This window comes from Kribbella speibonae (genome assembly GCF_004331375.1).
In the GTDB taxonomy this organism is placed as follows: domain Bacteria; phylum Actinomycetota; class Actinomycetes; order Propionibacteriales; family Kribbellaceae; genus Kribbella; species Kribbella sindirgiensis.
The window spans coordinates 785799-1688908 of the sequence record NZ_SJKC01000001.1 but is presented as its reverse complement, the minus strand read 5'-3'; the positions used below and the strand labels follow the sequence as shown (position 1 = coordinate 1688908).

Here is a 903110-nt window from a genome sequence, read left to right as displayed (position 1 = left end):
GAACAAACTCAGGTTTCCGAATCGCCGCCGCGGGTTTCGCGTGTGTAACCACGCATTACCGGTCGAACTTGCGCACCTCGGTCTCGGCGGGGGTGATCGGCCGGCCGTCGGCGGCGTGGATCTCCAGCGGGCGCAGGGGTTTGCCGTCGCGGCGATCGAGCAGTTCGGAATGCGGCTCGCGGGGCTCGAAGGCGAAGGCCTCGCCCCATTGGCGCAGCGCGACGATCACCGGGAACAGCGCCTCGCCCTTCGCGGTCAGGACATAGTCGGCGTCGGTGTGCTCGAGGATGCCCTTGTCGATCAACCCCCGGAGCCGCGCGCTGAGGATGTTCTTCGCGACGCCCAGGCTGCGCTGGAAGTCGCCGAACCGGCGGCTGCCGTCGAACGCGTCCCGCACGATCAGCAATGACCACCAGTCACCGACCACGTCCACCGACCGCGCCACCGGGCAGCTCTCACCGTCGAACCTGGTCCGCTTGACCATCCCGCACCTCCTGGTTGCAACATGCTACCAACTCTTCATACGGTAGCAACATGCAACCAAACCTCCACCAACGGATCGCCCTCGCGATCGCGGCCGGTGTCGCGGTCTCGACCGTCTACGCCGCGCAGCCGCTGCTCGTGACCATCGGCGCCGACCTCGGGGTCGGGCCGAGCACGGTCGGCGTCTTCGTGACCGTCACGCAGCTCGGCTACGCGCTCGGGCTGTTCTTCCTCGTCCCGCTGGGCGATCTCGTCGACCGTCGCCGGCTGATCCAGACCCAGTTCGCGCTGCTGGCGCTGGCGCTGCTCGTCACCGGTGTCGCGCAGAACGCCACGATGCTGCTCGCCGGCCTGGCCGCGGTCGGCGCGCTCGCCGTGGTCACCCAGTCCCTGGTCGCGTACGGCGCCGCACTGAGCGATCCCGCCCATCGCGGGCGCACCGTCGGCACCATCACGAGCGGGATCGTCATCGGCATCCTGCTGGCACGGACCACCTCGGGCATCCTCACCGACCTCCTCGGCTGGCGGGCCGTTTACCTGATCGCCTGCGCCGTTTGCCTGACAATCTCCACGCTCTTCACCCGGTCGGCCCGGCAACCCGGCGTCGGCCTGACGTACGGCGCGCTACTGCGGTCCACCGTCGACCTCTGGCGGGAACCTCCGTTCCGCGAAAGCGCCGTACGAGCCTTCTTCGTCTTCGCGTCGTTCAGCACGCTGTGGACCTCGATCGCTCTGCCGCTCACCGAACGCGGCCTGTCGCACACCGAGATCGGCGCCTTCGGTCTCATCGGTGCCGCCGGCGCACTCGCCGCCGGACCGGCCGGGCGGCTGGCCGATCGCGGCCACGGGCAGCTCGTCACCATCGCCGGTTCGGTGCTGTTGGCAACGAGTTGGCCGGCCACGGCGCAGTCCCTGGTAGGGCTGGCGATCGGGGCGGTGCTGCTCGATCTCGCCGTACAAGCGATTCACGTCACCAACCAGAGCCGGATCTACCGCCCGGACGCGGGCAGCCGGTTGATCGGGGGCTACATGGTGTTCTACTCGCTGGGCAGCGGGGTGGGCGCGATCGCGTCCACCGCGCTGTACGAGCGCGCCGGCTGGACCGCGGTCTGCTGGCTTGGCGCGTTCTTCGCGGGCGGGAGTCTGGTCAGTTCAGTTCGAGGAGTTCGACGGACTTCTCGCGCATCTCGACCTTGCGGATCTTGCCGGTGACGGTCATCGGGAAGTCGTCGACGAGCAGGACGTACTTCGGGATCTTGAAGTGCGCCAACCGCCCGGTGGCGAACTCGCGAACGGCGGCCGCGTCGAGCGGGTCGGCGCCGGGCTTGAGCTTGATCCAGGCGCAGAGTTCCTCGCCGTACTTCTCGTCGGGGACGCCGATCACCTGGACGTCGGCGATCGACGGGTGCGTGTAGAGGAACTCCTCGATCTCCCGCGGGTACACGTTCTCGCCGCCGCGGATGACCATGTCCTTGATCCGGCCGACGATGTTCACGTACCCGTCCGCGCGCATCGTCGCGAGGTCGCCGGTGTGCATCCAGCGCGCCGCGTCGATCGCCTCCGCGGTCTTCTCCGGCTCGTCCCAGTACCCGAGCATCACGGAGTACCCGCGCGTGCACAGCTCGCCGGGTTCACCCCGCTCGACGACCAGCCCGGTCGCGGGATCGACGAGCTTCACCTCGACGTGCGGCATCACCCGCCCGACGGTCGACGTACGGCGGTCCAGGTCGTCGTCGCGCCGCGTCTGCGTGGACACCGGCGACGTCTCGGTCATGCCGTAGCAGATCGCGACCTCGGCCATGTGCATGTCGGCGACGCAGCGCTTCATCACCTCGATCGGGCACGGCGATCCGGCCATCACCCCGGTCCGCAGACTCGTCAGGTCGTAGTCCGCGAAGTCCGGTAGCCCGAGTTCGGCGATGAACATCGTCGGTACGCCGTACAACCCGGTGCACCGTTCGTCCTGCACGGCTCGCAGCGTCGCGGCCGGGTCGAACGCCGGCCCCGGGATCACCATGCACGCGCCGTGCGTGGTGCAGCCGAGATTGCCCATCACCATGCCGAAGCAGTGGTAGAACGGCACCGGGATACACAGCCGGTCGTCGGCGGTGAACGCGATCGTCTCAGTGACGAAGAAGCCGTTGTTCAGGATGTTGTGGTGGCTGAGGGTCGCGCCCTTCGGGAATCCCGTCGTACCGCTGGTGTACTGGATGTTGATCGGGTCGTCGAAGGACAGCTCGCGCTCGCGGGCATGCAGCGCGTCGAGCGGGATCCGCTGGGCGTCGTCGCGGAGGGCGTCCCAGTCGCCGGTGCCGAGGTAGACGGTCTCCTCGAGGGCGGGACAGCTGGGTTTTACCTCGTCGACCATCGCGCGGTAGTTGCTGGTCTTGAACTCGGTCGCGGAGACGAGCAGCCGGACGCCGGACTGGTTCAGCGCGTACGACAGTTCGTGGGTGCGGTACGCCGGGTTGATGTTCACCAGGATCGCGCCCATCAGCGCGGTGGCGTACTGCGTGATCGTCCATTCGGCCTGGTTCGGCGCCCAGACGCCGACCCGATCGCCCTTCGCGATCCCGCGGGCCATCAGGCCGCGCGCGACCAGTTCGACCTCGGCGCCGAACTCGTCGTACGTCCAGCGCCTTCCGGTCTGGACCTCCACGAGGGCTTCCCGATCGCCGTACGTGCCGATCGTGCGTCTCAGGTTCGCGCCGATCGTCTCGCCCAGCAACGGAACCTCGGACACCCCGGACGCGTACGACGGCAGGCTCATGGTTGCCATGTTCACGCCGCCCAGATGCCTCTGCAAGTGCACGCGCGGCAGGAAACAGGGGGTGGACGGCAAGCAATGTCCTTACCAACTCTCTGTCACTTTCGGTCGCGGAGCGTGGTTGGACCGTTACATTGGCGGAGAGAGGTGTGAGGCGATGGGCCGATCGATGGAAGGTCACGCCCGCAGCGACCGACCGCCGGGGCGTACGGCCGAGGCGGCGCAACGTACCGCTGCGGTGCAGGAACGCGTCCAGGCTCTGAACGGCATCCTGGCCGACGCGTTGGCTGTCGATGTCCACGGCACCGATCTGCAGAGCCTGAAACGGGCGCCGCGACGGGCGCCGCCGACCGTGTCGCCGGCCGATCTCGAGGCGCATCCTGGACCCGTCTGGGATGCGTTCGTGCCCCACCCGCCGTTTCGCTGGTGGGGTGCCGAGCGGCGGTTCGCGCGTCGACTCGCCGACGCGGAGGACCGGTTCGCGGAGGCGATCGAACGGCACCGGGCTTTTGAGGAGAACCGCCGAGAGCGGGTGGCACGCGCTCTGCGGGAGCAGGTCGAGCACCAGCGCCGGCTCGACGAGGCGACCGCGGAACAGCACGCACGCGTCGACGCTTACGAGCACGCGGTGGAGAACCACGACCGAGCAGCCGTGACGCGGTACTTCACCAAGGCGCTGGACCGGGTACCCGAGCCACTGGACTTTCCACGCCGGCGCAGGGTCGGGTACGTCCCGGAGTCGACACTGCTCGCGGTGGAGTGGGATCTCCCCGACGTCAGCGTCGTACCGGCTGAGGCGTCGTACCGCTACGACCGCTCGCTGGATGCAGTGCTGGCCGTTCCGCGAGACCAGGTGGAGCTGCGACGGCTCTATCAACAGCTGGTGGCGCAGCTGGCGTTGCGGGCGCTGCACCTGGTCTTCGGGAGCGACAGGTACGGCGTGGTCGAGACGGTCGTGTTCAACGGGGTGGTCGAGTCGGTTGACCTCACTACAGGGCAGACCGTGCGGCCGTGCCTCATCACGTTGCGGGCGACACGGGAGCAGTACCAGGCGCTGGTGCTGGACCAGCTCGACCCTGTGGCCTGTGTACGGCACTACTTCGCTGCGGAGGTGTCACGGCACCCGGAGGAGCTGCAGCCGGTGGAGCCGGTGCTGGAGTTCGACCTGACCGATCCGCGCACCGTCGAAGCGGTGGACGTCATCAGCGAGATCGACGCCCGCCCCAACCTGCTTGAGCTCAGCCCCGAGTCCTTCGAGCACCTGGTCCACAACCTGCTCACGCGGATGGGCCTGGAGACGAGACTCTTCCGCCGCGGCACCGACGGCGGGATCGACTGCGTGGCCTACGACCCCCGCCCGATCACCGGCGGCAAGTTCGTCGTCCAGGCGAAGCTCTGGACCCGCACCGTCCCACCGTCCGCCGTCCGCGACCTCTTCGGCACCGTCCTCGACGCCGGCGCCACCAAAGGCATCCTCATCACCACCTCCGGCTTCGGCCCCACCAGCTACCAGTTCGCCAACGGCAAACCCCTCCAATTAATCGACGGCACCGCCCTCCTGTCCCTCTGCCACCACCACAACATCCCTGCCCGAATCATCCCCCGCGCCAGCTAACCATGTTCTTCATAATGGACATATGTCCGATATAGTGGACATGGAGGTGGGGTACGGATGCATTTCCCCGAACCGATGTCGAGCGTTGTTCCCGGCCTGCACGGCCGCGTTCTCGCGGTACTCGTACGAGCCGGCCAACCGCTCACCGGGCGTGCGGTTGCCGGACTGTTGCCGACGCCCGCCAGCCCGAGTGGGGTTCACAGGGTTCTCGACGACCTGGTGCGCAACGGTGTGGTGATCGCCACGCCTGCGGGTCGGGCACGGTTGTACACGCTCAACCGGGAGCATGTGGCGTATCAGGCGATCGAGCAGCTCGCGCGACTCCGCGACCTGCTCATCGAGCGCATCAAGGCAGAGGCTGAGTCGTGGGAGATTCCGGCGAACGCGGTGTGGCTCTTCGGATCAACGGCCCGCGGACAAGGCGACGCCGACAGCGATCTCGACCTGTTGGTCGTCCGGCCGGACGACGTCGACGACGGGGACCCTCGTTGGCTCGATCAGCTCGACACGCTGTCCGCGCACGCAAGTCTGTGGTCCGGCAACGCGTGCGAAGTCGTCGAGTACAGCGCCCAGGAGGTGCGCGATCTCGTGAGGCACGGTGAGCGGCTGGTCACCGAACTCCGACTGGACGCCGTTCCCATCGCGGGCAGTTCACCGCGGCAAACCCTCAACCGGAAGGCGGGCTGATGGCCGCACTCGACGAAGCCCGAGCGCACCTGGCGAAGGCCCGCGAGTTCCTCGAAGCCGCAGAGTTGACGAACGATCTTTCGCTCTTCAACGCAGCAGCTTCGAATGCGGTCACCTCAGGCATCAACTCGAAGGACGCGATTTGCCTTGCAACGATCGGTCAGACCCGCAAGTCCGACAATCATGTCGAGGCAGTCGCGGAGTTGAGAGGCGCCGGTGCGCCGGGCCGGGACAGCAGCGCCACACTGTCCCGGCTCCTTCGGCTCAAGTCGAAGTCGCAGTACCAAGCGGCCCCAGTGTCGGCAGCGGATGCGTCCAAGAGCATCGACTGGGCCACTCGGTTGCTGGCAACCGCCGAAAGTGTCACGCCTAGTTGAGTGGCGTTTCGTAGATTTGGAGTTCGGTGCCGCCGGGGTTTTCGCCGTCGTCGGGGGCTGTGTAGAGGCGGAGTTTGGTGGGGGTGGTTTCCAGGGCTACTGGGTTGCGGGTGGCGTTGTGGTTGGTGGTGGGGGAGAAGTAGGGGAAGGGGATCTCGTGGAGGATGCGGTTGGTGCGGAGGTCCAGGAGGGCTAGGCCGCCCAGGTCGTACGACGTGTTGTTGGGGCCGGGCAGTGTGGTGACTCCGCCGCACAGTTGCTTGCCGCGGGCGGCGTAGTCGCAGTCCTGGTAGTCGAGGATCTGGGACTCGTTGGCGACCTTCTCCAGCTGCTTGCCCGTCGGGGTCCAGTCGTAGAGCGTGCGGGAGCCCCAGCTCACCCCGTGGACCTGGCCAGTCGTCCGGTCGCGTACTACTCCCCCGACGTGGTCCTTCACCCGGAAACGCTCAGTGACCCGGTAGGTCTTCGGGTCGACCGTGTAGACGATCGCCCGCGAGTTCGGCCGGTACTCCGCGGTCGGTACCCACAGGTCCTTCCCGTCGAAGTCCAGGCCGCCCGGGTGGTACGCCGTACCCTCACCGAGCCGGATGTCCTTCTTCAGGTTCCCCTGCCGGTCCAGCACGAACAGGTGCCCGATGCCCTTCCCAGGGGTCCGGTCGTACCCGTCCACCGGCACCGGGTACTTCACCGGCGCCTCCAACACCTCAACACTGCTCAGAAAGATCTGGTCCCCGACGATCGCGAATCCCTGCGGGTGGTACGTCGGGAACTTCAACGGCACCCGCTGCGCCAGCGTCCACGCCGTACTGCGGCTGGTGGCCTGGAACGCACGCGTGACGTCAGAGTCCCGGCCGGTGGCCTGGGCGGTGGTCAGGCCGGTGAACAACACACCGGCCAGGGCGGCAACAGTCAGCAGTCGTCTGCGCATTGACGGTCTCCTCAGCTCGAAAGTCGATGCTGCAGTGTGAGATGCCCAGATGACTTGCAGGTGATGCCAAACTGGCCGTTATGGACACAGGGGTGAGTGTTGTCGGGTCAGGACAGGTCAGTGGTACGCCGGACATCCTGCGCGTCACGTTCGGCGTCGAACAGGTCGCACCGGATGTCGCGGCCGCTGTGGCGACGGTCGGCGAGCGCACGGACGCGGTGATCGCGGCGCTGCGGGCACAGGGGGTCCAGGAGTCGCAGCTGGGCACCAGCTCGGTGAACGTGTTCCAGGAGTACCGGGAGCCCGGCACGGACCCGGCGTACCGGGCGTCGCACACGGTCCTGGTGGAGACGAAGGACCTGACCGGTTTCGGCGCGCTGCTGAACGCGGCCGTGGATGCTGTCGGCAACAGTCTCGCGCTGCACGGGCTGCAGTTCGACATCGAGGACAAGACCGACCTGCTGATCCAGGCGCGAGAGCTGGCGTTCCAGCAGGCCAAGACGAAGGCCGCGCACCTGGCCGGCCTGGCCGGCTTCTCACTCGGCTCGGTGACCGCGATCTCCGAGAACAACGCCCACACGCCGCTCGGCGGCCCGGAGATCCGGATGTCCGCGTCCAAGGCGTACGACTCGGCCATCAACATCGTCCCCGACGAGCAGAACGTCGTCGTCTCGCTCCAGGTGCACTTCGCCTGGGCGTAACGCGCGTCTCAAATCGAGCACAGGGGTTGCGTTGTCGGCGGCGTCGTACAGACTGCTCTCATGTACGCACCGGCTCCGCTACGGCGGCAACTGAGTCGATCCGGGCTGTTACTGCTCGGACCGGCGTTCGTCGCTGCTGTCGCGTACGTCGACCCGGGCAACTTCGCCACCAACATCGCCGCCGGTGCGACGTACGGCTATCTGCTGTGCTGGGTGGTCGTCGGCGCCAACCTGATGGCCGTCCTGGTGCAGTATCTGGCGGCCAAGGCCAGCATTGCGACCGGACGAACCCTGCCGCAGCTGTGCCGTGACCACTTCCGCCGGTCCACCTCGACCGGGCTGTGGGCGCAGGCCGAGGTGGTCGCGATCGCGACCGACCTGGCCGAGGTCGTCGGCGGCGCGATCGCGCTGAACCTGCTGTTCGGGATCCCGCTGCTGCTCGGCGGCGTGATCACCGGCATCGTCTCGTTCGCGCTGCTCATCTATCAGTCGAAGCGCGGCCAGCGGCCGTTCGAGGCCGCGATCATCGGCCTGCTCGCGGTCGTACTGGTCGGCTTCGTGGTGTCGACGATCAAGTCGGAACCGTCCGCGAGCGGTGTGGTCGGCGGACTGGTGCCGCGGCTGGACGGTACCGACTCACTCGTTCTCGCGGCCGGAATGCTCGGCGCGACCGTCATGCCGCACGCGATCTGGCTGCACGGCGCACTGGTCACCGACCGGCACTGGAAGACCATCCGCTCCGACAGCGGCAAGTCCCGCGTACTGCGCGCCACCCGCGTCGACGTGGCGGTGGCGATGGCGTTGGCCGGAGCGGTCAACCTGGCCATGGTCGTGCTGGCCGCGGCTGCTCTCAAGGGCACCGGCGCCGACTCCCTCGACGCGGCCCACGTCGCGATCGGCGACCGGCTCGGCCAGCTACCGGCACTACTGTTCGCGCTCGCGCTGCTGGCCAGCGGTTTCGCCTCCTCCTCGGTCGGGACGTACGCCGGTTCGGTCATCCTGGACGGCTTCTGGAAACGTCACGTCGCGCTCCCGGTCCGGCGCCTGATCACGCTGATCCCCGCGCTGCTGATCCTTGCGATCGGCATCGACCCGAGCCGCGCACTGGTGGTGTCGCAGGTCGTGCTCAGCTTCGGCATCCCGTGCGCGCTGTGGCCGTTGGTGAGATTGACCGCTTCTCGGCGCGTCATGGGTGACCTGGTCAACCGGAAGGCGACTACTCTCGCGGCATGCCTGGTAGCCACCGCCGTCACGGCCCTCAACGTCGTACTGATCGTGCTGACCGTTCGGGGATGACGTGACGCGGGTGTTCGCCGTGAGCGACGTCCACGGCCACCTGGAGAAACTGACTGCCGCACTGCACGCCGCCGGCCTCACCGATGCCGACGGCAACTGGGCCGGTGACGAGGACACCCGCCTGTGGTTCCTGGGCGACTTCTTCGACCGCGGCCCGGACGGGATCGGCGTCCTGCGGTACGTCCGCGGCCTGATCGGCCAGGCGCCCGACGGTGCGATCCGGATGCTGCTAGGCAACCACGAGATCCTGGCGCTCGGGATGTACAAGTTCGGCGACACGTTCGTCCCGCACGACGGCATCACACTGCGCAGCTTCGAGCGTTCCTGGGCCCTGAACGGCGGTCAGGACCGCGACCAGGAGCTGCTCACCGACGACGACGTGGCGTGGCTGCTCGACCAGCCGCTGCTCGCCCTGGACTCCGACCAGCTGCTGATGCACTCCGACACCGCCGAGTACGTCGAGTGGGGCGACACGATCGACCAGATCAACGCCGCGGCCGGAGCCGAGCTGCACTCCGACGACATCGAGGTGTGGTGGGAGATCTGGCGCCGGACGACGTCGCGGTACGCGTTCCGCGGCCCGAGCGGCCCGGAAGTGGCCCGGATCCTGCTCCAGCACCTCGGCGGCCGCCGGATCGTGCACGGCCACAGCATCGTCGCCGATCAGCTCGGCATCGACCCGGAGTTCCTGACCGGCCCGCATCTGTACGCCGAAGGTCTTGCCCTGGGCATCGACGGCGGCGCCTTCGACGGCGGGCCGTGCCTGGTGGTCGAGCTCACCGCTGAGTGACTCGACCACCGTTCGCAGCCGGTGGGCCTACTTGTCAGCGGTGAGGGTGCCGCCGACGGACCAGCTGTCCGGTGGGGTCTCCTGGATCCAGACCTGGACGCTCTCGGCCGGGACGCCGAGGCTGTCGACGAACGCGTCGGTGACCTTCTGGACCAGGTCGCGCTTGAGTTCCGGAGTCCGCGGGCCTTGCAGGACGGTGACGATGGGCATCGGATTTCCTTTCGTTGTGGGGTTCTGAGCCCATTCCAGTCCTCCCGGCCGCCGGGAACGAGCGGCAGTTCCGATGTCCTCCCATCACTCGAACTGATCGGACGCCTTCCGGCACGCCTCGAGCAGTACGGCGAGATCGCCGCCGACCGTCGTACCGGCCGGAACCACGAGGCTCGTGGTCAAGGCGAGCCGCGGCTCCGGTCGCCGGAACACGACCCGTCCTTCGCGGAGCAGGCGCGCGTGTGACTCGTAGATGACCGTCCAGCTCGGGCTGCCGGCGCCGATCGCGGCGTGCGTGTCCTGCAGGCTGCTGGAGCGCGGGCCGAGCACCGGCTCGAAACCCGCGGCCGCGCAGGCCGACAGCACCAGGTCGACCAGCGGCGGGTTCGTACGGCGTTCGGTGATCCGGAGCGGCAGCTCGCGGAGGTCCTTCAGCGGGATCTCGTGGTCCGGGGCGGCTGATCTGGGAAGAGCGATCAGGAGTGCGTCGTCCCAGACCGGGACGAACTCCAGGCCGGCTGCCTCGTCGAGTCCGCGGACGAAGGCTGCGTCCAGTTGGCCACTGCGGACGCGGTCGAGGCGAGCACGGGTCGAGGTGCTGATCAGCTCGACGTGGAGCCCTCCGGCGGAGAGCTCGGCGACAACGGTCTCGAGCCGTTCGCCCAGTCCGGTGCTGGTTCCCAGGCGGAGGCTTCGCGCGGGGTTGCCGGTGGCCGCAGTACGAGCTGCTTCGACTGAGGCGAGTACGGCACGGGCGGCGGGCAGGAACCGTTGTCCCGCCTCGGTGAGGCGGATGGCGCGGGCCGAGCGGTCGAAGAGCAGGACGTCCAGCTCGCGTTCCAGACGGGCGATCTGCTGGCTCACACCCGGCTGGCCGATACCGAGCTGCTCGGCGGCGCGGCCGAAGTTGAGTACCTCGGCGACGGTGACGAAGTACTGGATCTGCCGTAACTCCATCTGATGATCATCGCGGATCCGGGAATGGGGCGAGCGCGGGCCGGGTTGTCAGCGGTTATGGCGGAGAAGACTGTGAAGATTCCCGGACCGGACCACCCGATCACCGTGGAGAAGAACCCGGACCGTGTGGTCGTGAAGGTCGGCGACCAGGTCATCGCGGACACCCGGGACGCGCTGTCCCTGCAGGAGGCGAGCTACCCCGCGGTGCAGTACATCCCGCGGGGCGACGTCGACCTCACGCTGCTCGAGCGCACCGAGCACCAGACCTACTGCCCGTACAAGGGCGACGCGTCGTACTACTCGATCCTCCCGGACCTGGAGAACGCGGTCTGGACGTACGAGCAGCCGTACAACGCGGTCGCCGACATCCGCGACCACCTCGCGTTCTACCCCGACAAGGTGTCGATCGAGATCATCCCCTAGGGCGTGTCTGATGGTTCCGCGCAGTAGGCGGGGAACCATCAGACACGCCCTATCACCGGAGCGAGCAGCTCCGGCGGTACGACGTGACTCTGGTCGGGTAGCTCCGTGAGGGTCGCGTGCGGGAGGATCGCGACGATGCGGTGCGCGGCGTCGAGCATGAACGGCGCGGTCGCGGTCCCGGCGATCACGAGAGTCGGCGGCGTGATCGCCCGGAGCGTTTCGACCGGGGTGGTGCCTTCGTGGCCCATGACGGCGAAGTCGTAGGCGAGCGTCGGCGCCAGCTCGGCCACGCCCGGGGCGGCGGCCACCTGCAGTGCTTCGGGTTTGGGCATGCCGGTCATCAGCAGGAACAGCTCGACCGCTTCCCGGTTCTGGCCGTCCCGGATGAGTTCGAGCACCTGCTCACCGTCGTCCGAAGGGTCCACGTCGTCGGGTCCGTACGGCGGCTCGTGCAGCACGACCTTGGTGAACGGCAGCCGGCTCGCTGCGATCGCCGCCAGTCCCGCACCGGACGAGTGGCCGTAGAGGGCCGCCGTACCGCCGACAGCTGTCAGTAGCGCGGCGATGTCGTCCACCTCGCGCTGGACGTCGTACGGCGTGCTGTCACCGGAGTCACCGCGGCCGCGGCGGTCGTACGTCACGACGTCGAAGTGGTTCGCCAGCTCGTCGGCCAGCGGCCGGAGCGCGTGCCGATCGCACAGTGCTCCCCCGACCAGGATCAGTGGGTGCCCACTGCCCAGGCGGTCGTAGGCGATCGTCGTACCGTCCGCGGACGTCACTTTCTCCATCTGCTGCTCCTCCGTCGTCGTTGCTGACGTGGGGACGTCGGAGCCGCTTCGGCCGCTTCGACATATGTGGTGGCGCGTGGGCTATCTGGGTGGTTCACTGCTTCGCGATGATCACCAGAGTTGATGACTACCTCCACAGGGTCCCGTTGTCCGGTTCGGTCGCCGAACAGGTCGGGCCGTTCACCTTGTTCCGCAGTACGACGGTTTGGCCGTACTACGCGCGCCCGGTGCCCGGCGCCGAGGTGAAGATCGAGCCGGCCGACGTTGAACTGGTGCGCGCCCGGTGTGCCGAGCTGGGGCTCCCACTGAGCTTCGAGTGGGTCGTGGAGACCTGTCCCTCGTTGGGCGACGCTGCGGCCGCAGCCGGCCTGACTGTGGTCGAGCACCCGTTGCTGGTGCTGGAGCGGGCTGACTTCCGCCCTGCCGTGGCCGATGCTCGCTGCGAGATCCTCTCCGCTGACGAGGAGGTGGTCCGGCAGGCCCGTGCGGTTGCCGGACTCGCCTTCAGTGAGCCGGGCACGGGCGTCGGCAAGGCCGGAGCGACCGAGAGGGATTCCGCGGCCGCCGAGATGTCGACCGACATGGTTCTGGCACTGCAGAGCAGGGCTCTCCGAGGTGTGTCGGTAACGGCCGGTGCGTTCACCGACGAAGGCATGGTGGCCAGCGGTACTCACCAGCCGGTCGACTCGACCACGGAGATCGTCGGCGTCGGCACACTGCCTTCCATGCGTCGCCGCGGCCTTGCTGCCGCAGTGACCTCGGCTTTGGTCGAGCACGCGCTGGACAACGGTGTGGACCTGGTGCTGCTGTCCGCCGAGTCAGACGCGGTAGCAGCGGTTTACGAGCGCGTCGGCTTCCACCGGATCGGACACGCCGGAGCAGCTGAGTGACCGGGAGCCCTAGTACCCGGCTGGTCGTACTGCGCGGGAACTCGGGCTCCGGCAAGTCGACCACCGCCCGGACGCTGCGCGAACGCCTCGGCCGCGGTACGGCGTGGGTCGAGCAGGACCACCTCCGCAGGATCCTGCTCCGCGAGCGCGACGTCCCGGGCGGCGTCAACATCGGACTGATCGACCTGAACGTCCGCTACGCGCTCGACCACGGGTACGACGTGATCCTCGAGGGGATCCTGGACGCCGGCCGGTACGGCGACATGCTGCGACAGCTCACGTCCGACCACCGCGGGACGACCCTGCACTACTACTTCGAGATCCCGTTCGCAGAGACCGTCGTACGGCACGGGACCCGGGACAACCGGCGTGAGTTCGGCCCGGACGTGATGCAGGACTGGTACCGGGAGCACGACGTACTCGACGGGATCGAGCAGACCGTGATCGGCCCGGGCAGCGCGCTGGACGAGACCGTCGCGAAGATCCTGACCGACCTTGAGGCGGATCCCGTACCGTAGTAGGGATGAGCACGACCGAGCCGATCCGCCCCCGTACCCTCGCTGAGGCGTTGCGGGGCTGGGGCGACGCCGCGCTCGGTGAGCTGCTGCGGCGACGACCTGACCTGGCGCAGCCGATTCCTGCGGACACTGGGCAGCTGGCTGCGCGGGTCACCAGCAACGCGTCGGCCGCGCGCGCGATCAACCGGTTGGACGAGTTCGGTGTGGACCTGCTGGAGTCGCTGTCCGCGCTGCCGGAGCCGGTGGATCTGGAGTCGTTGGCGCAGGGCGTGGACCAGCCGGAGGAGGTGGTCCGGCCGCGGGTGGCCGAGCTGCTGGACCTCGCTCTGGTCTGGGGTACCGAGGACGACCTGCGGCCGATCCGCGCGGTGCACGAACTGCTCGGCCCGACGCCTGCCGGGCTCGGTCCGAGTACGACGCGGCACTTCGGCGATCTGGACCAACTGATCGACGACGCCGGCCCGGACGCGCGCGCCGTACTCGACAAGCTCACCTGGGGTCCGCCGACCGGCTCGGTGGAGAAGGCCGACCGACCCGTGACGATCGCGTCGGCGCGGACGCCGGTGGAGCGGCTGCTGGCGCGCGGCCTCGTCGTACCCAGGGACGCGAATACGGTCGTGCTGCCGCGGCAGATCGGTCTGCACTTGCGGGGCGGGCGGGTGCTGGCGTCGACGCGTCCAGTACCTCCGCCGCTGGCCGGTAAGAAGGTGTCGGCCGCTATAGCTGACCGAGCTGCGGCTGGCGCTGCTCTCGACCTGGTACGGCTGGTTGACCGAGCTCTGGAGCAGCTGGGGACCGAGCCGCCGCCCGTACTGCGCACTGGTGGCGTCGGCGTCCGTGAGGTGCGCAGCCTGGCCGGGAAGATCGGTGCGGAAGAGCAGACCGCTGCTGCGGTGCTGGAGATGGCTTACGCAGCTGGGCTCGTTGCCCCGGTGGAGGTCGGGACCACTGAGCTGTGGCTGCCGACCAGTGCATACGACGACTGGCTGGAGCTGGACCTGGCGCATCGGTGGGCTCAGCTCGTCATGGCGTGGTTCTCCGGCCTCAGAGCGATCGGACTGATCGGGCGGCGCGACAGCACCGGCAGTACTGCGGCTGCACGAGAGCGGCTGATCAACGCGTTGGCACCGGACCTGGAGCGGTTGCTGGCGCCGGAGATCCGGGTGCTGGCGTTGCAGGCCCTGGCCGAGGCTGGAGCGGGTACTGCGCCGGCTCCGGAGACCGTGGTGATGTGGGTGGCTTGGCATCGTCCACGGCGCGGTGGGCAGTTCCGGGACGACCTGGTCGAGTGGAGCGTGTCAGAGGCCGCACTACTCGGGCTGACTGGTTTGGGCGCGTTGGCGGCACATGCCAAGCCGTTGCTGGGACCTGAGCCAACTGCTGACGAGCTGGCCGAGGCGATCAGTCCGTTGATGCCAGAGCCGGTGTCTGAGGTGCTGCTGCAGGCTGACCTCACTGCGGTGGCTCCTGGGCCCTTGGTGCGGACCGTGCAGGATGAGCTGTCGGCAATGGCGGACGTCGAGTCGGACGGTGGCGCCGGCGTCTACCGGTTCAGTGAGAGCTCCGTCCGGCGTGCGTTCGACCTCGGGCGGACCGCGGAGCAGTTGCACGCGTGGTTGGCGGAGCATTCACGGACACCGGTGCCCCAGCCGTTGGCGTACCTGATCGACGACGTTGCCCGACGGCACGGCGTACTGCGGCTGGGAACCGCGTCGACGTACCTGCGGTGTGATGATGAGAACGTGCTGACCCAGCTGCTCAACTCGAACCTGCCTGGCGTGCGGTTCCGTCGACTGGCGCCGACCGTGGTGGTGTCGCCGTCACCACCGGACATGGTGCTCAGCCGCTTGCGGGACGCCGGGCTGGCGCCGCTGGCGGAGACGTTCGACGGTGCGCTGCATGTGACCGGTACGCCGCGGCGGGGCGAGGCGCCGCGTCGACGGACCAGCCGGGACTTCAACGAGAGCGCGTTCGACCTGACCGACGACCAGGTGAAAGCGGTCATCGAGAAGGTCCGCGCCGGCGACCGGATCGCCGCCGAACGCCCCGGCGACGACGGCCTGATCGAACCCGCCGCCCCCGCGGAAACCATCGCCGTCCTCACCAACGCCGCCGAGGCCCACACCCGCACCTGGATCGCCTACGTCGACCACAACGGCCACTCCTCCGAACGCGTCGTAGAACCCGTCCGGGTCGCCGACGGCTGGCTGACGGCGTACGACGACACCACCGAAACCCCCCGCACCTACGCCCTCCACCGAATCTCCACCGCCCGGCCGGTCGAATGAGGGACGACGACGATCGGGCATTCTGGGCAATGTTCCGCTGGTCCCCGAACGGCGGCTACATGCCCTTGATCGTCCGCGCCTGGATCTGGCCGCGACCGCGGCAGGCGTGGTACCAGTTCCGCCTCCGGTGGGGCGGTCGGCTGGCACCCGCGAAAGACCTGAACCTGATGCTGGACGCCGGCGGCTGGCGGACCTTCATGGTTGCGATCTGGTTGATCTCCTCCGCGAAGCGCGCGGACCTCCGTCCGCGGATCGAAAGAGACATGCTTGCCGGCCGGCCCTGCGGCTACGGCTGGACCTACAGCTTCTGCACGCCGCTGGCCTGTCTGGGCACCGAGGCCGACGCCCTGATCCTCGCCGCCTACCTCGACCACGCCCTCACGTTGCCCGTCGAGCCGGAGGGCTACAAGACCCAGCGTCAGGGCGAGGCGCTGGCCACTCTCCTGTACCTCGACGAGCAGCTGGGAACCACTCACGCCCAGCGCTTCCTGGGTGAAGACGGTCCGTGGGAGCGCTGGCCGGGTTCTGCCGACGACGACCTGTCAGCCGGTGTGGACCAGATCCGCACCGAAGTCATCTTCGCCGCCGGGGGCAACCCGGGTACGCGCAAGCGGCTGAAGCAGGAGCACCGCCAACTGCAGGAGGAGCACCGGGCCGCCAAGTCCAAGCCCGTTTGAGGGACGAGGCACAATGGAGGGTCGGGGCGAAGATAGGAGTTGCGGGTGTCGGACGGTCCTTTGATCGTGCAGTCGGACAAGACCTTGTTGCTGGAGACGGCGCATGCGGACGCTGGTGAGTGCCGGAAGGCCATTGCGCCGTTCGCCGAGTTGGAGCGGGCGCCGGAGCATGTGCACACGTACCGGCTCACACCGCTGGGCCTGTGGAACGCTCGGGCCGCGGGACATGACGCCGAGCAAGTGATCGACGTACTGCTCCGCTACAGCCGGTACCCGGTCCCCCACTCGTTGCTGGTCGACATCGCGGAGACGCTGGACCGGTACGGGCGACTGCGGCTGGAGAAGCACCCGCAGCACGGTCTGGTGCTGGTGACGACCGACCGGCCGGTGCTGGAAGAGGTACTGCGCAGCAACAAGGTGAAGCCCATGCTGGGCGCCCGGCTCGACGACGACACCGTCCTGGTGCACCCGTCGGAGCGCGGTCACCTCAAGCAGACCCTGCTGAAGCTCGGCTGGCCGGCCGAGGACCTGGCCGGGTACGTGGACGGCGAGGCACACCAGATCGACCTGGTGACGGACGGCTGGGAGCTGCGCCCGTACCAGGAGCAGGCGACCGACTCGTTCTGGCACGGCGGCTCCGGTGTCGTCGTACTCCCCTGTGGCGCCGGCAAGACGATCGTCGGCGCGGCCGCGATGGCGCAGGCATCCGCGACCACGCTGATCCTCGTCACCAACACCGTGTCCGCGCGGCAGTGGAAGGACGAGCTGCTCAAGCGCACCAGCCTCACCGAGGAGGAGATCGGCGAGTACTCCGGTGCGCGCAAGGAGATCCGGCCGGTGACGATCGCGACGTACCAGGTGATGACGACGCGCCGGAAGGGCGTCTACACACACCTGGAGCTGTTCGACGCGCGCGACTGGGGCCTGATCGTGTACGACGAGGTGCACCTGCTGCCCGCTCCGATCTTTCGGATGACCGCCGACCTGCAGACCCGTCGCCGGCTCGGACTGACCGCGACGCTGGTCCGCGAGGACGGCCGCGAGGGCGACGTGTTCTCGCTGATCGGTCCCAAGCGGTACGACGCACCGTGGAAGGACATCGAGTCGCAGGGCTGGATCGCGCCGGCGGACTGCATCGAGGTCCGCGTGGATCTCGAGCAGACCGAGCGGTTCGTGTACGCGACCGCCGAGCCCGAGGACCGCTACCGCCTGGCCGCCTCCACACCGGCGAAGTCGAAGCTGGTCCGGCGGATCGCCGAGCACCACGCCGACGAGCCGCTGCTCGTCATCGGCCAGTACATCGACCAGCTGGACGAGCTGGGCGAACGCCTGGAATGCCCGGTGATCAAGGGCGAAACGACCGTGAAAGAACGGCAGCGGCTGTTCCAGGCCTTCCGCACCGGTGAGATCAAGCGGCTGGTGGTCTCCAAGGTCGCCAACTTCTCCATCGACCTCCCCGAGGCGTCGGTCGCGATCCAGGTCTCCGGCACCTTCGGCTCCCGCCAGGAGGAAGCCCAGCGCCTGGGCCGGGTCCTCCGCCCCAAAGGCGACGGCCGCACCGCCCGCTTCTACTCCATAGTCGCGAGAGACACCATAGACGCCGAATTCGCCGCCCACCGCCAACGCTTCCTAGCCGAACAGGGCTACGCCTACACCATCGTCGACGCCGAAAACCTCTTCGCCTGATCGGCAGCTCGACAGGAGGTGTCAGCTCGGTGGGCAGATCGCCACGCTCACCCGACCGAGCATTCCACCGCAGTGGACGTATACGTACTGTCGAGCTGCCGGACATTCACGCGCCGAGCCGCTGAGCCAGGGCCGCGCGGACGGTGGCGACAACCCAGGCCGGGTCGCCGATGATCTGCTCGTAGGTGAACCGGAGCACCAGCCAGCCGGCCGTGTTCAGCTCGTCGTACCGGTAGCAGTCGGCCGCGAAATCCCGTCGCGAACCGTGGAACTCGAAGCCCTCAGCCTCCAGCGCCAATCTGGCAACGCGATGACCAAGATCTACCCGGGCATGGAACCCGTCGTGCGAGACCAGAACCTGCGGCTCGAAGCCGTCGACGCCCGCATCGATCAGGAGCGCTCGGAGCATCGACTCCAGGAAACTCCCGGCGAACGGAGTTGCCGCGGCGGCGACCTGACGAGCATTCGGGCAGCCGGCACCCCGCATCGCAGACACCTCGGCAAGCAACTCCTCCGGATGCAGATGCCGGGTGGCGAGGGCAGCGTCGGCGACAGCAAGCGCCTCGGCGAACGGCAACAGGCGGCAACAGTCGACGACGGTCCGGGGCAGCGAAGTGATTCGCTTCTGGCGCTCGGACGAACTGACATCGGCCCAATGCAGCACAGCAGGTGGACCCGGTCGCGGACGGCGATGCGGCGGCAAGATCAGGTGGGGTTTCTCCGGTGTCACCAGCAGAGGAAGGCCGGATGCAGCCGCCGCGCTTGTGTGCGAGAGGACGCCGTCATAGGCGAGTGCAGCGACCATCTCGGCCGGGAGGCCTGGGAGCGCGTAGATCCCCAACGCGATCCGCTGGATATCGCCGCGCGAGACAGCCTTCGCGACAGCGTGCCGTGTGACCAGGACGGCCAACTCGGAGGCTGTGGCCCAACCACCCCGGCGCGCCAGTATCCGATCGACAGATTCCATCCCGGGATGGTGCCTGAACTTGCCCGTCCGATGCTTTTGTTCATCCACAGGCGGCAGCTCGACAGGAGGTGTCGCTCCACAGCACGCCCCCTGCACGCTCAGCTGCCCAGCCACCGGCCTGCAGTGGACGTATACGTACTGTCGAGCTGCCGGGCTATTCGCCGAGGCGGGTGTGGATGCCGTTGAAGTGGGACTTCATGGAGTGGGCGTAGGTGTCTGGGTTGGCGGTTTGGAGGGCGTTCAGGAGGTCTCGGTGCCAGGTGGCGGCGTCGGTGGGGGTGTAGCGGGCGCCGGGGAGGCGGGCGTCTACCTGGGCGAAGGTTCGCCAGAAGACTGACAGGAGGTCGATGACGAGGGCGTTGCCCAGGGGTTCGTAGAGGGCTTGGTGGAAGGCCCAGTCCTCGTCGGGGAAGTAGTTGCCTTCGGCGGCCTTCGCTTCCATGCGTTCGACGATGGGTTCCAGGGCGTCGTAGCCGTGCTCCTTGAAGTGGGCGACCACGTCGTCGGCCAGGCCGACCTCGATGGCCTGGCGGACCTCCAGGACGTTCTGGACGTCGCGGAGGTCGCCGGCCATCGACTGGGACATGCGGAACGCGAGCCCGTCCTCCAGGGACTGCAGTGAAACCTCGCCGACGTACGTGCCGTACCCGTGCCGGATCTCGATGATGCCGACCGCCTGCAGCGCCTTCATCGCCTCGCGCAGCGGGTGCCGGCCGACACCGAGCTGCGCCATCAGGTCCTGCTCGTTCGGCAGCGGGTCACCCGCCTTCAGACCGCGTTCCAGGATGTACGACTTCATCGCGTCCCGGATAAAAGACTGATTCCCTGCCGCACCACGTGCCCGGCTGAGCCCACCCGTTGTCACTGCCGGCCTCCCTTTGACTCGGATCGCTCAGTGTAATCCGGCGCGATCCAGGAGCGGTCGGATCGCGGCGATCTCCGTGTCGTTCAACGGGATCGAGGGGTACGCCGTGACCGGGCAGTCGATCACGCCCAACAGGTAGAGGCCCGCCTTGAAGGCGCCCAGTGCGGCCGAGCTCGCCCCCATCCGGGACCGGTCCGCCACGTTGATGATGTCGAAGAGCCGGAACAACCGGTCCTGCTCGTCCCGCGCCGCCGCCGCGTCACCGCCGGCCGCGGCCTTGAACAGCCGCGCGTACCCGGCCGGGTCCACGTTCCCCAGACCAGGGACGACGCCGTCGACGCCGAACGCCAGCGCGGAGTCGACGGTCACCTCGGACCCGGTCATGATCGCGAAGTCCTTCAGGCCCTTCTCGCGACGGGACAGCACCAGCTCCCGCAGCGACGTCTCCTGGCCGGACGAGTCCTTGACCCCAGCAATCACGCCCTGTTCGCCCAGGGATGTCATAAGAGAAGCGGGGAGTTTGGTGCCCGCTCGGGGTGGAATGTCGTAGGCGTAGAGCGGGGTGTCAGCAGCCAGCTCTGAAAGCCGTACGAAGTGGCGCTCGATCTCGGCGGGGTGGGTGGCGGCGTAGAACGGCGCAGTGGCGACCAGACCGTCCACACCGGCCTTCAACGCGGCAGAAACATGCGCAGCGACCCGATTGGTCGACGTGTCGATGACACCGGCGAGCACCGGCACCTGTCCGGCCACCTCCGCGACGGTCGTCTCCAGCACGACCTGTCGCTGTTCGTCGGTCAGGAACGTGCCCTCGCCGGAGGTGCCGAGCACGAACACCCCGTTCACACCCCCGGACAGCTGGTGCTGGACGAGCCGGGCCAGCGATGCGGTGTCGACGTCGTACGTCGGGGTGAGCGGGGTGACGAGCGGCGGTACGACGCCGGTCAACTGGGCGGTCAAAACGTCTCCAACCTTTAGAGGGCGAATGTGGTGAAGCGCAAGGTCGCGAACGAGGAGGTCTCACCGGCCTCGTAGAAGATGCCGACGGAGCCGTCGGCGAGCAGCACCAGATCGGAGTACCCGGCCATGCCCTCGTGCACGACCAGGGCCGGCTCCCACGACACGCCAGAGTCCGCGGACACGAAGACGGTGAGCTCCCGGCGGGACGTGGGGTTCACGGGTGTGGACAGCAGCAACCGCCCGTCGGGCAGGCACAGCACGCTGCCCTGGATACCGGGTGCGGTGATCTCAGGAATCCCGGCGTACGGCGCATCGAGGGTCTGACCGCCGTCGGACGACCAGGCGTGGACGCGGGCCGGGCCGGTGCCCTGGTGGTTGCGGGCGTTGAAGTACAGCCGGCCGTCCGGCAGTTCGGCGACGGCGGTCTCGTTCGCGTTGATCTCCGCGCCGTCGTTGCTGTCCACGAAACCGATCGACCAGGAGACGCCGCCGTCGTCGCTGTAGATGCAGTGCCCGCCGTTCAGCCGCACCAAATCCTCGACAGCAGAGGACGGCACAAAGGAATGATTGGCCGGTACGACGAGCCGCCCGGAGCGCAGCGTGATGCCGTGGCACGGGCCCGTCGCGTACCAGCCCCAATCGCCCCGCTTCACCTCCGCCGTGATCTCACGAGCCGGGCTCCAGGTCGCGCCGTCGTCGGCGGACCGCTGCACGAACACCCGCCGCCCGTCGACGGGATCGGTGCCCCGGGCAAGCGACATCTCGACCGCGTCGGCGCCGTTCTGCACCGTCACCAGAACGATGTCCCCCGATATTGGGTCGACCAACGGAACCGGGTTTCCACAGGTCTTGCCCGGCGCCGCCGACACCACCTGCAACGGCAGCCACGAGAGCCCGCCGTCGAGCGAACGTCGCAGTACGACCTCGATCTCGCCCGCGTCGCCGGCCCCGTGCAGCCGGCCCTCGCAGAACGCGAGCACCAGCGCGCCGCGAGCGAGCACGGACGGGATGCGGAAGGTGTGGTACCCGCTGCCCGCCGGATCGAAGACTGGCACCGAAAGTGCGCCGACTCTTGAAGACATAGGACGTACTATGTCATGGTGTGGCCCTCCGATGGAAGTGAGGCCTCATGCCGGTCAGCAGAAGAACATTCCTCGGCGGTGGTCTGGCCGCCGCCGCTGTCGCGGTCACGGGTACGCCGCTGCTGGCGGGGTGCGCGTCCGACAAGAAGAACACCGCCGTGGCGAACGCGGCCGTCAAGCTGCCGACGTACACGAAGTACGGCGAGATCACGCCGGACCTGCCCGGGACCGACGTTGTGCTGGACGGCTTCCTGAAGTACCCGGCGAACCCGGTGAAGGCGATTGCCGAGGCTCCTGGTGACGGCAAGCCGATCACGTTCATGACGAACATCCCGGGCGCCATCCCGCCCGCCGTGGACAAGAACCAGTTCTGGCAGCAGCTCAACCAGCGGCTCGGCTCCGAACTGCAGATCAGCATGGCGTCGAACGACGAGTACAAGGACAAGTTCGCGACCCGGATCGCGGGCGGTGACCTGCCGGACATCCTGAACATCCCGCCGGACACGCCGCAGATCCCGGGCCTGGTGAAGTCCAAGTGCATGGACCTGACCGAGCACCTGTCCGGTGACGCGATCAGCAAGTACCCGTTCCTGGCGAACATCCCGACCGAGTTCTGGAAGGGCTGCGTCTTCAACGGCGCCATCTACGGCGTCCCGGTGCCGCGCGGCATGTCCCGGACGTCGGGCGTGCTGTACCGCGAGGACCTGCTCGCCGCCAAGGGCATCAAGGACCCGGCGCCGAAGACCTTCCAGGAGTTCTTCGACCTGGCCAAGGAGATGACGGCGGCCAAGGAGAACAAGTGGGCCTGGACCCGGGTGCCGCTGTCGACGATCCGGATGATGCTGGGAATGCCGAACGTCTGGAAGCAGGACGGCGGCAAGTTCACCTCGATGTACGAGCACGAGGCGCAGGAGCAGGCCCTCGAGGCGGGCCGCAAGATGGTCGCCGCCGGCGTGGTGAACCCGGACGCCTTCAACGACAAGGCCAGCGCCCGCAAGCAGTGGTTCAACGGCGGCAGCGCCGCGTTCGACTACGACAGTTTCGTGGCCTGGAACCAGTACTACAACGACAACACCGCGGGCGATGCGTTCGCCGTGAACATGCTCGACGTACCGGGTTTCGACAGCGGTGAGGGCACGCCCTGGATGGGCGGGGCGCTGAACAACGTGACGGCGTTCAGCAAGAGCAGCACGCACTCCGCCGAGACGTTGCTGAAGATCGCGAACTGGATGGCGGCGCCGTTCGGCACCGAGGAGTACCTGTTCCGCAAGTACGGCGTCGCGGGCCGGCACTACACGTTGAAGGGGACCGACCCGGTGCCGACCAAGGTGGGCACCGTGGAGACCGGGATCGGCCTGCAGTACATCAGCGATTCGACGCTGGCGCTGTACTGGGCCGGCAAGCCGGACGTGCCGACGAAGCAGCACGCGATCCAGGAGAAGTTCGCGAAGCGGCTGGTGTACGACGCGTCGTACGGCCTGTACTCCGACACCGGGTCGAAGAAGTGGGCTCAGCTGGTCAAGACGATGAACGACCTGGAGAGCCAGATCGTGCAGGGCAAGAAGCCGGTCTCGGACTGGAAGGCTGGCGTGGAGTCCTGGAAGGCCGCGGGCGGCGACAAGATCCGCACCGAGCTCGAGCAGGCGCACGCCGACACGGCAGGGAAGTAATGCTGCAACGAAACAAGACGCGCCCGCAGCAGCAGCTGAGCCTCGGCCGGCGGCTGCTGCGGGACCGCGTGCTGCTGCTGTTCGCGCTGCCCGGGATCGCGCTGATCATCGCGTTCCACTACGTACCGCTGCTGGGCAACGTGATCGCGTTCAAGGACTACCAGCCGTTCCTCGGGATCAGCGCGAGCGACTGGTCGGGCTGGGAGAACTTCAGTGTGATCTTCAACGGCGACCCGGCGTTCCTGCGGGCGTTGAAGAACACTCTGATCCTCACGAGCCTGCAGTCGATCTTCGTGTTCCCGGCGCCGATCCTGCTCGCGCTGCTGCTGAACTCGCTGTTCTCGGAGCGGATCAAGCGGATCGCGCAGAGCATCCTGTACCTGCCGCACTTCATGTCGTGGGTGATCGTGGTCGCGCTGTTCCAGCAGATGCTCGGCGGCAGCGGTCTGCTGAACAACTACTTGCGGTCGCACGACCTGTCGACGATCGACATCATCGGGAACTCCGAACTGTTCCACGTGCTGCTGACGTCGCAGATCATCTGGAAGGACACCGGCTGGGCGACCATCCTGTTCCTGGCGGCGCTGTCCCAGATCGACTCGCAGCTGTACGAGGCAGCGAGTGTGGACGGTGCGAGCCGGATGAAGCAGCTGTGGCACGTCACACTGCCCGGTCTGCGCGGGATCATCATCCTGCTGTTCATCCTGCGGCTCGGCGACTCGCTGACCGTCGGGTTCGAGCAGATCATCCTTCAGCAGCAGGCGGTCGGCCGGGACGTCAGCGAAGTACTGGACACGTACGTCTACAACAACGGCGTACTCGGTGGCGCCTGGGGTGTCGCGGCGGCGGTCGGCCTGGTGAAGGGCATCGTCGGCGTGATCCTCGTGCTGACGGCGAACAAGGTGGCACACATCTTCGGCGAGCAAGGGGTGTACCAGCGATGAGTACGAAGATCGTCCAGGGCGTGCCGATGCCCGGCTGGCCGATGCGGATCTTCAAGGGACTGGTGCTGCTGGTCTTCTGCGCGGTCGTGATCGTCCCGTTCGTCGGCGTGATCTCGACCAGCGTGGCGCCGAACAAGCAGATCAACGAGTCCGGCGGGCTGGTGCTGCTGCCGAAGTCGATCAGCTTCGCGGCGTACGAGTCGTTGTTCGCGGGCGGCGTTGTGACGCGGGCCTTGTTCGTCAGCATCTTCGTGACGATCGTCGGCACGCTGCTCAGCCTGACCGTGTCGTGCCTGCTGGCCTACGCGCTGTCCCGGCCGAGTTTCGTCGCCGGGCGGCCGATCCTGCTGGTCGTGCTGTTCAGCATGCTGTTCTCCCCCGGCATCATCCCGCTGTACCTGACGGTCAAGGGCGCCGGGCTGCTGGACAGTGTCTGGGCGCTGATCGTGCCGACGATGATCAGCGCGTTCAATGTCGTCGTACTGCGGGCGTTCTTCATGAACCTGCCCAACGAGCTCACGGAGAGCGCGCGCATCGACGGCGCGGGTGAGTTGAAGACGTTCACCAACATCGTGCTGCCGTTGTCGAAGGCTGTGCTGTCGGTGATCGGCCTGTTCTACGCGGTGGCGTACTGGAACGCGTTCTTCTCCGCGCTGCTGTACCTGAACGACTCGAAGCTCTGGCCGTTGCAGCTGGTACTGCGGACGTACGTCATCAACGACACCCAGCTCGGGAGCGCGGAGCTCGGCACCGAATTGCTGCCGCCGCAGGCATCGATCCAGATGGCGATCCTGGTGGTCTCGATCGTGCCGATCCTGATCATCTACCCGTTCCTGCAGCGGCATTTCGCGAAGGGTGTGCTCACCGGCGCCGTGAAGGGCTGATCCGGGGTTGCCCAGGGCAACTTCAGGGTCGCGCCTGGGCAAACCCTGTGGGTTCGGCGAGTACCGTCGAACGGTATGGGGATAGCGGCTGCGGAACGGGTGGGGGAAGGCCGGGCACAGGTCTTCTGGAGGGTGGTTCGGGAAGCGATCCTGCTGGCGACGCTGTTCCTCGTCTACAGCGCCGGCCGTCAGATCGCGGCGAGACACACCGGTTCGGCGTTCGACCACGCACACGAGGTGCTGTCGCTGCAGAACTGGCTGCACCTGCCGAACGAGGCAGCGGTCCAGCACTGGGCCCTGCAGTTCCCGCACCTGATCAAGGGCGCCAACCTGTACTACGCCAGCGTGCACGCTCCGCTGACGGCCGCCGTACTGCTCTGGCTGAGCATCTGGCGGCCGAAGGCGTACTCACATGTCCGGTGGACGATGGTGTCGCTCACCGGACTGGCGCTGATCGGCCACATCGCGTTCCCGCTGGCACCGCCGCGGATGATGCCGGGCTTCGTCGACACCGGCCTGCTCTTTGGCCAGTCCGTGTACGGCCCCGACCACACCGGCGGCGCGGTGAACCAGTTCGCCGCGATGCCGAGCCTGCACGTCGGGTGGGCGGCCCTGATCGCGCTGTCGATGATCCTGATCACCCGGTCGCGCTGGCGGTGGCTGTGGCTGCTGCACCCGATCATCACGTTCGGCGTCGTCGTGGTGACCGCCAATCACTACTGGCTGGACGGCATCGTCGCTCTGGTCCTGCTGGCCGTCAGCCTGCCTCTGCTGCTCCGGCCCGGTCTGCACGCCGACAGGCCACGGACCCGTAATTCAGTACCACCGCGCAGAGTGCTCAAGTAACGTGGCTGGGCTCCCCCCACTGCTCGCCGGAGGTTTCAGCATGCCCTCAGATACGTCCGACACTCTCCAGGCCGAGAAGGACTACCTGAAGACCTCCCGGGCGGCGCTGGCGCTGATGCGGGAGAAGACCGGCGCGCTGGAGATCCACAGCGCGGACCGGGTCAACCAGGAGTACCTGCAGGCCGCCATCTTCCGGCGGATGAAGGAGCTGGAGGACGACCCGGACGTACCGCTGTTCTTCGGGCGGCTGGACTACCTCGAGCCGACCGACGAGACGTTCCACATCGGCCGCCGGCATGTGAACGACGCGCTGGGCGAGCCGCTGGTGGTGGACTGGCGGGCGGACATCTCGGTGCCGTTCTACCGTGCCAGCAAGACCGAGCCGATGGGTGTCGGGGTCCGTCGGCGGTTCGGCTTCACGCACGGCGAGATGACCGCGTTCGAGGACGAGGACCTGACCGCGAGCGGCCAGGACGAGCAGCACAGCGACATCCTGGACGCGGAGATCGAGCGCCCCCGTTCCGGCCCGATGCGCGACATCGTGGCCACCATCCAGCCGGAGCAGGACGTGATCGTCCGGGCCGGCGTCGACGACACCATTTGCGTACAGGGCGCGCCTGGTACCGGAAAGACCGCGGTCGGGCTGCACAGGGCGGCGTACCTGCTCTATGCGTACCGGGACCAGCTCAGCCGGGCCGGTGTGCTCGTCGTAGGTCCGAACGCGAGCTTCCTGCGGTACATCGGGGACGTCCTGCCCGCACTGGGCGAGATCGAGGCGAAGCAGACCACCGTCGAGGAGCTGGTCGCCCGCGTGAAGGTGGCCGGTCCGGGTCCGGCGCCGGTCGACGTACTCAAGGGCGACGCCCGGATGGCCGACGTACTGCACCGGGCCGTCTGGTCGCACGTCAAGCTGCCGGAAGAGTCGCTCGTCGTACCCCGCGGAGCGCATCGCTGGCGAGTCGCGGCGTACCAGGCCGAGGAGCTCGTCACCGAGCTGCGCAGCCGTGGCATCCGGTACGGCGCCGGCCGCGCGATGCTGCCGCAGCGCCTGGCCCACGCCGTACTGCTGCGCATGGAGGCGGCCGGTGACTCCCCCGACGACCGTGTGCAGGACTCGGTCGCACGCAGCCGCCCGGTGAAGCAGTACGCCGACGCGCTCTGGCCGGCTGTGGACCCGGCGAAGCTGCTGTTCCGCCTCTTCACCGACCCGGAGCTTCTCGCGGAGTACGCGGACGGCATCCTCACCGCGGAGGAGCAGGCTCTGCTGCTCTGGGAGAAGGTGCCGCGGTCACCCGGTGCGGCGAAGTGGTCCGTTGCCGACGCCACTCTGATCGACGAGATCGCCGACCTGGTCGACCGTACGCCGTCACTCGGCCACGTGGTGCTGGACGAGGCGCAGGATCTCTCCGCGATGCAGCTGCGTGCGGTCGGCCGACGGTGCTCGACCGGCTCGATGACTGTGCTCGGCGACATCGCGCAGGGCACGACACCGTGGGCCACACCGTCGTGGGACGAGGCCCTGAAGCACCTGGGCAAGACGAGCGCCCACACCGAGGAGCTGACCGCCGGCTTCCGCGTCCCCGGTCAGGTGATCGAGTACGCCGCCCGCCTGCTTCCGACGATCGCACCGCATCTCAAGCCGCCGACAGCGGTACGACGAGCGCGCGGTGAGCTGACCATCACTCGCGTACCGGACAGCTTGGCTGCTGCGGTGGCAGCGGTCCATGAGGTGTCGGAACGCCTCGGCTCGATCGGCCTGATCGTCCCGGACGCACTGGTCCCCGCAACCCGAAAAGCCTTGCAGGGCATCGCTTTCTCGGTCCTGGGCGACGAAGACGACGTGGACGCGCACCTGGACGTCGTACCGGCGTCGCTCGCCAAAGGTCTCGAGTTCGACCACGTGGTGCTGGTAGAGCCGGCCGGCATCGTCTCCGGTGAAGCCGATGAGCGGACCGGGCTCCGTCGCCTCTACGTCTGTCTGACTCGTGCCGTCACCTCACTGGTTGTTCTGCACAGTGAGGACCTGCCTGAGGTCCTAGAAGCCTCGTGACCCGCCGGACCGGCGTGACGAGCGCCGGGACGACCCGCCACCGCTGGAGCGCGTCCGCGACGACCAACTCGAACGCCGCGAACTGCCGCTGTACCAGCTGCTCCCACCGTCGTCGTCCGAGCCGCTGCTCGACGCGGCGGCCCAGTCACCGACAGAGCTGCCGACGTTCGACCTGAACCGGCCGAAGCGCGCACCTGGTCGACGGGACCGCCAACGCGACCGCATCTCCTCGCCACGACGGCGGAAGTCGGAGTCCGGGAACCACCACACGCGGCCGTCGCCCTGCGACCAGTACCCGTCGACGTACGCCGCGAGGTCCTCCGCGTGCTCCCAGTACGGTCGCTCGATCTGCCAGCCCTTCACCATCCGGATCTGGGGCTGCTCGCCGGCCTCGTCACGCTGCTTGCAGGCCGCGCAGACGTCCACGTTGCGCGCAGTGCCCTCCTCGGGCTTCCACTGCACCTCGGCGACGCTCGGACCGTGCCGCGGGTCGAAGAAACAGGGTGCCGTGGGTTCGGGGATCGGCTCGCCCGCACGCACCGCGTCCAGGCAGCGGAGACCGTAGCGGGCCGAACCGAGCAGTGTCGTCACTGCCTCGATGTCCTTGTCGCCCTTGGCCTGATCGAGCCGGTGCCGTGCCTTCTCGACGGTGTCGAGGACGTCCTTGGACAGCTTCGACTGCTGCGGGTCGGACACCGTCGGCAGCGCGGAGACCTGCTGGGAGAGCGCGATGATCTCCTCGTTGAGCAGCGGCTGCGCGACCTTCAGGTGGGCCTTCTCGTCCTGCCGCCGCGCGCGCCGGGCACCCAGCCCGGTCACGGTGACCCAGAGCCCGATGATCCCGGCCACGCCACCGGCGTACGGCGCGGCGTCGACGTAGAACGGCTTGTTCACGACCTGGGCGCGCTGGATGAACCGCTCGAGCATCGTCTCGTAGTTCGGCGCACAGCAGTCGACCGCCTGGTCCACCGCGTCGCCGACGAAGTACGTCGGCCCGTGGTCGGCCCGCTGGACCGCGTGCAGCCCGCGGCCGTTGGACGACGACGAGGCGTCGACCAGTACGGCGTACACGCCCTCGACGCCGACGCGGTCGTACAGCTGGTCCGCGATCTCCTCGCCTTCCCAGGCGGGCTGCGAGTAGTACCTGCTCTCGGACTTGCTGATCTTCTCCACCGGGATCACCGCGATCCGGATCGGGGCGCCGGCGCTCTTCGCGGCCGCGTCGAGCTGAGCGGTCTCGCTGGGGCTGAGCTCCTTCACGTCCGGATCGACCCAGACACCGGCGTCGCCGAGGTGACCGGCCACGGTGTTCATGTACGCATCAGGGTCGCCGGCCGCGTGCGCCAGTGGCGCGGGCAGGACCCACAGTGTGACGACGGCGAGCGCGCCGAGCAGACGTTTCATCGTGCTCCTCCCGAGAGCCGCTCACGGCAGGCGTTGCAGACCGGGACCTCCCGGGGCCGCCCGCCAGGTGGCGTGTACATCCAGTCCGTCACGGAGATGCCGTGGCCGGGGTCGAAGAAGCAGGTGGCACGTCTCGGCGGCGCGGTCGTACCAGCGACGAGCGCCTGCGCACAGGCCAGCCGCCAGCGCCCGTACTCGACCGTGGACCGCACTGCGCGCAGCTTGTCGTCGTCGGGTGCCCCGTCGACCACGCGCCCGGCGTCGGCGTACGCATCCATCGCCGCCTGCACATCCGCTGCCGTGTCCATGCCGTCCAGACGCACGTCCGCGGCATCCAGTTCCTCGCCGAACCGCGTGACGTCCTCCCGCGCGGCGGCCCGCCGTTCGTCCAGCGTGTCCACTTCGTCGGGCAGGACCTCGTACGACGGACGGTAGAGCGCGGGGCCTTCGTCCTTGCGCGACCGTCTCCTCCACAGGAGCAGACCGGCCGCTAGAACCACCACCACGACGATCAGCAACGGCCACAGCCACCCGGGTGCGCCCTTGGATGCCTTGGGTACGTCGAGTTGGTCCAGCACCCCGTTGAGCATGCCGACCGGGTCGGAGCGGCTGTGCTTGTCCAGTTCGCTCGTCAGGATGTCCGCGATCGGGGCGTCGACCCCGACCGCGCTCCCCCAGGCGATTGCCCCGCCGAACACGACGAGGTAGATGCCGTCAGCCTTCTGCCGGTCCACCACCTGGTCGACGTACGTGTGGGCCGCTGTGCTCTTGTCGCCGGGGCCTAACGCCGTGGCGGGCACGACCGCGATGCGAATCGCCGGGTCGTGCCCGCTCACTCGTTCAGCCAGTGCGGCCGCGTCCTTGTCCGGTACCAGGGACCGCTGCGTCGGGTCGACGTACACGGGTGACGTCTTCCACCCGTCGACCACCGCGGCGGGGTCGTTGGACCCCGTCAGGGTGGTGGCGAGGAACAGCACACCGGCGAGCAGACGCATGGGCAGAAGACTGCCCTACTACGGGTCCTCCTCAGTCAGCGGTTGCCGTGACGTAGATGTCCTCGTCCCGCTCCAGCTCCTCCACCCGCTGCAGGGAGGGGTCTCGCCAGAGCAAGTAGACGAGGCCCAGTACGACCAGCGAGAGCGCAGAGGCCAGCACGGGGAGGTAGCCGACGCCAAGCGTCTGGATGACCAGTCCGCCGACCACCGCGGACAGTCCGGCACCCAGGTAGATCGCGGACGCGTTGAGCGAGATGAGCAGTCCACCACCGAGCTCCAGCAGCAGGTTCTGGATCGGTGGGTTGAAGGCCCAGGTCAACATGCCCCACACCACCAGAGCGGCTCCGGCGCCGACCTCGGTCGTCAGCGTCAGGTCGAGCGTGGCGAGGACGGCGGTGATGCCGGCCATCAGGACGACCAGGGTGCGGAGGCTGCCGAAGCGGTCCGTGATCCGGCCGCCGAGGAAGTTGCCGATGACCGCGCCCACGCCGTACAGGAGCAGGAGCAGTCCGGTGACGCTGCCGGTCAGGCCGGCGGTGTGCTTGAGCAGCGGGACGATGTAGATGTACACGCTGAAGGCGGCGAGGACGGCCAGGACAGTCATCGCCAGGATGATCTGCACGCGCCGGTCGGCCACACCGGCGAAGCGCTCGCGCAGGCTGACCACAGGAGGTGCGTCGACCTTCGGCAGCGCAGCGCGCTCGACAATGGCGACCAGTACGGCGACAGCGGTGATGAGAGCGAATACGCCCTTGTAGCCGAGTGTCGGGCCCAGCAGGGTGCCTGCGGGTACGCCGAGCACCAGGGCGAACGTGAGGCCACCGAACACGATGGCCACTGCTCTACCGCGTTCCTCAGGTGGCATCAGACTGGTGGCGAACAGTGTGGCGGCCGGTGTGTAGACGGCGGCGCCGAACGCGGCCACGACCCGGCCGACGATCAGGATCGGGTAGTTGACGGCCAGCGCGGCGATCAGGTTGCCGAGCGCGGCCAGCACCAGTGCGGCGATCAGGAGGGTACGGCGCTCCCAGCGGCCGGTCAGCGTGGACAGGATCGGCGCACCGATCGCGTACGACAGCGAGAACGCGGTGGCCAGTTGGCCGGCAGCGGTCAGCGAGACGTGCAGCTCGGAGCTGACGTCGGGCAGTACACCGGACACGACGTACGCGCTGGTGCCGACCGCGAACGCACCGGCGCCGAGCAGGTAGATCCGTGCGGACATCGAGGGCCCTTCGAAGACGTGGGTTCCAGTAGTTCGATCATCATCGTACTACGATCATCGTCGAACTTCGATAGGCGTCGTACTATGGACTCATGGCCACCAAAGTCCTCCCGCAGCCGGAGCGGGACGAGATCCGCGTCGAGGCGGTTCTCCAGGCGCTGGGCGAGCCGGTCCGGCTGACCATCGTCCGCGCGCTCGCCGACAACCCGGCCGGCGTCTGCTGCGGCGAGATCGAGCTGCCGGTGACGGCGTCCACGCGCGCCCACCACCTCAAGACCCTGCGCGAGGCGGGCGTCCTGTCCACGCACACCGACGGCACCCGCCGGATCAGCATCCTGCGCCGCGAAGACCTCGAGGCCCTCTACCCGGGCCTGCTCACGGGCATTCTGTCGGCGAAGCAGTAACCAACCGCAAGGTTGCGGTGGGTGGTTGTAGAAGTGCGGCTGGCAGACTGAAGCGGTGGAGCTCCGGGCGCGGTGGGACGACCTGGTGCCCGGGTCTGCCTCGCTCGCGGACGAGCTGGTCGCGCGGTACGTCGACCGCACCCGGCGCGCGTACCGCGACCACTACCTCGGCGTCGTCCTGACCGCGCTGGACTCGTTGATCCAGCTCTCCACGGACCCGACCAGCGTCCGGCTCGCCGCGTGGTTCCACCGCGCCGTCCACGAGCCCGGCGGCACCCCGTCCGAGGACGCCGAGGCCTCGGCCCAGCTCGCCGAGCGCCTCCTCCCGCAGTACGGCGTACCGCCGATCCGCATCGCCGAGGTCGCCCGGCTGATCCGTCTGACCGCCGACCTGGCGATGCCGCCACCGGACGCCTACGCCCCACCCCGCCGCGACGCGAACGGCGACGTACTGCTGGACGCCGTCAACGCCATCCTCGCCTCCGACCCCAGCCGGTACGTCGTCCACACGGCCGAGGTACGACGCGACGCCGGCGAGCGCAAGGTCGCGCTCGAGAGCCGGTACGACGAAGTCCGCGAACTGCTCGACGGACACCTGTACCGCACGCAACTGGCGCGGCAACGCCTCAGCCCGGTCGCCCGCGTCAACCTGGAGGCAGAGCTCGCTGGACTGGACAGTGAACTCCCAGCCCCATGGCGCGGGTGGCAACAAGCCGCGCTGACTGCCACGGCGACCTTCACCGCCATCGCGGCCGCGGTAGTCGCGATCGCCGCATCCGGTGCGTCCTGGCAGACCCCAGCAGCACAGGACGAGGCCGGCTGGCCGACAGTCGCGCTGGCTGTCCTCTCCTTCTTCAGCGCACCGGTCCTCTTCCGGTGCGCCCGTAGCGCCAGCCAGCGCGCCCGCCTGATCGCTGGCGCCGTACTGGCGATTGCTGTGACCGGACTGCTCATCGCCTGGGCCCAAGCGCCGAGGACGAACGTAGCTGTCGGCGTGGGCCTCCGCGTCCCGTTGCTGATCTCCGCACTGGTCCTGCTGCTCGTTGCCGGCGCAGCTGGCCTCGTAGCCTCACTCCTCCGCACGCGGACAGCCCGCTACCTCCCTGCACGCAACGTCGGTCAGCAACTCGCCTGGGTCGTCGTACCGGGAGCAGTCGCCCTCATCCTGCTGCTGATCGTCCAGCCGCTGTCTCGCAGCTACGTGCTTAGCTCCAACGAGCGCGTCGAGGGCACACCACGGGACGCCGGCAAGGCCAGCCCGTCGGTCCTCAACGGCACCGTCGCGTGGGTGAGCGATTCCGTCGCGGGCACTGGTGCCGAAGAAGCGATCGGCACCAGGTACGGCGTCGCGGTCCCTCGCCCGAGCGGTGTGGTCGAAATGCTCGACGCGGCCACCGGTGCGCTGCGCTGGCGCTACAGCCGCTCCGACTCCGACGAGAAGCCCGTGATCGCGGCCACCGGCAACGGCGACTACGTGCTGGCGCAGTTCGCCGACGTCGGGTACCTGTTGCTCGACGCGAACACGGGCCGCCGTAAGGCCGCATGGCCCGGTCGTACGCGTGACCGTTTCATCCTGCAGACCCAGCCTCTCCTGACCGGCGAGCGCTCCGGCAAGCTGCACGGTGTCGATCCGGACGGTCACGAGCGCTGGACGTACGACTCAGGCGACTGCACCGAGCTAGGCGCCATCGCGACCGCCGAGACCGTGCTCACCTTCGCCAGCCACACCTGCGACGACCGTCCGGACGAGATGACCGCACTGGACGTCCAGACGGGCAAGAAGCTCTGGACCAGGACCTCGGCGGACACCTACCGCCGCCCGGTCGTCGTGGCCGGTCTGGTCGTCGTGGCCGAGCCCGGCGGCGACGGCGACGTACCTGCCGCGCTGACCGCGATCGAGCCGCGCACCGGCGACATCCGCTGGCGCTGGGACGTGCCGAAGGCCTGGGCCTGCCGCACGCTGCTGAACGCGGCCGGGAAGTACCTGATCATCGTGGACTGCCCTGGGCCGAGCACCCAGGAGAACCGGCGGACCGTCGTCACCGCGGTCGACGCGAACACCGGCCTGACCGCCTGGCAGACGCTGGCGCCGGTGAGCCCCCGGACCAAGGTCACCGTGACCGCCGACGGCCGGGTCGTCTCGCTGGGTCGCGGCGCCGGAGGCTGCGTCGCGAACGTGATCAGCCGCGCCGGATTCCGGCAGGTGAAGCTCCCCACCGGCATCTCCTGCAGCCGCGATCCGCGCGCCGTCGGCAACCTGGTCCTGACCTCCGGCCCGAACACGGTCATCGCCCTGCGCTAGTGACTCCGCGTAGCCGACGTCTACCCAAGGCCCTCCCGTCCACGCCGGAGTGTGACGTAGGCCGCAATTCCACGGCTGCAATTCGTTGCGGAGCGCCCCTGTCGGAGCGGTCAGGTGACGAGCCGATATCGCTTTGGCCACGGACCGATCCGGGAACCCCGGATCGGTCGGCCGAGGATCCCTACCGGTGCCAAACTCCTTAGCCATGGACCTGCGCGACCAGTGGAATCGCCTGCTGCCGCACGCGCAGCCGTTGGGCGACGACCTGCTGGCTCGTTACGCAGAGCAACATCGCCACTATCACGATCAGCAGCACCTGACCGAGGTCCTGCAGACCATCGACGAACTGGCCGAGTACGCCGACGACGCGGACACGGTACGGCTCGCGGCCTGGTTCCACGACGCGATCTACGATCCGCAGGCCGACCCCGGCGAGAACGAGGAGGTCTCGGCCCAGCTGGCCGAGCTCGAGCTGGCGGCGTACGGCGTCGAGGCCGAGCGGGTCGAGGAGATCGGCCGTCTGGTCCGGCTGACCGCGAAGCACGACTGCGCGGCGGACGACCGCAACGGTGCGGTGCTCTGCGACGCCGACCTGCGGATCCTGAGCCTGCCGGCCGAGCGGTACGACGAGTACGCCGCCGGTATCCGGCAGGAGTACGCGCACGTCCCCGACCGGGATTTCGCCCGCGGCCGGATGTCGTTCCTGCAGAGCCTGAGCGAGACGCGGTTGTACGCGACCCCCCGCGGCCACGAGGAGTGGGAGCGACCGGCCAGGGAGAGCCTGACCCGGGAGGTCGGGTCGCTGGGCCCTAAGGCGGCCCGGCCGATCGGCGGGCTGGTCCCGGTCATCTACTTCGGCGCTGCTCTCGGTGCTGTCGTGGCCTGCTCGGTCCTGCTGGGCCGCGGTCTCGGAGCAGCCGCCAAATGGCCGGCCGAGCCGTCCGACATCGGCGGCTTCCCGGTTTGGGCACCGATCGCCGGTACCGCTGCGGCTGCCGCACTGGCCTGTGCGTGGTTCCGGCGAACCCAGCAGCGTCTCGTGACCGTCCCGGCGATTGTCTTCGCCGCGGTCGGCCTCATCGCGATCGGCGTGTGCTGGTGGCGCTGGCCGGTCGCCCAGCCCGGCGCGGCCATGTCAGAGCGCTGGCCGTACCTGCTGCTCGCTTCTGTGGCACTGGTCCTGGCTGGTGCGTTGCTGGCGCTGGCCCGACGGCTGCGGCTCGCACCGCCGTACGCACAGGCTCCTCCACGCTGGCTCGGCGTAGGCGCGACGGCTGTGTGTGGGGCATTGCTCGCGTGGATCGTGGTGTCGGCTGGTGAGCCTTTCGTACAGGCCCGGCTGGAGACCGCCAACACGGTCAGCACAACCACCACCGCCCAGCCGACCCAACTGCCGGTCCAGCTCGACGGAACGCTGGCCTGGAGCCGTGAGGTGCCGGCAACCGGCGCCATCACCGGTACGGCCGGTGGAGTCGCGGAACTGCGGTCGGACGGTGTGGTCATGTCCGACGCGGCCACGGGGCAGATCCGGTGGCGCTACGCCCGGGCCGACGTACAGGACGCCGCCAGCAGTGGCGCCAAGGGCCTGGTGGTGTCCACGGACGGGCGAACGATCGTCGCGCACCTCCCCCGCTCCGAGTACCGCGCACCCGCGGGCATCAAGCTGCCGACGTACGCCGTACTCAACGCGGTGAGCGGAGAGGTGCTGACCGAGGTCGACACCGACGGGACCGCCCTGGCCGTCGACTCGAACCAGCTGCTCGTGGCTGAAGGCAAGTACGTCGTCGCGCACGGCGTGAGCAGCCCAACCCACTGGCGCGCGCAGGTGCGCTGCACCGTGACCCAGGGCGCGCTGGTAGGCGACCAGGCTGTCGTCGTGGACGCCTGTGCGGGCAACGGCGCTGTCGTACGCGGTCTGGACATCAAGACCGGCGCCCAGCGGTGGGAGGTCGACCTGGGTACGCGGATCGACCTGAGCGCGGAGCTGGACCCGTCGACGTGGGTCGGCGAGCTGGTCGCCGTACCGGACACCCGTGAGGTCTCCGGGCTGATCTGGACGGCTGCCGCGGGCGGCACGCTCTACCAGTGGTCCGTGGACATCGGCGAAGGCCACGTGATGTGGACAACCCCCGTGCCGGGCACGCCACGACCCCGGCTCGGCTCCTCATCCTGCGACGCACAGCTGGCCGCCACGCACGCGTCGCTGGTCCTGATCACCTGCCGAACCGGCAACGACCCCGGACAGCCTCAGACGTACGACGTGTCCTCGTCGAACCCTGCTGACGGGACACCGCAGTGGCATCACCTGCTGCAGGTGCCGCCGCGACTGCAGCAACCGGAGTACCCGCGGAACGGCTTCGGGCTGCTGCCGGACGGACGTGTGGTCACACTGATGCCGCAGCCGAACGGCAGCTGCTCCCCCGTGATGATCGGCACCACCGGTGTCCAGCCGCGCCCGATCCTGCCCAGCCCGAACACGCAGTCGGTCGCTAAGTCCGAGGAAGTCACCTGCAACAAGCCGGCCGTCACCGTGGCCGCCGCCCGCCCGATCTTCTCCGACGGCACCCGGTTGTTCGCACTCAACTAGGGAATTGGTTTGCCGCGGATGGTGTTGACACCTACCGTGATCCGCATGTTCCGCGTGGTTTTCGAGTTCGACCTGTCAGGCACCTGCCTGACGGGCGCTCCCACGTGGGCACTGTCAGTCGATTCAGCCACTCGAAGCTGACCCTCCTCCAGCACAGCAGGACCCGCGGAGGAGGGTGGCTCGAAACCGGCCCCCTCCACGCGGTGACAGCGCTGTGAGGGCTTGCCGGAGGGTCCTGGCTCACACCGAACCTTCTGACAGACAAAGGATTTTCTGATGGCCAAGAGCCAGTTCGTGCGGACCAAGCCGCACCTCAACATCGGGACGATGGGTCACGTCGACCACGGCAAGACGACGCTGACCGCCGCGATCACCAAGGTGCTCGCGGAGCGCGACCCGAGCGTGAACCGCTTCGTCGCCTTCGACGGTATCGACCGTGCCCCGGAGGAGATGCAGCGCGGGATCACGATCAACATCTCGCACGTCGAGTACGAGACCGCGACCCGGCACTACGCGCACGTGGACATGCCCGGGCACGCCGACTACGTGAAGAACATGATCACCGGCGCCGCCCAGGTGGACGCCGCGATCCTGGTCGTGTCCGCACAGGACGGCGCCATGCCGCAGACGCGGGAGCACGTGCTGCTCGCGCGCCGGGTAGGCGTGCCGTACCTGGTGGTCGCGCTGAACAAGGCGGACACCGTCGACGACCCGGAGCTGCTCGACCTGGTCGAGCTGGAGGTCCGTGAGCTCCTCACGGAGTACGGCTTCCCCGGCGACGACGTACCGGTCGTTCGCGTGTCCGGGCTGAAGGCGCTGGAAGGCGACCCGAAGTGGACCGCCGCGATCGGCGAGCTGCTGGACGCGGTCGACAACTACGTGCCGGTCCCGGACCGTGAGCTGGGCGAGCCGTTCCTGATGCCGATCGAGAACGTGCTCACCATCAGCGGCCGCGGAACTGTGGTCACCGGCGCGGTCGAGCGCGGTTCGCTGAAGCTCGGCGACGCGGTCGAGGTCGTAGGTCTCGGCCCGACGGTCACCAGCACGGCGATCGGGATGGAGACGTTCGGCAAGTCGCTGGAGTCCGCGGACGCGGGCGACAACGCGGCGGTGCTGCTGCGTGGCGTGAAGCGCGACGAGGTCCGTCGCGGCCAGGTGGTGGCGTTGCCGGGCAGTGTGCGGCCGCACCGGAAGTTCCGGGCGAACCTGCACGCGCTGTCCACGGCCGAGGGCGGCCGGCACACGCCGTTCGCCGCGGACTACCGGCCGCAGTTCTACTTCCGGACCACGGACGTGTCCGGCGGGATCGACCTGGGTGAGATCGCCCTGGTGATGCCCGGCGACACGATCGAGCTCGGAGTGGAGCTGGAGAAGCCGATCGCGATGGACGTCGGCCTCGGCTTCGCGGTCCGCGAAGGCGGCCACACCGTCGCCGCCGGCACAGTGACCGAACTGCTCGACTAGTAAGGAACGGCCCTCAGCCTGCTGAGGGCCGTTTCCTGTGTCTGAGCCCCGCGGCGATCAGCCGCTCCACCAGTTCGCGGCTGGTGACCGGTACGGCGCCGGCGGCGATCAGGTCGTCGTAGCGGTCGCTCGGTACGTCGTAGTGGTCGCGGTCGAAGCCGCGGGCCGGAATGCCCGCTGCCTTCGCGAAGGCGTGCAGCTCCTCGTAGGACTCGTCGCTGACCAGGTGCGACCAGACACGGTTCCAGGCCGGCCAGGCGGGCGGATCGATCAGGATCATTCGCGGGCGTCCTGGGCGTCGAGCAGGTTGCGCCAGGAGCGGACGAACCGCGAGTTCACGTACGCCTTCGTCCACGAGCCGTCCTGGCGGACCGACGTACCGACGTGGAAACGCCGTACGCCGCTCTGGTACAGCCACGGCACGTGTTCGGGTTGCAGACCGCCCCCTGCCATCATCACGCCGGCGACCGCCGGGTCCTCCTTGGCGAGCTTGCACAGGTCGTCCAGACCGTGGCTGACCCCGATGGACGAGCCGGCCGTCAGTACGCAGTCCAGACCGGGCAGGGTGCGCAGGGCACGCCAGGCCGGTTGCTGGTCGAGTACGGCGTCGATCGCGCGGTGGAACGTCCACGGTGTACCCGCGAACGTGCTGACCAGCGCGGACACCGACTCGACGTCCACCTGGTTGTCCGGGGTCAGGAACCCGAGCACGAAGCCGTCCGCCCCCGCGGACAGGAACGACTGTGCCATCGCGGTCAGCCGGTTCAGGTCGGCGCCGGTCGCGGTGAACGAGTTCTCCAGGCGCAGCATCACCCGCAACGGCAGGTCGGTGACCCGCCGGATCGCGCTGACGGTCGACACCGACGGGCACAACCCGTCCGCCTCCATCGAGGCGCACAGCTCCAGCCGGTCCGCCCCGCCCTCCTGTGCCGCCTCCGCGTCCGCCGGGTGCAGCGCGATGATCTCCAGCAACGAACCCATGCGCGCCATCATCTCCCATATTGCGGTTGCACTCCCGCAGCGTCTTCTGTATCGTTTTTCTAGAACGATTTAGAAGAACGATACAGATGAGGTGATCGAGATGCCGGGCGTGACACTCAAGACCGTGGCGAAGGCCGTGGGCGTGTCGCCGTCGACCGTCTCGAACGCCTACAACAAGCCCGATCAGCTCTCCACCGCACTGCGCGAGCGGATCCTGGCCACCGCCCAGGAGCTCGGGTACGCCGGACCGGACGCCTCCGCGCGCGCCCTGCGCAGCGGGAAGGCCGGCGCGGTCGGGGTGCTCTTCACGGACAAACTGGCCTACGCCTTCTCGGACCCGTACGCGGTCGGCTTCCTGGCCGGCCTCGCGGAGGTCGCCGAGGAGTTCGCGACCAGCCTGCTGCTGATGCCGCTCAGTTCCACGGACATCGCCGGCGGCAGCAACGCCGTCCAGCAGGCCGCGATCGACGCGGCGGCGATCTTCTGCGTGCCGGGCGGCCATCCGGCGCTCGAGATCCTCGCCAACCGCGGGATCCCCGCGGTGTCGACCGATCGGGGCGATCACCCGGACCTGTCCTGGGTGGCGATCGACGAGGTCGAGGCGGCCGCGCAGCTGGGCGAGCACCTGGCCCGGCTCGGTCACCGCGAGGTCGTCGTACTGGTCGACAACGCACAGGCAGCCGGCGGGCGGCCGGTGGAGCTGACGCTCGACGAGGTCGGGTACACCGACTGCGAGCTGCGGATCCAGGGCCTGCAGAAGGCGATGCCGGACGCCCGGCTGCGGATCGTCTCCGGCGGGCACAACGCGTTCGCGTCCGGACTGAAGGGCGCCGAGTTCGTCCTCGACTCGCAGGACCGGCCGACGGCGATCGTCGGACTGAGCGACGTCCAGGCGCTCGGCGCATTGGAGGCGATGAAGGTCCGGGGGCTGACCCCCGGTCGCGATCTGACGCTGGCCGGCTTCGACGACATTCCTGCCGCACTGACGGCCGGGCTGACGACGGTCCGGCAGCCGATCAAGGACAAAGGACGTGCGGTCGGCCGCATCCTGCTCGACCCGGCCACGACCGAACGCCAGCTACTGATGCCGACGCAGCTGATCGTCCGCTCGAGCAGCGGACCGGCGCCGAAGCACTGACAACTCCACACAACCTCCCTGGAACCACCCGGTTCCCGGGCCGATCAATCACGCTCTCAGGAGGGAGCAGAATCATGATGCACTTCATTGCCGGCAACACCGCCGTCGAGAACGCCAGCGCCCTCGCTCAGTCGGCGCTCCCGAACGCTCCCCAGCAGCCGTACGACGAGCCCGCCCCGCGCCGTACGTTCGCAGTCCGCGCGCGCTTGAGCGCCGTACTGCGCACCGCCGCCGAACGCGAACTCCGCCTCGCCAACCGCATCGACCCCACCTGCACCGTCAACTGACCCACTTTGAGCCCCCGCCAACCAAATCCGCGACGGAAATCTGGTTGGTGGGGGCCCAAAGAGCTCGCGGCGTGGATTTGTCGGACGCGTCTGGCACTCTGAAGGGCGATGGATGAGCCAGGGGTGTTGTTGAGCGCGCGGGCGATGGTGTTGCACGACCTCGCCGCGCGGGGCTTCGACGACGCGGTGATGGTGTCCTTGCTGGAGGACGCCGTCGCCGGTCGTCAGTGGTGGCTGGACCAGTGGCCGGACGGCGCCGAACACATCGCCGGCCTGGTCGCGCAGGACGTGCAGGACCGCCTGGTCGACTCCGGGGTCCGCTGGCCGCGCTGCACTGCCTGCGACGACCTGCACGACCACGAGCTCCGCATCGAGCCGGAGCTCGGCCCCGACCCGCAGTGGGTCTGCGAACGCGCCGGCATCTCCGTCGCACCCCTGGGGCACCTCACCTGACCCCTCCGGGTAATACCTGATTGCTCTACATGTAGCCAGACTACTATTGTCTGTCTACATGAAGGTCCTCAACGTGCTCCGGCTGACGGCCGGGGTCCATGCGCTGGCGATCTGCCTGCAGCCGGTGGCCGCCGGGGTCTATCTCGACGGCTCCCCCGGCGGCGTGCGGATGCACGAACCGATCGGGCTGGCCCTGGCCTTCCTCGGACTCGCCCAGTTGCTGCTGGCAACGATCTGGTGGCGGACCGGCGGCCGCTGGACGGCGCCCGCGGCGAGTCTGCTGATCCTCGCGGGTGAGGTCGTGCAGATCGCCATGGGGTACAGCCGCCAGTTGGCGATCCACGTCCCGCTGGGCATCGCGCTCGTCACCGCCACCGTCGTCTTCGCGTTCTGGGTCAACAAGCGACAGGTGGTCGCCGCATGATCACCCTCGAGCCGCAGCCGGCGGCCAAGGTACGTCGGCCGCGCGTCAGCCTGCACGTCCTGCGGATCACGCTGGTTCTGCACGCCGCGTTCGTGATCGCACAGCCGATCGCGGCGGGCTACTTCCTGTCCGGCAACGTCGACGCGATGACCAACGTGCACAGCACCGTCGGCGGCACCATCTGGATGATCGCGCTCCTCCAGACCGTCGCGGCCGCCTGCTACACCCTCGTCGGTCGCGGACGGATCTGGCCGGCGCTGGTCTCCCCGATCCTCGTCGTCGCCGAGTTCGTCCAGCTCACCTTCGGTTACCTGCAGAACTTCGCCGTACACGTCCCGCTCGGGACCGCGATCGTCGGCACCGTCTGCTGGATGACGGTCTGGTCGTTCCGCCGCACCGCACGCCTGAACCGCCGGGAGGCGAAATAATGAAGCTGTCCCGCCGCGGGTTCCTGGCCGCCGGCGCCGTTGCGACCGTGGCCGGTTGTGGCGCAGAGGCCAAGCCCGCACAGGCCGGAGAACTCCTGCGCAGCAAGGCGAAACTGCCCACACCTTTCCAGGTGCCGCTGCCGATACCACCGGTCAAGAAGCCGACCCGCTCCGATGCGAAGGCCGACTACTACCAGGTCGTCCAGCGCAAGGCGAGCCTGGAGATCCTCCCCGGCCTCAAGACGGAGGTCATGGGGTACGACGGCCTGCTCCCCGGCCCCACGTTCGACGTACGCAGCGGACGCACCACTGTGGTCGAGCAGGTGAACGAGCTCGACGTGTCGACCGTGGTCCACCTGCACGGAGGCCACACGCCCAGCCCGAGTGACGGCTGGCCGCTCGACCTCATCATGCCCGCGAACGGACAACACGCCGGCCACCACATGTCCGGCGGCGACATGACCATGGGCAAGCGCACGTACACGTACCCGAACACGCAGCGTGCCGCGACCCTCTGGTACCACGATCACACCATGGACTACACCGCACCACAGGTGTATCGCGGACTGTTCGGCCTGCACATCATCCGGGACGAGGAGGAGGAGAACCTCCCGCTACCGAAGGGCGATCGGGAGATCCCGCTCGTGATCGCGGACCGTGCGTTCGACGCGGACGGGTCGTTCCTGTACCCCGCCGCGAAGGACGGTCCCGGTGTCGAATCGGCGTACATGGAAGGTGTCGTCGCCGACGTGACGCTGGTGAACGGCGCACCGTGGCCGGTGCACGAGGTGGACGCGGTCCGGTACCGCTTCCGCATTCTCAACGCCAGCAACGCCCGTCGGTACGAGCTCGCGTTCGACAAGGGTCCGGCGACCTTCGTGCAGATCGGCAGTGACGGCGGACTCCTCGACCAGCCGGTCGAGCACAAGACGCTGGTGATCGCGCCGGCCGAGCGGTTCGACGTGGTCGTGGACTTCTCGCAGTACCAGCCCGGCGACGAGGTCACGGTCGTCAACAAGCTCGACAAGAACGCCGGCGTACTGCGCTTCAAGATCGCCCGCAAGGCCGCCGACGACACGAGCATCCCGGCGACGCTCTCGTCGTACGCCGTGACTCCAAGGCCGAGCGGTGTCGTACGGCGGGAATGGCGGTTCCGGCGCGGTGACGCCGGAGGCCACCGGGGCTGGACGATCAACGGGAAGGCATTCGATCCCGCGGTGATGCAGGCGCAGGTGAAGCTGGATCAGTACGAGGTCTGGTCGTTCGTCACCGACGTACACCACCCGGTGCACGTCCACCTCGCGCCGTTCCAGGTCCTGACCCGGGGCGGGAGCAGCAAGCTGTCGGCGTACGACCACGGCTGGAAGGACACCGTCGACATCCGCCCCGCCGAGGTGGTCGAGGTCTTGGTCAAGTTCACCGCCCACAAGGGCAAGTACCTGATCCACTGCCACAACCTCGAACACGAGGACATGGCGATGATGGCGGCCTTCGAGACGATCTAGGTACGGCGGAGGAGCCGCACCGCGAGTGCCGCCAGCCACACCCAGCCGATCGTCACGGCGAGACGCTGGAACAGACCACCGACCTCGACGAGACCGGCCGTCTGGTTGAAGCCCGCGCTGGCGAGGACGAAGCACGTCAGGAATACCGTTGCGCTAGCCAACGAATACCAGAACCAGGTACGGCCGCCGCGGGACAGGACTACTTGCACCGCGGCGATGCAGACGAAGGCAGGTAGCGAGAAGCCGTCGTGGAGGGCGCCCAAGGTGGTGTAGTCCACGGTCGGCGACGTACCGATGGGGAAGCCGCTCACCGGGTCGGTCCGGAACAGGCCGGCGCCGATCAACCCGACACCCCAGACGGCGATCAGTACGGCGCCCGCGCGGAACCCGGATCGCCAGACGCCGGCCGCGAACGCGACTGTCAGTGCTCCGACGACGAGGAAGTTGACGACCTGCACCCACCCGCCCGGTCCGAGCGCCAGTGAGCTGACCGGGTGGCGAAGTGCGTTGTACCCGGAGCCCTTGAAGACGCCCTCCAGCAGGAAGACGACCACGAAGAGCGGACCGACAACGAGTCCGCACTTGAGTAGTGTCCGATGGGCGGCCATCAGCGGGTGCCGGCGGCCAGGGCCTCGGCGGCTTTGGTGCGCAGGGCTGCGCGATCCACTCCGGCGGCCTGGAGAGTGCGGGCCACTCGGCCGCGGTCGGTGTCGAGCAGGCCGACCAGGATGCGCATCGGGCCGAAGCGGCCGCCACCGAGCTTCGGCGGGGCGTCCAACGCACGGCGGAGCATGAGCTTGGTCGACTCGCCGATCTGTGGATCGCGGGCCCGGTCCGGCGTTGCCTCGGGCAACAGTCCCATCCGGACGGCGATCCCGGCCACGGCCAAACTCTGTTCCCATTCACGGTTCAGCGCGGTCCGGATCGCGCTCTCGGTCAGCCCGGCGTCGGCCAGCAGCCGCGCGGCGGCCGAGTCCTCGAGCGCGGCGACGGCGAGCAGCACGTGCTCGGCCTCGACCGTCCGGGAGCCGTCCCGGCGAGCTTCGGCGCGCGCCGCGCGTACCAGGATCGCGCGCACGTCCTTGTGGTCCGGCATCAGCGCCTCCTCAGGGCAACTCCGGCGGCGACCAGCCGCCGGGCGTGTTTCTTGTGCACGGCCTGCCGAGTGACCCCCAGCACTTCGGCGACCTCGGACCAACTCCAGCCGGCCCGCATCGCCCGCTCCACCTGGCTGTCCTCCAGCCGGTCGGCCAGCCGGCGCAGCGCCACCACCGCGGCCAGCCCGGCCGCGGGGTCCTCGGGATCCACCAACTCGGTCATCTAAGCAACTTAGGTTGACAACCTCGTCGTGTCAACCCAAGTTGCTAAAACCGACGGGTTGACGACCTGGGTTGCTCCTGCCTATATTCAACACATCGGTTGATCAAGGGAATGGTTGATAAAGATGATGGTTGACGATGGTCAGCTCGACCGGTCGTTCGCGGCACTGGCCGACCCGGTCCGGCGAGCGATGATCGCGCGGCTGTCCCGCGGCCCGGCCACCGTGAACGAGCTGGCCGACCCGTTCCCGATCACCAAGCAGGCGGTGTCGCGGCACATCCAGGTGCTCGAGGCCGCCGGGCTGATCACCAGGACCCGGGACGGCCAGCGCCGCCCCTGCCACCTGGTGCCGGCCGCCCTCGAAGCCCTCACGAGCTGGATCGACGAGTACCGGCTCGAAACCGAACGCCGCTTCCGCCGGATGGAAGCACTACTGAAGGAGCAAGGATCATGAGCGGCACCACCATCAACACGCCCGCAGGCACCCCGTTCGTCGAGGTGACGCGGGAGTTCGCCGCCTCGCCGGCGCAGCTGTTCCGGGTCATGTCCGACCGCGACCTGGTGGCCGAGTGGCTCGGCCCGCGCGAACTCGACGCGACCATCGAGGAGTACGACGTACGCACCGGCGGCAAGTACCGGTACGTGCACCGCGACGACTCCGGTGAGTACGCGTTCCGCGGCGTCTTCCACACCGTCGAGCAGGACCGGCTGATCATCCAGACCTTCGAGTGGGAAGGCGCGCCGGGCGAGGTCTGCATCGAGAAGATGACACTCGAGCCGACCGAGAAGGGCGTCCGGCTGCACCAGCAGTCGGTGTTCCCGTCCGTCGAGGCCCGCGACCAGTCGATCGAGTACGGCATGGAGAGCGGCATCAACGACTCGATGGACCGCCTGGCCGAGCTGCTCGCCAAGGAGAGCTGATCATGAGCCAGGTCGTCGTCGACATCTCGGTGTCGCTGGACGGCTACGTCACCGGGCCCAACGCCGGGATCGGCAACGGGCTCGGTGACGGCGGCGACCCCATCCACGACTGGGTGTTCCACGGCACCTACGCGGACCGCGCCGTCCTCGACGCCGCGTTCGCATCGAGCGGCGCGGTCGTCCAGGGCCGGAACCTCTTCGACGTGATCGACGCCCCGGACGGGTGGAGCGACGAAATGGGGTACGGCGCGAAGCCGACCGGTGAGGTCAACCCGCCCGTCTTCGTCGTCACCCACACACCGCCCGCCAAGACTCGCCTGGGCGACCGGTTCCGCTTCGTCGGCAGCCCGGCCGAGGCGATCACCCAGGCCGCAGAAGTTGCCGGCAGCAAGGATGTCTACGTGATGGGCGGTGGACAGATCTGCCAGGCGGTGCTCGGCGAAGGACTGGCCGACGTACTGCGGTTGCACGTAGCTCCCGTCGTACTCGGAGGCGGGACCCGGCTGTTCCCCGCCGAGGCCGCGCCGGGGTACGCACTCGAACTGATCGACGCCGTGTCGACTCCCGCGGCGCAGCATCTGACCTACAAGGTGGTGAAGTAGTCATGGGCAACGTCATCGCAACTGCCGTCGTGTCACTGGACGGTTTCGTGGCCGACACCGAGGACGGCGTCGGGCCGCTGTTCGACTGGTACAACAACGGTCCGGTCGAGATCTACGGGACCGACCCGGGCCGGCCGTTCCACGTCAGCGCGGCGAGCGCGGAGTACATCGGCTCCACCTGGCCGAACGTGCGGTCGTGCATCATCGGCCGGCGGCTGTTCGACATCACCAACGGGTGGAACGGCGTCCCCGCGGTCGGCGAGCACGTCTTCGTCGTCACCCACGAACCGCCGACCGACTGGCCCTTCCCCGACGCCCCGTTCACCTTCGTCAACGGCATCGAGCAAGCGGTCGCCCAGGCCAAGGAGTACGCGGGCGACGCCGACGTCAGCATCACCGGCGGCAACCTCACCGGCCAAGCACTCGCCGCCGGCCTGGTCGACGAGATCGCCTACAACCTGGCCCCGGCCCTCCTCGGCGCCGGCCGCCGCTTCTTCGGCGACTACGTGGGTCCCGAACTCCTCCTCGACAACCCCCGCGTAGTAGAAGGCGACCGCGTCACCCACCTGCACTACCGCGTCAGCAAAGGGTGATCCGCGATCACGGTCCGGGAGCCCGGGGCGATCTCGGTGAAGCCGGCGTCCTGGACCACCGGGAGGTTGCTGGTGAGGAGCGTCTGCCAGTGCGCGGGAGTGGCCGTACGGACTGCGAGCGCGAAGTCCGTCTGCTGCCACTCCTTCCGCGCTTGCTCCGACAGCTCCCACCACGCGAGCTGGGCCGCGTGGCCGCACTGGGCCATCGCCTTGCCGCTGGACATCTCGAGGGTGGGGTTGAGCCAGAGGACCGGTACGCCGGGTTCGAGGGGCGGGAGGTCCGCGGTGTCCTCGAAGTCGGTGCCGGAGACCTGGAGCTTGAACAGGTCAGGCGGTACGTCGTCCACGCCCGTCGGCGGAAACACCCGCACCTCAGCTCCGGTTCCGTGGACTGTGATGCCTGGCAGCGCCTCGGCGCGGCGCCATTCGATGCCGCGGGCTCGCTTGGTGATCTTGCGGATGTGGTTGTCCTGCCACGCAGCCATCGCCTCGGCCCACTCCCCCTCGCCGTACGACCGCTCGTCGGCCAGGATCGCGAGCACCGCCCGCGCCGCGGTCTCCAACGCGTCCGTCTGACTCGGCCGCGCGTTCTTCTCGACCCGGATCACCAGCGTCAACACCTGTTCCACGCCGCGAGTCTGCCACGTCGACTCCGTACGGCAGGTTGTAGCGTGAGGGCATGCAGCAGTACCTGGATCTGTTGAGGCACGTGCTGGACAACGGGACCGAGAAGGGGGACCGGACCGGGACGGGCACGCTGAGCGTGTTCGGGTACCAGTCGCGGTACGACCTCACCCAGGGCTTCCCCGCGGTGACGACGAAGAAGCTGCATCTGCGGTCGGTGATCGGGGAGCTGATCTGGTTCCTCAGCGGCTCGACGAACGTCAAGTGGCTGCACGAGAACAACATCTCGATCTGGGACGAGTGGGCCGACGCCGACGGTGAGCTCGGTCCGGTGTACGGGTACCAGTGGCGGTCCTGGCCGACGCCCGACGGGCGGCACGTGGACCAGATCGCCAACCTGATCGCGTCGATCAAGAACAACCCGGACTCCCGCCGGCACATCGTGAACGCGTGGAACGTGGCCGACGTCGACGACATGGCGTTGCCGCCGTGTCACACCATGTTCCAGTTCTACGTCGCGGACGGCCGGCTGTCCTGCCAGCTGTACCAGCGGTCGGCCGACATCTTCCTGGGCGTGCCGTTCAACATCGCGTCGTACGCGCTGCTCACCCACATGGTCGCGCAGCAGACCGGGCTCGAGGTCGGTGACTTCGTGCACACGCTCGGCGACGCGCACCTGTACCTGAACCACCTGGACCAGGCCCGTCTGCAGCTGACCCGCGAGCCGCGTCCGCTGCCGACGCTCAACCTGACCAAGCGCGACTCGATCGACGGCTACGAGATCGCCGACGTCGAGCTGGTCGGCTACGACCCGCACCCGGGTATCAAGGCGCCCATCGCCGTATGACCGTCATCCTGATCGCCGCGGTCGGACGGAACGGTGTGATCGGGCGGGACAACGACCTGCCCTGGCGGATCCGCGAGGACCTGCAACGGTTCAAGCAGCTCACCCTCGGCCACACCCTCGTGATGGGCCGCAAGACGTACGACTCGATCGGCCGACCGCTCCCGGGACGCCGTACCGTCGTCGTCACCCGGCAACCCGACTGGTCCGCGGACGGCGTCGACGTCACGCACTCCCTCGAAGAGGCCTTGAAGTACGACGGCACGCTGTACGTCGCCGGCGGCGGCGAGATCTACCGCCAGGCCCTCCCGTACGCCGACACCCTCGAACTCACCGAGGTCGACCAGTCCCCCGACGGCGACGTCACCTTCCCGGCCCTCGACCCAGCGACCTGGACCGAGACCGCCCGCGACCCTCACGACGGCTTCGCTTTCGTTAGCTATCGCCGCAGCTAACAACGAGTAGGCAACGGGGTCACCAGGAAGACCTGGAACCGCGTAGATTGTGTGCGCGTCACGGAGGTATCCAGGGGCACCTCTCGGAGGGGAACACGATGACTGAAGCCGACAACACCGCTGCTCAGGCCGCTGCCGCGGCGCCGTTGCAGCCGCCGACGGCCACGGCACCGGGACTGATACTGACCGCGCCGGCACCGTCACAGCCGGTGGCGGAGACCGCTGCGCCGAGTATGGCGCCGGCGGTCGACCCGGCCGCGCTGCCGGGCCTGGACACCAAGGTGGACACCTTCCTGACCGCGCTGATGGCGGCCGAGCCGCGCTCGCCGGAGTTCGCGTCGAAGGCCAGTGACGTGCGGAGCATGGGCGACCTCGACATCCGCGCCGCGGCCGAGAGCTCGAACCGGCTGCTCCAGTCGCCGGTGCGCGCGCTCCAGGAAGGCGGCCTGTCGGAGGGCTCGACCGTCGGCAAGACGCTGCTCGAGCTGCGCCGTACGGTCGAGGACCTGGACCCGAAGGAAGCCACCGGGGTGAAGAAACTCCTCGGGATGATCCCGTTCGGGGACAAGCTCGAGGACTACTTCCGCAAGTACCAGACCGCCCAGAGCCACCTCGAGGGCATCCTGCACAGCCTGCGCAACGGCCAGGACGAGCTCGGCAAGGACAACGCCGCGCTGAACCTGGAGAAGCAACAACTCTGGGACGCGATGACGCGACTGAACCAGTATGTGTACGTCGCCGAGCGCCTCGACGCGCGGCTGTCCGCGGCGATCGCGGAGCTGGACGTGACGAACCCGGAGAAGGCGAAGGCGTTCCGCGAGGACGTGCTGTTCTACGTCCGGCAGAAGCACCAGGACCTTCTCACCCAGCTGGCCGTGTCGATCCAGAACTACCTGGCCATCGACATCGTGATCAAGAACAACATCGAGCTGATCAAGGGCGTCGACCGCGCGTCCACGACCACGGTGTCGGCGCTGCGGACGGCGGTCATCGTCGCGCAGGCGCTCGGCAACCAGAAGCTCGTCCTGGACCAGATCACCGCGCTGAACACCACCACCAGCGGCATGATCGAGCGCACCTCGCAGATGCTCAAGGACAACTCGGTGGCGATCCAGCAGCAGGCCGCGTCCGCGACGATCGGGCTGCCGCAGCTGCAGGCCGCGTTCGCGAACATCTACGCGACCATGGACGCGATCGACACGTTCAAGGGCGAGGCGCTGGACAACATGGCCGCCACGATCGGCACGCTGGAGAACGAGGTGACCAAGTCCCGCTCGTACCTGGACCGGGTCGCGAACCAGAACCAGCAGGTCGTCCACGGCAGCCTCGACCTCAACCTCGGTCGCTGAACCGCAGGGAACCACGAAAGGCTAGGGGACGGCTTTGGCGCTAGGTGACTTCTTCGCGCGGCTGACCGGTCGCAAGGAGGAGCCCGAGCCTGCCCCGGTCCCCAGGCCGCCGACGACCGACGACCTGCTGGCGGCGCTGGTTCGCGTCGAGCAGCTGGTCGCCGGCGGCGCCGTACCGGCCGTCGTCGCGTCGCGGGTCGCCCGGGTGGTCCGCGTCGTCCGGGAGACCATCCCGCGGCTCGGGAACCTGGGCGGCAGCCTGCAGGCGTACTCCGTGATGGCGACGGCGACCGACTACCTGCCGGAGGCGATCGGCGGGTACCTGCGGCTGCCGCGGCAGTGGGCCGACACGCGCCCGGTGGACCGCGGCAAGACGTCGCTGATGATCCTGATCGATCAGTTGGACCTCTTGGCCGCGACGATGGACAAAGTCTTCGACGCGGTGAACCGCGCCGACGCGGCGGCGCTGATCGCCCACGGCAGGTTCCTGCAGGAGAAGTTCGGCACCGGCTCCACCGGCGGAGGCTTGGCCCTCGGCCCGACCGAGTCGACCCCGCCGCCCGACCTGGGACCGGCGGGACCACTGGCACCACCACCTGGACGAGGAGGGTCATGAGCGGCGCGGGGGGCAAGTCTCTGCAGCAGGCGTTGTCCGAGCTGCTCGTGGTCGCCGGCCGCGCGGGTGTCGCGGACGACCGAGCCCGGTCGGAGGCGCTCGCCCTGGCGGCCGCACTGGCCGAATCGGCACCCGGAGCACCCGCCGACTGGGGCAAGGCGTTCGAGGGCGCGACGACGCAGGACTTCTTCGACGCCGCGGTCCGTGGCCGTCGCTGGCGGGGCGCGCCGACGGCTGTCCTCACCGAGCTGATCGCGAACGGTTCCGCGGAGAAGGCGGCGTACGCCGAGGCGCTCGCGGAGGTCGCGTCCGCGGCCTGCACGCTGGGCGAACCCACCATGCGGGTAGTAGGCAACGCGTCGGTGGCAGCCGCCGCCCAGCTCCAAGCTGCTGGTGCCCGTCCGCTCCAGGTTGCGTCAACCCCGCAGCAGAAGGCGCAGGAAGCACCACAAGAAGAAGCAGCAGCAGTAGAGGAAGAGCCTGCGAAGACGGTTGAGGAGCTGCTGGCCGAGCTGGATGAGCTGACCGGGCTGGCTCGGGTCAAGCGGGAGGTGCACCGGCAGGTCGCCGTACTGCGGGTCGAGAAGCTGCGGACCGAGGCAGGTCTGAAGAGTCCGACGATCACGCGGCACCTGGTGTTCGTGGGGAATCCGGGCACCGGGAAGACGACCGTCGCGCGGCTGGTGAGCGGTATCTACAAGGCGCTCGGCCTGCTGTCGAAGGGACAGCTGGTCGAGGTCGACCGCTCCGAGCTCGTCGCCGGCTACCTCGGGCAGACCGCGACGAAGACCGCTGAGGTCGTCGCGTCCGCGGCGGGCGGCGTGCTGTTCATCGACGAGGCGTACAGCCTGACCGCGGGCGACCTGGGCGCCGACCAGTACGGGCGGGAAGCCGTCGACACGCTGGTCAAGGAGATGGAGGACCGGCGCGACGACCTGGTCGTGATCGTCGCCGGGTACCCCGAGCCGATGGAAGTGTTCATCGCCGCGAACCCCGGGCTGGCCAGCCGCTTCCGGACCACGATCGAGTTCGAGAACTACAGCGACGACGAACTCACCGACATTCTCACCGGGCTCGCCGAGGCCGCGGACTACGAGCTGGTCCCGGAGGCGGTGGACAAGTTCCACGAGGTGCTCGCGGCGACCGCGCGGGACAGCTCGTTCGGCAACGGCCGGTTCGCGCGCAACGTGCTGGAGGCCGCGATCGGCCGGCACGCGTGGCGGCTCCGCGACGTACCGGCACCCACGACGGACCAACTGCGTCAGATCCTCGCCGAAGATCTGACCGAAGCACCCGTTGCGTCCGAAGAACCGAGGTCTCCAGCCCACGTTTCTTCGGACGTAAGCGAGCAGGCTGAGCAGATCGAGCGAGGAGAAGAGGCGTGACCCAGACGCAGAGTGCGCCGCCCGCGACCGTGCCGGCGGCCCCGCCGCCGGGCGCGACGCAGCCGGCGCCGAACGCCAGGACCGCCAACCCACGCGGCGCTGTCGCGCAGTGGTTCGAAGGTACGCCGGGCCGGATGCGCGCGTTCCTGATCCTGGCCGCGGCGATGAGCGTGGTGTTCGGCCTCGCCGCCGCGCAGGGCTTCAGCCAGTCCGAAGGCGCCCTCGACCGCGCCCAGGCGAACACCGCGCAACTGGTCCGCATCCAGGCGATCCACACCAACCTGGTGAGCGCGAACGCCGATGCCACCAACGCGTTCCTGGTCGGCGGTCTCGAACCGCCCGACCAGCGTGCGCACTTCGTCAACTCGCTGGCCGCGGCCGCCGGGCTGATCGCCGAGGCCGCGACCGCGCAGCCCGCGGACCGCGACGTGCTCGGCGCGCTGAACAAGACGCTGATCACGTACGGCGGACTCATCGAGCAGGCCCGCGCCAACAACCGCCAGGGCCTCCCGATCGGTTCGCAGTACCTGAAGGACGCGAACTCGGTACTGCAGGACGACTCGCTGCCGCTGGTGAAAGCACTGGTCGAGGCGAACGAGAAGCGCGTCGACACCGAGTTCGACGGAATCAGCAAAGGCACCATCTGGGTCCTCGTCGGCGGCCTGCTGAGCCTGGTGATCTTCGCGATCACGCTCCGCTGGCTGGCCCGCCGTACGCACCGCTACCTCAACGTCCCGATCGCCGCCGGCGCCGCCATTGTCCTGCTGACCACCGTCATCGGCGGGGTCGCACTCGCCGGCGCGTCGAGCTCCGCGAAGGACACCCGCAGTGCCGAGTACGACCGCACCCTGGCGCTGTCCCGGGCCCGGATCGCGGCGTACGACGCACGCTCGAACGAGAGCCTGACCTTGATCGCGCGGGGCTCCGGCGACGCGTTCGACAAGGCGTACACGGCGGCGGCCGCCCAGGTGGACGAGCAGCTGGGCAAGGTCGGCGGCAGCGGCGGCAACCTGCAGCAGCTGTGGACCGCCTACAAGGCCGTGCACACCAAGGTGCGGACGGCCGACGGCACGGAGGGCAACTGGGACGGCGCCGTCGCGATGGCCGTCGGCAAGAACACGGCCGACAACTCGGTCGCGACGTTCAAGGCCTTCGACTCCTCGTCCAACCAGCAGCTGACGCGGACGAGTACCGCCGTGCAGAGCGAACTGAAGGATGCGCGCGACGGCCTCCCGCCGATCGGCTGGCTCGGCGTACCGATCGGCATCCTGGCCGCGCTCCTGGTCGCCTGGGGCATGTCGCAGCGACTGGAGGAGTACCGATGAAGAAACTGATCCCACTAGCCGCCGCCACCGCCCTCCTCCTCACCGCCTGCGGCAACGGCAACTACACCGCCACCCAGATCCCGGCGAAGCCTTCGCCCTCGGTCGCCCCCGCGGCCACGCCGGCGCAGGAGAACTGCAAGGGCATCGATGCACTCGCGTCGTTCAAGCCGGACGGCCCGTTGCCGGATCCGACCGGGCCGATGCCGGCCGGCACCTGGATGGAGACCATCAAGAAGCGCGGCCGGCTGATCGCCGGTGTGTCTGCGGACAGCTACAACCTCGGCTACCGGGACCCGATCACCGGTCAGATCCAGGGTTTCGACATCGACATGATCTACGCGGTCGCGGACGCGATCTTCGGCAAACCCGCGACCGGCCAGCCGCACAAGGTCGAGCTGCGGGTCATCTCCAGCCCGGCCCGGATCCCCTCCCTGCGCGACACCAAGAACCCGGTCGACATCGTCGCCCGGAACATGACCATCAACTGTGCGCGCTGGGAGCAGATCGCGTTCTCGGCCGAGTACTACCGCTCCGGCCAGAAGACGCTGGTGCAGCTCGACTCGAAGGCCGAGACCGCCGACGACCTGTCCGACCAGACGATCTGCGCTCCGGCCGGGTCGACCAGCCTGGACAACCTGAAGAAGCGGAATCCGAAGATCAAGCCGATCACGGCCGACACCGACACCGGATGCCTGGTGCTGTTCCAGCAGGGCAAGGCGCAGGGGATCAGCGGTGACGACACGGTGCTCGCCGGCGACGTCGCACAGGACCCGTATGCCAAGGTGCTCAAGGAGCGGTTCAGCGAAGAGCCGTACGGTCTGGGCATCTCACTGCTGCACCCGGAGTTCGTGAAGTTCGTGAACGGTGTGCTCGAGCAGATCAAGGTCAACGGCTACTGGAAGGCGTCGTACGACAGATGGTTGGAGCCGGCCCTCGGTAAGGCGCCGGTGCCGCCCACACCCTTGTACGGCCGACCGATTCCGCCGCAATGACCGTTCGTACGCCGATTGTTTCGGCTCCTGCGCCGCCGGGGCGGATGGGGAGCAGCGTTCCTGCTACGGAGCTGCTCTCTTATCTTGGTGCGCTTGGGGAGTGGCGGGATCGGCGGAAGGCGGAGCTGGACGAGCTGGATCAGGCTGCCTTGCATTCGCCCGACGGGGACGCGCTGAGTGCCGACATTGTGCTCAGCATGACGGTCTGGAAGGCGGTCTCGGACCGGTACGAGTTGATCCTGGTCACCTGGGACTCGGGCCGGGTCGGGCAGCAGGAGACCGAGCGGATCTCCACGCTGATCTGGGGCGGCCTGGACGCCGGCGGCGCGGGCGGTTCGCTGGCCGTTTCGTTGCCTGAGGCCTGCAAGTTGTCGGACGCGCTGGCGTCCAGCCTGCGCGCGAAGCTCGCGCTCCAGCCCGGTGACGCCGATCTCGCAGCCCGGCTGCGGCAGCTGAGGGCTCAGGTGGAGCGGATCAGCGACCTGGTCAAGCAGGAGCCGGCGAACGTCCGCAACGACGCGCTCGCCAAGCACCACGACCTCGATCGCCGGCTCGTCGACCTGACCGACCGCAACAAGCGCGGCGCCGACATCGGCGGCCTGATCGGCCCGCTCGACCAGGATGCCGCGAAGGTCGAACGGGATCTGATCGTCGGTGCCGCCACCCGCAAGGAGCGCGCCGCCGACGTCGCCCGGGCCCGCACAGTACGCAGCGAGCTGGAAGCACAAGGCACGGCTGTGCGCGCGTTGGCGGACAAGGCGGTCGCCACGGTCAGTCCGGCGCCGCGCCTCGCCGTACCGGATGTGACCGCGCTCGGGGCGGTGCCGAACACCCCGGCCGAGCTGGCGAAGTACCTGACCCGGCTGGACGCCGTACGGCGGGCGCTCGGTCAGGCGCAGGCGGCGTACGGGGCTGCCCTGCAACGACGTGACGAGCTGGCCCAACTGCTGGACGCCTATCTGGTGAAGGCGGCAAGTGTTGCCCCGGGCAACGAAGATCTCGCCGAGCTGTACCGGCGCGGCCGAGCGGTGATCGAGACCGAGCCGGTGGAACTGGCTCGCCTCGGCGCACTGGTAGCGGCCTACCAGGCCTACCTGGAAGGGACGAAATGACGACCAACACCGCCTGCACCCAGCCGGGCTGTACCGGCTCCATCGTGGACGGGTACTGCGACGTCTGCGGCTCCCCCGCCGCGCCGAGCGCCCAACCGTCGACCGCAGCCCCGGCCACTGGGAAGTGCACGCAGCCGGGGTGCACCGGGACGTACGTCGACGGGTACTGCGACGTGTGCGGCTCGCCCGCCCCGGACGGCGGCATGGCGGCCGACCCGGACCCGATCAGTACGGTGTCGACCGTCTCCCGCGCCTCCAACCGGCTGGCCTCGACGCCACTCGGCTCGGCGCGGGCGCAACAGGCCGGCTCGAAGCTGACCCGCAAGCTCGGTACGTCGTCCACCCGGCTGCGCGGCGCGCGGCTCGGCGCCGGGCTGACCCATGTGCCGACGATCCCGGCGATCGATGCGAGCAAGGCGATCCTGGCCAACCCGATGGTCCCGGAGGACCGCCGGAACTGTCCGAGCTGCGGCCACGCGGTCGGGCGCTCCCGCAACGGTCAGCCGGGCCGGACCGAGGGGTTCTGCCCGAACTGCCGCAACCGGTTCTCGTTCTCGCCGAAGCTGCACGACGGCGACCTGGTCGGCGGGCAGTACCTGGTCCGCGGCTGCCTGGCGCACGGCGGTTTCGGCTGGATCTACCTGGCCCAGGACCAGAACGTGTCCAACCGCTGGGTGGTCCTGAAGGGCCTGCTGAACTCCGAGGACCCGGACGCGGTCGCGGCCGCGATCGCCGAGCAGCAGTTCCTGGCCCGGGTCGAGCACCCGCTGATCGTCGAGATCTACAACTTCGTCACCCACGACGGCGCCGGCTACATCGTCATGGAGTACGTCGGCGGCACCTCGCTGAAGACCCTGCTCAAACAGCGGATGGCCGCCAACAACGGCCAGTACGACGCACTGCCGATCGACCAGGCGATCGCGTACCTGCTGGAGATCCTGCCGGCGTTCTCGTACCTGCACGATCTCGGCCTGGTGTACTGCGACTTCAAGCCGGACAACATCATCCAGGTCGGTGACGCGGTCAAGCTGATCGACCTCGGCGGTGTCCGGCGGATCGACGACCTGGACTCGGCGATCTACGGCACGGTCGGCTTCCAGGCACCCGAGGTGGCCGAGGTCGGCCCGTCGATCGCCTCCGACATCTACACGCTCGGCCGGACGCTGTGCGTGCTGGCGATGGAGTTCCGCGGCTACCAGAGCCGGTACGTCGACGCGCTGCCGCCGGTCGCCGACGTACCGCTCTTCCAGAAGTACGACTCGGTGTATCGCCTGCTGGCCAAGGCCTGCGCGAAGGACCCCGCGGACCGGTTCCAGTCCGCGGACGAGTTCCGCGTGCAGCTGCTCGGCGTACTGCGGGAGGTCGTGGCTGACAAGCAGGGCGTGAAGGCGGCCCAGCACTCGGCGTCGTCGCTCCTGTTCGGTACGCCGGGCGACAGGTCCGCCGGTCTGGGCGAGGCGGCCCTGCCGTGGCAGCAGCTGCCGTCGCTGGCGCCGGACGACAGCGACAAGATGGCCGGCTGGCTCAAGACGGTCAGTGTGCCGGACCCGGCCGAGCGTCTGGACCTGCTGGTCAACGCGCCGGAGCAGTCGCCGCAGACGCTTCTCGAGGTCGCTGAGGCTGCTCTCGAGGTCGGACCGGAGCGCTACGACATGGTCGACACCGCTGTCGCTGACCTGCTCAACGCGGACCCGTGGGAGTGGCGAGCGGTCTGGATGGCCGGACTGGTCGCCCTGGCGCGTGGCGACTCCAAGGCAGCCCAGTCCGCGTTCAACGCGGTCTACGGCCAGGTGCCGGGTGAGCTGGCGCCCAAGCTCGCGCTGGCGATCTCCTGCGAGCACAGCGGCGAGTTCGACGTTGCCGAGGGCCTCTACCTCACCTGCGCGCGCACCGACGCCAACTACATCGCCCCGTCGGCGTTCGGCCTGACCAACATCAGGACCTCGCGCAACGACCTGGACGGCGCGCTCAACGCACTCGAACTCGTACCGCCGACCAGCGGCGCGTACGTACGGGCTCGTCGCCAGCGAGCCGGTGTGCTGGCAGGATCGGGGCGTGGCCTTCCCGCGCTCGCCCAGGCGATGGACAGCATCGCGACGCTGACCATCGACCCGGTCGACCGGGCCAACCTGGCCGCGAACGTGTTCCGGACCGCGCTCGCCGAGGTCCAGCAGTCCGGTCCGCAGGAAGCTCTGCGGATCGACGGACGGGCAGCCACCGAGACCTCCCTGCGGGACGGGCTCGAGGCCACCTACCGGCTGCTGGCCGACCAGGCGCAGACCCGGCCGGAACGGATCGCCCTGGTCGACCAGGCCAACGAGGTTCGAGGATGGACGTTGCGATGACGAGTACGACCGACACGGTCTGCCCCAGCTGCGGCGGGGCGGTGTCCCAAGCGGACCTGTTCTGCGAGGCCTGCGGCGCCGAGCTGAAGCCGGGGACCGCCCCGACCTCACCGGCCCTGGACACCGACACCGAGCCGACCGTGGAGATCGGCGCGGTGCCCGGGCCGGAGGCTGCAGCCGCTGCCGGCCCGTGCAGGTCGTGCGGTGGCACCGTCGGCGCGGACGGGTACTGCGAGACCTGCGGCACCAAGGCGGCCAAGCCGCGTGACCACTTCGAGGAGCAGCCCGCTCCGTGGGTGGCCGGGGTGTGCGACCGCGGCATCCGGCACAGCCGGAACGAGGACGCGATGGCCATCGCCGCGGACGCCGAGCCAGGCAGCCGGGCGCTGCTGGTGGTGTGCGACGGCGTCAGCTCGTCACTCGACTCCGACGTCGCCTCGCTGGCGGCCGCCCGGGCGGCGCGTGAGGTGCTCGAGGCCGGTCGCGCGCAGGGCCTCGGCACCGACTCGTCACGGGCGAGCGCGACCGCGGCCCGGCTCAAGGCGGCGGCCGACGCGGCGAGTGACGCCGTACTCGACAACACCAGTCCGGACAGCCCGAACCCGGCGTCCTGCACGTTCGTCGCGGCCGTCCTGGAGGACGGGCTGCTGGTCGCGGGCAGTGTCGGCGACAGCCGTGCGTACTGGTTCCCGGACGCAGGCGAGCCGGTCGCACTGACCGTCGACGACTCGTGGGCCGCCGAGCTGATCGCCACCGGGGTCACGCGCGAGGAGGCCGAGTCCGGACCGCACGCACACGCGATCACCCGTTGGCTGGGCAAGGACGCGCCGGACCACACGCCCCGGACCACGACGCAGCAGGTGAGCGGTCCGGGCTGGCTGCTGGTCTGCTCGGACGGCCTCTGGAACTACTGCTCCGAGGCGGCACCGCTGGCCGACCTCGTACGTCAGACAGCTGCGGACAAGGGCGGCGAACCGCTGGCCACCGCGTCCGCCCTGGTTGACTGGGCCAACGCCCAGGGCGGTCAGGACAACATCACCGTCGCGCTCGCACGCATTTAAGGGAGAGGGACCCGAGATGGCCGACTTCACCGCCTCCGTTTACCAGAACGAGTTCCTGCCGGACGGCGGGACCGACGTGCACGCCATCGTCACGGTGAACTGCACCGGCGCCGGCGCCGCAGGGCAGTCCGGCAGCGGCGACGCGGGCGAGATCATCATCGTCGACACGTCCGGCTCGATGGGTCGCGACGGTGTCCAGGCGGCGGCGTACGCCGCGCAGACCGCGCTCGACCAGATCCTCGACGGTGTCTGGTTCGCGGTGATCTCCGGCAACGACCGCGCGCAGCTGGCGTTCCCGCCGTCCGCGGAGCCGGTGATGGTCAAGATGGACCCGTACACCCGGCAGGCCGCCAAGGACGCCGTGTCGCGGTTCTACGCCGACGGCGGGACCGCGATGGGCACCTGGCTGCGGCTCGCTTCCCGGGTGTTCGCCACCGTGCCGTCGCTGACCCAGAAGCACGCGCTTCTGCTGACCGACGGCGAGAACCAGCACGAGACTCCCGAGGTGCTGACCCAGACGATCCAGGCGGTCACCGGCCAGTTCCAGTGCGATGCCCGTGGCGTCGGCGTGGCCTGGCAGGTCGACGAGGTACGGCGGATCGCGCAGGCGCTGCTCGGCACTGTCGACATCATCCCGGCACCGAACCAGCTGGCCGAGGAGTTCGCGAAGATCATCCAGAACGCGATGAGCCGTGGTGTCGCGCAGGCCGATCTGCGCGTCTGGGCACCGCAGGGCGCCGAGGTGCTGTTCGTCCGGCAGGTCGCACCGACGGTCGAGGACCTGACGTCGCGGCGTACGGCGATCAACCCGTTGACGGGGTCGTACCCGACCGGCTCCTGGGGCGACGAGTCCCGCGACTACCACGTGGCGATCCGGCTGGCCGCGAAGGCGGTCGGGCAGGAGCAGCTCGCCGCTCGCGTGCAGCTGGTGCTGGGCAACGACACCGTCGCGCAGGGCCTGGTGAAGGCGCTGTGGTCCGCGGACGAGGCGCTCACCACCCGGATCAGCCCGGAGGTCGCGCACTACACCGGGCAGACCGAGCTGGCGCAGGCGATTCAGGACGGTCTGGCCGCGAAGGCGGTCGGCGACACGGCGACCGCGACCACGAAGCTCGGTCGCGCGGTGCAACTCGCTGCGCAGACCGGCAACGAAGAGGCGACCACGCGGCTGCGGAAGGTTGTCGAGATCGACGACCAGGATACGGGTACGGTGCGGCTGAAGCGGACGGTCGAGAAAGCCGACGAGATGGCGCTCGACACGGCCTCCACCAAGACCACCCGGGTGCGGAAATGACCGTGAACTGTCCCAGCGGACACCCCTCCACCTCCACCGACTACTGCGACGTCTGCGGGCTCCCAATCCCCGCAGACGCCGGCGCAGCGGCTCCCGCAGCCAACACCCCCGCGGGCAGCACTCCCGCGGCCAACGCTCCGGCGGGTCCTGGGGCAGGTGCCGGCTCCTCCGCGGTCACCTCAGACCCGGCGGCGCCCGCTGCCCCGTCGGTGCAAACGTGCCCAAACTGCTCTGAGCCTGCCGCCCCCGACGCGCTGTTCTGCGAAAGCTGCGGCTACGACTTCACCACCGGCACCATGCCACGCCCGGCCTCGTCACTCGACCTGTCGTCCGGTCCGGTTCCCGCGACGCCACCGCCGACCCCGTCGGCACCAGCCGCGCTGGCCGAGTGGGTCGTCGAGCGCTGGGTCGACCCGGACTGGTACGCCGTACAGCAGAGCGACGACCCGTGTCCGTCACCGGGACTGCCCACCGTGATCCCGCTGACCGAGAAGAGCCTGCTGATCGGCCGGCCGTCCCGTAGCCGCGGGATCTCGCCGGAGATCGACTGCGGCGACGACACTGGCGTGAGCCGCCGCCAGGCCCAGCTGACCACCGACGGCCAGCGCTGGTGGGTGGAGGACCTGCAGTCCTCCAACGGCACGTACGTCGCCTCTGCCGCCGGACCGCTCCCGGAGACCCCGATCATCCCGGGCCAGCGCCAGGAGCTGAACCCGGACGACCGTGTGTACGTCGGCGCCTGGACCCGCCTCGTGGTCCGCAAGGCGACCCCGGAAGAGCAGGCCGGACAGGCCTAGTTCACGTCGTCGCGCCGGGCTGGGTCTGTTGGGTCCAGCCCGGTAGCGGGTTGAAGCACAGCCACTCGATCACGGCCGAACCGATCACGATCGGGAGCGCCCACGCCCACCACTGGTGCGGCAGGGAGACGACGGCGATCGCGGTCCACAGTGCGATCCAGCCGCCGCCGTACCCGCGCAGCACGCCGCGGTACCAGAGCCCGCCGGGAGCCTCGGCGGCGCGCTGGCCGACGTACACGAACAGGTACGACGCGATCGTGATCGGCCAGAAGTACCAGAGCCGGTCCCAGTCGTAGGGGACCATCACCAGCGCGGTCAGGCAGACCAGCGCGATCGCCCAGTGGTAGACCTCGCCGGCCCAGTTCAGCCCGCGGCGGCGCAGCGTGAGCACGATCGCCAACGGGCCGAACACGACCGCGAAGACACCGGCCAGGACATGCAAGATCAGGGCGATGTCACGCATCGCCCCGCTCCCCCAGAACTCTCTGACATGTCAGGGAGCATAGGGATTCGGGGCGTGCGCGTCTCTACCTCACGGCTCAGTTCTCCGGGAAGGCCAGCACGCGGCGGACCGCGAACTTCCGGTACCCCTGACGCTCGAAACTCTTCGCCATCGGGACGTTGCCGAAGTCGGTGTCGGCCCGGATCTGCTCGGCGCCGGTCTCCGCCAACTGGTGCGTGAGGTCGGCCAGCAGGTCGTTGATCAGCCCTTTGCCGCGGTGCTCGGGGACGACGCCGAGGTACCCGACAACCGGCCCGCCCGCGTTCGCCGACGGCACGTGGAACCCGATCAGCTCACCATCACCGTCGTACGCGAGCCGCCACCAGTCCCGGTCACCCGGCATCGACTTGTACATCGCCACCTCTTCACGGGCCGCCTCCTCGGCGCCCAGGCGCGCGATCTCCCGCGCGGTGGCGGCGTCCAGGCTGCCCTCGCTGACCCGACGGAACACGTCGACGAACGCCTCGTCGTCGGCCGGCTCGAACTTCAGCCGCGTGGGCCGCTCCGGCAGCCCGTACTCAGGCTTCCATTCGTAGCGCAGCCGATCGGTGATCCCGGTCAGCCCGACCGCCGCGGCCGCCTCACTCCGCACCTGCAGCGCGGTGACGACCTCGGCATCGTCCTGCCAGTCGCTGTCCAGGAAGAAGTGGTACTCCGGCGGCTCGGCATCAGCCGGCCGGGACGCGACGGCGTACTTCAGCAGCTCGGTCCACACCGGGACCGGATCACCGTCGCCGGCGTAGTACAGGCCGTCGATGCTGTACGGGTGGGTCTCGCCCGGAGCGCCCCACCAGATCACCAGGGCCTGGATCGCACCGTCCTCCTCGACGACCCAGTTCCAGGCGTGCTTGTAGTAGCCGGCGGCAACGTACTCGCGGTACCGCTCGAGAGTCACGGTGTTGACGGACTTCTGCTCGATCAGAGCGAACATGGTGTCGAGGTCGGCCTCGACGGTGTTGCGGATGGTCACAGATCCTCCAGCAGGAGGCGCGCTGCTCCGCTCAGTGCGAGCTGTGCGAGCGGATCGGGCGCGCCGGGAAACAAGTCAGTGTGTTCATCGGTCGCTCCTTCCGCTCCGGGATCTCTCTCGCCGCGCCAGAGCCTAGGTGTCCGAGGGGTCATAGTCCACCTGTTATTCACAGCTGGGATGTACCGGGGTCGTTCCGGGCGGGAAGCCTCCGGGCATGAGAACCCTCATCGCCGCCGCGACCCTCGCTGTCACCACAGCCCTGGGCCCCACGGCCTACGCCGCCCCAACCCCTTCTCACACCTCGTCGTACGTCACCGCGATCGACACCTGCGCGCTCAGTTCGTTGCCTCCGGAGGCCTCGGACACCCTCGACCTGATCCACTCCGGCGGGCCGTTCCCGTACGACCAGGACGGCACCGTCTTCTCGAACCGGGAGGGCATCCTCCCGGACGAGTCCAGCGGGTACTACCACGAGTACACCGTGATCACGCCCGGCTCCCCCGACCGCGGCGCCCGCCGGCTGGTCGGCGGCGGCGCGATGACCACACCCGCACACGTCTACTACACCAGCGACCACTACAGCTCCTTCTGCGAGGTCGACGAAGAACGCTGAGCTGGCTGCGAGTAATGTCGTCGGCACGTTGAGTGATCAGGAGGATCTTCTGCGATGCCGACTCTGCGTCCTACCGTTGCCGGTCTGCTGCTGACCGCAGCACTGCTCGTCTTCGGCCGGCCCGAACCCGGGCTGGCCGAAGCGACCGGCGACCCGTTGAAGCTCACCACCGGGTTCTACGTCGACCCGGCCTCACCCGCGGCTGCCTACGTACGGCGGCATCCGGAGGACACCGAGCTCGCGTCGAAGATCGCCGCGCAGGCGTCGGCGCGGTGGGTCGGCGCGTGGAGCGGGGACGTGCAGGCGGGCGTGACGGCGTACACGACGGCGGCCGACAAGGCGGGCAAGCTGCCGGTGCTGGTGACGGACAACCTCCCGGGCCGGCAGTGCGGGATCGGCGGCGGGGCCGCGTCGGGCGCGGCGTACCGGACGTGGATCGCGGCGGTGTCGGCCGGGATCGGGACACGGCCCGCGGTGGTGGTGCTCGAGCCGGACGCGCTGGCGCGGCTGGACTGCTACCCGACATCGGAGTGGGACGCGCGGATCGCGCTACTGAAGTACGCCGTGGGGGTGCTGGCGGTGAAGAACCCGAATACGTGGACGTACCTCGACGCCGGGAACGTGACGTCGGGTGACGCGAAGGAGATGGCGCGGCGGCTGCGGCTCGCGGATGTCGGCAAGGTCCGCGGGTTCGCGCTGAACACCGCGAACTACTTCACCACCGAGCAGTCCGTCACCCGCGGCACCGAGATCCTGCAGGCCCTCGGCGGCGGCACCCACTACGTCATCGACACCAGCCGCAACGGCAACGGCTCCGACGGCAGCTCCTGCAACCCACCCGCCCGCAAACTCGGCACACCCCCGGCCCGGACCGCGGCCCCGGTAGACCTGCACCTCTGGCTCCGCACCCCCGGCGAATCCGACGGCCCCTGCGGCCTCACCCCAGACCTCCCCACGCGCACGTTCTCCCCCGTACTGGCCCACCACCTGATCACCGGCAGCTGACCCCCACAACACAAAAGGTCCCGGGCGTTCGCCCGGGACCTTCTGCTGTGTGCTGTTGGACTACTTCTGGATCAGAAGTCCATGCCGCCCATGTCGGGCGCGCCGCCCGGAGCGGCTGCTGCCTTCTCCGGCTTGTCGGCGATGACGGCCTCGGTGGTGAGGAACAGGGCCGCGATGGACGCCGCGTTCTGCAGCGCCGAGCGCGTCACCTTGGCCGGGTCGATGATGCCCTTGGCGATCAGGTCGACGTACTCACCGGTCGCGGCGTTCAGACCGTGACCCGGCTCGAGGTTGCGGACCTTCTCCACCACGACGCCGCCCTCGAGGCCGGCGTTCACGGCGATCTGCTTCAGCGGGGCCTCGACGGCCGAGCGCACGATCTGCGCACCGGTCGCCTCGTCACCCTCGAGCTCCAGCTTCTCGAAGGCCGCGACGGACGCCTGCAGCAGCGCGACCCCACCACCGGCGACGATGCCCTCCTCGACGGCCGCCTTCGCGTTGCGAACGGCGTCCTCGATGCGGTGCTTGCGCTCCTTCAGCTCGACCTCGGTGGCCGCGCCGACCTTGATGACCGCAACGCCGCCGGCCAGCTTGGCCAGCCGCTCCTGCAGCTTCTCGCGGTCGTAGTCGGAGTCCGACTTCTCGATCTCGGCGCGGATCTGGTTCACCCGGCCGGTGATCTGGTCGGCGTCGCCCGAGCCCTCGACGATGGTCGTCTCGTCCTTGGTGACGACGATCTTGCGGGCCTGGCCGAGCAGCTCGAGGTCGACGGTGTCGAGCTTGAGGCCGACCTCCTCGGAGATCACCTCGCCGCCGGTGAGGACGGCGATGTCGACCAGCATGGCCTTGCGGCGGTCACCGAAGCCCGGCGCCTTGACGGCGACGGCCTTGAAGGTGCCCTTGATCTTGTTCACGACCAGGGTGGCCAGGGCCTCGCCCTCGACGTCCTCGGCGATGATGGCCAGCGGCTTGCCGGTCTGCATGACCTTCTCCAGCACCGGGACCAGGTCCTTGATGCTGCCGATCTTGCTGTTCACGACCAGGATGTACGGGTCGTCGAGGACGGCCTCCATCCGGTCCGTGTCGGTCACGAAGTACGGCGAGATGTAGCCCTTGTCGAAGCGCATACCCTCGGTGAGCTCGAGCTCGAGGCCGAAGGTGTTGCTCTCCTCGACGGTGATGACACCTTCCTTGCCGACCTTGTCCATCGCCTCGGCGATGATCGAGCCGACCTGGGTGTCCGCGGCCGAGATGGACGCGGTCGCCGCGATCTGCTCGCGGGTCTCGACCGGCTTGGCCAGCGCCAGCAGCTGCTCGCTGACGGCCTCGGTCGCCTTCTCGATGCCCTTCTTCAGGCCCATCGGGTTGGCGCCGGCGGCGACGTTGCGCAGCCCCTCGCGGACGAGGGCCTGGGCCAGCACGGTGGCGGTGGTCGTACCGTCACCCGCGACGTCGTCGGTCTTCTTGGCAACTTCCTTGACGAGCTCGGCCCCGATCTTCTCGTACGGGTCCTCGAGCTCGATCTCCTTGGCGATGGAGACGCCGTCGTTGGTGATCGTGGGTGCGCCCCACTTCTTCTCCAGCACGACGTTGCGGCCCTTCGGGCCGAGCGTCACCTTGACGGCGTCGGCGAGGGTGTTCATTCCCCGCTCGAGGCCGCGGCGCGCCTCTTCATCGAAAGCAATCAGCTTGGGCATTCTCCGCGAGTCCTCCCGCGTCGAGTCTTTGTGGTCCAGCCGGCCCGATGCCCGCGACGGACGGCACCGGCCCGCGACGCTCATGTCCCGCCGCGCTCCAGCACCTCATCGAAGCCGTCTTCTTGCACACTCCACCGGACACGAGCGCTTATCACTCTCACCCATGGAGTGCTAACCAAGTATTAGCACTCGACCCAAACGAGTGCAAGCCAGCCCCCGCTACGGTGGGCCCCATGGTGAACGTACGCCCGGCCGGCCCGGACGCCTGGCCCGACGTCCAGGCGGTGATGGGCGAGCGCGGCGACCCCTCCCGCTGCTTCTGCCAGTACTTCCGCCTCCGCGGCAAGGCGTGGTCCGCCAGCAGCCCGGAGAACAACCGTGCGGGCCTGAGGAGCCAGGTCTGTGACGGCGAGCAGGCACCGGGCGTTCTCGCGTACGACGGGAGCGCACCGGTCGGGTGGTGCGCCGCCGGACCGCGTACGACGTACCCGCGGGTCGAGGCCTCGCCCAACTGGCGCACGGACCACCCGGACGCCTGGGTGATCACCTGCTTCGTCGTACCGGTCGGGCACCGGCGGCAGGGCATCGCCGGGGAGTTGGTGCACGGGGCTCTCGAGCTGGCACGCTCGTACGGCGCCGGCACCGTCGAGGCCTGCGCCGTCGACACCGCTGTGGCGGGTCGCATCCCGTCCGCCGACCTGTATCGCGGCCCGCTGTCCGTCTACCTGGACGCAGGCTTCACCGAAGTCAGCCGCACCAGCCCGCAGTGGGTCCTGGTCCGCGCTACCCCACGTCCAGCTGGGCGATCAGGTACTTCGGGGCGGTGAGGCGCCAGGCTTCGGTGACCAGTTCGGTGAGCTCGTCCTCGTCCGCCTGCTCCACCTGGATCAGGATCCAGGCGAAGCGGCCGCCCTCCCAGGACGGCGTGTAGACCTCCGGGTTCTCCGCGACGAGGGCCTCCTGCTCCTCGCGGAGCGCCTTGAGGTGCAGGCGGGTCTGGTCCTCGGACAGGTACGCGAAGCTCTTGTTGCGGACCTTGAAGACCGGCTGTCCCGCCCACCCCTCCTGCTCCTCGGCGCCCGGCAGCGCCGCCATCACCTTCACCACCGCCTGGACATCCATATCGAGGAGGCTAGGCGTGCCCACCGACAGTTTCACTTGACCACAGTCACCGTCACCGTCGTCCCAAGGCCCAGCATCATCCCGGGAGCAGGCGAGACGCCGAGGACCTGACCAGGGCGGTAATTGGGGTTCTTCGTGTACCGGAACGTCGCCTTCAGCCCGAGGTCCTTCAGCACACCGGCGTACTCCGTCCCCGTGAGTATCTGCGGAAACGACTGGTAGCTCGGTACGCCGGCCAGGTCCGGCGTGACCACGACCTGGGACAGCAGCCGGTCGACCTCGGCAGCGCTTGTGGAGGACTCCGCCCGGAACCAGAAGTCGTGGAAACGCACCTCACCCGTGCAGATCCGGACCTTGTTGCTCCCGGTGCTGCAGGTCGTCTGCCGGCGCACCGCCGGCACCCCGCCGATCACGATGTTCTCGTCGGTCCACAGCTTCGGCTCAGGCCCGCCGCGGCCCAGCTTCACGCTCTCGACGCCGACCGGGCGATACATCATGCAGTACTGCCCTGCGCTCGGGTCGTCGATGAGGACCGTGTCCACCATTGGCGTGCCACAGCGGCTCTTGTTGGTGGGCCAGTCCACAGGAACAGCGATGGCTGCATGGTCGAGGCCGACCAGGCGGGTTGCAGGTGCGATCGGTGTTGGGGTCGGGGTCGGTGACGTCACGGGGGCGGTCTGGTCGTGTGAGGTCAGCAGGGTGGTCCCAGCGATCACCGCCGCGACAGCTACTACGGCAGTGGCTGTGAGTCCCGCCGCACGGCGGCGGCGTCGGCGGGTCGCTCCGGCGTGGAGAGCGTCCAGCGGGGGCGGTCCTACGGGGGTCTGGTCGGCGGTGCGTGCCAGGAGGTCTGTCAGGTCGGTCATCGGGGTTCTCGCAGTTCTGCCAGGTGTGGGTCCTGCGCCAGGGCCTTCACCGCTCGGGACAGTCGGCTCTTGACGGTGCCGGCGGCGACGCCCAGTACGGACGCCATCTGCTGCTCGCTCAGGTGCGCGTAGTACCGCAGTACGACGGCTGTGCGCTGGTCGCCCGGCAGGCGGTCGAGTGCGCGCATCACGGCGTCCGTGTCGTCGACACCTGCCGTCTGGTCGGCGCCCGGGGACTCCGGGAGGGACGCGGACGGTAACTCGCCGTGCCAGCGACGTCTGCGGGAGGAGCGGAAACAGTTGACCAGTACGCGGTGCACGTACGCGTCACGGTCCTCCGCGACCCGTACCCGGTTCCACTTGACCAGGCAGCGCTCCAACGCGGACTGGACGAGGTCCTCAGCCTCGGACGGCGTACAGCCGAGCAGAACCGCAGACCGCACCAGCGTCGGCCAGCGTGCGGTGACGTACTCAGTGAACTCGTCCATACCCCTCCTCACCCGTACAGACAGGGTGACGGGTACCAGAGGTTCCGCCTATTTGATGACCGTCAGCGTGACCGTTTCGCCCGGGTTCAGCAGCGTGCCTGGACGCGGAGAGACGCTGACCACGCGGCCCGGCTTGTACACAGTCGACGTCCTGGTGCGGAACTCCGCTCTCAGCCCCAGCTCCTGCACCAGCTTCGCGTACGACGTACCGTCCTGGCTCTCGTCCAACGACCACGAGCTCGGTACGCCGACGCGGTCCGGCAGGATCTCGATTCGGGAGAGGATCCGATCCACCTGGTCGGCGCTCGTGGACGATGAGGCGCGGAACCAGACGTTCAACGACGGGAAGCCCACTGCGCCCCAGCACACGTCGTCACTCGCACAGCTCGTCGTACGGCGCTCCGCCTGCACTCCGTTCACTGTGAACGTCTCGTCCACCCGGAAGCCGCTCGGCGGGGCGGTGACGAGCTCCACGCTGTCAACGTCCGGCGGGCGCGGCAGGTCGCAGTACGACGCCGCGGACGGGTCGTCGATCAGGACGGTGTCCCGGCGCGGCGTACCGCATCGGCTGGCGTTCGTGCCCCAGGCCTTCGGCACTGTGATCGCCGCATGCCCGTAGCCGACCATCCGCACCGCCTCCGGCTCCGGGGGCGGCTCTGGGGTCGTGATCAGGGTCCCCGAGCCGCTGGAGCTCAGCAGGTTGGTGACACCGATGACGGCCACCACGGTGGTCGCTGCGGCGACAGACGCCAGCACGCCGCGGCCACGGCCACGGGTGGTACCGGTGCGCGGGGGCTCCACCCCTTAAGTCTCTGTGCTGGCGGAGCGTCTTGTCACGAAAGTCGTCAGGGGTGGATCAGGGGTCGGTCGGTACCGATCCGGATGTGGCGCAGGGGCCGGAAACGGGAGAGTAGAGCCATGACGAACTCCAACGCACCGTTCCAGAACCTGTCCGGCAAGGTCCTCCGCCGGTCCGCGAACCAGAAGATGCTGTCCGGCGTTTCCGGCGGTATCGCCGAGTACCTGAACGTCGACGTGACCCTGGTCCGCCTCGGCTGGGTCGGCCTCACCCTGATCACCGGCGGCGCCGCGATGATCGGCTACGCGGTCGCCTGGATCGTGATCCCCGAGTCCGACGGCAAGGCGGTCTGGCAGAACGTGCAGCAGTCGGTCAACCAGAACCAGAACCAGGACACGACCGAACAGGACATCGCCTCCCGCCTCTACGACGACACCAACAACAAGCCCCCGGCGGCGTGAGCACGACTGCGCCCACAGGAGGCGCAGAGCCCCAGGCGGGGTGACGGGTACTCGCCACCCCGCCGCCGCACTGCCACACTGCCGTGGTGCAGCGCACTGACGAGATCTCCAACTGCCCCAAGTGCGGGCACCAGATCAGGGTTGACCGGCGCTACGTCACCTGGTGTGACAGATGCGATTGGAACGTCGACCCGACCCCCAACGAGGACCGGACACCACCCTGGCGGCTTCGGCTCGAGCAGCGGCTCGCCGAAGCGCTCTACCGTGAGCTGGAGACCGGGCACGTCCACCGCCCCGGCTGGGACGCCGCCAGGATCAGTGCGCACGTCCTGTCCGCTCTGATCCTCCTGCTACCGCTGCTGGCCCTCTTGGTCGGCATCGCCTTGCTTGTCTTCTACCGGCCGCTCTGGCTCAGCGCATTGCTCGCACTGGTCGCCTTCGCGGTGGTGTTCCTGCTACGTCCACGCGCCGCGCATCCGCCGGAGGACGTGCACCCGGTGCCACGCGACCAGGCCCCCACCCTGTACGCCGTGCTCGACGAACTCGCCGACACCATCGGCACCCGGAGAGTGGCAGCCGTCGTCGTCAACACAGACGCGAACCTCTGGTACCAGCAGGCCGGCTGGCGCTTCCGCCCGGTCGTCTGCATCGGGCTACCACTCTGGGCAGGCCTGCGGCCACAGGAGCGGATCGCCATCCTGGCGCACGAGCTCGGCCACGGCCGGCACGGCGACGCCAGGAGTAACTGGCTGGTCAACGCTGCCTGGTCCGTTCTGGATGAGCTGAACGCCACGTTCAGCGAGCAGTACGGCGACCGGGTCCGGCGAGAACTCGGGTACGACGACCCCACCGGTGCCACGATGGTCAGCCGGATGCTCAACGCCACCATCGGCACTCTGGTGCGCGGGGTCGCCTGGCTGCTCGAGCGGCTCCAACTACGCGGCGACCAGCGAGCGGAGTACCTCGCGGATCGTCAGGCGGGCGAGATCGCGGGTTCCGAGGCGACCGCCCAGGCGCTCGAACGGCTGGGTTTGGCCGACGCGTCGTACCGTGCCATGGAGCGCGCCCTTCGCTTCCCGACCGAGATCGACCCGCTGGAGGCGGTCCGGCGAGAGGTGAGCGAGGTCCCGGCCCGGGAGATTGAGCGCCAGCTACGGGTCAGCCGCCTCCGGGAGGCCCGTACCGACGCGACGCATCCCCCGACGTACCTCCGCACGAAGCTGATCCGCACCCGCCCCGCCACCACGGCTCGTCTGGTTCTGGGGATCGACCGCAGCCGCGTCATCGACCAAGAGCTCCAGCCGGCGGCCGCTAAGGCACTGGCCGAGCTACGCGCCTCCCTCTAGACGTTCAGGGCGGGTTTGCGGAGTGCGGCGACTGCCTGGTCGGGGTGGTCGGTGAAGATGGCTTGGAGGCCCAGGGTGGCGAAGCGGGTCAGTTCGGTGGGGAAGTCGGTGGCGGTCGGGAGGAAGCGGCGTTCGGCGCGGAAGGTCCAGACCTGGACGGCCAGGCCGGCGCGGTGGGCGTGGTCGACCAGGCGGGTGGGTTCGCCGAGGCAACCGTCCGAGGTGCGCGGCAGGACCAGGTCCTTGGCCGGCGCCAGCACCTGCGCGTACGTCGCGATCTCCCGGAGACCACGTGGCTCGATCAGCTCGGCGTACGTGCGTCCGTCACCGGTGCGCAGGAAATCGTTCGGTGCGCTCTCGGAGTCGATCAGCTGCACCAGCGGGACCCGTGTCATCACCGACAGCCTTCGCAGGCTCGTCGGCTCGAACGACTGGATCATGATCTCGTCCGGACGCAGCCCAAGCGCCAGGATCCGCTCGGTGAGCAGCTCCTCGAGCGGCAGGCCGAGCCGCCGGAAGTACGTCGGGTGCTTGATCTCCGGCAGCACCCCGATCGGCCGTCCCAGCCGCACCGACTCCCGGCGCGCCAGCGCGACCACCTCGTCGAAGGTGGGGATCTCCTCCAGTCCGTCGTACGCCGTGTTGTTCGCCCGGAGCGCGGGCATCCGCTCCCGGGCCCGCAGCGTCCGGAGTTCCGCGTACGTGAAGTCCTCGACGAACCAGCCGGTGACCGCGGTCCCGTCGACGATCTTGGTGATCTTCCGGTCCGCGAACACCGGGTGCTCCGCGACGTCCGTCGTACCGGAGATCTCGTTCTCGTGCCGGCAGACCAGGACGCCGTCAAGGGTGGCGACCAGGTCGGGTTCCAGATAGTCGGCGCCCTGCAGCGCCGCCAGCCGGTAGGCCGCCGGCGTGTGTTCCGGGCGGTAGCCACTCGCTCCCCGATGCGCGATCACCAACATGGATCCAGGACAGGGGCCGGACATGACCCGGTGGGAACCCGTTGCCCAACGCAAGGTGAAGGTCTACCGACCGTCACCGTCACCGCGTGTGCTTGGCCCCTGGCAGCAGATTGGCGGCCAATAGATACTGTGCGACGCAGTACGTCGCTATCACCAGGTAGTCGCGTGCCGCGAAGTCATGTCCGGCCAAACCGGCGCCGATGAGCCCGTCCGAGATCAGGAACAGCGCACCGCCCAGTCCGGCCTGCCAGCCGTTCCACCCGCTGGTGACAGCCGTCGCGGTGACCAGCAGCGAGTACACCGCCACCGGGATCCGGCTGTCCCCCAGACCGGGCCACAGCAGGACCAGTGCGCTGGCCCAGACCACGCCGTACGCCGCCAGGACGACCAGCGACCGTCGACGCGCTCGGCGTGCGAACAGCACCACGTAGCAGACATGTGCCACGCCGAACGCCAGCATGCCCGGCAGCAGCTGGTCGACCTGCAGCAGGAAGTCACCGGCGAGTGAGGCGCCCAGTGCGACCAGCAACGTGACAGGGCCGCCGTTCAGCCGCGCCCAGACGGCCAGCGTCGGCATCAGCAGCACCTTGGTGATCGCCTGGGACCAGGTCTCGCCGATCCCGATCGTGACCAGATGCGCCACCGTGAGCACGCCGTACGCGAGCAGCCGGCCCCGTCCCCTCGTCATGCCCTAGATGGTGCCGGTCGGAGGGTCCACAGGTGCGAGTAATTCGCATGCGGCTGTCGGAGGCGGCACCTAGCCTGAGAAGGCTATGAGACAACTGCCGCTCGCCGATCCCGGCGTCCCGAATCATCGCTCGCCGGCCCGCTACCTGTGGTGGGTCGCGGGCGGTCAAGCACGCACGCTCGCGGGCGGGATGGCGTTCGGCATCCTGTGGATGGCGGCGCAGGCGTTCATCCCGGCGATCCTCGGGCGGGCGATCGACGAGGGCATCGCGGCGCGCGACGGCGAGCGGCTGCTGCACTGGACGGCGCTGCTGTTCGCGGTCGGCGTGGTGCAGGCGACGGCGGGCATCATGCGGCACCGGTTCGCGGTCACCAACTGGCTGACCGCGGCGTACCGGACGGTCCAGGTGGTCACCCGGAAGTCGGCCGACCTCGGGGCCACCCTGCCCAAGCAGCTGGCCACCGGCGAGGTGGTCAGCATCGGTGCGGGCGACCTGTCCTACATCGGGAACCTGATGGAGATCTCGGCCCGGTTCGCGGGCGCGATCGTCGCGTTCGTGGTGGTCGCGTCGATCCTGCTGTCGTCCTCGACCGTGCTCGGTCTGGTGGTGCTGATCGGCGTACCGATCATGCTGTTCTGCCTCGGTCCGATGCTGCGGCCGCTGCACAAACGGCAGTCCGCGCAGCGCGAGGCGGTCGGCGAGCTGAACTCGCTGGGCTCGGACATCGTGGCCGGCCTGCGGGTGCTGCGCGGGATCGGTGGCGAGGAGTCGTTCTCCCGGCGCTACCGGAGCGAGTCACAGCAGGTGCGGAAGGCCGGCGTACGGGTGGCCGGCATCCAGTCGGTGCTGGACGCGGCGCAGGTGCTGCTGCCTGGCGTCTTCGTCGTACTGGTGGTCGGTCTGGGTGCGCACTTCGCTCTGCGCGGTGACCTCAGTGCCGGCTCGCTGGTCGCGTTCTACGGGTATGCGACGTTCCTGGTGCTGCCCCTGCGCACGGCGACCGAGTTCGCGAACCAGCTGATGCGCGGACTGGTCGCGGCGGGCCGGGTCATCCGGGTGCTGAAGCTGGAGACCGAGATCACCGACCCGGAGACACCGGTGCGGCTGCCGGACCACGGCGACCTGGTCGATCCGGTCTCGGGCGTCCGCGCCCGCGACGGACTGCTCACCGCGGTCGTCTCAGCGGAGCCGGACACCTACGACAAGCTCGCAGACCGCCTAGGTCGGTACGACGAGGCCAGCGAGGTCAGGTACGGCGGTGTGACGCTGGCCAGCGCCACACGGGCAGACGTTCGCGAGCGGATCCTGGTGAGCGACACAGGCTCCCAGCTGTTCACCGGTGTGCTGCGCACGGAGCTGGACCCAGCAGGTCGCTGTACGGACGACGAGCTGATGGCAGCGCTACGTACGGCGTCTGCGGACGACGTACTCGTCGCGCTGCCGGACGGGCTCGACTCCGAGGTGGAGGAGAAGGGCCGCTCGTTCTCGGGTGGACAGCGTCAGCGGCTGGTCCTCGTCCGCGCCTTGCTCGCCGACCCGTCGGTGCTGGTCCTGGTCGAGCCGACCTCGGCCGTGGACGCGCACACCGAGGCGCGGATCGCGGACCGGCTGCGCGACCACCGGTCCGGCCGCAGCACCGTCGTACTGACCGCGAGCCCGCTGCTGCTGGACCGCGTCGACGAGGTGATCTTCGTCGCCGCCGGCCGAGTCATTGCCACCGGCAAGCACCGCGAGCTGCTCGAGAGCACCCCGCTGTACCGCAGGACCGTGACCCGCCAGACCGAAGAAGAGGAGGCCCTCCGATGAGGCAGATCCTGCCCGTGGCCGGGCCGACCGAGATCCGGCGGCACGCGCGACGGCTGGCCCGGCGGCACCCGCGCGCGCTGTTGATCGCGCTCGGGCTGCACGCGCTGGCGGCAGTCAGCGGGCTCGCGGCGCCGCGGCTGATCGGCGACCTGGTCGAGGACGTGCAGCACGGCACGACCGCCGCCAAGGTCAACGTGGTGATCATCGTGATCGCCGGCTTCATCGTCGCGCAGTCGCTGCTGACCCGTTGGGCGCGGTACCGGTCGTTCGCGCTCGGCGAGCAGGTGCTGGCCGAGCTGCGTGAGGAGTTCGTCGACAACGCGCTCGCCCTCCCGATCGGCACGGTCGAGCGGGCCGGTACCGGTGACCTGCTGTCGCGGACGTCGCGCGACGTCGACACGCTGTCCCGGACGGTGCGGTTCGCCGTACCGGAGACGATCATCGCGTTCGTGACCGTGATCTTCACCGTGGTCGCGACGGCGCTGGTGGGGGTTTGGGTTTTGGTGCCGCTGGCCGCGATGGTCCCGCTGCTGTGGCTCAGCACGAAGTGGTACCTGCGGCGCGCGAAGGACGGGTACCTGCGCGAGAACGCGGCGTACGCGCAGATGACCAGCTCGCTCGCGGAGACGGTCGAAGGCGCGCGGACGGTCGAGGCCCTGCGGCGGTACGACGATCGCGTGCGGCGCGGTGATGCCGACATCCGCGGGAGCTATCTGGCTGAGCGGTACACACTGTTCCTACGGACCGTGTACTTCCCGGCCGCTGAGCTCGGGTACCTCGTGCCGGTCGTCGGCACGCTGCTGTTCGGCGGCTGGATGCACCTCAACGGGCACGCCTCGCTCGGTGCCGTGACGGCCGCCGTGCTGTACGTGAACCAGCTGATCGACCCGGTTGACCGGTTGCTGTCCTGGCTGGACGAGCTCCAGTCCGGCGGCGCCGCGTTCGCGCGCCTGCTCGGTATCAGCGACGTACCGGACGACCGGACGCCGTCAGGGCGGGAGCCTTCCGGTGAGCTCGTCGAGGCCCGTGACGTGCGGTTCTCGTACGTCGAGGGTCGCGACGTACTGCACGGCGTCGACCTGACGATCCAGCCGGGCGAGCGGATCGCGATGGTCGGGCCGTCCGGTGCGGGCAAGTCGACGCTGGGGCGGTTGGTCGCGGGTATCCACCCGCCGCGGACCGGTTCGGTGACGGTCGGCGGTGTGGGCATGACGGAGCTGCCGCTGGACGAGCTGCGCAAGCAGGTTGCTCTGGTCACGCAGGAGCACCACGTCTTCGTCGGAACGCTGCGGGACAACCTCTCGATGGCACGTCCTTCCGCAACGGATGCGGAACTGCTCGACGCACTCGGTGCAGTGGACGCGCGCGAGTGGGCCGTGGCGCTACCGGACGGGCTCGACACTCGGGTCGGGTCCGGACAGCTTGCGTTGACGCCGGCCCAGGCCCAGCAACTGGCGCTGGCGCGGCTGGTGCTGGCCGACCCACACACGCTGGTCCTCGACGAGGCGACCTCGCTGATCGACCCGCGGGCCGCGCGGCACATGGAGCGCTCACTGGCCGCCGTACTGGAAGGCCGAACAGTCATAGCCATCGCCCACCGCCTCTACACCGCCCATGACGCCGACCGAGTAGCAGTAGTAGAAGACGGCCGCATCACAGAGCTAGGCAGCCACGACGACCTGGTAACCCGCCAAGGCTCCTACGCCGCCCTCTGGAACTCCTGGCACGGCTAACCCCGCAAGGTCACCTCTGACCTTGCGGGGGTCCGCCCCTTCTAGCGTTTGCGCAGTAGCAGGACTGCCGAATCGACATGCGGCGGTGGGGTGAAAGCCTTGCGGGGAAGGCGAAGGCCGATGGACGGGTCGTAGTGGCGGAACCATCGATTGGCCCCGGGCGCGTCACCGCGAACCCACCGATTCGCCACCTGCCGCTGCAGCACCAGATCCGCCGACACCAGGCGTGAACCCGGCGACAGCAAACGCTTCAGCAACAGAGTGGAGATGTTGTACGGCGGACTGGACACCACCCGGAACGGCCGCGACGGCAGTCGCAGATCACCGGCATCGGCGCGGACGACCGTCACCGGCGCGTCCGCGAACCGCCGGCGCAACCGATCGGCACGACCTGGATGGAGTTCGACGGCGACCACCCGGGCGCCGGCCCGGACCAGCGGCGCGGTCAGCGCGCCGAGTCCGGCCCCGACGTCGAGGACGAGCTCGCCGGGCGCGATCCCGGCCGCGTCCACAACCCGTTGGGCCCAACGGCTATCGAGCGGATGCCATCCCCAGGCACCCCTCGCCTGCCCGGAGGCGGGCACGACGGACCATCACGAAGTACGTAATCATGCGCCGACCCTAAACCGCCGCGACACCTTGACTCAAAGCATTTTCGGCGTCGCACCCAGTGCCGTCACGGTCTCCGTCGTACGGCGCTGCGCCAGCTCGAGGCGACTCCGCCGGGCTGTGTCTTTCGCGAGCTCCCTGCGAACATCCAGGACTCGTACCGGCAGGTCGTCGGTCATCAGCAGCGGCGCGTACTCGGCCGCGGTCGTCCAGCGATCGCCGGTGCGGGTGAACGTGAAGCGGGCCAGCAGGCCTTCGGCCTTGGTGCTGTTCGGTTCGCGATGCGCGGCGACCAGGTTGCCGAGCCCGTACGCGACCCATTTGCCGCCGATCTCCTGCATCGGCTGCACGACGTGCGCATGGTGACCGATCACCAGATCGATGTTGCTGTCGGCAAGCAGTTGCGGACCGATCTCTCGCTGCTGGTCGTTGAGCTTGTTCGAGTACTCCGTACCCCAGTGGCAGCTGACCAGCACCAGCTCGGCGCCGCGGTCGCGGGCCTCCTGGGCCTTCAGCTTGATCGTCTTCGCGCTGATCGTGCCGGCCCGCCAGGTCTCGCCGTTCGGGTACGGCAGCCCGTTGAAACCGAACGTGTAACTGAGTGACGCGACCTTCACTCCGCCGACATCGACGATCGTGATCTGCTCGGCCTCGGACCGAGAGCGCGCCGTACCGGCGTGCTTCAGCCCGGCCCTGTCCAGCGTGTCGAGCGTCCGGTCGACGCCGGCCGCGCCGCCGTCGAAGCTGTGGTTGCTCGCGGTCGTGCAGAGGTCGTAGCCGGTCTGCATGAGCGCGGTGGCGATCTGCGGCGGGCCCTGGAAGAGCGGGTAGCCGTGGTACGGCCCGCCCGCACGTGCCAGTGGTGTCTCCAGGTGCGCGATCGCGAGATCCGCCTTCTGGACAAGGGGTTTCACACTGCTCATCAGCGGCGCGAAGTCCCAGTGACCGTTGTCGCCGTCACGTTTCGCGGTGGTCCACAGGCGTTCGTGAAGCAGTACGTCGCCGGTCGCGACGACCGTGATCTTGTCAGCCTGCTTGCTCTGCGTCGGTTTCGCCGTCGGCGCCGGGCTGCCACCTGTCGTGTTCGCGAACGTGTCGGCCAGGCATCCGCTGGTCGCCACCGCCGCGGCTCCGGCGAGCACTCCCCCGAGCACCGCGCGTCGTCGTACCGCCATTCCGTCCCCCAAACCCTCGTTGCCGTTGAAGACGCCGCGCAGGACCGGTTAGTTGGGGGTGTGGTAGAAGTGCCGGTATAACTATCCCGGAGGAATCATGGTCGAGTTGAAGACGCCGACGCAGATCGAGCAGATGCGCGCGGCCGGGCGGGTCGTCGGCACCGCGCTCGCGACGGTGAAGAAGGAAGCCGCGGTCGGCGTCTCCTTGCGCGAACTCGACGAGGTGGCCCGCGACGTACTGCGTTCCGCCGGCGCGGTGTCGTTGTTCGACGGATACCAGCCCGGGTTCGCGACGTCGCCGTTCAGCGGCGTGATCTGTACGTCGGTGAACGACGCCGTACTGCACGGTCTGCCGTCCGACCTGCGGCTCGCCGACGGCGACCTGCTCAACGTGGACTGCGGCGCCTCGATCGACGGGTGGTGCGCGGACTCGGCGATCAGTTTCTGCATCGGTACGCCGCGGACCGAGGACCTGGAACTGATCGCGACGACCGAGGAGGCGCTCGCCGCCGGGATCGCCGCCGCCGTCGAGGGCAACCGGATCGGCGACATCGGCGCCGCCATCGGAGCGGTCGGGGACCGGGCCGGCGTCGGCACCAACCTGGACTTCGGCGGCCACGGCGTCGGCCGCCGCATGCACGAGGAGCCCCACATCCCCAACGGCGGCCGCCCCGGCCGCGGCCTCAGACTCCGCGCCGGCCACGTCGTCGCGATCGAGCCCTGGTTCTGGTCCGGCCCCGGCTCCACCTACAGCATCGACGAAGACGGCTGGACCCTCCGCTCCGCCGACCGAACCCGAGGCGCCCACGCCGAACACACCGTAGCCATAACCCCCGAAGGCCCCCAGATCCTCACCCTCCCTTAAAACAAAGGTTCCTGGGACGGGGCGGAGTGGTGCATGCCGGTGATGGGGGCCGCGCGGTGGGTGGAGGGGCGGGCGAAGCCGTGTTTGGTCAGGAGGGGGCGGAGTTTTTGGTCGAAGGACTTTCGGTAGCTGGGGGATGCGTTGGAGCCGTGGGCATACAGGGACGTGTAGCGGCTGACCAGGTTGGGGTGGTCGTGGGCCAGCCATTGCATGAACCACTCCTTGACGCCGGGGCGTAGGTGGAGGAGGAGCGGGGTGACGCCGGTGGCGCCGGCTGCGGACAGGTCGCTCATCAACTGGTCCAGCTGATCCGTCGAGTCGGTCAACCAAGGGAGGACCGGGGCGACCATGACGCCACACGGAAGTCCCGCCTCGCGGATTGCGCGGATGAGCTCCAGGCGGCCGCGGACGGACGGGACGCCCGGCTCCAGACGGCGGCGGAGGTCTTCATCACCCAGGGCGAGGGAGAGTCCGATGCTTACGGAAACCTCGGCCGAGGCCGCTGACAGCAACCCCAGGTCCCGGCGGAGCAGGGTGCCTTTGGTGAGGATGGACAGCGGCGTGCCGGACCCCGCGAGCGCCTCGATGATGCCGGGCATCAACCGATAGCGCCCCTCAGCACGCTGATACGGGTCTGTATTGGTGCCCAGAGCAACTTGTTCGCGGCGCCACGACGGGCGGGCGACTTCGCGGCGCAGTACGTCGGCCACGTTCGTCTTCACGACGATCTGCTGGTCGAAGTCGCGCCCGGCGTCGAGTTCGAGGTACTGGTGGGTGGGCCGCGCGAAGCAGTACCGGCACGCATGCGAACACCCGCGGTACGGATTGACGGTCCAGTTGAACGGCAACGCCGTACCGGGCACCGAGTTCAGCGCCGACCGCGCCAGCACCTCATGGAACGTGATCCCCTGGAACTCCGGTGTCGTCACCGACCGGACCAGCCCCGCGATCGACCCAAGCCCCGGCAACGTCCCCGGAGCCTCGGCATCAACCCGCTGGCCGGCCCACCTCATGCCTCACAGTCGAACACATGTTCCCATGAACGTCAAACGGCTGCACGGGCAGCCTCCTCGACGCGGGCGCGGTACGCCGCCCACCACTCCGCATTCTGTTCGGGGAGGTTCGAGTTGGTCGGGGTCATGCCGGCGGCGCCGTCCAGTTGTTCGCGGAGGATGTCGGCGTGGCCGGCGTGGCGGTTGGTTTCGGCGAGGACGTGGACGAGGATGCCGTGCAGCGTCACCGACGACTTGCGCCACCACGGCACCACGCCCGGCGCGTCCAGGTCGAGCGCCTCGATCGTCGCGTCAGCGTGCGCACACGCCCGCTGATACCGGTCGACGATCGACGCGCGCGTCTCGTCCGCGGTCGCCCACATCTCGACGTTCGGTTCGGCGTCGTCGTCCCACCACGGCAACTCCTCGGCGAACGGCCGGTCGAAGGTCTTCCCGAAGTACCAGGCCTCGACGATCGACAGATGCTTGACCAGGCCGAGGAGGTTGGTCCCGCTGGGCGTCAGCGGCCGGCGGACGTCGTACTCGCCGAGCCCATCCAGCTTCCAGACCATCGCCTCGCGGGCCTTACGGAGGTAGTCGTGCAAGGTTTCTTTCACAAAGAAAGATCATGCCTCAGCTGAAGACCGCCGCGTTGGCCCGCGCCCATTCGCGGTACGTCGTCCCCGGCCGGCCGGTGAGGTCGAACACCGCCGGCTCCGGCTTCATCGGGTACTCGGCCATCATCCGGAACCCGTCGAGCAGCCACTGCGCCGTCTCGCGCCCGATCACCGGCGCGAGCCCGTCGACGTACTCGTCCGGGGTCAGCTCCTCGAACCGCACCTCCCGCCCGATCGCCTCCGAGATGTACGCGACCTGCTCCGGCGGCGTGAGCCCCTCCGGTCCGCTCATCGTGATCTTCCGCCCGCCGTACTCCTCGGACAGCAGCACCACCCGCGCCACCGCCGCGATGTCCGCGAGGTCGATCGGCGTCTGCACCGCGCCGGCGTACGGCGCCCGCACCACCCCGTCGGCCTTGATCGACGGCGCCCAGTCGAGCGTGTTGTTCATGAACTGCCCCGGCCGCAGGAACGTCCAGTCGAAGCCGCCCGCCTCGATCGCCCGCTCGATCCGGTAGTAGTGCCACGTCGACGGATCCCCTTGCGCCTCGTAGTCCGCGGGCTCCCCTGACAGTACGACGACCCGCCGCACGCCGGCGTCCCGCGCACAGCGGACGAAGTCGTCGACGTACGCCGGAAGCGGCGCGAGGTACACCGTGTCGACACCGGCGAGCGCCGCGGGCAGCGTCTCCGGCTTGCCGAGGTACCCGCGCGCGACCTCCACACCCTCCGGCAGGGCCGCCCGCGCCGGCTTGTTGGTCAGCGCGCGCACCGGGGCGCCCGCCGCCACCAACTCGTCGACCAGGAGCCGCCCCACACTCGCCGTCGCGCCCGTCACCAGGATCGTCATCCGAAATCCCCTCTCGATCAGAATTCTCGTAGGGTATACGAGAATTCGAGGAAGCGCCTATCGTTGGCCCGTGAGCGAGCGGCGGAGTGGTGAGGGGCAGCCGGACAAGACGCTGGCGTTGCTGTGGCGCAACCACAGCAACTCCACGGCTGACGAGTCCGTCGACCGGAAGCGCGGCGCGGGCCGGCGGCCGTCGCTGAACGTGGACGACGTCGTCCAGGCAGGCATCCAGCTCGCCGACGACCAGGGCCTGGCGGCGGCGTCGATGGGCGGGCTCGCGAAGGAGCTCGGCGTCGGCACGATGACGCTCTATACATACGTGCCGTCGAAGGACGAACTGCTCGATCTGATGGTCGACCAGGTGCTCGGCGAGCGCGAGCTCCCCGGCCCCGGTGAGTCGCGGCCCGAGGACTGGCGAGAGCAGGTGGAGCTCTACTCGCGGCAAACCCGTGCGATGTTCCAGCGGCACCTGTGGTTGTCACAGGTCTCGACGATCCGCCCGCCGGTAGGTCCGGGCATGCTGGCGGGTCGCGAGTACCTCCTGTCCGCGCTGCTGGGGCTCGGGCTCGGAGCGCTCGAGACCAACACCGCTGCGCTCGCGATCACGACGTACGTCGACTCCGCCGCGAGCCTCGAGGCGGAGAGCCAACTGGTCGAGCGCGCGACCGGCCAGAGCAACGACGCCTGGTGGTACGAGCGGAACGACCTCTGGGAGACGTACTTCGACGTCGACCGGCATCCTGCGATGACCACGATCTGGCACGCGGACGGCTACCAGTCGAGCACCCGGGAAGCCGCCGCCGACTCCTACCGCTACGGCCTCGACCGTCTCCTCGACGGCATCGAGAACACCGCCCTATAGATCGAGCGAGATCCAGGCCGGATCGTGATCGGTCCCGTCCCGTGCGAGCTTCCGCCGCCGGCCGATGAACGCCTGCCGGAGCCGGGGCGCGAGGGCCGGCGACAACCAGATCTGGTCGATCAGGTCGAATGTCCGCGGTTGCTTCGACTCCTTGAACGTCGACGTCCACGCCGGACTGGCCGGCAGATCGACCGTCGTCTGCACGGCCCCGATCTCGGTCGGCGCCGTGAGCGCGTTGACGAGACCGGCCTGCGCGTACGCGACCAGCGCGGACGAGTCCGGGGTGTCGTTCATGTCGCCGCAGAGCAGGTACCGCTGGCGGCTACTCATCCGCGAACCCATGATGCGCACGATCGTCTCGGCCTGCTGGGTCCGCAACAGCTGCGCAGCCGCAGCGGCCGCTAGCGGGTCCGCAACGGTGAAGTCGACGAACTTCGACTTCAGGTGCGTGCCGAAGACGGTCAGCAGTCTCCGGCCGCGCGCGTCCAGGATCTCCGCCTCCACCAGGTCCCGGGAGAAGATCGGCCGGTCCGGTACGTCGGGATGGAACGTCCGCTGATAGCTCGTCACCCCGCCGATCGGGCGCCGGGACAGCACCCCGATGTCGATGAACCGCGCCGAGTCGTTGCCGTCGATGACCATCACATGCTCGTAGGAGCCGTTCAGGTGCTCGCGGTTGAACTCCCGCAGTACGTCGACGTTCTCGATCTCCTGGACGATCCAGACGTCGACGTCCGCGGCGAGCAACCGCTCGGCGACCCGGGTGGTGTCCTCGGGCTTCTTCGCGGTGAGCAGCTTTCCGTGCCCGTCGAGCTGCAACCGCCGACGGTGCTCGTTGTCGAACTCGTACGTCGCCGGCACCGAACTGCTGCCACTCGCGAGGGCCTCGAGCGCCCCCGTGAAGTTCCAGCGGTCGAACAGGTTGTTGAGATTGAACGTCCCCACCGTGAGTTCCATGTCCCTACCTCCCCTTACCGAGAAGGTACGCCGGCTACTACTCGCGGTCACGAACTCGAAGCGAACAGTTCCTGACGGTCAGCTACGGGCGCCGGAGAGAACGTCGGCGCCGATCGGGTTGAGCATGTGCCGGACCGAGCTGCCGATGCGGTGGGTGGTGACCAGGCCGGTGTTGTGCAGGATCCGGGCGTGTTCGCTGGCCGACGCCAGTGAGATCCCGGCCCGGGCCGCCAGTTCGCTCGTCGAGCACGCACCGCTCGAGATGCTCTTCAGCACCCGCGCCCTGGTCTTCCCGAGCAGGTCGGCCACGGCGCGATCGCGGTCCGCGTGCCGTACGACGGCCTCGGGCCGGCCGGCGGGCCGGACCGGGTACACCAGCACCGGTGGCAGCGCGGGATCGAGCAGCATCATCGGGTACTTCCAGCAGAAGAACGAGGGCACCAACCGGAGCCCGCGGCCGTTCAGGTGCAGATCGCGGTCGATGTGCGGCAGGTCGACCGACAGCACCGGCGCCTCCCACCGCAGCGCCGGGTGCAACTGCGGGATCAGCGACTCGAATCCGTCGTTGGCGACGGTGTCGTTGTGTTTGGCAACGGTCGTCTCGACGGCCGGTGTGATCATCGGCATCTGCGGCGCGATCTTGGTCCGGTGGAACGAACGCAGCCCGTGCACCAGCCGGGTCATCACGCCGTTCTCGCCGGCAGCGAGCCGCCGGGTCCAGGCCGGCAGCCGGACGCTGTCCGACAGCCTGCCCAGCTCGGATCTCAGCTGGCCGGGTGGTGTGGCGGCGACCGCCGCCAGCCCAGCCTCCAGCCCTTGACCCGCGGCGAGCGGTGTCAGGAAATCCGGTGAGTACCCCACCGGCGGCGCCAGCGCGAGCAGTTCCTGCTCCGGCTCGCTCAGCCGGGCCCTCGCCCGTTCCCGCCAGGTGCCGAACGTCTCCGGCTCGTCATCGGTCTGCAGGACGTGGAGACCCAGCAGGACCTCCCACAACGGATCGGGCTCCTGCGCGATCGTCGTCCTGGCCAGATCCGCACACTCGAAATGGACGCGGAACACCACGGTCTCCTCCCCCGAGGAAAGTCACCCGCCGTGGTCAACGGGCAACATGATGACCGTAACAGCTCCAGGGGTCACCCACCGTGACGTACTACTCCCACTCGATGGTGCCCGGGGGCTTGCTGGTGACGTCGACGGTGACGCGGTTGATCTCGTCGACCTCGTTGGTGATCCGGGTCGAGATGCGTTCGATCACGTCGTACGGCAGGCGGGCCCAGTCGGCGGTCATCGCGTCCTCGCTGGTCACGGGGCGCAGTACGACGGGGTGGCCGTACGTCCGGCCGTCGCCCTGGACGCCGACGGACCGGACGTCGGCCAGCAGGACCACCGGGAACTGCCAGATGTCGCGGTCGAGACCGGCCGCGGTGAGCTCGGTGCGGGCGATCAGGTCCGCGGCGCGCAGGATGTCCAGCCGCTCGCGGGTGACCTCGCCGATGATCCGGATGCTCAGGCCGGGGCCCGGGAACGGGTGCCGGTAGACCATCGTCTCCGGCAGGCCGAGCGCCAGGCCGAGCTCGCGGACCTCGTCCTTGAACAGCGTCCGCAGCGGCTCGATCAGGCTGAACTGCAGGTCGTCGGGCAGCCCGCCGACGTTGTGGTGCGACTTGATGTTCGCGGCGCCGGCACCGCCGCCGGACTCGACCACGTCCGGGTAGAGCGTGCCCTGGACCAGGAACTCGATGTGCCGCTCGGCGTCCACCTTGCGGGCGGTCGCCTCGAAGGTCCGGATGAACTCGCGGCCGACGATCTTGCGCTTCTGCTCCGGGTCGGTCACGCCGGCCAGCGCGGTCAGGAACTGCTCCTCGGCGTCGATCGCCTCGAGCCGGATCCCGATCGCGGCGACGAAGTCCTTCTCGATCTGCTCCGACTCACCGGCGCGCTGCAGGCCGTGGTCGACGTACACGCAGGTCAGCTGGTCGCCGATCGCCTTGTGCACCAGGGCCGCCGCGACCGCGGAGTCGACACCGCCGGACAGCGCGCACAGCACCTGCTTGTCGCCGACCTGCTCGCGGATCAGCGCGACCTGCTCCTCGACGACGTTGCTCGTCGTCCAGTCGCCCTTGCAGCCGGCGATCTCGTACAGGAAGTGCTCCAGCACCGCCTGCCCGGCCTGCGAGTGCAGGACCTCCGGGTGCCACTGCACACCGGCCAGCCGCCGGTCCAGGTTCTCGAACGCGGCCACCGGCGCGCCCTCGGACGCCGCGAGTACGGCGAACCCGGCGGGCGGCGCGTGCACCGCGTCACCGTGCGACATCCACACGTTCAGGTCCTCGGGGACGTCGGCCAGCAACGTCCCGGGCTCGCTCACCGTGACCGGTGTACGGCCGAACTCGCGCAGTCCGGTACGCCGGACCTCGCCGCCGAGCGTCTGCGCCATCGCCTGGAAGCCGTAGCAGATCCCGAACGCCGGAACGCCGGCCTCGAACAGCCCGGAGTCCACCCGCGGCGCGCCCTCGGCGTACACCGACTGCGGCCCGCCGGACAGGATGATCGCCTTCGGCCCCTTCGCCAGCATCTCCTCGACCGGCATCGAGTGCGGCACGATCTCGGAGTACACCTTCGCCTCACGCACCCGACGCGCGATCAACTGCGCATACTGCGCCCCGAAATCAACAACCAGAACCAACTCATGCTCAGCCACCACCAAAGCCTATCGGTGCAGGTCAGCAGGGCTGTAATCCGCCACCGGCAACCGCTCGTTGGTGATCTCGAGCCAAGGAAACCGCCGCCGCATCGCAGCCTCATGCCGCGCCGCACCAGCCTGGTCGCCGATGTAGTCAGAAATCGGATACACCCCGAACCACAACCGCACCCGGCAACGAGTCGATGAACTCACAACACCGGACGCTAGCGGCGCCAGTTGTCCGTGGTGTTACCGAGAGTTACAACCTGAAGACGCCCCGCAGACCCAGAAGTCACCACCAAATGCGCCGGGGCGCGGAAGGAGAGCAGGTCGATCATCGGCGGCTCCTCTACCAACCGCACTCCGGTCAACAGGTTGCTGGTGCACTCCAGCGCGACGCGTGTCTCCAGGCGGGCGAGGCCGGCGCCGAGGCAGCGGTGGATTCCTAGGCCGAAGGCTAGGTCGGCGGGGCCGCCGTGGCCGGTGAGGCCGAGCAGGACAGGGGTGCCGGCGGGTAGGTCCGTGGTACCGAGCGTTGTTCGGTGGGCGGTGACTCGGCGCCAGGTGGGCACCGACGATGCCTCCTGGAGAACCTGTTCCACCGTTGTACCGGGATCGTCGAGATAACGCTGGAAGGCGGTGGAGATGAGTTGGGTGGTGGTCTCCTGGCCGGCGATCAGGAGGAAGTAGCCGACGGCGCAGACCTCTTCGTCAGTGAGGCCGAGGCCGACGAGCACTCCGAACAGGTCGTCGCCCGGTGCCTTGCGGGCGGCCGTCGTACGGGCGCGCAGCCACGCGTAGAACTCGGCCGCGCTGTGCGCGAGCTCCAGCTGCCGGTCCTCGTCTGGCCAACCCCAGAAGAGTTCCAGCGAGTCCAGGCTCCAGGCCTTCAGCGCAGGTACGTCGACGTTCGTCAGACCGAGCAGGTGCAGTACGACGAGGGCCGGCGGCTCCGCGGCGATCGCCTGGACCAGGTCGACCTCGTGACCGTCGGCAAGGGCTTTCGAGGCAGCCGTGACGCGTGAGGCGTTGAGCTCCCGGGTCAGCGGTTCGACGGCGGCGACGCGGGCGGGGCTGAAGAAGCGGGCGACGGCGGCGCGGATCGGGCGGTGCGACTCCCCCGCGTTGTTCGCCAGCGTCGGCGGCAGCGCGAACCCGACCCCGGACAGGACCCGGAGCGCCTTCACGGACAGCGGCGTGTGCGCGAGTACGGCGTTGTCCGGCCGGAACGTCTGCGGGTCGAGCAGCACCTCCCGCGCCAACACCGGGTCGTCCACAACCCAGTACCCGAGTTGGTCGTCGTACCGCGCAGGGCACCCGGTCACTCGAACCATCCCGCCACGGCCGCGGTGAACTCCTCCCGGCTCCACGTTCCGGCCCCGGCGGGGATCCGGCCGATCACTGGGACCCCGGTCGTCGCCGGCAGGTCCTCCAGGTTGCACTCCTCGGCGAGATCCGGCTGCTCCGGCAACGAGCCGATGACCAGGCCGTCGATCGGCAGGCCCCGGGACCGCAACGCCTCGATGGTCAACCCGGCATGGTTGAGCGTCCCCAAACCGGCCCTCGCCACGACCACGAACCCGAACGGCGACGTCAGGTGCCCGGCCAGGTCGGCGAGGTTGTTGCCGTCAGCATCCAACCCGACGAGGAGGCCGCCCGCGCCCTCCACCAGCACCGTGTCGTTCGTCCGGGCCAGCTCGTCGATCGCCCTCGCGTGCGCGACCACCGGAGGCAACCTGACGCCCTCTCGCCGGGCCGCGGTCGTCGGCGCCAGCGGATCACGCAGCCGGACGCCCTCGTGCAACTTGGTCAGTCCGCTCAGCCGGTGCACGTCGTCCAGGTCCCCCGGATCGTCCGGTCCGACCCCGGTCTGCGCGGGCTTGACGACGGCCACCGAACCGGTCGCCCGGACCGCGAGGGCTGCGGTCGTGACGGTCTTCCCGACGCCGGTGTCGGTCCCGGTGACGATGACGATCATGAAACCGCCCCGATCGCGTCGACGATGACGCCACACGCGTGATCGAGATCCGCGGCCGACAACCCGGCGTGCGCGGTCAGCCGCAGCCGGGAGATGCCGTCGGGGACGGACGGCGGCCGGAAACTTCCCACCCGTACGCCGTTCCGCAGACACAGCTCGGCCGCGCGAACGGTCTCCCGCGGACCAGGCATCGGCACCGAGACGACCGGCCCGGACGCCGGCGGCACCTCGCAGGCCGCCGCCAACCGGGCTGTCGCCGCGTGGATCGCGGCGGGACGGTCGGACTCCGCCTGGAGGACCTGGAGGGCGGCGAGGGCAGCGGCGCAGGCCGCCGGGTTGAGACCCGTGTCGTAGATGAAGGGGCGGGAACGATTGATCAGATGGTCGCGCAGCACCGACGGTCCGAGGACGACGCCGCCCTGGGAGGCCATGGCTTTGGACAGTGTCATGGTCACGATGACGTGGTCGAGGCCCGCGAGACCCGACGCGTGGACCGAGCCGTGCCCACCGCCGGTAACCCCCAGCCCGTGCGCCTCGTCGACCAGCAGTACGGCGTTGTGCGCGGCGGCGACCGCGGCCAGCTCGAGCAGCGGCGCCTCGTCGCTCAGCACGCTGAATACCGACTCGGTCATCACCACCGCGTGCGGTTCGTTGCGCTCGGCAAGCACCTTCTCGACGGCGTCCACGTCGTTGTGCGGGACGACCTCGACCCGGGACCGCGCCAGGCGGCAGGCGTCCACCAGCGAGGCGTGCACGTGTTCGTCGGAGACCAGCAACGTTCCCGGTCCGCCGAGCGCGGTGACGACACCGAGGTTGGCGAGGTACCCGGACGAGAACGCGAGCGCGGACGCCTGCCCGGCGTACGCCGCCAGCGCGGATTCGAGCTCCTCGTGAAGTTTCGTCGTACCGGTGACGAGGCGGGACGCGGTCGAGCCGGTGCCCCAGGTCCGTACGGCGTCAGCGGCCGCCGTCACCACGCGCGGATCACGGGCGAGACCGAGGTAGTCGTTGCCCGCGAGGTCGATGAGGTCACCGTCCGCGGCGCGCGCGTTCAGCCGCCGGGTCAGGCCCCGCGCCTCCAGCGCGGCCGCCTTGGGGGCGAGCCAGTCCTCCAGCATCAGCCGGCCTCCTCGACCGCGCCGGTGATCGCGGTGCCGATGGCGGCGATGTCCTCGTCGGTGCAGACGTACGGCGGCATCGTGTAGACGAGATCGCGGAACGGCCGCACCCAGACTCCACGGCGCAACGCGGCTTCGGTCAGCCGGGGCAGATCCACCGGCCCGCCGAGCTGTACGACGCCGACTGCGCCGAGCACCCGTACGTCTTTCACGCCCGGCAACTCCCGCGCCGGAGCAAGCCCCGACGAGAGCCCCGCAGAGATCGCGGCCACCCGAGAAGCCCAGTCCTGGGACAACAGCAGGTCGATCGAGGCGAGGGCGACACTGCACGCGAGGGGGTTCGCCATGAAGGTAGGACCGTGCATCAACGCACCGCCCGGCCCGTTCGAGACCGTGTGCGCGACGTCCGTCGTACACAACATCGCCGCCAGCGTCAGATACCCACCGGTCAGCGCCTTGCCGACGCACAGGATGTCGGGGTCGACGCCCGCGTGCTCGGACGCGAACAGCGTGCCGGTACGGCCGAAGCCGGTGGCGATCTCGTCGAAGATCAGCAGGAAACCGTGCCGGTCGGCGAGCTCGCGGAGAACGCGCAGGCAGGCGGGGCTGTACGGGTACATGCCGCCCGCGCCCTGCAGGACCGGTTCGACGATGATGCCCGCGATCTCACCCGCGTGCCGCTCGGCCAATGCCGCCAACTCGTCGGCCCAGGACTGCAGCTCCGGGTCGTCGGCCGGCCTGTCGAAACCCGCCGGCGGTTGCGGGCCGAACACCTGCTCCTTGAGCGCGCCGGTGAACAGCGAATGCATCCCGTTGACCGGGTCGCACACGCTCATCGGCGCGAACGTGTCGCCGTGGTACCCGCCGCGGACGGTCAGCATCCGCGTCCGCCCATGGTTGCCGCGCGCAACCTGGTACTGCAGCGCGAGCTTGATCGCCACCTCGACCGAGACCGACCCCGAGTCGCAGAAGAACACGTGCCGCAGCGGATCCGGCGTGATCTCCACGAGCCGCTCGCCCAGCCGGACCGCCGGTTCGTGGGTCAGCCCACCGAACATCACGTGACTGAACTCGTCCACCTGACGCTTCAGCGCGGCGTCCAGCACCGGATTCCGGTAGCCGTGGATCATGCACCACCAGGACGCCATCGCGTCGATCGCCTCGACCGTCCCGCCCGCACCGTCGTCCAGCCGCAGCCGTACGCCGTCCGCACCCCGAACCAGCCGCACCGGCGAAGGGTCGGTCAGCGACGAGTACGGATGCCAGAGCAACTCCGCGTCCTGCTGTATCCACTCACTAACCGACTGTGACACCGCGCTCCTCCATCCTGAGGATTCACCACGGTAATCCGTCCGCCCCGCATCCCGGCCCGCAGGTGGCCACGATGTGATCAGCGCCTCAGGCCGTGCCGGCCTTGGCGATATGCAACGTGACCGCGATCGGATCGAGCCGCGGCTTCGCGAGGGCCATCAAGATCCGCTCGCCCTCGACCGACTCGTCCCGGATCCATTGCACCGGTGCCGCGAGACCGATCCGGCCGACTTCCGAGACGGTCTCGAGGAAGTTGCGTGACTCCACCAGGGTCCACGGACGGTCGCGCTCGTAGCCGATCGCCTCCGCGGTACGGGCGGGTTGTTGCCACTGGCCACCGACCCGCTGGTTGCCGTAGAGCAGTTGCCCGTCGGGACGCAGTACGGCGACCCGGTCGGCCCACTCGCCCTCGTCGACCAGCTCGGCGGCCCGCAGCACCCCCGCATAGCCGGCGTCGTGCACACTCGGCGGGGCGTTCCGGCCGAACCCGTACGCCTCCAGCGCCCGCATGTGCCGCTCGAGTACGCCGAAGCGGCTGAGGATCTCGGCCACCGCGAGGATCGCGACCTCGACCTGGAATCCGGCCGCCTTGAAGCGCCGCGCCGAGTCCGCGAACGCGTCCGGGTCGAGGAACTCGGTCTCGACGATCGCGTCGTACCGCTGCTCGATCACGTAGGTCTCGGCCATCGCGAACCAGCGCCGGCCGTCGGCCTCGATGTTCTCAGCCGGCGTCGGCGGTACGTCGGCGATCGGCTCGTAGAAGCCGGGGTGATAAGCCTCGTAGGCGAACGGGCTCAGAACGACCGGACGGCCGCGCCGGCGTAGGAGCGCGGCCAGCAGCGCGGTGATCGTGGCCTTGCCGTCGCCCGCCTGACCACCGACGAACACCAGGACAGGTTGCTCCTGCCCGGTTCCGTCGAGCTGGTCGGGCACGATCAGGTCGCGAAAGATCCGCGCACTCTCGGCCTCACTCAGCAGTCCCCGGTCAGCCCCTGCCGACTCGCTCCCCCACAGTTCCGTCACGGCCGTCCCAGCGTCTCGCCATCGTCTGCGTCGTCGTCCGCGACGTCGTCATCCTCGCCGTCGGACGCCTCGTCCTCTTCGTCTTCATTCTCATCGTCGTCGTCTTCGTCGTCGATGATGAGGAGGTCGTCGGCTTCCTTGCGGATCCGCTTGATCGCGCGGACGTCGAGCGGCGTGAGTTCCCGCCCGCGCGCCGCCCAGGCCTCCTGCTCGGCCCGCCAGCCCGCGATCGCGGCGGCATCGGGCTCGGCCGCGGATTGCTCGGTCCCGATCAGGTGGGCGTAGAAGCCGATCGCCTGCCGGACGCCCTCCTGCGCGATCTCGAACGCCATCGCCTGCGGGGCCGACCAGGTCGCCGGACCGATGCCAGACAACACGTTGACGGCGGCGACGTTAACCACGGCAAAACGATAGCCGACGCGTCAGGTCAACGCCCACCGGGAGCATCCCTGAACGAACGCGAGGTGAACCCCAGGCGTGGTTAGCCTTCCACTGCTTCGAACCACTGGGGAACCGGCCGACGTCGATCAACGTCTGCTGGAGGACAAGACCGATCACAGCCGCGTCGTGCGGCTCTAGTCGCAAGGAGCATCAGGTGCCGTTCAGCAAGGACTCGAAGAGCCAGAAGCCCAAGGACGAGCCGAAGAAGAGCACGAAGGCATCGCCGTCCAAGGACCTGCCGATCCTGACACCGGCTCGCAAGCCCAGGGGCCAGGGCCAGGGCCGCGGCTGACCTGCCGCCTTTGAACCCGCAGGGAACCAGCCTGCGGGTTCGGAACGTCTGCTGCACACACGACCGATCATGCGCCGCGTCCGCGGCTTCGACAGGAGGAACCGGATATGCCGTTCAGCAAAAAGGGCAAGCCGCAGGAGCACACCAACAACCAGAGCCCGAGCAACACGCCCAGGCACGAGCGGGGCGCGTCCCGGAAGCAGGCCGACCAGAACCGGTCCACAAACCCGAACACTCGTCGCGGGCGCGACAACGCTGCCGCGAAGAAGAACGAGGGCAAGGGCAAAGGTAAGGGCAAGGGCTGAGCTGAGGGGCTGTTCGCGGGACCTCGCGGCCGGGGCAACCATCGATCGGTTGACCCCGGCCCTTCCATGTTCAGCCTCGGCGCGGCCCGCGCCGGCCCGGGCGTTGCGAGTTCGAACGCTGCGGGCCGGCCTTCCGCTTTGGGTTCTGCGTGTTCTTCGCGGCCGGCCGGGCCGGAGTGGGCGGTCCGGCCTCTAGGGCCTTCTTTACAGCGTTGAACGCGTCGTTGGCGTTGCGGGCCGGGCGGACGCCGGTGAGTTTGGGGATTGCCGCGCGCTGGCGGCGGGTGTGCGTCTGGATGCGGTCGACGACGCGGGTGCGGACCTCGTCGAGGTCGGCGCCGGTCAGGTTCTCCACGGGCTTGCCGCGGTCCAGGGCGACGTCGAACCATTCGGTGTAGCCGTGCGTGTGGACGACCTGGTTCGGGGACTTCTGTCCGAGGCGCCGGTACTGCGCGAGCACGTCGTACCGCTCGTCGAGACCGAGGACCTCGTCGCGGAGCCCGAGCTCGACCTGCCGGTCGTACGTCGCGGCGACCCGCTGGTCGATGTCGGCGGCGGGGCGGTCGACGGACAACACGACCTGCCGGGTGGCCGGCGCGACGGACCGCTCCGGATCGTTGCCCATGGCCCGTGCCAGCGCGTTCACGATCGCGTCGTAGTTGTTCTCGTGGATCGTCCCGGCGGCCTTCGGGTCGAGCCGGGTGAGTACGGCGTACGCGTCCTCGGCCATGCTGCGCGGGAAGTCGCGGCGGATCGCGTTCCGCGCCTCGGCGATCGCGTCGACCTCCCAGCCCTCGAGCAGCGAGCGGACATAGACACTTGTGCCGCCGACGATCACCGGGACGCCACCGGCCGCCCAACTCGCTTCCATCTCCCGGCGAGCTTCAGCGACGAACGTCTCCAGCTCGAGCTTCCGCACCGGCTCGGCGACGTCGATCATCGTGTGCGGGATGCCCCGCATCTCCTCGAGCGTGGTCTTGCTGGTGCCGATGTCCATGTACCGGTACACCTGCCGCGAGTCCGCCGAGACGACCATCGGCGCCAACCCGAGCTCGTCCCGGATCCGCAGACAAAGATCGACCGACACCGCGGTCTTACCCGCCGACGTCGGCCCATACAGAGCGACCAGGAGCCGGGGAAGGGAGTCAGCCATACCTCAAACCCTAGCCGGACCCGGCACGCCAGCGATCCCTGAACGGCTACTTCCAGACGCCGTTCTGGTTCACTTCCCGCCCGGCCTTTCTGGTGCGCCCCGAGAAGTCGCCGATCACCTGGCCCCGGGTGTCGCGGACCTTTCCGTCGTCGCCGAGTCGGCCGGCATCCGCCTCCTGCGCACCCTTTCTCGCCTGGCGGCGACCCCGCGTGGTGCCGCCGCTCTGCGTTACCTCGCGGCGTTGCTCCTTCTTGGTCGGCTTCTTCTGGCCGAAGACACCCATCGCGCTCACGTCCTCCCGCGTCGATTGATGAAACACAGACGACGGTAGAGCGGCGCGGGGGCAGACAGCCGTTCGAATCAGTGTTCGGTGAGGATGCCGTGCACCGAGCAACGGGCCGACCAGCCCATCGGGTGGACCTGGACGATCATTCGGCGGCGGCACTCCGCGCAGTACCGCGGGGGCTCCAGCGCCAGCGCCTGCGCGCAGGACTCGTGGTTTCCGTCGGTCAGGTCCCGCCCGCATCTGCCGCAGTACGTCATAGCGTCTTCTGGAGTTCCTTGACCGGCATTTTCAGTTCGGCGAGCAGGTCGAGGTCGGCGGTCGCGGGGCGGCCGAGGGTGGTCAGGTAGTTGCCGACGATGACCGCGTTGATCCCGCCGAGCAGGCCCTCGCGGGTGCCCAGGTCGCCGAGGGTCAGTTCGCGGCCGCCGGCGTACCGCAGGACCGTCCGCGGCATCGCGAGACGGAACGCGGCGATGGTGCGCAGCGCGTCCTTGCCGTCCATGATCTCCAGGTCGCCGAACGGCGTACCGGGACGCGGGTTGAGGAAGTTCAGCGGGACCTCGTGCGGGTCGAGCTCGGCCAGCTGGGCGGCGAGCTCGGCGCGCTGCTCGAGCGACTCACCCATCCCGACCAGGCCGCCGCAGCACAGCTCCATGCCGGACTCTTTCACCATCAGGCAGGTGTCCCAGCGCTCCTCGAACGAGTGCGTGGTGACGACGTCGCCGAAGTACGAGCGGGCGGACTCGAGGTTGTGGTTGTAGCGGTGCACGCCCCACGACTTCAGCTCGTCGACCTGGTCCTGCGTCAGCATGCCGAGCGAGCACGCGATGTTGATGTCGACCTCGGCGTTGATCGCGTCGATGCCGGCCTTCACCTGGCTCATCAGCCGCGGGTCGGGCCCGCGGACCGCGGCGACGATGCAGAACTCGGTGGCGCCGGTCTTCGCGGTCTCCTTGGCGGCCTCGACGAGTTCGGGGATGTTCAGCCAGACCGCGCGCACCGGCGAGGTGAACTGTCCGGACTGGGAGCAGAAGTGGCAGTCCTCGGGGCAGCCGCCGGTCTTCAGCGAGATGATCCCCTCGACCTCGACCTCCTCGCCGCACCACTTCACCCGGACGTCGTGGGCGAGCGCGAGGAGTTCCGGCAGCCGGTCGTCGGGCACGGTCAGAACCTCGACCAACTGCTCCTGGCTCAACCCGGTGCCCTGCTCCAGCACCTGCGCACGTGCCACATCCAGGATGTCGCTCATCATTCTCCTGCCTCATCTCAACCGGTCGGCCTCACAGTAGGTCAGGTCGGTACGGCGGGGCTGCGGCGGGCGTCACGTGGAACAGATCGAGCCGTTGTGACTCACCGCCACTCTCCGCACTCCCCGGGAAAAGATTTCTGGATTTTCTCCGGAACCTCGTAACCCCCCGTAGACGGGCTCGTTGATGTGTACGAAGGCGGTTACCGCAAGGAAGACCGCCACCTGATTACCAAGAGCTACAAAGGCCGATCATTACGATCAGCACGCAGAGTGGTCACAAGGCCCGAAGCCCCTGGAAATCGGATGTAAGGTAGTAACCAAGAGCTCGGGTCGCCAGCCATGGTTGGTGACCCGATCCCAAAGCGCCGGGCGCCTCACCCCGGCTTGAGTGGGTCCCTCGGGAAACGATTTGGGCGGAAACGTTCCCGAGGGACCTGCTCCCTTTTCCGGACCTTTTAGCAAAAGCCTCAGCAACTTACTGCTGAGGCTTTTTCATTTGCCCAATTTCTCGCCGTTCTGTTACGAATCCGTCACAGCCTGCTTCGGGATGATCGGCAGCCGCAGGGCACCGGGCGCGTCCGTCGGGACGACCGGATGCTCGGGCTTCACCGGCTGGATCCGCTGGTACGCCGTACCGATCGCCGGACGCGGGTCGTCCGCACCCTTGTTCGGCCAGAACGAGAGCGCCCGCTCGGCCTGCGCCGTGATCGTCAAGGACGGGTTGACGCCGAGGTTCGCCGAGATGGTCGAGCCGTCGACGATGTGCAGACCGTCGTACCCGTAGACGCGGTGGTACGGATCCACCACGCCGGTCTCCGCACTGGAGCCGATCGCGCAACCGCCGATGAAGTGCGCGGTCATCGGCACGTTGAACGGCTCGCCGATCGTGCCGCCCGGCGTACCGTTCATCAGCTTCGCCATCCGCCGGACCACCTGGTTCGCGACCGGGATCCAGGACGGGTTCGGGGCGCCGTGGCCCTGTTTCGACGTGAGCTTCCACCGGCCCAGCCGGTCGCGCTTGCCGTACGTCGTGATCGAGTTGTCCGCGGTCTGCATCACCAGTGCGATCACGGTCCGCTCGGACCAGTGCTTCAGGTCGTACAACTTGCGGATGTTCTTCCGCTGGACGCCGAGTTCGCGCAGCCAGGTCCGCCAGCGCGGCTTGTCCCCGTCGCCGTCGGTCAGCACGGTCTGCAGCAGCGACATCGCGTTGCTGCCCTTCCCGTACCGCACCGGCTCGATGTGCGTGATGTCGTCGGGGTGGAACGACGACGTGATCGCCACCCCGCGCGTGTAGTCGACGTCGGCGTCGCGGGAGATGGCGCCGAGCAGCGACTCCGAGTTCGTCCGGGTCAGCACGCCGAGCCGGTCCGACAGCCGCGGCAGCTTGCCCTCGTCGCGCAGCCGGTGCAGGAGCTTCGCCGTCCCGAGCGCCGACGCGGCGAAGATCACCTGTCCCGCGGTGAAGCGCCGGGTCACCTTGCGATGCGACGTACGGCAGGTGTCGATCGCGTACCCGCCGCCTGTCTCTTCAGGGAGCGGCTCGACGGACGTCACGGTGGTCATCGAGTAGACCTCGGCGCCGGCGTTCTCGGCCAGGTACAGGTAGTTCTTCGTCAGCGTGTTCTTCGCGTTGTGCCGGCAGCCCGTCATGCACTCGCCGCAGTCGATACAGCCGGTACGGCGGGGGCCCGCGCCGCCGAAGTACGGGTCGTCGACCTCGACGCCCGGCTCCCCGAAGAAGACACCGACCGGTGTCGGGTGGAACGTCTCCCCGACGCCCATGTCCTCGGCGACCTGCTTCATCACCTTGTCGGCCGGCGTGAACCCCGGGTACGTCGTGACGCCGAGCATCCGCTTCGCCTGGTCGTAGTACGGCGCCAGCTCGGACTGCCAGTCGGTGATGTGCGCCCACTGGCGGTCGGTGTAGAACGCGGGCAGCGGTTCGTACAGCGTGTTCGCGTAGACCAGGCTGCCGCCGCCGACCCCGGCGCCGGACAGGATGATCACGTCGCGCAGCGCGCTGATCCGCTGGATGCCGTACCACCCGAGCTTCGGCGCGAACAGGAACCGCTTCTTGTCCCACGAGTTCTTCGCGAACCCCGCGTCGTCGAACCGCGCCCCGGCCTCCAGGACCCCGACCCGGTAGCCCTTCTCGGTCAGCCGCAGCGCGCTGACAGACCCACCGAAGCCCGACCCGATGATCACGACGTCGTAGTCGAACGTCATGGACGGCCGATCTTCTTCAGGATCCGTAGCGCGCCGGTCATCAGCTCCGCGAACTTCTCGTCGGACAGTCCGTGCGAGGCGGCGATCGGGATCAGCCGCTGAGTGGCGATCGCCTGCGGTTCGACGTACCGGCGGATGCCCTCGACACCCTGCCGCCGGCCGAGACCGGACGACCGCATCCCGCCCATCGGCGTGTCGATCGACCCGAACGTCGCGCCGTACCCCTCGTTGACGTTGACCGTTCCGGCCATCAACTGAGCGGCGACCGCGCGACCGCGGCGGCCGTCGCGGGTCCAGACGCTCGCGTTCAGGCCGTACTCGCCCTCGTTCGCGCGCTGGATCGCCTCGGCCTCGTCGGAGAACCGGTAGATCGAGACGACCGGGCCGAACGTCTCGTTGTCGAAGCACTCCATCGCCGGAGTGACACCGGAGAGCACGGTCGGCTCGTAGAACAGCGGACCGATGTCGGGTCGCGGCTTCCCACCCGCCAGTACGGTCGCACCTTGCGCGCGGGCGTCCTCGACGTGCCGGGTCACCGTCTCCAGCTGCGCCTTCGAGATCAGCGAGCCCATGTCGACGTCCCAGCCGGTGCCGGCGCTCAGGCGAAGCTTCTTGACCCGGTCGACGAACGCCGTGACGAACGCGTCGTACACCTGATCGGCGACGTACAGCCGCTCCATCGAGACGCACAGCTGGCCGGCGTTCGCGAAACACGCCCGGATGGCGCCCTCGGCGGCTCGGTTGATGTCGGCGTCCCGCAGTACCAGCATCGGGTTCTTGCCGCCGAGCTCCAGGCTGCAGCCGATCAACCGCTCACCGGCCTGCTTGGCCACCAGCCGGCCGGTCTTGGTCGAGCCGGTGAAGCAGATGTAGTCAGCGTTCTGGATCAGCGCGCCGCCGACCGTCGGGCCGTCGCCGTTCACCGCGAGCCAGGCCTCCCGCGGCAGGCCGGCCTCGTACAGCAGCTCGATGCCGCGGAGCGCGGTCAGCGGGGTCTGGCTGTCAGGTTTGTGGACGACGGTGTTGCCGGCCAGGATCGCGGGCAGGCCGTCGGAGATCGCCATCGTCAGCGGATAGTTCCACGGCGAGATGATGCCGACGACGCCCTTCGGGACGAACCGGGTCTCGGCGCGCGTGAGCACCGGGAAGATCCCGAGCTTGCGCTGCGGCTCGAGCAGCTCGAACGCCTTGCGGCCGTAGTACCGCGCCGTCAGCGCGACGTGCGCGAGCTCCTCGAACGCCTGCTTCCGGGCCTTGCCGGACTCGCGGATGATCAGGTCGACCAGCTCGTGGCGGTGATCGAGGACGAGATCGTGGTACCGCAGCAGGATCGCCGCGCGCTCCGCGAGCGGCACCCGCCGCCAGGTCTGCTGGGTCCGCCGCGCGGCCCGCACCGCCGCCGTGACGTCGTCCTCGCTCGACACCGGGAGGTCCGCGATCGGCTGGCCGGTGGCCGGCGCGTACGACGTACGGGTGCCGGCCGTGGCGCGCAGCAACCCCGACAACCGGCGGATGACCGACTGATCTGTCGCGTACGACGCAGTCGGGTCGAGCTCCGGATCCGCGGGAATCGACGTCTGCTCACTCATATCCAAAGGCTACCTGCCGGTAATAGCGGCTGTCAGTATCAGAGAATGGTTAAGCTGAGCGGCTGAAGCCTGCGAAGGGGTGGACTGTACAGATGGTGGACAGCGGGGGGCTCTGGACGCCTCCTGAGGACGAGCTCGGTGAGGCGCTGCAGACAGCCCAGGTGCTGATCGAGGAGGGCCGGGCCGACGAGGCGGGGCCGTACCAGCAGCGGGTCATCGAGCTGGCCAGGGAGCGGGCCGAAGGGCACCCGAATCACTACGAGGCCAAGCATCTGATGGCCGCGACCCAGTACGAGCTGGCCGGATCGCTGAACGCGTCCGGGCGGCACGAGGAGGCACTCGCCGCACTGCACGAGGCGCAACTCGGGTACACCGAGCTCCAGGACGCCGGCGTACTCGACGCCACCTGCTTCCTGGCCGACGTCCGCGCCCGGCGCGCGATGACCCAGGCGCACCGCGGTCACGGCGCCACCGCCGTACTGGAGATGGACGGCGCGGTGATCGCGTACGGGCAGCTCGTCGGCGGCGAGGACGGGCTCAAGCACCAGCCGGACTTCGCGCGGGTGCTCGCGATGAATGCGCTGATCCTGCGACGGTACGGCGATCCCGCGCTGGCGGTCGCGTCCGCGGACGCGGCGACCCAGCTGTTCCTGCAGCTCGCGGACCAGATCAACGAGAGCCCGCAGTCGCTCTCGTACGCCCGCTACCTGTGTACGGCGACCGCGGTGTCGGCGGATGTCCACGCGGCCGAGGGGCGGCTGGATCTCGCGCTGGAGGCGGACGAGATCGGGCTGACCACGGCCGACACGCTCGCCGACTCGGACTCGGCGACCGATATGCGCACGCTGGTCGCCGCCCTGGTCCGCAAGGGCAAGCACCTCGGCATCGTCGGCCGCCTGGAGGGCGAGGCCTGCCTGCGAACGGCGTACGACACCGACGCCGAGACGGCCGCCCGCGTGGTCGAGGAACTGGACCGCGGGTTGCCGCTGACGCTCGTGGCGGCGCTGGAGAACGCGGAGATCAAGCTCGGGCCGTTCGAGCAGTACCACCGGCTGGTCGCGCTGAGCGAGCCCGCGCCCGGGATGACACTGGCGACCGTGTCGGGCCGGACGGACCCTGAGTCCGCGGCGCAACGTGCGACCGAGCTGGCAGAACTGGTGAAGCCGCTGCTGTCGCAGGACGGCAACGCAGCGCTGACGCTGGGGCTGGAGGCGCACTACCTGTTCGCGATCTCGTCCGAGCGGGAGTCGCACCGGATGCGGTTCCAGACGGCGACGTACGTGCCGATCTGGGCGCAGCTGCTGCTCGACATCTCCGAGGCGTACTTCCAGGCCGGGCGGACCGACATCGCGCTCGACCTCGGCGGCTGGTGCGCGGAGGTGGCGACCGCGCTGATCCCGTACGCCGACGACAACGAGCTGATGAAGGAGCTGGCCGGAGCCTGCTACCGGCACCACGGCAACCTCCTGGCCGCCACCGGCGACCTGACCGCGTCCTATCACGCCCACGAGGCCGCCGAGCAACTCCAGCTCGGCCGTTGACGGCTGGTAAGAGGGCGTCTGCTTGACGCGCCTCCCTCTCGGACGGACGCTGGCGCTGAGAGGGGGAGGCTCATGGACGTTGTGGACATGCACAATCGCACGGTCGCGAACTTCGCGGACCTGGTCTCGGAGGTGCCGCCCGATCGGTGGTCGGCGCCGACGCCGTGCTCGGACTGGGACGTCCGGGCGCTGGTCAACCATGTGGTCGGCGAGGAGCGCTGGACCGTGCCGCTGATGGCGGGCAAGACGATCGCCGAGGTCGGCGACAGCCTCGACGGCGACCTGCTCGAGGACGATCCCGTCGCCGCGGCGTCGTACGCGGCCCGCGAGGCGGAGGTCGCGGCGACCTGGACGATCGACAAGGTGCATCTGTCGTACGGCGACGAGGATCCGCACGAGTACCTGCGGCAACTCGCCGCGGACCACCTGATCCACGGGTGGGACCTGGCCGTCGCGATCGACGTACCGCCGCGGATGGACCGCGACCTGGTGGCCGAGGTCGCGGACTGGTTCGCGAAACGCGAGGAGCTGTATCGCTCGGCCGGGATGGTCGGCGATCACCTCGACGGTTTCACCGAGCCCACCGAGGCCCTGCTCGCCGCCTTCGGCCGCGATCCTGGGTGGAGGTCTCCCTAGTCCTGCAGGTCGGCGCGGAGGGCGCCGACGAACAGGCCGGCTTCCGTCTCGGTCATGCCGGTCTCGGACACCACCAGGGCGGTCGCCTGGTGGAGTTCGCCCGCGGCCTTCAGGGCGCGGGTGCGCTCGGCCAGGTTGGTGCCCGGGCGCCGGACCAGCGGCGTACCGGTCGTCGGCGGCACGTACCGCCCGAGGCGGATGTCGTCGACCAGCTCCTTCGACTGCTTGAGGTCGAGGCCGGTGCGGTCGCGGATCAGCTTGACCGCGTGCACCGCCTTCTTGGTGGTGATCAGGAACCGCACCTGATCGACGTCGTCCGGGGACAGCTGGCCTCGCGCCGCGGCGAGGGCAACATTGTCCGTGTCCTGGCTGCTCCGACGGCTGAACAATCCCATGCGGCAATCCTTCCAGAAACCGTCAAGGAGCGAGGAGTCGAGGCAAGTCTTCCGTCAGCCTTCAAGGGTGTGCAGGAGATGCGGCCACACCAGCCGCCCGAGTGCCCGGTCGCCTTCGTCCGAGCCACCGCGAGCCATCACCTGACCGCCCGACTTCGGCTGCTCACCGGGAAACACCGGTCGGTGCCCGGCCGGCGTCGAGATCAGCACCTCGGTCCGCTCCGGCCGCACCGCCGCGATCCTCCTGGCGAACTCGGCCGACGGCCACACCCGGTCGTCCTCGCCGGCCGCGAGCAACAGGTCGCCGGCGAACCGCTCGACCGGTATCCGTGCGGCCTCGGCCCGATCGGCGGCCTTGATCAGGCTCTGCCGATACAGGCCGACGTAGCTCGGCGGGTCGTCGGCGGGCTGCCAGTCGAGGTCGAAGGGCACGAACGGCAACGCCTCGCCGCGCCAGGTCCACGCCGGGGACTGGCGGCCGTCCGCGATCCAGGCCCACATGTACGCCGTGGGCGAGAGTCCGACCACCGCGTCCACGCGATCGTCGTACGCACCGAGCAGCAGCGCGGCCTCGGCACCGCGGGACACGCCGACCACGGCCACCCGGTCGTTGCGCTCCGCGAGCTCGGCCACCGGGAACGACTCGAGCGGGATCTCACTGATCGTCTCGTCGAACCAGCGTGGCGCGAGGACGTCGTACCCCTCGGCCTCGAGCAGCCGGGCCCGCTCGAGGTCCGGCGTACCACTCGAACCGTGCAGGAGCAGGACCCCGGTGCTCAACCGACGACGACCTCGACCCGCTGGAACTCCTTGACTTCCGTGTAGCCGGTGGTGGCCATCGCGCGCTTGAGAGCGCCGACGAGGTTCATCGTGCCGTCCGGGACCCAGGACGGGCCGAACAGGATCTGCTCCATCGTGCCGGTGACACCGACCTCGACCCGCTCGCCGCGGGGCAGGTCCTGGTGCCAGGCCTCGGCTCCCCAGTGGTACCCGCCGCCCGGGGCGTCGCTCGCGCGGGCCAGCGGCGAACCGACCATCACCGCGTCCGCACCGCAGGCGATCGCCTTCGCCACGTCACCGGACCGCCCGACCGAGCCGTCCGCGATGACGTGCACGTACCGGCCGCCGGACTCGTCCATGTAGTCCCGCCGCGCCGCCGCCACATCGGCCACCGCACTGGCCATCGGCACCGCGACCCCGAGCACCTTCCGCGTGGTGTGCGCCGCGCCGCCGCCGAAGCCGACGAGGACGCCGGCCGCGCCGGTCCGCATCAGGTGCAACGCCGCCTGGTGCGTCGCGCAACCGCCGACGATCACCGGTACGTCGAGGTCGTAGATGAACTGCTTGAGGTTCAGCGGCTCCGCCTGCCCCGACACGTGCTCGGCGGACACCGTCGTACCGCGGATGACGAACAGGTCGACGCCCGCGTCCACGACATGCTTCGCGAACTGCTTGGTGCGCTGCGGCGACAGCGCGCCGGCTACCGTCACACCGGAGTCGCGGATCTCCTGCACCCGCTGGGAGATCAGCTCAGGCTTGATCGGCGCCGCGTAGATCTCCTGCAGCCGGTGCGTGGCCTGCTGCGTCTCCAGGCTGGTGATCTCCTCGAGCAGGCTGGTCGGGTCCTCGTACCGCGTCCAGAGACCTTCGAGATTCAGGACGCCCAGACCGCCGGCCTTGCCGATCGCGATCGCGGTGGCCGGCGACATCACCGAGTCCATCGGCGCGGCCAGGATCGGCAGCTCGAACCGGTACGCGTCGATCTGCCAGGCGACCGAGACCTCCTCGGGGTCCCGCGTCCGCCGCGACGGCACGATCGCGATGTCGTCGAACGCGTACGCCTGCCGCCCACGCTTCGCGCGGCCGATCTCGATCTCGGTCATCTGGTGTCCTTACAGGTAGCAGGCGGGTCAGCGGCCCGAGTAGTTCGGGGCTTCGACCGTCATCTGGATGTCGTGCGGGTGGGACTCCTGCAGGCCGGCCGAGGTGATCCGGACGAAGCGGCCCTTCTCCTGCAGCTCCGGCACGGTCCGGGCGCCCGTGTACCACATCGACTGCCGCAGGCCGCCGATCAGCTGGTGCGCGACGGCCGACAGCGGGCCCCGGTACGGCACCTGACCCTCGACGCCCTCGGCGATCAGCTTCTCGTCGGAGCCGCCGTCGTGCTGGAAGTAGCGGTCCTTGGAGTACGACTTGCGCAGCCCGCCGGACTGCATCGCACCGAGCGAACCCATCCCGCGGTACGCCTTGAACTGCTTGCCGTTGATGAACACCAGGTCGCCCGGCGACTCCTCGCACCCGGCGAGCAGCGAGCCCAGCATGACCGTGTCCGCACCCGCGACCAGCGCCTTCGCGATATCGCCCGAGTACTGCAGGCCGCCGTCGCCGATCACCGGGACACCGGCCGGCTTGCACGCCAGCGACGCCTCGTAGATCGCGGTCACCTGCGGCACGCCGACACCGGACACCACTCGCGTCGTACAGATCGAACCGGGGCCGACGCCGACCTTCACGCCGTCCGCACCCGCCTCGACCAGCGCCTGCGCGCCCGCGCGGGTGCCGACGTTGCCGCCGACGACGTCGACGCCGCGGGTGGCCGGGTCGGCCTTGAGCTTGCGGATGATCTCGATCTGGGCCCGGGAGTGACCGTGCGCGGTGTCCACCACGAGCACGTCGACACCGGCCTCGACCAGCGTCATGGCCCGCTTGTAGGCCTCGCCGAAGAAGCCGATCGCCGCGCCGACCATCAACCGGCCGGAGCCGTCCTTGGTGGACAGTGGGAACTTGTCGCGCTTGACGAAGTCCTTCAGCGTGATCAGGCCGGTGAGCTTGCCGGCGTCGTCGACCAGCGGCAGCTTCTCCACCTTGTGCTTGCTGAGCAGCGCCATCGCGTCGTCGGCGGCGATACCCTGCCGGCCGGTGATCAGCGGCTGCTTGGTCATCACCTCGCGGACCGGCCGGGACAGGTCGGTCTCGAAGCGCATGTCGCGGTTGGTGACGATGCCGACCAGGACACCCGCGTCGTCCACCACCGGGACGCCGGAGATCCGGTACTGCGCGCAGAGCGCGTCGGCCTCGCCGATGGAGGCGTCCGGCCCGATGGTGATCGGCTGCGCGATCATGCCGGACTCGGAGCGCTTGACCAGGTCGACCTGCTGGGCCTGGTCCTCGAGCGAGAGGTTGCGGTGCAGGACGCCGAGACCGCCCTGGCGGGCCATCGCGATCGCCATCCGGGCCTCGGTGACGGTGTCCATCGCGCTGGACACCAGCGGGATGTTCACCTCGACGTTGCGGCTCAGCCGGGACCGGGTGACGGCCTCGGACGGGATGACGTCGGACTCGTTCGGCTGCAGCAGTACGTCGTCGAAGGTGAGGCCGAGGACGGCGAACTTGTCGGGAACTCCAGCTGGGGTGATGTCCATGGGGAAAACGAGCACCTTTTGTACGGCGACAACGGAACCCCATCCTATCCGCGCCGCCCGCAGGCCCCGAATCCGCCGTCCACTGGCCCCTGCACCGGCCACCGCACAGGCAACCGCCCGCCGCGGTTGCGCGGCGGGCGGTCGGTGATCGGCCGGTTACCTGATCGGCTTGTTCACGACGTCCAGGATCTGCAGCAGGCTGGCGTCGGTGGTGGAACCGTACGTCCGGGCGATGGCGGCGTGCTTGCCCTCGGGGTAGGCGCCGCTGGAGTGCTTGCCCTTCGGGTAGGTCTTGCGAACCGAGCCCGTGCTGACGTTGCCGCCCGCGTGCTTCCCGGTGGACTTGGCCGCTGCCTTCTTCGGCGTCGCCTTCTTGGCCGTCGCCTTGCTGGTCGTGATCGACTTCGCCGTCGCGTCGGGTACACCGAAGAAACGCTCGGCGGTCTGGTTCGTGACCGGGTCACCGCTCGGCGTCGGCAGCACCGGCGAGACGATCGACTCGACCGCGTCCACCAGTTCCTTGACCTGGTCCGGAACCTGGGTGACCTCGCTGCTCGGCGTGTCACCGTCATCGCTCGAATCCGAGCCGGACGTGTCCGAGCCACCTGTACCGCCGGTGTCACCGCCCGGCGTCGTGGTGCTGTCCGAGCCCGAGGTGTCCCCGTCGCTCGACTGCCCCTCGCCGGATCCCGCGCTCGGCGTCGACGTCGGCGTGGCCGTCGGCTCCCCGGTCGACGTGTTGTTGTCGCCGGTGCTGTCGTCCGTCCCGTTGTCGACGGTCGGCGGCGTCGTGGTGTCCGTCGGCGTCGGAGTCGGCGTGTCGGTCGGCTGGTCCGTCGGGGTCGACGGCGGGGTGTCCGGAGGCGTGTCCGGCGGCACTTCCGTCGTCGTGGTGTCGGTCGGCTCGGACGTCTTGGGATCAGCCGGCTTCGTCGTCGTGGTGTCGGTCGGCTCCGCCGTCACCTCGGTCGTCGTCGGCTTGACCGGATCCACTGTCTTCTGCTTGTCGGTCGGCAGCGGGTAGCCCCACTCGCGGGCCGCCACCGGCTTGTCGCCCGGCGGCACGACCACTTCCGGCGTTCCCTTGATCTCCTGCGCCTGCGGGTCGTCGCCGGCCGAGCCGTCCTTGCCGTTCTCGGCGGCGCGCTGGGCCTTGGCCTTCTCCTTGAAGTCCTTGCCGACCTTGACGATCGTGCTGCGGTCCACGATCGGCAGACCGTCGAGCTCTTCCTTCGGGAAGCTGGTCTGCGGGCGGACCGCGTCGACCATCTTCTCGATGACCTTCTCGTACGGCGACAACGGGTCACCGGTGACCGCCGCGGCCACACCGGACACCGACAGCGCGGCCACCGCGGCGACACCGAACGCCAGACCGCGGGTCGCCACCTTGCGGGCGAACGGGTCGGTGATCGGGTTCAGCGCGGCGCATCGCGCCAGGAAGCTCTCCGGATCGTCGATGGTTTCCACCGGGAGCTCGTCCTCGACCTCCACGGCCAGCCGTAGATCGGCCAGCAGCGCGACGGCCGGGTCGTGCTCGCCCGCCGTACGGGCGGACTCCCCACCGGCAGCGAGCAGATCGAGTAGCGCGTCATCGGCCTCGATCGCGTCCAGGTCGAAACGGTCAGCCATGATGCCCCTCCCCCACTCGTCCTCGTTCCAGCTGTGCTTCATGCCCCACAAACCCCCTGAGCGTGTTCAACGCCCGATGCTGTGCGACCCTCACCGCCCCCGGTGTCATCCCCAGTGCCCGGCCGGTCTCCTCGGCTGACAACCCCGCAACGACGCGAAGGCGCAGGATCTCCCGCAGTTTCTCCGGCAACTTGTCCAGCAGGCCCATGATGTGCTGGACCTCGGACTGCCGAACCGCGCGCTCCTCCGGCGTCGGTGACTCGTCCGCGCCGTCCGGCAGGTCCGGCGTCGAGACGTCGGCGACCGCGAACGCACGCTGGGCATCGGCGACCTTGCGGGCCGCGATGCCGTAGACGAAAGCCTCGAAAGGCCTCCCCTCGTCACGGTACCGGCTCAGCGCGCCGAACACCGCGACACAAACTTCCTGTGCGACGTCGTCGACCATGTCGGCGCCGCCGGGATAGGTCCACAAACGGGACCGTACGTAACGATGCGCGACTGCGCGCACCCTGGTGAGCAGGTCATTGAGAGCTGTGCGGTCCCCGTCGCCGGCCAGCGCGGCAAGATCCCTGAGCTCGACCCGGTCGTGGGTGTCAGGTACTCGGACCTCTGTCACCCCTCGCCCCCTCGTGTTCGGACCGGTCAGCCTGAAAGATGGTACGGCGCTCAACTCTCGTTGCCTAGTGGCAGTTCGTGGTCAAGCGCATGTTTTCATCACGATCTGTCACTACCGGCGAGTTCGGTCCCCGGCGCCACGAACCGGATCAGCTCAGAAGCGTGCTCACCGCCCCAATCAATCGCCGTACGCCGGACCTCACGCCACCCCGCCCGCCGGTACAGATGTACCGCGGCCCCGCGGTTGTCGACCACCTCGAGTGCAAGCTCCCGCCCGAGGCCCGCGGCCGTCGTCACACAGTGCTCCAGCAACCGCCGCCCGATCCCCTGCCCCATCGCCTCCGGATCCACGAACAACCGCTCCACCTCGGCGCCGTCCCCCACCCCCGTCAACACCACATGCCCCACAACCCGCCCCCCACTCACCGCAACCCAGCACCCCAGCCGATCCTCCGGCGTCAACCAGCCCCGAGGATCAGCCGGCCAGTTGATCGGATACCCCGCCCGCTCATGCACAGCCCGCAACAACTCCACACAAACACCCAGATCCCCCTCACCCCGCACCCGAATCAACACCCACCCATCCCACCAGCCCCCGCCCAACCCCCAGCCCCCACCCCTCCGACCACCGGCCCCGCCGCTCGCGACAGCCGGCGAGGTTGGGGAGGCTTTCCTACCCGATCCGGGAAGCAAACCTCCCCAACCCCGAGGCGGAGTCGCGGCCCAAGGCCCGCGGTCTGCGGTCTGCGGTCTGCGGTCGCGGTCTGCGGTCTGCGACTCAGCTGCCACCAGTGCATCTCCCTGGGGTCGCCCCGCCCCCGTCCGCATTTGCCTGGTCCACCCACCAATTCGGGGGTTCCACACCCACGTCCACGGTGCAGAACCCCTCATTTGCCTGGCACACCAGCCAAATCCGCGGGTCAGCCAGGCAAATGAGGTGGGCCGACGGAGCCGCGGTGAGCGGGGCGTGCGGACGGGGTGCGGGCATGCGGTGAGCGCGCGGTGCGCGGGCGCGCGGTGAGTGGGCGCGCGGTGGGCGCGCGGTGAGTGTGCGCGCGGTGAGCGCGCGGTGAGTGTGCGCGCGGTGGGCACGCGGTGGGCCGGCGGGCGGGGCAGGTGGGTTGTTCTTGGGGAAACGCAGCACCGCCCGGCAGTTGGGCTGCCGGGCGGTGCTGGTGTGCTGTGCTGTCGTGCTGGTGGTGCTGAGGGTCAGTGGCCGTGGCCGTGGCCGTGGCCGGCTGCGGCGGGCTCTTCTTCCTCGGGCTTGTCGACCACCAGGGTTTCGGTGGTCAGCAGCAGTGCGGCGATCGAGCCGGCGTTGGCGAGCGCGGACCGGGTCACCTTGACCGGGTCCAGGACGCCCTGCGCCAGCAGGTCGCCGTACTCACCGGTGGCGGCGTTGAAGCCGCTGCCGGACTCGAGTTCGGCAACCTTCGAGGTCACGACGTAGCCCTCGTAGCCGCCGTTCTCGGCGATCCAGCGCAGCGGCTCGACGACCGCCTTGCGGACGATCCGAACGCCGGTGGCCTCGTCGCCGTCGAGCTCGAGGTCCTTGTCCAGCACGGTGGACGCGTGCACGAGAGCGGAACCGCCACCCGCGACGATGCCCTCCTCGATCGCGGCCCGGGTCGCGGACACCGCGTCCTCGATCCGGTGCTTCTTCTCCTTGAGCTCGACCTCGGTGGCCGCGCCGACCTTGATGACGCAGACGCCGCCGGCCAGCTTGGCCAGCCGCTCCTGCAGCTTCTCGCGGTCCCAGTCGGAGTCGGTGCGCTCGATCTCGGACTTGATCTGGCTGACCCGGCCCTCGATGTCCTCGCCCTTGCCGGAACCCTCGACAACGGTCGTGTTGTCCTTCGAGACCACGATCCGGCGCGCCGAACCGAGCACCTCGAGGCCGACCTGGTCGAGCTTCAGCCCGACCTCGGGGGCGACGACCTGCGCGCCGGTGAGCGCGGCCAGGTCCTCCAGCATCGCCTTGCGGCGGTCACCGAAGCCCGGCGCCTTGACGGCGACGGAGGTGAAGTTGCCGCGGATCTTGTTCACCACGAGGGTGGACAGCGCCTCGGCCTCGACGTCCTCGGCGATGATCAGCAGCGTCTTGCCGGACTGCACGACCTTCTCCAGCAGCGGCAGCAGGTCCGCGATCGCGGAGATCTTGCCCTGGTGGATCAGGATGTACGGGTCCTCCAGCACCGCTTCGCCGGCCTCGGCGTCGGTGATGAAGTACGGCGAGATGTAGCCCTTGTCGAACTGCATACCCTCGGTGAACTCGAGCTCGGTCCCGAAGGTGTTCGACTCCTCGACGGTGATCACACCGTCCTTGCCGACCTTGTCGAACGCGTCCGCGATCAGGCCGCCGATCTCGGCGTCCCGGGCGGAGATGGTCGCGACGTGGGCCATGTCGCCCTTGTCGTCGACCGGCCGCGCGGTCTCGACCAGCTTGGCCGACACGGCCTCGACGGCCGCCTCGATACCGCGCTTGAGGCCCATCGGGTTGGCGCCGGCGGCGACCGCCCGGAGGCCCTCGTGCACCAGTGCCTGCGCCAGCACCGTCGCGGTGGTGGTGCCGTCACCGGCGATGTCGTTGGTCTTGGTGGCGACCTCCTTGGTGAGCTGCGCACCAAGGTTCTCGAACGGGTCGTCCAGCTCGACCTCACGGGCGACGGTCACACCGTCGTTGGTGATGGTCGGGGCGCCCCACTTCTTGTCCAGGACGACGTAGCGGCCCTTCGGGCCCAGCGTCACCTTCACCGTGTTCGCGAGCTTGTCGACGCCACGCTCCAGCGCGCGCCGCGCGTTCTCGTCGAACTCGAGGATCTTCGGCATGAAGAAAACCAGTCCTTTTCCGTATGTCTCGTTGCAGGGAACGACCAACCCGCTGTCCCGGACCCACTCCGCCCCGGCGCCAGAGGCTCCGGGGCGGTGTCAGTCAGGAACAGCGGGCGTTCGTCACTTGCTGACGACTGCGAGGATGTCGCGGGCGCCCAGGATCAGGTAGTCCTGACCGTCGTACTTGACCTCGGTGCCGCCGTACTTGGAGTAGATGACCTTGTCGCCGACGGCGACGTCCAGCGGGACGCGGTTGCCGTTGTCGTCGATCCGGCCCGGGCCGACGGCGAGGATCTCGCCCTCCTGCGGCTTCTCCTTGGCGGTGTCCGGGATCACCAGGCCGGACTTCGTGGTCTGCTCGGCTTCGAGCGGCGCGACGAGGACGCGGTCCTCGAGCGGCTTGATCGTGACCGACACTTGCTGACCTCCACGGTCGAATTCGCTTGTCTGTGACATGTGGTCGCGCTCCCCTGCCGTCGCGGGGGTCAGAGGCCGGACCGCTGGCACCCTCGTGTCGAGAGTGCCAACACCGAATCTAGGCCGCGATTAGCACTCGGTCAACTCGAGTGCCAAAGGATTCTCAGCGTGAGACGTAGTTCCGGTGACGACTCCGGTACAGAATGTGGTTATGAGGCTTCCCAAGCTTCCCAAGCTGTCCGGCCGGACCGTCGCGCTGCTGGCCGCCGTCGGCGCGGTCGCGGTCGGAGCCGTCGCCGCCAACGCGTCGAAGAACCCGTCGCCGCCGGTAGCAACGCCGGTGTCCAAGGCGCCGGTGGCCGACGTGTCGGCCGACCAGCCGGTCTCCCACGAGGCCACGGCCGCGGAGCTGAAGGCAGCAGCCGCGCTGCCGCAGTGCAGGTCCGCCCGCCTCGTTCCGGTCAACCGCAGCTGGGGCATCCCGATGCCGTCGATCCTGGGCAGCACGAGCACCACCTGCAACCTGATGTACGGCGACGACCCGTACCGCGGCTCCAGCCGGACAGGTGATCCGGAGACCGCGATCCAGGTCCTCCAGCGCAACCTGAACTTCTGCTACGGCACCAAGCTCGCCGTCGACGGCATCTACGGCAACAACACCCGCGCGGTCGTCAAGACCGTCCAGCGCAAGCACCACCTGGTCGTGGACGGCATCTACGGCCCGAAGACGCGCTCCGCGATGAACTGGCGGCTGTACTCGATGGCAACCCGCAGCTGGAGCAGGAGCTGTTCGAGTCCCCTCTAAGGTTGCGGGGTGAGTGTCACCGCGCTGCTCGACGGACCGGGCGCTGAGGTACTGGCAGCCGCCTGCGCCGAGTACCGCCCCGGCAAAGAGCTCCAGCTGGTTGAGAAGCTCAGACGCCGGTACGACGCAACGCTTGTGACGATCGCGGTGACCCAGGCCGCGCTGCGGCACCGTGCCATCGCCAAGTTCGGTCCGGACGCCGAACGCATGTACTTCACCCCAGACGGCCTGGAGCAAGCCACCCGCACCACAGTGAGCACCCACCGCGCCGCACGTGTCGCAGCGACTCAGATCGACACTGTGGTCGACCTAGGCTGCGGTATCGGTGGCGACCTCATCACGATGGCCCGTGCGGGTCTGCGAGTCACCGGCGTCGAGCGGGACCCCGAGACCGCAGCGGTCGCTCGTACGAACCTCGCCGCGTTCGAGCTTCCGGGCGAGGTTCTGGTCGGCGACGCGGAGGCTACGGACGTCACGCCGTACGACATGGTGTTCGCCGACCCAGCGCGCCGGGCGGACGGGCGGCGCGTGTTCGACCACAACGCCTACTCACCGCCGTGGTCGTTCGTGACCGGGCTGCTGGAGCGGACCGCCTGTGTGAAGGTCGCGCCGGGCATCCCGCACGACGCGATCCCCGAAGGTGTGGAAGCGGAGTGGATCAGTGACTCCGGTGAGGTCAAGGAGGCCGCGCTCTGGTCCGGTGCGCTGTACGGCGGTACGCCGCGACGGGCCACGCTGCTGCCTGGTGGCGCGAGCGTTGCCGACGCACCTGAGGCGGACAGCGGTCCGGTCGGCAAGTACATCTACGAACCCGACGGAGCGGTCGTCCGGGCCGGTCTGGTCACCGCGGTCGCCGCAGCGGTCGACGGCTGGCTGCTGGATCCCCGCATCGCCTACGTCACAGCGTCGACGTACGTCCCGACAGCGCTGGCGTCGGCGTACGAAGTGCTGGAAGAGCTGCCCTACAAGGAGAAAGCGTTGCGCTCCTGGGTTCGCACCGGGGGCATCGGGACGCTGGAGATCAAGAAGCGCGGCGTCGATCTCGACCCGGCCCAGTTGCGCAAGAAGCTCGCACCGAAGGGCTCGACGTCGGCGACCCTGATCGTCACGCGCATCGGCCGCGACGCCGTCGCCTACTCGTGCCGCCGGGTGACCGGTGTGGCCGACCACCGATAAAATGCCAGACTATGCCCGTTGGCCGCCGACCTCTCCGCTCGAAGCTCTATCCGTCCGCCGGCGCTCATCACTGGGCATCAGGCGGCACCAGCTCGATCCAGACCCATGAAGAAGGACATCTGGTGTACGCCGCTCGCGGCGTCCTGGCTGTGCAAACCGATCGGGGTACGTCGATCGTGCCCGCCAACCGCATCGCCTGGACGCCGGCCGGGTTCACCCACCAGCATCGCGCGCACGGCGAGACCGACATGCGGATCGTGTTCCTGCCCGCAGAACTGGCCGAACGCGTCCCGGACCGCCCGGCCGTGTTCCTGGCCTCCGGTCTCGCCCGCGAGGTCATCCTCGCCCTGACGAGCCGCGAACTCGAGCCCGCCGCGCGTGCCCGTCTCCAGCACGTCCTCGTCGACGAGCTCCACGAAGCCGCAGAGCAGCCACTGCAACTACCGGAACCGCACGACGACCGCCTGCGCAGCATCGCGCAACGACTCCGCGAGAACCCCGCGGACAACACGCCACTCCCCGAACTGGGGCGCCAGGCCGGAGCAGGCGCCCGCACGTTGAGCCGCCTGATCCGCACCGAGCTCGGCATGACGTACTACGAATGGCGCACGCAGCTCCGGATCTATCACGCCCTCGTCCTGCTCGCGGACGGCCACGACACCACGTACGTCGCTCACGCCTGCGGGTGGGCGAACCCGAGCGGTTTCATCGCAGCGTTCGCCGCCGTCGTCGGCACCACCCCGGGCCGCCATCGCGCGGAACAAGCCGGACTTGCGCTCGACGGACATTCGAACATATGATCGATCTCGCGAGCGGGTCTTCGGGTGACAAGCCGGTGGACGAGGTGCTGCGTCTGCTGCCGCGACTCCCCGGAGGCCCGCCACTAAGTCACTCTGCCCGGAAGCGTTCCTTCACGGGCATCCGAAGCCGCGCCGTCACGATATCTCCAACCGCCGACACCACCTGACCGCGCACCGCCTGGTCACGCACCGCCTGATCGCGCACCGCCGGCCAGTGCTCGTCGCCGCCGCCAGCAGGCTTCCCTTGGACGAACTCGGTCACCAGCCGGTCCCAGTCCTTCGCCCGCCGGAGCATCGCATGCCCTTCCCCGGCGAGGGAGTACGTCGTGACCTCCACCCCGGCCGCCCGCAGCCGCTGCGCGTACGCCGCCGTACCCGCCGGAGAGGTGATCGTGTCGTCGATCCCGTGCACGAACGTGACGGGCGGGCGCAGCATGACGAGCGGCTCGTCCCGCGGCAGCCACGGCGCCAGCCCGAGCACACCCGCCACCCGCGGATGGTCGCCGGCGGCAACCACCGCACGCCCACCCATCGAGTGCCCGATCAGCAACACCCGCGAGATCACCGGCGGCAGTTCGTCCAGAACGGTCCGCAGATCGGCAGCCGCGTCGCCGTCGTCGTTCCAGCCCCGGAAGCGATACCGGAGAAACCCGATCGCGACGTGCGGCGCGACCGACCGCGCGGCCCGCGCGAACGGCCACATTCGAAGCAGCGCAGGGCGCCACAGGTGCGGGTCGGCGTGCGAGCGTTCCTCGCCGCCGTGAGCGAGCAGCACCAGCTCACGAGCGCCCGCCGGGTGCCGGACGAGGTCGACACCCGGGCGTCTCACGACTGCGCGTACAACTCGGCGGCGTCCTTGCGGATCGCCATCATCCGTCCAGGCGGCGTTTCGCTGAAACCGTACGAGCGGTAGAGCTCGTGCGCGTCGGCGGTCGCCAGCAGGACCTGCCGCAGGCCCTTCAGCTCCGGATGCTCGAGCAAGGTCGACACGACGAACCGCCCGAGGCCGTGCCCACGGTGCGATTCCAGCACGAACACGTCGGCCAGCCAGGCGAACGTGGCCCGGTCCGTCACCATCCGCGCGTACGCGACCATCGCCCCGTCGGCGTCGTACACCCCGAGGTTCAGCGAGCCGACCACCGCGCGCTCCACGACCTCGCGCGGGATCCCTTCGGCCCAGTACGACGTACTCAGGAAGCCTTGCACCACGCCGACGTCGATCCGCTCGGCGGAGTCGTCGGCCTCGAAACCGTCCGGCCCGGTCCACTTCATGCGTTGAGTACCTCCGTGACGGGCATCGACGAGTCAGCAGGGAGATCGAGCGGTGACGGCGCCTTGCCGGAGCGGACCAGCTCCGAGCCGAGCGCGGCGACCATCGCGCCGTTGTCGGTGCACAGACCGGGCCGCGGCACCCGTACGGCGATACCGGCCGCGGCCGCACGCTCCTCGGCCATCACCCGCAGCCTCGAGTTCGCCGCGACGCCGCCGCCGATCAGCAGGTGCTCGAACCCGCGGTCCTTGCACGCGTCGATCGCCTTGCGGGTCAGGACGTCGCAGACCGCTTCCTGGAACGCCGCCGCGACATGGTTCACCGGCACGTCCTCACCATCCCGGCGACGAGCCTCGACCCAGCGCGCGACCGCGGTCTTCAAACCGGAGAACGAGAAGTCGAACCGGTGCCGCTCGAGGTCCCGCTGCGAGGTCAGCCCGCGCGGGAACGTCACGTACATCCGGTCGCCGCCGTCACGCGCCGCCTTGTCGATCCACGGACCGCCCGGGAACGGCAGCCCGAGCACCCGCGCCACCTTGTCGAACGCCTCACCGGCCGCGTCGTCGATGGTGCTGCCCATCGGTACGACGCCGTCGGTGATGTCCTCGACCGCGAGGAGCGACGAGTGTCCGCCGGACACCAGCATCGCGACGCAGCCCTTCGGCAGATCGCCGTGCTCCAAGGTGTCCACCGCGACGTGCGCCGCCAGGTGGTTGACGCCGTAGATCGGCTTGTCCAGCGACAACGCCAGGCCCTTCGCCGCGGCGACGCCGACGAGCAGCGCTCCGGCCAGGCCGGGCCCACTGGTCACCGCGACCGCGTCGACATCGGTCGGCTTGATACCGGCCGTCTCGCAGGCCCGCCGGATCGTCGGCACCATCGCCTCGAGGTGCGCACGACTGGCCACCTCGGGGACGACCCCGCCGAACCGGGCGTGCTCCTCGACACTGGACGCGATCGCGTCGGCGAGCAACGTCTGCCCGCGCACGATCCCGACCCCGGTCTCGTCACACGACGTCTCGATCCCCAGGATCAGGGGCTCACTCATCGTTCCTCCACCGCATGATCACCGCGTCCTCGCTGCCACCGTAGTACCCACGCCGCCGGCTGATCTGTTCGAACCCGAACCCGGCGTACAACCCGATCGCCGGCTCGTTGCCTGCAGCAACCTCAAGCAGAACCGTTCGTCCTGCACAACGGTCCAGGACCGTCACCATCAGCTGCCCGCCGATCCCGGTACGCCGCTCGGCCGGCGTCACCGCGACCCGCAGCACCTCGACCACGTCCTCCACCACCGGCGGCACCAGCAGTACGACGTACCCGACGAGAGCGCCCTCGTCCGCGACCAGGACGACGCGGTCCTCGGTCAGCCGGTCGAACTCGTCCGCCCAGGCGCCCGCGCTCCAGGCCTCCGGCCCGAAGCACACCTCGTCCAGCGCGACCAGTTCCGGGAGGTCTTCCGGACGTGCCGCCCTGATGGCAGGTCTCACAGCACGCTCTTCGGCCCGCTGGACATCGTGACGTCCGGCCGGCGCAGGTACAGCGGATCCGGCGCGACGACCTCGAGCGTCCGTGTCGCGACCCCCGTGGCCAGCACCTCGGCCGACGGGTACTCCACGACATCGTCTGCGACAACGTTCAACGCTTCGGCGTACAGCACCGCGCCGCGGCCGATCACGGGCAGACCGGACAGCACGTGGGCGACCTCGGCCGGCTTGTCGACCGCGGGTCCCTCGAGCCGCCGACGGCTGCCGTCCGCGGCCGAGCCGTCGTACAGCGCCCAGTAGATCTCCTTGCGCCGCGCGTCCGTCGCGACCGCGACGGGCAACGTCAACGTCGACTGCCGCGCGAGGACGTCGAGGCTGCAGACGCCGGAGACCTTGATCCCCAGCACCTCGCCCATCGTCCGGGCCGTCACGAGCCCGACCCGCAGCCCGGTGAACGGACCTGGGCCGACGCCGACCGCGATCCCGGTCAGGTCGCGAGGAGTGACTCCCGCCGTTTCCAGCGCCGCCGCGATGGCCGGAGCGAGGAGTTCGCCGTGGCGCAACGCGTCAACGGTCGTCGACGAGGCGACGATCTCGCCGGCCGGCGTGGCCAGAGCGACGGTGACGGCGGCACTCGAGGTGTCGAAGGCAAGCAACATGTCAGTCAGTGTCCCGTCGGCGATGATGGTTGCACGATAGCGGTGTCCAGGTGCGTGCATCGCAAGGCGGACGAGCGCCCTCGATGCGGGGTTCATCGTGGGTGCTCGTCCAACGCAGCGAGGTGCGTGCCTGGGCGCCGCTAGCGTGTGAGCAGCATCGTCGACGGGACACTATCTCTCCAGTACGGACACCTGTACGCCGGACGCGGCCCACCGCGGGCCCACCGGAGTGATGCGCAGTGACCGCGTCTCGTCGGTGTCGTCGTCGCCACGGGTGACCACGATGTCCAGCCGATCGGGCGCGAGCGCCTCGGCCAGTCCATGACCCCACTCGACCACCGTGACCGCGTCCTCCAGGCTCGCGTCCAGGTCGAGATCGTCCAGCTCCGCGAACCCACCGATCCGGTACGCGTCGACATGTACCAACGCGGGACCGTCGGCCAGCGACGGATGCACGCGCGAGATCACGAACGTCGGCGACGTGATCGCTCCACGCACCTTCAGCCCGACGCCGAGTCCTTGCGTGAACGTCGTCTTGCCGGCGCCCAGATCACCTGACAGCACGAGTACGTCGCCCGCGCGCAGCTGACCGGCCAGCTCCTCGCCGATCGCCTGCATCTCGTCGGCGGTCGGAACGGTCAACTCGACCGGCATCGCCTTGGCAAAGGTCAGGTTCTGCGCCTGCTGGTCGACCACGGAGTACCCACGCCGCCGCCAGAACTCCACGGTGTCCGGCAGTTCGACCCGCGCGATCAGGTTCACCCGGCCGAGCCCCCGGCGTACGGCGACTTCCTCCGCGCAACCGACCATCGCCGAGGCGACGCCGCGCGCCTGGTACCGCGGGTCGACCGAGACCCGGCGGAGGTTCAGGACGTCACCGACCTGCTCGAACAGCACCGCCCCGAGCGGAACGCCGTCGCTCAGCACCAGCAGCCCGCCGTGCTCGGCGATCGCCGCGGCCACCGTGGTCGCGTTCTCGGACAACGCCGTCGACGGCGGGTCGAGGACCCGGCGCGCGGAGAAGGCGTGGTGGATCACATTCACGATGTCGTCGACGTGGTCCTGGGTGGCGTCGACGACGTGCAGATCTGTCATCAGGTGGGTCCTAGGGATTGTTCGGCTCGCTCGATCATCCCAAGGAGGGCCGCGGTGAATTCACGGTGGTGCTCGATCAGGCCCAGGTGACCGCAGTTCTGCACCTCGACCAGCTCGGCGCCGGGGACCCGCCGGACGATCTCCTCGGCGTGCGCGAACGGCGTCAGGTGGTCCTTGTCGCCACCGATCACGACGCACTCCACCTTCTGCAACGGCTCCAGGGCGTCGTACTTGTCGTGCAGCGCGAAGATCGGGTAGAACTCCGCGATCACCTCGATCGGCGTCGCCGCGATCATCTCGTTGACGAACTCGGTGAACGCCGGCGGCACCTCGGAACCGAACGAGTACTTCCGGGTCAGCAGGTAGCTGATGTCGGTCCCGGCCTTCCGGCTGCGCTCCACCACGTCCGGGATCCGGGCCAGCGCGGCGACCGTCGGCGTAGCCAGCGCTCGCGCGAGCATGCCGACCTTGCCCGGGAACACGATCGGCACCTGGTCCAGCCCGCCGGCGCTGGTCGAGCACAGGCCGACGCCGATCACCCGGTCGCCGAACAGCTCGGGATGCTGCTCGGCGAGCGCCATGATCGTCATCCCGCCCATCGAGTGACCGATCAGGATCACCGGTCCGGTCGGCGCGAACCGCTCCATGATCCCGTACAGGTCCTTGCCGAGCTGGTCGATGCTGACGTTCGCCCTCGGGGACCGCCCGGAGCGGCCGTGCGAGCGCTGGTCGTAGAACACCATCGTCCCGATGCCGGCCAGGTCGCGGCGCTCGAAGTGCCAGGCGTCCATGTTCAGGCCGTACCCGTGCGCGAAGATCACGGTCAGATCCTCGGGCGGTAACGGCAGCTTGCTGCGCACATTCTTTCCCCGCCCCGCCGCCCCGGTCAGGCCGAGCCTGCGTTTCGGCGGCGGAGCCGGTCGCCGCGAACGCTTCAGCTCGTCCACCTCGACGTACAGCTCGACGCCGTCGTCGGCGGTGAAGATGTACGGCGTCCCGCGCTGGGACCCGAACGGCTCGGCCTCCAGCTGTTTGCGTTGCCCGGAGCGCCGGCCGATCACCTGGCGCTCGACCGCGACACCGGCCGCGGCTCCCGCGGCCAGCACTCCGACCGCGGCCCCGATCAGACCAGCAGTCCGTCCTGCTTTGGACATGCCGATCTACCTTTCGCTGTCGACGTACCTGCGCGGAATCCTTGCGCCCAGGCGGGTGACGATCTCGTAGTTGATGGTGCCGGCGGCGTCGGCCCAGTCGTCCGCGGTCGGCTCACCCGACGTCCCCGGGCCGAACAGCACGACCTCGTCGCCCGCCGCAGCGTCGTCGTCGCCGAGGTCCACCACGCACTGGTCCATGCAGATCCGGCCGACGATCGCCCGCCGTACGCCGTACGCCTGGACCGGGCCGCCGTTCGAGGCGTGCCGCGGCAGACCGTCGCCGTACCCGAGCGGGATCAGGCCGAGTGTCGACGGCCGCGGCGCGGTCCAGGTCAGCCCGTACGAGACGCCCGCACCGGCCGGCACCCGCTTCACCATCGCCAGCCGCGCCTTCAGCGTCATCGCCGGCCGCAACCCCAGCTCGGCCGACGGCAGCGCATGCCCGAACGGCGACAGCCCGTACGTCGCGACGCCCGGGCGGACCAGGTCGAAATGGGTCTCCGGCAGCGCCAGCGTGGCGCCGGAGTTCGCGAGGTGCTTGAACTCGGCGTCGATCCCGAACGACTCGGCGACCTCGACCGCTTCGGTGAAGGTCGCCAGCTGGGACTCGTTCACCGGGCTCTTCGGCTCGTCCGAGGAGGCGAGATGCGACCAGATGCCCTTGATCTCGATCTGTCCGGTCGCCTGCGCACGGACGGCGGCGCGGATCAACGCCGGCCACTCCTCCGGTACGGCGCCGCCGCGGGACATGCCGGTGTCGATCTTGAGGTGCACCCGCGCCGGGCGGTCCTGCACCCCGGCGACGAGCTCGTCGATCTCCCAGGGCGCGCCCGCGGACAGGTCGATCCCGGCCTCGATCGCGTCGGCCAGCGGCTCGCCGGGAGTCGTCAGCCAGCAGAAGATCGGTCCGGTGTCACCGGCAGCCCGCAGCGCGAGCGCCTCCTCGAGCACCGCGGCGCCGATCCAGTCCGCACCGGCCTCACGGGCCGCGCGGGCGACCGGCACCATCCCGTGCCCGTACCCATCGGCCTTGACCACAGCCATCAGCTGCGCACCCTCAGCGCGGGCACGCAACGTCGTCACGTTGTGACGGATCGCAGCCAGATCGACCACGGCCTCAGCACGGACCGGACGTGACTCGGGAGTAGACATGGTCAGTCCAGTGTCTCAGGTGGCGTCGATCAGGTCGGCGAGGGCGCTCATGTTGTGGAAAACCGTGTCCGCATCGGAAAGTTTCGCGGCGTCGGTCATGCCGGCGTACCCGAAGACCTTCATCCCGGCGGCGATTGCGGCGGCGACACCGAGCGGGCTGTCCTCGATCACCAGGCAGTCGACCGGTTTCACGCCCATCGACGCGGCGGCGTGCAGGAAGAGGTCCGGGGCGGGTTTGCCGTGCGCGACGTCCTCGGCGCTGAAGATCCGGCCCTCGAACCGGTGCAGGAAGCCGACCGCGGTCAACGCCGTACGGATCCTGCGATGGGTGCCCGAGGAAGCCAGACAGTAGGTGACGCCGCGCGCCTCCAGGTGGTCGAGGACAGCCTCAACGCCCTCGATCGCCTGGAGGTGGGCGAAACCGTCGAACAGCCGCTGGTGGTACCGGTCCTCGAGATCCGCCGGCAGCGGCCGCCCGAGCCGGGCCTCGGCCTGCTGCCGCATCGAGGCCATCGACCCGCCCATGAAGTCCCGTACCGCCTCCTCGAACGTGTACGGCAACCCCGCCTCGGTGAGCAGCTCGGCCAGAATCGTGTTGGCCAGCCGCTCGGAGTCCACCAGCACACCGTCGTTGTCGAAGATCACGAGTTCGCTCACGCCGAGAACCCTAAGCGGCCACCGCATCGGGTGCGGTGGCCGCCAGGGTTCGCGAGAGCGAGGGGGTCAGTTCTCCTGGATGGAGAAGTCGGTGAAGTTGAAGCGTTGCTTGGTGTTGCCGGTGGAAACCACCTCGACACCGAAGTCGACCTGCCACGTCGTCGCCTTCGGCGCCCAGCCGCGGGTGATCATGTCGTTGAAGAAGCTGGCCAGCGGCATCGTCCCGGACTTCTGCGTCACCTGTGACACGTACGCCGTGTAGCCGCTCTCGTGCCAGACGTCGTACGTGAAGCCGCCGAACGTGACGGTGCCGACCTTGCGCCCGGCAGGCACCTGACCCTTGTTGTCGGTCCAGATCATCAGCTCGTTGTTCAGATCGTCACCGATCCAGGCGTCGAACGCGACGTTGTAGATACAGGCCGGACAGTTGGCGGGTGTGCTCGCCGCGAACTTGGCCGACTGGATCTTCGACAGCGCCACGTCGTTGTAGTCCTTGTGCACGTTCGGGTACGCCTGAACGCCCTTGTCACCCGGCAGCGGCTGGGTCACGTCGACGTACCAGTTGTTGTAGTTGCAGGCGCTGAGCGTGTACGTGCCGTTCTCGTTGTTCCACATGTTGTTGTGCACGTAGTACGCACCGAACGTGCGGCCGTCGCCCTGGTTGTTCGTCGAGGTGGTGACGAACGAGGGGTTGGTGCAGGTCTGACTCGGGCTGCCGGTCGACGTCGGCGTCGTCGTCGGTGGTGTCGTGGTCGTCGGTGGTGTGGTCGACGTCGGCGGCTTGGTCGGAGTCGTGGTCGAGGTTTGCGTCGGTGTCGGCGTCGGCGTGCTGGACGTCGGCGGCTTCGTCGGAGTCGTGGTGGTGGTCGGAGTCGGCGTCGTGGGCTGTGCCGGAGCCGCCGTGAAGTCGTAGTGCACCGTGTAGGTCAGCTTGGTCCCGGCGCGGTACCGGTCACCGTCGTACCGGAGCGCCCGCAGCCGGTAGCTGGTGTCCGTCGTACGGCGTGGGTCGATCGACACCATCGCGGGACCGGACGCGGTCGCGGTGATCGCAACCGGCTTCTGACCGAACCCGTGCAGGACCGTGCATCCCGAGGACGCGTCCAGGACACACGTCTCGACTCGTCCGACGCTGGGCAGGGCTGTCACCGTGCTGTCCGCGGCGTTCGCGGTCGCGACCGGCGAGTCCTTGCCCGCGTGCACGACAATTGGTGCCGCGACCAGCGCGCCGACGGCCAGTACGGCCGCGGGGACGAGGATGCGGCTCCGGAGAGATCGAGTGGGGGGCATGTGAAAAACATTCCTGTCTTTGGCTGACAGGCCGTCCGGTGTTGCCCCAGTGCTACCGGATGACCAACTGGTTGGTTGGGTCCCCAGAGAATTGCTCTCGCGTACGCGGCCTTGACGTTATCGAACCGTGATCAAGAGGTGTCAACCCCGGGTCCTGAATTAACGAAGCCTTCACGTGCAACGCGGACTCCCCCGTCAGCGTCCTCAGAGTGTGAACAAGTGTGTGAACAAACGAATGATCGCACTCGCCGCGACGGTTCTGCTAGCTCTCACCGCGTGCGGCAACGAGTCCGTGACCCGGTCCGGCCCCGAGGCGTCGCTGACCGGGCGAACGTTCCTGTCCACCGAGGTCACCGAGAACGGGAAGCCTCGACCGCCCGCGAAGAGCCAGGTCCGGCTTGAGTTCACCACCAACGGCCGGATGTCCTGGAACGCCGGCTGCAACACGTCGGAGACAACGGTGTCCACCTCTGACGGACGGCTGAGCCTCGGCAAGGAGATCACGTCGACGGCGATGGGGTGTATGGGCGATCGGCAGGAGCAGGACACCTGGATCGCCAAGGTCCTCTCGGCGAAGCCGGTCTGGAAGCTGGACGGCGACAAGCTCGTCCTCACCACCGAGAGCACGACGATCTCGCTGCTCGACAAGGAGAGCGCGGAGCCGGATCTCGCCCTCGACGGCACGAAGTGGCAGCTGACAACGGTCGTCACCGGCCAGGCCGCGTCGCACCAGGCAGGTTTCGAGAAGGTCTGGATGACACTGAACGGCGAACGTGTCACCGGGTCGACCGGCTGCAACTCGTTCCAGGGCACGGTCGCGCGCGACACCGGCAAGCTCACCTTCGGCGAACTGGCCACTACCCGCCGGGCTTGTGCCGGCGACGCCGCGACGGTGGAATCCGTTCTCTTGAAGGGCTTGAAGGGCGAGTTGACCTACACGATCGACGGCTCGACGCTGCAGCTGCGCTCCGCTGACGGCGGACTGGACTTCAGCGTGCCACGCTGAGGTCGAACGCCTGCACCTCGTTCTTGGTTGTCTCGTAGGAGATGAGCAGGTGACCGCGGTCCTTCAGCTGCTGTCGTTGGGCCGCGGTCAACGGGATCGTCCAGTGCTGCACGCCACGGGTGACCTCCTGCGTGGCCTGCTTCACCAGGTGACCGCTCATGTTCGGTGACCATGGCGGCGTCGCGCCGTCGGTGATCGCGCAGGGCGTGAACCCGTAGTCCGGCGGCGGGTCGGTCGTGCACGACGTTGTCCACACCGGGATCGCCGCCACTTGCCCACTCGTCAGGAACGCCCGGGCAGTACCGGATCCCTTCGACGAGGTGAGGAGATCGACTCCGGTCGGACCCACCCGGCTGGAGAGGACCTTGAAGTCGTCGGTCGGCACCCGGCCGGAGATCGGTACGCCGTTGCGCGCGGACTGGGCAATCGTTTGCGGCGACAGGGCTCCGTTGAGGTTCGGGTTCGAGACGTTGGGCGGCGTCGGGGTCGTCGGGCGATCCGCGGGCGGGGTGTACCCGGGGAGCGTGGCGAGCCCCCAGCGGTACGGGTCCGACTGCACCGATCCGAGCGCCGACCACCCGAGCCGCGTACTCATATCGATATGCCGCAACGTCGTCGTACCAGGTGCTGACGTGTCGTCGTTGTCGTACGGCGTGATGTTGAGGCCCAGACGGTTGGGGTCGACGGCCGCGGGGAGGTCGGCGAGCGGGATCTTCACCTCGAGGTCGTAGCCGCCGCCGGCGTACGCGTGCGGGACCGTGGTCTCGTTGCTGCCGACCCACTGCGCCGTCGACGCGACCTGTACGCCGGGCGCGTTGCCGGTGTCGAGGGCGCCGCTGGAATAGCCCTGGTGGTTGTCCGCGTCGCGTTCCCAGCACGGGCCGCCGCTCTGGGTGAACGGGAAGATGCCGAGCTTGAACGTGTTCGCGGTGTCCTTCAGGTCCTGGGACGCGGTGCCGCGCGGGTCGAGCAGGATCTCGACCGAGTCAGCCTGCCAGTGACCGACACATTCCTCGGGCGTCACGGCGTACGACTGGTAGTCGTCGCGGACGTGGATGAAGAAGTACAGCGCGTCGTCGGACCAGCTGACCTTGGCCGTATTCCCTTCCCCTGTTGACGAAACGCCGCAGTCGTCGACACCGGTGCAGGTGCTCGCACCCTGCCAGATCCGGCCGAGGTCGAGCGTCGGGCCCGGGTACTCACCCGGGTCGGCCTTGCCGTCGACGACCGGCGCCTGCGTTGTCTGCGGGATGGTGGAGGTCGGGACGAGGGTGAGGGTGAGGGTTTCGCTTCCGGTCGCGGTCCGGATGGGAATGCTGACGTTCTGCTGGGCGGGCAGCGTGGTGTCGGTGTTGGTCAGCTTGAACGTGACAGTGGCGTCCGCGCCGGGTGCGAGGTCGTACGGCTTCGCGTTGGCGTCGACGGTGAAGTTCGGCGGGAGGTCGAGCGACACCGCGCCGGTCTGCTGCTTGGCGGACCAGTTGTGGACGACGACCGGTACGTCGATGGTCCGGCCGATCCCCATCGACTGGATCGCCTGCGAGCGGCCGAGGCGGTTCGCCTGCGGTGCGGTGTTCTGCAGCCATTCGTCGTACTCCTTCCAGTTCCCCCAGCGCTGGAAGCGTCCTTCGGCCGCGGAAACGATCCGTACAACGTTTTCCGTGTAGCCGGTCTTCGCGTGCTCGGTCGTGTAGAGCGCGGAAACCTTCGCGTTCTGGTCGACGGTCGCGGTGGCGGCCGGGGTGACGGTGAAGGTGACGTCGGCGCTCGATCCCTTGCGGACCGGTTTCGGGCCGTCGGTCGACCAGCCCGCCGGTACCGTCAGCGCGACGTTGCCCTTGGCAAGCTTTCCGCGGAGGTGCACGGTGGCCTGGAAGGGTTCACCGGCGACGTTGTAGAACCTGTCGAAGGTCAGGTACTCGAGCGTTCCGAGCGGCAGACCGCCCGGGTCGGGTTTGGTCGCGCCGAACAGGATCGCGTCGTCGCGGCCCGCTGCCGCGTTGCTGTTCGGCTGGAACGGTACGAACGACTCGGTCATACCGAACCGCGGACAGGCCGGAACCGACGTGCCCTTGTACATCACGCGACTCTGGGTCGGGTACGCCGCGCGTCCCTCGTCAGCGACCTGCTGCCAGATCTTCGGCGTACCCGCGGTCTGCCCCTGCGTGTTACCGGCCGGCCAGAGGTACGGCGAGTTGTACCCGGTCCACACGCCCGCGACGGTGTCGAGGCCGGTGGGTGTGAATCCGGTGGTGCAGTTCGCCGAGGTCGTCGTACCGCCGGTGCCTGCGGTGGCTCCGCCGGAGAAGACCTTCTTCACCTGCCAGGTGCTGAGGGCGTGCGGGCCCTTGAGTTGCTCCGGGAACATGTTCGGATCCGCGGCCGCGAGTACACCTTCCCAGATCAGCCGTCCGGCCTGCTGGTGGTTTCCGTGGCCGGCCGCGAGCGTCGGGGTGAAGCCGATGTAGACCTCCGGCTGCGTCTCGCGGATCACCCGCGTGACCCTCCGGAGCGTTTCCTGCTCGTCCCAGAAGTACTGCGTCAGCGGTGCGCTCTGGTTGTAGAAGAAGTCGATCCGGTCGAGGTTGAAGATGTCGACCGTTCCGGAGCGGTAGTGCGCGACCCGGTCCTCGTTCTCGCGCCGCAGCCCGAGCTCCGGCCCGAGTTCGGGACCGGTCGCGTTGCCGCCGCCCTCACCCCGGGTCACCATGATCACGCCGCACTTCACGCCGTACTGCTGATGCCAGACCCCACACGGCCCGATGATGCTGGTGTCGTCGTCCGGATGGGCCCACTCGCCCATCACGTCGACCTTCGTCTGCCGATCAGCCACATACGGCTGGACCGTCTGCTGAGGTGTGGCCACGGCCGGCACCGGCAGCACGACGAGCAGGACAAGAACCACGAACCCGGCGAATCGCTTCACGTTCACACTCCCATGGCGGCGGAGGCAACGCTCCAGTCCTACGTCCGCCCCCACGACCCGCGCAACCGCTTACCGCGCGTCCTGGTCGGTTCAGTTCAGGAGGCGGCGGGTGGCTTCGGGGAGGGCTTGGGCGACGGTGATGGCGGTGGTGGGGCCGCCGGCGGAGGCGAGGTTGGCTGCGGCGGCGTGGAGGTACGCGCCGGCGCTCGCCGCGTCGAGGGGTGTCAGGCCGCCGGCGAGGAGGGCGCCGCAGAGGCCGGCGAGGACGTCGCCGGCGCCCGCCGTCGCCAGCCAGGGCGTGGCGTTCGTGTTGATCCGAACCTCACAGTCCGGGCTCGCGATCACGGTCGTAGCGCCTTTGAGCAGGACCGTCACGTCGAAGGTCTCGGCCGCGAGCCGCGCGTACTTCAGCCGTTCGGCCTCAACGGTCGCGCGATCGACGCCGAGCAGACGCGAGAGCTCGCCGGCATGCGGGGTGATCAGTACGTCGACGTGGTCGCCGGAGTCGTCGAGCGCCTTCAGACCGTCCGCGTCGAGGACAACGGGTTCCTCGGCGTCGAGCAGGTCGCGGATCCGCGGGATGTCGAGCTCGTCGCCGAGTCCGGAGCCGATCGTCCACGCCTGCACCTGGCCGTCGCCGACGACTTCCGGGTGAGCCTCGCGGACGGCGCTCGCCACCGCGTCCGGGCCGACGTACCGGACCATGCCGACGGGTCCCGCGAGGGCGCCGGCGGTGGCGATCACCGCTGCACCTGGGTACTGGGTGGAGCCGACCATCAGGCCGAGTACGCCGCGCGAGTACTTGTCGGACTCGCCGTGCGGGACGGGATAGAGCGCTCTGATGTCCGCGGCTTGAAGCGCCTGCGCTTCCGCGGGTGGGAGGTCGAGTCCGATGTCGACGAGGTGGACCGGGCCGCAGGCGGTGGCGGCGGGGTCGACGAAGTGGCAGATCTTGTGGGTGCCGAACGTGACGGTGAGCGCGGCGTTCACATGCGGCTCGGGCGTCGCGCCGGTGTCCACGTCGACACCGGACGGCGTATCAACAGCCACGATCGGTACGCCGTACCGCTCGGCAACCTGCACCGCCGCAAGCGCGTCAGGCCGAAGCCCCGGCCGCCCACCGATCCCGACAATCCCGTCCACCACGACGTCGGCGATCGGGATGTCGTCGGTCGACCCGAAGCGTCCGCCCGCGACCTTCAACGCTTCGAGCCCGCCTGCGTGCGCCTTGTCCGACAGCAGCACTGCGGTGACCTGAGCGCCGCGCCGCGCCAGGTTCGCGCCGGCGTACAGGGCGTCGCCGCCGTTGTCGCCGGAGCCGATCAGGAGGACGACGCGAGCGCCGTACGTACCGCCGAGGAAGTTGCTGATGGCAACCGCCAGTCCGGTCGCCGCCCGCTGCATGAGCGTGCCCTCGGGCAGCTTCGCCATCAGCTCGGCCTCGGCCGCCCGGACCTGCTCGACGGTGTGCGCGTGCCGCATGCTCAGCCCTCCAGGACGACCACGGCGGAGGCGATCCCGGCGTCGTGGCTCAACGACAGATGCAGGCTCTGGACGCCGAGTTTCGCCGCCTGCGCCGCGACCGTGCCGGTGATCTCCAGCCACGGCCGCCCGGTCTCGTCGGTCTGCACCTCGGCGTCGTGCCAGTGCATTCCCGCGGGCGCCCCGAGCGCCTTCGCCAACGCCTCCTTGGCCGCGAACCGTGCCGCCAGCGAGGCCGGCGGCTTCACCGCCTCCACGGCCGTGAACACCCGATCCCGCAACCCCGGCGTACGTTCCAGCGTCCGCATGAACCGATCCACGTCGACCACATCGATACCCACGCCGACGATCATGCAGCCACCCTAGCGGGGCGCCGTGGACTGGCGGATTCGCAGGTCGACCGCTAGGTCGAGCCGGAGGGCGGTGGGGGTGCGGCCCCGGGAGAGGTCGAGTACGACGCGGGTCGCCAGCTCGGCCATCTGGTGCAGGGGCTGGTGCACTGTGGTGAGCGTCGGCGTCACCCATTGCGCGACGGGGAGATCGTCGTACCCGACCACCGACAGGTCCCGCGGCACCTCGAGCCCGAGTTCACGGGCGGCCTGATAGACGCCCAGCGCCTGCATGTCGCTCCCGGCGAAGATCGCGGTGGGCCGGTCGGCGGCGCGGAGCAGCACGAGCGCCTCACGATGGGCGCCGGCGACCTCGAAATCGGCCCACCGGATCAGGTCCGGATCGACGTCGGCGCCGGTCGAGCGCAGCGCATCGGTGTACCCGTCGACGCGTTGCCGCGAGCACAGCGTCTCGATCGGACCGCCGATCATCCCGATCCGGGTGTGACCGAGCGTCCGCAGGTGGGTCGTCGCCAGCCGGCCGCCGTTCCAGTTGGCGGAGCCGATCGACGGTACGTCGTCCCCCACGTCGCCGACCGGATCGACGACCACGAACGGGATCCGCCGCGCCTCCAGCTGCGCGCGCTGGTCGGCGTCCAGGTCCGAGAACACCATGATCACGCCGAGCGGCCGCCGGTTCAGCACCGACTCGATCCACTCCTGCCGCGGCCGGAGCGCGCCGCCGCACTCGGACAGCACCAGCTCGACGCCCTCGGCCCGGACGACCTCCTCGACGCCGCGGATCAGCTCCATCGCCCACTCGCCGCCGAGCTGGTTGAACACCAGGTCGATCATCGGCCCGGCCGCCGTACTCGAGCTCCGCCGCCGGTAGCCGTGCTCCTGGATCAGGCTCTCGATCCGCGCCCGGGTGGCCGCCGCCACGTCCGCGCGCCCGTTCAGCACCTTGGAGACGGTCGGCACCGACACCCCGGCCTGCTCCGCAATTTTCGCAATGGTCGGCCGCTCGGCCACGACGCCTCCCGATCCGAAACTTTCGAACCAGATTACATATGGATCGTGCGGCCGTGGGTGTCCGGTACGCCGGAGAGTCGGTAGAAGGACGTGTTGACCTGGTCGCGCCATTCGCGGGCGTTCGACAGCTGGGTCTCGAAGCGGGTGGTGATGTTCTCGCGGATGGCCGGCTCGAAGCGCTCGGCGATCACCTGCCAGCGGGCGACCATCGCCTCGACCTCGGCGTACCCCTGGAAGTGCGTGTCATAGATGTGTTGCAGCACAGTGCTCCCGCTCTGCAGCACGTGGTCGTAGGGCACGTGGTGGAAGAACAGCAGCAGCTCGTCGGGGCAGGTGTACACGTCCTCGTACAGACTCGCGAGCGGTTCCGGGTACTGCCCGGTGAATCCCGAGCCCGTCTTTACGGTCCTGTCCACGCCTACGCCGTACCGATCCGCGAAGTGGTACGTCCCGGCGCCCGAGAACTCGTACCCGTTCACACTCGGCCCGTAATGCGTCCCCGGCGTGACCATGAACCCGACGCCGAGGGGTGCGGTGTACCGCTCGTACGTCTGCCACGAACCGGACAGGATGGTCACCAGCTCGCCCCGGGTCCGGTCGTCCATCGCGAACGTCGCGGCCGCCCACTCGTGCAGCAGGCTGACCGGATCCGCGGCCGGGTCCCATGCCAGCCGACCGAACGCGTAGAGGTTGCTCTGCGCAAGCTTGTGCCCGGTCCAGTTCGCGTCGTCACCGACGTTGGACACGGCAACGATCGCACCGATGCGGTCGGCAACGGTCACGCCGCCGCCACCGGTCGTGTCGAACTGCAGGATCTCCCGCCACCAGGGCCCCAGGTAGCAGAGGTCCTGCTGCTGGCCGGAGTACTCCTGCGTGACCTGCAACTCGACACCGAAAACGGTTTCCTGGAATTCCCCGAGCAGTGGCGAGACCGGCTCCCGGACCTGGAAGTCCAGCGGTCCGTGTTTGACCTGCAAGACAACGTTTTCCTCGAACCGCCCGTCCAGCGGGATGAACGCGTCGTACGCCGCCCGCGCCCGATCCGCCCGCCGGTCCCGCCAGTCCTGCTCGAGTTCCGCGCCGGAACATCGCCAGAAAACCGTTCCGCCGTACGGCGCCACCGCCCGCGCCAGCAGGTTCGCGCCCTCGGGGTCCCGCGCGGACCGCACCACGAGCCCGCCGAGATCCGGTACGACGTCGTACACCCGGGCGATCGTGGCGGCCCACCAGCGCGCGACCCGCTCGTCGCGGGGGTCGTCGATGAAGTCGACCGCGAGACTGACGGCGATCCCGTACTCGCGGAAAACGCCGGCCAACCGCGCCACATCGGGCAGTTCGGCGGTGGCGAGTGCGACGGCGTTGATCCCGATCGACGCCAGCAACCGCGCGTACGCCCGGACCCGGCTGAGGTCGGGCACCACCGCGCCGTCGCGGAAAAACAGCGATTCGCCCGAGTATCCGCGCCGTACCGCACCGGACAACTCGTCCCAGTGGTCCAGCATCCGGATCGGTACGGCGGGCTGCTCGACGACGGTGAAGTCGCCGCTCATCCACTCGAAGTACCGCAGCACGTAGAAGTACCCGTACAGCAACCCGTGCCCGCCCTCGGCCGCGACGACCAGATCGTTGCCCCGTCGCACCACCACGAACCCCTCGACGCCCAGCCCGTGCTCGGGTACGGCGGCCTCGACCTCCTGCCACAGAGCGGTCTCACGGACCCGGGTCAGCGTGCAGACGGCGATCTGGACATCGGTGCGGAAACGGCGCGTCTGCCGGATTTCCGCGCGGATCGTCTGCGCGAGCACCCCGGACGCGTGCACCGTCACCTCGGGCAAGCGCTGCGTTCCCAACCAGGCGGAGTCGGTCATCGAGAGTCGATGCTTACACACCAGACGGTCACGACGGCGTGACCGAAAGTTTCGAGACCGTACCGTAGCTGAGACACTCTGGGGACACTCTGAGACCAAGGCCACGCTGTCCCGATGTGGGTGCATCCGGCGCCGATGGGAAGAATGGGCCACATGCTGCAGCCGTCGCGGGAGGTGACTCCCTACACCGAGCTCGACCGGGCCACCTGGGCGCAACTGGCCGAGACGACCGTCTCCCCGCTGACGGCGGACGAGGTCGAGCGGTTGCGCGGTCTCGGGGACGAGATCGACATGGACGAGGTCCGCGAGGTTTACCTGCCGCTGTCGCGGATCCTCTCGCTCTACGTCCGGCACGCCCGCGCGCTGCACGCCGACACCGAGAGTTTCCTCGGCAAGCCGGCCGAGACCCGGACCCCGTTCGTGATCGGGATCGGCGGATCGGTTGCCGTCGGCAAATCGACGACCGCGCGACTGCTGCGCGAACTGCTGGCCCGCTGGCCCGAGCACCCGCGGGTCGCGCTCGTCACCACCGACGGGTTCCTCTGGCCGAACGCCGAACTCGAGCGCCGCAACCTGATGCAGCGCAAGGGCTTCCCGGAGTCGTACGACCGCAAGGCTCTGCTGCGGTTCGTGGTCGAGGTGAAGTCCGGGATCGACACGGTCGAGGCGCCGGTCTACTCGCACCTGCACTACGACCGCATGGAGGGCGTACGAACGACGGTCGAGCAGCCCGACATCCTGCTGCTCGAGGGCCTGAACGTCCTGCAGCCCGCACCCCGGCACGCGGACGGCAAGAGCGGCCTCGCAGTCAGCGACTTCTTCGACTTCTCGGTGTACGTCGACGCGGCCGCCGACGACGTCCGCTCCTGGTACGTGGCCCGCTTCCTCAAACTCTGGGAAACAGCCTTCCGCAACCCCGAGTCGTACTTCGTCCGGTACGGCGAACTGAGCCGCGAGGAAGCGATCAAGAAGGCCGAGTCGCTCTGGGACGGCATCAACGGCCCGAACCTGCGCGAGAACATCCTCCCCACCCGCTCCCGCGCCACCCTCGTCCTCCGCAAGGGCGCCGACCACGCCGTCCGCTGGGTCAGGCTACGGAAGCTCTGACCGCAGGTACGACGGCGAGCGCGACGACCGCGGCGGTCAGCGCGAACGCCACCGGGTAGCCGGTGCCGCCGACGATCGCACCGAAGGCCAGTGCGCCGAGTCCCCAACCGCCGTCGTACGCAAGGTTCCAGAGCGCACTGACCTGCCCGAACCGCGACCGGTCGACGCGGTTGTACATCAGCGCCAGCGTGAGGTTCTGCGCCGCACCGAAGCCCGCCCCGAAACACACGGAACCGATCAGGATCGCGACCGCACTCGGCAGGAAGATGAGCGACCCGGCACCAACAGCCGCGAGCGCGAGCGCCGGCGCGAGCAGCTTCGCAGGCCCCACACGATCGGCGTACCGCCCGGCCAGCCACCGCGCCGCCGGAGCCGCAATCGCCTGCACCAGAAGGGCTGTCGCGACGATCGCCTGCCTGTCCCCCGCAACCGCCAGCGGCAGAAACGTCACGCTGATCCCAGCCGCCACCGTCACCGCAGCGAACACCAGCGTCGGCATCAACAACCCACTCCGCCGTACGCCGCCCAACACCTTCACATGCTGCTCTTCCACCGCAATCCGCGCCGGCAACCCAACCAACATGACCAACCCGGCGAGCGAAGCAACAGCCGCCAGCACGAACAGCGCACCGAACCCGATCACGTCGATCAGGTAAACCCCCAACGGCAGCCCAATCACCGCAGGCACCCCAACCGCCACGCCGTACACCCCCAGCGCCTCACCCCGCCGCGCCGCCGGCGTCAACTCAGCCACCAACGCAACCGCCCCCACCACCAGAATCGCCAGCCCCGCCCCCCGCACGATGCACACGCCGAGCACCACCGGCAACGAAGCCGAAGCCAACAACACCAACGAAGGCGCCCCCAACAACACAAGCCCAACCCCGAGCACCACCTGGTACCCCCACCGCACCAACATCCGCGGCACCACCAACTCAACCCCCACCGCCGCAAACATCATCGCCGCAGTAGAAAGCCCCGCCCCCACACCCCCCGCCCCATGAGCCGCCAAGTACAACGGCACCACCGAAGTCAACAAGTACATGCTCAACCCCGACCCAAACACCACCACCAACAACCGCACAAACCGCCCACCCAACAGCGGGACACTGACAACGGGAACCTCGCACGCGGTAGCCATACCAAGAACGTAGATCGATACCGGTACGCCCTACAGATCCAGTTCGCCACCCCCAGAGAGGACCAGTTGCCACATCACTTTGTCGACAATCCAAACGCACGCGGAGCACGGGTTACCGTCTCCGGGTGGGAGGTTCCGTGCAGGTTCGGGTGGCGCCTGCCGGGCGTGAGCCCAGGTCGGAAGCCCACAGCCTTTTACTTGAGCTCGCGGGTGGCTTCGTCGGCCGGCCGTCGCTGAGCCACGACGAACATGGTCGACCGCAGGTCGATGGGGTGGCGGTCAGCATCTCCTACAGCCGGCGCCGGATCGCCGTTGCCGCGTCGTACGACGGGCCGGTCGGCGTCGACCTCGAGGAGCGGGAGCCGCGGGACTTCTGGGGGTTGGCTGAGCGGTGGTTCGGGGCGGGGGAATTGGAGTGGATGGCGGGGGAGGTGGATCAACTGGGGGCCTTTCTGCGGCTGTGGACGGCCAAGGAAGCGGTGGGTAAGGCGCTGGGGATTGGGTTGCGGGGGGCGGGGCTTCGGCGGGTGGTGCCGGTAGGGGGTGGGGTGGTGGAGTCCGCGCCTGGGCTCCAGGTGACGTATGTGGCGTGTGCGGGGGCTGTGCTCGCGGTGGCGGCGCCGGTTGGCGTCGGGGTGTCACCGACTCTTGACCCGGCGTGTGTGCGTGGGTAACTTTCGCGTCGCGGGGGAGTATCTGTAATTCAATTACTTTGGCGTTCGCCCCTGCCCGCCTGGACTGAGTTGGTGACACCGATGGAACTGACCCGACGCCAGACCCTCGGACTCGCGGCGGCTACCGTCGCCGGGTCGACGGTCGCCGCCACCACGACCGCAAGTGCGCACACCGATCGCTGGGTTCGCGACACGCTGCGCCGGATGACGCTGGAGCAGAAGGTCGGCCAGCTGTTCGTCTTGTATGCGTACGGCCCGGCGGCCGACACCGCCGACGCCCGCAACACCAGCCTGTACGGCGTGGCGACGCCGGCCGAGGTGGTGGCCAAGTTCAACCTCGGCGGCGTCATCTACTTCACGTGGACCGACTCGACGAAGGACCCGCAGCAGATCGCCGGCCTGTCGAACGGCCTGCAAAAGGCATCGCTGACGAACACCGGCATCCCGCTGCAGATCAGCACCGACCAGGAGTACGGCTCGGTGGTCCGGGTCGGACCGCCCGCGACCCAGTTCCCCGGTGGTATGGCGCTCGGCGCGACCCGCTCGGCGAACTTCGCGCGCGCGGCGGGCGCGATCGCCGGTCGCGAACTGAAGGCACTCGGCATCACCACCGACTTCGCGCCGGACGCCGACGTCAACGTGAACCCGCTGAACCCGGTGATCGGCGTCCGCTCGGCGTCCTCCGACCCGGCGCTCGCCGCGGAGATCGTCGCCGCGCAGGTCAAGGGCTACCAGCGCGACGGCCGGATCGTGTCGACCGCGAAGCACTTCCCGGGCCACGGCGACACCGAGACCGACAGCCACGTCGGGATCCCGGAGATCCACCACACCCGCGAGGAGTGGACCGAGATCGATCTGCCGCCGTTCCAGGCCGCGATCCGGGCCGGCATCAAGTCGATCATGACCGCGCACATCGTCGTGAAGTCCCTCGACCCGTCCGGCGACCCGGCGACGTTGAGCCGGCCGATCCTGACCGGGATCCTGCGGGAGCAGTTGCGGTTCGACGGCGTGGTGATCACCGACTCGCTGGGGATGAAGGGCGTCCGGGACAAGTACGGCGACGCGGAGATCCCGCTCCGGGCGATCGAGGCGGGTGTCGACCAGCTGCTGATGCCGGTCGATCCGGGACTCGCGTACAACTCGGTCCTCGACGCCGTCCGGAGCGGTCGCATCTCGGAGGCCCGCATCGACGAGAGCGTCACGCGCATCCTCGCGCTCAAGCACGAGGGCGGACTCGTCGACCGCCCGTACGTCGACCTGTCGCGCATCGCCAAGGTCGTGGGTACGCCGGCCAACTACGCCGAGGCCCAGCGCATCGCGGACCGCAGTACGACGCTCCTGCGCAACGACGCCGACCTACTCCCGCTCTCCCCCGCGCCGCGCAAGATCGTCGTCACCGGGTACAGCCCCACCAACCTGGCGACCGCCCTGCAGAAGCGCGGCGCGACGACCACCGTGAAGGACACCGGCAGTACGCCGACCGACGCGAAGATCGCCGACGCCCTGGCGGCCTCGGCCGCCGCGGACCTGACCATCGTGCTGACCAACAAGGCCTGGGACACCGAGGTCACCGACAAACTGGCCAAGCAGCAGAAGCTCGTCAACGGCCTGCTTGCGTCCGGCCGCCCGGTGATCGTCGTCCCGGTCCGCGACCCGTACGACGTCGCGTACTTCGACGCCCCGGCGACCACGCTGGTCACGTACGGAAGCACCGTGGTGTCGATGGAAGCACTCGCCAAGGTGCTGTACGGCGAGATCGCGCCGACGGGCAAGCTGCCGGTGGAGATCCCCGCGAAGCCGGACCCGAACAGCCCGGACCCGGCGCCGGTCCTGCACCCGTTCGGCCACGGGCTCTCGTTCGATCCGCGGGCGACCCGGCTGACCGTTGCCTCGTACAACATTCATGCCGGGGCCGGCGAGGACAACGTTTTCGACCTCGACCGGACCGCGCGGGCGATCAAGGCCCTGGACGCGGACATCGTCGGATTGCAGGAAGTCGACGTGCACTGGGGCGACCGCAGCCAGTGGCTGGACACGATCGCGGAACTGGCCGGAAAGCTCGGAATGTACCCGGCGTTCGCGCCGATCTACGACCTCGACCCGCCGGCCGCCGGTCAGCCGCGGCGTCAGTACGGTGTGGGCGTGCTGTCCCGCTTCCCGTTGGTGCGGACGCAGAACCACCCGATCACGCGGCTGTCGACGCAGGACCCGAACCCGGCACCCGCTCCGGCGCCGGGGTTCCTCGAGGTAGAGGTCGATGTCCGCGGGCGGCGGGTGCACGTCTACTCCACCCATCTGGACTACCGCGGCGATCCGACCGTACGGACGATGCAGGTCGCCGACACCATGAAGATCCTCGCCCAGGACCGGCGGCAGGATCTGCAGATCCTGGTCGGTGACTTCAACGCCGAGGCCGGCGCGCCGGAGCTCGCCGGGCTCTGGACGCGGCTGACAGACTCGTGGCCGGCGGCCGCGGAAAACGTTGGCGGGCCGAACACCTACCCGGCGGTCGCCGCGAGCAAGCGGATCGACTTCGTCACAGTCGGCAGGGGCCTGACCGTGCGACGCGCCGAAGTACCCGCCGAGGTCCCGGTCGCCGAGGCCGCCAGTGACCACCGTCCGATGATCGCCGACCTCTCGTTCCGTTCCTGAGGAGACCTCATGAAGCGACGCAGTTTGCTCGCCGGCGCCGGTGCAGTCGCCGCCGCCCCGCTCATCGACGCACCCGCCGCGCAGGCCGTGTCCAGCCGCAAGGTGATGACCGGCGCCGAGGTGCTCGCGAAGGACGGCTGGCGCGCGCTGTCCGGCCAGAAGGTCGGCGTGATCAGCAACCCGACCGGGATCCTTCCCGACTTCACCCACGTCGTGGACACCATGCACGCGTCCGGCAAGGTGAACATCGTCGCGGTGTTCGGTCCAGAACACGGTTTCCGCGGCAGCGCGCAGGCCGGCGGTTCGGAGGGCGACCACGTCGATCCGCGGACCGGGATCATGGTGTACGACGCGTACGGCGCGAACGCGGACAAGCTGGTGAAGCTCTACACCCAGTCCGGCGTGGAAACCGTGGTCTTCGACATCCAGGACGTCGGCGCCCGGTTCTACACCTACATCTGGACGATGTTCGAGGCGATGCTCGCCGCGGTCCGGACCGGCGCGCGGTTCGTCGTACTGGACCGCCCGAACCCGGTCGGCGGGTACGCCCGCGGACCGATGCTGAAACCCGGCTACACCTCAGGCGTGGGAAAGAAGGAGATCATCCAGCAGCACGGGATGACCGTCGGCGAGCTGGCCCGGATGTTCAACGCCGAGTACCTGCCGCTGGAGCCGAACGGCGGCCGGCTCAAGGAACTCGAGGTCATCGAGGCGAAGAACTGGAAGCGCGACCAGCTGTACGACGACACCGGTCTCACCTGGGTGATGCCGAGCCCGAACATGCCCACCCCGGACACCGCGCTGCTGTACCCGGGCCTGTGCCTGTTCGAGGCGACCAACATGTCCGAAGGCCGCGGTACGACGCGACCGTTCGAGCTGATCGGCGCGCCGTACGTCGACTACAAGTGGGCGCAGGCCCTGCAGACCAAGAACATTCCGGGCGTCGCGTTCCGCGAGGCGTACTTCACGCCGACGATCAGCAAGAACGCGAACGTGCTGTGCGGCGGAGTCCAGGTGCAGATCACCGATCCGCACCGGGTCGAGGCGATCACCGCGGCGACGCACATGATCGTCGAGGCCCGTAAGCTCTACCCCGAGTTCACCTGGCGGGCGGAGACCCCACCCGGCCGGTGGATCGACCTGCTCACCGGGTCCGATCGGTTCCGGACCATGCTTTTGGCGGATGCGACCGCCGAGCAGATCGTGGCAGCCTGGAAGCCCGAGACGGAGGCCTGGACGGCCCGGCGGGCGAAGTACCTTCTCTACAAGGGAGCACACCGGTGAAACGGTGGGCTGCGGTCACGACGATTTCTGCGGTGATACTCACGATGGCTTCCCCTGCTGTTGCTGGCAGCAACAACTCTGGCCGGTTCGACCGGCCGTACGACGGCTACGCGCCGAAGACCACGCTGCTGCGCGACGCGACCCCGGCGAAGGCCGGCCTGGACCCCGCGCCGATCGACGCCGCGCTGGCCCAGGTCGCCGCCTGGACCCAGCCGAGCGGTACGACGAAACCGTTGTACGCCGGCGCCGTCACGCTGCTCGGCCACGACGGCAAGATCGTCACCCGGACGGCCACCGGCCTGGCGCTGAAGTACGCCGACGGGCAGGGCACCGAGCTGCCGCCGGACCAGCAGATTCCGATGCGCACCGACACGATCTTCGACATGGCCTCGGTGTCCAAGCTGTTCACGTCGATCGTCGTGCTGCAGCTGGTCGAGAAGGGCAAGGTCGACCTGGACGCGCCGATCGCGACCTACATCCCGGAGTTCGCGGAAAACGGCAAGGAAACCGTCACGGTCCGGCAAGCACTCACGCACACGAGTGGATTTCCGTCCTGGCTCCCGCTGTGGAGCGCCCAGCCGGACCCGGCCTCCCGGCTGCACATGGCGCTGACGGCGAAGCTCATCAACCCGCCGGGAAGCACCTATCTCTACAGCGATCTGAACCTGATCGCGCTCGGTGAGCTCGCCCATCGGGTGACCGGGAAAACGCTGGACAAACTGGTCGCCGATGGGATCACGAAACCGCTGCAGATGCGCGACACCGGCTACAACCCGGACCCGAAGAAGAAGCAGCGGATCGCCGCCACGGAGTACCAGGCCTCGCCGCCGCGCGGCATGGTCTGGGGCGAGGTGCACGACGAGAACGCCTGGTCCCTCGGCGGTGTCGCCGGCCACGCGGGCGTCTTCAGCACGGCCGACGACATGGCCGTGCTCGCGCAGACGTTCCTGAACGGCGGGAGCTACCGCGGCGCCCGGATCCTCAAGGAATCCTCGGTGACCGCGATGATCACGAACTTCAACCAGGGCTTCCCCGGCAACGACCACGGCCTCGGCTTCGAGCTGAACCAGCGCTGGTACATGGGCGGCCTGTCCGGACCGCGCACGGCCGGCCACACCGGCTACACCGGGACGTCGCTCGTGATCGACTTCGACTCCCGCTCGTTCGCGATCCTGCTCAGCAACCGCGTGCACCCGAGCCGCAACTGGGGCAGCAACAACCCGGCCCGCCGCGCGGTCGCCCAGGGCCTCGCGCTCGCCCTCGGCGTCGGCCCACGGCACGGGAAGGACGCCTGGTTCTCCGGTACGACGGACAACGCGACCAGCACGCTCGACGCGAAGGTCGCCGTACCGGCCGGGGGCGCGAAGCTCGCGTTCGACCTGTTCGTCGACACGGAAGTCTCCGATCTGCTGTATCTCGAGACCTCCGCGGACGGAACGACCTGGACGAAGGTTCCGTTCTCGGTGCGCGACCGGGGTTCCGTGATCGACACCGACGGCTCGATCAGCGGTTCCGGCGACCGGCACTGGCACCAGGTGACCGCAGAGCTGGGCAGCGGCGAGCAGACCGTTCGGTGGCGCTACACGTCCGACCCGCTGTACCAGGGCCGCGGCGTGTACGTCGACGGTGTGAAGATCACGAGCGAGGCTGGTCTTCTTCTCGACGGTGAACGAACGCCTGAATCATTTACCGCAACAGGTTGGAGACTTTCGCGTCGGTGACCCCATCTCGTGGTTCGTCGCCGTACCGTGCTGTTATGAATTCGACAACCTCTCCAGAACCCACGGGGCCGCTGCTGGTCCGGGTCCGCGCGGTGATGCCCGCGCTGGCGCCGGCCGAGCAGCGGGTGGCGAACGCGGTCCTCGCGGATCCGGGCGGAGTGGCGGCGATGACGATCTCCGAACTGGCCGAGGTGGCGTCCACCTCGGAGACCACGGTCATCCGGTTCTGCAAGCAGATCGGCGTCCCCGGCTATCCGCAGCTCCGTCTGCAACTGGCGGCCCAGTCGGCGCAGGAGAGTATCCGGCCGGAGGTCGGCGGGGACATCGAGCCGGGCGACTCATTGGCCGACGTGGTCAGCAAGGTCGCGTTCGCCGACGAGCGGGCGGTCCGCGAGACCGCGCAGCAGGTCGACGTGGACACCCTGGCAAAGGTCGTCGACGCGGTGGTGAACGCTCCCCGGGTCGACCTCTACGGTTTCGCCGCGAGCGCGTTCGTGGCCCTCGACCTGCAGCAGAAGCTGCACCGGATCCGCCGGGTCGCGTTCGCCTGGTCGGACGTGCACATCGCGCTGACGAGTGCCGCACTGCTCGGCGAGGGCGATGTCGCGATCGGCATCTCGCACACCGGCACCACGGTCGAGGTCGTCGAGGCGCTCGAAGAGGCGGCCAAGCACGGCGCCACCACGGTCGCGGTGACGAACTTCCCGCGCTCCCCGCTGGCCCGGACCGCGGACTTGGTCCTCACCACGGCCGCGCGCGAGACGACGTACCGCTCGGGTGCGATGGCCAGCCGGATCGCGCAGCTGACCGTGATCGACTGCCTGTTCATCGGGGTCGCGCAGCAGGTGCTGCCGGACGCGCGGAAAGCGCTGGAGGAAACCGCCTCGGCGGTCCGCGGGCACCGGCTGAAGGGGTCGGAGTAGCAGCCTGTCAAGATTCAACGGAATTGAAAATCCTTCAGTAGAAAACTAACATCGATCCCGTGACCTCACCGACCGAGCAGCGCAACCCGAGGACGCTGGCCATCGATGCGGTGGGCACGTCCGAAATCCTCCAACTGCTGAACAACGAGGACGCCCTGGTCGCCGGGGCGGTCAGCGCGGTGATCCCGGAGCTGACCAAGGCTGTGGACGCTGCCGTCGAGGCGGTCCGTGGCGGCGGCCGGGTGCACTACTTCGGCGCCGGTACGTCGGGACGCCTCGCGACCCTGGACGCCGCCGAACTCCTCCCCACGTTCCACGTCCCGGACGGACTGGTGGTCGCCCATCATGCCGGCGGCACCGAGGCGCTGCTCCGCGCGGTCGAGAACGTCGAGGACTCCGAGGAAGGCGGCGCCCGGGACGCGGCCGCCGTCACCGGTCAGGACCTCGTCGTCGGCCTCGCTGCTTCCGGGAGCACGCCGTACGTCGCCGGCGCCCTGAAGGCCGCCCGCGCGGCCGGGGCGACCACCGTGCTGGTCACGTCCAACCCGGACGCCCCGCTGGCGCCGCTGGCCGATGTCGTGGTCGCCGCGGACACCGGCCCCGAGGTGATCGCCGGCTCGACGCGGCTGAAGGCCGGCACTGCGCAGAAGATGATCCTGAACGCGTTCTCGACGACGCTGATGATCAAGCTCGGCCGCACCTGGTCCAACCTGATGGTCGACCTGGTCGCCACCAACAAGAAGCTCCGCGGCCGGATGCTCCGCATCCTCGCCGAGGCCACCGGCGCCGAAGAGGCCGCCTGCGAGGCCGCTCTGGCCGAGGCCGACGGCGAGCTCAAGCCCGCCCTCGTCCACCTCCTGACCGGTACGCCGATCCCGGCCGCCCGCGCCGCCCTCGAAGCCGCGCACGGCCGCGTAGCGACCGCCCTCGCCGAACTAGGCTGACCGCTCCACCGGCGGCCGCAGGACCAGCGTCACCACGATCAGCGCCATGAAGAGCGCCGTCAGGGCGAACGGCACCGGGATCAGCGGATCCAGCAGCACGAGGACCGCGCCCACGGGTACGACGAGGTTGACCACGCGGTCGGCGTTGTCGCGCAGGGCGATCCACCAGATGCCGAGGACGAAGATCGCGATCGGGATCGTCACCGTGTAGGACGCCGCGAGCTCACTCAGCTCGGTGTGGTGGGTGATGCTGTCGATCTCCACCTCGATCCCGGCCGAGAACGCGCCGGCCGCGGCGAACACGAAGTAGTGCACGTACCCGTAGCGGATCGAGCGGGCGAACGACGAGATCGCAGTGTGGTGCGGCGGCCAGAAGTAGATCCACCAGAGCGCGGCGGTGACCACCAGCGTGAGCACCGAGAGCGCGATCAGCTTGCCGAGGTCCTCGTGTTCGTGGACGGCCTCGAAGATCGCGTTCGCCGACGCGAGCAGGCTCTCGCCGAGCAGGATCAGCGTGAACAGGCCGTACCGCTCGGTGATGTGGTGCGGGTGCCAAGGCGTCGTCCAGCGCCGCTCCGCCACCACCGGTACAGCCAGCTCGGCGAGCACGAACACGAACCAGGCGACGACCACCAGCTTCTCGGGCATCACCAGCGTGGTCAGCCACAAGACCTGCACGATCGCGATCCCGCCGGCGTACCGCAGGGTCGCTCGCCGGCTCTCTCCGGCGGCGTGGGACGCCCGCAGCCATTGGGCGATCATCGCGACCCGCATCACGACGTACCCGAACACGACGACGGTGAAGTCGCGGTCGGCGTAGACCGACTCGATCCCGGCGGCGAGCACCAGGACGCCGCTCATCTGCACGATCGTGAGCACCCGGTACAGCCAGTCGTCGGTCGCGAAGGACGTGGCGAACCAGGTGAAGTTCATCCACGCCCACCAGATCGCGAAGAACACCATCCCGTAGGACATCAGGCCCTCGGCGATGTGCTTCTCGGACAGCGCGTGATGCAGCTGCGCCGCGGCGACACTCACCGCGACCACGAACACCAGATCGAAGAACAACTCCAGCGACGACGCGGTCCGGCCGGGCTCGTGCGGATCCCGCGGCCGCATCGGAACCAGCCGGGACCGCGTCGTTGATGGCGTCATGGCGCACAGATTAGACGGAGATGTCCACCGAAGGACGCAGACGTGCGGCCGCAGCGAGGGCTTCGTGGGCCGGGTTGGCCAGGAAGCCCTTGATCAGGGTCTGGTCGGCGGGGTGGGTGAGGTGCGGGAGGGCGATCTGTTCGTACGCCGCCTGGAAGCGCGGGCCCCAGCGGCGGGTGCCGAGGCGGGCGGTGCGGGAGCAGTTGTCGACCATGTAGGCGACGTCGCGGGCGTGCATGTACGGGAGCAGCGAGTCGACGGCCTCGATGATCGACTCGTTGACGATCTCGGACCACGCGTGCCCGCGGGCCGCGAACTCGTCGACCTGCGCCGTCATCGTCGCCACGAACAGCCCCGCGGTCAGTGGATCGATGGCAGCCGGCGAAGTATCGCGGCGGGCGTGGACAGCGGCGCTGTGCGACCACATCGGGCTGCCGCCGATCTCGGTCATCGGACTGGTGGCGAGCCGGCGTTCGGCCAGGATCACGCTGCGCAGTTCGGTGCCGTCGGCAACCTCGTCGTACACCTCGGCGACCAGGTCACGCGCCGGGCCGTACGCCGCGGAGTACGCCCGGTCGAAGAGGTCCTCGTCCCCGCTCGCCGCCCGCACCGCCGCGAGACCGTCGTTCGAGATGGTTCGCGCGATCGGCCCGGTGATCGTCTCGGTGGACCGCTCGTACGCCGTCACCGGGTCCGCACCCTCGATCCGGAAATGCCGGTACAGCGCCTCCACCAGACCGTGCACCGCGCCGAGCAGGATCGCCCGTTCGCCGGCGATGTCGGACAGGTACTCGGACCGCAACGTGGTCGCGAACGTGTACGGCGACCCGAGCCCGATCGACCACGCGAGCGCCCGATCCCACGCGTGCCCGTCCGGATCCGCGTGCACGGCGATACTCGCGTTGATCCCGGCCCCGTTGACGGTCGCGCCCTGCTGGTACAGCCGCCGTACCGAGTCCCCCATGCCCTTCGGGCACACCGCGATCACCGGATGCCCGGCGGGGAAGGCGCTGCCGATCGAGGTCAGGTGGCCCAGCAGGAAACCGTGGGACAGACCAATGGTCGCGCCGGGCTTCAGGACCGCGAAGATCTCCTCGTGCTGCGCGGCCAAGGCCGCGTCCGCGATCAGCAGGATCACCAGGTCCGCGCCCGCGGCGACCTCGAGCCAGTCCCCCAGCGTCCCGTCGTCCTCGCTGAACCCGTGCGCACGGGCGTCCTCGACGGATCGGGACCCCGGACGCAACCCCACCGACACGGTGATCCCGGTGCCGTCGAGCGAGTCGCGCAGGTTCAACGCCTGCGCCCGCCCCTGCGGGCCCCAACCCAGTACGCCGATCCGCTTCACACCGTGCAACGCCGCGGGCAGCAGACCGAACAGGTCCCGCCCGCCGCGCACGATGTCCTCGGACCCGCCCGGAACATCCATCCGCTCAACCCGAAACACCGAACTCTTCATGCCTCAAGTCAACGGGCGGCACGGTCATTGCAGCAAGCGCAATGTCCGCACCGCCCCGTTGCAGGAACTGAAAGATCAGGCTTCCAGGCCGACGGCTTTCAGAGGGTTGGGCCAGGCCTTGAGGGCGGCTTGGAGGGCCGGGTCCTGGGTGGTGGCCAGCGCTTCGGTGTAGGCGTCGGTGATGACGTCGGCGATCCGGACGGGAGCACCGGTGTCGGCGGATCGTACGGCGGCCTCGACCATCGCGAGGCTGACGACGTTGGAGTGGACCTCGGACTGCGGCGTCGCCGACGTACGGACCGCGTCGACGAACTCGACCAGCGAACCGGCGATCTCCTCCGGCTCGTCGGCCATCACCGCGGGGAGTGCCTCACCGGAGGCCAACGCGGCGACCGGGGCGTTGTCGCCGTCCCATGTCGCCGTACCGCCCGAAGTGCTCGCCCGCCAGCGGCCGTTCCACGACGTCTCGAGACCCGGCGCGCACCAGCTCCCGGTGAAGGTGAAGCGGCTGCCGTCGGCGTACGTGAAGATCGCGGACGCGGCCGCGTTGCCGTCGAACCAGCTCCAGGGCGGGTTGTACGAGTCGCAGTACACCGACACCGGCTCCGAGCCGAGCAGCTTGCGGGACAGGTCGAACTGGTGGATCGCCATGTCGACCAGCAGCGGCTCGGCCATCCGCTCCCGGAACCCGCTGAAGTGCGGGGCCTTGTAGAACTCGCACGACAGCGTCCCGATCGGGCCGAGCTCGGCAAGCTGACGCTGGAAGGCGTTCACCGCACGGAAGTAGCGGCGCGACTGCGAGACCATCAGCAGCTTCCCGCTGACCTCCGAAGCCGCCACCATCTGCAGGCACTCGCGGACCGTCTCGGCCAACGGTTTCTCGCACAACACCGGGACGCCGCTCAGCAACGCTTCCACGCTGACTTTCGGATGCGCCACCGGCACAGTCACGTCGATCACTGCGTCGAACTCGGCAGCAAGTTCCCCGATCGAGGCCGCCACGGGCAGGTCGGTGTAGCCGTGTTCGTCGGCCGCAGTCCGGGCGGTGTCCAGGTCGAGGTCGACCAGGCCCACCAGTTGGACCTCGGGGTTGGCCGCGATGGTGCGCAGCCAGGCGCGCCCCATCCCGCCGGCGCCGACCTGCAGCAGGCGCAAGGGTTCAGGCATCGGCAGGCTCCTCGATGGGTCCGGTGTACCCATGTCCGTTGAAGAAGTCGCCGGTCTCGTAGCGCAGCAGCGTCGGCACCGCGCGCTCGGGCCGGTCGGAACGGGCCCAGGCGACGCCGTTCGCGATCACCTTACGCACGTCCTTGTGGTGATAGACCGGGTAGTCCTGGTCGCCCGGCGAGAAGTAGAAGATCTTCCCGTGCCCGCGGCGGAACGTGCAGCCCGAGCGGAACACCTCGCCGCCCGAGAACGACGACACGAACACCAGTTCGTCCGGGACCGGGATGTCGAAGTACTCGCCGTACATCTCCTGCTGCTCGATCACGATCGGGTGCGGGACGCCCTGCGCGATCGGGTGCGTCGGCGCGACCGTCCAGACCAGTTCGCGGTCCCGTTCGCTACGCCAGCGCAGGGTGCAGGTCGTGCCCATCAGCTTGCCGAAGATCTTCGACCAGTGACCGGAGTGCAGCACGACCAGGCCCATCCCGGCCAGCACGTGCTGGTACACGCGGTCGACGACCTTGTCCTCGACCTCACCGTGCGCGGCGTGGCCCCACCAGACCAGCACGTCGGTGTCCGCCAGCACCTCCTCGGTCAGGCCGTGCTCGGGCTCGTCGAGGGTGGTCGTGGTGACCGTCGCCTCGAGGTTCTCGCGGATCCCGGCGGCGATGGTCTCGTGCATGCCGTCGGGATAGATCTCCCGGACATGCGGTTCCACCTGCTCGTGCCGGTTCTCGCCCCAGACGAGTACGTTCATTGTTCTTGTCCTTAAGGGTTATTTGACGGCTCCGCCGATGGCACCGGCGGCGATGTACTTCTGTGCGGCGATCAGCAGCACGATGGCCGGGACAGCCGAGAGGACCGCGGTGGCCATCACCGCGTTCCAGTTCTGCACCTGCGTGCCGAGGTACTGGTAGATCCCCAGCGTCACCGGCCGGACGCCGCCCTTCGTGGTCAGCGTCAGTGCGAACAGGAAATCGCTCCAGGAAAACAGGAAACTGAACAGTCCGGCGGTGATCAGCGAGTTCTTGCTGATCGGCAGCACGATCGCGACGAACGCCCGGAACAGCCCGGCGCCGTCCACCCGCGCCGCCTCCACCAGCGACGGCGGCAGCGAGAGCATGAACGACCGCAGGATCAGGATCGCGAACGGGATCCCGCTGCTGCAGTTGGCGACGATCAGCCCCGGGATCGAGTTCAGCAGCCCGATCCGCTCGTACGCCGTGTAGAGCGCGTTCGCGATCACGATCCCCGGAATCATCTGCGAGATCAGGATCGCCAGCAGCCCGACCGACACCCAGCGGGACCGGAACTGCGACAACGCGTACGCGCACGGGGTCGCGATCGCCAGGCTCAGCACCACCGTCCCGGCCGCGATGATCATGCTCGTGACCAGGTTTCCGCCCTGCTCGTCGAGCGCGCGCTTGTAACCGGAAAACGTCGGATGCAACGGCAGGAAACCCGCCGTCAGGGTGTTTCCGGACGGCTGCAGCGAGGCGTTCAGCATCCAGTAGACGGGGAACAGCATCACGCACAGGATCAGCACGCCGATCACGGTGTACGCCGTACGTCGCAGCATGCCCTGCCCCCTACTCGTCGACGGCACGGCGGGTGCCGCGCAGGTAGAAGATCGCGAACACGAACGAGATCGCGATCAGGATGTTGGACAGCGCCGCGCCCTGGCCGAACCGGAAGTCGACGAAGGACTTCTCGTACGACTGGGTCGCCAGCGTCTGGGTGGCATTGGCCGGTCCGCCGCCGGTGAGACCGAGGATGATGTCCAGGACCTTGATCGTGTAGACGACGCCGAGCATCAGCAGCACGCTCGCGACCGCTCGCAGGTTCGGCCAGGTGATGTACCAGAACGCTCGCCACCCGGTCGCGCCGTCCAGTTGGCCGGCCTCGTAGAGCTCGTCGGGGATCTCCGCGAGACCGGAGTACAGCAGGGTCACGTTGAACGGGATGCCGATCCAGATGTTCACGCCGATCACCGCGATCAGCGCGACCGACGGCGAGTTCAGCCACGGCACCGGATCACCGATCAGGTGCAGCTTCAGCAGCGTGCGGTTCAGGATGCCGCTGTCCTGCTCGAGGATCGACCGCCAGGTCGCACTCGACACGATCAACGGCAGCAACCACGGCAGCAGGAGCAGCGAACGCAACAGGCCGCTGAGCGGAAAACGGTTTCGGAAAAACAGTGCGAGCCCGAGTCCGATCGCGAACTGGAAGGCGATCGACCCGACCGTGAACAGCGCGGTGTTCAGCATCGCGTCCGAGAACAGCTTGTCGGTCACGACAGTGCTGTAGTTCTTCAGCCCGACCCACGGCGCGGCCCCGGTGAAGAACGTCTTCAGCCCGTAGTCCTGCAGGCTCATCAGCAGGTTCTTCACCACCGGGTAGCCGAACAGGGCCACCATCGCCACCACGGCCGGCAGCACGAACAGCACCTTGGTGAGGGACTCGCCGCGGTGGTGCCGGCCGCGAACCTTCTCGCGGCCGGCCACCGTCGTCCGTGTGAGCGTCACCATCCGTCAGCCGCCGGAGGCCTGCTTGAAGGCGTCCTGGGCAGAGGCCTTACCGGTCAGCGCCAGCTGGATCGCCTGGTAGATCACCTTCGCGGCGTCCGGCCACTTGTCACCGAGCTTGCCGGTCCGGGCGCGGGCCGTCTTCACCTGCTCGGCGAACGCCTTCATCGACGGCACCTCCTTGGCGTACTGATCGAGCAGCGCGGTCTTGGTCGGAAGGGTGAACCGGGCCTTCGCCCAGGCCAGCTCGTTCTCGTCCGAGTTCAGGCACTTCACGAAGTCCGCGGCCTTCTGCTGCTTGGCCTGGTCCTTGTTCAGCGGAACCGTCCAGGCCTCACCGCCGAGCGGCGCGACCGGCGTCTGGTCCGGCTTGTTCAGCGGGAACGTGACCACGTCCCACTTGACGTTCGGGGTCTTCTCCAGCGCCGGGATCTGCCACGGGCCGTTCACCATCATCGCGGCCTTGCCGGCCGCGAACTGGTCCTTCGCGTCGCCCTGCGTCCAGTTGATGACGCTCTTCGACGCCGACCCCGACTTCACCAGATCCACCCACAACTGCAGGGCTTCCGCCACCTGCGGGCTGGTCAGATCGGTCTCGTCACCGCCGTTGGTCCACATCGCCGGCAGGAACTGCCAGGAGCCTTCGTACGTCGCGTTGGCGTTGAACGCGATCCCGTACCGGCCGGGCTTGGTGAGCTTCTTGGCCGTGGCCTTCAGCTCCTCCCAGGTCTTCGGCGGCTGCACGCCGGCCTCGGCCAGCATGTCCTTGTTGTAGAACAGCGCGATCGTGTTCGTCACCGGCGCGAGTCCGTAGAGCTTGCCCTCGTACGACGTCGCGTCGACCATGCCCTGGATGACTCCGTCGGCGTTCAGCCCCATGTCGTTCAGGGGCGCCAGCGCACCGGTCGCGGCGATCTGCTGTACGTCGGGGTTGTCGAGCATCAGCACGTCGGGCAGCGTCTTCGACGAGGCCTGCTGAAGCACCTTCTGGATCAAGGTGTCACCAGGCACCGTCTCCCGCTGGATCGTGATGCCGAGCTGCGTCGCACAGGAGTCAAGTCCCTTTTGCACCAGGGATTTGTCCGGGTCGTTGTTGTAGTAGTCCAGGATCGTGAGGCTCTTGACGCTGTCGCCGGACGTGGACGACTGGTCGCCGCCGTTGTCACCGCAGGCGCCCAGCAGGAGCGACACCGTCGTCGCACCCGCCAGCGCGGCGGCGATCCGCTTGCTGATCATGACATCGGACTCCTTCTAAGCGTTTAACCGAGGAACGTGGGGACTGCCGAGAAGCTTGTGGATTGTGCGGTAAACCGCTTAACTGAGGCGTTGAAGGACTATGTTCCGTACGTCACACCGCTGTCAAGAGTTCAGAGGGGGTCGATCGATGGTCACGATGAAAGACGTCGCTCAGCGGGCCGGGGTCTCGATCGCGACCGTCTCGTTCCTGCTGAACGACACCAAGCCGGTGACCGCGGCGACCCGGGCGCGGATCGAGCAGGCGATGCTCGACCTCGGCTACCGGCGCAACATGGTCGCCCGCGCGCTGGCCAGCCGGCGGACCCACATCGTCGCCATGGCGTACCCGGCGCTCGAGCACCGGTTCGGGATGTCGACGTCGGAGTTCTTCACCAGCGCGGCCGAGGCGGCGCGCAATCAGGACTACCACCTGGTGCTGTGGCCGGTCGGCAACGACGGCGTCGAGCTCCGCGAGCTGCTGGGACAGGGCCTCGTGGACGGCGTCGTCCTGATGGAAGTACAGCTGGACGACCCGCGGGTCGACGTACTGCGGCAGTCCGGTACGCCGTTCGCGCTGATCGGGCGTACGACGGAACTCGACGGGTTGTCGCACGTGGACATCGACTTCGACACCACGGTCGAGGACGCGGTCCGGCACCTGTCCGAGCACGGTCATCGCGAGCTGGCGTTGATCTCGGGTGACCTGACCGACCCCCGCTTCCACGCGTACGGTCCGTGGGTCCGCACCGAGGAGGCGTACCGCCGGGTCGCGGCGTCGTACGACCTCCCGATCAGGATCATCCCCTGCTCGGACACCACGCAGGCGGGTAAGGACGCGGCCGCTCGGGTGCTGAGCGAATACCCCGAGACCACAGCGATCCTGGTCCTCAACGAGTACGCCGCTTTGGGGGTCGTGTCCGGTCTCAAACACACCGGTCACGACATCCCCGGCGACATCTCCGTCCTGTCCTTGCTGATGGTTCCCGAGACCGCGGCGATGGCGGATCCCGAGCTCACCATGATGCGTACCCCCGGCCCGGAGCTTGGTCAGCTGGGCACGCAGGCTCTCCTGCGCCAGCTCGAAGGCGACGAGCCGCTCCCACCGCAGCTGGTGCCGGCCAAGCTCTACCCCGGAGCTACGGTCGCAGGTCCCAGAGGGCCGCGATCAAAGGCCGGTGCAGGTCGGCGCGGCGCGCGCAAAGCCCGATCGTGAGCGGTTCCAGGTCGGCCGGCAATTCGACGAGCTGATCGCGAACCGCGGACGACTCGAGCACGAGCCGCGGTACGACGCCGGTCCCGCACCCCAACGCCACCAGGGCAAGCAGCGCCTCGTGCCCATCCGGCTCCCCCGCAATCACAGGCTTCACGCCAGTCCTCCGAAACCACCGAAACGCGGCCTCCCGAACAAGCCCCCGAGCCGGCACAACAAACGGCCCATCGGCCGGGCTCTCGTGGGCTTTCACCAGGACTAGGTCGGTGACCGCGACGGGTCGGCTCACCAAGGTTTGCGGGAGGCGCTTGGGGATGCCCGCGACCGCGGCGTCCACCTCACCTTCATCCAGGCGAGCCAGAGCGGCGGCCGCGTCGCCGGTGCGGATGCCGAGGCGGATCTGCGGATGCGCAGCCCGCAACGGCGCGAGCAACTCAGGCAGCAACGTCTGGCAAGCCGTAACGGTCGCGAAGATCCGCACCTCACCACTCAACCCAGCAGGCTCACCAGACCCGGCCTGATAGTCCGCCCACAGCCCCAGCGCCTTCTCGGCGTACACCGAGAACCGCCGCCCCTCCGCCGTCAGCACCACACCCCGCGGCCCCCGATCAAGCAGCTGCGCGCCCACCCGCGTCTCCAACCGCTGAATCGTCCGAGTCAACGTGGCCGCACTGACATGACACTCCAGACTGGTGCGCCCGTAGTTGAGCGTCCGCGCCAAATGCAGAAACAACTCCAACTCACGGTGTTCCACGGGACCTCAGAAGAGAACAGATACGCAATGGACAGGAAGTGACAAAGAAGAGAGAAAAGAAAGGAAAGAAGAGATAGAGAGGTTTGGGTGGCTGGCTGGCTTCAGCACTTAGGTGTCAGGAGTCTGCGTGGGCGCCCCCTCAGCCACCCGCACCCGATCATGGCACAGAGCATGGAAGCAGAGGCGTGCGTGGAGGCAGGGCTCGGCTCGCACACCTCTGCGTTCGGGGGTTACTCGTCGTCGAGCCACTCGGTACGGCCGGCGTCACGGTGGTATCCGTCGTGATAGCCGAGGACGCAGGCGGCTCCGGTATCCGGGTTCTCGCCGTCACATGGCTCGGTCAGCGACGGCCGCAGGCTCGGCCACGCGCTACGAGAGGCGCTTGGTGCAGATATCTGATCTGGTGACTCATTTTGACTCACGGATTCGAGGATGATCGGAACGTTGTCGCTTGTCAAGCCAGAAGCCCTTGCATGGTACGGATCCCGACACCCACACGATCCTCGATTGACCTGTGCCGCCACATGTGCCACCGTTGTTCCTGCTGACTCATTTCGAATAGAAGGAGGCGAGATGCGACTCACTCACAGTGCTGGTTCTTGTGACAACGGCCCGTGTCCCAACGTGTTCGACACCGATGACGGCACGCTGGTGGCGGTGCAGGGCGCGCAGTTGGTTGATGCCGACGCATTGGCGCAGTTGAGCCAGATGCCGGCGCACGAGACGGTCGTCCTGGTGCCGCGAGAGCTCCTGCTGGAGTACGCCAAGAAGGTGGCAGACGGAGCCGCGGTGTGAACTTCGAGGAGTTCGACGCTCACTTCGACCGATTCACAGCAGACGTCTTCCGTCTGGAGAATCTTCAGAGCTACGCAGTCTCCGAAGAAGACGCACGACTCAAAGCCTTCCGCAACGGCACGGCGAGGCCGGAACGGTCGGTGCGTACGGAGCCTTGGCTGGCTCGGATCGCCGTCACCACCGTCGCGGGCAAGAGCTGGGAGCGAGTCCATGTCATCGATCACCCATTGACCGAATACCTTCGGTACGAGCTCGTCGGGTACGTCGAATCGCAGGCGGCCGGAGAGCGCATCCTGATCACGGACCGGGCAGCCGACGGGTCGCTGACCAGACTCGGCGAGGACTTCTGGTTGTTCGACGCCGACTCTCCGGACGCGTACGCCGTACTGATGCACTACGACGAGGCCGGACATTTCGTAGGCTTCGACCACACGACAGAGCCCGCCGTACTGGAACGCTGCCGTAAAGAGCGCGACCTCGTTCTCCGGCATGCGGTGGACCTCAACACCTACCTGGCTGAGCAGAAAGCAGATCTGTAGCTGCGTGCGTACTCCGGATCAAACTCCACGAACTCCGCGACAACACATCGGCGCGGAGCTCAGACGCCTGCGAACGTTGGCCGGCGTCAGCGGACGTCAACTGGCCCAACAGACCGGCCTGAGCCAGTCCAGGGTCAGCCGGATCGAGCGCGGTGACGCACTCGCATCAATCCCTGAGCTGACTCGATGGTTGGAGCAGTCCGGTGCGACTGACCGCCTGGAGCAGTTGATCTCAGCTACCGAGGCGGCACTGAATCAGACCGACGCATGGCACGAGTTCGCGCAGGACGTCAGCTTTGCGGAGATGCAGGAGCAGGTTCAGCGCCGGGAGGCGACCGCCCGGACCCAGCGCTCGTTCCTGCCGACGCTGGTTCCCGGTCTCCTCCAGACTGCGGAGTATGCGCGGCTCGTGTTCATCGCGTCGGACCTGAGCGGCGAGCAGGATTACGCGGCCGCAGTCCAGCGCCGCCTCGATCGCCAGCAACTCTTGTACGACCAGGCGCACACCTTCGAATTCATCCTCACTGAAGCGGCCCTCCGCTGGCGGCCTGGATCACGAGAGGTGCTGATCTCTCAGCTGGATCGCATTGCGAGTGTTGCCACGCTGAGCAACGTGACCATCGGCGTCATTCCGTTGGATGCCGAGTCCCGCGCAATCGCCTGGCACGGTTTTACTCTCAACGAGGACGTGGACGATGGCGAGCCGTTCGTTCAGGTCGAGACGATGCACGCGTACCTGACGGTCGCGCGACCCAAGGACGTGGAGCTGTACCGGCGGCAGTACGACGTACTGCGTGAGTCGGCCGCCACCGGACAGGCCTGTTCGGACTTCCTGAGTGAGCTCCGAGCCGAGTTCCTGGCCGGTTGATCAGGAATCCTCTCTGGTCTCGTACTTTCGGCCATCCGAAATGGTCTGCGGATGGGTGTGCCAGCCAACCGGGCTCCCGAAGACTGGGGAACATGAGACGTACAGCCTTGACCTTGACCGTTGCTGTTGCCTCGCTGGCCACCGCCCTGCTCCCGGGAGTCTCGCAGGTAGGCGCCGCAGCGTCGCAACCATCAGGCGGCATCGACTGGGGCAAGTGCCCGGCGGACATCTCCCCGTTCCCGATTCCGGCAGGCATGCAGTGCGGCACGTTGAAGGTCCCGCTGGACTACAGCAAACCTGAGGGCCGGACCATCGACATCGCTGTCTCGCGGCTGGCAAGCAAGAAGCCGGAGTCACGGCGCGGGGTCCTGCTGACGAACCCCGGCGGTCCGAGCGCCGGTCAGGGCTACCCGGCCTTTCTCGTCACGGCCGGTCTACCGCAGAGCGTCCTGGACAACTACGACGTGATCGGGTTCGATCCACGCGGTATCGGCAAGAGCACGCCGGTCACGTGCAACCTCACTTCGTCGCAGCAGTCGACCGGCAACATTCCGCCGTACGCACGGAACTCCGCTGACGTGGCCAAGCGGGCCGTCGAGATGAAGAAGGTCGCCGGACAGTGCGCGGCCTCGGAGACCTCCTGGATGCTGCCGCACGTCAGCACCGCCAACACGGCCCGCGACATGGACCGGATCCGTTCCGCGCTGGGCGAGTCGAAGATCTCGTACGCCGGTGCCTCCTGGGGCACGTACCTCGGCGCGGTGTACACCACGCTGTTCCCGCAGCGCAGCGACCGGATCGTGCTCGACAGCAATCTGGGACCGGGCGGCTGGGACTACCCGAGCGAGCGGCTGTGGTCGCGTGGCGTCGAGGACCGGTTCCCGGACTTCGCGAAGTTCGCCGCCGCCAACCACCGCGAGTACGGGCTGGGCCGGACGCCGGCGCAGGTGACCGCGAAGTTCCACGAGCTGGCCGCGCGCCTGGACAAGTCGCCGGTCCCAACGCCCGACGGGCCCTTCGACGCGGTGACGTTCCGCCTGCTCAACTTCGGCCTGCTCTACGGTTCAGCGCAGATGCCGATGCTGGCCGGCATCTGGAAGGCCCTGGACGCGGGCCAGGCGCCGCCGCCACTGCCGGGAGGCGGTTCGGCGGAGGACCCGGAGAAGTTGATCTCCGGTCGCTACGCCATGATCTGCAACGACTCGCGCTGGCCGACCTCGGTCCAGACCTACCAGCGCAACGTCGCCGCCGACCGAATCCGGTATCCGCTGTTCGGAGCGGCCGGGGCCAACATCCAGCCTTGCGCGTTCTGGCCGGAGCCGACCGAGCCGCCGGTCCGCATCACCGACCGGGGACCGTCGAACGTGCTGCTGGTGCAGAACCTGCGCGACCCGGCCACACCGCTGGCCGGCGCCGTGAAGATGCTGGGGGCCCTGGGCAACCGTGCCACGATGGTAACGGCCGACCAGGGCGGCCACGGCGTCTACCCGGCGGGCCGGAACCAGTGCGCGAAGTACGCGGTCACGACGTTCCTGACCACGGGCGAACGCCCGGAGCGCAGCTACCACTGCCCGGCCGAAGCAGAGCCTCGCTGACCTGGAGATGACAGAAAGGACGACGACTCGGTGATTCTGACCACCAACAGACTGGTGCGCCGCGGCCTGTTCGTCACCGAGGTCCTCGTCCTGGTCGGCCTGAACGCCGAGCACGTCGTACGACGTCTCGTCCTGGACGGATCGCCGCCGGCGGGCGAAGTCCTGTACTCCTGCGCGGGTGTGGCGATCGGCGCGCTCGCGCTGCTCCGGCGCCGCCTGCCCGGCCGGCTCGCACAGCTCGCGACGGCCGCGATCGTACTGTCCCTGCTGTGCAGCCTCACCGGTTTCCTCACGAAGCCGGGCGGGATGCTCGCCGGTGACTCGGAGACACTCGCCCTGATTCTGCTGGTCGGCGCGAGCTGCCACCAACTGAGGCCGCGGACAGCCGGTGCGATCGCGGTGTTCGGCGGGCTGGCCGCCGTCCTCGCACCCGTGCTGCGGTACGGCGGAGACTCGGTCAGTCTCACCGTCGCGGTCTTCTGGGCCTTGTTGTGGGGCAGCGGTGTCGCGGTCGGTCTGATCCTGCGCGATGGCGAAGCCCGCCGTGAGGCCGCGCAACTGGCCGCCCGGAACCGGGAACGGATCGCTCTGGCCCAAGAGCTGCACGACCTGGTGGCGCACCACATCACGGGGGTTGTGGTGCGCACGCAGGCGGCGCAGGTGGTACTCGCGGACGGCACGGAGCGGGAGTTGCTCCAAGAGATCGAGCGGGCCGGAGCCGATGCCCTCGGCGCCGTACGACGGCTGGTGATGGTGCTGCGCAGTCCGGAGCAGCAACTGCCGCTCGCCGCCGGGAATCTGGTGGAGACCATCGAGGCCACCGTCGACGGCGACGAGGCCGTCACCTTGCGGTTGGCGCCCCAGCTCGCGGACGTCGAGGTGGCTCCCGAGACGGTGTCGACGGTGCACCGCGTCCTGCTCGAATCCTTGACCAACGTACGCAAGCACGCGCCGGACGCGCGCCAGATCACGGTCACGGTGGAGCCGTCCGCCGAGACCGGCCCGCGGTACCTGCGGGTCGAGGTGCGCAACGACGGGACTCGGCAGGGTCGAAGCCGCCACCGCAACGCGGACGGCTATGGACTGATCGGAATGGGTGAGCGGATCGACGCGCTGGACGGAAGGCTGACCGTCGGGGAGCACGGCGAGCACGAATGGCGGGTCCTGGCTGAGCTGCCCCTCCCCGGTGGCATAGGACCGGAAGGGAGAACAACACCATGACGGTGCGAGTCCTGCTCGCCGACGACCAGGCCATGGTCCGTACGGGATTCCGGCTGATCCTCGAACGGGAGCCTGATATCGAGGTCGCCGGAGAGGCCGCGGACGGGAGGCGCGCGGTGGAGCTGGCCCGGGAGCTGCGTCCTGACGTCACGCTGATGGACATTCGGATGCCGCTGATGGACGGCCTGGCCGCGACCCGGCTGCTGGCCGGTCCCGAGGTCGCCGACCCGCTGCGGGTGCTCGTCGTGACGACGTTCGACCTCGACGAACTCGTTCACGAGGCACTCCGCTCGGGCGCCCGTGGATTCCTGCTCAAGGACGCCGGGCCGAGACTGCTGGTGGAGGCGGTGCATGCCGCGGCCAACGGCGATGCGCTCGTGTCGCCGTCGATCACTACTCGGCTGCTGGCCCATTTCAGCACCGCCGGCGGCCGTCCGCGCCGCCCCGAACCTGCTTTGACCGACCGTGAACTGGCCGCCGTCAAGGCCGTCGCCCGGGGCCGCACCAACGCCGAGATCAGCGCGGAGCTGACGATCTCGCTGTCGACCGTCAAGTCGCATCTGGCCGCGGTTCAGCGCAAGATCGCCGCCCGCAACCGGACCGAGATCGCTGTGTGGGCGTGGGAATCCGGCCTCATGTCCCCGGTTCCGCGGTCGACCGGTCGAGGCGGATCGTAGGCTTCGGCACCTGGTACGTCGTGACGTCGCCGCCGTGCATGACGGCGAGGATCGCTTCGCCGACGATCGCGCCGAGACCGTGGACGTCGACCGTCACGACACTCAACGGCGGATGCGCCAACCGGGCGACCGCCGTGTCGTCCCACGCGATCACGGACAACTGCTCGGGGATGCGAACGCCCAGGTCCTTGGCCGCCGCGAGACCGCCGATCGCCATCAGGTCGTTGTCGTACACCACGGCCGTCGGGACCTGGCTGCCGGTCAGCAGCTGCCGGGTCGCCTCCCGGCCCGCGTCCTCGGAGTAGTCGCCTTCGATGACCCGGCCCTGCACGTCCCGCTCGGCGCACGTCTCCATGAACGCGTCGTCGCGGGCCTGGCAGTGCAGCATGTCCCGCGGCCCGCTGACCCGCGCGATGTCGCGATGCCCGAGATCCGCGAGCGCGCGAACAGCCGCCCGGGCACCCTCGGCGTTGTCGACGAGCACGTTGGTGATCGGCACCTGCAGCTCCGGCCCGCCGAGCAGGACCGCCGGCACCCCCAGCCGCTCGAGCTCGGCGAGCCGCGCGTCCTGCGCCCGGAGGTCGACCATCACGATGCCGTCGACGTGGTCGTTGGCCACCCAGCGCTGCCAGATCGCGATCTCGTCGGCGATATCGGCCGCGAACTCGATCAGCAGACTCACCCGCCGCCCGACGAAGACCTCCTCGATCCCCTGCACGACGTCGGCCATGAACGGCTCCATCCCGAGCAACCGCCCGGGACGCGCCAGCACCAGCCCGGCGATCCGCTCCCGCGTCACGTCCTGCATAGACTCCCCTCCAAGGCCACCGAAGCCACTATATTCACAGACCTAACAAACTCAGCAGAGAGCGGATGTCCCGATGCAGCAGGTCAGCGACGCGTCGCGATCTCCGGGTTACGACCCGGCACCGACGAACAGTCGTGCCCTCATTGTGGACAGCATCCGCTCCGCGGGCACGGTCAGCCGGGTGGAACTCACCCAGATCACCGGCCTCACCGCCCCTTCGGTCACCACGCTGGTCCGGCGGCTGATCGACGACGGCCTGGTCGACGAGGCCGGTCGCGGCTCGTCCACCGGTGGCAAGCCTCGCACGATGCTGCGGATCAGGGCGGCAGCGCGGTACGTCGTCGGCGTCCATCTGAGCGCCGACAGCCTGACGTACGTGCTGGTCGACTACGCCGGCGCCGTCGTGGCCCGCTGGCGGCGCGCCGGGCCGGGTGACGACAGCGATCCGGAGCAGGTCGTGGAGCGGATCGCGGCCGAGACCACCGAGCTGATCGAGCGTTCGGGGATCGATGCGTCGCTCGTCCTCGGGCTCGGCTTCGTGTGTCCCGGGCCGCTGATCCGCAACCGCGGCGTGACGTCCGCGCCGCCGTCGATGACGCGCTGGGTCGGGTTCCCGATCCATCGCCGGCTGGAGGAACGGCTCGGCCTGCCCGCTTTGCTGGAGAACGACGCGACCGCGGCCGCCGCGGGCACCCGGCTCACCACCAGCCACGACGTCTCGGTGATGGCCGCGCTGTTCATGAGCGAGGGCATCGGATCCGGCCTGCGGCTGAACGGCAACGTCTACCAGGGCGCGCACGGCAACGCCGGCGAGGTCGGGCACATCTGCGTCCAGATCGGCGGGCCGCAGTGCTGGTGCGGGAGCACCGGCTGCCTGGAGGCGATCGCCGGTCCCGCCACGGTCGTCGCGAAGGCCCGCGCGGCGGGGCTCGACCTCGGATCGCCACGCCGTACCGGGGTCGCGGCGTTCGCCGCCATCGCCCGGCTGGCACTGACCGGCGACTCCCGGGCCGAGGCGATCCTGCGGGACTCCGCGGCCTGGCTCGCGCTCGGCGCGCAGACGATCACCAACATGTACGACGTCCAGCTGCTGGTGCTGACCGGGCCGGCGTTCGCCGTCGCCGGGACGATCTACCTGCCGGTCATCCAGGAGCGGATCCTGAGCTCGTCGTTCGGGCGCGCCGTGAACACCGAAGTTGTGCTCGACGAGCGCGGTCACGACGCCGCCGCGATCGGCGCGGCCCTGATGATGCTCCGCTCCGAGCGCGCGATCTCCGCCTGATTTGGGACCCTTCGCAGTCGAACCGTTACTGGGCTGGCTCTTGCGCCTTGTTTATTAGGCGAACTAAGTTACGGCCAGCTTCCCTGGCGGCTGCCGGGTGACGCGCTTCGAGGACCGCGTTCGCGCCGGTCGTGCCGAGAGGATCCAATCGATGCCCCAGAACCCGATGAACCGACCGCGGGCGCGGCGCCTGGTGGGCGCCGTCGCCGCCGCGACCGCCACCGCACTCCTGCTCGCCGCCTGCGAGGGCGCCGCGGCCGGCAACCAGCCCGCCGCCAAGGACGCCTCGATCACCGTCGCGGCCGTTGACATCACCACCGAGAACTTCAACCCGTTCAGCAGCACCGCGCTGCAACCGACGCTGGGCGTCATCTACGAGCCGCTGTACTGGTACAACTTCGCGAAGCAGTCCGACCCGACGCCGGTCCTCGCCTCGGGCTTCTCGTGGAACGCCGCCGGGACCGAGCTCACCATCAAGACCCGGCACGACGTGAAGTGGAACGACGGCCAGCCGTTCACCGCGAAGGATGTCGCTTTCACGTTCAACCTGGTCGCGAAGACGCCCGCGCTGAACCCGTCCGGCCTCGCCGCGACCGCGAAGGCCACGTCCGACGACACCGCCGTACTGACCTTCAAGTCGAAGTCCTTCATGCAGGAGCCGGCCGTGCTCGCCAACCAGGCGATCGTGCCCGAGCACATCTGGAAGGACATCAAGGACCCGACGACTGACCTCAACAAGAATCCGGTCGGCACCGGGCCGTTCAAGGTGAAGTCGTACACGCCGCAGAGCTTCGTGCTGACGAAGAACGACCAGTACTGGGAGGCGGGCAAGCCCACCATCAAGGAGGTGCGCTACCTGCCGGTGACGTCCGCCGACGCCGCCAGCGCCGCCCTGGTCGCGGGCAAGGTCGACTGGGCCAGCGCCTACCTGCCCGGGATCGACAACATCATGAAGTCCGGGAAGAACCTGACCTACGTGAACACCCCGGTGATGACGACCGTCGTCGTAACCTGCTCCAACGCCGCCCTCGGGTGCGCCGGACCGCAGACCGACCCGGCCGTCCGCAAGGCGATCTACCTCGCGATGAACCGCGAGCAGCTCGCGAAGCTGGCCGGCGGCGGTGTCGCGGGCGTCGGCTCGCCGACGATGCTGCTCCCGGGCCGCGACGACAACTGGATCGCGGACGCCGGTACGGCGAAACTCCCGCAGAGCGCGAATGCGGACGAAGCGGGCAAGCTCCTCGACGCGGCCGGGTGGACGAAGGGCAGTGACGGCGTACGGGCGAAGGACGGCAAGCGGCTGTCGCTGACCGTCCAGACCGTCACCGGGTGGAGCGACTACATCCTGATCAACGACACGCTCAAGCAGCAGCTGGCCGCGGTCGGCATCGAGCTCAAGCCCAGCCAGGTGTCCTGGAACGAGTGGAACGCCGCCCAGACCAACGGCAAGTTCCAGCTGTCGCTCGACTCCGTCGGCCTCGGCGCGTCCACGAACCCTTACTTCACCTACGACAGCAAGCTCGCCACGACGAACACCGCACCGGTCGGCAAGTCCGCGTCGGCCGGTAACCAGTCCCGGTTCTCGAACCCGGCCGTCGACGCCGCGCTCAAGACGGCCGCCGGTACCACGGACCAGGCCGCCCAGAAGGCGGAGTACGCGAAGATCCAGTCGATCATCGCCGACCAGCTGCCCTACATCCCGGTCTACGTGAACTCGATGCTCACCGAGTTCAACACCTCGCGTGCGACAGGCTGGCCGACCAAGGACAACCTGTATGTCCTGCCCGCCGCCTGGAAGGCCTGGGACGCCGGCATCGTCCTCAAGACGATCAAGCCCGCCAGCTGAGCGCGGCCGGCTGTGCGCTACCTGCTGCGGAAACTCGCCTTCTACGTGGTCGCCCTCTGGGCGGCCCTGACGCTGAACTTCCTGGTTCCCCGGCTGATGCCGGGGAACCCGGTCGACCTGATGCTGTCCAAGCTCGCGACCAAGGGACCGGTCACGCCGACCACCCGGACCGCGATCGAGGCACTGCTCGGCACGGACACGCACTCGTCGCTGTGGAGCCAGTACTGGACCTACCTGCACCACCTGGTCACCGGCGACCTCGGTACGTCGATCGCGTACTTCCCGGCGCCGGTGTCCCAGGTCATCGGCCAGACCCTGCCCTGGACCGTCGGCCTGATCGGTCTCGCGACCGTGATCTCGTTCGCGATCGGGATCCTGCTGGGACGCGCCGCCGGCTGGCGGCGCGGTTCCTGGGTCGACAACCTGATCCCGGTCACCACGATGCTGCAGTCGGTGCCGTACTTCTGGCTCGCGCTGCTGCTGCTCTTCCTGCTCGGCAGCACCTGGCCGGTCTTCCCGCTCAGCGGCGGGTACGACGTGTACTCCGTGACGCCGGGCTGGAGCCTCCCGTTCGCGCAGTCCGTGCTGTACCACGGAGCCCTGCCGGCGTTGACGATCGTGATCTCGTCGGTCGGCGGCTGGATGCTCGGGATGCGCAACATGATGGTCTCGACGATGTCCGAGGACTTCGTCGTGACCGCCGAGGCGAAGGGCCTGACGCCGCGCCGGATCCGGTCCCGCTACGTGGCCCGGAACGCGGTCCTGCCGTCCATCTCCGGGTTCGCGATCTCGCTCGGTTTCGTGGTCGCCGGCTCGATCGTCACCGAGGCGGTGTTCTCCTACCCGGGGATCGGGTCGGCACTGCTGCTTGCTGTCGGCAACAACGACTACGCGCTGATGCAGGGCGTCTTCCTGATCATCACGCTCGCGGTCCTCGGCGCGAACCTGCTCGTCGACCTCCTGTACGGCGTCATCGACCCCCGCACCCGTGCGCGGTCCTGAGGAAGGGCTCTATGGCTATCACCACTGAAGGGGCCGCCGCCGTGCAGGAATCGGCGCCGGTCCGCCGCCGGTCCTTGCCGCCGATGACCGTCAAGCTCGCCGTCGGGCTGGGCATCGCCGGCCTGATCATCCTGTTCGGCGTACTCGGTCCGCTGCTCGTCGGCAACCCGTCGACGGTCCGCGACATCGGCCTGACCGGACCGGGGAACGGATTCCTGCTCGGCACCACGCAGAGCGGTCAGGACGTGTTCGCCCAGCTCGCGTACGCGACCCGCGGTTCGCTGATCATCGGCGTCGTGGTCGGCGCGATCACGTTGCTGCTGTCGTCGTTCTTCGGCATCGTCGGCGCGTTCGTCGGCGGCTGGACCGACGAGGCGTTCTCGCTGTTCACCAACATCATGCTGGTGATTCCCGGTCTGCCGCTGGTGATCGTGATCTCCAGCTACGTGCCGAACAAGTCGATCTGGCTGGTGGCCGCGGTCCTCGCGATCACCAGCTGGGCCGGGTCCGCGCGCGTCCTGCGGGGCTTCACGCTCAGCGTGCGCAGCCGCGACTACGTACTCGCGGCCCGGATCGGCGGCGAGAAACGCTGGCGGATCCTGCTCGTCGAGATCCTGCCGAACCTGATCCCGCTGCTCGCGTCGCAGGTGGTGTTCGCGGTGATCTTCGCGATCCTCGGCGAGGCCGGCCTGTCGTTCCTCGGGCTCGGCGCGTCCGGCTCGTTCACCTGGGGCACGATGCTGTTCTACGCCCAGAACGGGCTCGCGCTCCGGCTCGGCGCCTGGTGGTGGTTCGCGCCGCCGGGCCTCGCGATCGCGCTGTTCGGCGCGGCGCTGTCCCTGATCAACTTCTCGATCGACGAGATCATCAACCCGAAGCTGCGCTCGCAGACGCGCGCCGAACGCAACAAGTGGAGCGTGAAGTCATGAGCGTGCTCAGCATCGAGAACCTCAGCATCGACTATCGCGCCGAGACGACCGTCCACGCCGTACGCGAGGTCTCTCTCACCCTGGAACGCGGTGAGATCCTCGGCCTTGCGGGTGAGAGCGGCTGCGGGAAGTCGACGCTGGCGTACGCGATCACCCGTCTGCTCAAACCGCCGGCGGCGATCACCGGCGGACGCGTCGTGTTCTCGTCCCGCGAGGGGTACGACATCGACCTGTCCTCGCTGGCCGGCGACGATCTGCGGGCGTTCCGCTGGGACAAGATCGCGATGGTCTTCCAAGGCGCGATGAATTCGCTCAATCCGGTACTTCGGATCTCCGAGCAGCTCGAAGACGTGTTCATCACGCATCGGCCCGAGCTGAGCAAGGCGGACCGCCGGGCCCGCTGCGCCGACCTGCTCGAACGGGTCGGCGTCGACCGGGACCGGCTCCGCGCCTACCCGCACGAACTGTCCGGCGGCATGCGGCAGCGCGTGATGATCGCGATGGCGCTGGCCCTCGAGCCGCAGGTGCTGATCATGGACGAGCCGACCACCGCGCTCGACGTGGTCGTGCAGCGGGAGATCCTCCGGGAGATCACCCGGCTCCGGTCGGAGCTGGGGTTCGCGGTCGTCTTCATCACCCACGACCTGCCGCTGCTGCTCGAGATCAGCGACCGGATCGCGGTGATGCGGGCCGGGCTGATCGTCGAACTCGACGACGCGCTGACGCTCTACACGAAGCCCAAACACCCGTACACGAAGCGATTGCTGTCGTCCTTCCCCAGCCTGACCGGTGAGCGCGGCGGCTTCGTCCGGACCGGCGAGATCGCCCTCGAAGAGACCGATCAGACGGTGGAGGCCTGATGAGCGTCCTGGAGATGCGCGATGTGGTTAAGGAGTACCGGCTGCGCAACGGTCTGCGGACCACGCGGCTGCGCGCCGTCGACAAGGTGAGCTTCGAACTGACACCGGGCCGGACGATCGCGCTGGTCGGCCAGTCCGGTTCGGGCAAGTCGACGATCGCCAAGTTGCTGATGCAGCTCGAACGGCCGACGTCCGGAGCGATCCTCGTCGACGGCGAGCCGATGCAGTACCACGGTGCGCGCGCGGCGGCGTACCGGAAGGCTGTGCAGATGGTGTTCCAGGACCCGTTCGCGTCGCTCAACCCGTACCACACGATCAGCCATCACCTGGAGCGTCCGGTGAGGCTCCACCACCCGGACTTCACCCGTTCACAGGTTGATGAGCGGGTACTGGAACTGCTCCGCCGCGTCCGCCTCGACGAGGACTTCGTCCACCGCAAACCGCACGAGCTCTCCGGCGGCCAGCGCCAACGTGTCGCCATCGCCCGCGCCCTCGCGCCCGAGCCGGCGATCCTGGTCGCGGACGAACCGGTCTCGATGCTCGACGTCTCGATCCGCCTGGGCGTCCTCAACCTCCTCGCCACCCTCCAGCGCGAGGAGAACCTGGGCGTCCTCTACATCACCCACGACCTCGCCACCGCCCGCCACTTCAGCGACGAAATCATGGTGCTGTACCACGGCCAGGTCGTCGAACAAGGCCCCGCCGACGACGTGATCCTGAACCCCCAACACGAATACACCCAGCTCCTCGCCGAAGCCGCCCCCGCCCCAGAACGCCGCCTGACCGAACTGCGCCCCTGACACTTTGTGCACCGGATCCGTACGCGAGCGGCGCTACGGTACGGATCCGGTGCACAAAGTGGAGCGTCAGAGCTTGAGGGCGGCGGCGACCACGTCCGCGAGGGCGTGGGCGATCTCGTCGGCCGTGTCCGAGGACTCGGCTTCGACCATGACCCGGACCAACGGCTCGGTGCCGGAGGGGCGGAGCAGGACCCGGCCGGAGTCACCCAGACGCGTGGTGGCCTCGGTGACCGCGGACTGCACCGCGGGGTCGGTGCCCGCGCGGGACTTGTCGACGTTCTTCACGTTGACCAGGACCTGCGGGAGGCGGGTCATCGCACCGGCCAGATCGGCCAGGCTCTTCCCCGTCTGGGCGACCCGGGAGAGCAGCATGACCGCGGTCAGCGTGCCGTCGCCGGTGGTCGCGTGATCGGACAGGATCACGTGCCCGGACTGTTCACCGCCGAGCTTGTGGCCGCCGGCCTTCATCGCCTCGAGCACGTACCGGTCGCCGACCTTGGTCTGCTCGACCGCGATCCGCTCCCGGACCATCGCCTGCACGAAGCCCAGGTTGCTCATCACGGTCGCGACCACGGTGTCGTTCGACAACCGGCCGCTGTCCCGCATCGCCAGCGCCAGGATCGCGAGGATCTGGTCGCCGTCGACGAGCTCGCCGTTCGCGTCCACCGCCAGGCAGCGGTCCGCGTCGCCGTCGAGCGCGATGCCGACATCGGCGCGGTGCCCGACGACCTCACGCTGCAGACCCTCGATATGCGTGGATCCGCAGTTCAGGTTGATGTTCAGCCCGTCCGGGGCGGCGGCGACCGTGATCACCTCGGCGCCGAGCCGGCGCAGTGCCTCCGGCGCGGTCTGCGAGGCGGCGCCGTTCGCGCAGTCGATCACGACCTTGAGACCGTCGAACCGGTTCGGCGCCGAGCGGACCAGGTGCGAGACATACGTCTCGAACCCCTGCCCGTCGTCGGTCACCCGGCCGACGGACGCGCCGGTCGGGCGCTGCCACTCCTCGTTCATCCGGGCCTCGATGGCGTCCTCGATGACGTCGTCGAGCTTGATCCCGCCGCGGGCCAGGAACTTGATGCCGTTGTCCGGCATCGGGTTGTGGCTCGCGGACAGCATCACGCCGAGATCGGCGCCGGTCGAACCGGTCAGATGCGCCACGGCCGGAGTCGGCAGTACGCCGAGCCGGACCACGTCGACGCCGGCGCTGGCCAGACCGGCCACCACGGCGGCTTCCAGGAACTCACCACTGGCACGCGGATCCCGGCCCACAACGGCGCGCGGCCGGTGCCCTTCGAAGGCACCGGCCTCGCCGAGTACGTGAGCTGCCGCGACCGAAAGGTCGAGCGCCAGCTCCGCGGTCAGGTCCACGTTCGCCAGGCCACGGACTCCGTCCGTGCCGAACAAACGCCCCATCAGGTGATCAGCGCTTGCTGTACTGAGGCGCCTTACGGGCCTTCTTGAGACCGGCCTTCTTGCGCTCCTTGATCCGCGCGTCGCGGCTGAGCAGACCGGCCGACTTCAGGCCCTTGCGGTTGGCCTCACGGTCGGCGTCGTTCAGGCAGCGGGCCACGCCGAGCTGCAGCGCACCGGCCTGGCCGGTGATTCCGCCGCCGTTGATCCGGGCGATCACGTCGTACGAGCCCTCGAGGCCCGCGACGACGAACGGCTCGTTCACGTGCTGCTGGTGGACCTTGTTCGGGAAGTAGACGTCGAGGTCCTTCCCGTTGATCTTCCACTTGCCGGTGCCCGGGACGATCCGCACGCGAGCGACGGCCTCCTTGCGACGGCCGGTGGCGCCGGCCGGGTTGATGACCGCGACCCGACCCGTCTCGGCGCGCTGCTCCGGAGCCGGGTTCGTCTCGGAGGTGTAGGCGACCGGGCCCTCGGTGTCGATGGGGACCTCGGTGTCGAACTCTTCGGTCTCGGTGGTGATGTCGCTCACGCTGTGAATCCTCGTTTACCTGGTTCGTCGATCGCTTACTGGGCGATCTGGGTGATCTCGAACGGCTTCGGCTGCTGCGCCGTGTGCGGGTGCTCCGGACCGGCGTAGACCTTCAGCTTGGTCAGCAGCTTCCGGCTCAGGCGGTTCTTCGGGAGCATGCCCCAGACGGCCTTCTCGACGGCCTTGCGCGGGTCCTTGTCGAGGATCTCGCCGATCGGCGTCGCCGTCAGACCACCCGGGTGACCCGAGTGACGGTACGCCAGCTTGTCGGTCCGCTTGGTGCCGGACAGGGCCACCTTGGAAGCGTTGACGACAACGACGAAGTCGCCGCCGTCCACGTGCGGAGCGAACGTCGGCTTGTGCTTGCCGCGCAGCAGGGTGGCGATCTGGACGGCGAGCCGACCGAGCGTGACGTCGGTGGCGTCGATCACGTGCCACTCACGAGTGACGTCAGCAGGCTTCGGGCTGTACGTGCGCACGGTCGTTGACCTTCGTTTCTCAGAGATTGAACAAACTGGACGTCGGCGAGCGGTCAGCCGACAGGACAGTGTCTGTACCGGACCTGGAACGCACAACAGCAGCCCAGAATACCGGCGTGGCCACGTTCGGGTCAAAGCGAGCCCACACGCCGAGGGGACCCCGGCTTGGAAGCAGCTGAGGACCGCACTAGTTTAGCGGTGAAGATTGCAGTCCGAATCGCGTCCCGCCGGCTGATCTACCCTCATTCATCCAGGCGATGACGCCAGCTTCCGAAGAGGGCATCGTGACCGAACAGTCGCTCACCGTCCGGGACAACCGGACCGGCAAGGACTTCGACCTTGCCATCACCGATGGCACCATCCGTGCCGCAGACCTCAAGCAGATCAGCGCATCCGACGGCGACGGTGGCCTGGCCACCTACGACCCCGGCTTCGTCAACACCGCGTCCTGCCGCTCCTCCGTCACCTTCATCGACGGCGACAAGGGCATCCTGGAGTACCGCGGGTACCCGATCGAGCAACTCGCCGAGCAGTCGAACTACCTCGAGGTGGCCTACCTGCTGGTCAACGGCAAGCTGCCGAACAAGGCGGAGTACGAGGCCTGGGCGCACGACGTGACGTATCACACGTTCGTGCACGAGAACCTGAAGACCTTCATGCAGGGCTTCCGGTACGACGCGCACCCGATGGGCATGCTGCTGGCCTCGGTCGGCGCGCTGTCCACGTTCTACCCCGAGTCGCGCAACATCTTCGACGAGGAGTCCCGGGCGCTGCAGATCCGGCGGCTGATCGCGAAGATGCCGACGCTCGGCGCGTTCGCGTTCCGGCACGCCCAGGGCAAGCCGTACGTCTACCCGGACAACGAGCTCAGCTACACGGCGAACTTCCTGTCGATGCTGTTCAAGATGAGCGAGCCGAAGTACGCCGCCGACGACCGCCTGGTGCGGGCGCTGGAGATCCTGTTCATCCTGCACGCCGACCACGAGCAGAACGCCTCCACGAACGCGGTCCGCGCGATCGGCTCGACCCAGGTCGACCCGTACACCGCGGTGGCCGGCGGGATCGGCGCGCTCTACGGCCCGCTGCACGGCGGCGCCAACGAGGCAGTGCTGAAGATGCTCCGCCGGATCGGCTCGATCGACAACGTGCCGTCGTTCATCGAGGGCGTGAAGAACGGCGAAGAGCGGCTGATGGGCTTCGGCCACCGGGTCTACAAGAACTACGACCCGCGGGCCAAGATCATCAAGAAGGCCGCCGACGACGTCTTCGAGGTCACCGGCATCAACCCGCTGCTGAAGATCGCCGTCGAACTGGAGAAGATCGCGCTGGAGGACGAGTACTTCGTCTCCCGCAAGCTCTACCCGAACGTCGACTTCTACTCCGGCCTGATCTACGAGGCGCTGCAGTTCCCGCCGGACATGTTCACCGTGCTGTTCGCGATCCCCCGCACCTCCGGCTGGCTGGCCCAGTGGCTGGAGATGCTCGGCGACGGCGACCAGAAGATCGCCCGCCCGAAACAGATCTACACCGGCGCCCGAGGCGTCCAGTACGTCCCGATGGGCGACCGCTGACCCATCAGCAACACCTCACAGCCGCCGCGCACCGGACCCCGGTTCGCGGCGGCTGTTCCTTGTCCCGCGGTTTCTGTCCGTGGGCGCTGTTAGCTTCGGTGGATGGGGTTGCTGGCGGGGAAGGTCGCGCTCGTTACTGGGGCGAGTCGTGGGGTGGGGAAAGGGATTGCTCTCGGGCTCGGTGAGCAGGGGGCGACTGTGTACGTCACGGGGCGGACCGAGACCGGCGGGGCGGCTCCGACGCCGTTGCCCGGGACGGTGCAGGTGACGGCTGATGAGATCACCGCGATCGGTGGGACCGGGGTCGCGATCGGGTGCGATCACCGTGATGACGAGCAGACCAGGCAGGCCGTCCAGCGAGTGCTGGCCGACGCCGGGCGTCTCGACGTACTGGTGAACAACGTGTGGGGCGGCTACGAGTACTTCTGGGACGGTACGCCGTTCTGGGAGGAGGCCGGCTTCTGGACACAGCCGCTCGAGCGCTGGGACTCGGCGTTCCAAGCCGGCGTACGGGCGCATTACGTGACGACCGTGGCGGCCGCCAGGGCGATGGTCGCCGCGGGGGCGGGCCTGATCGTCACCGTGTCCTCGGAAGGCGCCGAGAAGACCGACACCGGCGTCGCGTACGGCGCTGCGAAGGCGGCGACCGACCACATGATCGCCTGCATGGCCCACGAACTCCGCGACCACGGCGTGACCGCTGTCTCGCTCTACCCCGGCCTGGTCCGCACCGAGTCGGTCCTGCGCGCCGCGGAGTTCATCGACCTCACGGACTCCGAGTCCCCGCTGTTCGTCGGCCGGGCGGTCGCGGCGCTCGCCGTGGACCCGGACGTCGCCCGCCACACCGGCAAGGTGGTGCGCACTTCGGCCCTGGCCCAGGAGTACGGCTTCACCGACCCACACCCACGCTGACCGCCGGCTACTGGCCGGACAGCTTGGCGACGGCCGGTGCGAGGGTTTCGGCGAAGTCGGCGCCGATGACGATGTACGAGAAGCCGATCTCTTCGCGCCGGCGCTGGATTTCCTCGGCGGCCGCTCCAGGGTCGCTCGGGAGGATGACGAGCGAGTCGGCCGCGCGGAGCGCCGCGGTGTCGAGGTCGGGCGGCGCCATGAACGGAGCGACACGGTCACCGACGGCGGCCACGTGCTGGGCGAGTTCGAGGTCGCGGCGGCCGGCGAAGTCGCGGACCCGCTGCGTGGTTTCGGCGCGATCGTCGTCCGCGGGGAGTACGAACGTGACCGCGTCAGCGACCTCGAGCGCCAACTCCTGCGACTTCGGTCCGCTCACCGCCATCACCACCGGCGTATGCAGCTCGGGGCCGTCGAATTCACGGAGGGCGGTGACGGTCTCGCGCATCCGGGAGCGACGCTCGGCCAGGGAGACGGCAGGCAGCCCCAGTTCGACCTCGATGCCAGGCCGGCCGGCGCCGATACCCATCTCGAAGCGACCTTCGGTGAGGACCGAGAGCGAGTGAGCTTCCCACGCCGTGCTCATGGGTTCGCGCAGCGCGGCGGCATAGACCCACGAGCCGACCCGCAGATCCGCGATCGCAGCCGCGGTAGCCAGCGTGGGGGCGAGCGTTGGCTGCCAGGTAGGCACATCAGGCATCAGCAACGTCGAGTACCCGAGGTCAGCAATCCGCCGTACCCGATCCCGCCACGCCGACAGGTCATCACCGACGGGAGCAACAACCCCGAAGCGAAACGGTCTGGTCACACGCCCGGCCTGCTCGGTCATCGCAGTTCTCCTTGAATCTGAGGCTTCGTCCGATCCCTTTGCCCTATCCACGAAGCCCCCACCAAGAATCCGACAACCCCACCCAAGAAACCTCCAGCCGCGGTTGGTTAATGTCTAGCAAATTAACCAATTATGGGGTGTTGACCGGGCGTGGGACCAGGTTAATGCTTTCACCATGAGTAGGGAAGGGCGTACGACGCTGCGGGACGTGGCTGAGGCTGCGGGGGTTTCCGTGGCGACGTGTTCGTACGTGCTGAGTGGGCGGGCGGACCGGACGACCCCGCTGCCGGAGCCGACGCGGAAGCGGGTGGAGGAGGCCGCGCGGCGACTCGGCTACAAGGGGAACACCGCCGCTCGGAGTCTGCGGCGGCAGCGGTCGGAGTTGATCGCGATCGTTTACGCGCCACCCGTCGGACCGTGGCTGGATCACCTGACCGCGCAGTCCGAGGACATCGCCGCCGCCCACGGCTACTCGGTCATCGGAGTCCCGGTACGACGCCTCGACCGGGCCGCTCAGTCGCTGCGAGTCATCACCCGCGGTCACGTCGACGGCGCGATCTTCGTCGGCGGTCTGAGTGACGAGCTCGACCTCACCGCGGCCCGCCGGTCCACCCGCGCCCTGATGGCCTTCAGCGACACCCTCGAACTCCCGGGTGTCGACGTCGTCCGGAACAACGCCCGTACGGCGCTAGCGGAGGCCACCGCCTACCTGATCGACGCCGGCCGCAGACGGATCGCGTTCCTCTCCCACACTGGCGCCCAGGAGGACCGCTACCTGGGGTACGTCGACGCGCTTCGGCAGGCGGGCCGCGAGGTCGACCCGGGCCTCGTGCGGATCGGCGCCGCCGCCCGCGAGGACGCCGTACGGGTGGTCCGCGAACTGCTCGACACCCCGAACCCTCCGGACGCGATCGTTTCGGAGTCCGACCGCGGTGGGTTCGCGGCGTTGCAGGCCGCCGTCGACCGGGGCGTCAAGGTGCCGGACGACCTGGCCGTGATCGGTACCGGCAACACCCGGGAGGCGTCGTACTCCCAGCCGCCGCTGACCAGCGTCGGCATGCATCAACTCGACTTCACCGAGATGGTCGAGGCGCTGTTCGCGCGGATCGACGATCCCGCGCTGCCGGCCCGGGAGCTGTCCATGCCCTGGGTGCTGAACCACCGCGCGTCCGCGTAGCTCGCCCCCTGTCCACGCGGTACCTGCTATTCGAAAGGTTTTGTCATGCCCTCGTACAACCGCCGCTCGTTCCTCCGGCTCGGCCTCGGCGTCACCGTGCTCGGCGCGGTCGGGGCGGGCTGTGCACCGGCCAAGCCCGCCTCGAAGAAGGAGGACAGCCGGACGTTCACGATCTACTGGAACGCCGGTCACGGGTACCAGGCGTACAAGCAGGTGATCGACCAGTTCGGCAAGGACCACGATCTGCAGGTGAACTGGCAGAAGTTCCAGTGGCCGGACCTGACCACGAAACTGACCGCGGACTTCCGTTCCGGAAACGTTCCGGACCTGGTCGAAGAAGTTTCCGCCGGCACCGGAACGCAGTACGGACTGGCCGGCAACGTGCTGGCTCTGGACGAGTTCGCGGCGGCGGACAAGGAATTCGGTTTTCCGGGTGATTTCCTGGACCAGGCGGTCGTGGCCCGCCAGTACGAGGGCAAGACCTACTCGATCCCCCTGCACCTGACGGCCAACGGTCTGCTGTTCTACAACAAGCAGCTGCTGTCGGCGGCGGGTTTCGACCAGCCGCCGTCGACCTGGGACGAGTTCCTCGAGGTGGCGAAGGCGACCACCAAGGACAAGGTGTCCGGCTGCGCGCTGAACTCGGACCCGAGCTACGCGGCGCCGTACTACAACCAGCAGAAGGTCGACTTCAGCGACGCGGGCGCCAAGCAGTTCATGATGCCCGCCGACGGCGCGCTCAAGACCCTGCAGTGGATGCAGGACCTGATCTACACCCACAAGGTCTCCCCCGCTCCGGTCGCGACGACCGACTACTCCGGCCCGCAGAAACTGTTTTCCGCCAAGCGCGCCGCGATGTTCGTCTCCGGGCCGTGGGACATCGGCCCGATCCGGCAGGGCAGTCCGGACATCGAGCTCGGTCTCGCCGTACCGCTGACCGGCACCGTGCAGTCCGCCGCGATGGCCGGTTCAGGACTGATGATTCCGGCGAAGGCCAAGGACCCGAAGTTGTCCTGGGAGCTGATCACCAAGCTCGCCGCCGTGAAGACCGAACTCGCGGCGACCAAGGAAGCCGGTATGTCGATGCCGCGCAAGAGCTGGGCCGCCGACCCCGCGGTCGCCGCGGACCCGAACCTCGCGACGATCGCCAAGGCCCTCGCCGTGGTGGCGAAACAAGATGTAGCGCTTTCCGCGAGCGGCAAGGCGGCGCAGGTCAACGAGCTGTGGAAGAAGGCCTACCAGCAGATGATCATCCAGCACGCGCCGGTCGGGCCCGCGCTGGACGACTTCCGCAAGCAGGCCGGGGCGGCGCTGTGATCCGTCGCCGGCAGGCGCTGACCGCCTGGCTGTTCCTCACCCCGGCAGTCCTGTTCTTCGTCCTGCTGTTCTTTCTCCCGATCGGCAACCAGCTGATGACAGGCCTGTACGACGCCGACGGCGTCTTCGCGGGCCTGAGCAACTTCAGCCGGGCCTTCCGCGACCCGGAGGTCCTGCACTCGTTCCTGATCACGCTCGCCTACGCAGCCGGCACGCTGGTCGTCGGTACGGCGGTGGGCCTCGGGCTGGCCGTCATCCTCAACCAGTCGCTGCGCGGCCGCACGCTGTTCCGCTCGGTGCTGCTGATCCCGTACCTGACGTCGGTGTCGATCATCGGCCTGCTCTGGCGGAACATCCTGGACCCGCAGGTCGGCATCCTCAACCGGCTGCTCGAGGCGGTCGGCCTGCCCGGGCAGACCTGGCTCAGCACGCATCCGCTGGCGACGATCGTCGGGATCACTGTCTGGTCCGGCGCCGGCTACACGATGGTGCTGTTCCTCGCCGGGCTGCAAGGCATCCCGGGCCTGTACTACGAGGCCGCGCGGATCGACGGCGCCGGGCCATGGCGGCGGTTCTTCGCGATCACGCTGCCGTTGCTCGCCCCGACCACGGTCTTCGTCTCGATCATCGGGCTGATCGGCACGCTGCAGCAGTTCGCGCTGCCGTACATCGTCACCGGCGGCGGCCCCGGCAACGCGACCTCGCTGTACGCGCACCGGCTGTTCATCGTCGCGTTCAACGACAACGACTTCGGGTACGCGTCGGCGCTGTCGCTGCTGTTGCTGATCGTCGTCCTGATTCTGTCCCTGGTGCAGCTGCGGATCGGAGACCGGGCCGATGCGTGAACGACTGTTCCCCGGTGACCGCGTCGCGGCGTACGTCGTCCTCGTCGTCCTCGGCCTGGTCACGGTACTCCCGCTGCTGTACATGATCGTGCTGGCGCTGCAGAGCGACAGCGAGGTGCAGTCGGGCGACCCGGTGCTCTGGCCGGATCACCTGCAGTGGCAGAACTTCAGCCGCTTGTTCGAGGCGGCGCCGTTCGGGCGGTTCTTCGTCAACAGCTTCGTGATGGCCGGCGCGATCACCGTCTCGCACCTGATCTTCGACCCGCTGGTCGGGTACGTGTTCGCCAAGCTGGACTTCCCCGGGAAGCGGATCGCGTTCGTCGCGGTGCTGTCGACGCTGATGGTGCCGTTCTTCGTCCGGATGCTGCCGATCTACTCGATCTTCGCGAGCCTGGGCTGGATCGACAGCTACCAGGGCCTGATCGTGCCGTTCCTGATGGATGCCTATGGCATCTTCCTGATGCGGCAGTTCATCCGGCCGCTGCCGGACGAGCTGATCGAGGCGGCCCGGGTGGACGGCGCCGGCGAGTTCCGGATCTACCTGCGGGTGATCCTGCCGCAGTGCAAGCCGGCACTGGCGGTGCTCGGCCTGTTCACGTTCGTCTTCCAGTGGAACGAGTTCCTCTGGCCGCTGATCGCCACCAGCCGCACCGAGATGCGCACGCTGCCGATCGGTCTGACCCTGTTCAACCAGGAGTACTTCACGCAGTGGAACCTGACGGCGGCCGGCGCGCTGATCCTGTTCGTGCCGACCGCGATCTTCTTCGTGATCACCCAGAGGTTCCTGGTGGCAGGCATCGCCCTCTCCGGACTGAAATGAGACCTCCCTCGATGCGCCCCAATGTGATCGTCTTCTTCACCGACCAGCAGCGCTGGGACACCGTCGGCGCGGCCGGATGCCCGCTCGGACTGACCCCGAACCTCGATCTGATGGCCCGCCGCGGGACCTTCTTCGAGACCGCCTGCACCACCAACCCGGTCTGCGCGCCGGCGCGGGCGGCAATGCAAACCGGAATGTTTCCGACCAACACCGGCGTTTTCCGGAACAACGTTCCGCTGCCGACCGACGCGCCCACGCTGGGCCGGCTGTTCGGTGCCGCGGGCTACCGGACCGGCTACATCGGCAAGTGGCACCTGGGCACGCAGGACCCGGTGCCGGCCGAGGAGCAGGCCGGGTACGAGGACTGGCTGGCCTCCAATCTGCTCGAGTTCACCTCCGACGCCTACCGGACGGTGGTGTCCGACGGAAACGGGGAACCCGTTTTCCTGCCCGGCTACCGCCCGGACGCGCTGACCGACGCCGCCATCCGTTACGTCACTCGTGCGTCGGCCGACGACCGGCCGTTCATGCTCTTTCTCTCGCTGATCGAGCCACACCACCAGAACGAGCACGACGACTACCCGGCGCCAGAGGTCTACCGGAACACCTACACCGGTGCGTGGCTGCCACCGGACCTCGCAACACTGCCCGGTACGGCGCACCAGCACGCGGCGGGGTACTACGGCCAGATCAAGCGCGTAGACGAGTGCCTCGGCCGGTTGCGGGACGCTCTGGTGAGCCTCGACCTCACCGACGACACGCTCCTGCTCTACACGTCCGACCACGGCTCACACTTCAAGACGCGGAACAGCGAGTACAAGCGCTCACCGCACGACGGCTCCGTCCGTGTGCCCCTGGTGGTTGAAGGGCCCGGGTACCGCGGCGGCTCGCGGGTCAACACGCCGGTCAGTACCGTCGACGTCGTACCGACTCTGCTGGAGGCGGCCGGGATCGAACTGCCCGACCACCTGGACGGTGTGCCGCTGCGGGAGTCCCGTCGCGACGCGGTGCTGATCCAGGTCAGCGAGTCGGAGGTCGGCCGTGCACTGCGGACCAGTCGCTGGAAGTACTACGTGCACGCGCCGGACGCCGGCGACGTACCAGCGGCCGCGACCTACGCCGAGCGGGCGTTGTACGACCTCGACGCCGATCCGTACGAGCTCGACAACCTGATCGACAGCGTCAACCACCAGGAGGTCGCGGCAGAACTCCGCGCGCGGCTGATCGACGAGATCGCCGCGATCGAAGGACAGGCCGTGACGGTGACGCCGTACCCCGCGCCGAGGGACCGCCAGCGTTTTCCGGAAACCACTGTCCGCCGTCTGAAACTGGACGGCCGTCGGCTGGAGTGACGTACTCCCCCAGGCCTCAGGGTCTCCCTGAGTCGTACGGCGGTCGGCGTAGCGCAAGTGCCGCCGGCCGCCCGACGCGGCAGGCGGGTGGTTTTCGCGAACCTGTTCAGGACATCGATTCTGAACAGGGAGACCACCATGAACACCGTGATCCACAAGGGAAATCGAGCCGCCGAGTGGCTCGGGCAGCGGAGCGTCGACATCCTGCGAGTCAGCCTTGGGCTGATCTTCCTGGTGTTCGGCGTACTGAAGTTCTTCCCCGGGGCCAGCCCGGCGGAGGCGCTGGTGATGCGCACCATCGACACACTGACGTTCGGCATCGTCCACGGGCGGTCCGCAGTACTACTGACCGCGGTGATGGAGTGCTTCATCGGGCTCACGCTGGTCTCCGGCCGGCTGCTGCGGACCGGGCTGCTGGTGCTCGGCTTCTCGCTGGTCGGGATCATGTCGCCGCTGGTCCTGTTCTTCGGCGACCTGTTCCCGGGCACCCCGACGCTGGAGGCGCAGTACGTCCTGAAGGACGTCGTACTCGCAGCGGCCGGCCTCGTCGTCGCAGCAAAAGCTCTCAGCGTGATGCCGCTCCGAATTGGAGACGGCCCCGGGCGGGCTTGATGCCTCGGTCCGGGGCCGTCCGGCGCCTCTGCCGACTACGACGCGGCCGGGGCGCCTGCCGGTTCCTTCAGGTGGGCGACGAGTTCGTCCACCTGGCCGCGGGCGCGGATCATCGACAGGTGGTCGATGTAGTCCCGGGACTCCACGATCAGCCCGTCGCGCACCCGCAGGACGAAGATCGCCGGCACCCGGAACGGCTCACCGGTCGCCAGAATCGTTCCGGCGTACTCGAACTCGGCCACGATCACCTCGGGGTCGGCGGTCTGGTGCACGCGGAGGTTGTCCGGCTGGAAGCGCACCACCTCGGTGACCCGCGGGCCGACGCCGCCGAAGTGCTCGCGGAGCGCGTCCCGGCTGAGCAGGGGGTGGTCGCCGTACGGGTTCATCGGGTGCCGGACGTCGGTCTGCTCGGCGTACAGCTCCGGCAGAACGGCGAAGTCGCGGTCGGCGACACCGTGCACGAGCTTCAGGAAGACCTCTTCAGGAGTCATCGGATTCCTCACGGGTATAAACGGAGTGACGACTTCGAATATATGGAGTCTCGACTTCGTTTACAACCTCGGCGGCGTTCGCGGCGTCTTCTAGGCTGAGGTGCGACGGAGGGGAGCTGGGGTGCGAGCAGACGCACGGGACAATCGGGCCAGGATCATGACGGCCGCGGACGACGTCTTCGGGCGGTCGCCGGGGGCGTCGACCGACGATGTGGCGAGGCTGGCCGGGGTCGGGATCGCGACCGTGTTCCGGCACTTCGCGACCAAGACCGAACTACTCGAGGCGGTCCTGACGCTGCGCCTGGAGCGGATCCGCGACCGGGCCCTCGAGCTGGCCGCGAGCGACGACCCTGGTACGGCGTTCTTCGAGTTCTTCACGCAGGTCGTGTCCGAGTCCGCGTCGAAGCTCGCGATCGCCGAAGCGCTGACCGCGGCGGGGGCGGCGGCCGGCGAGGAGGCCCGAGAGGCCGGTCGCGGGATGCGGGAGGCCTTCAGCGGACTGCTGACCGCGGCTCAGAAGGCCGGTGCGGTCCGGGACGACGCGGAGATGCCGGAGGTCTACGCGCTGCTGATCGGCGCGTCCCGCGGCGCGACCGCGGCCAAGCTCGACCCGGAGACGCGCGACCGGATGCTCGCCCTGATCTACGACGGCCTGAAGCCTCGCCGGTGAAGCGTGTTCTCAAGATCGTCGTTGCCCTGCTGCTGCTCCTGATCGTGCCGCTCGGCGCCTACGCGATCTCGTTACGCGTGCAGTACGCCGGTGACCCGACGGCCCGGACCCGCGACCAGGACGCGCTCTGGCTCGGTCACGCGTGGGTCGACGGCCGGAAGACCGCCGCCGACGTGACCGCCCTGGCGCAACGTCTGCAGGGCACCGGCATCCGCGACCTCTACGTGCATACCGGTCCGCTGGAACACGACGGTTCGTTGCCGTTGGCAAAGGTCTCGCCGAAGGCGCGCTGGTTCGTCGACGCGATGCGTACCGCGGCTCCCGCCGTCCGCGTGCAGGCCTGGCTCGGTGACGTCGTCCAGCCGGGCAAGGACCCCGGGATGAACCTCGACGATTCTGCGGTACGCCGGCGCGTCGTCGAGTCGGCGTCCGCCGTTCTGCAGCAGGGGTTTCAGGGCATCCACTACGACTTCGAGCCGGTACGGTCCGGGTCGAAGGGCTACCTGGCCGTGCTCGATGAAACCCGGGCGCTCGGTACGACGTTGTCGGTCGCGGCGGCGCAGATCGACCCGCTCTGGTACCTGCACGTGATTCCGATCGACAAGTGGTGGTCACAGGACTACTTCCGCCAGGTCGCGGAACGGGTCAACCAGGTCGCCGTCATGTCCTACGACACCGCACAGCCGTTGGAGTCCCTGTACGGCGGGTACGTCGCCAAGCAGACCAAGCTGGCGCTGGAGGTCACCCCACCAGGTACGGACCTCCTCATGGGGCTCCCGGCGTACTGGGAGAACAACCCGTCCCACTGGGGCAACGCGGAGACGGTCAGCGCGGCAGTCCGCGGCGCACGCCTCGGTCTTGGCGACTCACCTCGCCAGAACTTCGGCCTGGCCTTGTACGTCGACTTCGCGGCCACCGACGAGCACTGGGCGGCGTACCGCGACGGCTGGTGTGTGGCGCCCTAGAACGGGTTCCAGCGGGTCAGAGCGAGGATGAGGACGCAGACGGCCACATAGACGGCGTTGATCAGCAGCACCGGTGACGGTCGGCGGACAGCGGGCTGCTCTGGCAGACCGGTGCGCGAACGCAGCCGGAGTGTCTCGAAGACAGCAGCGACGCCGGCCAGCTCCTTCTCCGCGATGCCGCCGACAACGTGCCAGTCGTCACCTGCCGCCAGGCTGAGCCCTTCGTCCTCGACCTCGACCGACTCCACGGCCCGCCACGGCACGCGCTGCTCGAACCAGCCAGTGCGAATCGTCAGCTCGGTCGCGGTCGCAGTCACCCGGTAGAGCGCACGTGAACCGAGTGAGTGCACCAGCTGCGCGCCGACGAAGGTCCCCACGACGGCGCCGTACCACTCACCCCAGCTCGCGAGTGTCCCGACTGCGACGGGCGCAACAACCAGTACGGCGACAAGCGCCGGCAGGCTCCACCACGACCGGGTCTGCAGCGGCACCTCCCACGGCAACATCGGGACGTCCCGCGCCGCCTCGACCGACGGACGCTGAGGTGTGTGCTCATCCGGCTCGAAGTCCGCCGGCAGCCCCTCGTACTTCTCGGTGCGCCACGGCACCCGACGCGGCGCCCGGAACGGGCTGACCGGGCGGAGCGCCTGGCCACCGAGCAGAATGGTCGGCCAGCTGCCCTCAGCCAGATCGCCTACCAGCAGGGCGTCGCCGCGGTACCGCTTGAGCGTTTCCGTCCACTCCTGCTTGAGCCTGGCGGGTGCAGCGTCCTCGTCCTCGTCGAGCGCGCTGAAGGCGTCCAGCAACCGCAGGTCGCTCTCGTCGTCGTCCAGCTCGGCGTCGAGGAAGCCCAGCAGGACACCGTCCTCCGTCGACCGGACCGCGAACGCAGAGGACGCGTCCGGCGCGATCCAGACAGGTACGCCCTGTCCGCGCCAGGACTCACGTGGGCGGGCTCTACGGAGCTGAACGTCGCGGAGCACGAACAGGAGAGCCAGGACCCACGCTCCCCCGGCCACCGTGTACCACCAGGTGTAGTCAGCGAGCTCTGCACGGAGCCGGAGCCAGTCCGGGTCCGCAGGGTCGACGAGGACCGGGACCTGTGCACCGGTGTCGTAGTCGTCCACCACGGTCACGGTGTGGCTGCGGCCGTCGGGCAGCTGCAGTACAAGGTCCCCGTCGTCGTTCGTACCCTTCACGACAGCGGTCTGCTCGACAGCACGTTGTACATGCGTTTCCTCGCGCTGGTCCTGCCAGTGCATCAGACCGAGCGCCGCAGCACCCACGAGCACCAGCCCGCCCGCCACGAGGAGTCGGCTGGTCACACCGACCGGTGCGGCCGCCGGCACCTGCACCTGCTGTCGCGGCATCCCCGCCACCAGGGACCGTTGCCTGCGGCGGCTCGTGAAGACCCAGATCAGCAGTACGGCACACAGGACGCCGTACACGGTCCAGGCGATCCGCGCCGAGGCGACGTCGTCGTACCGGAGGTCGAGGATCATGAACAGCACGCCGGCGGCCGCGGCGGCGATCGGCCGCCACCACAGCAGCGCGAGCGACGCGAAGCAGGCGATCATCGCCAGTGAGAACGTCCGGTCCGGACCGCAGATCGTCGGGTCCTCGATCGAGCAGCTGCTGGTGTCACCAACGACCGACGCCACAATCGCCCCGAGCCAGACCACCGGCAGAAGCCAGCGATAGATCCAGCTCGGGACAACAGCAGCGGCCCAGCGGCCGGCCAGATCGCCTGTCATCGCAGTCCCCCCTCCACGGTGTGGGAGAACTCTAAGGTCAGCGGGTCCTTTGTACGCGACCTTCGTCCCAGACCGGCTCGTCGGGTTCGTAGACCGAGCCGTCGGCGCCGAAGACCAGGTAGCGGTCGAAGCCGCGGGCGAACCAGCGGTCGTGGGTCACCGCGAGCACTGTGCCGTCGAACGAGTCGAGGCCCTCTTCCAGTGCCTCGGCCGACTCGACGTCCAGGTTGTCGGTGGGCTCGTCGAGGAGCAGCAGCGTCGCACCGGACAGCTCCAGCAGGAGGATCTGGAAACGGGCCTGCTGGCCTCCGGACAGGCTGTCGAAGGTCTGCTCGGCCGCGTGCGCCAGCTCGTACCGGTCGAGCTTCCGCGACGCCAGCTCGCGCCCCATGCCGTCCCGGTGGTCGTCACCGCGGTGCAAGATCTCCAGCAACGTCCGACCGACCAGTTCTGGGTGCTCGTGGGTCTGCGCGAACCAGCCGGGCCGTACCCGCGCACCGAGCTTGGCGTTGCCGGTGTGCGCCACGGACGGGATCTGTACGTCGCCGACGGGCTCGTGCTCCACATCGGGGTCCGAACCACCGTTGGCGAGCAGCCGCAGGAAGTGCGACTTCCCGGACCCGTTGGAGCCCAGCACGGCGACGCGTTCGCCGTACCAGACCTCGAGGTCGAACGGCTTCATCAGCCCCGTCAGCTCGAGTGCGGTGCACACCACGGCCCGCTTGCCTGTGCGGCCACCGGTCAGACGCATGCTGACCTTCTGCTCGCGTGGCAGGGCCTGCGGCGGACCAGCTTCCTCGAACTTGCGCAGCCGCGTCTGCGACGCCCGGTAGCGCGACGCCATGTCGGAGTTGTACGCCGCCTTCTGCTTGTACATGAGCATCTGTGCGCGCAGCTTGGCGTGCTCCTCGTCCCAGCGCTTGCGCAGCTCCTCGAAACGCTCGAACCGGTGCCGCCGGGCCTCGTGGTACGTCGCGAACCCGCCGCCGTGCGTCCACGCGGTGTTACCCGCCGCACCGAGCTCTACGGTGACGATGCGGGTAGCGGTGTTGGCCAGCAGCTCCCGGTCGTGGCTGATGTACAGCACAGTCTTGTCGGAGGTACGCAGCTGCTCCTCGAGCCACCGCTTGCCTGGTACGTCGAGGTAGTTGTCAGGCTCGTCCAGCATCAGGACCTCGTCCGGGCCGCGGAGCAGCGCCTCCAGCACCAGACGCTTCTGCTCACCGCCGGACAGCGTCTTCACCTCACGCCAGCGACAGCGGTCGAACGGTACGCCGAGTGCGGCCGTCGTACAGACGTCCCAGAGGACCTCCGCGTCGTACCCACCGACTTCACCCCAGTCGGCCACGGCCTGGGCGTACCGGAGCTGGGTCTTCTCGTCGTCCGCGTCCATCATCTTCTGCTCGGCCTTGTCCAGCTTGGCCGCGGCCTGCTGGATCGCCTCCGGCGCCACACCGAGCAGCAGGTCCCGCACCGTCGACGAGTCGCGCACCGAGCCGACGAACTGCCGCATCACGCCCAGCCCACCGGACCGGGAGATGCTGCCGCTGTGCGGCTTCAGGTCGCCCGAGATGATCCTGGTGAGAGTGGTCTTGCCCGAACCGTTCGCCCCGACCAGCGCGACCTTCGCACCGTCCCCGACGCGGAACGTGACGTCGTCCAGCAACACCCGCCCGTCCGGCAGCTCGAACCCCACACCGCCAACATCCACGTGACCCATCCCCCCAGTCTGACGGCCACCGCAACCCACACGCGAACAGTTATCGTGTGCCGGTGCCGCACCACCTGAGGGGACGCGAGATCCCGCCCACGACCCGTGAGTACCAATGGGTCGCGAGCATCGTCGAGGCAGTCGAGCGGCGCACCGGCCGGCCGTCGTCGTGGAACCGGCGGCTCTACGAGGAGCTGACCGGCACCGGAGGCACGGCGCAGATCGACGGACCCATGACGATCAACAGGCAACTCGTCCTCGAACCCGTCATGCGTGCGTACGACGCGACCGGAGCACTGGGCCTCGAAGACACCGGCGGAGCCCGGATCGCGGTGATGCTGGTGGTCCACGAGACCGACCACCACCAGCACGAGGTCGGCGAGGAGGACGCGCCGGACGCGGTCCGCTTCGACTCGATGGAGGCCGAGGTCGTGACCGAGGGGCTCGCGGACAGCAACCGGGACCGGATCGTCGACCAGATCATCACGGACATCGCCATGGACAAGGCGATCCCGCGGATCCACGACGTACAGGCCGTCATGCCGTACGCCGGGTACCAGGCGGGCGTCGAAGGGGTGCTGAACGGCCTGCACACGATCAGCGGACGGTCGCGCGCGGAGGTACACGCGGCTGTCGACGGGACGCCGTTCGTGCAGCGTTACAACGCCATGGCCGACGTGGTCATCGACTCGCGGCTGGCGAACCTGATGCCGCCGGAGCACCGGTCCCAGATCAGGCTCCGGCTGAGTCAGCCGCTGCGCGCCGAACTCGGGTCGCTCGGGAACTACAGCGCGGAGAACGAACCTCCGGTCGAGCTCGCCGCACGCGGCCGGGAGACCGCAGCCAGGGCGGTCCAGCAGCTGGAACGTGAGCTGGGCGCGATCGAACAGCACTACCGGCAGTACGGCGAACACCCGCCGCGGATGCCGATGTCGTCGCAGGAGCGGGCGCAGGTGCAGCGGATCGAGACGTACTACGGCCGGCCTTCCATCGACCTGGAGACCAGCCACCTGCGGCAGTTCCTGGACACCGGCGCGCAGGCGGGCCTGGCGGGAGGCGGTGCGGCAGCCGGCGCGGGCGCCGCGGCAGGAGGCGGAGCCGCAGCGTCGGCAGCGGCCGCCGCGGCACCGGCCGATTTCGCCGCCTGGCGGACGGCCACGCCGCGATCCACCGACGGACAGGCTCGGTAGTCGACCCTTTGGAAGGGAATGATCGGCCGGGATGGACGCCTATCGGGAAGTACAGCGGCTGTATGCCGAAGCCATGATGTCGACTGCCTCCGGGCAAGAGCTGGCCGCCGAGCTCGGGCAGACGATCGAGCGGATCGGTGACCTCCTGCCACAAGCGGCTCCGGACGAGCGCAGCTCCGTACTGCTGATGAACAGCTCGCTCGCGGAACGGCTCGCCGCGCTGCCGAAGGAGAGCCGATGAACGAGGTCCTCGAGCGCGGTCCGGAGATCCCTGCCGGCACCTGGGAGCACGACTGGGTCTCGTCGGTCGTCGCGAAGGCCGAGGAGTTCTCCGGCCAGCCGTCCCGCTGGAACGGGAAGCTGTACGAGCAGGACGGACCGATCGCAGGCCGCTGTCTCCCCGACGGCAGCATGACGATCAGCCGGGAGCACGTCCTCGACGCGGCCCGCCCCGCCTACACCCCAGGTCATGTGCTCACCGCGGACGAGCGGACCGCGGCCGCCGGCGCGACCAGGATGGCGGTGTTCCAGGCACGGCACTCGATGTCCGAGGTCGGGGACGACAGCGTGCCCGGCGCGACACCGATCGAATCGCTCGAGGACATCGCCCTCGAGAACGCACGGTGCGACCGGTTCAGCAGGACGTACGGCGACCGGATCGCTGAGAGTATGACCGAGCAGTCGCTGTCCGTGGGCGCTCACGGTCCGGCGTTCCCGGCGTACTCGGCGGCCACGGATCACCTGCAGTACACGCTGGGCGGCGCGACCGGGCTGGGCCACAACCAGCTCGGCGACCTCATCGACAAGACCCCGCGCACGCAGCGGTTGAACGCGATCGCCGACCGCGCACTCGACCATCAGGTGGGTGACCTGATTCCCGAGTCGCATCGCGCCCAGCTGCGCGAGGACCTGACCGGGCCGCTCCGCCGCGGTCTCGGCGGCCTCACGATGACGGAGCTGAGCGAGCTGACTCACCCCGGGTCGAAGCACAAATGGGGCTGGGACTCGGCTGAGTGGACCGAGGTGGAGTTCACCACCAACCTCGGCGACATCAAGGAGCACTACGAGTCCTGGAACGCGGAGCACCCGGGCGAAGAGCCGCCGGAACTGCCGGACTCGGTGCGCGAGAGGTTCGTCGACCGCGAGGAGGAGATCCAGCAGATCTGGGCCAGTAAGGGCTGGCCGGCGCAGCAGCCGGTAGCGGGGCGCGAGCAGGCGTACTACGAGCGGCTGCCCGATTACGGGCCTCTGACTGACCGCGATCGGGAGATCGCCAAGCTGCAGCAGTTCCTGTGGTCGCACACGGCACCGAGCCAGCGCACCGACTCGGCAGTAGACACCAGTGGACGCCCCGACAACGTCCGGCAGATCGGCTCGGCGCGTAAGCCCGATCGCGGGATCGAGTGAGCTACCAGTCCTTGAGGGCGCTCAGGTAGGTACCGCCGGACGGGCGGACCGAGCCCGTCATGAACAGCTTCAGCGGCGCGGAGTACAGCCCGTACGTGTGGCTGCCGGTGAAGAAGCCCGCCGACGTACAGCCGTCATACACGACCCAGATCTCCTTGGTGCCGGCTGCGGTGTCGAAGCGGAGTGCGATCGCCTCTGACGGCTTGGCGACCTGCGGAGCGCACTTGAACACCGGCAGGTCCGGGTTCCGCTCCGGGAGCACCTTGATCGCGTTGACCACCTGCTGCGCGACGGCAGCGCCGAACTCCTCCTGTCCGAGCAGACCGCCGGCACCCGTGCTGTAACGGCACGCGCGCAGACCGGTCACCGGTGTGTTCAGGTCGAGTCCTGTCCCGGCCGGTACGTCGTTCGGCGCCGCAGCCTGCTGGATCGGATGAGGGACCGGGCAGCCTGCCTTCTCGGCGTTCGTCGCGACGCCGTGTGAGGACCGCGGCTCAGGCGCGACCTCCTTGCCCGCGCCAGCGGAGTTGCTGTCGCTGGTGGCTACCGGTGACTCACCGCCCAGCAAGCCCCACACGCCACCGACCGCCGCAACCACCAGGACTGCACCTGCAGCCATCGACAACGCCTGCCGACGACGGCGAACCCGTCGGCGGGCCTCACTGGCCAGGCCGGACGTCTGCATCCCCTGGGCGCCCGCGTGGTCCTGGAACGCAGAGGTGAACTTGGGGCCGAGCTCCTGCTCTGGGTCGTGCTGCTCAGGCATCCTCGGCTCCTTCCGTGCTCAGTGTGGTCTTCAACGCAGCCAGTGCGCGGTGTACGTGCGACCGCGCCGTCGCCTCCGCGCAGTGCAGCAGCTGGGCGATCTCGGCGTACGACAGCTCCTCGTAGAACCGCAGTACGACGGCAGCTCGCTGCTTGTCCGGGAGCGTCGCGCACAGGTCCCAGATGGCATCCGCCTCCGCGCGGGCCGCCGTACCGTCCGAGACGGCGCGCGCCGTGCGCACCGGGTCGTCGACCGGCGCCTCCCGCCGGCGGAACCGCCGCCACCAGGAGATGTGTGCGTTCACCACCATCCGCTTCACGTACGCCTCGGGGTCGTCGGCCCGACTCACCCGGCCCCAGCGCGCGCAGGCTGTCGTCAGAGCGTCCTGTACGGCGTCCTCGGCCAGGTTCGCGTCGCCGGTCAGGACATACGCGAACCGCAGCAGGGCATCCGCCTTCTCGGTGACCCACACCTCGAAGTCGAGCGGCCCGGTCCGAACCTCAGCTGCCGCCAAGACTGCCTCCATACCCCTCAGGACGCCGATGGACCGCGGTCCGTTGCAGTACGGCACCGTCCGCCCGAGGTCACCGAGCCAACCGACCGTTGTCTCCGCCACCACGCTCGTCCCGAGCCGCACCCTCTCCCCGCTGCGGCCGCTGGTGCGCGTCGGCCTCAGGCACAGAGATACCAGACGCAGGGCTCTGTTCAGCCTGCAACCGCACCGCAAACCGCTCCCAGTCATGCTCAGCCCCCCGCCCCTGCTCCTCCCACGACTGAGCCACAAACTGCTGATGCGGCGCATCCCGCGGCACCGGAGGCACCTGCTGCTGCGGCTCAGGCGGTTGCTGGTGCTGAGGCTGCTGCCAGCCCGGGGCCGATTGGGGCACAGGCTGGGGTTGCTGCCAGGGCTGGGGTGGCTCCTGTTGTGGTGGGGGTGGTTGCTGGGTGCTGGCCGCGGGTGGGCCGGCCTGGATTCCGGCTGCCCAGCGCGGGTCGGCCGGGGTCTGGTGGGGTTGTTGTTGCTGGTTGGTTTGGGCTTGGGCTCTTAGGGCTGTGAGGCGTTGGTGTTCGGCTAGTTTGGGCGCGGCTGTCTGGTGGAGTTTGGCCAGGAGGCGGTGGCCCTCGCGGGTTGCCATCAGGGGCATCGCCTTGAAGTGGTCCTTGAGCGGGCGCCTCGCCAGCGCGGCGAGCTTGTTGTAGCCGCGGACGAAATGGTTGACCTCGCGGTCGGTCCACGGGCGGTTGCGTTCGGTCTCGATGGCCCAGCGGGTCGAGCCGATCTGGTGCCGCCAGGCGCCGTTCTTCCGCTCGTTCGTGAACACCGGCTCGGCCTCACCCCGCCGGTACACATGAACGCCGTCAGCCACCCCCTGCGCCTCGATCGCATCCGCGGTGTCCAGCATCTGCTGGTACAGCTGATCGTGCTGCTCCGCAGAAATCCACCGCCCGTACCCGACCTCCTGCCGACTGTCGTTGAACCGCTCCATGATCCCGAGCTGGCTCTGCGACTCGTGCACGGCCGCGATCGCGACCTCGACCCGGTACCCCTGCTCCTGGAACGACCGCATCATCTCGAGGTCGCCGATCGGGTACGGCACGACGACGTCCATCCGCCGCGCCTTCACGTCGTGGAACGCCCACCCGCGCCACTGAGCCGCGTCGTCGGCATGCCCAACGGTCGCGTTGTAGTCGTCGTCGAGCGCCGCACCCGCGTAGTCGGGGTGCTTCTCCAGCAACTCGTCGTGATCGAGGACGTACGCCTTCTTCATGCCGAGGCGGTCCATCGCCGCCGCCTGCATGGTCGTCTTGCCCGCGCCGGGCTGTCCGAGGATGAACAGCACGGTGGGCTGCCGCCACGGCGGGCGCCCGCGGCCGTGCTTGACGATGCCGGGCTGGATCCGCCGGCGGTAGAAGTCGGCCAGCTTCTCCTTCGGCAGCTGGCTCATTGCCGGCCGGCGCGGACCCTGGCGAGCAGTTCGGGGAACTCCGCGTTGATCCGCGCGATCTCGGCCCCGTCGTCGGGAGACAGCCCGCGCCGCAGCTCCTCGTACCCGGCCGACACGTCCGCCAGCCGATCGGCCTCAGCATGGTCACCGGCGTCGTCCGCGGCGCCGATCCGGGCGCTGTACGCCGCGATCACCGCGCCGATGCGATTACGCGCGGACTCGAAAGCACGCTCCTCGTCGAACGACCAGCGCGGATTCGGCTCGCTGCTCCCCGTTTCCGTCATCCAGGTAACGATATCCCGGATATGGATGCCGGAGGCAAATTAATCCCGGCGCGCTCGCAGTACCCGGAAACCCTTGGCGCTCCCGGTCCGTTCGCACGGATACCCCTGCTCGGTCATCCACCGCTGCAACGAGTCACCGCCCAGGTTCTTTCCGACAACGAACCGTGCGGTCCCACCCGGTGCAAGGCGTCCAAGCCAGCGCAGCAACATTTTGTGGAGTTCGGGTTTGCCGATGTGGATCGCGGGGTTCGACCAGATCTCGTCGAACCGCACGTCCTCGGGTACGTCGTCCGGCAGCACCGCCCGTACGCGGTCCGAGACCCCCGCGGCCTTGGCGTTTTCCACCGTCAGCTCGAGCGCGCGGTTGTTCACGTCGACCGCCCACACCGTCGCCTCCGGCACCTCTGTCGCCAGCGCGCATGCGATCGGCCCGTAGCCGGTCCCGAGGTCGAGGAACGTCCCCGCGGCGCTCGGCGGTTCCACCGAGCGCAGGAGAACCGACGTACCGATGTCCAGCCGGTCTCGGGAGAACACCCCGGTAGCCGTCGTGAACACGTACGACCGTCCCCAGATCTGGGCTTCGACGGTACGTCGTACGTCCGCCGACTGCGGCTCCGCCGAAAAGAAGTGGTCACCCACGCTGATGTACCTCTCCTCGCACCTGTCGGGCCTGCAACGCCCGCGCGGCCAGCTCGCCGTCCGCGGGGTAGCGCACCTCTTCCAGTGTCAGCCCGTGTGCCGGCAGAACGGACACAGCCGGGTCCCGCACCTTCCCAGCCAGTACGGCGGCCGGCCACTCGACGTCCCGACGCCCGTCACCCACAGGGATCATCGAACCGACCAGTGCTCGCACCATCGAGTGACAGAAGGCATCTGCGATCACAGTGCCCTCCAGCTGCCCCACGCCGGTCCGCCGCCACGAGAACTCCAGTAGGGCCCGCACCGTGCTGGCGCCTTCCCGCTTCTTGCAGAACGCCGCGAAGTCGTGCTCTCCGAGCAGACCGGTCGCGGCAGCGTTCATACGATCCACATCCATCGGGCGCCCCACCCGGAGCACCTGTCCCCGGGTGAGCGGGTCCCAGCCGGCCGGGTCGTCGCACAGCCGGTACACATACCGGCGGGCCAGGGCGGAGAACCGGGCGTCAAAGCCCTCAGGAGCCGCCGTAACGGCCGTGACAGCTACATCCGCGGGCAGGACGCCGTTTAGCCCCCTCAAGAGCCTCAGCGGGTCCACAGCGCCTTCGACATCGACGTGGGTGACCTGTCCCCGAGCATGAACACCCGTGTCGGTCCGGCCGGCACAGGTCACGATCACCGGCTCCGGCAGCCGCAGTACGACACGAACCGCCTCTTCGAGCTCCCCCTGCACGGTACGGAGACCCTCCTGACGGGCCCACCCGTGAAAGGCCGCTCCGTCGTACCGAAGATCAATCCGCCAACGCACACGGCAATCTAACGCAACAGCGCCCCCCCACCGTGCGGTGAGGGGGCGCTGAAGGAGTGCTTACTTGTCGTCGTCCGACTCGCCGGCCTTGGCGAAACCGGCCGCCTCGGCGTCTTCCGCGGTCTTGAACCAGACCTCGGCGACGGTCTGGTCGTACCACGGCGACTCGGTCGTGTGGTACTTCATCGAGTTCTCGTTGCCCTTGACGGTGAAGCCCTCGGGCGCGGAGCCGTCCTCGAGCGGGGCCGCGGACTTGTCGAACTTACCGGCCACGACGTCCTGAACCGGCGCGTCCTCGACCTTGTCCTCGACCTTGGTCTCGGCCGCGGCAGCCTTCTTCGCCGGCGCCTTCTTGGCGGTCTTCTTCGCCTTCGGCGAGTCCGACAGCGCCTCGACCAGCTCGATCTTCACCATCGGGGCGTTGTCGCCCTTGCGCGGGCCGAGCTTGGTGATCCGGGTGTAGCCACCCGGACGGTCGGCGTACCGCTCGCCGATCTCGGTGAAGAGCACGTGCACGACGCTCTTGTCCTTGATCCGCTTCATCACCTGGCGGCGCGAGTTGAGGTCACCACGCTTCGCCTTGGTGATCATCTGCTCCGCCAGCGGCTGCAGGCGCTTGGCCTTGGCCGCGGTGGTGGTGATGGCGCCGTGCTCGAACAGCGACGTCGCGAGGTTGCTGAGGATCAGCTTCTCGTGCGCCGGGCTGCCGCCCAGCCGGGCACCCTTGGTGGGGGTAGGCATCTCATTACTCCAGGAATCTCAGGCCCGGGGGGCCTCATGAAGAGGCCCCGACGGGCCTTCGGTCAGCTCAGTACTGCTCGGTCTCGGCGAAGCTCTCGTCCTCGTCGTCCGCCTCGTTGCCGTAGGCACCGGACGCGGCGCGCAGGTCGAACCCGGGCGGGGAGTCCTTCAGCGACAGGCCCATCTCGGCCAGCTTCAGCTTGACCTCGTCGATCGACTTGGAGCCGAAGTTCCGGATGTCCAGCAGGTCCTGCTCGCTGCGCGAGATCAGCTCACCCACGGTGTGGATGCCCTCGCGCTTCAGGCAGTTGTACGACCGGACGGTCAGCTGCAGGTCCTCGACCGGCAGCGCCAGGTCGGCGGCCATCTGCTCGTCGACCGGCGACGGGCCGATGTCGATGCCCTCGGCCTCGACGTTCAGCTCGCGAGCCAGACCGAACAGCTCGACCAGGGTCTTACCGGCCGACGCGACGGCGTCGCGGGGCAGCATCGACGGCTTGGTCTCGACGTCGACCACGAGCCGGTCGAAGTCGGTGCGCTGCTCGACGCGGGTCGCCTCGACCTTGTAGGTGACCTTGAGGACCGGCGAGTAGATCGAGTCGACCGGCATCCGGCCGATCTCGGCGTCGGCGGACTTGTTCTGTACGGCGGACACGTAGCCGCGGCCCCGCTCGACGACCAGCTCCATCTCGAGCCGGCCCTTCTCGTTCAGGGTGGCGATCTTCAGGTCCGGGTTGTGCACCTCGACACCGGCCGGAGGCGCGATGTCGGCGGCGGTGACGTCACCGGGGCCCTGCTTGCGCAGGTACATGGTGACCGGCTCGTCGTGCTCGGAGGAGACGACCAGCTCCTTCAGGTTCAGGATCAGCTGGGTCGCGTCTTCCTTGACACCGGCAACGGTCGAGAACTCGTGCAGGACACCGTCGATCTTGATGCTGGTGACGGCCGCCCCCGGGATGGAGGACAGCAGGGTCCGGCGGATCGAGTTCCCGAGGGTGTAACCGAAGCCCGGCTCCAGCGGCTCGATCACGAACCGCGAGCGGTACTCGTCGACGACCTCTTCGGTCAGGGTGGGGCGCTGTGCGATCAGCACTTCTGTCTTCTTTCTGTTCCGCGACGACCACTATTTGAGGTCGCGAAGGAAGAACGCACCGATCCGGCCGGCGGCCCGCAGGCCGCCGGCCGGAACCGGGTCAGTTCTTCGAGTAGAGCTCGACGATCAGGTGCTCGGCGACCTGGGTGTCGATCTGCTGCCGGGTCGGCAGCTGGTGGACGAGGATCCGCAGACGCTCCGGCATCACCTCGAGCCACGCCGGGACCACACGCTCGGCGTGCGTCTCCCGGGCGATGATGAACGGCGTCGTCTCGACCGACTTCGCCTTGACATCGATGATGTCGTGGGCGGAGACGCGGTACGACGGGATGTTCACCTTGACGCCGTTCACGGTGAAGTGACCGTGCACGACGAGCTGGCGGGCCTGGCGGCGGGTACGGGCGAGACCGGAGCGGTACACCACGTTGTCCAGCCGGGACTCCAGGATCTGCAGCAGGTTGTCACCGGTCTTGCCGGAGCGCCGCGAGGCCTCCTCGTAGTACCGGCGGAACTGCTTCTCGAGGACGCCGTACGAGTAACGCGCCTTCTGCTTCTCGCGCAGCTGGAGCAGGTACTCGCTCTCCTTCGGGCGGCCGCGGCCGTGCATACCCGGCGGGTACGGACGACGCTCGAACGCCTTGTCGCCACCGACGAGGTCGACCCCGAGACGGCGCGACTTCTTGGTCATAGGTCCGGTGTAACGGGCCATGGTTCGCTACCTTCCTCTCTCTGGGGTCAGACCCGGCGCCGCTTCGGCGGGCGGCATCCGTTGTGGGCGACTGGGGTGACGTCCTGGATGGTGCCGACCTCGAGGCCGACCGCACCCAGTGAACGGATCGCGGTCTCACGGCCGGAGCCGGGACCCTTGACGAACACGTCGATCTTGCGCATGCCGTGCTCCATCGCCCGGCGCCCGGCGGCCTCGGCGGCCATCTGCGCGGCGAACGGGGTCGACTTGCGCGAACCCTTGAAGCCGACGGTGCCCGCGGAAGCCCACGAGATGACCGCGCCGGTCGGGTCGGTGATCGTCACGATCGTGTTGTTGAACGTGCTCTTGATGTGCGCGTGGCCGGCGGCCACGTTCTTCTTCTCCTTGCGGCGCACCTTCTTCGCGCCGGCCGCGGTGCGGCTCTTGGGAGGCATAGGTCAGTTGCTCCTGGGGTCGACGGTCATCCGGGTCACTTCTTCTTCTTGCCGGCGATCGCCTTACGACGACCCTTACGGCTGCGGGCGTTGGTGCGGGTGCGCTGACCGCGCACCGGCAGTCCGCTGCGGTGCCGGCGACCCTGGTACGACCCGATCTCGATCTTGCGGCGGATGTCCGCGGTCACCTCGCGACGGAGGTCACCTTCGATCTTGTAGTTGCCTTCGATCCAGTCCCGGAGCTTGACCAGCTCTTCGTCGCCCAGCTCGTGGACGCGCTTGTCCGGGGAGACCCCGGTGTTCTTCAGCGTTTCCAGGGCCCGAGTACGGCCCACACCGAAGATGTAGGTCAGAGCGACCTCGATGCGCTTGTCGCGCGGCAGGTCGACTCCTACGAGGCGTGCCATGTGGCGGTGTTCCTTTCGTCAGCAGAGGTGTGGTGGCGCGCTGCGTCCTTGCCCGCCTCGGTGATTCGTTGTGCTTCACCGGCAAGGCCCCGGCCTCTGTTCCGGGGGCAACGTCCGGGACGGATCCCGGACGAGCATGCGCGCTGTGGTGCGAAAGTGCCGTGTTCCTGCGTGAAGGCTTTGTCAGCCCTGCCGCTGCTTGTGCCGCGGGTTCTCGCAGATCACCATGACCCGGCCGTGACGGCGGATCACCTTGCACTTGTCGCAGATCTTCTTGACGCTCGGATTGACCTTCATCGAGCTACTTTCTTCGACAGGTGTTGGTGGGTCTTACTTGTACCGATAGACGATCCGACCCCGGGTGAGGTCGTACGGCGACAGCTCCACGACGACCCGGTCCTCGGGGAGGATCCGGATGTAGTGCTGCCTCATCTTGCCGCTGATGTGCGCGAGCACCTTGTGCCCGTTGGACAGCTCAACACGGAACATCGCGTTCGGCAGGGCCTCGACGATGGTGCCCTCGAGTTCGATGACTCCCTCTTTTTTGGGCATGTCCTCGCACTTCTGTAGACGTGACTGGCTATGGCTGCAAACAGCCAAGGAAAGAGTCTACGCCACACACCCAGGCGAAACCCAATCGAGACCCGGTCAGCGCCCGCGCGAGGCCTCGAGCTCGGTCAGATGATCCGATCCCCAGGTGTCCAAGGGTATCAGCGCTTCGTTGAGTGACCGTCCGAGTTCGGTGAGTGAGTACTCCACCTTCGGCGGCACCTGGTGGAACACCTCCCGGTGCACGATGTCCCGCGACTCCAGCTCCCGCAGTTGCTGGATCAGCATCTTCTCGGTGACCCCGGAGATCTCCCGCCGCAACTCCCCGAACCGCATCGGCCCGTGGTGCAACGCCCACAGGATCCGCGGCTTCCACTTCCCGCCGATCACGTCGGCGGCGGCGTCCAGGCCACAGGTGTAGGCGCGCATACTTACCTTTCCGTCAGTACCTGACTATTTAGTGGGTACTTGTCCATTCTAAAGCGCCGACCGCAGGGTTGACGGCATGAAGACACCTGTCACCGTCCTGGGGCTCGGGGCGATGGGGACCGCTCTCGCCCGCGCCTACCTGGCCGCCGGCCATCCGACCACCGTCTGGAACCGCACACCCGGCCGCTCCCCAGAACTCGAGACCGAACGCGCCGCCACCGCGGCCGAGGCGATCGCTGCCAGTCCGCTCGTCATCGTCTGCCTGCTCGTCGACGACACCGTCCGCAGCACACTGGACGGAATCGACCTGAGCGGCAAGACAGTCGTCAACCTCACCAACAGCACCCCCGACCAGGCCCGCGCGACCGCGGAACGAGTTACGGCCGCGGGAGCGCAGTACGTCGACGGCGGGATCATGGCAGTGCCCGCGATGATCGGCGGACCCGCGGCGTTCATCTTCTACAGCGGCGTACCGGAAGCGTTCGAGAAGCACCGCGCGGACCTGTCGGTGCTCGCACGTCCGGAGTACGTCGGCGCCGACCCGGGACTCGCCGCGCTCTACGACATCGCCCTGCTCAGCGGGATGTACGGAATGTTCGGCGGCGCGCAGCACGCGCTCGCGCTGATCGACAGCACGGGCGGGCCGACAGAGCCGTTCACGAACCAGTTCCTGGTGCCGTGGTTGACCGCTATGCTCACCAGCCTCCCCCGCATCGCCAGCGATCTCGACAACGGTCCTGCCGGCACGGCCGGTTCGAATCTCGCGATGCAGGCAGCTGCTTACGACAACCTGGTCAGCACAGCAGCAGCTCAAGGCGTCGATCCGCTGCTGCTGACTCCGATGGGCGAGTTGCTCAACCGGGCCGTCACGGCAGGCCACGGTGACGAGGACCTGGCGGCGCTCGTGAGGCTGCTCAGGACTGAGTAGCCGCCCACTGCTCACCCGCACGCCAGACCTGCTCGGGCATCAGGTCGAGCAGGTCGCAGGCCGCATCCAACTGGGCGAGGGCGGTGGTCGTGTCGCGGTACGCCGGAAGAATCGCGACGAATCTCCTGCCCTCACAGCTGAAACCGAACGCCGGTACGTCGGCCAGCGCCTCGACCGCCCGCGGATGCAGGACCGCCATCGCGTGGTCCTCGCGCCCGTTGAACAAGCCGTACCGCGCCGGCAATCCGTCGATCTGCAACGGCAGCGGCAGGTAGCCGGCCGCCGCGACCGGCGCCAACGCGGTCGGCAGCACCTGCAACGGCGGTAGGGGCCGCTCCACGTGCAGATCAAGGAAGTCGAAGCCGAGTTCACGGCGCCGGACCTTGTGCCGGAACCGTCCGGTCCAGAACTCCCGGCCGCGATGCCGCCCGGACGTCACGTCGACGACCTCGGCCTTCGGGTCCACGTCGAACGGTGGGAACGGCCAACGATCCAGCAGGTCCGTCCCGGATGCGCTGATCCGCCAGCCGAGCTGCCCGGCGGCCTCGGCCCAGGCCCGGCGCCGCCGGCTGTCACGGACCCGCAGCAGCACCGTGAACCCGATCAGTACCAGGAACCAGGCCAGCACCATCCAGCCCACCCAGCGCGGTTCCAGCAGCAGCCCGGCTATCACCAGCGGTACGGCGACGGCGAACCAGATCACGTAGACGATCGCGGCCCCTTGGTGCAGCTGCCAGGCCAAGTCGGACCGCAACCGCGGTCCGGTGACGCGGTGGCTGACCGGGGCCGCCGTCAACGGCGTCTGCCCAGGCCGCCGAGGGCGATGATCGCCCACGGGATCAGCAGCCAGACCGGCCAGAAGTGCGGCCAGTGCCCGCCGTTGCCGAGACCGATCACGAACCAGATCACCACGTTGATCATCACGACGCCGGTGAAGCCGCCGATCGCTCCGCCGCGGCCGTGCGGGTGGTTGTCCTTCTTGCGCTCCGGGAAGTTCCCCGGCTCGGGCGCCGGCTTGCTGTCCTGCACCGCCTTGGGCGTCTCGTACGTCCGGACCGCCGGCAGGTCCCGCACCAGCGGCTCGAGCTCGCCGTACGTCTGCACGGTGTAGAGCTGGTCGAGCCGGGACGAGAACTCGGGCTGGTCCAGCCGCCCGTCCGCGAACGCGTCCCGCAACCGCCCGGCGATCTTGTCCCGGTCGGCTTCGGTGAAACGCTGGTGCGGCTGGTACTGAGGCATGTCACAAGTGTGCCTCAGCCCCGGTCCCCTCCGCGTCCCCCAACGGGTGGACCCACAGGGTCCGTCAGTCGGCCAGGGCGCCGAACTTGACGCCGAGGTCGGCGAGGTGGGATTCGCCGCCGTCGAGGGCGGTCAGGACCCACGGGCCGGCCGGGGTCAGCGTGAAGGTGTGCTCGGTGTGGGCGGCGTACCGGCCGTCGTCGGTGACGACCGTCCAGTCGTCCTCGAGCGTGTGGTTGTCCTGCTTGCCGAGCGTGAGCATCGGCTCGACGGCCAGCGCCATCCCCTCGACCAGCTTCGGGCCGCGGCCCGGGCGGCCGAAGTTCGGTACGTTCGGCGGCTGGTGCATCGCCGAACCGATCCCGTGCCCGACAAAGTCCTCGACGATCCCGTACGACGAGTTCGCGCGGACATGCGCCTCGACCGCGGCCGAGATGTCCGACAGCCGCCCGCCGAGCCGCGCCGCGGCGAACCCGTGCCACATCGACTCCGCGCAGATCCGGGCGAGGTCCAGCAGCTCCGCGTCCACCTCGCCGACCGGCACGGTGATCGCGGCGTCGCCGTGCCACCCGTCCACGATCGCACCGCAGTCGATCGAGATCAGGTCGCCGTCGGCCAGCACCCGGTCACCGGGGATGCCGTGCACGATCTCGTCGTTCACCGACGCGCAGATCGAACCGGTGAACCCGTGGTACCCCTTGAACGACGGCGTCGCGCCGGAGGACCGGATGTTGTCCTCCGCGATCGCGTCCAGCTCGCCGGTGGTGATTCCGGCCCGGACCGCACCGCGGAGCAGCTCCAGCGTCCGGCCGACCACCAGGCCGGCCTTCCGCATGGACAGGATCTGCTCGCGGGTCTTGATCTCGATACCGCGGTCCCTGAACATCACGTCCGGCCTACTCCGTGACGGTCTTCAGCGCGACGAGGACGCGCTCACTGACCTCTTCGATCTCGCCGACGCCGTCGACCTCGACCAGCAGACCGCGCTCGGCGTACACCTGCAGCAGCGGCTTGGTCTCGGCCGTGTAGACGTCCTGCCGGTGCCGGACGACCTCTTCGGAGTCGTCCGTCCGGCCCTCGATGTGGGCCCGCTTCGTCATCCGCTCGACGAGTACCTCGATATCGGCGACCAGCGCGACCACGGCGTCCAGCTTGTGACCGTGGTCGGCCAGGATCTCGTCCAGCGTGCCCACCTGGGCCAGCGTCCGCGGGTACCCGTCGAGCAGGAAGCCCTCGCCCGCGTCGGCCTCCGACAGCCGGTCGCGCACCATCGAGTTCGTGACCTCGTCCGGCACGTAGTCGCCGGCGTCCATGTACCGCTTGGCCTCGATGCCCAGCGGCGTCTCGTCCTTCACGTTCGCACGGAAGATGTCGCCGGTGGACACGGCCGGGATCTTCAGGCGTTCCGCAAGCACCTTTGCCTGCGTGCCCTTGCCCGCCCCGGGCGGACCCATCAGCAACATTCTCATCAGCGCAGGAACCCTTCGTAGTTTCGCTGCTGCAGCTGACTCTCGATCTGCTTCACCGTGTCGAGTCCGACGCCGACCATGATCAGGATCGACGTACCGCCGAACGGGAAGTTCTGGCTCGCGTTCAGCAGGACGAGAGCGACCAGCGGGATCATCGAGATCACCGCGAGATAGATCGCGCCGGGCAGCGTGATGCGGTCCAACACGTACTTCAGGTATTCCTCGGTCGGCCGGCCCGCCCGGATCCCCGGGATGAAGCCGCCGTACTTCTTCATGTTGTCGGCGACCTCCTTCGGGTTGAAGGTGATCGAGACGTAGAAGTACGTGAAGAAGATGATCAGAGCGACGTACGTCGCCATGTAGATCGGGTGGTCGCCCTTGACCAAGTTGCCCTGAATCCAGTTGGACCAGCCCTTGCCCTGCTGGAACTGACTGATCAGAACGGGGAGATACAGCAGGCTGGAGGCGAAGATGACCGGGATGACGCCGGCCTGGTTGACCTTCAGCGGAATGTACGTCGAGGTGCCGCCGAACATCTTCCGTCCGACCATGCGCTTGGCGTACTGCACCGGGATCCGGCGCTGGGCCTGCTCGATGAAGATGACCGCGGCCATGATGACCAGACCGATCGCGATCACCACGACGAAGGTGGTGATGCCCTTCTGCTTGCGGATGCTCCACAGCTGGGTCGGGAAGGTGGCGACGATCTGGGTGAAGATCAGGATCGACATACCGTTACCGACACCACGGTCGGTGATCAGCTCGCCGAGCCACATGATCACGCCGGTACCGGCGGTCATGGTCAGCACCATCACCGTGATGGTGAACCAGTCGTCCTTGTACAGCAGCGGCTCGCTGCAGCCCTGGAAGAGCCGTCCCGGCGTCCGCGCCAGCGCGACGAACGCGGTGGACTGCAGGATCGCCAGACCGACGGTCAGGAACCGGGTGTACTGCGTGATCTTCCCCTGGCCCGCCTGGCCTTCCTTCTTCAGCGACTCCAGCCGCGGGATCACCACGGTGAGCAGCTGCAGAATGATGCTGGCGGTGATGTACGGCATGATGCCGAGCGCGAAGATCGCGAGCTGCAGCAGTGCGCCGCCGGAGAACAGGTTGATCAAGTTGTACAGGTTGGCGTTCTGGCCGCCCTGCGAGATCTTGATACACGTGTGCAGCGACTGGACGTTCACACCGGGAGCCGGAACGACGGAGCCGATCCGGAAGATCACGACGATGAAGAGCACGAACAAGATCTTCCGGCGCAGGTCCGGAGTCTTGAACGCGTTGGCAAAGGCGCCTAACACCCTGTCCTCCCACAAGTTTCCCTTGCCGCGGGCACGGCAGGGGCCTAGCTAAGCCGCTGGGCAAGAGACGAGCCAGGGCCCGTCCGACCGGCGCAGGATATCAAGCACCGGGCGTTACGAGCCCTGGACCTCGTGTCACACCTCGGACGTGGTCCCCCCAGCCGCCTGGATCTTGTCCGTGGCGGACTTGGAGAACTTGTTGGCCGAGACCTGCAGTGCCACGGTCAGTTCGCCGTCACCCAGTACCTTGACCGGCTGACCGCTACGGACCGCGCCCTTGGCCACCAGGTCGGCAATGCCGACCTCGCCACCTTCGGGGAACAGTTGTCCGAGCTTGTCCAGGTTAACGACCTGGAACTCCACTCGGTTCCTGCTCTTGAAGCCCTTCAGCTTCGGGAGCCGCATGTGCAGCGGCATCTGGCCACCCTCGAACCACTCGGGGATGTTGTTACGCGCCTTGCTGCCCTTGGTACCGCGGCCGGCGGTCTTGCCCTTGCTGCCCTCACCACGACCCACGCGGGTCTTGGCGGTCTTGGCACCGGGCGCCGGACGCAGGTGATGAACCTTGAGCGCCATGTCAGTCGACCTCCTCGACGGTGATGAGGTGGCGAACCGCACGCACCATGCCGCGAACCTCGGGCTTGTCCTCGTGGACGGCGCTGTCGCCGATCCGCTTGACGCCCAGGGTGCGCAGCGTGTCGCGCTGGTTCTGCTTGCCACCGATACCCGAACGGATCTGGGTCACCTTCAAGCGTGCCATCAGGAAGCCGCCTCCGCCCGCGCCTTCAGCAGGGCCGCCGGGGCGACGTCCTCGACCGGCAGGCCACGGCGCGCGGCCACGGCTTCCGGGGTCTCCAGGCTGCGCAACGCCTCAACGGTGGCGTGCACCACGTTGATGGAGTTGGACGAACCCAGCGACTTGCTGAGGATGTCGTGGATCCCCGCGCACTCCAGTACGGCGCGCGCCGAGCCACCCGCGATCACACCGGTACCAGGAGCGGCCGGGCGCAGCAGCACCACGCCGGCGGCCTTCTCGCCCTGGACCGGGTGCGGAATGGTGCCCTGGATCCTCGGCACCTTGAAGAATGCCTTCTTGGCCTCCTCGACACCCTTGGCGATCGCCGCGGGCACCTCCTTGGCCTTGCCGTAACCCACACCGACGGTGCCTTCGCCGTCGCCGACGACCACGAGGGCGGTGAAGCTGAAGCGACGACCACCCTTCACGACCTTGGCGACACGGTTGATGGCTACCACGCGCTCGATGTAGGCGGTCTTGTCCGCCTGCTGACCGCGACCACCGTCGCGGCCACGGCGCTCACCACCGGCGCCGCCTCCGCGACGCTGCTGGCCTCCGCTCATTTCGAACTACCTTCTTCCCTTGTCGCCATCAGAAGCCGAGCCCGCCCTCGCGGGCGGCGTCGGCCAGGGCCGCGATGCGGCCGTGGTACTTGTTCCCGGCCCGGTCGAAGACGACCGAGTCGATGCCGGCGGCCTTGGCCCGGTCGGCGATCAGGCCGCCGACGGTCTTGGCCTTGTCGGTCTTGTTCGCCTCCGCGCCCCGCAGGTCGGCCTCCATGGTGGAAGCCGAGACCAGCGTCTTGCCGGCGACGTCGTCGATGACCTGCGCGAACAGGTGCTTCGAGGACTTCGAGACCACCAGGCGCGGCCGCTCGGCCGTGCCGTTGATCTTCTTCCGGACCCGGATCTGCCGACGCAGCCGGGAAGCCGTCTTCTTGGCGGAGTGCTTGTGCGGACGCAGTCCGATCGCCATGGTTACTTACCAGCCTTTCCGACCTTGCGGCGCACCTGCTCGCCCGCGTACCGCACACCCTTGCCCTTGTACGGCTCGGGCTTGCGCAGCTTGCGGATGTTGGCGGCGACCTCACCGACGGACTGCTTGTCGATGCCGATGACCGAGAAGCGGGTCGGCGCCTCCACGTTGAAGGTGATGCCCTCCGGGGCGTCCACCGTGATCGTGTGGCTGTACCCGAGCGAGAACTCCAGCTGGGTCGGTCCCTTGGACAGGACGCGGTACCCGACGCCGACGATCTCGAGCTTCTTCTCGTAGCCGTCCGTCACGCCGGTCACCAGGTTGGCGATCAGGGTGCGGGACAGGCCGTGCAGTTCCTTGCTCTTGCGCTGGTCGTCCGGGCGGGTCACGGCGATCGCGCCGTCCTCGTCCCGGTTGACCACGATGGGCTCAGCGACGACGTGCGACAGCTGACCCTTGGGACCCTTCACAGTGACCGTCTGGCCGTCGATCGTGACGTCGACGCCGGACGGGACCGTGACCGGGAGCTTACCGATGCGAGACATTGCAGTGGTCCTCCTTCCGGTTCTTCGTCACCAGACGTAGGCGAGGACTTCCCCGCCAACGCCCTTGTTCTTGGCCTGACGGTCGGTCAGCAGACCCTGGGACGTCGAGATGATCGCGACGCCCAGGCCACCGAGGACCTTGGGCAGGCTGGTCGACTTCGCGTAGACCCGCAGGCCCGGCTTGCTGATCCGGCGGACGCCCGCGATGGAGCGCTCCCGGCTGGGGCCGAACTTGAGGTCGACGATCAGGGTCTTGCCGACGGTGCCCTCCTTGGGCTCCTCCACCTTGTAGGAGGAGATGTAGCCCTCCTGCTGGAGGATGTCGGCGATGCCCTGCTTGATCTTGCTGTACGGCATCGAGGTCGACTCGTGGTACGCCTGGTTGGCGTTGCGCAGACGCGTCAGCATGTCTGCGATCGGGTCGGTCATCGTCATGGCCTGGGGCCTCTTTCCCGCCGTGGTTTCGCCGTCCGGCGACCTACGGTGACTAGATGGTGGTGAATGGGGAGAAGTTCGGGGGTGGAGACGGTCACCAGCTGGACTTGGTCACGCCGGGCAGCTCGCCCCGGTGCGCCATCTCCCGCAGGCAGATCCGGCACAGGCCGAACTTGCGGAAGACCGCCTTCGGCCGGCCGCAGCGCTGGCAGCGCGTGTAGCCACGCACCGCGAACTTCGGCTTCCGGGCCTGCTTGACCTTGAGTGCTGTCTTCGCCACGTCAGTTCTCCTTGAACGGGAAGCCGAGCGCCCGCAGCAGGGCCCGACCCTCGTCGTCGTTCTTCGCGGTGGTCACCACGGTGATGTCCATGCCCCGGACCCGGTCGATCCGGTCCTGGTTGATCTCGTGGAACATCACCTGCTCGGTCAGACCGAAGGTGTAGTTCCCGGTGCCGTCGAACTGCTTCGGGGACAGGCCGCGGAAGTCGCGGATCCGGGGCAGCGCGAGCGCCAGCAGCCGGTCCAGGAACTCCCACATCCGGTCGCCGCGCAGCGTCACGTGGGCGCCGATCGGCATCCCCTCACGCAGCTTGAACTGCGCGATCGACTTGCGGGCCTTGGTGACCTGCGCCTTCTGGCCGGTGATCGCGGCCAGGTCCTTCACGGCGCCCTCGATCAGCTTCGAGTCGCGAGCCGCCTCGCCGACGCCCATGTTCACCACGATCTTGGTGAGCCCGGGCACCTGCATGACGTTCTCGAACTTGAACTGCTCGTGCAGCTGGCCGACGATCTCCTCGCGGTACTTCGTCTTCAGCCGCGGCTGGACCTTGGTCTCCGAAACTGCGGTGCTCATCAGATCTCCTCGCCGGTCCGCCGAGCGATCCGGACGCTCCGGTAACCGGTGTACGTCGAACCGTCGGGACGGCGCTTCTGGACCTCGACGCGGTTGTAGCCGACGCGCGTGGTCACCTTCTCCTTCTTGCCGTCCTTCTCGACCTCGACGAGAAGCGCCACGTTCGAGACGTGGATCGGGGCTTCCTGGGTGACGATGCCACCGGTGGTGCCGCCGCGCTGGGCCTGCTGCACCTTGGTGTGCTTCTTCACCCGGTTGACGCCCTCGACGATGACCTTCTCGTCGTTCGGGAAGACCTGGATGATCTTGCCCTCAAGGCCCTTCGAACGACCCGAGATCACGCGGACCTGGTCGCCCTTCTTCACGTTCAGCTTCTTCTGCTGGGCCATCTCAGAGCACCTCCGGCGCGAGCGAGATGATCTTCATGAAGCGCTTCTCCCGCAGCTCCCGGCCGACCGGCCCGAAGATACGGGTGCCGCGCGGCTCGCCGTCGGCCTTCAGGATCACCGCGGCGTTCTCGTCGAAGCGGATGTAGGAGCCGTCCGGACGCCGGCGCTCCTTCACGGTACGCACGACGACCGCCTTGACGACGTCACCCTTCTTCACACCACCGCCGGGGATCGCGTCCTTGACGGTGGCGACGATCGTGTCACCGACACCGGCGTAGCGCCGACCGGAGCCACCGAGAACGCGGATGCAAAGGATCTCCTTCGCGCCCGTGTTGTCGGCGACCTTCAGTCGCGACTCCTGCTGGATCATCTGTTGATCTCCTGGTTGTCTCGCTGGTTCTCACTCACGTGAGCCTTGCGGAACGAATAATTTCGAATGGTTGCCGATCGCATGACCGAAACGGCTACTTGGCCTTCTCGAGGATCTCGACGACGCGCCAGCGCTTGGTCGCCGACAGCGGCCGGGTCTCCATCAGGAGGACGCGGTCGCCGATCCCGGCGGCGTTCTGCTCGTCGTGCGCCTTGAGCTTGCTGGTGTGCCGGATGACCTTGCCGTACAGCTTGTGCTTGACCCGGTCCTCGACCTCAACCACGACGGTCTTGTCCATCTTGTCGCTCAGCACCAGGCCCTCGCGGGTCTTCCGGCGGCCTCGCGCCTCGGTGGTCGTGCTCACGGTCTCGTCCTTCGTGTTCTCGGTCATGCGTTGGCCTTCTCACTGTCGTCCGCAGCTTCGTCGGCCTCTGCCTCGGCTACCGGGGCGTCGACCTCCTCGGTGATCCCGAGCGCACGCTCGGACAGCACCGTGTAGATGCGGGCGATGTCCTTGCGGACGGCGCGCAGCCGGCCGTGGGACTCCAGCTGGCCCGTGGCAGCCTGGAACCGGAGGTTGAACAGCTCCTCCTTGGCTTCACCGAGCTTCGTCAGCAACTCGTCCCGGCCCAGGTTCCGCAGCTCGGCGGCGGTCAGGGTAGCCATCAGTTCTCACCTGCCTCTCGGGTGATGAAGCGGCACTTCATCGGCAACTTGTGGATCGCGCGGCGCATCGCCTCGCGAGCGATGTCCTCCGGCACACCGGAGAGCTCGAACATCACGCGACCGGCCTTCACGTTCGCGATCCACCATTCCGGCGAACCCTTACCGGAACCCATCCGGGTCTCGGCCGGCTTCTTGGTCAGCGGGCGGTCCGGGTAGATGTTGATCCACACCTTGCCGCCACGCTTGATGTGCCGGGTCATCGCGATACGCGCGGCCTCGATCTGCCGGTTGGTGACGTAGTGGCTCTCCAGCGCCTGGATGCCGAAGTCACCGAACGCCAGCGTCGTACCGCCCTTGGCCGCGCCGGAGCGCGTCGGGTGGTGCTGCTTGCGGTGCTTGACCTTGCGGGGGATGAGCATTGTTCAGCTCTCCGTTCCGGTCGTCTCGGCAGCCTTCTCGGCCGGCGCGGACGCCTCGGCGGCCGGGGCCGCGTTGTTGTTGCGCGCGTCGTCACGCCGGTCGCCACCGCGACCGCCACGGTCACCACCGCGACCGCCACGGTCGCCGCCGCGTCCGCCACGGTCACCGCGGTCGCCACCGTCGCGACGGGCCGGACGACCACGCTGCTGGGTGGCGGCGCGGGCAGCGGCCTGCGCCTCGCGCTCGGCGCGAGTGCCGGCGACGTCGCCCTTGTAGATCCAGACCTTCACGCCGATCCGGCCGAAGGTCGTCCGGGCCTCGTAGAAGCCGTAGTCGATGTCGGCCCGCAGCGTGTGCAGCGGGACGCGGCCCTCGCGGTAGAACTCCGACCGCGACATTTCCGCGCCACCGAGCCGGCCGGAGCACTGGATCCGGATGCCCAGGGCGCCGCCACGCATGGTGGTCTGCATCGCCTTGCGCATCGCGCGGCGGAACGCCACGCGGCCGGACAGCTGCTCGGCCACGCCCTGCGCGACCAGCTGGGCGTCGACCTCGGAGTTCTTCACCTCGAGGATGTTCAGCTGCACCTGCTTGCCGGTGAGCTCCTCGAGCGAACCGCGGATGCGGTCCGCCTCGGCGCCACGGCGGCCGATCACGATGCCCGGACGGGCGGTGTGGATGTCGACCCGGACCCGGTCACGGGTGCGCTCGATCTCCACGCGGGAGATGCCGGCGCGCTCCATGCCCTTGCTCAGCAGACGACGGATCTTGACGTCCTCGCCCACGTAGTCCTTGTACAGCTTGTCGGCGTACCAACGGCTCTTGTGGTCGGTGCTGATGCCGAGACGGAACCCGTGCGGGTTTACCTTCTGTCCCACGTCAGGACTCCTTCTTCTCAGCGGTGGCCTTCTTGGCGGTCGCCTTCTTCGCGGTCGCCTTCTTGGCCGGCTTCTCGGCGGCCTCGGCCGGCTTGTCGGCGGCCTTCTTGGCCGTCTTCTTCGCCGGTGCCTTCTTCGCCGTGTCGGCGGTGTCCGCGGACTTCTTCGCGGCTGCCTTCTTGACCGGGGCCTTCTCGACCGGCTCGGCCTCGACGACGCGCGGCGCGACGACCACGGTGATGTGGCTCGTGCGCTTGTCGATCCGGGTGGCCCGGCCCTGTGCCCGCGGGCGGTGACGCTTCAGCGTCGGGCCCTCGTCCACGTAGGCCTTCGCCACGACCAGGTCGGCGCGGTTCAGGTGTTCGGTGCCCTCGGCGTTCGCCGCGGCGCTGTCGACGACCTTGTACACGGTCGCGGCAGCGGCCTGCGGGGCGAACTTCAGAGTGGCGAGTGCGTCGTCGACGCCCAGACCGCGCACCAGATCGACCACGCGGCGCGCCTTCATCGGCGTCACGCGGACGAAGCGCGCGACCGCGAAGGCCCCGGGCTGCTCGCCCAGCAGGCTCTCGCGACGGGCGCTGATCGCCCTACGCTCTTGAACGCTCATGATGTTCGAATCTCTCCGTAGATTGCTTTCGCTTCGTCACTGAACCCGTGCGGGATCAGCGACGCCGTGACTTCCGGTCGTCCTTCTCGTGACCCTTGAACGTCCGGGTCGGGGCGAACTCGCCGAGCTTGTGCCCGACCATCGAGTCCGTCACGAACACCGGCACGTGCTTGCGGCCGTCGTGCACCGCAATCGTGTGGCCGATCATGTCCGGCACGATCATCGATCGCCGGGACCAGGTCTTGATGACGTTCTTGGTGCCCTTCTCGTTCTGCACCTCCACCTTCTTGGCCAGGTGGTGGTCGACGAACGGGCCCTTCTTGAGGCTGCGTGGCATGTGGCCGGCTCCCTATCAGCGCTTCTTGCCGGCCTTGCGGCGCCGGACGATCATTCGGTCGCTTTCCTTGCGGGTGCGGGTCCGGCCTTCCGGCTGGCCCCACGGGGACACCGGGTGGCGACCACCCGAGGTCTTACCCTCACCACCACCGTGCGGGTGGTCGACCGGGTTCATCGCGACACCGCGGACGGTCGGGCGCTTGCCCTTCCAGCGCATCCGGCCCGCCTTGCCCCAGTTGATGTTCGACTGCTCGCCGTTGCCGACCTCACCGAGGGTGGCGCGGCAGCGCACGTCGACCATCCGGACCTCGCCGGACGGCATCCGCAGGGTGGCCATCCGGCCTTCCTTCGCGACCAGCTGAATGCTGGCGCCGGCCGAGCGGCCCATCTTGGCGCCGCCGCCCGGGCGCAGCTCGACGGCGTGCACCGTGGAGCCGACCGGGATGTTGCGCAGCGGCAGGTTGTTGCCGATCTTGATGTCCGCGGCCGGGCCGTTCTCGACGACCGTGCCCTGCTTCAGGTTGGACGGGGCGAGGATGTAGCGCTTCTCGCCGTCCACGTAGTGCAGCAGCGCGATCCGCGCGGTCCGGTTCGGGTCGTACTCGATGTGCGCGACCTTGGCCGGCACGCCGTCCTTGTCGTACCGCTTGAAGTCGATCAGCCGGTACGCCCGCTTGTGACCGCCACCGTGGTGCCGGGTGGTGATCTTGCCGGAGTTGTTCCGGCCGCCCTTCTTGGGCAGCGGACGCAGCAGCGACTTCTCGGGGGTCGAACGGGTGAGCTCGACGAAGTCGGCCACGCTCGAGCCACGGCGGCCCGGCGTCGTCGGCTTGTACTTGCGGATTCCCATTACGACTGGCCTCCGAAGATATCGATGCGGTCGTCGCCCTTGAGGGTCACGATCGCCCGCTTGGTGTCCGGGCGCTTGCCGAAACCGGACCGGGTCCGGCGGCGCTTGCCCTTGCGGTTCAGGGTGTTGACGTCGCTGACCTTGACCTTGAACACCTTCTCGACCGCGAGCTTGATCTCGGTCTTGTTGGCGTCCGGCGCGACCTCGAACGTGTACTTCTGCTCGTCCAGCAGGCCGTAGCTCTTCTCGCTCACGACCGGCCGGAGCAGCACGTCACGGGGGTCCTTGTTGACTCCGTGGCTCATGCCTCTACCTCCTCGGCCTCAGTCGACGTGGCGACGGCCTTGACGGACTTGCCCTTGGGCGCGCCGGCGACGAACGAGTCGAGGGCGCTCTTGGTGAACACCACCGCGTCGCTGCACAGCACGTCGTACGCGTTCAGCTGGTCGGCCGCGATCAGGTGCACGTGCTGCACGTTGCGCAGGCTCAGCCAGGTGAGCTCGTCGGCGCGGTCGACGACGACCAGCGCCTTACCCGGCTCGGTGACCTCGCCGAGGACCTTCAGCGCCGACTTGGTGGAGGGCTTGTCGCCGTCCACGAAGCTCTCGACGACGAACACGCGGCCGTCACGGGCCCGGTCCGACAGCGAGCCGCGGAGCGCGGCGGCGATCATCTTCTTCGGGGTCCGCTGGCTGTAGTCGCGCGGCACCGGGCCGTGGACGACGCCACCGCCGGTGAACTGCGGCGCACGGGTCGAACCCTGGCGGGCGCGACCGGTGCCCTTCTGGCGGTACGGCTTGGCGCCACCGCCGGACACCTCGCCCCGGGTCTTCGCCTTGTGCGTACCCTGGCGGGCCGCGGCCAGCTGGGCCACCACGACCTGGTGGATCAGCGGCACGTTGACCTGGACGTCGAACAGCTCGGCCGGAAGCTCGGCGGAACCCTTCTTGCTGACCTTGTCGCCCTTCACGACGACGACGTCGACGGTGCTCACTTGCCAGCTCCCTTCGCGGCGTTGCGGATCAGCACGAGGCCGCCCTTGGGGCCGGGGACGGCGCCCTTGATCAGGATCAGGCCGCGCTCGGCGTCGATCGCGTGCACCGACACGTTCTGCGTGGTGACCTGCTCGGCGCCCATCCGGCCCGCCATCCGCAGGCCCTTGAAGACCCGGCCCGGGGTGGCGCAGCCGCCGATGGAACCCGGCGAGCGGTGCTTCTTGTGCACACCGTGGGTGGCGCGCAGACCGTGGAAGCCGTGCCGCTTCATGACACCGGCGAAACCCTTGCCCTTGCTGGTGGCGGAGACGTCGACGAGCTCACCGGCGGCGAAGGCCTCGGCCTTGATCTCCTGGCCCAGGGTGTACTCACTGGCGTCGGCGGTGCGCAGCTCCAGCAGGTGGCGCCGCGGCGTCACGCCGGCCTTCTCGAAGTGCCCCCGCATGGGCTTGGTCACCTTGCGCGGGTCGATGTCGCCGAAGGCGATCTGGACACCGTCGTACCCGTGGCTGGCCGAGGTGCGAACCTCGGTCACGACGCACGGGCCGGCCTGGACCACGGTCACGGGGACGACGCGGTTGTTCTCGTCCCAGGTCTGGGTCATGCCGAGCTTGGTGCCCAGCAGACCGCGCGTGTTCTTTAGCTTGCTCATTGGCTGTTCGCGTCCCTCAGAGCTTGATCTCGATGTCGACGCCGGCCGGCAGGTCGAGACGCATCAGCGAGTCGACGGTCTTCGGCGTGGGGTCGATGATGTCGATGAGCCGCTTGTGGGTGCGCATCTCGAAGTGCTCGCGGCTGTCCTTGTACTTGTGCGGCGAGCGGATGACGCAGAACACGTTCTTTTCCGTCGGCAACGGCACCGGGCCAGCAACCTTCGCACCAGTACGCGTCACCGTGTCGACAATCTTGCGTGCCGAGCTGTCGATGACCTCGTGGTCGTAGGCCTTCAGCCGGATGCGGATCTTCTGTCCCGCCATCGCTTCGCTTCGTCCTTCTCTATCGTCTTCGCCTTCGTTGCTCCGACCCCCGCGGTCGGGTGTGTCGCGCACGCGGAACGCACGTGACCCACCGCTTCGTCGACCTGGATTGGAGATCGGGGCCCGGTCTCGGACCGGAACCTCGGCAAGGTCTCCGGTCCAGCGCACCAGCCAGATCAAGAAGATCTGGGGCGCACCCCGGCGGCCTCGCCTGAGCAACCTGAATATTGTGCCAGAGATCGGCGCCGGAACGCCAATCGGGTGGCTTCACGCCTGATCCGGTACCACCTGAGCGCCGGATCAGGCGCAAAGCAGAGGTCCGCGAGGGCTCAGTGGTGCAGCCCTCGCGGACCTCGTGAGATCACTTGATGATCTTGGTGACCCGGCCGGCGCCGACGGTGCGGCCACCTTCACGGATCGCGAACTTCAGACCGTCCTCCATGGCGATCGGCTGGATCAGCTCGACCGACATGTCGGTGTTGTCGCCCGGCATGACCATCTCGGTGCCCTCGGGCAGCGTGACGACACCGGTGACATCGGTGGTGCGGAAGTAGAACTGCGGGCGGTAGTTCTGGAAGAACGGCGTGTGACGGCCGCCCTCCTCCTTGGAAAGGATGTAGACCGACGCCTCGAAGTTCGTGTGCGGGGTCGTGGTGCCCGGCTTGATGACGACCATGCCGCGCTCGACGTCCTCGCGCTTGGTGCCACGAAGCAGCAGACCGACGTTCTCACCGGCCTGGCCCTCGTCGAGCAGCTTGCGGAACATCTCGATACCGGTGACCGTGGTGGTCTGCTTCTCCGGACGGATACCGACGATGTCGACGGTCTCGTTGACCTTGATGACACCGCGCTCGATCCGGCCGGTGATGACCGTACCGCGACCCGTGATGGTGAAGACGTCCTCCACCGGCATCAGGAACGGCTTGTCGATCTCGCGCTCCGGCTGCGGGATGTACTCGTCGACCGCGTTCATCAGCTCGAGGATCGACTCGCCCCACTTGGCGTCGCCCTGCAGCGCCGGGTGAGCGGCGACGCGGACGATCGGCGCGTTGTCGCCGTCGAACTCCTGCTCCGAGAGCAGCTCGCGGACCTCGAGCTCGACGAGCTCCAGGATCTCCTCGTCGTCGACCATGTCGCACTTGTTCAGGGCGACGACCATCGCCGGCACGCCGACCTGACGGGCGAGCAGCACGTGCTCACGCGTCTGCGGCATCGGGCCGTCGGTGGCGGCGACGACCAGGATCGCGCCGTCCATCTGAGCCGCACCGGTGATCATGTTCTTGATGTAGTCCGCGTGACCCGGGCAGTCGACGTGGGCGTAGTGCCGGGCCTCGGTCTGGTACTCGACGTGCGCGATCGAGATGGTGATACCGCGCTGACGCTCTTCCGGCGCCTTGTCGATCTGATCGAAGGCCGATGCCTCGTTGAGCGTCGGGTACTTGTCGTGCAGCACCTTGGTGATCGCCGCGGTAAGAGTGGTCTTACCGTGGTCGATGTGACCGATGGTGCCGATGTTGACGTGCGGCTTAGTCCGCTCGAACTTCGCCTTCGCCACTGGGGCCCTCCTAGATAAATTGACTACGCCGTACGCCGACGCGCTTGGGGTGTGGTGGTCAGGAGCGAGAGACTACTCGCCCCGGGCCTTCTTGATGATCTCTTCCGCCACGTTCTTCGGAACCTCGGCGTAGGAATCGAACTGCATCGAGTAGGACGCGCGGCCCTGGGTCTTCGACCGCAGGTCACCGACATACCCGAACATCTCCGACAGCGGCACCAGGGCCTTGACGACCCGGCTGCCACCAGGACCTTCGTCCATCGACTGGATCTGGCCACGGCGGGAGTTGAGGTCGCCGATCACTTCACCCATGTAGTCCTCGGGCGTGGTGACCTCGACCGCGAACATCGGCTCCAGGATGACCGGGTTCGCCCGGCGGGCGGCATCCTTGAAGGCCATCGAACCGGCGATCTTGAAGGCGAGCTCGGACGAGTCGACATCGTGGTAGGCGCCGTCGGTCAGCGTGACCTTGACGTCCACCATCGGGTAGCCGGCCAGTACGCCGAACTCCATCGCCTCCTGGGCGCCCTCGTCCACCGACGGGATGTACTCCCGGGGGATCCGGCCACCGGTGACGGAGTTGACGAACTCGTAGCCGCCTTCGCCGCCGGCCTCGACCGAGGTCGGCTCGATGTTGATGATCACGCGCGCGAACTGACCCGAACCACCGGTCTGCTTCTTGTGCGTGTAGTCGACCTTCTCGACCTTCTTCTTGATGGTCTCGCGGTAGGCGACCTGCGGCTTGCCGACGTTGGCCTCGACGCGGAACTCGCGCTTCATCCGGTCGACCAGCACCTCGAGGTGCAGCTCGCCCATTCCGGCGATGATCGTCTGGCCGGTGTCCTCGTCGGTCCGGACCTGGAAGGTCGGGTCCTCCTCGGCGAGCCGCTGGATCGCGACGCCCAGCTTCTCCTGGTCGGCCTTCGACTTGGGCTCGATGGCGACCGAGATGACCGGGGCCGGGAACTGCATGGACTCCAGCACGACCGGCTTGGCCGGGTCGCTCAGGGTCTCACCGGTCGTGGTGTCCTTGAGGCCCATCACGGCGACGATGTGGCCGGCGCCGATCGACGCGATCTCCTCACGCTTGTTCGCGTGCATCCGGTAGATCTTGCCGATCCGCTCCTTGCGGCCCTTCGTCGGGTTCAGCACCTGGGTGCCGGTCTCGAGCTTGCCCGAGTACACCCGGATGAAGGTCAGCTTGCCCAGGTGCGGGTCGGCCGCGATCTTGAACGCCAGCGCCGAGAACGGCTCGCTGTCGTCCGGCTTGCGCAGCACGACCTGCTCGGAGTCCTTGACGTCGTGGCCCTCGATGGCCGGGACGTCGATCGGGCTCGGCAGGTAGGCGTTGATCGCGTCCAGCAGCGGCTGGACACCCTTGTTCTTGAACGCCGTACCGGTCAGCACCGGGGTCAGCTTGCTCGCGATGGTCGCGCGCCGGATCGCGGCGACGAGCTGCTCCTGGGTGGGCTCGTCGCCCTCCAGGTACATCTCCATGATCTCGTCGTCGGCCTCGGCCAGCGTCTCGATCAGCTTGTCGCGCCACTCGGCGGCGATCTCGGTGTGCGTGGCCGGGATCTCCTCGACGGTGTAGTCCTCACCCATCGTGGTCTCGCCGCGCCAGGTCAGCGCGCGCATCCCGATCAGGTCGACGACGCCGATGAAGTCGGCCTCGGACCCGATCGGCAGCTGCAGCACCAGCGGCACCGCGGCCAGCCGGTCGACGATCATGTCGACACAGCGCATGAACTCCGCGCCGGTCCGGTCCAGCTTGTTCACGAAGCAGATGCGGGGTACGCCGTACCGGTCCGCCTGACGCCACACGGTCTCGGACTGCGGCTCGACGCCGGCGACACCGTCGAACACCGCGACGGCTCCGTCGAGGACGCGCAGCGAGCGCTCCACCTCGACGGTGAAGTCCACGTGGCCCGGGGTGTCGATGATGTTGATGGTGTGGTCTTTCCAGGTGCAGGTCGTCGCGGCGGACGTGATCGTGATGCCGCGCTCCTGCTCCTGCTCCATCCAGTCCATCGTGGCGGCGCCGTCGTGGACCTCACCGATCTTGTAAGTGATACCGGTGTAGAAGAGGATCCGCTCGGTCGTCGTCGTCTTGCCGGCGTCGATGTGGGCCATGATCCCGATGTTGCGGACCTTGGCCAGGTCGGTGGTGATTTGTACGGCCACCTCGGTGGTCTACCTCTCGATTCTGTACTGCGTCAAAGGGGTGAGTGCTGGAGTCCGGATCGGACTCCGGTTCACCAGCGGTAGTGGGCGAAAGCCTTGTTGGCTTCGGCCATCTTGTGCGTGTCCTCGCGGCGCTTCACCGACGCACCGAGACCGTTGGACGCGTCCAGGATCTCGTTCATCAGGCGCTCGGACATGGTCTTCTCGCGACGGGCCCGCGAGTACGTCGTCAGCCAGCGCAGCGCCAGCGTGGTGGACCGGCCGGGCTTGACCTCGATCGGCACCTGGTAGGTGGCTCCACCGACCCGACGGCTCTTGACCTCGATGCTCGGCTTCACGTTGTCCAGCGCACGCTTCAGCGTGATCACCGGGTCGGTGCCGGTCTTGGTGCGGGTGCCCTCGAGCGCGCTGTAGACGATGCTCTGCGCGATCTGCTTCTTGCCGTCGACCAGGATCTTGGAGATCAACTGGGTGACGAGCGGCGAACTGTAGACCGGGTCGATGATGACCGGGCGCTTCGGGGCCGGGCCCTTGCGCGGCATTAGCTCTTCTCCTTCTTCGCGCCGTAGAGGCTGCGAGCCTGCTTCCGGTTCTTCACACCCTGGGTGTCGAGCGAACCGCGGATGATCTTGTACCGGACACCCGGGAGGTCCTTCACCCGGCCGCCACGCACGAGCACGATCGAGTGCTCCTGCAGGTTGTGGCCGACGCCGGGAATGTAGGCGGTGACCTCGATACCGCTGGTCAGGCGGACACGCGCAACCTTGCGAAGCGCGGAGTTCGGCTTCTTCGGCGTGGTCGTGTAGACGCGCGTGCACACACCACGACGCTGAGGGGAACCCTTCAGGGCGGGCGTCTTGTTCTTGGACACCTTGTCCTGGCGGCCCTTGCGGACCAGCTGGTTAATGGTGGGCACCGCGTGGGTCTCTTTCTGTCGTCCGGCTGGGTTTGTAGCTTTTACCTGACCCCCGCGGTCGGGTGTGTCGCGTGCGCACGAGCAGACCGAAGCCGTAATCTTCCAGACTGTCGGCAGGAGTCCCGTGCCACGCGGCCCGACCCGTTGGACGAGGGGCACGCATGACGGCCCAGGAAAGACCCCGGGCACGATCGTTAAGACTAGCGGGTGCCTCAAGTGCGGTCAAAATGACTGATCGACCACGGTTGAGAGCCTTCCGCCCTTCTAGTGTACAAGGCTTACGGAGTAGCCCTCCCGGCCAGGAAATCACTGGCCACGACGGCGTCTCTCCCGACCGTCAGCACGGCCGGCGGCAAGCGCTTCCAGAGGCACCGGACGAGCTCGGCCGAGGTGGCGGACAGCACCGCCTCACCCGTCGCCTTGCCACGGCCGATCCCCTTGTGGCACAGGGGTTAGCGTCCATTCGTCGCCGGTGTCAGCCGCCCGTACGCCGACCTGCCGACTGACCGCGGGCGCGAACCCGCGGGCGATCATCCGCGGCCGGAACACCTCGAACATCTCGTCCACGCCGTCGGCCGCGATCACCGCCGACGGGACCGCCGGACCGGGATCGACCTGCGCACCCGCCGCCAGGCCGGCCTGCGCGAGGTCCACCAGGTGGATGACCGTCTCATGCAGAGGCCGACGCGACCAGAACCCCGCGCGCTGTTCCGTTGGGGCGAAATTCCAGCATTTCTCGTCCGAGGGCGGCCGCGAAGCTCGCGGCCGCCCGCTCGAACTCGGACAGGTGATCGATCGGGTCAGGAACGGAACTCGACGTCGGTGATCAGGCCGTCGACGACCCGGTAGAGCGCGAGTTGCGGGGTTTCGCCGTCGTCGTACGTGATGACGTGCTCGACCACCCACTCCCCCAGCATCAGCCGCTGGACGACCTCGGTCTTGCAGCGGCCGGCGGCGAAGCGCGGGCGGTAGAACTCGCGCAGGAACCGGCGGCCCTTGAGCTCGGTGCCGTCCGCGAGCAGGATCCGGGCAGTCGGCGAGTACATGGCCAGGAAGGCCTCGAGATCGTGGGCGTCGTACGCCGCGTGCTCCCGGCCGATCACCCGCGCGGCCGGTGTGTCGGCGGTGACCGCGGCGACCGTCGCCGCTCCCAGGCCCGCCAGCGGCGGCTGAGGCGCGGCGGGGACCACGGGTGCGGGAGTGACCGGTGCGGGGGTGACAGGCGGCTGAGTGGCGGGTTCAGCCGGTGCCGGGGCTTCTTGCACCGCTACGGCCGCTTTGGGCGCGGACGTCGTACGGCGGGTCGTGGTGGTCTTCTTGGTGGCCGGGGGTGGGACGAGGAGCTTGCCGTCGGTGCCAGGCTCTTCGCCGAGGTGGGCGATCGCCCAGTCGAGAGCCTTGGTCACGGCGGCGCGTGATTCTTCGGTGTGGTCGAGCATGTCGAACCCGTGGTGCCCTTTCGGTACGTCGATGATGTCCAGCGCGGCGCCACCCGCGGAGACGAACTCCGCTACCGGACCGGCGAGCTCCTCACGCTCGAGTCCGACTCTTGTCAGCAGCACCGGCAGGTCCTTGTGTTTGCCGATCACTTCGGCGGCGGTGACCAAATCGTCGACACCGGGCGGGGTGGCGAGCAGGGGGTACGTCAGGGCGACGAAGCGCAGCCAGTCGGGGCGGCTGTCCAGCCACTCACCGGCGAGCAGGCCCGCGCCCGAGAAGAACCACAGGCCGACCCGATCGGGATCGACACGTGGATCGGAACGCAGTACGCCGACCGCAGCCTCCACCTCGTCCGCGGCCGTGACCAGTCGGTCGAGGCCGTGAATCAGGCTGTGGTCGACCACCGCCGAGACCAGGCCACGCCTGGCCGCAGCGGTTGCATAACCCTTGTAGACCGGCCAGTCCCGAGGCATCACCTCGAGGCCGGCAGGCCCAGGTCCCCCGTGCACGAAGAGAATTGCGCCGCCTCGGGCGGTACCGGGCGGGCGGTACAGGTCGATCTCCCCCAGGCGATCGACGCGTACGTCAGAACCTTCCAGAACCCCCAAGACGAAAGGCCGCAGGTAGGCCGGCAGATCCGTCATGCACCAATCTTGGCGCATCACGGGCACCTTTACAGCCGCCACCCCGAGTGTCTTTTCCGGCACCCGCCGTGTGAGCGCGTAAAAGCACCGAGGGCGGCACCTCCCAGCCGGGAAGTGCCGCCCTCTTCAGGCGTTGACAGCGCTCAGTTCTGGTACGAACCGAGGTCGAAGTCGTCGAGCGGGACCGACTGACCGCTGGACGGGCCGAAGTCGTAGTCGTACGACTCGTAGCCGACCATCGAGTACATCGCGGCCTTCGCCTCCTCGGTGGGCTCCACCCGGATGTTGCGGTAACGGTCCATGCCGGTACCCGCCGGGATCAGCTTTCCGATGATGACGTTCTCCTTCAGACCGACCAGCGAGTCGGACTTGCCGTGGATCGCGGCCTCGGTGAGGACGCGGGTCGTCTCCTGGAAGGAGGCGGCCGACAGCCACGACTCGGTCGCCAGCGAGGCCTTGGTGATCCCCATCAGCACCGGACGGCCCGAGGCCGGCGTACCGCCCTCGGCCACGACGCGACGGTTCTCCGCCTCGAACATGATCCGGTCCGCCAGCTCGCCCGGCAGCAGGTTCGCCTCGCCGGACTCGATCACCGTGACCCGGCGCAGCATCTGCCGGACGATGATCTCGATGTGCTTGTCGTGGATGGCCACACCCTGCGACCGGTACACCTCCTGGACCTCGTCCACCAGGTGCTCCTGCGCCTTGCGGACACCCAGGATCCGCAGAACCTCCTGCGGGTCCGGCGTACCCTGCGTCAGCTGCTGACCGACCTCGACGTGCTGACCGTCCTCGATCAGCAGGCGGCCACGCTTCGACACCGGGTAGGCGACCTCCTCGGAACCGTCGTCCGGGGTGAGCACCAGCTTCCGGGTCTTGTCGGTGTCCTCGATCGCGATCCGGCCCGCGGCCTCCGAGATCGGCGCCTTGCCCTTGGGCTGACGCGCCTCGAACAGCTCGACAACACGCGGCAGACCGTGGGTGATGTCATCACCCGCGACACCACCGGTGTGGAAGGTCCGCATCGTCAGCTGCGTACCGGGCTCACCGATGGACTGGGCCGCGATGATGCCGACCGCCTCGCCGATGTCGACCGGCTTGCCGGTCGCCAGCGAACGGCCGTAGCACTTGGCGCAGGTACCGGTCTTGGCGTCACAGGTGAGCACCGACCGGACCTTGACCTCCTCGATCCCGGCCTCGACCAGCTTCGCGATCGACACGTCGCCCAGGTCGGCGCCGCCGGCGAGCACGACGTTGCCGTCGGCGTCCAGGGCGTCGGTGGCCAGGGTCCGCGCGTACGCGCTGGTCTCCACGTTCTCGGCGTGCACGACCTTGCCGGACGGGTCCTTCTCGCCGATCTGCTTCGGCAGGCCCCGCTCGGTGCCGCAGTCCTCCTCGCGGATGATGACGTCCTGCGACACGTCCACCAGACGACGGGTCAGGTACCCCGAGTCGGCGGTCCGCAGCGCGGTGTCGGCCAGACCCTTCCGCGCGCCGTGGGTGGCGATGAAGTACTCGACCACCGACAGGCCCTCACGGAAGTTGGACTTGATCGGCCGGGCGATGATCTCGCCCTTCGGGTTGGCCACCAGGCCACGCATACCGGAGATCTGCCGGATCTGCATCATGTTGCCTCGGGCTCCCGAGTGCACCATCATCCAGATCGGGTTGTCCTTGGCGAAGTTCTCCTCCATCGCCTTACCGACCTCCGCGTTGGCGCCGGTCCAGATCTCGATCAGCTCCTGACGCCGCTCGGACGAGGTGATCAGACCCCGCTCGAACTGCTTCTGGACCTTCTCGGCCTGGGACTCGTACCGCGCCATGATCTCCGGCTTGGACGGCGGCGTGCTGAAGTCGTCGATCGACACCGTCACACCGGACCGCGTGGACCAGTAGTAACCGAGGTCCTTCAGCGCGTCCAGCGCGTGCGCCACCTCGACCTTGGTGTACCGCTCGGCCAGGTCGTTGACGATCCCGCCGAGCTGCTTCTTGCCCACCTCGGTGTCGACGAACGGGTAGTCCGCCGGCAGCGCCTCGTTGAACAGCGCCCGGCCCAGCGTGGTCTCGAGCGCGAACCCGCCGTCGGCCAGCGCCACCGCGTTCTCCGGTGCGGCCGAACCGCTGAGCCGGATGGTGATCTTGGCCTGCAGCGACAGCTCGTTGCGGTCGAAGGCCATCATCGCCTCGGCCACCGAGCTGAACGCCCGGCCCTCGCCCAGCGCGCCTTCCTTCAGCATGGTCAGGAAGTAGATGCCGATGATCATGTCCTGGGTCGGCATGGTGACGGGACGACCGTCGGCCGGCTTCAGGATGTTGTTCGTCGACAGCATCAGGATCCGGGCCTCGGCCTGCGCCTCGGCCGACAGCGGCAGGTGCACCGCCATCTGGTCACCGTCGAAGTCCGCGTTGAACGCGGAGCAGACGAGCGGGTGGATCTGGATCGCCTTGCCCTCGATCAGCTGCGGCTCGAACGCCTGGATACCCAGCCGGTGCAGGGTTGGCGCGCGGTTCAGCAGCACCGGGTGCTCGGTGATGACCTCTTCCAGCACGTCCCAGACCTGGGCGCGCTGACGCTCGACCATCCGCTTGGCGGACTTGATGTTCTGCGCGTGGTTGAGGTCGACCAGCCGCTTCATCACGAACGGCTTGAACAGCTCCAGCGCCATCGCCTTCGGCAGACCGCACTGGTGCAGCTTCAGCTGCGGGCCGACCACGATGACCGAACGGCCGGAGTAGTCGACGCGCTTGCCGAGCAGGTTCTGACGGAAACGGCCCTGCTTGCCCTTGAGCATGTCGGACAGCGACTTCAGCGGCCGGTTGCCCGGACCGGTGACCGGACGACCGCGGCGGCCGTTGTCGAACAGCGCGTCGACGGCCTCCTGCAGCATCCGCTTCTCGTTGTTGACGATGATCTCCGGCGCGCCCAGGTCGAGCAGTCGCTTGAGCCGGTTGTTCCGGTTGATCACCCGGCGGTACAGGTCGTTCAGGTCGGAGGTGGCGAATCGGCCACCGTCGAGCTGGACCATCGGCCGCAGGTCCGGCGGGATCACCGGGACGCAGTCGAGCACCATGCCCATCGGGCTGTTGTTGGTCGCCAGGAACGCGGTGACGACCTTGAGCCGCTTCAGGGCGCGGGTCTTGCGCTGGCCCTTACCGGTCTTGATCGTCTCGCGCAGGTTGTCCGCCTCGGCCTTCAGGTCGAAGGTCTCCAGCCGGCGCTGGATCGCGGCGGCACCCATGGCGCCCTCGAAGTACTTGCCGAACCGCTCCTTCATGGCGCGGTAGAGGATCTCGTCGCCCTCGAGGTCCTGGACCTTCAGGTTCTTGAACCGGGTCCAGACCTCGTCGAGGCGGTCGATCTCGCGCTGCGAGCGGTCGCGCAGCTGCTTGACCTCCCGCTCGGCGCCTTCCTTGACCTTGCGGCGTACGTCGGCCTTGGCGCCCTCGGCCTCGAGCTGCGCCAGGTCCTCCTCGAGCTTCTTCATCCGCTGCTCGATGTCGTTGTCACGACGGTTCTCGAGCTGCTTGCGCTCCACGTCCACGCGACCCTCGAGCGAGGACAGGTCGCGGTGCCGCGACTCCTCGTCGACGTCGGTGATCATGTACGCCGCGAAGTAGATGACCTTCTCCAGGTCCTTCGGGGCGAGGTCGAGCAGGTAGCCGAGCCGCGACGGGACACCCTTGAAGTACCAGATGTGGGTGACCGGCGCGGCCAGCTCGATGTGGCCCATCCGCTCGCGGCGCACCTTGGAGCGGGTGACCTCGACGCCACACCGCTCGCAGATGATGCCCTTGAAGCGAACGCGCTTGTACTTACCGCAGTAGCACTCCCAGTCCCGGGTGGGACCGAAGATCTTCTCGCAGAACAGACCGTCACGCTCCGGCTTGAGCGTCCGGTAGTTGATCGTCTCGGGCTTCTTGACCTCGCCGTGCGACCACTGGCGGATCTCATCCGCGGTCGCCAGGCCGATCCGAAGCTCGTCGAAGAAGTTCACGTCGAGCACGATGTGTTATCTCCCGTTGCTAAATGTTGGTCTGAGTGAGTTGTGTGTTGATCTCAAGCGGCAACCCGCTCAGACCTCCTCGACGCTGTTCGGCTCCCGCCGGGACAGGTCGATGCCCAGTTCCTCCGCCGCCCGGAAGACGTCCTCCTCGCTGTCGCGCATCTCGACCCGGCTTCCGTCGGACGAGAGCACCTCGACATTGAGGCAGAGGGACTGCATTTCCTTGACCAGAACCTTGAAGGACTCCGGGATACCCGGCTCCGGAATGTTCTCGCCCTTGACGATCGCCTCGTACACCTTGACCCGCCCGACGACATCGTCGGACTTGATGGTCAGCAGTTCCTGCAGCGCGAAGGCGGCGCCGTAGGCCTCCAGGGCCCACACCTCCATCTCGCCGAACCGCTGGCCGCCGAACTGGGCCTTACCGCCCAGCGGCTGCTGCGTGATCATCGAGTACGGACCGGTCGAACGGGCGTGGATCTTGTCGTCGACCAGGTGGTGCAGCTTCAGCATGTACATGTAGCCGACGCCGATCGGGTCCGGGAACGGCTCACCCGAACGACCGTCGAACAGCTTCGCCTTGCCCTGCCCGTTGACCATCCGGACGCCGTCGCGGTTCGGCAGCGTCGAGGACAGCAGGCCGGTGACCTCTTCCTCCGTGGCGCCGTCGAACACCGGGGTGGCGACGTTCGTCATCGGCTCGGCCGCACCGGCGCCGATCTTGATCAGCCGCTGCGCCCACTCCTCCTCGTTCTCAGGGTCGACCTCCCAGCCGCGGGAAGCGATCCAGCCGAGGTGGGTCTCCAGCACCTGGCCGACGTTCATCCGGCCGGGCACGCCCAGCGGGTTGAGGATCACGTCGACGTGGGTGCCGTCCTCGAGGAACGGCATGTCCTCGACCGGCAGGATCTTCGAGATGACGCCCTTGTTGCCGTGCCGGCCGGCCAGCTTGTCGCCGACCGAGATCTTCCGCTTCTGGGCGACGTACACCCGGACCAGCTGGTTGACACCCGGCGGCAGCTCGTCGCCGTTGTCCCGGTCGAAGACGCGGACGCCGATGACGGTGCCCTCCTCGCCGTGCGGGACCTTCAGCGACGTGTCGCGGACCTCGCGCGCCTTCTCACCGAAGATCGCGCGCAGCAGCCGCTCCTCCGGGGTCAGCTCGGTCTCGCCCTTCGGGGTGACCTTGCCGACCAGGATGTCACCGGTGGTGACCTCGGCGCCGATCCGGATGATGCCGCGCTCGTCCAGGTCGGACAGCATCTCGTCGGAGACGTTCGGGATGTCCCGGGTGATCTCCTCCGGGCCCAGCTTGGTGTCGCGGGCGTCGACCTCGTGCTCCTCGATGTGGATCGAGGTCAGCAGGTCCTGCTGCACGACGCGCTGGCTGAGGATGATCGCGTCCTCGTAGTTGTAGCCCTCCCACGTCATGAACGCGACCAGCATGTTGCGGCCGAGGGCCATCTCGCCCTCGTCGGTGCACGGACCGTCGGCCAGCGGCGTCCCGACCTCGACCCGCGCGCCGGCGTCGACCAGCGGGCGCTGGTTGATGCAGGTGCCCTGGTTCGAGCGGCGGAACTTCGCCATCCGGTAGGTCTGGTACGTGCCGTCGTCGGCGGCGATCTCGATCAGGTCGGCCGAGACCTCCTTGACCACACCCGCCTTGTCGGACACGACCACGTCGCCGGCGTCGACCGCACCGCGGAACTCCATGCCGGTACCGACCAGCGGGGCGTCCGAGGTGATCAGCGGCACCGCCTGGCGCTGCATGTTCGAACCCATCAGCGCGCGGTTGGCGTCGTCGTGCTCGAGGAACGGGATCAGCGCGGTCGCGACCGACACCATCTGGCGCGGCGAGACGTCCATGTAGTCGACGTCGTCGACCGGAACCAGCTCGACCTCACCGTGGCGGCGACGGACCAGCACGCGCTCCTCGGCGAACCGGTTCTCGTCGTTCAGCGCGGCGTTGGCCTGCGCGATGACGAACCGGTCCTCCTCGTCCGCGGTCAGGTAGTCGACCTGGTCGGTGACCTGGCCCTCGACGACCTTGCGGTACGGCGTCTCGACGAAGCCGAACGCGTTCACCCGGCCGTACGACGCGAGCGAGCCGATCAGACCGATGTTCGGGCCTTCCGGCGTCTCGATCGGGCACATCCGGCCGTAGTGCGACGGGTGCACGTCACGGACCTCGAAGCCGGCCCGCTCACGGCTCAGACCACCCGGGCCGAGCGCGTTCAGCCGGCGCTTGTGGGTCAGGCCCGCGACCGGGTTGGTCTGGTCCATGAACTGCGACAGCTGGGAGGTGCCGAAGAACTCCTTCAGCGCCGCCACCACCGGACGGATGTTGATCAGGGTCTGCGGCGTGATCGCCTCGACGTCCTGGGTCGTCATCCGCTCGCGGACCACCCGCTCCATCCGGGCCAGGCCGGTGCGGAGCTGGTTCTGGATCAGCTCGCCGACCGTGCGCAGACGACGGTTGCCGAAGTGGTCGATGTCGTCTTCCTCGACCACGATCTCGCCGGTCGGGGCGGGCAGCTCGGTCTTGCCTTCGTGCAGCGCGACCAGGTACTTGATCGTGGCGACGATGTCGTCGACGGTCAGCACCGCCATGTCGTGCGCCTCGTCACGGCCGAGCTTCTTGTTGATCTTGTAGCGACCGACCTTGGCCAGGTCGTAGCGCTTGCCGTTGAAGTAGTAGTTCTCCAGCAGCGCCTGCGCGGCCTCGCGGGTCGGCGGCTCACCCGGACGCAGCTTGCGGTAGATGTCGAGCAGCGCGTCGTCCTGGCCGGACGTGTGGTCCTTCTCCAGGGTCAGGCGGATCGACTCGTAGTCCCCGAACTCCTCGAGGATCTGCGCGTCGGTCCAGCCGAGCGCCTTCAGCAGCACGGTGACGTTCTGCTTGCGCTTGCGGTCGAGGCGGACGCCGACCATGTCCCGCTTGTCCACCTCGAACTCCAGCCACGCGCCGCGCGACGGGATGATCTTGGCGGTGAAGATGTCCTTGTCGGACGTCTTGTCCGGCGTGCGCTCGAAGTACACACCGGGCGAACGGACGAGCTGCGACACGACGACGCGCTCGGTGCCGTTGATCACGAAGGTGCCCTTGCGCGTCATCAGCGGGAAGTCACCCATGAAGACGGTCTGGCTCTTGATCTCGCCGGTCTCGTTGTTCATGAACTCGGCGGTGACGAACAGCGGAGCGGAGTACGTGACGTCCCGCTCCTTGCACTCGTCCACCGTGTTCTTCGGCGGCTCGAAGCGGTGGTCGCGGAACGACAGCGACATGGTGCCGCTGAAGTCCTCGATCGGGGAGATCTCCTCGAAGATCTCTTCCAGGCCGCTGGGGCCGGACAGGTCCGACCGCCCCTCGGCCTCGGCGGCGGCCACCCGGGCCTGCCACGTTTCGTTACCGACCAGCCAGTCGAAACTGTCCACCTGCAGCGCAAGCAGATCCGGAACCTGGAGAGGCTCGGAGATCTTTGCGAAGGAGATGCGGCGGGGGCCGGTGACGTTGGAAATGCTGTCGGACTGGGGGTTGCGCGAGGCGACCAAGGGGCGTCCTTCCACGGGCTCGCAAAATCACATCGGTGCTGGGAGCGCACGCCAAGCCGCCCCAGTCAAGTTGGGAACTCGAGCGAGGGCGAGAGAAAGGCAGCGCAAAGCAATAGGCTACATGATCCAGGCAAGCCTGTCCAATGGGGTCCAATAGTCTGCCTCGGACCACCCTCTCCGTCAAGGACCGACCCGGAGTCTCCAGCGGGCAGATCACCCACGAGACACCCGGCGCCCCAAAGGTCGCGGAGTTAGGAAAAGATTACAGTCCGGCGATCTCCTGGACCAGCCATCGGTCGCCGTTTCGGACCATCGTGAACCGGGTCCGGTTCAGGTCCACCCGGGGACTACCCTTCGTGATCGTGCTGGTGGTCGTCTGGTTGACGAAGATGATCAGCGTGACCCGGTCGGCGTCGCCGTCGCGGACCCCGACCTCGCGGACGTCGGCCTTCACCGTGGCCTTGGTCTTGGTGGCCAGCTCGCCGGCCACCTTCGCGGTCTCGTCGAACTTCGCGGCGAAGTCCGGAGTCATCGTCGCCCGCGCAGCGGCGAAGCTTTTGTCCAGGTCACGGTAGTCATAGCTGAGCGCCGTCTCGGCCGCCTTCCGGCCCGCCGCGGCTGCCTGGTTGCGGGCGTCCTCGGCCTGCTTCCCGTGCCAGGCCTTGATGCCGAGCACCGCTGCGACGGTCAGGGTGAGGATCACGACGATGCCGAGCGCGGCCGTCAGCGCCGTCCCGAGACCGCGTTTCTGCTCACTCTCCGTAGAGATTTCGGGAGCAAGTGACTCCTCGGTAACGGGCTCCGAAACCTCTTCTGTGGTCGGGGTCACATCCCGCGGACGGGGCTCCTCGACCTCTTCTACGACGTCCGGGGTGGGCTCGGCCGGGGTCAGGGCGGCAGGCTGGTCCGGTTTCGCGGTGCGGCGCTGGCCGGCGATACGGGGGCGGTTGCGGGGCGTCGGCATCAGCCCACCACCTGGAGGTCGGCGGTCAGCCAGCGGTCCTTCTCGCGGACCACGTCCAGCTTGATCCGGTACCGGCGCTGGACGCCCTCGGCCGAGGCCGTGTTCGTCACCACCGCGTTCACGATCACCAGCACCTGCGCGGAGTCCTTGTCGTTGGAGACCACAGCAGCCTCCTTGACGTCGCCCTTGGAGGTCGCCTTGTTCGTCACCACGTCGGTCTTCACCGCGTCGATCCCCTGCTGGAACTCCTGTTTGAACTGCCCGGTGGAGTCGTCGATGACCCGCTTCGAGTCCGCGTCCCAGGTCTGGTAGTCGTACGTCGTGAAGTCCAGCGCCAACTGCCGCGCCGCCTTCATCGCGCCGTCACGCTGCGAGTCGTCGGCCCGCTGCTTGCTCAGGGCGACCACCGACAGCGTGAGGCCGGCGAGCGCCACGATCAGCAGCACGCTGAGTGCCCAGGCCAGCACGAGCCGGCCGTTCCGTGCGATCACTGGCCGGTCACCGGTCCAAGGATGAGTGCCTTCCAGGAATCGCTGCCGAGCAGGTCCTGCTGTCCGCCGGTGGAGCCCAACGTCATCCCGGGCATCCCATCGGCTCCGCCCGCGGCGCCGGTCACCGGGTCGTACCCGAGGCCGTAGCCGGACCGGTTCAGGTCCTCCCGCGACGACGGCGACGGCTTGTTCTGCGAGCCGCGGACGTTGATCCCGCTCGACGGTTTCGCCGTACACCCGGCCTTCGTGTTCGCCGGGGTGTCCTTCACGTCCTGCGGGACCCGCTTGTCCGTGCCGCCGTACCCGGGCCGGCAGGCCGGCGGCTGGAGCCCGACGACCAGCCCGAAGTGCGCGTCGTAATGCCCCGTCCCCGGGTCCTTGGCCGGTACGACGTACCCGCCCATCGACACCGCCGGGTACACCACGAACAGCTGCTCGACGGCGTCCAGCCGGACCGCGGTCAGTTCGCTCACTGTCAGCAGGTTACCGAGCAGCACCGCGACCGACGCGCTGTTGTCCTGGATCAGGCCGGTGATCTGGGTGGACGCGAGCGAGCCCTGGTCGATCACCTTGCGCAGGTTGGCGTCCGAGCTGACCAGGGTGTCGGACAGCAGCGCCAGGTTCTTCGCCCAGGTCTTGATCGCGTCGCCGCTGGCCACCTGGGTGGCGAGCACGGTGTCGCCGTCGTTGATCAGCTTGATGGTCTGCAGCACGTTCGCGTCCGCGTCGTCGATCAGCTTGCCGGAGCTGTCGATGATCTTCTGCAGGTCGGTGCCCTTGCCCTTCAGCGCCGCCCCGAGCTCGCGGACGGTGGTCCGCAGGCTCTCCTTGTCGACCGAGTTCACCAGCTGGTCCAGGTTCAGCAGCAGCTCGGTGGTGTCGATCGGGATCGCGGTGTCCTTGCGGTCGATTGTCGAGTTGTCCTGCAGGTACGGCGCCCCGTCGCGGCGCGGCTGCAGGTCGACGTACTGCTCGCCGATCGCGGACCGGTTCGCGACCACCGCGAGCAGGTCGTTCGGGATCTTCACCTTCTTGTCGATGTCGAGGTTCACCTGGACACCGTCGGAGAGCAGCTTGAGCTCGCCGACCCGGCCGACCGGCTGGCCGCGGTACGTCACCTCGGCGCCGCTGAAGATGCCGCCGGACTCGGAGAAGCTGGCGCTCACCGTGTAGTCGTCGTCGACGATCAGCTTGTCGATCTGGGCGTACCGCGCGCCGACGAAGGCGACGCCGACGACGGTGATCAGCAGGAACACCATCAGCTGGATCCGGACCGCTTTCGTGATCATCCGACCACCCCTGGCATCAGCGCCTTGGCCAGGTCGGGATCGAACCCGGCCCGGTTCAGCGTCGGCGAGCAGACCGGCAGCCCGAGCACCGTGATGCACGTCGTCGTGGTCCCGGTCGGCACCGGCAGCGACGGCAGCACGCTGCCGGGAGCAGCGCTGGTGGGCAGGTGCACCGGCAGGCTGATCCGGTTGGTCGGGATCGCGGTCGGCCCGACCGTCGGCAACTTGATTCCGAGCAGCGTGTCGAGTGCCTTCTTGGTGTTCACGTCCAGCGTGATCCCGAGGTTGGTGTAGTCACCCTTCGCGGCCTTGGCGGCGTTGTCGGGGAACGGATAGGTGAACAGCAGCTCCAGCGACTTCGGCAGGTTCTCCCCCGCCTCGGCGAGCTTGGTCAGGATCGGGTACAGCGACTTCAGGTTGGCGACCAGGTCCTTCTGCGCCGACGTGATCACCCGGGTCGCGGTGTTGCCCAGCGTGGCCAGCGCCTGCAGCGTCTTGACCAGCGCGGCGCGCTGCTTGTCCAGGGTCGCGATCGACGTCGGCAGCGAGTCGATCGCGGTCGCCAGCGTCGCCTTCTGCGCGTTCAGCTTCTTCGCGAGCGCGTCCACCGACTTGATCGCCGTGACGATCCGGTCCTTGTTCTGGTCCAGGGTGCCGACGAACGTGTTCAGCTGGGTCAGCACGCTGCGGATGGCCGGCTCGTTGCCGGTCAGCGCCTTGTTCAGCTCCTGCGTGATGATCTGCAGCTGGGCCACCCCGCCGCCGTTCAGCAGCAGCGAGAGCGCGGACAGGACTTCCTCGACCTCGACGTTGCTGGTGGTCCGGGACAGCGGGATCACCTCGCCGTTGTCGAGCTTGCCGCGCGGCTTCTCGGTCCCGGTCGGGCTCGCCAGCGACACGAACTTCTCGCCCAGCAGACTGGTCTGGCGGATCGTGGCGTGCTCGTTGTCCGGCAGTTCGAGGCTCTTCGGAAGCTTGATCCGCACCTTGGCGACGTAGCCGTCCAGCCACACCTTCTCAACCGTGCCGACGGTGACGTCGTCGACCTTCACCGACGACTTCGGCACCAGGTCCAGGACGTCCGCGAACTCGACGGTGACCGTGTACGACGGCCCCTTGATCTTCGCGCCACCCGGCAACGGCAGCGAGTACACGGAGAAGTCACAGCCGCTCAGCAGCATCGCGAGGGCAGCCACCCCGGCGACAATCGACGTACGGCGTCTCATCGGACCAGCCCTCCGAGCGTCGGGTCGACGGGGTCCGGGCTGTTCAGCGGGGCCTTCGGTGCCGGCGCCCACGGCGTACCGGCCGGACCGCCGCTGACCGGCGCGGTGCCGGTCAGCTGCTCGATCAGCGGCAGCTTGGCGAGGGCGTCCAGGACCGGCTTCAGCGTGGAGCACGTCGACATCGGCTGGTTCGCCTGCAGCAGCAGCGAGCAGACGAAGGTCGCCGGGTCGTCGAGCTGGCCCGGGTTGATCCGCTGGTCCAGCGTGCCGAACTGCGGGTTGTAGATCCGGGCCAGGTTGCCGAGGCCGAGCGGCGCGGTGTCGAGCACCTCGGCCAGCGCGGCCTTCTCGTTCACCAGGATCTGCGACAGCTTGGTGGCGCCGGTGACCGTGTTCTTCACCAGCGTCCGGTTCTCCTTCACGAACGTCGCGACCTCACCGAGCGCGGTGGCGAGCAGCGACAGCGACGTACCCAGGTCCTTGCGCTCACCGGCCAGCGTGGTCGAGACCGCGGCGAAGTTCGTGTTGAACTGCCGGACCAGCTGGTCGTTCGCGGCGAGCGCGGACACGAACGTCTGCAACTGCCGGATCGTGTTGAACAGCGCCGACGAATTGCCCGACAGCGTGCTGGTCAGCTTCGAGACGTCGGTGATGGTCTGGTTCAGCTTCGCGCCCTGGCCGTTCAGGTTCTTCGCCGAGACGTCGAGCAGCCGGGCCAGGGCGCCCTGGTCGTTCGCGCCCTTCGGCCCGAGCGCCACCGACAGGTCGTTGAGGCTCTGGTAGATCTGGTCGAGCTCCAGCGGTACGGCGGTCCGGTCGAGCGGGATCTGCGCACCGTCGGCCATCACGGCGCCCTTGGAGTACGCCGGGGTGAGCTGCACGTACCGGTCCGCGACGATCGACGGCGACGCGATCACCGCCTTCGCGGTGGCCGGCACCTTGTGCTTGGCCTCCCACCAGAACTTCACCCGGACACTGCGGCCGGCCGGCGTGACGCTCTCCACCTCGCCGACCTTGATGCCGAGGATCCGGACATCCGATCCCGGGTACACCGAGACCGCGCGCGGGAAGTACGCCGTCGCCGTCACCCGCTCGGGCTTCGGCCACAGCGTCACGACGCTGACCGCGAGGATCACCACGACGACCCCGACCGCGATCAGCCGGGACAAGGCGTTGACCTTCATCAGCCGCCACCTCCCAGGATCGCCGGCAGGCCGGGGATCGGGACCTTCGGCAACGGGATCTCCGGGACCGGCGCCAGGTTCTGCAGGTAGGTGTCGAACCACGGCCCGGTGCCGAGCGTGTTCGTGAAGACCCGGACGAACGGCGCCAGACCCTTGATACTCGCGTCCAGGGAGTTCTGGTTCTGCAGCAGGACAGCGAGCACCGCGTTCACCTTCTGCAGCGTCGGCCCGAGATCCTTGCGGTTCTCCCGGACCAGCGCGGTGATCTGCGCGGACAGCTTCTGCGTCGACACCAGCAGTTGGTGGATCAGCGCCCGCCGGGCCTGCACGGCCTGGAAGACCTTGTTGCCGTCCTTCATCAGCTTGATCAGCTGCTGGTTGCGGTCGGCAAGCACCTTGGTGACCACGTTCGAGTGCTGCAGCAGCAGCTTGAGCTGCTGGTCGCGGGCGGCCACGTTCCGGGACAGCCGGGACAGGCCGGTCAGTGAGGCCTGCACCTCTTCGGGCGTGTTCTTGAACGTCGCCGACAACGTGTCCAGGGCCTTCGCCAGCTGAGCGGTGTTGATCCGCTCGGTGGTGTTGGCCAGATCGGTGAACGCGTCAACCACGTCGTACGCCGAGATCGTCCGCGCCAGCGGGATCTCGGAGCCCGGCTTGAGCTCGCCGGCACCGGCCGGGTTGAGCTTCAGGTACTTCTGGCCGAGCAAGGTCTTGATCTTCATCTCGGCGCCGGTCTCGTCGCCGAGCTTCACGCCCTTGTCGACCACGAAGTCGACCCGGACGTGGGTGCCCTCGAGCTCGACCGTGCGCACCTTGCCGACGCGGACGCCGGCCACCCGGATCTCGTCGTTCGGCTTCAGGCCGCCGGCCTCGGAGAACTGCGCGGAGTACTTCGTCCCGCCGCCGATCAGCGGCAGGTCCTGCGCCTTGAACGCGGCCAGCATGATCAGCCCGATCACCGTCAGGCCGATCACGCCGATGGTGACCTGGTTCTGCTCCCGGAACGGCTTCACTTCTTGCACCTCGCCGAGTTGAGGTCGTAGGCGACCGGGATGCGGGTCCCGGTGGGCAGCGTGACGTTGCCGTCGAAGTTGCACAGGTAGAAGTTGAACCAGGAGCCGTACGACGCGGTCCGGGTCATCGTGTTCAGCTTCTCCGGCATGAACTGCAGGGTCTTCACCCAGATCGCCTGGGTGTCGTCGAGCGTGGTCGCGACCGCGCGGAGCTTGTCCAGGTCGGCCTTGATCGGCACCCGGGTCTGCTGCAGCAGGCCGGCGGTCTTGGTGTTCAGCGAGTTGATCGACGTCAGCGAGCCGAGGATCGGGGTGATGTCCTGGCTCAGGCCGGTGATGAACTGCTGCAGGTTGACCAGCAGCTGGGAGAAGTTCGCCTGCCGCTGGGACACGATCTGCAGCGTCGAGGTCAGGTTCGTGATCAGGTCGCCGATCACCTGGTCGGCGTCGGCCAGCGTGGTGGTCAGCGACGCGGTCTTGGCCAGCAGCGACTCGATCGTGCCGCCCTCGCCCTGCAGCACCTTGATCACCTCGAACGCGAACTGGTTCACGTCCGCGGGGGTGAGCGCGGTGAACAGCGGCTTGAAGCCGTTGAACAGCACCGAGAGGTCGAGCGCCGGCGTCGTCCGTTCCTTCGGGATGACGCCGTTCTTCTTCAGCCGGTCACCGCCGCCGAGGCCGTCGGTGAGCGCGACGTACCGGTTGCCGACCAGGTTGCGGTAGCGCAGCGTCGCGTGCGTCGAGGTGTCGATGACCTGGTCGGAGTCGACGCTGAACGTCACCATCGCCAGCGTGTTCTGGTACAGGGCGATCTTGTCGACCTGCCCGACCTTCACGCCGGCGATCCGGACGTCGTCACCCTGGTTCAGCCCGACCGCGTCGGTGAAGACCGCGCGGTACTTCGTGGTCGGGTTGAAGCTGATGTTCCCGATCGTCACCGCCAGCAGCGCGGTCGCGACGGTCGTGATCACCACGAAGATCCCGAGCCGGACGGTGTCGAACGTGGTCTTCCGGTCGAAGAAACTCATTTGAGATTTACCTGCCCTCCGCGGAGGAGGGGCCCGACCATCAGGGTGGTCAGATCGGGTACGTCGTTCGCGGCGACGCCCATCTCGGGGCCGACGACCGAGTCGATCACCTTCTGCTCGGCCGGCGATCCGACGCCCTGGGTGTCCATCGCGAAGCCGGGCATCGCGCGGTTCAGCTTCAGGTCGAGCGGGAAGCGCTGGTTCTTGTTGTGGTCGCCGATCACGCCGTCCTCACCGGTGATGTACGGCGCCGGGTTCTCCTGGGTGTACGGACCCGGCTTCGAGCCTGGGTGGCTGTAGTTCTTGCCGACACAGGTCGGCCCGCGGTGGTCCTTGTACACCGGCAGTTCGTTCGGCTCGTACGGCGTCGGCTGGTTGGTGATCAGCTCGAGGTTGATGTTCAGCCGGCCGTCGCGGAACGTGTCGTTCAGGATCGGGGTGGTGTCGGTCATCACCTGGAGGAAGCACGGCACCTCGGGCGAGTACCGCTCCAGCAGGTCGAGGACGGGACGGGTGACCTGGCCGAGCCGGATCACCCGGTCCTCGTTGGCCTTCAGGAACGTGTCCCCGGTCGTGGACAGGTTCTGCACGTCGACGAAGAACTGCTGCAGCTGCTTCTGCTTCTCGACGATCGTGTTGCCGGTGGTCGTCAGGTTCCGCAGCGCGCGGACCAGGTCCGGCGTCGCGTCGCCGTAGATGTCCGAGACCGTGGTCAGCTTGGCGAGCGCGTCCATCAGCTTCGGGATGTGCGGGTTCAGCTTCTTCAGGTACCCGTCGAGCTGGGTGAGGGTGCCGGCGATCTCGGCGCCGCGGCCCTCGAGCGCGGTCGCGAGCGTGTTCAGCGTGGCGTTCAGGTCCGCCGGGTCGACGGCCTGGAGCAGCGGCAGCGCGTCGTTCAGCACCTTCTCGATCTCGATGCCGACCGCGGTCTTGTCCCGGCTGATCACGTCACCGGCCTTGATGTGCGCGCCCTCCGGACCGCTCGGCGGCACCAGTGCGACGTACTTCTCGCCGAACAGCGTCTTCGGCAGGATCCGGGCGCTGACCGCGGCGGAGATCTCGTTCACCTGCTCCGGCTTGAGCGCCAGGTCGACGGTCGCCTCGTCGCCGTCCGTGGACACCCCGCGGACCTCGCCGACGATGATGCCGCGCAGCTTCACGTCCGCGTGCTCGTTGAGCTGCAGGCCGATGTGGCTGGTCTTGAGCTCGACGTTCACGGTGTCGGTGAAGACCTTGGCGTAGAACGCGTACGTCAGCCAGAGCAGGAACACCAGCACGCCGATGAACGCGACGCCCAGCACCTTGTGCGAGATCAGTTTGGTCACGTCAACCCGCCAGCCTGACGGTGGTCGTCGTACCCCAGATCGCCATCGACAGCAGCAGGTCGACGACGTTGATCACGACGATCGACGTCCGTACGGCGCGACCGACGGCGACGCCCACACCGGCCGGGCCGCCACTCGCGTGGTAGCCGTGGTAGCAGTGCACGAGGATCACCAGGACCGAGAACACCAGCACCTTGCCGAACGACCAGAGCACGTCTCCGGGTGGCAGGAACAGGTGGAAGTAATGGTCGTACGTGCCCGTACTCTGCCCGTAGAACGTGGTGACGGTGAGTCTGGTCGCGAAGTACGACGAGAGCAGGCCGACGACGTACAGCGGGATCACCGCGATCAGGCCGGCGATGATCCGGGTGGTGACCAGGAACGGCAGCGACGGGATCGCCATCACCTCGAGGGCGTCGATCTCCTCGCTGATCCGCATCGCGCCGAGCTGCGCGGTGAAACCGCAGCCGACAGTCGCGGCGAGTGCGATCCCGGCGATCAGCGGGCCGATCTCGCGGGTGTTGATGTACGCCGACACGAAGCCGGCGAACGCCGACGTACCGATCTGGTTCAGCGCCGAGTAGCCCTGCAGGCCGACCTCGGTGCCGGTGAAGAACGCGAGGAACGTGATCACGCCGACGGTGCCGCCGATGACCGCGAGCGCACCGCTGCCGAGCGTGACCTCGGCGAGCAGGCGGAGGATCTCCTTGCGGTACCGGGTGACGGACTTGCCGGACCAGGCGAGCGCCTTGATGTAGAAGGCGAGCTGCTCACCGAGGTGGTCGAGCGAGTTGAGCGGCTTCTTGACCAGCACGTCCACGAGGGCCGACACGTCAGGCCCCCTTCGGCGGGACGAGCTGGAAGTAGATCGCGGTCATCGAGAAGTTCGCGACGAACAGCAGCATGAACGTGATGACGACCGACTGGTTCACCGCGTCACCGACGCCCTTCGGACCGCCGCCCGCGTTCACACCCTTGTACGACGCAACGATCGCGGCGATCGCCCCGAAGACGAGCGCCTTCGCCTGTCCCTGCCAGAGGTCGGGCAGGTGTGCGAGCGCAGTGAAGCTCGCGATGTAGCTGCCGGGTGTACCGTCCTGGAGGACGACGTTGAAGACGTACCCGCCCATCACGCCGACCACGCTGACGAACCCGTTCAGGAAGAACGCGACCAGCATCGTCGCCAGCACACGCGGTACGACGAGGCGCTGGATCGGGTCGATCCCGAGCACCATCATCGCGTCCAGCTCCTCGCGGATCTTCCGCGAGCCGAGGTCCGCGCAGATCGCCGAGCCGCCGGCGCCCGCGATCAGCAGCGCGGTCGCGATCGGCGAGGCCTCTCGTACGACGGCCAGCACCGCGGCGGACCCGGTGAACGCCTGCGCGCCGAACTGCTTGATCAGGCCGCCGACCTGCAGCGCGATCACCGCGCCGAACGGGATCGCGACCAGCGCGGTCGGGATGATCGTCACGCTCGCGACGAACCAGGCCTGCTGGAGGAACTCCTTGACCTGGAACGGCCGGCGGAACATGGCCCGGCCGGTGTCGAGAGCGAAGGCGAACAGCGAACCTGCCTGCTTCAGCGGGGCGGTGGCGGAAACGGTCACCTGGCGCCCACCACGTTGGTTTCGAACGAACCCGGCGGTGGGGTGACGCCGTTCTCGCGGCACCAGGCGCCGGGCTCCCGCTGCGTCGGCCGGAGCATCCCGCTGCTCGGCAGCTGCTGGATCGGGATCGGCGGCAGCGGCGGCAGTTCCTGGCCGGCCTCGGCGGCCAGCTCGTCGGCGTCCTTCTCCTCGGACATGCCGATCGGGCCGACCATCTGCGCGTTCAGGAACTGGCGGACCACCGGCTCCTCGCTGGACAGCAGCATCTCCCGCGGCCCGAACATGGCCAGGTGCCGGTGGTAGAGCATGCCGATGTTGTCCGGCACGGTGCGCGCGGTGTTCACGTCGTGGGTGACGATCAGGAACGTCGGGCTGAACGCCTCGTTCAGGTCGATCATCACCTGGTTCAGGAACGACGTACGGACCGGGTCGAGGCCGGAGTCGGGCTCGTCGACGAGCAGGATCTGCGGGTCCAGCACCAGCGCGCGGGCCAGACCGGCGCGCTTGCGCATCCCGCCGGAGATCTCGCCGGGCAGCTTCTTCTCCGCACCCACCAGGCCGACCATCTCCATCTTCTCCATCACGATGGAGCGGATGTCGGACTCGGACTTCTTGGTGTGCTCGCGGAGCGGGAACGCGACGTTGTCGTACAGGTTCATCGAGCCGAACATCGCGCCGTCCTGGAACAGCACGCCGAACAACCGGCGTACGTCGTAGAGCTCGCGCTCGCTGCAGGTGGCGATGTCGGTGCCCTCGATGTACACGTGGCCCTTGTCGGGCTTGAGCAGACCGATCAGCGTCTTCAGGAACACGGACTTACCGGTACCGGACGGGCCGAGCATCACGCAGATCTCACCGGCGGGCAGCGTCAGTGAGACGTCGCCCCAGATCAGCTGGCTGCCGAAGGACTTGGTGAGACCTTCGACGCGGACTTCGACGCCCACCGGTCCTCCTCACGGGAATGTCTGCTGCTGCCCAACGACAGGGCAGTGGCCTAGGTTACGCACGAGTACGGTTTTGCGTAACCCCTGGAAGTCAAGCGGTTGCGATACTAACCATCACGTAATAGCAGAAGGGCGGCCCCCAAGCGGGGACCGCCCTTCTCTACACATTCGTTACGGTCCTTGACGGAACGTAACTGAGGTCACTTCAGGGTGACGGTGGCGCCGGCGCCCTCGAGGGCCTCCTTGGCCTTCTCCGCGGCAGCCTTGTCGACCTTCTCCAGGATGGCCTTCGGAGCCGACTCGACGAGGTCCTTGGCCTCCTTCAGGCCGAGGCTCGTGAGACCGCGCACCTCCTTGATGACCTGGATCTTCTTGTCGCCGGCCGACTCGAGGACGACGTCGAACTCGTCCTGCTCCGCGGCCTCTTCGGCGGCAGCCGGGGCGCCCGGGGCACCCGCAGCGGCAACGGCGACCGGGGCGGCGGCGGTGACGCCGAACTCCTCCTCGAACGCCTTAACGAACTCCGACAGCTCCAGCAGGGTCAGTTCCTTGAACTGGCCGAGGAGCTCTTCGGTGCTGAGCTTCGCCATGGTGGCGGTCCTTCCTAACAATGGTGCTTGGTGATCACTGATGGGGTGTTGCGGTGAGATGCCTCAGCTGTCCGCTGCGGCAGTCTCCTCGGCGCTCGCCTCGGCAGGTGCCTCGACCGTGTCCTGGACGGTGTCCTGAACGTCGGCTGCCGGAGCAGCCTCGGCCGGCAACTTCTCCTGCAGCGCCGCGAACAGGCGCGCGGCCTGCGACAGCGGAGCAGCGAACAGCGACACCGCTTGCTGCGGGGCCGCCTTCATCGCACCTGCGAGCTTCGCGAGGAGGACCTCACGCGACTCCAGGTCAGCGAGCTTGCTGATCTCGTCAGAGCTGAGCGGCTTGCCGTCGAGCACGCCGCCCTTGATGACGAGAAGGGGATTCGCCTTGGCGAAGTCACGCAGGCCCTTGGCCGCAACCACCGCATCGCCCTTGATGAAGGCGATGGCCGACGGACCCTCGAGCAGCGAGTCGAACGACTCGACACCCGCGTCCTTGGCCGCGATCTTGGTCAGCGTGTTCTTCACCACGGCGTAGTTCACGTCGTCACCGAGCGAAACTCGAAGCTGCTTGAGCTGCGCAACGGTGAGACCGCGGTACTCGGTCAGCACGGCGCCGTTGGAGCTACGGAACTCGTCCGTCAGCTCCGCGACAGCGGCTGCCTTGTCCGGCCTCGCCATGGGGGTCTCCTTCTTTCGGCTTCCATGCCTCGGACCCCTGACAATGAAAAACGCCCCTGCGCAGGCGCAAGGGGCGTGAACATACTGCTGTCACTCTCCAAGTCACCTGCGCGGGCCGCCCACCTGAGTGGGACTTTCAGCTACCTAGGGCAGCAACCAGCGGTCTTCGGCAAGGTCCAGAGTAATCGCTGAAGTCACTCGGACAAAATCGGTTGTGGGTGCGGGGGGATCCAGCGGTGCATCGCGGTGGCTGCGGCCCAGCCCGTCCCCGCCATGATCACGATCGCCGGCCCGAGCCCCAGCAGCGCAGTCGCACCCGCGAGCAACAGCGGTCCCGCACCGTTCCCAGTATCCGCGAACAACCTGAACGCCCCAAGGAACTGAGCCCGTCCGACCGGCGGTGAGGCGTCCGCACCGAGCGTCATGATCACCCCGGCACCCAGCCCGTTCCCGATCCCCATCAGCAGCGCGACCGCGGTCAGCGTGGCCGTGGTGTGCGTCAGCGGGAGCAGCAGATGCGCCAGCCCCAGCACGATCATCGACGGTACGGCGACCCACTTGCGACCGAGCCGGTCCATCACCGAACCCGCCGGATAGAACAGCAACATGTCCACCGCACCGGACAGTCCGAAGATGATGCTGGTCGTCTGCGGATCCAGCCCGATGTGCAGCGCCCACAGCGGGATCACCACCTGCCGCGAGGCCCGCACGGCCCCGACGAGCAACGCTCCGACACCGAGAGTCCGCAGTACCGGGAAGTGGTCGCGGATGACGCCCCAGGTCGACTGTGCCGCGATCGGTCCTCTCCCGCGGCGGTTGGCGACGTCCGGCAGGCTGACCAGGACCGCGCACGCGAGTACGGCGGCCACCAGGTGCACCCAGTACGCGCCGTCGGTCCCGAGGAACTTCATCGCGCCCGCACCGAGGAACGGACCGATGAACGAGCCGATGCGCTGTACGCCGCCCAGCGTGGACAGCGCCCGGGCCCGTAGCTCGATCGGCACGGCCTCACTCAGGTAGGCCTGTCGCGCGAGGCCCCAGACCGCACCGGCCAGTCCGGTGCAGCCGATGGCAATCGCCAGGCCCCAAACAGTCGGAACCACCAGACAGGCTGCCAGTGCGAGTGCGACGAGGACGGTGGCGGCCAGCATCGCACTGCGCTCGCCGATGCGGTTCGTGAGTGCGCCGGCTGGGATGTCGCCGATCACCTGGCCCAGTCCGGCGGCACCGACGACCAGACCGGCCACGGCAACCGAGGCACCCAAGTGAGTGGCGGACAGGGCTACTACGGGCGCAATCGCGCCTTGCCCGATCCCGTAGAGCAATGCGGGCAGATAGACAGCTGGTGCGATCTTCCAGAGACTCCGCATCACCGGCCGCCGGCCAGCGCCGTACTGCGGTCCCGGGCGACCGGGGTGGCCCCCAGCAACTCCGACACCGACCAGGCACCTTCGGCGACCCTCATCCCGAACTCCTCCATCCGCTCGACCGGCATCCGCATCTCGGGGCCGGAGACACTCAGACAGCCGGCGACGTCACCGGAGTAGCCGAACACCGGCGCCGCGACGCTGCAGATCCCCGGCGTCCGCTCGGTCCGCGACATCGCGTACCCGCGCCGGCGGATCGCCGCGAACTGCTCCGCGAGCACCTCCGGGTCCGTGATGGTTGCCGGCTGCACCTGTTCGAGCGGGCCCTTCAGGACCTCTTGCTGCCGCTCGAACGGCAGGAACGCCAGCAACGCCTTCCCCGGCGCACCGAGTGGCAGCGCGACCGGCAGGCCGAACTCCGTGTAGGTACGCCGCAACTGGTGATGGCTCTCGACCTGGTCGAGGACGACGCGCTGCCCCGACGGGAGCAACTCGTGCACGGCCGCGGTCTCCCCTGTGTCATCGCGGAGTGCACGCAGCACCGGCAGGGCAGCGTCGCGCAGGCCGGCCGGGATCCCGCCGCTGTGCGCCAGTTGTACGACCAGCGGACCGATCGCGTAGCGCTTGTGGGCGGTCTGCCGAACCAGCCCGTTCTCCTGCATGGCCAGCAGCAGCCGGTGCACGGTGCTCGTGGACAGCCCGGTCGCCCGCGCCAGATCACTGATCCCGAGATCGGGCGTCCGTGCATCGAAGCACCGAAGAATCGCCACAGCCCGATCAATCGACTGCACCGAACCCCGCGCTTCCTGCATGGTGAAACCATATCCCGCAATACGGGAAACCTGTCGAGGTAGTGTCCAGCCGGTGAGCATCACCGCCGCCTGGAGCCGGCTCGACGCCTGGCTCGCCCAGCACGCTCCGGCGACGTACGCCGTCCTCGCACCGCCCGCCACCGACGCGGACCTGCGGATCGACCTCGAACTTCCACCCGAGTTGACCGAGTCACTGCGCTGCCACAACGGCGTGACGGCCTGGGCGAACCTCCTGCCGGAGGCGTTGCCGTCGAGCGCCGCCCAGATCGCCGAGAACTGGCAACTGCGAATGGACCTCGCCGCGGACGTCGACGGATTCGCGGTGCATCCGCCGGAACCGGAGCCCTACTGGCACCCGGCGTGGATCCCGTGGGCCGACGGTGACGGCGATCTTCAGGTCATCGACCTGCGCCCCGGCCCGACGCACGGACGACTGGGTATGGCCGCTCACGACGGGACCGGTGACTTCACGGCCAGCTGGCCGGACCTCACGTCGTACCTCTCAGAGGTGGTGCACTCCCTGCACCACGGCACCGGCGTCAACGGCTGGTACCCGTACCTCACCACCCACCAGGAGCTCTGGTGGGACCGTGGGCCGGACCAGCAGACCGTCAACGACGAGCCGCTGGTCCGGGTGCCGCGGGACTAGCTCAGGACTGCCAACGCGTCGATCTCGACCAGCATGTCCGGCAGCGGCAGGCCGGTGAAGACGGTGGTCCGCGACGGCAGGACGCCGCTCGGCGTCCGCGTCGACACGAACTCGGCGTACGCCTCGTTCATCGCGGCGAAGTCCTCGCGCTGGGTGAGGTAGACGCGCAGCATCACCACGTCGTCGATACTCGCGCCGCCGGCCTTCAGGATCGCCTCGATGTTCTGCAGCACCCTGGTGGTCTGGCCCTTCACGTCACCGGTGAACACGAAGTCGCCGCTGGCCGGGTCGACCGAGCCCTGGCCGGACACCTGGAGGATGTTGCCCTTGCGGACGCCCTGCGAGAACACCGGCATCGGCGGCGGCGCGTCGGTGGTGGAGACTGCGCTCTTGTCGGACATGAGACCTCTCATCAGTTGTAGTCGGCACTGATTGCTTCTGCGGTGGCGAGCAGGTCTGGCAGTAGCTCGAGCACCTGGTCATAGTTCAGCAGTACGTCGGGCACGGACAACGACACGGCCCCGACAACGCGCCCGGTGCTGTCACTCAGCGGCGCACCGATGCAGTTGATGAACGACTCGTGCTCTGCCTTGTCCTGCGCCCAGCCACGCTCTCTGGTCACCTGCAGCTCGTCCCGCAACCGGTCCGCGTCGGTGATGGTGTTCGGCGTGTACGCCTTGTAGTCCAGGGTCTGGAGGACCGCCTCCTGCTGCCGTTTGGGCTGTGCGGCCAGCAGGACCTTTCCGACCGCGGTGCAGTGCAGAGCCGCCGGTACGCCGACCTGCGAGTACATGCGCACCGAGCGCACGCTGTCGAGCTTGTCGACGTAGATGACCTCGCCGTTCTCCCAGGCGGCCAGGTGAACCGTCTGGCCGGTCTTCTGGTTCAGCTCCCGCAGATGCGGCGCGGCAACCTGCCGTACGACGTGTTGCTCGCGCGCGACATCCGCGAGCGCGAACAGCTGCGAGCCCAGGCGGTACCGGTGCTGCGCGTCCCGCCGTACGAACCGCTCTGCCTCCATGGTGCGCAGCAGACGGAGCACTGTCGTCTTGTGCACGCCCAGCTCGGTCGCGAGCTGGTCCAGCGACCGCTCCCCCTCGCCGAGGCTCTTGAGGATCTGCAGTGCTCTGCCGAGGCTCTGACTCATACCTTGGTCGCCGCCCACTCCTCGTCGGTGGCGTTGAGCAGCCGCTCCCGCTCAGCCGCGGCCGGCGGTGGCGCGTGGTCCTCCGGCGCAGTGAGCACCGCCGCGGCGTTCAGATGCCCCAGGCGCAGCCGTTGCACCATCGGCAACCCCTGCAACGTCGCTGCCAGAAACCCGGCCGCAAACGCGTCCCCGGCGCCCACCGTCTCTACAACCTCTACGGACAGCGCGGGGACTGCAGTGCGACCGCCTGGCTCCAGCACGATCGCCTGGTGCGCGTCATCCTTCACAACCAGGACAGGCGTTCCCAGACGCTCGTACAGCTCGTCCGGATCGCCTGTGCCTGCAAAGACCTCTGCCTCGTCCGCACCGATCAGCACAATGTCTGCTGCCTTGAGCAACCGCCACAACGGCGCAGGGTCCCGGTCCCTCCACAGCGCCGGCCGCCAGTTCAGGTCCACGCTGAGCAGGAACTCCCGCGGCTCGGTCGCCAGCCGCTCCAGCATGTCCGCACTGGTCGTCGAGATCGCCGCAGTGATTCCTGTGGTGTGCACGAGCTTGGCTTGCATCAGCCGGTCTCTCACTTGCTGTCGATCCAGGAACTCTGGCGACATCGCAGCAGCCGCGGAGCCGGTCCGGTAGTAGTGCATCCGGGAGCGCCCGTCCGCGGACTCCTTCACGTAGAGCGCCGTCGGCCTCGTCTGGTCCAGCTCCACGCCCCCGACCTCGACACCCCGCGCCCGCAGATCCCGCAGTACATGCCGACCGAAACCGTCGTCGCCGAGCCGCGAGATCCAGCCGGTCGGTACGCCGAGGGCCGCCAGCCCACCGGCCACATTGCACTCCGCCCCACCGACCGACCGCCGGAACGTCTCCACGTCTTCGAGCGGTCCCGGTCCGCCCGCCAGCATGATCATCGCCTCACCCAGACAGATCGCGGCCGTCTCAGAGAGCGGTTCGGGCATCGGCACTCCTTGGCGGCGGGGTGATGGGATGGGGGTGCGTTGACGCGACTTCGGGCGCGATGCTACAACCGACGAGTCAGAATGCGCAATGAGCGTTGCGTATTTTGCAATCCCAACCCAGGGGGTCAGATGCCTGCTTACGATGCCGACGCCGTCGCCGCTCTCGCCGATCAGCAGGTGAGCTGGCAGGACAAGGCCCTGCCGCCCGCCTTCTGGGGCCGCACCGTCGCGGAGGTGCTGGCCGGCAAGCCTCGGCTCTCGCAGCTCCCCACTCCGCTGATGACGCTGTCGGCCCCCGGCCTGCGACACAACGTCGACACCCTCGCCACCTGGTGCACCCGGCACGGCGTGGAGCTCGCGCCGCACGGCAAGACCACGATGGCGCCCGCGCTCTGGGCGATGCAGCTGGACGCCGGCGCCTGGGCGATCACGCTCGCCAACGGGTTCCAGCTCGGTGTGGCCCGCGCGTACGGCGTACAACGTGTGCTGATCGCCAACGCGGTGATCTCGCCCCTGCAGCTGCGCTGGATCGCGGACGAGCTTGCGAACGACCCGTCGTTCGCGGTGCTGGTGTGGGCCGACTCGATCCGCACCGTCGAGCAGATGGAAGCGGCCCGATCGGCGTACGTCGGCGCGGACGCGCGACCGCTCGACGTGCTGGTCGAGGTCGGCGGCATCGGCGGCCGGACCGGCGCCCGTGACCTCGAGACCGCACTGGCGGTCGGCGACGCGATCGCCGCCGCGTCGACGCTGCGCCTGGCCGGCGTGGCCGGGTACGAGGGCGCGATCGGGCACGGTGTCGACGAGGCCAACCTCGAGGAGGTTCGCGCGTACCTGCGGGAGCTGGCGACCGTTCACCACCGGCTGCGGCCGAAGTACGACGCCGACGTCGTGCCGGTGGTGAGTGCGGGCGGGAGCCAGTACTTCGAGCAGGTCGCGAAGGTGCTCGCCTCGGAAGCGGGCGAAGGCGCCCGGGTGGTCCTGCGTTCCGGCGCGTACATCGCCCACGACGACGGGCTCTACCGCCGGGTGTCGCCGCTGGGCGAGCACCCGCGGACGGACGGCGAGCAGCTCGTGCCCGCGATGCACGGCTGGATGCGGATCACGTCGCAGCCCGAACCGGGTCTGGCGATCTTCGACGGCGGGCGCCGCGACTTCCCGTTCGACCAGGACTATCCCGAGCCGCAGCTGATCCGGCCGCGGTCGGAGGGCTCGCCGATCCTGCCGGCCACCGGGATGAAGGTGACGAACCTCAACGACCAGCACGGCTACCTGCAGTTCGGCGACGACCAGGACGTGGTGATCGGCGACGAGCTGCGCGTCGGCCTGTCACATCCCTGCACGGCCTTCGACAAGTGGGGCCTGATCCCGGTCGTCGACGACCCGGACGCCGCGGATCCCGTGATCGTCGACCTGGTCCGGACGTTCTTCTGACATGAGCGATCTTCTGATCACGGGGGGGCTGGTCGTCGACGGCTCGGGCGCGCCCGGGTACCGCGCCGACGTGGCGGTTGACGCCGGGCGGATCGTGGCTATCGGCAACGATCTGCCGGCGGCGCACCGGACGATCGAGGCGGACGGGCTGGTGCTGTCGCCCGGGTTCATCGACATGCACTCGCACTCGGATCTGCAGATCCTGGTCAACCCCGACCACACCGCCAAGGTCAGCCAGGGCGTGACGCTCGAGGTCCTCGGTCAAGACGGCCTGTCCTTCGCGCCGATCGACGACCCGACGCGAGCCGTCGTACGCCGCCAGATCGCCGGCTGGAACGGGGAGCCGGACGACTTCGACTTCTCCTGGTCGACGGTCGCCGGGTACCTCGACCGCCTCGACCAGGGGATCGCCTGCAACGCGGCCTACCTGGTCCCGCAGGGCACGTTGCGCCTGATGGTCGTTGGCACCTCCAACCGTCCGGCGACCGTCGACGAGCTCGCGCGGATGAAGCAGCTGCTCGCGGACGGGCTGCGCGACGGTGCGGTCGGGATGAGCAGCGGGCTCACGTACACGCCCGGCATGTTCGCCGGCACCGACGAGCTGGTCGAGCTGTGCGAGGTCGTCGCGGCGTACGGCGGGTACTACGCCCCGCATCAGCGCTCGTACGGCAAGGGCGCTCTCGAGGCGTACGCCGAGATGGTCGACGTCGCACGCCGCGCCGGGTGCGCGCTGCACCTGACCCACGCGGTGATGAACTTCGCCCCGAACGCGGGCCGGGGCCCCGAGCTGGTCGAGATGATCGACAAGGCACTGGCGTCCGGCGTGGACGTCACGACCGACACCTATCCGTATCTCCCCGGGGCCACCACCCTGGCGGCGATCCTGCCGAGCTGGACGGCCGAGGGCGGACCGGATGCGCAACTGGCCCGGCTCCGCGACCCGGCCGCGCGGGAGCGGATCACCTACGAGCTGGAGCAGGTCGGATCGGACGGCTGCCACGGCTGCGTGGTGGAGTGGGACACGATCGAGATCGGCGGTGTGCGCAATCAAGCGCTTTCGGAAACGGTCGGAAACACGGTCGGTGCGCTTTCCGAACGTTCCGGAAAGCCGGCCGCGGACGTTTTCTTCGAGATCCTGCTGGCCGACGATCTCGCCACCTCGATCCTGCAGCACGTCGGCCACGAGGAGAACGTGCGCGCGATCATGCAGCACCCGTCGCACACCGGCGGATCGGACGGGATCCTGGTCGGCGGGAAGCCGCACCCGCGCTCCTGGGGCACGTTCCCGCGGTACCTCGCCCGGTACGTCCGCGAGCTCGGTGTACTAGACCTCGCCGACTGCATCCACCACCTGACCGGCCGTCCCGCCCGTCGCCTCCAGCTTCCGGATCGCGGGCTGGTCCGCGAGGGGTACGCCGCCGATCTGGTCCTTTTCGACCCCGCGACGGTCCAGGACACCGCCACGTTCCCCGACCCCCGCCGGCAAGCGGCAGGCATCCCGTACGTCTTCGTCAACGGCACCCCTGTCATCGACGACTCCCACCGAACGACCGCCCGCCCCGGCCGCTCGATCCGCCGTACCTCAGCTGAGAGGAATTAGTTGTGAACACCCTGGAGCTGCTCCGCGCCGACCGGGTTCTGACCGTTGTGCGCGCCCCGGAGATCTCGGACGCCCGCGACCTGTGCGCCGCGTTGGTTGCCGGTGGCATCCACGTCGTCGAACTCACCTACACGACCCCGGACCTCCCGCGACACCTGGAGCGCGCCGCCTCCACCGCTGCCGAGACCGGCGCGGTCGTCGGCGCGGGCACCGTCCAGACCGGCGACCAGGCCACGCAGGCGATCAACGCCGGCGCCCAGTTCCTCGTCACCCCCGGGCAGGGGCCTGAGGCCGCGGCGATCGCCGAAGCCGCGCGGACCGCCGGCGTTCCCGTCGTCCTCGGCGCCTTCACGCCGTCCGAGGTGATGACCGCGCTCGCTCTCGGCTCGGCCGCGGTGAAGATCTTCCCCGCCCACCAGCTGGGCCCGAAGTACTTCAAGGACCTCAACGGCCCGTTCCCCGGCGTACCGCTGATCCCGTCCGGCGGCGTCAACGCCACGAACGCCTCCGATTTCCTGGCCGCCGGTGCCCTCGCCGTCAGCGCCGGAACGGACGTCGTCTCCCCCGCCGATGTGGCCGCCGCCAGCTGGGAAGCGATCACCGCGAAGGCCAAGACCTTCTGCGCCGCTATTGCACAGTGATGCTGCCGTAGCTGGTGCGCAGGTAGAGGCGGTTCGAGGAACTGGGGTCGTTCGGTACGTCGACCTCGGTGGACCCTTGGGCCGCGAGCGCATCGATCGCGTACGTCGCCGTCCCTGGAACCTGCACTGTGAGCGAGCCGTTGCTCGCCGTGGCGTTGACCTGTTCCGGCGCGCTGTCGAACAGCAGGTCGACCGAGCCGTGCATCGCGTCCACCGAGACCCGTGGGCTCCGCAGCCGGGTCAGGGTGATCGACGCGTCGTTGGCTTCCACGGTCAGCGGCGACGCGACGCCGGTCGCGGACATCGACGTACCGTCGGCCTTCGCGTGGACGGCGGCCGTACTCGGCACCTCCACCGTCAGCTCCACGTCGCAGTGCACATCGGGACAGGTGGTCTCCACGTCCAGCACCCCACCGGTCGTCGACACCTTGACGGCCGGCTGCGCGACGGCGTACGTCCCGTCGACCGTCACATGCACCTGTCCGTCGGCGCTCGCCAGCAGTTGCATCGCCACCCCCGACACCACCTTGACGCCTTGCGGGCCGGGCGTGAACGAGGCCGAGTAGTCGTACGGCAGCTTCCCGCGAATCAACGACACGGTCACCGCCGCGGCGGTCATCACGAACACCAGCACCGGTATCAGTCCGATGAGCAGCATCCTGCGCTGCGCGGTCGTCATCACGTGTCCAGGTACTTGAGTACGGCCAGCACCCGGCGGTGCTCGCCGTCGGTCGGCGACAACCGGAGCTTCAGGAAGATGTTGCTGATGTGCTTCTCCACGGCGCCTTCGCCGACGACGAGCGCCTGGGCGATCCCGGCGTTCGACCGACCCTCCGCCATCGCCCGGAGAACGTCCTGTTCCCGCGGACTCAGCACCGCGAGCGGATCCACCTTCCGCGATCGCACCAGCAGCTGCGAGATCACCTCCGGATCCAGCGCCGCACCACCGCCCGCTACCCGGCGCAGCCCGTCGATGAACTGGTCGACATCCGCCACGCGATCCTTGAGCAGGTACCCGACACCGCCCGGGTTCCCACCGATCAGTTCACTGGCGTAGCGCTCCTCGACGTACTGCGACAACACCAGGACGCCGACCTCGGCGTACTGCTCGCGAATCACCAACGCCGCCCGCAGACCCTCGTCGGTGAACGTCGGCGGCATCCGTACGTCGACCACGCACACGTCGGGCCGATGCGCCTCGACCGCCTTCAGCAGCGCATCGCCGTCGCCGACGGCCGCGACCACGGCACAGTCCTGCTCCTCCAGCAGCCGCACGATGCCCTCACGCAACAGCACCGAGTCCTCGGCGATCACCACCCGCATCCGCTCAGTCTCCTCACCCACAGGGCACCTCCGCGGTCAGCGTGGTCCCGCCACCCGGTGGACTGTCCACCGTGAGCCATCCGTCGACGCCGGCCACCCGATCGCTCAGTCCGCGCAACCCGGTGCCCTTGGACGGATCGGCGCCACCCTTTCCGTCGTCCCGGACCTCGATCCGCAGCACATCACCGACCCGCGTCACCGAAACCTCCACGTGCGCCGCCTCAGCATGTTTGCCCACGTTGGCCAGCGCCTCCGTCACCACGAAGTACGCGATCGACTCGATCGTCAGCGACGGCCGGGGATAGATGCCGATCCGCAGGCGCATCGGCACCGGTGATCGGACCGCGATCGCCGACAGAGCCGCGTCCAGACCACGATCGGACAGCACCGGCGGATGCAGTCCTCTGACCAGATCGCGAATCTCGGCGATCGCCTGCATCGCCTCCGAATGCGCCTCCTCGATCAACCTGCGCACCGCGGGCTCCTTGTCCCCGAGCCGGTTCTTCGCCCGGCCGAGTGTCATCGCCAGCGAAACGAGCCGCTGCTGGGCGCCGTCGTGCAGGTCGCGCTCCATCCGCCGCCGCTCGGCCTCGACGGAGTCGACCACCTGCTGCCGGCTCGTCACCAGCTGCGTGACGCGCTCCGCCAGGGCACCGCTCTCGGACCGGCCGAGCAACCTCCGCGCGAGCTCCGCGTCCAGGGCCGACGCCAGTCGGATCAGCCAGGGCGACACCACGAGCAGGAACACGGCCGCAACGATCGCCACCATCACCGCGAGTTTGGGCGAGTCGATCACGAACGGCCCGAGCTGGGCCTGCGAGGCCGCGAACCGGTCGTAGTACAGCGGCAACGCCATCAGCACCGGCGGCACCGACCACGCGGCCGCGATCAGCACCAGCCAAACGATTGCCAGCGGCAACAGCAAGACGTAGTACAGGAACTGCTGCCACATCCCCCGGTCGGTCACCGCGAGCCGCGCGTCGGCGACCCGTGATCCGGCCGGCGGCGGTGGGATCAACGGCGGGACGACCTGCCCGCGGGTGATCTTCGCCCGCGCTCGCTCCCACCCGGCCACCAGGTACACGAACCGGTTCGCGCCGACGCTCAGCGGAATCCCGACGTACCCGAGCGGCCACGCCAGCACGGCGACAAGGACCGTGGCCAGCACCAGCAGGCCGGAGGTGAGCACCACCACCGCGTCGCCCAGGATGTGGATGGTTGCCAACCACAAGTACGGCGAGCGCCAGAGCCCCCACGGCGTCCGGGGAACCGGATTCGCCGCAACCGTCATCCGGACCACCTCCCCGTGTCAGCGCCTGCTTGCCGTCACAACTTACGTCGTCCGCGCCGGCGGGCGGCATGAGGACAGCCCACGGGCTCGACCGGGGGTTATCCCCACCCCCGTTCGTGGGCTGGCCGGACTGTGCCGGACGGCCGTCGCCGGAATCCTCGAAGGTATGACGACGACAGCGATCACCAACGACCTGAGCGTGGACGGGAGACTCGGCGACGCGATCGACGACCGGGTGGCCGACGCGCTCGACGACTACATCGCCGAGGGCCGGCTGGACGGCAGGATCCGGGCCCGGCGCTCCCCCGGAGGTCTCGCCGCGCTGGTCGCCGCCGGGGTCGCGGCGGTACTGCTTCCTTGGTGCCTGATCCTCGCGGCCACGCTGCCGAGCACCTACCAGGCGGGCCACTGGAAGCTCACCTGGATCGGCCTCGACTGCGGCACCGCGATCGCCGCCGGACTCACGGCGTACCTGCTGCACACACGCAACAGGTACGCCGCTCTGACCGCGATGGCCGCCGGGACGCTGCTGATGGCCGACGCCTGGTTCGACGTGAGTACGGCGGCGGCCGGGTTCGACCGCACGCTCTCGCTGACCGAGGCGCTCGTCCTGGAGCTGCCGCTGGCCTTGTGCGCCTTCGTGGTCGCGGCCCGCGAGCTCAGACGATGAGCTCCAGCACCGGGCCTTCGTGCAGGGCGCGGTAGACCTTGTCCCGCAGGACGTTGGCCTCGGCATCGGTGAGCGTGCGATCCACCGGGCGAAGGACCAGCCTGACCAGGAGGTTTCGTTGGCCGGGAGTCATCTGCAGGCGCTCACGGGCGGACGCCGGCAAGTCGTCGTACGACGTTTCGCCCAGCACCTCCAGTGACTCCGCGGCATCGGCGTCCGGGCCGAGCGCGGCGCGCACCTTGTCGCCCAGTACCTCCGCCGACACGTCCGCCGACGCGTTGACGACGACGGACAGGTCGCGACGTACCGGCGGCATCGACGAGACCGCCTTGTACGGCGCGAGATCCAGCATCTGACCCGCCACCCGCGGATCCGTCGAGCGGAGCAGGCGGATGTCCCGGATCCCCTTGCGGAGCATGAGCAGCCGGTCCAGGCCAGGGCCCATCGCGAGACCGGTCCAGCCGTCGTCGAGGCCCGCCATCCGCAGCACGTGCGGCGCGGCGACCCCGCATTCACCGATCTCGATCCACTGGTCGTCCAGCAGGACATCGATCTGCCGGCCGTGGATCGTGTACGGGTGCACGGCCGACACGGTCCGATAGGTCTGACCGGGCAGGACGGTGTCGACCAGACGGGCGATCATGTCCTCCAGTTCCGGTTCGCCCAGCGTCACGGTGCGGCTGACCCGCCACAGGTCGAGCTGATGCGGCGTACCCGTGTGCTGCCAGTCGACCGAGTCCCGGCGGTAACAGATACCGGCACAGATCATCAGCACATCGGACGACTCCGACCCGGCGAGCGCACGGAGCGCGGGCGGAATCATCGCCGACGTGTGGCTTCGCAACACCTCGGTCTCGGACACGTAGCGCGTGTAGCGGGCCTCCCGGGTCACCGCGCCGGCGGCGTACCCGAGGTTGTCGTAGTTGTCGGCCATCGGGACGACGGGATGGTCGCGACGGGTCCAGATCTCGGTGTACGGCCAGGCGGCACCGAGCGCCCTACGGATCGAGTCGACGACGAGCTGGACAGCGTGCGGGCCCTGGGCCGGGTCGGTGAGGTCGCGCAGCGCGAGGGCAGAGTGCAGTTCTTCAACAGTGAGGACAGACATGAGTTTCTCTCCAGGATGACGGTCTCGACGGGGGTCCACCCCGGTCGGCCGCGGTCACCTCAGGAGAGAGCGCAGCAGCAGCTCACCCCGTCGGCACCGTCGTGCCGGCCGGGGCGCAGAAATCGCTGCCCGTGCTGCGTCATGCCGTCCACTGTACCGTCCGCCCACCACTGTCCGCCGCGATATTCGGTCCACCGCGGAACCACTGGGTGCGACGATGGGCCGCATGCGATGGATCGACACCCTGGAAGGCGCGGCCGCCGGCAAGCTGCCGGAGGCCGTGCACCGCTACTTCCGGCAGGGCTCGGCCGGCGGGGTCAGCGTCGGCGAGGCGACCTCCGCCTGGTCGGCGTACCGGTTCCGTCCGCACGTGCTGAACGACGTGTCCGCCGTCGACCTGAGTACGACGGTACTCGGCACACCCGTCGACGCACCGATCCTGGTCGCACCGTCGACGATGCAGCGGTTGGCCGACCCGGACGGCGAGCTCGCGATGGCGCGCGGCGTCGGCGCGGCGAAGTCTGTGCTCGGCGTCTCCAGTAACGCCGGTACGCCGTTCGCCGAGCTCGGGGCGACCGGGGTTCCGTGGTGGCTGCAGATCTACGTCGTACGGAACCGGGACATCACCGTCCGGATGCTCGACGCCGCCGTCGAGGCCGGGGCGCGGGCGGTCGTGCTCACCGTGGACACCCCGGTGGTCGGCCGGAAGGAAGACGAGGGCGAGACCGTCTGGGACGTGGCGCAACCGGGACAGTTCCTGGCCAACCTGCCCGACGGCGACTGGAGCGACGACGACCTCGCGAAGGCCGACGACCTGAACCCCGACGTGATCGGCTGGCTCGCGGAACGCACCGGCCTTCCGGTGGTGGTGAAGGGCGTCCTGCGCGGCGACGACGCCAAACGCTGCGCGGACGCGGGCGCCGCCGGCATCATCGTCTCGAACCACGGCGGCCGTCAGCTCGACGGCTCGATCCCCACGGCCCAGGCGCTGCCCGAGGTCGCCGAAGCCGTCGCCGGCAGCAACCTCGAGGTGTACGTCGACGGCGGCATCCGCCGCGGTGAGCACGTCCTCGCCGCGCTGGCCCTCGGCACCCGCGCGGTCTTCGTCGGCCGTCCCGCCCTGTGGTCGCTGACCGTCGGCTCGTCCGAAGGCGTCACCCGCCTCCTCACCGACCTCGCCGAGGAACTCGACCACACCCTCCGGCTGGTCGGCGCCGCCACACCCTCGTCGCTCACGCCGGACCTCGTCACTTCGACGGGAGCGAGATGAGCTTGCGCATTGTTGGGCTGAACGCGTTCCTGCCGGGGTTCCGGCTCGTCCACGAGTTCGCCCAACGGAACGGCCACGAACTGGTCCTGGTCGCGACCCTGCCGGACACCAGCAGGTACGGCGCCTCCGACCCGATGGTCGCAGGTCTGCCGGACACTCTGAACGTGCTGATCACCCGCAAGCTCCGGACCGTGGCTGCGCCGATGATCGCCGCGCTCCGGCCGGACGTGATCATCTCGGCCGCGTTCCCGCGCCTGATCCCGGCCGAGATCCTCGAAATCCCGGCGTACGGCGCGATCAACTGCCACCCGTCGCCGCTACCGGCCGGGCGCGGGCCGACGCCGCAGCGGCTGATCTACGAAGGTGACGAGCGGGTCGGAGCGACCGTGCACCGGACCGCGGCGGAGTTCGACACCGGCGCGATCCTCGCCCAGCGGATCGCTCCACTGCCCGACGACCTGAACGGCTCCGGCCTCATGCAGTCCTGGCGAACGCTGCTCAGTGAATGCCTGGACGAGGCCGTACCCAAGCTTGTCGCCGGCGATCCCGGTGAACCGCAGGACCCGGCGAACGCCTCCGACGCACCGTTCTTCACCGACGACGAACGGCTCCTCGACCTCGCCGAGCCGTCCCGGGTGATCCGCCGCAAGGCCGCCGCCCTCAACGTCACCGCACCCACCGCCCAGCTCGAACTGGACGGCACCACCCACGTCATCACCCGGACCGACCCGACCACCACCCACAGCACCGCGCCTCCAGGCACCGTCCTGGAGAAACACGCCAACGGCTGGACCATCCAAACCGCAGACCAGCCGCTCCGCCTCACCTACGGCTGACAAGCAGAAAGCCCCCGGGAGATCCCGGAGGCTTTCTGGTGACTGCGGTGAGGCTCAGGCCTCGGCCGGCTCCTCGGTGAGGTTGCGGCTCAGGTTGGGGTCAACCTGGACGCCCGGCCCCATCGTGGTCGAGAAGACCGTCTTCTTGATGTAGCGGCCCTTCGAGCTGGCCGGCTTCAGCCGGAGGATCTCCTCGAGCGCGGCGCTGTAGTTCTCCACCAGCTGGGTCTCGTCGAACGAGGCCTTGCCGATGATGAAGTGCAGGTTCGCGTGCCGGTCGACCCGGAACTCGATCTTGCCGCCCTTGATGTCGTTCACGGCCTTGACCACATCCGGGGTGACCGTGCCGGTCTTCGGGTTCGGCATCAGACCACGCGGGCCGAGCACCCGGCCGAGGCGGCCGACCTTGCCCATCAGGTCAGGGGTGGCGACCACGGCGTCGAAGTCCAGCCAGCCGTCGGTGACCTTCTTGATCAGGTCGTCGTCGCCCACGAAGTCGGCGCCGGCGGCCTTCGCGGCCTCGGCCTTCTCACCGGTGGCGAAGACGAGGACCCGTGCCGTCTTGCCGGTACCGTGCGGAAGGTTGACGGTGCCACGCACCATCTGGTCGGCCTTACGAGGGTCGACCCCGAGACGCATCGCGACGTCCACGGTGGAGTTGAACTTCTTGCTGCCGGCCGCTTCCTTGGCGAGCTTGATCGCCTCGAGCGGCGTGTACAGGTGATCGAAGTCGATCTTCTCTGCGGCGGCGCGGTAAGCCTTGCTGCGCTGTGCCATGACTGGTTCCTCTCTGGGGTGTGGTCTCCGGGCGGCGCTTCGCCCTGCCACTACTACGTGTGAAGTGGTACTGATCAGCCGTCGACGGTGACGCCCATGGAGCGCGCCGTACCCTCGATGATCTTCATCGCCGCGTCGATGTCACGGGCGTTCAGATCCGGCATCTTGGTGGTGGCGATCTCGCGGACCTGGTCCTTGGTGATCTTGCCGACCTTTTCCTTGTGCGGGACCGGCGAGCCCTTCTGCAGACCGGCGGCCTTCTTGATCATCTCCGGCGCCGGCGGCGTCTTGGTGATGAAGGTGAAGGAACGGTCCTCGTAGATGGTGATCTCGACCGGCACCACGTTGCCACGCATGGATTCCGTCTGGGCGTTGTACGCCTTGCAGAACTCCATGATGTTGACGCCGTGCGGGCCGAGCGCGGTACCGACCGGCGGGGCCGGCGTCGCGGCACCGGCCTGGAGCTGCACCTTGACCAGGGCAGCGATCTTCTTCTTGGGAGGCATTCTGTCGGGTCCTTAGACTTTCTGGATCTGGTTGAAGCTGAGTTCCACCGGGGTCTCCCGGCCGAAGATCTCCACCAGGGCCTTGATCCGCTGGGCCTCGGCATTGATCTCCGTGACTGTGGCGTGCAGGGTCGCGAACGGCCCGTCGACCACCATGACCGAGTCTCCGACACCGAAGTCGGCGACCTCGACCTTCTTCTTCGCCGCGGTCTTGGCGGGTGCGGCGCCGGCTTCGGCGGCCGCCGCCTCGGCTGCCGCCACGACAGCCGGAGCGAGCATCTTCTCGACCTCTTCGAGGCTGAGCGGGACCGGCTTCTGGCTGTTCCCGACGAAACCGGTCACCGACGGCGTGTGCCGCACGGTCGACCAGGACTCGTCGGTCAGGTCCATCCGGACCAGCACGTAACCGGGGAGCACGGTGCGCTTCACCATCCGGCGCTGACCGTTCTTGATCTCGGCGACCTCTTCGGTCGGCACGATGATCTCGAAGATGTAGTCCTCCATGTTCAGGGAGTTGATCCGGTTCTCCAGGTTGCCCTTGACCCGGTTCTCCATCCCTGAGTACGTGTGCACCACGTACCAGTCGCCGATCTGCGACCGCAGCCGGCTGCGGAGCTCCTCGAGCGGGTCGCCCGGCTCTTCGGGCTCCGCCTCCTCGGCCTCCGCGTCGGCGTCCGTCGCGGCGGCGGCCGCGGCCAGCGCGTCCACGTCGGCGTCGTCGTCGGTCTCGTCGTCATCGGACTCGTCGCCGCTGGAGAAGACCACCTCGTCGGCCGCGGCGGGCGCCTCGGCGGTGGTCAGCGGAGCCGTCTCGGCGGTCTCCTCGGCCAGCTCCTCGGCGGCGTCCTCGACGTCGTCCTCGGTCACGACCTCGGCGGCCTCGGACTCGTCGGCCGCCGGGACGACCACGACCGGCTCGTCGTCGGACGTGTCGGCGTCCGCGCGTGGCGTCTCCGCCTCGTCGTCCGCGGAGTACTCGTCGTCGTCCGCCTCGTCCTCGTCGTCACCGGCGGCGTCGTCGTCGTCGAGACCCGCGAACGGGTCGTCGTCATCGTCGTCGTCGCCGGCGAACAGGTCGTCATCGTCGGTGGCGTTCTCGTCGAAGTCGAGATCGAGGTCGGCGTCGGATACGTCGAACTCGTCCTCGTGGTCGAGGACCTCGTCGTCGCGCTCGGACACGTCGTACTCCGTCATCTGTGGATCGGGGTCTTGTTCTGCTTCGGGTCGGGTCAGGAACCCGGGACCTACGGTCGGATCGTGGTGGGCGGCCTCAGCCGAAGATCTTGAACATCGCCCAGCCGAAGGCGAGGTCGAGGACCGAGACGATCGCGATGACGAACACCACGAAGGTCAGGACGACCACGAAGTAGGTGGAGAGCTGCTTGCGGGTCGGCCAGACGACCTTGCGGAGCTCGGCGACCACCTGGCGGTAGAAACGCAGCAGGCCCCTGCCCTGCTTGCCTTCCGCAGGCTTGCCGGCGCCGGACGGTGCCGGGGTGCGCGTCTCCGTCACGACCTACCTCTTTCGCTAGCGGCGGCCTGACCGGCCCTGCGCCGGTCAGGATTTGCAGGGCACGAGGGACTTGAACCCCCAACCTTCGGTTTTGGAGACCGATGCTCTGCCAGTTGAGCTAGTGCCCTCTGCAATCCATCCGGACGCCGCGTCGGACCTGATCTCGGGCATGCCGGATCAGGGCCACCAACGCCCGGACCTAGAGAAGTGTACGGGGTCGGAGCCACCTGGTCGAACTCAGCCTCGACCTGGTCCTTTCCCGTCCAGCCCCTCATCGGGCGCCGCACCGCGGTCAGAACCATACAGCCTCCAGTTGGTCCCAACGGACAGTGCCCCCGGCGCGTTCCCCGACCAGCCCGTGAAACCCGCGAGCACCGCCGTACGGCGTGGTGCCAGGATGGGCCGCATGGGTTCCAGGATCTCGGCGCGGATCGGCGCCATCAGCGAATCGGCGACGCTGGCGGTCGACGCCAAGGCGAAGGCGCTCAAGGCGGCCGGGCGGCCGGTGATCGGGTTCGGCGCGGGTGAGCCGGACTTCCCGACGCCGGACTACATCGTCGAGGCGGCGGTCGCGGCCGCACGGGACCCGAAGAACCACCGGTACAGCCCCGCGGGCGGCCTGCCGGAGCTGAAGCAGGCGATCGCGGACAAGACCAAGCGCGACTCGGGCTACGAGATCGAGGCCTCCCAGGTCCTGGTCACGAACGGCGGCAAGCACGCGGTCTACAACGCGTTCGCGACGCTGCTCGACCCGGGCGACGAGGTGCTGCTCCCGGCGCCGTACTGGACGACGTACCCGGAGACGATCCGGCTGGCCGGCGGCGTACCGGTCGAGGTGTTCGCCGACGAGTCGCAGAACTACTCCGTCACCGTCGAGCAGCTCGAGGCGGCCCGGACCCCGAAGACGAAGGCCCTGCTGTTCTGCTCACCGTCGAACCCGACCGGCGCGGTCGACAGCCCCGAGACGATCGCGGCGATCGGCCGCTGGGCACTCGAGCACGACCTGTGGGTGATCACGGACGAGATCTACGAGCACCTGACGTACGGCGACGTGCGGGCGACGTCGATCCCGGTCGCCGTACCGGAGCTGGCCGACAAGACCGTCGTACTGAACGGGGTCGCCAAGACGTACGCGATGACCGGCTGGCGGGTCGGCTGGATGATCGGCCCGAAGGACGTCATCAAGGCCGCGACGAACCTGCAGTCGCACCAGACCTCGAACGTCTGCAACATCGCCCAGCGGGCCGCGCTGGCCGCGGTGTCCGGCGACCTGAGCGCGGTCGACGAGATGAAGGTCGCGTTCGACCGGCGGCGGCGGACCATGGTCCGGATGCTCAACGAGATCCCCGGTGTCGAGTGCCCGGAGCCGACCGGCGCGTTCTACGCGTACCCGTCGGTCAAGGGGGTGTTCGGCCGGGAGATCAACGGACGGACGCCGACCACGTCGGCCGAGCTGGCCGATCTGATCCTCGACGAGGTCGAGGTGGCGGTCGTGCCGGGTGAGGCGTTCGGCGCCCCCGGGTACCTGCGGCTCTCGTACGCGCTCGGCGACGACGACCTGGCCGAGGGGCTCGGCCGGATCGCGAAGTTGCTGAGCTGATTTCGCGGGGCGGGTAGGGGATCGGTAACCTTCGGTAATGACGCAGCGGGATCTGCGGGTGCTGCCGAAAACACACCTGCATCTGCACTTCTCCGGGTCGATGCGGCACCTGACGCTGGTCGAACTGGCGGACAAACACGGCGTACGGCTGCCGGACGCGCTGCGCACCGATTGGCCGCCGGAACTGTCGGCGGCGGACGAGCGCGGCTGGTTCCGGTTCCAGCGGCTGTACGACATCGCGCGCTCGGTGCTGCGGACCGAGGACGACGTACGCCGTCTGGTCCGGGAGGCGGCCGAGGACGACCGGGCGGACGGCTCGCGCTGGCTGGAGATCCAGGTCGACCCGTCCGGGTACGCGAACCGCTTCCACGGGATCACCGAGTTCACCGACCTGGTGCTGGACGCCGCCCGCGACGCGTCGGCGTCCACGGGGATCGCCGTGCAGGTCATCATCGCCGCCAACCGCACGCGGCATCCGCTCGACGCCCGCACGCTGGCACGGCTGGCATCGCAGTACGTCGGACGTGGCGTGGTCGGGTTCGGCCTGTCGAACGACGAGCGGCGCGGTACGACGTCCGAGTTCGAACCGGCCTTCCGGATCGCCCGTCACGCCGGGCTGCTCGCCGCACCGCACGGCGGCGAGCTGTGCGGCCCGGCGACCGTGCGGACCTGCCTGGACGAGCTCGGCGCGGGCCGCATCGGCCACGGCGTCCGTTCCGTCGAGGACCCCGACCTCCTGAAGCGCGTAGTCGACGCGCAGATCGCGTTGGAGGTCTGCCCCGCGTCCAACGTCTCGCTCGGCGTCTATCGCCGCCCCGAGGACGTCCCCCTCCGCAAACTCTACGAAGCCGGCGCCCGCATCGCCCTCGGTGCCGACGACCCCCTCCTCTTCGGCTCCCGCCTGGCCGAACAGTACGAAACCGCCCGCACCGTCCACGGCTTCACCGACTCCGAGCTGGCCGACCTGGCCCGCAGCTCCGTCCTAGCCTCCACCGCCCCACCCGAAACCCAAAAAACCCTCCTCACCGAAATAGACGAATGGCTAGGCACCCCCGCCACGGTCCCGGTCTGACCTACCTCGCCCGTCACGGCCAAACCGAATGGAACGTCGCAGGCCGCCGTCAGGGTCGCCTCGACTCACCGCTCACCCCACTCGGCCTCGAACAGGCCCGCCAGAACGCTCGCCTGTTGCTCGACGAGGGCATTGACGCGATCTTCGCCAGTCCGCTCGGCCGGGCCCATCGAACGGCTTCGCTCATCGCGTCGGAGCTCGGGCTGAGCGTCCAGGTCGTCGAGGACCTCGCCGAGATCGACCACGGGCTGTGGTCGGGGCTCGGGTCGGCCGAGATCGATGCGCGGTGGCCGGGGCAGCGAGATGTGCGGGAGCGGACGAAGTACACCTTTCGGTTTCCGGAGGGTGAGAGCTACGCGGACGGTGAGGTACGGGCTGGGCGCGTGCTGGCGGAGATCGAACGGAGCGGCGTACGGCGGCCGTTGCTGGTGTCGCACGAGATGATCGGGCGGATGCTTCTGCGGCAGCTCGGGGTGCCCGAAGCGCTCGCCACCCGGCAGCCCTCGGACCTGGTCTACCGCGTGCGTGCGGGTGGAGTGGTCGAGGGGTTGTCGAGTTCTGGATAAGTGCTGGTTGCGTTCCGGTTCAGGTCATTGTTCGGGGGGCGGTGCGGGCCTAACTTTGCGTGCATGACGCCGACGAAGATCCTGCTGCCAGAGGACGAGCTGCCGACCCGTTGGTACAACGTGCTGCACGACCTGCCGACGCCCCCGCCGCCGGTGCTGCATCCGGGGACAGGGCAACCGATCGGGCCGGACGATCTCACGCCGCTGTTCCCGATGGACCTGATCCTGCAGGAGGTCTCACAGGAGCAGTACGTCGACATTCCGGGTGAGGTGCTCGACGTCTACCGGCTGTGGCGGCCCAGCCCGTTGTATCGCGCGCACCGGCTGGAGAAGGCGCTCGATACACCGGCCCGGATCTACTACAAGTACGAAGGCGTCTCGCCGGCCGGATCGCACAAGCCGAACACCGCGGTCCCGCAGGCGTTCTACAACGCGAAGTCCGGCGTCCGGAAGCTCACCACCGAGACCGGCGCCGGCCAGTGGGGTACGGCGCTCGCGTTCGCCTGCGCGCAGTTCGGACTGGAGTGCGAGGTCTGGCAGGTGCGGGCGTCCTACGACCAGAAGCCGTACCGGCGGGCGATGATGCAGGTGTTCGGGGCGACCGTGCACCCGAGCCCGTCCGACCTGACCGAGGCCGGGCGGAAGATCCTCGCAGGTGACCCGGACTCCACCGGTTCACTTGGGATCGCGATCAGCGAGGCGGTCGAGGCCGCGGTGCAGGATCCCGAGGTGCACTACGCGCTCGGGTCGGTGCTCAACCACGTGCTGCTGCACCAGACCGTCATCGGCGAGGAAGCGCTGATGCAGCTCGCGATGGTCGGCGAGACACCCGACCTGATCGTCGGCTGCACCGGCGGCGGGTCGAACTTCGGCGGCCTGGCGTTCCCGTTCCTGCGGGAGAAGTGGGCCGGCCGGATGTCCCCGGTCGTGCGGGCGGTCGAGCCGGCCGCGTGCCCGTCGCTCACCCAGGGCACCTACGCGTACGACTTCGGCGACACCATCGGGATGACGCCGTTGATGAAGATGCACACCCTCGGCCACGACTTCATCCCCGACCCGATCCACGCCGGCGGCCTGCGGTACCACGGGATGAGCCCGCTGATCAGCCACCTCTACGAGACCGGCGAGATCGAGGCCGTCGCCAAACCGCAGTCCGAGTGCTTCGCCGCCGGAGTCCAGTTCGCCCGGACCGAAGGCATCGTTCCGGCGCCCGAGCCCACCCACGCGCTGGCGGCCGCTGTCGAGGAAGCCCAACGCTGCAAGGAGTCCGGCGAGGAGAAGGTCATCCTCACCGCCCTCTGCGGTCACGGCCACCTCGACCTCGCCGCGTACGACGCGTACCTGTCCAACGCCATCACCGACCGCACCTGGGAGGACGCCGAGATCCAGTCGGCGGTAGCCGAGGCCCTCACCCACCTACCCGCGATCAGCTGACAACTCAGCGCCCACCGCGCTTCCACCACGGCTTGGGCCGCTTCGCCACCGCGGTGAGCCAGTCCTCCGGGATGGCCCAACCGCGGGAGGTCAGCGCGTCGAAGTACTGCACCTTCAGGCTGTCCGGCAGCCAGTACGTCGCCTTGCGGCCGCCGGACGCCTCGAAGTACGTCGTCCGTTGGCGACGGCTCCACACCGTCGCCTGACTCGAGCTGTAGGCGAGCCGGACGAAGTCCCAGCGCGCCTGCTCGTCGTCCATGTCGAAGGGACGCTCGACCACGCGTCCCTTCGCCTGCGGCTCCTGCTCGATCTCGTCGATCAGCTTCTGCACAACGGCCCGTTCGTCGGTGAGCTCCGCCGGCAGCCGCAGTCCCACCGGATCCAGCACCACCACACCCAACCGCGGCCGCGCCACCTCCAGGAACACCTCGAGCAGCGCGAACCCTTCCTCGACCCGCCCGAACCGCTCCAGTTCGGCGTGCAACGTCGTCACGGCTTCCTCGGGCATCCCACAACTTTATAGAGCGCAACCAGTGAGGGGCTGCCCCTATCTGCCCCGGGATGCCCCGCCGCCCTCACGCTCAGCAACCGCCAACGCGCGCCGAAATCACCGCCGACGCGTCGGCATCCGCGATCCGCGGCGGCCGAGAAGGCCTTTTTCCACAGGGATTCGGGGCATCTCGGGGCAGTGTGGGGCAGATCGTCCACAAGGCCCGATTTCGCCGTCGCAGAGGGTGTTCAGCGCCTTACAGTTACCGCCATGTCAGGGCCGAACGAGTTTCTCCGCGAGGCGCGGGAACGCACCCCATCACGGCGCGCGCCGGGCGAGCACATGTCCCGGAGCGAGCTGGCCGACACCATCTGCGCGTGGCTCTGGGACACCACCGAGATCAAGTACGAGCTGGACGGCCACTACATCGCCAAGCTGGAACGCGGCGCGGTCCGCTGGCCCGGCGCGGCGTACCGCTCCGGGCTGCGCCACGTGCTCGGCGTTGCCTCCGACAACGACCTCGGTTTCTTCCCGCCCGCCGGCCTCGCCCTGACCGAGCCGGAGCTGACGCCGCCGGCGTCGATGGCCGGCCACGACGACGATCTGGTGACCGCGGGCGACGAGTCCATCGGGCTGCTGTCGTTCGCCGAGGAGTCGAACGTCGGCGAGCTCACCGTCGAACAGTTGCACGCCGACATCGAGCGGATCGCGCAGTCGTACCTGCGGACGCCGATCCGGCCGTTGTTCGCGAAGAGCCGCGCGATCCGCGACCGCGCCTTCGGACTGCTGGCCGGCAACCAGTCACCGCGGCAGTCCCGGGACCTGTACGGCGCCGCCGGCTGGGCGATCACGCTGCTGGCCTGGATGTCGGTCGACCTCGGCCGGCCGGACATCGCCGAGGGCCACACCCGGACGGCGTGGGCCTGCGCCGAGGCCGCGGATCACGACGTACTGCGGGGCTGGATCCGCGCCACCCAGCACACCGCCGCGTTCTGGCAGGAGGACTTCGCCCGCGCGGCGGCGTACGCCGAGGACGGCCTGCGGTACAACGCCGGCACGGCACGGCTCTTCCTCGCCAGCGCGGCCTCGGTCGACCTCGCCCGGGCCGGGCGCACGGACCGGGCCCGTGACCTCCTCGATGTCGCCCGAACCCTCGCCGTGCGCCCGGCCGACTCCGAACCAGGCGGCGTCCTGCTCTGTACGCCGGAACGCGCCGAAGGACTGTGGGCGGACACGCACCTGGCGTTCGGCGACGCCCAACGGACCGCGGATCACGCCGACCACAGCATCGCCCTGTTCGAGGCCGTCCCGTACGCGCTCCGGAACGCCGGTTCCGAGCGGATGGCCCGGCTGCAGCAGGCGAAGGCCCGGCTGCTCCTCGGACACCTCGACGGCGCGATCGAGGCGGTCGACCCGGTGCTGGAGCTCCCGCCGGAGTACCGCGTTCGCCCGTTGATCCAGCGCCTCGCGGAGGTCGCCGCCCTGACGTCGCCGTACGCGCGCAGCCCGAAAGGCCGGATGCTGCGGGACCGGATCGCGGAGTTCACCCAGCAACCCGGGCTACCGGCCCGCCTGACCACCCCGGACCGACGACGCGTGATCGAGGAGCACACATGATCAGGGAAGTCCGCGATCACTGGTACTGGCGCCCGAACTGGCGACCCGGGCGGTCGTTCTACACGTGGCACGTCACCTTCGCGAACGATCCCGTGCTGACCGACATGCACGCGGCGTACGGGCGGCTGGTCGGTTCACTGCCCGGGATCACGCCGGTGCCGGTCCAATGGCTGCACCTCACGCTGCAGGGCATCGGGTTCGCCGACAAGGTCCCGCAGTCGGACCTCGATCCGATCATCGACGCGGCGCAACGCCGGCTCGAGTACTTCCGTCCGTTCGAGATCAAACTCGGCCCCGCGGTCGTCGACGTCGAGAGCCTGCAACTCCCGGTCTCCCCCGTCGACCGCCTGCGCCGCCTGCGCGCACAGCTCCGCGCCGCGATCACCGACGTCTGGGGCAGCGACTCCGTGCCCGCACTCCCAGAGCTCGACCCGCACATCTCCCTCGGCTACTGGAACCAGCCCGCCCCCGCCGACCCCCTCCGCCAACGCGTCAACGCCCTCCCCGGCGGCACAGCCCGAACCGAACTGACCCAAGTCACCCTCATCAACCTGACCCGAGACAACAACCACTACGAGTGGACCACCTACGCAAACCTCCGCCTCGGAGTACGCCGATGAACGCATCCCTCTCCTCCGACGTGGCGGCACCGATCATTCGTGCCCTCCTCGACTTCCGCACCCTGTGGACAACCCACGATCTCGTGACGACCAGCGGGGTCACGGCGCCGTCCGTCCGCCGGGTGATCGGCCAGCTGGAGCGCGAGGATCTTGTGGAGCGCAAGGCTCCCGGCGTCTTCGCAGTACCAAGCTGGCTGGCGCTCCTCCATCGCTGGAACCAGGACTTCGCCTTCAGCCGCAACCCCTGGTTGTCGTACTGGCGAAGCAAGCACGATCTCCAGACACTCCTCGACCGCATACCGGGTACGTCGGTCCGCCACGCGGTGAGCGGCACAGCGGCCGCCCAGCGTTGGGCTCCTGACACCCCGGCCGGCCCCACCGTGATCTACACGCCGGATGCTCGATCCGCTGCCGCGTTGTGGGAGCTGGTGCCGTCGAGGAGCAAGACGATCGTCCTGGCCCAGCCGCCGACCGAGCTGCCGTACACCCGCACACGAAAGCTGGAATCCGGCCTCCGCCTGGCTGCACCGACCCAGGTGCTGTCCGACCTGCTGACCGGCGCAGCCAAGTCCCCCACAGCCGCCGAGCCCCTGACGCAGTGGATGCTGCAGCACGAGCTTGAGTGGCGTTACTGAGGTGGCGAGTAGGCGCGGATGGAGACCACGTGGGCGCGTTGGGCGCCGTTGGTTTGGCGGGTGGTGAGGCGGAGCTGGGTGGCTTGGGTCGCGGTGTGCAGGTGATGGTGTTGGGTGCGGTGGTGGTTGTCCGTGACCGCGGCGACCAGCTGCCACGGGCCGTCGCCGTCCCGGACCTCCAGGTCATAGGCAGCGAGCAGCGTCGGAAGGGTCTCGAACGGGGTCCGATGGTGATGCAGGTTGATCAGGTCCTCTTGGACATCGGCATCCAGGACGACGACGATCTCGGAGAGTTCGACCGGCTCGGGCCAGGTGAGTTCGAGCCAAGGCTCGGAGTCCCACGCAAGATCTTCGGACGACCACAGGTTCGGGCCGCCGTACGGCCGGGAGTAGCCACCGATCACCTTGTCCGGTGCGTACGCCGCGGTCTCACCAAGACGGATGCACAGACCGCCGCGAGGCAGGATGTGCTTCCAAGCGCGGAACTGCTCCGTCCACTGCTCGTCGGCCGCCGGGTCGCGATGAGCAAAGTGAACTGTCCCCGGAAGCCTCGTCGCAGCAGTATGCACGGAGACGTCCGGCGTGCTGCGCAGTACGACGAACGCGTTGGACGGAGCCGCCGGACGCCAGGCCAACGGGACCTGGATCCAGCGCTTCTCCCCAGCCGGTAGGTCGACGGTGCAGGAGTCGACGAGCTTGGCCGGGAGGTAGTTCTGCGCCTTCACCGGGTCGTGCAGCTCGACGGTCAAGGAGCCGCCGGCCGAGTCGACGAGTAGCTCGAACCCGTCGAGCGCAGGGTCGACCGGGATGACCATGCCGAGGTCGGTGGTCAGCGGCAGCGTTCCGGACGAGACCTCGAGCGCGGGCCGAGTCAGAGTGGAGGACGCGGTGACGGTCGCGGCCAAGGCAACGTTTTCCGGATCGTCGTCGACGACCCCGAGAACCGACGCGTCGGCGCGGGTCAGCGTATGCTTCAGCAGGCCGAACCGGTCGTGCGCCAGCTCGCGTGGCGTCAACCCGTTGCGCAGGGCAACAGCCGCGCCGACGCCGGCCGCTTCACCGAGCAGCGCACAGGTCGCCATCACCCGCGTGGTCCCGAACGCGACATGGCTCGCGCTGATGTTCCGCCCGGCCATCCACAGATTCCGGACGTTCCGTGAGTACAAGGAACGCAGCGGAATGTGGTAGTTCCCGTCCGGATGCCAGTGCTTCGATCCGCGCTCGGCCGCGTACACGCCGCCGGGCGGGTGCAGGTCGATCGACCAGCCGCCGAAGGCCACCCGGTCGTCGAAGTCGGTCTGCCCGAGCACGTCGTGCTGGGTGAGCACATGGTCGCCGAGGAAACGCCGGTACTCACGTTTTCCGGGGACCGACCCGATCCACTCCAGGGTCAGGTTGTCCGCGTCGAACCGCCCGGAGTTCTTGATGTGGTCCCAGATCCCGTACACGACGGCCTGCAGCTCGTCGCGGATCGCCTCGTTGTCGTCGACGACGTCCAGCTCACCGCCCCACTCGATCCACCAGAACGCGCAGCCGTTCAGATCCGTCCGGATCACCCGGCGTTCCGGAATCGCGGTTTCCGTGACGTCCCGGGCGAACGACGGCGGCACGAACCGGACCGGTTCCCCGGCGTCCTTGCTGTAGAAGAGGATCGTGCTGCCGAGCGTGTTCGAGTCCGGTACGTCGGGCGCCCACGACTCGTCGTACTGCGAACGCGGCTCCCGGCCGGTGCGGAACTCCGCGCCGGAAAGCATTCCGACCAGCCCGTCTCCCGAGCAGTCCACGAACACCGGGCTGACGAACCGGATCTCCTTCTCGGACCCCATCTGCCACCCGGTCACCGACCGGATCTCGCCGTCCGCGGCCTCGACGGAGCGGACGTCGGTGTTCAGGTACAGCGTGATCCGCGGCTCGGCGCGGACCGCCTCCAGCAGCACGAGATCCCAGTAGTACGGGTTTCCGAGCGGATTCCGGAACTGGTTCTCGACGAACAGCTCACCCATGATGCCGGTCTCGCGGGCGAAGCTCTGGACGCCGTGCGCGGTCGCGCCGCACACCCACACCCGCACCTCACTGGACGAGTTGCCGCCGAGCACCGGCCGGTTCTGCACCAGCGCCACGGTGCTCCCCTGCCGCGCGGCTCCGATCGCCGCGCAGATCCCGGCGAGCCCGCCGCCGACGATGGTCAGATCGGACTGGACCTCGAGCTGTTGCATGCACTGACCTCTCTAGGTATCTGGCTGTACGACGGGCTGCCCGGGCCCGTTCGGATGATGTGCGGTCAGGTGGTCGGGCACCCGCTGTGCGACCAGGACGAACAACAGGCCGGCCGTCAGTACGTCGCTCGCGCGGCCGGCGAAGAACTCGGTCCAGTTCGCGCCGTTCGGCGTACCGGTGTCGAGGGTGACGTCCGCGATCCGGCCGATCGGCGCGTCCGGCATCCCGGTGATCGCGACGGTGAGCGCGCCCTCCTCGCGGGCGCGCCGGAGGAAGTCGAGGGTGGTCGGATCGGTGCCGGACCGCGTGACGGTCAGCGCCACATCGCCTTCGCCGAGCAGGCCGGCGCCGATCTGCGACGACTGCGGACCGTCGAAGAATCCCACTGGGATCCCGATCCGCAGCAGCCGGATGTACAGCTCGCGGGCCGGGATCGCGTCGCCCCACTCGCCGTAGATATGAGTACGCCCGGCGCCGGCGATCGCGTCCGCGACCCGGGTGGCCGCGGTCAGATCGATCGCGGCCAACGCGTTCCGCAACGCGTTCGCCTGCGTCGACGCGAGCACGTTCAGCACCTGCTCCGGCGGGTCCGCCGGCCCGATCGCCATACCGATGTCGCTCGCCCAGCCCGCTTCCAGACCGCGGCCGACCTCCATCGCCAGCGCGGCCCGCAGCGCGGGATACCCGGCGTACCCGAGGTGGGTCGACAGCCGGGTGACCGTCGCGGCCGAGGTCTGCGCGGCCTCGGCCAGCTTGGTGATCGAACCGCGCGCGACCTCGTCCGGGTTCGCCAGGACGTGTTCGGCGACCCGCTGCATCGCGCCGTTCAGCTCGGGCAGGGCCCGCTTGACCTGCTGCAACGGACTCGGACTGCCGGCTCGTTCCATCGAGGAATCCATTCCGTGATCATCACGTATAGACGAACTGCGCACTCGCGACCCCGTCGGCGGCACTCACCACCCGCACCCAGTGCGCACTGAACCCGGGCGGGAAAACGTGTGACCGAACCTGCCCCGGCTCGACCGTCAACGTCTCCACCGCGCCGAACCGGCCGTGCCCGTGGAAGTCGATCTCGACCGTGATCGGCAGCGGGACGTCGGAGAAGTTCTCCAGGTGCAGGCACTTTCCGTCGAAGCCCGTCATCAGGTACGGATCGGACGGAACGCCGGCGGAAACCGTTGTCTCCCACCACGGCCCGCCCCATCCGGCCGGCTTCCCGAAGCTCCATAGGTCGTCGGTCTTCCCGAACCACAACCCGGACTGCGGCTCGGCCGTCGTCGGATTGAGCCCGTGACTCGGCGAAGCGTTGTCCGCGCCGGCCACGAGCATCCCGCGCCACGAGCAGAAGTCGCCCAGCACCCACAGATGCGTCGAGATCGGGCGGACGCCCCAGATCCGGCCGCCGTACGCCCACGGCGACAGCTCGTAGAACAGTCCGTGGTGGTCCAGCAGCAGCCGCTCGTGCTCGACCTCACGGATCCGCGGCCACTCGGTCTGCCACTTGTGGTCGAAACAGTGCGACGCCTTCGGCAGCCGGTACCGCGTCCATTGCTGGTCGGCCTCGGTGAACACCTCGAGGATCGCCGACGCCCGGTCCCAGCCGGTCGCGAAGATCGTCCCGCCGAACTCGTGCCGTCCGCCGATCGCGGTGAACGGATCGTCCCGCAGGATCTTCCACTCCTGGCCGTCGTACTCCGCAAGTCGTCCGCGCGACCGCTCACCGGCCCATTCCGGCTCGGAATACTCGTTGGAACACACCACCAGCCGGCCGAACGAGGTGTAGCAGTCCTTGTAGTGGACCTTCATCTCGCCGTCGGTCCCGAGCTCGTCGTTGAGATCGAAGAGCTGCGTGCACTCGTACGTCGTGACGTCGAGCTCGAACAGCTCGCCCTCCATCGCGAGCACGTAGACGTGCGTGTCCGGTTTCGTCAGGTGCCGCGCCGTACCGCACACCCGGAGCGGCTGCAGCTCCGGGACCGTCACGATCTTGTGGTCCGCGGAAATCACGTGCGGCCCGAGGACCAGCTTCGAGGTCGGAAAATGCACGAAACGGTTGGTGTACGTTCCGTCCACGCCGAGAGTTTCCGGAACGATTTCCATCGACAGGTCGGCGTCGACCCGGCGCAGGCTGACCCCCGCACCGGACGGGGCCTTGTGGGAGTTGTAGTTCTGGACGTAGAGCTTCCCGTTCCACGGCATCAGCGAACCGATACCGAGCTCGCTGCGCGGCGGACCGAAGTCGCCGATCTGCGCGAGATGCGGAAAAACCCCTGAAACGTTCTGCATCATTTGATCCCTGTATGAGTCATGGCGGCGATGAAGCGGCGTTGCAGGACGACGAACACGATCAGCACCGGCACGATCGAGATCACCGAGGCGGCCATCGTCAGGCCGGGCGCGATCTGGCCCTGTTCGTCGACGAAGTTGGTCAGGCTGAGCGGCAGCGTGTACCGGTCCGGGTTGCTGATCAGCACCAGCGGCGTCTCGTAGTCGTTCCAGGACCAGACGAACGCGAGGATGCCGAGCGCGCTCATCACCGGCGTTGCCAACGGCAAGTAGATCCGGGTGAACACGCGCCACTCGTTCGCGCCGTCCATCCGGGCCGCCTCGGCGAACTCGGACGGCTGGCTGACGAAGAACTGGCGCATCAGGAAAGTGCCGAGCACGGTGAACATTCCGGGCAGGATCAGTGCCCAGAGCGTGTCGTACAGCCCGAGTTTCTGGAAGTAGATGAACCGCGGAACGAGCAGCAGCTGGGCCGGAATGATGGCCGTCGCCAGGTACAGCAGGAACAACTTGTCCCGGCCCTTGAACGACATCCGGGCGAAGGCGTAGCCGGCCATCGTCGCGGTGATCAGCTCCCCCGCGACCCGCAGCAGCGCGACGAACACCGAGCGGCCGAACGCCGGCAACACCGAGGTCGCCCCGCTCAGGACCGTACTGAAGTTGTCCCACTGGAACGGGTCCGGGATCCACTGCATCGGGATCTTGTAGGCGTCCACGTCCGCCTTCAGCGCGGTCGAGATCATCCATGCGAACGGCGCCAGGAAAGCGATGGCGAGGATCCACAGCGGAACGCCCCAGATCCATTTGCTGTATTTACTGGTCATTGAGAGCCCTCCCGCGCTGCGCCCGCCAGGTGACGAGGGTCAGGACCAGTACGCCGACGAAGGTCACCAGGCCGATCGCCGACGCGTAGCCGAACCGGTAGAACTGGAAGCCGGTCTGGTACATGTAGTACGAGATCGTGGTGGTCGCGTCCCCCGGACCGCCCGCGGTGATCAGCGCGATCAGGCCGAAGCCCTGCGACGCGCCGATGATCAGGGTGACCAGCAGGAAGATCGTTGTCGGCAGCAACGACGGCCAGGTGATCACGCGGAATTTCGACCACGCGGACGCACCGTCGATATCGGCCGCCTCGTACAGCTGTCGTGGCGCGTCCTGCAGCGCGGACAGGTAGATCAGCGAGCAGTACCCGACACCTCCCCACACCGCCATCACGATCAGCGCCGGCAGCGCCCAGTGCGAGGAGGCGAACCATCCCGGCTGGATCCCGAACGCGTCCAGCACCTGGTTCACCAGGCCGGCCTTCGGATTCATCAGCATCAGCCAGGTCATGCCGATCGCGACCACGTTGACGATGTACGGCAGGAAGAAGATCGCCCGCAGGACGGCGCGGCCCGGGAGCGGGCGGTTGAGCGCGATCCCGAGGGCGAGTCCGAGGACGACGGTGAGCGGGACCGACACGACGACGTACACCAAGGTCAGGCCGATCGCGTGCCAGAACCCGGGGTCGCGGGCGATCGCGACGAAGTTGTCGATGCCGTTGAAGGTGATGCCGCCGAGGCCGGACACCAGGTTCCAGTCCGTGAAGGCGAGCACCACCACGCTGATCAGCGGGATCAATGTGAACGCGAGTACGCCGAGCAGGTTCGGGGCGATGAACAGGAATCCGATCCAGCCGGACGGGCGGATCCCGGAACCCTGCTCGGTGCGGGCCTTGGTACCGGCCGCGACGACCGTGGCGGTGGCCATCAGGGCCTCCTCTCGTTACGGGCGATCGCGGCGTCGGCGAGCCGCCGTACCTCACGGATCGCGACCCCCGGGTCCTTCTCGCCGAGCCAGCACAGGTCGCGCTGCTGCTTCACCGCCAGGGAAATCTCCGGAAATCCGGTCAGCCGGGTGTCGGTGGCGAGCTTCGGATCGGCCGCCAGCACGACGCGCCGGAACGAGTCGAGATCGAAGTACTTTTCCGGCTCTTTTCCGAGCATTCCGGAAACGATCTGCTCGTCGGTGACGTTGCCGAGTGCCGGCATCTTGCCGCCCTTGAGCATCGGAGTCGCCCCCTCGGTCAGCCAGAACTTCACGAACGCCCAGGCCGCCTCGAACTTCGGCGACTTCGGGTTGACCATGATGAAGTTGCTGAACGAGCCGCCGTTCCAGTTCTGGCCGTCGACGGTCGGCGACGGCGCGAACGCGACCTTGAAGTCGTGCGGGTACTTCTTCGCGTCGTACAGGTAGCGCAGGTTGAACGGCGCGGTCGACCAGAGGTGGAACTCCTCGCCGAGGAACGAGTTCTGCTGGTACGCGTCCAGGTGCCGGGACAGCACCTCGGTCCACGGGAACGCCGTACCCTCGGCGATCATCTCGCGGCCGATGCGGAAACCCTGCTCGAAATGCGGATCGCCGAAGTTCGACCGGTTTCCGTCGTACCAGTAGTTCGGTCCGAGGGCGATCCGGGCGATGTCGGGCAGCGTGTACGTGCCGACGGTCTTGTCGGTCGTGAGCTTGCGAGCCGTCGCGCGGAACTCGTCGATCGTCCACGCCTGCGGGAGTTCGACGCCGGCCTGCTGCCGGAGTTTCTCGTTGAACAGCACGAAGAACGGCTCCCGCGCGGTGGCGAGCGCCTTCACCTTGCCGTTGTCGATGTACGACCGCGGCTGCTCGGTGTCGAGGAACACCTGCAGGTCCGGGTCGGCCTTGACCCGATCGGTCAGGTCTGCCGCCAGGCCGGACCCGGCCCGCAAGGCCATCGCGCCCTGCGAGTACGTGAAGTACACGTCGATGTCGACGCCGCCCTGGAGGGCGGTGTCGAGCTTGAGGTTGCCGCGGTCGTCGTTCACGAACCGCGTGTAGTTCACCTTGTACTGCGGAAACTTCGCCTGGAACGCCTTCACCACATCAGCCGGCCCGGACGCCGCCGGCACCCCACCCCACACCTGCAGAGCCCCAGACCGCCCACTGTCACCACCGGAACACCCCGGCACCACAGCAGCAGCCAACCCTGCCCCCACCCCGGCCAACACCTCCCGCCGAGAAAACCCTTTACGCCTCACACTCCACCTCCCACCAGATTGCGCAAAAGATTAGCAATCCAAGCCCCCTGTGCTCACCCCTTACGCAAATCTTTTTCAGCCGCCGCTAACGACAGGAGGTAGCACCTCCCGCCAGCCACTCGCGTCTGATCACCCGCGTACCTCAGACGGATCGACAGGCCTACCTCCTGTCGTTAACGCGCCGTGAGCGCGCTGCGAACGGTCTCAATCACCCAGGCCGGATCCCCGATCACCTGCTGATAGGTGAACCGCAGCACCAACCAACCGGCAGCGACCAGGTCGTCGTACCGTCGGCAATCCGCAGCGAACGCGCCCGGCGAGCCGTGGAACTCGTATCCCTCGGCCTCCAGCGCGATCCGCGCCCGCCGATGCCCGAGATCGACGCGAACCCGGATACCGCCGGCGTACACGACGACTTGCGGCTCGAACTCGTCGATCCCGGCGTCGATCAACAGACTCCGCAACATCGACTCCAGAAAGCTCTCCGACCGCGTGACGGCCGCCGCGGCGACCCGAACCGCATTCGGCCGGCCCGGTCCGCGCATCGCCTCGGCAGCCGCTTCCAGCTCGTCCTTCGCCAGCCTGCCGGTGCCCAACGCCGCGTCTGCCACCGCGAGCGCCTCGCCGAACGGTAGGAGCCGCGAGCAATCGAGGACTGTTCGCAGCAGGCCGGTCAGCCGAGCATCACGCTCCGCCGACGAGACCGCCGCCCAGTGCAGCTCAGCTGGGCGGCCCGGGCGCGGCCTGCGGTTCGCGGGAACAGTGACATGGGGCTTCTCCGGCCGTACGAGCAGCGGCAGCCCCCAGGCCGTTGCGGCGCTGCTGTACGAAACGACGCCGTCGTAGGCGACCGCAGCAAGTCGGTCCGGTCCGAGACTCGGCAGGCCGTAGACACCACGCGCGAGCCGCTCGATCTCGCCCCGCTGCACCGCCGCCTTCAAGACCCCGGCCGAGACCAACCCAGCCAGCTGCGCGGCTGTCGCACAGCCACCTAGCCGGGCCAGGATCTCGGCGGCAACGGTCACCCAGCGATACTGCGGGATTCGCCGCGACCGCGCCGGAAGTTGTCCACAGGCCCGCTAACGACAGGATGTAGTAGCCCCCGTGTAGGCCCGGCACGCTCAGCCGGCCGATCAGGAACGGCTCAGCGGGCAGTACTTCCTGTTCTTACAGGGTGCAGTTCACCAGGACGGGTTCGTTGATGAGGGTGATGTTGAAGGATTGCTGGACCTGGGTGCGGACGTGGGTGGCCAGGGTGAGGAGTTCCTTGGCGGTGGCTTGGCCTCGGTTGGTGAGGGCCAGGGTGTGTTTGGTGGAGACGGCGGCGTTGCCGATGGTGAAGCCCTTGGAGACGCCGGCGTGTTCGATGAGCCAGGCGGCGCTGGTTTTGACGCGGCCGTCGGGCTGCGGCCACTGGGGCGCGCCGGCGGGGACCTCGGGGGGGGTGTCGAGGAGGGGGTTCGTGAAGAAGGAGCCCGCGCTCCAGGTGTCGTGGTCGGCGGGGTCCAGCACCATGCCCTTGCCGCGGCGCAGGCCGAGGACGGCTTCGCGGACCTCGGTCATCGGCGCGCGCGATCCCGGCTCGACGTCGAGTACCCGGGCAAGTTCGGCGTACCCGACCGGCGCGGACAGATCACCCAAGGTCAGCTGGAAGGCGACCTCGAGTACGACGTACCGCGACGGGTCGGCCTTGAAACGCGAATTGCGGTAGCTGAACCCGCAGTCGGCCGCGAAGATCGTCTCCACCTTGCCGGCGACCCGGTCCCAGACCCGGACGGACGCGACCGTCTCCGCGACCTCGTGACCGTACGCCCCGACGTTCTGCACCGGTGTCGACCCGGCGAGCCCGGGGATGCCGGACATCGACTCGAGCCCGCTCCACTCCTCCGCGATCGCGCGCTGGACGACGCCGTCCCAGTCCTCCCCGGCGGCGATGTGCACCATCGCCCCGGCGCAGGCGGACGCGTCGACGCGGATCCCGGATGTCGCGACCTTCACCACGGTCCCGCGGAAACCGTCGTCCCCGATCACCACATTGCTGCCGCCCGACAGGAGCAGCACCGGTTCCCCGGCCGCGTCGGCGTCCCGGACCGCCGTGATCAGGTCGTCCTCGGTACCGACCTCGACGAACTTGTCGGCCGTACCACCGATCCGCAGCGTGGTGTAGTCAGCCAGCGACACGTGCGTACTCACCGGACCCGCACGACCGCCCTGGCCCGGCCGAGCACCTTCTCCTCGCCGGCAACCGCGGTGATGTCGATCTCGGCGAGGCCGTCCGCCACCTTGTCGACCTTCGCGGAAAACGTCACATTCGCGCCCTTGTCGTCATCCGGTACGACGACCGGCTTGGTGAACCGTACGCCGTACTCGACCAGGTCGGCCGGATCGTCGAGCCAGTCCGTGACGACGCGCACCGCAGACGCCATCGTGAGCATCCCGTGCGCGATCACACCCGGGAGGCCGAGCGCCGCCGCCATCCGGTCGTTCCAGTGGATCGGGTTGAAGTCCCCGCTGGCCCCGGCGTACCGGACCAGGTCCTCGCGCCGCAGCGTGACGGTCAGCGGCGGAAGCTCAGTACCAACCTCGATCATGCGTCCGCCCGGTTGTGCGAGAGGGTCGACGTCGCCGTGGCGATCGGTTCGCCGTCGACGGTGGTCAGGGTGGTCTCGTACATGATCACCTCGACGGGACCGGCCTTGCGCACGGTGGTGATGGTGGCGGTCGCGGAGATCGTGTCACCGGCCTTGATCGGACGCGTGTAGCTGAACTTCTGCGCGCCGTGCACGATCCGGTCCAGCCGCAGGCCGAGTTCCTCGTCGTTCAGCAGCTCCTCGAGCGCGCGGCTGCCGACCATGAACGCGAACGTCGGCGGCGCGATCGCGTCATCGCCCCGGTACGCCGGGTTACGGTCGCCGATCGCGTCGGCGAACTCCCGGATCTTCTCCCGGCCGACCTGGTAGGACTCGGCGGCCGCGTAACTCCGGCCGACCATCGTGGCGTCGATCGTCATATCCGCTAACCCTACTGGCAGACTGCCAGAGCGTGCCTGGCAGTCCCACGCCGTAGCGAGCAGGTGCTCGGCGGACAGTAGGCGTGGGGCTGCCAGGTACGCTCTTCCCCGGGTTTCCGCCGCCCATGATTCCGACGGAGAAGGTGGAACGTGACGGCAGTGGCCGCGCTGGCGAAGTACGCGCCTCGGTACCGGCTGGAGATCGGCGAGCCGGAGGGCTCCGAGTGGCTGCGGGTGGACCGGATCCTGGAGCCCGGCAGCCCTGAGCTCACCGAACTGCTGAAGCGCGACGACGAGGCCAGTTGTCACCGTACGGCGCATGCGAACGCGCTCAGCATGATGTCGTTCTACGCCGGCCGCGCGCCCGCGACGGCGCTCCTGCTGTGGGCGCTGGAGGGCCGCGTCCTCGACATCCGCCCGGAGAACCTGTGGGTCCGGCCGCACGACGGCCACGGAATCGCGGCGGTCGCGGTCCGTTCCGCGGATTTCCTGCCCGGTGGGCTGAAAACGCTGTACGACGTCGTACTGCGGAAACACCTGCTGCCACTTTCCGAGGAACTGCACCGGCGGACGCGAGCGGGGCTACGGCAGGTGTACGGCGGTGTCGCGGCCGGCGTCGCGATGGGATTCTGCGCCGCGACGCGCGAGGACGTCACGGTGGAGCCGGCGTACCTGCTCGAGCGCTGGCGGACCTTCGTCGCAAAGGCGCCGGGCGGCCTCGCGCGGCTCGGCGAGGTGGAAGTGGCGGGCGGGAAGCTCGTCTACCTGCGGAACACGTGCTGTCTGTATTACACGAGCGACGTCGGCAACGGGACGCTCTGCGGCTCCTGCTGCCTCACTCCCCGTGACGAGCGTCTCACGGCGTACGAGGGCGGCCGCCCGATTCTGACCGTGTGAGGGAACAAGCAAAGGGCCGCTTCGGGAGTCCGAAGCGGCCCTTGCGAAAGAGCTGAGGTCAGCGGGTCTCGCGGTGGTCCGTGTGGTCGTTGCACCGGTGGCAGTACTTCTTCAGCTCAAGACGATCCGGGTCGTTGCGCCGGTTCTTCTTGGTGATGTAGTTCCGCTCCTTGCACACCGTGCACGCCAGCGTGATCTTCGGGCGAATGTCGGTCGACTTGGCCACTGCTACCTCTTCGGGTCATGAGTACGCAACTTGGGTGATCGCACTCTCGAAATACTGAGTCGGTAGCGGGGGCGGGAGTCGAACCCGCGACACCACGATTATGAGCCGTGTGCTCTAACCACCTGAGCTACCCCGCCGGGTGAGTTGGGCTCCCACCCGGAGGTGGGATGCCGTTCTCAGAGCCCCTTTACGGAATCGAACCGTAGACCTTCTCCTTACCATGGAGACGCTCTGCCGACTGAGCTAAAGGGGCGGGCCGAGGAGAGAGATTACACGGTCCGCCGCCCCGATGTGAAATCGAGCCGGCCACACCTTGCAGGCCCCTCAGTCCGTCCCGGAAAGCATACCGGTTCCGCGGAGTGCTCCTGACCAATTTTCAGTCCAGTACGGCGTCGTCCTCGGCGAAGTCGGCCGAGGCGTCCGTCGGCGGATGCGCGAGGTGCCACTGCACGGCGGCACGCAGCGTCTCCGCCGGATCCACCGGAGCCCACCCGAGCACCGTGCGCGCCTTCCACTGGTCCATCAGCAGGTGCTGGTCGATCGCCCCGGTGAGCGACAGATCCGACGGCAGCAGGTCGTCCCGCACCCGCACCAGTTCCGTGTCCTCGGCGCCCGCCGCCGCCAGGATCTGTTCGGCGAACAGCCGGTACGGCGCGGTCGACGGCTCCACCACGTTGAAGGCACCGGGGTGGTCGCCACCCAGCGCCAAGGACACTGCGGCTGCGACGTCGCCGACGTACACGCGACTGAAGAGGAACTGCCCGGAACCGACCGGGATCCGCCGCCGCCCCGCCCGGACCCGCCGCAGGACGAACTCGAAGCGCCGCTGATAGTCGTGCTCGCCGTACACCGCCCCGAGGCGAAGCACGGTCGCGCCGGCCGGGAGGTACCGCTCCTCCATCTCCAGGTTCTCGTACTCCGGTCCGTCGACGAACCGACGCTCGCGCAGCGGCGACTCCTCGGTCAGCGGCAGCGCGTCCGTCGTACGGTCCGAGTGCAGGCCGTCGTACGCGCGGTAGACGTCGCCGCTGGAAATGGCGACGAGCTTCACGGACGGCCCGACCGCGCCGAGGGCCGCGTCGGCGGCCGCCGCGTTCATCCCCGAGATGTCGACGAGCGCCTCGGGATCGAACGGCTTCAGCGCGGCGGCCAACGCCGTCCCGTCGTGGCGGTCGACGTGCGCGTGCTCGACCGGCACCAAATCATCCGGCACCAGATCGTCCGGCTCGTGGTCGCCGCGGTGCACCACCAGCGGCGTATGCCCTTCCCGCACCAGCCGCTCGACGACGGCCCGGCCGATGAACCTAGTTCCACCCAAGATCGCGATCCGCATGGACACAGTCCTACCCGTCCTGGTAGCCAGGGCCCAGATTCGTCTGCGGCGAGCAGACATCAGATGTCGAGAACCCTCGAACGGCTTCGTCCTACTGACAGAACCTACGAGAGGAGCACAGATGTCCGAGACAGCTATGCCGCCGGTGGTGCCGGCCGAGGAGTGGGCTGCGGCTCGCGCCGAACTGCTGGTCGCCGAGAAGGAGGCCACGCGGACCCTGGACCGGATCGCGGCCCAGCGGCGACGGCTGCCGATGGTGCGGTTCGGCGAGTACACGTTCGCGGCGGCGGACGGGCCGGTCACGCTGCTGGAGTTGTTCGGTGAGCACCGCCAACTCGCGCTGTACCAGTTCATGGACGCCGGCCCGGACGCGTTCTGCCCCGGCTGCACCGGCTTCACCAAGAACGTCGTCAACCTCACGGGCCTGGCGGGCAACGACGTGGCCTGGGCGACCGTTTCCGACATGCCGATCGAGCAGATGGCCGGGTACTGGAAGCAGATGGGCTGGGAGCACATCCCGTTCGCGTCCTCGGCGGGTACGACGTTTTCCGCCGACTGCGGCGTCGGCGGCGGCTTCCTGCTGAGCATGTTCCTGCGCGACGGCGACAACGTTTTCCGCACCTACACGACAGGCCAGCGCGGCGTCGACCGCCTGCTGTTCAGCACCAACGTCTCCGACCTCGCCGCGTACGGCCGCCAACAGGACTGGGAGGACTCCCCAGCCGGCTGGCCACAGACACCGACGTACGGCTAGAAGTGCCCTAGGTCCAGACGCGGCTCGGGTACGACGAACGCAGTACCGGCATGACCTCTGTGACGAAAGTCTCAACGGACTCCCGGTTGTCCTCCTCCGGGAGTCCCGCGACCTCGAGCGAGATCCCGGAAAGCTCGTGCCCGAACGCTTCCTGGTACCGGCCGAACTTGTCGATCACCTGCTCCGGCGACCCGACCAGCACCGATCCGCCGTCGAGGAACTCCTCCAGCGTGTGGAACGGCAACTGGTTGTGCCGGGCGCCGGGTGAGTCCATGAACGCGTCGAAGATCGGCCGGTAGCCCTCGACCGCTTCCTGCGACGTTTTCTTCAAATACAGCCCGTTGAACCCGGCGCCCACGACGGCGGCCGCCGGGTCCCGCCCGTACGCCTCCCAACGCTCCCGGTAGTGCCGGATCAGCCCGGCGTACTTCTCCAGCGGATGGAACCCGTTCGCCGAGAACAGAGGGTCACCCCAGCGCGCCGCGAGCTCGGTGGACTCCGTCGACGACGCCGATCCGTGCCACAGCGGGATGCCTTCCGGCCGGTACGGCCGCGGCTGCGTGGTCGCGTCCGTCAGCGCCGGACGGTACTGCCCCGACCAGGAAACTCCCGTTTCCCGCAGCAGCCGCCGGAGCAACTCGTACTTCTCCCGGTTCCGGTCCCACTGTCCGTCCAGCTCATACCCGAACAGCGCGTTCTGGTCCGGGTCGTTGCCCTTCCCGATGATGATGTCGAGCCGTCCGCCCGACAGCTGGTCGAGCGTCGCGTAGTCCTCCGCCACCCGCACCGGGTCCAGCAGCGATAGCACCGTCACCGTGGTCAGGAGCCGGATCCGCGATGTCACCGCCGCGATGTAGGACAGTACGACCGGCGGCGACGACGAGATGAACCGTTGCGCGTGCCGCTCCCCCACGCCGTACGCGTCGAAGCCCAGCTCCTCCGCCCACTGCGCCTGCTGGGCGACGCGCCGGAATCGCTCGGACGGCGTCAGCTGCACGCCGCTGATCGGGTCCGGCGAGTTGTCGATCAGCGTGTACGTACAGAACTTCATCGTGGCTTCTTCTCGCCCGCGGTCACCGGCAGGCCGAGGCGGTTGCCGGGTACGGGTGCCGGGCAGGTCCCGTACGCCGTGAACGCGAACGGGAGGTTGATGGTCCGGTTGAAGTCGATCCGCACCGACCCGTCCCGCTCCACCGGCCCGGTCGTCACCGTCCGCCAGGGCGCCGTCTCCTCACCGTTCGTCTGGTCGTGGAACGAGAGGGTGAGCCGGCTGTCACCCGCAGCAGTCGCAACCAACTCGTAGGCCGCACCGCCCAGCGCCACGTGCACGGTCCCGACCGCGGTGATGTGCTGACGCAGGTCGTCGCGCGCCGTCGACACCTCCACCCGCTGCGCCTTCGGATACGGGCTGAAGTACCCGGTCACCGTCCAGGCGTCGTCGATCGGGTACGTCGGTACGCCCCTGAAACCCTTCCGCGTCGCGGCGCCCGGGTCCCGTTGCCGGACGGCGTACCGGCCGCCGCGGAGAACGAGTTCCGCCAACCGGTTTCCGTGCAGCAGCCAGCTGAGTGAGCCGGCTTCCGGAACGCTCGCGGAAACCGTTCCGTGGACGGGTTCTCCGCCCGCCGTCAGTTCGCCGGACGCCGTGACGTGGGCTCGGCCGTCCGCCCACCACTGTCCGGCCAGACCCTCGATCGCGCTGGGCGTGGCCGACAGCCAGTCGAAAGCGACGATGGACAGCCAGCCGTAGTCGGTGTCCAGGTCGCGCTCGCGCGCCGCGTGCCAGGTCTGCCAGTCCTGCTCCAAGTCGGAAACGACCGTCATGACGCTTTCCTTTGTTCGCGGTGGGCGACCTCGGACCGGACCAGCGGGATCACGTACCGGCCGAAGTCGATCGCGTCGTCGTAGATGTCGTAGCCGCGGGCGGAGAAGATCCGGATCCCGAGGTCGTAGTAGTCGAGCAGCGCGGTGGCCACGGTTTCCGGCGTTCCGACCAGTGCCGTGGAGTTTCCGCCGCCACCGGTCAGCCCGGTCGGCGCCGTCCAGAGCGCGCGATCGTGGCGCTCACCGGCTGCGACCGCCTTCAGCAACCGCTGCGATCCGGCGTTTTCCGGGGTCTTCGACCGCAGCCGGGCGCTCGCCGGAACACCCCCGGCCTGCACGTCCTTGATCCGGCCGAGAATGCGTTCCGCCTTCTCCCAGGCGAGTTCCTCGGTCGGCGCCAGGATCGGCCGGAACGCGATCTGGATCGTCGGCCGGTCGGTCCGCCCCGCCCGCGCCGCCGCGGCGTCGATGGTCGCCAGCTGTTCCCGGGTCCCGGCCAGCGGCTCACCCCAGAGCGCGAAGATGTCCGCCTCGGCCGCCCCGACCGCGTACGCCGCCGTGGACGAGCCGCCGAACGAGATCCGCGGCCGCGGCTGCTGGACCGGCTTGATGTCGGCGAGGAACTGCTCGAACCGATAGTGCTTTCCGTCGAAGTCGAACCGGGTGTCCGAGGTCCACGCCTGCTTGAGGATCTGGATGAACTCGGCCGTCCGCCCGTACCGGTCGTCCTTCGCCAGGAAGTCGCCCTCGGCGGCCTGATCAGCGGTCGAGCCGCCGGTGATGACGTGCACCTCGAACCTGCCGCCGCTGAGGTGATCCAGGGTCGCAAACGTTTTCGCGGTCAGCGTCGGATACGCGACGTTCGGCCGGTGGGCGACGACCAGGTTGATTCGCTCGGTGCGGCCGGCGACGTACGCCGCGACCTGAGCCGGGTCAGGGGAACCCGAGTGGTAGGCGAACAGGATGCGGTCCCATCCGTTGTCCTCGTGGGCGCGCGCGAGTTTGCTGGTGTACTCCAGGTCCAGCGGACCGCCGGATCGCGGCGTCACCTCGCTGGCCGGATTGGTCCCGGCGATGCCGAGGAACTCAACTGGCATGGCGTTCTTCCTTCCGTACGGTGGGTGCGAGCAGCTTGAGCAGGTCACGGGCGACGGCGTCGTTCTGCCGGAAGCCGGGACCGTTGAAATGCGGGCGGGAGAAACCCGACGAGCCGGCCGATCCGGAAACGGACGACCCGAGCAGAAACAGCGTTTCCTGCGTGGACCCGTCCGCGCGGATCGCGCGACACCGTGAGTCCGCCTTGAGCTGACCGCCGCCGAGACTGGTTCCGTCGGCCGCGAACAGTTCATCCGCCGCCAGCCCACCCGAGTCCAGCAGGCCGCGCAGCAACGGGTCGGCGGCCGCGAGTACGTCGGGACGCGGCAACCGGGCCTCGACGAAAGCCCGTGCCCGGATCTCACCCGGGACGGCCGGGCTCGTGGCGACGAACTGATCGTTGTCGATGGCAACGCCAAGTTCCGGTCCGGCGAACCGGACGATGCCGGCCCGGTGCAGCGCGAGCAGTTCCTCCAGCCGCCGCGGCGGCGGCCCGCTCGCCACGAACGAGAAGAAACCGTGCCACTCGTTCTCCACCCGCCGCACCCGGTCCTCGTCCGACAGCTGGCCGTCGGTGATCGCCCGCGACAGCACGCTGTAGATGCTGAGCAACGCGTTGAAGACGGCCAGATCCGCCGAGTACGCCGGATCCGCGCGCCGCAGCAGATCGTTCTCGACCAGCTCGGTGAGAAACCGCTCGAACCCTTCCCGATCCTCGAACAACCGACCGGCCAACGGCCGATCCACCTCGCCCCGGACAAACCGGTCCTCCGGATCGGGAACACCCGCGGCAACCACGGCACCAAAGGCGGTGGAGCTCGCAGCCCGGGACGGGGACGGCGACCAGCGGTCGAGTGCTTCGGCGAAGTCGCCCCACGACCCTCGGGTGCGTTCGGGATGGGCAGCGAAGAGCTGCCGGTAGTGGGCGTAGGCCAGTTCCTTCTCGATCAGCGGTGCGACATCACGATCGAAGTCGAGCAGGCCCTCGCCCAACGCTTCCGTCGTCAGGTAGCGCGTCGGCACCGGCTTCGTTCCCGGGACGGTGTAACCGAGCTTCGAGTGGTACGGCACGCCGCGGCGCGAACCGACGTACAGGATCGGCTCGTCGCCGGAGGGGTGATAGCTGAGCAGCCCCTCGCACTCGTCGTACCAGCCGCCGCGGCCCTCGGTGAGCAGGACCATCAGGTCGACGAACGCCTGCCCGAATCCCCGGACGATCACCGGCGCCTGCGGCCACAACCCGTCCAGGTCGACGTCGGCGGTGTACCCCGGCGGGACGTAGGTCAGCCCGGCGTCCGCGGCCTGCGCCGCCCACGCCGATTCCGATGCCGTGGGCAACCGATCCAGGTAGCCGAGGGCGAGCACCACCGCGTCGGCCGCGATCTCCCGTCCGGACGCGAGGATCACCCGCTGGTCCGCAGTGAGCTCGACGGCTCGCTCCGGATGGGTGACGACGGTCGCGGGGAGATCGCGGACGACGCGCTCCCACACCCACGCCAGGTACTCCGCCTGCACCAGGCGCGGTGGGAAGTCCAGCGGGCCGGGAGGTTCGAGCCCGGCCTTCTCGAGGATCACCGCGCCCTCGCCTGCGACCCAGGTGGCGAGGTCCGGCCCCGGCACGATCGGCCCGTCGCACTCGACCGACTCGTCGGTGAAGATCGTGACGTCGGACGTCATCGAGTTCATCCACAGCAGCCGCGACTGCTCGCGCCGCCAGATCCGTCCGCCGCCGGCCGGAAACGGATCCACCACGTGGATCTCGACCCGGCGGCCGCCGAGCAACTCGCCCGCGCTGGCCGCGAACCGTTCCAGCAACCCGGCGGTCCGCGGCCCGCCACCGACGAACACCACCGTCGCAGCCGGTTCCTTCCACGTGTGCAGCGAGGCCACCGTCATCGTTCCAGCCCCAGGTGGTCGCGGAGCGTGGAGCCGCCGTACTCGGAACGGAAAACGCCGTACTCGCGGAGCAGCGGGACCACCCGGTCGACGAAGTCGTCGAGGCCGGACGGGGTGAGATGCGGAACGAGGACGAAACCGTCGGCAGCGTTTTCCTGGACGTGCCGGTTGACGGCCTCCGCGACCGTGGTGGGCGAGCCGACGAAGGTCTGCCGGTTCTGCTGGTTGATGACGGTCTGCCGCAGCGACCAGCCGTGTGCCTGCGCCTGTGCCCGCCACTCGGAAACGATCGGAAACGGATCGTTGTACCCGACCCGCCCCTGGGTCACCGACGATCCGACGACCGGGTCCTCGGCCGGCAGCGGACCGTCCGGGTCGTACGCCGAGAGGTCGCGTCCCCAGAGCAGCTCGGCCAGCACCAGCGCGGTCGGGCCGGACACCTGCTGTTCCCGGATGTACGCCGCTTTCTCGATCGCGTCGGCGTCCGTGTCCGCGACAACGACAGTCACCGCAGGCATGATCTTCAGCGACTCGTCGGCCCGCCCGTACTTCGCCAGCCGGGCCTTGACGTCCTTGTAGAAGGTCTGCCCGGCCCCGAACGTCCCGTGCCGGCTGAAGATCACGTCCGCGCTCGACGCCGCGAACTCGCGTCCCTCGTCGCTGTCACCGGCCTGGATGATCACCGGCCGGCCCTGCGGCGACGGCGGCAGGCCGAACCGCCCGCGGACCGTGAAGTGCGGGCCGTCGTCCGCGAAGGCCCCAGCGCCTTCGCGGGCGAACGCGCCCGCCGCCTGGTCGAGGACGAGTTCGTCACCGCTCCAGGAGTCCCAGAGTTTCCGCACGATCCGGAGCGATTCCTGCGCCCGCACGTACCGGTCGCCCTTGTCGAGGTACCCGCCGCGGCGGAAGTTCTCGCCGGTGAACGCGTCCCAGGACGTCACGACATTCCAGGCCGCGCGTCCGCGGGAGACGTGGTCGAGGGTCGCGAGCCGTTTCGCCAGTTCGTACGGCTCGTTGAAGGTCGAGTTGACGGTCGCGGCCAGGCCGAGGTGCGTCGTGACCGCGGCCAGTGCGCTGAGCACGGTGAGCGACTCGGGCCGGCCGACCACGTCGAGGTCGTGGATCCTGCCCTTCACCTCGCGCAGCCGCAGTCCTTCGGCCAGGAAGAAGAAGTCGAACGTTCCGCGTTCCGCCGTTTCCGCCAGTTGCCGGAACGATCCGAAATCGATCTGCGACCCGGCGGCGGGATCCGACCAGACGGTCGTGTTGTTGACCCCCGGAAAGTGCGCGGCCAGGTGGATCTGTTTGGTCATCGCGTACTCCTCGCGTACCTGTTCACGGGCCGCCGCAAACCGAGCCGTCCGCGCAAACTCCCGCCCCGCTCCCCGGACCCGGCCAGGCCGCGTTCCCGCAGTACGGGAAGCAACTGCTCCGCGATCACCGGCACGTCGAGCTCGAGCGACGCCGGCCGAAGCTGTACGCCGTCAACGCCCGCCTCGACCCACCGCTCGATCGATTCCAGGAGCCGCCCGACGCCGTCGGCATGTGGCCGCACCTCGACGGAAACGAGAACGATCGGACCGCGCGGGTCCCGATCCGGGGTCAGCCCCACACTCCGGCTGCCGTCGCCCGCCGCCAGCGTCACGCTCCGGCGATCCGCCGCAGACTCCGAACCGGAGCGCAGCGCCCGTACCTGCGCGGAAAGCTCGCCGGAATCCGGCAGAAACACCAGTTCCGCGTCTGCGGCTGCCTCCAGCGCCTCCGGCCCGCTGACCCTGATCGCCGTGATCGGATGCCCCTGCGGCGGCCGCGGAACGATCGACGGGCCTTTGACACTGAACGTCGGCGACGCGAAGTCGACGTAGTGCAGCTTCTCCCGGTCGACGAACCGCCCGGTCGCGGCGTCGCGGATGATCGCGTCGTCCTCCCACGAGTCCCACAGGCGACGGCCGGCGTCGACGACGTACCGCGCCTCGCGCCAGGTCTCGGCGGCCGGCGCCGGCTCCCGCCGCCCGATCACCGCAGCGGCTTCGGCCGACGTCGAGACGTCCGCGATCCATCCGGCCCGGCCTCCCGAGATGTGGTCGAGCGTCGCGACCGACGCCTGTACGTGGAACGGCTCCGTGTGCGTAACGGTGATCGTCGGCAGCAACCCGATCCGCTGCGTCACCGGCGCGACCCGTGCCGCCAGCCCGAGCGCATCCAGCCGGACGCTCACCCGGCCGGGTACGTCGGCCGGCGCCTCGAGCGCATCCGCGAACGTCACGAGATCGACGCCCGCAGCCTCTGCCCGCTGCGCCGCACGGACCGCGAGCTCACCGGTCAGAATCGCCCGCGGATCGACCTCCGGACCGCGCCACGCCCCCGGATCGCCACCCGCTCCGTCGATCTCGATCGCCGTGACGAACCGGCTCATGACGCCACCTTCAACGCCACCGAGAGGTCCTTGCTGAACGGCAACGGGCCGACCGACTCGGGATCGGCCTCGGTGTCGAACTGCGGCTCGAACCCGACCGACAGGTACAACCCCGCTGCCTCCGGTTGCCGCGGACCGGTCGTCAGATACAACCGCCGGTACCCGAGATCGAGCGCTGCCGCCTCCAACTCGGCGAGCACGCGACGCCCCAGCCCTTGCCGGCGATGCAGATGCGACGTCCACATCCGCTTCACCTCGGCGGTCTCGTCGTCGTACCGACGGATCGCGCCGCCGGCAACCGTCTGGCCGCCGTACCGCAGCAGTACGAACACACCGCCGCGCTCGACGTGGAAGTCCGACGGCGGTACCTCGGTCAGCTGGGTGTTCTCGTTCGTCCGTCCGTACCGCGTGCTGTACTCGACGACCAGGTCCGCCAGCAACGGCGCCGCCTCGGGATCCTCCGGCCGCGCCCGGATCGCCTCCACCGCGGCGAGCTGCACCGGCGTGCTCTCCACCGGCTGCTCGCCCTCGACGGTCGCGAGAAACGCCTCCGTCACCTGGTACAACGGGACCGACGCGACCGGATCGAGCAGCAGCCCGCCGCCGTCGTACAGCTGGACGTGCGAGGACAGGACGAACCATCCCTGCCCGATCGCGCCGGCGCCGAGGCTGGTAAGCACCGGCCGGAGCGCGTAGTCGATCACCAGCACATGCGCGGGCGTGCCACCCGTTGCCAGCGGCAACACGGTCTTGCCCTTCAACGCGTACTGCGGCAGCAGATCCAGGAACACCTTCAGCAAACCGGAGTACGCCGCTTTGTAGACCGGGGTCGTGACCACGACCGCGTCGGCCGCCTCCAGCAGCGCGGCCGCCGCGGAAATCGCTGGATCGTCGGCCTGACCGCGCAGCAACGGCTCGGCCGGAAGGTCGCGGAGGACGATCGGCGTGACGGTGTGGCCGTGGCTGATCAGGCGCTTGGTGACGTAGTCGAGCACCGCGTCGGTCCGCGACGGAACCGACGGGCTGCTGGAGATCGTTGCAATGGTCGCCATCGAGTTCTCCTATTTCTTCGGCAGACCGGGCGGGTTGATCAAGGACTTCGGGACGGCCTCGGCCTGCAGGCCCCACTTGGCGAGCACCTTCGCGTAGCTGCCGTCGGCGATCGCCGCGTTCAGCGCGTCCGCGAGCGGCTTGACCAGGCCGTTGTCCTTCTTCGTCGTGATCCCGACCAGGCCCTGCACCGGATAGCTGGACGAGACGGTGCCGACGATCTCGGTTTTGTGCTGAGTCGCGACGTGGTACGACGCGGTGGGATTCGGGCCGAGGTACAGGTCGATCCGGCCGGACTGCAGCGCGAGGTAGGTGTCCGCGGCCTGCTGGTAGTACTTGAGGTTCGCGGGTTTCCGCCCGGCCGCGACGTTCTGCTTGTTCCAGTCGACCAAGATCGCTTCCTGCAGCGTTCCGGAACCGACAGCCACGTTCTTTCCGGAAAGGTCCGCCGGCCCGGTGATCTTCAGCCCCGACCCCAGCTTGGCCTCGAACGCGTGCAGCCCGAGCCGGTACGTCGCGAAGTCGTACTTCTCCTTGCGCAGCTCGGAAACCCCGATGTTCGAGATTCCGACCTGGTATTTCCCGGAGTCCAGCCCGAGGAACAGGTTCTCCCAGCTCGTCGTGTCAATCTCGGCCTGCAGTCCGAGCACGCTCGCGACCAGGTAGGCGACGTCGATCTCGACCCCGATCGGCGTCTTGTTGTCGTCCGCCGTGAACCCGAGCGGCGGCAGACCGCCGCCGGCCGAACCGTTCCCGATCACCAGCTTTCCGGACTCCCGCACCGCGGCCGGCAACTCGGCCGCGATGCTGTCCACCTTCGCCGAGGTGATGTGCTTCTGGCCCGCCGAAGTGTCGAACGAAACCACGGAGGGGTCACTGCTCTCGGCGGGCTGCGTCTGCGGATCGGCACAAGCGGCCGCCGCGAGCAGAACCACTCCGAGCACCGCAATCCAACGTTTTCTCATCAGTCGTCCTCAGCTCGTCAGGGGAAGGCCGGGCGGATTGATCTCGGACTTGCCGACCGCCTCGGTCGACACGTTCCAGCGCTCCAGGACCTTCGCGTAGCTGCCGTCCGCGATGACGCCGTCGATCGCTGCCTGGTAGGCCTGCACCAGGCCGCTGTCCTTCTTCGTGGTGGCCGCGATCAGGCCCTGCAGCGTCGGCCCGGCACCGGAGAACTTGCCGATCGCCTCGGTCTCGCCGGAGGTCTTCACGTGATAGGCGATCGACGGGTTCGGCCCGAAGTACCCGTCGATCCGGCCGGAACTGAGGGCCAGATATGTGTCGGTGTTCTTCTGGAAGTACCTGATCGTTGCCGCTGGCAACCCAGCCTTGACGTTGGCCTCGTTCCAGTCGACCAGGATCTTCTCCTGGTTCGTCCCCGATCCGACCGCAATCGTTTTCCCCGCGATGTCCCGGGCGCCGGTGACGCGCCAGGTCCCGCCCTTCTTCGCCTCGAACGCGATGTCGTCCTTCCGGTACGTCGCGAAGTCGTACTTCTGCTTGCGCTTCTCCGTCACGGTGATGTTCGAGAAGCCCACGTCGTACTTGGCCGAGTCGAGGCCGACGAACAGGTTCTCCCAGCTCGTCACCTGGATCTCGGGTTTCAGCCCGAGTGCCTCCGCGACCAGGTACGCGATGTCGACCTCGAGCCCGATCGGGGTCTTGTTGTCGTCGGCGTAGAAACCGAGCGGCACGCTGCCGGAGCCGAACCCGGCGCCGACGATCAGCGTGCCGCGGTCGCGGACCTTGGCCGGCAGCAACGCGGCAGCTGCGTCGTTGCGCGCGGTGGTGACCCGGTTCTGCTCGGCGGAGGTATTGACTCCGGTGTCCGAGGCGGCGGTGGCATCAGCACCGCAACCAGCCAGGGTGAGCAGCGCAAGGGAGAGGACAAGAAGTCGTTTCATCACAGCACCTTCGAGATGAACGCACGGGTGCGCTCGTGGACGGGGTTGTCGAGCACTTCGCGCGGTGGACCGGACTCGACGATCCGTCCGCCGTCGATGAACACGACCGTGTCGGCGATCTCCCGGGCGAAGCCGATCTCGTGGGTGACGACGACCATCGTGGAGCCTTCGCGGGCGAGCTCCTTGATCACGTCGAGGACCTCGCCGACGAGCTCCGGGTCCAGCGCGCTGGTCGGCTCGTCGAACAGCAGCACCTTCGGCCTCAGTGCCAGCGCGCGAGCGATCGCGACCCGTTGCTGCTGACCACCGGACAGCTGCCGCGGATAGGCGTCGGCCTTCTCACCGACGCCGACCCGCTCCAGCAGCTCCCGCGCGAACGGCTCGACCTCACTGCGCTTGCGGCGCTGCGCCGACACCGGCGCCTCGACGATGTTCTGCAACGCGGTCAGATGCCCGAACAGGTTGAAGTTCTGGAACACGAACCCGACCTGCGACCGCTGCCGCAGGATGTCGCGCTCGCGTAGCTCGTGCAGCTTGTCGCCGCGGCGCTTGTACCCGATCAGCTCGCCGTCGATCCGGATCAGCCCGCGATCCACCTTCTCCAGATGGTTGATCGACCGCAGTAGCGTCGACTTCCCCGATCCTGACGGGCCGAGGATCACGGTGACCGCGCCGGCCTCGACCTCGAGGTCGATCCCCTTCAGTACTCCGAGATCGCCGAAGCTCTTGTGCACACCCCTGACGTCGATCATCGCGTCGTACCTCGCGCGAAGCGGCGTTCCACGTAGTACTGCACGATCGACAGCAGCGTGGTCAGGACGATGTACCAGACCGTGGCGACCATCAGCAGCGGGACGACGCGGCTGTTCCGGCCGTAGATCACCTGCACCTGGTAGAAGAGCTCCGGGATCGCCATCACCGAGACGATCGAGGTGCCCTTGAACAGGCTGATCACCTCGTTGGCGCCGTTCGGCAGGATCGAGCGCATCGCCTGCGGCAGCACGATCCGGAAGAACTGCCGGTGTTTCGGAATGCCCAGCGCGGCCGCGGCCTCGGTCTGGCCCGCGTCGACGGAAATGATTCCACCGCGGATGATTTCCGCGGCGTACGCCGCCTGATGCAGCGCCAGCCCCAGGACCGCGGCGCCGAGCGGACCGAACAGGTTGTTCGTACTGAAGTGCACGAACTCCGGGCCGAACGGGATGCCGAGGCTGAGCTCCTGGTAGAGGTACGCGATGTTGAACCAGAACAGCAGCTGCACGATCAACGGGATCGAGCGGAACGCCCAGATGTAGCCCCAGGCAACTACCTGCAGGAACGGGCTGCCGGACAACCGCATCGAGGCGAGGACGGCGCCGAGCACGAACCCGAGCACTGTGCCGTACACGGTCAGCTGCACGGTCACCCAGAGCGCCGAGAAGACGGTCCGGGTGGCGAAGAACTGGAAGAACGTCGGCCAGTCCCAGCCCGGGTTCGTGGCCAGTCCGTGGACGAACATCGCGAGCAGGACGAGAACGACCCCGACGCCGACCCAGCGCCACGGGTGCCGCCGGGCGACGACGGTCAGATCGGCTTCGAGCGGTACGACGGTCGCCGGCGGTCCGGTGGTACCGGACGCGGACGTGACTGATGTGGTGGACACGGTGACACTCCCTGGCGGTGGGCAGGCTTCGCGGGCCCTGCGACGGCGGAGGGCAGCAGCGGGTAGCAGGCGTCCGGAAACGGACGCCCTCAACAGGACGTGAGAAGGCTCAGGTCAGCGCAGACAGAGGGCGCTGGAGACCCGGAGGAGATCGATGTGGAGGCGGTAGTACGGCGGCTTGCGCGTCATTCCCGTCCCCTCTCGTCGGTCGTGTCATTTCAGTATGGGACGCGGCTGAAAGATTAGTAAGTCGGTCGACAAAGCTCTCATTATATGGACGCCTTATACCGGCCCGAAGGGCCTGCTCGGCGCCAATCGGCAGGTGATCCGCGTCACGGTCGGGGCGACTTTCTTGCCCAGGTGGTTCACGCCTGAGCATGCACCGGACGACAGGACGCCCTCACCGAGCGTGTTCGATTTCGTTCATCCTTTCGCAATCCGTGTTTGAGGCGTCCGTGACCTTCTCGTTATGGTCATGGAGCTGCCGTTCCCCCTCAACGGCGGTTTCCCCTCCCCTGGAAGGCTTCTCGTGCCCACTCACCAAGACGCGCCGGAAACAGATCGGCAGGCGTCCAGCCGCCCGGCTGCTCCGCGCCGGGTGGCAAAGCACCGCTCCTCCCGCCGCAACGCGAACCGCCGTACCCAGCTGATCGGTCTGACCGCCGCATTGGCTGCCGCTGCCGGGACCACGACCGTCGGACTCAGCTCGTCCGCGACCGGTCCGGCCAACGCATCCGGGAGCACCGGCCTGAACCCCTCACAGGCCGACGCTCTGACCGCCGCCCGGATCGACCGGCGCGACCTCGGGTCCCGGGACGCGTCCCGGATCGACCTGTCGCTCGCCGCGACCCGCAAGGCAGCGGCCGAGACCGCCGCGAAGCAGCGGGCCGCGCGCCTGGCCGCGAACGCGACGCTGACGCAGCGCCGGTCGCTCGCGCTGGCCGCGGCGAAGGCAGCTGCCGCCAAGAAGGCCGCGGCGAACGCCAAGGCCCTCGCCGCCGCGAAGAAGGAAGCCCTCGCGAAGGCCGCGGCGCTCAAGGCAGCCGCAGCGCCGAAGATCGTGCTGCCGACGACCGGCTACCACCTGACCGCCCGCTTCAACCAGGCCGGCGGCCGCTGGGCGCACAACCACACCGGTCTCGACTTCGCGGCCCCGATGGGTACGCCGGTCCGCTCGGTGATGGCCGGTGAGGTCATCCAGGCCGACTTCGAAGGCGCCTACGGCCGCCAGGTGAAGGTGCGGCACGCCGACGGCACCGTCACGTCGTACAGCCACATGTCCGAGTTCGACGTCTCCGTCGGCGACTCGGTCGAGGCCGGCACGATGGTCGGCCGCATCGGCATGACCGGCAACACCACCGGCCCCCACGTCCACTTCGAGGTCCTCCCCGACGGCGGCTCCCCCATCGACCCCGAACCCTGGCTCCGCAAACACGGCCTCAACCCGTAAATCCGCTAGCGTTCCCCCACACACTTCCAAGAGGGGGAACTCTTGAAGCTCCACAAGTTCATGCCGGCCGTCGCTCTTCTGGCGGCCGGCCTGACCGTCGCCCCGCCCGCCCATGCGGTCCCGGAGCAAACGACGACTGTCTGCAATCTCGTAGTCCCGGCACGCATCAGCGTCAACGGGGAGTACTACGGCGAGTGGGCGCGCCTCGGCAGCGGCTGTCCCGCCAGCGTCTACACAGCAGTGTGGAAGAGCTCGCCCGCCGCCACCCCGAACGCCCAGGGCAGGCTCGAGTTCACCAAGGGCAGTCGCATGGTCCAGTTCGGCTTCTTCGGCTCGAATCCGCCCCTCGGGACGATCACGTGGAGCCCGGCCGGCGGCGCGACCAACATCAACGGCGTCAAGGTCGCCGATCTCGGCACGGCGTACAGCGTGTCCCGCTGCGCATCGGTGGCCGCACTCAGCGGCGGGCGGAAGGGCAGCCGTACTGCGCTGCTCACCACGGTCTCGTACTGGCGGCCTGCCAGCAATCGCTACGTGCGTTGGGCCAACAAGCAGGTGCTGATCCAGTACCAGGACATCGGTACGTCGACGTGGAAAGGGCTCGCGTACGTCACCACGAGCAGTGTGGGACAGGTGACGTACAACTACTACCCGAACCGGACCCGCCGGTACCGCGTGTACGTGCCGGGGACGAGCAGCATCTGGAACATCTTCTCGCCCGTCATCAGCCGTTAGAGCATCTTTGCCATGTCGAGGGCGGCTATGTAGTCGCCCTCGATGAGGAATTCGTTGGGGTGGGTGCCTTCGACTACGTAGCCGTGGCGTTCGTAGAGGCGGCGGGCGGGGGCGTTGGTGCTGTGGACGTGCAGGCTGATCTTGCGGGCGCCGCGGAGGCGGCCTTCGGTGGTTGCGGCGTCGAGGAGTGCGGAGGCGACGCCCAGGCGCCGGGCTTCGTGGGCGACCGCGAGGCCGTTGATCGTCAGTACGCCCGCGCCCTCGGGGAACGGGTACTTGTCCTGCAGCCGCAGGTAACCGACCACCGCGCCCTCGTGTTCCGCCACGAGATGGGCCTCCGGCCCGCTGCGGCTGAAGAACGTGTCCTGCAAGGTTTCCTGGTACGACGGGAATCCCGACGACGCGTCCCACGCGCTCCGCTCGATCGCGAGCAGCGCCTGGTCGTCTTCCTCGACGGCACGCCGTACCGTCACCTGCTGGTCGCCTGAACGGCGGTTGTCACTCACCGCACCATCCTCGCCCGCGGTACGGGCCAACTGTCTGCGGGGTCAGGTTCCGGCGCCGGTATCGAAAACATATCGGAAATCGCAGACGCTGCCGCAACATCGCCTTGGATGAACTGTCGGCATGCTGACTCGTCACCTGAGGCGCGATCGCCGGACCGCCGTACCCGGCCGGCTGGCGATCGTTGCCGCCGTCATCAGTCTCGCGCTGACCTCGTGTACAGCGGTTTCCGCGCAGGACTCGTCATCCTCGGGCACCGGATCCGAGACATCGGGCTCGACCAAAGGCTCGACCAAGGGCTCGTCCAAGGGCGGGCCTCCCGGCGCGTCGGACGGCGTACTGCCGGACCACACCTCGGCGTACAACACCAGCCTGCCCGGGGTCACGAAGCTCGATCCCGCCCTCCGCGAGGCCGTCCAGAAGGCCGAGACCGCGATGAAGGAGGACGGCATCAGGATGCAGGTCACGACGGGCTGGCGCAGCAAGAAGTACCAGGAAGAGCTGATGGAGAAGGCGATCCGCAAGTACGGCAGCAAGAAGAAGGCCAAGGAGTACGTCGCCGACCCGGACGAATCGCACCACGTCACGGGCCACGCCGTCGACATCGGCCCCACCGACGCCGACTACTGGCTGATCCGCCACGGCAACCGCTACGGCCTCTGCCAAACCCTCTCCAACGAGATCTGGCACTTCGAACTCGTCACGACCCCGGGCGGAACCTGCCCACCCATGACCGACCCGAAGGGCTAGCGCGGCTCTTCGGGGGGATCGGGGAGCTTCGCGAGCGGGCGCTGGGACCAGGCGACGTCGTGCCAGGCGTCGAGTTTCCAGCCGATGTTCCGGTAGGTGCCGATCGGGTCGAAGCCGAGGGATTTGTGCAGAGCTTCGCTGGCGGGGTTCGGAAGCGTGACGCCCGCGATCGCGGTGCGGTAGCCGCGCTCGGACAGGCGGTCGAACAGGGCGTTGTAGAGCGTTCGGCCGGCGCCGGTGCGGTGGTGGCTGGGGGCAACGTAGACGCTGACCTCGCAGGACCAGCGGTACGCCGGGCGCGGCTTCATCGGGCCGCCGTACGCGTACCCGACGACCTGACCGTCGTCCTCGAGAACCAGCCAGGCATGGGTGGACTGCGATTTCGCGATCCGCTCGGCCATCTCGTCGACCGTCGGCGGATCGAGCTCGAACGTGATCGACGTACCGGTGACGTAGGGCGCGTAGATCGCCGCGCAGGCCGCGGCGTCGGCGGCCGCAGCGTCTCTGACCTGAACCATGACACGATAGTAGCCACAACTGCCGCTATAGTGGCAAGCGTGATAGATGATCTGTCTCGATCCCTGGCCGCGACGGTGCAGCAGGCGCGAGTCGCACAGGACCTGTCGGTGAACGCGCTCGCCGAGCGGTCGGGCGTCTCGCGCGCGATGATCGGGAAGATCGAGCGGGGCGAGGCGCAGCCCACCGCCGTACTGCTCGGGAAGCTGTCCGGTGCGCTCGGTATGACGTTGTCCGAGTTGGTCGCTCGCGCGGAGAACACGGGCGAGCTGCTCCGTCGAGCGGGCGACCAGCCGGTCTGGACCGACCCGGTCACCGGGTACCGCCGGCGCGCGGTGTCCCCGGTGACCGATGGGCCGTTGGAGTTGGTGGAGGTGGACCTGCCTCCGGGAGCGTCGGTCTCGTACCCGGCCGACGCCTACATCTTCAAGTACCAGCAGCTGTGGATCCTCGACGGGCAGCTGCGTTTTCACGAGGGGTCGCAGGTACACGAGCTGCACGCCGGCGACTGCCTGCAACTCGGCCCGCCCCTGCCGACGACGTTCCACAACCCGGGTACGTCGGTGTGCCGCTACCTCGTCGCACTGGTCAAGGGGCGTGGCTGAAACCACTGCGCGACGGCGTCACGCAGCGCTTCGCGTTCCGCGGGCCCGTCCTGATCGGCGGCCCAGGCGACGTAGCCGTCCGGCCTGATCAGCAAGGCGATCGGAGCCTCGCCCCGGCCGGTGACCACCTCGACGGGCTCCGACACGAGGCCGGTGAACGCGGCGTCGGGAGTGAGGTCGACGAGGAGCGGGCGAGCGGACCGCATCAGCTCGGCCAACCGCACCGAGCCGACCGTCAGATCGGGCGCCCAGCGGCCCACCAGGGGATGCGAACCCTCGGCGTACCTGATGTCCGCGCCGGAAATCAGTTCCGCAACTCGCAGAACGTTCCGCGGATCGGTCAGAAATTCTCCGAACAGTTTCCGCAACGCCGTCACGTCGTCGCCCGGCGCGATCAACGCGGACTGTGCCTGGGTGTGCATCACGACCCGCTCCCCCACCGGCCGGCGCTCGGACTCGTACGTGTCGAGCAGTCCCGGCGGCGCCCAGCCCTGTACCTCGGCCGCCAGTTTCCACCCGAGGTTGACCGCGTCCTGCAGTCCGAGGTTCAGCCCCGGCCCGCCGATTGCCGAGTGCACATGCGCGGCGTCGCCGACCAGCAACACCCGTCCGGAACGGAAACTCGACGCCAGCCGGCTGTTCCCACCGACCACCCGCCGGAGATGCCGCACACCGTCACCTGTTGGCTCGACCAACGGCAGATGCACGCCGAGCACCCGGTCGGCGCTCTCCTGCAACTCCTGGAAGGTCACCTCGCCGTCCGGCGGCGTGTCCCACTCTCCCGTGCTGATCGCCGGCAGCCGATCCGGAAACGGCGCCCAGACGAACAGTCCACGTTCCGTCCGCTGATGCAGGAACGGTGGCACGACGCCGTACCCGGGGATCTTCAGCAGCCCGTCCTCGATGTACTCGGGTGGCACCGCGGCGCTGCCGGTCCGGGACACCATCGAGTCGTTGGTGACGCCGGGAAAGTCGATTCCGGCCAGTTTCCGCGTCGTACTGTGTCCGCCGTCGGCGCCGACCAGATAGCCGGCCCGCAACTGGTACGTACCGTCCGGCCCGGACAGCGACACCGTGACGCCGTCCGCGTCCTGTGTGAACGCGGTCAGCTCGTGACCGCGTCGGATCTCGACGCCGAGCTCCAGCGCCCGTTCCTGCAGCACCTCCTCGATACGCACCTGCGGAACCTGCAGCAGATAGACCGGGTTCTCCTCGAGTACGTCGAGCGGCAACGGCATCGCACCGAACACGAATCCAGGAGCGGGCCGCGGCGGACCCGGCGTACCGCTCAGGCGCTCGTACAGTCCGCGCCGGTCGAGCATCCTGACGACCTGGCCGACCAGTCCGTTGGCGCGCGGAACGGTGCTGCGTTCCGGGAGTTTCTCCAGCACGATCGGCCGGACCCCGGCCAACCGGAGTTCACTGGCGAGCATCAGGCCGTTCGGTCCGGCCCCGGCGATGACAACTTCTGCGTCCATGACGTCCTCCACTTGGGCATGACTGACCGCCCCGGCAACTCACCGGGGTCAGTTGGTTCGATGGGTTATTCGGGGACGGGCAGGCCGGCTTCGACCTGGTCGAGTGCTGACGACAGCAGGTCGGCGATCGAGCGCGGCGGATCGGCTCGCAGCCACTCCGCGGTCACGACCGCGCGGGTCGCGCCGATCACCTCGGCGACCAGCCGCGGATACATCCCCGAGGTCCCGGTCCGGTCGGCGACCGCGGCCGCCAGTTCCTCGCCGACGCGGGCGTAGGCGCGCGCGACCGCCCCCTGCAGCGCCGGCTCACTCATCATCAGCCGGATGCCGGTGAGCCACTGCTCGTCCGGCGGCCGCCGCCCGCCGTGGCCTTCCTCGCCGAGCGCGAAATGCTTCTCGATCGCCGCCCGGATCGCGACCCACAACGGCTCGTCGGCGGGCCGTGCCCGGAGCTCCTCGGCGATCTTGAGACTGCGGTCCACCTCGCGCGCGGCGATCGCGTCGGCCTTGCTGTCGAAGTAGTTGCGGAACGTCCGCAGCGAGACGCCGGCCTCGTCGGCGATGTCCTCGATCCGCACGTTGCCGTACCCGCGCTCGACGGCGAGCCGGACCGCCGCCCAGCTCAACGCGATCCGCGTCTCCTGCTTCTTCCGCTCCCGCAACCCGTCGGCCATGTCTCGACCGTAACAGAAGTTGCCTAAAGAGCAAAGATGCCTTTTAGGCAAATTTCTCTGACGTGCTGAGCCGGCGCGCGGACCGTGGTTGGGTAACCCCATGACGGTGTCCCCGCTGGTCTGGGTGCTGACGGTGCTGGCGATCGTCGGCCTGTTGCTGTTCGACTACTTCTTCCATGTGCGATCGGCGCACGTCCCGACCCTGCGCGAGGCCGCGGTCTGGTCCGCCCTGTACGTCGGGATGGCGGTGCTGTTCGGCGTCGGAACGCTCATCTTCGGCGGCGCCGACATGGGCTCGGAGTACTTCGCCGGGTACATCACGGAGAAGGCGCTGTCGGTCGACAACCTGTTCGTGTTCCTGATCATCATGACCGGTTTCCGGGTGCCCCGGGAGAACCAGCAGAAGGTCCTGCTGGTCGGCATCGTGGTCAGCCTGATCGCCCGGGCCGGGTTCATCTTCCTCGGCTCGGCGTTGCTGAACACGTTTTCCTGGGTGTTCTACCTGTTCGGGATCGCGCTCCTGCTGACCGCGGGAAACATGCTCAAACCGGAGACCGAGGAATCACACCAGGCGCAGAACCTCGTGGTCCGGCTGAGCCGCCGGCTGTTCCGGACCTCGGAGGAGTACGACGCGGACCGGCTGACGACGGTCGTCGACGGAAAACGGATGCTCACCCCGATGGTGCTGGTGATGGTCGCGATCGGCGCCACCGACCTGATGTTCGCGCTCGACTCGATCCCGGCGATCTTCGGCCTGACCCAGAACGTGTACGTCGTGTTCACCGCGACCGCGTTCAGCCTGCTCGGTCTGCGGCAACTGTTCTTCCTGCTCGACGGGCTCCTGGACCGCCTGATCTACCTGTCCTTCGGGCTCGCCGCGATCCTCGCGTTCATCGGCGCCAAGCTGATCCTGCACGCGCTGCACGAGAACAACCTGCCGTTCGTGAACGGCGGCGACCACGTCGAGGTCGCGGAGATCAGCACCGGTCTGTCGCTGGTCGTGATCCTGGCCGTGCTGCTGATCACGATCTTCGCGTCCCTGTTCAGCACCCGCGGGCGGACGCAGACCGCGATGGCCCACATCCGCCGGGACGCGACGGCGTACCTCGATCCGGAGTACACCGACGACCCGGCGGAGCGGGAGCGGGTGTTCCAGCGGTTGCTGCGGGCTCGCGACCACATCACCGGCCTCGGCCCGAAGGCCAAGCAGCAGGTGCTGAACGAGGAGGACCTGATGGCGCTGTGTCGCGAGGTCGGCGAGGCGCACGCCGTCGCCCACGCCGACCACGAGATCCGCCCCAGCCTCTGACGACGACCTAGCCTTTGACGGCCCCGGATGCGAGACCGCTGACGTAGAACCGCTGCAGCCCGACGTACAGCACGACGCACGGGATCATCGCGATCACCGATCCCGCGACCAGCGAGCCGAAGTTGATCTCGCCGTACGCGCCGGCCTGGACGTTCACGAGTGCGACCGGCAGCGTGTAGAGCTCGTCCTTGGTCAGGAAGGTGAGCGCGCCGAGGAACTCCGTCCAGGCCGCCAGGAACGCGTAGAGCGCGACGGTCGCGGCGCCCGGGGTGATCAGCGGACGCAGGACGGAACCGAGCATCCGGAACGTTCCGCATCCGTCGACATGCGCCGAGTCCTCCAGCTCCACCGGCACCGAGGCGAACGAGTTCCGCATCACGAAGACCCCGAACGGCAGGTTGACCGTGGTGTAGAACAGCACCAGCCCGAGCAGGCTGTCCGTCAGCCGGAGAACGTTCATCTCCAGGTACAGCGGCGTCAGGATCGCCTGGAACGGAATCATCATCGACACCACCACGAGCGCGAACAGCACCGGCCCGCTACGGAACCGGAACCGCGCGAACCCGTACCCGGCGAAGGTGGCGAGCAACGCCGTCAGGACGGCCGTGCTGATCGCGACGATCAGGCTGTTCCCGACCGCCCGGACCAGGTTTCCGGGTCCCTCGATCAACGTCCGGAAGTTGTCCCAGGTGAGGTCGAAGAACGTTTTCCCGTCCGGCGCCGCGACGATCACGTCGTTCGGCTGCACCGACCGGAAGAGGGCCCACAGCAACGGTACGGCGAAGACCAGGAACGCACCGCCACCGCCGATCACGTAAAACGTGTTCTTGAGTCGCATGGTCAGTCCTTCTCCCGGAGCAGGCGGAACTGGGCCGCGGTGACGAGGCCGACCACGATCACCAGCACGATCGAGAGCGCGGTCGCGGCGCCGAGCTGCAGCTGGACGAAGGCCCGGTTGTAGATGTACTGGACCACCGTCGTGGTGTCGGTTCCCGGACCGCCGCGGGTGAGGATGTAGAACTGCGAGAACGCGAGCAGCGAGCCGATCACCGAGATGATCACCGCCATCGCAATCGTCCGCCGCAGGATCGGGATGGTGATCTCCCACTCCTGTTTCCACCAGCCCGCGCCGTCCAGCTCGGCCGACTCGTAGTACTCCCGCGGGATCGCCTGCATACCGGCCATCAGCAGCATCATCGTCAATCCGCTGACGGCCCAGATCACCAGCACGCAGATCAGTCCGGTGGCGAGCGGCCCGTCCACCAGCCAGGCCGTCGTACCGTCGGTGATGCCGAGCTTGCGGAGCACGATGTTGATCACGCCGCTCTCCGGCTGCGCCTCCAGGACGGTGACGAAGCTGAGCGTGGACAATCCGACGACGAACGGCAGGAAGAAGACCGTTCGCAGCACGGTGGAGCCGCGGCGTTTCCGGCGGACCAGGACCGCGAGCGCGTAGCCGAGCACCAGGATCGGCCCGGTCACGATGACCGTGTAGAGCAGCGTGTAGAGGACGGACTTGGCGAACGCGGCGTCGGACACGATCGCGGTGTAGTTCTTCAGCCCGCTGAACTTCACAGTGCCGATCAACGGCCAGTTGGTCAGCGAGATCACCAGTGCGAACGCCAACGGCACGAGCACGAAGACGCCGACGAACAGTACGGCGGGACTCACCAGCAGCAGCCCTGTTCGTCCAGGGTGGGTCAACGAACGCGGCGTACTCATGCCTGCCCCTGACGGAGAATGCGGTCGTAGTTCTGTTGGGCTTCCTTCATGGCGGCCTCCAGCTCGCCGTCGAACACGGCGCGGCGGAACATCTGCAGCCACGGCCCGTCCGGCTGGTTGTAGAGGAGGTTGTAGGAAAGCGTTGTCGGCGCGTATCCCTCCTGGATGCGCTCCAGCGGCAGCGTCGCCAACGGGTACTTCTTCGCGAACTCGGCGGTCCGCGCGTCCGACCGCACCGGCGTGTACCCGCCGCCCGGCAGATCGATCTGTTGCGGCAGGTCCAGCGCGAACCGCACGAACTCCCACGCCCCCGATGCATTGCGAGCGCCGCGTGGGATGCACATGTTGTCGCCGCCGTCGAAGAACGCCGCACCGCCGTCCGGCCCGGACAGCAGCCGGGGCGTCACCTTCTGGTGGAACGCCTCGTCGGACGCGGACACAACCACGCTGTAGTTGGACGGGAAGATGCCGATCTTGCCGGCCCGGAAATCGCTCCCCCAGCGGGACGCGTCGTCGGAGAAGTTCGCCCTCGGCACCAGCCCGTCAACCCAGAGCTGCCGGTGCAGCTCGAGCATCTGCCGGACGACGTCGTTCCCTGTGATGTGCCCGGACTGGCTGCCGACCGGTCCTTGGATCAGATCGGTGTCCGCGGCCCACACCATCGGCTGCACGACGAAGCCGAGCGCTCCCGGGCTGTTCGCCGGGAAACTCCACCCGTAGATGTCGTCGCCGTGTTTCCGGAATTTCCGGGCCGCATCGAGCAGGTTTCCGAACGACTTCACCGCCTCGTCCGGATCGACGTCGGCGCGGTCGCACAGCTCGGTGTTGAACCAGAACATCGAGTTGTCCGCGAGGTACGGAACGCCGTACACCCGCTCGTCCTTGGTCGCCAGCCGGAGATGGCCGGGGCTGAGCTTGTCCCGGAAGTCCAGGGCGGCGAGCGGTTCGGTCAGGTCGGTGAACGCGTCGCGATAGATGAACAGCATCGAGTTGATGTCGTCGATGTCGACCAGGTCGGGCACCGTCCGGCCGCGGATCGCGGTCGCCAGCTTGGTCACGTACTGGGCGTCCAGGACCGGTGTCAGCTCGACGGTGAGCCGGTTCTGGGACGCGTTGAACTTCTTCACCAGGTCGGTCAGACCGGTCTGCGTCGCCGCCCGGCACCACACCTGCACGGTGCCGGTGGCGTCCTGCCCGAAACCCGTCGCCTGGACGTCGGGTTCGGGCAGGACCGAGCTACAGCCCGGGAACAGACCGGCCGTGGTCGCCGCGGCGCCTAGGCCGAGGAGCTTCCGCCGGGTGAGCATCGTCAGGCCCTGGGCAGCCAGACGCGCATGGCACCGATCTCCCGGTTCGCCCACGCGTAGTACGGGATCGCCACCACCTCGACCGCATCACCGGTCGAGTCCTCCACGCCGGGCTCGAACGACCAGCCGGCGCGATGCCCCGTACCGACCCGTCCCTGGGCCTTCAGCACGGTCACTCCGGCCAGGAGATCGGTGCTCTCGGCGACAGGCGGCTCGGGTACCAGATGCAGGTCGTCGACGTTCGCCTCGTTGTCCACCTGCTCGACGGCGTACACCAGCGGTCCTCGCTCGAGCGCGACACAGCTGCGAACCGCGTCGATCCGAGGATCTGCCCCGACGACCCGCGACCGCAGTGGCAGCTGCAGGTCGATGTCAGCCGCCTCGACCCGCACGTAGGTGCCGGGCTCGGCCGGTTCGCCGTTCACGGTGGCACCTTCCGCCCACGCGGGGATGCGCAGCTCGACCGCCACCGGCGTCGCGCTGGTGATGCGGACCGCACCGTCCCAGGGGTAGTTCGTGTCGACGGCCAGCTCGACGTCGCCGGACTTGATCACGCCGGCCGCGTACTGGTGGATCTGGACGGCGTCGTCGGTGGTCGTCGCGAGGTAGCTGTCGAGGCTCGACAGTGTGCGCATGATGTTCGGCGGACAGCACGCGCAGTCGAACCAGCCGCGCCGACCGTGCGCCGGGCTCCGGCCGGTGTCCGGGTACGCCGCCCCGCGCAACTGCAGCGGGTTGACGTAGAAGTACTCGGACCCCGCCAGCGATACGCCGGCAAGGAAACCGTTGTACAGCATCCGCTCGATCGCGTCGCCGTACGTCGCCTCACCGGTCGCGAGCAGCATCCGCCAGGCCCATTGGATTCCGCCGATCGCTGCGCAGGTTTCCGCGTACGCACGGTCCGGCGGCAGCTCGTACTCGTCGCCGAACGCCTCGCCCTCCCAGCGCGCCCCCAGCCCGCCGGTGACGTACGTCTTCGTGGACCACATGTGGTCGAACTGCCGCTTCAGCGAATCCAGCAGCTCGGAATCGCCGGTCTCCAACGCGACATCGGCCGCACCGGCGGCGAGATAGACCGCGCGGACCGAGTGCCCCTCGACCGTGGTTGCCTCGCGGACCGGGACCCGGTCGGAGAAGTACGCCGGCGAGTGCCCGTGCCGCTCGATGATCCCGTGCCCGCGGGCCTCCACGAACCATTTCGCCAGATCCAGGTACGCCGTCGTACCGGTTTCTCGATAAAGCTCGACGAGGGCCATCTCGATGACCGGGTGGCCGTCGACGTCGACCGTTTTGTCGTCGCCGAAGGTCGCGACCAGGTGGTCGGCCAGCTTGGTCGCGACGTCGAGCAGCGCGCGGTCTCCGGTGCAGCGGACCTGGGCGACCGCGGCCTGGATCAGGTGACCGGCGCAGTAGTGCTCGTGGCTCCAGACGAGCTGCTTGTAGCGGCCTTCGTCGCCGTACCGGAGCTGGACGACCGAGTCGAGGTACCCGTCCTCGCGCTGGGCCGCCGCGACGACCGCGGTCAGGTCGCGGATGCGTCGCAGCAGGTCGTCGTCGGGGTTGCGCCCGTACTCCCACGCCGCGGCTTCGAGCCACTTGTAGACGTCGGAGTCGGCGAACACCGGGCCGATCGCCTCGCCCTCGCCGATGCCGGCCGCGAGACGAAGGTTCTGCAGGTTGCCGGCCTTCTCGAGCTGGTCCTGGCCGCTGGGGATCGCGTCCGCGCCGTTGCGGGCCTGCCGCGGCGCCCAGAAGCCGCCGGTGATCGTGACCTGGCCGAGTCCGAGGGGGTGCCGGCGGCCCTTCGTGGTGGCCGCCGGGCTGCGGGAAGTAGTGACAGTTTCCGGGGAAGCGCTCATCTGCCGTGACTCCTGAGTTAGGACCCTGCATTTAGGAAAATTCGGAACACGTTTTCCTGGACGAAGGTAGAGAGCCTGCCGCGCCAGGTCAACCCCTACCTGTGGATAAACTCCGGGCCGGCCGCGATCCGTGGGGTACTGTGCCGGAAACCTCAGGAAAGGAGTTGCCGGATGGCGTCACGGAGCACCCGCACGCCCGGGATCAAGGACGTGGCCGCGCTGGCCGGCGTCTCGGCGAGCACCGCGTCGAAGGCGCTGAACGACACCGGCCAGCTCCGCGCGGCCACCCGCGAGCGGGTCCGGCAGGCCGCCGAACAGCTCGGATTCATCCCGGACGACCGTGGCCGCGCGCTCGCGTCCGGGCGCAGTTTCACCGTCGGCCTGATCACCACGGACAGCTCCGGCCGGTTCAGCATCCCGATCATGCTCGGCGCCGAGGACGCGCTCAGCGCGGGCGAGATGGCACTGGTCCTCTGCGACACCCGCGACGACCCGCTCCGCGAACAGCACTACCTGAAGTCGCTGGTGTCGCGGCGGGTGGACGGCATCATCGTGACCGGCCGCCGGACCGAGGCACGGGAGCCGATCGACGTGCCGATCCCGGTCGTCTACGCGTTCAGTCCGTCGACCGATCCGGACGACACGTCGGTGATCGTCGACGACCACGGCGGCGCCGCGTCGGCCACGCGGCATCTGCTGTCCCTCGGCCGCGAGCAGATCGCGCACGTCACCGGGCCGGAGTCACACCTCAGCGCAGGGATCCGCGCCGCGGCCACGATGGGTGCCGCGCGGGACGCGTTCGTCGGCCAGCCGCTGTACGGCGAGTGGAGCGAGCGGTGGGGCCGGCACGCGGTCGACGTACTGCTCCGGGCGCAGCCGACCGTGGATGCGATCACGTGCGGCAGTGACCAGATCGCCCGCGGCGTCTGCGACCGGCTGCGCGAGCTCGGCCGCTCGGTCCCCTACGACATCGCGGTCACCGGCTACGACAACTGGTCCGTGATGGCGCTGGCCAGCAGACCGCCGCTCACGACCGTCGACATGGAGCTCGAAGAACTCGGTCGCCGGACCGCCAACCTGCTCCTCGACGTCATCGCGGGCTCGCCCCGCCGCGGCCAGCTGATCCTGCCCACCCGCCTGATCACCCGCGAGTCGACGCTCGGCACCTGAGCGGAGCACGCGGCGGCGCGTCCAGTCTTCGGATGGTCACCCGCAGGACCGCCATTGGTTGCCGAAAACCCTCTAGATTGATGCGGGTGCTGCGCAAGCTTGTGATCGGCGTGGCGGTCATCGCCACGCTGGTGGCGGGGGTGGGGACCGCGCGTCTGGTTCTTCCCTGGACCGATCCCGCCCGTGGCGCGGTGAAACAGCTGGCGTTCCTGCGGGCCGAGCTCGAGGGCGGCGCGGATCTGGCCGCGCAGAAACAGTTTCCGGAAGGGTATTTCTTCCTGAACGTGCTGTACGGGCTGACCTGGGTCCAGGTCGGCGTCGACGATCCGGCCCGATCCGCGGACGCGACCGCGGAGGTGCGGTGGGCGCTCGATCGGATCGCGTCGGCGGCCGGAACCGCTCCGTTCGACGAGTCGCTGCAACCGCGGTACGGCGTTTTCTACGCGGGCTGGACGAACTGGCTGCGCGGCGGGCTGATCGCACTCGGCCACTCGGACGCCGCCGACCGCGACACTTTTGCCAGCGAATCGGTCGAGATCGCCACCGCTTTCCGGACCGCGAAGACGCCGTTCCTGGCGGCATACCCGGGGCAGGCCTGGCCGGTCGACTCGGTCGTCGCGATCGCGTCGCTGCGGTTGTACGACGCGTTGGTCGCACCTCGCTTCGGACAGATCGCGCGGAACTGGGTGACGACGGCGAAGACGAAACTGGATCCGGCAACTGGGCTGCTACCGCACCAGGTCGTTCCGCAAGTTTCCGGGGCGCGCGGTTCGTCGCAGGCGATGATCCAGCGGTTTCTGGTCGACGTCGATCCGGCGTTCGCGCGAACGCAGTACGAGCTCTTCAAGGACAAGTTCGTCACCGGGCTCGGTGTACGCGAGTACCCGAAGGGGACGAGTGGACAGGGCGATGTCGATTCCGGGCCGTTGGTGTTCGGGAGGAGTCTGTCCGCGACCGTGGTGACGGTCGGCGCGGCGCGGGTGCATCACGATCCGCTCGCGAGTCGGCTGGCGCGCGAGGGCGAGCTGGTCGGTCTGCCGGTCAGCGGGCTGAAGACGAAGCGGTACCTGTTCGGGGCGGTGCCGATCGGCGACGCGTTCCTCACCTGGTCGACGTCCGCCCGGCCGCTGGTCGCCACCGATCAGAGCGGTGGCGACCAGGCGGAGTTCGACGGTGCGTCCGGCTGGTGGCGGCTTCCTTGGCTGGTGCTGCTCTGGCTACCGGCGCTGATCTTGTGGGGCGGGCTCCGCCTCAGGCATCGCGGCCGAAGGCGGAAGCGAGGGCACTGAGCTTGCGCGGCAGGTCGTACTCCGCGCCGCCTTCGTGCCCGTTGTAGGTGAACACCTCGATCTGCGCGGGACCGGCGTAGCGGTGGTACGCCGCGAACACCGTCGACGGCGGGCAGATGTTGTCCATCAGCGCCACCGAGAACCACGCCGGGCAGGTCGCCCGGGCGGCGAAGTTCACCGCGTCGAAGTAGGACAGGGTGCCGATCGCGGTCTCGGTCCCGAACCGGTGGCCCTTGAGCCAGCGCGCGATCTCGGCGTACGGCCCGTTGTCCGTGATCTGCGACGCCCGCCGGTAGTGCGACAGGAACGGTACGTCGGCGATCGCGGCGGACAGGTCCGCGCGCAGACCGGCGACCGCGATCGCCAGCCCACCGCCCTGGCTGCCACCCACCACGGCGACCCGATCGCTGTCGACGTCCGGGCTGCTCTTGGCCGCGTCGACCGCCCGGACCGCGTCGGTGATCAGCCGGCGGTAGTAGTGCTTGGCCGGATCCTCGATTCCGCGGGTCAGGAAACCCGGTGCCGACGATCCGTGTCCTTCCGGCGCGATGTCCGGAGTTTCCGAAACGGTTTTTCCGCCGCCGCCCTGGCCGCGGTTGTCCATGATCAGGTGCGCGTACCCGGCCGCACTCCAGGTCAGCCACTCGTACGGAATCCCGCGGCCGCCGTTGTAGCCGATGTACTGCACCACCGCGGGCAGCGGCCCGGTGCGATGGCGTGGCAGGAGCAGCCACGCCTTCACCGGCTGACCGGCCCACCCGCTGAACGTGACGTCCTGGACCTCGACAGTCGCAAGGCGCGCATCGTACGGCGTGAACCGGGCGTCGACCGGGTGGCCGGCCGCGTCGTCGAGCGTCTGCTTCCAGAACGCGTCGAAGTCCGCGGGCTCCTCCGGCTCCGGCCGGTACTCCCGCAACCGGTCCAGGGGCATGTCGACCAGCATTCGTTCTCCCTTTCAGTACAGCGTTTTCCTCAGTGAAAGCAGGCTGTGGCGGCGTTGCCGTGGCGATCGGTCGTGTCCACGACGATGCGCCAGCCGCGGCCGCGGCGGCTGACCGTGACGCCGGCATCGGCCTTCGTGAGCGACAGGTCGGGTTTGTCCAGGTCGACGGTGACCGAGGCGCGGGTCTGCGTCGGATCCGAGATCGCGACCATTCCGCCGGCGACCACGACCGAAGCCGGGCCGTCGGCTGTCAGTTCGGCGACGGTTCCGGCCGTCCAGAAGTTGGCCGCCACCACGTTGCGCAGCCGGACCGCGTGCGCCGTACCATCTGCCCGCAGTCTCTGGACCGGGAGTTTGCCGGCGAACGACTTCGTCTCCGCGAGAGTTGCGGTCGGCAACTGCACGTAGAAGTAGCCCTGCCCGATAGGCGCCGTACCGTGCGTGAACCACACGGTTTGGTAGGGCCGGGTCACCGGGGTGTCGGTGCCGTACTTGAGGTTGATCTCCCGCCAGGTCGCGGTCCGGTTCTCGCGGAGCGTCTGAACCGGCGTGCGCTCGGGGAACACGTAGCCGCCGGTGCCCTCGAGATGACACCAGCCGGGCGCGGCGGTGAAGGTCTCGTCGCCGGTGCGCAGCTTCCGGTTCTCGACGATTGTCTCGACCGCGCCCTCACCGGTGATGTCCGAGCCGAGGCACACCATCACGTCGTCGATCAGGAACCAGCTCTTCAGCGCCCGCAGGTTGGTGCCGTGCCCGCGCAGGTCCATGCCATAGGCACCGATCGTGCGCCGCGGAACGGACACGCCACCCACCCAGTCGGCCGCGCTGGTGCTGCGGAAACCGTAGGAGTCGGCCAGCCGCCGGGTGTCGATCGTTGTCCCCGGCAACCGGTACGGGTCGACCGTCGGCCAGTAGTCGCCCGAGTAGTGACCGAGGTCGTCGTCGTACAGCAGCACCATCCCGTCGGACAGGTGCCAGCCGTGCAGGTTCTCGGTCTGGATCGACTCGTAGTTGTAGATACGCGACGAGTACGCGCTCAGTCCGAGCGTGAACGTCGGGCGGTGGTGTGCGACCTTGTCCATCCGCGGGTACTGCTTGTGCAGGACGAGTGGACCGCGGGCGGCGGCAGACGACGCGAGGATGCTCCGGGCCGCCACCAACGAGGCCGGATCGGTCACGGTCAGGAAATCCCGGAAAGTATCTTCGGTGATCCACTGCTTGACGAGCGCCGTCAGTTCCGCGGCCCGTTCCGCCGGCGCGGCCGGGATCAGCCGCAGCGTGCCCTCGATGATCGTCTGGGTCGGCGCATGGTTCTGCTTGCTGGGCCGGGCGATCTCCCGGCCGCAGACCGAACCCATCAGGTCGCCGCGCACCATCAGCGGGTCGAAGGCGTCGTTGATCCAGCCGTAGATGTTCTCGAGCGCGGGATCGGTGACGGTCCACTCGGTACCGCCGAGCAGATACAGCAGGGAGGAAAGCGTTCCGAGCAGTTCCTTGCCGTAGCCGCCGTTGTACGGATGCTTGTAATGCTGCAGGAACGATCCGTCGCTGTAGAACCCCTCGCCCGTTCCGTCGACCCGGCCGGGCGCGTCGTTGAACGCCAGCACGCTGTTCGCCCCGCCGCCCTCGACGTCACTGATCGCGTCGCGGACGCGGACGAGCGCGGCCGTGTCGCCATCGAGGACCGCGCGGACGGCCACGACGGTGGCGATCCAGACCCGGTTCGCGCCGGTCGCGATCTGCCGGTCGGCGCGCCACAGGTTCGGGTCGGGCGTGTAGTGGTTGATCGCCTGCGTGTACGTCGTCCGCAGGTCGGCCGGAATCACGTCGTACAGCAGGACCAGCGTGTCCGCGAACGCGGCGGCGCCGCCGATCTCCCAGTCGTAGTCGTTGTCGTACCGCGGCAGTGTGGGGCTGTAGCGGTTCGTGTGCATCCATTCGAGGGCACCGCGGATATCGTCGGCAACCGATGTGTTTCCTTGGTAGGCCGATCCGTTCGTTGCCCAGGCGACCGCGATCTGCTTGATCCGGCGGAAATTCGAGGCGACGTGGTTGGAAAGCGTTGTACTCGCGAGATCCGGCCAGAGCGTCGTCCGGTTCGCCGAGCGGTCGAGGGTGGCGAGCGCCGACTGGGCCAGGCGGTCGACGCGGGCGATCGCGACCGCGAGATCCGGGTCGGCGGGATCGACGGTCGGGCCGCCGGTGAGCAGCGTCTGCCAGCGGAGGCGGAGCTCGTCGGTGGACGCGTCGGCCCAGGTGGGAGTCGAGACGGCGAGGAGTGCGGCCCCGCCGATCATTCCACCGAGCACAGTCCGGCGGCGGAGCGTGAGGTCAGGCATGTGGGTCCTCTCAGAGGGCTGGGCGATTCACAGAGCTAGGGCGATCGCCTTCGCGCCGGCGGAGTTGGGGTGCAGGCCGTCGCCGCTGTTGAAGTCGGGCCGGAGCCGGGCGTGATCGGCCGGGTCGCGGAGCGCGGCGTCGACGTCGAGGAGGCGATCGAAGAGTCGCCCTTGCCGCAGTGCGGCATTGACGTCGTTCCGGACCTGGTCGAGTGCGTCGGTGTAGCGGATCCAGCCCTTGAACGGGCCGATGGTGGCGCCGATCACCTCGAGGTCGTGGTCGTGCGCGCGGCGCACCAGCTGCTCATAGGCCTGGAGGATGCGGCCCGGGTCGGTTTGGCTGGGCGGTTGCTGGATGTCGTTGATGCCGAGGAACGTCACCAGCGTCCCGACGTTCGGCAGGCCGAGTACGTCGCGGTCGAACCTGGACTGCCCGCCGGGTCCGAAGCGGCCGTCGTCGAGCAGAACACGGTTTCCGCTGATCCCGAGGTTGGCGACCGCGGGGCGCCGGCGGAAGCGCGCCGCGTACTGGTCGGGCCAGCGGAGGTTGGCGTTGTCCGGCGTACCGACGCCTTCGGTGATCGAGTCGCCGAGGACCGCGACCACCTGGCGTCCGGTCGCGGGCACGTCGACGCCGGTGAGCAGGAACACCGAGTTGGTGGCGCGGTCGCCGATGTAGCCGGTCGCGTGCGCGTTCCGGTGGAAACTCAGCGGGCCGGTGGGGCCTGGGAGGTACATGCTCACCACCAGATCCCCGACATCCGGGAGGATCAGCCCGACCGGATCGCTTATGACGGTCGCCCCCGCGGCCAGCACCACGTCCTTCGCGCCGCCGAACAGCACCGGCTTGGTGTTCGCCGTCACTGGCCCGACGACGACGGGCGCGGAACCGAACGGGTTCGCGAACCGCAGCCGAACCGCAGGCCTTGCCCCGGCAGGAGCGTCCGAGCCCGCCGGTGGGGTGGTGCCGGCGGAGAGCCGGAGTTTGTAGTGGAGGGTGGTGTCGGTGAAGCCGCTCGTTGCGTCCGTATCCGCGGCGGTGGGGGCGGTCTGCGCAGTCGCCCAACTCGCAGCCCACCGGAGCCGTGCCGCGGCTGCGTGGCCGACAGTTGCGCCGGCCGACGCTGTCCCGCTGACCGTGCTGCCGAGGACGCCACCCAGGACGCCACCGGCAGTTCCGCCGAGGATCGACCGGCGGGACACTCCACTCATCAGCAGGCGGCCGCGGGCTCGAAGTCGGCGGCGTACGTACCGACGGAATCTCCTCCGGTGTTTCCGGACATAGTGTTTCCGCACACCTGCCCCTGCGGCGTCCGCATGAACTTCACGCCGCCGGACGCGTTGTTCTTGATCGTGTTTCCGTAGACGTCGTTGTCCACGCCATCGGATTCCGTGTCGCCGCCGAGGCGGACGCCGGCGCCGGTGTTGTCGTGGATCGTGTTGTAGCGGAACGTGTTTCCGCTGCCGCGGGCGTCCAGCCCGCCCGAGCTCGCGTCCTTCTGCTGACTGCAGTCGTTGTGCTCGATCACGTTCGCGGTGGAGTTCTCCTTCACGTCGACACACTCGTTGCCGTACGTCGCGATCGTGTTGTCGTGGATGTGGTTGTTCCGGCTGCGGTCCGCCTGGGCATCCGGGGCGCCGTTCTCACCCTGCTGCTCCGGCGCGGTCCCGAGGTAGATCCCCTCGCCGTTCTTCCCGCCGTCGTTGAACTTGAAGTCGTACACCCCGCACGGGCCGACGGTGTTGTCGTGAACGTCGGCGTTCGTGATCAGGTACCGCAGCCGCAGGCACTCGCCGCCGGCGTTCTTCAACCGCATGTTCCGGATCGTCAACGTGCCCACGCCGTCACCAGGCGACGTGCTCATCACGTACACGAGCTTGTCCCGGTACCCGTCCTTGCTGGACGACGACCCGAACAACCCGTCGATCGTGAACCCGTCCAGGGTGACGCTGTCGTGCTGGATCTGGAAGATGCGCGAGTTTCCGGCGCCTTTCACGACCGCGGTCGACGGCCCGGTGATCGTGACACCGGACCTGATCGTCACCGCGTCCTGGAGATAGGTGCCCGAGGCAAGATGGACGGTCGCTCCGCGTGGCGCGGTATCCAGCGCTTTCTGGATCGTCGCGAACGGCGTACCGGTCGACGTACCGGAGTTCGCGTCGCTGCCGGTGGTGGCGACGTAGTAGTCGGTCGCGGCGTGTGCCGGGACCGCGGGCAGCGCCAGCGCGGCGCCGAGAAGCAGGATCGGGACAGCTCGGGACATGGTGGTCCTCCTGTGTGGGCGGTTGCTGCCTATGAGTGCTGTCTAGGAATGGTCGGCGACGAGCAGGCCGACCAGAACCGGGACTGTGGTGCCGAGGAGCAAGGGACCTGCTGGTACGACGAGCGAGAAGACCGGTGCGGCGATGGCGGCGCCGAGGAGTGCGGTGCCGCGCGGTACGGAGGTGAAGGCGAGCCGGAACGCCGTACGTCGCCAGTCGGCGGCTGATCCGGAGGGGGCGCGGCCGGCGGCGACCGCGAGCGCGACGTGGTAGGTGACCGCTGCGGCGATCAGGCCGACATGGATCATGAACAGTGTCAGGACGAGCGGGCCGGAACGGCTGGACAGGAACGACAGGTTGCTCGCGGCAATCAACGCGGCGATCGTCATCAGGACCGAGTGCGGGAGCAACGCGCGCCAGTACTTACGCCAGCCGACGAACACGCCGGTGAAACAGCGCGTGTCACCGTCGGTTCGCCATCGGTTGAGGGCAAACCCGACGGCAGCCAACGCCGGCAACCACGTCACGATCCCCAGACACAAGACCGTGAACGCCGCCCCCGCCGCAGCCGGATGGGCAACCCACCCCAACCAGTCCAGCGCCCGCCGACTGAGCCCCGCGCGGCGGCTCATAGGGTGACCGTCCTGTCTGCGGTGTGGATGACGGCGCGGACCGCCACGCCATCACAATCAGCCGGCGGCCGGTGTCCGCCCGCTCGGAGCGACGCATCGGCGGCAGTTGTGATGGCCTGGGCGTCCAGCATTCCCTCGTCATCGGCGAGGAGCACAGTCTCGTCGTCGAAGGCGATTCCGAAACCGTGTGCGAGGTCGAGCCGGCGGGCCGTCGGCGGGGTCGGGTGGAGGGCGGAGGTTGGTTCGATCGTGGTGAGGAGGGTGGCGGTCGTCGACTGGGCGACGGTCGCACGGAGGGTGTGCATCGTGCGCGTGAGGCGGAGGCTGGGGGTGCTGGACGTCGGGTTGGCCTCGACCTCGGTCATCGCGGACTCCACGGCCAGCGGCGTGTGGAAGCGAACCCAGGCCTGCGCCGACCCGGACCGCAGCGCGATCTCGTCGCCGTACTCGATCGGCCAGTCTGCGTGCAGCAGAAGCGTCCAGTCACGCGGCGACTCAGCTGCACACCGATCCAGCAGAACGAGCCGCCCGCCCGGAGTGAAGACCAGCGTCCGATCGAGCCGGGTAACGCCCAGCTCAGGCGGGTACATCGCCGCGATCTGCGCGGTGGTGTGCGCCATCCCGTCGACCGCATGCACGTCGACCATCCGCGCCTGCCGCTCGTACGGGATCCCTTTGTAGACGTGGTACCGGTCCTCGTCGGCATACCCGAAACCGTCGACCAGGATCAGGTTGTGGTCCCCCGCTCGCTTGCGGTTGCTGTATCCCTCGTCCACGGCCAGGAACGCGCCCCGCGACGTCAGTACGAACGATCCCGAGTCGGGATGATGGTGACCGGCGCTCAACGTGTCCCACCCGCGCTCGCCGTCCAGCCGGTGCGAGGCCTCCCACGCCTGGTGCCCGCCACCCGGCGCCGCCTTGAACGACACCATCGTTGCCTCGTCGTCCCATCCGGTCCGCGCCGTGACGAGGCCGAGGTCCGGAAAGTACGCCGACAGCGGTGCCGTCTTCGCGGGATCGACCGGCGGCAGCGAGTCGTCGTACCAGAGCAGCTCGAGGTACGCCTCCGGCATCACGCCCGGCTTCACGCCGCTCGCGTACGCCTCCCGCCAGAAGAAACGTTCGGACACAAGTTCCGCCAGCCACTGCGCCTCACCGATCCGGTACGCGGACGCGAGTTTCCGGTACAGCGCCACGCTGTGTCCGCTCCGCCGGTCGTGGCAGTCACCGTGATCGATGTTCTCCTCGAACCCCGGCGCGCACTGCTGCAACCGGTAGGAAAACGTGTTCGCCAGGAACCGGCAGCGCTCCCACCAGTCGAGCCCCTCCTGGTCCTGTAACAGATCCAGGTACGTCGCCAGCCACGGAACGCCGTACCGCCAGTAGACGACGCCCTCCATGTCCGACCCGTCCGCCGGCAGAAACTCGATGACTGTCTCGAAGTTCCGCCGGGCGCGATCTGTCCACTCGGTGCGACCCAACGCGTACCCGGCCGCGGCGAGCCCGGTGTAGCAGATCCAGTTGTGGTTCTGCCAGTACGACGAACTCCACCACGAGCCCTCGGACTCGACGGCGAACTCGTACAGCCGCGAGCCCTGCAGTTCCAGTTTGGCGCGCAACTCGTCGGCCAGCTCGAAGTCGTCGCCGAGCCAGGTAAACGCGAGCGACAAGCCGTGGAGCAGCCAGCCGGCGTCCAGGTCGTGGTCCGGCAGATGCGCCTTGCCCCAGTGGGGGAAACCGATTGCGGCCGAGATCCAGCGGGCCGCCTCGGAGCGGTAGCCCTCGTTGCCGGTCAGGCGGTAGGCGAGCGCGAGGTTCGCGGCGGCCGGACCGAAGTACGTGATGCTCGCCGACGGGTGCTCGGTCGGCGGGGTCTGCGTCCGGTACCAGTCGCACTGCTCCCACAACCGCCGCCACTGCGCGGCATACCGCCCCTCGAGCCCGTCACGCACCTCCGCCAGACGATCGTCGAACATCACAGCCCTCCGATCAGGTGCTCGTGCCCGTCAACCGTCAGCACGTCTCCCGTCACGGCCACGTCGACGGGCGCAGTCGAGTAGACGGAGCAGTACGTCGCATCCGCACCGGCAACCGTCCAGTCGACCCACGTCCGCACCCGCTGCGGGTCATCAGCCGGCCCCGCGCCCGGCCGAGTCACCGGCACAGCACCACGAGAGACGTGGTAGCCGTACAGCGTCTCGTCGCCGGTCCAGGTCGTCCGGAACGCATCAGGCCCAACCTCGACCGTCAGCTCGACATCCGGCCGGAACTGCAGGACGATCTCACGCTCACGATCCGCCGTGACCCGGACGACATCCACCAGGTAGTTGTCTCCGGCAATCAGTCTCCGGGTCGCGCGGACGCCGTCGTACCAGCCGGCGATCGTGGCTGTCACCGAGTTCGCCTCGCGCGTCAGCTCCCCCGTTGCCTCAGCCGGTTCGAGGTTGTCGATGCGGAGTGTCGGGTGGGCAGCGACCGACTTGTAATGGGCGCGCCACTGGGCGTGGCCGTACGGGACCTGGCCGGGATCGGGTTGCCAGGGGGTGGTGGCGCCGTAGAGGTAGAGCGCGAGCTTGTCGTGATGTCCGTGGGAGCCGCCGTGCGGCCCATGGTCGAGGATCGCGTGGATGCCGGGCACGCGCATCACCGCATAACACGAACTCACAAGTTCGCGCTGGAACAAGGCGTTGCGGGGTGAGCCGTCGAACCAGTTGGTGAGCTTGTCCTCCAACCCGTCGTACTCGGGGCCGACTTCTGCCAGTGCTCGAGCAGCGACCGCATCCAGGCTGTGGCCTGTCGTGAACTGGCGGGCCAGCGCGACGATCTCGAGCCACTCCAGTGCCAGCGGCACCCGGAGGTACGGGCCGTCGTGGAGGGCCGGGAGGATGCCGCCGTCGGTGGCGATCGAGGCGAGGGCCGCGATCATCTTCTCCAGGCGGTCAGGCACCAGGGACGGATCGAAGCCGCGCAGGCTCAAGAGGTAAGCGCGCAGTACGAAGCCGTGGTAGTACGTACTCGCTTCCCACTCCCAACCGTCTTCGCCGGTCGCCGCCTCCAGATGGGCGAACTGGCCACGCTCGCCCGTCAACCATTCAGCAGCGCCGGACCACGCTTCACCCCGGACGGCAGCGGCCGCCTGGCTCGCCGTCGTACCGAGCGCGTTGAACCACGCCGTGTAGTTCGACGAGAATTTGTCCTGGGCAACCATCGCGTCGCGCGCCCGCCGCGCCCCCTCGACCATGCCGTCGAGCATCGGCAGCGTTTCACTCAACTCGGCCTTCCCGGCCAGGTTCAGGATCGAGTGGGCGATCGGCACGCCCCACACCGCGTCCGTGAGGGCCTGATGAAAGAGCCGTCCGCGCTGCATCCACCCCTGCGCCTGCTCGTGCTCCCCCGCCTTCGTGAGCTCCGAGTACAGCCGCGCGTACGACGTGAGCAGGTCGGCCCCACCACCGTCGTACGAGAGCAACCGGATCCGCCGCGCCCAGAAGTGATGGGCCAGTACGGTCCACGCGCCGCGCACCGCGGGCGTGTCGACCCGGCAACCGTAGGAACACGGAACCCCGCCGGCCGGAAAGTTTCCGGAATCGAATCCGACATGCGCCAGCTCGACACCGTGTGCCGGGCACACGTACTCGTGCCACCAGCCGCCGCGCTCGGTCGGGGGATTCATCGGGGCCACGTGCCACCGTCGATGTCGAGGGTGATCCCGGTCAGATACCCGGACGCCGGCAGCGCCAGGAACCGGACCGCGTTCGCCACGTCCTCGACCTGCCCGGCGCGGCCGATCGGCGTGCCCGCGACCATGTTGGCCTGCGCCGCGGCGGTGGAAAACGTTTGATGAAACGCGGTCTCGGCGATGTAGCCCGGCGCGACCGAGTTCACCGTGATCCCCTGCGGACCGAGTTCCTTCGCGAGGCCCTTGGTGAAACCGCGGATCCCGGCCTTGGCCGCCGCGTAGATCACCGACCCGGGCCCACCGCCGTTGTGCGCGGCGAGCGAGGCCATCGTGATGATCCGCGGGTTCGCCGACTGCGCGAGGTGCGGAATCGCGGCCCGAGCCGTCCGGAACGTCGCCCCGAGGTTCACGTCCACCACCTGCTGGAAGTGCTCGTCGGTCATCTCCTCGACCTTGACCCGCCCGATCAGGTGACCGGCGTTGCAGACCAGGACGTCCAGGCCGCCAAGGAAACCGGCCGTTTCGTCGAGCAGCCGGTCGACGTCCGCCGTCGACGTCACGTCGGCGCCGACCGCGATCGCCTTCCGGCCGAGGTCCTCGATGTCGCTGACGGTCTGCGCGGCCGCGTCGGCGGACTTGCCGTAGTGGACGACGACGTCCGCTCCGGCCGCGGCCAGTCCGAGCGCGATTCCGCGGCCGATGCCGTGCCCGGCACCGGTCACCAGCGCGCGCGTCCCCTGCAGTTCCCCGGTCATAGAAACAGTTCCTTTCGTGAGTGTCATTTGATGCCCGCGGTCGCGAAACCTTGGACGAAGTAGCGCTGCCCGATCAGGAACAGCACCACCATCGGCACGGTGGCCAGCGTGGTCCCGGCCATCAGGAACGCCCACTGGGTGTCGTTCTCGGTGCGGAAAACGGAAAGTCCGACCTGGATCACCCGCAGGCTGTCGCTCTTGGTCACCAGCAACGGCCAGAGGAAGTTGTTCCACGACCCCTCGAAGGTGAGCAGCGCGACGGTGATGAACGCGGGTTTCACCAGCGGCGTCATGATCCGCGCGTAGATGCCCAGCTCGCTGAGGCCGTCCAGCCGGGCCGCCTCCTCGAGTTCCACCGGCAGGTCCAGGTAGAACTGCCGGAACAGGAACACCGAGAACGGACTGACCGCGCCCGGGATGATCAGCGCCCACCAGGTGTCCAGCCACCCGGTGCCGCCCTGCCCGGTGATGTCGTTCCCGCCGAACAGCGGCATGAACCGCACGATCAGGAACTCCGGCAGGATCTTCGTGTACGTCGGGATCATCAGCGCCCCGACGAACGCGAGGAAGATCAGCGAGCTGCCCCGGAACCGCAGCCGCGCCAGCGCGTACCCGGCCATCGACGCGATCAGCACGTTCAGCACGGTATGGCTCGCGGCGATCACGAAGCTGTTCCGCGCGTACGTCGCGAACGGCGCGGCGCGCAACGCGTCCGCATAGTTGCCGAAGGCCCACTCCGTCGGGAACAGCCGTGGCGGCACCGCGGCGATGTCGCCGGGGGTCTTCACCGAGGTGAGCAGCATCCAGACGAACGGCACGATCATCACCAGCGAGATCGCGCTCAGGGTGAGGTAGAGCGCGATCCGGCCGGTCCGCGCCCGGTGGGAGGTCTCAACGGGTGGCACGGTCGCCTCCGGTGATCCGCCGGTTCAGCAACGTCAGGAACAGCAGCAGTGCGAACAACACCAGGCTCTGCGCGCACGCGTATCCCATCCGGAACTCCCGGAAAGCGGATTTGTAGATCTCGTACGTCATCATCGTCGTGCTGTTCGCCGGCCCGCCGTCGGTCAGGATGTACACCTGGTCGAACGACTGGAACGCGCCGATCACCGACGTGACGAAGACGAAGAACGTCGCCGGCCGCAGCAGCGGCAGGGTGAGGCTGAAGAACTGCCGGACCTTCGACGCGCCGTCCACCGACGCCGCCTCGTAGAGATCGGTCGGCAGACTCTGCAACGCGGCCAGGTAGATCAGCATCTTCAGCCCGATCCCCTGCCAGATCCCGACCACGATCACGGCCGGCATCGCCCAGTCCGTCGAGGACAGCCACGCCGGGCCGTCGAGGCCGAGGAACGACAGGACAGCGTTGGCCAGACCGCTCCGCGGGTCGTAGATCCACAGCCACACCAGGGCCACCGCGATTGTCGCGGTCACCTGCGGGATGAAGATCGCGGTCCGGAAGATCGCCCGCCCGGCCAGCCGCGTGTTCAGCATCAGCGCGATCAGCAGCGCGATGCCCATCGCCACCGGAACGGTGAAGAACGTGTAGATGCTGGTGTTCAGCACGGCACGCCGGAAAACGTTGTCGGAAAGCAGGTCGCGGAAATTTTCCAGCCCGATGAAACGCGGCGGCGTGAGGACGTCGTACGACGTGAAGCTCAGCACGATCGCGGCGACCAGCGGGATGCCGATCCAGATCAGGGCATGCAGCACGGCGGGCGCGACCATCAGAAGGCCGGCCCGGCGCCGGGCGCGGAGCAGCCCGCGGCGCCGGGGTGGAGCGGTGGAGGGGCCGGGTGCGGCTGCGCGCACCCGCTCCCGCGTCGACACCATGGTTCCGCTCACAGTCGCGAAATCGCTTCCTTGCTCAGGTTCGCGAGCTCGTCGATCGCTTCCTTGGCGGTCCGCTTGCCGACCACGGCGGTCTCGAGGGTGGTCTTGATCTTCTCCCGGATCTCCATCCAGGCCGCCGTACCGCCCTCGGACCGGGCCTTGCTCATGTTGTCCAGGGCAAGCTTCACGAAACCGTTGTCCTTGACGTACTGCGAGGTCCGCAGGTCCTGGACGCCGGGTACGGAACCGCGTTGTTCCGCGGTCGGCAGGATGGATTCCGGCGTACCCATGAACTCGACCAGCGCCTGCGCCGCGGCGGCGTGCTTCGACGAGGCCGACCGGGCCACCATGGTGCCGCCCTGCAGCATCGCGGGCACCTTGTTGGCCAGGATGAACGCGCCGACCTTGTCCTCCTCGAGCAACTCCGGGCTCTGCTTCTTGAGCTGCACCCAGAGCGAGTTGTTCGACATCATCATCGCGGAACGGCCCTGCTGCAGGGTGGTCGGCTGACCGGCCGACGACTTGAACGAGTAGTCGGCGGACTTGTCCTTGATGACGTCCAGGAACAGCTGCAACGCCTCGACCCCGCGGTCGTCGTTGAACTTCACCTGCTGGCCGGACTCGTCGAACAGGTTGCCGTCGTTCGCGAACAGGAACGTCTCCCAGCACTGCCGGAGATCGATCGAGAACGGGTCGAAGCCGACCCGGGTGAGCTTGCCGGAGCCGTCGCTGCGGGCCAGTTCCTTGGACATCGCCCGCAGTTCCGCCCAGTCCTTCGGCGGCGCCTTGATCCCGGCCTCGGCGAACAGGTCCTTGCGGTAGGTGACGATGCGCGTGTCGAGGACCATCGGCAACGCGTACAGCTTGCCGTCGTACCGGGACGGCTCGAGGACGCGGGCCTCGTACTCGTACCGCTTGGCCAGTTCGTCGGGCAGCGGCGCGAGCACCTTCTTGTGGGCGAACGGCGGGATCCACCCGACGCCGAGCATCACCACGTCCGGCATCAGGCCCCCGGCCAGGCTGGTGGTGATCTTCTCGTTCAGGGCGGCGTACGTCGTGTAGTCGACCTTGACCGTGACGTTCGGGTTCTTCTGCTTGAACGCCGGCAGCAACTTGCCCTCGAGCAGGTCCTTGCCGGTGCTGCCCTCGAACAGCGGGGTGAGCAGGCTGATCTCGCCTTCGACGGGTCCGTCGGCGGCCGCCTGGGTGTTGCCGCCCGACGCGGAGCACCCGGTGGCCGCGGCGACGGCGCCGAGCCCGAGGGCGGTCAGGACAGATCTGCGGGTGTACTCCATGGCGCGCCTTTCGTGGTGCTGCGGAGAGTCACTGGTGCATCGATGCACCGCCTGAATCACCGCGGACCGGAGAGAGTGGTGCAACGATGCACCGCATGCTAGGAACGGATTTCGTCAGCCGTCAAGACCTCGGCGCCCACCAACCGCCGCTGGACTTTGGTCAGGAGTTGATGCATCGTTGCACTGCGAGACGGCAACACAACGGGGTGACAGAATGCGCGGGTGGGCGGTGAATTGAGAACTGGCGAGGTGACGATCCAGCAGGTCGCGACGGAGGCGGGCGTCTCGCCGAGCACGGTGTCGAACCTGCTCAACGGGCGCAACCACAGGATGCTGCCGGAGACCCGGCAGCGGATCGAGCGCGCCATCGACAAACTCGGCTACCGGCCGAACCGGGCCGCCCGGCAACTGCGCACCGGCCGGAACACCACGATCGGACTCGTCGTCCCGTCGGTGGGCAACCCGTTCTGGGGTGCGCTTGCACGGCATCTGGAGTCCGCGGCGCTGGCCGAGGGGTACCACGTACTGCTGTGCAACTCCGAGCGCGATCCCCGGCGCGAGCGCGACTACGTCGACGAGTTGTGGGCCGACGGCGTGCACGGCGTCGTACTGTGCTCGTCGCTGCCGTCGCTCGAGCACGTGATGCCGCTGGTCGAGCGCGGGCTGCAACTGGTCGCGTTCGACCGTACGTCGCAGGCCGGCGACCCAGCGTCCCTCGTGAGCATCAGTGTCGACAACGCGATCGGCAGTCAGCTCGCCACACAGCACCTCACGGATCTCGGGCACCGCCGCTTGGCGTTCGTGTCCGGCGCGTTGGCGAGCGTCAACCGCAAGGAGCGGTACCGCGGGTTCACCGCCGGCCTCGAACAAGCGGGGATCGATCCGGAGACCTCGGTACGGGCGCCGGTCAAGGGCGACGCGGACGACTTCGGCGACGTCGAGGCGTCCGAGCTGGGGCGCGCAGCCGCGGCCGAACTGCTCGCGCTGGAGGAGCCGCCGACCGGGATCGTCGCGATCAACGACATGTGCGCGCTCGGGGTCTGCCGCGGGCTGCGGGACGGCGGCCTCGAGGTGGGCAAGGACGTGTCGGTGGCCGGGTTCGACGACATCGTGCTCGCGGACCTGTACGCGCCGACGCTGACCACGGTCCGGCAGCCGATGAAGGAGATGGCGGCGGCCGCGTTCACCCAGCTCCGGTCCCGGCTGGACGACTCCGGACCGACCCAGGGGCAGTCGCTGCTGTTCCGCCCGGAGCTGATCGTCCGCGAGTCGACCGCGCCGCCATCGTAAAATAGGCCCAATGCAAAGGATTTCGTCGCGGAACGCCCGGTTCCAGGTGTGGCAGGCCTCGCTGACCAATCGCACCAAACGGCAGCGGTCCGGCGAGTTCCTGGTTCAGGGCGTGCGGCCGATCTCGGTTGCCGTGGACAACGGTTGGCCGGTGCGCACCGTCATCACCGATGCGTCCAGGCCGTTGTCCCGTTGGGCGTCCGACCTGCTGCAGCGGCTGCCGAATGTCGAGCGGATCGGCATGGCGCCGGAGTTGCTGGCCGAGCTCGGCGAGAAGGACGAGCCCGAGCTGATCGCCGTACTGGAGCTGCCGGCCGACGATCTCGAGCGGATCCCGATCGGGCCGGAGTTCCTGGGCGTCGTCTTCGACCGGCCGACCGGGCCGGGGAACATCGGGTCGATCATCCGGTCCGCCGACGCGTTCGGCGCCGACGGGGTGATCGTCACCGGGCATGCCGCCGACATCTACGACCCGAAGGCGGTTCGCGCGACGACGGGATCGCTGTTCGCGGTTCCCGCCGTCCGCGCGCCTTCCCATCGGGAGGTGCTCGACTGGGTACGCCGTACCTCAACGGTGATCGTCGGCACCGACGAACACGGGTCGACGGACGTCTACGACTTCGACTTCACGCAGCCGGTCCTGCTGCTGATCGGCAACGAGACCTCGGGCCTGAGCACGGCGTGGAAAGAAGCCGCCGACCACCTGGTCCGGATCCCGATCGCCGGATCGGCCAGCTCCCTCAACGCCGCCAACGCCGCGACCGCGGTGCTCTACGAGATCTCCCGCCAGCGCTCACGCCGTACACAGTAGTTCGCCGTGCAGGATGGAGATGGTGGCGTCGGGGGTATTTGTCCAGGCCCGCCAGGCTTCTGAGATCGCGGTCAGTTCTTCCTCCGGTACGCCGGACGCGCGCGCCTGATCCGCCAGCGCCGACTTGAGGATGCGGTCGGCCCACATGCCGCCCCAGAAGGCGCGGTCCTGCGGGTTGGTGAACGCCCAGGTCGACGTCGTCGCCTCCGCCTGCTCGAAGCCGGCCGCGCGCGCCCACGACAGCAGGCGCCGGCCCGCGTCCGGTTCGCCGCCGTTGGCGCGCGCCATCCGCTGATACAGGGCCATCCACTCGTCCAGTTCGGGAAGCTCCGGGTACCAGACGAAGCCGTGGTAGTCGGAGTCGCGAACCGCGACGATTCCGCCGGGCTTGCACACGCGGCGCATCTCCCGCAGGGCCTGCACGGGATCCGCCACGTGCTGCAGGACCTGGTGCGCGTGCACGACGTCGTACGTGTCGTCCGGCAGCTCCAGTGCATGGACGTCGCCGACGACGAACTCGACGGCAACATCGTTTTCCTCAAACGCTTTCCGGGTGATGTCGAGCGCGGCCTCGTTCGCCTCGAGTGCAGTGGTGCGGCCGGGCTCGACCAGGCGGGCCAGGTCGGCGGTGATGGTTCCGGGACCGGCGCCGACATCGAGCAACGACATCCCGGGCCGCAGGTGCGGAAGCAGGTATCCGGCCGAGTTCTCGGCGGTCCGCCAGCTGTGCGACCGCAGTACGGACTCGTGATGGCCGTGCGTGTACACGTTGTTCATCCCAGGCTCCTTTGCCTTCGCTCGACAATCCTCACGCTAGTCCAGGATCTTGCTTGATGAGACATATCATCTCGTAATACGAGACGACGCACATGACCGAATGTGGCCGGACCGATCCCCTGCCCACCGGCGAACCTTGAGGTACTGCGAAACCACAAGGAGGAATCCGATGCTGGCAAAGGTGTTTCCGATCAAGCTGAAGGACGGCAACCAGGCCGCCGCCGAGGCGATCGTCCAGGAGTTCGCGCCGAGCGGACCGGGCACCGAGGAGGGCACGTTGTCCTTCCGCGTGTACCGCGACCCGTCGAACCCGGACTACCTGTTGTTCGTCGAGCACTTCGCGGACCAGGCGGCGTACGACGCGCACACCGGGTCGGCGGCGTACCGGGAACTGATCGCGGACCGGTTCGCCGACCTGATCGTCGAGTTCGTCGAGGTCGACCACGAACTGCTGGTCAGCCTGTGAACGACCTGGCGCGGCGGTTGCGTGAACTGCACAAGCAGCCGCCGCTCGTGCTGCCGAACGCGTGGGACGCCGGCTCGGCGCGGGCGATCGAGGCCGCGGGGGCGACGGCGATCGCGACGACGAGCGCGGGTGTTGCCTGGGCCGCGGGGGTGGACGACGCGGGCGGGCTGAACCGGGAGTCCGCGATTGCGGCGTTGCGTGCAATTTGTGCGGCGGTTTCCGTTCCGGTCACGGCTGACATCGAGGCAGGGTACGGCGATGTCGCGGCGACGGTGACTGCTGTCATCGAGGCGGGTGCGGTTGGCATCAACCTCGAGGACAGTACGGCGCGGGTTCTTGATGATCCGTTGGTGCATGCCGAGCGGATCAAGGCGGCGCGGGCGGCCGCGGGCATCGATCTTGTGATCAATGCGCGGACCGACACGTACCTGTTCGGCGATCGGACCGGTACCGTCGAACGCGCGAAGATCTACGCCGACGCGGGTGCGGACGTGCTGTTCGTGCCGGGTGTAGTCGACGCGCAGACGATCGCTGAACTGGTGCGGGAGTCTCCGCTGCCGCTCAACGTGATGGTCGGCCCGGGCGCGCCGACGATCGCCGAGCTCGCGGACCTCGGGGTCGTGCGGATCAGCGTCGGGCCGGCGATCACGAGTGCGGCGTACGCCCTGGCGACCGCGGCCGCGAAAGAACTGCTCACCAGCGGCACGTACACAACACTCGCCGCCCGCTAGAGCAGGCGGTGGGCGGCGGCGAGGGAGCGCCACGGGCGGAGGTGCTCGGCCTCGTCGTCGAACGGCCAGGCGTCACGGGCCCCGAGCCGCAGCGCGATCTCCTGCGCGGCCCGCGGACTCGTGACCGCCTCGAGCGGCCCGAGCTCTCCGCCTGCCCCGAGCATGAGGTTGCCGCTAGCAACTTCTCGTGCGAGCGGCCCGACCAACTCGGCCCCGGTCAACGCCTCCGGTCCCGGAAACAGGTGCGTCAGTCCGTATCCGAGCCCCGGGACCGGTACGCCGTACACCTCGACGAGCTTGCGCAACGCCTCGTTCGCGTCCTCGGGGCCGAGCCGATCCCGGACGACCGCCTGGACCGCAACCTCGAACGGACCCCACGCACCAGGAACACGTATTCCTGGCCGCGCAGCCACGAGCGGCCCGAGATCGGCGTCCGCCGCCAGCTGCGCCCGTGCGCTGACCGGCTCGTGATCGAGACCGACGAGCTGGCCAACCCGACCGACCACATGAATGACACCCTCCCAGAACGGAAGATGCGCCCGCAGAATCAAATGATCGTCGCCTCCCGCACCGACCTCCAGCAGACCAGGCTGGCCGTCGAGCGAGATCGTCCGCCGGTACACACCGTCCTCGACCGACTCGACGCCCGGGACCGCATGCGCCGCGAGGTACGTGCTCATCGCATCCCAGTCGTACGGCGGGGTGAACGGCAACCGCAGCACCAGACCACCGTCCGCGGCGAGCCGGTCACCGCGCCGTCGGCGCTCACGCAGCGCCCGCGGTGACGCGTGGAAGATCTCGCGCATCGCGCGGTTGAACTGACGCAGACTCCCGAAACCTGACGCGAAAGCGATGTCCGCGACGCCGAGATCGGTGTCGTCCAGCAGCCGCCGCGCGAAGTGCGCCCGCCGCGAGCGCGCGAACTGATCCGGCGTGACGCCCAGGTGCTCGTGGAACATCCGCCGCAGGTGCCGCGCCGACACCCCGAGCCGCGCACCCAGCGCCTCCTCACCGGACTCGTCGAGCAGACCCGCGATGATCAGCTGGACCGCGCGGCAGACCAGTTCGGGCGCCTCATCGGCCACCGTCCCGGCCACCCGGTACGGACGGCAGCGCAGGCAGGCGCGATACCCGGCCGCCTCCGCGGCCGCGGGCAACTCGAACGTGCTCACGTTTTCCGCGAGCGGCTTGGCCCCGCACCCGGGCCGGCAGTAGATCCCCGTCGTCCGGACCGCGGAATAGGTGGTCACGACAGCACGCTAGACGGGGCCACCGACAGTTCTGACACGCGTTTTACACCGAGTGCCCACCGTGACGGCTAAGGTACGGCGGGTGCCGTCGAAACCGATGCTGGTCGTAGTGAGTGGTCCGCCCGGGACCGGGAAAACGACGCTGGCGCACCGGATCGCGACCGCGATCGGCTGCCCCGCGATCTGCCGGGACGAGATCAAGGAAGGGATGGCGCACGCGACCCCGGGCTTTGTGCCGGGCCCCGGTGACCCGCTGACAATGCGGACGCTGTCGACGTTCTTCGACGTACTCGGCCTGCTCATCGGCCGCGGTACGACGGTGGTCGCGGAAGCGGCGTTCCAGGACCGGCTGTGGAGCCCGGGCCTGAGCCCGCTGCTCGGCCGCGCCGACGTCCGGATCGTGCACTGCACGGTCCCCGCCGAGGTCGCGCTGCAGCGGATCACCGACCGGACGTCCAGTGATCCACGCCGGGCCGCGCACGAGGACACGCAGATCAGCGCCGACGCCCGCCTCCGCACCCACAACTCCTTCCAGCCCATCGACCTCCCAGTTCCTTCGCTCACGGTGGACACCACCACCGAGCCGCCGATGGAGAAGATCCTCGCTTTCCTGTCGCGCTGACGACAGCAGGGGGCGCGCACGCAGGAAGTCGCCGGACGTGGTGCACTACCTCCTGTCGTTAGCGCTTCGCGGAGGGGATCCAGATGCTCGAGCGGTTTGCGGGGTTGACCACTGCACATGTTGCTGATGCTTGTGTGCGGGCCGGTGTGCAGGTGCGGACGGTGTCGTTGACGGCTGTGGCCGGCGGCCGGGTCGCGGGGCGGGTGTTGCCGGCGCAGCATGTCGGCAGTGTCGACGTTTTCCTGGAGGCGTTCGAGTCCGCCGCCGAGGGCGACGTACTGGTCGTGGACAACAGTGGCCGGCGGGACGAGGCGTGTGTGGGTGATCTTGCCGCGCTGGAGGCTGCCGCCGCGGGTGTCGCCGGGATCGTGATCTGGGGACTGCATCGGGACACGGCCGACATCGCCGCGATCGGGTTGCCGGTGTTCAGCCTCGGGGCGTTGCCGACCGGGCCGTTGCGGCTCGACCCGCAGCCGGCCGATGCGTTGTCCAGGGCAACGATCGGCGAGTGGACGGTGACCCGGGACGACGTCGTACTCGCGGACGAGGACGGGGCGGTCTTCGTACCGGCGGATCGGCTGGAGGAACTGTTCGGGCTCGCGGAAACGATCCGGGACACCGAGCACCGGCAGGCGGACGAGATCCGGGCCGGGCGGTCGTTGCGCGAACAGGTGAGCTTCACGCAGTACCTCGAGCGCCGGGCCGCCGATCCGTCGCTGACCTTCCGTCAGCACCTGCGCGCGGTGCGGGGAGCGATCGAGGAATGAGCACCTGGAAGCTGGGCGACGTTTCCGTCGAGCGGATGGGGTTCGGCGCGATGCGGATCACGGCGGATCCCGACCGAGCGATCGCAGTACTGCGGCGCGCGGTCGAACTCGGTGTGAACCACATCGACACCGCCGCGTTCTACGGGTCCGGAAAACGTTTCGCGAGCGAGCTGATCCGCGCGGCGCTCGCGCCGTACCCGGCCGACCTGGTGATCGCGACGAAGGTCGGGCCGGGGAGTGATCCGGAACGCGGTTTCTACAACGCGACGACGGCAGCCGAACTGCGGGAGCAGGTCGAGACGAACCTGCGCCAGCTCGGCGTCGACTGCCTCGACGTGGTGAACCTGCGGATCACCGGGGAGGGCTCGCTCGGCGAACGTTTCGGCTGGCTCGTGGAGTTGCGGGACGAGGGTCTGATCAAGCAGCTCGGCGTCTCGAACGTGCGGCTCGACCACGTCGAGGAGGCGTTGGCGATCGCGCCGATCGTCTGCGTGCAGAACAGTTACGCCGTCGATCGCCGCGGCGACGAGGACGCGATCATCCGCTTCTGCGCCGAGCGCGACATCGCGTACGTCCCGTTCGGCGCCATCACCGACGCCGGCGACTCATCCGCCGTCGACGCGCTCGCCGCGGCCCACAACGCGACACCTCAACAGATCCGGCTGGCCTGGACCCTCCACCACTCCCCCAACATCCTCGCCATCCCCGGCACCGGCTCCGTCGTCCATCTCGAAGAGAACATCGCCGCCGGTTCGCTGCACTTCAGCCCCGAGGAACTCGCCACACTCGACTAACCGACCGCCGCCCGGACCGCGGGCACGACCTCCTGGGACCAGCGGGACAGCTGGATCTCGAACGGGTCGGAACCGCGCGGAAACAGCGTGAAACCGGCGGCGTCGTGGTTCAGGATCGCGTCGGTGAGCTCCTCGACCCATTGCGCCGCCGAGCCGCCGAGCCAGCGGCCTTCCTCGTCGCGGGTACGGCGGAGCGGGGTCGCGGTGATCGCCCCGGGGAAGTTGTAGATCGTCGCGACGTCCGACGGTTTCCGGCCGACCGAGAACGCCGCCTCGTCGATGATCGGGCGGGACCAGCGGAAGCGGTCGCTGAGCCAGTCGGCGGCGTGGCCTGGGATCCAGCCGTCCGCGTTCCGGCCGGTCGCGGCGAGCGACTTGGGGCCGTTCGAGCCCGTCCAGATCAGCGGCGCGGGAACGGCCGCCGGGCCGAGGGGCCCGATCGGGTAGTGCTTGGTCGGCGCCGGCGTACCGCCGTCGGACATCGAGTGGACGAGCTGCATCGCCTCCTCGAACGCTTCGACCGCCTCGGCCGGACGCAGTTCCGGCACGCCCATCGTCGTGATGCGGTCCCAGGCCCCGCCGGCGCCCAGGCCGAGAACGAAACGGCCGTCGGACAGTGCCGACAAGGAGGTCGCCGTACGCGCGAGGACCGGCGCGGGTCGTAGCGGCAGGTTGGTCACGTTGACGAACGCCGACAGCCGCTCCGTTCGCCCCAGTACGAAGGCGATCGCGGCGTACCCGTCGAGCATGTCCGGGACGTACGGGTGGTCGGCGAGGCTGACGTGGTCGAGACCGTCCCGGTCGGCCTGCTGGGCGAGCCGGACGATCCCGGCGGCCTCGCGCACAGCGTCCGGCGAGCCGTAGCCGAAGCGCACGTTCATGGCGACTCCTCAGATAGTTCGTTGTTCTAACTAGTTGTAGCACGAAAAGTTAGAACTGCAAACTATTAGTGTGACGGACTATCATGGGGTCATGGTGACGACGACGGCTGCCCGGGACACCGATCTCGCGAGCGTGCTGGTGCAGACGATGCACCGGCTGCAGGATCTGCACGCCGAGACCAGCCGCCCCCTCGGCCTCACCCCGCAACAGGCGCATCTGCTGTGCGTGCTGCTCGGCGGCCCGCTCGGCATGACCGAACTCAGCCGGCTCCTGAGCATCGAACGCTCCAGCCTGACCAGCATGGTCGACCGCCTGGAACGCCGCACCCTGGTGGCCCGCACCCCCAACCCCACCGACCGTCGAGCCAGCCAGATCGAGCTGACCCCCGACGGCCTCGCCTTGGCCCACGAGGCCCACGACGCGGTGGTCGACCGCATCAACACGATGACGGCCGACCTTCCGGCATCGACCCGCAACACCATCACGAGCGCCCTGCGATCCATCCTCGCCTGATGACCTACCGGTACGCCGAACTGTCGGCTTCCCGCATCGCGTACCGGGTGCACGGCTCCGGGCCGGCGATCGTGCTGATGAAGAACAACCGGCGCCCACCGGACTACCCGATCGTCGAGCAACTTTCCGAGCATTTCCGCGTCCTGCAGATCCATCCGATCGGCTTCGGCGCCAGCGATCGGCCCGAGGACTTCGACTTCGGCGACATCGGACGCCAGGTGCTGGCGGTGCTCGATCAGGAGGGCGTTGACCGGTTCGCGGTCTGGGGCTTCTCGCAGCCGGCCTGTATGTCGGCGGTCGTCGCCGCCTCGACCGATCGCGCGGCCGCACTGGTGATGGGCGGCGTGACGCCGATCGGGTTCCCGACGGACGGCGAGATGCGCCGGATGGAGCGGGACCCTCGGATGCGTCGACCGCCATTGGAGTTCTGGCGGAGCTATCGGTCGTACGACTGGCACCACGAGCTCAGGCGCTACCCCGGGACCAAGGTGGCGTACCTAGGCACCGCCGATCCTGCGATCCGGCGGCTGCGGCGCCTCAGGCCGGTGCTCGAAGGGATCGGCTTTACCTACTTGGAGTTCGACGGGCTCAACCACAGCACGTGTGGACTGGGCGACGCGTCGGCTGACGGCCGGCGCGTCGCCCAGAAAATCGCCGAACTGCTGCTCGACCGCGGGCCAAATGACTAACGCCTGCCGCCGAACTCCCAGGGATGTACTTCGGCGTCGTCGGCTTCGATGAGGTGTGCGGCTGCCTCTGGATTCGGTGCCTCCAGCAGCGCGGCTCTCCCGAGGTGCCGGTCGCCGTCGAGGAGGTCGCCGTACATGATCAGGTGGTCCGAGGTGAGCTGCCGCGGCGCGTCCTTGGTGAGGACGAGGTAGCGGCGGTAGCCCTCGACCGCGGTGCCGAAGTCCCACATCGTGCGGCCCGGTGCATGGTTGTGAAAACGCTGGATTTCCACGGTCTCGAAGGCGCCGGCGCGAAAGTACGGCTCGTCGTACGCGAACTCGTTCGCCGCATCGTCGTCCGGCAACTCCACGATGTGCAGACTCCCCGTGGTCCGCTCACCGTCCGCGGTCAACGTCGGCCCACGGGCAATCAGACGGTCGCCATACCCGTCCATGAACGCCCAATGCTCCTCGTTCAACGCAACCTTGACCTCGAACCCATTCGGCTTGTCACGCCCGTAGACGAAGTACTCCACTACGTATTCCGTCCGGGGTCAGGCTGTGGCGGCCAGGTGGATGCGGAGGATTGTGTCGTAGTCGATGATCTCGACGCCGGGGGCGGGGGTGACGGTTTCCTGGGAGGCGACGATGACCAACTGGCGTGGGTCGGTGATGTCGACGTCGTACTTCGACTTCACCTGGGAGCGGTTCTCCGGGTTGGCGAGGTACTCCGCGGACCGGGCGAGCTCGGTCGCGCTGTCCTGTACCGGCGTACGGAAAACGCGGCGGCGCTTCTTTCCGTTGACGGTGTCGACGACCGGGAGTTCGAGCCGGCCGACGACGTGGCTGCCGTCGGCGCGTTCGAGGATGAAGTCCGGCTGCAGATCGCCGAGCGCCGGCTGCCGGACCAGCTTGGTCGCGTCGAACGCCGACAGCAGGATGCTCTCGTGCTTGTCCAGGAACTCGTCGACGGTCGAATCCTGCAGACCGTGCGCGAGGTACGTGCTCTCGAACGCGTCCGCCTTCAGAACGGCCGGGTCGACCGGCAGGCTGACCGTGCCGATCGGGTCGAGGTGCGGGCTGGCGTTGGAGTAGTTCCGGAGGAAGTCGAGGTACTTGTCGGCCGGCTCGGAACGGTGGATCGCCAGCGCGAAGAACACCCAGTGCGCGCGCAGCGACTCGCCCGCGGTGTGCACGAGCAGCGCGCGGTCGAAGGTCGAGTAGTTTCCGGGGGCGAACCGCAGCAGCTCGTCCGCCGGGCCTACCGCGACGTCGCCGAGCATGTTCCCAGTGCTCGGAAAACGTTGTTCGAGAGCGCTCTTGCCGGCGTCGGTCGTGATGGTGGCGTCCTTGAACCAGTTCTGTCCTTGCAGGTTCGCGACCACAGTGCGGCCGTCGCCGATTCCGAAGTACTCCTCGACGCCGGCGGCCTTCTGCCGGCGCACTTCGAGCGTCCGGTACTCACGGCTCAGGCCGACGAGCTCGAGGATGTTCCAGTCCGGCGTCTCGGTCAGCACCATCATCCGCGGGAACAACATCGGCCCGGGCAGCTCGGTCCGGTGACTCACCGGCAGATGCCCGGCGGCCTCCTTCAGGTGCTCCCCCCAGAACTGGCTGTTCACCTTCACGAACTCGGTGGGTTTCATCGTTCTCCTCGCTCAAACACTCGGACTCAACCTTCAACTCCCGCCCGAGCAAACCCTATTCCCAGTTACCGGAGGGCAGTCAGTCCGTCCTGCCCGCTGACCAGGATCAGGTTGCCTGCCGCGGCGATGTCACCGCCACAGGCCCTCCGCATCGGCAGGGTGCGATAGGTCGTCCGGCCGGCACCGATCTCGGCGAGCCGGCAGCTGCCCTGGGAGTAGAGGAACACCACGCGGGCGTCGTCCGTCACGGCGTACCGCTGCCGCGGGGAGACCGCGGCGGTCGCGGTCCAGACCTGCCGTCCGCTGGCGCCGTCGATCGCCGTCACGATGCTGCTGGCGTCGTTTCCTTGTGGGCAGGTGATCAGCAGAACGAGATTTCCTGCCGTTTCGTGGCGTGGTGTGCAGCCCCAGTCCCTCGGCATCGGCCAGCGCCATTTCACCTCGCCCGACCGGGGATCCAGGCCGATCAGGGTGGTGATCCCCTCGTCCTCGGCGCCGACGATCAGACCGCCGACCGGTGTTTTCCAGGTCAGAAACGGGCCGGAATGTTTCCAGAGTTGCTTTCCGTCCTTCAGGTTCAGGCCGAGGGTCTCGTCCGCCTCGCCGCCGCAGCTGTGACTCAGTTCCACGAAGACCGTGTCCGCGGTCGCGGTGGCGCTGATGCCGGTGCAGTTGCCTGGTTCGTAGGTCCAGCGGTGCGATCCGTCGAGGTTCGTTCCGTACAGCTTGTCCGAGCCTTTGCTCACCGGCCGGCCGGTGACGAGTGGATCGGCGTTCTGGATCTGGTCGTCCCGGGTGCGGCCAGGCCACGCCGTCAGGCGCTCACCGGTGTCGGCGTCCAGGACGAAGTACCCGAGCCCGTCGTACTCCACGAGAAGCTGTTGTCCGCCGTTGAGGACGCTGAGGTTCATCCGGCCCGAGGAGTCGGTGCGGGTGTACCGCCACCGGGTGCGGCCGGTCGCCGGGTCGAGCATCTCGACCGTGCCTTCTGTGCGGGTGACGGCGATCCCGTGGCTGGTGGTGACCATGTCAGCCAGGTAGCCCGGGGAGGTGCTGGTCCACAGGACGCCGCCGGTCAGCTGCGAGCGTCCGGCGGGCCCGGCGAGCTGGTACTGGCTGTCCAGGTGTTCGTTGGCGCTGTGGAGGTAGGCGTTCTGCAGGGGGACGATGACGAAGGCCGTGATCAGGACGATCGCGGCCGCGGCGGCGATGGCGGCCAGCATCTGACCGCGGTTCCTCGGGCGGGTTGTGAACCGGCTCGCTGCGAGCGCGGCAGCGGCCGCCAGGACGAGAAGGATCGATGCCACAACCGCCAAGGGCACGGCCTGGCCGACCCCGGACGCCACGTTCGTCTCTGGGGCCTTGGCCCAGACAACGACGAGGCCGATCACCCCGATTGCTATCGCCGTACCGGCGACGATCCAGGACGCGCGGCCGGTACGGCGGGACGCCCAGTAGAGGGCCGGGATGGCCGCCGCGGCGAGCAGTGTCAGGACGATCCCTGGCCACGACGGGTCGCCGCTGTACGCCGGTTCGCGCCAGTCGCCTCGCGCCGCACCGAACGCCGCCAGGAAGGCGAGGACGGCGGTGAGGACGGCGGTCGTGACGAGAGCACCTCGCTGCCATCCCCGCCAGGGCGCCGGCAGCAACCCGTCGAGCAGGGCGAACTCGACCGCGAGATTCGCACGGGCGTTCGCGTCGTACTGGTCGCGCGCCAACTGGGTCCGATAGATCCCCGAGTCGAGCAGCTCCCGTACGTCGGCGTACCGCTGCCTGACCCGCCCGAACTCATCGTTGTCTCGTTTGTCCGCGTCGCGGCGTAGCTCGCTCGCGTGGGACGCGTAGTTCCGGTCGGCGATGACTGCGTTCACGGCGTCGTGCAGCACGTCGCCGTTCGCGTCCAGCGTTTTCCGCGCGTTCTGCGCTCCGATCCCGGCGGTCAGTCGTACGAGCCTGGCGACCTCGGCGGTCCTGGCCGGGCTCACGCCGTACCCGGGCAGCTCGTCCTCGGCCAGCCGCGCCGACGCTTCCGCGTCCTCCGCCGCCGAGGCGCCTTGGTCGTGAACGGCGCGGTGGTACCAAGCGGCCAGCCGCACCGCGACGGGATCCGTCGCCAGCTGATCCAGCCCCTCCACGGCGGTCAGCACCACCGCGACGTACCGCTCCCGGTACGCGTTGCGCCGCTTCGCGCTGTACCGCGCGATCAGCTCGTCGCGTAGCGCCTCCGGCACTGTCTCGTCCCAGAACTCCCGCAGCCCGATCACGCTCCGCATCCTGGCAGACACGAGTCTCATGACAGGTCAGTTAGGTTAGGCTGCGCTAACTCGTTGACGAAAGCGGAGGTCATGGCGGCCGAGCAAGTGCAGCAGCGCGCTGCGCGGTTCCTGTCCGGATGGGTTCTGGTGAGCGCCGAGTCCGGGCGCCTGCTGGAGAATCCGGACGAACTGGCGGTCGAGCTCGGCACCGTGCGGAAAGACGGAAACGGTACGTACACGATTTCCGGCGGCGCGGAAACGTTCCGGCTGATCAAGCGCGCGGGACCGGTCCGCTCCGGGGTGAGACTCGAGTACTCCGTGGACCTCGACGACGTACCGACCGTCGAGCTGACACTCTCGGACCGGTTGGCGCCCGACGAGGTCGCGCCGGCCCTGGCCAGGGCGCTGGCCGAGTCCGCAGCCGTGATCCGCGGTGGCGAGCCGAGCGAGTACCGGGTCTTCGGCCCTGCCAGTACGCCGGACGTCGACGCCGTACAACGCCCCGCCGACGCCGCTCACCGCGCCGAACTCCGCCAGCGCGGCCGGCTGGAACGAACACTCCCCAGCGACCCGGCAGGCGACGCACGGCGAGCCGCGGTACGCAAGCGGATCCGGGCGCTCGCGCTCACCATGGGCGTTGCCGACGGACAGCCGAACGCCGAACTGCTCCGCACCCTCCTCACCGCGGAGGAACGCGCGATCCTCGACCGCGCCGCGGACCCGGACGCACGTCCCTTGGAGGATCGTGTCGATCAGCGCGGGTACCTCGCGAAAGCGCTCGGCGGATCGGGTGTTTCCGCGGCGGTGATCGGTACGGCGGCGGCGGTGTTCACCGGCAATCCGCTCGTCGGGTTCGGTATCGCGGTGCCGACGATCGTCAACGCGGCCGTCGGATCGTTCGCCGAGCGGCGCCTGGACAAGCAGAAGATGGCCGGACGGAAACCGGCGTACACAGCGGAACGGAAACAGCGCGAGTACGAGTTTCCGGGGCTGCGTGCGCTGCTGGACGGGGCGGAACCGGTCCGGCCGGCGGCGGTAAAGATGCCGCGGGCAACGGCTTGGCGCAACTACCTGCGCCGGTACGCGATGCCGACCCTGGCCACCGCCGCAGTCGCGGGGGCTCTGACGACGTTCGGCGTACCGGCGCTGTCGACAGCCCTGGTGATCGCGACGTCGGCCCTCGCCAAGTCGCTCGCGGAACGCCTGGTCGACACGAAGAAACTGGAATTCCGGCTCCGCCGCATCGACGCGACCGAACGAATCCGCCTCTCCGATCCGACGCTGTACGTCAACCAGTTGGCCACCGAGATCAACGAGTTGCGAACGCGGTTCGACCGGGCGCTCGGCGCGCTGCGGACCGGGGCGGCCGCGCCGGGCGACGCGCGGTTGGCCGCGGATGTACCGGGTGCGCCGCCGTTCACGGTCAGTCTTGCGGCGCAGCTGATCGAGAACGTGTCGGGTACGGCGCGTCGAGCGTTCGTCGGAGGCCGCCGTACGCCCGGCGCCGAGCCGACCCCGCTCGCCCGGCATGTCGGTCCGGAAATGCAAGGCTTGCTCGCCGCAGCCGGCCCCGGCCTGCTCGGTGCGTTGACCGGCGCGATGGGCGACAAGTACTTCCTGAACCGCGACGAGCCCGCCCGCGACGCCTCGAAGATGTGGTCACGCAAGCACCAGGAGGCCGCCCAGTCCGCAGCGCTCGCCGGGAGCGTCGAACCGCGGCTGCGTGCGTTCCGGGAGCTCGCCGACCGGTTGGAGGAAGCGGCTGGCCTGCCTGCTGACCTGTCCACGCGAGCCGCGGATCGCGGTCTGCCGACGGTCACGGCACCGCCTGCTGTTCCGCGTCCGCCTGCCCGGGCACCGCTGTCGGCGTACGCCGTCCAAGCAGCCGCGGGCTCACTCGGTGGCCTGGCCGGAGCCGTCGGACTCGACGCGCTCCTCGACCTCCCCGACCTCGCAGTCGTCCTCACTGCCGCTGGCGCGGCGGGCTCGATGACTGCGACACCGACCGCGCGCTACCTGTTCCGCCGCCGCGAACTCGGCGTCCACGAGGCACTGGAAACGGACAAGGCAGTACGAGCCGTCAACCAGAACGAACTACTCGAACAGCGCGCGATCACCCGCTACCTGATGACCCAACTAGCCATGCAAACCGAAGCAATCACCAACCACCCCGCCCCACCCAGCACCGCCATCGACCAAGCAGTACGCCGCCTCGCCGCAGAACCCCCCGGCAAACCACTCCTGCCCGAACGCCTCATCGCCCTAGAACAACTAGCCCAAGCCGAGGCCGCCGTCTCCCACCACGCAACCCACGGCACCCCCAACTCCCGCACCCACGTCCACCAACACCTCAACCAAACCCGCGAGAAAATCAACACCCTCTGGCAAGAGGCCGGCGCACCGAGCCCCCTCACCATCACCCCGCCCGACGAACTGAACCGGCTACGCCACCTACTCTCCAACCCCACGACCCCCGCCCAACGCATGGAATCGACCTCCAGCACGCCTGCTCCCAACGTCAGCGCCAACCCTCGAGCCCACGATTCCCGCGACCGGTAGCCCTTATCTGCCAGGCTCTGGCGATGTCAGGCCGTACCGGAGAGTCGAGCTGTGTGCCCGGGCTCGTGTGACTCCAGCTCGCTCGTCGCACGCCCCAGTTCGGCCCGCAACGCTCGGACCTCCTCGACGAGGGCCGACACCTGCTCTCGCAGGTCCACCTCATCGCGCTCCTGCCGTGCGACATGCTCGACGAACCAGGAGGCCAATGCGGCAGTCACCACCCCGAGCAGTGCGATCCCGCCGAGCATCAGCCCGACGCCGGCGATGCGCCCGCTACCCGTGGTGGGAAAACGATCCCCGTAGCCCACCGTGGTGATCGTTGTGACGGCCCACCAGGCCGCGTCGCCGAAGTTCTTGATGTTCGCCGAGGGCTGCGAACGTTCCGCGTCCAGCACCGCAACCGCCGCGGTGAACCCCAGCAGGCCTATGCCACCAACCACGTACACGATCGCGCGACCCCGCAGCGAGGACGCTGCCCGCCGGTTCAGCCGGCCCAACGCAGTCACGACTCGGAGCGCCCGCAACGGCCGGAGCAGTGGCAAGGCCAGTACCAGCAGGTCGACGACGTGCTCACGGAGAAAGCGGAGTCGTCGCCGAGCGAGGGCCAGCCGAAGAAGGAAGTCGCACGCGAACACTGCCCAGATCGCGACCGCCGTGACCGAGCACGCGTGTCGGAGGTCTTCAGCCATGGAAGGCTGCATTACCGGCCATGAGTAGGCAACGAGAAACAGGACGGCCGCGACCGTCAACGGCCACTCGGCGGCCCTCTCGTACTTCTCGGCGAACGCGTCCCTCCCCATCAATCCCCCCGGCTCGAACATCGTTCCAACAGCGCCACGTGTTACGCGAGCCGCACCACCCCCAGCCTGGGGCATCCAACGGAAACAGCCCCCGACCTGCGTTTCCGCAGGTCAGGGGCTGGTTTTGCAACCGGTGGCGGGTGCAGGGTTCGAACCTGCGTAGGCATAAGCCGACAGATTTACAGTCTGCTCCCTTTGGCCGCTCGGGCAACCCGCCAGGGTGCTGCCGGTTCGTGAACCGGCGTGGGAGACGATACAACAGGTAGTGGCCCTGACAGCAAATCGGAAAGGATGTGCCCATGGCTTCGGAGTCCTCCTTCGACATCGTGAACAAGGTGGACCGTCAGGAGGTGGACAACGCCGTGAACCAGGCGGCGAAGGAGATCAGCCAGCGGTTCGACTTCAAGAACGTGGACGCCGGGATCAAGTGGTCCGGTGAGGCGATCGACCTGCAGGCGAGCACCGAGGAGCGGGTGAACGCCGTCCTCGACGTGTTCAAGGACAAGCTGGTCAAGCGGCAGATCTCGCTCAAGGGTCTGCAGGCGGACGACCCGAAGCTGTCCGGGAAGATCTACAAGATCAACGCCACGATCGACGCCGGCATCACCCAGGAGAACGCGAAGAAGCTGTCCAAGCTGATCCGCGACGAGGGCCCGAAGGGTGTCAAGGCCCAGATCCAGGGCGAGGAGCTGCGCGTGTCCAGCAAGAGCCGCGACGACCTGCAGGCGGTTCAGGCCCTGATCAAGGGCCAGGACCTCGACTTCGCGGTCCAGTTCGTCAACTACCGCTGAATCCCAGCCGCGTTGTGCCCGGTAATCGGTTCGCGGGTGGGCTGGTTGCCGGGCATTCTGGCGGGTGTGGGCGAGACGTTGATGCGGAAGTGGTTGTTGGCTGACTTTGGGCTTGAGGTGGTGGAGCTCACACCGGTTGTGTACGGCGCGGACGTCGCGGCGCAGGTGTGGCGGGCGGGTACGGCGACCAACACGTACGCGGTGAAGTGGAGCGGCGCCGGTACGAACACGGGGCATCAGGTCGCGGCGTTCCTCGCTGACAGCGGGCTGCCGGGCATACCTGAGCTGATCCGGACGTCCGAGGGCGGTCTGTGGAGTGTGCACGCGAAGAAGCGGTTGACGATCACGCCGTGGATCGACGGTTCGCGTGCGGCCGAGTCCGGGCTGACGGACGAGCAGTGGTCGGCGTACGGCGTGCTCCTCCGGCGGGTGCACGACGCCGAGCCGCCGGTGAGGCTGCGGGACGCGTTGCCGAGACACAGTCACATCGACGCGCGTACGCCGGCGCTCGCGGAGGAGGTCCGTACGCGGCTCGAGAACCCCGAAGGGGAGGTCGAGGAGGAGCTTGCGGCGGTGTGGAAGCAGTACGAGCACGTGATCGCGGACCTGCTCACCAACCGGCCGCCCGCGCCGAGCGGCCCGCGGGTCGTCTGCCACGGCGACCCGCATCTCGGCAACGTTCTGGTCGACGACGGGCTGCACCTGATCGACTGGGACGACGTCATCTACGCGCCCCGCGAGCAGGACCTCATGTTCATGCTCGGTGGCATGGGTGATGTCGGCCCCACCACGTCCGCGCAGCAGGATGCCTTCCTGGCCGGCTACGGCACCCACACCATCGACCAGGAAGCCATCCGCTACTACCGCCACGTCAGAGCCTTAGAAGACGTCATCGGCTGGTCCCACCAGGCCCTGACCGGCCCGGACGAGCTCTACGCCCTTGAGGTGACCAAAGGCATCCTCAGCAAGGGCCTGGCTGCGCTAGCGGTTCCGTGAGATCCAGCCGGCGACCTGACTGCCCAGTGTCTCGCCGTCGAGCATGGAGTGGCGGAAGTGCAGGCCGGCGAGGATCCGGGCTTCGCGGACGTCGCTGCGTACCGCTGCCAGGTCCGGGTACGAGCGCTCGGTGTTCGTGACTACGCTGCTGATGACCAGAGGCACCTTGCCGGTGTGGAAGAAGGCCTGCAGCGCGCGGGTGGCGCCGGCTGTGAAGCAGGAGTGGCCGGAGGGGTACTCCGGGTGGTTGACGTTCAGCAGGGACTGCCAGGTCGGATCTGCGTGCGTACGACGGTTTCCGTCGGTGTCGGCGCGCTGGATGGCGTGAACCGGGCGCCAGGACAGGTAGTGGAACTTGGCGTCCCAGCACGCGATGACCGAGTCGCCCGCGGACACGTGCACCAGCGCAAGCATCTGCGCCGCAGCACCAAGTGACAGGTGCCGGTCGGACGCCAGTTGCAGCAAGGTCCTGCTCCATTGCTGCGCCGTCTGCTCGGACCAGAACATCGCTGCCTCGGTCTCGGCGGCGGTGCGGGTCGTACTGTCCTTGCGGCCCAGTGACGCGACCTCAGCGACGTCACGCTTGCTGGTCAGCGGGTCCGGTCCAGCGGGACGGAACTGGGCACGAGAGCGCAGCGCCAACGGCTTGACCTGAGTGAGGACGATGTCCACAGGAGGTGTCGCGGCTGTCGGCTCCCACACGCCTGGGCCAGGTGGAGCCTGCACGTACGGCACGGTGTTGCTCAGACCGTCTCCTGCACGCCACGCCAGTACGGCCGCCGCCACCGACCTGCCCAGCTGGATGCCGCGCGTCTTCCCTCTCCCATCCGGCACCCCGGCGAGGTAGTCGGCGTACGTCGTCTCAAGCCCGGGTGACGGTACGCGAGCCCGCAGTACGTCGTACGTAGCGGTGGCGACCGCAGCCGCCGCAGATGCGTTCCGCTCCGGCCGTACGGCGACGTGGAAGGGCTGACCGTGTCCGAGACCGGCGACGGTGTCGGCGATCGCGATGTGCACGATGCCGAGCAGTACTTCGGAACTGGCCGGTGGACGTCCTGCGACGATCACCTGGGTGGCGTACCGGCTCCAGTCGAGTACTGGCGCCGCGTCCACCCGCCCGGCTGCCGCAGGTGCGGCAACGGAGCCTGTCAGCGCCAAGGTCCCGGTGATCAGTAGTGCGGCCAACTTCATGTCGTTCCCCCTCAGAGCAGCGGAACGGCACTGTGCCGTCCCACACTGCCACCTCACCGCAGCGGATCGCTCACAGCCATACGACGTTCGGCGTATTGCAATCCGGCGTACCGGACTAGCCTGACCAAGGGGGTACTCATGGTTTCCGAACGGGATCTGCGCCGGATGCTCGATGTCGTCGAGTGTGGACGCCAGGCCGACCCTGACGAGGTCTTCCCGCGCCAGCTCATGGCCGCGCTCAGCGAGCTGGTCCCGGCCGAGGACGTCACCTTCCAGCTGAGCCGGCCGCTCGACCACGTGGTGCTCGGGGTGGAGGAGTACGGCGTCGAACCGGACCCGCTTCCTGAGGGCTGGGAGGAGGTCTTCTGGCGGTCCTACTGGGACGGTGGAGTCTGCTGCCGGCCGCAGCTCACCGGCGACTACACGTCCGTCTGGAAGGCCTCGGACTACCTGTCCGCTCGGCAGCTCGCGAACTCGGCCGTCGGCGAGTGGTTCCGCCTGATCGGCGTGCGCCACGAAATCGCCGTACCGTTGCCCGGCCGCGGCGCCGAAGACCGCCGGATCCTGCTGTTCCGCAGTGCGGGCCGCGACTTCACCGAGCGCGAACGACTACTGCTGACGATGCTCCGCCCGCACTTCATCGAGGTCCTTCGCGCGCACGAACGTCGCCGGGCCGGAGTACCCGACCTGACCGCTCGCCAGCTGCAACTGCTGCGACTCGTCGCTGACGGGCACAGCAATGCTCAGATCGCGCATCGCCTGTTCGTCGCCGAGGGGACCGTTCGCAAGCATCTGGAGAACATCTACGAACGCCTTGGCGTGACGAGCCGCACCGCCGCGGTCACCACCGCGTTTCCCCGCGTCCACTCGGCCTAGGCGTGCCGCAGCCAGATGTTGGGCTCGATGTACAGGCCGGTGTCCGCGTCGCGATCGATGGCGAGCGTGGTCAGGCCGTCCGGGATCGTGTAGGTGCCGGTGGACGGGAAGGCCAGCTTGGTCCACTTCTCCCAGTCCTCGACGCTGCCGGTCATCGTTTGGGACGCAGGGGCGGGCGCAAGCAGCTTGGCGCCTAGGCGGACGTGGGTGCGGAGCCACGGGTCGAGCGGGAGACCGTCGGCACGCGTCCAGGTCATGAACGTCTCGATGGGCGTCAACGGGTAGCTCGACTTCAGGGTCGGACGCACAGGGGCGATCACCTGGCCCAGGCCCTTGGCGACAGCGCGGTCGCGGACCGCGGTGATGACACGGCCTGCATGCCCGCGGCCTTGTTCGTCGGACCGTACGGCAGCCGCCATCAGCACGAAGGTGTTGGGTACGACGTTTTCCTCGTACGACGTCACCGCGCGCGCCAGCGAATCGGTGAACCCGCCGGGAAGATCGGCCACCGTACCGTCCCAGGCGATCGGCACGCCCCAGCACCCGGCGATCAGCCGATCCTCGGCGACGAGGTAGAACTCCCAGTCCGGGAAGTACTCCACCCGTCGCTCCCGGTACGGCGTCACACCTTCGTCGTGGAAGATGAACTCGGGCCAGTCCTCCGCGAACCGTTCCTCGGCCTCGGCGTCGTACTGCGGACCCTCGGCGGCCGGAATCAACTCGTACATACGCCGAACCTAGCCTGAGGTCTGGCGCACCGACCGGGGAGAGGCACCCAGTTCGCGGCGGCAGGTCTTGTTGAAGGCCTGCAGGTCGGAGATCCCGACCGAGGCGGCGATGGCCGGTATCGACAGCGTCGACGAGATCAGCAGGTGCCGGGCCCGCGCCATCCGGCGCCGGCGGAGGTACGCGACGACGGTGGTCCCGGTCTCCTCCTGGAACAGGCGGGTCAGGTGGTTGTGGGAGACGCCGGCCAGGCGGGCCAGCTCGGGGACGACGAGCGGCTGGGCGAGATTGGCCTCGATGTACGAGATCGCGGCGGAAACCGCTGGATGGCCGGCCTCGGTGGTCGCCGGCGTGAGCTCGGCGATCCGCCACAGCGCCGTCCAGACCTCGGCGGTGGTGCGGGCCGAACCGGACGGCGACGACTCGATCGCGGACCGCAGCAGACCGGACAGCAGCGGCGCGGCCGCACCGGCGTCCTGAACGACCGGAACGTACGACGGATCGCCCGCGACGACCGGCCGGAAATGCGCGTACAGATGCTCGGAACGTCCGCGGTAGTCGAACTGCACCTGGGTCCCGGCCGGCGTCAGCGAGACGTAGCCGGGCGCCACGGAATACGTCGTACCGAGCAGCGTCAGCTCGGCCGAGTAGTTGAACAGGTGCAGCTGCCAGAGGTCCGGCAGCCGGAACCTGTCCCGCAGGCCGCGGACGCCGTGGATCCCCGCGCCGGCGTTCACCACGTCCGGCGGTTGCGCGAGATGCAACTCGATCATGGTGAGAAATTACCAGTAGTGGTGAACACAACCAACGCGGGGAAGCGTTATCTCTACCTAGCCTGGTGGAGTAGCAACCACTACCCACTATGGGAGTCTTCATGCCCCATCCGCATCGCAAGCACCTGCTCACCTCGGTACAGATGGCGCACTTCGTGGCCACCGGCGCGCTCCGGATGGACGCCGTCGTACCGGACGACATGAACCAGCAGGCCCTCGAGGTCCTGAAAGGCGGCATTCCGGGCGTTCCGTACGGCACCCCGCTGTCGGAGGCGTTCGTGGACAGCGAGTTCGTCGAGCGGCTGGTGCAGCTGCCCGAGGTGGCCGGCGCGATCCACAGCCTGGTCGGCCCGGAACCGACCGTCGACCACCACGCGGTCCACATCCGCAAGGCCCACGAGGGCGAGGCGCAGAACCTGCACGGTGACGCGATCATCGACGTCCGCACGGACGCCTTCGACGTCCAGCTCATGTACTACCCGCAGGACGTGACGCTCGAGATGGGCGGCACGCTCAGCGTCCCCGGCAGCCACCTGCGCCGGACCAACGAGTCCGACACCGGCCGCTACCAGAACCTCCGCGGTCAGACCCGGCTGGTCTGCCCGGCCGGCACCGTCCAATTCCTGCACCACGGCATCTGGCACGGCGGCCGCAAGAACGACAGCGACCTCGACCGCTACATGTTCAAGATCCGGTTCAACCCGACCGTCCGCCAGGTGCGGCTCTGGAACACCGACGACCTGTACGACGAGCAGGTCGCGGCGGAGCTGGACCAGTCGTTCCCGTGGTACGAGAACGCGACCGGCCGGCTGGAGAAGTACAACCGCATCATGCTGTGGCGCGCGATCAGCGGCGACGACACGTACGACCCGAACTACTGGGTCACCCGTGTCTCGAACCGCCCGCAGCGCGTGGTGGCCGACCGCGCGAACAACCCGCACGCCAAGGGAAAGAAGGAAATGGTATGACCGCCACCGCAGAGACCCCGCAGGTGACCGGCCTCCGCCAGCAGGTGCTGGTGCTCTACCTGGCCTCGTCCGCGCTGGATCAGCGCGTGATCGGCTGGTCGACGTACGACGGTACGGGCCAGACGCACCCCACGACGGGTGACAGCGACGTACCGCCGTACGAGACCGGGCTGGACGCGCTCAAGGACGGGTGGCGCCTCTTCCAGGCGTCCCAGCTGAACCCGCCGTACCCGGGCCACGAGTACGACGTGTCCTTCCTCAAGCACGAGTTCTTCTTCGAGAAGCTCGTCTAGCAGCGAGTTCTAGACAGGCAGGATGCACACCGGCTTCGGCCAGCTGACCGGCTCACCCTGAGCGGTCAGCTGGCCGTTGTCGATGCTGAAGGTCGCGATCTGGTCGGAGCGCTCGTTCGCGGCGTACAGCGTTTTCCCGTCGTTGCCGAAGGCAAGGTGTCGGGGCCAGTCGCCACCGGAGGAGATGGTCTGCACCAGCTCGACCGACTGCCCGTCGGCGGCGATCGCGAACACCGCGACGGTGTTGTCGCCACGGTTCGATCCGTACAGGAACCGGCCGTCGGCGGAGATCAGCAGCTCGGCCGGGAAGTTCTCGCCCGGCGAGTCCGCCGGGCGGGTCGAGGCGGTCTGCACGACCTGCAGCTTCCCGTCGGAGTAGCTGCAGACGGTCAGCGTCGAGTCGAGCTCGTTGATCACGTACGCCGCGTCCGCGGTCGGGTGGAACACCATGTGCCGCGGACCGGCGCCGGGGTGGATGCGCAACTGGTCGACCTCGTGCAGCACCCCGTCCTCGCCCAGGGTCGACGAGTAGACCGTGTCGGAGCCGAGGTCGATGTCGAAGACGTACGCACCGGCCGGGTCGAACGCGATCTGGTGCGCGTGCGGGCCCTCCTGCCGCTCCGCGTTCGGGCCGGTCCCGGAGCGCTGCACGAAGTCCGCGCGCTCGCCCACCGAACCGTCGTCGTTCAGGGCGTGGACGGCAACGGACCCCGACGTGTAGTTCGCCGACAGCAGGTACCGGCCGGACGGGTCGATGTCCAGGTGGCACGGGTGCACACCGCCGGTCGGCTGGTTGTTCAGGAACTCGAGCCCGCCGTCCGGCTGGATCGCGAACGCGGCGACCTTCCCGTTGTCCTCCTCGTCGGTGGCGTAGAGGAACCGTCCGTCCGCGGAAATGACCAGGAACGACGGGTCGGCGATCGTCGCCACCGTCTCGATCCCGTCCAGTGGACCGAACGCGATCCCGTCCCCGCCGCCGGCCTGACTGGTATAGCTCCCGACATAGATCCGCTCAGAAGTCATGGCCCATACCCTGCCAGGTCAGGAGCCGACGGGCACGCGCCTGTCCAGCCCGTAGAGCGCCGAGCCCCAGCCGAGGTCGGCGACGAGCAGCTGCCATCCCAACCGTCGGTACAGGCGCGGTGCCGGACGGTCGTCGGCGTACGTCGTGAGCAAGGCCCGCGGGTTGTGCAGGCCGCGCATCAGTTCCCGCATCAGCGCGGTCCCGATCCCCTGCCGCTGCACGTCCGGGAGGACGGCGAGCTCGACGACCTCGAAGTGCCCGCCGATCCATTCCGCCGCGAGTTCCGGGCCGACGGCGTCGGCGACCCGGTCCGCCCACCATTGCCCGCGGTGCCCGGTGAACCCGTACGCGAGCCCGACGAGGCGGCCGTCCTGGTCGGCCGCGACCAGCTTGAAGTCGTCGCGGGCCGAGTGGGTCGGGAGCATCTCGGTCGCGAAGTTCCCGGCGTCACCGTCGTCGAACGCGGCGGCGTACACCTCGCCGAGTTCGTGGGCGATCGCAAGCGCTGAATCTCGGTCGAGGACCCTGATCACCTCGCCTAGCCTAAGGCGCATGGACACCAAGGCGCTGCTGCAGCGGATCGGGATCGACCGGTACGACGGTCCGCCGCGGCTGGAGGCGTTGTCGCAGCTGCATGCCGCGTACGTGGACCAGGTGCCGTACGAGACCGTGCAGTACCAGCTCACGCCAGGTGGTCCGCTGGACCCCGAGGAGGTGGCGAAGCGGATCGTCGCACGGGAGACCGGCGGGTACTGCTTCCAGCTGAACGGAACGCTCGCGCTGCTGCTGACCGAGCTCGGGTACCGCGTGCAGATGCACCGCGGCGGCGTACAGACCGTCAACCGTCCCGGGGATATCGACGGCAGCCATCTGGTACTGACGGTCAGCGGGCTGGTCGAGGACCCCGAGCGGCAGTGGCTCGTCGACGCCGGCCTCGGCGACGGGCTGCGGTACCCGATGCCGCTGGAGGCCGGCGAGATGGAGCAGTACCCGTTCACGCTGCGGCTTCGCCCGTCGGAGAAGACCGACGGCTGGCGGCTCGATCATGATCCGCGCGCGAGCCTGATCGGGATGGACTTCGAGTCCGCCGCGGTCACCCTGGACGCGTTCGGAAACCAACATGCAGCGCTTTCCGCCGACCCCGCATCGCCGTTCGTACGGTTGGCGTCCGCGTTCCGCCGTACGCCGGAAAGCGTTGTCGTACTACGTTCCGTCGGCCTGACCGAAACGTTTTCCGACCACGTCGACAACACGCTCCTCGAGAACCCCACGGACTACTTCGCCGCCCTCGCGGACGTCTTCCACCTGCCCCTACCGCACTACACCCAAGCCGACCGCGACACCCTCTGGCGCCGCGTCTGGTCCCAGTACGAGGACTTCCAGACGCGGGCTACTTCGTCGTGAAGTTGACGATCACGACGTCACCTTCGGCGTACGAGAGGGTGGCGATGTGCAGCGGGCCGCCCTGGTCGCTCCAGCTGACCCCAGCGAGCCCACCGGCCGCGCCGCCGGCACTTCCGCCACCGCTGCGGCTCGCCCCTCCGCCGCTCTTGCTCAAGGTGATGTACCCCTTGGCATCGGTCAGCTTGAGCTCGCCGTTCGCGACCGTCGCCGTGAACTTGGCCCCACCGAGGTTCAGAGCCGCCTTCTGCCGAATCAACACCTCACAGACCCCGTCAACACAAGCTGTGTAGTCCTGCCCGTCCTTCGCAACCGGCATCGGCGCACTGGCCGACGCACTCGACGCAGGCTTCTCGTCCGATCCGCTGCAGGCGACAAGCGTCAGCAGCAGGACCAGCCCGGCAACTCCTCGCACGATCACCCACAACACGCTACCGAGAGCCAAAGCGCCTGCGCGGCGATGGCCGGAAGGTGTCAGGTGGCCAGGGCGAACATGATGCTGGGGAGGATCGAGAGTACGGCGGCTACTGCGGTGCAGAGGGAGATCATGGTGACGGCGGGGGTTTCGATGTCTACCGAGAACGGGTCTTCGGCGGGGAGGCGGAAGAGTTCTGCGATCCAGCGGAGGTAGACGGCGAGGCCGATCATGACGTTGAGAGCCATCACGATCGCTAGCCAGCCGAGGTGGGCGTCGATGACGGCCTGGAAGGCTGCGAACTTGGTGAACAGGCCGGCGAGACCCGGTGGGAGGCCGGCCAGGACGACCAAGAAGAAGATGAGGGACGCGGCCAGACCCGGTTCGGAGCGGACCATGCCGCGGTAGTCGGCCAGCAGGCCGCCGGGGCGATGGCGCTGGACGACGGCGACCGCCCCGAAGGCGCCGAGCGTGACCACGACGTACGCCGCCAGGTACCCGACGACTGCTTGCGCGTCCGCGGCGGCCAGCGGCGCGAGCAGGAACCCGACCTGCCCGATCGACGACCAGGCGAGCAGCCGGACCGCCTCGACCTGTCGGAGTGCGGCGAGGTTTCCGACCGTCATCGTCACGGCCGCGAGGATCGCGACCGCCGTCCGCAGTTGCGAACCGGTCGGCGCGATCCCGGACGTCACCAGCACGAGCAGCCCGGCCACACCGGCCGACTTCGACACCACCGCGAGGAACGTCGTCACCTCGATCGGCGCTCCGACGTACGTGTCCGGCAGCCACGCGTGGAACGGCACCGCCGCGATCTTGAACGCGAAACCGACGATCACGAACAGCCCGGCCGCGAACGCGACCCGCGCGAGATCGGGATCCAGCCCGGTCAGCCGGTTCGCGATCGTGGACAGGTACAGCGACCCGGTTACGCCGTACAGGTAGGAAATCCCGAACAGCATCACGGCCGTCGACAGCACCGACACGAGGAACGCCTTCATCGCGCCCTCGGACCCGCGCCGATCCCGCCGCAGCGCGACCATCGCGAAGCTCGGCAGCGATACGACTTCGAGCGCGATCACCAACGTAGCCAGGTCCCGCGCGCCCGCCAGCACGGTCGCGCCGGTCAGCGCGCTCAGCAGCAGGAAGTGGTACTCCCCGACCGGTACATCCGACGCCAGCAAGCGGTACGCCGACAGTCCGACGACGCCGAGTCCGCCGATCAGCAGGACCGCCCACAGGCCGGCCGTCAGCGGTTCGAAGACCAGGCTGCACTGCGCCGGCCCTTCGACCGCGGACCGGCAGAACGCGGGCTGGAAATCGTCCCGATGCGCCCACACGAACACGAGCCCGAACAGGATCACCACGCTGGTCAGCAACGTGACCACGGTGTGCCGGAGCTCGGCCGAGGCACTCTTCCAGAAGCTGTCGACCAGCAGTACGGCGACCGCGCCGATCGCCAGCACCAGCGGTACGGCGATCGCCTGCCAATCGGTCCAAGTGAGAGTCACAGGGCACCCCACTGGTGCAGTAGGAGGCCGGGCCAGACGCCGAGCAGTACGGTCAGCGTGATCAGCGGGGCCCACGTGATCAGCTCGATGCGGCTGAGGTCGACCGCGAACGCGGCCGGCGGGTGGTCGGCCGGGTCGCCCTGGCACAGGTTGCGGACCAGCCGCAGGAAATACGCGGCAGTGAGTACCGTTCCGAGCCCGGCGATCACCATGAATACCAAGAACGTTGTCCGCGGCAACCACGGGGCCGGGTTGTAGGCACCGAGCAGGACGAGCATCTCGCCCCAGAACCCGGCCAGCCCCGGCAGCCCGAGCGACGCGAGACAGGCGAACGTCAGCAGCGCCGCGATCCGCGGCAACCGGGCGTACAGTGCCCGCCCGATCGCCCGCAGGTCGCTGGTGTCGTGGCGGTCCTTGATCGCACCGGCGAGGAAGAACAGCAGCCCGGTGATCAGCCCGTGTGCGATGTTCGCGAACAGCGCGCCGCGCAGACCGGCCGGCGACAGCGTCGAGATCCCGAGGCCGATGAAGCCCATGTGCCCGACGCTCGAGTACGCGATCAGCCGCTTCACGTCGGTCTGCGCCAGGCAGGCCAGCGAGCCGGCGACGATCGCCACCGTCGAGAACGCCCCGAGGTACGGCGCGATCGTCGCAGTGGCGTCCGGCAGCACCGGCACCAGGATCCGGATCATGCCGTACGTCCCGAGCTTCAGCAGTACGCCGGCCAGCAGCACCGAACCGACGGTCGGCGCCTTCGCGTGCGCGTCCGGCAACCAGATGTGCAGCGGCCAGAGCGGCACCTTCACCGCGAGCCCGATCGCGATCAGCAGCGCCGCGGCCAGCGGGATCCCGTGTCCGCCGGCGACCGGCTTGCTGGTCAGCTCGACGATGTCGAACGTCCCCGCCACCCGCTGCACCAGCAGGAAACCGAGCAGCATCAGCGCGGAACCGAACACGGTCATGAGTACGAAAGTGTTCGCGGCGCGTTTCCGCCCGGCCGCGTCGTGGTGGTCGCCCCAGATGTCGATGACCAGCCACATCGGGATCAGCACGATCTCGAAGCAGACGAAGAACAGCACCAGGTCGAGCGCCGAGAACGTCCCGATCACGCCGGTCTCGATGACCAGCAGCAGTGCGATCAGGGAACGGGTCCGGCCGATCCGGGGCGTGATCTTCAGCGAGTACAGGCAGCACAGGAACGTCAGCAGCGCGCTGAGCACGATCAGCGGCACCGAGATCGAGTCGACCCCGAGATGGAACCGGACGCCGAGCGACGGGATCCACGCGACGTCGATCTCGGTCGCGGGTGCGTCATGCGGTCCGTACGCGAACCAGCCGCCGTGCTGCGGCCAGAGCAGCACCGACCCGACCAGAACGAGCCCGGAAATCACCGATCCGTACGCCGCCGCCAACCGGTCGCCGATCGCCGCCGGGACCGACCACAGCGCGCCGGCCGCCAGCAGCGGGAGCACGAGGATCGCGAGCAGGATCGCGTTCACGAGCCGATCACCCCTGCCAGTACGGCCAGCGCGACGACGCCGATGACGGCCGCGGTGAGATAGGTCTGCACGTTCCCGGTCTGCAGCCGGCGGAACCCCTGCGACGCCAGCGTCCCGGTCCGGCCGACCGCGCGGACATAGGCCCCGACGACATCGCGATCCCCCGCCACGGTCAGCTTCGCCAGCCACCGCACCGGCACGACGACCAGACCGTTGTACGCCGGGTCGGCGCCGAACTCACGCTCCAGCAGGACCGGCCGCGGGTCCGCCCCGCGCCGCCACAGCGAGTACGCCGGGAGCGCGCCGAGGACCACGAGCGCGGTCGAGACCAGCCCGATCACCCAGTTGATATGCACGCCGTCGGCGTACCCGAGCGCGATCGCGGCGATCGCGAGCAGGACGAGCGGCGCCAGCATCACCCAGGGCGCGTCGCGGAGCTTGGAACTGTCGGGCTCGTCGAGATCGGCCGCCGCATCCCCGTCCTCGAACGCACCGATGCCGCCGGCGAGTGCCGGCGTACGGAAGAAGGTCCACAGCCACAACCGCACGCAGTAGAACGCGGTCAACGCCGCCGTCAGGCAGACCGAGATCAGCACCGCCCAGCCGACGGCCGAACCGTCGTGGGCCTTCTCCCAGGCCGCTTCGATCACCGTGTCCTTGGAGAAGAACCCGGCGAACCCCGGAACACCGGCCAGAGCCGCGAGGCCGACCGTCATCGTCAGGAACGTGACCTGCAGCGCTTTCCGCAACTTTCCGCGGCGCGTGTAGCGACGCAGGACGACGAGGGCGGCGCTGCCGACCTGGTGCAGGAGCACGCCGGCGCAGAGGAACAGCAGGCCCTTGAACGCGGCATGCGTCACGAGGTGGAAGAGCGCCGCGTGCCGGCCGTCCGCCGTACCGAGCGACAACGCGGAGAACATGATCGCGAGCTGGCTGACCGTCGACCAGGCGAGCACCCGCTTCACCTCGACCGCCGCGGACGCGCAGAGCGCGGCGAACAGCATCGTCACGCAGGCGACGATCGCGAGCACGGTCAGAGTGGTCGCCGAGGCCGAGAAAACGTTGTACAGACGGGCGATCAGGAACACGCCGGCGGCAACCATGGTGGCGGCGTGGATCAGGGCGCTGACCGGGCTCGGGCCGGGCATCGCGTCCGGGAGCCAGGTCTGCAGCGGGACCTGCGCCGACTTCCCGACGACACCGACCAGGAGCAGCAGCGTGCCGGTCGTCAGCAGGCCGGGCGAGATCCGGGCCGGATCGAGTTCGGAAATCCGGAAAGTGTTCGCGCCGAGACCGAGCACGAAGATTCCGAACAGGAACCCGACGTCGGCGAGCCGGGTCATCAGGAACGCCTTCACCGCGCCGGAGCGGGCGTCGCGGCGTTCCCAGTAGTGGCCGATCAGCAGGTACGAGCAGGCACCCATCACTTCCCAGCCGATCAGCAGGAAGAACAAGCTGTCCGAGACGACCACGGTCACCATCGCCGCGGTGAACAGGGTGACGAGCGCGTGGTACGACGCCGCGCGCTGGTGCAGGTACCCGAGTGAGTAGACCTGGACGCAGGTCGCGATCACGCCGACGACCGCGAGCAGCAGCACGGTCAGGTCGTCGGTGCGGACCGCGAAGCCGATGGTGAGGTCGCCGACCTGGGAGTTCAGGAACGCGTACTGGTCCGGGTCGGCGCCCAGCAGGAGCGCGGCGAACAGGAGGATCAGCAGCGAGAAGCCGACGCCGGCCACCCGCCAGACGGTGGCGATCACGACGCCTCCTCGCGCTCGAGAAGGTCGCGGGCCGCATCGGCGTCGACATGGCCGTGACCGCGGAACAGCAGCAGGACGATCGCCAGGCCCAGTCCGATCTCGGCGGCGGCCAGTGTGATCACGAAGATCGCGAGCGTCTGCCCGGTGGCCTCGTCGACCCGCCACGCGTCGAAGGCGACCAGGTTCAGGTTCACGGCGTTCAGCATCAGCTCGAACGACATCAGCATCGTGATCACGTTCCGGCGCGCGAGCACGCCGTACACGCCGATGCAGAACAGGACGACCGCCAGCAGCAGCGGGAGGACCAACGGCATCGTCAGTCCTCCTTCTCGTGCTGGGCCTCGTGCTGGGCGGAGTCCTTGCGCTGGGACAGCGCGATCGCGCCGATCAGCGCCGCCAGCAGCAGAACCGAGAGCACTTCGAACGGGAGCACCCAGTTCTTGAAGACCTGGGTACCGATCGCCGTCGCGGATCCGTCGGTCACCGGCTTGATCTTCTCGTTGCCAAAAGCAAGCACCACGCCGGTGCCGAGGATCAGCGCCAGCACCGCGGCGACGACGGCCGCGAACGGGCTGCGCCCGGTGGTGAGCCCGGGCAGCGGATTCGTCGGCGCCTTGGTGAGCATCAGCGCGAACAGCACGAGTACGACGATCGCGCCGACGTACACCAGGATCTGGACCAGCGCGACGAACTCGGCCTGCAACGCCCCGAAGCAGCCGGCGACCGCGCCGAGCGCGAGCACCAGCCAGAGCGCGGCATGCACGATCCGCCGGGAGACCACCACGACGACCGCGGCCAGCACCGCCACCGCGCCGGCGACGGAGAACAGAGCAGTGGTCACTCTTGGTCCTCGGACGACGGGCCGGGGTCGATCGGCTGCGGGGCCGGGACCGTCCACATCCAGTCGCGGAGCCGGTCCTTCTCGTGGGTCAGGTTCCGGATGTCGGTCTCGGCGTACTCGAACTCCGGCGACCAGAACAGCGCGTCGAACGGGCAGGCCTCGATGCAGATCCCGCAGTACATGCAGAGGCTGAAGTCGATCGCGAACCGGTCCAGCACGTTCCGGCTGCGCTCCCGGGCCTGCTCACCGACCGACGGCGCGGTCTCGGTGTGCGAGTCGATGTAGATGCACCAGCTCGGGCACTCGCGGGCGCACAGCATGCAGGAGGTGCAGTTCTCCTCCATCAGCGCGATCACGCCGCGGCTGCGCGGCGGCAGCTCCGGCTGGACGTCCGGATACTGCTCGGTGACGGAACGACGGGCCAGGGTCCTCGCGGTGACCTTCAACCCCTCGACCAGGCCCTTACCAGGCAGTCCCACGCTCCACCTCCCGTCTCCTTAGCAGGACATTAGCCGATCTGCCGCCTCACGAGTCGCGTTGGAGCAAGTCGCGTTCGAGGCGGGCCGCGACCTGGCGGTACCGGCTGACCGGTATCAGGTGAACGCCCTCGAAGGCCCCGGAGTCACGGATCTTCAGGATCTGCTCGCAGGCGTGGTCGACGCCGGCGTCCCGATCGCGCTCCACCGCCCCGATCAGATCGGCCGGGATCTGGAGCTGGGGCAGCTTGGCGAGATTGCGGGCCATCTGGGCGGAGGCGAGCACCATCACCCCGGCGTACACCGGGATGTCCAGCTCCACCGACTCGCGCCAGCGGAGCAGTTCGTCGAGGTCGTAGCTGACCTGGACGTACAGGAAGTCGGCCTCAGCCTTCCAGCGCGGAACCTTCGTCAGCCGGGTCGCCGCGCCGACCTTGAACGGCTCACAGCCCGGGTACGTCGTCTCGCGGGTCTGCTCGATCATCCGCCGTACCGTCAGCTGGCTGGTGCGGGCGCCCTCCGCCGGGTCGTCCCCGTGCACGAACAGAAAACGTTCTACGCCGTACGCCGCCGCGGTCAGCAGGTCGCGCCGGAAACCGAGCAGATTCCGGTCCCGCGAGTTCAGGCAGGCGATTCCGCGCGCCCCCATCAACTGCACTTCGTTGGCCACCGCAACACTCGACACGGTCGCCCGCCCGATGTGGTTGTCCGGGATCAGGAACCCGTCCGCGATCGGACTCATCACCCCGATCTGATGCCGCACCTTCTTCAGATCCGGCCGCGTCGGCGGCTCCACCTCACAGATCAACTCAAACACCCCCCGGACCCTACAGACGCGTTCGGAGGAAGTCCTGTTCGGTCTCGTTTGAGGTGAGGGATAGGGCGGTGCGGTAGGACTCCTGGGCCTCGGATGGGCGGTTGAGTTGGGTCAAGAGGTCGGCGCGGATGGCGTGGAAGAGGTAGTAGGTGTCGAGTGGCAGCTCGTCGACGAGGGCGAGTGCCGCGGCGGGGCCCTCGACTTCGGCGACGGCGACGGCTCGGTTGAGGGCTACGACTGGGGTGGGGTCCAGGGCGAGGAGGTGGTTGTAGAGCTGGAGGATCTGGCGCCAGTCGGTCGCGTCGGGGGTTGCGGCGTCGGCGTGGACGGCGTTGATGGCGGCCTGGAGCTGGTACGGGCCGGGCTGGTTGCGGCGCAGGCACCGGCGGACGAGGGCGTGGCCTTCGTCCATCAGCGCTCGGTCCCACAGGTCACGGTTCTGGTCGCTGAGGCGGACGAGCGTGCCGTCCGGCGCGACCCGGGCCGGGCGCCGGGAGTGCTGGAGGAGCATCAACGCGAGCAGACCGACGGCTTCAGGCTCATCCGGCATCAACTCGACCAGGAGCCGCCCCAGCCGCAGAGACTCGGCGGCGAGGTCGTCGCGCACCAGGGTCTCGCCGGACGAGGCGGCGTACCCCTCGTTGAAGATCAGGTAGACGACGGCGAGTACGGCGCGAACGCGCTCGGGCAGATCCGCTTCGTACGGGACGCGGTACGGGATGCCCGCGGTGCGGATCTTGGCCTTGGCGCGGACCAGCCGTTGCGCCATCGTCGGCTCGGGTACCAGGAACGCGCGGGCGATCTCGGCCGTGCTGAGGCCGCCGAGCATGCGGAGCGTGAGGGCGACCCGGACGTTCAGCGCGAGCGCCGGGTGGCAGCAGGTGAAGATCAGCCGCAAACGGTCGTCGTGCACGGCACCCTCCTCCACCGGCTCGGCCTCGACGTGCAGCAGCGCCGCCTGGGCATGCTTGTCCGCCCGCGCGCTCTCCCGGCGCAGGCGATCGATCGCACGGTTCCGTGCGGTCGTGATGATCCATCCGGCCGGGCTCGGAGGTACACCGCTTTCCGGCCATTTCTGCACCGCCGCGGCGAACGCGTCCTGGACGGCGTCCTCGGCGATCTCCAGGTCACCGAACACGCGGGTCAGCACAGCGACCGCCCGCCCGTGCTCGGCCCGGAAGATCGCGGCGAGGTCAGAGGTCACGACTGCGAGGGCCGCACCTCGACGGGCAGGCCGAGGATCTTGGTGAGCCGGCGGCCCCAGTGCAGCGCGGCGTCGAGATCCTCGACCCGGATGACGGTGAATCCGCCGAGATGCTCCTTGCCTTCGGTGAACGGCCCGTCGGTCACCAGGACGTCGTCGCCCTGCGCCTTCAGCACGGTGGCGGTCTCCGGCGGGTGCATGCCGGCGTCGAACACCCAGACGCCGTCCGTCTTCATCTCGGCGGTCAGAGCCTCGAGTTCACGCATCATCGGATCCAGGATCTCCGGCTCGGGCGCCGGACCGTCGGGCTGGTAGATGCTGAGCACGTATTGGTTCATCGTTTGCCTCCTTCTCGCCCTCTATACGAACGGCCTCAGTCCACATCGACAGCCAGCGACACGCCATTCAGGCGCCGGAGGCTGGATTCAAGGTCGAAGGTCAGCCAGCGGGACAGTTGCGGGTGCGTCGGGTGTTGCCAGAGGCCGTACGGGCCACGTCGGGACTCAAGCCAGGTGGCGAGAGCGTCGGCGGACGCACCGCAGCGGGAGGCGAGGTCGAGCAGGAACACCGGATCGACGGTGACGTAGAAGGTGACCTGTCCCATCGCGCGTTCGAGACCGACCAGCCGGGAGACTTCCCAGCCGAGGGTCGACTCGTCGCGGGTCTCACGGGCGAGAAGGTGGTCAACGCCGACCCGGGCCGCGTCGGATCGGCTGCGCTGGGGATGCAGCGCGAGGCAGGCCACCGCGCCGGTCGTCGCGGAACGGCACCCGTCGCCGCGGGTCAACCGCCGGTACTCCTTCTCCGGCGGCGCAGGCTTTCCCGGACTACCTAGGTCAGCCTTCGGTCCGGAAGGCCAGGAGCCGTCGTGAAGTCGTTCCCGCAGGAGCCATTCGTACGCGCGTTCAGCCCGAGGATCAGTGGCGAACCCAGCCGCGGCCACACCCCGCAGAGGTACGACGGTCTGCATGGTGATGAACCGCGGACCGTCGGAGTCGTCGTGCCGCAGCGGCCACGATCCGTCCGCCTGCTGATGGGAGAAGATCGCGTCGACGGCGGTGGCGAGCTCGGGGCCGCGGTAGCCGAGGTACGCGAGCTGACAGAGCAGGTACCCGGCGTCCTGCGGCCGCTCAGCCGCCGCCAGCCGCCCAAGGAGCGATCGGACCGCGGGACTCGCCGCGATCTCACCCTGCCACGCCTTCACGTCGTCATCACCGGCCGAGGCGCCCTCGAGCTCCACGGCCGCGCGCCACCGCAGCGACGGCGACGGGTCTCCGAGCAGGAGCGTGTTCACTTCAACGCCGCCAGTACAAACGGTGCGGTCGCCGTACCGGACAGCTCCTCGGGTAGACCCTCGAAGACGATCCTCCCGCCGTGCGGTCCGCCGCCCGGGCCGAGTTCGATGATCCAGTCGCAGGTGGCGAGCACCATCGGGTCGTGCTCGACCACCAGGACGGTGTTGCCCGCGTCGACGATCGCGTCGAGCGCACGCAGGAGCACGACAACGTCCGTGGCCTGCAGGCCGACGGTGGGTTCATCGAGTACGTACAGGCTGCCTGCCTTGGTCGGACGAGCGAGTTCCTTCGCCAGCTTGAGTCTCTGCGCTTCACCGCCGGAAAGGCTCCAACCAGGTTGGCGGACGACGAGGTATCCGAGGCCCAGCGCGAGCGCGGCGTCGCCGGCACGACGTACGGCGGCGATATCGCCCCACTCGTCGACGAGCTCACCGATGGTCAGGGCTTCGATATCGGCGAGCGTCCGGTCCCGCTCACGAAGGGCGGCGACCTCGCGACGGTAGCCGGAACCTCCGCAGGCATCGCAGGTCTGGGTCACCGATGGCAGGAACGACATGCCCTGCTGCCACGTCCCTTTCCCGCCGCAGGCGTCACAGCCGTAGGTGAGGTCCTTCATCGTGATGCCCTGCTCGCGGGCCACTTCACCGGCAGCGAACGCCTTGCGGACCGCGGTGATCAGCCCGAGGAAGCTGCCGGGCGACGCGATCCCCGCGCGGCCCTGGTCGGCGACGACCGTACGAGCGGGAGCACCCGAAACAGCCTGGTGGGCCCCAGGTGCGACGCGGATGATGTCGCCGCCGGAGTGATTGGTCACCGGTCGCGCCAGCCCGAGCGCGATCGTGTCGACGACGAGCGAGGACTTCCCCGAACCGGACACGCCGCACACGCCGACTCGCACGCCGAGCGGGACACGTACGTCGAGACCGCGCAGGTTGTTCTCCCGCGCTCCCGTGACCTGCATCCACTCGGTGGGCACGCGGCGGTCGTGCCGCGGGATCCCAACACCCCCCGAGCGCACTGCCCGGGTGACCGACTCGGCGCTGTCGAGGTCGACGAGCCGCCCGCCCGCCCGTCCGGGACCCGGGCCGATCTCGATGACCTCGTCGGCGGCACGAATCAGGGTGGCGTCGTGTTCGACGGCGATGACGGTGTTGCCGGCGTCGCGCAGGTCGCTCAGGGTGCCGGCGAGCGCTTCCGCTTCGGACGGATGCAGGCCCCGGGACGGTTCGTCGAGCAGGACGGTCATGCCGACGAGGCCGCTGCCGAGGACCGACGCCAGCTTGATCCGCTGGGCCTCACCCGCGGACAGCGTCCAGGTCGTCCGGTTCATCGTGAGATAGCCGAGCCCGACACGGCGCAGGAATCCGAGCCGGTACGACGCGACGGTACGGGCGAATGCGGCGTGTTCGTCATCCGGCTCGGCCATCGACGTCAGGATGTCGTCGAGCTCGGCGAACGATGCCGAGAACAGGTCGCTGCGGTCGCGACCCGCGATCCGGATCGCCAGGTACGGAGCGCGCAGTTGCTTGCCGCCGCACTCGCGGCACGGAAACGCCGTGGTCTCCAGGCCTCCCAGGTCGAGCCGGGCCCAGTGGTTCAGCCCCACCCAGGACGAATCGCCGTACAGGATCCCGTGCTGGACCTCGTCGCTCAGCTCCGACCACGGCGTCGTGGTCGGGTCGAACTGGTACCGCTCCGCGAAGGCCCGGATCACGTCGTTGCTGCCGACAATCTCAGGCCGGAACCACGCCAGGCTTCCGCCGAAGCACCGGGCGAGGGGCGCGTCCGGCCGTACGAGCGCGGCGAAATCGAACTCCCGCTCAACGCCGACCCCGAGGCACTGCGGGCAGACCGACGCGGGCGAACCCATCAGATGCCGCGGCTCGATCGGCACCGTGCGCGTCGCGACGTCGCCGGCGCGGGCCAGGACGACGGAGACGAGGCGGTCGAGGTCGCTGGACCGGCCGACCGTCGTACGGGCGGCGTCCCAGCGCCCGGGCCCACCCGGAGGAAAGCTCGTGCCGGAGGCGTCGATACTGATCGTCGGCCCCAGCCCGGTCAGCGAGTCGACCGGGGCTTCCGGCCCTTCGCGCACCGACTGTCGCTCGTAGACCGACAGGCACTCGAGCAACCGCCGGTCGGCCTCCGCCGCGAGCACGTCGCCGACCAACGACGACTTGCCCGAACCCGAGACGCCGGTGACGACCGTGAAGCGGCCCTTGGCGAACTCGACGTCGATCCCCTGCAGGTTGTGCGCCCGGGCGCCCCGCACCCGGATGACCTCACTCGAGCGCCGGTCGGCCCGCGGCTTGGCGCGGGGCGTCACCCTCGGCCGCTGCTGGGCAACGGCTGGGCCGCAGTGCTGCAGTCGTCCGCCATCGGGGCCGCCGCCTGGGCCGAGCTCGATGTGCCAGTCGGCGGCGGCGATCACGTCCGCCTGGTGTTCGACAACGACCACCGTGCAGCCGTCGGCCGTCAGCTTGTCGAGCACCGTGAGGAGTCTGTCCAGGTCGCCGGGGTGAAGGCCGGTGGTCGGCTCGTCCAGCATCACGAGATTGCCGGCCTTCGCCTTCGTCACCTCCCGGGCGAGGCGAACTCGTTGCGCTTCACCACCGGAGAGACTGGGCGACGGCTGCCCCAACGTGACGTAGCCGAGTCCGACCTCCTGCAGGGTCTGGAGGATCCGCGTCACCGCAGGGTGCTCGGCGAACACCGCACCGGCCTCGTCGACACTCAGTTCCAGCACGTCGGCGATCGACCGGCCGTCCCACGTCGCATCGAGGACTTCGGGCCGGTACCGGCGGCCTTCGCAGACCTCGCACGGTACCCAGATCGGCGCCAGCTCCCTGAGACTGATGGCGACCGCGCCCATACCCTCGCACTCCGGGCACGCGCCTTCACCACGGTTGAAGGTGAACTCCGACGCGGACCGTCCGGTGTGCTGTGCGAACACGTCACGGATCCGATCCAGCACCTTCGTGTACGTCGCCGGGTTCGAGCGGGGGTTGTTGCCCAGCGGCTTCTGGTCGACGGCGATCGCGCGGAGCGCCGGCCCGTCGACGGCCGCGCAGCCCACCGGCGCGCCGGCTCGAATCGACGCCAGCAGGACGTCCCGAGCGAGCGTGGTCTTGCCTGCTCCCGACGGGCCGGTGATGACGGTCAGCGTCTCGAGCGGGATCTCGCAGTCGACGTCGCGCAGGTTGCGCAGGCGGGCTCCGGTGATGCCGATCCGCCGGTCACCGATCGCGCGGGGCGCCCGCCGGGTCCGGGTCGACGCCGAGAAGCCGCGACCTGAGGCGGTGTCCGCGCGCCACAGCTCGGCCGGCGTCCCTTGGAAGACGAGTTCACCACCGCCGCGGCCGCCGGCCGGGCCGATCTCGACGACCTCGTCGGCCAGCGCGATAGCCGTACGGTCGTGCTCCACCATCAGCACTGGTCCCGGCAACGATGCCATTGCCTCGAGCAACGGTTTGAGATCGGTGTGATGCAGCCCGATGGTCGGTTCGTCGAGGACGTGCAACAGATCCTCGAGCCGGCCGCCGAGGACGACCGCGAGCCGAGTCCGTTGTGCCTCACCCCGCGACAGCGTCGGCATCGGCCGGTCGAGGCTCAGATGACCGAGCCCGAGCGTGACCAGCGGTCGCAGGCGCCGCAGCAGCTCGTCCTGAACACGCGCCGCGCGCGGGCCGATCGCCAACTGGTCGACGAACTCCAGAACCTCGCGCACCGAGCGGGCGAGCAACTCATTGAGGGCGACGCCGGCAATGCGATGCGACGACGTGTCGACCGCGGCGTCGCGGAACGCCGACGGTTCCAGCGGCCGGACCCAGTCCGAGCAGCTCGGGCAGATCGGCGCCCGGAGTACCGGCGTACCGCCGAGACGAACCTCGGGTGAGCCCAACGCGTCGGCGCGCTCCAGAATGCCGCGAACCTCCGCCGCGGACATCTCCGCCCGCAGTGTGTCGACGCGTACGACGACATCGTGCGGGACGGCCGGGTCAACGCTGTCCTTCCCGGCCCACGGCCGCCCGTCGATCATGATCACGGCGAACTTGCCGCGCAGGCCGGCCAATAGTCGCGCGTGACTTCCGGTGAGGGCGCGGACGACCGCCACTTCCACTGGCAGGTTGCCCTCCGCGGCGAGCAGGTCCAGTGCGATCGCGAGTCGCTCTTCGCGGGACACCGCGCGGACCGGGACCTGGCACCTCGGGCAGGTGACGTCCGCGAAGCGCGCGTACAGAATGCGGAAGAAGGGATGCAGACCGACCGACGTCGCGACGGTCGATGCGGGGTTGACGTTCAGCACGTTCTGAGCGATCGCCACCGCCGGACCCAGGCCGGTGATGCTCCGGACCTGCGCGGCCGGCACCCGGGTCTCCGGACGCCCCAGCCCCAGCGACTCGACGAACCTGCGCCGCGCCTCGGCGTAGACCACGTCGAACGCGAGCGACGACTTCCCCGAGCCGGACGGACCGACGACCGCGGTCAGGCCGGGTCCGAACGTGACGTCGACGTCCCGCAGGTTGTGCTCCGCGGCACCGCGAACATCCATCACGACAAGCCTCCTGCGACACCCTCGTCCCCAGCGACGCGGTGTTGTCAGACGGCCTGCAGACATCGACGACCGAGAGGGCACAATCCCCTTCGCCATTGGAACCCCGGCTGGGTCGGATGTTCCACAGCTCGGCGATCGGTCGACGCCGTCCCGCCAATCTCCCGGACCGGCAACATGTGTGTCAAGCGGCGTCGGTCGGGTCCAGGGGAAGGGTGACGGTTACCTCGAGGCCACCGCCTTCGCGCGGGAGGGCGGTCACCGTGCCGGAGTGGGCTTCGGTGACGGAGCGAACGATGGATAGGCCCAGGCCGGCGCCTTTCGTGCTGACCAGGCGTTCCGCGCCCAGGCGGTAGAAGGGCTTGAACAGGGATTCGACTTCGTACGGCGGGATTTCCGGGCCGGTGTTGGTGACCACGATCTCCACGTGATCGCCGGCCGTTCTGCTGCGCACCTGCACCCATCGCTCACCTGACGGCAGGTTGTGGCGGATGCCGTTCTCGACCAGGTTGTGGACCAGACGTTCCAGCAACAACGCGTCGCCGCGGGTGGGCGCCTCGCCCGGCCCGCGGATCAGCTCGACGCCGGCCGCGGCGGCTTCCGTGGCGAGTTGGGCGGCTACGTGGTTGACGATGTCGGCGAGGTTCACCGGGTAGACGGTCGACAGGTGTCTCTCGGAGTCGGCGAGGATCAGCAGCCCGTCGATGAGTTGTTCGTGGCGGGCGTTGATCGTCAGCAGGCTGTCGCCCAGTTCCTTGACGTCCGGGGACGCCGTCCGTCGGTGCATCGCGACTTCGACGAGCGCGCGGCCGAGCGTCAGCGGCGTACGGAGCTCATGAGAGGCGTTGGCGACGAAGCGGCGTTGGCCGTCGAAGGAATGGTCCAGGCGCTCGACCATCGTGTCGAAGGCGTCCGCCAGGTTCTTCACCTCGTCGTCGGGGCCCTTCAACGCGATCCGTTCGTGCAGCGCGGACGGTGACGCGGCGATCCGGCGCGCCGTGTCGGTCACCCGGTGCAGCGGTGCGAGGACGCGCCCGGCCACCAGCCATCCGAACCCGGCGGCCAACGCGCCGACCGCGAGCAGCGCGATACTCCCCTCGGTCAGCAACGACTTGATCGCCGCCTGGCGGACCTGTTCCCGCTGCTGCTCCAGCACCCGTTCCGCATCCGAGCCGGTCAGTACGGCGCCGTCCTTGTTCATCACGTAGACGTCGTTGGTCGGTGGCGGCGGCCTGGTGGCACCAGCGCTCGGGCTCAGGTACGTGCCCTTCACGATCACCCGGTACTGCTGGCCGAGGTTCGCGTTGAACAGGGCGTACGTGACCCCGAGCAGAACCACGCCGGCGGCCATGAACAGTCCGCCGTACAGCAAGGTCAGGCGGCCGCGGAGCGACAGTTTCCTCAAGGGATGCGGTAGCCGACGCCGGTGACGGTCTCGACCAGTCCCGGCTCGCCCAGTTTCCGGCGCAGCTTCAGGATCGTCAGCCGGACCGCTCCGGTGAACGGGTCCACGTGCTCGTCCCATGCCTTCTCCAGCAGTTGTTCGGCCGACACGGTCGCGCCGTCAGCTCGCAGCAGCTCCACGAGTACGGCGAATTCCTTCTTCGACAACGGCACGTACCGGCCGTCGCGGAACACCTCGTGCCGCGCCGGATCGAGCGTGACCCCGGCGCGTCGCAGTACGGGCGGATCGGCCGGACGACTGCGGCGCCCCAGCGCGAGGACCCGCGCGGCCAGCTCGGCGAAGGCGAACGGCTTGGTCAGGTAGTCGTCCGCACCGAGCCCGAGCCCTTCGACGCGGTCGGTCACGGCGGCCGCGGCGGTCAGCATCAGCACCCGCGTGGCGGACCCGGAGGCCACCAGCTGCCGGCACACCTCGTCGCCGTGGACGACCGGAATGTCGCGGTCCAGCACGAGTACGTCGTACGCGTTCACCGACAACCGTTCCAGTGCCGCGCCGCCGTCACCGGTCACGTCGACGGCGTGCGCTTCGTCGCGCAGCCATTCCGCGATCGCTGCCGCCAGCAACGGCTCGTCCTCGACCACCAGTACCCGCACGCACCCCATGATCCCCGACATCTGTGTTTCCGCGGTGTTTCCGCACTCGGAAACGGTCCGGAAACGGCCGACCGAGAAAGGTGTGGCGGAAACGAGAGGAGCACCGATGCGCAACACCATCCTGGCCGTTTCCGTTCTGGTCGCCGGCCTGATCCTGACCGGCTGCGGAGCCGACGAGCCCGACGCCCAGGTCGCCTCCGGGACCGGAGGGCAGCAGTCCTCGGCGCCGAGCAGTGCGCCGGCCAGCCTCAGCCGGGACGAGATGGCGGTCAAGTTCACCCAGTGCCTGCGGGAGAACGGGCTGAACGTCCCGGACCCGGAGCCTGGCAAGGGCCCGATGCTGAGGTTCGACAAGAACTCCGGTGTCACGCAGGAGCAGGTCCAGAAGGCCATGGAGGCGTGCCAGCAGTACAACCCGCAGGCCCAGGGCAGCGCGAACCCGCAGCAGGCGGAAAACGGCCGGAAATACGCCGAGTGCATGCGGAAGAACGGCGTCGAGAAGTTTCCGGACCCGAAGCCGGACCAGCGCGGCATCATGATCGGGCCGGGCGTCGCGGACGATCCTGACTTCAAGAAGGCGCAGGACGCCTGCCAGAGCATCCTGGCGGCACGCTGATGCGTAAAGCACTGACGGCTGTCGCCGTCCTGGCCGCCGGGGGCGCCGCAAGCGCGTTCCTGGTGAGCCGGGGCGACACCAGCCAAGCCACGAACCCGGCCGCGCAGGCCGTGCCGATCAACACCACCAAGGTCACGCAGCAGACCTTGAAAGACACCGAGACCCAGGACGGCACGCTCGGCTTCGGCCAGTCGTCGTCCGCGGTCAACCGGGTCGCCGGCACGGTCACCGCCGTACCTGACAGCGGGCAGGAGCTGCGCCGCGGAAACACCGTGTACAGCATCGACAACAAGCCCACCACGTTGCTGTACGGCGCGCTCCCGGCGTACCGCAGGCTCGTGATCGGGAGCGAGGGCACCGACGTCCTGCAGCTCGAGCAGAACCTGAAGGCGATGGGCTATACCGGGTTCACCGTGGACGACGAGTACACCGACGCCACCGCGGCCGCGGTCGAGGAGTGGCAGGAGGATCTCGGTCTGGACGAGACGGGTGTCGTCGAGCTCGGCAGCGTCCTGTTCGCACCCGGTCATCTCCGGGTGGACAGCGTGCAGGCCGAGGAAGGATCACCGCTCGGCCCGAACCAGCCCGTCCTCAGCTACACCGGCACGACCCGGGCCGTCACCGTCCAGCTCGATGCGGCGGACCAGCGGCTCGCCACCCTCAACGGAGCGGTCACGGTCGCACTCCCGGACGGAAAATCCGTGCCCGGAAAGATCCAGAAAGTTTCCACGGTGATCATTCCGGCGGAAAGCCCGGACAAGGATCCGGAAACGAAGGTCGAGGTGATCGTTGCCGTCGCCGACCAGAAAGCGGTGGCTGCGTGGTCGTCCGCCGCCGTCGACGTCACGTTCACGGCCTCGGAACGCAAGAACGTGCTGACCGTTCCGGTCGCGGCCCTGGTCGCCCTCCGCGAGGGCGGCTTCGGCGTCGAGGTCACGGACGGTACGACGTCGCGGTACGTGCCGGTGAAGACCGGGCTGTTCGCGAACGGTCAGGTCGAGATCAGCGGCACCGGCATCACGGCCGGCACGACGGTGGGGATCCCAAAGTGATCGAGCTGAGTGACGTCACCAAGGTGTACCCGGGCGGAGTGCACGCGCTCGGCGGCGTGAGCCTGCGGATCGATCCCGGCGAACTGGTCGCGATCGTCGGCCCGTCGGGCTCCGGAAAGTCCACGATGCTGAACGTCCTCGGCACCCTCGACCGCCCGACCGCCGGCACGGTCCGGATCGACCGGTACGACGTGGCACGGCTGTCCGACGCGGGACTGTCGGCGTTGCGCGCGACCCGGATCGGGTTCGTGTTCCAGCAGTTCCATCTCGCGGCCGGCGTCCGCGCAGTCGACAACGTCGCCGACGGGTTGCTCTACTCGGGCCTCCGCCTGTCGGTACGCCGGAAGCGCGCGGCGGCAGCTCTGGAACGGGTCGGTCTAGCGCACCGCCTCGATCACGAGCCACACGAGCTGTCCGGCGGCGAGCGACAACGCGTCGCGGTTGCACGGGCAGTCGCCGGCGAACCCGCCGTACTGCTGGCCGACGAGCCAACCGGAGCACTGGATTCGGCCTCGGGTGCCGGCGTGATGCAACTCCTCCAAGACCTACACGCCGCCGGCACCACAGTCGTAGTCATCACCCACGACCGCGACATAGCAGCCACCCTCCCCCGCCAAATCCGCATGCGAGACGGCCACATCGTCGAGGAGGTCCGCTCATGAGCGACGACTTTGTGCACGACGTCCGTACGACGACGGGCGAAAAGCACGGACGTCGTGCACAAAGTGCCCGGGAGCTCAGGCCCGCGGCGCTGGGGTTGCGCGATGTGGTGCGCGTCGGGGCGGTCGGGTTGCGGACCCGGCCGATGCGGGCGTTCCTGTCCGCGCTGGGGATTGCGATCGGGATCGCCGCGATGGTCGCGGTGGTCGGCATCTCGTCGTCCTCGCGGGCCGAACTCGACGGCCAACTCGATGCCCTCGGCACCAATCTGCTGACGGTCACTCCCGGCACCCGGTTGACCGGCGAGCAGGCGCAGCTGCCACTCGCCGCGGAATCCATGGTCCGCCGGATCCCGCCGGTTCGCGCCGAGTCGGCGATCGGGAAGGTCGACGACGCCTCGGTCTACCGGACCAGCAAGATCCCGGACGTCGAGACCAACGGCATCATCGCGTACGCCGCCCGCACCAACCTGCTCGAGACGATCGGCGCGACGATCCGCAGCGGCAAGTGGATCGACGCGGCGACCGGCAGCTATCCGGCGACTGTCCTCGGCTCGAGCGCCGCCGAACGGCTGGGCATCACCAAGGCCGGGCCGGACACCCAGGTGCTGATCGGCAACACCTGGTTCACCGTCCTCGGCATCCTCGAACCGGCCGCGCTCGCCCCCGAACTCGACAGCGCCGCGCTCATGGGCTGGCCGGCCGCGAGCGATCTCGCCTTCGACGGGCATCCGACCACGATCTACACCCGCTCGGACGACGCGCAGGTGCCGGCCGTCCGATCGGTCCTCGGAGCGACCGCGAACCCGGCGGCGCCGAACGAGGTCGAGGTGTCGCGACCGTCCGACGCGCTCGCCGCGAAGCAGGCCGCTGGTCAGGCCTTCACCGGACTCCTGCTCGGCCTCGGCGCGGTCGCGCTGCTGGTCGGCGGTGTCGGGGTCGCGAACATCATGGTCATCTCGGTGCTCGAACGCCGCGCCGAGATCGGTCTGCGCCGCTCGCTCGGGGCGACCCGCGGCCAGATCCGTACCCAGTTCCTGACCGAGTCGTTGCTGCTGTCGGCGCTCGGCGGGGTCGGCGGGGCATTACTCGGGTCCGCGGTCACTGCGGCCTATGCGTCGTACCAGAACTGGCTGACGGTGATCCCGGTCTGGGCGCTGGCAGGCGGGGTCGCGGCGACTCTGGTGATCGGCGGACTGGCCGGCCTCTACCCCGCCGTCCGAGCCTCCCGCCTCTCACCAACCGAGGCCCTGGCAACTCCTTAGAAGACGACGACGCCGATGCCGGTGAGCGCGAGCTGGATCAGCGCCACCGGCACCAGGCCCTGCCAGGCCAGCTTCTGCAGCTGGTCGGCCCGCATGCGCGGGAACGAGACCCGCACCCAGATCACCACGACCGAGACGAACGCGACCTTCAGTACGGTCCAGATCCAGCCGATCGACTCCGGTCCCGGGCCGCTCCAGCCGCCGAGGAACAGCACCGTGGTGAGGGCCGCGAGTACGACGATCCCGGCGTACTCGGCGAGCAGGAACATCGCGAACCGGAGCCCGGTGTACTCCGTGTACGGGCCGAAGATCACCTCGGAGTCCGCGACCGGCATGTCGAACGGCGGCCGCTGCAGCTCGGCCAGGCCGGCGATGAAGAACACGACCAGACCGGGCAGCTGCCAGAGCAACCACCACGGGTTCCACGCGTGCGCGATACCGGTCAGGCTCAACGACCCGGCCGCGACCGCGACACTCGCCGCGGACAGCACGAACGGCAGCTCGTAGCTCATCAGCTGCGCCGCGACCCGGAGCCCGCCGAGCAGGCTGTACTTGTTCCCGCTGCCCCAGCCGGCCATCAGCGACCCGAGTACGCCGATGCTCATCACCGCGAGCACGAAGAACAGGCCCGAGTCCAGCTCGGCGCCGACGAGACCCGGCGCCAGCGGGATCGCGGCGAGCGCCGCCATGTACGGCAGGATCGCGACGATCGGGGCCCACTCGAACACCCGCTTGTCGGCGGCGGCCGGGACCACGCTCTCCTTCTGGACGAACTTCACCCCGTCCGCGACCAGCTGCGCCCAGCCGTGGAACCCGCCGGCGTACATCGGGCCGAGCCGTGACTGCATGTGCGCCATCACCTTGTGCTCGGCCTGACCGACCAGCAAGGGCGCCACCAGGAAGGCGACCAGAACGCCCACCACCCGCACCACGAACTCCAGCATGCCCGTCAGCCTAGTGGTTCCCGTTTGACCTCAACCAACGTTGAGGTCGCAAGGTGGGTCGCATGACCACGATTCTTGTCACCGGAGCCACCGGCCGTGTCGGCCGGCACGTCGTCGACGGGTTGCGCGCCGCGGGCGTGACCGTCCGGGCCCTCGTCCGTACGCCGGACCTCGCCGGCTTCCCGCCCGACGTGCAACTGATCCAGGGCGATCTCTACGACACCGCCGCCGTACGCCGGGCCGCGGCCGACGTCGACGCCGCGTTCCTGCTGTGGCCGTCGTTCAGCGCCGAAGGGGCCGCCGGCGTGGTGGCCGAACTGCCCCGGCGGGTCGTCTACCTGTCCTCGTTGAGCGCGCCGTCGGGCGGGGTTTGGGCCGACGTGGAAGAGTTCCTGCGGGACAAGGACTGGACCTTCGTACGGCCGGGCGGATTCGCGGTCAACGCGCAGGGCTGGGCGAGCGAGTTCCGGACCGGCGACGTCGTGCGGGTCGCGTCCCCCGAGGCGGGCCGGTCGCTGATCCACGAACGGGACATCGCCGCGGTCGCCGTACTCGCCCTCCTGAACGACCGGCACATCGGCCAGATCTACGACCTCACCGGGCCCGAGGTGCTGACGCAAGCCGAGCAGATCCAGACCATCGCCCGGGCGGTCGGCAAGGAGATGCGCGTCGAGGCGCTGTCCGACGCGGAGGCGCGGCAGGCGATGCTCGACCTCGGCGCCGACCCGGTCCTCGCCGAGGGCTCGGTCGCCTACTGGGCCTCGCTCGTCGACAACCCCGAACCCGTCACCACCACCGTCACCGAACTCACCGGCCGCCCCGCGCTCACGTTCGCCGAATGGGCGGACGAACACGCCGACGAGTTCCGCGTCCTGTCCGCCGCGGAGGTCGCCCAGCGGTACGTCGACGCGCTGTCCACCGGCCGCCTCGACCGGGCCCTCTCGCTCTCGGCCCCCGAGGTCGTCCGCGTCGCACCCCTCGAAACCGGCGGCGAGGAGATCGAGGTCAAAGGCGCCGACGCCATCCTCGAGAACGCCCGCCGCCTCAACACCGACATCGAATACCTGAGCGTCGGCATCGTCGGCCCACTCCTCCTCGACAACCACTTCGCCGTCCGCTTCACCTTCGACCAACTGGACGTCCGCACCGGCACCCGCTCCCACACCACCAAACTCTCCCTCTGCACAGTCGAGTCCGGCCAAATAACCCGCGAAGAGGTCTTCTACTACACACCGCCACGCTCCTGATATCATCAGATATCGAGTAGGAGGTGACGCCATGAGTGACGTACTCATTCGCGATGTCCCGGACGAGGTGCTCGCCGTGATCGACCGCCGAGCGGCGGGCCTTGGGCTGTCCAGGAGCGAATATCTCCGCAGGCAACTCAGCCAAGAAGCGGGGCGCTCTGAGGTTACCGTGACCGTTGCCGATCTGGAGCAAGTGGCGTACCTCGCCCGCGATGTGGAGGACCCTGAAGTCATGCGCCAGGCCTGGTCGTGACGCCGACCGTCGACTCCCGGCGCTGGCTGATCGACAAGTCGGCGGTCGTGCGTCTCAACACGACTCCCGATCGGGACGAATGGGCAAACCGCATCAACCGCGGGCTCGTACACATCACCACGGTGACCTTGCTCGAACTTGGCTTCTCGGCGCGATCCGCGGACGACCACCGTCGGCTCCTCCATCAGCCGTTCATCACCGCGATGCCGGTGGAGAACGTGACGCCTGCGATCGAGCGTCGCGCCGTCGTCATGCAGTCACAGCTCGCGTCCGCCGGGCAGCATCGGGCGCCTTCGGTGGCGGACCTGCTGATCGCCGCCACCGCTGAGCAGACCGGCCTTGTCCTTCTTCATCTGGACAAGGACTTCGAGCTCATCGCCAACCTGACCGGCCAGCCCACCGAGCGGCTCTCTCAGAGCGGAAGCTGAAGCCAGCCGCCGATGTCTTGGCGGCCTGCGGTGAGGGCGGCGGATCGGGCGCCTTGGTTGGATTCGTGGATGGTGCCGATGAGGATTCGGGTGGGGTCGGGGAGGGACTGGGCCAGGAGGGTGCTGAGGTGGGGGCCGTAGCCGTGGCCTCGGTGCTGGGGGGCCAGGACCAGTTCGCGGACGACGTACGCGGGGAGACCTAGGGCGTCGTCGGGCTTGATGATCGCGGCGGCGTAGCCGGCCCATTCGTCGTGCACGGTCACGTCGAAGAGCAGGCTTTCGTCCGCTGCCTCCTGGAGGTCCTCGCGGTCCTGGATCGTTGCTTCCTCGGGGTGGTGCGGGTGGTCGGCGTCGACCGCGGCGTACGCGTCGCGGGCCTCGTCGTAGTGGTCGACTGTCTTTGCCGGGCGCAGCGCCAGGCCGGGTGGTACGTCGGTCGCGCGCAGCTGACTGATCGGGGCGGCGAGGAATCGGCGGTCCGGGGCGGTGCCGGCAATGGTTGCGTCGGCGGTCCAGAGACGGAGGTACAGCGGGTCGTGGACGCCGTAGTACTCCTGCGCGGCAGCGGCCAGCGCGGCGAGGTCGGAGGATTTCGGTGATCGGCTCATCGGGGTCGCGTCGACGAACGGTCTGGCGGGGTTCAGGTTCTCGAAGCGCATGCTGAACATCGCGTGCAGGTCGTCGCCGACGGGAACCCAGCGGTTGAGCATCGCCTCGGGTGGTTTGCCGGGCGCCAGTCGATCGGTGCGTTGGACGGCGATCCCGAGGTCCTCGGCCAGCAGGATGTCCAGCGCCGCGTGTTCCTCGGTCAGGATCGCGAGCCGCCGCGCGTCGTCCACCCAGGTCCGAGTGATCGGGTGCTGCCGCTCGAGGGTGTAGCGCGCCAGCTCTTCCGCAGAAGGAATCACGACGGCTCAGCCGGCGGCGTCGCGTCGGCCGGTGGGGTCTCGGACGGGGGCGGTGTGTCGGACGAGGGCTGGCGGCGGGTTCGGCGTTCGCCGGTGGCGCCGGCTCGGCGGGGGCGGGCGGGGGTGGCGGCGGCTTCGGCGGGGGCCAGGGGGTCGGGGTCCGGCGAGCCTGCCGGGCGGGGGCCCCAGGTTTCTGGATCGGGCACGCCGGGTGGGAGGGTACGGCGGCGGCTCGGGGCGCCCGCGGGGGCGTGGTCCGACTCGCCTGGTTCCTTCGCACCGGGCCACGGTTTCGCGACCCGGGACGCGAGCACGAACTCCTTCCGCAGCGGATGCCCCTCGAACTCGTCCGGCAGCAGCAGCGTGATCAGGTTCGGATGCCCGTCGAAGGCGATCCCGAACATCTCGTACGTCTCCCGCTCATGCCAGTTCGCCCCGGCGTACAGCTCGGACAGCGTCGGAAGTACAGCGTTTTCCCGCGGTACCAAGGTCCGCACGAGCACGTGGTCGACATGCGATCCGCCCCAGAAGTCCGCGAGATGCGAGACCACCCGGAACCCGTCCTTGAGCTCGTCGGACGCGCTCAGGAAGTCGAAGAACGTGAGACCGACCGCGTCCCGTAGTACCTCGTGCGCCGCGACCCACGACTCCGGCGGTACGTCGATCGCGGTCGGGCCGAAGCTGTCCGTCTGGGCCGCCGCGATCCCCGCGCTGGTCAGTGCCTCCAGGGCGTCAGCGCTCAAGGCTGCACCAGCCCCCGGGTGAGGGCGGCCGGGGACGGGTCGTCGTACCGGCTCGACAGTGTCTCGCCGGCGATCTTCTCCTGCAGCTTGAGGATGCCCTGCAGCAACGCCTCGGGCCGCGGCGGGCAACCGGGTACGTACACGTCGACCGGAATGATCTGGTCGACGCCCTTGGTCACGCAGTACGAATCCCAGTACGGGCCGCCGGAGTTCGAGCAGGAGCCGAACGAGATCACGTACTTCGGCTCCGGCATCTGGTCGTACAGCCGCTTGATCGCCGGCGCCATCTTGTCGGTCACCGTGCCCGACACCACCATCAGGTCGGCCTGCCGCGGTCCGGGCGCGAACGGGATCACGCCGAGCCGGATGAAGTCGTGCCGGCCCATCGACGCCGCGATGAACTCGATCGCGCAGCACGCGAGCCCGAAGTTGAACACCCAGAGCGAGTACTTCCGGCCCCAGTTCAGCAGGTACCGAACCGGCTGCGGCGCAAGCTTCGCCAACGCCCCCACCGCCGGCCGCACGGTCGGCATCCCCAGCTCGGTCTCGGCCATGCTCGCTAGCCTAGTCCGACAATCTCTTCCGCGAGGATCTCCGGGTACTCGAGTGGCGCGTAGTGGCCGGCGCCGTCGACGTGGCGCAGCCGGACGTCGCTGAAGAAGTCGTCCACACGGTCGGACCAGGCCCGCGGGAAGAGCGGGTCGAACTCCGGCCAAAGGACCACCGTCGGTACGGCGATCCGGTCGTACGACGGCGGCGCTGTCTCGGCCGCCGACACCGCGACCGAACCCGCTCCCGCCCGGTACCACTGGATCGACGCCGTGAACGCGCCCGGCGCCGAGTAGACCTCGACCAGGTGATCCAGTTCCGGCCCGGACCAGTGCGTCCAGAAATGCCGCAGGTACGAACGGACCGCGACCGGGTTGCCGTCGATCAACTCCTCGATCACCGGCAGCCGATGGAACGCCTGGTACCAGAACTCCGCCTGTGCCTGCTCGGAAAACACCCGCTTTCCGATCCCCGGCAGCGGTGGCGCCACCACCAGCCCCTCGATCAGATCGGGCCGCGTCCGCGCGATCCCCTGCGCGATCCGGCTCCCGACGTCGTACCCGGCGAGCACCGGACGCTCCAGCCCGAGTTCCTCCACCAGCGCCACCACGCTCTTCGCCTGCGCGTCCACGCCGTACTGCTTCGGATCCGTGGACAGGCTGTCCGACTCGCCGAATCCGCGCAGATCCGGCACCACCACCTCGCACCCGCGCTCCACCAGCAGCGGGGCCAGTAGCCGGTGATCGGTGCGGTCTCCGGGCCAGCCGTGCAGGAGAACGACCGCTGGCCCTTCGCCGTCCCGGTCGTACGCCAGCCTGAACCCGTCGACCTCCGCGCTGAGCTCCATGCCGTTCATTGTTGACCACCGCACCGGCCAGGCCTACCGTGTTGAACAGGACTGAACAGGTTCTTCGAGGAGCCGATATGACCGACCAGGTCGAGGGGCAGCAGACCCGCGCGCTCGCGGTGGAGAGCAACGGGCTGAACGTGATCGCGGACGCGGACCGGAAAGGCCGTCCGAACCAGTTGTTCTGGCCGTGGTTCGGCGCCAACGTGTCGGTGCTGGGACTGAGCTACGGCGCGTTCGCGCTCGGGTTCGGGATCTCGTTCTGGCAGGCGGTGATCGCCGGGCTGATCGGGGTGGTGTTCTCGTTCCTGCTCTGCGGACTGATCGCGCTGGCCGGAAAACGTGGTTCGGCGCCGACGATGGTGCTCGGCCGGGCCGCGTTCGGAATCCGCGGAAACAAGTTGCCGTCCCTCGTTTCCTGGTTGCTGACCGTCGGCTGGGAGACCGTGCTGACGATCCTCGCGACGCTGGCCACGGCAACCGTTTTCGAGCGGCTCGGCTGGGGCGGCGGCACGCTGACCAAGGTGATCGCGCTGCTCATGGTCGGTCTGCTCACGGTTGCCTGCGGAGTTCTCGGGTTCGACCTGATCATGCGCGCGCAAACGGTGATCACGATTGTCACCGGCGTACTCACGGTCGTCTACATCGTCCTGGTCGCCGACCAGATCCACTGGAGCACCGTCTCCGCGCTGCCGAGCGGGTCCGCGCAGGCGGTGATCGGCGCGCTGGTGTTCCTGATGACGGGCTTCGGGCTCGGCTGGGTGAACGCGGCCGCGGACTACTCGCGGTACCTCCCGCGCCGGTCGTCCAGCGGCGGTGTGGTCGGCTGGACCACCTTCGGGGGTTCGCTGGCTCCCGTCGTACTGCTCGTGTTCGGTCTGCTGCTCGCGGGATCGTCGGAGGAGTTGAGTACGGCGATCGGCGCCGACCCGATCGGGGCGCTGGCGGAGGCGTTGCCGACGTGGTTCCTGGTGCCGTTCGTGATCGTGGCGGTGCTCGGGCTGGTGGGTGGCGCCGTCCTGGACATCTACTCGTCCGGGCTCGCGCTGCTCTCGCTCGGGCTGCCGGTGAAGCGGTACGTCGCGGCGTTCATCGACGGTGTGGTGATGATCGCGGGGACCGTGTACGTGGTGTTCTACGGCGGCGAGTTCCTCGCGCAGTTCCAAGGGTTCCTGATCACGCTCGGCGTACCGATCGCGGCCTGGTGCGGGATCATGCTCGCCGACATCGCGTCCCGGCGTCGCGACTACGACGAGGACGACCTCTACCTTCCGACGGGCCGGTACGGCGACGTGCGGTGGCTGCCCGTGGTGACGATGGTCGTTGCCACCGGCATCGGGTGGGGGCTGGTCACCAACACGCTGGCGTCGTGGCTGACCTGGCAGGGGTACCTGCTCGAGGCGTTCGGCCTCGGCGGCAAGGAAGGCGCGTGGGCGTACGCGAACCTCGGCGTACTCGTGGCGCTGGTACTCGGCTTCGGCGTGCAGTGGTTCGGCGGACGGTCCGCCGTACGGCGCCAGGAGGCCTGATGGTGCTGGCGCTGATCGATCTGCAGCGGATCTTCGCGGATCCGGCGTCCGGCTGGGCGACACCGGATTTCCAGCGGGTGGTCGAGCCGGCCCGGGAGCTGATCAAGCTGTTCACACCGGACGTGGTGTTCACGCGGTTCGTCGCGCCGGAACACGTTTTCGGTGCCTGGGCCGGCTACTACGAGCAGTTCCCGTTCGCGCTGCAGTCGCCGGATTCCGAGGATTATCAGCTGGTCGACGAGTTCAAGGGGGCTCCAACTCTCGACAAGACCACGTTCGGTGCCTGGGGCCCCGAGCTGGCGGCGCGGGCCGACGGGCGGCTGGTGCTCGCCGGGGTGGCGACCGACTGCTGCGTGATCAGTACGGCGCTTTCCGCGGTGGACGCCGGCGTTCAGGTCCAGGTCGTCGAGGAGGCGTGCGCCGGGTCGACCGCGGAGAACCACGGAAAAGCGATCGACCTCATGCGGCTGTACGCGCCGATGCTGGAGATCGTGAGCGTGGAGCAGTTGCGATGATGCGGCGGATCTCCCTGAAACACGAGCGGATCGCACGGGTGCTCGCGCGGGAGATCAAGTCCGGCGTCGTACGGCGGGGCACGCAGCTGCCCGGTGAGGTCGAGCTGGCGAAACGGTTCGCGGTCAGCCGGAACACGGTCCGCGCCGCGCTCGCCGTACTCGCCGAGGACGAGCTGATCGCCACGCACACCGGCAAGGGTTCGTACGTGCTGTTCGACGGGCGGCCGCTCGACGGGCGGCTCGGGTGGACGCACGCGCTGTCCGAGCAGGGTGTGGAGACCCGGATGCGGACGGTGCGGATCGAGCTCGAGGAGGATCCCGCGCTGGCCGCCCGGCTCGGTCTGCCGTCGCCCGAGGTGGTGGTGATCGAGCGGGTCCGGCAGCTGACGGACGGTACGGCGATCTCGCTCGAGCGCAGCCGGGTGCCGGCGATCGAGTCGCTCCGGGACCTGCCCGTACGCGGGCTGGACAACGGGTCGATCAGCGTCACGCTCAACCGCGCCGGCCTGTACCTCGACCACTGCGAGCAGCGCCTCCGCGGCCGCCCCCTCACTCCCGTCGAGGCCGGCCACCTGGAGCGCCCGCCCGGCACCTGGTTCCTGCACACCACCCGAACCAGCTGGACCGCCACCGACACCTTCGCCGAACACACCGACGAACTCCTCGACCCCACCCACTACGAACTCAACCTCACCTATCGCAGCTAAAAGGACACCGCCTAGCGGCGGCGACAGCCCTCTTGCCGCCTTCGGCGGGGTGCGGTCTCGTGGTCCTGCGCCGATGCCTCACCGCCGAACGGCTGCACCGCTCGTGTGCGCCCACCCAGCGAGTCGTGGCGATCGGCTCACGCAGGGTTCGTCGAGTCGTGGATCAAGGTCGGTGACAGCAACCATTTCCCACGACTGGACGAACCGCGCGCCGGGGCGGGACGTGGGGCGTGATGGGCGGGCGGATAGGGAGTCTGTTGCCGGGGGCATAGGGAGTTGTGCTGATGTGGGGGGCTTCCTCAGGGGCGCACTGTCTTCTCATCGACAGGAGCTCGGAGGACATCATGTTTGTTTACTCGACTGACGCGGTGCGGGCGGAGATGCGGTACCGGCAGGAGAAGATTCGGCGGGACTTCCAGCGGCCGTTCTGGTTCCTGCCGAAGCGTGCGCCACAGCCGCCGCAGCCCTGCGCGCCCGAGCTACGGGCCCGTCCCGCGATGTGACCGCGCGATCACCGCCCCAGACCCCTCCCCCACGGCGCGGCCGGCTCTTCGGAGCCGGTCGCGCCACCGTCATTTCAGGGGCTCCTAAGACCCCCTCAGACCACCTAGGTACCGCCTACCGCCGGGGATAGGGAGGACTTCCGATGTGCGGATCCTCCTCAGACGAGCAGATTTACACCTGTCGGCAGGCAGCTGGCACCGAAAAACGGAGGAACACATGTTCAGCAACGCATCGGTCAAGGCCGAGGTCGACTACCGCAGGGAGCGCCTCAGCCGTGACTTCCGGCAGACGCAGGGTGCACAGCGCACCCGGAGCCGCCGGACCATCAGCCACCTGTTCGGCCGGAAAGCCTGAAGGGAGGGAAAACCATGATGATCAACATGCCACTGACCCCGGACGCCGTGAAGGCAGAGTCCGCGTACCGGCTGGAGCGCGCCAAGCGTGACTTCCGGGTCGCGAACCGCCGGCAGCGCAAGGAGCGGACCACACAGTCCGAGCCGCGCCACGCCCTCCGACCCCGCCCGGCCGCATGACCGCCGAAACCGCCGTCCCTGATCGAGAACTCGTGATCAGGGACGGCGTTTCTGCGCCTGGGAGAAAGCCCGGGAAGGCTCAGCGGACGGGATACCGTCGATTTGTGTCGGCACCAGGGGCGAAGATGGACGACGTGCCCTGGAACTCGACACCTCTCGTCGGCCGCTCATCCGAGATGGCCACTCTGCTCAGCGCCGTGGACGACGCCAAGACGCGTCGCGCCGGCGCCGTGCTGCTGTCCGGTGACGCCGGCGTCGGCAAGACCCGGTTACTGGACGAGGTGGCGACCGGGGCGCACGAGCGCGGGTTCGGGGTCCTGGTCGGGCACTGCACCGACTTCGGCGACGCCGGCCTGCCGTACCAGCCGTTCTCGGAGATCTTCGGCCGGCTGGCCGGCGACCGCCCCGACCTGGTCGAGGGCGTGCTGACGAACTTCCCGGCGATCGGCCGGCTGCTGCCGGCGCACCGCCTGCTGAGCGCCCAGCCGGCGCCGCAGGAGGGTCAGCTCGACCGGGCCGCCCTGTTCGACGCCGTCCTCGGCGCGTTCACCGCCCTCGCCACGAGCGAGCCGCAGCTGGTGATCATCGAGGACGCCCACTGGGCCGACGACTCGACCCGGGACCTGATCGGTTTCCTGATCACCCGGCTGACGTCGCAACGCCTGGCCCTCGTGGTGTCGTACCGCAGCGACGACCTGCACCGCCGGCACCCGCTGCGCCGCCCGATCGCCGAGTGGTCCCGCAATCCCCGGGTCCGTCGCGTCAATCTGCTCCCCCACGACGCCGACGAGGCCCGCACCCTGCTGCACCTGTTGCTCACGGACCCGCTCTCCCCCGCCGAGGAGCGCCGCATCCTCGAGCGGGCGGGCGGCAACGCGTTCTTCACCGAGGAGCTCGCGGCCGCGGCCTCGATGGGTGACGGCGACGCCGTGCCGCCTGATCTCGCCGACCTGCTGCTGGTCCGCCTCGACCCGCTGTCGGACGAGGCCCGCCAGGTCGCCCGGGTGATCGCGGTCGCCGGCCGTCGCGTTCCGCACGACCTGCTGACCGCAGTCGCCAAGCTGCCGGACCGCGAGCTCGACGATGCTCTGCGCGAGCTCATCGACGCCCACATCATCGACGTACCGACCAGCGACCGGTACTACTTCCGTCACGCGCTGCTGGCCGAGGCCGTGTACGACGATCTGCTCCCGGGCGAGCGGGTCCGCCAGCACGCGGCGTACGTGCAGGAGTTGGAGAGTCAGACCGTCGCGGGCACCGCAGCCGAGCTGGCCGGGCACGCCACCCGGTCCCACGACCTGGCGACCGCGTTCGAGGCCCGAGTCAGGGCCGGTCAGGAGGCGCTCTCGGTCGCCGCGCCGCAGGAGGCGCTGAAGCACTACGAGATGGCCCTGGAGCTGTTCCCGAACGCCGCTCCGACGAGCACGGTCGACAAGACCTGGCTGATCGTCGACACGGCGATGGCGGCCACCCTGTCCTCACAGCACCTGCGCGCCGTCAAGCTGCTCCGGAAGGCGCTGGCCGACCTGCCGCCCGACGCGCCGAAGCTGCAGCGCGCCGAGCTCCTGCTGCCGCTGGCGGACATCGCGCTGATCATCGACCAGGACAGCGAGGCGAGCGAGGCGATCTCGCAGGCGCTCAAGCTGGTCCAGGACGAGCCGGCGAGTGTGTTCAAGGCGCAGGTCGCGTCGCTGTACGCCCGCGTGTCCGACGCGCTCGGCCGTCCGATGGACGCAGAGCGCTGGGCCCACAAGGCGCTCGAGATCGCCCGCGAGGCCGGTCAGGAGTCCGCGGCCAGCGACGCCGGGATCACGTTGGCCCAGCTGCGTCGCCGGGCCGGCGATCCGGAGACCGCCGCGAAGCAGCTCGAGGAGGCCGCCGTACGGGCGCAGCTCACCGGCGACTCTCCCGCCGAGGTGCGGAGCCGGTTCCTGCTCGGGTCGACGCACTACGAGCAGGGCGACCTGCTGAACGCGAAGGCCGCGCTGTCGTTCGCGGCGAAGCGGGCCGGTGAGCTCGGGCGGCAGTGGGCGGCGTACGGGTTCGACGCGCGCCGGATGCTGGCGCTGACCCAGTTCATGCTCGGCGAATGGGACGACGCGGCGGCGACCGCCCGGACCGACGCGATGACGCCGGCGGCGGCCGCGGCGGCGTTGCGGGCAGTGGACTTCTCGGTCCGCAGCGGGCGAGGTGACACAGCGGTCGCGGAGGAGTTCGAGCTGTCCCGGAAGTGGTGGGACCTCGACGTGATGCTGCCGATCATCGGGTTGCAGCCGGCCGTCGACGCGTACCGGATGCTCGACAAGCCGGCTGAGGCGGAGAAGCTGATCACGGACGTGTCCACGCTGTGCGCCGACGTGTTCCAGACCGAATGGTTCTACGCGCGGATCCGGTTCTCGGCCCTCGGGCTGCAACTGCTGTGCCACCGCGCCGTCAGCGAGCCGTCGGCCGCGGCCGAGCTGGTCGCGCGCGGCGCGGAGCTGCTCAACCTCGGGCAGGCGACCGCAGAGAAGGGACTGCCGCCGGGGCGCCTGATGGGTGTCGAGGGTCTGGCCTGGATCGCGCGGCTGGAGTCGGAGTGGGACCGGCTGCGGTGGCTGGCCGGGATCGACGCGCCGACACCGGAGGAGCATGTCGCCGCGTGGCAGCGGACGACGGACGCGTTCGGCTACGGGTACGTCTACGAGCAGGCCTGGTCGCGGATCCGCCTGTCGGCCGCGCTCCGTGCTGCGGGACGGGTCGCCGAGGCGAACGAGCAGACCGCGCTGGCGGCCGATGTCGGCCGGGAGCTGAACGCGCGGCCGCTGCTGGAGGAGGCCGGCGGGGTCGACAACGGCGGCGCCAGTGCGTTGACGTCGCGAGAGACCGAAGTACTGCGGTTGCTGGCGGAGGGACGGACCAACCGGCAGCTCGCGCGGGAGCTGTACATCAGCGAGAAGACCGTCAGCGTGCACGTGTCGAACATCCTCGCGAAGCTCGGCGTCCGCTCCCGCACGGAAGCGGCCGCAGTAGCTCGCCGCGACGGACTCCTCGACGGGGACTGATCGACGAGGACCGATCGACGAGGACCGAGCCGCTAGCCTCGACGAGGACCGAGCCGCTAGCCGTGCTTGCGGTGCCGGGCGTCGGCTTCGGTCTGCAGATGCCGGGCCCGGGCGCGGGCCAGGTCGTCACCCACTGGAGCCGCATCGGTAGTGGGGCGGTCGAGTTCGGTGATGTCGTCGAAGACCTTGCGGGCGTGCCGCATTCGCGCTGCGGCCAGTAACACGAGCCCGGCCGCAGTGAGGGCAATCACTACCCACAGTTGCCACGACATAGCCTCACCACCAGGATTCGCCCCGTTCCCCCGAGTAATCACCATAGCCCCGATAGCATCGCTTGGCGATCAGATGTACGCATTCCGTCATCGGAGCGCTTGAAACTGACGTTTTGTTGCCCTTCGCAAACACATACGGTGATCGGGCAACGAGGAAGAGTGACTACCTTCAGTGACTGCGCGGCGTCAGCCGGCCGCCGCGGAACAGGTACGCCGCGCGCCCGTCGACCGCCCCGTGGAACGCGAGCACCTCGTGCGTGCCCTGCTCCGCCTCCGCCGCGATCAACCGGGTGTCGTCGAGCGCCACGAGCCTGGTCCGGCGCGGCTCCGGGTAGATCAGCCGCCCCTCGTCACTGACCGCGTCGTCGAGCACCCAGAACTCGCCGTCCTGGACGCTGATCGTGGCCTCCACCAGTACGCCGGTAAATCGACCGGTCACCAGCTCCGCCGAGATCTCCACCGGCTGCTCAGGCGGCACCGGGCGGGTCGGCAACTCGACGCCGGCGGTCTCGCGGAGGATGTGCCCGACCAGTTCGTCGTACAGGGCTCCGGCGCTGCCGCCGTTGGTGAGGAGCACGACCGCGACGCCCTTGTCCGGCACCAGCCGGAAGAACGCCGCCTGGCCGACGGTCCCGCCGTCGTGGCCGTAGAGCCGGCCGCCCTCGACGTCGAAGATCATCCAGCCGAGTCCCCAGTGCTGCGCGAACCCGCCGATCGCCGGTACGTCGACCTGCGGCTCCCACAGCCGATCGATCGTGTCCCGGTCGAGCAGCGTCGCGTCCAGGTACGCCCGGCCGAACGCCAGGAGATCGGCCGCGCTCATCGCGAGCAGCGACCCGGCCGGGGCCATCGCATGCACCAGGCTCCACACCGGCGCGGTCCGCAACGGAGCACCCGGCTTCGGCGCCACATGCCCGAGCGCGGCGCGGTACAGGAGAGCCTCGTCCGCGATCGTCGCGACATGCTTCAGCCCGAGCGGTACGGCGATGCGCTCGCGGACGAGCTCGTGGAACGGCTTCCCGAACAGCACCTCGGCGATCCGCCCGAGTACCACGAAGCCGGAGTTGTTGTACGAGAAGCCGGCTCCCGGAGACACCTCCTGCGCGAGCCCGGGCAGCACGTCCCGTACGAACAGCTCGACCGCGTCGTCACCGCGCGAGGTCGGGGTGAAGGCGTCGCCGGAGAAGCCGCTGGAGTGGGTGAGCAGCTGTCGCGGCGTGATCACCGCGGCTGCCGCTTCGTCGGCGAGCTTGAACTCGGGCAGGTAGTCCCGCACCGGCCGGTCCAGGTCGACCTTGCCGTCGGCAACCAGCTGCAGGATCAGCGTGGTCGTCCAGAGCTTGGTGATCGACCCGACCTGGAACACCGAGTCGACGGTGGCCTCGACGCCGGTGTCCAGGTTGAGGATGCCCGCGGCCGCCGTACTCACCTCGCCGTCGGCCAGCACGGCGACCGAAGCCGCCGGTACGCCGTGCTTCGTGATCAGGTCAGCGAGGTTGTCGTCCAGCCAGCTCATCGATCTCCCTCAGGTCCAGCGGAGTACACCCTTGCGGTACGCGTACAGCAGGCCGACCGCGACGAACGCCAGGAAGACGAACATCTCGATCAGGGTCGCGACGCCGAGGGCCGCGAAGATCGTCGCCCACGGGAACAGGTAGATCGCGTCGACCGCGAAGATCACGTAGAGGTACGCGAACAGGTAGTACCTGATGTGGACCTGGGCCCAGCCCTCGCCGACCGGGTCGACGCCCGACTCGTACGTCTTCAGCTTGCCCTCGGTCGGATAGGTGACCGTCAGCGCCTTGTTCAGCGCGAACGCGCCGAGCAGCCCGACGAGGCCGAGCGCGACCACCGCGGCGATGACGCCATAGCTGTCCGACACGGGCAGCAGTCTAGTTCGTGCAGAGCAGCAGCGAGTCGATCGAGACGTACGGGCCGTAGCCGGAGCGGACGTCGGCGACCTGCAACCTCAACCGCGTCACCCCGGAGATGTCGTAGTTGAGCCAGGTCTCGGTCTCCTGCGTCATCCGGACCGAGGTCAGCGCCTTCGTGCCGTTGTGCAGCGACACCCTGACCAGCCCGTCGGTGAGGTTGCCGAGCCAGTTCCGCGAGTACCGGCAGCCGGTCGCGTTGACGTCACCCCAGACGTACCCGCCCTGGTTCGCCAGCAGGTCCGCCTCGGACCGCCGCGGTCCCTCGGCAGGCGGTACGACGGTGAACTGCGGCTGGCCTGCCCCGCCCGCGGCCAGCAGCCCTTTCTTGAACATCCCTCGCCACACGTAGTGCTTGAAGCTGATCATCGGCGAGATGGCGGCGGCGTACGGCGCTTGCGGGCCGATCGCGATCCGGTACGTCCGGACCGACCCGGGCTGCACGGTGGTGATCGTCACGCTGCCGCCCGACGAGTACCCGTGCGCGACCTCCTGCCAGCGCTTCAGCGACGGGATCCACTGGTGCAACGGGATCCTGGTCCCCGTGGCAGGGGCCGGCGAGAGCGTTCCGACGACCGTGATCACGCCCTTGGTGGCGTCCGTCGTACGGATGCTGTAGATCTTCGCGGTCCGCGCCGGAGACGGGACCGCGGAGGCAAGCGGGGCGGCGCAGCACAGCACGAGCAAGGTCAGCAGTCCGGCCAGCGCACGACGCATGAAGAAACTCCTTGAAGTCACAGCTAGTTGTCGCCACCCTGCCGGTTCTGGCTGCGGATCGCAAGCGAGTGTTCGCGGAGGGTGAGGCCCCCTCTACCCGACCGGCTCACCTTGTAACACCGCGTCCCAGGCTGTGGACCACCGGGGCTTCCGCATGATTCCGTACTAAGGGCGAACTAATATTGGGGTTATCGCCCTGACGGGGGGATCGACGTGTCGCTCACAAGGCGGCGGGCCGACCCAAGCTTCGACTTGGAGATGAACAGAACAGTGACCATCGAGGTCAAGCAGCTCGACCGCGTGGTGATCCGCTTCGCCGGCGACTCCGGTGACGGGATGCAACTCACGGGGGACAGGTTCACGGCGGAAACGGCGTCGTTCGGCAACGATCTGTCGACACTGCCCAACTTCCCAGCCGAGATCCGGGCACCAGCCGGAACCCTGCCGGGAGTGTCGTCCTTCCAGCTCCACTTCGCCGACCACGACATCCTCACGCCGGGTGATGCGCCCGATGTGCTGATCGCCATGAATCCCGCGGCGCTGAAGGCGAACCTCAAGGACGTGCCGCGCGGCCGGACCCTGATCGTCGACACCGCGGACTTCACCGCGCGCAACCTGAAGCGGATCGGGTACGACGAGAACCCGCTGGAGACCGGCGAGCTCGACGGCTACCACGTGGTCCCGCTGAACCTGACCGGCATGACGGTCGAGTCGGTCAAGGAATTCGGGCTGTCCCGCAAGGACGCGTCCCGGGCGAAGAACATGTACGCGCTCGGTCTGGTGTCCTGGCTGTTCCAGCGGCCGGTCGAGTCGACGATCACGTTCCTGCAGACCAAGTTCGCGTCGAAGCCGGACATCCGGGACGCGAACATCGCGGCCTTCCGCGCGGGCTACAACTTCGGTGAGACCGCCGAGGAGTTCTCGGTCCGGTACGAGGTGAAGCCGGCCAGCATGGCCGCCGGCACCTACCGGAACATCTCCGGCAACCTCGCGCTGGCGTACGGCCTGGTGGCGGGCGCCCAGCGGGCCGGCTTGCCGATGGTCCTCGGTGCGTACCCGATCACCCCGGCGTCCGACGTACTGCACGAGCTGTCCAAGCTCAAGCGGTTCAACGTCACCACGATCCAGGCCGAGGACGAGATCGCCGGTGTCGGCGCCGCCCTGGGCGCGTCGTTCGGCGGTGCGCTCGGCGTCACCACGTCGTCCGGTCCCGGGATCAGCCTGAAGTCCGAGACGATCGGTCTCGGCGTGATGCTCGAGCTGCCGCTGGTGGTCTGCGACATCCAGCGCGCCGGTCCGTCGACGGGGATGCCGACCAAGACCGAGCAGGCCGACCTGCTGCAGGTGATGTTCGGCCGCAACGGCGAGGCGCCGCTGCCGGTGCTCGCCGCCCAGTCCCCCGCGGACTGCTTCGCGATCGCGGTCGAGGCCGCCCGGATCGCGATCACCTACCGCACACCGGTGATCGTGCTGTCCGACGGCTACCTGGCGAACGGTTCCGAGCCGTGGAAGATCCCGGTCATCGAGGACCTGCCGACGATCGACCCGAACTTCACCACCGCGCCGAACGCGCCCGACGGCAAGTACCTGCCGTACGAGCGCGACCCGGAGACCCTCGCCCGGGCCTGGGCGATTCCGGGGACGGCGGGCCTGGACCACCGGATCGGCGGTCTGGAGAAGGAGGACAAGACCGGGAACATCTCCTACGACCCGGCCAACCACGACCTGATGATCCGCACCCGCCAGGCGAAGGTCGACGGGATCGACGTCCCGGCCGTGGAGGTCGACGACCCGGACGGTACGGCGAAGGTCCTGGTGCTCGGGTGGGGTTCGACGTACGGCCCGATCGGCGCGGCTGTCCGCCGGGTCCGCAAGGTCGGCGGCAAGATCGCGCAGGCGCACCTGCGGCACCTGAACCCGTTCCCGGCCAACCTCGGCGACGTGCTGAAGTCGTACGACAAGGTGCTGGTCCCGGAGATGAACCTCGGCCAGCTGGCGATGCTGCTGCGCGCCAAGTACCTGGTCGACGTGGTCTCGTACGCCCAGGTCCGCGGTATGCCGCTCGGCGCCGCGGAGCTCGCCGAGGTGATCGGCAACCTGGTCGAGGAGACCGAAGGCATCGACGACGACGCCCGCCATCTGGGGGCGGCAGCGGCCGCCGTCAAGCACGGCGAGGCACTCGCCGATCAGAACGGACATCTCAAGACGGAGGGTGCACGATGAGCGCCGTCGAGCTCGGCATGCCGAGTCTGCCGCACGGTCTGCAGGGCGTCCCGGCCGCGACCGAGCCGCAGAACCGCAAGGAGTACGTGTCGGACCAGGAGGTGCGCTGGTGCCCCGGGTGCGGTGACTACGCCGTACTCGCGGCCTTCCAGGGCTTCCTGCCCGAGCTGGGGATCAAGCGCGAGAACGTCGCGATGGTCTCCGGGATCGGCTGCTCGTCACGCTTCCCGTACTACCTGTCGACGTACGGCATGCACTCGATCCACGGCCGCGCGCCGGCGATCGCGACCGGGCTGGCGACGGCCCGGCCGGACCTGAGCGTGTGGGTGGTGACCGGTGACGGCGACGCGCTGTCGATCGGCGGAAACCACCTGATCCACACTCTGCGGCGGAACGTGAACCTGAAGATCCTGCTGTTCAACAACCGGATCTACGGCCTCACCAAGGGGCAGTACTCGCCGACGTCGGAGCCGGGCAAGGTGACGAAGTCGACGCCGATGGGCTCGGTGGACAACCCGTTCAACCCGGTCTCGCTGGCGCTCGGCGCGGAGGCGACGTTCGTGGCGCGGACGGTCGACTCCGACCGCAAGCACCTCACCTCGGTGCTGCGGGCCGCGGCCGAGCACCGCGGTACGGCGTTCGTGGAGATCTACCAGAACTGCCCGATCTTCAACGACAACGCGTTCGAGGCGTTCAAGGACCCGGAGACCCGGGACGACGCGATCATCCCGCTGGTGCACGGCGAGCCGATCCGGTTCGGCACCGACGGGCATCTCGGCGTGGTCCGCGACGGCTTCGCGTCGCTGGCGGTCCGCGAGGTCGCGGACCTGCCCGGTGGCGAGTCCGACCTGGTCGTCCACGACGCGCACACCGAGGACCCGGCGTACGCGTTCGCCCTGTCCCGGCTGACCGACGGCGGTGTCCTGCACCAGGCCCCGATCGGCGTCTTCCGCTCCGTCGACCGCCCGGCGTACGACGACCTGGTCCGCCAGCAGATCACCACCGCCCAAGAAGCCCAGGGCACCGGCGACCTGCAGTCCCTGGTCACCGGCGCAGACACCTGGACCGTGAACTAGAGCAGCTCCAGCAAGCCCTGCCCGGCCGCGCGATCCAGATGACGCGCGGTCAGGCCAACTGCTTGTGCCGCTACGACATCCAGTTCCAGGTTGTCGCCGATCATCATCGTCTCGCTCGGCTCGACGCCCAGGGCTTCGCAGACACGCTGGTAGGCGCGCGGGTCGGGCTTGCTGACACCGAGGGCTTCCGAGGTGCAGACCACGTCGATCAGGTCGGCGAGCCCGATCGCCCGCAGTTTCGCGTTCTGCTGCTTGGTACTTCCGTTCGTGAGTACGCCGATCCGCCAGCCGTTGCTGCGGGCAACTTCCAGCGCGGGCCGCGCGTCCGGGTACGCGATCCAGTTGTTCGTGTACTGCGTGAGGTACCCCGTGAACACCTCGTCGAGCTCGGCGTCGGTCGCCGGAACCGGCAGACCGAGCACCGGAAGAAACGCCCGCAGCCTCCCCCGCCGCTGCCCCTGATGCGTGATCTCCCCCGCCAGAAACCGGCCGAACTGATCCTCCTCGATCACGAACCACTCGGCGACCAGCTCGTCAGTCGGCGTGATTCCAAGCTCCGCCACCCAACTCCGAAGCCCCGCCACAGCACACCCGGTGTGATCGAACAACGTGTTGTCCAGATCGAACACAACCGCCTTCACAGCCCAACGTCCTTGTTGCTTGGCTCCCACGGGTCAGCCAGGTTCTGGTCAATCAGCTGCCGGTCGGACTGCCAACGCTCATCGGTACGCCGACGCAAAACGTCGGCGATCTCGTCGCTGCTGTTGGCGTCGTGATCCTTGTCAGCCACCAGTCCTCCTCCGCCTGCCAATGTCCGCCGCTGTCCATTTGTGCAGGTCGACAGTACATATACGTCCACTGTCAGGCGAGTCGTCCTGCCACCCGGTGCGCGGTCGCGGGTAGTAGACATATACGTACTGTCGACCTGCAGCTTTACGCGCGGACTACCGAGTCGCGGTTCAGTTCTCGGTGGTTGGCGTAGCCGGAGAGGGCGAGGGTTAGGTCCAGTTCGGCCAGGAAGCAGCGGAGGACGTGTTCGACGCCGGCTTGGCCGGCGAGGGCCAGGCCGTAGAGGAGGGGGCGGCCGAGGAGGATCGCCTTCGCGCCCAGGGCGAGGGCCTTGGCCGCGTCGGCGCCGGTGCGTACGCCGGAGTCGAACAGGACCGTGAGCTGCTCGCCGACCGCGTCCGCGATGGCCGGCAATGCGTCCAGTGACGCGATCGCGCCGTCGACCTGGCGGCCGCCGTGGTTCGAGACGACGAGACCGTCCACGCCGTGCTCGGCCGCGAGTTTGGCGTCCTCGACGTGGGTGATGCCCTTGAGCACGATCGGGCCCTCCCAGTTGTCGCGCAGGAACGACAGGTCGTCCCAGGACAGGCCGACGTTCGGGAACATCTGCGCCCACTGCATCACCGCCGCGCCAGGATCCTCCTCGACCGGCTTGGCGAGCTTCGCCCGGAACGCCGGGTCGCTGAAGTAGTTCGCCAGCCCCTCGCCCTTCAGGAACGGCAGGAACCCGCGGTCCAGGTCGGCCGGCCGCCAGCCGATCGTCCCGGTGTCGAGGGTGACGACGAGTACCGCGTACCCCGCGGCCTTCGCGCGCTGCAGAAAGCTCAGGCAGACGTCGCGATCGGTCGGGTAGTACAGCTGGAACCACTTGCTGGCCGCCTCGATCTGCTCGATCGCGTGGCTGGCCTGGGTCGAGTGCGTGTACGTCAGACCGAGGGTGTCCGCGGCGCGCGCGGTCGCCAGTTCGCCGTCCGGGTGCGCGAGGGTCTGTACGCCGATCGGCGCGACCAGGACCGGCGCCGGCATCGCCGTACCGAGGATCGTGCAGGACAGATCGCGTTCGGTACTGCCGCGGAGCATCCGCGGCACCAGGCGCCAACGGTCGAACGCGGCCCGGTTGGCCCGGGCGGTCGAGCCTTCGCCGGCGCTCGGCACGACGTACCCCATCGCCTCGGCCGGCAGCTTCTCGGCCGCCTGCGCCTCCAGCCGCGCCAGGTCGGTCGTGATCTCCGGCGTCACTCCCTGCAGCATCCCCTGCAGGTAGATCTGCAACTGGTAGTCCCCGAAGTTGGCCATGCCGGATGCTCCCACAACGCCATGACATCCGTCAGCACAGGATCCGGACGGATCGCATCCGTCCGGCCGCGCGCCGGCCACGAGAGTGAGGGGTATGACGACGACCGCCCCAAGGCAGAGCAGCGTGAAGCGCGGCCTGCCGGCTCTCGGACTGTTCTTCCTCGCTCCGCTGGTCGCGGAGTTCCTGCTCGGGAACATCCCGCTCACCGGCCTCTTCGCGCTCTTCGGCCTGGCTCCGCTGTACGGCGGCGGCGCGGTCCTGATCCGCGAACTGGTCCGCCGCCGCGGCTGGGGATACCCGAGCGTGCTGATCCTCGCGCTCGCCTACGGCGTACTGGAGGAAGGCATCACCACGCAGTCGCTGTTCAACCCGAACTACGTCGATCAGCGGCTGCTCGATCCCGGACATATCGGGTTCCTCGGGATGGGTGCGCCGTGGACGTTGTTCGTCCTCGGCCTGCACACGGTCGGGAGTATCACGGTGCCGATCGTCCTCACCGAGTCGATCTCGCGGCGGCCCCGCGAACCCTGGCTGGGCAAGATCGGCGTGAGTGTGTACGGCGCGCTGTTCGTCGTCGGCGTGCTGGCGACGACGGCGATCCAGCTCAAGAACGACTCGTTCGTGGCGTCGCCGGCGCAGTTCGCGGGCGTGGCGGTGGCGATCGTCGCGCTGGTGATGCTCGCGACGGCGGTCGGTCGCCGGGCGTCTCGCCGTACGGCGGGCGCTGTTCCGTCGGTGTTGATCACGGGAGCAGCCGTCCTGGTCCTCGGCTCCGGGTGGATGCTGGCCGATGACCTGCCGGGCAACGGCTGGCCCACGGCTGCAGTACTGCTCCTCCTCGAACTGGTCACGGCCGCCCTGCTGACGGTCTGGTCCCGGCGGAGCGGGTGGACACAGCGGCACTCGATGGCGGCGGCCGGCGGCGCGCTGCTCACGTACGCGTGGCACGCGTTCCCGGAGACGCCGGTCTTCGATGCGTCGCGGACGGTGGACCTGATCGGGAACACGGTGTTCGCCCTGCTCGCGCTGGTTCTGCTGGTCTTTGCGACAATCAGGTGTGAAAAGTTCAGTCGCCCCTGACGCCGGCACTGCTGGGCGACATGTCAGCCTGGCGTTGTTCGCGCTGGCGACGGGTGGTTTCGCCATCGGGACCACCGAGTTCGTCACGATGGGGCTGCTGCCGCAGATCGCCGACGGGGTGCACATCTCGATCCCGACGGCCGGCCACGTCATCTCGGCGTACGCGCTGGGCGTCGTGGTCGGCGCTCCCGTGATCGCGGCGCTCGGCGCACGGACCGGGCGGAAGCGGCTGCTGCTCGGGCTGATGGCGGTGTTCGTGATCGGCAACGTGCTGTCCGCGGTCGCCTCGAGCTACGAGTTCCTGCTGGTCGCGCGGTTCCTGTCCGGGCTGCCGCACGGTGCGTTCTTCGGGATCGGCGCGGTGGTCGGCGCGTCGATGGTGGCACCGGATCGGCGGGCGCGGGCGGTGTCCATGACGATGGTCGGTCTCCCGGTCGCGAACATCATCGGCGTACCGGCGACGACCCTGCTCGGGCAGCGCCTCGGGTGGCAGGTGCCGTTCCTCGCGGTCGGCGTCCTCGGGTTGCTGACGCTGGTCGCGGTCTGGTTCTGGGTGCCGCCGCAGCCGGTCGGGAGCGACGTCAACGTCCGCAGCGAGCTCAGCGCGCTGGCCCGGCCGCAGGTGTGGATGGCGCTGCTGGTCGGGATGGTCGGGTTCGGCGGGATGTTCGCGACGTACTCGTACATCACACCGACGATGACGGAACTGGCCGGTTTCTCCGAGTCCGCCGTGACGATCGTGCTGGGCGTGTACGGCGTGGGTATGACCGCCGGCACCGTCCTCGGCGGGCGTCTCGCCGACCGGTGGCTGATGGGCAGCGTGTACGGCGGACTCGTCGCGGTCGCCGTCGTGCTGGGAACGTTCGGCTGGCTCGCGCAGACCCGGCCGGGGGCGCTGATCGGTGTGTTCGCGATGGGCTGCTCCGCGAGCATCCTGGTGCCGGCGCTGCAGACCCGCCTGATGGACGTCGCGCACGAGGGGCAGTCGCTGGCGGCGTCCCTGAACCACTCCACGCTCAACATCGCCAACGCGCTCGGCGCCTGGCTCGGCGGCGTCGTACTGGCCGCCGGATACGGCTACGAATGGCCCAGCCGCCTCGGCGCCGCGCTCGCCGTCGCCGGTCTGATCCTGGCCGCGATCTCCGGTCTCATGGAACGACGCGGGTCCACTCAGGTACTTGCCTGAGGGGTTCGTCACCGCGGACTTGGTTAGATCGGGGTATGGCGACCTTGACCTTGGGCGCGGCCGATCTGGTCCGGCGGCGTGGGCTGCGGCAGATGCGGTCGGTGGCGTTGGCGCTGCTGGTGCTGGCCGCGGTGATCTATGTGGTGACGCTGCACCGCACCGGCGGCTGGGGGTACGTGAACGCGGCGGCCGAGGCGGCGATGGTGGGTGCGCTGGCGGACTGGTTCGCGGTGACGGCGCTGTTCCGGCGGCCGCTGGGGCTGCCGATCCCGCACACCGCGATCGTGCCGACCCGCAAGGACAGCCTCGCGGAAAGTCTCGAGCAGTTCGTGACGGAAAATTTCCTGTCCGAGGAAGTCGTTTCGGAAAAGATGCGGACGGCGGAGGTCAGCCGGCGGGCCGGTGAATGGCTGGCCGCCGGCAACCACGCCGAACGGATCGTGGCCGAAGGCGCCCGGACGGTCGGCGCGGCGCTGCCGAAGCTCGGCGACGACGACGTGACCGCGTTCGTCAGCGGGTCGTTGCTGCCGCGGTTCGTCAAGGAGCCGTTGAGCCCGATCGCCGGGCACTTCGTGGAGTCGGTCGTCGACGACGGCGCCCATCACGCGTTGCTCGACCTGCTGCTGGTGGAAGCGCACGACTGGCTGGCCGACAACCGGGACCTGCTCGCGGATGTCGTCGGGCCGCGGGCGCCGCGGTGGTCACCGCAGTGGGTGGACCGGATGGTGATCGACCGGATCCACCGCGAGGCGCTGACGTGGCTGGCCGACGTACGGGACAACCAGACCCACCCGGCGCGGCGGGCGATCGACCGGCTGCTCGGGCAGCTGGCCCACGACCTGCAGCACGACCCGGACACGATGGCGCGGTTCGAGGCGTGGAAGGCGCGGATGCTGACCCATCCGGACATGGGCTCGAGCCTGACCGCGGTCTGGGACGCGATGCGCACCGCCCTGATCGACTCGATCAACGACCCGAACAGCACACTCCGGGCGCGGGCGGTCCGGGCTCTGCAGGAGCTGGGGCAACGACTCCAGGACGACGAGTCGCTGCGCGCGAAAGTCGACACGCGCGCAGCCGAGGCTGTCGGGTACGTGGTCCGCACGTACGGCCAGGAGATCGTCTCGGTCATCTCCGACACCATCGAACGCTGGGACGGCCGCGAAGCCGCGGCCCGCATCGAACTCCACGTAGGCCGCGACCTCCAGTTCATCCGCATCAACGGCACGGTCGTCGGCGCTCTGGTCGGCCTCACCATCCACACCGTGAGCCAACTGCTGTGAACCCGACGTACGTCCGGAAGCGGAAACGTCCGGAGGGGTCCGGGTTGTGGGGCGCCTACCTGATCGGGACTGATGCCTTTGGCACCTGGTTCTACACGCCGGCGCGATCGTTGTATCGGGCGAACAATGGTGAGTTCTGTGAGATGGCTCAGCTCGGGCCGGGTGGACCGGGTGAGCATTGTGTGCAGCTCGCTCCTCGCGACGGGTGGTGGTTCGCGTACTTCCGGGCGAGCGGGCTCATACACGTCGACGTGAGTACGCCGGCCGTGCTCGCCGGGGCGGAGTGGATGTTCGAGGATCTGGAGCTGGATCCCTTCCGGCGGCCGGACGGGACGGTCGGCACCGAAGACTGGGACGAGCTCGCGGAGGCGCATGCGGTGGAGCTGATCAGCGACGTGGAGCGGGACGCGGCCGTGGCCGCCGCTCGTGCTCTGGAGCACGACCTTTCCGCCGGCGTGGAGCCGTTCGGGCGGGTCGGTTGGGATCGGTTGGCCGCGGCGGTAGCACTCGGGCTACCGCCGCTGACCGATTTCGCGGATCGCCCGCTGGACTAGATGCCGCAGTTCGGGGCGTCCCAGTAGTTGGTGGTGCGGATGTCCGCGTGGGTGTGGTCGTTGTGGCCGGGATAGCCGGGGCCGAGGATGCCGCCGAAGCCGTGGTAGCGCGCTTGCTTGGCGAGGGTGCAGAGTGAGTGGACGCCGACCAGGTCCGCGGACCTGCCGTACAGGTGCTGACTGTTGCTGGCGCCGCCGACCTGGCTGTTGCACGAGTAGCTGCGGAAACCGCTGGTGACATTGATGGGCTGGTCACCGAGCGCGTGCCGCAGCGCCTCCAGATGCCACATCGTCTCGAGCGCGTTGGCCTTGGTCGCCGCCTCGGACAGCGGGCCGCCGTCGAACCCTGATCCGCCGCAGCCGTCGTCGAGTTCGGCGTACGTGAAGTGGATCGGCGTGCAGTCGTCGTCCTGGAGCGCATAGATCTTGGTGAACGTGGCCGAACCGGCGACGCCGTCCTGCGACAGCCCGTAGGCCGCCTGGAACCGCTGCACCGCGGCCTTCGTCGCCGGGCCGAACTCACCGTCGATCGCCAGGTGCGCCCCGTATCCGGGATATCCGGAGACCCGGATCTGCAACTGCCGCACGTCCGCACCGGACATGCCCTGACTGAGCTGGCGACCCCACGTGTAACAGCCGTCCGCATGGGCGACGGTCGTGGCGACGACTTGGGACGTGGTGAGTGTTGCCACGAACAACAGCAGTACGGCGACCAGCCGAGGCAACGGTCGGGTGATGGACATCGGACACCTCCGGGGCGGTGAAGGAACCTGTCCCGGCCCAGCATTCCGTCATTTTCCGCCTTTTGGCCAGTGCTTGATGAAACTTTCCGTCACCAGCTGTTCACCTTCCTGAACCTCGGGCCCTGAATGATCGGACCCATGAAAGGCTTCGCACGCCCCCGCGTACTCGACGCGTTCGCGCGGATCTGCGCACTGGCCGACGGCCAGCACGGTCTGGTCGCGATCGCGCAATTGCGGGGCGAGGTGACCGAACAGGTCCTGGCGCAACTGCAGGACGCCGAGATCGTCGAGCCGGTCGTCGACGGCGTACTTCGGGTACGGGCGGGCGCAGGTCATCCGCATCCGACCCTGTACGCGACCTGGCTGCTGGCCGAGGCCGTCCCCGCGTGGGAACGGTCGTTGACCACCCTGGTCGTATCGCACCGATCCGCTGCTCGGCTGTACGGCGCGGGAACCGTCGGCGGCGACGAGATCGAGTTCTCCGGCCGGGCCCGCAACGCACTGCCCGAGGGCGTCGTCGTGCACCCGCGCTCGGTCAAGGAAGACCAGTGCCGCGTGGTCGAGGGCCTCCCGGTCACCGGGCCGGCGCGGACACTGGCCGACCTCGCCGACGGCCAGGGCCTCGATCTGTCCGACCTCGGCCGGCTGGCCCGGTCCTTCATCAGCCAGGGCTGGACGACCGCCGACGAACTCGGCGCCGAACTGACAGAGCAGTTCGCCCACCACGAGCCGGCGTACGACGGTCCCACCTGGCTCGGCTCCGCACTCGACGCCGCCGCGAAGGGGTAACGGCATGCCCGGGTACGAGGGTCACCTGGACCGTGACCAGTTCCGTGGCGCCTTTCCGCGCTGGGCCCGGCTGATCGGGCATCTGCAGCAGATCAGCAGCCCGAGATTCCCGGTCGACCGCGCCAAGCGGCAACTGACCGTCGGTGACTTCCTCTCCCAGCTGAACCAGGACGGTGACGCCTGGAAGAACACCGGCTCCAATCCGCTTCCGGCGTACGCCGAGTCCTGGTCCGGGACCACCGACGGCGAGTCCGGGATCGACCCGGTCTACGCGATGGCGCGCACCGCCAACGACCTCGACGTCTACTACGACCCGAACGAGCAACTGCCGGACGACGAGTACCTGGCCCGCGTCCGTGAAACCGTCCTCGCGGCCGCACCGATGCGGCAGAACCCGCTCGACGGCGGCGAGGGCCTCGGCGGGCTGGTCCGCTACACGACCCGCGACATCGAGGTCGCCGGCCGCGGGCACGTCGTCTTCACCATCGACGTCCAGCCGGTCGACGACAGCCGCGGACCGCTCGGCCTGCGGCGCGATGGCGACGCCTTCACGATCGAGGTCGACGTGAAGATGCCGACCATGATCCAGCGGTCCAGCGAGCCCGAACGGGCCCGGCGGTCGATCGTCGGCGTCCGGCTCCCCGGACTCGAGCCGATCACGCCGCTGCTGCGACCGGTGGCGGACCTCGCGGCGGACAAGATGGCGGCCCTCGCCCTGCAGCCGGGCGTCGGTGACGGCATCGCCGCGCCCCGGTTCAAGGACATCGCCGATCTGTACTACATCGCGCGGACCTGTCCGGTGGACGGCGAGAAACTCCGGAAAGCGCTCGCGGAAAACTGGCACTGGCGCGAGGCCGGCCGCACCGGCCCGCCGCAGCCGTACCGCTTCTACGGGCAGGCACCGGCCCGCGACGACGAGACCGAAATCCTTTGGGACCAGGGTTTCCGACAGCTGCGGGCGCGGATCCCGCAGCTCCAGGACTACCCGGAATTCAAGGAAATGACGGAAACCATCAGCACTTTCCTGGATGGTGCGTCCGATCCGTCGAACGGCGTGTGGGACCCGGCGCGCGGGCAGTGGCTGCCGTCGCTGCGGAACGAGGTCGCCTCGACGATGGACCGTGCGCTGGCTCCGGAAAGCCGGACGACCGACCCGCAGCAGCCGATGGTTCCGATGCAGCGGCATCTGTTCGTGTTCGACGTCGACAAGACCCTGAGCAAGCACGACACCCTGGACACGCTGGCCGAGTTGGCCGGGCGGCTGCCGGAGGTCCAGGCGGTCCACGCCCCGGACTACGAGACGTCGATCCGCGCCAAGATCGCCGTACTGCGTGGTGTCGACGCGTCACTGGTCCGCCAGGTGGCGGAGACCATCGAGCTGAGTGAAGGTGCCGAGCAGCTGATCCGCGAGCTGAAGGCCGCAGGCCATGAGGTCGCGATCGCGAGCGGCGGGTTCGACGCCGTCGTCGGGCCGCTCGCGGAGCGGCTCGGAGTCGAGCGGTACGCGGCCGGGAAGCTCGGGATCGAGAACGGCGTACTGACCGGCGAGGTCAGCGGTCTGATCGACGGTCCCGGGAAGGTCACCGCGATCCGCGGGTGGAACGAGGAACTCGGGATCCCGCGCGAACGCACGGTCGCGGTCGGGGACGGCAGCAACGACGTGGACATGTTCGAGGCGGTCGGGTTCGCCGCCGGCTACCAGCCCGGCACGGCGGCCGCCGCGGCATCCCACACGATCCTCCGCGACATGGGCCAACTGAACCGCGTCGTACACCTGTCACCACCCGACCGCCTCACCACGCCAGCCGCTACCCGCCGCGGCTCCTCCGAGCGCACCACATAACCGCTGACCTCCGCGCACGACATAACCTCCGCACGGCGAGGCAACCTTCTGCGACGGCCAGCCGGTCCAGCAGGATGTGAGCATCGATGACGGCGTCTTGACGACGGGGGTGACCGCGGTGCACGACGGCCCTGATGGCGTGGCGACCTTCGACGGGTTCGTCGCCGCACGGTCGCGGGCCCTGCTGCGGACCGCCTACCTTCTGACCCGCGACCATGCGCTGGCCGAGGACCTGGTCCAGACCGCGCTGGCGAAGGCGTGGTTCCACTGGTCCCGGATCCAGGAGGACAACCCGGAGCCGTACGTCCGGCGGATCCTGGTCACGACGTACTCCTCCTGGTGGCGCCGCCGCTGGAACGGGGAGATCCCGACCGAGGAACTGCCCGAGTCCCCCGTCGCGGACGGCGCCGACGGACTCGACCTCTGGGACGCCATCGGCCGTCTCCCCCGTCGGCAGCGCGCGGTCGTCGTACTGCGTTTCTACGAAGACCTCACCGAGGCGGAGACCGCGCGACTGATGGGCAGCACCGTCGGCACCGTCAAGAGCCAGACCGCCAAGGCTCTCGCCAAGCTCCGCCTCGACCCTTCCCTTGCCACCTCCCCAGCAGATCTGGAGACCCCGTGATGAACCTCCAGGACCTGCGCGACGAGCTCGCGAACCGCGCCGCCGACGCCGACCAGCACACGGGCGACCTGCGACCCGGTGTGCAGCAGAAGATCCGCCGCACCAAGCAGCGCCGTACCTTCACCGTGCTCGGCGCCCTGGCCGTCGTGGCTGCCGTCGCGGCCGGCTTCCTGCCCTCCCTGACCTCGACGCCGCCGCCGGCCGACAACCCGCCCGAGGACTACACCCGGGACGGCCTCACGGTTCCCGGAACGGTCGGCAGCGACAAGTTGCTCAAGGCATGGATCGGCGACCACGGCCAGGGCAACCTGACGTTCGCCTGGACCCCGACGACGAACTCGATCACCTTCCACGGCAACTGCGAGGCCCCCGCGGGCATGTCAGCGATCCGCGTCCGCATCAACGGCTGGTACGTCGGCGACGCGTTCTGCAACACCAGCCCGGGGACGTGGTCAATGGACAGCGGAGTGACACTCGCGCCGGACTCGGCCTTCTGGCTGACCTCCCCGGTCGGCAAGCCGGCCCAGGTCTCCGCCGAGCTGATCGACCTGAACTCGCGGCGGCCGATCGGCAAGGAGGGCCGGCTCTGGTTCGGCATCTACTCCACCCCGTCCGACCCGCCGAGCACCAACGGCGGCCTGGCACGACTCGCCCCGGTCGACGCGGGCGCCTACCAGAAGAATGGCATCGTCTACCGCAAGACGGTCGGCGGCGACACCCTGGCCGCAGCGGCGGTCGCCGACCCCGGACGCCTCGAGGTGCGGTACAGCTTCACTGCGACCGGAGCGAGGTTGGTCCTGCATCCGTTCTGTACGGCGAACGCCGGCTCCGACGGCCAGAACCCGCCGTACACCGTGGAGATGCGTGTCGGCTCGAAGCTGCACACGGCCACCTGCGAGGCGGTTTCAACCGACGCCGTGCTGGGCAGCAGCCTCACGATCGACTCGCCCGTACCGGCGGGGCAGCGCGTCGACGTGGTCGCGAAGGTCATACCGACCAGCCCGAATCTCGTCCTCCCCGAGCTGCCGTCGGACGTCCGGCTGGGTCTGGGCGTCTATTTCCAGGGGAAGCAGCGCGTCATCGACGGGATGGAGCTCCCGGAGCAGACCGAGGTGGCCGGGTACCGCTACCGGCTCGCCGAGGTGAAGACCGCGCCCGGCCCGGACCGAAGCGTCTGGATCGACACTCCGGCGAATCAGCCGTACGTCGTCTCCTACGGAGGATCGCCGCTCGGCACGGGCGGCGGGTTCCGGGCCACCCTCACGCTCGGCAAAACCGAGGCGACCGCCGGTATCGCGTCGGATGAGGGCGGCCCGGGCCTCGCGCGGGAGGCCCACGGCGCCGGCCCCACCGAGCGCGCCACGCTGACGCTCGACGAGGGCAACCCCACCAAGGGAACGCTGATCCTGGCGATCTACCTACCGGACTAGGACCTAGACCCAGCTGTGCAGGTCGGCGGCGTCCTTCGTGAGCTGCTCGGGTGAGTCGTCGGCGACGAACTCCAGGAGGGCATTGATCTCGCGAGGTTCGGCGGCGAGGCGGTCGAGCACCGGCCGCCACAGCGACTCCCGGGCCGCCAGCGGCAGCCGGTTGTTGGACGGCCACCACGAGAACACGTGCACGGTGCTCAGCCACGGCATCAGCGCATCGAGCTGCTGCAGGCACGCCGCGTCGTCGAGATCGACAGGCGGCTGCCAGTACGTCGTGAGGTTCGGCGCGCCGACGTCGAGCAGCAGTGTGATCGTGGAGTCGACCTCGTCGGTGAGCGTGTTGCGGTGGAACTCCATCGCGATCTCGATGCCCGCGCTTGCGGCCATGTCGGCGAGTTCGCCCAGTCCACGGGTGACGGCCATCCGGTCGCCGACGCCCGCGTCCGCCGTACCGACGTTGCCGGCCCAGACCCGGATCCGGCGCGCGCCGAGGGCCTCGGCGGTCGCGATCGCGGAGCGCATCTCCTCGCGGTCCACGCTGCCGGCCCGCAGGTACGAGCCGTACGCCGCGACCTGCAGGCCATGGACCTCGGTCAGGTTCCGCACGCGCTTGGCATTGACCAGGTTGCCGAGCGGGACGTGCACGTCACCGCCCCATTCGATCGCAGCGAGCCCGGCCTTCGCCGCCTCCTCCACCACCTGGTCGACCGGCAACTGCCGGAACGTCACCGAGACCAGACCGGTCCTCACACCCACGCGCGCCTCCTGGTGTTCACCCCTCCATCCAACCGCATCACACCAGGGGTCTCACGTCACCTGTCACCCGATGGACGGCCCGCGCCTGTCCTGCAGAGACCCTGCCTTGGCAGCGACCACCGGGACGGCCACCGGGCCAGCCGCGGCAGCAGCAGCGCCCCTGGCGGCAGCAGGTGCCTGGGACGGGCCACTGGGCGTCTTCTTGGCAGCTGCCGCCGCGGCGACCGTGACTGCGTGCGCGATGTACTCCTGCGCACGGTTGGCCGGCTCCGGTTCCATGGTGTTCGTCCGGCTGTCGGCAGCCAGCAGCTCCACGGCAAGCTTCCGGGACGGCGAGTCGGCGGCCGGCTGGGGTCGACTCTGTGGGCTGCTGTGCAGGTAGTCGCCGAACGGCTCGGCTGCCGGGCTGTTCTTGTCGACCGTCACCGCGACCACGTCGCGGTGCGCGCCCATGGCCTCCGCCGCGATCGCCTGCCGGACGCGTTCCCCGGCCAGCACGCGATCCTCCGCGGTGAGATTGGCCGATGCGAGCGCCGACCGGGTGATGTCGTCGGTCAACTCGTCGATGAGTTTGCCGCGGGACTGCGCCATCCGATTCCTCCTGTGGTCCGTGACCGAAGCGCGCACAGAGTAGCGAGCCGGCAGGCCGCAGCCGTCTCACGTCATGAGCAAAGGAGTTGTATGCGGCTGTCGGAGGATTAGGCTGACGGGGTGCCGGAACAGCGACAGGGATTCACCTATGGGTTTGCCGCCTACCTGATCTGGGGTCTGTTCCCGCTGTACTGGAAGCTTCTCGACCAGTCCGGGGCGCTCGAACTGCTGGCACACCGCGTGCTCTGGTCGCTGGTCACGATCGTGGTCCTGGTCGCCGTACTGCGGAAGTTCGCCGGCGTGAAGGCCCTGCTCGCGGAACCGCGGCGGCGGTGGCCGTTGATCGCGGCGGCGTTCCTGATCTCGGCGAACTGGGGCACCTACATCTGGGCTGTCAACAACGGTCACGTCGTGGAGACCTCGCTCGGGTACTTCATCACGCCGCTGTTCACGGTCCTGCTCGGCGTCTTCGTCCTCAAGGAACGGCTCCGGCCGATGCAGTGGACCGCGCTCGGGATCGCGTTCGTGGCCGTCGCCGGGCTGACCGTCGAGAACGGGCGGCCGCCGTGGGTGGCGATCATCCTGACGTTCTCGTTCGGGTTCTACGGGCTGGCGAAGAAGAAGGCCGGCGCCGGCGCGATCGAGGGCATGGCGATCGAGTCTGGCACGGTCGTACCGTTCGCGGTCGCGGGGATCGTCGCGCTCGGGCTGCACGGAGACACGACAGTCACCCACCACGGTACGGCGTACCTCGTGCTGGTGCTGCTGACCGGGCCGATCACCGCCGTACCGCTGCTGCTCTTCGGCGCCGCGGCGACCCGGGTCTCGATGACGACGCTCGGGCTGCTGAACTACATCGCGCCGATCATGCAGTTCGTCTGCGGTCTGGTGATCTTCCACGAGCGGATGACGCCGATGCGCTGGCTCGGTTTCGGGCTGGTGTGGGTCGCGCTGGCGCTGTTCACGTTCGACAGCATGCACACCCGGCGCCGCAACGTCGCCCTCGAACGCACCGCGGTCACTGCTTCCGCAGTGTGATTGTTCGACCGCGCTTCGCTTTCTTAGGTCAACCTAAGCCGCGTGACGTTCACCTGACCTTCACTGAGAAGGCTCTCAGCTTCCCTAGGGTCGCTGATCGTGACCAAGTTCCTGCCGCTGATCAGTCAGATCGGCACCCGCCACGGGTCCCGTTCCCTGCGCACCTGCGAGTACAAGTGCGCGAACCAGTGCGACCACCCCGAGCCGAACACGTCCGGCAACGAGCACATCCAGACCGTGATGCGCTCCGCGTTCAGCCGCCGCAAGGTGCTCGCGATCGGCGCGGCCGGTGTCGGCGCCGCCGGTGTCGCCACCCTCGCGGTGAACGCGCCGGCCATCGCGGACCAGGTGAGCCACGGGTCCGGCAACTCCGGCAACGGCTCCTTCCCGGGCTTCCCGCACCGCGGTGAGCTGACGCACAGCGTCGTACCGCCGAACCGCCAGGACGACATCGTCGTACCGCACGGGTACGACCAGGCCGTGATCATCGGCTGGGGCGACCCGGTGCTGCCGGGTGCGCCGAAGTTCGACCCCTACAAGCAGTCCGCCGAGGCGCAGGCGCGGCAGTTCGGGTATAACAACGACTACACGATGATCGTGCCGCTGCGCGACGACCGGCTCGCGCTGCTGGTCTGCAACCACGAGTACACCGACGAGAACCTGATGTTCCCGACCGGCAAATACTCGGCCGCCGAGATCGCGAAGATCGGGATGGCCGCGCACGGGATGGCCGTCGTCCAGATCGAGCGCGTCGGCCGCAAGGGTGAGTGGCGCCGCGACAAGCAGCTGTCCCGCTACAACCGCCGGATCACCGCGTCCACCAAGTTCGAGGTGACCGGGCCGGGCGCCGCGGACGCCCGTGTCGGGAAGGTTGCCTACGGCACCTTCGGGAACTGCTCCGGCGGCGTCACGCCGTGGGGCACGATCCTGTCCGGCGAGGAGAACTTCAACGGGTACTACGACGTGAGCGGCACGATCCCCGCCGAGCACGTGGATTCGTACAAGCGGTACGGCGTACCGACGACCGTCACCAAGTCCGCGCGGCAGTGGAGCATCGTCGACCCGCGGTTCGACCTGACCAAGACGCCGACCGAGGTCTACAAGTCGGGCTGGGTGGTCGAGGTCGACCCGTACGACCCGCGGTCGACGCCGAAGAAGCGGACCATGCTCGGCCGGCTCAAGCACGAGGGCGCGACCACCACGATCACCGCCGACGGGCGGATCGCGGTCTACACCGGCGACGACGAGAAGGGCGAGTACCTCTACAAGTTCGTCTCGGCCAACAAGTACGACCCGAAGAACCGCAAGAACAACTTCGGCCTGCTCGACGAGGGCACGCTGTACGTCGCCAAGTTCACCGGCGACGGCAGCACGGACGGCGTGTACGACGGGATCGGGCAGTGGATCCCGCTGACCTCGGACACCAAGTCGTTCGTCGACGGCATGTCCGTGCAGGAGGTGCTGATCAACACCCGCGTCGCCGGCGACAAGGTCGGCGCCACCCGGATGGACCGCCCCGAGGACGTCGAGCGGAACCCGGTCAACGGCCGGATCTACGCGGCGCTGACGAACAACGACAAGCGCGGCGGCAGCTTCCCGGTCGACGAGGCGAACCCGCTCGCGGTCTCGCACGTGCGGGAGTCGCTGGGCGGGCCGCTGATCGAGAAGGCCGGCAACCGCAACGGGTACATCCTCGAGCTCAGCGAGGAGGGTGACGACGCGGCCAAGACGGGCTTCTTCTGGACCCTGTTCCTGGTCTGCGGCGACCCGGCCGCGCAGGAGACGTACTTCGGCGGCTTCGACAAGTCGAAGGTCAGCCCGATCTCCTGCCCGGACAACGTCGCGTTCGACGGCTCCGGCAACCTGTGGATCTCCACCGACGGCAATGTGCTCGGCTCGAACGACGGCATCTTCACCGTCCCGGTCGCGGGCCCGAACCGCGGTCAGGTCAAGCAGTTCCTGTCCGTGCCGTTCGCCGCCGAGGCGTGCGGGCCGCTGGTGTCCGACGACGACAAGACCGCGTTCGTCGCCGTCCAGCACCCGGGCGAGACCGACGCCGCGACCTTCGAGAAGCCGACCTCGACCTGGCCGCACACCGACAAGTTCCCGCGCCCCGCGATCGCCTGCGTCTGGCGCCGCGACGGCGGCCGCGTCGGCAGCTGACCTGACCCCACTTTGGGCACCCACCAACCGTTTCGCGCCGGCGAAGATGGTTGGTGGGTGCCCAAAGTGCTTCTTGACGGCGGGCATTCAGGACATTTAGTATCCAGGTTATGAAGATGAACGAAGGCGTCGAGTGGGCGATGCACAGCTGCGTGAACCTCAGCTGGGCGCCCGGCGAGGCGGTCACCGCCAAGCGGCTCGCGGCCTTCTACAACCTGCCCACGGCGTACCTGAACAAGCAGCTCCAGGCGCTCACCCGGGCCGGCATCCTCACCTCGGTCTCGGGTCCGAAGGGCGGCTTCCAGCTGGCCCGCGACCCGCGTGACATCAGCCTGCTCGACATCGTCGTCGCGATCGACGGGCCGGACGACGCGTTCCGCTGCATGGAGATCCTCAAGGAGGGTCCGGGCGCCGACGCGCGCGCCGATTACACCAAGATCTGCGTGATCTCGCAGGCGATGCGCGGCGCCGAGCTGACCTACCGCCGCGAGCTGGCGAACCGCTCGATCGCGGACATCGCCGCGGAGGTCGTCCGGCTCAACCCGAATGCACCGAGCAACACCCGCAACCGGTTCGCCAACCTCTGAGCTTCACCGCACCTTCGCCTTTTACCCAGGAGTTGATTCTGGATGTCTAATATCCTGAATAAGCCGATGATCCTCGCGCTGCTCGCGTTCGCGCAGCTGATCATCGCGATCGACTACACGATCGTGTTCGTCGCCGTACCGGATATCGGCCGCGAACTCGGGTTCGCACCGCACAACCTGCAATGGGTGGTCAGCGGGTACGCCGTGGTGTTCGGCGGGTTCCTGCTGCTCGGCGGCCGGATGTCCGACCTGCTCGGCCGCCGCCGGATGTTCGTTCTCGGTCTCGGTCTGTACGGCGTCTCGTCGCTGGCCGGTGGACTCGCGACCGATCCCGGCCTCCTGGTCGGCGCCCGCGCCGTGCAGGGCTTCGGCGGCGCCGTCCTCGCACCCGCGACGCTCTCGCTGATCGGCACGCTGTTCGCCGAGGGCCGGGAACGCAACCGCGCGTTCTCGATCTGGGGCGCCGCGGGTGGCAGCGGCATGGCGCTCGGATCGCTGCTCGGCGGCGTCCTGACGCAAGCGTTCGGGTGGCCCGCGATCTTCTTCGTGAACGTGCCGCTGGCCGCTGCTGGTGTGGTGGCCGCGGTGAGGCTGATTCCAGCTGACGGGTCGGCGCGGAGCGGGCGGCGGTTCGACGTACCTGGTGCGCTGGCGGCGACCGCGGGAATCACGGCCGTGGTGTTCGCGCTCGTGCAAGGGCCTGCCACCGGGTGGAGCGGCGACAGTCTGGCGGCCGGCGCGATCGGCGTCGTACTGCTCGTGGGCTTCGTCGTGATCGAGTCCCGGTCGGCGGATCCCCTGCTGCCGTTGGACTTGCTGCGGATCCGGAACCTGCGCACCGGCGTTCTGGTGATCACACTCTTCGCTGCGACGCTCGGTCCGCTGCTGTACTTCGAAACCGTCTACTTCCAGGAGGTGCACGGCTACAACGCACTGCAGACCGGTCTGGCGTACCTGGTACCGACGGTCGCGATCTTCGTCGGCGCCAACCTCGGCGGACGGCTGGCGACGCGGTTCGGCCTGCACGTGACGCTCGCGTCGAGCCTGGCCCTCGCCGCGGTCGGCGTCGCCTGGCTAGGCCTGATCATCTCGACAAGCGCGTCGTACGTCGTCCTCGTACCGGCCCTGCTGATCCTCGGACTCGGCCAGGGCAGCGCCTTCACCACCATGTACGCCGCCGCGTCGACCGGCGTCGCGGCCGAACACCAGGGCGTCGGCTCCGGCACCGCATCAACCGGCCAACAGGTCGGCAACGCAGTCGGCCTCGCCGTACTCGTAGCCGCCGCCAACCACCCCAACCCCATCACCGGCCTCCGCACCGCAATCCTCCTGGCCGCCGCCGGCGTCCTCATCACCGCCGCAGCAGCCCTCACCGGCCACCGCACCAAAGCCCTTGCCCTCAGCAACTGAAGGAGAATCACCATGACCGTTCTAATCCGTAGCAATGAAGCCGAGACCCTGGCCGCGAGTGGCGTCACGTTGTTGGCTGATGTGCCTGATACCGGTGGGCATCTGACTAGCCATCGGTCGGTGTTCCAGCCTGGTAAGGAGGGTGCGCCTCCGCACCTGCACCGTGAGGCTGCTGAGCTGTTCTTCGTGCTGGGCGGTGCGCTCCGGGTGCTCACCGGTGAGAAGCTGGTCGTGCTCGAGCACGGTGACTTCCTCCTGGTCCCACCGAACACGCCGCACGCCTTCGAGGCAGCCGGGGACGAGACGGCCGAGGTGCTCTTCGTCCTCACACAGGCCAAGCCCCGCTTCGGCTACTACCGCCTCCTGGAAGGCGCCTACCGCGGCGAAACAGACTGGTCCGAGGTCGCCAAGACCAGCGACCTCTACGACAACCACTACGTCGAAAGCCCCACCTGGCAGCACCGCCGGCAGTGATTTGCGACACGGGGTGTCACATTCTTGGGTGCTGCGGTGTCGTATGGGTGACCGAGGGAGGTCGAGCATGCAGCGTCCTTTGAGCAACCTGCGAGCGAGAGTTTTTCCCAACCACTGGTCGTTGTTGTTCGGCCAGATCGCCTTCTACAGCTTCGTTGTGCTTCTGTTCAGCGGCGTGGTCCTGATGCTGGACTACAAGCCGTCGACAGAGCAGGTCGTGTACGACGGGCCGTACGGTCCGTTGCGCGGGACGGAGATGTCGCGGGCGCTCGATTCGACGCTGGCGATCACGTTCGAGACCCGTGGCGGGTTGCTGATCCGCCAGGTCCACCACTGGGCCACGCTGATCATGGTGGCGGCGATCACGCTGCATCTGCTGCAGTTGTTCTTCACCGCCGGGTTCCGTCGGCCGCGACGCCTCAACTGGCTGGTGGTCTTCGGCCTGCTGGTCATCACGCTCGGCGCCGCCCTCACCGGCACCTCGCTCCCGGACGACATGGCGTCGGGGACGAGTCTCGCCGTACTCGACGGTGTCCTGCAGGCCACGCCGTTCGTCGGCTCGTCGCTGTCGTCGCTGCTGTTCGGAGGCGATTTCCCCGGCGATGTGATCTCGCGGTTCTACCCGCTGCACATCGCGGTCCTGCCGGTCGTACTCATCGGACTGTTCATCGCGCTCCGGCGGAAGCCTGAAGAACGCGTCGTAGGACGTGCGGCGACCGTGGCCGTCATCAAGCGGGCCGGCCTGTTCTGCTTCGTGGTCGGCGTCTCGTTCGTGATGGCCGCGACGGCGACCATCAACCCGATCTGGCTGTACGGCCCAGCCGACCCGGCGGACACCTCGGCCGGTGTCGGCCCGGCCTGGTACCTCGCGTTCCTGGACGGCTCGCTCCGGCTCGCCCCCGGATGGGAGGTCGTCTGGTGGGGAAGGACGATCAGCCTCGCCGTCCTGCTGCCGGTCGCGCTCTGCACGCTGTTCCTCGCACTCGTCGCGGTCTACCCGTTCATCGAGGAACGGATGCCGGGCCTCATCCCGCTCCGGACCGGTATCGGCGTCGCGGGCATCGTCTTCTACGGCGTCCTGTGGGCGGCCGCCGGCGCCGACACGATCGCCGTACAGTTCCATCTCTCGTTCAACACGCTGCTGCGGGTGTTCCAGATCCTCTTGATCCTGGGCCCGCCCGCGGCCCTGGTCATCACCCGCCGGATCTGCCTAGGGCTCGAGCAACGCGACACGGAGATCGCGACGCACGGTATCGAGACCGGCCGGATCGTCCGGCGCCCCGACGGCGGGTACGTCGAGGACCACCGCCCGTCAGTGCGTCAGCTCATGTCGCACTGACGAGCCGGCCCGCCTCGCCGTGGATCCGCCCCGTGGTGGTGGACAGTGGACGGGCACTCGCCGCGGTCCTCGAAGCGATGATCTCGGCCGCGATCGAGATCGCCGTCTCCTCCGGCGTCCGGGCGCCGAGGTCGAGGCCGGTCGGCGACGTCAGCCGGGCCAGCTCGGCTGACGTCACCCCCGCGGCCCGCAACCGGGCCAGCCGATCGTCGTGGGTACGCCGTGAGCCCATCGCACCGATGTACCCGGCGTCGGTCCGCAACGCGAGTTCCAGCAGCGGTACGTCGAACTTCGGGTCGTGGGTCAGCACGCACAACGCCGTACGGCGATCGACCTGGTCGAGTGCACCGGCCAGGAACCGATGCGGCCAGTCGACCACGACCTCGTCCGCCTCGGGGAACCGCGCCCGGGTGGCGAACACGCCGCGGGCGTCGCACACCGTCACGTGATAGCCGAGAAACTTGCCGACCCGCGCCACAGCGGCCGCGAAGTCGATCGCCCCGAACACGAACATCCGCGGAGGCGGGGTGAACGCCTGCACGAACACCGCGACGTCGGTACGGCCACACTCCCCGTGGACGCCGTACTCACGGATCGCGGTGGAACCGGTGTCGAGCATCGCCAGCGCGTCCTCGACCACCGCAGCGTCCAGACCCGCATCTCCCAAGCTGCCGGTGGCCGAGGTGCCGATGACGAGCCGTCGGCCAAGGCGCTCGCCCGCCGTGACCACGGTCGCCACCGCCACCGGCCGGCCCGACTCGATCGCGTCCGCGACCGCGCCGAATTCCGCGTACGACGCCTGATCCACCGGCTCCACCAGTACGTCGAGCAGACCGCCGCACGTGAGCCCGATCGCGAACACGTCGTCGTCGGAGATCCCGTACCGCCGTACCACCGGAACCCCGGTCCGGATGACCTCTTCGGCCACCGCGTAGACATCCGCCTCGACGCACCCGCCGGACACACTGCCGACCGCCACGCCGTCGCCCGACACCGCCATCGTCGCGCCGGGCTGCCGCGGAGCCGAGCGGAACGTGTCGATCACCGTGGCGAGTGCGAACCGCTCTCCGGACCAGGGGCGGACCTGCTGGAGAACGTCACGCACCCATGTCCTCCGCGCCCGCCTTCACCGCTTCGCGAATCCGCGTGTACGTGCCGCAGCGGCAGATGTTGCGCAGTTCGTCGAGGTCCGCGTCGGTGATGTCGCGGCCCTCCTTCTGCGCCTGCTTGACCTTCGCGACAGCCGCCATGATCTGGCCGGGCTGGCAGTACCCGCACTGCGCGACGTCGTACTTCAGCCACGCCTCCTGCATCGGGTGCAGGTCCTTGCCGACCGTCGCCGGCAACCCTTCGATCGTGGTCACCTCGTCCGCCGGCGCGATGTCCTTCACCTGCACCGAGCACGGGTTGAACGCCTTGCCGTTGATGTGCGAGGTGCACGACTTGCACACCTCCAGCGCGCACCCGTACTTCGGGCCGGTGACGCCGAGCAGGTCCCGGAGAACCCACAGCAGCCGGACGTTGTCCTCGGCCTCGACGCTGATCTGCTTGCCGTTGAGCTTGAAAGTGTGCGTAGGCATGGGTTCCTCAGAACGTGTGGTCGAGGCCGTCGGTCGGCGACTGCGGGGTGGACGGCTGCAACGGCAACGGCTCGAAGCTGAGCTTGCCGTGGTTGATCGGGAAGTACGTCGGCAACGTGCCGGTCGCCCGCGCATAGGCGCACGCGATCGCGGCGAACGCCGGAGCCACTGACAACTCACCGGCACCGCTCGGGCTCTCGCTCGTGTTCGGCATGATCACCACCTGCACGTCCAGCGGCGAGTTCCACTCCCGGGTGTAGAAGTAGTTGTCCCAGCTGCCCTCGAGCGGGATGCCGTTCTTGATGTGCAGGCTCGACGTCAGCGCCAGCGCGATCGCGTCCTGCAGACCGCCGAACATCTGCGCCTCCAGACCGCGCGGGTTGATGCAGAACCCCGGGTCGACGACGATCACCGCCTTGGTCACCCGCGGACCGGTCACACCTTCGCCCTCGACCGGCCGGTTCACCGTCTCCGGCCGGCAGTCGATCTCGACCAGAGTCGCGACGGCCGCCCGGTACTCCGAGTGCACACCGACGCCCTGCGCCGTACCCTTCGGCATCGCCTTGCCCCAGTTGCCGACCTCGGCCGCCTTGTTCAGGACGGCAAGCAGCCGCTGGTCCTTGAGGAAGTTGCGGCGGAACCGGACCGGGTCCTGGCCCATCTTCGCGGCCAGCTGGTCGACCATCAGCTCCTCCGCGCAGACCACGTTCGGCGAGTAGATGTTGCGCATACTGCCGGTGTTGAACTTCAGCGGGATCTCGTTGAGCAGCTGGGTCGTGACGCCGAAGTTGTACGGCGACGACTGGGTGAGCGCGAAGATCGTCTCGGCGAACGACAGGTTGCCGCCGACTGGAATGTCCGCCGCGAACGCCGTGATCATCTCGCCGAGGCCGTGACCGAAGTCGGTCTCCACGCTGGTGTGCCGCTGCTCGTAGGTGAGCACGTTGCCGGCCAGGTAGTTCACCCGGACCCGGGACGTACACATCGGGTGCGTGCGGCCCTGGCGGAAGTTGTCGGTACGGGACCAGGACAGCTTGACCGCCTTGCCCATCTTCTGCGAGATCTCGGCCGCCTCGGCCGCGACGTCGTGGAACAGGTGCCGGCCGAATGAACCGCCGCCCTGGGTCACGTGCACCTTGACCGCGTCGATCGGCAGCCCGAGCTGTTTGGCGATGTCTTCCTGGGCAACGATCGGCACCTTCAGGCAGGACCAGATCTCGGCGCTGTCCGGGCCGACGTCCGCGATCGCGCAGTCCGGTTCGAGCGGGCTGTTGCTGGCGAACGCGAACACGAACTCGGCGTCGATCGTCTTGGTCAGCAACGGCAGCGACGGCGCGGCCATCGGCAGCTGGGCCGCGCGCAGCTTCGCCAGCACGGTGGCATCGGACTCACCGTCCACGGTGCCCGGGCCCCAGGTCGCGTCGACCTTCTGGATCGCGTCGATGCACTGGCCGAACGTCTCACCGCGGATCGCCACACCGTGGGTGATCCCAACGACGTCGGTGATCCCCGGCAGCGCCCGCAGCGCCGCGAGGTTGTTGATCGACTTCAGCGTGCCGTTGATCGTCGGCGGCCGGGCCACCATCGTCGGCTTCGCGCCCGGGACGTCCAGGTCCATCGCGAACTGCTTGCGCCCGGTGACGATGTCGTGGCCGTCGATGCGGTTCCGCGGTTTCCCGAGAACGCTGAACTCGGACGGATCCTTGAGCTCGGCGGACACCGTGATCGTCTGCGCGGTGGCGGCGAGCTTCGCCAGCGAGCCGTACGTCGCCGTACGGCCGCTCGGACCGCTCAGCACACCCTTGCGCGTGGTCACCTTGGCGGCGTCGACACCCCAGTGTGTGGCGGCCGTCTCGACCAGGCGCTGCCGGGCGACCGCGGCGGCCGTGCGGACCGGGAGGTACATGCTGCGCATCGAGTTCGAGCCGCCGGTCAGCTGATTCATCAACAGCTCCGGCCGGGCGTCGGCGAGCGCGATCTCGACCTTGCTCATCGGGAGATCCAGCTCTTCGGCGACCATCATCGCGAACGCGGTGGTGATGCCCTGGCCGACCTCGGTCCGCGGAACGGCGAAGTACGCGGTGCCGTCGGACTTCAGCTGGACCGTGATCAGCCCGGACGTCGGCGCCGCGGCAAGGTTCTGCAGGTCACCGAGGTCGAAGATGTCCGCCGGCTGCGGCAGCGACGGAACCGCCGCATCGGCCGCGCGCGGGTCGGACTCGTTCGTCAGCCAGCTCACGCCGACCGCGAGGGTGGGCGCCGCGATCAGGTAGCCGAGGACCTTGCGCCGACCGAGCAGGCCGCGTCTGCCGTCCGGTTGATCGCTTGGTCGATCCAACGAACGACGATGTTCGGCCATGGGGATCCTCCGTGCTCGAGCAATGCTGGGAACGCAGTCTGGCACCGCTGTCGGCGCGGCGGCATGGCCACGATGCCCACGTTTTGCGCGGTCTTACTGTGCACAACGCACAGCCTGACCCTTCGGTCACGCGGCAGGCGGGAACAGCCTGAAAGCACGCAACGCAAGGCCGAGCTCGACGTGGAGGCCTTCGTCGCTGAGGTTACGGCCGGTGATCTGATGGACCCGGTGCAGGCGGTTGATGACCGTGTTGCGGTGACAGTGCGCGAGGTCCGCGGTACGACGTACGGAACCTGCTGCGAGCACCCACTTGTCCAGGGTGTCGAGCAACAGTTCGCGTTCGGCCGCGGGTACTGTCATCAGCGGCAGCAGCCAGTACTGCACCAGTTGCTCGGCCAACTCCGGTGCGCTGAGCAACAACGCCTCGGGCAGCCGCTCGGTCAGCGCTGCCACGTCGATCTGACCAGCAGGGAGCGTACGGCGGGCCAGCATCGCCTGCCGGTACGCACTGTTCACCTCGGCCAGACCGGAGACGACGCCGGACAGACCGGCCGGCGCGTGGACGACGTCACGCAGCGTGCGGAGCACCGTGACCGGGGATTCCGTGCCCACGGCAAGCAATCCGACAACGGTCTGCGGACGCACCTGCCACGCGGAAGCGATCCGGAGACCCGCAAAGCGCCGTACGAACAGGGATGTCGTGCACTCGTCGTCGATCAGGTTGTCGATCGCGACCACCGCATAGCCGCCGTGCACGGGCACGTCGAGGACGGTGGCCGCCTCCTGGATGAACGCCCGGTCCTTCCCCGGACCGTGCAGCAAGCCCTCCCAGAGGGTCGATCTGCGGCGCTCGTCGGCGCGGACGAGTTGCCGTTCGGCCACGTGATAGGCGGCCGCGACCTGCGAGGACGTCCGGTCGACGACCTCCCAGACCTTGCTCGCGACATCCAGCAACGCCGCGGACTCGACCACGCCCTGGGCGCGGGCCTCGTCGATCAACGCCTCCCACACCAACCGCCCGCCGAGCCGGAAGGACTTCAGTACGTCGTCCAGCGGCATCCGCTGCTCCGCCCGCCGCCGGCCGGTCGCCTGCGCCGCATCGAAGTGGTCGTCGCTGTCGGCAATCATCTGCACGACGCGGGCAACGTTGTCATGACACGACCGCCAGAGGTCCTGCCGCGGTACCGCACCCATCTCGCGATACGCGGGGTTCTGCTCGTAGATCGTCTCGACCAGCGCGTCGGTCAACGCCGGCAGATGCAGCAACACACTCTCGGCCAACGCCTCGACCGTCAGCTCCACCACCGGCAACGCAACATCCCGCTCACCCATAGTCGGCACAGCATCGCACACAGTCGCAGCGTTGGGTACGGGTCGAGTACGGGCAGCGGTTTGTTCCAGCGGGTGCTTACTGTTCGCAGCTGACCCGACCCCTCACACACTCTGGATGGAACTGTGCGTAAAGTCCTTGCCGCGTTGGCCGCCCTGGCCGTCGCCGGTGCCACCCTCGTGGCCGTTTCCGCCGGCGCCGAAGCCGCCACCACCTGGCAGGCCCACGACAAGAACTGCAAGACCCTGAAGACCCCGGAAGGCGCCGAGCTCGGCTCGGTCTGCGCCGAGGTCCAGAAGCGCGTCACCGACACCGGCTCGATCACCGGCTACCGCGGGCGCACCTCCGTCGCGCCCGTCGCAGGCCAGTCGATCACGCCGGACCACTACAACTGGAACAGCCAGAACGTCGAGTTCTGCTCCACCGGCGAGTGCGAACCGAAGACGACGGCGTGGACGTCCTCCTGGTCCCCGACCCTGACGTCCGAAAGCACCTACGTCACCTGGGGCGATTACGGCGACGTCGGCGCCTCCTGGAGCTCCTGGACGAAGCTGGCGACCCGGTGCCTGACGTATGTCGCTGGCAAGGTGTGCGTGAACCGGTACGAACGCGGCTACCGCACGTACTACCAAGAGCGCGGCCAACTCATCATCAACCCCGCCGCAGGCCAGACGATCGAACCACGCTGGGTCCGCGTCGGCCACGTCATCAACGGCACAAGCACCTCGAAGACAACCACCTTCTGCACCCCCACCTGCCCGCGCCCCACCACAAGCTGGTCCCGCTCGGTATCCCGCGACTTCGACACCGGCTACGACGAAGGCTTCGCCTCCGCCAGCTGGACCCTCCCCTCCGGCGCCATCAAGAGCCTGCGCGTCGCGTACCCCTCCTGACGGTCTAGAGACATCGCACGGTGTCTGGAGACAGGCTATTACCTGTTTCCAGACACCGTTTTCTGTTCTCAGACCCGAGCGTTGGCTCAGACGTTGCGGGTGGCTACCAGGTCGCAGAGGGCGTCGAGGGCTTCTCGGCCGGGGCCTTCGGGGAGGGTGGTTAGGAGTTTGCGGGCGTCGGCTGCGCGGCGGCGTACGTCGTCTTCGGCCTGGCGGAAGGCGGGGTGGGAGCGGAGTAGGTCGAGGGTTTCCGCTAGGCGGGCGTCGTCGGAGAGGTCGGATTCCAGGAGGTCCAGGAGGCGGGCGTCCGTGGGGTCCGTGGGGTCTGCCTGGGCGCGGAAGATCAGGACCGGGAGGGTCGGGACGCCCTCGCGGAGGTCGGTGCCGGGGGTCTTGCCGGACTGGCCCGACTCCGACGCGATGTCCAGGAGGTCGTCGGCGAGCTGGAAGGCCACGCCGATCTCCTCGCCGAACGCCCGCAGCGATTCCTGCACCTCGAGAGGCGCGCCGGCGTACCGGGCGCCGAAGAGCGCGGACGTCGCGATCAGCGAACCGGTCTTGTCGGCGACCACCGACAGGTAGTGCTTCAACGGGTCCTGGCCTTCGCCGACACCCATCGTCTCGCGGATCTGGCCCTCGACCAGCCGGCCGAAGGTCCGGGCCTGGATCCGGACCGCTTCCGGTCCGAGGTCCGCGACCAGGTCCGACGCGCGGGCGAACAGCCAGTCACCGGACAGGATCGCGACCGAGTTGTCCCAGCGCGCGTTCGCCGTCGACGAACCCCGCCGCAGCGCGGCCTCGTCCATCACGTCGTCGTGGTGCAGCGTCGCCACATGCGTGAGCTCGACAACAACGGCCGACTTCACGACATCGTCGGACGAGACGTCAGCACCGAACTCCGCCGCCAGCAGCACCAGCAACGGCCGGAACCGCTTGCCGCCGGCAACCATGACGTGCTGGGCGGCCGCCGTGACGAACGGCGCCTCCGACTGGGTCGCGTCGAGCAACGCCTGCTCCACACGCTCCAGCCCAGCACGGACCCGGGACTCGAGCGCCGCGTCGGCGAACTCGAATCCCAGGCTCTCGGCCGGCAGCGGGGTCGGACTCAACGGATGAACTCACCAGCTCGGGCCGCCAGGTCGAGCACCGGTCCGGGAACCAGACCGAGAACCACCGTGGCGGCGAGACCCAGGGCGACCGCCGACGTGGTCTGCCAGCCCGGCAGCGCCACGTCCGGCGCGTCGGCCGGCAGGTCGGAGAAGAACATCAGCACGATCACGCGGACGTAGAAGAACGCGGCGACCAGGCTGGACAGTACGGCGACGACGACCAGCGGCCATGCGCCACCGGTCCACGCCGCGCTGAAGACCGCCCACTTGCCGGTGAAGCCCGCGGTCAGCGGGATCCCGGCGAAGGACAGCAGGAAGAACGCGAAGATCCCGGCCAGCAGCGGCGACTTCTTGCCCAGGCCCGCCCAGCGGGACAGGTGCGTCGCCTCGCCGCCCGCGTCGCGGACCAGCGTGACGACCGCGAACGCGCCGATCGTCGGGAAGCCGTACGAGACCAGGTAGAACAGCACCGCCTGCGTCGAGGTGATGCCGTTGTGGACGCCGCTCCCGGCCTGCGCGAGGCCGACGAACGCGGTCAGCAGGAAGCCCGCGTGCGCGATCGAGGAGTACGCCAGCATCCGCTTCACATCGGTCTGGGTGATCGCGACGATCGAACCGACCACCATGGTGAGGATCGCGATGATCCACATCATCGGCGCCCAGTCCCAGCGCGAGCCGCCGAGCGCGACGTAGAAGACCCGCATCAGGCCGACGAACGCCGCGATCTTGGTGCAGGCCGCCATGAACCCGGTGACCGGGGTCGGAGCGCCCTGGTACACGTCCGGCGTCCAGGAGTGGAACGGTACGCCGCCGACCTTGAACAGCAGGCCGACGCCCAGCAGGCCGGTACCGGCGAGCAGGATCGTGTCGCTTCCGGTGTCCGAGCTGAGCGCGTCCGCGATCCCGCCGAGCGACATCGTGCCCGCGTACCCGTACAGCAGCGCGATCCCGAACAGCAGGAACGCCGACGAGAACGCACCGAGCAGGAAGTACTTCATCGCGGCTTCCTGCGAGATCAGCCGGCGACGGCGCGCCAGACCGCACAGCAGGTACAGCGGCAGCGAGAAGACCTCGAGCGCGACGAACAGCACCAGCAGGTCGTTCGACGCCGCGAACAGCATCATGCCGCCGACCGCGAACAGCGTCAGCGGGAAGATCTCGGTGTGCTCGATCCGCGCCGCCGTACCCTCGCGCTCGGCATCGGACCCCGGTACGGCGGCCGCTTGGCCGGCGAAGGCGGACAGGCCGCCGTCGATCGAGCGCTCCGCGAACAGCAGCACGCTGATCAGGGACAGCGCCAGCAGGATCAGCCAGGTGAACAGCGCCGGGCCGTCGACCGAGATCGCACCCTGCGCGGCCAGCAGTTCCTTCTTGCCGTTCATCAGGATGCCGGTCAGCACACCGGACACGACCACGGCGACCACCGTGATCGCCAGCTGCACCAGGTGCCGCAACGGCCGCGGCAGGAACGCCTCGACCAGGACGCCGACGCACGCCGCGCCGAACACGACGAGCAGCGGAGCCAGCTCGTTGTACTCGATCTTGGGCGCCGTGAAGTCCGCCAGCGGCAGCAACATCGCGCTCACTTCTGTCCCTCCGTCACGGGGATCTGCGGTGCCTTGTCGGTCACGCCGACCCGCTGCATGGTCTCGTCGACCGCGGGCTTGATGATGTCGACCACCGGCTTCGGGAAGATCCCGAGCCCGATGATCAGGACCACGAGCGGCGCGATCGCGAGTACCTCACGCGCGTTCAGGTCCTTCAGCTTCTCGATCCCGTCGCGGACCGGACCGGTCATCGTGCGCTGGTACATCAGCAGGATGTACAGCGCGGCCAGCACGATACCGAGGACGGCGATCACCGCGATCACCTTGTGCCGGCTGAACGTCCCGGCCAGCACCATGAACTCGGAGATGAACGGCGACAGACCCGGCAGCGCCAGGCTGGACAGTCCCGCGAACAGGAACGTGCCGGCCAGCACCGGGGCGACCTTCTCGACCCCGCCGTAGTCGGCGATCCGCGCGGAACCGCGCCGGGAGATCAGGTACCCGGCGACCAGGAACAGCGCCGCGGTGGAGAGACCGTGGTTGAACATGTACAGCGTCGACCCGGTCAGGCCCTGCGACGTCAGCGCGAAGATACCCATCACGATGAAGCCGAAGTGCGAGATCGAGGTGTACGCGATCAGGCGCTTGATGTCGGTCTGGCCGATCGCCAGCAGCGCGCCGTACAGCACCGAGATCAGCGCCAGCACCAGGACGACCGGGGTGGCCCACTCGGACGCGTTCGGGAACAGGCCCAGGCAGAACCGGATCATCCCGAAGGTGCCGATCTTGTCCAGGATGCCGACCAGCAGCACCGACGTCCCCGGTGTCGCCTCACCGGCCGCGTCCGGCAGCCAGGTGTGGAACGGCACCATCGGCGCCTTCACCGCGAACGCGAAGAAGAAGCCGAGGAACAGCCACCGCTCGGTGTTCTGGCTGATGTCCAGCTTCATCAGATCGGTGAGCAGGTACGACGGCTCGCCCGACTTGGCCGAGAGCACGTAGAGGCCGACCACCGACGCCAGCATCAGCAGACCGCCGAGCAGCGAGTAGAGCAGGAACTTCACCGCGGCGTACGAACGCTGCGGGCCGCCGAAGCCGCCGATCAGGAAGTACATCGGGATCAGCGTGGCCTCGAACAGCACGTAGAACAGGAACACGTCGGTCGCGGAGAACACGCCGATCGACAGCGCCTCGAGGGCCAGGATCCAGGCGAAGAAGGACTTCTCCGACCAGCGGCCCTTGTCGGCGTCGTTCCAGGACGCGATCAGCACGATCGGCGTCAGCAGCGCGGTCAGCACCACCAGCACGATGCCGACACCGTCGAGGCCGAGCGCGTAGTGCGCGCCGAAGGCCTTGATCCAGGTGTGCGTCTCGGCGTAGTCCTCGGCGCCGTTGCGGTGGTAGCCGATCGCGACGATCGCGGTCAGCACCAGCGTGACGAGCGAGAACCCGAGCGCGACCTGCTTGGCCGTCAGCGCTTTCGCCTTCGGCACCAGCATCGTCGCGATGGCCCCGACGAACGGCAGGAGCAGTAACAGGGTCAGCCAACCGATGTTCACGACAACCTCACCGCGAGGAGGGCGACGACCACGAATGCGGCGCCGAAGACCATGCTGAGTGCGTACGAACGGACGAAGCCCGTCTGGAACCGGCGGAGCCGGCCGGACAGACCGCCGAAGAGTGCGGCCAGGCCGTTGACCAGGCCGTCGACGCCCCGGTTGTCGAGCCAGACCAGCGTCCGGGTCAGATACTGCCCGGGCCGCATCAGGACCGCCTCGTTCAGCGCGTCACCGTACAGGTCCCGGCGGGCGAAGACGGTGACCGGCGAACCGGCGGGCGCCTCCCGCGGGATGTCCCGGCGGTACTTGAGCACCGCGATGACGATGCCGACGGCAACCACCGCGAGGGTGATCAGCGTCATCACCAGGGCACTCACCGGCGGGTGATGCTCCTCGTGACCGACGATCGGCTCCAGCCAGTCGACGATCCAGTGCCCCGCGAAGTACAGCGCGCCGCCGCCCAGCGACAGCGCCGCCAGGATGATCAGCGGCCACGTCATCACGGCCGGCGACTCGTGCGGGTGCACGTCGTCCGCCCAGCGCTTCTTGCCGAAGAACGTCATCAGCATCACCCGCGTCATGTAGAACGCGGTGATGCCGGCGCCGAGCAGCGCGCACAGACCGATCACCGTGTTGTCCGCGAACGCGGCCTCGATGATCTTGTCCTTGCTGAAGAAGCCGGCGAACGGCGGGATGCCGAGGATCGCCAGGTAGCCGAAGGCGAAGGTCGCGAAGGTGATCTTCATCGGCGTCCGCAGCGCGCCGTAGTGGCGCATGTTCACGTCGTCGTTCATGCCGTGCATGACCGATCCGGCGCCGAGGAACATGTTGGCCTTGAAGAAGCCGTGGGTGAGCAGGTGGAAGATCGCGAACACGTACCCGGCCGGGCCGAGGCCCGCGGCGAGCATCATGTAGCCGATCTGGCTCATCGTCGAACCGGCCAGCGCCTTCTTGATGTCGTCCTTGGCGCAACCGATGATCGCACCGGCGAGCGCGGTGACCGTACCGACGATCACCACCGCGGTGGACGCGGCGTCGGTGACCTCGTAGATCGCGTGCGACCGGACCACCAGGTAGACGCCGGCCGTGACCATCGTCGCCGCGTGGATCAGCGCCGACACCGGGGTCGGGCCCTCCATCGCGTCCAGCAGCCAGGACTGCAGCGGCACCTGCGCGGACTTACCGCAGGCGGCCAGCAGCAGCATCAGGCCGAGCAGCGTGGCCCAGGTGCTCGAGACGTGCTCGGCGCCGGCGTTCACGGTCGAGAACGCGGAGGACCCGAACAGCGCCCACATGCTCATCACCGCGAGCGAGAGGCCGATGTCACCGACCCGGTTCACCACGAACGCCTTCTTCGCGGCGACCGCGGCCGAGTTCTTGTGCTGCCAGAAGCCGATCAGCAGGTACGACGCCAGACCGACGCCCTCCCAGCCGACGAAGACCAGCAGGTAGTCGGCCGCGAGGACCAGCAGCAGCATCGACGCGATGAACAGGTTCAGGTAGCCGAAGAACCGCCGCCGGCGCGGGTCGTGCTCCATGTAGCCGATCGAGTAGATGTGGATCAGCGAACCCACACCCGTGATCAGCAGCACGAACAGGATCGACAGCGGGTCGATCAGCAGCGTGAAGTCGACCTTGATGCTGCCGACCGAGAACCACTCGAACAGCCGGACCGTCTCGGACCGCTCCTCGCTGCCCTGGCCTCGCATCTGGAAGAACAGCACGACGCCGAAGGCGAAGGAGATCACCGGCGCCAGGGTGCCCAGCAGGTGACCCCACGCGTTGGTGGCCTTGCCACCGAGCAGCAGGATCGCCGCGGACACCGCCGGTACCGCGACCAGCAGCCACGTCAGCTCATGACTCATGGGGTGCTTACCTCAGTACTTGAGCAGGTTGGCGTCGTCGACCGAGGCCGAGCGACGGGTGCGGAAGATGGCCATGATGATCGCCAGCCCGATCACGACCTCGGCCGCGGCCACCACCATCACGAAGAAGGCGGCGATCTGGCCGTCGAGGTTGCCGTGCTGGCGGGCGAAGCTCACGAACGCGAGGTTGGTCGCGTTCAGCATCAGCTCGACGCACATGAAGACGACGATCGCGTTCCGGCGGACCAGCACGCCCAGCGCGCCGATACTGAACAGGATCGCCGCGAGCACGATGTACGGCTCGGTACTCACTTGTCGTCTCCTTCTGCTTCACCCGCGTCGAGCTTGCGGACCTCTTCGATGTCCGCGCGCTCCTCGGCTTCGGGGAACACGGTGCCACGTGCCTGGAGCACCCGCGAAACCGAGGTCGGTGCGATCGACCCGTCCGGCAGCAGGGCCGGGGTGTCGACGGCGTTGTGCCGGGCCAGCACACCCGGCGTCGGCAGCGGGCCGGGGTGGATGCCCTGCTCGGCGTACTTGCGGATCCGCTCCTCGGCGTGGTCGCGCTGCGTCTTCTTCTTGGTCAGCCGCTCGCGGTGGGCCAGCATCATGGCGCCCATCGCCGCGGTGATCAGCAGCGCGGACGTGACCTCGAAGGCGAACACGTACTTGCCGAACAGCAGCTGCGCGAGGCCCTTGACGTTCCCGTCCGGCTGCGCGTCGGCCAGCCCGGTCGGGTTGCCGTAGATCGCGTTGCCGACGGCGGCGACCAGCAGGACGCCGAAGCCGAGGAACGCGATCCCGGCGAGCAGCCGCTGACCGCGGATCGTCTCGACCAGCGAGTCGGACGCGTCGACGCCGACCAGCATCAGCACGAACAGGAACAGCATCAGGATCGCGCCGGTGTAGACGATGATCTGGACCGCGAACAGGAACGGCGCGTCCTGCGCGGCGTACTGCACCGCGAGGCAGATCATCACGGTCGCCAGCAGCAGCGCCGAGTGCACGGCCTTACGGACCAGCACCATGCCGATCGCGGCCAGGATCATGACCGGAGCCAGCATCCAGAACGCGACCTCCGGGCCGGTGACCAACCCGATCATTTGGCGTCACTCCCCCCGGTCTTCGCCGCGCCGGTCAGACCGAGGTAGTAGTCCTTCTCGGTCGTGCCGAGCTGCATCTCGTGCGGCGGCTCCTGCATACCCGGGAGCAGCGGCGCCAGCAGGTCCTTCTTCTCGTAGATGAGGGACTCGCGGCTGGTGTCGGCCAGCTCGTACTCGTTGGTCATGGTGAGCGCCCGGGTCGGGCAGGCCTCGATGCACAGACCGCAGAGGATGCAGCGCAGGTAGTTGATCTGGTACACCCGGCCGTACCGCTCGCCCGGCGAGAACCGGTCGCCCTCGGTGTTGTCCGCGCCCTCGACGTAGATCGCGTCCGCGGGGCAGGCCCAGGCGCACAGCTCGCAGCCGACGCACTTCTCCAGCCCGTCCGGCCAGCGGTTCAGCTGGTGCCGGCCGTGGAACCGCGGCGCGGTCGGCTTCTTGTGGAACGGGTACTCCTCGGTGAACACCTTCCGGAACATCGTCCGGAAGGTGACCCCGAACCCGGCTACCGGATCCCAGAGGGACTCTTTGACACTAGCCACGGCTGCCTGCCTTCGATGTCGGCTCGGTCTGCTGACTGGGGATCGGCGGCGGCACCGGGAACCCGCCCGCGAAGGCGTCGAACTCCTTGCCGTCGGCCACCTCGGCCGGCTCTTCCTTGGGCTTCTGCGGGACGAACATGCTGATCACCGCGATCACCAGCACGATCGCGGCCGCGACCAGCAGCGTCGTGCGGCTGAAGTTGGTCTCGCGGCCGACCGCACGGACGGTGGCGACCAGCAGGATCCAGGCCAGCGAGATCGGGATCAGGACCTTCCACCCGAACTTCATGAACTGGTCGTAGCGCAGTCGCGGCAGCGTTCCGCGCAACCAGATGTAGAAGAAGATGAAGCCCATCAGCTTGCCCATGAACCACAGCACCGGCCAGAAGCCGTCGTTCGCGCCGTCCCAGATCGAGATCGGCCACGGCGCCCGCCAGCCGCCCAGGAACAGCGTGGTGGCCAGTGCGGACACGGTCGCCATGTTGATGTACTCGGCCAGGAAGAACATCGCGTACTTGATCGACGAGTACTCGGTCAGGAAGCCCGCGACCAGCTCGCCCTCGGCCTCCGGGAGGTCGAACGGCGCCCGGTTCGTCTCGCCGACCATCGAGATCACGTAGATCACGAACGACGGGAAGAGCAGGAACGCGTACCACCCGGGCAGCGGGATGTCGGTCCCGAACCAGTGCACGGTCTGATGCGACTGCGCCGCCACGATCTCCGAGGTGGACAGCGACCCCGCGAACAGGAACACCGTCACCAGGGCCAGTCCCATCGCGACCTCGTACGAGATCATCTGGGCGCTGGACCGCAGACCGCCGAGCAGCGAGTACGTCGAGTTCGACGACCAGCCGCCGAGCACGATGCCGTAGATACCGATCGAGGCGATCGCCATCACGTACAGCACCGAGACCGGCAGGTCGGTGAGCTGCAGCCGGGTGTAGGTGTCGGTGAACGGGATCTTCACCGTCGGGCCGAACGGGATCACCGCGAAGGTGAGGAAGGCCGGGACGGCGACGATCGCCGGCGCCAGGACGAAGACCAGCCGGTCGACGCCCTTCGGCATCAGGTCTTCCTTGAGCATCAGCTTCACACCGTCGGCCAGCGACTGCAGCAGACCCTGCGGGCCGTGCACGTTCGGGCCGATCCGGTGCTGCATCCGCGCCACCACCCGGCGTTCCCACCAGATGTTGAAGAGCGTCAGCACCACCAGGAAGACGAAGATGAAGAGGACCTTGATCAAGATCACCCACCAGGGGTCGTGACCGACCCCCGCATCCGGCACGGCGAGTGGGAGTGTCATGCGTTCCCTCCGGCGATCGTCACGATCGAGCCATGGTCTGCGTGCAGCGACCGGCGGACGTGGGAGTCGGCCGAGTTGGTCGGCAGCCAGACCACGTTGTCGGTCATCGGCGTGATGACGACCGGCAGCCGGATGCTCCCGGCGTCGGTGCTCACCACCAGCTCGTCACCGTCGGCGACACCGATCCGGCGTGCGGTGGTGAGCGAGACCCGGGCGACCGGCGTCCGCGCGGTCGCGGTCAGGTGCGGCTCACCGTCGCAGGAGCGGCTGTCGTCGATCAGCATCCGCCAGGTCGCGAGCCGGGTGGAGTCGAACGCGCCCAGGGCCGGACCGGCCTGGTACGTCGGCTCCTGGGCCCGGTCGCCGTCCCAGCGGCCGAGCTCGTCGTACTCGCGCTTGGCGCCGTCGGTCGTGCTGAAGCCGAGCGGGTTGCCCATCTCCTGCGCCAGCGCGGCCAGCGCGCGGACGTCCGGCATCGCGGTCGGCACCTTGAGCACGACCGGGAACGGCCGCTCGCGACCCTCCCAGTTCACGAAGGTGCCGGACTTCTCCGCCGGCGGTACGACGGGGAAGACCACGTCGGCGTACTCGGTCACCTGCGAGTTGCGTACCTCGAAGCTGACCACGAACGGCGCGGCCTCCAGCGCGGCGAGCGCCGCGGCCGGGTCGGGCAGGTCGTCGATCTCGACACCCGCGACCACCAGCGCCTGCAGCGAACCCGCGGCGGCGATGATCTCGGTGAGGTCCTTGCCGGGCGCACCCGGCAGGTTGTCGACGCCCCAGGCGGCCTGCAGGTCGACCCGCGCCTGCGGGTCGCTGACCAGCCGGCCGCCGGGCAGCAGGCCCGGAAGGCAACCGGCCTCGAGCGCGGCCCGGTCACCCGCACGCCGCGGGATCCAGGCCAGCTGCGCACCCGAGTCGAGTGCGAGCCGGAGCGCCGCCGAGTACCCGCCCGGCACCGCGGCCAGCCGCTCGCCGACGACGATGATCGAGTCCGCACCGAGCGCGGCCCGGGCAGCTGCCCCGGCCTCGCCGGCGTTGCCGAGATCCGCGAGTACGGCGGCCTCGGTGCCCGGCGATGCCTGGACGACGGCGCCAGCGAGCTTCTCCACACCGCGCGACGCGTACGCCGCGATCGTGAACACCTTGGTGCCGTGCGTCTTCACGCCCTTGCGCACCCGGAGGAAGACGGACGGCGACTCTTCCTCGGGCTCGAACCCGACGAACAGGACCGAGCCGGCCTTCTCCAGGTCCGCGAACGTCGTCCCCAGGCCGGTACCTGCGACTGCGGCGGCGAGGAAGTCGGCCTCCTCCGCGGAGTGCGGGCGGGCCCGGAAGTCGATGTCGTTGCTGCCCAGCGCGACGCGGGCGAACTTCGAGTACGCGTAGGCGTCCTCGACCGGCAGCCGGCCACCGGTCAGCACCGCCGCGTTGCCGCGGGCCGCGGTCAGCTTCTCCGCCGCGAAGGTCAGTGCCTCCGGCCACGACGCCGGCCGCAGCTCGCCGTCCTCGCGGATCAGCGGGTGCGTCAGCCGGTCACCGGTGGTCGCGTACTGGAACGCGAACCGGTCCTTGTCGGAGATCCACTCCTCGTTGACCTCCGGATCGTCGCCGGCCAGCCGGCGCATCACCTTGCCGCGCCGGTAGTCGATCCGGATCGCCGCACCGGACGAGTCGTGCTCGGCCACCGACGGCACCGACACCAGGTCGAACGGCCGCGAGCGGAAGCGGTACGCCGCACTCGTGAGCGCACCGACCGGGCAGATCTGGATCGTGTTGCCGGAGAAGTAGCTCTCGAAGGGCTCCTTCTCGTAGATGCCGACCTGCTGCAGCGCCCCGCGCTCGATCAGCGCGATGAACGGGTCACCGGCGATCTGCTCGGAGAACCGGGTGCAGCGCGCGCAGAGGATGCACCGCTCGCGGTCCAGCAGCACCTCGGCCGAGATGTTGATCGGCTTCGGGTAGGTCCGCTTGATCCCGTGCGACGCGTGGAACCGGGACTCGCCGGCGCCGTTGCTCATCGCCTGGTTCTGCAGCGGGCACTCGCCGCCCTTGTCGCAGACCGGGCAGTCGAGCGGGTGGTTGATCAGCAGGAACTCCATCTGCCCGTGCTGCGCCTTGTCGGCGACGGGTGAGGAGACCTGGGTCCTGACCACCATGCCGTCGGCGACGGTGATCGTGCAGGAGGCCTGCGGTTTCGGCATGCCCCGGCCGTTCCCGGCGTCGGTGATCTCGACCAGGCACTGCCGGCAGGCGCCGACCGGGTCGAGCAGCGGGTGGTCGCAGAACCGCGGGATCTGGATCCCGATCTGCTCCGCGGCCCGGATCAGCAGGGTGTTCTTGGGAACCTTCACCTCGATGTCGTCGATGGTCAGCGTCACCAGATCGGTGCGCTCCACCTCCGACCCGGCCGGCGGGTTCGCTTGGATCGTCATGCGCTAGCTCCAGCAGTCGCGAAGACAGTGCTTGCCATCGGGTCGAACGGGCAGCCGCCGTTCTCGAAGTGCGCCAGGTACTCGTCCTTGAAGTGCGCGATCGAGCTGGCGATCGGCGCGGTCGCGCCGTCGGCCAGCGCGCAGAACGACCGGCCGGTGATGTTCTCGCACAGGTCGAGCAGGGTGACCAGGTCCTCCTCGGTGCCCTGGCCCTTCTCCAGCCGCTCGAGGATCTGCACCAGCCACCACGTGCCCTCGCGGCACGGCGTGCACTTGCCGCAGGACTCGTGCTTGTAGAACTCGGTCCAGCGCAGCACGGCGCGGACGACGCACACCGAGTCGTCGAAGATCTGCAGCGCCTTCGTACCGAGCATCGAGCCGACCGCACCGACGCCCTCGTAGTCCAGCGGTACGTCGAGGTGCTCCGACGTCAGCAGTGGCGTCGACGAGCCGCCCGGCGTCCAGAACTTCAGCTCGTGGCCCTCGCGGACCCCGCCGGCCAGGTCGATCAGCTGTCGCAGCGTGATGCCCATCGGGGCCTCGTACTGCCCCGGCCGGGTGACGTGCCCGGACAGCGAGTACAGCGTCGTGCCCTTGGACTTCTCGGTGCCCATCGAGGAGAACCAGTCCGCGCCGTTCTTGATGATGACGGGAACGGAAGCGATCGACTCGACGTTGTTGATGACAGTGGGGCAGCCGTACAGTCCGGCCACGGCCGGGAAGGGAGGACGCAGCCGAGGTTGACCGCGACGTCCTTCCAGCGAGTCCAGCAGCGCCGTCTCCTCACCGCAGATGTAGGCGCCGGCGCCGGCGTGCACGATCACGTCGAGGTCGTAGCCGCTGCCGAGGATGTTCTGGCCGATGTAGCCGGCATCCTTGGCCTCCTGGACCGCCTGCTGCAACCGGCGGATCACGTGCAGGACCTCACCGCGGACGTAGATGAACGCGACGGACGCGCGGATCGCGTAGGACGAGATGACGACGCCCTCGACCAGCGTGTGCGGCGAGGCCATCATCAGCGGGATGTCCTTACAGGTGCCCGGCTCGGACTCGTCGGCGTTCACCACCAGGTACTTCGGCTTCGGGTTGTCCTGCGGGATGAAGGACCACTTCATCCCGGTCGGGAAGCCCGCGCCGCCACGGCCGCGCAGTCCGGAGTCCTTGACCGTGGAAACCACATCGGCCGGCTGCATGGTGAGCGCCTTGCGCAGCGCGTCGTACCCGCCGGTGCGCTGGTACGACGCCAGCTGCCAGGCGTTGATCTGGTCCCAGTTGTCGGACAGTACCGGGGTCAGCGTGTCGACCATGATCAGCCCTCCTTCGGAGTCTCGGAGCCGTTCGGGGCCGACCAGTTGCGCTCCCGGGCCAGGCGAAGACCGGCCAGCGAGGCCTTGCCGCCGGTCGGGCCCTCGTCGGCGCGGCCGTCGGGGTACCCGGCGAGCACCCGCTCGGCCTCGCGCCAGGTGCAGATCGTCGCACCGCGCGGCGACTTCACCTCGGTGCCGTCCCGCAGGTCGTCGACCAGCTGGGTGGCCGACTCCGGCGTCATGTCGTCGAAGAACTCCCAGTTCACCATCATCACCGGCGCGTAGTCGCAGGCGGCGTTGCACTCGAGGTGCTCGAGGGTGATCTTGCCGTCCTCGGTGGTCTCGTCGTTGCCGACGTCGAGGTGCTGCTTCAGCCGGTCGAAGATCAGGTCGCCGCCCATCACCGCGCACAGCGTGTTGGTGCAGACGCCGACGTGGTAGTCGCCGACCGGGCGGCGCTTGTACATCGTGTAGAAGGTGGCGACCGCCGACACCTCGGCGCCGGTCAGGCCGAGCACGTCGGCGCAGGCCTCGATGCCCTCCGGGGTGACCCGGCCCTCGACCGACTGCACCAGGTGCAGCATCGGCAGCAGCGCGGACCGGCCGACCGGGTACCGGGCGGCCAGCTCGCGCATCTCCGCGATCGTGGCGTCGGTGATCTTCGAGTCGCCGGTGCTGTACGGCACCGTCTTGTCGGTAGCAGTCGTGTGGTTCTCGGCCATTTAGCGGTCCACTCCACCCATCACCGGGTCAAGGCTGGCGACGGCGACGATCACGTCGGCGACCTGGCCGCCCTCGCACATGATCGGCATCGCCTGCAGGTTTGCGAAGGACGGGTCACGGAAGTGCACCCGGTACGGCTTGGTGCCGCCGTCGGAGACGACATGCGCACCCATCTCACCGCGCGGCGACTCGATCGGCACGTAGGCCTGGCCGGCCGGCACCCGGAAGCCCTCGGTGACCAGCTTGAAGTGATGGATCAGTGCTTCCATCGACTCGCCCATGATGTGCTTGATGTGGTCGAGCGAGTTGCCCATGCCGTCGGCGCCGACGGCCAGCTGGCTCGGCCACGCGATCTTCTTGTCGGCCACCATCACCGGCTGGCCGTCCATCTTCTCCAGCCGGTCGGCGCACTGCTCGACGATCTTCAGCGACTCGTGCATCTCCTGCAGCCGCACCCGGAACCGCCCGTAGGAGTCCGAGGAGTCCCAGGTCGGTACGTCGAAGTCGTACGTCTCGTAGCCGCAGTACGGCTGGCTCTTGCGCAGGTCCAGCGCGTAGCCGGTGGAGCGCACCGTCGGGCCGGAGATGCCGAGCGCCATACAGCCGGCCAGGTCCAGGTAGCCGACGTTCTGCAGCCGCGCCTTGAAGATCGGGTTGGCGTTGCAGAGTTCGGCGTACTCCTTGAGGTGCCGGTTCATCCAGGTGATGTACTCGCGGATCTTGTCCAGCGCACCCGGCGGGAGGTCCTGGGCGACACCGCCCGGCCGGATGAACGCGTGGTTCATCCGCAGGCCGGTGATCAGCTCGAACAGGTCGAGGGTCTTCTCGCGCTCGCGGAAACCGATCGTCATCACGGTCAGCGCGCCGATCTCCATACCGCCGGTGGCGATGCAGACCAGGTGGCTGCTGATCCGGTTGAGCTCCATCAGGAGCACCCGCATCACGTTGGCCTTCTCCGGGATCTGGTCCTCGATCCCGAGCAGCCGCTCGACCGACAGGCAGTACGCCGCCTCGTTGTAGAACGGCGACAGGTAGTCCATCCGGGTGCAGAACGTGACGCCCTGCGTCCAGGAGCGGAACTCCATGTTCTTCTCGATACCGGTGTGCAGGTAGCCGATGCCGCAGCGGGCCTCGGTCACGTTCTCACCGTCGAGCTCGAGGATCAGCCGGAGCACGCCGTGCGTGGACGGGTGCTGCGGGCCCATGTTGACGACGACGCGCTCTTCCGGCTCCTCGCCGAGGCCCGACACGACTGAGTCCCAGTCCTGGCCGGTGACGGTGAAGACCTTGCCCTCGGTGGTGTCCCGGGTGGTCGCGTACGGATCTGTTGCGGTCATTAGTTGTACGACCTCCGCGTGTCGGGCGGCGGGATGACAGCGCCCTTGTACTCGACGTCGATACCGCCGAGCGGGTAGTCCTTGCGCTGCGGGTGTCCCGGCCAGTCGTCGGGCATCTGGATCCGGGTCAGCGCCGGGTGCCCGTCGAAGATGATGCCGAAGAAGTCCCAGGTCTCCCGCTCGTGCCAGTCGTTGGCCGGGTAGACCGAGACGATCGACGGGATGTGCGGGTCGCTGTCGGGCGCCGACACCTCCAGCCGGATCCGGCGGTTGTGGGTGATCGACAGGAAGTGGTAGACGGCGTGCAGTTCGCTGCCGGTCTCGTGCGGGTAGTGCACGCCGCTGACACCGGAGCAGAACTCGAACCGCAGCGCCTCGTCGTCACGCAGGTGCTGACACACCTCGACGATGTTCTCGCGCTTGATGTGCAGGGTCAGCTCGTTGCGGTCGACGACGACCTTCTCGATCGCACCGTCGGCGGCCAGGCCCTCCAGCCGCTCCACCGCACCGTCGAACCAGGAGCCGTACGGCTTCGGCGTACCGCCCGGCAGCGCGACCTGACGGCGCAGGCCGCCGAAACCGGAGGTGTCACCGGTACCGCGGACACCGAACATGCCCTCGCGCTGGTCGATCACCTCGGCACCCGGGGTCTGAGCGTCCCCGGCCGCGGACGTCGCCGGCAAGTTCTCCGGCTGCGTGTCGCTCATCGGAGCAGACCCTTCATCTCGATCGTCGGCGCGGCGGTCAGGGCCGCGGCCTCCTGCTCGGTCTGCAGCGCCTTCTTGTGCGCGCCGAGCTTCATGTGCTGGATCTGGTCGTGGATCTTCAGGAACGCGTCCAGCAGCATCTCCGGCCGCGGCGGGCAGCCGGGCAGGTACATGTCGACCGGTACGACGTGGTCCACGCCCTGCACGATCGCGTAGTTGTTGAACATGCCGCCCGACGACGCGCACACGCCCATCGCCAGCACCCACTTCGGGCCGGGCATCTGGTCGTAGATCTGGCGCAGCACCGGAGCCATCTTCTGGCTCACCCGGCCGGCCACGATCATCAGGTCGGCCTGCCGCGGCGAGGCCCGGAAGACCTCCATGCCGAACCGCGCGGCGTCGTACCGCGGGGCGCCCGTCGTCATCATCTCGATGGCGCAGCAGGCCAGCCCGAAGGTTGCCGGCCACAACGACGCCTTGCGCATGTAGCCGAGCAGTCCTTCGACGGTGCTCAGCAGTACGCCGGCCGGAAGCTGTTCCTCAAGACCCATGTCAGTCCCACTCCAGTCCGCCGCGGCGCCAGACGTAGGCGTACGCGACGAAGACGGTGACGATGAAGATGACCATCTCGATCAGCCCGAACAGCGCCATCTGGTCGAAGGCGACCGCCCACGGGTAGAGGAAGATGATCTCGATGTCGAAAACGATGAACAGCATCGCGGTGATGTAGTACTTCACCGGGAAGCGTCCACCACCGACCGGCTGCGGGGTCGGCTCGATGCCGCACTCGTACGAGTCCAGCCGTGCGCGGTTGTACCGCTTCGGGCCGACCAGTGCGCTGACGGCGATACTGCCCGCGACGAAGAGCGCCGCGAGCACACCAAGAGCGAGAATCGGTGTATAGGGGTGCATCGCTGCGTGCTCCCTCCTTCAGCCGGTGGTCTGTCTGTGTCTGTTGTTATCAGTAGCGCTGTGGCTCAGCTCACTCGCCCCGCCGGTCAAGCGGCCGGAGCGAGCTTCGTGAGGCCGTTGATGATCTTGTCCATCACGTCCCCGTCCCGCGGGTCGGTGAGGTTCGCGAGCAACTTCAGGGTGAACTTCATCAAGGTGGTGCGCGGCAGACCGTACTTCGTGCAGAGCCGCATCACCTCCGGATTTCCGATCAGCTTCACGAAGATCCGGCCGAGCGTGTAGTAGCCGCCGTACTCCTGCTTCAGCGCCTTCGGGTACGCCGACAGCGCGCGCTCCCGCTGGTTCGGCTGCCGGTGCAGCGCCTGGGCGGCGACCTCGGCGGCGAACGCCCCGGACTCCATCGCGTACGGGATGCCCTCGCCGTTGAACGGGTTGACCATGCCGCCGGCGTCGCCGAGCAGCATCAGGCCGCGGGTGTAGTGCGGCTGCCGGTTGAAGCCCATCGGCAGCGCGGCGCCCCGGATCGGGATGGTCTGGAACTCGTCGCGGAACTGCCACTCCTCGGGCGTGACCTTGAGCCACTGCTTCAGCAGGTCGGCGTAGTCGACCTTGCCGAACGCGTCCGAGGTGTTCAGGATGCCGAGGCCGACGTTGACGGTGCCGTCGCCCATCCCGAAGATCCAGCCGTAGCCGGGAAGCAGCACGCGGCCACCGGGCTGCTTCGGGTCGTCGGCCCACAGTTCCAGCCAGGACTCGAGGTAGTCGTCGTCGGTCCGCGGGCTGGTGAAGTACGTCCGGACGGCGACACCCATCGGGCGGTCGTCGCGCTTGTGCAGACCCATCGCGATGCTCAGCCGGGACGAGTTGCCGTCGGCCGCCATCACCAGTGGCGCCCGGTACTCGACGTCGTCGCCGGCCCGGCGGCCGTTGTCGTCGACCGGCTTCGCGGTGACGCCGACGATATCGCCGCGGCCATCTAGAATTGGGCCGGTCACGTTGGTCCGCTCGCGCAGCCGCGCCCCGGCCTTCTCGGCCTGCCGGGCGAGCATCTCGTCGAAGTCCATCCGGTTCCGGGTCAGCCCGTAGTTCGGGTGGCTGGCCAGATCCGGCCAGTCGAGCTGCAGGACGTGCCCGGCGCCCTGGATGCGGAGTCCGTAGTTCCGGATCCAGCCGGCCTCTTCGGAGATGTCGATGCCCATGTTGATGAGCTGCTTGGTGCCGCGCGGGGTGAGCCCGTCACCGCACACCTTCTCCCGCGGGAACGCGGTCTTCTCCAGCAGCAGGACGTCCAGTCCGGCGTTCGCCAGGTGGTACGCCGCCGCCGATCCGGCGGGTCCGGCACCGACGACGATCACATCGGCGGTCTCCGCCTGCTGCCCGCTCGGCACGCTCTGGCTCATCTCTTCCCGGCCTGGATGTTTGTGGGCGTGTGCGCTCGTGAATCACTTCACGAACCCTCTTCACTCGACAGTCTAGGACTGCCTGACTCGGACACGAAACTCGCCCCAACCCCCTTGCAGGCAAGCCAATTACGCATAAGTTCCGTTGCGTAATTAACCGGCCTTGACGGCTCGGTGGATGGCGACCAGGCCACCGGTCAGGTTGCGCCACTGGACGCGGGTCCACCCGGCGGCCTCGATCGCCCGGGCCAGCGGCTCCTGCGGCAGCCACGCGCGGGTCGACTCCGCCAGGTACTCGTACGCCTCGGGGTTGGTCGACACCACCTTCGCCACCGCCGGCACCGCCCGCATCATGTACTCCAGGTACACGACCCGGAACGGCTTCCAGGTCGGGTGCGACTGCTCCAGTACGACGAGCCGCCCGCCCGGCCGCGTGACCCGGAGCATCTCCTGCAGTGCGGCGGACACGTCGTTCACGTTCCGCAGCGCCCACGAGATCGTCACCACGTCGAAGGTCTCGTCGGCGAACGGCAGCCGCAGGGCGTCACCCGCGACCAGGTCCAGCTCGGGGTGCCGGCGCTTGCCGACCCGGAGCATGCCGACCGAGAAGTCGCAGGACACCACCTCGGCGCCGGCCTCGCGCAGGTTGACGCTGGACGCGCCGGTCCCGGCCGCCAGGTCGAGGATCTTCATCCCCTTCCGCGGCGCGATCTCCTTGAAGGTCTCCGGTCGCCAGTAGTGCTTCTCCAGCCCCATCGTCGCGACCGCGTTGGTCCGGTCGTACCCCTCGGCCACGTTGTCGAACATGGCCGCCACGGCCTGCGGGTCCTTGCTCAGATCTGCGCGCGTCACCTGTCTAGTTCATCACGCGACACCGTGTCCGCCGGACGGGAGGCATACGCTTGCATCTCGTGAGTGCATCTCCAGGTAGCCGTGCGGCCCTCGCGACCCGAGGCCCCGCACCGCAGTTGGTGGTTCGCAGTCAGGCGGTGGACGGGGTCTCGGCGCAACTGCTGGACCATCTGCCGGACGAGGGCGGACTCGCGTGGGTACGGCGGGGCGACGGCCACGTCGGCTGGGGCGTCGCCGCCCGGCTGGACGTTGCCGGTAGCAACCGCTTCCAGGAGGCCATGACCTGGTGGCAGGAGCTGACGTCGGCCGCGGTGATCCGCGACGAGGTCGGCGTACCGGGCTCCGGGCTGGTCTGCTTCGGCTCCTTCGGCTTCACCGACCAGGACCCGGGTGAGCTGGTGGTTCCCGACGTGATCGTCGGCCGCCGCGGCGACACCACCTGGGTGACCACGGTCTCGCCGGCCAGCTCGCTGGGCGCGCCGCCCGAGCTGGTCGTCCACGAGCCGTCACCGGTGTACGACGTGGCGTTCGCGGACGGCGCGCGGACCGGGACCGACTGGTCGAGCATCGTCGCCGACGCGGTCCGCCGGATCACCGCCGGCGAGCTCGAGAAGGTGGTGCTGGCCCGCGACCTGATCGCGATCGCCGAGCAGCCGATCGATCTGCGCTGGCCGCTGCACCGGCTCGCGACGGCGTACCCGAACTGCTGGACGTTCTCCGTCGACGGCCTGATCGGCGCCACCCCGGAGTTGCTGGTCCGCCGGGAGAAGGGCCTGATCACGTCCCGCGTGCTGGCCGGGACCATCCGCCGTACCGGCGACGACGAGCACGACCTGGCGCTGGCCGCGTCGCTGGCCCGGTCGTCGAAGGACCTCGAGGAGCACGAGTTCGCGGTCCGCTCGGTCGCGGAGGCGCTGGAGCCGCACTGTACGTCGATGAACGTGCCGGAGACCCCGTTCGTCCTGCACCTGCCGAACGTGATGCACCTGGCCACCGATGTCGCCGGCGTCGCCAACAACGGCGCCTCGGCGCTCGGGCTCGCTGCCGCGCTGCACCCGTCGGCGGCCGTCTGCGGTACGCCGACGCCGGTCGCGCGGGACCTGATCGGTGAGATCGAGGGGATGCAGCGCGGCCGGTTCAGCGGACCGGTCGGGTGGATGGACGCGTCCGGCGACGGCGAGTGGTGCATCGCGCTGCGCTGCGGCCAGGCCGACCCCGACGAGCCGCGGCGGATGCGGCTGTTCGCCGGCGCCGGGATCGTGGCCGGTTCCGACCCGGACGCCGAACTGGCCGAGACGAACGCCAAGCTGGTGCCGATGAGAGACGCGTTGGGAGACTGAGTTGAGGCTTACCAAGTTCGCACACGCCTGTGTCCGCCTGGAGAAGGACGGGAAGGTGCTGCTGATCGACCCGGGCACGTTCTCCGAGGACGCGGCCTTCGAGAACGCGGACGCGGTGCTGGTCACGCACGAGCACCCCGACCACGTCGACGTCGAGCGGCTGCGCGGGTTGCAGGTGCCGGTGTTCACCACCGCCGGCGTCGCGGCCGCGCTGAACGACGAGCGGGTCACGGTGGTGGCGGACGGTCAGTCGTTCGACGCGGCCGGTTTCGCGGTCCGTGCCTACGGCAAGGATCACGCGGTGATCCTGCCCGAACTCGGCGTACCGTGCGAGAACATCGGCTACCTGGTCGACGACGCGGTCTACCACCCGGGCGACTCGTTCACCCAGCCGGACCGCGAGGTACACACCAACCTGGTGCCGATCTCCGGGCCGTGGTTCTCGACCGCGGCGGGGGTCGACTACGCGCGCTCGGTCAAGGCGGAGCAGACCGTCGGCATCCACAACGCCCTCCTCAGCGACATCGGCCTCGGCATGATGCAACGCTGGATCGGCGAGGCAGGCGGCCGCCCGTACCACGGCCTGACCCCCGGCCAATCCCTCGAAATCAACTGAAACCGCCGCAGGTCCGCCACCGCCTCGAAGCCGAGTTGCTGGTAGACGCCGTGTGAGTGCGGGTTGCCGAGGTCTGTACGTAGGCAGATCTCGGCGGGCTGCAGGTTGCGCGCGAGGTGTGCGGTCAGCGCAGCGCCGTACCCGCGTCGCCTGAACTCCGGCGGCGTGTAGATAGGTCCCAGCCGTACGACGCCACGCCGCACCGGCCGGTGCGCCGCCATGGCCACCACGCCCCCACCATCCTCAAACACCCACAGCCGCCGCTCCTCCACGCCGTTCCTACTGCGTGCCACGGCCCAACCGCGGCGCTCGTCCTCTTCACGCGCCATCGCGGCCAACCACTCCGCGCACAACTCAACGTCACCACTCTCGGCCAACCGCGCTTTCCCTTGCGTGCTGGGCGTTCTCAACTCACCAAGCCGATAAAGCCGCACACCACCCCGCTCCTCAACCTGCTTGCCCACAGCAACCGCCCAGGAATTCGCGAACTGCTCCGCAACCTCCCCTTCCCCCTCGACCGCCATCGACTCGGGCGCCACCTCGAGCACCCGCTCGACCAGCCCACCCACGTCGGCCACGTGCGCCAACCGGATCCCTCGCGGCTCCCGAGCCACCGCCACCCCGCCCGGCGTCTCGACCAACCGTCCGCCAGCGTCCAGTTCCTCGAGCAACACAACATGCCGCACCGGATCAAGCATCGGTGAACTCAGCCTCGACGAAGTCAGCCACCGGGCGGTAGCCCGCCTGGTAGTAGATCTTGTTGGAGGTTGGGTTCGCCAGGTTGGTGAACAGGCAGGCCTGGTTGCCCTCGGCAAGGATCATCGCCGTCACATGGCTGGTCAGCGCGCCGGCGTACCCGTGCCGGCGCCGCTCCGGGGGTGTGTAGACCGGGCCGACCCGGCTGACGCCGAAGACCGGCTGATGGAAGCCGACCATGCTGACCGGCTCGCCGTCGGCCTCCCAGATCAGCAGGCTCTCGTGCTCCAGATGCCGCTCGGCCCACGCGCGATGCCCGATGGACAGCTCTTCGGCGAACCCGTCCTTGCCCCAGGCCGCGACCAGGTCGACCTCGTCCGCGGCCATCCGCCGCGGGCCGCCGGAATCCGCCTCCAGCGGCGTCAGCTCGATCAGCTTGTGCAACCGGGTGCCACGCACCACGGTCGCCTGACCGCCACGGTGTTCACACCATCGCTGCCCGAACCTGGTCACCACAGGTCGATCTCCCGCGACACCAGGGACCTCAGGCAGTACGTCGGCAAGCGCGTCCGCGACCGGCTCGGCGAAGTCCTCACGGAGCGCGCCGAGGTACACGTACCGCCCCGCGGTGCGCATCGCGACGCCGACCACCTCCGGGTCGTGGACGGAGACGTAGTACGACGGCTCGCTGTCGGTCATCCGGCCGGTGGCGCGTTCGTGGACGACGGTCATGACGAGGTTGTTCAGCACCGGATCCTGTTGCAGGAAAGGGAACACGATCTGCTCGAAGGCCTGTGGATCGCTCGTCACACGGACATCCATGACCCGGAGCGTACGCCTGCGAGCCCCCGCCGGTCGCCCGGATTTACACTGCGACCATGTCCACCACGCGGTTGTTGCTGCTCGGCGTCGTGCGGATCTTCCAGCCGGCGTACGGGTACCAGCTGCGGCGTGAGTTGCTGACGTGGAACGTGGAGGCGTGGGCGAACGTCAACCCCGGCTCGATCTACACGGGGCTGCGCACGCTGGCCAAGCACGGGTACCTCCAGGAGCTCGAGCAGGACGGCGCGCACCGGCCCGGGCGGACGTCGTACAAGCTGACCGCGGACGGCGAGACGGAGTACTTCTCGCTGCTGCGCGGCATGCTGTGGACCGTCGACGGGTTCCACCCGGACAAGATGCAGGCCACGATCAGCTTCATGTGGTCGCTGCGCCGCGACGAGGTGATCGCCGCGCTGGAGGCCCGGATCGCCCAGATCGAGTCCTGGCTCAAGTCCGAACCCTTCGCCGAACGCCAGATCCAGGAAGACCCCGGTACGCCGAACCACGTCGTCGAGATGTTCCGCATCACGAAGGCGCGCGACGCCGGCGAACTCCAGTGGACGCGCGAGTTCCTCGACCGGATCCGCAACGGCGCCTACGCCTTCGCCGGCGAACCCGCCGACTGGGAGCCGTACCCCGGCATGGTCACCCACTGGGGCGAAATCCCCGACGCCCCCACCTCCTGACCCCACGCTCCCCACGCTCCCGCTCCCCGCCCTCCCCGCGCTCCGCGCGCCAACTTTGAGAAGCCACCGATCATTTTTGCGGCCTCGAGATGGTTGGTGGGTTCTCAAAGATGGGTTGGGGAGGCGATAATCAAGATTGACTAGTCAAAGTTGATTAGTCACACTGGCCCGCATGATGATCGAAGCGCGCGGGCTGGTGCGGACGTTCAAGACGAAGCGGGGCCCTGTCCAGGCGGTACAGGGAGTTGACCTTAAGGTGGCCGACGGGGAGATCGTCGGCTTTCTGGGCCCGAACGGGGCCGGTAAGACCACGACGATGCGGATGCTGGCGACGCTGATCCAGCCGACCGCGGGCACCGCGACGGTGGCCGGCTGCGATCTCGCGAAGGACCCGGTGGGGGTGCGCCGCCGGATCGGTTACGTCCCGCAGAGCGGCAGCACCCTGCCTGAGGCGATCGCCGGCGACGAGGTGGTCGATCACGCCCGGTTGTACGGCGTACCGAAGGCGAAGGCGGCCGCGGAGGGGCAGCGCCTGTTCGAGGAGCTCGACCTCCCGGGCCTGTGGCGCCGTCAGTGCAAGACGCTGTCCGGCGGGCAGCGCCGGCGCCTCGACATCGTGATGGGCCTGATCCACGACCCGAAGCTGATCTTCCTGGACGAGCCGACCACGGGTCTCGACCCGCAGGCGCGCGCCAACCTCTGGGAGCACATCCGCGGCCTCCGCGACCGCGGCGCGACGATCTTCCTGACCACGCACTACCTGGACGAGGCGGACGCGCTCTGCGACCGGATCCTGGTCATCGACCACGGCAAGATCGTCGCCTCCGGAACGCCGGAGGCATTGAAGCAACAGGTCTCCGGAGACGCCGTCCGGCTTTCGATCGCGGACACCTCGCAGGCGCCCGCGGTGATGAAGATCGTCCGCGAACTCGAGGGCGCGGTCGACGTCGAGACCGAGGACGACGTGGTCGGTTTCCGGATCCCCCGCGGCGGTTCGGTGCTGCCCGCGCTGCTCCGCTCGATCGATGCCCAGGGCATCGAGCTGCACGGGGTCGAGGTCCATCGGCCGACGCTCGACGACGTGTTCCTGACCATGACCGGCCGCTCGCTCCGCGACGAGGACACCACCCCCACCGACCAGAAGGAAGAAGCTGTCGCATGACCGTCCTGCGTGAGACCTGGATCGTTTTCCACCGCCAGATGCGGCTGTCGCTGCGGAACCCGATGTGGTCGATCCTGATGCTCAGCCAGCCGCTGATGTACCTGTTCCTGTTCGGCCCGCTGCTCAAGCCGATCACCGCCCAGATCAGCCAGGGCGCCACCACGAACGCCTACCAGGTCTTCATTCCCGGCCTGATCGTGCAGCTCGGAATGTTCGGCGCGATGTTCGTCGGTTTCGGCCTGATCGCGGAGTACCGGGCGGGCGTCATCGAGGCCGACCGCGTCACGCCGGCCTCCCGTATGGCGCTGATGGCAGGGCGGGTACTGCGCGACGTCGTCGTACTCGTGGTCCAGTCGATCCTCCTGCTGCTCGCGGCGCTCCCACTCGGTCTCCGGGCGCCGTGGGGCGGCGTACTGCTCTCGCTGGTGATCGTCGCGCTGCTCGGCGCCACGTTCGCGTCCCTGTCGTACTCCGTCGCGCTCATCACCAAGAGCGAGGACGCACTGGCCCCGCTGCTGAACGGCATCGCCATGCCGCTCCTGCTGCTGTCCGGCATCCTCCTGCCGATGCAGATCGGTCCGACGTGGCTGCAGCGGCTGTCCGACATCAGCCCGCTGAAGCACGTGGTCAACGGCGTCCGAGCCCTGTTCCGCGGCGACATCAGCAGTTCGTCGTCACTCTGGGGCCTGTTCTGGGTGGTCCTACTGACCGTCATCGGACTGACTGTCGGCGCAAGAACGTTCCGCAAGGAATCCGCTTAGAGTTCCCAGACGACCTCTTTTGTTCATCGTCGTGTCGCATGGGCGGGCTACGGTCCGCTCATGCGTTCGCCGATGGTGCGTGGGGTCGTCGGCTCTGTTGTAGTCGCTCTGGCGAGCCTGGTGACGTCGGTGGTGCCTGCGTCCTCTTGGGTCGCCTCCATCCCGCTGCGCCACTCCCTGGCCGGGCGGATGGTCGGGTTGACGTTCATGGTCGCCGGGCTCGGGCTGATGGCCTGGGCCTGGCTGACCGTGGGCAGACGCGTCATGGCGGGTGAACGCCTCCCGCTGCTCCGTATGACGGCCTGCTGGAGCGCACCGCTCCTCCTGGCCCCACCGCTGTTCAGCCGCGACGCCTGGAGCTACGCGGCCCAGGGCGCACTGGTCGCCGAGGGCTACAACCCGTACGACGTGGGTCCCGGCGTACTGTCCGGCCACATCATCGAGGCCGTCGACCCGATGTGGATGCAGACACCGGCGCCGTACGGTCCCCTGCCACTCGCGTACGGCGGTCTGGTCGCCCACCTCACCATGAACCCGTACCTGCTCATGCTGGCGCACCGCCTCCTCGCCGTACTGGGCATAGTCCTCATCGCCTGGGCAGTACCGCGCTTGGCGATCGCCTGCCGCGTCAACACAGCTGTAGCCACCTGGCTGGTCGTACTGAACCCCATGCTGATCACCCACGGCATCGGCGCGGCCCACAACGACGTACTGATGCTCGGACTGGCGTGCAGCGCCTTCGCACTCGCGCTGACCGGCCGCTGGGGTACGGCGGCAGTCGTGGCCGGCGCAGCGGCTGCAGTGAAACTCCCGGGTGGCTTGGTGGTGATCGCCATCGCCGCTGTGATGAGCCCACTGGCCGGACGGGTGCTTCGGTTCGCCAGTCTGGTGATTGCGGGCGCAGTGTCGGTGCTGACGCTCGTCACGATCGGTGCGTTGACCGGTGTGGGCTCCGGCTGGCTCGGAGCGCTCGACGTACCCGGACTGGTTCGTTCACCCTTCTCCATCGCCAACCTGATCGGTATGGCGGCGTCCGGCGTACTGGGCTGGCTGGGAGAGGACACCGCGGCCACACAAGCGCTACAGATCGTCCGCCTGGTCGGTATGGTCGCGGCACTCGGTCTGATCGCGTGGCTGAGTCTTCGGTCGTCGATCCACTACGCGGCCAGGGCTGTCGGTGTCGCACTGCTCGCGGTCGTCGTACTCGGGCCGAGCGCGCACGACTGGTACTTCCTCTGGTGCCTGCCGTTCCTGGCCGTCGCTCGCCCCGGACGGCGGCTGACCACGATCATCACCGCGGTCAGCCTGATCTTCACGATCGCCGCCCCGCTCAACTCGTCACTGCGCGGCGCGACGATCCCGATCCTCACGACAACGGCGCTGGTGATCGCGATGGCCGTACCGCTGCTCAGCCACCTCCGGACGCTGCAGCCGGCGCGAAAGGTCCCTGTTACAGCTGCTTGAGTGCCGCGACCATCGCGGCGCCGAGCGGCCGGTGACCGTCCCGATCGATCCGCACCTCGACCACGTCCAGACCGGCGACCGTGGACGTCAGCGCGGCCCGCAGCTCGTCGACGGTCCGCACCAGCGTGTACGCCGTACCGCTGGCCGCGCACAGTGCGCCCAGGTCCACGTTGTGCGGCGTACCGAAGACACGCTCGAAGTGCGTCGCGTGGGTCGGGTCGCCTTGTTCCAGCGTGGAGAAGATCCCGCCGCCGTTGTCGTTCACGACCACGATCCGCAGGTCGGGACGGGCCTCGTCCGGCCCGATGACGAGCCCGTTGCTGTCGTGCAGGAAAGCGAGATCGCCGATCAGCGCGTGCGTCGGGCCGGCGTTCGCGAGGGCGGCGCCGATCGCGGTCGAGATCGTGCCGTCGATCCCGGCCAGACCACGGTTCGCGATCGTGCGGATCGGGACGACCGGGGCGAGGTCGAGGTCGCGGACCGGGTTCGAGGAGGCGACCACCAGCATGCCGTCGGCGCCGACCGCCTCACCAACGAGCGCCGCGACCCGCGGGCCGCTCAGTCCGTCCGCCAGGACCTTGTCGATCTCCGGCCGGGCCGCCTGGTCGGCGTCCTGCCATCGTCTGAGCCAGTCGGTCGTGTCGGGTGACGTGACGGTCAGCCCGGTCACCACGGAGGCGGCGCGGCGCGCTGGATCCGGCCACAGGCCCGTCGGCGACACCACGAGCACCTCGACGTCCGGGCGCGCCAAAAGCTTCGAGATCGGCCGCGACAACGTCGGGTGGCCATAGACCAGCACCCGCTCGATCTCAGCTGCCAGGTCGCTTGCCTGCAGCAACAAACGGTAGGCACTGATCACTGCGGGCCCGGTCCGCGCCCGACTCGACGGCTCCGCGAACAACGGCCACCGCCCCGCCTCCGCAGCCAGCCGCGCGGCCTGGGACGCCCCGTCACCAGCAACAACCACAGTCCTCGGCCCCGGGGACACTGCGGCAGGGTCACCATTCGCAGCATGCACAGCTGTCCACGGCCCGGTACTGCGCCCGTCCAACGGTTCCGGCCACTCCGGTCCATCAGTAGGTACCAGCGGCTCGCTGAACGGACAGTTGAGCTGTACGGGCCCCGGGTCAGCACTGCGAGCACCTGTGGCCACGGCCGCAGCTCTCGCGACCTGCGAGCGCCAGTACGCGACCTGACCGATCTCACGGACCGGCGTACCCATCTCGTGGAACAGGCGGACCGCAGAGCCGAACACCTTGATCTGGTCGGTCGTCTGGTTCGCACCACTGCCTCTCAGAGCAGGAGGCCGGTCTGCGCTCAGCACGATCAGGGGGAGCCCGCTGTGCGACGCCTCGAGTACAGCCGGGTGCAGGTTCGCTACCGCGGTACCTGAGGTCGTGACCACGGGCACCGGCAGGCCACTGCCCCGCATCAGACCGATCGCCAGGAATCCCGCCGTACGCTCGTCGATCCGTACGTGCAGCCTGAGCCGACCATCACGGTCGGCGGCTGCGAGTGCCAGTGCCAGCGGGGCGCTGCGGGAGCCGGGCGACACCACGGCCTCGCGGACACCGCAGCGGATCAGTTCGTCGACCACCACAGTCGCGAAAGCCGTGGACGGGTTCATCCGGCACTCCTAACTCGGGAGAGGCGTTCTTCCCACACCTTCGTCCGGTCCGCGTCCGCACGCGCGGCCTCCAGCAGCTGGGGATCCGGTACGACGGTTCGGACCGGCAGGAAGCCATTGGTGGGCAGCAACGGCTCGGCGACCACCTCTTGGGTGAACATCGAGACAGTCGCGAGACCGCACGCGTAGGGCAGTTCCGGAAGCGCAGCGGCGAGTGCGACGCCGGCAGCGATGCCTACGGAGGTCTCCAGCGCGGACGACACCACTACGGGCAGTCCGATCTGCTCAGCGATCTCCAGGCACGCACGGACGCCTCCGATCGGCTGCACCTTCAGTACGGCGATGTCCGCGGCGTTGAGCTTCTTGACCCGCAGCGGGTCCTCAGCCCGGCGGATCGACTCGTCAGCCGCCACCGGTACGTCGGTTCGCCGCCTGACGTCAGCCAGCTCCTCCACAGTCGCGCACGGCTGCTCGACGTACTCAAGGTCGAACCGCTGCAGCTGCTTCAGGTTCTGCACGGCCTGGTCCACGGACCACAGTCCGTTGGCGTCGATCCGGACCTGTCCGTTGCCAATCGCATCCCGCACCGCTTCGACGCGCTCCAGGTCGTCCGCCAGCGTCTGACCCGGTTCAGCGACCTTCACCTTCGCCGTACTGCAGCCGGACGCCCTCACGATCTCTGCGGCTCTCTCGGGTCCAATCGCCGGCACCGTGCAATTGACGGGTACGCGGTCGCGGACCGGTGCCGGCCAGCCGTCCTCAGCCGCCTCACGCGCCGCCCGCAGCCAGGACACACAGGTGGCGTCGTCGTAGTCCAGGAACGGGCTCCACTCCGCCCAGCCCGCAGGGCCTTCGTACAACATCCCCTCGCGCACGGTGATGCCGCGGAACTTGTTCTTGAGGCCGATCGAGTACGTGATCACCGCACGCCCTCCAGCAACCGCTGCCGATCCACCTTGCCCGAGGCAAGCATCGGCAGGGCCTGCAGCACGTTGACCTCCTGCGGAGCCCAAGTCCGCGGCAGCGTGTGGCTGACCCAGTCCCGGACCTCGTCCCTCCCCAAAGCATCGCCGACCAGGAATGCCACCACCCTGGTCCCCCACTCAGCGTCCGGCGCTCCAAGGACCACCGCGTCGTTCACCCGCGGGTGCTCCAGCAGTCGCGCCTGCACGGTCGTCAGCGTGACGTTCACGCCACCTGAGATGACCACGTCGTCCACGCGTCCGACCACTCGCAGTCGCCCGTCCACGAGCTCTCCGCGGTCCTGCGTCCGGAAACACCCGTCACGCAGCACCTCCGCCGTGAGCTCCGGCCGCAACCGGTACCCCGAGAACAGCGTGCTGCCCCTGATGAGAATGCGTCCGTCATCCAGCTCGATCGACGTACCGTCCAGAGGCACGCCGCCGTACACGCATCCGCTTCCGGTCTCGGTCATCCCGTACGCCGGGATCGCGGTCACGCCGGCCTCCGCGGCTCGGAGTTTGAGCGGCTCGGGTGTGGACGCCCCGCCGATGATGATCGCGTCGAACGACCGCAGCGCGTCCCGATCCGTCTCGAGGTAGCGCGCGAGCTGCGTCGGCACCATCGCGGTGTACCGGCGGACACCGGTCATTCGGCGCGCTGCCGCGGTGAAGCTGTCGTCGAGCAGTACAGGCGTCGTACCCGCGACCAGTGATCGCGTGAGGATCTGCAGGCCGCCCACGAAGTACGGCTTCATCGGGAGCAACCACTGCCCGGGCCCGCCGAGCCGGGCGTGTGTGGCGGTCGCCGACGCGATCAGTGCGTCCCGCGACAGCAGCACGCCCTTCGGCTCGCCGGAGGACCCGGAGGTGGTCAGCACCACCGCGCAGCCGTCCTCGACCGGTTCGTCCGGCTGGGCCGCTGCTTGAACCCGCGCAGCCGCGGCCGGGTCGCTCGGCACCGGCGCGAACGGCGTACCGCTGCCGTCCAGCACCCCGGCGAGCGCCGCCAACACCCCGTCCGGCGTCCCCGGAACCAGTCGCAACCTAGACATGACACACCGAGCGTACGGCCCGCCTCCGGACGCCCGGCTCCCGGCTGACACAATCGATGGTCATGGCCACCCCTGCCCAGTGGATCGAAGGCGCCCGCCCCCGAACCCTGCCCGCCGCGATCTCCCCCGTTCTCGTCGGAACCGGCGCGGCCGCGTACCTGGACAGCTTCGTCTGGTGGAAGGCACTGCTCGCCCTCGGCGTCGCGCTGGCCCTGCAGATCGGCGTCAACTACGCCAACGACTACAGCGACGGCATCCGCGGCACCGACGAGAACCGCGTCGGCCCGCTCCGCCTGGTCGGCTCCAAGGTCGCCACACCGCGAGCCGTCAAGACCGCGGCCTTCACCTGCCTCGGCATCGGCGCGGCGCTGGGCATCGTGCTGTGCGCAACGACCACGTGGTGGCTCCTCGTCGCCGGGGCCGCGTCGCTGCTCGGCGCCTGGTTCTACACCGGCGGCAAGAAGCCGTACGGCTACCGGGCGCTCGGTGAAGTCAGCGTGTTCCTCTTCTTCGGGCTGGTCGCCGTCCTCGGTACGACGTACGCCCAAGCCGAAACCCTCCACTGGTCGGCCATCGCCGGCGCCGTCTCGGTCGGCTCGATCGCCTGCGCGCTCCTGGTCGCCAACAACCTCCGCGACATCCCCACCGACACGGAAACCGGCAAGCGCACCCTGGCTGTGGTCCTGGGCGCCGCCCTCTCCCGCCGCTTCTACGCCGCCCTGATCGCCCTGGCCTTCGTCCTCGCCGCGGTCTCCGTCATCGCCACCCCCTGGACCCTCCTGGCCTTCATAGCCCTCCCCCTGGCCATCAAGTCCACCCGAATCATCCTCAGCAACGCAGTAGGCCCCGCCCTCATCCCCGTCCTGAAGTTCACCGGCCTCACCGAACTCCTCTACGCAATCGGCCTCGGCATCGGACTCGCACTGGGCGGCTGAGTACGGGCGGAGTACGGGCAGTGGCGCGTATTGGCGGGGTCCTACCGTCCGTTCGGAAGCCCCCCGACTCTCCGAAGAGGAATCACATGCGTCGCGTTGTTCGGTCCACTGTTCTTGCTGCGGTCGCCCTGGCGGCGGCGATCCCCGCGGCCGGCGTCACCGCGCCGGCTGCTTCGGCCGCCTCGAACACGGCGTACCTCAAGCTCGTCTTCAACTGCGCGAACTACGGCCCCACCACCGTGAACGTGAACGGCCCCGGCCGCACGAGCAGCGTTCGCGACGACACCGGGACCCACTACCTCACGGGCCGGGGCGGTATCTGGATCGTGAAGCGCCTCGCCAACGGCCGGATCGCCCCCAAGACCGCGTACCTCAACGTTCCCGCGAACACGACCCGCACGGTCATCGTCTGCAACGCCAACTGGTAGCTACTGGTACTCCGGCAGTTCCAGGGCGGTGTGGGCCTCGCCGCCTTGGGCGCTGGCTGGGGTGGCTGATCGGAGTGCGGCGTTGCGGGCGTCGATGAGGTCTTGGGTTTCCGGCGCCAGGGTGTTGCGGCCGTCGCCGACCAGGGCCTGGTTCTGCTCGACGAAGCCGCGGATCCGCTGCTCGTAGGCGCTGAAGGCGGTCGCGTGATCGGCGTACGTCGCCAACTCGCCGGCGAGCACGTACGCGCCGACGAGGGCCACGCTCGACCCCTGCCCGGACAGGAACGACGTCGCGTACGCCGCGTCGCCGACCAGCGCGACCCGCCCGCGGGACCAGGTCGGCATGTGGATCTGGCTGACCACGTCGAAGAACAGATCGTCCGCTTCACCCATGGCCTGCACCAGTCGCGGCACGTGCCAGCTCTGCTCCGGGAACTTGGCGGCCACCAGTTCGCGCTGCGCCTGCGGGTCGCGGAAAGCGTCGTACGGCGGTTCCTGCCGGCGGAAAGTGAGGAAACCGTGGACAGGCTGGTCCGGCTCCTGGGCGTAGAAGACGGCGGCGCGGCCCGGTACGTTCCAGACGACGCCTTCGTGGGAGAGCCCGAAGTCGTTGGGGAGGGTGAAGCCGGCGAACGCGTAGCCGATGTACCGGTGGAACTGCTCCTCCGGGCCGAACACCAGGCGGCGGGTGTTGGAGTGCAGACCGTCGGCGCCGATGACCAGGTCGAAGGTCCGCGCGGCGCCGCTCGCGAAGACGACGTCCACGCGGTCACCCCGATCGTCCAGCGTCGCGATCGAGTCGTCGAACCGGAACTCGACACGGTCCCTGATCGGCGCGTAGAGCGCGTCGGCCAGGTCTCCCCGCCGTACCTCGAGGTCCAGGCCCTCGGCGCCGCCGACCAGCGACTCGGGCTGCATCGCGGCGATCGGCGTCCCGTCGGGGTCGACGAACGAGATCCTCCGAGTGCCGACGTGCGCCTTCTGCAGGCGCGGCAGCAGCCCCATCCGGTCGACGACGCCCCGCGCGGTGCCGCGGATGTCGATCGGGTACCCGCCGCCGCGGATCGCGTTCGACTTCTCGACGACAGTCACGTCGAACCCGTAGCGATCGAGCCAGTAGGCGAGGGCGGGGCCGGCGATGCTGGCGCCGGAGATCAGAACGGTGGTCATGATGGAGACCTCTTCCAGAAGTATGTACCTTAGGTATCTAATTGCTTCAGAGTAAACATACCTAAGGTAGGTAATCAAATGGCCGCTGACTCCGGCGACGAACTGGCGTTCCTGCCACGGCTGTTTCGGATGAGTGCGGCGATCAACCGCGGCCAACTCGCCCAGCAGGCGACCGCGGCGACCGGGCTCGCGCTGGACCGTCCGGCGATCGGGATCCTGCTGACACTGGCGATGGCCGACGGCCCGCTCCGCATCGGCGAGATCGCCGAGCGCATGCAGGTCGTCGGCCCACACGTCACCCGCCAGGTCCAGGCCCTCGAACAACGCGGCCTGGTCCGCCGGGTAGCCGACCCCAACGACCGCCGAGCCAGCCTGATCGAACCGACCGAAACCGGCACCGAAGCAGCAAACCGCTACACGTCCACGATCATCGGCTGGTTCCGCGAGGTCATCGCCGACTGGCCCACCCAGGACCGAGCCGACCTAGGCCGCCTCCTAGCCAAACTCGCCGACGACATAACCACCCGCCTCAACCACCCCTGAAACCCCGGCACAACCGCTCAGCCACCTGAATGGATAACCCCACGCGTCGAGGGTTGTCCCCTGGTATGCGAGCAGACAACCCCCAACGCGAGGGGTTAACCCGCTCTCCCGTCCGATGCGTGGGTGGTGATCAACCGGTCCGGGATCAGGGAACAGGCAATGGTGGGTAGGCACCTGGTATTGCCTGTCCCCAGTCACCATTGCCTGTTCCCGGTACGCCGATGCGTGTCCTCGGTGCCGCTATCGGTCAGGTGCATCGAGTCGTGGGTTGCGGCGGCGCCCCGCGACGGCATGTGGTGTCCTCGGAGCGGGTGAGCTGTCTTGATGGGAAAGAAACTGTCACGATCTGCAACTTTGTTTCCCCGCTGTTCGGGTTTCGCCCCTGGTCGGGGCAGCAGCGCAAACCCACATTGCCCACCCACGACTTCCCCAGGTTGGTGGGGCGCCGGTGGGGCGCCGTGCGCGCGGGCGTGATCACGTTCAGGTGCACCACCCAGCCCTTCGACACGTCCTCATGAGAACGCACACTCAGGCGCCCGCGGCCGCGCCGACCACCCACACGAGCCGGTTAACGATCCCGGTGCCCGAGGCGGCTCAGGAGCTGCATTGTCGGAGAGTCGATGCACGCGTACGCCGACCACGCCGAGTCGTGGCGATTGGTTGGGCCCGGGAGCCGCGAGTCGTGGATAGCGGCTGCATTTGACCGCCGTATCCCACGACTCGAGGAACCACCACCGGCCACCGCGCCCGCGGGCTGGTCGGGCTGGGGTCTACTCCGGTTCGGTCCAGTGGCCGGTGGTGGCGAAGGTTTCTAGGGTGGTGGTGTAGGGGGTGATGTCGATGCCGGCGGTGCGGAGCCAGGTGTCGTCGTAGTAGGTGTTGCCGTAGCGTTCGCCGCTGTCGCACAGGAGGGTGACGATGCTGCCGCGGGCGCCGGTACGGCGCATTTCGGCGGCCAGGCGTAACGCGCCCCAGAGGTTGGTGCCGGTGGAGCCGCCGACGAGGCGGCCGGTGACGCGGGAGCAGAAGCGCATCGCGGCGATCGAGGCGGCGTCGGGGACCGAGATCATCCGGTCGACGACGCCGAGGACGAAGGACGGTTCGACGCGCGGGCGGCCGATGCCTTCGATGCGGGACGGGCGGCCGGTGGAGAAGTCGTGGTCGCCTGCTTCGAAGGCGGGGAAGAACGCCGAGTTCTCCGGGTCCACCACGGCGACCGACGTCTCGTACCGCTGGTAGCGCACGTACCGCCCGATGGTGGCCGACGTACCGCCGGTGCCGGCGCCGACCACGACCCAGGTCGGGATCGGGTGCTGCTCGAGCGAGAGCTGCCCGAAGATCGACTCGGCGATGTTGTTGTTGCCACGCCAGTCCGTGGCGCGTTCGGCGTACGTGAACTGGTCCATGTAGTGGCCGCCGGTCTCGTCGGCCAGGCGCTTGGCCTCGCCGTAGATCTGGCCGGAGCGTTCGACGAAGTGGCAGCGGCCGCCGTAGAACTCGATCAGCTCGACCTTCTCCGGGCTGGTGGAGGCCGGCATCACCGCGATGAACGGCAGTCCGAGCAGGCGGGCGAAGTACGCCTCGCTGACCGCGGTGGAGCCGCTGGACGCCTCGATGACCGTGGTGCCTTCGTGGATCCAGCCGTTGCACAGGGCGTACAGGAACAGGGACCGGGCGAGCCGGTGCTTGAGCGAGCCGGTGGGGTGCACAGACTCGTCCTTGAGGTACAGGTCCACACCGGAACCCTCCGGCATCGGGAACACATGCAGATGCGTGTCCGCGCTCCGGTTCGCGTCGGCGTCCACGATCCGGATCGCCTCGGACACCCAGGCCCGCGCCTTCTCGTCCCGGCGATCGACCTCACGGCACACCCCGTCAACCTCACTCATGCGGGCCAGGCTAGGACCTCAGGCCCGATTTGAGTATTCCTACGCTCTGCAACCACCCGCTCCGGCGACGAGGATCGGTCCCATGATCGATTTCCCTGACTGGTTCGTCGCACTGCTGGTGGCGGCGCTGGTGCTGGGTGGCGCCATCCCGGTGAGCGTCCCGCTCGCGGCCGTCGGGTACGTGCGCGCTCGCCGCCACCCGTACTGGAACGCCCTCTGGTACTGGACGTGGAGCACCGTGCTGTCGGCCGCGATCATGGCCGCCTGCGTCGGCCTGCGGATCTTCTTCGTCGCGGCCATCCTCGACTGCGCGCTGCTCTGGACCCTCGCCTGGTTCCTGCTCCCGCCCGAGCGCCGCGCCAGGCTCCAGTACGGCCGGACCGCCCGCCCCCAGCCGATGCCGTACGCCGTGCCGTACCCCATGCCCCACCCGATGCCTCAGGCGCCGCCGCAGCAGTTCCACGCCCAGCAGTACGCCGGGTGGCCCCGATGATCCCGCTCGGCGCCGTCGAGTTCTCGCCCACCGACATCGCGATCCTCCTCGCGATCCTGACCTTCGGGTCGATCGTCCTGGCGCTGCCGGCCACCCTGACCCTCGCCTGGGTCGGCTACCGCCGCGGCACCCTGCGACGACCCGCGAACGCCCTCGGCTACTGGCTCGGCGGTACGGCGCTCTCGGTCATCACGACCGCCCTGGCCGCCCAGCAGGGCGCCGGCTGGTTCGCCGTACCGCTCGGCTGGATCCCCACGCTGTTGGTGGCTGTAGCGCTCAACCCGCGCTGGACCCCGAACGCGAGCTAATGTCGGAACCCATGACGACCGGGCAGGGGGAACGATGACCGAGAACAGTGATCGGCCGACGCGGCAGCGGGTGACGTTGACCGATATCAGCTCGCGGGCGTGGGAGCACCCCGCGGACCGTGGTGCGCTGGTCGCGCTGCGGCAGCTGAAGGGGTTCGACTACGTCCTGCGGAAGATGTCGGGACTGATCAACGAGCGTGCGTTCCGGCTGCAGTACCTCGGCTCGGCGATCCGGGTCGACGATCGGCAGTTCCCGACCGTGCACCGGCTCTACACGGAGGCGGCCTCGACGCTCGACGTCCGCCAGCTTCCCGAGCTGTACGTCACCAACAGCCCGATCTGGAACGCGGTCACGATCGGCATGGACAAGCCGTTCATCGTGGTGAACAGCGCCCTGCTGCAGGGCCTGGACGAGGAGGAGCTGCGGTTCGTCCTCGGTCACGAACTGGGGCACGCGCAGAGCGGTCACGCGCTGTACCAGTCGCTCCTGCTGTGGCTGATGCGCCTCACGGGCGCCATCGGCTGGATGCCGATCGGCGCGCTCGGGCTGCGCGCGATCATCGCCGCCCTGCACGAGTGGTCCCGCAAGGCGGAGCTGTCCGGTGACCGGGCCGGTCTGCTCGCGGTGCAGGACCCGGCGGTCGCGCTGCGCGTCCAGATGAAGCTCGCCAGCGGCGGTCAGCTCAACGAACTCGACACCACCGCGTTCCTTGCGCAAGGTACGGAGTACGAGAGTGCCGGCGACCTGCGCGACAGCGTACTGAAGCTGCTGCTGCTCGAGGCGCAGTCGCACCCGCTGGCCGTGATCCGCGCGCACGAGCTGCGCCGCTGGGTCGACGAGGGCGAGTACACGACGATCGTCTCCGGTGAGTACCCGAAGCGTCAGGAGGACGGCGACGCGTCGATCTCGCAGGAGGCGAAGAACGCCGCCAAGTCGTACTCCGACGCGTTCAACCGCTCGCAGGACCCGCTGGCCAAGTTCCTCCGCGACCTCGGCGACGGCCTCGGCGGCGTCCGCGACTGGGTCTCCTCGAAGTTCCCGCCCCGAAACTGAAACTCACTGGTCGAGACTCCGGGCCGGCTGCGATCCTGTGCGCGTGATCGACGTACAAGCAATCGGCCCGGACGACTGGAAGGCCTGGCGCGAGCTCCGGCTGGCCGCGCTGGAGGAGGCTCCGTTCGCGTTCGGTTCGCAGCTCGCGGACTGGATCGACGCGCCCGAGGAACGCTGGCGGGAACGGCTCTCGGCCCCGGGTGCGTACCAGGTGATCGTCTCCCTCGACGGGACACCGGCCGGTATGGCCGGCGGATTCCCGGGCGAGGACGGCACCGCCGAACTCGTCTCGATGTGGGTCGCGCCTGCCGACCGCGGGAAGGGCGTCGGCAACGCACTCATGACCGCGATCGAGGACTGGGCCCGCGGCATCGGCGCCGGCAAGCTGAAGCTGTCGGTTGTCCCCGGCAACGACCCGGCGCACAACCTCTATCTCCGCCACGGGTACGTCGACACCGACGAGCCCGGCGACCTGATGCCGGACGGCGTCCGGCGCGAACTCGTGATGGCCAAACCCCTGTAGATACAGACGAAGGGCCCGCTTCCCCCCTCCCGGGAAGCGGGCCCTTCGAGTACTGGCAGGCGATCAGCCCATGTGGACCGGCTGGCCGTCGTTGGCCAGGTCCTTGTGCTTGATCGACAGGCCGACCAGCGTGATCAGCGCCGCACCCAGCGCCAGGAACGCCGACCAGATGAACGCCCGGGTGAACCCGTGCGTCGTGGCGAGCGCGGTGAACTGCCCCTGGAGCTGCTTGATCTGCTCCGGTGACTGCCCGGACTCGGCCGCCTTCTGCAGGCCCGGGGCCAGCTCGGCGAACTTGTCCTTGATCGCGCTGGTGGAGATCGTGCCGAGCAGCGCCAGGCCGACCGCACCACCGATCTGCTGCACCGTGTTCAGTACGGCGGAACCGACACCGGAGTCCTCGTTCGCGACGCCGCTGACCGCGGTCAGCGTGAGCGGGACGAAGATCAGGCCCATACCGAACGAGAGCACCAGGATGTACGGCAGCAGATGGGTCAGGTACGTCGAATCGACCTCGAGCCGGCTGAACCCGAACATACCGGCCGCCACGAACACCCCGCCGGCACCCGAGATCCACCGCGGGTCGACCCGCGCGACGAGCGCCGACGCGACCTGCGCCGCAACCACGATGCCGAAGCTGAACGGCAGGAACGACAGGCCGGTCTTGATCGCGCTGTAGCCCATGATGCTCTGCACGAAGATGCCCAGGAAGTAGAACATCGAGAACATCGCCGCACCGACGATGAGCATCACGAAGAAGCTCACGCCGCGGGTCCGGTTCGCGAGGATCCGGAACGGCATCAGCGCGTGCCGCGAGCGGGCCTCGATCGCGAGGAACGCCCCGATCAGCGCCAGGCCGCCGAGGATGAAGATCAGCGTCCAGGTGTCGCCCCAGCCGTCGGTGGCGGCGTGCGTCAGACCGTAGACGAGCGACGTCAGACCGACAGTGCCGGTGATCGCACCCGGGAGATCGAACTTGCCGGTCTGCCGGGCCGACTCACCCAGATACCGGAACGCCAGCACCGCCACGATCAGGCCGATCGGCGTGTTGATGAAGAAGGTCCAGCGCCAGGACGCCTCGGTCAGCGCGCCGCCGAGGATCAGGCCGACGGCCGCACCGGCGCCGGACATCGCGGCGTACACGGCCATCGCGCGGTTGCGCTCCTTGCCGGCCGGAAACGTCGTGGTGATGAGTGCCAGCGCGTTCGGCGAGGCGGCCGCGGCCGCGATGCCCTGCAGGATCCGGCTGGCCAGCAGCACGCTCTCACTCTGGGCGATACCGCCGACGAACGACGCCAGGCCGAACAGCACGACGCCGATGATGAACACCTTGCGGCGGCCGACGATGTCCCCGATCCGCCCGCCGAGCAGCAGCAGGCCGCCGAACGCGAGGGCGTAGGCGTTGACCACCCACGGCAGCGAGGCGTCGGTGAACCCGAGCGCGTCCTTGATGTGCGGCAACGCGATGTTGACGATGGTGCCGTCCAGCACCACCATCAGCTGCGCCATGCAGATCAGCGCCAGCGCGATCCCGAGGTTGCGGTGGCCATGGGCGCCGGCCCCGGTCTCGGCGTCGACCGGCCGCCCCTCCGGCGGATCGGCGTTGATGACTTCTTCGGACATGGATATTTCCCCTCTTGGGCAGACTTGCCTGGTTGAATCGCGGACCGGCCCCTCACCGGTCAGCTCACCTGCGACCCCCGCGCCGCAGGCAGAATCACGTTGTCGATCACTCGGAGGATCAGGTCGTCGGTCGGCTCGATGCCGAGGATGTAGGCGTGGTGGATGATCACCGCGGGCAGCGTCACCGACAGCAGCGCGACGTCGACGTCCGGCGCGATCTCGCCGCGCTCGACGGCTCGCTCGTACACCTTGTTGGTCACTGCCGTCCGTGGCCCGATGAAGCGCTCACGGAACGCCTTCTGCAGGTCGGCGTCGCGGTGCAGGGCGGTGAGCAGCCCGGCGACCACCGACATCGGCAGTTCGTCGGTGAAACCGCCGTCGCCGCAGGCCATCGAGATCAGGTCGCCGCGGAGGCTGCCGGTGTCGACGTCCTCCGGCATCGGGCAGCCCTTCGCCCGGCTGATCGCGTCCACGACCAGTTCGGCCTTGGTGGACCAGCGCCGGTACAGCGTGGCCTTGCTGGCCTTCGCCGCCGTCGCCACCGCGTCCATGGTCAGCCGGTCATAGCCGAGCTCGGCCACCACCGCGACGGTCGCGTCGAGGATCTCCTCCTCACGACCGCCTTCGACCCGCGGTCGCTGCCGCACGCCTGCACCATCCACCGTCATCACCCTGAGTAGCTACAAGAACACCGATAGAACGAAACTGTTTCGTTTCATCCACCACGGTACGACTCATGTGAAGGAATGCACAAACGATTTTGCCCGATATTCACGAGTGGCATAGGTCACTCTCCGTACCAGTCGACCACTGGTACGGCGGTGTCAGGCGGGGCCTAGTCGTCGTCCTCGGCGGCGCGGGCCTGCTCGAGGCGGGTGCTGATCTTGGTGGCGCGGGTCTCGATCTTGCCGGCCAGCCGGTCGCGGGCGGCGCGGAGGACGAAGATCGACAGGATCGACGAGACGATCAGGGCCAGCAGCGCGATCGGCCAGATCGACAGCCAGGTGCGCAGTGCGAGCCATAGCACCGCCAGGCAGACGGCGAACAGCGCCGCCCGCAGGCCGGTGTAGATCCCGAACTCCTTCATGTCAGACCCCGGCGTAGGAATGCAGGCCGGAGACCAGCAGGTTCACTCCGACGAAGTTGAAGATGAAGACGAACCAGCCGACGATCGCGATCGTCGCGGCCCGGCGGCCCCGCCACCCGGCGGTCGCCCGGGCGTGCAGGTAGGCGGCGTACACCACCCAGGTCACCAGCGACCAGACCTCCTTGGGGTCCCAGCCCCAGTACCGGCCCCAGGCGTGCTCGGCCCAGATCGGGCCGGCCACCAGGACGCCGAACGTCCACAGCGGGAACGCGAACGCCAGCACCTTGTACGCCGTACCGTCCATCGCCTCCGCGCTCGGGAGGCGGCGCAGCGAGGCGGACATCGTGCCGCCGGCCAGCACGCGACGCTCGGCGCGGGCCTTGACCAGGTACAGCACGGAGACCAGGCCGCCGACGGTGAACGCACCGCCCGAGATCGCGGCCGCGGACACGTGGATCACCAGCCAGTACGAGTGCAGCGCCGGAACCAGCGGACCGGCCGGCGTGTAGAGCGCCAGCGCGGCCAGACCCAGTACGGCGGCGACGACGAACGTCACGCCCAGCCCGAGGTACTGCAGCTTGTAGCGCTGCACGAAGATCAGGTACACGATCGAGACCGCGAGCGACGCCGTGATCGAGAACTCGTACATGTTCCCCCACGGCACCCGCTCGGCCGCGAGTCCACGCGTCACCACACCGCCGAGGTGCAGCACGAAGCCCAACCAGGTCAGCAACAGCCCGATCCGGCTGGCCGCATCAAGCCGCTCAGACGCCGGCTCCTCAACAGCAGGTACGTCGCCAACGCCGCCGGAGACTGTTACGCCGTCAGACGCGACCAGCGCCTCTTCCTTCACCGCAACGGTCTTGACGACCGCCGCACGACCGAGGGCCCACTCCATCGCATGGGAAACCATCGCGAGGGCGTAGATCACCGTCGCAGTCGGGATCAGCAAATTGGAGACTTGCGCGTAGGTCTCCGGGCTCATGGCTGCTCCTGGGTGCTCGAGCTGGCGGGTTTCAAAGCTGTGGTGATGGCCTGGATCTCGTCGCCGAGGCCGCGCTCGGGGCCGCGGTCCAGACCGGCGACCTCGACAACGGTACGCCCGTCCTCCTCGCGGACCCGCACCCAGGTACGGCGCGGATGCACGAACAGCGAACCCATCAGGCCGAGGATCGCCAGCGAGATACCCGCCAGCGCGAGGCCGGTCCCCGGCGTGTGGCTGATCTGCAGCTTCACCCACCGGCTGTAGCCGTCGAACGTGATCGACCCGGCCTTGTCCGGCAACTGGGCGCTCTGCCCGGGCGCGAGCTGCAGCCGCCACTTGTCGCCGTTCTTCTGCTCGAACTGCGTCAGCTTCGACTTGTCCAGCTGGTACACCGACTCCGGCTTCCCGGTCTCCGGCTGCGGGCGGCCGTAGTACCCGGTCATCACCAGCGCCGGGTTCAGGTCGTCGGGGAACATCGACACCGGCCCGTTCTCGCCGATGAACGCGGTCGGCAGGAAGAAGCCTTCGAAGCCGAGTGTCTCCGGTCGCGCGTCCGGTGCCTTGATCACCCCGAACGACGCGAAGTTGCTGTCCTGCGGCAGGAACGGCGCCGGCCCGGAAAACGCTACATTTCCTTGGCCGTCGCGCACGGTGACCCGGGGCGCGTACCCGTGCCCGAGCAGGTAGACCGAGCTCCCGTCCAGCTTCAGCGGGTGGTTGACCTGGAGCTCGTACGACTTCTCCGGCGCGTCCGGCGTCTCCTGGTAGTCCAGCTGCGCCTTGAACTCCCGCGCCGCGCCCTTCTGCGGACCGTCCTCCTGGAACTTCACCTCGAAGTCCTTGACGGTCAGCGAGAACGGCGGCAGGTCGTCGTCACCGCTGAACGCGCGGCCCGGCGTGAAGTCGTCGTACTGCGCGACGGAGTTGGAGAAACCGTTGCCCACGACAACCAGCACGCTGCCGCGGTAGCCGAACAGCGAACCCCAGGCGACGCCGACCAGCGCCAGGATCAGCGAGAAGTGGAACAGCAGGTTGCCGGCCTCGCGCAGGTAGCCACGCTCCGCACCGACCGCGCCGTCGTACGCCTCGACGCGGAAACGGCGTTTCCGCAGCTCGCGAGTCGCGACCTCGAGGACGTCGCCGGCCTCGGAGAGCTCGAAGCGCTGGTATCCGGGCAGCCGGTTCAGGTTCCGCGGCGGCTTCGGCGGCCGGGCCCGCAAGCCCTTCAGGTACACGGAAAGCCGCGGAACGACGCAGCCGATCAGCGAGATGAACAGCAACAGGTAGATCGCCGAGAACCACGCGGACTTGTAGACGTCGAACAGCCCGAGCTTGTCGTACAGCGGGCCGAGCGTCTTGTGCGCCTCGAGGAAGTCCGAGACCTTGATCGGGTCGATCGGCGTCTGCGGGACGAGCGATCCCGGCACCGCGCCGAGCGCCAGCAGGAACAGCAGCACCAGCGCGGTCTTCATCGACGTCAGCTGCCGCCAGGTCCAGCGCAGCCAGCCGACCAGGCCGAGCGCCGGCGGTCCGGACGGTTCCTCCGGTCCGGAGGCCGCAGCGATGCGGTCCTTCACCTCTGACATCTCAGACCGCCGATCCGAAGTTGGCGACCCACTGCCGCAGGTCCGCGGTCATCGCATCCCACACTCCCGTCAGCAGCAGCAGTCCCACCGCGATCATCAGTACGCCGCCGATCCTGATCACCAGCAGCTGGTGCTTGCGCACCCACGCCACCGCGGACAGCATCCGCCGGAACGCCAGCGCCGCCACGATGAACGGGATCCCCAGCCCGAGGCTGAAGACGAGGGCCAGCGTCGCCCCGCGCCCGGTGCTGCCCTCGGTCGTGGCCAGCGTCATCACGGTCCCGAGCGTCGGCCCGATACACGGCGTCCACCCGAATCCGAACAGTACGCCGAGCAGCGGCGCCGCCGCGATCCCGACCGCCGGCACCCGGTGCACCCGCAGATCCTTCTGCAGGAACCCGAACCCGCCGAGGAAGACCAGTCCGAGGACGACGGTCAGCGCGCCGAGCACCCGCGTGATCGTGGTCTGGTGGTCGATCAGCAGGTCGCCGGCCGTACCGAACACCACGCCGGTGAGGATGAACACCGCCGAGAACCCGGCGACGAACAACGCCGTACCGGCGAGCATCCGGCCGCGTTTCTCCGAGCCGAGCTCCGCCGCGGACAGACCGGTGACGTAGGACAGATAGCCGGGCAGCAGCGGGACGACGCACGGCGAGAAGAACGAGATCGCACCGGCGAGCACCGCGATCGGCAGTGCCACCAGCATCGACCCGGTCATCGAGTCGGCGAACCACTGTCCCATTAGCCCGCGTCTTTCACCATGCCGAGCAAGGTCTGCTTGGTGACCTCGCCGACGACGCGGCCGGCGACCTTGCCGTTCTTGTCGATCACCAGCGTGGTCGGGATGGCCTTCGGCGAGATCTGGCCGCGGAACCGCAGCAACGCCTTGCCGTTCGGGTCGTAGATGCTCGGGAACGGGACGCCGAACTCCTGCACGAACTTCTTCGCCGGCGCCGGGTCGAGGTCGCGGGTGTTCAGTCCGATGAACTGCACCGCGGACCCGAGCTCCTTCGACGCCGCGACCAGCTCGGGCGCTTCCTTGCGGCACGGCGGGCACCACGAACCCCACACGTTCAGTACGACGACCTTGCCGGTCTGCTCGGACAGCGTCCAGGTCGTCCCGTCGAGGGTCTTACCGGTCAGCTCGGGCGCCGGCTTCCGATCGGCCGCGGCGAACGTCGACACGTTGCCGTTACCGCTGACGAAACCCGACTGGCCCTGGCGGTTCTGCGCTGCCTGCTGGCCGGAGCTGCACCCCGCGACGAGGAGCACTCCGGCGACCAGCAACGCCGTCCGACGCATCAGGCGCCTCCGACAAACTTCTTCGGGTTCTTGACCGGCAACAGATCCTTCGCGGGCTCGGAGTACCCGACCGAGACGATCTGCTCGCCGTGGAAGGTGAACGAGGTCAGGCTGGCCAGGCTGCACTGGCGCTTGCGCGGGTCGTGGAACATCCGGCGGCCCTCGATCGCGGACCGGACGATCCAGATCGGCAGCTGGTGGGACACGATCAGCGCCTCGTGCCCGGCGGCTTTCTGCCGGGCGGTCTCGATCGCGTCCCGCATCCGCCGGACGAGCTGCTGGTACGGCTCACCCCAGGACGGCTTCCACGGGTTCCGCAGCAGCCACCAGGCGCTCGGGTTGCGCAGCGCGCCGTCACCGACACCGAACTTCTTGCCCTCGAACAGGTTCGCCGCCTCGATCACCCGCTCGTCGATGTCCGGCGTCAGGCCGAACACCTTGGCGATCGGCTCCATCGTCTCCTGGGCCCGCTCCAGCGGCGAGCTGACCAGGTGCACGATGTCGCGGCCCTTGACGTGCTCGGCGACCCGGTCGGCCATCTCGCGGCCGAGCTCGGACAGGTGGAAGTCGGGGATCCGGCCGTAGAGCACGCCGGTCGGGTTGTGCACCTCGCCGTGACGCATCAGGTGCACGACCGTCGTTTCGGTCACCGCTGTCCCTTCAGTTCTGTACGGCGGCCGCCGCAGCAGCCGCTGGAGCCAGGGCGGACTCGAGCTCGGCCAGTGCGTCGTCGTCGATGGCGGCGCTGACGAACCAGGCCTCGAACGCGCTCGGTGGCAGGTAGACACCGGCGTCCAGCATGGCATGGAAGAACGCCGTGAACCGGGGCAGCACCTGGGCGTTCGCTCCGGCGAAGTCCCGGATCTCGGCAGGTCCCTCCGAGGACTCCACGAAGAAGACGCTGAAGAGGTTCCCGGCCGCCGAGATGACGTGCGGCACACCTTCCTTGTCCAGCGCGGTCGACACCAGGCGCTGGATGGTGAGCGAGGTCTCGTCGAGCTTGGCGTAGACCTCGTCGGTCGCCAGCCGCAGCGTGGTCAGACCGGCCGTCGTCGCGATCGGGTTCCCGGACAGCGTGCCGGCCTGGTAGACCGAGCCCTCCGGCGCGAGGTGGGACATCACATCGGCGCGACCGCCGAACGCCGCGGCCGGAAAACCGCCGCCCATCACCTTGCCGAACGTCATCAGGTCCGGCCGGACGCCGTCGACGCCGTACCAGCCCGAGCGGGTGATCCGGAAGCCGGTCATTACCTCGTCGGAAATGAATAGTGCACCGTTTTCCGTGCAGATCCGGGCGAGGAACGCGTTGAAGTTGTCCCGCGGCGGAACGACGCCCATGTTGCCCGGAGACGCCTCGGTGATCACGGCCGCGATCTGGTCGCCGTACTCGGAAAACGCTGCAGTCACGGCCGCCTGGTCGTTGTACGGCAGCACGATCGTGTCCGCCGTCGTGGCCTCGGTGACGCCCGGCGTACCGGGGATGCCCAGCGTGAGGACGCCGGAACCGGCCTGGGCCAGCAGCGCGTCCACATGGCCGTGGTAGCAGCCGGCGAACTTGATGATCTTGGCGCGCCCGGTGAACCCGCGGGCCAGCCGGAGCGCGGACATCGTCGCCTCGGTCCCGGACGACACCAGGCGGACCTTGTCCACCGGGGTCCGCGCGACGATCTCCTCGCCGAGCAGGACCTCGGTCTCGGTCGGCGTCCCGTACGACGTACCGCGGCCGACGGCGGCCTGGACGGCGGCGATCACCTCGGGATGGGCGTGACCGAGTAGCAACGGGCCCCAGGAACTGACCAGGTCGAGATAGCGATTGCCGTCGACATCGGTCATGTGACATCCGTCACCGGAGGCCATGAAGCGCGGTACGCCGCCGACGGCGCGGAACGCGCGGACCGGCGAGTTGACCCCGCCCGGGGTCACTGTGGAAGCTCTGGCGAAGAGTTCGGCGGAGTGTTCAGTGTGTGCGGGCACGGCCGCCATTCTCCCTTGCCGGTCCGGCGCCCCGACCGGCAGGGCCCGGGCGGTTTTCCGGACCCGATCGTCCGCAAGGGGTTCACAGGCGCTTTGTTACGCGCCAGTATGGGTACCCGGTGACCGCACGTACACGGTCTGCGTCCGTTGCGTAACCCACGCAACGGGGCGGACGTTAGACCTGGTACGACGACAACCGACAGTGACACAGAAGACACAGGACACAAAGACTGTCCGCAGCGTGGGGCCGGACCGGTCGATGAGTCACGGAGGGGAATCATCGATGGCGAAGGGCAAGCGCCGCGCCACGGGTAGCGGCTGGCGTCAGGTGGCGCCGCTGATCCCGCTGGCGCTGTTCGCGAGCGCGTTCACCGTCAGCGCCACGGACGACCCCGCGATCGCCACGGCGTCGCTGGAGAACGGTCTGTCCGGGAACACTCCGGTCGTCGTGCCGAAGCAGCCGATCACCTTCCCGGCCAGCGTGCCGGTGCCGGGGACGGTCGGCCCCGGTGTCGATCCTGGCGAGCAGCCGACGCAGGTGGTGTCGGGCCTGTCCCGCAACGGCATCCCGAACGCCGCACTCAAGGCGTACTCGCGGGCCCAGCAGGTGCTGGCCCAGGCCGACCCGGCGTGCCACCTGCCGTGGACGCTGGTGGCCGCGATCGGCCGGGTCGAGTCCAACCACGGCCGTTTCGGCGGCAACGCGCTGAACTCGCTGGGCGTCGCGGTCCCGGGCATCTTCGGCCCGCGGCTGGACGGTTCGTCCGGGACGGCCCGGATCTCCGACTCGGACGCGGGTTCGTTCGACGGCGACGGCGCGTTCGACCGCGCGGTCGGCCCGATGCAGTTCATCCCCGGCACCTGGCGAGCCATGGGAGTGGACGGCGACGGCGACGGCGTACGGAACCCGCAGGACATCGACGACGCGGCGATGTCGACCGGGGTCTACCTCTGCTCGGGCAAGACCGACCTGTCCAAGGCGAGCGACCTGAACGCCGCGGTCCTGCGCTACAACCACTCGCAGCAGTACGTCGACCTGGTGGTCAGCATCGCGAAGGCGTACGCCGGCGGCAGCTGGATCGCGGTCGGCAACGGCACCGCGGGTGACGACGTGGACGAGGCCGGCGACCAGATCGGCGACTCGAAGATCGACGCCCCGTCGGACAAGGACCTGCCGGAGGCGATCGACATCCCGACGCCCACCGCGACGGCGACACCGACTCCGACGCTGACCGACGAGCGGGACGACCGGCCGACGGACAAGCCGACCGCGACGCCGACGGGGACGCCGAGCAGCCGGCCGACGGCGACACCGACCTCGACGCCGACCACCTCGAAGCCCACCACGGCCAAGCCGACCGTTCCGACCACGACCACCCAGAAGCCGGGTCTCACCAGCCTGACCACGGCCGTCGGGGTCATCGTCGGCACGGTCGGCAGCACGCTGGCCGAGCTGCAGAAGGCCACGACGTACTGCCAGTCCGAGATGGCGAAGGTGACGATCACCAAGCCGACGCAGACCCAGCTGCAGAACTGCGTGACCGCCTACCAGACAGGTGGCGCCAAGGCGGTCGACCAGGTCATCCGCGGTCTGCTGTCCGCCCTCGGACTGCTGGGCATCCTCGGTGGAGGCATCCTCGGGAGCTGATCCCCCTAAGACAGGCGCGCCTGCCCCCACCCCTCCCTAGGCGCGCCCCTGGCGACGCCACGGAGCACTCCCCCCCGCTTCGTGGCGTCGCCCTTTTAACGTTCAGACGTCAGCTGACGTTCAGTTCGCCCAGGCGCGATGGATGGTCTGGGTGATGCTGTTGCCGATCAGATCCGTCGCGGTCACCCGGATACTCGGGTACGCACCGGCCGGGACCTGGGCGCGGAGCGTGCCGATCCCGCGCAGCGACAGCTTCTTCCAGGTCTTCCCGTCGTACGAGATCTCCGCCGTGGTCCGGAAGATCCCGACGCCGCGCACGCCCGGCTGGTAGCGCGGGGTGAGCTCGAGCCAGCCGTTGGTGTGCTTGTAGTCGACCTGAACGAGCGGCAGCACGGCCCGGCTCCTGGACGGCACCGAGAGGAAGTGCCACGTGGTGGACGTCGACGTCGACGTCTTGGCCCAGCTGTTCGGGCCACGTTGCTGGTCCAGCGTCAGGTCGTACCAGGCGGCGCGTTCCGGGACGGTGAACTGCGCGACCGACCAGTTCTTGCTGCCCAGTTCGACACCGTTGCTGCTCAGCTTCATGCTCGTCACGTCGCCGCGGTCCGCCCAGCCGAACGTGGTCCGGTCGCCGCTCACGTACTGCGGAATCGCGATCCGCAACGCGTTCTCGAACCGCGCCGGCGGCCAGCCCTGCGCCTCGTCACCCGGCGCGTCCGACAACGCCGGTACGGCGGGACGCGTCAGCGACTCCCACCACCCGCGCGTGACCTGCTCGCCCGGCCGGTAGGACCGCGCGATCGTCGACTCGAAACCGGTCTCGTTCCACTCCCCCGCGGACGTCTTCTCGTCCCAGGTGACACCCTTCTGATCGGTGACGAGGTAATCGGTCCGTCGCACCGCACCGGCCAGCAACCGCGACGCGGTCAGGCCGGTCGAGATCCCCGGCAGGTGCGCGATCCGCTGGTCGCGGTGCAGCCAGAACGCGTCGTTGCGCTGGAAGTCCGTCGTCACGACGGCCGGGCGCATCTTCGCGACGTCGTACGTCAGTGCACCCTTCACGACCGACGGGGCGATCGCGACGTCGTATCGGTAGGTGCTGTCGAGCAGGCCGTTGAGCTGCACGGACTGCGGGCCCTTCGCCAGCTCGCCGAGCAACTGCTTGCCCTGGTCGGAGCGCAACAGGTAGAGCGGAACGCCCTGCTCGGTACCGGTCGACCAGAAGCCGGGGGCCTCGTTGTAGAGGAACACCACCTTGGCGCCGGCGTCCTTCGCGGCCTTCACCTGTGCGGTCGTCTTGTTGAAGCCACCCCACCGGATCAGCACCGCGGCGTCCTTGGCCCCGGTCAGCTCGGCCGCGGTGCCGTCGCCCCCGTTGTAGAGCGGGAGCTTCGCGTTCCCGACGTACACCGTCCGCTGCGATCCCTCGCGGAACGTGGACAGCCGGGCGCCGTTCACGTCGACGGTCAGCTTCGGCTGCGCGAGGTCCCAGCGCTGCACGACCTGGAAGGTGCCGTTGGCAACCTTTCCGAAGTCCTGGATGTAGACGCCGTCGGCGACCGTCCCGTTGTACGCCCAGCCGGAGACGGCGTCCCGGTCGCCGACCTTGCGGTGCCAGGCGATCCCGATGCTCTGCGCGTCGGCCGGTCGCGGCGTCTTGATCGTCACCTTGTGCGCGGTCCGGGCGTCGAACGTGAAGGTCCGGTCGCTGCCGATCCACTCGTCCGGATCGCCGAGCAGCGTGACCGAGTTCGCCCAGTTCGCCTCGTCGCCGCCGATCGCGTACGCCATCACGCTGTAGCGGCCGGTCGGTACGTCGAGCGTGCGGCTGCCGGTCTGGTCGAACGCGATAGCGCTGACGTCGCCGGTGTCCTGGTTCCACAGCTGCACGCCGCTCGCCCCGGCCTTGGTGGTGGCGGGCTGTCCGTCGCGGCCGATCGCCTTCACGGTCACCTGGTTCAGCCGCCCGCCGGTCGCGAACCCGAGACCGGTCTGGTACGTCGTGGCGCCGGCGCGGGCCGTCAGCACCCCGGAGTACTTGGCGGACTGGGTCTTCGCGAGGTCGAGGGTGACGGTCGCGGACGCCGTACCACCGGCGGGGATGGTCAGCCGGGCTGGGCTCACCGTCAGCCCGGCCTCCACCCCCGCCGGAGACTGTGCGCCGACCGCCAGCGTGAGCGTCACCGAGCGGTTCGAGTTGTTGCGGTAGGCAACCTTGCGGGTGACCGGCGCGGGGGCGGTCGGGCCGGTCCACGAGAGGTCACCGAAGAACAGGTTGGCGGTGTCCGGGAGGATCTTCGGGTCGAGGGCGTTCGGGATGTCGATCCGGCCGAGGCCCTGCTGGTCGGTGCGGGCGCCGGCCGACGGGACGGCCGTCGAGGCCAGCGCGGCCTTCAGCTGCGGGCCGGTCCAGTCGGGGTGCCGCTGCGCGAGGATCGCGGCCGCACCGGCGACGTGCGGCGTCGCCATCGACGTACCGCTCATCGCCGTGTAGTACTGGCCGAGGATGTGGCCCTGCTCGGTACCGGCCGCACGGGCGGCGGCGATCTCCACGCCGGGAGCGGTCACCTCGGGCTTCAGGGCGCCGTCACCGAGGCGCGGGCCGCGGCTGGAGAAGTTCGCCAGGCTGTTGTCCCGGTCGACCGCCCCGACGGTCAGCGCCTCGGACGCCGCCCCCGGAGATCCGACGGTTTCCTCGGCGCCGGAGTTACCGGCCGCGATCACGAACAGCGCGCCGCTCGACTTCGACAGCCGGTCGACGGCCTCGCTCATCGGGTCGGTGCCGTCGGACGGCCAGCCGCCGAGGCTCATGCTGACGACCTTCGCGCCCTGCTGGACGGCCCACTCCATGCCGGCGATCGCCTCGGAGTCGTAGCCGCCGCCACTGTTGTCGAGCACCTTGCCGATCAGCAGCTCGGAGCCCGGCGCCACCCCCTTCCGCTTGCCGTCGGACGCCGTACCGAGACCGGCGACGATCGAGGCGGTGTGCGTGCCGTGGCCGTGCAGATCCTGGACCGCCTGGTCGGGGACGAAGCTCTCCGACGCGACGACCTGCTTGGCGAGGTCGGGGTGGCCGGCGTCGTACCCGGTGTCGAGGACGGCGACCTTGACGCCGTGACCGTCGTACCCCTGCTTCCAGGCGGTCGGGGCGCCGATCTGCTTGGTCGACTGGTCGAGCGTGGCGTGGGTGCGGCCGTCGAGCCAGATCTTGGTCACCTGGCTGGACTTGAACATGGTGGGGCCGCTGATGCCGTCCCAGAACGTCTTCGCGTCGGCCTTCTGCACGCTCACCGCGGTGCTTCCGACGCTGGGCAGGGTACGGCGGACCGTCGCGGCCGTACTGCGCAGCGTCGTGGAGCCTGTGATGAGGAGCGGGAGCTGGGTACTGCTCGCGTCGTCGTACCCCTGCGCCGCCAGCTCGGTCAGGTTGAAGAGGCGCTTGTCGAGGCGGCCCGCCGAGAGCAGCGGGTAGGCGTCGGCCGGGACCAGCGTGAGGTCTCCGTCGAATGTGCCGAAGTAGTACGGCTCGTCGTCGAGCAGGCGGGCCGAGACCTGGCCGTTGGAGCTCGTGGTCAGCTCGGCGACGTCGCCGGTGACCAGCGTGATCCGCTTGCTGCTTGCCCCAGGCGTCGGGTTGGTTGCCGTGGGGACGGCCGGCGCGTCCGGCGGGCCGGCATTCGCCGTGGTGGTCGTCAGCAGCAGGGAACCGGCGACCACCGCGGCGAGCAGGCCGGCCGCGGACCGGGACATTCGAGACATCACAGGGGGAAACCTCCCGACGCCCCGACCCACGCGAGGCCGTCAGAAGGACCCTCGCAGTTGCCGTCAGCCCCGGTCTACCGATCCCCCTGACCTACATCCGCCATGACCGATACCGGCCACCTTGAGCACCCACCAACCAAACACCGCGCCGAAAAACGGTTGGTGGGTGCTCAAAGTCAGGCGAAGCGCTTGGCGACGTTCTCGACGCGCTCGAGGAGGTCGAGGTCGTAGGCGACGCCGGGGACGTAGAAGATCACGTAGTCCGCGCCGGCCTCCAGGACCGCCTCGACCTTGTCGGCGATCTCGTCCTCGGTGGCGATGAAGTTGTCCCGGTCGAACTTGTCCCGGTTCATCGGGCCGAGCGCCTTCGCGGTCGCCTTCTGCGGGTCGTCGCCCTTGTCGATCGGGAACACGTTGAAGTTCGTCGACTTGATGATGTCGTCGTAGTTGCGGCCGAGCTTCTCGCAGTGGCCGCGGAGGATGTCGGCCTTCTCCTTGAACAGCTGCGGGTTGCCGCCGCCGATGTTCGCGGCGTCGGCGTACTGCGCGACCAGCTTCAGCGTGACCTTCGGGCCGCCGCCGCCGATCCAGAAGCTCGGGTGCGGCTTCCGGACGCCCTTCGGTTCGTTGATCGGGGCATCGATCGAGTAGTACGTGCCGTTGTAGACCGGCTTGTCCTCGGTCCACATCTTGTAGATGATCTCGGTCGCCTCGCGGAACGCCGCCATCCGCTGCGGGATGTCGGTCCACTCGTAGCCGTACGCCTTCCACTCGTGCTCGTACCAGCCCGCGCCGATCCCGGCGTACAGGCGGCCGTGGCTGGCGACGTCGACGGTGGACGCGATCTTCGCGTACAGCGACGGGTTGCGGTACCCGTTGCAGCCGACCATCTGGCCGATGTTGACCCGCTTGGTGTCGCGAGCCAGGGCCGCCGTCGCGCTCCAGCACTCGAAGGTGGTGTTGTCACTCGGCTCCGGCACCGTGTGGAAGTGGTCGAACAGCCAGATCGAGTCCCACGACTGCTCGTCGGCCCGCTTGGCGACGTCGGTCATCGCCTCCCACTGCTCGATCGGATCGGCGATGCCGGCCAGGTCCATCTTCCAGCCCTGCGGTACGAAGACCCCGAAACGTGTAGTCATGCTGCCATCCTTTCCGGGGATGGCAGCATCGGTCCATGAATTCGAGTACTGAATTTGCACTCAATCAGACCACTACAGCTTCTTAATTCATCGGGCGCTCAGGACCCCCGCTCCGCTACCGGGTTCGCTGCGATCGAGGGCTCGGGCGGACAGCAGGGCGTTCAGTGCGATCGGTGCCAGGCGGCCGCCGAACTGCTGCCTGGTCAGGGCCGCGACGCCCGCGGCGGTCGGCGCCGAGGCCGACGTACCGAAGAAGCGGCAGCTGCCCTGCACCGCGGTCGGGCAGGTTCCGGAGCCGAAGCCGCCTGCACCGCTGACCGACTCGCCGTCGGCAGCGAGCCAGTTCGGCGCCGGGAAGTTCAGCGCACCCGCGCCCGGGATGCCGCGGCACGGACCGGGCCTGCCACCGGCGCAGCGGGTCGTGCTGACGAGCTGCACCGGACCCGCGCCGCTGTACGCCTCGACCGGAGTGGTCGCCGGGTCGGTCGACACGCTCGCGTTCACGGCGCCCGCGCTGGTCGCGAAGAACGTGTAGTTCGCGTCCGGGTTCAGCGATCCGGCCCGCTCGGTCGGGTCGAGGGTCTGGACGCCCGCCGACAGCGCCCGCCAGCGCAGGTCGAGGATCGGCGACTTGACGGCCGTCGAGGTGCCCTGGACATCGACGACCAGCTTGGCGCGCTGCGCGGCTCCGGTCGTGTTCTCGTAGATGAACTGCTCGATGGTGTCGCCGACGCCGTTCGCCTGAACGGCGTTGCTGGCCGCGAGGCACGTCGTACCGGACTCGTCCATCAGGTACAGGTTGAGGTCGGTGAAGCCGCCCTGGCCGGCGGTCGGGTAGACCGCACGCGGCTCGCTCCACTGCAGGGTCGGCATGACCGTCGCGCCGGGCAGCAGGTTCAGGTCGTACGTCGTGTCCGCGCCGCGGAGCTTCACCACGTTGTCGGGAGCGTTCGGGCAGCCGTTGAACGGGCCCACGACACCGTCCGGACCCGCGCCGGTCCCGGTGGCGGTCACGCGGGGCGCGTGCCGGTTGCCGAGGTTGCCGGCCGAGGAGCTGACCCAGATGCCGTGCTTGGCGAGACTCTCGGCGGTCGCGGCGCCGATGCCCTGCTGGAAGGCCGGCTCGTCGTCGAAGGCGATGTCCTCGGCGATCATCGTGACGCCGGCCGCGGCGAGCGTGTGGAAGGCCTCGACGTACTGCGCCGTGGTGTCCTGCGTGCTGGCGTACGCGAGCTTCGCGCCGGGCGCGAGGTCGTGGATGATCTCCAGCATCGCGGTGCCCTCGTCGTCCTCGTACGACGCCGCTTGCTGCAGCACCTGTACGTCGGACGGGAGCTCGCCGGCAGCGATCGCGTCGGCGATGTGGTCCACGTCGCCGGAGATGGCGCCGATCTTCTGACCGCGGCCGGTGAGACCGCGCGCCTGGGCCTTGTCGGCCTGGTGCAGCTGGACGCCCTCGGCCGTGATGGGGCCGACGTCGACGGCCGGACGGATCGCCGGGCGCAGCGCGGTCACCCAGCTGAGCGCGGCGACGGCGTCGAGCTTGTCGGCCGGGATCTGGGCGGCGACCAGGCCGGTGCTCGGCAGGTCGACGCCAGGGACCTTCGTGAAGTTCGCGGAGTTCTTCTGTACCGAGACGCCGAGGGCGGTGAGGTCGGCCTGCTGCTGCGCGGTGACCGGCGCGGCGGCGTACACCTGGACGCCGAGGCGGTTGCCTTCGACACCGAGTGAGCGGGCCTGCACACCCGACTGCTTCTTCGCGGCATCCCGCAGCATCGACGGGATCTTGCTGGGCGCAGCCGCTGGGTCCGGTGGTGCCGCGGTCGCCGGTGAGACCACGGCAACCACGGCCATCGGAACGATCAGCATGACGCTGCCCAGCACATAGCGAAGCTTCATTTGGTGTCCTCTCCCCCTACAGCGCGGTCGCGACCACAGTCATCTACCCACCAACCGACTGTCCAGTCCTTGCGTCGTAACGATGCGAAGGAGGTTCATCATCGAGACCACGAAGTTCGATCACTTGTTCACCACCGCGACGCCGCGGATCGCGGCCGGTACACACCAGCGCGACGAACTCCCCCGCGAAGGCGGTCGCTGGCCGGTCAGCGTCGTACTGCGCCCCGCGTCGGACAGCCGGGTCGCCCACACGCTGGACGCCGTCACGCAGGAGGCGGCGGACCTCGCGGGCCCTGGGCACTGGCAGACCGGGCAGCTCGGCTCCGCTCACCTGACCGTCCGCGCCCTGGAACCCCGACGGGAGCACCTCGCCGCCGACGATCCTGTCGTCGCCCGGTACCACTCGGCACTGCACCGCGCGGCCGCGCGGACTCAGTGGCCGATCGGCTTTCAGGTCACCGGCCTCACCCTCACCGCGGGCTCGGTCATGGCCTGCGCCGAGCCGGTGGACGCGGCCGCTGACACCTTCAGCGACCACGTCACCGACGAGCTCGGGCCGGACGCCTGGTACGAGACCGAACGCCGCGACATCTGGTACCTCAACCTGCTCCACTTCACGGGCGACATCGTGGCCCCGGACGCCCTGATCGAGTGGGTCGGCGACCGCCGCACGACCGCGCTCGGCTTGGTGCAGGTCGAGGCTCCGGAACTGGTCCGGTCCGAGTACTGCCCGGGTCCGCGTCCACACATGGGCCCGATCGTGCTCGGCGACACCGTGAGAGCGCTCTAGTTCCGGAACCGGTGAGCTCTTGACCCGGGTTCGGGGAGGCCTGAGAGTCGGGCCCGAGAGTCCCCTGTGTGCCCTGTGAGGAGTCGCCATGCTCTGGTGGTCAGGTTCTCGATCCGTGGATCGCCGGAGGGGGCGGGTGGCCGTGGTCGCGGCGGCCGCTCTGGTCGGCGGTCTGCTGGTGACGACGCCGGCGGCGGCCGACGACCCGGCGCCGGTGACGCTGGCGGCGTTCGAGGGCGCGGAGCCGTTCGCCGCACCGCCGAACGCCGGGATCTTCACCTGGGGCAGCGACGCCGACGACCCGCCGACGCTCGAGCTGCAGGCTCGCGCGGACGCACCGGCCGGCGAGAAGGTGCTGCACGGGACCTACAACATCAGCGGCTGGGGCGGATTCAGCCACGACGTCACGTACGACGTGAACCCCGGCGACTGGTCGCCGTACAAGGGGATCCGGTTCTGGTGGTACGGGCAGAACACCGCCCCGCTGCCGCCCGGCTCCGGGAAGCGGATCTTCTTCGAGATCAAGGACGGCGGCGCGAACGCCGAGGCGTCCGAGCTGTGGAACACCAGCTTCACCGACGACTGGCAGGGCTGGCACCTGGTCGAGATCCCGTTCGGCGACCTCGCGTACCGCGGTGACTACCAGCCCGTCGGCGGGATCGACCACATCCTGAACCTGACCCAGATGTGGGGCTACGCGTTCACGATGCCGGCCGGCGCTCCGGGTGAGTTCGCGATCGACCAGGTCGAGGTCTACGGCAAGGCCGATCCGGCGCTGAAGAACAGTGTCGTCACCGACGCCGACGTGTACCCGGTCAAGGAGGGCGGGACCGCGCAGGTGAAGGTCTCCGTCGCGACCACCGGCGGTACGCCGCTCGACGAGCCGGTCACCGTCGACTACCGGACCGGAACCGGAACGGCCGGCGCCGACGACTACACGCCGGTGTCCGGAACGATCACGTTCCCGGCCGGAACACTTTCCGGAACGTCGCAGAACGTTTCCGTGGCGACCCGGAAAGACCGTTCCGCCGAGGTTGCGGAAACCGTTCCCCTCGAGCTCACGGTGAGCGGCGCGAAGGCCCCGCAGACCCAGCCGGTCGTGGTGATCGACGCCCACGACCTGCCGTACCTGAACCGGAAACTCCCGATCAAGAAACGGGTCGCCGATCTGCTGTCCCGGATGACAGTTTCGGAAAAGGTCGGACAGATGACCCAGGCCGAGCGGAACGCGCTCCGCTCCCGCTCGGACATCGCGTCGTACGCGCTCGGCTCGCTGCTGTCCGGCGGCGGCTCCGTCCCGACCCCGAACACGCCGGCCGCCTGGGCCGCGATGATCGACACCTTCCAGCGCAACGCGCAGGCGACCCGGCTGCAGATCCCGTTGATCTACGGCGTCGACGCGGTGCACGGGCACAACAACGTGATCGGCGCGACGATCCTGCCGCACAACATCGCGATCGGCGCCACCCGCGATCCGGACCTGGCCCGGCGGACCGGTGAGGTGACCGCGACCGAGGTCCGCGCCACCGGCATCCCGTGGGACTTCGCGCCGTGCGTGTGCGTGGTCCGCGACGACCGCTGGGGCCGCGCGTACGAGGGGTACGGCGAGGATCCGGCGCTCGTGCGGTCGATGGCGACCGTGATCACCGGGCTGCAGGGCAAGGCCGACGGCAGTCAGCTCGCCCGCAACAACCGCGTCCTCGCCACCGCGAAACACTTCGTCGGCGACGGCGGGACGACGTACGGCAGCTCGACGACCGGCTCGTACAAGATCGACCAGGGCATCACGCAGGTGACCCGGCAGCAGCTGGAGACGATCCACCTCGCGCCGTTCCAGACCGCGGTCGACCTCGGCATCGGCACCGTGATGCCGTCGTACTCGAGCATGTCGATCGACGGCGCGGCACCGGTCAAGATGCACGGCGACGGTGAGCTGATCAACGGCGTGCTGAAGCAGCGGATGGGCTTCGACGGGTTCGTGATCAGCGACTGGCAGGCGATCGACCAGCTGCCGGGCGACTACGCGAGCGACATCCGGACCTCGATCAACGCCGGCCTCGACATGATCATGGTGCCGACGAACTACCAGGGCTTCACCCAGGGCCTGACCGAGGAGATCGGCGCCGGCCGGATCCCGATGACGCGGATCGACGACGCGGTCCGCCGGATCCTGACCGAGAAGTTCAAGCTCGGGCTCTTCGAGCACCCGTACGCCGACACGGCCAACGCCGCGTCCATCGGGTCAACTGCCCATCGGGCGGTTGGGCGCGAGGCCGCGGCGAAATCCCAGGTGCTGTTGAAGAACGACGGGAATCTGTTGCCGCTGGCATCGACTGCGAAGGTGTACGTCGCGGGGAGTAACGCTAACGATCTCGGCAACCAGATGGGCGGGTGGAGCGTCAGCTGGCAGGGCGGATCCGGGGCGACCACCACGGGTACGACGATCTTTGACGGGATCAAGCAGGTGGTGCCGGACGCGACGCTCAGCGCGGACGCGTCGGCGCCGCTCGAGGGTCATGACGTCGGCGTGGTCGTGGTCGGGGAACGCCCTTACGCTGAAGGGATCGGGGATGTCGGCAACGGACATGATCTGCTGCTGTCGGACGCCGACAAGGCGGCTGTGGACAAGGTCTGCGGTGCGATGAAGTGCGTGGTGCTGATTGTGTCCGGTCGGCCGCAGGTGATTGCGGATCAGCTCGGGAAGATCAACGCGCTGGTTGCGTCGTGGCTGCCGGGGACCGAGGGAGCTGGGGTCGCGGATGTGCTGTTCGGGAAGGTTCCGTTCAGTGGTCGGCTTCCGGTGAGCTGGCCGCGGGCGGAGGATCAGCAGCCGTTGAACGTCGGGGATGCGTCGTACGACCCGCAGTATCCGTTCGGATGGGGGCTTACGACGCAGGCTGCAGCTCGTGCGGCGTTGAGCGAGGCTCGTGCCAGGCTGCTGCGGCAGCATGATCCGTATGCGGTGGCGGCGGGAGTCGCGGCGAGTGTTGCGCTGCGGGTCCGTGATTGGTCGGGGCCGCAGGCAACCATCGCATTGGTTTCTGCCGCCCAGTCCGCCAAGTTCCTGGAGCGCACCAAGGTGGACTCCTTCGCTGAGGACGATGCGGTCGTCGGCGTTGCGCGGTGGATGGCGCAGAACCACGTCGGCCAGAACCTGAACGAGCCGACGTCGAAACTCATCTCCGACGCCGACCACGCCCTGCTCAGCGGGCAGTTGACCACCGCAGTCACGAAACTGACCGCAGCAACGCACTAAACCAGTGATGGTCGGGACGGTGACCCCTCATCCGTCCCGACCATCACACCCCACGCACGAGACCCACCGCCCCAGCTCCCCCACAGGCCTCGCACCCCCGCGCCTTACCCCCGCTCTTCCCCCGCGGGACGTCAGCGGGTGATCTTGGCTGCTGCCTGGCGTGCCAGTTTGTCGAAGTTCGGTGCGGGCATTCCCGGACCCATTTCGCTGAAGGCCAGGACCGAGACGTTGCGGCCCTTCAGCGTGACGGCGTACGGGAAGCCGCCTGCCTCGCTGCCCGGGTCGTTCGGCTTCGGGTAGTCGTACCAGCGGATCACCTGCGTGAGGTCACCCGAGGCGCCCTTGACCACGCGGTTCTCGGTGATCTTCCGCGCGTGCGTCGGCGCCGGCTTGCTGTACGTGCAGCTCTTCAGCGTCGCGATGATCGAGTTGTACGCCGCCCGCGCGCTCGCCGCGTTCGCGTACTGGCTGACGTACTGCGCGCCGTACGAGTCCATGTCGTTGCTGAACCCACGCGCCATCCGCGCCGCAACCCGCTTCCCCTCGGTCGAGGCCGGCCCACAGTACGTCCGCGGCAGGATTCCCCTGTCAACCTGCCGGACCCACGCCGCCCGCGCATCGGCCTTCTTCACCTCGCCGACCGTCAGCATCTGCGACCGGCTCAGCGCGGTCGCCGACGTCGTACCGGCGTCCGCCCCCTGCGTCGCCAGCGCCGTCAGCCCCACAGCCAGCACACCTGTCGCCACACCGGTCGCAACCACACCTCGGCGCATGCCCCCAGCAAACCTCATGGTCCGTCCCCTCGTCGGTTGGTTGTACGAGTAGACGTGCGACCCCCGGAAAAAGTTGTTCCGGTCTAGACGGATCTAGACGGAGGTTCGGCCACGGAGCCGGCGGAGCATCCGGGCGTCCTCGAAGCCGACCGTGCGCGCGGCGGACTCGACCGTGGTGCCGTGGCCGATGAGGTGTTCGGCCCGCTCCAGGCGGAGGAGCTGCTGGTACCGAAGCGGGGTCAGGCCCGTGGCGGCGGTGAAGATGCGCGTCAGTGTGCGTTCGCTGACGCCGACCTGCCCGGCCAGATCGGTCAGCGGCAGCCGGTCGGCGTACCGGGAGTCGATGACGTCCTGGACGCGGTGCGCGAGGTCGCTGAGGTGATCCCGATGGCGGAGCATCGCGGACTCCTGCAGCTCGTCGCCGTTGCGGCGGGCGTAGACGACCATCTCGCGCGCGACCCGGGCCGCCGCCTCGGCGCCGCGGCCGACCGCGACCAGGTGCAGCGCGAGATCGATCCCGCTCGCGATGCCGGCGGACGTGATGACGCGGTCGTCCTCGACGTACAGCACGTCCCGGACGATGATCGCCCGCGGGTACCGGGCGGCCAGCTCGTCGGTGAGGTCGTGGTGGGTCGTGAACCGCCGCCCGTCGAGCAGACCCGCCCACCCGAGCGCGTCAGCCCCCGAGCAGACACTCGCGACCGACCCACCGGCCGCGTGGTGCGCGAACAGTCGCTTCCGGAAATCCGGCCCGATCGGCGGCTCCGGCGACAACCGCGGCGACCGCCATCCCGGTACGACGATCAGGTCCGCCGAACCGAGCTCCGGCCACTCCAGTTGGGCCCGCAACGGCACGCCCTGAGCGGTCGCGATCTCCTCGGATTCAGCGACGTACGAGACCTCGTACCCGTACCCGAAGTCGTTCGCCGTCGTGAAGACCTGCGCCGGCCCGGCGAGATCCAGCAAATGGAGCCTCGGCACCAGGACGAAGACGACGCGAGTAGGGCGCATCCGGTCAGGATGACACGGGAACGCCGGTGAGCTCGTCGAGGGTCCGGATGGTGGCGAACCGGCCGGCCAGCACGTACTCCGTCCGCTCGGCGACCTGCTCCGCGGTCAGGGTCCGCGGATCGGCGAGGATCTCCTCGACACTCGCCTCGTCGCGGATCGACGGGTGCGCCAGCGCCATCGTCGCGGTCGCCTCGGTGACGAACACGACGTCGTACCCGAGGTCGGACCCGACGCGGGCGGTGGTCTCGCAGCACTGCTCGGTACGGATGCCGGAGACAACGATCTCGCCGACGCCGTGCTGGGTCAGCAGTTGCTGCAGATTCGTTGTGGTGAAGGCGTTGTGCGACGTCTTGGTCAGGGTCGGCTCACCCGGCAACGGTTCGAGACCGTCGATCAGCCGCACATGCCCGTTGACCGGGTCGAACGCCCCGCCGGTCCCCGGCTCGGTGTGCAGCACCCAGACGACGAGGTCGCCCCGGTCGCGGGCCGCGCGCACCAGGCGGTCCACCCGCTCGGCGATGTCGGCGTGGTTCACCAGCTGCCAGTTCGGGCGGACCCGGAACGATTCCTGGACGTCGATGACGATCAGTGCGGTTCGGCTCATGACCTCATTCTGGCCCGCGAACGACGTACCGCTGAAGGCTCGATCGGGCCCCGGACCGGACCGATCCGGTCAGCGCGCAGAGATCGGACGAATTCACACCGTTCCGAACTGTTCCAAACACCGGTCTGGCGCGCTTATCGTGCCAAGGTCCTGCTTCTACAACGATTGAGGGATTGCGATGCCCGATCACCTGCCCCGCCGCCAGGTCCTCCGGACCGCCGGCGCCCTGGGCCTCGGTGCCGCCGCCGCGGGCGCTCTCAGCACGACCGCGAACGCGAGTACCGAGGCCGCTGGCACGCCGGATAAGTTGGCGACCATGGGCGCACACCACGGCAAGCTAGACATCCGCAAGGACCCGTTCGGCACCACCCCGGACGGCCAGAAGGTGGACGTCTACACGTTCACGAACGGCCGGGTGACGATCTCGATGCTCACCTGGGGCGCGACCATCCAGCGCGTCGAGACGCCGGACCGCCGCGGCAAGACCACGAACATCAGCCTCGGTTTCGACAACCTGCCGGACTATGCGGCGCTCAGCCCGTACTTCGGCGCCACCATCGGGCGGTACGGGAACCGGATCGCGAAGGGCAAGTTCACCCTGGACGGGACGACGTACCAGATCCCGGTCAACAACGGCGAGAACGCGCTGCACGGCGGCACCCTCGGCTTCGACAAGAAGGTCTGGAAGGCCAAGGTCGTGCAGAGCGACAAGGCCGTCGGCGTCGCGTTCACCTACGTCAGCCCGGACGGCGAGATGGGCTTCCCCGGTGAGCTCACCAGCACCGTCACGTACACGCTGGACAAGCGCGACGACCTGCGGATCGACTACCACGCGACCGTGGCCGGCAAGGCGACGATCGTGAACCTGACCAACCACGTGTACTTCAACCTGCTCGGCGAGGGCAACGGCACCATCTACGACCACGTGCTGGAGCTGAACGCGCCGAAGTACACGCCTGTCGACGCGACCCTGATCCCGACCGGCGAGATCGCCCCGGTCGCCGGGACGCCGTTCGACTTCAGCCGGCCGACCGCGATCGGCAAGCGCCTCCGCGGCGACCACCAGCAGCTGATCTTCGGCCGCGGGTACGACCACAACTTCGTGCTCGGCGGGCAGCCGGACAGCAACGGGCTACGGCTCGCGGGACGCTTCTGGGAGCCCGAGCACGGCCGCACGATCGAGGTCCTCACCGACCAGCCCGGCGTCCAGTTCTACAGCGGCAACTTCCTCGACGGCACGTTCCTCGGCATCGGCAACAAGGCCTACCGCCAGGGCGACGCCTTCGCCTTCGAGACCCAGCACTTCCCGGACTCCCCCAACCACACCAACTTCCCATCCACAGTCCTCCGCCCCGGCGAGACCTACAAGTCGACCACCATTTACAGCTTCGGCACCAAGTAGGCCGTTCGTACCGCCGTACCTTCAGCTGCTGAAGGTACGGCGGTACGACTAGGCGGTCTTTACGATGCCGCCGTCGATCAGGTAGTCGGCGCCGATGATGCTGGCGGTCAGTGGTGAGCACAGTTGGACTACCAGCGCGGCTACCTCGGACGGCTCGATCAGGCGGCCGGTGAGCATGCCGGTTTGCTGGGGTAGGGCGGCCAGGAGGTCCTCGTGGGGGACGCCGAGGGTTCGCGCGAGTTGGCCGCCGTACTTGTTGGGGTCTGTCCACAGCGCGGTTCGCACCGGGCCGGGCGAGACGGTGTTCACTCGCACGCCCTGCGGGCCGAACTCCTCGGCCAGCGCTTTGCTCAGGGCGGTCAGGGCGGCCTTGGCGGTCGTGTACGGCGTGGGGCCGCTCGACGGCATCCGGGCTCCGTTCGAGGACACGTTGACGATCGCGCCGCTCTGCCGGATCAGGCTCGGTAGCGCGGCGCGCGTCGTCCGCACGGTGGCGAAGTAGTTCACGTCGAACAGCTGCCGCCAGGCGTCGTCGTTGATGTCCAGGAACCCGTTCGCCAGCTCACCATCGCCGCCACCCACGTTGTTCACCAGCAGATCCAGCTCGCCCACCTCGGCCAGCGCGGCGGTGACCGCCTGCTCCGGCCCGTCGGGCGTTGCGAGATCCGCGGGTACGACGTACGCACCGGTGGCACGCAGCTCCGGCGTGCCGGTCCGCGCGATCGCGACCACGCGCACGCCCTCGGCGACCAACTGCTCGACGACAGCCAGCCCGATCCCTCGACTCGCCCCGGTGACGAGCGCGGTCTTGTCCTTCAGCTGCAGATCCATCTCATCATCCTTAAATCGCATCTTGGCTGACCCTGAAAACGTACTACTTGCTACACCAGTGTTGCAAGTAGCGTGGAAGACGTGACTTCCGGGTAGTCTTTTCACATGACCGTCCGACCCCTGCGTGCCGACGCCGAGCGGACCGTGCGGACGATCCTGGAGGCGGCCGAGCGAGTCCTGGCCCGTAACCCGTCCGCCTCGATGGAGGAGATCGCCGCGGCGGCCGGCGTCGCGCGGACGACCGTGCACCGCCGGTTCGCGACCCGCGAGGCACTGGTCACCACGATGCGGACCTGGGCGTCGACGCAGCTCGCGCGCGCCGTCGACGAGGCCCGGTTCGAGACCGCGCCGCCCTTGGTCGCGCTCTACCAGGCGACCGCGAACGCACTCGAGGTCAAGGTGTCGTGGGGCTTCGCGATGAACAGCGCCCCGGCCGCCAGCGAGAGTGACGAGATCATGGCCGGCGTGGTCGCGTCGTGCGACCGTCTGTTCGAGCGCCTGCAACGGGCCGGCGTACTGCGGGCCGACGTCGACCTGATCTGGGTCCGCCGCGTGTACTACGCCTTGCTCCACGAGGTCGCCCAGAGCACCGATGCCGACGAGACCGACACCGACACGTTGGCGACCCGGGTCGTCGACACCCTCCTCCGTGGCGTCGGTTCACCGAACGCCCAGCTGTGAACCCGACGCGCTGAGCGCGGAAGCAAGGGTTACCTAACCTGCATAGGGTTGGGGCATGACTGAGCCGGTTCTGCAGATCCCGTTCGACGATGCGTTTCGGTTCGATCCGTCGCCGACCTTCGCCGAGTTGCGGGAGAACCGGCCGGTGGCGCGGGTGCGGACGCTGGCCGGCGCGGAGGTCTGGCTGGTGACGCGGTACGACGACGTGAAACTGGTGCTCGCCGATCCGCGGTTCTCGCGCGCCGCCGTGGTGAAGCAGGGCGCGCCGCGGGTCGCGCTGGCCAAACCGATGCCGAACAGCCTGACCACCACCGACCCGCCGGAGCACAGCCGGCTCCGACGGTTGGTGGTGCCAACGTTCGCGCACCGCAAGATCGAGCAGACCCGGCCGTGGGTCGCGGACCTGTCCGCGCGGCTCGCCGAGGACGTCGCCCAAGCCGGCGACGGGGCCGACATCCGGCAGCTGGTCGCGTTGCCGTTGCCGATCCAGGTGATCTGCCAGCTGCTCGGCGTCCCGTACGCGGACCGTGCGCAGTTCCGGGAGTGGACCGAGCTCGGGTACAGCATGAAGATGGCCGAGAAGGACCTCGTCGAGGACGCGATGACCAACCTCACGGCGTACATCGAGGACCTGGTCACGAAGAAGCTCGCGAACACCTCGGGTCCCGCGGAGGATCTTCTGGACGAGCTGGTGCGCGCCCGTGAGGAGGGCGACCGGTTGAGTCAGGAGGAGCTGATCGCATTCGGCGTGAACCTCCTGGTCGCGGGCCACGAGACGTCGGCCAATCAGATCTCCAGCTGCGTCGCCACGCTGCTGCGCTGGCCGGAGAACTGGGCGCGGCTGGTCGCGGAGCCGGAGCTGGTCCCGTCGGCGATCGAGGAGTTGCTGCGGTTCAACAGGTTCAGCGAGGTCGGCCAGCTCCGGGTCGCGATCGAGGACGTCGATCTGCACGGCGTACAGATCAAGGCCGGTGAAGGGGTGATGGCCGCGCTCAACTCGGCGAACCGGGACCCGCGGGCGTACGACGCCCCGGACGAGCTGCGGCTGGATCGTCGCGACAACAAGCACATGTCGTTCGGCTTCGGACCGCACTTCTGCCTCGGCGCGCAACTGGCGCGGATCGAGCTGCAGGAGTCGCTGGCGGCGCTCGTCCGGCGATTCCCGCGGATGAGCCTCGCGAAGCCCGCCGAAGAGCTCGAGTGGCGCCGCGTGCTGGTCAGCGGTCTCGCAGAACTGCCGGTGAACCTCAACCTCTGAGGTCCACCGGCAGTCGGTGCGTCAGTTCTGCGAGCTGAACACGAGACCGTGCTCGGTCTCGTACTGCTGGATGAAACGCTTCGCCATCGGCTCGCTGCAGCTGACGGCCCGCGCGAGGTTCGCCGCGGTGCGCTCATGCCCTTCCGGCCAGTCGGCGAGCATGTTCCACGCCCGCATGCGCTTCTTCTCCAGGTCGGTGGGCTCCGGCTCGGTTTCGGGCTCCGCGTCCGCCTTCGCGACCACCGGCGCCGGGTCCGGCAGCACCGGCTCGGCCTTCGGGGTGGTGATCAACGCCGGCGGCAGCGGGTCCGCCGGGCCCGCGAACGGCGACGGCGGCTGCGGCTTCTGCACCACCGGCTCCGCCTTCGGCTGCGGGGCGAACGGCTTCAGGCTGCTCGCCGTACCGTTCACGACGTGCTGCCGCTCGCTCTCGTCCTCGACGACGACCGCCTCGGACACGTTCCCGCTGTCGGTCGGATCGGGCTGGTCGACGATCGCCATCAGCTCGCCGGTCCAGGCGTCGTCGTCGCGCAGTCCGACCCCGGTGGAGTCCGCACGGCGCGGCTGACCGCCCTCGAGCACCCACACGGCGGCGGGTACGGCGGGACGCTCCTCGGGCTCCTCCGGCGGCGGTGAGATCGCCTTGGTCAGCTTGCTGGTGATGACCTCGTAGTTGATCCGCTCCTCGAGCATCCCGGCCAGCCGGTCCGGGTCGTACGTCGTCTCGGCGATCTTCGCCAGCCGCTCGTCCTGGTGCTCGGAACGGATGTACTCCGCGACGGTGCCGGCGATCGCGTCCCGGCGGCTCTTGTTCCGGATCTGGTGCTGCGCCGCGCGGAGGCTCTCGTAAAGGCCGTACCCGTGCTCGATCGCGAGCGAACGCGCCAGCCAGGTGACCCGCGGCTCACGGATCCACTGGACGACGCCGTACACCGGGCCGGTCTCGCGCATCTGCCCCGCACGACGGAGCGCGTCGCGACGACGGGCCGAGCTGTGGATCAGCCAGAGCACGTACGCGAACGCGGACAGACCGCCGAAGCCGAAGGCGAGGAACCGCTCCTCGGGCCGCCAGTGGCCGACCACGTTGAACACGACCGCGACGAGCGCCGCGAAGAACGACATCGCACGGTACGCATAGGCCTGCTCGCCCTTGCGGCGGCGCAGGTCGGCCAGCGCCGCGGTCGCGACACCACCGAGCTCCAGCACCGCGACCGCGGGGGTCACGAGGACGATCTTGAGCAGCTGCGAGAAGCCGCTGTCGGGCCAGGGGATGTGGGTCACGCCGGCCCAGACCTGGCCGACCAGCGCCGCGGCAGCCGCGGTCGCGTAGAAAGCGTAGGCGACTTTGTCCGCACCGGTGAGGGGTACGTTGGCCAGTTCGCCAGTACTGGTTGTGCTGGTGTTCTCCTGCAAGACGTGCACTCCTGACCGGTTTGGGCTCTCCGGCAGTTCGTCGGGTGGGTGGTACGGCGGCCCCCATAGCGCGCTGCAAGAGGCTACCGGTTTCCGGCCCCGAAAGGGGAGGCGAATCCGGAAACGTCTCGAACCTCCCCACTCTTACCACGCTTCTAACCTGGCAATTCAAACGCGTTGCAGGGCCGGCTCCGCGATTCGTAGGGTCGGCTCCATGATCCCGACGCTCCGCTCGCTCCCCGATCCCGAGGCGCTGGCCGCGGAGCTCGGCAGCCGCTACGGCCTCGCCTTCACCCGCTGCGTCCTGCTCCGTTCGCTGGTCAACGACGTCTACGAGCTGGCCACCGACGACGCCCGTTACGTCCTCAAGCTCTATCGGTACGGCGGCCGCGGACCGGACGAAATCCGTTGGGAGACAGGGCTTTCGGAGCATCTGCGCGCGTCCGGCGTACTCGCTCCACCGGTCCTCCCGCTGCCCGACGGGGACACCGTCGGCCTCCTCGAGACACCCGAAGGTCCCCGGCCGTTCACCCTGCTCGGGTACGTCGAGGGCACCAAGCCCCGGCGGCCCTTCACCGACGAGTTGTACGCCGACTTCGGCCGGCAACTCGCCGCATTTCACGATGCCGCCGACAACTACACGTCGCCGTACTATCGGCCGCCGGCCGATCTCGTTCATCGGCTCAACCGGCCGCTCGAGGAAATCCTCGCCGTGGACGACGCGGAGGAAAACCTGCTCCGGTCCCTGGCGGGTGCTGTACGGAACAACCTCGCGCAGTACTCAAAGGCAGGAACCTGCCACGGCGACGTCACCCTGGACAATGTCTTGCTGACCAATCAGGGACTACTCCTGCTCGATTTCGACCTCGCCGCGGTCGGCCCGCTGGCAGCCGATTTCGGCGGCGTCGCGACGACCCCGCACTGGAACGCGTTCAAATCCGCGTACGCCGCCCACCGTCCGATCACCCCCGAGGACGAAGCCGCGATCCCCTACCTGCAGGTCGCCGGCAGCATCTTCAACCTGTACTTCCACCTCGTCGACAAGCCACGCTGGCGCGGCGCCGAGTCGCGGGACGAGGGTTGGGCCGCGGCCGAGCTCGACGGGCTGCGAGCGGCGGCCGACGTACTGCTCTGACCTTCACAGGAAGGTCCCAGGAAACGCGAAGCAACCCTCAGGGGTGGGCGCACATGCTGAGGGTATGAAGGTCGCGGCGCGTTCGTTGAGTGTGCGGGTCGCGGCGGCGATGGTGGCGCTGGTCGCGGTGGTGAGTCTCGTGATCGGCGTCCTGACGACCGCCGCGATCGGCTCGTACCTGACCAGGCAACTGGACGGGAAGGTCGCCGCCACCCAGGCCCGCGCGATCGGCTCGCTCAAGAACGGCGGGCCGCCGCCGGACGCCCCGCACGGGCAGGACGCGGGCACGGTGACGGTCTACGCGGGATCGTCCACCGCCGTCGGCAACGTGATCACGGCCGAGGGCAAGCTCACCCTGCTGTCCGACCAGGCGGTCGGCGTACTCGACGATGTGGCCGACGGCCAGAACAGGACGGTCGACCTCCCGGACCTCGGCGAGTACCGCGTGCACGCGACGAGCATCGGAGACGTCACCGTGATCACCGGGCTGCCGACCAAGGACATCCAGAACACGATCAACAGCCTGATCGGATGGGAGGCGCTCTTCGGCGGGATCGGCGTACTCACCGCGGGCGGTGTCGCGGTATTCGTCGTACGGCGTCAACTGCGGCCGCTGCGCCGGGTCGCGCAGACCGCCCGTGAGGTGGCCGCTCTACCGCTCGACACCGGCGAGATCGGGGTCACCGCCCGCGTGCCGGATCAGCTCACCGACGAAGGCACCGAGGTCGGCCAGGTCGCGGTCGCGCTGAACACACTGCTCGGGCACATGGAGAACGCCCTCGACGCGCGGCATCGCAGCGAGCAGCAGGTCCGGCAGTTCGTCGCGGACGCCTCCCACGAACTGCGGACGCCGCTCACCACGATCCACGGCTACGCGCAGCTGAGCCTCCGCCAACGCGATCCCGAGCTCTACGGGCACGCCATGGGAAAGGTCATGATCGAGACCACTCGCATGGCGTCGTTGGTCGAGGACCTCCTGCTCCTCGCCCGCCTGGACGCCGGCCGGCCGCTCGACAGCCGCCCGGTCGACCTGTCCCGGCTCGCCCTCGACGCGGTCACCGACGCCCGCATCGTTGCCCCCAGCCACCATTGGGAACTCGAACTCCCGGCCGAACCGATCGTCGTGATCGGCGACGAGCAGCGCCTGCATCAGGTCGTCGCCAACCTGCTCACCAACGCCCGCCGCCACACCCCGCCAGGCACCACGGTCACCGTCGCCGCGACCAGCAGCGACCGTTCCGCGCTGCTCACCATCCACGACGACGGCCCCGGCATCCCCGCCGACCTGCTCCCGAACGTCTTCCAGCGCTTCACCCGCGCCGACACCGCCCGCAACCGAGCCACCGGCGGCGCCGGCCTAGGCCTCTCCCTGGCCCAATCCATAGCCCAGGCCCACCACGGCACCCTGACCCTCACCTCAACCCCCGGCAACACCAACTTCACCCTCGCCCTACCCCGTTAAGGCCTTCTGGGCTTGGGCTGCGAGGGACTTGGCTCGGTTGTCGTCGGAGAGGCCGTCGGCGATGAGTACGGCGTAGCGGAGGCGGAGGGTGTCGTCGGCGGGGAACGGGAGTTCCTCGGTGAAGAACGGGGCGGGGCAGACGGCTGCGAAGTCCTCCGAGCGGACGAACCACTCCGGTGGGTGGCGGACGTTGTCGGTGGCGTCCGCGACGATGACGGTCGACGCGGTGTCGGTCTCGTCCTGGCGGGCGGTGAAGCCCATCCACGGCGCGCGCTGCCCGCGCAGCTCATCGCCGCCCTTGCCCTGCGGCGCGAGGATCGTGCCGTTGGTGAAGGACCGCGGCCCGCGCCAGAACAACCCGCCGTACCCCGCGTTCGGCCGACCGGCCGTGGTCGGGCTGCCGATCTGGATGTTCTCGCCGGACACGTTCGTCATCGCGGTCTCGTACACCAGCACCCACCCGTCGTCCGCGAGCCGCACGGTGATCGTGCGGGTCTCGTCAACGACGTGCTTGCCGCCCTGCGTGTGCCACGACAGGTGATGCGCGAACCGGACCTCGTCGTCGGACACGTCCAGCGCGTCGACCCGGTCGTGGTCCTGTGAGCCGTTGTTGCCGAGCGGCTTGTACCCGTTCTCCTTGGTGTATGTCGGGCCACCCCAGAAGTTGTCGTGCCCGAAGTGCGGCAGCGACCACGACATGCCCTTGTGCCACAGGTGGTCCCATGGGCGGTACACGGTGACCAGGTCGCCGGTCAGCGTCCGGATCGGGTGGAAGTACGGTCGCGGCGACTCGTACTGCGGGTCGTCCGCCTTGTACACGTAGGTGAACAGCTCGCCGCTGCCCGCCGTGACCTGGATCGATCGGCCGACCGCGTGGTTGCAGCCGAGATTCATGACATCTCCCGTGGTTGCGTTGTCCATGTCGTCCAGGGCGCCCCGATCTCGCTGAACAGCGCCAGCTCGTCCGAGGCCCGGTCGATCCAGTTCTCGACGTCGAGAACGATCGGCCGGCGCTCCAGTCCTTCGCCTTCCCACCGCACCAGTTCGGGCGGGATCGCCACCGGGTCCGGCGCCGTCCGCACCGCCTCGACCACCCGGGTGAAACCACCCGTCGCGGCCAGCGGCACGTACAGCGGGACCGCCGGATCCGCGCGATGCGCGAGCAGGTTCTCCAAGAGATCGGCCCGGCCGTACTTCGTGTCGCCGATCAGGTCCGACTGGTACGTCAGCACCGCCCGCCCCTCCGACCCGTGCACGATCACCGACGCCTCGAGATGATCGATCGCGCACAACGTCACCGCGATCAGGATCGGCGTACCGCGGCCGGTCGTGATCCGCACCGTCGAGGTGTCGTCGGACTCGATCGGGTTCGCGCGGTACAACTCGGTCTCGATCGACCGTACGTCGTCCACGCCGGTCGAACCGTCCAGCAGCAGGGCCGCCGCGGCCGCGTGCGCCAGCGGGTTCGTCACCGCGCCGTCGACGACATCGACACCGTCGAGCCGCCGCCTGCCGGACCACCGCGCGCGCTGGAAGTACCGGGCCTTGCGGACCCATTTCCCGACCGCGCTGATCCCCCGGATCTCACCGAGCTGCCCCTCGGCGACCATCGACGCCAGCTTCAGCGTGGCCTCCGACGCCTGCGCCTGGAAACCCACCTGGCACGCCCGCCCGGTCTCGGCCACCACCGCGGACAGCTGCTCGAACTCGGCCATCGACGCCGTCGGCGGCTTCTCCAGCAGTACGTCGGCGCCCGCGCGCATCGCCAGCTCCGCCAGCGGGACGTGGGTCTGGATCGGCGTACAGATCACCACGACGTCGACTTCGGTCGCCGCGAGCAACTCGTCCAGGCCGCTGAAGACCTGGACACTCGCGGGAAGGTCGTCGGCACCCTGCGGATCGGCGACCGCGACCAGTTCGGCCCGGCCAGCCTCCGCCAGCCGGGCGACGTTACGAACATGGGAGGCTCCGTGGCCGTGGATTCCCACCACGGCCACGCGGGCCCCCGTCATCGGCAATCAGTTGCCGTCAGCAACACTATTTGAGCTCCCCGTTGACCTCGTCCAGGAACGCCTTGGCGGCCGCCTCCGGCGCCTGCCGCCCGAACAGCACCTCGGTCGTGTACCGCTGGATGATCTTCTCCACCTGGCCGCCGCCGACCGGCGGGGCCGGCGAGGGGTCGCCGAGGTCCTTGCTGATGTCCTGGATGAACTTCGCGGACGCGGCGTCGGCCGGCTGCAGCTTCGGCGTCACCGCGGCGCGGACCTCGGTGTTCGGCGGCACGCCCCGCTCGGCGAGCAGCACGTCACCGGCCGCGGTGCTGTTGGCCAGGTAGTTGACGAATTCCGCGGCCTCCTTCTGGTGCTTCGACCGCGCCGAGATCGACCAGAACATCGAGCCCTTGTAGTACGAGCCGTTGTCGGCGGCCTTGCCGTCGGCACTCGGGATCCGCAGCAGCTTCAACTGCTGGCCGGTCGCCTTGCTGAAGGCCACCAGCTGGTTGCTCCAGATGAAGCTCATCGCCAGCTTGCCGGTCGCGAACGCCGACTGGTCGAGTGACGCGTTCATGTCCTGCGAGATCGCCTCGGCCGACGGGATCGCCTTCGCGTCGCGGAGCTTCAGGATGTACTTGAAGAAGTCGGTGGTCTTCTCCGGCGAGACCCCGAGCTTGCCGTCCTTCGTCCAGAGCGACTCGCCGTTCTGCCGGGCCCACAGGTTCAGGCCGGCCTCGTTGGTGCCCAGTGCGCCGGCCCCGGTGATCTTGCCGCCGGACTTGGTGGTGATCTCCGCGGCGATCCGGGAGAAGTCGTCCCAGGTCCACGTGGTGTCGTCCGGAACCGCTACTCCGGCGGTCTTGAAGGCGGCCGGATTCACGACCACCGCGAACGAGTTGATCCCGGCGTTCAGCCCGTACAGGCCGCCGTCGAACTCGCCGGCGCCGAGCGTGTCCGGCTCGAACTTGCCGGTGTCCAGGCCCTCGGCCTTCTTCAGGTCCTGCAGCGCGCCGCGGTCGGCGTACTCGCGCAGGTACTTCTCGTCCATCTGGATGATGTCCGGCGCGTCGTTGGCCGCGACCGTGGTGGCCAGCTTGTCCCAGTAGCCGGACCACTCGCCGAACTCACCCTTGATCGTGACGTTCGGATGGTCCTTCTGGTACGCGTCGATCACCTGCTGGGTGAGCTTCGTCCTGGTGTCCGATCCCCACCAGGTGAATCGGAGCGTGACCTTGCCGCCGTCCGCGGACGACGATCCACCACCGGAGTCGCCACCGCAGGCGCTGGCCGCCAGCAACGTGGTGGCCAGCGCCAGGGCGGTCAGGGCGCGTGGAATGTGCCTCATGAGGTGCACCTTTCAGGGGGTTACTTGATGCCGGTGGTCGCGATGCCCTTGATCAGGAACCGCTGGCCGAGCAGGAAGGCGAGGAAGACCGGAACGAGGGAGACGACCGACATCGCGAACATCGAGCCCCAGGACGAACTCGAGGTCGAGTCGACGAACGACCGCAGCGCGACCGGGACGGTGTACATGTGCGGGTCGGTCAGGTAGATCAGCTGGCTGAAGAAGTCGTTCCAGGTCCAGATGAACGTGAAGATCGTCGTGGTGGCGAGCGCCGGGACCATCAGCGGCAGGATGATCCGCAGGAAGATCGAGGCCTTGCCGCAGCCGTCGATCCGGGCGGCCTCGTCCAGCTCCCGCGGGATCCCGCGGATGAACTGCACCATCAGGAACACGAAGAACGCGTCCGTGGCGAGCAGCTTCGGCACGATCAGCGGCAGCACCGTGTTGATCCAGCCGAGGTTCGAGAACAGGATGTACTGCGGCACGATCACCACATGGATCGGCAGCATGATGCTCAGCAGCATGATCGCGAACCAGAACTTCTTGCCCGCGAACTCCAGCCGGGCGAACGCGTACGCCGCCATCGAGCAGGACACCAGGTTGCCGAGGATCGAACCGAGCACCACCACCGCGGAGTTCAGCAGGTAGCGGGTGAACGGCTCGGTCAGCGCGTGCCAGCCGACCCGGTAGTTCTCGATCCGCAGGTCCTTGATCAGGATCCCGGGGTCGCGGAAGATCTCGTTGCCCGGTCGCAGTGAGCTGACCACCATCCAGATCACCGGGTACAGCATCACCAGCGCGGAGCCGGCCAGCAGCACGTGGATCACCAGCGGCCGGATCCGGGACCAGGCCACGGGCGCGGTCCGGCGGGCGGCGACGGAACGCTGCAGGGTCTCAGTCGTCATAGAACACCCAGTACTTCGAGGCGAAGAAGTTCGCGGCGGTGAAGACCCCGATGATCACGAGCAGGAACCACGCCATCGCGGAGGCGTAGCCCATGTCGAAGTTCCCGAAGCCCCGGTCGTAGAGGTACAGCGTGAAGAACATCGTCGAGTCCGACGGTCCGCCGCTGCCCCCGGAGACGACGAACGCCTGGGTGAACGACTGGAACGCGTGGATGATCTGCAGCACCAGGTTGAAGAAGAGGATCGGCGTCAGCAGCGGCAGCGTGATGCTGAAGAACCGCCGGAGGACGCCGGCGCCGTCGACTGAGGCCGCCTCGTAGTACATCGTCGGGATCTGCCGCAGACCGGCCAGGAAGATCACCATCGGCGATCCGAACGTCCAGACGTTCAGTACGACGAGGGTGCCGAGCGCCGTACTGGGGTCGGAGATCCAGCCCTTGCCCTCGATGCCGAACACGTCCAGCACCTGGTTGAGCAGGCCGGTGGTGCCGAACACCTGCCGCCAGAGGATCGCGATCGCGACGCTCGAGCCGAGCAGCGACGGGAGGTAGAACACCGAGCGGTAGAACGCCATGCCACGGACGCCGCGGTCGAGTACGACGGCCAGCAGCAGGGCGATCGCCAGTTGCAGCGGGACCGAGACGAACACGTAGGTGAAGGTCACCCGGAGCGAGTTGTGCAGCCGCTCGTCGGACAGCATGCGGGTGAAGTTCTCCAGGCCGATCCACTTCGGCGCCTGGATCAGGTTGTAGTCCGTGAAGGACAGGTACAACGAGGCCACCATCGGCCCGATCGTGATCAGGAACAACCCGAGCAACCACGGCGCCAGGAACAGGTACCCGGCCAGGTTGTCCTTCTTCTGACCTGCCGGTTTCTTACCCCTCAGACTGCCCAGCTCGCCTAGCGCACTCATGGTCACCACCTTCGGGAAAGCGCTTGCCTTGGCCGGTCAAACTAATACAAGAAACCGGTTCCCGCAAGAGTTCATCGGTGTAGGAAACGACCGGATCCGGACCAGTTGCGAGCTATTGACAGGACAAAGTTTCCGGCGCGACAGTTCTCAGCATTTGGCAACCGCTTACCGACGGGAGACCCCGATGCTCCGCCGCACCTTTCTCACTGGTTCGCTGACTACGGTCGCGCTCGGCGCCCTGCATCCAGGTCTGGCGCGTGCTGAAGTGGCAGCCGTGGACGAGGACTTCCTGACCCTGGTGACCGAGGCGAACCGGAAACAGATTCCGCTCGTACTCGGCAACTACCAGAACGTTTCCGACAGTGTCCGGACCGTGGCCCGCAAGGCCCGCCGGCTGATTTCCGGCTATGTCTGGGGAAGGTCGTCGTACCACCACGACGCGACCCTGCTCGGGCCGATCGGCTGGCTTGTCGACCAGCTCGCCGCGCGGCAGCACGAGGACGGGCTGTACGACGTCGGCAACCTGCACTCGCCGCCCGACAGCGCTTTCGCGATCCAGGACGTCTGCACGCTGTACGCGCTGCTCGACGCGGACGGCCAGGCGGAGACCGCGTCGATGCGCGCGACGCTGGCCTCGGTGATCAAGAAGGCCGGTCCGGCGTTGGCTTCGGGTGGTGTGCATACGCCGAACCACCGCTGGGAGGTGTCGGCGGCGCTGGCGCGGGCCCATCACCTGTTCCCCGACCGGCGGTACGCGGCCCGGATCGACGACTGGCTCGACGAGGGGATCGACGCGACCCCGGACGGGATCTACAGCGAGCGGAGTTCGACGTACGCCGCCGAGGTCACGAACCCGTGCCTGCTGACGATCGCCTGGCTGCGCGCCAAGCCGGCGCTGCTGGACTACGTCCGGCGGAACCTCGACGTGACGCTGTACCTGCTCGAGCCGAACGGTGAGGTGGACACGACCGCGTCGCGGCGCCAGGACCAGAAGGGCGTCCGCGAGGTCTGGTGGTACCTGACGCAGTTCCGCGAACTGGCGCTGCACACGCACGACGGTCGGTTCACGACCATCGCCAAGAGCATCGAAGCGCGCGGAACGGGCGAGCTCGGCGATTTCCTGGCGGAGGTGCTGGAGCGGCCGGAGCTGTCCGCCGTCCTCCCGGCCGCGGCACCGGCTCCGACGAACTTCGTGCAGCCCTACCCGTCGCAGGCGTCCGTCCGGATCCGGCGGGAAGCCCGGACGGCAACCGTTTTCGGCGGCACCGACTTCCACGACCTCCCGGTGATCTCGTCCGGCCTCTCGACGAACCCGACGTTCTTCAAGCTCCGCAACGGTGCGGCGATCCTCGACTCGGTCCGGTTGTCGCCGCAGTTCTTCAGCACCGGGCATTTCCGCAGCGACGGGCTCCGCCGACTCGGTGCGAACTCCTTCCGGCTGTCCCAGGAGGTCAAGGTTCCGTACCACCTGCCGCTGCCCAAGCGGTACCGGCGCTCGGACGGCCTGTACGCCCTCACCCCGGACGGCCGCTTCTACGCGTCGATGGATTTCGGGCACCGGCCGAAGCAGTACCGGACGTTGCGGACCGAGGTCACCGTGACCGAGGTCGGCGGCGGGTACGACCTGGCGTTCGAGTTCGCCGGTGACGAGACGGCGTACGCGATCGAGCTGTGTTTCCGCGCCGGCGGAACACTTTCCGGCGTCGACGCACTGGATGCTGCGGGCAACTACCAGCTGACGGCCGGGACCGGGAGCTACACGGTCGGCACCGAACGGATCGAGTTCGGCCCGGGGAACGGCGCCGCCCGGGTCGCGATGGACCCGGGCGAGCGCTACACCTACCTGGGCGGCAGCCTCACCCCGGACGGACTCCGCGTGTACCTGACCGGCCGTACGCCGGGGCGCCAGGTGCTGAAGCTGCGTTACTAGGACAGGACCTAGCCAGCTGTCCGCACGACGGTTTCGAGTGAGCCGTCGTGCGGAATCCGGAGAACGTGGACACGGCGGCGCTGGTCGCGCAGATAGGTACGCGACGAAGTGCTGAGCGTCGCCGCCCGCTGCCCCGACCAGGTGATCGTGATCGTGGCCCGTCCGCGACGGATCACGATCCCGTCGGCGGTGGCCGTCCGCGTCTCGCCGTACGGCACGACGGTCCCGTCCGAGAAGACCACCTCGTCGCCCGGCTGCAGTACCAGCGGGACCTGCTCGGTCGCGGCGCCCGTCGCGGTCACCCGGCGGCTGACCGAGTGCGAGCCGATCACGAGTTCGGTCGCCACCGAGCCGTCGGGGGTTCGGTAGCGGACGCGATCCTTCGACGGGTACTCCGCGATCAGGTTGCTCTCGGCATCGGCCTTGCCGGCGCGGACCGTGCCCCAGCAGCCGGTCGCGGTCTGCTGCGCGTGGATCACGGTGCCGGCCGCGGGGTGCCAGAGGAACCCGGTCCCGGCCTTGACCGCGCTGCCCTGCCGCTCGCCGAAGAAGGCGCCGAGATACAGGCCGGGACGGCGTACGTACAGGTAGTCCTGGTTGCCGTAGTCGTCGTGGCGGCGCTCGGTGAAGTCGTCGCGGCGCAGGTACGGGATGTTCGCGATCGCGGCCCGCTTGGCGCTCCGGGTCGGCAGCGTCTCGCCGTACGGCGCGTGCGCGATGATGCGCGGTGAGGTGTCCTGTTTGGCCAGCGCCGGCACCGGGGCGTCGTCGGCGGCCCACGCCTGCCGAGTCGCCGCCTTGTCCTCGCGGGAGGTGAAGAAGGCTCCGAAGTCCGGTACGGCGGGGACGAAGTGCGAGCCGAGGATGCTGCGATCCGGATCCGGGATCACGTCGTCGTAGAACGCGACCGAGGTCCGGTCGGAGACCGCGTAGTACGTGAGCCAGCCGGAGCCGTCCGGTTCGCGGAGCAGGTTGTAGCCGAACCAGTCGGAGAACTTGCGGGTCATCGAGACCAACAGCGGATTCTTGGTCTGCAGGTAGAGCTCGGCCATCTCCGGGAGCATGACCTCGAAGTTGTAGTTGATGTCCATGCCGCGCGGGTCGTAGAAGAAACCGGCCGGGCTCTGCGCCCACTTCGCGACGAACCGGATGCGGTCCTGCAGCTTGGTCCAGCGGGCCTGGTCCGGCAGCAGCCGAAGGGTGAGCGCCGAGCCCGCGACACCGGCGACGGCCTGATTCGTGTACTCGAACGGGTCGTCCCAGACGACCGAGTTGCCCGGGTCCAGGTACCAGTCGACGCCCTTGCGCAGGACACCTTCCAACTGGGTCCGGCGGCTCGGCAGCGCCTTCGCCTGGCGAAGGTTCGCCAGCGTCTTGGCGAGGTAGCCGATCCCGAAACCGCTGGACGCTTTACCCCGCTCGCCTGGCGAGTACTCCGGCCACGAGCCGTCCGGGTTCTGCAGGCCCAGGTAGTGCTGCAGGGCCGCGTCGAGCCGGCCGAGGAGCGCGTTGTCGCGGTAGTACGGGTTCCAGGGCCGTTTGTTCGCGTAGAACCAGCTCAGCGTGAAAACGTGTTCCTGGACGCGCGAGTTGAACGGCTGCGACGGTGTCCGCCACCAGCCGCCGCCCATGAACCCGTACGGATCGGTGTCGACGATGTCGTTGGTCATCGGGGCGAGGATCACCAGGTACCCCGCGAACCGCTGCTCTCCGGGCGCGAACAGCCGTCGATCGGGGGCTCCGGCCGGCAGATTCGCCAGCAGTGGAAGGCCGGCGGCACCAGCCGAGGTCGACATCACCGCGGGCGCGAGCCCGGCAGCGGCGCCGCCGAGCAGGACGGTACGACGTTTGACGTGCATGACTGAACTCCTGAGGTGGTTTCAGCGGACGGTGAGAACGGCGAACTCGGGATCGGGCACACTGCGGCCGCTCCGGACGTCGGCGACCGCGGCACCCCACTGGGTGAACTCGGGCGTCTTGTCGCGGTAGCCGCGGGTGCCACGGAAAACGATGGCGTGGCTGTCCCGAAGACCGACGCCGTACGGATACGGGCCGAGAACCGTGGCGACGCGGAAAAGGACGGAGTTTCCGAACAGCAGGTGGTGACAGCGGTCCAGCTCGAGGGCCTGCGACTGCCACCCGTAGATGTGGTCCTCCGTCTGCAGGCCGAAGAACTGCCAGCCCGACACCTGCCGGAGAACGACCTCGCGATGCTGGTGGTGCTCGATCGAGAGCTCGTACGCCGACGTCGGTACGGACGTGTTCTCGGCGAGCAGCCCGTTGTCGGCCCAGCCGTTCGAGCTCCAGACGTTCGACAGCACTCCCCCGCCGCCACGAACCCAGACGCCGTACTTGTGCTTCCCTTTGTAGGTGTACCCGGGATCGCCGCCAGGTACGTCGTCCGGATGCCACTTCACGAACTGGGTGGCGATATCGGCGAGGTACGACCCACGTCCCGATCGCCAGCTGACGTTCACCGCGCCGGGCGTGTTCCGGGCGGTGTCGAGGCCGAGCCCGTGGACGATGTTACGTCCGCCGAGCGGGGTCTCGACGAGCGCCCGCGGCCGATCCGGATCGCCGAAGTACGGCGTACCGTCCGGGGTACGCAGCCAGGTCTGGCGCGGGTGCAGACCGATCAGGTTCATGTGCTGGCGGAGGCGCAGCGTTCCGGCGAGCAGGTACGAGCCAATCGGCACGAAAACGTTTTCGTGCCGATCCACAGCAGCTTGGAAGACGGGAAGATCGTCACCGCCCGCGCCGATGGTCCGGCCCATCCGGGCAGCCACGTCGGCGACGCTGACCCAGGTGGAGACGCTCGGCAGTTCGGGCACGTCGGTCGTCAGCACGTCGCGGTCGGCGGCGCTCTGCGAGATCGCCACACCATCGGCCCGGGCCTCGCGCGCCGACAGCGCATCGGTGATCCGCAGGCCGTAGCTGAGGTCGATGCCGCCGTCGCGGGCTGACGTACGGCGACCGCTCTGCGCGAGCGTGAGGACGGTCGGCGTCCGGCGTACGACGCTGTTCACGAGGTTGAGCTGGTTGCTGTTGAGGATCCGGGGATCGGTGGCCCCGGGCAACTGATCGCTGTCGTTCATGACGATGCCCTCGGCAACATCCTCGACGACACAGCCGTGCAGGTAGAGGTGCAGGAACTGGGCAGGGACGCACTCGACGCCCCGCGGCGCGTCGGCGAGGACCGTGCGGACGATCACCAGCTTGGCATCGTTGTTGGCCCGGATCGCGGTCTCGCGCTGCCCGGTGAAGCGACAGTCCAGGACGGTGGTCGGCCAGCCGGCCGAGGCGGCGTACGCATTGAGGCCGACCGCACCGCCGCGGACGCGGACGCGCTGGATCAGGTTCGCGTTGTGGTCGATCCCCGCCCAGCCGTCGCCGACGTCCAGGTCGAGGTCCTGCAGTAGACACAGCTGCGCGCCGCCGAACCGGACAGCGATCGCCTGCGGATTGCCCGCGCCGATCGCGATGTCGACATTGATCAGACCGGAGCCGAACGTGTCGTTGTTCGCATAGCTGACAGGACCCCCGACGGGCCGGCGCCGGAACGAGAAGACATCGCGCGGCGCCGGACCGGCGTACCCGGGACTGTTCGGCGCGAGGACGAACCGTGGGCGCCGGCGGCCGAAGCCGATGATCCGCACCGAGTCGTGGACGTTGATCGGCGCCGACAAACTGTAGGTCCCGGGCGGCACGAACACCACGCCGCCGCCGTCGCCGAGCGGGAAGTCGCGGGCTCCGCCGAGGATGTCGCCGAGCTGGTTGGTGATCCCCCGGCGGGACGCCTCGTCGACCGCCGCCTGCAGCGCCTCGGTCGCGTCCGTGCCGACCTCGAAGCCGGGTGAGCCGAGCACCACCGCGGTCGGGTCCGGCGGGCAGGCGCCGTACGCCGACCGAAAGCCGAGGGTCTCCGGAAGGGCGGCGGCAGGCTGGACGCCGGCCCGGAGGAGCGGGGCGGCAACGGCGGCCGCGGCCAGGCCGGTGAAGGTGCGGCGACTCAGCATGAAAGCTCTCCTCGCGACGATCGGAACAGCGGCGAGTTTTCTGCGCCGGACCGACCGCGGTCAAGACCTTGGCTTTAGTAATCCGGATTAGCAGCCGAACCGAACTCTTGACGCCGCTCCGGGAGCTGTTCTAACGTCCTCGGCAATCCGTATTACCGTGAAGGATCGATCGATGCCCGACAAGGCCACCACTCGACTCACCCAACGCGATATCGCGCGGTTGGCGAAGGTCAGCCAGACGACGGTGTCGCTGGTGCTGAACAACCGCAGCGACGCGATCGCGCGGATCCCGGCCGAGACCCGGGACCGGGTGCTCAAGGTGATTCGCGAGACCGGCTACCAGGCCGATCCGCTGGCCCGCCGGATGACGAAGCAGCGCAACCAGATCCTCGGCGTCTTCACCTACGAGTCGGTGTTCCCGAGTGCGAGCGGCGACTTCTACCATCCGTTCCTGGCCGGGATCGAGGATCGCGCCGAGCGCCTCGGGTGGGACCTGCTGCTGTTCACCAGCGCTCCGGTGACCGACGGGCACCGGCGGATCTTCCACGAGAACAACCGGCTGCGGATCGCCGACGGCTGCCTGCTGCTCGGGCGCGAGATCCCTTCCGACGAGCTGGCCCGCTTGATCACCGAGGACTACCCGTTCGTCTCGGTCGGCCGCCGCGACGACGCCGGCGCCCCGGTGCCGTACGTCGGCGCCGACTACGCCACCGCCACCCGAACCGTCGCACAACGCGCGCAGGAACTCGGCCACCGACGGATCGCGTTCGTCGGGCTCGGCGTCGGCGCCGAGTCGTCGGCCGACCGCCTCCGGGGTTTCCGCGAGGCTGCCGGTTCGCGCGCGCCGCACGTGCCGACCCTCGATCGCTCACCGGGCGAAGTGCTCGACGACCTCCTGGATCGGCGCATCACGGCGGCGTTCGTCGAGGAGCGGGCCGACGCGATCGCGCTGTACGCCGCGGCGGCCGAGCGCGGTGTCGACGTACCGGGTGACCTGTCCGTGGTCGCGCTCGGTGACTCGACAAGGCCCGCCGCCAGCGATCTCGACTTCACCGGCTTCCACGTCCCGCGGCGAGCCATGGGAGTACGCGCGGTCGAACTGCTCGAGGCGGTCCTCAGCGGGACCTCCGCCGAGCAGCAACTGCTGCTCCCCTGCGAGCTGACCGACGGAATCACACTCACTCCACCAGAAGGTGCCTGAATGCATACCGATGTCCTTGTGATCGGCGGCGGACTCGGCGGCGTCGCCGCGGCTCTCGCCGCGCTGCGTGCCGGACGGTCGGTGATCCTGACCGAGGAGTTCGACTGGCTCGGCGGCCAGCTGACCAGCCAGGCCGTCCCGCCGGACGAGCACACCTGGGTCGAACAGTTCGGCGTCACGGCGTCGTACCGGATACTGCGCGACGGGATCCGCGACTACTACCGCCGCCACTACCCGCTGACCTCCGCATCCCGCGCGTCTGCCCACCTCAACCCCGGCGCCGGCTACGTGTCGAAGCTCTGCCATGAGCCGCGGGTCGCGCTCGCCGTACTGGAGGCCATGCTTGCCCCCTACCGCGGCAGCCGCAGGCTCCAGGTGCTGCAGCCGTACCGGCCCGTGGCCGCGGACACCGACGGCGATCGGGTCACCGCGGTCACCGTGCAACACCGCGACACCGAGGAGCGGCTGACGCTCACCGCGCCGTACATCCTCGATGCGACCGAGACCGGTGAGCTGCTCCCGCTGACCGGGACGGAGTACGTGACCGGGTTCGAGGCGCAGAGCGAGACCGGCGAGCCGAGCGCTCCGGCCGAGGCGCAGCCGCTGAACATGCAGGCGGTGTCGTACTGCTTCGCGGTCGACCATGTGGACGGCGACCAGGTCGGCGACAAGCCGGCGAACTACGCGTTCTGGCGGAACTACCAGCCGTCGTTCTGGGGCGATCGCCTGCTGTCCTGGACCGCGCCGAACCCGCGGACGCTGGAGAGCTCGCAACGGACGTTCACTCCGAACCCCGACGACGACCCGCTAGCGGTGGTCGCGGACCAGCGGCGCACGGGCGGCGACACGAACCTGTGGACGTTCCGCCGGATCGCGGCCCGCCGGCACTTCGTCCCGGGCGCGTACGAGAGCGACATCTGCCTGGTGAACTGGCCGATGATCGACTACTTCGAGGGCCCGGTCATCGACGTACCGGACGCGGCGAAGCATCTCGCGGCGGCGCGTGAACTCTCCCAAGCCGTCTTCTACTGGCTGCAGACCGAAGCGCCGCGGGCCGACGGCGGCACTGGCTTTCCTGGACTGCGGTTGCGCGGCGATCTGGTCGGCTCCGCGGACGGTCTGGCGCAGGCGCCGTACATCCGGGAATCGCGGCGGATCAAGGCGGAGTACACGATCGTCGAGCAGGACCTCTCGGTCGCCGTCCGCGGCGCGCAGGGGGCGGTCGAGTACGACGACAGCGTCGGTATCGGGATGTACCGGATCGACCTGCATCCCTCGACCGGCGGCGACAACTACATCGACGTGGCCAGCAGCCCGTTCCGGATCCCCCTCGGCGCGCTGATCCCGCAGCGCGTGGAGAACCTGCTGCCCGCGAACAAGAACCTCGGCACCACGCACATCACCAACGGCTGCTACCGGCTGCATCCCGTCGAGTGGAACATCGGCGAGTCCGCCGGCGCGCTCGCGGCGTTCTGCCTCGACCGCGGCACCGCGCCGCGTGCAGTCCGCAACACCCCTGCTCTGCTCGCCGAGTTCCAGGACCGCCTGGTTGCTCAGGGCATCGAACTCTCGTGGCCAGACGTCACTGGCTACTGATGGAGGACTGACCGATGAAACTTCGTTTCCTGACAGCGTCCGGTGTGGCCGCGGCGCTGCTCGCCCTCGCGGGCTGCGGCGGCTCGTCCGACGGCGACTCCGGCTCCACGGGTCCGGTGGACCTGCGGATGACGATCTGGAGCGCCAACGCCAAGCATCTGGCGCTGTTCGACCAGATCGCCGCCGACTACAAGAAGGACCATCCCGAGGTCGGCAAGATCACCTTCGAGTCGATCCCGTTCGACAGCTACACGACCACGCTGACCACGCAGATCGGCGGCGGCAACGTGCCGGACCTGGCGTGGATCTTCGAGAGCAACGCACCGGACTTCGTCAGCTCGGGAGCGCTGGAGCCGATCGACAAGGACGCCGACCTGCTGCCCAGCACGACGGCCAACTGGGAGAAGGACGGCAAGCTGTACGCGTACCCGTTCTCCACCTCGCCGCTGGGGGTGTTCGTGAACACCGACCTGGTGAAGGCGGCAGGGCGGCCGGCTCCGGCGCAGCAGATCGCGACCGGGACCTGGACCTGGGAGGAGGCCGCCAAGACCGCTGCCGCCGTACAGGCCAGCGGCAAGGGCGGGCTCGTGGTCGGCGACTTCGACTACAAGGGCTGGGACACGCTGAACGCGATCTGGTCCGGCTGGGGCGCGCGGCCGTGGAGCGAGGACGGCAAGACCTGCCAGTTCGACCAGCCGGCGATGGCGGACGCGATGACGTTCGTCCACAAGCTGATCTTCACGGACAAGGGCATGCCCGGTCCGGGCGTGACGAAGGACTTCTACGCCGGCGACTCGGCGATGATCCTGACCCAGATCAGCCGGGCCGCGCTGCTCGAGAAGGCCAAGTTCAAGTGGGACCTCGTACCGCTGCCGAAGGGCCCGTCGGGTGAGTACTCGGTCGTCGGGCAGGCCGGGATCGGTGTGTTCAAACGCGGTAAGCACGCCGACGAGGCGAAGAAGTTCCTGGCGTACTTCAGCAACGCCGAGAACTCTGCCAAGCTCGCGCAGTTCTTCCCGCCGCCGCGCAAGTCGCAGCTGAACGCCGCGACGCTCGCCAAGGCCAACCCGTTGCTCAAGCCGGCACAGCTCGACAGTGTTGTTGTCAAGGGCATCGAGAACGGCACGATCAAGCCGAGCCACACCGGGTACGCCGAGCTGCAGCAGACCGTTCGCGCTGCCCTCGACCCGCTGTGGAAGCCGGACGCGGACGTGAAGACCGTACTGTCCGGCGTCTGCTCGAAGATCAACCCCCTGCTGGCGAAATGACCTTGCTCGTCGACAAGCCGGCGCCACCCCGGGCGCCGGCGGAGCGTGCGCCGTACTGGACGATGCGGCGGCGGGACACCTTGGCCGGCTGGCTGATGGTGCTGCCGCAGCTCGCCGGAATCGTTGCCTTCGTCATCGTTCCGCTCGGGCTCGTGGTCTGGTACAGCGTGCACGAGTGGAACGTGCTGGGCGGCACGTTCGAGTTCGTCGGCGGAGACAATTACGCGGCGCTCGCCTCCGATGCCCGGTTGGGACCGGTGCTCAGGGCAACAGGTCTGTTCTCGGCCGGGCTGGTGGTACTGAACCTCAGCCTGGCGCTGTTCCTCGCCGTTCTGCTGAACCAGAAACTGCGCGGAACGGTCGTTTTCCGGACCCTGTTCTTCTCGCCGGTCGTGGTGACGCTGGTGGCCTGGACGATCGTCTGGGGTTTTCTGCTCCAGGACAACGGCGGAATCAACGGTTTCCTGGATTTCCTCGGCATCGACGGGCCGAACTGGCTGCGCTCCGGCGGTACGGCGATGGCGTCGGTGATCGTCGTCCAGCTGTTCAAGAACGTCGGTCTCAACATGGTGCTGTTCCTCGCCGCGTTGCAGGGCGTTCCGGCGGAGCTGTACGAGGCGGCGCGGATCGACGGAGCGTCCGCGTGGGCCCGTTTCCGCCGGGTGACCGTGCCGCTGATCAGTCCGACGATCCTGCTGACGATGATCCTGACCATCGTCGGCTCGCTGCAGGTGTTCGCGCAGATCGCCGTACTGACCCAAGGCGGGCCCGAGACGTCGACGACCGTCCTGGTCTATTACCTGTACCAGCAGGCGTTCCAGTTCCATCACTTCGGGTACGGTTCGGCGCTGTCCCTTCTGTTGTTCGTCATCGTCCTGGTGCTCACCGTGGTCCAGTGGCGGATGCGTCGTCGATGGGTGTTCCATGAGGCTTAAGTTGCTGATCTACGGCGTACTGCTGGTGTGCTGTGCGCCGTTCGTGTTCCCGATCTGGTGGATGGCGACGACGTCGCTGAAACCGGTGGCCGAGATCTTCGCGTTCCCGCCGTCGTTGCTGCCGGGATCGCCGACGCTGGACGCCTATCGGCAGGTGTTCGAGTTGCAGCCGTTCGGCCGGCAGTACCTGAACAGCCTCTACATCGCGCTGGTCGTCACGCTCGGGACGCTGGCGGTGTCGGCGCTCGCCGGGTACGCGTTCGCACGGGTCAAGTTCCGCGGCGCCGGGATCGTGTTCGTGATCGTGCTCAGTGGACTGCTGGTGCCGAACGAGGTGACGATCATCCCGCTGTACCGGATGTTCGACGCGTTCGGCTTGGTGGACACGCATTGGCCGTTGATCCTGATCCCGATGCTCGGTGCGCCGAGTGTGCTGGCGACGTTCATCATGCGGCAGTTCTTCATCACGCTGCCGACCGAGCTCGAAGAAGCCGGCCGGGTCGACGGGCTGGGCCGCTTCGGCCTCTTCTGGCGCGTGTGCCTCCCGCTGGCCCGCCCCGCCATCGGAGCGGTGTCGATCTTCACCTTCCTGCACAGCTGGAACCTCTACCTCGAGCCGATCGTGTTCCTCTCCTCGAAGCAGAAGTTCACCGTCCCCCAGGCCCTCACCCAGTACGTCGACGCGTACGGCGGACCCATGTGGAACACGCAACTCGCGGCCGCGACCCTCTCCGCACTCCCCGTCCTCATCATCTTCGTCCTGGCCCAACGCCAATTCGTCGAAGGCCTCGCCCAGACCGGTCTGAAGGGCTAGAGATTGTCGACGGCGAGCGGCCACCAGTTGTCGGGCTGGGCGTAGGCGAGGGGGTCCCGGGCGGTCAGGTAGGCGATCAGGAGGTCTTTGTAGTCGGCTTGCAGATCCTCGCTCGCGTCGCGACGGAACGCCTTGAAGCGGCCGATGCGGTAGAGGTAGTCGACGAACGCGCCGAGGGTCGAGTTGACCACTTCGAGTCGCGGCCGGCCGCCATTGAGCTCGGCCAGCACGACCTGGCCGTCGATCGGGTCGAGGTAGTAGCGGAGGCCGGAGTCGGGGTGCGGCGCGCCGAGGGTGACGAGAGTGACCTCGTCACCGTCGAGGGTCGCCCGTACCCCGTCGAACGCCTCCGGTTCGGCGGCGGGTTCCAGGACGAAGCAGCCAACCAGCCTGTCCGGCAGACCGACCTCGAACAGCTCGTCCGCGACGATGCCCGCGGACGCGAACAGCTCCCGGTCCTCGGCATCGAGACAAGTGATGTTGCCCGCCCCGAACAGATCGACAAGCTGCTGCTGATTCGCCATGGGTTCCCTTCCGACGGGGATCGGACGGACATCCTCTCCCCGCCGGAGGTCACTTCAGGCTTGGACCTGGTAGCCGAACTGGGCGGTAAGGCCGGCTGCCGTGGCCGTGTTGGAGATACGGAGCTGGAGTCGGACCGGGGCGTCGGTGCCGTCGATGAGGATGGGAACGGCGAGCTTGGTGGACTGGGTCGTCGTGGTGGCGTCGACAGCGGCTGTGCCGGCTGGGGCGCCGTTGGTTTGCAGACGGAGCTGGCAGGTGCCGGTGGTCAGCGCGCGGGCGACTCGGGTGATGCGGATCGGGCGGCCGTCGACGTACAGGAGGTCGGTGAAGTCGTACACGCCGTCGGTCACCGTGTCGGGGAGCCGGAGGGTGAGCCAGCCGTCGGTCTGCTCGACGCCCTTGTTGCCGGTGAACCTGGCCGCGGCGTAGGCCAGGTACGCGCCGGTCACGTTCCCGGTGAGCTCGTTGCTGGCGGCAAGTACGTCGGTACTGCGGTTGACGATGCCGTACTCCTGCCGGTTCACTCCATCCGCCAGGCCGCCGATCGCGTTGCCGGTGAGCACGATTCGGCTCGCGGTCGACCGGAGGTTGATTCCGGACCCGTTCCGGAACACGATTCCGCCCGAGGTCCACGGCTGGTTCAGCGCGGCGCCGACGAGATCGAACGACGTGGCGTCGACCACCGTGATCGGCCAGGCCGCGTTCAGCCCGGTCGCGCCGCCGACGTCCTGCAGCGTGACGCGGTCGTCGGTCTCCCAGGTGTGCGGGGCCGCGGTCGTGATCCGGACTCCCGCCGCGCTCGGCGCCACGCCGGTGACCTGCTGGGCGAACGACGGATGCGCCATCCGGCCGTTGTTGCCGATCAGGCAGCCGGTGACCGTGATCCGGGTCGACGCGATGTCGATCCCGTGCCGGCCGCAGCCGCGGATGACCGAGTTCGCGAACGTCGCGGTCCCGGTGAACCCGGCCCCGACCCGGACCGCGTCCTCGGCGTTGTCGGCCGAGATGTAGGTGTTGATGAACTGCGCCTGAGCACCCGCCTCCAGCAACACCGGTACGCCGTGGCCGTTCTCGAACCCGCCGCCCTCGAAGTACAGGAACTTCGGCAGGCCCTCGGTCGTGGTGTTCCGCATCCAGATCCCGTGCCGGCCGAACAGGATCGCGGTGGCGATGAACTTGATCGAACCGCCCTGGCCGTCGATCACCACGTTGTCGACCCCCGGGTTCGCCGTACCGGCGGCGACCGCGCACTGGACGAACTCGACCGGATCGGCCCGGGAAACGTTGTTCTGTCCGTTCAGCAGGATCACCTGCTGGCCGGAAAATCCGTTCCAGACACAGTTCCGGAACCGGACCGTGTTCGCGCTCCGCAGGATGACGCCGTTGTAGCCGTCCATGAAACGGCAGTCGGAAAACGAGAGCAGGTAGTTTCCGACACCGTCCGCCTGCTGCGTGCGGATCATCGCGCCACCGGTCAGCCCGGTGCCGTGCATCTGCAGGTCACGGAAACCGCCGCCGTGCACACCGGACAGCACGAACCCGTCGGCCGCGCCGGTGGCCAGCAGGATCTGGGTGCCCGAGGTGAACTCATCGCTCGCGCCGGCGCCCCGGAACACGATCGGAACACGGGTGACGGTGACGGTGTGCTCGAGCCGGATCGTGCCCGGCCCCATCGTGATCGTGCCGCCGGCCGGCAACGCGTTCACGGCGTTCTGCAGCTTGCCCGAGTCGTCCGTCGTACCGGCACCGGTGACGCCGTACCAGGACAGGTCGAGCTCGGTGGTGCGTGGACGTTTCCAGCGGCCGGTCGCCGTACCGGTGACGGCGAAGACCATGCCGTCGTCATCCGCGTCGGTGGCGTCGGCATCCCAGTAGACGACGCCTCCGCCGAGGCCGGGCGTCGCGTATCCGAGCAGGAGGAGTTGTTCGCCGTCCGTCGTACCGGGCGTGGCGCGGAGGTCTGTGACGGTGCTCGCGACGCCGGTCGCCGCAGCCAGGACGGGCTTCTTGCCGGCGGCGTGTGCGGGCTGGGTGGCGACGACGGTTGCGAGTCCGGTGACCCCGAGGACGGACAGGGTACGCCGGCTCAGCCGGGCAGGCGGAGGTGATTCGTCGGAAGGCATGGCGGAACCTTTCTCGAACGGGATGGTGGACTAGCCCTTCACCGCCCCCAGCACGACGCCCTTCGCGAAGTGCTTCTGCAGGAACGGGTAGACCAGGCAGATCGGAACGAGGGAGACGACGAGGATCGCCATCTGCAACGATTGCTGCGGCGGCATCACCTCGCCGGGCAGATCGCCGCCGACCTGCGTGTTGTCGACGACGTACGTGCGCAGCACCAGTTGCAGCGGCCACTTCTCGGGTGAGTTGATGTAGAGGATCGCGTTGAAGTACGCGTTCCAGTAGCCGACCGCGCTGAAGAGTCCGACCACGGCGATCACCGCCTTCGACAGCGGCAGCATCACCCTGGTCAGGATCTGCAGTTCGTTCGCGCCGTCGATCCGGGCGGCGTCGATGATCTCGGCCGGGACGTCGAGGAAGAACGCACGGACGATGATGATCTGGAACGCGCTGGTCAGCCCAGGCAGGATCAACGCCCAGTAGGAGTCGATCAGGCCGAGTTCCTTGATCAGCAGGTAGTTCGGAATGATTCCGGCGCTGAACAGCAAGGTGAACAGGACGATGAACAGCAGCGGACGCTGACCCCACGTCCCTGGCCGGGACAGCGAGTACGCGATCGAAACCACGACCACGATCGACAGCCCGGACCCGACCACGGTGAGCAGGACGGAAACGATCGTTGCGCGGGTGACGACGCCGCCGCGGAAAATCGCTTCGTACGCCGCGAACGACGGATCGTGCGGAAACAGCACATACCCGCCGGAGCTGGTGATCTGCTGCTGATCGGCGAGCGAGGTCGAGACGACGGCGAGGAACGGTACGAGCACGAGCGCGCAGGCGACGACCAGTACGACGCCCTTCAGTCCGCGGACCGGTGTGCTCGGCGGCGCCGTACCGCTGATCAGGTTCACCATTTCGAGTACACCCCCCGCTCACCGAACAGATGCGCGACCTTGTTGGCGCCGAGCACGAGGATCGTGCCGATCAGCCCTTTGACCAGGCCGACGGCGGCCGCCACACCCCAGTTGCCGCCGACGATGCCGCGGTTGTAGACGTAGGTGTCCAGGACCTCGGACGCGTCCAGCCCGACCGGTCCCTGTTGCAGGAAGATCTGCTCGAAGCCGACCGACAGCACGTCGCCGAGGCGCAGGATCAGGAGCAGGACGATCACCGGGCGGATCGCCGGCAGCGTCACGTGCCAGAGCTGCCGCCACCGGCCGCCGCCGTCGACGGCGACCGATTCGTAGAGCTGCGTGTCGACCCGGGACATCGCGGCCAGGAAGATGATCGTGCTCCAGCCGGCGTCCTTCCAGATCACCTGCGAGGTGATCAACGGGATGAAGAGGTCCGGGTTGCCGATGATCGTCAGCAGCGGCAGGTCGTGCGCGCGGGCCCAGGTGTTGTACAGACCCGCGTTGCCGAGCATGTGCTGGAAGATCGCGACGACGATCACCCACGACATGAAGTGCGGCAGGTAGAGGATCGACTGGGCGACGCGCTTCAGACGCTCGCTGAGCAACGAGTTGAGCAGCAGTGCGAGCGCGATCGGAACCGGGAACACCAGCACCAGTTGCACGCAGGAGATCACCAGGGTGTTGACCAGCGCGTTGACGAAGTCCGGGTCGCCGTCGACGACCACCCGGAAGTTGTCCAGGCCCACCCACGGCGCCTCGGTGATGCCCAGGTACGGCGCGTAGTCCTTGAAGGCGATCACGTTTCCGAGCAGCGGAACGTAGTGGAACAGGATCAGCAGGGTGATCCCGGGCAGCCCGATCAGCAGCAGGAACCGGTCCCGGCGGAACCGCTGCCGGCCGGACAGCGTTTTCTGGTTCGGCGCCTGCTGGTTCCGCGGAGCCGTTTTCCGTTGCAGCACGAGCGTCACTGGTTGGAGTACTCGTCGCGGATCTTGTCGCCGCCGCGCCGCTTCCAGTTCGCGACGGCGTCGTCCCAGCTGCTGATCGGTTTCCGGCCCGAGACGATGTCGAGCTCGGCCGCATTGATCAATTTGTCCAGCTCGTCGGCCTTGCTGATCGCGGTGGCCGAGTACAGTCCGGCGCCGGGGTTCGCGAGCAGGTTCGGGACGATCTTCTCCTGGTACGCGCGTTGTGTGCGGACCCGTTGCTCGTTGGACGGGCCGAGGACGTGCGGCGCGTCGGCGACGTACTCGAGCGGCAGGCTCACCTGGGTCTTGCCCGCGGACGTGCGCTCGGGTTTGTCGCCCTTCCAGGTGTAGTGGATGCCCTCGACGCCGAACCGGCGGAACATGTACTCGCTGGTGCCGAGCGGCGCGGCCAGCCAGTCGCAGATCCGGAGCAGCTGCTTGACCCGGTCGTCGCCGGCCTTCTTGAACGCTGTCAGGGCGAAGATCGCGGCCCCTTCGCGCTGCACCGGCTTCCCGCCGTCGTACGCCGGAACGGGCATGCCGCCGACGTCGACGCCGTACGTGTCGGCCATCAGGTCCCAGGCGGCGTACCCGTCGGCGTTGAGTGCGATCGTGCCGTTGCCGAACAGGTCGCGCAGCTGGAGTTTCCCGCCCAGCGCGTCCGGGTGGAAAACGCCGACCTTCACCAGCTCGGCGGTGCGTGCGACCGCCTCTTTCCGTTCCGGAACCTCCAGTTCGGAAACGAACTTTCCGCCGTCCTCCTTCCAGACGTTGGGTACGCCGAGCATGTTGCCGATGAACGTGGTGACGCCCTTCGAGGCACCGAACGCCCACTTGTTGGCCTTCGCGTCGGTCAGGCCCTTCGCGGTCTCGACGAAGTCCGCGTAACTGGCCGGCTCCGGGTTCAGCGACCGTGCCTCGAGCAGGTCGGCGCGGCTGAACATGATGGTCCCGATCACCGACCGCGCGATCGGGATCGCGTGGATGCCGCCCTTGTACATCGTCGGCAGCCAGGAGTCGGTCGGCAGGTTGGCCAGGAACTGGTAGTCCTTGATCGCCGCACCGGACAGGTGCGCGGTCAGGTCCGCACAGAGTTTGGTGAGCATCTCGCCGCGGTTGGGGAACTTCGACGCGATCATCAGGATGTCCGGCAGATCACCGCCGGCGATCACCGTCGACAGCTTGCTCACATAGTCCGCGGCCGGCGTCATCGTGATGTCGAGGTTCGCGCCGACCCGGTCGTTCAGCGCCTTCCAGTAGGTGTTGCTGCCGGCACCGGGCGGCGCCGGGTTGAACATGTTGGTGAGGATCTTGACGTCGCCCGCCCCGGCACCGGGCTTGTCCTGGTAGCCGTCGACCAGCTGGCGCGGATACTTGAAGAAGCCCGGCATCACGCCGTCCGCGGTACCCGGCAGGTCCGGCTTCACCGACCCGTACGCCACGTACTCCGGTGGCGTGGCCTTCGCGGCCGCCTTCGCCGCGGTCCCCGAGCCGTCGGACCCGCCGCAGCCCGCCAGGACCGTGCCAGAGGTTGCTGCGAGCAACGAAACGCCGCCGGTCAGTTTGAGGAAGTCCCGCCTGTTGGACTGCATGAGCGTCTCCTAGTTGTGCAGCTCGGGCAGCGACAGGATGCTGCCGTGCTCGGTGAGGGCGGCGGCGAGCGCCGGGTATTCGTAGTCCTGAACGGCCTGGCCGGTCCGCAGCGACTGGGCCAGCAACTCTCCCGCGGCCTCGCCGAGCATCCCGTAGTTCGGCTCCATCCGGGCCGACAGGTAGCCGACATGACTGGCCGAGAAGCAGATCGGTACGACGAGGTTCCCGATCCCGCCGCGGGCCGGGAACAGCACCTCGGCCGGCAACTGGTAGAGGTCGACCGGGCCGTTCTTCTCGGTTCCGGTGACGGTTCCCTCGCCGACGATCGTGTCGTCGCCGTCCGCGTAGTACTGGACGATGTGGCAGTCGATGCCGTAGTTCCAGCAGCAGACAGCGGTTTCCTTGGTATTGCCGGGCCGCCGCAGGTCGTGCTGGGTGAGCACGGTCTGCCCGATCATCCGGCGCGCCTCACGGATGTAGAGGGCGTGCGGAAACCCTGGTCCGCAAGGGCTGTCGGAAAACTCGTCCGGCGGCAGTCCGAACGTTCCGGCGTCCTTTCGGAAACTCTCCGGAAGCGACGGATCGTTCGCCAGCCAGTACAGCATTCCGCGGTGCCAGCGGAGATGCTCGGCGATCACTTCGTCACGCCGCTGCCAGGTGCCGTCCGGGTAGTCCCACGACGCACCCGGAAGGTCGAACCCGATGAACAGCGCCTGGTTGGTCTGGTACTTGTCGTTCGGCAGCAGCGCCGTGTGCGTGACGATCGACGAGAGACCGGCGACGCCGCGCTGCTCGAGCAACTGCCCGAGGTAGGTGTAAAGCTTCGGGTCGTAGTCATCCGGCTTCTCGAACGGCATCCGGTCCGGGCCCTTGTCCAGTACGCCGCGGAAGTTGTACGCCTGCACCTTGGCGTCACCGTCCCCCGGCGCTTCCGTCGGCACGGGCTTCACCGGGTAGAACGTGTTCGGCCGGAATGCCTGCCGCCGGTACGCCCGGTCCGGCAGGAACCCGCCGAGCGGCTCGTCGTACCGGCTGGCCGGCTCGCGACCGACGGCGTACGGGACGCCCGCCGCCGCCAGGAGGTCACCCTCGTACGACGCGTCCACGAACGCCCGTGCCCGCCGCCAGCCCTGGCTGGTCCGCACTGCCTGGATCCGATCACCGCGGACCTCCACGTCAGCAGCCCCGTGGATCCGTTCGTTGAGCAGTACGTCGGCCTCCGCCTCGTCCAGGAGCTGCCGCGCCACGCGTTCGGCGACCTTGGGCTCGAAGCGGTACCGGGGTCCATCGGCCCGCTCGTCGGCGCCGTACTCGGCTGCGATCCCGCCGAAGAACCGGCTCCGGGTCCAGCCGGCCAGCGCGGAAAGCGTGTTCGGAGTGTCGCTCTTGACCAGACCGCCCGCGACGATGCCACCGACGTGGCCGGTCGGTTCCAGGACCAGACAGCGGTACCCCCTGGCCCGCAGGCGAAGCGCGGCCATGATCCCGGCGAGGGAGGCACCGTAGACGATCACGTCGTACTCGTCCGAAGACATGATCAGCTCACCTTCGCTCGGCGCTCGGGCGCGGCGTGCAGCGGCGTCGGGTTCGCTGCCTGCGACGGACGGGTGCGGGCGATGTCGTCCGGCCACTTCACCGGAATCCCCAGTGTTGCGGTGAGTGTCCGCTGCAGATCCTCGGTCAGCTGTGCCGAGTCCGCGACCGCGTGCGGCTCGGTCGCGTTAGCCAGGCAGTGCGCCGCCAGGGCGCCGACGGCCTCGCCGATACTCCACTCGACCGGATGCAGCCGATAGCAGCCGTTCGTCAGGTGCGTGGTGCCGATGTTCTTGTTCGCCGGCAACAGATTCCGCATCCGTTGCGGGATCAGGGCGCCGAGCGGAATCTGGAACGGAAACACCTCGAGATTCACGTAGTTGATTCCGGCCGTACTCGGGTGCAGGTCGATGTTGTAGTGCCCGACCCCGACACCGTCCCGGAAGAACTCCGCACCGGCGTCAGCGCCACGGTCGGCGACGGCCACGTGCTGCTCGAGGACGGTGAACCGCGCACGGATCCGCCGGGACTCCCGGATGTACGCCGACTTCGCGAGGCCGTCCGCCGTACCCGTGAGATCCGGGCGGAGCTTGAGGCCCGGGTAGCCGGTCCCGCCGTCGTGGCGGGGCGCCTCGGTCTGCATCCAGTGCAGGTACGACAGCGAGAGCTCGCGGCAGCGCTGCAGAGCACGGTCCTGGTCGGTGCCGGGACCGACCAGCGCGGCCTCCCAGTAGTCGACGTTCGGCCAGTTCACGAGCGAGATGTCGGTGTCGATCAGCGACCGGTCGAACTGGCTGCGGGCGCGGATCCGGCGGAAATGCCACAGATCCGCCGCGTGCGGGAGGTCCTGGTCGACCTCGAAGATCCGGTTCTCCCGGCCGCCCATCGTCTTGATGTCGATCTTCACCCAGGACAGCTGCGGGCCGGGCCAGAACGGATCCACATGGGTCTTCCAGTGGTCGTACGACGCCGGCCGCTCGATCGTGTGGTCCTCGCCGGGCCGGTACTCGAGCGGGAAACACCAGGTGATCGCCTGCTGGTCGAGTGGATCCGCGACGTCCGCTGCGAACTGCTCGCCGGTCTCGCTCTGCGCCTCGGCGCCGAGAACGTGATCGACACCGGCCAGCTCGAGCAGATCGCCGAGCTCGGTCGCGTCGACGATCAGCGGTGCGGTCACCGTGAGGCGGCCGTCACCTCCGCGCAACGTCACGGAGGTGACGTGGTCGCCGTCCGTCGTCGCGGCAGTGGGAACGTGGTTGTAGAGGACCGTGATCCGGCCGGCCGAGACGTACGGCGCCAGCAGTTCGTCGATCACGGCGACCGCGACGCGCGGCTCGTGACAGAGCCTGCTGACGTTGCCGAGACCCGGGTTCAACGCGGGCTCCGCGTACGCCTCGGCGGTCAGCGGGTAGTTCCGCCGGTAGTAGTCCCGGATCCGGGTCCGCAGCTCGCGGTAGCCGGACGAGATGTGCCGGCTCTCGATCCACGGGTGCTCGTCGGACGGCACCGCCTGCGCGGTCAACTGTCCGCCGAGCCAGTCGGTCTCTTCGGTCAGCAGCACCTGGCACCCGAGCTTGGCTGCGGTCAGGGCCGCGGCCACACCACCCAGGCCACCGCCCACCACCAGCAGTCCGGCGCTCAGCTCTCGATCGGTCACAACCATCCTCATATCTGCTAATAGATCAGCAAAATCTTGTTACCCCGAGTTGCGCATCACCGTACGCTCGTTCCGTCTACCGCTGTCAATAGCTTGTTGCGAGCCGGTTTCGAGCCGATGAAGTATTTGCTGATTATTAGCAACCAAGCTGATACAACAGTCCGCATGAGGCTCGCACTCGAAGGTCTGCAGTACCACCGCACGGCGCCGGCGGCCGAGCCCGCGGGACCGACCGACGCCGATGTCGTCGTCTACGGCGCGACCTCCGGTGGCGTCACCGCGGCCGTCCGGGCGGCCCGCTCCGGGCTGCGCGTCGTCCTGCTCGCGTTCGACGACCGGGTCGGTGGCATGACCGCGTCCGGCCTCGGTGAGACGGACGTCGGCGACGCGCAGACGATCGGCGGACTGGCGCGGGAGTTCTATTCCGACGTCGCGGCCGCGTACCACGCGCCGGATCCGCACTGGAAGGTCGAGGCGCACGTGGCCGAGGAGATCTTCCTGCGCCGGCTGGCCGATGCGGGCGTCGTACTCCATCGGCGCCGGCACCTGCTCGACGTGACCAAGACCGGCAACCGGATCACCGAACTCCGCACCGACGACGGATCCAGCTACCGCGGCCAGGTGTACGTCGACGCGTCGTACGAGGGTGATCTCCTGGCTGCGGCGGGTGTCTCGTACACGGTCGGGCGCGAGTCGTCCGGGGTGTACGGCGAATCGATCGCCGGTGTGCAGCACAGCATCAACCACCAGTTCGAGCGGCCGGTCGACCCGTACGTCGTCCCCGGGCAGCCGTCCAGCGGGCTCTTGCCCGGCATTTCCGCGGAGCCGTACGGAGCGATCGGATCCGGCGACCGGCACGTGCAGGCGTACAACTTCCGGTTGCACGTCACCAACGGCCCGCACCGGATTCCGTTCCCCCGGCCGGATGGGTACGACGCCTCGCGGTACGAGCTGCTGCGCCGGTACCTCGAGGCCGGGATCTACGAGCTGTACGGCCGGACCACGCGGGTGCATGGCAGGGTGTTCGACATGAACAACCACGGCGCGTTCTCCTCCGACCACATCGGGGCGAGCGACGAGTGGCCGGAGGCCGGCTATCCGCGCCGGGAGGAGATCTTCCAGGACCACGTCCGCTACCAGGCCGGGCTGCTGTACTACCTGTCGACCTCGGCGGACGTACCTGCCGACGTACGTGCGGCGACCAGGGCGTTCGGGCTCGCGCCGGGCGAGTTCCGGAAAACGTCGTACTGGCCGCACCAGCTGTACGTCCGGGAAGGCCGGCGGATGGTCGCGGAACATGTCGTGACCGAACACGAGGCGACCGGACGGACCGTCGTACCGGACCCGATCGCGGTGGCGTCGTACGTGATGGACTCACACAACGCGCGGCGCGTGCTGGTCGACGGAAATCCGCGGAACGAGGGGAATGTCCAGGTTCCGCTGGTCCGCCCGTTCGGAATTTCGTTCCGGTCGATCGTTCCGCGGATTTCCGAGTGTGCGAACCTGCTGGTCGCGGCGGCGGTGTCGGCGTCGCACGTGGCGTTCGCGTCGGTGCGGATGGAGCCAGTGTTCATGACGGTCGGCGAAGCTGCCGGTTGTGCTGCGTCGCTCGCGGTGTCGGCGCGGATCGCCGTACAGGATGTGGAGTACGACGTACTGCGCCGCGACCTGACCGGAGCGGGTGGCATCGTGGGATGGCCCAGAGGGGAGGCGGCATGAAGAAGACGGTTTCGCGGCAGGCGGATGTGGCGAAGGCGGCCGGGGTCTCGCAGTCGACCGTCTCGATGGTGATGAACGGTACGGCGGACCTCGGGCGCATCTCGGCCGGTACGCAGCGCCGGGTGCTGGACGCGGCCCGGCGGCTGCAGTACGCGCCGGCCGGGCAGCGACGGGCGGTCGCGCGAACCACACCGCACCTGCTCGGTGTGCACACGTTCGAGCCGATCTTCCCGACGAGTTCCCGGGACTACTACTTCGAGTTCCTGCGCGGTATCGAGGAACAGGCCGCGGCCGAGGGATGCAACCTGGTGCTGTTCACGGCGGCCCCCGACGAGTCCGGCGTACGGCGGATCTTCGCCGACGACACCAACGGGCTCCGGCAGGCGTCCGGCAGCCTGCTGCTCGGTCACCACGCGGACCGTGACGACCTGGCCCGGTTGGCGTACGAGGGCTATCCGTTCGTGTACGTCGGTCATCGCGAGGTGCCCGGAGCGTCGATCAGCTACGTCGGCGGCGACTACAAGACGGCGACCGGCGAGATCGTCGACGACCTGGTCGCGCTCGGCCACCGAACGTTCGCGTACCTCGGCGAGCAGTCGCGCGACGAGCCGCAGGAGGACCGGTGGACGGGATTCGCCGGGGCGCTGCAGCGCTACGACCTGCCGGTGCCGTCACCGGTCTTCGAGCCACCGTCGGGGTTGACGACTGGCTGGCTGGACCGGGCACTGGCGGCCGGGACGACCGCGATCCTGGTCGAGTCCGTCAATCTGCTGCGAGTCCTCGCGGCGATGCTGAACCTCCGCGGGCTCTCGGTGCCCGGCGATCTGTCCGTCGTACTGCTGGTGGACGACGAGACCGAGGTCGGCTCCTTGCCGTGGGCAATGCTGCGGGTGCCGCGGAACGCGATGGGGCGCCGCGCGGTCCGGCTGCTCACGAGTCTGCTGACCGAGCCGGACGGCGACTACGAGCGGCAGATCCTGCTTCCGTGCGAACACACCCTGGAAGCGACGGTCGGGCCGTCGCCTCGTTGAGCGGTGGTGGAAAATGGTGCTGTGAGCTTTCATGCTGCTGCCTTCATCGCCACCAGCCTCGACGGGTACATCGCGCGCGCCGACGGGTCCATCGACTGGCTCACGAGCCGGGCCGAGCATGCCGGCGAGACCGGGTACGACGAGTTCCTGGCGTCGGTGGACACCGTCGTACTGGGGCGCAACACCTACCAACTGGCGCTGACATTCGACAGCTGGCCGTACGAAGGCAAGCAGGTCGAGGTCCTGAGCACCACCCTCGACCCCGAAACCGACGACCGCATCCTCGTCCACCGCACCCTGGACGCCCTGATCGAAACCCTCAACGACCGCGGCGCCCAACGCATCTACACCGACGGCGCCGCCACCATCCAAACCTTCCTGGCAGCCGGCCTCCTCAACGAACTAACCATCACCACAGCCCCCGTCCTCCTAGGCACCGGCATCCCCCTCTTCGGCCCGGTGGACGCCGACATCCCGCTGACCCACAACGCCACCCGCACCCTGAAGGCCGGCTTCACCCAGTCCGACTACACAGTCACCCGCTGACCCGCCTTGCGAAAGTAGGACGCGGGTACGAGGGCTGCTGCTTGTTCCGGTGAGGGTTGTGCTCAGCGCGGCGGCAGCTTGACGACGACCGTCCCGGCGACCCGGTCGTGCCAGCCTCGGTTGCGGCCGGTCTTGTCCCAGAACGGAGTGGCGTAAATGACTGCGGCTCCGATGAACAGGCAGGGTCCCCAGCCGAGGAACTGGATCAACCAGCGCAGGAGCGCCTCCCGCCAGCCGATCGGCCGCCCGTCGTCGTCCCGGACCACCCTCAGCCGCACCAGCCGTTTCCCCAGCGTGCATCCCCAGATCGCGGTGAGTACGACCTCGCAGATCGCAGCCGCCAGATAGTCGCCACCGAGCCACAACACGTAGGCCACGTCCGGCTCCGCGCTGCTGGTTTCCGTTGTAGAGCTGGGCGTGAGCAGCACGAACGGAATCAGGTAGAGGCTCAAATCGACGAATCGGGCGAGTAGCCGGTCACCCATACCTGCAATCACCGGCTGCCTTGCCGCCCGATCTCGTTCGCGCGCGGCAGCTTCCAGCTCGGCCTTGGCGGATGCGATGAGGCTGTCTGTCTCTCGATCCCTCGGAACGAGTTCGTCGAGCTGTGCGGCCACGCTGAGAACCGCGGCCCATTCGCCCGCGGCGTGCAGACGCCGCAGCTCGGCGATCAGAACGGCTTGGTGCTGCCGGGAATGCGCGAACTGCAAGCGTTCGACGGTCGTCGGACTGTTCTCGCCGGCCGCGATCAAACGATCGAGTACGGCGATGGCGTCATCCCAGCGCGACTCGCCCATCGCGGCCGCAACTGCGTTATGCCACTCGGCAAACTGCCGCTGACGCTGCTCATCAGGGTCGGGAGGTGGGGGTTCGGCGAAGATCTGGCCGTCGGGCGCTCGGAGGTAGATGACAGGGGTGGCCCACTCGACGTCGTTGTCCGCGGCGAAGATCGCCTTCCTGGCTTCGACCACGGCCACGTCGGCCGGCAGCAGGTCGGCGACGGCCTCGTAGAAGGACTGGCTGAACACCACGGCCGCCGGATCTGAGATCTCGAACTGCATGGCGATCACCGCCGGTACGCCCTGCCGAACCAGCGCTTGCGCCACGCCGCCGAACGGATCGTCGACGGAACTGCGTGCGCCCTCGCAGGCGTTGAGGACGACCAGTCGTAACGACCGTTGCCCGCGGAGCATTGTTCCCAGGGCACGACCGGTGACGATGCGGGCCCGCCCGCTCTCGTCCTCGAGTACGAGCGCGCCGTCGTCGGCGTCCTCGTCGTACAAGCCATGACCGACGAAGTGCAGGACGTGATAGTCCTGTTGCCGCAACGGACGCTGCAGCGCCGAGAGCGAGCCGACAGGCAAGCGGTCCAGCTGGACCATCCCGCGGGCGATCAGGTGGCTGAGCGAGGTTTGGAGCTTGTCCCACTCTTCCTCGTTCTGCAGTCCTGGTACGTCGCTGGGTGCGGAAATCATCGCCAAGATCCGCAACGGCGGGCGGACCGGGAACGGTTGAACCGGTTTGGGCATCGCGACGTACCGGACCAGCGGGGTGTCCGGGGACAGGCAGAGAAAACCGTAGTCACGGTCGTACAGGAACTCCCACGGGATGTTCTCCAGCGGGGCCGCTAGACGAAGCCGCAGGCGGAGGCCAGAGTCCTCATCCTCGGCGGCGGTGAGGCTGCGCTCCAGGCAACTGCGGATGCTGCCCGTGAAGACTGCCTGGAACAGCCGACCGCCGAAGTCCTCGAGCAGCCGCTGCTCGACCGATTCGAGCCGCCGTACCCGTCGGCGCGTCGAGCTCACTGATCCGGTGATCTTCAGAATCAGGATCTCGAGGTCCTGCTCGGAGAACGGAAGCACAAAGCTGCCCTCTGTCTCACCAGCCGGTGAGGCCACCACCCTTGCCAGGTAGCCGTCGCCCTGAGCCTCGATCGCCAGGTCGAAATTCCGCAGCGTTCGCATGGTTCAAGCCGTTGAACTTCGCCACGTCACGGTGATCTTGAAGTTGGCCTGCGCCGCGGCCGACGCGATGAACGCCCCGGTCTGCGCACTGAGCTGCAACCCGAACTCGATCCCGACCTCTTCAGGTGCGTCGTCCATCGCCCGCAACCGAGCAATCAGACTGCGCGCCGCAGGCGCCACGACCGATGTCGCATCCTCGAACGTCCGATCCGCCTCCTCGATCAGCGCCGCCCGATCCTTCCCGATCCCCCGCATCACCGGCCCGCCGTCATCCACCTCGACCAGCACAGTCCCACCATCACCCAACGGAAACTCCGCAAGCCGTCGCATCCGCCCCACCCCCACCTCCCACGATGGCACGCACCCGCCCACAACACCATCGGAAGACGCCTGCGCCCGTACTCCGCTGAGCCGGGAGGTGCGAGCACGCCAAGGTGCCCGAACCGAACGACGGCCGACCCCGCCATTGCGGAACTTTTCCGTCGCCAGTTGGCTATTTCTTTCCGGAGACGTCGCCTGCAGTCCCCGCCACGACAGAACCACCAACCGAAAGCACCGGCCAAGCAGTCACCCGCGCGCCAGCGCGAACCCACGGGCGCCAGCCCGTACACGCCGGCGCTAGCCGACAGCACCCGGCGTTAGCCGGAGGCTAGAAGTACGGCGCTAAGCCGGGGGTGGGTGGGAGCGCGCGTAGTGGGCGCACCGAGGAGCGGAGCGACGAGAGGGCGGCTGCGTAGCACGCGGGGGCTGCCCGCTGGCTCAGCGGTAGTGAAGTTGTTGGGCTACTTCGGTGGCCCAGTAGGTGAGGATTGTGTCGGCGCCGGCTCGGCGGATTGAGGTGAGGGTTTCGAGGATGGCTTTGTCGCGGTCGATCCAGCCGTTGGCGGCGGCGGCCTCGACCATCGCGTATTCGCCGGAGATGTTGTACGCCGCGACCGGGACCGTGACGTGGTCGCGGATCTGGCGGACGATGTCCAGGTACGGCAGGGCGGGTTTGACCATCACGATGTCGGCGCCCTCGGCGATGTCGAGGTCGACCTCGCGGATCGCGTCGCGGGCGTTCGCGTTGTCCTGCTGGTAGGTCTTGCGGTCGCCGGTCAGCGACGAGTCGACGGCCTCCCGGAACGGGCCGAAGAACGCCGACGCGTACTTCACGGCGTACGCCAGGATCACCGTGTCGATGAAGCCGGCCGCGTCCAGCGCCTTGCGGATGACGCCGACCTGCCCGTCCATCATCCCGGACGGGCCGACGACGTGCGCGCCGGCGGTGGCCTGCGCGACGCCCATCTCGGCGTACAGCGAAAGCGTCGCGTCGTTGTCCACGCGTCCCGCGGAATCCAGTACGCCGCAGTGCCCGTGCGACGTGAACTCGTCCAGGCACAGGTCCGACATCACCAGGAGCGCGTCACCGGCCTCGGACACCGCGTCCCGGATCGCGACGTTCAGGATCCCGTTCGGGTCCAGCGCACCGGACCCGACCTCATCCTTCGACGTCGGTACGCCGAACAGCATCACGCCGCCGAGCCCGAGCTGCGCCGCCTCGGCGATCGCCTTCCGCGCCGTGTCCCGGGTGTGCTGGACGACGCCCGGCATCGACTTGATCGCGATCGGTTCGCGCGCGCCTTCCCGGACGAACATCGGCAGGATCAGCTGCCGCGGCTCCAGCGAGGTCTCCGCGACCAGCCTGCGCACCGCCTCGGACGACCTCAGCCGCCGCGGCCTCACTTCCGGGAATCCAGGCATCGTGTATCAGCTCTTCCGACGAGAACCCGAGCGGCGTTCGGACGGACGGGTGACCGGTTCCCCGGCCTCCACCATGGTGTCACGCCGATCCGCACCGAACCGGGCGAGGGCGTCGGCCAGTTCCTCGACGGACGGCGTCTCGGCCATCGCGTCGACCCGCAGGCCGTGCTCCTCGGCGGTCTTCAGCGTCGCCGGGCCGATCACGCCGATCACCGTCGACGCGTGCGGCTTGCCGGCGATGCCCACCAGGTTGCGCACCGTCGAGGACGAGGTGAACACGACCGCGTCGAACTTGCCGGACTTGATCGCCTCGCGGGTCGGCGCGGGCGGCGGAGCGGCCCGGACGGTCCGGTACGCCGTGACGTCGTCGACCTCCCAGCCGAGATCGGTCAGGCCCGCGACGAGCGTCTCGGTGGCGATGTCCGCGCGCGGCAGGAACACCCGGTTGATCGGGTCCAGCACCTCGTCGAACGGCGGCCAGTCCTCGACCAGCCCGGCGGCCGACTGCTCACCGGACGGGACCAGGTCCGGACGGATGCCCCAGGCGCCGATCGCCTCGGCGGTCTTGTCGCCGACCGCCGCGATCTTCAGCCCGGAGAACGCCCGCGCGTCCAGCCCGTACTCGTCGAACTTCTCCCGGACCGCCTTCACCGCGTTGACCGAGGTGAACGCGACCCATTCGTAGCGCCCCTCGACCAGACCGCGGATCGCCTTGTCCATCTGCTGCGGGTTGCGCGGCGGCTCGACCGAGATCGTCGGGACCTCTTCGGGCATCGCGCCGTACCGCCGGAGCCGGTCCATCAGCGGCCCGGCCTGGTCCTTGGTCCGCGGGACCAGGATCCGCCAGCCGAACAGCGGCTTGGTCTCGAACCAGGACAGCGCCTCGCGCTGCTCGACGACCGAGCCGACCACGATCACGGCCTCGCCGGTCACCTTCGCGGCCCGCAGGTCGGTGACGATCGTCTCGAGCGTCCCCACCACGCTGGTCTGCGAGGTCGTCGTACCGCAAACCGTCGCCGCGACCGGGGTGGCCGCGTCGAAGCCCGCCTCGACCAGCGAGCCGACGGTCTCCTTCAGCACCTCGGAGGCGTTCAGCAGGACGAGCGTCTGCTTCGGCTGCAGGCGGGTCAGGTCGAGCTTGTTCTCGGCGAGGTCGACGACGGTGACCTCGCGGTCGCCCTTCATGGTCAGCGGGATCCCGGCGTACGTCGGAACCGCGCTCACCTCGCTGACGCCCGGCACCACGTTGAACCCGATGCCCGCCTTCTTGCACGCGGCCGCCTCCTCGGCGCCGCTGGAGAAGGTGAACGGGTCGCCGGTCAGCAGCCGGACCACGTTCGCCGCGGACTTGGCCGTCTTCACCACCAGGCGGGCCCGGGCCGCGACCCGCAGCGCCCGGCTGCCCTCGGCGCCGGAGCCGTCCACGACCTCGACGCCCGGCCTGCAGTAGGTCAGGAACGCGTCGTGCTCGGGGCCCTCGACAACGACCGCGTCGGCGTTCGCGAGTACGTCGCGGCCCGCCAGCGTCAGCAGCGCCGGGTCACCGGGGCCGACACCGACGAATGTCACGTGGCCGAGCGGTTTGGTCTGCTTGGCGGTACTGGTCGCGGCCTTCTGAGGTACCGCGGTAGCGGCTGTCTTCGCGCTCACGTCTGCCTTCGCCCTCGTCGTTTTCCTGCTCGTCCTGTGGGCCGTGCTCTGGGCCTTCTTGTGGGCCGTGGTGCTCGTGCCCTGTGCCGGTGTCATGTTCGCTCCAGCAACTCGTTCGCCAGCGTCTTGCCCAGAGACACCGGATCGTCCACCGGCCCGTTCGCGGAGAGCCGTCGTACGCCGTCGTCCTGCCCGAGCGCGCCCCGCAGCCAGAGCTCGGGGCCGTCCTCACCCTCGACCACCTCGGCGAGCGCGCCGACCGGAGCCGTGCACCCTGCCTCCAGCGTCGCCATCAGTTGCCGTTCCGCCGTCACCGCCGCGCGGGTCGCCGGGTCCTCCAGCGGGGCCAGCGCGGCCAGTACGTCGGTGTCGTCCGCGCGGCACTCGATGCCCAGGGCACCTTGTCCCGGCGCGGGCAGCATCTGGATCGGGTCCAGCGTCTCGGTCACCTCGTCGAGCCGTCCCAGCCGGGACAAGCCTGCCCTCGCGAGCACCACGGCGTCCAACTTGCCGTCGGTGACCAAGCCGATCCGGGTGTCCACGTTGCCGCGGATCCCGGTGCACTCGACGCCCAGGCCGAGCGCGTCGAGCTGCGCGACGCGCCGTGCGGCGCCGGTGCCGATCAGGGCGCCGTGCGGCAGTTCGCCGAGCGTCAGGCCGTCGCGGGCGACGAGAACGTCGCGCGGGTCCTCACGGACCGGGATGGCGCCGATCGTCACGCCGTCGAGCGGCATCGTCGGCAGGTCCTTCAACGAGTGCACGGCGATGTCGATCTCGCCGGCCAGCAGCGCGTCGCGCAGTGCGCTGACGAAGATGCCGGTGCCGCCGATCTGCTCGACCGGTGCGCGGTTCACGTCGCCGGTGGTCGTGATCAGGACGAGCTCGACCTCGTGCCCGAGCGCGCGCAGTTGGTCGGCCACGATGGTCGACTGCGCGGTCGCCAGCTTGGAGCGGCGCGTGCCGAGGCGGATCATCGCTGACCTCCGCTCTGCCGCGCGGCGTCGGCCGGCGTCTGGCTCGTCTCTTCCGGATCCTTGGCGGCGGTCACCGCGTCCACGGTCGCCTGGTCGAGCGCGAACAGTTGCCGCAGCGCGTCGGCGTACGTCGGTCCGCCGGGATCGCCGCCGAGCTCCTTCACCCGAACCGTCGGGTTGTGCAGCACCTTGTCGACGACGCGGCGGATGGTCCGCTCGACCTCGTGCCGCTGGTGCTCGTCGAGCTCGGGCAGCCGGCGCTCGAGGCGGGCCAGCTCCGAGTCGACCAGCGAACTCGCCATCGCCCGCAGCGCGACCACGGTCGGCGCCACCGAAGCGGCCCGGCGCGTCGCCTCGAACGAACCGGTCTCCTCGCCGACGATCCGGCGTACCTCGTCGATGTCGGCCTGGCTGCCGCCCGCCGTACCGATCAGGTCGGCCAGCGTGATCAGCGTGACGCCGGCGATCCGGGCCGCCTCGGGAGCGACGTCCCGCGGCAGCGCCACGTCGAGGACGCCGAGCGGGCGCCCGTCCGTCGCGTCGCGGATCATCTCGGCGGTCAGTACGACGCCGCGTGCGCCGGTGCAGGACACGACCAGGTCGGCGTCCTTCAGCGCGACCGGTACGTCGGCCAGGCGAATCGCCGTACCGCTGATCCGGTCCGCGAGGGCGACCGCGCGGTCGTAGTTGCGGTTGGCAACGGTCACGCTCTGGGCGCCGCCAGCGGCCAGTGTCTGCGCGGCCAGGGAGGCCATCGAGCCGGCGCCGACGATCAACGCCCGGCGACCTTCGAACCCACCGACCGCATCCAGACCGGCCGAGACGACAGAGCGGCCGGCCGAGTCGATCCCGGTCTCGGTGCGGGCCCGCTTGCCGACCCGCAACGCGTGCTGGAACAGGGCGTTCAGGTCGGTGCCGACGGTCTCCAGGTCCTGGCCGACGCGCAGCGTCTCCTTCACCTGGCCGAGGATCTGGCTCTCGCCGACGACCATCGAGTCCAGCCCGACCGCGACCTGGAACAGGTGCGCGACCGCGCCTTCCTCGAAGTGCACGTAGAGGTGCTCGGCCAGATCCAGCAGCGGTACGCCGGTGACGTCGGACAGGATCGCGGTGACCTCGTCCATCCCGGCGTGGAACCGGTCCACGGTCGCGTAGACCTCGGTCCGGTTGCAGGTGGCAAGCACCGCGGACTCCGCGACGGCCGCGGAGTTCCGCACCGCCAGGGCCAGCTTGGTCGCCGCGTCCGCGTCGAGCGCGACCCGCTCGAGGACGTCGATGGCAGCGGAACGGTGACTGATGCCGACCACTAGATAACTCATGCGCCGACACCTCCCCCGACACTCGGGAGATCGGGCAGACCGTTCATCGCTGGTAGTTCGGGCACCTGGGGGAGCGCCGCCTCTCCGGACTTTCGTTGTTCGTGGTACGCCAGGATCTGCAGCTCGATCGAGAGGTCCACCTTGCGGATGTCGACGCCGTCGGGCACGGACAGCACCACGGGCGCGAAGTTCAGGATGCTGGTCACGCCGGCGGCGACCAGCCGGTCGCAGACGTCCTGCGCGGGACCGGCGGGGGTGGTGATGACCCCGATCGAGACCCGGTCGGCCTCGACGATCTCCTCGAGCTGCGCGAAGTCGCGGACCTCCATGTCGCCGATCCGCTCGCCGACCAGGTTCGGGTCGGCGTCCAGCAGGGCGACGATCCGGAAGCCGCGGGTGCCGAAGCCCGAGTAGTTCGCCAGCGCGTGGCCCAGGTTTCCGATCCCGACGATGACCACGGCCCAGTCCTGGGTGACGCCGATCTCGCGGGCGATCTGGTACCGCAGGTACTCCACGTCGTACCCGACGCCGCGGGTGCCGTAGGAGCCCAGGTACGAGAGGTCCTTGCGGAGCTTGGCGGAGTTGACGCCGGCCGCGGTCGCCAGGTCCTCGCTCGACGCGGTCGCGATGCCACTGTCCGAGAGCGCGGTCAGGGCCCGCAGGTAGACCGGCAAGCGCGCGACAGTCGCCTCGGGGATGCCGCGTTCGGTTCTCGTCGGCGGGCCGGGGCGACGGCTGCTGGCACGCGTCACAATTCTCCTGGGAGCGGTTGGTTCACCGCGGTCTGACGGCCGGCGGCTCTCTTACTCTAGGAGCTTGTGAACGTGAGAACAAAATCGGCGGGAGTGACCTAGGAGACAGCCCTACCTCATCAGGGCCTTTCGCAGTCTGGCGGGGTCGACCCGCCAGAAGTCGTGTTGCTTGCCGTCCACGAACGTGACCGGGATCTGTTCGCCGTACTGCGTGAACAACCGGTCGTCCTGTGTGACGTCGACCTCGGACCAGTCGGCGCCCACCTCGGCGCAGACCGCCCGGATGACCTCCCGGGCGTCGTCGCACAGGTGACAGCCGGGCTTGCCGTACATCGTCACCCGGCTCATCCCCGCAGCCGGCCCTTCGCGACCTTGCCGGTGACCGAGTGCGGCAGGTAGTCCACGACCTCGATCTCGACCGGGCACTTGAACCGCGCCAGCCGGCCCTCGGCGTACTCGCGGACCGCGGCCACGTCGACCGATGCGTCCGGCAACGGCACCACGAAGGCCTTGACCGCCTCGCCGGTCTCCTCGGACGGTACGCCGATGACCGCGGCCTCCCGTACGCCGGGAGCGCCGACCAGCACGTCCTCGACCTCGCTCGGGAAGACGTTGAAACCGGACACGATGATCAGCTCGCGCAGGCGGTCGACCAGGAACAGGTCGCCATCCGGGTCCAGGAATCCGACGTCGCCGGTCCGGTACCAGCCCTCGGCGTCGGGACCGTCGACGGCGTCCGGCCAGTACCCGGAGAAGAGGTTGCCGCCGCGGATCAGGATCTCGCCGGGGTCGTCGCCCTCGACGTCCTCGCCCTGCTCGTCGGCGATCCGGACCTCGACATTCGGCAGCGGGCGGCCGACCGAGCCGGGCTTCGGCTCAGCCTCGCCCAGGGTCGTCGTGACACCCGGGGACGCCTCGGTCAGGCCGTACCCCTGATGGACGTGCAGCCCGGCGGCCTGCTCGAAGCGGTCCGCGAGCGCGCGATCCAGCGTGGACGCGCCGGTCAGCACGACCTTGACGGTCTTCAGCGCGTCCCGCAGATCGGAGCGAGTCAGCAGTGCATGCAGTGCGGGCGGAGCGAGCGGCAGCCGCGTCACGCCGTACCGGCGGACCAGGTCGAGGGTCTCCTCGGGGTCGAAACGCTGCTCGACGACGAGCGCGGCGCCGGTGGCGACCGCCCAGCCGAGGACCGCGTTCAGGCCGAACGCATGGAACATCGGGAGCACCCCGAGCACCGTGTCCTCGGGCCCCATCCGGTCCTCGCCGAGCTCGCTGAGGTTCCGCACATTCGCCGCGAGCGCCCGATGGGTGAGCATCGCGGCGCGCGGATCTCCACTGGTTCCGGACGTGTAGAGCAGCACCGCGAGCGTCTCGGGATCCTTCGCCGGCGGTAACGGAGCGTCACCCTGGAGCTCGTCGGGCGCCACCGTGCGGACGCCCTCGAACCGGTCCGCGAGGCCCGGTCCGGCGATCGCCAGCCGGGCTCCGGAGTGCGCCGTGACGGCCGCCAGCTCGGGTTTGGTGAGCCCGGTGTTCAGCGGTACGGCGACCAGCCCGGCCCGGAGAACGCCCAGGTAGGACGTGACGAACTCGATGCTGTTGGCCACCAGGAGCAGTACCCGGTACCCGGGCACGAGACCGGCCGCGGCGAGTCCCTGCGCGGTCCGGTCCACGGCCTGGTCGAGCTCGCTCCAGGTCAGCCGCCGATCCCCGTCGACCAGCGCGGGACGCTCGCCGTGCCGTTGCGCTGTGTCACGAAGAATGTCCGCGAAATTCACGTTCACCAGGCGAGTCTGTCACGGCCGGGATTCGCTCCGGGACCAACCGTCTTTCACAGAACGGTTGCAGCAGAGCGTAACCACCGATATACAGGTGACTTCGCGAGCGCGCTTCTGCTGAACCTCACACTGCAGAAACCCGCCCGCGGCGGGGACCTTCATGCGCAACGCACCACCCCCGACAGCAGGCTGCTCCGTACCGCGGACGCAGTCCGCTGGCGCATTCGTGACCATCGGACCGGACGGAAGGCGGCACGCTCCAGCCTGTTGACAGCACGTATCTGAGCAGTAACGTTCAGTGCTGTCCCAGTCGCTGTGGCCATTCGCGGATGTGTCGAACGACGTGTCAGTTGAACGGGGAGAACACTTGACCACGCCGGAGCCAAGCCCGGACGGGATGAGACGTGCGGAGCTCGTCGATCGCGCCCAGGCCGGGGACGTCGGTGCCTTCGGTGAGCTGTACGACGAGTACTCGCTCACCGTCTATCGCTACATCTACGCCCGGGTGTCGTCGTCGGCACTCGCCGAGGACCTGACCAGCGAGACCTTCGTCCGGGCGCTCCGCGCGCTGGACTCGTTCCGCTGGCAGGGCCGGGACTTCGGAGCCTGGCTGGTGACGATCGCCCGGAACCTGATCACCGACCACTACAAGTCGGGCCGGGTCCGGCTCGAGGTGGTCACCGACGAGATTGAGACCCACGACCGGCAGACCGAAGGACCGGAGATCGACGTGCTGGCCGCGGCCACCGCCGAGGTGCTCCGGGACGCGGTCGCCGGCCTGCCCGACGAGCAGCGCGACTGCCTGACGATGCGGTTCTTCGCGGGTCTGTCGATCGCCGAAACGGCCAAGGCGCTGGAGAAATCCGAGGGCGCCGTCAAGCAACTGCAACTGAGGGCCGTACGGCACTTGGCGAAGGTTATCCCCAAGGACTTGAGATGAGGCGGATGACAACGAACGTCTTTCGTAACCCGTCAGGGAGTTACCTCGTTTGCCTGGTGAGGACCTGTCGGTGACCCCGACTGGCCATTGAGGAGAACGAGAACTCATGAGTGACCTACACAGGGCTCGAGCGCGCGCGGAGGCATTCGCGCACGCCGTCGATCACGGGCCCCGTCACTCCACGCGACTGGGCGATGACCCCGAGTTACTGGAAGCTGTGGAGCTCGTCGGACGGCTGAGGACCGCCGGCGCAGTTGCACCGCGACCGGAGTTCAGTGCCGAACTGCGGCACCGCCTGTTGGAGCAGGCGGCGGCGCGGGCGGCGACCACTGCGACTCCGTTGACGGTGCACACGGCACCAGACGACTCGGACGACCCGCCGGGTAGCGAGGACGTTGGCGCGTCCGTGACAGATATCCGTCGTCGCCAGGGCCGGAGGATCCGGCTCGTGGCCAGCACCGCCGCGCTGGTGCTGCTCGGAGGTGGCATCGGTTCCGCCGCCGCCGCTCAGCAGGCCATGCCCGGCGACACCTTGTACGGAATGAAGCGCAGTATCGAGAACGTGGCGACCAACGTCGGGGTCGGCGACGACTCCCGCGGCCGGCGCGATCTCGAGCACGCGATGACCCGTTTGTCCGAAGTCCAGGAGCTGGCCGGCAACGGCGGCTCGGTGGGCACGATCAACGCGACGCTGGACGACTTCTCGGCGCAGGCCCGCAAGGGCGTGTCCAGGCTGCTCGCGTCGTACCAGCAGAACGGCGACGAGAGTTCGATCACCGCGATCACGTCCTTCGTCACCAGCGCCCGCCAGGCTCTGGTGGGGGCGACGCCGAAACTCCCGCCGGAGTCGTTGAAGTCCGGGGTCGAGGCTCTGGCCACGATCGAGCAGCTGACGCAACTCACCAAGGCCGCGTGCCCGAAGTGTGCTGCGCCGAAGCCGGCCGGCGCGCCGAGCACCGGTACGAACAACAACAACCAGCCGAATCGCACCAGCCCCGGCACCGGCTCCGAGTCGAGCAACCCGGTCAAGGCGTCGTCGAGCCCCAAGGCGTCGTCGACGATCCCGACCCCGGTCGACTCCGCCAGTGTGCAACCGAGCACGTCGGTGCCGACCAAGCTGCCGAACACGACCATCGTGGAGGAGTCCACCGCTCCGCCACCGACCAGCCTGAAGACACCACCTGTGCCGTCGTCGTCAAACTCGCCGATTGCGACGCCCACCGTGCTGCCGTCAACGCTGAACCCGACCACGCCGGCCTGGCCGTGGCCGTTCCCGACAACACCACTGATCAACCTGCCCGGAGTCATCCAGACGCTCTTCCCACCCTGGAAGTAGCAGACCCCGAGCAACCCACAGCCCCCGGCACAGCACCACGTGCCGGGGGCTGTGTCGTGTCCGGCGGCGCGTCAGAAGAAGACGCTGCGGCGTTGCATGAGGAGGGTGTAGAGGGTCTGCTGGATGGTTTCGCGGACCTGGTCGGTGACGTTGAAGACCAGCATCGGGTCGTCGGCGGCGCCGTCGGCGAAATCGTCTGTGCGGATCGGTTCGCCGAACTCGATCAGCCACTTGGACGGCAGCGGGATCAGGCCGAGCGGCCCCAGCAGCGGGAAGAACGGCGTGATCGGGATGTACGGGACGCCCAGCAGCCGCGCCAGCGACGCGATGTTGCCGACCAGCGGATAGATCTCCTCGGCGCCCACGATCGAGCACGGAACGATCGGTACGCCGGTCCGCATCGCGGCGCTGACGAACCCGCCGCGCCCGAAGCGCTGCAGCTTGTACCGCTCGGCGAACGGCTTCCCGAGCCCCTTGAAACCCTCCGGCCAGACGCCGACCAGGTTCCCCTGCCGGAGCAGCCGCTCGGCGTCGTCGTTGTTCGCGAGCGTGGCACCGCCCTTGCGGGACAGTTCGCCGACGAACGGCGTCTGGAACACCAGGTCCGCGGCGAGCGTGCGCAGCGGCCGGCCGGTGTGGTCCGCGACCACCACCTGCGTGACGAGCCCGTCGAGCGGCATTGTGCCGGAGTGGTTCGCGACGATCAGGGCGCTGCCGTCGGACGGGATGTTCTCGATCCCGCGGACCTCGACCCGGAACCACTTCTCCACCATCGGCCGCAGCATCGGCAGCAGCACCTGGTCGGTCAGGTCGGAGTCGTACCCGAACTCGTCGAGCTCGTACTCACCGGTCAGCCGCCGGCGCAGGAACGCCAGCCACTCCGCGACCCGCCGCTCCCCGTCCTCCCCGAACAACTGCCGCACAGCCCGCTCGAGCCCTCCGAAGTCGAACGGCGGCAACTCCGGCCCCTCAACATCTGGCACGACACCCAGCCCGTCGTCCCCCGCACTCGCTGAGCCGCGCGGCTCACCCACCCGCCCCCGCCCTCCGGCTGACGTGTCGGCGGGTTCGTCGCCGGTGCTCTTGTTCTTCTTGCTTTGTCCCACGAGGGCACGGGCCGCAGCCGAAGGCGTCGTACGCCGTCCGCTCCCCCGCCCCGGCCGGCCACCGGAGCCGATGGGGATCACGTCCGCGTCAGCCACGCAACGCCCCCAGACCCGCCGTGAGCAGACTGGACACGCGCGTCATCGCGCCGGTCCCGAGCGATCGCCGGAAGTCGTCGAACGCCTCCGCGGTCGAGTACTTCGGCTCGAACCCGAACTCGGTCCGCATCCGCGTCGTGTCCACGCCCCGCCCGTAGGTCAAGAAGGAGATCTGGTCCGGCGAGAAGTCCGCCAGCCGGGCTCGCCGTACGGCGGCCGCGGTGCTGGACGCGGTGAACGAAGGCACCCGCAGCGTCGGCCGGCCGAGGCGGCGGATCGCCTGGGACAGCGACAGGACACCGTCACCGGCCAGGTTGAAGGTGCCGGGAAGGTCGTTGACGGTCGCGTGATGGATCGCCTCGACGCCGTCGTCCTCGTGCAGGAACTGCAGGCGGGCGTCGAACCCGAACACCGTCGGTACGACGGGCATCGCGAAGTAGCGCGTGATCGGGGAATCGGTCTTGGGGCCGATCCAGTTCGCCATCCGGAGCGTGCTGACGCAGACGTCGGGGCGGCGCCGGGCGAACCCGCGCACGTACCCCTCGACCTCGACGGCGTCCTTGCTCAGCCCGTGGTGATGGATCGCCCGCGGCGCCATCTCCTCGGTGAACATCGCCGGATCGCGCGCGCCCGCGCCGTACACCGTGGTGGACGACTTCACCACCAGCTTGGCCACGCCGGGCGCCTTCTGGCAGGCGGCAAGCAGCTGCATGGTGCCGATGACGTTGATCTCTTTCATCGACGACCGGCCGCCGGCGCTGCCGGGGGTGGCGACCACGCCGGTGTGGACGACCGTGTCCACGTCCTCGGCGGCGATCACCTTGGCGATCACCGGGTTGCGGATATCGGCCCGGACGAACCGGACCCGCCCGAGTTCCGCGCGCGGCGGAACCACGTCGACACCGAGAACGGTGCCGATCGACGGGTCGTCAGCCAGTCTGCGGGCACAGCGAGCACCGGCGTCCCTCGAGACGCCGGTCACCATCACTACCTGTGCCACGAGCAACCCCCAGCCGGACCGGGCGCGGCAGACAGTATCTGCCGGCTACTTGCCGAGCTTGCGGCGCTGCACCCGCGTCTTCTTCAGCAGCTTGCGGTGCTTCTTCTTCGCCATACGCTTACGGCGCTTCTTGATTACGGAACCCACGTCTGACCATCCAAACTCAAAGAGAACGTCGGCAAAGCTTACCCGTAGGTCACTGTCCCGACCTAAAGCAGGCTCCTTGGGTAGGCTGGGAGCTCACCTGGGGAGGCTGGATGCGAGCTCGGTACGACGGTCTGGCGGAGTGGTACGACGAGCGGTTCGTGGAGGACGCGGAGACGCACCAGCCAGGTCTGCTGGACCTGCTCGGTCGCGGATCCGGGGCGTGTCTGGACATCGGCTGCGGCACCGGGCGGAACTTCGCGACCATCCGCGCCAGCGGGCGTACCCCCGTCGGGCTGGACTTCTCCATCGACCAGCTCGGCCGCGCCCGGTCCCGCACCGACGGCCCGCTGCTGCACGGCGACGCCGCGGCGCTGCCGTTCGCGGACGAGTCGTTCGGCACCGCGATCTCGATGTGGATCTCGACCGATGTGGACGACTTCGGCGCGGTCCTGCGCGAGGCGGCCCGGGTGCTCCGGCCCGGCGGGGTGTTCGTCGCGTACGGCGTCCATCCGTGCTTCAACGGACCGCACGTCGTCTACGAGGACGACGGTCGCCGGACCGTCTATCAGACGTACCGTCAGTCGGGCTGGCACACCGATCTGCCGTGGTGGGCCGAGGATGGGATCCGCAGCCGGATCGGCATGAACCACGTCACGCTGGCCGGCTACCTGAACGCCATCATCAGCAGCGGCCTGGTCACCGAGCACTTCGACGAACCCGCGGGACACGACATCCCGCACGCGCTCGCCTTCCGCGCCCGCAAGCCCTAGCCCCGCGCGTCACGCGGCCTTGCGGACGGCGATCGGGACGACCGGCTTGGTGAGGACGGCCAGGTGCGGGGCGGCGGTCTTCGTGCTGGAGCTCGCGTACGCGGCGGGGGTGAAGGCGACGGCCGCGAGCCCCAGGGTCGCAATGGTGCCTACGGCAACGGTCTTGACGATTCGGATCGGCATCGGAAGCCTCCTTCAGGTTGGTGATCCCATCCTGATCGCCCGGCCTGCAACGGTCCTGCCAGATTCCTGGGAGCCGGCTGGGAGCGCGAGGTAGCGTAAGGAAATGGCCTACGTGGTGTTTCTCGGCGGACTCGCCGTGGTGCTCGCGGGGCTGACGTGGTTTGCCTCGTGGGCGAAGCGTCGCGGGCGCGGATCGGGGGTGGCGGGCGCTCTGGCGGCGTACGACGAGGCGTACCGGACGACGGCGCACCAGTCGCACTACGAACTGCGGCAACAAGCTGATCGGAAGTCCGAGAGCGGCTCGCCCGACGAGCTCTAGTAGGCCCTGGGTCCGACGGACCTGGGGCCGATGTGGTCCCGGCCGGAGTCGCGTTGGCTTGGGGACATGCTTTCGATTCATGAGCTCACCAAGCGACGCGGGTCGCGGGAGATACTGTCCGGCCTCAGCTTCGAGGCCCGGCCGGGGCGGGTGACAGCGTTCCTCGGGCCCAACGGCGCCGGGAAGACCTCGACGTTGCGCATCTTGCTCGGCCTGGATTCGGCCACCTCGGGTACGGCGCTGATCGACGGCGTACCGTTCGCGCGGCTGAAGGATCCACTGACGAAGGTCGGCGCGCTCCTCGACGGCTCCGGCGCACACCGGTCCCGGACCGCGCGCGCCCACCTGCGCTGGATCGCAGCGGCCGGCGGGATCCCACCGGCGCGGGTGGCGGAGGTGCTCGGGGTGGTCGGGCTCACCGACGACGCGCGCCGCCGCGTGCGGAGCTACTCACTCGGCATGAGCCGCCGGCTCGGACTGGCCGCCGCGCTGCTCGGTGACCCGGAGATCCTGGTGCTCGACGAGCCGGTGAACGGCCTGGACCCGGAGGGCATCCGCTGGATCAGGACGTTCCTGCGCGAGCGGGCCGAGACCGGGCGGACGGTGCTGTTGTCGAGTCACTTCCTCGGCGAGGTCGCCGAGACCGTCGACGACGCGGTCGTCATCCACCAAGGCCAGATAGTTGCCCAGGGCACGTTGTCCGAGGTGGTCGGCGAGCACGGAACCATCGAGGACGCGTACTTCGCCCTCACCGGCGCACCCCGCGGAGGCCTGCGGTGAAGCTGATCCACGCCGAGCTGCTCAAACTCGCCTCGCTGCCTGCGGCCTGGATCGCGGCCGGCCTCGCCACGATCCTGCCCGCCGGGGTGGCCGTCCTGAATTCGCGCAGTCAGGTGAGCCGGGGCCCGGATGCGGGGTTCCAGGATCTGGCGCCGGGTGTCATCGGGGCGATAGTCATCGGAGTGGTCGCGGTGAGCAGCGAGTACCTGGTGGAAGGCGCCGAGTCCGGCGGCGGGCGGCAGATCACGACCAGCCTGACCGCCGTCGCCTCGCGGGCCCGGTTCCTGCTGGCGAAGGCGGTCGCTGTGACCGTCACGGTCGCGCTGTTCGCTCTGCTCAGCTCGGCGATCACGCTGACCGCCACCTCGCTCAGCGACGCGACGGTCTCGATCGGTACGTCGGACCTGCCCCGCGTCGCCGGAGTCACGGCGTACTGGATCATGACGGCGCTCCTCGCGTCCGGATTCACCTTGGTCACGCGGAGCGGCATCGTCCCGCTCACCTTCTGCATCGTGAACATGTCGGTCGTCTCCGTCAGCTTCCTCCTGACCAAGCTGACGAGCTGGGCGAACTACCTCCCGGACCTGGCCGGCATGCACCTGTTCCTCCGCGACCTCGACCGGTCGGCCGACATCGCACCGCTGACCGGCGGTTTGGTGATGGGGCTGTGGGTCGTGGTGGTCGCGGGGATCGGCTTCACGGTGTTCAGAAGGCGCGACGCGTGAGACCGCGCAGCGACACCAGGATCCTGACGGATGCGTTCCGGGCCGAGCTTCTGAAGCTCGTCACGCTGCCGGCGATCCAGTACACCGTCCTCGGAATCTGGGCGGTCACAGCGCTGATCACGGTCGCGCTCGTCAACGCCGGACAGGACAACACCGACGTACTGTCCGGCCCGGTGCCGGCGGGGTTCGTCGTACTCGGCTTGCTGTCGATGACCTCGGAGTACCAGGGTGGACAGATCAGGACGACGCTGGTCGCCGTACCTCAGCGGATCACGGCGTACGTCGCCAAACTCGTCGTGCTCATGGTCGTCACGGGGCCCGTCGCCGCAGCGACAGTTGCCGTCAACGCTCTCGTCGGCGGGCGCGCGGACGCCCGGGCGATCGGCTACCTCACCGTCACGGCGCTCATCGCGCAGGCGGTGGGCGCCCTGTTCCGGCGGACCGTACCGGCGTTGGTCGGTCTGCTCACGTACTACTTCATCATCGGTCCGTTGGTGCGGGATCGATCGTTCGCGGAGTACCTTCCCGACGGCACGAACTGGGTGGCGCTGTCGGTCTGGGTGGTTGGTGTCACCGCGTTGGCGCTCGCGGCCTTTCACACCCGAGATGCTTAGAGGTAGTTGGCGATCGGGCCCAGAGTGAGCAGACCGCTGCCGGCCGCGTGTTCGCCGGCAGCCGGTGCCAGTGCGGCTTGGGCCTTTGCCAGCAGCTCGGGGTCCTGTGTGCTGTGCGCGGTCAAGGCCCAGTGCGCCTCGAAGAGCAGGCCAGGCGGCGGATCCGGCGATCCGTGCACCCACGGGGCGTGCGGTCCGTAGTCAGCGGCCGGGATCGGGTCGCCATGGCGTACAGCGTGCGCGGCCAACGCCAGCGGGAGGAGACCCGCGCTCAGGCCGGGCATGCCCGCGTCGTCGAGTAGGGCGGCTGCGGCGCGGTACGACTCGGGGGTGTCGTCGCGGAGAGCGGCGTACCAGCGGGTGAAGACGGCGACGAGCGGGAGTTCGTGCCGGGCGGCCAGTGCGTCGGCTGCTGCGGCGCGTTCGTCGGCGGCGGTGTGGTCGGCTCGTGCGCAGGCGGATTGCAGCCGGATCAGGTGGCCGAGAACCTCGTAGGTGAAGAGGTTGTGGCGTTGCGAGAGGGTGACGAGTTCGGCGCCGATCTTGTCGCGTTCTGGTGCGAGGCCGGCGCGGTGGCAGGTCTGCATGAAGACGGCGTTCAGCGTGAACGCCAGCAGCGCGGGATCGTCGAGGCCGCGCGCTAGTTGCTCGGCCTCGAGCGCCGCCTCCCGTGCTCGGGGTGAACGGGAGCCTCGGGACTCGAGCGCGATCGTGGCGAGCAGTCGTGCGCGGATGCTCGCGTGGTCCTGGGTCGGCAGTGCGCGTTCGGCGGCGGCCACGACGGCCGCCGCCTGCGCCTCGTCGTCGGAGCGGGTCCAGATCGCTGGTACGTCGTACGCGCCGATCACGCGGGCGGTGAGGTCGTGATCGCCGAGCTCCTCGGCCGCCGCGATCGCCGCAAGCCGATGCCGCCGAGCCGCCTCCAGTCCCCCGCCGCCAGTCACCGCGAGATTGCGCAGCAGCCCAACAGTCGACTCAATCCGAGCCCGAGTCCCACCAACAGCCCGGTCATACGCCACAGCCGTCTCCGCCCACACACCACCACCGCCCAAGACCAAGCTCTCGGCTGGGTTGAGGTGTGGGGCCTGGGTGAGGATGTCGGTTTCTAGGTGGGTGAGGGCGGGGCCGGGGTCGATGCCTAGGTGGCCTGCCAGGGTTTCGCGGGCGCGGCGTAGTACGGCGAGGGCGTCGCCTTGGCGCTCGCTTTGGTACAGCGCGAGCGCCAGGAGTCGCCAGGCGTCCTCGCGCCACGGGTGCTCGGTGACATGTGCGTCGAGGTCCGGCACCGCCTCCGCCGCGAGGCCCAGCTCCAGGCGCGTCTCCGCAATCTGCTCCACCGCGTGCAGCCGCAACTCGGTGAGCCGCGCACGCTCAGCCAGCGCCCACGGTTCGTCCACAAACTCGGCGAACGCCGGCCCACGCCACAACCCCACCCCGTCCAAGAGGTCCCGCAACCGTCCCTCGGGAGGACCCGGCGTTCGTACTGCTCTCTCGAAGTGGTAGGCGTCGATGTTTGTTGTTTTCAAGGCGTAGCCGGGACCTGAGGTCACCAGCAACTGGGCTGGGGCGCGTGGGGCGCGGTCTGGTTCGATCGCTCGTCGTAGTGCGGCCACGAACGTCCGCACCGCACTCAACGCGCCCGCCGGCGGATCGATCCACAAGTCATCCACCAGCACCTGCGCGGGCACGACCCGGCCCCGCGCCACGATCAGCCGCGCCAGCACCGCCCGATGCCGCGGGCCCCGAAGATCAACCGGTGCCCGGTCAACGGTTTCACCCTTCCAGGCCACCACCGGTCCCAGTACGCCGAACTCCACTCGGTCACGGTAGCGCTCATTCGATGCTCATCCGGATCGGCCAGGCTGGGAGCCATGGAGATTGAAGGCTTTGAGTACCGGCGGGTGCCCGGTGCGGATGGTGTGGTGCTGAATGTTGCTGTTGGCGGCTCGGGGACGCCGGTGGTGCTGTTGCACGGGTTTCCGCAGACGCACGTGATGTGGCGGTGGGTTGCGGCTGAGCTGGCGGTGGATCACACCGTGATCTGTCCGGATCTTCGCGGGTACGGCGCGAGCGACAAGCCGGCCGACGGGTATGCGAAACGGAGCATGGCGGCGGATGTTGTCGCGGTGGCGGCTGCGTTGGGGCATGCGCAATTCGCGTTGGTCGGGCACGATCGGGGTGCGTTGGTCGCGTTCCGCGCTGGTCTCGATCATCCCGACGTGGTGACACATCTGATGTGCCTGGACGTGCTGCCGACGCTCGACATGTGGGATGTGATGCACGGAACGACCGCGGCCGTCGGCTTCCACCTGTACCTGATGGCGCAGACGGCCGGGCTCCCGGAGCGGATGATCGCCGCCAGCTCGGACGAGTTCTTCGGGTATTTCCTTGATCTGTGGGCGAATGATCCCTCGGCGATCCCGTCGGACGTCCGTGCGGCGTACCTGGAGGCCTGTCGCCTGGCGGTGCCGTCGATCGTCGCGGACTACCGCGCCTCGGCGACCGTCGACGTCACGCACGACGAGGAAGATCTTGCCCGGGGCAACAAGTTGCGGATGCCGGTGACGGTGATCCAGCAGGACTGGGGCGCCGCGCTCGGCTTCGACGCCGCGGCCCGCTGGAAGACCTGGGCCCCTGATCTCCACCATCAAACCACCACCTCCGGACACTTCATGGCCGAGCAAAACCCCACCGAAATCACCACAGCCATCCACAAACTCCTCACCCGCTAAGAGATCAGCCCGATCCGCCGGTACTTGCCTCCCGCCGTTGGGTAGGCGGGTGCCGCGTGTGACGCGGGCTCGGCGGGCGCGGGCGCGAACCTTGGCGCGGTTGCCATCGAGCACCAACGGCGGCGGCCCCGGCCTCGAGGAACAGCGTTGCGTGAACCGCGACGAGGTCGGGGAGCTTTTACCGCCCGGTTCGGGAAGGAATCCTCCCCAACCCCGGCACCGGGACGCCCGTGGCGCGCCGGACGGATCGGTCGACGCGCCGCCCGGCCGCAGGCGGGAGCCGCGCGTGACATACACGGGAGCCGCGCGTGGCGGGAACCACGACGAGGTTGGGGAGGATTTACCGCCCGATTCGGGAAGAAATCCTCCCCAACCCCGGCACCGGAACACCCGTGGCGCGACAGGCGGATCGGACGACGCGCCGCGCATGACGCAGGCGGGAGCCGCGCGTGACATACACGGGAGCTGCGCGTGACGTACGCGGGAGCCGCGCGGGGCGTGGAGCGCGATGAGGTTGGGGAGGTTTTACCGCCCGGTTCGGGAAGAAATCCTCCCCAACCCGGACGCCCGTGGCGCGCCGGGCGGCTCGGTCGATGCGCCGCGCCTGACGTAGGCGGGAGCCGCACGTGAAGTAGGCAGGAACCGCGGGTGACATACACGAGAGCTGCGCGTGACGTAGGCGGGAGCCGCGCGTGACGTAGGCGGGAGCTGCGCGTGGGGTGGGCTGCGGCGAGGTTGGGGAGGATTTGCTGCCTGGTTCGGGAAGGAATCCTCCCCGGCCCGGGGTCCGGGGCGTCCGCGGTGCGTCGTGCGGGTCGGTTGGCGGAGTCGGGACTGTGGTCACCATCCATGACGTGATGCGCCAACTGCTTGGCGGCTAGGTGGTGAGGTAGGTGGTTGATTCGGCGAGGGCGGTGAGGGCTGCGGGTAGGTGCGGGCTTGTCAGTCGGCCGTCTTGTTTGGCCGGCAGGCCTCCGACCAGGACTGTGTCGACGTTGCCTGGGTGGGCTGCGGTGACGACTGTTGCGATCGGGTCGTGGAGGCCGCCTGACAGGTTGATGTCTGTGGTGCGGAGGAGGATGACGTCGGCCTTGTTGCCGACGGCAAGGGAGCCCACGTCGGGGAGGCCTAGCGCTCTAGCTCCGCCGTGGGTCGCCAGCTGCAGGACCTCGGCGGCCGTGAAGGACTCGTAGCCGAGCGACAGGACCTCGTGCATGGCGCGGAACATGTCGCCGCCGGCCGTGGTCACGACGTCGATGCCGAGGCTGAACGGAATCCCCGCCTCGCGAAGCCGGCCGGACAGCTGAGGGCCCATCTGCATCCGGGCCTCGACCGTCGGCGTGACCGACACGGCCGCGCCGGTCTCGGCGATCACCTTCAGCTCGGAGTCGGTCAGGTTGTTGCCGTGCACGTACAACGTGGTCGGCCGCGCCAGCCCGGCATCCCGCAGCCGGGTGATCGGGTCGGGGGTCTGCGACGTGCTGCTGACGTGCACGACCACCGGCACCCCGAGCGAGTCGGCCAGCTCCCAGTCCGCGCGGACTGTCTCGAACGGTGCGTACGCCGGACCGATCGCCGCGACCGCCAGCTCGAGCCGCTCGGACCGGCGCGCCATGATCCGGCGCATCTCCCCGGCGTCGACCGCGGCACCACCCAGCGGCGACGGACCGAACCCGAAGACGGCCCGGATCCCGCTGTTCTCCAACGCGTCCAGCGCCGCGTCGGCCTGATCGGGGGAACGTTGCACATGGGAGTAGTCCTGCACCGTGGTGATCCCCGCGTCCAGGCACTCCAGCGCGCCGGCCAGGGTGCCCGCCGCAACATCCGCCGCGCGGAACCTCGCCCCGTAACCACTCAGCACGCGCTCGAAGTACACCCCGAGCCCCGCGTCGAGGGTGATCCCGCGCAACGCGGTCTGCCACAGGTGCCGATGCGTGTCGACGAACCCGGGCAGCACGATCCGCTCCCGCGCGTCGATCACCTCGGCGTCCGCGGTCAACCCGGCACCGACCGCCGCGATCCGCCCGTCCTCGATCAGTACGTCGGTGTCGCGCCGTACGACGACCTCCGGGAAGGTGTCGATCACCGTCCCGCCCTTGAGCAACAACCTCACGTCGATCTCCCTCAAACCAGAATGCTCAGTAGAAAGCTTTGAAGAAAGCTATCATCAAAGGCAGATAGGCTGTCAACCGTGACCGACGACCCTGTGGACCGGCTGATCTCGTCCTGGGAACACGAGCTGCCCGAGGTGCTGTATCCGACCAGCGAGCTGACGAAGCGGCTCATACTGCTGGCCGGCGAGCTGAACGCGGCGACGCGGCGGGTGCTGCGCGACCTGGAGCTGACGATGGCCGAGTTCGACGTGCTCGTCTCGCTCCGCCGGTCAGGTGCGCCGTACCGCCAGAAGCCGTCGGACCTGGTCCGGAGCCTGCTGCTGTCCTCGGGCGGGACCAGCAACGTGACGAATCAGCTGGTCCGCCGCGGGCTGGCCGTCCGCGAGTCCGATCCGGCCGACGGGCGCGGGACGCAGATCCGTCTGACCCCCGAGGGGATCAGCCTGGCGGAGCAGGCCGTGAAGGCGAGTTCGGCCGCCCACCACGAGCTGTGGGGCGGGCTGCCGCAGGAGACCGTCGCAGAAGCAGCGAAGGCGCTACGGGCGCTGAATAGAACATGACGAAGGGGCCGGTCCTGAAACAGGATCCGGCCCCTCCGGCTTCTCGTGGTTATCCGGCCTGGAAGAAGGCGCCCTTGAGGTAGTCGTGCACGGCGTCCTCAGACACCCGGAACGAACGACCCACCCGCACCGCGGGCAGCTCACCGGAGTGCACCAACCGGTACACCGTCATCTTGGACACGCGCATGGCCGTGGCGACTTCCGCCACGGTCAGGAACTTCACCTCGGCGAGCGGCTGCTCACCACCGGACTTCTTTGATGCCATTGCGCACCGCACTTCCAGCACGGATCGTGCGCCGGCTTCCCCTCCGGCACCTCCGTCCGTGCATGTCACGAGCGTAGTGGCTGTTGGTACGAATGGGAAAGAGGGGGACTCCTGTGACTCAATAGCTTGGATCAAGACCTAACAAAGGGAAGCTGGTGTCGCGGGTGGCCTTGATGGCGCGGTCGAGCCAGGTGTCGGGGTTGTAGCCGTTCGACCAGTCGACGTACGACGCGTCGCGGCCGTCCGTCATGCGCACCGGCGCGACCCGGCCGAACCGCAGCTGGACCTCCTCGCGCCAGGCGTCCGGCACCGGCGTCGAGGGGTCGATCGGGTGGCCGGCCACGATCGCCAGCAGGTGCGTCCAGGCCCGCGGTACGACGTCGATGATCGCGTACCCGCCGCCGCCCGTGGCGACCCATTTCCCGTCGGTCAGCTCGTGCGCGAGGTCGTGCAAGGCCGCGTACGCCGCCCGCTGCCCGTCGATCGTCTTCGTCAGGTGCGCCAGCGGATCCTCGACGTGCGAATCGCACCCGTGCTGCGTGACGAGCACCTGAGGACGGAACGCCTTCACGACATCCGGTACGACGGCGTGGAACGCCCGCAGCCAGCCCGCGTCCCCGGTCCCGGGCGGGAGCGGGACGTTGACCGACGTACCCTCGGCGTCCGGTCCGCCCGTCTCGCCCGCGCTGCCGGTACCTGGGAAGAGCGTGGTCGGCGACTCGTGCAGGCTGACAGTGAGCACGCGCGGGTCGTTGTAGAAGACGGTCTGTACGCCGTCCCCGTGGTGAACGTCCACGTCGACGTACGCGACCCGCTCGGCGCCGTGGTCGAGCAGCCACTGGATCGCGATCGCCGGGTCGTTGTAGACACAGAAACCGCTGGCCTGGTTGGGCATCGCGTGGTGCAGGCCGCCGGCCACGTTCGCGGCGTGCAGGACGTCGCCCTCCCACACGGCGCGGGCCGCCTCGACCGAGGCGCCGGCGATGCGCGCGGAGACCTCGTGCATGTTCGGGAAGCAGTACGTGTCCGACGTACCGAGTCCGTGCGCGGGATCGGCATCGTCGGGGTTCTCGCCGGCGTATTTGACCGCGGCCACATACTCGGCGGTGTGCACGGTCTCGAGCAACGCGTCGTCCGCGGTCGGAGCGGGTACGACCTTGAGCTGGTCGAGGACACCGAACTCCCGGGCGAGCTTGATCGTCAGCTCCACCCGGATCGGACTCATCGGGTGCCCACGGCCGAAGTCGTACGCCGTCAACCCGTCGTCGAAGACCAGCAGCGCCTCACCACTCATGCCCAAGACCATAACTGTCATGACTCCGGAAGGGGTTTCCCGAATCTGACGCTCAGTCGGTAAGCGCCTCGCCGGGCGTGGAAGACGGTCATCGCGACGACTCCCACACCGCCTGCGATCAGCGCCGCCCACGGATGGTCCGCACCATGCGCCGCCGCGAGCAGTACGCCGGCGATCACGAACGCCACCAGGCCGCCGACGGCGTTGTTGGTGGCCGAGTTCCCGGTCAGGTTCGGGAACTCGCGCCCCGTGATGCCGGTGACGAAGTGCGGGATGCCGTTCGTCCCCATCAGGCCGGCCAGAAAGGCCAGCAGGATCGCCTGGATCATCGGTCCTCCTCATTTCGGTCTACAGATGTTGACTGAACGATAACAGCATCGAGTCAACATGCGTAGACTGACGACGGTGAATACCAGGGTGGAACAGCGGCGGCGGACGGAGGACCGGATCCTGACCGCGGCCCGGCAACTGTTCGGGGAGCAAGGCTTCGACCGGACCACGATCCGGGCGATCGCGACCCGGGCCGGGAGCGATCCCGGGCTCGTGATGCGGTACTTCGGGTCCAAGGAGAAGCTGTTCGCGCAGGCGGCCGCGATCCCCGCGGACGGAGCGATCGAAGGCTCACCGGAGCAGATCGCGGAGCAACTCGCTGCCGCGCTGACCGCGAAACTCGCCGACGAGCCGGCCGCGGCGCTCGCCGCACTGCGCGCGATGTTCACGCATCCGGAGGCAGCGGAAGAGGTCCGGGCCGCGATGACAGCGCAGCAGCGACAGGTTGCGGCGCAGTTGTCCGGGGACGACGCGCTGGTGCGGTCCGGCGTCATCGGCGCGCTCACGCTCGGATTGGTGATTTCGCGGCACCTGGTACGGCTGGACGGACTGGACGCGTCCCCCGAGGAGCTGATGGCCGTCGCCGGGCCGCTGCTCGAGAAGCTGACGACGGGCTGACCGCGGCCGGAGCCAGAACCCAACGGGCGGCGCGACACCCCTCCCAGGTCGCGCCGGCCCGTCAGTGGTCCAACAGTCGATTCATCGGTCGCGGACTGCAAAGCGTTACAGAAATTGCAGTGTTTGACAGATCAGCCGCAATTTTTGGCCCGATCGTGCCGCCGGCCGACTGCGGACAGTGAGATCGGGACTTGCGAGGACGGGCGCGGGCGGCCAGAGTTCTCCGGTGAGGCAAATGAAACCGAACCGGCGGCAGATCTTTACGGTAGGAGCCGCGGCCGCGGCTGCCGCCACGGTCGCCGCCTCGACCGAAACCGCATCCGCCGCGCCCGCGTCCACGGCGTCGGCCAAGTCCATAGAGTCCACGGAGTTCGCCGTGACGACGTCGTCGTCCACCGGCCCCTACGGCTCCGGCGTGCTCGGCTCCTGGGCCGGCGCGCAGCGCGCCATCTCGACGCCGACGCAGATCCAGCACACCAAGGCCGCCAACGGCGTCTTCATGTTCGGCGACAGCATCTCCGTCCAGGACGGCAAGGCGCTGGCGATCCGCCTGCAGAACCGGGACGGCAGTCCGCTCGCCGTGCACAACTGGTCCAGCCGGCCCACGTCCGGTGCCGTCGACGCGTTGCAGCAGTGGGCGTCGACGTACGGCCTGCCGCGGCGGATCCTGATGGCCAGCGGGTCCAACGACATCTTCGACCCGCCGAAGTTCGCGGCCCAGGTCGCCCGGGCGATCAGCATCGTCGGCCCGAACCGGACGCTCTACTGGGTCAACATCCAGGTCGTCCGCAAGAGCGTGACCTCGACCGTGCAGCTCGCCGACCAGCGCAACAGCTCGTGGCTCAACATGCAGCTGTACGACCAGCAGGAGAAGTACGCGAACCTGCGGATCATCCGCTGGGCCGAATGGCTCTGGGTGAAGCCGTACCGGCTGACCAACTACCTGCGCGACGGCGTCCACCCGACGGTCCCGCTGGGCCAGGACGCCCGGAACGAGCTGATCGTCCAGTCGCTGGTATCCTGACGAACGTGAACACGAACTTGCAGCTGTGGTGGGCCGCCTAGGGCGGTCCACCCGGCGTGTTCGCACGCAGCCACCACGGCCGCCTCACCGAGGCGGCCTTTTTCTTTGCCCTCGGTGGGGCCCATCTCACCGAAAGGGCATCATCATGACCTCGCTTTCCGGCATCACCCCGTCCGGCCGTCTGACGCTGGGCAACCATCTCGGCGCGCTGCGCCGGTTCACCGACCCGGACGGGTTCTACTTCGTCGCGAACCTGCACGCGATGACGACCCGGCACGATCCCCGAAGACTCGCCACGCTGACCCGCGAGTTCGCGACGCTGATGCTCGCGGCCGGTGTCCCCGAGGGCACGGTCTTCGTCCAGTCCGACGTCCCCACGCACGCCCAGCTCGCGTACCTGCTGGAGTGCACGTCGTACGTCGGGGAGCTGTCCCGGATGATCCAGTACAAGGAGAAGGGCAACGGCCGCCCGATGACGCGGGCCTCGCTGTTCACGTACCCGTGCCTGATGGCCGCGGACATCCTGCTGTACGGCGCGGAACGGGTCCCGGTCGGCGGTGACCAGGACCAGCACGTCGAGCTGGCCCGGGACATCGCGCTCCGGTTCAACCGCGAGTACGGCGAGACGTTCGTCGTACCGCAGCTGAACAAGGCGGCGCTGGCGACGCGGGTGAAGGACCTGCAGAACCCGACCGCGAAGATGAGCAAGTCCGATGCCGACGACGCGATCGGGACGATCCGGCTGCTGGACCCGCCGGACGTGATCCGGCGGCAGATCATGCGCGCCGTCACGGACTCGGGCACCGAGGTCCGGCACGACGAGGCGGCCAAGCCGGGGATCACGAACCTGCTGGAGATCCTCGCGGCGTGCACCGACGGCGACCCGGTCGAGCTCGCGAAGTCCTACGCGTCGTACGGCGCGCTGAAGCAGGACGTCGCGGACGCGGTGCTGGCCGTCATCGAGCCGCTGCAGAAGGAGTACGCGCGCCTCACGACCGACCCGGGCGCGATCGAGAACCTGCTCGCACAAGGGCGCGACCGGGCGCTCGAGGCGAGCACTCCCCGACTCCAGGCGGCGACCCGGGCGATGGGTTTGGCAGGATCTACTCCATGAAGATCCGCGCCGCCACGTTCAACATCCGCAACTCCTCCGCACCCGACGGCGACAACGCCTGGCCGGTCCGGCGGAAGGCGGCGGTGGCGGCGATCGAACAGTTGGACGCGGACGTGGTCGGGCTGCAGGAAGTGCTGCCCGACCAGCTCGAGTACCTGCGCTGGCGGTTCCCGAAGTACGAGATCGTCGGCGCCGGCCGGGACGACGGCATGAACGCGGGTGAGCACGCGGCCGTCCTGGTCCGGCCCGGCGACTGGCGGGTCGAACGGCAGGAGACGCGGTGGCTGTCCGACGACCCGGGGACGCCGGGATCGATCGGGTGGGACGCCGACCTGACCCGGGTCGCGACCCTGGTCTGGCTGCGGCACCGCAACGGTACGACGATCGGCGTCGTCAACACGCACTACGACCACGCGGGCGAGGTCGCGCAACTGCAGTCGTCGCGGCTGATCGCGCGCTGGGTCTCGGGCTCGATCCCGTGGATCGTGATGGGCGACCTGAACGCGACGCCGGACTCTCCCCCGGTGAAGACCCTGGTGGATTCCGGTCTGCGGATCGCCGTACCGATCGAGGCCGGCGGCAGCTGGCACGACTTCACCGGCGCCGTCGACGACGACCGCATCGACCACATCCTCGTCACCTCGACGTGGACCGTGACCGACGCGGCCGTCTCGCACTACCGTCCGGACGGGCGGGTGCCCAGCGACCACTGGCCGGTGGTCGCGACGCTAGATCTTGGCTAGTACCTCTTCGCGGAGCCGCTCCAACGCGTCGAAGCGCCGGTCGCCGTCACCGAGGAACGCGTCCGGCACCAGCAGTTCGTCGATCCCGGCCGCCGGGTACTGCGCGACCACGTCGAGCACCTCCTGCGCCGACCCCATGATCACGTGCGCACCCCGGCTCTCCAGGCGCTCCTTGCGCTCGATCGCCTCGGTGTCGCCCGGTACGACGACCTCCAGGAACGTCTGCGCGGAACGCCGTACCGTCTTCGGATCGCGCCCCACCCGCTCGCAGTGCTGGGCGAACACTTCGCCCTTCTGCGCGGCCAGCTCCGGCCGTCCCCAGTGGTTCCACTCGTCGGCGTACTTCGCAACGATGCCGAGGGCAACCTTTTCACCGGACGCCCCGATCAGGATCGGGAGGTTGGCCGGCTTCGGTTCACAGGGCGCGTCGGTGAGCTGGTAGTACTTGCCGTCGAACGTCGTCCGCTCCTGGGTGAGCAGGCCCTTGATCACCTGACACGCTTCCTCGAAACGCTTGAGGCGCGGACCGATCGGCGGCAGCTCGATGCCGTACGCCTCGTGCTCGTTGACCTGCCAGCCGGCGCCGATTCCCAGCACGAACCGGCCGTTCGCCATCTGGTCGATCGTCGCGGCCGCGTTCGCGACCACGGCCGGATGCCGGTACGTGTTCCCGAGCACCATCGAGCCGACCCGTACCCGCTCGGTGCGGGCGACGACCCCTGCGATCAGCGCCAGTACCTCGTTGACCGGGACGCTCAGGTCGTCCCCGTTCTGCATGAAATGGTCAGCTATCCAGACGCCGTGCCATCCGGTCCTCTCGGCGTACTCAGCACCTTCGAGCACGCCCTGCCAGGTCCGGGCCGCCGCCGGCCACAAAGAAAAGTCCATGGCCTCATACTCCCTCTTGGGCCGCGAGGACCGCGTCTCCGTTCTGCTCTGCCCACTCCGTGAGCATGCGGACAGGGCCCATCAGGGTGCGGCCGAGGTCGGTCAGGTCGTACTCGACGCGGGGTGGGACGCCGCCGTGGTCGGTCCGCGTGACCAGGCCGTTCGCCTGCAGCCGACGCAGTGTCTGTGTGAGGACCTTCTTCGAGATCCCGCCGATCAGCTCGATCAGCTCCGAGTGCCTGCGGGCATGGTCGTTGAGACCCCACAGCACGACCACGGCCCACTTGTCCGCGATCACCTCGACCGCGAGACGGGCCGGGCAATCGGCCAGGAAGACATCGCCAGGTTCTGCTCCGTGCACAGCGGTCAGGGTACCCAGCGGTTCCCACGGCGCTGTCTAGCGTCTGCTCCATGAACCTTCCCCAGAGCACTCATCGGCTCTTCGACGAGCCCAAGGACGTCACGCTGATCACCATCGACCCGGACGGGTCGCCGCACGCCGCGATGGTGTGGGTCGGGCGGGACGGTGACGACCTGCTGATCGGTGTCGAGGAGAAGCACCGCAAGACCCGGAACCTGCGCCGCGATCCACGGGTGACGCTGGTGCTGCAGGACGACCGGGTCAGTCCCCGCGGACTCACGCAGTACCTGGTCGTGAGAGGTACGGCGAAACTCGAACGGGATCCTCAGCGGTACAAGGAGTTGATGGACCGGCTGAGCAAGAAGTACCTCGGCCGCGACGAGTTCCCCTTCTGGAGCGAAGAGGTGTCCGCCAACGCCACCGTCGTACGGGTGGTCGCCGATCGGGTGACCGGTGAGGGGCCGTGGGCCGTCAGATGACGATGTGCCAGCGGAGGAGGAAGGCGCCGATCGAGAGGACGACGTAGAGCAGGACGAGCAGGCTGCCGATGCCGGGGCGCGGCCGGTGGCGCTGGACCTTGACCTCGAGCGAGCGCTCGCGCAGCACCTCCATGACCGCGGCGACCTCGGCGGTGCGGTCCTTGGGGATGCCGTTGATCTCGTGCTCGTCCGGGCCGCGGGTCAGTACGACGTTGTCGTCGCCGATCTCGATCTTGCCGACGTCCTGCCAGGCGAGGCTGCGGATCAGCATGCTGGTGCGGGCCTTCAGGCCGCTCGGGAACAGCTCGACGCGATACAGCACGACGCCGCCGGCGACGCGGACGACCGACGCGCCGATGATCGTCAGCAGACCGACCGCGAGCATGTCTCGGGCGCCCATCCACAGCCACGAGTTCAACGCCGGGACGACGGCGAACGGCAGCACGAACAGCGCCCAGGCCCACCACGGCGCCGGGTCCAGCGGCACGCGCCACGGGAGCTGTGGCACCTCCTGCTGCTGCGCAGGCGCGGCGACCGGCTCGACCGAACCATTTGTCATGGGCGGACTCATCCCTCGAACATGGTGGGCAACCTCGGCGCCCACCTTAACGCCACCCGCGCGAGAGGTGTTATTCGGCGGCCAGGTCGCGGGAGCGGTTGCGGGCGGCCTCGATCGCGGACAGGAACGCGGCGCGGACCTTGTGGTCCTCGAGTTCCCGGACGGCGGCAGCCGTCGTACCGCCCGGGGACGTCACGCGCTCCCGCAGTACGGTCGGGTGTTCGCCGGTCTCGCGCAGAAGCTTCGCGGACCCGACCACGGTCTGGACGACGAGCTCAGTCGCCGTACCGCGGGGCAGACCCATGTGGACGCCGGCCTCGATCATCGCCTCGACCACGAAGAACAGATACGCCGGACCGGAGCCGGAGATCGCGGTCACCGCGTCCTGCTGCTTCTCCGGCACCCGGATCACCCGCCCGGTCGCGGCGAGCAGGCTCTCGGCCAGCTCCAGGTGGCTCTCGTCGCAGTGCGCGCCGCGGGAGATCGCCGCCATCCCCTCGTCGACCAGGGCGGGGGTGTTCGGCATGACCCGTACGACGGCGACGCCTTCAGGCAGCCGCGACTCGACGAAGCTGGTGGTGATACCGGCCGCGAGCGACACCACGGTCTGGGACGCCTGCACGGCCGGCGCGATCTCGGCGAGCAGATCCGGCATGTCCTGCGGCTTCACCACCAGGACGAGCGTGTCCGCCTGCTTCGCCGCCTCCACATTGGACACGACGTCGACGCCGTACCGCTCACGCAGCTCGGTTGCGCGTTCCTCCCGGCGCTCGGTGATCAGGAGGTCCTCCGGTCGCCGTCCGGCCCGAATCAGCCCGGACAGCAACGTCTCCCCCATCACTCCGGCCCCGAGAACGGCCACCTTTGTACTCATGCCCACAGACTACTGACGAACTGCCCAGATCCCGGTCCCGCTGCCCACCAGCCGGGACATAGGCTCTCCTCTCCCACTCCTCCGCCCCGAGAAGAGACCGCCCATGCGACTGCTGCGTGCCCTCGCCGTCCCCGCCGCCGTTGTCCTGCTGCTGACCAGCGGCCCGAACCAAGCCACCGCCGCCACCTCACAAGCCACAGGGGCCATCGCCGTCGTGCAGGCCGCCGACGCCGACACGGACACCGACGACGGCGACACCGGAACGCTGACCAATCCGACGACGGCCACCGCGGTCGCGCCTGCGGCGATGTCGCCGGCCTATTCCTACACGGCGCCCGTCGACCATTGCATCCTCTTCGCCGCCGAGATCGGTGCCACCTGCTACCAGTGGGTCGGTGACGACCAGTGGGTGATCGACGGTATCGCCAACGGCTGGACCGCCGTGGTGCACGTACAGACCAACTACGGCAAGGACCGGTACTGCAAGGCGCTCCCGGCCGCTCAGGGCTGGGGGAAGTGCAACTACGACCACATCGAAGGCAAGTGCGCCCGCTGGCAGATGTACGAACTCAAGGACGGCGACACCCGGAACTTCACCCCTTGGAGCGCCTGGTACGGCACGCAGTACGGCTATCCGTGCTGATTGGTCCTGCTGATCACTTCTTGCTGATCAAGGAGCGGGCGAAGAACTGCAGGTTGGCGGGGCGCTCGGCGAGGCGCCGTACCAGGTAGCCGTACCAGTCCTCGCCGTACGGGACGTAGACGCGGACCGTGTGGCCCAGGCCGGCCAGGCGGAGCTGCTCCTCGGGGCGGATGCCGTACAGCATCTGGTACTCGTAGCTGCCCGGTTTGCGGTTCGCGCGGTCGGCCAGCGCGCCCGCGATCGAGATCAGTCGCGGGTCGTGCGACGCGATCATCGGGTAGCCCTCGCCGTTCATCAGGACCTTCATCGCGCGGACGTAGCCCTTGTCGACCTGGCGCTTCTCCTGGAACGCCACCGACTCGGGCTCCTTGTACGCGCCCTTGCACAGCCGGACGCGAGAGCCGGCGTACGCGAGGTCGCGGCAGTCGGACTCGGTACGGCGGAGGTACGCCTGCAGGACCGCTCCGGTCTCGGGGAAGTCCTGGCGCAGCTCGCGCAGGATCGCCAACGTGGAGTCGGTCGTGGTGTGGTCCTCCATGTCCAGCGTCACCGTCGTACCGGCGTTGCGGGCGGCGAGGCAAATGGTCCGTGCGTTCTCCAGCGCGATCTTCTCGCCGTCGCCCTGGAGTGCCTGACCGACGGCGGACAGCTTCACCGAGACCTCGGCGTTCTTCGTCAGTCCGGCGGCGGAGAGCTTCCGCAGCAGGTCCAGGTACGCGTTGGCGGTCGCGCCGGCCGCGGCCAGGTCGGTGACGTCCTCGCCGAGGTGGTCGAGGGTGACGTGCAACCCGTTGCTGACCAGCTTCTCGGTGGCCAGCACTGCCTCCGGGGCGGTCTCACCCGCGACGAACCGCGCGACGATGCCGCTGGACACCGGCAGTGACGACACGGCCTTCTTCATCTGGGGGCTGCGGGACATGCCCAGCAGGATTCGCCGAAGCACTCGAAGTTCCTCCTCGTCAACCCGCCCGTTCGCGGTGCTGTCCATCGTCGCACCCCTGTTGGGAGAGGATGCGGCCATGCCCATCTTCAAGCGTCGCCGCCGGAACGCCGTGGAGGCCGACCCGATCGGCGCGTTCTGGTCCTGGTGGTCCGGCTCCGGCGCGGCGAGTGTCGCCGACGCCGTCGCCCGCCGGGAGCCGACCGACGCGAACGCGGAACTGAACGAGCGGGTCGCCCGCATCCACCCCGACCTGGAGTGGGAGCTCGGCCCCGGGCTGCACGCCCAGCACGTGCTGATCGTCACAGCCGCCGGCAACCCCGAGCAGCGCGCGGTCGCCCGCCGCTGGCTGCGGGCCGCGCCGCCGTCCGACCAGACCTGGGAGTACGCCGACCTGCGCCGGCCCGGGCCCGCGGTAACACTCCAGTTCGAAGGACTCCCGCCGGTCGCCGTCGACGAATCGGTCGTGTCGATCGAGCCGGATTCGGCATCGGTGCACGTCGGCGTACACCATCCTGTCTTCTCGTCGATGTCGGTGGACGTGCAGCGGCGGGTGACGTTCCTGATCCTCGACCTGGTGCTCGGCGAGGAGATGGTGGAGACGTGGGTCGGTGCGATCGACACGCTGGACGCCGCGCCCGTCGACGCCGTACCGGTGATGGAGCTACTGCCCGCAGTGGCTGGGTTCGCCGCCGAGCACACGCTCGAGGACGGCAGCCCGGCGTGGAAGATGCTGGAGGGCACCCGCGACGGGCAGCGGGTGATCGCGACGGCTGAGTACCCGTTGCGCTCCATCCGGCGGCCGCACCTCGATACACATGTCGCCGTCTCGATCCACTACCCCTTGGTGCGCGAGGACGGTCTTCCCGAGTCCGAGATGCTCGACGAGCTCCGGGCGTTCGAAGACCACCTCACCGACCGCCTGGGCGGATCCGGCAACCTCCTCGCCCACGAGACCTCCGCCGGCACCCGCATCCTGCACTTCTACATCGACGGCACCACCCCCGCCGACGCCCAACTACAAGCCGCCACCACCGGCTGGCCCCACGGCAAAGTAACCCTCACCACCACCCCCGACCCCGCCTGGCACAACGTCGCCCACCTCTCGGGCTGACCGGTGCAACCTGGAGGTTCGGGCTTTCCGTCTTGAGGGGGAGATGGAGAGTGGAGGCTGGGATGGTGGAGCGGGACCGGGAGTTCGTCGAGTTCGTCGAGGGGGCGGGGGCTGCTCTGCGGCGGACGGCGTTTCTGGTGTCGGGGGATCGGCACCGGGCGGACGACGTCGTCCAGGACGCGCTGTACAAGCTGTACCTGGCCTGGCCGAAGGTGCGGCGGGTGAGCAACCCGTTCGCGTACGCACGCCGGATGGTGGTGAACGCGGCGTACGACGGGAAACGGCGGCCGTGGCGGCGGGAGGTGGCGATCGCCGACGTACCGGACCAGGTCGGGTACGACGACTTCGCGGCGGGGCATGCCGAGCGGGACGAGGTGCTGGCGGCACTGCAGTCGCTCGGGCCGCGGCAACGGGCGTGCGTCGTACTGCGGTACTACGAGGACCTGTCCGTCGAGCAGACCGCGGAGATCCTCGGCTGTTCCACGGGCACCGTGAAGAGTCAGGCGGCACGTGGTCTCGACACTCTCCGACGAGCCATTGACCAGCGGCGGGCGAGCCGGGCGCTGTGAAGGAGAACGAGATGGATGACGTACGAGAGGTCAGCGCCGAACTTCACCGACTCGCCGAGTCGGAGGCGATGGGCCCGCTGGACACGACCCGGGTGCTGGAGCGCGGCCGCCGCGGCAGGCGGCGCCGCAAACTGCTCGGCGCGGGCGGGGCGGTCGCCGGTGTCGCGGTGATCGCGGTGGGCGCGAGCCTGCTGCCCAACCTGAGCTCGGCCGGCAACCAGCCGGGGGTCGCAGGCGATCAGGCGGCGAACTCGCAGTTCGGCCCGGTCCCGGGCGTCCCGCGCGGTGAGGCCGGAGCGGACCAGCGGATCACCGTGGAAGAGGCACAGCGCCGCTGCGATCTGCGGAATCCGGACGAGAAACAGAAGCTCCAGATCACGAAGAGCGCCCGCTCCGGCCATCCGTACCTGTACGAGATGAAGAACGGCCAGAAGCCCAACACGTGCATCGTCCCCGGCGGGGACAGGCCGTCGGCCGAGCTGGTCGCGGCGGCATCGAAGGATCCGATACCGAAGAGCATGGCCGGCAAGCTCCGCAACTGTTCCGTACTGACCTGGGTCGACGTGACCGGCTGGCAGGTCGTGGCGTCCGACGAGTCGAGGACGCTCGGACAGGCCGAGGTGGTCGCGCTCTCCCCCAGCGGACACAAGGTCATGGAGTGCTCGTTGCAGACGAACATCCCGAACAAGACCGGCCTCCAGGGCAGCACGAGGTTCGCGACGCTGACCAACCTCAACAGCAGCGACCCGGTGCTGAACCCGGCCGACAAGTCCGCTCGGGCCGACATGTACGTCGGCGGAGGCGGCGGCGGGCCCTGCACAGCGGGCGTCTGCAAAGGCTGGGGAGCGAGCGGCTGGGGCCGGGTCGCCTCGAAGGACGCCGTCACGGTCCGCCTGCGGATCGGGAACAGTCCCGCCTACCAGGTCCCGGTCGGCGAGGGCGGCTGGTTCGCCTACACCTGGAAGACCACGTTCAGCCACCCGCAGAAGATGTTCCCGAAGGTCGCGGCGTACGACAAGGCCGGGAAGATCGTCAAGGTCTTCGAATAGTTATCAACCAAAGGGCGGCGTTGTTGGTCTCACCCATCGAACCTTCGAAGGGGGAGAGATGAGACAACTTCGCACGACCTTGACCTTGCTCGCGGCGGCCGGACTGGCCGCCGCGGGCGCGACCACCGCGACCGCGAGCCCAGCAGGTCCGACGGCAGCCGCCGCGTCCTGCGGGCTGAACCTCGGCTCGGTGACGGCCGGCGGTGACCAGACCCTGCAGCGGCTGACGGCCTCGACCCCGCCGGCTGCCCGCGCGCGGAGCGTCGTACCGAATGTGTATTCCGACGGCGCGGTCCGGATGATCGGGTCGCTCGTGAACGAGGCGACACCGACCGGCAGTTCGCGGTACGGGCGGGTCGTGCTCGGCGACACGATGTACCAGCACTGGCTCGAGCTCGACAAGGCCGGCAAGGTGACGTCGTCGGAGCTGGCCCGGATCGGCGGCGGGTGGAGCAAGTTCGTCGACCACGAGACCTCGGTGTTCAACGACAGCCCGACGCACCCGCGGACCTACGAGTACGCGCTGCGTTCGGACGGCGTGCTGTTCCGGTGGATCGTCGGCGACGTCGGCAGCTGGAAGCCGTACGGGTCGGCGCCTGGGTTCGCGTCGGTGAAGTCGATGACGCTGATCAGCAAGGCCGCGGCGTACGACACGTTCCTCGCGAACACCCGCGGCGGCGCGCTGTACACGATCCGGATCCCGGTCAACACCCAGATGCGGCCGATCGTCACGAAGGTACGGTCCGCAACCTGGCAGGGCTTCGAGTCCCTGGTCGCCGCCCAGTGCGGCAACTACGGAACCGTTGTCGCCGGCATCGACAAGGACACCAAGTCGGCGTACCTGTACACCTTCGGCCACGCGGACGGTGCCAAGACGTCGATCACCGGCCACGGCAAGCTCCCCGGAACCTTCGCCGACCCCACCTACTTCCGCTGGGCCCCACCAGTGAAGTCCGACTGGCTCTTCGGCGAGTAGAACCGGCGTGCCGGTGGGCTTGAACAGGTCATTTCCTGTTCAAGCCCACCACTTCCTGTTCAAGCGGTGCGGCGTTTGAGGGTTGCTGCGCCTAGGCCTAGGGCTGCGAGGATGAAGGCTAGGACTACTAGGGCGTCGGCGCCTGTGCTGGTGGTGAAGCCGTTGCCTTTGGCTACTCCTAGGACGGCGTCTACCGCGTAGGACAGGGGCAGTACGTCGCTCAGTGCTTGGAGGACTGTGGGGAGTTGGTCGCGGGGGACCAGGAGGCCGCAGAGGAGGATTTGCGGGATCATGACGGCCGGCATCATTTGGACGGCCTGGAACTCGGTGGCTGCGAAGGCGCTAGCGAAGAGACCCAGCGCCGTACCTAGCACCCCGTCCAGGACCGCGACAACGCCTAGTTGCCAGGCGGCGCCCTGGATGTCCAGGTCCAGGAGGTACAGGGCGATCGAGACGACGACCAGCGCCTGGACGACGGCGATCAGGGCGAACGCGAGGGCGTAGCCGAGCAGGAAGTCCAGTTTGCCCATCGGCATCGTGAACAGCCGCGACAGCGTCCCGGTCGACCGCTCGCGCAGCGTCGCGACGGACGTGACGACGAACATGATGATCGACGGGAACACCGCGAGCAGCGGCCCGCCGACGCGGTCGAAGACCATCGGGGAATCGGTGAACATCCACCACATCAGGCTGACCAGCAGCGCCGGCAGCACGATCAGCATCGCCACCGTCCGGTGGTCCCGCCGCAGCTGAGCGAGCACTCGGGCGGCTACGGCAAACGTCACACGCGGCGTCATCGCGCACCAGCTTTCCGGTCGATCAGGGTGAGGAACGCCTGCTCGATGTCATTGGTCCCGGCCGACAGGAGCAGGTCCTGCGGTGTGTCGTCGGCGAGCAGTTCGCCGTCGCGCATCAGGAGGAGACGATCGCAACGCGACGCCTCGTCCATGACGTGACTCGACACGAGCAGCGTCGCGCCGGCGTCGGCGAGTTCGTGGAAGAGGTTCCAGAGATCGCGCCGGAGCACGGGATCCAGGCCGACCGTTGGTTCGTCCAACACCAGGAGCTCCGGGCTGCCGAGCAGTGCCGCCGCCAGTGAGGCGCGTGAACGCTGACCGCCGGACAACTGGTCGACCCGGGCGTCCGCGTGTGACGTGAGGTCGACCGCTTCGACGACGCGTTCCACATCGGACGACGGGACCCCGAGGACCGCCGCGAAGAAGCGCAGGTTCTCGGTGACGGTCAGATCGCCGTACACACTGGGCTCCTGCGTCACGTAGCCGATCCGGCCGCGCAGCTTCGGCGCGCCGGCCGGCAGTCCCAGGACCGAGACATCGCCGGTGACCCGCGCCTGCAGGCCGACGATCGCGCGGATCAGCGTGGTCTTGCCGCAACCGGACGGCCCGAGCAGCCCGGTCACCGACCCGGCCCGGAGGTCGAACCCGACCCCGTGCAGAACTTCCCGGTCGCCACGCACCACGACGACCTCACGGCAGCTCACCGCGTTTTTCATCATGTGATGAATTTAGCGCGTACGTCGTTCCTTGGCAACAACCAGTCAGATGACGGGCTGACCCAGCGTCGGCTCGCCGTACCTGGCCCGCAGCTCGGCGAACCGCGCCACCTTGCCGGCGCCGAACCGGGCGACCTCCGCGGCGTACGTGTCGCCGGTGAGGAACACCGGCGGCTGCCGCTTGCTGTGGAACTTGTCGGCGTACAGGACGAGCTCCTCCTCCGGCGTCCGTGGGAGGTAGTCGTCGACCGGGATCGGCAGCGCCTGCCGTACGACGTCGTCGCGAGTGATCCCGACGCCGGTATGGCACGAGGCGAACCGGCAGATCTCGACCGGAAAACCGAGCGACGACAGCAACGCGTGCCCGAGGACGCCGTGCCGGACGTACGCCGTCGACTCCAGGCGATACACCCCGATGTCGTGGAGCAGCGCGCCCGCTCGTACCAGGTCGGTGTCGATGTCCAGCCCGGGGAAGAACTGCGAAGCCAGCGAGCACACCACCTGGCAGTGCTCGTGGACCAGCTCGAACGACGACCGGGTCGGCGCGTGATCGCGGTGCAGCGCACGGATCTCGCGGTCGGTCGGGATCTCCATCAGGTCGGGATCTCCATCAGCCGGAGACGTACTGCTGGATCGCCGGCGCGATCCGCTCGACGAGGGTGTCGAGATCGGCGGACGCCACCGGCTCGAGCTCGACCACGTACCGGGTCAGCGCCATCCCGATCAGGTGACCGGCGATCAGGCCGACCCGCAGCTTCGCGTCCGGGAGGTCGATGAACTGCGAGACCGGCTCGAGGATCATCCGGGTCATGCCCTCGCGCATGATCCGGGCGACCTCGTCGCTGGTGACGACGCTGCGCAGCATCGCCTTCATCCGCTGCTGCCCCTCGTCGGACTCCCAGACGCCGAGGAACACGGTGACGATCCGGCGGCCGAGGTCCTCGCGGGTACCGTTCAGGATCGCCGCGGCCACCTGGCGCGGATCCAGCGGCAGCGCCATCGCCTCGATGAACAGCTCGTCCTTGCTGTCGAAGTAGTGGTGGACGAGCGCCGCGTCGACACCGGCCTGGCGCGCGACCGCGCGGATCGAGGTGGCCGCGAATCCCTTGTCCGCAAAGGATTCCCGGGCCGCCCGCACGATCTCTCCCCGGGTATCCGGTCCGCCTGGACGGCGTCCCGGCGTACGGCCGGTCGTTGTCACGGAGTCAGCTCCGAGATCTCACCGTCCGGGGTGACCGCGAACGGCGTCCGCCGGGACCGGGAGGCTCCGGATCGGACGAAATGCTTGCGGGTGAACTCCAGCGACTCGACCAGGTCGACCTCACGTTCGGAGCGGCTGGTCGCGCGGCGGGTGTTGATCTCGATGATGATGTGACCGCGGAAGTCCTGCTGCGCGAGGACACCCAGGAGGTCCGCGGCGCGTTGCGTACCGCGGCCCGGGACCAGATGCTCGTCCTTCGCGGAGCCGGTGCCGTCGGTCAGGTGTACATGGGTCAGGCTCTTGCCCATCGTCGCGGCCAGCTCGACACAGTCCTGCTCGGCGGTGGACGCGTGTGACAGATCGAGCGTGGTGTGCGCGTACTCCTGCTCGGTGGGGTCCCAGCTCGGCGCATACGCCTGCAGGTCACGGCCGGGTGCGCGCCACGGGTACATGTTCTCCACCGCGAGCGTGACGCCGGTCTGCTCCTCCAGCCGGGCGATCCCCTCGACGAACCCGCGCGCGTAGTCCCGCTGCCAGCGGAACGGCGGATGGACGACGACCACGTCGGCGCCGAGTTCCTTCGCGGCCTCGGCGCTGCGCTCGAGCTTGCTCCACGGGTCGGTCCCCCAGACGCGCTGCATGATCAGCAGGGTCGGGGCGTGGATCGCGAGCACCGGCAGCTGGTGGTAGTCGATCAGCCGCTGGATCGCGTCGATCTGGGTGCTCAGCGGATCGATCCCGATCATCACCTCGACACCGTCGTACCCGAGCCGGGCGGCCAGCTCGAAACCGCTGGCGGTCGACTCGGGGTAGACCGACGCGGTGGACAGGCCGATCTTCGCGGTCGTGCGGGAGCTCATCGGGGTTGCAGCTGGTCGAGCCGGGACAAAATGACGCCTTCGCGCAGCGCCCACGGGCAGACCTCGAGCGCGGGCAGGTCGAACAGGTCCATCACAGCGTCGGCGACCAGTGCGCCGGCGGTCAGCTGGGACGCGCGACCGGCCGAGACCCCGGGCAGGTCGGCCCTCTCGGCGGCCGACATCTTGGTCAGCTTCGGGATCCACTCGTTCAGGTCGTCCCGGTTCAGTGTGCGCGGCACGTACGGTCCGTCCGCGGACGGAGCCGCGCCGGCGATCCGGGCCAGCGAACGGAACGTCTTGCTGGTCGCGACGGAACGCTGCGGCTTCCCGGCCCGCAGTACCGGACCGGCGACCGCGGCCAGCTCCAGCCGGATCCGGCGACGCAACGCCCGGACCTCGTCCTTGTCCGGCGGGTCGCTCTTCAGTCCCTCGCGGGTCAGCCGGCCCGCGCCGAGCTGCACCGACTCCGCGACGGTCGGCTGCTCGTCCGACCCGGCCGCGATCTCCAGCGAGCCGCCGCCGATGTCGAACACCGCCAGGCGCCCGGAGGACCAGCCGAACCACCGCCGTACCGCCAGGAAGGTCAGCCTGGCCTCATCCTCGCCGCTCAACACCTCGAGGTCCACACCGGTCTCGTTCCGGACCCGGCCCAGGACCTTCTCGCCGTTCGGCGCCTCGCGGAGCGCCGAGGTGGCGAACGCGAGCACCGACTCGCAGCCCTTGTCCTCGGCCAGCTCGACCGCCTGCTTGGTGAACGAGACCAGCCCGTCGGCACCGGACTGGTCGATCTTGCCGTCCTTGTCCAGGTGCTCGGCCAGTCGCAGCTCGATCTTGTGCGAGTACGCCGGCAGCGGGGCAGCACCGCGATGCGCGTCCACCACGAGCAGATGGACGGTGTTGGATCCCACGTCGAGTACGCCGAGCCGCATACCCTCACGCTACTGGACAACGGGAGTACCAGCGTTCCGGAGTCTTCGTTCACAGATCCCGGGGTCCTGCGCGTACGCTTTCCAGGTGCCTGAGGTTTCTCTCGATTTCCCCCGTGCCTGGGTCGAGTTCACCGACCCCGCCGACCCCGACCAGGTCTTCCGCTGCGACCTGACCTGGCTGACCTCCAACTGGTCCTGCATCTTCGGCGGTGGCTGCCAGGGGATCTACAAGGGCCGTCCGAACGACGGCTGCTGCACGCTCGGTGCGCACTTCTCCGACGCCGACGACGAGAAGCGGGTGAAGAAGTACGTCAAGGAGCTCGGCAAGGACGACTGGCAGTTCCGCAAGGAGGGCCGGAGCAACGGCTGGGTCGAGACCGACGACGACGGTGAGCGCAAGACCAGGGTCTGGGAGGGTGCGTGCATCTTCCTGAACCGGCCGGGGTTCGAGGGCGGCGCCGGGTGCGCGCTGCACGGGCTGGCGCTGAAGCGCGGCGTCCACTTCGTCGAGACCAAGCCGGACGTCTGCTGGCAGCTGCCGATCCGGCGGACCTTCCGCGAGGTGGAGCGGCCGGACGGGACGTCGTACACCGAGGTCGGGATCGGGGAGTACGACCGGCGCGGCTGGGGCCCGGGCGGGCACGACCTGGACTGGTACTGCACGGGGAACACCGAGGCGCACATCGCGGTCGAGCCGGTCTTCGAGTCCAGCAAGGTCGAGCTGCAGACGCTGATGGGCCTCAAGGCGTACGACGTCCTCGCCGACCTGTGCCGTCAGCGCCTGGAGGCCGCGCGGCCGCTGCTGCCGCACCCGGCGTCTAAGTAGTGATCTTTCCGTTCTCGACGAGCCAGGAGACGCCTGAGAGGGCGGCTTCGATCGCGGAGTAGCGCGGGCGGAAGTCGAGGAGCCGGGCCGCCTTGTCCATCGAGCAGTTCGGGCTGTGGGCGATGTGGTCCCAGGTCGCCTCGCCGTGCTCCTTCGGCCAGGTGGTGCGCAGCTGGCCGATCGGCAGGAAGCCGAGGTTGGCGGGCTGCCCGAACCAGTCGGCGAGCGCGTGCGCGTACCCGCGGAGCGTGACCGCGTCGCTCGCCACCGCGTGGAAGCTCTCCCCGATCGCGGTCGAGCGGCTCGCGATCGCGGCCAGGAACACGCCCGCGACATCGTCGGCGTGCACCGGGTTGAGCGTCTCCAGCCCGAGGTTCGGCAGCAGGACGTCCGCGCCCTTGGCGAGGTTCTGGTAGACGCCGAGATCGAAGTTGCCGGCCGGGTTGACGGGCGTCCAGCCGGGTCCGCAGATGTGGCCGGGGTGGACGATCGTGACCGGGAAGCCGTCGCGGCGGGCCTTGGTCAGCAGGTACGCCTCGATCGCCGCCTTCTGGACGCCGTACTCGCCGAACGGTTTCCGCGGTGCGTCCTCGCGGGTCGGGACGGTCAGGCTCGGGCCGTGCACCCAGATGGTGCCGCAGTGCAGGAAGTGCTGGACCTTGCCCTCCAGCGCCTCGGCCAGCTGGCGGGCACTGTCCTCGGTGAAGCAGATCAGGTCGACGACGATGTCCGCGTCCAGGTCGGCGACCCGTTGCCCGAAGGTCCCCGCGGCGTCTTCCGCGGCGCGGTCGATGTGGACGAACGTGACGTCCTTCCAGGTGCCGTCCGAGTGGTACGGCGTACGCTCGCCGCGACTGAGGACCGTGACGTCGTGCCCGAGCTGGACCAGCCGCGGGACGAGGTAGGTGCCGATATGACCGGTTCCGCCGATGACGACTGTGCGCATAGCACTTGAGAGTAGTCCGACACACCCCTGACATCACGATTGTCGGTGGAGGGCGCAAGAATGATCGGCATGCGTCTGGATCATCTGTCGTACGCGTGCGGGCCGGACGGGTGCCGCGCGACCGTCGAGCGGTTGTCCGCGCTGCTCGGAGCGGAGTTCGTGGACGGTGGGGTGCACCCGCGGTTCGGCACCGTGAACCACATCCTGCCGCTGGAGAACGACCGGTACATCGAGGTCGTCGACGTGCTCGACCACCCGGCGTCGGACAAGGCGCCGTTCGGTCAGGCGGTCCGGGCCCGTAAGGAGCTCGGCGGCGGCTGGCTGGGCTGGGTGGTCGCGGTCCGCGACATGGAGCGGATGGAACAGCGTCTCGGCCGGCAGGCGGTCCCCGGCAACCGGCACCGCCCCGACGGGCTGAACCTGACCTGGCGGCAGATCGGCGTGAAGGGCTTGATCGCCGACCCGCAACTGCCGTTCTTCATCCACTGGGACGACCTCGCCGAGCATCCCTCGATCGGCGGCAAGGACATCAAGCTGTCCGGCCTCGAGATCGCCGGCGACCCGACCCGGGTCACCGACTGGATCGGCCATCCCGCCGACCACCTCCTCGACGACCTCGACGTCGCCTGGGTCGGCCCGAACGGCCAACCGGGCCTCGTCGCGGCCGTCTTCAGCACACCGAACGGCATCGTTCGCCTGTAATCCGCCGTACCGCTTGACCTGTGGTTGCCGTCGGCCTAACGTACAACCAAATGGTTGTAGATGAGGATCGGTTGCTGCACGCGTTGGCGGACTCGACGCGGCGGGACATCGTCCGGCGGTGCCTGACCGAGAGCGCTTCGGTCTCGCGCCTGGCCGAGCTGTACCCGATGAGCTTCGCCGCGGTGCAGAAGCACGTCGCAGTACTGGAGCGGGCGGGGCTGGTGAGCAAGGAACGTCGAGGGCGGGAGCAGCTCGTACGGAGTGAGATCGACGCCGTACGGCGGGCCCGGGACGCGCTGGACCAGCTCGAGGCGACCTGGCGCGGACGCGTGGACCGGATGTCCGACCTGTTGACCGAGAGGAATGAGAACGATGAGCGTGACAAGCGTTGACAAGGATCTCGAGGCACTGAGCCTGACCCTGATCGCGGACTTCGACGCGCCGGCCGAGCAGGTGTGGGACCTGTGGGCGGACCCGCGGAAGCTGGAGCGCTGGTGGGGGCCGCCGACGCATCCCGCGACGATGGTCGACCACGATCTGACGCCGGGCGGCGCGGTCACCTACTACATGACCAGCCCGGAAGGCGAGAAGTACCACGGGCGCTGGAACATCACGGCTGTCGACGTACCGACGTCGCTGGAGTTCGTCGACATCTTCGCGGACTCCGAGGGGAAGCCGCTCGACATGCCGGCCAGTACGACGCGCATGCGGCTCAGCTCGCACGACGGGAAGACACGGATGGAGCTGCGGGCCGTCTTCGACTCGCGCGAGCAGATGGATCAGTTGCTCGGCATCGGGATGGACGAAGGGCTGCGGCTGGCCGTCGGGCAGATGGACGCGTTGCTTGCTTAGTGGATGTTCTCGAGGTCGGCGAGGGAAGTTTCCAGGTGGCCGAGCATGCGTTGCAGGTGCGGGACGGTGCGGCGGCAGCCGGTCAAGCCGAAGTGGAGTTCGTGGGCGTAGCTGGTGACGCTGATGTTCAGCGCCTGGCCGTTGAGGACGATGCTCGCGGGATACATGCCGAGTAGGCGGGAGCGGTTCCAGTAGAGCGGGCTCTCGGCAGGGCCGGGCACGTTCGAGATGACCACGTTGTACGGCGGCGCCGTACGACCGGCGACGCCGGGAAGCACCGCGGCCGGGCCGGCGACGCCGAAGCCGAGGGCGCCGACGATCAGGTTCTGCAGCGGACTGAGGTCGGAGAGAACACGTTTTCCGTGGGCGGTCGAGGCCATGATCCGGCGGATCCGGCGCTCGGGATCCGCCTGGTCGGTGGCCAGGTCGGCGATCAGCGTGGTGAGCGAGTTCCCGCCTCCGGGCGCGTCGTCCGACGTCCGCAACGAGACCGGCACCATCGCCGTCAGGGCCTTGTCCGGCAGGGCGTCCAGCTCGAGCAGATAGTTGCGCAGGGCCCCTGAACACATCGCGAGCAGGACGTCGTTCAGCGTCGCGCCGGTGATCGCCCGGACCTTCTCCAGCCGTTCGATCGGCCACGACTGCGCCGCGAACCGCCGCGCGCCGGTGACCGGCTGGTTGAAGATCGTCCGCGGCGCCTGGAACGGCATCGTCGAGTTCACCAAGCTCTTCACGCCGGCCAGCGGGAGACCGGCCAGCCCGGCGGCGGTCCGCAACGCGTCCCCCGGAACCTTGGCGATCGCCTGCAGCAGACCGGTCTCCGGCCGCGGCTCGGCGACCTTCAGCGGCAGTGCGTACGTGGCCGGCATCCCGGTGCGGGTCGGGTCAGTGGTGAGGGTGTCCTGCATCCAGCGGAGCGCGGTGACGCCGTCAATCATCGAGTGGTGGATCTTGCTGTAGATCGCGAACCGCCGGCCCTCGACGCCCTCGATCAGGTGCATCTCCCACAGCGGGCGGTGCCGGTCGAGCAGCGTCCCGTGCAGGCGGCTGGTGAGCTCGAACAGTTCGCGGTACCGCCCGGGACGGGGTAGCGCGGACAGCCGGACGTGGTACTCCAGGTCGATCTCGTCATCCTGTTCCCAGGACCAGTAGCCGAGGTCCACCGGCCGGTTCCGTACGCGGCGCGCGAACAACGGATGCACCTCGGGCGCGGCCGTCATCTCGTGGTACAGCCGCGACACGAAGTCCCGCGACGACTCCGGGAACACGTGATCCCGCCCGGCCCCTTCCGGAAGCTCGAACAGCATCAGCCCACCGACATGCATCGGTTGCTCCCGCGACTCCCCGCCCAGGAACATCGCGTCCAGCGGCCCCACCACGGTCATGGTCCTCACCTTCCCGGCAAACCATCGTGGTCGTCGTACGAGAGCGCGTCTACACCCGCACAACTCCCTTCACCGAGAATTAGTTACCGCAGCAACAACTATCGGACGCTCTCAGTCGAGCGGGCGGTAGTTGACGCCGAGCTTCTCGATCCGGGCGAGGTGCGGGCGGAGGCGGGTCAGGAACTCGTCGTACGAGATCTTCGGCGAGCCCCAGGCACGTTCGGCGAAGGCGGACAGGCGCGGGAGCAGCATGTAGCCGACCTGCTCAGGCCCTTCCATGTACTCGGTCCAGATCTGGCACTGGGTCCCGACGATCAGCGCCTTCTCCTCCTCCGACAGCGCCGCCGGGATCACCTCGAAGTCGTACACCTTCTCCAGCGGGATGTCGCCGCCGATGGCGAGCGGCTCGGTCGCCGGGTCGCCCTGGTAGTAGTCGAAGTACACCGACTCGCACGGCGCCATCACGGTCTCGTGGCCGGCCTTCACCGCGATCTCGCCGCGCTGCGCGCTCCGCCAGGCCATGATCACCGCGTCGCGAGGGCAGTCGGTGTCGACCATCTCGTCCCAGCCGACGAGCCGGCGCCCTTCCTCGGCCAGCACCTCCGCGACCTGCGCGGTGAACCAGCCCTGCAACTGACCCGGCTCCTGCAGCCCGAGCTCGGCCTGCCGCTTCTGAGCCGCCTCGGACTCGGCCCACTGCACCGACGGGCACTCGTCGCCGCCGAGGTGGATGTACGGCGACGGGAAGATCTCCAGCACCTCGCGCAGCACGGTCTTCACGAACTCGACGGTCGCGTCGTTCACGTTCAGCACGTCGTCGCTGATACCCCAGTACGGCCGGACCGTCAGCTGCTGGTCCGGGTGGTTCCCGAGCTCCGGGTACGCCGTGATCGCGGCCTGCATGTGACCGGGCAGGTCGATCTCGGGGACGACGGTGATGCCCCGCTCCGCGGCGTACGCGACGATCTCGCGCAGGTCGTTCTTGGTGTAGAACCCGCCGTGCGGCGTGCCGTCGTACTCGAACTCGGTCTGGCCGTGCGACATCTTGCCGACCATGGTCTCGGCCCGCCACCCGCCGACCTCGGTGAGCCGCGGGTACGCCTCGATCTCGACCCGCCAGCCCTGGTCGTCGGTGAGGTGGAAGTGCAGCACGTTCAGCCGGTGCAGCGCGAGCACGTCGATGATCCTGAGGACGAACGCCTTCGGCATGAAGTGCCGCGCGACGTCCAGCATCATCCCGCGCCAGCCGAACCGCGGCGCGTCCGCGACGTGGGCCAGCGGTACGGCGACCTTCCCGTCCGCGGCGGGCTCCGCCGACTCGACCAGCTGGGCGTACGTCGTCTCCGCGTGCCGGAGCGCGTCCTCGGAACCGGCGCTCAGCCGGGCGCCCTCGGTGGTGATCTCGATCCGGTACTCGGCGTCGTCGAGGTTCCCGACGACGTCCCGGACGGCCTCACCGAGCGGGTCGGCGGTGACCCAGCGGCCGTCGTGGACGGTCAGTTCGCGCGGGGCAGGAACGATCGCGATGTCGGACATCGGAACTCCAGGGGAAGCGTATTTATGTCAGGACGATCCTATAAGCGGCTTCCGTGTCAGGTTCATGAGAGGGTTCGCTCGTGACGAGCGAGCAGCAGCGGACGACTCTCCGGGTCCTGGTGGCGAGCAACGCGCTCGGAGGGGTCGCGACGGCCAGCGGCTTCGCAGTCGCCGCACTGCTGGCGGAGAACGTGTCCGGGTCCACGTCCTTGGCCGGTCTGGTCGCCACGTCGACCACACTGGGCGCCGCCGTTCTCGCCGTACCGCTGGCCGGTCTGGCTCGGTCGCACGGCCGACGGGTCTCGTTGAGCATCGGCTACCTGATCGCCTTCGTGGGCGCTGCGCTGACGATCGTCGCCGCACAGATCGGCTCCCTGGCGCTGCTGCTGGCCGCAGGTTGCTTCTTCGGCAGCGGCTCGGCCTCCAACCTCCAGTCCCGGTACGCCGCCACGGACGCCGCTGAGCCCAGCCGTATCGCCCGTTCGCTCGGGCTGGTCGTCTGGGCCACGACCATCGGCGTGATCGTCGGACCGAACCTGACCGGGGTCGGCGGCTCGGTCGGCACGTCACTGGGCATCCTGGCGCTGGCCGGTCCGTACGTGTTCTCAGTCGTCGCCTTCGGCCTCAGTGCGGCCACGGTGTGGGTCGGCATGCGCAGCCAGGTGCGGCCGGGCAAGGTGGAGCGCCAGCCGCTGGCCGAGACGTTCCGCCAGGTCATCCGCATCCCGCACGCCCGCCTCGGTCTGCTGGCGATCGCCACGGCGCACGCGGTGATGGTCGGCGTGATGTCGATGACCTCGGTCCACCTGCGTCACCACGGTGCCTCGCTGACCATCGTCGGCTTCGTCATCAGCGGACATGTGGCCGGCATGTACGCCCTGTCCCCGCTGACCGGCTGGCTGGCCGACCGGCTCGGCCGGATCCCCACGATCGGCATCGGCCTCGGCATCCTCGCGATCGCGATGACGCTGGCCGCTGTCGCGCCGGACGACGCGCACGCGCTGACCGGCGTCGCCCTCTTCACGCTGGGCCTCGGCTGGTCCGCCTGTCTGGTCGCCGGCTCCACCCTGTTGTCGCGGTCCGTGCCGGACGGTATCCGCACGTCGGCGCAGGGCCTGTCGGACCTGACGATGGGCGTCCTCGCTTCCCTTTCGGGCACAGCTGCCGGCCCGGTCCTCGCGTACCTCGGGTTCCACTGGCTGGCCGTCTTCTGCGGCATCCTCCTCATCCCGGCCGCCGTACTCGCGGCAACGACCAAACAGGCGGTAGCTAGGGTTTAGCGATGTGAGCATCGCGGACGGCGGGATTCCGAGCCCGAACATCTGGCACCACCCGAAGGTGTACGAGGTCGAGAACCGGGCAGTCGACCCGAACGGCGTGATCGAGCCGGCGATGCGGGCGATCCGCGACTGGACCGGCGCGACGGTCCTCGACATCGGCTGCGGCACCGGATTCCACCTGCCGATGTTCGCCGCGACGGCCGGACACGTGATCGGCGTCGAGCCGCACGGAGCACTGGCGGACGCGGCCCGTCGACGTACGCAGGCGTTGCCGAACGTCGACGTACGGCAGGGTACGGCGCAACGCCTACCGGTACCGGACGCGTCGGTGGACGTGATGCACGCGCGCTGGGCGTACTTCTTCGGGCCGGGGTGCGAGCCCGGGCTGGCCGAGCTGGACCGGGTGATGCGCCGCGGCGGGACCGCGTTCGTGATCGACAACGACGGGAGCCGGTCGACGTTCGGTGGATGGTTCAGTACGTCGTACCCGATGATCAAGGCGCCTGTGGTGGAACGGTTCTGGGCCGATCGCGGCTGGCACCGGACACCGCTGGACATGGGCTGGCGGTTCGAGACCCGTGCCGACCTGGAGGCGGTGGTGAAGATCGAGTTCACCCCGAAGGACGCGCGCCGGATCCTCGCGTCGCACACGGGTGTAGAGGTCGACTACGCGATCAACCTGTGGAGCCGAACCTTCTAGACGACACTCTCCGGTCTGCGGACGGACCTCCGGTCCTCATAGGGTTGACGGACCACTCGACGGGGTTCCTGGGGAGGCGCCAGCCACGGATGGACGGACTGCTGCTCGATCACGTGCCGGGGTTGCCGGGGCGGCTCCGGATCGACGTAGGTGAGCAGCGTGCGGTGGTGGTGCCTCAGGCAGCCGACCGCCGCAGGCTGGCCGACATCGTGACCGGACTGGACGATCCACCACCCGGTGCACTCGTGCTGGCCAGTGGAAAGGTCCGGCTGGTCCCTGCCGAAGGCGGCTTGCTCCCCCATCTCACTGTGCTCGGCAACGTGATGCACGGGCACCGCACGTCGCAGTCGATCACCAGTCAGGCAGCTCGGGAAGCCAGCGTCGTCAAGGCAGTCGGCTGCGGGCTGGAGGACGTACTGGACCGCTACCCGTACGAGATCACCGCAGGCCGCCGCCGCCTGGCCGGAGTGGCCCGGGCACTCGGTGCCTACCCGCGAGCAATCGTGCTGGAGGATGCCAACGGCCTGCCCACGTGGGGATCGCTCCTGTCGCTCCGACCCAACCCCGACCTCGCCTCAGCCGCTCTGATGCTCATCACAACCAGTGCGACCCGTACAGCGGGGTTTGTCGATGCTGAGTAGCCGCAGAGCGTTTCTGGGGACCGCAGCGACACTTCTGCTGGCCGGGTGCTCGAGTGACGTGCTGGGACTGCGACGTGCAGTCCGCGTAGCCGTCAGCTGGAGTGGCGAGGAGCTGCGCGCGTTCCACAAGGTCCTGGACAGCCTGGGTACGTTGAACTACCCGGTCGAGGTCGTGCCACTCGGTGACGCCATCTCTACCGCCTTCGGCGTCCGCTCCACCCGGAGACCGGACATCGTCATGCTGCCGCAACCAGGTCTCGTGCCGCGCCATCTGGCTGACCTGGAGCCCATCCCCGACGACATCGCACCACTTGGGCAGGCCCGTCTGTGGAAAGAGCTCCTGGTTCACGAAGGAACGACGTACGGCGTGCCGTTCAAGACAGCGCACAAGTCGGCCGTCTGGTACCGGCCCTCAGTGTTCCGGCAGGTCGGCGTACAACCTCCACGGCAGTGGAGCGAGTGGCTGGCACTGAACCGGACGCTGACGCAGGCCGGTGTCACACCGATGGCACTGGCCGCAGGTGACGGCTGGGTCCTCACAGACTTCCTGGAGAACGTGCTGCTGGGAATCGCGCCATCTGTCTACTCTGAGCTTGCTACGGCCAAGGACCCGCGGCCGTCGCAGCAGCCGCAGTTCGGGGCCGCACTGCGGTTGCTGGGCAGCATGTGGTCGGCGCCTGACCTTCTGGCGGGCGGGGTGGAGGAGTCGCTCGTCCAGCAGTTCCCGGACGCGCTGGTGGAGGTCTTCGGGCACCGCAGGGCCGCGATGGTGCTCGCGTCCGACTTCGCCGAACCGGTGGTGCGGTCGTTTGCCGCAGACCCCAATGACATAGGACTTTTCACGTTCCCGCCGATGACTGCGGGCGCTCCTGCTCCCGTCGTCGTCGGGGGCGACGTGATGGTGCTGCAGAAGCCGACCTCGGAAGACGCACGCGACCTGGTACGCCGATTGTCCGCACAGACCGCGCCGGACCCGTGGATCGCGGAAGGCGGGTTCCTGGTCGACGGACGGACCACCGGGTACTCCCCCGAGCTCACCCGGCTCGCGGAGCAGCTGACTCGGCCCGGAGAGCAACTGCAGTTCGACCTGTCCGACCGGCTCGGTCGCATCGGAGACATCAACGGACTGTGGCGGGTGCTGACGGACTTCCTGATCGCGGTCGGGCGCCCGAACGCCGCCGTACCGGACGCGGTGGATGACGCGATGGCCGAGCTGCGGAACGTGGAGGAGGGCTGATGGGCCTGCAGACCAACGGCCTGTCCTTCGAGGTCGTCGGCCGGGAGGTCACGGGCCGTCCGGTGCAGGGCAAGCCGCGCCGACCCGCCGGGCCGTACCTGCTGGGCCTGCCCGCGTTGCTGCTGAGCTGCTTGCTGCTCGTACCGATCGGCGTAACTGTCGTGACGGCGTTCCGGACGCGTGGCGGGTTCGGGCTCGGCAACTTCGCGGTGATGGGCGACCCGTCCGCATTACATGCCGTGGGCAACAGTCTCTTGTGGGTCATGGTCGCGTTCGGAACCGTGGTGGTCGGGTTCTTCCTTGCCCTGTTGAGTCATCGACTCCCGGCGGTCACGACGTTCCTGCAACCCGCACTGGTCATTCCGTTCGCTGTTTCGGTGCTGGCGTCCGGTGCGACGTTCCGGCTGATCTTCGACCCCACGCCGGAGCGCGGCACGATCACTGCGGTCTGGACGCGGTTGTTCGGAACCAGTCCAGTGTGGCTGGGTCCTGGACTGTTCTGGCTGGTGCTGGTGTCCGCGTTCGGCTGGACCTGGCTCGGGTATGTCGTGTCGCTCTTCCGCGCCGGTCTGGACGCCATACCGGACGACGTGTCGCGGACACTCACAGCTGAAGGCGTGACGGGTTGGAGACGGCTGCGGGCGTTGGAGATCCCGCTGCTGCGTCCGGTGACCGGTGTGGTCACGTTGACGCTGGTCATTGCGGCAGTGCGGGTGTTCGACCTGGTGCTGATCGTCGTACCCGGGTCGATGCAGCGGTCCGCCGACGTACTCGGTCTGAACTGGTGGCGGGCCACCACGACAGGTGGCGACTCAGGACGTACGGCGGCGCTCGGTGTGGTGCTGTTCGCGATCGTCGCGGCGGTCGGGCTGATCGGCGTCCGCGGGCTGCGCCGGCGGCGGTGGGCGATGCCCATTGCCGTCGTACGGCCGGATCAGTCGCTGGGCCGACCGAAACCGGGCCGCGCGGTACGGCGGTTCGGCTGGCTCATCGGGCTCGCTGTCGCGCTGGTGTGGATCTTCCCGGCCGTCGTACTCGTCGCCACCGCACTGCACTCGCCACGAGACGCCGGTCTCCGCGGATGGTGGTCGCTGTCGGGTCTCGGGTTCTCGTCGTTCGCCGCCGCGGCCAACGTCGGGTTGTTCCGGGCGCTCCTGTCCACGCTGGTGATCGCGGCCGCGGCAACGGCTGTCCTGCTCGTCATCGCCGTACCCACCGCGTACCTGGTCGCCTGGGGCGGTCTGCCGACGCGGCTCGGTCGCATCGCGATGGGCGTGTTCGTCGTACTGGCCGTCACACCAGTGCAGATGTACGCCGCTCCGCTGCGGGAGGCGATCGACACAGCGGGGCTGGCCGGGTCCCGGGTCGCACTGGCCCTAGTACATGCGGCTGCCGGTCTACCGTTCGCCGTACTGCTGTTGCGATCCGCCTTCGCGTCTGCACCACCAGCGCTCGTGTCCGAAGCGTTGCAGGGTCCAGCGCGGCAGAGCGCCGTACTGGCGACTGTGCAGCGGACGTACCGTCCCGCACTGGTGGCTGTTGCGGTGTTGGAGTTCGCAATGGTGTGGAACGACTTCATAGTCGGGTTCCTGATCAGTGGGCCGGGCGCGACGCCGTTGTCGCTGGTGCTGTGGGGTGAGGCGCGGCAGTTCTCCACGTCGAGCGGACCAGTCGCTGCCGCGGCTGTGGTCGCGTCGGTCGTACCTGTGGTGTTGATGCTGTCGTTCTGGCGCACTGTGGTGCGCGGACTCACGACAGGGAGCCGGCCATGAGCGAGGAGCAGCCGAAGCGGGAGCCACCGGAGGAGCAGTCGCGGATCCAGGAGTTCTCCCTGGTCGTCGGCGGTGTCGCGTCCGCGTTGCTCACCGACCTCACGTCACAGCTGCTGAACCAGAGCCTCGGCCAACGCGGCATCGTGCAGTGGGTCGGGTACTCCGTGGCCGCCCTGCTCGTGGTCATCTCCTACCTTCGGCTGCGCGCTCGGCGCCGGCGTGCGCGCATCCGCCGCCAGCAGGGTGCGAGCGAACTGCACGCGGCCGCCGAAGAGGCCGAGCAGTGGATGATCGCGCTCGGATCGGACGCCGACGGGATGGCAGCGGCCGAGTGGTTCACAGTGAACGAGGACTGGCTCCGCGACCTGGTCGCGACCGAGAACCCACAGCACGCGGCCGTCGACGACTTCGCGCGGATCTGCGACGCACTCGAGGCGTGGTACGTACGCCGTCCCAACCCTGATGCGCTCCTCCAGCTGAGCGAGCTCCTGAGCGCCGCAGCGGAGGCCAGCGGGCGCCGTGGTCTCGCCGAGCTGGCAGCGGCGCGGGCGGCAACGGCGTACCGGATGCTGGGCGACCTGGACGCGGCCAGCACCCGGCTGGGCGTCTCGGACAACATCGCGACCCACGGCCGTACGGCGGCCGCACTGAAGACGCGACGCCAAGTCGAACGCGCCCTGCTGCACCTGGCCCGTGCAGAACGCGCACCGGCCGGCAACGACCGTGACGAGGCCGTCCTGAACGCACGCGACCGGCTCGACGACGCACGTCTCACCCGGCCCGGTCCGGACCTCGCAGCCGACGTGGCGATCTCCATCAACCTCGCCGTCGTGCATCTGTATCAGCACGACGACCAAGGCGCACTCGATCAGCTGCGACCCGCGCTCGCCCGGGCGACAGCGGCCGGTGACGTGAGCGGACAGGCCCACGCGCTCGAGCTCATGGGCGTGGCCGCGTGGATGCAGCGCAACCGGCACGAGGCCGGCAGCCGGTGGGAGCACGCCGCGCACCTGTACGCCGAGATCGACGAACGCGAAGGCCACGCCCGCTGCCTCCAGCACCTCGGCTCCGCAGCCGTCATCGCCGAGGACCTGGACACCGCACTCGAACTGCTCGAACGAAGCGCGACACTGCGCACGTCGGAGAGCGAGCTCCTCACGAAGTATCTCGACGCGGCCCGCCGGACCTCGGACCTCCCCGTCGTCGCCGACGACCCGCCCCGACGTACGGCCGTCACATGGCTGAAACGCCTGCGCACCTTCTTCACCCGCTGACAGGCGCGCGGGCGGGTGCCAGCGGATTTGTCGGCGGGCTCACCTAGGTTGGTTCCATGGCGAAGGCGGCGACACAGGCGAAGAGCAAGGCGGCGTACGCGTGCTCCGAGTGTGGATGGACCTCGGCGCGGTGGATCGGGCGGTGCGGTGAGTGCCAGGCCTGGGGCACGGTCGTCGAGGTCGGTGCGCCGAAGGCCGCGCGGATCACCGCCGGCCCGGTGACGTCACCGGCGATGCCGATCGCCAAGGTGTCCGCGATCGAGGCCGAGTCCCGCCCGACCGGCATCGGCGAACTCGACCGCGTGCTCGGCGGCGGTGTCGTGCCGGGCGCGGTGATCCTGCTCGCGGGTGAGCCGGGCGTCGGCAAGTCCACGCTGCTGCTCGAGGTCGCGGCCCAGTCGGCCCGCGGCGGCCAGCGGACGCTCTACGTGTCCGGTGAGGAGTCGGCCGCGCAGGTGCGGCTCCGGGCCGGGCGGACCGACGCCCTCGTCGACGAACTCTTCCTAGCGGCCGAGACCGACCTCGGCGCGGTGGTCGGTCAGGTGGACGCGGTCGAGCCGTCGTTCCTGGTGATCGACTCTGTGCAGACGATGGCGCACCCGGAGGTCGACGGGGCCCCGGGCGGCGTGACGCAGGTCCGCGAGGTGACCGGCGCGCTGGTCCGGCTCGCGAAGGAGCGGCACATCGCGGTCGTGCTGGTCGGTCACGTCACGAAGGAGGGCGCGATCGCCGGTCCGCGGATGCTCGAGCACCTGGTCGACGTCGTGCTGGCGTTCGACGGCGACCGGCACTCCGGGTTCCGGATGGTGCGCGCGACCAAGAACCGCTTCGGCCCGTCCGACGAGGTCGGCTGTTTCGACATGGTCGACACCGGCATCGTCGAGGTCACCGACCCGACCGGGCTGTTCGTCTCCGAGCATGCCGAGCCGGTGGCCGGCACGTGCGTGACGGTGATGATGGAGGGCCGCCGCCCGCTGCTGGCCGAGGTGCAGGCGCTGGTCGGCCCGTCCGCCGCACCGCAACCGCGCCGCACCACGTCCGGTCTGGAGTCGTCGCGGGTCGCGATGGTCCTCGCCGTACTGGGTAACCGGGCCGGGCTGAAGCTGGCCGACCAGGAGGTGTACGTCGCGACCGTCGGCGGTGTGAAGATCACCGAGCCGGTCGCGGATCTGTCGGTCGCGATCGCGGTCGCGTCCTCGGTGATGGACAAGCCGATCCATCCCGGCCTGGTCGCGATCGGCGAGGTCGGCCTGGCCGGTGAGGTCCGCCGCGTCGGCGGCCTGGAGAAACGTCTCGCGGAAGCGGCCCGGCTCGGGTTCACCAAGGCGATCGTCCCCGCCGACATCCCGAACCGCAGCAAGGACGTGAAGCCGATGGACATCCAGAAGAAGTACGGCCTGCGCACCTTCGCCGCCCCCGACCTCCGCTCCGCGTTGCTCGCCGCGGGTCTCGCCTAGTCGTCTGTGGCCAACACCACAGGTGAGACGGGGGATCCACAGCGGCTGGCTCGGGAACGTACTCTGGGGACCGCCCGTACCCCCGCCGGATGACTGCAGGAGCACCTGATGACCGGATCCAGAGTTGTCGCGCTCGGCCACTACCAGCCGGAACGGGTGCTCACCAACGACGAGCTCGCCACCATGGTCGAGACCAACGACGAGTGGATCCAGAGCCGGGTCGGCATCCGGGAGCGCCGGATCGCAGCGCCCGACGAGCAGGTCGACGAGATGGCCTGGCGGGCCGCCGACAAGGCCGTCGCGAACGCGGGGATCGACACCTCGGAGATCGACTACGTCGTGGTCGCGACCTGTACGGCGATCGACCGGTCGCCGAACATGGCCGCCCGCGTCGCCGCACGCCTCGGCCTCGGCAACCCGGCCGCGATCGACCTGAACACCGCGTGCTCGGGTTTCGCGTACGCGCTCGCGACCGCCGACCAGGCCATCCGGGCCGGCGCCGCGACCAAGGCCCTGGTGATCGGCGTGGAGAAGCTCAGCGACTGGACGGACTGGACGGACCGCACCACCTGCGTGCTGATCGGTGACGGCGCCGGTGCCGCTGTGCTGGTCGCGAGTGACGAGCCCGAGGTCGGTCCGGTGGTGTGGGGTTCGGTGCCGGAGATGTCGGACGCGGTCCGGATCGAAGGCCGCGACGGCCCGTTCGCGCAGGAAGGCCTGAGCGTCTTCCGCTGGGCCACCACGCAACTCCCGGAGATCGCCAAGCAGGTCTGCGCGAAGGCCGGCCTGAAGCCCGAGGACCTCGGCGGCGTCGTCCTGCACCAGGCCAACCTGCGCATCATCGAGCCGCTCGCGAAGCGGCTCGGCGCGGTCAACGCGGTGGTTGCGAAGGATGTCGTGGAGTCCGGCAACACGTCGGCCGCGAGCATCCCGATCGCGCTGTCGAAACTGGTCGAGAAGCGTGAGATTCCGTCCGGCGCGCCGGTGCTGCTGTTCGGATTCGGCGGCGGTCTGTCGTACGCCGGTCAGGTCATCCGCTGCCCCTGACGCGGCAGGCGTCGTACCTCGAAGCACTCGGTCCACGCGGGAAACCAGAACTGCACAGTCCGATGCACGGGCGCGTGCACGCGCAGATGCGCCGGTCGGCCGATCGACGAGGGCCGCAGCGGGCGCTGCGGCAGATATCCGCGCAACGGCACGCGGCTGACCGCATAGACTCAGGTTCCGTGGCGGCGAACACGGACAAGAACAGCACCGGCGCCCGGCTCCGCGCGACGCTCGCGGCGGTGGCGCCCGGTACGGAACTACGCGAAGGACTCGAACGGATCCTGCGCGGGCGGACCGGCGCACTGCTCGTGCTCGGTCACGACAAGGCGATCGACGCGATCTCCACCGGCGGCTTCGAGATCGACGTCGACTTCACCGCGACCGGGTTGCGGGAGCTCAGCAAGATGGACGGCGCGATCGTCCTCGACCGGGACGCCACCCGGCTGATCCGCGCGGCCGTGCACCTGATGCCGGACCCGTCGATCGCGACCCAGGAGACCGGCACCCGGCACCGCACCGCGGACCGCGTCGCGCGGCAGACCGGGTTCCCGGTGATCTCGGTGTCGCAGTCGATGCACATCATCGCGCTGTACGTCGACGACCAGCGGTACGTGCTCGAGGACTCCGGCGCGATCCTGTCCCGGGCCAACCAGGCCCTCGCCACCCTGGAGCGCTACAAGCTCCGGCTGGACGAGGTGTCCGGCACGCTGTCCGCCCTCGAGATCGAGGACCTGGTCACCGTCCGGGACGTGGCCGCGGTCGCGCAGCGGCTGGAGATGGTCCGCCGGATCGCCACCGAGATCGACGGGTACGTCGTCGAGCTCGGCACCGACGGCCGGCTGCTCACCCTGCAGCTCAACGAACTCGTCGCGGGCGTCGCCGGTGAACGGGAACTGGTCGTCCGCGACTACCTCCCGCCGGCCACGGGGCGCCGGCCCAAGACCGCTGACGACGTACTGCTCGAGCTGGACGCTGTCAGCCCGACGGACCTGCTGGACATCGGCCAGGTCGCGCGGGCTCTGCAGCTCGGCGGCGCCGAGCAGCTGGACGCGGCGGTCACCCCGCGCGGCTACCGGCTGCTGGCCAAGGTGCCGCGGCTCCCGGGTGCGGTCATCGACCGGCTGATCGACCACTTCGGTCACCTGCAGAAGTTGCTCGCGGCAAGCATCGACGACCTGCAGACGGTCGAGGGCGTCGGCGAGAACCGGGCCCGCACGGTCCGCGAGGGCCTGTCCCGGCTGGCCGAGTCCAGCATCCTGGAACGCTACGTGTAACTACCCGCAGTCAGCAGACGCCTCCGGTTCGTGAAAGAACCGGAGGCGTCTTGCATTCGGGCACGCATCGGCGAATACTCCACATGGAACATTTCGTACGGAGCAATCCACGTGGAGGATCATGGCGGCCGAACTGACCCCGTTGGCGATCTCGGTCCTGGCGTTGCTCAAAGAGGAACCGATGCACGCGTACGAGATGTACCAACTGCTGGTCAAGCGACATCACCACTGGCTGGTCAAGGTCCGTCCCGGCTCGCTGTACCACACGGTCGAGCGGCTGGCGCGGCAGAACTACGTCCGCGCCACCGGCACCGAGCGCGCCGGGAACCGCCCGGAGCGCACGACGTACGAGCTCACCCCGGAAGGCGACGCCGCCCTGACCCGGCGGGTGGAGACGGGGATCGAGGAGTACGTCCACGAGTACCCGCTCTTCCCGGTCGTGCTGAGCGAAGCGCACAACCTCGAACCCGAGGACGCCGTACTGCGGTTCCGCCGCCGGATCGCCGACCTGGAGAACTGGATCCGGGAGATCGACGAGGCCCTCGCCGACGCCGAGGCGCGAGAGGTACCGCAGGTGTACTGGATCGGCGGCACGTACCTGCGCACCCAGCTGACCGCCGAACGCGACTGGCTCGCCACCACCATCGAACGTATCGAGAGCAAGGACCTGGAATGGCAACCTCGCAACAACCCGTGAGGCCTCCGGAGGTCCGGCCGTGGCCGGCGCTCTGGGCACTGGTACTCGGCTTCTTCATGATCCTGGTCGACTCGACCATCGTCTCGGTCGCCACCCCGGCGATCCTCGAGGACCTCGGGGCGGATGTCGGCACGGTCGTCTGGGTGACCAGCGCGTACCTGCTCGCGTACGCCGTCCCGCTGCTGATCACCGGCCGCCTGGGCGACCGGATCGGCCCGAAGAAGCTGTACCTGACCGGATTGGCGCTGTTCACACTGGCCTCGGTCTGGTGCGGTCTGACCGGAACCATCGAGATGCTGATCGTCGCCCGGGTGTTCCAGGGGCTCGGCGCCTCGATGATGACGCCGCAGACGATGGCGGTCATCACCCGGATCTTCCCGCCGAACGAGCGCGGCCGGGCGATGAGCCTGTGGGGCGCGACCGCCGGCGTGGCCACGCTGGTCGGCCCGATCCTCGGCGGCGTCCTGGTCGACGGCCTCGGCTGGCAGTGGATCTTCTTCATCAACGCACCGGTCGGAGTGGTCGGCTTCTTCCTGGCGATGCGCCTGGTGCCGGACCTGCCGACGCACGAGCACAAGTTCGATCTGGTCGGCGTCGTGCTGAGCGCTGTCGGCCTGTTCCTGCTGGTGTTCGGGATCCAGGAGGGGCAGAAGTACGACTGGGGCCAGATCAAGGGCCCGATCTCGGTCTGGTCGCTGATCATCGCCGGCCTCGTCGTGCTCGCGATCTTCGTCGTCTGGCAGTCCCGCAACCGGGGCGAGCCGCTGCTGCCGCTGGGCCTGTTCAAGGATCGCAACTTCTCGCTGGCGAACGTCGCGATCACCACGGTCGGGTTCGCGATCACCGCGATGGCGTTCCCGCTGATGCTGTGGGCGCAGGCGGTCCGCGGGCTGACGCCGACGCGATCGGCGCTGCTGCTGGTCCCGATGGCGGTGATCGCGGGTGCGCTGTCGCCGTTCGTCGGGCGCCTGGTCGACCGGACGCCGCCGCGGTTCATCGCCGGCTTCGGGCTGCTGTGCTGCGCGGTGTCGATGTTCTGGATGAGTCAGGTGATCGAGCCCGACGTACCGATCTGGCAACTGCTGCTGCCGATCGCGTTGCTGGGGGTCGCGAACGGGTTCATGTGGGCGCCGATCGGTACGACGGCGACGCGGAACCTCCCGATGCACCAGGCCGGCGCCGGGGCCGGCGTTTACAACACGACGCGGCAGGTCGGTGCGGTGCTCGGCAGCGCGAGCATCGCCGTACTGATGGAGTCGCGGCTGGCGCACAACCTGCCGGGGTCCGGTGGCGCGCCGGCGGGCGAGGGGTTCTCCAGCGGACGGTTGCCCGAGATGGTTCGGCAGGGGTTCAGCGACGCGATGGCGCAGTCGCTGGTGCTGCCGGCAGTGGTGCTACTGGTCGGGCTGGTGGCCGCGTTGCTGTTCACCGCGCCCAGCCACCTGAAGAAGCAGCAGGACGAGACTGCGCGACCGGCCGATCAGACGACCTGAAAGGCCTGAGCGCCTGACAAGCGGCCGTCGTACTCGGCTTTGACGACATAGGTTCCAGGCTTGGCGATCGGTTGACCCGGAAGGCAGCCAGGCCTGGACCGGTGTCCGTTCCAGGGCACCGTGACCGCCGACTGCTTGCCCTTGGCAACGACGAGGGTGGCGGTCTGGATCGCCTTGTCGCACTGGGTGGTGCTCCAGATCTGGTCCGTCCCGGACGTCACGGTAACCGTCAGCTTGTCGGCGTTGACGGTCGCCTTGCACCCGTCGTCGATCGGCCTGAACTGGATGACGAAGTTCAGCATCGAGCCGGAGACGATCTTCCGGTTCGCCGGCAGCGCGTCGATGCTGAGGTCCGAGCCCTTGCAGGTGAGGTCCGCGGGCGGCGTGGTCTTCGTCGGGGTCTGCGTCTGCGTCTGCGTCGTACTCGGCTTGCTGCTCGGCGTCGTCGACGGGGTGGCCGGGGCGGCGCCGGTGGGGTTCGGCTGCGGGTCCGACGCGGCGGCGTTCTTCGTGTCGTCGCCACCGCCGGCGAACAGCCGCGAGATCAGAATGACCAGCACAGCTACGACCGCGAGCACCAGTCCACGCCGGAACCAGTACACGCTGGCGGGCAGGTGCCCGACCGGACGGAGCAGACTGCTCATGAAGCGCACTCTAATATCGGCTCCGTGCAGGACCACCTAGGCTCGCCGCAGGCCATCCACGACCCCGTGCTGGCTTGGTACGCCGTCAACAAGCGGGAACTGCCGTGGCGGGAGCCGGGCGCCGGGGCGTGGGCTGTGATGGTCAGTGAGTTCATGTTGCAGCAGACACCGGTGAATCGGGTGCTCCCGGCGTACCAGCGCTGGCTGGAGAGGTGGCCGAAGCCGGTGGACCTGGCCGCAGAGGCTCCTGGTGAGGCTGTGCGGGCCTGGGACCGGCTCGGGTACCCCAGGCGCGCCCTCCGGCTGCACGCGGCGGCTCAGGCGATTGTGGAGCGTCACGGCGGCCAGGTACCGGACGACCACGCAGCACTGCTCGCACTGCCCGGCGTCGGGACATACACGGCCGCCGCGATCGCATCGTTCGCGTTCGGACAGCGGCACGCGGTCGTCGACACGAACGTACGCCGGGTTCTCGCGCGCGCCCTGACCGGCGTCGCGCAACCGAGCATCTCCCCCACCGCCGCCGACCAGCGCCTCGCCGTCAGCGCACTGCCCGCCGACGAGCCCACCGCAGCCCGCTGGGCCGTGGCGTCCATGGAACTCGGCGCACTCATCTGCACCGCCCGTACGCCGCGCTGCGCCGACTGCCCGATCCAGTCCGACTGCGCCTGGGTCCGCGCCGGAAGCCCGCCGTACGACGGCCCGCCGCGCCGCGGCCAGACCTACGAAGGCACCGACCGCCAAGTCCGCGGCCGCCTTCTCGCCGTACTGCGTGCCGCATCGGCGCCCGTACCGAAGACCGAGCTGGACACCTGCTGGCCGGAACCCGTCCAACGCGAACGAGCCCTGGACGGACTCGTGGCCGACGGCCTCGTCGAACCTCTCAGCCGCGGCCGCTACCGACTCCCCGCGTGACAGACCAAGACGCCGGCTCGAAGGACTCGAGCCGGCGTCTTCGGTGGTGGTGCTTCAGTTCTTCTTGCTGCCGGTGGTGGCGTCTGCCTCGTCGTCCAGCAGGTCGAGCGGCATCGCCGGCTGGCCGGACAGCGTCGCCAGCATCTGGCGGACGTTGGTCAGCTGCGCGTTGATGCTGTCCCGGCGCTGCGTCGCGGCCGCGAGCTCGCGCTCGGACTCGGCGCGGATCCGCTCGGACTTGTCCTTCGCGGCGGCGACGATCTCCTGGGCCTGCCGGTTCGCGTCGGCCAGCTGCTGCTGGGACAACCGCTCGGCCTCGGAACGCGACCGGTCGGCCTCCCGCTGCACCTGCGCGGCGCGATCGGTGACCGCGGCGAGCTGCTGCTCGGCGAGCGCCGTACGGGCAGCGAACTCCTGCTCGACCTTGCCCCGGCGCTCGGCCAGGGTGGTCTCGAAGGCGGCCGCGGCCTGAGCGGACTTGGCCCGCTCCTGCTCGTACAGCGCCTGAGCCTCGCTGCGACGCGCGGTGGCGTCACGCTCGGCCTCGTCGCGCATGTCGTCGGCCTGGGTCCGGGCCTCTTCGAGGATCCGGGCGGCCTCGGCGTCGACCTCGCTCTTCCAGTCCAGGGAGTACTGCTCGGCCTCCTTGCGGACCTTCTTCGCGTGCGCCTCACCGTCGGCGACGATCGCCTCCGCGTCGGTGCGGGCGCGGGTCACCAGGTCACGGGCCTCGTCGTCGGCCAGCGACAGGATCTTCGCGACGCGCTCACCGAACTCGGTGAACGTCGGCGCGCGGTCCTTGGAATCCTCCTGGGCGGAGATGACGGCCGCTTCCGCCGCGTCCGTGCGGGACTGCAGCTCCTGCACATGACGCTGCAGCTGCTCGGACTGCTGCTGCAGTGCGGTCAGCGAAGTGGTCAGCTCACGGATGTGCTGATCCACCTGGGCAGGCTCGTAGCCACGCAGAACGGTACGGAACGGGGTTGGGCTTTCACTGCTCATGTTTTCCGATGCTCACTTCGATGGGTGGGTGGATCACACATTGTCACTGACAAGGATCTGACTGTCACGTCCTCATCCTGATTCCCCCGTGGAACCCTCACTGGAGGACATTCCACCACCTGGGCGGAACCCCGGTACAGCGAGTGCCTCGATCACACCCGAAAGCTGGGTGAGCTCCTTGGTGATCTCATCACGGCGCTGGTTCAGCGCGGCGACCCTCGCCTCGGCGTCGGCGAGAAGTTTTCGGGCCTGGGCACGCAACGTGTCGGCGTGCTCGCGGGCCTGGGCCTCGAGCTGCTGAGCCTCCGCGCGGGACTTGCGGATCAGCTCGTGCGACTGGCGCTGGGCCTCGGACAGATCGTTGGCCGCGCGCTCCCGCAGGACCTGGGTGCTCGCCTCGGCCTCGGCCTCGCGGCGGTTGGCGCGCTCGATGATCTCGCGCGCGTCCTCGGCAGCCGAACCCTTCAACCGGTCGGCCCGGGCCTGCGCCTGGGCGGTGACCCGCTCGGCCTCCTGCTTGGCCGCGGCCAGGGTCGCCTCCGCCTGCTCGCCGGCCGAGTACAGCGTAGTCTCGGCGAGCTGGGTCAGTTCGGCGTTCTCCCTGGCGATCGCGTCCTGGGTGTCCTTGAGCCGGCTGGTCGACCGGCCGACCACGCGCCGCAGGTGCGCGCGCTTCTGCTTGAGCAGCTCGGCCGCGTCGACGGCGGCCTGGTCGCGGATCGCCTGCGCCTCGGACTCCGCGGCGCCGATCAGGTCGTCGACGGTCTTCTTGCTCCACAGCGTCTGCTTCTCGGCCTCGGCCATCGCCGCCTCGGCCGCCTTGTTCGCGTCCTCGACGATCCGCTGCGCCTCGCCCGACGCCGTCCGGCGGTCCGCCTCGATCGAGTCCACGACCAGCTTGGCCTGGGCCCGGGCGTCCGCCATCAGCCGCTCGTTACCGGCCTCGGCCTCGGCCTTCCGCTCGGCGATCTCCGCGACCGCCTCGGCGCGGAGCTTGTCGATCTCCAGCGAGATCGCGGCCAGCTTCGCGCGCTCGGTCTCCTCGAGCTCCGCCGTACGGCGTTCCAGCTCGGTCCGGTTCTCGCCGCGCAGCCGCTCGATCTCCGCGTGGGCGGCGGCGATCTCGACGCGCGACCGCTCCCGGGCCGTCTCGACCTCGCGCTCGACCGCGGCCCGCAGCTCGCCCGCCTCGGACTCGGCGCGGGAGATCAGGTCGGCCTCGTTCCGGACGGCGGCCTGCGAGACAAGAGCGGCCTGCTCGCCGGCGTCGGCGACCAGTTGCTGTGCCTCGCGGCTGGCCCGCTCGACCATTGCCTGGGCCGACTCGCGTGCCATCCGGGCGTCGTCGAGCAGTTCGTCGGCCTCGTCCTTGACCCGGCCTGCTTCGACCTCGGCCGCCGCGACCCGCCGATCCGCGGCCGCCTGCGACTCGACCCGCAGCTTCTCGGCCGCCGCCTCGCTCTCGACCCTGAGCCGCTCGGCCGTGGCCTCCGAGTCCGCCCGGCGCTTGGCCACTTCGTCAGCGACCTCGGCGCGGAGCTGCTCAGCGGCGGACTCCGACTCGACCTTCAGCCGCTCCGCGAAAGCAGTCGCCTCGGCGCGGACCCGCTCGGCCTCGGCCGTCGACTCGGAGGTCAGTTTCTCGGCAGCGGCGGCAGCGTCCCGGCGTACCCGCTCGGCCTCGGCGGTCGACTCGGAGCGCAGCCTGTCGGCCGTCTCCTCGGCCTCCGAACGGACGCGCTCGGCCTCGGCCTCGGACTCGGTACGGAGTTGCTCGGCGGCCCGCTCGGCGTCGTTCAGCACCCGCTGGGCGGCCGCCATCGCGTCCGACCGGAGCTTCTTCGCGGCGGTCTCGGCGTCGGCCTTCAGGCGCTCGTTCGCGGCCCGGATCCGGCCGGCCTCGTCGCGGGCGAGATCGTTCTCGTGCTCGGCCTGCTCGCGGAGCGTGTCCGCGATCCGCTGCGCCCGCTCGAGCACTCCGCCCGCCTGCCGCACGCCAAAGGAACCGGTGTCGGCGACCGGTTCCTGGGTCAGCGGCAGACGCGGCGCGTCCATGCGACGAGATGATTCCATCCTCGGCCCCCTTTCCGACAGTCCGGGTCCGAACAGCGTGGTCACAGGGTTACAACGCGGCAGACAGGCGGTAAGTAACTGCTTCCTCAGCAGTCGCGCGATCTTCCCATCGATCCGTAGGCGGACGGAAGCCGTCTCCGTACCGAAGTGATCACGCTCCGCAGGACGATACGACCAATCAGTAGCCTTCGCATAAATCAGGCGTGTTTCCGGTACGCCGAGCGGCGTCGCAGTACTCCACCGGCCTGGACCAGTTCCCCGGCCGAACACGCGAACGCCCGCCGGCCCCGGAGGGTCGGCGGGCGCTCGAGACGAGGTCACCTCACTTGATGGCGGCGGGTGGTGCCTCCGGGGTGGCGTCGGTCCAGCCGGAGAGCAGGATCGTGCTGTCGCCGTTCTTTCCGCCCGTGTGGCTGCTGCTCAGGAGCTTGCCGGTCTTCGGGTCGACGATCAGCCGGAGCTTCAGCTGGTACGCCGGGAACGAGAACCCGACCGCCGTACCCGTCCGGCCGCTCAGGTCCGTGACGTTCTGCTGGACCGTGGCGCCCGGCAGCCCTGCCAGCAGCCGGAACGCGGCGCCGCGGACCTTCGGCAGTGCCGGAGTATCACTGAGCAGACCGGCCGAGAGCTGCGCGAGAGCCGCCGCCTCGGTGGCGTCAGGAGCGGTCGTCGCCTTCACCTCGAGCAGCCGGGCCCGCAACTGCGCGGGGTCGGCCGGCAGCGCCAGCACGTCTTGCAGGGTGCCGTTGATCCCCAGGGCGGTGTAGCGGTCCGCGCCGTCCTTCAGCTCGAAGAAGGTGGCCTTACCCGGCTTCGACGAGATGACCTGGTCGTGCTTGGTCACGGTGTCGGTCGGACCGGCGTTCCAGCTCGCCGGTGCTCCCGCCTTTCGCCACGCCGCCTCGTCGGCCGCCGTGGCCGGATGCGCACCCAGTGAGCGGGTACCAAGCCAGGCGGTGCCGCCCTTCATGCCGGTCCAGGTCTCGGTCACCGTCAACTCACGCAGTTTGTAGCCGCCCGGACCGGCTGCGATCGACCCACAGCAGACGATCTTGCCGCCCGCCATGACGGTCCACTCCCTGCTCTGGACCTTCCGGACCCGGAAGTACTTGCCGGTCGTCGCTTCGGCCTTCTCCTCGTGGGCCGCCGCAACCAGCAGCACCTCGCCGGCTGACATCTTGGTCGCGGTGCCGGTCGCAGGAGGCGCCGAGACAGCGATGTCCGAGCCACCCGACTGCGCGCCGGGGGCGAACGCCAGCGGCACCGCGAGGGCACCGACGACGACGGCCGCGGCGACCGTGGTGAGGCCGGCGCCGGCGAACCGGCGACGACGGGCGGCCCGCCGGCCGCGGCCGAGATCGGCCGCGACGTCGTCGTCGGTGACCACCGGGTCGGTGCCGGCCGCGCGCTCGAGAAGGCTCTTCAGATCAGTCATCGCACATGCTCCAGTGTGTTCAGGGGTTCGCCGATGAGGTCGCGCAGCTTGTCCAGCCCACGAGCGGTCTGACTCTTGACGGTGCCCTGGCTGCTGCCCATCACCTCGGCGGCAGCGGCCACGTCCAGATCGCAGAAGTACCGCAGGACGACAGCGGCCCGTTGACGCCTGGGCAGCTGTTCGAGCGCGGCCAGCACGGTCAGCCGGTCCTCCGGTCCGGAGCCGGCCTGCGGCCCGGGCTCGGAGACCTCGTCGGTCAACGTCTCGCGATGGCGCCAGAACCGGCGCTTCTCGTCCAGGAACACGTTGATCAGGATCTTGTCGGCGTACCGCGCCGCTCCGACCTCGGGCCTGACCGCGCCCCACTTCACGTAGAGCTTGGTCAACGCGGTCTGCACCAGATCCTCGGCCCAGTGCGCGTCCCCACTGGTCAGCAGACGCGCCATCCGCATCATCCGCCCGCGGTGGGCACTCACATAGTCGGTGAAGTCCTGATCTCGGTTGCTCGCCACGCGTCCTCCGGTCCTGGTTGGGCGCTTCCTCACCGTTAAGTACCGGGTGGTGCGAACAACCGGTTGCATGGTCGTACGACGAAGGGCCCCGCGGACGTGATGTCCGCGGGGCCCTTCGCTGCTTGCTACCGGCTCAGCTGTCCTGCAGACCGGAGCTGCCGGTCGTGCCACCGGTGGTGAGGTCGGTGAGCTCCAGGTCGGAGGTCGTCGACTTCTGGTTACCGGTGAAGGTGAAGTACTCGGTCAGTCCGTCCTCGTTGACCGTGCCTTCCGGTGCCGCGTCGACCAGGACGATCTGGCCCGGGCGCAGTTCCCCGAACAGGATCTTCTCGGCCAGCACGTCCTCGACGTCGCGCTGCAGTGCGCGGCGCAGTGGACGGGCACCCAGGACCGGGTCGAAGCCACGCTTCGCGGCGAGTTCCTTCGCCGCCGGCGTGAGCTCGATGCCCATGTCCTTGTCCTTCAGCCGCTGCTCGATCTGGGCCACCATCAGGTCCACGATCTTCACGATGTCGTCCATCGTGTGCTGGTGGAAGACCACGATCTCGTCGACGCGGTTCAGGAACTCCGGCCGGAAGTGCTGCTTCAGCTCCTCGGTGACCTTGGCCTTCATCTTCTCGTACGACGACGTGGTGTCGCTCGCCTGCGAGAAGCCCAGGCTCACCGCCTTGGCGATGTCCTTCGTGCCCAGGTTCGTGGTCATGATGATCACGGTGTTCTTGAAGTCGACCACGCGGCCCTGGGCGTCGGTCAGACGACCCTCGTCCAGGATCTGCAGCAGCGAGTTGAAGATGTCCGGGTGGGCCTTCTCCACCTCGTCGAACAGCACCACGCTGAACGGCTTGCGGCGCACCTTCTCGGTCAGCTGGCCACCCTCTTCGTAGCCGACGTACCCAGGAGGCGACCCGAACAGCCGGGACGCGGTGTGCTTCTCCGAGTACTCCGACATGTCGAGGCTGATCAGCGCGTTCTCATCGCCGAACAGGAACTCGGTCAGCGCCTTCGACAGCTCGGTCTTACCGACACCGGACGGGCCCGCGAAGATGAACGAGCCGCTCGGGCGGCGCGGGTCCTTCAGGCCGGCGCGGGTCCGCCGGATCGAGCGGGACAGCGCCTTGACCGCGTCGGTCTGGCCGATGTACCGCTTGGCCAGCTCCTTCTCCATGTCGAGCAGCCGCGAGGACTCCTCCTCGGTCAGCTTGAAGACGGGGATCCCGGTCGCGGTGCTCAGCACCTCGGCGATCAGCTCCTCGTCGACCTCGGCGACGACGTCCATGTCGCCGGCCTTCCACTGCTTCTCACGCTCGGACTTCGCGTTGATCAGCTTCTTCTCGTCGTCCCGCAGCCGGGCGGCGCGCTCGAAGTCCTGCGCGTCGATCGCCGACTCCTTCTCCCGGCGCACGGTCGCGATCTTCTCGTCGAACTCGCGCAGGTCCGGCGGAGCCGTCATCCGGCGGATCCGCAACCGGGCCCCGGCCTCGTCGATCAGGTCGATCGCCTTGTCCGGCAGGAACCGGTCCGAGATGTACCGGTCGGCCATCTGCGCGGCGTTCACCAGCGCGGCGTCGGTGATGGTCACCCGGTGGTGCGCCTCGTACCGGTCGCGGAGGCCCTTGAGGATCTCGATCGTGTGCGCGATCGAGGGCTCGGCCACCTGGATCGGCTGGAAGCGGCGCTCCAGCGCGGCGTCCTTCTCGACGTACTTGCGGTACTCGTCGAGGGTGGTGGCGCCGATCGTCTGCAGCTCACCGCGGGCCAGCATCGGCTTCAGGATGCTCGCCGCGTCGATCGCGCCCTCGGCCGCACCGGCCCCGACGAGGGTGTGGATCTCGTCGATGAACAGCACGATGTCGCCGCGGGTGCGGATCTCCTTGAGCACCTTCTTCAGGCGTTCCTCGAAATCACCGCGGTAGCGCGAACCGGCCACCAGGGCACCCAGGTCGAGTGAGTAGATCTGCTTGTCCTTCAGCGTCTCCGGGACGTCGCCACGGACGATCTGCTGGGCCAGACCTTCCACGATGGCGGTCTTGCCGACACCCGGCTCACCGATCAGGACAGGGTTGTTCTTGGTCCGCCGGGACAGCACCTGCATGACCCGCTCGATCTCGGTCTCGCGCCCGATCACCGGGTCGAGCTTCGCCTCACGAGCGGACTGGGTGTAGTTCCGGCCGAACTGGTCGAGCACCAGGGAGCTGCTGGGTGCACCCTCCGGGGCCGTGCCCTGCGGCGACGACTCCTTGCCCTGGTATCCGCTCAGCAGCTGGATGACCTGCTGCCGGACCTTGTTCAGGTCCGCACCGAGCTTGACCAGGACCTGCGCTGCGACACCCTCACCCTCACGGATGAGGCCGAGCAGGATGTGCTCGGTGCCGATGTAGTTGTGGCCCAACTGCAGGGCCTCGCGCAGGGAGAGCTCCAGCACCTTCTTGGCGCGGGGGGTGAACGGGATGTGCCCGCTCGGTGCCTGCTGCCCCTGGCCGATGATCTCCTCGACCTGGGAGCGGACGGCCTCGAGCGAGATACCCAGGCTCTCGAGAGCCTTGGCGGCGACCCCTTCACCCTCGTGGATCAGGCCGAGCAGGATGTGCTCGGTCCCGATGTAGTTGTGGCTGAGCATCCTGGCTTCTTCCTGTGCCAGGACGACTACCCGACGGGCGCGGTCCGTAAATCGTTCAAACATCGCCAAAGCGCTCCTTGCCTCAGAGGAGTCGGACGTGCCGTGTTGGCCGACCCCCGTACCTGCATGCTAGTCCCCGACACCGACAGGCTCGCTCTCGGCGAACACCCGATCACTCGTCCATCAGCCGTCCGGGCGGCATCACAAGGGAACAACCGCACTGGTAACCAGCGTGTTCCCGGTGCACCGCGATCCGACAGCGTGTTCGCCACCAGCGAATTCCCAGAACTGCCTGCCCGGTCAGCCATCACCGCGACACGCCCGGTCCCACTCTGTGAAACAACCGGAATGCGGACGGTCCCGGCACCCCAATCGGGTGCCGGGACCGGCGACAGCTGAAAACTACTTCGCGTCGTTGTACGCCGCGCGCACCTCGGCGGAGATCCGGCCGCGCTCGCTGACCTCGTAGCCGTTCTCCTTGGCCCAGGCCCGGATGTCCGCGGAGTCCGAGGCCGACCGGCCGCGGCCGCGCGCCCGGCCCGCCGCACCCCGGCGGCCGGCCACCCGGCGACCCGAGCCGACGTACGCGGCGAGGGCGTCGCGCAGTTTCGCGGCGTTCTTCTTGGACAGGTCGATCTCGTACGTCGTTCCGTCCAGCCCGAATGTGACGGTCTCGTCGGCCTTACCGCCGTCGAGATCGTCCTCGAGAACCACCTGCACCCTTTGCGCCATCGATGACAACCTTTCCGCGCCCGCCATCGGGCACAATCCCCCTGCTGAATTGTTAGCACCTGATTTGTACCGCACAAACCAGGTACTTGTCATTCATCGACGCTGTGCAGTCATGGTGACCTTGAGTATTCATCCGGGTCGAACCGGCCGGTCCGGAATAAATTCGGCCCCCTGATTTGCGAAGGCCGTCCGTTGTGCTATGCAACGACCCTGTGTCTGGATTCGAAAATCACTCCGGACGCAGCAACGGGAAGAGAATCGTCTCCCGGATACCGGTCCCGGTGAGCAACATCACCAAGCGGTCCAGGCCCATCCCCATGCCGCCGGCCGGCGGCATCCCGAATTCCATCGCGCGCAGGAAGTCCTCGTCGAGATCCATCGCCTCCGGGTCGCCGGCCGCGGCCAGCAACGACTGCTCCACCAGGCGATCGCGCTGGATCACCGGGTCGTTCAGCTCCGAGTAGGCGACCCCGAGCTCGACCCCGTTGAAGAACAGGTCCCAGGCCTCGACCAGCCCCGGAATTTCCCGGTGCGGCTTCGCCAGCGGCCGCGCCGACTCCGGATAGTCGCGAACAAAGGTGGGCTGGATCAGCGTGTGCTCGCACAGCTTCTCGAACAAGTCGACGGCGATCTCACCGGCATTCCGGTCGGGCTGCAGCTCGACCCCGTGCTGCTCGGCCAACTTCAGCAGCGTGGCCAGGTCGGTGCTCGCGTCGACGCTCTCACCGACCGCTTCCGAGAGCAGCCCGAAAAGCGTCGCGTGCTGGAACGGCTGCTCGATGTCGATGGTCGAACCGTCGCGCCCGGTGATCGTCGTACGACCGATCGCACGGCCCGCGTTCCGGATCAGCTCCTGGATCAGCTCGGCCATCGTGTCGTAATCGCCGTACGCCTCGTAGGCCTCGATCATCGAGAATTCCGCCGAGTGGGTGGAGTCCAGTCCCTCGTTACGGAACGTCCGGCCGATCTCGTAGACCCGGTCGACGCCGCCGATCATCGCGCGCTTGAGGTCGAGCTCGAGCGCGATCCGGAGCTTCATCTCCTGGTCGAACGCGTTCAGGTGGGTCGAGAACGGCCGGGCCGCGGCGCCGCCGTTGGTCAGCTGCAGCACCGGCGTCTCGACCTCGACGAAGCCGTGCCCGTCGTACGTCGCGCGCAGCGCCTTCAGGACGGCTGCCTTCGCGCGCACCATCTCCCGCGCCTCGGGACGCACGATCAGGTCGACGTACCGCATCCGGACCCGTGCCTCTTCGCTGAGCGGCTTGTGCTCGTTCGGGAGCGGACGGAGCGTCTTCGCGGCCATCTGCCACGCGGTCGCCTGCACGGACAGCTCACCGCGGCGGCTGGTGATCACCTCGCCCTGGACGGACAGCAGGTCGCCGATGTCGACGAGTTGCTTGAACCGGGCCAGCCCCTCCTCGCCGAGGTCGGCGAGCGAGAACATCACCTGCAGTTCGGTCCCGTCCCCCTCGCGGAGCCGGACGAAGCAGAGCTTGCCGGTGTTGCGCAGGAAGATCACCCGGCCGGCCACCGAGACCTGCTCACCGGTCCGGGTGTCGGGCTCCAGGTCCTGGGCGTCGTACGTCGCCCGGAGGTCCTTGAGCAGGTGCGTCCGGGGCACCGAGATCGGGTACGGCGGTACTCCTTCCGCCAGCAGGCGGTCACGCTTCTCCCGGCGAACCCGCATCTGCTCGGGCAGGTCGTCCTGCCCGCTGTCGGGGTTCACCGGGTCCACGTGTGCGTCAGTCATAGCCCAAAGGCTAGTGACTGAGTGCCTCCAGCTCCGAATCCTTTGATTCGTCCTTGCTCCGGGTGACCAGGGCGCCGAGGACCACGGCGGCCGCCACGCAGGCCGCTCCGCACGTCACGAACGTCCCGCGCGGACCGAGCAGCGCACCCGCCAGACCGCCCAGCAGCATCGCGAGAATGCTGAACGAGCGGACCGTACCGTTCAGGGCCGCGATCACCCGGCCGCGGACGGCCTCGGCGGACCTGGTGACCACCAGCGCGTTGGCCGCCGCGTTCAGCATCCCGCTGCCGACGCCGATCGTGGTGGCTCCGATCAGCAGGGTCACGAGGTTCCCCGCCAGACCCATCAGCACGGCCGATCCGCCGATCGCCGCCATTCCCACGACGACTCCCACCGCCCGGGCGTGGTCGCCGTTCAGCCGGCCGCTGTACCAGGCGCCGAAGATCGCCCCAGCCCCGGTCGCCGCGCCCGCCACGCCGTACAGACCGGGCCCGAGGCCGAGCTCGCCGGTGATCAGGAAGACCTCCACGACGTTGACCGCCTCGCCTGCGACCACGAACAGCCAGAGCGCCGGCACCAGGATCCTCAGGATGTCGTCGCCGAAGACGGCGCGCAGTCCCGCCGACACCCCGCCTCGCTCGCGAGCGGCACCGGGCTCGGGCCGGCGGCGGGTGCGGACCAGTTGCGCGACGACCACCAGAGCGAGGAAGGTCCCGGCGTCGACGAGCAGGGCGCCGCGACTGCCGACCCAGCCGACCAGCACACCACCGGCCGCGGAGCCCGCCAGCATCGCGACCCCGATCAGGGCCTGGCTGGTCCCGGTGGCGCGACCGACGAGTTCCTCACCGACGATCCGCGGGATCAGCGCACCCCACGCCGGCCCTGCGACGGCTTGGCCGATCTGCAGTACGCAGACCAGCGCCAGCGTGTTGACCAGGTCGTGCACGAACGCGAGCCCGACGCCGGCGACCACCTGCAGCAGCCCCGACCAGACCAGGACCGTCCGCGAGTCGAACCCGTCCACGATCCGCCCGGCGAACGGGATCATCGCCACGGTCGGTACGGCGAACGCGAGCAGCAGTGCCGTGACGGCTGCCGGACCGTGACCGTCGGAGACGCGCAGCATCAGCGCGATCATCGCGATCGAATCGCCCGCGTACGACAGCGCGCGAGCAGGCAGGACGAGGCGGATGTCGGGACGCGACCAGATCGAAGTCTGAAGGGTTTGCTTCATAGTTGTGAAGTAAACACTTCAGATCTCGCGGCGTCAAGAGGTTCGCTACGCTGACCTCGTGGCGAAGAAGAAGCAGCTGGTGATCACGGATCCGCGGGCGATCCGGGCGCTCGCGCACCCCGCGCGGCAGGTGGTCATCGACGAGCTGTTCAGCGGCAAGGTGCTGACCGCGACGGAGTGCGCCGAGCTGGCCGGACTGACGCCGTCGGCGATGAGCTACCACCTCCGGGCGCTGGAGAAGTGGGGCATCATCGAGCGCGCCGACGAGTCCGCCGACGGCCGCGAGCGCCCGTGGAAGGCGCCGGCGGCCAACCTGGTGATCTCCTCGCAGTCGAGCAGCGCCGGACGGCTGGCCAGCCAGGCGATGCTGCGGACCACGATGGAAGCGGTCGCCGACCAGTTCGTCGAGATGGACGCGGACGACCCCTGGGACGACGTCAGCTCGATGAGCCGGTCCCGGCTGTGGCTGACCCATGACGAGGCGGAGCAGTTCAACCAGGAGCTGCTGGGGCTCGTCGACCGCTTCAAGAAGAACCGGTCGATCAGCAGCCATCCGGCCGGTGCGCGCGAGATCACGTCGCTGGTCGCCGTCGTACCGACCGGGGATCCGCCGGAAGGCAGCTGAACCGTTAGCTGAATGTGGGCGTATCCAGGAGTACCGTCGAAGTAGAGGTACTTTCCGCCGTCGGGTGGTCGCCATGCAGTCCTGGATCCTGTGGTTGATCGTCGCCGCCGTCCTCGGCACGGCCGAGTTGATGACGGCGACCTTGGACCTGCTCCTGCTCGCCGTCGCCGCGCTCGCCGCGGCCGGGATCGGCGGGCTGGGCCTCGGGATCGGCTTCCAGGTGCTGGCCTTCGCGATCACCGCCGTGGCGATGGTGACGCTGGTCCGCCCGGTGGCGCGCCGGCACCTGACCGGGCACCCGACGCTGCGCACCGGTGTCGCCGCGCTGGTCGGCCGCGAGGCCGTCGTCCTCGCGCCGTGCGACCGGGACGCCGGCCGGGTCCGGATCGGCGGCGAGGAGTGGAGTGCCCGCTCCTACGACCCCGACCTGCGGATCCCCGCCGGGACCCGGGTCGACGTGTTCGCCATCGAGGGGGCTACCGCCCTCGTCCATCCTCAGGAGGAACCATGGCCGAACTGATCATCGGAATCGTCGTCGCGCTGCTCGCCGTCGTGCTGGTACTGCGGACCGTGCGGATCGTTCCGCAGGCGCGGGCCAGCAACGTCGAGCGCCTCGGCCGCTACCTGCGCACGCTGGAGCCCGGACTGAACATCGTGATCCCGTTCATCGACCGGCCCCGGCAGCTGATCGACCTGCGCGAGCAGGTGGTCTCGTTCCAGCCGAACTCGGTGATCACCGAGGACAACCTGGTCGTGCACATCGACACGGTGCTGTACTTCCAGGTCACCGATCCGCGCGCGGCGGCGTACGAGATCCAGAACTACATCCAGGCGATCGAGCAGCTGACCGTGACCACGTTGCGCAACGTCATCGGCGCCCTGGACCTGGAGAAGACGCTGACGTCGCGCGAGCACATCAACTCGATCCTCCGCGGCGTCCTCGACGAGGCCTCCGGCAAGTGGGGGATCCGGGTGAACCGGGTCGAGCTCAAGGCGATCGAGCCGCCGGCGTCGATCAAGGAGTCGATGGAGAAACAGATGCGGGCCGAGCGGGAGAAGCGGGCCGCGATCCTGAACGCCGAAGGCCAGCGGCAGTCCCGGATCCTGACGGCCGAGGGTGACCGGCAGGCCGCGATCCTGCGCGCCGAGGGTCAGGCGAAGGCGATCGACACCGTGTTCGAGGCGATCCACCGCAACGACCCGGACCCGAAGCTGCTCGCGTACCAGTACCTGCAGATGCTCCCCGAGCTGGCCAAGGGCCCCGGCAACACGTTCTGGGTCATCCCGTCCGAGGTCACCACCGCACTGCAGAACGTCACCAAGGCGTTCAACGGCGAGACACCCCGGATACCGTCGCAGGTTCCGGCGGAAGTCCCGTCCGACAACGGCCACGACCCTGAAATAACCCGGGGATAAGTCGTGGCTGGTCGTCCCACGCCGTAGCGAGGAGGTGCTCGGTGCGGTAGCTCGGCGTGCGGGGGCGAAGGTCTCGATGCGGAGCATCGTGGCCTTTGTACCCGTGCGCCGAGGTGCCGTGCCGAGTGCCCCGCAGTAGGCGGGGGACGGCCAGCCACGACTTTTAGTTGCCCGGTCACCAAATCGGTTGTCCCACGATGTCACTATGGGTGCATGGGGGAACCTCTGCTTGTCGCGCAGGCGATCGCCATCCCGTCCGGGGTGGCGATCCTCGCGTATCTGGTGGTCGGACTGGTCATCGGCGTGGAGAGCATGGGCGTACCGCTGCCCGGTGAGACCACGCTGATCGCGGCCGCGCTGCTCGCGTCGCAGCAGCATCATCTGAAGATCGAGTTCGTGATCCTGGCCGCCGCGGCGGGCGCGATCATCGGCGACTCGATCGGGTACTTCATCGGCCGCAAGGCCGGCCGCCGGCTCTTCGAACGACTGGGCCGGCGGTTCCATCACTTCTCCGAGGACCGGATCGTCCGGGCCGAGAAGTACTTCCACAAGTACGGCGTCTGGACGGTGTTCTTCGGCCGCTTCGTCGCGCTGCTGCGGATCTTCGCGGGCCCGATGGCCGGCATGCTGCGGATGCACTACCCGCGCTTCCTGGTCGCGAACGCCGCCGGCGGGATCGCCTGGGCGACCACGATCGGCGTCGTCGCGTACAAGATCGGCGACAACGCCGACAAGATCTTCGGCCGGGTGTCGGTGATCGCGCTGATCGCCGTCGCGGTCGTGGCGGTCGCGCTGTACGTCGTCCACAAGGTCCGCAAACGCCGCCGGGAAGAGGCCGGGCCGGTCCCCAAGGCGGCGACCGAGTCAGCGGACGTGTAGCTGCAACTGCGCCGTCGTGGTCCCGTCGATCGGCCGGCCGAACATCATCGCGCCGGGGATCACGAACCGGTAGACGAAGTCGCCCGGCTGCGCGGCCTTGAACGCCAGCGCGGCGACGCCGTTGCGCATCGGCAGGGCCTTGGAGTCCACCCACCGACGGGTCTGCCGGTTCCAGGCCTGCAGCATCACGGTCGTGTTCATGGCCGGCTTCACGGTGACGGACACGGTCACCGTCGAGCCCTTCGCCGTCGCCACGTTCCCGTTGGCGAATCCGGCCGACGCGACCCGGACGACGCTCTTCGTGTACGCCGGCCTACTGGTCGACGTACCGGTCTGCGTACTGCCCTTGGTGTTCTCCGGCACGATGATCTTGTACGGGCGGCTGCCGCCCGTCTGCACCGCGATGTCGTAGTACCCGCCGGCCGTCGTCGATCCGCGCGCCGCCGGCGTCCACCGGGCGCCCGGGGCGACCTGCGTCAGCACCACGACCGGTACGCCGGCCGGTGTCGCGCGCTTGCTCGTGCACGGTGTCTCGAGGTCGCAGCCGACCTGGTGCAGGATGACCCGCCCGCGGACCCGGATCGGCACGCTGAACTGGGCCAGCCTGGGGACGGCGGCGTTGATCGAGCTGGTCAGCCCGAGCACCTGCCCGCCGATGCTGGTGCTCCACTCGTTCTGGGTGCGCAGCTGGAAGGTGTACGGCGGTTTGATGCTCTTGATGACCTGCCGGTTCGAGGTTGTCGCCGGGCCGATCACCTTCAGCATCTTGCCCGGCCGCCCGATCATCGGCACGTACCGCTGGGTCTTCTTGCCCTTCACGTCCAGCGGGTCGTTCGGCGTGAAGTCCTGCGGAGCGACCGGCACCGACCAGCGGATCAGCACACCGCGCCCCTGCTTCGCCACCGCGGCAGCGCTCGGCCGCACCGGACCGTCGGTGTCGAACACCGGCGACTTGGCGAGCTTGCTGGTCACCCCGCCCTGCGAGGTCCCGGTGCCGACGGCGACCTTGTAGTTCCCGTCCGGCGGGAACGCCGAGGTCGGGATCTCCCACTGGTTCGGTTCACCGGCCGGGATGTACTTCAGGTACGACGGGCTCTCGCTGAGCACGCCCTCGATCGTGACCCGGTTCGGCAGCCCGTTGTCCTTCCAGGTCACCAGCACCGCGGCCCGCCCCTTGGGCGCCCACGCGACGGTGACATCGGTCGGCGCCGGGTCGGAGGCACAGGCAGTCAGCGAGGCAGCCCCCGCAACCACTGCCAGCGCGACGGCGAGTACGCGCCGCATTCCGACCACCTCGTCTCAACCGCCTCACGATCAACCTGGTGAACCATACCCAGTCACAGGTGCCGGATCCCCACGACCGTTGCCGGATCGGTATCGCGCACCTACCGTGAGGTAAGCCACTGAGGGGGGAACCGAGATGGCATTCATCAAGACGCCGAACGAACCGGAGATGTTCGCGGCGAACCGGGCGCCGGCCGGGCATGTGCCGAACTTCGTGCACACGTTCGCGGCGCGGCCGGCCGTCTACGAGGCGTGGAAGCAGTTGAACGGCGCGATCAAGGAGTCGATGGACCTGCGCCGCTACGAGCTCGCCACGCTGGCGGCGGCGACCGCGCTGAAGTCGAGCTACTGCAGCCTCGCGCACGGACAGATCCTCGCGGACAAGTTCTACACCGCGGAGGAAGTCGTGGCCCTCGTGGACGAACCGGCGAACGACCCGGTCGACCGCGCCGTGATGGCCTTCGCACGCCAAATCGCACTCGCCGCGGACACCGTGACCCAGGCGGACGTCGACGCCCTGAAAGCGGTCGGCCTGTCGGACGCCGACGTACTCGACGTAGCGCTCGCGGCCGCAGCCCGGGCCTTCTTCTCCAAGACCCTCGACGCGACCGGAACCCAACCCGACGAGGCCTTCAACGGCCTCCCCGAGACCCTGCGCAAGACCCTTACCGTCGGACGCCCGATTCACTCAGGCTGATTGTTCGGGTCGCCGCCGAGGTGGTGGTTCGTGGTGACGCCCGTGTACATCAGGTGCGTCACGAGCCCCTGCGCGGCGTGCGGAAGGTTGTGGCAGTGATCCATCCAGATCCCCGGGTTGTCCGCCACGAACGCGACCTCGTAGGTCTCCTTGTCCTCGACATTGAGGGAGTCCGTCCACCACGGGCTCCCGGTCGCTCGCACCCCGTCGCGACTCAGTACGACGACGTGGTGGCCGTGCAGGTGCATCGGATGGACCTGGCCCGAGCTGTTCTTGATCGTCATCCGCACGATGTCGCCCTCGCTCACCACGAACATCGGCACGTCCGGGTACTGATGCCCGTTGATCGTCCACCACAGCCCGGGTTTCCCGTCGAAGAAACCGATCTGGCGGCCGATGTCGTACCGGAACACGCGGGTCGCCTTCGCGGGATCGAACCCGAGCGGTTTCGGGGCGCCGTACGTCAGCAGGTCGACCCGGTCCCTCGGCTCGGTCCCGGCCGGCGCGTCGCCGTCGCCGATCACCAGCGTCGTCGGTCCGCCGCCGAGCCCGATCCGCACCGCCTTCGTCGTGGGGATCTCGAGGTCCACCCGGCCGCCCGCGGTGACGAGCACCGCATTCCCACTCACCTCGGTCGGCGCGTTCACGTCGGTCCCGTCGACCGCGACCACCTTGTACGACGCCCCGTCGACCCAGATCGGCATCGGTCCGTTGTCGGCGTTGATCAACCGCAGCCGGGTCAGCGGACCGGGTGCCTTCACCCGGCGTTCGCCGTACTCGCCGTTGACCGTGCGGACCTTGTCGTACGTGTGCACTGCCGCGACCACGTCCGTCGCGGTGGGTTGGACGATCAGTACGCCGTACAGACCCTTCTGCACCTGCTCGTGGGAGACCTGGTGCGAGTGGTACCAGTACGTGCCGGCGTCCTTCGCGACGAAGCGGTACACGTACGACTTGCCCGGCGGGACCGCGTCCTGGGTGACACCCGCGACACCGTCCTCGGCATTCGGTACGTCGACACCGTGCCAATGCAAGGTGATGCCATCGGCAACGTTCTCGTTGCGCAGGGTGACCTGGACGAGATCGCCTTGTCTCGCGACGATCCGCGGACCCGGCGACGTGTGGTTCAGCGTGTAGCCGTCGATCGATCCGCGGCCGGGGATCTCGAAACGCTCCGTGCGCGCCACGAGCTCCACCTCGACAGCAGGCTTCCGATCGGCAGGACCGGTCAATTGGCTGACGTCCGTACCGTGGTGGGCATGCGGCGACACCGGCCCGCCGCCGTAGTCGGCGTACCCCATCGCCATCGGCGACAGGTCGTTCGGCACCAGACTCCGCTGCCAGAAGAACCCGAGCGGCGCCAGTATGGCGATCGTCGCGACGATCCCGATCAGCACCCGGCGAGGCGGCGGCCGCATTATCCCGACCGCCCCCTGTCAGTTGCCAAGCGCATCTAAGTGGTCGCCTCGGCCTGTGTCTCGGCGGACGCCGAGGCCGGTGCGGCCGCGCGACGGGCAGCCATGCTCGCGACCGCGAGCAGAGCGAACGCGTTCAGTCCGTGCAGCGCGCCGACCACGGGCGCGCCGAAGGACGCGACGGCCAGCCCGAACTGCAGGACGACCAGGCCGAACACGTACAGCGCCCACTTGACGCCGCCGTCGACCTTCGCGAAGAACGAGATGATCAGCAGCAAGATCGTGAGGAGCGGAATGATCCCGCTGCCGACGATGGTGTGGATCATGTGTCCGGCGTTGAAATCGGAGTTCTTGTCGTACACCAAGCCGCCGTCGACATCCTTGAGCACCGTGAACCACGCTAGCCCGATCGCCGCTGCCTGGACCAGCACGCCGATCGCGATGAGCCCGGCCAAGGCACGATAAACAGACCTCATACTTCCCCCAACCCCTGAAGCCCCTTGGCCTCATAGTGAGCCAGGTCACCTCAAGGGCACAAGAGGTTAATCCTCAGAGGTGGTTGCGGGCGAACGCCTGATACAGACCGCGCAGGGTCAGCAACGGTTCGTCGTGGATCGGGGTGGTGAGTTCGCCCGCGAGCAGCGGCGCGAGGGCGCCGGTGAGGACGACCGCGACGTCGTCGTTCAGAGACTGCTCGGTCCGGATCCGCGCGACCAGGCCGTCGACGAGCGCGGCGAAGCCGTGGATCGCGCCGGACTGCAAGGCCTCGACGGTGTTCTTCGCGACCACCGTTCGCGGCCGGACCAGTTCGACCCGGCGCAGTTGCGCGGCCGCCTGCCCGAGCGCGTCGGTCGCGGTTTCGATGCCTGGGGCAATCACTCCGCCGATGAAGGCGCCGGCCGGGTTCACCACGTCGATCGTGATCGCCGTACCGACGTCGACGACCAGGCACGGAGCGCCGTACTTGCTGACGGCCGCCAGCGCGTTCGCGATCCGGTCCGTGCCGACCTCCCGCGGGTTGTCGACCAGCACCGGCAGCCCGGTCTTCACGCCGGGCTCGACGACGACGCTCGGCACACCCTCGTAGTAGCGCGACACGACGTCCCGCAACTCGTGCAGCACATGCGGTACGGCGGAACACACGGCGATCCCGGACACCGGGGACTCACCGGCGAGCAGGCCCTGCAGCAGCACCGCCCACTCGTCCGCCGTACGACGCGGATCGGTCCCGACCCACCAGTGCCGCTTGACCGTGCCCTCGAACACCAGGCCGACCAGCGTCCTGGTGTTCTCGACGGCGACGGCCAGCAACATCACGCCTCCTTCAGGTCCAGCGCGATGTCGAGGACCGGCGCGGAGTGCGTCAGCGCACCGACCGCGAGGAAGTCGACACCGGTCTCGGCCACCTCTCGCGCCTTGTCCAGCGTCAGCCCGCCGGAGGCCTCCAGCCGGGCCCGGCCCGCGACCTTCTCGACCGCCTCCCGCAGCAACGGCACGTCCATGTTGTCCAGCAGGATCAGCTCGGCACCGGACTCGACCGCGATCACCGCGTCCTCGACCGAGTCCACCTCGACCTCGATCCCGATCTCCGGATACGCCTTGCGCACCAGGCGGAACGCCTCCGCGACACCACCGGCCGCGATCACGTGGTTGTCCTTGATCAGCGCGGCGTCCGACAGCGCCATCCGGTGGTTCTTCCCGCCACCGCAGCGTACGGCGTACTTCTCCAGGGACCTGAGCAACGGCATGGTCTTGCGGGTGTCGCGGATGACCGCGCCGGTGCCCTCGACCGCGTCGACCCAGCGCCTGGTCAGCGTGGCGACACCGCTCAGGTGGCAGAGCAGGTTCAGCGTGGTGCGCTCGGCGGTCAGGAGTTGCCGCGTCTTGCCGCGGACCGTCATCAGGACTGCGCCCCGCTGCACCGAGTCGCCGTCGTGGACGGTGTGCTCGATCTCGATCTCGTCCGGCGCCGCGACCTGGCGCAGCACCAGCTCCGCGATCTCCAGGCCCGCCACCACACCGTCGGCGCGGGCGACCAGCTCGGCGACCGACACCTGGTCCGGGTCGACCGTGGCGGTGGTCGTCACGTCGACGCCTCCGGCCAGGTCCTCCTCGATGGTTGCCCGCACGAGGTCACCGACCCACTGCCGGTCGACTGTCTCATCCATGCCGGTCATTCTCCTCGGATTCGCGCGATACAAACGTGGCTTGCGGCACAGCCTGCTGATCAAGTGTCAGGTCCAGGCTTCCGAACCAGTGCAGATCATCGCGGTCCGGGTGGTCCTCGCGCCAGTGCGCGCCACGGCTTTCTTCGCGGGCGGTCGCCGCGGCGACCAGCGCGGAGGCGACCGTCACCAGGTTCGTCGCCTCCCAGCCCGGCGTTCCCGGCTCGCCGTACGGCTGCTCCATCAGCTTGCCGATCGCCGCACCCGCCTCCGCCAGGCCGGTCGCGCTCCGGATCACGCCGGCGCCGACGGTCATCGCCCGTTGCAGCTCGGGAACGACGTCCGCGTCGACGAGTCCCGGCGTACGGCGGTCGTCGGCGGGCTCGCGCCGTTCGGGCAGCCCGTTCGCGAGGTGCGCGGCGATCCGGCGGGCGAACACGAGCCCTTCGAGCAACGAGTTGGACGCGAGCCGGTTGGCCCCGTGGACGCCGGTGCACGCGACCTCACCGCACGCGTACAGGCCGGGCACCGAGGTCTGGCCGTTCAGGTCCGTCCAGACGCCGCCCGACGAGTAGTGGCAGGCGGGGGCGACCGGGATCAGTTCGCGGACCGGGTCGATACCGTGCGAGCGGCAGGACGCGAGGATGGTCGGGAACCGGACCCGCCACTTCTCGTCACCGAAGTGCCGGGCGTCCAGGTAGACGTGGTCCTTGCCGGTGGCAAGCATCTGGCGCATGATCGCCTTCGCCACGATGTCCCGCGGCGCGAGGTCTGCGAGCTCGTGTTGGCCTTGCATAAAACGTTTTCCGTTGTGGTCGACGAGGAACGCACCCTCACCGCGGACCGCCTCGGAAACCAACGGCTGCTGGCCTTTCGCGCTCTTGCCCAGCCAGAGCACGGTCGGGTGGAACTGCACGAATTCCAGGTCCCGCACCTTCGCGCCGGCCCGCAGCGCGAGCGCCATACCGTCACCGGTCGACACGCTCGGGTTGGTCGTTGCCGCGTACAACTGCCCGAGACCGCCGGAGGCCAGGATCACAGCCCTGGTACGGATCTCGCCGACGCCGTCCAGCTGCCCCTCGCCCATCACGTGCAACGTCACCCCGGCGACCGAGCCGTCGGCGGCCGTGAGCAGATCGAGGACCAGGGCGTGCTCGACCAACCGGATGTCCTTGGCCCGCTTGACCGCGGCGACCAGCGCCCGCTCGATCTCGGCGCCGGTCGCGTCGCCGCCCGCGTGCGCGATCCGGTTCCGGTGGTGCCCGCCTTCGCGGCCGAGCGAGATCTCTCCGTCGGCCATGGTGTCGAAGCGCGCACCCAGGTCGATCAGGTCGCGGACGGCGTCCGGACCTTCGGTGACGAGCACCCGGACGGCCTCCGGGTCGCTCAGCCCGGCGCCCGCGACGAGCGTGTCCTGCAGGTGCTCCTCGGGTGAGTCCTCCGGGTGGAGGGCAGCGGCGATACCGCCCTGCGCCCACTGCGTGGAGCCGGAGGCGACGACGTCCTTCGTCACCACCAGGACGGTGCCCAGCTCACGGGCCTTGAGCGCGGCACTCAGCCCGGCGACACCGGAGCCGATCACCACCACGTCGACGGTGTCGGTCCAACCAGGCTCGGCCGCGGCCAGCCGTTGCGGCACAGCGGGAATCGTCATCCCGCGACCGTATCAACCGAATTCATCGGAGGGTGATGGAAATGTTGTCAATGAGACGGGTCAGGCCGACGCGGGCGGCGATCAGCATCCGGGCCTCGCCGGGGCCGATCACCGGGCCGAGATCGGGGGCTCGCAGGGCGAGGTAGTCGATCTTGACCGACGGCACCGCCTCGAGCTCGGCCTGGGCCGCGGCCAGCACCGCGTCCGGCCCGTTCATCCCGGCCTTCGCGCCCGCGCTCAGCGCCCGGTACAGCACCAGCGCCTCGTCACGCTCGGTCTCGCTCAGGTACCGGTTGCGTGAGGACAGCGCGAGACCGTCCGCCTCCCGCACGGTCGGCACCGGCACGATGTCGACGTCCATGTCGAGGTCGCAGACCATCTCGCGGATCAGCGTCAGCTGCTGGTAGTCCTTCTCGCCGAACAACGCCAGGTCGGGCGCGGTCAGGTGCAGCAGCTTCGACACCACGGTCAGTACGCCGGAGAAGTGCCCGGGCCGGAACACGCCCTCGAGCTCGTCGGCCAGCGGGCCCGGATGCACCGTGATCGACGGCTCGTTCGGGTACAGCTCGTCCCGGGACGGGTTGAAGACCAGGTCGACGCCCTCGTTCTTCGCGATCGCCAGGTCGCTGGCCAGTGTCCGCGGGTACCGGTCGAAGTCCTCGGTCGGCCCGAACTGCAACGGGTTCACGAAGATCGTCAGCAGCACGCTGCCGTCCGGCCCGACCCGTTCGCGGGCCTCGGCCAGTAGCGCGGCGTGGCCGTCGTGCAGGGCGCCCATCGTCATCACGACCGCCCGTGGCCGGATCGCGGCCGCCGCGCGCAGTTCCGCTTTGGTCTGGGTGAGTCTCATCGCGGTGCCTCCCCTGCTGGATCTGCCCGGTGCCCGTCCAGTACCTCGGTCAAGCGGCGAACCGTCTCCGCGTCCAGCCGCCCGTCCGTCGCCAGTTCCACAGTCGCCCGGGCCAGTTCGGCGTACGTGCGCCGCGTGCTGCCCCGGAGTGCTGCCAGATGTGCCGCCACCGTGTCGACATCTCCCCGGGCGATCGGCCCGGTGAGCGCATGATGACCGGATCGCAGCGTGTTGTCGAGGGTTGCGACGAGCAACGGCCGGAGTGTCGCCACCGGATCCGCCACGCCCGCCTCCCGCAGTACGGCGACCGCCTGCGAGACCAAGGTGGTCAGGTGGTTCGCGCCGTGGACCAGACCGGCGTGGTAGCGCGCACGCTCCTCGTCGGCGACCCACTGCACCTGTGCGCCCAGCGCCTTCACCAGCCGCTCGACGACCGCCCGTGCCGCGTCAGGAGCGGTCGCGGTGAACATGACCCCGTCCAGGCTGACCAGACCGCCCGGAAACGTCATAGACGGGTGTAGCGCGACCGGTGTCGCGGAGAGCCCAGCCAGCGGGGCCAGACCGTGCGCTCCGGACAGGTGCACGATGTACTGCGCACTGGTCAACGGCAGCCTGTGCGCGACCTCGCGAATCAGGTCGTCCGGTACGGCGACCAGTACGACGTCTGCGCTCCTCGTGACCTCGTCAGCGGGTAGCACGGGCACAGCGGGCAGGAGGCGGGCGGCGCGGTCCAGGGACGCGCCCGAGCGCGCGGTCGCTCCGACCAGGGGATGTCCGGCTGCCGCCAAGGCTGCTCCCAGGGCGGTCCCGGCCCGGCCGGCTCCGATCAAGCCGATCCGTTCCATGTATTGGTGCACTCACTCTCTTCTCGTTCCAGTCCCGCTTCCGGGTACCAGACGATCTACCTGTCAGGGTAGGTGATGAGAGCATTGCAGGGTGAGTGATGCGTGGGCAGCAGGTGCCGAATTGACGGCGATCCTGATCACAGTTCCTGAGCTGGCGGAGTACACAGAGCGCTGGCGTTCGGTGTCACGGTCGACCGCGAGACCACAGGTCCCGTTGACCGAGCTCATCCCGCCGCACGTGACAGTGCTGGTCCCCTGGGTCGCCGAACCCACCGACACCGACCTGGCCCGCCTCCAGGCAGCAGTTGCGTCGATCGAGCCGTTCGAGCTCAGCTTCCCGGTCGCGGGTCAGTTCCCGAACGGTACGGCGTGGCTGAAGCCGGAGCCGTTCGACAAGGTGCGCTCGATCCTCCTGTCCGTCTTCGACGCCTTCCCCGAGTGCCCGCCGTACGGCGGTGAGTTCCCGGACCCGCATCCTCACCTGACCATCTCGTCGTCCGCGCAGGGCGGTCCGGCCGTGGTGGCCGAGGCGAACGCCGCCCTGGCCGCGGCACCGGCTCCGACCGTCCAGCTGACCGAGCTGGAGCTGTGGCGTGAGGACGCGGAGGGCGTGTGGCACCAGATCGGCGCCGTACCGCTGGCTACTTCCTGACCTGGAAGCCCACCGCGCCGGCAGCCTTCTTGGCCTGCCAGTCCGCCGGTACGTCGGCCGGCGTCAGCTCACGCAACTGGTCGACGCTCGGGTCGGTGAGCGCACCGATCCGGACGGCTTGCTCGGACACCGTGGCCTCGAACAGGTTCCGCACGTCCCGTCCGTTCCCGAACTCGGCCATGTGCCTGATCCGGTCCAGCAACGAGCCGACCCGCTCCACGACCCCGTCGGCCAGCAGGTACCCGGCCTTGCCGCTCAGGTACTCGAAGATCTCCTGCAGCTCCAGCGACGAGTAGTCCGGGAACTCCAACGTCGTCGGCACCCGCGAACGCAGCCCGGGGTTCTGCAGGAACAGCCCCTCCATCGGCTCGGTGTATCCGGCCAGCACCACGACGAGGTCCTCGCGGTGCTCCTCCATCAGCTTGATCAGCGTGGCGAGCGCCTCGGCCCCGTAGCCGCGTGCATCTGCCAGCGTGTACGCCTCGTCGATGAACAGCACGCCACCGAGGGCCTGCTCCACCAGGCGCTTCACCTTCGGCGAGGTCTGGCCGACGTACTGGCCCATCAGCTCGTTGCCGCTCGTCTCCACCAGGTGGCCGACGCCGAGCAGACCGAGGTCCCGGTAGATCTCGGCGAGCAGCCGCGCCACGGTGGTCTTGCCCGTGCCGGGGTTGCCGGTGAACACCATGTGCCGGGACCGCTCGGTCGGCGGCATCCCGGCCTTGGACCGCAGTACGTCGGCCTGCGCCTCCGCGGCCAGCCGCTCGACGGTCGCCTTGACCTCGGTCAGCCCGGTCATCGCCGTCAGCTCGGACCGCGGGTCCTCATGACGCGGCAGATCGCCCAGGTTCTCGTCGGTCAGCTCCGCGACATCGGACCGCTCGATCGTCCGGACCTGCTCCATGGTCGGGGACTCCAGCGTGGCCAGCCGGACCGCCTGCAGCGTCGCGATCCGCTCGAGCAACGTCCGTACCGTCCGCGCGTTGCCGAACCCAGGTGCCCGTGGCGCCTTGTGCAGCGTGGCGAGCGCCTGCTCGGACACCCCGGCGCCGAGCACGAACCCGGCCTGCTCGGCGGCCTGCAGGAAGATCCGGTGCAGCTCGCCGTCGGTGTAGTCCGGGAAGTTCACGAACGTCCGGATCCGCGACTTGAGCCCCGGGTTGCTCTCGACCAGCGAGTACATCTCGTTCGGGTAGCCGGCCATCACCACGACCAGGTTGTCGCGGTGCGTCTCCATCAGCTGGATCAGCGTCGCGACGGCCTCCCGGCCGAAGTCCCGCCCGGAGGTGTTGAACAGCGAGTACGCCTCGTCGATGAACAGCACGCCGCCCAGCGCACGCTCGACCACCTCGGTCACCCGCGGCGCCGTCTGGCCGATGTACGACGCGATCAGGTCGGCCCGCCCCACCTCGACCAGGTGACCCGACGAGAGCATGCCCAGGTCGCGGTAGACCTCGGCGAGGATCCGGGCGACCGTGGTCTTGCCGGTGCCCGGGTTGCCGCTGAACACCAGGTGCCCCATCGGTTTCGGCAGCCGCAGCCCGGCTTCGGCGCGCAGCTTGGCCACCTTCGCCTCCGCGACCAGCTCGTGCACCCGGGCCTTCACCGCGCCCAGCCCGGTCATCTCGTTCAGGTCGGCGATCGGGTCGCCGGCCACCGGCACGTCAGCCCGCAGCTTGTCCGGCGCCTCCGCCTCGACGATCGTCGTGGGTACGGCCTTCGGCGGCCGGAACGAGTGCAGGTCGCGCAGCCCCCGGAAGAAGCCGGCGACCATGTACAGCTCCTTCGACGCCTTCGCCTTGTCCGGAAGCCCGTTGAGGCTGGCGCCGACCTGGTACGTCGCGGCAAGGTACTCGCGAGCGTCGTACGCCGCGCCGGCCTCGACCGCCCGGATCATCCACGCCTGCCGCCGACGCCGCCACTCGGCCGGATCCGGCCGGGTCTTCACCGTCTCGAGCGTCGTCTGAACCTCAGCTGTCCCGGACGGGCCCAGCGCCGAGAACGAGAGCCCGGCGGGCAGATCGGTCCGTCCGATCTGCTGCAGCAGGCTGGCGATCTCCTCCGCGAACGACTTCTCCGCCTCGGGCGTCACCGCCGCGATCCGCGTGTACGCCGCCTGCAGCCGGTTCACGCCGTACACCATCAGGTCGAGCGGGTTGCCGGACAGGTTCGGGTAGATCTGGCGGATGTCGTCGTTGCCGAACTCCTCGATCCAGCGCTTCAGCACCGCCGGCCGGGACTGCGTGAGGTGCAGATCGAGCAGTTCCGGACTGGCGAGGACGTGGTCCAGCATGGACGCCATCGCCTTCCGGCGGGCCTCCAGCCCCGGGATACCGATCAGCAGGTCCAGCATCTCGCGGCAGGCCCGGATGACCTCCTCCTGCGAATCCCGGTCGCGCCGCAGCGGGTACGGGATGTCGAAGGACGCGCCGGTCTCCCGCCAGTTCGCGATGTCGGTGTCGATCTCCTGCTGCTCCTCGCGCCACTGGTTCAGCAGCAAGAAATGCAGGTTCCGCGCGCCGCCGACGAGGATGCCGAGCGCCGGCCACAGGCTCTTGAACACGAAGTAGAACGTGTCCACCAGCAGCGGCGAGCCCTCGATGAAGTACTTGTTGCTGGCCGACACCCGGCCCAGCGTTGGGCGGTCCACCAGATCCGCGATCTTGGCCTTCGTCGCGTCGAGCCACTCCGGTGTGACGACGTACGGCGGTTCCGCGCCGACCACATCGAACGCCGGATCACCCTCGAACAGGACCGCGAGCTCGGCCGGAAGTTTCGCCACGATGCCCGATCCTAAGATCGTGACGGTCCATACTCTGAAGCGATGACCTTCAGGGATGCGTGGCAACGGGCACTGTACGGGCCGGGGGGTTTCTACCGCCGGGAGCGCCCGGCTGCGCACTTCCGGACATCGGTCCACGCATCCGTCCTGTTCGGGCACGCCATCGCGCGGCTGGCCGGTCAGCTCGGGCTTTCCGCGGTGGTCGACATAGGCGCCGGTTCGGGCGAACTCGGCAAGGTCCTACGCGACGAAGGGCTCTCGGTGCTGGACATCGAACTGGACGACCAGCTGCCCGATCGCCTGACCGGTCTGGTGATCGCCAACGAGTGGCTCGACAACGTCCCGTGCGAGGTGGTCGAGTGGGACGAGGACGGCGTACCCCGCTACCTGGCCGCTGACCTGACACCAGGAGAAGTTGTAGACGGCAACGACCTGGGCTGGTTGCAAGAGTGGTGGCCGGGCGAGCCCGGTGATCGCGCCGAGGTCGGCCGGGCACGTGACGAGGCCTGGCAGGACGTGGTCCGGCGGCTCGCGGACGGTGCGGTCGCGATCGCCATCGACTACGGACACGTGAGGTCGGGCAGGCCGCCGTACGGGACCCTGACCGGCTTCCGCGACGGACGTGAGTGCTCACCCGAGCCCGACGGCAGCTGTGACATCACTGCCCATGTCGCCCTCGACTCGCTCGGCGGCACCATCCTGAGCCAGCGTGACGCCCTACGAGCCTTAGGCGTCAGCGCGGCACGTCCAAGCCTGGAACTGGCTCACACAGAGCCGCTGCGCTACCTGTCGGAGCTGTCGTCAGCCGGGGAGGCTGCCGAGTTGCTGGACCCGTCCGGGCTCGGCGGATTCGGCTGGGTCTGGACGGCGGCCGACGCGGCCACGGTACGACGGGCCTCGCGCGCCCTGTGCGCCTGAGCCTCCACCAGCGCCGCAGCCTCCACCTGGTCGCGGTGCAGCGCGGTGGCGTCGGTCGGACCGAGCGGAGTGTCCACATGTACGTTGGCCAGCCCCAGACGCCGCTGGATCGGCCCCTGTTCCATCCGGACCGACTGCGTCTTGTGATGCAGCACGATCGACGTACGGCGGCTCACCCAGCCGCGCGTGGTGACCATGACCTGTTCGTCGACGCCGTAGCTCAGGTACCGCCAGCCGATCGGACGCAGCCACTTGGCGCGCTCCGGTGCCTGGTGCATCTGGATACGGCTCAGGTCGAAGCCAGGCAGTACCCGTGACAGGACGTAGGCCACCTCGGCCCGCTCGCCGACCGGCAGCAGCTGTGCGCCCTCCAGCATGTCGTCGCCGTCCTCCTTCTGCCCGGCCACGCCCGCGATGTCCAGCTCGACCCGGGACCAGCCCAACGCCCGCCAGATCAGCGGCTCGGTGATCAGCAGACCCTGCACGCGGCCGGGCGGTACGGTCTGGCGCTGGATGTCGAACAAGCCACGTTTGGTCCGCAGACCATGGCCCGACTCGGACAGCGTGAACCCGTGGTTCCCCACGACCTGCTTCCAGATCGGCTGCACCACACCAAGCAGCAAGGGCAGACCGGCGAACAGACCGATGTGGAAGTCCAGCACCATGGTCGCGACAATCAGCCAGACCAGTCCGCCGGCACTGGCGACCACGGTGGACGACAGCAACGTCGCACCGAGCAGACGGTTGGTCGGGACCGTCAGCAGCGGCGGAGCAGCCGCCTCGGCCAGTTGGTCGTGCTCCTGCTGCTCAGCAGCCTTCTCGCCCTTGGCACGCACCAGAAGCGTGGTGCGGAGCTGCTGCGCCTCCTCGTACCGGAAGTAGCTCAGCTTGCCGTCGCTCTTACCGCCACCGGCCACGTCCATCCGCAGCTCGGCCATGCCGAACAGCCGCGCGACGAACGGCTGCGCCACGTCGATCGCCTGGATCCGGTCGAAGCGGATGATCCGGGTCCGGCGGAACAGGAACCCGCTGTCCACCCGGATCGCCTCGTTCGTCAGCTGCCACTTCGTGAACCACCACGACAGTGCGCCGAGCAGGATGCCGCCGACGAGCACCCCGGCCAGGCCGATGCCGGCGATCTTCAGGTTGCTCCGCAGGCCCTCGTTGTTGACCAGGGCGAAGGCCGCGACGACGAAGTACCCCCATCCCTTGACGAAGGGGGTGAGCGGGTGCAGCCGCTGGCCGACGACCTCGCCGGTCTGCTCAGCCTGCTCGGTCACAGGCCCCACGCCTGCGCCTGACCGAGGGCGGACAGCCGGTCACGGAGCCGGCCGGCCTCGTCCGGGTGCAGCCCCGGGATCTTCGCGTCGGTGGCCGGCGTCGCCGTGTGCAGCTCCACGGTGGCCATCCCGTACGCCCGCTCCAGCGGCCCGGCCGTCACGTCCACGAACTGCATCCGGCCGTACGGTACGACGACCAGCTCGCGGAACATGACCCCGTGGCTGACCAGCAGCTCGTCCTCACGCTCGGCGTACTTCCACGAGCGCTGGTTGCGTCCGATCAGCACCCAGGACCAGCCCAGGAGCAGCGCGATCACCACGACCGCGAGCACGCCGTACAGCCAGCTCAGGGTCAGCCCGAGCGCGACCAGCGCCACGATCGCGGCCAGCCCGGCGACGATCGCCGCGTTCAGCCGCCGCAGCGTGGCGAGCTTGGGCGAGACCGGCGTCCAACTGACATCCGAGGGTGCGAAGAGGTCGTCCACGGGTAAAGCCTGTCACGATAGTGGTCATGAGCACGGAAAGAGTCGTGGGAGTCGGCGCGGGAGCTGCTGGATTCGACCCGGCGTACGAGCGGGGTGGGACCGGCGCGGGCTCGGAGCTGGCGACCTCCGACATGGTGCTCAACATCGGGCCCCAGCACCCGGCGACCCACGGCGTCCTGCGGCTCCGGCTGACCCTCGACGGCGAGCGGATCGTCGGCTGCGAGCCGATCATCGGCTACATGCACCGCGGCGCGGAGAAGCTGTTCGAGGTCCGCGACTACCGGCAGATCATCGTCCTGGCGAACCGGCACGACTGGCTGTCCGCGTTCTCGAACGAGCTCGGCGTCGTGCACGCCGTCGAGCGGATGATGGGCCTCGAAGTCCCGGTCCGGGCGGTCTGGCTGCGGACCCTGCTGGCCGAGCTGAACCGGGTCCTGAACCACCTGATGTTCCTCGGCTCGTACCCGCTCGAGCTCGGCGCGATCACGCCGGTGTTCTACGCGTTCCGCGAGCGCGAGACGATCCAGGCCGTGATGGAGGAGCTGTCCGGCGGCCGGATGCACTACATGTTCAACCGGGTCGGCGGCCTCAAGGAAGACCTGCCGTACGGCTGGCTCGGCCGCGCCGCTGCCGCCTCCGCCGCGGTCCGGTCCCGGCTGCCCGACATCGAGGAGCTCATCCTCGGCAACGAGATCTTCCGCGCCCGCACGGTCGGTGTCGGCAAGCTCGCCCCCGAACTGGTCGCGCAGTACGGCGTCTCCGGGCCGATCGCCCGCGCCTCCGGGGTGGACGCCGACCTCCGCCGCGACGAGCCCTACCTGGCGTACGGCGAACTGCAGGACGTACTGCGCGTCGTCACCCGTCCCGAAGGCGACTGCTTCGCCCGCTTCTCCGTGCTGCTCGACCAGGTCAAGGTCTCGCTCGACCTGGTCGACGCCTGCCTCGACAAGCTGTCCACACTGCCGGCCGGGCCGGTCAACGTCCGGCTGCCGAAGATCCTCAAGGTCCCCGAGGGCCAGACCTACGCCTGGACCGAGAGCCCACTCGGCATCAACGGCTACTACCTGGTCTCCCGCGGCGACAAGACCCCCTGGCGCCTGAAACTCCGCTCGGCCAGCTTCAACAACATCTCCGCCCTGCCCGCCCTGCTCCCCGGCACCATGATCCCCGACATGATCGCCATCCTCGGCAGCATGTTCTTCGTCGTCGGCGACATCGACAAGTAGAGCTGGGAAACAAAAGCACGTGTGGTGACCAAGAGTTTCCCAGCCGCCGTCAGCGCACGGGGCAGGACGGACTGCAGGGACGAGCTGTGACCGACGGGTCCTTGCGCCGCATAATCTGCAGGACCTGTACGGCGGCCGCACACGGACGGCTCGTGACATCGAGCCACCCGTACCGAAGGGTCGCCTCCGACCTCAGCGCTGCGCGGTTGTCGCGATCGAGATCGCGCCACCGCTGTCGAGGAGCGAAATGAAAACGGCCGTCCAGCTCGACCACGAGCTCGTACGGCAGGTAGGCCACATCGGTGTATTCGCCGTCCACCGCACGCTGCCGTTGCCCCGCGGGCAGGCCGTGTGCTCGCTCGACGTACCGCAGATAGCGAAGCTCGAGCAGCGAGTGGGCTCCCTGGGCGACGTCAGTGAGACTCGACCTCAGCGCGGCACGATGACGGAGCTGCGGCCGGCCGGTGAGTGCAGCCAGGATCTCTTCGGGAGCAACTCTGCCGCTCTGGCAGGCCTCCGCGACAACTGCTGCGGCAGCATCCAACGATGAGGACAGGCCGACGATCTCGAGCACAGCTTCAGCCGGCCGGCTCCGCGGCGGGATCACGGCAGCCAGACGATTCTCCCAGTGCGCGTCCCGGGTGATCACGAGATTCGGGCGAGCACGAACTCGCCGGCGCCAGGGGATGGTCAGGTACACCGGACGTCGGTCGTCAGGCTTGATCAGACCGAGCTGCTCCGCAGCCGTGTAGTGGCTCCACGCGGCCTGCGGTCCTGCATAGAGCAGGGCCGCCACGAGCCGCTCGTGGTAGCCGACCGGTCCGGTATGCGTCACGTAAACACCTGGGTGGACGGTCTGCCACCGTCGGCTACGCAGCCGGCGGCGTATGTCGACGCCGGACCTTCCGGCCGCGAGCAACTGTGCGCGCGACACGACGCGGTTCTGCTCATGGATCAGTACGTCGAGGCCCTCGTCGGCCAGCTGTTGCCGCCACCACCAATCCATCCGACCCAGCATGACGGAATCCGCCGCCCGCCACCGAGGACCCTGTGGATAAACCTCGGCTGGGAAACAAATGCGCGGATGGCGGCGAATAGTTTCCCGGCCGTGGATGTGATTCACCGTCTCATCGGCCGGGTCCGGCGACCCGCCGCCGCACGCGTCGTGCGGTCTCGGGGATCAGCCTCCGTGGCGGGCGATGCCCAGCTCTCGGCGTCGGCGGCGCCAGGCGGCGGCTGCGGCCACGCTGCCGATGGCGAGCGCGCCGACCGCCGCGGCCTGACCGATCTTGAGCGGGCAGCCACTCGCGCAATCCGGGATCGGGTACGGCTGGCCCGGGTTCAGTTCGTGGGTCTCGTCGGCGGACACGTACGCCTCGTCCGCCGGGAACGGGAAGCCTTCCGGGTTCAGCAGGCGGTACCAGTACAGGTCGTCCCACGCCTTGCGCCGGCAGGTCACGTTCACCGACGGAGACTCGTACGGCGTCGGGCCCAGTTGCCCGATCGGCAGATGATCCTCGTTGTAGACCGTGACGTGGCCGTTCGGATCGTTCATCGTCACGGCCGGATAGTTCGCATCCAGCCCCATGACCGCAGTATGGGCCGCGGCCCATCACGTGGCCAGGCCTCGCAACGCGAGGGGTACGGGTGACGTACGGGCAGTGCCGCGACGCCCGCCGTCCCTACGCTCGGGCCGCGGTCCGGCGCTCTTGTTGCGTTCGGCAACTGGCCGCCCGCACATCCCTGGAGGAACCTCTCGATGCGTAAGTCCATCCTGGCCGGCGCGACGGCACTGGCCGTCGCCGCAACCGGTCTCGCGGTCACCGGGATCACCGGCGCCACGCGGTCGGCGTCCGCGGCGATCGGCGACGTACCGGCCGACTGCCAGGCCCGCGCCACGGCGTACCGGTCCGACGGGCAACGGCTCACCTACAAGTACGCGGCCCAGCAGACGAGTACCGAAGCGCTGCCCGGCGACAACCTCGGTTGGGTGCCGACGGCACTCGCACCGGGCGCCGACGCCGGAGGTGCGGACTCGTGGACGAGCAGCAGCCTTGTCACACATCCGACCGACGGCTATCTCTACCTGCTGCAACGCGCCGCCCGGCGCGTCGACGGCGAGTGGAAGATCACGAAGCACACCACCACCCGCCTCGCGTCCGGGTTCGCCGGGACCCGGATCCTCGCGGAAGGACGGTTCCCGTTCTACTACCGCGTCGCGGGCAAGTCCCTCTACCGCTTCCAGGTGATCTACTCCGCCGACAAGCCCCCCACGATCTCGACGCCGGTGAAGATGCCCGGCGACGCCTGGGACACGGTCAACACCCTGCGGTACCGGCGGACCGGCGGAACCGCTGCCGCTCCGGTCCACGTCCTCGCCGGCACCAAGACCAACGGACAACTCAAGGAGTGGAAGTTCACCGAGACGACGCCGGCGACGGTCACCTCGACGGTCCTGCGCGACGTCGGCTGGGCAGGCTTCACCAGCTTGAACACCGGCTTCTGCAACTCGCACCCCAACGGCGGCGCGCTGCTCGCCGTCACCGCCGCCGGCCGGGCCTCGGTGCACTTCGACGCCAACGCGACCGACAGCTCGGGCACCGACATCAAGGGTGGCTCGATCGGCTCCGTCGGCTGGACCGAGAAGACCTACTGAGCGACGGCCTGCTGGATCAGGGGCAGTAGTTCGTCGGAGACTCCCGGCGCCAGCGCGATCGTCGCCGCCGATGCCACGTCGTGCGGCGTACCGTCCAGGTCCACCACGACGGCCCCGGCCTCGCGGGCGATGATCGCGCCGGCGCTGGTGTCCCACGGCTTGTTGCTGAACATGATCGCGGCGTCGAGGCTGCCGTCCGCCACCAGCGCCAGGTGCAGAGCCGCTGAGCCCAGCATCCGGACCCGTTGCACCCGAGGCACCAGCAGGTCGATCAGCGCGAACCTCGACCGGTTCTTCTCCGCCGCGTCCGTCCCGACCGCGAAGTCGCCGGCCATCACCAGCGCCTCGGACAGTTCCGTGCACTTGCTGACCTGGATCGGTTCGCCGTTGCGCGTGACGCCACATCCTTCCGCGGCCAGGTAGCGCGTCCCCAGCATCGGGAAGTCCAGTACGCCGGCCACCTGACGGTTCCCGTCGACCAGGCCGAGGGAGATCCCCCACAGCGGCACCCCGTGCACGTAGTTCACGGTGCCGTCGATCGGGTCGAGGACCCACGACAGCTCCCCCTCGCCCGGGTGCGCGCCCTCCTCCTCGCCGAGGAACGCGATCTGCGGCGTCACCTTCGCCAGATGCTCACGGACCGCCTGCTCCACCGCGATATCGGTGTCGGAGGCCATGTCCCGATCACCCTTGAAATGCAGGGCCCCAGGCTCCCGCGACTCCACCAGGCCGGCGGCGACAGCGACAGCCCCCTCGGCGATCTCGAGCAAACGGGACAGCTCGGTCACGAGGCGGCCAGGCCTCGCAGCTTGAGGTCGACGACGGTCGGCGCGTCGGCCTGCGAATGCTTGTCGCCGGCCGCGACGACGGTCGCGACCTCCTGGTCGATCTTGTCGAGGCGCTGGTCGATCTTGTCCAGCCGGCGCTGCATCAGGTCGACGAACTCCGCGTTCTCGACGACCCGGGCGCTGGTGATCCGCGAGTACTCCTGCGCGACCTGCGCGCGCTCGTCGGAGTGCGCCAGCCGCTCGACCAGCAACTGGTGACGGAACAGGAAGGCAGCGGCGATCGCGACCAGAACGGCCCCACCGGCGGCGGCCCGGAGAATCCAGGCATTCTGCGAGAAGAGCGCGATACTCACGCCCAGGCAGACAACGATCAGCAAACCGTTGGCGACGGTGAGAACAGTGGTCCTGGTTCGACGGCGGCTACCCCTGGAACCCATGGACCGCATGTTAGGGGGTCTTGTCGGGGTCCTCGGGCACGCGACACGCGCGTTCGAGCAACAATCCGGCCGTGACGACCAGCACTGAGACCACCGCCGCGGCACCGGCCATGATCACACGGTTACGAGGCCCGGAGGAGCCCATCGCCTGCAGGAAGCTTAACGCGAACCCTGCGTAAACACCGGTGCACAACGCGCCGACGAAGGCGCTCGCCTTCCCGATCATCAACAGGAAGACCGCGCGCGACGATTCGATCCGTTCCCGGCGTACCTGGACCCGCTGGTGGGTGTTGCGGGCCGCAGCGAACAGCAGCGCGGCCAGGAACGCCCAGGCGATCAGCGTCAGCCAGGACACCGTGGGCGCGACACCCCCGCCGGCCTCGATCGCCTTCACCATCGTCAGGCCGACCGCGACGCCGAGGACGGCGATCGCGACCAGCAACCGCCGGGACGTCGGCCGCACCGAGCCCGGGCGCGGCGGCTCCGGTTTGTCGCCGTTCCTGGGCGCCCGATCGGGCTCGGTACCGCCGGACACCACTACTGCAACTCGATGTCGAGCTTGGTCACGCCCTCGGTCCCGACCTTGGCGAGCAGGTCCGCGACCGGACCGTGGCCCGGCAGTACGGCGTCCCGCTCGATGTCGAGCCACGGCGCCAGTACGAACGCGCGCTCGTGCGCCCGCGGGTGCGGAATCGTCAGTTCCTCGGTCTCGATCGTCTTCTGCCCGTAGGTGATCAGGTCGACGTCGAGGGTCCGCGGCGCGCCCGGAACGCTGCGCTCCCGGCCGAACGCCTGCTCGACCGCGTGCGCACGCTCCAGCAACAGGTCGACGCCCAGCGTGGAGTCGGCGAGCAGGACGATGTTCAGGTACGGACCGGACTCGTCCGGGCCGCCGACCGGCTGGGTCTCGTAGACCGGCGAGACATCGACCACCACGACGTCCGGGGTGTCCCGCAGTGCGTCGACCGCGCCCTGCAGATTCGCCTCACGGTCGCCGAGATTACTGCCGAGCGACAGGATCACCTGGCGGATCGGCTTCAGGCCTCCGCTCAGGGTGTCCGCGTCGATGACGTGGGGACTAGGGGTCTCAGTCACGAGGATTCTCCGGCTCTGCGCTGCACGGTCAGGACAACGTCGTCGAACGGCACCGTGATCGGCGCCGAGGGTTTGTGGATGGTCACGGCCGTCGCTGTCACCCGGTGGTCGGCGAGACAGAGATCGGCGATGCGCTGGGCGAGGGTCTCGATCAGGTCCACCGGGTCGGTCTCGATCGCCTGGTGCACCTGCTCGGCCACCACCCCGTAGTTCACGGTGTCGGCCAGGTCGTCGGAAGCCGCAGCGGCCCGGGTGTCCAGCTCCAGCCGGACGTCCACGACGAACTCCTGCCCGTCGGCGCGCTCATGATCGAACACCCCGTGGCGCCCGAACCCGCGGATGCCCCGGATCTCGATCACATCAGAAGGAAGTACGGGACCGCTCATTCCGCCTCCTCCTGTCGGCCCCCAGACGACAGTACCGGTGAGGCATGGTGGATCCACAACCGCCAGCCGGAGGAAGTTCTGCGGAAAACGTTCGTGGCGAGCGCCTTTCCGCCCGCGAATCCGTCCTCCGGGGCGCCCTCACCCGACGACAGGACATTCTCCGTACACGTGACGTATGCCACGTCTTCATCCACCCGCACCTGCACGTCGGTGAGGAAGAACTGGATGTACGGCGTGTTCGCGAAGATCATCGCCCAGGCCCGCATCATCTCGGGGTATCCGTAGATCGCGGCGTTGCCCGGATGGATGCAGACCGGATCGGGTTCCGGCAGCCAGACAGCCGCCATCAGGTCCAGGTCCCCGGCCTCGAACGCGTTGTAGAACGCGGTGTTGGCATTCAGTACGACGTCCTCGACCGTGGCGCCACGGGTACCGTCCTGCCGCGGTCCGTCCGTCATACAGTTCCCCATCTCTTGGCCACCCGGACCGCGTCCACGCTCGGTGCCACCGCGTGCGCCCGGACACACCAGGCACCCGCGGCGGCGGCCAAGGCGGATACGGCCACGCTCGCGTCGTCTCGTCGTACGGCCGGTCTGGGTTCGCCGGTCTGCTCGTCGGCGAGCAGCCTACCGAGGAACGTCTTCCGGGACGCACCGATCAGTAACGGTCTTTCCAGTACGGCGAATTCCCGCAACCGGCGCAGAATCTCCCAGTTGTGGTCCGCGTTCTTCGCGAAACCGAGACCGGGATCGAGAGCGACCCGGTTCAGGTCGATGCCCGCCTCGCGGATCACCTCGAGGCGTTCACCGAGCTCGGCGATCACCTCGGCCACCACGTCGCCGTACTCCGCCTTGTTCTGCATGTCGATCGAGTGGCCGCGCCAGTGCATGCACAGGTACGGCGTGCCGCGCTCGGCGATCAGCGGGAGCATGTCCGGATCGGCCAGCCCGCCGGACACGTCGTTGATCATCGTGGCGCCGGCGTCCAGCACCAGCTCCGCGACCGGGGCCCGCATCGTGTCGACGGAGATGATCGCGCCTTCCGCGGCGAGGGCCTCGACGACCGGGATCACCCGGCGGATCTCCTCCTCCTGCGACGGCCGGACGGCGCGCGGGCGGGTCGACTCACCGCCGACGTCGAGCAGGTCGGCGCCTTCGGCCAGCAGCTCCCGGCCGTGCTTGATCGCGGCACTCGGCTCGAACCACTCGCCGCCGTCCGAGAACGAGTCCGGTGTCACGTTCACGACGCCCATGACGAGGCACCGGTCCAGCACCGGCAACCCGTCCACGTGACCCCACGGCTCAGATCTCACCCACACACCGTAGTAGCCCCCACCCCCAAGTGGGCGGTTGGGCTCAGTTCGCGAGGATCAGGCGGGATTTCGTCGACTGCAGCGCCGGGGCGATCGGCTGGGCGTACGACTCGTTGGTCTGGCCGTACTTCTCCAGGCACTTCCCGTCGATCAGCGCCGCCCCGCTGGTGATGCCCTGCGCGTAGTTCCCGGTCATGCTGGCGCCGCCGGAGTCACCCGACTCGACGCAGGCGGTGTGCTGGAACAGCCCGCGGACCACGCGGTTGTTCCCGTAGTTCACCGTCACGTTCCGGGCGACGATCCGTCCGCAGGTCCAGCCGGTGCTCTTCCCCGACTTGCACAGCGTGGAGCCGACGGTGGCGTCCGCGATCCCCTTGACCGCGACGTTCCCGTTGCCCCAGCCCTCGACGTACCCCTGCTGGTCCCAGCCCTCGATCACGCCGACCGACCCGAAGTCGTGCCCCGGGAAGCTCGACGTGGACGTGTTGCCGAGGACGTACCCGTTGCGGGAGAACGACGGCTTTCCGGACGTGCAGTGCCCCGCGGTCAGGAAGATCCGGTTGCCCTTGCGGGTCTTGGCGTTGAACCCGAGCGAGCACACGTACCCGGTGTTCTTGTCGACCTGTACGCCGCCGCGCAGGCTGAAATCGTCCGCGGTCGGCCGGACCGTCCCGGTCACCTCGCGCAGCGTCACCCGCTCGCCGTTCGCCAGCGCGCGGGACAGGAACCGGTTGGTGATCGAGTCGTGCGCGCCGCGCTGCACCGAGACCACCACGGTCCCCGACATCGGGTCGACGTACCACGAGCGCACCTTGCCGGCGCTGGACGTGACCGCCAGCCGGTTCAGCTCGCCCTGTACGGCGTTCAACTGCTTGGCGGTGAACCGGACCAGCCGCGGGACCGCGCCGATCCGGCGGACCAGGGCGGCCGTCGAGAGGTCCGACACCGCGACGATCAGCTCGCCGGAGTCGTCGTAGTAGCTGCCCACGACGCCCGAGTCGGTGCCGAGCTCCGACTCCAGGGTCTCCGCGACCAGCGGGTCCACCGCCGTCTTCGCGGCCTGCTTGTGGGGTGCGGTCTGCGATCCGGTCTTGTTCCGCGTGTCCGCAGTAGCCCAGTTCGCCGCGACCAGCCCGCCGGCCGTCAGGACGACGACCCCGGTAAGTGCGGCGCCGACCCGGAAACGCCCCGACATCCTGTCCTCCTCACACCGGCACCTGGTCCCCGTTGGCCAAGCACCACTACGGAAAGTAAACGCTCAGCGACAGAATGTCCATAGTGCCGGACTCTCAAACTTCAACGACGACGGCCCTGTCCGGGCTACGGGTGGGTCAGCCAACGATCAGGCTCATCGCCTCGGCGCGGGTCACGGGGTTGCGGAGCTGGCCGCGGACGGCGGAGGTGATCGTCTTGGCGCCCGGTTTCCGGACGCCGCGCATCGTCATGCACAGGTGCTCGCACTCGATCACCACGATCACGCCGCGCGGCTGCAGGATCTCGACCAGGGACTCGGCGACCTGCGTGGTCAGCCGCTCCTGGACCTGCGGGCGTTTCGCGTACACGTCGACCAGCCGGGCGAGTTTCGACAACCCGGTCACGCGGCCGTCCCGGCTCGGGATGTACCCGACGTGCGCGACACCCGTGAACGGGACCAGGTGGTGCTCGCACAGGCTCCAGACCTCGATGTCCTTCACCAGGATCATCTCGTCGTGCTCGAGCGCGAACGTGGTCGTCAGCACGTCCTCGGCGCCCTGACCGAGCCCGGCCGTGATCTCGGCGTACGAGCGGGCCACCCGGGCAGGGGTGTCCCGCAGCCCCTCGCGGTCCGGGTCCTCGCCGATCGCGTACAGCAGCTCGCGCACGGCCCGCTCGGCGCGCGCGTGGTCGAAGTTCGGTGACACCATCCCGGCACGCTACCCGCAGGCAAACGAAAACGCCGCCACCCGGTTGGGGTGGCGGCGTTCGGTCGAGCTACTGGCGGCTCGGCGGGGTCGGGCCGCTGCCGTAGTCCGGCGGCCGGATCGCCTCGTCCGGGCCGACGGAACCACCCGGCAGGACGTCGGACAGCGAACCGTTCTGCTCCGCGTGCGCACCGTTGACCGGCATCACCGGCGGCTGGTCGGACGGGACCCGGGTCGACGACCCGGTCCAGGCCGGCCGGCGCTCCTTCATGATCACCGGCTCGAAGACCCGGGCGATCTGGTGCTTGTCCAGGGTCTCCTTCTCCAGCAGCTCCTCGACCAGGTGGTCCAGGACCGCGCGGTTCTCGACCAGAATGTCGAAGGCCTCCTGGTGCGCGTTCAGGATCAGCTTGCCGACCTCCTCGTCGACCGCGGCCGCGATCTCCTCGGAGTAGTTCCGCTGGCTGCCGATGTCGCGGCCCAGGAACGGCTCGCTGCCGTCCTGGCCGAACTTGATCGCCCCGAGCCGCTCGGTCATGCCGTACTGCGTGACCATCGCGCGGGCCAGCGCCGTCGCCTTCTCGATGTCGTTGCTGGCGCCGGTGGTCGGGTCGTGGAAGACCATCTCCTCGGCCGCCCGGCCGCCCAGCATGTAGGCGAGCTTGTCGAGCATCTCGGAGCGGGTCGTCGAGTACTTGTCCTCGTCCGGCATCACCATCGTGTAGCCGAGCGCACGGCCACGCGGCAGGATCGTCACCTTCTGCACCGGGTCGGAGTGCGGCAGCGCCGCGGCGACCAGGGCGTGACCGCCCTCGTGGTACGCGGTGAGCACCTTCTCCTTGTCCGACATCAGCCGGGTACGGCGCTGCGGGCCGGCGATGACGCGGTCGATGGCCTCGTCCAGCATGTTGTTGTCGATCATCTGCAGGTTCGACCGGGCGGTCAGCAGGGCCGCCTCGTTCAGCACGTTGGCCAGGTCGGCACCGGTCATCCCCGGCGTCCGGCGGGCGACCGCGGTGAGGTCGACGTCCTGCGCCATCGGCTTGCCGCGTGCGTGCACCTTGAGGATCTTCTGCCGGCCGGGCATGTCCGGCGCGTCGACGGCGATCTGCCGGTCGAAGCGGCCGGGCCGCAGCAGCGCCGGGTCGAGCACGTCGGGCCGGTTGGTGGCCGCGATCAGGATCACGCCGCCGCGGACGTCGAAGCCGTCCATCTCGACCAGCAGCTGGTTCAGCGTCTGCTCGCGCTCGTCGTGACCGCCGCCGAGGCCCGCGCCGCGGTGCCGGCCGACGGCGTCGATCTCGTCGATGAACACGATCGCCGGGGCGTTCGTCTTGGCCTGCTCGAACAGGTCCCGGACCCGGGAGGCGCCGACACCGACGAACATCTCGACGAAGTCCGAACCGGAGATCGAGTAGAACGGCACACCGGCCTCACCCGCGACCGCACGGGCCAGCAGGGTCTTGCCGGTACCGGGCTGGCCGTAGAGCAGCACGCCCTTCGGGATCTTGGCGCCGACCGCCTGGAACTTGCCGGGCTCCTGCAGGAACTCCTTGATCTCCTGCAGCTCCTCGATCGCCTCGTCGACCCCCGCGACGTCGGCGAACGTGGTCTTCGGGGTGTCCTTGGTGACCAGCTTGGCCTTCGACTTGGCGAAGCTCATGACCCGCGACCCGCCGCCCTGCATGGAGTTCATCAAGAAGATGAACACAACGGCGATCAGCAGGAACGGGATCAGCGTGGAGAACACCTGGCCGATGAAGCTCGGCTTCGGGTTCTCGACGTCGTACCGCTCCACCTTGCCGCTGTCGTACAGCGACTGCAGGTCGTTGCCGAGGTTCTCGGCCTGGCCGTCGACCCAGTGCGCCCGGAGCTTGGTGCCGTCGGTCTTCTCGATCCGGATCTCCTGATCCGGATCGATCAGCGTCACCGTCTTGATCGTCTTGTCGCTCGACGACTTGGCCTGCTGGATGAGCTGGACGACCTGGCCGGTGGGCTCGGTCTTGTAGCCGGTCGAGCCGGTCAGGAGCTGCCCGATCACCAGGACGCCCAGGAAGGCGACGACGATCCAGAACAGGGGTCCGCGGAAGATGCGCTTCACGTCCATGATCGAGGCCTAGGCCCCGTCCCTCCTAGCTCGGCAGGCCCGGGTATGGCGGGCTTGTGACGGTAATACCAGTCCAAGTGTCTCGTGTCGCACAAGACAACACAGCACGAGGGTCACCAATGGACGGTACGACCCGTTGTACAGGCCGTCACCAAGTCTGCCCTGAAGCGCGGATCAGGAGTAGACGTGCGGGGCCAGAGTCGCCACGCAGCGCAGGTTCCGGTACTTCTCGGCGTAGTCCAGCCCGTACCCGACGACGAACTCGTCCGGCAGCTCGAGGCCGACGTACTTGACCGGGACCTGCATCTTGGCGGCGTCCGGCTTCACGAAGGCCGTGCACAGCTCCAGCGAGGCGGGTTTGCGTGACTCCAGGTTGCTGACCAGCCAGCTGAGCGTGAGGCCGGTGTCGATGATGTCCTCGACGATCAGCACGTGCCGGTTGGTGATGTCGGTGTCCAGGTCCTTCTGGATCCGCACCACACCCGACGACTTGGTCCCGGAGCCGTACGACGAGATGGCCATCCAGTCCATCTCCACGTGCCGGCTGAACGACCTGGCCAGGTCGGCCATCACCATCACCGCGCCGCGCAGGACGCCGACCAGCAGCAGGTCCTTGCCCTCGTAGTCGGCCTCGATCCGCGCTGCCAGCTCCCGCAGCTTCGCGAGGATCTCGTCCTCGGTGTAATGGATCTTGCTCAGGTCCTTCTCGATGTCCGCCGCATCCACGCGATCAGCCTGTCACATCCAGGCCCTGGCCGGTAATCCAGCGCCGTAGCGAGGAGGTGCTCGGTGCGGTAGCTCGGCGCGCGGGGGCGAAGGTCTCGATGCGGAGCATCGTGGCCTTTGCACCCGTGCGGCGAGGTGCCGTGCCGAGTGCCCCGCAGTAGGCGATGGATTACCGGCCAGGGCCTTGCCCGAGGATGATGAACCCGCCCTGGCGGATCGCCCGGATGCCCTGTGGCAGATCGATCCAGCGCTGCCCGCGCCAGTCGGTCACCAGAGCGTCGACGGACGCCACGTGACCGGCGGTGAGGTCCGTGGCCCGGCAACCGGCTTCCAGGGCTGCCTGCCGCAGGACCCGCGTGCGGATCGCTGCAGGCTGCTCCTCGAGTACGCCGATGTCGCTGCGGACCTGTCCCTCGGCGCGGCTCAGTGTGGTCTCCGCAACGTCCGCAGCGAGCTGATCGAGCGCATCCGCGTCCGCCCGGAGCAGACCCGCCGTACGGGCCAGCGCCTCGACCACACCGGGCCCCAGCGCCTCCTCCAGCACCGGCAGTACTTCGTGCCGGACACGGACCCGCGTGTACTGCGGATCGTCGTTGTGCGGGTCGTGCCAGGGCCGCAACCCGGACGCGATACACGCGGCAGCCGTCGTGGCTCGCGGGACCTCCAGGAACGGCCGCCGTAGCAGCCCCACAGCCGGAGCCATCCCAGCCAGCGATCTGGCCCCCGAGCCGCGCCCCAACCCGAGCAGAACGGTCTCAGCCTGGTCATCGCGGGTGTGAGCCAGCAGTACGACGTCCGCTCCCAGCTCATCCGCCGCATCCCGCAGAGCGTCGTACCGAGCCGTCCGGGCAGCGCCCTCCGGACCGCCCTCGGTGCCGACCTCGACCTCACGGACCTGCACAGGGTCCAGACCGAGCGTCTGGCACTGCTCGGCAGCAGTCGCCGCGACATGCCCCGAGTCCGCCTGCAGACCGTGGTCGACGACGACCGCACCGGCCCGCAGACCGAGCTTGGGCGCCTCGAAGGCGGTAGCGGCCGCCAGCGCGAGCGAGTCCGTTCCACCGGAGCAGGCGACCAGGACGGTGGTGCCCCGCGGCAGCTCGGTCAGCGTCGCCCGGACCGCTTCCCGGGTGCGAGCGACGGCGGGGTGGAGTTTCCCCCGCCGCTCTCCCACCAGGCGCTCAGCCGTGGAGTCGGGCGACCCAGGCATCGGGGTTCGCGATCTCGTTCTTCGTCGGCAACGTGTTCGGACCGGTCCAGACCCGGTTGAAACCCTCCATACCGACCCGGTCGACCACCCGGCGGACGAACGCGGCACCGTCCTTGTACTGCCGCAGCTTCGCGTCCAGCCCGAGCAGCCGCTTCAGCAGCTGGTCCACCGGGTTGCCGCTCGCCCGCCGCGACGAGAACTTGGAGCGGATGGTGTCCACCGTCGGAATCACCGACGGCCCGACCCCGTCCATCACGAAGTCGGCATGACCCTCCAGCAACGACATGACCGCGGTCAGCCGGTCCAGCACGGCACGCTGCTCCGGCGACTGCATCAGGTCCACCAGGCTCAGCTCGGCCTCACCGCGGACCGACCGCCCCAGCCGCTGCACGGCCTCGCGGAACATCGCGGCGTACGCCGAAGCGTCCAGCTCGGCCTGGTCGAGGAACAGGGCGATCTCGGACCGCAGGTGGTCCCGCAGCCACGGCACCGCGGTGAACTGGACCCGGTGCGTCTCCTCGTGCAGACACACCCACAGGCGGAAGTCCCGCGGTACGACGCCCAGCTCGGACTCGACCTGCATGACGTTGGGCGCCACCAGCAGCAGACGACCGGTCAGACCGGGACGGTCCGGGTCAGGCTGCGCGGGGTAGAACGGGTCGAACTGACCGAGCACCCGCGACGACAGGAACGCCAGCAGCGCACCGGCCTCGATGCCCGTCACCCGGGAGCCGACCGCGGAGGACAGGCCGGCCGTGCGGTCCGCCTTCTCGCGCAGCTTGTCCGCCAGCGGCTGCAGCACGGTCCGGAAGCCGTCCGCGTTCGCCTGGACCCAGCCGGGCCGGTCGACGATCATCACCGGCGCGGTGGCCGACGTGGCCTTCAGCCCCGTGAACTCGCGCACGTGCCCCTCGGACTCCGCCGCGAACTGACGCAGCTCGGCGACCACCTGGTCAGCCTCCGCGCGGCTGACCGCAGGGCCGGGTCGCAGCAGTTTCCGCGCCACGCCGGTCGCCAGCTGCCAGTCGACCATCTCGGTCGTGGTCCCGCCTTCCGCCGTACTCATACAACGACCCTAGTGGTATGTCCCAACATGTGCGGCCTGATCAGCAGCCGCAGTTGGCGAGTGCGGCGGTGGCACGGTCCAGTGCAGCGCGGGCGTCGAGCGTCTTCGGGACCGGCACGCTGTCACTGGCGATCGCGAACACCAGGAGCGTGCCGGAGCGGTCACGGGCGTATCCAGCCAGGCTGTGGACCCCTGTGAGCGTTCCGGTCTTCGCACGGACCAGTCCGGTCCCGGTGCCGGTACCGGCTGAGGTGAACCGCTCCCGGAGGCTCCCGTTGAAGCCAGCCACCGGCAAACCGCTCAGCAGGTGCCGCAGCTCCGGGTGGTCCTTCGACACGGCCACGCGGACCGCACCGGCGAGCAGGTCGAGCGGGACCTTGTTGCTGCGGGTCAGACCGCTGCCGTCGTAGATGCGGGCCTTACTGACGTCCAGACCGAGCTTGGTCAGCGTGGCCCGGAGCCCCTTGACACCACCGGCGTACGAGCCGCCGTTGCCGGTAGCGATGCCGACCTGCCGCAGGAGCACCTCGGCGCCGTCGTTGTCGCTGTGGAGGTTCACGTACTCGACGATCTGGCCGAGCGTCGGCGACTTGACCTGCGCCAGCGGCTTGGCGGCGGCGGGTGCCGCAGCAGCCTTGGCAGCGCCTACCTTGATGCCGTACTGCGTCAGCAGCTTCTGGAACGACGTGGCCGCGGCCAGCGCCGGAGAGGTCGCCCGCTTGGCCATGCCCGGGGACAGACGACCCTCGTTGACCCAGAGCGCAGAGGTGGGGGCCGCAATGCCTTCAGGGACGTAGTTCGCCTCCCAGTTCGCGTTGATGGCCGGGCCGCTGAACAGCGAGGCGTCGTACCCGAGGGTCACGGAGGCGACGCCCTGCGCCTTCAAAGCCTTCGCCGTGCTCTGAGCGAGCGCCTGGAGGGTCGCACGAGCCGGGTAATCACTCGCCTGCTGCACAGCAAGCAGTGGGTCGCCGCCGCCGACCAGGACGATCGACCCCTTGCCGGCGCTGACGACCTTGGTGGCGAACGTGTGGTCCGGACCGAGCGTGGCGAGAGCGGAGACCGTGGTGAGCAGCTTCAACGTCGAGGCAGGCGTGTACGGCGTGGCGGCGCCGACCGAGAACACCGGCTTGCCGCGTGAGGCGTCGTACACGTAGATACCGTGGTGCGGGCCGAGCGACGGGTCCTTGAGGATCGCCGCGAGCGCCGTACCGACGCCGGCCGCGGTCGGGGCGACGCCCTCGGTGGTCGCCGGCGGCAGGACGGCCGGAGCCTGCTGGGTGCTCCGGTCAGCTGTCTGCACTGAACCGGGTACGGCGCGTGCGCTGCTCACCAGGCCGGCGCCCGTGCTTGTGCACAGCGCCGTGGCGAGGAGCGTGACGAATGCCGCACGGGCAGGTCGGGCCACCGGGCTGCTCCTGTCATTCGGTCGGTCGGAACCGTGACAGTATCTGCCGTATGGAGTTCGACGTCTTCATCGAGATCCCCAAGGGCACTCGCAACAAGTACGAGCTGGACCACAAGACGAACCGTCTGCGGCTGGACCGGACGCTGTTCACGGCGACCCAGTATCCGTCCGACTACGGGTTCATCGAGGACACCCTGGGCCAGGACGGCGACCCGCTGGACGCGCTCGTGCTGCTGCCGGAGCCGACGTTCCCGGGCTGCCTGATCCGCGCTCGCGCGATCGGCATGTTCCGGATGACCGACGAGAAGGGGCCGGACGACAAGGTCCTCTGCGTCCCGGCCGGCGACCCGCGGCAGGAGCACCTGCGCGACATCCACCACGTGCCGGAGTTCGACCGTCTGGAGATCCAGCACTTCTTCGAGGTCTACAAGGACCTCGAGCCCGGTAAGTCGGTCGAGGGCGCCACCTGGGTCGGCCGCGCCGACGCCGAGACCGAGATCACCGCCTCCTTCGCCCGCCTGAAGACCGAAGGCCACTAGTCACGCTAGTCACCTGATACGCGGCGGAGCAGCGCCAGCAAGGTCTTGCGCTCCGCCGCGGTCAGCGGCTCCAGCAGGTCCGCCTCCGCGGCGCGGATCAGCTCGTCCATCGCGTCGAGCTGCCGCTCACCCGCCGGGGTGATCGCGACGATCTTGCGTCGCCGGTCGGCGGGATCGACCCGCCGTGCCAGGAACTTCAGCTCCTCGAGCTCGTCCAGCAGCGTCACCAGATCGCTGCGGTCGAACCCGATCCGGTCCGCGAGCGCCGCCTGCACGGCCTCGCCGTCGTCCGCGAGACTCGCGAGCACGTGATAGTGCTGCGTCCGGACGCCGCCGTCGGTCATGTGCTGCCGGACCAGCCGCTGGGCGTGCTGACTCGACCGCCCGAGCGCGAACAGCACGTGGTCGGACAGCCGGTGGTTCGGCGACTTCTTCACCGCACCAACTCTATTGGCAAGGCCGTCCCGTGGAGTTATCGTGGGAATCTCCCATTATTTATCTATCCCACAATATGGAGACCCCACTATGCGCGCAGTGCGCTTCCACCGCCACGGCGGTCCCGACGTACTCCAGCTCGACGAGGTCGCCGTCCCCGAGCCCGCCGCCGGCCAGGTCCTGATCCAGGCCGAGGCGATCGGCGCCAACGCGATCGACACCGTCCTCCGTCGCGGCGGCTCCCCCTGGGACCGTCCGCTCCCCGGCACCCTGACCGGCGACGTCGTCGGCCGCGTCGTCAAGCTCGGCCCCGGCACGCCGCCCGGCCTCCTCGGCCAACGGGCCAGCGCCCTGTCGGAGGACGCCTTCGCCGACTACGCGGTCGCCGACGCGGCCTTCCTCGCACCGGTCCCCGACGACGCCGACGCGGGCGAGGCGACGATGATGTCGATGACCGCCCCACTCGCCTATCGACTGCTCGAGACCGGCCAGGTCGCACCCGGGAGCACCGTCCTGATCCAGTCCGCCGCCGGCACCGTCGGCCACCTCGCCGTCCAGCTGGCCCGCTCCTACGACCCGAAGACGATCATCGGTACGGCGTCCTCGGCGCATCGGCTCGACTTCATCCGCGAACTCGGCGCCGAGCCCGTCGACCTGACCGACCCCGAGTGGACCGCCCGCGTCCGCGAACTCGCCCCCGACGGCGTCGATACCGTCCTCGACTCGGTCGGCGGCACCGTCTTCGACCAGGGTCTCGACCTGCTCGCACCGCTCGGCCGGATGATCACGTACGGCGCGATCACCACCGAGGTCCCGGTCGTCTCCGTACTCAAGCTGTTCGGCCTCAAGTCGGTCACCGGCGTCTCGCTGGGCGGCTGGCAGCAGACCCGCCCGGCCGAGGCCCGCGCCGACATCGCCGAGGTCACCCGCCGCTGGCAGTCCGGCGAACTCCGCCCGGTCGTCGACGCCACCCACCCGCTCGCCGACGTCGCCCGCATCCACGAAACCCTCGACGCCCGCGCCAACCTCGGCCGCCTCGTCGCGACCCCTGAATAGAATCATCGGGTGGAGCTTCGGCAGCTGCGGTACTTCGTGGGCGTGGCCGAGGAACTGCATTTCGGCAAGGCCGCCGAGCGCCTGTACATCTCCACCCCGACGCTCAGCCAGCAGATCAAGCAGCTCGAACGCGAGATCGGTACTGCCCTGCTGATCCGGCACAGCCGCGGCGTCGAACTCACCCCGGCCGGGCAGGTCCTGCTCGCCCGCGCCCGGGAAACCCTCCAGGCGGCCGGCCTGGCGCTGAAGGACACGCGCCGGGCCGCCGGCCTGGACGTGCCGGTTCTCCGCCTCGGCCTGCTGAACGGGATCCCCGGCCACCTCCCGGCCGCCCTCGAACAACTCGCCACCGAACGCTTCCCGAACAGCACGGTCACCCTCGAAGCAGGGACCACCACCGACCAGCTCCGGATGCTCGACGCCGGCGAGATCGACCTCGGCCTGGTCCGCACCCCGCTGACGTTGCCACCGGCAATCACCTCCGAACACCTCAGCACCGAGGAACTCGGCGTCCTGCTGACCGCGACCCATCCACTCGCCGCCGCAACGGAACTCACCCTCGACGACCTCACTGGACTCGAGCTCATCTGGATTCCCCGCGCCGCCGCCCCCGAGTTCTACGACGACACGATCCGCCGGATCGGCAACGGCGTACGGCTGAGCGACATCAGCATGAGCCACTCACAACTCCGGTCGGCGCTCCTCGTCCGGCGCTCCGCCTTCAGCCTCGGCTCCCGCCGCGCCGCCACGCCGGACATCGTCTGGCGACCGCTCGTGGGCCGCCCGCTGGTCGCACGGTACGCCGCCGTGTGGCGCACCGACTCGCACAACCCGGTACTCCAGGCGATGACCGTTAGTCCCGGGCTAACGGCCCTTAGGCAAGAAGTCGTGGTGGACTGACGTCCTCGGTGGTTGGCTCGAAACATCAACCACCGAAGGAGAAACTGTTGCCGGAACACGTCGTCATCGTCGGCGGAAGCTCAGGGATGGGCCGCGCCCTCGCCGCCGACCTCGTTGCCCAAGGCAGCGAGGTCACCATCGCCGGCCGCACCCCGGCCAAACTCGACGCGGTCCGCCGGGAACTCGGCGTACGCACCGTCGCCATGGACCTCGGACGTGAGCAGGACATCGAACGCCTCTTCGCGACCACGGGCAAGGTCAGCCACATCGTCACCACGGCCGCGGACGTCGGCGGCGCCTACCAGCCGATCGCGGCGTACGACGTGGGCTCGGCACGCGCGGCCGTCGACTCCAAGCTGCTCGGCCCGTTGCTGCTCGCCAAACACGGCGCTCCGCTGCTCGAACCGGGCGGCTCGATCGTGTTCACCTCGGGTATCGCGGCGTACCGGCCGGGCCCGCGCGCCTCGTTGCTCGCGGCACTCAACGGCGCACTCGCCTCGCTGGCCGCGGCGCTCGCGGTCGAACTGGCGCCGCTCCGGGTCAACGTCGTCTCACCCGGCTGGGTCGACACCCCGATCTGGCAGGACGTCGCCGGCGATGCGGCGCCCGCGACACTGTCCGCGATGGCGGACCGCCTCCCGGTCGGCCGGATCGGCCGGCCCCAGGACATCGCCGCGGCGATCATCGCCCTACTGCGCAACGGTTTCATCACCGGCACCGTTCTGCACGCCGACGGCGGACACCGGCTGGCCTAGAGGTACGAGTCCCCGGCAACGGGCCGTTGCCGGGGACAACTGTCTCAGGGGCGGCCGAAGAAGTCCGGCGGTTCCCAGTAGTAGACGCTGTCGATCTGCACCGGCTTGCCGGTCCGCGGCGCGTGGATCATCCGGCCGTTGCCGAGGTACAGCGCGACGTGGTGGATGGTGCCCGGGTCGCTCGGGTTCAGCGACCAGAAGATCAGGTCGCCGGGCCGCAACTCGTCCTCGTCGATGTGCTGGATCTGCTCGTACTGCGCGACGCTGTAGTGCGGCAGCTGCACACCGGCCCGCGCCCAGGCGCCCTGGGTCAGTCCGGAGCAGTCCCACCGGCTCGGGCCGGTCGCGCCCCACAGGTACATGTCGCCGAGCTGCCGCATCGCGAACTCGATCGCCGCCGACGCGCCCTTCCGCGAGCTGTTGTCGTTGTCGTTGTCGTCGTTGTCGCGGTTCGGGGTGGACGGCTTGTGCCGCTTCGGCGGGTTCTTCTTGCCCTTGTTCTGCTCGCGCTCGTCCTTCTCCTCGCGAGCCTGCTCCGCGGCCTCCCGGGCCCGCTCGGCCGCCTCCGCGCGGCGCTCCGCGGCCTCCCGGGCGGCGATCCGGCGCTTCAGCTCGGCGGCCTTTTTCGCGGCGATCGCAGCGGCGCGTTGCCGCGCAAGCTCCTCGAGCCCCTGCTGCCGCTGGGCGGCGACCTGCACCGAGATGTTCTGCAAGGTGGCGAGCTGCGCGATCGACTGCTTACGCTGCACGCCGATCGCGGTCACGGCGGCCGACTGCGCAGCCTCCGCGGCCTCGGCCGCCTTCTTCGCCGCGGCCGCCTCGTCGGCGGCCTTCTTCACCTTCACGACCGCCTGGTCGGCCTGCACCTTGAACAGGTTCGTCATCACCTGGGTCGCGGTGAACCGCAGGTACGAGCCCTGCATCGCCGCCGACACCGAGTGCGCCGCACCGGCCGAGTCGAGCAGTTGCTGCGGACCGTCCGCGGTGAACAGCGGCGCGATCTTCGCGACCTCGCCGCCACCCTGGTACGACGCGGCGGCGAAGCGGCCGATCTGCTGCCGCTGGGCGGTCAGGGTCTTCTGCGCCTCGGCGGCCCGGGCCGCGGCGGCGGCCGCCTCGGTCTTGGCCTGCTGCAGGCGGTAGACGGCGCCGTTGTACGCCTCGTCTGCGATGCCGGACTGGATGCCCAGCTGCTCGAGCCGCGCGCCGGCGGCAGCCAGCTGACGCTCGATCGCGGCGACCTGGCCGGCCTTCGAGGCGGCGGCCTGCTTGGCGCGCTCGACGGCGGCCTTGGACGGAATCACCGGCGGCTTCGGCTTCGCGGCCTCGGCCGGGAGGGTGGGCACGGCCATGGCGCCGGCCAAGCAGATCGCGAGCACCCCGGAGAGCAGGGCCTTACCTGCTCTGCCGGTCTTCCCAGCACTCGTGATCCGCCCGCCGGACGTGGCCCTGGGGGGCGTCCGCATCGGGATCGTTCCTTCCGCCGGTCACGAACCCCTTCCCCAGGGTTCGTGAACTTTTGGTCCTCCTGGACCACATACGTGACACTAGTTGCCTACAGCCCCATTGGGAACAGCTTTCACACAAGTATCTTTATTTCACCCGTGTGTCGACTTGACAAACTACAAGCTTGTAATTCCGCGAAGCCGCAGGTCGGCGCACGAAAACGCCCCTCCGGCCGGAGCCGGAGGGGCGTGCGGTGAACTCGGTGATTCAGCTGAGAACGAACGAGGCGACCACCGGCAGGTGGTCCGAGGCCGGCGTCACCGGTACGGCGGCCTTCGTCGGCCGCAGGCCCGCGCTGTGCAGCTGGAAGTCGATGCGTTTGGTCGGGTTGTCCGCCTCGATCGTGTAGCCCGGACCGACACCGACCTCGGTCCAGGTGTCGTCGTACACCGCGGTCAGCGTCTTGATCTCCGGCTTCTCCGGGGTCGCGTTCAGGTCGCCGACGAGCAGGGTCGGCGTCCGCGATCCGCTCAGCAGCTCGACCACCTTCTGCGCCTGCTCCAGCCGCTCGGCGTTGTTGTTGCTGGTCAGATGCGTGTTCGCGAAGCGCAGTTTGGCTCCGCGGACTGTGAGGTTTGCCACCGCGAGGCCGCGCTGCTCGCCGGTCGGGTAGAGCGGCAGCAGCGTGTTCTTGAAGTCCTGGATCGGGTACTTCGAGAGGATCGCTGTCCCGTACTGGCGACGCGGCTCCCCCGGGTTCGCGGGCGGGAGGTCGAGGTTGGCGGCGTACGCGTAGTGCATCTTCAGCCGCTTCGCGAACCAGGCCGGCTGGTCCACCCAGTTGCTCCGGACGTCCCAGTGCCGGTCGACCTCCTGCAGGCCGATGACATCGGCCCCGGACTGCTCGATCAGGACGGCGATCCGCTCGAGATCGAGTACGCCGTCGATCCCGGCGCCGTGGTGGATGTTGTACGACATGACGGTCAGCGGCCGGCCCGGACGACCCGCGTCGGGCTGAGCCGCGGCAACGGTAGGAACCACCATCAGCAACCCCACGAGGACGGTCAGCAATTTACGCATGCAGTCATCTTTCCGAAAACCGGCGACACCCGCACAACGAGCGAGTGTCGCCGGTTTGAACGTCAGTGCACCAGGCGGCCGACCGCACCCTTCGCGCCGGAGGCCCAGCAGCCCGCGTTGGCTCCGTGGCCGGCGCATTCGACGCTGTCGAAGCTGCCGTCGTAGAACTGCTTCCAGCTGCGGCCGCCGTCGAAGCTGACGTCGCTCCCGGACGGACCGACCGCGACAACGGTCGCGGGCGACCACGGAACGAAGTGCGACCCGCTCCGGTAGCCCTTCGGCGCCTTGTCGGCCGGCACCAGCTTCCACGTGCGACCACCGTCGTACGTGACCGATGCGGCCTTCACCGCCTCGGTCGGCTTCTCGAAGTCACCGCCGACGGCAACGCCGAACAACGTGTTCCGGAACGCCAGGCTGAAGATTCCGGCCGCCGCACCGCTCGCCATCGGAGAGTCCGTCACCGTCCAGCGGCGCCCGCCGTCGACGGTCCGGAACACCCGCGGCCGATCGCCGCCGCCGCTCGCGAACCACGCCGTCCGACCGTGGCCGGCGACCAGGCAGGTGCCGCTCGCCGCGAACGCGAACTCACCCGCCAGCGCCGCCGGCATACCCGCGGTCGGCTGCACCTTCCAGGACTTTCCGCCGTCGGACGTGGCGGCGATCCGGAACTTTCCGTCCACCGGATCGCTCAGCGCCAGGCCGTGCTTGTCGTCGTTGAAGGCGATGCAGTCGTAGAACGCGTTCGCATCCGTGTTCCGGAACGTTTCCGTCCACGTCTTTCCGCCGTCCGCGGTGCGATAGACCCGGGAGTCCTCGCCGGTCCCGATCGTCAGCGCGACCGCACGCCGCGCGTCGAACGCCTCGACATCGCGGAACTGCAGCGCCTCCGCACCAGGCGGACTGACGTTCTGCCAGTGCTTCCCGCCGTCGACCGTCCGCAGCACGGTCCCGGCGGACCCACCCACCCAGGCGACGTCCTTGCTGACCGCCGCAAGCCCACGGAACTGCGCCGTGGTCCCGGTCGGCGTCAGCTCCCACCGGTACGACGATCCGCCGTGAGCCTGGGCGGGCACGACCTGACCCATCAACAACAGACCTCCTGCCGCCAAAGCGGCCACACGCAGGATTCTCATGCGCCGCAATCTAACCTGCCGTGAGCCGGAAAGACTGTGCTCCGCTGCCATTACAGGTGAATTGGACGAGTTGGGTGCTGTCGGCGGTCGAGCTGTTGGGGACGGTCAGGCATTTGTTGCTGAAGCGGCTGACGAAGTGGAAGTAGCCGTTACCTTCGGAAACGGCCTGCCACTGCTAGTTGTTTCCGTTGCTGTACGTCCACAGCTGGAGGCCGGCGTTGTCCGCGGCGGACACACCGGTCACGTCGATCACCTTGGTGGCGTCGTTGCGGTTGTTGATCCGCGTGAAACCGCCGGACGTCGGCTGGAACTGAAACTGCTGTGCCTGCGTACCGTTGCAGCTGTACTGCTGGATCACGGTTCCGTTCGCGGTCCCGGCCGCGCGGGCGTCGACGCACTTCCCGTTGGCCTTGTTCGCCACCGAGTACCACGACGTCGGCGACGGCTGGTCGACCGGAGGCGTCGTACCGGCACCGCCCAGCCACTTCAGCGCGTCCATCATGAACTGGTTCTGTGCCGGGCTGTCGAAGGTCGACGAGAGCCGCGTATTGGTCTCGTAGTTCATCGCGTTGTGGCCGAAGTTCGCGTAGATCATCTTGTAGTTCTTGTTGGTCCAGATGATCGGGTAGTAGCCGCTGTACCAGGTCTGGTTCGGGTCGGTGCCGACCGGGAAGCTGGAGTTGTCGATCGACGCCAGGATCTGGATGTCGGGGTTGTTCCGCAGGTCGTTCTGCCAGCTGTACCACTCACTGACCGACGACCGGAACGTCGCGCCGGTGTTCACCAGGGCCGGGTGCGAACGGTTCTCGGTCCGCAGCGTCACCGCCGTCGGCCCCCAGGTGTTGGACTGGAACCTCCCGGTGCCGAGCAGCGTGTTGTTGAACCACGGCCAGCCGCCGCTCGCGTCGTTGTACGCCGCGACGTGGAAGCCGAAGAACGCGCCGCCGTTGTCCATGTAGTTCTTGAACCCGTTGCGCTGCGCGTCGGTGTGCGGCGAGTCGTCGAGGAACATCACCACCTGGTACTGCGACGCACTCAGGTTGTTGAGCTGGTCCCAGTTGTTCGTGGCGGTGTAGGTGAACCCGTTCTGCGCGCCGAACTCCGGAAACCGCTGGTTCGCTTCTTTCTCGAAGTCGATATGGGCGGCGTCCCAGGTTCCGCTGTAGAACGCGAGGACCTTGAAGGTGGCTTGGACCTGGGCGGCCGCGGTGCCGGTCAGACCACTGACCAGGAGCACGAGCGCGAGCAGGAAGGCGGGCAGGCGAAATCGATCGGAAAGCATGGGGGCGGACCTTTCCGTAAGAACGCTCTATAAATTTCAGGACTTAAATTAACTCATGATCTATAGCCGGTAAAGACTCCGCCGGTCCCGGAACCGAGGCCGAGATCTTGCCGCCGTCCCGCGCCGCTGTCACCCTGAGCCACCGACCTCAAGAAGGAGCCGCCGATGAACGACTCCGCGCTGACCTCGGTCCTGCTGCCGATCGCGCTCGCGATCATCATGTTCGGCCTCGGCCTGACGCTGACGGTCGCGGACTTCAGCCGGGTGCTCCGGATGCCCAAGGCCGTCCTGGTCGCGCTCGGGACCCAGGTGATCCTGCTGCCGGTGGTCTGCTTCGGGCTGGTGAAGTTGTTCGACCTGGAGCCCGCGCACGCCGCCGGCATGATGCTGCTGGCCGCTTCGCCCGGCGGCACCACGGCGAACCTGTTCAGTCACCTGGCCGGCGGCGACGTCGCGCTCAACGTCTCGCTGACCGCGGTGAACTCGGTGCTCGCCGTGGTCACCCTGCCGATCGTGGTCAACCTGTCCCTCGCCCACTTCCTCGGCGACGGCCAGATCGGCCTGCAGCCGCTGAAGATGCTGCAGGTGTTCGCGATCGTGCTGGTCCCGGTGGCCCTCGGCATGCTGGTGCGGAGCCGGCGACCCGGGTTCGCGGAGCGGATGACACGGCCGGTGAAGCTCGGCTCGATCATCGTCCTGGCCCTGGTGATCTTCGCCGCGATCTACACCGAGCGCGCCAACGTCCTCGACTACATCGCCGCCGTCGGCGTGGTCGCCGTACTGCTGAACGTCCTCAGCCTCTTCTTCGGGTACGTCGTCCCGAAGCTGGCCCGGTTGGGTGAGCGGCAGGCGATCGCGTGCTCGATGGAGATCGGCATCCACAACGCCACGCTCGCCCTCACGATCGCGCTCAGCCCGGCACTGCTCGGCAACAGCGAGATGTCGATCCCGGTCGCGGTCTACGGCATCGTGATGTTCTTCCCGACCGCCGCGTTCGCCTTCTACCTCAACCGCCGTACAACAGGTCAGCGCGCCGGATCGAGCGTCTGACTTCCCAGCACCGCCAGCAGCTCCAGCTTCTCCGCGCTCTCGCTGCCCGGCGTGGCAGTGAAGACGATCAGGGTCTGCTGCTCGTCGCGGTTGTCGATCAACTCGCAGTACAGCTCCAGCTCGCCGACCACCGGATGGCGGAAGCGTTTGGTCCGGCTGTGCGCGGACACGACCTCGTGCGCGTCCCAGATCTCCCTGAACTCCGGGCTCAGCTTCTGCAACGCCCGCACGAGCGAGGCGGCGTACGACTTCGGCCCATCGATGGTGGCGACCGTCCGCAGCATCGACACCTGCAACCGGCTGTGGGTGCTCAGCTCGGGTTCCATGTAGAGGGCCCGGGACTCCGGGTGCGCGAACCAGCGGTAGACCTCGCTGCGCTCCATACCTTCGAAGTTGGTCAGCTCGCCCGCGAACGCGACGTGCGCCGGCGTCTGCGCGAGCACCTCGCCGCAGCGGTTGAGCAGCATCGCGGGAGTGTCGTGCAGCCGGTCCATGATCCGCAGCATGCCGGGGTCGACGTGGCACGCCCGCGTCGTGCGTGGCGGCGTACCGTGGCCGGCCAGCAGGAACAGGTGGTCGCGCTCCTCGAGCGTCAACCGGAGCGCCCGGGCGATCGCTCCCAGCATCTCGACCGACGGCTGCGGACCGCGTCCGCCCTCGAGGCGGCTGTAGTAGTCGGCCGACATCGACGCGAGCGCCGCGACCTCCTCACGGCGCAGACCCGGCGTACGGCGCCGGCGGCCGCGGGGCATCCCGACGTCTTCGGGCTGCAGGGCCTCGCGGCGTTTGCGCAGGAAGTCGGACAGGTCGGAGTACTCCATGACTCCAGTGTCCACGCGTCGAGCCTGTTAACCACTGCTTGCCGAGCAGTGGCTGAGCGCAGCCTGGTTGCTCGCGGCATCCGGTTCCACGCTGGAGCCATGAGAACAACAGGCAACACGATCTTCATGACCGGCGGTACGTCGGGTATCGGCCTCGAGCTCGCCCGCCGCTTCCGCGATCTCGGCAACACCGTGATCATCAGCGGCCGGCGTCAGGACCTGCTCGACCGGATCGCCGCCGAGGACGGTATCCAGGGCGTCCCGCTCGACGTCGCCGACCCGGACTCGATCGCGGCCGCGTTCGCGCAGGTGACCAGTACCCACGACGTCAACGTGCTGGTCACGATGGCCGGCATCATGCAGGTCGAGGACCTCCGCGACCCCGGGCACCTCGCCACCGCGGAGCAGACGATCGCGATCAACCTGCTCGGCACGATCCGCACGGTCGCCACGTTCACGCCGTACCTGCTGAAGCAGGCCGATCCGGTGATCCTGACCGTCTCGTCGGGTCTCGCCTCGGTGCCGCTGACGATCACGCCGACGTACAGCGCGACGAAGGCCGCGATCCACAGCTACACGCAGAGCCTGCGGATCCAGCTCGCGGACACCCCGATCCAGGTGATCGAGGTGGTCCCGCCCGCGGTCCAGACCGCGCTGATGAACCAGGAGAACGACGAGCACGCGATGCCGCTCGACGAGTACCTGGACGAGACGATGACCATCCTGCAGCAGCACCCGGACGCCGACGAGATCCTGGTCGACCGCGTCCGCTTCCTCCGCCACGCCGAACGCGAGAACCGCTACGACGCCGTCGTCGCGGCCCTCAACTCAGTCGCCTAACGCCTGCTCGATCCGCTCGACCTTGGCGGTGAGCTGGCCGGTGTAGCCGGGGCGGATGTCGGCCTTGAGGACCAGGCTGACCCGGGGCGACGCGGCGGTGACAGCCTCCACGGCCTGCTTCACCACCGCCATCACCTCGTCCCACTCGCCCTCGATGTTCGTGAACATCGCGTTGGTCTCGTTGGGAAGACCGGAGGCGCGGACGACGCGGACGGCCTCGGCCACCGCTTCGCTCACGCCCCCGGTCTCGTCACCGGCCGACGGGCTGATGCTGAATGCAACGATCATGCATCTAGGGTCCCACTGAAAACGGCCTCGGGGCGGTCGCGGTTTTCGTGCAGGTCCCAGTACAACGGGGCGATCTGCTCGGGCGTGGCTGTCGGGACGCCATCCGGGGCCCCGCCGCGCGCGACGGCACCGTCGCCGATCCAGACGCTGATCGCTACGTGGCCGGCGTACACGCCGCTGCCGGCCAACTCCTTGTTCAGGTTGATCACCCAGTTGCGCAGCGCCGCAGCGGCCGCGTTGATGTTGGCCAGCATCGGCACAGGGTCGACGGAGCCGCCGCCGGTGGTGAACAGCAGGGTCCCGGCGCCGGCCTCCCGCATGGCGGGCAGTACCGCCTGGGCGGCCGTCACGGCGCCGTAGAAGTTGTACTCGATCTGCGGCTGCAGATTGTCCACCGTGACCTCCGAGGGAGCGGCCATGGTGATGCCCGGCACCGGGGAATGCGGAGCCGGCGAGTACTCCAGTACGTCGATGCCGCCGAAGCGGGCCTTGGCCGCCTCAAGGGCATCCGTCAATGCGGCGCGGTCGAGGACATCGGCGGGGAACGCGGCGGCCTTGATGCCTTCCTGGCTGAGCTGATCGACCAGTGGTTCCAGCTTCTCCTGGGTACGGGCGATCAGGGCGACGTCGAAGCCGCGGCGGCCGAAGGTGCGGGCGATGGCCAGCCCCATCCCGGGGCCGGCGCCGACGATGGCAAGAGTGGACACAGTCAGATCTCCAATTCCTACTTTTTGTGCGTAGCGCCATGATGGATCAGTAGGAAAGCCCGTACAAAAGGCACATCGCTGTGCGTGCCGGAGGGAAATGTGCGCCATGGACACCGCCGACAGACCCGCCGCAGGCCGAGGGCCGTGCGCCGCCATCCCCGCTGAGCAGATGGATTCCGTCCGGCAGATGCTGGACCGGATCGGCGACAAATGGAGCATGCTGGTGATCGCCGTACTGGAGGCCGGTCCCTTGCGCTATACCGACCTGCAGCGCGAAGTCCCCGGAATCTCCCAGCGGATGCTCACCGTCACCGTGCGCCAACTGCAGCAGGACGGCTTGGTAACCCGGACCGCCTACGCGGAGGTGCCGCCGCGCGTGGAGTACGCCCTCACCCCCGTGGGCCGCAGCCTCCACCACGTCGTCGCGTCCCTGATCACCTGGGTCGCGGACCACCACAGTCAAATCCGCGAACACCGGACGCAAGTGGAAGACGCAGGTAATACCTAGGCGGAGGTGCGTGTCCCGGGCGCCGCCCGGCGTGTGACGGGCGGCGCCGGTGGGACGCTCAGATGTCAGGCTCCTCTTCGGCGAGGCGTTCCGCGCCGGAGGTGGTGAGGAGGGCCTTCTCCTTGATGAAGAGGACCGCGATCAGGGCGAGGACCGCGAACGGGACCGACATCATGAACAGGTCCGCGGTCGCCGCGCCGTACGCGTTCTCGACGATCGTCCGTACCTCCGGGGGCAGCTCGGCGATGTTCGGTACCGCGTTGCCGCCGCCGGACGACGCGCCGCCCGGGTTCAGCGTCTCGGCGACGTTGTTCGCCAGGATCGCGCCGAGCACGCTGACACCGATCGTGCCGCCCATGCTCCGGAAGAAGCTGACCGCGGACGTCGCCGCCCCCAGCTCCCGGGCCGGTACGTCGTTCTGCGCGGCGAGGACCAGGTTCTGCATCACCAGACCGATACCGACGCCGAGGACGACCATGAAGCTCCACAGCAGGTACTTCGAGGTGTGCGCGTCGATCGTGCCGAACAGCGCCAGCCCGATCGGCAGCAGCACGCTGCCGACGACCAGGTAGATCTTCCAGCGGCCGTACTTGGTGATCAGCCCACCGGCGATCGTGGACGCGACCATCATGCCGAGGATCAGCGGCAGACTCATCAGGCCGGCCTTGGTCGGGGTGTAGCCCTGCGCGATCTGGAAGTACTGCGCCAGGAACACCGAGCCGCCGAACATCGCGACGCCGACCAGCGCGCTGGCGATGATCGACAGCGTCACCGTGCGGTTGCGGAACAGGTCCATCGGGATGATCGGCTCGGGGTGCCGGCGCTCGACCAGCACCGCGGCGACCAGCGCCACCGCGGCGACCGCGACCAGTCCGAAGCTCCAGCCGGAGACCCACTCGAACTTGTTGCCGGCGAACGAGGACCAGACCAGCAGCGTGCTCACGCCGCCCATGATCAGGACCGCGCCCCACCAGTCGATCTTCACCTCGCGACGGACGGTCGGCAGCTTCAGCGTGCGCTGCAGCAGGATGATCGCCGCGAGCACGAACGGCACACCGACCAGGAAGCAGGCGCGCCAGCCGAGCGGCGAGTCGACGAGGAACCCGCCGAGCAGCGGTCCGCCGACGGTCGCCGACGCGAAGATCGCGCCGAAGATCCCGGAGTACCGGCCGAGCTCGCGCGGCGGGATGATGGCCGCCATCACGATCTGTACGAGCGCGGTCAGACCGCCGGCGCCGAGGCCCTGGAGGACGCGGCTGCCCAGCAGTACCTCGATGTTCGGCGCGAAACCGGCGACCAGCGAGCCGATCACGAAGAAGCCCAGCGACAGCTGGACGAGCAGCTTGTTGTTGTAGAGGTCGGCGAGCTTGCCCCACAACGGCACGGTGGCCGTCATCGTCAGCAGCTCGAGCGTGACGACCCAGGTGTACGACGACTGGCTCGCCCCCAGGTCGTGAATGATCCGCGGCAGTGCGGTCGACACCACGGTGCCGGCCAGGATCGCCACGAACATGCCCATCATCAGGCCGGAGATGGCCTGGATGGTCTGCCGCGGAGTGAGTGTCGTCGTCGGTTCGGTGATGCTGACCTCACCCACGGGTTCCGGAGTGGGTGACGAGGTCGTCGTCATGAGGTGCCTTTCTTCTGGTGGTCCGGCCCGAAGGCGGGGTCGATGCCTTGGGCAAGTAAATGGAAGGCTTCGTCGAGCAGGTCGCGGATCGGCCGTTCGGGAGCGGACTTGTGCAGGTCCATGGCCACCCGGCAGGCGGCGCCGGCGGTGCTGACGATCAGCGCCGGCCGGAGTGACCCGGCCGGTTCGCCCATCCGCTCGGTGAGCGCGGCGGTCAGTTGCCGCTCGTCGTCGAAGCTCGACAGCATCAGCTGGTACAGCAGAGTCGGTGAGCTCATGATCAGCTCACCCCGGCGCGACAGCTGGCCGTCGCTCTCCAGGTCCCGCAGTACGTCGTTGACGATGAACCACATCGTGGTCAGCGGCGACTCCTCGGCCGGCGCCGTCCGCATCCGCTCCAGGGCGCGCTCGAGATGCTCGGGGTTGCGCGCGAGGATCGCGTGCTCCTTGTGCGGGAAGTAGTTGAAGAAGGTCCGCACCGAGACGTCAGCCGCCTCCGCGATCTCCTCGACCGTGACGTGGTCAGGCCCCTTCTCCAACGCCAGCCGCAACGCAGCATCAGCCAACGCCGCCCGCGTCTGCAGCTTCTTACGCTCCCGCAACCCACCCTCAACCTGCTTCACGCAGACCAGGGTACGGACAAACTTGCAGTCACTGCAAACAATTAAACGCTGCAAGTTTGCAGCCCTGCAGCTTCGACTAGCGCCGTGCAGGCCTGGGGACCCACGCCGGCACAGCCCGGCAGTACTCCTCGTACTGCCGGCCGTACCGCGCCCGCAGCACCGGCTCCTCGTACCAGCGCACGAACGACGCCATCACGCCCCACGCGACCACGCCGTACCCGAACACCCACCAGTCCAGGAAAACGAGCGCCTGCCCGAAGATCGCCGCCACCACCCCGACGTACATCGGATTCCGCACGAACCGGTAGTCACCACCCACCACCAGCTCCTCAGTCGGCGCGACCGGCGCCGGCGTACCCCGCCCCTCGCGGACGAACCGGACGAAGGCCCGCAGTACGACGAACGCACCGGCCGCGACGATCACGAAGCCCGGCCAGAAGCGTGGCGCGGCCCAGCCGCTGAGCCACCACGGGAGCACCCCGGCAACCACGCAGGGTGCGGCGAAGAAGAAGGCTGCGCTACCGAGGATGGCTTTGGTCATGGGGGTTCCTGTAGAATTAAGAGGCAGCCTCCGGCACGGTTCCCGTGTGCGGAGGCTTTTGTGTATGACGACTCTTCTCTACAAAGCCGCCGGTGACGTCCGTGGTGACGACATCCTGCCGCTCAGCCAGCTCCGTGTGCACTACCCCGACCTGTACGAGCTCCATTTCAAGAAGTACGTCGATCGCCCGCACCGAGTGAATGCCCCGGTGTACCCGCTCAACTGCACCTGGGCCGACGTGGTCTTCCTGTCCCCGGTCCACCCGGCCCCGATCTTCGAGGCCATGCACGAGTCCGGCCGGATCGGCCCGGTCGTGGTCGACTACTGGACCCTGGACGCCGAACTCCTCGACCCGGCGAACACCTGCATCCTGCTCAAACGCCACGACCCCGAGCTCCGCCCCCAACCGGCCGAGGACTTCATCCCCTACACCCCCGAGGCAGCCGCGGCCCTGTCCACGCCGTCCGAGCGCGCCCTGCACCGGCTCCGCAACCTCAACGCCACCGAGCCCCTCTACCCCTGGGCCGACATCCCGCACATCCTGCACCGCGGCCCGATCCCACTCGCCGCGTTCCGCACCGCCACCGGCGCATCGGTCACCGCCTGAACGCAACAAAGCCCAGGACACCAAATGGCGTCCTGGGCTTTGTTCAGGAAGAGTTACTCGCCGACCAGCTGGTCGTAGTGCGTGGTGACCGAAACGTGGCTCACACCGCCGTAGACCTCGGGGATCTTGCCGTACGACGTGATCGCGGTCGCGGCGCCATTCGCCTTGCTCATGGCGTACTGGTAGCCGGAGTCCGTGTCGTGGTCGACGGCAACGATCAGCGAACCGCCGCGGCTGCCGCAGCCCTGGACGACCAGCGACTCGTACGCCGACCAGCCCGACGAGCGGATCAGCTTCATCACCGGCTTGGCCCCGGCCGCGACCGGGATGTGGGCGGTCCACAGCGCACCGGCGGTCGTGGTCATCAGCAGCGTGTCGTACGTCGCCGTCTCGCTGATCACCGTCATCGCCTTGAAGGCACGGAAGCCCGGGATGGGGCCAAGGCCCCGGAAGCCGGTGCCGACCATCTGGTACCGGTACAGGCTGCCGTTGCTGTTCAGGCCGTACAGGTACGCGTGCCGCGGCGCCGCGACGCTGTAGTTCGACGTCGCGATCGACTTGAAGCTGGTCCACCCCGGCCCGACCTTCTTGAAGGTCGGCTTCAGGACGCCGCTCGAGCTCAGGTACGTCGTGTGACGGTAGAGGTTCCCGCCCTGCAACAGCAGACCGTAGTAATAGACCTGAGTGAAGGACGCGTTCGTGGCGGCGTACCAGGTCGAGTTCGCGCGCGAGCCGACGAACGTGAACGGCGTGTCCGAGGCGGACTCGATCGGCCGGCCGGGGATGCTCAGGATCTCCTGCGCGGTGCCTGCGGCGGCCGGCGCCATCACGTCGCTGACGCACGGCTCGTCGGCGGCGGCCGACTTGATGGTGTTCGGCGTCATGGACGTGGCGAAGCGGTGCGGCTTCGGGTCGGTCTGTCCGGTGGCCACGGCCGTGCCGGAGCCGGCCGCCGCGGCGATCAGCCCGGCTCCGGCCAGTGCAAGCGCGAAGCGCTGCAGTTTCATACGGGTTCCCCTCTGAAAGCGTCTCGAAGAGTTCGAGTCCGCGCTGAACAGCGCCGGGCCCGCCAACAGTTGGCCGAGCCGGGCAGCAATGTGCACATCGTTGCCACCCACCACGCCGTTACAGTCCGCGCGGTGAATTCTCGGATTCGACCCGGTGCACTGACAGGATTCAGCCATGGCGCGACCGTGGCTGATCGATCTGCCGACGTTCGCGGTGGACAACGTGCAGTGGGCCGCGGATCTCCTGCTGTCGTGGACGTTCTTGATGATTCCGCTCGCAGTGCTGGCGTTCGCGCTCGACCGGATCCGCCTCGACCACACTGCGCTGCGGCAGGGCCTGGTCGTCGTGGTCGTGGGCCTGTGCACCCTGCTGACGTACTACCTGGTGGGCGCACTCTCGGACCTCGGCAAGCCGCGCGCCTGGATCGAGTGGGCCGTTTCGGGCTTGCTGATCGTCGGCCCTGTCGTCGGGACCGCCGTGATCGCGGCTCTCGCCCGCGGCGGACGGATCCCCGCCGACGGCGTCGCACCGGTCTCCGGCCTACTCACCGGGAGCCTGATGGCCGGGTGCGCCGCGCTCTATCTCGTACTGGACCGAGCCGCACCCCACCTCACCTATCCCGGGGACGCTCCGCAACAGCCCGTACTCGCGGCCCGCCCCGCCGTCGTCACTCTCGTGCTCGGTGTATTGACCCTGACCTGGGCGATCCGTTCGCTGAAGGGCCGCGCCTGACCGTCACGGAATCGGTGATCTGGTTCACTTTTGGTCAGATACATAGCATTCCTATGTATATTGGTGAGTGTGACGGCACCTGATCTGACAGAGCTCGGAGAAGACATCGTGGTCGCGTCGACGCGGTTGGCGCGGATGGCGACGCGGAACGTGAACACGCTGCCGCACGCCGCGATGCGGGTCCTGGGGCGGCTGGACGAGCTCGGGCAGGCCCGGATCAGCGAGCTGGCCAAGGCCGATCGGTGTTCGCAACCGACCATGTCCAACCTGGTGCAGCGCCTCGAGGAGCAGGGCTGGGTGCGTCGCGCCCAGGACCCGGCCGACTCGCGCGCCAGCCTGATCAGCCTCACCGACGCAGGTCTCGCCGAGCTGCGCAGCGCCCGCCACCAGGCCGGCGCTGCCTTGGCCGCGCACCTGAGTCAGCTCCCGGCGACCGACCTCACCACCCTGGAGGCCGCCGTCGCCATCGTCCACAAACTCCTCACCCTCGAACCTTTGGAGGACAGTCCCCGGTGACCAAGTCGTCGTTCCTGAAGCAGCCCAAGTCCGTCTGGGCGGTCGCGTTCGCTTGCGTGATCGCTTTCATGGGCATCGGCCTGGTGGACCCGATCCTCAAGCCGATCGCCGAACAACTGCACGCGAGCCCGTCCCAGGTCTCGCTGCTGTTCACCAGTTACATGGCGGTCATCGGTGTCGCGATGCTGATCACCGGCGCCGTCTCCAGCCGCATCGGCGCCAAGCGCACGCTGCTGATCGGCCTGGCCGTCATCGTCGTGTTCAGCGCGCTGGCCGGCCTGTCCAACAGCATCGGAATGATCGTCGCCTTCCGGGCGGGCTGGGGCCTGGGCAACGCGCTGTTCATCGCGACCGCACTCGCCACGATCGTGAACTCGGCCGCCGGTTCGGTCGCCGAGGCGATCATCCTCTACGAGGCCGCCCTCGGCGTCGGCATCGCGGCCGGTCCGCTGGTCGGCGGCGAACTGGGCACGATCTCCTGGCGCGGCCCGTTCTTCGGCGTCGCCGTCCTGATGACGATCGCCCTCGCCGCCACCGCGTTCCTGCTCCCCGCATCACCGCCGGAAGCACGCCGTACGTCGGTGCTCGAGCCGCTGAAGGCCCTGCGGCACAGGTCGCTCGCGACCGTGGCGGTCACCGCGTTGCTGTACAACTTCGGCTTCTTCACGCTGCTCGCGTTCACCCCGTTCCCGCTGGCGATGTCGGCGCGTGAGATCGGGCTGATCTTCTTCGGCTGGGGTATCTGTCTCGCGTTCACCTCGGTGTTCGTGGCGCCGCGGCTGCAGCGCCGGTTCGGCACTCTCCCGGTGGCGATGACCGTGCTGCTGCTGTTCGGCGCGGACCTCGCAGTGATGGGCGTCTACGCGCACCACAAGCCGGTACTCGCGGCCGGTGTCATCGTGGCCGGCCTGTTCCTGGGCATCAACAACACGCTGATCACCGAGGCCGTGATGGCAGCCGCTCCGGTCGAACGCGGTACGGCGTCCGCGGCGTACTCCTTCGTCCGGTTCTCCGGCGGCGCGGTCGCACCGTGGCTGGCCGGCAAGCTCGGCGAGGAGGTCAACATCCAGCTCCCGTTCTACGTCGGCGCCTTCGCCGTACTCCTCGCGGTCGGTGTCCTCGCCACCGGCTGGAAGCCGCTCTCCCACCTCCGGGTCCCCACCGCCCACTCCGAATCCGAAGCCGAAGCCCTCACCGCCGCCGACGCCTGACCGGCTCATGTGGTCATCCACGCTTCCTCGAGTCGTGGGGCGTGGCACCCGAACCGGCGCCGGCGAACAGGAAATAACAGGTCTCCACCCACCACTTCCTGTCCCACGCACCCGGAACCTCACCGGGCCTGGGCCTTGCAGGACAGCGAGGTGCACGCCGCGCAGGAGCGGGTCGACAAGGCGCGGACGGCGTACCTGAAGAAGCTGCCGGTTGTGGACGAGATCGATGTGAAGACGGGGCGGGGCGACGTCACGTTGCGGGAGTTCGTGGCGGGGGCGCTGGGGCACAGTCCGTTGTGGGTCAAGGGATTGTTCGCGGTGCGGATGGCCGTGGCCGCGGTCCTTCGCCTCGAGACCACCGGCATACCGGACACGCGGCGCCTGCGGCCCGAGACGGTGAGCTTCACGCCGGGCGAGAAGAACGCGTTCTTCACCGTCGTTCGCGGCGAGGAGGACCACTACCTGCTGCTGCAGATCTCCGACAACCACCTGGACACATGGCTCGCGTTCATCACCGACGACGAACGGCCGGCGACGTTCAAGGTCGTGACGCTGGTGCAGTTCCTGCGGCCCGCCGGGCGGTTCTACTACAACCTGATCCGGCCGTTCCACCACGTCATTCTGCTCGGTATGTGCCGAGCCGGCGAGACGTGGCGCGAGCGGCAGTGAGCGTCGCCGCGACTCCCACGACCACCAGAGCCGACACGGAGATCAGGCCGAGCAGCCGCCACGGAATCGCCAACGCAGCAAGGCCGTAAGGCCCCGCCGCGATCCCGGCGAGCGCTGCCGCGGCGACCAAAGATCCCAGCAGTACGCCGACCACGACAACGGTCACGGACTCGACGAGCGCGACCGTCACGACCTGCGCCCGCGTCAGACCGGCCAGCCGGGACAAGGTGAACTCCTGCCGCCGGTCGGCTGTCGACATCACAACCGCGTTGACTACGGCGACCGCGGTGAAGATCCCGGCCAACCCCAGGAGCGCGGCGAACAGCCCCGAGTTGCTGCGCTGCTGCGCCTCACCACGCGCCTCCGCCCACTGCTCGACCGTCTGACCGTCCAGCGTCGCACCAGGCGCCAGCTTCACCAGCGTCTCGGTCCGCCCACCGGCCGGCAGCAGACTCCTCGGTACGAAGATGTTCTCGCTCACATCGAGCGTCTCGGGCATGATCGCGACCACCTTCACCGCGATCGATCTGTTGCCCAGAGCAATCTTCAGTGTCGAGCCGAGCTTGTACCCCTCGGCCGCCATCCCCGGCCCGATCGCGATCGTCCTCCCGGTCAGCCGGTCCAGCGAACCCTTCCGGGGTCGCAGCTTGTGGGTCTGCTGGTAGGCCGCCGGATCGATCCCGATCGCCTCGGAGTACAGCGTTTTCCGTCCCCGCGTCACAGCGATCGGTACGGCGGTCTGCGCCGAGGCCGCGACGATCCCCGGGCCTGGACCGACGGCGCGATCGACCACGACATCCGCCGTGATCAACTGTTTCTGCTCGACGCCGACCGCCTTCGCCAGCGAACCGAACGTGCCCCACAGCCCGATCACCAGCCCGACGAGCACGATCAACGGCGCCGCGGTCGCCGCGCTCCGCCGTACCGCGTGCAGCACGCCGGCCCGGGCGAGATCCGCGATCAAGTTGCCCCGGACAACGATCGCGGGCAGCCGGCCGACCAGCGGTACGACGACAGGGCTCAGCTGGCTCAACGCCACGGACCCGCTGATCATCACCACGAGCCCGATCATCAGTCCGGCCACGAGATCCCGCGCCGCCTGCGCCACGATCACCAGCAGTACCGTGCCGAAGGCAGCCGACAGCCCCCAGAACCACCGCCATCCCGTCATCACCCGCCGCGCCGCCTGTCCCTCGACGATCGCCTCGAGCGCACTGATCCGCGACGCCCGCCAGGCGGCGGCGAGTACGCCGGCCAACGCCGTACTCACGCCGACGATCATCGCCGCCCACACCGCCCCCTGATCCCACGGCGCGTCGAACCACTCCGGCAGCATTCCCAACCGAACGAGCAGCCACGACTGTGCCCAGGTCGCCAGCACACCCAACGGCAACCCGACGACACTGCCGACGATCCCGAGCAGGCCGGCTTCGGTCACGACCATCAGACACAGGTAGCCCCGCTGCGCCCCGACCAGCCGCAGCAGTCCGAACTCCCGCCGCCGCTGCACCGTCATGAACCCGAACGTCGTACTGACGATGAACACACTTAGGAAAACGGCGAGCATGACCGACATTCCGAGCAGCGTCGCGGCCCCGACGTACCCCTCACGGACCTTGGCCCGCTCGTACGCCGACAACGCCTGGGGTAGCACCGGCCTGTCGGTCGCGGCCAGCATCTGTAACCCGGACTGCACCAACCCGACCCCGAGCGCGACAGCAACCACCGCGCCGGCGAACAGTTGCCACCTGGTCCGCAGCGCTCCGACAGACAACCTCAGCATGCACTCAGCCAACAGCCTGCAACTGCGGCGGGCCCTGGCCTCAGCGCCCGGCCGTAGGTAGCTCGCGCGCTACTGCGCTGACAGCAGAAGGTTGATGGTGCTGTGGTTGGCGAGTCCGCCGAGCGCACCGAGAGCCCGGAAGGTCAGGGTCACGTCGACGATCGTGGGCGCGTCGAGCCGGACCCGGAACGCCGTGTCCTGACGATGCTCACCAGTCAGCTCGTGATCGGGCAGCTCGAGATGCAGCCCGTGCACTGGTTCGGCCTCGACCGCGAGCGGTCCGGTCACGAAGCCGTCGTTGACGACCGTCACGGCAACCGTGTGCCATTCGCCGGGCGTCAACGTGCCGATCGGCGCGCCGCTGCGGGCCACGTTCACCCGGGCCTCCGGGTTGATGGTGACCGCGATCGGGGCGTCCGTCGTCACCGGCCCGCAGCAGCCGATCGCGGGTGCCTGGTGCGTCATCGGTCGACCTCGCATTCTTCGCCTCGCGTGCGGTACGCGGCCTGTGCCTCGTCGTACGCCTGCCGCGCGGCGTCCTGCTCGCTCTCGCGGATGAACCCGGACTTCACCTTCCACAGCTGGTCGACGGAGTCGTGCAGCCATTGAGCGCTGCGGCGTGACGCGCGGATCGGCCGGCCGCCGACCTCGACGAAGATCGGCTGGGTGTGCACACTGCGCATGACCCGTAGCGCGATCCAGGACGAGCGCTCGACCGGTACGTCGAAGGAAACTTCCTGTTCGGTGCCGTCGGCAACCAATTCCTGCGTAGCCACCGAAAGGCCGTTCAGCACGACCTCCAGCAGAACTTTCCGGGACGTTCCGATCCGGGCCCGTTCGAGATGCCAGCCCACCGGCGCGCTGTACATCAGTCGTCCCGGCGGCGGTGGCGGCGGCTCCTCGGGCAGCCACGCGGCGACGGTCGCGCTGACCTGCACCGGGCCCGGCTCGTCCAACGAATGTTCCCGGCTGACGTCACCGTCGACGGCCAGGTCGAACACGTGGCTACGGCCGTCACCGAAGTACGACGCGCTCTCCCGCAGACCGGTGTTCCACGCCTCGATCGCCTGTGGTCCGGTCGGCGGCTCGGCCAGTCGCACGTACGTCCGCCCGATGCCCGGGCCGTCGTCGTAGATGCACGGGTAGTCGGTCTCGCCGAGCATCAGGGTGCGGTAGCCGACGCTCAGCAGGTGGTACCAGATGTTCAGCTCGGCCGCGGGCGCGAACTGGGTGCCGCACTGGAAGTCGGCGACCCCGAGCGGTACGTCGACGACGATCTCGTTGGAACCGATGCCCTGGAACGACGGGACGATGTAGTTCGGGAGTTCCTCGGTGCCGACGCCCAGCCCGATTCCACAGTGCGCGTACCCGACCAGCGCGCCTTGTTCCTTGGCCCACCGCAGCACCGGCAGGTTCCAGGACGGCCAGTCCTCGATCAGCGTCGTACCGGGGTAGTCCTGGTCGGTGAGGCCGAGCAGGATCAGATGGCCGGAATGACTGGACGGAAACCCGGAAACTTCCACGTCGTACCGCAGGGTGCTCTCCGCGTCGCGATCCGTCGGCTGCGGCATCCAGGTCATGCCCTGCGCGGCCTGCATCGCCGGATCTTCCAGGTCGGCCGGCGGGCTGATCGCCGCACCGCTGAAGAACTGTTTCTGGTGGTAGTAGCAGGGCGCCCAGGTGAGCACGCTGCCGAGCCAGAGGCCCTCGCCGCGGACGTGCCGGATCATCGTTTCCGGCGTGACGCCTTCGCTCGGAATGTTGTAGTGCGAGCAGCCGCCGGCGTGGATGTGCGGGTCGCCCGAGTAGTAGCCGCGGGCCGCCGGATCCACCCAGCGGTCGAGCACGACCGGAATTTCCGTCGTTTCCGCGTCGACGTCGGCTGTGGTCAGCACCGGCCGGTACTCCGGCCCGCGGATCGCGGTGACCTCGTACCGGCCCGCGGGCAGCCGGATCATCTCGCCGGTCGCCCGGTACACGTGTTCGTGGAAGAACATGTCCGGCGCCAGCCGCATCGCCTTCGACGGGTACGTCCGTCCTTGGGCGTCCCGGACCGTGATCGCGGCCATGCAGCTGCGCCCGTCCGGCTCGCGGACGTCGATCCGGATCTCGGGCGCCGGCGCGCAGTCGAACTCGAACCCCGCGGCGTACTCGCCCAATTCGAAGTTCGTCCGCTGATAGGCCAGCCCCTGCGGCGTCCGGCTCAGACTGTGATGGTTGTGCTGGTCCTCGGCGACCAGCATCACCCCGCCCGACCGGACCCCGCCGTCACGGCTGTAGAGGCTGATCACCCTGTACTCGACCTCGAGGCCGGACAGCTCATCCGGCCCGGCGAGCTTCGCGTCCAGCCACGCGTTCTTGATCCGCGGTACGACCGTCAGCGTGTCGGCCAGCGCGATCCGCGCGGAGTGGCTGTGGTAGTCGATCAGCCCGTACACCCCGCCGTTCCCCGTGCTCAGGTTGGCCTCGAGCCGATGCGGATTGGACACCCGCACCAGGAAGCTGCGCCAACCGTGCTGGACAAGGCGCGGCGGCGCGGCGCCGGCCGTGGACAGCGCCGACCCGCGCTCGTCGATCGCCACGTCCACCAGGACGAACGGGCGCAGCAGGGTCTCGAGCTGAGTACGGCGTTCCGCGTCGCTCAGCGAACTGCTCTCCAGCTTCGACAGCTGGGTGACCACGTCGGCGGGCAGCGGATCGCCGAGGTCCTGCAGTTTCCGCATGGCGCGGACCGCGGACGCGAACAGTGGCTGGACTGGGGGTTCTGACACCGAGGACCTCCCTGTTGGCGAGTTCCCTCGCGACCCTACTCGGCGCCGTCTACCTCAGCACCTCCAATAACGCGGCGACGTCGGCCTGGTCCAGGTCGCGGGCGCCGATCAGCGCCTGCATCAAGAGGCCGTCGAGTGCGGCCACCAACAGCCTTGCCTTCTGAGGATCCGCGGTGAACGCCCTGGCGATCTCGGTCAAGGGCTCCAACCACGCCCCGGCCGTCTCCCGCAGGTCGGGCCGCCGAGCCGCGTACAGGTACAACTCGTAGAGCGCCAGCGTCCGGCCGCGCCGCCGTACGACGCTGTGCTCGATCAGCCGTGCCAACTCGTCGGCCGGTCGTGCGCCCAGCTCACTCCCGCGACCGTGCAACTCGACGGCGAGATCGTCCGCGGCCGATTGCAGCGCGGCGACCAGGAGGTCGTCCAGTGTCGGAAAGTGATAGGTGATCGAGGCGACCGAGACATCGGCCACCGCGGCCACCGCGCGATGGCTCACACCTGCGACTCCGTCGCGTTCGATCACGGCCAAGGTCGCCGCGATCAGCTGGCTCCGGCGCTGCTCGCCGCGCACCCGGCGCCCGTCCACACCCCGCCTGACCTGCACGAACAGCAAACTATCAGGACGTCTGTACGGATTGATTTTGCTGCCCGGAATCGCGGGATCCAGCGTTTTCCGCGACTTAGGCTCGGATTTCGTGGCCCCTGAACTGACGACAGCGATGCGGCGCGCCCTGAAGCGCGCGGACGACGGCAAGACCCTCGACCCGGCAGAGGTGGAGGTGCTGCTCGGCGCGAGCGGCGACGCGCTGACCGCGCTGATGACCACCGCGGCCCGGGTCCGCGACCAAGGGCTGGCCGACGCCGGCCGGTCGGGGATCATCACGTACTCGAAGAAGGTCTTCATCCCGCTGACGCGGCTGTGCCGCGACCGCTGCCACTACTGCACGTTCGCGACCACGCCGGGGCGGGTACACGCGCCGTACCTGTCGCCCGACGAGGTGCTGGAGATCGCGCGGCAGGGCGCGGCGCTGGGGTGCAAGGAGGCGCTGTTCACGCTCGGCGATGCGCCCGAGGACCGGTGGGACGCCGCGCGGCAATGGCTCGACGAGGCCGGGTACGACAGCACCCTCGACTACGTCCGGGCGATGGCGATCCGGGTGCTCGAGGAGACCGGCCTGCTGCCGCACCTGAACCCCGGCGTGATGTCGTGGCAGGACCTGCAGCGGCTGAAGCCGGTCGCGCCGAGCATGGGGATGATGCTCGAGACCACCTCGCGGCGGCTGTTCGAGGAGAAGGGCCAGCCGCACTTCGGGTCGCCGGACAAGGACCCGGCGGTCCGGCTCCGGGTGCTCGAGGACGCCGGGCGGTCGAACGTACCGTTCACGACCGGGCTGCTGATCGGCATCGGGGAAACGCTGCCGGAACGTTCCGACTCGATCTTCGCGTTGCGGAAAATCGCCCGCCAGTACAACGGCATCCAGGAAGTCATCATCCAGGGATTCCGGGTGAAGCCGGACACCGCGATGCGCAACGACGCCGACGTACCGCTGGACGAGTGGCTGGCCGCGATCGCGGTGACGCGGATCGTGCTCGGGCCGCGGGTCCGGGTGCAGGCGCCGCCGAACCTGGTGGACCTCGCCGAGTGCCGCGCGCTGCTCGACGCGGGCGTGGACGACTTCGGCGGGGTCTCGCCGCTGACCCCCGACCACGTGAACCCCGAGCGGCCGTGGCCGCAGATCGACGACCTCGCGAAGGTGACCGCCGACGCCGGCTTCACCCTTCGCGAGCGCCTGACGGCGCACCCCGAGTACCTGCGCGAGCCCTGGCTCGACCCGCGTCTGATCTCGCACGTCGAGGCGCTGGTCGACCCCGCTACGGGTCTGGCCAACGAAGCCGCGATGCCGGTCGGCCTCCCCTGGCAGGAGCCCGACGGCGGCTGGGACAGCGTCGGCCGCACCGACCTCCACACCGCGATCGACACCGAAGGCCGTCGTACCGAAACCCGCTCCGACTTCGACGCCGCCTACGGCGACTGGGACGTCCTCCGCGAGGACGTCGCGGCCCGCCGCGCCGCCGAGGCTGCCGGTGACGCCACCGCGTCCACCTCTCCCGAGCGGATCGCTGCCGACGTGAAGGCGGCCCTCGCGGCCGCCGAACGGGATCCGGCCGGCCTGTCCGACGCGCAAGCGCTCACCTTGATGACGGCCACCGGGCCGGCGTTGGACCAGCTTGCGCGGATCGCCGACGACCTGCGGAAGGCAACGGTCGGGGACGACGTCACCTACGTCGTGAACCGGAACATCAACTTCACCAACGTCTGCTACACCGGGTGCCGGTTCTGCGCGTTCGCCCAGCGGCGCACCGACGCCGACGCCTACTCCCTCTCGATGGACGAGGTCGGTCAGCGCGCCGAGGAGGCGTGGGTGATCGGCGCGACCGAGGTCTGCATGCAGGGCGGTATCCACCCCGACCTGCCCGGTACGGCGTACGCCGACCTGGTCCGCGCGGTCAAGGACCGGGTCCCGGAGATGCACGTCCACGCGTACTCGCCGATGGAGATCGTGAACGGCTCGGTCCGCACCGGCCTGTCGATCGAGGAGTTCCTGATCTCGGTGAAGGAGGCCGGGCTGGACAGCATCCCGGGCACCGCGGCCGAGATCCTCGACGACGACGTCCGCTGGATCCTCACCAAGGGAAAGTTGCCGACGGCAAGCTGGATCGAGGTGATCAGCACCGCGCACAAGGTCGGCCTGCCGTCCAGTTCGACGATGATGTACGGCCACGTCGACGCCCCGCACCACTGGGTCCAGCACCTGCGCACGATCGCCGCGGTGCAGGACGAGACCGGTGGCTTCACCGAGTTCGTGCTGCTCCCGTTCATCCACCAGAACTCGCCGATCTACCTGGCCGGCGTCGCCCGCCCGGGCCCGACGTACGACGAGAACCGGGCGGTGCACGCGATGGCGCGGATCATGCTGCACGGCCGGATCGACAACATCCAGTGCTCGTGGGTGAAGCTCGGCGTGGACGGCTGCGTCGCCGTCCTGAACGGCGGCGTGAACGACATCGGCGGCACGCTGATGGAGGAGACCATCAGCCGGATGGCCGGCTCCAAGCACGGCAGCCGCAAGTCGATCGCCGAACTCACCGCGATGGCCACCGCGGCCGGCCGCCCGGCCCGCCAGCGCACCACGACGTACGGCGACGTACCGGCCCGCCCGGCGACCGAGCTGGAACTCGCCTGACGCTCCTCCCTCCTGGAGCGCCAGGCGACTGTCACTTGACCGGGTCGAGGTCGACGGCCCGGTTACGACGCTTGCTGCCGACCCGGTGCCCGAGCGCGACCAGGAGGTTGCCGACGACGTAGATGCCGGCGGTGACGATGAGGTACCCGAACGGCCAGGCGTTCGGGTCCGCCGGGAAGGCCTGCGAGTGGTCGCCGACCCAGCTGCGCATCAGGTAGACCAGCTGGAACGTGAAGCAGTAGCCGAAGATCGCGACGTACGCGACGTAGGCGGACAGCCGGTTGCGCAGGAAGAAGCCGAGTGGAAAGGCGAACAGGACGGTGGCGATGGCGATCACGGGATTCCCCTCCTCGAGTAGCTGATCCCCTCACGATCGCTTTGCCCGGCCGCCTTCCACATCGGTGCTGTCGCCGGACTTCAGTCATGGCCGGCCACTAAGTGCTGGCACTGGTGCGCGAACGGCTGCCCGCGGTCATCATGTGGTTGTGCTCCGGCCTCGGCGTCTGGTCGTTGCCGCGACGGCCGTGTTCGTCGCGGCCGCCGCCGTACGCGCGGTACTCGCCTACGGCCCGCCATCGATCGATTCGCCGGGTTACTGGCCACTGACGACAGCCCTGTTACTGCCGGCCCTACTCCTCGGCTGGCTGGTCGTCGTTCGGGTGCCGGCGAGTCCGATCGGGCCCGCGCTGACGCTGACGGCCACGACGCCCGCGCTGGTCTTCTTGGCCGAGGACTGGGGCGCAACAGCGCAGACCTCGACGCCCTGGCCGGCAACTTCGGCCCTGGGTGCGGTCGCGGTCGGCGCATGGCCCTGGCTCTTCGTCGGCTTCGTCACGCTGGTGCTGCTGTTCCCCGACGGTTTGCTGCCGGGACGTCGCTGGCGGTGGATCGGGGCGGCGATGCCGGTCTCGGCAACCCTGGTGACGTACGTCGTCGGGCGCGAAGGCCCCCTCACCCCGGTGCCGGTGATCCTGATCGTGGTCGCCTTCGGCGGGTTCCTCGCGACCTTGCTCGCCGCCGCGTCCAGCCTGGTCGTGCGGTACCGCCGCGGCGATCAGCTCACCCGGGAACGGTTGCGCTGGTTGATGGCCGCGGCTCTTTCCGTGCCGATCCTGCTCGGCGCGAGCTGGCTGGCGACCGCGCTCGGCGTCCCTGGAACCCTTGCCTACACGTGGTTCCTGGTCGCCATGCTGGTTCTGGTTCCTGGTGCGATCGCCGTCGCGATCCTGCGGCACGACCTGTTCGACATCGACCGGCTGCTCGGTACGACCGTCAGCTGGGTCGTCACCAGTCTGATCTCGGCGGGCGTCTTCGCGATCGTTGTCCTGCTGGCCGGTGGCTACTTCCCCGATCGGGTCGGTATCACGACCGCTGCCTTCGTCACCGCACTCGTCCTGCTTCCGCTGTACCACTGGATTCACCGCACGATCGGCAGGCTGGTCGACCCGGACCGGACTGTCGCACTGGCCCGGATCCGGGTCTTCGTCCGGCAGGTCCGTGACGGGGAGGCCGAGCCGGAGCAGATCGAGTCCGTCCTGCGTTCCGCGCTCGACGACCCCGGCCTGCGGGTGCTGCTGCGTCGCCCCGGCACGGAACTCGTCGTACCCGAGGACGCGATCGCGTTGCAGACCGGCGATTCCGTGGTCGGCGCACTGGTCCTCGGTACGACGTCTGCGCGCCGGGCCCGGCGGGCGCGCGAAGCGGCCGTGGAGGCCCGGCTGCCGATCGAGGTCAGCCGGTTACGCCTGGAGCTCCGGGAAGCCCTCGCCGAGGTCCGATCGAGTCGGTCCCGGCTGATGGACGAGGTCAACGCGGAACGGCAGCGGCTGGAGCGTGATCTGCACGACGGCGCGCAGCAGCGGCTGATCGCGATCGGGATGCGGCTGCGGTCGGTGCAGTACCAGTTGTCTCCCGGCGTACCGGCGTACCGGGAGCTCGACGAGGTGGTGGAAACGCTCGAGCTCGCTGTCGCGGAGCTCCGGCGGATCGCGCATGGCGTACGGCCGAGCCGGCTCGACGACGGTCTCGCCGTCGCGCTGCGTGAGCTGGTCGCGGACAGCACGCTCCCGGTCGATCTCGTCGTACCCGAGCTGGCGGTCGGTGAGAGTGCGGCGACGACGGTGTACTTCACGGTCGGCGAGGCGATCGCGAACGCGCTCAAGCACGCGCGGGCGACCCGGATCTCGATCTCGGTCGGCGTGACCGATCAGATCCTGCGGGCCGTGGTGCGCGACGACGGCGTCGGCGGGGCCAAGGAGGGGTTCGGGCTGACGTCACTGCGGGACCGGGTCGCGGCGGCGGGTGGGGAGTTCACGGTCGAGAGCCCACCCGGGGCCGGGACCTCGATCACCGTGGAGATCCCGTGCGCATCGTGATCGGCGAGGATTCCGCCTTGTTCCGTGAGGGTCTGAGCCGACTGCTGACCGAGAACGGTCACGACGTCGCCGGTACGGCGGAGTCCGCCGACGCACTCGTCGACGTCGTGCGGGCGGTGGATCCCGACCTGACGATCATCGACGTACGGATGCCGCCGACGATGACGGACGACGGCGCCCGGGCGGCCGTCGCACTGCGCGCGGAGCGGCCGGACCGCCCGATCCTGATGTTGTCGCAGCACATCGAGACGCGGCACGTGGTCGGGCTCGTCGGCACCGGCGGGTTCGGGTACCTGCTCAAGGACCGGGTGCTGCGCGTCGGCGACTTCCTGGACGCGATGCGCCGGGTGGTCGACGGTGGGTCCGCGCTGGATCCGGCGATCGTCGCCGCCCTGGTGACGCCGACGCGCGCCGACGACCCGCTGGCCGCGTTGTCCGCACGGGAACGCGAGGTGCTGGCGCTGGTGGCGGAGGGGCGCTCGAACGGCGCGATCGCCGCCCAGCTCGTGCTCGCCGAGCGGACGGTCGAGAGTCACATGCGAAGCATCTTCCAGAAGCTGCGCATCGACGAGGCGCCGGACACCCATCGCCGCGTCCTGGCCGTCCTGACCCAGCTTCGCCAATGAGCACAGGAAGTCTTGACGAGTGGTTAGTTGTTGCAGAAGGCAACATCTGTACGGAAAGTGAGGGAATTTTTACTGAGCGTTGCTTACTTCAAAGGCAATGCAAATGTTTGAACCGGAGGATTCCCGGTAAGCGGGCCGCGTGACAACGTTCTCTTGTCGGCGGCGGACGGGTCGCCGGCACTAGGTCCAGGTGGATTTCGCAGTACTCCCGTCCGCGACCGGACTGTACCTCCCCTGCCGGCCACGGAATGAGACGCGGGACCACCCTCCTTCGGGCCACTTGCCCTCTCGGGGCAACAGCAGGACGCCGGCCGTGTCGGTGGGGTGTTGGTCGCCAGTGAGGTGGCGACCAACACCCGGCACGGTCGGCGTTTCTTACTGAAGACCGCCTCTCTGTACTGGTGCTGCTGGGGACCAGTACAGCGAGGCGGTTCTGTTATGCGGCCTAGTACGGATAGGTGTCGTCGCGCCGGGTCGGGTCCAGGTCCCACAGGGAGAACTGGACGATCTTGTGGGACTCCTCGCCGCCGCCCGGGATCAGCCCGAACGACTCGTACTCCTTCGAGCCCAGTCCGTCGAGGTAACAGAGCAGCTCGAAGGCCGACTGCGCGTCCTCGATGTCGTCGATCACTTCGTCGTTCTGGGCTTCGTCCGCGCGGCTCCGCACGTACTGCACGAAGGCGTCCGGATCCGTCACCACATAGTCGTAGCGCGCCTGGTAGCTGAGCCGGAGCCCGTTCTCCGGCAGCAGCGGCTCCTCCAGCTCCTCGAGATCGTCCAGGGCGCCGCCCTCGACGATCTCCCGGTAGTCCGCGGGGTCGTCGAAATCGTCCGGCCCCAGCGGCAGGTCGTCCAGCTCATCGGGGTCGTACGAGTCGATCCCGAGGAAGATGTCGCCCCAGCCTCGTTCGTGCACGGCGTCCGCGAGCGCCCGGGCCTGGACCCGGACGTTCTCGATCGCGCCGGTGGCCCGCAGGTCGTGCAGGTCCAGAGCGTCAGCCTGCTCCAGCAGGACCCGGGCGAGTTCACGGGCGGCCTCGGCAGCCGACGCGGGTTCGATCGACTCACTCATGCTGTGACGGTACAACCATGGGCACCTCCGTTGCCGAGCCCGGTACTCCGAAGGCGTCGACGAGCTCGACCGCGGCCGGACGGACGACCGCGCACAGCTCGTTGGTGAGCGCGGTGATCGCCTTCGACCGTCCAGGTGAGAGCCGCCCGTGCTCGAGATACCACGCACGCTCCGCCTCGATCGTCGCCAGGGCGTGCAGGTCGTACACGTCCTGCAACTGCGGCCGAATCTCCTCCGGCGCGTTCCGCACAGCGGTCTGGAACGCCTCGAGAACGATCCGGTCCACATGCGCCCGCCCGGCCGCGATCACGTGGTCCTGGCACCGGTTGAACACGTCGAACGGATCGTCGCCGGCATCGATCCCGCCATTCAGCCGTCGCGCCACTCCCGACAGCATGTGCTGCTCCCGGAACCGGAGCAGGCCGGAGTGGTACGCGTCGTCCCGCAGGCCGGCATCGGGATCGGCCGCATCACTCCGATTCGGTACGGCGTCCCGCAGTCGCTCGATCAGCGGACGCAGCGCGGCCTTCTCGACCGCGATCTCCACCGCCTGCGCCGCGACGAACCGCGCCGTACCCAACGGGTCGAGCTTGCCGAACGACTCGCGGTAGTCCGTCAGCAATCCCTTCGCCACCAACTGCAGCAGCACGGTGTTGTCGCCCTCGAAGGTGGTGAACACATCGGTGTCCGCCTTCAGAGTCGCCAGCCTGTTCTCGGCCAGATACCCCGCGCCGCCGCAGGCCTCCCGGCACATCTGGATCGTCTCGGTCGCATGCCACGTCCCGAGCGCCTTCGTCCCGGCCGCCTGCGCCTCCAGCGCACGCCGGTCGTGTTCGTCCCGGTCGTCGTTGAACACCCGGGCGAACTCGTCCACCAGCTCGGCCTGCGCGAAGTGCAGTGCATACGTCCGCGCGAGCAGCGGCAGCAGCCGGCGCTGATGCATCCGGTAGTCGAGCAGGATCGCCTCCTCGTCGCTTCCCGGGGCACCGAACTGGCGCCGCTGAGCGCCGTACCTGATCGCGATCGTCAGCGCCACCTTGCTCGCGTTGATCGCCGCGCCGCCGACCGACACCCGGCCCTGCACGAGCGTGCCGAGCATCGTGAAGAATCGGCGGTCCGGGTTCTCGATGGCGCTGCTGTAGTTGCTGTTGGCATCGACCTGGGCGTAGCGGTCGAGCAGGGCCTCCCGCGGCACCCGGACCTGGTCGAAGACGATCCGCCCGTTGTCGACACCGTTCAGCCCGAGCTTCGGCCCGCAGTCCGACAACGTCACGCCGGGCAGCGCCGAGCCGTCCGCAGCCCGGATCGGCACCAGCAGGCAGTGCACGCCGTGACTCTCGCCGCCGACGATCAGCTGCGCGAACACGGCCGCCATCCGCCCATGACGTGCCGCGTTACCGATGTAGTCCTTCCGCGCCGCCGCCGACGGCGTGTGCACGACGAACTCTCCCGTAGCCTCGTCGTACGTCGCCGTCGTGCCGAGGGCCTGCACATTCGACCCGTGACCGGTCTCGGTCATCGCGAAGCAGCCGAGCAGCCGGCCGCTGATCGCATCGGCCAGATACCGCTCGTGATGTTTCTCGGTCCCGAGATGCAGGATCGCGCCGGCGAACAGGCCGAACTGCACACCAGCCTTGACCATCAGCGACAGGTCACCGAAGGCCAGCGTCTCGAACGCCGCGATGAACCCGCCCAGGTCCGCCTCGCCGCCGTACTCCTTCGGGTAGCCGCGCGCGGGCAGCCCGTCCGCGGCCGACTGCAGCAGCAGGTCGAGGATCCGGTCCCGGTACTCGTCCCGCGGCAGCCGCACCGCCAGGTCACCCAGGTCGGCGTGCGCGGCCAGCCCTGCCCGCACGACGTCCCGCGCCGCCTTGTGCGGCCCGTCCAAGTAGTCCCGCATCGCCGATTCGCTCATGCCCTATAACTTACGAGGAATCGCTGCTACTTTCCGTCACCGGTTCGCGACTGTGGAAACCCTGGCATCAATCCGCATCTGCGGCGATAGGATGTCTCTCGTGCCGAACTTGCGGATCAGTGAGGCGGCCGCGCTCCTGGGGGTCAGCGACGACACGGTGCGTCGCTGGATCGATCAGGGCCGGTTGCGGTCGAAGCAGGAGAACGGCCGGATGGCCGTCGACGGGCAAGCGCTCGCCGCGTTCGCCCAGGAGCTGGCGGACTCACCGGAGCCCGGCCACACGGCCGCGGCGTCGGCGCGCAACCGGATGCGGGGGATCGTCACCCGGGTGCTCAAGGACGGTGTGATGGCCCAGGTCGAGATGCAGGCCGGACCGTTCCGCGTCGTGTCGCTGATGAGTCGTGAGGCCGCCGACGAGCTCGGTCTGGAGCCTGGCGTGGTGGCCGTGGCCTCGATCAAATCCACCCATGTCGTCGTCGAGATCCCGGAGGCCTGATGTTCCGCCGTACCGCGTTCGCCGCCCTTGCCGCTGTCACCGCGCTCGCGCTGGCCGGATGCGGCAACGACACCCCGGCGGCATCGTCTCCGTCGAAGAGCTCGCCGGCCGTCTCAGGTGCGGTGAACGTGTTCGCCGCCGCCTCGCTGACCGGCACGTTCACCCAGCTGGGCAAGGACTTCGAGGCCGCCCACCCCGGTGTGAAGGTGACCTTCAACTTCGCCGGCAGCTCGGCGCTGGCGAAGCAGATCAACTCCGGAGCGCCGGCCGACGTGTTCGCCTCGGCGGCGCCGAAGAACATGGATGACGTGACGGACAAGGGCACCCCGACGAACTTCGTGAAGAACACGCTGGAGATCGCCGTCCCGAAGGGCAACCCGGGCAAGATCACCGGGATCAAGGACTTCGCGGACAAGGACAAGAAGATCGCGATCTGCGCCGCGCAGGTGCCGTGCGGCGCGGCAGCCGCGAAGGTGTTCGCGGCGCTCGGCATCACCGCGCAGCCGGACAGCCTCGAGCAGGACGTGAAGGCGGCCCTCACCAAGGTCAGCCTCGGTGAGGTCGACGCGGCCCTGGTGTACAAGACCGACGTACTGTCCGCCAAGGACAAGGTCGAGGGCATCGAGTTCCCGGAGTCGAGCAAAGCCGTCAACGAGTACCCGATCGCCACGCTGACCAAGGCTCCGAACCCGGACGGCGCCAAGGCGTTCGTAGACTACGTGCTATCGGACAAGGGCAAAGCAGTCCTGAGCGCAGCGGGCTTCGACGCGCCGTGACGCGTCGCAGCAGGAGCACGAACGGGCGCCTGCCCCTCGTACTCCTGCTGCCTGCTCTGCTCGGGTTGGCGTTCCTGCTCGTCCCCCTGGTCGGTCTGCTGATAAAGGCGCCCTGGTCGACGTTGCCGGGGCGTCTGTTCAGTGCCGACGTGTGGCAGGCGCTGCGACTGTCGCTCGTGTGCGCTACTGCAGCTACTGCGTTGTGCTTGCTGCTAGGTGTTCCGTTGGCGTGGCTGCTCGCCCGGGGTGGGTTGCCGGGCCGGAGCGTGATCCGGGCGTTCGTGACGGTGCCGCTGGTGCTGCCGCCGGTGGTTGGCGGTGTCGCGTTGCTGCTGGTACTCGGGCGACGCGGTCTGGTCGGTCAGCACCTCGACACGTGGTTTGGCATCTCTCTGCCGTTCACGACTGCCGGTGTGATTGTTGCTGAAGCCTTTGTGGCTATGCCGTTCCTGGTGATCTCGGTGGAAGGCGCACTGCGTGCTGCTGACCCCCGGTACGAGGAGGCGGCCGCAACACTCGGGGCCGGACGTTGGCTGACGTTCCGGCGCGTGACACTGCCTTCGATCGCACCTGGTGTTGTTGCCGGGACAGTGCTCTGCTGGGCGCGCGCACTGGGCGAGTTCGGCGCCACCATCACGTTCGCCGGTAACTTCCCGGGCCGTACGACGACCATGCCGCTGGCCGTCTACCTGGCGTTGGAGACTGATCCCGACGTGGCCGTCGTACTGAGTCTCGTGCTTCTGCTCGTGTCTGTCGTCGTACTGGCGTCTCTGCGCGAGCGCTGGATCGGTGGACTCCGTTGACTCTGTACGCCGATGTGCAGGTGAGCCGTGGCTCCTTCGAGCTCGCACTGGACCTGACTGTCGAGCCAGGTGAGGTTGTCGCGCTACTCGGCCCCAACGGCGCCGGCAAGACCACCGCGCTGCGTGCCATTGCCGGTCTGCTCGCGTTGGACCGTGGACGCATCGCCCTGGAATCCACGGTCTGGGACGAGCCACCGCGCACCTTTCGTACGCCGGACCGCCGGCCGATCGGTGTGGTGTTCCAGGACTACCTGCTGTTCAACCACCTGAGCTGCTTGGAGAACGTGGCCTTCGGCCTTCGCGCCCGCGGTGTAGAGAAACAGACCGCCCGCCTGGAGGCCACGCGCTGGCTAGAAACAGTCGGTTTGGCGGAGTACGCCCGTACTCGCCCCCGCGCGCTGTCCGGTGGGCAAGCCCAACGCGTGGCCCTGGCCCGAGCACTGGCCACCGACCCCGAGCTCCTGCTGCTGGACGAACCGCTGGCCGCACTGGACGCCGGCACCACCCTTCACGTCCGAGCCGAACTGGGCCAGCACCTCAACCGCTTCGAAGGCCGCACCCTGCTGGTCACACACGACCCTCTGGACGCCATGGTCCTGGCCGACCGCCTGGTCATCATCGAGAACGGCCAGGTGGTCCAGGAAGGCAAACCAACCGAGGTGGCCCACCGCCCCCGCACCGACTACGTAGCTCAACTGGTCGGCCTCAACCTCTACCGCGGCGACGCCTCAGGCACCGCGGTCAGACTGCCCGAGGGCGGCACGATCACACTCGCCGAACCAGCCACCGGCCCAGTCCACGTAGCCTTCCCGCCCACCGCCGTGAGTCTCTACGTAGAGCCCCCATCCGGCAGCCCCCGCAACACCTGGCCCGCTGTGGTCACGGGCATCGAACAGCACGCCCACACAGTCCGCGTCCGCCTCGATGCCTCCCCTACCGGCCCAGCCGACCTCCTCGCCGACATCACCCCCGCCGCGGTAGCCGACCTCCACCTGACCCCCGGCCAGCCCCTCTACACCACCCTCAAAGCCACCGAGGTCCACACCTACCCGGTCTAACCCACCCCGCAGTCGAGCCGGCGGACAGGACGCGCGGCCGGCGAACGAGCAATTTCGGCTCTCCTGTCCGAGGTGTGGGCGGCGATCATCCCGATCCGGGATCAGGAAACAGGCAATGGCGGGTAAGCACCTGCTATTACCTGTCCCCAGTCACCATTGCCTGTCCCCAGTCACCATTGCCTGTCCCCAGTCACCATTGCGTGCTCCCGGTGCGTGTCCTCGGTTGCCGCGATCGGTCGGGTGCATCGAGTCGTGGGTTTCGGCGGTGCCCCTGGCGGTGAGTGGTGTCGTCGGAGCGGGTGAGCTGTCTGGTCGGGAAAGAAACTGTCACGATCTGCAACTTTGTTTCCCCGCTGTTCGGGATTCGCCCCTGGACCAGGCAGCAGAGCAAACCCACACCTGCCCACCCACAACTTCCCCGGGGCACGACTTACCCGGGGGCCGCGGGGCTCCCCAAACGGTCGCGTCGACAGTACGTATACGTCCACTGTCGGGCGATGCGGCCTGCGGCACGGTGCGTGGTGGCGGGTAGTAGACGTATACGTACTGTCGAGATGCAGCTTCCGGGGCCCGTGTCTGCAGGTGAGTTGCTCGGCTGGCGGGGGAAGAGACACCCTCCGGGGGCAGCGGACAGCGAATACCCGGTCCGAGCCCACCAGAACCTGTCGCACGGCCCCGGACGGTGTCCACAGGTCCGTGAGACAAGCGCGTGAGGCACCGCTGTCCGATCGAGCCGAGTTGGTGGTACGACGCATGCCGATGGAAGTTACGGGCTGTGATGTTGTTGCGGTGGATTGACATGTTGTCATGAGGTGATTCACGCTCAGGACGCGCGGTTCGGTAACGAAGAGTGTTTACTTACTCACTCGTAGTATGTGGGTTCTTCACACGAGAGTGATGACATCGTGCACTACGCCGACCCCGGTCGCGGCGCCCAAGATGTGGCGAAGCACCAGGAAAGGGGGGTCGGACAGTCATGCATGAGAGTTACGAGTTCTACTGCCTTGCGGATCGGCGGTTCTACGAGACGCCGGCCAACCGCGGCGCGCAGCATCCGGATTTCGCGATCACGCAGCGGCCGGTGCCGACCGGTTGGCAGCACGTGCCGGGCGAGCAGTGGATGCACTACGCGCCCGACGGCCTCCGGCTTCCCCAGCAGGGCTGGAAGATCCACGTCTCGGCCCGGCTCCAGGATGTCGAGCGGACGCTCGAGGCCGTGTGGGAGTACTGCGTCCCGCGCGGCATCGCGTTCAAGTTCCTGCGCAACGAGGCCGTCCTGGTGATGACGAACTCGAAGGCCGCTCCCCGCGGGTCGAGCGGCAAGCTGGTGACGATCTACCCGACCGACGACGCGCAGCTCGAGCTCGTGCTCAAGGAGCTCGACGAAGTCCTCCAAGGCGTCGAAGGCCCTTATATCCTGAGCGATCTGCGCTACGCCGAGGGTCCGCTGTTCGTCCGGTACGGCGCCTTCGTCAGCAGGTACTGCCTGTCTTCGACCGGCGAGCGCGTCCTGGCGATCGAGGACGCCCACGGCAATCTCGTCCCGGATCATCGCGGCCCGACCTTCGTCCTGCCGCCCTGGATCCAGCTCCCGGACTTCCTGCGGCCGCACCTCGACGCGCGGAACGCCGTCACCACCAACGACCTCGCGTACACGATCGACGGCGTCATCCAGTTCTCCAACGGCGGCGGCGTGTACCTCGGCCACCACAACGAGACCGGCGACCGCGTCGTACTCAAGGAGGGTCGTCCGCACGCCGGTCTCGACATGGCGGGGCGGGACGCGGTCGCGCGGATCGCCCACGAGCGCGACATCCTCGAGCAGCTGGACGGCCTGGACGCCGTGCCGACGACCCACGACTACCTGCAGCTGGGCGACCACCACTTCCTCGTGCAGGAGCACATCGACTCGGTGTCACTCCAACGCGAGCTGGTACGGCGTTATCCGCTGACGCATCCGGACGCAACCGAGGCCGACAAGGCGACGTACGCCGAATGGGCGACCGCGATGGTCGCCAAGGTCGGCGAGGCCGTCGGCCAGCTGCACGAGCGCGGCGTGGTGTTCTGCGATCTGCATCCGGACAACCTGCTGCTCGACGTGAACGGCAAGCTGACACTGATCGACTTCGAGGTCGCGACCAGGGCCGAGGAGCACGCTCGTTCGACCCTCGCCCATCCCGGGTACGCGGCTCCGCAGGACCGGCAGGGCGTCGACGTCGACCGGTACGCGCTCGCCTGTATCGCGCTCGGCATGTACGCGCCGCAGGCGACGATCCTGCTGAATCTGCATCCCGGTAAGGCGTTCCAGCTCGCCGACATGATCGCCGAGACGTTCCCGGTGCCGCGCGCCCAGCTCGACGAAGCGGTCCGCACGATCGTCGGCTCCAACGAGAGCAACGAGCTGGCCGACCTGGCGCTGCCCGGTCAGGCCGAGTGGACCTCGGTACGCGACGCCATCACCACAGCGATCGTGGCGAGCGCGACACCGGAGCGCACCGACCGCCTGTTCCCCGGCGACATCGCGCAGTTCCGCGACGGCGGCGGCATCGACCTCGCCACGGGCGCGGCCGGCGTTCTCTACGCGCTCGCCAAGACCGGCGCCGGACGCTTCCCGGAGTACGAGGACTGGCTGCGGAAGCGAGCTCTCGACACCGCTGCCGGCCCTGGCCTGTACGACGGTCTGCACGGTGTCGCGCACGTCCTCGACGAGCTCGATCACCGGCAGGACGCCCTTGACCTGGTCGACCGCACTCTCGCCGACGACTGGAGCTCCCGCGAGCTCGGGCTGCACTCCGGTCTGGCCGGCATCGGCCTGAGCCTCCTGCACTTCGACACCGAGCCGACGCTCCGCGCGAAGGCGGTCCGGGTCCTCGACCTGGTCGCAGACCGGCTCGATCAGGACGTACCCGAGATCAGTGGCGGCCAGCATGCGCGTGCCGGTCTGATGTACGGCGCCTCCGGTCCGGCGCTGCTGTTCCTCAACGCGTTCGAGCAGCTCGGCGACACCGGTCTGCTCGATCTCGCGGAGATCGCGATCCGGCAGGACCTCAAGCGCACCGTGCTCACCGAGGACGGGATGCGCCAGGTCAACCAGGGCTGGCGGACCCTTCCGTACCTCGAAGAGGGCTCGGCCGGTGTCGCGCTCGTCCTCGAGCGCTACCTGCGGCACCGCCCGTCCGAAGAGCTCGCCGTCACGCTGGAGGAGCTCAAGCGGGTCACGCACTGCTCCTACTACGTCCAGCCCGGTCTGTTCATGGGTCGCGCCGGTGTTCTTCTCACCGCCGCCGCCCTCGATGACCAGGTCGACGACCTGGTGCACGGTCTGGGCTGGCACGCGATGCCGTTCGAGGGCGGTCTCGCGTACCCGGGCAACCAGTTGCTCCGTCTCTCGATGGACCTGGCCACCGGATCGGCCGGCGTCCTGCTGGCTCTGGGAACGGCGCTGCACGACGCGCCGACGTCCCTCCCGTTCCTCGGACCTCCCCAGTGGTCCGAGTCAACATCGCGACGATCTGCACCGAAGGAGGTGTAAAACATGGCACTTCTCGACCTTCAGGGTCTGGAGACCCCGGGTTACGGCCACGGCGGCCACCACCACGGCGGCTCCACGCTGACCGTGCTGGGCTGCGCTTCGCAGACCCCGAGCAACCTGAGCCTGCTGCTCTGCCACTGATACGGCACCTGTATGTCAGGTAGTGAGGCCCTGGGTGGGATTCCCGCCCAGGGCCGACCTGTCTCCGAACCGGTAGCCCCGAGCCCGCGGGCTCGTTGTGTTGGTGGACAAGGAGAGTGAGGTGATTGTCTCCGTGCAGTCGTATCCATGCGCCGAGCGTCTGACGCTCGTGGAGCAGGTGCACGGTTGTACCGTCGCGGACCCGTACCGCTGGCTCGAGGACCCGTTGGCGTCCGAGCGCTGGTTGCGGGACCAGGACGACCTGTGGCTGACGTACGCCGCGTCGCTGACCAGCCGGTTCCGCTGGAAGAACCGTGTCCGGCAACTGTCTGACGTCAGTAGCGTGTCCACGCCCGTCTGGCGCGGTGGCCGGTGCTTCACCCTGCGCCGTGAGACCGGTCAGCAGTACGCCGTGCTGTACGTCGACGAGACGCCGCTGCTTGACCCGAAGCAACTCGACCCGAGCGGTCTGACCACGCTCGACGCCTGGCAGCCCTCTCCGGACGGCACCAAGCTGGCGTACCAACTCTCCCGCGGCGGCGACGAGCGCTCGACGCTCCACATCCTCGACGTGCAGACCGGCGAACTGATCGACGGCCCGATCGACGGCTGCCGCTACTCCCCCGTGGCCTGGCTCCCGGACAACGACACCTTCTATTACGTGCGGTTCCGTCAAGTACGCCGCCACCGCCTGGGCGACCCCGACGACGCCACGATCCTGGCCGGCGAGGCGTCGTACGGGCTGGAGATCAGCGCGGACGGTCACTGGCTGACGGTCTGTACGACGACCGATGTGTGGCTCGCCGACCTGACGACGGACGCGCCACCGAGGCACCTCCCGCAGGACGCGACCACGATCATGTCGGTCGGTCCGGACGGCCGTCTGTACGTCGTCACCATGCAGGACGCGCCCACCGGCCGGATCTGCGTCGGCGACCCGACCGAGCCGACCGTCTGGCACGACTACTTCCGGCCGAACGCACCGCTGACCGGTCTGGCCGTCCTCGACGACGTCGTCCTGGTCAGCACGGCCACCGAGATCACCGTCCACGACCGGCTGACCGGCCGCCTGCTCCGGAAGCTCGAACTGCCAGGCCACGGGTCTGTCGGCTCGCTCTCGGCGCACGGTCAGCGCGCTTGGTTCACCTACACCGACAGCGTCACGCCGCCGACGGTCTACTCGTACGACGCGAGCACGGGGCAGACGACCGGCCGGTCAGAGTCACAGGACCTTGAGACACACCAGCTGACAACCAGCTCCGGTGTCGAGCTGCGGGTCATCGGAGAACCAGGGCCGCGTCCAACGATCCTCTACGGGTACGGCGGGTTCGGGCAGGAGCTCACGCCGACGTACTCCGCGTTCGCGCTGGCCTGGGTGGAGGCAGGTGGCTCATTCGTCACTGCCACCCTCCGCACCCGTCGCAGCAAGCAGGAGACCGTCGACGACTTCCTCGCCGCCGCCGAGCACCTGATTGCCGAAGGCTGGACCACTGCCGACCAGCTCGCCATCTGTGGTGAGTCGAACGGTGGTCTCCTCACCGCGGCTGCACTCACCCAACGCCCGGAGCTGTTCGCAGCCGCGGTCTGTTCGGCACCGCTGACGGACATGATCCGCTACGAGCTCTCAGGCCTCGGCGAACGCTGGACCGCGGAGTACGGCACAGCGCAGGACCCCGATGACTTCAAGAACCTGCTCTCCTACTCGCCGTACCACCGCGTCGCTGACGGCGTGAAGTACCCGGCCGTGCTGCTGACGGCGTTCGGCAACGACACCCGCGTCGATCCGCTGCACGCAAGAAAGCTGTGCGCTGCGCTGCAGCACGCAACGGCGAGCACTCGGCCGGTGCTGCTGCGGTTCGAGCCCGACGCCGGACACACGACCGGCGGCGTCAACCTGGCCGCCGACATCCTCGCCTTCGTCGCCCACCAGACGGGCTTGGGCTCATGATCAGCTTCGGAGCGGTCGCGAAGCACGGGCGCGGGTGGTTGCCGGTGATCGGGGTCAACGCGCTCATCGGCAGCGCCGTCACGCTCGCACTGCCGACGGTCCTCGGCCGGTCGGTCGACTCGATCGTGGCCGGCACCGGCTACACGCGCTGGCTGGTCATCGCGGCCGCGCTGATCGGGCTCGGCATCGCGGCGAGCATCGTCGACGCGTTCGCCGGCGCGGCCTGTGTCGCCGAGACCACGGCCTGGCTGCGTCATCGGTTGGTCCGGCACGTCGTCCGCGGCGGCCCCAGCGGTACGCGCGACTTCGAGACCGGCGACCTCGTCACCCGCGTCTCGGCCAACGCCACCGACGCCGCCCAGGCCGGACCGGCCGTGGTGACCGCGATCGCCGCCATCGCCCCACCGCTCGGCAGCCTCATCCTGCTGGCAGTGATCGACCCCTGGCTGGCCGCCGCGTTCTTCGGTGGCGTCCTGCTCGTGGTCCTGGTCCTCTGGACCTTCGCCAAGCGGACCGCCGACGTCAGCCTCGCCTACCAGGAAACCCAGGGCCGCATCGCCGCCCTGCTGTCCGAGTCGCTCACCGGCATCCGCACCATCACGGCCGCCGGTACGACGGAACGCGAGGAGCGCCGCATCCTCGGCCTGCTCCCCGAACTGCACCGCAACGGTGTCGTCACCTGGCGGATCCTGGCTCGCTCCGGCGCACAGGCCGCGGTCGTCGGCCCGCTCGTTCTGGTCGCGGTCCTGGCCGTCGGCGGGCTGCAACTCGTGGCGGGCAACATCACCGCGGGCGAGCTGTTCGCCGCCTCGCAGTACGCCGTGCTCGGCGCCGGACTCGGCAACCTGACCGGTGTCCTCGGCGAGCTCGCCCGTGCCAAGGCCGGCGTCCAGCGGTCCGCCGAGGTGATCGCGGTGGAGCCCGTGGCGCACGGCACGTTGACGCTGCCGGCCGGACCCGGGCAGCTGACGTTCGACGGGGTCAGCGTGGTCGCCGACGGGAACGTCCTGCTCGACAACGTGAATCTCGACCTCCCGGGTGGGATCACGATCGCGGTCGTCGGGCCGAGCGGTGCCGGCAAGTCGGTCTTCGCGGCGGTCGCAGCGCGGCTGCGGGACCCGTCCACCGGTCAGGTCTCGCTGGACGGCGTACCGCTGCAGGCCGTCAGCCGGCGCGCGCTGCGCAGCGCGGTCGGGTGCGCGTTCGAGCGCCCGCAGCTGGTCGGCCGGACCGTCGGCGAGGCGATCGACCCGCACGCGGTCAGCCCGATCCGGACCCTCGCCGCCGCCCGCGCCACGCACGCGCACGATTTCGTCAGCCGCCTGCCCGACGGCTACTTCACTTCGTTGCGTAAGGCACCGATGTCCGGCGGCGAACGGCAACGCCTCGGCCTGGCCCGCGCCTGGTCGGCCGGTCGCCTCCTCGTCCTCGACGATGCAACGTCGAGCCTGGACACCGCGACCGAACGCCAGATCAGCCGCACCCTCACCGAGGACCGGCACCACCGCACCCGCCTGATCGTCACCCACCGCCCGGCCACGGCCGCGCGCGCAGACCTGGTCCTCTGGCTCGACCACGGCCAGGTCCAAGCCATCGCCCCCCACGCCGACCTCTGGCACAACACGTCGTACCGAGCTGTGTTCGGATGAGGAGAGAGCTGTCGTACGGCGCTGCTGCGTTGCGGAAGCGGGCCTCGGTCAAGTTGATCGGGTGGTCGGTTCCGGAGATCCTGCCGACGGCGGTGTACGGGATCGCGGTGGCGCGGGCGACGGACAGTTTTCTCGACGGGCATGCGTGGCGAGGAATCGCCTGGCTGGCCGGGCTGGTCGCGACGGCGTGCCTGGGGGCGGCCGGCGCGCGGCAGGTGTACGGGCGGCTCGGTGAGCTGGTCGAACCGTTGCGGGACGACCTGGTACGCCGGGTTGTCGGCGGCGCGCTCCGGTCCGGGGACGACGGGGCGGTCGCGCGGCTGAACCGGCAGGTGGAGATCGTCCGCGACACGTTCGCCGGACTGGTCCTCGTCCTGCGCAGTTTCGCGGTCACGCTGTTCGGCGTACTGACCGGGTTGTTGTCACTCGCACCGCTCGTCGCCGCGTTCGTCGTACCGCCGTTCTTGCTGGGGTTCGTGCTGTCGCTCGCGGTCCTCGGGATGGCGGCCGACCGGGTGCGCGCGTCACTGACCGCGGACGAGGAGCTCGCGGCGTCGGCCGGCATGGTGTTCGGCGGCGTGCGCGACATCTCCGCGGCCGGGACCGAGGAGTATGCCGAGTGGTTGGCCGGCCGGCCGATCGAGGCCCACGCGGCGGCGGAGCGCGCGCTGGCGAAGGTGTCGGCGCTGCGGACGTTGTGCTTCGCGGTCGGCGGCTGGCTTCCGTTGCTGATCCTGCTCGCGGCGGGGCCGTGGCTGGTCGGGCGTGGAGTCAGCACGGGCACGCTGCTCGGCGGGCTCACGTACGTGCTGATCGGCTTGCAACCGGCGCTGAACACGGTGATGAACGCTCTGGGCGACAGCGGCCTGCGGTATGTGATCACGCTCGGCCGGATCCTCGACAACTCGACGCCGGCCGACGAGCGCCGCTCGGTCGCCGAGTTGAACGGGTACCAGGTCCGGCTGCGTGGGTTGACGTTCGCGTACGGCCCGAAGGCGGAGCCGGTACTCGACAAACTCAACCTGACGATCCCGGAAGGTGAACACCTCGCCGTCGTCGGCCCCAGCGGCATCGGCAAGTCGACGCTGGCCGGTCTGGTCTGCGGCATGCTGACGCCGACCAGCGGTCAGATCCTGCTCGGCGGCGCGCCGCCGACGGAGGCGTCCAAGGAGACACGCGTCCTGATCCCCCAGGAGGCATACGTCTTCTCCGGAACCGTGCGCGACAACCTCAGCTATTTGTTGCCCGACGCAACAGATCATCAGCTCGAGCTCGCTGTCAAGACCGTCGGCGCGGACCAGCTCGTCGAACGCATCGGCGGCCTGCACGCCGACGTCCGGCCGAACGCACTGTCGGCCGGCGAGAAGCAGCTGATCGCGCTGGTCCGCGCGTACCTGTCCCCCGCTCCGCTCGTCGTCCTCGACGAAGCGACCTGCTTCCTCGACCCCGAGGCCGAACGCCAGGCGGAGGAAGCGTTCGCCAAGCGCCCCGGCACGCTGATCGTGATCGCGCACCGGATCAGCTCGGCCCTGCGCGCCAAACGAATCCTGGTCCTCGACGGCAACCAGGCATCCCTCGGCAGCCACGCCGGCCTGATGCGCACGTCCCGCATGTACCGCGATCTGCACGGCAGCTGGACCTAGATCCAGCCGGCGTCCTGGGCCTTCCGGATCGCCTCGATGCGGCTGCGGGATCCGGTCTTGGCGAGGATCCGGGACAGGTAGTTCCGCACGGTGCCCGCGCTGAGGCTGAGCGTCCGCGCGACCTCCTGAGCCGTCGCGCCGGTGGTGACATGCCGCAGTACCTCGCACTCACGATCGGTCAGCGGGTTGTCACCGGCCTTCAACGCCGCCACAGCGAGTCGTACGTCGACCACGGGCAGCCCCTTCGCGACATCGCGCACCGCCTGCACGAGGAGGTCCGTGGTCGCGTCGGTCGCGATCAACCCGATCCGCGGCGCCTGCTTCACCAGCGCCAGGCTGGTCGCCGCGATCGCCTCGTGGTCGATCAGCACCAGCACGCCGCGGCCGGCGAGTTTGCGGCAGAGCTCCTCGATCCGGATCCGGCCGGGGAGCTGCGGGTCGAGCAGGAAGACGTCCGGGCGCCGCCCGGCCACCTGGAGGACGTCCTCCGAGCGGTCCAGCTCGGCCACCACGTCCAGGTCGTTCTCCCTTGCCAGCACCGCGGCCAGTGCACCACGCACCAACGTGCCGCGATGGCCGAGAGCCACTCGGATCACCGCTTCTGCCCCCATCGCATCCGTCGCCTCATCCAGCGGCTCCCGCGCCCCGATCGCATCACCGATCGCCGGACGACGGCACCCGTGTCTCGATAACGAGCGAACCGTTCGGACGACACGGGAAAGCACTGTCGAAATGGTCGCGACACGCCCGTTTCCGGCGGTGGTAAACCGATCGGTTCCACGCTTCGGCCGTCGGCGTGTCGGACCCGGAAACCGTTCTGTTGTTGGGGTTTCGGAATGTCAGACCATGGAAAAAGTTCGGGGCAGATCGGAATCCGGGGTTGCGTTTCCGCCGAACCTCGCACAGGATGACTCAGGTCGCGCCGTTACCGGGGCGTGACCGTTCGGACGCCGTCCTGTGACCTGTCCGAGTGCCCCTCCCCTGCACGGGGGGCCTGGTGCGTCCCACCATGCCCAAGCTCACAAGGAGCGCATTTCAGATGTCCAAGGCCCGACATGCGCGCGCCCGGCGAAGCACTCGCCGGGTGGCCCGAACCCTCTCCATCGCCGGTCTGGGAGCCGGCATCACCGCAGCCGGCGCCGGTGCGGCGTTCGCGACCGACTACCAGGTCAAGGCCGGTGACACCCTCTCCGAGATCGCCCAGGCCAACGGCGCCGACTGGCACGAACTGGCCCGGATCAACAACCTGAAGGACCCGAATCTGATTCTGATCGGGCAGACCCTCTCGCTGGACGGCGTGAAGAAGGCCGCCACTCCGGCGCCGAAGAAGGTCACCAAGAAGTCCGAGGCGAAGAAGTCCGAGAAGACCGAGCGCAAGGCCCGGACCAGCCGTTCCGAGGACCGCCCGTCGACGAAGAGCGGCAAGGCGAACCTGAGCGGCGCCTGGGCCAAGGTCGCGAACTGCGAGTCCAGCGGCAACCCGCGCGCGGTCAACCCGGCCGGCTACTACGGGCTGTTCCAGTTCGACCTGCAGACCTGGCGCAGCGTCGGCGGTTCCGGCAACCCGGCGAAGGCCTCCGCGGCCGAGCAGTTGATGCGCGCGAAGAAGCTCTACGCGCAGCGCGGCGCCTCTCCGTGGCCCGTCTGCGGCAAGTACCTCCGCTGACCCGGCAGCCGGGCGGGTCGGTGGTAGACCGTCCTCCCGCCACCTGCCCGGCACCCCCTGGACGCTTCCCGCCCATCGTGACGGGTTAGTGCGCAACTCATCCGTGAGCGCGATGGGTTGGGAAGCACCAGTGGATCAGGTGCGGGTGATGACCAGCATCTCGTCGGCGCCGACCTGGAACTCGTAGGGCACCTTGCGGATCTCAGGGGTCACGCCCTCGAGCGAGTCCAGCAGCTCCGGCAGCCAGGGGATCGACTCGCCGGCCCCTTGCAGCACCAGCGGGAAGATCCGCACCTCGGCATTGCTGACCCGGATCAGCTCCCGCAACGCCGCCTCGTGCCAGTCCCGGTCATACTTGTCGGCCCAGGTGAACAGCAGGTGCGAGCACAGCACCAGCTCGAACCGCCGATCACCGAACGGCAGATCCGGCAGTCCCGCGGCGACGTACCGCTCCGGCGCGGCCGCGACGTCCTGCAGGAACCGGTCGGCCGCTTCGATCCGGTACTGGTCCTTGCGCTCCGGCGACCCGTACCAGTGCCAGACGAAGCTCCCCTCGTGTTCGCCGATGATCCCCGACGTCGCCGGAAGGCTGCGCCGGACGCTGTCGACGAGTTCGGGATGATCCAGCTCGTACGCCGGATCGGCGGCGATCGCGTCGACGCCACGGGCCGCGGCCTCGGCGGTGAAGCCGGCACCTCCCGCGCAGCAGTCGAGTACGGAGTCGGGGAGTTCCTTCAGGTCGAACATCGCTTCGTACTCGGCGTACGAGCGCGAGGTCACCAGCACGGGTCTACCTTTCGACGGTTGTCTAGAGGGTGCCTTGGAACTCTGCGCCGTCGCGAGCAGGTGCTCGGCGGAGTGCAGCGCAAGGTGGAGGGCGAGGCTCGGAGTGGGGTTCTCCGTGCCTCGCCCTCCAACGCGGCGATGTGCCCGCCGAGCGCCGCGCAGTAGGCGCAGAGTTTCAAGACACCCTCTCATGGCGCAGGCGGCGATCGAGGGTGGTCGCCCCCGCCGCCAGAGCCAGGAACAGTACCGCCACCAGCAGACAGTTCAGTAGCACCCGCCCGTACCCGTGGTCGTCGACGTTCACGAACGGATACGGATAGAAGTGCACGAACGCCCCGCGGATCAGGGTGAACGCGAGCCACAGCAACGGGAACACGATCGACCACCCGACGATCCGCCAGTCGGTCTGGTCGCGCGGCCCGAACAGCAGCCAGCCGAGTACGCCGACGACCGGGGCGACGGTGTGCAGCAGGAGGTTCGCCACCCACGCCCAGCCGCTCAGGTCGTCCAGCCCGGCCAGCGCCGTGTGGTAGACGATCCCGGTCACCGCGATGCACAGCACGCCGTTCAGCCGCAGCGTCTTGAACAGCTCACCGTGCGAACGGCCGGGCCACACGGCGAGCACGAGCGCCGTACCGCCGAGCAGCAGGTTCGACTGGATCGTGAAGTACGCGAACACGTTGAAGAAGCGCTCGGGCGCGGTGGAGAAGAAACCCTCCTCGTTCTGCGCCGACAGCGGCAACTGAATCCCGATTCCCGCGACGACCACCGCAACGGTCAGCCACGTCCAGATACGCCCCGTCATCGTCATATTCGCAATGTACGACGACCACGCGGCGCGCGTGGGGAGATCAGACCGACTGCTTCTCCCGCGCCTCCGGCTCGGCGCCCTCGAACGAGTAGCTGAACGAGACGACCGCGTCGATCACCAGCACGATGGTCCAGGTCCACGCCGGCCCGAGCGCCGCGTCGTACCCGCGACCGGAGAGCAGGCCGAGGCCGATCATGATGCCGACGCCGACGGCGTACGCGAGCAGGTGCCGGAACCAGCCGGCACGTTCGCGGCGGGCACGCTCCGGGCCCTTCTTCGGCGGCTTCACCGGACGCGGTCCACCACCCATGTAGTGCGCGGCCCAGCCGTCCGCCCACTTCAGCGTCTGGTGCCCGAACCCGACGCTGACGCCGATGAAGATCGCGGCCAGCGAGTGCTTGAACGAAGGCTCGCCCCCGCGATGGATGTCCAGGACGCTCGCGACCAGCATCACGACGTCGACCAGCGGCACGCCGGCCAGCAGTACGAGACCGGCCTTCGGCTGCCGCAGCAGGTAGCGCGTCACCATGCCGGCGGCGAGCAGGACCCAGAATCCGATCTCACACGCGGCGATCACAGCGATCAGCACAGCGTTCCCCTCCCGAGAATGTTTTCAGTACGACTGTGTTGTAAACGAGACTAACACAGCTGTGCTAAAAAGGACGCGTGCCGAAGATCGTCGACCACGCCACCCGCCGCGAGGAGATCGCCGAGGCGCTCTGGCGGGTGGTACGCCGGGACGGGATCCGCGCGGCCTCGGTCCGTACCGTCGCCGCCGAGGCGGGCTGGTCCGCGGGCGCGGTGCGGTACTACTTCCCCGACCAGGACGGGCTGCTCAGCTTCGCGATGGACCTGGTGTCGCGCCGGGTGACCGAGCGGATCGGCGCGATCGAGCCCAAAGGCAGCGTGCAGACCATCGTGCTGCGCTACCTCGACGAGGTTCTTCCCTTGGACGCCGAGCGCCGCGCCGAGTTCGACGTCTGGCTGGCGTTCACCGCGCAGGCCCGGGCCGAATCCGATGCCGGCGCCCTGCAGGAACACCTCGACACGGTCCACAACGGACTGCGTGAACTCTGCGAGTCGCTGCTCCGCTCACTCGCCGATGCGGGCGTGCTGAGGGACGGTCTCGATCTGCGCCGGGAGGTCGACCTCCTGCACGCAGTACTCGACGGTCTCGCACTGCACGCGGCGATCCAGCCCGAGCGCACCACGCCGTCGCGGCTGCGGCAGCTGATGCGCCACCATCTGGAGTCGCTGATGGCCGAAAACCCCTGACAAACCTGGGGTTTTCGGAGAAGAATCGCCGAGACCGGACTAAAACGTCGCGGCACGTGGCACGATCACCGCATGGAGTCCGAGGGGGTGATCGTCGTCAGTGGAATCATGGCGGCGGGGAAGTCGTCGGTGTCCCAAATGCTCGCCGAGAGATTCCAGTACGGCGTGCATCTTCGGGGGGACGTTTTCCGGCGAATGATCGTCAGCGGTCAGGCCTCGATGGCCGACGACGTACTCGAGGCGCAACGGCAATTGCAGTTGCGCTACCGGCTGGCCTGTAAGGCCGCCGACGAGTACGCGAACGCCGGTTTCACGGTGGTGCTGCAGGACGTGGTGATCGGTGAACTGCTGCGCGAGTTCCTGGACGGCATCCAGACCCGGCCGCGCTACCTCGTCGTACTGACACCGCGGCCGGAGGTCATCTCGACCCGGCTCGGCGGCGCGCATCATCTGGTCGACGAGCTCGACTACGAACTGCACGCGTTCAGTCCGCGGCGCGGGTTGTGGCTGGACAACTCCGATCTGTCGGTCGGCGAGACCGTGGACGCGATCCTCGGCCGTCTCGACGAGGCACGCTTCGACTGATGCGGGCCGCGCTACCCGAGGGTAGTTTGAGTGGATGACCGTACGGCGGACGTCCTGCAATCTCTGTGAAGCGATCTGCGGTGTCCTGGTGACCGTCGAGGACGGGCGCGTCACCGACATCCGCGGCGACGAGTCCGACCCGCTGTCGCGCGGTCACATCTGCCCGAAGGCGGTCGCACTGCGCGATCTCCAGGAGGACCCCGACCGGTTGACCACACCGGTCCGCCGGACGCCGGACGGCTGGCAGGAGATCGGGTGGGAGGCGGCGTACGAGCTCGTCGTCGACAAGCTCACCGGGATCCAGCGCGAGCACGGGCGGAACGCGGTCGGGGTGTACCTGGGGAACCCGAACGTGCACAGTCTCGGCGCGCTCACCCACATGCCGACGATGGTCCGGCAGTTGCGGACCCGGAACCGGTTCAGCGCGACGTCGATCGACCAGTTGCCGCACATGCTCGCGTCATACCTGCTGTACGGGCATCAGCTGATGGTCGCGGTACCGGATATCGACCGGACGGCGTACCTGCTGATGCTCGGGGCGAATCCGTTGGCGTCGAACGGGAGCATGATGACCGCGCCCGGGTTCGGAAAACGGTTGAAGGAATTGCGGAAACGCGGCGGAAAGCTGGTCGTCATCGATCCCCGCCGGACCGAGACTGCAGCGGTTTCCGACGAGCACCATTTCGTCCGTCCGGGTACGGACGCGGCGTTTCTGCTCGCGGTCATCCACGAGGTCATCACGCAGGGCTTCGCGCGGCCGGCGGCGTACGTCGACGGGTTCGAGGCCGTCGAGGCTGCGGTCGAGGCGTGGACGCCGGAGCGGGCCGCGGGGATCACCGGCATCCCGGCGGACGTGATCCGGCGGATCGCCCAGGAGTTCGGCGCGGCCGAGCGGGCGGCCTGTTACGGACGGGTCGGGGTGTCGACGCAGCAGTTCGGCGCGATCTGCCAGTGGGCGATCCAGGTGCTGAACATCATCACCGGCAACCTCGACCGGCCCGGCGGCACGATGTTCCCGCGGCCGGCCGTGAACCCGTTGCTGGGGCTCGGACGCGGGCATGTCGGCGTCTGGAAGAGCCGGGTGCGCGGGTTGCCGGAGTTCGGCGGTGAGCTGCCGGTGTCGACGATGACGGAAGAGATCCTGACGCCGGGCGAGGGCCAGATCCGCGCGATGGTCACGGTCGCCGGGAACCCGGTGCTGTCGACCCCGGACGGACGGCGGCTGGACGAGGCGCTCGGGTCACTGGACTTCATGGTCGCGGTCGATCCGTACATCAACGAGACGACGCGGCACGCCGACGTGATCCTGCCGCCTGCACCGCCCCTGGAGCGGGACCATTACGACATCGTGTTCCATCAACTGGCGGTGCGGAACACGGCCCGCTGGAACGACGCCGTGCTCCCGAAACCCGCATCGGCACGGCACGACTGGGAGATCTTCCGCGATCTCGGGCTGGCCTTGGTACGGCGTACTCCGTGGAGCCGGCGCCGGGTCGAGACGACAGTGCGGCTGCGGTTGTCGCCGCGGCGGATCGTGGACGCGGGGCTGCGGATCGGGCCGTACCGGTTGTCGGTCGGGAAGTTGCGGCGGTCGCCGGGCGGGATCGATCTGGGGCCGTTGCAGCCGGTGCTGCCGGGGGCTCTGCACAAGAAGTCGCAGCGGATCGATCTCGCGCAGCGGATGATCCTGGACGATCTGCCGCGACTGGACGCTTTGACCACCGTCGAGGTCGACGAGCTCCTGCTGATCGGCCGGCGGCACCTGCGCAACAACAACTCCTGGATGCACAACTCCGCGCGACTGGTGAAGGGAAAGCCGCGCCATCAGCTCCTGATGCACCCGCACGACCTGGCCGACCGCGAGCTCACCGACGGCCAGCTGGTGACCGTCACGTCCGCGGCCGGCTCGATCTCGGTAGAGGTTGCCTCCAGCAACGACATCATGCCGGGGGTGGTCAGCCTGCCGCACGGTTTCGGCCACAACCGGCCCGGCACGCAACTGACGATCGCCAACCACGTCAACGGATCGAGCGCGAACGACATCACCGACGCGGCCTTCATCGACCCCACGGCAGGCACCGCGGCCGTCAACGGAGTCCCCGTCACGGTCACCGCGGGGCAGAGCTCTCCCGGATGAGCAGCAGCGGCGTCGAGTACAGGTGGGCCTGCGGTGGCGCGCCGGCCAGGACATCCAGCAGGCGGTGCATCACCTCGGCGCCGTAGCCGACCACGTTGTGGCTCAGGGCCGTGAGGGTCGGATGCGTGATCCGGCACAGCGGCGAGTCGTCCCAGGCGACCAGCGTGATGTCGTCGGGGATGCGCAGGCCGAGCGCCTGGATGACGGCCAGTCCGGCGACCGCCATCAGGTCGTTGTCGTAGATGATCGCCGTCGGCCGCGGGATGGCGGCCAGGACGTCGCGGGTCGCGTCGGCGCCCTGCGTCGCCGAGTAGTCGGTGTGATGGACCATCGCTGTCAGCGCGAGCCTCCGGGCGGCCACGTCGTACGCCTGGTCACGGATCCAGACGTCGCCGAACTCGGGCGGACCGGCGATCCGCGCGACCACCCGGTGCCCGAGGGACTCCACATGATCGAGGGCCGCGGTCATCGCCGCGGCGCCGTCGGTCCAGACGCACGGCATCCCGTCCGCGAGCGCGGGATCCCCGACCAGAACGGCCGGCAGACCGAGTTTGCGCAGTACCGGGATGCGCGGATCGGCGACCCGGAGATCGACGACGATCACGCCGTCGACGCGACGCTCGGCGGCCCACTTCCGGTACGTCGCGACCTCCGCGTCCAGGTCGGCGACGACCTGTAGGGCCAGCGCGAACGACTTCTCCGCCAGGACCGATTCGACGCCGCCGACGAAGCCCATGAAGTACGGCTCCTCGATCAGCGTCTGGGCGGACCTGGCGAGTACCAGCCCGAACGTCTCACTGCGCGCGGCGGACAGTTGCCGCGCGGCGCGGTTCGGCACCCACTCCATTTCGGCGGCGACTTTCAGCACCCGCGCCCGGGTCGCCTCCGACACCCCGGGCTGGTTGTTGAGCGCGTAGGACACCGCGCCTTGGGAGACCCCACAACGCCGGGCGATCTCTTTGATGGTCACACGAGACACGACAACACCCTCCTCACGGGCGGCCGGATCGCTGACGGTCGATCCAGCACCCTTCAGTGTTGCGCCGATTCCACCCTCTGTCATCACCTGGGCACACAAAGTGACCGTTTGATCAAACCTCTTCGCCCCTGGCGAAAACCGTGGATTTCCGGTGTGGTGACCGCCCAGTCGTTGGGCGGAGGGTGGTGTGGACCCGGGCGGTTGGGATACGGTTGCCGTCGTTACTTAACCGGTTCGGCTTATCAGTCGGCGTTGATCCCAGGGCAGCGGGTCAGACGCCGCCGACAAGGAGAAACCATGGTCGCAAAGGACCACCTGTCCCTCCAGCTCTACACGGTCCGGGGCAAGCTCGAAGAGGACTTCGACGGCACCCTGGCCCGCATCGCGGAGATCGGCTACACGAAGGTCGAGCCCTTCGGTGTCACCGCCTACGCGGACCGTCTGGCCGAGGCGCTGCCCAAGCACGGACTCTCGGCCCCGACCACGCACGCCGGCCTGCTCAAGGACGACAGTGCCCCGATCTACGCCGCCGCCGAGCGGCTCGGCATCACCACGGTCATCGACCCGCACACCGACCCGACGCGCTGGCAGTCGGCCGACGAGATCAAGGTCATCGCCGACGGGCTGAACAAGGCCGCGGTCGAGGCGGCGGCGCACGGCATCACGGTCGGGTACCACAACCACCAGTTCGAGCTCGAGTCGAAGATCGGCGGCGTGCACGCGCTGGAGATCCTCGTCGACAACCTGTCCGACGACGTGATCCTCGAGGTCGACACGTACTGGGCCGCGGTCGGCGGCGCCGACGTACCGGCGCTGCTGAAGAAGTTCGGCGACCGGGTCACCGCGATCCACGTCAAGGACGGCGACGGCACCCTGAACAACAAGGCGCAGGTCGCGGTCGGCGACGGCATCATCGCGGTCCGGGACATCCTGGCCGCCGCGCCGCAGGCGCTCCGGGTGGTCGAGCTGGACGACTTCACCGGCGAGATCCTCGACGCGGTCGCGGGCAGCTACACGTTCCTGACCGGAGAGGGTGCACCTGAATGACCGCTGTCGGTGTTGGTGTAGTCGGCGCCGGAGTGATCTCCGACGCCTACATCAAGAGCATGCAGAGCTTCCCGGACCTGAAGGTCGTCGCGATCGGCGACCTTCGGCCGGAGGCCGCCAAGGAGAAGGCCGAGCAGTACGGCATCGAGACCCACGGGGGTCCCGAGGCGGTGCTGAGCAACCCGGACGTCGAGATCGTGGTCAACCTGACCATCCCGGTCGCGCACGTCGAGGTGGCCCTCGCCGCGGTGGCCGCCGGTAAGCACGTCTGGAGCGAGAAGCCGTTCTCGCTCGACCAGGAGAGCGGCCTGAAACTGCTGGCGACGGCCCAGGACGCGGGCGTGCGGCTGGGCTGCGCACCCGACACCATCCTGGGCCCGGGTCTGCAGGAATCCCGCCGGATCATCGAGCGCGGTGACATCGGTACGCCGCTGACCGCGCTCACCCTGATGCAGTCCCCCGGTCCGGAGTCCTGGCACCCGAACCCGGCGTTCCTGTTCCAGGAAGGCGCGGGTCCGCTCTGGGACATCGGCCCGTACTACCTGACCACGCTGGTCCAGCTCTTCGGTCCGGTCGCCGCGGTCGCGGGGATCGGCTCGAAGTCGAAGGACAAGCGCACGATCGGCTCCGGTCCGCTGGCGGGGACCGACTTCGACGTCACCGTGCCGACGCATGTCAGCGCGATCGCGAAGTTCGAGTCGGGGCAGTCGTCGCAGAGCATCTTCAGCTTCGACTCGCCGCTGTCGCGCGGCGGGTTCGTCGAGATCAGCGGCTCGGAGGCGACCCTCGCCGTCCCGGACCCGAACGGTTTCGACGGTGCGATCAAGATCCGTCGCCGCGGCGCGGAGGACTGGGAGACGATCGCCGAGACGAAGGCGGTCGCGCAGCGCGGTACCGGCGTACTCGAGATGGCGCGCGCCATCCGGGCCGACCGTCCGCACCGGGCGACCGGGGCGCTGGCGTTCCACATCGTCGACGTGATGGCCTCCATCACCGACTCCATCGACACCGGCGCGTTCGTGGACGTGAAGAGCACGGTCGAGGTCGCGTCGATCCTGCCGGACGACTGGGACGTCACGGCGGCCACCCTGTGAGCATTCTCCTTGATCCCCGGCGGACCGTGGTGTTCGCCGGGGACTCGGTGACCGACTGCGGCCGCCGGACCGATCCTTCCGGACTCGGTGACGGCTATGTCCGCAATCTGTACGACGATCTCGGCGAACGCCGGCCGCGGATCGTGAACGCCGGTATCAGCGGCAACCGGGCGGTCGATCTGGCCGCCCGGTGGTCCGCCGACGTCCTGACGAACGACCCGGCGCTGGTGTCGATCCTGATCGGGATCAACGACACCTGGCGGCGGTACGACGAGGACGACCCGACGACACCTGAGGACTTCGAGGCGTCGTACCGGTCGTTGCTCGACCCGCTGTCGTGTCCGGTGGTTCTGATGGAGCCGTTCCTGCTGCCGGTGAAGGACGGGCAGGAGGAGTGGCGGGAGGACCTGGACCCGAAGCTCGACGTGGTCCGGAAGCTCGCCGTCGAGTACGGCGCGATCCTGGTTCCCCTCGATGTCGAGCTGACCAAGCACGCAGCATCCGTCGGGCCGGCGGCGCTCGCCGGCGACGGCGTACACCCGTCCGCCGCCGGACATCGTGCCCTGGCCGATCTGTGGCGACGGTACGTGCTGGACGCCTGACCTTCATAAGCTCCCCAGTTTCGCCGGGGAGCAGCGTTGTTCAACTAAACCGGTTCACCTCTGGAGCTCGACTGTGACCTCGCTGAAGACCCTCGACCTGACCACCGACGGCGGTGCCGCCTGGACCGTGCACGCGGTCGACGGTCCGGCGCCCGACGGCCTGATCGGACGCGCCGTGGCCGCGACCGTACCGGGCGAGGTGCACACCGACCTGCTTGCCGCCGGTGAGATCCCGGACCCGTTCGACGGTGACAACGAGTCGGCGCTGCACTGGATCGGCCGGACCCGCTGGAAATTCCAGACAACGTTTTCCTGGGTTGCAGACGGCAACGAGCGGCAGGAGCTGGTGGCCGAGGGCCTGGACACGGTCGCAACGGTCTCCCTGAACGGCCAGGAGCTCGGCCGGACCGCGAACCAGCACCGCTCGTACCGGTTCGACGTCACCGGCGTACTGGTTGCCGGAGACAACGAACTGATGGTCGAGTTCGAGGGTCCGGTGGCGGCCGCCGAGGCGGAGCGGGCCAAGGTCGGCAGCTGGCCGCACACCAACCTGCACCCGTACAACGAGCTGCGGAAGATGGCCTCGAACTTCGGCTGGGACTGGGGACCGGACGTCGCCACCGCGGGGATCTGGCGGCCGATCCGGATCGAGTCCTGGTCCGGCGTACGCATCGACGCCGTCCGCCCGCTCGCCGGCGCCGACGGCGTTCTGAACACCTTTGTCTCGCTGATCTGGACCGACACCGCCTCCGAGTACGCCACCGTCACCGCGGAGGTCGGCGGGACGACGCAGTCCACGAGCGTCAAGCCCGGCACCGACACCGCTGTGCTCACCAACCGGGTCCCCGCGGTGGACCTCTGGTGGCCGCGCGGGCACGGCGAGCAACCGTTGTACGACGTGACGGTGACGCTGGCCGACGACACCTGGACCGGCCGGGTGGGCTTCCGCGACATCAGCCTGAACGTTGCCCCGGACAACGACGGTACGCCGTTCGTGCTCTCCGTGAACGGCAAGCCGATCTACGTCCGCGGCGCGAACTGGATCCCCGACGACGCGTTCGTCACCCGACTCAACGCGGAGACGTACCGGACCAGCATCGAGGACGCGGTCGACTCCGGCATGAACCTGCTGCGCGTCTGGGGCGGCGGGATCTACGAGAGCGAGGACTTCTACGACATCTGCGACGAGCTGGGAATCCTGGTCTGGCAGGACTTCCTGTTCGCGTGCGCGGCGTACTCCGAGGAGGAGCCGCTGTGGAGCGAGGTCGAGGCGGAGGCGCGTGAGGCCGTCACCCGACTGAGCCGGCACGCCAGCCTCGCGGTGTGGAACGGCAACAACGAGAACATCTGGGGGTACGTCGAGTGGGGCTGGCGGGTCCCGCTGGCCGGGCGGCCGTGGGGCGCCGGGTACTACCTCGACCTGCTGCCCAAGATCGTCGCCGAGCTCGACCCGCGGACGCCGTACTCGGCCGGCAGCCCGTACTCGTTCGACCAGTTCATCCACCCGAACGACGACCGGCACGGGACGATGCACATCTGGGACGTCTGGAACCAGGTGGACTACACGACGTACCGCAAGTACAAGCCGCGGTTCGTGTCGGAGTTCGGGTTCCAGGGACCGCCGGCGTGGTCGACGCTGACATCGGTCGTGCACGACGCGCCGTTGGACCCGTACGGGCAGCAGATGCTGGTGCACCAGAAGGCTTTCGAGGGCAACCTCAAGCTGGAACGCGGACTGGGCGAGCACCTCCCGGTCTGGAAGAACATCGACGACTGGCACTGGATCACGCAGCTGAACCAGGCGCGGGCGATCGCCTACGGTATCGAGCATTTCCGCAGCCTGTTCCCGTTGAACACCGGCGCGGTCGTCTGGCAGCTGAACGACAACTGGCCGGTGGTCTCGTGGGCGGCAGTCGACGGGCACGGGATCCGGAAGCCGTTGTGGTACGCGTTGAAGCGCGTGTACGCCGACCGGCTGCTGACCGTGCAGCCGCGCGAGAACCAGCTGGTCGTTGCCGCACACAACGACACCGACGCGCAGTGGTCGACGGAGGTGACGGTCACGCGACGCTCGACGCTCGGCGACGACGTGCTGGCGCAGGAGACGTTCGCGATCGAGATCGCGGCCCGGTCTGCGGTCGTCAACGACCTCCCCGAATCCGTTGCGGTTGCCGGCAACCCGGCAGCGGAGTACCTCGAGGTGCGCGGTGCCGACGGCGTCACGGCGTACTCGTACTTCGTCGAGGACACCGAGCTGCAGCTCGCGGGCAACGCCTACACAACCGCGATCACGCCGACCGAGGGCGGGTACGACGTCACGGTCACGGCGACCGCGCTGGCGAAGGACCTGGCGCTGTTCCCGGACCGGCTGGACGCAGCCGCCCGGGTCGACTCGTGCCTCGTCACCCTGTCCGCGGGCGAGACCCACACGTTCCACGTCACGGGCGCGTCTGCTCCGGACCAGGTCGGCGTACCGGTGCTGCGATCGGTGAACGACCTAGTCTGAGGGGCGCAGGCCGGCCAGGTGGGTGTCCAGGATGCGGAGCTGTCGCTTGGGTGTGTAGGTCGTGGGGTCGAAAAGCGCCTGCACAACCAAGCCGTGCGCGAACGCGGCCAGACCGGTGGCCAGGTCGCCCGGGTCACCGGGCGGCAGGTCGCCTACTGACTGGGCCTTGATCACAAGGGGACGAAGGCGGGTCCGCCAGCGGCGGTAGCGGGCCCGCTCCAGGTCGCGCAGCTCGGGTTCGGCGAGGGCGACGTCCCAGGAGCTGACCCAGACCCGGCTGATCTCGGTCGCTTCCGGCGTCGTCGGCAGCACGGCGGCCAATGCCGTCCTCAGGTCGGTCAGTTCCGGGATCAACGCACGGGTCCGTTCTTCGGCGAGCTCCAGGGCGTGCCTGATCAGCTGCTGCTTCGATCCGAAATAGTGCGTCACGAGACCCGTCGACGCGCCCAGCTCGGCAGCGACCGAGCGCAGCGTCAGCGCGCCGAACCCGCCCTCGGCGACGACGCGCCAGACCGCGGCGGACACATCGCGCCGCCGGGCGTCGTGATCGGTCTTCGCGGGCATGCGGCGATGGTACCGAACACTTGTTGTGTACAGTTGCGTAACGGTTGTTATGTAACTGGAGGAGGGCTGATGTTCGCAGTACAGCTCGGCGACGGCGCCGAACTCGGACCGCTGGAGCCCTGGCAGGCGGGCGAGTTCGCGGCGCACGTGGACAAGGCGCGCGAGAACATCTCGCCGTACATCCCCTGGGCCGACCTGGTGACCGACGAGGAGCAGGCCAGGAAGTTCCTGCAGCGGTATGCCACCCGTCAGGCGGCGGACGAGGGCCGGATCTACGGGATCTGGCTGGACGGTGAACTCGTCGGCGGGTTGCTGTTCCGGGTATTCGAGGCGAACTTCGGCGCGTGCGAGCTCGGCGTGTGGCTGTCGGCCGAGGCAGAGGGACGCGGGCTGATCACCCGCGCCGGTCGCCTGCTCGTCGACTGGGCGATCGGGACCCGCGGGCTGAACCGGGTCGAGTGGCGGTGCGCGGTCGGCAACACCCGGAGCGCGGCCACCGCACAGCGGCTCGGCATGGTCCTCGAGGGCACGCTGCGGCAGGCGTTCCCGTACCGCGGCACGATCCACGACCTCCAGGTCTGGGCGATCACGAAGGACGACTGGGTCCGCAGGTCCTGGGCCTGACTTACGTCGAGACCTTGACTAATGGTGCGGCGGGACCGCTACTTGGGGGTGAAACCCCAGGTCCCGCCCCACCTCGGAGGTCTTGTCGTCATGCGCTTTCTCGCCGTCGCTCTACTGAGCGTCACGTCGCTTCTGGTCGCCCCGGCCACTGCCTCCGCGGCATTGCCCGGCTGTCAGCACTTCTACACCGGCCCGATCCCCGACCGGCCGATCTCCGGCGGTCACGGCAACGGCACGACAGCACCGCCGTACGACGTCAGCGGCCGGCTGCCTGCGCCGAGTGGGATCAACGGCGGCCTCGGTGCGGACGGGAAGGTGACGTTCACGTTCGACCGGGTGTCGGGCGCGAAGGCGTACCGGGCGTTCCGGAACGGGCAGGCACTGCAGTGGATCAGTGACTGGGGTCAGCCGACGCTGCAGGTCACGGACGCTTCGCCGTGCGATGGCGCGCACTACCAGGTCTATGCGATGACGGCCGAGGACACAGCGGCGGCGTCGATCGGCCAGATCAGTACGTCGTACCGCCTGGATGCCGCGAACCGGTTGGCGGCGTACCGCGTGCCGGCGGGAACCACGCTGAACTACCGCGTGTCGGCGTACAACGACGTCGCCCAGACCGCCCTGGGCTACAACGCCGGCACCGGCATCTGCGCAGTCGACGCCCGGATCATCCCGTGGGGCACCCGCCTGTACGTCCCCGGCTACGGCCACTGCTACGCCGCAGACATCGGCAGCTGGATCAAGGACGACATCGTCGACGTGTGGTTCCAGCCAGGCCCGGACGCGGACAACTGGGGCATCCAGCGCCTCACCCTCACCGTAGAGTGAGGGAGTGACCTGGGGGAAACGTGTACTTGTCGGTGCGTTGCTGCTGACAACTGTTGTCGGATGCAGTGACACCAAGCCAACAGCCGGCGTGGTGAGTGAGACGCCACAGACCCATGCTCCTGTCGCACCGGTGCGTACGGTTCGCCCGACGCTCGCGCCGGTGCAGGCCAGACCAGGTGCCTCGGGCAACGTCAAGGTGATGCCTGTGCTCGACCACGGGCCGCGGGACAAGAAGCAGGTCGCGTTGACGTTCGACGCCGACCTGACCGCACTGATGCGTCGCCGGTTGCTCAGTGGGAAGGTGCACTCCTACTACAACAAGGCCCTGGTCGACGAGCTCAGAGCGCTACACGTGCCGGCGACCATGTTCCTGACGGGCATGTGGATGGAGCAGTACCCACAGGTCGTCCGGGAGCTCGCCAACGACCCGCTGTTCGAGCTGGGGACGCACACGTACGACCACCGCGGTTTCACCAAGCACTGCTACACGCTCGGGACAGTTCCGCGGCAGGACATGCTGGCCGACGTACGGCGGGCCGTCGTACAGCTGGACCAACTGGATCCGCACGCCACGAGATGGTTCCGCTTCCCCGGCGGCTGCTACGACGCCACCGCACTACACGAACTGGCACCAGCCGGCGTCACAGCAGTAGGCCTCGACGTACCAGGCGCCGACGGCTTCGCCAAGTCACCCCAGCCAATCATCAAGCAGGTCCTGGACCACGTGCAGAACGGCTCAATCGTCGTACTCCACATGCACGGCGGCGACAACGCGCCATACACCACCCAAGCCATCGGCCCAATCGTCCACGAACTCCGCTCCCGCGGCTACGAACTGGTCACCGTCACCCGGTTGGTCAGTCGACGTTGACTGCGACGTACTTGACATCCAGGTACTCGTCGATGCCGATGGTGCCGCCCTCTCGGCCGAGGCCTGACTGTTTTACGCCGCCGAAGGGGGCGGCGGGGTTGGAGACGATGCCCTGGTTGAGGCCGATCATGCCGGCCTCGAGGCGTTCGGAGACGCGTAGGGCGCGGCTCAGGTCCTTGGTGAACAGGTAGGAGACAAGGCCGAACTCGGTGTCGTTGGCCATCCGCACGGCCTCGTCCTCGGTGTCGAACGCGGTCAGCGGCGCGACCGGACCGAAGATCTCCTCCTTCTGCAGCCGGGCGGTCGTCGGTACGTCGGCCAGCACCGTCGGCTGGAAGAAGTACCCATTGCCCTCAGCAACCGATCCGCCGGTCAGCACGCGGGCGCCCTGCGCGATCGCGTCCGCGACCAGGTCGGCGACCTTGTCCCGCTGCTTGGAGTCGATCAGCGGACCGACGTCGACGCCGTCCTCGGTACCGCGGCCGACCTTCAGCGCGGACATCCGCTCGGTCAGCCGGGTCGCGAACTCGGCCATCACCGACGACTGCACGTAGATCCGGTTGGCCGCCGTACAGGCCTCGCCGCCGTTGCGCATCTTGGCCAGCATCGCGCCTTCGACGGCCTTGTCCAGGTCGGCGTCCTCGAACACCAGCAGCGGCGCGTTCCCGCCGAGCTCCATGCTGGTCCGCAGTACCTGCTCGGACGCTTGCTCGAGGAGCTTGCGGCCGACCGGGGTCGAGCCGGTGAAGGAGAGTTTGCGCGCGCGGCCGTCGCGGATCAGCGGTTCCATCACGCCGCCCGCGTCGTGCGTGGTGACCACGTTGAGGACGCCGGCCGGGAGCCCGGCCTCGGTCATCAGCTCGGCCAGCTTGAGCATCGACAGCGGCGTCTGCGCGGCCGGTTTGATCACCATCGTGCAGCCGGCCGCGACCGCCGGGCCGATCTTGCGGGCGCCCATCGCCGCGGGGAAGTTCCACGGCGTGATCAGCAGGCACGGGCCGACCGGCTGGCGCATCACCAGGAAGCGGCTCGCACCGTTCGGCGCGATCTGGTAGCCGCCGTCGATCCGGACCGCTTCCTCGGCGAACCAGCGGAAGAACTCGGCCGCGTAGGCGATCTCGCCCTTGGACTCGGCGACCGGCTTACCCATCTCGAGCGTCATCAGCAGCGCGAGGTCGTCGGCCCGCTCGGTCATCAGCTCATAGGTACGGCGGAGGATCTCACCACGTTCTCGCGGTGCCGTCGCGGCCCAGTCGGCCTGCGCGGCGACCGCGGCGTCCAGAGCGGCCAGACCGTCCGCCGGGCTCGCATCGGCGACCTCGCAGAGCGCCGTACCGGTGGCCGGATCCTCGACCGCAAAGGTCCCGGAGGCCGCCACCCATTTACCGCCGATGAACAGCTCGGTGGGACACGCCTCGACAACTTCGCGCTCTCGTGACATACACCCAGACTAGGCCGTGGCGATGAGGGGCGGTGCGGACCTCGGGACCGTGCGGACGACCCGGGTCAGTGCGGAGGCGACGTTGCGCAGGATGGATGACCGGATCAGTCCGTCGAAGGCCAGCGGGACGAGCATGAGCTCGTCCGCGGTCGTCGCGATGACCAGCTCTCCCAGTGCGGCCGCCACGGTCGCACGGGAGCCGACGATGGTCCCCGGATAGTCCAGCAGCCGTTCGGCTTTGCCGCGCTCACGTCCGGTCAGCGGGGGCTCCAGCAACGCCATGAGTTCCCCCGGCGTCGCGCGCGCTCCAGCAGCGGCCAGGCGGCCCTGCACGCGGACATACTCGGCGAACCGGATGAGTGCCTCCTCGTCCGAGTCCGCTGCGACCACTCCGACCGTGGCAGCGACGTACGGCCGCGTCTTCGGCCCGGTCGGCTCGAAATGCTCGCGGTACGCCGCCATTGCGGCAGGTGTCGTCGCCGCCGCGCAGTGATGCGCCAGGAACACAGGCAGTCCACGAGCAGCGGCTGTCATGGCAGCAGCTGGGCGATCGGCCAGGACGAACACAGGTGGCGGCTGGCCGGCCAGCGACAGCCGTACGTCGCCTACCGGCGCCCGCCCCGGCGTACCGTCGCGCAGGAACCCGCACAGCTCGTCGAGCCGGTGCGGAAACGTGTTCCGCGCACCACCCGCGAGTGCAGCCGCAGTACTAGGTGCAACGGTGCTCTGCTCCGCGACACCGAGGTCGATCCGACCCGGGTACGCCGCAGCGAGCGCAGCGAACTGTTCAGCAACGACCAGCGGCTGGTGGTTGGTCAGAAGGAGCCCGCCGGCTCCCAACCGGATGCGATCCGTTCGTGCAGCCAGGACGGCTGCCAGCACCGCCGGTGCTGCACCGCCGACGCCTCGGACACCATGCTGCTCCCCTATCCAGAACCGGCGGTACCCGAGGTCATCAGCGGCCAGTGCGACCTCCGCCGTCTCCCGGAGCGCGGCCGCAGCCGACTGACCGGGCAGCTGCGGTACGACGTCCAGCACAGAGTGAGCCGAGACAGTCAAACCGGGAGCAGGTGGAGTGAGCACCAGCCCACGGTCGCAGCGCCGGGCCCGATCCGCATGGGGGTTCGCCCCCCATCTTCCGGCAGTTATGCCCCCATCCGGAACACCGGTCCCAGCACACGAATTTGGGTGATCGCAGCCCTTGCCGCGGCCCTTGCGGCGCAGGCAGTGTTCCCGGCGTGCCGGCAGGCCGTCACCCCTAGGTCGTCACGCCACGACAGGCACTGATTGCGGAGGAAATATGGGGGCGGACTACCCATGCCCGCACCCAGGGGGCGGTGGCAGCCTGAGCGCGTGCTCAACTCCGCGATCCGCACCGGCCAGCCAGATATCTGGTGGTCCGCGGGCCTGCGGCAGCACGAGCTGATCCACGCCCTTACCCGGTCCGCGCCGGCCTGGGCGGAGTACGTAGAACGCAGCATCTCTCTCCCACCGAGCGCGCCTGCCGCCGGTCGAGACCCTGCAGGGACCGGTGTCACCGGCGGCCACACTTCAGGTGGGGCGGCCAGGGCAACGGATGGGTCCGGCACGGACTGGCGGCAGGCGCTCATGCGTTGCCTGGAGCCGTTGCTGGACTCGGCTCGCCAGGATCTGGCCGCGGCCGGTCGAACCGGAGCCGTCACCGAGGAGTTCCTGCAACGACTCGGCCTCCGGTTGGTGTCGTTGGCCGCTCGCACGCTGGTCCTGGAGCTCGCCCGAGCCCGGGACCGCGGCGAGCTGGCCGGCGACACCCCGGCCGCGCGCTTCCTGGACTTCACGCACCGGCTCGTCGGAGGGAGCGAGCTGGCGGAGTTCCTGGCCGCCTACCCGGTGCTGGCCCGGGTCCTGGGCGAGTCGTGCCGACAGAGCGTCGAGGGACACCTCGAGCTACTGGCACGGCTCGCCGAGGACCGCGAGTCTGTCGTCACCGGACTGCTGGACGGCCAGGACCCTGGTGCGCTGACCGCGATCGAGCCCAGCGGCGATCCGCACCGGGGCGGACGCTGCACCGCCATCCTCACCTTCGCGGACGGCCGACGGGTGGTCTACAAGCCCCGGCCGCTCGAGCTGCACCGGCACTTCAACACCTTCGTGGACTGGCTGAACACCAAGGCGTCGCTGGGCATCCGCACAGTCCGGCTGCTCCCTCGCGACGGCTACGGCTGGCTCGAGTACGTCGTCCACGAGCCTTGTACCGAGCTGGCCGGGGTACGGCGTTTCTACCAGCGACAGGGCGCGCTGCTCGCGTTGCTGTACGTGCTCGACGGCACGGACATGCACTGCGAGAACCTGATCGCCGCCGGCGACCAGCCGGTCCTGGTGGACGTCGAGACGTTGTTCCACCCCAGCCCGGTGCCGTTGTCCGCCCTGACCCTCGACCCGGCGCACCGCACGCTCCTCGAATCGGTGTACCGCACGGCGCTGCTGCCGCTGCTCGTGTCCGGTGAGAACGGTGTCGCGGACCTGTCCGGGCTGGGCGGGGACGCCGGCTCGATGACCCCCGCGAGCATTGTCGACTGGGCCGACGCCGGCCTCGACTCGATGCACCTGGTGCGACGCCCCGGACAGACCCAGAGCGCCGCCAACCGTCCGGTGCTCGACGGACAGCTGATGGAACCGCGAGACCACGAGATCGCGATGCTCACGGGATTCCGGGCCGCGTATGAGGCGATTGCCCGGCACCGTGACGAGTTCCTCGGGCCGGACGGGTTGCTGGCGGCCTGTGCTGCCGACGAGATGCGGTTCGTGCCTCGCAGTACCAGCCTGTACACCAGCCTGCTGGACGAGTCGACACATCCGGACGCGCTGCGGGACGCGGCCGGCCGGAGTCACCTGCTCGACCTGCTGTGGGACGCGGACGAGTCACTGCAGGCGATCGTCCCGTTCGAGCTGGCCGATCTGTGGGCGGGCGACGTACCGCTGTTCACCGCTCGCCCGGACAGCCGCGACGTGTTGTCGTCCGACGGCATCCGGGTCGCCGACGTGCTGGCCACGACCGGACTGGCCGCGGTGGAGGCGAAGATCACCGCCCTCGATGACATCGACGAGCACCGGCAGGCCTGGCTGATCTCCGCATCGCTTGCTACCCGCCCGGAGCCGATCAAGCACGTCAGCACGACCAACCGGCCGCATGTGGGCACGGAGGAAGCAGATCCGGACCGGCTGCTCGCGGCGGCCGCCGGCATCGCCGACGAGATCGTCGCGCAGGTGATCAGCGAGAGCGACGGTGCCGCCAACTGGCTCGGCCTCGAACTGCTGGACGACCACCACTGGGCAGTCCGCCCGATGGGCGCCGGCCTGTCCAACGGCTACACCGGTACGGCGCTCTTCCTCGCGCAGGTCGGCGTACTGACTGGAGCCGACAAGTACTGCGAGCTGGCCCGCGATGCGATCCGCCCGATCCCGCAACTGCTCGAAGCCCTCTCGGGTGACCTGGAGTCCGCTCAGCTGATCGGCCCCGGGTTCCACGGGCTCGGCGGCATCAGCTACGGCCTCAACCTGCTCTCGGCGCTCCTCGGCGACAGTGACCTCACCACCTGGCTGGCCGCGTCCCTGGAGCTCAGCGAGCAGGTCGCACTGGACCCCACCGACTTCCCGTCGTACGCCGAAGGCGCGGCGGGTGGACTGGCCGCGATGCAAGCAATAGCAGGCCTTCCGGCCGCCGGCCGACTGGCCGAGCGGTATGCAGACCTCCTGGTAGCCACAGTCGAGAGCGGGCTCCGTGGCCGAGTAGCAGCGGACCACGGCTTCGCTCGTGGCTACCAGGGCATCGCGTGGTCGCTCGGGCACTTCGGCGTACCTGGCGACAGGTACGTCGACGCCGCCCGAGCGGCCGCCGATCTTGACCGCCGGGACGAACCGGGTGGCCACGGATGGTGCTCGGGTGACGCCGGCACCGTCCTGGCCCGGGCGGCGGCAGGAGTACCCGCGGACCTCACCACCTATCTGAAGGCCGCGACAGAACGTCCGGTGCTCGCCGATCTCAGTCTGTGCCACGGCGAGCTCGGCGCGGTGGAGTCGCTCTTGTGGCTCGCCGCACGTGAGTACCCAGCCACAGAGGCGGCACGACGACGTCGTGCCGGGCTGGTGCTCGCGGCAGTAGAGCAGTACGGACCGCTCTGCGGGACGCCCCGAGCCGTACCGTCTCCAGGCCTGCTGACCGGTCTGGCTGGAATCGGGTACGGAGTGCTTCGACTGGCTTTCCCCGAACGGGTTCCGTCCGTGCTGTTGCTCGAACCAACCGCCGGGTCGCGGTGTGGCACAGCACCGGAGCCCACTGTGTGACAAGGGGAACAGCATGACCGCCCAGCACCACGATGTTCAGCACGAAACTCCGGCCGCCGAGCAGAACACGGCGCCGGACCACACCGACCCGCTCGGCCCGATCACCTTGCCGAAGCGGCACAAGGTCGGCGCCCGGGCAATGGCCCTCGTCGGGGTTGTCGGCATGAGCACGATGGCAGTTGCCGTCGCCGGACCGCTCACCGAGATGGCCTGGACGACGCACTAACCCACCTGCGGACACCAGCGAATGTTTGACCCGGTAGCCGGCCGCTCGCCTGGAGCGGCCGGCCACCGGTCGACTTCCTGCGCTGACAACCATCACCGTTACAGTTGGCAACCATGCAGACCCGTTCGCCTACCGTGGTCGGCAGAGACCGGCAGATCGAGAGCCTTCACCGCCTGCTGGCCGGAGCCCGCGGCGGTCACGGTGGTGCGATCTTCCTGGTCGGCGAGCCCGGAATCGGCAAGAGCCGGCTGGCCGCGACAGCCACCACCCAGGCTCTCGACACCGGCATGGCGATGCTGCGTGGACGGGTCGGGGCGATCGGCACGATGGTTGCCTTCCGCCCGTTCACCGAGGCGCTACTCTCGTTGATCCGGCGCGGCGAAATGCCGACCACTGAAGGGCTTGGGCCGTACCGGCACGTGCTCGGCCGACTGGTGCCGGACTGGGACGACGGCACCGCGCACGATACCGCTGCGTCACCGGTCGTACTCGGAGAGGCAGTACTGCGGCTGCTTGCTTTGGTGGGTCGGGATCGCGGCTGTCTACTGGTGCTCGAGGACCTGCACGGCTCCGACCCGGAGACGCTGGCTGTGATCGAGTACCTGCTCGACAACCTGGAGGACCAACCGATCGCACTCGTGGCGACGTTGCGGTCCGAGACTTGCGCGGCGTACGAGCTGGCACAACTGTCGGCGCAGCGCGGCACTGCCGAACTGGACGAGCTGCAACCGCTGCAGCGGCGCGAGGTCGCTGAGCTCGCCGCCGGTTGCCTGGAGGTTCCGGTCGACAGCGTGCCGGAGCAACTGGCCGACCAACTGTGGGGTGACAGCGCCGGAATCCCCTTCATCGTCGAGGAACTGCTACAGGAGGCGAACCGCAGCGGACAGCTGGTGTCCGGGCCGGACGGCAGCGTGCAGGTGGTCGACGACCTGCACACGAACGTTCCGCCCGCGGTGGTGCGCAGCATCAGCAGCCGTACCGCGCAGCTCGGGCAGCAGTCGCGGGACATATTGGTGCTGGCCGCCGTGATCGGGCACCGCTTCCCACTGAGCGTCGTCCGCGAGGCCACCGGAACGGACGAACGGTTGCTACTGGCGACGCTCCGGGCCGGTGTCGCCGCCCAGCTGGTCGGTCCGGACGAGCCCGCCCCGGACTGGTATGCGTTCCGGCATCCGCTGACCGCCGAATCGCTGCTCGCCGGCCTGACGCCGACCGAGCTGTCGGCCGTGGCCAGTCGCTGCGCCGACGCGGTCGAGGAACTGCATCCCGGTCTGCCGGGCGAGTGGTGCCCGATGGTCGCCGAACTCGCCGAGACCGGTGGCGACACGGTCCGCGCCGGCCGCTTGTTCGCGCTCGCCGGACGGCGGTCGTTCGACGACGGCTCGACCGGATCGGCGGCCAACCTGCTGGACCGCGCGAACACCTTGCTGGCCGACGATCCCGACATCGGCCACCGGGCCGAGGTGCTCGGCGTCCTGCTGCGCGCGCTCAGCGCGACCGGAGGCTTCGAGCAGTTGGCCGTCCACGCCGCGACCGTCGACGAACTGGCCGACCGCAATCTCGACAGCCGCAAGGTCGCCGCGCTGCACGTCCAGCTCGCGAACGTGGAGATGGTCGCCGGCCGCTGGGCGGCTGCGCTCGAGCATGTCGGAACCGCCCGGTCGCTGCTCGGCAGCGACGCCGGCGACGCCGACCTCGCGCCGATCGACGTGGTCGCCGCCAACCTCGAGTTCGCCCGGACCAGCCCCGGCCGACTGAAGACCACCGCCGAGCTCGCCACCCGCGCTGCTGCGGCCGCCGAACGCGCCGACCTGCCCGAGGTAGCCTGCGAAGCCCTGCAGCTGCTGGGAATTCTGGCCCGCGAGCACGACCTCGACCGGTCGATCGACTACTTCCATCGGGCCCAGCAGATCGCGGAGGTCCACGGAATGACCCTGCAGCGCGTCGTCTCACACGTCCTCCAGGCGGTTAGCGTCCACCTCGCCGACGGCAGCATCGTCGAGGTGGAGCGGTCCCGGCAGCAGGCGCTTCGCATCGGCGCCATCACGCTGGTGTACGACGTGGACGGCATCCTCGGCCAGCAGCTGATCCTGAGGTCCGAGTACGCCCGGGCCGCTGGAATCATCGACGAGTGTGTTGAGGTCACCCGACGCCTGCGGCTGGGCCAGTCGGCGACGTTCTTCCTGGCTACGAAGGCGATCCTCGAGGCACACCAGGGTCGCCGGGCCGCGATGGAGGCGACGCTGGCCGAGGTCGCGAACTGGGGCGGCGAGCGAGCCTCGTACGAACTGCCGTACTCCTTCGGCCTGGCCCGGACATTCTGTGCGTTGCTGGAGGAGAATCGCGAACTGGCGGACTCCGAGCTCGCGCAGGCGCTCGCGTACGACGCTCAGAACCCGACTACCTTCCATCTGTCCGGGAAGAACGGTCTGGCATTGCTGCTCGGCGTGCTGTCCGGGCGGAACGGCTGGGCGCACTTCGAGGTGGTCACTGCGACTGCTGCCAGTGGCATGCGGTGGAACAAACAGTTCGTCCAGTTGGCGCACGCCGTACTGCTAGGGAGGGACGGCCGAGCCGAGGAGGCGAACGCCAAGATGCTGGAAGCGATGGAGACCGCCTCTCTGTACCCGATGGCGCACCACCTCGGTCTGCGGCTGGTCGCTGAGCCCGCCCATGCCAACGGGTGGGGTGAACCGGTGGCGTGGCTGCGGCAGGCAGAGGACTACTTCCACAATGCCGACATCCAGGCGGTGGCGAGTGCGTGTCGCAGTCTGATGCGGCAGCTCGGTGCGACGGTGCAGCAGCGCCGCAGTGGATCCGAACAGGTTCCGGCGCACCTGCGGCAGCTCGGGGTCACCACCCGCGAGTACGAGGTCTGTCTGCTGCTCGTGGACCGGATCGGGAACAAGTCGATCGCGTCCCGGCTGCACATCTCGCCGCGAACCGTCGAGAAGCATGTGGCCAGCCTGATGACGAAGACGCAGCAACCTGACCGGGAGGCGTTGAGCAGTTTCGCCCGGACGGTGCTTCAGGACTAAACCGGCCCGATTCCGGGCAGAGATGCGTGTACTGGAGAATCCGGGACCTCCGGAGTGATAGTTGTCGACTCACGCACCGGTATCCGCCAATCGGTGCGGTCAATGGACAGTATTTACGAACGCTCGCTATCTATACTGTGCGGGTGGCAAGCAAGGGGTCGGACATGAGCAAGGGAACGGTCGGCGGCGGCGGTACGACGATGCTGCGGCGGATCAACGTGGCCGCGGTCCTGGACGCGGTACGCCGCTCCGCGCCCGCACCGTTGCGCGTCGCCGAGCTGGTCGAACGCACCGGCCTGGCCAGGCCGACGGTCGCGCAGGCCGTCGACGAGCTGCTCGACGCCGGCTGGCTGCAGCAGCACGGCCCCGACTCCGCGGACCGCTCACTCGGCCGCCCGGCGATCCGCGTCTCACTGCGTGGGCGTGCGGCGCCGGTGCTCGGACTCGACGTCGGCCCGCACCGGGTCACCGTCGGCGTCTCCGACCTGGCCGGCCGCAAGCTGTCGCTGGTACGTCGCTCCGGACCCGGCTGGACCGCTCAGGAGCTGCTCGGCGTCATCGGTGAGGTCATCAACGAGGCGCTGGCTGAGGCCGAGGTGCCGGCCGAGGACATCGCCGCTGTGGTCGCCGCGAGCCCTGGCATCGTCGACGAACACACCGGCCGGGTCCAGCTGGTCCCGAGTGTGCCGGGCTGGTCGGCGATCGACCTGATCAAGCACGTCCGCGGTCTGCTCGACTGCCCGGTCATGCTGGACAACGACGCCAACCTCGCCGCGCTGGCGATCGCCGCCGCGCGTGGCGGTACTGGGACGCTGCTGGCGGTGCAGTGGGGTGAGCGACTCGGTGCGGGCATCGTCATCGACGGCCGGTTGCACCGTGGCACCGGCGCGGCCGGTGAGATCGGCTTCATCGCCACCGACACGGACGACGTGATCAACCCGGAGGACAGCCGCGGCCCCTTGGAGCGGGCGGTTGGTTCGGAGGCGATCGCGGCGCTGGGTCGTCAGGCGGCCTTGGACAACCCGAAGTCGCGGCTCGCCGAGCTGGGTGGAGAGCAGCTGGACACCGCGGACGTCTTCGCGGCTGCGGCGGAGCGTGACCCGGTGGCGCAGGCCGTCGTACAGCAGGTCGCCCGGACGTTCGCGCGCGCACTGGCTCCGTCCGTGCTCGTGCTGGATCCGACCGCGGTGGTGATCGGTGGCGGTGTCGCCCGCGCCGGCGCCGTACTGCTGGACGCGATCTCGGACCAGTTGCGCCTGCTCACGCTCAACCACCCGAAGCTGGAGCTCTCTGCCCTGGCTGAGGACGCGGTGGTGACCGGTGCGATGCGCATGGCCCTAGACGAGGTCTGGCAACGCAAGCTGCCCACACCGGCGATGACCAGCACTACCTAGCCACCACAGGTCCCTTCACGACCTTCACACCGGGCGCACCACACCAGCAGGTGTAGGTGAGCTCGTAGAGCACCTGTCCCGCCAGATCAACCCGGCGGTCCAGCCCCGTCACCATGCTCATCGGCAGCAACACGCGCCGATCACACACCGAGCAGATAATGACGATCACCAGGCACCCCAGCTGTACGCGCGGCTGAGGTACAGCCGATGAATCCGTCGCCAGTGCGCCCCGACATCGTCGAGAAACCACTTCCACCGATAACTCATTGTGCCCACCCACTACAGAAAATCACTGCCACGACCGTTTCAGTAGAACAAGCGTAAGCCACTCCCGGCACTGTGCGAAAGGGTTTAGCGGCGGACGGCGGTGGCGATGGCGTCGGGGCGGTCTAGGTGGACCAGGTGGGCGGAGTTGGGGAGGACCTCGACTGTGCCGCCGAGGGTGGTGGCTAGGCGTTGTTGGCCTGCTAGCCAGGATTTGGCGGTGGGGCGGGAGGTGCCGCCGGTTGCTACCAGGAGGGTTGTTGGGGCGATCGTGCTGACCGGGCCGGCGGTCAGTTTGGCTACCTCAACGGCCAGCTCCCAGCTGCTCGCGAGCTCGTCCCAGAACAGGAGCCATGAGGTGGCCTCGCCGTACCGGGCCTTGGCTGTTGCTTTCGACAACAGGTCGTGGTTCGACGTGCTGCCGAGCCGCACGATCAACCGTCGGAGCGCAGGACCGAGCAGCTGCGGTACGCCGACCCGCCCGAGGAACCGTGCTACCGCGCGAACCGCCCGGTCGCCACGCGTCCCGGGATAGAACGCACGCCATCCCGTCTCCGACGTGAGGCTGCTGTCGACCAGCACCAGCCGAGTCACCTCGAGCGGCCGCGTCAGCGCCCAGCGCAGCGCCGCGAGTCCACCGATCGAATGCCCGATCAACCCGATCTCCGCATCGGGCCGCACCCCGGCAGCCGCCCGCAGCGCGTCGACGTCCGACGCGATCGGCGTACGCCACGGGTCGATGACGCGAAGGTCCTCACCCGGGAGCAACTCGACAAGCCGGCTGAACTCCTCCGGAGTCTCAGCCAGCCCAGGCACCACGATCCACGTCACGGTCATCGAGATAAAGCGTGCCTCAGAGCTGGTAACACTGTCCCCAGCATTAAGCAGACGAGCGCGACCGAGACGCGCTGCAGGATGCCCGGGGCGTCCAGTTCGTTGCCGGTGAGGACGTCACTTCCGGTCTGGAGACCGAGCCACGTTTGCGTCACTGCGACCGCTCCGGCCAGTACGGCGACTGCCTTGCCCCACGGACCGCCCCAGCCGTTCTTGCGGAGTACCAGGACCGCGAAGACGCCCATGGCGATGCTGCCGAGACCTGCGAGGGTCGACGTCACCTCATGGAGCACCAGGGCCACCCCGACCTGGCCGTTCGCCTCAGCCGCTCGGCACGCCGCACTGGCCGACGGCGCGCAGTCCATCGGCGAAAACGAGTCGAACAACGTCCCGAGCCCGAACACCGCCGTACTGATCAGCAACCCGGTCAGCTCCCGCTGCGCTCGCGCTGCCGGCCTGGCCAGCAGTACGGCGACCAGCAGCAACACGCCCGTGGCCAGGTCCATCCCCCGCGCGTAGAGACTCGTGGACTGGTCCCGCGCCCCCAACTCACTCAGAAAGGAGCTGTGGACGTCCAGCGGGAAGCCGGCTGCCACCTCGAGCAGCAGGCTGCAGTAGAGCACGCCTGCGGCAATCATGAGGTTGCGGATGAGGCGGTAAGGGACGGCGGCCATACACAAGACCCTCCCATGTCAACCAAAGTATTGACTGTGGCGTCAGCTGTACTGTCGAGGTAGTGCTAGGTCGACCGAAGTCGCAGCGAACTAGTGGGATGATCGGCTGGTGCGGTCGGAACAAGCAGCAGTGATCCCGGTGTGGCAGCACCGGGCCGCGGTCTGGGTCGGCCGCGTCGTCGTGCTCGCCTCGGTGTGGTCGTTCCTCGCCATCCCGCTGCATGTCGCGGCTCCGAGGTTCGTCAGGCACGTCGACTTCGCGTTCGACTTCGTCGGCATCCCGGCCGGGCACACAGTCTTCTCCGCCGTCTACCTCGCGGTGGTCGGCAGCGCTTTGCTGCGTGGTAAGCGAGCCGCACTGCTCTGGGTGCTGTGGGTCTTCGAAGCGCTCTGGTTCCTCGCGCAGGTCGCCGGGATCGCGTTCACGAGCGTCCGGCTGGCCAATCCGACCGACGCGGACCTGCTCCGCGACTTCGGGCCGGCCACCGTCGCGGACCTGGAGTGGGGCATCGTCCAGGCGATCGTGGTGGCCGCGATCGTCGTGCTGCTGTGGAAGATCCGCGGCGCCTTCCCGGCCCGGCTCGCGCCCGGTAGCCGACGGCTCGCGATCGGCGCGCTGGTGTTCGGCATGCTGATCTCGATCGCGGTCAGCATCACCCTGACCCAGATCTTCCCGCGCACGCTCAGCGGGCAGCGGCAGAAGATCGGCTGGGCCGTGATCGCCGCGCTCGGCCAGTCGCGCAGCAAGATGGGCGGTCACGAGGGCCACGGCTGGATCGGCCTGACCGTCGGCGCGATCTCGGCGGCCTCGCTGGTGCTGGCGTTCTGGATCTTCCTCCGCTCGGTCCAGCGGGTCCGGTACCTCACCCAGCCCGAAGAACTCGAGGTACGGCGCCTGCTCCTGCTGCACGGTGAACGGGACTCCCTCGGGTACTTCGCCACCCGCCGGGACAAGGCGGTCGTGTTCGCGCCGGGCAACGACGCCGCCATCGCGTACCGGGTGGTGAACGGCGTCAGCCTGGCCAGTGGTGATCCGCTCGGCGATCCGGTCGCCTGGCCGGCCGCGATCCAGCGCTGGCTCGAAGAAGCCCGCCGGTACGGGTGGTCCCCGGCCGTCCTGTCGGCCAGCGAAGAGGCGGCCCAGGCGTACGTCGATGCCGGCCTCCGCGCGCTGTCCATGGGCGACGAGGCGATCATCGACGTCGCGGACTTCACCCTCGAGGGCCGCACGATGCGCCCGGTGCGTCAGGCCGTGACGCGGGTCCAGCGGGCCGGGTACCACGCCGAGGTCGTCCGGCACGGAGACCTGTCACCGGACACGTTGGCGCAGTACGTCCATCTCGCGGAGAAGTGGCGCGGGGCCCGGACCGAGCGCGGGTTCTCGATGGCGCTCGGGCGGCTCGGCGATCCGGCCGACGCGCGCTGCGTGATGGTGATCGCGCGGGACGCCGACGGTGTGGTCCGCGGGCTGCTGTCGTTCGCCCCTTGGGGTGTCCGGGGTGTGTCGCTGGACCTGATGCGGCGCGATCCGGAGTCCGTGAACGGGTTGATGGAGTTCATGGTGACCTCGCTGATCGACGCCTGCGGCGATCTCGGGGTGCACCGGATCTCGCTGAACTTCGCGATGTTCCGGGAGATCTTCAGCGACGCCGAGCGGGTCGGTGCGGGACCGGTACTGCGCCTCACGAACGCGTTGCTGACCGCGGGATCGCGCTTCTGGCAACTGGAGAGTCTGTACCAGTCGAACGAGAAGTACCTGCCGCGCTGGTCGCCGCGTCTGATGTGCTACTCGCGTGGTGCGTCGCTCGCGCAGGTGGTGCTGGCGGCCGGTACGGCGGAAGGCTTCCTGCCGGCGCCGCGGCCGTGGACCCGTGTCGACAGTGTCGAGACGGCGGAGCGGCACGCGATCATGGCCGCGGACGGTCGCGCGTTCGCAACCGCCGTACAGGAACAGGAAGTGGAGTTGCTGCGGCCGGCGTTGCCGACCCGGAAACTCACCGAGCAGGAACAGATCCGGCGTACCAAGCTCGCCGAACTCGTTGCCGCAGGCATCGATCCGTACCCGGTCGAGGTGCCGCGGACGGAAACCCTGGAACGCGTCCGCGAGCTGTACCCGAACCTGCCGCCGGACCATCGCACCGGGCACACGGTTTCCGTGACCGGCCGGGTGCTGCGGATGCGGAGCCACGGCGGCCTCGCGTTCGCGCAGTTGCAGGACGGGCTCACGCAGCTGCAGGTGATGCTGACCGCCGAGTCCTGCGGCGACGTACCGCTGGACCGATGGCAACGACTCGTCGACATCGGCGACCACGTGAGCGTCACCGGCGAGGTGGTCACGAGCCGTCGGGGTGAGTTGTCGATCGCCGCGACGTCCTGGGTGATGGCGGCCAAGTGCCTGCACCCGCTGCCCGACAAGCGGAAGGGGTTCACCGACCCCGAGGCGCGCGTCCGGCAGCGGCACCTCGACCTCGTGATGAACCCGGACTCGCTGCGGATGATGCAGCAACGCAGCGCCGCGGTACGGGCCCTGCGCAACGGTTTCGAGACGCGCGGGTTCATCGAGGTCGAGACGCCGATGCTGCAGGCGGTGCACGGCGGCGCGAACGCGCGGCCGTTCGTCACGCACATCAACGCCTACGACACCGAGCTGTTCCTGCGGATCGCGCCGGAGCTGTACCTGAAGCGGCTGAGCGTCGGCGGGATGGGCAAGGTCTTCGAGCTGAACCGGAACTTCCGCAACGAGGGCGCCGACGCGACCCACAACCCGGAGTTCACCTCGGTCGAGGCCTACCAGCCGTACGCCGACTACCACGTGATGCGCGAACTCACCCGCGAACTGCTGATCGAGGCCGCCACCGCGGTCTACGGCAAGCCCGTCGTACGCCGGGACGGCGAGGAGATCGACATCTCGGGCGAGTGGCCGGTCGTCACCGTCCACGACGCGGTCGGCGCGGCCGCCGGTACGGCGATCGACTCGGAGACCCCCGCGGACGAGCTGCGGGCGTTGTGCGCGGAGCACGGCGTCCACACGACCTTCGAGATGTCGGCCGGCGAACTCGTCCTGGAGCTGTACGACGAACTCGTCGAGCCGAACACCACGCTGCCGACGTTCTACACCGACTTCCCCCTCGAGACGTCGCCGCTGACCCGCAACCACCGCACGAATCCACGGCTCGCCGAGCGCTGGGACCTGGTCGCGTTCGGGGCGGAGATCGGTACGGCGTACTCCGAGCTCGTCGACCCGGTCGAGCAGCGCCGGCGCCTCACCGAGCAGTCCCTGAAGGCCGCCGCCGGCGACCCCGAGGCGATGTCGCTGGACGAGGACTTCCTGTCGGCACTCGAGTACGCGATGCCTCCGACCGGCGGCCTGGGCATCGGCGTCGACCGGGTCATGATGATGCTCACCGGCCAGAACATCCGCAGCACGCTGGCGTTCCCGTTCGTCCGTCCCGCACCACGGGATTGATGCTTTACCCTTGACCCTCACGGGTTGGGGACCTGGGGGTGTGGGGTGGGGATGAAGTGCTGGGTTGCGCTCTGTGCCGGGGTGGGTCTGGTGGCGGGTTGCGGTGGGGAACCGGAACCCGCGCCGAGTCCTGTCGCGACGTCGTCGAGCAGCTCCGCGCCGGCGCCGGCGTCATCGGTGCCGGCCGCGGGTCCGTTGGGTTCGACGGCTTATCAGGCCGAGCTGACCCGGATCGACCAGGTGCTGGCCGGGCCGGCGCGGGCGCTGACCCGGGTCCGGACGCCCGAGGGTCTGAGCGAGGCGGTGAGCACGCTCGCGGAGTCGCTCAACACGGTCGCGGTCCGGTTGTCCGCGCTGACGGTGACGTCCCGGCTGACCGCCGTACACCCGCTGCTGCAGGAACGCATCGGGGTGGCGGCGACGCGGCTGACGGGTTCGGTGGAGAAGACCGAGGAGGACGCGCGCTGCGGCGGTACGGCGTACACCTCGCAGCAGGTGCAACGGCAACTGCGTGCCGACCTCGGTGCCGCGCTCGCGCAGCTGCAGCGGCTCAAGCTGACGTTCGGCCGGACGCTTCCCGACCCGGGGCCCGCGCCGGCGCAGGTGCGGCCCGACAACGGCGACGTCCTGGTACGGCGTGACCCGGAGGGGATGGGGCGGCTAAAGATCACCAACGGGACGACGAAGGACGTCGCGATCTCGATCGTCAGCGACGGGAAGCCGCCGGGGACTCCCCAGGTGATGGTGTATCTCCGGGCGACCGAGTCCGCGACCGTGAACCGGATCGGCGGCGCGTATCGCCTCTACTTCAAGAGCGGCGCGGACTGGGACGCGGAGCACCGCAGGTTCCGGTCGGGCTGCTCGTTCAAGAAGTTCGACCAGACCTTCGGCAAGAACCAGGCCTGGCAGGTCAACCTGCAACCCCGCCCAGGCGGCAACGCCGACACCACCGAGGTCGAGGCCTACTAGTGTCCTGAGTCGGACCTCAGAGATCGTCAGGGCGAACCTCATCCTGCGCCACGGCCTCGGCGGTGCCCTCGAAGACCGGCCAGTCGAGCGGCTCGTCCCAGACCCGGTTCGCCATTGCGGCCAGGCGAATGCCTTCACGGATGATTTCGGCCTGCGGAATCCCGCGTCGTCGAGAAGCGTCTTTGATCAGCACCAGATCCTCCGGATCGGCGTACACGCTTGTGCGCTTCATCGACATGCACCAAGCGTGACACACATCCGTGCGATCCAGATGCCAGCAGCCAGTGGCCAGCGGTGACACCAAACAACAGGCGGCGTCGGGTAGCTCGGGTGGTCGCGGTTCGCGATCGTGCAGGTCGACAGTACATATACGTCCACTGACCACCAACCCACCCGCCCGCCAGGTCTGCGGACGCGGGTAGTAGACGTATACGTACTGTCGAGTTGCGTCTCCGCGGCCAACCACGACCCACGACTGAGCACAACCGGCCGGTTGTCGAGGGTGAGGGCACCGTCCGAGCGCTGGGGACCTGATTACCAGGTCTCAGCCCACCACAACCTGTCTCCCCGCAGCTCCACACTAGAGGCCGAGTTTGTCCAGGAGGGCTCCGAGGATGCCGCCTAGGCCTCCGGGGTCATCAGGGGTGGTGGGAGTGGTGGGCGGCGGGCTCGGGGTGGTGCTGGTGGGTGGCGGTGCGGTGGGGGTGGTTGACGTGGTTGGGCGCGTCGTTGGCGTGGTGGTCGGGTCTGTGGGCGGCGCGGTCGGCACCGTGGGAGGGCGCTTGGTGGCGACCGGGATGGTCGGGTTGGTGGTCTCGACGATCTGCGGCGTCGGGGTGCCCGGGACGAGCGTCGGGTACGGCGTACTCGTGGTGCCGACCGGGGCCTGTGTCTCGCTCGGCGTGGTTGCTGTCGGCAACGGGGTCGGTACGGCGGTGGGGAGCGCGCCGGGTGTGGCGGCCGGCGTGGGGGAAGTGCGCGGCGGGAGTACGGCGACGTTCTGGGTCGGCTCGCCGGGCTGCGGGCCGGCGATCGGCGCGGCCGGCTTCGGGCCGCCGCCCGGCAGCGGCAGGAACCCGGCGCCGATCCGCGGGCCGCCGAGTAGGGCCACGAAGAACAGCACGACATAGCCGAGCAACAGGATGCCGGCACCGGCGGCAGCCTGGCGGCGACGCCGCGGGTTCTGCCAGGGCGGGCGGCGGGAAGCCTTGGCAGAGATGGGATTCACAAGTCCCGCAGGGTATCGGGTGATGAGTCGTTTCAAACAGCCCTTGGAAGAAGTTCCACGCCAGAACGTGATGGTCTAGTAATTCTGAACCATTTACGCATTCGTAGGAATGCGGTGCGTTAGCTGACAACGCGCCGATCCGCCCACAGCATCGCCGTTCCTCTGCCAACCTGCTCTCATGGCGAATCTGGTACTGCTGCACGGTCTCGGAGCCAACGGCCGCGTCTGGTCCTCCTGGCCGCAGACCAACCACGCTCCCGACCTCGCGGGCCACGGCACAGCCGCCCCGCTCCCGTCGTACACCTTTGCCGCCCTCGCCGCGGCGGTCGCAGCAGATCTCCCGGTACGCCGCGACGTGGACTTGATCGGCCACTCGCTGGGCGGCGTGGTGGCCCTCGAACTGGCAAGCGGACGGTACGACGTCATCGTGAACCGCGTCGTCGCGCTCGGAGTGAAGGTGAGCTGGACCGCGGACGACCTGGGTCGAGCGAACGCGCTGGCCCAGAAACCGGTCGTCTGGTTCGACACCCGCGACGATGCAGCGGCGAGATTCCTCAAGGTTTCCGGCCTCCAGGGACTCGTGGACCCGGCCAGCCCTGTCGTCGACCACGGGCTGTGTGAGCAGGACGGCCGGTGGCGCCTCGCCTTGGACCCCGCGACCTTCGGCGTCGGCGCGCCGGACCTGCCCGCGCTGATCGGGGCGAGTCAGGCCGATGTGGTGCTCGCGCGCGGTGAGCGGGACCCGATGAACAGCGACGCCGAACTGCACGCCGTGCATCACCAGGTCGTTACGCTGCCCGGCCTCGGGCACAACGCCCAGGTCGAGGACCCGTTGGCGGTTGCGGTCCTGATCAGGTGAGCGCCTGCAGCCCGATCACCGACAGGAGCCGGAGCTTCTCGGCGGCTTCGGTGTTCGGGGCGGCGGTGTAGACGACCATGCGCAGGTCGCTGCCCGGGATCGCGAGCACGTCGCAGTCGATGGTGAAGGTGCCCACTTCCGGATGCCGGATGGTCTTCTGCTCGCTCTGGTGGAAGCCGACGACGGGCTGGTCCCACAGTCGCGCGAAGTCGTCGTACCCGGCACGGAGTTCCTCGATCAACGCCCGGAGGTCCGGGTCGCGGGGGTACCGGGCGAGGGACGCGCGCAGGTCGGTGACCATCGCGGCCCGGAAGTTCTGCTGCTGCTCCGGCGTCATGACGACGCGGTCGCCCGGGTCCACGAAGTGCCGGTAGATGATGTTCCGCCACCGCCCCTGCCACGGCGACGGGTCGCCGATCAGCGCCGCGAACAGCGGGTTCCAGGTGATCACCGTCCAGGCGGCGTCGGTGACGCACAGCGGCGCGCCCGCCAGCTGGTCGACGATCCGCTGCACACCGGGCGGGAGGTACGCCGACATCCGCCCGGGCGACGGCTGCACCTCGCCGGCGAGCACGAACAGATGGTTGCGCTCGGCATCGGACAACCGGAGCGCACGAGCCAGCGCGGTCAGGACCTGGGCCGACGGCGAGTCCGACCGGCCCTGTTCCAGCCGGACGATGTAGTCGACCGACAGCCCGGCGAGGTGCGCCAGCTCCTCGCGCCGCAGGCCCGGCGCCCGCCGCTTCCCGCCGGGCGGCAGGCCGACCTCCGCAGGCGTCACCCGGTCACGCCACGCGTGCAACGTCCTGCCGAGCTCGCCCATGTCCCTCAGTATCCCGGGCGGTGGGTAGTTCAGCCTGGTACTGCTGTTACTAGCATTCGATGACGTTGACGGCGAGGCCGCCGCGGGACGTCTCCTTGTACTTGATCTTCATGTCGGCGCCGGTCTCGCGCATGGTCTTGATGACCTTGTCGAGGGTGACCACGTGGACGCCGTCGCCGTGCATCGCCATCCGGGTCGCGTTGATCGCCTTCACCGACGCCATCGCGTTCCGCTCGATGCACGGGATCTGCACCAGCCCGCCGACCGGGTCGCAGGTCAGGCCGAGGTTGTGCTCCATCGCGATCTCGGCGGCGTTCTCGACCTGTTCCGGCGTACCGCCGAGCACCTCGCAGAGGCCGGCAGCGGCCATCGAGCAGGCGGAGCCGACCTCGCCCTGGCAGCCGACCTCGGCGCCGGAGATCGACGCGTTCTCCTTGTAGAGCACGCCGATCGCCCCGGCGGCCAGCAGGAACCGGACCGCGCCGTCGTCGGTCGCCCCGGGCACGAAGCGCCGGTAGTAGTGCAGGACGGCGGGAATGATGCCGGCGGCACCGTTCGTCGGGGCGGTGACGATCCGGCCGCCGGACGCGTTCTGCTCGTTGACCGCGAGCGCGAACAGGTTCACCCAGTCCATCACCTTGAGCGGATCGACCGACCACGGATCCTGGCTGAGCTTCTTGTGCAGGGCGTGGGCGCGCCGCGGCACCTTGAGCCCGCCGGGCAGGATGCCCTCGGTCTCGCAACCCTCGCGGACGCAGTCCTGCATCACCTGCCAGATGTGCAGCAGACCGTCCTTGACCTCGTCCTCGGTCCGCCAGGCGAGCTCGTTCGCGAGCATCACCTCGCTGATCGAGAGCTGCGACTCGCGGCACCGGTCGAGCAGCTCCGCGCCGGTGGTGAACGGGTACTTCAGCGGGGTCGTGTCCGGCACGATCCGGTCACCCGCGGCGGCGGTCTCGTCGACGACGAATCCGCCGCCGACCGAGTAGTAGGTGCGCTCCCGCAGGACCGCGCCGGCGGCGTCGCGGGCGACGAAGATCATCCCGTTCGGGTGGTACGGGAGCGCCTTGCGGCGGTGCATGAGCAGGTCGGTGTTCTCGTCGAACCCGATCTCGTGGGTCCCCGCCAGCAGGATCCGGCCGCGTTCGCGGATCGTCTCGACGCGGGCGTCGACCGAGTGCGTGGCGACCGTCTCCGGGTCGGCGCCCTCGAGGCCGAGCAGGACGGCCTTGTTACTGCCGTGCCCGTGCCCGGTGGCGCCGAGGGAGCCGAAGAGCTGGGCCTGGACGGTCGTCGTCGCGGCCAGCAGGCCGTCGTCGGCGAGACCGCGCGCGAAGGTGCGGGCCGCACGCATCGGTCCCACGGTGTGGGAGCTCGACGGGCCGATCCCGATACTGAACAGGTCGAAGACGCTGATCGCCATCGTGTGGAGGTTCCTTCCGGTCGCCGTTGACCGTTTGGTGTCCTCCCCGCTCTGTCAGGCGGATGCCTTCCAGAGGTGCCTCGCCCGCGCGGTGAAGGTGCCTGAGAGATTCTTGGGGAGAGTTGCTCCTACGGCGCCCGGATCGTGTCCGGGTCTCTCCCGCACGGGTTCATGCGGCTGTTGAATTGACTGACGTCTGGGACGGTACGGCGGTCTCACCACCGACGTCAATCCGGCCGGTACGGACCGCCCAGATCTCGAAGAACCAGGTGAACAGCGGGGGAATGCTGGCCGCCAGGGCGGCCAACGTGACCGGCCACGACCACCGCAACGGCCCGCGCACCGCCAGCACGGTGACCACGTACGCGATGAAGATGCCGCCGTGGATCGGGCCGAAGATCTTCACCCCGATCTCGTTGTCGGACAGCACGTACTTGAACAGCATCCCGATCAGCAATCCGGTCCACGAGACCGCCTCGGCGATCGCCACCGCCCGGAACCACACCGCATGTTTGGTACTCATCAACGCGACCCTAACAAGCCCCCCAAGCCGCGTTCGGGGTCGCACGAGGGCGGCTCCCTGATGCCGGTAGCAAGCGATTGCCGAAGGATCGGCGGCATGACGTTCACCCAGCGCGCCGTCACCGGCGCCGTACTGCTCGGCGTCGCCGCCGCCGGGCTGACAACTCTCCCCGCAGCTGCCACCACGACCCGGGTGCAATGGACCGACTGCAAGCCCGAGGGCAAGGACGACCCCGCCGAGGTCCGCGGCTCGCAGTGCGCGACGCTCCGGTTGCCGGTCGACTGGCGTGATCCTGGCGGCGCCACGTTCGAGCTGGCGATCGCCCGCCGTCCGGCGAAGGTGCCGGGCGAACGGGTCGGCGTCCTGGTGTTCGGGCCAGGCGGGCCCGGGGACTCGGGAGTCGATCGGATCAAGACTGGCATCGACCGGTTCAGCACCGACCTGCAGAACCGCTTCGACATCGTCAGCTTCGACCCGCGCGGAGTGGCGCGCAGCAACCCGGTGCGCTGCTCGGCCGACCTGCTGAACAAGCAGCCGTCGCCGATCATCAAGAGCGCCGCGGAGTTCACCTCCACGATCACCTACAACCGGCAGCTCGCGACGGACTGCCGCGAGCACACCGGGGCGCTGTACGACCACATCGACACCTGGCAGACCGTCCGCGACGTCGACGCCGTACGGCGAGCGCTCGGTGAGTCCACGATCTCTTTCCACGGCAGCTCGTACGGGACCGTGCTCGGCGCGCAGTACGCGGAGACGTACCCGCACCGGGTCCGCGCGATGGTGCTGGAGAGCGTGAGTGACCACAGCTCGTCGAGTACTGGTGACTTCCTCGATGACCAGGCGGCCGCGGCACAGGACTCGTTCGACGAGTTCGTGAAGTGGTGCGACGCCACAACGACCTGTGCGCTGCACGGTCGCGACATCCACGCGCTCTGGGCGGATCTGCTCGCGAAGTCGCCTGACCCGTTCACACTGAGCTTCGCCGTGTTCCGGGCGCTCTACGGACCACAGTGGTCTGCGCTGGCCGAGATGCTGAAGGCAGGTGTCACGCCCCCGAAGCCCGTGCAGACGGGCGTCGCGCCGTACCCGCTCGCGGTGTTCTGTCAGGACTGGAACCTGCCGGTCCGCAGCTACCGCGACTACGCCGGACACCTCCAGCGGCTCGCACGGAACAACCAGGACCTGCGCTACCCGGGTCAGCTGATGGCTGTGTCCATCTGTCTCGGCTCACCGCCCGCGAACAACCCGCAGCACGTCCTGAAGGTCCGTGGTCTCAAGACGCCGGTACTGCTCGCCAACGCGATCCACGACCCTGCCACCGGGTACGCGTGGGCCCAGAGCGTAGAGCGTCAGCTCGGGCGGTACGGCGTACTGCTGACGTACGAGGGGTGGGGGCACGGGAGCTACTCGAAGAGCCCGTGCATGGAGAGCACGATCGACAACTACCTGATCGCGCGGGACGTACCGGAGCGCGGCAGCAGCTGCGCCGCCGTACAGCCCACCGGGTGACGGGTCAGACCGGTACGCCGGTCACTTCGAGAACGCGGTCGAGGTGATCACCGCGGACCAGTCGGCCCGCCATCAGCCGGAGCTCGGTGCAGGCGCTCTCCAGCGCCTGTGCCTGGGTCCGGCAGTTGTCGACGTACCAGAACGGGTCGTCCGGTTGCGGATCGTCGGCGTCGTCGATGTCGGCGTACCAGTGCCGGCTGCCGCAGTTCATGACTCGCACTCGTAGGTTCATGCTGACTACTCCCCGTGCCCAGGGATCCTGGGTCCCCCCTGGCCCCAGTTCGAGGCCGACTCGGCCGGGCGCGTGATACGCGGCCCCCCACTTGCCACGCGCCGGGCCGAGTCGACCCTCCCCCCGCCCTGTTCATCGTGGGGCGGCGGCGAACGTTACTGTTCGTGACGGGTAATTTTGATTACTTGGAGTTGAGGTGCGAGCGGGTCCACTGCTCGAGGCCGTCGGTGGTGATCGGCAGGTCCTCGGTGAGGATCTCGAGGCGGTCCTGGTGGACGACGACGTTGTCCTCGATCCGGATCCCGATCCCGCGCAGCTCCGGCGGGACGGTCTCGTCGTTCGGGTGGAAGTACAGCCCCGGCTCGACCGCGAGCGCCATCCCCGCCTCGATGGTGCCGGCGAAGTACGCCTCCGGCCGGGACGCGTCGCAGTCGTGCACGTCAAGACCGATGTAGTGGCCGGTCCCGCAGACGATGTACCGGCGGTGCTGCTGCCCGTCCGGGCCGAGCAGCTCGTCGAGCGAGACGTCGAGCACACCCCAGTCCCGCAGCCCTTCGGCCAGCACCCGCAGCGCTTCGTACTGGAAGGCGCGGTACGGCGCTCCCACCTTGACCGCATCCAATGAGGCGAGTTGCGCCTTGTGGACCAGGTCGTGCACCTGCCGCTGCGCCGCGGTGTACTCGCCGCTGGCCGGGAAGGTACGGGTCACGTCGGCGGTGTAGAGCGTGCGGGTCTCGACGCCGGCGTCCAGCAGGATCACGTCGCCCTCGTTCACGGCGCCGTCGTTGCGGACCCAGTGCAGCACCGGCGCGTGGTTGCCAGCCGCAACGATCGAGGCGTACCCGACGCCGTTGCCCGCGGTCCGCGCCCGCCGGTCGAAGGTGCCCTGCAGCCAGCGCTCACCGCCGCCGCGGATCGCCTCCGGCAGCTCACGCGCCACGTCGCCGAACGCGAGCACGCTCGCCGCGACCGCCTCACGCAGCTGGTCGAGCTCCCACTCGTCCTTGATCCGGCGCAGCTCGGCGAGCGTCTGCCGCAGCGCGTTGCCGTCGGTGGGCGACGTACGGACCAAGGCGTCCAGCATCGGCTCGACACCGGGCACCGACAGCATGAACGGGACCGCGCCCCGGACCGCGGCCGGCAGTTCCTCGATCGGCCGGCAGGCGATCTGCAACGCGTCCGACCAGTCCTTCAGCCCCGGCACCGGGCCGATCCACAGCTCACCGTCGCGCGCGTTCGAGAAGAAGTCCGCCTCGTCCGGCCCAGCCGTCTCGCGGAGGTACAGCGTCGCGTCGCCGTCCGCCGAGATGACCAGTACGGAGCCCTCGGCCTGGCAACCGGTCAGCCAGACGAAGTCGCTGTCGGCGCGGAACTGGTAGTCGGTGTCGTTCGACCGGACCGGCGCACGACCGGCCGCGAGCGCGATCCGGCGACCGGGCAGCGCGGCGGCGAGCTTGCGCCGATGCTCCGCGGCCGCTTCGGCGAGCCCTTCCGGCACCGACACCGAACGGTCCACCGGCCCCCAGCCACGCGAGATGAACTCCCGGAATCCCTTGGCGTCGATCGGGCGGTAGGACTTCGGCGTCTGGTCGGTCCGGTCGTCATCGGTCATGAGCTGAGCTCCCCTTTGCAGCTGACGTTGTCAGTTCATCAACTCAGGTGTTCGGCTGGGCGCGCAAGCCCTTATCCCGGAACGCCGTGAGGATGCGTTGTTCGGAGTCGATGAGGTATTCGTGGAGGTCCGCGGCGGCCTCGTCGTACTTGCGGGCCTCGAGCAGTTCGAACAGGCCGCGGTTCCGCGCGATGTACGGCTCGTGCAGCTCGCGCGGGGTCGCGATCACATGGAAGAGGAGCCGAAGCTCCGCGAGCAGCCGGCCGGTCATCGCATCCATCCGCGCACTGTCTGCGAGCCCGATCAGGTGCTCGTGGAAGCGCATGTTCGCCGTACCGACGGCCGGCCAGCGGTCCGCGCCGGCGGCGGCCTCGGCAGCTTCGACATCGTCGTGCAGGGGTTCGAGCCGGTCGGCCGGGAGCTCCGGATCGCGGTCGGCCAGGCCACGGACGACATCCACTTCGAGGACGCGCCGCAGCCGGTACAGGTCGATCACGTCGCGCTCGTCGAGCTCCGGCACGAAGACGCCGCGGTGCAGCTTGTAGACGAGCAGGCCCTCGTGGGTCAGCAGCCGGAAGGCCTCGCGCAGCGTGTTCCGGCTGACCTCCAGGACCTCGGTCAGCTCGACCTCGGAGAGCTGGGCGCCGGGCGGCAACGCGCCTTCGGTAATACTGCGGCGCAGGATGTCCGCGGCACGCTCGGCCGAACTGCTCCGGTCCAGTCGCGCGACATCGGCGGCGACGGTTCGCAGCCAGGACTGCCTGCCGGTCTCCTCGGCCCCACCCGTGCTCATGTCCGCATCATCTCAGCTGGGCAGGAAAAGTGGAACAAGCCTCTTGCAGGATTGTTCAACAATCCCTACGCTCGGGGCCAGGAGGTGGCGGATGGACCTCAACGCGGACATGGGTGAAGGATTCGGCTCCTGGTCGATGGGTGACGACTCGGCGCTGCTCGAGGTCGTGACCAGTGCGAACGTGGCCTGCGGCTTCCACGCCGGCGACCCGTCGATCATGCGCCGGGTGACGGCCGAGGCGGTCGAGCGCGGCGTCGCGATCGGCGCCCACGTCGGGTACGCCGACAAGGCCGGCTTCGGGCGCCGGTTCGTGGACATCGAGCCGGCCGCGCTGCGCGACGAGGTGGTGTACCAGATCGGCGCGCTGGACGCGTTCGCCCGGATCGCGGGTGACCGGGTCAGGTACGTGAAGCCGCACGGGGCGCTGTACAACACGATCGGCCGTGATGTGGAGCAGGCAGGCGCAGTGGTCGCGGCTGTCGCGGCGTACGACAAGACCCTTCCGGTGCTGGGGCTCCCCGGCTCGGAGTGGCTCCGGCTCGCTGCCGAGGCCGGGCTAACGGTTGTGCACGAGGCTTTTGCGGATCGCGCGTACACACCGGCCGGCACGTTGGTGTCGCGGCGCTCACCCGGTGCGGTGCTGCACGACGCGGACGAGATCGCCTTGCGGTGTACGGCGATGGCGTCCGGGCAGCCGATCCGTGACGTCGACGGCGGCTCGCTGGTGGTCGACGCGGCGTCGATCTGTGTGCACGGCGACACTCCGGGAGCTGTGGAGATCGCCCGCCGAGTACGTGCCGCGGTGGAGGGAGCGGGCGTGACGTTGCGCCCGTTCACCGGCTGATGCGTCTGCTCCCCTCGGGTGATCGGGCGCTGCTGGTCGAGCTCGACGATCTCGACGAGGTGCTCGGGTACTACACGGCCCTGACCGCGGACCCGCCGGCGGACGTCGTGGACGTCGTACCGGCTGCGCGTACCGTGCTGGTCACCACGTCGGGCAGTCTCGACGTACTGTCTCGAGCTCTGCGCGCGGTCACCCCGATCGCCGGCGCGCGGACGGCGGGCGATCTGATCGAGATCCCGGTCGTCTACGACGGCGAGGACCTGGGGGACGTGGCGGAGTTGCTCGGGTGCTCGGCGGCCGAGGTGATCGCCCGTCATACCGCGGACGAGTGGACGGTGGCGTTCTGCGGGTTCGCGCCCGGGTTCGGGTACCTGACGTCCGCCGGCTCGTGGGACATCCCGCGGCGCGAATCGCCGCGGACGAAGGTACCGACCGGCGCGGTCGCGCTGGCGGGAGAATTCAGCGGTGTGTATCCCCGTGAGTCGCCGGGCGGGTGGCAGTTGATCGGCCGTACGTCGGTGCGGATCTTCGACTCCACCCGCGAACCCGCCGCGCTGTTCCACCCCGGACGCCGGGTCCGGTTCGTCGACGCGGGTCGTGGATGAGCAGCCTGACCGTTCTCGAACCGGGGCCCTTGGCAACGATCCAGGACCGGGGACGATCCGGCCAGGCCGCGCTCGGCGTCCCGGCGTCGGGCGCGTGCGACCGCGCGTCCTACGCGCTGGCGAATCGGCTGGTCGGCAATCCCGTCGGCGCCGCTGCGATCGAGGCGACGTACGGCGGTCTGGTGGTGCACGCCGACACCGATCTCGTGGTCGCGATCACGGGAGCGCCGTGCACCGGCGTACCGCTCAACGCTCCGACCACACTGCGTGCGGGGCAGGTGCTGCGCCTCGGCGCACCGGCGAGCGGCCTGCGCACGTACGTCGCAGTCCGCGGCGGGATCGACGTACCCGCGGTCCTCGGCTCCCGCTCGACGGATCTGCTGTCCGGACTCGGGCCGGCGCCGCTGGCCGCGAACCAGACGCTGCCGATCGGGTCGTCGGTCGAACCCATGCCCGGCGTGGACCTCGCCCCCGTCGCGCATCCCGCCGGCGGGAGCGTCGTACTGCGGGTCACTCCCGGACCGCGCCGGGACTGGTTCACCGACGCCGGATGGGTGGCGCTCGTATCGCAGGTTTACACGGTGAGCAGCAACAGCAACCGCGTCGGCGTACGGCTCGACGGCGAACCACTCGAACGCGCCCGCACCGGCGAACTCGCCAGCGAAGGCATGACCCGCGGCGCCATCCAGATCCCACCCTCCGGCACGCCGGTCATCTTCCTCGCCGACCACCCCGTCACCGGCGGCTACCCCGTCATCGCGTACGTCGCCGGAGCGGACCTGGACGCCTGCGCCCAAACCCGCCCCGGCCAACCGGTACGACTGCTCAGTTCGTAGTACGCCTGCGCATCTCGTCGGCGAAGGTGTCCTGGGCGTGGCGCATCTTGGTGGCCTCTTCGGGGTTGGCGAACAGGGCCGGGATGGTGCTTGGGTCGATGTCGTCGACGTGCGTCTGGAGCCACCAGATGTTGCCCAGCGGGTCTCTGACGCGGGCGCCGCGGTCGCCGGTGATGCCGGAGTACATGAGGTCGGTCACGACGGTTGCGCCGGCGTCGATCGCGCGCTGGAAGGTCCGCTCGACGTCGTCGACGTACACGCTCAGGAAGCTCGGGGTGTCCGGCCAGTCCGGCGCCGCGTCGAACGTCATCAGGACCGACGCGCCGACGGTGATCTCGGCGTGGCCGATCGTGCCGTCCTGGTTCGGGAACCGTCCGCTCGTCCGGACCTCGAAGGTCTGCTCCACGAAGTCCAGGAACTTCTCGGCACCCTTCACCACGACGTACGGCGTGATGGTCGACTTACCGCCTGGGATCTGCTGTGTTGTCATGTCTTCAGTCTGGACGGTGTAGCGGACAGGTTCTGTCCTATACGTTCTTGAACCGGCGAAGGTACTCGGTGGGCGTCGCACCGAGGTGGCGGGCGAAGGCGCGGCGGAGGGTTTCGTCGCTTCCCAATCCGCTGAGGCGGGCGGCCTTCGTGATGCTGTGGCCGTCGAGGAGGAGCTGCTGCGCGCGGTCCAGCCGCACGCGTTCGACCCAGCGGCCGGGCGTGGTGCGGAACTCGTTCTGGAACAGGCGGGTCAGGTGGCGCGGGCTGACCGCGGCCGCGGCGGCGAGATTCGGCAGCGTGTGGTCGCCGGACGGGTCCGCGACGACGGTGTCGGTGATGGTGCGCATCAGGTCGCTGCGGGCCGGCGGGGTTGCCATCGCGGTGGAGAACTGCGATTGGCCGCCTGGGCGCTGCATGAACACGACGAGCTCGCGCGCCACTGCTCTGGCTGTTTCGGCGCCGTGGTCGGCTTCGACGAGGGCGAGGGTGAGGTCGATGCCGGCGCTGATGCCGGCCGAGGTCACGTAGCGGCCGTCGGTGATGTGCAGGGCGTCCGGAACAACCTCCACCTTCGGATACTGCCGCGCCATCGCCGCCGCATGCCGCCAATGCGTCGTCGCCTTCCGCCCGTCCAGCAGCCCAAGCGCCGCCAGCACAAACGCCCCACTACAAACCGAAGCCACCCGCCCAGCCTTCGCCACCAGCCCCGCCGTCACCTCCAACACCTCACGCGGCACCCCCTCCACCAGATGATCGGCCCCCGCAACCACCACGGTGTCCACCACGCCAACCTCCGCCACCCCCCGCACCCCCGCCAACACCAAACCCGCCCCCGTCACAACCTGCCCGCCGGTCGCGTCGGCCGGCGGGGCGACCAGCACCGTCTCGTAGCGCGGCGCGCCCGACCCGCTCTCCCGCACCTGATTCGCCTGGTGCAGCACCTCCAAGGGCCCGCTCACATCGAGCAACGTCACCCCGTCGTACACGACGAAAGCCACTCGCTGTGTCCGAATCTGTGGTTCTCCTGGCGAAAAGGACATGGCATCACCCTAACCCCCACGCCGAACCTGGACTCATGACTGAAACCATCGCCGGCATCCGCATCCCCGACAGCACCATCGCCCGCGAAGCGACCGAACTCGTCCGCGACGCCGCCTCACCGCTGCTCTTCGACCACTCCCGCCGCGTCTTCCTGTTCGGCTCCCTCCGCGGCCAAGGCCTCACCTACGACCCAGAGCTCCTCTACGTCGGAGCGATGTTCCACGACCTGGGTCTGACCGACCGCTACCGCCGCACCGACCAACGTTTCGAGATCGACGGCGCCGACGAGGCCCGCCGCTTCCTGCAGCGGCACGGCATCACCGACGACGCAGCCGACCGCGTCTGGACAGCCATCGCGCTCCACACCACACCCGAGATCCCGCTGCACATGTCCGCCGAGATCGCCCTCGTCACCCGCGGCGTCGAACTCGACGTCCTCGGCCTCGGGTACGACGCCATCACCGAAGCTCAACGCACCGCCGTGACGACCGCCCACCCGCGCCCCGATTTCAAGAACCGCATCCTCGAGGCGTTCACCGAAGGCATCCAGGACCGCCCGGCAACCACCTTCGGCAACGTCAAGGCGGACGTCCTGGAACACTTCGCCCCCGGCTTCCACCACACCGATTTCGTGGACGTCATCAAGAACTCCTCCTGGCCGGAGTAACCCGATTCCTGCTCTGGGGCCGCCGGCCGGAGGTGATTGTCGACGGACGTTCGTCCGGTGTTCGCCTTCGTCGGATTGGGTCGGCTGAATGACGAACGAGCTGGACCCCATGGCGCTGGTCGACCGCGCCGACAAGCTGGCCGAGGACGGTCGTCAGGACGAGGCCAGGGCGTTGTTCGCGCAGGCGATCGCATCCGGCGTACCGGCCGCGGTGTCGGAGTCGAAGGCGCTGCTCGGCGTGCTGCTGGCCTCGGCCGGCGACTCGGCCGGCGGAAAGGGCTTGATCGATGAGGCCGTCGCGGCTGCCGGGCCGCCGGACAACCTGCGGGCGCTGACGGTCCGGGGCAGGATCCTGCAGCACCTCGGAGACGACGCCGGCGCGGAGGCGTCGTGGCGGGCAGCTCGCGCGTCGGGCCATCCGGACCGGGCGCCGGAGGCGGGGATGTTGCTGGCCGAGCTCCTGGTCGAGCGCGAGGACGTCGACGGCGCGCGGGCGGCGTTCCAGCAGGTGATCGACACCGGGCACGTCCTGTACGCGCCGAAGGCGGCGCACGACCTGGGGTTCGAACTGCTCTACACCGCCCGCGACGCCCAGGGCGCCTACACGGCGTGGAAGGCCGCGGTCGACTCCGGTCACCCCGAGTACGGCCCGCTCGCCGGCGTACATCTGGGCAAACTGCTGCACGAAGGCGGCGATCCCGAGAGTGCGCGCCTGGTCTGGCAGTGGGTGGTCGACTCGAGGCACCCGGTCGTCTCAGCCGAGGCGGAACAGAACCTCCGGCTCACCGCCCCACCGAAGAAGAGCTGGCGACGCCGCCGCTCGTGACAGGGTGCTGTGAGGGTGGGTTGTCCGGTGGCGCTGGGCGGGTGAGGATGTCGGTATGACGCAGAGTTCTGGGACGCCGGGGATCGACGCCGCGGTTGCGCCGAGCGGGACGGGTTGTGTGGAGTGTTTGCAGGTCGACGGCTGGTGGTTCCATCTTCGTCGGTGTGCGCAGTGCGGTCATATCGGCTGCTGCGACTCCTCCCCCGCCCAGCACGCCTCCGGCCACGCCAGCGAGACCGGCCATCAGATCGTCCGCAGCTTCGAGCCCGGCGAGGACTGGTTCTGGCACTACGGCGAGTCCCAGTACTACGACGGCCCCGACCTCGCCCCACCAGCCTCCCGCCCCGAAACCCAACCCGTCCCCGGCGGCAACGTCCCCACCAACTGGCAATCCCAACTCCACCGCTGACCGGGCTCCCGAGCTACAGGACGAAGCCTGTTGGGAAGGGGTCGTCGGGGTCGAGGAGGTAGTTGGCGGTGCCGGTGATCCAGGCTCGGCCGGTGACTGTGGGGACTACGGCGGGGTGGGGGCCGACGGTGGTTTCTTCGATCAGGCGGCCGGTGAAGCGGGTGCCGATGAAGGACTCGTTGACGAAGTCGGTGTCGAGAGCGAGCTCGCCGCGGGCATGAAGTTGCGCCATCCGCGCCGATGTACCCGTGCCACACGGTGAACGGTCGAACCAGCCCGGGTGGATCGCCATCGCGTTCCGGGAGTCGGCGCCGTCGAGCCCGGGCGCGGTGAACTGCACGTGTTTGCAGCCGTTGATCCCCGGATCGAGCGGATGCACCGGACGATCGGTGGCGTTGATCGCGTCCATGATGTCCAGCCCGGCCTTCAGGATCCGGTCCTTCTCCGCGCGATCGAACGGGATCCCGAGCTGCTCGAGCGGCAGGATCGCGTAGAAGTTCCCGCCGTACGCCATGTCATAGGTGACGCGCCCCAGCCCGGGCACCTCGACCGACGCGTCCAGAGCGTGCGAGTACGCCGGAACGTTGCGCAAGGTCACGTGCTCGGCGCGACCGTTGCTCACGGCAACGTCCACGACGACGAGGCCGGCCGGCGTGTCCAGCCGGACCTCGGTCACCGGCTCGGTCACCTCGACCATGCCGGACTCGACCAGGACGGTCGCGACCCCGATCGTGCCGTGCCCGCACATCGGCAGCAGGCCGGAGACCTCGATGTACAGCACGCCCCAGTCCGCGTCGGCCCGGGTCGGCGGTTGCAGGATCGCGCCGCTCATCGCCGCGTGACCGCGTGGCTCGTTCATCAGGAACAACCGCAGGTCGTCCAGGTGCTTGATGAAGTACTCGCGCCGCTCGGCCATCGTCGCACCGGGGACCACGCCGACCCCGCCGGTGACGACGCGGGTCGGCATGCCCTCGGTGTGCGAGTCGATCGCGGTGATGGTCCGGACGGACCTCATCCCCGCGCTCCACCACTCAGGGACTCCACTGCCTTCTTCATGTCCTGCTCCAGCTGCGCGACGTGCTCGGGGACCAGCGGCCCGCGCGGCGGCCGGCACGGTCCACCGAACCGGCCGACGTAGTCCATGCCGTACTTGATCGCCTGGACGAACTCGGTGCGCGAATCCCACCGGAACGCGGCGACCAACGGCTCGTACAACGCGCGGGCCTCCTCCAGCTTGCCCTGCGTCGCGAGCTCGAACAACTGAACGGATTCCTTCGGGAACACGTTCGGGAAGCCGGCGAACCAGCCCGTCGCACCCATCAGCAGCGCTTCGAGGGTCAGGTCGTCGGCGCCGGCGATCACGGCCAGGTCCGGCGCGAGCTCGCGGATCTCCAGGATCCGCCGGACGTCACCGGAGAACTCCTTCACCGCGACGATGTTCTCGATCTGCGCGATCTCCGCGAGCAGGTCCGGGGTCAGGTCGACCTTGGTGTCGAGTGGGTTGTTGTAGACCATCACCGGCAGGCCGGCCTTCGCGACCTCGGTGAAGTGCGCGATGACCTCGCCGCGGTTCGCCCGGTACATGGTCGGCGGCAGGCACAGCACACCGTCCGCACCGTCCTCGGCCGCCTTCTCCGCCCAGGCGCGAGCCTGGTGGGAACCGACACCGTGGACCCCGATCACCACGACGCCGTCGTCACCGACGGCCTCGATCGCGGTCTTCGCCACGGCACGACGCTCGTCGTCGGAGAGCGACGAGTACTCACCGAGGGACCCGTTCGGCCCGACGCCACGGCAGCCGTTGTCGACCAGCCAGCGGCAGTGCTCGGCGTACTTGTCCAGGTCCGGACGCAATCCGGCCGGCGCCGACGCGTCCTCGGCGTACGGCAGCGCGGTCGCGACGATCACGCCGTCCAGCTTCTCGCTCATTGTTCCTCCATGGTGTCCAGCACGGTTTCCGGTGATTCCTCGGCGTTCGCCAGATCCCGCAGCCTCACTGGTACGGCGATCGGTCGTTTCATGGTTGGTTTCGGTACCTCACCAGGCGCGGCCAGCAACGCTGCGACGGTGCGCGAACACACCCGCCCCTGGCACATTCCCAGACCCGCGCGGCTGGTCAGCTTCATCGCTCGACCGTCGTCCAGCCCGCGCTCCTGGGCGGCGGCTTCGACCTGTCCGCGGGTCACTTCCTCGCAGCGGCAGACGAGGGTGTCCGCAGTGCTCCAGCTCTTCCACCCGTCCCGCACGGGATAGGCCCGAGCCAACGCCACCGCAAATCGCCGCCCCCGCTCAACATCTCCCCGGGCATCGGTCGCGCGGGCGTGGTCGGCTGGTGTGGTGAGGGCGTGGTGGGCTGCGGTGGTGCCGGCGAGGGTGCCTTCTGCGGTGGAGAGGGCGGCGCCGCCGATGCCGGTGAGTTCGCCGGCCGCGAAGACGCCGGAGGTACTTGTTTGCTGGTTGGCGTCGACGGCGACGGCTGGGCCACCGTCGGGGCCGGTGGTGAGCGTGCAGCCGGCGGAGACTGCGAGCTCCAGGTTCGCCGTGAAGCCGAAGCCGACGCAGATGGCGTCGACCTCGATCCGGCGTTCGCTGCCGCGGATCGGACGCCAATCGCTGTCCAGGCGGGCGATCGTGGCCGCCTCGACGTGGTCAGCGCCGTGTGCGGCGATCACGGTCCACCCGTGGCGGAGCGGGATGCGGTGGCGGGCGAGCAACGCGCCGTACCCGACGGCTTCCCGGAGCTTGCTCGAGGCAACCAATGCGTCGGTGGACCAGCCTTTGCGGACGGTGGTCAGCGTGTTGGCTTCGAGGAGCGCGACGACGTGTGCGCCGACCCCGACCAACGATTCGGCGACCGGCAGCAGGAACGGGCCGGTGCCGGCGACGAGTACCTTGCGGCCGACGGCGATCCGCTGGCCTTTCGCGAGAGCCTGCGCGGCACCGGCGGTGTAGACGCCGGGGAGATCCCAACCAGGGAAGGGAAGGACGCGATCGTAGGCGCCGGCGGCCAGGACGACGGACCGTGCGTCGATGGCGAAGGGTTGCCGGCCGCTGGCGTCTGCTGGTCCGGTCTGGGCCCAGAGCCGGAGGCCTTCGATGGCCCAGACCGAGGTGTCGGGTAGGTACGTGATCCGCGGATGGTCGGCCAGCCGGTCCCGTTGCTCGGCGAATGCCTTCCACTCGTGCTGCAGCCGGTCCGGTCGCTGGGCGGCGAACTCCGTCGGGAGCTGCCGGTTGTACTGCCCACCAACCGCGCGCCCACTATCAACAACAAGCACCTGAGCCCCAGCATCTGCAGCAGCAAGAGCCGCCGCCACCCCTGCAGGCCCAGCCCCCACAACCACAACCTCAACCACCCGAGCCCTCACCGGCGAGGAGACGGTCGGAGAGGTGGGGGTTGTTGGGAGGGTGGCGCCTGTTTGGGTGGTGATGGTGTCGCCAGAGGTGATGGTGCGTTGGCAGGCGCGGATGTCGGGGAGGCCGTTCAGGGTGACCAGGCAGTCCTGGCAGGCGCCGATGCCGCAGAAGATGCCTCGGGGGCGCTCGTTCACGCGGGTAGTACGCCAGGTATCGCGGCCGTTGGCGAGGAGTACGGCGGCCACCGTCTGCCCCGCGTGAGCCGCGACCGGACGCCCGTCGACGGTCACGTCCACTGACGTCGGCGTACCGGGCTCGGCCGGGTCGCCGGCTTGCGGGCGGAGGTAGGCGGTCATGCGGCGATCACCGCCGGGCGATCGACGCGGAACGGCAGCGGGTCGAGGTGCGGTGACAGGCCGAGGAACAGCTCGGTGATCAGCCGACCGGTTGACGGGGCGAGACCGATACCGGCGCCTTCGTGGCCGGTCGCATGCCACAGCCCGTGGACCCGCGGGTCCGCACCGATGACCGGCAGGTGATCCGGTGCGTACGGGCGGAAGCCGCCGTACGTCCGCATCACCGGGACGTCGCCAAGGAACGGGAACAGGCCGACCGCCTTCCGCGCAAGCTCCCTCAGCACCCGCACGCGGACCGCGTCGTCGAACCCGATCCGCTCGCGGCTCGATCCGATCAGCACCGTCCCGGCCCGCGTCGACTCGACCACAGTGGAGGTCTGCAGGTCGGCGTCCCCGCTGCCGACCGCTCCGACGTAGTCCGCGTCGTACACCTTGTGGCGCACGCATTCCGGCAGCGGCGCCGTCACGAGGATCATCCCGCGCCGCGGCAGCACCTCGATCGGCGCATCGGCCGCCGCACTGAACGCGCCCGCCCACGGCCCGCACGCATTGAGCACCGCACCGCAAGCGATGTCGCCGTCCGAGGTGTCCACACCGACGACGCGACCTCGCGACTGCCGGATCCCGAGCGCGGTGACCCCCGATCTCACCTCGCCGCCGCGCTCGCGAACTGCTGCCAGCAACGCCGTCGCCGCCAGCACCGGCTGCACCTGTGCGTCGTCCGGGTAGTGCACCCCGACCGTGACCCTTGGCGTGACCAACGGTTCGAGCTCGAAGACCTCCGCGGGCGTGATCACGCGTGCGCTGACCCCGGCCGCGCGCTGCTTCGCCGCGAACGCGGTCAATGGCTCCGGATCGCCGGTCGCCACCACGACGCCGCCCTTCGCCTCCCACTCCACGTCGGCGACCCACTCGGGCAGCCGGCCGCGGACGATCTCCCACTCGGCCCGGGACGCAACGGCGAGCTCCAACTCCGGGCCCGGCTCCTTGTCCGACACCAGCACGTTGCCTTCGCCGGATGCCGTCGTACCGGCGGCGGGACCGTCGCGATCGATGACCAGCACCCGCACGCCGGCCGCCGACAGCGCCTCCGCGCACGCGGCGCCGACCATGCCCGCGCCGACCACCACCACGTCGGGTGTCGCGGACCGGTGCATGGCGAGCCTCCTCGGCAGGCGTTCGCTAAAATGAACGATACCGAGCGTACGCGTGCTCCGGGCAGCCGGTCAATGCACGCAACCGGACCTCATCCGGACCTTCGGAGGAACTATCCCGGCAGGTGCGGCCCGCCGGCCGCCGTCGGGTAGACATCCGGCGGGTACTCGAGCAGCAGCACCGACCGCACCGGCCCGTCCACGGCCTCGTACGAGTGCGGCCCGGCCGCCCGGAACGCGAGGTAGTCGCCGGGCCCGAGTTCCTCGATCTGCCCGTGAGCGTTGATCCGCAGGCATCCGGACAGGACGATGTGGTGCTCGGTCCCGGGATGACCGTCGGAGTGCTGGACCGCGTCCGGCCGGATCTCCTGGTTGTAGATCTCGAACAGCCCGCCCGGGTGCTCCAGCCGTCGCAGCATCCGCAGGTCGATCGCGTCGCCGGACAGTACGTCGACGTCCGCGGACCGTACGAGCACCACGTCGGAGGCCGGCGTATCGGCCAGCAGCGCCGACACCGGTACGCCGAGAGCGTTCGACAAACTGAACACTGTCTCGATCGTCGGGTTACCCGCGCCGGACTCGAGCTGTGACAGCGTGCCCTTCGCGATCCCGGACCGCCGGGCGAGCTCGGACAGTGAGATGCCCTGCTCGTCCCGCCGCGCCCGCAGGTTCGTCCCGAGAAGTTTTCCCGCACCCATCGCCGTCACAGCCCGGAGCATGCCACATCGAGGCGGTAACTTCGGATCCGTTGCGCGCATCAACCTCAGTGAGAGGAATGGTGACGATGATCCTCCCGAAGCTTCTGCGAGCCCTCCCGGCGCTCGCTCTCCCCTTGTCCCTGCTCACGATCCCCACCCCGGCGACAGCCGTACCCACCGCGACCGCCTGCACCATGGACCTCGGGTCCGTGACCAGCGAAGGTGTCGTCCAGTACCGCACCGTGACCGCCACCCAGCCGCTGACCGTCTCCGCGGTGCAGCGGCAGGTCAAGGTCTTCAGCCCCGGTGAGCCCCGGCTGACCACGATCTGGAACTGGAGCCGCAACCTGCCGTCGCTCGAGTCCGGCATCGTGGTCAAGACCACAGGTGTCATCGGACAGGCGTCGTACAACTCCAACACCACCGAACCCGCGGACCCGACGTTCACCCAGGTCAGCGCCGGCTGGGGCGCGTACTCGGCCATCGGCCTGTCGGTCAACGACGAGCGGCGTACGGCGCGGAACCAGTTCTACGGGCTCAGCAACGGGACGGTGCGCCGCTGGGTCATCAACTCGTTCGGCTGGACCCCGACCGGGCAGACCGGCGGCTTCAGCGCCGTGAAGACGTGGGCGTTGCTGGGCCAGTCCACGACGTACGACACGTTCCTGGCCACGACCCGCGGGGGTGCGCTGTACACGATCCGGCTGCCACTGACCAGGACGATGACGCCGGTGGTCAAGCAGGTCCGTTCGCGCACCTGGCAGGCGTTCGACTACCTGATCGCCCAGCGCTGCGGTCAGGTCAGCACGCTCCTGACCGCAATCGACAGGGACACCGGCGCCGCGTACCTGTACGCCATGAGCCACGCGAACGGCCCGTCGACGGTCATCAAACTGCTCGGCAAGCTCCCCGGCACGTACTCCGATCCGATCTACTTCCTCCGCACCAACGGGACCTATCTTCGCGGCGAATGATCACGGTATGACGCGACGCCTGCGCAGGTCGGCGAAGATGCCGTAGAACATCTGCTCGGTGTCGACGTACTCGTGGAAGCCGGCCCGGCGTGACTTCGAGGCGTCGGCGAAGAAGTCGTAGTCCCACCCGAACACGAAGTCGGCGAACGGCCACGACGACACCTCGGCGAACGACGTCGAGGTCAGGCCGTGGGACACCTGCAACTGCTTCCAGACCGGCTCCTTGTCCGCCATCACGTCCTGCAGCGACAGGTGCAGCGGCGGCGCGACCTCCAGCCCGAACCACGCGCCGAGCTTGGGCCACAGCTCGCTCCAGCGGAACAGGTCGCCGTTCGTGATGTTGAACGCCTGGTTCGCCGCGGCCGGTGCGGTCGCGGCCCAGACCGTTGCCTTCGCCAACAATCCGGCGTCGGTCAGCTCGAGCAACGAGTGGTACGCACCGGGCTTGCCGGGGAAACGCAGCGGTACGCCGAGTTCCTTCGACAGCGACGCGTAGACGGCGATCGCGACCGCGAGGTTCATCGGGTTGCCGAGCGCCGATCCACCGACCACGGACGGGCGCAGCGCCGACCACGTCCACGCCCTGCCCTGCTGACGTTCCTCCAGGAAGCGCTGCTGGTCGACGTTGAACTCCGGCGGCAGGTGCGGCGGATCGTCCTCGCGGGCCGGCGTCTTGAACGGCCCGAGATGCGCGCCGTACACCTTGTAGCCCTGCATCAGGCTGACGTGCCGCAGCCCGCGTGCGACCGGCTCGATCGCGTCGACGACGTTGACCAGCATCGCCAGGTTCGGCGCCACGAGTTCGGCCCAGGTCGGCCGGTCCTGGTACGCGACGTAGAACACGTGCGTCACGTCGGTCAGCCCGGACAGCTTGTCCCGGGTGTCGTCCGGGTCCAGCAGATCGACCGCGACGTGCCGCACCCGCCCGGGTACGTCGGTACCGCCGCGGCGCGACAGCCCGATCACCCGCCAGTCGGGCAGCGACGCCAGATGCTCGACCAGATTCGTCCCGATCACACCGCGGGAACCGACCACCAACGCAACGTTCTCCATACCCAACAGCCTCGCTGACCTGCGCGAATAAGACCAAGGCATAGTTTTCACCGATCCCATAAGCTGAGAGCATGGCAACGCTCAGGCAGCTCGAGTACCTCGTTACTGTGGTCGACCAGCGCTCGTTCACGAAGGCCGCCGAGCTCCTGCACGTCACGCAGCCCGCGCTCTCCCACCAGATCCGCACCCTCGAACGGTCGGCCGGCGGACCGCTGCTCGAGCGACTCCCCCGCGGTCTCCGCCTGACGCCGACGGGCCGCGCGATGCTCCCGCACGCGCGCGCCGCGCTGGCCGACGCGGAACGGGCACGGTGCGCCGCCCGCCAGGCCGCCGGACTCGAGGTCGGCGAACTGCAGATCGCGACGCTCTACTCGATCACCTTGGGCGTCCTGCCTGCCGCGCTCCGGGAGTGGCGACGGACCCGCCCGAACGTCGGCATCCGCCTGTTCGAGCACCGCCACACCGACGAACTCGTCGACGCGATGAACGCCGGCGAAGCCGATCTCGCCGTCGGTCCCGAGCCATCGAACTGGCCCGGTGTCACCCGCGTCCTCGGCACCGAGGAACTCGTCGTCGTGGTCGCCGCCGACGATCCCGCCGCGACCGGGGACACCGTCAAGCTCGACGACCTCGCGGACCGCTCCTGGGTCCACTACGCACCAGGTCACGGCCTCGCCGACGTCCTCGACAACGTTTGCGCACAAGCAGGATTCGAGCCGCGCATCGCCGTACGGACCGAGCAGACGGCGGCCGCGCCCGCGCTGGCCGCTGCAGGTCTCGGACCCGCGTTGGTCCCCGACAACATCCTGCCGAAGGACTTCGACGGCCACGTACTGCACCCGGAGCCGGCAGTACGCCGGACGCTCACGGCGTACACGCGCGGCACACCGGACCCGCTCGCCGCCGCCTTCATCGACGTACTGCTGCGGTCAGCGTTTGTCGTGGCCCCAGTTCGCGACGATGGCGGCGATCGGGGGTAGTACGGCGGCGACCGCGCTCATCCCGACGGCGGCCGGGATCGAGAACAGGCGCACGACGAACCACGCCAGGATGATCAGTGTCAGGCAGCTGCCCATCAGCAGGATGTAGAGCTTGCGATTGTCGTAGCGGCGCGCCATGTCACACCGTCAGCGGGAGCTTCCCCAGCGCGGTGACCAGCGGGGACAGCTCAGGCAGCTCGGCGGCACGCTCTAACGCGGACGTCAGTACGGCGTCGTGGGTCGGCTGCGCCTGGTCGAGCAGCTCGCGACCGGCCTCGGTGACCTCGGTGTAGATGCCACGGCGGTCTGTCGGGCACAGGTACCGCTGGAGCAGGTTGCGGTCCTCCAGCCGGTTCACCAAGCGTGTAGTAGCGGACTGACTGAGCACCACCGCGTTCGACAGCTGGTTCATCCGCAGGTGGTAGTCGTCCTGCCGCGCCAGCACGTCCAGCACGCTGTACTCGCTCACCGACAGCCCGTGCTGCTTCTGCAGCGCGCGCTCCAGCTCGTCCTCGATCCGGGCGTGCAGCGCCGCGAGTGTCCGCCAGCCCTGCGCCCGCGCCTCCGCAGCGTCATCCGGTAGTCCCACGACACCTCCACTTGAACTTCACTCTTGCATGCGCAATCATAGCGCTTGTGCAATAGTCCGCGTGTGCAACTATCGCGCACGCCGGTAATGGTCTTCAGACTACATTCAAAGGAGCGTCATGCCAGCGGCCCTGCTCGCACTCGCCATCGGTGCGTTCGGCATCGGGACCACCGAATTCGTCATCATGGGGCTGCTGCCCGAGGTCGCCACCGACTTCGGCGTCAGCATCCCGTCCGCCGGACTGCTCATCTCCGGCTACGCGCTGGGGGTCGTGGTCGGCGCCCCGCTGCTCACCGCGATCGGCTCGAAGGTCTCCCGCAAGACCGTGCTGATCGCACTGATGGGCGTCTTCATCGCCGGCAACCTGGTCTCCGCGGTCGCTCCGTCGTACGGCGTTCTGATGACCGGGCGGATCGTGGCGGCGCTGTCGCACGGCGCGTTCTTCGGTGTCGGGTCCGTGGTCGCGGCGTCGCTGGTCCCGAAGGCGAAGCAGGCGAGTGCGATCGCGTTGATGTTCACCGGGCTGACGGTCGCCAACGTGCTCGGCGTACCGGGTGGGACCGCGCTCGGCCAGCAGCTCGGCTGGCGGTCGACGTTCTGGGCGGTGACCGCGCTCGGTGTGATCGGGCTGCTCGGCATCGTGTTCCTGGTTCCACGGCAGAACACTGCGGAAGGTCCTGGCCTGCGGAGCGAGCTGGCGGTGTTCAAGAGCCTGCAGGTGTGGCTGGCGTTGGCGATGACTGCACTGGGCTTCGCGGGGGTGTTCGCGTCGTTCACCTACATCGCACCGATGATGACCGAGGTCGCGGGCTTCTCCGCCGGTGCGGTGACCTGGCTGCTCGTGCTGTTCGGCGGTGGGCTCGTGGTGGGCAACCTGCTGGGCGGTAGAGCAGCGGACCGCTCGCTGATGCCGAGTCTGTACCTGATCCTCACGCTACTGGCCGCCGTACTGGTCGTCTTCGTGTTCACTGCGCACGCCAAGCTCCCCTCTGCCGTGACGATCGCGCTCTTCGGCGCCGCTGGGTTCGCCACCGTCGCTCCGCTGCAGAAGCGAGTGATGGACAAGGCGAAGGGCGCTCCGGCGCTGGCGTCCGCGGCCAACATCGCCGCGTTCAACCTCGGCAATGCGGCCGGGGCCTACCTCGGTGGGCTCACCATCGAGCACGGCCTCGGCTACACCGCCCCTAACTGGGTCGGCGCCGCTCTGGCCGTTGCCGGTCTCCTCGTCGCTGTCCTGTCCGGCCTGCTCGACCGCGGCCGGGTCCCCGCACTAGTACTTGAAGGAAGCCACTGATGATCCCCACCGTGAAGCTCAACAACGACGTCGAGATGCCTCAGCTCGGGTACGGCGTCTTCCAGGTCCCGAACGACGAAACGGCCGCTGCCGTGACGCAGGCGCTCGAGGCCGGCTACCGCAGCATCGACACCGCGGCGGCGTACCAGAACGAGGCAGGCGTCGGGCAGGCGCTCGCCGCGTCCGGGATCGACCGGAGCGACCTGTTCGTCACCACCAAGCTGTGGAACGCGGACCAGGGCTACGACTCCACTCTGAAGGCGTTCGACCAGAGTCTGTCCCTGCTGGGCCTGGAGTACCTGGACCTGTACCTCATCCACTGGCCGACCCCAGCACGCGACCTGTACGTCGACAGCTGGCGCGCTTTGGAGCAGCTGTACGCCGACGGTCGCGTGCGGGCGATCGGTGTGTCCAACTTCCAGCCGGAGCATCTGGACCGTCTCGCGCAGTCCTCCCGCATCACCCCGGCCGTCAACCAGGTCGAGCTGCACCCGTACCTGCGGCAGGACGAGGTGCGCGCGTACGGCGGTGACTTCGGCATCCGCACCGAGGCCTGGAGCCCGCTGGCGAAGGGCGGCACGCTGCTCGACGAGCCCGTGGTCACCAAGCTGGCAGCGCTCTACGGCCGTACACCGGCGCAGATCGTCCTCCGCTGGCATCTGCAGCTCGGCAACATCGTGATCCCGAAGTCCGTCACCCCGTCCCGCATCCGCGAGAACCTGAACGTTTTCGACTTCTCGCTGACCGACGACGACCTCACCGCCATCAGCACCCTCGACCGCAACGAACGCACCGGCCCGGATCCTGACACCTTCAACGTCGCCTAGCGGTTATGTCTTGGGTACGGCGATGACGACGGCGTTGCTGAGGTACGCCGTACCGTCCCAATCCTCGCAGGTGACGAGGACGAGGCGGCCGGGGACGGATTGGTCGAAGACCTTGGCCGCCTGCTTCGCCAGGGCTCGTTTGCGGTAGACCGTGACGGATGTGACCACGTAGCTGATCGCTCCGCGTCGCGTCGTCACCGCGACCGCGTCGCCGGCAGTCAGCCGGTCCAGATCGTCGAAGGCCCCGCCTCCGGTGTGCACGGTGTGGCCGGTGATGATCGCCGAGCCCTTGGTCGCGCCCGGTCTGGCGCCGTCGGACCACCATCCGACGAGTAGCGGGTTCGAGGGCGGTACGAGGGTGCCGCCGCGGGCGCGGATGCTCAGCACCCGCGCCGAAACGCCCAGCCGGGGAACTGACAACCTGATCGGGTCACCGGGCTGCGGTCGAGCCGTACTGCGGACTTCTGGAGGCGGACCGCTCTGCTGAGGCTGCGTGGGGCTGGTCTGCTGCGTGAAACCGGCTGACGGCGACTGTGCGGTTGTCGGTTTACGCGGTGCGCTGCCAGTCGTGCCGACGGGCGACGTCGTAGCGCCGCCCGCCTGCTGTGGGTTCTCACTGCCGTCGGTCCTCAACTGGACGTATCCGCCGGTCAGGAGTAGTACGCCGCCGGCCGTCCAGGCCGCGATCGCCCACCAAGAGGGGCGTGCGCGACCCGGACGGCGACGCTTGGGCGACGCGTCAGGCAGAGTGCTGACCCCGCCGCTGCAGCATCTTCGCGGCACCGGCGATCAGCAGGATCCCGCCCAGGGACAGCAGGGCGATACCCCAGGTCCCCTGAGTACTGGAGAGTGCCGAGGTGTTCCGCGCACCACCGGACAGACCGGCGTCGACCTCGGTCGGAACACCTACCGGGGTGCTGCTCGACGTGTCGCTCGGGGTCTCGGACGGAGTCGTGCTCGGCGTCTCGGAAACGGTCTCGCTAGGCGTCCCCGACGGAGTCTCGCTAGGCGTCCCCGACGGCGTCTCGCTAGGCGTCTCCGACGGAGTCTCGCTCGGGGTCTCCGACGGCGTCTGGCTCGGGGTCTCCGACGGGGTTGTGCTCGGGGTCTCCGACGGAGTCTCGCTTGGGGTTTCGGACGGGGTTTCCGACGGAGTCTCGCTCGGCGTCTCCGACGGCGTCTGGCTCGGGGTTTCCGACGGGGTGGTCGTCGGGGTGTCCGTCGGCGTCGGCGTCGGCGTCGTGCCCTGACCGACGCAGAAGCTCAGGTGGCTGAGCCCGTAGTACGTGCCGTTGTTGTCGTTGACCGGCGTGTGCAGCCCTACTCCGGCGATCGTGCCGCCGGGACGGTAGTCGTAGAAGTTCGCGTTCGGACCACCCTTGACGATGGCGCCGAGCACAGTGCCGCCCGTGGCGGTGAAGCTGATCAGGTCGCCGGTCTTGGCCCAGGTCACCGTGACGCCGGCGCCCTCCTTGGAACCCGGGGTCGGCGGGTCGAACTTGATCTCCGTAGAGCCCGGGATCAGGTCCTTGCACTTCGGGTTGCCCGGAACCGTGGTCACGGTCTCCGCCGACGCGGACGGAGCCGTGGCCAGCGTGACGCCGCCGACGCCAAGTGCGAGTGCGCCCGCGCTGGCGAGCAGCGCGATCACGCGTGAGTTCTTGGAGCGCCCACGTGCGCCCGCCGAAATGTCTTCCACAGTCTCCCCTAGTTCTGAGGCCAGTCCTTCTCGACCAGCAGATCGCCGGTGGGCCCCGAGCGGTGTCCCGCAGCAGGACCAGGCGGTACAAGCCTTCGTCGTTCCAAAGCCGGTCGAACCGGCTTCCCCCCAACAGGAACCTGACCTTCGAGAGTGTCGTGATCCAGACCGTCAAGCGCAAGTCTCAGCGCCACGACTCGCCGTGTTCCTTACGTTTCGCAACACATCGTCGCCGATCCGGACGAAAAGTAGTTGCCAATCGCTACTAAAACACCGTATTAGGTTCTGAGACGTCGTATTCGCTATGCTCCCGCGGGTGGCACGCGAAGCGGACCGGAAGACCGTGCTGGGGTCGGTGTGGCTGCGGGAGGAACCACCGCCCACCCGGGCTCCGCTGAGCCGCGACGACATCGTCCTGACCGCGATCAAGGTGCTCGACCGCGAAGGCCTGGCAGCGTTCTCGATGCGGATGATGGCGGCCGAGCTCGGTACCGCCGCGACATCCGCGTTGTACTGGCGGGTCGCAACGAAGAACGATCTGCTGGAGCTGGTCGTCGACGAGGTCTTCGCGGCCGCGTTGGTGCCGCCAACGGACGATGGCGACTGGCGGGATCAGGTGACAACCGTTGTCCGGGCGGCCTATCAGGCGTTGTCGGAACACCCGTGGGCGTGCGAGTTGCTGGCGTCGCACGCCGGGCTCGGTCCGAACTACCAAGGGCTGACTGAGCGCTTGCACATGATCCTGAGATCCGCGGGTTTCCGGGGCACACACCTGGACTCGGCGGTGTCCGCGATCTTCCAGTACCTGATCGGCTCGGCCGTCACAGGTGCCGCTTGGCTCTCGGTGGTACGGCGCAGCGGGATGAACGGATCGCGCTGGGCTTCCGAGTCCGCCGACCGGATGGGCGTCGACGCGGAGCATCTCGCGGCCTACCTGGACCCCGGGAGCCACGGCGGCCCGGAGGCGCGCTTCACCTCCGGGCTCCGGGTGATCCTGGTCGGGTTGCGGCCGCGGCAAATCTCCTAGAGGTCGGCGAAGGCTGAGGCTGGGTTTTCGAAGGCGTCGGCGACGAAGCGGAGGAAGGCGGCTGCTGTTCCGCCGTCGCAGACGCGGTGGTCGAAGACCAGCGACAGCTGGGTGAGCTTCCGGATCGCCAGTTCGCCGTCGACCACCCACGGACGGTCGATGATCCGGCCGACGCCGAGGATCGCGACCTGCGGGTGGTTGATGATCGCCGCGCTGCCGTCGACCCCGAAGCTGCCGTAGTTGTTCAGCGTGAACGTCCCGCAGGTCAGCTCCTGCTGAGTCAGCCGGCCGTCGCGCGCCGACGCGGTCAGGCGGCGGATCTCCGCGTCCAGACCGCGAGTCGTCAGTACGTGGGCGCCCGCGACGGCCGGGACCACGAGACCGCGATCCGTCTGCGCCGCGAGTCCGAGGTTCACGCCGTCGTACTGGACGAGCTCCTCGCGCTCGGTGTCGACGTACCCGTTGAGTTCCGGATACTTCAGCAGTCCGGCGACCACGAAGCGCGCCATCAGCGCGAGCAGCCCCGGTCCGCCATCCGTTGCCGATCGCAACGATTCGCGGAGCTCGATGAGGGCGGTCGCGTCCACGTCGACCCAGGTGGTCGCCTCGGGGATCTCCGCGCGGCTCCGGCTGAGGGTCGCGGCCACAGCCTTACGGAACCCACTCATCGGAGTACGCCGCAACTCGGGCAACCCGATCGACGGCACGACAACAGCCGCGGCGGGTGCAGCGGTTTCCGGCTGGACGCGGTGTGCGATCGCCAATTCCACATCGCGACGGACGATCAGGCCATCGGGGCCGGAGCCCGTCAGCGCGCGCAGATCCACCTCGGCGTCGCGCGCCAACCGGCGTACCAGCGGGGAAATGACCAGCGGAACGCGGTTTTCCGAAGCCACAGATGTACCGGAAACCCGAGGCCGCCGCCGACGCCCGGCCCCGGACGACTCGGACGTCCCGTACCCGACGAGCACGTTCCCCGACCCGGCCCGCTCCTCGACGCGGTACGCCGCCCCGTCCGGATCCCCCACCGTGACGAGCGGCTTCCCCACCGGAACAGTCGTACCGGCCTCTCCGTGCAGTTCCTCGATCACCCCGGCGTACGGGCATGGCAGCTCGACGACCGACTTCGCGGTCTCGACCTCCGCGATCGGAGTGTCGACGGCGACCACATCGCCGACCTTCACGAGCCACCGGACGATCTCCGCCTCGGTCAGGCCCTCACCGAGATCCGGGAGAAGGAACGTGTTCACGAGTCCTCCCACTGCAGGTCGTCGACCGCGTCGAGGATCCGGTCGACGCTCGGGAGCTGGTACTTCTCCAGCTTCGGTGGCGGGAACGGGATGTCGAACGCGGTCACCCGCCGCACCGGTGCAGCAAGCGAGTGGAAGCACTTCTCGGTGACGCGGGCAACGATCTCCGACGACACACTCGCGAACCCGCTCGCCTCGGCCACCACGACAGCCCGTCCGGTACGCCGTACCGCGGCGCACACCGTCTCGTCGTCGAACGGGGCCACCGACCGCAGATCCACCACGGTCAGCTGCCGCCCCTCGGCCGCCGCGACCTCCGCCGCCTCCAGAGCGACCGGCACCGCGGGACCGTAAGCGATCAACGTCGCATCCGCCCCGTCCCGGCGTACGACGGCCTGACCGATCTCGGGCTGCGCCTCGGTGAGGTCGACCTCTTCCTTGGCCCAGTAGAGCTTCTTCGGTTCCATGAACACGACCGGATCCGGGAACTCGATTGCCTTACGCAACAATCCGTACGCGTCCGCGACCGTCGCCGGGGTCACCACCGTCAGCCCGGGCGTGTGCGCGAAGTAGCTCTCCGAGGAGTCGCTGTGGTGCTCCACCCCGCCGATGCCGCCGCCGTACGGAATGCGGATCACCATCGGCAACTGCACGCGGCCGCGGGTCCGGTTGCGCATCTTGGCGACGTGCGAGACGACCTGCTCGAACGCCGGGTACCCGAACGCGTCGAACTGCATCTCGACCACCGGGCGCATCCCGTTCATCGCCATCCCGACCGCCATACCGACGATGCCGGCCTCGGCCAAGGGCGTGTCGAAGCACCGCTGCTCGCCGAACTCCGCGGTCAGCCCGTCGGTGATCCGGAAGACGCCGCCGAGCGCGCCGACGTCCTCACCGAACATCACCACCGACTCGTCGGCCGTCATCGCGTCCCGCAGCGCCTGGTTGAGCGCCTGCGCCATCGAGATCTTCGTGTGCGTCATCAGGCCTCCTCACGGGCGAGTTCGTCGCGGAGGAACGCGGCCTGCTCGCGCAACTGCTGGGTGTCCGACGCGTAGAGATGCGCGAACAGGTCGGCCGGGTCGACGGACGGTTCCGGCATCAGCCCGTCACGCAACTGCGCGGCGACCTCTGCCGCGCCCGCCTCGGCGGTCGTGCGAACGTCGTCGTTCAGCCAGCCCTGCTGCTCGAGGTACGTCGTCAGGCGCGCGATCGGATCGCGGTCCAGCCACGGGGTGACCTCGTCGTCCTGGCGGTACCGGGACGCGTCGTCGGCGTTGGTGTGCGCCTGCACGCGATAGGTATGCGCCTCGACCAGCTGCGGTCCTTCGCCGGCGCGAGCCTTGTCGACGGCCTGTCCGAGGACGGCGAGGAGGCCGGCCAGGTCGTTGCCGTCGGCGCGTTCGCCGGGGATGCCGTACCCGATGCCCTTGTGCGCGAGGGACGGCGCGGCGCTCTGCCGGGCGAGCGGCACGGAGATCGCGTACTCGTTGTTCTGGATGAAGAACACGACCGGCGCCTGGAACACCGCCGCGAAGTTGAGCGCCTCGTGAAAGTCGCCCTCGCTGGTCCCGCCGTCGCCGACGAGCGCCATCACGACCGTGTCCTCACCCTTCAGCCGGGCAGCGTGCGCGACACCGACCGCGTGCGGGAGCTGCGTCGCGAGCGGAGTCGCCTGCGGGGCGACCTTGTGCTCGTACGGGTCGTAGCCGCAGTGCCAGTCGCCGCGGAGCAGCGTGAGCGTCTCGATCGGGTCGACGCCACGGCTCATGATCGAGACGGTGTCGCGGTACGTCGGGAACAGCCAGTCGCTGTCGCGCAGCACCATCGTCGCCGCGAGCTGACAGGCCTCCTGGCCGAAGGACGACGGGTAGACGGCGAGGCGGCCCTGGCGGACCAGCGCACTCGCCTGATCGTTGAAGCGGCGGCCCCGGATCAACTGTGTGTAGCCGTCGAGCAGGGCTTCCTTGGTGGGCAGCCGGTACGACGGATGGTCGTGCGGTACGCCGTTCTGATCGATCAGACAGACGGGTTCCGCGGAGGGGAGCAATTGCTCCTCGACGGTGGTCATGGACCCTCCAGCGCAGGAGACGGACGGTAGCCACATCGTCGTCCCTACTGGCCAAGTTGATCTATAGCTGGAAGAATCGCGAGACGTTTGATGCCAGGATGCCGATTGGGGCCACAGAATGTCCGAAGAGGTGATCGTCCACCGGGCCGGTCCTGGACAGATTGTCGTCGCCCCGGCGCTCGACGAGATCGATCGGCAGATCATCGAGGCGCTCGGGCGGGACGGACGGCTGTCGATCCGGGCCCTCGCCGACGAGGTGCACATCTCCCGCGCGAACGCGTACGCCCGCGTCGAACGGCTCACGAACACCGGCGTGATCACCGGTTTCACGGTCACCGTCGACCCACTCAGACTCGGCCTCGCAACATCGGCGTACGTCACCCTCAGTCTTCGGCAGAGCTCCTGGCGGACCCTCCGCAAACAACTCCAGGCGATCCCGGAGATCAAGCACATGGCGCTGGTCGGCGGCGACTTCGACGCGATCCTGCTGGTCCGCGCCGCCGACAACGAGGGCCTCCGCCGCCTGGTCCTGGAGAAGCTCCAGGCGATCCCCGAGGTCCTGGCGACCCGGACGGCGCTGATCTTCGAGGACGTCGGGACCCTCTAACAGCCGCAGGACCTGCGCAGGATCAGTTCCGTCGGGAACGTGAACGCCTCGACCGCCTGCGCACCGTCGATCAACTGGCCGACGGCGGCCTCGGCCATCCGCTCGAGCGGCTGACGTACGACGGTCAGCGGCGGCCAGCTGTACTCGGTCTCGGGGGTGCCGTCGAACGCCACCACCGCAACGTCGTCGGGCACTCGCAGACCCGCCTCGTGCAGGGCGCTCAGGACACCGACCGCCTGGAGATCGGAGCTGGCGAAGATCGCCGTCGGACGGTCGGGCGACGCCAGCAACTCCCGGCCGGCCGCACGCCCGCCCGCGCGGCTGAAGGTCGCGTGGGCCACCGGCCCCGGTGCGAGACCACCGGCCGCGAGCGCGTCGCGCCAACCGAGCTCCCGCTCCGGGTGGCCGGCGCCGCCGATCACCAGGCCGATGGTGCGATGCCCGTGGGAGATCAGGTGCTCGACACCGATCCGGGCGCCCTCGCGGTACGCCGGCCGCACCGAGCTGACCGTCGGCAGTACCCGGTTGATCGCGATCACCGGGACCTCGACGTCGTCCAGCGACGGATCCGCGGTCGGCGCGACCAGCAGCAGCCCGCTGACCTGGCGCGTGAGCAGCTCGGCGATCTTCGCCCGCTCGGTGACCGGGTCCCCGTCGGCGCTCGTCTGCAGTACGACGTACCCCCGGGCCGCGGCCTCCCGGTCGATCGCCTTCGCGAGCCCCGCGAAGAGCGGGTTGCCCCCGTCCGGCGTGATCAGGCCGAAGGTCCGCGTCGTACCCATCCGCAACGCCCGCGCGGTCGCGTTCGGGCGGTACCCGAGCGTGCGGATCGCGTCCAGCACCCGCGCACGGGTCTCGGGCGCGACCTTCCGCGGGCCCTCGTTCACGACGTAGCTGACGACGGCCGTGCTGACTCCGGCGTACTCCGCCACGTCGTTGCGGGTCACCGGATCCTTGGGCATGCAGTGATGGTACGACGGTTGACCCGTCCGGAAAGCGATTGCTAGCGTTTGTGTCTACACGAGTAGAAGGAGTCACCGTGGCCAGACGCTATGCAGTCGCCGGGACCGGTTCGCGAGCACAGTCCTATATCCGCGCGATCCTCCAGGAGCACCCCGAGGAGGCGGAGCTGGTCGCCCTGCTCGACTCGAACCCGGGCCGGCTCGCGTTCCACCAGCGGAAGCTGACCGAGCTCGGCGGTCCTGAGCTCCCGCAGTACGGCGCCGAGGACCTGGAGCGGATGGTCAAGGAGCAGGCCGTCGACCGCGTTGTCGTCACCAGCCCCGACTACACGCACGCGGCGGTCGTGTCGCGGCTGCTGCGGGCGGGTGCGGACGTGATCGTCGAGAAGCCGCTGACCATCGACGCGGACGGGACCCGGCAGATCGTCGACGCGATGAACGAGTCGGGCAAGTCCGTCGTCGTCACCTTCAACTACCGCTACTCGCCGCGGAACAGCGCGCTGCGGCAGCTGATCCAGGACGGCGAGATCGGGCAGGTCACCAGCGTCGAGTTCCAGTGGGTGCTCGACACGCGGCACGGCGCCGACTACTTCCGCCGCTGGCACCGCGAGAAGAAGAACTCCGGCGGTCTGCTGGTGCACAAGGCGTCCCACCACTTCGACCTGGTGAACTGGTGGATCGCCTCGACGCCGACGCGCGTGTTCGCCTCCGGCGGGCTGGCCTTCTACGGCGCCGACAACGCGGCGGCCCGCGGGCTCGGCGAGCGTCCGGCGCGCGGCACGATCGACGGCGCCGCCGACGACCCGTGGCTGCTCGACCTGCGCACCGACGACACGAACCGGCAGCTGTACTACGAGAACGAGAAGTACGACGGGTACCTGCGCGACCAGGACGTGTTCGCACCCGGGATCACGATCGAGGACAACATGTCCGTGATCGCGGAGTACGCGAACGGTGCGCGGCTGAGCTACTCGCTGAACGCGCACTCGCCGTGGGAGGGGTACCGCGTTGCCGTCAACGGCACGCTCGGCCGCGCCGAGCTGGAAGTGGTCGAACGGGCCGCGGTCGTCGACGACCAGATCGACCCGAGCTACCCGTCCGACCGCGTGATCGCCGGCGACGTGCGCACCAACGGCGAGAGGCTCGTGCTGCAGAAGCACTGGGCGCCTGCCGTCGAGGTCGAGATCCCCCGCGGCGAAGGCGGCCACGGCGGCGGCGACCGGCTGATCTACGCTGACCTCTTCGTTGGCCCCGGCAACGATCCGCTGGGACGCGCGGCCGACGTCAACGACGGTGTCCGCGCCGTCGCGGTCGGCATCGCCGCCAACCAGTCACTAGCCACCGGCCAACCGGTCGTCATCACCGACCTCAACCTCGGCGGCTGGGGCTCGTAGCTGCTTGCGTCCGAAGAACCGTGGGTTACAGCCCTCGGATCTTCGGACGCAAGAGAGCTGTCTCGGCTACCAGGCAGCGGGCTGGCCGGGGCGGTGGGTGCCGAAGGTCCATTCGTAGCCCTCGGGGTCGGCGACGCGGCAGCGGTAGTTGCCCCACTGGGTCAGTTCGGGCTTCCACACCACGTCGGCTCCGGCGGCCGTGGCCTTCGCGAAGATGGCGTCGACCTCGTCCTGCGTGTCGAAGCCGACGTACAGCCCGTGGCCGACGGTTTCGCCTTTACGGGCAGGGCGGTCGTAGCCCTCCTCGTCGGTGAACAGGGTGAACGCGACACCGCCGTACCGCATCTCGGCGTGCATGACGCCGCCCTTGTCGTCCGGCACCTCCATCGTGGTCTCGAAGCCGAACGCCTTCTCGAGCCAGCGGAGGGCACCGACCGCGTCGCGGTAGCCGAAGTATGCGTAGAGCGTTGCTGTGTTCGTCATGTGTCCAGCTTGGAGCGGGTAGCGGTCGGGAGCTGACCGCTACCCGATCCAATTACTTACGGAACTGCCCCGGGCCGAGTATCTGCCAACCCTTGGCGGTCGGTGTCTGCAGTGAGCTCAGCGGCATGCTGAACGTGTGGACCAGCCGATTCGGCCGGCTGATCGCCCAGAAGGTCGGGTGCCGTCGATCCGAACGATCCCAAGCGATGCCCTGACCCTGTACGTCGGGCAGCTCGACGGTCGCGATCCAGCGGAGCTCGGCACCTGCGACCGGCAGTTCCATCACGTAGGCCTCACCGAGGTCGTGGCCGGTAAGCCAGAGCCGGCCGTCCGGTCCCCAGGAGCCGCCGGAGTTCGACATCGGCTTGAAGCGGTCCAGGATCGGCTTCGGGATCGTCCAGGACGCGAGCGGCTGGAACTTGTCGTTCAGCTTCACGACCTGGGTGTTGTACGTCTGCCCGTACGGCTGGTTCGTCTCGTCGGAGATGTCGTCGTAGTTCGCGAACCCGGCCCACCACGCCCCGTCGTGCCAGTCCAGCCAGGTCAGCGAGCCACGGTAGATCCCGAACGAGTACGAGTCGACGTGGCGCATCGTCTTGGTGTCGAACACCTCGATCGAGCTCTCCATCGGCCACTCGGGGTAGTTCGAGTGCACGGCGTACAACTTGGAGCCGACGACCACACCGCTGTCCATGTGCTTGAACGGGCCGTCGGTGTCGCCCGCGAACTGCAGCAGCGGCGCACCGGTGCGGCGGTCGTGCTTGGTGATCGTGCGGTTGTTGACGGCGTAGAAGTACTTCGCGTCGACGGCGATCGCCTGGTTCGCGTCGAACGCCGGGTACGACGTGAGCGGTGTGGCATCGTACGTCGGCGGTGTCACGGCCGTCGTACTGACGTCGACTGTGCGCACCGGAACAGCGGACGCCGGGGACAGGACGACCGCGGCCAGTACTGCCGTCGCGACGACGAGGGCGGGGAGCTTTCGCATCACAACCTCCAGGGGATGTGGATCGTGCTCCCGACCCTCGGCTCGCCGGCGGAACACCGTGTGAATCAGGCCGGTCAGGTAGCTTGCCGTCGGGCTGCTCGTTGGCGGCGGAACCAGATCGCCAGCGCGATGCACGGAATCAGGAGGCCGCCGATGCCGAGGGCGAGGAAGTCCCACTCGGCGCCGATGTGGTCGACCAGCCAGCCGAAGTTCTGGCCGAAGAAGCCGGTGACGAAGGTCAGCGGGAGGAAGACCGTGGCGAGGATCGTGAGCTGCTCGATCGTCGCGTTCTGCCGGACGCTGACCTTGGTCTGCTCGACGCCGATCACCGCCATGTTCGCCTCCAGGACGGTGGCCAGCAGGTCACGCTGAGCGGCGACCTCCTCGTTCACCAGGACGAGGTGATCGTGGACGTCCCGGAAGTACGGCAGGAGCGCGGTGTTGCGGGCATCGCGTTCCAGGGTCGCGAGGACGGCGATCAGCGGGTGGACGGCGCGGTAGAAGTCGGTGACCTCGCGGCGCAGGAAATAGATCCGCTCGGTCGGGGCGACCGAACCGGCGAACACCGTCCGCTCGACCTCCTCGATGTCCCGCTCCAGTTCCGCGACGACCGGGCCGTACCCGTCGACGACCTGGTCGAGGATCGCCCAGAGCACCGAACTCGTCCCGCACTCCAGCAGCTCGGGCCGCTGCTCGAGCCGGATCCGCGCGCCGTGCAGGTCACTCGCCACGCCCTGACGGACGGTGATCACGAAGGCCGGCCCGACGAAGACGCTGACCTCGCCGAAGTCCACTTCCTCGCGCTCGTCGTCGTACCGGGCGGTGCGGAGGATGACCAGGCGGATGTCGCCCTCGTACGGCTCGACCTTGGGGCGGAGGTGGAACGTTTGCGCATCCTCGACGGCCAGCTCGTGCAGGCCGAAACTCTCCCGGACCTCGGTCAGTTCCTCGGCGGTCGGCTCGTACATCCCCAGCCAGACGAACCCGCCCGCGCGGCAGCTCGCGGCGGCGTCCGCGACCGACATCGCCTCGACGTGCTGGCGGCGACCGTCCCGGTAGTAAGCGCAGTCGATGATCATGGTGACCTCCTGCCCTGATCGTCGTCGTTTCGGCCGCCGGGGCAACAGGGTCCGCGGGTGAACTTCGGTTTCCGTTCAGATGCTGGTCGGGTTCCTGGCCCCGGTCGTGGCCGTCGACAAAGATGAGGCCATGGGACTACCAGTCGTGTTGATGCCAGGACCGATGCACGAAGCCGTCGCCCCCGGGCTGGACGGTCACTGCGAGCTGATCCGGCTCTGGGAGGAGAGTGACCCGGACGCCGTCCTCGCGGCCCGCCGGGACGAGATCGTCGCCGTCGCCACGGGCGGTACGGCGATCGACGGCCCGTACCTCGACCGCCTGCCCGCGGTCCGCCTGGTCGCGAGCTTCGGCGTCGGCTACGACCGCATCGACGCGACGGCCGCCGCTGAGCGCGGTGTCGTGGTCACCAACACCCCCGGCGTCCTGGACGACGAGGTCGCCGACACCGCGCTCGGTCTCTTGCTGATGACTGTGCGCGAACTGGGGCAGGCAGAGCGCTACCTTCGCGACGGCAAGTGGGCCGACGGCGGGCCGTACCCGTTGACCCGCGCGACCATGCACGGCCGCCGGATGGGCATCCTCGGCCTCGGCCGCATCGGCCAGGCGATCGCCGACCGCGTCCAGCCGTTCGGCATCACCGTTGCCTACCACAACCGCAGCCCGAAGGACGTCGAGTACCAGTACTACCCGTCCCTGGTCGAGATGGCCGCCGACGTCGACATCCTGATGATCGTCATCCCGGGCGGCGACACCACCCGCCACCTCGTCAACGCCGAAGTACTGAAGGCGCTAGGCCCCGACGGCATCGTCATCAACGTCGCCCGCGGCACCGTCGTCGACGAGCAGGCCCTGGTCGACGCCCTCCGCACCAACACCATCCACGCCGCCGGCCTCGACGTCTTCGAACACGAGCCCAAGGTCCACCCCGACCTCCTCACCCTCCCCAACACCGTCCTCCTCCCCCACGTAGGCTCCGCCACCATCCCCACCCGAACCGCCATGGCCAACCTCGTAGTCCAAAACCTCACCACCTACCTGACCACAGGCACCCCACTAACCCCCGTCCCCGAATCCACCCGCCTACTCAGCTAGAAAAGCACGGGCCTAACATCCCACAGCGTTGTTACTGTTCCTGGCGTGTCTGCTCTGTTGCCGCGTTCTGCGCCTCGTGCTGTGGGGGTTTCGGGGCGTTCGATTCTTGAGTTGTTGGATCGGCTTGAAGAGCAGGGCGTTGAGTGTCACTCGATCATGGTGGTGCGGCGGGGGTATGTGGTCGCGGAAGGGTGGTGGGCGCCTTACTCGGCGGAGCGGCCGCATCTGCTCTACTCGCTGACGAAGTCGTTCACCTCGATCGCCGTGGGGCTCGCGGTCGCCGACGGGCTGCTCGCGCTGGATGATCGGTTGGTCGACGTACTGCCTGACCACGTTCCGGACGACGTTTCGGAGCAGGGGCGACGGATCACCGTTCACCATCTGCTCTCCATGACGGCCGGTCACCCCGAGGACAGTCTCGAAGAGGCCTGGCGACTCGAACCGGACGATCTGGTGAAGGGCTTCCTCCGCGTACCGTTTGCGGACGCCGAGGGAACACGGCACACGTACGACAACTCGACCACCTACATCCTCGCCCGGATGGTCGAACGGGTCACGGGCCGCGACCTCCGGGAACTGCTCGACGAACGCCTGTTCAAGCCGATGGGTATCGACCACGCCGAATGGGACACGGTGGCGAGCGGTGCCGCCTTCGGGTTCCACGGGCTGCACCTCACAACCGAGGCTGTCGCCGCGTTCGGTGAGTTGCTGCTGCACGGAGGCCGCTCACACGGCCGACAGCTCATCCCGCGCGAGTGGGTGGAGCTCGCGACCAGTCGGCACATCGAGACGCTCCCGCTGCCGAACTGGGCGCCGAACCCCGATTTCCTGAGCGGCTACGGGTACCAGTTCTGGATGTCGCGGCACGGGTACCACGGTCACGGCTCCTTCGGTCAATACTGCGTGGTTGTCCCCGAGCACGAGCTCGTGATCGCCGTGACGGGCTCCGTCAACCCGACGAACGAGCTGCCCGGCCTGTTCTGGGACTCCTTGTTCCCCGGCCTGGACGACCCGGGAAGCGCGGAGGACGACGAGATCCTCGCCGAGCGGCTACGCCGGCTGTCCTTGGCGCCGGTGCCAGGCTCCGTGGGACCAGAGCGATCCGTGGAGGCGAACGCCGACGGCTCCTCCTGGGATTCGCCCTTGCCCGACGGGACCGCAGTGGTGGTCGATGCCACGGACGGCGGTTGGCTCCTGCGGCTGGGATCCGACCTCGAGATCCAGGTTGGGTACGGCGAGTGGCGGGAGAGTTCCCCGCTCGGCCGTCCGATCGTCGCGACCGGCGCCTGGCAGGGCGACACGTTCGTCGCAGACCTGTACGTCATCACCAGCCCACACCGCGTACGCCTGGTGGTCGACGCCGGAACAGCCACAGCGGCGTGGAACGTCGTACCGCTGACCACCCCCAACCTGGAGCTACACCTGCGTGCCCCGCTGATGACACGCCCCGACGTCAGTTAGCGGGTCAGGAAGGTCTCCTCCGTCAGGTGGGCAAGCTTGGCGGGGTTCCGTACGGCGTACAGGCCGGCGATCTTGCCGTCCTCCACGTGGAGGACGGTGACCGTGTCCACCTCGTCGCTGAAGCGGAGGATCAGTGCCGGTTGCCCGTTGATCTGGGTGATCTCGAGGGACCCTTCCGCCAGCCGCTCGACAGCCAGCGCGAGGAGGCGGGCGACCTTCTCGGCACCGACGACCGGACGCGGGAGGGCCTGCACCACGCCGCCGCCGTCGCCCAGGAAGACCACGTCGGGGGCGAGGATATCGACCAGGCCCTGGAGGTCGCCGGTGTTCACGGCACGCTGGAATGCCTCCAGTGCGTCGCGGGTCTGGTTGGCGGAGACGACGCCGCGCGGGCGGCGGGCGGCCACGTGGGAGCGGGCCCGGTGCGCCACCTGGCGAACGGCTTCGGGGGTCTTGTCGACGGCCTTGGCGATCTCGTCGTAGTCGAGACCGAACACCTCGCGGAGAACGAACACGGCCCGTTCGGTCGGCTTGAGCGTTTCGAGGACGAGCAGCATCGCCATCGACACGCTGTCGGCGAGTTCGACGTCCTCGGCGACGTCCGGCGCGGTGAGGAGCGGTTCGGGCAGCCACGGACCGACGTACGACTCCTTGCGGCGGCCGAGGGTGCGGAGGCGTTGCAGGGCCTGGCGGCTGGCGATCCGGACCAGGTACGCGCGGTGGTCCTGCACCGTGTCGAGGTCCACCTTGACCCAGCGCAACCAGGTCTCCTGCAGGACGTCCTCGGCGTCCGCGGCCGAGCCGAGGAGTTCGTAGGCGACGGTGAACAAGAGGTTGCGATGAGCAACGAAGGCCTCGGTGGCCCGGTCGGTACCGGTCATGGCTTGGCTCCTTCTGCGCGCGTGTGTCACCCACAAGATGCCGCCCGCGCCGATCCTGTGACATCGGGGCCGGTATGGCGCTCGTCACGCCGGCCGGCTGTCACGGGACCGGGGCCGGCGGCATCTCGTGGTCATCCAGTAGATCCCATAGTGAGGACGACGACGATGGAACCCCGTATCGACCTGATGCAGAACGAATTCGGCGGCAAGCTCGCGAAGCGGATGTACGCGGTCCACAGCCTCGTGCAGCAGACCGGCCTGCCGACGGCGACCCAGAACCTGGTGATGCTCCGGGCCAGCCAGATCAACGGCTGCGGTAACTGCATCGACATCCACGCGAAGGAGGCCGCGGCCGAGGGCGAGACTACGACTCGCCTGAACCTGGTCGCCGGCTGGCGGCACTCGACGGTGTTCACCGAGGAGGAGCAGGCCGCGCTGGCGATGACCGAGGAGGCGACCCGGCTCGCCGACGCGTCCGAGGGCGTCTCGGACGAGACGTGGGCCCGCGCGGCGAAGTACTACGACGAGAACCAGCTGATCGGGCTGGTCACGCTGATCGCCATGATCAACGCGACCAACCGGATGGCCGTCACGCTCAACCAGCTCGGCGGCTCCTACGAGCCCGGTCTCATGTCAGCCGCCATCAGCAGCTGAACCGGCTGTGTCGAGATCCCAGATGCGCTCGGTCTCCCAGGCGTATTCCCAGGCCTGGATGTCGGGCGGCTGGATGCCGAGGCCGGTGAGGATCGCGCAGACCTGTTCGCGGTGGTGGTTGGCGTGGTTGATCGCCTGCGCGACGAAGATCCCCGCGCGCGTTTCCCGGGTGTTGTCGTCGATGACGATCACGCGGTCGACGTCGAACGGCTGGGTGAGGAAGTACTCCCACAGCACGCCGGCCTCGGAGTTCCAGGTGGCCAGGGTTTCCAGATCGGCCGCCGGTTCTGTGTCCACCCACTCCAGCGGGCGGTCGACGATGCGGCGCAGGTAGCTGCCGTCGCACTGCACGATGTGGTCCAGGGTCGCGAGAATGCCGCCGTACGTGCCGACGCCGGTGATCTCCAGCTGCTCGGCGGTCAGGTTCTGGGCGCGGCAGAACGCGATCAGGCTGCCGGTCGCCCAGTTGTTGTGCCGGATGGGGTCGTAGAGCACGTCGTTGAGTCCCATCCGTCAACGCTAGCCGCGTACGCCGTGCCCGGGACACCGGTTTTCGTCCCGGGCACGGCGTACGGCGTCAGCTCGCGGCGACGTTGACCATCCAGTTGATGCCGAACCTGTCGGTGACCATGCCGAACTCGTCGCCCCAGACCTGCTTCTCCAGCGGGACCGTCACCTTGCCGCCGTCAGCGGACAGCTTCTCGTAGTAGCCGCGCAGCTCGTCGCCTTCGCCGCTGAGGCTGATCGAGATGTTCTCGCCCGGGTTGTACGGCATGCCCTGCGGCGTGTCGGCCGCCATCAGCGTGAACCCGCTCGGGGTCTCCAGCTGGCTGTGCATCAGCTTCTCGTCGTCGTCCGGTCCGTGACCGGTGCCGAACTCCTTGAAGGTGTTCGCGGACAGCTCGCCGCCGAAGACTCCCTGGTAGAACTCCATCGCGGCACGCGCGTCGCCGTCGAACTGGATGTACGGATTGAGCCGAGATGCCATCGACCTTTCCTTCCCCCAAACGGCCGGACCCTCTGGCCCGGCGCTCATGCTCCGCACAGTAGACCCGGCCGCCGACAGTCCGCGACCCCCTGAATCCCGCTGTCCGGTTAAGGTCTGCGCATGTTGCTGCGACACATCACGATCGATGCCGGAGACCCCTACAAGCTCGCGCAGTTCTGGAGTACCGTGACCGGCTGGCCGGTGGCCGACGGGGACGTGCCGGGAGACGACGAGGTCCTGGTGCAGGCGCCGGCGCCGCTTCCCGGGCTGCTGTTCATCGCGGTCCCGGAAGGAAAATCGGTGAAGAACCGGGTGCACCTCGACTGGGGCCCGACGGAACGGACGCGGGATCAGGAGGTCGAGCGGATCCTGTCGCTCGGCGGCACGATCCACGAGGACCACCGGGTCCCGGACGGCCGCGGCTGGGTCACGATGAAGGACCCCGAAGCCAACGAATTCTGCGTCGAACGCAGCGATGCGGAGCGCGCCGGCTGATCGGTCCCGCCGTACGTCGCTCGTCCGCACCACCCGTCGTGATCGAACCCCCACGTCCCGTTTACCTATCCAGGAATTGGCTCTTCGGGGATCCTGGTGTGGGGAACCGGGGGGTTCGCTCCGGGGTGTTGGGGGTAGGAGCATGCAGCGAATTCGGGGGTCACCGCGTCATGTCAGTGTAGGGATGCGGAGGCTGGGGGGCGTCGAGATGTTGCAACAGGTGCGGGACAAGCCGGGGCATGGGCACCACAGGAAGCCGTCCGCGTGGCGGGCGTTCCTCGGGTCGGTCCTCGCGATCGGTGTGACACTGCTCGTGGTGGCGTTGCTCGGCGCCGTCCTCGTCGTACTGGACCCGCGGTCGACGAGCGCCGACACCGCCGCCAGCGGGTCGTACAGCGTCCCGTCGGGCGGTCCGGGACGCTACGGATCGGGCACGCTCGGCCCGTGGCAGAACCTGATCCACCGGATCAGTCCCGAGGACCAGATCCGCGAGGTGCTCGCGTTCGACGGGGTCTTCATGTTCGGCGACAGCATCGCCGTCCAGGACAGCGCCGCGCTCGAACGGCTGCTGGCCGATCGCACCGGCGACGCGATCGCCTTCCACGACTGGTCCGGGCAGCCGGCGTCGGCGGCGGTCGATGCGCTCGAAGAGTGGTCGCGGACTTACGGTCTGCCACGGCGGATCGTGATCGCGGCCGGGACGAACGACATCTTCGACCCGCTCGCGTTCGCGGAGCAGATCGAGCGCGCGTTGCGGATCGCCGGTCCGGACCGGACGGTGTACTGGGTGAACGTGTACGTCGACCGCACCAAGCTGCCGGCCGCCGTACGGGCTGCCGATCGGGCCAACAGCGCGTGGATCAACCAGCAACTGCAGGACGCAGAGTTCCGGCACGAGAACCTGCGGATCATCGACTGGTCCGGGTTCCTCACGTCCCAACCGAACGGCCCGGCGCAGTACCTACGGGACGGCGTTCACACCAGCCAGCCGGACGGCGGGTCCGCCCGCAACGAGCTGATCGCGGACGCGATCCGAAATCGCTAGCCCGCGTGCCAACCTCGAGGCCGGTGTCCGCGTGAACAGAGCTGAGGAGGTAGGCATGTTCATCAAGCGCTGGTCGACCTCGGCCGCCGTCATCGTGGTCCTGACCGCGTTCCTTCTGGCGCTGCTGCATCTCGAAGCCCCGTCCGCGCACGCGAAGGCCGCCGCACCGGTCGTCAACTCGGGGGCCTACGGATCCGGCGCGCTCGGGTCCTGGCAGGCGAACAATCGGGTGATCTCGAGCAGCGCGGAGGTCCGCCACGTGGTCGCGTCCGACGGCGTGGTGCTGTTCGGGGACAGCATCGCCGTACAGGACGGCGCGGCGCTCGGCCGGCTCCTCGGGCAACAGCTCGGTACGTCGTTCGCGCAGTACAGCTGGGCCGGCCAGCCGACCTCCGCGGCGGTCGACGCTCTCGAACAGTGGTCGCGGAGCTACGGCCTCCCGCGGCGGATCGTGATGGCGGTCGGGTCCAACGACATCTTCGACCCGCCCGCGTTCGCGGCACAGGTCGAGCGGGCGCTCCGGATCGCCGGCCCGCAGCGATCCGTGGTCTGGGTCGACGTACAGGTGTCCCGGACGGACGAGCCGACCGTGGTCCAGGTCGCAGATCAGCGCAACAGCGAGTGGATCAACCTGCAGCTGTCGCAGGCAGCGTCGCGGCATCCGAACCTGCGGATCGTTCATTGGGCCGAGTTCCTGGCGGCCCAGCCTGAGCGGCTGCACACCGATCTGCGTGACGGGCGGCACACGACCGTGCCGACCGGTCAGAACGCGCGGAACGCCCTGATTCTGCAGGCGATCCGGACCAGCTGACGCTGCCCTTCCGGGCAACCGGAAACCGGAGTCGCCGATCCGCGCAACTTTTCGGAGCACTCACGACATCTATGAGGTAGAGGAAACAATCTGACCTCGGGGGGAACCGATGGCGACGTACACGACAGGAGCTGACCGGCCGATCTGATGCCGGGTGCAACCTTCGGCGACGCGCTCCACGTTTTCTGAAGTACCGCGACTCAGCGACACCACCACCGTGACTCTGACCCGGGGATCGCCCCACCCGAATTCAGGTCTAGGCCAGAATAGTCATGCCTTCGGGTATGGGGGGAGGACCAACGATGCCGGCGAGACATCTCCGCACGTCCAGTACGACGCTCCGGCTCACGATCGCGTTGCTCGTGAGCGTCGCCGTACTGGGCGCCGTGCTGATGATCCCGTGGGGCGGCTCCGAGCCGGAGGCCGCTCCGGACCCGACCGTGAGCCACACGCCCGAACCGCCCACGCCGCCGCCGGCACCGGTACGGCAGAACGTGTACACGTGCCCGGCGTACAGCGGGATCGACCACGCGAACCCGGTCGCCAACCTCTACAAGGACACGTTCACGTGGGGTACGACGCCGCCCACCAAGGTCGGTGACGGCAAGGGCAACATCAACTGGCGGATGAACCCGGCCAACAACCCCAGCTGGTACATGTGGCTGCACTCGCTTCGTTGGCTCGGGCAAGGAATCGACGCCGCCGCGCGCGGTGACAAGGCCGCGCTGCAGCGGGTCAGTGCGATCACCCACGACTGGGTCAAGGACAACCCGTACTCGTGGAAGTCCGACGTCGGTGCGTACGAGTCGACGATGCACCGCACCAACGTGCTGATCTGCCTGCGGCAGGCGGTGCTGTCGGGGCTGAAGGTGGCGCGGCTGCCGCTGACGTACGCGTGGCTGGACAAGGCATTGCTGCAGCACGCGTGGTTCCTGCAGAAGAACTACAGCGGCGACTGGAACCACGGCACCGACGAGAGCCTGGCGTTGTTCGGCATCGGGTGCACGCTGCAGCGCGACGACCTGAAGAAGATCGCGTCCGACCGGCTGACGAGTGCGATCAAGACGTCGATCGACACGCAGGGCTCGACGAACGAGCAGTCGACGGCGTACGCGCAGTTCAACTACGCGCTCTGGGGACGGGCGATCGACGTACTGCGCAAGTGCGGCGCCGATCCCGGTACGACGATCACGGCCCGCCGGCGGGAACTCGCGAAATGGCTCGCGCTGGCGACCAACTCGCTCGGGAACCTGCCGCAGCTCGGCGACTCCGAGGTGGTGCGCACGGCGCCGGTCACCGGCACGGTCCTGGAGTACGCCGGCACGCTCGGCAAGCGCGGGATCCGGCCGACGCAGCGGATCGGGATCTTCGACGCCGGGTACATCTTCGGGCGGACCGGCTGGGGCGAGAAACGGCCGTTCACGCAGGAATCGACGTACAGCATCCGGTTCGGGCCGACGCGGAGACTGCACGGCCACGAGGACCACACGTCGATCACGTACACCTCGCGCGGGCGGGACATCCTGATCGACGGCGGGCACGCCGGGTACAAGATGGACGAGTGGCGGAGCTGGGCGAAGAGCCAGTTCGCGCACAACGAGCTGACCGTGGCCTCGGCCGCGGCCGAGCACCCGGACACTCGGTTGACGCGGTCCGCGATCGGCGCGACGTCGGAGTTCTACGAGTTGAAGGACAAGCTCGGCGCCGTCGACCGGACGCGCGACGTACTGGTGCTCAAGGATCCCGACCTGATGGTGGTGCTGGATCGCGGCTCGTCGGCCGCGGAACAGGAGTACTCGACGCTGTGGCATCTGCCCGCGGACCAGAAGGTGGTTGTCAGCGGCAACGACCGGGCGACGGCCGCGCGGCCGGGTGACACCGTGAAGACGACGCTGCTGCAGATCCCGTTCCAGCAGCAGACGACGCCGATCGAGGTGACGACCGGGCAGCAGGACCCGATCCAGGGCTGGCACTACACGACCATCGACAAGCGCCTGCCGTCGCCGGTGGTGAAGTTCAACCGGACCGGGCAGAACGCGAGCATCCTGTCCGTGATCGCGCCGACCCGCACCAACGCGACGGTCTCGTACACCACGTCGATGCAGGGCTCACGGATGATCGTGAACCTGACGGTCGACGGCGTGACGACGGTGATCGGGGTTTCCGCGGACGGGACCCTGCAGCGGATCAAGTAGGTTCGCGGACCGCCAGCACTCAACAACTGCCGCTCCTCGGCACGCGCTGAGCGTGAACCGGGGTCGCCGACGCAGGTTATGTAGTGGTGGCGGTCCGCTTCGGGCCGACCGGCTTCCAGTCGCGGGGCGGGTCCTCGCCGACGCGGCCGTCGACGGCCTCGCGGATCAGGTCCGCGTGGCCCGTATGGCGGCCGTACTCCTCGATCAGGTCGCAGACCAGCCGGCGGAGGCTCGCGTGCCGCCCGTCCGGCCAGGTGATGTCGGCCGGCTGGTCGAGCCCGCCGTCGGCGATCGCCGCCGTCAACGTCGCCCGGGATCGCGCGACCGCCCCGTCCCACAGTGCGTACAGCTCCGCGGGCGTGTTGTCGACGGCGGAGTTGAACTCCCAGTCGTTGTCGTCCCGCCAGCCGTTCTCCAGCCACGGACCGCTCATCGGCTTCCCCTGGAACTTCACGTCGAACAGGTAGTCCTCGTTCGCGGCCAGGTGCTTCATCAGCCCGCCGAGCGTGATCGACGACGCCCCGATCCGCGTGTTCAACCCGTCCGCGTCCAGCTCGTCGACCTTGTAGCGGAACGTCGTACGCAACCGGTCCAGAGCGCCGACCAGATGCTCGACGTCACTCCCCGCCAACGGCGGCTCCCACCACGGCGACACCCACGCAGTTTCACTCATGGCAGCACGGTAGGCCCGATTCCGGACACTCCCCTTCCGGAACCTGCAATACTCGCCCGCATGCAGCGATATGCCGGTGTGATCGCACGGTACGACGGGATGGTCGCGGTGGTCCGGGAGCGGTACGAGGCCTGGGACGCGCCGTACTGGAACCTGCCGAGCGGCGCCGTGGAGGACGGTGAGACCCCCGCGGACGGCGCGGTGCGCGAGCTGCGCGAGGAATCCGGACTGGTCGCCGCGGCGGGAGACCTGGAGCTGGTGTGGACGACGCGGACGACGGCCGACGGTCACGTGACGTCGCGGTCGTGGAACTACGTCGTCGACGTGAGCGATCCCGCGTTCGCGGTCGACGATCCGGACGGGTCGGTCATGGAGGTGCGGTGGGTCCCGGTCGAGGACGCCGTACGGCTGCTGAGCAAGATGCCGTACCCACCGATCGCCGTACCCGCGGTCGACTACCTGGCGTACGGCATCCGCGGGCGGGACTGGGGTTTCACCCTCTACGGAGAGACGTGGAGCTGGGACCAGTAAGGGTTCGGCGGACGACGACGTTGCGTTTGGCCGACGTACGGTCCTCGGCGTACGGCGTGAAGCCCGCGGCGAGGAAGGTACTGAGTACGCCGCGGCCGGGGTCGCCGGGCATCGCCTTCACCGGGTAGGCCTCGACGATCCGCGCACCTTCGTTGCGCGCGTACTCGACGGCCGCATCGACCATCGGCGACGTCAGCCCCTGCCCGCGGTACCCGCTCTTCACGAACAGGCAGTTGATCGCCCAGATCGTCTCGTCCTCCGGCTCGTCGATCGGCAGCACCCGCGAGCGGACGATCGCGGCGTACTCCGTCCGCGGGGCGACCGCACACCAGACCGCCGGGCGCTCATCGACGTACCCGATCAGCCCGACCGGGACGCCTGCCTGGACAAAACCCTCCAGCGCGGCGCGGTTCTCGGCGCCTCCGTTCGCGGCAACGATCGACGCAGGCAGCCGACGAGCCATGCACCAACACCCCCGCGTCCCACCACTCGGCCCGAACAACTCAAGCAGATCCTCCCACCGCGCCTGATCGACCGGCTGCGCCTCCATCCGCGCATTCAACCACGCGCAGTTTCCCCCGGGCTGCGTGTCGGATAGCTGTGGTTGGCTGGCAGCGTGAGTGATGACGTTCATTTCACCGCCAGATTCCCCACCAAACGTATAGCTGCCGACTGCCTGTTCACCGATCACGCGGACCGGCTGCTCGTGCTCAAACCCCCGTACAAGCCGACCTGGGACCTCCCCGGCGGAGTTGTCGAACGCGATGAGTCACCACGCCTCGCTGCCCAGCGTGAGGTCCTGGAGGAGATCGGTCTCTTGATCGAGCCGGGCAAGCTTCTCGCCGTGGACTGGATACCGCAGTCAGGAGAGTTCACGGAAATCGTCGCGTTCCTGTTCGACGGCGGGGTACTGGCACCGGCCGACATCGACCGGATGGTGCTCCAGCCGACGGAGGTCACGTCCTCCCGGTTCGTCACGCTCGACGAGGCTGCGGACCTTCTCGACCCAGAACAGTTCGCACGTGTCGCAGCCGGATTCAAGAACCGACGGGCGCCGGAAGCCGTGTACCTCGAGAACGGCGTCGCGGCAACCGTCGTACGCGAGGATGGTGCCCATGGAGATCAGTCCGCGGCTGACACGCTGGATCAACCGCCAGTTCCCCGAGGGCAGCGCGGAGAGGGTCCTGTCGGAACTTCGTGAGTTGCCCGATCAGGTCATCGGCGGCCAAGACCCCGAACGAATCCACGCCGCCCTCGTCATCCGCACCGCAGGCAACTGGCACCGATTCCAGCAACACCTAACCCTCGCCAAAACAGACTGGCGAGACGCCCTGGTAGCAGCCGACCTAGCCAACCCAGACTGGCCGGCCCACCTGGACGCGCTACTTGGACCCAACAAGTAGACATACGAAACCCGGATCATGCGTCTCAGCGCCGTGCGGTCTCGGCAATCCGCTCGCGGAGCAGGTCGAGCTTGTCGGCGTCGGGAGTGCCCGGCTCGGCCCAGTTGAGCACGATGTGCAGGTCGGCGCACTCGATCGTGAGGATGTCGCAGTCCAGGGTGATCTCGCCGAGCTCAGCGTGCACAACCGTCTTGCGGGAGCGCCCGGTCGGCACGGTCTCGTAGCGTGTCCAGAGGTCGGCGAACCGGGGGTTGGCTTCGCGCAGGGCGCTGATCAGTTCGGCCACCGCGCGATCATCTGGATAGCGGTCGGCGGCCCGGCGCAGGTCGGCAACCATCCTGCGCTCGAACGCGTCGGTGTGCTCGGTGTCGCGCTCGATGCGGGACGCGCCGACCGGCCGCGCGGCGGCGAAATGGCCCCAGATCAGGTTCTGCGTCCGGGGACCCACCTGGGTGGGGTTGCCGAACAGCTCGCCCCACAGCGGGTTCCACTGGACGGCGTCCCACGCGGCGGTGAAGACGGCCACCGGGGTGTCACTCATCCGGTCGATCATCCGCTGGACGCCGGGAGGTACGGCGTTGGGCACCGAGCCGGAGGTCGGGGCGACCGAGCCCGCCAGGCGGTAGAGCAGCTCCCGGTCCACGGCGTTCAGGCGCAGGACCTGCGCGAAGGCCCCGAGGACCTGGGGTGAGGGGTTGGAGGCGCGACCCTGCTCGAGTTGCACGAGGTAGTCGACGGAGATACCGACCATCAGCGCCAGTTCCTCGCGTCGCAGGCCCGGCACCCGGCGGTCGCCGCCGACCGGCATGCCGATGTCGGCCGGGCCGATTCGCCCTCGCCAGGCCCGCAGTGCGGCGCCCAGTTCGGTATGGGTCTTCATTTCTCCAGTATGCGTGCCCATCATCAGGCCGGGATTCCGCCGACCGCGACGGTCGGCGCGATTCGGTCGAGGGCGCCCTCGAACTGGTTGTCCGCAAGCAGGTGCATGAGAACATTGAGCTGCTCGATGTTGCGCGCGGAGGTCAGTGGCCCGGCGTCGAGCGCGGTGAAGCCGGCGTCTTGCGCGAGCGTGCGCACCTGGGCCTTGGCCGAGGAGTCGTCACCGGCAAGGAACACAGGTGGGACGGACTTCGGTTCGGGCCACCGCCTTGCGTCGAGCAGGGTGGACGGCATGGTGTTGAACGCCTTCACCACCCGCACGTCAGGGAGCCGGCGCTGCAGCTCTTCGCTGGTCGACGACCGTGCCATGAAGTAGGCGTCGTAGGAGTGCTCGAAGTCGCCATTCACCTGCAGCGGGTTCATCGTGTCGATCACGACCTTGCCCGCCAACGGGCCGACGGCCTGCAGCACGGCGTCCAACCGTGGCCAGTACACCGAGAACAGCACCACCTCGCCGAACTCGGCCGCTTCCGCGGGTGTGCCACGGACAGCCCGCGGGTTCTGCTCCATGAATGCGTCCAGCTTCTCCTGCCCGCCGTCTTTGGCCACCATTACGTCGTGGCCTGCGGCGAGCCATGCCCGTGCCAGGGCGCGCCCGATGTTTCCTGCGTTGACTACTCCGATATGCATGTCTTCCTCTGGTGGAGCTGGTTGGTTGCTGTGCAAGGGGTCAGAGCTGATAGCCGCCGCTGGCCTCAATGACCTGCCCGGTCACCCAGCGGCCCTCCTCGGAGGTCAGGAAGGCGACTACCGCGGCGATGTCGGAGACCTCGCCGAACCGTCCCAGCGCAGTGTCCGCCTCGATCGCGGTCACCAGGTCGGCGTTCTCACGAACGGCTGTGTTCATGTCCGTACGCACCCACCCGGGCGCCACGGCGTTGACCGTGATGCCGCGTGGTCCGAGCTCCATGGCGAGCACACGAGTCAGGTTGTTGATGGCGGCCTTGGCCATCGAGTAGACGGGAACGGACTGCATTGGCCGCGTACCCGCGGCGGACGAGACGTTGACGATCCGCCCGCCGTCGGCGAGGCGGCTCAGCGCGGACTGGATGACGAAGAAGGGTGCACGGGCGTGGACCGCGAACATCGTGTCCCAGCTCTTCGGCGTGGCGTCCGCAAGGCCGCCCCAGCCGGAGTTGCCCGCGTTGTTGACGAGCAGGTCGAGGGACGCGCTTCCGGTGCGCTCGGAGAGCTCACGGTCGAGCTGGTCGAACAGGTCCGGGATCGATCCCGCGTCGGAGAGGTCGGCGTGCAGCGCGACGGCGCTTCCCCTGGCCTGCTCGATGGCCGCGACCGCCTCGTCGGCACCCGCCTTGCTCGCGTTGTACGTGAGCGCGACGGTCGCACCCTGGCTCGCGAGACGTTCGGCGATCGAGCGGCCGATACCCCGTGAGCCCCCGGTGACGAGAGCGGTCTTCCCAGAAAGCAACTGCGACATTGAACATTCCTTGATGGGTGGTGGATCGCAAACTGAATCAGCGCGACTGATGGGGCCCTCGGCCCAAGATCGATCCTCCGGTCGCCTGCTCCGGGGTGCCAGGCGCCCGTGTTCCCTAGGACTCCGGGTACCACCCAGGTCCTGCCTACGCGCTACTTCTGGACGGTGTTGCCGCTCGCGAGCTCCAGGAAGATGGCGACGTGAGCCGGAGGCATACCGGCGAGGGTTCCACCGACGGGCTCCGGGCGAACAGCGCTGTCGATCATCTTTCGGGCGGTCTCGGGTGAGACAGGTGGCACCGGGGCCTCGAGGTAGTACCGCTTCTCCGCGTCCTCGGTGAGTCCGTCCGGCATGACCGGCGCATACGGCCAGAAGTAGATCGGAGTACCGGGCTCGATGCGCCAGCTCTCAGCGAGCGAGCCGGCGTCGACGACGTCATAGCCGACCGACTCCAAGAACTGCGTCATGATTCGCTTCGCGCCGTCGTCGTTCCCGGCCACCGGAATCGTCGTCCGTTCGGCGTCACCCTTCGGGCGGGCGTTCGAGTACATGTGGTTCCAGTCGAAGTTGTGCAACCCCTTGATGACGATCGAGTCCTTGAGGTGGCGCTGCACGAGTTCGCTCGAGGTGAGCGCCAGGCTGTCCAGCTCGGTGTTGCGCCAGAACTCGGGGTAGTAGTTCGTCTGATCAAGTACGATCTTCCCCGCGAGCTTCTCCGCCGGCAGCGCCTCGAAGCTGGCCAGCGGAAGCGGGAGCGCAACGATGTCTCCCGCCGCGATCGCTTCGTCGACGGTTCCGGCGCGTGCGAGTGGACCGAGCTCCTGGACCAGTCCCGAGATCGTCTCCGGGCCCCGCGAGTTACTGAGCACGACGTTGTAGCCGGCGCCGACGGCCAGGCGGGCGAGCGAACCGCCGACCAGGCCGGAGCCGATGATTCCGATGGTCTGTGTCATCACTGGATCTTTCTTGTACGAGGCAACGGCGAAGTGCCCTGCCGACGACCCGATCCTGTGCGTGCTCCCGGGGAGGTACCAGGCGTCGTTCTCGCTATGACTCCCAGTACCACCCAGTCCTCGCGGGGGAGGCTCATACTGACCAAGTGGCTACCCGGACCGAACTAGGCCAGGCGCTGCGCGGCTGGCGAGAGAGCATCAGCCCGGCGGCCATCGGCCTGCCCACCGGCGGCCGCCGCCGGGTGCCTGGCCTGCGCCGCGAGGAACTGGCGCTGACGGCCGGCATCTCCTTCGACTACCTGGTGCAACTCGAGCAGGGACGCGCCGCCAATCCCTCCCCTCAGGTGCTGCACGCTCTGGCGGAGGTACTGCGTCTGGACGCCGTCGACCGGGAGGTCCTGTTCCGCCTCGCCGGTTCGAGGGCTCCTGCCTCGGGCTCGGTACCGCGGCAAATACCGGCCGGGGTGCAGCGGATGATCGACCGGATGAGCGACACCCCGGTGGCCGTCTTCACCGCCGCGTGGGACGCCGTCCAGTGGAACCCGCTGTGGAGCGAGCTGTTCGGCGACCCCACTCACGCACCGAGTCGGAACATCGTCTGGGGACACTTCGCCGCAGACACCCCGGCGGGTGCCTCCGCTGTGGAGCGAGACAGAGCACACACCGATGCGTTCGAGCGCATGATGGTGTCCGATCTACGGCGCGCCGCCGACCGGTACCCCGACGACCGCGCGGTCGCCGAACTGATCGACGGTCTCCGCGCGTCCTCGCGCTTCGACGAACTCTGGGCACGCTACGAGACCCTGCCGTTGGCAGGCTCACACAAGACGGTCCTGCATCCCGAACTCGGCGCGATCACCCTCGACTGCGACATCCTCGCCATCGAACGCGCCGACCTGCACATCGTCATGAACTGGGCCGTCCCGGGCACTCGCGACGCAGACAAGCTCGACACCCTGCGCGACCAAGCCGCGACCGCAACACGCTGACACCGCAGGACCACGACCAAGGAAAACAAAGAACCCCCAGCCTCAGAGAGTGCTCTCTGACCTGGGGGTTTGCTGGAGCCGCCTGTCGGAATCGAACCGACGACCTTCTCATTACGAGTGGAGCGACGGCTGTCCAGGGCATCGTTTCGGAGGTCGCTAAAGCGTTGACGTGCGGTGCAATCGTCCGTGCCCATCCATCGGCGTCCACGTGCCTGTTAGCACGCGCGTTAGCAGGATGGTGGCTGTCCGCCGCCCAACCGCGACGACAGCAGACAGCCCCATCCGGACGTCACAAGGTCAGTCCTTGGCCTGACACTGACGACAGCGACGATACCCACCGGTCCCGGCTACCTTGTTCCGAGGCGGAATCTGCTGGCCGGCCGGGCAGTCGTTGTAGTCGTGATAGACGTCTGGATCAGTCGGATTGCTTGAGTGATACGGCGGAACCTTCGCCATCTCTCCCCTCGGTTTCGGCCTTCTCTCAGGCCTTGCTGATTGGGGGCCAGATGCGCTCGAACCGGTGACGAAGGACCGGCTCACCATCCACAAACAGCACCTGAGGCCGGCCACCGTCCCAGATCCACCCCTCGCTCTGGACTGTGGTGAGCCAATCAGTCAGCTTCATCCCGCCCTGCGCCGACGCCACGGCGTAGTCGTCGTGCTTCGTCTTCTGTCTAGACACCTCCACCCCCTTTGTTGCGTAATCGCGAGGTGTGGGCGAACTGGTACACGGAGCGGCATTCCGGTTCGGTGCTGGAGCCGAGCTCCCGGTGCCTGCGTCAGACTGGCATGGTGCCTGAAGAGACGCACGAAGAAGCATTGAGACCCCTGACCAATGACGAGCGGGCCGAGCTGATCGCCGAGCACGACAGGCTCATGGATGCGATCTCTGGCTGGCAGTTCCGCATGGGCCCGGTCCGGTTGAGAGGGTACTTCAACTCAATGCGGTTCGCGCGCTACTTCGTCGGCTTCCACATCGTCGTTGGCCTCGCAGGTGCGGCGCTCATTTTCTTCGGAGGATCTCCACGCGACCTCGGTATGGCGATGGTAGTGGGCGCGCTCTTTGGCTTCGGCGCCTTCCTTGCGCAGGTGTGGACCATGCAGGTCGAGAAGGAACACTGGCTGGAAGAGGACGACATCAGGCGTCGATACAGCGAGGTCGTCAACCGGATGCGGACGTTGGATACGAACGCCGAGGAGTAGGCCCAGCGCCACACCTGCCCCTCCCGCTGATAGCTGCCAGCCGGCTAGCAGCCAGATGATCAACTTCTAAAGGAGCGGCATCCGGGCCACGCCAGTGGTCACCAGAACGGCGGCAGACAAGGGATCTCGCCTCTCGGCGGTTTCTCATCGCTTGCCGCCGTTTTCCGGTGGTCTGTGTACTGGATGTGTACTGCATAGCCAGCTTGGAAGAACGGCCGAACCCACGCTCACCACCCGGGTGCTGAGCCTGAGCCAGTGCCCTCTGGGTGACCCCAGTTGACCCGTGCTGCCCCTCCTAATCGCTCGCTAATCGCTGGCGACGTTGATGCCACTGCACCAGGATGATGTTGTGGACTTTCCTTCCGAGTCGATGCTGAACGATTCTGACTTCGCACCTCTGACACGGTCACAGATCACACAGGCTCTGATCGGCCTCGGCGTAGTCGAAGGCGAAACCTTGATGGTCCACGTCCGGCTGTCGGCGTTGGGGTGGGTTGTCGGTGGCATCGACACCGTAGTGCTGTCCCTCCGAGACGCGCTTGGCTCTGATGGCACGTTGCTCGCGTTCTGCGGTTGGGACGACAGCCCGTATCACGTCTCGTTCTGGCCGCCGCACTGGCAGAAGGCCTACGAGGAGATTCCGGCATTCGATCCAAAGGTGTCATCTGCTCGTCGAGACTTCGGACGCTTCCCTGAGCGGCTCCGCACCTGGCCAGGAGCGTTGCGCAGCACCCACCCCGAGGTCAGCTTCACTGCTCTCGGCCGCCATGCCGCGAACCTGGTTGCGGGAACCGATGATGACAACCCTTGGGGCGTGGGCGGACCGCTGGGCCGTCTCGTCGATCTGGGCGGCCGGGTGTTGCTACTTGGCGCACCCCTCAAGACCTTGACCCTCTGCCATCACGCTGAGGCTGTCGCCGACGTTGCAGGGAAGCGCTACCACAGCTATCGCATGCCGGTGCGCACAGACGCTGGAACCATCTGGCGGGACTACTGCACGCTGGATACCTTCTACGGCGCTTTGCCCTACTGGGAACGTCCGGATCTCCCGATCGATAGCGCAGTCGGAACCCTCGCGCTACAGGCGGTTCAGGCAGGTGCCGGACGAGAGGGGACCATCGGAGCGGCGACAGCCTGGCTGTTCGACTCACGCGCGACAGTTCAGGCCGTTGTCGCGTGGATCGAACGACATTTCTAGAACGTCGCGGCCGCGCCCGACGTCGACACTTGCCCCGTCCCCTGACAGCTGCCAAACCCAGGCCGGCGCGGCGCATGTCAAGAGTCGGCTTGCCGATCCGTAGGACGCGAAGCGCTCTTGACGTGTGTCGTGGTGGCCGGACAATCGAGCGGCCAGGGGGACGGGGCCACCCGCCGGCCTTCGGTCCGATGCACTCGGCACCTCGTCGGCGGAGTGGACGGTTCAGGATCGCCGTACGAAGGTGGGCGTCCGCGCTGGTGCCTAGTTAGCAAGCGCGTTAGCAAACTCGCACCATGAGCCGCACCACGACGCAGCCGAGAGATGCAAGACCCCAGGTCATGTACGCCGTGACCTGGGGTTTCTCCGTGTGAGGGAGTGGAGCCGCCTGTCGGAATCGAACCGACGACCTTCTCATTACGAGTGAGACGCTCTGCCGACTGAGCTAAGGCGGCGGGTTGCTGCGGCAAGAGTGTAGCGGGAGGTGGGGGAGGATTCCGAATCGGATACTGGGGGCGGGGGTACGGCGGGGCGCGGGGTGTGGTCGGGGTCACTTGGGGGCGGGGCGGAACCTGGGTGGGGTGGTGGGCGTCGGAGGGGTGGTTGAATTGGGTGGGAACAATTGTTTTGCGGAAATGCGTTGACTTCCTTGTGGGTGTTGGGTGAGACTATTTCCCGCGAGACCAAGACCTTGAGGAGAAGATCGTGTACGGAACGCACATCCTGAACGAAGCCTGGCGGCCGGGCCGCGCGGCTTTGTCGGCGTGCCTGCGATCCGTGGGCGACGACACCGCCTACCACCAGCTCAGCCTGTGCACGGACGGCCCACCTGGGTGATCTCCGCGTGGAGAGACCTCCAGGAGCCGTCTGAGCCGGGTACCGGCAGCAGGCGGCTCTTTCTTTTGCCCGAACCACGGGCCATCGCCGATGCGCAATGGTTGCGGACCGGATTCCAAACCCGCGTCATGAGGGTTCGATTCCCTCCATCGGTGCTTTCCGGTATTCACGGATATCGGCACGAACAATTGACAACTGGACATTCATCGCAATTCTCCCGGCGCCTTGTGGGGCCGGGAGAGGACCAGTTGTAGGCCAGCGGCCAGGCCACCTCATTTGGGTTGAGGGGATCGGGGGTTCGAGTCCCTCCAACTGGACCAGGCGCCCGCAGGATGCTCAGCTACCGGCCGAGCGGGCGCCACAACCAGGTCGGCGTCTGCAGCCAGGGGAGGCTCTGGACTGCCGCTGCCGACCCATCCATGCGCCCTGCGCCGGAAATCCGCAAGACATCCGGCGCAGGGCCGGTGAACGCCCGTGGCTCAACCGGACAGAGCGCCTGCCTACGAAGCAGGAGGGTGCAGGTTCGAATCCTGCCGGGCGTGCTGTGTCCGAGGCAGAAGCGGGCGATGCGCCGGGACGTGACCCCGGAGGAAGCGGGTTCGAGCCCCGCCGGACACCCTGAAGTACGTCGTACTCACGCACTGTGAGAACGACTTGCGGCTCTGGCCCAACTGGGAGAGGCGCCTGGCTTAGAACCAGGAGGTTCAGGGTTCGAATCCCTGGGGCCGCACGGATCAACCAACACTGAGACCGACCGACACCGAGATCGCCGACCTGCTGACCGCGGGTCGGGCACACTGGATGGGAGGAGGAGCCACATGAGCGGTGTCATCGTTCTGAACGCCTCGTACGAGCAGTTGCACGTCGTGTCGATCCCGCATGCCATCCGGATGCTCGTCCGGGAGGTCGCCGTCGTCGAGGAAGCCCACGACGGCGCCAGCATCGGACCGTTCCCCCTCCCCCGCGTCCTGCGTCTCGTCCGGTACGTCGTGATGAAGTGGCGCTACGCCTCCGGCGGGCTGCAGTACACGCGGGCCGGCGTACTGAAACGCGACAAGTACACCTGCGCGTACTGCGGCCAGCTCGGCGCCACCACGATGGACCACGTGATCCCACGATCACGCGGCGGTCGGGGAGAGTGGCTGAACGCCGTCGCCGCGCACGCGCGCTGCAACGAGAAGAAGGGCTCGCGCACCCCGGAAGAGGCCGGCATGCCGCTGCGGTGGCAGCCGTGGGTCCCTTCCCGTGCCGAGATAGCGCTCTGACGCGACACCCAGCAGATCGCCTGCCGGTGTCGCGGCCGGAGTGCGATGCCAGGTGGGCGCCGGTGACCCACCCTCGGTTCTGACCCGAGGCCCCGCAGGTTCGAGCCCTGCCCTGGCAGCTGAAAAACCTGGTGAGATAAGCCGAGTGTCAGGCCTAGCGGCAGCCGTCTCGAAAACGGCAGGTCCTTCAACGGACGTCTGGGTTCGAATCCCAGTCTCACCGCATGCAGACGAACGAGGAGGGAATCGTGGAGCTTCCAGTTGAGCTGAGTGGGGCCAAGAGCTCCACCCTGATGTGGGCGCAGGAGTACGACGTCGACGCGAAGGCCCTGCAGCAGCTGCGGAACATCGCGGCGCTGCCGTGGGTGCACGGCGTCCGGGTGATGCCGGACGTGCACCTCGGCAAGGGCGCGACCGTCGGGTCGGTGATCGCGATGAACCAGGCCGTGTCGCCGGCCGCCGTCGGGGTCGACATCGGGTGCGGGATGGAAGGTGTCCTGACCTCGCTGTCGGCTTCGGATCTGCCGGACGACCTGTCGGCGATCCGGTCGCGCATCGAGGCCGCCGTACCGGTCGGCTTCCGGGCTCACGAGGACCAGGTCGGCGTACGGCGGCTCGGGCTGGACCCGCGTCCGTGGGACAAGCTGTGGGGCGAGTTCACGAGTCTGCACGACGGTGTGCAGGACCGGGAGCGCAAGGCCAAGCAGCAGATGGGGTCGCTGGGCTCCGGCAACCACTTCATCGAGGTGTGCCTCGACGACGAGGACCGCGTGTGGCTGATGCTGCACTCCGGCAGCCGGAACATCGGCAAGGAGCTCGCGGAGCGGCACATGCGGATCGCCCGGGACCTGCCGCACAACGCGGATCTCCCGGACCGTGACCTGGCGGTGTTCCTGTCCGGTACGCCGGAGATGGACGCGTACCGTCGCGACCTCACGTGGGCCCAGGAGTACGCTGCCCGGAACCGGGCGGTCATGCTCGCGCTGGTGATGCAGGCGGTGCGGGACTCGTTCGAGGTCGACGTACGGTTCGAGCAGCCGATCTCGTGCCACCACAACTACGTGGCCGAGGAGCACATCGACGGGCTCGACCTGCTCGTCACCCGCAAGGGTGCGATCCGGGCGGGGCGTGGCGACCTCGGGCTGATCCCGGGGTCGATGGGCACCGGTTCGTACGTCGTTCGTGGGCTCGGCTCGGAGCGCTCGTTCTACTCGGCCTCGCACGGGGCAGGCCGGCGGATGAGCCGCAACGAGGCGAAGCGCCGGTTCACTGTGGACGACCTGGTCGCCCAGACGACCGGTGTCGAGTCCCGCAAGGACGCCGGCGTGATCGACGAGATCCCCGCCGCCTACAAGGACATCGACTCGGTCATCGCCGCCCAGTCCGACCTGGTCGAGGTAGTCGCCCACCTCAAACAGGTCATCTGCGTCAAGGGCTGAAAGGTTCCTGCCGTGGTCAGGGGACACGGCAGGAACCCCAGGTGAGGTCCGCCTGTTGGTAGGGGCAGCGGTTTGCTAAACCGTCGGTCGGCTGGCATGTCGGCCCGTGAGTTCGAATCTCACTCTCACCGCTGGGCGGCCGGGACGGACCGGCCGCCCTGCCAGGCCCCGTACGTGGTTGTTCGCAGTTCTGCGCGTGGCGGTTTGGGTAGTTCTTCCGAAGCGGGAGTCTGTCGGCGACACCTACCCTGGCGTCATGACGGTACGCGAGCGGCTGCTCCGAGGTCTGCCGGTCGGCGAACGGCGGATCGACGTCAACGATGTGTCGACAGTCGTTCTTGAAGGCGGGAACGGGACTCCGCTTGTTCTCCTGCACGGTGGTATCGAGTGTGGCGGGGCCTACTGGGCGCCGGTGATCCCACAGCTCGCCGAGCAGCATCGGCTCGTTGTGCCTGATGTGCCGGGGCTCGGGGAGTCCGATCCGGTCGCTCAGTTGGACCAGCCAACCTTCGACGACTGGCTGAAGGCGCTGCTCGAGCTGTGTGATCAGCCGCCGACCTTGATCGCGCACTCGCTCGTCGGGACCTTGGCCGCGCGGTTCGCGGCGATTCACAGCGAGCAACTGCAGCGGTTAGTGCTGTACGGCGTACCTGGGATCGGACCGTACCGGATGCCGATCGGGCTGCGAGCGATCGCTGTCCGGTTCGCGCTGCGCCCGTCCGCGGCGAACATGGAACGCTTCGAACGATGGGCGTTCGCCGATCTCGACGCCGTACGACGCCGTACGCCGGACTGGATGGACGCCTTCAGCACCTATACGCGCAGCCGCGCCCGCATCCCTCACGTGAAGCGGACGATGCGCTATCTGGTCACCACCTGCACCAAACAGGTCCACGACCACATCGATGTCCCGACGACGCTGCTCTGGGGTGCGAAGGACCGATTCGTACCGCTGCGCCTCGCAGAGGAGGCAGGGACCAGGCTTGGCTGGCCGTTGCAGGTGATCGGCGACGCCGGGCACGTCCCGCACATCGAGCGACCCGCCGCCTTCCTCGAGGAATTCACACGGACACGCGGCTGAAGAACATCCCGATCCCAGAAGCCAGCCTGGCCGGGATCGCGGCCGGCTTCGCCCTGGAGCAGGTACGCCGGTGGCGCGTCGGGAGCCGACCTGCCGGATGGTCGCTCGTCGCGGCGGGAAGCGTCGTCATCGCGAGTTCGTTGCGAGCAGCACGAACCACGGACCTGACCAGCCCCGAGAGGCTCGTCACGAGCGGGCCGTATGCGCTGAGCCGGAATCCGATGTACGTGGGGTGGTCGCTCATCCACCTCGGTATCGGGCTGGCTGCCGGGTCGGGGTGGGTGGTGGGGACTGTGCCGTTGGCCGGTGTGCTGATCCACCGGGATGTTCTGGGTGAGGAACGCCGGCTGGAAGAGAAATTCGAGGACGCGTACCGCTACTACCGGGACACGGTACGCCGGTACCTCTGAGCAGAAGCGCCGTCGTTGGAGAGGCGGGGCGGGCTGTAAACCCGTTGCCATGCGCTGAGCAGGTTCGAATCCTGCCTTCTGCACGCAAGACAGATATGACAAGAGAGGAGGACCGGCCGTGGCCGACCTCAGGAACAGGAAGCGAGTGCCTGGCGGCAGGACCGGTGCTCCGGTTCAGCAGGGTCACTCGATGCGACGCGTGCTGCTGGCCTGCGGGCATGTGCAGCGCGACCGGATCGCCCACCGTGGAGATCACGTGTGGTGCGAAGCCGACTGCTCCGACTGGACCCGCGTGGTCTCGGTGCAGGAGTAACGAAGTTCCCCCTGGTGACGGATTCTCGCCGGGCCCTCCGAAGGCTCGGTTCCTGGTTCGACTCCGGGCAGGGGGACTACAACAGTGGGTCGACGTGGACGGACAAACTCACTTCGGCATCAGCGCGCGCCGAGAGGACGCGGAGCCGTACGTCGTCCACCGTGACAGGCGACTCCAGCGGGAGGAGCCGGCGGTGGCCGATCGTTGTTCCCCGGGCGATCTCCTGCCAGGAACCGTCGACCAGACCGTCCACAGCAAACGACTCGACCTGCTGACCGGCCGTGATGTCCTCGCGTAGATCGAGCACGTTGATCTCACCCGGCAGCGCAACAGGCGTGTCGTAGTACTGCCGCACAGCCGCACCGAAGGCGGTCAGTGCCTCGACGTCCGGATCCGCGAACAGCCCGCGCCGGTCGGGCGGGATGTTCAGCAACAGTACGGCGTTCCGCCCGACCGACTTGCGATAGATGTCCAGCAGTTCCGGCACGGACTTCACCGCCGTGTCCTCCGCCGCGTGGTAGAACCACCCGGGCCGGATCGACACGTCGACCTCCGCCGGATACCACCGCAACTCGTCAGCGCGAGCCAACTCCTCCGGGCCGGCCACAGACGCCGCTGTCTGTGCGGCCACCATCTGCCCGTTGAGGAACGGTACGACGCTCCACTCCGTCTCCCGCGCGAACCCGTCCTCGTTGCCGACCCACCGCACATCGGGCCCGCCGATCGCGATCGTCGCGTCCGGCGCAAGCCGTCGAATCAGGTCGAACCAATCGTCATAAGAATAAGTCTGCGAGCTGCTCGTCGGATTGGCCCCGTCCAGCCAGACCTCGGCGATCGGCCCGTACGACGTGAGCAGCTCGTACAACTGCTGCAAGTAGAACCGGTTGTAGTCGTCGACCACGTACGTGAACTCGCCGATCTCCGAGGAAACCGCTGGACTCCCGTTTCCGTAGTACCCGCCGGGCGCCTTCTCCTGATAGAGATCCGCCGGCGACAGGTACACCCCGAACCCGAGTCCGCCGGCCTCACAAGCCGCGGACAGCTCACCCACCACGTCGCGACCGAACGCGGCGGAAACCGTGTGCGGAAGGTACTTGCTGGGCCACAAGCAGAACCCGTCATGGTGCTTCGCGGTCAGGATCACGCTCTTGAATCCCGCGGACACCAGCGCGGCCACCCACTGCGAGCAGTCCAGCGACGACGGATCGAACACCGCCGGATCGTCGACGCCGGTCCCCCACTCCAGGTCCGTGAACGTGTTCGGCCCGAAGTGCACGAACGCGGTCAGCTCCTGCCGCTGCCACGCGAGTTGCCGTGGCGACGGGCGGACGGCGGAGGGATCGATCACAGCAGTACCTTTCCAGGATTGAACAGGTTCCCGGGATCGAACGCGGCCTTGATCCGCCGGTGCAGTTCGAGCCCGACCGGCCCGAGCTCGGTCTCCAGCCAGCGCGCCTTCAACGTCCCGATCCCGTGCTCCCCGGTGATCGTCCCGCCGAGCCGCAGCCCCAGTTGCATGACCGCGCCGAACGCCTCCAGCGCCCGCGCCTCGGCCGCCGCATCCGCGGGGTCGAAGACCACGGTCGGGTGCATGTTCCCGTCACCTACATGCCCAGGGCAACAAATCAGTACGTCGTACTTCGCGCCGATCTCCGCGATCCCGCGCAGCAACGTGATCAACTGCGACCGCGGTACGGCGACGTCGTCGATCAGCGTCGTACCCAACGGCTCCAGCGCGGAGTTCACCAGTCGGCGCGCCTCAAGCAGCATCCGGGACTCCTCGGCGTCGGACGCCTCGGCGACCTCGATCGCGCCGTGCGCCGTGCAGATCTCGGCGATCCGCGCGACGTCCTCGGCGGCGCGTGTCCCGCGGTCGGACTGCGCGAGCAGCATCGAGCCGACATCCTCCGGGAGACCCATGTCCCGGTGGTCCTGGATCGCCCGCAGCGTCGGCTGGTCCAGGAACTCGAGCAACGACGGACGCAGACCCGAGGCCATCACGGCCGCGGCCGCCGCGATCCCGTCCTCGATGGACCGGAACGTCGCCGCCGCGGTCAACGCCGCCTCGGGCGCCGGGCGCAACGCCAGTGTCGCCTCGGTCACCACGCCGAGCGTGCCCTCGGACCCGACGATCAGCCGCGTCAGGTCGTACCCGGCGACGCCCTTCGCCGACCGCCGTCCGGTGCGCACCACCTCGCCGGACGCCAGCACGACTTCGAGGCCACGCACGAAGTCCGAGGTCACGCCGTACTTCACACAGCACAAGCCGCCCGCGTTCGTCGCGATGTTCCCGCCGACCGTCGACATCTCCCACGACGACGGATCCGGCGGGTAAAACAGGTCCTGCTCCAGCACAGCGCGCGACAACTGAGCGTTCACCACGCCCGGCTGCACCACGGCGACCTGGTCCTCGACCGAGATCTCCAGGATCTGCGTCATCCGCGCGGTCGACAGCAGCAAGCACCCGTCGATCGCGTTCGCGGCACCTGAAAGCCCGGTGCGCGCGCCCTGCGTCACGATCGGCACACCGAGCTCACCGGCCGCCCGAACGACCTCGACGACCTCCGCGGTCGACGACGGACGGGCGAGCGCCCGCGGCGCCCCGGCGGTGCAGAACTTCGCGTGATCGTTGCGATGACTGTCCAGTACGTCGGCATCGTCGACGACGGCGTCGTCTCCGAGGGCAGACCGGAGCCGCGCTACGAGCGGATCGGTCATCCTTCGTCTTGTTCGGCGAGGAGCCGCAGGATCAACTCCGCCCGGCGCACCCGTTCACGTCCGAGTGCTTCCGCCGTACCGGTCAGATGCGCGCCGACCGGGTAGATGTTCGGGGCGTTCCGCAGACCCATCTTGAGGTACACCGGGGCCGCGGTCCGGACGATCTCCGGTACGTCGTAGAAGCGGACGTGACCGCCCTGGTCGTCGGGGACCTCGATGTACATGTCGATCGGGACCGTCGTCACCGACCTGATCTCCGCGAGCACCGGCACCGGCAGGTCCGTCGACACGTTCAGGCTGGTCGCGCCGAGCCGCTCGTACAGCCGGGCGGTCGGTGCGTTCGGCAACGGCATCAGCACCGAGGTCTTCAGCACCAGATCCGCGGGCAGCTCACCCTCGATCTTCAGCTGGCCCAGAAGCTCGAGTACGCCGATGTCGCCGACCAGCAGGCTCCGTACGCCGAGCTCGACCGCGCGGTACGCGTCACACAACGACGCCGCCACCTGATCGTTGCCTCGCGCAACACCACCGACCGCGGCCGACACCTTCGCCTGGCCGCCGATGTCCCAGGAGCCGCGTGGCCCGAGGAACAGGCAGACCTCCACGCCCGCGTCGGCGCCCAGCGAGAGCATCTCCTCGATCTCGCCGTCGGTCAGCATCATCACACCGCTGCCCTGCGACACCCGATCGATCGTGACGCCGCGGTTCTTGGCCTCCTCCAGCACCGCGGTCATCACCCGCGGCCCTTCACAGGAAGGGATCTCGACCTTGTACGGCGACCCGTCGGAAAACGTTTTCGTCGACGTCTCGCCGGGCCGGAAACCGCGGTCGGCCAGCAGGGCACGTGCTTCGCGAAGGTTCATGTCTCGCTCCAAGGTCCGAGTCGCCCGGCCGGCGTCAGGTCCCGCGCCGTACCGGTGATCTCCAGGTCGAATCGTTCGGCCGCCTCGGTCAGCAGGGCCGGTGTCACCATCAACTCGTTCGGCGACAGCGTGTCCTTGATCCGGGCCAGCCGGAGCTCGGACCAGTGCCGCCGTCCGCACATCGTCACGGCCGCCAGTACGGCGGCCTCGTCGTCCTCCATCACCATCGGCAACCGCGAACGCCGCGCACCGCCGGCGCCGGAGGTCAGCGCGTTCACGTAGCTCGCGCGCAGGTCGATCTGTTCCAGCAGCCGCGCCGGGATCACGTCCGCCAGGCCGAGCCCGGACGCGTTCCCGTGCGAGGCCGGCGACAGCGAGTGGACGCTGATCGCGGCGATCGACGGCGACTCGAACTCCGGGATGCCGTGCACCCAGCAGCGGCCGATCACGTTGGTGTCCATGCCGGCGCCGGACTTGTCCTTGCCCAGTTCGTCGACGACCAGGACGTCCAGCTCGTCGAACGGCAGCCGTCCGAGCAGGCTGGAAGCTCTTTGCAGCAAGGCGTTCTCGGCCGCTTCGCCGATCCCGTCGGCGGTGAGCAGCTCGACCGACGCGGTCTGCTCGTGGGCGTTCTCCAGGATCGCGAGGCCGCCGAGGATCTTGCCCTGGGCAACCAGCAGCCGGGCGGCGGCCTCGATGTTGGCGCCGAGCGACGGGATGCCGCCGGCGTGCAGGGAGGCCGCGCCGAGGTGGTTGCCGAGTCCGATCGCGAGGATCTTCGCGATCCCGCTCTCGATCGGGCCGCGGAAGTCGGTGTGCGGTTTGATCCGGTTCACCAGCAGGACGCCGTCGGCCTTGGCGGCGATCGCGTCGTGGTGCACCTCGGTGCCGTCGTCCAGCGCACCCACGACAACGGTTTCCATCGTCGCCTCGATGGGACAGCCAACGGTTTCCGGGGTGATTCCGAGACCTTCCAGCATCTCCCGCTGACCGTCTGCGGTGGCGCCGCCGTGCGACCCCATCGCCGGGATCACGAACGGCGCGGCCCCGGCGTCGCGAAGCCAGTCCACGGCTGCCTTCACCACCGGCACCAGATCGTGAATCCCCCGGCTCCCCGCGGTCACCGCAATCCGCGCACCGGGCAGGATCCGGGACCGCAACGGCTCGAGCGCCGCCCGTGCGTCGGCGTACGGGTCGACCGACACCGGCAGATCCGTAAGAATCCGCCGGATCGGCGTGACCTGCGGAAGCGTTCCGCTCGGCCGCAGTCCTCGGACGGCGTCGAACGGTCCCCACGACCGCCTCGCTTCGCTCGGCGAGGTGGGGGTGGCGGGCGGGGCGTCGGGTCGAGTGGTCATCAGTGGCTCTGGCGGGCGACTGCGGAGCCGGTGCGGCCTACCAGGAAGTCGAGGTCGCAGCCCTGGTTTGCCTGGGTTACGTGGTCGACGTACAGGCGGGCCCAGCCTCGGTCCGTCGGCGGTGCCGGCGGTTGCCAATCGGTGCGGCGCTTCTCCAGCTCCTCCTCGGGTACGTCGAGGTGCAGCCGCCGCGCCGGTACGTCGAGCTCGATCCAGTCACCGGTCCGCACCAGCGCCAACGGCCCACCGACCGCGGCCTCCGGCGTCACATGCAGGACGACGGTGCCGTACGCCGTACCGCTCATCCGCGCGTCGGAGATCCGCACCATGTCGTCGACGCCGATTTCCGCGAGTTTCCGCGGGATCGTCATGTTGCCGACCTCGGGCATCCCCGGGTACCCGCGCGGCCCGGCGTTCTGCAGCACCAGCACGGTGTCCTCGTCGACGTCGAGATCCGGGTCCTCGACCGCCTTGTCGTACTCCTCGATACTGCTGAACACCAGCGCCTTGCCCCGGTGCCGCAACAGCCGCTCGGACGCCGCCGACTGCTTGATGACCGCACCGTCCGGGGCGAGATTCCCCTTCAGTACGGCGGTTCCCGCGCCGCTGCCGAGCGGATCGCCGACGGGGCGAATCACGGCGTACGTCTCGCTCCCGGGAGCACCGCCGGGGTACGTCGCCTCGATCCGCTCCGCGTTCGCGACGTTCTCACCGATCGTCTTGCCGGTGACCGTGATCGCGTCGGTCTTGAGCAGCGGCAGGATCTCCTTCAGCACCGCGGGCAGGCCGCCGGCGTAGTAGAAGTCCTCCATCAGGTACTTGCCCGACGGCTGCAGATCGACCAGCCACGGGACGCCGCGCGCCCACTCGTCGATGTCGTCCAGCGTCACGTCGACGCCGACCCGGCCGGCGATCGCGAGCAGGTGGATGACGAAGTTCGTCGAGCCGCCGATCGCCGCGTTCGCCCGGACCGCGTTCGCGAACGCGTCCCGCGTCAGCACGTCACTGATCTTGAGGTCCTCGCGCACCATCTCGACAATCCGCTGCCCGGACTTCTGCGCGATCACGTACCGGCGGGAGTCGACCGCCGGGATCGCGGCGGACCCGGTCAGCTGCAGGCCGAGCGCCTCGGCCATACAGGCCATCGTGGACGCCGTGCCCATCGTCATGCAGTGGCCGTTGCTGCGCGACTGGCCGGCCTCGGCCGCCGCGAAGTCCTCGGCCGACATCCGGCCCGCGTTGAGGTCCTGCGTGAACCGCCAGACCGCCGTACCGGAGCCGATGTCGCAGCCGCGGAATTTACCGTTCAACATCGGACCGCCGGTGACGACGACGGTCGGCAGGTCGACGCTGGCGGCGCCCATGATGGAGCCGGGCGTGGTCTTGTCGCAGCCGGTCAGCAGCACGACGCCGTCCAGCGGATTGCCGCGCAGCGACTCCTCGACGTCCATGCTGAGCAGGTTCCGGAACAGCATCGCGGTCGGCCGCAGCAGCGTCTCGCCGAGCGACATCACCGGGAACTCCAGCGGGAACCCGCCGGCCTGCCAGACCCCGCGCTTCACCGAGTCGGCGAGCCGGCGCAGGTGCGCGTTGCACGGGGTGAGCTCGGACCAGGTGTTGCAGATCCCGATCACCGGGCGCCCGTCGAACGCCTCCTCGGAGAACCCCTGCGACTTCATCCACGACCGGTGGATGAAGCCGTTCCGGCCGTGCTCACCGAACCAGTGGTCGAAACTCCGCCGTCCGGTCGACGCCGGCGCCGCTTCACCGGCCAGGACGTCGCCCTCGGCCGGGTCGTTGGTCGGAGGTACATCAGTCATCGCGACACCTCACCTGTGGTCACGGTTCCGTTCACCCGGCGGGTGATCCCGGCCGGGTTCGAGTCCTTCAGTACGTCGGGCAGCACCGCATCGGGGGCGTCCTGGTACACGACCGGACGCTGGAACCGGCGCGCCGCCGTCACCCCGACGCTGGTGTGGATCGAGCCGACCGTCGACGGGAACGGCCCGCCGTGGTGCTGGGCCCACGACACCGCGACCCCGGTCGGCCAGCCGTTCCACAGCACACGCCCCGCACGGGCGGTCAGCAGCGGGAGCAGGTCGCGCGCGAGCTCGGCGTCCGCGTCCTCCGCGTGCAGCGTCGCGGTCAGGTTGCCGTCGAACGCCTCGACCGCCGCCCGCAACTCGTCGAGCGACGAGTACTCGACGACGACCGAGACCGGGCCGAAGCACTCCTCGAGAATCTCGTCACGGCGGGCCAGCAGCTCGGGCACCGTGGTCTGCAGCAGGGTCGCGCCGCCGGAGGCCCAGACCCGTACGCCGTCGACCTTCTCCAGCCGGTCGAGGCCGGAGCTGAAGCCGTCCTTGATGCGGTCGTTCAGCATCGGCGCCTCGGCGACGGCCCCGGCCGCGTCGGACAGTTGCTCCTGCAGGCCGTGGCCGGCCGGGAGGAAGAGCAGTCCGGGCTTGGTGCAGAACTGCCCGACGCCGAGGGTGAACGAACCGACGTACCCGGTGGCGATGTCCTTGCCGCGGGCATCGATCGCTGCCTGCGTGACGAAGACCGGGTTCAGGCTGCCGAGCTCACCGTAGAACGGGATCGGCTCGGGGCGCGTGACGGCGATCTCGTGCAGTGCCTTGCCGGCCGGGACCGAACCGGTGAAGCCGGCGGCGGTGATCCGCGGGTCCTTGAGCGCTGTGACGCCGACGTCGAAGCCCGAGATCAGGCCGAAGGTCCCGTCCGGCGCACCGGCGGCCTTCAGTGCCTCGATCATCACCTCGGCGGTGCGGACCGAGAGCTCCGGGTGACCCGGGTGGGCCTTGACGATCACCGGGCAACCGGCCGCGAGCGCGGACGCGGTGTCGCCACCGCAGACGCTGAACGCGAACGGGAAGTTGCTGGCGGCAAACACCAGGACCGGGCCGAGCGGGACCAGGACGCGGCGGAGGTCGGGGCGTGGGACCGGCTTCGCCTGCGGGTCCAGGGTGTCGATCGTGACTTCCAGCAGGGAGCCTTCTTCGAGCGCGTCCGCGAACATCCGCAGCTGGCCGGTGCTCCGGGCGACCTCGCCCGTCAGGCGGGCCTGCGGCAGGGAGCTCTCCCGCATCGCGATCGGCACCAGCTCACCGGACGCCGCGTCCAGCGCGTCCGCGACGGCGCGGATCCAGCCCGCCCGAACGGCGGGCTCGGAGGATCCGAAGGCCGGTGCGGCCGCGGCCGCCGCGGCGAGCGCTTCCTCAAGCTGAGCGGGCGTGGTGTCCGAGGTCATCGGAGTCCCTCCAGGTTGTTGGTGGCGAGGAACTCGAACGGTTCCCGGCCTACGGCCACGGTATTCGTGAGGGTGCCGACCTCGTCGATGGTGATGGTGATGACGTCGCCCTCGGCCAGGGCGAAGTCCAGTTCGGGGACGATGCCGGTGCCGGTCGCGAGGATCACGCCGTCGGGGAAGTCGTTCGGCAGGAACAGTGCGTCGATCAGGTCCTGCAGCTCGCGCACCAGCTTCTCGGTGGACGTCGTACCGCTGAACACCTCGTCGCCGCCGCGACGGATCACCAGGTTGATCCCCAGCTTCTTCGGGTCCGCGACCTCCCACACCGGCCGGATCCCGGACGCCAGCGCGCAACCGCCCGCGAACAGCTTCGCCTGCGGCACGTACAGCGGGTTGACGCCTTCGATCGACCGCGAGCTCATGTCGTTGCAGACGGTGAATCCGACGATCTCACCGTGACTGTTGGCGACGACCGCCAGCTCCGGCTCGGGGACGTCGTGACCGGAGTCGGACCGGATCCCGACCGGCTCGCCGTCGACGACGACCCGCCAGGCCGGCGCCTTCTGGAACAGCTCGGGCCGGTCGGCCGTGTACACCTTGTCGTAGACCGACTGCTCGCTGCTCTCCTCCATCCGGGCGCCGCGCGAGCGCTCGTACGTCACACCCGCGCACCACACCTCACCGCGACCGTCGATCGGCGGGAGGAACGTCAGCCCTGCGACGGGCAGCGCCTCGCCGGCCTTGTCGACCTCCGCCTGCAGATCCTCGCGGGTGAGCCGGAGCAGTTCGGCGAAACTGTTCACCCCCGGCAGCGGGGCCACCGTGTCCCCGGTGCGCACACCAGGGCTCGGGCGACCGTCGACCGGGGACAGATAGCGGACCAAATGCATGGACAGACCTCTCACATTGACGTTCCGAGCAGACCGCGGGTGATCTGGAATCCGACGTTGCCGGAGGCAACCGCTTTGGGGACGAGCCGGCGACCGGCGACCGCGGCGACGACGTCCAGCCCGATCCGCGCCTGCTCGGCCGCGTCACCGGTGGCCACCGCGTCCAGGTCGTCGCCGTACGTCGCGACCGTCTCCGGGTCGTTGCTGAACTCGACGACCGGGACGAACCGCTGCGCCGACAGCGTGCCGCCCGCGACATGGGCCAGGATCTGCTGAACGCCGGTCGCGCCGAAGCCGGTCGCGGTCTCCATCCAGTCCGTTCCCGGCATCCGCATCACGTGCCACCCCGGCGCCGCGAACCGCTGGCCGTGCGCGATCGTCGGGCCCACCGGGTCCGCCGATCCGAACGCCGCGGTACGGAATCCGTCGTGTGCCAGCAACGCGCCACGCGACGACAGTACGACGGAACCGCCGGAGCCCACGATCTCGCGGCCTATCAGCGCGAGCGCCTCGGCAGTGGTGTCCGAGAACGCTCCGCGGGCCTCCAGGCCGATCGTCAGCGCACCGAGATCACCGGTCTGGGCGAGCGGTGCGGGCAGGTCGAAGCTGCCGAACCAGTCCTTCACCCGGCTGCCTACAGCGTCGAGACCGCCGTCCGCCTGGATGCTCGCCCAGCCGAAGCGGGACGGATCCGCGCCGGCCTCGACCAGCCGGGACCGGAAGTAGTCGTTGTGCGTCTTCTCGCACCCGTGCTCGAGAAGCAGGGCCATCCGGGTGTTCGGGTGCAGGAGGTAGCCGAGCATGATCCGCGCGAAGGTCTCCTCGGAGGCGCCGCCGCTGCTGCCGCAACCTTCGGTGTGCGGCAGCGCGACCATCCGCGTGACGGCGTCACCGGCCCACTTCTCCAGCTCGGCCTGGGCTGCGATCCGCAGGGCGATCTGGCCGGAGCAGAGGCTGGTCGGCAGGATCAGGCCCACCGCCTCAGGTACCAGGCGGTCGTCGACGCGCAACAGTTCCGCGGGTGTCCGGCTGTCGGAGGTCAGGCCTCGGTGCGGGAGGCCGTCGAGCGGAGCGTCGCGGTCCTCGCTCGGGAGGTCGACGAGTTTCCGGCTCATCCGGCCGTCCGTGGTGATCGAGATGCCCTCGCGGTGTCCGGTCTGCTTCCAGTTCCGCCAGATCGACACCTGGCTGTGGCCGGCGCGCTCGCCCGCGCTCTGCTCACCGGACGCGACGCGGACGACGAGATCGAAGGTCTCCGCGGTCAGGTCCGCCATCGACGTACCCGTCAGGTACTTGCCGGCGTCGATGTCCATCTCGGCGTGCAACCGCTCGTACCGGGCGCTGGTCGTGACGAACTTCAGCGTCGGAACGAACGGAAAGTTCGTGATCGAGCCGTTTCCGGTGGTGAAGAAGATCAGGTTGCAGCCACTGCCGATCTGGCCGGCCACCGACTCGAGGTCGTTACCGGGGCTGTCCATGAAGACGTACCCGTCGCCCGGCAGCGGTTCGCCGTAGTCGATCACGTGGTCGAGCCGGACCTCGCGCGGCAGTTTCCGGGCCGCGCCGATGGACTTCAGCACGATGTTGTAGAGCCCGCGGTACACGTTGCCGCCGGACGGATTCCCCTCGGCCGTGTGCCCGTGCCAGCCGACGCGTTCCTTGAACGACTTGATCGTCGCCAGAAAACGTTTCGCGGTCGCCAGGTCGCGGACGTTCTTCAGCACGTACGGCTCGGCGCCGATCAGTTCGTCCGTTTCCGCGAGCACCGCCGTACCGCCGTGCCGGATGACCTCCGCGCTGACCTGCCCCGCGAGCGGGTTCGCGGAAATTCCGGAAAACGCGTCAGAACCGCCGCACTGCAGGGCGATCTTGAGGTCCGCGAGCGGGACCTCCTGGCGCTGCTGCGCGTCGACGACCGGCAGCCACGGCTCGATCAGCGCGCCGGCGGCCGTCAGGTCGTGCTCGAAGCCCGCGCTCCGGGTGAAGTAGGCGTGCGGCACCTTGATCGACGGGTAGCCGTTCTCGGCCAGGAAGTTCTTGATCGCCTCGCCGGAGACCACATCGCCCTCGGTGTCGACGATCAGGACGGCGCCGACGTTCGGGTTCAGCGTGAAGCCGCCGAGGGTGGCGAGCAGGAAGTGCAGGTTGTTCGGGACCTCGTCCTCGCCGCCTTCGGTGTGCGCCACCGGTACGACGCCGTCACCCGCGGCCGCGCCGTCGAACCGCCGCGCCAACTCGGTGACGAACCCGCTGCTGCGCGAACTGGTCGCCAGCAGTACGACGTGATTTCGCGTCCCGGCCGGACCCTGCTCCCGGGGATAGCCGAGGAACGTGCCGGGCTGCTCGACGCTCGTCACCTGGGCGCCGAAGTGCAGCGCCGACTCGTCCAGCTCGAACGGATCGAGCGGTTCGTTCGTGGCCGAAGGCTCCGCGGGCAGCCCTTCCACGCCACGGGCCGTGACCGCGGCAAGGCTGGTCGGCGTACAGACGTAGTCGCCGGGGACCAGGTCCCGGGAGGCGCGCGCGAACGCGGTGTTCCACGAGGTCAGTGCGTCTTGGGCGCTGACCGGTGCGACCACGAAGCGGTGTCCCTCGAGCACGGTGTGCGGCAGCGTGATCGTCGTACCGTCGAGCTCGACCTCCGTGCCGGCCTCCAGCCGCTGCGAGGCGATCGCGACATTGTCGCCGGGCTCGGGCAGGACGCCGATCTGTTCGAACCGCACCATCGTTCGCGACCTTCCCTAGCGTGCCCGTGGCTTGACCATAGCTTGCAGAGCCCAGAATCGTGCATGATGCATGATTACCAGTGTTACCCTGCCGAAACCTGACCGGTGGGGTCAAGCCCGCGACCAGAATCCGGAGACACCTGATGAGCGAGCCAGTGGCACCGGTGGACCGGCGGCTGCTCCGGCGGCAGATGCTCGCCGACGACGTGTACGAGGCCATCAAGACGATGCTGATGGACCACGTCATCCGGCCCGGGGCGCGGATCTCGATCGACGGACTCGCGCGGGAGTTCCAGGTGTCGTCGACCCCGGTACGGGAGGCGCTGGCCCGGCTGGAATCCGAAGGGCTGGCGGTCAAGGAGCCGCTGAAGGGTTATCGCGCAACTCCGCTCCTGTCGCTCGAGGAGTTCGACGATCTCTACCGGTTCCGGCTCCTGCTCGAGCCCTGGGCGGCCCGGCGCGCGGCCGAGCTGATCTCCCCCGAAGGCGTGGAGCGGTTGCGCGCAGAGCTGGCGACCGCGGTCGAGCCGACCTCGATCGACTACGCCGGGTACAAGTCGCTGACCGTGCACGACAACCGGTTCCACTCGCTGATCGCGTCGCTGTCCGGGAGCGAGCAGGTCCGGTCGGCGTTCGAGCGAACCCACTGCCACCTGCACATCTTCCGGCTGCACTACGACCGCGACATCGGCCCCGAGGTCCTCACCGAACACCGGGTCCTGGTCGAGGCGATCAGCTCCGGCGATCCGGCCGCCGCCGAGTCCGCGATGACCCGGCACATCGAGAACTCGATGACGCTGCGGTTGCGCCGCCTCTACGAGTGACCCGCCGCCCCTTCCCGCTGACAGTGCCGGCGGAGCTGACGGCGTACATCCTCGACTTCCACTGGGACGTCGAACGGCTGCACGCACTCGACCTGCCGACTGTCGATCTGCCGGTCGCCGACCTGGCGCACCATCTCGACCTGCCGTTCTGGGCGTACCACGGACCCTTCCAGGTCACGCCCCGTCAGGTCGCGGCGGATCCGGTTACGTACCGAGTGCAGTACGAGCGCACCCTGGCCGCCGACCTTCGCCATCCCATCGACGCCGTCCGCCGCCCCGACGACCGCATCACGATCCTGGACGGCGTTCACCGGTTGCTCCGGGCAGAGCTCGAACGCCGCGCGGTCGTGGCCGTTCGGGTTCTCGACTGGGCCGAGCTGGACCGCATCGCCGTACCCGACTGACTGTTTGGGTGTATCAGCACCGGGCACCGCGTGAAGATGGATCTGCCTGCGCCGCGCCCTGTCCTCTGGCCGCTGCGTCCGCTCGACAGCGCGGGGGTCTCGACCTCGTCCGACGAGAGCCGAACCCTCGTCACGATCGCCCACGCGCCACTCGAGCAGGTGACACCGGAGATGCTCGCCTGGTGGTTCACGCACATCCCGGGATACATGCGGTACGCCGGGACGACCTGGCCCAGGTATCTGGTCTGGCATCCGCTCGACCACATCTCCTACGAGGCGACTACTCCCGGCGTGATCGGGCCCGGCACGCGGTTGCACATCACCGAGGCACTCGGGCGGGATCCGTCGATGCTGCTCGATCTGGAAGTGATGATCGAAACCGTCGACAGCCAATCGGCGGTCATCACCAAACGCATCCTCGGCAGCTCACTGGTCCAGCTCGAGAACGAGTTCACCCGCACGAACTCCGGCTGCCGGTACGTCACCCACCTCACTATCGGCGACACCACCACGCTCGGCCGGCTGTTCCTCAATCGAACCGCCCACCAGCGCGCGTTCCCACCCGCCAAGCTGACCGCGTGGATCCGGCACCACATCGAGGAGATCGGCAACCTGGAGAACTTCCTCCCCGACCTCTACCGCTACCACTCCGACCGCGAACCCTAGGCCACCGGCGCGCCGCCGTACGAGACCTCGTTGCCGTCGGGGTCGTAGAACGTCGCATGCCGTACGCCGTTCTCGTACGTCTCCCGCACGGCTGGCTCGAGCCCCCGCTCCGCGATCCCCTTCAAGGTCCCGTCGAAGTCCTCGACGAACAAGGTGTGCTGCGCATGCCCCGCATGCTCCGGCACCACCTCGACGTACAGGAACTGGTGTTCCCCCAGCTCCCACACCGCCTCAACATCATTGGGCAGAAAACTAGGCGCCGCCCCCAACAACTTCTCGTACCAGGCAACGGCAACGTCGTAGTCACGGACGGAGATTCCGGCGAAGAGGTCCATACCGGATGCTACCGACCGAAGGATGTCACGCGGGGGCGTCGCCGTGGTCGGGGATTTCTAGTTGTACGCCGCCCTGCAGCGCGGACTGGTGGGCGTAGATGCCGGGGAGGGTGTAGCGGGCGGAGACCCAGGCGTTGATCGGCGGGAGGGTCTTGTCGGCGACGGCGCGGACGAAGTCGTCGGCGAGGAAGTGGTGCGAGCCCTCGTGGCCGTTGTGCAGGCCGGCGAACTCCTCCGGCAGGCGGGAACGGTCGTGCACCGGGGACAGCCCGGAGCGGAACGCGTCGCGCAGCGCGGGGTCGACGTTCTCGAGGTCGGCGTCGTCACCCGTCGCCTTGGTCTCCATCAGATGCGAGACGTCCTCGACGCCTTCCTTGTTCTGCCACAGGGTCGTGGTGGCGAGCTGCTCGAAGCTGCCCTCGGTGCCGAACACCCGCAGCCGGGACTCGCGGATGTGCGACGGGTACCCGACCCGGCGCATCTCGTTCGTCCGCATGATCCCGCCGTCGGCGAGCTTGAACAGGGCGGTCGCGTTCGAGAAGTCGTTGTCGAACTGGCTGACGTCCTTGTCGAAGACGCCGTCGCCACGGTCGTCCTTGACGCCGATCGCGGACACGTGGGTGGCGTGCTGACCGGTCACCGACAGCACGTTGCCGACGGCGTGCGTCGGGTAGAGCAGCGGCGGGAACGACGCGGTCTTCTTCCAGTCCTCGCCGCCGGAGTACTGGTACGCCGCGTAGAACCCGAGGTCCATGTCGTGGACGTAGTCGCCCTCGGTGTAGAACACCCGGCCGAACTCGCCGTCGGCCAGCTTCTGCCGGCAGTACACCGAGGACGGGTAGTAGAAGCTGGTCTCACCCATCATGTAGGTGAGCCCGGTCTCCTTCACCAGTTCGATGATGCGGGCGATCTGGTCCGCCTCGATCGCCATCGGGACCGTGGAGTACACGTGCTTCCCGGCCTCGAGCGCCTTGATCGCCATCTCGCCGTGCAGCCAGCGCTGCGTGAAGATCGCGACCGCGTCCACGTCCGACTCGAGCATCTCCTCGAACGACGTGTGCGTCACCGTGATGCCCTGCTTGGCGGCCATCTCCGCGGTCCGCTCCGGGATGACGTCGGTCAGCCGCACCTCGGACACGTCCGGGTGCGCGGACCACAGCCGCAGGAACGAAGGAGCGAACTGGCCGGCTCCGGCCACACCGATGCTGATTCCCATGCAGAAGACCCAACCACACATTTATGTTCCACGGAAGAACATATTCAGACGTTGGAACGTGTGACGCCCACCCACCCAACGCACTTTGAGCACCCACCAACCATTTCCAGCCCGGCAAAACGGTTGGTGGGTGCTCAAAGTTGGGTGGTTAGGCGTGGGTGAGGAGGTGGGGGTTGTCGGTGGTGACGCCGTCGACGGCGAGGGTTGCCGCCGTGGCGAGGGTGTTGGCGTCGGGGACGGGCCAGGCGGTGACGTTCAACCCGGCGGCGTGCAGTTCGGCGACGGCCTCGGGGGTGAGGCCGGCGATGCCGCACAGGGACCAGGTCGCTCCGGCCGCGCGGGTGCGGGTGATGACCTCGGCGGTCTCCGGCGTCCGGCCGAAGATGTGTCCGGTCGTCACGTCCGGGAACGCCTCCCGGACCGCGAGCAGGATCTCTGGGTGGAACGACGTGACCAGGGTCCGCTCGGCCAGCGACCGGTCCGCCTTCAGCGACTGAGCGAGCAACGGTACGGCGGCCTCGGCCTTGACCTCCGCCTGGAGCCGTACGTCGATCGCCGCGACGGTCTCGCCCCAGGTCGGGACCTGCTCCCCCGACCCCGCGTCCAGCGCCCGGATCTCCGCCAGCGTCAGTTCCTCGACCGCACCCAACCCCGACGTGGTGCGGTCGACCGTGGCGTCGTGCATGATCACGAGTTCGCCGTCCGCGGTGACGCGGAGGTCGAGCTCGATCTCGTCGCAGCCGTCCGCGACCGCCCGCCGGAACGAGCGCAGCGTGTTCTCCGGTTCGGTCCCGAGTGCGCCCCGGTGGCCGGTGATGATCACAGAACCTTCTCCTCGTAGAGACGTTTGACCTCGTCGCCGATCGCCTCGAGCCGCCGCCCGACCGACGCAAAGACCTTCTGAGGTTGCGCGTTGTCGGCGTAGATCTGCTGCAGCCCGGTGTAGATCTGCACGTTCGCGTTCCGCCCGTACAGCCGGATCGCGTCCTGCTGCCGCGCGTTCTCCAGTTGCGCGATCGCGACGCCGTAGTTCGGCTGCTCCGCGATCAGCTTCTTCAGCTCGGCGTCCTCGCGGGCCTTGTTCACCACCGGAAGGTACCCGGTCTGCGTCGTCCACCATGCCGAGTTCTCCGGCAGCGCGAGGAACTGCAGGAAAGTCGCCGCGGCCTGTTTCCGCTCGTCGGAAATGTTCCGCAGCATCCCGATTCCGCCACCACCGGTCGCGAGCCCGGAGGCGACCTCGGACGGTATGAACCCGGCGCCGACCTTGAACTTCGCCTTGCTGCTGATGGTCTTCATGCCACCGGTCGACTCCTGGATCACCGCGACCAGTCCGTTGGCGAAGTCCGTACTCGGGCTGCTGGCCATGTACGCCGCGCCGAGGTCGTGCACCATCGACCGCTGCCACTCACCCGCGGCCACCGCACCGGGCTGGTCGATGGTGATGTCGAGCCCCTTCGAGTACGCGCCGCCGAACTGCCACACGTTCCCCTGGAACTGCCAGTCGCCGTCGATCTTCGCGAACGCGATCGTCCGCAACGACCGTCCACCCGACTGCACCTTGGCCAGCGAAGGCACCCAGGACCGTAGCTCGCTCCACGTCCGCGGCGCCCGGTCCGGGAGACCGGCCTTCGCGAACGCGTCCCGGTTGTAGTACATGATCGGCGTACTGCGGGCGAACGGGACGGCCCAGCTCTGCCCCTTCACGACGTACTCCCCGAACAGCTTCTCCTGGTAGACACCGGGCCCGAATCCGTCGGTGAAGTAGCCGTTCAGCGGTTCGAGCGCGTCGTTCAGGAAGAACCGCTCCCAGGTGACGTCCGACAGTACGGCGAGATCGGGCGCCTGCTTCGCGACCAGCGCGGCCGCGACCTTCTGCGCCACGTCGTCGTAGCTGCCCTGGAACTGCACCTCGACGTACACGTCCTGCTGCGAGTCGTTGAACTTGGCAACGAGTTTGTCGACCGCCTTGCCGTTCACGCCGCCGTACGGCGACCAGAACACGACCCGCGTGCGCCCGGCGTACTGCTTGGGCACCTCCCCGTCCGGCTGTGAGTAGGTGGCGTCGACGGAACGGTAGCCGCAACCGGCCAGCGAAAGTCCTGCGGTGACTCCGAGGAAAGTACGACGTAGCATGCTCATCCCTTCAGAGCTCCGGCCGTGATGCCGCCGACGATGTAGCGCTGCGCGATCAGGAAGATCAGCAGCATCGGCGCGAGCACCAGCAGCGTGCCGGCCATGATCGTTCCCCAGGCCGCGAGGCCTTCCTCGTCCTTGAGGATCAGCAGCCCGACCGGCAGTGTCCGCATCGAGGCGGTGTTGGTGACGATCAGGGGCCAGACGAAGTTGTTCCATTCCTCGACCGCGGTGATCACCACGACGGTGATCAGCATCGGCCGTGACATCGGCAGGACGACGCGCCACAACGTGCGCAGGTGTCCGGCGCCGTCGACCGCGGCCGCGTCCGTCACCTCGGTGGGCAGCGTGAGGAAGTGCTGCCGCATCAGGAACGTCGCGAACGCGGACCCGATCCCGGGGATGATCAGGCCGGCGTAGGTGTTGATCCAGCCGAGGCTCGCCACGGTCAGGTAGTTCGGCAGCAGCGTCACGTGGCCGGGCACCATCATCGCGCCGAGCACCGCGAAGAACAGGATCTTCTTGAACGGGAACCGCAGGTAGGCGAAGGCGTACGCCGTCAGCACGGCGTTGATCACCTTCAGCGCGGTCCCGATCACGGTGATGATCGTGGAGTTCAGGAAGAACCGGTCGAACGGCGCGGCCTTCCAGGCCAGGCTGAAGTTCTCCCAGGTCGGGTGCGGCCACCAGGCGGGCGGCCACTGGTAGATCTGGGTCGGCTGCTTGAACGCCGTGGACAGCAACCAGTACAGCGGTCCGAGGAACACGGCCGCCACACCGATCAGTACGACGTACTGGATCGCGCGTGTCTTCATCGGTAGTGCACCCGCCTCTCCATCACCCGGGCCTGCACGGTTGTGACGAGCAGCAGGATGACGAACATGATGATCGACAGCGTCGCCGCGCGGCCCGCGTTGAACGCCTGGAAGCCTTCGTTGTAGATCGACCAGCTCAGCGTGGTGGTGGCATCACCAGGGCCGCCACCGGTCATCACCGCGATCACGTCGAACGCCTGGAAGGTGCCGATCACCGTGGTGATCAGCAGGAAGAAGGTGATCGGGGCCAGCAACGGGAGCTTGATCGACCGGAACCGCGTCCAGGTCGACGCGCCGTCGATCGCGGCCGCCTCGTCGAGCTCCTTCGGCAGGCCCTGCAGGCCGGCCAGGTAGATCAGCGCGGCGAACCCGACGTTCTTCCACAGGTAGACGATGACGAGTCCCGGCAGCGCCCAGTCGGAGTTGTTCATCCAGTCCGGCGGCTCGGCGCCGAACGGTTCGATCAGCGCCCGCATCAGGCCGTACCCGGGGTCGAAGATGAACGCCCAGATGGTCGCGACCGCGGCGCCGGACAGGATGTGCGGCGCGAACGCGATCGTCCGGACCGCCCCGCGGCCCTTCAGCGGCAGGTTGAACAGGAACGCCAGCGCGAGCCCGATCACCAGGCTGCCGACCACGATCAGGCCGGTGAACACGACGGTGATCCACAGCGTCTTGTGGAACGCGGGGTCGGTCAGTGTCCGGCCGTAGTTGGCCAGCCCCACGAACTTCGGGCGGGCCGCGATCATGTTCCAGTCGGTCAGGCTGAGGAACGCGTTGTAGATGATCGGCCAGTACGCGAAGACCGCGATCACCAGCAGGTTCGGCGCGACCAGCAACGCGAACAGCCCGTACTCGCGCCGCCTCCGGCGCTTCCGCTGATCATTGCCGTCGGCAATCGTTCGTTCGTCCGGATGGGTCCGGGCCGGCAGGTCCGTTATCGTCACACCGACCTCCTTGTGAGTAGCTCTTGCAGTGGGTCGGCCACCGAGGGGGCGGCGGCCAGGATGCCTTGTGGGAAAAGGGGTCCGCGGACGACGGTGGCGCCGGCCTCGCGGGCGATCAGCGCACCGGCGGCGACGTCCCAGGGCTGGATCAGGTGCTCGTAGTACGCGTCCGCCGTACCGTCGGCGACCGAGCACAGGTCGAGCGCGGCCGATCCGCCGCGGCGGATGTCGCGGACGGCCGGTAGCAAGTCTTGCAGAAGCGCTGCCTGCTCGGCCCGGCGCTCCGGCAGGTACGAGAAGCCCGTACACACCAGGGAAGCCTCAAGACGGGTCTGCCGCAGCGGGCCCAGGCGCCGACCATCAGACGGGGCTTCGGCACGAGAGGCGCCCGCGCCGCGGGCGGCGGACCACGTCGTACCGGTGCGCGGTTGATGGACCACGCCAACGAGTGCGCCCTTCTCGTCCTCGACGGCGATCGACACACTCCAGTCGAGGCGGCCGTAGAGGTAGTTGACCGTGCCGTCGAGAGGGTCGATCACCCAGGTAAGACCAGTGGTCGAGGGCCGCGAAGCGCCTTCTTCGCCAAGGAGTCCGTCGCCGGGGCGGTCCGCGGTCAGACCGTCCGTGATGAGCTTCTCGGACGCGCGGTCGGCTGCGCTGACCGGGTCGTTGGCGGAGCTTTTGGTCTCGACACCGGCCGCGTCGATCGACAGACTCCGCTGACGGGCCAGGAGCTCCGAACCTGCCGCGATCGCCAGCCGGACGGCCAGTTCGCGCAGGTCAACGAGGTTCGGTACAGCGGGCATGCCGGTGAAATTATCACCGAACGATGGTTACGTATAGAGAATGTGTGTGATTTTCTCATCGAAATCACATTCGTAGCTCAATCGTCATCGTCGTTGCGGATCCGTACGCCGGTGACGCCGTCGAGATCGTCCAGCGCGAGCACGAGGTTCTGCAGCGGTGGGCGCCCGGAGAACCGCATCGAGGCCCGCACCTGCGGCCGTGCTCCGTCCCGGTGCACCTCGGTCCCGAGCACCGACGCCTCGAATCCCATCGACGTGGCCGTCGCCAGGATCGCCCGCAGTACGCCGGCTCCGTCGTCGTACCGCACCGTGACAACGCGACGGCGGTCCGGCGACGGCAGGAACCGCCCGAGCCGCGCGAACGGGCCGACGGCAACCAGATGCAGCACGGTCGCCGCCAGCGCGAGGAGCGGCATCCCTGCGCCACAGGCCATTCCGATCGCGGCGGTCATCCAGATCGTGGCCGCCGTGGTCAGCCCCCGTACCACGTCCCGGCGCATGAAGATCACGCCGGCGCCGAGGAACCCGACGCCGGACACGATCTGCGCCGCGATCCGGGACGGGTCGAGATTGACGTCGGTCCCGAGGACGGCGTTGAAGCCGAACCCGGACACCAGGGTGAACAGCGCGGCCCCGGTGCCGACGAGCGTGTGCGTCCGCATACCGGCGCTCTTCTGCCGTACCTGACGCTCGATGCCGATCACCATCGACAGCACGAAGGCGATCAGCAACAGCAGAAGCTCGGTCCAAGTCGTACTGGTTGCTAGCTTCATCTACGCGCGCACCAGCCCTGCCGGGTCCTTTCCGTTGAGGAACGCGGCGACGGCCTCCGCCGCGATCGATCCGGCCCGGTGGGCGGTCTGTCGGGTGGCGCCGGCGAGGTGCGGTGTCATCACGATGTTGGGCGCTGTCAGGAGCCGCGATCCCGCGGGCACCGGTTCGGACGGGAACACGTCGAACGCCGCCGCTCCCAGCTGCCCGGACTCCAAGGCGTCCACTGTCGCGTCGTAGTCGAGCAGACCACCACGAGCGGTGTTCACCAGTACGGCGCCGCGGGGCATCGCGGCGATCTGCTGCGCGCCGATCATCCCGCGGGTCTGATCGGTCAGCCGCGCATGCAGGCTGACCACGTCAGCCTGCCGCAGCAGCTCGTCGAGTTCGACGAGTTCGATGCCCTCGGGCGCCTGTTCGACGTACGGATCGGCGACCAGGACGCGTGCGCCGAACGCCAGCATCACCCGGGCGACCCGTTGCCCGATCGCGCCGTACCCGACCAGGCCCACGGTCGACCCGTCGAGTTCGCCCCCGCACTCGTCGTACGCGTAGAGGTCGGAGCGCCACTCGCCGTGCTCCAGCGTCCGTTGCAGGCGCGGAAGGTTGCGTAGGGCACCCATCGTCAGTGCGACCGCGTGCTCGGCGGCCGCCACCGCGTTCCGTCCGGGCGTCGACGCCACGGCGATCCCCCGCTCGGCCGCCGCGGCGACGTTCACGTTCACGGGGCCACCCCGGCAGACGACCAGGAACCGCAGGTCGGGCGCCGCGTCCAGCACGCGCTCGGTGAACGGCCCCATCTGCGTGACCGCGAGCTCGACCCCGGCCAGCGCCTCGATCAGCTGGGCCTCCGCGTCACTCGCCTCGTCCACCTCGGCGACGCGTCCGTACGGCGTCAGCGGCCACGGCAGCGTGACCTCACGGAACTCGAACGCCACGTCCGGAATGTTGCCGAGCGCCGCGGCCAGCAGATCGTTCCGCACGAAATGGTCGCCGGCGAGCAGCGTCTTAACGGTTCTCATCGATTGAGTCGCGGCGCGAACCTGTCATTTGCTCTCGGAGCAACCGCGACTGCCTCCCCTCTGGATTGTCGGTGCAAAGTGTTTGGATCGGTGCATGTCCCGGTTCCGGCTGTATCCGACTCCCGAGCAGCAGACTGCGTTGCTGGAACAGTGCAGGCATGCGCGGCACATGTGGAACCTTGCACTTGAGCAATGGTCGATGTGGAGTCGGGACAAGGGCCCAACGCCTGGGTACATCGAACAGGCTCGGCAACTCACCGAGGCGCGTGCCGCGTTCGCGTGGCTCAGAGCCGGCTCGCAGACTGTGCAACAGCAAGCACTGCGAGACTTCGACCATGCTGTGACGAGCTTCTACGCAGGCACTCGTCGACGACCGACCTGGCGCAAGGCCGACCGGCACGAGGGATTCCGCATCGTCGGTGGTCAGGCAACTCGAATCGTTCACCTCAGCCGCAAATGGGCCAGGGTGAACATTCCGAAGGTCGGTTGGGTTCGGTTCCGCCTCTCCCGCGCCGTGCCTGATGCGAAGTCCTACCGCGTGACTCGTGACCGGGCGGGTCGCTGGCATCTGGCCTTCGCCGCCGTCCCGCCTCCGATCCCGGCGCCGGGCACGGGCGAGGTCGTCGGCGTGGACCGGGGAGTCGCCGTGTCGGCCGCATTGTCGACCGGCGAGCTCTTGAGTTGCCCTCGGCCACCGAAAACCGAGGAGGCACGCCTCAGATACCTGCAGCGCCGTCTCGCCCGTTGCTGCCGCGGCTCGAACAGGTGGCAACGGGTCAAGGCAGCGATCGCGAAGTTGCGTGCACGTGCGCGTGACCGGCGCAAGGACTGGGTGGAGAAGACCAGCACCGACCTTGCCAGCCGGTTCGACGTCATCCGTGTCGAGAACCTGCGCATCGCTCAGATGACCAGACGCCCGAGGCCGAAGCCCGATCCAGAACGACCCGGTCAGTTCTTGCCGAATCGCCGCAGAGCGAAGGCTGGGCTGAACCGGAGCATTCTGGCCAGCGCCTGGGGTTCCTTGATGCGTCGGTTGGAGGACAAGGCCGCCGGACGACTCGAGAAGGTCAACCCGGCACACACGTCGCAGACTTGCAGCGTCTGCGGGCATTGCGCACCGGAAAGCCGCGAGAGCCAAGCGGTGTTCTGGTGCGTAGCCTGCGGACACCAGGCGCACGCAGACGTCAACGCAGCAATCAACATCGCGGCCGGACGGGCCGTCAGCGCACGCCAAGAGACGCCTGGACGGGTCTCGCCGAAGCGTGAACCTCAACTCGCTACCTCCGCGTAGTAGTTGGAATCCCCGTCCCAGGACAGGGAGGACGTCAACGAACTCCTGTGAACGTAGGTGCTGGGTCGGACCAGCGTGGGCGGGCCGACTCGATGCGGCGCAGGTAGTGGGCGTAGCCCTCGGCGTAGAACGCGGCGCGGGCCGGGTCCGGGTCGACCTGGCGGGTCTCGGCGATCCACTCGGCGCCGGCGCTGTCCGGGTCGATCGCACGGCGTGCGCAGATCACCGCACCGCGCGCGGCGACCTGCTCCGCCTCGGCGGTGTGCAACGGCGCGTTCAGTACGTCGGCGAGGATCTGAGTCCACTCGCTGCTCCGGGCGCCACCGCCGCACACGGTGACTCGACCTGTCCACCCGGCCGCGTCGAGGCAGTGCCGCGCGGCGTACGCGATGCCTTCGCAGGTCGCGCGGACGAGGTCGGCCGTCGTCGTGGACAGCGAGATGCCGTCGATCGTGCCGCGGGCCCGGGTGTCGACGAACGGGGCCCGTTCGCCCGCCTCCGACAGGTAGGGCAGGACCGTGACGCCGGACGCGCCGGGCGGGCTGTCCGCGAGCAGCGACGGCAGCTGGTCGGTGGTGACGCCAACAAGTGCGAGCACCCGGTCGAGAGCCGCCGTACCGACCATCGCGGGCATCGCGCGGAGCCAGACCCCTGGCGTCCAGGTGCCGAGGAACAGGCCTGCGGGCTCGCCGTCGACGGGCAGCTCTCGCGTGATGACCTGGCAGGCCAGCGTCGTACCGACCGTCAACAGCGCGTCGCCGGGCTCGGTCACTCCCGCACCGGCCGCGGCGGCTGGGAGGTCGTACGGACCGGCGGAAACGCGCGTTCCGGGTGCCATCCCGGTCGAGTCGTCGCGCAGCTCACCCACCGGTCCCGCGGCCGCGACCGGCGCCAGCAGCCCGCGCACGCCCGACAACCCGGTCGCCTCCAACGCCGCGTCGTCGTACTCCCCGGTCCTCGGGTCGAGGAACGGTGCGGAGGCATCGGACACATCCGTCGCCCGGACACCGGTCAGCGCCTGCATCACCACGTCCTTGCAGTACGCCGCCGTACCGGCCCGCTCGACGACGTCGGGCTCTTCCGCGAGGACGGCGGCCAGCAGCGGACCCGATGCGCCCGGAAACATCCGGTTTCCGGAACGCCGGAACACGTGTTCCGCGACCCCGTCCGCGGTCCACTGCTCGAGGATCGTGCTGCTCCGCGCGTCCAGCCAGGAGATCGCCGGGCGCACCGGCGTACCGGCGTCGTCGACCAGCCACAGGCCGTCGCCCTGGGCCGTGATGGCCAGGACCTCAGGTCGTGTTCCCACAGCAGCCGCCAGCTCACCGACCACCTCGTTGACCGAAGCAACTACCTCAGAGGTCTCGTGCTCGAATCGCCCGGGACTGTGGTGCAGCAAGCGGGTCGGTCGGGAGGCCACAGCGAGCGGCCGGCCGGTGGCGTCGAACGCGACGGCCTTGGTAACAGTGGTGCCGACGTCGACGCCGACGTCCATACGCCCCTCCTAGAGTTTGGCGACCTCCACGGTGGCGCCGTGGTCGCGCAGTGGTTCGATCAGGTCCTTCGGGGTCTTCTCGTCGACGATCACGACGTCGAAATCGGTCAGCGGAGCGAGCCGGTGCAGTGCGGTGCGCTGCAGCTTGGCGTGATCGACCAGCAGTACCTTGGTCCGCGCCGAGCGCAGCATCGCCCGCTTCACCAGGACGATCTCCTCCTCCTGGTGGAACGCGTGCGTCGACGACACCGCGGACACGGAGCAGAACAGCAGGTCGGCGTGCAGCGCCTCGACGGCCTCCGCGCACGGCATCCCGCCGAACGAGTCGTGGGTCGCCGAGTAGATCCCGCCGAGGGCCAGCAGCGTGACGTCGCGCAGCTGTGCCAGCTTGGTGATCGCCGGCAGGAAGTTCGTTGCGACGGTCAACGGAGCGATGTCCTCGAACAGGTCGACCAGGGCCAGCGCGCTGGTCGAGTCGTCGAGCATCACCGACATCCCGGGCTCGATCATCGCCCGCGCGTGCCGGGCGATCGCGGCCTTCTCCGCGTGCGCGGTGTTCAGCCGGTAGGCGACGTTGCTCTCGAACACGCTGGTCGGCTGCGCGCTGACCCCGCCGCGGTACTTCCGGACCACGCCTTGCCGCTCGAGCTCGTCCAGGTCGCGGTGCACGGTCATCACGCTCACGCCGAACGCCTCGACCAGGTCGTTCGCCGACACCGAGCCGTGTTTCACGACGTACGCCGCGATCTCGGCCTGCCGGCGCGCGGGACGACTCAGTTCGGTGGTGTCGCCGTCGACATCCGTTGTCATGCCAGGGTCTCCATTCGCACAGGAGGAACGTTGAACGCCTCGAGACCCACTGTGCCGTTCTGCCAGCGCAAACGCACGAGCGCCGCGGGACCGAGCGCAGGTAGCAGTCTGCGGTAGTCGTTCAGTCGCAGACCGAGCACCCTGCACACGAGCAGCCGGATGAGCGTGTTGTGCGCGACGACGAGGACCTTCTGGCCCTGGTGCCGCTGCCCGATCTCGTCGAAGACCTCGCGGACCCGATCGGCCGCCGCGGCCGGGTCCTCGCCGCCCGGGAAATGGTCGCGCACCGGGTCGAGCTCGAACGCCTTGCCCACCGCCGGCGGCAGCTCACTCAGCATCTTGCCCTCGGCCGACCCGAAGTCGACCTCCCGCAACCGGGCGTCCAGCGTGGGCGTGAGGCCGAGCAGTTCCGCTGTCGGCGTGATCGTCTGCCGGGCACGCAGCATCGGCGACGCCCAGAGCGCATCCGGCGCATAGTCCGCCGCCCAGTCCTTCAGTTGCTGCGCCTGCCGTACGCCGACCTCATCGATCGGAAGGTCCGTCGAGCCGGTGTAGCGGTTGCCGTGGTGCCATTCGGTGCGGCCGTGGCGGGCCAGCACGATCGTCGTTCTCATCCCCTGTACCCCCGGCGGTCGAGTTCGGCGACGAACTCGCCGTACAGATCGTCAAGTCGCTCGCCGCGCGGCTCGAGGACATGGTCGACCCGGACCATCCGGCGCGCCGTCCCGGTGAGATCGGACCCGCCGGACGCGGCCAGAACCGCCATGCCGTACGCCGGGTCCGGGACCGCCGGAAGCTCTACCGGTACGCCGAGGACGTCGGCGCGGAGCTGGTTCCAGTACCCGGCCCGGGTGGCGCCGCCGGTCAGCGAGACCGAGCGGACCGGGTCGGCGCCGAGTGCCTCCAGGTGCTCGAACGCGAGTCGCTCGACGAACGCGACACCTTGCAGCACGGCGGCGTACGTCTGCAGGTCGTCGTTGGTGCTCCCAAGCGTGAACCGTTCGGCCTGTGGTGCGACGAAGGGGAATCTCTCGCCGGTCTTGGTGATGGGGTAGATGACCGCATCGATCGGGTGGGCGGCACGTTCCAGAGCGTCGAGGTCGGCGCCGGGAAGGAGTTCGGTGAGTACGCCGGCGCCGGTGCTGGACGCGCCGCCCGGAAGCCAGCCGCCGTCGGGGTGACGGTGGCTGTAGACAGCTCCGGTCGGATCGGTCAGCAGCTCGGTGCTGACGCCTTTGAGGACGAGCGTGGTGCCGAGGACCGAGTTCCACGCGCCGGGAGCGAGGGCGCCGGCGGCGATCTGGGCCGCGCAGCCGTCGGTCATGCCGGCGTACACGGGGACGCCGTCCGGCGTGCGGCCGAGCTCGGTGCCCGGGCGGACGACCTCGGGGAACGCGGTCAGCGGGAGACCGAGTTTGTCGAACGCGGCAGTCGGCCAGGCGTCGGCGATCAGGTCGTAGCCGGTCTTGAGGGCGTGGCTGGTGTCGGTCGCGACCGGGTGCCCGACGAGGTGCGCCGCGACGAAGTCGGCGCTGTGGACGACGTGACGGTCCGTGAGGTCGAGGTCGAGGATCTTCGGGAGCGCCCACGTGGGTTGCATGCTGGTCACCCAGCGATCCGGATCGGCGTCCACGATGTGGTCGCGACGGGCGGCCGCGCGCGCGTCGTCGTACATCAGGGCCGGTGTGACGGGGCGGCCGGCGCGGTCCGTCAGCAGGAACGTGCCGGAGGTGGAGCAGATCGCGATGCCGTCGACACCGGTCGATCCGACCTCCGCGAGGACCGCGTCGACGGCGGTCAGCCAGGCCTGCGGGTCCTGTTCGTGACGGACGCCGCCACGATGGCTGGTGAGCGGGCGTGTTGCGCGAGACAGAACGTGACCCTTGGCATCGGCCAGCACGGCACGCACACTTTGCGTGCCGAGGTCGAGCCCGATCCAGCCCACGAAGCGCCTCCCAGGTAAGTGTTATCTGCATTGATAACATAACACCAGAAGACGATAAGAACGCACCAGCCCCTGACCGAAGGCGGACAGAAAACAGCCCCCGCAAGCCGGTCGGCCTGCGGGAGCCAAGAGCGTCGAGTCAGGAGTGCATCAGAACCAGGGCGGTGTCGGCCGTGGCCAGCTCGAGCCGGCCCGCGTCGACCGCGCCGTACGCACCGATCGGGCCGCTGCTGCGGCGACCGTTCCGGTTGAGCCAGAAGCGCCAGCCCGCCGGGGCCTCGGGCCAGGTCGGGTCGGGCGTCCACCCGAGCGGCGGACGCCAGCCGGCCGTCGGCGGCTGCGGCCACTGCGGTGGCGGATTGAACTTGTGCACTAGCGGTCCCTCCGGATTCCCCAGCGATCCGCTGAGCGGAACTGTCTGACAGATCAACGATCTGGCACACCGAACGTCACGGATAAATCTTCGTAAAGTTTCATCCCGTACGAGGACCCATCTCAGCACCGAAACAGCGCCCCGGCAACCGTTCTCTCAACCACCGGACTGCACGTGCATCCTCAGAGGATTCTGCTGCCCCTTCCACAGGCAACACCCCAGTTGTCCACAGCAACAGCGCAGATATCCACAACCCAACCGCGTTATCCACAAGCAATACAGCGCGTATCCACTCACTCACAGGCGACGCCGTCGTGGTTGCGATCCAAGTGCGAGGCGTAACCAGGCTCACCCCGGTACAGCGGCGCCTTACCCGCCGCACGAACCGCGGAGCAGTTCGCGTAGTACACCTCGACCGGTGCAGCCGTTGTCTTCGTCGGCCGCGGACTCTGCGTCCGCGCCAACGGAACCGGTGCGGTCGTCCTTGTGGTCGTACGCGGTGCCGCGACCGTCACGGTCCGGGCGGGCAACGGCGGTTGCGTGATCGTGGTCGTCGGCCCGGGAACGGTCCGCTGCACCGTGACAGTCGGCCCAGCGACAGTCACGGTCGGACCGGCCACCGTTGTCGTCGGCCCCGGTACGGTCACCCGCGGCGCCGACGAAACAGCGGCTGGGCTACTCGCCCCACCGATCGCGGCCAGGATGACGATGAACGCGAACGCGCCGGCCACCCATCCCGCGACCAGCTTCACGGGCGGTTCGGCGCCGTACCGGCCACTGGGTCCGCGCGTCCTCAGCCCGCGGGTGTTCAGCCAGAACGCCCAACCGGGTGGCGCCGGCGGCCAGGACGGGTCCGGTTGCCAGCCGGCTGGTGGTTGCCAGTTGGACGCCGGTGGAGCCGGCCAGCCCGGTGGTGAATTGAAAGTTGCCATGGTGAGTCCCCCCTTGGGGGTTACATCCGGTCACCGTGACAATGTGTTACAGGTCGTTGAGGCGGGCGTGGACGCGGTGGTGGTCGACGAGGGACTCGGTGAGGGTGTGGCCGAGGGAGCGGTAGGCCTCGAAGTCCCATTCGTCGTAGAACTGGTCGCCGGTGGTGCGGCGGGGGAAGTCGGCGTGCTCGACGGCGTACTGCTCGAGGTCCCAGTCGAGGTGGCCGGCGAGGACGGCCTTCACGAAGAAGATCTCGGTTTTGTACGGCTTCTCTTCATCGTCTTCCAGCGGGTGCGTCGCGATCCCGTAGGCCCAGGCCCGGTCCGCTCGGGGCTTGGTGCCGCGGATCATCGGGGACGGGTCGAGGTTGATCTCGATGCCGTGGTCCATCCGGGCGGTGGCGATCGCCTCGGCGAGGGCGGTGAAGCGGTCCTCGGCGTCGTTCGAGGCGTCGATCACGATCACCTGTGCGGGCTTGCGGCGCAGCGCCTCGACCAGGCCGAGGTTGTCGTAATGACCACCGTCGGTGACGTAGATCCGGCGTTCGTACATCGACGGTGACCCGACCGCCTCGTGCAGCAGCCGGTACGGGCCGGGCTTGTCGATCACGCTGCCGACGTACCGCCGTACCTTCGCGACGAATCCGCGCCGGTCCGGGAACGCGGCCTCGGCGCGGTTGTTCCAGTACGGGTTCGGCAGCCACACACCGAGCCGCGCATTGAGTACGGCGAGCAGCAGCCGCACCGGCCGCGTCCGCGCGTTCACCCGTCCGGTCAACGGGCTGAACGCGGCGCCACTGATCGCCATCGCCGCGGGCACCGTGACCTCGCGCTTGAGGACGTCGGCCTCGCGCTCGTAGTCGGCCGTCTCGCGCCGCCCGCCGTCCGGCAGCGACCGGTCCCCGACGATCCCGATCTGCGCGGCGTCGAACACGAACGGCACGCAGTCGCGCTGCGTCGGCACGAAGTCCGGGTCGTCGACGTTCGCGACACCGGCGATGACGAGCTGCGGCCCGCCGTCGATCGGCTTCGCCCAGTCCGAGTACCGCAGCCGCAGGTGGTAGTCGAGTCCGACCGCGGCGCCGTTGTCCTGCCGCTTCACCAGGAACGCGCGCGACAGGCGCTCCCGGTAGAAGGAGTGCAGCGAGGTCCGGTTCGCGTCGGTGAGCACCTTGATGGCGAGCGCGATCGCGGCCAGGATCAGCGCGACGTTCCAGTCCTCCTGGTACGTCGCATCGGTCGCGTAGCCGCCCGTCCAGCGCAGCAGCACGATGATCGCCGCGATCACGATGATCGCGCTACCTGCCCATGGCGCGAGCTTGGTGCGCGCGAACACCAGAAGCCGCGCGCGCAGCCCGGTCGCCGCCTTGCCCTCGACGGTCAGTCCGTTCCAGACCGATTTGCCCAGGCCGATCAGTACGACGACCAGCGCGCTGAACGACGCCACGCCCTGTTTCGTGGGGTCGACCAACGCCAGGAGCGCCGACGGCAGACTCGGCTGATCGATGGATTCTCCGGGGACTTTCCCCAGCAGATAAAGGCCTCCCGGCACACCGAGCAACAGCACGGCGACCGGTACGCCGTACCGCAGGGTCACGTTGCCGATCGTGGTGAGGATCGTGCGGACCAGGTCCGGCATCCGCGCCCACCGGTCCCAGACCTTCTCGATCAGGAACATCAGCGCGCTCACCGCGAGCAGGAACACGGACATGCCGACGAAGAACCAGGAGTCGTTCGGCCGCCAGTCCACCCGCAGGTCGGTCGTGATCACCTTCTGGTCGGCGAGGAACCACCCGAGGACCCAGGCGATCGCGCGCAGCGTGATGCCGATCAGCAGCAGGTTCACCACCAGGCCGAACAGCACCGACAACGCCGCGCGGAACATCGCCCGGCCGCCGGACAGCAGGTAGCGGGTCTGCCGTCGCAGGCGGGCCAGCTCGGGTGATCCCGGCGAGAACGGGTCGGCGCAGGTACGGCGAAGTACGTGGAAGGCGGCGGCCATGTACCCGCCGCCGCTGACGCCGATGACGGTCGACGCCTTGTCGTAGAGACCGCGTTCGCGCAGCAGTTGCAGCGCACCGAGGCAGAACGACGCCGAGCGGATCCCGCCGCCGGAACAGGTGATGACAAGGCGGCCGGTGTCCTTGCCGTCCCGCTTCGCACGGCGGAACGTTGCCGGCGGCGTCGGCTCCACGCCGTACCACTTCCGCTGCCCGAGACGGCTCGTCGCGAACAGGCTGACGGCGAGGATCAGTACGCCGGCCACGACGACGGCTCGCGTCAGCCAGGTGAACCAGCCGGTGGAGAGATCGGCACACGGAGCCGACGCGAAGTCGCCCCAGAGGGTGAGGTTCTCGGCGATGTCGAGGACGGCGGCGACCAGGACGAGCCACGACCCGACGGCCGCGACCCGCTGCCAGGACTGGAGGTTCAGGAACTTGACGTACTTGTACGCCCGGTACGCCGCGTACACGCCGGCCAGCACGAACGCCGAGTCGACGAGGATCGAGAGCCGTGCCGGTGCAGCGCACCCCTCCGCCGAGCCGGCCGCTTGATGGACCGCGGCCCGCATCGGCACCTGCACAATCGCGAGAACGATGGCGAGTTGGAGCGTCTTGGTGAAGGTCCGCCGGCGCCCGATCTGCTCGATCGTGGCTTCACCCTTGGTGCCGTCCGAGTCCCCGAGCATCGCCCCATCATGCCGGGGCGTGAGGGTCTAGGCGACCTTGGCGCGGGTCTCGCTCAAGCGGCACGGGAGTACGTCGCCGGCCTCGAGGGCGGCGAGTTCGGTGCAGGCGAGGGCGATGGCCTCGGCCTGGGTCCGGCAGTCGGCGTACCAGAAGGGGTCGTCGGGCTGCCGGTCGTCGGCGTCGTCGATGTCGGCGTACCAGCAATCGTGCCGGTAGTGCACGACCCGAACCTTGAGCTTCATGTGCGGTGTGACGCCGGCTGACGTCCGCAGGTTCCTGGCCGAAAGGTTTACAACGTTGGAAGTAGCCGGTACAAACGAGAGCGAGACCGGTCCGCCCCCAGGTTTCGAGAGGTGTGTCATGAGGATCTTCCGTGCCGCCCTGGCCGCCGCATTGTTCTGCGGCCTGCTCGCTCCGACCGCATCCGCAGCCGACCAGCAGGAGAACGCTGTGACGTCGCAGACGTTCCGGAACCCGGTGAATCCGTCCGCGGATCCGTCGCTGATGTTCTACAACGGCAAGTACTACGTCGCGACGACGCGCGGCGACCGGATCGGGATCTGGTCGTCGGGCAGCCTCGCGACGCTGCTCGTGCAACCCGAGCAAGTCGTGTGGCGGGACTCGGACACGAGCCGCAACACGCAGATGTGGGCGCCGGCGTTCCGGCATGTCGGGAACCGCTGGTACATCTACTACACCGCCTCCGACGGCGTCGACGCCAACCACCGGATGTACGTGCTCGAGTCGGCCGGCGACGACCCGCTCGGCCCGTACAGCTTCAAGGCGAAGATCGCGGACTTCGGTGAGTACGCGATCGACGGCGAGCCGATCACGGTCAACGGGCAGCAGTACTTCGTCTGGACCGGCCCCGGCCGCGGACAGGGCGGCCCGGCGCAGCTGTACATCGTCCGGATGAGCAACCCGTGGACCGCGACCGGCGGCCGCGTCGCCATCCCGGCCGACGGCGGGTGCACCGAAGTACGGGAAGGGCCGACCCCGCTGTACGGCGCGACGCGCACCTTCCTGACCTACTCGACGTGCGACACCGGCAAGCCGGACTACCAGCTGTGGATGAAGAGCATCGCGAACGGCGCCGACCCGATGGTCGCGGCGAACTGGGTGCAGCATCCCGGCCCGGTCTTCTCCCGCAACGACGAGACCGGCGTGTGGGGTCCCGGGCACCACTCGTTCTTCAAGTCACCGGACGGGACCGAGGACTGGATCGCCTACCACGGCAAGAACACCAGCACCTACACGTACTCGTACCGCACGACAAGGGTCCAGAAGATCACCTGGAACGCCGACGGTACGCCGAACCTCGGCCGGCCGCTCGCCGCGGGCGCGACCCAGAACCTGCCGTCCGGCGACCCGGGCTCGGCGAACTACTGGATCAACGACACCGACGCGACTGTCGCCTACACCGGCGCGTGGAGCTCCGGGTCCGGCTGCGGCAACCAGTGCTTCTGGGGCAACGACCACTGGAGCTGGGAGCCGAACGCGACCGCGACGATCCAGTTCACCGGCACCCGCGTGGCCCTGCTGAGCGTCGCGGACACGGGCAACGGGATCGCCGCCATCTCGGTCGACGGCGGACCCGAGCAGCGGATCGACTACTACAGCTCGATCCGCGTCGGCGAGCAGCTGAAGTACGTCAGCCCGGTCCTGCCGCCCGGCCCGCACACCCTCAAGGTGCGCGTGACCGGCGACAAGAACCCTGCCTCGACCGGCGCCGTCATCAGCCTCGACCGCATCGAGGTCTACTAGACGAATTTCTTGACGATCGTCCGGCCGTTGATCAGCAAGTAGCTGCCGTCGTTGCGGATCTGTACGACGGTGCCTGGCCTGTGGGTATGGAAGTCCCAGCTGCCGTCGCCGTCCCGGCTGTAGGTGCCCCACAGGCCGTTCGGGTCGATCCATGCGGACGATTCCGGATACTCCGTCTTGCCGGTGCTCCAGAGGACGGTCGTGCCGTTCTTCAGGAAGACCATGTTTCCGTTCGTCAGCAGCTTCAGCGTGTAGACGTGGTCCAGCGAGTACATCGTCACGTCCCGGCCGAGCGTGTCCGGTGCACGCAGCATGGCGCCTGCCATCAGCGTGCCGATCACCATGTGCCGGTTCCAGACCGCCTTGCCGCGGGTGTTGTAGATCGCCATCAGACCGGTGTTCGGCAGCACCAGCTTGGCGTTCGGGCTGGCCGCGCCCATCGACCAGATCTGCGTCCGCCCGTAGATGATCCGCATGGTGCCGTCAGCGCCCATCACGAGCACAGAGCCTGGCCGGTAGGTCCCGGACATCCACAGCGGCTGCGTGACGCCACGCTGAAGCAGAGTCACGTTCCCGTTGCGCTGCATCGTCAGCGTGAACACACCACTGGCCGACTTGATCGACTGCAGCGTCATCAACTTCTGCCCCGGCAGCAGCGTGTCCGACACCGCCACCGTCTTCGCCGCGGCCGGTGCGCTTCCGACCAGCACGGCCCCACTCAGCATTGCCCCGACGGCCAGGACTCCGGCCAACAGTCGACGTACCATCCCACTCCCCTTGTCTGTCAGTGGAACGTCTTGACGACGGTCCGGCCGTTGACCATCCGGAGATGGCCGTCGTCAGTGAGCTGGAGGACGCTCCCGGCGCGACGGGTCTGGTAGAAGAAGGTGAGGTCACCGAAGGCGTTCACGGTGCCGAACGATCCATCCGGGCTGACCCAGCCGTACGCGCCCGGGGCGTTCTTCACACCGGTGGACCAGAGCACGGTGGTGCCGTTCTTCAACAGCACCAGGTTGCCGGTGGTCAGGAACTTGAGCGTGTAGATCCGGTTCACGGAGTACATGACGACCTCGTCCCAGGCCGCGTCCGGGCCGGCGAGCTTGCTCTGCGGCATCAGCGTCCCGACCACCATGTGCCGGTTCCAGTTCGCCTTACCGCGGGTGTTGTAGATCGCCAGGTTGCCGTTGTCCGGAAGCACCAGCTTGGCGCCCGCGCTCTTGATGCTCATCGACCAGACCTTCGTCCGGCCGTAGATGACCTGCAGCGTCCCGTCCGTGCCCATCACGAGCACCGAGTTCGGCCGCCACGTACCCGAAGCCCACAGCGGAGCCTTCACTCCGCGCTGGTACAGCTTGACGTCTCCGGCCGGCTGAACGATCAACGTGTAGACCCCGCTCTTCGAGCGGATGTACTGCCCGGACAACAGCTTCTGCCCCGGCAGCAGCGTGTCCGACACCGCCACCGTCTTCGCCTCGGCCGGTGCGCTTCCCAGCAGGACGGCCCCACCCAGCAGTGCCCCGACGGCCAGGACTCCGGCCAACAGTCGACGTACCATCCCACTCCCCCTTGTCTCTTAGAAGAACGTCTTGACGACCGTGCGGCCGTTGACCATCACCAGGTGCCCGTCGTCACGGAGCTGGAGGACACTGCCGTCGCGGCGGGTCTCGTACATCCAGGTGATGTCGCCGAAGCTGTTGTTGTTGTAGAACGCGCCGTTCGGTCCGACCGACCCGTACGACTCCGGGGCGTTCTTCACACCGGTGCTCCACAGCGTGGTCGTCCCGTTCTTCAGCAGCACCAGGTTGCCGGTGGTCAGGAACTTCAGCGTGTAGATCCGGTTGACGGAGTACATGATCACCTCGCGTCCGGCCGGGTCCGGGGCGTGGAGCTGGCTCTGCGGCATCAGCGTGCCGATCACCATGTGCCGGTTCCAGTTCGCCTTACCGCGGGTGTTGTAGATCGCCAGGTTCCCATTGTCCGGCAGCACCAGCTTGGCGCCCGCGCTCTTGATGCTCATCGACCAGATCTTCGTCCGACCGTAGATGATCTGGAGCGTTCCATCCGTGCCCATCACGAGGACGGACCCGGCGCGCCAGGTCCCGGAGCTCCACAACCGCCACGACACCCCGCGCTGGAAGAGCTTCGCCTCCCCACGCGTGTCCATGATCAACGTGAAGACACCGCTCTTCGAACGGATGTACTGCCCGGCCATCAACTTCTGCCCCGGCAGCAGCGTGTCCGACACCGCTACCGTCCTCGCCTCGGCTGGTGCACTTCCCACCAGCACGGCCCCACCGAGCAATGCCCCGACGGTCAGTGCCCCGGCCAGCAACCGACGTACCATGCCGATCCCCCCTCTGTTTGTTTGTGAGGGCATTGTCCTAGGCCGAGAGGTCATCCCTTCAATCCGGAGGCGAATCCGCGGATCACGTAGCGCTGCAGGACGAGGAACAGCAGCAGGATCGGGAGCGCCGCGAGGACCAGCCCGGCGGCCACCAGCCCGTAGTTGGACGTGTACTCGTTGACGAACGCGAAGACCCGGACCGGGACCGTCTCGCGGCCGGATCCGCCCAGGTACAGCAGCGGGGTGAAGAAGTCGTTCCAGATGTGTACGGCGTTCAGGATCAGGACCGTGCCCGTGATCGGGCGCAGCAGCGGGAAGATCACATGCGCGAACGCCTGCAGGTGGGAGGCGCCGTCGATCAGCGCCGCGTTCGTGTAGTCGGCCGGCAGCGAGCGGATGAACCCGGTGTAGAGGAACACCGTGAACGGCAACTGGATGCCCGTGTAGAACAGGATCATCCCCTGGTACGTGCCGAGCAGGCCCAGGTCGTTGACCATCTGGTACAGCGGGATCATCCCCAGCTGGAACGGCAGGATGATGCCGACCAGGAACAGGATGTAGAGCGTGTAGCTCAGGCGCGTCGCCGTACGGGCCAGGAAGTATGCCGCCAGCGATCCCAGCACGATCAGCACCAGAACACTGCTGACCGTGATCAGCGTGCTGTTCAGCAGCGCCGAGCCGAGTGACGCCGACTGCCACGCTTCGCCGAAGCTCCCCACCGACGGCGGATCCGGCAGTGACAGCGGCTTGTTGGCGATCTGGCCGGGGTCCTTGAAGGCCAGCGTCACCAGCGCGTAGACCGGGAAGAGGAAGGCGATGGCGACCGCCACCATGACGACTTCCAGCACGAAGGTACGGGGCTTGTATTTCCTCATGCCGCGGTCTCCCTCGAGCGCAGGTACCCGATCTGGATGAAGGACACGGCCGCGACGAAGATCGCCAGGACCAGCGCCACCGCGGTGCTGTAGCCGAACTTCCCGAACACGAAGGCTTGTTTGTAGAGGACCGTCGACAGCGTGTCGGTCGCGTACCCCGGGCCGCCGTTCGTCATCGCGATGATCTGGGTGAACAGCGTCAGGCCACCGACCGTGGACAGCATCAGGTTGATCGTCACGGCCGGCGCGAGCAGCGGCCAGGTGATGTGCCGGAACCGCGCCACGGTGCCCGCGCCGTCGACCATCGCGGACTCGTGCAGCTCGGCCGGCACGCCTTCCAGACCCGCCAGGAAGATGACCATCGAGTACCCGGCGCACTGCCAGATCACGGTGAAGGCGACCGACCACAACGCGATCGACGGGTTGCCCAGCCAGTCCTGCCGCAACCCGCCGAGCCCGATCGCCCCGAGCGCCGCGTTCAGCCCGGCGTCCGGCGCCGGGTTGTACACGTACTTCCACAGGAACGACACCATCACCGGACTCACCACGACGGGCGCGAAGAAGATCACCCGCAGCACCATCCGGCTCTTGATCCCCGTGTGGACGCCGAGCGCCAGCAGCAACCCGATCCCGTTCTGCACGACGACGATCGCCACCGTCAGCAGCAACGTGTTCCGCAACGCCCCGAGGGCCTGGTCGTCGCGGAACAACTGCTGGAAGTTGTCCAGCCCCACGAACGACCGCTGCGCCCCCACCCCCGACCAGTCCGTGAACGCCGACCCGGCCCCGGAAAACGCCGGATACAAGACAACCAGCGCATAAATCAGCAACGCCGGCACCGCGAACAACCACGGCGGCGCGATCCCGCCCCCACGGCGCCGCGGTGCCTTGACAGCGTCCCGGCGTACGGCCTGAGCTGTGACCGTCATGCGCTCTTCCGGTAGGCCTCGTCCATCTTCTTCAGGGCGGCGGGGACCGTGCTCTTGCCGCCGAGGAGTTCCTGGACGACGGCGAAGTGGGTCGGCTGTACTTCGGCGTTCGGCCAGCGCTGGTCCATGAACGGGACCGCCTTGTTGTCCTTCAGGTACGGCAGGAACGGCTTCAGGACCGGGTCGACCTTGGCGTCGCCCTCGGAGTACAGCGGGACGCACGCGACGGCTTCGGCCCAGGCGTTCACGACCTCCGGCTGGCCGCAGTACTCGATGAACTTCTTCGCCTCCTCGGCCTTTTTGCTCTTCGCGCTGGCCGCGATACCGACCACGACGCCGCCGGGGATCCAGTTGTCGGCGGCGACGTCCGTGGCCGGGAACGGGAACATGCCCAGGTCGTCCGGCGCCGGCGACGCCGCGCGGAACGCCTGCAGGACCGCGGACACCTGGACGGCCATCGCGGCCTTGCCGGTGCCGACCATCGAGGTGGCCTGCTCGTACGTCGTCCCGTTCGGGTTGTCGTTGAAGAAGCCCTTCTTCTGCAGCTCGAGGTACTTGTCCATCGCGTCCGCCCAGCCCGAGTCCGCGAAGGACGCCGTACCGGCGGTCATCTTGTCGTCGAAGTCCGGCGTCTTGGCGTAGACCGTGCCCGGGACCAGCGCGTAGTCGATGAGCTGCGTGACCCACGGGGTCTGGGCGCCGAGCGCGATCGGCACGATGCCCTTCTTCTTCAGCTTGTCGCACACCGACAGCAGCTCCGACCAGGTCGTCGGTACGTCGACCCCCGCGGTCGCGAACGCCTTCTTGTTGTAGATCGCGCCGAGCACGCTGGTACCCGGCGAGAAGATGAACGTCTTGCCGTCGTTCTGGAACGCACCCTTGAAACCGGTCGGGATCTTCTGCGTCCAGGACTGGCTGCTGAGGTCCGTGAGCAGGTTCGCCTTGCTCAGCTGGACCATCGACATCGCGCTGCCGTTACCCGGGTAGACCGCGTGCAGATCCGGGGCGTTACCGGCCGCGAGCTGTGCGCGGAGCGACGTCTGCAGCTGGTCGGCCGGCGAGAACGAGAGATTGAAGTCGAAGTCCGAATGCGCCTTCTTGTAGTCGTCGAGCGCCTTCCGCAGGCCGGCCTCCTGGCTGCCGGCGCCGATCACCTTGAGCGGGCCGCCGGACGACGAGCTGCCGTTGCCGCCGCCGCAGGCCGCCAACGCACCGGCCAGGGTCGCACCACCGGCGAGTTGCAGGAGCCGCCTTCGGCTGACGGATCGATCGAGTGCCATGGTTCCTCCTGAGCGCCGAAGTACCGGCCAAGAATGTGAAGTAACCGCAGGATCGTGTTACTTTTGTCACGGGGACGGTACGTACGGCCCGGGAGGGTGTCAAGACCTCGTTGAAAGGATTCAGTCCGGCCCGGTGTGAAAAGGCCTCCGCCGGGGTTTTGGGACCCGGACCATCTGGCCTGAGAAGATGGGCTACGTGCCCGTGACCGCCTTCCCGCATCCGGCCGGTACGACGTCTGTCGTGCCGCCCGCGCCGACCTGTGGACGGGTGCGAGCGTGAGACGAGTCCTCCTGGCCGGACTTCTGCTGCTGGCCCTGGCGCTCGGCGCCGGCAGTGGCTACTACGCGGGCGACTACCTCGACACCCCGGAACCGACCGCCTCCGGCACCGCCGGCCCCCTCGGCGAAATCTCCCCGTCCGCCACGCCGTCCCCAACCGAGCCCTCGACTCCGGTCAAGACCCCGATCCCCAACAACGAGGAGCCGCTGGAACCCGGGCTGGACTACACCGAACGCTCGTTCTCCGTGCAAACGAAGGACGGTCAGACCGTGCGGCTGTCCCTCGAGGTGCCACAAGGCTGGCGGCTGACGAGGGACACGAAGCGCCCGGACCAGGTCAGATACGTCGAAAAGGTCGAACAACGCGGCGTGCGAGTGCAGGCCGACCAACCCGCCGAGGGCACGCCGGCGGACGAGATGGCCCAGCTGATCGTCGATCTCAAGAAGAGCCAGGCGCCCGAGAACGACGTCCGCATCCTCGACCACACGTCCGAAATGATCACCGGCGACGACGGCGAGTCCCGGACGGTCGCGACACTCGTCTACTCGTACATCCCGGGCGAGACCCTGTGGTACGTGATCGTCCGCTGGATCGCGATCAACGGCGAGAACACCAACATCGAGATGAGCGTCACCGGCCTCCCCCAAGACGCAGACGCCCTCAAAGAAATCCTCGACAAGGCCAGCACCTCAGTCAACGAGACCGGCTGACCCTGCCGAACCCGACCGACATACCTCCCACGAGATGGAGACAGCGATGATCCGTCGCATTGCCGCGCTCGCCCTGGCGACGGCACTGATCCCGGCACCGGCCGGGGCGAAGGTTGCAGTCACACAGGCCTGCAGTGAGGCCGTGCCGGCGGTCAGGACCGTACCTCTCACAGCAAACCGAACAGGCGAGGTCTGGGGAAGGATCGAGCTGCGACGGGACACGTGCCACCAGTACTGGGCCTACCTCAAACTCAACTCGCCGATCATCACCGGAGGCACGCGGGCAACCGCAGTACTGGCTTATTGGGAAGAGGGACTCCAGCAGCCAGGGTTGACCTGCAACAGTCCCGGCGGCAATGGATACATCACGAGGAATCAGACCAGTTGCCGGACGCCGAAGCTGCCCTGGACGTTCGTCGACGGCTTCATGGCCACCGGCCACTACGACGTGCAACTCGAGGGTGGCTCCGCCTGGTATGCCGTCGCAAAGGGCCAGACCAAGAAGGCACCTGGCCGGATCTGAGGGACCACGCGGGGAACCCGTTTTCACGGAATCGTTACTTAGTCGGTGCAACCTCTGTGGGGGCTGGGGTGTCTTCTTCTAGTAGATCTCTGGGGAGGTGGGGGCGTGGCGGGGACGGTGAGCAGGCGCGCGGTGCTCGGCGCCGGTCTGCTGACGCTCGCGGGGGTGGGCGGAGCGGGCGGGTACGGCGTCGGCCTGTTCCTCACCAAGGAACCCAGCCTGGCCGGCACCGCAGCCCCACTCGCCGTGAGCCCCACCCCGGGCACGACACCGACGCCTACCCCGACACCTACCGGGCCGCCTCGCAAGGTTACGTACGACGACTCGCCTGCGCTGGATGCGGACGATCTGCGCTACAAGAGCCAGACGTTCGAGGTGAAGGGCGTCGTCAGGTCACGCGTTTCGGTACGGATACCGAGCGGATGGAGCCTGACGCAGCCGGACCCGCCGAAGACCGGCCGGTTCACCGACCCCACCGGAAAGCGGTGGATCCGGATCGAGGGGGGCTTCACGATCACGCGTCCCCCGGCGGCGTCGATGCAAGCGCGTATCACCGAGCTGAATCGTCTGCCCGCCAACCAGATGCTGCACCTGATCTCGCACACCGTGGACGAGCGGTACGCCACCATCGCCTACACCTATGTACCGCCTCCGGAGCAGTCCCCCGAAGGCGTTCTGCGCTATGTCATCGTGCGTTGGGTTGCGGATGACAGTGGCAACTGTGCTGTCGAAATGAGCTCCACTGGGCTCCCCCAGGACAAGGACGCGTTGCTCGACGTGCTTGATCATGCGACTGACAGCGTTCAGCGTCGGGATACTCCGCTGTCGGGCTAGAGCAGTTGGGCGAGACCGCGGCGGCCTGCGTCAGACAGCTGGACCGCGCGTTGGTGGGGACGGCGGTGGAGCCAGTTGCGGTTCAATAGCGCCTCAGCGATCGCGGCTCCGAGCTGCCCCGACAGGTGGTGGCGCTGTTCACTCCAGTCGACGCAGAACCTGAGCAGCGGCCTGCGCGACGGCAGCGCGGCGAGGTCGACTCCCAACTCGGAGAAGGCGCCGACGGCATGAGGCCCCAGGGCGTATGGGCCGTCGGGGAGTTGCTGCGCGAGCGGGTCGCCGGGCCGACGCTCGGTACCTCTACCGCCATCGGTGCGAACCAGCGCGTCACGACGTACCAGCCCCTCCAGGAGAGCGACGCCGAGACGCCCAGCCAGGTGGTCGTAGCAGGTACGTGCCTCGCGTAGAGCCGCAGCCCGGGTGCTCTGGCGCAGCGAGGTGATCGGCTGCGGCTTGGCGATGCCGGCCAGCGCCTCCACGGCTGCGGCGACCTCCGGACCGGAGAGCTTGTAGTACCGATACCGGCCGGATTGCTCGACTGTGACCAGGCCGCCGTCGAGCAGCTTGCGCAAGTGTGCGCTGATGGTCTGTGGCGACACACGTGCCTCCGAAGCCAGCAGAGACGCCGGGAGCGCGCGGCCCTCCGCCAGGGCCATCAAGACCTTCGCCCTGGCCGGTTCGGCCAGCAACGCCGCCACGCGCGCGACATCCGCGTCTCCGCTCATGGATCCATCGTGGCACCAGCACACTTCGACGGTGCCCGAAGTGATCGCGTGGGAACTTGGAGAGCATGCTGCTTGCGTTGCTGTGTGTCGGGATCTTCTTGATTCAGCTGGATGTGACGGTGGTGAACGTCGCGTTGCCGGCAGTCAGGGTGGATCTCGGGACGAGTTTGAGCGGGCAGCAGTGGGTTGTCACCGCGTACATGATTGCGCTCGCCGGGCTTCTGTTGGTGTTCGGGATGCTGGGTGACCGGATCGGGCATCGGCGCGTTGTCCTTGCGGGGCTTGGTGTTTTCGGCGTCGCCTCGCTGGCTTGCGGGGTGGCGCCAACGATCGAGCTGCTCGTCGCGGCGCGGGCGGTTCAGGGCGTCGGCGCCGCGCTGCTGTTGCCGGGAACCTTGGCCGTCATCAGCGACATGTACGTCGACAGCGCGGCCAGAGCTCGTGCTGTCGGCATCTGGTCGGGCGCCGGGGCGTTGGCGTTGCCGTCCGGGCCACTGCTCGGCGGCGCGCTGGTGAGCGCACTCGGCTGGCGGGCCGTGTTCCTGATCAACTTGCCGATCATCGCCGTCGCCTTCCCGTTGGCGTGGCGGCTCGTGCCGCAGCGGCAGATCGAGCAGGAGCGCGCGAAGACCCGGCTGCGGATCGGTGCGAGCTTCGTCGGCCCCAACGTGATCGCGGGTCTGATGAACTTCGTCGGTCTCGGCACAGCCCTGGTACTGACGCTCTATCTGCAGGAACACCTTTCACAGAAGGCGTTCCGGGCCGGTCTCGAACTCATCCCGCTCTTCCTCCCGCTAGCAGTGCTAGGCCCGATCACGGGCCGCATCACCGCCCGCTACGGTCCTCGTCTCCCGATGACGATCGGGCTGGCGTTCGGCGTCGTCGGATCGGCGTTCCTGCTCGGCGTCGACGACAGGAGCGGCTACGCGGCCGTCGTACCGGTACAACTCGGCCTCGGCCTCGGTATGGGGTTCCTGACCGCCGCAGTGGTCCACGCTGCCATCGCTGCGCTGCCACCGGACCGCGCCGGCCTGGCCAGCGGCGTCAACAACACCAGCCGCCAGGCCGTAGGCGCACTCGGAGTCGGCGTGTACGGCGCGACGCTCGGCCACGCCCCGAGCTTCGTCAGCGGGCTCCACGTACTCGGATGGCTAGGAGCCGGCCTGTGGACTGTGGCCCTGGGCATCACCTGGCCGACCGTGGACTGAGCTCAGTCGGCCGGCCAGATGGTGCGGAAGATGGTGGAGCGGAGCCGGTAGAACCTGCGACGGGCGGACTGGAGCAGCGCCGGCGACGGCCGGAGCCGTTCGGTCGGAAAACGCATGGGGCCTTCCTAGGGGGTGTCTGATGGTTCCACGCCGTAGCGAGGAGGTGCTCGGTGCGGTGCATCGGCGTGCGGGGGCGAAGGTCTCGATGCGGAGCATCGTGGCCTTTGCACCCGTGCGGCGAGGTGCCGTGCCGAGTGCCCCGCAGTAGGCGGGGAGCCATCAGACACCCCCTAAGACGTGTATGTCACCGAATCGGCGATCTCCGTGGCCCGGAGGACATCCGATCCGGGCACGACCACCTGTACGAGGAGCGAGCCGCCGTCCCCGTGATCGACGACCCGTTGGAGGAGCACGATATCGGCACCGAAGCAGTCCGCGGACAACCGGTCGGTCACTGGGAATTCACGGACCATGTGCGGCTGCACGGTGCCTTCGTTGCCGCACTGCTTGCCGTCCGGAACCGCCAGCTTCGACTTCGACACCCCGATGAACACGCCTGGCGTCTTCCCCGACCAGTCCGGGTCACGGCTGACGCGGAACGCCGGCGCGCTCCCGGTGCCGCCGGGCGCGGTCCAGTCCGACTGAGCCATCGACTGTGCCCAGGCCTCGGGCAGGGTCACCGAGAATTGGCCCTCTGAGACCTGGATCATTTTGCGGCCTGAGAGGTACCAGTGGCCGCCGTACCCGGCGCCGCCGCCGACCAGCAGCGCCAGCAGGGCGGCGACCACCCAACGCCCGCGCCGTCGCTTCCGGGGCGCCGTCGTCGCGACCGCGGCAGTCTCTGCCTCCGCGCCCGCAGACTCCTCCGCATCGGCCTCCGCCGCGGCGCTCTCCACGGCGACGGTCTCCGCGTCCGCGGGCGTCGTCTCCGAGGGCTCGGCTGGTTTCACGATCGTCGGCTGGTTCTCGTCGCTGAGGGCCGTCTTCGCGTCCAGGTCCTCGGATGCGACGATCACCGTCTCGCGGGTCGACAGCGGGAAGTCGCGCGTGGTCTCGTCGAGCGCTCCCACGAGCTGCCGCGTGAACGTCTGCACGTCCGGCCAGCGCTTCTCCCGGTCCGGGTCCAGCGCGCGGACGATGGCCGCGTCGACCTGACCCGGCAGTTCGAACCCGAGTGAGCTGGGCGGCGGCGCCACCTTGACCCGGCTCGCGGCGCCGAGTCCGTCGACCTGGTGCGGGGATCGCCCGGTCAGAGCGGCGTACGCGACCGCGCCCAGCGAGTACTGGTCGGCGCGCTGGTCCAGCCGCTCACCGAGCGCCTGCTCAGGAGCGACGTACGACGGGGTGCCGCCGGGCATCGTGATGCGGGAGATCTCGTCGAGGGACTTGCCCAGCCCGAGGTCGGACAGCACCGCCCGCTCGCCGTCGTCGTCGGTGCTGCGGAACAGGACGTTCGCCGGTTTCACGTCGCGGTGCAGGAGGCCTCGCCGGTGCAGCGCCTGCAGGCCGCGGCCGACCTGGACGACCACGTCGACGGCGTCCGGCAGCGCCAGCGGCGCCTTCTTGAGCCGGTCGGCCAGCGTGCCGCGGTCGGCGTACGTGAGCACCAGGAACGGGCGGCCGTCCTCGAGTTCGCCGACGTCGTGCACCTGGACGACGTGCTCGGACTCGACGCGGCGCAGGAACCGGCCCTCCTCGAGGAACCGCTGCCGGACCGAGTCGTCGTGCCCCCAGTTGTCGGCGAGCACCTTGATCGCCACCTCGGCGTCGAGCTGCTCGTCGTGAGCCAGCCACACCGTGGCGAAACCGCCTGAGCCCAGGCGTCGGCGCACGACGTACCGACCGAGTCTGGTTGGGACCCCCATACAGGGCATTATGGGTCATTGGAGTGTCCCTCACCGGGGCCGATCGAGAGCAAAGGCGCAGATGAGCGAGAGCACCAGTCCGACCGACGACCTCGCCACCCTCGCGGAGCAGGCGCAGGCGGGTGACAAGAACGCGATGGACGACCTGCTGCGGCAGGTGTATCCGCGCGTCCTGCGGATCTGCCGCAGCGTCCTGCCGTACTCGGCCGACGCGGAGGACGCCGCTCAGGAGGCGCTGCTCAACATCGCCACCAAGATCAACTCGTTCTCCGGCCGCAGCAGCTTCTCGACCTGGGTCCACTCGGTCGCCGCGAACTCCGCGCGCTCGACGTACCGCAAGCTGAAGCGCACCGCCCAGGCCGCGCACAACCCCGAGCAGATGGAGAAGCCGGACCCGCGCACCACGAGTGTGATCGCCGGCACCCGACTGGACCTCCTGGAGGCGCTGGAGACCCTGGAGCGGGACCGTCCGCAGATGGTCACTCCGCTGGTACTGCGGGATGTCTACGGCCTCTCGTACGAGGAAATCGCCGCCGAGGTCGGCGCTCCGCTCGGCACCGTCAAGTCCCGGATCCACGACGCCCGCGAGGTCGTCCGCCCGCTGCTGCGCCCCAAGGACTGACCTGACACCGGCATACCCTCGCGGTTATGACCGCCCGGGGGTTGCTGCACAACGGTGACTACCTGAAGCTCCTCACCGGTCAGACGATCAGCTCGATCGGCTCCTCGATGAGCTCGTTCGTGTTCACGCTGCTCGGCCTGGCCATCACCGGCTCTCCGGTGCAGGCAGGTCTCGTCGGTACGTCGGCCGCGCTCGGCGGGATCCTGGCGGCGCTTCCCGGCGGCGCGCTGGCGGACCGCTGGAGCCGCCGCAAGATCCTGATCGGGTACAGCCTGCTCGGCTCCGTCCTGTTCGGCTCGGTGGCTGTCGTGGGCTGGCTCGGTCACCTGACCCTCCCGCACCTGATGGTCGTCGGCCTGATCAACGGCGCGGGCTACGGTCTGTTCATGCCCGCAGAGACGGGCGCGCTCCGGCAGATCGTCCCGCCGGAGGACCTCGGCACCGCGCTCGCCGCCTCGCACGGACGGCAGAACCTGGCCTCGCTGGCCGGAGCCCCGCTCGGCGGCCTGCTCTACTCGATCGGCCGGGCGATCCCGATCGCGATCGACGCGGTCTCGTACCTGGTGATGGCGATCATGCTCACCACGATCCGGCACCCGCTACCGGCCGCGAAGCCCGAGGGCGGCGCGCACGAGCCGATGCTGAAGGCGATCCGTACCGGGCTGGCCTGGTTGTTCCGCCAGCGCGACCTGCGGACGATCGCGGTCGTCGCGACGCTGCTGAACTTCGCGGCGAACGGCACGATTCTGGTGCTGATCCTGAGCATGCAGCAGCGCGGCGTACCGGCGTCCGTGATCGGCCTGCTGGAGACGGGGATGGGAGTCGGCGGCCTGCTGGGTGCGTTCGCGGCGCCCAAGCTGCTGGCCAGGTTCAGCACCGGCCGGATCACGATCGTCGGCGCCTGGATCATCACGGTCACGTTCGCGAGTACGGCGGCGAGCACGCGCCCCGTCGTACTGATCCTGCTCCCGGCGCTCGCGATCTTCCTGCTGCCCGCGTTGAACTCCGGCCTGTTCGGATACCAGATGCTGATCACACCGGACCATCTGCAGGGGCGGGCGCAGAGTGCGTTCCTGTTCCTGTCCAACGGCGCGGCACCGCTGGCGCCGTTCCTCGGTGGGCTCTTTCTGGAAACACTCGGCGCGCGGGAGGCTCTGCTGATCTTCGGCGGGCTGCTCGCGATCGGCTCCGTACTGCTCACCGTCAGTCGCTCGATTCGCTCGATCCCGCTGCTCTCCGAGGTCGAAGCAGCCTGATCGCGCCGGATTCTTGGGGCTCCCGTTCCGGGCGCGGGTGTGCTCAGATGGGGTGCATGAAGAAGCTCATCAACGACCCGGCCGATGTTGTGAGTGAAGCGCTGCAGGGGATGGCGGCGGCGCATCCGGACCGGCTCCGGGTGGACCTGGAGAACCGGATCGTCTACCGCAAGGACGCGCCGAGACCCGGCAAGGTCGGACTGATCTCCGGTGGCGGGTCGGGGCACGAGCCGATGCACGGCGGGTTCGTCGGGCTCGGGATGCTGGACGCGGCCTGCGCGGGTGAGGTGTTCACGTCCCCGGTGCCGGACCAGATGATGGCCGCGACGAAGGCGGTCGACGCCGGCGCCGGCGTACTGCACATCGTGAAGAACTACACCGGCGACGTGATGAACTTCGAGATGGCCGCCGAACTGGCCGCCGCCGACGCCGGCACCGAGGTGCTGTCGGTCGTGACGAACGACGATGTCGCCGTCCAGGACAGCCTCTACACAGCTGGTCGCCGCGGCGTCGGCGTGACCGTACTGCTGGAGAAGATCGTCGGGGCGGCCGCCGAGGAGGGCCGCCCGCTGCAGGAGGTCGCGGACCTCGCTCGCAGGGTGAACGACAACGGTCGCAGCATGGGTATGGCGCTCACGTCGTGCACTGTCCCAGCCGCGGGCAAGCCGACGTTCGAGCTGGCCGAGAACGAGATGGAGGTCGGCATCGGCATCCACGGCGAGCCCGGCCGGCAACGGTTGCCGCTGGCCCCGGCACGCGACATCGCGGCGATGCTCGTCGACCCGGTGGTCTCGGATCTCCCTTACCAGCAAGGCGATTCGGTGATCGCGTTCGTCAACGGCATGGGCGGTACGCCGCTGCTCGAGCTGTATCTGATGTACCACGAGGTCGCCCAACTCCTCGACCGCGCCGGCATCACGGTCGCCCGCTCGCTGGTCGGCAACTACATCACCTCACTCGAGATGGCCGGCTGCTCGGTAACCCTGCTGAAAGCGGACGACGAACTGGTACGCCTCTGGGACGCCCCGGTAAACACCCCCGGCCTACGCTGGAACGCGTGAGCATGGGAGTGGATTCCTTCGTCAGCTGGTTGCGTGATGTCGCTGGTTCGTTGCATGAGAACGCGGCGTATCTGACTGAGCTGGATTCGGCGATCGGGGACGCCGATCACGGTGCGAACATGGACCGTGGGTTCCAGGCGGTGGTCGGGATGCTGGACGAGACATCGTTCGACGGGGCCGACGAGCTGTTGAAGAAGGCCGGGATGACGCTGGTCAGCAAGGTCGGCGGGGCGAGCGGGCCGTTGTACGGGACCTTCTTCCTGCGGTTCGGGACCGCGCTCGCCGGGGCCGACCTCACGCCGGAGGCGATCGGGAAGGGGCTGCACGCCGGGGTCGAGGGCGTGCTGGCCCGCGGCAAGGCGGAGCTCGGGGACAAGACCATGTACGACGCCTGGGCGCCGGCGCTGGAGGCGTACGACGCTGCGGTGGCCGGCGGATCGGACCTCGGTACGGCGCTGGGCGCTGCCGCCGAGGCCGCCGCGAAGGGACGGGACGCGACGATCCCGCTGGTCGCGCGGAAGGGCCGCGCGAGCTACCTGGGTGAGCGCAGCGCCGGCCATCAGGATCCCGGCGCGACCAGTACGACGCTGATCTTGGAGTCCGCTGCCCGAACGCTGTCATGATCGGGATCGTGGTGGTGTCGCACAGCCGTGCGCTGGCTGATGCGGCGGTCGGGCTCGCCTCGGAGATGGTTGCCGAGGACAAGCGTCCGGTGATCGCGGTGGCCGCGGGGCTGGACGCGACGACGTTCGGCACCGATGCGATGGCGGTGTCGGAGGCTATTGGTACGGCGGATAGTCCGGACGGCGTGCTGGTGCTGCTGGATCTGGGGAGTGCGGTGCTCAGTGCTGAGATGGCGCTGGAGTTCGTTGATCCTGAGGTTGCTGCGCGGGTGCGGCTGACCAGTGCGCCGTTGGTCGAGGGGTTGGTGGCGGCGGTTGTCACCGCGTCGACGGATGCGGCGTTGGATGCGGTTGCCGCGGAGGCTGAGCGGGGGTTGGTGGGTAAGCAGGATCACCTTGGCGTTGCAACCGCCGAGAGTGCTCCGGTTGTTGCAGCTGATCGCGCGGTCGAGGTGGTTGTCGGCAACGAGCATGGTCTCCATGCGCGGCCGGCGGCGCGGTTGGTAGGTCTGGTCAACGGTTTCGATGCGGTGGTGACGCTCACCGATCTGGACACCGGCAAGGGGCCGGTGGACGCGAGTAGTTTGAGCATGGTCGCGACGTTGAACGCTCAGCAGGGGCACCGATTGCGAGTGGGCGCGAGCGGTACTGAAGCCGAAGCGGTGCTCGCGGCGGTCGAGAACCTCGCGGCGGAGAACTTCGGTGATGCGGTCGTGGAGACAACTGTTCCTTCTCCTGGTGGGTCCGGGCTGGATGTGGCTCTTGGGCCCGCAGTGCTCGCGGGCGCGGGCGTCGAGCTGAGTGGTTATGTTGCTGGGGACAACGAGATTGGTCGGCTGGACGGCGCTCTTGCGACTGCGGGTGATCAGCTCCGCGAGCTGCGGGACGCGCACGGTGAGATCTTCGCGGCGCATCTCGCGTTGCTGGGCGATCGCACGGTGCTGGACGACGTACGAGCGGCGATCTCCGGCGGACAGCCCGCGCCGACGGCGTGGAAACAGGTGTACGACGGGTTGGCGGCCACGTTCGAAGGGCTCGACGACGCGTACCAGCGGGAGCGCGCCCAGGACGTCCGGGCCGTGCGGGACCGCGTACTGCGCTTGCTGGTCGGAGTGACCGAGGAAGCGCCGACGGACGGCATTCTCGTCGTACCTGAGCTGGATGCGGCGACCGCTGCCACTCTCGACGCGACCCGGATCGCGGGCATCGCCGTCCGCGCGGCGGGGACGACCGGGCACGGGGTGATCGTGGCTCGGTCGCGGGGGATCCCGTTGATCACCGGGATCGGGGACGTCGACGTACCGCCGGGCGTGGTCGTCTTCTTCGACGCCCGGACCGGGTCGTTCGAGGTAGCGCCGGACGAGGACCGGGTCCGCGCGACCATCACCGAGCGCGAAGGCGAGCGTGCGCAGGCGATCGCGGACGCCGAGCAACCCGCCACCACCCGCGACGGCCGGACGATCGACGTACTCGTTAACGTGGGCGTCGTCCAGGACGCCGTCGACGCGCGCGGTGCGGACGGGTCCGGTCTGGTGCGGACCGAGGTGCTCTTCGGGGATCGCCGTACGGCGCCGACCGTCGACGAACAGGTGGACGCGTTCCGCGCGATCGCACGGGCCCTCGGCGGCAAGCCGATCACGATCCGGACCTGGGACATCGGCGGCGACAAGCCGCTCCCGTTCCTCCCGCAGGACCGCGAAGCTAACCCGTTCCTCGGCGAACGTGGCCTTCGCGTCTTCCGCCGCCGTCCCGAACTGTTCCGCGATCAGCTCGAAGCGGTCCGGCGTACGGCGGCCGAGACGCCGGTGCACGTGATGTTCCCGATGGTGACGACGGCCGACGAGGTCGCGTGGGCGTTGCAGGAGCTCGGCCCACGGGACGGTCTCGAGGTGGGGATCATGGTGGAGGTGCCTGCGGCCGCCCTGCGCGTCAGCACCCTCGCCAAGGATCTCGACTTCGTCAGCATCGGCACCAACGACCTCACGCAGTACACGACCGCTGCCGACCGCACCAACGCCGCGGTCGCACCGCTCGCCGACGGTCTCGATCCCGCCGTACTCCAGCTGATCGACCATGTCGTCCGCAACGCCGGCGTACGCGTCGCGGTCTGCGGTGACCTGGCCAGTGACCCGCAGGCCGCCGTACTGCTTGCTGCTCTGGGTGTGACCGAGCTGAGCGCTGTTGGACCACAGGTGCCGTTGGTGAAGGCGCAGCTACGGCAGGCCGACCTGGGACGGGTCGACACTGCCGCTGTGCTGGCGGCTCGGGATGCGGCTCAGGTGCGCGGGCTGCTGTAGTAGCGCAGCTCGACGAGGTTGAAGCCGGACGTGCGCTCTGGCTTGGCTGGGAGCGTGTAGGACTCCCCTGGCTCCAGGTACATCACGTCTGGGTGCTGCAGGTCCAGGTCGACCACTAGAGCCGGGTAGGCGCCGGTGTGCCAGGTGTACGACTCGCCTGCATCCGGGGTGACGTGCTGGACGCGTACGTCGTCCTCGTCGACCACGACCTTGGTGGGGATCTCACCGGCCTGCTCGAAACCTGCCGCGGCGGTGTCGATCCCGAAGTACGGGTCGCCGGAGGCCTCCTCGCCCAGGTCGAGCACCTCGATGAGGCGGTTGAGGTACGGCGTGTCGCCGTCGTTGGTGAGCATGTGCACCGGCGACACAGGACGGTAGACCGAGCCGCCGACCGTCTCGCTCAGCTGACGCGCCGGGCTGCCGTCCAGCCAGTCCATGTGGCAGGGCGAGGTCGAGAGGCACAGGACGACGTACGGGTTGTGGTGCAGGTGCCAGCCCTGGGCCTCACCGGGCTGCAGCTCCACCTCCCAGACGCGAACGCGCGAGTTCTTCAGCAGCACACGCGTCCCGATCTCACCGAGCACGACGTCCGTGCCGTCAGGGGCGGTGACAGTAGTACCGGCGGTCATGCGGTCTCCTCTATCGGTCGTTCCATCGCGACGCCGGCGAGCACGGTGCCGTCCGGCATCGGTAGCTGGGCGGGCTCCCCCTCGGTGAAGCCGAACGCCTTGTAGAGCGGTACGCCGGGCAGCGTCGACATCAGCGCGAGCCGGGTGAACCCCTCCGCGCGGGCCGCGTCGGTGCAGGCGGTCAGGATCGCCCGGCCGAGTCCACGCCGCGTCCAGTCCGCCCGGACGAACATCGCCCGGATACGGGCCGGCTCGGTCGCGGGGTCGAGCAGCCGCTCGTCCGCTCCCGCCGTACTCGCGTTGAACAGCTTGTTCCGCCGGCTCCACCCGCCGCAGGCGACGACCTCACCGTCCGCCTCCAGCACGTAGTAGGTGCCGTCGTCGATCAGCGCGGTGTCCAACGTGGTGATGTGCTCAGCCGCACTGGCGGTCTGCGCCTGGTCGTAGTACGCCGGAAACTGCGCCTCCACCGCGGCCCGCGCCAACTCAGCCACCGCAGGCCCGTCCGCCACCACCGCCAACCGCAACCTAGCCTCCACGCCCCACAGGCTAGTTCACGGCTTCGAGTCACCTTTGCGCCAGGCGCGGTACATCGACCCGAGGTTGCCGATGACGACGACGAAGTAGACCGCCCACAGGAGAAGGCCCGACCGCGAGTAGGCGAGGACGCCGGCGAACACCAGCATCAGGACGAGTGACGGTACGAACTGCCGGTACCGGGGCCAGTCCGGGCGCCACTCCACCGGCTCGGGCTCGGGCCGTGGCGCATCGAGGTCGGGAGGCTCCAGGTTCGCGAAGACAGCAGCCAGGTCGGCCCTGGTCCGGGCGGCGTAGAGGAGGTGCGAACGGCGTTGCGCCTCGGCTTCGAGGATCCGGCCCGTAGCGACCTGCTGCGCCAGGGCGGCCGAGCAGAATGATCGGTCGGCATCCGTCAGCACCAGCTCGCCCGCATCCGCCGGCGGCCTGGGCCGCCGCACCCCGGCAGGCCACCGCACCCCGGCAGGCCGCTGCGCCTTGACCGGCGGCTGCGCGGTGACCGGCGGGCCGTCCGTCCCTTCCACGATGGCAGCCGCGACCATCCTGGTGATCGCCTTGCCGATGGCTGCGCCCGGAGACTGCACGAGTTCAGTGACCACTTTCAGGCGGATCGCGCCGTTGGCCGTCAGCTCGTACTCGGTCGGCAGACCCTGCTGAGACCGGCGTACGACGTACGTACCCCCGACCAACTCGTTCAGTGCGGTCTGCAGCGTGTCGTCGCCGACGCCGGTCCGGCGGACCAACTCGGCCCGCGTCAGCGGAGCGTGCTCCAGGTGCCGCAGGAGCACGTGCTCCAGGATCGCGTCGATTGCCACAGGTCCCCCTCAACTCGCCCCAACCGAATTGTCGCAGTACGCGCGGTCATCGAACCCACACGGAACGGTGCAGGAAGCTGCAATCTCGGTGGGGTGAAATGGGTGGACGGGCTGGTGGACATCTACCGGGTATGACGCTGATACCGATCGAGGCTCGAAGTGGGCCGGTGAGTGAGGGAGTCGTGCACGACCCACCACCGAACGCGCACCGGGAGCGGTTCGAGCAGGTCTTCGCCACGCATCGGGAGGCGGTGCTCGGGTACCTGCGCCGCCGGACCGACAGCGGCCACGACGCCGCGGACCTGCTCGCGGACACGTTCCTGGTCGCGTGGCGCCGGCTGGACGACGTACCGCTCGACCCGCAGACCAGACCATGGCTGTACGGCGTGGCGCGCCGGGTGCTCGCCAATCACCGCCGCGGTGAGGGCCGCCGGCACGCACTGGCCACCAAACTGCGTGGCGAGCTCAGCGACGCCCCACCGGTGCACCCGCTGCAGGAGGACACCCCCACGGCACGTGCCTTCCGTGCACTGCCGGAGCAGGACCGAGAGCTGCTGTCGCTGGTCGCGTGGGAGGAGCTCGACACAGGCCAGATAGCCACGGTCCTCGGCATCTCACGCAACGCCGTACGCATCAGGCTGCACCGCGCCCGGAAGCGGTTCGCCAAGCTGCTCACCGCCCCACTCGCGAACCGCACCGTGGTCGCTCTCACCGAAGAGGTGTCACATGAAGACGCATGACATCGACGCCGCTGTCCGCGGCCTCAACCCGCAGCAGTCCGCCGACAGCGTCTCGGACAACGCCTGGAGCGAGCTGGCAGACGCCGTCACCGCAGACGAGTCGACGCCGGTCGTGCGCCCCGTGCGCCGCTCCCAGCCGCGCCGTCTCGCGCTGGTCGCCGCCTGCACCCTGCTGATTGCCGGCGTGGTCGCCGCGACTGTGGTCAACCGTCCGGACCAGAGCCAGCCGCAGGCGCTCTCGTTCACCGAACGCGGCGACAAGCTGATCGTTCGGGTGGTCGACCCGAACGCGGACCCGAAGCGCTACAACGCCGAGTTCAAGAAGATGGGCCTGGACGTGACGGTGCTGAGCGTCGCGGTCAGCCCGCCGTGGGTCGGCAAGATGATCAGCTTCTCCGGCCGCAACGAGAAGGACATGAGCCAGCTCAGGATGCTGGAGCCGGGTGAGCAGTGCAACGGGACGCTCAACGCCTCGGACGCGGGCTGCCAGGAGGGTGTCGAGCTGCCGAAGAACTACGACGGCAAGACCGAGATCCAGTTCGGCCGCGTGGCGAAGCCGGGCGAGATGTACGTCCACACCTCGTCGTCGGCGACGGACAAGGGTGAGGTGCTGGCCGGGCTGACGGTGAAGAACAAGACCATCGACCAGGTCCTGCCGCTGGTCAGGTCCCGCGGTGTCCGCGAGATCGAGTACCTGACCAGCGACGGACCCAACCACGAGCCGGTGAAGTCCCCGCCCGGCAACTGGTACGTCGACGACGCCTCCACGTACGCAGAGGGCGTGATCTCCCTGTACGTCAGCCCGACACCCGTCAAGTAACCAGGAGTTGGAGCAAGCCTCCCGAGTACGTCGGACGCAGCACGGCCTCCACCCGGACGTGCTGCGTCCGCACTGGCGTGAACGCCGTCGTGTTGAGCCGGTCCACCGCTACGTCGTACGGCGTGGTGTTCTGGACCGGCCGCCACGTCTCACCGTCCAGCCACAACACCCGCCAGGACTGCGGGACACGGCACTGCCCGGAGCCGGTGTCGTCGAACCAGTACGCCGAGACCTCCGACAGCTCGCGTACCGATCGCAGGTCGTACTCGATCCATTCCGTCGTACCGCGACGGTCCCACCAGGTGAAGCGCGGTATCGACGTGTCCGCAGAGGATTCCGGCGTACGGCCGGAGTCCGGCGCCTCGAGCGAGTCCCCGTCGTTCACGTGGGACGCGGTGATCCTGGTGCGGTAGGTCCAGTCCTTACCGTCTGCAGCGACCTGTGGGAACGACGTCACCCGCAGACGAGCCGCACCCATCGGAATGAGGGTCACGGTCTCCACAGGTTCGTCCGACCGCGCTGGACCGGGCTGGAGCAGTCCGACCACGTCCTCGGTGTCTGTCTCCCACTGTGGGATCCGCTGGGCCAGTGTGGTCAGTGCGAGCGGTACTCCGTATGTGGTGAACGGGTTGTCGCCCGCCTCCCGTAGTACGACGTCGAACGGCGCGTCAGCGACCAGACCGTAGTTCCACGGCGATTCCGGGTAGACAGAGAGCTCCGGCCACTCGTCGGTGCCACCAATGCGCTCGTAGCGTTCGTCAATCTGCAGCGAGTACGTGAGAGGGCCTCTGTCGACGGACACCGATTGCTGGTTGTCCTCCCACACCCGCGTAGTGGTGCGCATCGGCAGGGTGAGCTCCACACGATCCCCTGTGTGCCAGGTGCGGTCCAACTTCATCCAGTCACCGGACGCATGCACCCGCTGCCCGTTGACCTTCAGTGTCGCGTCGTCAGCCCAGCCAGGACACCTTAGATAGAAGGGGAATCGCACCGGTCGCTGCGTCTGCACCGTGAACGAAATGGTGTCCGAGAACGGGTACTCCGTGTCCTGGACGACACTGACCGTCTCACCCGCTCCCACCGTCGCGGTCACCTTGCTGGCGGCGTACATCGACGCAGCGAGACCGTTGTCCGTCGTGGCCAGCCAGAGCTCCTGCACGTAGTACGGCCAGCCCATGCCGTAGTTGTGCGGGCAGCAGCGGTACTGGTGTACGCCGTACTTGTAGGACTGCATCGCGAACGGGTTCTGGAACTGCCCGTGCTTGCGCCGGTCGTCGAGCTGCACGCTGTTGGCACAGGTGATGTAGTGCATGACCTGCTGCCGCGGGTCGTACGACGCCGGCAGCGAGTTGAACGCCAGCTCCTCACACCTGTCCGTCCACGCGACGTCGCCGGTGAAACGGGTGAGCATCTCGCAGCTGTGCATCAGCTCGACGATCCCGCACGTCTCGAACCCCTGCCGCGGGTCACCGAACCCGGGCCGCGAGTTCTCGTCCCCAGCGAACCCACCACCCGGGAACTGGCCGTACAGCCCCATCACCGTCGCGTAGTTCCGGTACGTCGCGTCGCGGTGCTTGGCATCTCCGGACAGCAGCCAGTACTGCAGTGGCTCCCGGAACCCCTGTGCCAGGTTGACGTTGTGCCAGTTGGGGATACCGCTCACGTAGTCCGCGGACCCGTTGTGCATCTTCGTCACCAGGTCGAGCAGCCACTGCTCCCCGGTGCGGTTGTAGAGCCAGTACGCGCTGTCGATGTTGTCGCCCCAGCGGAACGCACCCCACGACCGGTTGAACACCTCCGGCGGCTGCGTGTTCTGGAACCGCAGGTACTTCGTCATGAACGGAATGACCCGCTCGTCGCCGGAGTACTCGTACCAGGACCGGAACGCGGCCAGCAGCGGCATACCCGGCCAGAAATCGGGTCCGTTCTCCAGAGACGTCCGCAACCGCTCCGGACCGAACCACCCGTCGGCGGCCTGGGTCGCGAGGATCCCGTCCATCCACCGCTGGGTCCGGGTCAGTACGCCGCTGTCGCCAGTGACGTAGCCGAGGTCGCCGAAGCCGCGCAGCCAGTACGGCAACTCCTCCCAGGCTCCCAGCGCCGGGTCGACCCAGCCGTTCGTCTCGTACACCAGGAAGTCCGAGATCTCGTCGTACCGGCCGCAGAGCCCGTCGACCTGCAACGCGAGCTGCTGCGCGAGCCAGCCGCGCGGCTCGACCGCACCGGGCGGGAGCTTCTGGAACGGGACCGGCCGGAGCGGGGCACGCTGCGGAACGTAGTGCCCGCCGCGACCGGCAGGTTCAGGCATGACCATGGTTGTCGAGCCTCTCGAGTGAAGGGGCGGACCTCGCTTCGACGGAAAGACCGCACACGTTTTCCGTCGTTGACAACGTAGGACTGCCGGTCGTGTCGGTCAAGATCAAAGCGCAGGTCAGTAAGGTCTCCGGGGCGATCCTGGTACGCTTCGCCGAACGACCGGAAGGAAACAAGCATGAAGAGGCCAGGCGTGCGGATGGTGGACGTCGCCGCGCTCGCCGGGGTGTCCGCCGGAACCGCGTCGAAGGCCCTCAGCAACACCGGCCAGCTGAGCCAGGAGACGCGAGACCGGGTACGCCGAGCCGCGGCGACGCTCGGCTTCACGCCCGACGCCCGTGGTCGCGCGCTCTCCTCCGGCCGGACGTACACCGTGGCGCTGCTGACCACCGACAGCTCAGGCCGTTTCAGCATCCCGATCATGCGCGGCGTCGAGGACGTACTCAGCGCGGGCGAGCTGGCGACTGTCCTCTGCGACACCCGTGACGACCCGCTGCGCGAGCAGACGTACCTGCGTTCTCTCGTCGCGCGCGGCGTCGACGGCATCGTCGTCACGGGCCGCCGTACTGAGCCTCGTCGGCCCATCAACGTGCCGCTGCCGGTTGTCTACGCGCTCGCCGCCTCGACCGACCCGGACGACGCCTCGGTGATCGTCGACGACGCAGCCGGCGCCACCGCCACGATCACCCACCTCACGGGCCTGGGACGCACCCGCATCGCCCACGTCACAGGCCCGTCCGACCACCGCTCCGCCGCCGAACGCGCCCAGGCGATCGCCTCTGCGCTCTGCACCGAACCGCTCTTCGGCGAGTGGAGCGAACGCTGGGGCCGCCAAGCCACCGACCTGGTACTGCGTCAGCACCCGGACGCAATCACCTGCGGCAGCGACCAGATCGCCCGCGGCGTCTGCGACCGCCTCCGCGAGCTCGGCCATTCGGTGCCCGACGACATCGCGGTCACCGGTTACGACAACTGGCCCGTGATGGCGCTCGCCAGCCGGCCGCCGCTCACCACCGTCGACCTCCGCCTGGAAGACCTCGGCCGCCGCGCCGCGACGCTCCTGCTCGAAGCGATCGACGGCAAGCCACACCACGGCGTACTGGAACTCCCCACGCAGCTGATCACGCGCGAGTCGACGCTAGGAACCTGACTCCCGCCGCGGCTTGGAGGCCCACCGGTACGCGTACGCAACCCAGACCACCGCTGGTACGCCGAAGATGGCCGCCGCGATCTCCCGCCCGAACACCAGGAACAGCAACCCCGCCAGCACGAACGGCACCGCCAGCCACACCGCGCCGGCGAACGCGGCCCACCGCCACCGGCCGGGCTTCCGCGCCGGCGGCGCGTACAACGACGACACCGGCAATCCAGCAAGCACCGGCTCCAGGTCCCCGTGCGTCACCGCACTGTTCAGCAGATCGACCCGTCGGTGCAGCTCCGCCTCGTCCAACCGCCCGATCGCGAACTCCTGCGCCAACTCGTCGGTGAGAATCCGCCGCTGCTCATCCGTCAGCCGGATCTGCGCCATCCGCCGCCGAGCCGCCACCACCCGAGCTTCCTGCCCCGCGGCCGCAGCCATCCCCACCAGATCAGACGGCTTCACCGGTCGCCGCTCCGCCATCTGCCTCACCTCACTCGTCCCCTCCGAGTGTGCCAGACGCTCAGAAGGCGTCTTCTGACGCTGCGTCGGGTGCGCTTGTTGCCGGCTCCGGCGGAGACGCTGATCACAGATCCGGCACTCAACGTCGCGGCGGCACCGAGCCATCTCTGATCCCGACGGGCCGAACGGAGCCCCTTGACGATGGAGACGAGAACCATGAAGAAGACCCTCACCGCCCGCGTTCTGGCCGGCGCCGCGATCATCGGCGCGGCGGGGCTGTTCCTGGGGATGGCGCCGAGCGACGCCGCCGTACCGGCCCGGACCGCCGCCGTCAGCGCGCACGCCAAGCCCGCGCTCAAGCCGGCGAGCCTGCACTTCAGCTACAAGTGCTGGGGAACCGGGAGCCACTGCAACGTCGCGGTCCACGCGCCCACCGGATGGAAGTTCACCCAGCTCAGCCGGCAGCACGCGAAGTTCACCGACAGCTCGAACACCTGGATGCTCCGCGTCAACGGCGGCCTCGGCGGCAAGGTCAGCACGAGCCGCGCCGCCGACCAGCGGGTCCACGCGCTGCACGGCGTCGCCGGCTTCAAGATGACGTACCGCGGCAACGGCACCACGGCGTCGAAGGTCGGGTGGGACGCACCGCGCGTCGCGTACACACAGATCAGCTACACCTACCGGGACGGCGCCCGGGGTCAGCGCTGGGTCTCCACCCGCTTCGTCGACACCTTCGAGAACGGCCGCCGCGCGTACATCGAGATCACCGTCTCGGGCCGTCCCCAGGACCAGGCCGGACTCAACAAGGTGCTGACCGAGGCGACTCAGCGAGTCGCCCTGGTCGGCTGACGATCACACCGTCAGTTGAGCACCGACGGCAGCGTGGAGGTCCAGGCCACGCGGAGTTCGGTGAGGGGAAGTTCGAACTGGTCCTGGACGTCGAGGGTGTCGCCGGTGATGACGCCGATCTTCGCGTGCGGGAAGCGGCGGGCGGTGCACATGTCGGTGAACCGCACCTCCTCGGTTCGCGGTACGGCGACGACCGCACGGCCGGCCGACTCCGCGAACAGGAACAGGAACGGGTCGAGACCGTCCGGGGCCCACACCCGCGCACCGATGCCGCCGCGCAACGCGGACTCGGCCAGCGTCTGGGCGACGCCGCCGTCGCTGACGTCGTGCGCCGCGTCGATCAGCCCGTCGCGGGACGCGTTGATCAGGATGTCGGCCAACTGCTGCTCGGCCGCCAGGTCCACCGCCGGCGGCCGCCCGCCGAGGTGACCGTGGACGACGTGCGCCCACTCGGACCCGGACAGCTCCTCCTCGGTCTCGCCGAGCAGGTACAGCTGGTGGCCCTCCATCTCGGCCGTGAATCCGATCGGCGTCCGGCGGGTGACGTCGTCGATCACGCCGAGCACCCCGACCACCGGGGTCGGCAGGATCGCGGTCTCGCCGGTCTGGTTGTAGAACGACACGTTGCCGCCGGTGACCGGGATACCGAGCTCCTTGCACCCGTCGACCAGACCGCGGATCGCCTCGGTGAACTGCCACATCACCGCCGGGTCCTCCGGCGAGCCGAAGTTCAGGCAGTCGGTGACCGCGACCGGGCGGGCGCCGGTGGTGGCGACGTTCCGGAAGGACTCGGCGAGCGCGAGCTTGGCGCCGGTGTACGGGTCGAGCTTCGCGAACCGGCCATTGCAGTCGGTCGACACCGCGACGCCGAGGCCGCTGGTCTCGTCGACCCGGATCATGCCGCTGTCCTCGGGCTGCGCGAGCACCGAGTTGCCGAGCACGTACCGGTCGTACTGGTCCGTCACCCAGGACTTGTCACACAGGTTCGGCGAGGCGACCAGCTTCAGCAGCGTGTCCCGCAGCTCCGCGCCACTGCTTGCCCGCGGCAACTTCTCGGCGCCGTCGGCCTGCAGCTCGTCCTGCCACTCGGGACGGGAGTACGGACGGTTGTAGACGGGGCCCTCGTGCGCGACGGTCTCCGGCAGTACGTCGACCACTCGCTCGCCGTGCCAGTCGATCTCCAGCCGCCCGGTGTCGGTGACCTCACCGATGACGTCGGCCTGGACGTCCCACTTGGCGCAGATCTTCAGGAACGCCTCGACGTTGTCCGGGGTGACACAGGCCATCATCCGTTCCTGCGACTCACTCATCAGGATCTCTTCGGGCGACAGCGAGGCGTCCCGCAGCGGCACCTTGTCCAGCGAGACCCGCATACCGCCGTCGCCCGCGCTGGCGAGCTCGGAGGTCGCACACGACAGTCCGCCGCCGCCGAGGTCCTGGATGCCCTCGACGACGTTCGCGGCGAAGAGCTCGAGCGTGCACTCGATCAGCAGCTTCTCCATGAACGGGTCGCCGACCTGGACCGCCGGCCGCTTGGTCGGACCGCCTTCGGCGAACGTCTCCGACGCCAGCACCGACACCCCGCCGATGCCGTCGCCGCCGGTCTTGGCGCCGTACAGGATCATCTGGTTGCCGACGCCGGTCGCGTTCGCGAGGTGCAGGTCCTCGTGCCGCATGACGCCGACGCAGAGCGCGTTCACCAGCGGGTTGCCCAGGTACGTCGGGTCGAAGACGACCTCGCCGCCGATGTTCGGCAGGCCGAGGCTGTTCCCGTAGCCGCCGACGCCGGACACGATGCCCGGCAGCACCCGCTTCGTGTCCGGGGCGTCCAGCGGGCCGAACCGCAGCGGGTCCATCACCGCGACCGGACGGGCGCCCATCGCGATGATGTCGCGGACGATGCCGCCGACCCCGGTCGCCGCGCCCTGGTACGGCTCGACGTACGACGGGTGGTTGTGCGACTCGACCTTGAACGTGACGGCGTACCCCTCGCCGATGTCGATGACACCGGCGTTCTCGCCGATCCCGGCCAGCATCTTCCCGGCCGGCGTCTCCTGCGGGATCTCACCGAACCGCTTCAGGTGCACCTTGGACGACTTGTACGAGCAGTGCTCGCTCCACATCACCGAGTACATCGCCAGCTCACAGCTGGTCGGGCGCCGCCCGAGGATGTCCCGGATCCGCTGGTACTCGTCCGCCTTCAGCCCGAGCTCAGCCCAAGGCTGCTCGACCTCGGGCGTGTTACCGGCAACTGACACGGTGTCTGTCGACATCAGGACTCCTGCACTAGGTGGGGCTCAGGTGAAACGGTAGCGGGCTGGTAGGCGTCCATCAGATGGGCCACCAGCAGAGGAAGGGCGAAGCCGACCATGATCGCGGGGAGGGCGACGCCGGCGTCGTTGAGGAGCATGCCGACGAGGCCGCAGGTGGAGAGGGCCAGGAGGGTCGGGCGGACCATCGGGAGGCTGTCGTAGAACTCCTGGTATTGCTTGGACGGCACGCGGTGCGGCAGGAGCGTGGCCAGCATGCAGAGGACGACCGCGATGAGCATGGCCCAGCCGGCCGGGCCGCTGAAGAACTGCACGGCCATCTCGAGCTTGCGGATCAGTACGTCGCTGACGTCGCCGTCGAGGAGGCGGGCGACGAACGCGCCGAAGTGACTGCGCTCGTCCGGTGGACGCAGGTAGTCGAGGAACGCGACCGCAGACACCGCCAGCACACCGGCCACGCCCACACCGATCAGTGCGCGCAGTGAGATGCTCCCGCGCCACGTCAGCCAGGCCATGAGCAGCACGGCCGGCGTCAACGCGATGATGCCGCCGAAGTCCGTCCCCCACCCCGGCCTGCCATCCACAACGATCGCAGCACCGCCGACGACCAGTACGGCGACCGCAGCCTGCACCCTGCTCTTGCTGATGAGCTTCTGCGCCGCGAAGCCCGCGGCGACGAGCGCACCGACCGCCAGCGTCGCAAAGGTGGAGTTCCCGAAGCCGTAGAACCGCCCACCGATCACAGGCCCGTCAGCGAACATGCTGCCGACCTGTAGCGGCGTACCGAGCACACCGTCGACCAGCAGGATCAGGTACGCCGCTATCGCGAGTCCGAGGTACGCGTACTTCTTCAGCACGACCTGTGCCGCCAGAGCGGCCAGTGCGCTGATCCCGATGATCACGCAGTACAAGGAGAAACCAGGTGACGGCCAGCGCCACCAAACGGTCAGTGTGGACAGGAAGACCGCCAGGTAGAACCCGCCCTGCATCAGCAACGTGAACACCGCGGTACGTCGGGACGCGGGCGAGCGCCGGAACCAGAACCAGAGCAGTGCGAGGACCTCGGCCGCGACGATCGTCAGCGATACCGCGAACAGCATCGGCCGTGGCTGCTCGAACCGCTCGTTGGCGTCCAGCCGGTCCTCGATCACGGCCGCGGCGTCGGTGTGACGGTCTCCGGTGAAGTGGATCTCGTTACCGTCCAGCGGGCCCGCCTCGGCGGATCCCGCCGGGTCGACGTTCGCCGGAGTGCGCTCCTTGAGGATCGTCGCGGTCACGTCGGTGAGCTGGATGAGGCCGGGGCGGCGGGTGCTGTCACTGGTGAGCCAGCGCGGTCCGTCGTCCGGGGGCAACTGCATGGCGACCAGCGGCTCCTGGTGCGCGTTGGCGAGCTCCTGGCCGATACCGACCAGCAGGACCCAGCCATCGGCGGCACGGGCCTGTGCCACCAGCTGGGCGACCTTCTGACGTGCCTCTGCCCGTCCTTCACGCGGCGGCATCGCGCCACCGTCGATGATCGCGTCGCCACAGTCCGGCTTCGCCAGCACAGAGGCGTCGAACTCGGGCTGCCAGTTCGCGACAGAGCCGTCCGTCCGGGCCAGTGCGATCGCAGCGCCCGGACCGAAGCCGCAGATGGGGTACCCGGTCTGGCCGAGGCGGCCGATCGGCGCGCCTGTGTGGTGCTCGGCCTGACGGTCGACGTACGTCTGCCAGTCGGCCACCTTGCCGTCGGTCACCGCAGGCAGGTCACCGCACGACTGGTCGGGCACACTCCCCCACGCCCGGGTACCCGCGCTGATCGTCAGCCACCCGTCGATCGGGCAGGTGTGCGGGCCGGCCGTCTTCACCGAGATCGAGCCCACGTGCGACTGGTTCACCAGCGCGGTCAGCTCCGGCGACGCCTTTACGTCGTTCCAGGTGAGTCCGGGGACGCCGATCACCACGACCTTCGCGAACAGGCTCGACGGCTGCGCGGCCGCCGTACCGCTGCTCAGGAGCAGGACCGCCGCCGTCAGCAGAACGGCGCGGACCAGCCTGGTGAACCCCATCAGGAGGCGACGACGGCCTTCAGCACCGAGGTGAAGAAGCCCAGGCCGTCCGTGGTCGGGCCGGTCAGTGTCTCGACGGCGTGCTCCGGGTGCGGCATCAGGCCGACCACGTTGCCGCGCTCGTTGGTGATGCCGGCGATGTCGCGGTACGAGCCGTTCGGGTTGCCCAGGTAGCGGGCCACCACCCGGCCCTCGCCCTCCAGCCGGTCCAGTGTCGCCTCGTCGGCGACGAACGAACCGTCCTGGTTCTTCAGCACGATGGTGATCTCGTGGTTGGCGTCGTAGTCGCTGGTCCAGGCGGTGGTGTTGTTCTCGATCCGCAGCGTCTGGTCCTTGCAGACGAACTTGCGGTGGTGGTTCTTGATCAGCGCGCCGGGCAGCAGGTGCGACTCGCACAGCACCTGGAAGCCGTTGCAGATGCCGAGCACCGGCATCCCCTCGCCGGCCCGCTTGATGATCGTCTCCATCACCGGCGCGAACCGGGAGATGGCACCGGCCCGCAGGTAGTCGCCGTACGAGAAGCCGCCGGGCAGGACGACCGCGTCGACGCCGTGCAGGTCCTCGTCGCCGTGCCAGAGCGCGACTGCCTCGGCGCCGGCCACCGCGGCCGCACGGCGAGCGTCCGCGTCGTCCAGCGAGCCCGGGAAGGTGACGACCCCGATCTTCACTGCCCGTTCTCCACGTGCAGCGTGTAGTCCTCGATCACCGGGTTGGCCAGCAGCGTATCGGCGGCCTTCCGGATCTCGGCGACCCGTTCCTCGGTCGCCTCACCGTCCAGGGTGATCTCGAAGCGCTTTCCCTGCCGGACGTCGGCCACGCCATCGAAGCCGAGCCGGCCGAACGCGCCGTGCACCGCCTTGCCCTGCGGGTCGAGGATCTCGGGCTTGAGCATGACGTCGACGACAACGCGAGCCACTGACTACTCCAGGTTCGTTGCGGGGTGACGGCTGAATCCTACCGACCGCGCGACGGAATGCCGCATCCTGGACTATTCACTGAGTACATACACGCGATGTATAGTTCTGGTCATGGCCACTGCTGAGCTCGTCCTCGGGCTGCTGTCCGCCGGCCCGGCGCACGGGTACGACGTGAAGCGGGGCCATGACGCCTGGTTCCCGGACAGCCGGCCACTCGCCTTCGGACAGGTGTACACGACACTCGGCCGACTGGAGCGCGACGGGCTCGTCGAGGTGGTCGACAAGACCTCCGGCGGCGGACCGGACCGGACCGTCTACGCGCTGACGAGCAAGGGCCGCGACCACCTGAGCGACTGGCTCAACGACCCGGTGCCACCGGCTTGGGGCAGCGCAGACGAGGTACTGCGCAAACTCGTGGCAGCCATCCGGACCGGTGGCGACGCGGCGGGGTTCCTCGCCCGTCAGCGCGCCAGCCACCTGCGCCGGATCCGTGAGTTGCGGGAGACCCCGGCCGACGACGACCCGACCTCACCACTGGTCCGCGAGTACATCGTGGCCCACCTGGACGCTGATCTGCGCTGGCTGGACGGCGCCCTGGACCGCATCTCCGAGCAGAGGGGGACTCGCTGATGAATGCTGCTCTGGAACTGGAACGAATCGAGTACGCCTACCGGCGGAACACGGCCCTCCGCGGCGTCAGCCTGCAACTCAAGCCTGGCGAGGTCGTCGCGGTCACCGGTGCGAGCGGATGCGGCAAGTCGACGCTGCTGCACTGCGCGGCCGGCATCCTCACCCCGGACGCCGGTGCCGTGCAGGTAGACGGCCAGGACCTGGCCACCCTCCCGGAGGAGCAGCGCGCGGCGCTACGGCGTACGAAGGTCGGCATCGTGCTGCAGTTCGGTCAGCTGGTGCCGGACCTGCCACTGGTGGACAACGTGGCGTTGCCGCTCCTGCTGGGTGGCCATGAGCGTGGTGAGGCACACAAGGCCGCAATGAACTGGCTGGACCAGGTAGGTATCGCTGACGACGCCGACGCCGTCCCTGGTGAGCTGTCCGGCGGACAGACGCAGCGGGCCGCGGTAGCGCGCGCACTGGTCACCGGTCCGTCCGTAGTACTCGCAGACGAGCCCACCGGCAGTCTGGACAGCCGCGCCGGCCAGGAGCTGCTCAACGTACTGCTGGAGGCTGCCCGCTACCGCGGCGCTGCTCTGATGATGGTGACGCACGACAACCTGGTAGCCGCGTCAGCAGACCGTGAGATCAGGCTGCGTGATGGCCTGATCCAGCACGAGGTGGCGCTCTGATGACGCTCGAGACGCTGGTACAGCTGGCGCGTTCACGAACGCCGGCGGACCGCAGCCGGGTCCAGCTGGCCACTGCGGCACTCGCCTTCAGTGGAGCCCTGCTGCTCGGCGCACTGCGTATTGCCCGCCTGGGTAAAGGTGAGCTGAGCAACGATGTCTACAGCAACTACATCGCCGAGAGCGGCCTCCGCTCCGGGCTGATCGCGATCCTGATCATCCTGGCCGCGCTCACCGGCGGCCTGGCAGTCCAGGCCTTACGACTGGGTACGGCGGCCCGTGAACGGCGACTGACCGCGCTGCGAATGGCAGGTGCCTCCCGGAAGCAGCTACGGCAGCTTACTGTCACTGACGCGGCCATTGCCGGTCTGGCTGGTGGACTACTCGCTGGACCTGCCTACCTGGTCCTCAGCCTGCTCTTCGGTGCCCTGCCCCTGATGGCCCGGGTCCTGCCCGGTGCAGAGCTGTGGGATGCGCTTCTGTGGATTCCGGTGGTGGTGATGATGACGGCGGCCGGTGCGGTGATCGGAAGCGTCCTGCACCGAGACGGTCCGGTCTTGCGGCAACCACAGTCCGTGGCGCAGCGTCGTACCGGCATCATCGCTGGACCGGTACTGATCGCGCTCGGCCTGCTCGCCTCGCCGTACATGGGGTACGTAGGCTCCACGATCCTGCTCGCCGGCCTGGCGCTGTTCTTCCTGAGCACCTCCGGAGTCTGGATCCTTGCGCTCGGGCGGCGGCTGCAGCGGTCCGGCGACCCGGCCAACCTGCTCACCGGCCTGCGGCTGGTGACCGACTCCCGGCCCGCCTCCCGGATCTGCATGCTGCTGGGCTGCTGCGGCTTCCTCGTCGGCACCCTGGCGAACGGGATCGCCAGCGTCCAGACAGACGACCATCTGGGCGGCACGACCGCGTTCTACACCACCGGATTCGGGCTGACGATCGCCGGACTCGTCCTGGTCGCCCTGACCGCGATGGCCGCGCTCATCGTCGGTGTCGCAGACCAACTGGTCGACCAGCGCCGACAGTTCGCCAGCCTGACCGCGTTGGGCGTGGACCTGCCGTTCCTCCGCCGGGTCATTCGCCGGCAGCTCACGGTGGTCGCGGCTCCCGCACTGGCCGTCGGTCTACTGTTCGGCACCGTGACCGGCATCAACCGGGTCGCCGGCGGAGCGGTCGGGCCGTTCGAGCCCGGAACGCTGCTGCTCGGGGCGATCCTGACGATCACAGGCTGGCTACTCGGCCAGCTCGGCGGCGCCGCCGCCGGTTTCCTGCTTCGCAACCAACTCCGGGACGCACTCGATCCCGAGAACCTAAGGGCGGCCTGATGACCTCAACACCCTTGGCGGTCCGGCCCGCGTTGCTGCTCGGCGTGCCGAACCGGATCACGCTGATCAGGACCGTGATCGCGATGACGCTCGCGACGTACGCGTTCAGCACCGGCGAGCTGCTGTGGCTGGTGATCGGGTACGTCTCCTACTGGTTCGGCGACAGCCTCGACGGCTGGGTGGCGCGGATCCGGAACGAGGAGTCGCTGTCCGGTGCGGTGTTCGATGTCGTCTGCGACCGGGCGTGCTCGTTCCTACTGGCAGCCGCGTTCATGGCGACGTACCCCGACACGATCGGGCCGCTGGCGATCTACCTGGTGCAGTTCGGCGTCCTGGACACCATGCTGACGTTCTCGTTCCTGCTCTGGCCGTGGGTGCTCAGCCCGAACTACTTCTACAAGGTCGACCGGCCGATCTACGTCTGGAACTGGTCCAAGCCCGCCAAGGCACTGAACACCGGCGCCGTGGTGGTCTCGCTGGTCATCGCCGGCCAGACCGGTGCGCACTGGCTGCCGTACGCCGTCGCGGTCGCGGCCCTACTGGTGAAGGTCGTCTCGTCGTACCGGCTGGTCCAGATCCTCTGCGGCCGCCGCGCCGCCGCTCCGGGCGAGGCAAAATGATGACGGGGTGGACCCTGGTCCACCCCTGGAAGGGGGCCTGAGTTCCGTGGCAATGGGGGGAATCGCGCTTAGCCTCGGTGTCATGTGGGTGTGGCAACTGGTACTCGCGGTGGGCTTCGGTATCGGCTCCGCCGTCGTACCGTTCATGAACGCGGAGGCGTACGTCCTCGCGCTCGGGGCCACGCACGCCCTGAACCCGGTGGTCGCTGCGATCGGTGTCTCGATCGGCCAGACCATCGGCAAGGTCGGGATGTTCCTCGCCGTCCGCTACCGGCCCGGCTACGCTGCCCGGAAGACCAAGAAGGAGCCCAGGCCGGTCAACCTGGACACCCGCTGGGGCCGCTTCGTCCAGTGGAACCGCGACCTGACCAAGCGGCTCCTGGACGCCATGAGCGACAGCCGCTGGGGCGCCCCGGTCACGCTCCTGAGCGCGTTCGTCGGCATCCCGCCGCTGTACGGCGTGGCACTCATCGGCGGCGCCTCGCGGATGCGGACCGTCGTCTTCGCGCTGTCGGTCCTGGTCGGCCGCAGCGGCCGGTTCATCCTGCTCGCGCTCGGCGTCGGCCTGTTCTAGGCCTCGAACTTCAGGCCGGTCAGCTGCTCGTACGCCGCGATGTACGACGACCTGGTCCGCTCGACAACCTCGTCGGTCAGCGGCGGCGGCGCCTCACCGGACGTGCGGTCCCAGCCGGACTCGAACTGCAGCCAGTCCCGGATGATCTGCTTGTCGTACGACAGCTGCGGCTTGCCCGGCGCCCACTGGTCGGCCGGCCAGAAGCGGCTCGAATCCGGTGTCAGCACCTCGTCGGCGAGCACGAGCGTCCCGTCCGCGCGGGCGCCGAACTCGAACTTCGTGTCGGCCAGGATGATCCCACGGTCCTCGGCCATCGCCCGCGCCGTCGTGTAGATCTCGAGCGTGGTGTCCCGCAGGGCGGCCGCCGTGTCCGCGCCGACGGTCGCGACCACCACGTCGTACGACACGTTCTCGTCGTGCTCGCCGAGCTCGGCCTTCGTGGCCGGCGTGAAGATCGGGGTGTCGAAGCGCGAGCCCTCGACCAGGCCGCCCGGCAGCGGGATCCCGCAGACGGCGCCGGTGGCGTTGTAGTCGAGCAGGCCGGTGCCGCTGAGGTACCCACGGGCCACGCACTCCACCGGGTAGATCGCGAGCTTCTCGCACACCACGGCCCGCCCGGCGACCTCGGCCGGCACATCCGTGGAGATGACGTGGTTCGGCACGTCCAGCTGCTCGAACCACCACAGGCTCATCGCGGTGAGCACCTTCCCCTTGTCGGGGATCGGCGTCTCGAGGATCCAGTCGAACGCGCTCTGCCGGTCGCTGGCAACCATCAGGAGGTCGCCGGACTCGAGCTCGTACAGGTCCCGGACCTTGCCGGAGTGGAGGTGCTTCGCACCGGGAATCTCAGGCGCCTGCGGAAGTGTGGTCACGGCGCCGATTGTTCCATCCGCCTACTTGCGCGCTCGCAGGGCCACCAGCTTCCCGCCGACGGCGAACAAGCCGTCACGGACCGTGCAGAGCACCGGGTTCTCGGTCTGGCCCAGGCGACCGACGGCGCGGGAGCGCTTCACCAGCTTGGTCGTCGCGGGCCGCCGTTCGGCGTCGTACGCCGTCAGCGCCGTCCGCAGATCGCCCGTCCGCCCGAGGTGCCGGACCAGCGCGCCCGCGTCCTCGATCGCGGAACAGGCTCCGCGGCCCAGGTTCGGCGTCATCGCGTGCGCCGCGTCGCCGAGCAGCACGATCCGCCCCTGCACGAACGGCACCAGCGGCAACGTCAGGTCGTAGATGTCGTTCTGCAGGATCTTCTCGGTGCCCGCGATCAACCGCGGCAGCGGATCGTGCCAGCTCTCGAACAGGGTCGGCTCGCTGGTCGCGCCGGCCGGCTGGTTCGCGGTCGCGTACCAGTAGTACCGCCCGTCGATCAGCCGCGCGAACCCGAACAGTTGCCCACGGCCCCAAGTCTCGCCGCCGCCGTCGTCGAGATCCACCTCCGCGATCCCGCGGTACCCCGTGAAGCCGGAGTACCGCGGCCCGGCGTACTGCGGATACAACGCTCCCCGTACCGCACTCCGGATCCCGTCCGCGGCCACCAGCAGCTCCGCGTGCAGCTCACCGTTGACGGTGACACCGTCCGCGTCCTGCGTGACCGTCCGTACGTCGTACCCGGTCCGGACCGTCACCGCCGGGCCGAACTCGGCCGTGATCAGGTCGTGGAGCTGGGCGCGATGGATCATCACCGGGAGCTCCATGCCAAGGTCGGCCGCGCTGACCACCCAGCGACCGTCGGGCTTGCGCATCCCGGCCGGCTTGGACTGCACCGACGCCTTCTCGACGCCCTTGACCCCGAGCTCCTCGAGTACGGCGACCGCCGACGGCCAGACCGAGATACCGGCCCCTACCTCACCGAGCTCCGGAGCACGCTCCAGAACTGTGACCTGCCAGCCGCGCCGTTGCAGCGCGACGGCAGCCGTGACCCCTCCAATACCCGCCCCGACCACGATCGCCGTACTCATGAACTTGACTCTACATCTGTAGAGTTCGGTTGGGAAGTGCGAGACTGGGCGACGTGACGAAGCAGGTTCCGCGGGGTGCGGATCGGCAGGAGGCCATCGCTGACGCGGCGATCCATCTCGTCGCGACCCGCGGGCTGCGCGGGCTGACGCACCGCGCCGTCGACACCGAGGCGGGGCTGCCGCCGGGCTCCACGTCGTACTACCTGCGGACGCGGAACGCCCTGCTCACCGCGTGCGTGCACCGGATGCTCACCCGGGACGTGGCCGGGATGCCGCCGCCCGGTGCCGATCCGGTCGAGCTGATGGTGGCGATGACGGCGGGACTCGCGCAGGACCGGCCGGACGATCTGGTCGCGCGGTACGAGTTGTCGCTCGAGGCGAGCCGTCAGCCGGAACTGCGGGCCGCGATCGTCGACGGCGGGCGGCAGTTGCGCGCGATGCTCGCGCAGTTGCTCGCCGGGCTCGGCGTACCGGATCCGGAGGCGGCCGCGTGGCCGGTCGCCGCGATGCTGGACGGGCTGATGTACGACCGGGTGGCCGGGACCGGGACAACGCTCTCACCAGAAGCGTTCGAGGCCGCCGTACGACGCTCTGTCACGGCGCTGATCGCCGGACTCAGAGACGGTCCGTGACCGTGACGAAGGTGAAATAGCCGACGCCGAGCAGCATGCCCACGTGGCCGAGGACGGACAGGCCGGCGCCGGAACCCCAGGCGTCACTCTGCGCATCCTCGGAGTGCTTGCCGGCGCTCGGCAGCCAACGGGCCAGAAGCAACAATCCGATGACCGTCAGCAACCACCAGCCGGCCAGGATGACCAGGGCGATCTCCCGCCGACCGGTGATCAGGGCAACGACCCAGCCGATCAGCGTGATCACTCCGACCACGGTGTGCAGCCGCAACAGCGTTGCGGAGTACCCGTGCCGGCCCGCGCCGTGACCGGTGCCGTCGACAACAGTCCCTCCGAGCCGGACGCGCGTGATCAGTACAACGACCGCCCCGAGCGCGGTCAGGAACCAGGTGACGTTCGACCATTCCACGTCCCCGTTCCTACCCCACCCCACGCCCCCGCGAACCATCAAGCGTGTCGCCCCACCCCTTGACACCCGTCCAGAAAACCAACTTTGTGTACCCACCAACCGTTTTCCGGCACTCCAAACGGTTGGTGGGTACACAAAGAGGCCCGGCGGGCCGAGTGTCCGCTCGGGGCCCGCCGGGCTGCTGGTGTGGCGAGGGTCAGCTGGTCTGCGTTTGGCCGGGGGCCTGCTGGGTTCCCTGGCCCTGCTGGGTTCCCTGGCCTTGGCCCTGGCCCGGCAGTGTGCCCTGCCCTTGCCCGTTGCCCTGGCCAGTTCCTTGACCGGTGCCCTGCCCGTTGCCCTGCTGGAATCCGCCGGGGAAGCCGCCGCCACCGCGGCCGCCACCGAACTGGCCCTGCTGGTTGCTGGTGCCGTCCCACGAGTGCCCGACCGCCATCCCGCCGAGGAACGCGAGCACGGCGAGGATCGAGCCGGCACCGGCCAGCATCAGATTGCTGGGCCGCCCACCGCCTTTCACCACCGACTGCTGATCCGCGGGCTGCTGCACAGGCGGCTGCTGGACCGGCGGTTGCGCCGGCTGCTGGGGTGGGTTGTTCTGGGCGGCCTTGGCCGCCTGGAACTGGGCTTCTGCGGACTGTGTCATCTTCATGCTCCTGTTCCGGTGGAAAGGTCGTAGACGGTGGTGCTGCCGACGGTCTGGGACTGGAAGTTCTCGCTGACCCAGGTGGCGATCTCGCTGGAGGAGCCGTCGCGGCCGCCCATCATCCCGCCGCCACCGCTGCCGATGAAGTAGTGGACCTTGCCCTGGGCAACCAGTTCCTTGAACTCCTCGAGCGACGGCGCCGGGTCGGTCCCGTTGAACCCGCCGATCGCCATGATCGGTACGCCGGACGCGATCTGCATCGGCGCGGCGCCGTTCGCGGTGACCGCGGCCGCCGCCCAGGTGTACCCCTTCGCGCCGTTCTGCAGCAGCGTGATCAGCTCACTCGACACGCCGCTGATCCCGCCGCCACCGAGGAACCCACCGACTCCGCCGGTGCCACCCGTGCCCCGCCCGGTCGTCCCGTTCTCGGTCGTCGTGCCGCTCCCAGGCGTCCCGGTCGTGCCGCCGGTCTGTCCTGGCGGCGCACCCATCTGGCCGCCACCAGGTCCGCCGCCGCCGCGCATCCCACCGCCACCCATGCCGCCGGCTCCCGAAGGACCTGCGGACGGCAGCGCTCCGGTGTGTGCGGAGTTGATCGTCGCCACGGAGTACGCCGTCGGCCCGGTCAGGGCGCTGACGGCCAGCAGAGCCGCCGCGAACATCCCGGCCCGCCGAGCGGTCGTACGGTGCAGCTTCAGCTCCGGCAGCAGCATCAGCGCACCCGCACCGGCCAGGCCGGTGATCAGCACGACCCACCGGATCCAGGGATGCCAGGTCGGCGTCTGGTTCAGCAGCGCGAAGCTCCACCCCGCCGTCAGCAGGATCCCGCCGGCCAGAGTTGTCCGCGGCAACCATTCCGTACGCCGCTTCCAGAGCACCGCCATCGCGGCGCCGATCAACGCACCGATGGCCGGCGCCAGCGCGATCATGTAGTAGCTGTGGATGATTCCTTCCATGTAGCTGAAGGTCAGCCCGGTGCCGACCAGCCAGCCACCCCACAGGATCGCGAAGGCCCGGGTCCGGTCCGTCCGCGCAGCCTTGCCAGCGGCAACGACCAGGACGATCGTCGAGAGCAGCGCGGCCGGCAGCAGCCAGGCGATCTGCGACCCGAACTCACCGCTGAACAAGCGCTGCAGCCCGGTCGCGCCGCCCCAGCCCATGCCGCCGCCGTTGCCGCCGCCTCCGCCGCCGACCGAGCCGGTCTCGTTGCCCGTCAGGCGGCCCAGGCCGTTGTAGCCGAGCGTCAGCTCGAGGATGCTGTTGTTCTGGGAGCCGCCGATGTACGGCCGCGCCGAAGCAGGCATCAGCTCGACGATCGCGATCCACCAGCCCGCACTGACGATCAGCGAGACGGTCGCCAGCACCAGGTGCAGGAGACGCTTCCCCAGCGCCGGCTTCCCGGCGACCAGGTACGCCAGCCCGAACGCCGGCAGGATCAGGAACGCCTGCAGCATCTTCGTCAGGAACCCGAATCCGACCAGGGCACCGGCCAGGATCATCCAGCGCGCCGAGCGCTTCACAGAGTCGATCGCCCGCGTCACCGCCCACGCACCGGCGCAGAGCAGCAGGATCAGCAGCGCGTCTGGGTTGTTGAAGCGGAACATGAGTACGGCGACCGGCGTCAGCGCGAGGATCGCTCCGGCCAGCAGACCGGCGTTCGCGGAGAACCAGCGCCGTACGGACACGTAGACGAAGCCGACGCTCGCGACGCCCATCAGTGCCTCGGGGATCAGCATGCTCCAGGTGTTGAAGCCGAAGATCCGCCCGGACAGGCCCATCACCCACAGCGCGGCGGGGGTCTTGTCGACGGTGATGAAGCTGGACGAGTCGAACGACCCGAAGAACCAGGCCTTCCAGCTCGTCGACCCGGCCTGCACCGCGGCGGCGTAGTACTCGTTCGCGTAGCCGTTCTTGGACAGGCCCCACAGGTACGCGATCGCGGTCAGCGCCAGCAGGCCGCCGTACAGGACCTTGTCGCGACTCAGTGTGTACGGCGTGCTGATCGCGCGAGGCTTCGTGGCCTCGACGGGATCGGAGAGGGTCGTCATCTCAATTGCTCCGGGTGTTTTCGAGAACCGCCGGGGGTTCGAAGGTCGGGATGGTGGGTGCGTCGTCGTCGAAGACCCAGGCCTGGAAGAGGCTGAACCGGACGACGGTCGCCGCCAGGTTCGCGATGGTCAGGACGGTGACCTCGACCGCCTGGTGCGGCGCGGAGACCGCGGTGTGCAACAGCCAGAGCGACGCCGCGGTCAGGCTCCAGCCGATCCCGAAGGTGACCAGGCCGCGTAGGTGATGCCGCCAGCGGCCTTCCACACCGCGTACTCCAAACGTGATCCGCCGGTTGAGCGCGGTGTTGCCGACCGCGGTGATCAGCAGCGCCAGCAGGTTCGCCACCTGGGCCGGCATGCCCTGGCGCAGCACGAGATAGAGCAGCGCGTACGCCGCCGTACTCAGCACCCCGACGGCGCAAAAGCGCAGCACCCGCGCGGCCATCGCGGTCCGCGGATCGAGGATTCGCGGCCGGCCGTACTTCTGCCGGATCGGCTCCAGGTCGACGCGGCTGCGCATCAGTCGGGCGATCCCCCGCAGGTCCTCGCCCACCGTCTTCGCGATCGCGACCCGGGAGTCCAGGTCGTCGACCCAGTCCACCGGGACCTCGTGGATCCGCAGCCCGGCCTGCTCCGCGAGCACCAGCAACTCGGTGTCGAAGAACCAGCTGGTGTCCTCGACCAGCGGCAGCAGCTCGCGCGCCACATCGGCCCGGATCGCCTTGAACCCGCACTGCGCGTCGGAGAAGTGTGCGCTTAGCGTTGCCCGCAGCAACAGGTTGTACGAGCGTGAGATGAACTCCCGCTTCGGCCGCCGGACCACCCGGGAGCTCTTCGCCAACCGGGTGCCGATGGCAACGTCACTGTGCCCGGCGAGCAACGGCGCGACCAGCGGCAGCAACGCGTTGAGGTTGGTGGAAAGGTCGACGTCCATGTAGGCGAGCACTTCGGCGGTGCTGGCGGACCAGACCTGCTTCAGCGCGCGGCCGCGCCCGGACTGCTCGAGCCGGACCACCCGGACCCCGGGCAGCTCGGCGGCGAGCAGCGTGGCGATCTCATATGTCGCGTCCGTACTTCCGTTGTCCGCGACGCAGACCTCGGCCGGAAACGGGAAAGCGGTGTCGAGGAACTCCCGCAACCGTCTGATGTTCGGTCCGAGGTCGTTTTCCTCGTTCTTGACGGGTACGACGATCTCGACCCGAGGATGACCTGGAATCTGCATGTCACCGATGCTGTCCGGCGAACCTGAGTCAGCCCCTGCGCATGGCTGGCAGTTTCCTGGCAGTTACCGAGTGCGACGCAACCAGAGCAGACCCAGCACCGGAAGCACCAGCGGAACGAAGCCGTATCCCTGGCCGAAGTGCGACCACACGGTCGCGTCCGGGAAGTCGTCCGGTACGGCGTAACTGAAGGCGCCGATGCCGATCACGCCGGCCAGCTCGATCGCGATCGCGACGGTGGCGACCTTGCGCGACACCACGGTCGCCTTCGCCAGCGCGAACGTCGCGGCGCAATAGATGACCGCGGCAACGGCCGACAACAGGTATGCGATCGGGGCGTCGCCGAACTTCGTGGCGATCTGGACGCCGGCCCGCGCGGTCGCGGCCAGCGCGAACACGCCGTACACCGCGATCAGGATCCGTCCGGGCCCGTGTTTGGTGGCCGCCGGACCGGTCATCTCAGACCGCCCACAGGTCGTGCAGCCGTAGCTCGAGGATCGGGATCACCAGACAGGCGATGGCCAGCGCACCGGCACCCCAGCGGCTGCTCTCGGCCAGCGCCCAGAACGCCCCGATCGGCAGGATGATCAGCGACCCGATCAGGTACCCGACGAAGAACGGCCCGGACACGTCACGGTCGGTCCCGCTGAGCTGCACGATCCCCACGACGAGCTGAGCGATCAGCGCGACCTCGATGACCCCGACCGCGCCGAGCACGGGCCAGTCGATCCGCTTGTCCCGCGCCGCCAGTACGACGGCGTACACCATCGCCAGCAGCGCCAGCGCGACGAGAAACCAGGTGAGCGGTGCGAACACGGGTTAGAGGATGTCACCCGGGGTGTAGGCGGCTGCTTCCGGGTGGCGCTTGGCGAGTTCGTCGATCTTGGCGACGACCGCGGCGACCTGGGCGACGGCCGCGCCGGTGAAGGACAGCGGCTCGCCGACGATGCCGACGATCTGCTCCTCGGTGAGGCCGAGACGGCCATCGGCGCCGAGGCGGTGGAACAGGTCGTTCGCCGCGAGACCCTTGCGCAGGTCGAGCGCGGTGGCGACCGCGTGCTCCTTGATCACCTCGTGTGCGGTCTCCCGGCCGACGCCGTTCTTCACCGCGGCCATCAGCACCTTGGTCGTGGTCAGGAACGGCAGGTACCGCTCGAGCTCACGCGCCACGACGGCCGGGTACACCCCGAACTCGTCCAGCACGGTCAGGAACGTCTCGAACAGCCCATCGAGCGCGAAGAACGCGTCCGGCAGCGCGACCCGCCGTACGACGGAGCAGAAGACGTCGCCCTCGTTCCACTGGTTACCGGCCAGCTCACCCGCCATCGACGCGTACCCGCGGAGGATCACCGCGAGACCGTTGACCCGCTCGCAGGACCGGGTGTTCATCTTGTGCGGCATCGCGGAGGAGCCGACCTGGCCCTCCTTGAAGCCTTCGGTGACCAGCTCGTGCCCGGCCATCAGCCGGATCGTGGTCGCCAGGCTCGACGGCCCCGCGGCCAGCTGCACCAGCGCGGACACGACCTCGTAGTCGAGCGACCGCGGGTACACCTGGCCGACGCTCGTCAGCGTGTGGCTGAACCCGAGGTGCTGCGCGATGTCCTGCTCCAGCTCCTCCAGCTTCGCAGGGTCACCGCCGAACAGGTCCAGCATGTCCTGCGACGTACCCACCGGGCCCTTGACGCCACGCAGCGGGTACCGCTCGATCAGCTCCTCGATCCGGGCGACCGCGACCAGCAGCTCGTCGGCGGCCGACGCGAACCGCTTGCCCAGTGTGGTCGCCTGCGCGGCCACGTTGTGCGAGCGCCCGGTCAGCACCAGCGCCGCATGGTCGGCTGCCAGCTGGCCGAGCCGTACGGCGGTTGCCACCGCACGGTCCCGGACCAGTTCCAGGCCGGCGCGGATCTGGAGCTGCTCCACGTTCTCGGTCAGGTCACGACTCGTCATCCCCTTGTGGATGTGTTCGTGCCCGGCGAGTGCGCTGAACTCCTCGATCCGCGCCTTCACGTCGTGTCGCGTGACCCGCTCGCGGTCCGCGATCGACGCCAGGTCGACCTGGTCGATCACTCGTTCGTAGTCCTCGACGACCCCGTCCGGAACCGCGACCCCGAGCCGGCTCTGGGCCCTCAGTACGGCGACCCAGAGCTTCCGCTCGAGCACGATCTTGTGCTCCGGTGACCACAGCTCCGCCATCGAGACACTGGCGTAGCGCGCGGCGAGAACATTGGGGATCCGGGGTTTGGTCACGAACCCCATTCTCCCAGACGGCGACTAGCTGACGGTCACCAGACCGCAGAGCAGCGCACCGGACAGCGTGCACACCCGGTACGAGCCCGCGGGCAGGCCCTTCGGCATCCCCAGCGTGTACGGACCGGCGCTGGAGAACGACGGGATCGCGATCCCCATCTCACCCGTCATCCGGATCGCGTACGGCGTGGTCGGGTCGCCGGGGATCTTCGCGACCAGCGTGTACAGCGACTTCTCCGGCGTGGACGCCGAGGCCAGCGAGAACGTCACCGCGCGGACCTGCTTGTCCGGGAACGTGGCGACGAACTGCCCGCCGGCGAGCGTGGTCACCGACTTGGCCGCCTTCAGCCCCAGCACACCGGCCTTCGGGAGCTTCGGCGCGGACGGCATCGTCGACACCTGCGGCGGAACGACGGCGTTCGTGGGCACCGGGCTCTCGGCCACGGGCGTGTTCGAGGCCGGACGGAGCGTCGGGACGATCGCGACAGCGCCGACCACAGCGGCGGCACCGATCACGGTCAGACCGGCGGTCCGGCGGCGCTTGCGGGTCTTGGCCGTGGTCAGAACGGAGTCGAAGTCTCCGGCGGACTCGGCGGCGCGGCGGTCGGCCAGCGCCTGCAGGTCCTCCTGCAGCTCAGGCATGGTCGTCACTCCTCAACAGCAATGAATCGGACAGGGCGTCCCGGGCCCGCGAAAGGCGCGACTTGACCGTGCCTTCCGCGATTCCGAGCGTGTCCGCCACCTGAGCCACGCTCAGATCACAGACGTAATGGAGGACGACGACCTGCCGGGTCGGCATCGGCAGGCCGGCGAGAGCCTGCTCGAGGTCACCGGTGTACCGGTCGGCGGGGTCCGGGACGTTCTCGGCCGGCAGCCGGTGGAACAGCTGCGTGAACCGATTGCCGTCCCGATGCCGGTTCGCGGCCAGGCGCAGGGCGACCAGGCGGACCCAGGCCTCCGGAGCGTCGTACCGCGACACCTTCTCCCAGCGGGGCACGAGCCGAACGAACGCCTCTTGGACGATGTCCTCGGCCTCGGCACGTGACCCGGTCAGCAGCGAGATCACGCCCACCAGCCGCGGCTGGTGGGCGCCGTAGAACTCTCGCAACCCCTCCGTCTCCATACCCACCAACACCCCCGACCTGTCCGTTCGGTTCCCTGTTTTCTGACCCTATTCAAAGTCACTGTGTGTACATGAACAAGTTGACCACGTACGAGGCCGCTTGGCTCATCGGCGGCCCCGGTCGAGCAGCACTGGTCACCTTCGTCACGCTGGCCACGGACGGCCGGCTGGACGTCGCGGACAAGCGGCAGCGGGTCAAGGTCGCCCGCGCCGAGTCGACGTACCCGATCGAGGCGGCCGCGCTCGCGCTGATCCCGGAGAGCGGGATCGGGGTCGGTGAGCTGTTGGTACGGCTCGCCGCCAGCGGGGCGATGAAGGACCTGGAGGCGGCGGTCCGCGCGAAGGGCCAGTTGCGGGCGCTCCGCTGGTTCAGCGCGACGTACCGCGAGCTGCTCGAGGACCCCGGCACCGGCGTACGGCGGGTCGCGGTGCTCGGCGTACCGGGGATCGAGGAAGAGCGGCTCCGGGACATGCTGGAGCACCCGTTGCCGGGGATGCCGAAGATCGATCCGTTCAAGCCGGTACGGGACAACACGATCGACGGGACGATCGAGCCGACATCCGGCAGCGGCTACATCTAGGGGTTGATCTCGCCGCGCTCGGCCTTGAGGGCGATGTCCGTGCGGTGCTGGGAGCCCTTGATCCGGATCTGACCGACGGCGGCGTACGCGCGCTGGCGGGCCTCGGCGAGGTCCTTGCCGACGGCGCTCACCGCGAGCACGCGGCCGCCTGCCGTCACCAGCTCCTCGTCGGCGAGCGCCGTCCCCGCGTGGAAGACGTGGACCGCGTCGCTCTCCGCCTGCTCGACCCCGGTGATCGCGTCGCCCTTGCGCGGACTGACCGGGTACTTCTTCGCGGCCACCACGACCGCGACCGAGGACGCGTTCCGCCAGCTCAAGTCGCCGTGGTCGGCGAGCTTCCCGGTCGCGGCGGCGTACAGCAGGCCGCCCAGCGGGGTCTTGAGCATCGGCAGCAGCGCCTGCGTCTCCGGGTCACCGAAGCGGCAGTTGAACTCGATCACGCGGACACCGCGGGACGTCAGCGCGAGACCGGCGTACAGGAGGCCGCTGAACGGCGTACCGCGGTGGCGGAGCTCGTCGATCGTCGGCTGCAGGACGTTCTCGGTGATGTCGGCGACCAGATCGTCCGGCGCCCACGGGAGCGGCGTGTAGGCGCCCATGCCGCCGGTGTTCGGGCCCTCGTCGTTGTCGCCGAGGCGCTTGAAGTCCTGGGCCGGCTGCATCGGCAGCACGGTCGTCCCGTCGGTGATCGCGAACAGCGACACCTCAGGCCCGTCCAGGAACTCCTCGATCAGCACCTGGTCGCACTCGGCCGCGTGCGCGAGTGCCGCCTCCCGGTCCGAGGTGACGACCACGCCCTTACCCGCGGCGAGCCCGTCGTCCTTCACGACGTACGGCGGACCGAACGCGTCGATCGCCGTCGCGGCCTCTTCGGGCGTGACGCAGACGTACGCCCGACCGGTCGGCACGCCCGCGGCGGCCATCACGTCCTTGGCGAACGCCTTCGACCCCTCGATCTGCGCGGCCTCCCGGGACGGCCCGAAGACCGCGAACCCGGCGTCCCGCAGCGGGTCGGCCAGCCCGGCCACCAGCGGCGCCTCCGGCCCGACGACCACCAGATCGACGCCGATCTCCCGCGCCAGCGCGACGACCGCGTCGTGATCGGTCACGTCCACCGAACGGCACCCGACCGACTGCCCGTCGTACGCCGGCCGCAACGCAGCAATCCCCGGATTACCCGGAGCCGCCACAACCTGCTCAACCTCCGAGTCCTGAGCCAACGCCCAAGCCAGAGCATGCTCCCGACCACCCGTGCCGACCACCAAAACCTTCACGGGCGCTCAGCCTAGCGTGCTCCGGCTCGGACGGCCCCTCGCGGTGTAAGACTGCGCTCTTACTGGAGGTAAACGATTGACTACAACAAGCTTGCCGGCGGGTGCCCGCCGCCGGCCGACACCGGCGTCCCTGCTGTCCTGGCTGATGCTCGTGCCCTGCCTGGTCGTGTTCGCGCTGTTCATCATCTGGCCGCTCGGCAAGTCCGTGTCACTGTCGTTGCACGGCTCTGACCTGTTCGGCCGGCCGGACGCGTACGTCGGGCTACAGCACTACAAGGACATGCTCGGCTCGGCCGAGTTCCGGCACATCCTCTGGGTGACCTTCGCGTTCGTGCTGCTGACCGTGATCCCCGGAGTGCTCGGCGCGCTGGTCGTCGTCCTGCTGCTCGAACAGCACATCAAGGGCATCCGGATCTTCCGGACCGCGTTCGCGCTGCCGTTCGCGTTCTCGGTCGCCAGCGCCTCGGTCATCTTCGCCACCATCTACAACCCGGCGATCGGACTCGCGAACGGCCTCCTCGGCCGGTTCGGCGTCGACCGGATCGGGTGGCTCACCGACCCGTCCTGGGCGCTGATCAGCGTCGCCATCACCACGGTGTGGATGAGCATCGGGTACAACGTGCTGGTCCTGTCCGCGGGTATCGGCGCGATCCCGGCCGAGATCAACGAGGCCGCCACCCTCGACGGCGCCGGCGGCTTCCGCGCGTCGCGGTACATCACGATCCCGCTGCTCGGCCCGCAGTTGTTCTTCCTGGTCGTGATCTCCACGATCCAGTCCCTGCAGGGCTTCGGGCAGATCAAGATCCTGACCCCCGAGGGCGGCCCGGAGCAGTCGACCAAGACCCTCGTCTACTCGATCTACCACACCGCCTTCGCGAACAACGCCAGCGACTTCGGCGCCGCGTCGGCCCAGGCGATCGTGCTGCTCGTGATTCTGCTCGCCTGTACCGCGATCCAGTTCGGCGTCCTGGAGAGGCGGGTGCACTACAAGTGAGAACAGGTCGTGTCGTCACCTACGTCGTACTGATCGGGGCAGCGCTCCTGGTCGTCTTCCCGGTGTACTACGTCATCGCCGGGTCGGTCATGTCGCCCGGCCAGATCTCGTCGTACCCTCCGGATCTCTTCCCGCACGGGTTCTTCACCGGCAACTACAAGGGCGCGACGTCGTCCGGTACGCCGATCGGGCAGCAGTACCTGAACTCGATCCTGCAGACGTCGATCATCACGCTGTCCCAGTTGATCACCAGCGTGCTGGCAGCGTACGCGTTCGTCTTCATGAAGATGTGGGGACGCACAGTGCTCTTCGGGCTCTTCCTGGCCACGCTGATGGTGCCGTGGGAGTCGATCGTGCTGCCGAACTACCTGACGATCACGAGCTGGGAACTCGGCGGGCACGGACTCACCAAGACGTACGCCGGCACGATGATCGCGCTGGTACTGCCGTTCTTGGCGAACGCGTTCGGGGTGTTCCTGCTCCGCCAGTCGTTCCTGCAGTTCCCGCTGGAACTGCGCGACGCGGCAACGATCGACGGCGCCGGCCACTGGCGGTTCCTCAGCCGGATCCTGCTGCCGCTGAACAAGCCGGCGCTGACGGCGGTCGGGCTGTACGTGTTCCTGTCCGCCTGGAACCAGTTCTTCTGGCCGTTGCTGATCGGCGACTCGGCGTCCCGCCGGACCTTGCAGATCGGCATCAGCCAGCTCAACGACGCGGAGGCCGCCGACCCGGGACTCATCCTGGCCGGCGTCACGCTGTCGATCCTGCCCACGCTGGCCATCGTGATCTTCGGCCAGCGCTTCATCGTCCGCGGGCTGACCGCGGGTGCGATTCGTTGAGAAAGGTTGTGCACATGCGATCCGTTCGACGTACGACGGCTGCCGCCGCACTGCTGGCGGCGCTGGCTCTGGTCGCCGCCGGCTGTGGCGGCAGCTCGTCCGATTCCAAGGACTCCAGCGGCGGGCAGGACGCGCCCGACGCCAGCGCGCTCGACAACGCGAGCGGGGTCACGAAGGTCACCTTCTGGCACGGTATGAAGGGCGCGAACGGCGCCGCCGTCGACAAGCTGGTGAAAGCGTTCAACACCGCGAACGCCGGCAAGATCGAGGTCACCGCGGTCTACCAGGGCGACTACGACGACACGATCACGAAGTACAAGACGTCGGTGCAGCAGGGCAACACGCCGTCCGTCGTGCAGATCTACGACATTGGTTCGCGGTTCATGATCGACTCCAAGCAGACCGTGCCGGTGCAGAAGTTCGCCGACAAGGACGGCTACACGCTGGACTCGATCGAGCCCAACATCGCGAACTACTACTCGATCGACGAGCAGCTGAACTCGATGCCGTTCAACACGTCGATGCCGTTGCTCTACATCAACAAGGAAGCCTTCGTGAAGGCCGGCCTCGACCCGGCGAAGCCGCCGACGAACCTCGACGAGGTCATGGCGGCCGCGAAGAAGCTGACCGTCAAGCAGGGCGGGAAGACCGTCCAGTACGGCTTCAACGCGGCGATCTACGGCTGGTTCGTGGAGCAGCTGATCGCGCAGTCCGGGACGACGTACTGCGACAACGAGAACGGCCGCAAGGACCTCGCGACGAAGGTGAACTTCGCCGACGAGCAGGGCGTGAAGATCGCCACCTGGTACCAGGAGATGGTCAAGCAGGGCCTGATGCCGAACACCGGCAAGAAGACCGACGACGCACAGGCCGTCTTCAAGTCCGGTACGTCGGCGATGCACCTGGAGTCGACCGGTGCGCTGCGCGGCTACCTGGACGCCGCGAAGGGCAAGTTCACGGTCATGACCGCGCCGTTCCCGCACCTGACCGCCTCCGACAGCGGCGGCCCGATCATCGGCGGCGCGTCCCTGTGGATCGACGGCCCCGGCCACTCGGACGCCGAGAAGCGCGCCTCGTGGGAGTTCGTGAAGTTCGCCTCCTCCCCCGCCCAGCAAGCCGCCTGGCACACCGGCACCGGCTACTTCCCGATCAACAAGAAGGCCCTCGACGAGCCCTCCGACAAGGCATGGGTGGCGCAGTACCCGCAGTTCACCACCGCGATCACCCAACTCCACAACACCAAGCCCACCAACGCCTCCTCCGGCTGCATCCTCGGCGTCATGCCCCAAGCCCGCAAAGCCGCCGAAGACGGCCTCGAAAAGGCGGTCCTCGGCACCGACCCAGCCACCGCCATGAAAGCCGCAGCCGACTCCATCAAGCCCCAAATCGACCAATACAACAAAACCGTCAAGAAGTAGCCGTCGAGAACTCCAGCCGCCCGAGCAAGAGGCTCGCCCGGGCGGCTGGAGGACCCCCACGCGTTTCCTCGCCTGCAGGTACTAGACGAGCAACTCGAACTGGCTGGTCTCACCATGGAACACCGACGCTCGCGCCCCGGCGTCGGTGAGCTCGAAGTCCAGTGCCGCGACCGCGTCGTCGACCTGCTCAACCAACTCCACAACACCAAACCGACCAACGCCTCCTCCGGCCGCATCCTCGGCGTCATGCCCCAGATCGACCAATACGAGAAGTAGCTACTCCTGAAACAGCCGCCCGAACACGCCCTCTTCGGGCCGGTGTCACTCATTTGCTGTGGTTGAAGACAGGCCTGCTTTCCGCGTCCGTGACCAACTCGTCCTCGAGAACGCCGGTGTTCTGGCAGGCAGTCAGCAGCCACCGTCCGTCTTCTTTCGTCATGACCCACAGCGGCGTACCCACGTCCGGCCCATCGGGCGTCCGGTACACCTGGCGCACTTTGACCGCGACGACGTCAGGGCGGAGGAACAGCACGTGCTCCAACTCGAACGTGACCGTCATGCCCTGCATGCCCCCAGGAAGCACCTGACGTGTGAAGGTCGAGATGGCCTCGAGCCCGAAGAGACGCTTGCCACCGCCCGTCGTCCAGATCGCATCCGCTCGGAACAAGCTGAGGAACTCATCGGGAAGTTCGTTGTTCTGCGCGTGTTCGACCGCAGCGACCACCTCCTCGATCGCAGCAATGTCAGCTTCGCGTGAATTGTCCATGCGGCCGATCATGAAACATCAAGCATGCTTGAGGTCAAGACGTCGCTTAGGGCACTTCCCCTTGTGGACAAGGCATCTGAGCTGGCCCCGATTTGATCGAGACCCTTCTGTGATCTAGAATCGAACGTATGTTCGGAGTTGATCTGGAGGAGCTCTCTACCGCGGATGTGCTGTCCGCGGCGTCGGAGTTCGGCCGGATCGAGAATCGGGCTGCGGTGCGGGTGTTGGAGGCGGCGTTGGTCTACGCGGATCGCCATGCGGTGGTGTTGGGCGAGCCGCGGCCGGGCTACGAACAGATCCACGTGTACGGCGGTGACGGCTGTCCCGGGGTGGCGGAGTTCGCGCCGATCGAGTTCGGCGCGGTGCTGCGGATGTCGTCGGGTGCGGCCGCGGCGCTGATGGGTGAGGCGCTCGCGTTGCGGCACCGTCTGCCAAGGATCTGGGCCGCCGTCCTGGCCGGGGACGCGGTCCCGTGGCGGGCCCGCAAGATCGCCCACGCCTGCCTGGCGCTGTCACAACAAGCCGCCGCCATCGTCGACCGACGCGTGGTCGGGATCGTCGACACAGTCACCCCCGGCGCCCTGGACAAGATCGTCAAGGCCGCGGTCTGGGAAGCCGACCCCGACGCCGCGAAAGCCCAAGCAGAAGCGGCAGCTCGCACCCGCGGCGTGTTCGTCGCCCCGTCCGATGACCACGGCACGAAACGCATCTGGGTCCGCGCCGCCGTCGGCGACGTGATCCGTTTCGACGCCTCCATCGACGACCTCGCTCGTGCGCTGAAAACCCTCGGCGACCCCGACGACCTCAACCAACGCCGCGCCAAAGCCCTCGGCTGGATCGCCGACCCCACCGCCGCCCACCACCTCCTCGAAGTAGCCCGCCACCTCGCCCGCACCCAACCCACCCAAGAACCCCCGAACACCGCAGCCTCGGACGGTGCGACCTCGGACGGTGCGGCCGGTGCGGACAGTGCGGTCTGTGACAGTGCTGATAGTGCTGGTGATGCTGCTTGGGGCGACCCGGAGGTGCTGGACTGCGCCGACTTCGAGCAGGAACCGACGCCGTCTGACACCGCCGCGTCCCGGCACGACAGCGGCGACGACCCGGGAGACACACACCACACGGGAGCCACGCACCACACGGGAGACGCGGAGTACCCGGGAGACTCGGATGACGCGGTCCGCGCGGTGCAGGGGAGCGCGAACGACGTGGCGGTGGATGCGTTCTCGCGGCGGGTGCTGGCTGGTGCGCTTCCGGCTCGGCTCGCGGCGATCAAGCGCGAGGCGTACCGCGAAGGTCTCGGCTTGGGCGGCGGACGGCGGAACCGGCACACGCTGTACGTGCACTTGACGGACCGGACGCTTGCTACCGGCAACGGTGTACTGCGGGTCGAAGAACTCGGACCGCTACTCGCCGGCCAACTGAATGAGCTTCTCGGCCACGACCAGATCGTCGTGAAGCCCGTGATCGACCTACAGGACCAGGTCAGCGTGCACAGCTATGAGATCCCCGACCGGATCCGCGAACGCGTACGGCTCCAGCACCCGGTCGACATGTTCCCGTACAGCGGGGCCGAGGCGACGGTGCGGATGGATCAGGATCACATCGCGCCGTACGAGCGTGCTGGTCCACCGAGACAGACGACCACCGACAACCTCATACCGCTCGGCAGACTCCACCACCGCGCCAAAACCTTCGGCGGCTGGCAGAGCCGACGCCTGCCCACCGGAGCAATCGCCTGGACCAGCCCCCACGGCTTCCGCTTCGTCGTCGACTACACCGGCACCCACCAAGTACCAACCGCGCCACTCACCCAACACGCCGAGTGACGTAGCGATCGCTGGTCCTTGTTCTAGCTTCGGGCCGCACAGACGCCACCGGAGCAACTGGCGGCTCTCCGGTCGCGGAGGCATCTGCAAGCGCTGGAAGACCTTCGGGCCACGGTTCGCTCAGCCAACTCGCGAAGATACGTCGACGAGGCGATCACGGCGGGTGCCAGCTGGCTGAACGGGGTTGTCAACGCAGTCGGGTCAGGCCAGAGCTGAGCGGGCTTCCTGGCTGGGACCGCCGGACGGAGTCGTCTTCAGACCGTCAGTAGTGCCAGTAGTAGCGGCCCGCCGCGTTCCACTCCAAGGGGTCTGTGGTGTGGTTGGTGAAGGACATGCCTAGGCCCTTGGCCAGCTCGACGGTGCGGGTTAGTTGGAGGGTGTAGGGGTGTTGGTTGTCGTCCCACCATTGTTCGTGCTGGGTGATGCAGGTTTGGTTGGTGTAGTACGGGTTGTTGCAGGGGTGGGGTGGGAGCCATTTCTGGAGGTGGCGGAAGTGGACTGTGGTGGAGCCGTTGGGGGGCTTGATGGTGCCGGTGGCGTCTAGGCAGTAGCCGGTCGCGGGGATGGTCCACTTCACGTAGTGCTGGCGGCCGCCGGCTGACGGGATCGGCTGCATGTTGGTGCAGTCTGCGTCGCCGATGGTTTCGGTGGTGACGCGTTGGATCTGGGTGAGTGGGCGGCCCGGGCCGTCGTTGTAGCCGTCGAGGAGGACCCAGTTGCCGTCGTGGATGAAGCGCTCCGCGGAAGCAGGCGGCCAGGCCTTCGGATCGCCCCAGGAGATGTCGGACTCGGTCGCGGTCAGTGGGCTCCAGGCCCACTGACCGGCCGCCGCGCTGCCGGCGAAGTACTGGCCGGCGGACTTCTCGAACATCAGCGAATACTGCGCATACGTTTGCGGCGCGGGTGCAGTCAGCAGGCCAACCACTAAAACGAGCGCTTTGATCACAGAGCGCTACTCTAGAACCTCGCGCAGCTTGGCGGCGAACTCGACCGGCTTGCCCGGCTGCCCGTACTCGTTGCCGAGGAAACCGCCGTGCCCGCTCGGGAACACGACCGGCGTCAGCCCGAGCCGCTCGGCCACGGCCTTCCCGCCACGCCCCGCGAGCGCGTTCTCCGACTCCTCGCCGACGCCGATCACGATCTGGTCGCGAACCTTGCCCAGAGCGTCGAAGTCCGGCTGGTACGACGTACAGCCGCGAAGGTTCTGCCCGAGCAGCGCGTCCGTACGCGACCCGTCGTCCTCGCCCGGCAGGCCGAACATCGCGGGATCCGGCGCGGGCCGCTCCGTGTAGTCGGCGGGGATCTCGCCGTCGTACATGACCAGCGTGATGAACTTCGCCATCCCGGGCCCGAGCCCGTCCCGCTGGTACGTCTCGTACATGTCCGCGACCGCAGCGAGCGCGTACGAGCTGTCCGGGAGGATCCCGGCGAGCGGCGGCTCGTGCGCGACCAGCGTGTTGATCAGGTCGGGGCGGCGGGCGGTCAGGGCGAGCGCGTTCACCGCACCGCCGCTGCTGGCGAAGATGTCCACCGGCCCGGCGTCCAAATGCTCGATGAGTGCCGCGAGGTCAGCAGCGTGATCCTCGGGCGACAGCTCCCCCGGTGAGCCGCTGCGGACGCTGCGCTCCACACCCCGCGGGTCGTACGTCACCACGGTGCGGTCCTCGAAGTGCGAGGCCAGCGTCGGGAATCCACTGGCCCCCATCGGCGAGCCGATCATCAACAACACCGGCCGCTGCGCCAGGTCACCGCGGACGTCGTACGTCAGCGTCGCCCCCGGTACCTCGAGTGTCTGCGTCACAGGCTCCGGCATCACAACACCTCCAGGTCCGGCCCACCCCCATTGGTCGGCCTCCTGACCGAGAGCCTAGGGCAAGTCTCCCGACTCCACGCCGTCGCGAGGAGGTGCTCGGTGCGGTAGCTCGGCGTGCGGGGGCGAAGGTCTCGATGCGGAGCATCGTGGCCTTTGCCCCCGTGCGGCGAGGTGCCGTGCCGAGTGCCCCGCAGTAGGCGTGGGGTCGGGAGACTTGCCCTAGACCGGTCTGGTTAGCTGGTGGCATGACTGAGAAGCCAGAGATCGACTTTCCGGACGGGCCGCCGCCGGCGGATCTCGAGATCACCGACATCACCGTGGGCGAGGGCGACGAGGCCAAGGCCGGTTCGCGCGTGAACGTGCACTACGTGGGCGTTGCCCACTCCACCGGCGAGGAGTTCGACGCGTCGTACAACCGCGGCGCCCCGCTGGCGTTCCAGCTCGGCGTGGGTCAGGTCATCCAGGGCTGGGACACCGGCGTCCAGGGCATGAAGGTCGGCGGCCGGCGCAAGCTCGTCATCCCGCCGCACCTCGGGTACGGCGACCGCGGCGCGGGCAGCGCGATCAAGCCCGGCGAGACCCTGATCTTCGTGGTGGACCTGATCAGCGTCAGCTGACACGAACAACAACAGCCGGCAGTGACCACCTGGGTCACTGCCGGCTGTGTCATTCCGGGGTCATTCCGTCACCGGATCGCGGCCGCCCGAAGCACTTCCTGGCTGACCTTGTTCCCGGCGTCGTCGGTCGCCGTCGCCCGCAGCGAGAGGTACGACGCACCCTTCGGCAGCCGTACCGTGGCCACCCACTCCGCACCTGCCCGCGAGAGCGGAGCGGCCTGCCAGGTGGCGCCGTCGTCGTACGACACCTCCAGCGTCGCGCCGTTGACCTTGCCCGCACCTTCGACGCCCGCGAACTGGAACGCGGACAACCCGATGCGCTGCCTGCTCCCACCCGCGAACGCGCCGTTCAGGTCCGTCGCCAGGTGGTAGTCGAGCTGGATCAGCGGCAGGTAGACCCAGTCGCTCGACTCGGTCGTCTGGGCCCGGAAGTCCCACGCGCTCTTGGTCTTCGTCCCGAGCTTCCACACCTCCGGCCGGGCGGTGTCCATCTCGAACCGGTAGTCCGCCCATCCGGACGTCGCCGGTACGCCGGTCTGCACCGCCTGGAACGAACTCGTCCGCAGCAGCGTCCCGTTCTGGAACAGCCGGGTCTCCACGGTCGACTCGTCGTCCATCGACCCGGTGACACCCTGATCGCCGCTGCTCGTCGTCGGCACGTTCACCGCGAAGAAGTCGCCGCTGCGCCGCGGGTTCCAGTACCCCGAGCCGACCCGCGGCCGGGCGGCCGGAGCGAACCACGAGTTCGTCTGCACACTCCGCGGCTTGTAGATGTGCCGCTCGCCCCGCTGCTCCCAGCCGCGCGGGTGATTCGTCTGCTCGTACCAGTCCGTGCCCGCCTGCGTGGACACGAAATCGATCCGCTGGGTCCCGAGGTGGATCGGCTCGGTCACCTGCAGACACGGCGGCCAGAACCCGATCCGGCAGTCGGCGCGGCTCTCGAACGCGAGCTCGCCGGTCGGCCCGACGAACCGGTTGACGACCGTGGCCAGCTCCGTGGACCGCGGCGCGTACCGCAGGTCCGCCGGCAGCGCACCCGTGTAGGCCTTCACCAGGTCGTACAGGTACGGCGGCGCCTCGGTACCCATCACCCGCAGCCGAACGTTGCCCCTAGCAATCAAGGGCTCGCCTTCGGCAGCCGTCAGCGAGTACACGGGCAGATCGGTCCCGCCGGCGAGGTCGTAGTACTTGCCCGCGCCGTCGTTCACCACGATCAGCAACCGCGCACCGGCGTCCCGGGCAGCCGTCGCCCGCGCACTCGGCGCGACCGCATCGCTCGCCGTCACGAGCACGGCCTTCCCGCGAACATCCTTGCCCACATAGTCCTCGGCCGCACCAGCACCGACGTGCGCCGCAGTCAGCGTCGTCTTGCCGTCCCAGCGCTTCGAACCGCGCTGCAGCAACGGGTGCAGCTGCTTGAGGTCCACGGTCATCGACACCAGCGGCGACGTACGGCGCCAACGGGACGAGAAGTCGTACACGCCACCGGGAACCGCGCCGGTCGGCGCGGCGTACACCTTGGTGACCACCGGCGTCGGCACGTACTGCGCGAGGAAGGTCGCGTAGTCGCCACCGATCCCCGAGTCGTGGTACCAGCCGGACCGGCGATACACGTCCTCGCCGGGCAGCGGCGTGCTGAGCGTGATCGGGTTCGCCTTCCGCGCGTCGAGCGCGAGGTCGGTGTTCTTGCCGATCACGAGGTGCGGGTTGCCGACCAGCGCGACGCCGTCCTGACCGTCGACCGGCAGCCAGGAGTACGCCGCGTACACGCCGGGCTCGAGGCGCTGCTTGGCGACGGTCCCGGTGGCGGGATCGATCTCGATCGTGCTCACGAACTGGTCGCCGTACTTGTACAGCGTCAGGAACCCGCCGGCGGGCTTGCCGTCCCGCCCGGTCGCGTGGACGTTGAGGTCGTACCGCTCCGGTTCCATGACGAGGCCGACCGCGGTCTGTGCGATCCGCTTGCCGTCCTGCTTGGCGACGACCGTGCCCGAGTAGGTCAGTCCCGGCGTGGCCAGGTTCGGCGTCGCGGTGACGGTGACCGAGGCAGTCCCGTTGGCGGGCACGGTGACCTGGGCCGAGCCGAGTGCGAACAGTCCGGCGGGCGCCGGCGTCGTACCGTCGCTCGTCACGTCGGCCGACAGGTCGAGGGCGGCCGCGGTGTCGCCGAGGTTCGTGTAGGTGACGGTGCGTTCCACCGGCGCGTCGTCGCCGTGCGGCCAGGTGTGGAGGCCGAAGTCGCGGGTCGCGGTCGCGGTGATCGTCCCGAAAGCCGCGGCCGGTACGTCGAGGCGACCGCCACCGACCTGGTACGCCGTCTCGCCCGCGAGCGGCTTCGCGGTACTGACCAGTGCGGCCTTGACCTGCTCACCCGTCCAGTCGGGGTGCTTCTGGACGAGCAGCGCCGCGGCGCCGGCCACGTGCGGCGTCGCCATCGACGTACCGCTGAGCGACTTGTAGTACCCGGTGCCTGAGGACTTCGCTGCGCGGGCCGCCAGAACGTCGACGCCCGGCGCCACGATCTCCGGCTTCACCGTGGCGTCGCCGAGGCGCGGACCCATGTCCTGGAAGTACGCCCGCTCGTCGTTCCCGTCCACCGCGCCGACTGTCAGCGCGGACGCAGCCGCACCCGGCGAGCCGATCCCGCTGACCCGGCCGTAGTTGCCTGCGGCAATGACGAACAGTGCGCCGGTCTCGGCACTCAGCTTGTCGACGGCAAGCGCCATCGGGTCGGTGCCGTCGCTGGCCTCGGTGCTGCCGAGACTCATGCTGACCACCTTCGCGCGGTGCGCGGCCCACTCCATCCCTTCGATGATCCAGGACTCGGCGCCGGAGCCGCCGTCGTTGAGCACCTTGCCGATCGCGAGCTGCGCGGCCGGCGCGACACCCTTCTCGGCACCGTCCGACGCGGCGCCGGTACCGGCAACCGTGGAGGCGACGTGGGTGCCGTGACCGTTGACGTCCTCGGTGGTCTCCCCCGGGACGAAGCTCTTGGTCTCGGCGATCCGCCCCGCGACATCGGGGTGCGTCTGATCGATACCGGTGTCGAGGACCGCGACCGTCGTACCGGTGCCGTCGAGGCCCTGGGCCCAGGCTTCCGGCGCGCCGACCTGGGCGACGCTCTCGGCCAGGCTGGCCTCGACCTTCCCGTCGAGGAACACCTTCTGGATCCCGGAGTTGGCCGTGAGGCCGGACCAGAACTGGGATGCCTCGGCCTTGTGCGCGGACAGGCCGAGACCGCCGATGCTCTCCAGCGTCGCGCCACGGTCGGCGTGCTGCGGGGTCGCCGCGGCGGCGCGCAGACCCGGGCGGTACTGCACGATCAGCGGGATCGAGGTGACCGACGCGTCGTCGTACCCCTGGTCGACGAGCGACGTCACGTTGAAGAGTTCGGGGTCGAGACGGCCCGCGGCGAGGTACGGCAGCGCGACGTCCGGTACGACGTGCAGGTCATCGCCGACCTGCTGGATCTGGACGCCTCCGGCGTTGCCGGCCGCCTGCTCGACCTCTGCGGTCGGCGGACCGCCCTCGGTTTCGGTCAGCGTGACCACGTCGCCGGTGAGGAGCGTGACGCGGTGGGTCGACTGGGTGGGTGGCGCGGCATCAGGTACGGCGACGCCGTCGGCCTGCGAGGGCGTCGTCGTGACCGCGGCGAAGGCCACGAGTACGGCGAGCCCACCGGCGACGGCGCGGGCGGATCGGGACATGGGCGGACCCTTCCTGGGGGGACCTGGCGGAACGGATGGCATGAACATGCCATGCCGCCGTAGACTGCTCAATGGCGGGATTGCGGCATGACAGGTGTCCGCCAGGCCGGGCTTCACCGCAGGGCCCTCGAAGGAGCGCACGATGCTCGACGTGCTGGGATTGGATGCGATCGAGGAAGGCGCCTACCGGCGGCTGATCGCGCTGCCGTCGGAGTCGTTGGAGACCTTGGCCGCCTCGATGCAAGTGGAGGTCGCCGACGTCGCCGCTGCCCTCGACGGACTCGAGGAGAAGGGCCTGGTGGCGCGGTCGACCGCGATGCCGGGCCATTTCGTCGCGTCCCCGCCGACGCTCGCCCTCGGCTCACTGATCGTGCAGCGCCAAGAAGAGATCCGGCGGGCGCAGCTCGAGCTCGGGCGGCTCGCGGAGCAGTACCGGGGCGTGATGGCGGATCGCTCCGACACCGACGTGATCGAGGTGGTCCGCGGCGCGCAGGCCGTGGCGCAGCGCTTCGGTCAGATGCAGCGCGGGGCCTCGGAGGAAGTGCTGGCGCTGGTGAAGGCGTCGGTCGCGCTGGTGTCCGCGGACGAGAACGTCGACGAGGACGCAGCCCTGGCCCGCGGCGTCACCTACCGGGTGGTCGTCGAGCGGGCCGCGTTCGCCAAGCCCGGGTTCGTCGACCTGGTGGCCGAGTCGCTCAAGGCAGGCGAGCTGATCCGGGTCACCGGCGATCTTCCGCTCCGACTGATCATCGCCGACCGCTCGCTCGCCTTGTTGCCCTTGGCACCTACTGCCGCGAACGCGGCCGGAGGTGCGCTGCTGGTACATCCGTCCGGGCTGCTGGACGCGCTGCTGCACCTGTTCGACCTGGTCTGGGCATCTGCCAACGAGGTGCTGCCCACCGCCGACGGCACCACCGAGCTCGGCGCCGAACGCCTCGACGACATCGACGCCCGCATCCTCACCCTGCTGCTCGCGGGCCTCACGGACCACGCCATCGGCGGCCAGCTCGGCATGTCGCTGCGCACGGTCCAGCGCCGGGTCAGCCAGCTGATGGACCGGGCGCAGGTCGTCACCCGGTTCCAACTCGGTCATGAAGCGTCGCGCCGCGGCTGGCTTGGCGTTTAATGATGAGGTAGTTGTACTCATCCGCCGGACGCGGCGGGCCGATTGACTGGTGGTATGAGGTTGACCAGGTACGGCGCTCTGCTCGCGAAGGTACTGCTGCTGGGGTTGTTGCTGTCGGCACTGATCTGGCCGGACCTCAGCGGGATCAAAGGGAAGGCATCGACCGCTCGCCTGGTCGTGTACCCGCTCGGCGCGATGGTCCTGCCGCTGTGGTGGTGGGCCTACGGGCGAACGCGGAGCAAGCTGCACCGCACCTTCCCGTGGCCGGCGGATCTGCTGATGACGCTGCCCTGGCTGATCGACCTGATCGGCAACCGGCTCAACCTGTTCGACACCATCGACTGGTGGGACGACGCGATGCACTTCGTCCTGTGGGGCTTCCTCACCGCCGGCGTGCTGCTCGCGTTCGCACCCGAAGGCCTGTCCCGCGGCCTCACCGTCTTCACCGCCCTCGGCTTCGGCACCACCGCCGCGGTGGTCTGGGAGGTCGGCGAGTACGTCACCTTCGTCCGCAACTCGCCCGAACTCCAGACCGCCTACACCGACACACTCGGCGACCTGACCCTGGGAACACTCGGCGCCCTGCTGGCCGGCCTGATCGTCCACCGGTTCCGCCGAACTTCCTCGACGTCCAACGAACGGAGATGATCAGTGCGTTTTGTGTTGGCTACCTGGGGATCGCGCGGCGACGTGGAACCGTTGGCGGGCCTTGCCGTGGCGTTACAGGAACTTGGCGCCGAGGCAACGGTCTGCGCGCCACCCGAGAACGATTTCGAGGCCCTGCTGGAGCGCGCCGGTGTGCCGATGGTGCCGCTCGGCCCGTCGGCGCGGGAGGTGGTGACGGCACCGAAACCCACCTCGGGTCACCCCGCCTTCGCTCTGGCCCCACGGCTCGTCGCCGCACGGTTCGAGACGCTCTCTGCGGTGGCGCCGGGGTGCGACGCGATCGTAGCGACCGGTCTGATGCCGGCGGGCGCTCGGGACGTGGCCGACAAACTCGGCATCGGCTACGTGCTCGCAGGCTTCCACCTGGGCGGGATTCCGTCACAGCATTTCTCGCCCGGGGCACGACCGGGTACGCCGTCGCCGCCCGGCGAGACCGATCGGCGCGTGCTGTGGGAGCACGATGCGCAGCGAGTGAACGAGTTGTACGGGCCGTCCCTGAACAGCCAGCGCGCCGCGATCGGGCTGCCGCCGGTCGACAACGTTCGCGACTACGTGTTCACCGATCACCCCTGGCTCGCGGCGGATCCGACGCTGTGCCCGTCGAAAGGCATGACGGACCTCGAGGTCGTCCAGACCGGCGCGTGGATCCTGCGTGACGACCGTCCGCTCCCGGACGAGCTGGAGGCGTTCCTCGACGCCGGTGAGCCGCCGGTGTACGTCGGCTTCGGCAGTATGGCCGCACATGCGCCGAAGGACATCGCCCAGACGGCCATCGAGGCGTGCCGTGCACACGGGCGCCGCCTGCTGCTCAGCCGCGGCTGGGCCGACCTGGCCGCCGACGGCGAGGCCTGCTTCGCTGTCGACGAGGTCAACCAGCAGGCGCTGTTCCCGAGGGTCGCGGCGGTCGTGCACCACGGCGGCGCCGGTACGACGACCACGGCCGCGCGCGCCGGCGCGCCACAACTCGTCGTACCGCTCATCGCCGATCAGCCGTACTGGGCTTCCCGGGTTGCCGCATTGGGCATCGGCGCTGCACACGAGGGCCCGGCGCCGACCGTCGACTCACTGTCTGCCGCGCTCGACACTGCTCTGGCTCCGGAGACGCGGGACCAAGCCGCGAAGGTGCGCGAGATGGTCAAGGCCGACGGTGCGACCGTGGCCGCCAGGCTCCTGCTCGACGGCGCGGCGGGAGGTCAGTCGACCGGGCGGTGAAGGGCGTCGACAAGCTGTGAGACGACGGCCTCAGGCGAGCGTGTCCAGTCCGTCGTCAGGACGTGGTGGACGCGCCAGCCGGTGGTGGTCAGGGCGCTCGGGTGGGTGGTCAGCCGTTCCAGGAGGGTGTCGGCGGCGACTCGCTCGGGCGTGTCCACGAGGACCGCGAGCCGGTACCCGGTGTCACCGGGAACCTTCAGCGCAAGGTCGCAGCGGAACACCGACTCGCCCACCGCGAGATCGACGGCGACGCCGCGGGCCTCCAGCGCGGCAGCGAGTTGTTCGACGACCGGGGTAGGACGCACACCGGCCGCACGCGTGGTCCGCAGGCTGTACGACGTGAGCGCGGACTTGGCGGCGACCTGATCTCCCCGGGACACGGCAGCGGCGTACCCGAGGAACCGGCGCAGCGTGTTCGCGCCGTCGTTGTAGGTGTTGGTGATCGCGTCGGGCTCGATACTGCTGACGATGACCATGTGTTCGCGCGCGCGGCTGAAGATCACGTTCAGGCGCTTCTCGCCGCCTGAGGTGTTGATCGGGCCGAAGTTCATCAGCATCCGGCCGTCGGGTCCGGCGGCGTAGCAGACGCTCATCAGGATGATGTCGCGCTCGTCGCCCTGCACGTTCTCGAGGTTCTTCACGAACAGCCCGGCGTCCTGCTCGCCGTGCGTCCGCACCTGCTCCGCCTCGTACAACGCGGCGAAGGACGGATCCTGCTCCGCCAGCTCGTCCAGCGCCCGCTCGATCTCCCCTTGCTGCGCCTCGGAGAACGCGACGATCCCGAGACTCTTGCCGGTCCCACGCACCAGCAGTTCCCGCACCAGCGAAGCGATCCAGCGGGCCTCGGCCGGATTGGTACGCCGGACGTACACCCCGTCGACGAGCCGAACCGCCGTGATACTCCCGGCCAGCACACTGTCGCACACCTCGGACACCGGTGAGTCGGCCCTCAGTGTCCATGGCGGCGCCGTGTTGGGCGGCAACCGGTCCGGAACCGTGGCCAGCTTGCCCTGGTAGAACGCCGCGTTGCTGAACGAGATCAACGCCTCCGAGCGACTCCGGTAGTGCCAGGTCAGCATCGTCGACGCCAGCCGCAACGCGCTGATCGAGAGGAAACTGTCCTCGGTCAACGCGATCCCGACCTGTTCCGCGGCCTCGTCGTCCGCCTGGAGATCGGCCTGGAGGTCATCGGCTTCGCCGCGCACCCGGAAGTACTGCGTCGGCGGCAGCTGCATCTGGTCGCCGACGACGATCACCTGCGGCGCCCGGTGCAGGGCCGGGATCGCCTCCTCCACAGGGATCTGGCTCGCCTCGTCGTACACCACGACATCGAACGACGTGGTCAACGGCAACGTGTCGGACACAGAGGACGGGCTCATCAACCACACCGGCCGCAGGACGGACACGACCTCGCCGGGCGCGCCGGAGGCGACGTCGCGGATCGACCGGTACCGCATCACCTTGCCGAACTCGTGTTCCAGCTCGCGCCGCCCGGTCGCGAACGTCTTCTTGCGTTCGCGGTCCTCCGGCGACATACCGGTCACGCTGCGCTCGGAGTGGTCGACCTCGGCGAGGAACCGGCGCCGGACCTGGGCGACGACGACCTCCGCGTTCAGCGCGGTGAGATCGTCGTACACCATGCTCAGCTCGCCGACGATCGCGTCGACGCGATCCGAGGACAGCTGCAACGGCGCCGCCGAGCGGGCCCGCTCCCACTCCGCGGCGCATACGGCGTACTCGAGCTGGTCGGGGGTCGCGTCCAACCGCCGGAGTGCGGTGAGCGCGGACGGGGCCAGGTCGCGGATCTTGGGTCCGACGGCGCGTACGACGGGGTTCTGGGACGACAGCCGATCGGCGAGGTCGCGGAGACCGTCGACGGTCAGCGTGTCCCAGTGACCGGCCAGCAGATCGCTGGTGAGGTCCGAGGCGTCGTCGAGGGCATCCGCCAGGCGGGCGAGGTCGGCGGGGGCGCCTTCGTCGAGGACGAAACGCCAGTCGGGGATGCTCTTCCGGGCGGCGGCGAGTTGGTCGATCAGCTCGCGCGGATCGTCGGCGGCCCAGTCGCGGCGGGTCTGTTCGGTGTGGTCCGCGACGGCGGCCGAGGCGGATTGGGCGGCGACCAGGTCGGTGAGGATCTCGGTGACGGACGGCTGCACCGAGCGCGCCGTACTGTCGAAGCGGCTGCGGACGAGGTACTTCACGCGGCGCCAGTCGCCGCTGAGGAACGCGAACACGCCACCTTCTTTGCTCTGAGCAACCTTCAACGCGGACCGCGCGTCAGCCGGCGCAAGCGGCTCCTGCCACCCCGCGGCCTCCTTCCACGCAGCCCGCTCAGCAGCAACAAGCTTCTTCCGCTCCGCACCAGCCGCCGACAATTCCCGAGCCACCGCAGACCGCGGAACAATCGCCTCGACCCGATCCAGCGCAGCCAACGGCTCCAACAACCGCCCAAGATGAGCCAGCGCCCGAATGTCCCGCACGGTCGCCTGCCCACCCTTCGTTCCCGGCGCCGCCTGCCCGACCGCGTCCCACTTCGCGCGGAGTTCTCGGGCGGACGCCGTGACGTCGGCGTCCCAGCGGGCGAGGAAGGCGAGCGGGCTGCGCGCCAGCACCCCACCGGTCGACGGGTCAGCCGCCGCCAGCGCCCGCGCAACCTCTCGCACCGCCGCCTCAGCCGCAAACCACTCGTCCACAGCAGGCAACTCGGATCCCTCAGGCGGGTCCCACGCGTGATCATGCAGCGAAGCAAGCCGGTTGACGAGGTCTCGAAGGCGCGGACTGCCAGTCGCCAACTGCTTCTCGAACGCATCCACCGTCGCCAGCAACCGATCGACCCGCGCCACCAGCTCAGCCCGCCGGTCGGTCAACGCATCCAGGTCGTCCTCAGCCGCCGACCACGCTTCGTACGTCTCCCGAAGCCCGTGGATGAACGCCTTCTTGTCCCCCTGCGAGTCGTGGATCAACGCACACAACCCGTCCAACCGCCGACTGGCCAACCGCGCATGCACGACATCCAGCGCCGCCCGCTTCTGGCACACGAACAGCACCCGTTTCCCACGCGCGACGAAGTCCGCGATCAGGTTGGTGATCGTCTGCGACTTCCCCGTCCCGGGCGGTCCCTGGATCACGAAGCTCTCGCCCCGGCGCGCCCGCGCGATCGCCGCCACCTGCGACCCGTCAGCAGGTACGACGAGATGCCGGTCGGCGGGAGGCAACTCCGGCAGCGCACTCCCCACCGGCCGCGGCCGATCCGAGAACAGCTGGTCGAACGACGCCGCCGACTCCCCGGTCGTCAGCAGCTCGTCATAGTCGCGAACCAGCCCGAGCGTCCGGTAGTTGAAGTTCGCCAGCGACACCGCGCAGAGGTCGACGTCCCACGAGTACGGCCCGCCCTCGGTGTCGAGCGAGTACACATCGGTCTCCAGCGCCCCCGGCCGCCGCGGCTCCGCACCGAGCGCGATCCCGAGCGGCAGCGGCTGTTGCGCGATCTGGGCCCGGAAGATCTGCACGCCGAGCGGCTGATAGTCCGTCCGCCGGTACGAGTACGGATACTGCTTCCCGCCGAACCCGGTCGCCACGTTCCCGTGCCGGCGCCGGTTGTACGTCCGCAGCCGCGTCATCGCGCGTTGCCGCACCAGATCGATCCGCGGCTTCTCGCGCAGATGCAGCTGCAGACCCGGCTCGGTCGCCTGGATCTCCTTCGCCAGCCGCTCGTGCAACTCCCGCAGCGCGCCCGGAACCGACAAGTCGACAGTCTCCGGCAGCGAGATCCCGTACAGCTGCCGCAAACTGTGCCGCAGCGTCGGGTTGACCTCCGCGATCGGATCCGTGACCCGCAACGTGTACGAGTCCCGTACGCCGCGTTTCTTCGTCAGCTCCACCTTCGCCAGCACCAACGGCGACGCGAGCCGGGTGTCCCGGTCGTTCTTCAGGTCGTGCCAGCGCAGGAACGCCGGCACCAGCCGCAGCTGATCCTGCCCGTAGTCGGCGCGGTCCCGGCGCGCTGTGGAGATCAGCTTGTCCAGCGTGTTGGCGGCGTACGGCGCCTCGTCGTACCGGATCCACTTGCCCAGCGGCTGGGCCTTCTTGAGCAGATGTTCGGCGATGTCGTCGCGCCACGTGAACAGCTGCTCGGAACGAATCGTCCGGACGTCGAGCATCAGCGGCACCGAGACCTCGGTGAGGTTCAGCGTCTGGGCGGTCGGGCGGAAGTTGATCAGCCGGTTCCGCCGGGAGAGGTCGAAGAGCCGGTCGCGGAGCGCGCCGAGCACCGCCGTACGCCGGTCGGCGACGCCACGGACGATCGCCTCGACGTCGAAGTCGAGCGGCTGGTCGCGGTAGTTCTCGAGCTGTTCGATCAGCGAGTGCAGGTCCTGCGCGCGCCGGTGCCGGTCCGGCTCGACCATCTGCGCGGCGACCGAGACGATCACCGGATGCAGGTCCGGATCCAGCCGGTACAAGTTGCCGCGGGCATCGATCAGGGTCGCGACGTCGGCCGTCCTGGACAGGTCGAGACCGCAGCCGAGCGCGAGCAGCAGCTGCCCCAGGCTGAAGATGTCGGTGAGCTGATCGTGGTGCCCGACCACGTGCTCCCAGCTCTGCCATCCGGCGACCAGCGTCGGCGCCGCGATCGCGTCCGGAACCGGCTCAGGTACGACGATCGTCTCCTGGCCGCCGCTCTCGCCCAGGTCGAGGTCGGCCTGCCGATGCGCCACAACCTCAACAGCAGAAGGTCGTTTGCCCTGCCGGGCGTCGATCTCTTGCGTGGCGAGAGTCGGCCGGCCCGCGTCCTCGGGTGCGAATCCCAGCCGATTCTGTTCGTCGACCACGATCCGATCCAGACCGCGCAACGGCGCGACCAGCCCACGTTCGTGCACCGCGGCCGTCTCGTGGAACAGCGGCAGCACCGCCGCCAGCAACGCGTCGTTGCCCAAACCGCCCTGCGAGACGGCCAGCGCAACGAGGTCCTCCGCGCTCATCCGACCACCTCCGCGGCGGCCTGCACGAAGCGTGCGCGTTCTTTGTCGCTCCACCCGAGCTCGTCGTCCGCGACGTCGACGTACCCAGGAAGCCCGGACCGGCGCGCGACAGCCAATGCCGCGATCAGTCCGGCGTCACCGGCCTCGGGGTCGGCCGTGGCGAGATCGAGCAGCAGGTAACACAGATAGCGTTTCGTGGCCGCGGTCAACGGGCGTGGGCGCGGCAGTGGCGCTCCGTCCACCGGACGCACCGCCAACGGCTCGTCGAAGCGCACCGCTCCACCGGGCACACCGAGAGGTCCAGGCGGATCCGCAAAGCCCGCGGCCGCGGTGGCGATCGCATCGGTCCGGAGCCCCTCCGTGTGCGCGATCGCCGCCGCGAAGTCGCGGGACAACTCACGCAGCAACACCGCGTCGAGCAGGTCCGGCGCGTCCACGTCGAGCGGACCGGTCACCAAGACCTCGACGTCCTCGCCGTCGAGCCAGTTCTTCAACGCCCACGCCCGTCCGACAGCCTCCGGGTGCGATGTCCCACGGCTGCCGGAGCGAAGGTCCAGGGACTCCGCCTGCCTCAGGTACGCCGCGGGGTCCGCCGTACTCAGGCCTGTCTCCAGCTTCAGCAACGCGCGGATCGCCGTACTCAGATCACCGCACGCCGTCAGCGCTCCCCGGTCCGCGAACAGCTCCGTCGCGAGCGACCAGCGCCGATGTGTCTCGAGGTACTGCGACGGCGTCCGAGCGTCACCGGCCGCGGCGTCGAGCAGCCGATCGACCGCCAGAAACCCACCGTCCTCGGCCTGCCACAACAGCCGGTGCGCCAACTCGTGCCCGATGACCGCCGTCAGCTCGTCTTCGTCCAGCCGATCGAGCAACGCCCCTTGGAAGAGGATCACCGCCTTGCCGGCCTGGTGGAGGTACGCCGCATTCGGCTCGCCACTCACCTGGTAGAAGTCGACGCCCTCGTCCAGCTCCAGAGCACGAGCCGCCCGCTCCCCCGCCCGGAAGACATCGCGATGTACGTCGGCCTCCAACCGGTACGCGTTCCGCAGCAGGACCTCGTCGAGCGAGCCCTCCGGCCCGCCGTGCAACGCCGCCCAGGCACGCTCGTCCACCTGGCGAACAACCGCCAGAACAGACCGGTGATACCCGAGCGCCGACAACATGCCCGCCACGATAACCACCCCAATCGACAGACCGCACCGGCAGAGGCCTTGCGTCCGAAGATCTGTGCTCCATGGCCCACGGTTCTTCGGACGTAAGCGGCGGGTCTAGCGGTCGGTGGGGCGGCAGACTCCGTTGGCTGCTGCGCTGGCGGCTAGAGCTGCGGCTGCGGGGCTGGCCGTCGCGGGGGTGTCCTGGACGGTTGTATGGCGGCCGATCGGGACGACCATCGGGGTGCCGGCGACTGGGTCGGGGACGACCTTGACGGCCAGTCCGAAGACGTCCTGGACGACCTCCTCGGTGATCACCTGGGAAGGGTTGCCCTCGGCAACGATGGCGCCGTCCTTCATCGCGATCAGGTGGTCACCGAACCGGCAGGCCTGGTTCAGGTCGTGCAGGACCAGCACGATCGTCCGGTCCTCCGACTTGTTCAGGTCGACCAGCAGATCGAGCACCTCGAACTGGTGGGTCAGGTCGAGGAACGTCGTCGGCTCGTCCAGCAGCAGGATGTCGGTCTCCTGCGCCAGCGCCATCGCGATCCACACCCGCTGCCGCTGACCGCCGGACAGTTCGTCGATCGGCCGGTCCGCGATCGACAGTACGTCGGTCGAGGTCATCGCCTCGGCCACCGCCTCGTCGTCGGACCGCGACCACTGCCGGATCCACCGCGTCCGCGGGTACCGCCCGCGCCCGACCAGGTCCGCGACCGTGATCCCTTCCGGTGCGGTCGGCGACTGCGGCAGGAGACCGAGCTTGGTCGCCACCTCCCGCGTCGGGATCTGCTGGATGCTCTTCCCGTCCAGCAGCACCGTCCCGCGCGACGGCTTCAGCAACCGCGCCAGCGTCTTCAGCAGCGTCGACTTGCCGCAGGCGTTGGCGCCGACGATGACCGTGATCTTCCCGGTCGGGATCCGCACCGAGAGGTCGTGGATGATCTCCCGCTGGTCGTACCCGACCGCGAGTCCGTCGGCTGCCAAGCTGTGTTCCACAGGGTTCTCCATCTTTTCAGCCACCACTCCCGACACGGTTGGCCCGCGCCAGCAGGAACATCAGGTACGGCGCTCCGATCACGCCGGTCACCACTCCGACCGGCAACTGCGTCTCGCCGAGCGCGTGCTGCGCGACCAGGTCCGACAGCCCGACCACGAGCGCCCCGAGCAGACCGGACGTGATCATCGCCGGCCCCGGCGACCGGGTCAGCCGGCGCGCGATCGGCGGCGCGACGAACGCCACGAACCCGATCGGCCCGGCCGCCGCCGTCGCCACCGCGGCCAGCAGTACGGCGACCACGATCAGCCCGAGCCGCGCCACCTCGACCCGCAGCCCCAGCCCGTACGCCGTCTCGTCGCCGAGCTGCAGGATCCGCAGCTGCCGGATCAGGAACACCATCACCGGCAGCAGAACGGCGAACGTGATCGCCAGCGACCGTACGTTCGACCAGTCCCGCCCGTTCAGGCTGCCGGTCAGCCAGATCAGCGCCTGCTGCGCGATCTCCACCCGGGCCTTGGTCAGCAGGTACGACGTGATGCTGGTGGCGATCGCGCCGATGCCGATCCCGATCAGGATCAGCCGGTAACTCGACACCCCGTGCCGCCAGGCGAGCACGTACATGATGAAGGCGGTCAGCACCGCGCCGACGATCGCGAACGCCGACACCGCGACCCCGGTGAGGCCGAGGGTGACGATCGCGAACACTGCGAACGCGCTGGCGCCGTACGTCACGCCGATGATGTCCGGGCTGGCCAGCGGGTTGCGGGCGATGCTCTGGAAGATCGCGCCCGACAGGCCGAGCGCCGTACCGACCAGCAGCCCGGTCAGTGCCCTGGGCAACCGCAGCCGGTTGACGATGAACTCGGTCGCCCGGTCGCCGCCGCCGAACAGGGTCTTGACCACGTCGATCACCGGGATCTTGAAGTCACCCAGCGACAGCGAGACGCAGAAGGTCGCGAACACCACCACAGCGAGGACCGCGATGACGACGACCGTGCGGGCCTGCCGGGCAGCGCGGGCACGCGAGATGACCTGAACCGCGTCAGCGGCCGTCATAGGTCGGCCAGCTTCCGGCGGCGTACCAGGACGATGAAGAACGGAGCGCCGAGGACCGCGGTCACGATGCCGACCTGCAGTTCACCGGGCAGCGCGACGACGCGGCCGATCACGTCGGACCCGAGCAGCAGGATCGGCGCGAGCAGCATCGAGTACGGCAGGATCCACCGGTAGTCCGGCCCGGTGACGAGCCGCGCCACGTGCGGGATGGTCAGCCCGATGAACCCGATCGGCCCGGCCGCCGCGGTCGCCGCGCCGCAGAGCAGTACGACGACCACCGCGACGAACGCGCGGGCGAGTCCCACTCGCTGACCGAGTGACTTGGCCACGTCGTCCCCCAGCGACAACGCGTTCAGCACTCGCCCGCAGAACAAGGCCAGGACAATCCCGACCAGGACGAACGGCGCCACCTGCTCCGCGATGTCCGGGCCGCGGCCGGCGAACGATCCGACCGACCAGAACCGGAACTGGTCGAAGGTGTCGACGTCACCGATCAGCAGGGCCGTCGTCAGCGACCCGAGCATCGCGGTCAGCGCCGCACCGGCGAGCGCGAGCTTCACCGGTGTCGCACCCTCGCGCCCCAGCGAACCGAGCAGGTAGACCGCGACCGATGCCGCGGCCGCACCGAGAAAGGCCAGCCAGACGTACGCCGTCAACGACGACAGCCCGAACCAGTAGATGCCCCCGACAACGAACAACGCGGCGCCGCCGTTCACGCCGAGGATGCCCGGATCGGCCAGCGGGTTCCGGGTCACGCCCTGCATCAGCGCCCCGGACAGCCCGAGCGCGGCGCCGACCATCAGACCGATCAGCGTCCGCGGCACGCGCAGTGACCTGATGATCACGTGATCGGTGTCGGACTCGTTGTAGTGGCGGAGGGCATCGATCACCGTGGACAACGGGATCTGCTTGGACCCGACCGCGATGCTGAGCAGCGACACCAGGACCAGCAGGACGACGCAACCGACCAGCCCGAGGACGAGCGTGGTCCGCCGGGTCCGGCGGCGCGGACGTGACGGAGCGGCGGTCTCCGGGCCGGCATCGACCACGGCACTAGGCGGGGGCATTGGACTTTCGGGATCCTCTTAGGTAAGGCTAACCTCTAGATGCCTCAGAATAACCCGGCCGCCCTCGGGTCCGCATCTGAGTCCCCCCTGCGAAGTTTATGGAGAAACCACAGCATGACGACTGTGCTCGAGCGACCGATCGTGTTCGACTCGCTCCTGGCCACTGTGGCGGCCGTTGACGACCTGAGCCCGCACCTGCGCCGCGTGACGTTCGTCGCACCGCGGATCGCGGAGGCGGTCACCGCCGGCCCGGACCAGCGCATCAAGGTCCTGCTGGCTCCGCCCAACGGCAGTGCGATCAAACTGCCCTCCGGTCCCGAGTGGTACACCGAGTGGTGCGCCCAGCCGGTCGAAGAGCGCTTCATCATGCGGACCTACACGGTACGAGCGCTCCGGCCGGAGGTGGCCGAACTGGACGTCGAGTTCGTCCTGCACGGCGTCAACGGACCTGCGTCGGCCTGGGTCAGTGAAGCCGAGCTGGGCGACCAGGTGGGCCTGCTGCTGCCGTTCGCGGTCGACACGACCAGCACGAAGGGCCTGCTGCACTCTGGCGTCGACTACGTCCCGCCGGCGACCAGTGTGCGCCGGATCCTCGTTGCGGACGAGACCGCGTTGCCGGCACTGGCCGGAATCCTGGAGGAGCTCCCGGCCGCAGTACAGGCCACGGTGTTCGTCGCCGTACCCGATGCTGCCGACGTACGGCCGCTGGCTGGCGCTGCCGATGTCACGTGGGTGACCGACGGGTCACTGGTGGACGCGGTGAAGTCAGGAGCACTGCCGTTTGACCCTGACTACGCGTGGGTCGCGGGCGAGTCGTCGATGATCAAAGAGGTACGTCGCCACCTCGTGAACGCCGTCGGGATGCCGAAGAGCGCCATCTCCTTCCAGGGCTACTGGAAGCGCGGCGAGGCGCACTGCTGATCCGGGAGAGCCAGAGGGCAGAGTTCTGGCCCTCCCGGAAGTTCTTCTAGGACGGGTTCTCCGCGTGGGTCAGCGTCTCCCACGCGACGAACAGGTTGTTGGAGCCCGCCGGCCGGCGGGACTCGGTCAGCGCCTGCGTGTTCGTCATCGCGATCCCGAGACGGGTGTGCAGCGCGTTGTACCCGACCTCGGTGATCGGCCCGAGCCCGCGCTTGAGCGTGCCCTTGCAGAGCCACGACGGCACCGGCTCCAGGTTGCGCTCCCACTTGGACTGGAAGCCGAGCGCCTGACGCAGCCGCTCACCGAACTCGGGGTACATGTCGATGCCCTGGATCCGCGCCGTCTCCAGCACGTGGGAGATCGACGAGATGCCGTAGCCGGTGTGGGTGAAGTCGCGGCAGGTCTCCTGAGTCAAGCCTGTCACGAACGTCCCCTGGCCCTGCCAGTAGCTGACGATCTTGTCGCGGGTGTTGAGGTTCTGGCTCGGCACGGTCTTCGGCAGCGCGCCGTCGGACTCCAGATACACGTACGCCGGTACGCGCAGCCGGTAGAGCGCGATGGCCTTGTCATAGATCGCCTTGTCCTCGAGGAACACCCCGATGCCCTGCAGCGCCTCGATCATGCTCAACTCCCAGTTCCCGTTGGAGTTCGAGCCGTTGATCATCTCGGGGACGTAGACGTTGCGGAGCATGGTGGCGAAGCGGCCGGAGTTCGGCCAGTTCCCGTACGCGTGCTTGATGATCTCCGCGGCCTTCGGCCACGAGGACGCGGACCAGGCGGTCTGCAGCGGCGCGTTGCTGTTGGTGTGGTCGCGGATCGTCGCCGACCACGCATCCATCAGCTGGATGGACTTCTGGGCGTAGCGGTCGTCGCGGGTGAGGTACCAGAGCAGTGCGTCGGTGTACGCCGCGATGGCGTCCTCACGTTCGTCGGTGCAGCCGTAGTTCGGGTTCGAGTACGGACCGCACTCCACGACCGCGCGGGGTTTCGGCGTACGGGACAGGGACGCGTACGCGCTGTTCTTCGCCTGGTTGAAGGCGTTGGTCCACGGTTGCGCGCCGGCCTGCACCTTGGCCCGGACGAAGTCGAGCTGGGCCTGACTCGACCCGACACCCGGATGCGTGAACGTGGCCGGCGCGTCGACTGCTTGCGGCGAGGCAACTGCCGGGGCACTGAGGCTCCCGGCCACCAGCGCGGCACAGGCGGCGGCCAGGACCAGGGGTTTCTTTCTCATGGGCGGTGTCCTGTTCTTCGGGGCGGTGGACACTTGCGCTTCCCCCACTAGCGCAGGGTCTTTTCGAAAGTTTGACGACGGACCGTAAGGGCGTCAACATCTCAGCAGGAAGAAAATTCACCGCGGAACAAAACAGGAGACTTTCCCAGCTCAGTGGAACAAAGTGAGGATCTGTCCCATGAAACGACGCCAGTTCCTGACCGTCGGAACCGCAGTCATGGCCGCCCCGGCACTACCCTCCGTCACCGTCCACGCCGCCCCGCCCGCCGGCACGTTGCCGTCCCGGGCCGCGATCGTCGCAGCCGTCCGCCGCGTCGCCGACCAGTGGATCGGCACGCACGCCGACCCCGGTGACAACGGCTGGGCGCGATCGACGTTCTTCAGCGGTCTGATGGCCGCCTACCGACTGACCGGCGAGGCGCGGTACCTGAACTACGCCCGTACCTGGGCCGAGAAGCACGCGTACGGCATCCCCGGCGGCGTCACCACCCGGCACGCCGACAACCACAACTGCATCCAGACGTACCTCGACCTGTACGAGCTCGAGCCGTCCGCGAACAAGCTGGCCGCCGCGACGGACACGCTCCAGCGGATGGTCGACAGCACGAAGATCGACGACTGGTGGTGGTGCGACGCCCTCCACATGGCGATGCCACCCTTCGCGCGGCTCGGGAAGCTTCGCGGCGACCCGGCGTACACAGCGAAGCTCTACCAGCTCTACAACCACACCAAGCGGACGCGGCAGCTGTGGATCCCCTCGAGCGGCCTCTGGTATCGCGACGAGCGGTTCCGCCCGGGCGGCATCACCTCACCTGGCGGCAAGCCGGTCGTCTGGTCACGCGGCGACGGCTGGGTCGCGGCGGGCCACGTCAAAGTCCTGAAAGTCCAGCAGAGTCAGGAGTACGCCGACACGCTCAAGCAGCTCGTCACCGCACTGCGACCGATCCAGCGCACCGACGGCTTCTGGAACGTGAACCTCGCCGACGCCCAGCACCTCCCCGGCCCGGAAACCAGCGGTACGGCGTTCTTCGCATACGCCACCGGCTACGCCACCCGCTCCGGATTGTTGCCCAGTGCAACCTATCTCCCGGTCGCTGCCCGCGCCTGGAACGGGATGGTCGCCACCGCCGTACACCCCGACGGCTTCCTCGGGTACGTGCAGAAGGTCGGCGACCGGCCGGAGTCCAGTCAGCCCATCACCTACAACTCGACGGCCGACTTCGGCGTCGGCGCCTTCCTGCTCGCGGGCGCCGAGCTGGCAGGTCTCGCGAGTCAGTGACCTAGCTGGCTGGTGATGCGCTCGACGACGATGCTCGTCGCGTAACGCGTCGTACCCGGCGGCTCGACATCGGTCCAGCCGCCGGTGTACTTCCGGGCGACCGCCTGCTCCAGCGCCAGCTCCGGATCCGGCACCAGGTCGTCGATCCGGCCTCGCAGCTCGACGTAGTACGTCGGCCGGGCCGGATCGACGATCACCAGCGAGATCAGGGGATTCCGCTGCAGGTTGCGCAGCTTCTGCCGCCCGTCCACCAGGCTGATGCGCACCCGCTCGCCGTCCCACAGGAACCACAGCGGCGTCACCTGCGGTTCGCCTCGTTTGCCGATCGTCCCGACCAGGGCGATCGCCTTCGAAGCCAGCAGGTCATGAAACTCGCCAGGAATCTCCACAGTGGCGAGAATAGGCTCAGCTGAGGGCGAGCTCACCCGCGTGGACGCCGGCCGCGTCGAGAAGAGCGGCCGCGGTAACCGCACCGATGCCGCCGAGCGGCTGCGCGCGGACGACCGCACGGGCGGCCGCACCGTCGAAGATCATCGTCAGCTGGACGGCCAGCGTGGACGGATCCTCCGCGCCGGCCTTCACCAGTTCGCGGTGGAAGAAGTCGGTGAGCTGCTGCTTGAAGTGCCGCGCCACCACCGATCCCGGGTGTTCGGGATTCTTCAGCTCCACCGCCGTACTCACGTACGGGCAGCCGAGGTAGTTGCCCGAAGCAACCATAGCGTCCTGCCGGTCGAACACGGTGAGGATCCGCTCCCGCGGCCCGCGGTCGTCCTCGGCGCCCGGGTGCAGCATCGTCTGGTACGCCGGGCCGCGGCTGGCCAGGCTCTCCGCGATCAGCTCGTCCTTCGACCGGAACAGCTGGTACATGGACTTCTTCGACACCCCCGCCGCCTTGCAGAGCGCGTCCACGCCGATGTTGACGCCGTCGCGGTAGAAGAGTTCGCCCGCGGCGTCCAGGAGCCGCTCACGGGGAGTTGCGGAAGTGCTCATGCATTGAAGGGTACCGGCTGGATTTGAATTCGGAAACCGATCGGTTTACGGTGGCTGAAACAGATCGGTTTCCCACTTCAGGAGTTCCAGATGACCACACTCGAAGGCGCCGTTGTCCTGGTCACCGGCGGGCAGCGCGGGATCGGCAAGGCGATCGTCGACGACCTGCTCACCCGCGGCGCGGCCAAGGTCTACGCGACCGCCCGCACCCCGCGCCCGAGCACCGACCCGCGCGTCGTACCGCTGCCGCTCGAGGTCACCGACCAGGCGTCGATCGACGCACTGGCCGCGGCCGCGCCGGATGTCACGGTGCTGATCAACAATGCCGGCGCGAGCTCGCCGGACAGCTATCTCGACGCCTCCATCGACGACGTCCGCGCGGTCTTCGACGCGAACTTCTTCGGCCCGCTCCAGCTCACCAAGGCGTTCGTCCCGATCATCGAGCGCAACGGCGGCGGCCACGTCCTGAACGCGCACTCGGCCCTGTCCTGGGTCGCCCGGCACGGCGCATACTCGGCGACGAAGGCCGCGTTCTGGCTGCAGACCAACGCGATCCGCCTCGAACTGCTGAACCGCGGCATCGGCGTCACCGGCCTGCACATGGGGTACGTCGACACCGAGATGGTGACCGCGGTGACGGCCCCGAAGTCGCGGCCGGAGGACATCGCCAAGCACGCTCTCGACGGCATCGAGTCCGGGGCGTACGAGGTCCTCGCCGACGACACCGCCCGCGGCGCGAAGGCGGCGATGGCGCTCGACCTGACCGCCGTCTATCCCGAACTAGCCGGCTGAGACGTACAAGTCGCGGTCGCGGGTGTACTCCATGGCACCCGCGATCCCGTCGGCCACGTCGGCGCCGAGTTCGCGCTCGACAACGTACAGCGCCAGGTCGATTCCCGCGGTGATGCCGCCCGCGGTGACGAGTGTGCCGTCGTCGACGACGCGGTTGGTCTTCAGTTCGGCGCCGAAGGCCTCCAGCTCAGCCCACGCGCCGCGGTTCGTGGTCGCCGCACGCCCCTTCACCAGGCCGGCCTCGGCGAGCAACATCGAGCCCGTGCACACCGAGCCGATCCACTGCAGCGACGGCGCCAGTTCGGCGATCCGCGCCGGCATCAGTCCGCGTCGCGCCTCGGCCCACGCACCCTTCTCCGCGCGGTTCATCCAGCCGCCACCCGGAACGAACAGCGCATCCGGCTGCCCGAGACCCTCAGGCGCCTTGAACTGAAGGCCGTGCAGCCCAGTCACCTCGGCCGGTCCGTCCAGCCCCACCAGCGCCATATCGAACCCGGGCCGACGCGAGGCGTGACTCCACACCTCGAACGGCCCCATCACATCCATCTCGTCGACACCGTCGAACACCAGAATCTCGATCCGCATACCTCTACCCAACTGGGGCGCTTCGAGCTGAGCCAGTGGCCACGAGGCCGTGGTTCGCAAGATTCTGGCCACCTCTCGGCGCACGGTTGGCACCGCTGAGCGCTTACTGCTCGCACCAAGGGTCACCGGGCAGCTACATCTAGTGGGGACATCCCGCCGCCCCTGGAGGTCCACTGTGAGACGTCCTGCCGCCGTTGTCCTGGCTCTGCTCGCCGCATCCCTTGTCGTCGTACCGACCCCCGCCAGTGCTGCGACCGCGTGTGATGCCGCAGCCGCCGGGTTCACACCCGTCCTCCAACTGGACCTGCCCGAACGGGCCAACTACCTGAACACCACCCCGCCGTACAGCCTCGACCGGACCGCCGAGATCGGGTCCAACTTCGACCGCGTCGGCTACTGCCTGGAACTGGACGGGCAGTGGGTCTGGACCGCGATGGAGCCGTTCAGCACCGATGCCCGGCGGATCGGCCTGCCGACCCGGCCCGGCGAGATCGTGCGCCAGCGCGTCGGCGATCTCGACGTACGGTCCAACGTGCCCGGCGTGACCGAGGGCACGGGCCAGTCCGGCTACCTGGAGATGTGGCCGAACCAGTACGCGAAGACAGCGAGCGCCCAAGTGGCGAACGGGTCCGCGGCGACGTACGACGCCGACGACAGCCCGACCACGCCCCTCGGCTACGGCTCGTTCCAGGTCTCGCAGGTCGGTCCGACGCGGCCGTCCACCGTGCCTGCGAAGCCGGTGTTCGCGATCAACACCTTCACCCAGTCGAGCGCCAGTCTGCTGTCGCTCGGCATCGGCGCGAGGCCCACCGCCGACCCGGACTGGACCTTCGCGGACAACGCGGCGCAGTACACCCAGCGCCGGCTGACGGCGTACGTCCGCACGTCGCTCGTCAGCCTCACGCAGGCACCTCAGGACCGGCAGTTGATACCGCGCGATGCGACTGGACGCGCGACGGTGCCTGTCGCCGGGCGGATGACGGATCCACGCGTCAAGAGCGTGCAGCTGACGGTGACCGGGAACGGCGAGACGGAGGTCTACACGTCGGCGTCGCGAGACTTCCGCTTCACGCCGCGGATCAAGGCTGGGCTGCACGAGTACACGTTCGAGCTGAAGGCGCTCGGCCGGGTCGTCGCGCGGCGTGACGGCATCGTGTCCGGCGATGCGTACGTCGTGCAAGGGCAGTCCAACGCGGAAGCCTCGATGTACAACGGCGCCGCGAGTGGCGAGGAGTCGCCGTACCTGCGCAGCTTCGGCAGTCCGGTCTCCGATCCGTCGATCTCCGCCGCGGATCGCGTCTGGGGGTACGCGACCGGTGACGTGTCCCGGCAGTCGGGCTCGGTCGGGCAGTGGGCGATCCGGATGGGGCGGCAGCTCGTCAACAAGTACAAGGTCCCGATCGCACTCATCAACGGTGCGCACGGCGGTCAGCCGATCAGCTTCTTCCAGCGCAACGACGCGAACCCCGACGACATCACCACCAACTACGGCCGGCTCCGGCAGCGCCTGACGGCCGCTGGCGTCATGGGCCACCTCCGCGGCGTTCTCTGGTACCAAGGCGAGTCCGACAACGACAACGCCGCCGTACACGTCAGCGGCTTCACGTCGCTCCTGCAGGACTGGCGTTCCGACTTCGGGACGACACCGAAGTACTACGTCTACCAAGTCCGTACGTCGCCCTGTAGCAACTCGACGCTGACCAACCTGCGTGAGGCACAGCGTGAGATGGGTGACACGCTCGGCGTCACCGTACTGTCGACCACGGGGCTCTCCGGCCACGACGGATGCCACTACGCGTACGCCGGCGGCTACCGCGACATGGGCGACCACGCGTACGCCGTACTCGCCCGCGATCTGTACGGCGGACCGTCCGCCGGCGTGGCTCCGCCTAACCCGCGTGACGTCACGGCGAGCGGCTCGCAACTGACCGTGCGGCTGCGCTCCAACGACCCACTCACCGTGCAGGACGGTGTCGCTGCTGACTTCCGAGTGGATGGTGCTGCGGTCACAGTGACGTCCGTCGCGTACCAACCGGGCAAGCTGGTGCTGCAGCTGTCCGGACCGCCAACCGGAGCGACCGCCCTCACCTATCAGGCCCACCTGCGCGCGGGCCCGTGGATCACCAACGCCATCGGAACGGGTCTCCTGACCTTCACCCTGCCGATCAGCTGACCTCGCACTACGTTTGGACGCCATGCGGATCACGAAATACACGCACGCCTGTGTACGGCTGGAACATGAGGGCCGAGTGCTGGTCATCGATCCCGGTACGTGGAGCGAGCCGACGGCTTTGAACGGTGCGGACGCTGTGCTGGTGACTCACGAACACGCCGATCACATCGACGTCCTCCGCCTGGCCGGGCTCGGCGTGCCGGTCTATGCCCCCGTCGAGGCGAACATTCCGCGGCTGGATGCCATCGGAGTCTCGGCCGGCGACGAGTTCACGGTCGCTGGTTTCCAGGTTCGCGCGGTCGGCGGACGCCATGCGTTCATCTACGGGGGCGCACCGGATTGTGCGAACCTCGGCTACATCCTCGACGAGGCGATCTACCATCCCGGTGACTCGCTGCACGTACCCGATCAGCCGATCGAGACGCTCCTGGTGCCCGCACAAGGATCGTGGATGAAGACAGCGGAGGCGATCGACTTCGTCAAGGCGATCGAACCTAGGCGGGCGTTCGCGATTCACGACGCCCAGATCAACGAACGGGGCCTCAGCAGCGTCAACGGCTGGCTCGCCGAGGAGACCAAGAGCGACTACCGATACCTGAGGCCCGGCGAATCGATCTGAGGACCGTCGAGGCAGTCAGGACGGATTGGTCTGATGTCGACGTACCGTAGAAGGCATGTCAGTGACAGGGGGGCCGCCTTCCACCCGGGAAGAGGAGGTGGAAGAGCGGGTCGGGCCGTACCGACTGATCCGACGGCTCGGACAGGGCGGTATGGGTGTTGTTTACCTGGCCGAAGGGCCGGAACGGCAAGAGGTCGCGCTGAAGGTGCTGCGGTCACACGTCGCGCACGACCCGATCGCGCGGGCCCGGTTGCAGCGCGAAGCGACCACACTGCAGAAGGTGAACCACCCCGGTGTGGCCGGCATCCTCGACCACGACCTGGAGGGCGAGCGTCCCTACCTGGTCACCCGCTTCGTTCCTGGTCGTCCGCTGGACGAGCAGGTGGACGAGCGCGGACCCCTGACCCCGCGCAAGTGGCTCCCACTGGCCGGCTGCCTTGCCGAGTCGCTCCAGGCGATTCACGCGGCCGGAGTGATCCACCGCGACCTCAAGCCCGGCAACGTGATGATGTGCAACGGCAAGCCGGTGATGATCGACTTCGGCATCGCACAGGCCGCCGACGACCTGCGACTCACTCAGACCGGCCTGGTGATCGGTACGCCGGGCTACCTGGCACCTGAGCTCATCGAGGGCGAGATGGTGTCGCAGTCCGCGGACTGGTGGGGCTGGGCGGCCACTGCGGCGTTCGCCGCGACCGGACGCCGGCCGTTCGGCAAGGGACCGTTCGAGGCGGTGCTGGCCAGGGTGCACTCGGGCCAGGCCGACCTCGACGGGCTGGACCCGCGACTGAAGTCACTGCTCGCGGCGGCGCTCTCACCCAACAAGGCCGATCGGCCGACGCAGGAAGAGATCATGACCGGCCTCAGCCGGTACGCCGAGGGTCGCGACGCGCTCCCGCCACGTGAAGCTCAGACCGTGGCCGCCGTACCGCCGACCAAGCTCGTGACGAAGCTCATGCCGACGGAGCAGCCCGCGGTCGAGGAGGAGCCGACTGGCCCTACGCCGACCGAGGTGGCGCAGTTGGTTCCGCCGGTGATTCCGCCGCTGTCGGCGTTCACTCCGATCCGGGACAAGATCCGCGACGCTGCCGCGAAGAAGCCGGTCGAGGAAGCACCACCGGCCGGCTACAACCCGTACGCGCAGACGCCGTACCAGAGCGCACCGCCGTACCAGAGTGCGCCGCCGTACCAGGGTGGTCCTCCGGCGCCGTACCAGCAGCCTGCTCAGCCGGTGCCTGTCCAGCCGGCCCAACCAGCTCAACCGGCGAAGTCACCTCCGACCGGTCGGCGTACCGCGGTCATCGTCGGCTTCATGCTCGCGCTCACCGGCCTGGTCGCCCTGACTCCTGGGCTCGGAGCGGTAGTGGCGATCCTGCTGCTGGTGTTGGCTCGGACCGTGGACCGCTCGAGTACGGCGCTGATGCGGCGCCGTCAGGTCCGCGGCCGGTCCGGGAAGTCGGACGGCGTCGTCGCCGCGGCAGCCAGCCCGCTGCAGCTCGCGACCGCGGCCCTGATCACACTGCCGTGCCTGATTTTGCCGCTGCTCACAGCGGTTGTCGTCGGCGGCATCGTCACTGGCCTCGCCGCTTCGGCGTACGACCTCGATTGGCAGCCGCTGTCGGCTGTCGGATTCGGCAGCGCGGCCCTGACCGCATTGTTCTGCTGCTGGTGGGGCCCCGGCGGCAGCTCACTCCGCCGCGGCGCACACATCACGGCCCGCAACATCTTCCGCCCGCACTGGCTGTCCGCACTCGTCGCCGTCGTCCTACTGGCGATCGGCGGCCTCATGTTCTACAAGGCAACCCAGGGCGCCGGCGCCGACTGGGCACGATCCCCGATCCAGACCCCGAACATCGAGCGCCCAACCCTCGGCGACCTCCGCAACGCACCGTTCATCCGCGACCTCCCCATCATCGGCAACTGATCCGACGGCGGCCGGATCAGAGCAAGATGATCGGGACCTTCCATCGGGTGTTGCCTCGCCAGGCTCCCGTACGCGCAGCTTCCGCCAGATGAGCGATGTCGCCGCGGTCAGAGGTAACGCATGTCGCCGCTGACTCGAAACAACAGGCAACGACCTGGGCATCGACCACATCAGCCCGGTCCGCGACAGCCAGCAACTCCCCGACCCTGGTCGCGAGGTCTTGTGTGAGCGGAACAACCTCACACCCGTCGACGAGTCGCCGCAGGTCCCGCTGCTTGTGTCCCCGCCATACCTGGGCCAGCACCGCGGCGGGAACGCTCGGCTCGACACCACGCATCAGGGCGCGCAGGTGAATCGCCCACAAACGTGGATCGTTGCGCTCTGCCGCGATCAGCGCACCGGCGTCGTAGACCAGCTGGGTCACGCGCGCGGACCCCGGTCGTTGTTCTCGACGCTCGCCCCGGTGTCGGCGGCCGACTCACCCTGCGCGTCGGCCAAAGCGCGATCCGCCCAGTCGAGTTGCTCCGCGGTCAGCGCGCCATGCTCGGACTCCCAGTCCGACACCGCCTCGAGTCCGCGATACAGGCGCTCGCTCTTGGCCACCAGTTCGTTGACATAGGCCGATGGAGTCGTGTGAGCCGCACGGGCCCGACGCTCGACCGCCGACCAGAGCTCCTCGTCGAAGGACAAGGTCTTCTTCTTCACCGCCATGATCTGATGGTATGACCGCGGTATGACGATCGCCAAACCCGGCCGGACTCAAGTGGTCCGACCGGGTCTGCGCAGGATTACAGCTGGACGATCTGGCTGCGCTCCGGGCCCACGCCGATGGCGGAGATCCGGGCGCCGCTGAGGGACTCGACCGCGCGGACGTAGGTCTGCGCTTCCTTCGGCAGGTCCTCGAACGAGCGGCAGGAGGAGATGTCCTCCGACCAGCCGTCGAACTCTTCGTAGACCGGGACCGCGTGGTGGAAGTCGGTCTGGGTCATCGGCATCTCGTCGTGCCGGACGCCGCCCACGTCGTAAGCGACGCAGACCGGGATCCGCTCGCGACCGGTGAGAGTGTCGACCTTGGTCAGCACGAAGTCGGACACACCGTTGACGCGCGCGGCGTACCGGGCGATGACCGAGTCGTACCAACCGCAGCGGCGCGGGCGACCGGTGGTGACGCCGAACTCGCCGCCCTGGGTGCGCAGCCATTCGCCGTCGGCGTCCAGCAGCTCGGTCGGGAACGGCCCCTCGCCGACGCGGGTGGTGTACGCCTTCACGACCGCGATCACACGGTCGATCCGGGTCGGCGGGATACCGGTGCCGGTGCAGGCGCCCGCGGAGATCGCGTTCGAGGACGTGACGAACGGATACGTCCCGTGGTCGACGTCGAGCAGCGTGGCCTGACCGGCCTCCATCAGCACGGTCTTGCCGTCGTCGAGCGCCTTGTTCAGCAGCAGGCTGGTGTCGGCGACCATCGGCTTCAGGCGGTCCGCGTACCCGAGCAGCTCGTCGAGAACCTCGCGGATCTCGACCGCGCGCCGGTTGTACACCTTCACCAGCAGCTGGTTCTTCTGCTCCAGCGCCCCGGTGACCTTCTGCTCGAGGATCTTCTCGTCGTACAGGTCCTGGATCCGGATCCCGATCCGGTTCATCTTGTCGGCGTACGTCGGACCGATACCGCGGCCCGTCGTACCGATCCGGCGGCTGCCGAGGAACCGCTCCGTGACCTTGTCGAGGGTCCGGTTGTACGGCGGGATCACGTGCGCGCTCGCACTGACCACCAGCCGCGACGGGTCCACTCCGCGCGCCTGCAGCGCGTCGAGCTCCTCGAACAGCACGCTGAGGTCGACCACGACCCCGTTGCCGATCACCGGGGTGACACCCGGTGTGAGGATGCCGCTCGGGAGCAGGTGCAGCGCGTACTTCTCGGACCCGATCACGACCGTGTGGCCGGCGTTGTTCCCGCCGTTGAACTTCACCACGTAGTCGATGACCTCGCCCGTGTTGCCGAGCAGATCGGTCGCCTTGCCTTTGCCCTCATCGCCCCACTGGGCGCCGACGAGCACGATTGCGGGCATCTCAGCCCTCCTGTGCTGGAAACGGTGAAGCCCGGAGACGTTCACCGGACATTCATCCGGCAACGCATCCAGGCTCTTGCGACCAAAGCCTACCGGACTGCGGCGTCAGCCTTTCGGGCTTGTCCACAACCTCGAAGCGACCGTTTCAACTATCTGTTTCATCAGGTGACGGGTTGCCATTTTCCGTGATCGCGTGCACACTCTTAGTCAGCGGCCCGCCGAAACTGCCGCAGGGGACGGTTCCGGCGGGCCGCTTCCTCATGTCCGGTCTATTCCAGGCCCTCCGGGTTCGTGGCCAGCCACTCCTTCACCCGCCGGTCCGCCTCCTCGCGGGACACGTCCTCGACCTTCGTCAGGATCGCCCAGCGGTGCCCGAACGGGTCGATGACCGTGCCGAACCGGTCACCGGTCATGAAGGTCTGCACCGCCTCGACCGACGTGGCGCCGGCCTCGATCGCCTTCGCGTACGTCGCGTCGACGTCCGGCACGTAGTGCACCAGCGAGGAGTGCACCCACTCGCCGTTCGGCGCCCGCAGCCCGATCTGCGGCATCTCGTCGCTGAGCTGCAGCATCGAGTTCCCGAACTTGAGCTCCGCCTGACCGACCCGCCCGTCCGGCATGTCCTGCCGGCTGATCACCTCGGCGCCGAACACCGACGTGTAGAACTCGATCGCCTTCGGCCCGTCCGCGACCGCCAGGTACGGCGTCAGCGAGTGATAACTGTCGGGGATGGGGTTTACGGTGTTCGTCGTCATGACTCACAGTCAATCTGCTCAGCCCCGCACGGTCTTGGAAGAAAGCGACAGCCGGCGTTGACCGAACCGACCAACAGCGAGAAGGGGATCCTGCACCCCCGCGAGCAGGCTCGGCACCGCTCGCTGAACCGGCTCGCCGCAGGGCTGGAGGCGGGGCGGTTCGTGGAGTGGTACTGGATCGTCGAATGGGATCTCGACGAGCCGTACACGGCCGAGGTGCTGCCCTTCCCGGCGGTGAACGTGACGTTCGAGCAGCCGGGTGGCGCCTTCGTGAACGGCGTCTGCACGCGCAAGTTCGAGCGCGAGCTGCGCGGCCGCGGGCGCGCGTTCGGGGTGAAGTTCTGGGCCGGCGGCTTCGGCGCGATCACAGGTCTGGACGTCGGCTCGTTCCGCGACGAGGTGCTGCCGCTGAGCGCGGTGTTCCCGGACGGCGACCGGCTCGCGGACCTGGTCTTCGAGGCGGAGTCCGATGCCCGGCGGCGTGCGGTGTTCGAGGCGTTCCTGCGCGATCACCTGGCACCGCCCGATCCGTCGTACGAGCTGGTCCGCGAGATCGTCTCGACGATGGCCGCCGACCGCTCGCTGGCCCGCGTCGACGAGGTAACCGAGCGTTTCGACGTACCGATCCGCACGCTGCAGCGGCTCTTCCGCCGGTACGTCGGTGTGGGCCCGAAGTGGGTGCTGCGGCGCTACCGGCTGCACGACGGCGCCGAGCTGCTCGCCCAGGGCGAAGTCGCCGAGCTCGCGGAACTGTCCGCTTCCCTCGGCTACTTCGACCAGGCGCACTTCTCCAACGAGTTCAAGCAGCAGATCGGACTGACCCCGGCCGAGTACGCGGCACGCGCCGCAGCCGAACGTCAGATCACCTACCGCTGACCTTCACGGTCACCGCCATCGCCGTTGCCGTCAGCGCCGCTCCGAGCGCTACCCCGAAGCCGTACTGCGGGCTGTGCCCGTCGACGACCCAGCCCGCGAACGCCGAGCCCATTGCTATGCCTGCCGCGCCGCCAGAGTTCAGCCAGGTGAACGCCTGAGTCAGGACGGCAGAGTCGACCGTCGCCTCGGCCAAGACAGCTGACAGGGTCTGGAACGGTGCGATGGCCAAGCCAGGAAGGGCCAACGCAACAGCTGCGGTCAGTGGTGTGTGCGCGAGGATCAGGGGCACACAGCTCACGGCCAGCCAGACGAACGCGATGACGAACTGCGTCTCCGGAGCGGTCCGCCAGCGCCTCGCGCCGTACAGGAGTCCGGCGAACAAGCTCACCAGGCTGGTGATGCTGTAGAGCGGTCCGGCGAGACCCGGCGTACCTCGCGAGACAGCGAACGCCGTGACGGACACCTGCATGCTGCCGAAGAACAGGCCGACGCCGATGTTGGTCCCGACGAGGCCGACGAACCGCTTGTGCAGCAGGCGTTTGGGGCTCTCGTGCTGACCGGCCTTGGTCGGCGGCGGCGCCGTACCGCGCTGTGATGCGAGCAGGAAACCACCTGCCATCAGCAGACTGGCTGCGAGGGTCGAGCCTGTTGCCGGACTGCTGGACGAGCTCACCATGCCGACCAGCACTGGACCAACCATGAAGGCGACGCCGACACTGAGCGACTCCAGTGCGAACGCCGTCGACAGGAGCGGTGTGTCCCGGAGCGCATGCGACCACCGTGCGCCGGTCTGCGCACTGACCTGCGGCAGCGAACCGCCGGCCAGAACTCCTGCCGCGATCAGGGCGGCGAGCGGCGCACCTGACACGGTCAGACCGATCAGGACAGCGACGGCGGCCGCGTGGGCGAGCAGAGTGATCGGCAACATCCGGGTCTGGCCGAAACGGTCGATGAGCCGGGCGACCTGCGGTCCGGCGACCGCTTCGGCGACCGCGAAGCCGCCGGTGACGCTACCTGCCGCGGCGTACGAGCCGGTCGATCCGTGGACCAGCCAGACGATGCCGAGGCCGGTCATGGCGATCCCGATCCGGGCCGGGGCCGCCGCTAAATAGAACTTCCACGCGCCAGGAGTACGCAGTACCGCTGCGTAGGTGTTGGTGGGCGCGTCGATCCGTCCGGTGAGAGCCGGCACGGTGAGACCTTCCGCTGCCCGGAGGGGCGGGGACCCGACCGTGGGCGTCCAGCTTCGCCGGTCTGTCCGTCCGCCTAGAACCGTCCATGTTCGGCAAGAAGCGGGGACGCTCGCCGCCTGCCGGCACTGTCAACGGGCAGTATCTCGATGCTTCAAGTTGACCGGAACATCATACCGTCCCGGAGCACGGGCACGCTGCGGCTCTGATCCACCTCGGCCGCGATCGCCACGTCCTCCGGATAGCCGTACTGCGTGAGTTCGCGACCGCCGGCGCACTCGTGCAGCAGCTTGGGCAGCTCGTCCGCAACAGCGTCGTACGCCGCGACCGCCGCTCGCGCTTCCGGGGAGAGGTCGTCGCTCTCGAGCGCACTCAGGAACCCGCCGGCTCCCCAGAGGTCCTCGACGGCCGGCCGGAGCGACCCGTCCTTCCATCGCTCGCCCGCGGCAATCGCCACGATCTTCGCCGTCGGCCGCCCGGCCAACTGCCTCGTCACCCACTCGGCTGCGGCTCGCCGGTTGCGCAGCGACACCGCGATCACCGTCGCGCCGGTGTCACTGAGCAGCTTCGCGATCGTCGATCCGTTCGGCGACGGCAGCACCAACTTGGTGATTCCGGTCACTCGCCGAATCGACACGGGCGACAAGCTGACGTCGTCGGGACCGGCCTCGGAGCGGCCGACTGCCAGCTTCGCGCCGTACTGCTCGGCGTACGCGACTGCCGTCTCGTCTCGCCACCGGTACGGGTAGACATCGATCCCGAGATCGGCCGCCACCGTCACCGCCGTCGTGAACGACAGCACGTCGACGACCGCGACGATGTCGCCGGCAACGACTCCGGCGCCGACCGGCCCCCAGTCGAACCCGATACCGAATCCGTCCTGGGCATAAGGACTGGTCACCCGGCAGATCATTCCGCCGGGTGCCCAACCCCACAAGCGGGTTTCAGCTCAGAGCGTCGGCTGCGGCCGGCGACGAGTCCCGCAGGAACGTGACGCAGCGCTCGGCCTCGTCCTTCTCGTCGATCAGCGCCGCGGCCTTCCCGAGCGCCGCCAGCGCGCGCAGGAAGCCGCGGTTCGGCTCGTGCTCCCACGGCACCGGCCCGTGCCCCTTCCAGCCGTTTCGGCGGAGCAGGTCCAGGGCCCGGTGGTAGCCGGTGCGCGCGTACGCGTACCCCTCGATCGTGCGCCCGTCCGCGAGCGCCGCCTCGGCGAGCACGGCCCAGGCCAGGGACGACGTCGGGTACTTGGCCGCGACGTCCGCCGGAGCGGCCCCGTCGGCGAGTTCCGCCGCGGCCGGGTCGACCGGTAGTAGTGTCTCGGGTGGACCGGACAGCAGATTGTTCAATTCCATAAGCACATCTTCGCCGATCACGCAGCCGTACCGGCACGTGACCGTCTGGCGAAATCCGTTGACCGTTCACCCGGCGGCCACGGATGCTTGAGACCCTGCATCAACCGCCGTGGTTCCCAGCTACGGCCGGAAGGAGGCACCGGATGAGCGTCATAGTCCTGAACGCGTCGTACGAACCGCTGCACACCGTCTCGATCCAGCACGCCATCCGGATGCTGGTGCGGGAGGTCGCAGTGGTGGAAGAGTCGCACGGAGAGCGAACGATCGGCCCGTTTCCGGTTCCTCGAGTCCTCCGCCTGGTCCGGTACGTCGTGACGCACTGGCGTTACGCGGCCGGCCGGATGAAGTACAGCAAGCACGGCGTCCTGCGGCGGGACAAGTTCCGGTGCGCGTACTGCGGTCTCGAGAACGCCGACACCATGGACCATGTCCAACCCAGGTCCAGGGGCGGCCGCACCGAGTGGCTGAACGCCGTGGCCGCCCATGCCTCGTGCAACGAGCGGAAAGGCAACCGCACCCCGTCCGAGGCCGACATGCCCCTCCTCTGGCAACCCTGGGTACCAACCCGCGCAGAGCTCGTCATAGACACATGACGGGCCTTTTTTATGCCCGAACTGCGCTCCGGTCGCACCCTGGAGATCACTTCCGTCGCTGACCGCCCGGACCTCGCTCACGCGGATATCGACGTGGGCGACTGGCCGGCTTTCATGCGCCACAACCGCGTCTCCGAGGCGTACTTCGCGCAGACGGTCGAGACATTCGCCGAGACCTGCCTGATCGCCACCTCGGACGGCGAACCCGTCGGCGACGCGCACGCGGTTCAGCTCGTCGGCGGCACCTTCCCCTCCGGAGGCTGGGAACAGTCGGTCGTCCGCGCCTTCACCGACGCCCGGCACGGTGTCCGGCCCGACACTGCCTGCGCCCTGAACATCAGCGTCGCCCGGGAGTTCCAGGGCGACGGCGTCGCTGCCCTGCTTCTCGCGGCGCTCCGCGATGCGGCCGCAAACCTCGGCCTCAGCGCGCTCGATGCCCCTGTCCGCCCGACGCACAAGGACCTCGAGCCCTTGGTCGCGATGGACGACTACGCCTCGCGCACCCGCCCCGACGGTCTCCCCTTCGATCCTTGGCTCCGCACCCACGTGCGCGCCGGCGGACGGATCGTCTGCGTCGCGCCGGCCTCGTGGGTGATCGCGGGATCCCTTGCGGAATGGCGCTCCTGGACCGGACTCCCGTTCGACCGCAGCGGTCCCGTCGAGGTTTCGGGCGCCCTCGTTCCGGTGGAGTGTGACGTGGCCGCCGATCGCGCGGTGTACGTCGAGCCGAACGTCTGGGTGCGGCACGAGTTCTCCACAGATTGAAAATCGCGGGTCCGGACGACGGCGGATCGCGGCACCTTCTGGGGCATGAATCCTCAACTCGCCGTGATGGCGTCGATCCGGGGCGGTGTCTTCACCCGGGCCGACGCGCGTGCCTGTGGTTACCCCGACGCTGACATCGACTCCCTGCTCCACTCCGGCTCCTGGCGCCGGATCCGGCGGGGCACCTATGCCGCCCACCGTTCACTGATGCTGGTCACCGACGAAGTCCTCTACCTCCGCCGGATCCACAACGTCCTGCGCACCAGCGGACCCAGCGTCTTCGCCAGCCACCAGTCCGCGGCGGCTCTGCATGCCTTACCGGTCTGGGGCCTCGACCTGACCCGGGTCCACGTGACCGCACCGGACGGACGCTCCGGCCGGCTCCGCGGCGTCCACCGTCATATCCGCGACCCAGTAGGCCCTGGCCTCCAACTGTGGAACAGGCTCCGCCTGGCTTCGCCTGCCCGCGCGATCGCCGAGGTCGCCGCGACCGCACCACCGGAGCCCGCGGTCGTGCTCGCCGACGCCGCGATGTACGCCGGACTCGTCAACCGCCGCACGCTGAATCACGCGGTCACCCGGCTCGACCACGGCAGCAAGCGCGCCCTGACGGTTCTCGACCAGCTCACCGGCTCGGCCTCGATCGCGGAGTCCCGCTTGCGCTTCATCCTCGCCGACGCGGGTCTCCCGGCACCCAGCCCGTCACCACCGCCCAACTCCGAGCCGGCCGATCCCGGCGTCTCTCCGGCCGAAGGTCTGTGGTTCCCCGACGAGCGCACCGTCGTCGAGTTCGAACCGCGTTTTCCCTTCTGGTGCGAGGAATTCGAGCCTTCCGTCGACGAGCCGATCCCGGAGCCGGCCGTCGCCGACCCCGACGGACCGCAACCCGTCGAGCACTGCTGGATCTCCTGGGCCGACCTCGCCGACCCGCCGACCGTGGCCGACCGCATCCGCACCACGTTCACCCGAGCCGCCCGCCGCACCGGAATCCGCCACTTCGCCCGGATGTGACAGAAGGACCCACCGCCAGTGGCGGTGAGCCCTTCACAGACCCCCTACAGGAGGACCAGATGATGTCAGGCGTTCAGCGACGTGCCCGTCGAGCGAAGGTCCTCGCAGGCCTCCGCGACGCGCTTCGCCATACCTTCCTCGGCCGCCTTGCCCCACGCGCGCGGGTCGTAGGCCTTCTTGTTGCCGACCTCGCCGTCGACCTTCAGCACGCCGTCGTAGTTGGCGAACATGTGCCCCGCCGCCGGCCGCGTGAACGCGTACTGCGTGTCGGTGTCCACGTTCATCTTGATGACGCCGTTGTCGACCGCCGCCCGGATCTCCTCGAGCGTCGAGCCGGACCCGCCGTGGAACACCAGGTCGAACGGGCGCTCCTTGCCGACCTTGGCGCCGACCGCGTCCTGGATCTCCGCGAGGATCTCCGGCCGCAGCTTGACCGCGCCCGGCTTGTAGACGCCGTGCACGTTGCCGAAGGTCAGCGCGGTCAGGTAGCGGCCGTGGTCACCGGTACCGAGCGCCTCGACCGTGGCCAGGCCGTCCTCGACGGTGGTGTACAGCTTCTCGTTGATCTCGTTGGCGACACCGTCCTCTTCGCCACCGACGACGCCGACCTCGATCTCCAGGACGATCTTCGCCGCGGCCGTCTGCGCCAGCAGTTCCTTGGCGATCTCCAGGTTCTCGGTCAGCGGCACCGCCGAGCCGTCCCACATGTGCGACTGGAACAGCGGGTTCTCGCCCCGGGCGACGCGCTCGGCGGAGATCGCCAGCAGCGGCCGGACGAAGCCGTCGAGCTTGTCCTTCGGGCAGTGGTCGGTGTGCAGCGCGATGTTCACCGGGTAGTTCTTGGCGACCTCGTGCGCGTAGGCGGCCAGCGCCACCGAGCCGGTCACCATGTTCTTCACGGTGGAACCGGACAGGTAGTCGGCACCGCCGGTGGAGACCTGGACGATGCCGTCCGAGCCCGCCTCGGCGAAACCGCGGATCGCGGCGATCAGCGTCTGCGAGGAGCTGACGTTGATGGCCGGGTAGGCGAAGCGGTTCTGCTTGGCCTTGTCCAGCATCTCGGCGTAGACCTCAGGGGTTGCAATAGGCATGTCTCGCGGTACTCCTCACAACACAGTTCTTGTGGGTTCGGCTCCAGTATTGCTGCCGGGCACTTCGTCGGATCCGGCGGCCCACCTGCCGAACCGGCCCGGTGGCCGGGGAGCATTCGACAGGGATGTAGACCAGTTGATGAACAGGACAGGTCCAGTTCGTTGCGGCCCGATGACGGCCGCGCGTCAGGCTCAGGCCGACCCGGTGCGCGGGCCGCGAGGGGTCAGGGCCATGTGCAGCCGGTAGCGGTCGGCACGGTAGGCCGACCAGGACAGCTCGACGACCTTGCGGCCGGCGAAGGTGGTGCGCTCGAGGACCAGCAGGGGTGCCCGCCGGGCCACGCCGAGCACCCGGGCGACATGACCGTCGGCGTTGTCCGCCCGGACGGTCTGCTCACCGGAGGTGACGACGACGTCGTACTCACTGGCAAAGACGTCGTAGAGGGTGCCGAGCTCACGGCCGAGCAGGCCGGGGAAGAGCGCGGACGGGTAGTAGCCGACCTCGTAGGCCATCGGCGACGCGTCGGCCGTGCGGAGCCGCTCGACCCGGATCACCTTGGTGCCCTTCGCGACCCGCAGGCCCTTCGCGGTCTCGTCGGAGGCCTCGATCTCGCTGGCCGACAGCACCACGGTCCCGGGCTCGAGCCCACGGGCCCGCATCTCCCGGGAGAACGAGGTCAGGTGCAGCTGCGAGTCGACCTGCGGACCGGTGACGAAGGTCCCCTTGCCGTGCACCCGTTCCAGGGCGCCGGACTCGACCAGGTCGCTGATCGCCTGCCGGACGGTCACCCGGGAGACGTTCAGCTTGTCCACCAGGGCGCGCTCGGAGGGGATCGGGTCCCCGGGATGCAGCTCGACGTCGATCAGCCGTTCCAGCACCGATCGGACCTGGGCCCGCTTCGTCGCCACCATGGAATCTCGATCCTCCAGACCTGGGCGGGCCTCGGGGGTGCCCCGGGGCGCCGCTCACTGCTATCGTGCGCAGCATACCTGTTAAGACCAGATAGGACCAGTGATCGTAGTGGTGTCTGTCCCCGCCCAGGAAACCCGGATGGCGGCCGAGATCGCCGAGCAGCCGGCCGCGCTCGCCGCGACCTTCGAGCATGTTCTGCCGCTGCGGCACGACATCACCCGGCTGGCCGCTGGGCGCCGGAACGTGATCTTCGTGGCGCGCGGATCGTCCGACAACGCGGGGGTCTACGGCCGCTACCTGACCGAGATCCACGCCGGCCGGCAGGCGTCGCTGGCCGCTCCGTCGGTTGCCACGTTGTACGGCGCGAACCTCGACCTCTCGAACTCGCTGGTTGTCGCCGTCAGCCAGTCGGGTGCGACCCAGGAGATCGTCGACACGGCCGAGTGGGCGAAGCGGAACGGCGCGGCGATCGTCGGCATCACGAACGACGGCAACAGCCCGCTGGCCTCGACGGCCGACGTCGCCCTGATCACGCAGGCCGGCCAGGAGCTCGCCGTGCCGGCCACGAAGACGTACACGACGCAGCTGGCCGCGATCACGGTCGCCGTGGACGCGCTCGCGCCGCGGCCGGGGACGCTCGACGCCGATATCGCGCGGGTCCCGGACGCCGCGACCAAGATGCTGTCCGGGTCGGTCGAGGCCGCGGCGGACCTGCTGGCGGGGGCGCACGACGTGCTGGCGAGTGGTCGCGGTCTGACGTTCGGGACGACGCTCGAGGTCGCGCTGAAACTCGAGGAGACCTGCCTGCAGCCGGTCCGCGGGCTGTCGTACGCCGACCTGAAGCACGGCCCGATCGCGGTCGTCGACTCCGACCTGGTGACCATCCTGGTCGCAGCCGGCGAAGGTCCCGCCCTGCCCGGGATGACCGAGCTGGCCGGCATCGTCCGCGAGAAGGGCAGCAAGATCCTCGGCATCGGCGGCGACCCGACGTTCGCCTCCCGCTGCGACGTGAACCTGGCCGGCCCCGACCTCCCGGAAACCCTCGCCCCGCTCGCGCTGGTCATCCCGGCCCAACGCGCCATCGAGCTCCTGGCCCGCAAACTCGGCCTCGACCCCGACGCTCCCCGCGGCCTCCGCAAGGTCACCCAAACCGACTAGACCGACTGAACAAAGTGCTCACTCGGTGAGCACTTTGGGTGGAATCGTGGTGGTCATCAACCGAGACGGAAGGGACCACCGAGATGCTGCGAGGACTTGCCACCATCAGCTTCTACGCCGACGACATGAAGGCGGCGCGCGCCTGGTACGAGAAACTGCTGGGTATCGAGGCCTACTACAACGTTCCGAATGCCGAGGAGCCGGCGTACGTCGAGTTCCGGTTCGGCGATTTCCAGTGCGAACTCGGGATCGTCGACTCCAGGTACGCCCACCAACAGGTCGGCACCCCGGCCGGCGCGATCGTCCACTGGCACGTCGACGACCTGGAGGCCGAACTCGACCGCCTGGTCGAACTCGGCGCAACAGTCCTCGAAGGAATCGTCGAACGAGGCACCAACAGCGGCTTCCGCACCGCCTTCGTCGTCGACCCCTTCGGCAACATCATCGGCATCATGAACAACCCCCACTACCTGGAGATCCTCGAGGAGCTGAAGGCCTGACGGCGCGGGAGGCTCAGAAGTCGATCCGCATGACCGCGCGGCGCCTGCCGGGCCGGGCCACCTCGGCGAAGCCGGCGTCGGCGAACGTGTCGAGAGTGCCGACCGATCCGCCGTCGACGAAATCGGGGTAGCCCTCCACGGCGCGGGCGCCGCGGTCACGGGCGAAGTCGGCGGCGGCGCGGGCGAGGGCGCGACTGATCCCACGACGCCGGAAGCCGACGCGGGTCACGAAGCAGGTCACGGCCCACACCGTCGTGTCGGCCTTGTCCTCGTCGCGATCCATCCAGGGGATGCGGTTGTCGCGGCGCAGCCTCGGGTGGTCGGCGCGCGACGCGACGGCGCACCAGCCGACGGGTTCGCCGTCGAGATACGCCACCAGTCCGCTCGTGCTCTTGGCCTCCGGGTTTCCACAGGCGGTCTGGTCGCGGAGCCGCGCGGCGAGCTCTTCGGGGCCTTCCGAAGCCCAGGATTCCTTGGGAAGCATCCGGAACCGCTGGCACGAGCAGCGGGCAGTGTCGCCACGGGTCCCGAAGACCGCCTCGAGATCCTCAGCAGTCGCCTGGTTCGCGGGGACGATCGTGAGCTGGTCCGCAGCGATTGGTTCGCGGGAGCCCGTCGGACGCGGGACGGGTGCCCTCGGAGGCGCAGGGCGCTTCTCCCTGTGGGGCAGCGCGTCCAGCATCAGCCGGACATCCACCGTGTCGCCTGCGTCGAGTCCCTGCGGCTTGCGCACTGCGTCCTTCAACGGGAGCAGGTAGCTACCGTCCTTGGGGTACAACGAGGTCTTCCACTCGGTACTGCCGATCCGGGCGCGAATCGGCAGCATTCCCCAGCCGTAGCTGGCAGCCGAGGCGAAGGTCCGCAGCGCGTCACCCTCCTCGTCCGGTACGGGGACGAAGTAGTACGGCGCCGGACCGCGCCACTCGATGACCTCGCCGCTGAACGACTGATCCATGCGTCCGATGCTAGGCCCGGTTCCGGACAGACCACTTCCGGATTCGGTGCCGACGTCAGAAGTTGCCGCGGTGCGTCAGGGCTGTCGTGATCTGCGTGGCGGCCTGCTGGAGATGTGGGAGGAACTCCTCGCAGAGGGACGTCGCGGTCGATCGGGACGCGTGGGCGGAGACGTTGAGCGCGGCGATGACGCGGCCGCGGGAGTTGTGGATGGGGGCGGCGATCGAGCGGAGACCTAGTTCGAGCTCCTGGTCGACCAGGGCGTAACCGTCGGCCCGTGCCTGGGTAATGCTCGCGCGCAGGTCGTCCGGGGCGGTGAGCGTGCGATCCGTGAGCGGCTCGGCCTGCACGGTCTGGAGGTACGCCGTCAGGTCTTCGTCGGGCAAGGCAGCGAGGAGGACCCGGCCCATCGACGTTGGGTACGCCGGCAGCCGGGCGCCGACTCCGAGGGCAACGGTCATGATCCGGCTGGTCGGTACGCGGGCGACGTACACGATGTCCGGGAGATCGAGGGTCGCGATCGAGCAAGATTCGCGGGTCTTGGCGCTGAGTTCCTCCATGAACGGGCCGGCGAGTTCGCCGAGGTCCAGGGAGGACAGGTACGCCCAGCCCAGGGCGAGGACGCGCGGGGTGAGGGAGAAGCGGCGGTTGTCGCTGCGGACGTAGCCGAGTTCCTCCAGCGTGAGCAGGATCCGGCGTGCCGTCGCGGGGGTGATGCCGACGGCGCGCGCCACCTCGCTGAGGGTCAGCGAGGGCGCCTCGGTGGAGAACGCGCGGATGACCGCGAGGCCGCGCTCCAGACCTTGCAGAAACGTGCCTGTAGACGCGTCACCCGGCATCGGCTAACCTGCTCTTCGTTGAAAGAAAAACTATTCGCTGAGCGAAATCCTAGCGGAGCTGCGGATGCCACGTCCAGTCGATGCGGCGCCTCCTGGTGCCGGGTTCGTGCACACGTTCCTGCCTGGGCGGGTGGTGTTCGGTGCCGGCACCCTTGCCCAGGTCGCGGCCGAGGTCGAGGCGCTCGGCGTACGGCGGGCGCTCGTGGTGGCGACGAACTCCGCGCGCGCCGCGGCCGACGTGGTCGAGGCGCAACTGGGCGACCTGTTCGCGGGCCGGATCGACGGTGTGGCCCAGCACGTCCCCACCGAGGTCGCCGACCAGGCGCGCACCACAGCACGCGAGACCGACGCTGACGCGGTGATTGCCATCGGTGGCGGCTCCGCGATCGGCCTCGCCAAAGCCATCGCCCTGACGGCCGGCGGGGCGGTTGTTGCGGTGCCGACTACCTACGCCGGGTCGGAGATGACGCCGGTCTGGGGTGAGACGACGGCGGGCCGTAAGAGCACTGGGACTGACCTGCGGGTCCTGCCTCAGGTGGTGGTTTATGACCCGATGTTGAGCCGCGGGTTGCCGTTGAAGGTGACGGCGGCGAGTGTGGCGAACGCGATCGCGCATTGCGTGGAGGCGGTCTGGACACCGAAGGCCGATCCGATCACGGAGCTGACCGCGGTGGAAGGGCTGCGCGCGTTGAGCACCGGATTGCGGGACGTGCTACTCGCACCCGACGATTTAGATGCTCGAAGCAACCTCCTGTACGGCGCCTGCTTGGCGGGCTCGGCGTTGGCGACGGCTGGAACCGGACTGCATCACAAGCTGTGCCATCTGCTGGGCGGCACCTACAACCTGCCGCACGCCGAGACCCACGCCGCAGTTCTTCCACAGGTGGTGCGCGCGAACGCCGCCGCCGTTCCACAAGCAACAGCACGCCTCGCGGCCGCGCTAGGCACGGAGGAGCCGAGCGGCTTGGCGGCTCAGCTGTTCGACCTGTATCAGGCCGCTGGCGTGGCGACGAGCTTGCGGGACTTGGGACTGACCGAGGCGCAGGTCGCGGAAGCCGCCGCGGCGTTCAAGCCGACGGACAATCCCGTCCCCGTGACAGAGGACCTGGTGCGGGAGATCTTGACCCGCGCCTGGTCCGGTACGCGACCTTGATGAGCGAGGAGACCGGATGGACCTGCAAGGAGATGATCTGACCGCCGCCGTGGTGGCCAGCTTCGGCGACAGCCCCAGCGGCCGGTACCGAGAGGTGATGAGCGCCCTCGTGCGGCACCTGCACGCGTTCGCGCGGGAGGTCGATCTCACCGAGGACGAGTACTTCACCGCGATCGACTTCCTGACCCGGACCGGTCAGATCTCGACCGGCACGCGACAGGAGTTCGTGCTGCTGGCCGACGTACTCGGGCTGTCGATGCTGACGGTCGGTCTGGGGAACCAGAAGCCGCCCGAGGCCACACAGTCCACGGTGTTCGGGCCGTTCTTCGTCGAAGGATCTCCTGAGGTGCAGCTCGGCGGCGACATCTCGAACGGCGCCCCTGGACAGCCGTGCCTGGTGAGCGGGCGTGTCCTCACCACCAAGGGCGATCCGATCCCGCAGGCGCTTGTCGAGACTTGGCAGGCCGACGAGGACGGGTTCTACGACGTACAGAAGGACCTCGACGGTCCGCAGAATCGCGCCCACCTGACAACCGATGCTGAGGGCAACTACCGGTTCTGGGCGGTCAAGCCGGTCGCCTATCCGATCCCCGACGACGGCCCGGTCGGCGAACTGCTCCGTGCGGGCGGTCGCGGCCCGATGCGCCCGGCGCACATCCACTTCATGGTCACGGCGCCCGGGTTCAGCCGCCTGATCACGCACGTCTTCGCGGCAGGCGACGAGTACCTCGACACCGATGCGGTGTTCGGCGTCAAGCAGTCGCTCATCGCCAACTTCACCGAACACCCGGCCGGCACCGAGGCCCCCGACGGCAGTACGCCGGAGCAGCCTTACTACACCGTCGACTACGACCTGGTGCTCGCCACGACCGAGGAGACCCAGCAGTGATCACCACGGACGTTCTGATCGTCGGCAGTGGCCCGGCCGGCGGTGCCGCCTCCCTGTTCCTGTCCACGTACGGCGTCGACAACATCGTCCTCACCCGGTACGGCTGGACCGCCAACACGCCCCGTGCGCACATCACGAATCAGCGCACGATCGAGTTGATGCGTGACGTAGGTATCGAGGACCAGGTCGTCGACAAGGGCACCGCCCACGACCTGATGGGTCAGACCGCCTTCTGCACCAGCCTGGCCGGCGAGGAGATCGGCCGGATCCGCACCTGGGGCACGCATCCACGCCGCCTGGCCGACTACACCGAGGCGAGCCCGTGCCTGCCCATGGATCTCCCGCAGACGCTGTTCGAGCCGATCCTGGTCAGTACGGCGGCCGGCCGCGGCGCGCGGCTGCGCTTCAACACCGAGTACGAAAGCCTGGAGCAAGACGACGACGGCGTCACCGCGACGGTACGGGACCGGTTGAGCGGCACGACGTACCAGATCCGCGCCAAGTACCTGATCGGCGCGGACGGCGGGCGGAGCAAGGTTGCCCAGGACATCGATCTTCCGATGGCCGGTGCGATGGACATTGAAGGGTCGATGAACATCGTGTTCGAGGCCGACCTGAGCCGGTACGTCGCGCATCGCCCGAGCGTCCTGTACTGGGTGCTGCAGCCCGGCGCGCAGATCGGCGGGATCGGCGCGGGCCTCGTCCGCATGGTCCGCCCGTGGAACGAGTGGCTGATCGTCTGGGGCTACGACATCAACCAGCCGGCCCCGGTGGTCGACGAGGCGATGGCGACCGAGATCGTGCACAACCTGGTCGGCGACGACACGATCGACGTGAAGCTGAAGAGTACCTCGGTGTGGAGCGTCAACCACATGTACGCCGAGAAGATCAGCCGCGATCGCGTTTTCTGCATGGGTGACGCGATCCACCGGCATCCGCCGAGCAACGGCCTCGGCTCGAACACGTCGATCCAGGACGCGTACAACCTGGCCTGGAAACTCGCCCTGGTCCTCAAGGGTCAGGCCGCGCCCGAGCTGCTGCGGAGCTACGACGCCGAACGCGCACCGATCGCGCGACAGATCGTTGACCGCGCCAACAAGAGCCGCAACCAGTTCGGACAGATCTTCCGGGCGCTCGGGATGACACCGGACGCGCCCGCCGGACGGACGATCGAGTCGCGTAAGGACGACACCCCGGAGGGCGCCGCGCAGCGCGAGGAGCTGCGGAAGGCGATCGAACTGAAGGACTACGAGTTCAACGCACACGGTGTCGAGCTCGGGCAGCGTTACCGCTCGTCCGCCGTGGTCGGCGACGGTACGCCGGAGCCGCCGTACGAGCGGGATCACGAGCTGTACTACCACCCGACGACGTGGCCCGGCGCCCGGATCCCGCACTGCTGGCTGACGCGCGGATCGGACACCGTGAGCACGCTGGACGTGGTCGGGAAGGGCCAGTTCACCCTGCTCACCGGCATCGGCGGCGACGCCTGGGTGAAGGCGGCGCAATCCGTGTCCGAGCAGCTCGGCGTACCGATCGAGCCGTTCGTGATCGGGCCGGGTCGCGAGCTGGACGACCTGTACGGCGACTGGGCGCGGGTGCGCGAGATCCCGGACGAGGGCTGTCTGCTCGTCCGGCCCGACGCGCATATCGCCTACCGCGCGTTCGACCAGCCCGACGATCCCACGGAAACGCTCCGGCGGGCGGTCGGTGCGGTGTTAGGCCGCTGAGGAGGCGGCGGCCTCGCGGAGGATGCGGTCGAGGATCGCCGAGATCTCCGCGGTCTCGGCGTCCAGCAAGGTGATCAGCGCGACCCTCGAGGTCTCCGACCGCGCTTCCAGAGCCGCCGCGCTCAACGCGCGCACGGTGCCCAACTCGTGTATCAGTTCGTCCCACAGAGTGTTCATCAGCAAACCCCCATGTGTCCCGTCACCAAGCCCAGCGCGACGAGAAGCCTCACTTCTGTCTTACCGAGCACAACGGGCGCAAGCGGCGGAAGGTTACGGACTTGTCAACAATTCCCAGCTGTGGGCGGGGACAGGCGGAGTGTCCTCGAGCGGGAAGCGCTGCTCCTGGCCGGAGATGTTCAGCAGCAGAAGGACCGACTCCTCGCCATGACTGCTGCGCAGCGCGAGCGACTCGTTGGTGAGGTGCTCGACGGTCGTCCGCGCCCGGGTCAGCCACGGGTGGCGACGCCGTACGCCGATGAGCTCCTGGTGCAGCCGGTACGTCGGTCGGCCGTACGGCGCCAGCTCGTCGGGCGACGCGGGGAACGCCGGCCGGATCGCGTCGTCCCCGCCGGCGCGATCCTCCTTGAGACCGCGGAACGCCTGCTCATCGCCCGAGTAGACGCTCGGTACGCCGGCGACGGTGAAGAGGATCGCCATCGCGTGGCCGAGGTGGCGCTCGTCCTCGAGCCGGGTCGCGAGGCGGGTGACGTCGTGGTTGCCGACCAACGTCTGCGGGACGAACGTGTCGAGCAGCGCGTTGTGCCGGCCGAGCGCGTACGAGAGCTCGTAGAAGTTGCGATCGTTGAGCGAACTCCAGATCGCCTTCCAGAGCTCGTACTGCGTGACGGAATCGAGCCCGCTCTTCGCGACGTACCCGGCGTAGTCCCCGTGGATCATCTCGCCGAAGTACCAGGTGTCGCGGTCCCGCGGCAGCGCGTCACGCCAGAACTCCGGCGGTACGGCGTACGCCACGTCCAGGCGCCACGCGTCGACACCGCGGTCGATCCAGAACCGTACGACGTCACCGACGTACTGCGCGACCTCGGGGTTGCTGTGGTCGAGGGCAACCAGTTGTTCGTGTCCCTCGAAGGTGTCGAGGCCACCGCGGCGGAACCAGTCCGGGCGGGCGAAGGAGCGCGCGACATGGTTGAAGACACCGTCCAGGGCGACCCGGAGGCCCCGAGCGTGCGCCTGCGCGATCAGCCGGTCGAAGTCGGCGTCGTCACCGAGGCGCGGGTCGATCCGAAAGTGGTCGACGGTGTCGTAGCCGTGCGTCTCGGAGGCGAACACAGGCCCGAGCAGCAGCCCGTTGCACCCCAGGTCGATCGCGTAGTCGAGCCAGCTCTCCAGATGCCGCAGACGATGAGCGACCGTCGGCGCGGCCGCGGTGAACCCAAGCGGATAAACCTGCCACCAGATCGCGTGATCAGGCCACATGTCGCCTCCTCAGAACCAGAGTAGAAAGGATCGCGATCAGGCAGCCGATCGCGGTGTCGATCAACCGGTACCCGATCGTCGAAGCAACCGGTGCCGCGAGCACAGCCGCCGCGATCCCGACCGCAGCCAGCACTTTGAGCACCGGCCAACCACGAAAGCGGTCTGCGAATGGTTGGTGGGGGCACAAAGTTGACGGCCATGGCGCCTAGGGCGGCGAAAGCGGTGCTCGGGCAGTTGCAGCGGCGTGGAGCGTTGACGGCGAGCGAGATCGCGGCGGCCGAGCGGGTGCAGCCGCAGTCGTTGACGCGGGTGCTGGCGAGCCTCGAGGAACAGCAGCTGATCTCGCGGCAGCAGGACCCGAACGACCGGCGCCGGCACACGATCGAGCTGACCGATCGTGGGCGGCGACTGCTCCAGGAACACATGCAGAGCTCGGATGACTGGCTGGCCGAAGCGATCGATCAGCGCCTCAATCCGACCGAGCGCGCAGTACTTCAGCTGGCGGCCGGGATCCTGGATCAGCTGCTCGACGGCTGATCGAAGGTGTGGCGGCGGATCCAGGCGTGCATGGCGATTGCGGCTGCGGCGCTGGCGTTGATGGAGCGGGTTGAGCCGAATTGGGCGATGGAGAGGACGGCTGTGCAGATCTGATGTGCGTCGTCGGTGAGTCCGGGGCCTTCCTGGCCGAAGAGCAGGATGCACTCACGTGGCAGGTCGTAGGTCTCCAGCGGCACTGAGCCCGGCAGGTTGTCGATGCCGATCACGGGCAGCCCGTCGGCGGCGGCGTACGACGCAAGATCGGACAGTTCCGGATGGTGGCGGACGTGCTGGTAGCGGTCGGTGACCATCGCGCCGCGGCGGTTCCACTTCCGGTTGCCGACGATGTGCACCTCGGAGGCGAGGAACGCGTTCGCCGTCCGGACGACCGAGCCGATGTTGAGATCGTGCTGCCAGTTCTCGATCGCGACGTGGAACGGGTTCCGCTGCCGGTCCAGGTCCTCGACGATCGCCTCGAGCTTCCAGTATCGGTACCGATCCACGACATTGCGCCGGTCTCCGGCCGCGAGCAGCTCCGGATCCAGCCGCGGATCGTCCGGCCAGTCGCCCTCCCAGGGGCCGACTCCGACCTCGCTCGGGCCCACCATGTCCGCTCCCCGTACGTCGCTGCTCAGCTCATGCACAGGTTGGGACGCTACCCTGTCCGCGTGCTTCCTCTTGTCGCGATGCTGATGCCCAACTGGATGGACCCTGAGTACCTCCTGCACTGGATGGGGAACTGGGCCCTCTGGGGCACGCTCCTGGTGGTGTTCATCGAGTGCGGGGTGCTGTTCCCGATCCTGCCCGGTGACTCGCTGCTGTTCGCCGTCGGCCTGTTCATCGCGCAGGGCACCATCGACGTACCGCTCTGGCTGGCCTGTGTGCTGCTGACCGTCGCCGCGTTCCTCGGCAACGTCTCCGGCTACTACATCGGCCGGGCCCTGGGTACGTCGTTGTTCCGCAATCCGAACGCCCGGTTCCTGAAACCGAAGTACATCGAGCAAACGCATGAGTTCTTCGAGCGGTACGGTCCGCGCGCACTGGTGATGGCGCGTTTCGTGCCGATCGTCCGGACGTTCATCACGATCGTGGCCGGCGCCGGGAAGATGGACCCGAAGAAGTTCTTCGTCTGGACCGGGGTCGGCGCGGTGATCTGGGCGCCGGGCATCACGCTGCTCGGCCACGCGCTCGGCAACGTCGAGTTCATCCACAAGAACCTCGAGGCCGCGCTGATCCTGCTGGTGCTGATCTCGCTGATCCCGATGGTCGTCGAGTACGTCCTGGCCCGGCGCCGCAACCGCAACAACAACGCCGGCGACGCCCCGAAGCACGCCGCTCCGAAGCACCCGGTCAGCAACGGTCAGTGACCGAACGGAAAGTGCGGTTCGGACCAGACCCAGTCGGTGCTGAGGAGCGACAGCTCGGCGGCCTCGACGGGTCCGGTCGGTACCGGGCCGACCACCTGACCGGAGCCGAGTGAACAGGCCACCCGGATCCGGTCTGCCGCCTGGTACCAGACCAGCGCCCCCCGTGGCGCCGCCCCTTCACGGAGCAGGGCGTGGTGGTCGAGCCACCGAACCGCGTCGGCCGCGTCGTGCCAGCCGCTGTCGTGCGCATAACCGAAAGCCATCCGCTGGAACTTCAGCGGCCAGTCCAGCCAGGCCGCCGAACCGACGCGCTCCAACTGCCAGTTGAGCGCCGCCTCGGTGTCCCGCGGGTTTGCCACCCGCGGGACGTTCCGGCGATCCACGACTACGTCCCCCCAGGCCATAGGTCCTCCCCGATCCCCCGTCCTCGGCCTACGTGCCGTGGCATGGTCAGAATGGTGCCGGAGCCGAATACACCGGCCGTACATTCGCAGGCTCAGCCGGCCGCGGCTCCTGCTTCGAACCCGGCGAGCATCCGGCGGCACTCGGCCGCGGCCCCGTCATTCCCGGCCTGCTGCCACACGCGGGCAGCGCGTTCGAGGGTACGGCGGGCGTTGTCCAGGCTGCCTGTGGACAGGTAGAGCTCGCCGAGGTGCTGTGCCGCCTCGCCCTCGACGCTGCGATCGCCGAGCCGGTGCCCGATGTCGATCGCGTCCAGCAGGATCTTGCGCGCCGCCGCCACCTCGCCGCGCTCCATCAGCGCCTGCCCGAGCAGCGCACGGGTGTACGCCGCACAGTGGTCGTCGCCCATCCCGTCGAAGATCGCGAGCGCCTTCCGCAGCTGCCGGACGGCCTCGTCGTGCCGTCCTTGGTGGACGCGAAGGTCCGCGATCCGCCGCCGGACCTTCGCTTCCCGGTGGGCGTCGGCCCGCCGTACGGCGATCAGGAACGCCTGGGCGAGGAGACGCCGGGCGGTGACCAGGTCGCCGCGGGCCAGGTAGATGTTCGCGGCCGCGGTCCGCGCCAGGGCCTCGGCGTTGGCGTTTCCGTCCTCGACGAACGCCTCGATCGCCTTCTCGTACTGCTCCAGGCCCTGGTCGCGCTCGCCGCGCTCCCGCAGCCAGGTACCGAGCCCGACGGCAGCGACACCTTCACCGAGCCGGTCGCCAACCTCCGCGAACGCCTGCGCGGCCGCGTCGAAGTGCCGGCGCGCGGTCTCCCAGTCGTCCTGGTAGACGGCGAGCTGGCCGAGGTTCCGGTGCATGATCGCCTCGCCGCGCCGGTCCCCGCAGGCGATCGCGCTGAGCAGTCCCTGCTGGTGCGAGCCGTTCCAGTCGTCGAACCCGGCCCGCAGGTCGAGGTACGGCCCCCAGGCCGCGGCGATCCGCCACGCGTGCTCGTGCAGCCCGTTCTGCGCCGCGGCGCGGATGGCCGGCACGAACGTACTGCGCTCGCTGTCGAACCACGCGATCGCGTCGGTCTCGGTGAACGGCGACGGGTCCGGCCCCGTCACCGGGCCGGTGTGCTCCAGTACGCCGAAGTACTCGAACGACAGCCCGTTGTTGGCGCGTCGGATCTTGTTCAGGATCGCGTCGACCACGGCCTCGACGTCGCGGACCGCCTGCGCCTTCTGCTCGTCGTCGCCGACGCCGAGCGCGTGCAGCCGTAGCAGGTCGTGGACGCGGTAGCGCGCCGTACCGCGCTGGTCGACCGAGCTGATCCGCACCAGGTTGACCTCGATCAGCCGGTCCAGACTGCGTCGTACGGCGGCCGGCGACGCGACTGCCTCGAGCGCCCGCGCGGAGAAGACACCCACCGCGAAGTGACCGATCAGCCGGTACAGCCGGGCCTCCTCGGGGCTCAGCGCACCGTAGCTGAGATCCGCGCTGGACCGTACGGCGAGCTCGCCGATGCTCAGCTCGTCCAGCCGCGACGTCTCGTCCCGCAACCGCCGCGCCAGCTCACGGGCACTCAGATCGGGCCGCTGCGCGAGGCGGCTGCCGACGATCCGGATCGCGAGCGGCAGGTTCGCGCAGGCCGCCAGGATCTCCTCGGCCTCGGGTGACGACGGGTCGATCCGGCCGGCGCCGGCGACCGACGCCAGCAGGAGGGCCGCTTCGCGGTCGTCGAACGTGTCGAGCGGCGTACTGTCCGCACCCGCCAGGTCCATCAACCGGTTGCGACTTGTCACAACCACGGCCGAAGCGCCGGTGCCGGGCATCAGCGGAGTCACCTGGCCCGCGGTCGCGACGTCGTCGAGGATGATCAGCACGCGGCGGCTGGCCAGCTCCGAGCGCAGCATCGCGGACCGCCGCTCCGGGTCGGTCGGGATCGCGTAGTCGGGCAGGTTCAGGCTGAGCAGCAGATCGGTCAGCGCCGCGGCCGGGTCGCGCGGGTGCGTCGCGCCGTGCATGTCCAGGTAGATCTGCCCGTCCGGGAAGTACTCCCGGACGACGTGCCCGAGCCGAACGGCCAGCGAGGTCTTCCCCGTCCCCGGAGCACCGGAGATGACAGCGATCGGGGGCCGAACCGGGTCGCGGCCGCAGACCAGGTCGCGGAGCTGGTCCAGGAGATCCTGCCGGCCGCTGAAGTCGGCCAGGTCGAGCGGGAGCTGGCTCGGGGGCCGCAGCGGATCGGTGAGCTCGGGCGCGGCCATCGGTCCGGGTTGGGCGGCCGGCCCCGGGCGGTCCGCCGTACGGTCGGCGGGAATGCCTGGGTTGGGCCAGTTCGCCGAGCGGCCGTTCTCGGCGCGGGCGCCGGCGGCCTCCAGTTCCGGACCGGGCTTGATGTCCAGTTCGTCGGCGAGCGTCTGCACTGCCTTCGCGTACGCCGCTCGCGCCTCACCCACTCGCCCCGCGGCAACGAGCGCGTCGACGAGGCGCCGCCAGAGCTGCTCGTCGTACGGGTCCTCGGTGAGACGCGCACTGAGCAGTACGGCGGCCCCGCTCGCGTCGCCGTACTCGAGCCGCAGGTCCAGCAGGTTGTCGACCAGCCCGCGGTGCTGCGCCTCCAGGCGGGCGATCGAGCCCTCCCAGGCCGCGGGCATCGGCAGGTCCTCGAGCGGACGGCCGCGCCAGAGCGAGTACGCCCGGGACAGCACCTGCATCGCCTGCCGGCCGTCGCCGACGTCCCGCAGGTGACCGCCTTCGGCCAGCAGGGACTCGAACCGGCTGGCGTCGAGCTCGTCGACGCCTACCTCGATGCTGTAGCCGGCGGCCGAGGTGTCGATCGGCGCGGGCAGTCCGGCGTCCTCCAGCACGCCGCGGAGCGCGCGGACGTACGTCCGGATGTTCGCGGTCGCGGACCGCGGCGGGGTGTTCTCCCAGAGCGCGTCAACGATCAGATCGGTCGAGACGAACCGGTTCGGGTGCAGGAGCAGCGTGGCCAGCAACTGGCGCGGTTTGGCGGCCTTGAGCAGCTGCCCCTGGACGTGCATGAGGCGCAGGGGTCCGAGGATCCCGTACCTCAGGTTGTCCACTCGTCCGACCTCTCCACTCTTGAACCGACCTATCGTGGCACTCGGCTGTACCGGCCGGGAAGCCCGATGTACGCCGGATGTATCTCAGTCCGGCACTGTTGACACAGGTACCGGGGGGAGGGCAGGCCCGGAGGTGGCGACTTGACCGCCGTCACACCGGGCCTGGCACTGGGAGAGAGTCCGGGATCGGGGGTCCTGGACTACGGGGAACCGGTGCCTACTGGCCACCGGTGAATGGCGGCTGTCCGTCCTGTGGCGCGGGGGAACCCGCAGGCGGCCCGCCCACCGGTGGCTCTCCCTGGTACCCCTGAGCCGGGTACTGCCCCGGCTGACCCTGGTACGGCGGCTGCTGCGCCTGCTGGTAGCCACCCGGGATCTGCTGCTGCGGCGGATAGTTGCCCTGGTCCCCCGGCATCTGCGGATGGATCTGCCCCGACGACGGCGCACCCGGCTGCATCTGCGGCGGCGCCTGCTCCCCGGCGACCGAGCCGATGGTGCCGAACGACACCTGCGGCACCGCGCGGACCTGCTCGTCCTTGACCTCGAAATAGCCGGCCTTCTCGAACTTGAAGCCGCCCGCGATCAGGTTCGACGGGAACGCCTCGATCCGGGTGTTGTAGTCGCCGACGTTCGCGTTGTAGAACCGGCGGCCGGCCGCGATCCGGTCCTCCGTGTCGGTCAGCTCGCGCTGCAGACCGAGGAAGTTCTGGTTCGACTGCAGCTGCGGGTACTGCTCGACCGAGATCATCATCTGACGCAGCGCGCCGGACAGCTGACCCTCCGCAGCGGCCCGCTGCTCCGGGTTCGAGCCCTGCACGTTCACCGCCTGGGTACGCAGCCGGGCGACCTCCTCGAACACGTGCCGCTCGTGCGCGGCGTACGCGCGCACGGTCTCGACCAGGTTCGGGATCAGGTCGTACCGGCGGTGCAGCTCGACGTCGATCTGCCGCCACGACTCCTGGATCAGGTTCCGTTGCTTGACGAACCGGTTGTACGACGTGATCAGCATGATCGCCAGAATGACGATCACCGCGACGATCACGATGATGACCCAAACCATGACGAGCTCCCGAGAGTTGGCAGTGCTGGGAGCGACTCTACGGGTAGCCGGGTCCGCCCGGAGGCGGCTGCTGACCGCGGGGGTCGACGCCGGCGTAGTCGCGCCAGACGTACCCCGGGACGTTCAGAACGACCTGTTCGAGCAGCCCGAGGCGGTTCAGCACCTCGTTCGGGTTGTGCGCGCCCTTGTCCCAGCCGACCAGCGAATTCCCCTCGACCCGCCAGCCGATCTCGCCGCGGGTGAGCAGCATCTCCATCATCCGCGGCGTCACCACCGCGTGCCCGAAGCGTTCGTCGTCGGCCTTGACCCGGAACGCGCGGTTGAACTGCTCGCTCTCGAACTGGATGTCCCGGAAGCCGAGAGCGTTGGCCACCGCTCCGCCGAAGATCCCCTCGTGCGTCACCTCGAGGTGCGGCAGCGCGCCCGGCAGCTGCAGTACGACGACACCGAAGTTGTGGGTGGTCGTCCGCCGCTGGCCTTTCCCGTTCGTGGTGTGGGTCTGGTAGCTGTAGTCGAAGGCAACCATCGGGTGACCGTTGAACGGACCCGACAGGACGTTCTTGACCCGCCGGTTGTCGCCGGTGCGGAACGGCGTACCGGCCCATTGACCGGCGAGGGAGTTGTTGGCCGGCACGTACGACCAGCCGTACTGGGCGGCGAGAGCGGCGAACATCTCGCGGCGCTTCTTCGCCCGGTAGATGTTGAAATAGGCCAGACCGCCGCCGATGACCAGCGCCAGCAGGATGAACAGGACTGTGCTGCTCTGCATCAGCTGAGCCCCAGGTCCTCGAGACCGAACACGGACCGGTATTCCAGGCCCTCCGCCTCCACGCGCTCCTGCGCTCCGGTCGACCGGTCCACGATCACCGCGACCGCGACCACCTCGGCGCCCGCCTCGCGGAGCGCCTCGACCGCGGTCAGCACCGATCCACCGGTCGTCGACGTGTCCTCGACCGCGAGGACCCGGCGGCCCTTCACGTCCGGCCCCTCGATCCGCCGCTGCAGACCGTGCGTCTTCTCGGCCTTCCGTACGACGAACGCGTCGAGCGTCCGCCCCTCCTGGGCCGCCGCGTGCAGCATCGACATCGCGACCGGGTCCGCGCCGAGCGTGAGCCCGCCGACAGCGTCGTACTCCAGGTCCTTGGTCAGCTCGAGCATCGCCGGGCCGATCAGCGGCGCTGCGGCCGCGTCGAGCGTGATCCGGCGCAGGTCGACGTAGTAGTCGGCTTCCTTACCCGAAGCCAGCGTCACCCGGCCGTGCACGATCGCCTTGCTCTTGACCTGCTCCAGCAGTCCGTCCCGGTCGTAGCTCATGAGCCTTGAGCTTAGATCACCTGTGGGCCGCGACGACCTTCACCAAGTGACCGAAGGCGACCGAGCGGTCCGGGGAGTGGAAGAGGTCCTGGCAAGTGGTCAGCGTGATGATCGAGCGGGTGGGTGTCTGGCTCTTGCCGGGGACCGGGTCGAGGACCCAGGTGTCGGTCGGCTTGACGGTCAGGTCGCGGGGTGAGCCGTCCAGCTCGTAGGTGTAGACGGCCTCCGCGGTCTCGACGATCACCTGGTCGCCGGCGCGCAGCTCGAGAAGCTTGCGGAACGGCGAGCCGTGCGTGACCCGGTGCCCGGCGATCGCGAAGTTCCCGGGCTGACCGGGCAGCTGCGTGTGCGGATAGTGCCCGATCCCACGGGCCAGATCATCCGCGTCGACACCCTCCACGACCGGCTTCTCCCAGTCCGCACCGAACTTCGGGATCCGGATCAGTACGAACGGCTTACCCGTCGACGGCTTCACCGCCGCGGGCGTCTTCCACTCGTCCCGGAGCGCACCCTCCGCCTTGTCCATCTGCCGGTTCGACACCAGACCGGTCCCGAAATACTGCCAACCAACCCATCCCAGTAACCCGGCACCAACCACGAGGAACACGATCCCGAGTCCCCTGACTACTCCCCGCATGCGGACAAGTATGCAGTTGGGCTGCAAAGGCTGTGTACGACGTGTCGATGGACGGGGGTGGTTGCCGCGGACGACGATGTGGGCATGAAGGCGCTCGTGAAGGCCGAGGCCCGGCCCGGTCTGTGGTTGCAGGATGTTCCAGAGCCGAAGATCGAGGCGGACGAGGTCCTGATCAAGGTGCTCCGCACCGGGTTGTGCGGCACCGATCTGCACATCCAGAGCTGGGACCACTGGGCGCAGAAGAACGTGCCGGTGCCGATGGTGACCGGGCACGAGTTCTGCGGTGAGGTGGTCGAGGTCGGTGTCGGCGTCCGGGACGTCGCGGTCGGCGACCTGGTCAGCGGCGAGGGACATCTGGTGTGCGGCCGCTGCCGCAACTGCCGGGCCGGGCGCCGCCACCTGTGCATCAAGACCCGCGGCCTCGGCGTCCACGTGCCGGGCGCGTTCGCGGAGTACGTCGCACTTCCGGCGATGAACGCGTGGGTCCACAAGGACGCGGTCGACCTCGACGTCGCAGCGATCTTCGACCCCTTCGGCAACGCCGTACACACTGCTCTTTCCTTCCCGCTCGTCGGCGAGGACGTGCTGATCACCGGAGCCGGCCCGATCGGTGTGATGGCCGCGGCGGTCGCACTGCACGCCGGTGCGCGGAACGTGGTGATCACCGACCTGTCGGAGTACCGCCTCGATCTGGCCCGGAAGATCGGCGTGACCCGTGCGGTGAACGTCGCCGACGAGACCATCGCGCAGGCCCAGCAGAGCCTCGGGATGCGTGAGGGCTTCGACGTCGGGATGGAGATGTCCGGGCAGCCGGCCGCGCTGCGGGAACTGCTCGCGAACATGACGCACGGCGGGAAGGTCGCGATGCTCGGCCTGCCGTCGGACGAGATCGCGATCGACTGGGGCACGGTGGTGCTCAACATGCTGACCATCAAGGGCATCTACGGCCGGGAGATGTTCGAGACCTGGTACTCGATGTCGGTGATGCTGGAGCGCGGCCTGGACCTGACCCCGGTGATCACCCACCGGTTCGGGTACGGCGACTTCGAGCGGGCCTTCGACGTGGCGCGCCAGGGGCAGTGCGGCAAGGTGATCATGGACTGGACGGCTGAGACGCTGGAGGAGAAGCACTGATGTTCGGGCGGATGCGGGACGACCTGACGACCACCATCGGCGAGATCCGGGACGCCGGGCTCTACAAGTCCGAGCGGGTGATCACCTCACCCCAGCAGTCGCTGATCTCGGTTGCCACCGGCAACGACGTGCTCAACTTCTGCGCCAACAACTACCTGGGCCTGTCCGACCACCCCGAGGTCGTCGCGGCGGCCAAGGAAGCGCTCGACCGATGGGGCTTCGGGCTGTCCTCGGTGCGCTTCATCTGCGGCACCCAGCAGATCCACAAGGACCTGGAAGGGGCCCTGAGCAACTTCCTCGGGACCGAGGACACGATCCTCTACAGCTCCTGTTTCGACGCGAACGGCGGACTCTTCGAGACGCTGCTCGGCGCCGACGACGCGATCATCTCCGACGAGCTGAACCACGCCAGCATCATCGACGGCGTCCGGCTCTCGAAGGCCCGCCGGTACCGCTACAAGAACCGGGACATGGCCGACCTCGAGGCGCAGCTGAAGGACGCCGCCGACGCGCGGTACCGGCTGATCGCCACCGACGGCGTGTTCTCGATGGACGGGTACGTCGCCCCGCTCGACGAGATCTGCGACCTGGCCGAGCGGTACGACGCGCTGGTGATGGTCGACGACTCGCACGCGGTCGGTTTCGTCGGACCCGACGGCGCCGGCACCCCGTCGCTGTTCGGCGTGAAGGACCGCGTCGACATCGTCACCGGCACGCTCGGCAAGGCCCTCGGCGGAGCATCCGGCGGCTACGTCTCCGCCCGCCGCGAGATCGTCGAGCTGCTCCGGCAGCGTTCCCGCCCGTACCTGTTCTCGAACTCGCTGGCGCCGTCGGTGACCGCCGCCTCGCTGAAGGCGCTGGAGCTGATCGGCACGTCGAGCGACCTGCGCGACAAGCTCGCCGCGAACACCGCACTCTTCCGCACCAAGATGACCGAGGCCGGTTTCGACGTACTCCCCGGCGACCACCCCATCTCCCCCGTGATGATCGGCGACGCCGCCGAGGCCGGCCGTCTGGCGGACAAGCTGCTCGACCTCGGCATCTACGTCATCGGCTTCTCGTACCCCGTCGTACCGCAGGGCAAGGCCCGCATCCGCGTCCAGCTCTCCGCAGCCCACTCCACCGAGGACGTCGAACGCGCCATCGCGGCGTTCATCGAGGCCCGCGCGGCCCTGGCGGGGTAGCCCGCTAGGGTTGTCCGGTTCGCACTGGGTGAGGAGCTTTATGCGCCAGATGCTGGCCGTTGTCGGAGTACTGGGTTTGGTGTGTGTTGCCGGGTGTGGGGCGGACGAGGGCCCGGCGGTCACGGCGCCGTCGCCTGCGTCGTCGAGTGCGCCGCCGGTGACTCCGTCGGAGCCGGCCGGGGCGTACGCGCCGCCGTCGCCGGTGCGGAGTGTTCCGGTCGTGCGAGCGACGCCGGCGTTGACGCTGGCCGCTGCCGGGCAGAAGTACCTGGCGATCACCCGGCCGTACAACGTCGCGCTCGAGAGCTTCGAGAAGGCGGCGAACGAGAACATGTCGCTGTCGACCTTGCAGAACCGAGCCAAGGCGGTCGCCGCGATGAACCTGGCCGAGTACACCGCGCTGAGATCAACGGTCTGGCCCGCCAAGGTCTCGACCCAGATGCGCGCCTTGGCCAAGGCAGACGCAGCCTCACGCCCACACTGGCTCCAAGTCGCCGCCAGCGACAGCAAAACAGAGATGGCCGACCACCTCGAATTCGCCATGACTGCAGGCAGCAAGGCTCCCTCCGCCCAGGTCCGCCAGCTCCTCGGCCTCCCGAAGTACGACGAGAAGGACTACAGCTGACGGTACCGTCGCGGTACCGCTGTGGTACCGTGACGGCATGGCGATGAACCTGCGGCTCCCTTCCGAAGTGGCGACAGCCCTTCAGGCGGAGGCTGCGCGCACTGGGCTGTCCCAGCAGGAGATCGTGCGCGACGCGCTCGGCCGGCATCTGCATCTGATCGACCACGAAGCCATGGAGTCTCTGATCACCGAGCGCGACCGCGCGCGCGCCGCTGGTGCCGTGCAGCCCGCGCGGGTCGGTTATCGCAAGGTGCGGCCGCGGCTTCGACTGCCGAAGGGAACCACCAGCCTCGACCTGCTCGGTCGGGACGACCGCTTCTGATGCGGGTCTACTTCGACAGCAGCGCGCTGATCAAGCGAGTCGTCGCCGAGGAGGAATCCGACGACCTGGTGGACTTCCTCGACGCACGCTACGAGCAGGGTGATGTGCTCGCATCCTCCTCGCTCGCGTGGGTCGAGGTCTCGCGGGTCGTCCTCGCGCGAGTGCGGACGCCTGCCGACGCCGGTGAGCTGATCGACGGCGCGATGTCCGGTATCGACGAACGCCAACTGACGACCGAGGTCATCAGCGTCGCCCGACGGATCGAGCCGCTCATCCTGCGCAGCCCCGACGCGCTGCATCTCGCTACGGCGGTGCTGATCGACGCCGACCTCGTTGTCACGTACGACGAACGCCTCGCAGACGCGTGCCGCCGCAACGCACTCGCCGTCGCCTCGCCGGGGCGGGACTGACATTTGTCGGTGCCGGCGGGCAGGATGCCTGCATGGTGGTGATGAGTGCGAAGGCGGTCAACCGGGCGACGTTGGCGCGGCAGGTGCTGCTGGGTAGGGAAGCGGTGCCGGCGGTTGACGTGGTCGGTCGGCTGGTCGGGATGCAGGGGCAGGAGGCCAAGCATCCGTACGTCGGGTTGTGGTCGCGGATCGACGGGTTCGCGGAGTCCGAGCTGGATGAGGCGGTCCGGAAGCACGACGTCGTACGGGGCACCCTGTTTCGGGGGACGCTGCATCTGGTGACTGCAGCGGACTACCTGCGGTTCCGGGTGACTGTGGCGCCGGTGCTCGAGGCAGGGCTGAAAGTGCTGGGTGAACGCGGCGCGGGGCTGGAGCCCGAGAAGGTGGTGGCCGCGGCGAAGAAGCTGCTGGCCAAGGAGCCGTTGACGTTCACCGAAGTGCGCGACGCATTGCAGCAGCAGTTCCCGGAGGTGAACGAGCGGGCGCTCGGGTTCTGCACGCGGATGCTGGTGCCATTAGTGGTGTACCCAACAGACGTCCGCTGGTCCTGGACCGCGAACTCCAGGTTCACCCCGGCCGAGGAGTGGATCGGGAAGAAGCTCCACCAGCGGTCGGCGACGAAGGAGCTGGTCACCCGCTACCTGCAGGCGTTCGGCCCCGCGACGCCGGGGGACTTCCAGACCTGGTCCGGTTTGCAGAAGGCCAAACCGTTGTTCGACGAGCTTGAGCTCGAGACGTTCACGGACGAGGCCGGCAAGACGCTGTACGACGTACCCGACGCGCCTCGCCCCGATGCGGACACGCCGGCGCCGGTGCGCTTCCTGCCGGAGTTCGACAACGTGCTGCTGTCGCACGCGAAACGGGAGCGGATCATCGCGGACGAGCACAAGCCGGCCGTGTTCACGAAGAACCTCCGGGTCAAGGCGACGTACACCGTCGACGGCCTGGTCGCCGGACTGTGGACAGCCGAGAAGAAGCGTGGTGTGGCCACTCTCACGCTCACTCCGTTCGGTAAGACGCTGAAGAAGACGCAGGCGGAGCTGGAGCGTGAAGGCGACGGGCTGCTCCGGTTCCTGGAGCCCGATGCCAAGTCCTACGAGTTGGTTACTTCCGGTTAATGAGGTTGTTGTCACACGTCAGAGGACTGGGCCAGAAACCCTTTGCCGGGTGGAATAGGTAGATGAGCACAGTCCCCTCCATCACTCTGGACAACGGCGTCGAGATCCCGCAGCTGGGCCTGGGGGTCTGGCAGGTCGACGACGCGATCGTGACCGATGTCGTGGCGTCGGCGTTCGAGACCGGCTACCGGCACATCGACACCGCGGCGATCTACGGCAACGAGACCGGCGTCGGCAAGGCGATCGCGGCGTCCGGCCTCCCGCGTGACGACCTGTTCATCACCACCAAGCTGTGGAACTCCGAGCAGGGGTACGACAGCACGCTGAAGGCGTTCGACACCAGCCTGGAAAAGCTCGGCCTCGAGTACGTCGATCTGTACCTGATCCACTGGCAGTCGCTGCAGCGGGACCTGTACGTCGACACCTGGAAGGCGTTCGAGCAGCTGTACGCCGACAAGCGGGTGCGCGCGATCGGCGTCTCGAACTTCCACGAGCCCGCGCTGCGGCGGATCTTCGAGGAGACCACGATCCGCCCGGCGGTGAACCAGATCGAGCTGCACCCGGCGCTGCCGCAGGACGAGCTGCGCGCGTTCAACGCCGAGAACGACATCGTCACCGAGGCGTGGAGCCCGCTGGCCTCCGGCGAACTGCTGGCGAACCCGGCGCTCGCGACGATCGGCGCGAAGTACGGCAAGTCGGCGGCCCAGGTGATGATCCGCTGGCACCTGCAGCTCGGCAACGTGGTGATCCCGAAGACCGTCACGCCGAGCCGGATCCAGGAGAACTTCGAGGTCTTCGACTTCCGCCTGGACAACGACGACATGGCCGCGATCGCAGACCTGGAGACCGGCGTCCGCACCGGCGGCGACCCGGACGTGTTCGGCTAGATCAGCTCGAGGAAGCGGGACAGGACGGGCGAGCGGTTGTCCGGGGACCAGGCTACGGAGAGTGGCCACGGTGGTAGGTCGTCGGACAACTCGCGGTAGACGACCGTGTCGGGGTTGGACGGCGGTGTCGGGCTGATCAGCAGTGAGATCCCGAGGCCGGCCGCAACCAGCGACACGATCGTCTGGACGTCGGCGGCCTCCTGCTCGATCCGCGGCGTGAACCCGACGGCCCGGCAGTACCCGACGATCGTGTCGTGCACCGCCGGCCCGCTCGGCCGCGAGTAGAACACGAATGGCTCCTCTGCGAGCTCCTCCAGCCGCAGCCGTTTCCGCCGCGCCAGCCGATGCCGGGCCGGCAGCACAGCCACCAACGAGTCCTCGGCAACCACCCGCGACGTCAGCTTGGGCGCGAGCTGTACGACGGAACTCGCACCGCCCGGCGTGCTGGGCCGAAGCAGCCCGACGTCGATCCGCCCGTCGCACAGCGCCTCCGTCTGCCGGAGCGTCGTCCACGACTCCAGGTCCAGCACGACCTCGGGATACGACTGCCGGAACGCACCGAGCAATCGCGGCAGCGCGTCGAACGTTGCCGACTGCACGAACCGCAGCCGCAACGTCCCCAGCTCACCGCGCTGCGTCCGTTGCGCCGTACGGACCGCCTCGTCGGATCGCCGCAGCAGGTCCTGCGCGTCGGCGAGGAACGTGGCGCCCGCTGCCGTCAGCACGAAGCGACGCTTCACGCGGGCGAACAACTCGACGCCCAGATCGTGTTCGAGTGCCGCGATCTGACGACTGAGTGACGGCTGGGTGAGGTGCAGCCGGATGGCCGCACGCCCGACGTTCATCTCCTCGGCGACCACCACGAACGACCTGAGCTGGCGCAGTTCCATACCGACATCATGCACCAGTCACATCAACTCCGCGCAGAACTTTCATTGGACGTATCAACACCTTGATTTCTACGCTCGATTGCATGCAATACATCCCGTTTTCGATGATCAAGTCGATTCACGAACAGACCCACTCCGCGATGCCGCACGCCCCGATGCGTCCCTTCGTCCCGAAACGCCACCCGATCCGCGACGCCGTACGCCGGTGGCGCGCGTACCGTA

898 protein-coding genes, 13 tRNA genes, 7 pseudogenes and 1 riboswitch are annotated in these 903110 nt (G+C 68.7%); of the genes and pseudogenes, 380 read left to right on the top strand and 538 right to left on the bottom strand.

Going from position 1 to position 903110, the window contains the following annotated elements; translation table 11 throughout:
- Window positions 1-55: 55 nt before the first annotated feature.
- Window positions 56-484, bottom strand: coding sequence for a winged helix-turn-helix transcriptional regulator (locus E0H92_RS08485; RefSeq protein WP_131495872.1), 429 nt, complete (start codon window positions 482-484; stop codon window positions 56-58).
- A gap of 50 nt (window positions 485-534) precedes the next feature.
- On the opposite strand from E0H92_RS08485, the gene E0H92_RS08480 reads away from it, so the two are divergent.
- Window positions 535-1695: an MFS transporter gene (locus tag E0H92_RS08480; protein WP_131495871.1), complete on the top strand. Its 1161-nt coding sequence runs from the start codon at window positions 535-537 to the stop codon at window positions 1693-1695.
- On the opposite strand, the gene E0H92_RS08475 is transcribed toward E0H92_RS08480, so the two are convergent.
- Window positions 1631-3295 carry an AMP-binding protein gene (locus tag E0H92_RS08475; RefSeq protein ID WP_275670085.1) on the bottom strand — a complete coding sequence of 555 codons (1665 nt, stop codon included), beginning with the start codon at window positions 3293-3295 and terminating at the stop codon, window positions 1631-1633. The genes E0H92_RS08480 and E0H92_RS08475 overlap by 65 nt on opposite strands.
- A 112-nt stretch (window positions 3296-3407) precedes the next feature.
- Between E0H92_RS08475 and E0H92_RS08470 the strand changes: the two genes are divergently transcribed.
- From E0H92_RS08470 to E0H92_RS08460, 3 genes are read left to right on the top strand one after another with little or no spacing between them, the layout of a single operon-like run.
- Window positions 3408-4865 carry a restriction endonuclease gene (locus E0H92_RS08470; protein WP_131286164.1) on the top strand — a complete coding sequence of 486 codons (1458 nt, stop codon included), beginning with the start codon at window positions 3408-3410 and terminating at the stop codon, window positions 4863-4865.
- A gap of 57 nt (window positions 4866-4922) precedes the next feature.
- Window positions 4923-5552, top strand: coding sequence for a nucleotidyltransferase domain-containing protein (locus E0H92_RS08465; protein WP_131495870.1), 630 nt, complete (start codon window positions 4923-4925; stop codon window positions 5550-5552).
- Entirely contained in the window at window positions 5552-5929 is a 378-nt protein-coding gene (locus E0H92_RS08460) for a DNA-binding protein (protein WP_131495869.1), read from the top strand. Before E0H92_RS08465 ends, E0H92_RS08460 begins: the two co-directional genes overlap by 1 nt.
- Here E0H92_RS08460 and E0H92_RS08455 read toward each other — a convergent pair.
- Window positions 5922-6857 carry a DUF6454 family protein gene (locus tag E0H92_RS08455; RefSeq protein WP_131495868.1) on the bottom strand — a complete coding sequence of 312 codons (936 nt, stop codon included), beginning with the start codon at window positions 6855-6857 and terminating at the stop codon, window positions 5922-5924. The genes E0H92_RS08460 and E0H92_RS08455 overlap by 8 nt on opposite strands.
- Before the next feature lie 92 nt (window positions 6858-6949).
- Here E0H92_RS08455 and E0H92_RS08450 point away from each other — a divergent pair, with 92 nt between their 5' ends.
- Genes E0H92_RS08450 through E0H92_RS08440 form a run of 3 tightly spaced genes read left to right on the top strand, consistent with a single transcriptional unit; the run spans window position 6950 to window position 9644 of the window.
- Window positions 6950-7558 carry an SIMPL domain-containing protein gene (locus tag E0H92_RS08450; RefSeq protein ID WP_238173347.1) on the top strand — a complete coding sequence of 203 codons (609 nt, stop codon included), beginning with the start codon at window positions 6950-6952 and terminating at the stop codon, window positions 7556-7558.
- A 60-nt stretch (window positions 7559-7618) separates the two neighbouring features.
- On the top strand, window positions 7619-8854 hold the full coding sequence (locus E0H92_RS08445) for an Nramp family divalent metal transporter (RefSeq protein WP_131466005.1): 1236 nt from the start codon (window positions 7619-7621) through the stop codon (window positions 8852-8854).
- A 19-nt stretch (window positions 8855-8873) separates the two neighbouring features.
- Window positions 8874-9644: a metallophosphoesterase gene (locus tag E0H92_RS08440; RefSeq protein ID WP_238173346.1), complete on the top strand. Its 771-nt coding sequence runs from the start codon at window positions 8874-8876 to the stop codon at window positions 9642-9644.
- 27 nt (window positions 9645-9671) lie between these two features.
- On the opposite strand, the gene dmpI is transcribed toward E0H92_RS08440, so the two are convergent.
- Both dmpI and E0H92_RS08430 read right to left on the bottom strand, forming a co-directional pair.
- A complete protein-coding gene (gene dmpI, locus E0H92_RS08435; RefSeq protein WP_131466001.1) occupies window positions 9672-9854 on the bottom strand; it encodes a 4-oxalocrotonate tautomerase DmpI in 183 nt (60 codons plus the stop codon).
- An 84-nt stretch (window positions 9855-9938) separates the two neighbouring features.
- Entirely contained in the window at window positions 9939-10811 is an 873-nt protein-coding gene (locus E0H92_RS08430) for a LysR family transcriptional regulator (protein ID WP_131495866.1), read from the bottom strand.
- Window positions 10812-10883: 72 nt separating this feature from the next.
- Here E0H92_RS08430 and E0H92_RS08425 point away from each other — a divergent pair, with 72 nt between their 5' ends.
- Window positions 10884-11234: a DUF427 domain-containing protein gene (locus E0H92_RS08425; RefSeq protein WP_238153141.1), complete on the top strand. Its 351-nt coding sequence runs from the start codon at window positions 10884-10886 to the stop codon at window positions 11232-11234.
- 38 nt (window positions 11235-11272) lie between these two features.
- Here the strand turns inward: E0H92_RS08425 and E0H92_RS08420 are convergent, their stop codons facing one another.
- A complete protein-coding gene (locus E0H92_RS08420) occupies window positions 11273-12022 on the bottom strand; it encodes an alpha/beta fold hydrolase (protein ID WP_131495865.1) in 750 nt (249 codons plus the stop codon).
- A gap of 107 nt (window positions 12023-12129) precedes the next feature.
- Between E0H92_RS08420 and E0H92_RS08415 the strand changes: the two genes are divergently transcribed.
- From E0H92_RS08415 to E0H92_RS08395, 5 genes are read left to right on the top strand one after another with little or no spacing between them, the layout of a single operon-like run.
- Window positions 12130-12912, top strand: a complete 783-nt coding sequence (locus tag E0H92_RS08415) for a GNAT family N-acetyltransferase (RefSeq protein WP_131495864.1) — start codon at window positions 12130-12132, stop codon at window positions 12910-12912.
- Window positions 12909-13430, top strand: a complete 522-nt coding sequence (locus E0H92_RS08410; protein ID WP_131495863.1) for a kinase — start codon at window positions 12909-12911, stop codon at window positions 13428-13430. Before E0H92_RS08415 ends, E0H92_RS08410 begins: the two co-directional genes overlap by 4 nt.
- Window positions 13431-13435: 5 nt before the next feature.
- Entirely contained in the window at window positions 13436-15718 is a 2283-nt protein-coding gene (locus E0H92_RS08405) for a helicase-associated domain-containing protein (RefSeq protein ID WP_131495862.1), read from the top strand.
- 29 nt (window positions 15719-15747) lie between these two features.
- Window positions 15748-16395, top strand: coding sequence for a DUF6000 family protein (locus E0H92_RS08400; protein WP_131495861.1), 648 nt, complete (start codon window positions 15748-15750; stop codon window positions 16393-16395).
- 45 nt (window positions 16396-16440) lie between these two features.
- A complete protein-coding gene (locus E0H92_RS08395) occupies window positions 16441-18081 on the top strand; it encodes a DNA repair helicase XPB (protein WP_131286177.1) in 1641 nt (546 codons plus the stop codon).
- Between the two features lie 106 nt (window positions 18082-18187).
- Here the strand turns inward: E0H92_RS08395 and E0H92_RS08390 are convergent, their stop codons facing one another.
- The 4 genes from E0H92_RS08390 to E0H92_RS08375 all read right to left on the bottom strand — a co-directional run bounded on the left by E0H92_RS08390 (window position 18188) and on the right by E0H92_RS08375 (window position 21952).
- Window positions 18188-19048 carry a type IV toxin-antitoxin system AbiEi family antitoxin domain-containing protein gene (locus tag E0H92_RS08390; RefSeq protein WP_131495860.1) on the bottom strand — a complete coding sequence of 287 codons (861 nt, stop codon included), beginning with the start codon at window positions 19046-19048 and terminating at the stop codon, window positions 18188-18190.
- Window positions 19049-19202: 154 nt separating this feature from the next.
- Window positions 19203-19913 (bottom strand): FadR/GntR family transcriptional regulator, encoded by a 711-nt coding sequence (locus E0H92_RS08385; RefSeq protein ID WP_272948846.1) that lies wholly within the window; start codon window positions 19911-19913, stop codon window positions 19203-19205.
- A 27-nt stretch (window positions 19914-19940) separates the two neighbouring features.
- On the bottom strand, window positions 19941-20870 hold the full coding sequence (locus tag E0H92_RS08380) for a dihydrodipicolinate synthase family protein (protein ID WP_202873538.1): 930 nt from the start codon (window positions 20868-20870) through the stop codon (window positions 19941-19943).
- A gap of 14 nt (window positions 20871-20884) precedes the next feature.
- Window positions 20885-21952, bottom strand: coding sequence for a sialidase family protein (locus E0H92_RS08375; RefSeq protein WP_131495858.1), 1068 nt, complete (start codon window positions 21950-21952; stop codon window positions 20885-20887).
- Between the two features lie 47 nt (window positions 21953-21999).
- On the opposite strand from E0H92_RS08375, the gene E0H92_RS08370 reads away from it, so the two are divergent.
- The 5 genes from E0H92_RS08370 (at window position 22000) to E0H92_RS08350 (ending at window position 28346) form a co-directional block, all read left to right on the top strand.
- Window positions 22000-23622, top strand: coding sequence for an extracellular solute-binding protein (locus E0H92_RS08370; RefSeq protein WP_131465976.1), 1623 nt, complete (start codon window positions 22000-22002; stop codon window positions 23620-23622).
- A complete protein-coding gene (locus E0H92_RS08365; protein ID WP_131465974.1) occupies window positions 23622-24566 on the top strand; it encodes an ABC transporter permease in 945 nt (314 codons plus the stop codon). Before E0H92_RS08370 ends, E0H92_RS08365 begins: the two co-directional genes overlap by 1 nt.
- A complete protein-coding gene (locus tag E0H92_RS08360; protein WP_131495857.1) occupies window positions 24563-25450 on the top strand; it encodes a carbohydrate ABC transporter permease in 888 nt (295 codons plus the stop codon). Before E0H92_RS08365 ends, E0H92_RS08360 begins: the two co-directional genes overlap by 4 nt.
- Before the next feature lie 75 nt (window positions 25451-25525).
- Complete coding sequence (locus E0H92_RS08355; RefSeq protein WP_131495856.1) at window positions 25526-26296, top strand: phosphatase PAP2 family protein; 771 nt, start codon at window positions 25526-25528, stop codon at window positions 26294-26296.
- Window positions 26297-26336: 40 nt separating this feature from the next.
- On the top strand, window positions 26337-28346 hold the full coding sequence (locus E0H92_RS08350; RefSeq protein WP_131495855.1) for a HelD family protein: 2010 nt from the start codon (window positions 26337-26339) through the stop codon (window positions 28344-28346).
- Here the strand turns inward: E0H92_RS08350 and E0H92_RS44075 are convergent.
- The 3 genes from E0H92_RS44075 to E0H92_RS08335 are packed head-to-tail and all read right to left on the bottom strand — an operon-like array spanning window position 28332 to window position 31967.
- A complete protein-coding gene (locus E0H92_RS44075; protein WP_131465965.1) occupies window positions 28332-29750 on the bottom strand; it encodes a hypothetical protein in 1419 nt (472 codons plus the stop codon). The two genes, E0H92_RS08350 and E0H92_RS44075, sit on opposite strands and share 15 nt — an antisense overlap.
- Complete coding sequence (locus tag E0H92_RS08340; protein WP_131495853.1) at window positions 29747-30745, bottom strand: hypothetical protein; 999 nt, start codon at window positions 30743-30745, stop codon at window positions 29747-29749. The genes E0H92_RS44075 and E0H92_RS08340 overlap by 4 nt, the downstream gene beginning before the upstream one ends.
- A 31-nt stretch (window positions 30746-30776) precedes the next feature.
- Window positions 30777-31967 carry an MFS transporter gene (locus tag E0H92_RS08335; RefSeq protein WP_131495852.1) on the bottom strand — a complete coding sequence of 397 codons (1191 nt, stop codon included), beginning with the start codon at window positions 31965-31967 and terminating at the stop codon, window positions 30777-30779.
- Between the two features lie 92 nt (window positions 31968-32059).
- On the opposite strand from E0H92_RS08335, the gene E0H92_RS08330 reads away from it, so the two are divergent.
- From E0H92_RS08330 to tuf (E0H92_RS08315), 4 genes are all read left to right on the top strand, one after another.
- Window positions 32060-32371 carry an ArsR/SmtB family transcription factor gene (locus E0H92_RS08330; RefSeq protein ID WP_131286188.1) on the top strand — a complete coding sequence of 104 codons (312 nt, stop codon included), beginning with the start codon at window positions 32060-32062 and terminating at the stop codon, window positions 32369-32371.
- Between the two features lie 55 nt (window positions 32372-32426).
- Window positions 32427-34673: an outer membrane protein assembly factor BamB family protein gene (locus E0H92_RS08325; protein ID WP_131465959.1), complete on the top strand. Its 2247-nt coding sequence runs from the start codon at window positions 32427-32429 to the stop codon at window positions 34671-34673.
- A 205-nt stretch (window positions 34674-34878) separates the two neighbouring features.
- A complete protein-coding gene (locus tag E0H92_RS08320) occupies window positions 34879-37260 on the top strand; it encodes an outer membrane protein assembly factor BamB family protein (protein WP_131495851.1) in 2382 nt (793 codons plus the stop codon).
- 276 nt (window positions 37261-37536) lie between these two features.
- Entirely contained in the window at window positions 37537-38724 is a 1188-nt protein-coding gene (gene tuf, locus E0H92_RS08315; RefSeq protein WP_131495850.1) for an elongation factor Tu, read from the top strand.
- 13 nt (window positions 38725-38737) lie between these two features.
- Here the strand turns inward: tuf (E0H92_RS08315) and E0H92_RS08310 are convergent, their stop codons facing one another.
- Window positions 38738-39004: a DUF4031 domain-containing protein gene (locus tag E0H92_RS08310; RefSeq protein ID WP_131465956.1), complete on the bottom strand. Its 267-nt coding sequence runs from the start codon at window positions 39002-39004 to the stop codon at window positions 38738-38740.
- Window positions 39001-39705, bottom strand: coding sequence for a copper homeostasis protein CutC (locus E0H92_RS08305; protein WP_131286193.1), 705 nt, complete (start codon window positions 39703-39705; stop codon window positions 39001-39003). The genes E0H92_RS08310 and E0H92_RS08305 overlap by 4 nt, the downstream gene beginning before the upstream one ends.
- 100 nt (window positions 39706-39805) lie before the next feature.
- Here E0H92_RS08305 and E0H92_RS08300 point away from each other — a divergent pair, with 100 nt between their 5' ends.
- The 6 genes from E0H92_RS08300 to E0H92_RS08275 all read left to right on the top strand — a co-directional run bounded on the left by E0H92_RS08300 (window position 39806) and on the right by E0H92_RS08275 (window position 43940).
- Window positions 39806-40843 (top strand): LacI family DNA-binding transcriptional regulator, encoded by a 1038-nt coding sequence (locus E0H92_RS08300; protein WP_131465954.1) that lies wholly within the window; start codon window positions 39806-39808, stop codon window positions 40841-40843.
- A 74-nt stretch (window positions 40844-40917) separates the two neighbouring features.
- A complete protein-coding gene (locus E0H92_RS08295) occupies window positions 40918-41130 on the top strand; it encodes a hypothetical protein (protein ID WP_131465952.1) in 213 nt (70 codons plus the stop codon).
- Window positions 41131-41238: 108 nt separating this feature from the next.
- Entirely contained in the window at window positions 41239-41583 is a 345-nt protein-coding gene (locus E0H92_RS08290; protein WP_131465950.1) for a hypothetical protein, read from the top strand.
- Window positions 41584-41641: 58 nt separating this feature from the next.
- Window positions 41642-42007, top strand: coding sequence for a hypothetical protein (locus tag E0H92_RS08285; RefSeq protein WP_131495849.1), 366 nt, complete (start codon window positions 41642-41644; stop codon window positions 42005-42007).
- Window positions 42004-42435: a hypothetical protein gene (locus E0H92_RS08280; protein ID WP_238173345.1), complete on the top strand. Its 432-nt coding sequence runs from the start codon at window positions 42004-42006 to the stop codon at window positions 42433-42435. The genes E0H92_RS08285 and E0H92_RS08280 overlap by 4 nt, the downstream gene beginning before the upstream one ends.
- The gene (locus E0H92_RS08275; RefSeq protein WP_131495848.1) at window positions 42435-43940 is read left to right on the top strand and encodes a multicopper oxidase family protein; all 1506 of its coding nucleotides are present in this window, start codon (window positions 42435-42437) and stop codon (window positions 43938-43940) included. The genes E0H92_RS08280 and E0H92_RS08275 overlap by 1 nt, the downstream gene beginning before the upstream one ends.
- Here the strand turns inward: E0H92_RS08275 and E0H92_RS08270 are convergent.
- From E0H92_RS08270 to E0H92_RS08260, 3 genes are read right to left on the bottom strand one after another with little or no spacing between them, the layout of a single operon-like run.
- A complete protein-coding gene (locus E0H92_RS08270; RefSeq protein WP_131495847.1) occupies window positions 43937-44548 on the bottom strand; it encodes a DUF998 domain-containing protein in 612 nt (203 codons plus the stop codon). The two genes, E0H92_RS08275 and E0H92_RS08270, sit on opposite strands and share 4 nt — an antisense overlap.
- Window positions 44548-45036: a Clp protease N-terminal domain-containing protein gene (locus E0H92_RS08265; RefSeq protein ID WP_131495846.1), complete on the bottom strand. Its 489-nt coding sequence runs from the start codon at window positions 45034-45036 to the stop codon at window positions 44548-44550. Before E0H92_RS08265 ends, E0H92_RS08270 begins: the two co-directional genes overlap by 1 nt.
- The gene (locus E0H92_RS08260) at window positions 45036-45260 is read right to left on the bottom strand and encodes a hypothetical protein (RefSeq protein WP_131465942.1); all 225 of its coding nucleotides are present in this window, start codon (window positions 45258-45260) and stop codon (window positions 45036-45038) included. Before E0H92_RS08260 ends, E0H92_RS08265 begins: the two co-directional genes overlap by 1 nt.
- A 124-nt stretch (window positions 45261-45384) precedes the next feature.
- Here E0H92_RS08260 and E0H92_RS08255 point away from each other — a divergent pair, with 124 nt between their 5' ends.
- Genes E0H92_RS08255 through E0H92_RS08240 form a run of 4 tightly spaced genes read left to right on the top strand, consistent with a single transcriptional unit; the run spans window position 45385 to window position 47376 of the window.
- The gene (locus tag E0H92_RS08255; protein WP_131465940.1) at window positions 45385-45714 is read left to right on the top strand and encodes an ArsR/SmtB family transcription factor; all 330 of its coding nucleotides are present in this window, start codon (window positions 45385-45387) and stop codon (window positions 45712-45714) included.
- Window positions 45711-46181: an SRPBCC domain-containing protein gene (locus tag E0H92_RS08250; protein ID WP_131465938.1), complete on the top strand. Its 471-nt coding sequence runs from the start codon at window positions 45711-45713 to the stop codon at window positions 46179-46181. The genes E0H92_RS08255 and E0H92_RS08250 overlap by 4 nt, the downstream gene beginning before the upstream one ends.
- Window positions 46182-46183: 2 nt before the next feature.
- Entirely contained in the window at window positions 46184-46783 is a 600-nt protein-coding gene (locus tag E0H92_RS08245) for a dihydrofolate reductase family protein (protein ID WP_131465936.1), read from the top strand.
- 2 nt (window positions 46784-46785) lie between these two features.
- Complete coding sequence (locus tag E0H92_RS08240; protein WP_131465934.1) at window positions 46786-47376, top strand: dihydrofolate reductase family protein; 591 nt, start codon at window positions 46786-46788, stop codon at window positions 47374-47376.
- Here E0H92_RS08240 and E0H92_RS08235 read toward each other — a convergent pair.
- On the bottom strand, window positions 47355-48005 hold the full coding sequence (locus E0H92_RS08235) for a peptidyl-tRNA hydrolase (RefSeq protein WP_131495845.1): 651 nt from the start codon (window positions 48003-48005) through the stop codon (window positions 47355-47357). The two genes, E0H92_RS08240 and E0H92_RS08235, sit on opposite strands and share 22 nt — an antisense overlap.
- A gap of 50 nt (window positions 48006-48055) precedes the next feature.
- Here E0H92_RS08235 and E0H92_RS08230 point away from each other — a divergent pair, with 50 nt between their 5' ends.
- The 12 genes from E0H92_RS08230 to E0H92_RS44955 all read left to right on the top strand — a co-directional run bounded on the left by E0H92_RS08230 (window position 48056) and on the right by E0H92_RS44955 (window position 61575).
- Complete coding sequence (locus tag E0H92_RS08230; protein ID WP_131286204.1) at window positions 48056-48847, top strand: thymidylate synthase; 792 nt, start codon at window positions 48056-48058, stop codon at window positions 48845-48847.
- The gene (locus E0H92_RS08225; protein ID WP_131465930.1) at window positions 48844-49299 is read left to right on the top strand and encodes a dihydrofolate reductase; all 456 of its coding nucleotides are present in this window, start codon (window positions 48844-48846) and stop codon (window positions 49297-49299) included. The genes E0H92_RS08230 and E0H92_RS08225 overlap by 4 nt, the downstream gene beginning before the upstream one ends.
- A 98-nt stretch (window positions 49300-49397) precedes the next feature.
- Complete coding sequence (locus E0H92_RS08220) at window positions 49398-50648, top strand: toxic anion resistance protein (RefSeq protein WP_131465928.1); 1251 nt, start codon at window positions 49398-49400, stop codon at window positions 50646-50648.
- A gap of 34 nt (window positions 50649-50682) precedes the next feature.
- On the top strand, window positions 50683-51264 hold the full coding sequence (locus tag E0H92_RS08215; protein WP_131465926.1) for a hypothetical protein: 582 nt from the start codon (window positions 50683-50685) through the stop codon (window positions 51262-51264).
- Window positions 51261-52649, top strand: coding sequence for an AAA family ATPase (locus E0H92_RS08210; protein WP_131495844.1), 1389 nt, complete (start codon window positions 51261-51263; stop codon window positions 52647-52649). Before E0H92_RS08215 ends, E0H92_RS08210 begins: the two co-directional genes overlap by 4 nt.
- A complete protein-coding gene (locus tag E0H92_RS08205) occupies window positions 52646-53974 on the top strand; it encodes a hypothetical protein (RefSeq protein WP_131495843.1) in 1329 nt (442 codons plus the stop codon). Before E0H92_RS08210 ends, E0H92_RS08205 begins: the two co-directional genes overlap by 4 nt.
- Window positions 53971-54966, top strand: a complete 996-nt coding sequence (locus tag E0H92_RS08200) for a glutamate ABC transporter substrate-binding protein (protein ID WP_131495842.1) — start codon at window positions 53971-53973, stop codon at window positions 54964-54966. The genes E0H92_RS08205 and E0H92_RS08200 overlap by 4 nt, the downstream gene beginning before the upstream one ends.
- Window positions 54967-55163: 197 nt before the next feature.
- The gene (locus E0H92_RS08195) at window positions 55164-56078 is read left to right on the top strand and encodes a hypothetical protein (protein ID WP_238173344.1); all 915 of its coding nucleotides are present in this window, start codon (window positions 55164-55166) and stop codon (window positions 56076-56078) included.
- Window positions 56075-58423: a serine/threonine-protein kinase gene (locus E0H92_RS08190; RefSeq protein ID WP_131495840.1), complete on the top strand. Its 2349-nt coding sequence runs from the start codon at window positions 56075-56077 to the stop codon at window positions 58421-58423. Before E0H92_RS08195 ends, E0H92_RS08190 begins: the two co-directional genes overlap by 4 nt.
- Window positions 58408-59484 carry a PP2C family protein-serine/threonine phosphatase gene (locus E0H92_RS08185; RefSeq protein ID WP_131465915.1) on the top strand — a complete coding sequence of 359 codons (1077 nt, stop codon included), beginning with the start codon at window positions 58408-58410 and terminating at the stop codon, window positions 59482-59484. The genes E0H92_RS08190 and E0H92_RS08185 overlap by 16 nt, the downstream gene beginning before the upstream one ends.
- A 16-nt stretch (window positions 59485-59500) precedes the next feature.
- Complete coding sequence (locus E0H92_RS08180; RefSeq protein ID WP_131465913.1) at window positions 59501-60778, top strand: vWA domain-containing protein; 1278 nt, start codon at window positions 59501-59503, stop codon at window positions 60776-60778.
- Between the two features lie 296 nt (window positions 60779-61074).
- Window positions 61075-61575, top strand: a complete 501-nt coding sequence (locus E0H92_RS44955) for an FHA domain-containing protein (protein WP_238153136.1) — start codon at window positions 61075-61077, stop codon at window positions 61573-61575.
- A 1-nt stretch (window position 61576) separates the two neighbouring features.
- On the opposite strand, the gene E0H92_RS08170 is transcribed toward E0H92_RS44955, so the two are convergent.
- Together E0H92_RS08170 and E0H92_RS08165 are read right to left on the bottom strand one after the other, a co-directional pair.
- Complete coding sequence (locus tag E0H92_RS08170; protein WP_131465909.1) at window positions 61577-62038, bottom strand: hypothetical protein; 462 nt, start codon at window positions 62036-62038, stop codon at window positions 61577-61579.
- A gap of 76 nt (window positions 62039-62114) precedes the next feature.
- Window positions 62115-63047, bottom strand: a complete 933-nt coding sequence (locus E0H92_RS08165; protein ID WP_131495839.1) for a GNAT family N-acetyltransferase — start codon at window positions 63045-63047, stop codon at window positions 62115-62117.
- Between the two features lie 214 nt (window positions 63048-63261).
- On the opposite strand from E0H92_RS08165, the gene E0H92_RS08160 reads away from it, so the two are divergent.
- Window positions 63262-63660 (top strand): guanyl-specific ribonuclease, encoded by a 399-nt coding sequence (locus E0H92_RS08160; protein ID WP_131495838.1) that lies wholly within the window; start codon window positions 63262-63264, stop codon window positions 63658-63660.
- Window positions 63661-63714: 54 nt separating this feature from the next.
- A complete protein-coding gene (locus E0H92_RS08155) occupies window positions 63715-64665 on the top strand; it encodes a glycoside hydrolase family 6 protein (protein ID WP_131495837.1) in 951 nt (316 codons plus the stop codon).
- 71 nt (window positions 64666-64736) lie between these two features.
- On the opposite strand, the gene groL (E0H92_RS08150) is transcribed toward E0H92_RS08155, so the two are convergent.
- Complete coding sequence (gene groL, locus E0H92_RS08150; protein WP_131495836.1) at window positions 64737-66362, bottom strand: chaperonin GroEL; 1626 nt, start codon at window positions 66360-66362, stop codon at window positions 64737-64739.
- A gap of 233 nt (window positions 66363-66595) precedes the next feature.
- Between groL (E0H92_RS08150) and E0H92_RS08145 the strand changes: the two genes are divergently transcribed.
- Window positions 66596-67189, top strand: coding sequence for a GNAT family N-acetyltransferase (locus E0H92_RS08145; protein ID WP_165549722.1), 594 nt, complete (start codon window positions 66596-66598; stop codon window positions 67187-67189).
- Here the strand turns inward: E0H92_RS08145 and E0H92_RS08140 are convergent.
- The 4 genes from E0H92_RS08140 to E0H92_RS08125 are packed head-to-tail and all read right to left on the bottom strand — an operon-like array spanning window position 67146 to window position 69639.
- Window positions 67146-67484, bottom strand: a complete 339-nt coding sequence (locus tag E0H92_RS08140) for an MmcQ/YjbR family DNA-binding protein (RefSeq protein ID WP_131495834.1) — start codon at window positions 67482-67484, stop codon at window positions 67146-67148. The genes E0H92_RS08145 and E0H92_RS08140 overlap by 44 nt on opposite strands.
- 32 nt (window positions 67485-67516) lie before the next feature.
- Window positions 67517-68350 carry a PASTA domain-containing protein gene (locus E0H92_RS08135; protein WP_131495833.1) on the bottom strand — a complete coding sequence of 278 codons (834 nt, stop codon included), beginning with the start codon at window positions 68348-68350 and terminating at the stop codon, window positions 67517-67519.
- The gene (locus E0H92_RS08130; RefSeq protein WP_131495832.1) at window positions 68347-68838 is read right to left on the bottom strand and encodes a SigE family RNA polymerase sigma factor; all 492 of its coding nucleotides are present in this window, start codon (window positions 68836-68838) and stop codon (window positions 68347-68349) included. The genes E0H92_RS08135 and E0H92_RS08130 overlap by 4 nt, the downstream gene beginning before the upstream one ends.
- Before the next feature lie 48 nt (window positions 68839-68886).
- Window positions 68887-69639 (bottom strand): PASTA domain-containing protein, encoded by a 753-nt coding sequence (locus E0H92_RS08125; protein WP_131495831.1) that lies wholly within the window; start codon window positions 69637-69639, stop codon window positions 68887-68889.
- A gap of 117 nt (window positions 69640-69756) precedes the next feature.
- On the opposite strand from E0H92_RS08125, the gene E0H92_RS08120 reads away from it, so the two are divergent.
- Window positions 69757-70098 carry a PspC domain-containing protein gene (locus tag E0H92_RS08120; RefSeq protein WP_131465891.1) on the top strand — a complete coding sequence of 114 codons (342 nt, stop codon included), beginning with the start codon at window positions 69757-69759 and terminating at the stop codon, window positions 70096-70098.
- An 86-nt stretch (window positions 70099-70184) separates the two neighbouring features.
- Window positions 70185-71444 carry a M48 family metalloprotease gene (locus E0H92_RS08115; RefSeq protein WP_131495830.1) on the top strand — a complete coding sequence of 420 codons (1260 nt, stop codon included), beginning with the start codon at window positions 70185-70187 and terminating at the stop codon, window positions 71442-71444.
- Here the strand turns inward: E0H92_RS08115 and E0H92_RS08110 are convergent.
- Window positions 71441-72406, bottom strand: coding sequence for a glycerophosphodiester phosphodiesterase (locus E0H92_RS08110; protein WP_131495829.1), 966 nt, complete (start codon window positions 72404-72406; stop codon window positions 71441-71443). The two genes, E0H92_RS08115 and E0H92_RS08110, sit on opposite strands and share 4 nt — an antisense overlap.
- A gap of 79 nt (window positions 72407-72485) precedes the next feature.
- Window positions 72486-73094 carry a lysoplasmalogenase gene (locus tag E0H92_RS08105; protein ID WP_131495828.1) on the bottom strand — a complete coding sequence of 203 codons (609 nt, stop codon included), beginning with the start codon at window positions 73092-73094 and terminating at the stop codon, window positions 72486-72488.
- 85 nt (window positions 73095-73179) lie between these two features.
- Between E0H92_RS08105 and E0H92_RS08100 the strand changes: the two genes are divergently transcribed.
- Both E0H92_RS08100 and E0H92_RS08095 read left to right on the top strand, forming a co-directional pair.
- Window positions 73180-74901 carry an ABC transporter ATP-binding protein gene (locus E0H92_RS08100; RefSeq protein WP_131495827.1) on the top strand — a complete coding sequence of 574 codons (1722 nt, stop codon included), beginning with the start codon at window positions 73180-73182 and terminating at the stop codon, window positions 74899-74901.
- Window positions 74898-76634: an ABC transporter ATP-binding protein gene (locus E0H92_RS08095; RefSeq protein WP_131495826.1), complete on the top strand. Its 1737-nt coding sequence runs from the start codon at window positions 74898-74900 to the stop codon at window positions 76632-76634. The genes E0H92_RS08100 and E0H92_RS08095 overlap by 4 nt, the downstream gene beginning before the upstream one ends.
- Before the next feature lie 41 nt (window positions 76635-76675).
- On the opposite strand, the gene E0H92_RS08090 is transcribed toward E0H92_RS08095, so the two are convergent.
- Window positions 76676-77218 carry a 23S rRNA (adenine(2058)-N(6))-methyltransferase Erm(C) gene (locus E0H92_RS08090; protein WP_131495825.1) on the bottom strand — a complete coding sequence of 181 codons (543 nt, stop codon included), beginning with the start codon at window positions 77216-77218 and terminating at the stop codon, window positions 76676-76678.
- A gap of 60 nt (window positions 77219-77278) precedes the next feature.
- Window positions 77279-78418, bottom strand: coding sequence for a CapA family protein (locus tag E0H92_RS08085; RefSeq protein WP_131495824.1), 1140 nt, complete (start codon window positions 78416-78418; stop codon window positions 77279-77281).
- A 97-nt stretch (window positions 78419-78515) separates the two neighbouring features.
- On the opposite strand from E0H92_RS08085, the gene map (E0H92_RS08080) reads away from it, so the two are divergent.
- Entirely contained in the window at window positions 78516-79283 is a 768-nt protein-coding gene (map, locus tag E0H92_RS08080) for a type I methionyl aminopeptidase (protein WP_131495823.1), read from the top strand.
- Here the strand turns inward: map (E0H92_RS08080) and E0H92_RS08075 are convergent.
- The 3 genes from E0H92_RS08075 to E0H92_RS08065 are packed head-to-tail and all read right to left on the bottom strand — an operon-like array spanning window position 79280 to window position 81742.
- A complete protein-coding gene (locus E0H92_RS08075) occupies window positions 79280-80296 on the bottom strand; it encodes an Rv2578c family radical SAM protein (RefSeq protein ID WP_131495822.1) in 1017 nt (338 codons plus the stop codon). The two genes, map (E0H92_RS08080) and E0H92_RS08075, sit on opposite strands and share 4 nt — an antisense overlap.
- 32 nt (window positions 80297-80328) lie before the next feature.
- Entirely contained in the window at window positions 80329-80892 is a 564-nt protein-coding gene (locus E0H92_RS08070) for a DinB family protein (protein WP_238173342.1), read from the bottom strand.
- Between the two features lie 16 nt (window positions 80893-80908).
- Window positions 80909-81742, bottom strand: a complete 834-nt coding sequence (locus E0H92_RS08065; RefSeq protein ID WP_131495821.1) for an SDR family oxidoreductase — start codon at window positions 81740-81742, stop codon at window positions 80909-80911.
- Window positions 81743-81812: 70 nt separating this feature from the next.
- Between E0H92_RS08065 and E0H92_RS08060 the strand changes: the two genes are divergently transcribed.
- Complete coding sequence (locus tag E0H92_RS08060; protein ID WP_131495820.1) at window positions 81813-82604, top strand: TetR/AcrR family transcriptional regulator; 792 nt, start codon at window positions 81813-81815, stop codon at window positions 82602-82604.
- On the opposite strand, the gene E0H92_RS08055 is transcribed toward E0H92_RS08060, so the two are convergent.
- The 10 genes from E0H92_RS08055 to E0H92_RS08010 all read right to left on the bottom strand — a co-directional run bounded on the left by E0H92_RS08055 (window position 82599) and on the right by E0H92_RS08010 (window position 92075).
- Window positions 82599-83561: an endonuclease/exonuclease/phosphatase family protein gene (locus E0H92_RS08055; protein WP_131495819.1), complete on the bottom strand. Its 963-nt coding sequence runs from the start codon at window positions 83559-83561 to the stop codon at window positions 82599-82601. The two genes, E0H92_RS08060 and E0H92_RS08055, sit on opposite strands and share 6 nt — an antisense overlap.
- A 78-nt stretch (window positions 83562-83639) precedes the next feature.
- Entirely contained in the window at window positions 83640-84620 is a 981-nt protein-coding gene (locus E0H92_RS08050) for an ArsR/SmtB family transcription factor (protein ID WP_131495818.1), read from the bottom strand.
- Between the two features lie 91 nt (window positions 84621-84711).
- The gene (gene guaA / locus E0H92_RS08045; protein WP_165549721.1) at window positions 84712-86265 is read right to left on the bottom strand and encodes a glutamine-hydrolyzing GMP synthase; all 1554 of its coding nucleotides are present in this window, start codon (window positions 86263-86265) and stop codon (window positions 84712-84714) included.
- Window positions 86266-86271: 6 nt separating this feature from the next.
- Window positions 86272-86457 carry a hypothetical protein gene (locus E0H92_RS08040; protein WP_131495817.1) on the bottom strand — a complete coding sequence of 62 codons (186 nt, stop codon included), beginning with the start codon at window positions 86455-86457 and terminating at the stop codon, window positions 86272-86274.
- 11 nt (window positions 86458-86468) lie between these two features.
- The gene (locus tag E0H92_RS44070; RefSeq protein ID WP_165549720.1) at window positions 86469-87569 is read right to left on the bottom strand and encodes a cytochrome P450; all 1101 of its coding nucleotides are present in this window, start codon (window positions 87567-87569) and stop codon (window positions 86469-86471) included.
- The gene (gene bioD, locus E0H92_RS08030; RefSeq protein ID WP_131495816.1) at window positions 87566-88222 is read right to left on the bottom strand and encodes a dethiobiotin synthase; all 657 of its coding nucleotides are present in this window, start codon (window positions 88220-88222) and stop codon (window positions 87566-87568) included. Before bioD ends, E0H92_RS44070 begins: the two co-directional genes overlap by 4 nt.
- Complete coding sequence (locus tag E0H92_RS08025; RefSeq protein ID WP_131465855.1) at window positions 88219-89340, bottom strand: 8-amino-7-oxononanoate synthase; 1122 nt, start codon at window positions 89338-89340, stop codon at window positions 88219-88221. The genes bioD and E0H92_RS08025 overlap by 4 nt, the downstream gene beginning before the upstream one ends.
- Complete coding sequence (locus E0H92_RS08020) at window positions 89340-90629, bottom strand: adenosylmethionine--8-amino-7-oxononanoate transaminase (protein WP_475009325.1); 1290 nt, start codon at window positions 90627-90629, stop codon at window positions 89340-89342. The genes E0H92_RS08025 and E0H92_RS08020 overlap by 1 nt, the downstream gene beginning before the upstream one ends.
- Window positions 90630-90738: 109 nt before the next feature.
- Window positions 90739-91674, bottom strand: a complete 936-nt coding sequence (locus E0H92_RS08015; RefSeq protein WP_131465851.1) for a zeta toxin family protein — start codon at window positions 91672-91674, stop codon at window positions 90739-90741.
- Complete coding sequence (locus E0H92_RS08010) at window positions 91671-92075, bottom strand: hypothetical protein (protein WP_131495815.1); 405 nt, start codon at window positions 92073-92075, stop codon at window positions 91671-91673. Before E0H92_RS08010 ends, E0H92_RS08015 begins: the two co-directional genes overlap by 4 nt.
- A gap of 194 nt (window positions 92076-92269) precedes the next feature.
- On the opposite strand from E0H92_RS08010, the gene E0H92_RS44065 reads away from it, so the two are divergent.
- Together E0H92_RS44065 and E0H92_RS08005 are read left to right on the top strand one after the other, a co-directional pair.
- Window positions 92270-92407, top strand: coding sequence for a hypothetical protein (locus tag E0H92_RS44065; RefSeq protein ID WP_165549719.1), 138 nt, complete (start codon window positions 92270-92272; stop codon window positions 92405-92407).
- A gap of 107 nt (window positions 92408-92514) precedes the next feature.
- Window positions 92515-92712, top strand: a complete 198-nt coding sequence (locus tag E0H92_RS08005; RefSeq protein WP_131465847.1) for a hypothetical protein — start codon at window positions 92515-92517, stop codon at window positions 92710-92712.
- A gap of 70 nt (window positions 92713-92782) precedes the next feature.
- On the opposite strand, the gene E0H92_RS08000 is transcribed toward E0H92_RS08005, so the two are convergent.
- The 6 genes from E0H92_RS08000 to E0H92_RS07975 all read right to left on the bottom strand — a co-directional run bounded on the left by E0H92_RS08000 (window position 92783) and on the right by E0H92_RS07975 (window position 99218).
- Window positions 92783-93865 (bottom strand): tRNA (adenosine(37)-N6)-dimethylallyltransferase, encoded by a 1083-nt coding sequence (locus E0H92_RS08000; RefSeq protein ID WP_131495814.1) that lies wholly within the window; start codon window positions 93863-93865, stop codon window positions 92783-92785.
- 46 nt (window positions 93866-93911) lie between these two features.
- On the bottom strand, window positions 93912-94148 hold the full coding sequence (locus tag E0H92_RS07995) for a hypothetical protein (protein WP_131495813.1): 237 nt from the start codon (window positions 94146-94148) through the stop codon (window positions 93912-93914).
- A 77-nt stretch (window positions 94149-94225) separates the two neighbouring features.
- Entirely contained in the window at window positions 94226-94408 is a 183-nt protein-coding gene (gene bsaP, locus E0H92_RS07990; protein WP_131495812.1) for a biotin synthase auxiliary protein BsaP, read from the bottom strand.
- A complete protein-coding gene (gene bioB, locus E0H92_RS07985) occupies window positions 94405-95400 on the bottom strand; it encodes a biotin synthase BioB (RefSeq protein ID WP_131465839.1) in 996 nt (331 codons plus the stop codon). The genes bsaP and bioB overlap by 4 nt, the downstream gene beginning before the upstream one ends.
- Before the next feature lie 519 nt (window positions 95401-95919).
- Window positions 95920-97629, bottom strand: coding sequence for a GMC oxidoreductase (locus E0H92_RS07980; RefSeq protein WP_131495811.1), 1710 nt, complete (start codon window positions 97627-97629; stop codon window positions 95920-95922).
- Entirely contained in the window at window positions 97626-99218 is a 1593-nt protein-coding gene (locus tag E0H92_RS07975) for a succinic semialdehyde dehydrogenase (RefSeq protein WP_131495810.1), read from the bottom strand. The genes E0H92_RS07980 and E0H92_RS07975 overlap by 4 nt, the downstream gene beginning before the upstream one ends.
- Window positions 99219-99310: 92 nt before the next feature.
- On the opposite strand from E0H92_RS07975, the gene E0H92_RS07970 reads away from it, so the two are divergent.
- A complete protein-coding gene (locus tag E0H92_RS07970; RefSeq protein ID WP_131286250.1) occupies window positions 99311-100759 on the top strand; it encodes a hypothetical protein in 1449 nt (482 codons plus the stop codon).
- Window positions 100760-100846: 87 nt separating this feature from the next.
- A complete protein-coding gene (locus E0H92_RS07965) occupies window positions 100847-101395 on the top strand; it encodes a TIGR03086 family metal-binding protein (protein ID WP_238153133.1) in 549 nt (182 codons plus the stop codon).
- Here the strand turns inward: E0H92_RS07965 and E0H92_RS07960 are convergent.
- The 9 genes from E0H92_RS07960 to groES form a co-directional block, all read right to left on the bottom strand.
- Window positions 101392-101790, bottom strand: a complete 399-nt coding sequence (locus E0H92_RS07960; RefSeq protein WP_131465831.1) for a hypothetical protein — start codon at window positions 101788-101790, stop codon at window positions 101392-101394. The two genes, E0H92_RS07965 and E0H92_RS07960, sit on opposite strands and share 4 nt — an antisense overlap.
- Before the next feature lie 54 nt (window positions 101791-101844).
- Window positions 101845-102570 (bottom strand): alpha/beta hydrolase, encoded by a 726-nt coding sequence (locus tag E0H92_RS07955; protein WP_165549718.1) that lies wholly within the window; start codon window positions 102568-102570, stop codon window positions 101845-101847.
- Window positions 102567-103673 carry a GuaB3 family IMP dehydrogenase-related protein gene (locus E0H92_RS07950; protein WP_131286254.1) on the bottom strand — a complete coding sequence of 369 codons (1107 nt, stop codon included), beginning with the start codon at window positions 103671-103673 and terminating at the stop codon, window positions 102567-102569. The genes E0H92_RS07955 and E0H92_RS07950 overlap by 4 nt, the downstream gene beginning before the upstream one ends.
- 27 nt (window positions 103674-103700) lie before the next feature.
- Window positions 103701-105212, bottom strand: coding sequence for an IMP dehydrogenase (gene guaB / locus E0H92_RS07945; RefSeq protein WP_131465827.1), 1512 nt, complete (start codon window positions 105210-105212; stop codon window positions 103701-103703).
- Between the two features lie 156 nt (window positions 105213-105368).
- Window positions 105369-106841, bottom strand: a complete 1473-nt coding sequence (locus tag E0H92_RS07940; protein ID WP_131465825.1) for a hypothetical protein — start codon at window positions 106839-106841, stop codon at window positions 105369-105371.
- Window positions 106834-107457 (bottom strand): RNA polymerase sigma factor ShbA, encoded by a 624-nt coding sequence (gene shbA, locus E0H92_RS07935; protein ID WP_131465823.1) that lies wholly within the window; start codon window positions 107455-107457, stop codon window positions 106834-106836. Before shbA ends, E0H92_RS07940 begins: the two co-directional genes overlap by 8 nt.
- A 98-nt stretch (window positions 107458-107555) precedes the next feature.
- Entirely contained in the window at window positions 107556-108284 is a 729-nt protein-coding gene (locus tag E0H92_RS07930) for a GNAT family N-acetyltransferase (RefSeq protein WP_238173341.1), read from the bottom strand.
- Window positions 108285-108665: 381 nt separating this feature from the next.
- Window positions 108666-110285, bottom strand: a complete 1620-nt coding sequence (gene groL, locus E0H92_RS07925) for a chaperonin GroEL (protein WP_131286260.1) — start codon at window positions 110283-110285, stop codon at window positions 108666-108668.
- 123 nt (window positions 110286-110408) lie between these two features.
- Window positions 110409-110705, bottom strand: coding sequence for a co-chaperone GroES (gene groES / locus E0H92_RS07920; RefSeq protein WP_130384566.1), 297 nt, complete (start codon window positions 110703-110705; stop codon window positions 110409-110411).
- Between the two features lie 211 nt (window positions 110706-110916).
- Here groES and E0H92_RS07915 point away from each other — a divergent pair, with 211 nt between their 5' ends.
- Genes E0H92_RS07915 through E0H92_RS07905 form a run of 3 tightly spaced genes read left to right on the top strand, consistent with a single transcriptional unit; the run spans window position 110917 to window position 113486 of the window.
- Entirely contained in the window at window positions 110917-111510 is a 594-nt protein-coding gene (locus E0H92_RS07915) for a peptidoglycan-binding domain-containing protein (protein WP_238173340.1), read from the top strand.
- 9 nt (window positions 111511-111519) lie between these two features.
- Window positions 111520-112686 (top strand): class I SAM-dependent methyltransferase, encoded by a 1167-nt coding sequence (locus E0H92_RS07910; RefSeq protein ID WP_131495808.1) that lies wholly within the window; start codon window positions 111520-111522, stop codon window positions 112684-112686.
- An 11-nt stretch (window positions 112687-112697) separates the two neighbouring features.
- The gene (locus tag E0H92_RS07905) at window positions 112698-113486 is read left to right on the top strand and encodes an AraC family transcriptional regulator (RefSeq protein ID WP_131495807.1); all 789 of its coding nucleotides are present in this window, start codon (window positions 112698-112700) and stop codon (window positions 113484-113486) included.
- 88 nt (window positions 113487-113574) lie between these two features.
- Here E0H92_RS07905 and E0H92_RS07900 read toward each other — a convergent pair whose 3' ends face one another.
- The 10 genes from E0H92_RS07900 to E0H92_RS07855 form a co-directional block, all read right to left on the bottom strand.
- The gene (locus E0H92_RS07900; protein WP_131465815.1) at window positions 113575-114315 is read right to left on the bottom strand and encodes a dienelactone hydrolase family protein; all 741 of its coding nucleotides are present in this window, start codon (window positions 114313-114315) and stop codon (window positions 113575-113577) included.
- On the bottom strand, window positions 114312-114758 hold the full coding sequence (locus tag E0H92_RS07895) for a GNAT family N-acetyltransferase (protein ID WP_131465813.1): 447 nt from the start codon (window positions 114756-114758) through the stop codon (window positions 114312-114314). The genes E0H92_RS07900 and E0H92_RS07895 overlap by 4 nt, the downstream gene beginning before the upstream one ends.
- Window positions 114755-115804, bottom strand: coding sequence for a tRNA (adenosine(37)-N6)-threonylcarbamoyltransferase complex transferase subunit TsaD (gene tsaD, locus E0H92_RS07890; protein WP_131465811.1), 1050 nt, complete (start codon window positions 115802-115804; stop codon window positions 114755-114757). The genes E0H92_RS07895 and tsaD overlap by 4 nt, the downstream gene beginning before the upstream one ends.
- On the bottom strand, window positions 115797-116246 hold the full coding sequence (locus E0H92_RS07885; RefSeq protein WP_131465809.1) for a GNAT family N-acetyltransferase: 450 nt from the start codon (window positions 116244-116246) through the stop codon (window positions 115797-115799). Before E0H92_RS07885 ends, tsaD begins: the two co-directional genes overlap by 8 nt.
- Window positions 116243-116902: a tRNA (adenosine(37)-N6)-threonylcarbamoyltransferase complex dimerization subunit type 1 TsaB gene (tsaB, locus tag E0H92_RS07880; protein WP_131495806.1), complete on the bottom strand. Its 660-nt coding sequence runs from the start codon at window positions 116900-116902 to the stop codon at window positions 116243-116245. The genes E0H92_RS07885 and tsaB overlap by 4 nt, the downstream gene beginning before the upstream one ends.
- Before the next feature lie 171 nt (window positions 116903-117073).
- Window positions 117074-117997 carry a tRNA (adenosine(37)-N6)-threonylcarbamoyltransferase complex ATPase subunit type 1 TsaE gene (tsaE, locus tag E0H92_RS07875; RefSeq protein WP_131465805.1) on the bottom strand — a complete coding sequence of 308 codons (924 nt, stop codon included), beginning with the start codon at window positions 117995-117997 and terminating at the stop codon, window positions 117074-117076.
- The gene (locus E0H92_RS07870) at window positions 117997-119151 is read right to left on the bottom strand and encodes an alpha/beta fold hydrolase (protein WP_131465803.1); all 1155 of its coding nucleotides are present in this window, start codon (window positions 119149-119151) and stop codon (window positions 117997-117999) included. Before E0H92_RS07870 ends, tsaE begins: the two co-directional genes overlap by 1 nt.
- 6 nt (window positions 119152-119157) lie before the next feature.
- Window positions 119158-120303, bottom strand: a complete 1146-nt coding sequence (gene alr, locus E0H92_RS07865; protein ID WP_131465801.1) for an alanine racemase — start codon at window positions 120301-120303, stop codon at window positions 119158-119160.
- Between the two features lie 15 nt (window positions 120304-120318).
- A complete protein-coding gene (locus tag E0H92_RS07860; protein WP_238153127.1) occupies window positions 120319-120960 on the bottom strand; it encodes an HAD family hydrolase in 642 nt (213 codons plus the stop codon).
- 66 nt (window positions 120961-121026) lie between these two features.
- A complete protein-coding gene (locus E0H92_RS07855; RefSeq protein WP_131465797.1) occupies window positions 121027-122250 on the bottom strand; it encodes a GH12 family glycosyl hydrolase domain-containing protein in 1224 nt (407 codons plus the stop codon).
- Window positions 122251-122473: 223 nt separating this feature from the next.
- Between E0H92_RS07855 and E0H92_RS07850 the strand changes: the two genes are divergently transcribed.
- Window positions 122474-123256 carry an META domain-containing protein gene (locus E0H92_RS07850; protein WP_238153125.1) on the top strand — a complete coding sequence of 261 codons (783 nt, stop codon included), beginning with the start codon at window positions 122474-122476 and terminating at the stop codon, window positions 123254-123256.
- Here E0H92_RS07850 and E0H92_RS07845 read toward each other — a convergent pair.
- From E0H92_RS07845 to E0H92_RS07825, 5 genes are all read right to left on the bottom strand, one after another.
- Complete coding sequence (locus tag E0H92_RS07845; RefSeq protein WP_131495805.1) at window positions 123240-126182, bottom strand: PIG-L family deacetylase; 2943 nt, start codon at window positions 126180-126182, stop codon at window positions 123240-123242. The genes E0H92_RS07850 and E0H92_RS07845 overlap by 17 nt on opposite strands.
- A 90-nt stretch (window positions 126183-126272) precedes the next feature.
- Complete coding sequence (locus E0H92_RS07840; protein ID WP_131495804.1) at window positions 126273-127664, bottom strand: NAD(P)H-hydrate dehydratase; 1392 nt, start codon at window positions 127662-127664, stop codon at window positions 126273-126275.
- A 2-nt stretch (window positions 127665-127666) separates the two neighbouring features.
- A complete protein-coding gene (locus tag E0H92_RS07835; protein WP_130384581.1) occupies window positions 127667-128017 on the bottom strand; it encodes a holo-ACP synthase in 351 nt (116 codons plus the stop codon).
- A 9-nt stretch (window positions 128018-128026) separates the two neighbouring features.
- Entirely contained in the window at window positions 128027-129025 is a 999-nt protein-coding gene (locus E0H92_RS07830) for a LacI family DNA-binding transcriptional regulator (RefSeq protein ID WP_238173339.1), read from the bottom strand.
- Window positions 129026-129057: 32 nt separating this feature from the next.
- Complete coding sequence (locus E0H92_RS07825) at window positions 129058-130893, bottom strand: alpha-glucuronidase (protein ID WP_131465789.1); 1836 nt, start codon at window positions 130891-130893, stop codon at window positions 129058-129060.
- Between the two features lie 153 nt (window positions 130894-131046).
- Between E0H92_RS07825 and coaA the strand changes: the two genes are divergently transcribed.
- Window positions 131047-132000 carry a type I pantothenate kinase gene (coaA, locus tag E0H92_RS07820; RefSeq protein ID WP_165547049.1) on the top strand — a complete coding sequence of 318 codons (954 nt, stop codon included), beginning with the start codon at window positions 131047-131049 and terminating at the stop codon, window positions 131998-132000.
- Here coaA and E0H92_RS07815 read toward each other — a convergent pair.
- The gene (locus tag E0H92_RS07815; RefSeq protein ID WP_238173338.1) at window positions 131981-133084 is read right to left on the bottom strand and encodes an MFS transporter; all 1104 of its coding nucleotides are present in this window, start codon (window positions 133082-133084) and stop codon (window positions 131981-131983) included. The genes coaA and E0H92_RS07815 overlap by 20 nt on opposite strands.
- A gap of 329 nt (window positions 133085-133413) precedes the next feature.
- On the opposite strand from E0H92_RS07815, the gene E0H92_RS07810 reads away from it, so the two are divergent.
- The 6 genes from E0H92_RS07810 to murQ all read left to right on the top strand — a co-directional run bounded on the left by E0H92_RS07810 (window position 133414) and on the right by murQ (window position 141339).
- A complete protein-coding gene (locus tag E0H92_RS07810; protein ID WP_202873537.1) occupies window positions 133414-133815 on the top strand; it encodes a 4'-phosphopantetheinyl transferase family protein in 402 nt (133 codons plus the stop codon).
- Window positions 133816-133896: 81 nt separating this feature from the next.
- Entirely contained in the window at window positions 133897-136467 is a 2571-nt protein-coding gene (locus E0H92_RS07805) for a glycoside hydrolase family 3 N-terminal domain-containing protein (RefSeq protein WP_131495800.1), read from the top strand.
- Between the two features lie 9 nt (window positions 136468-136476).
- Entirely contained in the window at window positions 136477-137751 is a 1275-nt protein-coding gene (locus E0H92_RS07800) for an exo-beta-N-acetylmuramidase NamZ family protein (RefSeq protein WP_131495799.1), read from the top strand.
- Window positions 137752-137795: 44 nt separating this feature from the next.
- Complete coding sequence (locus E0H92_RS07795; RefSeq protein ID WP_131495798.1) at window positions 137796-139472, top strand: serine hydrolase domain-containing protein; 1677 nt, start codon at window positions 137796-137798, stop codon at window positions 139470-139472.
- Between the two features lie 35 nt (window positions 139473-139507).
- On the top strand, window positions 139508-140395 hold the full coding sequence (locus E0H92_RS07790; protein ID WP_131286289.1) for a MurR/RpiR family transcriptional regulator: 888 nt from the start codon (window positions 139508-139510) through the stop codon (window positions 140393-140395).
- 59 nt (window positions 140396-140454) lie between these two features.
- Window positions 140455-141339 carry an N-acetylmuramic acid 6-phosphate etherase gene (murQ, locus tag E0H92_RS07785; protein WP_131286290.1) on the top strand — a complete coding sequence of 295 codons (885 nt, stop codon included), beginning with the start codon at window positions 140455-140457 and terminating at the stop codon, window positions 141337-141339.
- Here murQ and E0H92_RS07780 read toward each other — a convergent pair.
- From E0H92_RS07780 to E0H92_RS07750, 7 genes are all read right to left on the bottom strand, one after another.
- A complete protein-coding gene (locus E0H92_RS07780) occupies window positions 141331-142494 on the bottom strand; it encodes a low temperature requirement protein A (protein ID WP_202873536.1) in 1164 nt (387 codons plus the stop codon). The two genes, murQ and E0H92_RS07780, sit on opposite strands and share 9 nt — an antisense overlap.
- A 10-nt stretch (window positions 142495-142504) precedes the next feature.
- Window positions 142505-143950: a ketol-acid reductoisomerase gene (locus E0H92_RS07775; protein ID WP_131495797.1), complete on the bottom strand. Its 1446-nt coding sequence runs from the start codon at window positions 143948-143950 to the stop codon at window positions 142505-142507.
- 75 nt (window positions 143951-144025) lie between these two features.
- On the bottom strand, window positions 144026-145117 hold the full coding sequence (locus E0H92_RS07770) for a Gfo/Idh/MocA family protein (RefSeq protein WP_131495796.1): 1092 nt from the start codon (window positions 145115-145117) through the stop codon (window positions 144026-144028).
- The gene (locus tag E0H92_RS07765; protein ID WP_131286294.1) at window positions 145110-145874 is read right to left on the bottom strand and encodes a ThuA domain-containing protein; all 765 of its coding nucleotides are present in this window, start codon (window positions 145872-145874) and stop codon (window positions 145110-145112) included. Before E0H92_RS07765 ends, E0H92_RS07770 begins: the two co-directional genes overlap by 8 nt.
- Before the next feature lie 18 nt (window positions 145875-145892).
- Window positions 145893-146696, bottom strand: a complete 804-nt coding sequence (locus E0H92_RS07760; RefSeq protein ID WP_131495795.1) for a carbohydrate ABC transporter permease — start codon at window positions 146694-146696, stop codon at window positions 145893-145895.
- Between the two features lie 10 nt (window positions 146697-146706).
- The gene (locus E0H92_RS07755) at window positions 146707-147645 is read right to left on the bottom strand and encodes a carbohydrate ABC transporter permease (RefSeq protein WP_131495794.1); all 939 of its coding nucleotides are present in this window, start codon (window positions 147643-147645) and stop codon (window positions 146707-146709) included.
- A 3-nt stretch (window positions 147646-147648) separates the two neighbouring features.
- Window positions 147649-148878: a sugar ABC transporter substrate-binding protein gene (locus tag E0H92_RS07750; protein ID WP_131495793.1), complete on the bottom strand. Its 1230-nt coding sequence runs from the start codon at window positions 148876-148878 to the stop codon at window positions 147649-147651.
- 148 nt (window positions 148879-149026) lie between these two features.
- On the opposite strand from E0H92_RS07750, the gene E0H92_RS07745 reads away from it, so the two are divergent.
- Window positions 149027-150091, top strand: coding sequence for a LacI family DNA-binding transcriptional regulator (locus E0H92_RS07745; protein ID WP_131465763.1), 1065 nt, complete (start codon window positions 149027-149029; stop codon window positions 150089-150091).
- Here the strand turns inward: E0H92_RS07745 and ilvY are convergent.
- A complete protein-coding gene (ilvY, locus tag E0H92_RS07740; protein ID WP_131495792.1) occupies window positions 150015-150842 on the bottom strand; it encodes an HTH-type transcriptional activator IlvY in 828 nt (275 codons plus the stop codon). The two genes, E0H92_RS07745 and ilvY, sit on opposite strands and share 77 nt — an antisense overlap.
- Window positions 150843-151415: 573 nt before the next feature.
- Between ilvY and E0H92_RS07730 the strand changes: the two genes are divergently transcribed.
- From E0H92_RS07730 to E0H92_RS07705, 7 genes and pseudogenes are all read left to right on the top strand, one after another.
- Window positions 151416-151637, top strand: coding sequence for a hypothetical protein (locus E0H92_RS07730; protein WP_131495790.1), 222 nt, complete (start codon window positions 151416-151418; stop codon window positions 151635-151637).
- Window positions 151634-152176 carry a DUF6879 family protein gene (locus tag E0H92_RS07725; RefSeq protein WP_131495789.1) on the top strand — a complete coding sequence of 181 codons (543 nt, stop codon included), beginning with the start codon at window positions 151634-151636 and terminating at the stop codon, window positions 152174-152176. The genes E0H92_RS07730 and E0H92_RS07725 overlap by 4 nt, the downstream gene beginning before the upstream one ends.
- Window positions 152127-152381 (top strand): annotated as a pseudogene (locus E0H92_RS45735) (helix-turn-helix domain-containing protein); the annotation flags it as partial. The gene E0H92_RS07725 and the pseudogene E0H92_RS45735, both read left to right, overlap by 50 nt.
- 99 nt (window positions 152382-152480) lie before the next feature.
- Window positions 152481-153044, top strand: coding sequence for a DUF5753 domain-containing protein (locus E0H92_RS07720; protein ID WP_238173337.1), 564 nt, complete (start codon window positions 152481-152483; stop codon window positions 153042-153044).
- Between the two features lie 92 nt (window positions 153045-153136).
- Window positions 153137-154639 (top strand): alpha/beta hydrolase, encoded by a 1503-nt coding sequence (locus E0H92_RS07715; RefSeq protein ID WP_131495787.1) that lies wholly within the window; start codon window positions 153137-153139, stop codon window positions 154637-154639.
- A gap of 30 nt (window positions 154640-154669) precedes the next feature.
- Window positions 154670-155860, top strand: a complete 1191-nt coding sequence (locus E0H92_RS07710) for a sensor histidine kinase (RefSeq protein ID WP_131465757.1) — start codon at window positions 154670-154672, stop codon at window positions 155858-155860.
- On the top strand, window positions 155857-156537 hold the full coding sequence (locus E0H92_RS07705; RefSeq protein WP_131465755.1) for a response regulator: 681 nt from the start codon (window positions 155857-155859) through the stop codon (window positions 156535-156537). Before E0H92_RS07710 ends, E0H92_RS07705 begins: the two co-directional genes overlap by 4 nt.
- On the opposite strand, the gene E0H92_RS07700 is transcribed toward E0H92_RS07705, so the two are convergent.
- Window positions 156494-157345: a LacI family DNA-binding transcriptional regulator gene (locus tag E0H92_RS07700; RefSeq protein ID WP_131465753.1), complete on the bottom strand. Its 852-nt coding sequence runs from the start codon at window positions 157343-157345 to the stop codon at window positions 156494-156496. The genes E0H92_RS07705 and E0H92_RS07700 overlap by 44 nt on opposite strands.
- 73 nt (window positions 157346-157418) lie before the next feature.
- Here E0H92_RS07700 and E0H92_RS07695 point away from each other — a divergent pair, with 73 nt between their 5' ends.
- The 6 genes from E0H92_RS07695 to E0H92_RS07670 all read left to right on the top strand — a co-directional run bounded on the left by E0H92_RS07695 (window position 157419) and on the right by E0H92_RS07670 (window position 164064).
- Window positions 157419-158627, top strand: coding sequence for an ROK family transcriptional regulator (locus tag E0H92_RS07695; RefSeq protein WP_131465751.1), 1209 nt, complete (start codon window positions 157419-157421; stop codon window positions 158625-158627).
- Window positions 158628-158778: 151 nt separating this feature from the next.
- Window positions 158779-160473: an ABC transporter substrate-binding protein gene (locus tag E0H92_RS07690; protein WP_238173336.1), complete on the top strand. Its 1695-nt coding sequence runs from the start codon at window positions 158779-158781 to the stop codon at window positions 160471-160473.
- 12 nt (window positions 160474-160485) lie between these two features.
- Window positions 160486-161475 (top strand): ABC transporter permease, encoded by a 990-nt coding sequence (locus E0H92_RS07685; protein ID WP_131286305.1) that lies wholly within the window; start codon window positions 160486-160488, stop codon window positions 161473-161475.
- Between the two features lie 11 nt (window positions 161476-161486).
- Window positions 161487-162404: an ABC transporter permease gene (locus tag E0H92_RS07680; protein WP_131465749.1), complete on the top strand. Its 918-nt coding sequence runs from the start codon at window positions 161487-161489 to the stop codon at window positions 162402-162404.
- Window positions 162401-163264: an ABC transporter ATP-binding protein gene (locus E0H92_RS07675; protein ID WP_131286307.1), complete on the top strand. Its 864-nt coding sequence runs from the start codon at window positions 162401-162403 to the stop codon at window positions 163262-163264. Before E0H92_RS07680 ends, E0H92_RS07675 begins: the two co-directional genes overlap by 4 nt.
- The gene (locus E0H92_RS07670) at window positions 163264-164064 is read left to right on the top strand and encodes an ABC transporter ATP-binding protein (RefSeq protein WP_131465747.1); all 801 of its coding nucleotides are present in this window, start codon (window positions 163264-163266) and stop codon (window positions 164062-164064) included. Before E0H92_RS07675 ends, E0H92_RS07670 begins: the two co-directional genes overlap by 1 nt.
- Window positions 164065-164130: 66 nt before the next feature.
- Here the strand turns inward: E0H92_RS07670 and glmM are convergent, their stop codons facing one another.
- From glmM to rplM, 3 genes are read right to left on the bottom strand one after another with little or no spacing between them, the layout of a single operon-like run.
- Window positions 164131-165477: a phosphoglucosamine mutase gene (gene glmM, locus E0H92_RS07665; RefSeq protein WP_131465745.1), complete on the bottom strand. Its 1347-nt coding sequence runs from the start codon at window positions 165475-165477 to the stop codon at window positions 164131-164133.
- A gap of 7 nt (window positions 165478-165484) precedes the next feature.
- Window positions 165485-166006, bottom strand: a complete 522-nt coding sequence (gene rpsI / locus E0H92_RS07660; RefSeq protein WP_131286310.1) for a 30S ribosomal protein S9 — start codon at window positions 166004-166006, stop codon at window positions 165485-165487.
- Window positions 166007-166041: 35 nt separating this feature from the next.
- A complete protein-coding gene (gene rplM / locus E0H92_RS07655; RefSeq protein WP_131286311.1) occupies window positions 166042-166485 on the bottom strand; it encodes a 50S ribosomal protein L13 in 444 nt (147 codons plus the stop codon).
- 284 nt (window positions 166486-166769) lie between these two features.
- Here rplM and E0H92_RS07650 point away from each other — a divergent pair, with 284 nt between their 5' ends.
- Window positions 166770-168056, top strand: a complete 1287-nt coding sequence (locus tag E0H92_RS07650; RefSeq protein ID WP_238173335.1) for a citrate synthase — start codon at window positions 166770-166772, stop codon at window positions 168054-168056.
- A 102-nt stretch (window positions 168057-168158) separates the two neighbouring features.
- Window positions 168159-168968, top strand: a complete 810-nt coding sequence (locus tag E0H92_RS07645; protein WP_131495786.1) for an SDR family NAD(P)-dependent oxidoreductase — start codon at window positions 168159-168161, stop codon at window positions 168966-168968.
- A gap of 7 nt (window positions 168969-168975) precedes the next feature.
- Here the strand turns inward: E0H92_RS07645 and E0H92_RS07640 are convergent, their stop codons facing one another.
- A complete protein-coding gene (locus tag E0H92_RS07640) occupies window positions 168976-169794 on the bottom strand; it encodes an LLM class flavin-dependent oxidoreductase (protein ID WP_131465741.1) in 819 nt (272 codons plus the stop codon).
- Window positions 169795-169969: 175 nt separating this feature from the next.
- On the opposite strand from E0H92_RS07640, the gene E0H92_RS07635 reads away from it, so the two are divergent.
- The 6 genes from E0H92_RS07635 to E0H92_RS07610 all read left to right on the top strand — a co-directional run bounded on the left by E0H92_RS07635 (window position 169970) and on the right by E0H92_RS07610 (window position 175917).
- The gene (locus E0H92_RS07635; protein ID WP_131495785.1) at window positions 169970-170971 is read left to right on the top strand and encodes a LacI family DNA-binding transcriptional regulator; all 1002 of its coding nucleotides are present in this window, start codon (window positions 169970-169972) and stop codon (window positions 170969-170971) included.
- A gap of 45 nt (window positions 170972-171016) precedes the next feature.
- On the top strand, window positions 171017-172288 hold the full coding sequence (locus E0H92_RS07630; RefSeq protein WP_131495784.1) for an ABC transporter substrate-binding protein: 1272 nt from the start codon (window positions 171017-171019) through the stop codon (window positions 172286-172288).
- The gene (locus E0H92_RS07625) at window positions 172285-173133 is read left to right on the top strand and encodes a carbohydrate ABC transporter permease (RefSeq protein ID WP_238150871.1); all 849 of its coding nucleotides are present in this window, start codon (window positions 172285-172287) and stop codon (window positions 173131-173133) included. Before E0H92_RS07630 ends, E0H92_RS07625 begins: the two co-directional genes overlap by 4 nt.
- The gene (locus tag E0H92_RS07620) at window positions 173126-173953 is read left to right on the top strand and encodes a carbohydrate ABC transporter permease (RefSeq protein WP_131465735.1); all 828 of its coding nucleotides are present in this window, start codon (window positions 173126-173128) and stop codon (window positions 173951-173953) included. The genes E0H92_RS07625 and E0H92_RS07620 overlap by 8 nt, the downstream gene beginning before the upstream one ends.
- An 11-nt stretch (window positions 173954-173964) precedes the next feature.
- On the top strand, window positions 173965-175305 hold the full coding sequence (locus E0H92_RS07615) for a sulfatase-like hydrolase/transferase (protein ID WP_131495783.1): 1341 nt from the start codon (window positions 173965-173967) through the stop codon (window positions 175303-175305).
- A gap of 138 nt (window positions 175306-175443) precedes the next feature.
- Complete coding sequence (locus E0H92_RS07610) at window positions 175444-175917, top strand: DoxX family protein (protein WP_131495782.1); 474 nt, start codon at window positions 175444-175446, stop codon at window positions 175915-175917.
- 35 nt (window positions 175918-175952) lie between these two features.
- On the opposite strand, the gene E0H92_RS07605 is transcribed toward E0H92_RS07610, so the two are convergent.
- On the bottom strand, window positions 175953-176408 hold the full coding sequence (locus tag E0H92_RS07605) for a nuclear transport factor 2 family protein (RefSeq protein ID WP_131495781.1): 456 nt from the start codon (window positions 176406-176408) through the stop codon (window positions 175953-175955).
- 121 nt (window positions 176409-176529) lie between these two features.
- Between E0H92_RS07605 and E0H92_RS07600 the strand changes: the two genes are divergently transcribed.
- Entirely contained in the window at window positions 176530-177078 is a 549-nt protein-coding gene (locus E0H92_RS07600; RefSeq protein ID WP_238150872.1) for a TetR/AcrR family transcriptional regulator, read from the top strand.
- The gene (locus E0H92_RS07595; protein WP_131465729.1) at window positions 177075-178043 is read left to right on the top strand and encodes a glycoside hydrolase family 18 protein; all 969 of its coding nucleotides are present in this window, start codon (window positions 177075-177077) and stop codon (window positions 178041-178043) included. The genes E0H92_RS07600 and E0H92_RS07595 overlap by 4 nt, the downstream gene beginning before the upstream one ends.
- Here E0H92_RS07595 and E0H92_RS07590 read toward each other — a convergent pair.
- The gene (locus E0H92_RS07590) at window positions 178040-179797 is read right to left on the bottom strand and encodes a hypothetical protein (RefSeq protein WP_131495780.1); all 1758 of its coding nucleotides are present in this window, start codon (window positions 179795-179797) and stop codon (window positions 178040-178042) included. The two genes, E0H92_RS07595 and E0H92_RS07590, sit on opposite strands and share 4 nt — an antisense overlap.
- A gap of 37 nt (window positions 179798-179834) precedes the next feature.
- Window positions 179835-181517 carry an ABC-F family ATP-binding cassette domain-containing protein gene (locus E0H92_RS07585; RefSeq protein WP_131495779.1) on the bottom strand — a complete coding sequence of 561 codons (1683 nt, stop codon included), beginning with the start codon at window positions 181515-181517 and terminating at the stop codon, window positions 179835-179837.
- A gap of 53 nt (window positions 181518-181570) precedes the next feature.
- On the opposite strand from E0H92_RS07585, the gene E0H92_RS44625 reads away from it, so the two are divergent.
- From E0H92_RS44625 to E0H92_RS07575, 3 genes are read left to right on the top strand one after another with little or no spacing between them, the layout of a single operon-like run.
- Window positions 181571-182698 (top strand): hypothetical protein, encoded by a 1128-nt coding sequence (locus tag E0H92_RS44625; RefSeq protein WP_202873535.1) that lies wholly within the window; start codon window positions 181571-181573, stop codon window positions 182696-182698.
- A gap of 31 nt (window positions 182699-182729) precedes the next feature.
- The gene (locus tag E0H92_RS07580; RefSeq protein WP_131465721.1) at window positions 182730-182939 is read left to right on the top strand and encodes a hypothetical protein; all 210 of its coding nucleotides are present in this window, start codon (window positions 182730-182732) and stop codon (window positions 182937-182939) included.
- Complete coding sequence (locus tag E0H92_RS07575) at window positions 182936-184105, top strand: hypothetical protein (protein ID WP_131465719.1); 1170 nt, start codon at window positions 182936-182938, stop codon at window positions 184103-184105. Before E0H92_RS07580 ends, E0H92_RS07575 begins: the two co-directional genes overlap by 4 nt.
- A 1-nt stretch (window position 184106) precedes the next feature.
- Here E0H92_RS07575 and E0H92_RS07570 read toward each other — a convergent pair whose 3' ends face one another.
- The 14 genes from E0H92_RS07570 to E0H92_RS07505 all read right to left on the bottom strand — a co-directional run bounded on the left by E0H92_RS07570 (window position 184107) and on the right by E0H92_RS07505 (window position 192907).
- On the bottom strand, window positions 184107-184871 hold the full coding sequence (locus tag E0H92_RS07570) for a hypothetical protein (protein ID WP_131495778.1): 765 nt from the start codon (window positions 184869-184871) through the stop codon (window positions 184107-184109).
- A complete protein-coding gene (locus tag E0H92_RS07565; protein ID WP_238173334.1) occupies window positions 184864-185385 on the bottom strand; it encodes a SigE family RNA polymerase sigma factor in 522 nt (173 codons plus the stop codon). The genes E0H92_RS07570 and E0H92_RS07565 overlap by 8 nt, the downstream gene beginning before the upstream one ends.
- 70 nt (window positions 185386-185455) lie before the next feature.
- Window positions 185456-186817 carry a zeta toxin family protein gene (locus E0H92_RS07560; protein ID WP_131495777.1) on the bottom strand — a complete coding sequence of 454 codons (1362 nt, stop codon included), beginning with the start codon at window positions 186815-186817 and terminating at the stop codon, window positions 185456-185458.
- Window positions 186814-187101 (bottom strand): hypothetical protein, encoded by a 288-nt coding sequence (locus tag E0H92_RS07555; protein WP_131495776.1) that lies wholly within the window; start codon window positions 187099-187101, stop codon window positions 186814-186816. The genes E0H92_RS07560 and E0H92_RS07555 overlap by 4 nt, the downstream gene beginning before the upstream one ends.
- 39 nt (window positions 187102-187140) lie before the next feature.
- Window positions 187141-187740, bottom strand: coding sequence for a class I SAM-dependent methyltransferase (locus E0H92_RS07550; RefSeq protein WP_131465710.1), 600 nt, complete (start codon window positions 187738-187740; stop codon window positions 187141-187143).
- Complete coding sequence (gene truA / locus E0H92_RS07545; protein ID WP_131495775.1) at window positions 187733-188545, bottom strand: tRNA pseudouridine(38-40) synthase TruA; 813 nt, start codon at window positions 188543-188545, stop codon at window positions 187733-187735. The genes E0H92_RS07550 and truA overlap by 8 nt, the downstream gene beginning before the upstream one ends.
- A 60-nt stretch (window positions 188546-188605) precedes the next feature.
- Complete coding sequence (gene rplQ, locus E0H92_RS45860) at window positions 188606-189286, bottom strand: 50S ribosomal protein L17, sunset domain variant (RefSeq protein ID WP_131495774.1); 681 nt, start codon at window positions 189284-189286, stop codon at window positions 188606-188608.
- Window positions 189287-189353: 67 nt separating this feature from the next.
- Window positions 189354-190379 (bottom strand): DNA-directed RNA polymerase subunit alpha, encoded by a 1026-nt coding sequence (locus E0H92_RS07535; protein WP_131495773.1) that lies wholly within the window; start codon window positions 190377-190379, stop codon window positions 189354-189356.
- A gap of 100 nt (window positions 190380-190479) precedes the next feature.
- Complete coding sequence (gene rpsD, locus E0H92_RS07530; RefSeq protein ID WP_131465704.1) at window positions 190480-191088, bottom strand: 30S ribosomal protein S4; 609 nt, start codon at window positions 191086-191088, stop codon at window positions 190480-190482.
- A 26-nt stretch (window positions 191089-191114) separates the two neighbouring features.
- Window positions 191115-191522, bottom strand: a complete 408-nt coding sequence (gene rpsK / locus E0H92_RS07525; RefSeq protein ID WP_131286332.1) for a 30S ribosomal protein S11 — start codon at window positions 191520-191522, stop codon at window positions 191115-191117.
- Window positions 191523-191557: 35 nt separating this feature from the next.
- A complete protein-coding gene (gene rpsM, locus E0H92_RS07520; protein WP_131286333.1) occupies window positions 191558-191929 on the bottom strand; it encodes a 30S ribosomal protein S13 in 372 nt (123 codons plus the stop codon).
- 183 nt (window positions 191930-192112) lie between these two features.
- Window positions 192113-192226, bottom strand: a complete 114-nt coding sequence (rpmJ, locus tag E0H92_RS07515; RefSeq protein WP_008361054.1) for a 50S ribosomal protein L36 — start codon at window positions 192224-192226, stop codon at window positions 192113-192115.
- A gap of 33 nt (window positions 192227-192259) precedes the next feature.
- A complete protein-coding gene (infA, locus tag E0H92_RS07510; RefSeq protein ID WP_012923661.1) occupies window positions 192260-192481 on the bottom strand; it encodes a translation initiation factor IF-1 in 222 nt (73 codons plus the stop codon).
- A gap of 96 nt (window positions 192482-192577) precedes the next feature.
- Window positions 192578-192907 (bottom strand): winged helix-turn-helix transcriptional regulator, encoded by a 330-nt coding sequence (locus tag E0H92_RS07505; protein WP_131465702.1) that lies wholly within the window; start codon window positions 192905-192907, stop codon window positions 192578-192580.
- 76 nt (window positions 192908-192983) lie between these two features.
- Between E0H92_RS07505 and E0H92_RS07500 the strand changes: the two genes are divergently transcribed.
- Window positions 192984-193835 carry an NAD(P)-dependent oxidoreductase gene (locus E0H92_RS07500; RefSeq protein ID WP_131495772.1) on the top strand — a complete coding sequence of 284 codons (852 nt, stop codon included), beginning with the start codon at window positions 192984-192986 and terminating at the stop codon, window positions 193833-193835.
- Here the strand turns inward: E0H92_RS07500 and E0H92_RS07495 are convergent.
- The 49 genes and pseudogenes from E0H92_RS07495 to E0H92_RS07255 all read right to left on the bottom strand — a co-directional run bounded on the left by E0H92_RS07495 (window position 193822) and on the right by E0H92_RS07255 (window position 236747).
- Window positions 193822-194631, bottom strand: a complete 810-nt coding sequence (locus E0H92_RS07495; RefSeq protein ID WP_131495771.1) for a hypothetical protein — start codon at window positions 194629-194631, stop codon at window positions 193822-193824. The genes E0H92_RS07500 and E0H92_RS07495 overlap by 14 nt on opposite strands.
- On the bottom strand, window positions 194628-195074 hold the full coding sequence (locus E0H92_RS07490) for a DUF1707 SHOCT-like domain-containing protein (RefSeq protein WP_131465696.1): 447 nt from the start codon (window positions 195072-195074) through the stop codon (window positions 194628-194630). The genes E0H92_RS07495 and E0H92_RS07490 overlap by 4 nt, the downstream gene beginning before the upstream one ends.
- A gap of 64 nt (window positions 195075-195138) precedes the next feature.
- A complete protein-coding gene (map, locus tag E0H92_RS07485; RefSeq protein ID WP_420323240.1) occupies window positions 195139-195960 on the bottom strand; it encodes a type I methionyl aminopeptidase in 822 nt (273 codons plus the stop codon).
- Between the two features lie 10 nt (window positions 195961-195970).
- Entirely contained in the window at window positions 195971-196543 is a 573-nt protein-coding gene (locus E0H92_RS07480) for an adenylate kinase (protein ID WP_202873534.1), read from the bottom strand.
- Complete coding sequence (gene secY, locus E0H92_RS07475; RefSeq protein ID WP_131465694.1) at window positions 196543-197844, bottom strand: preprotein translocase subunit SecY; 1302 nt, start codon at window positions 197842-197844, stop codon at window positions 196543-196545. Before secY ends, E0H92_RS07480 begins: the two co-directional genes overlap by 1 nt.
- Before the next feature lie 135 nt (window positions 197845-197979).
- Window positions 197980-198420, bottom strand: coding sequence for a 50S ribosomal protein L15 (gene rplO, locus E0H92_RS07470; protein WP_131286340.1), 441 nt, complete (start codon window positions 198418-198420; stop codon window positions 197980-197982).
- 1 nt (window position 198421) lies between these two features.
- Window positions 198422-198604, bottom strand: a complete 183-nt coding sequence (gene rpmD, locus E0H92_RS07465; RefSeq protein ID WP_131286341.1) for a 50S ribosomal protein L30 — start codon at window positions 198602-198604, stop codon at window positions 198422-198424.
- Complete coding sequence (gene rpsE, locus E0H92_RS07460; protein ID WP_131286342.1) at window positions 198604-199203, bottom strand: 30S ribosomal protein S5; 600 nt, start codon at window positions 199201-199203, stop codon at window positions 198604-198606. The genes rpmD and rpsE overlap by 1 nt, the downstream gene beginning before the upstream one ends.
- 28 nt (window positions 199204-199231) lie before the next feature.
- Window positions 199232-199615 carry a 50S ribosomal protein L18 gene (gene rplR / locus E0H92_RS07455; protein ID WP_131286343.1) on the bottom strand — a complete coding sequence of 128 codons (384 nt, stop codon included), beginning with the start codon at window positions 199613-199615 and terminating at the stop codon, window positions 199232-199234.
- Window positions 199616-199617: 2 nt separating this feature from the next.
- Window positions 199618-200160: a 50S ribosomal protein L6 gene (gene rplF / locus E0H92_RS07450; protein WP_131286344.1), complete on the bottom strand. Its 543-nt coding sequence runs from the start codon at window positions 200158-200160 to the stop codon at window positions 199618-199620.
- A 27-nt stretch (window positions 200161-200187) separates the two neighbouring features.
- Window positions 200188-200595 (bottom strand): 30S ribosomal protein S8, encoded by a 408-nt coding sequence (rpsH, locus tag E0H92_RS07445; RefSeq protein WP_131286345.1) that lies wholly within the window; start codon window positions 200593-200595, stop codon window positions 200188-200190.
- A 94-nt stretch (window positions 200596-200689) separates the two neighbouring features.
- Complete coding sequence (locus E0H92_RS07440) at window positions 200690-200875, bottom strand: type Z 30S ribosomal protein S14 (protein WP_012923674.1); 186 nt, start codon at window positions 200873-200875, stop codon at window positions 200690-200692.
- Between the two features lies 1 nt (window position 200876).
- Complete coding sequence (gene rplE, locus E0H92_RS07435; RefSeq protein WP_131286346.1) at window positions 200877-201449, bottom strand: 50S ribosomal protein L5; 573 nt, start codon at window positions 201447-201449, stop codon at window positions 200877-200879.
- Window positions 201449-201838 (bottom strand): 50S ribosomal protein L24, encoded by a 390-nt coding sequence (gene rplX, locus E0H92_RS07430; RefSeq protein ID WP_238150874.1) that lies wholly within the window; start codon window positions 201836-201838, stop codon window positions 201449-201451. The genes rplE and rplX overlap by 1 nt, the downstream gene beginning before the upstream one ends.
- A gap of 1 nt (window position 201839) precedes the next feature.
- Window positions 201840-202208 carry a 50S ribosomal protein L14 gene (rplN, locus tag E0H92_RS07425; RefSeq protein WP_012923677.1) on the bottom strand — a complete coding sequence of 123 codons (369 nt, stop codon included), beginning with the start codon at window positions 202206-202208 and terminating at the stop codon, window positions 201840-201842.
- A gap of 94 nt (window positions 202209-202302) precedes the next feature.
- Complete coding sequence (gene rpsQ, locus E0H92_RS07420; RefSeq protein ID WP_131286347.1) at window positions 202303-202599, bottom strand: 30S ribosomal protein S17; 297 nt, start codon at window positions 202597-202599, stop codon at window positions 202303-202305.
- Window positions 202596-202874 carry a 50S ribosomal protein L29 gene (gene rpmC, locus E0H92_RS07415; RefSeq protein ID WP_131465692.1) on the bottom strand — a complete coding sequence of 93 codons (279 nt, stop codon included), beginning with the start codon at window positions 202872-202874 and terminating at the stop codon, window positions 202596-202598. The genes rpsQ and rpmC overlap by 4 nt, the downstream gene beginning before the upstream one ends.
- A complete protein-coding gene (rplP, locus tag E0H92_RS07410; RefSeq protein WP_130384638.1) occupies window positions 202874-203293 on the bottom strand; it encodes a 50S ribosomal protein L16 in 420 nt (139 codons plus the stop codon). The genes rpmC and rplP overlap by 1 nt, the downstream gene beginning before the upstream one ends.
- A 3-nt stretch (window positions 203294-203296) precedes the next feature.
- Window positions 203297-204172, bottom strand: coding sequence for a 30S ribosomal protein S3 (rpsC, locus tag E0H92_RS07405; protein ID WP_131286349.1), 876 nt, complete (start codon window positions 204170-204172; stop codon window positions 203297-203299).
- 157 nt (window positions 204173-204329) lie between these two features.
- Window positions 204330-204779, bottom strand: a pseudogene (gene rplV, locus E0H92_RS07400) (50S ribosomal protein L22); the annotation flags it as partial.
- 55 nt (window positions 204780-204834) lie between these two features.
- The gene (gene rpsS, locus E0H92_RS07395) at window positions 204835-205116 is read right to left on the bottom strand and encodes a 30S ribosomal protein S19 (protein ID WP_130384641.1); all 282 of its coding nucleotides are present in this window, start codon (window positions 205114-205116) and stop codon (window positions 204835-204837) included.
- 15 nt (window positions 205117-205131) lie between these two features.
- Complete coding sequence (rplB, locus tag E0H92_RS07390) at window positions 205132-205965, bottom strand: 50S ribosomal protein L2 (RefSeq protein ID WP_131286351.1); 834 nt, start codon at window positions 205963-205965, stop codon at window positions 205132-205134.
- Window positions 205965-206270 carry a 50S ribosomal protein L23 gene (rplW, locus tag E0H92_RS07385; RefSeq protein WP_130384643.1) on the bottom strand — a complete coding sequence of 102 codons (306 nt, stop codon included), beginning with the start codon at window positions 206268-206270 and terminating at the stop codon, window positions 205965-205967. Before rplW ends, rplB begins: the two co-directional genes overlap by 1 nt.
- On the bottom strand, window positions 206267-206959 hold the full coding sequence (gene rplD / locus E0H92_RS07380; protein ID WP_131286352.1) for a 50S ribosomal protein L4: 693 nt from the start codon (window positions 206957-206959) through the stop codon (window positions 206267-206269). The genes rplW and rplD overlap by 4 nt, the downstream gene beginning before the upstream one ends.
- The gene (rplC, locus tag E0H92_RS07375) at window positions 206956-207612 is read right to left on the bottom strand and encodes a 50S ribosomal protein L3 (RefSeq protein WP_131286353.1); all 657 of its coding nucleotides are present in this window, start codon (window positions 207610-207612) and stop codon (window positions 206956-206958) included. Before rplC ends, rplD begins: the two co-directional genes overlap by 4 nt.
- Before the next feature lie 16 nt (window positions 207613-207628).
- Window positions 207629-207937 (bottom strand): 30S ribosomal protein S10, encoded by a 309-nt coding sequence (gene rpsJ, locus E0H92_RS07370; RefSeq protein ID WP_012923688.1) that lies wholly within the window; start codon window positions 207935-207937, stop codon window positions 207629-207631.
- 361 nt (window positions 207938-208298) lie between these two features.
- Window positions 208299-209492 (bottom strand): elongation factor Tu, encoded by a 1194-nt coding sequence (gene tuf, locus E0H92_RS07365; protein ID WP_131465688.1) that lies wholly within the window; start codon window positions 209490-209492, stop codon window positions 208299-208301.
- A 72-nt stretch (window positions 209493-209564) separates the two neighbouring features.
- Window positions 209565-211625: an elongation factor G gene (gene fusA, locus E0H92_RS07360; protein WP_238153192.1), complete on the bottom strand. Its 2061-nt coding sequence runs from the start codon at window positions 211623-211625 to the stop codon at window positions 209565-209567.
- Between the two features lie 122 nt (window positions 211626-211747).
- A complete protein-coding gene (rpsG, locus tag E0H92_RS07355; protein ID WP_131286359.1) occupies window positions 211748-212218 on the bottom strand; it encodes a 30S ribosomal protein S7 in 471 nt (156 codons plus the stop codon).
- On the bottom strand, window positions 212218-212592 hold the full coding sequence (gene rpsL, locus E0H92_RS07350) for a 30S ribosomal protein S12 (protein WP_130384649.1): 375 nt from the start codon (window positions 212590-212592) through the stop codon (window positions 212218-212220). Before rpsL ends, rpsG begins: the two co-directional genes overlap by 1 nt.
- Window positions 212593-213000: 408 nt before the next feature.
- Window positions 213001-213246, bottom strand: coding sequence for a hypothetical protein (locus E0H92_RS07345; RefSeq protein ID WP_131495770.1), 246 nt, complete (start codon window positions 213244-213246; stop codon window positions 213001-213003).
- Between the two features lie 146 nt (window positions 213247-213392).
- Window positions 213393-214676, bottom strand: a complete 1284-nt coding sequence (locus E0H92_RS07340; RefSeq protein WP_131495769.1) for a nuclear transport factor 2 family protein — start codon at window positions 214674-214676, stop codon at window positions 213393-213395.
- Window positions 214677-214819: 143 nt separating this feature from the next.
- A complete protein-coding gene (locus tag E0H92_RS07335; RefSeq protein WP_131465680.1) occupies window positions 214820-218680 on the bottom strand; it encodes a DNA-directed RNA polymerase subunit beta' in 3861 nt (1286 codons plus the stop codon).
- A gap of 69 nt (window positions 218681-218749) precedes the next feature.
- Window positions 218750-222232 (bottom strand): DNA-directed RNA polymerase subunit beta, encoded by a 3483-nt coding sequence (gene rpoB, locus E0H92_RS07330; RefSeq protein WP_131465678.1) that lies wholly within the window; start codon window positions 222230-222232, stop codon window positions 218750-218752.
- 262 nt (window positions 222233-222494) lie between these two features.
- On the bottom strand, window positions 222495-223196 hold the full coding sequence (locus E0H92_RS07325) for a hypothetical protein (RefSeq protein WP_131495768.1): 702 nt from the start codon (window positions 223194-223196) through the stop codon (window positions 222495-222497).
- The gene (locus tag E0H92_RS07320; RefSeq protein ID WP_131495767.1) at window positions 223196-223687 is read right to left on the bottom strand and encodes a hypothetical protein; all 492 of its coding nucleotides are present in this window, start codon (window positions 223685-223687) and stop codon (window positions 223196-223198) included. The genes E0H92_RS07325 and E0H92_RS07320 overlap by 1 nt, the downstream gene beginning before the upstream one ends.
- Window positions 223684-224976: an MCE family protein gene (locus E0H92_RS07315; protein WP_131465673.1), complete on the bottom strand. Its 1293-nt coding sequence runs from the start codon at window positions 224974-224976 to the stop codon at window positions 223684-223686. The genes E0H92_RS07320 and E0H92_RS07315 overlap by 4 nt, the downstream gene beginning before the upstream one ends.
- On the bottom strand, window positions 224973-226202 hold the full coding sequence (locus tag E0H92_RS07310; RefSeq protein ID WP_131495766.1) for an MCE family protein: 1230 nt from the start codon (window positions 226200-226202) through the stop codon (window positions 224973-224975). The genes E0H92_RS07315 and E0H92_RS07310 overlap by 4 nt, the downstream gene beginning before the upstream one ends.
- Window positions 226199-227386: an MCE family protein gene (locus E0H92_RS07305; RefSeq protein ID WP_131495765.1), complete on the bottom strand. Its 1188-nt coding sequence runs from the start codon at window positions 227384-227386 to the stop codon at window positions 226199-226201. Before E0H92_RS07305 ends, E0H92_RS07310 begins: the two co-directional genes overlap by 4 nt.
- A complete protein-coding gene (locus tag E0H92_RS07300; protein WP_131465667.1) occupies window positions 227386-228399 on the bottom strand; it encodes an MCE family protein in 1014 nt (337 codons plus the stop codon). Before E0H92_RS07300 ends, E0H92_RS07305 begins: the two co-directional genes overlap by 1 nt.
- Complete coding sequence (locus tag E0H92_RS07295) at window positions 228396-229427, bottom strand: MCE family protein (RefSeq protein ID WP_131465665.1); 1032 nt, start codon at window positions 229425-229427, stop codon at window positions 228396-228398. The genes E0H92_RS07300 and E0H92_RS07295 overlap by 4 nt, the downstream gene beginning before the upstream one ends.
- The gene (locus E0H92_RS07290) at window positions 229424-230752 is read right to left on the bottom strand and encodes an MCE family protein (RefSeq protein WP_238153113.1); all 1329 of its coding nucleotides are present in this window, start codon (window positions 230750-230752) and stop codon (window positions 229424-229426) included. Before E0H92_RS07290 ends, E0H92_RS07295 begins: the two co-directional genes overlap by 4 nt.
- A gap of 1 nt (window position 230753) precedes the next feature.
- Window positions 230754-231584 (bottom strand): MlaE family ABC transporter permease, encoded by an 831-nt coding sequence (locus tag E0H92_RS07285; RefSeq protein WP_131465663.1) that lies wholly within the window; start codon window positions 231582-231584, stop codon window positions 230754-230756.
- 1 nt (window position 231585) lies between these two features.
- On the bottom strand, window positions 231586-232359 hold the full coding sequence (locus tag E0H92_RS07280; RefSeq protein ID WP_131465661.1) for an MlaE family ABC transporter permease: 774 nt from the start codon (window positions 232357-232359) through the stop codon (window positions 231586-231588).
- The gene (locus tag E0H92_RS07275; protein WP_131465659.1) at window positions 232356-233303 is read right to left on the bottom strand and encodes an ABC transporter ATP-binding protein; all 948 of its coding nucleotides are present in this window, start codon (window positions 233301-233303) and stop codon (window positions 232356-232358) included. The genes E0H92_RS07280 and E0H92_RS07275 overlap by 4 nt, the downstream gene beginning before the upstream one ends.
- A 200-nt stretch (window positions 233304-233503) precedes the next feature.
- Window positions 233504-233893 (bottom strand): 50S ribosomal protein L7/L12, encoded by a 390-nt coding sequence (gene rplL / locus E0H92_RS07270; protein ID WP_131465657.1) that lies wholly within the window; start codon window positions 233891-233893, stop codon window positions 233504-233506.
- Between the two features lie 63 nt (window positions 233894-233956).
- Window positions 233957-234568, bottom strand: coding sequence for a 50S ribosomal protein L10 (rplJ, locus tag E0H92_RS07265; protein ID WP_131495764.1), 612 nt, complete (start codon window positions 234566-234568; stop codon window positions 233957-233959).
- Between the two features lie 194 nt (window positions 234569-234762).
- The gene (locus E0H92_RS07260; RefSeq protein WP_131495763.1) at window positions 234763-235938 is read right to left on the bottom strand and encodes an MFS transporter; all 1176 of its coding nucleotides are present in this window, start codon (window positions 235936-235938) and stop codon (window positions 234763-234765) included.
- A complete protein-coding gene (locus tag E0H92_RS07255; protein ID WP_131495762.1) occupies window positions 235938-236747 on the bottom strand; it encodes an IclR family transcriptional regulator in 810 nt (269 codons plus the stop codon). The genes E0H92_RS07260 and E0H92_RS07255 overlap by 1 nt, the downstream gene beginning before the upstream one ends.
- A 52-nt stretch (window positions 236748-236799) precedes the next feature.
- Here E0H92_RS07255 and E0H92_RS07250 point away from each other — a divergent pair, with 52 nt between their 5' ends.
- Window positions 236800-237396, top strand: coding sequence for an SMI1/KNR4 family protein (locus E0H92_RS07250; RefSeq protein ID WP_238173333.1), 597 nt, complete (start codon window positions 236800-236802; stop codon window positions 237394-237396).
- Here the strand turns inward: E0H92_RS07250 and E0H92_RS07245 are convergent.
- Genes E0H92_RS07245 through E0H92_RS07235 form a run of 3 tightly spaced genes read right to left on the bottom strand, consistent with a single transcriptional unit; the run spans window position 237393 to window position 239505 of the window.
- Window positions 237393-237797: a RidA family protein gene (locus E0H92_RS07245; RefSeq protein ID WP_131495760.1), complete on the bottom strand. Its 405-nt coding sequence runs from the start codon at window positions 237795-237797 to the stop codon at window positions 237393-237395. The two genes, E0H92_RS07250 and E0H92_RS07245, sit on opposite strands and share 4 nt — an antisense overlap.
- A gap of 11 nt (window positions 237798-237808) precedes the next feature.
- Window positions 237809-238543, bottom strand: a complete 735-nt coding sequence (locus tag E0H92_RS07240; protein ID WP_131495759.1) for an IclR family transcriptional regulator — start codon at window positions 238541-238543, stop codon at window positions 237809-237811.
- Window positions 238540-239505, bottom strand: coding sequence for a sugar kinase (locus E0H92_RS07235; RefSeq protein WP_131495758.1), 966 nt, complete (start codon window positions 239503-239505; stop codon window positions 238540-238542). Before E0H92_RS07235 ends, E0H92_RS07240 begins: the two co-directional genes overlap by 4 nt.
- A 129-nt stretch (window positions 239506-239634) precedes the next feature.
- Between E0H92_RS07235 and E0H92_RS07230 the strand changes: the two genes are divergently transcribed.
- From E0H92_RS07230 to E0H92_RS07220, 3 genes are read left to right on the top strand one after another with little or no spacing between them, the layout of a single operon-like run.
- Entirely contained in the window at window positions 239635-240939 is a 1305-nt protein-coding gene (locus tag E0H92_RS07230; protein ID WP_131495757.1) for a type III PLP-dependent enzyme domain-containing protein, read from the top strand.
- A gap of 1 nt (window position 240940) precedes the next feature.
- Window positions 240941-242539 (top strand): N-acyl-D-amino-acid deacylase family protein, encoded by a 1599-nt coding sequence (locus tag E0H92_RS07225; RefSeq protein WP_131495756.1) that lies wholly within the window; start codon window positions 240941-240943, stop codon window positions 242537-242539.
- 2 nt (window positions 242540-242541) lie between these two features.
- Window positions 242542-243180 (top strand): bifunctional 4-hydroxy-2-oxoglutarate aldolase/2-dehydro-3-deoxy-phosphogluconate aldolase, encoded by a 639-nt coding sequence (locus tag E0H92_RS07220; RefSeq protein WP_131495755.1) that lies wholly within the window; start codon window positions 242542-242544, stop codon window positions 243178-243180.
- Here E0H92_RS07220 and E0H92_RS07215 read toward each other — a convergent pair.
- From E0H92_RS07215 to E0H92_RS07205, 3 genes are read right to left on the bottom strand one after another with little or no spacing between them, the layout of a single operon-like run.
- On the bottom strand, window positions 243167-243859 hold the full coding sequence (locus E0H92_RS07215) for a DUF4097 family beta strand repeat-containing protein (RefSeq protein ID WP_131495754.1): 693 nt from the start codon (window positions 243857-243859) through the stop codon (window positions 243167-243169). The two genes, E0H92_RS07220 and E0H92_RS07215, sit on opposite strands and share 14 nt — an antisense overlap.
- On the bottom strand, window positions 243859-244503 hold the full coding sequence (locus E0H92_RS07210; RefSeq protein WP_131496463.1) for a response regulator transcription factor: 645 nt from the start codon (window positions 244501-244503) through the stop codon (window positions 243859-243861). Before E0H92_RS07210 ends, E0H92_RS07215 begins: the two co-directional genes overlap by 1 nt.
- Window positions 244504-244516: 13 nt before the next feature.
- Complete coding sequence (locus tag E0H92_RS07205) at window positions 244517-245794, bottom strand: sensor histidine kinase (RefSeq protein ID WP_131495753.1); 1278 nt, start codon at window positions 245792-245794, stop codon at window positions 244517-244519.
- Between the two features lie 166 nt (window positions 245795-245960).
- Here E0H92_RS07205 and E0H92_RS07200 point away from each other — a divergent pair, with 166 nt between their 5' ends.
- Complete coding sequence (locus E0H92_RS07200; protein WP_131495752.1) at window positions 245961-246464, top strand: hypothetical protein; 504 nt, start codon at window positions 245961-245963, stop codon at window positions 246462-246464.
- Here the strand turns inward: E0H92_RS07200 and srmL are convergent.
- Window positions 246454-247572, bottom strand: a complete 1119-nt coding sequence (gene srmL / locus E0H92_RS07195) for a PheS-related mystery ligase SrmL (RefSeq protein WP_131495751.1) — start codon at window positions 247570-247572, stop codon at window positions 246454-246456. The genes E0H92_RS07200 and srmL overlap by 11 nt on opposite strands.
- Before the next feature lie 226 nt (window positions 247573-247798).
- Between srmL and E0H92_RS07190 the strand changes: the two genes are divergently transcribed.
- Entirely contained in the window at window positions 247799-248842 is a 1044-nt protein-coding gene (locus tag E0H92_RS07190; protein WP_131495750.1) for an alpha-hydroxy acid oxidase, read from the top strand.
- Entirely contained in the window at window positions 248839-249678 is an 840-nt protein-coding gene (locus E0H92_RS07185) for a methionyl-tRNA formyltransferase (RefSeq protein WP_131495749.1), read from the top strand. The genes E0H92_RS07190 and E0H92_RS07185 overlap by 4 nt, the downstream gene beginning before the upstream one ends.
- A gap of 54 nt (window positions 249679-249732) precedes the next feature.
- Here the strand turns inward: E0H92_RS07185 and rplA are convergent, their stop codons facing one another.
- The 5 genes from rplA to E0H92_RS07160 form a co-directional block, all read right to left on the bottom strand.
- Complete coding sequence (rplA, locus tag E0H92_RS07180; RefSeq protein WP_131286424.1) at window positions 249733-250455, bottom strand: 50S ribosomal protein L1; 723 nt, start codon at window positions 250453-250455, stop codon at window positions 249733-249735.
- A gap of 74 nt (window positions 250456-250529) precedes the next feature.
- Window positions 250530-250961, bottom strand: a complete 432-nt coding sequence (gene rplK / locus E0H92_RS07175) for a 50S ribosomal protein L11 (protein WP_131465632.1) — start codon at window positions 250959-250961, stop codon at window positions 250530-250532.
- A gap of 12 nt (window positions 250962-250973) precedes the next feature.
- Window positions 250974-251870 (bottom strand): transcription termination/antitermination protein NusG, encoded by an 897-nt coding sequence (gene nusG, locus E0H92_RS07170; protein ID WP_420843813.1) that lies wholly within the window; start codon window positions 251868-251870, stop codon window positions 250974-250976.
- Window positions 251871-252231: 361 nt separating this feature from the next.
- Window positions 252232-252474 carry a preprotein translocase subunit SecE gene (gene secE / locus E0H92_RS07165; RefSeq protein WP_130384685.1) on the bottom strand — a complete coding sequence of 81 codons (243 nt, stop codon included), beginning with the start codon at window positions 252472-252474 and terminating at the stop codon, window positions 252232-252234.
- Between the two features lie 55 nt (window positions 252475-252529).
- A tRNA-Trp gene (locus tag E0H92_RS07160) sits at window positions 252530-252602 on the bottom strand.
- Between the two features lie 278 nt (window positions 252603-252880).
- Here E0H92_RS07160 and E0H92_RS07155 point away from each other — a divergent pair.
- The 4 genes from E0H92_RS07155 (at window position 252881) to E0H92_RS07140 (ending at window position 257146) form a co-directional block, all read left to right on the top strand.
- Window positions 252881-254074: a pyridoxal phosphate-dependent aminotransferase gene (locus E0H92_RS07155; protein ID WP_131495748.1), complete on the top strand. Its 1194-nt coding sequence runs from the start codon at window positions 252881-252883 to the stop codon at window positions 254072-254074.
- Window positions 254075-254111: 37 nt separating this feature from the next.
- A complete protein-coding gene (locus tag E0H92_RS07150) occupies window positions 254112-255146 on the top strand; it encodes an adenosine deaminase (RefSeq protein WP_131465628.1) in 1035 nt (344 codons plus the stop codon).
- Window positions 255113-255712 (top strand): histidine phosphatase family protein, encoded by a 600-nt coding sequence (locus E0H92_RS07145; protein WP_131495747.1) that lies wholly within the window; start codon window positions 255113-255115, stop codon window positions 255710-255712. The genes E0H92_RS07150 and E0H92_RS07145 overlap by 34 nt, the downstream gene beginning before the upstream one ends.
- Before the next feature lie 63 nt (window positions 255713-255775).
- Window positions 255776-257146, top strand: coding sequence for a TrpB-like pyridoxal phosphate-dependent enzyme (locus tag E0H92_RS07140; protein WP_131495746.1), 1371 nt, complete (start codon window positions 255776-255778; stop codon window positions 257144-257146).
- Window positions 257147-257150: 4 nt separating this feature from the next.
- On the opposite strand, the gene E0H92_RS07135 is transcribed toward E0H92_RS07140, so the two are convergent.
- Window positions 257151-257654 (bottom strand): hypothetical protein, encoded by a 504-nt coding sequence (locus E0H92_RS07135; protein ID WP_131495745.1) that lies wholly within the window; start codon window positions 257652-257654, stop codon window positions 257151-257153.
- Window positions 257655-257906: 252 nt separating this feature from the next.
- On the opposite strand from E0H92_RS07135, the gene E0H92_RS07130 reads away from it, so the two are divergent.
- Genes E0H92_RS07130 through E0H92_RS07120 form a run of 3 tightly spaced genes read left to right on the top strand, consistent with a single transcriptional unit; the run spans window position 257907 to window position 260508 of the window.
- Window positions 257907-259253 carry an NsdA family TPR-like regulatory protein gene (locus E0H92_RS07130; RefSeq protein ID WP_131465620.1) on the top strand — a complete coding sequence of 449 codons (1347 nt, stop codon included), beginning with the start codon at window positions 257907-257909 and terminating at the stop codon, window positions 259251-259253.
- Entirely contained in the window at window positions 259250-259873 is a 624-nt protein-coding gene (locus E0H92_RS07125; protein ID WP_131495744.1) for a 2'-5' RNA ligase family protein, read from the top strand. Before E0H92_RS07130 ends, E0H92_RS07125 begins: the two co-directional genes overlap by 4 nt.
- A complete protein-coding gene (locus tag E0H92_RS07120) occupies window positions 259870-260508 on the top strand; it encodes a hypothetical protein (RefSeq protein WP_131495743.1) in 639 nt (212 codons plus the stop codon). Before E0H92_RS07125 ends, E0H92_RS07120 begins: the two co-directional genes overlap by 4 nt.
- Here E0H92_RS07120 and E0H92_RS07115 read toward each other — a convergent pair.
- The 10 genes from E0H92_RS07115 to E0H92_RS07070 all read right to left on the bottom strand — a co-directional run bounded on the left by E0H92_RS07115 (window position 260502) and on the right by E0H92_RS07070 (window position 271071).
- Entirely contained in the window at window positions 260502-262724 is a 2223-nt protein-coding gene (locus E0H92_RS07115) for an FAD-dependent oxidoreductase (RefSeq protein ID WP_131495742.1), read from the bottom strand. The genes E0H92_RS07120 and E0H92_RS07115 overlap by 7 nt on opposite strands.
- Window positions 262725-262736: 12 nt before the next feature.
- Complete coding sequence (locus E0H92_RS07110; protein WP_238153111.1) at window positions 262737-263612, bottom strand: MurR/RpiR family transcriptional regulator; 876 nt, start codon at window positions 263610-263612, stop codon at window positions 262737-262739.
- Window positions 263613-263634: 22 nt separating this feature from the next.
- Window positions 263635-265011, bottom strand: a complete 1377-nt coding sequence (locus E0H92_RS07105; RefSeq protein WP_165549715.1) for a hypothetical protein — start codon at window positions 265009-265011, stop codon at window positions 263635-263637.
- Complete coding sequence (locus E0H92_RS07100; RefSeq protein ID WP_131465609.1) at window positions 265011-265835, bottom strand: carbohydrate ABC transporter permease; 825 nt, start codon at window positions 265833-265835, stop codon at window positions 265011-265013. Before E0H92_RS07100 ends, E0H92_RS07105 begins: the two co-directional genes overlap by 1 nt.
- A complete protein-coding gene (locus E0H92_RS07095) occupies window positions 265825-266760 on the bottom strand; it encodes a carbohydrate ABC transporter permease (RefSeq protein WP_131286454.1) in 936 nt (311 codons plus the stop codon). The genes E0H92_RS07100 and E0H92_RS07095 overlap by 11 nt, the downstream gene beginning before the upstream one ends.
- A complete protein-coding gene (locus tag E0H92_RS07090; protein WP_131465607.1) occupies window positions 266760-267932 on the bottom strand; it encodes an ABC transporter substrate-binding protein in 1173 nt (390 codons plus the stop codon). Before E0H92_RS07090 ends, E0H92_RS07095 begins: the two co-directional genes overlap by 1 nt.
- A 302-nt stretch (window positions 267933-268234) precedes the next feature.
- Window positions 268235-269086, bottom strand: a complete 852-nt coding sequence (locus tag E0H92_RS07085; RefSeq protein WP_131495741.1) for a type IV toxin-antitoxin system AbiEi family antitoxin domain-containing protein — start codon at window positions 269084-269086, stop codon at window positions 268235-268237.
- Window positions 269087-269228: 142 nt separating this feature from the next.
- Window positions 269229-270254 carry a UDP-N-acetylmuramate dehydrogenase gene (locus tag E0H92_RS07080; RefSeq protein WP_131495740.1) on the bottom strand — a complete coding sequence of 342 codons (1026 nt, stop codon included), beginning with the start codon at window positions 270252-270254 and terminating at the stop codon, window positions 269229-269231.
- Entirely contained in the window at window positions 270251-270652 is a 402-nt protein-coding gene (locus tag E0H92_RS07075; RefSeq protein ID WP_131495739.1) for a MaoC family dehydratase, read from the bottom strand. The genes E0H92_RS07080 and E0H92_RS07075 overlap by 4 nt, the downstream gene beginning before the upstream one ends.
- A complete protein-coding gene (locus tag E0H92_RS07070) occupies window positions 270649-271071 on the bottom strand; it encodes an FAS1-like dehydratase domain-containing protein (RefSeq protein ID WP_131465599.1) in 423 nt (140 codons plus the stop codon). Before E0H92_RS07070 ends, E0H92_RS07075 begins: the two co-directional genes overlap by 4 nt.
- Window positions 271072-271221: 150 nt before the next feature.
- On the opposite strand from E0H92_RS07070, the gene E0H92_RS07065 reads away from it, so the two are divergent.
- Window positions 271222-271968: a (2Fe-2S)-binding protein gene (locus tag E0H92_RS07065; RefSeq protein WP_238153109.1), complete on the top strand. Its 747-nt coding sequence runs from the start codon at window positions 271222-271224 to the stop codon at window positions 271966-271968.
- 58 nt (window positions 271969-272026) lie between these two features.
- On the opposite strand, the gene rpmG is transcribed toward E0H92_RS07065, so the two are convergent.
- From rpmG to E0H92_RS07045, 4 genes are all read right to left on the bottom strand, one after another.
- Window positions 272027-272194, bottom strand: coding sequence for a 50S ribosomal protein L33 (rpmG, locus tag E0H92_RS07060; RefSeq protein ID WP_130384703.1), 168 nt, complete (start codon window positions 272192-272194; stop codon window positions 272027-272029).
- 63 nt (window positions 272195-272257) lie between these two features.
- Window positions 272258-272331, bottom strand: a tRNA-Met gene (locus tag E0H92_RS07055).
- A 43-nt stretch (window positions 272332-272374) separates the two neighbouring features.
- Window positions 272375-272447, bottom strand: a tRNA-Thr gene (locus E0H92_RS07050).
- A 123-nt stretch (window positions 272448-272570) separates the two neighbouring features.
- Window positions 272571-273527 carry an NAD-dependent epimerase/dehydratase family protein gene (locus E0H92_RS07045; RefSeq protein ID WP_165549714.1) on the bottom strand — a complete coding sequence of 319 codons (957 nt, stop codon included), beginning with the start codon at window positions 273525-273527 and terminating at the stop codon, window positions 272571-272573.
- A 121-nt stretch (window positions 273528-273648) separates the two neighbouring features.
- Between E0H92_RS07045 and E0H92_RS07040 the strand changes: the two genes are divergently transcribed.
- The gene (locus E0H92_RS07040; RefSeq protein ID WP_131465596.1) at window positions 273649-274281 is read left to right on the top strand and encodes a DUF899 family protein; all 633 of its coding nucleotides are present in this window, start codon (window positions 273649-273651) and stop codon (window positions 274279-274281) included.
- A 7-nt stretch (window positions 274282-274288) separates the two neighbouring features.
- On the opposite strand, the gene E0H92_RS07035 is transcribed toward E0H92_RS07040, so the two are convergent.
- The 12 genes from E0H92_RS07035 to E0H92_RS45720 all read right to left on the bottom strand — a co-directional run bounded on the left by E0H92_RS07035 (window position 274289) and on the right by E0H92_RS45720 (window position 286300).
- Window positions 274289-275332, bottom strand: coding sequence for an LLM class flavin-dependent oxidoreductase (locus E0H92_RS07035; protein ID WP_131465594.1), 1044 nt, complete (start codon window positions 275330-275332; stop codon window positions 274289-274291).
- Window positions 275329-276105: a DUF1684 domain-containing protein gene (locus tag E0H92_RS07030; protein ID WP_131465592.1), complete on the bottom strand. Its 777-nt coding sequence runs from the start codon at window positions 276103-276105 to the stop codon at window positions 275329-275331. The genes E0H92_RS07035 and E0H92_RS07030 overlap by 4 nt, the downstream gene beginning before the upstream one ends.
- On the bottom strand, window positions 276102-277202 hold the full coding sequence (locus E0H92_RS07025) for an LLM class flavin-dependent oxidoreductase (protein ID WP_131495738.1): 1101 nt from the start codon (window positions 277200-277202) through the stop codon (window positions 276102-276104). Before E0H92_RS07025 ends, E0H92_RS07030 begins: the two co-directional genes overlap by 4 nt.
- Complete coding sequence (locus E0H92_RS07020; RefSeq protein ID WP_131495737.1) at window positions 277192-279096, bottom strand: FAD/NAD(P)-binding protein; 1905 nt, start codon at window positions 279094-279096, stop codon at window positions 277192-277194. Before E0H92_RS07020 ends, E0H92_RS07025 begins: the two co-directional genes overlap by 11 nt.
- Entirely contained in the window at window positions 279093-280409 is a 1317-nt protein-coding gene (locus tag E0H92_RS07015) for an NtaA/DmoA family FMN-dependent monooxygenase (protein WP_131495736.1), read from the bottom strand. The genes E0H92_RS07020 and E0H92_RS07015 overlap by 4 nt, the downstream gene beginning before the upstream one ends.
- Window positions 280406-281512, bottom strand: coding sequence for an LLM class flavin-dependent oxidoreductase (locus E0H92_RS07010; protein ID WP_131495735.1), 1107 nt, complete (start codon window positions 281510-281512; stop codon window positions 280406-280408). Before E0H92_RS07010 ends, E0H92_RS07015 begins: the two co-directional genes overlap by 4 nt.
- Window positions 281509-282564 carry an NADPH-dependent FMN reductase gene (gene ssuE, locus E0H92_RS45455; protein WP_131495734.1) on the bottom strand — a complete coding sequence of 352 codons (1056 nt, stop codon included), beginning with the start codon at window positions 282562-282564 and terminating at the stop codon, window positions 281509-281511. Before ssuE ends, E0H92_RS07010 begins: the two co-directional genes overlap by 4 nt.
- Window positions 282565-282573: 9 nt before the next feature.
- Window positions 282574-283527 carry an ABC transporter substrate-binding protein gene (locus tag E0H92_RS07000; RefSeq protein WP_131495733.1) on the bottom strand — a complete coding sequence of 318 codons (954 nt, stop codon included), beginning with the start codon at window positions 283525-283527 and terminating at the stop codon, window positions 282574-282576.
- A gap of 9 nt (window positions 283528-283536) precedes the next feature.
- Window positions 283537-284469, bottom strand: coding sequence for an ABC transporter substrate-binding protein (locus tag E0H92_RS06995; protein ID WP_131495732.1), 933 nt, complete (start codon window positions 284467-284469; stop codon window positions 283537-283539).
- A complete protein-coding gene (locus E0H92_RS06990; RefSeq protein ID WP_131495731.1) occupies window positions 284469-285221 on the bottom strand; it encodes an amino acid ABC transporter ATP-binding protein in 753 nt (250 codons plus the stop codon). The genes E0H92_RS06995 and E0H92_RS06990 overlap by 1 nt, the downstream gene beginning before the upstream one ends.
- The gene (locus E0H92_RS06985) at window positions 285218-286111 is read right to left on the bottom strand and encodes an amino acid ABC transporter permease (RefSeq protein WP_131495730.1); all 894 of its coding nucleotides are present in this window, start codon (window positions 286109-286111) and stop codon (window positions 285218-285220) included. The genes E0H92_RS06990 and E0H92_RS06985 overlap by 4 nt, the downstream gene beginning before the upstream one ends.
- A 114-nt stretch (window positions 286112-286225) precedes the next feature.
- A complete protein-coding gene (locus tag E0H92_RS45720) occupies window positions 286226-286300 on the bottom strand; it encodes a putative leader peptide (RefSeq protein WP_355483003.1) in 75 nt (24 codons plus the stop codon).
- Between the two features lie 340 nt (window positions 286301-286640).
- On the opposite strand from E0H92_RS45720, the gene E0H92_RS06980 reads away from it, so the two are divergent.
- Both E0H92_RS06980 and E0H92_RS06975 read left to right on the top strand, forming a co-directional pair.
- Window positions 286641-287561: a M23 family metallopeptidase gene (locus tag E0H92_RS06980; RefSeq protein WP_238173332.1), complete on the top strand. Its 921-nt coding sequence runs from the start codon at window positions 286641-286643 to the stop codon at window positions 287559-287561.
- Window positions 287562-287603: 42 nt separating this feature from the next.
- Window positions 287604-288296 carry a hypothetical protein gene (locus E0H92_RS06975; RefSeq protein WP_131495729.1) on the top strand — a complete coding sequence of 231 codons (693 nt, stop codon included), beginning with the start codon at window positions 287604-287606 and terminating at the stop codon, window positions 288294-288296.
- Here E0H92_RS06975 and E0H92_RS06970 read toward each other — a convergent pair.
- Window positions 288293-288802, bottom strand: coding sequence for a GNAT family N-acetyltransferase (locus tag E0H92_RS06970; protein WP_131495728.1), 510 nt, complete (start codon window positions 288800-288802; stop codon window positions 288293-288295). The genes E0H92_RS06975 and E0H92_RS06970 overlap by 4 nt on opposite strands.
- 121 nt (window positions 288803-288923) lie before the next feature.
- Here E0H92_RS06970 and E0H92_RS06965 point away from each other — a divergent pair, with 121 nt between their 5' ends.
- Window positions 288924-289550, top strand: a complete 627-nt coding sequence (locus tag E0H92_RS06965; RefSeq protein ID WP_131495727.1) for a M15 family metallopeptidase — start codon at window positions 288924-288926, stop codon at window positions 289548-289550.
- Here the strand turns inward: E0H92_RS06965 and E0H92_RS06960 are convergent.
- A complete protein-coding gene (locus tag E0H92_RS06960; protein ID WP_131495726.1) occupies window positions 289547-290068 on the bottom strand; it encodes a GNAT family N-acetyltransferase in 522 nt (173 codons plus the stop codon). The two genes, E0H92_RS06965 and E0H92_RS06960, sit on opposite strands and share 4 nt — an antisense overlap.
- A gap of 39 nt (window positions 290069-290107) precedes the next feature.
- Between E0H92_RS06960 and E0H92_RS06955 the strand changes: the two genes are divergently transcribed.
- A complete protein-coding gene (locus E0H92_RS06955; protein WP_131495725.1) occupies window positions 290108-290671 on the top strand; it encodes a helix-turn-helix domain-containing protein in 564 nt (187 codons plus the stop codon).
- Here the strand turns inward: E0H92_RS06955 and E0H92_RS06950 are convergent.
- Window positions 290638-292149, bottom strand: coding sequence for an FAD-dependent monooxygenase (locus tag E0H92_RS06950; RefSeq protein ID WP_131495724.1), 1512 nt, complete (start codon window positions 292147-292149; stop codon window positions 290638-290640). The two genes, E0H92_RS06955 and E0H92_RS06950, sit on opposite strands and share 34 nt — an antisense overlap.
- A gap of 65 nt (window positions 292150-292214) precedes the next feature.
- Complete coding sequence (locus tag E0H92_RS06945; RefSeq protein ID WP_131286479.1) at window positions 292215-292823, bottom strand: acyl-CoA-like ligand-binding transcription factor; 609 nt, start codon at window positions 292821-292823, stop codon at window positions 292215-292217.
- A 100-nt stretch (window positions 292824-292923) separates the two neighbouring features.
- Here E0H92_RS06945 and E0H92_RS06940 point away from each other — a divergent pair, with 100 nt between their 5' ends.
- The gene (locus E0H92_RS06940; RefSeq protein WP_131465560.1) at window positions 292924-294132 is read left to right on the top strand and encodes a TerC family protein; all 1209 of its coding nucleotides are present in this window, start codon (window positions 292924-292926) and stop codon (window positions 294130-294132) included.
- Window positions 294133-294139: 7 nt separating this feature from the next.
- Here the strand turns inward: E0H92_RS06940 and E0H92_RS06935 are convergent, their stop codons facing one another.
- From E0H92_RS06935 to E0H92_RS06920, 4 genes are read right to left on the bottom strand one after another with little or no spacing between them, the layout of a single operon-like run.
- Complete coding sequence (locus E0H92_RS06935; protein WP_131465558.1) at window positions 294140-294970, bottom strand: carbohydrate ABC transporter permease; 831 nt, start codon at window positions 294968-294970, stop codon at window positions 294140-294142.
- A gap of 2 nt (window positions 294971-294972) precedes the next feature.
- Window positions 294973-295854, bottom strand: coding sequence for a carbohydrate ABC transporter permease (locus E0H92_RS06930; protein ID WP_131465556.1), 882 nt, complete (start codon window positions 295852-295854; stop codon window positions 294973-294975).
- Window positions 295851-297161: an extracellular solute-binding protein gene (locus tag E0H92_RS06925; RefSeq protein ID WP_131495723.1), complete on the bottom strand. Its 1311-nt coding sequence runs from the start codon at window positions 297159-297161 to the stop codon at window positions 295851-295853. The genes E0H92_RS06930 and E0H92_RS06925 overlap by 4 nt, the downstream gene beginning before the upstream one ends.
- Window positions 297162-297163: 2 nt before the next feature.
- Window positions 297164-299020 carry a glycoside hydrolase family 127 protein gene (locus tag E0H92_RS06920; RefSeq protein ID WP_131495722.1) on the bottom strand — a complete coding sequence of 619 codons (1857 nt, stop codon included), beginning with the start codon at window positions 299018-299020 and terminating at the stop codon, window positions 297164-297166.
- 171 nt (window positions 299021-299191) lie between these two features.
- On the opposite strand from E0H92_RS06920, the gene E0H92_RS06915 reads away from it, so the two are divergent.
- On the top strand, window positions 299192-300190 hold the full coding sequence (locus E0H92_RS06915) for a LacI family DNA-binding transcriptional regulator (protein ID WP_131465550.1): 999 nt from the start codon (window positions 299192-299194) through the stop codon (window positions 300188-300190).
- An 86-nt stretch (window positions 300191-300276) separates the two neighbouring features.
- Window positions 300277-301479 (top strand): hypothetical protein, encoded by a 1203-nt coding sequence (locus E0H92_RS06910; RefSeq protein ID WP_131495721.1) that lies wholly within the window; start codon window positions 300277-300279, stop codon window positions 301477-301479.
- Here the strand turns inward: E0H92_RS06910 and E0H92_RS06905 are convergent.
- Genes E0H92_RS06905 through E0H92_RS06855 form a run of 11 tightly spaced genes read right to left on the bottom strand, consistent with a single transcriptional unit; the run spans window position 301442 to window position 315217 of the window.
- Entirely contained in the window at window positions 301442-302422 is a 981-nt protein-coding gene (locus E0H92_RS06905; RefSeq protein WP_131495720.1) for an acetylxylan esterase, read from the bottom strand. The two genes, E0H92_RS06910 and E0H92_RS06905, sit on opposite strands and share 38 nt — an antisense overlap.
- A 29-nt stretch (window positions 302423-302451) precedes the next feature.
- Entirely contained in the window at window positions 302452-304761 is a 2310-nt protein-coding gene (locus tag E0H92_RS06900; RefSeq protein WP_131495719.1) for a polysaccharide lyase 8 family protein, read from the bottom strand.
- A gap of 27 nt (window positions 304762-304788) precedes the next feature.
- The gene (locus tag E0H92_RS06895) at window positions 304789-305973 is read right to left on the bottom strand and encodes a GDSL-type esterase/lipase family protein (RefSeq protein ID WP_131465542.1); all 1185 of its coding nucleotides are present in this window, start codon (window positions 305971-305973) and stop codon (window positions 304789-304791) included.
- Window positions 305973-307025 carry a right-handed parallel beta-helix repeat-containing protein gene (locus tag E0H92_RS06890; RefSeq protein ID WP_131465540.1) on the bottom strand — a complete coding sequence of 351 codons (1053 nt, stop codon included), beginning with the start codon at window positions 307023-307025 and terminating at the stop codon, window positions 305973-305975. Before E0H92_RS06890 ends, E0H92_RS06895 begins: the two co-directional genes overlap by 1 nt.
- A 42-nt stretch (window positions 307026-307067) precedes the next feature.
- Window positions 307068-307655, bottom strand: a complete 588-nt coding sequence (locus E0H92_RS06885; protein ID WP_131465538.1) for a DUF624 domain-containing protein — start codon at window positions 307653-307655, stop codon at window positions 307068-307070.
- Window positions 307652-309631: a heparinase II/III family protein gene (locus tag E0H92_RS06880; protein ID WP_131495718.1), complete on the bottom strand. Its 1980-nt coding sequence runs from the start codon at window positions 309629-309631 to the stop codon at window positions 307652-307654. The genes E0H92_RS06885 and E0H92_RS06880 overlap by 4 nt, the downstream gene beginning before the upstream one ends.
- Window positions 309631-311328 (bottom strand): heparinase II/III domain-containing protein, encoded by a 1698-nt coding sequence (locus E0H92_RS06875; RefSeq protein ID WP_131495717.1) that lies wholly within the window; start codon window positions 311326-311328, stop codon window positions 309631-309633. Before E0H92_RS06875 ends, E0H92_RS06880 begins: the two co-directional genes overlap by 1 nt.
- A complete protein-coding gene (locus E0H92_RS06870) occupies window positions 311325-312089 on the bottom strand; it encodes an SDR family NAD(P)-dependent oxidoreductase (protein ID WP_131495716.1) in 765 nt (254 codons plus the stop codon). The genes E0H92_RS06875 and E0H92_RS06870 overlap by 4 nt, the downstream gene beginning before the upstream one ends.
- A 23-nt stretch (window positions 312090-312112) precedes the next feature.
- A complete protein-coding gene (locus tag E0H92_RS06865; protein ID WP_238153105.1) occupies window positions 312113-312994 on the bottom strand; it encodes a carbohydrate ABC transporter permease in 882 nt (293 codons plus the stop codon).
- A complete protein-coding gene (locus E0H92_RS06860; RefSeq protein WP_202873532.1) occupies window positions 312981-313934 on the bottom strand; it encodes a carbohydrate ABC transporter permease in 954 nt (317 codons plus the stop codon). The genes E0H92_RS06865 and E0H92_RS06860 overlap by 14 nt, the downstream gene beginning before the upstream one ends.
- On the bottom strand, window positions 313931-315217 hold the full coding sequence (locus E0H92_RS06855; protein WP_131495715.1) for an extracellular solute-binding protein: 1287 nt from the start codon (window positions 315215-315217) through the stop codon (window positions 313931-313933). Before E0H92_RS06855 ends, E0H92_RS06860 begins: the two co-directional genes overlap by 4 nt.
- Window positions 315218-315439: 222 nt before the next feature.
- On the opposite strand from E0H92_RS06855, the gene E0H92_RS06850 reads away from it, so the two are divergent.
- Entirely contained in the window at window positions 315440-316507 is a 1068-nt protein-coding gene (locus tag E0H92_RS06850) for a LacI family DNA-binding transcriptional regulator (protein WP_202873531.1), read from the top strand.
- Between the two features lie 10 nt (window positions 316508-316517).
- Entirely contained in the window at window positions 316518-317318 is an 801-nt protein-coding gene (locus tag E0H92_RS06845; RefSeq protein ID WP_131495714.1) for a TrmH family RNA methyltransferase, read from the top strand.
- Here the strand turns inward: E0H92_RS06845 and E0H92_RS06840 are convergent.
- Window positions 317301-318095 carry a class I SAM-dependent methyltransferase gene (locus E0H92_RS06840; RefSeq protein WP_131495713.1) on the bottom strand — a complete coding sequence of 265 codons (795 nt, stop codon included), beginning with the start codon at window positions 318093-318095 and terminating at the stop codon, window positions 317301-317303. The two genes, E0H92_RS06845 and E0H92_RS06840, sit on opposite strands and share 18 nt — an antisense overlap.
- A 169-nt stretch (window positions 318096-318264) precedes the next feature.
- On the opposite strand from E0H92_RS06840, the gene E0H92_RS06835 reads away from it, so the two are divergent.
- Together E0H92_RS06835 and E0H92_RS06830 are read left to right on the top strand one after the other, a co-directional pair.
- On the top strand, window positions 318265-318561 hold the full coding sequence (locus E0H92_RS06835; protein ID WP_165549713.1) for a putative quinol monooxygenase: 297 nt from the start codon (window positions 318265-318267) through the stop codon (window positions 318559-318561).
- Entirely contained in the window at window positions 318558-319292 is a 735-nt protein-coding gene (locus tag E0H92_RS06830; RefSeq protein ID WP_131495711.1) for an isocitrate lyase/PEP mutase family protein, read from the top strand. Before E0H92_RS06835 ends, E0H92_RS06830 begins: the two co-directional genes overlap by 4 nt.
- Here the strand turns inward: E0H92_RS06830 and E0H92_RS06825 are convergent.
- The gene (locus tag E0H92_RS06825; RefSeq protein ID WP_131495710.1) at window positions 319289-320542 is read right to left on the bottom strand and encodes an AlkA N-terminal domain-containing protein; all 1254 of its coding nucleotides are present in this window, start codon (window positions 320540-320542) and stop codon (window positions 319289-319291) included. The two genes, E0H92_RS06830 and E0H92_RS06825, sit on opposite strands and share 4 nt — an antisense overlap.
- An 82-nt stretch (window positions 320543-320624) precedes the next feature.
- Here E0H92_RS06825 and E0H92_RS06820 point away from each other — a divergent pair, with 82 nt between their 5' ends.
- The 3 genes from E0H92_RS06820 to E0H92_RS06810 all read left to right on the top strand — a co-directional run bounded on the left by E0H92_RS06820 (window position 320625) and on the right by E0H92_RS06810 (window position 322725).
- Entirely contained in the window at window positions 320625-321164 is a 540-nt protein-coding gene (locus tag E0H92_RS06820; RefSeq protein ID WP_238173331.1) for a P-loop nucleotide/nucleoside kinase family protein, read from the top strand.
- An 83-nt stretch (window positions 321165-321247) separates the two neighbouring features.
- Window positions 321248-321931, top strand: a complete 684-nt coding sequence (locus E0H92_RS06815; RefSeq protein WP_131495709.1) for an RraA family protein — start codon at window positions 321248-321250, stop codon at window positions 321929-321931.
- Window positions 321928-322725 (top strand): aldo/keto reductase, encoded by a 798-nt coding sequence (locus E0H92_RS06810; RefSeq protein WP_131495708.1) that lies wholly within the window; start codon window positions 321928-321930, stop codon window positions 322723-322725. Before E0H92_RS06815 ends, E0H92_RS06810 begins: the two co-directional genes overlap by 4 nt.
- Here the strand turns inward: E0H92_RS06810 and E0H92_RS06805 are convergent.
- On the bottom strand, window positions 322722-323606 hold the full coding sequence (locus E0H92_RS06805; RefSeq protein ID WP_131495707.1) for an LLM class flavin-dependent oxidoreductase: 885 nt from the start codon (window positions 323604-323606) through the stop codon (window positions 322722-322724). The genes E0H92_RS06810 and E0H92_RS06805 overlap by 4 nt on opposite strands.
- A 91-nt stretch (window positions 323607-323697) precedes the next feature.
- Here E0H92_RS06805 and E0H92_RS06800 point away from each other — a divergent pair, with 91 nt between their 5' ends.
- Together E0H92_RS06800 and E0H92_RS06795 are read left to right on the top strand one after the other, a co-directional pair.
- Window positions 323698-324120: a MarR family winged helix-turn-helix transcriptional regulator gene (locus E0H92_RS06800; RefSeq protein WP_131495706.1), complete on the top strand. Its 423-nt coding sequence runs from the start codon at window positions 323698-323700 to the stop codon at window positions 324118-324120.
- The gene (locus E0H92_RS06795) at window positions 324120-324809 is read left to right on the top strand and encodes an alpha/beta fold hydrolase (RefSeq protein ID WP_131495705.1); all 690 of its coding nucleotides are present in this window, start codon (window positions 324120-324122) and stop codon (window positions 324807-324809) included. Before E0H92_RS06800 ends, E0H92_RS06795 begins: the two co-directional genes overlap by 1 nt.
- On the opposite strand, the gene E0H92_RS06790 is transcribed toward E0H92_RS06795, so the two are convergent.
- The 3 genes from E0H92_RS06790 to E0H92_RS06780 form a co-directional block, all read right to left on the bottom strand.
- On the bottom strand, window positions 324806-325324 hold the full coding sequence (locus tag E0H92_RS06790; RefSeq protein ID WP_131495704.1) for a YciI family protein: 519 nt from the start codon (window positions 325322-325324) through the stop codon (window positions 324806-324808). The two genes, E0H92_RS06795 and E0H92_RS06790, sit on opposite strands and share 4 nt — an antisense overlap.
- A gap of 18 nt (window positions 325325-325342) precedes the next feature.
- Window positions 325343-326434 (bottom strand): hypothetical protein, encoded by a 1092-nt coding sequence (locus E0H92_RS06785; RefSeq protein ID WP_131495703.1) that lies wholly within the window; start codon window positions 326432-326434, stop codon window positions 325343-325345.
- A 65-nt stretch (window positions 326435-326499) separates the two neighbouring features.
- Window positions 326500-328728 (bottom strand): outer membrane protein assembly factor BamB family protein, encoded by a 2229-nt coding sequence (locus E0H92_RS06780; RefSeq protein ID WP_131495702.1) that lies wholly within the window; start codon window positions 328726-328728, stop codon window positions 326500-326502.
- Between the two features lie 33 nt (window positions 328729-328761).
- Here E0H92_RS06780 and E0H92_RS06775 point away from each other — a divergent pair, with 33 nt between their 5' ends.
- Window positions 328762-331248: a hypothetical protein gene (locus E0H92_RS06775; protein WP_165549712.1), complete on the top strand. Its 2487-nt coding sequence runs from the start codon at window positions 328762-328764 to the stop codon at window positions 331246-331248.
- A gap of 26 nt (window positions 331249-331274) precedes the next feature.
- Here the strand turns inward: E0H92_RS06775 and E0H92_RS06770 are convergent, their stop codons facing one another.
- Together E0H92_RS06770 and E0H92_RS06765 are read right to left on the bottom strand one after the other, a co-directional pair.
- Window positions 331275-331937, bottom strand: a complete 663-nt coding sequence (locus E0H92_RS06770; protein ID WP_202873530.1) for a potassium channel family protein — start codon at window positions 331935-331937, stop codon at window positions 331275-331277.
- A gap of 245 nt (window positions 331938-332182) precedes the next feature.
- A tRNA-Tyr gene (locus E0H92_RS06765) sits at window positions 332183-332265 on the bottom strand.
- Window positions 332266-332347: 82 nt separating this feature from the next.
- Here E0H92_RS06765 and E0H92_RS06760 point away from each other — a divergent pair.
- Complete coding sequence (locus E0H92_RS06760) at window positions 332348-332839, top strand: YajQ family cyclic di-GMP-binding protein (RefSeq protein WP_131286545.1); 492 nt, start codon at window positions 332348-332350, stop codon at window positions 332837-332839.
- Between the two features lie 66 nt (window positions 332840-332905).
- Window positions 332906-333835, top strand: coding sequence for a phosphotransferase enzyme family protein (locus E0H92_RS06755; protein WP_131465486.1), 930 nt, complete (start codon window positions 332906-332908; stop codon window positions 333833-333835).
- Here the strand turns inward: E0H92_RS06755 and E0H92_RS06750 are convergent.
- Complete coding sequence (locus tag E0H92_RS06750; protein WP_131495699.1) at window positions 333821-335026, bottom strand: vanadium-dependent haloperoxidase; 1206 nt, start codon at window positions 335024-335026, stop codon at window positions 333821-333823. The two genes, E0H92_RS06755 and E0H92_RS06750, sit on opposite strands and share 15 nt — an antisense overlap.
- 138 nt (window positions 335027-335164) lie before the next feature.
- Between E0H92_RS06750 and E0H92_RS44940 the strand changes: the two genes are divergently transcribed.
- A complete protein-coding gene (locus E0H92_RS44940) occupies window positions 335165-335902 on the top strand; it encodes a LuxR C-terminal-related transcriptional regulator (protein ID WP_131495698.1) in 738 nt (245 codons plus the stop codon).
- Here E0H92_RS44940 and E0H92_RS06740 read toward each other — a convergent pair.
- Window positions 335899-336630 (bottom strand): hypothetical protein, encoded by a 732-nt coding sequence (locus E0H92_RS06740; protein ID WP_131495697.1) that lies wholly within the window; start codon window positions 336628-336630, stop codon window positions 335899-335901. The two genes, E0H92_RS44940 and E0H92_RS06740, sit on opposite strands and share 4 nt — an antisense overlap.
- A gap of 9 nt (window positions 336631-336639) precedes the next feature.
- Window positions 336640-337401, bottom strand: a complete 762-nt coding sequence (locus E0H92_RS06735; protein ID WP_131465478.1) for an AraC family transcriptional regulator — start codon at window positions 337399-337401, stop codon at window positions 336640-336642.
- 101 nt (window positions 337402-337502) lie between these two features.
- Between E0H92_RS06735 and E0H92_RS06730 the strand changes: the two genes are divergently transcribed.
- Together E0H92_RS06730 and E0H92_RS06725 are read left to right on the top strand one after the other, a co-directional pair.
- A complete protein-coding gene (locus tag E0H92_RS06730; protein WP_202873529.1) occupies window positions 337503-338369 on the top strand; it encodes a phytanoyl-CoA dioxygenase family protein in 867 nt (288 codons plus the stop codon).
- Window positions 338366-338662 carry a hypothetical protein gene (locus E0H92_RS06725; protein ID WP_131465476.1) on the top strand — a complete coding sequence of 99 codons (297 nt, stop codon included), beginning with the start codon at window positions 338366-338368 and terminating at the stop codon, window positions 338660-338662. Before E0H92_RS06730 ends, E0H92_RS06725 begins: the two co-directional genes overlap by 4 nt.
- Before the next feature lie 9 nt (window positions 338663-338671).
- On the opposite strand, the gene E0H92_RS06720 is transcribed toward E0H92_RS06725, so the two are convergent.
- Window positions 338672-339685, bottom strand: a complete 1014-nt coding sequence (locus E0H92_RS06720) for a lactonase family protein (protein ID WP_131465474.1) — start codon at window positions 339683-339685, stop codon at window positions 338672-338674.
- Window positions 339686-339703: 18 nt separating this feature from the next.
- Window positions 339704-340219: a GNAT family N-acetyltransferase gene (locus E0H92_RS06715; protein WP_165549711.1), complete on the bottom strand. Its 516-nt coding sequence runs from the start codon at window positions 340217-340219 to the stop codon at window positions 339704-339706.
- Between the two features lie 19 nt (window positions 340220-340238).
- Here E0H92_RS06715 and E0H92_RS06710 point away from each other — a divergent pair, with 19 nt between their 5' ends.
- Entirely contained in the window at window positions 340239-341090 is an 852-nt protein-coding gene (locus E0H92_RS06710; protein ID WP_131465470.1) for an arylamine N-acetyltransferase family protein, read from the top strand.
- On the opposite strand, the gene E0H92_RS06705 is transcribed toward E0H92_RS06710, so the two are convergent.
- From E0H92_RS06705 to E0H92_RS06640, 14 genes and pseudogenes are all read right to left on the bottom strand, one after another.
- Complete coding sequence (locus E0H92_RS06705) at window positions 341077-341508, bottom strand: hypothetical protein (RefSeq protein WP_131465468.1); 432 nt, start codon at window positions 341506-341508, stop codon at window positions 341077-341079. The genes E0H92_RS06710 and E0H92_RS06705 overlap by 14 nt on opposite strands.
- Window positions 341509-341561: 53 nt before the next feature.
- The gene (locus tag E0H92_RS06700) at window positions 341562-343013 is read right to left on the bottom strand and encodes an NADH-quinone oxidoreductase subunit N (RefSeq protein WP_131465466.1); all 1452 of its coding nucleotides are present in this window, start codon (window positions 343011-343013) and stop codon (window positions 341562-341564) included.
- Window positions 343010-344512 (bottom strand): complex I subunit 4 family protein, encoded by a 1503-nt coding sequence (locus E0H92_RS06695; protein WP_131465464.1) that lies wholly within the window; start codon window positions 344510-344512, stop codon window positions 343010-343012. The genes E0H92_RS06700 and E0H92_RS06695 overlap by 4 nt, the downstream gene beginning before the upstream one ends.
- On the bottom strand, window positions 344509-346272 hold the full coding sequence (locus E0H92_RS06690) for an NADH-quinone oxidoreductase subunit 5 family protein (protein WP_131495696.1): 1764 nt from the start codon (window positions 346270-346272) through the stop codon (window positions 344509-344511). The genes E0H92_RS06695 and E0H92_RS06690 overlap by 4 nt, the downstream gene beginning before the upstream one ends.
- Window positions 346269-346586: an NADH-quinone oxidoreductase subunit NuoK gene (gene nuoK, locus E0H92_RS06685; protein WP_131286565.1), complete on the bottom strand. Its 318-nt coding sequence runs from the start codon at window positions 346584-346586 to the stop codon at window positions 346269-346271. Before nuoK (E0H92_RS06685) ends, E0H92_RS06690 begins: the two co-directional genes overlap by 4 nt.
- Before the next feature lie 2 nt (window positions 346587-346588).
- Window positions 346589-347113: an NADH-quinone oxidoreductase subunit J family protein gene (locus E0H92_RS06680; RefSeq protein WP_131495695.1), complete on the bottom strand. Its 525-nt coding sequence runs from the start codon at window positions 347111-347113 to the stop codon at window positions 346589-346591.
- A gap of 128 nt (window positions 347114-347241) precedes the next feature.
- Window positions 347242-347457, bottom strand: a pseudogene (locus E0H92_RS44935) (4Fe-4S binding protein); the annotation flags it as partial.
- A 181-nt stretch (window positions 347458-347638) separates the two neighbouring features.
- Window positions 347639-348406 carry a methylenetetrahydrofolate reductase gene (locus E0H92_RS06670; protein ID WP_131495694.1) on the bottom strand — a complete coding sequence of 256 codons (768 nt, stop codon included), beginning with the start codon at window positions 348404-348406 and terminating at the stop codon, window positions 347639-347641.
- Between the two features lie 10 nt (window positions 348407-348416).
- Window positions 348417-349610, bottom strand: a complete 1194-nt coding sequence (locus E0H92_RS06665; RefSeq protein ID WP_238173330.1) for an RNA polymerase sigma factor — start codon at window positions 349608-349610, stop codon at window positions 348417-348419.
- Complete coding sequence (locus E0H92_RS06660; RefSeq protein ID WP_131465452.1) at window positions 349607-349948, bottom strand: YciI family protein; 342 nt, start codon at window positions 349946-349948, stop codon at window positions 349607-349609. Before E0H92_RS06660 ends, E0H92_RS06665 begins: the two co-directional genes overlap by 4 nt.
- Before the next feature lie 35 nt (window positions 349949-349983).
- Complete coding sequence (locus tag E0H92_RS06655; protein ID WP_131495692.1) at window positions 349984-350904, bottom strand: prenyltransferase/squalene oxidase repeat-containing protein; 921 nt, start codon at window positions 350902-350904, stop codon at window positions 349984-349986.
- Window positions 350901-355457 carry an ATP-binding cassette domain-containing protein gene (locus tag E0H92_RS06650; RefSeq protein ID WP_165549710.1) on the bottom strand — a complete coding sequence of 1519 codons (4557 nt, stop codon included), beginning with the start codon at window positions 355455-355457 and terminating at the stop codon, window positions 350901-350903. The genes E0H92_RS06655 and E0H92_RS06650 overlap by 4 nt, the downstream gene beginning before the upstream one ends.
- Before the next feature lie 184 nt (window positions 355458-355641).
- Entirely contained in the window at window positions 355642-356862 is a 1221-nt protein-coding gene (locus E0H92_RS06645) for a sensor histidine kinase (protein WP_238153095.1), read from the bottom strand.
- Entirely contained in the window at window positions 356859-357515 is a 657-nt protein-coding gene (locus tag E0H92_RS06640) for a response regulator transcription factor (RefSeq protein WP_131465446.1), read from the bottom strand. Before E0H92_RS06640 ends, E0H92_RS06645 begins: the two co-directional genes overlap by 4 nt.
- A gap of 106 nt (window positions 357516-357621) precedes the next feature.
- Between E0H92_RS06640 and E0H92_RS06635 the strand changes: the two genes are divergently transcribed.
- The 4 genes from E0H92_RS06635 to E0H92_RS06620 are packed head-to-tail and all read left to right on the top strand — an operon-like array spanning window position 357622 to window position 361107.
- Entirely contained in the window at window positions 357622-358131 is a 510-nt protein-coding gene (locus E0H92_RS06635; RefSeq protein ID WP_131465444.1) for a hypothetical protein, read from the top strand.
- A complete protein-coding gene (locus E0H92_RS06630) occupies window positions 358131-359183 on the top strand; it encodes a peptidoglycan-binding protein (protein WP_131495690.1) in 1053 nt (350 codons plus the stop codon). The genes E0H92_RS06635 and E0H92_RS06630 overlap by 1 nt, the downstream gene beginning before the upstream one ends.
- Window positions 359180-359845 (top strand): ABC transporter ATP-binding protein, encoded by a 666-nt coding sequence (locus E0H92_RS06625; protein WP_131495689.1) that lies wholly within the window; start codon window positions 359180-359182, stop codon window positions 359843-359845. Before E0H92_RS06630 ends, E0H92_RS06625 begins: the two co-directional genes overlap by 4 nt.
- Window positions 359842-361107 carry an ABC transporter permease gene (locus E0H92_RS06620; protein ID WP_131495688.1) on the top strand — a complete coding sequence of 422 codons (1266 nt, stop codon included), beginning with the start codon at window positions 359842-359844 and terminating at the stop codon, window positions 361105-361107. The genes E0H92_RS06625 and E0H92_RS06620 overlap by 4 nt, the downstream gene beginning before the upstream one ends.
- Here the strand turns inward: E0H92_RS06620 and E0H92_RS06615 are convergent.
- Complete coding sequence (locus E0H92_RS06615) at window positions 361104-362051, bottom strand: complex I subunit 1/NuoH family protein (protein ID WP_238153091.1); 948 nt, start codon at window positions 362049-362051, stop codon at window positions 361104-361106. The genes E0H92_RS06620 and E0H92_RS06615 overlap by 4 nt on opposite strands.
- A 62-nt stretch (window positions 362052-362113) precedes the next feature.
- Between E0H92_RS06615 and E0H92_RS06610 the strand changes: the two genes are divergently transcribed.
- From E0H92_RS06610 to E0H92_RS06600, 3 genes are read left to right on the top strand one after another with little or no spacing between them, the layout of a single operon-like run.
- Complete coding sequence (locus E0H92_RS06610; protein ID WP_131495687.1) at window positions 362114-363298, top strand: NAD(P)H-binding protein; 1185 nt, start codon at window positions 362114-362116, stop codon at window positions 363296-363298.
- Window positions 363299-363329: 31 nt separating this feature from the next.
- Complete coding sequence (gene vapB / locus E0H92_RS06605; RefSeq protein WP_131465432.1) at window positions 363330-363551, top strand: type II toxin-antitoxin system VapB family antitoxin; 222 nt, start codon at window positions 363330-363332, stop codon at window positions 363549-363551.
- Window positions 363548-363979 carry a PIN domain nuclease gene (locus E0H92_RS06600; RefSeq protein WP_131495686.1) on the top strand — a complete coding sequence of 144 codons (432 nt, stop codon included), beginning with the start codon at window positions 363548-363550 and terminating at the stop codon, window positions 363977-363979. The genes vapB and E0H92_RS06600 overlap by 4 nt, the downstream gene beginning before the upstream one ends.
- Here E0H92_RS06600 and E0H92_RS06595 read toward each other — a convergent pair.
- The 4 genes from E0H92_RS06595 to E0H92_RS06580 are packed head-to-tail and all read right to left on the bottom strand — an operon-like array spanning window position 363964 to window position 367026.
- Window positions 363964-364887, bottom strand: coding sequence for a GNAT family N-acetyltransferase (locus tag E0H92_RS06595; RefSeq protein WP_131495685.1), 924 nt, complete (start codon window positions 364885-364887; stop codon window positions 363964-363966). The genes E0H92_RS06600 and E0H92_RS06595 overlap by 16 nt on opposite strands.
- Window positions 364884-365630, bottom strand: coding sequence for an NADH-quinone oxidoreductase subunit C (locus E0H92_RS06590; protein ID WP_131495684.1), 747 nt, complete (start codon window positions 365628-365630; stop codon window positions 364884-364886). The genes E0H92_RS06595 and E0H92_RS06590 overlap by 4 nt, the downstream gene beginning before the upstream one ends.
- On the bottom strand, window positions 365627-366184 hold the full coding sequence (locus tag E0H92_RS06585; RefSeq protein WP_131495683.1) for an NADH-quinone oxidoreductase subunit B: 558 nt from the start codon (window positions 366182-366184) through the stop codon (window positions 365627-365629). Before E0H92_RS06585 ends, E0H92_RS06590 begins: the two co-directional genes overlap by 4 nt.
- 5 nt (window positions 366185-366189) lie before the next feature.
- Entirely contained in the window at window positions 366190-367026 is an 837-nt protein-coding gene (locus tag E0H92_RS06580) for an alpha/beta fold hydrolase (RefSeq protein WP_131495682.1), read from the bottom strand.
- 77 nt (window positions 367027-367103) lie between these two features.
- Between E0H92_RS06580 and E0H92_RS06575 the strand changes: the two genes are divergently transcribed.
- The 7 genes from E0H92_RS06575 to E0H92_RS06560 all read left to right on the top strand — a co-directional run bounded on the left by E0H92_RS06575 (window position 367104) and on the right by E0H92_RS06560 (window position 373858).
- On the top strand, window positions 367104-368555 hold the full coding sequence (locus tag E0H92_RS06575; RefSeq protein ID WP_131495681.1) for a purine-cytosine permease family protein: 1452 nt from the start codon (window positions 367104-367106) through the stop codon (window positions 368553-368555).
- Entirely contained in the window at window positions 368555-369070 is a 516-nt protein-coding gene (locus tag E0H92_RS06570; protein WP_131465420.1) for a cysteine hydrolase family protein, read from the top strand. The genes E0H92_RS06575 and E0H92_RS06570 overlap by 1 nt, the downstream gene beginning before the upstream one ends.
- A complete protein-coding gene (locus tag E0H92_RS06565; protein WP_202873528.1) occupies window positions 369067-369777 on the top strand; it encodes a GntR family transcriptional regulator in 711 nt (236 codons plus the stop codon). Before E0H92_RS06570 ends, E0H92_RS06565 begins: the two co-directional genes overlap by 4 nt.
- A 344-nt stretch (window positions 369778-370121) precedes the next feature.
- Window positions 370122-370280, top strand: coding sequence for a hypothetical protein (locus E0H92_RS44055; RefSeq protein ID WP_165549709.1), 159 nt, complete (start codon window positions 370122-370124; stop codon window positions 370278-370280).
- Between the two features lie 217 nt (window positions 370281-370497).
- On the top strand, window positions 370498-370635 hold the full coding sequence (locus tag E0H92_RS44050; protein ID WP_165547057.1) for a hypothetical protein: 138 nt from the start codon (window positions 370498-370500) through the stop codon (window positions 370633-370635).
- Between the two features lie 14 nt (window positions 370636-370649).
- On the top strand, window positions 370650-370814 hold the full coding sequence (locus E0H92_RS44045) for a hypothetical protein (protein ID WP_165549708.1): 165 nt from the start codon (window positions 370650-370652) through the stop codon (window positions 370812-370814).
- A gap of 104 nt (window positions 370815-370918) precedes the next feature.
- Complete coding sequence (locus tag E0H92_RS06560; RefSeq protein WP_238153089.1) at window positions 370919-373858, top strand: helix-turn-helix transcriptional regulator; 2940 nt, start codon at window positions 370919-370921, stop codon at window positions 373856-373858.
- A 56-nt stretch (window positions 373859-373914) separates the two neighbouring features.
- Here E0H92_RS06560 and E0H92_RS06555 read toward each other — a convergent pair whose 3' ends face one another.
- The 4 genes from E0H92_RS06555 to E0H92_RS06540 form a co-directional block, all read right to left on the bottom strand.
- On the bottom strand, window positions 373915-374130 hold the full coding sequence (locus E0H92_RS06555) for a hypothetical protein (RefSeq protein ID WP_131465418.1): 216 nt from the start codon (window positions 374128-374130) through the stop codon (window positions 373915-373917).
- 169 nt (window positions 374131-374299) lie between these two features.
- Window positions 374300-375646 carry a serine hydrolase domain-containing protein gene (locus E0H92_RS06550; protein WP_131495680.1) on the bottom strand — a complete coding sequence of 449 codons (1347 nt, stop codon included), beginning with the start codon at window positions 375644-375646 and terminating at the stop codon, window positions 374300-374302.
- Window positions 375647-375655: 9 nt separating this feature from the next.
- The gene (locus E0H92_RS06545; RefSeq protein WP_131465414.1) at window positions 375656-376012 is read right to left on the bottom strand and encodes an NADH-quinone oxidoreductase subunit A; all 357 of its coding nucleotides are present in this window, start codon (window positions 376010-376012) and stop codon (window positions 375656-375658) included.
- A gap of 10 nt (window positions 376013-376022) precedes the next feature.
- Window positions 376023-376778 (bottom strand): hypothetical protein, encoded by a 756-nt coding sequence (locus E0H92_RS06540; protein WP_131495679.1) that lies wholly within the window; start codon window positions 376776-376778, stop codon window positions 376023-376025.
- A gap of 258 nt (window positions 376779-377036) precedes the next feature.
- Here E0H92_RS06540 and E0H92_RS06535 point away from each other — a divergent pair, with 258 nt between their 5' ends.
- Together E0H92_RS06535 and E0H92_RS06530 are read left to right on the top strand one after the other, a co-directional pair.
- Window positions 377037-379001: a 2-oxoacid:acceptor oxidoreductase subunit alpha gene (locus tag E0H92_RS06535; RefSeq protein WP_238153086.1), complete on the top strand. Its 1965-nt coding sequence runs from the start codon at window positions 377037-377039 to the stop codon at window positions 378999-379001.
- A complete protein-coding gene (locus E0H92_RS06530; protein ID WP_202873527.1) occupies window positions 378998-380077 on the top strand; it encodes a 2-oxoacid:ferredoxin oxidoreductase subunit beta in 1080 nt (359 codons plus the stop codon). Before E0H92_RS06535 ends, E0H92_RS06530 begins: the two co-directional genes overlap by 4 nt.
- On the opposite strand, the gene E0H92_RS06525 is transcribed toward E0H92_RS06530, so the two are convergent.
- From E0H92_RS06525 to E0H92_RS06520, 3 genes are all read right to left on the bottom strand, one after another.
- On the bottom strand, window positions 380074-380718 hold the full coding sequence (locus tag E0H92_RS06525; RefSeq protein WP_131495678.1) for an HAD family hydrolase: 645 nt from the start codon (window positions 380716-380718) through the stop codon (window positions 380074-380076). The two genes, E0H92_RS06530 and E0H92_RS06525, sit on opposite strands and share 4 nt — an antisense overlap.
- Window positions 380715-380867 (bottom strand): hypothetical protein, encoded by a 153-nt coding sequence (locus E0H92_RS44040; protein WP_165549707.1) that lies wholly within the window; start codon window positions 380865-380867, stop codon window positions 380715-380717. The genes E0H92_RS06525 and E0H92_RS44040 overlap by 4 nt, the downstream gene beginning before the upstream one ends.
- Window positions 380868-381010: 143 nt before the next feature.
- Complete coding sequence (locus E0H92_RS06520) at window positions 381011-382162, bottom strand: alpha-hydroxy-acid oxidizing protein (RefSeq protein WP_131495677.1); 1152 nt, start codon at window positions 382160-382162, stop codon at window positions 381011-381013.
- Between the two features lie 94 nt (window positions 382163-382256).
- On the opposite strand from E0H92_RS06520, the gene E0H92_RS06515 reads away from it, so the two are divergent.
- The 4 genes from E0H92_RS06515 to E0H92_RS06500 are packed head-to-tail and all read left to right on the top strand — an operon-like array spanning window position 382257 to window position 386266.
- Complete coding sequence (locus E0H92_RS06515; RefSeq protein WP_131495676.1) at window positions 382257-383243, top strand: hypothetical protein; 987 nt, start codon at window positions 382257-382259, stop codon at window positions 383241-383243.
- A complete protein-coding gene (locus E0H92_RS06510) occupies window positions 383221-384429 on the top strand; it encodes an MFS transporter (protein WP_238153084.1) in 1209 nt (402 codons plus the stop codon). The genes E0H92_RS06515 and E0H92_RS06510 overlap by 23 nt, the downstream gene beginning before the upstream one ends.
- 35 nt (window positions 384430-384464) lie before the next feature.
- On the top strand, window positions 384465-385712 hold the full coding sequence (locus E0H92_RS06505) for a DUF445 domain-containing protein (protein WP_131495675.1): 1248 nt from the start codon (window positions 384465-384467) through the stop codon (window positions 385710-385712).
- Complete coding sequence (locus E0H92_RS06500) at window positions 385709-386266, top strand: ribonuclease FAU-1 family protein (protein WP_131495674.1); 558 nt, start codon at window positions 385709-385711, stop codon at window positions 386264-386266. Before E0H92_RS06505 ends, E0H92_RS06500 begins: the two co-directional genes overlap by 4 nt.
- Here the strand turns inward: E0H92_RS06500 and E0H92_RS06495 are convergent.
- Window positions 386263-387009 carry a D-Ala-D-Ala carboxypeptidase family metallohydrolase gene (locus tag E0H92_RS06495; RefSeq protein WP_131495673.1) on the bottom strand — a complete coding sequence of 249 codons (747 nt, stop codon included), beginning with the start codon at window positions 387007-387009 and terminating at the stop codon, window positions 386263-386265. The two genes, E0H92_RS06500 and E0H92_RS06495, sit on opposite strands and share 4 nt — an antisense overlap.
- Before the next feature lie 138 nt (window positions 387010-387147).
- On the opposite strand from E0H92_RS06495, the gene E0H92_RS06490 reads away from it, so the two are divergent.
- The 4 genes from E0H92_RS06490 to E0H92_RS06475 all read left to right on the top strand — a co-directional run bounded on the left by E0H92_RS06490 (window position 387148) and on the right by E0H92_RS06475 (window position 391696).
- The gene (locus E0H92_RS06490) at window positions 387148-387798 is read left to right on the top strand and encodes a hypothetical protein (RefSeq protein ID WP_131495672.1); all 651 of its coding nucleotides are present in this window, start codon (window positions 387148-387150) and stop codon (window positions 387796-387798) included.
- Between the two features lie 4 nt (window positions 387799-387802).
- Window positions 387803-389641, top strand: coding sequence for an HAD-IB family phosphatase (locus E0H92_RS06485; RefSeq protein WP_131495671.1), 1839 nt, complete (start codon window positions 387803-387805; stop codon window positions 389639-389641).
- Between the two features lie 76 nt (window positions 389642-389717).
- Window positions 389718-390266 (top strand): SigE family RNA polymerase sigma factor, encoded by a 549-nt coding sequence (locus E0H92_RS06480; RefSeq protein ID WP_337590461.1) that lies wholly within the window; start codon window positions 389718-389720, stop codon window positions 390264-390266.
- Window positions 390263-391696, top strand: a complete 1434-nt coding sequence (locus tag E0H92_RS06475; protein ID WP_165549706.1) for a hypothetical protein — start codon at window positions 390263-390265, stop codon at window positions 391694-391696. The genes E0H92_RS06480 and E0H92_RS06475 overlap by 4 nt, the downstream gene beginning before the upstream one ends.
- 3 nt (window positions 391697-391699) lie before the next feature.
- On the opposite strand, the gene E0H92_RS06470 is transcribed toward E0H92_RS06475, so the two are convergent.
- Together E0H92_RS06470 and E0H92_RS06465 are read right to left on the bottom strand one after the other, a co-directional pair.
- Window positions 391700-392452, bottom strand: coding sequence for a sugar phosphate isomerase/epimerase family protein (locus tag E0H92_RS06470; protein ID WP_131495669.1), 753 nt, complete (start codon window positions 392450-392452; stop codon window positions 391700-391702).
- Window positions 392453-392515: 63 nt separating this feature from the next.
- Entirely contained in the window at window positions 392516-393043 is a 528-nt protein-coding gene (locus E0H92_RS06465; RefSeq protein ID WP_131465388.1) for a hypothetical protein, read from the bottom strand.
- Between the two features lie 120 nt (window positions 393044-393163).
- Here E0H92_RS06465 and rarD point away from each other — a divergent pair, with 120 nt between their 5' ends.
- The 6 genes from rarD (at window position 393164) to E0H92_RS06435 (ending at window position 400054) form a co-directional block, all read left to right on the top strand.
- Window positions 393164-394081, top strand: a complete 918-nt coding sequence (gene rarD, locus E0H92_RS06460) for an EamA family transporter RarD (RefSeq protein ID WP_131495668.1) — start codon at window positions 393164-393166, stop codon at window positions 394079-394081.
- 99 nt (window positions 394082-394180) lie between these two features.
- Entirely contained in the window at window positions 394181-396244 is a 2064-nt protein-coding gene (locus E0H92_RS06455; RefSeq protein ID WP_238173329.1) for a PhoX family protein, read from the top strand.
- Between the two features lie 110 nt (window positions 396245-396354).
- Window positions 396355-396831, top strand: a complete 477-nt coding sequence (locus tag E0H92_RS06450) for an RrF2 family transcriptional regulator (protein WP_131495666.1) — start codon at window positions 396355-396357, stop codon at window positions 396829-396831.
- 42 nt (window positions 396832-396873) lie between these two features.
- A complete protein-coding gene (locus E0H92_RS06445; RefSeq protein WP_131495665.1) occupies window positions 396874-398241 on the top strand; it encodes an MFS transporter in 1368 nt (455 codons plus the stop codon).
- A 12-nt stretch (window positions 398242-398253) separates the two neighbouring features.
- Complete coding sequence (locus E0H92_RS06440) at window positions 398254-398715, top strand: cupin domain-containing protein (protein ID WP_131495664.1); 462 nt, start codon at window positions 398254-398256, stop codon at window positions 398713-398715.
- 67 nt (window positions 398716-398782) lie between these two features.
- On the top strand, window positions 398783-400054 hold the full coding sequence (locus tag E0H92_RS06435; RefSeq protein ID WP_131495663.1) for a cytochrome b: 1272 nt from the start codon (window positions 398783-398785) through the stop codon (window positions 400052-400054).
- On the opposite strand, the gene E0H92_RS06430 is transcribed toward E0H92_RS06435, so the two are convergent.
- The 4 genes from E0H92_RS06430 to E0H92_RS06415 form a co-directional block, all read right to left on the bottom strand.
- Window positions 400041-401159 (bottom strand): XdhC family protein, encoded by a 1119-nt coding sequence (locus tag E0H92_RS06430; protein WP_131465376.1) that lies wholly within the window; start codon window positions 401157-401159, stop codon window positions 400041-400043. The two genes, E0H92_RS06435 and E0H92_RS06430, sit on opposite strands and share 14 nt — an antisense overlap.
- Complete coding sequence (locus tag E0H92_RS06425; RefSeq protein ID WP_131495662.1) at window positions 401152-401634, bottom strand: (2Fe-2S)-binding protein; 483 nt, start codon at window positions 401632-401634, stop codon at window positions 401152-401154. Before E0H92_RS06425 ends, E0H92_RS06430 begins: the two co-directional genes overlap by 8 nt.
- A gap of 7 nt (window positions 401635-401641) precedes the next feature.
- Window positions 401642-403972 (bottom strand): molybdopterin cofactor-binding domain-containing protein, encoded by a 2331-nt coding sequence (locus tag E0H92_RS06420; protein ID WP_238173328.1) that lies wholly within the window; start codon window positions 403970-403972, stop codon window positions 401642-401644.
- Between the two features lie 147 nt (window positions 403973-404119).
- Window positions 404120-405325 (bottom strand): PucR family transcriptional regulator, encoded by a 1206-nt coding sequence (locus tag E0H92_RS06415; protein WP_131465372.1) that lies wholly within the window; start codon window positions 405323-405325, stop codon window positions 404120-404122.
- A 123-nt stretch (window positions 405326-405448) separates the two neighbouring features.
- Here E0H92_RS06415 and E0H92_RS06410 point away from each other — a divergent pair, with 123 nt between their 5' ends.
- Window positions 405449-406216 carry a hypothetical protein gene (locus E0H92_RS06410; RefSeq protein ID WP_131495660.1) on the top strand — a complete coding sequence of 256 codons (768 nt, stop codon included), beginning with the start codon at window positions 405449-405451 and terminating at the stop codon, window positions 406214-406216.
- 86 nt (window positions 406217-406302) lie between these two features.
- Here the strand turns inward: E0H92_RS06410 and E0H92_RS06405 are convergent, their stop codons facing one another.
- The 17 genes from E0H92_RS06405 to E0H92_RS06325 all read right to left on the bottom strand — a co-directional run bounded on the left by E0H92_RS06405 (window position 406303) and on the right by E0H92_RS06325 (window position 424917).
- Window positions 406303-407325 (bottom strand): polyprenyl synthetase family protein, encoded by a 1023-nt coding sequence (locus E0H92_RS06405; protein WP_131495659.1) that lies wholly within the window; start codon window positions 407323-407325, stop codon window positions 406303-406305.
- The gene (gene nuoN, locus E0H92_RS06400; protein WP_131496456.1) at window positions 407322-408902 is read right to left on the bottom strand and encodes an NADH-quinone oxidoreductase subunit NuoN; all 1581 of its coding nucleotides are present in this window, start codon (window positions 408900-408902) and stop codon (window positions 407322-407324) included. The genes E0H92_RS06405 and nuoN overlap by 4 nt, the downstream gene beginning before the upstream one ends.
- A 5-nt stretch (window positions 408903-408907) precedes the next feature.
- Entirely contained in the window at window positions 408908-410431 is a 1524-nt protein-coding gene (locus E0H92_RS06395; protein WP_131469034.1) for an NADH-quinone oxidoreductase subunit M, read from the bottom strand.
- Window positions 410428-412296, bottom strand: a complete 1869-nt coding sequence (gene nuoL, locus E0H92_RS06390; protein ID WP_131469032.1) for an NADH-quinone oxidoreductase subunit L — start codon at window positions 412294-412296, stop codon at window positions 410428-410430. Before nuoL ends, E0H92_RS06395 begins: the two co-directional genes overlap by 4 nt.
- A gap of 12 nt (window positions 412297-412308) precedes the next feature.
- A complete protein-coding gene (gene nuoK / locus E0H92_RS06385; RefSeq protein WP_130441814.1) occupies window positions 412309-412608 on the bottom strand; it encodes an NADH-quinone oxidoreductase subunit NuoK in 300 nt (99 codons plus the stop codon).
- Window positions 412605-413399 (bottom strand): NADH-quinone oxidoreductase subunit J, encoded by a 795-nt coding sequence (locus tag E0H92_RS06380; protein WP_131469030.1) that lies wholly within the window; start codon window positions 413397-413399, stop codon window positions 412605-412607. The genes nuoK (E0H92_RS06385) and E0H92_RS06380 overlap by 4 nt, the downstream gene beginning before the upstream one ends.
- A complete protein-coding gene (nuoI, locus tag E0H92_RS06375; RefSeq protein ID WP_131469028.1) occupies window positions 413396-413941 on the bottom strand; it encodes an NADH-quinone oxidoreductase subunit NuoI in 546 nt (181 codons plus the stop codon). Before nuoI ends, E0H92_RS06380 begins: the two co-directional genes overlap by 4 nt.
- Complete coding sequence (nuoH, locus tag E0H92_RS06370; protein ID WP_131469027.1) at window positions 413934-415244, bottom strand: NADH-quinone oxidoreductase subunit NuoH; 1311 nt, start codon at window positions 415242-415244, stop codon at window positions 413934-413936. Before nuoH ends, nuoI begins: the two co-directional genes overlap by 8 nt.
- Window positions 415241-417679, bottom strand: coding sequence for an NADH-quinone oxidoreductase subunit G (locus E0H92_RS06365; protein WP_131495658.1), 2439 nt, complete (start codon window positions 417677-417679; stop codon window positions 415241-415243). Before E0H92_RS06365 ends, nuoH begins: the two co-directional genes overlap by 4 nt.
- Complete coding sequence (nuoF, locus tag E0H92_RS06360; protein WP_131469023.1) at window positions 417676-418986, bottom strand: NADH-quinone oxidoreductase subunit NuoF; 1311 nt, start codon at window positions 418984-418986, stop codon at window positions 417676-417678. Before nuoF ends, E0H92_RS06365 begins: the two co-directional genes overlap by 4 nt.
- 2 nt (window positions 418987-418988) lie before the next feature.
- Complete coding sequence (nuoE, locus tag E0H92_RS06355) at window positions 418989-419708, bottom strand: NADH-quinone oxidoreductase subunit NuoE (RefSeq protein ID WP_165549705.1); 720 nt, start codon at window positions 419706-419708, stop codon at window positions 418989-418991.
- Window positions 419709-421046 (bottom strand): NADH-quinone oxidoreductase subunit D, encoded by a 1338-nt coding sequence (locus E0H92_RS06350; RefSeq protein ID WP_131286674.1) that lies wholly within the window; start codon window positions 421044-421046, stop codon window positions 419709-419711.
- On the bottom strand, window positions 421046-421753 hold the full coding sequence (locus tag E0H92_RS06345) for an NADH-quinone oxidoreductase subunit C (protein WP_131469021.1): 708 nt from the start codon (window positions 421751-421753) through the stop codon (window positions 421046-421048). Before E0H92_RS06345 ends, E0H92_RS06350 begins: the two co-directional genes overlap by 1 nt.
- Window positions 421750-422304, bottom strand: coding sequence for a NuoB/complex I 20 kDa subunit family protein (locus E0H92_RS06340; protein ID WP_131286677.1), 555 nt, complete (start codon window positions 422302-422304; stop codon window positions 421750-421752). The genes E0H92_RS06345 and E0H92_RS06340 overlap by 4 nt, the downstream gene beginning before the upstream one ends.
- Window position 422305: 1 nt before the next feature.
- Window positions 422306-422665 carry an NADH-quinone oxidoreductase subunit A gene (locus tag E0H92_RS06335; RefSeq protein WP_131469019.1) on the bottom strand — a complete coding sequence of 120 codons (360 nt, stop codon included), beginning with the start codon at window positions 422663-422665 and terminating at the stop codon, window positions 422306-422308.
- 86 nt (window positions 422666-422751) lie between these two features.
- Window positions 422752-424065: a geranylgeranyl reductase family protein gene (locus E0H92_RS06330; protein ID WP_131495657.1), complete on the bottom strand. Its 1314-nt coding sequence runs from the start codon at window positions 424063-424065 to the stop codon at window positions 422752-422754.
- A 153-nt stretch (window positions 424066-424218) separates the two neighbouring features.
- On the bottom strand, window positions 424219-424917 hold the full coding sequence (locus E0H92_RS06325) for a demethylmenaquinone methyltransferase (protein ID WP_131495656.1): 699 nt from the start codon (window positions 424915-424917) through the stop codon (window positions 424219-424221).
- 59 nt (window positions 424918-424976) lie between these two features.
- Between E0H92_RS06325 and E0H92_RS06320 the strand changes: the two genes are divergently transcribed.
- Together E0H92_RS06320 and E0H92_RS06315 are read left to right on the top strand one after the other, a co-directional pair.
- Entirely contained in the window at window positions 424977-426257 is a 1281-nt protein-coding gene (locus tag E0H92_RS06320; protein WP_131286685.1) for an isochorismate synthase, read from the top strand.
- Window position 426258: 1 nt separating this feature from the next.
- On the top strand, window positions 426259-426873 hold the full coding sequence (locus E0H92_RS06315; RefSeq protein ID WP_131495655.1) for an MBL fold metallo-hydrolase: 615 nt from the start codon (window positions 426259-426261) through the stop codon (window positions 426871-426873).
- Between the two features lie 17 nt (window positions 426874-426890).
- On the opposite strand, the pseudogene E0H92_RS45715 reads toward E0H92_RS06315, so the two are convergent.
- A pseudogene (locus tag E0H92_RS45715) lies at window positions 426891-427202 on the bottom strand (GNAT family N-acetyltransferase); the annotation flags it as partial.
- A 361-nt stretch (window positions 427203-427563) separates the two neighbouring features.
- Entirely contained in the window at window positions 427564-428391 is an 828-nt protein-coding gene (locus E0H92_RS06305; RefSeq protein WP_131495653.1) for a GNAT family N-acetyltransferase, read from the bottom strand.
- Between the two features lie 56 nt (window positions 428392-428447).
- Here E0H92_RS06305 and E0H92_RS06300 point away from each other — a divergent pair, with 56 nt between their 5' ends.
- The 4 genes from E0H92_RS06300 to mptB all read left to right on the top strand — a co-directional run bounded on the left by E0H92_RS06300 (window position 428448) and on the right by mptB (window position 432464).
- Window positions 428448-429077 (top strand): PadR family transcriptional regulator, encoded by a 630-nt coding sequence (locus E0H92_RS06300; protein ID WP_131495652.1) that lies wholly within the window; start codon window positions 428448-428450, stop codon window positions 429075-429077.
- Window positions 429078-429249: 172 nt separating this feature from the next.
- On the top strand, window positions 429250-430239 hold the full coding sequence (locus E0H92_RS06295; RefSeq protein WP_131495651.1) for an ABC transporter ATP-binding protein: 990 nt from the start codon (window positions 429250-429252) through the stop codon (window positions 430237-430239).
- Window positions 430236-431000: an ABC transporter permease gene (locus E0H92_RS06290; protein ID WP_131495650.1), complete on the top strand. Its 765-nt coding sequence runs from the start codon at window positions 430236-430238 to the stop codon at window positions 430998-431000. The genes E0H92_RS06295 and E0H92_RS06290 overlap by 4 nt, the downstream gene beginning before the upstream one ends.
- A gap of 60 nt (window positions 431001-431060) precedes the next feature.
- Window positions 431061-432464, top strand: a complete 1404-nt coding sequence (mptB, locus tag E0H92_RS06285; RefSeq protein WP_131495649.1) for a polyprenol phosphomannose-dependent alpha 1,6 mannosyltransferase MptB — start codon at window positions 431061-431063, stop codon at window positions 432462-432464.
- Here mptB and menD read toward each other — a convergent pair.
- Genes menD through E0H92_RS06270 form a run of 3 tightly spaced genes read right to left on the bottom strand, consistent with a single transcriptional unit; the run spans window position 432451 to window position 436105 of the window.
- Entirely contained in the window at window positions 432451-434091 is a 1641-nt protein-coding gene (gene menD, locus E0H92_RS06280; protein WP_131495648.1) for a 2-succinyl-5-enolpyruvyl-6-hydroxy-3-cyclohexene-1-carboxylic-acid synthase, read from the bottom strand. The genes mptB and menD overlap by 14 nt on opposite strands.
- Complete coding sequence (locus tag E0H92_RS06275) at window positions 434088-435014, bottom strand: o-succinylbenzoate synthase (protein WP_131469001.1); 927 nt, start codon at window positions 435012-435014, stop codon at window positions 434088-434090. Before E0H92_RS06275 ends, menD begins: the two co-directional genes overlap by 4 nt.
- Window positions 435011-436105, bottom strand: a complete 1095-nt coding sequence (locus E0H92_RS06270; protein ID WP_131469000.1) for an AMP-binding protein — start codon at window positions 436103-436105, stop codon at window positions 435011-435013. Before E0H92_RS06270 ends, E0H92_RS06275 begins: the two co-directional genes overlap by 4 nt.
- Window positions 436106-436167: 62 nt before the next feature.
- Between E0H92_RS06270 and E0H92_RS06265 the strand changes: the two genes are divergently transcribed.
- A complete protein-coding gene (locus E0H92_RS06265) occupies window positions 436168-437040 on the top strand; it encodes a 1,4-dihydroxy-2-naphthoate polyprenyltransferase (RefSeq protein ID WP_131468998.1) in 873 nt (290 codons plus the stop codon).
- Between the two features lie 86 nt (window positions 437041-437126).
- The gene (locus E0H92_RS06260; RefSeq protein ID WP_131495647.1) at window positions 437127-437468 is read left to right on the top strand and encodes a hypothetical protein; all 342 of its coding nucleotides are present in this window, start codon (window positions 437127-437129) and stop codon (window positions 437466-437468) included.
- On the opposite strand, the gene E0H92_RS06255 is transcribed toward E0H92_RS06260, so the two are convergent.
- A complete protein-coding gene (locus E0H92_RS06255; RefSeq protein WP_131495646.1) occupies window positions 437469-438638 on the bottom strand; it encodes an FAD-dependent monooxygenase in 1170 nt (389 codons plus the stop codon).
- A 78-nt stretch (window positions 438639-438716) separates the two neighbouring features.
- Between E0H92_RS06255 and E0H92_RS06250 the strand changes: the two genes are divergently transcribed.
- Window positions 438717-439181 carry a MarR family winged helix-turn-helix transcriptional regulator gene (locus E0H92_RS06250; protein ID WP_131495645.1) on the top strand — a complete coding sequence of 155 codons (465 nt, stop codon included), beginning with the start codon at window positions 438717-438719 and terminating at the stop codon, window positions 439179-439181.
- 770 nt (window positions 439182-439951) lie between these two features.
- Here E0H92_RS06250 and cds1 read toward each other — a convergent pair.
- On the bottom strand, window positions 439952-441070 hold the full coding sequence (cds1, locus tag E0H92_RS06245; RefSeq protein WP_131286707.1) for an L-cysteine desulfhydrase Cds1: 1119 nt from the start codon (window positions 441068-441070) through the stop codon (window positions 439952-439954).
- Window positions 441071-441152: 82 nt separating this feature from the next.
- Here cds1 and E0H92_RS06240 point away from each other — a divergent pair, with 82 nt between their 5' ends.
- From E0H92_RS06240 to E0H92_RS06225, 4 genes are read left to right on the top strand one after another with little or no spacing between them, the layout of a single operon-like run.
- Entirely contained in the window at window positions 441153-441563 is a 411-nt protein-coding gene (locus E0H92_RS06240) for a hypothetical protein (protein WP_131468995.1), read from the top strand.
- The gene (locus E0H92_RS06235; protein ID WP_131468993.1) at window positions 441560-441871 is read left to right on the top strand and encodes a hypothetical protein; all 312 of its coding nucleotides are present in this window, start codon (window positions 441560-441562) and stop codon (window positions 441869-441871) included. The genes E0H92_RS06240 and E0H92_RS06235 overlap by 4 nt, the downstream gene beginning before the upstream one ends.
- Window positions 441872-441905: 34 nt before the next feature.
- Complete coding sequence (locus E0H92_RS06230) at window positions 441906-442925, top strand: M48 family metallopeptidase (RefSeq protein ID WP_131468991.1); 1020 nt, start codon at window positions 441906-441908, stop codon at window positions 442923-442925.
- Between the two features lie 43 nt (window positions 442926-442968).
- Window positions 442969-443448, top strand: coding sequence for a GNAT family N-acetyltransferase (locus E0H92_RS06225; RefSeq protein ID WP_131495644.1), 480 nt, complete (start codon window positions 442969-442971; stop codon window positions 443446-443448).
- Window positions 443449-443511: 63 nt separating this feature from the next.
- Here E0H92_RS06225 and E0H92_RS06220 read toward each other — a convergent pair whose 3' ends face one another.
- From E0H92_RS06220 to hemL, 9 genes are all read right to left on the bottom strand, one after another.
- On the bottom strand, window positions 443512-445071 hold the full coding sequence (locus E0H92_RS06220; protein ID WP_131468988.1) for an MFS transporter: 1560 nt from the start codon (window positions 445069-445071) through the stop codon (window positions 443512-443514).
- 59 nt (window positions 445072-445130) lie between these two features.
- Entirely contained in the window at window positions 445131-445718 is a 588-nt protein-coding gene (locus E0H92_RS06215) for a TetR-like C-terminal domain-containing protein (RefSeq protein WP_238153508.1), read from the bottom strand.
- A 188-nt stretch (window positions 445719-445906) separates the two neighbouring features.
- Window positions 445907-446158, bottom strand: a complete 252-nt coding sequence (locus tag E0H92_RS06210) for a DUF4229 domain-containing protein (RefSeq protein WP_131468984.1) — start codon at window positions 446156-446158, stop codon at window positions 445907-445909.
- Window position 446159: 1 nt separating this feature from the next.
- The gene (ccsB, locus tag E0H92_RS06205; RefSeq protein ID WP_131495643.1) at window positions 446160-447143 is read right to left on the bottom strand and encodes a c-type cytochrome biogenesis protein CcsB; all 984 of its coding nucleotides are present in this window, start codon (window positions 447141-447143) and stop codon (window positions 446160-446162) included.
- On the bottom strand, window positions 447140-448729 hold the full coding sequence (gene resB, locus E0H92_RS06200) for a cytochrome c biogenesis protein ResB (RefSeq protein WP_131286727.1): 1590 nt from the start codon (window positions 448727-448729) through the stop codon (window positions 447140-447142). The genes ccsB and resB overlap by 4 nt, the downstream gene beginning before the upstream one ends.
- A gap of 1 nt (window position 448730) precedes the next feature.
- Window positions 448731-449474 (bottom strand): cytochrome c biogenesis CcdA family protein, encoded by a 744-nt coding sequence (locus E0H92_RS06195; protein ID WP_131468980.1) that lies wholly within the window; start codon window positions 449472-449474, stop codon window positions 448731-448733.
- Window positions 449474-450034, bottom strand: a complete 561-nt coding sequence (locus E0H92_RS06190; RefSeq protein WP_131495642.1) for a TlpA family protein disulfide reductase — start codon at window positions 450032-450034, stop codon at window positions 449474-449476. Before E0H92_RS06190 ends, E0H92_RS06195 begins: the two co-directional genes overlap by 1 nt.
- Entirely contained in the window at window positions 450034-450657 is a 624-nt protein-coding gene (locus tag E0H92_RS06185; RefSeq protein ID WP_238153509.1) for a histidine phosphatase family protein, read from the bottom strand. The genes E0H92_RS06190 and E0H92_RS06185 overlap by 1 nt, the downstream gene beginning before the upstream one ends.
- Window positions 450658-450694: 37 nt before the next feature.
- A complete protein-coding gene (gene hemL, locus E0H92_RS06180) occupies window positions 450695-452017 on the bottom strand; it encodes a glutamate-1-semialdehyde 2,1-aminomutase (protein WP_131468974.1) in 1323 nt (440 codons plus the stop codon).
- A gap of 274 nt (window positions 452018-452291) precedes the next feature.
- Here hemL and E0H92_RS06175 point away from each other — a divergent pair, with 274 nt between their 5' ends.
- Window positions 452292-453656, top strand: a complete 1365-nt coding sequence (locus E0H92_RS06175) for a lytic transglycosylase domain-containing protein (protein WP_131468973.1) — start codon at window positions 452292-452294, stop codon at window positions 453654-453656.
- 120 nt (window positions 453657-453776) lie between these two features.
- On the opposite strand, the gene E0H92_RS06170 is transcribed toward E0H92_RS06175, so the two are convergent.
- From E0H92_RS06170 to E0H92_RS06160, 3 genes are all read right to left on the bottom strand, one after another.
- On the bottom strand, window positions 453777-457415 hold the full coding sequence (locus tag E0H92_RS06170) for a S8 family serine peptidase (RefSeq protein WP_131495641.1): 3639 nt from the start codon (window positions 457413-457415) through the stop codon (window positions 453777-453779).
- 179 nt (window positions 457416-457594) lie between these two features.
- Window positions 457595-458557 (bottom strand): LLM class F420-dependent oxidoreductase, encoded by a 963-nt coding sequence (locus tag E0H92_RS06165; RefSeq protein WP_131468969.1) that lies wholly within the window; start codon window positions 458555-458557, stop codon window positions 457595-457597.
- Between the two features lie 87 nt (window positions 458558-458644).
- A complete protein-coding gene (locus E0H92_RS06160) occupies window positions 458645-460456 on the bottom strand; it encodes a S8/S53 family peptidase (protein ID WP_131468967.1) in 1812 nt (603 codons plus the stop codon).
- 82 nt (window positions 460457-460538) lie between these two features.
- Here E0H92_RS06160 and E0H92_RS06155 point away from each other — a divergent pair, with 82 nt between their 5' ends.
- Window positions 460539-461246, top strand: coding sequence for a hypothetical protein (locus E0H92_RS06155; protein ID WP_131468965.1), 708 nt, complete (start codon window positions 460539-460541; stop codon window positions 461244-461246).
- A 115-nt stretch (window positions 461247-461361) separates the two neighbouring features.
- The gene (locus tag E0H92_RS06150) at window positions 461362-464502 is read left to right on the top strand and encodes a glycoside hydrolase family 3 N-terminal domain-containing protein (RefSeq protein ID WP_238173327.1); all 3141 of its coding nucleotides are present in this window, start codon (window positions 461362-461364) and stop codon (window positions 464500-464502) included.
- A 131-nt stretch (window positions 464503-464633) separates the two neighbouring features.
- On the opposite strand, the gene E0H92_RS06145 is transcribed toward E0H92_RS06150, so the two are convergent.
- The 3 genes from E0H92_RS06145 to E0H92_RS06135 all read right to left on the bottom strand — a co-directional run bounded on the left by E0H92_RS06145 (window position 464634) and on the right by E0H92_RS06135 (window position 466890).
- Window positions 464634-465293 (bottom strand): hypothetical protein, encoded by a 660-nt coding sequence (locus E0H92_RS06145; protein ID WP_131468961.1) that lies wholly within the window; start codon window positions 465291-465293, stop codon window positions 464634-464636.
- A 75-nt stretch (window positions 465294-465368) separates the two neighbouring features.
- Window positions 465369-466286 (bottom strand): GlxA family transcriptional regulator, encoded by a 918-nt coding sequence (locus E0H92_RS06140; protein WP_131495639.1) that lies wholly within the window; start codon window positions 466284-466286, stop codon window positions 465369-465371.
- A gap of 4 nt (window positions 466287-466290) precedes the next feature.
- Window positions 466291-466890, bottom strand: coding sequence for a cysteine hydrolase family protein (locus tag E0H92_RS06135; RefSeq protein WP_131495638.1), 600 nt, complete (start codon window positions 466888-466890; stop codon window positions 466291-466293).
- A 178-nt stretch (window positions 466891-467068) separates the two neighbouring features.
- Between E0H92_RS06135 and E0H92_RS06130 the strand changes: the two genes are divergently transcribed.
- Complete coding sequence (locus E0H92_RS06130; RefSeq protein WP_131495637.1) at window positions 467069-468292, top strand: aldose epimerase family protein; 1224 nt, start codon at window positions 467069-467071, stop codon at window positions 468290-468292.
- Between the two features lie 48 nt (window positions 468293-468340).
- On the opposite strand, the gene E0H92_RS06125 is transcribed toward E0H92_RS06130, so the two are convergent.
- Window positions 468341-469123 (bottom strand): SDR family NAD(P)-dependent oxidoreductase, encoded by a 783-nt coding sequence (locus E0H92_RS06125; protein ID WP_131495636.1) that lies wholly within the window; start codon window positions 469121-469123, stop codon window positions 468341-468343.
- Window positions 469124-469228: 105 nt separating this feature from the next.
- Here E0H92_RS06125 and E0H92_RS06120 point away from each other — a divergent pair, with 105 nt between their 5' ends.
- Together E0H92_RS06120 and E0H92_RS06115 are read left to right on the top strand one after the other, a co-directional pair.
- Entirely contained in the window at window positions 469229-469804 is a 576-nt protein-coding gene (locus tag E0H92_RS06120) for a TetR/AcrR family transcriptional regulator (RefSeq protein ID WP_131495635.1), read from the top strand.
- Between the two features lie 55 nt (window positions 469805-469859).
- Complete coding sequence (locus E0H92_RS06115; protein WP_131495634.1) at window positions 469860-471062, top strand: cytochrome P450; 1203 nt, start codon at window positions 469860-469862, stop codon at window positions 471060-471062.
- Window positions 471063-471083: 21 nt separating this feature from the next.
- Here E0H92_RS06115 and E0H92_RS06110 read toward each other — a convergent pair whose 3' ends face one another.
- A complete protein-coding gene (locus tag E0H92_RS06110) occupies window positions 471084-472475 on the bottom strand; it encodes a hypothetical protein (RefSeq protein WP_131495633.1) in 1392 nt (463 codons plus the stop codon).
- 214 nt (window positions 472476-472689) lie between these two features.
- Between E0H92_RS06110 and E0H92_RS06105 the strand changes: the two genes are divergently transcribed.
- Both E0H92_RS06105 and E0H92_RS06100 read left to right on the top strand, forming a co-directional pair.
- Window positions 472690-473610 (top strand): phosphotransferase enzyme family protein, encoded by a 921-nt coding sequence (locus tag E0H92_RS06105; protein WP_131468947.1) that lies wholly within the window; start codon window positions 472690-472692, stop codon window positions 473608-473610.
- Between the two features lie 64 nt (window positions 473611-473674).
- Entirely contained in the window at window positions 473675-475072 is a 1398-nt protein-coding gene (locus E0H92_RS06100) for a sensor histidine kinase (RefSeq protein WP_131468945.1), read from the top strand.
- Here E0H92_RS06100 and E0H92_RS06095 read toward each other — a convergent pair.
- From E0H92_RS06095 to E0H92_RS06075, 5 genes are read right to left on the bottom strand one after another with little or no spacing between them, the layout of a single operon-like run.
- Window positions 475061-475966 carry a DUF6807 domain-containing protein gene (locus E0H92_RS06095; RefSeq protein ID WP_131495632.1) on the bottom strand — a complete coding sequence of 302 codons (906 nt, stop codon included), beginning with the start codon at window positions 475964-475966 and terminating at the stop codon, window positions 475061-475063. The two genes, E0H92_RS06100 and E0H92_RS06095, sit on opposite strands and share 12 nt — an antisense overlap.
- Complete coding sequence (locus tag E0H92_RS06090; protein WP_131495631.1) at window positions 475963-477084, bottom strand: Gfo/Idh/MocA family protein; 1122 nt, start codon at window positions 477082-477084, stop codon at window positions 475963-475965. Before E0H92_RS06090 ends, E0H92_RS06095 begins: the two co-directional genes overlap by 4 nt.
- A 25-nt stretch (window positions 477085-477109) precedes the next feature.
- Window positions 477110-478411, bottom strand: coding sequence for an ABC transporter substrate-binding protein (locus tag E0H92_RS06085; protein WP_131495630.1), 1302 nt, complete (start codon window positions 478409-478411; stop codon window positions 477110-477112).
- Between the two features lie 20 nt (window positions 478412-478431).
- Complete coding sequence (locus tag E0H92_RS06080) at window positions 478432-479316, bottom strand: carbohydrate ABC transporter permease (protein WP_131495629.1); 885 nt, start codon at window positions 479314-479316, stop codon at window positions 478432-478434.
- Window positions 479306-480229 (bottom strand): carbohydrate ABC transporter permease, encoded by a 924-nt coding sequence (locus E0H92_RS06075; protein ID WP_131495628.1) that lies wholly within the window; start codon window positions 480227-480229, stop codon window positions 479306-479308. Before E0H92_RS06075 ends, E0H92_RS06080 begins: the two co-directional genes overlap by 11 nt.
- Window positions 480230-480413: 184 nt before the next feature.
- Between E0H92_RS06075 and E0H92_RS06070 the strand changes: the two genes are divergently transcribed.
- The gene (locus E0H92_RS06070) at window positions 480414-482159 is read left to right on the top strand and encodes a hypothetical protein (protein ID WP_131495627.1); all 1746 of its coding nucleotides are present in this window, start codon (window positions 480414-480416) and stop codon (window positions 482157-482159) included.
- A gap of 8 nt (window positions 482160-482167) precedes the next feature.
- Here E0H92_RS06070 and E0H92_RS06065 read toward each other — a convergent pair whose 3' ends face one another.
- Both E0H92_RS06065 and E0H92_RS06060 read right to left on the bottom strand, forming a co-directional pair.
- A complete protein-coding gene (locus tag E0H92_RS06065; RefSeq protein WP_131495626.1) occupies window positions 482168-484018 on the bottom strand; it encodes a hypothetical protein in 1851 nt (616 codons plus the stop codon).
- Window positions 484019-484039: 21 nt separating this feature from the next.
- Complete coding sequence (locus E0H92_RS06060; protein WP_131495625.1) at window positions 484040-486175, bottom strand: glycosyl hydrolase family 28-related protein; 2136 nt, start codon at window positions 486173-486175, stop codon at window positions 484040-484042.
- Between the two features lie 172 nt (window positions 486176-486347).
- On the opposite strand from E0H92_RS06060, the gene E0H92_RS06055 reads away from it, so the two are divergent.
- The 5 genes from E0H92_RS06055 to E0H92_RS06035 are packed head-to-tail and all read left to right on the top strand — an operon-like array spanning window position 486348 to window position 491989.
- Entirely contained in the window at window positions 486348-487376 is a 1029-nt protein-coding gene (locus tag E0H92_RS06055; RefSeq protein ID WP_131468933.1) for a LacI family DNA-binding transcriptional regulator, read from the top strand.
- Window positions 487377-488972 (top strand): FAD-dependent oxidoreductase, encoded by a 1596-nt coding sequence (locus tag E0H92_RS06050; RefSeq protein WP_131495624.1) that lies wholly within the window; start codon window positions 487377-487379, stop codon window positions 488970-488972. It abuts the gene before it with no gap.
- Between the two features lie 14 nt (window positions 488973-488986).
- Window positions 488987-490240, top strand: coding sequence for an ABC transporter substrate-binding protein (locus tag E0H92_RS06045; RefSeq protein ID WP_131495623.1), 1254 nt, complete (start codon window positions 488987-488989; stop codon window positions 490238-490240).
- Entirely contained in the window at window positions 490237-491175 is a 939-nt protein-coding gene (locus E0H92_RS06040; protein ID WP_131468928.1) for a carbohydrate ABC transporter permease, read from the top strand. Before E0H92_RS06045 ends, E0H92_RS06040 begins: the two co-directional genes overlap by 4 nt.
- Window positions 491165-491989, top strand: a complete 825-nt coding sequence (locus E0H92_RS06035) for a carbohydrate ABC transporter permease (protein ID WP_131495622.1) — start codon at window positions 491165-491167, stop codon at window positions 491987-491989. The genes E0H92_RS06040 and E0H92_RS06035 overlap by 11 nt, the downstream gene beginning before the upstream one ends.
- On the opposite strand, the gene E0H92_RS06030 is transcribed toward E0H92_RS06035, so the two are convergent.
- The 7 genes from E0H92_RS06030 to E0H92_RS06000 are packed head-to-tail and all read right to left on the bottom strand — an operon-like array spanning window position 491986 to window position 501300.
- Window positions 491986-492513, bottom strand: coding sequence for an SUKH-4 family immunity protein (locus E0H92_RS06030; RefSeq protein WP_131495621.1), 528 nt, complete (start codon window positions 492511-492513; stop codon window positions 491986-491988). The two genes, E0H92_RS06035 and E0H92_RS06030, sit on opposite strands and share 4 nt — an antisense overlap.
- A 54-nt stretch (window positions 492514-492567) precedes the next feature.
- Complete coding sequence (locus E0H92_RS06025) at window positions 492568-494637, bottom strand: right-handed parallel beta-helix repeat-containing protein (RefSeq protein ID WP_131495620.1); 2070 nt, start codon at window positions 494635-494637, stop codon at window positions 492568-492570.
- Window positions 494638-494667: 30 nt separating this feature from the next.
- Window positions 494668-495549, bottom strand: coding sequence for a carbohydrate ABC transporter permease (locus E0H92_RS06020; RefSeq protein ID WP_131468921.1), 882 nt, complete (start codon window positions 495547-495549; stop codon window positions 494668-494670).
- A complete protein-coding gene (locus E0H92_RS06015) occupies window positions 495543-496508 on the bottom strand; it encodes an ABC transporter permease (protein ID WP_238173326.1) in 966 nt (321 codons plus the stop codon). The genes E0H92_RS06020 and E0H92_RS06015 overlap by 7 nt, the downstream gene beginning before the upstream one ends.
- A gap of 5 nt (window positions 496509-496513) precedes the next feature.
- Window positions 496514-498109 carry an extracellular solute-binding protein gene (locus E0H92_RS06010; protein WP_131495619.1) on the bottom strand — a complete coding sequence of 532 codons (1596 nt, stop codon included), beginning with the start codon at window positions 498107-498109 and terminating at the stop codon, window positions 496514-496516.
- Between the two features lie 9 nt (window positions 498110-498118).
- Window positions 498119-499645, bottom strand: a complete 1527-nt coding sequence (locus E0H92_RS06005; protein WP_131468917.1) for an FAD-dependent oxidoreductase — start codon at window positions 499643-499645, stop codon at window positions 498119-498121.
- A gap of 2 nt (window positions 499646-499647) precedes the next feature.
- Window positions 499648-501300 (bottom strand): FAD-dependent oxidoreductase, encoded by a 1653-nt coding sequence (locus tag E0H92_RS06000; protein ID WP_202873525.1) that lies wholly within the window; start codon window positions 501298-501300, stop codon window positions 499648-499650.
- A gap of 165 nt (window positions 501301-501465) precedes the next feature.
- Between E0H92_RS06000 and E0H92_RS05995 the strand changes: the two genes are divergently transcribed.
- From E0H92_RS05995 to E0H92_RS05985, 3 genes are read left to right on the top strand one after another with little or no spacing between them, the layout of a single operon-like run.
- Window positions 501466-503019: an FAD-dependent oxidoreductase gene (locus tag E0H92_RS05995; protein WP_165549704.1), complete on the top strand. Its 1554-nt coding sequence runs from the start codon at window positions 501466-501468 to the stop codon at window positions 503017-503019.
- Window positions 503016-504050 carry a LacI family DNA-binding transcriptional regulator gene (locus E0H92_RS05990; RefSeq protein ID WP_165549703.1) on the top strand — a complete coding sequence of 345 codons (1035 nt, stop codon included), beginning with the start codon at window positions 503016-503018 and terminating at the stop codon, window positions 504048-504050. The genes E0H92_RS05995 and E0H92_RS05990 overlap by 4 nt, the downstream gene beginning before the upstream one ends.
- 21 nt (window positions 504051-504071) lie before the next feature.
- Window positions 504072-504596: a dihydrofolate reductase family protein gene (locus E0H92_RS05985; protein WP_131495617.1), complete on the top strand. Its 525-nt coding sequence runs from the start codon at window positions 504072-504074 to the stop codon at window positions 504594-504596.
- A 62-nt stretch (window positions 504597-504658) separates the two neighbouring features.
- On the opposite strand, the gene E0H92_RS05980 is transcribed toward E0H92_RS05985, so the two are convergent.
- From E0H92_RS05980 to E0H92_RS05940, 9 genes are all read right to left on the bottom strand, one after another.
- Window positions 504659-506560: a CHAT domain-containing protein gene (locus E0H92_RS05980; RefSeq protein ID WP_131495616.1), complete on the bottom strand. Its 1902-nt coding sequence runs from the start codon at window positions 506558-506560 to the stop codon at window positions 504659-504661.
- A 3-nt stretch (window positions 506561-506563) separates the two neighbouring features.
- A complete protein-coding gene (locus E0H92_RS05975) occupies window positions 506564-506890 on the bottom strand; it encodes a CU044_2847 family protein (RefSeq protein ID WP_131495615.1) in 327 nt (108 codons plus the stop codon).
- A 429-nt stretch (window positions 506891-507319) separates the two neighbouring features.
- A complete protein-coding gene (gene hemB, locus E0H92_RS05970; RefSeq protein WP_131495614.1) occupies window positions 507320-508303 on the bottom strand; it encodes a porphobilinogen synthase in 984 nt (327 codons plus the stop codon).
- 6 nt (window positions 508304-508309) lie between these two features.
- Complete coding sequence (locus tag E0H92_RS05965; protein WP_131495613.1) at window positions 508310-510049, bottom strand: bifunctional uroporphyrinogen-III C-methyltransferase/uroporphyrinogen-III synthase; 1740 nt, start codon at window positions 510047-510049, stop codon at window positions 508310-508312.
- A complete protein-coding gene (gene hemC / locus E0H92_RS05960) occupies window positions 510046-510927 on the bottom strand; it encodes a hydroxymethylbilane synthase (RefSeq protein WP_131468904.1) in 882 nt (293 codons plus the stop codon). The genes E0H92_RS05965 and hemC overlap by 4 nt, the downstream gene beginning before the upstream one ends.
- Complete coding sequence (locus tag E0H92_RS05955; RefSeq protein WP_131495612.1) at window positions 510924-512246, bottom strand: glutamyl-tRNA reductase; 1323 nt, start codon at window positions 512244-512246, stop codon at window positions 510924-510926. The genes hemC and E0H92_RS05955 overlap by 4 nt, the downstream gene beginning before the upstream one ends.
- Window positions 512243-512998: a redox-sensing transcriptional repressor Rex gene (locus E0H92_RS05950; RefSeq protein WP_131286806.1), complete on the bottom strand. Its 756-nt coding sequence runs from the start codon at window positions 512996-512998 to the stop codon at window positions 512243-512245. Before E0H92_RS05950 ends, E0H92_RS05955 begins: the two co-directional genes overlap by 4 nt.
- A gap of 111 nt (window positions 512999-513109) precedes the next feature.
- Window positions 513110-513346 carry a glutaredoxin family protein gene (locus E0H92_RS05945; protein ID WP_131495611.1) on the bottom strand — a complete coding sequence of 79 codons (237 nt, stop codon included), beginning with the start codon at window positions 513344-513346 and terminating at the stop codon, window positions 513110-513112.
- Window positions 513343-514782: a class I adenylate-forming enzyme family protein gene (locus E0H92_RS05940; protein WP_131468898.1), complete on the bottom strand. Its 1440-nt coding sequence runs from the start codon at window positions 514780-514782 to the stop codon at window positions 513343-513345. The genes E0H92_RS05945 and E0H92_RS05940 overlap by 4 nt, the downstream gene beginning before the upstream one ends.
- Window positions 514783-515173: 391 nt before the next feature.
- On the opposite strand from E0H92_RS05940, the gene E0H92_RS05935 reads away from it, so the two are divergent.
- A complete protein-coding gene (locus tag E0H92_RS05935; protein ID WP_130384882.1) occupies window positions 515174-515716 on the top strand; it encodes a sigma-70 family RNA polymerase sigma factor in 543 nt (180 codons plus the stop codon).
- Window positions 515717-516164: 448 nt separating this feature from the next.
- Window positions 516165-517052 (top strand): DUF5667 domain-containing protein, encoded by an 888-nt coding sequence (locus E0H92_RS05930; protein ID WP_238153504.1) that lies wholly within the window; start codon window positions 516165-516167, stop codon window positions 517050-517052.
- A 71-nt stretch (window positions 517053-517123) separates the two neighbouring features.
- On the opposite strand, the gene E0H92_RS05925 is transcribed toward E0H92_RS05930, so the two are convergent.
- Genes E0H92_RS05925 through E0H92_RS05915 form a run of 3 tightly spaced genes read right to left on the bottom strand, consistent with a single transcriptional unit; the run spans window position 517124 to window position 519401 of the window.
- Window positions 517124-518254: a lysophospholipid acyltransferase family protein gene (locus tag E0H92_RS05925; protein WP_131465268.1), complete on the bottom strand. Its 1131-nt coding sequence runs from the start codon at window positions 518252-518254 to the stop codon at window positions 517124-517126.
- A complete protein-coding gene (locus E0H92_RS05920) occupies window positions 518247-519239 on the bottom strand; it encodes an NAD-dependent epimerase/dehydratase family protein (RefSeq protein ID WP_131465355.1) in 993 nt (330 codons plus the stop codon). The genes E0H92_RS05925 and E0H92_RS05920 overlap by 8 nt, the downstream gene beginning before the upstream one ends.
- Window positions 519240-519299: 60 nt before the next feature.
- The gene (locus E0H92_RS05915; protein WP_008356322.1) at window positions 519300-519401 is read right to left on the bottom strand and encodes a 30S ribosomal protein bS22; all 102 of its coding nucleotides are present in this window, start codon (window positions 519399-519401) and stop codon (window positions 519300-519302) included.
- A gap of 110 nt (window positions 519402-519511) precedes the next feature.
- On the opposite strand from E0H92_RS05915, the gene E0H92_RS05910 reads away from it, so the two are divergent.
- On the top strand, window positions 519512-520171 hold the full coding sequence (locus E0H92_RS05910; RefSeq protein ID WP_131495610.1) for a class I SAM-dependent methyltransferase: 660 nt from the start codon (window positions 519512-519514) through the stop codon (window positions 520169-520171).
- A gap of 9 nt (window positions 520172-520180) precedes the next feature.
- Here E0H92_RS05910 and E0H92_RS44035 read toward each other — a convergent pair whose 3' ends face one another.
- Window positions 520181-520354 (bottom strand): hypothetical protein, encoded by a 174-nt coding sequence (locus E0H92_RS44035; protein WP_165549702.1) that lies wholly within the window; start codon window positions 520352-520354, stop codon window positions 520181-520183.
- Between the two features lie 103 nt (window positions 520355-520457).
- Here E0H92_RS44035 and E0H92_RS05905 point away from each other — a divergent pair, with 103 nt between their 5' ends.
- The 4 genes from E0H92_RS05905 to E0H92_RS05890 all read left to right on the top strand — a co-directional run bounded on the left by E0H92_RS05905 (window position 520458) and on the right by E0H92_RS05890 (window position 522792).
- Window positions 520458-520673 carry a hypothetical protein gene (locus tag E0H92_RS05905; RefSeq protein WP_131495609.1) on the top strand — a complete coding sequence of 72 codons (216 nt, stop codon included), beginning with the start codon at window positions 520458-520460 and terminating at the stop codon, window positions 520671-520673.
- 66 nt (window positions 520674-520739) lie between these two features.
- Window positions 520740-521453, top strand: coding sequence for an ABC transporter ATP-binding protein (locus E0H92_RS05900; protein ID WP_131465262.1), 714 nt, complete (start codon window positions 520740-520742; stop codon window positions 521451-521453).
- Complete coding sequence (locus E0H92_RS05895) at window positions 521450-522178, top strand: ABC transporter permease (RefSeq protein ID WP_131495608.1); 729 nt, start codon at window positions 521450-521452, stop codon at window positions 522176-522178. Before E0H92_RS05900 ends, E0H92_RS05895 begins: the two co-directional genes overlap by 4 nt.
- Window positions 522175-522792 carry a hypothetical protein gene (locus E0H92_RS05890; RefSeq protein ID WP_131495607.1) on the top strand — a complete coding sequence of 206 codons (618 nt, stop codon included), beginning with the start codon at window positions 522175-522177 and terminating at the stop codon, window positions 522790-522792. The genes E0H92_RS05895 and E0H92_RS05890 overlap by 4 nt, the downstream gene beginning before the upstream one ends.
- On the opposite strand, the gene E0H92_RS05885 is transcribed toward E0H92_RS05890, so the two are convergent.
- Window positions 522789-524609, bottom strand: a complete 1821-nt coding sequence (locus tag E0H92_RS05885; protein ID WP_131495606.1) for an AfsR/SARP family transcriptional regulator — start codon at window positions 524607-524609, stop codon at window positions 522789-522791. The two genes, E0H92_RS05890 and E0H92_RS05885, sit on opposite strands and share 4 nt — an antisense overlap.
- A gap of 54 nt (window positions 524610-524663) precedes the next feature.
- On the opposite strand from E0H92_RS05885, the gene E0H92_RS05880 reads away from it, so the two are divergent.
- Window positions 524664-525524, top strand: coding sequence for an alpha/beta fold hydrolase (locus tag E0H92_RS05880; RefSeq protein ID WP_131495605.1), 861 nt, complete (start codon window positions 524664-524666; stop codon window positions 525522-525524).
- 877 nt (window positions 525525-526401) lie between these two features.
- Here the strand turns inward: E0H92_RS05880 and E0H92_RS05875 are convergent.
- Complete coding sequence (locus E0H92_RS05875; RefSeq protein WP_238173325.1) at window positions 526402-527637, bottom strand: amidohydrolase family protein; 1236 nt, start codon at window positions 527635-527637, stop codon at window positions 526402-526404.
- Window positions 527638-527715: 78 nt separating this feature from the next.
- On the opposite strand from E0H92_RS05875, the gene E0H92_RS05870 reads away from it, so the two are divergent.
- Window positions 527716-528198 carry a MarR family winged helix-turn-helix transcriptional regulator gene (locus E0H92_RS05870; protein ID WP_131465252.1) on the top strand — a complete coding sequence of 161 codons (483 nt, stop codon included), beginning with the start codon at window positions 527716-527718 and terminating at the stop codon, window positions 528196-528198.
- A gap of 49 nt (window positions 528199-528247) precedes the next feature.
- Here E0H92_RS05870 and E0H92_RS05865 read toward each other — a convergent pair whose 3' ends face one another.
- From E0H92_RS05865 to E0H92_RS05855, 3 genes are all read right to left on the bottom strand, one after another.
- Window positions 528248-528463 carry a helix-turn-helix domain-containing protein gene (locus E0H92_RS05865; RefSeq protein WP_012923942.1) on the bottom strand — a complete coding sequence of 72 codons (216 nt, stop codon included), beginning with the start codon at window positions 528461-528463 and terminating at the stop codon, window positions 528248-528250.
- Window positions 528464-528581: 118 nt separating this feature from the next.
- Window positions 528582-529757, bottom strand: a complete 1176-nt coding sequence (locus E0H92_RS05860; RefSeq protein ID WP_131465250.1) for an acetoin utilization protein AcuC — start codon at window positions 529755-529757, stop codon at window positions 528582-528584.
- A gap of 17 nt (window positions 529758-529774) precedes the next feature.
- Complete coding sequence (locus E0H92_RS05855) at window positions 529775-530086, bottom strand: hypothetical protein (RefSeq protein WP_131465248.1); 312 nt, start codon at window positions 530084-530086, stop codon at window positions 529775-529777.
- 76 nt (window positions 530087-530162) lie between these two features.
- On the opposite strand from E0H92_RS05855, the gene E0H92_RS05850 reads away from it, so the two are divergent.
- The 4 genes from E0H92_RS05850 (at window position 530163) to E0H92_RS05835 (ending at window position 533586) form a co-directional block, all read left to right on the top strand.
- Window positions 530163-530705 carry a TetR/AcrR family transcriptional regulator gene (locus tag E0H92_RS05850; RefSeq protein WP_202873524.1) on the top strand — a complete coding sequence of 181 codons (543 nt, stop codon included), beginning with the start codon at window positions 530163-530165 and terminating at the stop codon, window positions 530703-530705.
- 235 nt (window positions 530706-530940) lie between these two features.
- Window positions 530941-531729 carry an SGNH/GDSL hydrolase family protein gene (locus tag E0H92_RS05845; protein WP_238173407.1) on the top strand — a complete coding sequence of 263 codons (789 nt, stop codon included), beginning with the start codon at window positions 530941-530943 and terminating at the stop codon, window positions 531727-531729.
- A gap of 145 nt (window positions 531730-531874) precedes the next feature.
- Window positions 531875-532843: a tryptophan--tRNA ligase gene (trpS, locus tag E0H92_RS05840; protein ID WP_131465245.1), complete on the top strand. Its 969-nt coding sequence runs from the start codon at window positions 531875-531877 to the stop codon at window positions 532841-532843.
- Window positions 532840-533586 (top strand): endonuclease/exonuclease/phosphatase family protein, encoded by a 747-nt coding sequence (locus E0H92_RS05835; RefSeq protein ID WP_131465243.1) that lies wholly within the window; start codon window positions 532840-532842, stop codon window positions 533584-533586. The genes trpS and E0H92_RS05835 overlap by 4 nt, the downstream gene beginning before the upstream one ends.
- On the opposite strand, the gene E0H92_RS05830 is transcribed toward E0H92_RS05835, so the two are convergent.
- On the bottom strand, window positions 533572-534474 hold the full coding sequence (locus E0H92_RS05830; protein ID WP_131465241.1) for a TIGR03560 family F420-dependent LLM class oxidoreductase: 903 nt from the start codon (window positions 534472-534474) through the stop codon (window positions 533572-533574). The two genes, E0H92_RS05835 and E0H92_RS05830, sit on opposite strands and share 15 nt — an antisense overlap.
- A 4-nt stretch (window positions 534475-534478) precedes the next feature.
- Complete coding sequence (locus E0H92_RS05825; protein WP_131495604.1) at window positions 534479-534835, bottom strand: winged helix-turn-helix transcriptional regulator; 357 nt, start codon at window positions 534833-534835, stop codon at window positions 534479-534481.
- Between the two features lie 50 nt (window positions 534836-534885).
- On the opposite strand from E0H92_RS05825, the gene E0H92_RS05820 reads away from it, so the two are divergent.
- Entirely contained in the window at window positions 534886-535314 is a 429-nt protein-coding gene (locus E0H92_RS05820; protein WP_131465237.1) for a PPOX class F420-dependent oxidoreductase, read from the top strand.
- On the opposite strand, the gene E0H92_RS05815 is transcribed toward E0H92_RS05820, so the two are convergent.
- On the bottom strand, window positions 535307-535873 hold the full coding sequence (locus E0H92_RS05815) for a hypothetical protein (protein WP_238153046.1): 567 nt from the start codon (window positions 535871-535873) through the stop codon (window positions 535307-535309). The two genes, E0H92_RS05820 and E0H92_RS05815, sit on opposite strands and share 8 nt — an antisense overlap.
- Window positions 535874-535943: 70 nt before the next feature.
- Entirely contained in the window at window positions 535944-536747 is an 804-nt protein-coding gene (gene proC, locus E0H92_RS05810; RefSeq protein ID WP_131286848.1) for a pyrroline-5-carboxylate reductase, read from the bottom strand.
- A gap of 103 nt (window positions 536748-536850) precedes the next feature.
- Between proC and E0H92_RS05805 the strand changes: the two genes are divergently transcribed.
- A complete protein-coding gene (locus tag E0H92_RS05805) occupies window positions 536851-537390 on the top strand; it encodes a hypothetical protein (protein ID WP_131495603.1) in 540 nt (179 codons plus the stop codon).
- Window positions 537391-537403: 13 nt separating this feature from the next.
- On the opposite strand, the gene E0H92_RS05800 is transcribed toward E0H92_RS05805, so the two are convergent.
- A complete protein-coding gene (locus tag E0H92_RS05800) occupies window positions 537404-538333 on the bottom strand; it encodes a proline dehydrogenase family protein (protein WP_131496451.1) in 930 nt (309 codons plus the stop codon).
- A 76-nt stretch (window positions 538334-538409) separates the two neighbouring features.
- On the opposite strand from E0H92_RS05800, the gene E0H92_RS05795 reads away from it, so the two are divergent.
- From E0H92_RS05795 to E0H92_RS05780, 4 genes are all read left to right on the top strand, one after another.
- Window positions 538410-539444 (top strand): DUF695 domain-containing protein, encoded by a 1035-nt coding sequence (locus tag E0H92_RS05795; RefSeq protein WP_131465231.1) that lies wholly within the window; start codon window positions 538410-538412, stop codon window positions 539442-539444.
- A 62-nt stretch (window positions 539445-539506) separates the two neighbouring features.
- Window positions 539507-540013 (top strand): SigE family RNA polymerase sigma factor, encoded by a 507-nt coding sequence (locus E0H92_RS05790; protein WP_131495602.1) that lies wholly within the window; start codon window positions 539507-539509, stop codon window positions 540011-540013.
- A gap of 11 nt (window positions 540014-540024) precedes the next feature.
- Window positions 540025-541062 (top strand): hypothetical protein, encoded by a 1038-nt coding sequence (locus tag E0H92_RS05785; protein ID WP_131465227.1) that lies wholly within the window; start codon window positions 540025-540027, stop codon window positions 541060-541062.
- Between the two features lie 58 nt (window positions 541063-541120).
- Entirely contained in the window at window positions 541121-542038 is a 918-nt protein-coding gene (locus E0H92_RS05780; protein WP_238173324.1) for a hypothetical protein, read from the top strand.
- Between the two features lie 59 nt (window positions 542039-542097).
- Here E0H92_RS05780 and E0H92_RS05775 read toward each other — a convergent pair whose 3' ends face one another.
- From E0H92_RS05775 to E0H92_RS05750, 6 genes are read right to left on the bottom strand one after another with little or no spacing between them, the layout of a single operon-like run.
- Window positions 542098-542835: an ABC transporter permease gene (locus E0H92_RS05775; protein WP_131495601.1), complete on the bottom strand. Its 738-nt coding sequence runs from the start codon at window positions 542833-542835 to the stop codon at window positions 542098-542100.
- A complete protein-coding gene (locus tag E0H92_RS05770; RefSeq protein WP_131465223.1) occupies window positions 542832-543554 on the bottom strand; it encodes an ABC transporter ATP-binding protein in 723 nt (240 codons plus the stop codon). The genes E0H92_RS05775 and E0H92_RS05770 overlap by 4 nt, the downstream gene beginning before the upstream one ends.
- Window positions 543555-543596: 42 nt before the next feature.
- The gene (locus E0H92_RS05765; RefSeq protein WP_131465221.1) at window positions 543597-544145 is read right to left on the bottom strand and encodes an HDIG domain-containing metalloprotein; all 549 of its coding nucleotides are present in this window, start codon (window positions 544143-544145) and stop codon (window positions 543597-543599) included.
- Window positions 544146-544161: 16 nt separating this feature from the next.
- The gene (locus E0H92_RS05760; RefSeq protein ID WP_131495600.1) at window positions 544162-544752 is read right to left on the bottom strand and encodes a TetR/AcrR family transcriptional regulator; all 591 of its coding nucleotides are present in this window, start codon (window positions 544750-544752) and stop codon (window positions 544162-544164) included.
- Window positions 544749-545612, bottom strand: coding sequence for a sugar phosphate isomerase/epimerase family protein (locus tag E0H92_RS05755; RefSeq protein WP_131286866.1), 864 nt, complete (start codon window positions 545610-545612; stop codon window positions 544749-544751). The genes E0H92_RS05760 and E0H92_RS05755 overlap by 4 nt, the downstream gene beginning before the upstream one ends.
- The gene (locus E0H92_RS05750; RefSeq protein WP_131495599.1) at window positions 545609-546541 is read right to left on the bottom strand and encodes a Ppx/GppA family phosphatase; all 933 of its coding nucleotides are present in this window, start codon (window positions 546539-546541) and stop codon (window positions 545609-545611) included. Before E0H92_RS05750 ends, E0H92_RS05755 begins: the two co-directional genes overlap by 4 nt.
- A gap of 85 nt (window positions 546542-546626) precedes the next feature.
- Between E0H92_RS05750 and E0H92_RS05745 the strand changes: the two genes are divergently transcribed.
- Window positions 546627-547367 carry a DUF3109 family protein gene (locus tag E0H92_RS05745; RefSeq protein WP_131465215.1) on the top strand — a complete coding sequence of 247 codons (741 nt, stop codon included), beginning with the start codon at window positions 546627-546629 and terminating at the stop codon, window positions 547365-547367.
- On the opposite strand, the gene E0H92_RS05740 is transcribed toward E0H92_RS05745, so the two are convergent.
- On the bottom strand, window positions 547360-548313 hold the full coding sequence (locus E0H92_RS05740; protein ID WP_131495598.1) for an NAD-dependent epimerase/dehydratase family protein: 954 nt from the start codon (window positions 548311-548313) through the stop codon (window positions 547360-547362). The two genes, E0H92_RS05745 and E0H92_RS05740, sit on opposite strands and share 8 nt — an antisense overlap.
- A gap of 69 nt (window positions 548314-548382) precedes the next feature.
- On the opposite strand from E0H92_RS05740, the gene E0H92_RS05735 reads away from it, so the two are divergent.
- From E0H92_RS05735 to E0H92_RS05725, 3 genes are read left to right on the top strand one after another with little or no spacing between them, the layout of a single operon-like run.
- Window positions 548383-549015, top strand: a complete 633-nt coding sequence (locus E0H92_RS05735; protein ID WP_131465211.1) for a VOC family protein — start codon at window positions 548383-548385, stop codon at window positions 549013-549015.
- Between the two features lie 50 nt (window positions 549016-549065).
- Entirely contained in the window at window positions 549066-549407 is a 342-nt protein-coding gene (locus E0H92_RS05730) for an ArsR/SmtB family transcription factor (RefSeq protein WP_131465209.1), read from the top strand.
- The gene (locus E0H92_RS05725) at window positions 549388-549867 is read left to right on the top strand and encodes an SRPBCC family protein (protein ID WP_131495597.1); all 480 of its coding nucleotides are present in this window, start codon (window positions 549388-549390) and stop codon (window positions 549865-549867) included. Before E0H92_RS05730 ends, E0H92_RS05725 begins: the two co-directional genes overlap by 20 nt.
- Here the strand turns inward: E0H92_RS05725 and E0H92_RS05720 are convergent.
- Together E0H92_RS05720 and E0H92_RS05715 are read right to left on the bottom strand one after the other, a co-directional pair.
- A complete protein-coding gene (locus E0H92_RS05720; RefSeq protein WP_131495596.1) occupies window positions 549864-551252 on the bottom strand; it encodes a WS/DGAT/MGAT family O-acyltransferase in 1389 nt (462 codons plus the stop codon). The genes E0H92_RS05725 and E0H92_RS05720 overlap by 4 nt on opposite strands.
- A 111-nt stretch (window positions 551253-551363) precedes the next feature.
- Complete coding sequence (locus E0H92_RS05715) at window positions 551364-552788, bottom strand: beta-N-acetylhexosaminidase (protein ID WP_131495595.1); 1425 nt, start codon at window positions 552786-552788, stop codon at window positions 551364-551366.
- A gap of 80 nt (window positions 552789-552868) precedes the next feature.
- Here E0H92_RS05715 and E0H92_RS05710 point away from each other — a divergent pair, with 80 nt between their 5' ends.
- The 11 genes from E0H92_RS05710 to E0H92_RS05660 all read left to right on the top strand — a co-directional run bounded on the left by E0H92_RS05710 (window position 552869) and on the right by E0H92_RS05660 (window position 565660).
- Window positions 552869-554068 (top strand): MFS transporter, encoded by a 1200-nt coding sequence (locus tag E0H92_RS05710; protein ID WP_131495594.1) that lies wholly within the window; start codon window positions 552869-552871, stop codon window positions 554066-554068.
- A 4-nt stretch (window positions 554069-554072) separates the two neighbouring features.
- Window positions 554073-554768, top strand: coding sequence for a class I SAM-dependent methyltransferase (locus E0H92_RS05705; RefSeq protein ID WP_131495593.1), 696 nt, complete (start codon window positions 554073-554075; stop codon window positions 554766-554768).
- 89 nt (window positions 554769-554857) lie between these two features.
- Window positions 554858-555409 (top strand): P-loop NTPase family protein, encoded by a 552-nt coding sequence (locus tag E0H92_RS05700; RefSeq protein WP_131495592.1) that lies wholly within the window; start codon window positions 554858-554860, stop codon window positions 555407-555409.
- Entirely contained in the window at window positions 555399-556646 is a 1248-nt protein-coding gene (locus E0H92_RS05695) for an ABC transporter substrate-binding protein (RefSeq protein WP_131495591.1), read from the top strand. The genes E0H92_RS05700 and E0H92_RS05695 overlap by 11 nt, the downstream gene beginning before the upstream one ends.
- Window positions 556646-558418 carry an ABC transporter permease subunit gene (locus E0H92_RS05690; RefSeq protein WP_131495590.1) on the top strand — a complete coding sequence of 591 codons (1773 nt, stop codon included), beginning with the start codon at window positions 556646-556648 and terminating at the stop codon, window positions 558416-558418. Before E0H92_RS05695 ends, E0H92_RS05690 begins: the two co-directional genes overlap by 1 nt.
- Window positions 558415-559692, top strand: coding sequence for a tetratricopeptide repeat protein (locus E0H92_RS05685; protein ID WP_131495589.1), 1278 nt, complete (start codon window positions 558415-558417; stop codon window positions 559690-559692). Before E0H92_RS05690 ends, E0H92_RS05685 begins: the two co-directional genes overlap by 4 nt.
- Before the next feature lie 56 nt (window positions 559693-559748).
- On the top strand, window positions 559749-561149 hold the full coding sequence (gene radA / locus E0H92_RS05680) for a DNA repair protein RadA (protein ID WP_131286892.1): 1401 nt from the start codon (window positions 559749-559751) through the stop codon (window positions 561147-561149).
- A 108-nt stretch (window positions 561150-561257) separates the two neighbouring features.
- Entirely contained in the window at window positions 561258-562196 is a 939-nt protein-coding gene (locus E0H92_RS05675; RefSeq protein ID WP_131335479.1) for a beta-ketoacyl-ACP synthase III, read from the top strand.
- Between the two features lie 179 nt (window positions 562197-562375).
- A complete protein-coding gene (gene disA, locus E0H92_RS05670) occupies window positions 562376-563470 on the top strand; it encodes a DNA integrity scanning diadenylate cyclase DisA (protein ID WP_131286896.1) in 1095 nt (364 codons plus the stop codon).
- A gap of 121 nt (window positions 563471-563591) precedes the next feature.
- Window positions 563592-564167, top strand: coding sequence for a PadR family transcriptional regulator (locus tag E0H92_RS05665; RefSeq protein ID WP_131465185.1), 576 nt, complete (start codon window positions 563592-563594; stop codon window positions 564165-564167).
- Window positions 564143-565660, top strand: a complete 1518-nt coding sequence (locus E0H92_RS05660) for a DHA2 family efflux MFS transporter permease subunit (RefSeq protein ID WP_131495588.1) — start codon at window positions 564143-564145, stop codon at window positions 565658-565660. Before E0H92_RS05665 ends, E0H92_RS05660 begins: the two co-directional genes overlap by 25 nt.
- Here the strand turns inward: E0H92_RS05660 and E0H92_RS05655 are convergent.
- Entirely contained in the window at window positions 565648-566304 is a 657-nt protein-coding gene (locus E0H92_RS05655; protein ID WP_131495587.1) for a hypothetical protein, read from the bottom strand. The two genes, E0H92_RS05660 and E0H92_RS05655, sit on opposite strands and share 13 nt — an antisense overlap.
- Before the next feature lie 24 nt (window positions 566305-566328).
- Here E0H92_RS05655 and E0H92_RS05650 point away from each other — a divergent pair, with 24 nt between their 5' ends.
- Window positions 566329-567219 (top strand): HhH-GPD family protein, encoded by an 891-nt coding sequence (locus E0H92_RS05650; RefSeq protein ID WP_238173323.1) that lies wholly within the window; start codon window positions 566329-566331, stop codon window positions 567217-567219.
- A gap of 54 nt (window positions 567220-567273) precedes the next feature.
- Here the strand turns inward: E0H92_RS05650 and E0H92_RS05645 are convergent, their stop codons facing one another.
- The 8 genes from E0H92_RS05645 to E0H92_RS05610 all read right to left on the bottom strand — a co-directional run bounded on the left by E0H92_RS05645 (window position 567274) and on the right by E0H92_RS05610 (window position 578574).
- On the bottom strand, window positions 567274-568221 hold the full coding sequence (locus E0H92_RS05645) for a DivIVA domain-containing protein (RefSeq protein ID WP_131465177.1): 948 nt from the start codon (window positions 568219-568221) through the stop codon (window positions 567274-567276).
- 72 nt (window positions 568222-568293) lie between these two features.
- The gene (locus tag E0H92_RS05640; protein WP_131465175.1) at window positions 568294-570276 is read right to left on the bottom strand and encodes a kinetoplast-associated-like protein; all 1983 of its coding nucleotides are present in this window, start codon (window positions 570274-570276) and stop codon (window positions 568294-568296) included.
- A gap of 340 nt (window positions 570277-570616) precedes the next feature.
- Complete coding sequence (locus E0H92_RS05635) at window positions 570617-571729, bottom strand: CU044_5270 family protein (RefSeq protein ID WP_131495585.1); 1113 nt, start codon at window positions 571727-571729, stop codon at window positions 570617-570619.
- Window positions 571726-572241, bottom strand: coding sequence for a SigE family RNA polymerase sigma factor (locus E0H92_RS05630; RefSeq protein ID WP_202873523.1), 516 nt, complete (start codon window positions 572239-572241; stop codon window positions 571726-571728). Before E0H92_RS05630 ends, E0H92_RS05635 begins: the two co-directional genes overlap by 4 nt.
- Before the next feature lie 133 nt (window positions 572242-572374).
- Window positions 572375-574921, bottom strand: coding sequence for an ATP-dependent Clp protease ATP-binding subunit (locus E0H92_RS05625; RefSeq protein WP_131465169.1), 2547 nt, complete (start codon window positions 574919-574921; stop codon window positions 572375-572377).
- A gap of 339 nt (window positions 574922-575260) precedes the next feature.
- The gene (locus E0H92_RS05620; RefSeq protein WP_130384932.1) at window positions 575261-575590 is read right to left on the bottom strand and encodes a histone-like nucleoid-structuring protein Lsr2; all 330 of its coding nucleotides are present in this window, start codon (window positions 575588-575590) and stop codon (window positions 575261-575263) included.
- Window positions 575591-575819: 229 nt separating this feature from the next.
- A complete protein-coding gene (lysS, locus tag E0H92_RS05615) occupies window positions 575820-577340 on the bottom strand; it encodes a lysine--tRNA ligase (protein ID WP_131465167.1) in 1521 nt (506 codons plus the stop codon).
- Window positions 577341-577350: 10 nt separating this feature from the next.
- Complete coding sequence (locus E0H92_RS05610) at window positions 577351-578574, bottom strand: MFS transporter (protein ID WP_131495583.1); 1224 nt, start codon at window positions 578572-578574, stop codon at window positions 577351-577353.
- Window positions 578575-578632: 58 nt separating this feature from the next.
- Between E0H92_RS05610 and E0H92_RS05605 the strand changes: the two genes are divergently transcribed.
- The 4 genes from E0H92_RS05605 to E0H92_RS05590 all read left to right on the top strand — a co-directional run bounded on the left by E0H92_RS05605 (window position 578633) and on the right by E0H92_RS05590 (window position 581494).
- Window positions 578633-579199, top strand: coding sequence for a winged helix-turn-helix domain-containing protein (locus E0H92_RS05605; RefSeq protein ID WP_165549701.1), 567 nt, complete (start codon window positions 578633-578635; stop codon window positions 579197-579199).
- A 73-nt stretch (window positions 579200-579272) separates the two neighbouring features.
- Window positions 579273-579719, top strand: a complete 447-nt coding sequence (locus tag E0H92_RS05600; RefSeq protein WP_131465161.1) for an NfeD family protein — start codon at window positions 579273-579275, stop codon at window positions 579717-579719.
- Complete coding sequence (locus tag E0H92_RS05595) at window positions 579707-580615, top strand: SPFH domain-containing protein (RefSeq protein WP_238153043.1); 909 nt, start codon at window positions 579707-579709, stop codon at window positions 580613-580615. The genes E0H92_RS05600 and E0H92_RS05595 overlap by 13 nt, the downstream gene beginning before the upstream one ends.
- 213 nt (window positions 580616-580828) lie before the next feature.
- Window positions 580829-581494, top strand: a complete 666-nt coding sequence (locus tag E0H92_RS05590; RefSeq protein ID WP_131495581.1) for a DedA family protein — start codon at window positions 580829-580831, stop codon at window positions 581492-581494.
- Here the strand turns inward: E0H92_RS05590 and E0H92_RS05585 are convergent.
- Window positions 581480-582778 carry a hypothetical protein gene (locus E0H92_RS05585; RefSeq protein WP_238173322.1) on the bottom strand — a complete coding sequence of 433 codons (1299 nt, stop codon included), beginning with the start codon at window positions 582776-582778 and terminating at the stop codon, window positions 581480-581482. The genes E0H92_RS05590 and E0H92_RS05585 overlap by 15 nt on opposite strands.
- A gap of 136 nt (window positions 582779-582914) precedes the next feature.
- Between E0H92_RS05585 and E0H92_RS05580 the strand changes: the two genes are divergently transcribed.
- Window positions 582915-583475 (top strand): carboxymuconolactone decarboxylase family protein, encoded by a 561-nt coding sequence (locus tag E0H92_RS05580; RefSeq protein WP_131465155.1) that lies wholly within the window; start codon window positions 582915-582917, stop codon window positions 583473-583475.
- On the opposite strand, the gene E0H92_RS05575 is transcribed toward E0H92_RS05580, so the two are convergent.
- The 7 genes from E0H92_RS05575 to E0H92_RS05545 form a co-directional block, all read right to left on the bottom strand.
- On the bottom strand, window positions 583463-584893 hold the full coding sequence (locus E0H92_RS05575; protein ID WP_131495579.1) for a multicopper oxidase family protein: 1431 nt from the start codon (window positions 584891-584893) through the stop codon (window positions 583463-583465). The two genes, E0H92_RS05580 and E0H92_RS05575, sit on opposite strands and share 13 nt — an antisense overlap.
- A gap of 35 nt (window positions 584894-584928) precedes the next feature.
- On the bottom strand, window positions 584929-585366 hold the full coding sequence (locus E0H92_RS05570) for a hypothetical protein (protein WP_131495578.1): 438 nt from the start codon (window positions 585364-585366) through the stop codon (window positions 584929-584931).
- A 73-nt stretch (window positions 585367-585439) separates the two neighbouring features.
- Complete coding sequence (locus tag E0H92_RS05565) at window positions 585440-586204, bottom strand: type III pantothenate kinase (protein ID WP_131495577.1); 765 nt, start codon at window positions 586202-586204, stop codon at window positions 585440-585442.
- Window positions 586204-587058, bottom strand: a complete 855-nt coding sequence (nadC, locus tag E0H92_RS05560) for a carboxylating nicotinate-nucleotide diphosphorylase (RefSeq protein ID WP_131495576.1) — start codon at window positions 587056-587058, stop codon at window positions 586204-586206. The genes E0H92_RS05565 and nadC overlap by 1 nt, the downstream gene beginning before the upstream one ends.
- Complete coding sequence (locus tag E0H92_RS05555) at window positions 587051-588709, bottom strand: L-aspartate oxidase (RefSeq protein WP_131495575.1); 1659 nt, start codon at window positions 588707-588709, stop codon at window positions 587051-587053. The genes nadC and E0H92_RS05555 overlap by 8 nt, the downstream gene beginning before the upstream one ends.
- 22 nt (window positions 588710-588731) lie before the next feature.
- Window positions 588732-589559 (bottom strand): pantoate--beta-alanine ligase, encoded by an 828-nt coding sequence (panC, locus tag E0H92_RS05550; RefSeq protein ID WP_131335502.1) that lies wholly within the window; start codon window positions 589557-589559, stop codon window positions 588732-588734.
- Window positions 589556-590404, bottom strand: coding sequence for a Rossmann-like and DUF2520 domain-containing protein (locus E0H92_RS05545; protein ID WP_131495574.1), 849 nt, complete (start codon window positions 590402-590404; stop codon window positions 589556-589558). Before E0H92_RS05545 ends, panC begins: the two co-directional genes overlap by 4 nt.
- Before the next feature lie 91 nt (window positions 590405-590495).
- On the opposite strand from E0H92_RS05545, the gene E0H92_RS05540 reads away from it, so the two are divergent.
- The gene (locus E0H92_RS05540) at window positions 590496-591056 is read left to right on the top strand and encodes a 2'-5' RNA ligase family protein (RefSeq protein ID WP_165549700.1); all 561 of its coding nucleotides are present in this window, start codon (window positions 590496-590498) and stop codon (window positions 591054-591056) included.
- Here the strand turns inward: E0H92_RS05540 and E0H92_RS05535 are convergent.
- Complete coding sequence (locus tag E0H92_RS05535) at window positions 591046-593838, bottom strand: AAA family ATPase (protein ID WP_131495573.1); 2793 nt, start codon at window positions 593836-593838, stop codon at window positions 591046-591048. The genes E0H92_RS05540 and E0H92_RS05535 overlap by 11 nt on opposite strands.
- Before the next feature lie 42 nt (window positions 593839-593880).
- Between E0H92_RS05535 and E0H92_RS44615 the strand changes: the two genes are divergently transcribed.
- On the top strand, window positions 593881-594756 hold the full coding sequence (locus E0H92_RS44615; protein WP_131495572.1) for an SAM-dependent methyltransferase: 876 nt from the start codon (window positions 593881-593883) through the stop codon (window positions 594754-594756).
- A 17-nt stretch (window positions 594757-594773) separates the two neighbouring features.
- Here E0H92_RS44615 and E0H92_RS05525 read toward each other — a convergent pair.
- Together E0H92_RS05525 and E0H92_RS05520 are read right to left on the bottom strand one after the other, a co-directional pair.
- Window positions 594774-595871 (bottom strand): annotated as a pseudogene (locus E0H92_RS05525) (PH domain-containing protein); the annotation flags it as partial.
- A gap of 161 nt (window positions 595872-596032) precedes the next feature.
- Window positions 596033-596521: a PH domain-containing protein gene (locus tag E0H92_RS05520; protein WP_131286948.1), complete on the bottom strand. Its 489-nt coding sequence runs from the start codon at window positions 596519-596521 to the stop codon at window positions 596033-596035.
- Between the two features lie 26 nt (window positions 596522-596547).
- Between E0H92_RS05520 and E0H92_RS05515 the strand changes: the two genes are divergently transcribed.
- Window positions 596548-597747 (top strand): NADH-quinone oxidoreductase subunit D, encoded by a 1200-nt coding sequence (locus tag E0H92_RS05515; protein WP_131465137.1) that lies wholly within the window; start codon window positions 596548-596550, stop codon window positions 597745-597747.
- A 49-nt stretch (window positions 597748-597796) separates the two neighbouring features.
- On the opposite strand, the gene E0H92_RS05510 is transcribed toward E0H92_RS05515, so the two are convergent.
- Together E0H92_RS05510 and E0H92_RS05505 are read right to left on the bottom strand one after the other, a co-directional pair.
- Window positions 597797-598753 carry a hypothetical protein gene (locus E0H92_RS05510; protein ID WP_131495571.1) on the bottom strand — a complete coding sequence of 319 codons (957 nt, stop codon included), beginning with the start codon at window positions 598751-598753 and terminating at the stop codon, window positions 597797-597799.
- 174 nt (window positions 598754-598927) lie between these two features.
- Window positions 598928-599335, bottom strand: a complete 408-nt coding sequence (locus E0H92_RS05505; protein ID WP_131465133.1) for a hypothetical protein — start codon at window positions 599333-599335, stop codon at window positions 598928-598930.
- Between the two features lie 171 nt (window positions 599336-599506).
- Here E0H92_RS05505 and E0H92_RS05500 point away from each other — a divergent pair, with 171 nt between their 5' ends.
- Complete coding sequence (locus tag E0H92_RS05500) at window positions 599507-600403, top strand: hypothetical protein (RefSeq protein WP_131465131.1); 897 nt, start codon at window positions 599507-599509, stop codon at window positions 600401-600403.
- On the opposite strand, the gene E0H92_RS05495 is transcribed toward E0H92_RS05500, so the two are convergent.
- The 14 genes from E0H92_RS05495 to dacB form a co-directional block, all read right to left on the bottom strand.
- Window positions 600397-601191, bottom strand: coding sequence for an inositol monophosphatase family protein (locus E0H92_RS05495; protein WP_131495570.1), 795 nt, complete (start codon window positions 601189-601191; stop codon window positions 600397-600399). The genes E0H92_RS05500 and E0H92_RS05495 overlap by 7 nt on opposite strands.
- The gene (locus tag E0H92_RS05490) at window positions 601188-601628 is read right to left on the bottom strand and encodes a hypothetical protein (RefSeq protein ID WP_130384954.1); all 441 of its coding nucleotides are present in this window, start codon (window positions 601626-601628) and stop codon (window positions 601188-601190) included. The genes E0H92_RS05495 and E0H92_RS05490 overlap by 4 nt, the downstream gene beginning before the upstream one ends.
- Before the next feature lie 10 nt (window positions 601629-601638).
- Window positions 601639-602163, bottom strand: coding sequence for a DUF3180 domain-containing protein (locus E0H92_RS05485; protein WP_238153041.1), 525 nt, complete (start codon window positions 602161-602163; stop codon window positions 601639-601641).
- 2 nt (window positions 602164-602165) lie between these two features.
- Window positions 602166-602723 carry a 2-amino-4-hydroxy-6-hydroxymethyldihydropteridine diphosphokinase gene (folK, locus tag E0H92_RS05480; protein ID WP_131465125.1) on the bottom strand — a complete coding sequence of 186 codons (558 nt, stop codon included), beginning with the start codon at window positions 602721-602723 and terminating at the stop codon, window positions 602166-602168.
- On the bottom strand, window positions 602720-603109 hold the full coding sequence (folB, locus tag E0H92_RS05475) for a dihydroneopterin aldolase (RefSeq protein WP_131495569.1): 390 nt from the start codon (window positions 603107-603109) through the stop codon (window positions 602720-602722). Before folB ends, folK begins: the two co-directional genes overlap by 4 nt.
- Entirely contained in the window at window positions 603106-603567 is a 462-nt protein-coding gene (locus E0H92_RS05470) for a nuclear transport factor 2 family protein (protein ID WP_131465121.1), read from the bottom strand. The genes folB and E0H92_RS05470 overlap by 4 nt, the downstream gene beginning before the upstream one ends.
- Window positions 603564-604361 carry a dihydropteroate synthase gene (folP, locus tag E0H92_RS05465; RefSeq protein ID WP_131496448.1) on the bottom strand — a complete coding sequence of 266 codons (798 nt, stop codon included), beginning with the start codon at window positions 604359-604361 and terminating at the stop codon, window positions 603564-603566. The genes E0H92_RS05470 and folP overlap by 4 nt, the downstream gene beginning before the upstream one ends.
- Before the next feature lie 103 nt (window positions 604362-604464).
- A complete protein-coding gene (locus E0H92_RS05460) occupies window positions 604465-605616 on the bottom strand; it encodes a S1 family peptidase (RefSeq protein ID WP_131465119.1) in 1152 nt (383 codons plus the stop codon).
- 136 nt (window positions 605617-605752) lie between these two features.
- A complete protein-coding gene (folE, locus tag E0H92_RS05455) occupies window positions 605753-606325 on the bottom strand; it encodes a GTP cyclohydrolase I FolE (protein ID WP_131495568.1) in 573 nt (190 codons plus the stop codon).
- Between the two features lie 67 nt (window positions 606326-606392).
- On the bottom strand, window positions 606393-608429 hold the full coding sequence (gene ftsH / locus E0H92_RS05450; RefSeq protein ID WP_131495567.1) for an ATP-dependent zinc metalloprotease FtsH: 2037 nt from the start codon (window positions 608427-608429) through the stop codon (window positions 606393-606395).
- A 174-nt stretch (window positions 608430-608603) separates the two neighbouring features.
- Complete coding sequence (gene hpt, locus E0H92_RS05445) at window positions 608604-609155, bottom strand: hypoxanthine phosphoribosyltransferase (RefSeq protein WP_130384962.1); 552 nt, start codon at window positions 609153-609155, stop codon at window positions 608604-608606.
- 169 nt (window positions 609156-609324) lie between these two features.
- Window positions 609325-610329, bottom strand: coding sequence for a tRNA lysidine(34) synthetase TilS (gene tilS / locus E0H92_RS05440; protein ID WP_338068845.1), 1005 nt, complete (start codon window positions 610327-610329; stop codon window positions 609325-609327).
- Between the two features lie 7 nt (window positions 610330-610336).
- Complete coding sequence (locus E0H92_RS05435) at window positions 610337-611431, bottom strand: zinc-dependent metalloprotease (RefSeq protein WP_131465113.1); 1095 nt, start codon at window positions 611429-611431, stop codon at window positions 610337-610339.
- A gap of 40 nt (window positions 611432-611471) precedes the next feature.
- On the bottom strand, window positions 611472-612839 hold the full coding sequence (gene dacB / locus E0H92_RS05430) for a D-alanyl-D-alanine carboxypeptidase/D-alanyl-D-alanine endopeptidase (RefSeq protein WP_131495565.1): 1368 nt from the start codon (window positions 612837-612839) through the stop codon (window positions 611472-611474).
- Between the two features lie 50 nt (window positions 612840-612889).
- Between dacB and E0H92_RS05425 the strand changes: the two genes are divergently transcribed.
- Window positions 612890-613378 carry an inorganic diphosphatase gene (locus E0H92_RS05425; RefSeq protein WP_130384966.1) on the top strand — a complete coding sequence of 163 codons (489 nt, stop codon included), beginning with the start codon at window positions 612890-612892 and terminating at the stop codon, window positions 613376-613378.
- A 5-nt stretch (window positions 613379-613383) separates the two neighbouring features.
- On the opposite strand, the gene E0H92_RS05420 is transcribed toward E0H92_RS05425, so the two are convergent.
- Window positions 613384-613815 carry a MarR family winged helix-turn-helix transcriptional regulator gene (locus E0H92_RS05420; protein ID WP_131495564.1) on the bottom strand — a complete coding sequence of 144 codons (432 nt, stop codon included), beginning with the start codon at window positions 613813-613815 and terminating at the stop codon, window positions 613384-613386.
- 88 nt (window positions 613816-613903) lie between these two features.
- Between E0H92_RS05420 and E0H92_RS05415 the strand changes: the two genes are divergently transcribed.
- The 3 genes from E0H92_RS05415 to E0H92_RS05405 are packed head-to-tail and all read left to right on the top strand — an operon-like array spanning window position 613904 to window position 616524.
- Window positions 613904-614869 carry a quinone oxidoreductase family protein gene (locus E0H92_RS05415; protein WP_131495563.1) on the top strand — a complete coding sequence of 322 codons (966 nt, stop codon included), beginning with the start codon at window positions 613904-613906 and terminating at the stop codon, window positions 614867-614869.
- A 9-nt stretch (window positions 614870-614878) separates the two neighbouring features.
- A complete protein-coding gene (locus tag E0H92_RS05410) occupies window positions 614879-615769 on the top strand; it encodes a LysR family transcriptional regulator (protein ID WP_131495562.1) in 891 nt (296 codons plus the stop codon).
- 47 nt (window positions 615770-615816) lie between these two features.
- Window positions 615817-616524: an SDR family oxidoreductase gene (locus E0H92_RS05405; protein ID WP_202873522.1), complete on the top strand. Its 708-nt coding sequence runs from the start codon at window positions 615817-615819 to the stop codon at window positions 616522-616524.
- A 44-nt stretch (window positions 616525-616568) separates the two neighbouring features.
- On the opposite strand, the gene E0H92_RS05400 is transcribed toward E0H92_RS05405, so the two are convergent.
- From E0H92_RS05400 to E0H92_RS05385, 5 genes and pseudogenes are all read right to left on the bottom strand, one after another.
- Window positions 616569-617990: a C40 family peptidase gene (locus E0H92_RS05400; protein WP_131495561.1), complete on the bottom strand. Its 1422-nt coding sequence runs from the start codon at window positions 617988-617990 to the stop codon at window positions 616569-616571.
- 247 nt (window positions 617991-618237) lie between these two features.
- A complete protein-coding gene (locus E0H92_RS05395) occupies window positions 618238-619050 on the bottom strand; it encodes an endonuclease/exonuclease/phosphatase family protein (protein ID WP_131465098.1) in 813 nt (270 codons plus the stop codon).
- A 62-nt stretch (window positions 619051-619112) separates the two neighbouring features.
- Window positions 619113-620183 (bottom strand): WD40/YVTN/BNR-like repeat-containing protein, encoded by a 1071-nt coding sequence (locus tag E0H92_RS05390; RefSeq protein ID WP_131495560.1) that lies wholly within the window; start codon window positions 620181-620183, stop codon window positions 619113-619115.
- A 10-nt stretch (window positions 620184-620193) separates the two neighbouring features.
- A pseudogene (locus E0H92_RS44925) lies at window positions 620194-620346 on the bottom strand (RICIN domain-containing protein); the annotation flags it as partial.
- A 12-nt stretch (window positions 620347-620358) separates the two neighbouring features.
- Entirely contained in the window at window positions 620359-621465 is a 1107-nt protein-coding gene (locus tag E0H92_RS05385) for a ThuA domain-containing protein (protein WP_202873521.1), read from the bottom strand.
- A gap of 165 nt (window positions 621466-621630) precedes the next feature.
- Here E0H92_RS05385 and E0H92_RS05380 point away from each other — a divergent pair, with 165 nt between their 5' ends.
- Window positions 621631-622515 (top strand): bile acid:sodium symporter family protein, encoded by an 885-nt coding sequence (locus tag E0H92_RS05380; RefSeq protein ID WP_131465091.1) that lies wholly within the window; start codon window positions 621631-621633, stop codon window positions 622513-622515.
- On the opposite strand, the gene E0H92_RS05375 is transcribed toward E0H92_RS05380, so the two are convergent.
- A complete protein-coding gene (locus tag E0H92_RS05375; protein WP_238153039.1) occupies window positions 622491-623351 on the bottom strand; it encodes a helix-turn-helix transcriptional regulator in 861 nt (286 codons plus the stop codon). The two genes, E0H92_RS05380 and E0H92_RS05375, sit on opposite strands and share 25 nt — an antisense overlap.
- Window positions 623352-623435: 84 nt before the next feature.
- Between E0H92_RS05375 and E0H92_RS05370 the strand changes: the two genes are divergently transcribed.
- The gene (locus E0H92_RS05370; RefSeq protein WP_131465089.1) at window positions 623436-624176 is read left to right on the top strand and encodes an SDR family oxidoreductase; all 741 of its coding nucleotides are present in this window, start codon (window positions 623436-623438) and stop codon (window positions 624174-624176) included.
- Here E0H92_RS05370 and E0H92_RS05365 read toward each other — a convergent pair.
- A complete protein-coding gene (locus tag E0H92_RS05365) occupies window positions 624165-624464 on the bottom strand; it encodes a thiamine-binding protein (protein ID WP_131465087.1) in 300 nt (99 codons plus the stop codon). The two genes, E0H92_RS05370 and E0H92_RS05365, sit on opposite strands and share 12 nt — an antisense overlap.
- On the bottom strand, window positions 624461-625171 hold the full coding sequence (locus E0H92_RS05360; RefSeq protein ID WP_131495559.1) for an SDR family NAD(P)-dependent oxidoreductase: 711 nt from the start codon (window positions 625169-625171) through the stop codon (window positions 624461-624463). Before E0H92_RS05360 ends, E0H92_RS05365 begins: the two co-directional genes overlap by 4 nt.
- 106 nt (window positions 625172-625277) lie before the next feature.
- Between E0H92_RS05360 and E0H92_RS05355 the strand changes: the two genes are divergently transcribed.
- Entirely contained in the window at window positions 625278-625679 is a 402-nt protein-coding gene (locus E0H92_RS05355) for a winged helix-turn-helix transcriptional regulator (protein WP_202873520.1), read from the top strand.
- A 58-nt stretch (window positions 625680-625737) separates the two neighbouring features.
- Here E0H92_RS05355 and E0H92_RS05350 read toward each other — a convergent pair whose 3' ends face one another.
- The 3 genes from E0H92_RS05350 to E0H92_RS05340 all read right to left on the bottom strand — a co-directional run bounded on the left by E0H92_RS05350 (window position 625738) and on the right by E0H92_RS05340 (window position 628473).
- Window positions 625738-627309 (bottom strand): MDR family MFS transporter, encoded by a 1572-nt coding sequence (locus tag E0H92_RS05350; RefSeq protein ID WP_131465081.1) that lies wholly within the window; start codon window positions 627307-627309, stop codon window positions 625738-625740.
- Complete coding sequence (locus E0H92_RS05345) at window positions 627306-627932, bottom strand: TetR family transcriptional regulator (protein ID WP_202873519.1); 627 nt, start codon at window positions 627930-627932, stop codon at window positions 627306-627308. The genes E0H92_RS05350 and E0H92_RS05345 overlap by 4 nt, the downstream gene beginning before the upstream one ends.
- Before the next feature lie 76 nt (window positions 627933-628008).
- Window positions 628009-628473 carry a methyltransferase family protein gene (locus tag E0H92_RS05340; RefSeq protein ID WP_131465079.1) on the bottom strand — a complete coding sequence of 155 codons (465 nt, stop codon included), beginning with the start codon at window positions 628471-628473 and terminating at the stop codon, window positions 628009-628011.
- Between the two features lie 64 nt (window positions 628474-628537).
- On the opposite strand from E0H92_RS05340, the gene E0H92_RS05335 reads away from it, so the two are divergent.
- Window positions 628538-629080 (top strand): hypothetical protein, encoded by a 543-nt coding sequence (locus tag E0H92_RS05335; protein WP_131465077.1) that lies wholly within the window; start codon window positions 628538-628540, stop codon window positions 629078-629080.
- Window positions 629081-629133: 53 nt separating this feature from the next.
- Here the strand turns inward: E0H92_RS05335 and E0H92_RS05330 are convergent, their stop codons facing one another.
- Window positions 629134-630087 carry a hypothetical protein gene (locus E0H92_RS05330; RefSeq protein ID WP_131465075.1) on the bottom strand — a complete coding sequence of 318 codons (954 nt, stop codon included), beginning with the start codon at window positions 630085-630087 and terminating at the stop codon, window positions 629134-629136.
- A gap of 175 nt (window positions 630088-630262) precedes the next feature.
- On the opposite strand from E0H92_RS05330, the gene E0H92_RS05325 reads away from it, so the two are divergent.
- The 4 genes from E0H92_RS05325 to E0H92_RS05310 all read left to right on the top strand — a co-directional run bounded on the left by E0H92_RS05325 (window position 630263) and on the right by E0H92_RS05310 (window position 633216).
- A complete protein-coding gene (locus E0H92_RS05325; protein ID WP_131465073.1) occupies window positions 630263-630820 on the top strand; it encodes a hypothetical protein in 558 nt (185 codons plus the stop codon).
- 69 nt (window positions 630821-630889) lie between these two features.
- Window positions 630890-631336 (top strand): MarR family winged helix-turn-helix transcriptional regulator, encoded by a 447-nt coding sequence (locus E0H92_RS05320; protein ID WP_131465071.1) that lies wholly within the window; start codon window positions 630890-630892, stop codon window positions 631334-631336.
- Window positions 631333-632547, top strand: coding sequence for an MFS transporter (locus E0H92_RS05315; protein WP_238153031.1), 1215 nt, complete (start codon window positions 631333-631335; stop codon window positions 632545-632547). Before E0H92_RS05320 ends, E0H92_RS05315 begins: the two co-directional genes overlap by 4 nt.
- 150 nt (window positions 632548-632697) lie before the next feature.
- Window positions 632698-633216: a DUF2867 domain-containing protein gene (locus E0H92_RS05310; RefSeq protein ID WP_165549698.1), complete on the top strand. Its 519-nt coding sequence runs from the start codon at window positions 632698-632700 to the stop codon at window positions 633214-633216.
- On the opposite strand, the gene E0H92_RS05305 is transcribed toward E0H92_RS05310, so the two are convergent.
- From E0H92_RS05305 to E0H92_RS05290, 4 genes are all read right to left on the bottom strand, one after another.
- Window positions 633164-634999 carry an ABC transporter permease gene (locus E0H92_RS05305; RefSeq protein ID WP_131495556.1) on the bottom strand — a complete coding sequence of 612 codons (1836 nt, stop codon included), beginning with the start codon at window positions 634997-634999 and terminating at the stop codon, window positions 633164-633166. The genes E0H92_RS05310 and E0H92_RS05305 overlap by 53 nt on opposite strands.
- A 69-nt stretch (window positions 635000-635068) precedes the next feature.
- Entirely contained in the window at window positions 635069-635464 is a 396-nt protein-coding gene (locus E0H92_RS05300) for a hypothetical protein (protein ID WP_131465065.1), read from the bottom strand.
- Window positions 635461-637770, bottom strand: a complete 2310-nt coding sequence (locus tag E0H92_RS05295; RefSeq protein ID WP_131495555.1) for a CehA/McbA family metallohydrolase — start codon at window positions 637768-637770, stop codon at window positions 635461-635463. The genes E0H92_RS05300 and E0H92_RS05295 overlap by 4 nt, the downstream gene beginning before the upstream one ends.
- A gap of 49 nt (window positions 637771-637819) precedes the next feature.
- Window positions 637820-638374 carry a TetR/AcrR family transcriptional regulator gene (locus E0H92_RS05290; RefSeq protein WP_238173321.1) on the bottom strand — a complete coding sequence of 185 codons (555 nt, stop codon included), beginning with the start codon at window positions 638372-638374 and terminating at the stop codon, window positions 637820-637822.
- Between the two features lie 115 nt (window positions 638375-638489).
- Between E0H92_RS05290 and E0H92_RS05285 the strand changes: the two genes are divergently transcribed.
- Complete coding sequence (locus E0H92_RS05285; RefSeq protein WP_131496446.1) at window positions 638490-641015, top strand: bifunctional FO biosynthesis protein CofGH; 2526 nt, start codon at window positions 638490-638492, stop codon at window positions 641013-641015.
- A gap of 31 nt (window positions 641016-641046) precedes the next feature.
- Here E0H92_RS05285 and E0H92_RS05280 read toward each other — a convergent pair whose 3' ends face one another.
- Window positions 641047-641352, bottom strand: coding sequence for a hypothetical protein (locus E0H92_RS05280; protein ID WP_131465059.1), 306 nt, complete (start codon window positions 641350-641352; stop codon window positions 641047-641049).
- A gap of 148 nt (window positions 641353-641500) precedes the next feature.
- On the opposite strand from E0H92_RS05280, the gene E0H92_RS05275 reads away from it, so the two are divergent.
- Window positions 641501-643390: a sensor histidine kinase gene (locus tag E0H92_RS05275; RefSeq protein ID WP_131495553.1), complete on the top strand. Its 1890-nt coding sequence runs from the start codon at window positions 641501-641503 to the stop codon at window positions 643388-643390.
- Entirely contained in the window at window positions 643378-644016 is a 639-nt protein-coding gene (locus E0H92_RS05270; protein ID WP_131465055.1) for a response regulator transcription factor, read from the top strand. The genes E0H92_RS05275 and E0H92_RS05270 overlap by 13 nt, the downstream gene beginning before the upstream one ends.
- Before the next feature lie 445 nt (window positions 644017-644461).
- Here E0H92_RS05270 and E0H92_RS05265 read toward each other — a convergent pair whose 3' ends face one another.
- Window positions 644462-645088 carry a hypothetical protein gene (locus E0H92_RS05265; protein WP_131465053.1) on the bottom strand — a complete coding sequence of 209 codons (627 nt, stop codon included), beginning with the start codon at window positions 645086-645088 and terminating at the stop codon, window positions 644462-644464.
- Window positions 645081-647003, bottom strand: coding sequence for an acyl-CoA dehydrogenase family protein (locus E0H92_RS05260; RefSeq protein WP_131495552.1), 1923 nt, complete (start codon window positions 647001-647003; stop codon window positions 645081-645083). Before E0H92_RS05260 ends, E0H92_RS05265 begins: the two co-directional genes overlap by 8 nt.
- A 91-nt stretch (window positions 647004-647094) precedes the next feature.
- On the opposite strand from E0H92_RS05260, the gene E0H92_RS05255 reads away from it, so the two are divergent.
- From E0H92_RS05255 to E0H92_RS05215, 9 genes are all read left to right on the top strand, one after another.
- Entirely contained in the window at window positions 647095-647499 is a 405-nt protein-coding gene (locus E0H92_RS05255; RefSeq protein WP_238151689.1) for a TOBE domain-containing protein, read from the top strand.
- Window positions 647499-648275: a molybdate ABC transporter substrate-binding protein gene (gene modA / locus E0H92_RS05250; protein ID WP_131495551.1), complete on the top strand. Its 777-nt coding sequence runs from the start codon at window positions 647499-647501 to the stop codon at window positions 648273-648275. Before E0H92_RS05255 ends, modA begins: the two co-directional genes overlap by 1 nt.
- A complete protein-coding gene (modB, locus tag E0H92_RS05245) occupies window positions 648272-649078 on the top strand; it encodes a molybdate ABC transporter permease subunit (protein ID WP_238151688.1) in 807 nt (268 codons plus the stop codon). Before modA ends, modB begins: the two co-directional genes overlap by 4 nt.
- Window positions 649075-650136, top strand: coding sequence for an ABC transporter ATP-binding protein (locus E0H92_RS05240; RefSeq protein ID WP_131495550.1), 1062 nt, complete (start codon window positions 649075-649077; stop codon window positions 650134-650136). The genes modB and E0H92_RS05240 overlap by 4 nt, the downstream gene beginning before the upstream one ends.
- Window positions 650137-651112: 976 nt before the next feature.
- The gene (lanKC, locus tag E0H92_RS05235) at window positions 651113-653668 is read left to right on the top strand and encodes a class III lanthionine synthetase LanKC (RefSeq protein WP_131495549.1); all 2556 of its coding nucleotides are present in this window, start codon (window positions 651113-651115) and stop codon (window positions 653666-653668) included.
- Between the two features lie 3 nt (window positions 653669-653671).
- Window positions 653672-653809 (top strand): SapB/AmfS family lanthipeptide, encoded by a 138-nt coding sequence (locus tag E0H92_RS05230; protein ID WP_130387812.1) that lies wholly within the window; start codon window positions 653672-653674, stop codon window positions 653807-653809.
- Between the two features lie 121 nt (window positions 653810-653930).
- Window positions 653931-655757, top strand: coding sequence for a prolyl oligopeptidase family serine peptidase (locus E0H92_RS05225; RefSeq protein WP_202873518.1), 1827 nt, complete (start codon window positions 653931-653933; stop codon window positions 655755-655757).
- Window positions 655754-657406 (top strand): ABC transporter ATP-binding protein, encoded by a 1653-nt coding sequence (locus E0H92_RS05220; protein ID WP_131465041.1) that lies wholly within the window; start codon window positions 655754-655756, stop codon window positions 657404-657406. The genes E0H92_RS05225 and E0H92_RS05220 overlap by 4 nt, the downstream gene beginning before the upstream one ends.
- Window positions 657403-659049: an ABC transporter ATP-binding protein gene (locus E0H92_RS05215; RefSeq protein ID WP_131495548.1), complete on the top strand. Its 1647-nt coding sequence runs from the start codon at window positions 657403-657405 to the stop codon at window positions 659047-659049. Before E0H92_RS05220 ends, E0H92_RS05215 begins: the two co-directional genes overlap by 4 nt.
- On the opposite strand, the gene E0H92_RS05210 is transcribed toward E0H92_RS05215, so the two are convergent.
- A complete protein-coding gene (locus tag E0H92_RS05210) occupies window positions 659046-659645 on the bottom strand; it encodes a response regulator transcription factor (RefSeq protein ID WP_238150680.1) in 600 nt (199 codons plus the stop codon). The genes E0H92_RS05215 and E0H92_RS05210 overlap by 4 nt on opposite strands.
- Before the next feature lie 443 nt (window positions 659646-660088).
- Here E0H92_RS05210 and E0H92_RS05205 point away from each other — a divergent pair, with 443 nt between their 5' ends.
- Window positions 660089-660715, top strand: a complete 627-nt coding sequence (locus tag E0H92_RS05205) for a transglycosylase family protein (RefSeq protein WP_131465037.1) — start codon at window positions 660089-660091, stop codon at window positions 660713-660715.
- Window positions 660716-660850: 135 nt separating this feature from the next.
- On the opposite strand, the gene E0H92_RS05200 is transcribed toward E0H92_RS05205, so the two are convergent.
- The 3 genes from E0H92_RS05200 to E0H92_RS05190 form a co-directional block, all read right to left on the bottom strand.
- A complete protein-coding gene (locus E0H92_RS05200) occupies window positions 660851-661501 on the bottom strand; it encodes a class I SAM-dependent methyltransferase (RefSeq protein ID WP_131495547.1) in 651 nt (216 codons plus the stop codon).
- A gap of 175 nt (window positions 661502-661676) precedes the next feature.
- Window positions 661677-662312, bottom strand: coding sequence for a Pr6Pr family membrane protein (locus tag E0H92_RS05195; RefSeq protein WP_131495546.1), 636 nt, complete (start codon window positions 662310-662312; stop codon window positions 661677-661679).
- 40 nt (window positions 662313-662352) lie between these two features.
- Window positions 662353-662901 carry a 2TM domain-containing protein gene (locus tag E0H92_RS05190; protein ID WP_131495545.1) on the bottom strand — a complete coding sequence of 183 codons (549 nt, stop codon included), beginning with the start codon at window positions 662899-662901 and terminating at the stop codon, window positions 662353-662355.
- A gap of 77 nt (window positions 662902-662978) precedes the next feature.
- On the opposite strand from E0H92_RS05190, the gene E0H92_RS05185 reads away from it, so the two are divergent.
- From E0H92_RS05185 to E0H92_RS05175, 3 genes are all read left to right on the top strand, one after another.
- Window positions 662979-663587, top strand: a complete 609-nt coding sequence (locus E0H92_RS05185; RefSeq protein WP_131495544.1) for a TetR/AcrR family transcriptional regulator — start codon at window positions 662979-662981, stop codon at window positions 663585-663587.
- Window positions 663588-663659: 72 nt separating this feature from the next.
- Window positions 663660-664172, top strand: a complete 513-nt coding sequence (locus E0H92_RS05180) for an AAA family ATPase (RefSeq protein WP_131283438.1) — start codon at window positions 663660-663662, stop codon at window positions 664170-664172.
- A gap of 34 nt (window positions 664173-664206) precedes the next feature.
- Window positions 664207-666309 (top strand): molybdopterin-dependent oxidoreductase, encoded by a 2103-nt coding sequence (locus E0H92_RS05175; RefSeq protein ID WP_131495543.1) that lies wholly within the window; start codon window positions 664207-664209, stop codon window positions 666307-666309.
- Here E0H92_RS05175 and E0H92_RS05170 read toward each other — a convergent pair.
- Complete coding sequence (locus E0H92_RS05170; protein WP_131465025.1) at window positions 666281-667288, bottom strand: LacI family DNA-binding transcriptional regulator; 1008 nt, start codon at window positions 667286-667288, stop codon at window positions 666281-666283. The two genes, E0H92_RS05175 and E0H92_RS05170, sit on opposite strands and share 29 nt — an antisense overlap.
- A 297-nt stretch (window positions 667289-667585) precedes the next feature.
- On the opposite strand from E0H92_RS05170, the gene E0H92_RS05165 reads away from it, so the two are divergent.
- The 4 genes from E0H92_RS05165 to E0H92_RS05150 all read left to right on the top strand — a co-directional run bounded on the left by E0H92_RS05165 (window position 667586) and on the right by E0H92_RS05150 (window position 672537).
- Window positions 667586-668335 carry a sugar phosphate isomerase/epimerase family protein gene (locus tag E0H92_RS05165; RefSeq protein ID WP_131495542.1) on the top strand — a complete coding sequence of 250 codons (750 nt, stop codon included), beginning with the start codon at window positions 667586-667588 and terminating at the stop codon, window positions 668333-668335.
- On the top strand, window positions 668332-669429 hold the full coding sequence (locus E0H92_RS05160; RefSeq protein ID WP_131465021.1) for a Gfo/Idh/MocA family protein: 1098 nt from the start codon (window positions 668332-668334) through the stop codon (window positions 669427-669429). The genes E0H92_RS05165 and E0H92_RS05160 overlap by 4 nt, the downstream gene beginning before the upstream one ends.
- Window positions 669426-670031, top strand: coding sequence for an SGNH/GDSL hydrolase family protein (locus E0H92_RS05155; RefSeq protein ID WP_238173320.1), 606 nt, complete (start codon window positions 669426-669428; stop codon window positions 670029-670031). Before E0H92_RS05160 ends, E0H92_RS05155 begins: the two co-directional genes overlap by 4 nt.
- A 73-nt stretch (window positions 670032-670104) precedes the next feature.
- Entirely contained in the window at window positions 670105-672537 is a 2433-nt protein-coding gene (locus tag E0H92_RS05150) for a glycoside hydrolase family 2 protein (protein WP_131495541.1), read from the top strand.
- Here E0H92_RS05150 and E0H92_RS05145 read toward each other — a convergent pair.
- Window positions 672529-673101, bottom strand: coding sequence for a TetR/AcrR family transcriptional regulator (locus E0H92_RS05145; protein ID WP_131495540.1), 573 nt, complete (start codon window positions 673099-673101; stop codon window positions 672529-672531). The genes E0H92_RS05150 and E0H92_RS05145 overlap by 9 nt on opposite strands.
- A gap of 69 nt (window positions 673102-673170) precedes the next feature.
- On the opposite strand from E0H92_RS05145, the gene E0H92_RS05140 reads away from it, so the two are divergent.
- The 3 genes from E0H92_RS05140 to E0H92_RS05130 all read left to right on the top strand — a co-directional run bounded on the left by E0H92_RS05140 (window position 673171) and on the right by E0H92_RS05130 (window position 675424).
- On the top strand, window positions 673171-673725 hold the full coding sequence (locus E0H92_RS05140) for a GNAT family N-acetyltransferase (RefSeq protein ID WP_131495539.1): 555 nt from the start codon (window positions 673171-673173) through the stop codon (window positions 673723-673725).
- Window positions 673726-673815: 90 nt separating this feature from the next.
- The gene (locus E0H92_RS05135; protein ID WP_131495538.1) at window positions 673816-674553 is read left to right on the top strand and encodes a 3D domain-containing protein; all 738 of its coding nucleotides are present in this window, start codon (window positions 673816-673818) and stop codon (window positions 674551-674553) included.
- Window positions 674554-674683: 130 nt separating this feature from the next.
- Complete coding sequence (locus E0H92_RS05130) at window positions 674684-675424, top strand: polysaccharide deacetylase family protein (protein ID WP_238153012.1); 741 nt, start codon at window positions 674684-674686, stop codon at window positions 675422-675424.
- Here E0H92_RS05130 and E0H92_RS05125 read toward each other — a convergent pair.
- Together E0H92_RS05125 and E0H92_RS05120 are read right to left on the bottom strand one after the other, a co-directional pair.
- Window positions 675411-676865 (bottom strand): NAD-dependent succinate-semialdehyde dehydrogenase, encoded by a 1455-nt coding sequence (locus E0H92_RS05125; protein WP_131495537.1) that lies wholly within the window; start codon window positions 676863-676865, stop codon window positions 675411-675413. The genes E0H92_RS05130 and E0H92_RS05125 overlap by 14 nt on opposite strands.
- A gap of 9 nt (window positions 676866-676874) precedes the next feature.
- Window positions 676875-677903, bottom strand: coding sequence for an MsnO8 family LLM class oxidoreductase (locus tag E0H92_RS05120; protein ID WP_238173319.1), 1029 nt, complete (start codon window positions 677901-677903; stop codon window positions 676875-676877).
- Window positions 677904-678218: 315 nt separating this feature from the next.
- Between E0H92_RS05120 and E0H92_RS05115 the strand changes: the two genes are divergently transcribed.
- From E0H92_RS05115 to E0H92_RS05100, 4 genes are all read left to right on the top strand, one after another.
- Window positions 678219-681188: a type 2 lanthipeptide synthetase LanM family protein gene (locus tag E0H92_RS05115; RefSeq protein ID WP_131495535.1), complete on the top strand. Its 2970-nt coding sequence runs from the start codon at window positions 678219-678221 to the stop codon at window positions 681186-681188.
- Between the two features lie 13 nt (window positions 681189-681201).
- Entirely contained in the window at window positions 681202-681414 is a 213-nt protein-coding gene (locus E0H92_RS05110; protein WP_131465007.1) for a hypothetical protein, read from the top strand.
- Between the two features lie 113 nt (window positions 681415-681527).
- Window positions 681528-684452, top strand: coding sequence for an ATP-binding protein (locus E0H92_RS05105; RefSeq protein ID WP_131465005.1), 2925 nt, complete (start codon window positions 681528-681530; stop codon window positions 684450-684452).
- Window positions 684453-684616: 164 nt separating this feature from the next.
- Entirely contained in the window at window positions 684617-685846 is a 1230-nt protein-coding gene (locus tag E0H92_RS05100; protein ID WP_238150683.1) for an ROK family transcriptional regulator, read from the top strand.
- Window positions 685847-686197: 351 nt separating this feature from the next.
- Here the strand turns inward: E0H92_RS05100 and E0H92_RS05095 are convergent, their stop codons facing one another.
- Window positions 686198-686947, bottom strand: coding sequence for an alpha/beta fold hydrolase (locus tag E0H92_RS05095; protein ID WP_131495534.1), 750 nt, complete (start codon window positions 686945-686947; stop codon window positions 686198-686200).
- Window positions 686944-687618, bottom strand: a complete 675-nt coding sequence (locus E0H92_RS05090) for a DUF998 domain-containing protein (protein ID WP_131465001.1) — start codon at window positions 687616-687618, stop codon at window positions 686944-686946. The genes E0H92_RS05095 and E0H92_RS05090 overlap by 4 nt, the downstream gene beginning before the upstream one ends.
- A gap of 109 nt (window positions 687619-687727) precedes the next feature.
- Here E0H92_RS05090 and lysX point away from each other — a divergent pair, with 109 nt between their 5' ends.
- Together lysX and E0H92_RS05080 are read left to right on the top strand one after the other, a co-directional pair.
- On the top strand, window positions 687728-691084 hold the full coding sequence (lysX, locus tag E0H92_RS05085; protein ID WP_131464999.1) for a bifunctional lysylphosphatidylglycerol synthetase/lysine--tRNA ligase LysX: 3357 nt from the start codon (window positions 687728-687730) through the stop codon (window positions 691082-691084).
- A gap of 51 nt (window positions 691085-691135) precedes the next feature.
- A complete protein-coding gene (locus E0H92_RS05080; RefSeq protein ID WP_131495533.1) occupies window positions 691136-692053 on the top strand; it encodes a hypothetical protein in 918 nt (305 codons plus the stop codon).
- Between the two features lie 16 nt (window positions 692054-692069).
- Here the strand turns inward: E0H92_RS05080 and E0H92_RS05075 are convergent, their stop codons facing one another.
- Together E0H92_RS05075 and E0H92_RS05070 are read right to left on the bottom strand one after the other, a co-directional pair.
- Window positions 692070-692291 carry a ribbon-helix-helix domain-containing protein gene (locus tag E0H92_RS05075; RefSeq protein WP_131464995.1) on the bottom strand — a complete coding sequence of 74 codons (222 nt, stop codon included), beginning with the start codon at window positions 692289-692291 and terminating at the stop codon, window positions 692070-692072.
- Between the two features lie 342 nt (window positions 692292-692633).
- Entirely contained in the window at window positions 692634-693281 is a 648-nt protein-coding gene (locus E0H92_RS05070; RefSeq protein WP_131495532.1) for a hypothetical protein, read from the bottom strand.
- A gap of 178 nt (window positions 693282-693459) precedes the next feature.
- Here E0H92_RS05070 and E0H92_RS05065 point away from each other — a divergent pair, with 178 nt between their 5' ends.
- Window positions 693460-694140 (top strand): alpha/beta fold hydrolase, encoded by a 681-nt coding sequence (locus tag E0H92_RS05065; protein ID WP_131495531.1) that lies wholly within the window; start codon window positions 693460-693462, stop codon window positions 694138-694140.
- On the opposite strand, the gene E0H92_RS05060 is transcribed toward E0H92_RS05065, so the two are convergent.
- The 3 genes from E0H92_RS05060 to E0H92_RS05050 all read right to left on the bottom strand — a co-directional run bounded on the left by E0H92_RS05060 (window position 694133) and on the right by E0H92_RS05050 (window position 696909).
- Complete coding sequence (locus E0H92_RS05060; RefSeq protein ID WP_131495530.1) at window positions 694133-694963, bottom strand: helix-turn-helix transcriptional regulator; 831 nt, start codon at window positions 694961-694963, stop codon at window positions 694133-694135. The two genes, E0H92_RS05065 and E0H92_RS05060, sit on opposite strands and share 8 nt — an antisense overlap.
- A gap of 49 nt (window positions 694964-695012) precedes the next feature.
- A complete protein-coding gene (locus E0H92_RS05055; protein WP_131495529.1) occupies window positions 695013-696386 on the bottom strand; it encodes an L-serine ammonia-lyase in 1374 nt (457 codons plus the stop codon).
- A 79-nt stretch (window positions 696387-696465) separates the two neighbouring features.
- A riboswitch (glycine riboswitch) is annotated at window positions 696466-696558 on the bottom strand.
- Window positions 696556-696909: a DUF3817 domain-containing protein gene (locus E0H92_RS05050; RefSeq protein ID WP_131464986.1), complete on the bottom strand. Its 354-nt coding sequence runs from the start codon at window positions 696907-696909 to the stop codon at window positions 696556-696558. It overlaps the preceding riboswitch by 3 nt.
- Before the next feature lie 96 nt (window positions 696910-697005).
- Here E0H92_RS05050 and E0H92_RS05045 point away from each other — a divergent pair, with 96 nt between their 5' ends.
- Window positions 697006-698421, top strand: a complete 1416-nt coding sequence (locus E0H92_RS05045; RefSeq protein WP_131495528.1) for an alpha/beta fold hydrolase — start codon at window positions 697006-697008, stop codon at window positions 698419-698421.
- 4 nt (window positions 698422-698425) lie between these two features.
- On the opposite strand, the gene E0H92_RS05040 is transcribed toward E0H92_RS05045, so the two are convergent.
- The 3 genes from E0H92_RS05040 to E0H92_RS05030 form a co-directional block, all read right to left on the bottom strand.
- Window positions 698426-698653, bottom strand: coding sequence for a hypothetical protein (locus tag E0H92_RS05040; protein WP_131464982.1), 228 nt, complete (start codon window positions 698651-698653; stop codon window positions 698426-698428).
- A gap of 181 nt (window positions 698654-698834) precedes the next feature.
- Complete coding sequence (locus tag E0H92_RS05035) at window positions 698835-700265, bottom strand: aminopeptidase P family protein (RefSeq protein ID WP_131495527.1); 1431 nt, start codon at window positions 700263-700265, stop codon at window positions 698835-698837.
- Window positions 700266-700308: 43 nt separating this feature from the next.
- Window positions 700309-701058, bottom strand: a complete 750-nt coding sequence (locus tag E0H92_RS05030) for a GntR family transcriptional regulator (RefSeq protein ID WP_131495526.1) — start codon at window positions 701056-701058, stop codon at window positions 700309-700311.
- Between the two features lie 91 nt (window positions 701059-701149).
- Here E0H92_RS05030 and E0H92_RS05025 point away from each other — a divergent pair, with 91 nt between their 5' ends.
- From E0H92_RS05025 to E0H92_RS05015, 3 genes are read left to right on the top strand one after another with little or no spacing between them, the layout of a single operon-like run.
- Window positions 701150-701902: a LamB/YcsF family protein gene (locus tag E0H92_RS05025; RefSeq protein WP_131495525.1), complete on the top strand. Its 753-nt coding sequence runs from the start codon at window positions 701150-701152 to the stop codon at window positions 701900-701902.
- Entirely contained in the window at window positions 701902-702507 is a 606-nt protein-coding gene (locus tag E0H92_RS05020) for a 5-oxoprolinase subunit B family protein (protein ID WP_131495524.1), read from the top strand. The genes E0H92_RS05025 and E0H92_RS05020 overlap by 1 nt, the downstream gene beginning before the upstream one ends.
- Window positions 702504-703343: a 5-oxoprolinase subunit C family protein gene (locus E0H92_RS05015; protein WP_131495523.1), complete on the top strand. Its 840-nt coding sequence runs from the start codon at window positions 702504-702506 to the stop codon at window positions 703341-703343. The genes E0H92_RS05020 and E0H92_RS05015 overlap by 4 nt, the downstream gene beginning before the upstream one ends.
- On the opposite strand, the gene E0H92_RS05010 is transcribed toward E0H92_RS05015, so the two are convergent.
- Both E0H92_RS05010 and E0H92_RS05005 read right to left on the bottom strand, forming a co-directional pair.
- Window positions 703333-703833, bottom strand: coding sequence for a VOC family protein (locus E0H92_RS05010; protein WP_131464971.1), 501 nt, complete (start codon window positions 703831-703833; stop codon window positions 703333-703335). The two genes, E0H92_RS05015 and E0H92_RS05010, sit on opposite strands and share 11 nt — an antisense overlap.
- A gap of 37 nt (window positions 703834-703870) precedes the next feature.
- Entirely contained in the window at window positions 703871-704833 is a 963-nt protein-coding gene (locus tag E0H92_RS05005; RefSeq protein ID WP_238173318.1) for a GlxA family transcriptional regulator, read from the bottom strand.
- A 77-nt stretch (window positions 704834-704910) separates the two neighbouring features.
- Between E0H92_RS05005 and E0H92_RS05000 the strand changes: the two genes are divergently transcribed.
- From E0H92_RS05000 to E0H92_RS04990, 3 genes are all read left to right on the top strand, one after another.
- On the top strand, window positions 704911-705543 hold the full coding sequence (locus E0H92_RS05000; RefSeq protein ID WP_131495521.1) for an HD domain-containing protein: 633 nt from the start codon (window positions 704911-704913) through the stop codon (window positions 705541-705543).
- Between the two features lie 88 nt (window positions 705544-705631).
- A complete protein-coding gene (locus E0H92_RS04995; RefSeq protein WP_131495520.1) occupies window positions 705632-706369 on the top strand; it encodes a tetratricopeptide repeat protein in 738 nt (245 codons plus the stop codon).
- 55 nt (window positions 706370-706424) lie between these two features.
- Window positions 706425-706778 carry a UBP-type zinc finger domain-containing protein gene (locus E0H92_RS04990; protein WP_131495519.1) on the top strand — a complete coding sequence of 118 codons (354 nt, stop codon included), beginning with the start codon at window positions 706425-706427 and terminating at the stop codon, window positions 706776-706778.
- A gap of 13 nt (window positions 706779-706791) precedes the next feature.
- On the opposite strand, the gene E0H92_RS04985 is transcribed toward E0H92_RS04990, so the two are convergent.
- The 5 genes from E0H92_RS04985 to E0H92_RS04965 form a co-directional block, all read right to left on the bottom strand.
- A complete protein-coding gene (locus E0H92_RS04985) occupies window positions 706792-707793 on the bottom strand; it encodes a proline racemase family protein (RefSeq protein ID WP_131464965.1) in 1002 nt (333 codons plus the stop codon).
- Window positions 707790-708707 (bottom strand): dihydrodipicolinate synthase family protein, encoded by a 918-nt coding sequence (locus E0H92_RS04980; RefSeq protein WP_131495518.1) that lies wholly within the window; start codon window positions 708705-708707, stop codon window positions 707790-707792. The genes E0H92_RS04985 and E0H92_RS04980 overlap by 4 nt, the downstream gene beginning before the upstream one ends.
- Window positions 708704-710491 (bottom strand): FAD-dependent oxidoreductase, encoded by a 1788-nt coding sequence (locus E0H92_RS04975; RefSeq protein WP_131495517.1) that lies wholly within the window; start codon window positions 710489-710491, stop codon window positions 708704-708706. The genes E0H92_RS04980 and E0H92_RS04975 overlap by 4 nt, the downstream gene beginning before the upstream one ends.
- Complete coding sequence (locus E0H92_RS04970) at window positions 710488-711648, bottom strand: NAD(P)/FAD-dependent oxidoreductase (RefSeq protein WP_131495516.1); 1161 nt, start codon at window positions 711646-711648, stop codon at window positions 710488-710490. Before E0H92_RS04970 ends, E0H92_RS04975 begins: the two co-directional genes overlap by 4 nt.
- Before the next feature lie 110 nt (window positions 711649-711758).
- A complete protein-coding gene (locus tag E0H92_RS04965; RefSeq protein ID WP_131495515.1) occupies window positions 711759-712364 on the bottom strand; it encodes a helix-turn-helix domain-containing protein in 606 nt (201 codons plus the stop codon).
- Between the two features lie 56 nt (window positions 712365-712420).
- On the opposite strand from E0H92_RS04965, the gene E0H92_RS04960 reads away from it, so the two are divergent.
- On the top strand, window positions 712421-713317 hold the full coding sequence (locus tag E0H92_RS04960; RefSeq protein ID WP_165549696.1) for a hypothetical protein: 897 nt from the start codon (window positions 712421-712423) through the stop codon (window positions 713315-713317).
- Here the strand turns inward: E0H92_RS04960 and E0H92_RS04955 are convergent, their stop codons facing one another.
- Window positions 713318-714370 (bottom strand): SDR family oxidoreductase, encoded by a 1053-nt coding sequence (locus E0H92_RS04955; RefSeq protein ID WP_131495513.1) that lies wholly within the window; start codon window positions 714368-714370, stop codon window positions 713318-713320. It abuts the gene before it with no gap.
- Between the two features lie 71 nt (window positions 714371-714441).
- Here E0H92_RS04955 and E0H92_RS04950 point away from each other — a divergent pair, with 71 nt between their 5' ends.
- Window positions 714442-715350 (top strand): LysR family transcriptional regulator, encoded by a 909-nt coding sequence (locus E0H92_RS04950; protein ID WP_131495512.1) that lies wholly within the window; start codon window positions 714442-714444, stop codon window positions 715348-715350.
- Here E0H92_RS04950 and E0H92_RS04945 read toward each other — a convergent pair.
- Together E0H92_RS04945 and E0H92_RS04940 are read right to left on the bottom strand one after the other, a co-directional pair.
- Window positions 715300-715488, bottom strand: coding sequence for a DUF3099 domain-containing protein (locus E0H92_RS04945; RefSeq protein WP_131283522.1), 189 nt, complete (start codon window positions 715486-715488; stop codon window positions 715300-715302). The genes E0H92_RS04950 and E0H92_RS04945 overlap by 51 nt on opposite strands.
- 1 nt (window position 715489) lies before the next feature.
- Window positions 715490-715939: a MarR family winged helix-turn-helix transcriptional regulator gene (locus E0H92_RS04940; protein ID WP_131283524.1), complete on the bottom strand. Its 450-nt coding sequence runs from the start codon at window positions 715937-715939 to the stop codon at window positions 715490-715492.
- 118 nt (window positions 715940-716057) lie between these two features.
- Between E0H92_RS04940 and E0H92_RS04935 the strand changes: the two genes are divergently transcribed.
- Together E0H92_RS04935 and E0H92_RS04930 are read left to right on the top strand one after the other, a co-directional pair.
- Window positions 716058-717233 carry an MFS transporter gene (locus tag E0H92_RS04935; RefSeq protein WP_131495511.1) on the top strand — a complete coding sequence of 392 codons (1176 nt, stop codon included), beginning with the start codon at window positions 716058-716060 and terminating at the stop codon, window positions 717231-717233.
- Window positions 717230-718060, top strand: a complete 831-nt coding sequence (locus E0H92_RS04930; RefSeq protein WP_275670090.1) for an aldo/keto reductase — start codon at window positions 717230-717232, stop codon at window positions 718058-718060. The genes E0H92_RS04935 and E0H92_RS04930 overlap by 4 nt, the downstream gene beginning before the upstream one ends.
- A 3-nt stretch (window positions 718061-718063) precedes the next feature.
- On the opposite strand, the gene E0H92_RS04925 is transcribed toward E0H92_RS04930, so the two are convergent.
- Entirely contained in the window at window positions 718064-718480 is a 417-nt protein-coding gene (locus E0H92_RS04925) for a class F sortase (protein WP_238173317.1), read from the bottom strand.
- Between the two features lie 319 nt (window positions 718481-718799).
- A complete protein-coding gene (locus E0H92_RS04920; RefSeq protein ID WP_131495508.1) occupies window positions 718800-719759 on the bottom strand; it encodes a superantigen-like protein SSL4 in 960 nt (319 codons plus the stop codon).
- 316 nt (window positions 719760-720075) lie between these two features.
- Between E0H92_RS04920 and E0H92_RS04915 the strand changes: the two genes are divergently transcribed.
- The gene (locus tag E0H92_RS04915) at window positions 720076-720786 is read left to right on the top strand and encodes a TetR/AcrR family transcriptional regulator (protein ID WP_131495507.1); all 711 of its coding nucleotides are present in this window, start codon (window positions 720076-720078) and stop codon (window positions 720784-720786) included.
- On the opposite strand, the gene E0H92_RS04910 is transcribed toward E0H92_RS04915, so the two are convergent.
- From E0H92_RS04910 to E0H92_RS04900, 3 genes are read right to left on the bottom strand one after another with little or no spacing between them, the layout of a single operon-like run.
- Window positions 720783-722036, bottom strand: coding sequence for a dihydrolipoamide acetyltransferase family protein (locus E0H92_RS04910; protein WP_131495506.1), 1254 nt, complete (start codon window positions 722034-722036; stop codon window positions 720783-720785). The two genes, E0H92_RS04915 and E0H92_RS04910, sit on opposite strands and share 4 nt — an antisense overlap.
- A complete protein-coding gene (locus tag E0H92_RS04905) occupies window positions 722033-723019 on the bottom strand; it encodes an alpha-ketoacid dehydrogenase subunit beta (protein ID WP_131495505.1) in 987 nt (328 codons plus the stop codon). The genes E0H92_RS04910 and E0H92_RS04905 overlap by 4 nt, the downstream gene beginning before the upstream one ends.
- Entirely contained in the window at window positions 723019-724107 is a 1089-nt protein-coding gene (locus E0H92_RS04900; RefSeq protein ID WP_131495504.1) for a thiamine pyrophosphate-dependent dehydrogenase E1 component subunit alpha, read from the bottom strand. Before E0H92_RS04900 ends, E0H92_RS04905 begins: the two co-directional genes overlap by 1 nt.
- A gap of 118 nt (window positions 724108-724225) precedes the next feature.
- Between E0H92_RS04900 and E0H92_RS04895 the strand changes: the two genes are divergently transcribed.
- A complete protein-coding gene (locus E0H92_RS04895) occupies window positions 724226-724714 on the top strand; it encodes an Lrp/AsnC family transcriptional regulator (protein ID WP_131464938.1) in 489 nt (162 codons plus the stop codon).
- Here the strand turns inward: E0H92_RS04895 and E0H92_RS04890 are convergent.
- Complete coding sequence (locus E0H92_RS04890) at window positions 724711-725676, bottom strand: LacI family DNA-binding transcriptional regulator (protein WP_131495503.1); 966 nt, start codon at window positions 725674-725676, stop codon at window positions 724711-724713. The two genes, E0H92_RS04895 and E0H92_RS04890, sit on opposite strands and share 4 nt — an antisense overlap.
- Before the next feature lie 77 nt (window positions 725677-725753).
- Between E0H92_RS04890 and E0H92_RS04885 the strand changes: the two genes are divergently transcribed.
- Entirely contained in the window at window positions 725754-727070 is a 1317-nt protein-coding gene (locus E0H92_RS04885; protein WP_238173316.1) for a Gfo/Idh/MocA family protein, read from the top strand.
- Between the two features lie 66 nt (window positions 727071-727136).
- Here the strand turns inward: E0H92_RS04885 and E0H92_RS04880 are convergent, their stop codons facing one another.
- The 3 genes from E0H92_RS04880 to E0H92_RS04870 all read right to left on the bottom strand — a co-directional run bounded on the left by E0H92_RS04880 (window position 727137) and on the right by E0H92_RS04870 (window position 729620).
- Window positions 727137-727553: a VOC family protein gene (locus tag E0H92_RS04880; protein WP_131464932.1), complete on the bottom strand. Its 417-nt coding sequence runs from the start codon at window positions 727551-727553 to the stop codon at window positions 727137-727139.
- Between the two features lie 52 nt (window positions 727554-727605).
- A complete protein-coding gene (locus tag E0H92_RS04875) occupies window positions 727606-728541 on the bottom strand; it encodes a hypothetical protein (RefSeq protein ID WP_131495501.1) in 936 nt (311 codons plus the stop codon).
- Between the two features lie 74 nt (window positions 728542-728615).
- Window positions 728616-729620, bottom strand: coding sequence for a magnesium and cobalt transport protein CorA (locus E0H92_RS04870; RefSeq protein WP_131283542.1), 1005 nt, complete (start codon window positions 729618-729620; stop codon window positions 728616-728618).
- Between the two features lie 130 nt (window positions 729621-729750).
- Here E0H92_RS04870 and E0H92_RS04865 point away from each other — a divergent pair, with 130 nt between their 5' ends.
- Both E0H92_RS04865 and E0H92_RS04860 read left to right on the top strand, forming a co-directional pair.
- Window positions 729751-730713, top strand: a complete 963-nt coding sequence (locus tag E0H92_RS04865; protein WP_165549695.1) for a 2-hydroxyacid dehydrogenase — start codon at window positions 729751-729753, stop codon at window positions 730711-730713.
- 45 nt (window positions 730714-730758) lie between these two features.
- Window positions 730759-732174 (top strand): serine hydrolase domain-containing protein, encoded by a 1416-nt coding sequence (locus E0H92_RS04860; protein ID WP_202873516.1) that lies wholly within the window; start codon window positions 730759-730761, stop codon window positions 732172-732174.
- Here E0H92_RS04860 and E0H92_RS04855 read toward each other — a convergent pair.
- Window positions 732171-733055, bottom strand: a complete 885-nt coding sequence (locus tag E0H92_RS04855; RefSeq protein ID WP_131283551.1) for an RNA polymerase sigma-70 factor — start codon at window positions 733053-733055, stop codon at window positions 732171-732173. The genes E0H92_RS04860 and E0H92_RS04855 overlap by 4 nt on opposite strands.
- A 165-nt stretch (window positions 733056-733220) precedes the next feature.
- Here E0H92_RS04855 and E0H92_RS04850 point away from each other — a divergent pair, with 165 nt between their 5' ends.
- Window positions 733221-733709 (top strand): carboxymuconolactone decarboxylase family protein, encoded by a 489-nt coding sequence (locus E0H92_RS04850; protein ID WP_131495500.1) that lies wholly within the window; start codon window positions 733221-733223, stop codon window positions 733707-733709.
- On the opposite strand, the gene E0H92_RS04845 is transcribed toward E0H92_RS04850, so the two are convergent.
- Together E0H92_RS04845 and E0H92_RS04840 are read right to left on the bottom strand one after the other, a co-directional pair.
- Window positions 733689-734219 (bottom strand): DinB family protein, encoded by a 531-nt coding sequence (locus E0H92_RS04845; protein WP_131464926.1) that lies wholly within the window; start codon window positions 734217-734219, stop codon window positions 733689-733691. The genes E0H92_RS04850 and E0H92_RS04845 overlap by 21 nt on opposite strands.
- A gap of 67 nt (window positions 734220-734286) precedes the next feature.
- Window positions 734287-734697: a VOC family protein gene (locus E0H92_RS04840; protein ID WP_131464924.1), complete on the bottom strand. Its 411-nt coding sequence runs from the start codon at window positions 734695-734697 to the stop codon at window positions 734287-734289.
- A gap of 120 nt (window positions 734698-734817) precedes the next feature.
- On the opposite strand from E0H92_RS04840, the gene E0H92_RS04835 reads away from it, so the two are divergent.
- The 4 genes from E0H92_RS04835 to E0H92_RS04820 all read left to right on the top strand — a co-directional run bounded on the left by E0H92_RS04835 (window position 734818) and on the right by E0H92_RS04820 (window position 739243).
- A complete protein-coding gene (locus E0H92_RS04835; RefSeq protein WP_131464922.1) occupies window positions 734818-735192 on the top strand; it encodes a VOC family protein in 375 nt (124 codons plus the stop codon).
- 184 nt (window positions 735193-735376) lie between these two features.
- On the top strand, window positions 735377-736237 hold the full coding sequence (locus E0H92_RS04830; RefSeq protein ID WP_202873515.1) for an SGNH/GDSL hydrolase family protein: 861 nt from the start codon (window positions 735377-735379) through the stop codon (window positions 736235-736237).
- 55 nt (window positions 736238-736292) lie between these two features.
- Window positions 736293-737048 carry an SGNH/GDSL hydrolase family protein gene (locus E0H92_RS04825; RefSeq protein WP_238173314.1) on the top strand — a complete coding sequence of 252 codons (756 nt, stop codon included), beginning with the start codon at window positions 736293-736295 and terminating at the stop codon, window positions 737046-737048.
- A gap of 302 nt (window positions 737049-737350) precedes the next feature.
- On the top strand, window positions 737351-739243 hold the full coding sequence (locus tag E0H92_RS04820; RefSeq protein WP_238173313.1) for a heparinase II/III domain-containing protein: 1893 nt from the start codon (window positions 737351-737353) through the stop codon (window positions 739241-739243).
- A 76-nt stretch (window positions 739244-739319) separates the two neighbouring features.
- Here E0H92_RS04820 and E0H92_RS04815 read toward each other — a convergent pair whose 3' ends face one another.
- Window positions 739320-739916, bottom strand: a complete 597-nt coding sequence (locus tag E0H92_RS04815; protein ID WP_131464918.1) for a mycothiol transferase — start codon at window positions 739914-739916, stop codon at window positions 739320-739322.
- Between the two features lie 60 nt (window positions 739917-739976).
- Here E0H92_RS04815 and E0H92_RS04810 point away from each other — a divergent pair, with 60 nt between their 5' ends.
- Window positions 739977-740447 (top strand): NUDIX hydrolase, encoded by a 471-nt coding sequence (locus E0H92_RS04810; protein ID WP_165549694.1) that lies wholly within the window; start codon window positions 739977-739979, stop codon window positions 740445-740447.
- On the opposite strand, the gene E0H92_RS04805 is transcribed toward E0H92_RS04810, so the two are convergent.
- A complete protein-coding gene (locus tag E0H92_RS04805) occupies window positions 740410-740910 on the bottom strand; it encodes a GNAT family N-acetyltransferase (protein ID WP_165549693.1) in 501 nt (166 codons plus the stop codon). The genes E0H92_RS04810 and E0H92_RS04805 overlap by 38 nt on opposite strands.
- 153 nt (window positions 740911-741063) lie before the next feature.
- On the opposite strand from E0H92_RS04805, the gene E0H92_RS04800 reads away from it, so the two are divergent.
- Entirely contained in the window at window positions 741064-741648 is a 585-nt protein-coding gene (locus E0H92_RS04800) for an NUDIX domain-containing protein (RefSeq protein ID WP_165549692.1), read from the top strand.
- Window positions 741649-741875: 227 nt separating this feature from the next.
- On the opposite strand, the gene E0H92_RS04795 is transcribed toward E0H92_RS04800, so the two are convergent.
- The 4 genes from E0H92_RS04795 to E0H92_RS04780 all read right to left on the bottom strand — a co-directional run bounded on the left by E0H92_RS04795 (window position 741876) and on the right by E0H92_RS04780 (window position 745180).
- On the bottom strand, window positions 741876-742730 hold the full coding sequence (locus E0H92_RS04795; protein ID WP_131495496.1) for a helix-turn-helix domain-containing protein: 855 nt from the start codon (window positions 742728-742730) through the stop codon (window positions 741876-741878).
- A gap of 23 nt (window positions 742731-742753) precedes the next feature.
- Window positions 742754-743419: an NADPH-dependent F420 reductase gene (locus tag E0H92_RS04790; protein WP_131495495.1), complete on the bottom strand. Its 666-nt coding sequence runs from the start codon at window positions 743417-743419 to the stop codon at window positions 742754-742756.
- Window positions 743420-743459: 40 nt separating this feature from the next.
- On the bottom strand, window positions 743460-744227 hold the full coding sequence (locus tag E0H92_RS04785) for an SDR family NAD(P)-dependent oxidoreductase (RefSeq protein WP_131495494.1): 768 nt from the start codon (window positions 744225-744227) through the stop codon (window positions 743460-743462).
- 152 nt (window positions 744228-744379) lie between these two features.
- Entirely contained in the window at window positions 744380-745180 is an 801-nt protein-coding gene (locus tag E0H92_RS04780) for an NADPH-dependent F420 reductase (protein WP_131495493.1), read from the bottom strand.
- 146 nt (window positions 745181-745326) lie between these two features.
- Here E0H92_RS04780 and E0H92_RS04775 point away from each other — a divergent pair, with 146 nt between their 5' ends.
- Complete coding sequence (locus E0H92_RS04775) at window positions 745327-746169, top strand: helix-turn-helix domain-containing protein (protein ID WP_131495492.1); 843 nt, start codon at window positions 745327-745329, stop codon at window positions 746167-746169.
- Window positions 746170-746650: 481 nt separating this feature from the next.
- Here the strand turns inward: E0H92_RS04775 and E0H92_RS04770 are convergent, their stop codons facing one another.
- Window positions 746651-746851 carry a hypothetical protein gene (locus tag E0H92_RS04770; RefSeq protein WP_131495491.1) on the bottom strand — a complete coding sequence of 67 codons (201 nt, stop codon included), beginning with the start codon at window positions 746849-746851 and terminating at the stop codon, window positions 746651-746653.
- A 110-nt stretch (window positions 746852-746961) separates the two neighbouring features.
- On the opposite strand from E0H92_RS04770, the gene E0H92_RS04765 reads away from it, so the two are divergent.
- Window positions 746962-747372 (top strand): hypothetical protein, encoded by a 411-nt coding sequence (locus E0H92_RS04765; RefSeq protein WP_131495490.1) that lies wholly within the window; start codon window positions 746962-746964, stop codon window positions 747370-747372.
- 349 nt (window positions 747373-747721) lie between these two features.
- Window positions 747722-748570 (top strand): aminoglycoside 3-N-acetyltransferase, encoded by an 849-nt coding sequence (gene aac(3) / locus E0H92_RS04760; protein ID WP_202873514.1) that lies wholly within the window; start codon window positions 747722-747724, stop codon window positions 748568-748570.
- Between the two features lie 376 nt (window positions 748571-748946).
- On the opposite strand, the gene E0H92_RS04755 is transcribed toward aac(3), so the two are convergent.
- Window positions 748947-749022, bottom strand: a tRNA-Thr gene (locus E0H92_RS04755).
- 250 nt (window positions 749023-749272) lie between these two features.
- On the opposite strand from E0H92_RS04755, the gene E0H92_RS45450 reads away from it, so the two are divergent.
- The 11 genes from E0H92_RS45450 (at window position 749273) to E0H92_RS04720 (ending at window position 753189) form a co-directional block, all read left to right on the top strand.
- Complete coding sequence (locus E0H92_RS45450; protein ID WP_275670083.1) at window positions 749273-749404, top strand: hypothetical protein; 132 nt, start codon at window positions 749273-749275, stop codon at window positions 749402-749404.
- 244 nt (window positions 749405-749648) lie between these two features.
- Window positions 749649-749724: transfer RNA gene (locus E0H92_RS04750), tRNA-Pro, on the top strand.
- A gap of 148 nt (window positions 749725-749872) precedes the next feature.
- A tRNA-Arg gene (locus E0H92_RS04745) sits at window positions 749873-749946 on the top strand.
- Between the two features lie 2 nt (window positions 749947-749948).
- A tRNA-His gene (locus E0H92_RS44030) sits at window positions 749949-750022 on the top strand.
- 38 nt (window positions 750023-750060) lie between these two features.
- Window positions 750061-750134: transfer RNA gene (locus E0H92_RS04740), tRNA-Leu, on the top strand.
- An 88-nt stretch (window positions 750135-750222) separates the two neighbouring features.
- The gene (locus tag E0H92_RS04735; protein ID WP_131464910.1) at window positions 750223-750669 is read left to right on the top strand and encodes an HNH endonuclease; all 447 of its coding nucleotides are present in this window, start codon (window positions 750223-750225) and stop codon (window positions 750667-750669) included.
- Window positions 750670-750715: 46 nt separating this feature from the next.
- A tRNA-Gln gene (locus E0H92_RS44025) sits at window positions 750716-750788 on the top strand.
- An 11-nt stretch (window positions 750789-750799) separates the two neighbouring features.
- A tRNA-Ser gene (locus E0H92_RS44020) sits at window positions 750800-750892 on the top strand.
- 25 nt (window positions 750893-750917) lie between these two features.
- Window positions 750918-752108 (top strand): RtcB family protein, encoded by a 1191-nt coding sequence (locus tag E0H92_RS04730; RefSeq protein ID WP_238173312.1) that lies wholly within the window; start codon window positions 750918-750920, stop codon window positions 752106-752108.
- A gap of 40 nt (window positions 752109-752148) precedes the next feature.
- A tRNA-Ser gene (locus tag E0H92_RS04725) sits at window positions 752149-752239 on the top strand.
- A gap of 125 nt (window positions 752240-752364) precedes the next feature.
- On the top strand, window positions 752365-753189 hold the full coding sequence (locus E0H92_RS04720; protein ID WP_131495488.1) for an alpha/beta fold hydrolase: 825 nt from the start codon (window positions 752365-752367) through the stop codon (window positions 753187-753189).
- Here the strand turns inward: E0H92_RS04720 and E0H92_RS44605 are convergent.
- On the bottom strand, window positions 753170-753433 hold the full coding sequence (locus E0H92_RS44605; protein ID WP_202873513.1) for a hypothetical protein: 264 nt from the start codon (window positions 753431-753433) through the stop codon (window positions 753170-753172). The two genes, E0H92_RS04720 and E0H92_RS44605, sit on opposite strands and share 20 nt — an antisense overlap.
- Here E0H92_RS44605 and E0H92_RS44920 point away from each other — a divergent pair.
- The 3 genes from E0H92_RS44920 (at window position 753330) to E0H92_RS45445 (ending at window position 753912) form a co-directional block, all read left to right on the top strand.
- Window positions 753330-753599 carry a methyltransferase family protein gene (locus tag E0H92_RS44920; protein ID WP_238173311.1) on the top strand — a complete coding sequence of 90 codons (270 nt, stop codon included), beginning with the start codon at window positions 753330-753332 and terminating at the stop codon, window positions 753597-753599. The two genes, E0H92_RS44605 and E0H92_RS44920, sit on opposite strands and share 104 nt — an antisense overlap.
- Window positions 753600-753682 (top strand) — tRNA-Tyr (locus E0H92_RS04710).
- 107 nt (window positions 753683-753789) lie between these two features.
- Window positions 753790-753912, top strand: coding sequence for a hypothetical protein (locus E0H92_RS45445; RefSeq protein ID WP_272948828.1), 123 nt, complete (start codon window positions 753790-753792; stop codon window positions 753910-753912).
- Window positions 753913-753988: 76 nt separating this feature from the next.
- Here E0H92_RS45445 and E0H92_RS04700 read toward each other — a convergent pair whose 3' ends face one another.
- The 8 genes from E0H92_RS04700 to E0H92_RS04665 are packed head-to-tail and all read right to left on the bottom strand — an operon-like array spanning window position 753989 to window position 765735.
- Window positions 753989-755260 carry an alpha-L-fucosidase gene (locus tag E0H92_RS04700; RefSeq protein WP_165549691.1) on the bottom strand — a complete coding sequence of 424 codons (1272 nt, stop codon included), beginning with the start codon at window positions 755258-755260 and terminating at the stop codon, window positions 753989-753991.
- A complete protein-coding gene (locus E0H92_RS04695; protein ID WP_131495486.1) occupies window positions 755257-756630 on the bottom strand; it encodes an FAD-binding oxidoreductase in 1374 nt (457 codons plus the stop codon). Before E0H92_RS04695 ends, E0H92_RS04700 begins: the two co-directional genes overlap by 4 nt.
- Entirely contained in the window at window positions 756627-757493 is an 867-nt protein-coding gene (locus tag E0H92_RS04690; protein ID WP_131464897.1) for a U32 family peptidase, read from the bottom strand. The genes E0H92_RS04695 and E0H92_RS04690 overlap by 4 nt, the downstream gene beginning before the upstream one ends.
- Complete coding sequence (locus E0H92_RS04685; protein WP_238173310.1) at window positions 757490-758851, bottom strand: nickel pincer cofactor-dependent isomerase, group 22; 1362 nt, start codon at window positions 758849-758851, stop codon at window positions 757490-757492. The genes E0H92_RS04690 and E0H92_RS04685 overlap by 4 nt, the downstream gene beginning before the upstream one ends.
- Window positions 758851-760671, bottom strand: a complete 1821-nt coding sequence (locus E0H92_RS04680) for an IlvD/Edd family dehydratase (protein WP_131495485.1) — start codon at window positions 760669-760671, stop codon at window positions 758851-758853. The genes E0H92_RS04685 and E0H92_RS04680 overlap by 1 nt, the downstream gene beginning before the upstream one ends.
- Complete coding sequence (locus tag E0H92_RS04675) at window positions 760668-762119, bottom strand: aldehyde dehydrogenase (NADP(+)) (protein ID WP_131464893.1); 1452 nt, start codon at window positions 762117-762119, stop codon at window positions 760668-760670. Before E0H92_RS04675 ends, E0H92_RS04680 begins: the two co-directional genes overlap by 4 nt.
- On the bottom strand, window positions 762116-763009 hold the full coding sequence (locus E0H92_RS04670) for a fumarylacetoacetate hydrolase family protein (RefSeq protein WP_131495484.1): 894 nt from the start codon (window positions 763007-763009) through the stop codon (window positions 762116-762118). Before E0H92_RS04670 ends, E0H92_RS04675 begins: the two co-directional genes overlap by 4 nt.
- Window positions 763010-763020: 11 nt before the next feature.
- Window positions 763021-765735 carry a UxaA family hydrolase gene (locus tag E0H92_RS04665; RefSeq protein WP_131495483.1) on the bottom strand — a complete coding sequence of 905 codons (2715 nt, stop codon included), beginning with the start codon at window positions 765733-765735 and terminating at the stop codon, window positions 763021-763023.
- A gap of 143 nt (window positions 765736-765878) precedes the next feature.
- Between E0H92_RS04665 and E0H92_RS04660 the strand changes: the two genes are divergently transcribed.
- From E0H92_RS04660 to E0H92_RS04650, 3 genes are read left to right on the top strand one after another with little or no spacing between them, the layout of a single operon-like run.
- A complete protein-coding gene (locus E0H92_RS04660; RefSeq protein ID WP_131283596.1) occupies window positions 765879-766559 on the top strand; it encodes a GntR family transcriptional regulator in 681 nt (226 codons plus the stop codon).
- Window positions 766556-766963 (top strand): hypothetical protein, encoded by a 408-nt coding sequence (locus tag E0H92_RS04655; protein ID WP_131495482.1) that lies wholly within the window; start codon window positions 766556-766558, stop codon window positions 766961-766963. The genes E0H92_RS04660 and E0H92_RS04655 overlap by 4 nt, the downstream gene beginning before the upstream one ends.
- 36 nt (window positions 766964-766999) lie before the next feature.
- On the top strand, window positions 767000-767629 hold the full coding sequence (locus E0H92_RS04650; protein ID WP_131495481.1) for a hypothetical protein: 630 nt from the start codon (window positions 767000-767002) through the stop codon (window positions 767627-767629).
- On the opposite strand, the gene E0H92_RS04645 is transcribed toward E0H92_RS04650, so the two are convergent.
- The 9 genes from E0H92_RS04645 to E0H92_RS04605 all read right to left on the bottom strand — a co-directional run bounded on the left by E0H92_RS04645 (window position 767626) and on the right by E0H92_RS04605 (window position 775677).
- The gene (locus E0H92_RS04645; protein WP_131464883.1) at window positions 767626-767964 is read right to left on the bottom strand and encodes a VOC family protein; all 339 of its coding nucleotides are present in this window, start codon (window positions 767962-767964) and stop codon (window positions 767626-767628) included. The genes E0H92_RS04650 and E0H92_RS04645 overlap by 4 nt on opposite strands.
- A gap of 25 nt (window positions 767965-767989) precedes the next feature.
- The gene (locus E0H92_RS04640; protein ID WP_202867957.1) at window positions 767990-769180 is read right to left on the bottom strand and encodes a Gfo/Idh/MocA family protein; all 1191 of its coding nucleotides are present in this window, start codon (window positions 769178-769180) and stop codon (window positions 767990-767992) included.
- A 148-nt stretch (window positions 769181-769328) separates the two neighbouring features.
- Entirely contained in the window at window positions 769329-770003 is a 675-nt protein-coding gene (locus E0H92_RS04635; RefSeq protein WP_131495480.1) for a glycerophosphodiester phosphodiesterase, read from the bottom strand.
- On the bottom strand, window positions 770000-771316 hold the full coding sequence (locus tag E0H92_RS04630) for an ABC transporter substrate-binding protein (protein ID WP_165549690.1): 1317 nt from the start codon (window positions 771314-771316) through the stop codon (window positions 770000-770002). The genes E0H92_RS04635 and E0H92_RS04630 overlap by 4 nt, the downstream gene beginning before the upstream one ends.
- A 2-nt stretch (window positions 771317-771318) precedes the next feature.
- Window positions 771319-772131 (bottom strand): carbohydrate ABC transporter permease, encoded by an 813-nt coding sequence (locus E0H92_RS04625; RefSeq protein ID WP_131464877.1) that lies wholly within the window; start codon window positions 772129-772131, stop codon window positions 771319-771321.
- A complete protein-coding gene (locus E0H92_RS04620; protein WP_238152988.1) occupies window positions 772128-773078 on the bottom strand; it encodes a carbohydrate ABC transporter permease in 951 nt (316 codons plus the stop codon). The genes E0H92_RS04625 and E0H92_RS04620 overlap by 4 nt, the downstream gene beginning before the upstream one ends.
- On the bottom strand, window positions 773075-773884 hold the full coding sequence (locus E0H92_RS04615; RefSeq protein WP_131464875.1) for an inositol monophosphatase family protein: 810 nt from the start codon (window positions 773882-773884) through the stop codon (window positions 773075-773077). Before E0H92_RS04615 ends, E0H92_RS04620 begins: the two co-directional genes overlap by 4 nt.
- A 77-nt stretch (window positions 773885-773961) precedes the next feature.
- Window positions 773962-774657, bottom strand: coding sequence for an MgtC/SapB family protein (locus E0H92_RS04610; protein WP_131464873.1), 696 nt, complete (start codon window positions 774655-774657; stop codon window positions 773962-773964).
- Window positions 774658-775677 (bottom strand): 2-hydroxyacid dehydrogenase, encoded by a 1020-nt coding sequence (locus tag E0H92_RS04605; RefSeq protein WP_131464871.1) that lies wholly within the window; start codon window positions 775675-775677, stop codon window positions 774658-774660.
- Window positions 775678-775771: 94 nt separating this feature from the next.
- Here E0H92_RS04605 and E0H92_RS04600 point away from each other — a divergent pair, with 94 nt between their 5' ends.
- A complete protein-coding gene (locus E0H92_RS04600) occupies window positions 775772-776968 on the top strand; it encodes an RNA-guided endonuclease InsQ/TnpB family protein (protein WP_131495478.1) in 1197 nt (398 codons plus the stop codon).
- Window positions 776969-777002: 34 nt separating this feature from the next.
- Here E0H92_RS04600 and E0H92_RS04595 read toward each other — a convergent pair whose 3' ends face one another.
- The 8 genes from E0H92_RS04595 to E0H92_RS04560 form a co-directional block, all read right to left on the bottom strand.
- A complete protein-coding gene (locus E0H92_RS04595; protein WP_131464867.1) occupies window positions 777003-778463 on the bottom strand; it encodes an FGGY-family carbohydrate kinase in 1461 nt (486 codons plus the stop codon).
- A 9-nt stretch (window positions 778464-778472) separates the two neighbouring features.
- A complete protein-coding gene (locus E0H92_RS04590) occupies window positions 778473-779273 on the bottom strand; it encodes a DeoR/GlpR family DNA-binding transcription regulator (protein WP_131283620.1) in 801 nt (266 codons plus the stop codon).
- Window positions 779270-779887 (bottom strand): histidine phosphatase family protein, encoded by a 618-nt coding sequence (locus tag E0H92_RS04585; RefSeq protein WP_131464865.1) that lies wholly within the window; start codon window positions 779885-779887, stop codon window positions 779270-779272. Before E0H92_RS04585 ends, E0H92_RS04590 begins: the two co-directional genes overlap by 4 nt.
- Window positions 779884-781218 carry an FGGY-family carbohydrate kinase gene (locus E0H92_RS04580; protein WP_131495477.1) on the bottom strand — a complete coding sequence of 445 codons (1335 nt, stop codon included), beginning with the start codon at window positions 781216-781218 and terminating at the stop codon, window positions 779884-779886. The genes E0H92_RS04585 and E0H92_RS04580 overlap by 4 nt, the downstream gene beginning before the upstream one ends.
- A gap of 139 nt (window positions 781219-781357) precedes the next feature.
- A complete protein-coding gene (locus E0H92_RS04575) occupies window positions 781358-781591 on the bottom strand; it encodes a hypothetical protein (protein ID WP_165549650.1) in 234 nt (77 codons plus the stop codon).
- A 293-nt stretch (window positions 781592-781884) separates the two neighbouring features.
- Window positions 781885-782523 carry an excalibur calcium-binding domain-containing protein gene (locus E0H92_RS04570; protein ID WP_238173309.1) on the bottom strand — a complete coding sequence of 213 codons (639 nt, stop codon included), beginning with the start codon at window positions 782521-782523 and terminating at the stop codon, window positions 781885-781887.
- 46 nt (window positions 782524-782569) lie between these two features.
- A complete protein-coding gene (locus E0H92_RS04565) occupies window positions 782570-785212 on the bottom strand; it encodes a patatin-like phospholipase domain-containing protein (protein WP_131495476.1) in 2643 nt (880 codons plus the stop codon).
- A gap of 27 nt (window positions 785213-785239) precedes the next feature.
- The gene (locus E0H92_RS04560; protein ID WP_131495475.1) at window positions 785240-785455 is read right to left on the bottom strand and encodes a hypothetical protein; all 216 of its coding nucleotides are present in this window, start codon (window positions 785453-785455) and stop codon (window positions 785240-785242) included.
- A gap of 118 nt (window positions 785456-785573) precedes the next feature.
- Here E0H92_RS04560 and E0H92_RS04555 point away from each other — a divergent pair, with 118 nt between their 5' ends.
- The gene (locus E0H92_RS04555) at window positions 785574-786977 is read left to right on the top strand and encodes a glycoside hydrolase family 43 protein (RefSeq protein WP_131495474.1); all 1404 of its coding nucleotides are present in this window, start codon (window positions 785574-785576) and stop codon (window positions 786975-786977) included.
- On the opposite strand, the gene E0H92_RS04550 is transcribed toward E0H92_RS04555, so the two are convergent.
- The 6 genes from E0H92_RS04550 to E0H92_RS04525 are packed head-to-tail and all read right to left on the bottom strand — an operon-like array spanning window position 786974 to window position 792405.
- Window positions 786974-787744, bottom strand: a complete 771-nt coding sequence (locus E0H92_RS04550; RefSeq protein WP_131495473.1) for a hypothetical protein — start codon at window positions 787742-787744, stop codon at window positions 786974-786976. The two genes, E0H92_RS04555 and E0H92_RS04550, sit on opposite strands and share 4 nt — an antisense overlap.
- A 17-nt stretch (window positions 787745-787761) precedes the next feature.
- Window positions 787762-788532 (bottom strand): hypothetical protein, encoded by a 771-nt coding sequence (locus E0H92_RS04545; protein ID WP_131495472.1) that lies wholly within the window; start codon window positions 788530-788532, stop codon window positions 787762-787764.
- A gap of 18 nt (window positions 788533-788550) precedes the next feature.
- A complete protein-coding gene (locus E0H92_RS04540; protein WP_131495471.1) occupies window positions 788551-789321 on the bottom strand; it encodes a hypothetical protein in 771 nt (256 codons plus the stop codon).
- Between the two features lie 50 nt (window positions 789322-789371).
- Window positions 789372-790196, bottom strand: a complete 825-nt coding sequence (locus E0H92_RS04535; protein WP_131283638.1) for a carbohydrate ABC transporter permease — start codon at window positions 790194-790196, stop codon at window positions 789372-789374.
- Window positions 790193-791125, bottom strand: a complete 933-nt coding sequence (locus E0H92_RS04530; RefSeq protein ID WP_130387935.1) for a carbohydrate ABC transporter permease — start codon at window positions 791123-791125, stop codon at window positions 790193-790195. The genes E0H92_RS04535 and E0H92_RS04530 overlap by 4 nt, the downstream gene beginning before the upstream one ends.
- Window positions 791122-792405 carry an extracellular solute-binding protein gene (locus tag E0H92_RS04525; RefSeq protein ID WP_131495470.1) on the bottom strand — a complete coding sequence of 428 codons (1284 nt, stop codon included), beginning with the start codon at window positions 792403-792405 and terminating at the stop codon, window positions 791122-791124. The genes E0H92_RS04530 and E0H92_RS04525 overlap by 4 nt, the downstream gene beginning before the upstream one ends.
- A 276-nt stretch (window positions 792406-792681) precedes the next feature.
- Between E0H92_RS04525 and E0H92_RS04520 the strand changes: the two genes are divergently transcribed.
- The 3 genes from E0H92_RS04520 (at window position 792682) to E0H92_RS04510 (ending at window position 794752) form a co-directional block, all read left to right on the top strand.
- Entirely contained in the window at window positions 792682-793395 is a 714-nt protein-coding gene (locus E0H92_RS04520; RefSeq protein WP_131495469.1) for a hypothetical protein, read from the top strand.
- Between the two features lie 46 nt (window positions 793396-793441).
- Window positions 793442-793918, top strand: a complete 477-nt coding sequence (locus E0H92_RS04515) for a hypothetical protein (RefSeq protein WP_131495468.1) — start codon at window positions 793442-793444, stop codon at window positions 793916-793918.
- A 105-nt stretch (window positions 793919-794023) separates the two neighbouring features.
- Window positions 794024-794752: a hypothetical protein gene (locus E0H92_RS04510; protein ID WP_131495467.1), complete on the top strand. Its 729-nt coding sequence runs from the start codon at window positions 794024-794026 to the stop codon at window positions 794750-794752.
- Here the strand turns inward: E0H92_RS04510 and E0H92_RS04505 are convergent.
- Complete coding sequence (locus E0H92_RS04505) at window positions 794749-795477, bottom strand: ArsR/SmtB family transcription factor (RefSeq protein ID WP_131495466.1); 729 nt, start codon at window positions 795475-795477, stop codon at window positions 794749-794751. The genes E0H92_RS04510 and E0H92_RS04505 overlap by 4 nt on opposite strands.
- Window positions 795478-795542: 65 nt before the next feature.
- Here E0H92_RS04505 and E0H92_RS04500 point away from each other — a divergent pair, with 65 nt between their 5' ends.
- Window positions 795543-796685, top strand: a complete 1143-nt coding sequence (locus E0H92_RS04500; RefSeq protein ID WP_131495465.1) for an MFS transporter — start codon at window positions 795543-795545, stop codon at window positions 796683-796685.
- Window positions 796686-796975: 290 nt separating this feature from the next.
- Here the strand turns inward: E0H92_RS04500 and E0H92_RS04495 are convergent, their stop codons facing one another.
- Window positions 796976-798550, bottom strand: a complete 1575-nt coding sequence (locus E0H92_RS04495) for a serine/threonine-protein kinase (RefSeq protein ID WP_131495464.1) — start codon at window positions 798548-798550, stop codon at window positions 796976-796978.
- A 61-nt stretch (window positions 798551-798611) separates the two neighbouring features.
- Between E0H92_RS04495 and E0H92_RS04490 the strand changes: the two genes are divergently transcribed.
- The 6 genes and pseudogenes from E0H92_RS04490 (at window position 798612) to E0H92_RS04470 (ending at window position 804409) form a co-directional block, all read left to right on the top strand.
- Window positions 798612-799172 (top strand): RNA polymerase sigma factor, encoded by a 561-nt coding sequence (locus E0H92_RS04490; RefSeq protein ID WP_131464833.1) that lies wholly within the window; start codon window positions 798612-798614, stop codon window positions 799170-799172.
- Between the two features lie 26 nt (window positions 799173-799198).
- Window positions 799199-800428, top strand: a complete 1230-nt coding sequence (locus E0H92_RS04485; protein WP_131495463.1) for an MFS transporter — start codon at window positions 799199-799201, stop codon at window positions 800426-800428.
- 56 nt (window positions 800429-800484) lie between these two features.
- Complete coding sequence (gene dhaK, locus E0H92_RS04480; RefSeq protein WP_131464829.1) at window positions 800485-801489, top strand: dihydroxyacetone kinase subunit DhaK; 1005 nt, start codon at window positions 800485-800487, stop codon at window positions 801487-801489.
- 2 nt (window positions 801490-801491) lie between these two features.
- Window positions 801492-802112: a dihydroxyacetone kinase subunit DhaL gene (gene dhaL, locus E0H92_RS04475; protein ID WP_131465313.1), complete on the top strand. Its 621-nt coding sequence runs from the start codon at window positions 801492-801494 to the stop codon at window positions 802110-802112.
- A pseudogene (gene dhaM, locus E0H92_RS45640) lies at window positions 802109-802510 on the top strand (dihydroxyacetone kinase phosphoryl donor subunit DhaM); the annotation flags it as partial. The gene dhaL and the pseudogene dhaM, both read left to right, overlap by 4 nt.
- A complete protein-coding gene (locus E0H92_RS04470) occupies window positions 802490-804409 on the top strand; it encodes an HPr family phosphocarrier protein (protein WP_338068851.1) in 1920 nt (639 codons plus the stop codon). The pseudogene dhaM and the gene E0H92_RS04470, both read left to right, overlap by 21 nt.
- Here the strand turns inward: E0H92_RS04470 and E0H92_RS04465 are convergent.
- Genes E0H92_RS04465 through E0H92_RS04455 form a run of 3 tightly spaced genes read right to left on the bottom strand, consistent with a single transcriptional unit; the run spans window position 804388 to window position 806390 of the window.
- The gene (locus E0H92_RS04465) at window positions 804388-805038 is read right to left on the bottom strand and encodes a cupin domain-containing protein (protein ID WP_131495461.1); all 651 of its coding nucleotides are present in this window, start codon (window positions 805036-805038) and stop codon (window positions 804388-804390) included. The genes E0H92_RS04470 and E0H92_RS04465 overlap by 22 nt on opposite strands.
- A complete protein-coding gene (locus tag E0H92_RS04460; protein ID WP_238173308.1) occupies window positions 805035-805577 on the bottom strand; it encodes a GNAT family N-acetyltransferase in 543 nt (180 codons plus the stop codon). Before E0H92_RS04460 ends, E0H92_RS04465 begins: the two co-directional genes overlap by 4 nt.
- A gap of 15 nt (window positions 805578-805592) precedes the next feature.
- Window positions 805593-806390, bottom strand: a complete 798-nt coding sequence (locus tag E0H92_RS04455) for a DUF1707 domain-containing protein (protein WP_131495459.1) — start codon at window positions 806388-806390, stop codon at window positions 805593-805595.
- Between the two features lie 167 nt (window positions 806391-806557).
- On the opposite strand from E0H92_RS04455, the gene E0H92_RS04450 reads away from it, so the two are divergent.
- Window positions 806558-807130: an RNA polymerase sigma factor gene (locus E0H92_RS04450; RefSeq protein ID WP_238173307.1), complete on the top strand. Its 573-nt coding sequence runs from the start codon at window positions 806558-806560 to the stop codon at window positions 807128-807130.
- Window positions 807117-807950 carry a hypothetical protein gene (locus E0H92_RS04445; RefSeq protein ID WP_131495457.1) on the top strand — a complete coding sequence of 278 codons (834 nt, stop codon included), beginning with the start codon at window positions 807117-807119 and terminating at the stop codon, window positions 807948-807950. The genes E0H92_RS04450 and E0H92_RS04445 overlap by 14 nt, the downstream gene beginning before the upstream one ends.
- Here the strand turns inward: E0H92_RS04445 and E0H92_RS04440 are convergent.
- Window positions 807943-810258, bottom strand: coding sequence for a beta-L-arabinofuranosidase domain-containing protein (locus tag E0H92_RS04440; RefSeq protein WP_238173306.1), 2316 nt, complete (start codon window positions 810256-810258; stop codon window positions 807943-807945). The two genes, E0H92_RS04445 and E0H92_RS04440, sit on opposite strands and share 8 nt — an antisense overlap.
- 183 nt (window positions 810259-810441) lie before the next feature.
- Between E0H92_RS04440 and E0H92_RS04435 the strand changes: the two genes are divergently transcribed.
- Window positions 810442-811413, top strand: a complete 972-nt coding sequence (locus E0H92_RS04435) for a LacI family DNA-binding transcriptional regulator (RefSeq protein WP_131495455.1) — start codon at window positions 810442-810444, stop codon at window positions 811411-811413.
- Here E0H92_RS04435 and E0H92_RS04430 read toward each other — a convergent pair.
- A complete protein-coding gene (locus E0H92_RS04430; protein ID WP_131464812.1) occupies window positions 811402-811884 on the bottom strand; it encodes a DUF1707 SHOCT-like domain-containing protein in 483 nt (160 codons plus the stop codon). The two genes, E0H92_RS04435 and E0H92_RS04430, sit on opposite strands and share 12 nt — an antisense overlap.
- Before the next feature lie 195 nt (window positions 811885-812079).
- On the opposite strand from E0H92_RS04430, the gene E0H92_RS04425 reads away from it, so the two are divergent.
- Entirely contained in the window at window positions 812080-812712 is a 633-nt protein-coding gene (locus tag E0H92_RS04425) for a hypothetical protein (protein WP_131495454.1), read from the top strand.
- An 11-nt stretch (window positions 812713-812723) separates the two neighbouring features.
- Here E0H92_RS04425 and purL read toward each other — a convergent pair whose 3' ends face one another.
- From purL to purS, 4 genes are read right to left on the bottom strand one after another with little or no spacing between them, the layout of a single operon-like run.
- Window positions 812724-814985, bottom strand: coding sequence for a phosphoribosylformylglycinamidine synthase subunit PurL (gene purL, locus E0H92_RS04420; RefSeq protein ID WP_131464808.1), 2262 nt, complete (start codon window positions 814983-814985; stop codon window positions 812724-812726).
- Complete coding sequence (locus E0H92_RS04415; RefSeq protein ID WP_131495453.1) at window positions 814985-817030, bottom strand: hypothetical protein; 2046 nt, start codon at window positions 817028-817030, stop codon at window positions 814985-814987. Before E0H92_RS04415 ends, purL begins: the two co-directional genes overlap by 1 nt.
- A complete protein-coding gene (gene purQ / locus E0H92_RS04410) occupies window positions 817030-817698 on the bottom strand; it encodes a phosphoribosylformylglycinamidine synthase subunit PurQ (RefSeq protein ID WP_131283674.1) in 669 nt (222 codons plus the stop codon). The genes E0H92_RS04415 and purQ overlap by 1 nt, the downstream gene beginning before the upstream one ends.
- A complete protein-coding gene (purS, locus tag E0H92_RS04405) occupies window positions 817695-817946 on the bottom strand; it encodes a phosphoribosylformylglycinamidine synthase subunit PurS (protein ID WP_130387955.1) in 252 nt (83 codons plus the stop codon). The genes purQ and purS overlap by 4 nt, the downstream gene beginning before the upstream one ends.
- 112 nt (window positions 817947-818058) lie before the next feature.
- On the opposite strand from purS, the gene E0H92_RS04400 reads away from it, so the two are divergent.
- The 5 genes from E0H92_RS04400 (at window position 818059) to E0H92_RS04380 (ending at window position 821770) form a co-directional block, all read left to right on the top strand.
- Window positions 818059-818577, top strand: coding sequence for a PadR family transcriptional regulator (locus tag E0H92_RS04400; protein WP_130387956.1), 519 nt, complete (start codon window positions 818059-818061; stop codon window positions 818575-818577).
- Window positions 818577-819251: an ABC transporter ATP-binding protein gene (locus tag E0H92_RS04395; RefSeq protein WP_131495452.1), complete on the top strand. Its 675-nt coding sequence runs from the start codon at window positions 818577-818579 to the stop codon at window positions 819249-819251. The genes E0H92_RS04400 and E0H92_RS04395 overlap by 1 nt, the downstream gene beginning before the upstream one ends.
- Window positions 819251-820576: a hypothetical protein gene (locus E0H92_RS04390; protein WP_131495451.1), complete on the top strand. Its 1326-nt coding sequence runs from the start codon at window positions 819251-819253 to the stop codon at window positions 820574-820576. The genes E0H92_RS04395 and E0H92_RS04390 overlap by 1 nt, the downstream gene beginning before the upstream one ends.
- The gene (locus tag E0H92_RS04385) at window positions 820576-821196 is read left to right on the top strand and encodes a CDP-alcohol phosphatidyltransferase family protein (RefSeq protein ID WP_131464800.1); all 621 of its coding nucleotides are present in this window, start codon (window positions 820576-820578) and stop codon (window positions 821194-821196) included. Before E0H92_RS04390 ends, E0H92_RS04385 begins: the two co-directional genes overlap by 1 nt.
- An 82-nt stretch (window positions 821197-821278) precedes the next feature.
- Entirely contained in the window at window positions 821279-821770 is a 492-nt protein-coding gene (locus tag E0H92_RS04380) for a hypothetical protein (protein ID WP_131464798.1), read from the top strand.
- Here E0H92_RS04380 and E0H92_RS04375 read toward each other — a convergent pair.
- Together E0H92_RS04375 and E0H92_RS04370 are read right to left on the bottom strand one after the other, a co-directional pair.
- Window positions 821767-822642 carry a phosphoribosylaminoimidazolesuccinocarboxamide synthase gene (locus tag E0H92_RS04375; protein ID WP_131464796.1) on the bottom strand — a complete coding sequence of 292 codons (876 nt, stop codon included), beginning with the start codon at window positions 822640-822642 and terminating at the stop codon, window positions 821767-821769. The genes E0H92_RS04380 and E0H92_RS04375 overlap by 4 nt on opposite strands.
- Window positions 822643-822663: 21 nt before the next feature.
- Complete coding sequence (locus E0H92_RS04370) at window positions 822664-823725, bottom strand: FAD-dependent oxidoreductase (RefSeq protein ID WP_131495450.1); 1062 nt, start codon at window positions 823723-823725, stop codon at window positions 822664-822666.
- A 53-nt stretch (window positions 823726-823778) separates the two neighbouring features.
- On the opposite strand from E0H92_RS04370, the gene E0H92_RS04365 reads away from it, so the two are divergent.
- Complete coding sequence (locus E0H92_RS04365; RefSeq protein WP_131464792.1) at window positions 823779-824357, top strand: TetR/AcrR family transcriptional regulator; 579 nt, start codon at window positions 823779-823781, stop codon at window positions 824355-824357.
- Here the strand turns inward: E0H92_RS04365 and E0H92_RS04360 are convergent.
- The 9 genes from E0H92_RS04360 to E0H92_RS04320 all read right to left on the bottom strand — a co-directional run bounded on the left by E0H92_RS04360 (window position 824341) and on the right by E0H92_RS04320 (window position 832041).
- A complete protein-coding gene (locus E0H92_RS04360) occupies window positions 824341-824763 on the bottom strand; it encodes a hypothetical protein (protein WP_131464790.1) in 423 nt (140 codons plus the stop codon). The two genes, E0H92_RS04365 and E0H92_RS04360, sit on opposite strands and share 17 nt — an antisense overlap.
- A gap of 196 nt (window positions 824764-824959) precedes the next feature.
- Window positions 824960-825403 carry a hypothetical protein gene (locus E0H92_RS04355; protein ID WP_131464788.1) on the bottom strand — a complete coding sequence of 148 codons (444 nt, stop codon included), beginning with the start codon at window positions 825401-825403 and terminating at the stop codon, window positions 824960-824962.
- Between the two features lie 2 nt (window positions 825404-825405).
- Window positions 825406-827451 (bottom strand): glycosyltransferase family 39 protein, encoded by a 2046-nt coding sequence (locus E0H92_RS04350; RefSeq protein ID WP_131495449.1) that lies wholly within the window; start codon window positions 827449-827451, stop codon window positions 825406-825408.
- Window position 827452: 1 nt separating this feature from the next.
- Window positions 827453-828673 carry a bifunctional glycosyltransferase family 2/GtrA family protein gene (locus tag E0H92_RS04345; RefSeq protein ID WP_131495448.1) on the bottom strand — a complete coding sequence of 407 codons (1221 nt, stop codon included), beginning with the start codon at window positions 828671-828673 and terminating at the stop codon, window positions 827453-827455.
- A gap of 63 nt (window positions 828674-828736) precedes the next feature.
- A complete protein-coding gene (locus tag E0H92_RS04340) occupies window positions 828737-829129 on the bottom strand; it encodes a hypothetical protein (protein WP_131464782.1) in 393 nt (130 codons plus the stop codon).
- 1 nt (window position 829130) lies between these two features.
- Window positions 829131-829487, bottom strand: coding sequence for a hypothetical protein (locus tag E0H92_RS04335; RefSeq protein ID WP_131464780.1), 357 nt, complete (start codon window positions 829485-829487; stop codon window positions 829131-829133).
- 3 nt (window positions 829488-829490) lie between these two features.
- Window positions 829491-830927 (bottom strand): adenylosuccinate lyase, encoded by a 1437-nt coding sequence (gene purB, locus E0H92_RS04330; protein ID WP_131464778.1) that lies wholly within the window; start codon window positions 830925-830927, stop codon window positions 829491-829493.
- 15 nt (window positions 830928-830942) lie between these two features.
- Entirely contained in the window at window positions 830943-831560 is a 618-nt protein-coding gene (locus tag E0H92_RS04325) for a hypothetical protein (protein WP_131464776.1), read from the bottom strand.
- Window positions 831553-832041, bottom strand: a complete 489-nt coding sequence (locus E0H92_RS04320; RefSeq protein WP_131464774.1) for a SigE family RNA polymerase sigma factor — start codon at window positions 832039-832041, stop codon at window positions 831553-831555. The genes E0H92_RS04325 and E0H92_RS04320 overlap by 8 nt, the downstream gene beginning before the upstream one ends.
- Before the next feature lie 71 nt (window positions 832042-832112).
- Here E0H92_RS04320 and E0H92_RS04315 point away from each other — a divergent pair, with 71 nt between their 5' ends.
- Window positions 832113-832622, top strand: coding sequence for a TIGR04222 domain-containing membrane protein (locus tag E0H92_RS04315; protein ID WP_131495447.1), 510 nt, complete (start codon window positions 832113-832115; stop codon window positions 832620-832622).
- Here E0H92_RS04315 and purD read toward each other — a convergent pair.
- Entirely contained in the window at window positions 832619-833896 is a 1278-nt protein-coding gene (gene purD, locus E0H92_RS04310; protein WP_131495446.1) for a phosphoribosylamine--glycine ligase, read from the bottom strand. The genes E0H92_RS04315 and purD overlap by 4 nt on opposite strands.
- Before the next feature lie 76 nt (window positions 833897-833972).
- Here purD and E0H92_RS04305 point away from each other — a divergent pair, with 76 nt between their 5' ends.
- From E0H92_RS04305 to E0H92_RS04295, 3 genes are read left to right on the top strand one after another with little or no spacing between them, the layout of a single operon-like run.
- Window positions 833973-834890: a carbohydrate ABC transporter permease gene (locus tag E0H92_RS04305; RefSeq protein WP_238152983.1), complete on the top strand. Its 918-nt coding sequence runs from the start codon at window positions 833973-833975 to the stop codon at window positions 834888-834890.
- Window positions 834887-835729, top strand: a complete 843-nt coding sequence (locus E0H92_RS04300; RefSeq protein WP_131464768.1) for a carbohydrate ABC transporter permease — start codon at window positions 834887-834889, stop codon at window positions 835727-835729. Before E0H92_RS04305 ends, E0H92_RS04300 begins: the two co-directional genes overlap by 4 nt.
- Before the next feature lie 14 nt (window positions 835730-835743).
- On the top strand, window positions 835744-837147 hold the full coding sequence (locus E0H92_RS04295) for an ABC transporter substrate-binding protein (protein ID WP_131495445.1): 1404 nt from the start codon (window positions 835744-835746) through the stop codon (window positions 837145-837147).
- A gap of 325 nt (window positions 837148-837472) precedes the next feature.
- Here the strand turns inward: E0H92_RS04295 and E0H92_RS04290 are convergent, their stop codons facing one another.
- Window positions 837473-837913, bottom strand: a complete 441-nt coding sequence (locus E0H92_RS04290; RefSeq protein WP_131465309.1) for an SgcJ/EcaC family oxidoreductase — start codon at window positions 837911-837913, stop codon at window positions 837473-837475.
- A gap of 128 nt (window positions 837914-838041) precedes the next feature.
- On the opposite strand from E0H92_RS04290, the gene E0H92_RS04280 reads away from it, so the two are divergent.
- Complete coding sequence (locus E0H92_RS04280) at window positions 838042-839742, top strand: DUF222 domain-containing protein (RefSeq protein ID WP_165549689.1); 1701 nt, start codon at window positions 838042-838044, stop codon at window positions 839740-839742.
- Between the two features lie 262 nt (window positions 839743-840004).
- On the opposite strand, the gene E0H92_RS04275 is transcribed toward E0H92_RS04280, so the two are convergent.
- Window positions 840005-840613 carry a hypothetical protein gene (locus E0H92_RS04275; RefSeq protein ID WP_238173305.1) on the bottom strand — a complete coding sequence of 203 codons (609 nt, stop codon included), beginning with the start codon at window positions 840611-840613 and terminating at the stop codon, window positions 840005-840007.
- An 81-nt stretch (window positions 840614-840694) separates the two neighbouring features.
- Window positions 840695-841555, bottom strand: coding sequence for an alpha/beta fold hydrolase (locus tag E0H92_RS04270; protein WP_131495442.1), 861 nt, complete (start codon window positions 841553-841555; stop codon window positions 840695-840697).
- 245 nt (window positions 841556-841800) lie between these two features.
- Here E0H92_RS04270 and E0H92_RS04260 point away from each other — a divergent pair, with 245 nt between their 5' ends.
- Window positions 841801-842172 carry an FKBP-type peptidyl-prolyl cis-trans isomerase gene (locus tag E0H92_RS04260; protein ID WP_131464760.1) on the top strand — a complete coding sequence of 124 codons (372 nt, stop codon included), beginning with the start codon at window positions 841801-841803 and terminating at the stop codon, window positions 842170-842172.
- Between the two features lie 68 nt (window positions 842173-842240).
- On the opposite strand, the gene E0H92_RS04255 is transcribed toward E0H92_RS04260, so the two are convergent.
- The gene (locus E0H92_RS04255) at window positions 842241-845879 is read right to left on the bottom strand and encodes a S8 family serine peptidase (protein ID WP_165549688.1); all 3639 of its coding nucleotides are present in this window, start codon (window positions 845877-845879) and stop codon (window positions 842241-842243) included.
- A 142-nt stretch (window positions 845880-846021) separates the two neighbouring features.
- Between E0H92_RS04255 and E0H92_RS04250 the strand changes: the two genes are divergently transcribed.
- Genes E0H92_RS04250 through E0H92_RS45440 form a run of 3 tightly spaced genes read left to right on the top strand, consistent with a single transcriptional unit; the run spans window position 846022 to window position 848883 of the window.
- On the top strand, window positions 846022-847005 hold the full coding sequence (locus E0H92_RS04250) for a helix-turn-helix transcriptional regulator (protein ID WP_131464756.1): 984 nt from the start codon (window positions 846022-846024) through the stop codon (window positions 847003-847005).
- Between the two features lie 54 nt (window positions 847006-847059).
- The gene (locus tag E0H92_RS04245) at window positions 847060-847653 is read left to right on the top strand and encodes a DUF2238 domain-containing protein (protein ID WP_131464754.1); all 594 of its coding nucleotides are present in this window, start codon (window positions 847060-847062) and stop codon (window positions 847651-847653) included.
- Window positions 847654-847695: 42 nt separating this feature from the next.
- Complete coding sequence (locus tag E0H92_RS45440; RefSeq protein WP_272948825.1) at window positions 847696-848883, top strand: glycosyltransferase; 1188 nt, start codon at window positions 847696-847698, stop codon at window positions 848881-848883.
- On the opposite strand, the gene E0H92_RS04235 is transcribed toward E0H92_RS45440, so the two are convergent.
- The 5 genes from E0H92_RS04235 to E0H92_RS04215 form a co-directional block, all read right to left on the bottom strand.
- Window positions 848865-853862 carry an AAA domain-containing protein gene (locus E0H92_RS04235; RefSeq protein ID WP_131495440.1) on the bottom strand — a complete coding sequence of 1666 codons (4998 nt, stop codon included), beginning with the start codon at window positions 853860-853862 and terminating at the stop codon, window positions 848865-848867. The genes E0H92_RS45440 and E0H92_RS04235 overlap by 19 nt on opposite strands.
- Window positions 853859-855025: a M48 family metalloprotease gene (locus E0H92_RS04230; protein WP_238153055.1), complete on the bottom strand. Its 1167-nt coding sequence runs from the start codon at window positions 855023-855025 to the stop codon at window positions 853859-853861. The genes E0H92_RS04235 and E0H92_RS04230 overlap by 4 nt, the downstream gene beginning before the upstream one ends.
- Before the next feature lie 105 nt (window positions 855026-855130).
- Window positions 855131-856024, bottom strand: a complete 894-nt coding sequence (locus E0H92_RS04225) for an ABC transporter ATP-binding protein (protein ID WP_131464746.1) — start codon at window positions 856022-856024, stop codon at window positions 855131-855133.
- A 4-nt stretch (window positions 856025-856028) separates the two neighbouring features.
- Window positions 856029-857069: a FecCD family ABC transporter permease gene (locus E0H92_RS04220; protein WP_131495439.1), complete on the bottom strand. Its 1041-nt coding sequence runs from the start codon at window positions 857067-857069 to the stop codon at window positions 856029-856031.
- Entirely contained in the window at window positions 857066-858136 is a 1071-nt protein-coding gene (locus E0H92_RS04215; protein WP_131495438.1) for a FecCD family ABC transporter permease, read from the bottom strand. The genes E0H92_RS04220 and E0H92_RS04215 overlap by 4 nt, the downstream gene beginning before the upstream one ends.
- Before the next feature lie 114 nt (window positions 858137-858250).
- Here E0H92_RS04215 and E0H92_RS04210 point away from each other — a divergent pair, with 114 nt between their 5' ends.
- Window positions 858251-859057 carry a siderophore-interacting protein gene (locus tag E0H92_RS04210; protein ID WP_131495437.1) on the top strand — a complete coding sequence of 269 codons (807 nt, stop codon included), beginning with the start codon at window positions 858251-858253 and terminating at the stop codon, window positions 859055-859057.
- Window positions 859058-859103: 46 nt separating this feature from the next.
- On the opposite strand, the gene E0H92_RS04205 is transcribed toward E0H92_RS04210, so the two are convergent.
- Window positions 859104-860291: an alginate lyase family protein gene (locus E0H92_RS04205; RefSeq protein WP_131464739.1), complete on the bottom strand. Its 1188-nt coding sequence runs from the start codon at window positions 860289-860291 to the stop codon at window positions 859104-859106.
- A 178-nt stretch (window positions 860292-860469) separates the two neighbouring features.
- Between E0H92_RS04205 and E0H92_RS04200 the strand changes: the two genes are divergently transcribed.
- A complete protein-coding gene (locus tag E0H92_RS04200; RefSeq protein ID WP_131495436.1) occupies window positions 860470-861570 on the top strand; it encodes a glycoside hydrolase family 88 protein in 1101 nt (366 codons plus the stop codon).
- Here E0H92_RS04200 and E0H92_RS04195 read toward each other — a convergent pair.
- Both E0H92_RS04195 and E0H92_RS04190 read right to left on the bottom strand, forming a co-directional pair.
- Window positions 861564-861959 (bottom strand): PPOX class F420-dependent oxidoreductase, encoded by a 396-nt coding sequence (locus E0H92_RS04195; protein WP_165549687.1) that lies wholly within the window; start codon window positions 861957-861959, stop codon window positions 861564-861566. The two genes, E0H92_RS04200 and E0H92_RS04195, sit on opposite strands and share 7 nt — an antisense overlap.
- 16 nt (window positions 861960-861975) lie before the next feature.
- Window positions 861976-862560 (bottom strand): TetR/AcrR family transcriptional regulator, encoded by a 585-nt coding sequence (locus E0H92_RS04190; RefSeq protein WP_131495434.1) that lies wholly within the window; start codon window positions 862558-862560, stop codon window positions 861976-861978.
- 90 nt (window positions 862561-862650) lie between these two features.
- Between E0H92_RS04190 and E0H92_RS04185 the strand changes: the two genes are divergently transcribed.
- Window positions 862651-863352, top strand: coding sequence for an SDR family oxidoreductase (locus E0H92_RS04185; protein WP_131495433.1), 702 nt, complete (start codon window positions 862651-862653; stop codon window positions 863350-863352).
- On the opposite strand, the gene E0H92_RS04180 is transcribed toward E0H92_RS04185, so the two are convergent.
- The gene (locus tag E0H92_RS04180) at window positions 863341-863937 is read right to left on the bottom strand and encodes a DJ-1/PfpI family protein (protein WP_131495432.1); all 597 of its coding nucleotides are present in this window, start codon (window positions 863935-863937) and stop codon (window positions 863341-863343) included. The genes E0H92_RS04185 and E0H92_RS04180 overlap by 12 nt on opposite strands.
- A 175-nt stretch (window positions 863938-864112) precedes the next feature.
- Between E0H92_RS04180 and E0H92_RS04175 the strand changes: the two genes are divergently transcribed.
- The 3 genes from E0H92_RS04175 to E0H92_RS04165 are packed head-to-tail and all read left to right on the top strand — an operon-like array spanning window position 864113 to window position 868653.
- Window positions 864113-866110, top strand: coding sequence for a sialate O-acetylesterase (locus E0H92_RS04175; protein WP_131495431.1), 1998 nt, complete (start codon window positions 864113-864115; stop codon window positions 866108-866110).
- A gap of 22 nt (window positions 866111-866132) precedes the next feature.
- On the top strand, window positions 866133-866729 hold the full coding sequence (locus E0H92_RS04170; RefSeq protein ID WP_131464724.1) for an MBL fold metallo-hydrolase: 597 nt from the start codon (window positions 866133-866135) through the stop codon (window positions 866727-866729).
- 55 nt (window positions 866730-866784) lie between these two features.
- The gene (locus tag E0H92_RS04165) at window positions 866785-868653 is read left to right on the top strand and encodes a serine/threonine protein kinase (RefSeq protein WP_131464722.1); all 1869 of its coding nucleotides are present in this window, start codon (window positions 866785-866787) and stop codon (window positions 868651-868653) included.
- A gap of 16 nt (window positions 868654-868669) precedes the next feature.
- Here the strand turns inward: E0H92_RS04165 and E0H92_RS04160 are convergent, their stop codons facing one another.
- From E0H92_RS04160 to E0H92_RS04145, 4 genes are all read right to left on the bottom strand, one after another.
- The gene (locus E0H92_RS04160) at window positions 868670-869077 is read right to left on the bottom strand and encodes a PIN domain-containing protein (protein WP_131464720.1); all 408 of its coding nucleotides are present in this window, start codon (window positions 869075-869077) and stop codon (window positions 868670-868672) included.
- The gene (locus E0H92_RS04155) at window positions 869074-869364 is read right to left on the bottom strand and encodes a hypothetical protein (RefSeq protein WP_131464718.1); all 291 of its coding nucleotides are present in this window, start codon (window positions 869362-869364) and stop codon (window positions 869074-869076) included. Before E0H92_RS04155 ends, E0H92_RS04160 begins: the two co-directional genes overlap by 4 nt.
- A 77-nt stretch (window positions 869365-869441) precedes the next feature.
- On the bottom strand, window positions 869442-870722 hold the full coding sequence (locus tag E0H92_RS04150; RefSeq protein WP_131464716.1) for an adenylosuccinate synthase: 1281 nt from the start codon (window positions 870720-870722) through the stop codon (window positions 869442-869444).
- A gap of 269 nt (window positions 870723-870991) precedes the next feature.
- Window positions 870992-871477: a VOC family protein gene (locus E0H92_RS04145; RefSeq protein WP_131283761.1), complete on the bottom strand. Its 486-nt coding sequence runs from the start codon at window positions 871475-871477 to the stop codon at window positions 870992-870994.
- Window positions 871478-871534: 57 nt separating this feature from the next.
- Between E0H92_RS04145 and E0H92_RS04140 the strand changes: the two genes are divergently transcribed.
- Entirely contained in the window at window positions 871535-872353 is an 819-nt protein-coding gene (locus tag E0H92_RS04140; protein WP_131464714.1) for a helix-turn-helix transcriptional regulator, read from the top strand.
- Here the strand turns inward: E0H92_RS04140 and E0H92_RS04135 are convergent.
- From E0H92_RS04135 to E0H92_RS04125, 3 genes are all read right to left on the bottom strand, one after another.
- Window positions 872340-873545, bottom strand: coding sequence for an MFS transporter (locus E0H92_RS04135; protein WP_131464712.1), 1206 nt, complete (start codon window positions 873543-873545; stop codon window positions 872340-872342). The two genes, E0H92_RS04140 and E0H92_RS04135, sit on opposite strands and share 14 nt — an antisense overlap.
- A 152-nt stretch (window positions 873546-873697) precedes the next feature.
- On the bottom strand, window positions 873698-874444 hold the full coding sequence (locus E0H92_RS04130; RefSeq protein ID WP_202873511.1) for a 2-phosphosulfolactate phosphatase: 747 nt from the start codon (window positions 874442-874444) through the stop codon (window positions 873698-873700).
- A 43-nt stretch (window positions 874445-874487) separates the two neighbouring features.
- On the bottom strand, window positions 874488-874895 hold the full coding sequence (locus tag E0H92_RS04125) for a DUF3151 domain-containing protein (protein WP_131283769.1): 408 nt from the start codon (window positions 874893-874895) through the stop codon (window positions 874488-874490).
- Between the two features lie 143 nt (window positions 874896-875038).
- Between E0H92_RS04125 and E0H92_RS04120 the strand changes: the two genes are divergently transcribed.
- From E0H92_RS04120 to E0H92_RS04110, 3 genes are read left to right on the top strand one after another with little or no spacing between them, the layout of a single operon-like run.
- Window positions 875039-875488: an HNH endonuclease gene (locus E0H92_RS04120; protein ID WP_131464706.1), complete on the top strand. Its 450-nt coding sequence runs from the start codon at window positions 875039-875041 to the stop codon at window positions 875486-875488.
- 12 nt (window positions 875489-875500) lie between these two features.
- A complete protein-coding gene (locus E0H92_RS04115; RefSeq protein ID WP_131495429.1) occupies window positions 875501-876253 on the top strand; it encodes a GNAT family N-acetyltransferase in 753 nt (250 codons plus the stop codon).
- 45 nt (window positions 876254-876298) lie between these two features.
- Window positions 876299-877264 (top strand): type IV toxin-antitoxin system AbiEi family antitoxin domain-containing protein, encoded by a 966-nt coding sequence (locus E0H92_RS04110; protein WP_238173304.1) that lies wholly within the window; start codon window positions 876299-876301, stop codon window positions 877262-877264.
- 65 nt (window positions 877265-877329) lie between these two features.
- Here the strand turns inward: E0H92_RS04110 and fbaA are convergent, their stop codons facing one another.
- Window positions 877330-878355, bottom strand: a complete 1026-nt coding sequence (gene fbaA / locus E0H92_RS04105) for a class II fructose-bisphosphate aldolase (protein WP_131464702.1) — start codon at window positions 878353-878355, stop codon at window positions 877330-877332.
- A gap of 192 nt (window positions 878356-878547) precedes the next feature.
- Window positions 878548-879267: a GntR family transcriptional regulator gene (locus tag E0H92_RS04100; RefSeq protein WP_130388014.1), complete on the bottom strand. Its 720-nt coding sequence runs from the start codon at window positions 879265-879267 to the stop codon at window positions 878548-878550.
- 139 nt (window positions 879268-879406) lie between these two features.
- Between E0H92_RS04100 and E0H92_RS04095 the strand changes: the two genes are divergently transcribed.
- Window positions 879407-880426, top strand: coding sequence for an SIS domain-containing protein (locus E0H92_RS04095; RefSeq protein WP_131464700.1), 1020 nt, complete (start codon window positions 879407-879409; stop codon window positions 880424-880426).
- An 83-nt stretch (window positions 880427-880509) separates the two neighbouring features.
- On the top strand, window positions 880510-880926 hold the full coding sequence (locus tag E0H92_RS04090) for a VOC family protein (RefSeq protein WP_131495428.1): 417 nt from the start codon (window positions 880510-880512) through the stop codon (window positions 880924-880926).
- A gap of 13 nt (window positions 880927-880939) precedes the next feature.
- On the opposite strand, the gene E0H92_RS04085 is transcribed toward E0H92_RS04090, so the two are convergent.
- Both E0H92_RS04085 and E0H92_RS04080 read right to left on the bottom strand, forming a co-directional pair.
- Window positions 880940-881881: a DUF1905 domain-containing protein gene (locus E0H92_RS04085; protein WP_202873510.1), complete on the bottom strand. Its 942-nt coding sequence runs from the start codon at window positions 881879-881881 to the stop codon at window positions 880940-880942.
- 55 nt (window positions 881882-881936) lie between these two features.
- Complete coding sequence (locus E0H92_RS04080) at window positions 881937-882719, bottom strand: IclR family transcriptional regulator domain-containing protein (RefSeq protein WP_131495427.1); 783 nt, start codon at window positions 882717-882719, stop codon at window positions 881937-881939.
- Window positions 882720-882783: 64 nt separating this feature from the next.
- Between E0H92_RS04080 and E0H92_RS04075 the strand changes: the two genes are divergently transcribed.
- The 3 genes from E0H92_RS04075 to E0H92_RS04065 are packed head-to-tail and all read left to right on the top strand — an operon-like array spanning window position 882784 to window position 886488.
- Window positions 882784-883872 (top strand): maleylacetate reductase, encoded by a 1089-nt coding sequence (locus E0H92_RS04075; RefSeq protein WP_131495426.1) that lies wholly within the window; start codon window positions 882784-882786, stop codon window positions 883870-883872.
- Between the two features lie 16 nt (window positions 883873-883888).
- The gene (locus E0H92_RS04070) at window positions 883889-884761 is read left to right on the top strand and encodes an intradiol ring-cleavage dioxygenase (RefSeq protein WP_131495425.1); all 873 of its coding nucleotides are present in this window, start codon (window positions 883889-883891) and stop codon (window positions 884759-884761) included.
- The gene (locus E0H92_RS04065) at window positions 884758-886488 is read left to right on the top strand and encodes an FAD-dependent monooxygenase (protein WP_131495424.1); all 1731 of its coding nucleotides are present in this window, start codon (window positions 884758-884760) and stop codon (window positions 886486-886488) included. The genes E0H92_RS04070 and E0H92_RS04065 overlap by 4 nt, the downstream gene beginning before the upstream one ends.
- Here E0H92_RS04065 and E0H92_RS04060 read toward each other — a convergent pair.
- The 3 genes from E0H92_RS04060 to E0H92_RS44015 all read right to left on the bottom strand — a co-directional run bounded on the left by E0H92_RS04060 (window position 886477) and on the right by E0H92_RS44015 (window position 888067).
- Complete coding sequence (locus E0H92_RS04060; RefSeq protein ID WP_131336007.1) at window positions 886477-886665, bottom strand: hypothetical protein; 189 nt, start codon at window positions 886663-886665, stop codon at window positions 886477-886479. The two genes, E0H92_RS04065 and E0H92_RS04060, sit on opposite strands and share 12 nt — an antisense overlap.
- Before the next feature lie 93 nt (window positions 886666-886758).
- Window positions 886759-887925 carry an alpha-amylase family protein gene (locus E0H92_RS04055; protein WP_131495423.1) on the bottom strand — a complete coding sequence of 389 codons (1167 nt, stop codon included), beginning with the start codon at window positions 887923-887925 and terminating at the stop codon, window positions 886759-886761.
- Complete coding sequence (locus E0H92_RS44015) at window positions 887915-888067, bottom strand: hypothetical protein (RefSeq protein ID WP_165549686.1); 153 nt, start codon at window positions 888065-888067, stop codon at window positions 887915-887917. The genes E0H92_RS04055 and E0H92_RS44015 overlap by 11 nt, the downstream gene beginning before the upstream one ends.
- A 56-nt stretch (window positions 888068-888123) precedes the next feature.
- On the opposite strand from E0H92_RS44015, the gene E0H92_RS04050 reads away from it, so the two are divergent.
- A complete protein-coding gene (locus E0H92_RS04050) occupies window positions 888124-888462 on the top strand; it encodes a MarR family winged helix-turn-helix transcriptional regulator (RefSeq protein ID WP_165549685.1) in 339 nt (112 codons plus the stop codon).
- Here E0H92_RS04050 and E0H92_RS04045 read toward each other — a convergent pair.
- Window positions 888444-889070, bottom strand: a complete 627-nt coding sequence (locus E0H92_RS04045; protein ID WP_131496436.1) for a TrmH family RNA methyltransferase — start codon at window positions 889068-889070, stop codon at window positions 888444-888446. The two genes, E0H92_RS04050 and E0H92_RS04045, sit on opposite strands and share 19 nt — an antisense overlap.
- Before the next feature lie 60 nt (window positions 889071-889130).
- On the opposite strand from E0H92_RS04045, the gene E0H92_RS04040 reads away from it, so the two are divergent.
- Entirely contained in the window at window positions 889131-889829 is a 699-nt protein-coding gene (locus E0H92_RS04040; RefSeq protein WP_238152978.1) for a DedA family protein, read from the top strand.
- On the opposite strand, the gene E0H92_RS04035 is transcribed toward E0H92_RS04040, so the two are convergent.
- The 6 genes from E0H92_RS04035 to E0H92_RS04010 all read right to left on the bottom strand — a co-directional run bounded on the left by E0H92_RS04035 (window position 889823) and on the right by E0H92_RS04010 (window position 896318).
- Window positions 889823-890233 carry a hypothetical protein gene (locus E0H92_RS04035; RefSeq protein WP_131495422.1) on the bottom strand — a complete coding sequence of 137 codons (411 nt, stop codon included), beginning with the start codon at window positions 890231-890233 and terminating at the stop codon, window positions 889823-889825. The genes E0H92_RS04040 and E0H92_RS04035 overlap by 7 nt on opposite strands.
- Before the next feature lie 92 nt (window positions 890234-890325).
- Entirely contained in the window at window positions 890326-893307 is a 2982-nt protein-coding gene (locus E0H92_RS04030; protein ID WP_131495421.1) for an AfsR/SARP family transcriptional regulator, read from the bottom strand.
- A 217-nt stretch (window positions 893308-893524) separates the two neighbouring features.
- Window positions 893525-894367 carry a LemA family protein gene (locus E0H92_RS04025; protein ID WP_131464680.1) on the bottom strand — a complete coding sequence of 281 codons (843 nt, stop codon included), beginning with the start codon at window positions 894365-894367 and terminating at the stop codon, window positions 893525-893527.
- Window positions 894368-894404: 37 nt separating this feature from the next.
- The gene (locus tag E0H92_RS04020) at window positions 894405-895136 is read right to left on the bottom strand and encodes a DUF3137 domain-containing protein (protein ID WP_131464678.1); all 732 of its coding nucleotides are present in this window, start codon (window positions 895134-895136) and stop codon (window positions 894405-894407) included.
- Entirely contained in the window at window positions 895136-895681 is a 546-nt protein-coding gene (pyrE, locus tag E0H92_RS04015) for an orotate phosphoribosyltransferase (RefSeq protein ID WP_131464676.1), read from the bottom strand. Before pyrE ends, E0H92_RS04020 begins: the two co-directional genes overlap by 1 nt.
- A gap of 16 nt (window positions 895682-895697) precedes the next feature.
- Window positions 895698-896318 (bottom strand): class E sortase, encoded by a 621-nt coding sequence (locus E0H92_RS04010; protein ID WP_165549684.1) that lies wholly within the window; start codon window positions 896316-896318, stop codon window positions 895698-895700.
- Window positions 896319-896402: 84 nt separating this feature from the next.
- Between E0H92_RS04010 and tdh the strand changes: the two genes are divergently transcribed.
- The 7 genes from tdh to E0H92_RS03975 all read left to right on the top strand — a co-directional run bounded on the left by tdh (window position 896403) and on the right by E0H92_RS03975 (window position 901998).
- Window positions 896403-897452, top strand: a complete 1050-nt coding sequence (tdh, locus tag E0H92_RS04005; protein WP_131464672.1) for an L-threonine 3-dehydrogenase — start codon at window positions 896403-896405, stop codon at window positions 897450-897452.
- Window positions 897452-898636, top strand: coding sequence for a glycine C-acetyltransferase (locus E0H92_RS04000; protein ID WP_131464670.1), 1185 nt, complete (start codon window positions 897452-897454; stop codon window positions 898634-898636). The genes tdh and E0H92_RS04000 overlap by 1 nt, the downstream gene beginning before the upstream one ends.
- A 40-nt stretch (window positions 898637-898676) precedes the next feature.
- Window positions 898677-899261: a hypothetical protein gene (locus tag E0H92_RS03995; protein ID WP_131495419.1), complete on the top strand. Its 585-nt coding sequence runs from the start codon at window positions 898677-898679 to the stop codon at window positions 899259-899261.
- A 37-nt stretch (window positions 899262-899298) separates the two neighbouring features.
- Window positions 899299-899583, top strand: a complete 285-nt coding sequence (locus tag E0H92_RS03990) for a ribbon-helix-helix protein, CopG family (RefSeq protein WP_131495418.1) — start codon at window positions 899299-899301, stop codon at window positions 899581-899583.
- Window positions 899583-899993 (top strand): type II toxin-antitoxin system VapC family toxin, encoded by a 411-nt coding sequence (locus E0H92_RS03985; protein WP_131495417.1) that lies wholly within the window; start codon window positions 899583-899585, stop codon window positions 899991-899993. Before E0H92_RS03990 ends, E0H92_RS03985 begins: the two co-directional genes overlap by 1 nt.
- A 32-nt stretch (window positions 899994-900025) precedes the next feature.
- On the top strand, window positions 900026-901111 hold the full coding sequence (locus tag E0H92_RS03980; RefSeq protein WP_131495416.1) for a winged helix DNA-binding domain-containing protein: 1086 nt from the start codon (window positions 900026-900028) through the stop codon (window positions 901109-901111).
- A gap of 62 nt (window positions 901112-901173) precedes the next feature.
- Window positions 901174-901998 carry an aldo/keto reductase gene (locus tag E0H92_RS03975; protein ID WP_131495415.1) on the top strand — a complete coding sequence of 275 codons (825 nt, stop codon included), beginning with the start codon at window positions 901174-901176 and terminating at the stop codon, window positions 901996-901998.
- Here E0H92_RS03975 and E0H92_RS03970 read toward each other — a convergent pair.
- Window positions 901995-902888 (bottom strand): LysR family transcriptional regulator, encoded by an 894-nt coding sequence (locus E0H92_RS03970; RefSeq protein WP_131495414.1) that lies wholly within the window; start codon window positions 902886-902888, stop codon window positions 901995-901997. The genes E0H92_RS03975 and E0H92_RS03970 overlap by 4 nt on opposite strands.
- Window positions 902889-903110 lie beyond the last annotated feature (222 nt).

Bases quoted from the DNA above. Each gene is read 5' to 3' on its own strand.
- E0H92_RS08485 (WP_131495872.1), bottom strand. From the start codon at position 484: ATGGTCAAGCGGACCAGGTTCGACGGTGAGAGCTGCCCGGTGGCGCGG.
- E0H92_RS08480 (WP_131495871.1), top strand. From the start codon at position 535: ATGCAACCAAACCTCCACCAACGGATCGCCCTCGCGATCGCGGCCGGT.
- E0H92_RS08470 (WP_131286164.1), top strand. From the start codon at position 3,408: ATGGGCCGATCGATGGAAGGTCACGCCCGCAGCGACCGACCGCCGGGG.
- E0H92_RS08465 (WP_131495870.1), top strand. From the start codon at position 4,923: ATGCATTTCCCCGAACCGATGTCGAGCGTTGTTCCCGGCCTGCACGGC.
- E0H92_RS08460 (WP_131495869.1), top strand. From the start codon at position 5,552: ATGGCCGCACTCGACGAAGCCCGAGCGCACCTGGCGAAGGCCCGCGAG.
- E0H92_RS08455 (WP_131495868.1), bottom strand. From the start codon at position 6,857: ATGCGCAGACGACTGCTGACTGTTGCCGCCCTGGCCGGTGTGTTGTTC.
- E0H92_RS08445 (WP_131466005.1), top strand. From the start codon at position 7,619: ATGTACGCACCGGCTCCGCTACGGCGGCAACTGAGTCGATCCGGGCTG.
- dmpI (WP_131466001.1), bottom strand. From the start codon at position 9,854: ATGCCCATCGTCACCGTCCTGCAAGGCCCGCGGACTCCGGAACTCAAG.
- E0H92_RS08430 (WP_131495866.1), bottom strand. From the start codon at position 10,811: ATGGAGTTACGGCAGATCCAGTACTTCGTCACCGTCGCCGAGGTACTC.
- E0H92_RS08420 (WP_131495865.1), bottom strand. From the start codon at position 12,022: ATGGAGAAAGTGACGTCCGCGGACGGTACGACGATCGCCTACGACCGC.
- E0H92_RS08415 (WP_131495864.1), top strand. From the start codon at position 12,130: ATGATCACCAGAGTTGATGACTACCTCCACAGGGTCCCGTTGTCCGGT.
- E0H92_RS08405 (WP_131495862.1), top strand. From the start codon at position 13,436: ATGAGCACGACCGAGCCGATCCGCCCCCGTACCCTCGCTGAGGCGTTG.
- E0H92_RS08400 (WP_131495861.1), top strand. From the start codon at position 15,748: ATGTTCCGCTGGTCCCCGAACGGCGGCTACATGCCCTTGATCGTCCGC.
- E0H92_RS08390 (WP_131495860.1), bottom strand. From the start codon at position 19,048: ATGGAATCTGTCGATCGGATACTGGCGCGCCGGGGTGGTTGGGCCACA.
- E0H92_RS08375 (WP_131495858.1), bottom strand. From the start codon at position 21,952: ATGTCTTCAAGAGTCGGCGCACTTTCGGTGCCAGTCTTCGATCCGGCG.
- E0H92_RS08370 (WP_131465976.1), top strand. From the start codon at position 22,000: ATGCCGGTCAGCAGAAGAACATTCCTCGGCGGTGGTCTGGCCGCCGCC.
- E0H92_RS08365 (WP_131465974.1), top strand. From the start codon at position 23,622: ATGCTGCAACGAAACAAGACGCGCCCGCAGCAGCAGCTGAGCCTCGGC.
- E0H92_RS08360 (WP_131495857.1), top strand. From the start codon at position 24,563: ATGAGTACGAAGATCGTCCAGGGCGTGCCGATGCCCGGCTGGCCGATG.
- E0H92_RS08355 (WP_131495856.1), top strand. From the start codon at position 25,526: ATGGGGATAGCGGCTGCGGAACGGGTGGGGGAAGGCCGGGCACAGGTC.
- E0H92_RS08350 (WP_131495855.1), top strand. From the start codon at position 26,337: ATGCCCTCAGATACGTCCGACACTCTCCAGGCCGAGAAGGACTACCTG.
- E0H92_RS44075 (WP_131465965.1), bottom strand. From the start codon at position 29,750: ATGAAACGTCTGCTCGGCGCGCTCGCCGTCGTCACACTGTGGGTCCTG.
- E0H92_RS08340 (WP_131495853.1), bottom strand. From the start codon at position 30,745: ATGCGTCTGCTCGCCGGTGTGCTGTTCCTCGCCACCACCCTGACGGGG.
- E0H92_RS08335 (WP_131495852.1), bottom strand. From the start codon at position 31,967: ATGTCCGCACGGATCTACCTGCTCGGCGCCGGTGCGTTCGCGGTCGGC.
- E0H92_RS08330 (WP_131286188.1), top strand. From the start codon at position 32,060: ATGGCCACCAAAGTCCTCCCGCAGCCGGAGCGGGACGAGATCCGCGTC.
- E0H92_RS08320 (WP_131495851.1), top strand. From the start codon at position 34,879: ATGGACCTGCGCGACCAGTGGAATCGCCTGCTGCCGCACGCGCAGCCG.
- tuf (WP_131495850.1), top strand. From the start codon at position 37,537: ATGGCCAAGAGCCAGTTCGTGCGGACCAAGCCGCACCTCAACATCGGG.
- E0H92_RS08310 (WP_131465956.1), bottom strand. From the start codon at position 39,004: ATGATCCTGATCGATCCGCCCGCCTGGCCGGCCTGGAACCGTGTCTGG.
- E0H92_RS08305 (WP_131286193.1), bottom strand. From the start codon at position 39,705: ATGGGTTCGTTGCTGGAGATCATCGCGCTGCACCCGGCGGACGCGGAG.
- E0H92_RS08300 (WP_131465954.1), top strand. From the start codon at position 39,806: ATGCCGGGCGTGACACTCAAGACCGTGGCGAAGGCCGTGGGCGTGTCG.
- E0H92_RS08295 (WP_131465952.1), top strand. From the start codon at position 40,918: ATGATGCACTTCATTGCCGGCAACACCGCCGTCGAGAACGCCAGCGCC.
- E0H92_RS08290 (WP_131465950.1), top strand. From the start codon at position 41,239: ATGGATGAGCCAGGGGTGTTGTTGAGCGCGCGGGCGATGGTGTTGCAC.
- E0H92_RS08285 (WP_131495849.1), top strand. From the start codon at position 41,642: ATGAAGGTCCTCAACGTGCTCCGGCTGACGGCCGGGGTCCATGCGCTG.
- E0H92_RS08280 (WP_238173345.1), top strand. From the start codon at position 42,004: ATGATCACCCTCGAGCCGCAGCCGGCGGCCAAGGTACGTCGGCCGCGC.
- E0H92_RS08275 (WP_131495848.1), top strand. From the start codon at position 42,435: ATGAAGCTGTCCCGCCGCGGGTTCCTGGCCGCCGGCGCCGTTGCGACC.
- E0H92_RS08270 (WP_131495847.1), bottom strand. From the start codon at position 44,548: ATGGCCGCCCATCGGACACTACTCAAGTGCGGACTCGTTGTCGGTCCG.
- E0H92_RS08265 (WP_131495846.1), bottom strand. From the start codon at position 45,036: ATGCCGGACCACAAGGACGTGCGCGCGATCCTGGTACGCGCGGCGCGC.
- E0H92_RS08260 (WP_131465942.1), bottom strand. From the start codon at position 45,260: ATGACCGAGTTGGTGGATCCCGAGGACCCCGCGGCCGGGCTGGCCGCG.
- E0H92_RS08255 (WP_131465940.1), top strand. From the start codon at position 45,385: ATGATGGTTGACGATGGTCAGCTCGACCGGTCGTTCGCGGCACTGGCC.
- E0H92_RS08250 (WP_131465938.1), top strand. From the start codon at position 45,711: ATGAGCGGCACCACCATCAACACGCCCGCAGGCACCCCGTTCGTCGAG.
- E0H92_RS08245 (WP_131465936.1), top strand. From the start codon at position 46,184: ATGAGCCAGGTCGTCGTCGACATCTCGGTGTCGCTGGACGGCTACGTC.
- E0H92_RS08240 (WP_131465934.1), top strand. From the start codon at position 46,786: ATGGGCAACGTCATCGCAACTGCCGTCGTGTCACTGGACGGTTTCGTG.
- E0H92_RS08230 (WP_131286204.1), top strand. From the start codon at position 48,056: ATGCAGCAGTACCTGGATCTGTTGAGGCACGTGCTGGACAACGGGACC.
- E0H92_RS08225 (WP_131465930.1), top strand. From the start codon at position 48,844: ATGACCGTCATCCTGATCGCCGCGGTCGGACGGAACGGTGTGATCGGG.
- E0H92_RS08220 (WP_131465928.1), top strand. From the start codon at position 49,398: ATGACTGAAGCCGACAACACCGCTGCTCAGGCCGCTGCCGCGGCGCCG.
- E0H92_RS08210 (WP_131495844.1), top strand. From the start codon at position 51,261: ATGAGCGGCGCGGGGGGCAAGTCTCTGCAGCAGGCGTTGTCCGAGCTG.
- E0H92_RS08200 (WP_131495842.1), top strand. From the start codon at position 53,971: ATGAAGAAACTGATCCCACTAGCCGCCGCCACCGCCCTCCTCCTCACC.
- E0H92_RS08195 (WP_238173344.1), top strand. From the start codon at position 55,164: ATGACGGTCTGGAAGGCGGTCTCGGACCGGTACGAGTTGATCCTGGTC.
- E0H92_RS08190 (WP_131495840.1), top strand. From the start codon at position 56,075: ATGACGACCAACACCGCCTGCACCCAGCCGGGCTGTACCGGCTCCATC.
- E0H92_RS08185 (WP_131465915.1), top strand. From the start codon at position 58,408: ATGGACGTTGCGATGACGAGTACGACCGACACGGTCTGCCCCAGCTGC.
- E0H92_RS08180 (WP_131465913.1), top strand. From the start codon at position 59,501: ATGGCCGACTTCACCGCCTCCGTTTACCAGAACGAGTTCCTGCCGGAC.
- E0H92_RS44955 (WP_238153136.1), top strand. From the start codon at position 61,075: ATGCCACGCCCGGCCTCGTCACTCGACCTGTCGTCCGGTCCGGTTCCC.
- E0H92_RS08170 (WP_131465909.1), bottom strand. From the start codon at position 62,038: ATGCGTGACATCGCCCTGATCTTGCATGTCCTGGCCGGTGTCTTCGCG.
- E0H92_RS08160 (WP_131495838.1), top strand. From the start codon at position 63,262: ATGAGAACCCTCATCGCCGCCGCGACCCTCGCTGTCACCACAGCCCTG.
- E0H92_RS08155 (WP_131495837.1), top strand. From the start codon at position 63,715: ATGCCGACTCTGCGTCCTACCGTTGCCGGTCTGCTGCTGACCGCAGCA.
- groL (WP_131495836.1), bottom strand. From the start codon at position 66,362: ATGCCCAAGCTGATTGCTTTCGATGAAGAGGCGCGCCGCGGCCTCGAG.
- E0H92_RS08145 (WP_165549722.1), top strand. From the start codon at position 66,596: ATGGTGAACGTACGCCCGGCCGGCCCGGACGCCTGGCCCGACGTCCAG.
- E0H92_RS08140 (WP_131495834.1), bottom strand. From the start codon at position 67,484: ATGGATGTCCAGGCGGTGGTGAAGGTGATGGCGGCGCTGCCGGGCGCC.
- E0H92_RS08135 (WP_131495833.1), bottom strand. From the start codon at position 68,350: ATGACCGACCTGACAGACCTCCTGGCACGCACCGCCGACCAGACCCCC.
- E0H92_RS08130 (WP_131495832.1), bottom strand. From the start codon at position 68,838: ATGGACGAGTTCACTGAGTACGTCACCGCACGCTGGCCGACGCTGGTG.
- E0H92_RS08120 (WP_131465891.1), top strand. From the start codon at position 69,757: ATGACGAACTCCAACGCACCGTTCCAGAACCTGTCCGGCAAGGTCCTC.
- E0H92_RS08110 (WP_131495829.1), bottom strand. From the start codon at position 72,406: ATGTTGGTGATCGCGCATCGGGGAGCGAGTGGCTACCGCCCGGAACAC.
- E0H92_RS08105 (WP_131495828.1), bottom strand. From the start codon at position 73,094: ATGACGAGGGGACGGGGCCGGCTGCTCGCGTACGGCGTGCTCACGGTG.
- E0H92_RS08100 (WP_131495827.1), top strand. From the start codon at position 73,180: ATGAGACAACTGCCGCTCGCCGATCCCGGCGTCCCGAATCATCGCTCG.
- E0H92_RS08095 (WP_131495826.1), top strand. From the start codon at position 74,898: ATGAGGCAGATCCTGCCCGTGGCCGGGCCGACCGAGATCCGGCGGCAC.
- E0H92_RS08085 (WP_131495824.1), bottom strand. From the start codon at position 78,418: ATGGCGGTACGACGACGCGCGGTGCTCGGGGGAGTGCTCGCCGGAGCC.
- map (WP_131495823.1), top strand. From the start codon at position 78,516: ATGGTCGAGTTGAAGACGCCGACGCAGATCGAGCAGATGCGCGCGGCC.
- E0H92_RS08075 (WP_131495822.1), bottom strand. From the start codon at position 80,296: ATGAGGTGGGCCGGCCAGCGGGTTGATGCCGAGGCTCCGGGGACGTTG.
- E0H92_RS08065 (WP_131495821.1), bottom strand. From the start codon at position 81,742: ATGACGATCCTGGTGACGGGCGCGACGGCGAGTGTGGGGCGGCTCCTG.
- E0H92_RS08055 (WP_131495819.1), bottom strand. From the start codon at position 83,561: ATGGAACTCACGGTGGGGACGTTCAATCTCAACAACCTGTTCGACCGC.
- bioD (WP_131495816.1), bottom strand. From the start codon at position 88,222: ATGATCGTCATCGTCACCGGGACCGACACCGGCGTCGGGAAGACCGTC.
- E0H92_RS08025 (WP_131465855.1), bottom strand. From the start codon at position 89,340: ATGCTGGAGGACTGGCTCGCCCCCAAGGCGGCCGCGCTGGAGGCGCGG.
- E0H92_RS08005 (WP_131465847.1), top strand. From the start codon at position 92,515: ATGCCGTTCAGCAAAAAGGGCAAGCCGCAGGAGCACACCAACAACCAG.
- E0H92_RS08000 (WP_131495814.1), bottom strand. From the start codon at position 93,865: ATGGCTGACTCCCTTCCCCGGCTCCTGGTCGCTCTGTATGGGCCGACG.
- E0H92_RS07995 (WP_131495813.1), bottom strand. From the start codon at position 94,148: ATGGGTGTCTTCGGCCAGAAGAAGCCGACCAAGAAGGAGCAACGCCGC.
- bsaP (WP_131495812.1), bottom strand. From the start codon at position 94,408: ATGACGTACTGCGGCAGATGCGGGCGGGACCTGACCGACGGAAACCAC.
- bioB (WP_131465839.1), bottom strand. From the start codon at position 95,400: ATGAGCGACATCCTGGATGTGGCACGTGCGCAGGTGCTGGAGCAGGGC.
- E0H92_RS07980 (WP_131495811.1), bottom strand. From the start codon at position 97,629: ATGACGTTCGACTACGACGTCGTGATCATCGGGTCGGGCTTCGGTGGG.
- E0H92_RS07975 (WP_131495810.1), bottom strand. From the start codon at position 99,218: ATGAGTGAGCAGACGTCGATTCCCGCGGATCCGGAGCTCGACCCGACT.
- E0H92_RS07970 (WP_131286250.1), top strand. From the start codon at position 99,311: ATGGTGGACAGCGGGGGGCTCTGGACGCCTCCTGAGGACGAGCTCGGT.
- E0H92_RS07965 (WP_238153133.1), top strand. From the start codon at position 100,847: ATGCACAATCGCACGGTCGCGAACTTCGCGGACCTGGTCTCGGAGGTG.
- E0H92_RS07960 (WP_131465831.1), bottom strand. From the start codon at position 101,790: ATGGGATTGTTCAGCCGTCGGAGCAGCCAGGACACGGACAATGTTGCC.
- E0H92_RS07950 (WP_131286254.1), bottom strand. From the start codon at position 103,673: ATGACCGAGATCGAGATCGGCCGCGCGAAGCGTGGGCGGCAGGCGTAC.
- guaB (WP_131465827.1), bottom strand. From the start codon at position 105,212: ATGGACATCACCCCAGCTGGAGTTCCCGACAAGTTCGCCGTCCTCGGC.
- E0H92_RS07940 (WP_131465825.1), bottom strand. From the start codon at position 106,841: ATGGCTGACCGTTTCGACCTGGACGCGATCGAGGCCGATGACGCGCTA.
- E0H92_RS07930 (WP_238173341.1), bottom strand. From the start codon at position 108,284: ATGCGGACGGGGGCGGGGCGACCCCAGGGAGATGCACTGGTGGCAGCT.
- groL (WP_131286260.1), bottom strand. From the start codon at position 110,285: ATGCCGAAGATCCTCGAGTTCGACGAGAACGCGCGGCGCGCGCTGGAG.
- E0H92_RS07915 (WP_238173340.1), top strand. From the start codon at position 110,917: ATGAGGCTTCCCAAGCTTCCCAAGCTGTCCGGCCGGACCGTCGCGCTG.
- E0H92_RS07905 (WP_131495807.1), top strand. From the start codon at position 112,698: ATGCCCGTTGGCCGCCGACCTCTCCGCTCGAAGCTCTATCCGTCCGCC.
- E0H92_RS07895 (WP_131465813.1), bottom strand. From the start codon at position 114,758: ATGAAGTGGACCGGGCCGGACGGTTTCGAGGCCGACGACTCCGCCGAG.
- tsaD (WP_131465811.1), bottom strand. From the start codon at position 115,804: ATGAGTGAGCCCCTGATCCTGGGGATCGAGACGTCGTGTGACGAGACC.
- tsaB (WP_131495806.1), bottom strand. From the start codon at position 116,902: ATGTTGCTTGCCTTCGACACCTCGAGTGCCGCCGTCACCGTCGCTCTG.
- tsaE (WP_131465805.1), bottom strand. From the start codon at position 117,997: ATGACAGATCTGCACGTCGTCGACGCCACCCAGGACCACGTCGACGAC.
- E0H92_RS07870 (WP_131465803.1), bottom strand. From the start codon at position 119,151: ATGTCCAAAGCAGGACGGACTGCTGGTCTGATCGGGGCCGCGGTCGGA.
- alr (WP_131465801.1), bottom strand. From the start codon at position 120,303: ATGTCTACTCCCGAGTCACGTCCGGTCCGTGCTGAGGCCGTGGTCGAT.
- E0H92_RS07855 (WP_131465797.1), bottom strand. From the start codon at position 122,250: ATGCCCCCCACTCGATCTCTCCGGAGCCGCATCCTCGTCCCCGCGGCC.
- E0H92_RS07840 (WP_131495804.1), bottom strand. From the start codon at position 127,664: ATGCGGCACGCGCACACCGTCGAGCAGGTCCGGGCGGCCGAGGCCGAG.
- E0H92_RS07835 (WP_130384581.1), bottom strand. From the start codon at position 128,017: ATGATCGTCGGCGTGGGTATCGATGTGGTCGACGTGGATCGGTTCATG.
- E0H92_RS07825 (WP_131465789.1), bottom strand. From the start codon at position 130,893: ATGACCGACTCCGCCTGGTTGGGAACGCAGCGCTTGCCCGAGGTGACG.
- coaA (WP_165547049.1), top strand. From the start codon at position 131,047: ATGCTGCAGCCGTCGCGGGAGGTGACTCCCTACACCGAGCTCGACCGG.
- E0H92_RS07805 (WP_131495800.1), top strand. From the start codon at position 133,897: ATGGAACTGACCCGACGCCAGACCCTCGGACTCGCGGCGGCTACCGTC.
- E0H92_RS07800 (WP_131495799.1), top strand. From the start codon at position 136,477: ATGAAGCGACGCAGTTTGCTCGCCGGCGCCGGTGCAGTCGCCGCCGCC.
- E0H92_RS07795 (WP_131495798.1), top strand. From the start codon at position 137,796: ATGGCTTCCCCTGCTGTTGCTGGCAGCAACAACTCTGGCCGGTTCGAC.
- E0H92_RS07790 (WP_131286289.1), top strand. From the start codon at position 139,508: ATGAATTCGACAACCTCTCCAGAACCCACGGGGCCGCTGCTGGTCCGG.
- E0H92_RS07780 (WP_202873536.1), bottom strand. From the start codon at position 142,494: ATGACGCCATCAACGACGCGGTCCCGGCTGGTTCCGATGCGGCCGCGG.
- E0H92_RS07775 (WP_131495797.1), bottom strand. From the start codon at position 143,950: ATGAAGAGTTCGGTGTTTCGGGTTGAGCGGATGGATGTTCCGGGCGGG.
- E0H92_RS07770 (WP_131495796.1), bottom strand. From the start codon at position 145,117: ATGCCTGAACCCTTGCGCCTGCTGCAGGTCGGCGCCGGCGGGATGGGG.
- E0H92_RS07765 (WP_131286294.1), bottom strand. From the start codon at position 145,874: ATGAACGTACTCGTCTGGGGCGAGAACCGGCACGAGCAGGTGGAACCG.
- E0H92_RS07760 (WP_131495795.1), bottom strand. From the start codon at position 146,696: ATGCTGCGACGTACGGCGTACACCGTGATCGGCGTGCTGATCCTGTGC.
- E0H92_RS07755 (WP_131495794.1), bottom strand. From the start codon at position 147,645: ATGGTGACGCTCACACGGACGACGGTGGCCGGCCGCGAGAAGGTTCGC.
- E0H92_RS07750 (WP_131495793.1), bottom strand. From the start codon at position 148,878: ATGATCAGCAAGCGGATCGCCGCCGCGCTGGCGGGTGCGACGACGGTG.
- E0H92_RS07745 (WP_131465763.1), top strand. From the start codon at position 149,027: ATGGTCACGATGAAAGACGTCGCTCAGCGGGCCGGGGTCTCGATCGCG.
- E0H92_RS07730 (WP_131495790.1), top strand. From the start codon at position 151,416: ATGCGACTCACTCACAGTGCTGGTTCTTGTGACAACGGCCCGTGTCCC.
- E0H92_RS07720 (WP_238173337.1), top strand. From the start codon at position 152,481: ATGCAGGAGCAGGTTCAGCGCCGGGAGGCGACCGCCCGGACCCAGCGC.
- E0H92_RS07715 (WP_131495787.1), top strand. From the start codon at position 153,137: ATGAGACGTACAGCCTTGACCTTGACCGTTGCTGTTGCCTCGCTGGCC.
- E0H92_RS07705 (WP_131465755.1), top strand. From the start codon at position 155,857: ATGACGGTGCGAGTCCTGCTCGCCGACGACCAGGCCATGGTCCGTACG.
- E0H92_RS07700 (WP_131465753.1), bottom strand. From the start codon at position 157,345: ATGCAGGACGTGACGCGGGAGCGGATCGCCGGGCTGGTGCTGGCGCGT.
- E0H92_RS07695 (WP_131465751.1), top strand. From the start codon at position 157,419: ATGCAGCAGGTCAGCGACGCGTCGCGATCTCCGGGTTACGACCCGGCA.
- E0H92_RS07690 (WP_238173336.1), top strand. From the start codon at position 158,779: ATGCCCCAGAACCCGATGAACCGACCGCGGGCGCGGCGCCTGGTGGGC.
- E0H92_RS07680 (WP_131465749.1), top strand. From the start codon at position 161,487: ATGGCTATCACCACTGAAGGGGCCGCCGCCGTGCAGGAATCGGCGCCG.
- E0H92_RS07675 (WP_131286307.1), top strand. From the start codon at position 162,401: ATGAGCGTGCTCAGCATCGAGAACCTCAGCATCGACTATCGCGCCGAG.
- E0H92_RS07670 (WP_131465747.1), top strand. From the start codon at position 163,264: ATGAGCGTCCTGGAGATGCGCGATGTGGTTAAGGAGTACCGGCTGCGC.
- glmM (WP_131465745.1), bottom strand. From the start codon at position 165,477: ATGGGGCGTTTGTTCGGCACGGACGGAGTCCGTGGCCTGGCGAACGTG.
- E0H92_RS07645 (WP_131495786.1), top strand. From the start codon at position 168,159: ATGGGGTTGCTGGCGGGGAAGGTCGCGCTCGTTACTGGGGCGAGTCGT.
- E0H92_RS07640 (WP_131465741.1), bottom strand. From the start codon at position 169,794: ATGACCGAGCAGGCCGGGCGTGTGACCAGACCGTTTCGCTTCGGGGTT.
- E0H92_RS07635 (WP_131495785.1), top strand. From the start codon at position 169,970: ATGAGTAGGGAAGGGCGTACGACGCTGCGGGACGTGGCTGAGGCTGCG.
- E0H92_RS07630 (WP_131495784.1), top strand. From the start codon at position 171,017: ATGCCCTCGTACAACCGCCGCTCGTTCCTCCGGCTCGGCCTCGGCGTC.
- E0H92_RS07620 (WP_131465735.1), top strand. From the start codon at position 173,126: ATGCGTGAACGACTGTTCCCCGGTGACCGCGTCGCGGCGTACGTCGTC.
- E0H92_RS07615 (WP_131495783.1), top strand. From the start codon at position 173,965: ATGCGCCCCAATGTGATCGTCTTCTTCACCGACCAGCAGCGCTGGGAC.
- E0H92_RS07610 (WP_131495782.1), top strand. From the start codon at position 175,444: ATGAACACCGTGATCCACAAGGGAAATCGAGCCGCCGAGTGGCTCGGG.
- E0H92_RS07605 (WP_131495781.1), bottom strand. From the start codon at position 176,408: ATGACTCCTGAAGAGGTCTTCCTGAAGCTCGTGCACGGTGTCGCCGAC.
- E0H92_RS07590 (WP_131495780.1), bottom strand. From the start codon at position 179,797: ATGACAGGCGATCTGGCCGGCCGCTGGGCCGCTGCTGTTGTCCCGAGC.
- E0H92_RS07585 (WP_131495779.1), bottom strand. From the start codon at position 181,517: ATGGGTCACGTGGATGTTGGCGGTGTGGGGTTCGAGCTGCCGGACGGG.
- E0H92_RS07580 (WP_131465721.1), top strand. From the start codon at position 182,730: ATGGACGCCTATCGGGAAGTACAGCGGCTGTATGCCGAAGCCATGATG.
- E0H92_RS07575 (WP_131465719.1), top strand. From the start codon at position 182,936: ATGAACGAGGTCCTCGAGCGCGGTCCGGAGATCCCTGCCGGCACCTGG.
- E0H92_RS07570 (WP_131495778.1), bottom strand. From the start codon at position 184,871: ATGCCTGAGCAGCACGACCCAGAGCAGGAGCTCGGCCCCAAGTTCACC.
- E0H92_RS07560 (WP_131495777.1), bottom strand. From the start codon at position 186,817: ATGAGCCAGCTGCCGAAGGAGAAGCTGGCCGACTTCTACCGCCGGCGG.
- E0H92_RS07555 (WP_131495776.1), bottom strand. From the start codon at position 187,101: ATGACGGAAACGGGGAGCAGCGAGCCGAATCCGCGCTGGTCGTTCGAC.
- rplQ (WP_131495774.1), bottom strand. From the start codon at position 189,286: ATGCCTACCCCCACCAAGGGTGCCCGGCTGGGCGGCAGCCCGGCGCAC.
- rpsD (WP_131465704.1), bottom strand. From the start codon at position 191,088: ATGGCCCGTTACACCGGACCTATGACCAAGAAGTCGCGCCGTCTCGGG.
- rpsK (WP_131286332.1), bottom strand. From the start codon at position 191,522: ATGCCTCCCAAGAGCCGCACCGCGGCCGGCGCGAAGAAGGTGCGCCGC.
- rpsM (WP_131286333.1), bottom strand. From the start codon at position 191,929: ATGGCACGCCTCGTAGGAGTCGACCTGCCGCGCGACAAGCGCATCGAG.
- rpmJ (WP_008361054.1), bottom strand. From the start codon at position 192,226: ATGAAGGTCAATCCGAGCGTCAAGAAGATCTGCGACAAGTGCAAGGTG.
- infA (WP_012923661.1), bottom strand. From the start codon at position 192,481: ATGCCCAAAAAAGAGGGAGTCATCGAACTCGAGGGCACCATCGTCGAG.
- E0H92_RS07505 (WP_131465702.1), bottom strand. From the start codon at position 192,907: ATGCGCGCCTACACCTGTGGCCTGGACGCCGCCGCCGACGTGATCGGC.
- E0H92_RS07500 (WP_131495772.1), top strand. From the start codon at position 192,984: ATGAAGACACCTGTCACCGTCCTGGGGCTCGGGGCGATGGGGACCGCT.
- E0H92_RS07490 (WP_131465696.1), bottom strand. From the start codon at position 195,074: ATGCCTCAGTACCAGCCGCACCAGCGTTTCACCGAAGCCGACCGGGAC.
- map (WP_420323240.1), bottom strand. From the start codon at position 195,960: ATGTTCAGGGACCGCGGTATCGAGATCAAGACCCGCGAGCAGATCCTG.
- E0H92_RS07480 (WP_202873534.1), bottom strand. From the start codon at position 196,543: ATGAGAATGTTGCTGATGGGTCCGCCCGGGGCGGGCAAGGGCACGCAG.
- rplO (WP_131286340.1), bottom strand. From the start codon at position 198,420: ATGGCGCTCAAGGTTCATCACCTGCGTCCGGCGCCCGGTGCCAAGACC.
- rpmD (WP_131286341.1), bottom strand. From the start codon at position 198,604: ATGGCACGCTTGAAGGTGACCCAGATCCGTTCGGGTATCGGTGGCAAG.
- rpsE (WP_131286342.1), bottom strand. From the start codon at position 199,203: ATGAGCGGAGGCCAGCAGCGTCGCGGAGGCGGCGCCGGTGGTGAGCGC.
- rplR (WP_131286343.1), bottom strand. From the start codon at position 199,615: ATGGCGATCGGACTGCGTCCGCACAAGCACTCCGCCAAGAAGACGGCT.
- rplF (WP_131286344.1), bottom strand. From the start codon at position 200,160: ATGTCTCGCATCGGTAAGCTCCCGGTCACGGTCCCGTCCGGCGTCGAC.
- rpsH (WP_131286345.1), bottom strand. From the start codon at position 200,595: ATGACGATGACCGACCCGATCGCAGACATGCTGACGCGTCTGCGCAAC.
- rplE (WP_131286346.1), bottom strand. From the start codon at position 201,449: ATGAGCACCGCAGTTTCGGAGACCAAGGTCCAGCCGCGGCTGAAGACG.
- rplX (WP_238150874.1), bottom strand. From the start codon at position 201,838: ATGGCCCAGCAGAAGAAGCTGAACGTGAAGAAGGGCGACCAGGTCCGC.
- rplN (WP_012923677.1), bottom strand. From the start codon at position 202,208: ATGATCCAGCAGGAGTCGCGACTGAAGGTCGCCGACAACACGGGCGCG.
- rpsQ (WP_131286347.1), bottom strand. From the start codon at position 202,599: ATGACCGAGAACACGAAGGACGAGACCGTGAGCACGACCACCGAGGCG.
- rpmC (WP_131465692.1), bottom strand. From the start codon at position 202,874: ATGGCTACCCTGACCGCCGCCGAGCTGCGGAACCTGGGCCGGGACGAG.
- rplP (WP_130384638.1), bottom strand. From the start codon at position 203,293: ATGCTCATCCCCCGCAAGGTCAAGCACCGCAAGCAGCACCACCCGACG.
- rpsS (WP_130384641.1), bottom strand. From the start codon at position 205,116: ATGCCACGCAGCCTCAAGAAGGGCCCGTTCGTCGACCACCACCTGGCC.
- rplB (WP_131286351.1), bottom strand. From the start codon at position 205,965: ATGGGAATCCGCAAGTACAAGCCGACGACGCCGGGCCGCCGTGGCTCG.
- rplW (WP_130384643.1), bottom strand. From the start codon at position 206,270: ATGAGCCACGGAGTCAACAAGGACCCCCGTGACGTGCTGCTCCGGCCG.
- rplC (WP_131286353.1), bottom strand. From the start codon at position 207,612: ATGAGCAAGCTAAAGAACACGCGCGGTCTGCTGGGCACCAAGCTCGGC.
- rpsJ (WP_012923688.1), bottom strand. From the start codon at position 207,937: ATGGCGGGACAGAAGATCCGCATCCGGCTGAAGGCCTACGACCACGAG.
- fusA (WP_238153192.1), bottom strand. From the start codon at position 211,625: ATGGCCCACATCGACGCCGGCAAGACGACGACGACCGAGCGGATCCTC.
- rpsG (WP_131286359.1), bottom strand. From the start codon at position 212,218: ATGCCGCGCAAGGGCCCGGCCCCGAAGCGCCCGGTCATCATCGACCCG.
- E0H92_RS07340 (WP_131495769.1), bottom strand. From the start codon at position 214,676: ATGACGGATCTGCCGGCCTACCTGCGGCCTTTCGTCTTGGGGGTTCTG.
- E0H92_RS07325 (WP_131495768.1), bottom strand. From the start codon at position 223,196: ATGCCGACGCCCCGCAACCGCCCCCGTATCGCCGGCCAGCGCCGCACC.
- E0H92_RS07315 (WP_131465673.1), bottom strand. From the start codon at position 224,976: ATGATCACGAAAGCGGTCCGGATCCAGCTGATGGTGTTCCTGCTGATC.
- E0H92_RS07310 (WP_131495766.1), bottom strand. From the start codon at position 226,202: ATGAGACGCCGTACGTCGATTGTCGCCGGGGTGGCTGCCCTCGCGATG.
- E0H92_RS07305 (WP_131495765.1), bottom strand. From the start codon at position 227,386: ATGAAGGTCAACGCCTTGTCCCGGCTGATCGCGGTCGGGGTCGTCGTG.
- E0H92_RS07295 (WP_131465665.1), bottom strand. From the start codon at position 229,427: ATGAGTTTCTTCGACCGGAAGACCACGTTCGACACCGTCCGGCTCGGG.
- rplL (WP_131465657.1), bottom strand. From the start codon at position 233,893: ATGGCGAAGCTCAGCACCGAAGAGCTCCTCGGCCAGTTCAAGGAACTG.
- rplJ (WP_131495764.1), bottom strand. From the start codon at position 234,568: ATGGCGAGGCCGGACAAGGCAGCCGCTGTCGCGGAGCTGACGGACGAG.
- E0H92_RS07260 (WP_131495763.1), bottom strand. From the start codon at position 235,938: ATGCGGAGTCTCTGGAAGATCGCACCAGCTGTCTATCTGCCCGCATTG.
- E0H92_RS07255 (WP_131495762.1), bottom strand. From the start codon at position 236,747: ATGCAGGAAGCGCGGGGTTCGGTGCAGTCGATTGATCGGGCTGTGGCG.
- E0H92_RS07245 (WP_131495760.1), bottom strand. From the start codon at position 237,797: ATGTCCGACAAGAGCGCAGTCTCCACCACCGACGCGCCGCCGCCGATG.
- E0H92_RS07240 (WP_131495759.1), bottom strand. From the start codon at position 238,543: ATGAGTCAGAGCCTCGGCAGAGCACTGCAGATCCTCAAGAGCCTCGGC.
- E0H92_RS07235 (WP_131495758.1), bottom strand. From the start codon at position 239,505: ATGCCCGAACCGCTCTCTGAGACGGCCGCGATCTGTCTGGGTGAGGCG.
- E0H92_RS07230 (WP_131495757.1), top strand. From the start codon at position 239,635: ATGCCTGCTTACGATGCCGACGCCGTCGCCGCTCTCGCCGATCAGCAG.
- E0H92_RS07225 (WP_131495756.1), top strand. From the start codon at position 240,941: ATGAGCGATCTTCTGATCACGGGGGGGCTGGTCGTCGACGGCTCGGGC.
- E0H92_RS07215 (WP_131495754.1), bottom strand. From the start codon at position 243,859: ATGACGACCGCGCAGCGCAGGATGCTGCTCATCGGACTGATACCGGTG.
- E0H92_RS07210 (WP_131496463.1), bottom strand. From the start codon at position 244,503: ATGCGGGTGGTGATCGCCGAGGACTCGGTGCTGTTGCGTGAGGGCATC.
- E0H92_RS07205 (WP_131495753.1), bottom strand. From the start codon at position 245,794: ATGACGGTTGCGGCGAATCCGGTTCCCCGGACGCCGTGGGGGCTCTGG.
- E0H92_RS07200 (WP_131495752.1), top strand. From the start codon at position 245,961: ATGACGACGACAGCGATCACCAACGACCTGAGCGTGGACGGGAGACTC.
- srmL (WP_131495751.1), bottom strand. From the start codon at position 247,572: ATGTCTGTCCTCACTGTTGAAGAACTGCACTCTGCCCTCGCGCTGCGC.
- E0H92_RS07190 (WP_131495750.1), top strand. From the start codon at position 247,799: ATGCGATGGATCGACACCCTGGAAGGCGCGGCCGCCGGCAAGCTGCCG.
- E0H92_RS07185 (WP_131495749.1), top strand. From the start codon at position 248,839: ATGAGCTTGCGCATTGTTGGGCTGAACGCGTTCCTGCCGGGGTTCCGG.
- rplA (WP_131286424.1), bottom strand. From the start codon at position 250,455: ATGGCACAGCGCAGCAAGGCTTACCGCGCCGCCGCAGAGAAGATCGAC.
- rplK (WP_131465632.1), bottom strand. From the start codon at position 250,961: ATGCCTCCCAAGAAGAAGATCGCTGCCCTGGTCAAGGTGCAGCTCCAG.
- E0H92_RS07155 (WP_131495748.1), top strand. From the start codon at position 252,881: ATGGGTTCCAGGATCTCGGCGCGGATCGGCGCCATCAGCGAATCGGCG.
- E0H92_RS07150 (WP_131465628.1), top strand. From the start codon at position 254,112: ATGACGCAGCGGGATCTGCGGGTGCTGCCGAAAACACACCTGCATCTG.
- E0H92_RS07145 (WP_131495747.1), top strand. From the start codon at position 255,113: ATGGCTAGGCACCCCCGCCACGGTCCCGGTCTGACCTACCTCGCCCGT.
- E0H92_RS07140 (WP_131495746.1), top strand. From the start codon at position 255,776: ATGACGCCGACGAAGATCCTGCTGCCAGAGGACGAGCTGCCGACCCGT.
- E0H92_RS07135 (WP_131495745.1), bottom strand. From the start codon at position 257,654: ATGCCCGAGGAAGCCGTGACGACGTTGCACGCCGAACTGGAGCGGTTC.
- E0H92_RS07130 (WP_131465620.1), top strand. From the start codon at position 257,907: ATGTCAGGGCCGAACGAGTTTCTCCGCGAGGCGCGGGAACGCACCCCA.
- E0H92_RS07125 (WP_131495744.1), top strand. From the start codon at position 259,250: ATGATCAGGGAAGTCCGCGATCACTGGTACTGGCGCCCGAACTGGCGA.
- E0H92_RS07120 (WP_131495743.1), top strand. From the start codon at position 259,870: ATGAACGCATCCCTCTCCTCCGACGTGGCGGCACCGATCATTCGTGCC.
- E0H92_RS07115 (WP_131495742.1), bottom strand. From the start codon at position 262,724: ATGCAACAGCTCGAGGTCCAGTCCGATCTGACCATCGTCGGCGGCGGG.
- E0H92_RS07110 (WP_238153111.1), bottom strand. From the start codon at position 263,612: ATGGAACGAGCCGGCAGTCCGAGTCCGTTGCAGCAGGTCAAGCGGGCC.
- E0H92_RS07105 (WP_165549715.1), bottom strand. From the start codon at position 265,011: ATGCAGAACGTTTCAGGGGTTTTTCCGCATCTCGCGCAGATCGGCGAC.
- E0H92_RS07100 (WP_131465609.1), bottom strand. From the start codon at position 265,835: ATGACCAGTAAATACAGCAAATGGATCTGGGGCGTTCCGCTGTGGATC.
- E0H92_RS07095 (WP_131286454.1), bottom strand. From the start codon at position 266,760: ATGGCCACCGCCACGGTCGTCGCGGCCGGTACCAAGGCCCGCACCGAG.
- E0H92_RS07075 (WP_131495739.1), bottom strand. From the start codon at position 270,652: ATGATCGAGGTTGGTACTGAGCTTCCGCCGCTGACCGTCACGCTGCGG.
- E0H92_RS07070 (WP_131465599.1), bottom strand. From the start codon at position 271,071: ATGACGATCGACGCCACGATGGTCGGCCGGAGTTACGCGGCCGCCGAG.
- E0H92_RS07045 (WP_165549714.1), bottom strand. From the start codon at position 273,527: ATGCGGATCGCGATCTTGGGTGGAACTAGGTTCATCGGCCGGGCCGTC.
- E0H92_RS07040 (WP_131465596.1), top strand. From the start codon at position 273,649: ATGTCCGAGACAGCTATGCCGCCGGTGGTGCCGGCCGAGGAGTGGGCT.
- E0H92_RS07035 (WP_131465594.1), bottom strand. From the start codon at position 275,332: ATGAAGTTCTGTACGTACACGCTGATCGACAACTCGCCGGACCCGATC.
- E0H92_RS07030 (WP_131465592.1), bottom strand. From the start codon at position 276,105: ATGACGGTCGTTTCCGACTTGGAGCAGGACTGGCAGACCTGGCACGCG.
- E0H92_RS07025 (WP_131495738.1), bottom strand. From the start codon at position 277,202: ATGCCAGTTGAGTTCCTCGGCATCGCCGGGACCAATCCGGCCAGCGAG.
- E0H92_RS07020 (WP_131495737.1), bottom strand. From the start codon at position 279,096: ATGACGGTGGCCTCGCTGCACACGTGGAAGGAACCGGCTGCGACGGTG.
- E0H92_RS07015 (WP_131495736.1), bottom strand. From the start codon at position 280,409: ATGACCAAACAGATCCACCTGGCCGCGCACTTTCCGGGGGTCAACAAC.
- E0H92_RS07010 (WP_131495735.1), bottom strand. From the start codon at position 281,512: ATGAGCCGGTTCGTCACGGCGATCGAGATCGACGGAGCGGGTGGCGAT.
- ssuE (WP_131495734.1), bottom strand. From the start codon at position 282,564: ATGGCGACCATTGCAACGATCTCCAGCAGCCCGTCGGTTCCGTCGCGG.
- E0H92_RS07000 (WP_131495733.1), bottom strand. From the start codon at position 283,527: ATGAGAAAACGTTGGATTGCGGTGCTCGGAGTGGTTCTGCTCGCGGCG.
- E0H92_RS06995 (WP_131495732.1), bottom strand. From the start codon at position 284,469: ATGAAACGACTTCTTGTCCTCTCCCTTGCGCTGCTCACCCTGGCTGGT.
- E0H92_RS06990 (WP_131495731.1), bottom strand. From the start codon at position 285,221: ATGATCGACGTCAGGGGTGTGCACAAGAGCTTCGGCGATCTCGGAGTA.
- E0H92_RS06965 (WP_131495727.1), top strand. From the start codon at position 288,924: ATGCTGACTCGTCACCTGAGGCGCGATCGCCGGACCGCCGTACCCGGC.
- E0H92_RS06960 (WP_131495726.1), bottom strand. From the start codon at position 290,068: ATGGTTCAGGTCAGAGACGCTGCGGCCGCCGACGCCGCGGCCTGCGCG.
- E0H92_RS06950 (WP_131495724.1), bottom strand. From the start codon at position 292,149: ATGGACGCAGAAGTTGTCATCGCCGGGGCCGGACCGAACGGCCTGATG.
- E0H92_RS06945 (WP_131286479.1), bottom strand. From the start codon at position 292,823: ATGGCCGACGGGTTGCGGGAGCGGAAGAAGCAGGAGACGCGGATCGCG.
- E0H92_RS06940 (WP_131465560.1), top strand. From the start codon at position 292,924: ATGACGGTGTCCCCGCTGGTCTGGGTGCTGACGGTGCTGGCGATCGTC.
- E0H92_RS06935 (WP_131465558.1), bottom strand. From the start codon at position 294,970: ATGCGACTCAAGAACACGTTTTACGTGATCGGCGGTGGCGGTGCGTTC.
- E0H92_RS06930 (WP_131465556.1), bottom strand. From the start codon at position 295,854: ATGAGTACGCCGCGTTCGTTGACCCACCCTGGACGAACAGGGCTGCTG.
- E0H92_RS06925 (WP_131495723.1), bottom strand. From the start codon at position 297,161: ATGCTCACCCGGCGGAAGCTCCTCGGCCTAGGCGCCGCGGCGACCACG.
- E0H92_RS06920 (WP_131495722.1), bottom strand. From the start codon at position 299,020: ATGAGCGCTTCCCCGGAAACTGTCACTACTTCCCGCAGCCCGGCGGCC.
- E0H92_RS06915 (WP_131465550.1), top strand. From the start codon at position 299,192: ATGGCGTCACGGAGCACCCGCACGCCCGGGATCAAGGACGTGGCCGCG.
- E0H92_RS06905 (WP_131495720.1), bottom strand. From the start codon at position 302,422: ATGCTGGTCGACATGCCCCTGGACCGGTTGCGGGAGTACCGGCCGGAG.
- E0H92_RS06900 (WP_131495719.1), bottom strand. From the start codon at position 304,761: ATGCCTGACCTCACGCTCCGCCGCCGGACTGTGCTCGGTGGAATGATC.
- E0H92_RS06895 (WP_131465542.1), bottom strand. From the start codon at position 305,973: ATGAGTGGAGTGTCCCGCCGGTCGATCCTCGGCGGAACTGCCGGTGGC.
- E0H92_RS06890 (WP_131465540.1), bottom strand. From the start codon at position 307,025: ATGTCCCGAGCTGTCCCGATCCTGCTTCTCGGCGCCGCGCTGGCGCTG.
- E0H92_RS06885 (WP_131465538.1), bottom strand. From the start codon at position 307,655: ATGAGCCGCCGCGCGGGGCTCAGTCGGCGGGCGCTGGACTGGTTGGGG.
- E0H92_RS06880 (WP_131495718.1), bottom strand. From the start codon at position 309,631: ATGTTCGACGATCGTCTGGCGGAGGTGCGTGACGGGCTCGAGGGGCGG.
- E0H92_RS06875 (WP_131495717.1), bottom strand. From the start codon at position 311,328: ATGAATCCCCCGACCGAGCGCGGCGGCTGGTGGCACGAGTACGTGTGC.
- E0H92_RS06870 (WP_131495716.1), bottom strand. From the start codon at position 312,089: ATGACCGGGGAACTGCAGGGGACGCGCGCGCTGGTGACCGGTGCCGGG.
- E0H92_RS06855 (WP_131495715.1), bottom strand. From the start codon at position 315,217: ATGGAGTACACCCGCAGATCTGTCCTGACCGCCCTCGGGCTCGGCGCC.
- E0H92_RS06845 (WP_131495714.1), top strand. From the start codon at position 316,518: ATGCAAAGGATTTCGTCGCGGAACGCCCGGTTCCAGGTGTGGCAGGCC.
- E0H92_RS06840 (WP_131495713.1), bottom strand. From the start codon at position 318,095: ATGAACAACGTGTACACGCACGGCCATCACGAGTCCGTACTGCGGTCG.
- E0H92_RS06835 (WP_165549713.1), top strand. From the start codon at position 318,265: ATGCTGGCAAAGGTGTTTCCGATCAAGCTGAAGGACGGCAACCAGGCC.
- E0H92_RS06815 (WP_131495709.1), top strand. From the start codon at position 321,248: ATGCTCGAGCGGTTTGCGGGGTTGACCACTGCACATGTTGCTGATGCT.
- E0H92_RS06810 (WP_131495708.1), top strand. From the start codon at position 321,928: ATGAGCACCTGGAAGCTGGGCGACGTTTCCGTCGAGCGGATGGGGTTC.
- E0H92_RS06805 (WP_131495707.1), bottom strand. From the start codon at position 323,606: ATGAACGTGCGCTTCGGCTACGGCTCGCCGGACGCTGTGCGCGAGGCC.
- E0H92_RS06800 (WP_131495706.1), top strand. From the start codon at position 323,698: ATGGTGACGACGACGGCTGCCCGGGACACCGATCTCGCGAGCGTGCTG.
- E0H92_RS06795 (WP_131495705.1), top strand. From the start codon at position 324,120: ATGACCTACCGGTACGCCGAACTGTCGGCTTCCCGCATCGCGTACCGG.
- E0H92_RS06785 (WP_131495703.1), bottom strand. From the start codon at position 326,434: ATGAAACCCACCGAGTTCGTGAAGGTGAACAGCCAGTTCTGGGGGGAG.
- E0H92_RS06780 (WP_131495702.1), bottom strand. From the start codon at position 328,728: ATGAGACTCGTGTCTGCCAGGATGCGGAGCGTGATCGGGCTGCGGGAG.
- E0H92_RS06770 (WP_202873530.1), bottom strand. From the start codon at position 331,937: ATGGCTGAAGACCTCCGACACGCGTGCTCGGTCACGGCGGTCGCGATC.
- E0H92_RS06760 (WP_131286545.1), top strand. From the start codon at position 332,348: ATGGCTTCGGAGTCCTCCTTCGACATCGTGAACAAGGTGGACCGTCAG.
- E0H92_RS06750 (WP_131495699.1), bottom strand. From the start codon at position 335,026: ATGAAGTTGGCCGCACTACTGATCACCGGGACCTTGGCGCTGACAGGC.
- E0H92_RS44940 (WP_131495698.1), top strand. From the start codon at position 335,165: ATGGTTTCCGAACGGGATCTGCGCCGGATGCTCGATGTCGTCGAGTGT.
- E0H92_RS06740 (WP_131495697.1), bottom strand. From the start codon at position 336,630: ATGTACGAGTTGATTCCGGCCGCCGAGGGTCCGCAGTACGACGCCGAG.
- E0H92_RS06735 (WP_131465478.1), bottom strand. From the start codon at position 337,401: ATGATCGAGTTGCATCTCGCGCAACCGCCGGACGTGGTGAACGCCGGC.
- E0H92_RS06730 (WP_202873529.1), top strand. From the start codon at position 337,503: ATGCCCCATCCGCATCGCAAGCACCTGCTCACCTCGGTACAGATGGCG.
- E0H92_RS06725 (WP_131465476.1), top strand. From the start codon at position 338,366: ATGACCGCCACCGCAGAGACCCCGCAGGTGACCGGCCTCCGCCAGCAG.
- E0H92_RS06720 (WP_131465474.1), bottom strand. From the start codon at position 339,685: ATGACTTCTGAGCGGATCTATGTCGGGAGCTATACCAGTCAGGCCGGC.
- E0H92_RS06710 (WP_131465470.1), top strand. From the start codon at position 340,239: ATGGACACCAAGGCGCTGCTGCAGCGGATCGGGATCGACCGGTACGAC.
- nuoK (WP_131286565.1), bottom strand. From the start codon at position 346,586: ATGCCGTTGGTCCTCCCGCTGCTGCTGGCGGTCGTCCTGTTCTGCATC.
- E0H92_RS06660 (WP_131465452.1), bottom strand. From the start codon at position 349,948: ATGAACCAATACGTGCTCAGCATCTACCAGCCCGACGGTCCGGCGCCC.
- E0H92_RS06650 (WP_165549710.1), bottom strand. From the start codon at position 355,457: ATGGATGTTCGCGGTGCCGCGGAGCACAACCTGCGGGACGTCGACGTC.
- E0H92_RS06635 (WP_131465444.1), top strand. From the start codon at position 357,622: ATGCGCAACACCATCCTGGCCGTTTCCGTTCTGGTCGCCGGCCTGATC.
- E0H92_RS06630 (WP_131495690.1), top strand. From the start codon at position 358,131: ATGCGTAAAGCACTGACGGCTGTCGCCGTCCTGGCCGCCGGGGGCGCC.
- E0H92_RS06620 (WP_131495688.1), top strand. From the start codon at position 359,842: ATGAGCGACGACTTTGTGCACGACGTCCGTACGACGACGGGCGAAAAG.
- E0H92_RS06615 (WP_238153091.1), bottom strand. From the start codon at position 362,051: ATGCTGGAGTTCGTGGTGCGGGTGGTGGGCGTTCTGGTCGCCTTCCTG.
- E0H92_RS06610 (WP_131495687.1), top strand. From the start codon at position 362,114: ATGACCACGATTCTTGTCACCGGAGCCACCGGCCGTGTCGGCCGGCAC.
- vapB (WP_131465432.1), top strand. From the start codon at position 363,330: ATGAGTGACGTACTCATTCGCGATGTCCCGGACGAGGTGCTCGCCGTG.
- E0H92_RS06585 (WP_131495683.1), bottom strand. From the start codon at position 366,184: ATGGCCGAGACCGAGCTGGGGATGCCGACCGTGCGGCCGGCGGTGGGG.
- E0H92_RS06580 (WP_131495682.1), bottom strand. From the start codon at position 367,026: ATGGAGCTCAGCGCGGAGGTCGACGGGTTCAGGCTGGCGTACGACCGG.
- E0H92_RS06575 (WP_131495681.1), top strand. From the start codon at position 367,104: ATGACCGACCAGGTCGAGGGGCAGCAGACCCGCGCGCTCGCGGTGGAG.
- E0H92_RS06570 (WP_131465420.1), top strand. From the start codon at position 368,555: ATGGTGCTGGCGCTGATCGATCTGCAGCGGATCTTCGCGGATCCGGCG.
- E0H92_RS06565 (WP_202873528.1), top strand. From the start codon at position 369,067: ATGATGCGGCGGATCTCCCTGAAACACGAGCGGATCGCACGGGTGCTC.
- E0H92_RS44055 (WP_165549709.1), top strand. From the start codon at position 370,122: ATGTTTGTTTACTCGACTGACGCGGTGCGGGCGGAGATGCGGTACCGG.
- E0H92_RS44050 (WP_165547057.1), top strand. From the start codon at position 370,498: ATGTTCAGCAACGCATCGGTCAAGGCCGAGGTCGACTACCGCAGGGAG.
- E0H92_RS44045 (WP_165549708.1), top strand. From the start codon at position 370,650: ATGATGATCAACATGCCACTGACCCCGGACGCCGTGAAGGCAGAGTCC.
- E0H92_RS06555 (WP_131465418.1), bottom strand. From the start codon at position 374,130: ATGTCGTGGCAACTGTGGGTAGTGATTGCCCTCACTGCGGCCGGGCTC.
- E0H92_RS06550 (WP_131495680.1), bottom strand. From the start codon at position 375,646: ATGAGCTGGCTGGACGACAACCTCGCTGACCTGATCACGAAGCACGGC.
- E0H92_RS06540 (WP_131495679.1), bottom strand. From the start codon at position 376,778: ATGCGTCGTGCGCTGGCCGGACTGCTGACCTTGCTCGTGCTGTGCTGC.
- E0H92_RS06535 (WP_238153086.1), top strand. From the start codon at position 377,037: ATGAACAGAACAGTGACCATCGAGGTCAAGCAGCTCGACCGCGTGGTG.
- E0H92_RS06530 (WP_202873527.1), top strand. From the start codon at position 378,998: ATGAGCGCCGTCGAGCTCGGCATGCCGAGTCTGCCGCACGGTCTGCAG.
- E0H92_RS06520 (WP_131495677.1), bottom strand. From the start codon at position 382,162: ATGGCCAACTTCGGGGACTACCAGTTGCAGATCTACCTGCAGGGGATG.
- E0H92_RS06515 (WP_131495676.1), top strand. From the start codon at position 382,257: ATGACGACGACCGCCCCAAGGCAGAGCAGCGTGAAGCGCGGCCTGCCG.
- E0H92_RS06505 (WP_131495675.1), top strand. From the start codon at position 384,465: ATGGCGACCTTGACCTTGGGCGCGGCCGATCTGGTCCGGCGGCGTGGG.
- E0H92_RS06495 (WP_131495673.1), bottom strand. From the start codon at position 387,009: ATGTCCATCACCCGACCGTTGCCTCGGCTGGTCGCCGTACTGCTGTTG.
- E0H92_RS06490 (WP_131495672.1), top strand. From the start codon at position 387,148: ATGAAAGGCTTCGCACGCCCCCGCGTACTCGACGCGTTCGCGCGGATC.
- E0H92_RS06485 (WP_131495671.1), top strand. From the start codon at position 387,803: ATGCCCGGGTACGAGGGTCACCTGGACCGTGACCAGTTCCGTGGCGCC.
- E0H92_RS06465 (WP_131465388.1), bottom strand. From the start codon at position 393,043: ATGGCGCAGTCCCGCGGCAAACTCATCGACGAGTTGACCGACGACATC.
- E0H92_RS06450 (WP_131495666.1), top strand. From the start codon at position 396,355: ATGAAGATGAACGAAGGCGTCGAGTGGGCGATGCACAGCTGCGTGAAC.
- E0H92_RS06445 (WP_131495665.1), top strand. From the start codon at position 396,874: ATGTCTAATATCCTGAATAAGCCGATGATCCTCGCGCTGCTCGCGTTC.
- E0H92_RS06440 (WP_131495664.1), top strand. From the start codon at position 398,254: ATGACCGTTCTAATCCGTAGCAATGAAGCCGAGACCCTGGCCGCGAGT.
- E0H92_RS06435 (WP_131495663.1), top strand. From the start codon at position 398,783: ATGCAGCGTCCTTTGAGCAACCTGCGAGCGAGAGTTTTTCCCAACCAC.
- E0H92_RS06425 (WP_131495662.1), bottom strand. From the start codon at position 401,634: ATGCCTACGCACACTTTCAAGCTCAACGGCAAGCAGATCAGCGTCGAG.
- E0H92_RS06415 (WP_131465372.1), bottom strand. From the start codon at position 405,325: ATGGGTGAGCGGGATGTTGCGTTGCCGGTGGTGGAGCTGACGGTCGAG.
- nuoN (WP_131496456.1), bottom strand. From the start codon at position 408,902: ATGTTGCTGCCGCTGGCGGACTTCACGGCGCCCAAGATCGAGTACAAC.
- nuoL (WP_131469032.1), bottom strand. From the start codon at position 412,296: ATGAGTCATGAGCTGACGTGGCTGCTGGTCGCGGTACCGGCGGTGTCC.
- E0H92_RS06380 (WP_131469030.1), bottom strand. From the start codon at position 413,399: ATGATCGGGTTGGTCACCGGCCCGGAGGTCGCGTTCTGGATGCTGGCT.
- nuoH (WP_131469027.1), bottom strand. From the start codon at position 415,244: ATGACACTCCCACTCGCCGTGCCGGATGCGGGGGTCGGTCACGACCCC.
- E0H92_RS06365 (WP_131495658.1), bottom strand. From the start codon at position 417,679: ATGACGATCCAAGCGAACCCGCCGGCCGGGTCGGAGGTGGAGCGCACC.
- nuoF (WP_131469023.1), bottom strand. From the start codon at position 418,986: ATGGTCGACACGCTGACCCCGGTACTGTCCGACAACTGGGACCAGATC.
- nuoE (WP_165549705.1), bottom strand. From the start codon at position 419,708: ATGGCCGAGAACCACACGACTGCTACCGACAAGACGGTGCCGTACAGC.
- E0H92_RS06350 (WP_131286674.1), bottom strand. From the start codon at position 421,046: ATGACCGCAACAGATCCGTACGCGACCACCCGGGACACCACCGAGGGC.
- E0H92_RS06345 (WP_131469021.1), bottom strand. From the start codon at position 421,753: ATGAGCGACACGCAGCCGGAGAACTTGCCGGCGACGTCCGCGGCCGGG.
- E0H92_RS06340 (WP_131286677.1), bottom strand. From the start codon at position 422,304: ATGGGTCTTGAGGAACAGCTTCCGGCCGGCGTACTGCTGAGCACCGTC.
- E0H92_RS06335 (WP_131469019.1), bottom strand. From the start codon at position 422,665: ATGCACCCCTATACACCGATTCTCGCTCTTGGTGTGCTCGCGGCGCTC.
- E0H92_RS06330 (WP_131495657.1), bottom strand. From the start codon at position 424,065: ATGAGCCAGAGCGTGCCGAGCGGGCAGCAGGCGGAGACCGCCGATGTG.
- E0H92_RS06305 (WP_131495653.1), bottom strand. From the start codon at position 428,391: ATGGATGTCCGTGTGACGAGCGATCCACAGGCCTTCGAGCAGATCGTG.
- E0H92_RS06300 (WP_131495652.1), top strand. From the start codon at position 428,448: ATGTCCACCACGCGGTTGTTGCTGCTCGGCGTCGTGCGGATCTTCCAG.
- E0H92_RS06295 (WP_131495651.1), top strand. From the start codon at position 429,250: ATGATGATCGAAGCGCGCGGGCTGGTGCGGACGTTCAAGACGAAGCGG.
- E0H92_RS06290 (WP_131495650.1), top strand. From the start codon at position 430,236: ATGACCGTCCTGCGTGAGACCTGGATCGTTTTCCACCGCCAGATGCGG.
- mptB (WP_131495649.1), top strand. From the start codon at position 431,061: ATGCGTTCGCCGATGGTGCGTGGGGTCGTCGGCTCTGTTGTAGTCGCT.
- menD (WP_131495648.1), bottom strand. From the start codon at position 434,091: ATGAACCCGTCCACGGCTTTCGCGACTGTGGTGGTCGACGAACTGATC.
- E0H92_RS06270 (WP_131469000.1), bottom strand. From the start codon at position 436,105: ATGTCTAGGTTGCGACTGGTTCCGGGGACGCCGGACGGGGTGTTGGCG.
- E0H92_RS06265 (WP_131468998.1), top strand. From the start codon at position 436,168: ATGGCCACCCCTGCCCAGTGGATCGAAGGCGCCCGCCCCCGAACCCTG.
- E0H92_RS06260 (WP_131495647.1), top strand. From the start codon at position 437,127: ATGCGTCGCGTTGTTCGGTCCACTGTTCTTGCTGCGGTCGCCCTGGCG.
- E0H92_RS06255 (WP_131495646.1), bottom strand. From the start codon at position 438,638: ATGACCACCGTTCTGATCTCCGGCGCCAGCATCGCCGGCCCCGCCCTC.
- E0H92_RS06250 (WP_131495645.1), top strand. From the start codon at position 438,717: ATGGCCGCTGACTCCGGCGACGAACTGGCGTTCCTGCCACGGCTGTTT.
- cds1 (WP_131286707.1), bottom strand. From the start codon at position 441,070: ATGAGTGAGGTTGACGGGGTGTGCCGTGAGGTCGATCGCCGGGACGAG.
- E0H92_RS06240 (WP_131468995.1), top strand. From the start codon at position 441,153: ATGATCGATTTCCCTGACTGGTTCGTCGCACTGCTGGTGGCGGCGCTG.
- E0H92_RS06235 (WP_131468993.1), top strand. From the start codon at position 441,560: ATGATCCCGCTCGGCGCCGTCGAGTTCTCGCCCACCGACATCGCGATC.
- E0H92_RS06230 (WP_131468991.1), top strand. From the start codon at position 441,906: ATGACCGAGAACAGTGATCGGCCGACGCGGCAGCGGGTGACGTTGACC.
- E0H92_RS06220 (WP_131468988.1), bottom strand. From the start codon at position 445,071: ATGTCCGAAGAAGTCATCAACGCCGATCCGCCGGAGGGGCGGCCGGTC.
- E0H92_RS06210 (WP_131468984.1), bottom strand. From the start codon at position 446,158: ATGAAGGAGTTCGGGATCTACACCGGCCTGCGGGCGGCGCTGTTCGCC.
- ccsB (WP_131495643.1), bottom strand. From the start codon at position 447,143: ATGAGCCCGGAGACCTACGCGCAAGTCTCCAATTTGCTGATCCCGACT.
- resB (WP_131286727.1), bottom strand. From the start codon at position 448,729: ATGTCAGAGGTGAAGGACCGCATCGCTGCGGCCTCCGGACCGGAGGAA.
- E0H92_RS06195 (WP_131468980.1), bottom strand. From the start codon at position 449,474: ATGGGACAGTGGTTCGCCGACTCGATGACCGGGTCGATGCTGGTGGCA.
- E0H92_RS06190 (WP_131495642.1), bottom strand. From the start codon at position 450,034: ATGCGTCGGACGGCGTTGCTGGTCGCCGGAGTGCTCCTCGTCGCGGGG.
- E0H92_RS06185 (WP_238153509.1), bottom strand. From the start codon at position 450,657: ATGCGTCACGGCGAGGTGCACAACCCGACCGGCGTGCTCTACGGCCGG.
- hemL (WP_131468974.1), bottom strand. From the start codon at position 452,017: ATGGCGGCCGTGCCCGCACACACTGAACACTCCGCCGAACTCTTCGCC.
- E0H92_RS06175 (WP_131468973.1), top strand. From the start codon at position 452,292: ATGGCGAAGGGCAAGCGCCGCGCCACGGGTAGCGGCTGGCGTCAGGTG.
- E0H92_RS06170 (WP_131495641.1), bottom strand. From the start codon at position 457,415: ATGTCTCGAATGTCCCGGTCCGCGGCCGGCCTGCTCGCCGCGGTGGTC.
- E0H92_RS06165 (WP_131468969.1), bottom strand. From the start codon at position 458,557: ATGACTACACGTTTCGGGGTCTTCGTACCGCAGGGCTGGAAGATGGAC.
- E0H92_RS06160 (WP_131468967.1), bottom strand. From the start codon at position 460,456: ATGAAGCTTCGCTATGTGCTGGGCAGCGTCATGCTGATCGTTCCGATG.
- E0H92_RS06155 (WP_131468965.1), top strand. From the start codon at position 460,539: ATGCGAAGGAGGTTCATCATCGAGACCACGAAGTTCGATCACTTGTTC.
- E0H92_RS06145 (WP_131468961.1), bottom strand. From the start codon at position 465,293: ATGAGGTTTGCTGGGGGCATGCGCCGAGGTGTGGTTGCGACCGGTGTG.
- E0H92_RS06140 (WP_131495639.1), bottom strand. From the start codon at position 466,286: ATGCGCCCTACTCGCGTCGTCTTCGTCCTGGTGCCGAGGCTCCATTTG.
- E0H92_RS06135 (WP_131495638.1), bottom strand. From the start codon at position 466,890: ATGAGCCGAACCGCACTGATCGTCATCGACGTCCAGGAATCGTTCCGG.
- E0H92_RS06130 (WP_131495637.1), top strand. From the start codon at position 467,069: ATGCCCGATCACCTGCCCCGCCGCCAGGTCCTCCGGACCGCCGGCGCC.
- E0H92_RS06125 (WP_131495636.1), bottom strand. From the start codon at position 469,123: ATGGATCTGCAGCTGAAGGACAAGACCGCGCTCGTCACCGGGGCGAGT.
- E0H92_RS06120 (WP_131495635.1), top strand. From the start codon at position 469,229: ATGACCGTCCGACCCCTGCGTGCCGACGCCGAGCGGACCGTGCGGACG.
- E0H92_RS06115 (WP_131495634.1), top strand. From the start codon at position 469,860: ATGACTGAGCCGGTTCTGCAGATCCCGTTCGACGATGCGTTTCGGTTC.
- E0H92_RS06105 (WP_131468947.1), top strand. From the start codon at position 472,690: ATGATCCCGACGCTCCGCTCGCTCCCCGATCCCGAGGCGCTGGCCGCG.
- E0H92_RS06100 (WP_131468945.1), top strand. From the start codon at position 473,675: ATGAAGGTCGCGGCGCGTTCGTTGAGTGTGCGGGTCGCGGCGGCGATG.
- E0H92_RS06095 (WP_131495632.1), bottom strand. From the start codon at position 475,966: ATGAATCTCGGCTGCAACCACGCGGTCGGCCGATCGATCCAGGTCACG.
- E0H92_RS06090 (WP_131495631.1), bottom strand. From the start codon at position 477,084: ATGACGGGGGCCCGCGTGGCCGTGGTGGGAATCCACGGCCACGGAGCC.
- E0H92_RS06085 (WP_131495630.1), bottom strand. From the start codon at position 478,411: ATGAGGCACATTCCACGCGCCCTGACCGCCCTGGCGCTGGCCACCACG.
- E0H92_RS06080 (WP_131495629.1), bottom strand. From the start codon at position 479,316: ATGACGACTGAGACCCTGCAGCGTTCCGTCGCCGCCCGCCGGACCGCG.
- E0H92_RS06075 (WP_131495628.1), bottom strand. From the start codon at position 480,229: ATGAGTGCGCTAGGCGAGCTGGGCAGTCTGAGGGGTAAGAAACCGGCA.
- E0H92_RS06070 (WP_131495627.1), top strand. From the start codon at position 480,414: ATGCTCCGCCGCACCTTTCTCACTGGTTCGCTGACTACGGTCGCGCTC.
- E0H92_RS06065 (WP_131495626.1), bottom strand. From the start codon at position 484,018: ATGCACGTCAAACGTCGTACCGTCCTGCTCGGCGGCGCCGCTGCCGGG.
- E0H92_RS06060 (WP_131495625.1), bottom strand. From the start codon at position 486,175: ATGCTGAGTCGCCGCACCTTCACCGGCCTGGCCGCGGCCGCCGTTGCC.
- E0H92_RS06055 (WP_131468933.1), top strand. From the start codon at position 486,348: ATGCCCGACAAGGCCACCACTCGACTCACCCAACGCGATATCGCGCGG.
- E0H92_RS06050 (WP_131495624.1), top strand. From the start codon at position 487,377: ATGCATACCGATGTCCTTGTGATCGGCGGCGGACTCGGCGGCGTCGCC.
- E0H92_RS06045 (WP_131495623.1), top strand. From the start codon at position 488,987: ATGAAACTTCGTTTCCTGACAGCGTCCGGTGTGGCCGCGGCGCTGCTC.
- E0H92_RS06040 (WP_131468928.1), top strand. From the start codon at position 490,237: ATGACCTTGCTCGTCGACAAGCCGGCGCCACCCCGGGCGCCGGCGGAG.
- E0H92_RS06035 (WP_131495622.1), top strand. From the start codon at position 491,165: ATGAGGCTTAAGTTGCTGATCTACGGCGTACTGCTGGTGTGCTGTGCG.
- E0H92_RS06030 (WP_131495621.1), bottom strand. From the start codon at position 492,513: ATGGCGAATCAGCAGCAGCTTGTCGATCTGTTCGGGGCGGGCAACATC.
- E0H92_RS06025 (WP_131495620.1), bottom strand. From the start codon at position 494,637: ATGCCTTCCGACGAATCACCTCCGCCTGCCCGGCTGAGCCGGCGTACC.
- E0H92_RS06020 (WP_131468921.1), bottom strand. From the start codon at position 495,549: ATGGTGAACCTGATCAGCGGTACGGCGCCGCCGAGCACACCGGTCCGC.
- E0H92_RS06010 (WP_131495619.1), bottom strand. From the start codon at position 498,109: ATGCAGTCCAACAGGCGGGACTTCCTCAAACTGACCGGCGGCGTTTCG.
- E0H92_RS06005 (WP_131468917.1), bottom strand. From the start codon at position 499,645: ATGTCTTCGGACGAGTACGACGTGATCGTCTACGGTGCCTCCCTCGCC.
- E0H92_RS05995 (WP_165549704.1), top strand. From the start codon at position 501,466: ATGAGGCTCGCACTCGAAGGTCTGCAGTACCACCGCACGGCGCCGGCG.
- E0H92_RS05990 (WP_165549703.1), top strand. From the start codon at position 503,016: ATGAAGAAGACGGTTTCGCGGCAGGCGGATGTGGCGAAGGCGGCCGGG.
- E0H92_RS05980 (WP_131495616.1), bottom strand. From the start codon at position 506,560: ATGCGAACGCTGCGGAATTTCGACCTGGCGATCGAGGCTCAGGGCGAC.
- E0H92_RS05975 (WP_131495615.1), bottom strand. From the start codon at position 506,890: ATGCGACGGCTTGCGGAGTTTCCGTTGGGTGATGGTGGGACTGTGCTG.
- hemB (WP_131495614.1), bottom strand. From the start codon at position 508,303: ATGCCTGGATTCCCGGAAGTGAGGCCGCGGCGGCTGAGGTCGTCCGAG.
- E0H92_RS05965 (WP_131495613.1), bottom strand. From the start codon at position 510,049: ATGACACCGGCACAGGGCACGAGCACCACGGCCCACAAGAAGGCCCAG.
- hemC (WP_131468904.1), bottom strand. From the start codon at position 510,927: ATGATCCGCCTCGGCACGCGCCGCTCCAAGCTGGCGACCGCGCAGTCG.
- E0H92_RS05955 (WP_131495612.1), bottom strand. From the start codon at position 512,246: ATGAGTTATCTAGTGGTCGGCATCAGTCACCGTTCCGCTGCCATCGAC.
- E0H92_RS05945 (WP_131495611.1), bottom strand. From the start codon at position 513,346: ATGAGCCGGGTGACGATGTACGGCAAGCCCGGCTGTCACCTGTGCGAC.
- E0H92_RS05935 (WP_130384882.1), top strand. From the start codon at position 515,174: ATGAGACGTGCGGAGCTCGTCGATCGCGCCCAGGCCGGGGACGTCGGT.
- E0H92_RS05920 (WP_131465355.1), bottom strand. From the start codon at position 519,239: ATGGTGACCGGCGTCTCGAGGGACGCCGGTGCTCGCTGTGCCCGCAGA.
- E0H92_RS05910 (WP_131495610.1), top strand. From the start codon at position 519,512: ATGCGAGCTCGGTACGACGGTCTGGCGGAGTGGTACGACGAGCGGTTC.
- E0H92_RS44035 (WP_165549702.1), bottom strand. From the start codon at position 520,354: ATGCCGATCCGAATCGTCAAGACCGTTGCCGTAGGCACCATTGCGACC.
- E0H92_RS05905 (WP_131495609.1), top strand. From the start codon at position 520,458: ATGGCCTACGTGGTGTTTCTCGGCGGACTCGCCGTGGTGCTCGCGGGG.
- E0H92_RS05900 (WP_131465262.1), top strand. From the start codon at position 520,740: ATGCTTTCGATTCATGAGCTCACCAAGCGACGCGGGTCGCGGGAGATA.
- E0H92_RS05880 (WP_131495605.1), top strand. From the start codon at position 524,664: ATGGAGATTGAAGGCTTTGAGTACCGGCGGGTGCCCGGTGCGGATGGT.
- E0H92_RS05865 (WP_012923942.1), bottom strand. From the start codon at position 528,463: ATGGCATCAAAGAAGTCCGGTGGTGAGCAGCCGCTCGCCGAGGTGAAG.
- E0H92_RS05860 (WP_131465250.1), bottom strand. From the start codon at position 529,757: ATGAGTGGTGAGGCGCTGCTGGTCTTCGACGACGGGTTGACGGCGTAC.
- E0H92_RS05855 (WP_131465248.1), bottom strand. From the start codon at position 530,086: ATGATCCAGGCGATCCTGCTGGCCTTTCTGGCCGGCCTGATGGGGACG.
- E0H92_RS05845 (WP_238173407.1), top strand. From the start codon at position 530,941: ATGAAACCGAACCGGCGGCAGATCTTTACGGTAGGAGCCGCGGCCGCG.
- trpS (WP_131465245.1), top strand. From the start codon at position 531,875: ATGACCTCGCTTTCCGGCATCACCCCGTCCGGCCGTCTGACGCTGGGC.
- E0H92_RS05835 (WP_131465243.1), top strand. From the start codon at position 532,840: ATGAAGATCCGCGCCGCCACGTTCAACATCCGCAACTCCTCCGCACCC.
- E0H92_RS05830 (WP_131465241.1), bottom strand. From the start codon at position 534,474: ATGGACTTTTCTTTGTGGCCGGCGGCGGCCCGGACCTGGCAGGGCGTG.
- E0H92_RS05820 (WP_131465237.1), top strand. From the start codon at position 534,886: ATGAACCTTCCCCAGAGCACTCATCGGCTCTTCGACGAGCCCAAGGAC.
- E0H92_RS05815 (WP_238153046.1), bottom strand. From the start codon at position 535,873: ATGACAAATGGTTCGGTCGAGCCGGTCGCCGCGCCTGCGCAGCAGCAG.
- proC (WP_131286848.1), bottom strand. From the start codon at position 536,747: ATGAGTACAAAGGTGGCCGTTCTCGGGGCCGGAGTGATGGGGGAGACG.
- E0H92_RS05805 (WP_131495603.1), top strand. From the start codon at position 536,851: ATGCGACTGCTGCGTGCCCTCGCCGTCCCCGCCGCCGTTGTCCTGCTG.
- E0H92_RS05795 (WP_131465231.1), top strand. From the start codon at position 538,410: ATGCCCATCTTCAAGCGTCGCCGCCGGAACGCCGTGGAGGCCGACCCG.
- E0H92_RS05790 (WP_131495602.1), top strand. From the start codon at position 539,507: ATGGTGGAGCGGGACCGGGAGTTCGTCGAGTTCGTCGAGGGGGCGGGG.
- E0H92_RS05785 (WP_131465227.1), top strand. From the start codon at position 540,025: ATGGATGACGTACGAGAGGTCAGCGCCGAACTTCACCGACTCGCCGAG.
- E0H92_RS05780 (WP_238173324.1), top strand. From the start codon at position 541,121: ATGAGACAACTTCGCACGACCTTGACCTTGCTCGCGGCGGCCGGACTG.
- E0H92_RS05775 (WP_131495601.1), bottom strand. From the start codon at position 542,835: ATGACGCCGCGTGTGACGTTTGCCGTAGCCGCCCGAGTGCTCGCTCAG.
- E0H92_RS05770 (WP_131465223.1), bottom strand. From the start codon at position 543,554: ATGATGAAAAACGCGGTGAGCTGCCGTGAGGTCGTCGTGGTGCGTGGC.
- E0H92_RS05765 (WP_131465221.1), bottom strand. From the start codon at position 544,145: ATGGAGATCCCGACCGACCGCGAGATCCGTGCGCTGCACCGCGATCAC.
- E0H92_RS05755 (WP_131286866.1), bottom strand. From the start codon at position 545,612: ATGAGCTCCCGCACGACCGCGAAGATCGGCCTGTCCACCGCGTCGGTC.
- E0H92_RS05750 (WP_131495599.1), bottom strand. From the start codon at position 546,541: ATGCGGCTCGGCGTACTCGACGTGGGATCCAACACCGTCCATCTGCTC.
- E0H92_RS05740 (WP_131495598.1), bottom strand. From the start codon at position 548,313: ATGCGCACAGTCGTCATCGGCGGAACCGGTCATATCGGCACCTACCTC.
- E0H92_RS05735 (WP_131465211.1), top strand. From the start codon at position 548,383: ATGCGTCTGGATCATCTGTCGTACGCGTGCGGGCCGGACGGGTGCCGC.
- E0H92_RS05730 (WP_131465209.1), top strand. From the start codon at position 549,066: ATGGTTGTAGATGAGGATCGGTTGCTGCACGCGTTGGCGGACTCGACG.
- E0H92_RS05725 (WP_131495597.1), top strand. From the start codon at position 549,388: ATGAGCGTGACAAGCGTTGACAAGGATCTCGAGGCACTGAGCCTGACC.
- E0H92_RS05720 (WP_131495596.1), bottom strand. From the start codon at position 551,252: ATGACCGTGGTGGGGCCGCTGGACGCGATGTTCCTGGGCGGGGAGTCG.
- E0H92_RS05715 (WP_131495595.1), bottom strand. From the start codon at position 552,788: ATGTCCGACATCGCGATCGTTCCTGCCCCGCGCGAACTGACCGTCCAC.
- E0H92_RS05700 (WP_131495592.1), top strand. From the start codon at position 554,858: ATGGACGGACTGCTGCTCGATCACGTGCCGGGGTTGCCGGGGCGGCTC.
- E0H92_RS05695 (WP_131495591.1), top strand. From the start codon at position 555,399: ATGCTGAGTAGCCGCAGAGCGTTTCTGGGGACCGCAGCGACACTTCTG.
- E0H92_RS05690 (WP_131495590.1), top strand. From the start codon at position 556,646: ATGGGCCTGCAGACCAACGGCCTGTCCTTCGAGGTCGTCGGCCGGGAG.
- E0H92_RS05685 (WP_131495589.1), top strand. From the start codon at position 558,415: ATGAGCGAGGAGCAGCCGAAGCGGGAGCCACCGGAGGAGCAGTCGCGG.
- radA (WP_131286892.1), top strand. From the start codon at position 559,749: ATGGCGAAGGCGGCGACACAGGCGAAGAGCAAGGCGGCGTACGCGTGC.
- E0H92_RS05675 (WP_131335479.1), top strand. From the start codon at position 561,258: ATGACCGGATCCAGAGTTGTCGCGCTCGGCCACTACCAGCCGGAACGG.
- E0H92_RS05665 (WP_131465185.1), top strand. From the start codon at position 563,592: ATGGCGGCCGAACTGACCCCGTTGGCGATCTCGGTCCTGGCGTTGCTC.
- E0H92_RS05660 (WP_131495588.1), top strand. From the start codon at position 564,143: ATGGCAACCTCGCAACAACCCGTGAGGCCTCCGGAGGTCCGGCCGTGG.
- E0H92_RS05655 (WP_131495587.1), bottom strand. From the start codon at position 566,304: ATGAGCAGTCTGCTCCGTCCGGTCGGGCACCTGCCCGCCAGCGTGTAC.
- E0H92_RS05645 (WP_131465177.1), bottom strand. From the start codon at position 568,221: ATGAGCAGTGAAAGCCCAACCCCGTTCCGTACCGTTCTGCGTGGCTAC.
- E0H92_RS05640 (WP_131465175.1), bottom strand. From the start codon at position 570,276: ATGGACGCGCCGCGTCTGCCGCTGACCCAGGAACCGGTCGCCGACACC.
- E0H92_RS05635 (WP_131495585.1), bottom strand. From the start codon at position 571,729: ATGACTGATCTGAAGAGCCTTCTCGAGCGCGCGGCCGGCACCGACCCG.
- E0H92_RS05625 (WP_131465169.1), bottom strand. From the start codon at position 574,921: ATGTTTGAACGATTTACGGACCGCGCCCGTCGGGTAGTCGTCCTGGCA.
- E0H92_RS05620 (WP_130384932.1), bottom strand. From the start codon at position 575,590: ATGGCGCAAAGGGTGCAGGTGGTTCTCGAGGACGATCTCGACGGCGGT.
- lysS (WP_131465167.1), bottom strand. From the start codon at position 577,340: ATGACTGACGCACACGTGGACCCGGTGAACCCCGACAGCGGGCAGGAC.
- E0H92_RS05610 (WP_131495583.1), bottom strand. From the start codon at position 578,574: ATGAAGCAAACCCTTCAGACTTCGATCTGGTCGCGTCCCGACATCCGC.
- E0H92_RS05600 (WP_131465161.1), top strand. From the start codon at position 579,273: ATGCAGTCCTGGATCCTGTGGTTGATCGTCGCCGCCGTCCTCGGCACG.
- E0H92_RS05595 (WP_238153043.1), top strand. From the start codon at position 579,707: ATGGCCGAACTGATCATCGGAATCGTCGTCGCGCTGCTCGCCGTCGTG.
- E0H92_RS05590 (WP_131495581.1), top strand. From the start codon at position 580,829: ATGGGGGAACCTCTGCTTGTCGCGCAGGCGATCGCCATCCCGTCCGGG.
- E0H92_RS05585 (WP_238173322.1), bottom strand. From the start codon at position 582,778: ATGCGGCGCGTACTCGCCGTCGCGCTGGCAGTGGTTGCGGGGGCTGCC.
- E0H92_RS05580 (WP_131465155.1), top strand. From the start codon at position 582,915: ATGGCATTCATCAAGACGCCGAACGAACCGGAGATGTTCGCGGCGAAC.
- E0H92_RS05575 (WP_131495579.1), bottom strand. From the start codon at position 584,893: ATGCGGCCGCCGCCTCGCCGGGTGCTGATCGGGATCGTCGCGACGATC.
- E0H92_RS05570 (WP_131495578.1), bottom strand. From the start codon at position 585,366: ATGAGGTCTGTTTATCGTGCCTTGGCCGGGCTCATCGCGATCGGCGTG.
- E0H92_RS05565 (WP_131495577.1), bottom strand. From the start codon at position 586,204: ATGTTGCTGGCCGTCGCCGTCGAGAACACCAGGACGCTGGTCGGCCTG.
- nadC (WP_131495576.1), bottom strand. From the start codon at position 587,058: ATGGATGAGACAGTCGACCGGCAGTGGGTCGGTGACCTCGTGCGGGCA.
- E0H92_RS05555 (WP_131495575.1), bottom strand. From the start codon at position 588,709: ATGACGATTCCCGCTGTGCCGCAACGGCTGGCCGCGGCCGAGCCTGGT.
- panC (WP_131335502.1), bottom strand. From the start codon at position 589,559: ATGAGACTCACCCAGACCAAAGCGGAACTGCGCGCGGCGGCCGCGATC.
- E0H92_RS05545 (WP_131495574.1), bottom strand. From the start codon at position 590,404: ATGGAACGGATCGGCTTGATCGGAGCCGGCCGGGCCGGGACCGCCCTG.
- E0H92_RS44615 (WP_131495572.1), top strand. From the start codon at position 593,881: ATGACCTTCAGGGATGCGTGGCAACGGGCACTGTACGGGCCGGGGGGT.
- E0H92_RS05515 (WP_131465137.1), top strand. From the start codon at position 596,548: ATGAGCACGGAAAGAGTCGTGGGAGTCGGCGCGGGAGCTGCTGGATTC.
- E0H92_RS05510 (WP_131495571.1), bottom strand. From the start codon at position 598,753: ATGGATTGGTGGTGGCGGCAACAGCTGGCCGACGAGGGCCTCGACGTA.
- E0H92_RS05505 (WP_131465133.1), bottom strand. From the start codon at position 599,335: ATGGGGCTGGATGCGAACTATCCGGCCGTGACGATGAACGATCCGAAC.
- E0H92_RS05500 (WP_131465131.1), top strand. From the start codon at position 599,507: ATGCGTAAGTCCATCCTGGCCGGCGCGACGGCACTGGCCGTCGCCGCA.
- E0H92_RS05490 (WP_130384954.1), bottom strand. From the start codon at position 601,628: ATGGGTTCCAGGGGTAGCCGCCGTCGAACCAGGACCACTGTTCTCACC.
- folB (WP_131495569.1), bottom strand. From the start codon at position 603,109: ATGAGCGGTCCCGTACTTCCTTCTGATGTGATCGAGATCCGGGGCATC.
- E0H92_RS05470 (WP_131465121.1), bottom strand. From the start codon at position 603,567: ATGACGGACGGACCGCGGCAGGACGGTACCCGTGGCGCCACGGTCGAG.
- folP (WP_131496448.1), bottom strand. From the start codon at position 604,361: ATGGGCGTCGTGAACGTGACACCGGACTCGTTCTCGGACGGCGGCGAG.
- E0H92_RS05460 (WP_131465119.1), bottom strand. From the start codon at position 605,616: ATGTCGGGGCGTTTCCGGGTCGGCGCCGCACTTACCGGGGTCGTCGTC.
- folE (WP_131495568.1), bottom strand. From the start codon at position 606,325: ATGGTGTCACCGAACTTCGACCACGCGCGCGCCGAGCGGGCCGTGCGC.
- ftsH (WP_131495567.1), bottom strand. From the start codon at position 608,429: ATGGACGTGAAGCGCATCTTCCGCGGACCCCTGTTCTGGATCGTCGTC.
- E0H92_RS05435 (WP_131465113.1), bottom strand. From the start codon at position 611,431: ATGAGTACGGCGGAAGGCGGGACCACGACCGAGATGGTCGACTGGCAG.
- E0H92_RS05425 (WP_130384966.1), top strand. From the start codon at position 612,890: ATGGAGTTCGACGTCTTCATCGAGATCCCCAAGGGCACTCGCAACAAG.
- E0H92_RS05415 (WP_131495563.1), top strand. From the start codon at position 613,904: ATGCGCGCAGTGCGCTTCCACCGCCACGGCGGTCCCGACGTACTCCAG.
- E0H92_RS05400 (WP_131495561.1), bottom strand. From the start codon at position 617,990: ATGCGGACGCCCCCCAGGGCCACGTCCGGCGGGCGGATCACGAGTGCT.
- E0H92_RS05395 (WP_131465098.1), bottom strand. From the start codon at position 619,050: ATGCGTAAATTGCTGACCGTCCTCGTGGGGTTGCTGATGGTGGTTCCT.
- E0H92_RS05390 (WP_131495560.1), bottom strand. From the start codon at position 620,183: ATGAGAATCCTGCGTGTGGCCGCTTTGGCGGCAGGAGGTCTGTTGTTG.
- E0H92_RS05385 (WP_202873521.1), bottom strand. From the start codon at position 621,465: ATGCTTTCCGATCGATTTCGCCTGCCCGCCTTCCTGCTCGCGCTCGTG.
- E0H92_RS05380 (WP_131465091.1), top strand. From the start codon at position 621,631: ATGAACGACTCCGCGCTGACCTCGGTCCTGCTGCCGATCGCGCTCGCG.
- E0H92_RS05370 (WP_131465089.1), top strand. From the start codon at position 623,436: ATGAGAACAACAGGCAACACGATCTTCATGACCGGCGGTACGTCGGGT.
- E0H92_RS05365 (WP_131465087.1), bottom strand. From the start codon at position 624,464: ATGATCGTTGCATTCAGCATCAGCCCGTCGGCCGGTGACGAGACCGGG.
- E0H92_RS05355 (WP_202873520.1), top strand. From the start codon at position 625,278: ATGGACACCGCCGACAGACCCGCCGCAGGCCGAGGGCCGTGCGCCGCC.
- E0H92_RS05350 (WP_131465081.1), bottom strand. From the start codon at position 627,309: ATGACGACGACCTCGTCACCCACTCCGGAACCCGTGGGTGAGGTCAGC.
- E0H92_RS05340 (WP_131465079.1), bottom strand. From the start codon at position 628,473: ATGACCAAAGCCATCCTCGGTAGCGCAGCCTTCTTCTTCGCCGCACCC.
- E0H92_RS05335 (WP_131465077.1), top strand. From the start codon at position 628,538: ATGACGACTCTTCTCTACAAAGCCGCCGGTGACGTCCGTGGTGACGAC.
- E0H92_RS05330 (WP_131465075.1), bottom strand. From the start codon at position 630,087: ATGAAACTGCAGCGCTTCGCGCTTGCACTGGCCGGAGCCGGGCTGATC.
- E0H92_RS05325 (WP_131465073.1), top strand. From the start codon at position 630,263: ATGGCGCGACCGTGGCTGATCGATCTGCCGACGTTCGCGGTGGACAAC.
- E0H92_RS05305 (WP_131495556.1), bottom strand. From the start codon at position 634,999: ATGCTGAGGTTGTCTGTCGGAGCGCTGCGGACCAGGTGGCAACTGTTC.
- E0H92_RS05300 (WP_131465065.1), bottom strand. From the start codon at position 635,464: ATGACGCACCAGGCACCCGCGATCGGCTGCTGCGGGCCGGTGACGACG.
- E0H92_RS05285 (WP_131496446.1), top strand. From the start codon at position 638,490: ATGCGGCGCGCCCTGAAGCGCGCGGACGACGGCAAGACCCTCGACCCG.
- E0H92_RS05265 (WP_131465053.1), bottom strand. From the start codon at position 645,088: ATGAGTGAGTCGATCGAACCCGCGTCGGCTGCCGAGGCCGCCCGTGAA.
- E0H92_RS05260 (WP_131495552.1), bottom strand. From the start codon at position 647,003: ATGAGCGAATCGGCGATGCGGGACTACTTGGACGGGCCGCACAAGGCG.
- E0H92_RS05255 (WP_238151689.1), top strand. From the start codon at position 647,095: ATGTCTCTCGTGCCGAACTTGCGGATCAGTGAGGCGGCCGCGCTCCTG.
- modA (WP_131495551.1), top strand. From the start codon at position 647,499: ATGTTCCGCCGTACCGCGTTCGCCGCCCTTGCCGCTGTCACCGCGCTC.
- lanKC (WP_131495549.1), top strand. From the start codon at position 651,113: ATGCATGAGAGTTACGAGTTCTACTGCCTTGCGGATCGGCGGTTCTAC.
- E0H92_RS05230 (WP_130387812.1), top strand. From the start codon at position 653,672: ATGGCACTTCTCGACCTTCAGGGTCTGGAGACCCCGGGTTACGGCCAC.
- E0H92_RS05220 (WP_131465041.1), top strand. From the start codon at position 655,754: ATGATCAGCTTCGGAGCGGTCGCGAAGCACGGGCGCGGGTGGTTGCCG.
- E0H92_RS05215 (WP_131495548.1), top strand. From the start codon at position 657,403: ATGAGGAGAGAGCTGTCGTACGGCGCTGCTGCGTTGCGGAAGCGGGCC.
- E0H92_RS05205 (WP_131465037.1), top strand. From the start codon at position 660,089: ATGTCCAAGGCCCGACATGCGCGCGCCCGGCGAAGCACTCGCCGGGTG.
- E0H92_RS05195 (WP_131495546.1), bottom strand. From the start codon at position 662,312: ATGACGATGACGGGGCGTATCTGGACGTGGCTGACCGTTGCGGTGGTC.
- E0H92_RS05180 (WP_131283438.1), top strand. From the start codon at position 663,660: ATGGAGTCCGAGGGGGTGATCGTCGTCAGTGGAATCATGGCGGCGGGG.
- E0H92_RS05175 (WP_131495543.1), top strand. From the start codon at position 664,207: ATGACCGTACGGCGGACGTCCTGCAATCTCTGTGAAGCGATCTGCGGT.
- E0H92_RS05165 (WP_131495542.1), top strand. From the start codon at position 667,586: ATGGTCGCAAAGGACCACCTGTCCCTCCAGCTCTACACGGTCCGGGGC.
- E0H92_RS05160 (WP_131465021.1), top strand. From the start codon at position 668,332: ATGACCGCTGTCGGTGTTGGTGTAGTCGGCGCCGGAGTGATCTCCGAC.
- E0H92_RS05145 (WP_131495540.1), bottom strand. From the start codon at position 673,101: ATGCCCGCGAAGACCGATCACGACGCCCGGCGGCGCGATGTGTCCGCC.
- E0H92_RS05140 (WP_131495539.1), top strand. From the start codon at position 673,171: ATGTTCGCAGTACAGCTCGGCGACGGCGCCGAACTCGGACCGCTGGAG.
- E0H92_RS05135 (WP_131495538.1), top strand. From the start codon at position 673,816: ATGCGCTTTCTCGCCGTCGCTCTACTGAGCGTCACGTCGCTTCTGGTC.
- E0H92_RS05125 (WP_131495537.1), bottom strand. From the start codon at position 676,865: ATGTCACGAGAGCGCGAAGTTGTCGAGGCGTGTCCCACCGAGCTGTTC.
- E0H92_RS05110 (WP_131465007.1), top strand. From the start codon at position 681,202: ATGACCGCCCAGCACCACGATGTTCAGCACGAAACTCCGGCCGCCGAG.
- E0H92_RS05105 (WP_131465005.1), top strand. From the start codon at position 681,528: ATGCAGACCCGTTCGCCTACCGTGGTCGGCAGAGACCGGCAGATCGAG.
- E0H92_RS05100 (WP_238150683.1), top strand. From the start codon at position 684,617: ATGAGCAAGGGAACGGTCGGCGGCGGCGGTACGACGATGCTGCGGCGG.
- E0H92_RS05095 (WP_131495534.1), bottom strand. From the start codon at position 686,947: ATGACCGTGACGTGGATCGTGGTGCCTGGGCTGGCTGAGACTCCGGAG.
- E0H92_RS05090 (WP_131465001.1), bottom strand. From the start codon at position 687,618: ATGGCCGCCGTCCCTTACCGCCTCATCCGCAACCTCATGATTGCCGCA.
- E0H92_RS05080 (WP_131495533.1), top strand. From the start codon at position 691,136: ATGAAGTGCTGGGTTGCGCTCTGTGCCGGGGTGGGTCTGGTGGCGGGT.
- E0H92_RS05075 (WP_131464995.1), bottom strand. From the start codon at position 692,291: ATGTCGATGAAGCGCACAAGCGTGTACGCCGATCCGGAGGATCTGGTG.
- E0H92_RS05065 (WP_131495531.1), top strand. From the start codon at position 693,460: ATGGCGAATCTGGTACTGCTGCACGGTCTCGGAGCCAACGGCCGCGTC.
- E0H92_RS05060 (WP_131495530.1), bottom strand. From the start codon at position 694,963: ATGGGCGAGCTCGGCAGGACGTTGCACGCGTGGCGTGACCGGGTGACG.
- E0H92_RS05055 (WP_131495529.1), bottom strand. From the start codon at position 696,386: ATGGCGATCAGCGTCTTCGACCTGTTCAGTATCGGGATCGGCCCGTCG.
- E0H92_RS05050 (WP_131464986.1), bottom strand. From the start codon at position 696,909: ATGAGTACCAAACATGCGGTGTGGTTCCGGGCGGTGGCGATCGCCGAG.
- E0H92_RS05045 (WP_131495528.1), top strand. From the start codon at position 697,006: ATGACGTTCACCCAGCGCGCCGTCACCGGCGCCGTACTGCTCGGCGTC.
- E0H92_RS05040 (WP_131464982.1), bottom strand. From the start codon at position 698,653: ATGAACCTACGAGTGCGAGTCATGAACTGCGGCAGCCGGCACTGGTAC.
- E0H92_RS05035 (WP_131495527.1), bottom strand. From the start codon at position 700,265: ATGACCGATGACGACCGGACCGACCAGACGCCGAAGTCCTACCGCCCG.
- E0H92_RS05030 (WP_131495526.1), bottom strand. From the start codon at position 701,058: ATGAGCACGGGTGGGGCCGAGGAGACCGGCAGGCAGTCCTGGCTGCGA.
- E0H92_RS05025 (WP_131495525.1), top strand. From the start codon at position 701,150: ATGGACCTCAACGCGGACATGGGTGAAGGATTCGGCTCCTGGTCGATG.
- E0H92_RS05020 (WP_131495524.1), top strand. From the start codon at position 701,902: ATGCGTCTGCTCCCCTCGGGTGATCGGGCGCTGCTGGTCGAGCTCGAC.
- E0H92_RS05015 (WP_131495523.1), top strand. From the start codon at position 702,504: ATGAGCAGCCTGACCGTTCTCGAACCGGGGCCCTTGGCAACGATCCAG.
- E0H92_RS05010 (WP_131464971.1), bottom strand. From the start codon at position 703,833: ATGACAACACAGCAGATCCCAGGCGGTAAGTCGACCATCACGCCGTAC.
- E0H92_RS05000 (WP_131495521.1), top strand. From the start codon at position 704,911: ATGACTGAAACCATCGCCGGCATCCGCATCCCCGACAGCACCATCGCC.
- E0H92_RS04995 (WP_131495520.1), top strand. From the start codon at position 705,632: ATGACGAACGAGCTGGACCCCATGGCGCTGGTCGACCGCGCCGACAAG.
- E0H92_RS04990 (WP_131495519.1), top strand. From the start codon at position 706,425: ATGACGCAGAGTTCTGGGACGCCGGGGATCGACGCCGCGGTTGCGCCG.
- E0H92_RS04985 (WP_131464965.1), bottom strand. From the start codon at position 707,793: ATGAGGTCCGTCCGGACCATCACCGCGATCGACTCGCACACCGAGGGC.
- E0H92_RS04980 (WP_131495518.1), bottom strand. From the start codon at position 708,707: ATGAGCGAGAAGCTGGACGGCGTGATCGTCGCGACCGCGCTGCCGTAC.
- E0H92_RS04975 (WP_131495517.1), bottom strand. From the start codon at position 710,491: ATGACCGCCTACCTCCGCCCGCAAGCCGGCGACCCGGCCGAGCCCGGT.
- E0H92_RS04970 (WP_131495516.1), bottom strand. From the start codon at position 711,648: ATGCACCGGTCCGCGACACCCGACGTGGTGGTGGTCGGCGCGGGCATG.
- E0H92_RS04965 (WP_131495515.1), bottom strand. From the start codon at position 712,364: ATGCTCCGGGCTGTGACGGCGATGGGTGCGGGAAAACTTCTCGGGACG.
- E0H92_RS04960 (WP_165549696.1), top strand. From the start codon at position 712,421: ATGGTGACGATGATCCTCCCGAAGCTTCTGCGAGCCCTCCCGGCGCTC.
- E0H92_RS04955 (WP_131495513.1), bottom strand. From the start codon at position 714,370: ATGGAGAACGTTGCGTTGGTGGTCGGTTCCCGCGGTGTGATCGGGACG.
- E0H92_RS04950 (WP_131495512.1), top strand. From the start codon at position 714,442: ATGGCAACGCTCAGGCAGCTCGAGTACCTCGTTACTGTGGTCGACCAG.
- E0H92_RS04945 (WP_131283522.1), bottom strand. From the start codon at position 715,488: ATGGCGCGCCGCTACGACAATCGCAAGCTCTACATCCTGCTGATGGGC.
- E0H92_RS04935 (WP_131495511.1), top strand. From the start codon at position 716,058: ATGCCAGCGGCCCTGCTCGCACTCGCCATCGGTGCGTTCGGCATCGGG.
- E0H92_RS04905 (WP_131495505.1), bottom strand. From the start codon at position 723,019: ATGACGCACACGAAGATCTCGATGGCGCAGGCGCTCAACCAGGCGCTG.
- E0H92_RS04900 (WP_131495504.1), bottom strand. From the start codon at position 724,107: ATGACCACCGTCGAGGAGCAATTGCTCCCCTCCGCGGAACCCGTCTGT.
- E0H92_RS04895 (WP_131464938.1), top strand. From the start codon at position 724,226: ATGTCCGAAGAGGTGATCGTCCACCGGGCCGGTCCTGGACAGATTGTC.
- E0H92_RS04890 (WP_131495503.1), bottom strand. From the start codon at position 725,676: ATGCCCAAGGATCCGGTGACCCGCAACGACGTGGCGGAGTACGCCGGA.
- E0H92_RS04880 (WP_131464932.1), bottom strand. From the start codon at position 727,553: ATGACGAACACAGCAACGCTCTACGCATACTTCGGCTACCGCGACGCG.
- E0H92_RS04875 (WP_131495501.1), bottom strand. From the start codon at position 728,541: ATGCGAAAGCTCCCCGCCCTCGTCGTCGCGACGGCAGTACTGGCCGCG.
- E0H92_RS04870 (WP_131283542.1), bottom strand. From the start codon at position 729,620: ATGATCATCGACTGCGCTTACTACCGGGACGGTCGCCGCCAGCACGTC.
- E0H92_RS04865 (WP_165549695.1), top strand. From the start codon at position 729,751: ATGGGACTACCAGTCGTGTTGATGCCAGGACCGATGCACGAAGCCGTC.
- E0H92_RS04855 (WP_131283551.1), bottom strand. From the start codon at position 733,055: ATGACCGGTACCGACCGGGCCACCGAGGCCTTCGTTGCTCATCGCAAC.
- E0H92_RS04850 (WP_131495500.1), top strand. From the start codon at position 733,221: ATGGAACCCCGTATCGACCTGATGCAGAACGAATTCGGCGGCAAGCTC.
- E0H92_RS04845 (WP_131464926.1), bottom strand. From the start codon at position 734,219: ATGGGACTCAACGACGTGCTCTACGACCCCATCCGGCACAACAACTGG.
- E0H92_RS04840 (WP_131464924.1), bottom strand. From the start codon at position 734,697: ATGGCATCTCGGCTCAATCCGTACATCCAGTTCGACGGCGACGCGCGT.
- E0H92_RS04835 (WP_131464922.1), top strand. From the start codon at position 734,818: ATGTTGCTGCGACACATCACGATCGATGCCGGAGACCCCTACAAGCTC.
- E0H92_RS04830 (WP_202873515.1), top strand. From the start codon at position 735,377: ATGCGGAGGCTGGGGGGCGTCGAGATGTTGCAACAGGTGCGGGACAAG.
- E0H92_RS04825 (WP_238173314.1), top strand. From the start codon at position 736,293: ATGTTCATCAAGCGCTGGTCGACCTCGGCCGCCGTCATCGTGGTCCTG.
- E0H92_RS04820 (WP_238173313.1), top strand. From the start codon at position 737,351: ATGCCGGCGAGACATCTCCGCACGTCCAGTACGACGCTCCGGCTCACG.
- E0H92_RS04815 (WP_131464918.1), bottom strand. From the start codon at position 739,916: ATGAGTGAAACTGCGTGGGTGTCGCCGTGGTGGGAGCCGCCGTTGGCG.
- E0H92_RS04810 (WP_165549694.1), top strand. From the start codon at position 739,977: ATGCAGCGATATGCCGGTGTGATCGCACGGTACGACGGGATGGTCGCG.
- E0H92_RS04805 (WP_165549693.1), bottom strand. From the start codon at position 740,910: ATGGCTCGTCGGCTGCCTGCGTCGATCGTTGCCGCGAACGGAGGCGCC.
- E0H92_RS04795 (WP_131495496.1), bottom strand. From the start codon at position 742,730: ATGAAGACCCATACCGAACTGGGCGCCGCACTGCGGGCCTGGCGAGGG.
- E0H92_RS04790 (WP_131495495.1), bottom strand. From the start codon at position 743,419: ATGCATATCGGAGTAGTCAACGCAGGAAACATCGGGCGCGCCCTGGCA.
- E0H92_RS04785 (WP_131495494.1), bottom strand. From the start codon at position 744,227: ATGTCGCAGTTGCTTTCTGGGAAGACCGCTCTCGTCACCGGGGGCTCA.
- E0H92_RS04780 (WP_131495493.1), bottom strand. From the start codon at position 745,180: ATGACACAGACCATCGGAATCATCGGCTCCGGCCTGGTCGGCGGTTCG.
- E0H92_RS04735 (WP_131464910.1), top strand. From the start codon at position 750,223: ATGAGCGGTGTCATCGTTCTGAACGCCTCGTACGAGCAGTTGCACGTC.
- E0H92_RS04720 (WP_131495488.1), top strand. From the start codon at position 752,365: ATGACGGTACGCGAGCGGCTGCTCCGAGGTCTGCCGGTCGGCGAACGG.
- E0H92_RS44605 (WP_202873513.1), bottom strand. From the start codon at position 753,433: ATGAGCGACCACCCCACGTACATCGGATTCCGGCTCAGCGCATACGGC.
- E0H92_RS45445 (WP_272948828.1), top strand. From the start codon at position 753,790: ATGCGACGCGTGCTGCTGGCCTGCGGGCATGTGCAGCGCGACCGGATC.
- E0H92_RS04695 (WP_131495486.1), bottom strand. From the start codon at position 756,630: ATGACCGATCCGCTCGTAGCGCGGCTCCGGTCTGCCCTCGGAGACGAC.
- E0H92_RS04690 (WP_131464897.1), bottom strand. From the start codon at position 757,493: ATGAACCTTCGCGAAGCACGTGCCCTGCTGGCCGACCGCGGTTTCCGG.
- E0H92_RS04685 (WP_238173310.1), bottom strand. From the start codon at position 758,851: ATGACCACTCGACCCGACGCCCCGCCCGCCACCCCCACCTCGCCGAGC.
- E0H92_RS04680 (WP_131495485.1), bottom strand. From the start codon at position 760,671: ATGACTGATGTACCTCCGACCAACGACCCGGCCGAGGGCGACGTCCTG.
- E0H92_RS04675 (WP_131464893.1), bottom strand. From the start codon at position 762,119: ATGACCTCGGACACCACGCCCGCTCAGCTTGAGGAAGCGCTCGCCGCG.
- E0H92_RS04670 (WP_131495484.1), bottom strand. From the start codon at position 763,009: ATGCATTTGGTCCGCTATCTGTCCCCGGTCGACGGTCGCCCGAGCCCT.
- E0H92_RS04665 (WP_131495483.1), bottom strand. From the start codon at position 765,735: ATGGTGCGGTTCGAACAGATCGGCGTCCTGCCCGAGCCCGGCGACAAT.
- E0H92_RS04660 (WP_131283596.1), top strand. From the start codon at position 765,879: ATGAGCGAGCCAGTGGCACCGGTGGACCGGCGGCTGCTCCGGCGGCAG.
- E0H92_RS04650 (WP_131495481.1), top strand. From the start codon at position 767,000: ATGGATCTGCCTGCGCCGCGCCCTGTCCTCTGGCCGCTGCGTCCGCTC.
- E0H92_RS04645 (WP_131464883.1), bottom strand. From the start codon at position 767,964: ATGGACCTCTTCGCCGGAATCTCCGTCCGTGACTACGACGTTGCCGTT.
- E0H92_RS04640 (WP_202867957.1), bottom strand. From the start codon at position 769,180: ATGGGAATCAGCATCGGTGTGGCCGGAGCCGGCCAGTTCGCTCCTTCG.
- E0H92_RS04630 (WP_165549690.1), bottom strand. From the start codon at position 771,316: ATGCTACGTCGTACTTTCCTCGGAGTCACCGCAGGACTTTCGCTGGCC.
- E0H92_RS04625 (WP_131464877.1), bottom strand. From the start codon at position 772,131: ATGAAGACACGCGCGATCCAGTACGTCGTACTGATCGGTGTGGCGGCC.
- E0H92_RS04615 (WP_131464875.1), bottom strand. From the start codon at position 773,884: ATGCCCGCTGTACCGAACCTCGTTGACCTGCGCGAACTGGCCGTCCGG.
- E0H92_RS04610 (WP_131464873.1), bottom strand. From the start codon at position 774,657: ATGAAGCTAGCAACCAGTACGACTTGGACCGAGCTTCTGCTGTTGCTG.
- E0H92_RS04605 (WP_131464871.1), bottom strand. From the start codon at position 775,677: ATGAGAACCGTTAAGACGCTGCTCGCCGGCGACCATTTCGTGCGGAAC.
- E0H92_RS04600 (WP_131495478.1), top strand. From the start codon at position 775,772: ATGTCCCGGTTCCGGCTGTATCCGACTCCCGAGCAGCAGACTGCGTTG.
- E0H92_RS04595 (WP_131464867.1), bottom strand. From the start codon at position 778,463: ATGGACGTCGGCGTCGACGTCGGCACCACTGTTACCAAGGCCGTCGCG.
- E0H92_RS04590 (WP_131283620.1), bottom strand. From the start codon at position 779,273: ATGACAACGGATGTCGACGGCGACACCACCGAACTGAGTCGTCCCGCG.
- E0H92_RS04585 (WP_131464865.1), bottom strand. From the start codon at position 779,887: ATGAGAACGACGATCGTGCTGGCCCGCCACGGCCGCACCGAATGGCAC.
- E0H92_RS04570 (WP_238173309.1), bottom strand. From the start codon at position 782,523: ATGGCAACTTTCAATTCACCACCGGGCTGGCCGGCTCCACCGGCGTCC.
- E0H92_RS04565 (WP_131495476.1), bottom strand. From the start codon at position 785,212: ATGCTCGGGGACTCGGACGGCACCAAGGGTGAAGCCACGATCGAGCAG.
- E0H92_RS04560 (WP_131495475.1), bottom strand. From the start codon at position 785,455: ATGAAGCTCAAGGTTCGGGTCGTGCACTACCGGCACGATTGCTGGTAC.
- E0H92_RS04555 (WP_131495474.1), top strand. From the start codon at position 785,574: ATGAGGATCTTCCGTGCCGCCCTGGCCGCCGCATTGTTCTGCGGCCTG.
- E0H92_RS04550 (WP_131495473.1), bottom strand. From the start codon at position 787,744: ATGGTACGTCGACTGTTGGCCGGAGTCCTGGCCGTCGGGGCAATGCTG.
- E0H92_RS04545 (WP_131495472.1), bottom strand. From the start codon at position 788,532: ATGGTACGTCGACTGTTGGCCGGAGTCCTGGCCGTCGGGGCACTGCTG.
- E0H92_RS04540 (WP_131495471.1), bottom strand. From the start codon at position 789,321: ATGGTACGTCGGTTGCTGGCCGGGGCACTGACCGTCGGGGCATTGCTC.
- E0H92_RS04535 (WP_131283638.1), bottom strand. From the start codon at position 790,196: ATGAGGAAATACAAGCCCCGTACCTTCGTGCTGGAAGTCGTCATGGTG.
- E0H92_RS04530 (WP_130387935.1), bottom strand. From the start codon at position 791,125: ATGACGGTCACAGCTCAGGCCGTACGCCGGGACGCTGTCAAGGCACCG.
- E0H92_RS04525 (WP_131495470.1), bottom strand. From the start codon at position 792,405: ATGGCACTCGATCGATCCGTCAGCCGAAGGCGGCTCCTGCAACTCGCC.
- E0H92_RS04515 (WP_131495468.1), top strand. From the start codon at position 793,442: ATGATCCGTCGCATTGCCGCGCTCGCCCTGGCGACGGCACTGATCCCG.
- E0H92_RS04505 (WP_131495466.1), bottom strand. From the start codon at position 795,477: ATGAGCGGAGACGCGGATGTCGCGCGCGTGGCGGCGTTGCTGGCCGAA.
- E0H92_RS04500 (WP_131495465.1), top strand. From the start codon at position 795,543: ATGCTGCTTGCGTTGCTGTGTGTCGGGATCTTCTTGATTCAGCTGGAT.
- E0H92_RS04495 (WP_131495464.1), bottom strand. From the start codon at position 798,550: ATGGGGGTCCCAACCAGACTCGGTCGGTACGTCGTGCGCCGACGCCTG.
- E0H92_RS04490 (WP_131464833.1), top strand. From the start codon at position 798,612: ATGAGCGAGAGCACCAGTCCGACCGACGACCTCGCCACCCTCGCGGAG.
- E0H92_RS04485 (WP_131495463.1), top strand. From the start codon at position 799,199: ATGACCGCCCGGGGGTTGCTGCACAACGGTGACTACCTGAAGCTCCTC.
- dhaK (WP_131464829.1), top strand. From the start codon at position 800,485: ATGAAGAAGCTCATCAACGACCCGGCCGATGTTGTGAGTGAAGCGCTG.
- dhaL (WP_131465313.1), top strand. From the start codon at position 801,492: ATGGGAGTGGATTCCTTCGTCAGCTGGTTGCGTGATGTCGCTGGTTCG.
- E0H92_RS04465 (WP_131495461.1), bottom strand. From the start codon at position 805,038: ATGACCGCCGGTACTACTGTCACCGCCCCTGACGGCACGGACGTCGTG.
- E0H92_RS04445 (WP_131495457.1), top strand. From the start codon at position 807,117: ATGAAGACGCATGACATCGACGCCGCTGTCCGCGGCCTCAACCCGCAG.
- E0H92_RS04440 (WP_238173306.1), bottom strand. From the start codon at position 810,258: ATGCCTGAACCTGCCGGTCGCGGCGGGCACTACGTTCCGCAGCGTGCC.
- E0H92_RS04435 (WP_131495455.1), top strand. From the start codon at position 810,442: ATGAAGAGGCCAGGCGTGCGGATGGTGGACGTCGCCGCGCTCGCCGGG.
- E0H92_RS04430 (WP_131464812.1), bottom strand. From the start codon at position 811,884: ATGGCGGAGCGGCGACCGGTGAAGCCGTCTGATCTGGTGGGGATGGCT.
- E0H92_RS04425 (WP_131495454.1), top strand. From the start codon at position 812,080: ATGAAGAAGACCCTCACCGCCCGCGTTCTGGCCGGCGCCGCGATCATC.
- purL (WP_131464808.1), bottom strand. From the start codon at position 814,985: ATGTCGACAGACACCGTGTCAGTTGCCGGTAACACGCCCGAGGTCGAG.
- E0H92_RS04415 (WP_131495453.1), bottom strand. From the start codon at position 817,030: ATGGGGTTCACCAGGCTGGTCCGCGCCGTTCTGCTGACGGCGGCGGTC.
- E0H92_RS04400 (WP_130387956.1), top strand. From the start codon at position 818,059: ATGGCCACTGCTGAGCTCGTCCTCGGGCTGCTGTCCGCCGGCCCGGCG.
- E0H92_RS04395 (WP_131495452.1), top strand. From the start codon at position 818,577: ATGAATGCTGCTCTGGAACTGGAACGAATCGAGTACGCCTACCGGCGG.
- E0H92_RS04390 (WP_131495451.1), top strand. From the start codon at position 819,251: ATGACGCTCGAGACGCTGGTACAGCTGGCGCGTTCACGAACGCCGGCG.
- E0H92_RS04385 (WP_131464800.1), top strand. From the start codon at position 820,576: ATGACCTCAACACCCTTGGCGGTCCGGCCCGCGTTGCTGCTCGGCGTG.
- E0H92_RS04380 (WP_131464798.1), top strand. From the start codon at position 821,279: ATGTGGGTGTGGCAACTGGTACTCGCGGTGGGCTTCGGTATCGGCTCC.
- E0H92_RS04370 (WP_131495450.1), bottom strand. From the start codon at position 823,725: ATGAGTACGGCGATCGTGGTCGGGGCGGGTATTGGAGGGGTCACGGCT.
- E0H92_RS04355 (WP_131464788.1), bottom strand. From the start codon at position 825,403: ATGACACAGTCCGCAGAAGCCCAGTTCCAGGCGGCCAAGGCCGCCCAG.
- E0H92_RS04350 (WP_131495449.1), bottom strand. From the start codon at position 827,451: ATGACGACCCTCTCCGATCCCGTCGAGGCCACGAAGCCTCGCGCGATC.
- E0H92_RS04345 (WP_131495448.1), bottom strand. From the start codon at position 828,673: ATGCAGATTCCAGGTCATCCTCGGGTCGAGATCGTCGTACCCGTCAAG.
- E0H92_RS04340 (WP_131464782.1), bottom strand. From the start codon at position 829,129: ATGACCGGTCCGGCGGCCACCAAACACGGGCCCGGACGGATCCTGATC.
- purB (WP_131464778.1), bottom strand. From the start codon at position 830,927: ATGGGGTTCGTGACCAAACCCCGGATCCCCAATGTTCTCGCCGCGCGC.
- E0H92_RS04325 (WP_131464776.1), bottom strand. From the start codon at position 831,560: ATGCCTGAGCTGCAGGAGGACCTGCAGGCGCTGGCCGACCGCCGCGCC.
- E0H92_RS04320 (WP_131464774.1), bottom strand. From the start codon at position 832,041: ATGGAGACGGAGGGGTTGCGAGAGTTCTACGGCGCCCACCAGCCGCGG.
- E0H92_RS04315 (WP_131495447.1), top strand. From the start codon at position 832,113: ATGAACAAGTTGACCACGTACGAGGCCGCTTGGCTCATCGGCGGCCCC.
- E0H92_RS04295 (WP_131495445.1), top strand. From the start codon at position 835,744: ATGCGATCCGTTCGACGTACGACGGCTGCCGCCGCACTGCTGGCGGCG.
- E0H92_RS04290 (WP_131465309.1), bottom strand. From the start codon at position 837,913: ATGGACAATTCACGCGAAGCTGACATTGCTGCGATCGAGGAGGTGGTC.
- E0H92_RS04280 (WP_165549689.1), top strand. From the start codon at position 838,042: ATGTTCGGAGTTGATCTGGAGGAGCTCTCTACCGCGGATGTGCTGTCC.
- E0H92_RS04275 (WP_238173305.1), bottom strand. From the start codon at position 840,613: ATGTTCGAGAAGTCCGCCGGCCAGTACTTCGCCGGCAGCGCGGCGGCC.
- E0H92_RS04270 (WP_131495442.1), bottom strand. From the start codon at position 841,555: ATGCCGGAGCCTGTGACGCAGACACTCGAGGTACCGGGGGCGACGCTG.
- E0H92_RS04260 (WP_131464760.1), top strand. From the start codon at position 841,801: ATGACTGAGAAGCCAGAGATCGACTTTCCGGACGGGCCGCCGCCGGCG.
- E0H92_RS04255 (WP_165549688.1), bottom strand. From the start codon at position 845,879: ATGTCCCGATCCGCCCGCGCCGTCGCCGGTGGGCTCGCCGTACTCGTG.
- E0H92_RS04250 (WP_131464756.1), top strand. From the start codon at position 846,022: ATGCTCGACGTGCTGGGATTGGATGCGATCGAGGAAGGCGCCTACCGG.
- E0H92_RS04245 (WP_131464754.1), top strand. From the start codon at position 847,060: ATGAGGTTGACCAGGTACGGCGCTCTGCTCGCGAAGGTACTGCTGCTG.
- E0H92_RS04235 (WP_131495440.1), bottom strand. From the start codon at position 853,862: ATGAGCGCGGAGGACCTCGTTGCGCTGGCCGTCTCGCAGGGCGGTTTG.
- E0H92_RS04230 (WP_238153055.1), bottom strand. From the start codon at position 855,025: ATGTTGTCGGCGCTCGGGTATCACCGGTCTGTTCTGGCGGTTGTTCGC.
- E0H92_RS04225 (WP_131464746.1), bottom strand. From the start codon at position 856,024: ATGGAGAACCCTGTGGAACACAGCTTGGCAGCCGACGGACTCGCGGTC.
- E0H92_RS04220 (WP_131495439.1), bottom strand. From the start codon at position 857,069: ATGACGGCCGCTGACGCGGTTCAGGTCATCTCGCGTGCCCGCGCTGCC.
- E0H92_RS04215 (WP_131495438.1), bottom strand. From the start codon at position 858,136: ATGCCCCCGCCTAGTGCCGTGGTCGATGCCGGCCCGGAGACCGCCGCT.
- E0H92_RS04210 (WP_131495437.1), top strand. From the start codon at position 858,251: ATGACGACTGTGCTCGAGCGACCGATCGTGTTCGACTCGCTCCTGGCC.
- E0H92_RS04205 (WP_131464739.1), bottom strand. From the start codon at position 860,291: ATGAGAAAGAAACCCCTGGTCCTGGCCGCCGCCTGTGCCGCGCTGGTG.
- E0H92_RS04200 (WP_131495436.1), top strand. From the start codon at position 860,470: ATGAAACGACGCCAGTTCCTGACCGTCGGAACCGCAGTCATGGCCGCC.
- E0H92_RS04190 (WP_131495434.1), bottom strand. From the start codon at position 862,560: ATGAGCACTTCCGCAACTCCCCGTGAGCGGCTCCTGGACGCCGCGGGC.
- E0H92_RS04185 (WP_131495433.1), top strand. From the start codon at position 862,651: ATGACCACACTCGAAGGCGCCGTTGTCCTGGTCACCGGCGGGCAGCGC.
- E0H92_RS04180 (WP_131495432.1), bottom strand. From the start codon at position 863,937: ATGCGGATCGAGATTCTGGTGTTCGACGGTGTCGACGAGATGGATGTG.
- E0H92_RS04170 (WP_131464724.1), top strand. From the start codon at position 866,133: ATGCGGATCACGAAATACACGCACGCCTGTGTACGGCTGGAACATGAG.
- E0H92_RS04165 (WP_131464722.1), top strand. From the start codon at position 866,785: ATGTCAGTGACAGGGGGGCCGCCTTCCACCCGGGAAGAGGAGGTGGAA.
- E0H92_RS04155 (WP_131464718.1), bottom strand. From the start codon at position 869,364: ATGGCGGTGAAGAAGAAGACCTTGTCCTTCGACGAGGAGCTCTGGTCG.
- E0H92_RS04150 (WP_131464716.1), bottom strand. From the start codon at position 870,722: ATGCCCGCAATCGTGCTCGTCGGCGCCCAGTGGGGCGATGAGGGCAAA.
- E0H92_RS04145 (WP_131283761.1), bottom strand. From the start codon at position 871,477: ATGACGACGAACACCGTAAACCCCATCCCCGACAGTTATCACTCGCTG.
- E0H92_RS04125 (WP_131283769.1), bottom strand. From the start codon at position 874,895: ATGGAATTGAACAATCTGCTGTCCGGTCCACCCGAGACACTACTACCG.
- E0H92_RS04120 (WP_131464706.1), top strand. From the start codon at position 875,039: ATGAGCGTCATAGTCCTGAACGCGTCGTACGAACCGCTGCACACCGTC.
- E0H92_RS04115 (WP_131495429.1), top strand. From the start codon at position 875,501: ATGCCCGAACTGCGCTCCGGTCGCACCCTGGAGATCACTTCCGTCGCT.
- E0H92_RS04110 (WP_238173304.1), top strand. From the start codon at position 876,299: ATGAATCCTCAACTCGCCGTGATGGCGTCGATCCGGGGCGGTGTCTTC.
- fbaA (WP_131464702.1), bottom strand. From the start codon at position 878,355: ATGCCTATTGCAACCCCTGAGGTCTACGCCGAGATGCTGGACAAGGCC.
- E0H92_RS04100 (WP_130388014.1), bottom strand. From the start codon at position 879,267: ATGGTGGCGACGAAGCGGGCCCAGGTCCGATCGGTGCTGGAACGGCTG.
- E0H92_RS04095 (WP_131464700.1), top strand. From the start codon at position 879,407: ATGGCGGCCGAGATCGCCGAGCAGCCGGCCGCGCTCGCCGCGACCTTC.
- E0H92_RS04090 (WP_131495428.1), top strand. From the start codon at position 880,510: ATGCTGCGAGGACTTGCCACCATCAGCTTCTACGCCGACGACATGAAG.
- E0H92_RS04085 (WP_202873510.1), bottom strand. From the start codon at position 881,881: ATGGATCAGTCGTTCAGCGGCGAGGTCATCGAGTGGCGCGGTCCGGCG.
- E0H92_RS04080 (WP_131495427.1), bottom strand. From the start codon at position 882,719: ATGCCGGGTGACGCGTCTACAGGCACGTTTCTGCAAGGTCTGGAGCGC.
- E0H92_RS04075 (WP_131495426.1), top strand. From the start codon at position 882,784: ATGCCACGTCCAGTCGATGCGGCGCCTCCTGGTGCCGGGTTCGTGCAC.
- E0H92_RS04070 (WP_131495425.1), top strand. From the start codon at position 883,889: ATGGACCTGCAAGGAGATGATCTGACCGCCGCCGTGGTGGCCAGCTTC.
- E0H92_RS04060 (WP_131336007.1), bottom strand. From the start codon at position 886,665: ATGAACACTCTGTGGGACGAACTGATACACGAGTTGGGCACCGTGCGC.
- E0H92_RS04055 (WP_131495423.1), bottom strand. From the start codon at position 887,925: ATGTGGCCTGATCACGCGATCTGGTGGCAGGTTTATCCGCTTGGGTTC.
- E0H92_RS04050 (WP_165549685.1), top strand. From the start codon at position 888,124: ATGGCGCCTAGGGCGGCGAAAGCGGTGCTCGGGCAGTTGCAGCGGCGT.
- E0H92_RS04045 (WP_131496436.1), bottom strand. From the start codon at position 889,070: ATGGTGGGCCCGAGCGAGGTCGGAGTCGGCCCCTGGGAGGGCGACTGG.
- E0H92_RS04035 (WP_131495422.1), bottom strand. From the start codon at position 890,233: ATGGCCTGGGGGGACGTAGTCGTGGATCGCCGGAACGTCCCGCGGGTG.
- E0H92_RS04025 (WP_131464680.1), bottom strand. From the start codon at position 894,367: ATGGTTTGGGTCATCATCGTGATCGTCGCGGTGATCGTCATTCTGGCG.
- E0H92_RS04020 (WP_131464678.1), bottom strand. From the start codon at position 895,136: ATGCAGAGCAGCACAGTCCTGTTCATCCTGCTGGCGCTGGTCATCGGC.
- pyrE (WP_131464676.1), bottom strand. From the start codon at position 895,681: ATGAGCTACGACCGGGACGGACTGCTGGAGCAGGTCAAGAGCAAGGCG.
- E0H92_RS04010 (WP_165549684.1), bottom strand. From the start codon at position 896,318: ATGCGGGGAGTAGTCAGGGGACTCGGGATCGTGTTCCTCGTGGTTGGT.
- tdh (WP_131464672.1), top strand. From the start codon at position 896,403: ATGAAGGCGCTCGTGAAGGCCGAGGCCCGGCCCGGTCTGTGGTTGCAG.
- E0H92_RS04000 (WP_131464670.1), top strand. From the start codon at position 897,452: ATGTTCGGGCGGATGCGGGACGACCTGACGACCACCATCGGCGAGATC.
- E0H92_RS03995 (WP_131495419.1), top strand. From the start codon at position 898,677: ATGCGCCAGATGCTGGCCGTTGTCGGAGTACTGGGTTTGGTGTGTGTT.
- E0H92_RS03990 (WP_131495418.1), top strand. From the start codon at position 899,299: ATGGCGATGAACCTGCGGCTCCCTTCCGAAGTGGCGACAGCCCTTCAG.
- E0H92_RS03985 (WP_131495417.1), top strand. From the start codon at position 899,583: ATGCGGGTCTACTTCGACAGCAGCGCGCTGATCAAGCGAGTCGTCGCC.
- E0H92_RS03980 (WP_131495416.1), top strand. From the start codon at position 900,026: ATGGTGGTGATGAGTGCGAAGGCGGTCAACCGGGCGACGTTGGCGCGG.
- E0H92_RS03975 (WP_131495415.1), top strand. From the start codon at position 901,174: ATGAGCACAGTCCCCTCCATCACTCTGGACAACGGCGTCGAGATCCCG.
- E0H92_RS03970 (WP_131495414.1), bottom strand. From the start codon at position 902,888: ATGGAACTGCGCCAGCTCAGGTCGTTCGTGGTGGTCGCCGAGGAGATG.